The sequence below is a fragment of the Spirosoma sp. KUDC1026 genome (genome assembly GCF_013375035.1).
Classification (GTDB): domain Bacteria; phylum Bacteroidota; class Bacteroidia; order Cytophagales; family Spirosomataceae; genus Spirosoma.
Genome location: NZ_CP056032.1, coordinates 1,878,430 through 2,801,175, shown reverse-complemented (window position 1 = coordinate 2,801,175; position 922,746 = coordinate 1,878,430). Strand labels below are relative to the sequence as shown.

At 52.3% G+C, this 922,746-nt stretch carries 742 protein-coding genes, 6 tRNA genes, 5 pseudogenes and 1 riboswitch (2 of these 754 cut by a window edge); of the genes and pseudogenes, 397 read left to right on the top strand and 356 right to left on the bottom strand.

Features of this window, described 5'->3' with window-relative positions; genetic code table 11:
* Positions 1-2,250, top strand: the 3' portion of a protein-coding gene (locus HU175_RS11775) for an alpha-L-rhamnosidase (RefSeq protein WP_176566787.1). The gene continues 1,371 nt to the left of window position 1, outside the view; 2,250 of the gene's 3,621 nt are visible here — the last part of the coding sequence; the start codon falls outside the window, past its left edge; it ends in the stop codon at positions 2,248-2,250.
* Between the two features lie 161 nt (positions 2,251-2,411).
* On the opposite strand, the gene HU175_RS11770 is transcribed toward HU175_RS11775, so the two are convergent.
* The 9 genes from HU175_RS11770 to lgt all read right to left on the bottom strand — a co-directional run bounded on the left by HU175_RS11770 (position 2,412) and on the right by lgt (position 15,174).
* Positions 2,412-3,011, bottom strand: a complete 600-nt coding sequence (locus tag HU175_RS11770) for a hypothetical protein (RefSeq protein WP_176566786.1) — start codon at positions 3,009-3,011, stop codon at positions 2,412-2,414.
* A gap of 125 nt (positions 3,012-3,136) precedes the next feature.
* Positions 3,137-3,721, bottom strand: a complete 585-nt coding sequence (locus HU175_RS11765; protein ID WP_176566785.1) for a chemotaxis protein CheB — start codon at positions 3,719-3,721, stop codon at positions 3,137-3,139.
* Positions 3,703-4,512 carry a CheR family methyltransferase gene (locus tag HU175_RS11760; protein ID WP_176566784.1) on the bottom strand — a complete coding sequence of 270 codons (810 nt, stop codon included), beginning with the start codon at positions 4,510-4,512 and terminating at the stop codon, positions 3,703-3,705. The genes HU175_RS11765 and HU175_RS11760 overlap by 19 nt, the downstream gene beginning before the upstream one ends.
* 15 nt (positions 4,513-4,527) lie before the next feature.
* Complete coding sequence (locus HU175_RS11755; RefSeq protein ID WP_176566783.1) at positions 4,528-4,887, bottom strand: response regulator; 360 nt, start codon at positions 4,885-4,887, stop codon at positions 4,528-4,530.
* Positions 4,888-4,937: 50 nt separating this feature from the next.
* Positions 4,938-8,546, bottom strand: coding sequence for a response regulator (locus HU175_RS11750; protein ID WP_176566782.1), 3,609 nt, complete (start codon positions 8,544-8,546; stop codon positions 4,938-4,940).
* A 27-nt stretch (positions 8,547-8,573) separates the two neighbouring features.
* Positions 8,574-10,157, bottom strand: a complete 1,584-nt coding sequence (locus tag HU175_RS11745; RefSeq protein WP_176566781.1) for a response regulator — start codon at positions 10,155-10,157, stop codon at positions 8,574-8,576.
* Positions 10,158-10,355: 198 nt separating this feature from the next.
* On the bottom strand, positions 10,356-11,990 hold the full coding sequence (locus HU175_RS11740; protein ID WP_176566780.1) for a M1 family metallopeptidase: 1,635 nt from the start codon (positions 11,988-11,990) through the stop codon (positions 10,356-10,358).
* 1 nt (position 11,991) lies between these two features.
* Positions 11,992-14,109, bottom strand: a complete 2,118-nt coding sequence (locus HU175_RS11735; protein WP_176569199.1) for a S9 family peptidase — start codon at positions 14,107-14,109, stop codon at positions 11,992-11,994.
* A 222-nt stretch (positions 14,110-14,331) separates the two neighbouring features.
* On the bottom strand, positions 14,332-15,174 hold the full coding sequence (lgt, locus tag HU175_RS11730; protein WP_176566779.1) for a prolipoprotein diacylglyceryl transferase: 843 nt from the start codon (positions 15,172-15,174) through the stop codon (positions 14,332-14,334).
* A 101-nt stretch (positions 15,175-15,275) separates the two neighbouring features.
* Between lgt and yidD the strand changes: the two genes are divergently transcribed.
* From yidD to HU175_RS11715, 3 genes are all read left to right on the top strand, one after another.
* Complete coding sequence (yidD, locus tag HU175_RS11725; protein WP_176569198.1) at positions 15,276-15,485, top strand: membrane protein insertion efficiency factor YidD; 210 nt, start codon at positions 15,276-15,278, stop codon at positions 15,483-15,485.
* Positions 15,486-15,532: 47 nt separating this feature from the next.
* Positions 15,533-15,910, top strand: coding sequence for a co-chaperone GroES family protein (locus HU175_RS11720; protein ID WP_176566778.1), 378 nt, complete (start codon positions 15,533-15,535; stop codon positions 15,908-15,910).
* A 130-nt stretch (positions 15,911-16,040) separates the two neighbouring features.
* Positions 16,041-16,421, top strand: a complete 381-nt coding sequence (locus HU175_RS11715; protein ID WP_228724402.1) for a DUF4174 domain-containing protein — start codon at positions 16,041-16,043, stop codon at positions 16,419-16,421.
* A gap of 60 nt (positions 16,422-16,481) precedes the next feature.
* Here the strand turns inward: HU175_RS11715 and HU175_RS11710 are convergent, their stop codons facing one another.
* Both HU175_RS11710 and HU175_RS11705 read right to left on the bottom strand, forming a co-directional pair.
* The gene (locus HU175_RS11710) at positions 16,482-17,351 is read right to left on the bottom strand and encodes a hypothetical protein (RefSeq protein ID WP_176566776.1); all 870 of its coding nucleotides are present in this window, start codon (positions 17,349-17,351) and stop codon (positions 16,482-16,484) included.
* A gap of 225 nt (positions 17,352-17,576) precedes the next feature.
* Positions 17,577-18,101, bottom strand: a complete 525-nt coding sequence (locus HU175_RS11705; RefSeq protein WP_176566775.1) for a DUF2911 domain-containing protein — start codon at positions 18,099-18,101, stop codon at positions 17,577-17,579.
* 227 nt (positions 18,102-18,328) lie between these two features.
* On the opposite strand from HU175_RS11705, the gene HU175_RS11700 reads away from it, so the two are divergent.
* From HU175_RS11700 to HU175_RS11670, 7 genes are all read left to right on the top strand, one after another.
* Positions 18,329-19,315: a YheT family hydrolase gene (locus HU175_RS11700; RefSeq protein WP_176566774.1), complete on the top strand. Its 987-nt coding sequence runs from the start codon at positions 18,329-18,331 to the stop codon at positions 19,313-19,315.
* Between the two features lie 8 nt (positions 19,316-19,323).
* A complete protein-coding gene (locus HU175_RS11695; RefSeq protein ID WP_176566773.1) occupies positions 19,324-19,611 on the top strand; it encodes a nucleotidyltransferase family protein in 288 nt (95 codons plus the stop codon).
* A 28-nt stretch (positions 19,612-19,639) separates the two neighbouring features.
* Entirely contained in the window at positions 19,640-19,975 is a 336-nt protein-coding gene (locus HU175_RS11690) for a DUF86 domain-containing protein (protein ID WP_176566772.1), read from the top strand.
* Between the two features lie 4 nt (positions 19,976-19,979).
* On the top strand, positions 19,980-21,884 hold the full coding sequence (gene serA, locus HU175_RS11685) for a phosphoglycerate dehydrogenase (protein ID WP_176566771.1): 1,905 nt from the start codon (positions 19,980-19,982) through the stop codon (positions 21,882-21,884).
* A gap of 101 nt (positions 21,885-21,985) precedes the next feature.
* The gene (locus HU175_RS11680; protein ID WP_176566770.1) at positions 21,986-23,062 is read left to right on the top strand and encodes an aminotransferase class V-fold PLP-dependent enzyme; all 1,077 of its coding nucleotides are present in this window, start codon (positions 21,986-21,988) and stop codon (positions 23,060-23,062) included.
* 166 nt (positions 23,063-23,228) lie between these two features.
* The gene (locus HU175_RS11675; RefSeq protein WP_176566769.1) at positions 23,229-23,921 is read left to right on the top strand and encodes a hypothetical protein; all 693 of its coding nucleotides are present in this window, start codon (positions 23,229-23,231) and stop codon (positions 23,919-23,921) included.
* A gap of 209 nt (positions 23,922-24,130) precedes the next feature.
* On the top strand, positions 24,131-25,252 hold the full coding sequence (locus HU175_RS11670; RefSeq protein WP_176566768.1) for a spore photoproduct lyase family protein: 1,122 nt from the start codon (positions 24,131-24,133) through the stop codon (positions 25,250-25,252).
* Between the two features lie 65 nt (positions 25,253-25,317).
* On the opposite strand, the gene HU175_RS11665 is transcribed toward HU175_RS11670, so the two are convergent.
* Entirely contained in the window at positions 25,318-27,243 is a 1,926-nt protein-coding gene (locus tag HU175_RS11665) for a M13 family metallopeptidase (protein ID WP_228724401.1), read from the bottom strand.
* 228 nt (positions 27,244-27,471) lie between these two features.
* Here HU175_RS11665 and HU175_RS11660 point away from each other — a divergent pair, with 228 nt between their 5' ends.
* Together HU175_RS11660 and HU175_RS11655 are read left to right on the top strand one after the other, a co-directional pair.
* Positions 27,472-27,927: a DUF4920 domain-containing protein gene (locus tag HU175_RS11660; RefSeq protein ID WP_176566766.1), complete on the top strand. Its 456-nt coding sequence runs from the start codon at positions 27,472-27,474 to the stop codon at positions 27,925-27,927.
* Positions 27,928-28,019: 92 nt separating this feature from the next.
* Positions 28,020-29,297, top strand: a complete 1,278-nt coding sequence (locus HU175_RS11655) for a metal-dependent hydrolase family protein (protein WP_176566765.1) — start codon at positions 28,020-28,022, stop codon at positions 29,295-29,297.
* Positions 29,298-29,335: 38 nt separating this feature from the next.
* On the opposite strand, the gene HU175_RS11650 is transcribed toward HU175_RS11655, so the two are convergent.
* The 4 genes from HU175_RS11650 to uxuA form a co-directional block, all read right to left on the bottom strand.
* Positions 29,336-30,205 (bottom strand): alpha/beta fold hydrolase, encoded by an 870-nt coding sequence (locus HU175_RS11650; protein WP_176566764.1) that lies wholly within the window; start codon positions 30,203-30,205, stop codon positions 29,336-29,338.
* Between the two features lie 5 nt (positions 30,206-30,210).
* Positions 30,211-31,644, bottom strand: a complete 1,434-nt coding sequence (gene uxaC / locus HU175_RS11645) for a glucuronate isomerase (RefSeq protein ID WP_176566763.1) — start codon at positions 31,642-31,644, stop codon at positions 30,211-30,213.
* 44 nt (positions 31,645-31,688) lie between these two features.
* Entirely contained in the window at positions 31,689-32,318 is a 630-nt protein-coding gene (locus HU175_RS11640) for a hypothetical protein (protein WP_176566762.1), read from the bottom strand.
* A 68-nt stretch (positions 32,319-32,386) separates the two neighbouring features.
* Positions 32,387-33,589: a mannonate dehydratase gene (gene uxuA / locus HU175_RS11635; protein ID WP_176566761.1), complete on the bottom strand. Its 1,203-nt coding sequence runs from the start codon at positions 33,587-33,589 to the stop codon at positions 32,387-32,389.
* A gap of 117 nt (positions 33,590-33,706) precedes the next feature.
* On the opposite strand from uxuA, the gene HU175_RS11630 reads away from it, so the two are divergent.
* The 3 genes from HU175_RS11630 to HU175_RS11620 all read left to right on the top strand — a co-directional run bounded on the left by HU175_RS11630 (position 33,707) and on the right by HU175_RS11620 (position 37,858).
* A complete protein-coding gene (locus HU175_RS11630; protein WP_176566760.1) occupies positions 33,707-35,068 on the top strand; it encodes an MFS transporter in 1,362 nt (453 codons plus the stop codon).
* Between the two features lie 47 nt (positions 35,069-35,115).
* A complete protein-coding gene (locus HU175_RS11625; protein ID WP_176566759.1) occupies positions 35,116-36,108 on the top strand; it encodes a sugar kinase in 993 nt (330 codons plus the stop codon).
* Positions 36,109-36,349: 241 nt separating this feature from the next.
* On the top strand, positions 36,350-37,858 hold the full coding sequence (locus HU175_RS11620) for a tagaturonate reductase (RefSeq protein ID WP_176566758.1): 1,509 nt from the start codon (positions 36,350-36,352) through the stop codon (positions 37,856-37,858).
* A 9-nt stretch (positions 37,859-37,867) separates the two neighbouring features.
* Here HU175_RS11620 and HU175_RS11615 read toward each other — a convergent pair whose 3' ends face one another.
* From HU175_RS11615 to HU175_RS11580, 8 genes are read right to left on the bottom strand one after another with little or no spacing between them, the layout of a single operon-like run.
* Positions 37,868-39,256 carry a cytochrome b N-terminal domain-containing protein gene (locus tag HU175_RS11615; RefSeq protein ID WP_176566757.1) on the bottom strand — a complete coding sequence of 463 codons (1,389 nt, stop codon included), beginning with the start codon at positions 39,254-39,256 and terminating at the stop codon, positions 37,868-37,870.
* Complete coding sequence (locus HU175_RS11610; protein ID WP_218037024.1) at positions 39,253-39,780, bottom strand: ubiquinol-cytochrome c reductase iron-sulfur subunit; 528 nt, start codon at positions 39,778-39,780, stop codon at positions 39,253-39,255. Before HU175_RS11610 ends, HU175_RS11615 begins: the two co-directional genes overlap by 4 nt.
* Positions 39,755-40,009 carry a cytochrome c oxidase subunit 4 gene (locus HU175_RS11605; RefSeq protein WP_228724400.1) on the bottom strand — a complete coding sequence of 85 codons (255 nt, stop codon included), beginning with the start codon at positions 40,007-40,009 and terminating at the stop codon, positions 39,755-39,757. Before HU175_RS11605 ends, HU175_RS11610 begins: the two co-directional genes overlap by 26 nt.
* Positions 39,991-40,872: a cytochrome c oxidase assembly protein gene (locus HU175_RS11600; protein ID WP_176566756.1), complete on the bottom strand. Its 882-nt coding sequence runs from the start codon at positions 40,870-40,872 to the stop codon at positions 39,991-39,993. The genes HU175_RS11605 and HU175_RS11600 overlap by 19 nt, the downstream gene beginning before the upstream one ends.
* Entirely contained in the window at positions 40,856-41,422 is a 567-nt protein-coding gene (locus tag HU175_RS11595) for a heme-copper oxidase subunit III (RefSeq protein WP_228724399.1), read from the bottom strand. The genes HU175_RS11600 and HU175_RS11595 overlap by 17 nt, the downstream gene beginning before the upstream one ends.
* Positions 41,394-43,106, bottom strand: a complete 1,713-nt coding sequence (ctaD, locus tag HU175_RS11590) for a cytochrome c oxidase subunit I (RefSeq protein WP_176566754.1) — start codon at positions 43,104-43,106, stop codon at positions 41,394-41,396. The genes HU175_RS11595 and ctaD overlap by 29 nt, the downstream gene beginning before the upstream one ends.
* Positions 43,103-44,050, bottom strand: coding sequence for a cytochrome c oxidase subunit II (gene coxB, locus HU175_RS11585; RefSeq protein ID WP_176566753.1), 948 nt, complete (start codon positions 44,048-44,050; stop codon positions 43,103-43,105). Before coxB ends, ctaD begins: the two co-directional genes overlap by 4 nt.
* Before the next feature lie 38 nt (positions 44,051-44,088).
* The gene (locus tag HU175_RS11580) at positions 44,089-44,523 is read right to left on the bottom strand and encodes a PPC domain-containing DNA-binding protein (RefSeq protein ID WP_176566752.1); all 435 of its coding nucleotides are present in this window, start codon (positions 44,521-44,523) and stop codon (positions 44,089-44,091) included.
* A 263-nt stretch (positions 44,524-44,786) separates the two neighbouring features.
* Between HU175_RS11580 and HU175_RS11575 the strand changes: the two genes are divergently transcribed.
* From HU175_RS11575 to HU175_RS11555, 5 genes are all read left to right on the top strand, one after another.
* Entirely contained in the window at positions 44,787-45,230 is a 444-nt protein-coding gene (locus HU175_RS11575) for a DMT family transporter (protein WP_176566751.1), read from the top strand.
* A gap of 48 nt (positions 45,231-45,278) precedes the next feature.
* Positions 45,279-45,887 (top strand): hypothetical protein, encoded by a 609-nt coding sequence (locus HU175_RS11570; protein WP_176566750.1) that lies wholly within the window; start codon positions 45,279-45,281, stop codon positions 45,885-45,887.
* Positions 45,888-45,988: 101 nt separating this feature from the next.
* Complete coding sequence (locus HU175_RS11565; RefSeq protein ID WP_176566749.1) at positions 45,989-47,245, top strand: MFS transporter; 1,257 nt, start codon at positions 45,989-45,991, stop codon at positions 47,243-47,245.
* 97 nt (positions 47,246-47,342) lie between these two features.
* The gene (gene argH / locus HU175_RS11560) at positions 47,343-48,677 is read left to right on the top strand and encodes an argininosuccinate lyase (protein ID WP_176566748.1); all 1,335 of its coding nucleotides are present in this window, start codon (positions 47,343-47,345) and stop codon (positions 48,675-48,677) included.
* A gap of 333 nt (positions 48,678-49,010) precedes the next feature.
* Positions 49,011-49,226 (top strand): hypothetical protein, encoded by a 216-nt coding sequence (locus HU175_RS11555; RefSeq protein ID WP_176566747.1) that lies wholly within the window; start codon positions 49,011-49,013, stop codon positions 49,224-49,226.
* A 71-nt stretch (positions 49,227-49,297) separates the two neighbouring features.
* Here HU175_RS11555 and HU175_RS11550 read toward each other — a convergent pair whose 3' ends face one another.
* The 3 genes from HU175_RS11550 to HU175_RS11540 all read right to left on the bottom strand — a co-directional run bounded on the left by HU175_RS11550 (position 49,298) and on the right by HU175_RS11540 (position 52,108).
* Positions 49,298-50,551 carry an MFS transporter gene (locus tag HU175_RS11550; protein WP_176566746.1) on the bottom strand — a complete coding sequence of 418 codons (1,254 nt, stop codon included), beginning with the start codon at positions 50,549-50,551 and terminating at the stop codon, positions 49,298-49,300.
* A gap of 120 nt (positions 50,552-50,671) precedes the next feature.
* On the bottom strand, positions 50,672-51,073 hold the full coding sequence (locus HU175_RS11545) for a hypothetical protein (protein WP_176566745.1): 402 nt from the start codon (positions 51,071-51,073) through the stop codon (positions 50,672-50,674).
* Positions 51,074-51,226: 153 nt separating this feature from the next.
* Positions 51,227-52,108: a DUF808 domain-containing protein gene (locus HU175_RS11540; protein WP_176566744.1), complete on the bottom strand. Its 882-nt coding sequence runs from the start codon at positions 52,106-52,108 to the stop codon at positions 51,227-51,229.
* A gap of 213 nt (positions 52,109-52,321) precedes the next feature.
* On the opposite strand from HU175_RS11540, the gene HU175_RS11535 reads away from it, so the two are divergent.
* Positions 52,322-52,984, top strand: coding sequence for a phosphoribosylanthranilate isomerase (locus tag HU175_RS11535; RefSeq protein ID WP_176566743.1), 663 nt, complete (start codon positions 52,322-52,324; stop codon positions 52,982-52,984).
* 68 nt (positions 52,985-53,052) lie between these two features.
* Here HU175_RS11535 and HU175_RS11530 read toward each other — a convergent pair whose 3' ends face one another.
* Positions 53,053-53,469 carry an Hsp20/alpha crystallin family protein gene (locus HU175_RS11530; protein WP_176566742.1) on the bottom strand — a complete coding sequence of 139 codons (417 nt, stop codon included), beginning with the start codon at positions 53,467-53,469 and terminating at the stop codon, positions 53,053-53,055.
* A 340-nt stretch (positions 53,470-53,809) separates the two neighbouring features.
* On the opposite strand from HU175_RS11530, the gene HU175_RS11525 reads away from it, so the two are divergent.
* Positions 53,810-55,150 carry a tetratricopeptide repeat protein gene (locus HU175_RS11525; RefSeq protein ID WP_176566741.1) on the top strand — a complete coding sequence of 447 codons (1,341 nt, stop codon included), beginning with the start codon at positions 53,810-53,812 and terminating at the stop codon, positions 55,148-55,150.
* An 87-nt stretch (positions 55,151-55,237) separates the two neighbouring features.
* Here the strand turns inward: HU175_RS11525 and HU175_RS11520 are convergent, their stop codons facing one another.
* A complete protein-coding gene (locus HU175_RS11520; protein ID WP_176566740.1) occupies positions 55,238-56,008 on the bottom strand; it encodes an AMP nucleosidase in 771 nt (256 codons plus the stop codon).
* 169 nt (positions 56,009-56,177) lie between these two features.
* Between HU175_RS11520 and HU175_RS11515 the strand changes: the two genes are divergently transcribed.
* Positions 56,178-56,621: a type I restriction enzyme HsdR N-terminal domain-containing protein gene (locus HU175_RS11515; protein WP_176566739.1), complete on the top strand. Its 444-nt coding sequence runs from the start codon at positions 56,178-56,180 to the stop codon at positions 56,619-56,621.
* Between the two features lie 62 nt (positions 56,622-56,683).
* On the opposite strand, the gene HU175_RS11510 is transcribed toward HU175_RS11515, so the two are convergent.
* Genes HU175_RS11510 through HU175_RS11500 form a run of 3 tightly spaced genes read right to left on the bottom strand, consistent with a single transcriptional unit; the run spans position 56,684 to position 59,809 of the window.
* Positions 56,684-57,286 carry a YceI family protein gene (locus HU175_RS11510; protein ID WP_176566738.1) on the bottom strand — a complete coding sequence of 201 codons (603 nt, stop codon included), beginning with the start codon at positions 57,284-57,286 and terminating at the stop codon, positions 56,684-56,686.
* Between the two features lie 43 nt (positions 57,287-57,329).
* Positions 57,330-57,785: a MarR family winged helix-turn-helix transcriptional regulator gene (locus HU175_RS11505; protein ID WP_176566737.1), complete on the bottom strand. Its 456-nt coding sequence runs from the start codon at positions 57,783-57,785 to the stop codon at positions 57,330-57,332.
* Between the two features lie 53 nt (positions 57,786-57,838).
* A complete protein-coding gene (locus tag HU175_RS11500) occupies positions 57,839-59,809 on the bottom strand; it encodes a hypothetical protein (RefSeq protein ID WP_176566736.1) in 1,971 nt (656 codons plus the stop codon).
* 238 nt (positions 59,810-60,047) lie between these two features.
* On the opposite strand from HU175_RS11500, the gene HU175_RS11495 reads away from it, so the two are divergent.
* Together HU175_RS11495 and HU175_RS11490 are read left to right on the top strand one after the other, a co-directional pair.
* On the top strand, positions 60,048-60,644 hold the full coding sequence (locus tag HU175_RS11495) for a Maf family protein (RefSeq protein WP_176566735.1): 597 nt from the start codon (positions 60,048-60,050) through the stop codon (positions 60,642-60,644).
* 43 nt (positions 60,645-60,687) lie between these two features.
* Complete coding sequence (locus tag HU175_RS11490) at positions 60,688-61,095, top strand: hypothetical protein (protein ID WP_176566734.1); 408 nt, start codon at positions 60,688-60,690, stop codon at positions 61,093-61,095.
* A gap of 357 nt (positions 61,096-61,452) precedes the next feature.
* Here HU175_RS11490 and HU175_RS11485 read toward each other — a convergent pair whose 3' ends face one another.
* Entirely contained in the window at positions 61,453-61,590 is a 138-nt protein-coding gene (locus tag HU175_RS11485) for a hypothetical protein (RefSeq protein ID WP_176566733.1), read from the bottom strand.
* Between the two features lie 655 nt (positions 61,591-62,245).
* Here HU175_RS11485 and HU175_RS11480 point away from each other — a divergent pair.
* From HU175_RS11480 to HU175_RS11445, 8 genes are all read left to right on the top strand, one after another.
* Entirely contained in the window at positions 62,246-62,587 is a 342-nt protein-coding gene (locus HU175_RS11480) for a hypothetical protein (RefSeq protein ID WP_176566732.1), read from the top strand.
* A 109-nt stretch (positions 62,588-62,696) separates the two neighbouring features.
* On the top strand, positions 62,697-64,679 hold the full coding sequence (locus HU175_RS11475; protein ID WP_176566731.1) for a helix-turn-helix domain-containing protein: 1,983 nt from the start codon (positions 62,697-62,699) through the stop codon (positions 64,677-64,679).
* A gap of 207 nt (positions 64,680-64,886) precedes the next feature.
* Entirely contained in the window at positions 64,887-67,910 is a 3,024-nt protein-coding gene (locus HU175_RS11470) for a SusC/RagA family TonB-linked outer membrane protein (RefSeq protein WP_176566730.1), read from the top strand.
* Between the two features lie 71 nt (positions 67,911-67,981).
* Complete coding sequence (locus HU175_RS11465) at positions 67,982-69,571, top strand: RagB/SusD family nutrient uptake outer membrane protein (protein ID WP_176566729.1); 1,590 nt, start codon at positions 67,982-67,984, stop codon at positions 69,569-69,571.
* A 67-nt stretch (positions 69,572-69,638) separates the two neighbouring features.
* Positions 69,639-70,700, top strand: a complete 1,062-nt coding sequence (locus tag HU175_RS11460; protein ID WP_176566728.1) for a SusE domain-containing protein — start codon at positions 69,639-69,641, stop codon at positions 70,698-70,700.
* A 69-nt stretch (positions 70,701-70,769) separates the two neighbouring features.
* Positions 70,770-72,338 carry an alpha-amylase family glycosyl hydrolase gene (locus HU175_RS11455; RefSeq protein ID WP_176566727.1) on the top strand — a complete coding sequence of 523 codons (1,569 nt, stop codon included), beginning with the start codon at positions 70,770-70,772 and terminating at the stop codon, positions 72,336-72,338.
* 74 nt (positions 72,339-72,412) lie between these two features.
* Positions 72,413-73,954, top strand: a complete 1,542-nt coding sequence (locus HU175_RS11450; RefSeq protein WP_176566726.1) for an alpha-amylase family glycosyl hydrolase — start codon at positions 72,413-72,415, stop codon at positions 73,952-73,954.
* 105 nt (positions 73,955-74,059) lie between these two features.
* On the top strand, positions 74,060-74,596 hold the full coding sequence (locus HU175_RS11445; protein ID WP_176566725.1) for a pyridoxamine 5'-phosphate oxidase family protein: 537 nt from the start codon (positions 74,060-74,062) through the stop codon (positions 74,594-74,596).
* 103 nt (positions 74,597-74,699) lie between these two features.
* On the opposite strand, the gene HU175_RS11440 is transcribed toward HU175_RS11445, so the two are convergent.
* The 7 genes from HU175_RS11440 to HU175_RS11410 form a co-directional block, all read right to left on the bottom strand.
* On the bottom strand, positions 74,700-75,146 hold the full coding sequence (locus HU175_RS11440; RefSeq protein ID WP_176566724.1) for a DoxX family protein: 447 nt from the start codon (positions 75,144-75,146) through the stop codon (positions 74,700-74,702).
* Positions 75,147-75,170: 24 nt separating this feature from the next.
* Complete coding sequence (locus tag HU175_RS11435; RefSeq protein ID WP_176566723.1) at positions 75,171-75,875, bottom strand: DUF4198 domain-containing protein; 705 nt, start codon at positions 75,873-75,875, stop codon at positions 75,171-75,173.
* Positions 75,876-76,322: 447 nt separating this feature from the next.
* Positions 76,323-78,005, bottom strand: a complete 1,683-nt coding sequence (locus HU175_RS11430; protein ID WP_176566722.1) for a PepSY-associated TM helix domain-containing protein — start codon at positions 78,003-78,005, stop codon at positions 76,323-76,325.
* A gap of 13 nt (positions 78,006-78,018) precedes the next feature.
* Positions 78,019-78,294: a hypothetical protein gene (locus HU175_RS11425; RefSeq protein WP_176566721.1), complete on the bottom strand. Its 276-nt coding sequence runs from the start codon at positions 78,292-78,294 to the stop codon at positions 78,019-78,021.
* A 2-nt stretch (positions 78,295-78,296) separates the two neighbouring features.
* Positions 78,297-78,620 carry a hypothetical protein gene (locus tag HU175_RS11420; protein ID WP_176566720.1) on the bottom strand — a complete coding sequence of 108 codons (324 nt, stop codon included), beginning with the start codon at positions 78,618-78,620 and terminating at the stop codon, positions 78,297-78,299.
* 147 nt (positions 78,621-78,767) lie between these two features.
* On the bottom strand, positions 78,768-79,979 hold the full coding sequence (locus tag HU175_RS11415) for a DUF4374 domain-containing protein (protein ID WP_176566719.1): 1,212 nt from the start codon (positions 79,977-79,979) through the stop codon (positions 78,768-78,770).
* 5 nt (positions 79,980-79,984) lie between these two features.
* A complete protein-coding gene (locus HU175_RS11410; protein WP_176566718.1) occupies positions 79,985-82,318 on the bottom strand; it encodes a TonB-dependent receptor in 2,334 nt (777 codons plus the stop codon).
* 410 nt (positions 82,319-82,728) lie between these two features.
* Here HU175_RS11410 and HU175_RS11405 point away from each other — a divergent pair, with 410 nt between their 5' ends.
* Positions 82,729-84,429, top strand: a complete 1,701-nt coding sequence (locus HU175_RS11405; RefSeq protein ID WP_176569195.1) for a M14 family metallopeptidase — start codon at positions 82,729-82,731, stop codon at positions 84,427-84,429.
* A gap of 1 nt (position 84,430) precedes the next feature.
* Here the strand turns inward: HU175_RS11405 and HU175_RS24805 are convergent, their stop codons facing one another.
* Together HU175_RS24805 and HU175_RS11395 are read right to left on the bottom strand one after the other, a co-directional pair.
* A complete protein-coding gene (locus HU175_RS24805; RefSeq protein WP_228724398.1) occupies positions 84,431-84,637 on the bottom strand; it encodes a DUF5615 family PIN-like protein in 207 nt (68 codons plus the stop codon).
* Between the two features lie 139 nt (positions 84,638-84,776).
* Positions 84,777-85,022 (bottom strand): DUF433 domain-containing protein, encoded by a 246-nt coding sequence (locus HU175_RS11395; RefSeq protein ID WP_176566717.1) that lies wholly within the window; start codon positions 85,020-85,022, stop codon positions 84,777-84,779.
* A gap of 147 nt (positions 85,023-85,169) precedes the next feature.
* Between HU175_RS11395 and HU175_RS11390 the strand changes: the two genes are divergently transcribed.
* The 3 genes from HU175_RS11390 (at position 85,170) to HU175_RS11380 (ending at position 88,164) form a co-directional block, all read left to right on the top strand.
* Entirely contained in the window at positions 85,170-86,048 is an 879-nt protein-coding gene (locus tag HU175_RS11390; protein ID WP_176566716.1) for an SDR family oxidoreductase, read from the top strand.
* Between the two features lie 110 nt (positions 86,049-86,158).
* Positions 86,159-87,085, top strand: coding sequence for a M20/M25/M40 family metallo-hydrolase (locus HU175_RS11385; RefSeq protein WP_176566715.1), 927 nt, complete (start codon positions 86,159-86,161; stop codon positions 87,083-87,085).
* Between the two features lie 155 nt (positions 87,086-87,240).
* Positions 87,241-88,164, top strand: a complete 924-nt coding sequence (locus tag HU175_RS11380; protein WP_176566714.1) for an aspartate carbamoyltransferase catalytic subunit — start codon at positions 87,241-87,243, stop codon at positions 88,162-88,164.
* A gap of 3 nt (positions 88,165-88,167) precedes the next feature.
* Here the strand turns inward: HU175_RS11380 and HU175_RS11375 are convergent, their stop codons facing one another.
* On the bottom strand, positions 88,168-89,352 hold the full coding sequence (locus HU175_RS11375) for a serine hydrolase domain-containing protein (RefSeq protein ID WP_228724397.1): 1,185 nt from the start codon (positions 89,350-89,352) through the stop codon (positions 88,168-88,170).
* Positions 89,353-89,369: 17 nt separating this feature from the next.
* Positions 89,370-90,878: a M28 family peptidase gene (locus tag HU175_RS11370; RefSeq protein ID WP_176566713.1), complete on the bottom strand. Its 1,509-nt coding sequence runs from the start codon at positions 90,876-90,878 to the stop codon at positions 89,370-89,372.
* 167 nt (positions 90,879-91,045) lie between these two features.
* Between HU175_RS11370 and HU175_RS11365 the strand changes: the two genes are divergently transcribed.
* Entirely contained in the window at positions 91,046-91,774 is a 729-nt protein-coding gene (locus HU175_RS11365) for a DUF1080 domain-containing protein (RefSeq protein ID WP_176566712.1), read from the top strand.
* A gap of 277 nt (positions 91,775-92,051) precedes the next feature.
* Here the strand turns inward: HU175_RS11365 and bla (HU175_RS11360) are convergent, their stop codons facing one another.
* Positions 92,052-93,089: a class A beta-lactamase gene (gene bla, locus HU175_RS11360; protein WP_176566711.1), complete on the bottom strand. Its 1,038-nt coding sequence runs from the start codon at positions 93,087-93,089 to the stop codon at positions 92,052-92,054.
* A 227-nt stretch (positions 93,090-93,316) separates the two neighbouring features.
* Between bla (HU175_RS11360) and HU175_RS11355 the strand changes: the two genes are divergently transcribed.
* Positions 93,317-96,439, top strand: coding sequence for a SusC/RagA family TonB-linked outer membrane protein (locus tag HU175_RS11355; protein WP_176566710.1), 3,123 nt, complete (start codon positions 93,317-93,319; stop codon positions 96,437-96,439).
* Positions 96,440-96,460: 21 nt separating this feature from the next.
* The gene (locus tag HU175_RS11350) at positions 96,461-97,885 is read left to right on the top strand and encodes a SusD/RagB family nutrient-binding outer membrane lipoprotein (RefSeq protein WP_176566709.1); all 1,425 of its coding nucleotides are present in this window, start codon (positions 96,461-96,463) and stop codon (positions 97,883-97,885) included.
* An 86-nt stretch (positions 97,886-97,971) separates the two neighbouring features.
* Here HU175_RS11350 and HU175_RS11345 read toward each other — a convergent pair whose 3' ends face one another.
* The 7 genes from HU175_RS11345 to HU175_RS11315 form a co-directional block, all read right to left on the bottom strand.
* Complete coding sequence (locus HU175_RS11345) at positions 97,972-99,885, bottom strand: YgiQ family radical SAM protein (RefSeq protein ID WP_176566708.1); 1,914 nt, start codon at positions 99,883-99,885, stop codon at positions 97,972-97,974.
* Between the two features lie 136 nt (positions 99,886-100,021).
* The gene (locus tag HU175_RS11340; protein ID WP_176566707.1) at positions 100,022-102,397 is read right to left on the bottom strand and encodes a gliding motility-associated C-terminal domain-containing protein; all 2,376 of its coding nucleotides are present in this window, start codon (positions 102,395-102,397) and stop codon (positions 100,022-100,024) included.
* Positions 102,398-102,674: 277 nt separating this feature from the next.
* The gene (locus HU175_RS11335) at positions 102,675-102,902 is read right to left on the bottom strand and encodes a hypothetical protein (protein WP_176566706.1); all 228 of its coding nucleotides are present in this window, start codon (positions 102,900-102,902) and stop codon (positions 102,675-102,677) included.
* Between the two features lie 278 nt (positions 102,903-103,180).
* Positions 103,181-104,521, bottom strand: a complete 1,341-nt coding sequence (locus HU175_RS11330; RefSeq protein ID WP_176566705.1) for a DUF4270 family protein — start codon at positions 104,519-104,521, stop codon at positions 103,181-103,183.
* Positions 104,522-104,586: 65 nt separating this feature from the next.
* Entirely contained in the window at positions 104,587-104,925 is a 339-nt protein-coding gene (locus HU175_RS11325) for a DUF4907 domain-containing protein (protein WP_176566704.1), read from the bottom strand.
* An 11-nt stretch (positions 104,926-104,936) separates the two neighbouring features.
* Entirely contained in the window at positions 104,937-105,989 is a 1,053-nt protein-coding gene (locus tag HU175_RS11320; protein WP_176566703.1) for a Kelch repeat-containing protein, read from the bottom strand.
* A gap of 115 nt (positions 105,990-106,104) precedes the next feature.
* Entirely contained in the window at positions 106,105-107,574 is a 1,470-nt protein-coding gene (locus HU175_RS11315; RefSeq protein ID WP_176566702.1) for a S41 family peptidase, read from the bottom strand.
* A gap of 459 nt (positions 107,575-108,033) precedes the next feature.
* Here HU175_RS11315 and HU175_RS11310 point away from each other — a divergent pair, with 459 nt between their 5' ends.
* Both HU175_RS11310 and HU175_RS11305 read left to right on the top strand, forming a co-directional pair.
* Entirely contained in the window at positions 108,034-108,576 is a 543-nt protein-coding gene (locus HU175_RS11310) for a gluconate 2-dehydrogenase subunit 3 family protein (protein WP_228724396.1), read from the top strand.
* A gap of 25 nt (positions 108,577-108,601) precedes the next feature.
* Positions 108,602-110,314, top strand: a complete 1,713-nt coding sequence (locus tag HU175_RS11305; RefSeq protein ID WP_176566701.1) for a GMC oxidoreductase — start codon at positions 108,602-108,604, stop codon at positions 110,312-110,314.
* Positions 110,315-110,397: 83 nt separating this feature from the next.
* Here the strand turns inward: HU175_RS11305 and HU175_RS11300 are convergent, their stop codons facing one another.
* Positions 110,398-110,775: a DUF5618 family protein gene (locus tag HU175_RS11300; RefSeq protein WP_176566700.1), complete on the bottom strand. Its 378-nt coding sequence runs from the start codon at positions 110,773-110,775 to the stop codon at positions 110,398-110,400.
* 103 nt (positions 110,776-110,878) lie between these two features.
* Positions 110,879-112,084, bottom strand: a complete 1,206-nt coding sequence (locus tag HU175_RS11295) for an acyl-CoA dehydrogenase family protein (RefSeq protein ID WP_176566699.1) — start codon at positions 112,082-112,084, stop codon at positions 110,879-110,881.
* An 803-nt stretch (positions 112,085-112,887) separates the two neighbouring features.
* On the opposite strand from HU175_RS11295, the gene HU175_RS11290 reads away from it, so the two are divergent.
* Positions 112,888-113,679 carry a HipA family kinase gene (locus HU175_RS11290; protein WP_410528601.1) on the top strand — a complete coding sequence of 264 codons (792 nt, stop codon included), beginning with the start codon at positions 112,888-112,890 and terminating at the stop codon, positions 113,677-113,679.
* Complete coding sequence (locus tag HU175_RS11285) at positions 113,657-114,046, top strand: DUF3037 domain-containing protein (RefSeq protein WP_176569191.1); 390 nt, start codon at positions 113,657-113,659, stop codon at positions 114,044-114,046. Before HU175_RS11290 ends, HU175_RS11285 begins: the two co-directional genes overlap by 23 nt.
* Before the next feature lie 177 nt (positions 114,047-114,223).
* On the opposite strand, the gene HU175_RS11280 is transcribed toward HU175_RS11285, so the two are convergent.
* The 6 genes from HU175_RS11280 to HU175_RS11255 form a co-directional block, all read right to left on the bottom strand.
* Positions 114,224-114,532, bottom strand: coding sequence for a hypothetical protein (locus HU175_RS11280; protein ID WP_176566698.1), 309 nt, complete (start codon positions 114,530-114,532; stop codon positions 114,224-114,226).
* Positions 114,533-114,609: 77 nt separating this feature from the next.
* On the bottom strand, positions 114,610-115,500 hold the full coding sequence (locus HU175_RS11275) for an IS982 family transposase (protein WP_176566697.1): 891 nt from the start codon (positions 115,498-115,500) through the stop codon (positions 114,610-114,612).
* 103 nt (positions 115,501-115,603) lie between these two features.
* Positions 115,604-116,092, bottom strand: coding sequence for a hypothetical protein (locus HU175_RS11270; RefSeq protein ID WP_176566696.1), 489 nt, complete (start codon positions 116,090-116,092; stop codon positions 115,604-115,606).
* A gap of 125 nt (positions 116,093-116,217) precedes the next feature.
* Complete coding sequence (locus HU175_RS11265; protein WP_176566695.1) at positions 116,218-116,784, bottom strand: HD domain-containing protein; 567 nt, start codon at positions 116,782-116,784, stop codon at positions 116,218-116,220.
* Between the two features lie 12 nt (positions 116,785-116,796).
* Positions 116,797-118,764, bottom strand: coding sequence for a patatin-like phospholipase family protein (locus tag HU175_RS11260; RefSeq protein ID WP_176566694.1), 1,968 nt, complete (start codon positions 118,762-118,764; stop codon positions 116,797-116,799).
* Between the two features lie 13 nt (positions 118,765-118,777).
* Positions 118,778-120,286 (bottom strand): adenylate/guanylate cyclase domain-containing protein, encoded by a 1,509-nt coding sequence (locus HU175_RS11255; protein ID WP_176566693.1) that lies wholly within the window; start codon positions 120,284-120,286, stop codon positions 118,778-118,780.
* 409 nt (positions 120,287-120,695) lie between these two features.
* On the opposite strand from HU175_RS11255, the gene HU175_RS11250 reads away from it, so the two are divergent.
* A complete protein-coding gene (locus HU175_RS11250) occupies positions 120,696-121,427 on the top strand; it encodes a TonB family protein (RefSeq protein WP_176566692.1) in 732 nt (243 codons plus the stop codon).
* 44 nt (positions 121,428-121,471) lie between these two features.
* Here HU175_RS11250 and HU175_RS11245 read toward each other — a convergent pair whose 3' ends face one another.
* Positions 121,472-123,025 (bottom strand): glycoside hydrolase family 32 protein, encoded by a 1,554-nt coding sequence (locus tag HU175_RS11245; RefSeq protein WP_176566691.1) that lies wholly within the window; start codon positions 123,023-123,025, stop codon positions 121,472-121,474.
* A 255-nt stretch (positions 123,026-123,280) separates the two neighbouring features.
* Between HU175_RS11245 and HU175_RS11240 the strand changes: the two genes are divergently transcribed.
* Both HU175_RS11240 and HU175_RS11235 read left to right on the top strand, forming a co-directional pair.
* A complete protein-coding gene (locus HU175_RS11240) occupies positions 123,281-124,891 on the top strand; it encodes an NAD(P)/FAD-dependent oxidoreductase (protein WP_176566690.1) in 1,611 nt (536 codons plus the stop codon).
* A 45-nt stretch (positions 124,892-124,936) separates the two neighbouring features.
* Entirely contained in the window at positions 124,937-125,566 is a 630-nt protein-coding gene (locus HU175_RS11235; RefSeq protein ID WP_176566689.1) for an NUDIX hydrolase, read from the top strand.
* Here HU175_RS11235 and HU175_RS11230 read toward each other — a convergent pair whose 3' ends face one another.
* Positions 125,567-126,214, bottom strand: coding sequence for a Uma2 family endonuclease (locus HU175_RS11230; RefSeq protein WP_176566688.1), 648 nt, complete (start codon positions 126,212-126,214; stop codon positions 125,567-125,569). It abuts the gene before it with no gap.
* Positions 126,215-126,387: 173 nt separating this feature from the next.
* Here HU175_RS11230 and HU175_RS11225 point away from each other — a divergent pair, with 173 nt between their 5' ends.
* On the top strand, positions 126,388-126,987 hold the full coding sequence (locus tag HU175_RS11225) for a hypothetical protein (RefSeq protein ID WP_176566687.1): 600 nt from the start codon (positions 126,388-126,390) through the stop codon (positions 126,985-126,987).
* An 8-nt stretch (positions 126,988-126,995) separates the two neighbouring features.
* On the opposite strand, the gene HU175_RS11220 is transcribed toward HU175_RS11225, so the two are convergent.
* Positions 126,996-129,149, bottom strand: a complete 2,154-nt coding sequence (locus HU175_RS11220; RefSeq protein WP_176566686.1) for a hypothetical protein — start codon at positions 129,147-129,149, stop codon at positions 126,996-126,998.
* A gap of 300 nt (positions 129,150-129,449) precedes the next feature.
* Here HU175_RS11220 and HU175_RS11215 point away from each other — a divergent pair, with 300 nt between their 5' ends.
* Both HU175_RS11215 and HU175_RS11210 read left to right on the top strand, forming a co-directional pair.
* Positions 129,450-130,595: an efflux RND transporter periplasmic adaptor subunit gene (locus HU175_RS11215; RefSeq protein WP_176566685.1), complete on the top strand. Its 1,146-nt coding sequence runs from the start codon at positions 129,450-129,452 to the stop codon at positions 130,593-130,595.
* Positions 130,596-130,617: 22 nt separating this feature from the next.
* Positions 130,618-133,752 carry an efflux RND transporter permease subunit gene (locus HU175_RS11210; protein WP_176566684.1) on the top strand — a complete coding sequence of 1,045 codons (3,135 nt, stop codon included), beginning with the start codon at positions 130,618-130,620 and terminating at the stop codon, positions 133,750-133,752.
* Between the two features lie 170 nt (positions 133,753-133,922).
* On the opposite strand, the gene HU175_RS11205 is transcribed toward HU175_RS11210, so the two are convergent.
* A complete protein-coding gene (locus HU175_RS11205; protein ID WP_176566683.1) occupies positions 133,923-134,654 on the bottom strand; it encodes an SGNH/GDSL hydrolase family protein in 732 nt (243 codons plus the stop codon).
* Positions 134,655-134,822: 168 nt separating this feature from the next.
* Between HU175_RS11205 and HU175_RS11200 the strand changes: the two genes are divergently transcribed.
* Both HU175_RS11200 and HU175_RS11195 read left to right on the top strand, forming a co-directional pair.
* Positions 134,823-135,431, top strand: coding sequence for an RNA polymerase sigma factor (locus HU175_RS11200; RefSeq protein WP_176566682.1), 609 nt, complete (start codon positions 134,823-134,825; stop codon positions 135,429-135,431).
* Positions 135,421-137,097 (top strand): hypothetical protein, encoded by a 1,677-nt coding sequence (locus tag HU175_RS11195; protein WP_176566681.1) that lies wholly within the window; start codon positions 135,421-135,423, stop codon positions 137,095-137,097. The genes HU175_RS11200 and HU175_RS11195 overlap by 11 nt, the downstream gene beginning before the upstream one ends.
* Positions 137,098-137,333: 236 nt before the next feature.
* On the opposite strand, the gene HU175_RS11190 is transcribed toward HU175_RS11195, so the two are convergent.
* The 3 genes from HU175_RS11190 to HU175_RS11180 all read right to left on the bottom strand — a co-directional run bounded on the left by HU175_RS11190 (position 137,334) and on the right by HU175_RS11180 (position 140,151).
* Positions 137,334-138,644: a PQQ-dependent sugar dehydrogenase gene (locus tag HU175_RS11190; RefSeq protein WP_176566680.1), complete on the bottom strand. Its 1,311-nt coding sequence runs from the start codon at positions 138,642-138,644 to the stop codon at positions 137,334-137,336.
* 132 nt (positions 138,645-138,776) lie between these two features.
* The gene (locus HU175_RS11185; protein ID WP_176566679.1) at positions 138,777-139,199 is read right to left on the bottom strand and encodes a GNAT family N-acetyltransferase; all 423 of its coding nucleotides are present in this window, start codon (positions 139,197-139,199) and stop codon (positions 138,777-138,779) included.
* 4 nt (positions 139,200-139,203) lie between these two features.
* Complete coding sequence (locus HU175_RS11180) at positions 139,204-140,151, bottom strand: threonine/serine dehydratase (protein WP_176566678.1); 948 nt, start codon at positions 140,149-140,151, stop codon at positions 139,204-139,206.
* Positions 140,152-140,322: 171 nt separating this feature from the next.
* On the opposite strand from HU175_RS11180, the gene HU175_RS11175 reads away from it, so the two are divergent.
* Together HU175_RS11175 and HU175_RS11170 are read left to right on the top strand one after the other, a co-directional pair.
* Complete coding sequence (locus HU175_RS11175; RefSeq protein WP_176566677.1) at positions 140,323-141,255, top strand: sugar phosphate isomerase/epimerase family protein; 933 nt, start codon at positions 140,323-140,325, stop codon at positions 141,253-141,255.
* A 103-nt stretch (positions 141,256-141,358) separates the two neighbouring features.
* Positions 141,359-142,537 (top strand): autotransporter outer membrane beta-barrel domain-containing protein, encoded by a 1,179-nt coding sequence (locus HU175_RS11170; protein WP_176566676.1) that lies wholly within the window; start codon positions 141,359-141,361, stop codon positions 142,535-142,537.
* Positions 142,538-142,587: 50 nt separating this feature from the next.
* Here HU175_RS11170 and HU175_RS11165 read toward each other — a convergent pair whose 3' ends face one another.
* Positions 142,588-143,295 (bottom strand): SDR family NAD(P)-dependent oxidoreductase, encoded by a 708-nt coding sequence (locus HU175_RS11165; protein WP_176566675.1) that lies wholly within the window; start codon positions 143,293-143,295, stop codon positions 142,588-142,590.
* Between the two features lie 161 nt (positions 143,296-143,456).
* On the opposite strand from HU175_RS11165, the gene HU175_RS11160 reads away from it, so the two are divergent.
* Complete coding sequence (locus HU175_RS11160; RefSeq protein WP_176566674.1) at positions 143,457-144,983, top strand: TolB family protein; 1,527 nt, start codon at positions 143,457-143,459, stop codon at positions 144,981-144,983.
* 76 nt (positions 144,984-145,059) lie between these two features.
* Here HU175_RS11160 and folE read toward each other — a convergent pair whose 3' ends face one another.
* Positions 145,060-145,815: a GTP cyclohydrolase I FolE gene (folE, locus tag HU175_RS11155; protein WP_176566673.1), complete on the bottom strand. Its 756-nt coding sequence runs from the start codon at positions 145,813-145,815 to the stop codon at positions 145,060-145,062.
* Positions 145,778-146,209, bottom strand: a complete 432-nt coding sequence (locus HU175_RS11150; protein ID WP_176566672.1) for a 6-pyruvoyl trahydropterin synthase family protein — start codon at positions 146,207-146,209, stop codon at positions 145,778-145,780. Before HU175_RS11150 ends, folE begins: the two co-directional genes overlap by 38 nt.
* Positions 146,210-146,456: 247 nt before the next feature.
* Here HU175_RS11150 and HU175_RS11145 point away from each other — a divergent pair, with 247 nt between their 5' ends.
* The 9 genes from HU175_RS11145 (at position 146,457) to HU175_RS11105 (ending at position 157,700) form a co-directional block, all read left to right on the top strand.
* Positions 146,457-147,563: an MBL fold metallo-hydrolase gene (locus HU175_RS11145; RefSeq protein ID WP_176566671.1), complete on the top strand. Its 1,107-nt coding sequence runs from the start codon at positions 146,457-146,459 to the stop codon at positions 147,561-147,563.
* Between the two features lie 203 nt (positions 147,564-147,766).
* Positions 147,767-148,042: a hypothetical protein gene (locus HU175_RS11140; protein WP_176566670.1), complete on the top strand. Its 276-nt coding sequence runs from the start codon at positions 147,767-147,769 to the stop codon at positions 148,040-148,042.
* 110 nt (positions 148,043-148,152) lie between these two features.
* Positions 148,153-149,526, top strand: coding sequence for a Gfo/Idh/MocA family protein (locus HU175_RS11135; protein WP_228724422.1), 1,374 nt, complete (start codon positions 148,153-148,155; stop codon positions 149,524-149,526).
* An 82-nt stretch (positions 149,527-149,608) separates the two neighbouring features.
* Positions 149,609-150,901 (top strand): sugar MFS transporter, encoded by a 1,293-nt coding sequence (locus HU175_RS11130; protein ID WP_176566668.1) that lies wholly within the window; start codon positions 149,609-149,611, stop codon positions 150,899-150,901.
* Positions 150,902-151,064: 163 nt separating this feature from the next.
* Positions 151,065-151,688 carry a hypothetical protein gene (locus HU175_RS11125; RefSeq protein ID WP_176566667.1) on the top strand — a complete coding sequence of 208 codons (624 nt, stop codon included), beginning with the start codon at positions 151,065-151,067 and terminating at the stop codon, positions 151,686-151,688.
* Positions 151,689-151,843: 155 nt separating this feature from the next.
* The gene (locus HU175_RS11120) at positions 151,844-152,089 is read left to right on the top strand and encodes a winged helix-turn-helix domain-containing protein (RefSeq protein ID WP_410528600.1); all 246 of its coding nucleotides are present in this window, start codon (positions 151,844-151,846) and stop codon (positions 152,087-152,089) included.
* A gap of 55 nt (positions 152,090-152,144) precedes the next feature.
* Entirely contained in the window at positions 152,145-153,389 is a 1,245-nt protein-coding gene (locus HU175_RS11115; protein WP_176566665.1) for a hypothetical protein, read from the top strand.
* A 78-nt stretch (positions 153,390-153,467) separates the two neighbouring features.
* Entirely contained in the window at positions 153,468-153,989 is a 522-nt protein-coding gene (locus HU175_RS11110; RefSeq protein WP_176566664.1) for a GNAT family N-acetyltransferase, read from the top strand.
* A gap of 123 nt (positions 153,990-154,112) precedes the next feature.
* Positions 154,113-157,700 (top strand): carboxypeptidase-like regulatory domain-containing protein, encoded by a 3,588-nt coding sequence (locus HU175_RS11105; protein WP_176566663.1) that lies wholly within the window; start codon positions 154,113-154,115, stop codon positions 157,698-157,700.
* Positions 157,701-157,782: 82 nt separating this feature from the next.
* On the opposite strand, the gene HU175_RS11100 is transcribed toward HU175_RS11105, so the two are convergent.
* Together HU175_RS11100 and rbfA are read right to left on the bottom strand one after the other, a co-directional pair.
* Positions 157,783-158,997: an ABC transporter permease gene (locus HU175_RS11100; RefSeq protein ID WP_176566662.1), complete on the bottom strand. Its 1,215-nt coding sequence runs from the start codon at positions 158,995-158,997 to the stop codon at positions 157,783-157,785.
* A 97-nt stretch (positions 158,998-159,094) separates the two neighbouring features.
* Entirely contained in the window at positions 159,095-159,475 is a 381-nt protein-coding gene (rbfA, locus tag HU175_RS11095) for a 30S ribosome-binding factor RbfA (RefSeq protein ID WP_176566661.1), read from the bottom strand.
* Between the two features lie 232 nt (positions 159,476-159,707).
* Here rbfA and HU175_RS11090 point away from each other — a divergent pair, with 232 nt between their 5' ends.
* The 7 genes from HU175_RS11090 (at position 159,708) to HU175_RS11060 (ending at position 168,128) form a co-directional block, all read left to right on the top strand.
* Positions 159,708-161,117: a hypothetical protein gene (locus tag HU175_RS11090; RefSeq protein WP_176566660.1), complete on the top strand. Its 1,410-nt coding sequence runs from the start codon at positions 159,708-159,710 to the stop codon at positions 161,115-161,117.
* Between the two features lie 26 nt (positions 161,118-161,143).
* A complete protein-coding gene (locus HU175_RS11085) occupies positions 161,144-161,935 on the top strand; it encodes a queuosine precursor transporter (RefSeq protein WP_176566659.1) in 792 nt (263 codons plus the stop codon).
* A gap of 32 nt (positions 161,936-161,967) precedes the next feature.
* Positions 161,968-163,527, top strand: a complete 1,560-nt coding sequence (locus tag HU175_RS11080; protein ID WP_176566658.1) for a sulfatase — start codon at positions 161,968-161,970, stop codon at positions 163,525-163,527.
* Between the two features lie 18 nt (positions 163,528-163,545).
* Positions 163,546-164,652, top strand: coding sequence for a formylglycine-generating enzyme family protein (locus HU175_RS11075; RefSeq protein WP_176566657.1), 1,107 nt, complete (start codon positions 163,546-163,548; stop codon positions 164,650-164,652).
* 84 nt (positions 164,653-164,736) lie between these two features.
* A complete protein-coding gene (locus HU175_RS11070; RefSeq protein WP_176566656.1) occupies positions 164,737-165,054 on the top strand; it encodes a hypothetical protein in 318 nt (105 codons plus the stop codon).
* A gap of 32 nt (positions 165,055-165,086) precedes the next feature.
* On the top strand, positions 165,087-165,920 hold the full coding sequence (gene aac(3), locus HU175_RS11065; RefSeq protein WP_176566655.1) for an aminoglycoside 3-N-acetyltransferase: 834 nt from the start codon (positions 165,087-165,089) through the stop codon (positions 165,918-165,920).
* A gap of 90 nt (positions 165,921-166,010) precedes the next feature.
* The gene (locus HU175_RS11060; RefSeq protein ID WP_176566654.1) at positions 166,011-168,128 is read left to right on the top strand and encodes a PQQ-binding-like beta-propeller repeat protein; all 2,118 of its coding nucleotides are present in this window, start codon (positions 166,011-166,013) and stop codon (positions 168,126-168,128) included.
* Positions 168,129-168,130: 2 nt separating this feature from the next.
* On the opposite strand, the gene HU175_RS11055 is transcribed toward HU175_RS11060, so the two are convergent.
* The gene (locus HU175_RS11055; RefSeq protein WP_176566653.1) at positions 168,131-169,213 is read right to left on the bottom strand and encodes a PQQ-binding-like beta-propeller repeat protein; all 1,083 of its coding nucleotides are present in this window, start codon (positions 169,211-169,213) and stop codon (positions 168,131-168,133) included.
* 374 nt (positions 169,214-169,587) lie between these two features.
* On the opposite strand from HU175_RS11055, the gene HU175_RS11050 reads away from it, so the two are divergent.
* The 6 genes from HU175_RS11050 to HU175_RS11025 are packed head-to-tail and all read left to right on the top strand — an operon-like array spanning position 169,588 to position 183,942.
* Entirely contained in the window at positions 169,588-171,309 is a 1,722-nt protein-coding gene (locus HU175_RS11050) for a hypothetical protein (protein WP_176566652.1), read from the top strand.
* On the top strand, positions 171,293-177,235 hold the full coding sequence (locus HU175_RS11045; RefSeq protein WP_176566651.1) for a hypothetical protein: 5,943 nt from the start codon (positions 171,293-171,295) through the stop codon (positions 177,233-177,235). Before HU175_RS11050 ends, HU175_RS11045 begins: the two co-directional genes overlap by 17 nt.
* Positions 177,232-178,014: a hypothetical protein gene (locus HU175_RS11040; protein WP_176566650.1), complete on the top strand. Its 783-nt coding sequence runs from the start codon at positions 177,232-177,234 to the stop codon at positions 178,012-178,014. Before HU175_RS11045 ends, HU175_RS11040 begins: the two co-directional genes overlap by 4 nt.
* 29 nt (positions 178,015-178,043) lie before the next feature.
* A complete protein-coding gene (locus tag HU175_RS11035) occupies positions 178,044-180,110 on the top strand; it encodes a fibronectin type III domain-containing protein (RefSeq protein WP_176566649.1) in 2,067 nt (688 codons plus the stop codon).
* Positions 180,111-180,112: 2 nt separating this feature from the next.
* On the top strand, positions 180,113-183,511 hold the full coding sequence (locus tag HU175_RS11030; RefSeq protein ID WP_176566648.1) for a fibronectin type III domain-containing protein: 3,399 nt from the start codon (positions 180,113-180,115) through the stop codon (positions 183,509-183,511).
* Complete coding sequence (locus HU175_RS11025; protein ID WP_176566647.1) at positions 183,508-183,942, top strand: hypothetical protein; 435 nt, start codon at positions 183,508-183,510, stop codon at positions 183,940-183,942. Before HU175_RS11030 ends, HU175_RS11025 begins: the two co-directional genes overlap by 4 nt.
* A 135-nt stretch (positions 183,943-184,077) precedes the next feature.
* On the opposite strand, the gene HU175_RS11020 is transcribed toward HU175_RS11025, so the two are convergent.
* The 8 genes from HU175_RS11020 to HU175_RS10985 all read right to left on the bottom strand — a co-directional run bounded on the left by HU175_RS11020 (position 184,078) and on the right by HU175_RS10985 (position 193,751).
* Complete coding sequence (locus tag HU175_RS11020) at positions 184,078-184,557, bottom strand: ankyrin repeat domain-containing protein (protein WP_176566646.1); 480 nt, start codon at positions 184,555-184,557, stop codon at positions 184,078-184,080.
* Positions 184,558-184,645: 88 nt separating this feature from the next.
* Positions 184,646-186,769 carry a S9 family peptidase gene (locus tag HU175_RS11015; RefSeq protein WP_176566645.1) on the bottom strand — a complete coding sequence of 708 codons (2,124 nt, stop codon included), beginning with the start codon at positions 186,767-186,769 and terminating at the stop codon, positions 184,646-184,648.
* A gap of 197 nt (positions 186,770-186,966) precedes the next feature.
* Positions 186,967-187,737, bottom strand: a complete 771-nt coding sequence (locus HU175_RS11010) for an NIPSNAP family protein (RefSeq protein ID WP_176566644.1) — start codon at positions 187,735-187,737, stop codon at positions 186,967-186,969.
* Between the two features lie 117 nt (positions 187,738-187,854).
* Entirely contained in the window at positions 187,855-188,937 is a 1,083-nt protein-coding gene (locus tag HU175_RS11005) for a Gfo/Idh/MocA family protein (protein WP_176566643.1), read from the bottom strand.
* Positions 188,938-189,132: 195 nt separating this feature from the next.
* Complete coding sequence (locus HU175_RS11000; RefSeq protein WP_176566642.1) at positions 189,133-190,212, bottom strand: P1 family peptidase; 1,080 nt, start codon at positions 190,210-190,212, stop codon at positions 189,133-189,135.
* A 155-nt stretch (positions 190,213-190,367) separates the two neighbouring features.
* Positions 190,368-191,735: a glycoside hydrolase family 105 protein gene (locus tag HU175_RS10995; protein WP_176566641.1), complete on the bottom strand. Its 1,368-nt coding sequence runs from the start codon at positions 191,733-191,735 to the stop codon at positions 190,368-190,370.
* Positions 191,736-191,819: 84 nt separating this feature from the next.
* Positions 191,820-192,785, bottom strand: a complete 966-nt coding sequence (locus tag HU175_RS10990) for a Kelch repeat-containing protein (RefSeq protein ID WP_176566640.1) — start codon at positions 192,783-192,785, stop codon at positions 191,820-191,822.
* A 78-nt stretch (positions 192,786-192,863) separates the two neighbouring features.
* A complete protein-coding gene (locus tag HU175_RS10985; RefSeq protein ID WP_176566639.1) occupies positions 192,864-193,751 on the bottom strand; it encodes an alpha/beta hydrolase in 888 nt (295 codons plus the stop codon).
* 156 nt (positions 193,752-193,907) lie between these two features.
* Here HU175_RS10985 and HU175_RS10980 point away from each other — a divergent pair, with 156 nt between their 5' ends.
* The 3 genes from HU175_RS10980 to HU175_RS10970 are packed head-to-tail and all read left to right on the top strand — an operon-like array spanning position 193,908 to position 196,471.
* Complete coding sequence (locus tag HU175_RS10980) at positions 193,908-195,221, top strand: PQQ-dependent sugar dehydrogenase (protein ID WP_176566638.1); 1,314 nt, start codon at positions 193,908-193,910, stop codon at positions 195,219-195,221.
* A 54-nt stretch (positions 195,222-195,275) separates the two neighbouring features.
* Positions 195,276-196,001 (top strand): pseudouridine synthase, encoded by a 726-nt coding sequence (locus HU175_RS10975; protein WP_176566637.1) that lies wholly within the window; start codon positions 195,276-195,278, stop codon positions 195,999-196,001.
* A gap of 5 nt (positions 196,002-196,006) precedes the next feature.
* Positions 196,007-196,471, top strand: a complete 465-nt coding sequence (locus HU175_RS10970; protein WP_176566636.1) for a lipocalin family protein — start codon at positions 196,007-196,009, stop codon at positions 196,469-196,471.
* 104 nt (positions 196,472-196,575) lie between these two features.
* Here the strand turns inward: HU175_RS10970 and HU175_RS10965 are convergent, their stop codons facing one another.
* Together HU175_RS10965 and HU175_RS10960 are read right to left on the bottom strand one after the other, a co-directional pair.
* Entirely contained in the window at positions 196,576-198,492 is a 1,917-nt protein-coding gene (locus HU175_RS10965) for a hypothetical protein (RefSeq protein WP_176569190.1), read from the bottom strand.
* Between the two features lie 794 nt (positions 198,493-199,286).
* Positions 199,287-200,048, bottom strand: a complete 762-nt coding sequence (locus HU175_RS10960) for an HpcH/HpaI aldolase family protein (protein ID WP_176566635.1) — start codon at positions 200,046-200,048, stop codon at positions 199,287-199,289.
* A gap of 235 nt (positions 200,049-200,283) precedes the next feature.
* Between HU175_RS10960 and HU175_RS10955 the strand changes: the two genes are divergently transcribed.
* Complete coding sequence (locus tag HU175_RS10955; RefSeq protein ID WP_176566634.1) at positions 200,284-203,355, top strand: sensor histidine kinase; 3,072 nt, start codon at positions 200,284-200,286, stop codon at positions 203,353-203,355.
* The gene (locus HU175_RS10950; RefSeq protein ID WP_176566633.1) at positions 203,315-203,959 is read left to right on the top strand and encodes a response regulator; all 645 of its coding nucleotides are present in this window, start codon (positions 203,315-203,317) and stop codon (positions 203,957-203,959) included. The genes HU175_RS10955 and HU175_RS10950 overlap by 41 nt, the downstream gene beginning before the upstream one ends.
* A gap of 156 nt (positions 203,960-204,115) precedes the next feature.
* Here the strand turns inward: HU175_RS10950 and HU175_RS10945 are convergent, their stop codons facing one another.
* Positions 204,116-205,018, bottom strand: coding sequence for a histone deacetylase (locus HU175_RS10945; RefSeq protein ID WP_176566632.1), 903 nt, complete (start codon positions 205,016-205,018; stop codon positions 204,116-204,118).
* 108 nt (positions 205,019-205,126) lie between these two features.
* On the opposite strand from HU175_RS10945, the gene HU175_RS10940 reads away from it, so the two are divergent.
* Genes HU175_RS10940 through HU175_RS10930 form a run of 3 tightly spaced genes read left to right on the top strand, consistent with a single transcriptional unit; the run spans position 205,127 to position 206,724 of the window.
* Positions 205,127-205,870 (top strand): SDR family oxidoreductase, encoded by a 744-nt coding sequence (locus HU175_RS10940; protein WP_176566631.1) that lies wholly within the window; start codon positions 205,127-205,129, stop codon positions 205,868-205,870.
* A 58-nt stretch (positions 205,871-205,928) separates the two neighbouring features.
* The gene (locus tag HU175_RS10935; RefSeq protein WP_176566630.1) at positions 205,929-206,369 is read left to right on the top strand and encodes a hypothetical protein; all 441 of its coding nucleotides are present in this window, start codon (positions 205,929-205,931) and stop codon (positions 206,367-206,369) included.
* 37 nt (positions 206,370-206,406) lie between these two features.
* Complete coding sequence (locus HU175_RS10930; protein ID WP_176566629.1) at positions 206,407-206,724, top strand: hypothetical protein; 318 nt, start codon at positions 206,407-206,409, stop codon at positions 206,722-206,724.
* Positions 206,725-206,800: 76 nt separating this feature from the next.
* Here HU175_RS10930 and HU175_RS10925 read toward each other — a convergent pair whose 3' ends face one another.
* The 3 genes from HU175_RS10925 to HU175_RS10915 form a co-directional block, all read right to left on the bottom strand.
* A complete protein-coding gene (locus tag HU175_RS10925) occupies positions 206,801-207,436 on the bottom strand; it encodes a ferritin-like domain-containing protein (RefSeq protein WP_176566628.1) in 636 nt (211 codons plus the stop codon).
* Positions 207,437-207,641: 205 nt separating this feature from the next.
* Positions 207,642-208,445 carry a hypothetical protein gene (locus HU175_RS10920; RefSeq protein ID WP_176566627.1) on the bottom strand — a complete coding sequence of 268 codons (804 nt, stop codon included), beginning with the start codon at positions 208,443-208,445 and terminating at the stop codon, positions 207,642-207,644.
* 200 nt (positions 208,446-208,645) lie between these two features.
* Positions 208,646-208,727 (bottom strand) — tRNA-Leu (locus tag HU175_RS10915).
* Positions 208,728-208,882: 155 nt separating this feature from the next.
* Here HU175_RS10915 and HU175_RS10910 point away from each other — a divergent pair.
* Positions 208,883-209,299, top strand: coding sequence for a DUF3127 domain-containing protein (locus HU175_RS10910; protein WP_176566626.1), 417 nt, complete (start codon positions 208,883-208,885; stop codon positions 209,297-209,299).
* Positions 209,300-209,347: 48 nt separating this feature from the next.
* Here HU175_RS10910 and HU175_RS10905 read toward each other — a convergent pair.
* Positions 209,348-209,420, bottom strand: a tRNA-Lys gene (locus HU175_RS10905).
* Positions 209,421-209,496: 76 nt separating this feature from the next.
* On the opposite strand from HU175_RS10905, the gene HU175_RS10900 reads away from it, so the two are divergent.
* Positions 209,497-210,222: an SH3 domain-containing protein gene (locus tag HU175_RS10900; RefSeq protein ID WP_176566625.1), complete on the top strand. Its 726-nt coding sequence runs from the start codon at positions 209,497-209,499 to the stop codon at positions 210,220-210,222.
* A 4-nt stretch (positions 210,223-210,226) separates the two neighbouring features.
* Here HU175_RS10900 and HU175_RS10895 read toward each other — a convergent pair whose 3' ends face one another.
* A complete protein-coding gene (locus tag HU175_RS10895; RefSeq protein WP_176566624.1) occupies positions 210,227-212,464 on the bottom strand; it encodes a gliding motility-associated C-terminal domain-containing protein in 2,238 nt (745 codons plus the stop codon).
* A 69-nt stretch (positions 212,465-212,533) separates the two neighbouring features.
* Here HU175_RS10895 and rlmD point away from each other — a divergent pair, with 69 nt between their 5' ends.
* Positions 212,534-213,976, top strand: a complete 1,443-nt coding sequence (rlmD, locus tag HU175_RS10890) for a 23S rRNA (uracil(1939)-C(5))-methyltransferase RlmD (protein ID WP_176566623.1) — start codon at positions 212,534-212,536, stop codon at positions 213,974-213,976.
* Between the two features lie 67 nt (positions 213,977-214,043).
* Here the strand turns inward: rlmD and HU175_RS10885 are convergent, their stop codons facing one another.
* The 5 genes from HU175_RS10885 to HU175_RS10865 form a co-directional block, all read right to left on the bottom strand.
* Positions 214,044-215,027, bottom strand: coding sequence for a helix-hairpin-helix domain-containing protein (locus tag HU175_RS10885; protein WP_176566622.1), 984 nt, complete (start codon positions 215,025-215,027; stop codon positions 214,044-214,046).
* A gap of 165 nt (positions 215,028-215,192) precedes the next feature.
* Positions 215,193-216,515: an ABC transporter permease gene (locus HU175_RS10880; RefSeq protein ID WP_176566621.1), complete on the bottom strand. Its 1,323-nt coding sequence runs from the start codon at positions 216,513-216,515 to the stop codon at positions 215,193-215,195.
* 33 nt (positions 216,516-216,548) lie between these two features.
* Positions 216,549-217,466, bottom strand: a complete 918-nt coding sequence (locus tag HU175_RS10875; RefSeq protein ID WP_176566620.1) for an ABC transporter ATP-binding protein — start codon at positions 217,464-217,466, stop codon at positions 216,549-216,551.
* A 169-nt stretch (positions 217,467-217,635) separates the two neighbouring features.
* Positions 217,636-218,880 carry a dicarboxylate/amino acid:cation symporter gene (locus HU175_RS10870; protein ID WP_176566619.1) on the bottom strand — a complete coding sequence of 415 codons (1,245 nt, stop codon included), beginning with the start codon at positions 218,878-218,880 and terminating at the stop codon, positions 217,636-217,638.
* Positions 218,881-219,328: 448 nt separating this feature from the next.
* A complete protein-coding gene (locus HU175_RS10865) occupies positions 219,329-219,766 on the bottom strand; it encodes an SRPBCC family protein (protein WP_176566618.1) in 438 nt (145 codons plus the stop codon).
* A 106-nt stretch (positions 219,767-219,872) separates the two neighbouring features.
* Between HU175_RS10865 and HU175_RS10860 the strand changes: the two genes are divergently transcribed.
* From HU175_RS10860 to HU175_RS10850, 3 genes are all read left to right on the top strand, one after another.
* Positions 219,873-223,844, top strand: a complete 3,972-nt coding sequence (locus HU175_RS10860; RefSeq protein ID WP_228724395.1) for a hybrid sensor histidine kinase/response regulator transcription factor — start codon at positions 219,873-219,875, stop codon at positions 223,842-223,844.
* 252 nt (positions 223,845-224,096) lie between these two features.
* On the top strand, positions 224,097-224,495 hold the full coding sequence (locus tag HU175_RS10855; protein WP_176566616.1) for a LytR/AlgR family response regulator transcription factor: 399 nt from the start codon (positions 224,097-224,099) through the stop codon (positions 224,493-224,495).
* A gap of 169 nt (positions 224,496-224,664) precedes the next feature.
* On the top strand, positions 224,665-229,467 hold the full coding sequence (locus tag HU175_RS10850; RefSeq protein ID WP_176566615.1) for a putative Ig domain-containing protein: 4,803 nt from the start codon (positions 224,665-224,667) through the stop codon (positions 229,465-229,467).
* Between the two features lie 107 nt (positions 229,468-229,574).
* Here HU175_RS10850 and HU175_RS10845 read toward each other — a convergent pair whose 3' ends face one another.
* The 3 genes from HU175_RS10845 to fabG all read right to left on the bottom strand — a co-directional run bounded on the left by HU175_RS10845 (position 229,575) and on the right by fabG (position 234,185).
* Positions 229,575-231,101 (bottom strand): glycine--tRNA ligase, encoded by a 1,527-nt coding sequence (locus HU175_RS10845; RefSeq protein ID WP_176566614.1) that lies wholly within the window; start codon positions 231,099-231,101, stop codon positions 229,575-229,577.
* 95 nt (positions 231,102-231,196) lie between these two features.
* Entirely contained in the window at positions 231,197-233,332 is a 2,136-nt protein-coding gene (locus HU175_RS10840; protein ID WP_176566613.1) for a VWA domain-containing protein, read from the bottom strand.
* A gap of 106 nt (positions 233,333-233,438) precedes the next feature.
* Positions 233,439-234,185 (bottom strand): 3-oxoacyl-[acyl-carrier-protein] reductase, encoded by a 747-nt coding sequence (fabG, locus tag HU175_RS10835; RefSeq protein ID WP_176566612.1) that lies wholly within the window; start codon positions 234,183-234,185, stop codon positions 233,439-233,441.
* Between the two features lie 152 nt (positions 234,186-234,337).
* Between fabG and HU175_RS10830 the strand changes: the two genes are divergently transcribed.
* The gene (locus HU175_RS10830) at positions 234,338-235,096 is read left to right on the top strand and encodes a glycerophosphodiester phosphodiesterase (RefSeq protein WP_176566611.1); all 759 of its coding nucleotides are present in this window, start codon (positions 234,338-234,340) and stop codon (positions 235,094-235,096) included.
* Positions 235,097-235,117: 21 nt separating this feature from the next.
* Here HU175_RS10830 and HU175_RS10825 read toward each other — a convergent pair whose 3' ends face one another.
* The 4 genes from HU175_RS10825 to HU175_RS10810 all read right to left on the bottom strand — a co-directional run bounded on the left by HU175_RS10825 (position 235,118) and on the right by HU175_RS10810 (position 238,570).
* Positions 235,118-236,260 (bottom strand): acyltransferase family protein, encoded by a 1,143-nt coding sequence (locus tag HU175_RS10825; RefSeq protein WP_176566610.1) that lies wholly within the window; start codon positions 236,258-236,260, stop codon positions 235,118-235,120.
* A 130-nt stretch (positions 236,261-236,390) separates the two neighbouring features.
* A complete protein-coding gene (locus HU175_RS10820) occupies positions 236,391-237,182 on the bottom strand; it encodes a DUF2310 family Zn-ribbon-containing protein (RefSeq protein ID WP_176566609.1) in 792 nt (263 codons plus the stop codon).
* A 131-nt stretch (positions 237,183-237,313) separates the two neighbouring features.
* Positions 237,314-237,532 (bottom strand): integrase core domain-containing protein, encoded by a 219-nt coding sequence (locus HU175_RS25100; protein ID WP_410528599.1) that lies wholly within the window; start codon positions 237,530-237,532, stop codon positions 237,314-237,316.
* 777 nt (positions 237,533-238,309) lie between these two features.
* Positions 238,310-238,570, bottom strand: a complete 261-nt coding sequence (locus HU175_RS10810; protein WP_176566608.1) for a hypothetical protein — start codon at positions 238,568-238,570, stop codon at positions 238,310-238,312.
* A 279-nt stretch (positions 238,571-238,849) separates the two neighbouring features.
* Between HU175_RS10810 and HU175_RS10805 the strand changes: the two genes are divergently transcribed.
* A complete protein-coding gene (locus tag HU175_RS10805; RefSeq protein WP_176566607.1) occupies positions 238,850-240,604 on the top strand; it encodes a GMC oxidoreductase in 1,755 nt (584 codons plus the stop codon).
* Positions 240,605-240,636: 32 nt separating this feature from the next.
* Complete coding sequence (locus HU175_RS10800) at positions 240,637-241,353, top strand: hypothetical protein (RefSeq protein ID WP_176566606.1); 717 nt, start codon at positions 240,637-240,639, stop codon at positions 241,351-241,353.
* A gap of 47 nt (positions 241,354-241,400) precedes the next feature.
* Here HU175_RS10800 and HU175_RS10795 read toward each other — a convergent pair whose 3' ends face one another.
* The gene (locus tag HU175_RS10795; RefSeq protein ID WP_176566605.1) at positions 241,401-243,929 is read right to left on the bottom strand and encodes an ATP-dependent Clp protease ATP-binding subunit; all 2,529 of its coding nucleotides are present in this window, start codon (positions 243,927-243,929) and stop codon (positions 241,401-241,403) included.
* 61 nt (positions 243,930-243,990) lie between these two features.
* A complete protein-coding gene (locus HU175_RS10790) occupies positions 243,991-244,641 on the bottom strand; it encodes a WbqC family protein (protein ID WP_176566604.1) in 651 nt (216 codons plus the stop codon).
* 123 nt (positions 244,642-244,764) lie between these two features.
* Between HU175_RS10790 and HU175_RS10785 the strand changes: the two genes are divergently transcribed.
* Entirely contained in the window at positions 244,765-245,637 is an 873-nt protein-coding gene (locus HU175_RS10785; RefSeq protein WP_176566603.1) for a lysophospholipid acyltransferase family protein, read from the top strand.
* Positions 245,638-245,700: 63 nt separating this feature from the next.
* On the opposite strand, the gene HU175_RS10780 is transcribed toward HU175_RS10785, so the two are convergent.
* On the bottom strand, positions 245,701-246,003 hold the full coding sequence (locus tag HU175_RS10780) for a hypothetical protein (RefSeq protein ID WP_176566602.1): 303 nt from the start codon (positions 246,001-246,003) through the stop codon (positions 245,701-245,703).
* Positions 246,004-246,282: 279 nt separating this feature from the next.
* Here HU175_RS10780 and ispG point away from each other — a divergent pair, with 279 nt between their 5' ends.
* From ispG to HU175_RS10760, 4 genes are all read left to right on the top strand, one after another.
* Positions 246,283-248,301 (top strand): (E)-4-hydroxy-3-methylbut-2-enyl-diphosphate synthase, encoded by a 2,019-nt coding sequence (gene ispG, locus HU175_RS10775; protein WP_176569188.1) that lies wholly within the window; start codon positions 246,283-246,285, stop codon positions 248,299-248,301.
* Between the two features lie 86 nt (positions 248,302-248,387).
* Positions 248,388-248,576, top strand: coding sequence for a DUF6728 family protein (locus tag HU175_RS10770; RefSeq protein WP_176566601.1), 189 nt, complete (start codon positions 248,388-248,390; stop codon positions 248,574-248,576).
* A gap of 12 nt (positions 248,577-248,588) precedes the next feature.
* Positions 248,589-248,942, top strand: coding sequence for an MmcQ/YjbR family DNA-binding protein (locus tag HU175_RS10765; RefSeq protein ID WP_176566600.1), 354 nt, complete (start codon positions 248,589-248,591; stop codon positions 248,940-248,942).
* 50 nt (positions 248,943-248,992) lie between these two features.
* A complete protein-coding gene (locus HU175_RS10760; RefSeq protein WP_176566599.1) occupies positions 248,993-249,547 on the top strand; it encodes a tetratricopeptide repeat protein in 555 nt (184 codons plus the stop codon).
* A gap of 77 nt (positions 249,548-249,624) precedes the next feature.
* Here HU175_RS10760 and HU175_RS10755 read toward each other — a convergent pair whose 3' ends face one another.
* The gene (locus tag HU175_RS10755) at positions 249,625-250,845 is read right to left on the bottom strand and encodes a thioredoxin family protein (RefSeq protein WP_176566598.1); all 1,221 of its coding nucleotides are present in this window, start codon (positions 250,843-250,845) and stop codon (positions 249,625-249,627) included.
* A 45-nt stretch (positions 250,846-250,890) separates the two neighbouring features.
* Complete coding sequence (gene gldC / locus HU175_RS10750) at positions 250,891-251,241, bottom strand: gliding motility protein GldC (RefSeq protein ID WP_176566597.1); 351 nt, start codon at positions 251,239-251,241, stop codon at positions 250,891-250,893.
* A gap of 173 nt (positions 251,242-251,414) precedes the next feature.
* Here gldC and HU175_RS10745 point away from each other — a divergent pair, with 173 nt between their 5' ends.
* Positions 251,415-251,762 carry an ArsC family reductase gene (locus HU175_RS10745; RefSeq protein ID WP_176566596.1) on the top strand — a complete coding sequence of 116 codons (348 nt, stop codon included), beginning with the start codon at positions 251,415-251,417 and terminating at the stop codon, positions 251,760-251,762.
* A gap of 21 nt (positions 251,763-251,783) precedes the next feature.
* Complete coding sequence (locus HU175_RS10740) at positions 251,784-252,191, top strand: group III truncated hemoglobin (protein WP_176566595.1); 408 nt, start codon at positions 251,784-251,786, stop codon at positions 252,189-252,191.
* A gap of 64 nt (positions 252,192-252,255) precedes the next feature.
* On the opposite strand, the gene HU175_RS10735 is transcribed toward HU175_RS10740, so the two are convergent.
* Positions 252,256-253,017, bottom strand: coding sequence for a DUF4197 domain-containing protein (locus HU175_RS10735; protein WP_176566594.1), 762 nt, complete (start codon positions 253,015-253,017; stop codon positions 252,256-252,258).
* Between the two features lie 109 nt (positions 253,018-253,126).
* Between HU175_RS10735 and HU175_RS10730 the strand changes: the two genes are divergently transcribed.
* The 3 genes and pseudogenes from HU175_RS10730 to HU175_RS10720 all read left to right on the top strand — a co-directional run bounded on the left by HU175_RS10730 (position 253,127) and on the right by HU175_RS10720 (position 256,497).
* The gene (locus HU175_RS10730) at positions 253,127-254,377 is read left to right on the top strand and encodes a competence/damage-inducible protein A (RefSeq protein ID WP_176566593.1); all 1,251 of its coding nucleotides are present in this window, start codon (positions 253,127-253,129) and stop codon (positions 254,375-254,377) included.
* A gap of 46 nt (positions 254,378-254,423) precedes the next feature.
* Positions 254,424-255,949, top strand: a pseudogene (locus tag HU175_RS10725) (dihydrolipoamide acetyltransferase family protein).
* A 20-nt stretch (positions 255,950-255,969) separates the two neighbouring features.
* Positions 255,970-256,497: a 5' nucleotidase, NT5C type gene (locus HU175_RS10720; protein WP_176566592.1), complete on the top strand. Its 528-nt coding sequence runs from the start codon at positions 255,970-255,972 to the stop codon at positions 256,495-256,497.
* 77 nt (positions 256,498-256,574) lie between these two features.
* On the opposite strand, the gene HU175_RS10715 is transcribed toward HU175_RS10720, so the two are convergent.
* From HU175_RS10715 to aroQ, 6 genes are all read right to left on the bottom strand, one after another.
* Positions 256,575-257,393 carry an acyl-CoA desaturase gene (locus HU175_RS10715; RefSeq protein WP_218037022.1) on the bottom strand — a complete coding sequence of 273 codons (819 nt, stop codon included), beginning with the start codon at positions 257,391-257,393 and terminating at the stop codon, positions 256,575-256,577.
* Between the two features lie 105 nt (positions 257,394-257,498).
* Positions 257,499-258,158, bottom strand: a complete 660-nt coding sequence (locus HU175_RS10710; RefSeq protein ID WP_176566591.1) for a DUF4159 domain-containing protein — start codon at positions 258,156-258,158, stop codon at positions 257,499-257,501.
* Positions 258,155-258,862 carry a 16S rRNA (uracil(1498)-N(3))-methyltransferase gene (locus HU175_RS10705; RefSeq protein WP_176566590.1) on the bottom strand — a complete coding sequence of 236 codons (708 nt, stop codon included), beginning with the start codon at positions 258,860-258,862 and terminating at the stop codon, positions 258,155-258,157. The genes HU175_RS10710 and HU175_RS10705 overlap by 4 nt, the downstream gene beginning before the upstream one ends.
* Before the next feature lie 33 nt (positions 258,863-258,895).
* Entirely contained in the window at positions 258,896-259,471 is a 576-nt protein-coding gene (locus tag HU175_RS10700) for a MarC family protein (protein WP_176566589.1), read from the bottom strand.
* 75 nt (positions 259,472-259,546) lie between these two features.
* Complete coding sequence (locus HU175_RS10695) at positions 259,547-260,560, bottom strand: aminotransferase class V-fold PLP-dependent enzyme (RefSeq protein WP_176566588.1); 1,014 nt, start codon at positions 260,558-260,560, stop codon at positions 259,547-259,549.
* A 122-nt stretch (positions 260,561-260,682) separates the two neighbouring features.
* Complete coding sequence (gene aroQ, locus HU175_RS10690; RefSeq protein ID WP_176566587.1) at positions 260,683-261,105, bottom strand: type II 3-dehydroquinate dehydratase; 423 nt, start codon at positions 261,103-261,105, stop codon at positions 260,683-260,685.
* Between the two features lie 12 nt (positions 261,106-261,117).
* On the opposite strand from aroQ, the gene xerD reads away from it, so the two are divergent.
* Positions 261,118-262,023 carry a site-specific tyrosine recombinase XerD gene (gene xerD / locus HU175_RS10685; protein WP_176566586.1) on the top strand — a complete coding sequence of 302 codons (906 nt, stop codon included), beginning with the start codon at positions 261,118-261,120 and terminating at the stop codon, positions 262,021-262,023.
* Between the two features lie 161 nt (positions 262,024-262,184).
* On the opposite strand, the gene HU175_RS10680 is transcribed toward xerD, so the two are convergent.
* Positions 262,185-262,721, bottom strand: coding sequence for a hypothetical protein (locus tag HU175_RS10680; RefSeq protein ID WP_176566585.1), 537 nt, complete (start codon positions 262,719-262,721; stop codon positions 262,185-262,187).
* A gap of 93 nt (positions 262,722-262,814) precedes the next feature.
* On the opposite strand from HU175_RS10680, the gene HU175_RS10675 reads away from it, so the two are divergent.
* Complete coding sequence (locus HU175_RS10675; protein WP_176566584.1) at positions 262,815-264,014, top strand: aminotransferase class V-fold PLP-dependent enzyme; 1,200 nt, start codon at positions 262,815-262,817, stop codon at positions 264,012-264,014.
* Positions 264,015-264,025: 11 nt separating this feature from the next.
* Positions 264,026-265,006 carry an alpha/beta fold hydrolase gene (locus tag HU175_RS10670; RefSeq protein WP_176566583.1) on the top strand — a complete coding sequence of 327 codons (981 nt, stop codon included), beginning with the start codon at positions 264,026-264,028 and terminating at the stop codon, positions 265,004-265,006.
* A 1-nt stretch (position 265,007) separates the two neighbouring features.
* On the opposite strand, the gene HU175_RS10665 is transcribed toward HU175_RS10670, so the two are convergent.
* From HU175_RS10665 to HU175_RS10655, 3 genes are read right to left on the bottom strand one after another with little or no spacing between them, the layout of a single operon-like run.
* Positions 265,008-265,397, bottom strand: a complete 390-nt coding sequence (locus HU175_RS10665; protein WP_176566582.1) for a VOC family protein — start codon at positions 265,395-265,397, stop codon at positions 265,008-265,010.
* A gap of 3 nt (positions 265,398-265,400) precedes the next feature.
* Positions 265,401-265,595, bottom strand: coding sequence for a hypothetical protein (locus tag HU175_RS10660; RefSeq protein ID WP_176566581.1), 195 nt, complete (start codon positions 265,593-265,595; stop codon positions 265,401-265,403).
* A 35-nt stretch (positions 265,596-265,630) separates the two neighbouring features.
* Positions 265,631-266,140: a SixA phosphatase family protein gene (locus HU175_RS10655; protein WP_176566580.1), complete on the bottom strand. Its 510-nt coding sequence runs from the start codon at positions 266,138-266,140 to the stop codon at positions 265,631-265,633.
* 264 nt (positions 266,141-266,404) lie between these two features.
* Here HU175_RS10655 and asnS point away from each other — a divergent pair, with 264 nt between their 5' ends.
* The 3 genes from asnS to HU175_RS10640 all read left to right on the top strand — a co-directional run bounded on the left by asnS (position 266,405) and on the right by HU175_RS10640 (position 269,848).
* Positions 266,405-267,844, top strand: a complete 1,440-nt coding sequence (gene asnS, locus HU175_RS10650; RefSeq protein WP_176566579.1) for an asparagine--tRNA ligase — start codon at positions 266,405-266,407, stop codon at positions 267,842-267,844.
* A gap of 62 nt (positions 267,845-267,906) precedes the next feature.
* Positions 267,907-268,992, top strand: coding sequence for a complex I subunit 1/NuoH family protein (locus HU175_RS10645; protein ID WP_176566578.1), 1,086 nt, complete (start codon positions 267,907-267,909; stop codon positions 268,990-268,992).
* Positions 268,993-269,044: 52 nt separating this feature from the next.
* Positions 269,045-269,848 carry a hypothetical protein gene (locus tag HU175_RS10640; protein WP_176566577.1) on the top strand — a complete coding sequence of 268 codons (804 nt, stop codon included), beginning with the start codon at positions 269,045-269,047 and terminating at the stop codon, positions 269,846-269,848.
* 9 nt (positions 269,849-269,857) lie between these two features.
* Here HU175_RS10640 and HU175_RS10635 read toward each other — a convergent pair whose 3' ends face one another.
* The gene (locus HU175_RS10635; protein WP_176566576.1) at positions 269,858-270,934 is read right to left on the bottom strand and encodes a BamA/TamA family outer membrane protein; all 1,077 of its coding nucleotides are present in this window, start codon (positions 270,932-270,934) and stop codon (positions 269,858-269,860) included.
* A 262-nt stretch (positions 270,935-271,196) separates the two neighbouring features.
* Between HU175_RS10635 and HU175_RS10630 the strand changes: the two genes are divergently transcribed.
* Positions 271,197-271,883, top strand: a complete 687-nt coding sequence (locus tag HU175_RS10630) for a phosphatase PAP2-related protein (RefSeq protein WP_176566575.1) — start codon at positions 271,197-271,199, stop codon at positions 271,881-271,883.
* On the opposite strand, the gene HU175_RS10625 is transcribed toward HU175_RS10630, so the two are convergent.
* A complete protein-coding gene (locus HU175_RS10625) occupies positions 271,862-272,857 on the bottom strand; it encodes a BamA/TamA family outer membrane protein (RefSeq protein ID WP_228724394.1) in 996 nt (331 codons plus the stop codon). The two genes, HU175_RS10630 and HU175_RS10625, sit on opposite strands and share 22 nt — an antisense overlap.
* Positions 272,858-273,178: 321 nt before the next feature.
* Between HU175_RS10625 and HU175_RS10620 the strand changes: the two genes are divergently transcribed.
* The 3 genes from HU175_RS10620 to HU175_RS10610 all read left to right on the top strand — a co-directional run bounded on the left by HU175_RS10620 (position 273,179) and on the right by HU175_RS10610 (position 276,443).
* Positions 273,179-273,994 carry a phytanoyl-CoA dioxygenase family protein gene (locus HU175_RS10620; RefSeq protein WP_176566574.1) on the top strand — a complete coding sequence of 272 codons (816 nt, stop codon included), beginning with the start codon at positions 273,179-273,181 and terminating at the stop codon, positions 273,992-273,994.
* A gap of 131 nt (positions 273,995-274,125) precedes the next feature.
* Complete coding sequence (locus HU175_RS10615) at positions 274,126-274,899, top strand: SDR family NAD(P)-dependent oxidoreductase (RefSeq protein ID WP_176566573.1); 774 nt, start codon at positions 274,126-274,128, stop codon at positions 274,897-274,899.
* 158 nt (positions 274,900-275,057) lie between these two features.
* Positions 275,058-276,443, top strand: a complete 1,386-nt coding sequence (locus HU175_RS10610; RefSeq protein WP_176566572.1) for a DEAD/DEAH box helicase — start codon at positions 275,058-275,060, stop codon at positions 276,441-276,443.
* A gap of 77 nt (positions 276,444-276,520) precedes the next feature.
* On the opposite strand, the gene HU175_RS10605 is transcribed toward HU175_RS10610, so the two are convergent.
* The 3 genes from HU175_RS10605 to HU175_RS10595 form a co-directional block, all read right to left on the bottom strand.
* Positions 276,521-277,216, bottom strand: coding sequence for a superoxide dismutase (locus tag HU175_RS10605; protein ID WP_176566571.1), 696 nt, complete (start codon positions 277,214-277,216; stop codon positions 276,521-276,523).
* A gap of 234 nt (positions 277,217-277,450) precedes the next feature.
* Entirely contained in the window at positions 277,451-278,062 is a 612-nt protein-coding gene (gene recR, locus HU175_RS10600; protein WP_176566570.1) for a recombination mediator RecR, read from the bottom strand.
* Between the two features lie 97 nt (positions 278,063-278,159).
* The gene (locus HU175_RS10595) at positions 278,160-278,453 is read right to left on the bottom strand and encodes an ATP-dependent Clp protease adaptor ClpS (protein ID WP_176566569.1); all 294 of its coding nucleotides are present in this window, start codon (positions 278,451-278,453) and stop codon (positions 278,160-278,162) included.
* Positions 278,454-278,565: 112 nt separating this feature from the next.
* On the opposite strand from HU175_RS10595, the gene HU175_RS10590 reads away from it, so the two are divergent.
* From HU175_RS10590 to HU175_RS10580, 3 genes are read left to right on the top strand one after another with little or no spacing between them, the layout of a single operon-like run.
* Positions 278,566-280,029 carry a sodium:solute symporter gene (locus HU175_RS10590; RefSeq protein WP_176566568.1) on the top strand — a complete coding sequence of 488 codons (1,464 nt, stop codon included), beginning with the start codon at positions 278,566-278,568 and terminating at the stop codon, positions 280,027-280,029.
* Positions 280,030-280,060: 31 nt separating this feature from the next.
* The gene (locus HU175_RS10585; protein WP_176566567.1) at positions 280,061-281,950 is read left to right on the top strand and encodes a TlpA disulfide reductase family protein; all 1,890 of its coding nucleotides are present in this window, start codon (positions 280,061-280,063) and stop codon (positions 281,948-281,950) included.
* A gap of 7 nt (positions 281,951-281,957) precedes the next feature.
* Positions 281,958-282,482 carry a GNAT family N-acetyltransferase gene (locus tag HU175_RS10580; RefSeq protein WP_176566566.1) on the top strand — a complete coding sequence of 175 codons (525 nt, stop codon included), beginning with the start codon at positions 281,958-281,960 and terminating at the stop codon, positions 282,480-282,482.
* Between the two features lie 24 nt (positions 282,483-282,506).
* Here HU175_RS10580 and HU175_RS10575 read toward each other — a convergent pair whose 3' ends face one another.
* Together HU175_RS10575 and HU175_RS10570 are read right to left on the bottom strand one after the other, a co-directional pair.
* Positions 282,507-283,388, bottom strand: coding sequence for an SDR family oxidoreductase (locus HU175_RS10575; protein WP_228724393.1), 882 nt, complete (start codon positions 283,386-283,388; stop codon positions 282,507-282,509).
* Positions 283,389-283,474: 86 nt separating this feature from the next.
* Entirely contained in the window at positions 283,475-284,314 is an 840-nt protein-coding gene (locus HU175_RS10570) for a crotonase/enoyl-CoA hydratase family protein (RefSeq protein ID WP_176566565.1), read from the bottom strand.
* Positions 284,315-284,615: 301 nt separating this feature from the next.
* Between HU175_RS10570 and HU175_RS10565 the strand changes: the two genes are divergently transcribed.
* A complete protein-coding gene (locus HU175_RS10565) occupies positions 284,616-285,749 on the top strand; it encodes a trans-sulfuration enzyme family protein (RefSeq protein ID WP_176566564.1) in 1,134 nt (377 codons plus the stop codon).
* Between the two features lie 2 nt (positions 285,750-285,751).
* On the opposite strand, the gene HU175_RS10560 is transcribed toward HU175_RS10565, so the two are convergent.
* The gene (locus tag HU175_RS10560; RefSeq protein ID WP_176566563.1) at positions 285,752-286,087 is read right to left on the bottom strand and encodes a hypothetical protein; all 336 of its coding nucleotides are present in this window, start codon (positions 286,085-286,087) and stop codon (positions 285,752-285,754) included.
* Between the two features lie 123 nt (positions 286,088-286,210).
* Between HU175_RS10560 and HU175_RS10555 the strand changes: the two genes are divergently transcribed.
* On the top strand, positions 286,211-286,786 hold the full coding sequence (locus HU175_RS10555) for an NAD(P)H-dependent oxidoreductase (RefSeq protein WP_176566562.1): 576 nt from the start codon (positions 286,211-286,213) through the stop codon (positions 286,784-286,786).
* Positions 286,787-286,888: 102 nt separating this feature from the next.
* On the opposite strand, the gene HU175_RS10550 is transcribed toward HU175_RS10555, so the two are convergent.
* Positions 286,889-288,064 (bottom strand): cysteine desulfurase family protein, encoded by a 1,176-nt coding sequence (locus HU175_RS10550; RefSeq protein ID WP_176566561.1) that lies wholly within the window; start codon positions 288,062-288,064, stop codon positions 286,889-286,891.
* A gap of 153 nt (positions 288,065-288,217) precedes the next feature.
* Between HU175_RS10550 and HU175_RS10545 the strand changes: the two genes are divergently transcribed.
* From HU175_RS10545 to trxA, 3 genes are all read left to right on the top strand, one after another.
* Positions 288,218-289,096, top strand: coding sequence for a mechanosensitive ion channel family protein (locus HU175_RS10545; RefSeq protein ID WP_176566560.1), 879 nt, complete (start codon positions 288,218-288,220; stop codon positions 289,094-289,096).
* Positions 289,071-289,970, top strand: a complete 900-nt coding sequence (locus tag HU175_RS10540) for a DUF2490 domain-containing protein (protein ID WP_176566559.1) — start codon at positions 289,071-289,073, stop codon at positions 289,968-289,970. The genes HU175_RS10545 and HU175_RS10540 overlap by 26 nt, the downstream gene beginning before the upstream one ends.
* A gap of 191 nt (positions 289,971-290,161) precedes the next feature.
* A complete protein-coding gene (gene trxA / locus HU175_RS10535) occupies positions 290,162-290,506 on the top strand; it encodes a thioredoxin (protein ID WP_176566558.1) in 345 nt (114 codons plus the stop codon).
* Between the two features lie 93 nt (positions 290,507-290,599).
* On the opposite strand, the gene HU175_RS10530 is transcribed toward trxA, so the two are convergent.
* Both HU175_RS10530 and HU175_RS10525 read right to left on the bottom strand, forming a co-directional pair.
* The gene (locus HU175_RS10530) at positions 290,600-292,360 is read right to left on the bottom strand and encodes a pyruvate dehydrogenase complex dihydrolipoamide acetyltransferase (RefSeq protein WP_176566557.1); all 1,761 of its coding nucleotides are present in this window, start codon (positions 292,358-292,360) and stop codon (positions 290,600-290,602) included.
* Positions 292,361-292,537: 177 nt separating this feature from the next.
* Positions 292,538-293,734, bottom strand: coding sequence for a class I SAM-dependent rRNA methyltransferase (locus HU175_RS10525; RefSeq protein WP_176566556.1), 1,197 nt, complete (start codon positions 293,732-293,734; stop codon positions 292,538-292,540).
* 128 nt (positions 293,735-293,862) lie between these two features.
* Here HU175_RS10525 and HU175_RS10520 point away from each other — a divergent pair, with 128 nt between their 5' ends.
* Genes HU175_RS10520 through HU175_RS10510 form a run of 3 tightly spaced genes read left to right on the top strand, consistent with a single transcriptional unit; the run spans position 293,863 to position 295,551 of the window.
* Positions 293,863-294,732, top strand: a complete 870-nt coding sequence (locus HU175_RS10520) for a sugar phosphate isomerase/epimerase family protein (protein WP_176566555.1) — start codon at positions 293,863-293,865, stop codon at positions 294,730-294,732.
* Positions 294,733-294,791: 59 nt separating this feature from the next.
* Positions 294,792-295,082 carry a hypothetical protein gene (locus HU175_RS10515; protein WP_176566554.1) on the top strand — a complete coding sequence of 97 codons (291 nt, stop codon included), beginning with the start codon at positions 294,792-294,794 and terminating at the stop codon, positions 295,080-295,082.
* The gene (locus HU175_RS10510) at positions 295,075-295,551 is read left to right on the top strand and encodes a hypothetical protein (RefSeq protein WP_176566553.1); all 477 of its coding nucleotides are present in this window, start codon (positions 295,075-295,077) and stop codon (positions 295,549-295,551) included. The genes HU175_RS10515 and HU175_RS10510 overlap by 8 nt, the downstream gene beginning before the upstream one ends.
* Here HU175_RS10510 and HU175_RS10505 read toward each other — a convergent pair.
* A complete protein-coding gene (locus tag HU175_RS10505) occupies positions 295,548-296,555 on the bottom strand; it encodes a zinc dependent phospholipase C family protein (protein WP_228724392.1) in 1,008 nt (335 codons plus the stop codon). The two genes, HU175_RS10510 and HU175_RS10505, sit on opposite strands and share 4 nt — an antisense overlap.
* Before the next feature lie 102 nt (positions 296,556-296,657).
* On the opposite strand from HU175_RS10505, the gene HU175_RS10500 reads away from it, so the two are divergent.
* The 3 genes from HU175_RS10500 (at position 296,658) to radC (ending at position 298,248) form a co-directional block, all read left to right on the top strand.
* The gene (locus tag HU175_RS10500) at positions 296,658-297,056 is read left to right on the top strand and encodes a Dabb family protein (protein WP_176566551.1); all 399 of its coding nucleotides are present in this window, start codon (positions 296,658-296,660) and stop codon (positions 297,054-297,056) included.
* Positions 297,057-297,161: 105 nt separating this feature from the next.
* On the top strand, positions 297,162-297,434 hold the full coding sequence (gene rpsT / locus HU175_RS10495) for a 30S ribosomal protein S20 (RefSeq protein WP_176566550.1): 273 nt from the start codon (positions 297,162-297,164) through the stop codon (positions 297,432-297,434).
* 118 nt (positions 297,435-297,552) lie between these two features.
* Positions 297,553-298,248 (top strand): RadC family protein, encoded by a 696-nt coding sequence (radC, locus tag HU175_RS10490; RefSeq protein WP_176566549.1) that lies wholly within the window; start codon positions 297,553-297,555, stop codon positions 298,246-298,248.
* Positions 298,249-298,323: 75 nt separating this feature from the next.
* On the opposite strand, the gene HU175_RS10485 is transcribed toward radC, so the two are convergent.
* The 5 genes from HU175_RS10485 to HU175_RS10465 form a co-directional block, all read right to left on the bottom strand.
* Entirely contained in the window at positions 298,324-298,902 is a 579-nt protein-coding gene (locus tag HU175_RS10485) for a pseudouridine synthase (RefSeq protein ID WP_176566548.1), read from the bottom strand.
* A 69-nt stretch (positions 298,903-298,971) separates the two neighbouring features.
* A complete protein-coding gene (locus HU175_RS10480) occupies positions 298,972-299,757 on the bottom strand; it encodes an exodeoxyribonuclease III (RefSeq protein WP_176566547.1) in 786 nt (261 codons plus the stop codon).
* 18 nt (positions 299,758-299,775) lie between these two features.
* Complete coding sequence (locus tag HU175_RS10475) at positions 299,776-300,267, bottom strand: DUF6036 family nucleotidyltransferase (RefSeq protein WP_176566546.1); 492 nt, start codon at positions 300,265-300,267, stop codon at positions 299,776-299,778.
* The gene (locus HU175_RS10470; protein ID WP_176566545.1) at positions 300,258-300,455 is read right to left on the bottom strand and encodes a hypothetical protein; all 198 of its coding nucleotides are present in this window, start codon (positions 300,453-300,455) and stop codon (positions 300,258-300,260) included. The genes HU175_RS10475 and HU175_RS10470 overlap by 10 nt, the downstream gene beginning before the upstream one ends.
* A 58-nt stretch (positions 300,456-300,513) precedes the next feature.
* Positions 300,514-301,737: a nucleoside permease gene (locus HU175_RS10465; RefSeq protein WP_176566544.1), complete on the bottom strand. Its 1,224-nt coding sequence runs from the start codon at positions 301,735-301,737 to the stop codon at positions 300,514-300,516.
* A gap of 159 nt (positions 301,738-301,896) precedes the next feature.
* On the opposite strand from HU175_RS10465, the gene HU175_RS10460 reads away from it, so the two are divergent.
* From HU175_RS10460 to HU175_RS10450, 3 genes are all read left to right on the top strand, one after another.
* On the top strand, positions 301,897-302,613 hold the full coding sequence (locus HU175_RS10460) for a LolA family protein (protein ID WP_176566543.1): 717 nt from the start codon (positions 301,897-301,899) through the stop codon (positions 302,611-302,613).
* 135 nt (positions 302,614-302,748) lie between these two features.
* Positions 302,749-304,947 (top strand): M28 family peptidase, encoded by a 2,199-nt coding sequence (locus tag HU175_RS10455; RefSeq protein WP_176566542.1) that lies wholly within the window; start codon positions 302,749-302,751, stop codon positions 304,945-304,947.
* Positions 304,948-305,151: 204 nt separating this feature from the next.
* A complete protein-coding gene (locus HU175_RS10450; protein WP_176566541.1) occupies positions 305,152-306,300 on the top strand; it encodes an acyltransferase family protein in 1,149 nt (382 codons plus the stop codon).
* A 44-nt stretch (positions 306,301-306,344) separates the two neighbouring features.
* Here the strand turns inward: HU175_RS10450 and HU175_RS10445 are convergent, their stop codons facing one another.
* From HU175_RS10445 to mutS, 5 genes are all read right to left on the bottom strand, one after another.
* On the bottom strand, positions 306,345-306,839 hold the full coding sequence (locus tag HU175_RS10445; protein WP_176566540.1) for a Rad52/Rad22 family DNA repair protein: 495 nt from the start codon (positions 306,837-306,839) through the stop codon (positions 306,345-306,347).
* A gap of 62 nt (positions 306,840-306,901) precedes the next feature.
* Entirely contained in the window at positions 306,902-307,096 is a 195-nt protein-coding gene (locus tag HU175_RS10440) for a hypothetical protein (protein ID WP_176566539.1), read from the bottom strand.
* A 35-nt stretch (positions 307,097-307,131) separates the two neighbouring features.
* On the bottom strand, positions 307,132-307,341 hold the full coding sequence (locus HU175_RS10435; RefSeq protein ID WP_176566538.1) for a hypothetical protein: 210 nt from the start codon (positions 307,339-307,341) through the stop codon (positions 307,132-307,134).
* Entirely contained in the window at positions 307,328-307,795 is a 468-nt protein-coding gene (locus HU175_RS10430) for a DUF6932 family protein (RefSeq protein ID WP_176566537.1), read from the bottom strand. Before HU175_RS10430 ends, HU175_RS10435 begins: the two co-directional genes overlap by 14 nt.
* Positions 307,795-310,479, bottom strand: coding sequence for a DNA mismatch repair protein MutS (mutS, locus tag HU175_RS10425; protein WP_176566536.1), 2,685 nt, complete (start codon positions 310,477-310,479; stop codon positions 307,795-307,797). The genes HU175_RS10430 and mutS overlap by 1 nt, the downstream gene beginning before the upstream one ends.
* Before the next feature lie 325 nt (positions 310,480-310,804).
* On the opposite strand from mutS, the gene HU175_RS10420 reads away from it, so the two are divergent.
* Positions 310,805-311,830 (top strand): hypothetical protein, encoded by a 1,026-nt coding sequence (locus HU175_RS10420; protein WP_176566535.1) that lies wholly within the window; start codon positions 310,805-310,807, stop codon positions 311,828-311,830.
* 59 nt (positions 311,831-311,889) lie between these two features.
* Here HU175_RS10420 and HU175_RS10415 read toward each other — a convergent pair whose 3' ends face one another.
* A complete protein-coding gene (locus HU175_RS10415; protein ID WP_176566534.1) occupies positions 311,890-312,579 on the bottom strand; it encodes a DUF421 domain-containing protein in 690 nt (229 codons plus the stop codon).
* A 12-nt stretch (positions 312,580-312,591) separates the two neighbouring features.
* Positions 312,592-313,281 carry a DUF421 domain-containing protein gene (locus tag HU175_RS10410; protein WP_176566533.1) on the bottom strand — a complete coding sequence of 230 codons (690 nt, stop codon included), beginning with the start codon at positions 313,279-313,281 and terminating at the stop codon, positions 312,592-312,594.
* Positions 313,282-313,470: 189 nt separating this feature from the next.
* On the opposite strand from HU175_RS10410, the gene HU175_RS10405 reads away from it, so the two are divergent.
* The gene (locus HU175_RS10405; protein ID WP_176566532.1) at positions 313,471-315,180 is read left to right on the top strand and encodes an alpha-amylase family protein; all 1,710 of its coding nucleotides are present in this window, start codon (positions 313,471-313,473) and stop codon (positions 315,178-315,180) included.
* A 3-nt stretch (positions 315,181-315,183) separates the two neighbouring features.
* Here HU175_RS10405 and treZ read toward each other — a convergent pair whose 3' ends face one another.
* Complete coding sequence (gene treZ, locus HU175_RS10400) at positions 315,184-317,034, bottom strand: malto-oligosyltrehalose trehalohydrolase (protein ID WP_176566531.1); 1,851 nt, start codon at positions 317,032-317,034, stop codon at positions 315,184-315,186.
* Between the two features lie 171 nt (positions 317,035-317,205).
* On the opposite strand from treZ, the gene HU175_RS10395 reads away from it, so the two are divergent.
* The 3 genes from HU175_RS10395 (at position 317,206) to HU175_RS10385 (ending at position 319,355) form a co-directional block, all read left to right on the top strand.
* Positions 317,206-317,736, top strand: a complete 531-nt coding sequence (locus tag HU175_RS10395; RefSeq protein WP_176566530.1) for an RNA methyltransferase — start codon at positions 317,206-317,208, stop codon at positions 317,734-317,736.
* Between the two features lie 177 nt (positions 317,737-317,913).
* Complete coding sequence (locus HU175_RS10390; protein WP_228724391.1) at positions 317,914-318,246, top strand: histone H1/H5 family protein, HCT subfamily; 333 nt, start codon at positions 317,914-317,916, stop codon at positions 318,244-318,246.
* Positions 318,247-318,377: 131 nt separating this feature from the next.
* Positions 318,378-319,355, top strand: a complete 978-nt coding sequence (locus HU175_RS10385; RefSeq protein ID WP_228724390.1) for a sensor histidine kinase — start codon at positions 318,378-318,380, stop codon at positions 319,353-319,355.
* A gap of 113 nt (positions 319,356-319,468) precedes the next feature.
* Here the strand turns inward: HU175_RS10385 and HU175_RS10380 are convergent, their stop codons facing one another.
* The 3 genes from HU175_RS10380 to HU175_RS10370 all read right to left on the bottom strand — a co-directional run bounded on the left by HU175_RS10380 (position 319,469) and on the right by HU175_RS10370 (position 325,430).
* Complete coding sequence (locus HU175_RS10380) at positions 319,469-323,335, bottom strand: PVC-type heme-binding CxxCH protein (protein ID WP_176566528.1); 3,867 nt, start codon at positions 323,333-323,335, stop codon at positions 319,469-319,471.
* A gap of 10 nt (positions 323,336-323,345) precedes the next feature.
* Positions 323,346-324,455: a Gfo/Idh/MocA family protein gene (locus tag HU175_RS10375; protein WP_176566527.1), complete on the bottom strand. Its 1,110-nt coding sequence runs from the start codon at positions 324,453-324,455 to the stop codon at positions 323,346-323,348.
* Between the two features lie 87 nt (positions 324,456-324,542).
* Complete coding sequence (locus HU175_RS10370; protein ID WP_176566526.1) at positions 324,543-325,430, bottom strand: sugar phosphate isomerase/epimerase family protein; 888 nt, start codon at positions 325,428-325,430, stop codon at positions 324,543-324,545.
* Between the two features lie 136 nt (positions 325,431-325,566).
* Here HU175_RS10370 and HU175_RS10365 point away from each other — a divergent pair, with 136 nt between their 5' ends.
* Positions 325,567-326,439, top strand: coding sequence for an AraC family transcriptional regulator (locus HU175_RS10365; protein WP_176566525.1), 873 nt, complete (start codon positions 325,567-325,569; stop codon positions 326,437-326,439).
* A gap of 55 nt (positions 326,440-326,494) precedes the next feature.
* Here HU175_RS10365 and HU175_RS10360 read toward each other — a convergent pair whose 3' ends face one another.
* Positions 326,495-327,373: an alpha/beta fold hydrolase gene (locus HU175_RS10360; protein ID WP_176566524.1), complete on the bottom strand. Its 879-nt coding sequence runs from the start codon at positions 327,371-327,373 to the stop codon at positions 326,495-326,497.
* Positions 327,374-327,501: 128 nt separating this feature from the next.
* Between HU175_RS10360 and HU175_RS10355 the strand changes: the two genes are divergently transcribed.
* Positions 327,502-327,987, top strand: coding sequence for a DinB family protein (locus tag HU175_RS10355; protein WP_176566523.1), 486 nt, complete (start codon positions 327,502-327,504; stop codon positions 327,985-327,987).
* 135 nt (positions 327,988-328,122) lie between these two features.
* Here the strand turns inward: HU175_RS10355 and HU175_RS10350 are convergent, their stop codons facing one another.
* The 4 genes from HU175_RS10350 to radA form a co-directional block, all read right to left on the bottom strand.
* A complete protein-coding gene (locus tag HU175_RS10350; protein ID WP_176566522.1) occupies positions 328,123-329,124 on the bottom strand; it encodes a GRP family sugar transporter in 1,002 nt (333 codons plus the stop codon).
* Positions 329,125-329,289: 165 nt separating this feature from the next.
* Entirely contained in the window at positions 329,290-330,300 is a 1,011-nt protein-coding gene (locus HU175_RS10345; protein WP_317167810.1) for a Gfo/Idh/MocA family oxidoreductase, read from the bottom strand.
* Positions 330,261-330,710: a hypothetical protein gene (locus tag HU175_RS25020; protein ID WP_317167802.1), complete on the bottom strand. Its 450-nt coding sequence runs from the start codon at positions 330,708-330,710 to the stop codon at positions 330,261-330,263. Before HU175_RS25020 ends, HU175_RS10345 begins: the two co-directional genes overlap by 40 nt.
* Positions 330,711-330,889: 179 nt before the next feature.
* Positions 330,890-332,275, bottom strand: coding sequence for a DNA repair protein RadA (gene radA, locus HU175_RS10340; RefSeq protein ID WP_176569183.1), 1,386 nt, complete (start codon positions 332,273-332,275; stop codon positions 330,890-330,892).
* A gap of 195 nt (positions 332,276-332,470) precedes the next feature.
* Here radA and HU175_RS10335 point away from each other — a divergent pair, with 195 nt between their 5' ends.
* Positions 332,471-333,139 (top strand): porin family protein, encoded by a 669-nt coding sequence (locus HU175_RS10335; RefSeq protein WP_176566521.1) that lies wholly within the window; start codon positions 332,471-332,473, stop codon positions 333,137-333,139.
* Positions 333,140-333,221: 82 nt separating this feature from the next.
* Here the strand turns inward: HU175_RS10335 and HU175_RS10330 are convergent, their stop codons facing one another.
* Together HU175_RS10330 and HU175_RS10325 are read right to left on the bottom strand one after the other, a co-directional pair.
* Positions 333,222-333,635 (bottom strand): LytR/AlgR family response regulator transcription factor, encoded by a 414-nt coding sequence (locus HU175_RS10330; protein ID WP_176566520.1) that lies wholly within the window; start codon positions 333,633-333,635, stop codon positions 333,222-333,224.
* Positions 333,636-333,877: 242 nt separating this feature from the next.
* A complete protein-coding gene (locus HU175_RS10325) occupies positions 333,878-334,309 on the bottom strand; it encodes a LytR/AlgR family response regulator transcription factor (RefSeq protein WP_176566519.1) in 432 nt (143 codons plus the stop codon).
* Between the two features lie 370 nt (positions 334,310-334,679).
* Between HU175_RS10325 and pheS the strand changes: the two genes are divergently transcribed.
* From pheS to HU175_RS10300, 5 genes are all read left to right on the top strand, one after another.
* Positions 334,680-335,738, top strand: coding sequence for a phenylalanine--tRNA ligase subunit alpha (gene pheS, locus HU175_RS10320; protein WP_176566518.1), 1,059 nt, complete (start codon positions 334,680-334,682; stop codon positions 335,736-335,738).
* A 95-nt stretch (positions 335,739-335,833) separates the two neighbouring features.
* The gene (locus tag HU175_RS10315) at positions 335,834-337,036 is read left to right on the top strand and encodes an exodeoxyribonuclease VII large subunit (RefSeq protein WP_176566517.1); all 1,203 of its coding nucleotides are present in this window, start codon (positions 335,834-335,836) and stop codon (positions 337,034-337,036) included.
* Between the two features lie 63 nt (positions 337,037-337,099).
* Positions 337,100-337,303 (top strand): exodeoxyribonuclease VII small subunit, encoded by a 204-nt coding sequence (xseB, locus tag HU175_RS10310; RefSeq protein WP_228724389.1) that lies wholly within the window; start codon positions 337,100-337,102, stop codon positions 337,301-337,303.
* A gap of 133 nt (positions 337,304-337,436) precedes the next feature.
* Positions 337,437-338,804 (top strand): OmpA family protein, encoded by a 1,368-nt coding sequence (locus HU175_RS10305; protein ID WP_176566516.1) that lies wholly within the window; start codon positions 337,437-337,439, stop codon positions 338,802-338,804.
* Positions 338,805-338,955: 151 nt separating this feature from the next.
* A complete protein-coding gene (locus HU175_RS10300; protein ID WP_176566515.1) occupies positions 338,956-339,996 on the top strand; it encodes an SDR family NAD(P)-dependent oxidoreductase in 1,041 nt (346 codons plus the stop codon).
* Positions 339,997-340,078: 82 nt separating this feature from the next.
* On the opposite strand, the gene HU175_RS10295 is transcribed toward HU175_RS10300, so the two are convergent.
* The gene (locus HU175_RS10295) at positions 340,079-340,618 is read right to left on the bottom strand and encodes a DUF4136 domain-containing protein (RefSeq protein ID WP_176566514.1); all 540 of its coding nucleotides are present in this window, start codon (positions 340,616-340,618) and stop codon (positions 340,079-340,081) included.
* Between the two features lie 149 nt (positions 340,619-340,767).
* On the opposite strand from HU175_RS10295, the gene HU175_RS10290 reads away from it, so the two are divergent.
* The 3 genes from HU175_RS10290 (at position 340,768) to clpB (ending at position 345,640) form a co-directional block, all read left to right on the top strand.
* Positions 340,768-341,826, top strand: a complete 1,059-nt coding sequence (locus HU175_RS10290) for an SDR family NAD(P)-dependent oxidoreductase (protein ID WP_176566513.1) — start codon at positions 340,768-340,770, stop codon at positions 341,824-341,826.
* 23 nt (positions 341,827-341,849) lie between these two features.
* Positions 341,850-342,785, top strand: coding sequence for a TspO/MBR family protein (locus HU175_RS10285; protein WP_176566512.1), 936 nt, complete (start codon positions 341,850-341,852; stop codon positions 342,783-342,785).
* A gap of 218 nt (positions 342,786-343,003) precedes the next feature.
* Complete coding sequence (gene clpB, locus HU175_RS10280) at positions 343,004-345,640, top strand: ATP-dependent chaperone ClpB (protein ID WP_176566511.1); 2,637 nt, start codon at positions 343,004-343,006, stop codon at positions 345,638-345,640.
* A 229-nt stretch (positions 345,641-345,869) separates the two neighbouring features.
* Here the strand turns inward: clpB and map are convergent, their stop codons facing one another.
* Both map and HU175_RS10270 read right to left on the bottom strand, forming a co-directional pair.
* On the bottom strand, positions 345,870-346,631 hold the full coding sequence (map, locus tag HU175_RS10275; protein ID WP_176566510.1) for a type I methionyl aminopeptidase: 762 nt from the start codon (positions 346,629-346,631) through the stop codon (positions 345,870-345,872).
* 124 nt (positions 346,632-346,755) lie between these two features.
* Positions 346,756-347,793 (bottom strand): aldo/keto reductase, encoded by a 1,038-nt coding sequence (locus tag HU175_RS10270; protein ID WP_176566509.1) that lies wholly within the window; start codon positions 347,791-347,793, stop codon positions 346,756-346,758.
* Between the two features lie 352 nt (positions 347,794-348,145).
* Between HU175_RS10270 and HU175_RS10265 the strand changes: the two genes are divergently transcribed.
* From HU175_RS10265 to HU175_RS10240, 6 genes are all read left to right on the top strand, one after another.
* Positions 348,146-349,531 carry a glycoside hydrolase family 140 protein gene (locus tag HU175_RS10265; RefSeq protein WP_176566508.1) on the top strand — a complete coding sequence of 462 codons (1,386 nt, stop codon included), beginning with the start codon at positions 348,146-348,148 and terminating at the stop codon, positions 349,529-349,531.
* A 100-nt stretch (positions 349,532-349,631) separates the two neighbouring features.
* Positions 349,632-350,687: a PLP-dependent cysteine synthase family protein gene (locus tag HU175_RS10260; RefSeq protein WP_176566507.1), complete on the top strand. Its 1,056-nt coding sequence runs from the start codon at positions 349,632-349,634 to the stop codon at positions 350,685-350,687.
* Positions 350,688-351,349: 662 nt separating this feature from the next.
* A complete protein-coding gene (locus tag HU175_RS10255; protein WP_228724388.1) occupies positions 351,350-351,934 on the top strand; it encodes an RNA polymerase sigma factor in 585 nt (194 codons plus the stop codon).
* Positions 351,935-351,989: 55 nt separating this feature from the next.
* Positions 351,990-353,087 (top strand): FecR family protein, encoded by a 1,098-nt coding sequence (locus HU175_RS10250; RefSeq protein ID WP_176566506.1) that lies wholly within the window; start codon positions 351,990-351,992, stop codon positions 353,085-353,087.
* A gap of 119 nt (positions 353,088-353,206) precedes the next feature.
* Positions 353,207-356,488, top strand: a complete 3,282-nt coding sequence (locus HU175_RS10245) for a SusC/RagA family TonB-linked outer membrane protein (RefSeq protein ID WP_218037021.1) — start codon at positions 353,207-353,209, stop codon at positions 356,486-356,488.
* Between the two features lie 12 nt (positions 356,489-356,500).
* Positions 356,501-358,228: a RagB/SusD family nutrient uptake outer membrane protein gene (locus HU175_RS10240; RefSeq protein ID WP_176566505.1), complete on the top strand. Its 1,728-nt coding sequence runs from the start codon at positions 356,501-356,503 to the stop codon at positions 358,226-358,228.
* Positions 358,229-358,310: 82 nt separating this feature from the next.
* Here HU175_RS10240 and HU175_RS10235 read toward each other — a convergent pair whose 3' ends face one another.
* The 7 genes from HU175_RS10235 to cobA all read right to left on the bottom strand — a co-directional run bounded on the left by HU175_RS10235 (position 358,311) and on the right by cobA (position 370,184).
* The gene (locus HU175_RS10235; RefSeq protein WP_176566504.1) at positions 358,311-359,783 is read right to left on the bottom strand and encodes a M48 family metalloprotease; all 1,473 of its coding nucleotides are present in this window, start codon (positions 359,781-359,783) and stop codon (positions 358,311-358,313) included.
* Between the two features lie 277 nt (positions 359,784-360,060).
* Positions 360,061-360,924: a neutral zinc metallopeptidase gene (locus HU175_RS10230; RefSeq protein WP_176566503.1), complete on the bottom strand. Its 864-nt coding sequence runs from the start codon at positions 360,922-360,924 to the stop codon at positions 360,061-360,063.
* An 87-nt stretch (positions 360,925-361,011) separates the two neighbouring features.
* Entirely contained in the window at positions 361,012-362,475 is a 1,464-nt protein-coding gene (locus tag HU175_RS10225; protein ID WP_176566502.1) for a rubredoxin domain-containing protein, read from the bottom strand.
* 69 nt (positions 362,476-362,544) lie between these two features.
* Entirely contained in the window at positions 362,545-366,111 is a 3,567-nt protein-coding gene (locus tag HU175_RS10220) for a nitrate reductase (RefSeq protein WP_176566501.1), read from the bottom strand.
* A gap of 118 nt (positions 366,112-366,229) precedes the next feature.
* Positions 366,230-367,525: a NarK family nitrate/nitrite MFS transporter gene (locus HU175_RS10215; protein WP_176566500.1), complete on the bottom strand. Its 1,296-nt coding sequence runs from the start codon at positions 367,523-367,525 to the stop codon at positions 366,230-366,232.
* 84 nt (positions 367,526-367,609) lie between these two features.
* Positions 367,610-369,157 (bottom strand): alginate export family protein, encoded by a 1,548-nt coding sequence (locus HU175_RS10210; RefSeq protein ID WP_176566499.1) that lies wholly within the window; start codon positions 369,155-369,157, stop codon positions 367,610-367,612.
* Between the two features lie 262 nt (positions 369,158-369,419).
* On the bottom strand, positions 369,420-370,184 hold the full coding sequence (gene cobA / locus HU175_RS10205; protein ID WP_176566498.1) for a uroporphyrinogen-III C-methyltransferase: 765 nt from the start codon (positions 370,182-370,184) through the stop codon (positions 369,420-369,422).
* A 278-nt stretch (positions 370,185-370,462) separates the two neighbouring features.
* On the opposite strand from cobA, the gene nirB reads away from it, so the two are divergent.
* From nirB to HU175_RS10185, 4 genes are all read left to right on the top strand, one after another.
* On the top strand, positions 370,463-372,976 hold the full coding sequence (nirB, locus tag HU175_RS10200; RefSeq protein WP_176566497.1) for a nitrite reductase large subunit NirB: 2,514 nt from the start codon (positions 370,463-370,465) through the stop codon (positions 372,974-372,976).
* A gap of 32 nt (positions 372,977-373,008) precedes the next feature.
* Positions 373,009-373,359, top strand: coding sequence for a nitrite reductase small subunit NirD (nirD, locus tag HU175_RS10195; protein WP_176566496.1), 351 nt, complete (start codon positions 373,009-373,011; stop codon positions 373,357-373,359).
* Between the two features lie 94 nt (positions 373,360-373,453).
* A complete protein-coding gene (locus HU175_RS10190; RefSeq protein ID WP_176566495.1) occupies positions 373,454-374,935 on the top strand; it encodes a histidine kinase in 1,482 nt (493 codons plus the stop codon).
* 3 nt (positions 374,936-374,938) lie between these two features.
* Positions 374,939-375,607 carry a response regulator transcription factor gene (locus tag HU175_RS10185; RefSeq protein ID WP_176566494.1) on the top strand — a complete coding sequence of 223 codons (669 nt, stop codon included), beginning with the start codon at positions 374,939-374,941 and terminating at the stop codon, positions 375,605-375,607.
* 305 nt (positions 375,608-375,912) lie between these two features.
* Here the strand turns inward: HU175_RS10185 and HU175_RS10180 are convergent, their stop codons facing one another.
* Both HU175_RS10180 and namA read right to left on the bottom strand, forming a co-directional pair.
* A complete protein-coding gene (locus tag HU175_RS10180; RefSeq protein WP_176566493.1) occupies positions 375,913-376,905 on the bottom strand; it encodes an aldo/keto reductase in 993 nt (330 codons plus the stop codon).
* Positions 376,906-376,944: 39 nt separating this feature from the next.
* On the bottom strand, positions 376,945-378,015 hold the full coding sequence (gene namA / locus HU175_RS10175; protein WP_176566492.1) for an NADPH dehydrogenase NamA: 1,071 nt from the start codon (positions 378,013-378,015) through the stop codon (positions 376,945-376,947).
* Positions 378,016-378,464: 449 nt separating this feature from the next.
* Between namA and HU175_RS10170 the strand changes: the two genes are divergently transcribed.
* Together HU175_RS10170 and HU175_RS10165 are read left to right on the top strand one after the other, a co-directional pair.
* Positions 378,465-381,302 (top strand): M14 metallopeptidase family protein, encoded by a 2,838-nt coding sequence (locus tag HU175_RS10170; protein WP_176566491.1) that lies wholly within the window; start codon positions 378,465-378,467, stop codon positions 381,300-381,302.
* Between the two features lie 105 nt (positions 381,303-381,407).
* Positions 381,408-381,645, top strand: a riboswitch (cobalamin riboswitch).
* 57 nt (positions 381,646-381,702) lie between these two features.
* Positions 381,703-383,679: a TonB-dependent receptor plug domain-containing protein gene (locus HU175_RS10165; protein ID WP_176566490.1), complete on the top strand. Its 1,977-nt coding sequence runs from the start codon at positions 381,703-381,705 to the stop codon at positions 383,677-383,679.
* 97 nt (positions 383,680-383,776) lie between these two features.
* On the opposite strand, the gene HU175_RS10160 is transcribed toward HU175_RS10165, so the two are convergent.
* From HU175_RS10160 to HU175_RS10140, 5 genes are all read right to left on the bottom strand, one after another.
* Complete coding sequence (locus HU175_RS10160) at positions 383,777-384,298, bottom strand: GreA/GreB family elongation factor (protein WP_176566489.1); 522 nt, start codon at positions 384,296-384,298, stop codon at positions 383,777-383,779.
* Positions 384,299-384,442: 144 nt separating this feature from the next.
* On the bottom strand, positions 384,443-385,186 hold the full coding sequence (locus HU175_RS10155; protein WP_176566488.1) for an FkbM family methyltransferase: 744 nt from the start codon (positions 385,184-385,186) through the stop codon (positions 384,443-384,445).
* Positions 385,187-385,307: 121 nt separating this feature from the next.
* Positions 385,308-386,351, bottom strand: coding sequence for an SDR family NAD(P)-dependent oxidoreductase (locus HU175_RS10150; protein ID WP_176566487.1), 1,044 nt, complete (start codon positions 386,349-386,351; stop codon positions 385,308-385,310).
* Positions 386,352-386,566: 215 nt separating this feature from the next.
* On the bottom strand, positions 386,567-386,947 hold the full coding sequence (locus tag HU175_RS10145; protein WP_176566486.1) for a PPC domain-containing protein: 381 nt from the start codon (positions 386,945-386,947) through the stop codon (positions 386,567-386,569).
* 21 nt (positions 386,948-386,968) lie between these two features.
* Positions 386,969-387,337, bottom strand: a complete 369-nt coding sequence (locus HU175_RS10140) for a hypothetical protein (protein ID WP_176566485.1) — start codon at positions 387,335-387,337, stop codon at positions 386,969-386,971.
* Between the two features lie 187 nt (positions 387,338-387,524).
* On the opposite strand from HU175_RS10140, the gene HU175_RS10135 reads away from it, so the two are divergent.
* Positions 387,525-389,750 carry a xanthine dehydrogenase family protein molybdopterin-binding subunit gene (locus tag HU175_RS10135; RefSeq protein ID WP_176566484.1) on the top strand — a complete coding sequence of 742 codons (2,226 nt, stop codon included), beginning with the start codon at positions 387,525-387,527 and terminating at the stop codon, positions 389,748-389,750.
* A gap of 59 nt (positions 389,751-389,809) precedes the next feature.
* On the opposite strand, the gene HU175_RS10130 is transcribed toward HU175_RS10135, so the two are convergent.
* Positions 389,810-392,515, bottom strand: coding sequence for a S8 family serine peptidase (locus HU175_RS10130; protein ID WP_176566483.1), 2,706 nt, complete (start codon positions 392,513-392,515; stop codon positions 389,810-389,812).
* Positions 392,516-393,450: 935 nt separating this feature from the next.
* On the opposite strand from HU175_RS10130, the gene HU175_RS10125 reads away from it, so the two are divergent.
* The 4 genes from HU175_RS10125 (at position 393,451) to HU175_RS10105 (ending at position 397,887) form a co-directional block, all read left to right on the top strand.
* Positions 393,451-393,762 (top strand): hypothetical protein, encoded by a 312-nt coding sequence (locus tag HU175_RS10125; RefSeq protein WP_176566482.1) that lies wholly within the window; start codon positions 393,451-393,453, stop codon positions 393,760-393,762.
* A 226-nt stretch (positions 393,763-393,988) separates the two neighbouring features.
* On the top strand, positions 393,989-396,334 hold the full coding sequence (locus HU175_RS10120; protein ID WP_176566481.1) for a S9 family peptidase: 2,346 nt from the start codon (positions 393,989-393,991) through the stop codon (positions 396,332-396,334).
* 76 nt (positions 396,335-396,410) lie between these two features.
* Positions 396,411-397,543 (top strand): IS3 family transposase gene (locus tag HU175_RS10110; protein WP_410528567.1). Its coding sequence is split into 2 segments (ribosomal slippage): positions 396,411-396,666 and positions 396,666-397,543, totalling 1,134 coding nucleotides; the frame shifts between segments, so codons are not numbered across the junction.
* Between the two features lie 122 nt (positions 397,544-397,665).
* Positions 397,666-397,887: a hypothetical protein gene (locus tag HU175_RS10105; protein ID WP_176566480.1), complete on the top strand. Its 222-nt coding sequence runs from the start codon at positions 397,666-397,668 to the stop codon at positions 397,885-397,887.
* A gap of 66 nt (positions 397,888-397,953) precedes the next feature.
* Here the strand turns inward: HU175_RS10105 and HU175_RS10100 are convergent, their stop codons facing one another.
* From HU175_RS10100 to HU175_RS10070, 7 genes are all read right to left on the bottom strand, one after another.
* The gene (locus HU175_RS10100; RefSeq protein WP_176566479.1) at positions 397,954-400,872 is read right to left on the bottom strand and encodes a DEAD/DEAH box helicase family protein; all 2,919 of its coding nucleotides are present in this window, start codon (positions 400,870-400,872) and stop codon (positions 397,954-397,956) included.
* 6 nt (positions 400,873-400,878) lie between these two features.
* The gene (locus HU175_RS10095) at positions 400,879-401,547 is read right to left on the bottom strand and encodes a DUF4276 family protein (protein ID WP_176566478.1); all 669 of its coding nucleotides are present in this window, start codon (positions 401,545-401,547) and stop codon (positions 400,879-400,881) included.
* Positions 401,544-402,944: an AAA family ATPase gene (locus HU175_RS10090; protein ID WP_176566477.1), complete on the bottom strand. Its 1,401-nt coding sequence runs from the start codon at positions 402,942-402,944 to the stop codon at positions 401,544-401,546. Before HU175_RS10090 ends, HU175_RS10095 begins: the two co-directional genes overlap by 4 nt.
* 3 nt (positions 402,945-402,947) lie before the next feature.
* Positions 402,948-405,008 (bottom strand): site-specific DNA-methyltransferase, encoded by a 2,061-nt coding sequence (locus HU175_RS10085; protein WP_176566476.1) that lies wholly within the window; start codon positions 405,006-405,008, stop codon positions 402,948-402,950.
* A complete protein-coding gene (locus HU175_RS10080) occupies positions 405,009-407,885 on the bottom strand; it encodes an SNF2-related protein (protein WP_176566475.1) in 2,877 nt (958 codons plus the stop codon). It abuts the gene before it with no gap.
* Positions 407,886-407,977: 92 nt separating this feature from the next.
* The gene (locus tag HU175_RS10075) at positions 407,978-410,266 is read right to left on the bottom strand and encodes a GH92 family glycosyl hydrolase (protein WP_176566474.1); all 2,289 of its coding nucleotides are present in this window, start codon (positions 410,264-410,266) and stop codon (positions 407,978-407,980) included.
* A 135-nt stretch (positions 410,267-410,401) separates the two neighbouring features.
* Complete coding sequence (locus HU175_RS10070) at positions 410,402-411,289, bottom strand: dienelactone hydrolase family protein (protein WP_176566473.1); 888 nt, start codon at positions 411,287-411,289, stop codon at positions 410,402-410,404.
* Between the two features lie 197 nt (positions 411,290-411,486).
* Between HU175_RS10070 and HU175_RS10065 the strand changes: the two genes are divergently transcribed.
* Complete coding sequence (locus HU175_RS10065; RefSeq protein ID WP_176566472.1) at positions 411,487-411,741, top strand: DUF6364 family protein; 255 nt, start codon at positions 411,487-411,489, stop codon at positions 411,739-411,741.
* Positions 411,738-412,172 carry a type II toxin-antitoxin system VapC family toxin gene (locus tag HU175_RS10060; RefSeq protein ID WP_176566471.1) on the top strand — a complete coding sequence of 145 codons (435 nt, stop codon included), beginning with the start codon at positions 411,738-411,740 and terminating at the stop codon, positions 412,170-412,172. The genes HU175_RS10065 and HU175_RS10060 overlap by 4 nt, the downstream gene beginning before the upstream one ends.
* A gap of 21 nt (positions 412,173-412,193) precedes the next feature.
* Here HU175_RS10060 and mnmE read toward each other — a convergent pair whose 3' ends face one another.
* The 4 genes from mnmE to HU175_RS10040 form a co-directional block, all read right to left on the bottom strand.
* A complete protein-coding gene (mnmE, locus tag HU175_RS10055) occupies positions 412,194-413,576 on the bottom strand; it encodes a tRNA uridine-5-carboxymethylaminomethyl(34) synthesis GTPase MnmE (protein WP_176566470.1) in 1,383 nt (460 codons plus the stop codon).
* A gap of 28 nt (positions 413,577-413,604) precedes the next feature.
* Positions 413,605-414,636, bottom strand: coding sequence for an oxygenase MpaB family protein (locus tag HU175_RS10050; protein WP_176566469.1), 1,032 nt, complete (start codon positions 414,634-414,636; stop codon positions 413,605-413,607).
* Positions 414,637-414,696: 60 nt separating this feature from the next.
* Positions 414,697-415,458 (bottom strand): MBL fold metallo-hydrolase, encoded by a 762-nt coding sequence (locus tag HU175_RS10045; RefSeq protein WP_176566468.1) that lies wholly within the window; start codon positions 415,456-415,458, stop codon positions 414,697-414,699.
* A 94-nt stretch (positions 415,459-415,552) separates the two neighbouring features.
* Positions 415,553-415,933 carry a response regulator gene (locus HU175_RS10040; protein ID WP_176566467.1) on the bottom strand — a complete coding sequence of 127 codons (381 nt, stop codon included), beginning with the start codon at positions 415,931-415,933 and terminating at the stop codon, positions 415,553-415,555.
* Positions 415,934-416,248: 315 nt separating this feature from the next.
* Between HU175_RS10040 and HU175_RS10035 the strand changes: the two genes are divergently transcribed.
* Both HU175_RS10035 and HU175_RS10030 read left to right on the top strand, forming a co-directional pair.
* A complete protein-coding gene (locus tag HU175_RS10035; RefSeq protein ID WP_176566466.1) occupies positions 416,249-416,686 on the top strand; it encodes a hypothetical protein in 438 nt (145 codons plus the stop codon).
* A gap of 172 nt (positions 416,687-416,858) precedes the next feature.
* Complete coding sequence (locus HU175_RS10030) at positions 416,859-419,534, top strand: MGH1-like glycoside hydrolase domain-containing protein (RefSeq protein ID WP_176566465.1); 2,676 nt, start codon at positions 416,859-416,861, stop codon at positions 419,532-419,534.
* A gap of 145 nt (positions 419,535-419,679) precedes the next feature.
* Here the strand turns inward: HU175_RS10030 and HU175_RS10025 are convergent, their stop codons facing one another.
* Entirely contained in the window at positions 419,680-420,675 is a 996-nt protein-coding gene (locus HU175_RS10025) for a YhdH/YhfP family quinone oxidoreductase (protein WP_176566464.1), read from the bottom strand.
* Between the two features lie 116 nt (positions 420,676-420,791).
* Here HU175_RS10025 and HU175_RS10020 point away from each other — a divergent pair, with 116 nt between their 5' ends.
* Together HU175_RS10020 and HU175_RS10015 are read left to right on the top strand one after the other, a co-directional pair.
* On the top strand, positions 420,792-421,139 hold the full coding sequence (locus tag HU175_RS10020; protein ID WP_176566463.1) for a winged helix-turn-helix transcriptional regulator: 348 nt from the start codon (positions 420,792-420,794) through the stop codon (positions 421,137-421,139).
* Between the two features lie 79 nt (positions 421,140-421,218).
* Entirely contained in the window at positions 421,219-421,581 is a 363-nt protein-coding gene (locus HU175_RS10015) for a hypothetical protein (RefSeq protein WP_176566462.1), read from the top strand.
* 127 nt (positions 421,582-421,708) lie between these two features.
* On the opposite strand, the gene HU175_RS10010 is transcribed toward HU175_RS10015, so the two are convergent.
* Positions 421,709-422,551, bottom strand: a complete 843-nt coding sequence (locus tag HU175_RS10010) for an SdiA-regulated domain-containing protein (protein WP_176566461.1) — start codon at positions 422,549-422,551, stop codon at positions 421,709-421,711.
* A 203-nt stretch (positions 422,552-422,754) separates the two neighbouring features.
* On the opposite strand from HU175_RS10010, the gene HU175_RS10005 reads away from it, so the two are divergent.
* The 6 genes from HU175_RS10005 to HU175_RS09980 all read left to right on the top strand — a co-directional run bounded on the left by HU175_RS10005 (position 422,755) and on the right by HU175_RS09980 (position 428,302).
* On the top strand, positions 422,755-423,885 hold the full coding sequence (locus HU175_RS10005; protein ID WP_176566460.1) for a sensor histidine kinase: 1,131 nt from the start codon (positions 422,755-422,757) through the stop codon (positions 423,883-423,885).
* Positions 423,886-423,937: 52 nt separating this feature from the next.
* Positions 423,938-424,711 carry a LytR/AlgR family response regulator transcription factor gene (locus HU175_RS10000; protein ID WP_176566459.1) on the top strand — a complete coding sequence of 258 codons (774 nt, stop codon included), beginning with the start codon at positions 423,938-423,940 and terminating at the stop codon, positions 424,709-424,711.
* Between the two features lie 216 nt (positions 424,712-424,927).
* The gene (locus tag HU175_RS09995; RefSeq protein ID WP_176566458.1) at positions 424,928-425,848 is read left to right on the top strand and encodes an RluA family pseudouridine synthase; all 921 of its coding nucleotides are present in this window, start codon (positions 424,928-424,930) and stop codon (positions 425,846-425,848) included.
* Positions 425,849-425,854: 6 nt separating this feature from the next.
* Complete coding sequence (locus tag HU175_RS09990; protein WP_176566457.1) at positions 425,855-426,724, top strand: helix-turn-helix domain-containing protein; 870 nt, start codon at positions 425,855-425,857, stop codon at positions 426,722-426,724.
* Between the two features lie 131 nt (positions 426,725-426,855).
* Complete coding sequence (locus HU175_RS09985; protein WP_176566456.1) at positions 426,856-427,263, top strand: DUF983 domain-containing protein; 408 nt, start codon at positions 426,856-426,858, stop codon at positions 427,261-427,263.
* 187 nt (positions 427,264-427,450) lie between these two features.
* Positions 427,451-428,302: a hypothetical protein gene (locus tag HU175_RS09980; RefSeq protein WP_176566455.1), complete on the top strand. Its 852-nt coding sequence runs from the start codon at positions 427,451-427,453 to the stop codon at positions 428,300-428,302.
* A 103-nt stretch (positions 428,303-428,405) separates the two neighbouring features.
* On the opposite strand, the gene HU175_RS09975 is transcribed toward HU175_RS09980, so the two are convergent.
* Positions 428,406-429,836: a Gfo/Idh/MocA family protein gene (locus tag HU175_RS09975; protein WP_176566454.1), complete on the bottom strand. Its 1,431-nt coding sequence runs from the start codon at positions 429,834-429,836 to the stop codon at positions 428,406-428,408.
* Positions 429,837-430,115: 279 nt separating this feature from the next.
* Here HU175_RS09975 and HU175_RS09970 point away from each other — a divergent pair, with 279 nt between their 5' ends.
* Positions 430,116-431,222: a carboxylate-amine ligase gene (locus HU175_RS09970; RefSeq protein WP_176566453.1), complete on the top strand. Its 1,107-nt coding sequence runs from the start codon at positions 430,116-430,118 to the stop codon at positions 431,220-431,222.
* A gap of 73 nt (positions 431,223-431,295) precedes the next feature.
* On the opposite strand, the gene HU175_RS09965 is transcribed toward HU175_RS09970, so the two are convergent.
* Complete coding sequence (locus HU175_RS09965) at positions 431,296-432,264, bottom strand: sterol desaturase family protein (protein WP_176566452.1); 969 nt, start codon at positions 432,262-432,264, stop codon at positions 431,296-431,298.
* Between the two features lie 261 nt (positions 432,265-432,525).
* On the opposite strand from HU175_RS09965, the gene HU175_RS09960 reads away from it, so the two are divergent.
* The 3 genes from HU175_RS09960 to HU175_RS09950 all read left to right on the top strand — a co-directional run bounded on the left by HU175_RS09960 (position 432,526) and on the right by HU175_RS09950 (position 438,690).
* Positions 432,526-432,903, top strand: a complete 378-nt coding sequence (locus HU175_RS09960) for a RidA family protein (RefSeq protein WP_176566451.1) — start codon at positions 432,526-432,528, stop codon at positions 432,901-432,903.
* A gap of 233 nt (positions 432,904-433,136) precedes the next feature.
* On the top strand, positions 433,137-435,890 hold the full coding sequence (locus HU175_RS09955; protein WP_176566450.1) for a TonB-dependent receptor domain-containing protein: 2,754 nt from the start codon (positions 433,137-433,139) through the stop codon (positions 435,888-435,890).
* 271 nt (positions 435,891-436,161) lie between these two features.
* Entirely contained in the window at positions 436,162-438,690 is a 2,529-nt protein-coding gene (locus HU175_RS09950; protein ID WP_176566449.1) for a DUF5686 and carboxypeptidase-like regulatory domain-containing protein, read from the top strand.
* Positions 438,691-438,755: 65 nt separating this feature from the next.
* On the opposite strand, the gene pgmB is transcribed toward HU175_RS09950, so the two are convergent.
* The 5 genes from pgmB to HU175_RS09925 form a co-directional block, all read right to left on the bottom strand.
* Positions 438,756-439,430: a beta-phosphoglucomutase gene (gene pgmB / locus HU175_RS09945; RefSeq protein WP_176566448.1), complete on the bottom strand. Its 675-nt coding sequence runs from the start codon at positions 439,428-439,430 to the stop codon at positions 438,756-438,758.
* Positions 439,431-439,520: 90 nt separating this feature from the next.
* On the bottom strand, positions 439,521-440,276 hold the full coding sequence (locus tag HU175_RS09940) for a LytR/AlgR family response regulator transcription factor (protein ID WP_176566447.1): 756 nt from the start codon (positions 440,274-440,276) through the stop codon (positions 439,521-439,523).
* Positions 440,266-441,906, bottom strand: a complete 1,641-nt coding sequence (locus HU175_RS09935; RefSeq protein ID WP_176566446.1) for a sensor histidine kinase — start codon at positions 441,904-441,906, stop codon at positions 440,266-440,268. Before HU175_RS09935 ends, HU175_RS09940 begins: the two co-directional genes overlap by 11 nt.
* Before the next feature lie 465 nt (positions 441,907-442,371).
* Entirely contained in the window at positions 442,372-443,964 is a 1,593-nt protein-coding gene (locus tag HU175_RS09930) for a sensor histidine kinase (RefSeq protein WP_176566445.1), read from the bottom strand.
* A 158-nt stretch (positions 443,965-444,122) separates the two neighbouring features.
* Positions 444,123-446,006: a glycoside hydrolase family 13 protein gene (locus tag HU175_RS09925; RefSeq protein WP_176566444.1), complete on the bottom strand. Its 1,884-nt coding sequence runs from the start codon at positions 446,004-446,006 to the stop codon at positions 444,123-444,125.
* Positions 446,007-446,126: 120 nt separating this feature from the next.
* Between HU175_RS09925 and HU175_RS09920 the strand changes: the two genes are divergently transcribed.
* The 5 genes from HU175_RS09920 (at position 446,127) to HU175_RS09900 (ending at position 451,234) form a co-directional block, all read left to right on the top strand.
* A complete protein-coding gene (locus HU175_RS09920; protein WP_228724387.1) occupies positions 446,127-447,851 on the top strand; it encodes an alpha-amylase family glycosyl hydrolase in 1,725 nt (574 codons plus the stop codon).
* Between the two features lie 61 nt (positions 447,852-447,912).
* Positions 447,913-448,785, top strand: coding sequence for an N-acetylmuramoyl-L-alanine amidase-like domain-containing protein (locus HU175_RS09915; protein WP_176566443.1), 873 nt, complete (start codon positions 447,913-447,915; stop codon positions 448,783-448,785).
* A 24-nt stretch (positions 448,786-448,809) separates the two neighbouring features.
* A complete protein-coding gene (locus HU175_RS09910; RefSeq protein ID WP_176566442.1) occupies positions 448,810-450,105 on the top strand; it encodes a right-handed parallel beta-helix repeat-containing protein in 1,296 nt (431 codons plus the stop codon).
* Positions 450,106-450,221: 116 nt separating this feature from the next.
* Positions 450,222-450,587 carry a hypothetical protein gene (locus tag HU175_RS09905; protein WP_176566441.1) on the top strand — a complete coding sequence of 122 codons (366 nt, stop codon included), beginning with the start codon at positions 450,222-450,224 and terminating at the stop codon, positions 450,585-450,587.
* A gap of 413 nt (positions 450,588-451,000) precedes the next feature.
* On the top strand, positions 451,001-451,234 hold the full coding sequence (locus HU175_RS09900) for a hypothetical protein (protein ID WP_176566440.1): 234 nt from the start codon (positions 451,001-451,003) through the stop codon (positions 451,232-451,234).
* 148 nt (positions 451,235-451,382) lie between these two features.
* On the opposite strand, the gene pdxH is transcribed toward HU175_RS09900, so the two are convergent.
* Positions 451,383-452,024, bottom strand: a complete 642-nt coding sequence (pdxH, locus tag HU175_RS09895; protein WP_176566439.1) for a pyridoxamine 5'-phosphate oxidase — start codon at positions 452,022-452,024, stop codon at positions 451,383-451,385.
* A gap of 95 nt (positions 452,025-452,119) precedes the next feature.
* Here pdxH and HU175_RS09890 point away from each other — a divergent pair, with 95 nt between their 5' ends.
* From HU175_RS09890 to HU175_RS09875, 4 genes are all read left to right on the top strand, one after another.
* Positions 452,120-454,252: a DUF349 domain-containing protein gene (locus tag HU175_RS09890; protein ID WP_176566438.1), complete on the top strand. Its 2,133-nt coding sequence runs from the start codon at positions 452,120-452,122 to the stop codon at positions 454,250-454,252.
* 144 nt (positions 454,253-454,396) lie between these two features.
* Positions 454,397-454,480: transfer RNA gene (locus tag HU175_RS09885), tRNA-Thr, on the top strand.
* A 1,286-nt stretch (positions 454,481-455,766) separates the two neighbouring features.
* A complete protein-coding gene (locus HU175_RS09880; RefSeq protein ID WP_228724386.1) occupies positions 455,767-456,807 on the top strand; it encodes a bZIP transcription factor in 1,041 nt (346 codons plus the stop codon).
* A gap of 474 nt (positions 456,808-457,281) precedes the next feature.
* The gene (locus HU175_RS09875; RefSeq protein ID WP_176566436.1) at positions 457,282-457,680 is read left to right on the top strand and encodes a response regulator; all 399 of its coding nucleotides are present in this window, start codon (positions 457,282-457,284) and stop codon (positions 457,678-457,680) included.
* A gap of 3 nt (positions 457,681-457,683) precedes the next feature.
* Here the strand turns inward: HU175_RS09875 and HU175_RS09870 are convergent, their stop codons facing one another.
* Together HU175_RS09870 and HU175_RS09865 are read right to left on the bottom strand one after the other, a co-directional pair.
* Complete coding sequence (locus HU175_RS09870) at positions 457,684-458,307, bottom strand: hypothetical protein (protein ID WP_176566435.1); 624 nt, start codon at positions 458,305-458,307, stop codon at positions 457,684-457,686.
* A 68-nt stretch (positions 458,308-458,375) separates the two neighbouring features.
* Positions 458,376-458,591: a hypothetical protein gene (locus HU175_RS09865; protein ID WP_176566434.1), complete on the bottom strand. Its 216-nt coding sequence runs from the start codon at positions 458,589-458,591 to the stop codon at positions 458,376-458,378.
* A gap of 168 nt (positions 458,592-458,759) precedes the next feature.
* Here HU175_RS09865 and HU175_RS09860 point away from each other — a divergent pair, with 168 nt between their 5' ends.
* The 6 genes from HU175_RS09860 to HU175_RS09835 all read left to right on the top strand — a co-directional run bounded on the left by HU175_RS09860 (position 458,760) and on the right by HU175_RS09835 (position 466,250).
* Complete coding sequence (locus tag HU175_RS09860; protein ID WP_176566433.1) at positions 458,760-460,319, top strand: MFS transporter; 1,560 nt, start codon at positions 458,760-458,762, stop codon at positions 460,317-460,319.
* A gap of 60 nt (positions 460,320-460,379) precedes the next feature.
* Positions 460,380-460,634, top strand: coding sequence for a DUF6814 family protein (locus tag HU175_RS09855; protein WP_176566432.1), 255 nt, complete (start codon positions 460,380-460,382; stop codon positions 460,632-460,634).
* An 82-nt stretch (positions 460,635-460,716) separates the two neighbouring features.
* The gene (gene acs / locus HU175_RS09850; RefSeq protein ID WP_176566431.1) at positions 460,717-462,609 is read left to right on the top strand and encodes an acetate--CoA ligase; all 1,893 of its coding nucleotides are present in this window, start codon (positions 460,717-460,719) and stop codon (positions 462,607-462,609) included.
* Positions 462,610-462,894: 285 nt separating this feature from the next.
* Positions 462,895-463,935: a fasciclin domain-containing protein gene (locus HU175_RS09845; RefSeq protein ID WP_176566430.1), complete on the top strand. Its 1,041-nt coding sequence runs from the start codon at positions 462,895-462,897 to the stop codon at positions 463,933-463,935.
* A 237-nt stretch (positions 463,936-464,172) separates the two neighbouring features.
* Positions 464,173-465,210: an HNH endonuclease gene (locus HU175_RS24665; protein WP_218037020.1), complete on the top strand. Its 1,038-nt coding sequence runs from the start codon at positions 464,173-464,175 to the stop codon at positions 465,208-465,210.
* A gap of 17 nt (positions 465,211-465,227) precedes the next feature.
* Positions 465,228-466,250, top strand: coding sequence for an endonuclease/exonuclease/phosphatase family protein (locus tag HU175_RS09835; RefSeq protein WP_176566429.1), 1,023 nt, complete (start codon positions 465,228-465,230; stop codon positions 466,248-466,250).
* Position 466,251: 1 nt separating this feature from the next.
* Here the strand turns inward: HU175_RS09835 and HU175_RS09830 are convergent, their stop codons facing one another.
* Entirely contained in the window at positions 466,252-466,722 is a 471-nt protein-coding gene (locus HU175_RS09830) for an Lrp/AsnC family transcriptional regulator (RefSeq protein ID WP_176566428.1), read from the bottom strand.
* A 171-nt stretch (positions 466,723-466,893) separates the two neighbouring features.
* On the opposite strand from HU175_RS09830, the gene ald reads away from it, so the two are divergent.
* The gene (gene ald, locus HU175_RS09825; RefSeq protein WP_176566427.1) at positions 466,894-468,024 is read left to right on the top strand and encodes an alanine dehydrogenase; all 1,131 of its coding nucleotides are present in this window, start codon (positions 466,894-466,896) and stop codon (positions 468,022-468,024) included.
* Between the two features lie 68 nt (positions 468,025-468,092).
* Here the strand turns inward: ald and HU175_RS09820 are convergent, their stop codons facing one another.
* The 5 genes from HU175_RS09820 to HU175_RS09800 all read right to left on the bottom strand — a co-directional run bounded on the left by HU175_RS09820 (position 468,093) and on the right by HU175_RS09800 (position 472,086).
* Positions 468,093-468,383: a hypothetical protein gene (locus HU175_RS09820; protein ID WP_176566426.1), complete on the bottom strand. Its 291-nt coding sequence runs from the start codon at positions 468,381-468,383 to the stop codon at positions 468,093-468,095.
* A 76-nt stretch (positions 468,384-468,459) separates the two neighbouring features.
* Positions 468,460-469,257: a DUF3298 and DUF4163 domain-containing protein gene (locus HU175_RS09815; RefSeq protein WP_176566425.1), complete on the bottom strand. Its 798-nt coding sequence runs from the start codon at positions 469,255-469,257 to the stop codon at positions 468,460-468,462.
* Positions 469,258-469,347: 90 nt separating this feature from the next.
* Positions 469,348-470,082: a LytR/AlgR family response regulator transcription factor gene (locus HU175_RS09810; protein WP_176566424.1), complete on the bottom strand. Its 735-nt coding sequence runs from the start codon at positions 470,080-470,082 to the stop codon at positions 469,348-469,350.
* Positions 470,083-470,124: 42 nt separating this feature from the next.
* Positions 470,125-471,219, bottom strand: a complete 1,095-nt coding sequence (locus HU175_RS09805; protein ID WP_176569177.1) for a sensor histidine kinase — start codon at positions 471,217-471,219, stop codon at positions 470,125-470,127.
* Between the two features lie 231 nt (positions 471,220-471,450).
* Positions 471,451-472,086, bottom strand: a complete 636-nt coding sequence (locus HU175_RS09800; protein ID WP_176566423.1) for a histidine phosphatase family protein — start codon at positions 472,084-472,086, stop codon at positions 471,451-471,453.
* Between the two features lie 70 nt (positions 472,087-472,156).
* On the opposite strand from HU175_RS09800, the gene HU175_RS09795 reads away from it, so the two are divergent.
* The 6 genes from HU175_RS09795 (at position 472,157) to HU175_RS09770 (ending at position 477,795) form a co-directional block, all read left to right on the top strand.
* Positions 472,157-472,576 carry a hotdog fold thioesterase gene (locus tag HU175_RS09795; RefSeq protein WP_176566422.1) on the top strand — a complete coding sequence of 140 codons (420 nt, stop codon included), beginning with the start codon at positions 472,157-472,159 and terminating at the stop codon, positions 472,574-472,576.
* A gap of 132 nt (positions 472,577-472,708) precedes the next feature.
* On the top strand, positions 472,709-474,976 hold the full coding sequence (locus HU175_RS09790) for an NADP-dependent malic enzyme (RefSeq protein WP_176566421.1): 2,268 nt from the start codon (positions 472,709-472,711) through the stop codon (positions 474,974-474,976).
* Positions 474,977-475,120: 144 nt separating this feature from the next.
* On the top strand, positions 475,121-476,098 hold the full coding sequence (gene trpS, locus HU175_RS09785; RefSeq protein ID WP_176566420.1) for a tryptophan--tRNA ligase: 978 nt from the start codon (positions 475,121-475,123) through the stop codon (positions 476,096-476,098).
* 113 nt (positions 476,099-476,211) lie between these two features.
* Complete coding sequence (locus HU175_RS09780) at positions 476,212-477,126, top strand: sugar phosphate isomerase/epimerase family protein (RefSeq protein ID WP_176566419.1); 915 nt, start codon at positions 476,212-476,214, stop codon at positions 477,124-477,126.
* 53 nt (positions 477,127-477,179) lie between these two features.
* On the top strand, positions 477,180-477,401 hold the full coding sequence (locus tag HU175_RS09775; protein ID WP_176566418.1) for a hypothetical protein: 222 nt from the start codon (positions 477,180-477,182) through the stop codon (positions 477,399-477,401).
* Entirely contained in the window at positions 477,382-477,795 is a 414-nt protein-coding gene (locus HU175_RS09770) for a putative toxin-antitoxin system toxin component, PIN family (RefSeq protein ID WP_176566417.1), read from the top strand. The genes HU175_RS09775 and HU175_RS09770 overlap by 20 nt, the downstream gene beginning before the upstream one ends.
* A 17-nt stretch (positions 477,796-477,812) precedes the next feature.
* Here the strand turns inward: HU175_RS09770 and HU175_RS09765 are convergent, their stop codons facing one another.
* Positions 477,813-478,733, bottom strand: coding sequence for a ketopantoate reductase family protein (locus HU175_RS09765; RefSeq protein ID WP_176566416.1), 921 nt, complete (start codon positions 478,731-478,733; stop codon positions 477,813-477,815).
* Positions 478,734-478,955: 222 nt separating this feature from the next.
* Here HU175_RS09765 and HU175_RS09760 point away from each other — a divergent pair, with 222 nt between their 5' ends.
* From HU175_RS09760 to HU175_RS09740, 5 genes are all read left to right on the top strand, one after another.
* Positions 478,956-480,074, top strand: coding sequence for an acyltransferase (locus HU175_RS09760; protein WP_176566415.1), 1,119 nt, complete (start codon positions 478,956-478,958; stop codon positions 480,072-480,074).
* Positions 480,075-480,456: 382 nt separating this feature from the next.
* Positions 480,457-480,609: a helix-turn-helix domain-containing protein gene (locus HU175_RS25095; RefSeq protein WP_176569176.1), complete on the top strand. Its 153-nt coding sequence runs from the start codon at positions 480,457-480,459 to the stop codon at positions 480,607-480,609.
* A gap of 78 nt (positions 480,610-480,687) precedes the next feature.
* Positions 480,688-481,269, top strand: a complete 582-nt coding sequence (locus HU175_RS09750; protein ID WP_176566414.1) for a phosphatase PAP2 family protein — start codon at positions 480,688-480,690, stop codon at positions 481,267-481,269.
* A gap of 77 nt (positions 481,270-481,346) precedes the next feature.
* Positions 481,347-482,288: a ribose-phosphate pyrophosphokinase gene (locus HU175_RS09745; RefSeq protein WP_176566413.1), complete on the top strand. Its 942-nt coding sequence runs from the start codon at positions 481,347-481,349 to the stop codon at positions 482,286-482,288.
* Positions 482,289-482,359: 71 nt separating this feature from the next.
* Entirely contained in the window at positions 482,360-482,926 is a 567-nt protein-coding gene (locus HU175_RS09740; protein WP_176566412.1) for a 50S ribosomal protein L25/general stress protein Ctc, read from the top strand.
* A 578-nt stretch (positions 482,927-483,504) separates the two neighbouring features.
* Here the strand turns inward: HU175_RS09740 and HU175_RS09735 are convergent.
* Entirely contained in the window at positions 483,505-484,347 is an 843-nt protein-coding gene (locus HU175_RS09735) for a DUF1080 domain-containing protein (protein ID WP_176566411.1), read from the bottom strand.
* Between the two features lie 251 nt (positions 484,348-484,598).
* Here HU175_RS09735 and HU175_RS09730 point away from each other — a divergent pair, with 251 nt between their 5' ends.
* The 3 genes from HU175_RS09730 to HU175_RS09720 all read left to right on the top strand — a co-directional run bounded on the left by HU175_RS09730 (position 484,599) and on the right by HU175_RS09720 (position 488,005).
* A complete protein-coding gene (locus HU175_RS09730; RefSeq protein WP_176566410.1) occupies positions 484,599-485,276 on the top strand; it encodes a response regulator transcription factor in 678 nt (225 codons plus the stop codon).
* 61 nt (positions 485,277-485,337) lie between these two features.
* Positions 485,338-486,753: a sensor histidine kinase gene (locus tag HU175_RS09725; RefSeq protein WP_176566409.1), complete on the top strand. Its 1,416-nt coding sequence runs from the start codon at positions 485,338-485,340 to the stop codon at positions 486,751-486,753.
* Positions 486,737-488,005, top strand: coding sequence for a TlpA family protein disulfide reductase (locus HU175_RS09720; RefSeq protein ID WP_176566408.1), 1,269 nt, complete (start codon positions 486,737-486,739; stop codon positions 488,003-488,005). Before HU175_RS09725 ends, HU175_RS09720 begins: the two co-directional genes overlap by 17 nt.
* 80 nt (positions 488,006-488,085) lie before the next feature.
* Here the strand turns inward: HU175_RS09720 and HU175_RS09715 are convergent, their stop codons facing one another.
* The 5 genes from HU175_RS09715 to HU175_RS09695 all read right to left on the bottom strand — a co-directional run bounded on the left by HU175_RS09715 (position 488,086) and on the right by HU175_RS09695 (position 491,717).
* Positions 488,086-488,733 (bottom strand): carbonic anhydrase, encoded by a 648-nt coding sequence (locus tag HU175_RS09715; RefSeq protein ID WP_176566407.1) that lies wholly within the window; start codon positions 488,731-488,733, stop codon positions 488,086-488,088.
* Between the two features lie 177 nt (positions 488,734-488,910).
* Complete coding sequence (locus tag HU175_RS09710; protein ID WP_176566406.1) at positions 488,911-489,594, bottom strand: hypothetical protein; 684 nt, start codon at positions 489,592-489,594, stop codon at positions 488,911-488,913.
* Positions 489,595-489,607: 13 nt separating this feature from the next.
* On the bottom strand, positions 489,608-489,985 hold the full coding sequence (locus HU175_RS09705; RefSeq protein ID WP_176566405.1) for a GntR family transcriptional regulator: 378 nt from the start codon (positions 489,983-489,985) through the stop codon (positions 489,608-489,610).
* Positions 489,986-489,987: 2 nt separating this feature from the next.
* A complete protein-coding gene (locus HU175_RS09700) occupies positions 489,988-490,833 on the bottom strand; it encodes a hypothetical protein (RefSeq protein ID WP_176566404.1) in 846 nt (281 codons plus the stop codon).
* Positions 490,830-491,717 (bottom strand): ATP-binding cassette domain-containing protein, encoded by an 888-nt coding sequence (locus HU175_RS09695; protein WP_176566403.1) that lies wholly within the window; start codon positions 491,715-491,717, stop codon positions 490,830-490,832. The genes HU175_RS09700 and HU175_RS09695 overlap by 4 nt, the downstream gene beginning before the upstream one ends.
* Before the next feature lie 228 nt (positions 491,718-491,945).
* On the opposite strand from HU175_RS09695, the gene HU175_RS09690 reads away from it, so the two are divergent.
* Together HU175_RS09690 and HU175_RS09685 are read left to right on the top strand one after the other, a co-directional pair.
* The gene (locus HU175_RS09690; protein WP_228724384.1) at positions 491,946-492,521 is read left to right on the top strand and encodes a hypothetical protein; all 576 of its coding nucleotides are present in this window, start codon (positions 491,946-491,948) and stop codon (positions 492,519-492,521) included.
* Positions 492,522-492,529: 8 nt separating this feature from the next.
* Complete coding sequence (locus HU175_RS09685) at positions 492,530-493,462, top strand: alpha/beta hydrolase (protein WP_176566402.1); 933 nt, start codon at positions 492,530-492,532, stop codon at positions 493,460-493,462.
* Positions 493,463-493,622: 160 nt separating this feature from the next.
* Here HU175_RS09685 and HU175_RS09680 read toward each other — a convergent pair whose 3' ends face one another.
* The 6 genes from HU175_RS09680 to HU175_RS09655 all read right to left on the bottom strand — a co-directional run bounded on the left by HU175_RS09680 (position 493,623) and on the right by HU175_RS09655 (position 497,577).
* Positions 493,623-493,862, bottom strand: coding sequence for a hypothetical protein (locus HU175_RS09680; RefSeq protein ID WP_176566401.1), 240 nt, complete (start codon positions 493,860-493,862; stop codon positions 493,623-493,625).
* A gap of 110 nt (positions 493,863-493,972) precedes the next feature.
* Complete coding sequence (locus HU175_RS09675; protein WP_176566400.1) at positions 493,973-494,374, bottom strand: hypothetical protein; 402 nt, start codon at positions 494,372-494,374, stop codon at positions 493,973-493,975.
* 106 nt (positions 494,375-494,480) lie between these two features.
* Positions 494,481-496,070, bottom strand: a complete 1,590-nt coding sequence (locus tag HU175_RS09670; RefSeq protein WP_176566399.1) for a peptide chain release factor 3 — start codon at positions 496,068-496,070, stop codon at positions 494,481-494,483.
* A 198-nt stretch (positions 496,071-496,268) separates the two neighbouring features.
* Positions 496,269-496,427: a hypothetical protein gene (locus HU175_RS09665; protein ID WP_176566398.1), complete on the bottom strand. Its 159-nt coding sequence runs from the start codon at positions 496,425-496,427 to the stop codon at positions 496,269-496,271.
* A 67-nt stretch (positions 496,428-496,494) separates the two neighbouring features.
* Positions 496,495-496,872 (bottom strand): DUF423 domain-containing protein, encoded by a 378-nt coding sequence (locus tag HU175_RS09660; RefSeq protein ID WP_176566397.1) that lies wholly within the window; start codon positions 496,870-496,872, stop codon positions 496,495-496,497.
* Positions 496,873-496,920: 48 nt separating this feature from the next.
* Positions 496,921-497,577 carry a YggS family pyridoxal phosphate-dependent enzyme gene (locus tag HU175_RS09655; RefSeq protein WP_176566396.1) on the bottom strand — a complete coding sequence of 219 codons (657 nt, stop codon included), beginning with the start codon at positions 497,575-497,577 and terminating at the stop codon, positions 496,921-496,923.
* A gap of 182 nt (positions 497,578-497,759) precedes the next feature.
* Here HU175_RS09655 and HU175_RS09650 point away from each other — a divergent pair, with 182 nt between their 5' ends.
* The 18 genes from HU175_RS09650 (at position 497,760) to HU175_RS09565 (ending at position 518,082) form a co-directional block, all read left to right on the top strand.
* Positions 497,760-498,710: a hypothetical protein gene (locus HU175_RS09650; RefSeq protein ID WP_176566395.1), complete on the top strand. Its 951-nt coding sequence runs from the start codon at positions 497,760-497,762 to the stop codon at positions 498,708-498,710.
* A 153-nt stretch (positions 498,711-498,863) separates the two neighbouring features.
* Positions 498,864-499,238: a 30S ribosomal protein S6 gene (gene rpsF, locus HU175_RS09645; protein WP_176566394.1), complete on the top strand. Its 375-nt coding sequence runs from the start codon at positions 498,864-498,866 to the stop codon at positions 499,236-499,238.
* 2 nt (positions 499,239-499,240) lie between these two features.
* Entirely contained in the window at positions 499,241-499,492 is a 252-nt protein-coding gene (gene rpsR, locus HU175_RS09640; RefSeq protein WP_176566393.1) for a 30S ribosomal protein S18, read from the top strand.
* Between the two features lie 47 nt (positions 499,493-499,539).
* Positions 499,540-499,983: a 50S ribosomal protein L9 gene (gene rplI, locus HU175_RS09635; RefSeq protein ID WP_176566392.1), complete on the top strand. Its 444-nt coding sequence runs from the start codon at positions 499,540-499,542 to the stop codon at positions 499,981-499,983.
* An 85-nt stretch (positions 499,984-500,068) separates the two neighbouring features.
* Positions 500,069-500,734, top strand: coding sequence for a Uma2 family endonuclease (locus HU175_RS09630; protein ID WP_176566391.1), 666 nt, complete (start codon positions 500,069-500,071; stop codon positions 500,732-500,734).
* A gap of 73 nt (positions 500,735-500,807) precedes the next feature.
* Complete coding sequence (locus tag HU175_RS09625) at positions 500,808-501,830, top strand: GSCFA domain-containing protein (RefSeq protein WP_176566390.1); 1,023 nt, start codon at positions 500,808-500,810, stop codon at positions 501,828-501,830.
* A 48-nt stretch (positions 501,831-501,878) separates the two neighbouring features.
* Positions 501,879-502,982, top strand: a complete 1,104-nt coding sequence (locus HU175_RS09620; RefSeq protein ID WP_176566389.1) for an Mrp/NBP35 family ATP-binding protein — start codon at positions 501,879-501,881, stop codon at positions 502,980-502,982.
* Between the two features lie 42 nt (positions 502,983-503,024).
* On the top strand, positions 503,025-503,291 hold the full coding sequence (locus tag HU175_RS09615) for a NifU family protein (RefSeq protein WP_176566388.1): 267 nt from the start codon (positions 503,025-503,027) through the stop codon (positions 503,289-503,291).
* Between the two features lie 153 nt (positions 503,292-503,444).
* Complete coding sequence (locus HU175_RS09610; RefSeq protein ID WP_176566387.1) at positions 503,445-505,103, top strand: D-alanine--D-alanine ligase; 1,659 nt, start codon at positions 503,445-503,447, stop codon at positions 505,101-505,103.
* A 172-nt stretch (positions 505,104-505,275) separates the two neighbouring features.
* Complete coding sequence (locus tag HU175_RS09605; protein ID WP_176566386.1) at positions 505,276-507,033, top strand: phospho-sugar mutase; 1,758 nt, start codon at positions 505,276-505,278, stop codon at positions 507,031-507,033.
* A gap of 186 nt (positions 507,034-507,219) precedes the next feature.
* Positions 507,220-507,639, top strand: a complete 420-nt coding sequence (gene tsaE, locus HU175_RS09600; RefSeq protein ID WP_176566385.1) for a tRNA (adenosine(37)-N6)-threonylcarbamoyltransferase complex ATPase subunit type 1 TsaE — start codon at positions 507,220-507,222, stop codon at positions 507,637-507,639.
* Between the two features lie 87 nt (positions 507,640-507,726).
* Positions 507,727-508,938: an alanine dehydrogenase gene (locus HU175_RS09595; RefSeq protein ID WP_176566384.1), complete on the top strand. Its 1,212-nt coding sequence runs from the start codon at positions 507,727-507,729 to the stop codon at positions 508,936-508,938.
* A gap of 43 nt (positions 508,939-508,981) precedes the next feature.
* Positions 508,982-509,386, top strand: a complete 405-nt coding sequence (locus HU175_RS09590) for a hypothetical protein (RefSeq protein WP_176566383.1) — start codon at positions 508,982-508,984, stop codon at positions 509,384-509,386.
* Positions 509,387-509,776: 390 nt separating this feature from the next.
* The gene (gyrB, locus tag HU175_RS09585) at positions 509,777-511,777 is read left to right on the top strand and encodes a DNA topoisomerase (ATP-hydrolyzing) subunit B (RefSeq protein WP_176566382.1); all 2,001 of its coding nucleotides are present in this window, start codon (positions 509,777-509,779) and stop codon (positions 511,775-511,777) included.
* 243 nt (positions 511,778-512,020) lie between these two features.
* Entirely contained in the window at positions 512,021-514,366 is a 2,346-nt protein-coding gene (gene ppk1 / locus HU175_RS09580; RefSeq protein WP_176566381.1) for a polyphosphate kinase 1, read from the top strand.
* Between the two features lie 105 nt (positions 514,367-514,471).
* Complete coding sequence (locus HU175_RS09575; protein ID WP_176566380.1) at positions 514,472-515,713, top strand: NupC/NupG family nucleoside CNT transporter; 1,242 nt, start codon at positions 514,472-514,474, stop codon at positions 515,711-515,713.
* 129 nt (positions 515,714-515,842) lie between these two features.
* A complete protein-coding gene (locus HU175_RS09570) occupies positions 515,843-517,525 on the top strand; it encodes a fatty acid--CoA ligase (protein ID WP_176566379.1) in 1,683 nt (560 codons plus the stop codon).
* A gap of 65 nt (positions 517,526-517,590) precedes the next feature.
* Positions 517,591-518,082 carry a metallophosphoesterase family protein gene (locus HU175_RS09565; protein ID WP_176566378.1) on the top strand — a complete coding sequence of 164 codons (492 nt, stop codon included), beginning with the start codon at positions 517,591-517,593 and terminating at the stop codon, positions 518,080-518,082.
* Here the strand turns inward: HU175_RS09565 and HU175_RS09560 are convergent.
* From HU175_RS09560 to HU175_RS09535, 6 genes are all read right to left on the bottom strand, one after another.
* Positions 518,045-519,661 (bottom strand): M20/M25/M40 family metallo-hydrolase, encoded by a 1,617-nt coding sequence (locus tag HU175_RS09560; RefSeq protein WP_176566377.1) that lies wholly within the window; start codon positions 519,659-519,661, stop codon positions 518,045-518,047. The genes HU175_RS09565 and HU175_RS09560 overlap by 38 nt on opposite strands.
* A gap of 121 nt (positions 519,662-519,782) precedes the next feature.
* Entirely contained in the window at positions 519,783-521,504 is a 1,722-nt protein-coding gene (locus HU175_RS09555) for an FAD-dependent oxidoreductase (RefSeq protein WP_176566376.1), read from the bottom strand.
* A gap of 102 nt (positions 521,505-521,606) precedes the next feature.
* Positions 521,607-522,065, bottom strand: coding sequence for a nucleotidyltransferase (locus tag HU175_RS09550; RefSeq protein WP_176566375.1), 459 nt, complete (start codon positions 522,063-522,065; stop codon positions 521,607-521,609).
* Between the two features lie 446 nt (positions 522,066-522,511).
* The gene (locus HU175_RS09545; RefSeq protein ID WP_176566374.1) at positions 522,512-523,450 is read right to left on the bottom strand and encodes an STING domain-containing protein; all 939 of its coding nucleotides are present in this window, start codon (positions 523,448-523,450) and stop codon (positions 522,512-522,514) included.
* A gap of 11 nt (positions 523,451-523,461) precedes the next feature.
* On the bottom strand, positions 523,462-524,493 hold the full coding sequence (locus HU175_RS09540; RefSeq protein ID WP_176566373.1) for a hypothetical protein: 1,032 nt from the start codon (positions 524,491-524,493) through the stop codon (positions 523,462-523,464).
* A gap of 175 nt (positions 524,494-524,668) precedes the next feature.
* Positions 524,669-527,164: a ribonucleoside-diphosphate reductase subunit alpha gene (locus HU175_RS09535; RefSeq protein ID WP_176566372.1), complete on the bottom strand. Its 2,496-nt coding sequence runs from the start codon at positions 527,162-527,164 to the stop codon at positions 524,669-524,671.
* A 485-nt stretch (positions 527,165-527,649) separates the two neighbouring features.
* Between HU175_RS09535 and HU175_RS09530 the strand changes: the two genes are divergently transcribed.
* Complete coding sequence (locus HU175_RS09530; protein WP_176566371.1) at positions 527,650-527,892, top strand: type B 50S ribosomal protein L31; 243 nt, start codon at positions 527,650-527,652, stop codon at positions 527,890-527,892.
* A gap of 176 nt (positions 527,893-528,068) precedes the next feature.
* Positions 528,069-529,001 carry a cation diffusion facilitator family transporter gene (locus HU175_RS09525; protein WP_176566370.1) on the top strand — a complete coding sequence of 311 codons (933 nt, stop codon included), beginning with the start codon at positions 528,069-528,071 and terminating at the stop codon, positions 528,999-529,001.
* Positions 529,002-529,029: 28 nt separating this feature from the next.
* Here the strand turns inward: HU175_RS09525 and HU175_RS09520 are convergent, their stop codons facing one another.
* A complete protein-coding gene (locus HU175_RS09520) occupies positions 529,030-529,308 on the bottom strand; it encodes a hypothetical protein (RefSeq protein ID WP_176566369.1) in 279 nt (92 codons plus the stop codon).
* A 170-nt stretch (positions 529,309-529,478) separates the two neighbouring features.
* On the opposite strand from HU175_RS09520, the gene HU175_RS09515 reads away from it, so the two are divergent.
* The 5 genes from HU175_RS09515 to HU175_RS09495 all read left to right on the top strand — a co-directional run bounded on the left by HU175_RS09515 (position 529,479) and on the right by HU175_RS09495 (position 535,146).
* The gene (locus HU175_RS09515) at positions 529,479-530,072 is read left to right on the top strand and encodes an RNA polymerase sigma factor (protein WP_176566368.1); all 594 of its coding nucleotides are present in this window, start codon (positions 529,479-529,481) and stop codon (positions 530,070-530,072) included.
* A 27-nt stretch (positions 530,073-530,099) separates the two neighbouring features.
* Entirely contained in the window at positions 530,100-530,576 is a 477-nt protein-coding gene (locus HU175_RS09510) for a hypothetical protein (RefSeq protein WP_228724383.1), read from the top strand.
* Positions 530,577-530,735: 159 nt separating this feature from the next.
* Positions 530,736-531,452 (top strand): porin family protein, encoded by a 717-nt coding sequence (locus HU175_RS09505; RefSeq protein ID WP_176566367.1) that lies wholly within the window; start codon positions 530,736-530,738, stop codon positions 531,450-531,452.
* Between the two features lie 224 nt (positions 531,453-531,676).
* Positions 531,677-534,694 (top strand): glycoside hydrolase family 3 N-terminal domain-containing protein, encoded by a 3,018-nt coding sequence (locus HU175_RS09500; RefSeq protein WP_176569174.1) that lies wholly within the window; start codon positions 531,677-531,679, stop codon positions 534,692-534,694.
* A complete protein-coding gene (locus HU175_RS09495; protein ID WP_176566366.1) occupies positions 534,691-535,146 on the top strand; it encodes a DinB family protein in 456 nt (151 codons plus the stop codon). Before HU175_RS09500 ends, HU175_RS09495 begins: the two co-directional genes overlap by 4 nt.
* A 6-nt stretch (positions 535,147-535,152) precedes the next feature.
* On the opposite strand, the gene HU175_RS09490 is transcribed toward HU175_RS09495, so the two are convergent.
* The 3 genes from HU175_RS09490 to HU175_RS09480 all read right to left on the bottom strand — a co-directional run bounded on the left by HU175_RS09490 (position 535,153) and on the right by HU175_RS09480 (position 540,358).
* Positions 535,153-537,885 carry a PAS domain-containing protein gene (locus HU175_RS09490; protein WP_176566365.1) on the bottom strand — a complete coding sequence of 911 codons (2,733 nt, stop codon included), beginning with the start codon at positions 537,883-537,885 and terminating at the stop codon, positions 535,153-535,155.
* Positions 537,886-537,973: 88 nt separating this feature from the next.
* Positions 537,974-539,377, bottom strand: coding sequence for a sensor histidine kinase (locus tag HU175_RS09485; RefSeq protein WP_176566364.1), 1,404 nt, complete (start codon positions 539,375-539,377; stop codon positions 537,974-537,976).
* Positions 539,378-539,383: 6 nt separating this feature from the next.
* Positions 539,384-540,358 (bottom strand): acyl-ACP desaturase, encoded by a 975-nt coding sequence (locus tag HU175_RS09480; protein ID WP_228724382.1) that lies wholly within the window; start codon positions 540,356-540,358, stop codon positions 539,384-539,386.
* Between the two features lie 183 nt (positions 540,359-540,541).
* Between HU175_RS09480 and HU175_RS09475 the strand changes: the two genes are divergently transcribed.
* Together HU175_RS09475 and HU175_RS09470 are read left to right on the top strand one after the other, a co-directional pair.
* Positions 540,542-541,291, top strand: a complete 750-nt coding sequence (locus tag HU175_RS09475; protein ID WP_176566363.1) for a lysophospholipid acyltransferase family protein — start codon at positions 540,542-540,544, stop codon at positions 541,289-541,291.
* A 9-nt stretch (positions 541,292-541,300) separates the two neighbouring features.
* The gene (locus HU175_RS09470) at positions 541,301-542,605 is read left to right on the top strand and encodes a serine hydrolase (RefSeq protein WP_176566362.1); all 1,305 of its coding nucleotides are present in this window, start codon (positions 541,301-541,303) and stop codon (positions 542,603-542,605) included.
* Positions 542,606-543,367: 762 nt separating this feature from the next.
* Here the strand turns inward: HU175_RS09470 and HU175_RS09465 are convergent.
* Entirely contained in the window at positions 543,368-544,795 is a 1,428-nt protein-coding gene (locus HU175_RS09465) for a sigma-54-dependent transcriptional regulator (RefSeq protein ID WP_176566361.1), read from the bottom strand.
* Positions 544,796-544,907: 112 nt separating this feature from the next.
* Here HU175_RS09465 and HU175_RS09460 point away from each other — a divergent pair, with 112 nt between their 5' ends.
* Together HU175_RS09460 and HU175_RS09455 are read left to right on the top strand one after the other, a co-directional pair.
* Positions 544,908-546,656, top strand: coding sequence for an ArnT family glycosyltransferase (locus HU175_RS09460; RefSeq protein WP_176566360.1), 1,749 nt, complete (start codon positions 544,908-544,910; stop codon positions 546,654-546,656).
* 200 nt (positions 546,657-546,856) lie between these two features.
* Positions 546,857-548,104: an efflux RND transporter periplasmic adaptor subunit gene (locus tag HU175_RS09455; RefSeq protein ID WP_176566359.1), complete on the top strand. Its 1,248-nt coding sequence runs from the start codon at positions 546,857-546,859 to the stop codon at positions 548,102-548,104.
* Positions 548,105-548,205: 101 nt separating this feature from the next.
* Here HU175_RS09455 and HU175_RS09450 read toward each other — a convergent pair whose 3' ends face one another.
* Positions 548,206-548,568 (bottom strand): four helix bundle protein, encoded by a 363-nt coding sequence (locus tag HU175_RS09450; RefSeq protein ID WP_176566358.1) that lies wholly within the window; start codon positions 548,566-548,568, stop codon positions 548,206-548,208.
* Positions 548,569-548,658: 90 nt separating this feature from the next.
* On the opposite strand from HU175_RS09450, the gene HU175_RS09445 reads away from it, so the two are divergent.
* Positions 548,659-549,336, top strand: a complete 678-nt coding sequence (locus HU175_RS09445) for an ABC transporter ATP-binding protein (protein WP_176566357.1) — start codon at positions 548,659-548,661, stop codon at positions 549,334-549,336.
* Positions 549,337-549,372: 36 nt separating this feature from the next.
* Here HU175_RS09445 and HU175_RS09440 read toward each other — a convergent pair whose 3' ends face one another.
* Positions 549,373-549,816: a hypothetical protein gene (locus HU175_RS09440; protein WP_176566356.1), complete on the bottom strand. Its 444-nt coding sequence runs from the start codon at positions 549,814-549,816 to the stop codon at positions 549,373-549,375.
* A gap of 36 nt (positions 549,817-549,852) precedes the next feature.
* Between HU175_RS09440 and HU175_RS09435 the strand changes: the two genes are divergently transcribed.
* The 4 genes from HU175_RS09435 to HU175_RS09420 all read left to right on the top strand — a co-directional run bounded on the left by HU175_RS09435 (position 549,853) and on the right by HU175_RS09420 (position 556,832).
* Entirely contained in the window at positions 549,853-552,237 is a 2,385-nt protein-coding gene (locus HU175_RS09435; protein WP_176566355.1) for an ABC transporter permease, read from the top strand.
* Positions 552,238-552,317: 80 nt separating this feature from the next.
* Positions 552,318-554,654 carry an ABC transporter permease gene (locus HU175_RS09430; protein WP_176566354.1) on the top strand — a complete coding sequence of 779 codons (2,337 nt, stop codon included), beginning with the start codon at positions 552,318-552,320 and terminating at the stop codon, positions 554,652-554,654.
* 77 nt (positions 554,655-554,731) lie between these two features.
* On the top strand, positions 554,732-556,156 hold the full coding sequence (locus HU175_RS09425; RefSeq protein WP_176566353.1) for a DUF4932 domain-containing protein: 1,425 nt from the start codon (positions 554,732-554,734) through the stop codon (positions 556,154-556,156).
* Between the two features lie 145 nt (positions 556,157-556,301).
* Positions 556,302-556,832: a hypothetical protein gene (locus HU175_RS09420; RefSeq protein WP_176566352.1), complete on the top strand. Its 531-nt coding sequence runs from the start codon at positions 556,302-556,304 to the stop codon at positions 556,830-556,832.
* Between the two features lie 5 nt (positions 556,833-556,837).
* Here the strand turns inward: HU175_RS09420 and HU175_RS09415 are convergent, their stop codons facing one another.
* Positions 556,838-557,287 carry a hypothetical protein gene (locus HU175_RS09415; protein WP_176566351.1) on the bottom strand — a complete coding sequence of 150 codons (450 nt, stop codon included), beginning with the start codon at positions 557,285-557,287 and terminating at the stop codon, positions 556,838-556,840.
* 51 nt (positions 557,288-557,338) lie between these two features.
* Here HU175_RS09415 and HU175_RS09410 point away from each other — a divergent pair, with 51 nt between their 5' ends.
* The 6 genes from HU175_RS09410 to HU175_RS09385 all read left to right on the top strand — a co-directional run bounded on the left by HU175_RS09410 (position 557,339) and on the right by HU175_RS09385 (position 571,954).
* A complete protein-coding gene (locus HU175_RS09410; protein ID WP_176566350.1) occupies positions 557,339-559,759 on the top strand; it encodes an ABC transporter permease in 2,421 nt (806 codons plus the stop codon).
* Positions 559,760-559,831: 72 nt separating this feature from the next.
* Positions 559,832-562,234 carry an ABC transporter permease gene (locus tag HU175_RS09405; protein ID WP_176566349.1) on the top strand — a complete coding sequence of 801 codons (2,403 nt, stop codon included), beginning with the start codon at positions 559,832-559,834 and terminating at the stop codon, positions 562,232-562,234.
* Between the two features lie 43 nt (positions 562,235-562,277).
* Positions 562,278-564,653 carry an ABC transporter permease gene (locus HU175_RS09400; RefSeq protein WP_176566348.1) on the top strand — a complete coding sequence of 792 codons (2,376 nt, stop codon included), beginning with the start codon at positions 562,278-562,280 and terminating at the stop codon, positions 564,651-564,653.
* 13 nt (positions 564,654-564,666) lie between these two features.
* Complete coding sequence (locus HU175_RS09395; RefSeq protein ID WP_176566347.1) at positions 564,667-567,060, top strand: ABC transporter permease; 2,394 nt, start codon at positions 564,667-564,669, stop codon at positions 567,058-567,060.
* Between the two features lie 44 nt (positions 567,061-567,104).
* A complete protein-coding gene (locus HU175_RS09390; RefSeq protein ID WP_176566346.1) occupies positions 567,105-569,486 on the top strand; it encodes an ABC transporter permease in 2,382 nt (793 codons plus the stop codon).
* Positions 569,487-569,593: 107 nt separating this feature from the next.
* Positions 569,594-571,954 carry an ABC transporter permease gene (locus HU175_RS09385; RefSeq protein WP_176566345.1) on the top strand — a complete coding sequence of 787 codons (2,361 nt, stop codon included), beginning with the start codon at positions 569,594-569,596 and terminating at the stop codon, positions 571,952-571,954.
* 96 nt (positions 571,955-572,050) lie between these two features.
* On the opposite strand, the gene katG is transcribed toward HU175_RS09385, so the two are convergent.
* Together katG and HU175_RS09375 are read right to left on the bottom strand one after the other, a co-directional pair.
* Positions 572,051-574,345 carry a catalase/peroxidase HPI gene (gene katG, locus HU175_RS09380; protein ID WP_176566344.1) on the bottom strand — a complete coding sequence of 765 codons (2,295 nt, stop codon included), beginning with the start codon at positions 574,343-574,345 and terminating at the stop codon, positions 572,051-572,053.
* Positions 574,346-574,723: 378 nt separating this feature from the next.
* Complete coding sequence (locus HU175_RS09375) at positions 574,724-575,947, bottom strand: ABC transporter permease (RefSeq protein WP_176566343.1); 1,224 nt, start codon at positions 575,945-575,947, stop codon at positions 574,724-574,726.
* 215 nt (positions 575,948-576,162) lie between these two features.
* Between HU175_RS09375 and HU175_RS09370 the strand changes: the two genes are divergently transcribed.
* From HU175_RS09370 to HU175_RS09345, 7 genes are all read left to right on the top strand, one after another.
* On the top strand, positions 576,163-577,413 hold the full coding sequence (locus HU175_RS09370; RefSeq protein WP_176566342.1) for an exo-beta-N-acetylmuramidase NamZ domain-containing protein: 1,251 nt from the start codon (positions 576,163-576,165) through the stop codon (positions 577,411-577,413).
* Between the two features lie 203 nt (positions 577,414-577,616).
* The gene (locus HU175_RS09365) at positions 577,617-580,046 is read left to right on the top strand and encodes an ABC transporter permease (RefSeq protein ID WP_176566341.1); all 2,430 of its coding nucleotides are present in this window, start codon (positions 577,617-577,619) and stop codon (positions 580,044-580,046) included.
* A gap of 107 nt (positions 580,047-580,153) precedes the next feature.
* Entirely contained in the window at positions 580,154-582,571 is a 2,418-nt protein-coding gene (locus HU175_RS09360; RefSeq protein ID WP_176566340.1) for an ABC transporter permease, read from the top strand.
* Positions 582,572-582,675: 104 nt separating this feature from the next.
* Positions 582,676-583,896, top strand: coding sequence for an ABC transporter permease (locus tag HU175_RS24660; RefSeq protein WP_218037019.1), 1,221 nt, complete (start codon positions 582,676-582,678; stop codon positions 583,894-583,896).
* Positions 583,897-583,979: 83 nt separating this feature from the next.
* Entirely contained in the window at positions 583,980-585,050 is a 1,071-nt protein-coding gene (locus HU175_RS25015; RefSeq protein WP_317167809.1) for an ABC transporter permease, read from the top strand.
* 12 nt (positions 585,051-585,062) lie between these two features.
* On the top strand, positions 585,063-587,426 hold the full coding sequence (locus tag HU175_RS09350; protein WP_176566339.1) for an ABC transporter permease: 2,364 nt from the start codon (positions 585,063-585,065) through the stop codon (positions 587,424-587,426).
* A gap of 185 nt (positions 587,427-587,611) precedes the next feature.
* The gene (locus tag HU175_RS09345; RefSeq protein ID WP_176566338.1) at positions 587,612-589,177 is read left to right on the top strand and encodes a sensor histidine kinase; all 1,566 of its coding nucleotides are present in this window, start codon (positions 587,612-587,614) and stop codon (positions 589,175-589,177) included.
* A 20-nt stretch (positions 589,178-589,197) separates the two neighbouring features.
* Here the strand turns inward: HU175_RS09345 and HU175_RS09340 are convergent, their stop codons facing one another.
* Together HU175_RS09340 and HU175_RS09335 are read right to left on the bottom strand one after the other, a co-directional pair.
* Positions 589,198-589,716 (bottom strand): biopolymer transporter ExbD, encoded by a 519-nt coding sequence (locus HU175_RS09340; protein ID WP_176566337.1) that lies wholly within the window; start codon positions 589,714-589,716, stop codon positions 589,198-589,200.
* Between the two features lie 130 nt (positions 589,717-589,846).
* Positions 589,847-590,029, bottom strand: coding sequence for a hypothetical protein (locus tag HU175_RS09335; RefSeq protein ID WP_176566336.1), 183 nt, complete (start codon positions 590,027-590,029; stop codon positions 589,847-589,849).
* On the opposite strand from HU175_RS09335, the gene HU175_RS09330 reads away from it, so the two are divergent.
* The 4 genes from HU175_RS09330 to HU175_RS09315 all read left to right on the top strand — a co-directional run bounded on the left by HU175_RS09330 (position 590,028) and on the right by HU175_RS09315 (position 598,174).
* The gene (locus tag HU175_RS09330; RefSeq protein ID WP_176566335.1) at positions 590,028-590,720 is read left to right on the top strand and encodes a LytR/AlgR family response regulator transcription factor; all 693 of its coding nucleotides are present in this window, start codon (positions 590,028-590,030) and stop codon (positions 590,718-590,720) included. The genes HU175_RS09335 and HU175_RS09330 overlap by 2 nt on opposite strands.
* Before the next feature lie 200 nt (positions 590,721-590,920).
* On the top strand, positions 590,921-593,302 hold the full coding sequence (locus tag HU175_RS09325; protein ID WP_176566334.1) for an ABC transporter permease: 2,382 nt from the start codon (positions 590,921-590,923) through the stop codon (positions 593,300-593,302).
* Between the two features lie 12 nt (positions 593,303-593,314).
* Complete coding sequence (locus tag HU175_RS09320; RefSeq protein WP_176566333.1) at positions 593,315-595,738, top strand: ABC transporter permease; 2,424 nt, start codon at positions 593,315-593,317, stop codon at positions 595,736-595,738.
* Between the two features lie 12 nt (positions 595,739-595,750).
* Complete coding sequence (locus HU175_RS09315) at positions 595,751-598,174, top strand: FtsX-like permease family protein (RefSeq protein WP_176566332.1); 2,424 nt, start codon at positions 595,751-595,753, stop codon at positions 598,172-598,174.
* 146 nt (positions 598,175-598,320) lie between these two features.
* Here the strand turns inward: HU175_RS09315 and HU175_RS09310 are convergent, their stop codons facing one another.
* Positions 598,321-598,749 carry a CHRD domain-containing protein gene (locus HU175_RS09310; RefSeq protein WP_228724380.1) on the bottom strand — a complete coding sequence of 143 codons (429 nt, stop codon included), beginning with the start codon at positions 598,747-598,749 and terminating at the stop codon, positions 598,321-598,323.
* Positions 598,750-599,195: 446 nt separating this feature from the next.
* On the opposite strand from HU175_RS09310, the gene HU175_RS09305 reads away from it, so the two are divergent.
* Positions 599,196-600,590, top strand: coding sequence for a hypothetical protein (locus tag HU175_RS09305; RefSeq protein ID WP_176566330.1), 1,395 nt, complete (start codon positions 599,196-599,198; stop codon positions 600,588-600,590).
* 108 nt (positions 600,591-600,698) lie between these two features.
* Here HU175_RS09305 and HU175_RS09300 read toward each other — a convergent pair whose 3' ends face one another.
* From HU175_RS09300 to HU175_RS09290, 3 genes are all read right to left on the bottom strand, one after another.
* On the bottom strand, positions 600,699-601,436 hold the full coding sequence (locus HU175_RS09300) for a YqjF family protein (protein WP_176566329.1): 738 nt from the start codon (positions 601,434-601,436) through the stop codon (positions 600,699-600,701).
* 146 nt (positions 601,437-601,582) lie between these two features.
* On the bottom strand, positions 601,583-603,019 hold the full coding sequence (locus tag HU175_RS09295; RefSeq protein WP_176566328.1) for a SusD/RagB family nutrient-binding outer membrane lipoprotein: 1,437 nt from the start codon (positions 603,017-603,019) through the stop codon (positions 601,583-601,585).
* Positions 603,020-603,042: 23 nt separating this feature from the next.
* A complete protein-coding gene (locus tag HU175_RS09290) occupies positions 603,043-606,288 on the bottom strand; it encodes a SusC/RagA family TonB-linked outer membrane protein (RefSeq protein ID WP_176566327.1) in 3,246 nt (1,081 codons plus the stop codon).
* 457 nt (positions 606,289-606,745) lie between these two features.
* Between HU175_RS09290 and HU175_RS09285 the strand changes: the two genes are divergently transcribed.
* On the top strand, positions 606,746-609,724 hold the full coding sequence (locus tag HU175_RS09285; RefSeq protein WP_176566326.1) for an amidohydrolase family protein: 2,979 nt from the start codon (positions 606,746-606,748) through the stop codon (positions 609,722-609,724).
* 590 nt (positions 609,725-610,314) lie between these two features.
* Here the strand turns inward: HU175_RS09285 and HU175_RS09280 are convergent.
* Positions 610,315-611,619, bottom strand: coding sequence for a M20/M25/M40 family metallo-hydrolase (locus tag HU175_RS09280; protein WP_176566325.1), 1,305 nt, complete (start codon positions 611,617-611,619; stop codon positions 610,315-610,317).
* 611 nt (positions 611,620-612,230) lie between these two features.
* Between HU175_RS09280 and HU175_RS09275 the strand changes: the two genes are divergently transcribed.
* From HU175_RS09275 to HU175_RS09250, 6 genes are all read left to right on the top strand, one after another.
* Positions 612,231-615,395, top strand: coding sequence for a SusC/RagA family TonB-linked outer membrane protein (locus tag HU175_RS09275; protein ID WP_176566324.1), 3,165 nt, complete (start codon positions 612,231-612,233; stop codon positions 615,393-615,395).
* A gap of 17 nt (positions 615,396-615,412) precedes the next feature.
* Positions 615,413-616,951, top strand: a complete 1,539-nt coding sequence (locus HU175_RS09270; RefSeq protein WP_176566323.1) for a RagB/SusD family nutrient uptake outer membrane protein — start codon at positions 615,413-615,415, stop codon at positions 616,949-616,951.
* A gap of 86 nt (positions 616,952-617,037) precedes the next feature.
* On the top strand, positions 617,038-620,409 hold the full coding sequence (locus HU175_RS09265; RefSeq protein WP_176566322.1) for a VCBS repeat-containing protein: 3,372 nt from the start codon (positions 617,038-617,040) through the stop codon (positions 620,407-620,409).
* 27 nt (positions 620,410-620,436) lie between these two features.
* Entirely contained in the window at positions 620,437-623,883 is a 3,447-nt protein-coding gene (locus HU175_RS09260; RefSeq protein WP_176566321.1) for a VCBS repeat-containing protein, read from the top strand.
* Positions 623,884-624,187: 304 nt separating this feature from the next.
* Positions 624,188-625,189: an SDR family oxidoreductase gene (locus tag HU175_RS09255; RefSeq protein WP_176566320.1), complete on the top strand. Its 1,002-nt coding sequence runs from the start codon at positions 624,188-624,190 to the stop codon at positions 625,187-625,189.
* 474 nt (positions 625,190-625,663) lie between these two features.
* Entirely contained in the window at positions 625,664-626,569 is a 906-nt protein-coding gene (locus HU175_RS09250) for an NAD-dependent epimerase/dehydratase family protein (RefSeq protein WP_176569172.1), read from the top strand.
* A gap of 134 nt (positions 626,570-626,703) precedes the next feature.
* Here HU175_RS09250 and HU175_RS09245 read toward each other — a convergent pair whose 3' ends face one another.
* Positions 626,704-627,495 (bottom strand): SDR family NAD(P)-dependent oxidoreductase, encoded by a 792-nt coding sequence (locus HU175_RS09245; protein ID WP_176566319.1) that lies wholly within the window; start codon positions 627,493-627,495, stop codon positions 626,704-626,706.
* A gap of 664 nt (positions 627,496-628,159) precedes the next feature.
* Between HU175_RS09245 and HU175_RS09240 the strand changes: the two genes are divergently transcribed.
* The 10 genes from HU175_RS09240 (at position 628,160) to HU175_RS09195 (ending at position 641,354) form a co-directional block, all read left to right on the top strand.
* On the top strand, positions 628,160-630,601 hold the full coding sequence (locus tag HU175_RS09240; protein ID WP_176566318.1) for an ABC transporter permease: 2,442 nt from the start codon (positions 628,160-628,162) through the stop codon (positions 630,599-630,601).
* A gap of 215 nt (positions 630,602-630,816) precedes the next feature.
* Complete coding sequence (locus tag HU175_RS24795) at positions 630,817-631,194, top strand: hypothetical protein (protein WP_228724379.1); 378 nt, start codon at positions 630,817-630,819, stop codon at positions 631,192-631,194.
* 4 nt (positions 631,195-631,198) lie between these two features.
* Entirely contained in the window at positions 631,199-633,616 is a 2,418-nt protein-coding gene (locus HU175_RS09230) for an ABC transporter permease (RefSeq protein ID WP_176566317.1), read from the top strand.
* Between the two features lie 97 nt (positions 633,617-633,713).
* The gene (locus tag HU175_RS09225; protein WP_176566316.1) at positions 633,714-634,808 is read left to right on the top strand and encodes a DUF4097 family beta strand repeat-containing protein; all 1,095 of its coding nucleotides are present in this window, start codon (positions 633,714-633,716) and stop codon (positions 634,806-634,808) included.
* A 169-nt stretch (positions 634,809-634,977) separates the two neighbouring features.
* Positions 634,978-635,370: a VOC family protein gene (locus HU175_RS09220; protein ID WP_176566315.1), complete on the top strand. Its 393-nt coding sequence runs from the start codon at positions 634,978-634,980 to the stop codon at positions 635,368-635,370.
* Positions 635,371-635,386: 16 nt separating this feature from the next.
* Positions 635,387-635,866, top strand: coding sequence for a DUF1648 domain-containing protein (locus HU175_RS09215; RefSeq protein ID WP_176566314.1), 480 nt, complete (start codon positions 635,387-635,389; stop codon positions 635,864-635,866).
* 26 nt (positions 635,867-635,892) lie between these two features.
* Complete coding sequence (locus HU175_RS09210; RefSeq protein WP_176566313.1) at positions 635,893-639,006, top strand: FAD-binding and (Fe-S)-binding domain-containing protein; 3,114 nt, start codon at positions 635,893-635,895, stop codon at positions 639,004-639,006.
* A 55-nt stretch (positions 639,007-639,061) separates the two neighbouring features.
* Entirely contained in the window at positions 639,062-640,066 is a 1,005-nt protein-coding gene (locus tag HU175_RS09205; RefSeq protein WP_176566312.1) for a hypothetical protein, read from the top strand.
* A 113-nt stretch (positions 640,067-640,179) separates the two neighbouring features.
* Positions 640,180-640,860 (top strand): DUF1080 domain-containing protein, encoded by a 681-nt coding sequence (locus HU175_RS09200; RefSeq protein WP_176566311.1) that lies wholly within the window; start codon positions 640,180-640,182, stop codon positions 640,858-640,860.
* 95 nt (positions 640,861-640,955) lie between these two features.
* Positions 640,956-641,354, top strand: coding sequence for a hypothetical protein (locus HU175_RS09195; protein ID WP_218037018.1), 399 nt, complete (start codon positions 640,956-640,958; stop codon positions 641,352-641,354).
* Between the two features lie 427 nt (positions 641,355-641,781).
* On the opposite strand, the gene HU175_RS09190 is transcribed toward HU175_RS09195, so the two are convergent.
* Positions 641,782-642,294, bottom strand: a complete 513-nt coding sequence (locus tag HU175_RS09190) for a DUF1579 family protein (protein ID WP_176566310.1) — start codon at positions 642,292-642,294, stop codon at positions 641,782-641,784.
* 407 nt (positions 642,295-642,701) lie between these two features.
* On the opposite strand from HU175_RS09190, the gene HU175_RS09185 reads away from it, so the two are divergent.
* Entirely contained in the window at positions 642,702-643,454 is a 753-nt protein-coding gene (locus HU175_RS09185; RefSeq protein ID WP_176566309.1) for a PKD domain-containing protein, read from the top strand.
* 63 nt (positions 643,455-643,517) lie between these two features.
* On the opposite strand, the pseudogene HU175_RS09180 reads toward HU175_RS09185, so the two are convergent.
* A pseudogene (locus HU175_RS09180) lies at positions 643,518-643,721 on the bottom strand (hypothetical protein); the annotation flags it as partial.
* 360 nt (positions 643,722-644,081) lie between these two features.
* Between HU175_RS09180 and HU175_RS09175 the strand changes: the two are divergent.
* The 8 genes from HU175_RS09175 to fbp all read left to right on the top strand — a co-directional run bounded on the left by HU175_RS09175 (position 644,082) and on the right by fbp (position 654,717).
* Complete coding sequence (locus tag HU175_RS09175) at positions 644,082-644,537, top strand: TonB family protein (protein WP_176566307.1); 456 nt, start codon at positions 644,082-644,084, stop codon at positions 644,535-644,537.
* Between the two features lie 249 nt (positions 644,538-644,786).
* On the top strand, positions 644,787-645,380 hold the full coding sequence (locus HU175_RS09170; RefSeq protein ID WP_176566306.1) for an RNA polymerase sigma-70 factor: 594 nt from the start codon (positions 644,787-644,789) through the stop codon (positions 645,378-645,380).
* 143 nt (positions 645,381-645,523) lie between these two features.
* Positions 645,524-646,576 (top strand): FecR family protein, encoded by a 1,053-nt coding sequence (locus HU175_RS09165; protein ID WP_176566305.1) that lies wholly within the window; start codon positions 645,524-645,526, stop codon positions 646,574-646,576.
* A 215-nt stretch (positions 646,577-646,791) separates the two neighbouring features.
* Positions 646,792-649,770: a TonB-dependent receptor gene (locus HU175_RS09160; protein WP_176566304.1), complete on the top strand. Its 2,979-nt coding sequence runs from the start codon at positions 646,792-646,794 to the stop codon at positions 649,768-649,770.
* Positions 649,771-649,813: 43 nt separating this feature from the next.
* A complete protein-coding gene (locus HU175_RS09155; protein ID WP_176566303.1) occupies positions 649,814-650,764 on the top strand; it encodes an AEC family transporter in 951 nt (316 codons plus the stop codon).
* A gap of 7 nt (positions 650,765-650,771) precedes the next feature.
* Positions 650,772-652,031, top strand: a complete 1,260-nt coding sequence (locus tag HU175_RS09150; protein ID WP_176566302.1) for a cation:dicarboxylate symporter family transporter — start codon at positions 650,772-650,774, stop codon at positions 652,029-652,031.
* Positions 652,032-652,082: 51 nt separating this feature from the next.
* Positions 652,083-653,687 (top strand): phosphoenolpyruvate carboxykinase (ATP), encoded by a 1,605-nt coding sequence (gene pckA / locus HU175_RS09145; protein ID WP_410528592.1) that lies wholly within the window; start codon positions 652,083-652,085, stop codon positions 653,685-653,687.
* Between the two features lie 31 nt (positions 653,688-653,718).
* Complete coding sequence (gene fbp / locus HU175_RS09140; RefSeq protein ID WP_176566301.1) at positions 653,719-654,717, top strand: class 1 fructose-bisphosphatase; 999 nt, start codon at positions 653,719-653,721, stop codon at positions 654,715-654,717.
* Between the two features lie 39 nt (positions 654,718-654,756).
* Here fbp and HU175_RS09135 read toward each other — a convergent pair whose 3' ends face one another.
* On the bottom strand, positions 654,757-655,005 hold the full coding sequence (locus HU175_RS09135) for a hypothetical protein (RefSeq protein WP_176566300.1): 249 nt from the start codon (positions 655,003-655,005) through the stop codon (positions 654,757-654,759).
* A gap of 293 nt (positions 655,006-655,298) precedes the next feature.
* Between HU175_RS09135 and HU175_RS09130 the strand changes: the two genes are divergently transcribed.
* Both HU175_RS09130 and HU175_RS09125 read left to right on the top strand, forming a co-directional pair.
* Positions 655,299-658,520 carry a TonB-dependent receptor gene (locus HU175_RS09130; protein ID WP_176566299.1) on the top strand — a complete coding sequence of 1,074 codons (3,222 nt, stop codon included), beginning with the start codon at positions 655,299-655,301 and terminating at the stop codon, positions 658,518-658,520.
* Positions 658,521-658,603: 83 nt separating this feature from the next.
* Entirely contained in the window at positions 658,604-659,467 is an 864-nt protein-coding gene (locus tag HU175_RS09125; RefSeq protein ID WP_176566298.1) for a glycerophosphodiester phosphodiesterase family protein, read from the top strand.
* 155 nt (positions 659,468-659,622) lie between these two features.
* On the opposite strand, the gene arfB is transcribed toward HU175_RS09125, so the two are convergent.
* Complete coding sequence (gene arfB / locus HU175_RS09120; RefSeq protein WP_176566297.1) at positions 659,623-660,024, bottom strand: alternative ribosome rescue aminoacyl-tRNA hydrolase ArfB; 402 nt, start codon at positions 660,022-660,024, stop codon at positions 659,623-659,625.
* Between the two features lie 104 nt (positions 660,025-660,128).
* On the opposite strand from arfB, the gene HU175_RS09115 reads away from it, so the two are divergent.
* The 12 genes from HU175_RS09115 to HU175_RS09060 all read left to right on the top strand — a co-directional run bounded on the left by HU175_RS09115 (position 660,129) and on the right by HU175_RS09060 (position 670,685).
* Positions 660,129-660,497, top strand: a complete 369-nt coding sequence (locus HU175_RS09115) for a hypothetical protein (RefSeq protein WP_176566296.1) — start codon at positions 660,129-660,131, stop codon at positions 660,495-660,497.
* Between the two features lie 12 nt (positions 660,498-660,509).
* Complete coding sequence (locus tag HU175_RS09110) at positions 660,510-660,890, top strand: hypothetical protein (protein ID WP_176566295.1); 381 nt, start codon at positions 660,510-660,512, stop codon at positions 660,888-660,890.
* A 13-nt stretch (positions 660,891-660,903) separates the two neighbouring features.
* On the top strand, positions 660,904-661,653 hold the full coding sequence (locus HU175_RS09105; protein ID WP_176566294.1) for a hypothetical protein: 750 nt from the start codon (positions 660,904-660,906) through the stop codon (positions 661,651-661,653).
* Positions 661,654-661,849: 196 nt separating this feature from the next.
* The gene (locus HU175_RS09100; protein ID WP_176566293.1) at positions 661,850-662,194 is read left to right on the top strand and encodes a hypothetical protein; all 345 of its coding nucleotides are present in this window, start codon (positions 661,850-661,852) and stop codon (positions 662,192-662,194) included.
* Between the two features lie 81 nt (positions 662,195-662,275).
* Positions 662,276-662,593 carry a hypothetical protein gene (locus HU175_RS09095; RefSeq protein ID WP_228724378.1) on the top strand — a complete coding sequence of 106 codons (318 nt, stop codon included), beginning with the start codon at positions 662,276-662,278 and terminating at the stop codon, positions 662,591-662,593.
* A gap of 1 nt (position 662,594) precedes the next feature.
* Positions 662,595-662,945 carry a hypothetical protein gene (locus tag HU175_RS09090; RefSeq protein WP_176566291.1) on the top strand — a complete coding sequence of 117 codons (351 nt, stop codon included), beginning with the start codon at positions 662,595-662,597 and terminating at the stop codon, positions 662,943-662,945.
* 117 nt (positions 662,946-663,062) lie between these two features.
* Positions 663,063-663,629, top strand: coding sequence for a hypothetical protein (locus HU175_RS09085; protein ID WP_176566290.1), 567 nt, complete (start codon positions 663,063-663,065; stop codon positions 663,627-663,629).
* 122 nt (positions 663,630-663,751) lie between these two features.
* Complete coding sequence (locus HU175_RS09080; protein ID WP_176566289.1) at positions 663,752-664,120, top strand: hypothetical protein; 369 nt, start codon at positions 663,752-663,754, stop codon at positions 664,118-664,120.
* Between the two features lie 107 nt (positions 664,121-664,227).
* Positions 664,228-665,163, top strand: a complete 936-nt coding sequence (locus HU175_RS09075; protein ID WP_176566288.1) for a homoserine kinase — start codon at positions 664,228-664,230, stop codon at positions 665,161-665,163.
* A gap of 53 nt (positions 665,164-665,216) precedes the next feature.
* Complete coding sequence (locus HU175_RS09070) at positions 665,217-667,562, top strand: glycoside hydrolase family 20 protein (RefSeq protein WP_176566287.1); 2,346 nt, start codon at positions 665,217-665,219, stop codon at positions 667,560-667,562.
* 87 nt (positions 667,563-667,649) lie between these two features.
* Complete coding sequence (locus tag HU175_RS09065) at positions 667,650-669,101, top strand: APC family permease (protein WP_176566286.1); 1,452 nt, start codon at positions 667,650-667,652, stop codon at positions 669,099-669,101.
* Between the two features lie 237 nt (positions 669,102-669,338).
* On the top strand, positions 669,339-670,685 hold the full coding sequence (locus HU175_RS09060) for a peptidoglycan DD-metalloendopeptidase family protein (RefSeq protein ID WP_176566285.1): 1,347 nt from the start codon (positions 669,339-669,341) through the stop codon (positions 670,683-670,685).
* Between the two features lie 397 nt (positions 670,686-671,082).
* Here the strand turns inward: HU175_RS09060 and HU175_RS09055 are convergent, their stop codons facing one another.
* The 4 genes from HU175_RS09055 to atpA all read right to left on the bottom strand — a co-directional run bounded on the left by HU175_RS09055 (position 671,083) and on the right by atpA (position 674,595).
* Positions 671,083-671,652 (bottom strand): DUF4136 domain-containing protein, encoded by a 570-nt coding sequence (locus tag HU175_RS09055; protein WP_176566284.1) that lies wholly within the window; start codon positions 671,650-671,652, stop codon positions 671,083-671,085.
* 213 nt (positions 671,653-671,865) lie between these two features.
* The gene (locus HU175_RS09050; protein WP_176566283.1) at positions 671,866-672,033 is read right to left on the bottom strand and encodes a hypothetical protein; all 168 of its coding nucleotides are present in this window, start codon (positions 672,031-672,033) and stop codon (positions 671,866-671,868) included.
* A gap of 17 nt (positions 672,034-672,050) precedes the next feature.
* Positions 672,051-672,950 carry an ATP synthase F1 subunit gamma gene (atpG, locus tag HU175_RS09045; protein ID WP_176566282.1) on the bottom strand — a complete coding sequence of 300 codons (900 nt, stop codon included), beginning with the start codon at positions 672,948-672,950 and terminating at the stop codon, positions 672,051-672,053.
* 70 nt (positions 672,951-673,020) lie between these two features.
* Positions 673,021-674,595 carry a F0F1 ATP synthase subunit alpha gene (gene atpA, locus HU175_RS09040; RefSeq protein ID WP_176566281.1) on the bottom strand — a complete coding sequence of 525 codons (1,575 nt, stop codon included), beginning with the start codon at positions 674,593-674,595 and terminating at the stop codon, positions 673,021-673,023.
* 386 nt (positions 674,596-674,981) lie between these two features.
* Here atpA and HU175_RS09035 point away from each other — a divergent pair, with 386 nt between their 5' ends.
* From HU175_RS09035 to HU175_RS09025, 3 genes are all read left to right on the top strand, one after another.
* Complete coding sequence (locus HU175_RS09035; RefSeq protein WP_176566280.1) at positions 674,982-675,779, top strand: FKBP-type peptidyl-prolyl cis-trans isomerase; 798 nt, start codon at positions 674,982-674,984, stop codon at positions 675,777-675,779.
* A gap of 113 nt (positions 675,780-675,892) precedes the next feature.
* Complete coding sequence (locus HU175_RS09030; protein ID WP_176566279.1) at positions 675,893-677,992, top strand: carboxy terminal-processing peptidase; 2,100 nt, start codon at positions 675,893-675,895, stop codon at positions 677,990-677,992.
* Positions 677,993-678,087: 95 nt separating this feature from the next.
* Positions 678,088-678,327 (top strand): hypothetical protein, encoded by a 240-nt coding sequence (locus tag HU175_RS09025; protein ID WP_176566278.1) that lies wholly within the window; start codon positions 678,088-678,090, stop codon positions 678,325-678,327.
* A gap of 11 nt (positions 678,328-678,338) precedes the next feature.
* On the opposite strand, the gene HU175_RS09020 is transcribed toward HU175_RS09025, so the two are convergent.
* The gene (locus HU175_RS09020; RefSeq protein ID WP_176566277.1) at positions 678,339-679,745 is read right to left on the bottom strand and encodes an MATE family efflux transporter; all 1,407 of its coding nucleotides are present in this window, start codon (positions 679,743-679,745) and stop codon (positions 678,339-678,341) included.
* 192 nt (positions 679,746-679,937) lie between these two features.
* Between HU175_RS09020 and HU175_RS09015 the strand changes: the two genes are divergently transcribed.
* Together HU175_RS09015 and murA are read left to right on the top strand one after the other, a co-directional pair.
* Positions 679,938-680,720 carry a DUF4290 domain-containing protein gene (locus HU175_RS09015; RefSeq protein ID WP_176566276.1) on the top strand — a complete coding sequence of 261 codons (783 nt, stop codon included), beginning with the start codon at positions 679,938-679,940 and terminating at the stop codon, positions 680,718-680,720.
* A gap of 44 nt (positions 680,721-680,764) precedes the next feature.
* A complete protein-coding gene (gene murA / locus HU175_RS09010; RefSeq protein WP_176566275.1) occupies positions 680,765-682,072 on the top strand; it encodes a UDP-N-acetylglucosamine 1-carboxyvinyltransferase in 1,308 nt (435 codons plus the stop codon).
* Positions 682,073-682,147: 75 nt separating this feature from the next.
* Here the strand turns inward: murA and HU175_RS09005 are convergent, their stop codons facing one another.
* Positions 682,148-683,203: an SMP-30/gluconolactonase/LRE family protein gene (locus tag HU175_RS09005; protein ID WP_176566274.1), complete on the bottom strand. Its 1,056-nt coding sequence runs from the start codon at positions 683,201-683,203 to the stop codon at positions 682,148-682,150.
* A gap of 181 nt (positions 683,204-683,384) precedes the next feature.
* Between HU175_RS09005 and HU175_RS09000 the strand changes: the two genes are divergently transcribed.
* A complete protein-coding gene (locus HU175_RS09000) occupies positions 683,385-684,044 on the top strand; it encodes a DUF305 domain-containing protein (protein WP_176566273.1) in 660 nt (219 codons plus the stop codon).
* An 81-nt stretch (positions 684,045-684,125) separates the two neighbouring features.
* Positions 684,126-684,938, top strand: coding sequence for a bacteriorhodopsin (locus tag HU175_RS08995; protein ID WP_176566272.1), 813 nt, complete (start codon positions 684,126-684,128; stop codon positions 684,936-684,938).
* Positions 684,939-685,000: 62 nt separating this feature from the next.
* On the opposite strand, the gene HU175_RS08990 is transcribed toward HU175_RS08995, so the two are convergent.
* The 3 genes from HU175_RS08990 to HU175_RS08980 all read right to left on the bottom strand — a co-directional run bounded on the left by HU175_RS08990 (position 685,001) and on the right by HU175_RS08980 (position 688,878).
* Positions 685,001-685,777 (bottom strand): ferritin-like domain-containing protein, encoded by a 777-nt coding sequence (locus tag HU175_RS08990; protein ID WP_176566271.1) that lies wholly within the window; start codon positions 685,775-685,777, stop codon positions 685,001-685,003.
* 12 nt (positions 685,778-685,789) lie between these two features.
* Positions 685,790-686,521 (bottom strand): ferritin-like domain-containing protein, encoded by a 732-nt coding sequence (locus HU175_RS08985; RefSeq protein ID WP_228724377.1) that lies wholly within the window; start codon positions 686,519-686,521, stop codon positions 685,790-685,792.
* A 524-nt stretch (positions 686,522-687,045) separates the two neighbouring features.
* Positions 687,046-688,878 (bottom strand): ABC transporter ATP-binding protein, encoded by a 1,833-nt coding sequence (locus tag HU175_RS08980; RefSeq protein ID WP_176566269.1) that lies wholly within the window; start codon positions 688,876-688,878, stop codon positions 687,046-687,048.
* 82 nt (positions 688,879-688,960) lie between these two features.
* On the opposite strand from HU175_RS08980, the gene HU175_RS08975 reads away from it, so the two are divergent.
* Genes HU175_RS08975 through HU175_RS08965 form a run of 3 tightly spaced genes read left to right on the top strand, consistent with a single transcriptional unit; the run spans position 688,961 to position 690,692 of the window.
* Positions 688,961-689,305 carry a PadR family transcriptional regulator gene (locus tag HU175_RS08975; protein WP_176566268.1) on the top strand — a complete coding sequence of 115 codons (345 nt, stop codon included), beginning with the start codon at positions 688,961-688,963 and terminating at the stop codon, positions 689,303-689,305.
* Positions 689,306-689,307: 2 nt separating this feature from the next.
* On the top strand, positions 689,308-690,009 hold the full coding sequence (locus HU175_RS08970) for a hypothetical protein (protein ID WP_176566267.1): 702 nt from the start codon (positions 689,308-689,310) through the stop codon (positions 690,007-690,009).
* Complete coding sequence (locus HU175_RS08965) at positions 690,009-690,692, top strand: hypothetical protein (protein ID WP_176566266.1); 684 nt, start codon at positions 690,009-690,011, stop codon at positions 690,690-690,692. The genes HU175_RS08970 and HU175_RS08965 overlap by 1 nt, the downstream gene beginning before the upstream one ends.
* An 87-nt stretch (positions 690,693-690,779) precedes the next feature.
* Here the strand turns inward: HU175_RS08965 and HU175_RS08960 are convergent, their stop codons facing one another.
* From HU175_RS08960 to HU175_RS08950, 3 genes are all read right to left on the bottom strand, one after another.
* Complete coding sequence (locus HU175_RS08960) at positions 690,780-690,971, bottom strand: cold-shock protein (protein WP_176566265.1); 192 nt, start codon at positions 690,969-690,971, stop codon at positions 690,780-690,782.
* Between the two features lie 202 nt (positions 690,972-691,173).
* Positions 691,174-692,247 carry a glycosyltransferase family 4 protein gene (locus tag HU175_RS08955; RefSeq protein ID WP_176566264.1) on the bottom strand — a complete coding sequence of 358 codons (1,074 nt, stop codon included), beginning with the start codon at positions 692,245-692,247 and terminating at the stop codon, positions 691,174-691,176.
* A 23-nt stretch (positions 692,248-692,270) separates the two neighbouring features.
* Positions 692,271-693,209, bottom strand: a complete 939-nt coding sequence (locus HU175_RS08950; RefSeq protein ID WP_228724376.1) for a Fic family protein — start codon at positions 693,207-693,209, stop codon at positions 692,271-692,273.
* 503 nt (positions 693,210-693,712) lie between these two features.
* On the opposite strand from HU175_RS08950, the pseudogene hemE reads away from it, so the two are divergent.
* Positions 693,713-694,746 (top strand): annotated as a pseudogene (hemE, locus tag HU175_RS08945) (uroporphyrinogen decarboxylase).
* Positions 694,747-694,790: 44 nt separating this feature from the next.
* Here the strand turns inward: hemE and HU175_RS08940 are convergent.
* From HU175_RS08940 to HU175_RS08930, 3 genes are all read right to left on the bottom strand, one after another.
* Positions 694,791-695,789, bottom strand: a complete 999-nt coding sequence (locus tag HU175_RS08940; RefSeq protein ID WP_176566263.1) for a bifunctional heptose 7-phosphate kinase/heptose 1-phosphate adenyltransferase — start codon at positions 695,787-695,789, stop codon at positions 694,791-694,793.
* A 79-nt stretch (positions 695,790-695,868) separates the two neighbouring features.
* A complete protein-coding gene (locus HU175_RS08935; RefSeq protein ID WP_176566262.1) occupies positions 695,869-697,377 on the bottom strand; it encodes an NADH-quinone oxidoreductase subunit N in 1,509 nt (502 codons plus the stop codon).
* 64 nt (positions 697,378-697,441) lie between these two features.
* Positions 697,442-698,254: a TerC family protein gene (locus HU175_RS08930; protein WP_176566261.1), complete on the bottom strand. Its 813-nt coding sequence runs from the start codon at positions 698,252-698,254 to the stop codon at positions 697,442-697,444.
* 360 nt (positions 698,255-698,614) lie between these two features.
* Here HU175_RS08930 and HU175_RS08925 point away from each other — a divergent pair, with 360 nt between their 5' ends.
* Both HU175_RS08925 and HU175_RS08920 read left to right on the top strand, forming a co-directional pair.
* Positions 698,615-703,693, top strand: coding sequence for a translocation/assembly module TamB domain-containing protein (locus HU175_RS08925; RefSeq protein WP_176566260.1), 5,079 nt, complete (start codon positions 698,615-698,617; stop codon positions 703,691-703,693).
* A 29-nt stretch (positions 703,694-703,722) separates the two neighbouring features.
* Positions 703,723-706,098: a BamA/TamA family outer membrane protein gene (locus HU175_RS08920; protein WP_228724375.1), complete on the top strand. Its 2,376-nt coding sequence runs from the start codon at positions 703,723-703,725 to the stop codon at positions 706,096-706,098.
* On the opposite strand, the gene HU175_RS08915 is transcribed toward HU175_RS08920, so the two are convergent.
* Positions 706,095-706,820, bottom strand: coding sequence for an arylesterase (locus HU175_RS08915; RefSeq protein WP_176566259.1), 726 nt, complete (start codon positions 706,818-706,820; stop codon positions 706,095-706,097). The genes HU175_RS08920 and HU175_RS08915 overlap by 4 nt on opposite strands.
* A 121-nt stretch (positions 706,821-706,941) precedes the next feature.
* Between HU175_RS08915 and HU175_RS08910 the strand changes: the two genes are divergently transcribed.
* From HU175_RS08910 to HU175_RS08900, 3 genes are all read left to right on the top strand, one after another.
* On the top strand, positions 706,942-707,640 hold the full coding sequence (locus tag HU175_RS08910) for an ABC transporter ATP-binding protein (protein WP_176566258.1): 699 nt from the start codon (positions 706,942-706,944) through the stop codon (positions 707,638-707,640).
* A gap of 73 nt (positions 707,641-707,713) precedes the next feature.
* A complete protein-coding gene (locus tag HU175_RS08905; protein WP_176566257.1) occupies positions 707,714-708,475 on the top strand; it encodes a hypothetical protein in 762 nt (253 codons plus the stop codon).
* Between the two features lie 159 nt (positions 708,476-708,634).
* A complete protein-coding gene (locus HU175_RS08900) occupies positions 708,635-711,172 on the top strand; it encodes an ABC transporter permease (RefSeq protein WP_228724373.1) in 2,538 nt (845 codons plus the stop codon).
* A gap of 59 nt (positions 711,173-711,231) precedes the next feature.
* On the opposite strand, the gene HU175_RS08895 is transcribed toward HU175_RS08900, so the two are convergent.
* The 5 genes from HU175_RS08895 to HU175_RS08875 form a co-directional block, all read right to left on the bottom strand.
* Positions 711,232-711,984 carry an SDR family NAD(P)-dependent oxidoreductase gene (locus tag HU175_RS08895; RefSeq protein ID WP_176566256.1) on the bottom strand — a complete coding sequence of 251 codons (753 nt, stop codon included), beginning with the start codon at positions 711,982-711,984 and terminating at the stop codon, positions 711,232-711,234.
* Positions 711,985-712,117: 133 nt separating this feature from the next.
* Entirely contained in the window at positions 712,118-712,336 is a 219-nt protein-coding gene (locus HU175_RS08890) for a hypothetical protein (RefSeq protein ID WP_176566255.1), read from the bottom strand.
* Positions 712,337-712,343: 7 nt separating this feature from the next.
* Entirely contained in the window at positions 712,344-712,709 is a 366-nt protein-coding gene (locus HU175_RS25090) for an IS1-like element transposase (RefSeq protein WP_176566254.1), read from the bottom strand.
* Between the two features lie 823 nt (positions 712,710-713,532).
* Positions 713,533-713,910, bottom strand: coding sequence for a hypothetical protein (locus HU175_RS08880; protein ID WP_176566253.1), 378 nt, complete (start codon positions 713,908-713,910; stop codon positions 713,533-713,535).
* A gap of 298 nt (positions 713,911-714,208) precedes the next feature.
* Positions 714,209-714,643, bottom strand: a complete 435-nt coding sequence (locus HU175_RS08875) for a hypothetical protein (RefSeq protein WP_176566252.1) — start codon at positions 714,641-714,643, stop codon at positions 714,209-714,211.
* A gap of 536 nt (positions 714,644-715,179) precedes the next feature.
* On the opposite strand from HU175_RS08875, the gene HU175_RS08870 reads away from it, so the two are divergent.
* Complete coding sequence (locus tag HU175_RS08870; protein ID WP_176566251.1) at positions 715,180-715,458, top strand: hypothetical protein; 279 nt, start codon at positions 715,180-715,182, stop codon at positions 715,456-715,458.
* Positions 715,459-715,471: 13 nt separating this feature from the next.
* On the opposite strand, the gene HU175_RS08865 is transcribed toward HU175_RS08870, so the two are convergent.
* A complete protein-coding gene (locus tag HU175_RS08865; protein WP_176566250.1) occupies positions 715,472-715,633 on the bottom strand; it encodes a hypothetical protein in 162 nt (53 codons plus the stop codon).
* Between the two features lie 492 nt (positions 715,634-716,125).
* Here HU175_RS08865 and HU175_RS08860 point away from each other — a divergent pair, with 492 nt between their 5' ends.
* The gene (locus HU175_RS08860) at positions 716,126-717,952 is read left to right on the top strand and encodes a cellulose binding domain-containing protein (protein WP_176566249.1); all 1,827 of its coding nucleotides are present in this window, start codon (positions 716,126-716,128) and stop codon (positions 717,950-717,952) included.
* 351 nt (positions 717,953-718,303) lie between these two features.
* Complete coding sequence (locus tag HU175_RS08855; protein WP_176566248.1) at positions 718,304-718,975, top strand: cellulose binding domain-containing protein; 672 nt, start codon at positions 718,304-718,306, stop codon at positions 718,973-718,975.
* 475 nt (positions 718,976-719,450) lie between these two features.
* Here HU175_RS08855 and HU175_RS08850 read toward each other — a convergent pair whose 3' ends face one another.
* From HU175_RS08850 to HU175_RS08835, 4 genes are all read right to left on the bottom strand, one after another.
* Complete coding sequence (locus HU175_RS08850; protein ID WP_176566247.1) at positions 719,451-720,521, bottom strand: 3-oxoacyl-ACP synthase III family protein; 1,071 nt, start codon at positions 720,519-720,521, stop codon at positions 719,451-719,453.
* A gap of 105 nt (positions 720,522-720,626) precedes the next feature.
* Complete coding sequence (locus HU175_RS08845) at positions 720,627-721,508, bottom strand: transglutaminase N-terminal domain-containing protein (RefSeq protein WP_176566246.1); 882 nt, start codon at positions 721,506-721,508, stop codon at positions 720,627-720,629.
* Between the two features lie 92 nt (positions 721,509-721,600).
* Positions 721,601-722,116 carry a hypothetical protein gene (locus tag HU175_RS08840; RefSeq protein WP_176566245.1) on the bottom strand — a complete coding sequence of 172 codons (516 nt, stop codon included), beginning with the start codon at positions 722,114-722,116 and terminating at the stop codon, positions 721,601-721,603.
* A 381-nt stretch (positions 722,117-722,497) separates the two neighbouring features.
* Positions 722,498-723,001 carry a transposase gene (locus HU175_RS08835; RefSeq protein WP_228724372.1) on the bottom strand — a complete coding sequence of 168 codons (504 nt, stop codon included), beginning with the start codon at positions 722,999-723,001 and terminating at the stop codon, positions 722,498-722,500.
* Between HU175_RS08835 and HU175_RS08830 the strand changes: the two genes are divergently transcribed.
* Positions 723,000-723,311, top strand: coding sequence for a transposase (locus HU175_RS08830; protein ID WP_176566244.1), 312 nt, complete (start codon positions 723,000-723,002; stop codon positions 723,309-723,311). The genes HU175_RS08835 and HU175_RS08830 overlap by 2 nt on opposite strands.
* Before the next feature lie 5 nt (positions 723,312-723,316).
* Positions 723,317-724,204, top strand: coding sequence for an IS3 family transposase (locus HU175_RS08825; protein WP_176566243.1), 888 nt, complete (start codon positions 723,317-723,319; stop codon positions 724,202-724,204).
* Positions 724,205-724,211: 7 nt separating this feature from the next.
* On the opposite strand, the gene HU175_RS08820 is transcribed toward HU175_RS08825, so the two are convergent.
* Positions 724,212-724,550 (bottom strand): transposase, encoded by a 339-nt coding sequence (locus HU175_RS08820; protein WP_228724371.1) that lies wholly within the window; start codon positions 724,548-724,550, stop codon positions 724,212-724,214.
* Positions 724,551-724,734: 184 nt separating this feature from the next.
* Here HU175_RS08820 and HU175_RS08815 point away from each other — a divergent pair, with 184 nt between their 5' ends.
* Together HU175_RS08815 and HU175_RS08810 are read left to right on the top strand one after the other, a co-directional pair.
* Positions 724,735-725,259, top strand: a complete 525-nt coding sequence (locus tag HU175_RS08815) for a DinB family protein (RefSeq protein WP_176566242.1) — start codon at positions 724,735-724,737, stop codon at positions 725,257-725,259.
* Between the two features lie 443 nt (positions 725,260-725,702).
* Complete coding sequence (locus tag HU175_RS08810) at positions 725,703-726,251, top strand: hypothetical protein (protein WP_176566241.1); 549 nt, start codon at positions 725,703-725,705, stop codon at positions 726,249-726,251.
* 554 nt (positions 726,252-726,805) lie between these two features.
* On the opposite strand, the gene HU175_RS08800 is transcribed toward HU175_RS08810, so the two are convergent.
* Positions 726,806-726,879: transfer RNA gene (locus HU175_RS08800), tRNA-Ile, on the bottom strand.
* Between the two features lie 125 nt (positions 726,880-727,004).
* Between HU175_RS08800 and HU175_RS08795 the strand changes: the two genes are divergently transcribed.
* The 5 genes from HU175_RS08795 (at position 727,005) to HU175_RS08775 (ending at position 732,531) form a co-directional block, all read left to right on the top strand.
* Entirely contained in the window at positions 727,005-728,282 is a 1,278-nt protein-coding gene (locus HU175_RS08795) for an HD domain-containing protein (RefSeq protein ID WP_176566239.1), read from the top strand.
* Between the two features lie 144 nt (positions 728,283-728,426).
* The gene (gene lpxD / locus HU175_RS08790) at positions 728,427-729,455 is read left to right on the top strand and encodes a UDP-3-O-(3-hydroxymyristoyl)glucosamine N-acyltransferase (RefSeq protein ID WP_176566238.1); all 1,029 of its coding nucleotides are present in this window, start codon (positions 728,427-728,429) and stop codon (positions 729,453-729,455) included.
* Positions 729,456-729,525: 70 nt separating this feature from the next.
* Positions 729,526-730,920 (top strand): bifunctional UDP-3-O-[3-hydroxymyristoyl] N-acetylglucosamine deacetylase/3-hydroxyacyl-ACP dehydratase, encoded by a 1,395-nt coding sequence (locus HU175_RS08785; protein WP_176566237.1) that lies wholly within the window; start codon positions 729,526-729,528, stop codon positions 730,918-730,920.
* A gap of 117 nt (positions 730,921-731,037) precedes the next feature.
* On the top strand, positions 731,038-731,832 hold the full coding sequence (lpxA, locus tag HU175_RS08780) for an acyl-ACP--UDP-N-acetylglucosamine O-acyltransferase (protein WP_176566236.1): 795 nt from the start codon (positions 731,038-731,040) through the stop codon (positions 731,830-731,832).
* Between the two features lie 75 nt (positions 731,833-731,907).
* Positions 731,908-732,531, top strand: coding sequence for an ATP-binding cassette domain-containing protein (locus HU175_RS08775; RefSeq protein ID WP_176566235.1), 624 nt, complete (start codon positions 731,908-731,910; stop codon positions 732,529-732,531).
* A 59-nt stretch (positions 732,532-732,590) separates the two neighbouring features.
* On the opposite strand, the gene HU175_RS08770 is transcribed toward HU175_RS08775, so the two are convergent.
* From HU175_RS08770 to HU175_RS08760, 3 genes are all read right to left on the bottom strand, one after another.
* Positions 732,591-732,959: a hypothetical protein gene (locus HU175_RS08770; protein ID WP_176566234.1), complete on the bottom strand. Its 369-nt coding sequence runs from the start codon at positions 732,957-732,959 to the stop codon at positions 732,591-732,593.
* 251 nt (positions 732,960-733,210) lie between these two features.
* Complete coding sequence (locus tag HU175_RS08765; RefSeq protein ID WP_176566233.1) at positions 733,211-733,714, bottom strand: DUF4126 domain-containing protein; 504 nt, start codon at positions 733,712-733,714, stop codon at positions 733,211-733,213.
* Between the two features lie 213 nt (positions 733,715-733,927).
* Positions 733,928-735,100 (bottom strand): dipeptidase, encoded by a 1,173-nt coding sequence (locus tag HU175_RS08760; protein WP_228724370.1) that lies wholly within the window; start codon positions 735,098-735,100, stop codon positions 733,928-733,930.
* Positions 735,101-735,294: 194 nt separating this feature from the next.
* Between HU175_RS08760 and ubiE the strand changes: the two genes are divergently transcribed.
* From ubiE to HU175_RS08740, 4 genes are all read left to right on the top strand, one after another.
* Positions 735,295-736,038 carry a bifunctional demethylmenaquinone methyltransferase/2-methoxy-6-polyprenyl-1,4-benzoquinol methylase UbiE gene (gene ubiE, locus HU175_RS08755; RefSeq protein WP_176566232.1) on the top strand — a complete coding sequence of 248 codons (744 nt, stop codon included), beginning with the start codon at positions 735,295-735,297 and terminating at the stop codon, positions 736,036-736,038.
* On the top strand, positions 735,981-736,736 hold the full coding sequence (locus tag HU175_RS08750; protein WP_176566231.1) for a porin family protein: 756 nt from the start codon (positions 735,981-735,983) through the stop codon (positions 736,734-736,736). The genes ubiE and HU175_RS08750 overlap by 58 nt, the downstream gene beginning before the upstream one ends.
* A 162-nt stretch (positions 736,737-736,898) precedes the next feature.
* Positions 736,899-736,973 (top strand) — tRNA-Val (locus tag HU175_RS08745).
* A 298-nt stretch (positions 736,974-737,271) separates the two neighbouring features.
* Entirely contained in the window at positions 737,272-742,053 is a 4,782-nt protein-coding gene (locus HU175_RS08740) for a DUF3320 domain-containing protein (RefSeq protein ID WP_176566230.1), read from the top strand.
* Positions 742,054-742,126: 73 nt separating this feature from the next.
* Here the strand turns inward: HU175_RS08740 and HU175_RS08735 are convergent, their stop codons facing one another.
* From HU175_RS08735 to HU175_RS08705, 7 genes are all read right to left on the bottom strand, one after another.
* Positions 742,127-745,147 (bottom strand): type I restriction endonuclease subunit R, encoded by a 3,021-nt coding sequence (locus HU175_RS08735; protein ID WP_176566229.1) that lies wholly within the window; start codon positions 745,145-745,147, stop codon positions 742,127-742,129.
* Between the two features lie 225 nt (positions 745,148-745,372).
* Positions 745,373-746,647 (bottom strand): restriction endonuclease subunit S, encoded by a 1,275-nt coding sequence (locus HU175_RS08730; RefSeq protein ID WP_176566228.1) that lies wholly within the window; start codon positions 746,645-746,647, stop codon positions 745,373-745,375.
* Entirely contained in the window at positions 746,634-747,785 is a 1,152-nt protein-coding gene (locus HU175_RS08725; RefSeq protein ID WP_176566227.1) for a PD-(D/E)XK nuclease family protein, read from the bottom strand. The genes HU175_RS08730 and HU175_RS08725 overlap by 14 nt, the downstream gene beginning before the upstream one ends.
* 4 nt (positions 747,786-747,789) lie before the next feature.
* Positions 747,790-749,538: a class I SAM-dependent DNA methyltransferase gene (locus HU175_RS08720; protein WP_176566226.1), complete on the bottom strand. Its 1,749-nt coding sequence runs from the start codon at positions 749,536-749,538 to the stop codon at positions 747,790-747,792.
* A gap of 154 nt (positions 749,539-749,692) precedes the next feature.
* Entirely contained in the window at positions 749,693-750,001 is a 309-nt protein-coding gene (locus HU175_RS08715; protein ID WP_176566225.1) for a hypothetical protein, read from the bottom strand.
* A 9-nt stretch (positions 750,002-750,010) separates the two neighbouring features.
* On the bottom strand, positions 750,011-750,442 hold the full coding sequence (locus HU175_RS08710) for a DUF1810 domain-containing protein (RefSeq protein ID WP_176566224.1): 432 nt from the start codon (positions 750,440-750,442) through the stop codon (positions 750,011-750,013).
* 11 nt (positions 750,443-750,453) lie between these two features.
* Positions 750,454-750,912: a lipocalin-like domain-containing protein gene (locus HU175_RS08705; protein ID WP_228724369.1), complete on the bottom strand. Its 459-nt coding sequence runs from the start codon at positions 750,910-750,912 to the stop codon at positions 750,454-750,456.
* 254 nt (positions 750,913-751,166) lie between these two features.
* On the opposite strand from HU175_RS08705, the gene HU175_RS08700 reads away from it, so the two are divergent.
* Positions 751,167-754,574 carry a HEAT repeat domain-containing protein gene (locus tag HU175_RS08700; RefSeq protein ID WP_176566223.1) on the top strand — a complete coding sequence of 1,136 codons (3,408 nt, stop codon included), beginning with the start codon at positions 751,167-751,169 and terminating at the stop codon, positions 754,572-754,574.
* Positions 754,575-754,672: 98 nt separating this feature from the next.
* Here HU175_RS08700 and HU175_RS08695 read toward each other — a convergent pair whose 3' ends face one another.
* Positions 754,673-755,833, bottom strand: coding sequence for a Gfo/Idh/MocA family protein (locus HU175_RS08695; RefSeq protein ID WP_176566222.1), 1,161 nt, complete (start codon positions 755,831-755,833; stop codon positions 754,673-754,675).
* A gap of 174 nt (positions 755,834-756,007) precedes the next feature.
* The gene (locus HU175_RS08690; RefSeq protein WP_176566221.1) at positions 756,008-758,659 is read right to left on the bottom strand and encodes a glycoside hydrolase family 78 protein; all 2,652 of its coding nucleotides are present in this window, start codon (positions 758,657-758,659) and stop codon (positions 756,008-756,010) included.
* A gap of 287 nt (positions 758,660-758,946) precedes the next feature.
* Here HU175_RS08690 and HU175_RS08685 point away from each other — a divergent pair, with 287 nt between their 5' ends.
* From HU175_RS08685 to HU175_RS08670, 4 genes are all read left to right on the top strand, one after another.
* Entirely contained in the window at positions 758,947-760,164 is a 1,218-nt protein-coding gene (locus tag HU175_RS08685; protein WP_176566220.1) for an NADP-dependent isocitrate dehydrogenase, read from the top strand.
* A gap of 95 nt (positions 760,165-760,259) precedes the next feature.
* Entirely contained in the window at positions 760,260-760,487 is a 228-nt protein-coding gene (locus HU175_RS08680; RefSeq protein ID WP_176566219.1) for a hypothetical protein, read from the top strand.
* Complete coding sequence (locus HU175_RS08675; RefSeq protein ID WP_176566218.1) at positions 760,472-760,864, top strand: type II toxin-antitoxin system VapC family toxin; 393 nt, start codon at positions 760,472-760,474, stop codon at positions 760,862-760,864. Before HU175_RS08680 ends, HU175_RS08675 begins: the two co-directional genes overlap by 16 nt.
* 56 nt (positions 760,865-760,920) lie before the next feature.
* Positions 760,921-761,316 (top strand): Dabb family protein, encoded by a 396-nt coding sequence (locus HU175_RS08670; protein WP_176566217.1) that lies wholly within the window; start codon positions 760,921-760,923, stop codon positions 761,314-761,316.
* A gap of 74 nt (positions 761,317-761,390) precedes the next feature.
* On the opposite strand, the gene HU175_RS08665 is transcribed toward HU175_RS08670, so the two are convergent.
* The 5 genes from HU175_RS08665 to HU175_RS08645 all read right to left on the bottom strand — a co-directional run bounded on the left by HU175_RS08665 (position 761,391) and on the right by HU175_RS08645 (position 765,268).
* The gene (locus HU175_RS08665; RefSeq protein WP_176566216.1) at positions 761,391-761,831 is read right to left on the bottom strand and encodes a VOC family protein; all 441 of its coding nucleotides are present in this window, start codon (positions 761,829-761,831) and stop codon (positions 761,391-761,393) included.
* A gap of 63 nt (positions 761,832-761,894) precedes the next feature.
* The gene (locus HU175_RS08660) at positions 761,895-763,322 is read right to left on the bottom strand and encodes a serine hydrolase domain-containing protein (RefSeq protein ID WP_176566215.1); all 1,428 of its coding nucleotides are present in this window, start codon (positions 763,320-763,322) and stop codon (positions 761,895-761,897) included.
* A 103-nt stretch (positions 763,323-763,425) separates the two neighbouring features.
* A complete protein-coding gene (locus HU175_RS08655) occupies positions 763,426-764,010 on the bottom strand; it encodes a Uma2 family endonuclease (RefSeq protein WP_176566214.1) in 585 nt (194 codons plus the stop codon).
* Between the two features lie 174 nt (positions 764,011-764,184).
* Positions 764,185-764,769 (bottom strand): YcxB family protein, encoded by a 585-nt coding sequence (locus HU175_RS08650; protein WP_176566213.1) that lies wholly within the window; start codon positions 764,767-764,769, stop codon positions 764,185-764,187.
* Positions 764,770-764,863: 94 nt separating this feature from the next.
* On the bottom strand, positions 764,864-765,268 hold the full coding sequence (locus tag HU175_RS08645; protein WP_176566212.1) for a DUF4783 domain-containing protein: 405 nt from the start codon (positions 765,266-765,268) through the stop codon (positions 764,864-764,866).
* 176 nt (positions 765,269-765,444) lie between these two features.
* On the opposite strand from HU175_RS08645, the gene HU175_RS08640 reads away from it, so the two are divergent.
* Positions 765,445-765,957 carry a phosphoribosyltransferase family protein gene (locus HU175_RS08640; RefSeq protein WP_176566211.1) on the top strand — a complete coding sequence of 171 codons (513 nt, stop codon included), beginning with the start codon at positions 765,445-765,447 and terminating at the stop codon, positions 765,955-765,957.
* 90 nt (positions 765,958-766,047) lie between these two features.
* Here HU175_RS08640 and HU175_RS08635 read toward each other — a convergent pair whose 3' ends face one another.
* Together HU175_RS08635 and HU175_RS08630 are read right to left on the bottom strand one after the other, a co-directional pair.
* Positions 766,048-766,224 (bottom strand): hypothetical protein, encoded by a 177-nt coding sequence (locus HU175_RS08635; RefSeq protein ID WP_176566210.1) that lies wholly within the window; start codon positions 766,222-766,224, stop codon positions 766,048-766,050.
* An 89-nt stretch (positions 766,225-766,313) separates the two neighbouring features.
* Positions 766,314-769,289, bottom strand: coding sequence for a DEAD/DEAH box helicase (locus tag HU175_RS08630; RefSeq protein WP_176566209.1), 2,976 nt, complete (start codon positions 769,287-769,289; stop codon positions 766,314-766,316).
* 440 nt (positions 769,290-769,729) lie between these two features.
* Between HU175_RS08630 and HU175_RS08625 the strand changes: the two genes are divergently transcribed.
* From HU175_RS08625 to HU175_RS08615, 3 genes are all read left to right on the top strand, one after another.
* Positions 769,730-772,981 carry a SusC/RagA family TonB-linked outer membrane protein gene (locus HU175_RS08625; protein WP_176566208.1) on the top strand — a complete coding sequence of 1,084 codons (3,252 nt, stop codon included), beginning with the start codon at positions 769,730-769,732 and terminating at the stop codon, positions 772,979-772,981.
* 34 nt (positions 772,982-773,015) lie between these two features.
* On the top strand, positions 773,016-774,581 hold the full coding sequence (locus HU175_RS08620) for a RagB/SusD family nutrient uptake outer membrane protein (protein ID WP_176566207.1): 1,566 nt from the start codon (positions 773,016-773,018) through the stop codon (positions 774,579-774,581).
* A gap of 112 nt (positions 774,582-774,693) precedes the next feature.
* Entirely contained in the window at positions 774,694-775,797 is a 1,104-nt protein-coding gene (locus HU175_RS08615) for a DNA alkylation repair protein (protein ID WP_176566206.1), read from the top strand.
* 9 nt (positions 775,798-775,806) lie between these two features.
* Here HU175_RS08615 and HU175_RS08610 read toward each other — a convergent pair whose 3' ends face one another.
* Positions 775,807-776,040, bottom strand: a complete 234-nt coding sequence (locus tag HU175_RS08610) for a hypothetical protein (protein ID WP_176566205.1) — start codon at positions 776,038-776,040, stop codon at positions 775,807-775,809.
* Between the two features lie 98 nt (positions 776,041-776,138).
* Entirely contained in the window at positions 776,139-777,143 is a 1,005-nt protein-coding gene (locus HU175_RS08605; RefSeq protein ID WP_176566204.1) for a YpdA family putative bacillithiol disulfide reductase, read from the bottom strand.
* Positions 777,144-777,443: 300 nt separating this feature from the next.
* Here HU175_RS08605 and priA point away from each other — a divergent pair, with 300 nt between their 5' ends.
* A complete protein-coding gene (gene priA, locus HU175_RS08600; protein ID WP_255433129.1) occupies positions 777,444-779,849 on the top strand; it encodes a primosomal protein N' in 2,406 nt (801 codons plus the stop codon).
* A gap of 83 nt (positions 779,850-779,932) precedes the next feature.
* Here the strand turns inward: priA and HU175_RS08595 are convergent, their stop codons facing one another.
* Positions 779,933-780,478 (bottom strand): YceI family protein, encoded by a 546-nt coding sequence (locus tag HU175_RS08595; protein ID WP_176566202.1) that lies wholly within the window; start codon positions 780,476-780,478, stop codon positions 779,933-779,935.
* 80 nt (positions 780,479-780,558) lie between these two features.
* A complete protein-coding gene (locus HU175_RS08590) occupies positions 780,559-781,158 on the bottom strand; it encodes a TetR/AcrR family transcriptional regulator (protein WP_176566201.1) in 600 nt (199 codons plus the stop codon).
* Between the two features lie 318 nt (positions 781,159-781,476).
* On the opposite strand from HU175_RS08590, the gene pyk reads away from it, so the two are divergent.
* Entirely contained in the window at positions 781,477-782,913 is a 1,437-nt protein-coding gene (pyk, locus tag HU175_RS08585; protein ID WP_176566200.1) for a pyruvate kinase, read from the top strand.
* Between the two features lie 228 nt (positions 782,914-783,141).
* Here pyk and HU175_RS08580 read toward each other — a convergent pair whose 3' ends face one another.
* Positions 783,142-783,612, bottom strand: coding sequence for a DUF5606 domain-containing protein (locus HU175_RS08580; protein ID WP_176566199.1), 471 nt, complete (start codon positions 783,610-783,612; stop codon positions 783,142-783,144).
* Positions 783,613-783,746: 134 nt separating this feature from the next.
* Positions 783,747-784,373 carry a ribosome biogenesis GTP-binding protein YihA/YsxC gene (gene yihA / locus HU175_RS08575; protein WP_176566198.1) on the bottom strand — a complete coding sequence of 209 codons (627 nt, stop codon included), beginning with the start codon at positions 784,371-784,373 and terminating at the stop codon, positions 783,747-783,749.
* Positions 784,374-784,613: 240 nt separating this feature from the next.
* On the opposite strand from yihA, the gene HU175_RS08570 reads away from it, so the two are divergent.
* Positions 784,614-785,084, top strand: a complete 471-nt coding sequence (locus tag HU175_RS08570) for a thioredoxin family protein (RefSeq protein ID WP_176566197.1) — start codon at positions 784,614-784,616, stop codon at positions 785,082-785,084.
* 13 nt (positions 785,085-785,097) lie between these two features.
* Here HU175_RS08570 and HU175_RS08565 read toward each other — a convergent pair whose 3' ends face one another.
* The 15 genes from HU175_RS08565 to tgt form a co-directional block, all read right to left on the bottom strand.
* Positions 785,098-786,105: a hypothetical protein gene (locus HU175_RS08565; RefSeq protein ID WP_176566196.1), complete on the bottom strand. Its 1,008-nt coding sequence runs from the start codon at positions 786,103-786,105 to the stop codon at positions 785,098-785,100.
* Complete coding sequence (locus HU175_RS08560; RefSeq protein WP_176566195.1) at positions 786,102-787,016, bottom strand: NAD-dependent epimerase/dehydratase family protein; 915 nt, start codon at positions 787,014-787,016, stop codon at positions 786,102-786,104. The genes HU175_RS08565 and HU175_RS08560 overlap by 4 nt, the downstream gene beginning before the upstream one ends.
* Positions 787,013-788,263 carry a glycosyltransferase family 4 protein gene (locus HU175_RS08555; protein WP_176566194.1) on the bottom strand — a complete coding sequence of 417 codons (1,251 nt, stop codon included), beginning with the start codon at positions 788,261-788,263 and terminating at the stop codon, positions 787,013-787,015. The genes HU175_RS08560 and HU175_RS08555 overlap by 4 nt, the downstream gene beginning before the upstream one ends.
* Complete coding sequence (locus HU175_RS08550; RefSeq protein ID WP_255433124.1) at positions 788,260-789,708, bottom strand: heparinase II/III family protein; 1,449 nt, start codon at positions 789,706-789,708, stop codon at positions 788,260-788,262. The genes HU175_RS08555 and HU175_RS08550 overlap by 4 nt, the downstream gene beginning before the upstream one ends.
* 152 nt (positions 789,709-789,860) lie before the next feature.
* Complete coding sequence (locus HU175_RS08545; protein WP_176566192.1) at positions 789,861-792,044, bottom strand: bi-domain-containing oxidoreductase; 2,184 nt, start codon at positions 792,042-792,044, stop codon at positions 789,861-789,863.
* The gene (wecB, locus tag HU175_RS08540; protein WP_255433123.1) at positions 792,041-793,102 is read right to left on the bottom strand and encodes a non-hydrolyzing UDP-N-acetylglucosamine 2-epimerase; all 1,062 of its coding nucleotides are present in this window, start codon (positions 793,100-793,102) and stop codon (positions 792,041-792,043) included. The genes HU175_RS08545 and wecB overlap by 4 nt, the downstream gene beginning before the upstream one ends.
* A complete protein-coding gene (locus tag HU175_RS24790) occupies positions 793,020-794,309 on the bottom strand; it encodes a Gfo/Idh/MocA family protein (protein ID WP_228724368.1) in 1,290 nt (429 codons plus the stop codon). The genes wecB and HU175_RS24790 overlap by 83 nt, the downstream gene beginning before the upstream one ends.
* Positions 794,306-795,433, bottom strand: coding sequence for a glycosyltransferase (locus HU175_RS08535; protein WP_176566190.1), 1,128 nt, complete (start codon positions 795,431-795,433; stop codon positions 794,306-794,308). The genes HU175_RS24790 and HU175_RS08535 overlap by 4 nt, the downstream gene beginning before the upstream one ends.
* Positions 795,430-796,455, bottom strand: coding sequence for a glycosyltransferase family 4 protein (locus HU175_RS08530; RefSeq protein ID WP_176566189.1), 1,026 nt, complete (start codon positions 796,453-796,455; stop codon positions 795,430-795,432). The genes HU175_RS08535 and HU175_RS08530 overlap by 4 nt, the downstream gene beginning before the upstream one ends.
* A complete protein-coding gene (locus HU175_RS08525) occupies positions 796,452-797,780 on the bottom strand; it encodes a hypothetical protein (RefSeq protein WP_176566188.1) in 1,329 nt (442 codons plus the stop codon). Before HU175_RS08525 ends, HU175_RS08530 begins: the two co-directional genes overlap by 4 nt.
* Positions 797,761-798,795, bottom strand: a complete 1,035-nt coding sequence (locus tag HU175_RS08520) for a glycosyltransferase (RefSeq protein WP_176566187.1) — start codon at positions 798,793-798,795, stop codon at positions 797,761-797,763. The genes HU175_RS08525 and HU175_RS08520 overlap by 20 nt, the downstream gene beginning before the upstream one ends.
* Before the next feature lie 12 nt (positions 798,796-798,807).
* Positions 798,808-800,100 carry a nucleotide sugar dehydrogenase gene (locus HU175_RS08515; RefSeq protein WP_176566186.1) on the bottom strand — a complete coding sequence of 431 codons (1,293 nt, stop codon included), beginning with the start codon at positions 800,098-800,100 and terminating at the stop codon, positions 798,808-798,810.
* A 60-nt stretch (positions 800,101-800,160) separates the two neighbouring features.
* A complete protein-coding gene (locus tag HU175_RS08510; RefSeq protein WP_255433122.1) occupies positions 800,161-801,111 on the bottom strand; it encodes a GNVR domain-containing protein in 951 nt (316 codons plus the stop codon).
* Between the two features lie 132 nt (positions 801,112-801,243).
* Complete coding sequence (locus HU175_RS08505) at positions 801,244-803,565, bottom strand: SLBB domain-containing protein (protein WP_228724367.1); 2,322 nt, start codon at positions 803,563-803,565, stop codon at positions 801,244-801,246.
* 286 nt (positions 803,566-803,851) lie between these two features.
* Positions 803,852-804,982: a tRNA guanosine(34) transglycosylase Tgt gene (tgt, locus tag HU175_RS08500; protein WP_176566184.1), complete on the bottom strand. Its 1,131-nt coding sequence runs from the start codon at positions 804,980-804,982 to the stop codon at positions 803,852-803,854.
* A 200-nt stretch (positions 804,983-805,182) separates the two neighbouring features.
* Here tgt and HU175_RS08495 point away from each other — a divergent pair, with 200 nt between their 5' ends.
* The 7 genes from HU175_RS08495 to HU175_RS08465 all read left to right on the top strand — a co-directional run bounded on the left by HU175_RS08495 (position 805,183) and on the right by HU175_RS08465 (position 814,773).
* Positions 805,183-806,349, top strand: a complete 1,167-nt coding sequence (locus HU175_RS08495) for a glycosyltransferase (protein WP_228724366.1) — start codon at positions 805,183-805,185, stop codon at positions 806,347-806,349.
* A 12-nt stretch (positions 806,350-806,361) separates the two neighbouring features.
* Positions 806,362-806,991 carry a 16S rRNA (guanine(527)-N(7))-methyltransferase RsmG gene (gene rsmG, locus HU175_RS08490; protein WP_176566182.1) on the top strand — a complete coding sequence of 210 codons (630 nt, stop codon included), beginning with the start codon at positions 806,362-806,364 and terminating at the stop codon, positions 806,989-806,991.
* 21 nt (positions 806,992-807,012) lie between these two features.
* Positions 807,013-807,315, top strand: a complete 303-nt coding sequence (locus tag HU175_RS08485; RefSeq protein ID WP_176566181.1) for a hypothetical protein — start codon at positions 807,013-807,015, stop codon at positions 807,313-807,315.
* A 117-nt stretch (positions 807,316-807,432) separates the two neighbouring features.
* A tRNA-Asn gene (locus tag HU175_RS08480) sits at positions 807,433-807,506 on the top strand.
* Positions 807,507-807,672: 166 nt separating this feature from the next.
* Positions 807,673-808,089 (top strand): hypothetical protein, encoded by a 417-nt coding sequence (locus HU175_RS08475; protein ID WP_176566180.1) that lies wholly within the window; start codon positions 807,673-807,675, stop codon positions 808,087-808,089.
* A gap of 146 nt (positions 808,090-808,235) precedes the next feature.
* Complete coding sequence (locus tag HU175_RS08470; RefSeq protein WP_176566179.1) at positions 808,236-811,595, top strand: site-specific DNA-methyltransferase; 3,360 nt, start codon at positions 808,236-808,238, stop codon at positions 811,593-811,595.
* A 10-nt stretch (positions 811,596-811,605) separates the two neighbouring features.
* A complete protein-coding gene (locus HU175_RS08465; RefSeq protein ID WP_176566178.1) occupies positions 811,606-814,773 on the top strand; it encodes a DEAD/DEAH box helicase family protein in 3,168 nt (1,055 codons plus the stop codon).
* Positions 814,774-815,192: 419 nt separating this feature from the next.
* Here HU175_RS08465 and HU175_RS08460 read toward each other — a convergent pair whose 3' ends face one another.
* Positions 815,193-815,639 (bottom strand): transposase, encoded by a 447-nt coding sequence (locus HU175_RS08460; protein WP_176566177.1) that lies wholly within the window; start codon positions 815,637-815,639, stop codon positions 815,193-815,195.
* Positions 815,640-815,775: 136 nt separating this feature from the next.
* On the opposite strand from HU175_RS08460, the gene istA reads away from it, so the two are divergent.
* Positions 815,776-817,302, top strand: a complete 1,527-nt coding sequence (istA, locus tag HU175_RS08455; protein WP_228724144.1) for an IS21 family transposase — start codon at positions 815,776-815,778, stop codon at positions 817,300-817,302.
* 48 nt (positions 817,303-817,350) lie between these two features.
* Positions 817,351-818,103 carry an IS21-like element helper ATPase IstB gene (istB, locus tag HU175_RS08450; protein ID WP_176566175.1) on the top strand — a complete coding sequence of 251 codons (753 nt, stop codon included), beginning with the start codon at positions 817,351-817,353 and terminating at the stop codon, positions 818,101-818,103.
* Positions 818,104-818,127: 24 nt separating this feature from the next.
* On the opposite strand, the gene HU175_RS08445 is transcribed toward istB, so the two are convergent.
* From HU175_RS08445 to HU175_RS08385, 13 genes are all read right to left on the bottom strand, one after another.
* Positions 818,128-818,664, bottom strand: coding sequence for a transposase (locus HU175_RS08445; protein WP_176566174.1), 537 nt, complete (start codon positions 818,662-818,664; stop codon positions 818,128-818,130).
* Between the two features lie 233 nt (positions 818,665-818,897).
* The gene (locus tag HU175_RS08440; RefSeq protein ID WP_176566173.1) at positions 818,898-820,664 is read right to left on the bottom strand and encodes an arylsulfatase; all 1,767 of its coding nucleotides are present in this window, start codon (positions 820,662-820,664) and stop codon (positions 818,898-818,900) included.
* 386 nt (positions 820,665-821,050) lie between these two features.
* Entirely contained in the window at positions 821,051-822,838 is a 1,788-nt protein-coding gene (locus HU175_RS08435) for a class I mannose-6-phosphate isomerase (protein WP_176566172.1), read from the bottom strand.
* Positions 822,835-823,785, bottom strand: a complete 951-nt coding sequence (locus HU175_RS08430) for an ROK family protein (protein WP_176566171.1) — start codon at positions 823,783-823,785, stop codon at positions 822,835-822,837. Before HU175_RS08430 ends, HU175_RS08435 begins: the two co-directional genes overlap by 4 nt.
* A gap of 6 nt (positions 823,786-823,791) precedes the next feature.
* The gene (locus HU175_RS08425) at positions 823,792-825,006 is read right to left on the bottom strand and encodes a glycoside hydrolase family 76 protein (protein WP_176566170.1); all 1,215 of its coding nucleotides are present in this window, start codon (positions 825,004-825,006) and stop codon (positions 823,792-823,794) included.
* Between the two features lie 51 nt (positions 825,007-825,057).
* Positions 825,058-827,418, bottom strand: coding sequence for a GH92 family glycosyl hydrolase (locus HU175_RS08420; protein WP_176566169.1), 2,361 nt, complete (start codon positions 827,416-827,418; stop codon positions 825,058-825,060).
* 33 nt (positions 827,419-827,451) lie between these two features.
* A complete protein-coding gene (locus HU175_RS08415; RefSeq protein WP_176566168.1) occupies positions 827,452-828,666 on the bottom strand; it encodes a glycoside hydrolase family 76 protein in 1,215 nt (404 codons plus the stop codon).
* A gap of 95 nt (positions 828,667-828,761) precedes the next feature.
* Complete coding sequence (locus HU175_RS08410; protein ID WP_176566167.1) at positions 828,762-829,880, bottom strand: SusE domain-containing protein; 1,119 nt, start codon at positions 829,878-829,880, stop codon at positions 828,762-828,764.
* Between the two features lie 21 nt (positions 829,881-829,901).
* The gene (locus tag HU175_RS08405) at positions 829,902-831,533 is read right to left on the bottom strand and encodes a RagB/SusD family nutrient uptake outer membrane protein (protein WP_176566166.1); all 1,632 of its coding nucleotides are present in this window, start codon (positions 831,531-831,533) and stop codon (positions 829,902-829,904) included.
* 20 nt (positions 831,534-831,553) lie between these two features.
* Positions 831,554-834,625, bottom strand: a complete 3,072-nt coding sequence (locus HU175_RS08400) for a SusC/RagA family TonB-linked outer membrane protein (RefSeq protein ID WP_228724365.1) — start codon at positions 834,623-834,625, stop codon at positions 831,554-831,556.
* Between the two features lie 152 nt (positions 834,626-834,777).
* Entirely contained in the window at positions 834,778-836,193 is a 1,416-nt protein-coding gene (locus HU175_RS08395) for a sugar porter family MFS transporter (protein ID WP_176566164.1), read from the bottom strand.
* Positions 836,194-836,378: 185 nt separating this feature from the next.
* Positions 836,379-837,137: a GntR family transcriptional regulator gene (locus HU175_RS08390; RefSeq protein ID WP_228724364.1), complete on the bottom strand. Its 759-nt coding sequence runs from the start codon at positions 837,135-837,137 to the stop codon at positions 836,379-836,381.
* Between the two features lie 541 nt (positions 837,138-837,678).
* The gene (locus HU175_RS08385; protein ID WP_176566163.1) at positions 837,679-841,722 is read right to left on the bottom strand and encodes a cellulose binding domain-containing protein; all 4,044 of its coding nucleotides are present in this window, start codon (positions 841,720-841,722) and stop codon (positions 837,679-837,681) included.
* 424 nt (positions 841,723-842,146) lie between these two features.
* Here HU175_RS08385 and HU175_RS08380 point away from each other — a divergent pair, with 424 nt between their 5' ends.
* The 3 genes from HU175_RS08380 to HU175_RS08370 all read left to right on the top strand — a co-directional run bounded on the left by HU175_RS08380 (position 842,147) and on the right by HU175_RS08370 (position 849,330).
* Positions 842,147-845,194, top strand: a complete 3,048-nt coding sequence (locus tag HU175_RS08380) for an ATP-binding protein (protein WP_176566162.1) — start codon at positions 842,147-842,149, stop codon at positions 845,192-845,194.
* Between the two features lie 174 nt (positions 845,195-845,368).
* A complete protein-coding gene (locus HU175_RS08375; RefSeq protein ID WP_176566161.1) occupies positions 845,369-847,669 on the top strand; it encodes a family 20 glycosylhydrolase in 2,301 nt (766 codons plus the stop codon).
* An 8-nt stretch (positions 847,670-847,677) separates the two neighbouring features.
* Positions 847,678-849,330 (top strand): S8 family serine peptidase, encoded by a 1,653-nt coding sequence (locus tag HU175_RS08370; protein ID WP_176566160.1) that lies wholly within the window; start codon positions 847,678-847,680, stop codon positions 849,328-849,330.
* 97 nt (positions 849,331-849,427) lie between these two features.
* Here the strand turns inward: HU175_RS08370 and HU175_RS08365 are convergent, their stop codons facing one another.
* Positions 849,428-850,141, bottom strand: coding sequence for an SDR family oxidoreductase (locus HU175_RS08365; protein ID WP_176566159.1), 714 nt, complete (start codon positions 850,139-850,141; stop codon positions 849,428-849,430).
* Between the two features lie 101 nt (positions 850,142-850,242).
* On the opposite strand from HU175_RS08365, the gene HU175_RS08360 reads away from it, so the two are divergent.
* Positions 850,243-851,046: a porin family protein gene (locus HU175_RS08360; RefSeq protein WP_176566158.1), complete on the top strand. Its 804-nt coding sequence runs from the start codon at positions 850,243-850,245 to the stop codon at positions 851,044-851,046.
* Positions 851,047-851,054: 8 nt separating this feature from the next.
* On the opposite strand, the gene bla (HU175_RS08355) is transcribed toward HU175_RS08360, so the two are convergent.
* The 4 genes from bla (HU175_RS08355) to HU175_RS08340 form a co-directional block, all read right to left on the bottom strand.
* Positions 851,055-851,804, bottom strand: coding sequence for a subclass B1 metallo-beta-lactamase (bla, locus tag HU175_RS08355; protein ID WP_176566157.1), 750 nt, complete (start codon positions 851,802-851,804; stop codon positions 851,055-851,057).
* A 105-nt stretch (positions 851,805-851,909) separates the two neighbouring features.
* Complete coding sequence (locus tag HU175_RS08350; protein ID WP_176566156.1) at positions 851,910-852,758, bottom strand: SDR family NAD(P)-dependent oxidoreductase; 849 nt, start codon at positions 852,756-852,758, stop codon at positions 851,910-851,912.
* A 109-nt stretch (positions 852,759-852,867) separates the two neighbouring features.
* Complete coding sequence (locus HU175_RS08345) at positions 852,868-853,083, bottom strand: hypothetical protein (RefSeq protein ID WP_176566155.1); 216 nt, start codon at positions 853,081-853,083, stop codon at positions 852,868-852,870.
* Positions 853,084-853,132: 49 nt separating this feature from the next.
* Positions 853,133-853,597, bottom strand: a complete 465-nt coding sequence (locus tag HU175_RS08340; RefSeq protein ID WP_176566154.1) for a MarR family winged helix-turn-helix transcriptional regulator — start codon at positions 853,595-853,597, stop codon at positions 853,133-853,135.
* A gap of 291 nt (positions 853,598-853,888) precedes the next feature.
* Here HU175_RS08340 and HU175_RS08335 point away from each other — a divergent pair, with 291 nt between their 5' ends.
* Positions 853,889-856,009 (top strand): hypothetical protein, encoded by a 2,121-nt coding sequence (locus HU175_RS08335; RefSeq protein WP_228724363.1) that lies wholly within the window; start codon positions 853,889-853,891, stop codon positions 856,007-856,009.
* Positions 856,010-856,143: 134 nt separating this feature from the next.
* Here the strand turns inward: HU175_RS08335 and ctlX are convergent, their stop codons facing one another.
* Together ctlX and HU175_RS08325 are read right to left on the bottom strand one after the other, a co-directional pair.
* Entirely contained in the window at positions 856,144-857,073 is a 930-nt protein-coding gene (ctlX, locus tag HU175_RS08330) for a citrulline utilization hydrolase CtlX (protein WP_176566153.1), read from the bottom strand.
* A gap of 105 nt (positions 857,074-857,178) precedes the next feature.
* Positions 857,179-858,660, bottom strand: a complete 1,482-nt coding sequence (locus tag HU175_RS08325; protein ID WP_228724417.1) for an arginine deiminase family protein — start codon at positions 858,658-858,660, stop codon at positions 857,179-857,181.
* 217 nt (positions 858,661-858,877) lie between these two features.
* Here HU175_RS08325 and sufC point away from each other — a divergent pair, with 217 nt between their 5' ends.
* From sufC to HU175_RS08285, 8 genes are all read left to right on the top strand, one after another.
* Complete coding sequence (gene sufC, locus HU175_RS08320) at positions 858,878-859,633, top strand: Fe-S cluster assembly ATPase SufC (protein ID WP_176566151.1); 756 nt, start codon at positions 858,878-858,880, stop codon at positions 859,631-859,633.
* A 94-nt stretch (positions 859,634-859,727) separates the two neighbouring features.
* Entirely contained in the window at positions 859,728-861,053 is a 1,326-nt protein-coding gene (gene sufD, locus HU175_RS08315) for a Fe-S cluster assembly protein SufD (protein ID WP_176566150.1), read from the top strand.
* A gap of 102 nt (positions 861,054-861,155) precedes the next feature.
* On the top strand, positions 861,156-862,394 hold the full coding sequence (locus HU175_RS08310) for a cysteine desulfurase (RefSeq protein ID WP_176566149.1): 1,239 nt from the start codon (positions 861,156-861,158) through the stop codon (positions 862,392-862,394).
* Between the two features lie 16 nt (positions 862,395-862,410).
* On the top strand, positions 862,411-862,632 hold the full coding sequence (locus HU175_RS08305) for a hypothetical protein (protein WP_176566148.1): 222 nt from the start codon (positions 862,411-862,413) through the stop codon (positions 862,630-862,632).
* Positions 862,629-862,850, top strand: a complete 222-nt coding sequence (locus tag HU175_RS08300; RefSeq protein WP_176566147.1) for a type II toxin-antitoxin system RelE/ParE family toxin — start codon at positions 862,629-862,631, stop codon at positions 862,848-862,850. Before HU175_RS08305 ends, HU175_RS08300 begins: the two co-directional genes overlap by 4 nt.
* Positions 862,851-862,912: 62 nt before the next feature.
* The gene (locus HU175_RS08295; protein WP_176566146.1) at positions 862,913-863,347 is read left to right on the top strand and encodes a SufE family protein; all 435 of its coding nucleotides are present in this window, start codon (positions 862,913-862,915) and stop codon (positions 863,345-863,347) included.
* Positions 863,348-863,369: 22 nt separating this feature from the next.
* Positions 863,370-863,681 carry a DUF59 domain-containing protein gene (locus HU175_RS08290; protein ID WP_162387681.1) on the top strand — a complete coding sequence of 104 codons (312 nt, stop codon included), beginning with the start codon at positions 863,370-863,372 and terminating at the stop codon, positions 863,679-863,681.
* Positions 863,682-863,732: 51 nt separating this feature from the next.
* Positions 863,733-864,164 carry a BrxA/BrxB family bacilliredoxin gene (locus HU175_RS08285; protein ID WP_176566145.1) on the top strand — a complete coding sequence of 144 codons (432 nt, stop codon included), beginning with the start codon at positions 863,733-863,735 and terminating at the stop codon, positions 864,162-864,164.
* Positions 864,165-864,236: 72 nt separating this feature from the next.
* Here the strand turns inward: HU175_RS08285 and HU175_RS08280 are convergent, their stop codons facing one another.
* From HU175_RS08280 to HU175_RS08265, 4 genes are all read right to left on the bottom strand, one after another.
* Positions 864,237-864,713, bottom strand: a complete 477-nt coding sequence (locus HU175_RS08280) for an FKBP-type peptidyl-prolyl cis-trans isomerase (RefSeq protein WP_176566144.1) — start codon at positions 864,711-864,713, stop codon at positions 864,237-864,239.
* Positions 864,714-864,748: 35 nt separating this feature from the next.
* Complete coding sequence (locus HU175_RS08275) at positions 864,749-865,039, bottom strand: hypothetical protein (RefSeq protein WP_176566143.1); 291 nt, start codon at positions 865,037-865,039, stop codon at positions 864,749-864,751.
* A 24-nt stretch (positions 865,040-865,063) separates the two neighbouring features.
* Complete coding sequence (gene eboC / locus HU175_RS08270; protein ID WP_176566142.1) at positions 865,064-865,939, bottom strand: UbiA-like protein EboC; 876 nt, start codon at positions 865,937-865,939, stop codon at positions 865,064-865,066.
* 97 nt (positions 865,940-866,036) lie between these two features.
* A complete protein-coding gene (locus HU175_RS08265; RefSeq protein ID WP_176566141.1) occupies positions 866,037-866,969 on the bottom strand; it encodes a TatD family hydrolase in 933 nt (310 codons plus the stop codon).
* A 159-nt stretch (positions 866,970-867,128) separates the two neighbouring features.
* Between HU175_RS08265 and HU175_RS08260 the strand changes: the two genes are divergently transcribed.
* On the top strand, positions 867,129-867,806 hold the full coding sequence (locus HU175_RS08260; RefSeq protein WP_176566140.1) for a DUF4136 domain-containing protein: 678 nt from the start codon (positions 867,129-867,131) through the stop codon (positions 867,804-867,806).
* A 6-nt stretch (positions 867,807-867,812) separates the two neighbouring features.
* On the top strand, positions 867,813-868,487 hold the full coding sequence (locus HU175_RS08255) for a hypothetical protein (RefSeq protein WP_176566139.1): 675 nt from the start codon (positions 867,813-867,815) through the stop codon (positions 868,485-868,487).
* 94 nt (positions 868,488-868,581) lie between these two features.
* Here the strand turns inward: HU175_RS08255 and HU175_RS08250 are convergent, their stop codons facing one another.
* The 3 genes from HU175_RS08250 to rpsU all read right to left on the bottom strand — a co-directional run bounded on the left by HU175_RS08250 (position 868,582) and on the right by rpsU (position 870,545).
* The gene (locus HU175_RS08250) at positions 868,582-869,259 is read right to left on the bottom strand and encodes an EboA domain-containing protein (protein WP_176566138.1); all 678 of its coding nucleotides are present in this window, start codon (positions 869,257-869,259) and stop codon (positions 868,582-868,584) included.
* A 43-nt stretch (positions 869,260-869,302) separates the two neighbouring features.
* Positions 869,303-870,199 (bottom strand): tyrosine-type recombinase/integrase, encoded by an 897-nt coding sequence (locus HU175_RS08245; protein ID WP_176566137.1) that lies wholly within the window; start codon positions 870,197-870,199, stop codon positions 869,303-869,305.
* A 148-nt stretch (positions 870,200-870,347) separates the two neighbouring features.
* Complete coding sequence (rpsU, locus tag HU175_RS08240; protein WP_176566136.1) at positions 870,348-870,545, bottom strand: 30S ribosomal protein S21; 198 nt, start codon at positions 870,543-870,545, stop codon at positions 870,348-870,350.
* A gap of 56 nt (positions 870,546-870,601) precedes the next feature.
* On the opposite strand from rpsU, the gene HU175_RS08235 reads away from it, so the two are divergent.
* Complete coding sequence (locus HU175_RS08235) at positions 870,602-871,540, top strand: phosphatase (protein WP_176566135.1); 939 nt, start codon at positions 870,602-870,604, stop codon at positions 871,538-871,540.
* Between the two features lies 1 nt (position 871,541).
* On the opposite strand, the gene mazG is transcribed toward HU175_RS08235, so the two are convergent.
* Positions 871,542-872,381, bottom strand: coding sequence for a nucleoside triphosphate pyrophosphohydrolase (mazG, locus tag HU175_RS08230; protein ID WP_176566134.1), 840 nt, complete (start codon positions 872,379-872,381; stop codon positions 871,542-871,544).
* A gap of 162 nt (positions 872,382-872,543) precedes the next feature.
* Between mazG and HU175_RS08225 the strand changes: the two genes are divergently transcribed.
* The 6 genes and pseudogenes from HU175_RS08225 to xrtN all read left to right on the top strand — a co-directional run bounded on the left by HU175_RS08225 (position 872,544) and on the right by xrtN (position 878,590).
* Complete coding sequence (locus tag HU175_RS08225) at positions 872,544-873,299, top strand: DUF1361 domain-containing protein (protein ID WP_317167800.1); 756 nt, start codon at positions 872,544-872,546, stop codon at positions 873,297-873,299.
* The gene (locus tag HU175_RS08220; RefSeq protein ID WP_176566133.1) at positions 873,283-873,651 is read left to right on the top strand and encodes a diacylglycerol kinase family protein; all 369 of its coding nucleotides are present in this window, start codon (positions 873,283-873,285) and stop codon (positions 873,649-873,651) included. Before HU175_RS08225 ends, HU175_RS08220 begins: the two co-directional genes overlap by 17 nt.
* A 40-nt stretch (positions 873,652-873,691) precedes the next feature.
* Positions 873,692-874,339 carry a hypothetical protein gene (locus tag HU175_RS08215; protein WP_176566132.1) on the top strand — a complete coding sequence of 216 codons (648 nt, stop codon included), beginning with the start codon at positions 873,692-873,694 and terminating at the stop codon, positions 874,337-874,339.
* Entirely contained in the window at positions 874,336-874,632 is a 297-nt protein-coding gene (locus HU175_RS08210) for a winged helix-turn-helix domain-containing protein (protein WP_176566131.1), read from the top strand. The genes HU175_RS08215 and HU175_RS08210 overlap by 4 nt, the downstream gene beginning before the upstream one ends.
* Before the next feature lie 105 nt (positions 874,633-874,737).
* Positions 874,738-877,398: pseudogene (locus HU175_RS24785) on the top strand (XrtN system VIT domain-containing protein).
* 22 nt (positions 877,399-877,420) lie between these two features.
* Positions 877,421-878,590, top strand: a complete 1,170-nt coding sequence (gene xrtN / locus HU175_RS08195) for an exosortase N (protein ID WP_176566128.1) — start codon at positions 877,421-877,423, stop codon at positions 878,588-878,590.
* Here the strand turns inward: xrtN and HU175_RS08190 are convergent.
* Both HU175_RS08190 and fbaA read right to left on the bottom strand, forming a co-directional pair.
* Positions 878,538-879,029 carry a Uma2 family endonuclease gene (locus tag HU175_RS08190; protein WP_176566127.1) on the bottom strand — a complete coding sequence of 164 codons (492 nt, stop codon included), beginning with the start codon at positions 879,027-879,029 and terminating at the stop codon, positions 878,538-878,540. The two genes, xrtN and HU175_RS08190, sit on opposite strands and share 53 nt — an antisense overlap.
* A gap of 130 nt (positions 879,030-879,159) precedes the next feature.
* A complete protein-coding gene (gene fbaA, locus HU175_RS08185; protein ID WP_176566126.1) occupies positions 879,160-880,239 on the bottom strand; it encodes a class II fructose-bisphosphate aldolase in 1,080 nt (359 codons plus the stop codon).
* A gap of 342 nt (positions 880,240-880,581) precedes the next feature.
* On the opposite strand from fbaA, the gene HU175_RS08180 reads away from it, so the two are divergent.
* Positions 880,582-882,150, top strand: a complete 1,569-nt coding sequence (locus HU175_RS08180) for a hypothetical protein (protein ID WP_176566125.1) — start codon at positions 880,582-880,584, stop codon at positions 882,148-882,150.
* Here HU175_RS08180 and HU175_RS08175 read toward each other — a convergent pair.
* The gene (locus HU175_RS08175) at positions 882,116-882,346 is read right to left on the bottom strand and encodes a DUF2905 domain-containing protein (RefSeq protein WP_176566124.1); all 231 of its coding nucleotides are present in this window, start codon (positions 882,344-882,346) and stop codon (positions 882,116-882,118) included. The genes HU175_RS08180 and HU175_RS08175 overlap by 35 nt on opposite strands.
* A gap of 497 nt (positions 882,347-882,843) precedes the next feature.
* On the opposite strand from HU175_RS08175, the gene HU175_RS08170 reads away from it, so the two are divergent.
* Positions 882,844-884,817, top strand: a complete 1,974-nt coding sequence (locus tag HU175_RS08170) for a DEAD/DEAH box helicase (protein WP_176566123.1) — start codon at positions 882,844-882,846, stop codon at positions 884,815-884,817.
* Positions 884,818-884,937: 120 nt separating this feature from the next.
* On the opposite strand, the gene HU175_RS08165 is transcribed toward HU175_RS08170, so the two are convergent.
* The 3 genes from HU175_RS08165 to apaG all read right to left on the bottom strand — a co-directional run bounded on the left by HU175_RS08165 (position 884,938) and on the right by apaG (position 887,543).
* Complete coding sequence (locus HU175_RS08165; RefSeq protein ID WP_176566122.1) at positions 884,938-886,302, bottom strand: hypothetical protein; 1,365 nt, start codon at positions 886,300-886,302, stop codon at positions 884,938-884,940.
* 71 nt (positions 886,303-886,373) lie between these two features.
* Positions 886,374-887,153 carry an O-methyltransferase gene (locus HU175_RS08160; protein ID WP_176566121.1) on the bottom strand — a complete coding sequence of 260 codons (780 nt, stop codon included), beginning with the start codon at positions 887,151-887,153 and terminating at the stop codon, positions 886,374-886,376.
* Between the two features lie 3 nt (positions 887,154-887,156).
* Positions 887,157-887,543 (bottom strand): Co2+/Mg2+ efflux protein ApaG, encoded by a 387-nt coding sequence (gene apaG, locus HU175_RS08155; RefSeq protein ID WP_176566120.1) that lies wholly within the window; start codon positions 887,541-887,543, stop codon positions 887,157-887,159.
* A 145-nt stretch (positions 887,544-887,688) separates the two neighbouring features.
* Between apaG and ung the strand changes: the two genes are divergently transcribed.
* Positions 887,689-888,354 carry a uracil-DNA glycosylase gene (ung, locus tag HU175_RS08150; RefSeq protein ID WP_176566119.1) on the top strand — a complete coding sequence of 222 codons (666 nt, stop codon included), beginning with the start codon at positions 887,689-887,691 and terminating at the stop codon, positions 888,352-888,354.
* Positions 888,355-888,447: 93 nt separating this feature from the next.
* Here ung and lepB read toward each other — a convergent pair whose 3' ends face one another.
* The 11 genes from lepB to prmC form a co-directional block, all read right to left on the bottom strand.
* The gene (lepB, locus tag HU175_RS08145) at positions 888,448-889,620 is read right to left on the bottom strand and encodes a signal peptidase I (RefSeq protein ID WP_176566118.1); all 1,173 of its coding nucleotides are present in this window, start codon (positions 889,618-889,620) and stop codon (positions 888,448-888,450) included.
* A gap of 74 nt (positions 889,621-889,694) precedes the next feature.
* Positions 889,695-890,435: a 4-hydroxy-tetrahydrodipicolinate reductase gene (dapB, locus tag HU175_RS08140; protein WP_176566117.1), complete on the bottom strand. Its 741-nt coding sequence runs from the start codon at positions 890,433-890,435 to the stop codon at positions 889,695-889,697.
* A 111-nt stretch (positions 890,436-890,546) separates the two neighbouring features.
* Positions 890,547-891,284, bottom strand: coding sequence for a DUF5683 domain-containing protein (locus HU175_RS08135; RefSeq protein WP_176566116.1), 738 nt, complete (start codon positions 891,282-891,284; stop codon positions 890,547-890,549).
* Between the two features lie 67 nt (positions 891,285-891,351).
* The gene (locus HU175_RS08130; RefSeq protein WP_176566115.1) at positions 891,352-892,272 is read right to left on the bottom strand and encodes a ParB/RepB/Spo0J family partition protein; all 921 of its coding nucleotides are present in this window, start codon (positions 892,270-892,272) and stop codon (positions 891,352-891,354) included.
* A 152-nt stretch (positions 892,273-892,424) separates the two neighbouring features.
* The gene (locus tag HU175_RS08125) at positions 892,425-893,207 is read right to left on the bottom strand and encodes a ParA family protein (protein ID WP_176566114.1); all 783 of its coding nucleotides are present in this window, start codon (positions 893,205-893,207) and stop codon (positions 892,425-892,427) included.
* 153 nt (positions 893,208-893,360) lie between these two features.
* Complete coding sequence (locus HU175_RS08120; RefSeq protein WP_176566113.1) at positions 893,361-894,383, bottom strand: SPASM domain-containing protein; 1,023 nt, start codon at positions 894,381-894,383, stop codon at positions 893,361-893,363.
* A 31-nt stretch (positions 894,384-894,414) separates the two neighbouring features.
* A complete protein-coding gene (msrB, locus tag HU175_RS08115; protein WP_176566112.1) occupies positions 894,415-894,927 on the bottom strand; it encodes a peptide-methionine (R)-S-oxide reductase MsrB in 513 nt (170 codons plus the stop codon).
* A gap of 53 nt (positions 894,928-894,980) precedes the next feature.
* Entirely contained in the window at positions 894,981-895,565 is a 585-nt protein-coding gene (locus HU175_RS08110) for a Uma2 family endonuclease (RefSeq protein ID WP_176566111.1), read from the bottom strand.
* A gap of 50 nt (positions 895,566-895,615) precedes the next feature.
* On the bottom strand, positions 895,616-896,593 hold the full coding sequence (locus HU175_RS08105; protein ID WP_176566110.1) for an AAA family ATPase: 978 nt from the start codon (positions 896,591-896,593) through the stop codon (positions 895,616-895,618).
* Positions 896,594-896,634: 41 nt separating this feature from the next.
* Positions 896,635-897,048 (bottom strand): four helix bundle protein, encoded by a 414-nt coding sequence (locus tag HU175_RS08100; RefSeq protein WP_176566109.1) that lies wholly within the window; start codon positions 897,046-897,048, stop codon positions 896,635-896,637.
* 94 nt (positions 897,049-897,142) lie between these two features.
* Positions 897,143-897,991, bottom strand: coding sequence for a peptide chain release factor N(5)-glutamine methyltransferase (gene prmC, locus HU175_RS08095; RefSeq protein ID WP_176566108.1), 849 nt, complete (start codon positions 897,989-897,991; stop codon positions 897,143-897,145).
* A 171-nt stretch (positions 897,992-898,162) separates the two neighbouring features.
* On the opposite strand from prmC, the gene ribD reads away from it, so the two are divergent.
* The 8 genes from ribD (at position 898,163) to HU175_RS08050 (ending at position 907,440) form a co-directional block, all read left to right on the top strand.
* Complete coding sequence (ribD, locus tag HU175_RS08090) at positions 898,163-899,212, top strand: bifunctional diaminohydroxyphosphoribosylaminopyrimidine deaminase/5-amino-6-(5-phosphoribosylamino)uracil reductase RibD (protein WP_176566107.1); 1,050 nt, start codon at positions 898,163-898,165, stop codon at positions 899,210-899,212.
* Between the two features lie 151 nt (positions 899,213-899,363).
* Entirely contained in the window at positions 899,364-899,912 is a 549-nt protein-coding gene (locus HU175_RS08085; protein ID WP_176566106.1) for a hypothetical protein, read from the top strand.
* Between the two features lie 158 nt (positions 899,913-900,070).
* Positions 900,071-900,523, top strand: coding sequence for a hypothetical protein (locus HU175_RS08080; RefSeq protein ID WP_228724362.1), 453 nt, complete (start codon positions 900,071-900,073; stop codon positions 900,521-900,523).
* A gap of 190 nt (positions 900,524-900,713) precedes the next feature.
* Positions 900,714-902,666, top strand: coding sequence for a right-handed parallel beta-helix repeat-containing protein (locus tag HU175_RS08075; RefSeq protein WP_176566104.1), 1,953 nt, complete (start codon positions 900,714-900,716; stop codon positions 902,664-902,666).
* A 58-nt stretch (positions 902,667-902,724) separates the two neighbouring features.
* Complete coding sequence (locus HU175_RS08070; protein WP_176566103.1) at positions 902,725-903,876, top strand: right-handed parallel beta-helix repeat-containing protein; 1,152 nt, start codon at positions 902,725-902,727, stop codon at positions 903,874-903,876.
* 29 nt (positions 903,877-903,905) lie between these two features.
* Positions 903,906-905,038 (top strand): IS3 family transposase gene (locus tag HU175_RS08060; protein WP_410528567.1). Its coding sequence is split into 2 segments (ribosomal slippage): positions 903,906-904,161 and positions 904,161-905,038, totalling 1,134 coding nucleotides; the frame shifts between segments, so codons are not numbered across the junction.
* A 246-nt stretch (positions 905,039-905,284) separates the two neighbouring features.
* On the top strand, positions 905,285-905,968 hold the full coding sequence (locus HU175_RS08055) for a choice-of-anchor Q domain-containing protein (protein ID WP_176566102.1): 684 nt from the start codon (positions 905,285-905,287) through the stop codon (positions 905,966-905,968).
* 74 nt (positions 905,969-906,042) lie between these two features.
* The gene (locus tag HU175_RS08050) at positions 906,043-907,440 is read left to right on the top strand and encodes a bZIP transcription factor (protein WP_228724361.1); all 1,398 of its coding nucleotides are present in this window, start codon (positions 906,043-906,045) and stop codon (positions 907,438-907,440) included.
* A gap of 57 nt (positions 907,441-907,497) precedes the next feature.
* Here the strand turns inward: HU175_RS08050 and HU175_RS08045 are convergent, their stop codons facing one another.
* Positions 907,498-909,288 carry a histidine kinase dimerization/phosphoacceptor domain -containing protein gene (locus tag HU175_RS08045; RefSeq protein ID WP_176566101.1) on the bottom strand — a complete coding sequence of 597 codons (1,791 nt, stop codon included), beginning with the start codon at positions 909,286-909,288 and terminating at the stop codon, positions 907,498-907,500.
* Positions 909,289-909,469: 181 nt separating this feature from the next.
* Positions 909,470-914,125, bottom strand: coding sequence for a putative Ig domain-containing protein (locus tag HU175_RS08040; RefSeq protein ID WP_176566100.1), 4,656 nt, complete (start codon positions 914,123-914,125; stop codon positions 909,470-909,472).
* Positions 914,126-915,038: 913 nt separating this feature from the next.
* On the opposite strand from HU175_RS08040, the gene HU175_RS08035 reads away from it, so the two are divergent.
* From HU175_RS08035 to HU175_RS08010, 6 genes and pseudogenes are all read left to right on the top strand, one after another.
* Positions 915,039-916,553: an ankyrin repeat domain-containing protein gene (locus tag HU175_RS08035; protein ID WP_176566099.1), complete on the top strand. Its 1,515-nt coding sequence runs from the start codon at positions 915,039-915,041 to the stop codon at positions 916,551-916,553.
* 3 nt (positions 916,554-916,556) lie between these two features.
* Positions 916,557-917,051, top strand: a complete 495-nt coding sequence (locus tag HU175_RS08030; RefSeq protein ID WP_176566098.1) for a DUF2271 domain-containing protein — start codon at positions 916,557-916,559, stop codon at positions 917,049-917,051.
* 24 nt (positions 917,052-917,075) lie between these two features.
* Positions 917,076-919,271 carry a PepSY domain-containing protein gene (locus HU175_RS08025; protein ID WP_176566097.1) on the top strand — a complete coding sequence of 732 codons (2,196 nt, stop codon included), beginning with the start codon at positions 917,076-917,078 and terminating at the stop codon, positions 919,269-919,271.
* Between the two features lie 350 nt (positions 919,272-919,621).
* The gene (locus HU175_RS08020) at positions 919,622-921,202 is read left to right on the top strand and encodes a Na+/H+ antiporter (protein ID WP_176566096.1); all 1,581 of its coding nucleotides are present in this window, start codon (positions 919,622-919,624) and stop codon (positions 921,200-921,202) included.
* Between the two features lie 157 nt (positions 921,203-921,359).
* A complete protein-coding gene (locus HU175_RS08015; RefSeq protein WP_176566095.1) occupies positions 921,360-922,262 on the top strand; it encodes an NAD(P)H-binding protein in 903 nt (300 codons plus the stop codon).
* Positions 922,263-922,264: 2 nt separating this feature from the next.
* Positions 922,265-922,746 (top strand): annotated as a pseudogene (locus HU175_RS08010) (helix-turn-helix domain-containing protein) (it continues 436 nt past the right edge of the window).

Genomic DNA, 922,746 nt, shown 5'->3' with positions numbered 1-922,746 from the left:
AATGCATTGGGGGCCTGGCTGAGCGAAGGCTGGTGGAGTGGTAACATCACTTATAGTGGCGAAAACTGGAACTACTTCGGCGACCGGCAGTCGCTGTTGAGCAAACTGGTCATTACGTATCAGGATGGTTCTGAGCAAATCGTCACGTCCAATCCAGACTCGGGCACCTGGAAAATTTTCACCGATGGCCCCATTCGGTACGGCTCATTTTTCCAGGGCGAAGTGTATGATGCGACGAAAGACGCCCTGGTTAAAAACTGGGCAACCGCTACGTATAACGATGCCGCGTGGAAGCCTGTAGTGGAAGTCCCCCTGGAAGGAACGGCGTATCAGGGGACGTTCACCGATTTCATGGGTCGGAAAGCAACGATGGATTATAACGAATTTAAACTCGTTGGGCAGATGGGCGATAACGCCAGTCTGGTCAGAACCATGCCCGCCCTGGCCGTCACCGAAGTCCGCCCGAAGGTTTTTGTCTACGATATGGGGCAGAACATGGTGGGTTTCCCCAGAATTCAGATCAGAAACGGCAAAAAAGGGCAGGTCGTTACTCTGCGATACGCCGAGGTGAAGTACCCGAACCTGGCGGAATATAAAGACAACACGGGCATGGTTATGATGGAAAATATCCGGGCCGCTCTTACGCAGGACAGCTACATGCTGAAAGGAGGTGACGAAACCATACAACCCCGGTTTACTTTTCACGGGTATCGGTATCTGGAAATAACCGGCCTGGATCGGGCTATTCCCGTAGCGGATGTGAACGGGCTGGTGATCAGTTCTATATCGGCCTTATCGTCGCAGTACGAGACCTCCAATCCGCTGGTTAATAAACTGTGGCAAAACATTACGTGGTCGTTGCGGAGTAATTTCCTGTCCATTCCAACCGATACGCCAGCCCGTAACGAGCGCATGGGCTGGAGCGGAGATATTTCGGTGTTTTCACGCAGTGCTACGTACTTGACCAACGCTGACTTATTCCTCAGACGGCACCTGCTAGCTATGCGGGACGTACAGGCAGAGAGCGGTCGGTTTACCGATGTGGCTCCCATGGGGGGTGGGTTTGGTGGTACACTCTGGGGCAGCGCCGGTATTGTTGTGGCCTGGGAGACGTATCGTCAATACGGCGATGTCGCGCTGTTGAAGGAGCATTACGAGGCCATGAAGCGCTATGTCCAGTTTCTGGAAACGAAAATTGACAAACCGACTGGCATCCTGAACGAAGGCCCGCTGGGCGATTGGCTGAGTCCGGAAGGTAACAAGAACGACAATACGCTGTTCTGGATGGCTTACTTTGCCTACGATTTAGGCATCATGAACAAAGTCGCCACGATCCTGGAAAAGCCCGACGAGGCAGCTCAGTTTGCGAAACGGCAAGACGACATTAAAGCCACCTGGAACGATCTTTACGTCGATAAAACAAGCCATAAAACAATCAAGTCCGGCCTGAAAACGGGCTTCATGGGCCCACCGAATGAACAGCAGCTCGCCCAGAAATCGGACAAAGGGGAACTGATTGACACGCAGGCCTCTTATGCAATCCCGCTGGCGTTGGGCGTAGTCGATGACGAAAACAAACCGTTTGTTATTCAGCACCTGAAGACATCAGTGGAGCGTAAAAACAAAGACGATGGCGGTGTTGACCGGCCGGCTTATTCGCTGATGACCGGTTTCATTGGTACCGCTTCGATCATGGATGCCCTGACAGAAAACGGAAATCCGACGGATGCTTACCGACTTTTGCAGCAGACCGATTACCCCTCCTGGCTCTACTCGGTGGTGAACGGCGCGACTTCAATCTGGGAGCGCCTGAATTCGTACACGGTCGAGAATGGGTTTGGGGGGAACAATAGTATGAACTCGTTCAACCACTATTCGTTCGGGGCCGTTGCGAGCTGGATGTACAACCACTCGCTGGGAATTCAGCGTCACCCGTCAAAAGCGGGTTTCAGCGAAATTGTCCTGAAACCCAGCCCCGACCCGACCCGCAAGATGACGTTTGCCAAAGGCTACTACGAGTCAATATATGGCCGAATCAGCAGCGAATGGACATGGGAAGGAAACAACTGGACCTATAAAACGACCATTCCGGCGAATACCACGGCGACTCTTTACTTACCCGCCAACAGCACCAGCCAGATCAGTGAAGCGGGCAAACCAATTGCTTCGTGGAAAGGGATTAGCCAGCAAAACGGCCAGATCCAGATTCTACTTGTTTCAGGAACATATTCGTTTAGGATTCGCAATTGAGTTTCACCAAGACAAACTACCGCAAACATTTGATTATTAGCACCTTTTGTCATCTCGACGAAAGGAGAGATCTTAAAAACATCCTTACTCATGGCTAGGAAACATTAAGATCCCTCCTTTCGTCGGGATGACAGAAAAATAACCTAATCTGCCTCAGAAAACTAAAAGCGATAGCCAATGTTGAAACCGGCGCCCGAACTAACGCCAATCTTGCTTATATCAACCCTGGTTGCCCGGACTCCCAGCGTAACCCGACTACCAAATGTGTATTCATATTCCGCGGCCAGATTATAGCCAGGATTGATTTCTTCTGTTCGATCTCTAGTTATATCTATCCCAATCAGTCTTCCGCCATTCGAGTACACCGGGGTGGTTCCCGTAGCAACCTCATTTTTACGGAACCAGACCGAAGGACCTCCGCCCAGCCGAAACGCATGCCGAGGGCTGCGGATCAGGTCAAACGAAGCGGTTAGGTCGAACATGAAGCGTTGGCGGGGTCTGGCTTCTAAGGAAACTTTGTATCCCAGGTCAGAGGCATACAGGATATTCTGGTCTTTATGATAGCCAAGACTACCCGCCAGAACGATCCGGTCATTAGCCAGATGACGGGCATAGCGGATAACAGGGACAAAGTCATCGGTGCCGCCCCTACTCATAATATCAGCACCGATACGAATTGAGTTTTTGTAAGTAACTACCTGGGCTGCCGTGAATGAATAGAGCGCGAGACAAAAGCCCGTTGTCAGGAAGATTTTTTTCATTTGTTAAGATTGAAAAGTGGAGTGGTGCTAGTACAGCAGGGCAAAAGTACCGTAATACGTCAATCGACAAAGATTCGTGTAGCTATCTTGTTGATATTCTTAGGCAATGCTCCTGGTCAAACCCCTCACGTATTCAGTCCATTCACGAACTCGATCAATTCATAGACGTCGAGAATCAGGTCAATATCCGCATGCAGAATGGCCTGCTGGGGCATAAAGCCAATCTGGGCGGTTTCGGGTTTTTGCGCCACAAGCACACCACCGCCTTTTTTGATTACGTTCAGGCCAGCCGTACCATCGGCATTGGCTCCTGACAGAATAACCCCAACCAGGGTGCGTCCGTACACATCAGCAGCCGACTCGAACGTAACGTCGATGGAGGGGCGGCTGTAGTTGACTTTTTCGGAGTCATCCAGCGAAAACGTACCATCCTGCTCGATCAGCAAATGATAATCGGCCGGGGCGAGGTAGATCATACCGGGCTCGATCACGTCCTTGTCATCCACTTCTTTCACCGGAATATTCGTCTTGACCGATAGGAGATCGGCCAGGGCCGAGTCGGCCGTGTTCCGCCGGTGAACAACAATAATCAGGGTAAACGACAGCGGGGGCTTCAGGGCTGGTAACAGCCTGAGTAAAACGTCAATGCTTCCCGTTGATCCTCCCACAACAACGGCCCGAATCCGGTTACTTAAACCAGTTTGCGCCATATTTTCTCGGTGTCAATTTGCTTGTACGTCGATTGCAGCGACGAGAACTTCAGCGTTTCCTTGGCGCCTAATGCCAGATAACCCAACGGTCCCAGACTTTCATCGAACAACCGCAGGACATGGTCCTGTAGCGTTTTGTCGAAGTAAATCAGCACGTTCCGGCACAGAATCAGATCGAACTCATTGAATGACCGATCCGAGACCAGGTTGTGCGTCGAGAACACCATCCGCTGCGACAGTTCTTCCGGGAATTTCACGTAGCCATACTGCGCCGTGTAATAGTTCGAGAAATCGTTACGCCCCCCGGAGAGAATGTAGTTCTCGGAGTACTGCTTCATGTGCGCCAGTTGAAAAATTCCCAGCCGGGCTTTTTCCAGCACCTCGGTGTTCAGGTCGGTGGCGTAGAGGAGGGTTTTGTGCAGTAGTCCGGCTTCCTTCAGCAGGATCGCCACTGAGTACACCTCCTCGCCGGTCGAGCAGCCCGCGTGCCAGATCCGGATAAATGGTTTGGCCGCCAGCGACGGCAATACGTTTGTTCGCAGAGTTTTATAAAAGAGCGGATCGCGGAACATCTCGGTAACGTTCACCGTCAGTTCCTCCACGAATCGTTTCAGGTAATCGGCATCCGAACGTACCCGGTATCGCAGTTCGGCAAAGCTGGGAAACTTGTCCAGCTGCCAGAGCCGGTTGATCCGGCGTTTCAGCGACGCCCGTGTATAATGCGTAAAATCGTACCCGTAAATATCAAATAAGTCGGTTAACAGCAGGTCAATATCCTCCTCGGCAAGCATAATCAATTCGTCAAACTAGGACAGCACCTGCAACAATCTGTCCACGTCAATAGGCTTCGAGATGTAATCGGTTGCTCCGGCTGCCAGGCACTTCTCCCGGTCGCCAACCATGGCCTGCGCAGTAACGGCAATGATGGGCGTATTGCGCCGGTTTTCGAGCGACTTAATGCGCGGAATGGCTTCGTAACCGTCCATTTCGGGCATCATCATATCAATCAGGATACTATCAATGACCTCATCGGTCTGCAGTATATCGAGCGCTTCCTGCGCACTCAGGCAGGACACGCAGTCAAATGCTTTCGACCGAAGCGTTGCCTTCAGCGCGAAGATATTTTTCGTATCATCGTCAATAATCATGACTCGTTTTTTGGACATTTGAGAAGAGGAGTAGCCAGAGAAACGTTAAAAAAGAGCGTATGAATGTGCTACGAGCGGTCGTATAGCCACACGCGAAGCAAAGATATAAGCTGATCAATATCAACCGGTTTGGTAATATAGTCCGACGCACCGGCCTGAATGCATTTCTCCCGGTCACCGGTCATGGCTTTGGCCGTTACGGCAATTACCGGCAGGTTCCGCCATTGAAAGTTGCTCCGGATTTTGGTAGCGGTTTCGTAGCCGTCCATTTCGGGCATCATCATGTCCAGCAGCACCAGGTCGATGGCTGGGTTTTCTGTCAGCTTCTGCATGGCTTCCTTACCATCCAGCGCGGCCACTACGTTCATGTTATACTGCTCGAGCGCCTTCGACAGGGAAAAAATATTCCGCACGTCGTCGTCGGCCACCAGCACCGTTTTATTATTTAATACCTGACTCAGCGCACCCAGCTTTTTCGGCGGGCTGGCTGTTTCTGTTGACTGTTTATTCTCTTCCACTAAGTGTAGAAAAAGCGACACTTCATCGAGCATCCGCTGGTACGAGTGGGCCGTCTTGACGATGATCGAATCGGCGTATTTTTTAATCTTCAGTTCCTCCGACATCGACAGGCTCCGGCCCGTGAAAATGATGATCGGCAGGTTCTCCAGACCGGGGTTTTTCTTGGCCTCCTCCAGCGTTTCATAGGCTTTGTTATCGGGAATACCCATGTCCAGAATAACGCAGTCCACTTCTTTGTTTTTCAGCGCAACAACCCCGTCGTTGATGTTGCTCTTCAGTTCCGAGTTGATGTTGAACGTCTCCAGGAAGTAAGCCAGCGCTTTGGCGTGCTTCGGGTTATCCTCGATAATCAGCACCTTTTTGGCGTCCCGGTTGAGCACGTACTCGATTTTTTTGAACACTTCGTGCATCTGCTCAAACGCCATCGGTTTGTCGACGAAATCGATAGCTCCCTTCAGCATACTCTCATTCTTGACCTTGTGCGACGACATCATGTGCACCGGAATCGGGCGCGTCTGCGGATTGGCCTTCAGCGCGTCCATCACTTCCCAGCCGCTCATGATCGGCAGTTGCAGATCAAGCAGGATTCCCTTCGGCTTGAACGTATTGGCCAGTTGAAGCCCTTCATCTCCCCGAACCGACACAATGACTTTGTAACCTTTTTTGCGGGAATAATCGAGCAGCGATTTGGCGAAGTTAACGTCATCTTCAATGATCAGAATTGTCTTATCCTGTTCCGTAATGTCGTTCCGATCGTCGGGAATAGCCTCCGGAATTATGGTGCTGATGTATTTGCTCGGAGCCGGGGCCGCTTTGGCGGGCTGTACCTTTGGTACTTCGGGCACGTACACCGGCTTGGTTACCATTGGTGCGGGTGCGCTCATCCCGTCGGCTGGTACGTAGACGGTAAACTGACTGCCTTTGCCAACTTCGCTTACCAGTTCGATATCACCACCCAGCAGTTTGGCCAGTTCGCGGCTGATCGACAGTCCTAGGCCGGTACCGCCGTACTTGCGTTTAGTCGACCCGTCGGCCTGCTGGAATGCTTCAAATACCAGGTGCTGCTTCTCCGGCGCAATACCGATGCCCGTATCTTCGACCGTAAAACTCAGCTGATTCGCCCGATCGGCCGGGCGTTCGATCTTTAGTTTTACGCTGCCCTCCGATGTAAACTTGAGTGCGTTGGATATCAGATTTTTCAGAATCTGGCCCAGCCGCATTTTATCGGTTTCGATGGTTTTTGGTACGTTGTCAGCCACCGAAATCACAAAATCCAGCCCTTTTTCCTTGGCCAGCAGCCCGAACAGCGATTGCAGTTCGCTGGCAATGTCGCCTACCTCAACGGTCTGCATGTCCAGCGTCATCTGCCCTGCTTCAATCTTGGACAGATCCAGAATTTCGTCGATCAGCCCCAGCAGCCCTTTGCCGGACGATTGAATCACCTTCGCGTATTCGACTTCTTCCTCGTTCAGGTTTTCGTCCGTGTTTTCAGACAGCAGTCGGCTCAGCAGCAGGATGGAGTTCAGGGGTGTCCGCAGTTCGTGCGACATATTAGCCAGGAACTCCGACTTATAGCGGGTCGACAATTCAAGCTCGGTCGCCTTTTGCTGGATTTCGTCGTTCCGTTCTTCCAGCAGTAGTCCGCGCTCTTCCAGTTCAGTATTCGTTTGCTGAAGTTCTTCCTGCTGCACCCGAAGTTCCTCTTCCGATGCCTGCAGCTTCTGGGTCTGCATTTCGAGCTCGGCGTTCAGGTTTTCGAGCTCGTGCTGCTGGGCCTGCAATTCTTCCGACTGAGCCTGGGTTTCTTCCAGGAAGTTCTGCAGCCGGACGTAGTCCAATGCGGCATTCACGCCAATGGCCATGGCTTCCTGATTACGTTCCAGAAACGCCAGTTCACGGCCCTGTGGCTCCCGCAGTAATCCCAGTTCGACCACCCCGACGCAATCGTCGCCGTATAGCAGGGGTACAATCACCAGTGCCTTTGGCCGAACCTCTCCTGTTGCCGACCGGATGTGCTGATAATCGTCGGGCAGGTCATGCACGATCACCGTCTTTTTTCGCTCAATCGCCTGGCCAACCAGTCCTTCTCCGGCGATAACATATTCCGGCGCATCACTCACGGCGTAACGGCCCGTTAGCCGGTAGTTGGGTCCGTTGTCAACGAGGTACATGGCGCCCAGGGGGGCTTTCAGGTAATCGGCCAGCGTATCCATTACGTTGTTCGCCAGCTTTTTCAGATTCCGCTGCCCCCGAATAGCATTTCCGATGTTCATCGCGCCGGTCTGCAGCCACGCATTCTCACTCAGATCAGTAAACGTTCGTTCCAGCGCGGCTGTCATTACGTTCAGCGCCCGGCCAATCCGGCCGATTTCGTCATCCCGCACGTCATCGCTACGAATAGCATAGTTCCCGTCGGCAATGTCCTGCGTTACGTCTTCCAGCACCGCAATACGCTCGTTGGCCTCGCGGTACTGCTGATCCGTTTCTTTCTGATGGGCAATCCGGTCGTCCATATCCGTTTTGATCCGGAGATAGGTAAACGTTGTAATGAGGATGGAGATAAGGGCAACAATAACCAGCAGAAACGGCGTATAGGTAATGTACGTCTGCTGATCCGATATGCGCTCGGCCAACAATTTGTTTTCTGCCGTTTTTATCTGGTTGATGACCAGCCGAAGATCATCCATGATCTTCTTGCCTGTTGTCATGTCCAGATTACGAGCATCCCGGTTTTCGTTGTACCCCGGTACGCGTTGCGCCAGGTTAATAATCCGGCGCATCTGGTCAAATTTAGCTTCGTAAAGTTCTTTCACTCGATCCAGCATTTGTTGCTGGACCGAGTTATCGCTCGTTAGCTCCTTCAGATTGATGTAGTTCCGATTTGTTTTCTCGTACGCGCCGTTATACGGCTGCAGAAAACTGGTGTCAAGCGTAACCAGAAAGCCACGCTGCCCCGTTTCAGCATCTTTCATGTTCGAGATTACGTTCTCGGCTTCGATCAGTACCTGGTTGGTGTGATTTACCAGCTTCGAGTTGTCGATTAGTTTCTGAATGCTGTAGTACGAAGCCCCCAGGCTGCCAACGAGCAGTAGGGTTGACAGCGTAAAAACGAGTTGTAGCTGACGCAGAACGGAATCCGACGTAGAGTATTTAGGCATTAGTCTATATTCGTAAAGGCGGTGTTCTTACCCAATATTTTCGGCACCGATCGGCTGTACCACCGGTAAAACCAGAATAAAACTGGCGCCCTGACCGGGCTGACTCCGGGCCGAAATCAGGCCGTGGTGTTTATCGATATTCTTTTTGGCAATGGCCAGTCCAATCCCGGTCCCTTCGTAGGTCGACCGGTTGTGCAGCCGCTGAAAAATAATAAAAATGCGGCTGAGAAATTTTTCATCAAACCCGATCCCGTTGTCCTGAACGGTTATGCGGCAAAAAGGCCCTATTTCCGAGGGCTCCCCGTCAATGGCTTTCGTGGCGATCAGTTCGGCCCGGATAGTAATAACCGGCGGAACATCTTCCCTGGCAAATTTGAGCGCGTTGCTGATCAGGTTTTGAAATACCTGACGGATGCGGGTCGGCACAATGTCCAGTGCAGGTAGTGGGTCAATCTGAACTACAGCCTGCTTTTGACTGATGAGATCGTCGAAATCCAGCAGCAGGTCGTTCAGCAGGTCGTTCAGATTGGTCGTCTTGAAGACTTCGGGCGCCGAAATCTGGGAATAGGCCAGCAGATCATTGATAAGCAACGACATGCGGGCCGACGAACGAATTGAGCGATCCAGGTAATACACCGCATCGGGATTGTCCTTCATGAATCGCTCCTTGATTGTATCGTTCAGGAGTTGAATTTTGCGGAGTGGCTCTTTTAGGTCGTGTGAGACAACCCAGGTAAACTGCTGCAGTTCGTGATTGGTCTGCTCCAGTTCCGTATTTTTGAGCATTAGTTCACTGGTACGCAGGTTGACCTGTTCCTCCAGTTCTTCAGAGGCCTGTTTCTGGGCCTGGATGTCGGTAAACGTACCAATCCACCGCGACGGGGTTTCGGGGCCGACCGGTATGATCCGCAACAGATGGTAGCGATACTCGCCCGTGGTCAGCTCCTTTAGCCGGACTTCCCGACTGAATTCTACTCCTTCGGCGAAGGCGATTTTCCAGTCCTGACAAGTTTCGTCATCCGGGTGCGACACCGGAAATTTACTGACCTCGGGCGAATAACGAAACCAGTGCTGATTGGCGTATTCAATAGTTCCTTCATCGGTCATGGTGAAAGCAATCTGCGGCAGCGAGGCCAGTACGGTCTGTAACTGCTGCATCTGAGCGGCCAGATTTTCCTGTGCCTGTTTGCGCACTTCCACCTCTTTTCGCAGGGCGTCCTGCGTCGTACGCAGCTCCTGCTGCTGCATGTAAAGCCGGTGCAGCGTCCTGACTTTCAAGGCCAGAATATCAGGATCGACGGGTTTGGTCAGGTAATCGACGCCCCCGGACGTGTATCCTTTTGTGATGAATTTTTTCTCGGTATTGACCGCCGATAGAAAGATGATCGACGTATCACGGGCCTTACCGAAGCCTGCTACCGCCGTGGCGACTTCAAAGCCGTCCATGTCGGGCATCTGCACGTCCAGAATGATGACGGAGTAAGCGTTCTTCAGGACTTTTTTCAGGGCTTCTTCGCCCGATTCCGCGCTGTCGACGGTAAACCGATGCAGCTCCAGAATTTTTTTTAAGGGAAGAATATTTTCTGGCCTGTCATCAACGATGAGAATCATGCTTAACTTATATAATGACGCTGAGGCTGTTTACGAACGCGTTACCGGACCGGTCATCAGGCAATAAAACGCCGGAACTAATCGGTGAAGATACAGCCATAAATGGTAAAATCGTGCGCAGCACCCTTTTTTAGCCGGTTGCAACGCACGATCTTACTGAATAGCCCAATCCGGCTTTCCCGGTTTTGGCTTATCTTTTTACTTACCAGCGGCCTGACACAGCACGTAATAGTTTGCGTCGGGTGTTAGTTTGGTTGCCTGTTTCGTCGGCAAGGTTTTCCACTGCGTTGTCGGCTGGAGCTGCTGATACGGCCCCGATTCACCCAGGCAAACGCGCAGGGGCATTGTGAAGTCAGCGATGCAGTTGGTGTAGCGATATTGCAGTCCGCCCGCTACGGGCCGGTACTCCAGCACCGGAATCTGGGTGGTACGCAGGTACTGATCGAAGATGGGCTTCAAATTCTTCCCCGTCTGTTCGATCATGTAGTTCTCGATCTGCCGGGTGGTAACGGTCTGGTGGTAAAAAGTCTTGTTCAGACCGCGCAGCACCTGCCGCCACTTGTCGTCATCCCCCACAATCTGCCGAATCATGTGCAGCATATTCCCGCCTTTGTAGTACATATCACCCGACCCTGACCGGTTGACATTGTACGTGCCGATGATCGGTTTATCGTTACGAATCAGCGCCCGGCAGCCCACTACGTACTGTGCCCCCGCTTCTTTGCCGTAGTAGTACTCCGTGAACAGGCATTCCGAGTAGTTCGTAAAACTTTCGTGAATCCACATATCGGCAATGTCCTTGTACGTAATGTTGTTGGCAAACCACTCGTGGCCCGACTCATGAACAATGATGAAATCCCAGAGCAGTCCCCAGCCCGTCTGCGACAGGTCGCGCCCCAGGTAGCCATTCCTGAACCGGTTGCCGTAGGTTACCGAACTCTGGTGTTCCATCCCGAGGTACGGCGTCTGCACCAGCTTATAGCCATCCTCGTAGAAGGGGTATGGGCCAAACCAGTATTCGAACGCTTTCATCATTTTAGGCACTTGCTTGTACTGTTCCCGCGCCTGTTCAGCATCATCTTTCAGGGCGTAGTAGTCGATGGCCAGCGGTCCTTTTTCGCCCTGGTAGGTTTCGGACCAGTGTTCGTACTGGCCGATGTTCATGTTTACCCCATAGTTGTTAATAGGGTTTTGTACGTACCAGTCGAATGTGCGGGTGTGGTCGGCATTGGTCGTTACCCGGCGCAGTTTCCCGTTCGATACGTCCATTAAGTCTTCGGGGACGGTAATGCTGATCGCCATCGAATCCGGCTCGTCGTACATGTGGTCTTTGCAGGGCCACCAGGCGCTGGCGCCGAGTCCCTGGCAGGCCGTTGCGATAAACCAATTGCCCGACTTATCCCGTGACCAGACCATGCCCCCGTCCCAGGGTGGGCGTTTGGCAATGTGGGGTTTACCGGCGTACTGTACCGTAATGGCTTCCGTTTTCCCGACCTGTTGCGGCTTGGTCAACGTTACGAAATACGCGTCGCCATCCTGCCGTACCTGCAGCGGCTTCCCGTCCTGCTCGACACGAACCACCCGCAGGGGGCGCTGCAGATCGACCTGCATGGTTTTTCCCGGCTTGAGCACCCGGTAGCGAATTTCGGTTGACCCGCTCAGCGTACTGTCGGTTGGCTGTACGCGCACCGTCAGGTGATAGAACGACAGATCCCACCAGGCCCGTTCGGGCGTGATAGACCCCCGCAACGTGTCGGCATGGGTAAACTCATACCGCTGTGCCCAGCCCGCCAGGGGCAGCAGGCAGGCAATGATCATTAGCAGTCGGGTCATATCAGCGAGGGCCGGGAGGGCAGTTTTTCAGCAGATAATTGGTGTACAGCGTGTGCAGGTGCTGCGATGTGCCAGGACCTTCGTAAATACCATGCGACCGGTTGGGGTACGACATCAGCTGGAACTGCTTATTGTGTTTCACCAGCTCGTTGATCAGCACTTCAGCATTGTCGTAGTGCACGTTATCGTCGCCCGTACCGTGAATGTAGAGCAGATTACCGCGCAGGTTCTTGGCGTACGTAATGGGCGACCCAGCCACGAAATCCTCGCGGTTTTCCTGCGGCAGACCCATGTACCGTTCCTGATAGATATTGTCGTAGAACAGTTGATTGCCCACGGCAGCAACGGAAATGCCGGTTTTATAGATGTCCGGATACTGAAACAGCAGGTGCAGCGTGGTCGATCCTCCCCCACTCCAGCCCCAGACGGCTACGCGGCTGGTGTCCATGTAGGCGTGCTGCGCGAACAGTTTCTTCGCGCCCATCGCCTGATCGCGAATGTTAAGCCGCCCAATCTGCCGGTAGATGGCTTTCCGCCAGGCCGCTCCTTTCAGGTTTGGGGTGCCGCGGTTGTCGAGTGCTACGTAGATGTATCCCGCTTTGTTCATGTCTCCCTCGAACATGTTGTTACGCCCGAGTCCGTACTGATCGTCAACGGTGCTCCCCGCAGGTTCGCCGTACACATGAAAGACAACCGGATATTTTTTAGTGCTGTCCATATCAACGGGTTTGGCCATCCAGCCGTCCAGCGTTACACCATCTTCGGTTGTTACGGTAAAGAAGCTAACGTTGGGCCGGGGTATCCTTTTGATACGTTTCGCCAGGCTCTCCGCTTCGTTGACCGCCTTGTGATCGGGCAGGGTGATCCATTCACGGGCGGGCGCGGTTTCGTAGTTATTGAACGTGTGCATAGCCAGCTTCCCATTCGGCGAGAACGTGTAGCCGTGCGTACCCGACAGGCCTTTGGGCGTTACGCGTTCGGCTTTGCCTTTGCCGTCCAGCTTGGTTCGGTACAGATACCGCTGGTTCGTATTTTCGGGCGACGCAATGAAGTAGATCAGGTTAGCGGGTTCGTCGATGTGGCTGATCGTTTCAATGTCGTACGAACCAGGCGTCAGCAGCAGTTCTTTCTTACCATCAATACCCATCCGGTAAATGTGCCGCCAGCCATCTTTTTCTGATACCCAGACGAATGATTTGCCGCCTTCCAGCCACTCCCAACCGCTTGGATCGTCGTGGTTCCAGCGGCTTTTAATATCGATCCAGGCTTTATCCGTTTCTGTATATACCGGCGAAGCCGCCTGGGTAGCGGGGTTACACACAAACAGTTTGCTTTCGTTCTGCTTGCGATTCAGTTGCTGCACGATGATCGAGTTGCCCGTTGGGAACCACTCCATCCGGGTAAGGTAATGCTGCTGCGCATCACCGGGGATATTCATCCAGTTGGTTTTTCCACCCGTTATGTTCACAACGCCAATACGGGCGGGTGATGGGTCGACACCTACTTTGGGGTATTCAACCGGAACTACGTACGAATAAATGGAATCCGTCGTGTTCAGCATCAGGTAGTCAGGAATTTTTGTCGCGTCGATCTGCCAGTAGGCAATCTGTTTACTGTCGGGGCTCCAGCGAAAGCCATCCCGGCAACCAAATTCCTCTTCGTACGCCCAGTCGAACGTTCCGTTGATTCGTTTACGGGTGCCGTCGGTGGTTAGCTGAGTGGTTTTGCCCGTGGCTACGTCCTCCACGTACAGATTGTGCTCACTCACGTAGGCTACGCTGCGTCCGTCCGGCGAGAGCTTGGCGTACATCAGCGACTGCATAGGGCGGTTCGCGCCAGCGCCCGTCCCCAACTGCCGGTTCTGGCCGGTAGCCCGGTCGATCAGGTAATAATCACCCCGGGTGTTGTAACGCCAGACGCGTGCCGGGTTAGTAAAAATCAGCAGGCGGCTGCTGTCGGGCGTAAACGCGAAGTCAACAATCGGCATGCCGTTGGAGCCAAATCGACGCAGTTTATCGGTCCCCAGCAGAGTCGTTTTCTGCCCCGTCCGAACGTCCGTTTTGACCAGGTTTCCCTGTTCGACGGCGGCAAACGCATTGCCGTTGTCGGTCCAGTGCATCTGACGTCCGGGAATTTGAGCCTGAGCAGCAAGCGATGAAGTACCAAGCAGGGCAGCCAGCCACAGTCGGCGATTAATCAAAAAAGACAGATTCACGAAGTAAGCGTGTAAGGTGTTTGATGAATCACCAAATTTACACGCTTATTCCGTGAATCTGTCTGTTGACCTGTTATCGAAACTGATAGTATCTTAACCGAAGCCGCTGGCGCCAGCTAACTGGCCTTAACTTTTTACCTCTGTTGGGGACTCTGTAGCAACGGGCACGGGTAGTCGTGAACTCCGGACCAGGAAGAAAATACCCAGCAGCACTGCCGGAATACTCAGAATCTGACCCATGTTCAGGGCCATTGTGTTCTCAAATGCTTCCTGGTTTTCTTTCAGATACTCGTACAGAAAACGCAGCGTAAAAATCCAGATCAGAAAAATACCGAGCAGACTGCCCGAGGGCGTTGCCGCTTTTTTCCGATTCCAGAACCAGATCATGATAAAGAACAGCACCAGACACGACAGCGATTCGTACAACTGCGCCGGGTGACGGGGGATCTTGGCATATTCAGCGTTGCGCAGAAAGATAAACGCCCAGGACACATCGGTCGGGCGACCAACGATTTCGGAGTTCATCAGATTACCGAACCGGATAAAAGCTCCCCCCAGGGCAACGGTAATGGCCATGCGGTCGGTTACCCAGAGAAAGGTTTGCCCCGTGGCCCGGCTCGACTTCCTTCGGGAATACAGCCATAAGCCGGTCAGGATACCAATCAATGCGCCGTGACTGGCCAAGCCGGCAAAGGGCGGCAGTATCACTTCGAGCGGGTTATGTAAGAGTACCTGCGGTTCGTAGAACAGAAAATGACCGATTCGTGCCCCCAGGATGGTTGACACCACCATGTAAATGAGCAGCGAGTCGGTATCAGCAACGGGTTTGTTCTCCTGCTTGAAAATATGCGTCATGATCTGCATGCCGATCAGGAAGCCCAGCGCAAACAGCAACCCATACCAACGAACGGAAAACGCGCCAATGTGAAAAATTTCGGGATCAACGTCCCAAATAACGTATTGCAGCATAAGAAGTAAGATCGACGCCTAATATAAGCGTAAAAGTCGATCGTGGGCAAAGATACAGATTGCGGGAAAGTTTTCTGATGTTTTGGTGTTGTGCTTCCATGATGAAAAAGATCCTGATCGGTCTGGTCAACGTGTACCAGGGGGCAGTGTCGCCGTACCTGCCCAACGCCTGTCGCTACACCCCCACCTGTTCACAGTATGCCGTCGAAGCGATTCAGAAACACGGAGCGCTGAAAGGCGGCTGGCTGGCACTGAAACGAATTGGCCGCTGTCATCCCTGGGGCGGTCATGGATACGATCCTGTTCCCTGACGTTGTCCATTTTTTAACCAACTCTCGATAGTATATCCCATTTTGCTATGCTTGGCATTACAGCTGACAATAAATTAAAACGACTCATCGTCGTCGGCGACCGCGTCCTGATCAAACCCAAAGATCCCACCGACCGGACGGCGAGTGGCCTTTATCTGCCGCCCACCGTTCAGGAAAAAGAACAGGTGCAGTCGGGCTATGTTGTTAAGGTAGGTCCCGGCTACCCAATTCCGGCCCCGGTCGACGATGAACCCTGGAAAGAAACCGAAGAAAAGGTGAAGTACATGCCCTTACAGGCGCAGGAGGGTGACATAGCACTGTACCTCCAGCGGAGTGCTATCGATCTGCAATACGAAGGAGAGCAATACGTCATCGTACCCCAGGCATCTATCCTGATGCTCGAACGATCGGAGGATTTGCTGTGAACCGTTTTCCGGGCTCTTGGTTATCTACGTAGTTGTCACGCGGCCGTCACAAGCGGTCTTTTCTCAAAACACTATGCAGCACCGTTGGTTAATATCGCTGACAGTCCTCCTTATCGGACTTACTCTAGTTATGGAAAGCGTAGCGAATCAACAGAAATCGTTGAAAGCCTTACTCGACGAAAAAAAAGACAACCGGCGCGTATTACTTCTGTATGGTCGCGACGATGCACAGCACTACCTGATCGAACAGCAGGAAGCGCTCACTGAATACCGTAAGGAAATGAACGAACGCGATCTTGATGTGATCGTGCTGGTAGCCTCGGAAGTAACCGAACCAGATCGGCAGTTTCTGATGAGTCAGTTCAAGCTGGTTCCCTCAGACGATTTTGCTGGCTGGCTGATCGGGAAAGATGGCGGGGTAAAAGAAACTTACAAGAAGCCCGCTGATCCGAAAGACATTTTCGGGCTGATCGACAAGATGCCCATGCGAAAGCAGGAAGCAAAATCCTAAGACAACGAAACGGGAGCCGCTGGCTCCCGTTTTTTATTAGTTATGATTTACAACGTCCCGTTAGCGAATTCGGCTGGGCGCATTTCCTTTCACCTCAAGCACATTGGTTGTTCGGGTGCGACGGAGTGCGTAGGTATAGCGTATCGAAACACCGTAGCTCATGCCCGTACCAGCGCCGTGCAGCGTAGTCTGCTGAACCATTCCCCGGCTTGATGCGTAGCGTACATCCGTCGTCAGCGCGTTACCCAGTCCCCAGAGCCGGCGGACAGAAAAGCCGATATCAACTGCGTTGCTCAGTCTTACGTTGTACTCAGCCCCTAATTCGGCCAGGGCTGTTATCTGCGGAGATTCGTTCGTCAGGCTGCGAAGCGTATCGGGCACTTCCATTTTACCCCAGTATCCGTAGCGCACCAGCGTAAACCGGGCTTCCTGTTGTCCATTTGTCGGTACTAGATGCATACCAGCACTAAGCCAGAAGCCAGACCGCAGCCAACGCCCACTCGTCGATGCTATCAATCGTTTCCCCCTGAACATGAACGCGTTGCCCACGTTGGTGTACCGAAATGACGTAGGACGGTAGGCATTTCCTACAGTTACCTGCGTATGAATCGGCATCCGGGCGTAGCCGCCTTCAATGGCCCAGCGCTCCCGGTAAGACCAGCCGATCATAGCGCCCCAGCCTGCTTTCGTGACCAGCCCACTTTCCACTAAACCATTCAGGGAGTTTTCCAGGCGGGCCCGGTCGGTACGGACAAACCCGTCGACAGCAAAATACCAGCGGTCTCGGATGGTTGGCCCCCCGTAGCGAGCCAGGAGCCTGCCAGACGTATTATTACGTTCCGGCAGTCGGTAATAATCCATCATATCCTGCCCCACAGTGGGCAGGGTGACGATTAAGAGCAGAAAGAACAAAACGTAATTTTTCATCATGCAGTATTCAGAATAAATCTACCTGCAATAACTACATAAATTATTGTTTGTTAGTTATTTACCCCCCTAAATTTCATCCTTTACTACAGAGAATCCTAGTTATCGGCCTGCTACCGGGCTACGAAAACATCTTTTTCGGATTTTTACCTATGCCTATACCGCTTTAAACCGAAACAGCCGGCTTTGCAAAGCCGGCTGTTTCGGGAATTCAATCTAATTCAATGATCAGCCATGTTTCATCACAGGGACCGATACGGTCATATTATCCCAGGCAATCGCAATGCTGTTGTTGGCGGGGGTGATCGTTAGCTTCTCAATGGGCGTTTTGTTCGCCGAGACGGGCACTTTCACCGAAGCAATGTCGGCTCCTTTGATTTTGTCGTAGTTAAAGGCGCCCCACTCGCCGAGTGTGCTATTCAAGATAACGCTCCATTCTTTTTCGCCGGGGATGGTATACAGCGTGTAGGTTCCGGCCTTTACCATCTTTCCGCCGAACATAACGTCATTCCGAAACGTGATCTCAGTCGCTTCGTTGGCTCCTGTACGCCAAACCCGACCGTACTTTTCCAGGCTGGCAGAACCTTCGGGTCCGAAAACGACCCGACCTTTTTTGGCGGGCTGCCCGTACACAACCTTGATATTTTTATCCGGACTTTCGGCTGTCACTTTGGGGCTCATGGGTTGTTTTCTCGTTTGTGCAACGGAAACAAAGCTCACCAGCAGAGCAACAAGAACAAGTAAGTTTTTCATTGTGAGATTCAATTTAGTTGACGTACAACTTATATACGCTGTCTAATAAACGATAGTTTTCAAAGAAAAGATCAAACCCAACTAACAATCATCACAAGATGGGCTGTAGCCAGTGGTTATTCCGCCGATAAAGTGTAGCGCGATGATTTTTAGTGTTTTTGTGATTCGCTACACCTAAAAGCGCCCGGAAATTGTACCTTTGCCCCTTCGATCACCCGCGTCTGGTAATGCCGCTGATTGCCCCATCCAGTTACCGCCCCCCCACTCGTCTGTGGAACGGCCATTTGCAAACCATCATTCCTTCGCTGTTTCGCAAGGTCGCGGTCAGCTACGTGCGCGAACGGATTGATACGCCAGATGATGATTTCCTGGATCTCGACTGGGCCTGCCCAGCCAATCAACAGCCACTTACCAACTCCCCCCTCGTCATTTTGTCGCACGGTCTGGAGGGTAATTCTACCAGTCAGTATCTGGCTGGTATGGTACGGCATCTCACCCAGCACGGGTTTACGTGTCTGGCCTGGCATTACCGATCCTGCAGTGGCGAATTAAATCGCCAGCAACGTTTTTACCACATCGGCGAAACGGGCGATCTGGACCTGGTTATCCAGCACGTTCTTGCTAGAGGATATCAGAAACTGTATTTGATGGGATTCAGCGCGGGGGGCAACGTAACGCTTAAATACCTGGGCGAGCAGAGCACCAGCCTCAACCCCGCCATAAAAGGAGCGGTTGTTTTTTCGGTGCCGCTCGACTTGCTCGGTTCAGCCGGGCGACTGGAGAAGTGGGATAGTCTGATTTATAACCATCGCTTTAGCCGGGCGCTGAAACGGAAGGTACTCCAGAAGGCCGAACGAATGCCGGGGGCTTTTCCCGACCTGGCCGTCAGACAGGCACGTAGCATTCGGGAGTTCGACGATTTATTCACAGCTCCGCAGTTCGGCTTTCGCGACGTAACAGACTATTACGCGAAAAGTAGTTCGCTGCAATTTCTGCGAACGATTGCTATTCCTACGCTCGTTGTCAACGCGAAGAATGACCCCTTCCTGTCGCCGGAATGTTTTCCGGAGTCGCTGGGCAGGGAACTGGCTACTGTCTGGATGGAGTTTCCTGAACAGGGTGGTCACTGCGGTTTCCCGACGCTGACAAATGGCCTGAGCGGTACATTCTGGTCGGAGCAACGGGCGCTGACGTTTTTACAAACCGGAAACTGAGAATAATCATGGAGGGACAATCAATTACTCAATTGCTTCGGTCGAACAAAGACCATCTCTTTTCGGCCTATCCATTGTCGTCAATGGCGCTTTTCGGTTCATACGCAGATGGCACGGCAACGGAAACCAGCGATGTTGACATTCTGGTTGAGTTTAGCCGTCCGGTTGGATTTGAGTTTATTGATCTGTCCATTGAGTTAGAGAGTTTACTAAAAAAGCCAGTTGATCTGGTAACCAGACAAGCCATTAAACCGAGGCTATTACCTTACGTTACTCGTCAACTACAATATGTCTGAGCGATCAACGTCAATTTTGTTACTCGACATGCTGGAAGCTATTAATGCTATTCAGCAATATGTGACAGACGTAGATTATCAGACATTTTTAACCAATGGAATGATCCGCGATGCCGTTGTTCGTAATGTTCAGGTACTGGGCGAGGCAGCGAACCGAGTCCCAAAAGTATTTCGGGAGCAGCATTCAACGATCGAATGGAAACGTATTATTCGTACCCGCCACATACTTGTTCACGACTATTTTGGTCTGGACTACGAGATTATCTGGCGAATTATTACACTTCATCTTCCTCAGCTTCGGCAATCGCTTGACATTATTTTAGACAATGAGCCTCCAGGCGGGGCAGATCTTGAACCAGTGTAAATTTATGCTCACCAAAACACCCGAACAGACGTATTTCGTCATTGATTTCGACAGTACGTTTACCAAAGTTGAAGCCCTCGATGTGCTGGGAGAAATCTCTCTCGCGGGCAGTCCGGACCGGAACAACGCGCTGATCCAGATCAAGACCATTACCGACCGGGGCATGTCCGGGGAACTGTCGTTTACCGAATCACTTGAATTACGGCTGGGTATTCTGAAAGCTCACCGCGATCAACTGCCTGCGCTGATTGAAACGCTGATGGGTCAGATCTCGGATTCGTTCCAACGCAACAAGCCGTTTCTGACCGAAAACGCCGACCATATTTATATCATCTCCAACGGCTTTAAGGACTTTATCGTCCCCATCGTTACATCGCTGGGAATCAAAGCAGAAAACGTTTTCGCCAACGATTTCATCTTCGACGAAAGTGGGTACGTAGTTGGCTTCAACCGGGAGAATCCCTTGTCGGCAAACGGTGGCAAATCACAGGTGATTCGGAATCTGAACCTCGATGGCGAAGTGTACGTACTGGGCGACGGGTATACCGACTACGAGATCCGGGCTGCTGGTCTGGCCAGCAGGTTTTATGCGTTTACAGAGAACGTATTACGGCCTAACGTGGTCGAGAAAGCGGATTTTGTTGCCCCTTCGCTCGACGAATTTCTGTACCACAATAACCTAAGCCGCAGTCAGTCTTACCCAAAAAGCCGGATCAAGGTGCTGCTCCTGGAAAATGTTCACCCGGTAGCGGTGCAGCTGTTCGAACAGGAAGGCTTCAACGTCGAAATCCGCAAAGGAGCGCTGGACGAGGACGAACTGATCGAAGCTATCCGCGATGTATCAATTCTCGGTATCCGGTCGAAGACGAACGTAACGGCCAGGGTACTGGAGCACGCCAATAAGCTGATGTCTATCGGTGCATTCTGCATTGGTACCAACCAGATCGACTTGAATGCCTGCACCGAAAAAGGCATTGCCGTTTTCAACGCGCCTTACAGCAATACTCGTTCGGTTGTCGAACTGGCTATTGGTGAGATTATCATGCTCGTTCGGGGTATTGTTCCGAAAAGTAACGCCATGCACCGGGGCGACTGGGACAAGTCGGCCAAGAACAGCTACGAGGTACGCGGCAAAAAGCTTGGCTTGGTGGGTTACGGTAATATCGGTACGCAGTTGTCGGTTGTGGCCGAAGCGCTGGGTATGGAAGTGTATTTCTACGATATTGTCGACAAGCTCGCTCTCGGCAACGCCCGCAAGTGCAAGACGCTCGACGAACTGCTGACGGTTTCTGACTTCATCAGCCTGCACACCGACGGTCGGGCTGAAAACAAGAATTTGATCAGCTACCGGGAGTTTGGCCTGATGAAAAACGGGGTTATTTTCCTGAATCTGTCGCGCGGCCATATCGTCGATATTCCAGCGCTGGTCGATGCCATTGAGCGCGGTAAAGTAATCGGCGCGGGTGTCGACGTATTCCCTCAGGAGCCGAAAACCAATAACGAGGAGTTTACCAACGCCCTGCGTGATCTGCCAAACGTTATTCTGACGCCCCACATCGGCGGCAGCACCGAAGAAGCGCAGGCTAACATTGGTAACTTCGTACCGGGAAAACTGCTCGAATACATCAATAACGGTAGTACGTACGGCAGCGTCAACTTCCCCGAGCTTCAGTTACCGCTTCTGAAAGACTCACACCGGTTGTTGCATATTCACGCCAACGTACCGGGTATTCTGGCTAAAATGAACCAGATTTTTGCCAATTACCACATCAATATTCACGGTCAGTATCTCAAAACCAACGAGAAAATCGGATACGTGATCACCGACGTAGCGAAAGAGTACGCCGACGAAGTGGTTCAGGAATTGAAAGAACTCGACAACACGATTAAGTTTAGACTGCTTTATTAATATTGAATGAGTGATTGAGCGAATGAGTGAATAGCTGGCGCAAGCATTTTCATTCACTCATTCGCTCATTCACTCATTCACTCATTCACTCATTCGAGAAAATGAAAAATCTCTATTTCACCCCTGGGCCGGCGGAACTGTATCCAACGTTTTATCAGCATCTGCAAACGGCGATGGATGAACAGCTGGGTTCGATTTCGCACCGTAGCCAGCGATTCCGGGATATTTACAAGTTTACGGACGAACAGCTGCGGATTTTGCTGAATATCCCGCAAACCCATGGCATCTTCTTTACGGGTTCGGCCTCGGAAGTGTGGGAGCGGATGCTGTTCAACTGTGTTGAGCACGAAAGTTTTCACCTCGTCAATGGCTCGTTCTCCCGTAAGTTCTACGACTACGCCAACAGTCTTCACAAATTTGCTCATATCCTGGAAAAGCCTTTTGGCGAAGGATTCGATTCTGCTGATGTTGAGATTCCAGAATATGCCGAAGTTGTTTGCCTGACGCATAACGAAACCTCGTCGGGGGTGCAGATGCGAACAACGGATATGCACAAGCTGAAGCGGAAATACCCGAAAAAACTGTTCTGTGTGGACACGGTCTCGTCGGCTCCTTATCCCGACCTGGATTTCGGCCTGATTGATTCTGCCTTTTTCTCGGTTCAGAAAGCGTTTGGTATGCCCGCCGGGCTGGGTGTCTGGATTGCGGGCAAGAGCTGTCTGGAAAAAGCCGAACGGCTGCAGCGTTATGAGTCGATGACCATTGGTGCTCACCACACGTTGCCGACGCTCTGGAAGCACTATAAAACTTACGAAACACCCGCAACGCCCAACGTTCTGTACATCTACATACTGGGTAAGATCGCCGAGGACTTCAACAAAATCGGCATTGACACCATCCGGAAACAGACCGAGGAAAAAGCAAAAATGCTTTATAAGTTTCTGGATGATTCGGGGGATTACTCGCCCTTCGTCAAGGAAGAACGGCACCGCTCACAAACGGTTGTAGTAGCAGATACCAAAAGCTCGTCGGCAGATGTTATTGCAGCCGTCAAGAAGGCAGGCCTGATCATAGGCAGCGGTTATGGCAGCCTGAAAGAGTCGCAGATTCGGATCGCCAATTTCCCGGCCGTTACTGTTGAGCAGGTCGCGACCCTTATTCAGGAGTTAAAAAAGTAGTTTTCGTTTTTGTCTCTTTCCGGGCCGCATGACTATTTCAACAGATCTGGCGGTCCTTTTTTTGTATTCTTTTCAGAGACCCCAACGTATCTTAAAAACCTTATGAAACGTTTGTTGTTAATAGTTTAGTGTATACAGGAAGCACTAAACTATTAACTCAGCGACGATGAAAAATTTACTTGCTACGATGGGGTTTCTGACATGTCTGTCAGTAGCCAGCTTTGCCCAGGATGATGCCGACTCAACCAGACGGCGCTCCTCCCGTGACGAAAACACCCGCCAGGAAGTGCGCGAAAAAGCGGTTCAGGTTGAGGAAAAACTAAATACCGAGATTCAGAAATCCCGCACCTACATGCAGGAAAACCAACTGAGCTGGTTTCAACCCAATAACCTTTTCGTTGGGGGCGGTATTGGTCTGGGTGCCACCAGCGGGAAGGTGTATACTGACATTAATTTACGCGCTGGCTATTTCTTCCAGCCGGGTTTCGCAGCCGGACTTCGGTATGATTTTGATCGTCTGGTTGGTAACTCGTATCGGGCCCAGCAAGGTGGTATTTTTGCCCGCTACTACCCGTTTCGGACACGGGTCAGCAGTTTTGTAGGAGCTAGTATCAACAGCGGCCGAGAGTATTCCAGAACTATTTCTGCTGATACGAAGGCTCGTTACACGAGTGTTGGTCTTGAACTTGGTCTTATGTTCTGGATTCTGCATCGGTTGGGTGCAGAAGTGAGCTACGAAGGCAATTTTTACAATAAATTCGATCCAGCGTTGGGTCGCGGTAAAGGCGACCGGTTAAAATTTGGCGTTAACTATTACTTCGGACGTGTTGGCAAACGCGGTGTGCAACTTGCCAAGTAGGCTCGCCTGAACTCTTTTTCCAGCCGGTTATTCGCCAAGAATAATCGGCTTTTTCATTACCTACTATTTTCAAAATCAAGTTAAATTAAAACAACAAATTGTTGAATTTCAATTAGTTAACAGAAGAAATAATTCACCTATCAAGGACCCATACAGACGAGAAATGTGTTATTAATACGTAGTCGTTTCTCCTAGTTTTCACGCTCGTTATGATAGCCGATTCAACCGCTCCGATTGCTCAGCCCCTCGTTAAATCACCTCGTCTCTGGATGCCGAAGCGTGTCGTCTTTACGCCTGACGCGCTGAACGAGCCTTTTGGTCAGGCCATTTACGAACGTATCTCCGCGCTGAATCTGCCGATCGAAGTGGCTAAAGGGAATCGGATTACGGGGTTACGTGGAGCCGACGAGCGCGAAACGTATCGTATTGCTAAAAACACGCTGGCCATCGTCAATGCACCACCCAGTGCATTTCGCCTGCAACCCATCCCCCCCTCGGCCGACTGGCAGATGAATCTGGCGGAAGGCTGCCCGGCTCACTGTCAGTATTGTTATCTGGCAGGCAGTCTAGCTGGCCCACCCGTTGTACGGGCTTATGCTAATCTGCCCAATATGTTGGCACACACGGCCACATACGAAGGCACTTACCCGCCCAACAAGAGCTGGCAGGGCACCGAAGCTGGTCGCCCGACGACATTTGAGGTAAGCTGTTACACCGACGTGTTGGGCATCGAGCACCTGACGGGCAGTCTTGCTGAGTGTATTCGTTATTACGGTTCGCGTGAGATGGGGCAACTCCGTTTCGTGACGAAATACGATCACGTCGACAGTCTGCTGAACCTTTCCCATAATGGCCAGACACGCGCCCGTTTCAGTCTCAATGCCGACCAGATTGCCCGGCGGCTGGAAGGGGGGACGGCTTCAGTTGAGGCCCGGTTGCAGGCTATGCGTAAACTGGCGCTGCCGAAGGAGTTAGGCGGAGGTGGTTACCCCATCGGCCTGGTGATTGCCCCCATTATGCCTATTCCCGACTGGCGTGAGCATTACACAGCGCTACTCGACCGTATTGCCAACGTACTCGATTTTGGTCCGATAGACATGAACGTTGAATTTATCAGTCATCGCTTTACGCCCGGCTCCAAAGATATTCTTCTGCAGTGGTATCCTAACACGTCGCTGGAGATGGACGAGGCAAATCGAGCGGAGAAACGGAATAAGTTTGGCGGCACCAAGTACGTCTACCGCCCTGAAGAGATGAAGGAAATGAAAGCCTTCTTTTACGCGGAGTGGGCTAGGCGGTTTCCGAATGCGCCGATTCTGTACTGGACGTAGGGTATACCCTCACCCCAACCCCTCTCCCGTTTTGGGAGAGGGGTTGGGGTGAGGGCAATCGATCTTCACCAAACCACCACCCGCTCCCCGTCCGCCTTATACAATCGCTCCCCTCGCTTCACCCCGAAGGCCTGATAAAACGGCGAGAAATTTGTCAACGTACCATTAACGCGGAACCTGACGGGGGCATGAGGATTCGTAACCAGACTCAGCCGCTCGGCTTCGGCACTGAACTTGAACCGCCAGATTTGCGCAAACCCTAGAAAGAAGCGCTGATCGGGCGAAAAGCCGTTGATCTTCGTGTTCCCCCGCCCCTGTTTTGTTTCTTTAAACGCCTGGTAAGCCAGCGTAACGCCACCCAGATCGGCCAGATTTTCGCTTAGCGTGAGTCGACCATCGACGTACTGACCAGCGATAGTGTATTTAGAAAACTGGTTCACCAGCGCGTCCGTCTTTTTGGTAAATAAAGCAGCGTCTGACTTCGTCCACCAGTCACGAAGTTGGCCGAGTTGATCATACTGCCGGCCCTGATTGTCGAAGAGGTGCGTCATTTCGTGACCGATGACCATACCAATCGCTCCATAATTTATAGCGTCGTCGGCATCCTTGTCGAAGAAGGGAAACTGGAGAATCCCGGCGGGAAATACGATTTCATTATCCGCCGGATTTGCGTATGCATTCACCGTTATGGGTGTCATCAGCCAGTCTTCCGGGTCAACAGGCCGGTCAACTTTCGCCAGTTTTTTAGCTGTCTGGTAAATACCAAGTCGCTGGGCGTTCCCAAAGAAATCGCCTTGCTTAATTACGACGTTTCCGTAGTCATCCCAATGAGTGGGGTAACCAATTCGTTTGACCAGGTTTTCCAGTTTAATCAATGCCACGCGCTTCGTTTTCGGCGTCATCCAGTCGAGCTGTTCAATTCGTTCGCGGTACACACGTTGTAGATTGTCGACCAGAGCTGCCAGGCGCGTTTTGGCCGCTGGCGGGAAGTAACGTGCGACCCAGCGCCTGCCCAGTACATCCCCCATGTGTTGATCAATCACCACAGCAACTCGTTTCCAGCGTACTGTCTGCTGTTTCTGCCCGTACAGCATCTTATCTCTGAACGCGAATCTGGCCGACTGGAAAGGTTGGCTCAGCAGATTTGCCTTATCGTCGAGGAGCGTAAATGTCAGGTAATCTTTCAGATCGTCGACCGATACCAGTGGCAGTAGCTCATTCAGCGTTTTATAGTAAGCGGGCTGAGCCATGAGCACCGTATCAACTCGATTCAATCCCAGGTTATCCAGCAATTCCCGCCAGGCCAGATTTGGCATCTGCTGGCTCAGATCAGCAACGGCCAGCCTGTGGTAGTTTGCCACCGGATCTCCTAATTCGGCGGGTGGTTTGTGGGAACCAGCCAGCTTCATCTCAAACGCCAGTATCGCGTCGGCTTTCGTTTGCGCCGATCGTGCATCGACGCCCGTCAGTCGAAAGAGGGTAGCAACGTAGTGAACAAAAGCCTTCCGGACGGCTCTCGTCGCGGAATCCTGACGGGTATAATAGCTTCGCTCTGGTAACGATAGGCCAGCCTGCACGAAGTTGATTCGATTGATTGTGTTCTGTCGGTCGTCAGCCGCCACGCGAAAACCAAGCAGTTTCCCTCCAGGATCAACGTCAGTCGTTGTCAGGTAAGTCAGTACGCTTTTATAATCCGTCAGCGCCCGGATGGCGATTAATTCTCCTTCGAGCGGGGTGTACCCCAATGCGTTGATGCGATTTGTGTCCAGTCCACTCAGGTAAAAATCGCCCAGTTTCTGCGCTGAACTACCCGGCTTCGGATCAGCCTTTGCCGCTTCGTCGAGAATAGTTTTTGTCCGCTGCAGATTCTCCTCGTAAAGCGTATTGAACGAGCCCCAGCCGACCTGATCATCCGGAATTTTTGTCGCTTTTAGCCAGTTGCCGTTGGCATAAGCGAAAAAATCGTCGCCGGGAGCGATCGTCGTGTCCATACCCGATCGGTCAAAAAACTCAGTCCGGGTAGGTTCTTCTGCTTTGTGACGACAGGAAAAAGGCAGCAGTAACAAGGCACCAGTCACTAAAAACAGGTTCACTAGGCCTCTCGTAATGTCCTGAAATGCATACATTTGTTTTATTCTTTCCGTAGAATTGCTGTCTATGGAAGACAATGAAAAGCTAAGTCGAACGTACTGATCATAACCTTGTTCATATTTATTCCGATGAAAAAATTAGTTGCATTAGCCATTGCATTCTGTCTTTCGTATGGAGCCTTCGCCCAGACTGACGCTTCATTTCACGGCAAAAAAATCGACGAGAAAGGTGCGATTCCAGCCACCGAACTAGCCACGAAGATGGGTAACAAAACAACTATGCCCGTCAAAGTTGAAGGTACGGTTGAATCCGTCTGCAAAATGAAAGGTTGCTGGATGAAAGTCAACACGGGCGACGGACAAACGATGCGTGTTATGTTCAAAGACTACGCCTTCTTCGTTCCAAAAGACATCGAAGGAAAAACCGTTGTCGTTGAAGGCGTTGCTGAAACAACCACGACCTCTGTTGCTAAACTGCGTCACTACGCTGAGGATGGCGGGAAGTCTAAAGAAGAAATCGAGAAAATCACCGAACCCGAAAAAGCGATTACGTTCATGGCCGACGGGGTGATCGTAAAGAAATAACCAGGCAGAATTACCTAAAAAGCGCTTACTGGTGTATTTTGAGGCCGCAACAAGATGTTGCGGCCTTTTTGTACCTAACCAACTCAGTATTCGTGAAAAAAATTTACCTGCTGGCGGGGCTCGCCTTGCTTACCTGTCCCCTTTTTGCGCAACGCACACTTCTTCACTGCGGTAACCTGTTTACGGGAACCGGCAACGATGTCCAGCCCCAGATGACCGTTGTGGTTGAAGGCAACAAGATTACCGGCATTCAGAAAGGCTACACGGCGGCATCGGGTCAGGATCGGGTCGTTGACCTGAAAAACAAAACCGTACTGCCCGGTCTGATCGACATGCACGTTCACCTCGAAACCGAAACCCGGCGTGGTGGCCTGATTGATCGCTTTACCCTGAATACGCCCGACGTAGCGTTTCAGGCCGCAAAAAACGCCAAAACAACGCTGTTGGCAGGTTTTACAACAGTCCGGGATCTGGGTGGCAGCGGGGTTAACGTAGCACTACGTAACGCGGTTAATCGTGGGCTGGTCGATGGACCGCGTATCCTGACAGTCGGCAAATCGATAGCGACGACAGGCGGTCATGCCGATCCTACGAACGGTTACCGGAAAGACCTGATGGGCGATCCGGGCCCGGAAGAAGGCGTTATCAACGGCCCCGATGATGCCCGGAAAGCCGTTCGGCAGCGCTACAAAGACGGGGCCGACCTGATTAAGATCACCGCAACGGGCGGAGTATTGAGTAACGCCAAGGACGGATCGGGCCCGCAGTTTACGGAGGAGGAAGCCAAAGCCATTGTCGATGCGGCCAATGACTACGGCTTTGCGGTAGCGGCCCACGCCCACGGCGCTGAAGGTATGAAACGGGCCATTCGCGCGGGTGTGCAAACCATTGAACACGGTACGTACATGGACGACGAAACCATTTCGCTGTTCAAAAAGCACGGCACGTATTACGTTCCAACGATCATTGCTGGTAAGACCGTTGCCGACTCTGCAAAAATGTTTGGCTATTACACGGCGCTGGTGACCCCCAAAGCGCTGGCAGTCGGCCCCAAGATTCAGGCGACATTTGGTAAGGCTTACAAGGCTGGTGTTAACATCGCTTTTGGCACCGACGCCGGCGTGTTTGTGCACGGCTACAACGCCAAGGAGTTCGAATACATGGTCGAAGCAGGTATGCCGCCCGTCGAAGCGATAAAAGCCGCTATGCTTACCAACGCTAAACTGCTGAAAATGGATACGCAGATCGGCTCGATCGAAACCGGCAAATTCGCCGACATGATTGCCGTCGACGAAAACCCCATCAAAAACATCAAAACCCTGCAAACGGTACGGTTCGTGATGAAAGATGGGAAGGTGTATAAGGAATAAAAAGAGTAGAGGAGAAAGGAACAAGGAAAATTAATGCGTCAGCAACTACTCGTTCCTTTCTCCTCTCCTCCTTCCTCCTTTATTAGTTCTCCTACCCGCTCCGGCTGTTCGTGCTGCACCCAGTGGGTTGTGGGTAGGAAGACGACGCGGCCGTCGTCGCACAGGTCAATGCTGGCCTGCGCCATGTCGCGTTTCAGGAATTGATCCATAACCCCCCAAATCAATAGTGTCGGGACGGTTACCCGAATGGACGACCGTCGAGATGTAGGGTCCCGTATGGCAGCCCGGTACCAATTGATCATGCTGCGAACAGCTCCCGGCTGATTCCAGGCTGTCTGATAGTGTTCCAGATCAGCGTCGGAGAATGTACCGGGTTCGCTACTGCTGCGTAACACTCGTGCCAGTAATCTGCCTTTTTGCCAGCTCAATAGTTTTTCGGGCAACCACGGCACCTGAAAAAAGCCAATATACCAGCTACGTCGTAGCTGACCCGGATCGCGCCGGGCAAAGCGCTGCATGACAACGGGATGCGGTACGTTCAGCGCAACCAGCCGGTCGACCCGTTCGGGATACGAGACCGCTGTCCACCAGGCAACGGCGGCTCCCCAATCGTGTCCAACAACAACAGCTTTCTGCCGATCAGCCGCGTCGATCAAGCCAATGACGTCGCTAACCAACGTATCAAGCGCGTAATCGGCTACGTTACGTGGTTTATCGCTCAGGTTGTAGCCCCGCTGATCGGGTGCCCAGACCCAGAAACCCGCTTCGGCGAGCGTATCAATCTGAGCTTTCCAGCCGTACCAGAACTCCGGGAAACCATGCAGTAAAACAACAAGCGGACCCGTTTCCGGACCCGCCTGAACGACATGCAGTCGCACGCCATTTGTTTCAACAAACGTATGTGTCATGGCCACTATTGGTCGAAGCCGAAATAGCGCTCGGCGTTACGGTAGCAGATGTCCTGAATGATCTGCCCTACCCAATCCACGTCATTCGGCAGTTCGCCATTTTCAATATCGTTTCCGAACAGATTGCAGAGAATCCGCCGGAAATACTCGTGGCGGCTGTACGATACGAAACTCCGGGAGTCGGTCAGCATACCGACAAATGTACTGATCAGGCCCATGTTCGATAGCGCATTGATCTGCTTCTCCATGCCGTCTTTCTGATCCAGGAACCACCAACCTGAACCGAACTGAATTTTTCCCCGAACCGACCCGTCGTTGAAGTTACCGATCATCGTCGCGATCACTTCATTATCGGCTGGATTCAGGTTATATAAGATCGTTTTGGTCAGTTTGTTCTGATCGTCCAGCCCACCCAGAAAACGCGACAGCGCCACCGCCTGCGGGAAATCACCAATGCTGTCCCAGCCGGTATCGGCTCCCAGCTCGCGTAGCCGACGTCGATTGTTGTTACGTAACGCCCCCAGGTGAAACTGCTGCGTCCAGCCTTTTTCGTGGTCCCACTCGGCAAACTGCTGGAGCATGAACGATTTGAATTTACGCTCGTCCAGTGGGCTGATCACGTCGAGTCCCTGCTGCCAGTTGGGAAGTAGATTATTAAAGATAATCTTGATCTCGTTTTCCTGGTACGGTTCGGCGTACAGCGTTTCCAGGCCATGATCCGACAGGCGGCAACCCATTTCGGCAAAGTAGTCGTGCCGGGATTTGAGCGCCGTCAGGAAACCGTCCAGCGTCCGGATGTCATGATTGGTCACCTCGCCCAGCTTCTGAACGTACGCCCGGAACGCTACCGGGTCTTCAACCGCCATCGCTTTGTCGGGGCGGAACGTGGGTAAAATCCGGACGCCAAACGGCTGACTGGCAATGGTCCGGTGATGTTCCAACGAGTCGGTTGGGTCGTCCGTTGTACAGACGACCCGCACATCGAAATGTTTCAGCAGACGCTGGGCCGTAAACTGAGGCAGTTGTTCGTTACAGCTATCGTAAATCGATCGGGCCGTTTCGGGGTTCAGCACATCATTTACGCCAAAGGGGTTACGTAGTTCCAGATGCGTCCAGTGATACAGCGGATTACGTAGCGTATACGGCACCGTTTCGGCCCATTTCTCAAACTTCTGCCAGTCCGATGCGCTACCAGTGCAATACTGCTCATCGACTCCGTTCGTGCGCATGGCCCGCCACTTATAATGGTCGCCGTACAACCAGAGCTGCGTCATATTTTCAAACTGCTTGTTAGCGGCAATCTGATCGGGCGGCAGGTGGCAGTGGTAATCCATGATGGGCATCGATCGGGCGTAGTCGTGGTAGAGTCGCCGGGCGGTTTCCGTCTGGAGCAGAAAATCTTCCGAAAGGAAAGCGGGAGCCGTAGTGAGATTGTTCATACCCTATAAAGCAGAAAACGGGAAACTTCTTCCCGTTTTCTGCTTTATTTTTTCGTGGGTACCAGTTCATCCGGCACAAATCGGCAACCGTTCAGTACTTCAACCGGCTGGTCCCAGTCGCGAATCAGCCAGTCTTTTCCCAGTTCGGCTATCCAGACTTTCCGGGATCGGGTGAACAGCCAGATCACTTTTTCAACCCCAAATTCGAGTAGGCTGGTTGTCTTTTTCTCATAGTATTCGAACGAACTGTCAAAACTATTAAGGTCAACTTTTGTGTCGATCTCAATAGCAATTTTAGGCGCTACCCAAGCGTATTTTGTTTCATCCTGCCCGGCCAGATCAGCTACGTTGAAAATAGCAATATCACAGGCCCGCCAATCGCCTTTTTTGAACTGAACGCCAATTTCGTTTCCAAGAACATCGTATTGCTCCAGATCAAGTACAGATAATAAATAAGCGGCAATTCGTACAGCCATACGGCTTTGCAAAATACTCGAACTCATGACCTGTTCAATTGTCTTTTGTCCTTTTAGTACGTCTTGGTAGCCGGCGTAATACAGGGGTTTTCCATCCCACATTTCGTAAACCATCGACTTAAGCAGGCGGCTACGTTCAGCCCGACGCTGCTGCTGCTCAGGGGTTATCGTACGTTTGGGTTTCTGTACTGTTTCCATAGCCATGATGATTACGTATTTGCAAGATACTACCTTTAAAACTTAAACCCGCTAGCTACTAAACCAGGCTATCGGCTTTGGCTTAGTCCCAGCATCAAGCCGCGCAGTTCGGCCAGACCACGTAACCGGCCGATCGCGGTATAGCCCGGATTGGTTCGCTTGCCGGAGGTCAGGTCATCGAGCATCCGGTGGCCGTGGTCGGGCCGGAACGGCATGCGCAGGTCTGGGCGGCCTTCTTCCTGCCGGCGTTTCTGTTCGGCGAGCAGCGCCTGCATTACGCCAGCCATGTCGACATCACCCTCTAGGTGGTTCGCTTCCTGAAAGCTACCATCCAGGGCGGTCTCGCCAGCAGGTGTCCGCTCCGTACTGCGCAGGTGAACGAAATGGATTTTCGGTCCCAGCCGCTGCGCCATTCCCACCAGGTCGTTATCCGGACGAACGCCGTACGAACCCGTACAGAAACACAAGCCATTGGCGGGCGATTCGGCAGCGGCCAGTAACGCTCGTGCATCGGCTTCGGTACTCACCACACGGGGTAACCCCAGAATCGGGTACGGCGGATCATCCGGGTGAATGGCCAGACGGACACCAACCGACTCAGCAACGGGTACAATCTCCCGCAGAAAAACGTATAGATTCTGCCGCAGTTCCTGATCGCCAACCGACTGATACGCCGTCAGGGCCTCTCGAAACCGCTCGACCGTGTAGCTTTCTTCCGAACCGGGCAAACCGGCAATGATCGTCCGGGTTAGCCGATTGACCTGGGTATCGTCCATGCTATTCAGGAGCTGACGCGCCCACTGCTGTTCTTCGGCGGAGTACAGTTGCCGGGCACCAGGTCGTTGCAGGATGTAGAGTTCAAAAGCCGCAAACTCAGTCGCATCGAAACGGAGACCGGTCGAACCGTCGGGCATGACATAGTCGAGGTCCGTGCGGGTCCAGTCGAGCACCGGCATAAAATTGTAACAGACCGTATCGATACCAGCCTGTGCCAGATTAACAATCGATTCTTTGTAGTTCTCGACGTACGTAGCAAAATTACCCGAGCGGGTTTTGATTTCTTCGTGTACCGGAATACTTTCGACCACCGACCAAGTTAGGCCAGCCTGCTCGATGGTGGTTTTCCGGCTTATGATTTCATCGACCGACCAGACCGCACCGTTGGGAATATGGTGCAGGGCGGAGACGATGCCGGTAGCACCCGCCTGCCGCACATCGTTGAGCGATACCGGGTCATTCGGCCCAAACCATCGCCAGGTTTGTTCAAGCATAATACGTAAATTAGTCAGATGTAGTCCGGACAAACGTACGGCATTCTTCCGTATCGACACGTTGCCGCAATAGTAGATAAGCAACAAACTTTACTTTTCTCCTCAAACCCTGCCGTTTTGCAAACGATTACTACAACTGGCCGCTTTCGCTGGCGCATTATTGCGCTGCTTTTTCTGGCAACCACCGTTAACTACGTCGACCGTCAGATACTTTCCTTTACCATGACCGATGAGGTCTTTCGAAAGGACATGCTGGAACTGGCACCCGATGCGGTACTCACTCGTGAAGCCACCGATCGATTTAAGGTTCTCTACGGCGACGTAGATGCTGCGTTTAAATTTGCGTACGCCATTGGCTTTCTACTAGTGGGTTGGGCCATCGACCGGATTGGCACCCGACGGGGGTTTGCGCTGGGGATCGGTATCTGGAGCGTTGCGGCTGTGCTAACCAGCTTTGTGTCAAGCATCGGTGGTCTGCGCTGGATGCGCGCGATGCTCGGCTTTGGCGAAGCAGCCAATTTCCCCGCGGCCATCAAGACCGTAGCCGAATGGTTTCCCAAACACGAACGATCATTTGCCAACGGACTTTTTAATGCCGGTACCAACGTTGGCATTATTCTGACCGCCCTGGCTGCTCCCTACCTGATCTTACAATTCGGCTGGCGTAGTTCGTTTCTGATCACGGGTCTGCTTTCCGTACTCCTGCTGTTCTTCTGGTGGATGACCTACAGCAAACCCGAACGCAGTCCCAAACTGTCGGCGGATGAACTGGCGTATATTCGTAGCGATACCGAAAAAGTACCTTCGCGACCTGTTTCCTGGGGGCAGTTGCTGGGTTATAAACAGACCTGGGCCTTTGCTGTCGGTAAGTTTCTGGCCGACCCGATCTGGTGGTTTTACATGACCTGGCTACCCGATTTTTTCAGTTCCAATGACGCGTTTGACAGAAAGCTCGACCTCAAAAGCTTCGGTGTCCCCTTCCTGATTCTATACGTTGTTTCCGACGCAGGTAGTGTTTTCTTCGGCTGGCTCAGCACGCAACTGATGAGCCGCGGCTGGTCGGCGAACCAAGCCCGAAAAACGACCATGTTTATCTGCGCGCTCTGCGTTGTTCCTATTTTCTTTGCCGCTAAAACCAGCAGTCTAACCCTTTCGATTGCCCTGATCTCGCTGGCAGCGGCTGCTCACCAGGGCTGGGCGGCCAATATGTACACGTTTGCCTCAGATCTATTTCCCAAGAACGTAGTAGCCTCCGTTACCGGTATTGGCGGTATGTTTGGTGCCATCGGCGGTATTTTGCTGGCGCTGCTCTCCGGCCGGATCATCACGGTCTTTGGTTACCAGCCCATGTTCCTTATTGCCAGTTGCTCGTATCTGCTGGCGCTGGCGCTCATCCACCTTATCCTGCCCCGGTTACAACCCGTGAAAGCCGAAGAGTTGGAAAAGAGTGCCCAATGGAGCATGGCTCATGAGCGCTAAATGCCTATCATTGCATTTTCTCTCGGGCCCAACCCTCTTATCGCGCTATGAAAGTTGTCACCTTCGGTGAAGTCATGCTCCGGCTAAGTCCGCCGGGTGTTGGAAGAATCTTGCAAACAGATGTATTAACCATGCACTTCGGCGGTACGGAAGCCAACGTTGCCGTGTCGCTGGCGCAGCTTGGTGCCGATACGGCGCACGTAACGCGCTTTCCGGATCATACCCTGGGGCAGGCGGCTTCGGGCTATCTTCGTAAGTTTGGTGTCAGCACAGACCATATTCAATACGGCGATGGACGCATGGGTCTGTATTTTCTGGAAATGGGAGCCGGGAGCCGGGCCAGCCAGATCGTGTATGACCGGGTTGACTCAGCCTTTGCCCGGATTCAATCGAACGAGATTAACTGGGAAACGGTACTGACGGGAGCCGACTGGTTCCACTGGACCGGTATTACGCCCGCGCTCTCCCAGGGCGCAGCCGATTGCCTCCTGGCGGGAATTCAGACTGCCAACCGTTTGGGCGTGCCGGTCTCGGGTGATATCGTCTACCGCAGTAACCTCTGGCAGTATGGTCGGACTCCGCAGGAAATCATGCCTGCCCTGACCGAAGGTTGTACGCTGGTGCTGGGCGGCAAAGCCTTGTTTAACGAGATTTATGGTCTTTCGACCGATTCCTTTCAGGAGGCAGGTCTGGCCATGATGGACCGCTTCCCGATGATCAAATACATCACCGATACCAAGCGGGTTTCGGTCAGTGCCTCTCACAATCAACTTTCGGCCAAGCTGTTCGACGGAGAAACCATTCACCGGTCCCGGCAGTACGACATCCAGCCCATTGTGGACCGGATCGGCACGGGCGACGCTTACATGGCGGGGCTTATTTACGGTCTGCTGACGTTCACGAACCTGCAACAGGCTGTCGAGTTCGGGGTAGCCGCTTCGGCATTGAAACATACCATCCCCGGTGATGTTAATCTGGCTACCGTAGCCGAGATTACAACGCTGGCCGCTGGCGACAGCTCAGGAAAATTGAAGCGGTAATAGACTGGCGAAAACCGGGCCGGGTGATTCTACTGGTAATTTAACAGCTGTCAACCTTCCGGTAAATAAGTAATAATTAACGTCAACTGGTCAAAATTTAATCAATCCATAAAATTGCAGTGACATATCAGACAGTCCTTTGTAATATTGTCGAATTGTGATTGCCCTGTTTTTTGCCCATTTTCTTAGTTGATTATCGACTGGCTGCCGTCGCCCGCAGTTCGTCAGCGTTTTTACCCATATGTCTCAATTAAACCGCTCCCTTTACCCAGCTCCTGCGCTTCCAGAACGTGTTCTCCAGTTTGGTACCGGTGTCTTATTACGGGGCTTGCCTGACTTCCTCATCCAGCAGGCCAATGATGCCGATCGTTTCCGGGGGTCCATCGTTGTTGTTAAATCGACCGATAGCCAGACGGATGAATTTGCGCAGCAGGACAACCTGTACACGGTTGCTGTACGGGGCGTTCAGCAGGGAAAGGACGTAGCGGAAACTAAGGTTGTATCGGCCATTAGCCGGGTACTGGCCGCTCAGACACAATGGGACGAAGTGTTGCTGATTGCCCGGAACCCGAATCTTCAGATCATTATTTCGAACACGACCGAGGTTGGTCTGAATTATACCGAAGAGAATATTTTTCAGCGGCCTCCGCAGTCGTTTCCGGCTAAACTGACGGCGTTTCTGTACGAACGTTTCCGGAGTGTGGGCGGCTCGAGAGCCAAAGGGCTGGTTGTTATTCCAACCGAACTGGTCACCGATAATGGTCTGAAATTACGGCTGGCCGTCGAACAGCTCGCGCAGTACAACGAGCTGGGCAAGCTGTTCACGAAATGGCTCAAATTTCACGTTCGATTCTGTAACTCGCTGGTTGATCGTATTGTAACCCGCCCTACCGAAGACGCCAAACAAGCCCTGCAGGCAGAACTGGGTTACGAAGATGACCTGCTGACCTTCACCGAGCCCTACCATCTGTGGGCTATCGAAGGCGACGACCGGGTGCGTCAAACGCTCTCGTTCGCCGACGCGTCAACACCTCAGATTATCATCGATGAAGACATCAATTTTTACCGGGAGCGAAAGCTGCGTGTGCTGAATGGTACGCATACCCTGGCTACTCCGCTGGGCTACTTGCTGGGTCTAGAAACGGTGGCCGACGAGATGTCGCACCCTACCATGAGCCAGTTCATCGAGCGGATGATGCTGAATGAAATCGTACCTACTGTACCGAATTACGGCATACCGGGTATGGATGAGCGGGCCGTTATCCAGTTCGCAAACGACGTACTGGACCGCTTCCGGAACCCTTACCTCGACCACCTGCTGCTGAACATTTCGCTGCAGCAAACCACCAAAATGCAGGCACGTAACGTTGCTACCCTGCAACGCTATTACCAGCAATTTAACGCCGTTCCCAAACACATGGCGCTGGGCTTCGCGGCTTATCTGTTATTCATGAAAGCCGTTCGCGAAGAAGAGGGTCAATTCCTCGGCGAAATTTCGGTGGGCGGTGGCATACTGACCTACCCCATTCGCGACGATAAGGCAGGCTATTTCTACGGCGACTGGAAAACGATCCTGGAGGATGACGCTAAATCGGAACAGACGTTCGTGACCAGCGTTTTATCCGACAGCGCAATCTGGCAGGACGATCTGACCGCACTACCTGGTTTTGCCGATGCCGTAACAACCTACCTGCACGCGCTCATGACCGATGGTCCAGAACAAACGTTACGTCAGTTTATCGGAGCCTGAGCACATGGCTCATTGCTGAGCATGGAGAAAGTTAACCAGATCCGTTAGTTCCTTGTTGGAAAGCATGCCCCCGTAAGCGGGCATGCCCGTTGCTCCGTTCACAATCTGCACTTTAATCTGATCGGTCGTCCAGGTACGGCCAATATGCGTCAGGCTCGGTCCGGTAATGCCGCCCTGCCCGCCAACTTCGTGACAATACTGACATCCCTTATCGTGGAATAAGATTGCGCCCTGTTTAAGTTTCGGGTTGGCGTAGTTGATCACCTGCGCCAGCGGTTTGGTATCGAAATGCGGGGACCAGGGCTCCCGTTCGCCTACGTACAACAAAGCTCCCATAAACACAATTACGCAGGCTACCCCAAACACCGCCCAGGGCCGTCGGATGGGACTTCGCTCGCCTTTATTGGACACGAAGGGCAGGGCTAATAAGGCTACGACCATCAGAACCGGTCCCAGAAAAATCAGGTACGATTCGGTTGCTGGAGGTACCAGTGCGAACAGGGCAAAGACAGGTAGCATGTACCAGTCTGGTGCAGGTGACGTATTGATAATTGACGGATCGGGCGGCTGGGTCAACTCGGGTGGACCGACAAAGACCGCTAGTCCAACAATCGCCAGAATAACCAGCGCCCCAAAAAGCGCATCGCGCCAGGCTGCATCCGGCCAGAACGGAACGCCCACCCGCTTCAGCATGTCGTTGTACCAGGCCCGGTACGTTTTGGGATCAACCAATTGACCTGCTTTGGGCGGCTCTGAGATACCGTGATAAAATACCAGGTACAAATGGACGCCGACAAACAGGAAAATGAGCGCCGGAAACAGGAAGACATGGTAGGCGAAAAAACGGCTCAGCGTCTGGGCGCCAATGGTATCGCCCCCCAGCAGGAGCCGCGCCAGGCCGGTACCAATCAGCGGTACGCGACCCAGGTTCTGAGCTGCCACCACCGATGACCAGACTCCGTTGGAATCCCAGCGTAGCAACTGTCCCGTAAAGCCCATGATGATGGTCAGGAAAAACAGGAAGACACCGCTGATCCAACTCATTTCACGTGGGTATTTATAAGCCGCCATGATATACACCCGAATCATGTGAATACCGACCATAATCACCATTCCCGACGCACCGAAGAAATGAATCCCCCGCAGCACCCGTCCGAACGTGGCCTGGTTGGTAATGAATTTCAGTGACTCAAACGCATCCGCCGACGACGGCTGGTACAGCAGTGACAGGCCAATACCGGTGACGACCTGAAGGATAAAACAGAACAACGTAGCGCTACCAAACACATATGCCCATTTGGCACCCGGCGGAACAGGGTGTTTGATGAGCGGCATGATATTCTCCGACCAGCCCAGCCGATCGTCCAGCCAGTTCCCGATGTTTTGTAGTACGCTCATGAAGCCTGCTCGTCGCCAAAATTGGTAATGGGGATCGGCCCCGTCCCGATCTGAACCTGCCCCTGTTCTACCCGAACGGCGTAGCGTTGCAGTTCCTTGGGCGGTGGCCCGGATGCGACCGAGCCATCGCGGTAATACACGCCACCGTGACAAGGGCACATAAATAATTCGGCGTCGGCCTCCCACCGGACGGGGCATCCCAGATGCGTGCAGTTTACCGAGAAAGCAATAAAGTGACCTTCTGTATCGTGCCGAAGCCAGGCCGCCGTTCGGGCCGTCATGCCCGCCCAGGCTTTCGGGTCGGCGTTTTCGAAGCGGACAAGCTGGGTTTCACCCACCGGAAAATCGTCGGGTTTACCCACCGTACGCCAGACCTCTGGTTTATTTTCAAGCAACGGAGCGACCAACGCACCAACGACCGGTACGCTCACCGCCAGTGCGGCAACCCCACCCAGACCCAGGCTTACCTTCATCATAAAATCCCGTCGGCTTTCTTCCTTAGTTTTGTTTTCTTCCTGACTCATGTCGCAGTTCGTTTATCCAGCCCACCAGAGCTATCATCATTACCACCAGTCCCGCCACACCGATGAGCCAGCTCGTTAGTAACCCCCATACCGCAAAAGCCAACCCCATGGCCAGAAAAAAGGGCCAGTACGTTGGACGTGGGATGTGCTGTGGCCGGGCTTTTGTCCAGTTGTCCCGGTTGATCAGGTATTCTTTTTTCTCGTCCCCGTTCATTTCTCCTCGTTCCATAGCAATGGGCCTACAGGTTTATCAGCTACGGTCAGCCAGTTAGTGAACAGATACAGCGCTCCCGTCAGATAGATCAGACAACCCGGCACCCACATTAACAGACCGGCCGTCTGCTGGTCGGTGGCCCGGTCGAACCCCCAGTCCTCGTGTATCTGTCTCAGCAGCCCGTAATAGTCGGCGCCTACGTACGTCTGGTAGACACCAACCGGCGCGAAGGTGATTAACATACCCATCAACGAGCAGCCCAGACATGCCGAAGCCAGGTAGGCAATTCCCACCATGGGATGAATTCGCTGTTCGGGGAAAGGGCCAATTAACGGCCAGGCAAAGCAGCCCCCTGCCAGCAGCAGACTAATCGGATGCAGAATGTGCGCCAGGTTCGCCAGCATCCCCGCCGACGAACCGCCCCCCCGGCATATCGGAATAGACGCTATGTCGCCCAGTGCCGTGCTGTAGTCATGAGCAACGGTAGCATCGTAAACCGAGGGAATATGCCAGAACCACATGATGCCAACGCCCAGAAGCCAACCCATCCAGGGCCGACGGACGAAAAAAACAGACAGTTTTTTCACCAGGAATCCCCCTTTACCGGATGATTGCTTCGGCAGTCCCAGCACCAGTAATGGAGCGGCAATCAGCAGCAACAGCATGTGCCCCATCATGTGCGCACTAAGCAGATAATGCGCCCCCAGGACGTATAAGGGAGATGTCTGCACCAACCCCACCACGACCAGGCCGGCTACGTACCAGCCAACGCCCGGTTGGCGCTGCCAGCGCGCTGCATACCCGTACAGCAGTGCCAGTCCAGTCAGCAACGCCAGACTAAACCAGTCGATGGACCAGAAGCTAAGGAGTGCTGACATGGCCGTGCAGGTTTATAAATTGAGGCAGAATGTATACCAGCGCAAAAACAATGATCCAGACCACATCCACAAAATGCCAGTAGATACCCACGGCCTGAATCAGCGACGAATCCGAATTTTCGAAATCACCCAGAAAAGCCAGACACAGCACCACCAGCAGGCAGATCAGTCCGATCAATACGTGTAGCCCGTGAAAACCCGTCAGGGTAAAGAACCCGGTGGCAAATGTTCCCTGGCTGATTACCAACTGCTGGTCAAACAGATGTTTATACTCCATTAACTGTCCGGCCAGAAACGTAGCGCCCAGCGCCAGCGTAATGATCAGCCAGATACGTAATGGCTTCTGTTTTCCCTGCTTAAAGTTTACTTCTACCCGCCAGTACGTCAGGCTACTCGCCAACAGCAAAGCGGTGAACGCACCAGTTTGCACCGGTTCCAGCAACCCCACCGATTTAGGGTCAAAACCAGGGTAATAGGCGAAATAGATAAAGCCCATTATCAGCGCCAGGAAGAAAATGGTCTCAGTCCCGACCACTAACCACGTCATCATCTTTGGTTCCATACTTATCGTCTTCTGTTGTTTTGTGATCGCCGATCTCGGGATGGTTCAGATCGTGCAGTGGCCGGAAACTCATGATGGGTGGTATGTTCGAAAAGCTTTTCAGCTGCGGGGGCGAGGTCGCCAGCCACTCCAGCGTGTACCCATCCCAGGGATTATCCGGCGCGCGTTTCCCTCCCTTAAAGGCAGTGTACATCAGATACAGAAACGGCATCATGGACAGGCCCATCAGCAGCGCGCCAATACTTGAGATCATGTTCAGTGGCTCGAAACCGGGGAGGTCCGGGTAGGTATGCACCCGCCGGGGCATCCCGATGGCACCCAGAATATGCTGCACAAAAAAAGTCAGATTGAAACCAAGAACGAACAGCCAGAAAAACCATTTCCCCAGCCGCTCGTCAATCATCCGGCCTGTCATTTTGGGAAACCAGTAGAACAGCCCGGCAAACAACCCGAACAGACTCCCACCCAGGAAGACGTAGTGCAGGTGCGCTACGACGTAGTACGTATCCGTCAGCTGCCAGTCGATGGGCACGATCGCGAACGATACGCCACTCAATCCGCCGATGGTAAACTCGACCAGAAAAGCCGTCGCAAACAGCATGGACGTAGTGAAGCGAATGGACCCACCGTACATGGTACCCAGCCAGTTGAAGATTTTCACGCCGGTCGGTATGCCAATCAGCATACTGCTGGCAGCAAAGAAACTATTGACGGTGTTTCCCATGCCCGTGGCAAACATATGGTGTATCCATACGCCGAAGGCCAGCAGCGAAATCGCTATCCCGGACCCAACCACGAAAGGGTAGCCGAAAATGGGCTTTCGGGAGTAGACCTGAATTACCTCGGACAAAATGCCGAACGGTGGTAGTATCACAATATACACTTCCGGGTGGCCAAACAGCCAGAACAGATGCTGCCAAAGCAAGGCCGATCCGCCGGTATTGACGTTGAAAAAGTGACCATCCAATTGGCGGTCGATGAGCAGCATGACCAGGGCCGCGTTGAGCGACGGGAAAGCCGCCAGAATCAGAAAGCTGTTGATGAAGACCATCCAGACGAACACGGGCAGGTATTTATATTTCATGCCCTCCGCACGTAACGTAATGACCGTTACGATCAGGTTTGCCGCCGTAGCTACGGTGCCTATTCCCGTCAGCAGTAGACCAATGCAGTAATAATCGACACCCGGTGTTTTTGAGAACTGGGCCTGGTTTAGTGGCGCGTAATTGAACCAGCCGGTGTCGGGGGCGCCACCGGCCAGATAGCTGAAATACAGTACGATACCACCAAAAAAGGAAATCCATAGCCCGAAGGCATTTAACCGGGGAAACGCCATTTCGTTGGCGCCAATCATCAGGGGTGTCAGATAGACCGAAAAGCCTAGAATTGCGGGGGTCAGCACGAAGAAAATCATCGTCGTACCGTGCATCGTAAACAGCTGATTATAGGCGATGGCTCCCAGAAAGTGGTTTTCCGGTACCATTAACTGAATCCGCATCAGCAGGGCCATCGCGCCCCCCACCAGCAGGTAGAACAACGCCATCAGCAAATACATGATCCCCAGCTGTTTATGATCGACCGACGAAATCCACTGCAAAAGCCCCTGATCGGTATCGATGTTGGTACCGGGCAGCGGAGACAGCGGTTCGGGGACTTCGATATCTGTTATCATTTCAGCGTCGATAAATAGTCTACCAGTACGTTGATGCTATCCTTCGGGAACACGAACCGGGGCATCAGGGCACCGGGTTTTACGTGCTGTGGGTTATCCAGCCATTTACGCAGGTTTTCGCGCGTGTTGGGCATCATGCCGGACAGCATCGTTTTCCGGCTCGCAAAGTGCGTCAGGTCGGGTCCCCCCTGCCCGTTGGCCGCCGTTCCCTGGATTCGGTGGCAGTTCACGCAGGCATGCCGATTAAAAAACTTCGCGCCGGTCAGCGCCGATTCGGTGGTAGGGGTCACGGCCGGCCGTTGGTAGTCAGCCAGCCATTGCCGGTACTCTGCTTCGGGTTGAGCGATCACCCAAATGCGCATCCAGGCATGCTGCGCGCCACAAAATTCGCTGCAGGCTCCTTCGTAGATGCCGGGTTTCTCGATGTTCAGCCAGAGGTGGTTGGTTCTGCCCGGCACGGCATCCATCTTGGTCCCCAATTCGGGCACCCACCAGTCGTGAATAACGTCTTTGGCTTCTATGTGCAGTAATAGCGGTCGCCCAACGGGCAGGTGAATTTCGTTCGCTACGAGGGCTTTTGTACCGGGGTATTCGGCTTCCCACCAGAACTGATGGCCGCGGATCACGATGTCAGGCTGGTGTCCGTTAGGCGGTGGCAGGATCGCTTTCATGGCTTTGGCCGACAAAACAAAAAAGATGATGACCAACAAAGTCGGCACGCCAATCATGATCGATTCGACGGTTTTGTTTCCCGTAAACTGCCTGGGCTGACGATCATCACCGGGTTTCGCCCGGAATCGAATAACGATGTAAATCAGCAGGCCAACCACCACCAGCAGAATGGCCAATGCCACTACCACAAAGTAGATTGTCAGTCGCTGAATAGCGTCTGCTTCACGCGATGCCGATGAAAAGATGGAAGGAAATGCCAGTAGGGTTATCATCAGGGAGGATCATCGTGATACACTTGAAACAGCGCGACTTACAGACGGATGAGGGCAATACCCGTTTCCTCGTCAACTTGCCGGCGCAGATGAGCAGGCGATTCAGTCAGGACAACTTCCAGCGTTGGAAACACGGTCGCCGACAGCAGGTGTCCTCCCCGGGCCATTCCGTCCGACATCCCGATCACCGCGTGGGCGTGCACCTGAACGTCACCGTCTGGCTTGAGCGTAATATCTCCGGCCAGTGTCAGCACTTCGACCTGTTCGCCAACAGGTATCTTTTTGTAATCTTTGAGAGCTACGTCATAAAACCCCAGTACTACATCGCTGAAACCACCGATGGCGGTAAACTGACTGGCCGATAAGTGATTGTCACTGGCAAACTGCCGTAAACCTGCCATAACTTCATCACCTTTATCAAAAATCAGGGCGTAGGTTTTCTGCTGATCTTCGTTGAGTAGTTTAGCTTTCATGCAACAGGAGCAACCGATAAAAAGACGACGTATTCCTGCCGTTGACCGGGCCGATCAACGCAGCCCGCTGGCATAAATACCTGTAGTCTATACTGCTACTGAACTGAAAGGTTTATCCCCTTTCGGATTTTAAGCAGAAATTAAGCGGCCGGACACGCGGCAGCCGGAATGCCCCTCGTTCGAACGCGCCCGGGTCGGACACTAATTTCTTCAGTTGTCGGCTGTACCTTCGCGCTGCGTTTTGTTCGGCAACCTCATTATTCATGACTTACGTTTATCTTCTTCTGGCCTTTCTGACGGGCCTGGCCGTAACCATTCAGGCGGGCGTCAATGCCAACCTGCGCCAGGCAATGGCAAACCCCGTATTGGCAGCAGCCATCTCGTTCGGTACAGGATTTATGTCCCTGGTCTTAGTGTTGCTGGCCCTCCGCGGGGGCTTGCCTTCGCCGACGCTTATCCGGCAAACGGAGTGGTGGAAATGGACGGGTGGGGTGATCGGAGCAATCTACGTAACGACGGTCATCATCAGCGTCCCTAAAATTGGTACGGCCAACCTGGTCAGCCTGAGCGTTGCCGGTCAGTTAGTGGCGGCCGTTGTCTTGGACCATTACGGCTGGCTCGGTTTCTCACTGCACCCCGCCAACGGCTGGCGACTGCTGGGCCTGGCGTTTATTATGGCGGGGGTGCTGCTTGTCGTCAAAAACTAAATCAGCAGCTGGCGGTTGATACTCCAGCCGATTATCGGTTCTGCTTGTATGGTCAATTATCGTTTCTACCCTTCCCTGCTCAACACCTTTTCCCGTTACCTCACCGGTGGCAATCTGTCCATTCAGCAACTGATCGACAGCATTAACCGGGTGCCAACGCCCACTACAGCCGCCCAGGAACGCGGGACTTCGTTTGAGGAAGCCGTGATTAAAGGCACGGATGAGGAACGGTTCAATCCCGATATTTTGAAAAAAGTCAGGAAACTCCTTCCCCGTCCTATCGTTGATACCCAGGTGTTTTGTCAATGGCAGATCGACGACGTACTCTTTTACGGCTACGTGGATCTGATCGGTTCATTCAAGGCGGTCGACCTGAAAACAACGGGATCATACCAGCCGGGCCGCTTCGTGAACAACCACCAGAATTTGTATTTGCACGCGCTCAAACGGAAGGGCATCAAGCTGATGGAATACGTCATCACCGACTTTTCGGACGTGTACGTAGAGAGCTACTCCTTGACCCATCCCATCGAGAAGCAGCTGGAAGAAATTCGCCTGTTTAAAGCATTCCTGGAAGAACACCGGGCGCTGATCTCCGACAAGAAGATCTTTGTCCAACCCGGCGAAGACGCCGATCCGGGCCGACGACGTGGCTGATGGTAGTACCATTCGGTGCTTCTTAAACCGGATTCTACCTATATCCATTACTCTCCTAACTTGCTCCTGATTATTGGTATCATGCGCCATACCTTTGCGGTATGTTCCAGCGTACTATTCACCTCTACCGGGATGCTTACCGGGGCTTATCACCGTCGGTCTGGTTGCTGGCGGGCGTCATGCTCGTCAACCGCTGTGGTACGATGGTACTTCCCTACCTAACGCTCTATCTAACGCAGCATCTGCACTATAGCGTGGCCGACGCGGGTATCGTTATGGCGGTATTCGGCGTTGGTGCTTTTTTAGGTACGTTTCTGGGTGGTCAACTGGTGGACCGGTTTGGGTTCTATTACGTTCAGTTACTTAGCCTCGTGTTTAGCGGGGCGTTCCTGCTTTTTCTGCAATTCGTCACCCATTTTTATGCCCTCTGCGGAAGCGTTTTTGTGTTCACCCTCTTTGGCGAGTCATTCCGCCCCGCCAATCAGGCGGCTATTGCCCATTATTCCATTCCGGAAAACCGCACCCGTGCCTTTTCGCTGAATCGGCTGGCAATCAATCTCGGCTGGGCTATTGGCGGGGGCTTGGGTGGCTGGATTGCGGGCATCCAGTACAGCCTGCTCTTCTGGACCGATGGCCTGACTTGCCTGCTTGCCGGCCTGTTTTTGTGGCTGGCGCTGCAACCGCCCCGGAGCCAGGCAACAAATGACGGGCTGGCTGCGCTTACTTCCTCGATTGATACAGAACGGTTTATGTCGCCGTACCGTGATACACCCTTTGTCATCTTTGCGGTACTCGCTACGTTGTATTTTATCGTCTTTATGCAGCTGTTTTCTATTATCCCGCTTTATCTGAAAGAAGCCGTGCACCTGTCGGAAAGTCAGATCGGCCTGCTGATTTCTATGAACGGGGTTATCATCGTCTGCGTCGAAATGGCGCTGGTCTACACGCTGGAACGCAGGAACTTTCCAAAAATCCGGCTGATCATCGCCGGCATTCTGCTGGCCACGGTTTCGTACACACTACTCACACTCCCGGCTACCTGGGTGAACGCACTGCTGTTTACGCTGGGGATTACGTTCAGCGAGATGCTGGTCATGCCCTTTTTTCAGTCGTTTACCGTGGAGCGATCCCAGCCAGCAACGCGCGGGAAATACCTGGCGCTGTACGCAATGGCGGGGGCGCTGGCGCAGACGTTGGCCCCTATGCTGGGCGCTCAGCTGGTCGCCAACCTGGGCTTCCAGTTGCACTGGCTGGTCGTTGCGGTCATTAGCCTGGTAGCAGCGCTGGGCTTCTGGCGGCTGGGGCCACGTCTGAGCACCCCATTGGATTCAGGCGTGGATTCATTGAGCCATACATAAATTTCTTTACGACCTTTGCGCAAACAAAGAGCGAAACTGAGCCGCCGGGGCGGAGTGACCACCTAGATTCGCTCGTTCGCTCATTAACTCTTTCACTTTGAAACTCTGGCAGAAAGAAGGCGTTACGACGTCTGAACAAATTGAACGTTTTACCGTCGGGCGCGACCGCGAGATGGATCAGTACCTGGCGCAGTTCGACGTACTGGGCAATCTGGCGCACGCGCAGATGCTCGAAACCATTGGTCTGCTTACCCGCGACGAACTGACGGCCTTGCAGGCTGAACTTAAAACGATCTATCAGCAAACGCAGGATGGTCAGTTTGCCATTGAAGACGGCGTTGAAGACGTTCACTCACAGGTTGAATTAATGCTGACCCGGGCACTGGGCGATACAGGTAAGAAGATTCACTCCGGTCGGTCCCGGAACGATCAGGTACTGGTCGATCTGAAACTCTTCACCCGCGACCGGCTCTGGCAGGTAGCGGGGGCCGTCCGGCAGGTATTTGACCAGCTCATCAGCCGCTCCGAACAACACAAAGATGATCTGCTACCGGGCTACACGCACTTGCAGATTGCGATGCCATCGTCGTTTGGTCTCTGGTTCGGTGCCTACGCCGAAGCCCTGGCCGACGACATGCTGACGCTGCAAACGGCTTACCGACTTAGCAACCGGAATCCGCTTGGGTCGGGCGCGGGGTATGGCTCGTCGTTCCCGCTGAACCGTACGATGACCACCGAATTGTTGGGTTTTGAAGGCATGCACGTCAACGTCGTATACGCGCAGATGAGCCGGGGAAAAACGGAGCAGACCGCCCTGACGGCCCTGGCCGCCGTGGCTGCTACCATCTCCCGAATGGCGATGGATATCTGCCTGTACAACAGCCAGAACTTTGGCTTTCTGGTTTTGCCCGACGCCCTCACGACCGGCAGCAGCATCATGCCGCACAAGAAAAATCCGGACGTAGCGGAACTGCTGCGCGCTAAGACAAACCGGCTAAAAGCGTTACCTATGGAGGTAACGCTCGTCATGAGCAACCTGCCGTCGGGCTATCACCGGGATATGCAGTTGCTGAAAGAGATTCTGATGCCCGCCTTCGACGAGCTGCTCGACTGCCTCGATATTACAAATTACATGCTGGAGCACCTGCAGGTGAAAAACAACCTGCTCGACGACCCTAAATACGATCTGTTGTTCAGCGTTGAGCGGGTCAATGAACTCGTCCTGCAGGGGGTGCCCTTCCGAGAAGCGTACCAGACGGTTGGTAAAGAGATTGCCTCCCATACGTACCAGCCTCCGCGCACGCTGCACCACGCGCACGAGGGCAGCATCGGCAACCTGGGCTCCGATCTGATCGTTGCCTATATGGAGCAGGCCCAGGCTGGCTTCGGCGCCGAGAAAGCAAAAGAGGCTATCGAGAAACTGCTGGGGTAATTCATTTCGTTCAGAAGGGGGATAACCGGTACGTCAGCACGTACCGGTTATCCCCCTTTACTTTTGGAAGGGCTCGTTTATTCCTGAATACTAAAGTGCCTCATCACAGACCGAGTTTCACCATTCATATTAGCGCCTGATAATGAGACCACTATAAATAATTTATATATTTTTATTGGATCTTCTTAACTCATTATATGCCTGACAGCCCGTAATGGACAGGTTGCGTAGTACTATTTTAATTGGCTGCTTATTAGGCCATAAGTGGAGTGAACAATAACGAAACGTTGCTGTTTAAAAAACCAGTGTATCACGAAACCAGCAACTTTCACCATGAAAAATTACCAGCCACTGACGCGCATTGCGAAAGCCGCCAAATCATCCGGGTATTATCTGAAAGACAGCATTCGCGACATGCTCGACCTTCAGAATCAGTATCAGCTCTCCGACGAATTGTTCTGGGAAGTGTTTAACAACCGGGTTCTCCTCAACAAACCGATTAACGTAAACGCCTACGTTCACGGTATCACTGCCAGTGGTCATGCATAAGCTCCGCTTTCTTCATCCCTGAGCGCTACATTACGCAACGAGCTAATGTGGCGCTCATTTTTTTTGCCTGGTCAGTTCAGTTTAACTGAAAAAAGATTTTTAGATCGCGTGTAGATGTACCCCAACGCCACCAGCGTAAAAATGCCCCCTACCAGCACAGACGGCGTGGTTCCCAGCAACCGGGCCATAAGTCCCGACTCGAAGGCGCCAATTTCGTTGGACGAGCTCACAAAAATACCATTCACGGCAGCAACACGGCCCCTCAGGTGGTCGGGCGGGAAAATCTGCATAATCGTCTGCCGAATAATCACACTCACGCTGTCAAACGCACCCGTTAACGCCAGCATCAGCACGGACAGGTAGAAATTGGTCGACTGCGAGAAAATAATCGTAGCAACGCCGAAACCCGCTACGGCCAGCAGCATGTTCCGCCAGGCATGATCGGTAGGCGGACGTTTGGTCATGTACGCCAGTGTCAGCACGGCTCCCACTGAGGGTGCCGCTCGCAAAACCCCCAGCCCCTCGGCCCCGACTTTCAGAATATCCTCGGCAAAGACGGGTAGAATAGCTACTACGCCCCCAAACAGGACAGAAAACAGATCCAGAGAAATGGCGTACAGGACAATGGGCGTATTGAACACGAATTGAAAGCCTTCTTTCAAACTTTCCCGGAAACCAAGTACCGGCGCATCGCTGACCGGCACCGGACGGCGGCTTACCATCGTGATCAGCACAAAGCAAACGATCTGTAGGGCAATCACAACCAGCAGGGTATTGTCGAAACCTAGCCCACTGTATAGGAAACCTGCTACGCCCGGCCCCGTAATGGCACCAACCTGCCAGAAGGAACTGTACCAGGTGGCCGAGTTGGCGTATAGCTCACGGGGAACCAGGAACGGCTTCAGCGAGGAGCTGGCTGGGGAATAAAACCCCTTGGCCGTTCCAATCAGCATCAGTACACCGTAGATCGTTGCCAGTTGGGCCGTCTGCGACAGTCGGCTGACGACGACGGGTTGAAACATAAAGTACAGAATAACTGATCCTAACGTAATAACCAGCAGGCTCCACTGCAGGATTCGTTTTTTGTCGCGCCGGTCGGCCAGGTGACCGCCGAACAGGGAAAGCGCAATAAAGGGAATCGCTTCGGCCAGCCCAACCAGACCTAATGCCAGCGGGTCGTGGGTCATTTTATACAATTCATACCCAAGCACAACCTCCTGAATCAGCAACGTGGCTGTAATCAGGAAACTGTTCATGACAAAGTAGCGGAAATCGGGGATACGTAACGATGCGAACGAATCGTTGGAGGAAAGAACGGTAGCCATATGCAAAAAGCGCTTCGATTTCTTAACCGAAGCGCCGGGCATTTTGTCCCTGCCAACCGTAATATTCTGCGATATTGGTACGCCAGCCGCTTTCAATCATCACTAAACTGCGGGTTGAGCCTATTTTGCTTTCTGCGGTTCTTTCGGACTGAGCGTGCCCCGGGCAATGGTTTCCGGTTTCGACTGAGCCGTTGGGTAGCGTAACAGCATGGCCGTTGGCAGCGAAATCTGGGGCTGTTTAATAATCACCAGCCGGTAGGATTTTTCTCCAACAACTAGGTTCTGATACATCATCTGATCGCCCGACGGCTGGGGCAGACTCCAGTTGGCAACTGGCTCTTTGGTTAGAATGTCCACGTCCTCTTTCGACAACGTAGCGTAGGCGGTATCGGGTTTGAAATCTTTTCCCGTGATGCCTTCAATCAGCGAAACAATGGCCGGTGGGGTGGTTTCAGATTTGGTCTGGGCGGCCGCCGACAGGCTGATCAGCGTCAATGCAAATAAGGATAGTAGCTGGTTCATGGTAGCGTTGAGTAGCGTTCTAACCAAAACAACCACATCCACCCGGCTTTGTTCCCCCGGAGCAATGCCAGCCAGTACCTACGCGGAAGCTCATCGGACTAAGCAAGGGCACTCCACAGTCAATGCAAAAGCGAAACATCCTCACCCGATTTATCAAACTCCCGACGGTTTAATGAGCGTACGAAGAGCCTTAAACCCCGCAAAAAGACCCACGATTACCAATCCGACGATCAGCCCGATACCAAACTCTTTCACAAAATCGGGAAGAGCCGGAAACAGGTTGTGCAGAGAATGAATGTTATGAACAAATATTCCGCCGGCAACCAGTAAAAGGGCCGCTGTACCCACTACGTTCAAAATTCGGATGACTACAGGCAGCGCTTTAACCAGCCCCTGCCCCACTGTTGAGAGTAAACCGGTATGATTTGAACGTTTAATCAACTGATAGCCTGCATCGTCCATGCGAACAATCAGCGCAACTATCCCATATACGCCAATCGTCGCCAGTACGGCAACCAGCGACACCGTTACGATCTGGGTCACAGAAGCGGCTCCCGTAACCGTTCCCAGCGCAATGATGACAATTTCCACGGAGAGAATGAAGTCTGTCGTGATTGCAGACTTTATCTTTGCTTTCTCCTGATCGATAGCTGATTCGTTCTGCTTACTTTCTAGGATGACCGGTTGTTTGTGGGTGCTGTCCTTGCTGAAATAATGAATTATTTTTTCAGCTCCTTCATAAGCCAGGTAACAACCGCCCAGGAGAAGAATATAAGTGATAGCGACCGGGAAGAATGCATTTAGCAGCAGGGCAATCGGGACGATAATGAGTTTATTGATCAGAGAGCCTTTAGTAATGGCCCACAGAATAGGCAGCTCCCGGTCAGCCAGGAAACCCGTGGCCTTTTCGGCATTGACAGCCAGATCGTCCCCTAATATGCCTGCCGTCTTTCGAGTGGCTATTTTCGTCGTTAAGGCTACATCATCCATTAATGCAGCTATATCATCTAGGATTGCAAAAAAACCTGACGCCATCTAGTTAAAGTTTAATCATCTCTTTATTCCTGCGGAAAGATAAAGATGGATTGACCGCTTCCCATAAAAGTGAGCCATTGGACGAAAAAAAACGTCCAGCCAACCCCAGTATGCACTACGTTTATACATTTAAGAAAACCCGCGCTGGAGTCGTACTGGCATCCATCCTGCCACACTCAACTTCTGCCTTATTATGTTTAACGCCGTACATCTATGCATAAGCCCCCCCGCACACGCCTGAAAGTATGCTGTATCAGCAGCCCCGACGAAGCCCGGCTGGCAATCCGGGCCGGAGCCGACGCATTGGGGTTAGTTGGTAGAATGCCCAGCGGCCCCGGCGTCATTGACGACTCGCTGGCCGCCCGGATTGTACAAATTGCCCCACCTCCCGTTGCTACGTTTATGCTGACCAGCGAAACGGAAGCGGATGCCATCATTGCGCACCAGCGTCGGGTTGGCGCGAATACGGTTCAGTTGGTCGATGCTGTGGCGCCGGGTGTATACGATCAGCTTCGGGCTGCTCTCCCGGCCATCAAACTGGTGCAGGTCATTCACGTCGTCGACGAACGTAACATTGACGAAGCCTTATGGGCCGTTGAGCGTGGAATCGATGCTCTGCTGCTCGACTCCGGCAATCCGTCACTGGCCGTAAAGGAACTGGGTGGCACAGGACGAGTACATAACTGGCAAATCAGCCGACAGATTGTGGAGCAGGCCAGCGTCCCCGTTTTTCTGGCGGGAGGGCTCAACCTGGGTAACGTTCGGGAAGCTATTGAGCAGGTTCAGCCGTTCGGTCTGGATATTTGCAGTGGTGTTCGTACGGATGGCCAGCTGGACGAAAGAAAATTGTCGGCTTTTGTGAATGCGCTACGGTAAGTATCCTTTAAAACAAAAAGGCCTACCCCGTCGGGGGCAGGCCTTTCCTATCTATTCACCAGTCGCCATTAGGCAACGGCGATTTCTTTGACGGCTGGCTCTTTCATTTCGTGTTTAGGGAGTTCCAGCGCCAGGATACCGTTGTTGTAGCTAGCCGAGATTTGATCGGCGTTAACGGTTTTTGGCAGGCGGAAGCTCCGTTCAAACGAGTTGAAGCTAAACTCCTGACGGGTGTATTTGTCGGTGTTTTCTTCGCTTTTCTGTTCGTTTTTGTACGAAACCGTCAGCTTGTTGTTTTCAACGTTCACTTTAACGTCTTCTTTGTTCAGGCCTGGAACCGCCATTTCCAGATGGAAGGCCGTTTCGGTTTCTTTAATGTTGACGGGTACCGTAGCTGTCGAATTGATGGCTGGACGGTTGTAGCCAAAATCACCAAAGAAAGGATTGAAGAAAGGAGCGCGGTTATATCGAACTAAAGTTGCCATGGTTTTATGTGTTTATTGGTTTTGGTTGTCTCGTTTGTTTGTTCATTATCGAACACATCTCTCTTTATACAAACGACGTACCACGCCAGAAAAGAAACTCTTTACCGACAAAATGTCCTGAATTAGCTTCTTTATAAATAAAAACAAGACAAATTGTCGCTATTTAGATTATCTTTTTGGCACATTTACTGCCACTGACTTTTCTGATCATTAATCAATAAAAGTCTCATATGAATGGAATTATATTCAAAAACTTAACAAAACCGAAACTTGCCACAATGTCTGTCAATGGCTATTTTTAGCCGCCAATAACACGTACTTACCTCTTTTTTAATCCATTATGAAACGACCATTACGTTCGTTGTCTACCCTTTACCTATGGGTAGGAATGACCGCATCGGCCCTGGCCCAGCAAACAGCCGCCGATTTTTTTGAAACCGGACTTGGCAAAAGCAAAAGTGGAGATTTCACGGGAGCTCTGCAGGCATTCAGCGTAGCCATCAACATGAATCCCGAGAATTCAGCCAGTTACTACAACCGTGGTCTGGTGAAAGCTAACCTAAAAGATCACCGGGGCGCCGTTCTTGACTACGACCGAGCTATTGATCTGAATGCCAAAGATGCACTTGCTTACCTCAGCCGGGGCGTCAGTAAAAGTAAGCAGGATGACCACCGCGCGGCCCTGCTCGATTTCAGCCGCGCTATCGAACTTAATCCCGACGATCCTCAGACGTATTATTACCGCGGGGCTAGCCGGAGCCACCTGGAACAGCACCGCAATGCCCTGGCTGATTTTTCGAAAGCCATTGAACTGGATCCTGCCAATGTACAGGCGTACTATGCCCGTGGCATCACGAAACAGAAACTGGATGACTTTTCGGGTAGCCTGAATGACTTCACGCGTGTAATCGATGCCACCCCCAAACGTGGTCAGGCGTATGCCGGCCGGGGCCTGTCGAAAGTGGAACTGGGTCAGTATGCCTCTGCCCTTGTCGATCTGACCAAAGCGATCGAACTGGAGCCCGACGATGCGGGTTCGTATTACTACCGGGCGTATGACAAGGCGAAGCTGGAAGATTATAAAGGCGCACTGGCCGATTACAACAAAGCTATCTCGCTGAAGCCCGATAATTACCAGGCGTATTACGGCCGTGGATTCTGCAAAACGAAATTAAACGATCCCAAAGGCGCTGTTCAGGATTTTGACGAAGCGATTTCGATGAATAATTCGAACGTCGATACAAAAGTGAACTACGTTGGCCGGATCAACCGGGTTACGCTCGACAATCTGCGTAACGTGGTCCAGGAAAAGAGCAAGATTTCGCACATGGGCAACGAGCGTGCCGAAGCGTATTTTAGCCGGGCCATCAGCAAAAACAAGCAGAACGACCAGAGGGCAGCCCTGCTCGACCTGAATAGATCGATTGAACTGAACCCGACTTACGCCGAAGCGTATTTTACGCGGGGTCTGATCAAATCAGCGCAGGGCGACCAGAAGACAGCAATCACGGACTGTACCAACGCCATTAAACTGAACCCCACCTATTCGGAAGCGTATTATGTGCGTGGCATCATCAAGCACAGCCTTGGCGACGAAAATGGCGGCTGTCTGGACCTCTCCAAAGCCGGCGAACTGGGCTACACACCAGCCTACAAGGTGATTAGCGAGTATTGTAATTAAAAGAGGAGTAGAGGGAGGAAGGAGGAAAGGGCTGTCCAGAAACGAGCTTCTTTCCTCCTTCCTCCCTCTACTCCTTTCCTCCCCTTTTTAATCAAACCTCAAATGCTTGACTGATTCGCCGGAGGATTCGAGTTCGAGTAGGGCGTCGATGCCGATATCAAGGTGGCGGTTCACGAATTGACCCGTTACGCGTTTATCGCTTTCTTCGGTTTTCACGCCTTCCGGCACCAGCGGGTTATCGGAAACCAGCAGCAGAGCACCGTGGGGAATCGAGTTGACGAAGCCTACGGTGAAGATCGTAGCGGTTTCCATATCGATGGCCATCGCCCGGATCTCGCGCAGGTAATCTTTGAACGTTTCGTCATGCTCCCAGATACGCCGGTTCGTCGTGTACACCGTACCGGTCCAGTAATCAAGCTCGTATTTCTTAATCGTGGACGATACGGCCCGTTGCAGGCGGAATGATGGCAGCGCCGGAATTTCGGGCCGCATGTAATCGTTGCTGGTACCCTCGCCCCGAATGGCAGCAATGGGCAGAATCAGATCGCCAAGCTGCGTTTTTTTCAGCCCACCGCATTTCCCCAGAAACAGCACCGCTTTAGGATTTACTGCCGTCAGCAGGTCCATCACCGTGGCCGCCATAGGGCTACCCATGCCGAAATTGATGATGGTAATGTTATTTGCCGTGGCCGTCTGCATAGCCCGGCCTACCCCATACACCTCCACGTCAAACTTCTCCGCAAAAATCTGCACGTAGTTGATGAAGTTGGTCAGCAGGATATACTCGCCAAACTTTTCGATGGGCATACCCGTGTACCGCGGTAGCCAGTTATTAACGATGTCTTCTTTTGTTTTCATATGAGAGGGGAGGAAAGGGAGGAAGGAGGAAAGGGAAAGGAATATACAGTTATTGACTAAGGGATGAATAAAGTCCGTAGTAAACTCTACCCCCTTTGCGGCCCAACGGACCGTTCTATTTTTCCTTTCCTCCTTCCTCCCTTTCCTCCTTTCTCCTTATTTTTGAAACATGGTCGCCTTGAACCTGCCTACATTTGCCTACAAAACTAAACAAGTCGAAGGGAAACCTTATATTTTCGATTTGTTACGCCGAAAATACGTCCGGCTTTCCCCCGAAGAATGGGTGCGTCAGCACATTATCCATCTGCTGCTCACCCATTACGCCTATCCCAAAGCGCTTATTCGGGCCGAAGGTGGCGTGGTGCTGAACCAGACCCAGAAACGAACCGATGTGCTGGTGTTTGATCGGCAGGGGCAACCATTCCTGCTGGTAGAGTGCAAAGCTCCGCATATTGCGTTAACCCAGACGGTGTTCGATCAGATTGGCCGCTACAATCACGTTCACCGGGCGCCCTATGTCGTCGTTTCCAATGGTCTGGTTCACTATTGCTGCTGCGTCGACCATGACACCGCCGGCGTTACGTTCATGGACGACTTTCCCGCCTTTACCTGACGGATATAAAAATCCCCGGCACCAGCAGGTACCAGGGATTTTACGCGTTTGTTGATGACTGCTTATTTGGTAGCAACCAGCTTCATTTCGACCGTGAAGTCGTCGTAGATCGCTTTATCACCAATGTTTTCGAAGAACGATTTCGACCCGTAACGGATGTCATATTTCGTCCGGTCGAGCGTTGCTTTGCCATCAGCCGTCAGCGTGTTGCCCGCTACTTTCACCGTTGCCGGGAACGTTACGGCGTTGGTGATCCCTTTGATGGTCATGTTACCCGTGATGTCGAATTTATCGCCACCTTTTGGCGTCACTTTCGTGATTTTGAAGGTAGACGTTGGGAATTTCGCCGTGTTGAAGAAATCTTCCGACTTCATGTGGCCAATGAACTTCGCGTTGTACTCAGCGTCGGTCAGGTCGGTGCAGGTGATGCTGTTCATGTTGAACGTGAACGTACCGCCGGTCAGTTTGCTGCCATCGGTCATAATCGCACCGTTTTCCAGTTTCACAGTGCCCGAGTGTTCGCCCGTTACTTTCTTACCGTTCCAGTTCATAACGCTTTTCTGCGTATCAACTTTATAGGTTGTTGCTTTCGGATTGATAAAAGCAGACGTACCAGCAACGATGGCTACAGCTACCAGGCCAGCCAGAAATTGACGTGTTTTCATGGAATTGTTTATTGTGTACTTATTGGTTGTATTGAATTGTTTTTTAAGCGCGTAATCGATCCAGAAGCTCGCTGAGTTTTGCAGCTTCATCCGTCGTCAATTTGTCATTCATCTCCTCGTTCAACCCTTCGATACCCTCGTCTAACTGCTTTAAGAGAGTAAGGCCAGCATCAGTTATGATTACATCCACAGCCCGCCGGTCGCTGGGACACTCGGTACGTAACACCAGGTCTTTCAAAACCAGCTTGTCGACCAGCCGCGACGCGTTGGACATCTTGTCCAGCATTCGCTCGGTAATGTCGCTTACCTTAACTGGGGATGGATGCTGCCCACGCAGGATTCGCAGCACATTATACTGCTGTAGCGTTAAGCCCGAAGGTTTTAGCAGTTGCGCCTGCTGGTTAGCAATCCAGTTACTGGTGTATAGCACATTAACCATTGCCCGATGATAGGGCGATTTAAACGGTGTGCCTTGTTTGATGTCTGTTTCGATTGACATGGTACAAAGATAATACAACTACATTAAATGTAGAAACATTATTTAAAAATATTTTATCGATATGGAATGATCTGGGGGGCCGACAGATCAAAATCGCGGAACCGCAGCGCTGGAACCCCCTCAAACGCCTGCCGGAAGGGAGCCGCATTGCCCGGTATATTTGGATAATAAGACAACCGAACCTGAAAGCTATTAAATGTCAGGTTCTCGTTTCGCAGTCGAAAACCGATACCATATCCCTGGTACAACGGTCCTCTCAAGAGTGATCGTTCTGGAAACGTAATTAATCCCAGGTTCACAAACGAGATAAAGGCAATGCGGAAACCGATAAAATTCAATTTGGAGAAGAGAATATTTTCGTAATTAATAATCCAGCGTTGGGTGCCGCGTAAAGCATCACTGTACACACCGATACCGTCCGTGATCAAGCCACTGGACCCGCTACTCAGATTTAAATATTCGTTCTCGAAACGCCCGATACCAGTTGTGTACCGCGTATTGAAAAAATGGCGCAGGTTACCCCAGCCTGTTTTCAGGAGCGGACTGAAATAGTTAGATTCGAGGGAAACAACGCCCTGTTCGAACCCGACCGTGCGCGAATAGCCGCCCACATTGATTAGGCCGTACAGATACCCGAAGTTTTTAATGTACCGACCCTGCGAGAAATTAAGCCCCAGGTACAGCCGTTGACCGAGTTCGGCATTGTCGAAGCCAACAATCCCCGCTACGGTTTCGCCCACCGGAACGTCCTCCGTTCGTCCAAAGCCGTAGATCAGTACGTCGCGGACGTATTTGCGTCGGGAAAAACCAACACTCAGCAACGTAGTCCGGCTATCCTGATACAACTGATTCGTATCGGCCGTTACGCCCGGACGCTGCAGGTATTTATAAATGGTATTCCGGACAGCCACGATCAAACGGGAGCGCCCCTTTTCGTCGGAGTCCGTTTGCCGGTAGAAAAGCCGGAACGAGCGCCCAAACCAGACATCCGAATAATTATAGCGCAGCGGCACCACCACAGCGCTGTCGTTCCGCATCAGCAGGCGGTTATTGATCTGGGTCTGGCTCAGTTCAAACGAACCGGCATATTTGGTATCAGGCGTCAGGAACGGGCGAAAAACCCGGAAAACACCCTGTTTCAGATCACGCAGGTACAGAAATTCGGCCTGGGTCGTTATGAACGTTTTACCAATAAATGGAATGGTATAACGGGCCCGGTACTCGACCTTTTGCCGGGGATCGTTGCCATCAACGGCAACCTGCCCGTATAACTGATGCCCCAGCCCCCGAACGTTATTCTGCTGGAACCCCACACTAAAGCGGTTGATGGCCCCTACCCCGCCATTTGGCTCCAGCGACCAGACATCCTGCGTGATTACATATACGTCCACAAACTGCCGGCTACCCTCTTTGGGTAAAACAATAATCCGGGCGTCGTGAAAGATCGACGTGTTCCGTAACAATCGCTCGTTGTCGCGCATGACATTGGGATCGACCTCATCGCCTTCCTTAAACAGCAGATACGACCGACGAATAACATGCTCGCGGGTGTTGATATGGACCCGGTTTCCCGTTCGTTCAATCCAGTTTCCGGGTTTACGCAGTGTATCGTATACTGATTGCCCGAACACACCCAGCCGCCGGATGTAAATAGTACCGATGACCCGGCCTTCATAGGCCTTGAACGGATTGATCTCAATCTGATTGACCTCCCCCGTTTTGATACGGCTGTTGTACACATCCCGAAAAACCGCATCATACAATTGGCGCGTCAGGCGACGCTTGTACATTTTGGTTTTGAGTTTTGAGTAAAACACACTGTCCCGCTGCATGAGGGCACTATCGGCCACGGCCGTTGAGAGCGGAGTGGCCAGCGAGTCGGTAGCGGCTTTTTCTTCTTTCTTTATTGATCGTTTTAAATCATTCTGTGCCAGTACGCTGCTACCGATCAGGATGCACAGCAGCATCCCACTCAGGAATAAGCGGGCTGTTGGCAACAGGCAGGATCGATAGAATTGAGTCATGTCGGGCAATTATCGGTTAGAGCCGATTTCGGGCGGGAGGTTTAACGATCAAGGCATATCGTTCTCACCCGTAGAAAACGGATCCTGGAACCAATAGTCCCGTTGCTGATCGGAGCCAGACCAGACGTACTGATAGGGGCTGTAGACCGTATGGTCATGAGTTTAGTAAGTAATCCAATCAATTTACGAAAAAGCCCCCGGTTCCGACTTATTTTTACCCACCGTTCTATTTACCAGTATGCTTTCATTACGTTATCCGCTTGTGCTGGCGTCGGGGTCGCCCCGCCGGAAGCAATTGATGACCGACGCAGGCTTTCGCTTTACCATCGAAACCCGTCCTACCGACGAATGTTTTCCGGACGATATGCCTGTCGACGAAGTTGCCGAATATCTGGCTCGCCAGAAGGCGGAGCAGTTCCTTCCCGATTTCACGGCAAGCCTGGTCCTGTGCGCCGATACAGTCGTGATTCTGGATGGACAGATCATGAACAAACCCCAGGACGAAGCGGATGCCAGGCGGATGCTGCAGGCCCTGTCGGGTCGCACTCACCGCGTCCGGACGGGCGTCTGTCTGCTGGCTCCTGCCACAGCCGGCAATCCCGAACTGGTCTCGTTCACCGACGAAACAATAGTCCAGTTTGCTACACTGAGCGACGCCGAGATTGCGTATTATATTCGGGAATGCAAACCCTTCGACAAGGCCGGTTCGTACGGCGCGCAGGATTTCATTGGGCTGGTGGGTATTACGCGGCTGGACGGCTCTTTTTATACCGTAATGGGTCTGCCGACGCACCTCGTTTACCAGGCGTTAAAACCTTACGAAGTTTATCCTTAATCTATCAGCAACAAAGCGAATCAGTAGTATCCCTTAACTCTATATGAAGTCAATTTATTTCGCCCTTCTTTTTTTCGTTAGTCTGTCGACTGCTACGTTCGCCCAGACCAAACCCAAATCGGTTGAAGACGAGAAGTTCGTTTTCCTGAACAACGGCGCTACCGTGGGCATGATCGTCAAAGCGGTACTGAAAGCCGACAAACAACGCCTGAAACTAACCGACCAGCAGATGCTGCCCGCGCGTGACGTAATCATTGACGCGACGGTAAAGTACAATGAAGGCGTCAAGAAGCTGAAAGCGGCCAAGAGCATGACCCAGCAGAAGCTCCGCACCCTGGCCGTAGCGGTCGAAGACGAGAAAGTGCGGAATTACAAAGCAATCCTCACACCAGCCCAGTATACTACGCTGGTGACGCTGCACAAGAAAGTGTATCCGGAGAGCAAGGTGTAGTCGGTTGCAGAAGCCGCGACGAAGTAGACTTTGAAGCACCCAGATAGTGTATGCTTTCCTGGCTACAAGCTTCTATTCCGTTATAAAGGCAAGCCGCATCTTGATTAGATTCGGCGATGGGATACGTATCAGCAGATACGGGAAGATCTTGACTTTCTGGTAGCCTCATTCCTTTCGACGAGCCAGCGCTTCTGGGACACCAACTGCTATGATTGGAATAATGCTATGTACTGGCAACAACGAAAAGTGTTATAGCGATTAATGTCCTCCTCTCAATACCTATTTCCTGACGTACTGTCTGGCCCTGAATCCAGTAGATCATCTATTTTGTAATGAGAGGGTTCCAACCTTCCTGTACTAGAACAGCCAGCGCAGGACCTGAACACCCAGCCAGGAAGCAATAAAAAGAACAATAAGCCACGTAACGATTGCAGTCCAGTTATAGCGGTGCCAGATATTTGTGTGGGCGTGTTGATAAGAATGCTTGCTGTTCATACCGTAGTCATATTTATCAATAGAGTAACTACGATTTTAACCTTAGTATAGATTCGTATCTATGCGAAAATTTATAGTAAGGTCTGCTTTACAGCTGTTTCCAGAGTTGAACTAAGGCTACTAACGAAAGAACGAGACCTAATATCGTTCCAAAAACAGCCCATTTGGTGGCTTTATAACCTGGCAGTTTCCAGGTGGATACGGCAAAAAAGGCAACGTAGAGAAGGCAAAAGCAAAATAGAAACAGCTTCATAGGCGATACATCAGATCCCGTACAATTACTTACCTTTCAATTAAACATTAGGCAAAATTATGGCTTGATTCAAGCGCCATTGTCTATTTCACTAGCATTTAATGTTTTTCCAATAAGTCACTTTAAGAGGGAAAATACTCAATAGATAATTTCTTTTAAAGTTACCTTTGAGCAACTATTTCGACTTGACACTAACTAAGATCTTTATACGTCTTAACCAACTTCCGCGATAGCGTCGAGCGGGGTGTCCGTGACAAGCTAGTTGCGTAAACCAGTTCCTCCCAACCTAAACTGGAACTGGTAATCAGGTAAGGCTGTCTGAGTTCTCCTTTGTACCCAGGCCCCGTTTCATTACGTAGCCGCAGTGTGAACTCTCAGCCGGCTCTTCTACTCTTCATCACCATGTCGCGCGGTAAACGGGCAAAGGGCAGTCTCTACCCATCTTGTTCTTGCCTTCCTTGTTCTTTTGCCCGTCTCGTTTCTGATCAGCGGCTGGCCGATAGAATAGATCATCACTTGCTTCGGTTTATGCCTTTCGTTGTCTTCCTGCTCATTCCTTATCTGCTCACGGTCCTGAGTAGTCACGTGCTGAACTGGGATCGTATTTTTCAAATGCTTCCTGATGAAACAGCGGGATTTGGCCTCCTGGCTCTATTAAATCTACTACTTGTTGTTTTCCCACTGGCGACGTATCGAGCTATTCGTCAGAATCCTAGCCCGCAATTTTCCTCAATCCGTGTTTAATTAAAGCACGGATTGAGCGAACCCCATCGTTTACCAAACGGTTGTTATTCATATTGACCCTGTATCTGTCGGCAATTTGACCACAGCCAAATACAGGTATTGACCGGGAATGAAGATAGATCGTTGCGGCCTTATTCTGGCTTTTTTCATACTAACATTGACCAGCTGGGGGCAGATCCGGCTCGAAGTAGCTCGCCCCACGTCCCTGCCCCTTGCCGACTCAAGCCTGTATATTGTCGGCTCGTTCAACAACTGGAATCCCGGCGACCCACGGTTTCTGCTTACCCCGCAGGCCAACGGTTCGTACGTTATTCTGCTGCCCGATACGCTACGTCGGTTCGAGTACAAATTCACGCAGGGATCCTGGCAATTTACGGAAGGCAACACGCAGGGGGAGTCGATTCCCAATCGTTTGTATGACCGCACGCAGACCAAAACGCCCCAACGTATTCAGGTTACGGTAGCGGGCTGGGAACAACGCCCAGCCTACCATTTTGTCGTTACGGAATTACCCGTTAACACTCCGCAGGATGCGACCCTGTACATTACGGGTACGTTCAATAAATGGAACCCCGGCGACCCGCGCTATAAACTCCGGCGCCAGCCGGATGGTACGTACCGTGTTACGGTGTATTCGGACCTGCCCCGACTGGAATACAAGTTTACGCGGGGCAACTGGGCATCAGTCGAAGGGCGGGACAACGGAAAATCGCGTCCGAATCGCCGGATTGCGCGGGCTGAAAGCAGAAATCTGGATATCGATGTACGGATTGGCGGCTGGGAAGATCTCACCAGCTCGTTTCAGTTCTATTCGGCCTTCGATCTGGTCATGCTGTTCTCGGTTGTGCTGGCTGCGCTGCTGATCGTCTCCCTCCCTGTTCGAACGGCTCCCAACCGGGCGGCCAATCGCTGGCTCATTACACTCGTTACCTTTAGTGCCGTCTTTACGTTGCTGAAGGTGATTAGCAGCTACCGCGATATTGCCAACGCCTATCCCAAGCTACTACTACTGCCCGATTTCATCTGGTTCTTGTATGCACCGCTGTTTTATTTTTACCTGCGCCGGCGGTTGTTCAACAAACCTCTGCCGAAACGAGGCTGGGTCTATTCATTCATTCCCGTCGTCGTTCAATTTTTTGCCTATCTGCCTTATTTCCTGATGGAGAGCAAGGTGTTTCAATTAAAACTGGTCAACCAGGATACCACGCTGCGGATGCTGTTTTTAGCGCTGGGGTTTCTGGCGCTGGTGTTTAACATAGGCTATTGGCTGGCCGGACGCCGGCTGATTCAGGCTTTCAAAACCCAGGTACTGGCAACAAACTCGTCGGGAGCGGCAGCCCGGTATATGAACGCGGTGCTGGTTATTCAGGCAACCTGCCTCACGCTCTGGCTGTTTCTGTATGGGATTACGGCTGCCAGCCGGATCATTGATGTGGACATAGTGGCCATTGCGGAACAGAACGTCGATATGATCTGGTTGGTTTTTTCCTTACTGACGTATCTGCTTAGCTTCGCGGCTCTCCGCCAGTCGGCCATTGTTCAGTTGCCGCCCGTCAGTCCCCCGGTCGTGGCAGCAACGCCTGACGATACAGTCGCCCCCGTCCGGGTGACTCCGGTGCCGATTGATACCGTGAGCAACATGCCGGCTGATGACACGACAGAACAACTGCTCGAGCGGCTGCCGGAAAGCACCACCCAGACCCAGTCGCTGGCCAAACCAGTAGCGCCTTCCATCGATGTACAAGTTTTTCTGGAGATGATCGAGACGTATATGGACCAGCAAAAACCGTACACCAATCCGAACCTGACCATCCACGAACTGGCGGCAGGGCTGAAGATGCCTTCCCACTTATTGTCGCGGGTGATTAATGAAGGCTTTGGGAAAAACTTCTTTGATTTTGTCAATCAGTACCGGGTTGATGAACTGAAACGGCGCATGAACGACCCGCACGCCCGGGGCTTCACACTCCTTAGTCTGGCCTTCGATGTCGGCTTCAACTCCAAGACCGCCTTCAACCGGGCGTTCAAGAAGTTAACCCATCAGACACCCAAGGAATATTTCCAGATGACCAGCGACGAGCATCCCGCCTAGCGTACCACTTTTCGAAAGAGGCACTCCCCCTCAGAAGCAAAGCCCTGAAAAACAGGGCTTTGCTATTTTATTTGAGGTATTTCCTAAGATTCCTAAAGTGGGACGACAGGCAAAAAAGGGCATGGTACTTTTGTGGGATAATTTTGACCTACGGTTTTTCTGAGGCCAACTTATTAGTCTGATTAAACCATTTTAATTATCCCGACGATGGAAAACTTCTCGGAAAGAGTCCGACGTTCTGGTTCATCGGCCGCCCTATGGCGACTGGCGATGCTGATGTCACTTACTTTCTTCATCAACGTAACAGGTATGGCGCAGGGCATCACCCTGAGCGGCACCGTAAAAGAAACCGACGGCCAAACCCTACCCGGTGTAACCGTTCAACTCAAAGGCACGACCCGCGGTACGCAGACCGACGTGGACGGTAAATACCAGCTCACCAACGTAGATCCCTCGGCTACGCTGGTCTTCAGTTTTATTGGCAAAACATCACAGGAAGTCGTGGTCGGTAACCGAACGACGGTCGATGTAACGCTGGCGGATGACACCAAATCGCTGCAGGAAGTAGTGGTTGTGGGCTATGGTACCCAGCGTCGGCAGGACGTAACGGGATCGATTGCGGCCATCTCCTCGGCTGAGTTTCAGAAAGGGAATATCGTTAACCCCGAGCAGCTCGTGGCCGGTAAACTGGCCGGTGTCAGCATTACGCCCCCCAGCGGTCAGCCGGGCGGTGGCAGCCAGATCCGGATTCGGGGGGGCTCGTCGCTCAACGCCAGCAACGACCCACTGGTCGTTATTGACGGGGTACCCGTTGACAACAACGGCGTAACGGGAGCCTCCAACCCGCTTAGCCTGATCAACCCGCAGGATATTGAAACCTTTACCGTCCTGAAAGATGCTTCCTCGGCGGCCATTTACGGGTCGCGGGCGGCCAATGGCGTTATCCTGATCACGACCAAGAAAGGCCGGGCGGGCGAGAAAACACGCGTTAGTTTCAGCACGTTGCCTACCTACTCGTATAACCCGAAGCAGGTGCCGGTTCTGTCGGCCAACGAATTCCGGGATGTCATCAATCGGGTAGGTACACCCGCCCAGCAGGCGCTGTTGGGTTCGGCTAATACGAACTGGCAGGATCAAATATTCACTCCAGCATTCAGCATCGACAATAACCTGGCCGTAACGGGCTCGATCAAGAATACCCCTTACCGGATTTCGGGCGGTTACATAACGCAGAATGGTACCCTGAAAACCTCAAACTTTCAGCGGTATTCGGGATCGCTGGGCCTGACCCCCCGCTTCTTCGACGACCACCTCCGGGTAGACATTAACCTGAAAGGATCGATCATCAAAAACCGCTTTGCCAATCAGGGAGCTATTGGTGCCGCTGTGTCCTTTGATCCAACGCAGCCCGTGTATGATAGCGAAGCTCCTTTCGGTGGTTTCTACGAATGGCGGAATACGGATGGCAGCCTGAATGCGCTGGCGCCCCGCAACCCGCTGGGTCTGCTTTATCAACGGCAGGACCGGACAGAGGTACAGCGTAGCATCGGTAACGTGCAGTTCGACTATAAATTCCATTTTCTGCCCGAACTGCGGGCAAACCTGAACCTGGGCTACGATATCTCGAAGTCAACGGGTACGAACTTTGTACCGGCCACGGCGGGCGACCTGTATTATCAGGGTGGTCAGAATAACCAGTCGGCTGGTTCACGAAACAACAAAACGCTGGATTTCTACTTCAACTACGCGAAAGACCTGAAATCCATCAAGAGCCGCATCGACGCAACGGCCGGGTATGCCTACCAGGACTTCATCCGGGAGAACCCAAGCTTCCCGAACCTGCGGGCGCAGCCGATTCTGGTTGGTGGCGTACCAAGCAGTGATACGATCAGTGCCGCCGGGGTTCCGTTCCGTACCCAGTACACCCTTATTGGTTTCTTTGGCCGGGTAAACTATACATTCAAAGACCGTTACGTCCTGACGGCCACTGTTCGTCGGGATGGTACGTCGCGCTTCGGTCCGGATCAGCGCTGGGGTACGTTCCCGTCGCTGGGCGCATCGTGGAGCATCAAGGATGAGCCGTTCCTGAAAGACGTGAAAGCGCTTTCGGCGCTGAAACTGCGGTTAGGCTACGGGATCACGGGCCAGCAGGATCTGTCGAACATCTCGAACGACTATCCGTACCTGCCCCGCTATACCATCTCGGACCCGACGGCGCAGTACCAGCTGGGTAATACGTTCTACCGGACGCTGCGGGCCGAAGGCTACGACGCTAACATCAAATGGGAAGAAACCCAGGCCATCAACGCGGCTATCGATTACGCCTTCTTCAACGGCCGGATTTCGGGTAGCGTCGATTTTTACCGCAAAACGACCAACGACCTGCTGTCGACCATTCCGGTGGCTGCCGGTTCGAACCTGACGAACTACATCCTGACCAACGTGGGTAGCCTGCGCAACTCGGGCGTTGAGTTCACGCTGAACACGACGCCCATCCAGCGCCAAGGCCTGAATCTGGACGTAAATTTCAACGTAACGTACAACCAGAACCAGATCACGAACCTGCTGAAAGTACCGAACCCGAACGATCCGGGCATTCTGGTCGGCAGCATCGCCGGGGGTACGGGCAACACCATCCAGATTCAGACGGTGGGCTTCCCAACGAACGCGTTTTACGTGCTGCGTCAGGCCTACAACCCGACGGGCGGACCAGTAGAAGGAGTGTACGAAGATCGTAACGGCGATGGGCAGATCACGGTAGACGACCGCGTGCGGTACCAGACGGCCAACCCACGGGTGCTGCTGGGCTTCACCAGCCAGTTGACCTACCGCAATTTCAGCGCCGGCTTCACGCTGCGGGGTAACGTCGGCAACTATGTGTACAACAACGTACGGTCGAACAGCGGTGCTTACCGGAACTTCACCAACTCGCTGGGCTTCCTGGCAAACGGATCGCCGAACGTCCTGTCGACCAACTTCCTGATCAACCAGTACTTCTCGGATTACTACGTTGAAAATGCGTCGTTCGTGCGGATGGATAACCTGAACCTAGGCTACAACTTCGGCAAGGTAATCGGGAACCGGGCCGCGCTACGGGCGTCGCTGAGCGCGCAGAACCTGTTCGTCATTACCAACTACTCGGGTATCGACCCGGAGGTAGCTGGTGGGATCGATAACAACCTGTATCCCCGCCCCCGCACGTTCTCGCTGGGTCTGAACCTGGATTTCTAAACACATTCCGGACCCTGATTTTCGAACGGTAACGTAACAAAATTGGGCTCCCGCAGACAACGATCTTATCCATGATTACAATAAAAAACGTTTTAAAGACAGGGGTGCTGGCCGCACTAATGGCAACGGCGTCTTCCTGTATCAACGACCTGGACCGGACGCCCACGTACGACGTAACGTCAGCCTCGGTCTATGCTGATCCGGCGAATTATAAACCCGTCCTGGCCAAGCTGTACGCTGTGATGGCCGTGAGCGGGCAGCAGGGACCGGCGGGCAAACCCGACATCAGTGGGATCGACGAAGGAACGTCGAACTACATCCGGCTGCTGTGGACGCTGCAGCAGCTACCTACCGACGAGAGTGTGATTGCCTGGAATGACCAGACCATTCAGGATTTTCATACCATGCGCTGGACCTCGGCCGATGGCTTCATTGCGGGTATGTACAGCCGGATTTTTTACCTGGTAACGGCCTGTAACGAGTTTATCCGCGAAACGACGGACGACAAACTGGCCAGCCGGAATATTACCGGTCAGGCCGCTACGGAAGCCCGGACGTACCGGGCCGAAGCCCGTTTTCTGCGGGCACTGGCCTATTACCACGCCATTGATCTGTTCGGCAGCGTTCCGTTCGTAACTGAAGCCGATGCACCGGGTTCGTTCCTGCCGTCGCAGATTTCGCGGGCCGATCTGTTCACCTACGTAGAGAATGAACTGAAAGCCGTTGAAGCCGAGTTGCCAGCGCCCCGCGCCAGTGAATACGGTCGGGCTGACCGGGCCGCGGCCTGGACCGTACTGGCCAAGCTCTACCTGAACGCGCAGGTATACACCGGTACGGCGCGTTATACCGACGCCGTTACGTACGCTGGTCGGGTGATTCAGGCCAACGCCTACTCGCTGTCGCCAAATTACCAGAGTCTGTTCCTGGCCGACAACAACAACTCACCGGAAATTATTCTACCGGTTGCTTTCGACGGCTTGCGGACGCTGACTTACGGGGGCATGACGTTCCTGATTCACGCGCAGGTGGGTGGTCAGATGCAGGCCAGTCAGTTTGGTATCAACAGCGGCTGGGCGGGGCTGCGGACCACGAAAGCGCTGGTGAACCTCTTCCCGGATGCAACGGGTACGGCCGACAAACGGGCGTTGTTTTTTACCCAGGGGCAAAATCTGGAAATCAATGACCTGACGGCTTTTACGGATGGCTACGCCATTACCAAATACCGGAACGTAACGTCGGCCGGGCAGGCCGGTTCAGACCCGTCGGGCAACTACCCGGATACCGATTTTCCGCTGTTCCGCCTGGCGGATGTGTATCTGACCTACGCCGAAGCCGTTCTGCGCGGTGGTACGGGCGGGGATGCCGCAACGGCGCTCACCTACGTGAACGCACTACGTACCCGCGCTGGCGCTACCGCCGTTACCACAGCCGGCCTGACGCTGGACTTCATCCTGGCCGAACGGGGTCGTGAACTGTACTGGGAAGGCACCCGCCGGACGGACCTGATCCGCTACGGTCGGTTCACGACCGGTACGTACCTGTGGCCCTGGAAAGGTGGTGTTCAGAACGGTCGCTCGGTGGAGGACTTCCGGAACGTGTACCCAATCCCGGCGGCTGATATTGTGGCCAACCCAAATCTGAAACAGAACACCGGTTACTAACTACGGGCCCGGTTCGGGTCACCGGCTCGAACCGGGCGATTACGTACCGCTATAAAACCAACAGACAATGAAATCCTGGTTTAACTACCTATTGATGGCCTGCCTGGCACTGACGATGCTGGCAGCCTGCGAAAAAGATGAGGATCGGCTGATTCTGGCCGAGTCGACAACCCTGGCCTTGACGTCCAGCGCCACGAGCGTATCGCTGAACAGCGGAACCGCTACCAACGAGGCCCTGCGCCTGAGCTGGACACCCGCCGACTACGGCTTTAGTGCCGCCGTGACCTACACGGTTCAACTCGACAAACAGGGTGGTACGTTTGAAGCGCCGGTGAATATCTCGGCGGGTTCCAGCACCTCGCTCAGCGTAACGGGTGCGACGCTGAACCAAAGCCTGCTCCGGCTGGGGCTAGCCCCCAATAACGCTGGCCAGTTTGCCGTGCGGGTTATGGCGGCCATAGCCCGGCCCAGCAGCGATCCGAGCAACATGGTCTATTCCAATGCGGCAACCGTAAGCGCTACGCCTTACCTGGTTATTGTCGATTACCCATCGCTCTACGTTCCGGGCGATTATCAGGGATGGACACCCGCTACAGCGCCCAGGATTGCGTCAGTGAAGGATAACAAAGTATATGAGGGGTACATTTATTTCTCGAAGGCATCGCCCTTCAAGATCACCTCAGCCCCGAACTGGGACAACACGAACTATGGCACGGGTGGTACGGGTAAACTGTCGACCACAGGTGGTGATCTGACCATTGCCGAAGCGGGTTACTACCTCGTTAAAGCAGACCTCACTGCCCTGACCTGGAGCGCTACCAAAACCACCTGGAGTGTAATCGGCGCGGCAACGCCCGGCGGCTGGGATACCGATAGTCCGCTGACGTTTAATCCAGCGACGAACACCTGGACGGCCACGCTGGACCTGAAAGCGGGTGAATTGAAATTCCGGGCAAATAACGCCTGGGACATCAACTATGGTGACGGTGACAGCAAAAACGGTGCGGCTGCGGATGGATTGCTCGATTTCAACGCTGATAACATCGCCGTATCGACAGCGGGTCGTTACCTGGTAACCCTGAATCTGAGCAACGCGGGTAACTACATCTACACGCTGACCAGACAATAGTATTCATCAACCACAAACTGCCTGGTAACGTATCCTGATGCTGCCAGGCAGTTTTTTTGTGCCTTTCTTATGCGTTTTTTCTTTTCACTACTGACGCTGGTAACGCTGTTGTTCAATCAGGCACCAGCTCAGTCTGCCCAGAAAGCCACCGGTCGGACGGGGGTTCATTACGAGATTTTTGTTCGTTCCTTCGCTGACTCCAACGGCGACGGCATCGGCGATCTCAACGGCGTTACCGACAAACTAGATTACCTGAAAGACCTGGGTGTGTCGTGCCTCTGGCTGATGCCCATCAACCCGTCGCCGTCTTACCACAAGTATGACGTAACGGATTATTACGGCATTGATCCCGAATATGGTACAATGGCTGACTTCAAACGCCTACTGGCTGAAGCGCACCGTCGGAACATCAAGGTGATTATTGATTTCGTCATCAATCACACCAGTAACCAGCACCCCTGGTTCAAGGACGCGGCAGCCAACCCGACCAGTCCGTACCGCAACTGGTACGTCTGGATGACACCCCAGCAGATCGACTCCCTCAACCTGGCCACCCGCGAAGCAACCGCCGATTCGGGTGAACGCAGTCCCTGGCACGTAGCGAACAAAAACGCTGATCCAGCAGCGGCCAGATACTATGGCATGTTCTGGAGTGGGATGCCCGACCTAAACTACGACGAACCGAAAGTCCGGCAGGAAATTTACAAGACGGGCCAGTATTGGCTGCGCGACGTGGGTGTCGATGGATTCCGGCTCGACGCGGCCCGGCATATCTATCCCGATCAGGAGGAACCAAAGAACCCGCTGTTCTGGCAGGAATTTGGCCGGGCAATGGCGCAGGTAAAACCGGACGTATACACAGTTGGTGAAGTCTGGACGAAAGCCGAAATCGTAGCGCCTTACTTCAAGGGGTTGACAGCCAACTTCGATTTCGATCTTTCCTTCGCCTTGCAGAAACTGGTAGCGCAGGAGGCCGATACAATGAACGTCGTGAAGATGCTGGCACACAACCGGGCTGTTTTTGGTCAGGCAAACCCGCAGTTTATCGACGCCACGATGCTGACGAACCACGACCAGAACCGTATCGGCAGCGTCCTGAATGGCAATCTGGATCACGAAAAAGTGGCCGCATCACTTCTACTTACGTTGCCTGGTAATCCATACCTTTACTATGGTGAAGAATTGGGGATGCTGGGCCGCAAACCCGACGAAGCCATCCGCGAGCCGTTTCTGTGGGCTCCCCTGGCGCAGGACAACCAGCGTACACGCTGGCAAAAACCCTACTTCTCGAAAGACTCGACCGTGGCCCCCCTGTCGCGCCAGCAGGCCGACCCAAACTCACTTTTTTCGCATTACAAACGCCTGATCCAGTTTCGTAACGGCAATCCGGTGCTGAACGACAACCTGAGTCAACTGGTCGAAACGGGTCTGAAACAAACAGATCTGGTCTCGTTTATTCGCAAGTCCGGTAACCGGTCGGTGCTGGTCGTTCAGAACCTGACGGGCAAACCGGTGACGGCTGCGCTGACCGCGACCGAAAAACCGTTTAAAAAAGTGGTCTTCCAAACGGTGAAAGGAGCTACTGTGGCCGGCAATAATTTGACCATTCCGGCCTACGGTTGTACAATTCTGGAATAATGATACAGGAACCTGTCGAAGCAAACTCAACGCCCTCGTTCGCTGTTAGTCAGGCCATAACAACAATACACTGAATGCAAGCTGACGTTTCTGCTTCGGCAGGTTCTGTACCTAAAAACCAATCACTGGTAGGCCAAACAGGAGTTCACTACGAAATTTTCGTTCGCTCCTTTGCCGACTCCAACGGCGACGGTATTGGCGATCTCAACGGCGTTACCAACAACCTGGATTACCTGAAGGAACTGGGCGTATCAGCCATCTGGCTCATGCCCATCAGCCCCTCGCCTACGTACCACAAATACGACGTAACGGATTATTACGGTATCGACCGGGAATATGGCACGATGGATGACTTCCGCCGGCTCGTCCGGGAAGCCCACCAACGGGGTATTGCCGTCATTATCGATCTGGTCATTCACCATACCAGCATTCAGCACCACTGGTTTCGGGAAGCGGCCAAAGGTCCGGGTAATCCGTACCGGCAGTTCTACCACTGGCTCACCCCCGAGGAGATTAAAGCCCGTAAACTAAATACCCGTGATATTACGGCCGACTCCGGCGAACGGAATCCCTGGCATACTCCGCCGGGAGCCACCTATCGGGAGAAGTACTACGGCATGTTCTGGAGTGGGATGCCCGATCTGAATTTCGACCACCGGCCTGTGCGCGAGGAGATTTTCAAGATCGTCCGCTACTGGCTGAACGACGTGGGCGTTGACGGCTTCCGGCTCGATGCGGCCCGGCACCTCTACCGCGAGTTTGATGAACCCAAGAATCACCAGTTCTGGGAAGAATTTGGTCAGGTGGTCGAAGCGGCCAAACCCGGCGCGTATACGGTAGGCGAGGTATGGACGCGGCCCGAACACATTGCGCCGTACTTCCGGGGTTTAAAAGCCAACTTCAACTTCGACTTGCGCCTGGCAATTGAAGAAATCGTTCGGCGCGAAGATGACACCGAAGACCTGGTTGAGTTTGTGGACTACGTTCATGGCGCCTTTGCTAACGTCAATCCTGCTTTCATCGACGGGCTGATCCTGTCGAACCACGACCAGAACCGCATTGGGAGTCTGCTGAAGGGCAATCAGAATCAGTTACGGGTGGCGGCCAATCTGCTGTTCACCTTACCCGGTCTGCCGTATCTGTACTACGGCGAAGAGATCGGAATGCTGGGCCTGAAACCCGATGAAAGCATCCGGGAACCGTTTCTGTGGGACATACGCGCCCGCGACGGACAACGTACGCGCTGGCGCCGGGGCCGCTACTCAACCAGCCAGACCGTTCGTCCGCTGGCCGAGCAACGGCATGATCCAAATTCGTTGTATTCACACTACAAACGACTGATCCAGTTTCGTAACAGTCACCCGGTTCTGAATGACAACCTCAGCCGTATTGGTCAGACAGGCATCCGGCAGCGGGGCACCATTTCCTTCGTGCGACAAAGCGCCAATGGACAGCGGGTGCTAGTCGTTCATAATCTAACGAAGAAACCGATTTCGGTTGTCGTATCACCCGGCGAGGCCTGGTGTCAACGGGTAGCTTTCGCCACCGCCGAGGGTACTACGTTTAATGCTGGCCAGCTACTGCTGACGCCCTATAGCTGTGCCGTTATCGAGTAGCCGGTTTTGCTAAGTATTGACGGTTTTCCGACAGAATTGAGTTCCTACAAAGACATTTGAGCGCCCAGTGAGTTATTCATATCTTATCTTACTCATGAAGAGACTATGAATAGTATTAACCAACAACAGCCCGAAAAGAACCACGAAGACCTCACCGGCACCGAAGCGGGGAAAAAAATTAAGGAACTAACCGAGAAAGCTGATACCTGCTATTTCTGCACCAAAATCACCACGGGAGAACCATTACGAACACGTCCTATGGCGGTACAAAAGGTAGATGAATCGGGTAACTTCTGGTTTTTAATTGCCAGCGACAGCCACACGCACGCTGATCTGCTTGCGGATAAGAAAGTTCAGCTGCTGTTTCAGGGCTCCGAGTACTCCGACTTCCTGAGTATCTACGGTGATGCCAGCGTTTCGACGGACAAGGCCCTTATCAAAGAATTGTGGAATCCGGCGTTGAAAACCTGGTTTACCGAAGGCGAAGATGATCCGCGGATTACGGTAGTGCAGGTTGATACGCAACAAGGCTATTACTGGGATAACAAACACGGCGATGCCATAGCGTTTGCCAAAATGGCCGTCGGAGCCGTCCTTGGCAAAACACTTGATGATTCCATCGAAGGGACGCTGACGGTGTAAGGGAAAAGCCTCTAAAAAAAGAGTCGGCCGGGAGGGAGACAATGGTAGAGTTCAGAACTCTGGCCTTGTTGCCCCCCTGCCGACTTTCTTTTTATTTCTACAATCAGGCTACCAATCGTTTCGTACTATCGGTAGACCGGGTAAACAGCAGGTTATCAAGGCTGTATCGACCCGGTCCTACCAGGAGCAAGACGACGTATCCGGTCAGGTAAAAGAAGCCAGGGGCGGCATCGCCAAAAATGTCGCCTTCGTGAGCGCTGAATACGATGACCAGCGTCGTAATAATTAGCGGAATAAGGGCCAGACGAGTAAACAGACCCAGGATCAGCAAAACCGAGCACACAAGTTCGGCGAAAATAGCCAGACTTAGTGATACGGCCCCACTCATCCCCAGAAAGCTCATGAACTCATTCTGCCACTCGGAAAAATGAACCAGTTTGGCATACCCATGCGGAATCATCAGGACACCAAACGTCAGGCGAAGCAGCAGCGACGATCCGTTGAGTGCCGCGCTTGCCGACGGCCAGGGTGAAACGAGTGAAGTATTCATGGGCACGAAAGTAACCAAAATAGCCTAACGAACCGTCACTACATACGTAGCGCACCGCCAAACTGACTGGTATGCCTTACCGCCCTGCTCGCCGGTTTCTTTTTCGGTTTTGCTGGCTTCCAGGTAATACGTTCCCGGCCAGAGGGGCGTAAACTCCGCCTGTCCATCGGCATTTGTGGTGATTTCGCGGTTCCAGCCGCTGGGTGAATGAATGGCAACCTGCAATTTTTCCGATAGCTTGGTTTTGAATACTCCGGCCAGTTTGATCGGTTGACCGATTTTGTACGTATTGCCGGGTTGAGTCACCGCTACGTTCAGTTCATTCGGGCTGGCTACAGTAGCCGGTTTCGCCTGGCCTACCGCTACGGCCGCAGTCGCGTTAAACTGGTATTTAGTGGTCCCTCCCAGGTCCTTAGCCGCATGACCAACGGCTAGTGTGTAAACACCGTCCTGCTCCGGCGTAAATTCCGCGGTGTAGTGATCCGCACCGGGCGTAACGGTCAGCTTAGTTTTCTGTTGGTCGGGGCTAATGAGCCAGAGATCGAACGATTTTACGTCCGAATACCAGTCGGCTAGTTTCTCCGGCGTGTCGCCCGGTTCGGAATACACGACACGAACGGTTTGTTTTTTCCCTTTCTGGCCCGTCGAACTGGTTTCAATCCATAGGGCATGACCAAATGCATTGGCTACAAGGCAGATAAATACTAAAGACGTCAGAAATCGTTTCATGGCTGAGATTGGATAAGTATTGAATGATTGGGAGAAAGATTGCGAGGGCACAATTCCTTAAAAACTGTCTGAACACCCCTAAATCCCCTAAAGGGGTTTTTTTTTTGCGCTTGAAAAAGTCCTCTTTTGAGCAGGGTTGTTAAGTGCTGGGTAACCCTGCCCCCCCGCCCCCTGAAGGGGGAGCGCTCCGCAAATGAACCGCTCCCCTTTAGGGGGTTGTTTGGGGAACTGTTTTTTGTCATCCCGACGCAGGAGGGATCTTCGGAAATAGGCGGGTTTGTTTGCTCTTAGCGAAGATCCCTCCTGCGTCGGGATGACAAAAAAGACGATTTTGTGACCCTAAAGATTGCTCCTCAAACAACCTATTAGGGGGTTGGGGGTAGGGCTACCCATCACTTAACAGCTTTGCCCTTTAAGGGATTTAGAGGCTTTTAAGCAATCGCTTCATCAGGCATTGTCGGGCTGCACAACATTCCTGTTTATCTGTACTGCAGCTGGCTGGATACGCTTTTTTTCGTCCATTTTCCATAGAACGAGTCCGCTTATGATCGACAGGCAAAGGAAAAGCACATCGATAAACAGGATGTTATAGGCATTGCGGGCAAAGGTGTTCCAGAACCAGTTACCGCGCATGATCCCATCGGCCAACGGCAGAAGAAAACAGGCTACCGCACTCAAGAACAGCGATTGCCGATTCACAAGGGCCAGATTTCTCCGGGCCAGGAAGTAAAGGCTCAGTGCCAGCCACGGGTAAAAGTACCAGTGATAAATGTCGGACTGGACGGGTTTATTGAGGAACAGCAGGGCCGTCATGCAGAACGCCGTAACGGGCAGCATGCTCAAACTGGAAGAGATGTACACGTTAGCGGTCCAGAAATTGAACTTTCGTTTACGTTCGGGGATGCTTTTATTGTCTCTGGCTACCAGCCAGATCATTACGCCTGAGTTGATGACGATGCAGCCCAGAATACCCAGTACGAAATAGACTACCCGCAACGGCCGGCCACCGAAATCACCAAAATGCAGATGGTAGATAAAACCGCGCACCGTTTGTAGGTATGAAGACGGTGAAAGTGGTGTCTGCTCCGAAACGATTTTCTGGTCGCGTACGCGGTACACGAGTTCCCCCTGCCCATTGAGTTGAGCATCTGTCTGGGGTTTCCCCTGAATGACCACGTGCATGTTGTCGTCGCCGAAATTGCGGATAGCGACCAGGCTAATCTCACTCCGCTGCCATTTCTGTTCGGTTTGGGCGACCAGACTATTCATATCAAATTGGACCGTCAACGCCTTATTGGCATATGCAAACTCCTGCTTTACACCAATACCCAGATCCTTGTAAATTTTCTCGTTATTGCCCTTGTAAAACAGTTTTGTATAGGGAATGATCAGGAAGGAGTTAAAGATCAGGACCACGCCGGTTACGGCAAACACAAGCTGATACGGAAAACCGATCACGCCCAGGGCCGTATGCAGATCGGTCCATACAGTTTTCCGTTTGCTCCACGGTCTGAACGTAAAGAAATTAGATGCAATCTTATCCCAGTGCAGCAGCAGGCCGGTGATGAGCGCAAACAGAAAGATGAAGGAGACAATCCCGGCCAGCAGGTAACCAAAGGGTACACCGATCCGGAAGGGGAAAATCTGGTTTACCTGCGCCAGAAAGTGCAGCCGGTACAAGAACTCGCCGATGGTATAGCTGGACGCGTAGTCCGCTTCCTGCTGCTTGCTGAAATCATACGTAAAGAACGCCGAATCATCATCTCCTCCCCGCCCTCTTCCCCGACCGCGTTTTCCTTCCGGCTTCTTTTTGGGCTTCAGCTTCTGGATGACCGGATCGTGCGAGGCCGTCATGGATACGTACGCCCCCGCCTGATGCCGCTGTATGCTGAAATCGATATCACGTCCTTTCAGTGCATGTTGTTTGGCGAGCGAATCAAGGATGTGATTGAAGTTTTTTTCCACCGCCACTTCACGGCTCAGATACGACTCGTTTTTCTGCCACGCGGCCAGATCGTCTTTGAAGAACGAAAATGAACCAGCGAAGAACATGACATACAGAATCGCACAGATAATGATGCCACTAACGGTATGAGTGTTGAAATAGATATTGTATTTCCTGTTGTCCATGCTAGTAACCGATTCAGATGAAGTAAATGCCCGAACAAACCCCGATCACTGCCACGTAAATAGCCCAGGTCTTCCAGGCTTGCGGAATCAGGAAAGCCACTAACAAAAGGGTCGCCCAGAGCAAGTAGCCCGTAATGAACGAGGTGATCATGACGTATTCTTTCGGAAACACCCGGGTCAGAGCTGCGTGGAAACTTATGGTCACTAGATAGCCGCCCAGCGAGCCCGCTAGTAGTTTAGACAGTTTTATCCAGGGCGATTTGGTCAGGTATTTTTTATTAGCGGGCATAGCTATACGATCATTTCCAGAACCACACAACACACATAGATCGCGGCAACGCCCTGTACACGCAGGTAATTAAACGGCTCGATGATCACCGACAGACAACCAACGGTCATTAGCCCCACAAAAAAGCCAGCGATGCCGCTCGCCAGCCCCCACTGCAGGACAAAGCCCACACAGGTAATTAGTGCTAAAACAGCACCGACTAGGCGAGTCTGTGACTTATTTGCTGACGAGTGAGCCAGCAGTCCACTCACGGGCGGCCGCTTGGGCGCAGTGATTTGCCACAGGTAAAAGGCGACAAACTGAGTAAAGTATAACGTAGTGATCATTAGCGGTTAGGGTGAAGACTATTCAGCGTTTAATAACCTTGTATTCCTGTCATTCCGACGTCAGGAGGAATCTTCGGCAATCGTAGTTTCTTGGTATGCTACCGAAGATTCCTCCTGACGTCGGAATGACAAAGGTTGCTCTAGGGATTAGTTCAGGTGTTGTACGGCAGTTACGGTACCCCCTTCTACTTTTAAGCCCCGGGTAGCCGTCTGCGTGCTGGCATCCACCTTATAGATGTAGCTGGTACCGTCTTTTAAGTTGACTCCGACGTATCCCGTTTTACCGTCTTTAGGCGAATAGTTGTTAGTAGTCAGGTTCGCGATGCTGGCTATATCAGGCATACCCGTAACCGCTTTGTAGGTTTTGTCGACTACGTTCACAATACCTACCCGCTTGCCGGCCGGGAAGCCAGTTGTTTTCTCCGCCTTTGCCGCAGCGTTTACGATGTATGTATTGTTACCTACGTACAACCACGATGTAATGCTCATGCCACTGCTGGCAGCCTCTACGTCGAAGAAATAGCTTTGATCGAATTCGGTCGTTCCCGACTTGATTTTCAGGATAGCCGACGGCTTAGTCGACGAAAGCGTTCCCCCTGTAGTGGCAGCGGCTGGCGAAAATCCGTAAATGTCGCCACTCTCCTGAACGGACAGGCCGTCGGTAAAATACATACCGATGAAGCTGGCCCGCTTATCCGTGATCACCTTGTCCAGCTTCATGTCGGCGTAGTTAAAAATAGCAATGGAAGCCTGGTCGGGATACTTCGTATTGAAGCTCCGATCGTTGATGGTCTGGTAGGGGGCAAACACTTTCGTACCCACCTGTTTCAGCCAGGTGAAGTGAGCCAGTTCGCCCACACCGGTCAAGTCGAGAGTATTGACGGTCCCTTCCGACGTAATGGTCAGGCTGTTGGTATTCACTTTATACCAGCTTGACGTTGGCGCCGTCAGGCTCCGCGAAATTTTCATAAGCAGCAGATCGTCGTTAACCGGCGCGAAAGCCTGCACGGTTTCGGTCTGAAAATTGGTCAGTTTGTTCAGCTTGCCACCTTGCATATTGTAGGCGGTAACGGCTCCGGGATTCCCCTGACCGTAGAGCATACTGAAAAACTTTCCGTTGTGGGTGACGTAGTAGCGGTACGTACCATCCTGCTCCACCCCGTTGCGATTTGTTGACACGGTTCCCGTATCCAGGGCGGGAGCCGTCAGCAGATAATCGGCTACGCCTGTTGAGGCCGCCGGGCTAACCGTTAGTATGTAATTACCGGGATTTTGGGGCGTAGTTTCATTCATATCACTACAGGAAGCCAGTAGCATACCCGCAGCGATGGTTAGCGCAAGCGTCGATTTAAGTTTCATAAACATTATAGGGTAAACGAATTGAAGAAATAGCGTAAATTCATGTAGAAGCCCCGGCCGGGTTTCTGTAAGCTGAAGTTGTCGTACAGGCGGTTGTCGGTGAGATTACGTACCTCCAGTCCGATGTTGTACCGTCCGTTCTTCAGACTGTAGACCGCATTCAGATCGTGACTCAGCTGCATGGGGATGCTAAGCTTGTCGCCCCCCCGGCTGGGCCAGTACAGCCAGAAGGCGTGGACATACAGCAGGTTGTAGCCAACGTTCAGTACGCTTCCCTTTTGGCCGAGATCCCGTAGCGTTATTGAAGCGTCCGCATTACCGAAGAAATACGGAATGTTAGGCATCTGATCCTTGTAGACCGGGCTCAGCACCCGGTTTCCGTTGGTGTCAAACACGTACTGCTGCCGGTTTTCCAGCCGCTGGTACGTGAGCGTTGCGCCCGCCGACAAGAAGCGTTTGTAGGAATAGCGGACTTCCCCTTCGCCACCGAGGGTAAATACGCCGTCGAGATTATCCAGCACCAGCGCCGACTGGTTCTGGTTGAACCGGGAATAGATGTAGTTATCAGAATACCGGTAAATGGCGTTGGCATTGACCAGAAAGCGGTGATCTTCTTTAATCGCGAAACTGGAGTTGAACCCAAGGTTTATGTTCTGACTCTGCTCGGGTTTCAGGGCCAGGTTGCCCTGCACTAATTCTACGTCGCCGAAGAGTTCGTTGGCTTCAGGCAACCGGTTGGCGCGCTCGTAGGAAGCTTTTAGCTGAAAGCCGGGCCGGATGAAGTAGCTGGTCGCTACCCCGAACCCGAGTTTACTGAATGACGTTTGACCAGGCGTATTCTGGTACAGATATTTCCCAAAAATCGAAGTGCTCCATTTGTCTTTCTCGTCGTAGGTATAGCCAAAACCCAGTACATTTTTATTGAGTCGGGGCCGGACGGATCCCTGCGTGAAGCTTTCGTTGAAGGCATCCGTACCTTTTCGATAAAAGGTGCTAAAAACGTTGCTCAGCGCAACAGCTTGCCGATCCGAAAGTCTGTAGTTGGCGGTAGCTGTTGCCAGCCCGTTGTTGTTCCCGTATTCCGACAGACTGCGGCCGCGTCCCTCCCCGTTCGGATTCGGTTTCGAATTGCCGTACCAGTCGAACCGTGCCGACAACGTATCGATGTTGCGCTCCTTGCCCAGGTTATAGTTCGCGTTCAGCGTTACGTCGAGCCCTTTGATCAGGTCTGTTTTGCGGTACTTCAACGTGGGCATGACAATGTTACCCCGTCGGTGCCAGCCACCGAAAACCGCCACCATACGAGCTCCCGTTTGTAGCTCCTTGTAGTTTTTCCCGAGCGTGATGCCCAAAAGCAGTTGGTCGGCGAATCGCTTACCCACCACCCCTGCACTGGCAATTACCGTTTCGTTGTGGTACGTATCGTGAAAGCGCCGGACGACGGCATTGGGCGTGTAGGCACCCGTGTAGATGTCAGCGGCATCGACGGTTACTTTGTAGTTGTTGTCCGAATAGTTCTGAAAGGCATTCAGACGCACCGTAAAGCCGCTCTTGTTCGTAACGGCCGCATTTACGACACTGCGATGCGTATTGAACGAGCCGTAGGAATACGACGCATCTACGTAATTCCGAGACCGATCGCCGGTAACAATGTTGATTGCCCCACCCAATGCGTCCGAACCCAGCCAGATCGGTACAACGCCTTTGTATACTTCAAGCCGTTCGGCGGTGTTGATCGGAATGTTATTGATTTGGAAGGACGAACCGAAGTTGTCCATCGGTACGCCGTCGATGAAGTAGCGGACGCGATTACCGGAAAACCCGTTTAAGGAAAGATTGAAGTTGGAGCCTACGCCCCCCGATTCGCGAACCCGCACACCGGAGACCCGGTCCAGTGCGCTACTGAGGTCCAGCGTAGAATTGTAAAGTTGTTTGGCGTCGATGGCCGTTACGTTGAAGGCCTGCCGGTTCACCTCCTGAACCTCGGTACGTCCAATAACGGCGACGGCGTTCAACTCATTGGTTTCTAGTTTTAGTTCGACGTTCAGCTTTGTCGATCCCCCTTCGTGTAGGTGCACGACCCGGCTTAATTTCTGATAGCCAACAAACGAGAAGACAACCGTATGTCGACCGGCGGGTAGATTGTCCAGTTGATACGTTCCCTTGAGATCGGCAAACGTACCACGATTCGAGTTAGCAAGACGGATTGAGGCTCCTGGCAGTGCTTCACCGTCCTCAGAACGGATGGTTCCTGTTAGACTAGACCCTGTTTGCTGCGCCCAAGTGGCGTAAGTTAAAAGGTATAGAAGTCCTGCATGCAGAATTTTGCTAATTTGCATTTGCTTTATAAATGTTACCCCGTTTTAAAGCACCTGCCTTCTGGGCAGGCTGAGCCGGATGGTTGCCGCCATTCGGCTCTCTTTTTGTGACTGTTTCAATGTAGTCGACTCGCTGAAGCGACAGCGTTAAGCCTTACTACTCACTTGTTTTTTCCTGAACGCTAGTTGCCGCTAACGGACCGATTAAAAACAGGTTAATGCAAATGTAGTGGCTTATTTATACGTAGTCCAAATAAGATAGAACATATCTACAAAAAATACAGACGAACAATAGCATCGTTCAATTTGCTGTCCCACAACGGACCGGCCTTGTGAATTGCTGCCAATATCCTCGTCAGCTTTCCATGAATAAATTTTCTTTTTGTTTTTTTGCGCTGCCCCACGTTCATCTCCCGCATCCAACTACCATCATGACCCGATTCGCTACCCTCCTCTTTTTCGTCTTTCCAACGCTACTATCCGCTCAGACGAGCCGTTACGAACGAACCAATGGACAGGAAACCGCTACGTATGCTGAAATTATTGACTGGTACACCCAGTTAGACAAGCAGTACGATCAGGCAAAATTGATTGAAGTTGGCAAAACGGACATCGGCAAACCACTGCACCTCTTTCTGCTTTCGCCAGACAGGACGTTTACACCCAGCGCGCAGAAAGTGACACTGCTGATCAACAACGGCATTCATCCCGGCGAGCCCGAGGGCATCGACGCCAGTATGCTGTGGGCGCGGGAATTACTGAAAACGAACAAGCTGCCTAAGGACGTTCTACTGGCCATTGTGCCCGTTTACAACGTAGACGGCTGCTTGAATCGCGGGTTGTCACGGATCAATCAGAACGGCCCCGTCGAATACGGTTTTCGGGGCAACTCCCGTAACTACGATCTGAACCGTGATTTTATCAAGACGGATACCGAAAATGCCCGGTCGTGGCAGCGGATGTTCCAGACCTATAAGCCCCACGTCCTGATTGACAACCACACCAGCAACGGAGCCGACTACCAGCACATCCTGACGTACTTCGCGACGCAAAAAGACAAGCTGCATCCGCAGGTATCGGCTTATATGACCCAGACCTTCCAGCCCGAGCTGGATAAGGCCCTGACGACGCGTAGTTTCCAGCCGGTACCGTACGTCAACAACTTTTCGGATACACCCGAGAGTGGTATCGAAGGGTTTAACGATTCGCCCCGCTACAGTTCCGGTTACGCGGCTCAGTTCAACTGCATGGGGTTCGTGGTCGAACTACACATGCTGAAAGATTACCCGTCGCGGGTGAAAGGAACCTACGCGTTCATGGAAGAAGCCCTGCGGCTGGTGCAGCGCGACGCGGCTCAACTGATCGCCAACAAGCAACAGGCCGACAAGGCCGTGAGTCAGCAGATCCGTTTCGCCCTGAGCTATAAAGCCGATCGTTCAAAAGTGGACAGTATCCCTTTTCTGGGCTATAAAGCCGTGTACAAGCCCAGCGACGTGTCGGGTCTGAAACGACTCTCGTACGACCGCTCGGCCCCCTTTACCAAACAGATTGCTTACCGAAATACCTTCACCCCGAACGTAACGGTTGAGAAGCCCAAAGCATACGTCATTCCTCAGGGCTGGACCGAAATTATCGAGCGTCTAAAGCGAAATGGCGTGGCGATGCAAACCCTGCCAAAGGATACGCTAATGACACTGGATACGTATTACATCGACGATCTGAAAACCGGTAACCGGCCTTTCGAAGGGCATTACGTGCACACCGACGTAATGCTGCGTACTGAATCGGCTGTGATTCAGTTGTACAAAGGGGATTACCTGATTTACCCTAATCAGACGAGCAATCGCTACCTGATCGAAACGCTGGAACCGCAGGGTGTTGACTCGTTTTTCGCCTGGAACTTCTTCGACAGTGTTCTAGGGCAAAAAGAACATTTCTCAGCCTACGTATTCGAGGACGTAGCCGCCGATTACCTCAAAAAGCACCCCGAGCTACAACAAAAGTTAACTGAACGAAAAGCAGCTGACAAAGCTTTCGCCGAGAGCGCATCGGCCCAACTGGAGTTTGTGTACCGCAACTCACCGTACTACGAGAAGACGCACAATCGCTATCCGATATATAGGCTGCGGTAGATCAATTCACCGCTTCTAACCTGTCCTTAAAAACGATTACCAGTTTGTATTCTTTACTTAGCGTAAGAATATCTTCCCATACGCTACTAATCAGCGCATGAAAGTCGCGCATAGATACATTACCTATCCGTATATGGATGATTTTAGGTGGGGGTACGCTCAACAGGATACGGTCGGAAAAATCTGAATCTTTTGTTACAATCGTCAAATTTCTGCTTTTAGCATATTACCAAATTGCGTGATCTTCAGCATCGTTCTGTATATCAAGCTGATGAATATACTCACTGGACTTCCAAAGTGAGAAGTAATATGGCAAGTTCACATCAATCAGGAAATAAAGCATTTGCTTAGGCAGCGGCTTTGAATTCCTGAATTACGTAGCGTTTGTCCATTAGCTCAATGGCAAACTGCTGGCAGGCGTCAATGTCTTCTGACTCCAGCATTGGATACTGCTGCAATAATTCTTCGCGTGAAGTGCCCGCAAAAAGAAATTCAAGTACAGTCTGCACGGTAATACGCATCCCCCGGACGATTGGCCGACCGTTACAAATACCTGGATTTATAGCAATTCGGTCGGCAATGTAAGTAGTCATATTCGCTAATTTTAAAGCAATGTAAACAAAAAGTTGCAACCATGCTGGACACTTCGCGGAGCGCCCCCAGTTCCTTATAAGCAAGACGAATCATTAACAACAGTCTATAATTCTGGGTTGGTAAGTATAGTATTAACTCAATTTGTTATGACTCAACTGCAAGACCCACGGCATCAGTACCCGGCACCACCTTATCCCCAGGAAGATCAGGATCATCCTGGTTCCGACGCCAAAATGACTCCCACAGCCGACCACGGCGAGACATCGTATAAAGGAAGCGGCCGGTTGGCCGGTCGTAAAGCGCTCATTACGGGGGGTGATAGCGGTATCGGGCGGGCAGTAGCCATCGCTTTTGCCAAGGAAGGTGCCGATGTTATGATCTCCTACCTGAGCGAGCAGAAAGATGCCAACGAAACAGTGCGTCAGGTGGAAGCTGCCGGTCAGAAAGCAGTGGCCGTCATGGGCGATATTCAGGACGAAGCGCACTGCAAAGAGCTGGTTCAGCAGGCTGTCGATGAGTTTGGTCAACTGGATATCTTAGTCAACAATGCCGCTTTCCAGATGAACCACGATTCGTTCCTCGAACTTCCCTCGGATGAATTCGAGAAAACATACCGGACGAATGTCTTTGCGATGTTTTACCTCTGCAAAGCAGCCGTTCCGGTCATGAAGCCCGGCAGTTCCATCATCAATACGGCCTCCATTCAGGCATACATGCCCGAGCCGTCGATCCTGGCTTACGCAGGTACAAAAGCCGCTATTGTCAATTTTTCCAAAGCGTTGGCTAAAGAAGCCATTGAGCATGGTATTCGGGTTAACGCCGTAGCGCCCGGTCCCGTCTGGACCCCGCTTATTCCGGCGACGATGCCCGAGGATAAGGTGAAAACGTTTGGTGAAGACTCGCTACTGGGTCGGGCTGCCCAACCCGTCGAACTTTCCCCGATTTATGTCTTATTAGCCTCACAGGAAGCTAGTTACATCACGGGCATGGTCTACGGCGCAACAGGCGGTCGCCCGATCGGCTAAGCCGTTCGTACAGGGTAATCTTACTTTCTTAGTCCACTAAAGGAGTTGGTTTTAGAACCAGCTCCTTTACTTTTGTGCGTGTCCAGCCTATTTGCTGCCCTTCGTTTTCTATGCGTATCGTTTTATTGCTTTGCCTGATTACCACTACCCTCTTTGCTCAGGAACCCACTGCCGCCCGAATCAGCAAACACATCGATTACCTGGCTTCCGACAAGATGAAGGGCCGGGGAACGGGCAGTAAGGAGAATGTCAAAGCGGCTCAATACATCGCTAAACAGTTCAAAAAATACGGCCTGACGCCACGCGGCACGGACGGCTACTTCCAGGAATTTACAGCAAAAGTACGTCGGGTTGTTGTACCGGATAGCCTGCGCAAAACGGTTAACGTCATTGGCTTTCTGGATAACGGAGCACCTAACACCATCGTCATCGGCGCCCACTATGATCACCTCGGCATGGGTTTGCAGGGCAGCTCGCTGGATTCGTTACCGCAGGGGAAACTGCATAACGGGGCCGACGATAACGCGTCGGGCGTAGCCGGTATGATGGAACTGGCCCATTACTACGCGAACAATGACGTGAAGGAACCCTACAATTTCCTGTTTATGGGTTTTGGCGCCGAGGAGCTGGGTTTACAGGGGTCCCGCTACTTTCTGAATAATCCCACCCTGCCGCTCTCATCGCTGGACTACATGATCTGCTTCGATATGATTGGCCGGTACAATCCGGATCGGGGCGTGGGCATTGGCGGCTACGGCACCAGCAGCGACTGGCCCGCTATCTTCAAAGGCGTAACGAGCCCGATTAAGTTTTTCACAGATAGACCCGGCAACGGTGGTTCTGACAATGCCGCTTTCTACGCAAAGCAAATCCCCGTATTATTTTTTCATACCGGCGGCCATCCCGATTATCATAAGCCTACCGACGATCCGGACAAGATTGACGCCCGGTCCGAAGAAGCCATTCTGAAGTTAGCCATCACCGTCATTAACAACAGTTTGACTCACGACAAGCTCCCTTTTACTACGGTTAAATAGGTCTGATACTGGTTCACAAATACCAGCGGGACAGACCAAATCGGTCCTATTTTTGACCCTATTATTAGCCATGACTCATCGGAACAAATCGGCAAAGTCTGCGCCGGTAACGACCGGAACGCTATCTTTGTCCAGTTTATCCTGCTACTGCTGCCATGGCCCAATCACTTAGCGTCCGCCACCTGGTGGGCATCAAAGACCTGACCGAGTCTGATATTCAATTGATTCTGGATACGGCCAGTCAGTTTAAGGAAGTCATTAACCGGCCCATCAAGAAAGTACCTTCGTTACGTGATGTAACAATCGCCAACGTTTTTTTCGAAAACTCAACCCGTACCCGGCTATCGTTCGAGCTGGCTGAGAAGCGTCTTTCGGCCGACGTAGTGAATTTTTCGGCATCGGGAAGCTCGGTTAAGAAAGGAGAAACGCTGCTGGATACGGTTAACAATATCCTGGCGATGAAGGTGGATATGGTCGTGATGCGGCACAGCAGCCCCGGCGCACCTCATTACCTGACCAAACACATTAAAGCCAACGTCGTCAATGCGGGCGACGGTACGCACGAGCACCCGACTCAGGCGCTGCTCGACTCCTTTTCCATCCGCGAAAAACTCGGCGAGCTGGCCGGGAAGCGTATCGCCATCATCGGCGACATTACCCACTCGCGGGTAGCTCTGTCCAACATTTTCTGTTTGCAGAAACAGGGCGCCGAAGTTATGGTTTGTGGGCCCAAAACGCTTATTCCAAAGCACATGGAAGCGCTGGGCGTCCGGGTAAGTCACGACGTGCGGGCCGCACTGGAATGGTGCGACGTTGCTAACGTACTGCGTATTCAACTGGAGCGGCAGCAGATCAAATATTTTCCTTCACTACGGGAGTACTCGCTGTATTACGGTATCTCGAAACAGATGCTGGACGAACTGGACCGGCCCATCATACTGATGCACCCCGGCCCGATCAACCGGGGTGTCGAACTTACCTCCGATGCTGCCGACTCGCCCCACAGCATCATTCTTGATCAGGTCGAAAACGGTGTCGCCGTTCGCATGGCAGTATTGTATCTGCTGGCGCAATTGTAGAGCTTATGGTTTGACGGCCGCCAGCACCCGCTTGATCAGTTCGTTCGGGTTGCCATCGTGCCACCGCCACACAATCACGATGTCGTGTTCGGGGTCAACCCAGATCGTGTTCTGGCCGGCCCCGAGCGCAGCGTAACTCGTGATCGGTGCGTCGGGCCAGGGCTTTTTGCCGTCCTTATCGGGAACGTTCAGCCACCACAGATAGCCGTACGACGGGCCAACCGGTCCGCGCGTGGTAGCTTCTTTCACCCAGTTCGACGATACGATCTGTTTATCTTTCCAGCGCCCCTGTTTCAGGAACAAATACCCAAACCGGGCTTCGTCACGAGCACTAATCCAGAGTCCACCGCCCCACCGCGTTCCTCCGCTAACCGAAGGCATCTGCTTGCCATCAACCGTGGCTACGGCGTTAGGATAGGTAACGTATTTCCAGGTGTTCGATGCACCAATGGGATTCATGATCTCATCACGTACTACGTCAGGAATGGGCTTTTTCCAGAGTCGTAATAAGGACAGCGCCATCCGGTTAATCCGTACGTCATTGTATTCGTAATACGTACCGGGTTGCTGTAGCTGACGGGGTTTACGTTCCCCCCGACCAAACGCTTCTTTGCCGACAAAATCACTATTTTTCCCCCATAGGCTTCCCTCCCATTCGCTGGTCTGGCGGGCGTGGTGTTCCCAAGTAATCGACTTATTCTGCGCTGAATCGTAACCGCCGTCCTGGATTAGTTTGGCTACCGGGTCATGAACATCAGGAATAATCCCCCGGTCGATGGTGATACCTAACACAGTCGATAGTACACTTTTTGCTACGCTGTACGTTGGGTCAACCGCCTTCGTGTCGCCCCACTCGGCAACGATGTAGCCATGACGCAGCACGATTCCGTTAGTAGCTGCCCGGCTGGTAGGCATAGGTCCTAGTAGCTTACCAAATATCTCCTCCTGGCTCGAAAAGTCAGGGGCCATCTGTTTCGTCTCCTGAGTTTTGGCGAAGGCCACCGCCTGATCGAGCAGTCCCGCGTCCATACCTACTTTGGCTGGCGCGACATGCGCCCACTCGTCGCCCTTCGGCGGAAAATACGCAGCCGACGTACTGACTGGCCGTTGACAGGCCGACAGTCCCATCACCGCAACTAGCACACAACTAGCAAAATACGCTTTTAACTCGATCTTTCGCTCTTTCATTCTTTCGCTCTTTAAACTCATCGTTCCAGTTTAAATCCAGGGTCCACCTTCACCCGATTAGGTCGGTTTGCGACGTCCCAGCCGGTCAAATACATCCAGCGGGTCATGTTGGTCAATTTTGGTACGTCGATCCGCTCAGGTTCGTCTTTGGGGGTATGGTAGTCCGGATGTAACAGCGACGTAAAGCAGATCGCTGGAATATTTAGCCGGGCGTAGGGCAGGTGATCACTGCGGAAGTACCAGCCTTCGGGGTGGTCGGCCCGGTCCCAAAGGGTATCGAGCTTGAATTTGGTCAGCGACTGGTTGGCCGTCAGGGCGCTGTTCACCAGCTCGGTCGAGTTGCGGTGGGGTGGTATTGACCCCAGCAGGGCCGCGCTGTCAGGCGCATTACGTCCCATCATCTCGCCGTTCAGCACAGCAACAATCGATTCGCGGGGAACGGTGGGATTAGCCGCGTAATAACGCGACCCCAGCAACCCTCGCTCTTCGGCGCCATGAAAAACGATCAGCGCCGACCGTTTAGCGGGCTTCTGCGCAAACGCCCGGCCAATGGCCAGTGCTGCCGCGCAACCTGTCGCATTATCATCGGCCCCGTTCCAGATCGAATCACCCGCTACAGCCATGCGTACACCGTCGTGATCCTGGTGCGTACTGAACAGGACGTATTCATTTTTTAACTTAGGGTCCGTGCCGGGTACTTTTGCCACGATGTTCACTGACGGGTAGTTGAAGCTTTCCACGTTCACGACGTTGGTAAACTGCTGCCCCGGTTCTTTGATCCAGGATAGAGCGCTGTTCGGCAGCCAGACGGTCGGGGCCTGCGAGAAAACCCGGGTGTTTGGTCCGCCCGGCAGGTCATAACGCCCCCGTTCCAGACCGGTTGTCCAGCGTTCAAAATAAGACTGGGCTTCTGCGTTCGAAATGTAGATAACAGCCAGCGCCCCCGCTTTGATCAACTCAGCCGACCGACGGTTCATGGTTCCGAACAGGAACCGGCGGTAGCTTAACTCGGCCGGTGGATTTCCTGAAAACTCCAGCGCCACGGCCTTACCTTTAATATCGACCCTGGCCAGTTCTTCGGGCGTTCCTTTGCCAACATAGACCAGGGGCGCATCGACCGAAGCAATGGCCGGCGCCAGAATAAACGCATCCCGACCGTGAGTAAGTTGATGCGAGCCGATGTTCAGCCGACTGGTTTCCGTAATACGCGTCCGCTGGATATGAAAGAACTGGAAAAACGTCCCATCGTCGCCCGCCGGTTCGAGGCCCATCGCCCGCAGTTGCTCGGCAATCCAGACCGACGCCTTCAGTTCATCGAGTGACCCGGCTTCGCGGCCCCGGAAATGGTCACCTGCTAAAGCAAACAGGTCGCGTTTTACCTCGCTCTCCTTGATCGTTTCCAGCGCATTCGGCTGATTTTTAGCTGATTTCGACTGGCAGAATCCGGCTTGCCCAGCCAATAAACTCAGTGAAACCAGGCTAATTGTTCGGAGCCGTCCGGCCCACGCGTGTAGACGTTTAGTCATTAACATGCTTTTCAAATGTCAGATAGTTGGGAATTGACAAAGCTAAAGATGAAACATGAACGAAATGCGATAGTTGGCTAGTAAAGAGTACCTTGCTTTCTCTTTATTCCATAGAATATCACTTGTTTCATTTTTGTACCCGTTGCCGCTCCGGCTTTCTCCTACTTATGACCCGCAACTTACTCGCACTCAGCGCGCTTTTTCTCTCTATTTGCATTACTGTCTATGCCCAGCCAATGAACACCCTCTCTGCTCAGGAGAAAAAGGAAGGCTGGAAATTGCTGTTTAACGGCCAGAACCTGACCGGCTGGCACAAATACAACGGAAAAGGAACGCCCGCATCCTGGAAAGTAGAACAAGGGACGCTACACCTGGATGTTCCTACAGAAACGGGGAACACGCCCCGTGACGCTGGCGATCTGGTAACCAACGCCAGCGTGTCCGGTGATTTCGAGTTCAAGGCAGAATTCAAACTCAAGAAGTACACGAACAGCGGCTTCTTTTTCTTCGTACAGGAAGAGCCGAAATACAAGAAAATATTCGACTCATCCCTGGAGGTGCAGGTGGGCGATGACGTGCTGTACGGCAAAACTGTTCCGCACCCGCACTATTCTGGCGACCTGTTCGGCATTGCCGACGTACGGATTCAGGAAACTAAGCCACTGGGAAGCTGGAACCAACTGCACGTCACCATGAAAAATAATGTTCTACGGGTTGTGCTGAACGGGTACACGGTACAGGAACACAACCTGAACAGCGCCGACTGGAAGCAGCGCGTAGACGCCAAAAAACAGAAAGACATCCCGTTCGCGAAAGGTAAATTCAGCGGCAAAATTGGCCTGCAAGACTGGAACACGGGTGTCTGGTTCCGGAACATTAAGCTGAAAACTACCTAAAAAACCTACTGAGTAGGCGACTATATGTCGTGCGGTATAATCCCTAAGAGCTTTTTCAGGCACAATTTTGGGGTCTCAAAATCGCCTTTTTTGTCATCCCGACGCAGCCGGGCGCCCGGCTGCGTCGGGATGACAAAAAAGGCGATTCCCCAAACTAACCTCTAAAGGGCAGTCGGCCGCTACCGGGCTAATCGATTCACGATCAAGCTATAATCTCCTTTAGGGGTTGGAGCAATGCCGTAGAGTCTTTGCATAAGTACTTTGTTATCACTCCGTCTTACTTCGCCGGTTGAAACAGGAAGTAGTCATAGACCGCCCGGGAAAGGTGGGCAATCGTCTGGTCGCGTTCGGCGGTTTGCTGGGTCGACGGACCAATGAAGACTGCAATCGCTACGTGGCCGGCGTTGTCCGGCAGGGTAATGTAGCCAACGTCATCTGTAGCTGTAGCGCCTAGCGAACCGGTTTTATGCGCTACGTCCGTACCCGGCGGCAGGAACCCTTTTATCCGGGCATTCCCTGTCTGACAGCGCCCCATTACGTCGAGCAGTACCTGCCGGCTTTCGGGTTTGAGCGCTTTGCCCTGGTAAATTTTGGTCAGCAAATCGACCATGGCTGCCGGGGTGGACGTATCACGGGGATCAACGGCAAAGGTTTCGAGTGCCTTTTTGCGGCCTTCTGGCGTGCGATTCAGCTTTTCGTAAAAACCAGCGGTCCATTGGTCAGCCGGGGGTAACGTAACGCCCTGCAGATCGGCAAGCAACTGAATGATACTTCGATCGACAGACATGCCCGCTACGTTCAGCGTTTTCAGACGGTTCATCACCGCTTCCGGGCCACCCGCCAGACCGAGTAAAATATCCGTCGCCGAATTATCACTGATTACAATCATTAGCTCCAGCAGATTCTGCACCGATAGCTGAACCCCCGGATGAATAAACAGCGAGGTTAACGTGCCGCTACCCGGATGCAGATCGGTTGGCTTTACGTCGACCATCGTTGATAATGCTAATTCCCCCTGCTCAATCTTTGTCAGCAACTGAACGGCGATGGCGATCTTAATGGTACTGGCCATGGGAAATTTCACCTGGGGATTCAGACTGATTTGCCGCCCCGATTCCAGATGAATCGCCTGTACCCCAACCTGCCCTCCGCCCTGCCGGGCAATCCGTTCCAGCTCGTGCGCCATCCGCTGCGTGACAACATCGCCGACGACATCGGTCGACTTAGCCGTCTGTGCCCAGCCGGGTGAACTCATCAGCAACATTCCGGACAGCAGCCAGCCGGATAACCCATTAGTATATACTCTTTTTTTCATCAATTGAAGAAGACAGTAACAAACAGCTTTTTACCGCTTACTACCTATAACTCAGTTACTCTATCGAATAAACATCAAATAGAATACCGGTATCGTCAGGTAGGCGAACAGCGAAGCACCAACAAAATAATCTTCGCTTATGCGCAAAATTTGCAAAACTTTCCATAAACTCTAATTTTGCCGGACTAATTACCTTTTAATTTCTGTTTACTCAGTTCATTTCATCTATGAGAGATTTGTTACGAATCTGGTTGGGAGTAGTCTTCTTTCTTTGTTCGTCGTTGACGATGGCCCAGCAGACCGAAGTCAGCGGCCGGGTCACGGCCGACGGAGATGCCTCGCCCCTGCCGGGCGTAAACGTAGCGGTTAAAGGTACCTCAACGGGTACCCAAACTGATTCAGATGGCCTGTATCGCCTGCGGGTAACTTCAGCCAATGCCGTGCTGGTCTTTAGCTCCATCGGTTACGAGTCGCAGGAACATACGGTCGGTAATCGCAACAACGTTAATGTCGTTCTTAAGGAGGACAACAAACAACTTAACGAGGTTGTCGTGACGGCCCTGGGTATTGGCCGCCAGAAAAAAGACCTGGGCTACGCTACCCAAAATGTTGATGCGGCCCAGATTGTCCAGAACCGCCAGACGAACGTCGTTAATGCGCTACAGGGCAAAGTAGCCGGCGTTACGATCAGCAGTACGGGGGGCGCGCCGGGGCAGGGTGCCCGCATCCTGATCCGAGGCATCAACTCGCTCGACGTAAGCCGGGACAACCAGCCCCTGTTCGTGATCGACGGGATTCTACTCGACAACAGTACATCAACCCAGGGGTCAGGCGCCGAACTCCGGGGCGCGTCGAACCGGGCGGCCGACATCAACCCCGACGACATTGAGACCATCAATATTCTGAAGGGCGGAGCGGCTACGGCACTTTACGGACTTCGCGGGGCCAACGGCGTCGTCGTAATCACGACCAAATCCGGGAAAGCCGGCACGTTACGGACAAATTTCAGCAGCACCTTCGGCGTTGAAAACGTGAACAAGTACCCCGAAGTACAGGACAAATACACCATCGGGTACTCGGGCGTGTACAACCCGCAGGATTTCTTCCCGTCCTGGGGGCCTACGGTAGAAGAAGCGATCAAGCTTGACCCTACGCATCCGCAGAAATTGTATAACCACTTCCGGGATGCCTACCAGACTGGAAAACAGTACCAGAACAACCTGTCGTTTACGGGCGGCACCGATAAGATTACGTTTCTAACGTCCATTGGCCACCTGCGCCACGAGGGGGTTATTCCCTTTACGAATTTCAATAAGCTGTCGGTACGACTGAATACCAACGTAAAGATCAGTCCTAAGTTTTCGGTCAACTCAACCCTGAACTACATCAACTCGGGTGGCGATCGCTACAACGCCGACCGGTTCAACGAGAGCCTGAGCTATTGGTCGCCCCGCTACGACGTAACGGATTTCCGGAAAGCCGACGGTACGCAGAACACCTACGGCAACGGCAACCCGCTCTACGGAGCCTATACCAACAAACTACGGGATAATGTCAACCGGTTGGTGGGTGGCCTGAACTTCTCCTACGCGCCCCTGAAATGGTTATCGTTCAACTACCGGGCCGGCCTGGATACCTATACCGATGGACGGGTACGAACAGCACCGGGACCAACGGGTCTGGCTGGGGAACGCGTTTTTGAAGACAATGGCCTTGGTTTTGTCTATCAATACAACAGCAACTTCCGGGCGATTACGTCAACATTTACGGCTAGTGCCAATACCAAAATTGGGCAGAACCTGAACACCACCGTTCGGCTGGGTCACGACCTCTACGACCGGAGCATCCGGAGCTTCGGCGCCGAAGGAAACGAACTGACGGTCTATAATTATTTCGATCTGCGTAACGCGAAAACAATTACGGCGACGCAGGGGGGCGAAGATTACCACCTGATGGGAATCTTCGGTGAGCTGACCCTGGACTACAAGGATTTCCTGTTCCTGACCCTGACGGGCCGGAACGACATTACGTCGTCGTTACGCGCACCGAATAACTCATTCTTCTACCCCTCGGCCAGCCTGTCCTACATCTTCTCGCAGCAGTTCAAACTGCCGGAAGTGATCAGCCTGGGTAAGCTGCGGGCCTCGTACGCCCAGATTGGGAAGGATGCCTCTCCTTACTCAACCGTTACGGGGTATTCGTCGTACACCAACCTGCCGTCGGGCCTGACTGGTTTCACGCGGGGATCGCTGCTGGGCGATCCAAGCCTGCGTCCTGAGTTTACGGACACCTTTGAAGCCGGCGTTGAAATGGGTTTTCTCAACAACCGCCTGGGACTGGACCTGACGTATTACAACTCGCTTAGCCGCGACCAGATTATTTCGGTAGACGTATCGTCGGCAACCGGCTACGTACGGGCCGCCATCAATTCGGGGTCGATGCGGAACCGGGGGATCGAACTGATTCTTCGCGCCACGCCGGTCAAGACGAATAAGTTTAGCTGGGATATGAATCTGAACTTCTCGGCTAACCGGAACAAGATCCTGAGCCTGCGCGATGGCCTGACCGAAGTCAACTACGCGTCGCAGTTTGGTTATTCGAGTTCAACGGTTACGATGCGTCTGGTTCCCGGCTACGCTTATGGTAACTTGTATGGTCGCAGCTACCAGCGGTATTACGAAAACGCGGCTGATGCCAACGTCTCGCCCGTGCTGGACCGCGACCGGCCGATCGTGATTGGTGCCAATGGTTTCCCCGTGATCAACACAACGCAGAAAATCCTGGGCAACTCGCAACCCAAATGGATTGGCGGTTTTAACAACACGCTACGTTACGGTAACTTCACCCTGACCGCTCTCTTCGACGCCCGCGTGGGTCAGGACCGGTACAATCAGCTGAGCAATTTCTTCTCGGCTTTCGGGATTGCCAAGTACACCGAAGACCGCAACGACACGAAAGTTTTTGAGGGCGTACTGGCCAACGGCACGCCCAACACTAAAGCCGTCTGGCTGGGTCAGGGCAAAGGCCCGGATGGCGTGGATTACACTAATGGTTTCTACCGGAACGTTCACCGGGGGGTATCCGAAAACTTCATCGAAGACGCATCCTGGGTGCGGTTACGGTCGGCAGGTCTGACCTACTCATTGCCGGTTTCGCTATTCCAGAAAACGTCGGTGTTCAAAAGTGCGTCGGTCAGCGTAACGGGCAACAACCTGGCTTTATGGACGAAATATACGGGCTACGATCCGGAGACCAGCTCGACGAACAGCGGCAGTAACATTGATGGCTTTACGGGCTTCACGTACCCGGCCGTACGCAGTTTCCTGTTCACCCTGAACCTGGGTTTTTAACAGCCTCTTATTCCAAACACTATGAAATTTCACAAACGATATACCCTTTTCGCCCTGACCGCACTGCTTCTTGGCGGAGCAAGCAGCTGCAAGGAAGACTATTTCGAACTCAATACCAACCCAAACCTGATTGCCAATCCCCCGTTGGCCTCATTGCTTTCGACAACGACCCAGAAAACGGCGTACAGCGCCCAGCGGGTTGCCAACACTACCTCGTACTTTGTTCAGTATCTGGCAAGTCCGGGTACGGCCGGTTCAACGGATACGTACCAGATTACGGATTATACCGGCACCTGGGACTACATCTATTTTGCCCTGGCCGATCTGTATGACATGAAACGGATGGCGCAGGCGCAGGGCGCATCGGAATACGTTGGCGCAGCCGACGTAATGATTGCCTACCACCTAAACCTGCTGGCCAACACGTTCGGTGCGGCCCCGTTCTCCAACGCGTTCGACGGTTCGACGCTCACGCCAACCTACGATTCGGAAGAAACGCTGTACACTACGGCACTCAACCTGCTGAACGAGGGAATGACGGAACTGGCGAAGACCGACTCTAGACTGAAACTGGTGGCGGCCAATGACTTGATCCATAAAGGCAGTACGGCGGCCTGGATCAAAACGGCCAACGCCCTGAAAGCCCGGATGCTGAATAAGGTGTCGAAAAAGAGTTCGTATAGCCCGGCGGCCGTTCTTGACGCGGTATCAAAATCGTACACCGCCAATACGGACGACGCCCAGATGTCATCGTTCCTGCTGCGGAATCCCTGGGCGCAGGTCGCCCGGAACAACGCGGCTTTAGTACTCGACGGCTGGCTGTCGTCGCAGTTCGTCAATCAGTTAAACGGCACGACCTACGGCGTTACAGACCCCCGGATTGAGAAAATCACGGACAAAACTGTGACTGGTACGTACGTCGGTACCCGGAACGGACAGGGTAACGTGGGGGGCAACAATACGGTTAAAGATGAAGTGTACATTTCATTGAACTCGCCCCTAACGGGCGATTCGTCTCCCCTGCTGATCGTTACGTATGCCGAGATGAAATTTGTGGAAGCCGAAGCGGCTTTCCGCGCGGGCGATCAGGCACGAGCGTACACGGCTTACCTGGCCGGTATCCGGGCCAACATGGACAAGCTGGGCGTTGCCGCGGCAGCCCGTGATGCGTACCTGGCGAATCCGGTCGTAGCCGTCGGTGCTTCAGCGCTCACGCTGGACCTGATTTTCAAGGAAAAGTACGTCGTTACGTACCTGAATCCGGAGGCCTGGAACGACGCCCGTCGGTATGATTACAAATACAAAGGGTTTACACTCCCCCTCAATGCAGCGCTATCCACGTTCATTCGTCGGGTGGGTTATCCGAACGGCGAAACCTCGAAAAATGGCGCTAACGTGCCCACTGAGGTTCCTTTATCTACTCCGCTTTGGTGGGACAAGCCGTAAACTGATTCAGTATAAAAAAGCGGTGGGCGTCTATCTGGATAGACGCCCACCGCTTTTTTATACCGAGTTAAAATGGCTACAAACGCCTACCGTTTCTTGCGGCCTGGCGTTTTGTACGTCACATATTTTGATCGGGGCTTACTGCCGCCACTGCTTTCTTTTTTGGGACCACTCAGCAGCCTGTCGGCCAGGTCGGGGCGTTTGAGTTTATTCAACCGGTTCCGTATCCAATCCTTATTCTCGGGCTTGTACCAGAAGAAGTAGCGATTTTGTGCTTGTTTCTCCTCGCGCGTTTTCGCCGTTTTGACGGGTTTCAGCGTGTACGGATGAACGCCTGAGTAGTAAATCACCTCGGCCACCGTCATCGGCGTGGGCGTAAAATCCTGAACCTGCTCCAGTTGGAAGCCCAGGTCTTTGGTTTCGGCCGCCAGGTTCGCCATATCCTGTTCTTCACAGCCGGGATGCGACGAAATGAAGTAGGGAATCAGCGGTTGGTTCAAGTCGTGCTTCTCCTGGATCTTGTCGTATTTTCTCTTAAACTGCTTAAAGTATTTGAACGACGGCTTCCGCATCACCCGCAACGTATCATCGGCGGTATGCTCTGGCGCCACTTTCAGGCGACCCGATACGTGGCGCGTAACGAGTTGTTCCATGTATTCGTCGTGGTTGCCGTCTTCATTGTTCTTATTGAAGTCATCAACCAACAAATCGTACCGAACACCCGAACCCACAAAGGCTTTCTTGATGTCCGGGTTGGCATCCACTTTCTGATAGAGCTTCGTCAACGGTTTGTGCGACGTATCGAGGTTCGAGCAAATGACCGGGTGAATACAGCTCGGACTCTGGCAGCGGGCGCAGATCGATTCGTCCTTGCCCTTCATCTTGTACATATTAGCCGACGGTCCGCCCAGATCAGACAGATACCCTTTGAACTCGGGGTGTTTTGTAAGCTCGTCGACTTCTTTCAAAATCGACTCTTCGCTTCGGGACGCGATGAACTTACCCTGATGGGCCGAAATGGTGCAGAAGCTACAACCACCAAAACAACCCCGGTGCATGTTGACCGAGAACTTGATCATTTCGTAGGCTGGAATCGGCCCTCGCTTCTTGTATTTCGGGTGCGGCAGGCGGGTATAGGGCAGGTCAAATGACTTATCGATCTCGGCTTCTTCCATCGTTTTGAACGGTGGATTAATCACCAAAACCTGATCGCCAACCTTCTGAGTAATCCGGTTGGCCTGCCACTTATTCGACTCTACTTCGACTACTTTGAAGTTGGCCGCGTATTTGATTTTATCGTCCAGACACTCTTCGTGACTAGACAGTTCAACCGTATTCCAGTCGTTGTAATCGCGCAGATCACCCGTGTTTGTATCGTGCAGAAACGACACCTGATTGATGTTACGCATCGACGAGAACGGAACGTCCTTCTTCGCTAGTTTCAGAATTTCGCGCAGCGGCTGTTCACCCATGCCGTACACCAGCATATCGGCCTCCGAATCGACCAGAATGCTGGGCATCAGTCGGTCCTGCCAATAGTCGTAGTGGGTAACCCGACGTAGTGACGCTTCGATTCCACCAAGCAGGACGGGTACGTCGGGGTAGATTGATTTCAGAATTTTCGTGTACACAATGGTCGCGTAGTCGGGCCGGAAACCCGCTTCGCCACCGGGTGTATACGAGTCATTGGAGCGCAGGCGTTTGTTGGCCGTGTAGTGGTTGACCATCGAGTCCATACACCCCGCCGTTACGCCAAAGAAGTATTTTGGTTTCCCGAACTTTTTGAAGTCGCGCAGATCGTCCTTCCAGTTGGGCTGAGCAATAACGGCGACCCGGAAGCCTTCGCTTTCCATAATCCGACCGATTACCGCAGTTCCAAAGGCAGGGTGATCGACATACGCATCGCCCGACACCAGCACAATATCCACCTCATCCCAGCCTCTCTTTTCGACTTCTTTCATCGTGAGCGGCAACCAGTCTGTCAGGGGTCTTTCAATCATGTGTTCGTGATAATTACTACCTGAAAAACAGTGAATCGGCGAAATAATTCAATGACGGACCATGAATTTATTGATCCGGTAGTTTGTAGTAGTTGCCATCATCCCTCTTCTACCCGGTTTCCATAGTTCTGGTCATTCACCGTACCAGCACCAGTTTTCCGCTGAGCGGGGGCTTATCGGGTATTGTCCGCACCCAATACGGATAGACCCCCTCCGGCAGTACTGTGCCGTTGTACTTTCCGTCGAATGGCTGGGTATATCCCTTATCGGACTGATAGATGACCTCACCCCAGCGATTAAAGATCGTAACGATCGCATCTGGAAAGGCTTCAATACCCGTCAGTTCCCAGACGTCGTTCTTGCCGTCGCCATTGGGCGAAAAAGCACTCGGCAGCCAGATTCGCTCGACCACGATAACCCGGATTGTATCGCTGGCCTGGCAACCAGCATCGTTTGATACGTCCAGTTTGTACGTAATTCCATTCTCAATATCTGTTACAACGGGATCGGCCACGCTGGGGCTGGAGAGATAGGTAGCGGGCGTCCAGCTAAAAACCGTCGGATTTCCCGTCAGACCAGGGGCCAGCGGGAAGGTTTTTCCGCGATACACGGTCATGATCGATTCGTCAAACTGAATGGTTGGAATAGGAGCCACAACGGCCATTCGTGTTTTCACCTGTGCCTGGCATTCAGGGGCTGCTTTGACAGCATAGGTCAATGCGTGATTGCCAATCCCCGCCTGCTTAGGACTGAATATCATCCCTGATACGCCAGCGCCCGCAAACTCACCGCCCGCCGGACTACCAACCAGGTTATAAACCGGCGCATCGACGCCACACATCGGCTTGATTGAATCGAGCTGTACGCTGATCGCGGGCACCATCGTCAGCGTCAGCGGAGACGAAGTTCCTTCGCAGCCGAAGATGTCCACGGCCGTAACAACGTAGCTCCCTGCGGTTGTCGCCTGGAACTGATTCCCGGTCGTTGCCGGATTGGGTTGTCCGTTCTGCCGCCAGACGTAGCTGACACCCCCTCCGCTCTGCAGCGCCAGCGCTTCCTGGGGACAAATTCGGCTCTGGCCCGTCGCCGACGACAGCGAGGCCACCACCGCCACCGATCGGGTCAGCGTAATGGTATCCGTATGCAGAGTACAGTTTACGGCCGGGTCCGTAATGAGGGCATAGTATTTCCCGTCCTGCGTCGTCAGTATCGAATCCAGCGCAGCGCTGCTGTTCATCGACTGATTATTCCGAAACCATTGATAGGTCAGTCCTACTCCACCCGTGCCCCCCGATACTTTGAGCGACATGGTCCCCGTTGTGGCGCACAGATGCCCATTGGTCTTCAGCGATACGGGCGCCCCCGCTACCCGAACTGAAATACTTTGCGACTTTCCGGTCTTGCTACAGGCGGCTTTCAGCGAAGCCGCTACGGTATATTCGCCTGCGTCCTGAACAACCAGCGTCGCGCTGGTCGCATTTGTAATGTTGATACCGTCGCGCTGCCACTGGTAATTCCAGCCCGTATCCAGCGTCGCCCGCAGCAGGGTCGACTCACCCAAACACAGGGTTTTGTTCATCATCGTCACGGGCTGGTCCTGAAGTTGAATGACGGGAGCGGGTGGAATCGTTGGTGGGCATTCGACAACCAGGAACTGAAAGTCGCGACGAACCTCGCCGATCTTCACTCCGCTTCGGTACTCTTCTACTTTGACAGCGAATACAAACAGACCCAGTTTATCCGGCGTTACCGATAGCTGCCCCGTTTGCACGTTCACGGTCAGGTTCGGATTCCCCGACATAGACGCCGTATTACTGTAGTTGGACACCCAGGGAACTTCGGGATACGGCCCCGGCGAAACACCGTTTTGATTTGTGCTACGGCGGTCCAGTGGCGTAACCATTGAGTAACGCAGTTCATCGCCGTCAGGGTCAACCCCATTAAAAGCAAACGTAAACGGCTCGCCCAAGCATAGATACTCACCGTTAATGGTTCCAAAATGCGGAGATGAATTAACGACAACCGAACCATTCCGGGAAAGAGCCGGAAATTCCAGATAGAATGTAAAACCTATTTGTAACGGGCTGATAATATTGACGAGACCACCGTTTCGGTTGCCAGTCTGGTACGATACGTAGTAACCCATCGGATCGTTGTACGTGGTCGGATTGAGCTGCACTTCGGCCTCGAACGTAGCCACAATGAAATTCAGGTTACCCTGCGCAGCACAAACCGCATTGGCGAAGATGACCGACTGCCTGGTGCCGGTTTCAGCTACCCGAAAGTTAGTCATCTGCACGTTGTCCCGCTTGCGAAAGATTCCTACCAGCCCCCCACCCTGCCGATCGGCCCGGGCTCCACTTTCGAGGTAGTTCGTCACAATAAATCGGTAGCGGCCCGTAGCACCATTTACGGGCCGCATTTCGAGTTGGCCTCCCACCTGGTGCGTCGCCCAGGCAACCTTACTTACTAGCAATACGATACTTATCAACTGAAACGTAAAAAGCCGCATAGGCACGTTCTGTTTATCGTTCTACCCTCCTTTTCCTCACCCAATCATACTTGCTTGACAGATAAAGTATCTATCCTACGTAAGTTACTGTTAATCAATGAAAGATGTAAGCTATTGATTCGTTTCTTTTCCGGTAAAAAATAACCCGACAGAATCGTCGTCCTGTCGGGTATTTGGTTCACTAATCAGGCTTAATGTACAGGTTATTTTCAGTACGCTTATCAGGATTTTGCCGTTGCACGACAAGCCCTCTATACTGAAAAAACGATTCGCGCGGTTAGAGAAAACGGGCAACTAATCCGGCGTTTCCCAACCAGTTCAATGACTGCTCAACGGGTTGGAATGAATATAACATTGGTTCTTCCTCTATGGTCACCACCGGTGGCTGCATTACCTCGTTATGGGCGCGTTGCAGGCTACCGTAAAAATCGTCTTCGGAGCGTGACAATAACAGACTCAGTTCTGATGTCCGGCTGGCTTTGTTGGCTGCATGAGTACGTTTCATGGCGATGGCTTATTCAGGTTTGCCGCTGTTTCACGGGTTAAGCAGGTGACGTACAGATTCGCCATTGAACAACGTAAGGGTTTTCCGACAAGCCATGTGTTATCTGGTGGCTTTCTGCTACTGTTACGTCCGTAACGAGAGAAGCGTTGCAGCTTTTCTGATAATCTGCGGGCAATAGCCGAAATGTGTCGACAAACGGCCGTATTCGTTGTTATAAATACATAAAAAAAGCTCCTGCCATAGCTAATGGCAGGAGCTTTTCGTTGATTCTGACGTCGTTAAATGCCCGACGTAATGTATAGTCGTAGCCGCATCCGATCGGTCGTCCGCTGTCCCGATCCCAGGCTCAGGCGCTGCACTATCGCCCGCAGGTCACCGGGCCGGGTTGGATTTACAATATTGGTTGTTACGATCAGCGGGCGGTTTGGCAGCTTGCGCCGAATAACCTGACCAATGTAATAAGTCAGATCAAAGGTGTATGAATCAAGAAATTCGGGGCCTCTATTATCGAAGACGTAAGTAGCTCCGGGCGTGGCACTACCAAGATTACCAGCAGGAACAGTCCCTAGTAATTCGTTCTGGCTATTACTTTCATACAAAAGAAGCTGGGCCGGTGGGGTCGTATTGTCAAACAACGTACGGCGAATAGGGCCAAGTTCTAACGTAGCTCCGTTCAAGCCCGCGTAGGCTTCGGGGCGGTCGAACTGTCCAAGGTAAGGAAACACAATTTTCGTTCTCAGTCCTGCCCCCCGCGAGACATACGTTTGTTGGCCGGTTTGCGTACTGCTCACGGCGTCGGTTCTGGTTCGTAAGGAAGCAAGGGGCGTACCACTACGATCGGTTAGGAACTGACTATAGTTGGCTGTACCAAACGGAAAATACAGCGTATTAGCCGTTTGCGCAACGCCACTTACGTCCCGATAATACAACCGGAGGCCAGATGCCCGAAACGCCGAAAAGGCAGCAAACAGGTTTTCAGTAGTCGAACTGGCAAGGGCAAATCCTTTCCAGTACTCATTCATGCTGGTCACGCTGTTAATGTCACCACTCAGCAGACGGGAATAGAATTCCCGAGCTGTCGCATCTGGTATGCGGAATCGAATCCGGCGTGTTCCCGTATTAGGACGTAATAGAAATGACCGTTGAAACAGTGGCTTCTCGTCGTAAGCAACCACACTACTATTCGTATAATAAACTGCTGGATCCAGCGGTTGCCGCAACTGATGGATAGCCAGATTAAAAACCTTGGACGTGTCGCCATACGAGTAGGTATAGCCTAACTCCAGAACCAGTGAATCAAGTTGCAGATTAGACGCTCCCTGCAGCGAGTTAGTTGGGTAGCCTAGTGACGAAAAACCACGAGCAGTCAGCTTGCCGGTATTAGCATCGTTCCAGTTCCCTACCAGCATGTTTGTGTCCGCCTGGGTCGTAGCCGAGGTCGTGTATGACTCAATAACAGCAATGGTCGAAGTCTGTATAGTTACGGTATCAATAGACTGAACATCCAGTTCCTGCGGATTGATAACCGATTGGCCAACATCAAGATCTCCCGACTGACAGGCCCATAACGTAGCGACGGCCAGCAGGACAAATAGCCCCGAAAACCACGATGTGCGCATAAAATAGTATGAAGTAAGAATAACGATCGGCTGACCATCTGTTCGATGACCAGCCGATCAATGAATTACGGTACGTCGACGCCCAATTGATGTAGTTCTGCGGGGGTAATGGTTGGTGGAATCTGCCCCTGCCGGAGTTTTTCAATTACCCGTTTACCAACCCGCCGGGCCTGCTGCTCATCGACAAAGCCACGGTTGCCAACAATACCCGGAATAGTTGGCTGACTGATTATTGGCGATCCGTTCATCTGTACTGAATAGCCCCAGCCCGTATTGGACCGAAAAACCTCCAGTTCATACCGATCCTGCCCTTTATAGAGCAGGTAGACCGTAACAATCGCCAGCCCCAGTAGGGTTAAAACCAGGCCCTGTCGAATCAGGCGCGGCCGACGTTCACTTGCCATGCAGCACAGAACTAGTTGTTTTCGGTGTCCTGTGCAACAGTCGGATCGAAAATCCACACGTCGTCGTAACGAGCACCTGAACTCGTTCCGCCCGTGGTTACGTATCCTTTTCCGTTGATAGCAAAGCCAATAGCGTACTGACGGGCAGTTCCTTCAAACACGCCGAGAGACGACCATTTGTCGGCCGTTGGGTCATACTGCCACACGATTCTGTCGGTAACAGTACCCAGAGTGATATAGCCGTAGTTACCAACAGCAAAGCCCACCCCATTAGAACGCGCTACGGTAGCATTGTCGCTAACGCTGAAATTATTTTTTGCGGTCCACAGATCCTGCGCAGGATCATAGGCCCACCAATCGCCTTCCGATGTTCCGTTATTATCTCCAGTACCTACGTAAGCAACGTTGTTGATCACGAAGCTAACAGCGCCAACGCGTTTCGAACCACCGTAGCTGGCTACTTTGGTCCAGGCGGCCGTAGTTGGGTTATACGACCAGAAATCCTTCAAATAGTTTCCGTCATTACCACAGCCTACATAGCCTTTATTTGCTGCTGAGAAAGCAACCGCCCCGTAACGACCCGTGCCGCCAAAATCAGCAATACGTTTCCAGGTGTTTGCCGTCTGGTCGTATTCATAGAAATCGTTCAGACGATCACCATTGATGTTCGTTCCTGTGCCAACGTATCCTTTGGTACCGACGGCAAAACCCACACCATACGCACGGGCTGCGCCGATCGTCATGGCTGCGGGCTGGGTCCAGGTATTCCGTTCAGCGTTGTACGCCCAGAAGTCGTTCAGCCGTTCACCATTACTGTTGACACCCGTACCGATGTACGCGATATTACCGATAACGAAACTTACACCACCAATCCGGGCTACGCCTTCCAGATCGGAACCGCGCTTCCAGTCACCAAGGGTCGATGTCGTTTCTGATTTATTACAGCCGATTAAGAGACCAGTCCAGGCCACACAGAGCGCACCCAGCGCCCAGTTTATTCGAAGTTGACGGTTAGTACGCGACGATGAGGTCCCGGTTAGGGGTCGTTGAAACAAACGAATCATGAGTGGTTATAAAGTGATAAAACAAAAATTCTGACACTGCATAAATCCGAAACCTTTACCAGGTCTGCACTAAGGCGGTAAAGGTTCGGGATTTTCCTTTAACGAATGGTGATTCCTACCACTGTAACGTTTTTAAATTCTTTATCATACGTCCCCCACCGGCTTTTCGCTGAATGGAAGAGTTCAGCAAAGTTAACTGATTTCCTGATTTAACCGCCCGTCGGGCATTAACAGAACTTCCGGTGATCTGGGACAAGGCTTCGTTCAGCAAATCTTCCTGCACACTGCCCAGCGGTTGTAGCACAGCAGGTTCTTCTACTTCTATATCCGGCGCAAATCCGGCCGCGTAATCCGACTGCCCCAGGCTATTAAACGACTTGAAAACAATGGGCTGTATGCCCCATTTTATCTCCCCCGTTTCGTCGGTTACTGTTATAGACCCCACATTCTTGCCATGGGTTGTAGTGCCGATCGTAATTACTTGCATATAAGGCTTCAACCCATTAATAATCAGTTCGCTGGACGAAGCTGTATGATCCGTCGTCAGGACAAAAACACGTTGCAAATTAGCGCCTATACTCTGTGCTTTACTGACGAAGTTCTGCACAAAAAAGCCACTGCCATACTCCCGAGTCAGGTAGGGGGTCAGGGTGCTGTTCCACTCTTCTTTGAAATACACACTGCTGGTACTGATTCCTTTCCCGATCAGGCTGGCCAGGTTAGCCGACGACGACGTATAGCCACCGGGATTATAACGTAGATCCAGCACCAGCTCGTTTACACCCTGATTCTTAAAAAAACTAAAAATCGCGTCAATCTGATCATCATAGGTATGATCTTCGGGTCCACCGGGGCCGGTAACAAACTGGTTATAGACCAGGTAACCAATTTTTTTGCTGCCGTAGGTATAGACCGAATCCATGAAAACCGGATTTTCCTGATAAACCGTTGCCCCCACCGAAACCGACTGATTCGTGTCTGTCAGCGATGACCCGTTGAACGTAGCGAAGCCAAACGTAAAAGTCGTTCCCGTAAACAGCAGGCTGGCGTAGTTGTCTGTAGTCAGCAGTTGCCCGTTTACTTTGGAGATAATGTCGCCCCGTTTGATACCCGCTTTTTCGGCCGGTGAATTGGGGAGGACGTACAACACCTGCGCGATCACTCCCGTCGATCCCGATGCCCGCAGGTACAGGTTGTACTCCATGCCCGTCGTGGTCGTTTCGCCACTCAGACTGGATTCCAGCTCTTCGGCACTTTCCTGAATCCAGGAAAACCGGTCGCCGTTGGGGTTTGTCGTTGCGTCGTAGGTATACAGGATCGAGTCGAAGAAATCAGATGGGGCCTGGGTTTTGTCCGGGTTGGCCGGCAATTTATCGTTCCAGTAATAATAGGTCTGCATGTTTTCCAGAATCCAGTCGTTCACTTTCTGATTCTCGGCAACCGTAGCGTCCGTAGCTGGCGTAACCTCATCTTCGGCGTGTTTGCAGGCCGATGCCATCAGCAGGACCGCGCTCAGTACTAAGCAGATTTTCAGGATGTTGCCAGTTAAAAACTGGCTTGCGCTGTTCATAAAGTAGTTTTTCATTGTGTACCGTTTATAGGTAGCGACCAACCGCCCCAATCTGTCTTTAAATACGCAGGCTCCTCCTGCGATGTTGCAGTGGATCGAACAAAGTGTCGATAAACGGGGCCGATGTAAGGCTTAGTAGATTGTGCTATCAGTACGTTTTCACCACTTGCTACCCGACAAATTCCGTCAATAATTGAGGCTGTCGCCCACAATCTCATGCTGCCGGTAGATGGCGCCGTCTTGATCCCGGCGTTTGAGCACCCCAAACTGTTCATCTATAAATCGGAAATTTGCCTGGGCACACGATTCCTTTGAACGTCACTACGAGGCTGCTTCTTAACTTCTTGTATAGACAGGATTAGCAGGACTAGGTTTGAATCAAATCCTGCCAATCCTGCAATCCATAATACCTGCCAACCCTATCCATAAACTTTCGTATATTTGGATATTAAACTGACTTCAAATAACTTTTCTGTGGAACGACGTAGTGCGCTCAAAACGATGGCGGGCGCCGTTGGTGGTCTGATCAGCCTGCCCGCCTGGGCAACGGGCTGGACTCCTGAAACGGTATCGCTTAGCCGACAATTCTTTTCTCCCCAGCAGGAAGCCGTTCTTGCCGCCTTGACCGAGACCATTATCCCAAAGACGGATACGCCCGGCGCCAGAGAACTGAACGTCTATCAGTTCATCCAGAAAGTTGTTGCCGACTGCTACGATAAGGCATCGCAGACCAAGTTTCAGAAAGGGCTGGACACCGCCGACGAACTGGCGAAGAAATCATTCGGCAAATCGTTCAGCGAGGGCGAACCAGCGCAGCAGGCGGCCGTTCTTACTCAGATGTCGCAGTCCGGCGATCCTGATTTGAAAGCGTTTTATTCGATGGTGAAGGGACTGACGATCAAAGGGTACCTGAACTCTGAATACGTAATGACCAACCTGACGAATTTCCAGTTTATGCCCGGTCATTATTACGGCTGCGTTCCTGTCCCGGCCAAAACCGGCACTAAATCTGACTAATTTCCGACCTCTTTTAAGCAACGATATGTCTTATTTCAATATAGACGCCCAGGCCCAGAACACCTACGACGCCATCGTGATCGGCTCGGGGATTAGCGGAGGCTGGTCGGCCAAAGAATTAACCGGCAAAGGCCTTCGTACCCTCGTGCTGGAACGGGGCCGCGACGTCCGCCACATTACGGATTATCCCACCACGATGACGCAACCCTGGGAGTTTGAACACCGGGGTCAGCTGACTCACGAGATGAAGGAAGCCAACCCCATCATCAGCCGCTGCTACGCATTTTACGAAGGAACCCACCAGTTTTTCGTGAAAGATGCCGAGCACCCCTACGTGCAGGAAAAACCCTTCGACTGGATTCGCGGCTATCAGGTAGGCGGTAAATCGCTGATGTGGGCCCGACAAACCCAGCGGTGGAGCGACTTTGATTTCGATGGCCCCGCCCGCGATGGTTTTGCCGTGGACTGGCCCATTCGCTACGCTGATCTGGCTCCCTGGTACAGCTACGTTGAGCGGTTTGCGGGTATCACTGGTAATAAAGATGGTCTGCCGAACCTACCCGATGGCGAGTTTCTGCCGCCCCACGAGTGGAACTGCGTCGAAAAACATTTTCAGAAGGAAGTAGCTAAACGCTACAAGGACCGGCACGTGATCATGGGTCGGGCCGCTCATATCACCCAACCCCAGCCGATTCACTTCCAGCAGGGACGAGCGCAGTGCCAGCATCGGACTATCTGCGAGCGGGGCTGCCCCTTCGGCGGTTACTTCAGCAGCAATGCCTCAACGATCCCCTGGGCAGCTAAAACGGGTAAGCTGACGCTGCGGCCGAACTCGGTTGTACATTCGATCATTTACGACGAGCAGAAAGGTAAAGCAACCGGCGTTCGGGTTGTGGATACCGAAACGAAACAAATGAAGGAGTACTACGCCCGCATCATCTTCCTGAACGCGGCCGCGCTGAACTCTAACCTCGTCCTGCTGAACTCAACCTCGCGCCGGTTTCCGAACGGACTGGGTAACGACAGCGGTACACTGGGTAAATACGTTGCCTTCCACAATTACCGGGCGGGTATCTCGGCGGAGTTCGACGGCAACCTCGACTCCACCACTGACGGTCGTCGGCCAAACAGCCCCTACATTCCCCGCTTCCGGAACCTGTATAAACAGGAAACCGATTTCCTGCGCGGTTACGCGGCAGGTTTTACGGCTGGTCGGGCGACCAAAACGAATCAGGAAGGCTTTGGTGCCGATCTGAAAAACAACCTGCTGAACCCAACACTGGGCGGCTGGCACGTCGGTTCGCACATGATGGGCGAAACCATCCCGAAAGAATCAAGCTACGTAGCGCTGGATTCGAATCTGAAAGATCCGTTTGGTATCCCACAGTTAAAGATCAACATTGGCTACGACGATAATGACGACAAGATGGTAAAAGATTACCAGGAGCAGATGACCGAAATGTTCACCGCGGCTGGCTTCACTAATATCCGTCTGCGCGACGACCACCGCAATCCGGGTCTGGATATTCACGAAATGGGCGGTGTCCGAATGGGCAAAGACCCGAAAACGTCAATGCTGAACAAATGGAACCAACTTCACGCGGTGAAGAACGTTTTCGTCACGGACGGCGCCAGCATGACTTCCACCTCGACGCAAAACCCGTCGCTGACATACATGGCCATGAGCGCCCGCTCCGCGGACTACGCCGTCAAAGAGATGAAAAAAGGCTTGCTATAACGTAGCGTCCTTCTCTTTGCTAAACGCAGATGCCCCGACCAAACTGGTCGGGGCATCTGCGTTTACTAATCGTACCTGTATTGTCAGGCCGTTACGGTACGTTGTTCGACCCAGTCGATAATTGTTTCGGCTTCCTCCAAACCTGTTGCAGCCAGCTTTGCACTTTTTGCTCCGTCGTAAGCCATGTCCAGATGCAACACCTGGTAAGCGGTCAAAAAAGCATTCAGTATTTTCTTATCCTGCTTCGCCAGGTTTTGCTTGTACCAGTCAACGTCTTTTCGGCCTTTTCCCTTTTTACCCAGTAATTCATCCAACGCTACCAGCACACCAACGTAAGCGGTATGTCCAGCCATTTTGACATATTTACTGTCCTGATAATAGCCGTCTTCTTTATGGGCTTTGTCCCGCAGAATTTCCCGGGCATTGTCGAGGTATCGCTTTGCTTCCTGTACGGTGTTCATACTTTCTGATTTCAGTTTGTGTACGGTGGTAGTTTGCCAGAGCAGGCAGTTAAATTAAGTCATAAACATAATAAAATCAGGGCGGTTTTATGTCGACTGCGTACTACTTATAGGCCGGGATCCCTGTAATGTAAGCGCCCAGAATCAGCAGGTGCACGTCGTTGGTACCTTCGTACGTACTAACCGATTCCAGGTTCATCAGATGGCGCATAATCGGGTAGTCTCCGGTGATGCCGATGCCCCCCAGAATCTGGCGGGCGGCCTGTGCGGCTCGCTGCGCTACATTGATATTATTCCGTTTCGCCAGCGAAATCTGGGCGGTCGTTGCCCGGTCTTCGTTTTTCAGCATTCCCAGCCGCCAGCAGAGCAGTTGCGCCTGCGTAATGTCGGTCAGCATCCCGGCTAATTTTTCCTGCACCAGTTGAAAACTGGCGATGGGTTTGTCGAACTGAATTCGCTCAGCCGCATAACGCCGGGAGACTTCGTAACATTCCATCGCAATACCCAGCGCCCCCCAGGCAATTCCGTACCGGGCCTGATCCAGACATTGCAGCGCTGTTTTTAATCCCAATGCTTCGGGAATAAGGTTTTCTTTGGGCACACGTACATCCCGAAAGGTCAGTTCACCAATGGCGCTGGTGCGTAACGACCATTTCTTATCAATTTCGTTAGCCGTAAATCCCTCCATTCCCTGCTCCAGAATTAGTGCCCGAATTTTACCCTGATCATTTTTCGCCCAGACAATAGCTATGTCGGCAATAGGCGCGTTGGTGATCCAGAGTTTGGAACCATTGAGCAGGTAATAGTCGCTGCGTTCAATGAAGTTAGTTTCCATACCCCCCGGATCAGAGCCGTGGTTAGCTTCAGTCAGGCCAAAGCAACCCAGTAGTTCCCCACTGGCCAGCCGGGGAAGGTATTTTTCTTTCTGTTCGTCGGAGCCGAATTCATTGATTGGGTACATCACCAGCGAGCTTTGCACCGATACGCAGGACCGAATTCCTGAATCACCCCGTTCGATCTCTTGCAGCATCAATCCGTAAGAAACCTGATCGAGTCCTCCGCCCCCATGTTTTGTGGGAATGGTTGGGCCAAAAGCACCTATCTTACCAAGTTTGGCGACCAGCTGGGCCGGAAATTCGGACCGCAGGGCATGGTCTTCGATGATCGGCGTAATTTCGCGTTTAACAAAATCACGCGCGGCAGTCCGAACGAGTTTGTGCTCAGCCGTGAGCAAATCGTCGAGAGCGTAAAAATCTGGTGACTCGTAGGAGTCGATCTTCCGTTGCGGGGTCGTATTTGCTGGTTGCATAGGGGGTTAACTCCAAACGAGTAGGCTTGTTATTTTTTGCGCCATCCGGCGAATGGCCTTATTGTAATCAGTCAGTCATTTACGCCAAGTGTCTTCTTAAAAGTAAACTATCTCTCTTTATCGTAACAATCCTGCTCTTAGTGCCCTTCTTTTTTTATCTTTTTTGCTTTCTAACTAGATTTTAACCCTATTTGTCACGTTCTTTTATCAGAAAAGGTAACTATTGATTAGTCCGATGGTTGTCTTTCTTGTATTGTCCTATGCTTTATCCATAAAAATCTACACGAGTCTGACTGGTGTAGCTTATCTGAACTAGTATGTCTCACTACCGAAATTCACCCCTTCGCATCTTTATTGACGGCGAACCGGTCCAGCTTAAACCCGCTGGTGGAAACCGGTTCCGATCCAAGAAATTTGAGTACCAAATCGAGTACGACAGCTCTGGAAAATTAGTCAGCAAGGTAGTCCGCCCGTTGAACAAGCCTGCAGCCGACAGTTCGTCCGAACCGATTTCCTGACGCTGCCGACTCAACCCAATTACAAGAATCCCCGCTGCACTACCCTCAGCGGGGATTTTTATGTTTGGACCTTGCTGCCTGACAGGTACGTACTTGCCACAAACAAAGAAACGTATCAGACTGGCATTGACTCGATTAATGTCCTTATCAACCGGCTTTCCCGACGATAACATCAGGAAAGCAGAACAACGCTACCAGCTAAGCCGTTGGGTAAAGCAGTCCATCCTGTCAAAAATTAGCCCTAATTTCGCCGGACAGGCTGCTTTTCTGTATATAAACGCCGTGATAGATCTGCAACCGCAACTCCGAACTGTCAACGTCGTTCGTTACGTAACGCCCCTGCGCGAAGGCGGCTCGCTGCCTGCGCTGGTGGAAGCCGACGACGATTTTTTGTATGTCCTTAAATTTCGCGGGGCAGGTCAGGGCACCAAAGCCCTCGTTGCCGAACTGATTGCCGGGGAGATTGCCCGCGCGCTCGGCCTGCGGCTGCCCGAACTGGTGTTTGCTCAACTGGACGAAGCCTTTGGCCGTACTGAGCCCGACGAAGAAATTCAGGATTTATTACGCGCCAGCGAAGGGTTGAACCTCGCCCTGCATTACCTGTCCGGCGCCATTACGTTCGACCCGCTGATCACGACCGTTGATCCGAAAACGGCCTCAATGATCGTCTGGCTCGACTGCCTGGTTACCAACGTCGACCGGACGGTACGGAACACCAATATGCTGATCTGGCATAAAGAGCTTTGGCTTATTGACCACGGTGCCTCACTGTATTTTCATCATTCGGGCATGAACTGGGAAGAACAGAGCAAACGCCCGTTTGTGCAGGTCAAAGACCATGTGCTGCTGCCAAGAGCCTCGGAACTGGAAGCCGCCGACGCTCTGGCGAAGCAGATCCTGACACTCGAGCGTATTGAAGCCATAGTATCGACCGTCCCCGACGACTGGCTTACCGACAACCTCGACTGGTCGCCCGACGAGCTGCGGCAGATCTACGTCAATTTCTTAACTACCCGAATCGCTACGTCCGACGTTTTTGTTCATGAAGCCCAGCATGCCCGAAAAGCACTTGTTTGAGTACGCCGTTATCCGCGTAATGCCGCGCGTCGAACGGGGAGAGTTTCTCAACGTCGGCGTCATTCTGTACTGCGCTTCGCAGGGGTTTCTAAAAACCAGATTTGAGCTGAATGAGGACAGGCTGCGTGCGTTCGCGGGCAAGATTGACATCACTGAACTAACCGAACGACTACAGGCCTTCGAACGTATCTGCGCCGGGCGGGCAACGGGCGGGGCCATTGGGCAACTCGCCGTAGCGTCCCGGTTTCGCTGGCTGACAGCCGCCCGCAGCACCGTTGTTCAGACCTCCCCCGTTCACCCCGGCCTTTGCGCTGACGCGGGCGAAACATTGGACCGGCTGTTCGACGAGTTGGTGCGGCTTTATTGATTCGTCAAGATGAACTGGATAAAAATTTACTGCTTCAGAGTTATTTCAAGAATTTTATGGCTTTCTTTTGTAAAGCATGAATTTCAATAAAATAATTCTTCGTATATATTTTCATGAGATTCGGTCAATTTTCTTTAGAGCAATAGCTATTTGTATCATGTTTTACAATAATTTAAATCATTGTAAAATATAGGCACGTATCATTGGCGATTCTCCATTAAAAACAACTTTTGTATTGGTCCACCTTGAAAGTACATCTGAACCTAAAAAGCTAGTAAAGTCAGATTTAGTAAACCCAATACATTGCTTTCCATTTTCACCTTTGTCTGCACCCATTTCTTTAATTATTTCTATACCGACAAAAAATTTATTTTTGGGCACATAAATCGGGCTATCAAAAACAAATGTATTCCACCCTTTTTTACTTGGCTTGAACAATAACGAGGTTGGCGTTATATCTTTTCCCGGCTGTAATGACTTTGCCAATTTGTTTTCCTCTAGAATCCTCAATCTCATAGGCGAATTACCTTTTTTACTCACAAAGACTTCTATCTTAACGTGAATTATGGATAAATGCGTTTTTGAACTGGGATCACAATAGATGGCTTACGGTCATGAAAACAATAAGCGATCAAACCTGCCAAGACATTGATCTGGCTATTAAGCGCACTCCGATGGCGAGTGTGTTCGAGGTCGAAGACCGATGTTAGCAAGGCATTGACCGATTCGATTAAGCCGCGCTTGCGTAAGTTGAGTTTATCACTCAAGGGCATCAAGGTGTTCTTCATCCGGCGTCGAAGCTTGGTTACTAAATGAAGACCTCGCTGGTAAAACTCGGCAAACAGTTTAGTCAAATACCCCCGGTCGCCAAAGCACTGTCCCTGCAAATCCGCCAGTAGCTCTGGCAATAAGCTGGCGTTGTTGTCCGAGACATTACCAGGCGTAATGATAAAATTGATTAACTCGCCGTACTGATTAATGACTAAATGCGCTTTTAGCCCAAAGAACCAGCCCATAGAGGACTTCCCACGGGCGGCCAGGCCAGCAAAGACCTTATTGGCCTGGATGCGATGGTTATCACAGACGGTCAGCGGTTTACTATCGACAATGTAGAAGCCGGTTCGCTGGCCTTGGGCACAAAGCCATTTTAAGAGTACAAAAAGTCCAGGTAGTAAGCGAGGCATACGGGCCACGAATCGCTCGTAACTGATCAACTTGGGAAAATAACTCCTTAGTTGAGCCTCTACCCAGTCTTGGTAATAGTACTGAAAGCATTTGGCCCCTGAATGATGATAGAAGATTGTGATCGCTAACATCTCACTGTCGGTTAACTCGCCCTGTCGAATAGTGGGCAAGGTGCCTTGCTGCATTTGCCACTGGGTCAGGACATTGCAAAAATCATCACAGGTGATGAAGATCTCAATTAGTTTAAGGGCCTTATCTTCGCGAAGCATAGGAGCAGGTGATTGAGTTTTGTTACTTGGCAGTGCAAATCTCGCTATCACTTGCTCACTATGTACTTACTATCAGTCAGTTAAATGGGGAGTTATCCATAATTCACGTTATCTTAGTAATAGTAACAGCGTTGAGAGTATCGGAGAAGCTAAGGTAATTTGCAAAAATCATACCCCAAGATGAATCATTACAAAAATCGGTCGAGCTAGCTATTCGTTTATTAGGCCCTATTACTGTTTCTTTTCTATTGGGTATTACCCTCACAGTTATTTCTTGTAGTGTATCAACTTTTGCATTCATATAAATGTCAGGATCTTTAATAATCCTACTTATGGGATATCCAACTCTAACATAACCAACACACGAAAAAAAGAGAGAATCTTTTTCTAAATTTATAGAAGAGAAGTTGGCTGAAAAAACTCCTGTTGAATCTGAATAGCCTACAGGTTGGCCTTTTTTATAAATATAAGCATAGGGTATTTCCTTCTGCGTTTTATCATCTTTTATTCTAACTCTTATATCACCTTGCGCACAAACAAACGAATTTACAATTAAAACAAGTATTACCTGTATACATATTAATTTTTTCATACTAAAAGCTACTATCTAACCTCTGCAAGTATAACTAAATTAATTGCAGAGGTTAGATATTTCTTTACTCAATCCCAGGATTAATGGAAGTTCCACTATCAAGCAGACATGGGAAGCACCCGGATTCACAGGGTAGCCAACGTTCGCCGTTTGCCGGGTTCGCGGAGATAGTCATTACTTGCGGTGAAATACCGGTGACTGCCCAGGAATGACCGCTGAATGGAAACCCAGTTGGCGGGGTCGGCCAGGTAGCCATAGGTAAGCCACTCCGACAGGAGCAAATGACTGATCCGCGCGTAGTCATCGCGTCCGAGATAGTCTAGGTCCGCATCGCACAGAATAGCTTCGGGTAAGGTAGTGGGCGCCTGTGGAAGCCGGGTCGACCGGATAAGCTGGCAAACCTGAGCAACCTGAGCAGGCGCGTAACCAAACGTAGGCAGGTGCAGCGTGGCAAGTCGGCAGCTTTCGGCCTCGTGTTCGGCATACGCGTTCAGAAATCCGGCATCATGATAGCAGGCTGCCGTTTGGAGCAGGTGCAGCAGATCAGGGTCAGTAATTCCTTCGGCCCGGGCGATCCGGTCGGCCTGCCTCATTACGTCCTGCGTATGGTAAACGCTATGGTAGGTAAGCCGGGGAGACAGGTGTGCGGTCAGGGTGTCCAGCATAAACTGGCAGGCAAGTTGGGTTTGCATCAATGCGGTTACTTACGCCCGTAACCGGGCAAGTTCATCGGGATGGAGTCCGTTGAGCACCTCTACAGCGTGTTCGTAGCCTTTCTGCACGATATGGTCGTACGAGGTCCAGTTCATGATACCGTAACGGCTCACGTCGGGGTTAAAATACAGATCAGTATGCTGGATATTTTCGTTGCGTCGGGCGCTGCTGTACAGTAGGGTCGCATTGAGCATGAGCGACAAGAGCGAAGGGAGTCGGTATTTGCGTTGTCGTTTAGCCCGAAACCGATCCCGGAGCAGGCTCGTCGGGCTGGGAATCTGCTCCATGGTCAGCTTGCGGGGTTTGTCGATGCTCAGGTCTACGCCGATAACCTTGCCCACCCCGAACCGGCTCATCACATCGGCGGGAAAATTGTTGAATGAGCCACCGTCCACGAGCAGGTCATCGCCGTCGATTACGGGTGGAAACACCCCCGGAATGGCCGAAGTCGCCAGCAGGTATTTGAGCATGGGGCCCCGCGTGTGAATTTCCTCACGGGCGCGGGTATAGTTACTCGACAGGGCAAAAAAAGTTAGCCAGCTATCTTCAATGTAGGGGGTCGGGTTACCGGTGAAATCGCTGATGCAGGTCTGAATCATCTGCTCGATGCGTCGGCCCCGAATGAGTGAAATAAACGGCAGAACGTTATAGTCTTTAGTAGGGTTGAAATGGGCCGCTTTGCGGAGGTGCCAGGTGGTGGGTTCGATGGCCTCGTCAAACGAGAACGTAGCGGCTACCAACCCTCCCACGCTCGTTCCACCGACAACATCAACCGGAATATCCCACTCCTGTAACGCCCGCAGAACACCAATGTGAGCGAAGCCTTTGGCCCCGCCACCGGCCAGTACCAGCCCCACGGAGGTGCCGCTCAGGATGCGGGCAAACCGGGCCATATCGCGCTTCAGTCCGGAGCGCAGGTGGTAATGCCGCTTCACCGCCGGACGCGGGGCCAGCCAGTGAACCGTATGGCGCGGATGGGTCGTTTGGGGCGGATGCAGCAACAGCAGTGTGTGCGGAGCGCCCGTCCACGGTTCATTCATCAGGTAGTGCTTTTCGACGAGCGTCAGGTCGGGTGGCTGGGTAGCATCGGCCAGCAGCAGAATTTCGTCAGCCTGCCGCAAACACCGGCGCGTCCACTCCGAGAGAACCGGAAGGCCATTTCCCGACTGGTCTGCCCGGAGCGGGTCCGCAATGTACAGCATAAATTCATGCTGCGATTCCTGGTCGTCGAGCCATTGACTAAGCTGCCGGTAGGCCACCGGATTCTCTTTGTCGACCTGGGCAAAATCAGGCTGGTTGAAGACTTCGTTTACCTCGGCGCTCGACACCACAAAGGTGGTTCCTTTTTGGCGTAACAGGGGCGATAGTTCGCTTACCAACCGCGTGGCCGGGCTGATGGAATCGGCCGGGTCATCGTGCAGCGCCAGCACACAGATATTAACGGGTTTCTTAGCCGGGTGCGACCGGGTCAGCCGCGAGGTCACGTCTGACCCGGCGGCTTTGGGCTGCTCCTGTGAGGTGCGAAGCCGGTTAATGATGAGTTTGGTTACGTTTACGGATACAGTGGGGTAGGCGGCAACTATCTGCTCAAAAGCTTTTTGGGATAATTTCACCAACACGCTGTCGCGTAGTGCTATAATGGTTGCGCTACGTGGGTCACCCGTAAACATAGCCATCTCACCCACGGTTTCGCCCCGGATGATCTCACCCATTACCTGATGGTTGCCCTGTTCATCGGTTGTATACGCCTGCAACCGGCCGCTGATAACGAAATACAAACAGTCGCCGGGTTCGTATTGCCGGAACAACACCTCCCCCCCACTGATCTCCACCCATTGCAGCATGGGTTCGAGCAGGGCAAGCATAGTCGTATCAAACTCACCGAAAATACGATGCAGATTCGTTAGTAGCTGATCTTTATGGTGGGCGTTAGCCAACGGTTCAATTGTAAGTCTCATAGAAAAACGTCGATTAACTCCCTACAACGCTCAAAAGTTTATCGTACTGACTGTCAACAAAATACATACTCATATTGGCTTTATTCTTAGTGGCTATTTCGCCCCGATGTCGGCAGTTAAACCCTGTCTGCACCCGCTCGTAGGTGGCACCGGAGATATTAATCTGCCCCGGCTCACTGGCTGATTCGAGCCGGGCCGCCGTGTTGACCGTATCGCCCCAGATATCGTAGGCAAACTTGGTAGCACCCACTACCCCCGCAATCACCGGCCCGGTATGAATGCCAATCCGAATTTGAAAACCGATTTTGCCCTCGCGGGCGCGCTGGGCTTCGAGTTCGCCGATAAAGTCCCGGATTTCCAGGGCAGCTGCCACCATCTCGTGGGCATGATCGGGGTGAGCCGCGGGTAACCCGCCCGCGCACAGGTAGGCGTCACCGATGGTCTTGATTTTTTCGAGGCTGGGGTACTTACCGATGATGTAATCGAAGTGGCGGAAGCAGTAGTCGATCTCCTGCACCAGATCGACCGGCGAGAGTTGTTCACTGATTTTGGTGAAGTCGCGGAAATCGGTAAACATGATCGTCACCTCCTCGTGGTGCCGGGTACGGGTGATACCCTGAATCTTCAGCTCGTCAACCAGTTCACCGGGCAGGATGTTGAGCAGCAGTTCGTCGGAGCGTTTGCGGGCCAGATCGAGCTGGGTGTTTTTTTGACCCAGTTCTCGGTTAGCGCGTTGCTTATTGATAATGAGTCGCCAGAGCAGCGCTGCCAGTGCTACCAGCAGGCCGGCTCCCACCAGCAGGGCATTCCGAATGGTACGTTCATGCTCAACTTCGGCGGCTTTGAGGGCTTTCTCCTGTTCAAGAATCTGAAGTTGATCCTGCTGTGACCGCAGGATCAACTCCCGCATGGTCAGTATCGAATCTTTCTGACCAATCAATCGGTCTTTTTGCCCGATGAGCTGGTCTTTCTGACCCATGAGCTTACCCTGCCGTTGAAGTTGCTGCGCCCGGAGCGAGAGTTGCTGGCCCTGTTGAGTTAAAAGCGTTTGTTTTTGCTGGGTCTCAGAACTCAACGCACTAACGGCCTGCTGTGAGCTGGCGGCAGTTTCTTCAGCCTGTACTTTCTGGGTTTCGAGCCGGTTCAACTCAGCCATCAAATCAACCGAGCGCAACGTTTCCTCAGCCCGTTTGCGAAATCGCCGGGCTTTGGCTTTGTTGCCGAGGGTGGTGTGGAGTCGGGAAAGCTGCAGGGCAGCCAGTCCTATTACTTTAGGGGCGTTGAGCTTTTGACCGAGATCGAGAGCATGCTGAGCGTAGGCAAGCGCGCCGTTTGGATTACTGAGTTCGAGGTCTTTCGCCACAAAGAGCAGTATCTCAGCTTTTCGGGTAGAGTCCGTTTGCTGAGCCAGTTCGTTGGCCCAACGCGAAGACGGTAGTGCGCTATCCTGCGCCCATCCAGGCGACGACAACCGAACGAGTAACCCAATCAGGAGAAGGCAAACAAAATGGTTGATAGACATGATTAAAGAGGGAAAAGCAATACTTTGTTACACTGGATGCATGACAACGGTCGCCGTGACAACTGTCCCTATAGCAATAAGGCGGCAACCGTTGCCATCCGTATCGGCTACGTAGGTTGCCAACAGGCATTCACGTGTATGCACGACGGCTATGCAAGTAGCCCCATTACAAAAAATCCTGCTAACACACTCGTTACATTTAGTAACAACCACGTTACATTACCATAAAAAAAGCCTGATTTATCAGGCTTTTAAGTAAAATAGACGACCATCGCGTTAATTAACGGGTACGTCATGTTTACTCGATCGCGAAGAGGAATGTAGTGCCGTTTCCGAAAGATTCAGGCGACTTTTCGTAGTTACGCCCTTTCTTGTGTTGTTCGTCGAGACGCACTAAATCTGGTTCACCATGAAATCTTTCTTTATAATCGGTCTGCTAGCCCACCTCCTGCCCGCCACTTTGTTGGCACAGAGTGATTCTCTCCTCTTGGTGAGAGGCAAGGTCAGCACCAGTAAGGGGCAACCGTTGACAGGGGCAGTTGTTGGTGTTGCCAACACGACAAAAGGTACGACTACCGATCAGAATGGATTCTATTTGCTCAGCAATATTCCCAAAACGGCCAGCCTGTTTTTTGTTTACACTGGCTATAAATCAACAGTAAAATCACTGGCTGACGAAAAAGAGTCACTTGATCAGCTGGTGGTGAACGCCACGCTTGAGTTGGACCGGACATTGCTTCCTCCCATGGCCGCGACGGCCGATTACAAGGCAGTCAAACCAAACAAGCTAATGCCTCCACGGGCAACGTTACCGGAGTCAGCTACGCAAACAGGCGTACCGGTTGAACAGCAGGCTTATTTTCCCACGGGTGTTCCGGGGCTGATGCATTACGTGGCTCATAACCTGAAATACCCGGTGCAGGCCCGATCAGCTGGTGTTCAGGGCGATGTTATGGTAGAGTTCACCGTTATGCCCACTGGCAGTATCGGTCACGTTACCATCAGTCAGGGGCTGCATCCGGCCTGCGACCGGGAGGCCCTCCGCCTGGTACAACAAATGCCCCCCTGGGAGCCAGCGCGCCACAGCGGCCAGCCCGTCGCGTCTGTTTGGTTGCTACCCGTTCGATTTGCGGTTGAGTAAGATCGCACAGCTGATTCCGTGGGTGCCGTGGTCAGCCGGGCAAACTACCGCACAGCGCCAACTTTTTCTTTTCCCGGCTCAGCCAGCGCCGATTTCAGGCTGTTGTACGTCAATTTACTGATCGTCACGCCCGACGCTGATTGAAGCGTTAGTTTGCTCATGTCTTCCTCCGGGAAGAAAACGCTGGTCATGACACTCAGGCCGCTATCCGCAAAAAGCTCGACGGAAGCAACATCGACCAGCAGCGTAAGCGAGATACTTTTAGCCGTCGATAGCCGGGGGGACGTGCTGCGTTTGCCAAACCCTTTTTCAAAGTTTGTCTTTCCCGATTTTGTCCGATCGATGTAATAAGCGTTTTCGCTTTTGTCGTAACCAACTACCAGTTCATTGCCCTTATCGTTGGCAAGCACCACCGAGAAATCGCTGGTAGCCGGGGCAGACAAAGTCAGTTTAAACGTACGGGCGTTGCCACCCGTTTTTGCGCCCAGATCATACTCTCCGTTGACAGATACGTTCGTAAGGCTGGTGGTTTTATCAGTCAACACAGCCAGTTCCTTCACCGGGGTTGACGTTAGGAACAGGTTTCCGTTTGCCTCCTGCAGGCCAAACTCGCGGGGGACCGTATTTGCACTACGCCAGGCTACCGTCGGCACTTTATCGGCGTACTGCCAGTTACTCATCCAGCCCATCAGAATCATCCGATTACCGGTATTGGCGAACGTAACACCCGCGTAATTGTCGGGTCCGTAGTCCATCCATTTGGTTTCCTTCGAGCTTGAGGTAAATGTTTTACCGTCGAAGTCGCCCAGGAAATACTGCGTTGCCGAGCCGCCATTGGGGCCGCCGGGGTTGATACTGACCAGCAGTGCCCAGACGGTTTTGCCATTATGCGTGAGCGGCACCAGGTCCGGGCATTCCCAAACGCCCCCGTGCGCGCCGAGGTCTTTTCCGAATTCGCTTTCTTTGGTCCATTCCTTCAGGTTCGGCGACGAGTAAAACGTCACCCGGTCTTTGGTTGCCAGTGTCATAATCCACTTTTTCTGCGGCCCGTACCAACGCACTTTAGGATCACGAAAATCAGTAATACCGGGGTTGGGCAGGACAGGGTTACTAGCATACTTTGTCCAGGTTTTTCCTTCGTCCAGACTGTAGGCAATACTCTGGTACTGAAATTTGTCCGACTTCTGCTTCTCCAGCTTCTGGTTGTGGTGGGTAAAAATAGCGATCAGCGGCACTTGCCCGTTCTTACCAAAGCCGCTGGTGTTTTGCTCGTCTACGACCACGCTGCCCGAAAAAATCCAGCCCAGACTATCGGGGTATAAAGCGATGGGCTGCTCCCGCCAGTGAACCATGTCTTTGCTCGTGGCGTGTCCCCAGTGCATGGGTCCCCAGACGGTTGCCTCGGGGTAATACTGAAAGAACAGGTGATACTTCCCTTTATAATAGACCATCCCGTTCGGGTCATTCATCCAGTGGGCTTTGGGAGTAAAATGGAACTGCTCCCGGTGGGCTTCCGATCCGGCAGGTTGTGCCGTCTGTCCCAGTGCACAAAAGCTCATAAAAACCAACAAAGCGAAAGCCGTACTACGTTTTTGCATATGCATCATGATGTTGAGAAAACTACGTCAACCAGCAGAATTTGTTCAACAAATTGAGTATATTATTCTATTTCCTGCATCTCTCTGACATATATTTCCCGGGTAAAATTCAGTTTGTCACCTGTAGTAAACAAGATTGCCGGACGCGCTTATTTCATCGAACCGAACGGAGCTTCTCACTGTTTTCGCTGTTGATAGGCGTAGTTGCTTATTTTTGTCATTCATCGCCGGATAAACACCGGTCATGTCTTCGCTATGATTCATTCTCTCTCGCTGACGCTCACACCCGAGCAGGCTTACGACGATGTCCTGTTTCGCGAACAGGCATTACGGTCGTTGCACTTACCGCTCGATAGTCCATCCGTTGTACGCAAGCGTCGTCAGTCCGTTGACGCGCGGGGACGGCAGGTTCGGGTACACGTTGATGCTGACGTTTTTGTCGGTATTACTCCTCCCCCGCTGCTCAGCTACCAGAAACCACAAACCGATGTCAGTCATGCTCCGCAGGCTATTGTCGTTGGAGCAGGCCCGGCGGGTTTGTTTGCGGCCCTGCGGTTGATTGAGCTGGGTATCAAACCCATCGTGCTGGAACGGGGCAGCGACGTGCGTACCCGCCGACGCGATCTGGCGGCCATCAACAAAGATCATGTTGTCAATCCCGAATCGAACTACTGCTTTGGCGAGGGTGGTGCGGGGACGTATTCCGACGGAAAATTATACACCCGTTCGACCAAGCGAGGGGATGTCCGCCGGATTCTGGAGATTTTCGTGGCCCACGGCGCCACCGACGAGATTCTGGTTGATGCTCACCCGCACATTGGCACCAACAAATTGCCAAACGTTGTAGCCGACCTGCGCGAAAGTATTCTGCAGGCGGGGGGTGAAGTCCGGTTCGACACCAAAGTGGTTGATCTGCTGCTGGAGAATAACGAACTGAAAGGCGTTGTACTGGCGAATGGCGATGAGTTGCCGGGGATTGGCGTTATTCTGGCGACGGGCCACTCGGCGCGGGATATTTTCTACCTGCTCCAGGAACGTAACGTCAGGATCGAAGCCAAACCTTTCGCGATGGGTGTTCGGATCGAGCACCAGCAATCGCTGATTGATCAGTTTCAGTATCACCTCCCCAACCGGCCCGACGTAACGCGGGGCGATTACCTGCCTGCTGCGTCATACAGTCTGGTTACGCAAACCCGTTTTAACGGCGTTGAGCGAGGTGTTTTCTCGTTTTGTATGTGTCCGGGTGGTTTCATTGTGCCAGCCGCCACGGCTCCCGGCGAACTGGTTGTCAACGGCATGTCGCCCTCGCGCCGGGATTCAAAATTCGCCAATTCGGGGCTGGTCGTTGCCATCACCGATCAGGACCTGAAACCCTACGCCGACGAAGGCGCGCTGGCCGGTCTGGCCTTACAGCAGGACCTGGAACGCTGGGCCTGCCGCATTGGCAGCGAAGCCGACGCCCAGCGTTCGCAGACGGCACCCGCCCAGCGTATCGCCGATTTTGTGGACGGTCGCGTCTCGGGTTCCTTGCTGCCAACGTCCTATCAGCCAGGCCTTGTTTCCGTCGACATGACCGACGTACTGCCCGACCATATTGCCCAGCCACTTCGGCAGGGTCTGCGCGACTTCGGCCGAAAAATGAACGGGTATCTCAGTAACGACGGTCAGATCATTGGCGTTGAAAGCCGGACCTCCTCGCCGGTACGTATCCCGCGTGACCGTGATACCTGCGAGCACGTTGAGGTGCGTCGGCTCTTTCCCTGTGGCGAAGGCGCGGGCTACGCCGGGGGTATTGTTTCGGCTGCCATGGACGGCGAGCGCTGCGCCGAGCAACTAGCCCAGCTTTACAAAAGAGGTTTTTCGTAAAACGTAGTTTACTCCTTAACCCCACCCATCATTTGTTCTCCCCCCATGATCGACACTGCGTTTCAAAGCTTCGCCAAAGACCTCCAGCAACGTTTGCAGAAACCGCTGCCCGGTGAGCTTGCCCATCGTAAAATGGCCTCGTCGAGCCGGCTGCGTTATACCGTCAAACCAAACGAGCGGACCCGACGCAGTGCAGTCCTGATCTGCTTTTACCCGTACCAGCATTCCATCTACCTGCCGCTGATCCTGCGCCCGCAATACGACGGTGTTCACGCGGGGCAGATGGCGTTTCCGGGTGGTCGCATGGAGCGGATCGACGAGAACCTAACCCGAACGGCGTTGCGGGAAGCACAGGAAGAAGTCGGCATTCGGATATCGGACGTGAAGGTCCTGGGACAGTTGACGGAGCTATTTATTCCGCCGAGTAATTTCTACGTGCAGCCAGTGGTGGGCATCCTCCCCTACCGCCCTGATTTTTACCCCGACCCCCGCGAAGTGGAAGCCGTTGTAGAAGTGGACCTGGAAAATCTGCTGGACGAAACCATCGTCGGCGATACGCAGATCGACGTGCGGGGTATCCTGATCGACGCGCCCTTCTACCAGATTGAAGGCCACCGCGTCTGGGGAGCCACGGCCATGATGATCAGCGAGTTACTGATGGTAATGGCGGCCTGATTATTCTTTTTGCGCTTCGTCGTAGAGTGCAGCCAGGTTAAAGGTCATTCCGTCCGTAATCGTTATGTCGTGGTTCCAGCCGTCGCGAATAATGATTGGGCCATCCGCTTCTGATTCCCAGATGACGGGTACATTTTCCGTAAAGATCCAGATCACTTTCTTCGCACCAAACTCGTGCAGCTCACGGGTTTTCTTGATGAAATAAGCCTGCTGATATTGGTATTTGGCCAGGTCAGCCTTCGTATCGATCTCGATGACATAGTCGGGTGCCACGCTCATGTATTTGTTGGTGAACTCGTATCCTTTCAGACGTTCTCGCTCATAAATAGCGATGTCGCAGGCACGCCATTTCTTCTTGCGCAGCTGCACCCCGACCTCACTCGACAAATACCGAAAGCGTCTGTTGAATGGGTGGGCAAATAAATACCGCTGTATAATTTCAACAAGAAAACTCTGTAATCCACTCGATCCCATTATTTCTTCGGGCACCTTCGTTCCATTCAATACCTCCCGGTAGCCCGCGTAATAAACCGGCTTTTCATCTTCCATCTCATAAACGAGCTGGTTTAACAAAAGCCGTCGCCGACGACGCTGTTCGAGCGTCATAGCATTTTTTTTAGGCGTTATCGTTTCGTCAACCGGTATCATAGCGTTGCTTATTTGAGGGCAAGATACAAAATAATAGTAGCGTTTTGGCGGCAATAACCTATATCCGAACGGCCCATGATTTATTTTCCACTGGCCGTCACCTCTTATTATAAAGCCTTTGTTATCTGCTAGTTGAGCCGTACATTGGCAGCTTCCACACAGACTGTTGTTCGATGCTTACCCTTTCCGCCACCCGGCAAACGCCCTATCCCTATCTACAGATTTTCTCTTTCTTCGGCTATACAGCCGTAACGATCCTGCTCAGTAACTTGACTACGCTGATCGTGTTTGGTAAACTCGGTCAGTACTTTTTTTGCTACAAGGCGCTGGTTTGTGCGGCTCACCCTTTTGTCAATCGAGAAGAGACCATTCTGGGAAGCCTGTTGTTTATCGGCTTTCGATTAGGCTTGGTCTGGCTGTTGACCCGGTTTGTAGGCAGTCGCACTACGGTCATCAATTCGCTGCTGCGCGAAAGCATTTTCGGTCTTTACCTCGCCGACCTGGTGTACGTCCTTGCCTTCCCGATCAGTCTGCTGATTGGGAAAGACATTGTTGACTGGTATTATGGCAGTTCTACTGATACGTTCCGGCTGGCCTACACAGCGCATATCAACCCTGTGGTCACGTTTCTGCTCACCGGCCTGTTCTGCCTGTGGTTGCATAGTCGAGCGGATCGCTTTTCTCCCGCGTCGTTCCTCTTGCGTTTTATCTTGTGCAGTGTCTCGCTTTGCCTCTATATAGCCTGGATCGAACTGATCCGGATTCCTGGTTAATTATCGTTTTACGGCATCTGGTTCAAGCCTTCCCAGCGCACCTGCCAGCTTCCGTCTTTCGGAAAGCCGGGATTTGGTTCGCCGGCATACCCGTCCCAACCTGCACACATCATCGAAACGGCCATTAGCAAGCCACCATTGCCGGGCAGGTAAATCCGCAGGTTGTCGCGCTGGTAGTTGTGGCCGTTGGGTAGGTACGTATTTTTCGTTACCGGCATCAATAACGCATCAATGGCCTGCCCGGGCCGACCCAGCCGCGCGGCCGTCATGGCGGTTAGTGGATAGTCCCAACCCCAGGTGTCTGGCCAGTGCCAGTCACGCATGATTTTATCGAAGGTGCGCTGCATGGTTGCTACATCGAGCTGCGGGGATGCGGGCAGAAAACCATACGCACCCAGCACGGCCGGATGGTCGGTCATGTATTCCGGGGCGGTGTACGAATCCGGGGCGCTTTCGGCCGCCAGGTAAAGGCCATCCTGGACGGGAAGGGATGAGAGTTTTTTCAGTACGTCGTCCCATTTTGGGTTTCGCGCCAATCTCAGCCGTTGCCGCCACTGCTGCGCTACGGAGATTCCCCATCGCCAGTAAGCCAGTTCAAAGGTCGGATTGACAGTTGTTTCGGGTTTAAAGCGCTCCTGCGCCGGAATCAGACCGGGACCAAGCACGTAGCGCTTCCTGACCGGATCGAAGTACGCATAGGACGCCATAAAATCCGCCGTTTCGAAAACCAGGTCTTTGTACTTCTCCAGCACCGTCGGGTTTCGATAATGCCGGTAGCAAAGTTCGGCGAAGTAGAGAAAATGGGGTTGCTGCCAGATCAAAAAAGGCGATACCGTCGATGGACTTTCGTTGCCGTCACGATCGGTCATTTTCTGCCAGCGTATTCCGTCAAATCCCTGCCGCTGGGCAAGCTCGCGCGCTTTGTGCCGCGCCGTCCGGTACCAGTCCAGGCTTTTTTCAAGCAGTTCAATCCGGTTCCATTGGGCAAAATGAGCGGCATGCCACCAGTGCATTTCCAAATGTGGCCGACCGTACCAGCTATTATACGTCAATCCTGTCTCCTGCGGGGGCATGGACCCGGCGCACTGGATTTTGGTCAGGTATTGCGACAAAATAATCCGCCGTTCGAGTTCAGTCGAGCGTGGGTCTGTGCTGCCCGCCAGGTCGACGGCTCCGCCCGACTGCCAGAACAGTTCCCAGCGCTGGTAACTGTTAGTACGGGTATCTGCGGCCGATTCAGGTAGCTCGTCGGGCGCCTTTTCGGAAAAGTGAACACTCACCGCCAGCGAATCGCTCTGTTGATCGGGCGTCAGCACGAACGCGTGCCGTTCGGGTTGCGCCAGCGTAGGCCGACCAGTCCAGCGCATCCGAACGACGTAATGCGTTGTGTCCAGCGTACGATCGATACGCGCACCGGATGTTCTCAGCAGTTTAAGTTGTGAGCTATGCTTGTCCGGACTTTGCCAGTCGTCGGCGCGCTGCCAGTCACCAGAACCGTACGGAAAACAGAGTTTCAGGCTTATCCGTCCTGTTTTCAATAAAGGCGACCGAACGAGAACGGCCACCTGATCCTGGTCCTGATGCGCCACCGTTACGGCATCGACCGGCTGGCCGTTCAGTTCGAAATGGCTCCGGATTTCGCCTGTCCAGAGGTCCAGCTCCTGCCAGACATTTTTCAGGTCTTCTGGTCGGACAGCTGTACCATCGGCATTGGTCAACCCAAAGCCCAACTGTCCTAGATGCAGCCGGTGCGGATTCTCGCGAAACCAGTCTGAAACGGCTTTTTTGCGCGCCGGAGCGGCATAGGCGTAGGTATACGGCACCGTACGTCCGTGCGACGCATAGTCCTTGTAAACCTCCTCGATACGGTATTGCTGCGTATTCAGAAAGCTGTGCCAGCCCCACTGCGCCTGCGTTCCCAGCGACACGCCTTTCTGGTATAGCTCCGGAAAGGTTTGCAAACCGGTAGGGTCGACCGTAAACGCGAATTCGCCATTGCCCACGGATAGCGACTGCAGGGAATCGAAACGCGTAACCACTACGTTATGCCGCCCAACAACTGCCCTCCGATCGATACGTATTGCGGGTTTTGGCTGGGTCAACACGAGTGGTGCGTAGCCAGTCAGGAGCAGCAGGACCAGTCGATAAAACAAATGAGTCATAAATTTGAATCTTACTCCCAAAAGAGTCGCCCGGCGTTTACCTACCCAGTGTTGAAACCATCTCTCCTGTATGCTGATTAGCGAATAGAATGCTAATGAACTATCTTGTCGAAACGAAATAGAACCAGTTGGTTACGGCCCATGATTCAGCATTGAAATATCGTCATTCAGCGATAATCCAGCTGTATTGGCCTTAATTCAGATTGATAAAATCCATCCTGGGTTTACCTTTGCAGGCGCGTGAGACGGGCGCTGAGTTTCCGTTTTTTATTCAATTCCTCCCTTCCAAAATTACAACCAGTGAAAAGATGGATTGCGATTGGTCTGGTCGTCTTAGTTCTCGGCGGGATCATAGTGTATAATAAAGTATTACACCCGGCACCTGGCGCCACGAGTGGCGGGTCCGGTGGTGGCGGAGAGGGTGGTAAAGGCGGCTCTGGTAAAGGTGGAGCCGGGGGCGCCGGTAAAGGCCAAACGCTGGCCGTCAACGCTTTTGTAGTCGTCTCGCAATCGCTGCGGGAGGACGTAGTATCCAGCGGTTCGCTGCTGGCGGCCGAGCAGGTCGACATCTATCCCGAAATTTCAGCCCGGATTACACAACTGAACATCCGCGAGGGACAGCCCGTTGCCAAAGGGGCGCTGCTCGTCAAACTGTTCGACCAGGACCTGCGGGCGCAGCTTCAGAAATTACTGGCGCTGGCCGACAATGCCCGCCGGACCGAAGACCGCAATAAGCAGTTGCTTGCCAAGGGCGGTATCAGCCAGCAGGAATTTGACATTGCCACGACGAACTTACGGTCGTCGCTGGCCGATATTGATCTGGTAAAAGCCAATCTCCTGCGTACCGAAATCCGGGCGCCGTTTTCGGGTGTCATCGGTTTACGTAATGTCAGTGCTGGCGCCGTCGTTACGCCAAGTACGTTGATCGCTCGTTTACAGCAGATTTCGTCACTGAAGCTCGATTTTTCCATTCCGGAAAAATATGGTTCAGCCGTACGTACCGGCAGCACGATTTCGTTTCAGGTAGACGGCAGCGATAAAGCCGGACAGGGTTCTGTGTATGCAATTGAACCCGGCGTGGAAGAGCAGACACGTAATCTGCGCATCCGGGCCCGGGTAAACAATACGTCGGCGCGTTACCGTCCTGGTACGTTTGCCAGGGTTACGCTTACCATCCAGAACGAACGTAGTCTGGTCGTACCGACCCAGGCCGTTATCCCGCAAACGCGCACGAATCAGGTGATTGTGATCAACAACGGGAAAGCCCAGTTTAAGGATGTGAAGACAGGACTGCGGACGGCCGGAACCATTCAGATTCTGTCCGGACTGGCCGCGGGTGACACCGTCGCGACGACTGGTCTACTCTTCCTGAAGCCCGATGCCCCGGTCAAGGTCGGACGGGTTATTCAACTGCCGGGGGCCGAGTCTAAAGTAGCCAGCAACTAATGAACCTACAACTCAACCAGTTATGAGCTTACCCGAATTAAGTCTAAACCGGCCCGTTTTTGCGATGGTGATGTCCATCGTTATCGTGCTGTTCGGTATCATTGGCTTTTCATTTCTGGGCGTCCGGGAGTATCCAGCCATTGACCCGCCGGTTATCACCGTACGGACCAACTATACCGGAGCGAACCCCGACATTGTTGAGTCGCAGATAACGGAACCCATCGAGAAATCGCTGAACAGTATTGAGGGGATTCGTACTATCTCGTCGAATAGCGCACTGGGAGCCAGTACCATTACGGTTGAGTTTAATCTGGACGCCAACCTCGAACAGGCGGCTAACGACGTGCGCGACAAGGTATCGCAGGCCCAGCGCCAGCTACCCCAGGATATTGATGCTCCGCCCGTCGTTACGAAGGCCGATGCCAACTCGGACCCGATCATTTTCATGACTGTCCAGAGTACGAGCCGTAACCCGACTCAGTTGTCGGACTATGCGGAGAACGTATTGCAGGAACGTTTACAAACCATTCCCGGCGTTAGCCAGGCCAATATCTACGGCCTCAAGCGGCAGGCCATGCGGCTCTGGATTGACCCCATCAAACTGTCAGCGTATCAATTAACGGCTCAGGATATCCAGAGTGCCTTAACAGCGCAGAACGTCGAGCTGCCCAGTGGTAAGGTATATGGTAATAGTACCGAGCTAACGGTGAAAGCCGTAGGACGCCTGACCACCGAAGAAGATTTCAACAACCTGATTCTGCGTCAGACGGCCAACCAGATCATCCGCTTCAAGGATGTGGGGTATGCCGTTCTGGGTGCCGAAAATGAAGAAACGTTATCGAAACAGAATGGAGCTATTGGCGTTATTCTGGTTTTGATTCCGCAACCCGGCGCCAATTACGTCAGCATTGCCGACGAGTTTTATAAACGGTTTGATCAGCTTAAGAAAGACCTACCATCCGATATTCTGGTTAACGTAGGCATTGACCGGAGTACGTTCATCCGTCGGGCCATTGAGGAAGTTGGCGAGACGCTGATTATTTCGTTTGTACTGGTCGTTCTGGTCATCTACCTCTTCTTCCGCGACTGGCTGATTGCGTTCCGCCCGCTGATCGATATTCCGGTGTCGCTGATCGGCGCGTTCTTTATCATGTACATTGCCGACTTCAGTATCAACGTCTTGACGCTGCTGGGTATCGTACTGGCCACGGGACTGGTAGTGGATGACGGGATTGTCGTCACGGAAAACATTTATAAGAAGGTCGAACAGGGTATGGACACGCAGCAGGCGGCCAAGGAAGGATCGAATGAGATCTTTTTCGCCGTACTCGCTACATCGATTACGCTGGCTGTCGTGTTCCTGCCGATTATCTTCCTGGAAGGGTTCGTGGGTCGCCTGTTCCGTGAATTCGGGATCGTTGTAGCGGGTGCCGTCTTGATTTCGGCCTTCGTATCGCTGACCCTGACACCGGTACTGAGCGTAAAACTAACAGCTAAAGACCACAGCAAGCGGTCTTGGTTCTACCGAAAAACCGAACCGTTTTTCCAATGGCTTGACCAGACGTACCGCGATTCACTCGATGCGTTCATGCGGAAGCGGGCCTGGGCTTTTGTTATGATCGGTGCCTGCGCAGCCCTGATTTTTGGGCTGGGTGCGCTGCTTAAATCGGAACTGGCTCCGCTCGAGGACCGGAGCCGTACCCGCGTTTCCATCACATCGCCCGAAGGAACCAGTTACGAATCGCAGGCCAACGTTACTGACCGGGTCATGCAGCTCGTACTTGACTCGATCCCCGAAACACGGTTGGCCTTTAGTGTGGTAGCGCCCGGTTTTTCGGGAGCCGGAGCCGTCAACTCGTCCTTCGTGATCATCAACATGGTTGAGCCAACCGAACGGAATCGCTCGCAGCAGGAGATCGTGGATTACCTGAACAAAAACATCAAGAAATTCAGCGAAGCCCGCATGTTTGCCACCCAGGATCAAACGATTCAGGTGGGACGGGGCGGTGGTCTGCCGGTTCAGTTCGTTATTCAGAACCTGAACTTCGAGAAACTGCGGGAGAAGCTGCCTAACTTCCTGGACGAAGTACAGAAAGACCCAACTTTCCAGACCTCAGACGTTGACCTGAAGTTCAATAAACCTGAACTGAACATCAGCATCGATCGGGAGAAGGCGACAAACCTCGGTATTTCAGTTCAGGACGTAGCGCAGACGCTGCAACTGGCGCTGAGTAACCGACGACTAGCCTACTTCCTGATGAACGGAAAACAGTATCAGGTAATCGGCCAGGTAGACCGCGCCGACCGCGACGCGCCTGTCGACCTGCAGTCGTTTTACGTTCGATCAAGCCGGGGTGAACTCGTTCAATTGGATAACCTGGTCAAGTTTGAGGAAGTAAGTAGTCCCCCACAGGTGTACCACTACAACCGATTCAAATCGGCGACGGTATCGGCGGGGCTGGCTCCGGGCAAAACCATTGGCGACGGTGTTGCGGCCATGCAGGCCATTGCCGACCGGACCCTCGACCAGACGTTCCAGACATCGCTGTCCGGCCCCTCGCGTGACTACGCCGAGAGCTCGTCGAATACGTTGTTTGCCTTTGGCCTGGCACTCATACTGGTCTACCTGATTCTGGCGGCTCAGTTCGATTCGTTTATCGATCCGCTGATCATCATGATTACCGTACCCCTGGCGCTGGCCGGTGCCGTATTCTCGCTCTGGATGTTCAACCAGACCCTGAACATCTTCAGCCAGATTGGTATCATCATGCTGGTCGGGCTGGTTACCAAGAACGGTATTCTGATCGTTGAATTTGCTAACGAACAGCGCCTGACGGGTAAGAACAAATACGAAGCTGCTATCGAATCGGCCGCGCTACGTCTCCGTCCAATCCTGATGACTACGCTGGTAGCGGCCTTTGGGGCACTGCCGCTGGCCTTGGCGCTGGGTGCCGCGTCGAAAAGCCGGATGCCGCTGGGTATCGTTATCGTGGGTGGGCTGCTGTTCTCGCTTGTGCTGACCTTATACGTCGTACCGGTAATCTACACGTACATGACCCGTCGGAAAGACGTTGAGCAACGTCCGCTGCCTCAGCCCGAAGGACGCCCCACCGGCGATACGACGAAACCAGAAGAAATGGAAGTGCAATTCAAATAGCTAGTTCAATATCTTAATCCAAACGTAAAAGGGGGCTGAAATTTCAGCCCCCTTTTACGTTTTACTACGTAGTCAAGTAAGTGTATTGAACTCTGGTAAAGCGGGCAACTAATCAGGCGAAATCGATTACAGCCTTGCCAGCGTCTTCTGGGTTCTTTACGTTCTCAACGTCACTCCCGCTTGATGGCCTGCACCGTAACGATCGTTGGGGCCGACTGGTAAAAGTCAAACAGGGCGCGTCCGACCAGTTCGTGGCTGATGGTATTGATAAACGTCTGGCTATCGGCCAGGAAATACTCTTCGCGGGGGGCAACAACTAGGTGCGAATCGAATATGCTGAATAACTGCTTTTCCCCTTCCTGCTGAAGCATAGCCCGGCACTGCTCCCGTTGCGCATGACACCAGGGGTTCAGGTGCGCAAAAGGCGTTACCAGCAGTACGTTGTGCCGGTATGGGCTCAGCAGACGTAACAGTTCCAGTAAAGCTTTCGGCGGTTTAGTCAGCCCCAGCAGGTTTCTCAGCCGCCAATCTGTCCGTTGGATTAAGGACCGCAGCCGGTTTCTGGTGGTTGAACCGGGCACAACAACCTGATCCGTACGAATCGGCCAGAGCAGCGACGGACTCAGCGGTTCGGGTTTAGACGACGACCAGCGAATGGACGTGTTCGAGCGGGTTGTCAGCCAGTGCTGATTCGGCTGAATAATGATTAGATCATACTGGTTCAGCGGCAACCGCGCCAGCGTTGATATGGCCTGGGGAATGGTTAAATGCGCGTAGGCTTCGACCGAAACGGCGGGCCCGCTCTGACTGATCTGCCGGATAAAATGACCAATGTAGCTCAACTGACCGGCCGACAGGCCATAGCCGTACGTATGCGCATCACCAAGTATCAGTATATTCATCCATCACCAACGGCGCGATTCAGGTCCGTTTCCTGTCAGTACGTTTCTGATCCGGGAAACGTGGCAGCACAAAAAAAAATGTCGGATAGCAGACTGGTTTGCAACACTTTTGCTGGTCAATGCGTATCTGGATTATCAAGCATGTGCTCACGCTAATTTGACATAATTTTGTTCTTCAGGAAATCGTCATCCTTCTCTGACAATGACCTTCCGAGTGTCATCCAGGCTTGCCGTGCCAACGATTCCCGTGCACAGCGCATTCTGTTCAAGCAGTTTTTCGGGTACGCCAAAAGCATCTGTTTACGCTATACCTCCAGCGTTGAAGAAGCCGAAGACGTACTGAACGAAGGTTTTCTGAAGGCGTTTCAACATCTGGACAGCTACAATGAGGCTTTACCCTTTAAAGCCTGGTTACGCACGATTCTCGTCAACACCGCCATCAGCCATTACCGCCGGAACAGTCGTTTCGAGCAGCAGAGCTCACTGGAATCGGGCGAGCAGGTGGCGCTCGATAACGACGTTGTTGATCAGATTGCCGCCGATGAAATACTGGCGCTGGTGCAGAAGCTCAATCCTACGCACCGTACGGTGTTTATGATGCACGTTGTCGATGGCTACAGTCTCCACGAAATTGCTGAACTGCTGAATCATAACGAGGCAACTGTTCGCTCTAATTATTCACGCGCCCGCCAAAAGCTGCAACAGCTAATTAAGCAGGCTTACCCGTTCCATGTCAAGTCAGGCCCAGCGGCCTCTGTTCCTTATCATGAAAACTGATCGCTTCACCGATATTATCCGGCGTAAACTGGAAAGTATTCGGCCGGAGTTTACCGAAAACGACTGGACAAAGATGCAGGCGTCCCTCCAGCAGGCGACACCAACCTCTACTATTGTCCAGCATCCGGCCAGCCGAAGCTGGTACGCACAGCCTTGGGTACCGCTCACCGCAGCCGCCAGCGTGGCGGCTCTGGTTGCCCTAGCTGCCTGGCAACGGTCTGAAATCGCTACCCTGCGACAGACGGTTCAGGCGTTGAACACGGAAAAACCAGCCGTTACGCAGTCGTCTTCAATGAACCTCGCCGACAAAGTAGCCGAGCCAACGGTTGTCCATCAAACCGATACGGTGTACATCACCCGGTACGTTCCCGTTCCGGCGAAGTCAGCAGCCAATGCCGACCAGGTAGACAGTCGCGGCCAGTGGGCTGAGGCTACTCCGACTGATGACGTCAACCGTCGGGGAAACTCGGTAGCTGATGCTCCCGGCAGCGAGTCGTTGCGTCGTGCTACGGCTGGAGCAATGGGGATAACGCCGTCGTCAATACCGACGGAAGCTACAGGCACTACCGACAGCCAGTTAGCGGTTAGCCGACCTGGCCGAACGCAGAACAAGCGCAGCACGGATCAACCAATCCGGTCAGCAACGAACGGCGTTGGAACAAACCGGTTAGATCGGGATCTGTCCGGCACGAACGTAACGTCAGCGGAGGAATCCAGCGTTGCTACGTCAGGCAACAAGACCCAGCGCGATCGGCTACGTTCCTCAACGGATCAGGCAGGCCAGGCATCGGCAAATGGTAGCTACTCAGAAACGCCAGCAACAGGATTGCCGGGGCAGCCAGCCAATACGGCCAACGAGTCGATCAACCCCGGCGAATCAGCTATCGCGGCCAACTTCGATCAGTTGACCAATCAGCCCCTGCAGTTGACCGATCTGGATTGGAACACGATGATGCTACGGAAAGCCAGTCGCCGGATGCGGCCGGTTCGTACCGTAACGATTGGCGGTACGCAGGCACAGAGCCCTGCCAGTCAGTCGGTGGCCAAATTTGCCCCCCGCTTCCGAATTGGTATTGGGGGCGACCTAACGGCTCGTTTCAGGAATACAGCCATCACGGGTGAGCTGATTCTAGGCAAGCACTGGACCCTGGGCGTTGGCTACGGCCAGTCGGTTCGTTTTGACGGGGATTTCAAAACGGAAAAAGAGTTTAACATAAAGAATTATCCGAAAACATTCCAAAAGGAGTACGACAAAGCGGTCGATCCTAGGTTTGACCCTTCGGTCATTATTACCAATATCAGTCTGAAACAGGAGCAAAGGGAGATTCCGTTGCAAATAGGTTACCGGATTCCACTAACCCAATCGTTTACGATTCTGCCAACGGTAGGTACGAATCTGACTCTATCGAACACCGAACGTCTAACCTTCGATCGGATAGCGAAGAAGTTCAATGGTTATGATGTATCTCGAGTCGAATCCAGCCGGAGTCGTCCGTATGATGTTTTCAATAATTTGACCGTCGGCACGGCAATCGAGTGGCAGAAGAGTCACTGGGTAGCGCAGGCCGGACCACTGGCAACGACGCAGCTTGTTCGGGGCAATAATGTCAACGCCTATAGCCCGTTCAACATTGGTGCTCGGGTGCGGTTGTTCTACCAGTTCTAAGCCGGTACGGTACGCTTAACAAAAAAGGCGGATCCATCAATGGATCCGCCTTTTTTGTTAAGCGAAAGAAACCAGTCAAACGTTTCATTTTACTCCTGTTTTTATCATTTCGACCTTGGGAGGAATCTTAAGCTTGACTAGTATCAAAGCTTGAGATTCCTCCCAAGGTCGAAATGACAAAATCGCTTGTTACCAGCCTTCTAGAAAGCTCAAACAGCGCTGAAGTTAACTACGTCTTACTTGTTGGCTACAATACGCCAGATGCGGTCAGCGGCATCGTCGGCTACGAGTAAAGCGCCATCGGGGGCTACCGTTACACCCACCGGCCGGCCGTATACTTCTTTGTCCTTGCCAGTTACGAAGCCGGTCAGGAAGTCTTCGGGTTTACCTGGCTTGCCATTTTCGAAGGGCACAAATACTACCTTGTATCCCGAGAAAGTCGACCGGTTCCAGGAGCCGTGCTGCCCCACGAACGCCCCGTTTTTGTACTTAGCCGGAAACTGATCGGCGTCATAAAACGTGAGTCCGAGCGAAGCCGTATGCGATCCCAGGGGCACGTCCGGCACGATTGCTTTCTGCACTAGTTCCGGATGCTCTCCTTTCCGGCGCGGATCGACGTTCTGACCGTAGTATGAATACGGCCAGCCGTAGAAACCACCCTCTTTCACACTAGTCATGTAATCGGGTACCAGGTCATCGCCTAATTCATCCCGCTCGTTCACGGCGGTGTACAGCGTGTTCGTTGATGGCTGCCAGTCCATTCCGACCGGATTACGAAGACCACTAGCGTAGATTTTCTCACCCGTACCGTCCGGATTGATCTGTATAATGTTCGCCCGACGCACTTCATTGGCTTCGCCGTGCTCACCTACGTTGCTTCCCGAACCAACCGACACATATATTTTTTTTCCATCCGGACTAGCCAGCAGGTTACGCGTCCAGTGGTTGTTATAGCCTCCCACGGGCAGGTCCAGAATTTTCTTTCCGGCGGTCGTCATCTTCATCTGCCCTGCCTGGTACGGATACTGCCAGACGCCCCCTGTGTTGGCTACGTAAAAGCTGTTGTTCAGCACCAGCATGCCAAATGGCTGATCCAGATTTTCCAGAAAAACTTCTCGTTGGTCGGGTTTGCCGTCTTTGTTCGTGTCCCGGAAAATAGTAATGCGGTTGGCACTTTCGGTGGTATGCTCCGACTTGTTACGTCCCGACACAATAGACTCTACTTTTTTCTTGACGCCCTTCCGCTCCGTGTTGGCCTCGGCAACGAAAATATCACCGTTGGGAGCTACATAGACCCAGCGGGGACTTTTCATATCGCGCGCAAACTCCGTGACCGTGAATCCCTGCGGAGCCTGTGGTGTTTTTCCCTCGGGCCAGCCAATCACGTTGCTGAAGCGCGTGACCGATTCGGTTTCGTAGGGAGCGGGCAGGTTGAGTTCCTTTGTCTCGGTTTCGACGACCTCACCGGTCTGATCCGTTTCTTTTTTCTGACTGCAAGCAAACAGACTGGCTGCCAGTCCCACCGTCAGTATCGTTGATGTTTTCATTCGTACTACGTTCTGTTTTGTTGAGTATACCTGTTCGTTGGTACATTTACTCAACTACGTAGTTATTCCTTTGGTTATAAATTAACTAAGACTGTTCTTCGCCTGCCGGCTGTGCGTTCACTCTCCGCCAAATCAGAGAGACATCGAAAACGTAGCGTAAGCGATCGGTCCTTTGTAAAACACGTCACTGACGGGTGCCATACCAAACCGGCGATAGAAATCGGCGGCATCCAGCCGGGCATCGCACCAGAGTTCTGTAGCACCCATTCGTCGGGCTTCAGCGATGACATGGTTCAACAGCTGCGTCCCGATTCCCTGCCGCTGCCGATCCGGCCGGGCGGCAAATTTCCGGAAACGCGCCGGGTGCCCATCGGAAGTTTCATTCTCCAGAAACAGCGAAATCACCGCGACCAGCTCATTATCCAGAAAAGCCCCGTAGTGGTAGCCACTGGCGTCGTTATCGACTTTTACGTAGTCGAGCGGTTTGTCGGGCCAGAGCACGCTGTGGCGTAGCGGATAGGTTTGCTCAGGCGTAATCGGCGTAACGGTCAGCATAGAGTCAGAAGGGTAATTTGCCCAGATCAACGTTCCCACCCGTCAGGACGATCCCGACTTTCTGACCGGCAAACTGGTTTTTATGTTTCAGCACGGCGGCCAGCGGGACGGCGCAGGATGGTTCGATCACGATCTTCATCCGCTCCCAGACCAGCCGCATGGCGGCAACGATTTCCTCGTCGGACACGGTCAGTACGTCTGCTACGTGCTGGCGGATGATGGCCAGCGTCCGTTCGCTCAGGCCCGTCATCAACCCATCGGCAATGGTATTGATGTAGGGCGCTTTTTCCACTTTCCCGCTTTTGATTGACAGAACAGCGTCGGCCGCCCCTTCGGGCTCTCCGGCAATAACGCGGGTAGTAGGCGACAAATAGTGAGTAATCAGACTTGTCCCGCTCAGGAGCCCGCCCCCACCAACGGGAGTCAGGATCACGTCGAAGGGTGTTTCCTGACCGTAGTCTTCGATCAGTTCTTTGGCGGCCGTTGCCTGCCCGGCAATAACCCGGTCATCGTCGAAGGGGTGCACCAGGACGGCCCCGGTTCGTTCGATCATCTCCCGGACGCCCTGCTCGCGCGCTTCAAGTGTTGGTTCGCACTCGATGATTTCGGCCCCATAGCCCCGAACGGCATCTTTTTTAACCTGCGGAGCCGTACGGGGCATAACGATGTACGCAGGCAACCCAACCTGCCGGGCGGCAAAAGCAACAGCCTGCGCGTGGTTACCCGACGAGTGGGTCGTGATGGCCTTTCCTTCCCCGTTGGCCGCGACCTGTAATACAGCGTTCAGGCCACCCCTGGCTTTGAACGCACCAATCTTCTGGAAGTTCTCGCACTTGAAATAGAGTTTGGCTCCCACCCGCTGGTTGATGGTCTGGTTGGTCAGCACCGCCGTACGGTGGATATACGGTCGAATACGCTCGTGGGCGTCGGTAATGGTATCGAGGGTAATCATGCGTGATAGCGTAACAGTCGGCGCAAAATACGAACAAATCCGACCCGACCATCAATCGACAGCCGGTTTCGGGATAGCTAACGTACCAGTGGCATTTCCAGTTGGCGGCTTGGTTTTTCGAATGCGAAAGCGGTCTTTTGTTATTTAAAGCTTTCTTAAACTCCCTAATCAATGACAACGTCCCGTCGCTCGTTTATCAAGCAGGCCGCCGGAGCTGCGGCAGGTCTGGCGCTAATGCCCAGTGCTTTTGCCGAGTCTTCCCTGAAAAAACCGTTTTTCGACATCTCCCTGGCCGAATGGTCGCTGCACAAAGCGCTGTTTGCCAAGAAAATTACCAACCTCGATTTCCCGGCCATCGCCCGCAAAGAGTTCGACATCAGCATTGTTGAATACGTCAACCAGTTCTTTAAGGACAAAGCACAGGATAAAACGTACCTCAATGACCTGCTGACGCGCTGCAAGGACAACGGTATCACCAACAACCTGATCATGATCGACGGGGAAGGTGAGATCGGCGCGACGGACAAAGCTGAACAGGACAAGGCAATTACCAATCACCACCGCTGGGTCGAGTGCGCCAAATACCTGGGCTGCAAAACGATCCGGGTCAATGCGGCCGGAAAAGGGACAGCCGAGGAAGTAGCCAAAGCAGCCGCTGAAGGGCTGAGCAAGCTGGGTGAGTTCGCGAAAACGATGAACATCAACGTCATCGTTGAGAATCACGGCGGCTACTCGTCCAACGGACAATGGCTGTCGGGCGTCATGAAGCAGGTAAATATGAAGAATGTCGGTACGCTGCCTGATTTCGGCAATTTCTGCATCAAGCGGGCGCCGGGCCCCGACCGAACCTGCGAGGAGCAGTACGACCGCTACCAGGGCACGAAAGAACTATTACCCTTTGCCAAAGGCGTATCGGCCAAAACCTACGACTTTGACGAAAACGGTAACTGCATCGAAACCGACTACAGCCGCATCCTGAAAATCACGAAAGACAGCGGTTTCAAGGGTATCGCCGGTATCGAATACGAGGGTAGCAAAATCGATGAATACGAAGGCATCCGCAAAACAAAGGCGCTGTTGGAACGGGTAGGGACGATGGTTTAATTTTTTGAAGAAGAGAGGGAGAGAAATCTGAATGATTTCTCTCCCTCTCCTCCTTGCTCCATCTCCCCGGTTTATGAAGTTAACGTCTACTAGTAGCCTCTCGATGCGTTACTTATTTCTTTTTCTTTGTCTCTCTACCAACCTATTAGAGTTAATCAACGCACAGCCTATCTTTTCGGAAGGACGGGTGGAATTAAAAGATGGATCCATCCGGAGCGGCCAACTGGCCTTAAAACGAATCAATAAAACGCGGCAGGTCATTCTGCTGGATAAAGCGTCGAAGACGAACTACCAGCCCAGTGACCTAAAAGCGGTTCAAATTGGCGACGAGCATTTCATTTCCCGAAACGTAAGCGCTCTGGACACCCATTACGTACTGCTTCAGCAGCTAGTGACAGGACCGGTAGCGCTTTATCAACTCGAACGAAGTGGCGGTACAAACTTACTATTACTGGACAAAGATCAAATCCTGACAACCCTCAATCCTAGATCACCGGCAGCTACGCTCAAAACGTTTTTGACTGACTGTTCTAGTCTAAGTGCCCAGGTCAGTGCTTTAGGCAATACCGTTTCACGACGTCACCTGGCTCAGTACGTGTTAGCTTATAACCGATGTGTCGAGCCAGCTAAACCGACCACGTCTTTCCTCGCCAATGCTCGTTCCGTCCAGGTTACTTTAAACCCGCGAATTTTTCTCTCGACGGGTTCGTATAAACTGCAAAGTTTCGATGGCAGCCTGACAACATCGTCTACTTCATGGGTACAACTAGGTTATGGCGTGGATCTGAATTTATCCTGGCATAAACGGTTGAGCGCTGGTTTGACGGTGGCCTATACACAACAGGAAGGCCGCTGGAACCTAGATCAAACGGCCAGCCTGTTTGTCATCGTTGATAAAATCAGTGAACAAAGTCTGTTCCTGAACCCGTATCTTCGCTATGAATTTACCCGGACAAGTCGACAGGTTATAAGTCCTTATCTGACAGTAGGATTTGTGTTCAATAAGCTATTATCCGGACAGATGATTCAAAGTAGTCGAGTATATGCCCAACCAGTAGTATTAACCATCAATAAGGAAGCAGGATTGGATGAATCGGGCTTTTCGGGTGGTGCGGGGGTGAAATGGCGTATCACGTCACGTCTAGCGGCAATTGCTGACGTTCGGGCCATACAGACAAAAGCTCTTAACGGATATCAGGTAGAAATAAGGGGTATTTATGCCCGGCTCAGACCGATCAATAGCTCACTCCTTAGTTCGCTAGGTGTAAGCTATCGTTTGTGAAAAAGGGAGAAAAGAACGATAAGTTAAACTTCTTTCCTCCCTTTTCTCCTTTATTTCAAACTTCCCATGCCCCCGTCAACGCCGATGATCTGCCCGGTGATCCAGGAGGCTTGCTCGGAGAGCAGGTAGGCGGCCATGCTGGCGATGTCGTCGGGCGTACCGTAGCGGTTCAGCGGGTGGCGTTTGCTGGCCGACTCCCGCTTGTTATCGTCGCCCAGTAGTCCGGCGGATTCAGCCAGGGGTGTATCGGTGAGCGAGGGAGCTACGGCATTTACCCGCACCTTGAACGGCGCCAATTCAGCCGCCAGCGACTTTGTGAGGCCTTCCACCGCCGATTTCGCGACCGATACCGACGAATGAAGCCCCATCCCCAGTTTAGCCGCTACGGTACTAAACAGCACGACACTAGCGCCCTTAGATGCTTTCAGGGGCGTATAAGCTGCCTGCAGGGCCGATACCGCCCCCAGAACATTGATTTCCAGATCGTTCCGATAATCGACCATGGTAAGCCGCTGAAACGGTTTCAGGTTTATGGTGCCAGGGCAGTACACCAGGCCGTGTAGTACACCGGGCAGTTGGTTGAGCGCGTCGAGAGCAGGTGTCTGCGTAATGTCCCAGGTCATGTGCGTCGACTGGACGCCATTCGGCTGCTGCCGACCCGCCGTAAAGAGCGTAGCCCCTTTGTCCTGTAGTGATTTCGCCAGTGCGTAGCCAATGCCGGAGCTGGCCCCAATAATCAGAATGTTTTTGTCTTGCATGTCCCTTTAATCTGAATGGATCGAACGATGTCAGACTAAGCGGCTGTACAGCTTTTTTGTTTGCTTATCAGAACAGTTCAAAGTGTATGAAATGTTCTTTATATAATCGTTAGAATACCCGTATAGCAGGCTTTATGAGTACAACTCTAAACCCTGTCCTTATGCGTTTTCTAGCGACGACGTTGCTGTTTTTTATCTGCTCCGCTGTGGCTATCAGCACACGGGCTCAGCAGAAACTAGGCCTTTTCGACGGCCACACGGATATTGGTGCTGTTCAGAAGCCGGGATCGGCCAGTTACAATCCCAAATCTCGTCAGTATGCGTTATCGGGATCGGGCTACAATGTCTGGTTCGACCATGACGAGTTTCAGTTTCTGTGGAAGCGCATGACCGGTGACTTTATCCTCTACACCCGGGCCGATCTGGTTGGACAAGGTGTTGACCCGCACCGCAAAGTTGGCTGGATGGTGCGCAGTACGCTTGATAGTACCTCCCCCCACATCAACATATCCAAGCACGGCGATGGTCTGATTGCCTTGCAATACCGACGTACTAAAGGGACCAATACAGACGAAATCCGCTCAAAACTAACGGGTGCGGACGTAATTCAACTGGAACGAAAGGGGACTACGTACACCATGCGAGTCGCGAAATTTGGCGAGCCATTCGTGACTGAGCAGGTTACGGATCTGAAGCTGGGCGACGAGGTCTACGTGGGTTTGTTCGTCAGTTCCCACAACAAAGATGTACTGGAACGCGGCACGTTCCGGGATGTTCGCATTAGCGTTCCTGCCCCCGATGATTTAGTGCCTTACAGACAATACCTGGCCAGCAATCTGGAAATTCTGGACGTAGCAACGGGTAACCGCCGGGTTATCTATAACGATCCAAAATCCATTCAGGCACCGAACTGGACACCTGATAACAAAAGCCTGATTTACAATGGGGATGGCCATATTTATCGGTTTGACTTGGCCAAAGGCAAACCCGGTATTTTGCCAACGGGCGACGTAAAAAATAACAACAACGACCACGTCTTGTCCTTCGACGGTAAAATGCTGGGGCTGAGTAGCGGTGTCAGCGCCCTGGGCGGCTCCATCGTTTACACCGTTCCTACGACGGGCGGCAGTCCCAAACAGATTACGCCAAAGGGACCCTCGTATCTGCATGGCTGGTCGCCGGATAAAAAGCTTCTGGTCTTTACGGGTCAGCGAAATGGCGAGTTTGACATTTATCGCGTACCAGCGGCTGGGGGTGACGAAGTTCGCCTGACCGATGCGAAAGGGCTGGATGATGGGCCGGAATACACGCCGGACGGTAAGTACATTTATTTCAATTCGGCCCGAACGGGCACCATGCAGATCTGGCGCATGAAAGCCGATGGCAGCGAACAGGAAGCCATCACGAATGGCGAGTTTCACGACTGGTTCCCGCATATTTCGCCGGACGGCAAGTGGATTGTTTTTTTGTCGTTTTTAAAAGAAGAGGTTAAAGCCGACGATCACCCATTTTATAAACACGTCTATCTGCGCCTGTTACCCATCTCGGGTCAGGGCCAGCCCAAAGTGATTGCCTACGTTTACGGCGGTCAGGGAACGATCAATACGCCATCCTGGTCGCCGGACAGTAAGCGGGTCGCCTTTATCAGCAACTCGGTCCTCAGCAGCATCAGTCCCGTTGATTTTTAAATAAACGAGGAAAGACGGAAGAAGAAAGACAGCAGGTTACAGTCTTTCTTCTTCCGTCTTTCCTCGTTTATCCGGATTAAATCGTCACGCTGGCCTGAGCAACGTAGCGCAGGAACTCCTGGCGGGTAGCGTCTTCGTTGAATTTACCGCCGTAAGACGATGTGATCGTTGACGAATCGGTATCCTGAACCCCCCGGGTCGATACGCACAAGTGTTTGGCATCGATGATCACCGCTACATCGTCGGTTTGCAGGACAGATTTTAATTCTTCGGCAATCTGCACCGTCAGTCGCTCCTGCACTTGCGGGCGCTTACAGAAGTACTCGACAATGCGGTTCAGCTTGGACAGCCCGATTACCTTGCCGCTGGAAATATACGCCACGTGTGCCTTACCGATGATGGGCACGAAATGGTGCTCGCAGTACGTCTGAACCAGAATGTCTTTCTCGACCAGCATTTCGTTGTAGCGAAACTTGTTGTCGAACAACGTCGGTGCCGGCTTATTGTCGGGGTTCAGCCCCCGGAAGATCTCCTTGACATACATTTTCGCCACCCGCCGGGGCGATCCGCGCAGGCTATCGTCGGTCAGGTCGAGGCCCAGGGTTTCCATGATGGCCCGAAAATGGCCTTCGATCTGGTCGATTTTTGTTTCGTCGTCCAGCGCAAACGCATCCGCCCGCAGGGGCGTATCGATCGACGTAGCAACGTGGATATCACCGAGTTCATCAACTAATTCGTCGGAGAAATAACCGCTGTGACCACCGTTAAGCGCAGCGCCGTTCGACAGGCCATCTTTAGGCGGGGTACTCGACGAAATTCCGTTCAGTTTCATACAATCTTACTTTAAGATCCAGGTGATCAGCCAGTTGATCGCGCAGGATAGAATAAATGACAATGGCAATGTTCTCGGCGGAAGGATTCAGGTCGGCAAATTCAACCGTATCGAGGTTCAGGTTTTTGTGGTCGAAGCGCTCAGTAACGTGTTCTTTGATTAGATCGCCCAGTTGCTTCATGTCGATGACATAACCCGTTTCGGGATCAATCGGACCGGTCACCTGTACAATTAGTTCGTAGTTATGGCCGTGATAGTTTGGATTGTTACACTTGCCATAAACGCGCGTGTTTTTTTCATCCGACCAGTTCGGATTGTGCAGCCGGTGCGCTGCGTTGAAATGCTCCTTGCGGAACACCGCAACCCGTGGGGCCTCGGCCCGAAGAATATCCATAAATAGACTCGAAAAAAGTTCGATCAGCTCGTCCGCACAAAGGATGTGTACTACACCAGCTGACGTCAGCACGTGCCCATTGGACGCGCTTCTGTACCATGAGTAACCGGGTGTTGCCCGCTGTTGTTTTCTCGCCCATAGAACGCCGGCCCGGCGGGGTTGGTTCCAGATATATGATCGTTCCCCGGCAAGTCAATTGCCACTTCCGGCCTGGGAACTGGCTGCCGGCCGATTGGGTTTTCTGCGCATGAGGTTGTTCAAACGCCTGCTTGCTACCACCGTTCTTATTGTTGCTCTACTGGCCGTTCTGGCTTTTTTAGTTATGCAGTTAAGTACATTTGGCGCTAATCCGTCTGGAGAGCGTCTGGAACGTATCAAACGTTCCCCTAATTACAAAAACGGTTCGTTTCAGAACCTGTCGCCCACGGCGGTCATCGCCGAAAATACGTCGTACTGGCAGACGGCGCGCGACTTTTTCAACAAGCCTAAAGATAACGTACCGCCGGCTCCACTCCCGTCGGTCAAAACTGATCTTAAGGCCCTGCCCGACAACAAAACCACCGTTGTCTGGTTCGGCCATTCGTCGTACCTCATCAAATCAAAAGGTACAACTATTCTGGCCGATCCGGTTTTCAGCGGCAATGCGTCACCGGTTTCATTTTTCGGCAGCGCCTATCCCGGCTCGAACGTATACGACGTAGCGAGTATGCCCACTATCGATATGCTTGTCCTCTCGCACGATCACTATGACCACCTCGATTTTGCGACCATCGTCAAACTGATTCCCAAAGTGAAGATGTTTTATACCGGGTTGGGAGTTGGAGCCCACCTGCAGCGCTGGGGCGTTCCGGCCGATCGGATCGTTGAGTTCGACTGGTGGGATACGCAGCAGCTAAGCCCGGATATTGAGCTGACGGCCACACCCGCCCGGCACTTTTCGGGACGTAGTCTGGCCCGGGGCAAAACGCTCTGGACGTCGTACGTGCTGAATCTGCACGGCGATAAGTTGTTTCTGGGGGGTGATTCGGGTTACGATACGCATTTCAGGAAAATCGGCGATAAATTCGGTCCGTTCGACCTCGCCATTCTGGAGTGTGGACAGTACGGCGAAGGCTGGCCCGACATTCATATGTTTCCCGAACAGACCGCCCAGGCAGCCCTCGATCTACGGGCGAAAGCACTACTGCCGGTGCACTGGGCCAAGTTCTCCCTGGCCAATCATTCCTGGAACGAACCCGTGCAGCGTTTACTGGCTTCCGAAGCGGCTCAGGGACTGGATATCACGACCCCGCGCATTGGCGAACCCATTATTATCGGGGCTGCGAATCCCAAGGCCGCCTGGTGGGCGTTTTAAGCCTACATTAGTCAGGAAAAATAGAATGATCAGCGGCCGGAGACTTGATTTCTGGCCGCTGTTGCGTTGATGCGGTCAGGTAACTCCGGCAGCGGAAGTGGCGTTCGTTCATCAACCGAAGAATAATCAGTGTGCATCACGGTAACAGATTGACTTTCCTGTGGTTAATTGCTTCGTTGAAAGCATACAATCCTTCTTTCATCATGGGCCAACTTACCAAGCGACTACGGGCGTATTTTGCGCAACAACCGCAACCGGTTCGCCTGCTTGCGTCAATCATACTGCCAGCGCTACTTTTCGGAATCGCCCTTTCCGTAGCGCTGACGTTGACCTATACGGACGTTGCATCAGGGCAGCCTATCACTCATTTTTCCTACAGCGAGCCATTTGATTTTAGTCAAACGGGTTTCGTCTGGTTCATTTTTCTAATTACTGTGGGTTTTGTGGAATACTGCATCTGGCAACCCACAAAAGAGTAACGAATGGCTGGTAGAAAATTCAACCCAAGCCATTACTGGCCGCTAGGGACCGTATGATTTTTGCCCTGAAACGACGTTCTTTGAAAAGATAACTGCTCTGAGAACGTTTTATCATGACCCCTACCCGACGCCAATTTATTCGCTCGGCTGCGCTGACCAGTACGGCGGCTTCCGTTTTTCCATCCATCCTGACAAGTGCAGGGCTGCGAGCGGCCCCACTAGCGGCCGACAAAGTCCGCCTGGGTTTTATCGGCGTTGGCCTGCGGGGCCGCAACCACGTAGCACAGGCGCTCTTCCGGGACGATGTGGTCATTCCCGCGATCTGCGATACCGATCCGGCCAGCATTGCCGCGACCAACGAACTGATTAAAAAGGCGGGTCGCCCCCTACCCGAAGCCTATTCCAAAGGCGACGAAGCGTTCCTGCAGATGCTCAAACGCGACGACCTGGATGGCGTTGTCATTGCCACGCCCTGGGAGTGGCACGTACCGATGGCCGTAGCGACGATGAAAGCGGGCAAATACGCGGCCGTTGAAGTATCAGCCACGGTCAAGCTGAAAGAATCCTGGGATCTGGTCGATACGTCGGAGAAAACCGGCATGCCCTGCATGATTCTGGAAAACGTCTGCTACCGGCGCGACGTACTGGCCGTGCTGAACATGGTTCGTCAGGGATTGTTCGGCGAGATGACCTACGCTCACTGTGGCTACGAGCACGACCTGCGGAACATCAAATTCAACGACGGCAAAGGGCATGGCGTTGGGGCGGAGTTTGGCAAGAATGCCTATTCGGAAGCCCGCTGGCGTACGCAGCACTCCGTCGACCGGAACGGCGATCTCTACCCTACCCACGGCCTGGGACCCGTGGCCCACTGGCTCAACATCAACCGGGGCAATCAGTTTGTTCGGCTGACCAGCATGGCCACCAAAAGCCGGGGTCTGCACAAATACGTTGTCGACAAAGGCGGGGCCAATCACCCCAATGCCAAGGTCAATTTCAAACTGGGCGACGTAGTAACAACGATGGTCGAGTGCGCCAACGGCGAAAACATCGTCATTATGCACGATACCAACTCGCCCCGCCCCTACTCGCTGGGGTTCCGGGCGCAGGGCACGCAGGGCATCTGGATGGACGATAACGACATGATCTATCTGGAAGGCACAAGCCCCAAAGCCCATACTTGGGAGCCATTCGCGCCTTACCAGGACAAATACGATCACCCCCTCTGGAAACGGCACGCGCAGACCGCCGAAAACAGCGGCCACGGCGGCATTGACTTCTTCGTGCTTCGCGCCTTCATCGAAGCGGTTAAAGCGAAAGGCCCCGTTCCTATCGACGTATACGATGCTGCCGCCTGGAGCGCCATCAGTCCCTTGTCCGAACAAAGTATTGCCGGGGGCAGTAAGCCCATTGACATTCCGGACTTTACGCGGGGGAAGTGGAAAACGAACAAGCCCATTTTTGCCCTCAACGACGAATTTTAAATGGCTCGACGTAGCAAGAACCGGTTTCTCTTCTTAATTTGTAAAAAAATTTAAAATATCTCCCTCGCGCAGTCGACTGCCCATGACACCTACCGCAACGCCCCCGTCCTCGCAGGTCCGCCCGAACTATACAGTTCCGCTGATCATTATCGGTGTGCTATTCTTCACCTTCGGATACGTCACCTGGACCAATGGTGTCCTAATTCCGTTCCTCAAGATTGTCTGTAATCTGAAAGAAGACTGGCAGGCCTTTCTGGTGACGTCGGCGTTCTACATGGCGTTTACGTTCCTGGCCATTCCGTCCTCGGCTATCCTGCGAAAAACAGGTTTCAAAAATGGGATGATTGTGGGTCTGGGCATCGTGGCACTGGGTTCTCTGATCTTTATTCCGGCGGCACAATCGCGCACCTTCGGTCTGTTCCTGGTAGGTTTATTCGTTCAGGCAATGGGTATTACACTGCTGCAAACGGCCACCAATCCCTACGCCAGCATCCTGGGGCCCATCGAAAGTGCGGCTAAACGGATCAGTATTCTGGGAATCTGTAATAAATCGGCCGGGATTTTGGTACCCCTTATTCTGGGAGCCATTATTTTGAGCGATGCCGATACGCTGGAGTCGCAGTTGGCGGCCCTTACGACCGAAGCCCAGCGGAATGTCTTTCTCGACGATCTGGCCTCCCGGATTATCATGCCCTACGTTCTACTGGCTGGTTTCCTGGTACTAGTTGCCATTTTGATCCGTTTCTCGCCCTTGCCTGACCTGGAAGAAGCCGACGACGAACTCCTGCCCGACACAGCCGCGAAAACCACGGCCAAGACCAGCGTGCTGCAGTTCCCGAACCTCGTGCTGGGTGTTATGGCCCTGTTCCTCTACGTTGGCGCTGAAGTTATTGCCGGCGATGCCATTGGGCAGTTTGGCCGGAATCTGGGCATTAGCCTGGACGAAGCCAAACACTTTACGTCCTACACCATGGCCGCCATGCTGGTTGGTTACGTAGTGGGTATCATCGCCATTCCCCGATTCATCACCCAGGAGAAAGCCCTGACGTACTCGGCCATACTAGGCCTGATTCTGACGGCACTATCGATCTTTTCGGAAGGCTATACTACCATTTACCTGATGGCCGCGATGGGCCTGGCAAACGCCCTGATGTGGCCTGCCATTTTCCCGATGGGTATCCGGGGACTGGGCCGTTTCACTAAAATCGGCTCGGCCTTACTGATCATGGGTATTTCGGGTGGTGCCGTCCTGCCGCTGATCTTCGCGCAGGCTACCCCATCCGACCATCCGCAACAGGGTTTCTGGGTCGTGGGTGTCTGCTACCTGTTCATTCTGTATTACGCCGTTGCCGGTCACAAGAAGAAAAGCTGGTAAGACAACGACGCTGTAAAATCTCACCAGAACGCCCGCTCCTGAGTCAGGAGCGGGCGTTCTGATCTACAGACAACTACGAATTTCTCAAACGAACCATAAATTTTTCTTGTATGCTGTTGCGTGCAACCAATTTATTATAACTTTGGATTTCAAAGTACTTTACATGGCACATCAAGAAGAACTCGCGGCCTTACAGGAGATTCGCAACCTGATGCAGCGCTCCTCCCGCTTTACCTGGCTCAGTGGCCTGTCAGGCATAGTGGCCGGAATTATAGCGCTGGTTAGTGTGGGCGTTGTATACTGGTATCTGAGTCAACAGAACCTGTCGTATGCCGATCTGTATCAGGGTAAGCTTACCCAGGAAACGGGTACATTTCTAGGGCTGGTTGCCGGAACCGCTTTAGTGCTGGCGCTGGGATCGGTGCTTTTTCTGACCAGCCTGAAAGCCCGGAAGGCGCAGGAATCCATCTGGCACATTCAGGGGCAGCGTCTGTTCACGAACCTGGGGATTCCACTGCTGGCGGGTGGGGTGTTTTGTCTAATACTGGTACATCACCAGCTCTTTTATCTGGTAGCGCCTTCGATGCTCGTCTTTTACGGCCTGGCATTGATCAATAGCAGCAAGTACACCTTTACGGAACTCCGTTATCTGGGTATGGGTCAGCTAATCGTTGGTCTGTTGGCCGGCTTCTGGATCAAGTACGGGCTGCTGGCCTGGGGAGTCGGGTTTGGTGGATTGAATATCCTCTACGAGGCGCTATTGTATTACAAATACGAGAAGGAGTAGGTCGCTTGGTTGTCGCCGGAAACGTGAGGTAATGATAGCAATCAACCCGTTCGCAATCGCATCAGCGAACGGGATAATAGTCTGGTCAGGAAACGGTGAATGACTACATAAAACATATCAATAAAGACTTCGAGAGTCGGGCCCGGCTGGGCATTATGTCGGTTCTGCTGGTGGCAGATAGCGTGGACTTCTCGTATCTGAAACAGGCATTACAGCTCACTGACGGCAACCTGTCCAGTCACCTGCGGGCGTTGGAAGAAGCGGGTTACCTGCTGGTTGAAAAACAGTTTATCGGGCGCAAGCCGAACACCCGGTACCAGGTCACTACGCAGGGAATCACAGCGTTCAGAAATCACCTGGATGCGCTGGAGCGCCTGATAATGAGCAATAAGACTACATAATTTTTTTATCCGTTCACTCTGAAATTCAAAGTACTTTACAAAACTCCATACTCCCATGCGCGAAGACATCCTACAGAACCTGGACAGCCCCCGACAGCTGGAAACGTTGTACCGGGCCAACAAGCCAACCTTTAAAACGACATTCAACGACCTCTATCCCCAGCTGCACGACAACCCACTCGCGGAAGGCTGGTATCAGCGTTTGAACTACAACCAAGATGAGCTGATCTGGGGCACCGCCAATGAGCGAATCTTTGTTGTTGGGGCTGCCCTGTGCGCGGCTCTGCTGGCCAAACTCCCGGAAATTCTGTCGCTTGACCAGGAGTTTTTTTACACGCGCAACGTCAGCTTCATCGTCTTTCCCGTGCTAATCGCCTACTTCGCCTGGAAGAACGAAATCTCCGGCAAAACAGGAATCTGGCTGACTGGCTTTATCCTGCTGGCAGCCCTATTTATCAACTCGCTGCCCAAAGGCCAAACCAGCGATACGTTGATTTTATCCTGTATTCACCTACCCCTGTGGCTGTGGTCCCTGCTGGGATTTACGTTCGGTGGCGGAAAGCTGAGAAACGGAGCCAGCTGGCTGGGTTTTCTGCGGTACAACGGTGAGCTGGCCGTTATGATGGCCCTGTTATTGATCGCGGGTGGACTCACGACCGGACTCACGATCGGCCTGTTCGAACTAATCGGCTGGCACATCCAGAAGTTTTATTTTAATTACGTCGTGCTATGCGGCTTATCAGCCGTGCCTATTGTTGCTACGTTTCTGACCCAGGTTCAACCCGGCTTAGTCAACAAAGTGTCGCCGGTCATTGCCAACCTGTTCAGCCCGGTAGCCTTGCTTATGCTGATCATTTATCTGGTTGCTACCATCAGCTCGGGGAAAGATCCGTATCACGACCGGGAGTTCCTGCTGATTTTCAACCTTCTGTTGATTGGCGTCATGGCGCTTATTTTTTTCTCGGTGGCCGAAGCGTCTCCTAGCAGTAAGAACCTGATGCAGAGCATTGTTCTTTTCTTCCTGTCGGCCGTGACGATCCTGATCAATGGTATTGCTTTGTCGGCCGTACTGTTCCGAATTTCCGAATGGGGCATAACTCCTAACCGGCTGGCCATACTGGGCGGCAATGTCCTGATCCTCATTCATCTGTTCTACGTAGCCACACGACTCTGGGGAACCATGCTCCGTAAAAATGACCTTTCACAGGTAGGCCAATCCATGACCCTATTCCTGCCGGTCTACAGCATCTGGAGTGCGGTCGTCACCTTCCTACTCCCGCTGCTGTTCGGCTTTAAATAATCCCTAGAAATCAGGTAGATTACCACCACAACTAACTATCAGTTAGCACGCTATCTGTTCTGTCTTTCTGCTGCGTTTATGAGCTATCTTCTCACCGGTCACGAGTCGGAACGCCTACGATTCAGGCCCTTGCAGCCTGATGATTTTGACTCGTGGCTTCCTTTCTACGACCATCCACAGTCAACCCAGTACTGGGCGGGGGAACCCAGCGATCCGGTACGCAACTGCCAGCAGTGGTTTGATAAGACGTTTTACCGCTACCAGCACAACAAAGGCGGCATGAACGTACTGATCGACAAACAGACGGGCGCGTTTGTTGGACAGTGCGGCCTGCTCGTTCAGGTTGTTGATGGTCTGGACGAGCTGGAGGTTGGCTATTCCATACTGCCGCAGTTCTGGAAGCAGGGCTATGCCACCGAAGCCGCCAACGCCTGCCGGGAGTACGCGTTTGCCAACGGGCTTAGCGACAGTCTGATTTCAATCATCCACGAAGAGAATATTCCTTCGCAGGCAGTAGCGTTAAAAACCGGGATGAGCGCCGAAAAACGCACTATTTACGCAAATAACCCCGTACTTATTTACCGTATTCGCAACAGGTAAACGGCCATTTTATTGATAGGTATTTTTAAATGAGTAATTAGCGTTGTATACTAGCTTTTCAGAATTAGTTGTCGTTGATTATCAGACGACTTATCATCTGTCCTGCTTTAGTTTTTTTACGATATGAACGCACGTCTAGTAAGCCTATTTCTACTCCTGGGCCTAACGCTGGCCACGGCCTTCGGACAATCGACAACCATTACCCTGACCGGGCGGGTGCTGGATGCCGCAACCAATCAGCCTGTTCCCTTTGCCAATGTCTATCTGAACGCATCGACGCAGGGAACAACCGCCGACGCCCAAGGGAATTACCAGCTAACCGGCTTACCCACCGGAACCTCCGAACTGGTAGCCAGTGCGCTGGGCTTCGTCACCAGCCGACAGACCCTCCGCTTAACCACTGACCGCGCGTTACAGCTTAGCCTCAAGCCGGAAAGCAAAGCTTTACAAACCATTACAGTAACCGCCCGCCGAACCAGGGCCTATGACCGGATGGTCCGCGTGTTTGAGCGCGAACTGCTCGGCAATACATCTTTTGCCAATCGCTGCCAGATTAAAAATATGGATGCCGTTGTCCTGACCAGCCAGGACGGAAAGCTGACGGCGCGGGCCAGCGAACCACTGCTCATTGAAAACCTGGCCCTGGGCTACCGGGTCTATTATAGCCTCCTGCATTTCGATCACCACCGGGGCGCTACGTACTACGCTGGCACCAGCCGGTTTGAGTTGCTGACGCCCGACAATACGGAACAGGCGCAGCGCTGGGAGAAAAACCGTCAAAAAGCTTACCAGGGTTCATTACGCCATCTGCTCACCAGCTTGGTAGCGGGTACCTACGAGAAAGAAGGCTTCCTGGTTTATGAAGCCAATTTTGCGGTGCCAGCGAACCCGTCCGTACCGGTAATGCAACGTTCAGAACGGATGCCTACGGTACCCGCCCAAGCCGACAGCATCATTAAACCCGCGAGTCTGGCTACCGAGCGGCTGCTACGTAGCATCAAACCGCTGGAAGTGTTCTATACTCGCCAGCGGGCGGGCAGTACCACGCCGTACAAAGAAATGCCTTACGCTTATTCGCTTGTCTACCTCCCCAAAGGCAAAGCTGCGCTAGTGACCACCGACGGCTGGGTAGCGCAACCCAATGGCCTGGAAATCCGGGGGGCCATGAGCGACGACCGGCTATCCAACCTCCTACCGGCCGACTGGAAACCAGCTACTGTTTCTCCCGCACAGACTATCGCTCTGCCAACGGAGGACGGCACCCTACTGCCCCTGGATACAATCAGCCGGGAGGTAGCCAAACGCTGGACGAATCAGCAGCAGAATAGTGCTCCTACCGTGTTCGTTCAGACAGACAAAGGCCTTTATCTATCGGGCGATACCCTCTGGTTTAGCAGCTACATCCTCGATCCGCAAACCCACGAACCCGTTACTCAGCTGGCGGGCGATAATCCGCTGCATCTGGAACTGCTTTCTCCCTCTGGACGCGTCCTGAGCCATCAGTGGGTACGGGTGCAGGAGGGCCGCGGGGCGGGTTGGCTACGGGTGCCCGATTCGCTGGCGACGGGTACGTATCGGTTGCAGGCTTACTCAGAAAGTGATCGACGTAACGCCCGCCCCGCCTTCGAACGCAACATGACGATAGTTGCCACTAATCCCGATGATTCGACCCTAGCTTCCAGCAGGTCTGCGACAAATGAGCGCACTATACCGGATTCGCTGGACGTGCAGTTTCTGCCAGAAGGTGGTCACTGGGTGGCGGGTCTGCCTTCCCGGCTGGGTATTAAGACCATCAACAAACAAGGACAAGGCGTCGCAACAACCGGTCGACTTGTCAGTCAGGCTGGTACTGAACTGGGCCGATTCTCTACCAATCGGCTTGGCTTCGGCAGTGTCGACGTAACGCCCCAGGCGGGAACCACGTATCGGGCGGTAGTTACCACCGGTGCGGATTTAGCGCAGTCAGTAACTCTGCCCACTGTCGAACCAAACGGTTTGGTGCTGGCAACAGACATGGTTACGGATAGCACCCAGTTGCGATTAAAAATACAGGCTTCTGCCCCGCTGGCGCAACAGCCGGTTTATCTGACCATACAAAGCCGGGGGCAACTCGTTCAGCAGACCAAGCTGCAACTGCAATCCGGCAAAGCCAGTTTAACAATACCCACCGCGAAACTTCCTGTTGGCTTAGCGCAGGTAACGCTCTACAATGCGCAGGGACAGCCTCAGCAGGAGCGGTTGGTATTCATTCCGGATCGGCAGCTTCCGGTTCAGGCCCGACTCATTACTGACAAATCGACCTATCTACCACGCGAAACCGTTCAACTTGCGGTACGCGTTGCCGACGGGTTCGACGAACCACTTACCATCACTGGCTCCGCTACGGTCACCGATGAATCCCAACTACCAGCAGACTCCGCATCCGCCAACATCCGTACGCACCTGCTGCTAACCGGAGAGCTAAAAGGCCAGGTTGAGGAGGCAAATCAGTACGTAACGACCGGTGGAAAAGCCAGCCGCAAATCCCTGGACGACTTATTACTCACGCAGGGCTGGCGTCGGTTTACCTGGCAGACACCAGCTACTCAGCCAGAATTGGCAAATGAGCTGGCCTCCTTACAGGGACAACGCATAAGTGGATACGTCATCGACAAAAATGAGAAGCCCATTCCAGCCTCGGTTGTGCTGTTAACCTTCTCCAGTCCACGTGGGGAATCTTTCGCCCGATCGGCCCGTGCGGATCAGTTTGGCCACTTCACCATCGACGGGCTCAGCATGACCGATACAATGTATCTGCGCCCTCAGGTTACGACGGCCACGTTCAAACCGATCAGCACTGCGCAGATCCGGCTTGATCAGCCGGGTGGGTATTTCTCCACGAAATCGTCGGAACCATCCTCCCTACCGGATTTGACACCATTCCTGATGGCTAGTCAGCAGCGGCAGATCAGCGCGGCAGATCGCTACCGGGACCGGTCAGCACGGCAGTTGGGTGAGGTAACGGTGCGGGCTACTAATATGGATGCCGCCCGGCAGGCACAACAGAACGCGATCTACGGCAAAGCCGATGTTACGGTATTGTTCGACGAAAAATCACGGGCGTATGGCAACGCTTACGAAATGTTGGCGGCACAGTTAAGTGGCGTACAGGTGCGGCCCAACACGGCTGATGCGGGTGGTGGTTATCTGGTTACCGTTCGCGGCATCAGCATGCTCTCCGCCAAGGCTAGGCTCAAGGAGATGTCGCCTTTATACATGATCGACGGTACGTACCTAACCGAAAACAAAGAAGGAAACGCCCTGATGATGCTGAACCCAACGCAGATCGAGCGCATCGATCTGATCAAAAATGAAGGCGCATCTGTTTTTGGTGCCCGTGGCGCAAACGGTGTTATTGCGTTCTATTCGAAAAAAGCCCGGTTCGCCCAAACGGGTGCGAATGCGAATCAGACCGATTTACTGGTGCACGGCTACCCCAGCGAGCGCACCTTCTACGTTCCTAAATACGGCCGCCTGTCGGAGTCAGGAAGCGCCCTCCCCGATCGCCGGAACGTTTTATACTGGCGTCCCCTGCTGGCTACAGACAAAACGGGCATTACCTCGTTCCGGATTCCCCTGTCTGACACAGCTAGTGTACTCCGCGTAACAGTGCAGGGCGTAACGTCGGATGGGCGTCCGGTAGCCGTAAGTCAGTTACTGAAAGTGCGCTAGTTTTAGGAAAATGAAAACTCTGGCAACGCTGGGATTCTGTTTGCTAATCGAACCCCAGCGTTGCCAGAGTATGTTAGCTTTATTACATCGCTCCAATTCGGGCGGCACGTTGCGCCGGAAACCAGGATGTCAGCATCGTTAGCACCGTAACCAGCACGGCGGTCAGCAGTACGTCACTAGTGTCCAGCCGGACGGGGTAGGCGTCGATCACCGAGCTAACGGTTCCCATCCGGATAAAGCCGTACTGCTGCTGAGCCAGACAGATACCGATCCCCAGCACCAGGCCGGCAAAGGCACCGGATAACGCAATGATGGCGCCTTCGGTCAAGAAAATCCGGCGAATCAGGCCCGACGTAGCGCCCAGGGCAAACATGATTTTAATATCCTCTTTCTTTTCAACAACCAGCATCGACAGCGAGAAGAAGATGTTGATGGACGCCACCAGAATGATGAAGCCCAGTGTAAGGGCAACGAGTAGTTTCTCGATACGTATCGTCCGATAAAGGTCTGTGTTCAGATCATCGCGGCTCTGCACCAGCAACGTATCGCCCACGACGTCCTGCAGGGCCTGTTTAGCGGCATTCTCGTTAGTACCGGGAGTCAGCTGAATTTCGAGCGAGGTCACTTCGTTTTCGGCGTAGCCAAACAGATCACGCGCTACTGTGATGGGAGCCAGCACGAAATTATCGTACCGTGATTCGATGAAGAAAACGCCCGAAACGGTCATGTAAGCGCTGTTGAACGCGTCGGGGTTAAGAGCGTTGAAGGATTGATCGCTCTGCGGATACAGAATTTCGAGGGGCGCCAGAATGTCCAGGACCGAGATATTCAGATCACTTTGTACGCCCGCGGCCACAACCGCGTAGTTGACTCCATCTTTCTCCAGCATCCGCTTGCCGTCGATCATAGCCGAGTCGAGTTGCTGGCGTTGCAGGTAATTATTCTCTACCCCCTTCAGGCGCACCACCGTTTGTCCGTCGGCGTAACGGGCCAGCGCATTGTCCTGCGCCACGGCCGTCAGCAATGAAACACCGGGGGTCTGGCGCAGTCGTTTGACCAGATCCGGTGAGGCCAGAAAGCGTTTCCCCTGGCGGGGCGATACGGTCATGTCCGCTTCGAAGGTCTTGAAAATCTGCCGGTTCAGCTCCTCCATCCCGTTGAAAACGGACAGCACCACCACCAGCGCCATTGTCCCCACACCTACGCCCAGCATAGAGAGGACCGAGAGCCAGCTAATGAAACTGCGCTTCTTCTTCGAGAAAAAATACCGACGGGCAATCCAGGTGGGGAGGTTCATTTTTAATTGTGAATGAGTGAATGAGCGAATGAGTGAATAGGCTGGCGCAACCTTGTTTGCCGGATGGTATTCACTCATTCACTCATTCACAATTCGCTCATTGATCTTCGTCTTCCTCCTTCGGGGCGGGGGGAATGTCGAGGCCGGAAAAGAGACGTTCCATTTTGTCGGCATACTCCGCGGTATCGTCAATGAAGAAAACCAGTTCGGGTACGATGCGGAGCTGGTGGCGAACGCGGTCGCCGAGGTGCTGCCGAATGACTTTACCTTTCTCCTGAATTGTTTCGAGCAGGAGGTCTTTATTTTTAGTGGCCAGAAAGCTCAGGTACACACGGGCAACGCTTAAATCGGGCGAAACACGCACGTTGGTAACCGTAATAAATGCTCCGTTGAACAGGTGCGGCACTTCGCGCTGAAAAATCTCGCTTAAATCCTTCTGCAGCTGCCGGGCTACCTTCTGTTGTCGTTTCGATTCCATGATGCTGTAATTGAGTCAGTGCTCCCTTCTATAACGCTGGTACCCTAACTTTGTTGATTCATTCACTGGGGCATTGCCTGTTGCAACAGGATCCGTTTGTTGATCGCACGCCCTGAGCGGTAAACCAGTTAGAGCGCCTGCCCGGATGAGATACCGGCAAATATCCGCAGGTTTTTCCATTCTGCCGAAAATGGGCGTAATTTCGCAGGGGTCACCAACTCTTTTCCGTCCGTTGTTACGTTTTTTTCGTGCTTATTTTCCGTATCAGTACGTCAGCCTGCTGGGTCTGTTACTCCTGATTCGGTTACCCCTGCTGCTGCATCCCTTTCCCCTGCTGACACCTGAACTGAACTGGTTACTGGTTGGGGAAAAAATGAGCCAGGGAGCCCTGCTTTACCGCGATATCTGGGACAGCATCAGTCCGCTCTCCGCGCTGGTCTACTGGGGTCTCCATGCGGTTGCCGGACGCTCGCCGGTAGCGCTGCACATAGCGGCCACGGTAGTTTCGGTCTTCCAGATCGTTTACTTCAACTACCTCACCAACAACCGAGACGTATTTCCCGACCGCTCGTTCTGGCCGGGACTGGTGTACATGCTGTTTCTGCACCTGTCATTCGACTGTCTGACGTTGTCCCCTGTCCTGATGTCGACCAGTTTTCTGTTGCTGGCGTTTGGCACGCTGATTCGGCAGATGGAGCGACGGGGCGCTACGGACGAGGTTTTCGAAGTGGGTTTTTATATCGGAATTGCTACGCTGTTTTATCTGCCGTCGGCCCTGTTCATTCTCTGGGCGGTGGTTTCACTGCTGCTGTATACGGGCGCTACGTTCCGGCAATACTCGCTGTCCTTGTCTGGTTTTCTGTTTCCAATTGCCGTTACGGTCCTGTTCTATTATTTCAACGACAGTCTCGACGATTTCAACCGGAATCTACTGTCGTCGGTCTTCCGGGTTCGACAGTATTCACTGTCCGATTTTCAGTCGCTGATCGCGTCGCTGCTGATTCCGCTGGGGCTGGGGATACTGGGTTTCCTGAGCCTGTTCAGCACAACCAGCCGCTACGTTAACTTCCAGCAGCGGGTGCAGCAGATCATGATGATCTGGTTTGTGACGACCCTGCTGACGACCCTGCTGACGCCATTTCTGGCCCCCATGTCGCTGCTGAGCTTTGTTCCGCCCATGGCCTACTTTGCCGTGTTTTACTTCGAGAACATTCGCAAAGCCTGGCTGGGCGAGATCGCATTCGGCGTAGCAATGGCGCTGATCTTACTGTTGTTTTATCAGGGGGCCCTCGGGCTGATTCCCAGAAGTGATCTGGGCCGGCTGACGAAGCTTCAGGTACCGCCTTCCCCCCTGCCCCGCACAATTCAAAATCAGCACGTCCTGATCATTGGCGAAGATTTGAGTGCCTACCGGAATAACCTCCCGGCAACGCCTTACCTGAACTGGGACCTGGCCAAGTACGACCTGAAAAATCTGGACAATTACGAAGCTGTCATCAACGTTTTCGATCATTTTCGCAAAGACCCGCCAGACTACATTGTCGATCATGAGGACGTGATTGACAAGCTGTTCCAGCGCGCGCCGGCCCTGGCCGAACGTTACGAAAAAACGGCAACGGCCGGTATTTATAAGCGCAGATAACCACCGTTTTAACCCGTCACGTACCTATGCCCTCCTACTCATTCACGAACAAACGGACAAACCTCTACATCTTCCTCAGCGCGATCTTCCTGACCAACACGCTGATTGCCGAGATTATTGGGGTCAAGATTTTTTCGGTCGAAACGTTACTAGGTACACAACCCGCTCATATTCACCTCTTCGGCGATTTTGTGCTGGACTTTAACCTGACCGCCGGGGCCGTGATCTGGCCGTTCGTATTTGTTACGTCCGATATTATCAACGAGTATTTCGGCAAGGCGGGTGTCCGGCGGATTTCGTTTTTAACGGCGGGGTTCGTGGCTTACAGCTTCGTAGTCATCTTCGCCGTCACAACCTTACCACCCGCCCAGTTCTGGCTCGACGTGAATGCGACGGACGGCGCGGGGCAGCCCATCAACATCAATAATGCCTTTCAGCTGATTTTTCGGCAGGGGCTGGGCATTATAATTGGCTCGCTGACGGCTTTCCTGATCGGGCAGATTCTGGACGTATCGGTTTTTCACGCGCTGCGCCGGATTACGGGAAGTCAGAAAATATGGCTGCGGGCCACCGGCTCGACCTTAGTGTCACAACTGGTCGACTCGTTCGTGGTATTGGGGATTGCGTTCTATATTTTTGGCAACTGGTCGCTAACGCAGGTGCTGGCGGTTGGGATCATCAATTATATCTACAAAGCCGCCACTGCCATTCTACTGACGCCCCTGCTCTATGTGGCGCACTATTTCATCGACCGGTACCTGGGCAAGGAACATGCCGAAGAACTGGCCAATGAATCAGCAATGAACTCGTTTATGTAACGCTCGTTCCGGCAAAACTTTCCCTGTTCCCTATGATCCTGAAGTTTGTATTTCAACCTTTGCTACACCTACCGGTCCTGGTAGCAGCTTTGCTAAGCCCTTTGGTTGGCCGGCAGGCGTGCGCTCAGTCAACAGATCGTCCCAACGTAATTTTTATCTTTTCGGACGACCACGCGTATCAGGCGATCAGCGCCTACGGCAGTAAACTGACAAAAACTCCCAGTATCGACCGGATTGCGAACGAAGGAGCTATTCTGCTCAATAACGTCGTTACGAACTCAATCTGCGGCCCCAGCCGGGCGACGTTACTGACGGGAAAATACAGCCATCTGAACGGCTACAAGCTGAACGAAAAGAAGTTTGACATAAACCAGCCCGTCTTCCCGGAACAGCTACAGAAGAACGGCTATCAGACAGCCTGGATCGGCAAAATGCACCTGGGTAGTCTGCCCCACGGCTTCGACTATCTGGACGTGCTCCCCGGTCAGGGGCATTATTACAGCCCGGACTTTGTCAATGGGTCGGGCGACACGGTGCGGCATAAGGGATACGTCAGCAACGTAATTACTGACCTTTCGCTCGACTGGCTCAAGAAACGCGACGCCGGCAAGCCCTTTTTTATGGTTGTCGGGCACAAGGCGACCCACCGCGAATGGTTGCCCGACCTGCAGGACCTGGGTGCCTATGATGACGTTACCTTTCCGGTGCCCCCTACGTTCCGCGACACCTACCAGAATCGGGAAGCGGCTGCCAGGCAGGACATGACCATCGATAAAACGATGCGCCTGAAAGAGGACCTGAAAGTCCATGCCGACTACGAACACAGCGGTACCTACAACCGATTTTCGCCTGAGGAGAAAAAGCAGTTCATGGCGTATTACGAAGGAAAAGTCAGCAAAGAGTTTGATCAGAAGAAGCTCAGTGGTGACGCACTGGTGCAGTGGAAATACCAGCGTTACCTGCGTGATTACCTGGCCACCGCCCGCTCCCTCGACCGCAACATCGGTAGACTGCTGGACTACCTCGATCAGTCGGGCCTGGCGAAGAATACGGTTGTCATTTATGCGTCCGATCAGGGCTTTTACATGGGTGAGCACGGCTGGTTCGACAAGCGGTTTATTTACGAAGAATCGCTGAAAACACCATTCGTAATACGTTATCCCGGCGTTATCAAACCTGGCACCCGGGTTGAGCAGATCGTGTCGAACATCGACTGGGCACCAACCCTGCTCGACATGACCAAAACCGCAATTCCAGGCGACATTCAGGGAAAATCGTTTGCTCCCCTGCTGGCAGGCAAAGATACGCCCTGGCGTAAGGCGGCTTATTACCACTATTACGAGTTTCCCGAACCGCACCACGTTTACCCGCATTTCGGCGTCCGCACCGATCAGTATACGCTGGTGCATTTCTACGGTGGGCTGGATACCTGGGAATTGTACGATCTTAAAAAAGATCCGCAGCAGGTAACCAATCTGTTTGGGAAACCCGGTTACGAAAAAATCACGACCGACCTGAAAGCCCAGCTGAAAGCCCTGATGGTTGACTACAAAGACGACGAAGCGCTTCAGTTGCTGGCGAAGAGTAAGTAAGGCAAATGCATTGATTCCATGATACGAAACCGATTTATCGCCCATTCGCTGCTTGCTGCGTTTGCCGGCCTGTTTTCTGGTTGTCAACATCAGCAATCGGCCGAGCAACAGGCGCAACGTACCGCCGACAGCCTTGCGCACTGTGCCGCCAACGGGATGCCGTCCCGGCAGATGGCCATTCAGCAGGCGGCCTCGGTCACGCCCGCGGGCGATGGCAGCACGGACGGCATGGCCTGGATACCGGGTGGTACGTTCCAGATGGGGTCCGATGAGTTTGTCGACACCCGGCCGGTTCATGCCGTTACGGTGGCTGGTTTCTGGATGGACGAGCATGAGGTGACGAACGCGCAGTTCGCTGAATTTGTGAAAGCTACCGGCTACGTTACCGTGGCCGAGCGTCCCCTGAATCCCAACGATTACCCGGGCGTTCCGGCCGATAAGCTCGTGCCTGGTTCGGCGGTGTTTACGCCCCCCAGTCAGGCCGTTTCGCTGAACAATCCCCTCCAGTGGTGGAACTACCAGGAGGGTGCTAGCTGGAAACAGCCTTTTGGTCCAGGCAAATCGTTGCCCGGCAACGATCTGAAAGGCCACGCCAACGAGCCTGTCGTCCACGTTTCTTACGAGGATGCGGCTGCCTACGCTACATGGGCGGGCAAACGCCTGCCCACCGAAGCCGAGTGGGAGTTTGCTGCCCGGGCTGGCAAAGATAACCAGACGTATTACTGGGGTCAGGCGCAGAAGCCAAATGGCAAATGGGTTGCGAACATCCATCAGGGGCACTTCCCGGACAAAAATACCCGGGAGGATGGGTATGAGGGGGTGGCGCCGGTTAAGTCGTTCCCAGCCAACGCCTACGGTCTGTTCGATATGGAAGGCAACGTCTGGGAGTGGTGCCAGGACTACTACCGACCCGATTATTACGCAGTCAGTGCCAGCCAGAATCCCCAGGGTCCGGCCGATAGCTACGACCCCGAAGAGCCCGGTGCGGTGAAACGCGTGCAGCGGGGCGGGTCGTTCCTGTGCAGCGATCAGTACTGCATCCGGTACAAAGCCGGTAGCCGGGGCAAAGGAGAAGTCACCAGCGGCAGCAACAACCTGGGATTTCGCTGCGTGAAGGAGAAGTAAGTATGTTTTTGGACAGGATTACAGAATTTTTTAGATTACTTGTCAAATAAAATCCTGCAATCCTGTCCTAGAAAGCAATCGTCTATGAAAACGTACCAAGTTTTGCTCTTTATCACAGCGGGATTAGTAGCATTGACGCCCCTCAATGCACTTGCCCTGCCTGAAGTGTGCTTTTTACTGACCAAAAGTCTGGCGATGGGTCTTGCTCTCTATTCGGCTTACGCTCACTGGCACGAATCGCGGCTTACGGCCGCAGGTATGTTTTTTCTGGCGCTCTTTATTGCCCCCTGGAATCCCTTCTTATTTGACGCTGCAGCAACGCATTATATATCATTGATGGTTGGCGCAACATTCATTCGGCTTGCCATTAATCTCCGGCCGACCGTAGATAAAAAGGAATAAGCGATGTCTGACGCATCTTAACCAAAGCGTAGATGATCCTGCTTGGCGACACGTATTACTGGACCCGGCAACTGCTGGCAGAGCAGTTAAACGCATTGGGTGTCCGAACGGGCGACGCCGTCATGGTGCATGCCGGGATGCGATCAGTAGGCCCGCTTGTCAATGGTCCTGATACGCTGATCGATGCCCTGCTTGATAGTCTTGGCCCCGACGGAACATTACTCTGTTACGTCAACTGGGAGCAGCAGTACGAAGACGCACTTGACGAACAGGGAGGGCTTCCCAACTTTCTGAAACCTGCCATTCCGCCTTTTGATCCGGCCCGCTCCCGAGCCAGCCGCGACCATGGAGCGTTTGCTGAAAGTGTTCGAACAACGCCCGGTGCCGAACGAAGCCATAATCCGGGTGCATCTGTTGCCGCTATAGGTGGTAAGGCTGCGTGGTTTACAGCCGATCATCCGCTTGATTACGGGTACGGGCCTGGCTCCCCGTTTGCGAAATTCGTTGCCACATCAGGCAAAGTTCTGATGATCGGTGCCCCATTGGATACGATCAGTCTACTGCACCATGCTGAGCACCTGGCACAGATTCCGGGAAAACACGTTCGCCGAATGGAAGTACCGCTACTCCTGAACGGTCAGGTTGTCTGGCGAATGATTGAAGAATTCGACACGGCCGATCCGGTCGTCGATGGACTGGACGACGACTATTTTGGAGCAATTGCCAACGACTTTCTGGCAACGGGGCAAGGACAGCAAGGACTCATCGGTCATGCGCCGTCAGCTATTTTCCCGGCTGCCGGCCTGGTTGACTTCGCGGTACGCTGGCTGGACGAGCAGTGCGGCCAGTTCCCTTCTGCTCGGTAATGACCCAGGCCCATAACCAGGCCAGACGCTAGGTCGAATATTATCTCATCCGTATGCGTATCTTTTGGCTGGATCCGCCTTTGTCTTTTGATGAAACGTATTTCTCTTGTTGCTCTTTTCGGGGCAGTCGTTCTTCTTTCCGCCAGTCAGTTAATCAGCGTCGATACCCCTATAGTCACTTCCGATGAGTGGCCGGAGTACCTGGGCGGGGGCGACCGTAACCACTACTCCACACTCACGCAGATCACGCCCGATAACGTTCAGAAGCTTCAGGTTGCCTGGTCGTATGCCGCCCCCGATACGGGACAGATGCAGGTCAATCCAATTGTTGTTGATGGGATTCTGTACGGCGTTACGTCGGCGGTGCGGGCGTTTGCGCTCGATGCCGCTACGGGGAAAGAGATCTGGCGATTCGGCGATAGCCAGAAAAGTTCGATGAGTACCAGCCGGGGCGTAGTGTACTGGAGCAACGGTAGCGACAAACGAATTCTGCACACAATCGGCTCGTATCTCTACGCGCTGGACGCCAAAACCGGCCTGCCGATTTCCTCCTTCGGCAACAACGGCCGGATCGACCTGCACACCGGGCTTCCCGAAGCCGCAAAGGATAAATTCGTTATCTCCAACACACCCGGTACCATCTTCGAGAACCTGATTGTCATGCCGGTACGCCTGTCGGAAGGAGCCGATGCCGCACCGGGCGATCTGCGTGCGTTCGATGTCCGGACGGGAAAACTGGTCTGGTCCTTTCACACCATCCCTCACCCCGGCGAACTAGGTTATACTACCTGGCCGAAAGATGCTTACCAGAATAAATACGTCGGGGGCGCCAACAACTGGGCAGGTATGTCCGTCGACCGAAACCGGGGCATTCTTTACGTTCCTACCGGCTCAGCCGCGTTTGATTTCTGGGGTGGTAACCGACCCGGTCAGAACCTTTACGCCAACTGTCTGCTGGCGCTGGACGCCCGGACGGGCAAGCGACTCTGGCATTACCAGTTCATTCATCACGACATCTGGGACCGTGACCTACCGGCTCCACCGAATCTGGTGACGATCAAACAGAACGGCAAATCGATTGACGCCGTAGCACAGGTGACCAAACACGGCTACGTTTTCGTCTTCGACCGCGTTACGGGAAAGCCTTTGTTTCCCATCAATGAAGTACCCGTTCCAACGGCCGGTCTGGGCAGCGAAAAACCCTGGCCAACCCAGCCTATTCCGACCAAACCGCTGCCCTTCGCCCGGCAGGCCAATACGCTGACGGAAAACGACATCAGTCCCTATGCCGACAATCGGGATACGCTCATCGCCCGCTTCCGGCAGCAGCATCGGCAGCGGTTTGCGCCACCCAGCAAAGCCGGTACGCTCATCTTTCCCGGATTCGACGGCGGGGCCGAGTGGGGCGGGGCCGCAGCCGACCCGGATGGAATTTTGTACGTCAACAGTAATGAAATGGCGTGGGTATTAACAATGGTCGATACGCCCAAACAGGACGAGCTGGCTCACCTGACAACGGGCGAAAAACTCTATACCCTTAACTGTACACCCTGCCACGGTGCCAACCGGAAAGGCAACGTCAAAAGCGGCTACCCTTCACTGGTGAACATCGAAGCCCGGCGCGACCGGGCCTTTGTTACGCAGATAATCAGCAGCGGCAAAGGTATGATGCCGGGCTTTACTACCCTTACCGCCGATGAAAAGCAGGCGCTGGTTGCTTTTTTATTTGGTGATGAGAAAAAAGAAGTGAGTGCATCGGCAGGCAGTAAACAACCATACGTACCGTATCGCAACACGGGCTACAACAAGTTTCTGGATAGCAAGGGGCTACCTGCCATTTCGCCCCCGTGGGGAACGCTCAACGCCATCAATCTGAACACGGGCGAATACGTCTGGAAGATCCCGTTTGGCGAGGAGAAGTCACTGAAAGAGAAAGGCGTACCCACTACGGGGAGCGAAAACTACGGAGGTCCGGTTATCACCGCCAGCGGGCTGCTGTTCATTGCCGCTACCAAGGACGGTATGTTCCGCGCCTACGCTAAGAAAACCGGGAAGCTTCTCTGGGAAGTGGAATTACCAGCCGCTGGCTTTGCTACACCCAGTACGTACCAGGTTAATGGTAAACAGTACGTCGTCGTGGCCTGCGGGGGCACCAAGCTGGGCACAAAAAAAGGGAATCAGTACGTAACGTTCGCGTTGGGGGATTGATCTTATTGCTTAACTCCACTTATGGTTGAATAATCGCCCAGAACAATTCCTTTTTTAACGACTACCGGACTACCTATGACGAATCCGCCAGTCTTGAACTCCCACTTTTTAGTTCCGGTCAAGGCATCTACAGCGTACAGATAGTTGTCGTTGCTGCCAATGTAAATAAGCCCGTTTGCTACAACAGGGCTTCCGGCAGAAATACTACCCCTAGATCTGAATGCCCATTTTATCTGCCCCGACTGCTCGTCTACGGCATAGAGATGACCATCAAAACTGCCGACATAAACCAGTTTATCAGCTGCTACAGGACTAGAGCCAACGGTCTGGCCAAACTCAACGGCCCAGCGTTGGGTGCCGGTTTTAGCGTTCAGCGCGTAAAGTTTGTGATCATAGCTTCCTACAAATAAGACACCGTCTTTTACGAAGGGACTCGACACGACGGCTCCCTTGGTTTTGAATTCCCATTTTTGTTCTCCGGTTAACGCATCCAGAGCATAAACAGAATAATCTGTGTTCCCGACGTAAACCTGCCCACCACTTACCTGACAGGAGGTAAATCCGCCCTGATTTTCGTACACCCAACGTTGAACGCCCGTTAGTGCATCCAGGGCATATAGAGAACCGTATCCAGAACTGACATAAATCCGTTGGTTCGCAATGGTTGGCGTCGACCGTACAGCGCCTTCAAGCTGCACGACCCATTTCTGGACGCCTGTTTCAGCATCCAAAGCATAAAAATGGCCATCTGTGCAACCGACGTACAGAATTCCTTTGACAAGGGCAGGAGATGATTGAATACTTTCAGCAGCGGTGAATACCCATTTCAGTTTACCGGACTTCGTATGTAGGGCATATAGCTTCCCGTTGTAGCTGCCGAAGTACACCTTGTCATCATCGACAATAGGACTGGCATTGATGGATGATCCTGCCGAAAATTCCCATCTTTTTTTCCCCGTTTCAGCATTGAGAGCATAGAATTTCCCATCAATACTGCCAAAAAAAATCAATGTGGAGGCTTTAGCGCAAGTGCTATAATGCAAAAACAGAAATAAGCAGAACGTTTGACAAAGGAATTTGGGCATAAGCTCCGTGAAGGTTTATCTGGAGTCATTAAGCTAAACAACAGTCAAATAGCCAGCTTAAAGTTTTTGTATTTTAATCGAATTATTCTTGATCAAGCCTGGTGCGTGTTCGGGTACATTACCGGCAATCATCTATACCTTCACTTATTCCAGATGTAGGTTTCCAGTATTCACCAATCAGGTACTTCTACGTATTAACCGGTCAGAAATACCATAATACTCTTTAACATAATGTACTGATTACCAGAACTATATCTGCAGAATACAACCAGCCGTAGTTTCCCGATCATACATTTATCCGATTGATTGACGCTGGGTCCGCCAGTAGTTTTGACACAAGTTCTTCGAGGCTAGTGCCAAACGCGGGTCCAGGTATGAAAACACAGTTACGGCTTCTCCTTTTCGGGTTTTGGTTGCTTTTTCCGGCATGGCTTTGCCTGGCATGGACCTCCCCGGTACAGGCGCAGGACAATCTCCCCAAAAAGCCTTCCCCTGTCAAGGTATCAGGCGGACTAAACGCCTACGCGGGTGCTTATAGGGCCAGTGGTATTGCCGCCCGGAATCAGACTTCGCCCTTTGGCCTGAGCGGTTCGGTTACGGTGGCATTACCTGGTGGTATCTCGCTTCCCTTCTCGGCAGTACTCGGCAATCAGGGCAGTAGTTTTCGACAACCCTTCAACCAGTTCGGCGTGTCCCCTACGTACAAATGGGCTACGGTTCATGCGGGGTACCGGAACGTTAGCTTCTCGCCTTTCACGCTGGCCGGGCATACGTTTTTGGGCGGGGGCATTGAGCTCAATCCCGGTAATCTACGACTGGGTGCCGTGTACGGTCGATTTAACAAAGCCATCTCGAGTAATCTCGCCGAACCCGACATTATTCCGGCTTACCAGCGCACGGGTTACGCCCTGAAAGTAGGCTACGGTAAACCGGGTAATTACGTCGACCTGATCATGCTCCGCGCCCGCGACGATTCGTCGTCTATCGCATCAGTGCCTCAATCCGTTACACAAACCGTCGTCCCGGCCGAAAACCTGGTCGTTGGGCTTACGAGCCGCCTACTGCTGATCAAGCGTATCACGGTCGAACTGGACGCGGCTGTGAGCGCCTTCACTCGCGACATACGCAGTACGCTGGTATCGGCGGAGGGCAGCAATCCGGTTGTCCGGCTGTTTGGCAAATTCTTTACGCCCCGCCTGTCGACTCAACTCACTCAGGCTACACAGGCCGCCATTGGCTACCGGGGCCAGAACGCAGGCATCAAACTCCAGTACAAACGCATTGACCCCAATTTTCAAACGATGGGGGCCTACTATTTCCAGTCGGACATTGAGAGTTACGCCATTGCGCCCAACCTGACCCTGCTTGAAGGGAAACTCCGGCTGTCGGGCAGTTATGGCTACCAGTTCGACAACCTGGCGGGCAACAAAAACGCCCGGACGGGGCGCTCTATCGGCTCACTGGTCGTGTCGTATAATCCGGCCACAGCCTTTGGTCTTGATGTACAGCTATCGAATTACGGCATTAGTCAGCAGGCTGGGCTGCGGCCGGTGATTGATACGTTACGGCTGTCGCAGAATAACCTGTCGGCAACAATCAACGGTCGGTACACGCTACAGAAAGATGCTATCCTCCAGGTTTTCACGCTGACCACGACCTACCAGCAACTCAGCGATCTGAACACCAAGACCGCCAACCAGACCGAGAATACCAATACGAACCTCAACCTCGGTTATTTCTACCAGCAGACCGAAACGGGCTGGGGTATCAACGGTATGCTGTCGTACACCCAGACGCAGCTACCCATTGTCGTTGGTGATAGCAGCCGGGCGGTACGGTTCTTCGGCCCAACGCTGGGAGCAACCCAGTCCTTCTTCGACAAAAAACTGACTACCTCGTTCAACGCCAGTTACCTTGTCAACCAGCAGTCGGGCGTAACGGGGCAGGTCCTGACAGTATCGTTCAACGGCGGCTACCAGCTTGCCAAGCGGCAGACGCTTACGCTATCGGCTAATTACCTGAACTCGAATACGGGTATTCAGACCCAATCTTTCAACGAACTCAGAGGTACTCTCGGCTATGGCATCTCGTTCTAACCACACCCATTCATTCTGGCTGATCCGTAGTGGCTTATTTCTGCTGTTGCTTCTGGTAACAGCAGGCAGTTGGGCGCAGACTTTTCCCTTGCAAATTCAGGTTAGCGTCATGCCGCCCTACAGTGCCTACCTCCAGGATTATCCCGGTACGGGGCAGCAAGTGCGCGTCTTTCTCATCAACACCAGCCGCCAGACGTATCAGGTACGGCTATCGGGGCAACTCACCGGCGATAACGGTATCGAGATTCGCACCTCACCGAACTACCGTCCCCCCCGCCCGCTGACCGTCCCTCCCGGCCAGACGCTACTTACCCGCAATGATATCGAGGGGCTGTTTGATCTGAATCAGATCGAGGTCGTCGGTATTGACAAAAACCTGCTGGCACGGGGATTTCCCCTGCCCGACGGTACGTATCAACTCTGCGTGCGGGCCTACAACGAAACGGCAGCGAATACTACGGGTGTTACGTTCGGGCAGGCCCTGTCGCCCGAGTTTCCGCTGGGCTGCTCGGCTCCGATCGTAGTTCGCTCGGTTGAGCCACCCATCCTGATTTCGCCCCTCTGCGACGCCGAAGTCTCAGCCACCACGCCCCAGGCCGTCGTGTTTACCTGGACCCCACCGGCCGGTGTCTCGCCCGCGCAGGTTGATTATACGTTACGTATCGTTGAGTTACCCCAGGCCGACGTAGACCCGAACGTATTTATCGATGCCATAGCCCTGCCGAAATCAGGCGTTGAGGTACGCGGACTACGGACCAGTACCTTTCTGTATGGTCCTACCCAACCACCGCTCCAGTTGGGTAAACGATACGCCTGGCGGGTGCAGGCCATCGACCGCTCGCGTCGAATCAATTTCATGAACGATGGCAAAGCCCCCGTCTGCGTCTTTACGTACGGCGCTGGTCTGCCGCCCCTGGCCAAAACACCGGGCTTGGAACTGGTGCAGACACCCATTAAGCTACTCCCCGTTCCCGGCCTGATTCCTGGTCAGGATACGCCACCAGCGGGGGCCACGGCGATTGCCACCAAATACACACCCTACAAACAGACGCTTGGCGTTAAATGCTCCTGCATGGTCGACGTACCGGAAAACCAGCCAGTAGACAACACCAAGGTATTAGCGAGCAAGACAGCCACCATTGCGGGTTTCCAGCTTAGCCTGCTCGACAACGTCAAGGAATCGGAGGGCGGGATGCTGAACGGCGACGGTATGATTCCGATTCCCATTGTCAATAGCTCCCTGGCTAAGTTACGCGTGCGTCTGTACGACGTACAGTGCAATGCCAGCGGGCAGGTTATCAGCGGTATTGTTCGGGCACGGCTGAGCGATTCGCCGGGTGCGGCTTCACTCATGCCCGGCTACGATAAGCCCAATTACTCCCCACCCACGTTAACGAGCGATCAGATTAGCAAATTCAGCGAGTTTTTCTCAACGCAGCAGGATCAACTGGTGTCGGCGCTCAAAAATTCGGCGAACAGCGTGGGTTTTGGCGTGCCCTTCGGCATCGATAAAACCATTGGTCCCGTGCAGACGGTCATTTCGATTACTGACGTAACGTTTACCCCCGAAAACGCTTATTTCAACGCCAATACCTGGATAAAAGCCCCCGGCGAGCCCGGTGGGTTCAACGGCATTCCGCTCAGTGGATATAACCTGTGCCTGTCGCCCGACAAACCCTGTGGCGATGGTATTCTGTATCTGGCCAGCGAGATGAAGCTAACCAATTATCTGTCGCTAAAGGGCCTGGACGCAGCCCCGCCCGCCGGGCCTTTTACGCTCCCCGACACGACGCAGATTACGTACGCTTTGTTCGATCAGAACGGCTACCGGCAGATGCGGGTGCATGCCGCCCTGAAACCACCCAAGCTGCTTGATGTTGCGACTAACAGTCAGCTCGCAATAAGCCTGAACTTTGGCATGACCGGTGCCGATTTCACCGACTGGACCGCCCAAGTGTTCTTCCCGGAATTTTACGTACAGGGGCTTAAAGACATTACGTTCGCGATGCAGCCCGGCAAACCGGCGCTCTACGACCATTCCGAAACGGCGACGCCCGGCAAACTCCCGGTGAATTACGATGGATATCAGCCGGGTGAAGAGAACCTGTGGAAAGGGCTGTTCTTCCCCGAAATACAGGTCAAACTGGGCGGTTTCTTCTCGAAACTCTCTCAGAGCGGCACAACGCTGACCGGCGGGGTACAGGATCTGATTTACGACGATAACGGCCTGACCGGTAAGGCCTATCTGGTGCATCCGCTTGGGCTGGGTGACGGGAACCTGGCCAGTTGGTACGCGTCAATTGATACGGTGGCCATCGATTTTCTGAAGAGCGATTTTCAGAGTTCGCACATGAACGGTCAGGTTGTTCTACCCATTTTCAAGTACAAAGATAAGATGGACGAAAGCGCGGTCTGGCCCTGGACCTGTACGCTGAAGAAAGACGAAAAAGGGGGCGACATGGCCTACCAGTTTCTGATTTCACCCAAGCAGGATGCTGCCGTGGAGGTATGGCGAGCAACGCTCGCGCTAAACAAAGACCTTACGTACATCTCCGTGGGCAACAAGTCCGGGAAGTTCGTGGCCGAAGCGGTGCTGGATGGCAAGATAAGCATCAATACCGGGACGTTCATTTCCCCCGGCATGACGTTTAAGGGCCTAACACTCACCTCCGAAGATCCGTACATCAAACTTGAGGGCTTCACTACTTCGTTTGCCTCTCCCCAAAAAGATCTGGCGGGTATGCCGTTTACGCTGACGGATGTGAACCTGAAAAAAGCGTTGGCACCGGCCCCGCTCGGTCAGTTCGACTTTAGCTTTACCGGGGGGCTGGAACTGGCCGAAGCGGCCAGCCTGACGGCAACAGCAACGACCCGCTTGCGTTTCTCGGCGGGCCTGACTGGCGGACGACCCGATTGGAAATACGTCGATACGTACGTGGATAAGGTTACCGGCGACGGTCACATTGGCCCACTAACGGCAAAGGTCGATCTGGATTTTTACCATGATGACGCGAAATACGGCAACGGATTCAGCGGAAAAGCGACGCTGGGTCTGGGTTTCGTGGGTGGACTGGCCGTCAAAGCCAAATTCGGCAAAACGATGGGCAACGACGGTTATCGCTACTGGTACGTCGGCGGAACGGCCATCCTACCGGCGGGGGGCATTCCCATCGGAACGACGCCGGTAGCGTTCAAGGGCTTCGGCGGTGGGGCGTTCAGCCGGATGACCCAGGTTACCGACAAACAGGGGCAGATCGATTATGAGCCCAGCAGCGGTACGAAGTTTGCACTAGAGGCAAAGGTTATCCTGGGCACCACCGGATCTAATCTACTGAATGTGGATGCCGGGCTAACGATGGCCTTCAGTAATAACATGGCCCCGTCGTTTGTCGGTATTCACGGCGACGCCTACCTGTTGGCCAGTGATCCGCCTAACTACGGAAGCGCCCTGGCTAAGGGAACCGTCGATATTGCCTACGACATTGCTCAGGACGTATTCGATACGAAAGGCAGTCTGACGGCCAGTTATGGCGTCGAAGGCTTCAAGGTCGAGGCTGTAGCCCGCGAGGTTGGTCTACGAATTAAGCCCAGCGAGGGAAAATGGTTTTTCAGTCTGGGCGTCCCCAACGACCGATTGAATCTGAACATCTATGTTGCCAGTACTGATCCGCTCTTTACGTTCGGATCCTACCTGCTGACGGGCAATGATATCCCCGGCAATCTGGGCAACATCCCCCCTGACCCCTACAAGCTGTCAGCCAAGACTAAAAACGACCTGCATTATAAATCGCAGGACATTACTCCTCTGATTGCCAGTAAAACGCCCCTGCTGGCGTTTGGTGCTGGTTACCACGTTGGTCATGAATACAAGGTCGGACCATTCTTCCTGAATTTTACGGGTGACATGGGGTACGACCTGGCGCTGTACAATACCGATCAGGCCTGTGGCGGTACCCTACCGGGCATCAATGGCTGGTACGCCACCGGGCAGCTCTACGCCTATCTCTACTTCGCGCTTGGTATCGACGTTGACTTATGGGTGTACTCCGGCCGGATTACGGCAGTTGAACTGGAAGCCGGAGCCTTGTTACAGGGGGGGCTGGTTAACCCAATCTGGTTTCACGGTAACGTGTTCCTGCGCTACAGCGTCCTGAGTGGTGCTGTCAAGGGCAAAATGAACATGGATTTCTGGTACAATAAGGACGGTCAGTGCAAACCGGCCTACACGCCCCCTAATCCGTTCGCCGACCAGCCTCTTATCTCCCGCATTGCGCCCAGTACGTCTGCCAACGATCAGGTTTCAACGCTCACCCCCTTGTACGCCGAGTTTAATTACCCGGTCAACTCGGAGATGATCGTCGACGCCGTCACACCGGAAGGAAAAACGCTGCATCGTCGCTTCAACATTCACTTTAAGAAAGGTGAATCGTTCGAAACCGGATTGGCGCGAAAAAGCGGCCCGGGCGGCTATGAGCAGTGCGTCAGCGATCCGACGGGTAAGATTAAGTACGGCCAGGAAGGCTCCGAAGAAGAAGGCGAAACCTATACCGCTACGTTCTACCGGACGTGGGCGATGGCACCCCTCTCGCAGTACGACTTAAATCTAGGGGTTGAAGTCTGGCACGAATACACGCCGGATGATAACGACCCTGATTATAAGTCAGGCTGGCACCCGTACCGCTATAAAAAATCACCCGTCGAGCAATCTGTTACGGCCTCTTTCAAAACGGGTGCCTGTCTGACTGGCCTCACCCGCGAGGGGGGCGTGAGCGCTACTGTACTGTTCTCCTACCCCTTCGAAGGGCAACGGTATTTTACGCGTAAAGATGGGAGCAGTTTCGGAGTGGTCATGCTGTCGGCTAAGATGTGCTGCATGGATAACCTGGCCAGCGACAAATATTTCTCGCTTCAGGTACGCATGACACCTTACCAGAATGGCGCCATCAATCCGACCAAAGCTGGCGGGGCGCTGTATGCCGATGCGACATTCAAAGACAACAACCGCGCTCAGTACAACTTGCCACTGGGCCTACAGGCCAACACGCTCTATGCCCTCGATCTGGTCCGGGTACCGACCCAGGCCTATATCGAGGAGCAGGAAGCCCTCGCCAAATCCCTGAAGCAGAAAGCGGTTTCGGCCAGTTCGCTCAGCAAGAACAAGTTTTTAAACAGCTTATCGGTCGGTCCGAATCAATCGGTTGGTACAGCTACGTCCTCATCGGCTAGTGGGCCGATGGTGAATGCACAAACCAGCGTACAGCCGGTCGGCGTCGCAACGCCGGGCGCCGGCCTCGGGAACTTCGCACTGTCTATCAACCAGAAGGTCGTTACGCTGACGGAGGAAGAATACCTGAAACAGCTAACGGCAACGGGAACCCGCTCGGTCAAATACAACGAACGATTGTCTGATTTGAAGCAGTTCAGCATCAGTTACAAACAGCCGGATGATCCCGAGAGCTTGTCGCAGAAGTACGAGCAGATTCTCTACAGCTATTACTTCAAAACCAGCCGTTTTGACCGGATGGAAGACAAGCTCAAAGCGGTGACCATGCTGGCAACGAATCAGAAAGTCTATCCCGTCATGCGGAATGGCTACAGTCGCGACAACGCCTATGGCATTGGTTTCCAGTCACCCGAGCCCTTCGATACGTTCGAGCTGGAACCGCAGCCCGTACCCAATGGCTCGATCATGATTCAGCCACTGGTCAACTTCCGCGACAACAGCTACAACGACTGGGTGAGCAACTTTATGTTCTCCATGTTTGACGCCCTGATCCCGATGGGGACGGACAGCAAAGCGCTCAAATCGGTCTACGAAGCAAAGGATTATCTGCTCATGTACAACCGGACCGACTTTGTAGCTCCGGAGCCTCCGCTCTCGTCGAAAAAAATCAAATCCATCCTTAAAAACGCGAACCACAAATGAAAACGCTATGCTACTGGCTGCTCCTGGTCGCGGGAGGACTGGCCTGCGGTACAACACTGGCGCAGAAACCGGGCAGCCTGAATAAACCAGTACAGACGCCGGGCAAGTCAACGATCAAGAATCAGGTTAGTGGGGCATTGGGGAATGCGGATCAGAGCAACAAAACAGCATTTGCCAGTACCGCGCCGATAAGCAAGGAGCAGATGACACTGGTGGCCAACGGAGTACCACTCAACGATCTCGATATTAGCCCAGTCAGCAACAGTTTATTCCCCGAAAACAAAGATCCACTGGGCAATTACCTTAAGCAGGGGCAGTCGGCTACGCCGATGACCTATGGTGTAACGTACAAAAGCTGGGTCATCTTCGACGAATGGATGAACCGCATGGCCGTTTGTATGGACCGGTGCGAAGCGTTCTGGGATGCCTATCCTGCCACTCGAACAGCGACAACCAAAAAGCAGATGGTAGCGGCACTAGGCTACGGCGAAAATGAAACGAAGGCATTCATGGACGTGCTGAAAGCGAATGCTGATTTCTCATCAATTTTTCTGTTCTACGACGCCTTCGTGACCTACTACAACACGATGGATTACCAGCCCATGCGGAAGTATGCCGGTAAGGCAACCTTCCAGATCAGTTGGCTGGCGCTCGACCCGTACGACTTCTACATCGCGATCCTCCAGAACAACATGAGTATGATCGACGCCAAAGCGGGCTCCGGCCAGAACCGGGGTAACGTCCGTAAGACATCCACCTTTATCCCGGCCACAAAATGATACGTTCTCTCCTTTCAATTTTACTGCTCATGTGCCAGGTTCAACTTGCTACGGGCCAGGCAAAAACCCAGCGCCAGAACCTGGCTAACCAGCCATCGGACGATCAGTCTACTGGTCCCCAGCGTTACCACCTCGGCGCAGTGGCCCGCTCCTACGGTGATTCGATCCTTGTACGGTGGGCTCCCGAGCAGGCCTTACTGTTCAAAGCCGCCGTTCGTTCGGGAGGCTACAGGCTGACCCGCCGAACAGTCGGTGCCAATGAGGTCATCGATATAACAGTCAAACCCTGGACGGTGGAGGAATGGAAGCAGCGCGCCAATCGACGGGATACCATTGCGGGCGTCTGCTCGCAACTCCTATGGGGAAAAGCCGAACCTATGCCGTTTGACCAGAATGTGAACTTAAGTGGTATCCTTCAACAGCAGCAACAAAACAATTTCCGACTGATGCTGGCACTCCTGCTTGCCGACGAAGATCCACGACATGCAGCGGGTATGGGCCTGGGTTACATTGACAAAAACGTCCAACGGGGTAAGCGGTACGTGTATGCTATATCGGCCATCACCGATCGGACCGTATTGTACTCCGACACAGCCCGCACCCTGATCACGAACGATGGCCCGCATCCTCGCTCTGACATGATTGAAATCAAAACAGAAGCGGGTGATCGGGTTGCCAAAATCTCCTGGAACCGGGCGCTGGCTGAAACACAGTTTTCGGCCTACTACGTCGAAAAATCAGTGGATGGGGGACGAACGTTCCGGCGACTCAACAAGCGCCCCTGGCTACAGCCCCCCACGGGCAAGTTTGCTCAGGTCTATGAGTATACAGACTCACTAGCCCAGAATTACCGGCCTGCCCAGTACCGGGTCATTGGGCTAACAGCCTTCGGCGAGCTAAGCCAGCCATCGCCCGTAGTCACCGCGCAGGGAATTGACCGAACTGGCCCAGCCGCCGTGAGCAAACTCCAGGCCCTCCACCAATCCGGCGGGCGGGTTCGGCTGAGCTGGCAGTATCCCAAACCACCGGGCGACCTGGCAGGCTACGTAGTGGCCAAGAGTGCCGACTCGCAGGGACCGTTTCAACCCCTCACCGACCGACTGCTAGCCCCCAACCAGCGTGAATTCACAGACACAACAGCTGTCCCCTCGCAACCCGCCTATTACGTGGTTGTTCCCGTCGACACAGCCCGGAATGCGGGAGCATCGCTTCCAGCTTATTGTTTGTTCAAGGATACGAATGGCCCGTCCAAACCCAAAAACCTACAGGGTTACGTCGATTCCACGGGTTTTGTGCGCCTGGTCTGGGACCGTAATCCAGAAACCGATTTGCTGGGCTATATGGTCGTTTGGGCAAACGATCCAACGCATGTTTTCACGCCCAAAACAGCCGATTACCTGACCATCAGCGTCTTTAACGATCAGACGACGTTACGTACGCTTACCCGGAAAATCTACTACCGGGTAATTGCCTACGACAAAAACCGCAATCCGAGTGTGGCGTCAGACATTCTGGCCTTGACCCGCCCAGATCGAATTCCGCCGGTAGCTCCGGCCATCAGAACGTATACGGCAGCTGATACGGCCATTACAATCGCTTGGACCCCTAGCAGCAGTGAAGACGTAGACTATCAGATCCTGTTACGTCGGGAGGGCGATTCCCCGCGCTGGACCGAGCTCAAAAAAGCAGCCAAGCAGCAAACGACGTTTACAGACACGGACGTAAAACCTGGCGTTGACTACGCTTATGCTCTCATTGCCGTCGATTCAGCCGGTCTCCGTTCAGAGCGGTCATTCCCCCTGAACACCCGAACCTTACGAGCCTCTCCGAAATCCATTAGCAATCTTACCGTAACTGTTGATTCGCAACAGAAGCGGACATCGCTGGCCTGGTCTTACCCCCGCACGGATGTTCGATTTGTCGTATATCGAGGACTATCACCCAACGGGTTGCGGAGTTATGAGGCCGTAAACCGCCAAACAACGTTTGCTGATACACGTGTACCAGCTGGGCAGTATGAGTATGCCGTGCGCGTGATCTACCCCGACGGTACCCAGTCGGGCCTGTCGAACCGGGTTAAAATTGAGGTCAAATAGCCATGAAATCATCCACACGCTACTGGTTGCTGGGCCTGTTTCTGGCAACGGCCTCCCGACTGCTGGCCCAGTCGAATGCACCAACGAGTCTGACCGGTACGGCGCCAGCCTATAACCAGGTAGTACTGACCTGGAAAGACAATTCAATGGGAGAAACCAAGTTCGAGATCGAGCGAAACAATTTCACTACGTTCACGAAAATTGGTGAAGTGGTGGGTAACGTAACGACCTATACCGACAATACCGTTGGGGGGGGCACGTACCGCGTCCGGGCGATTCTGGCGACCGGTGCCCCAACGACGTACTCCAATGAGTTTACCATTTCTACCCCACCCCAACCACCCACGACACCAACTAGTCTGGCGGCTACGGCCGAAAGCAGCAACAGCATCAAACTCACCTGGAACAATGGCTCAGGGGGGACGCCAACGGATTACCAGATCGAGCGGGGTACGGCATCCGGTGGGCCATTCAGTCTGCTCCAGACGGTGACCTACAGCCGGACGCCCACCTTTACCGATAATAGTGCCGTAGGGGGTACGCAGTACTGCTACCGGATTCGGGCGCGTAACAGCGGTGGGTCATCCAACTATACGACACCGGTCTGCGCAACGCCCCCCCTCGCTCCAACGAGCGTCAACAATTTGAAGGCGGCAGCGATCAGCAGCAGTTCCATCAAACTAACCTGGGATCGGTACGGCAAAGAAATCAGCTTATCCATAGAGCGACGAATGGGGCAAACCGGTAGCTGGTCGCGGGTGGGGGCGGCCACATCGGATGGTGGCGAATACACGGACAATGGTCTGAGTGGCGGTACGGAGTATTGCTATCGGATTGCCGAAGAAGGCCACAACTACTCCGGCATTGCCTGCGCCACTACTGGCGCCAGCGCTCCCAACGCTCCCGCCCGATTGACAGCCACGGCGGTATCAAGTAGTCAGATTAATCTGCAGTGGGCCGACATATCAGATAACGAAACGGGTTTCCAGATCGAGCGAGCCAGCAGCGTCACGGGTACGTTCTCAAAGATTGCCGACGTAGGGGCTAATACAACTATGTTCAGCGATCAGAACTTAACGGCCAGCACCCAGTACTGCTACCGCATCCGGACGGTGAATGCAGCCGGAACCAGTGGTTACACAGATGTGCAGTGCGCCACCACACCAGCCCCACCGGTAGGCGCTCCACAAAACCTGGTCGCTACGGCCGCATCGACAACGCAGATCAACCTGACCTGGACGGGCGTGACAGGGGCCAATAGTTACCAGCTCGAACGGAGTCCGAACGGCAATGACAACTGGTCGAAGATTACCGATCCGGCGGGCAGCGCTACCAGTTACAGCGATCCAAACCTGACACCGAATACGCGTTATTACTACCGTATTCGGGCGGTCATTAGCGGTACAGCCGGGCCGTACTCCAACGTAACGAACGCGCTGACGCCCGATGCGCCACCGGCCGCACCGGCCCGGCTGACGGCAACAGCGGCCTCGTTCAGCCAGATCACTTTGAGCTGGGCCGACCTATCCGCGAACGAAACCGGATTTCAATTGGAACGCTCAACCGACGGAACAACCTTCTCGAAAGTAGCTGACCTTGCGGCCAACATCACAACCTACAGCGATCAAAACCTGAGTCCACAAACGCGCTATTACTATCGCATTCGGGCGGTTAACGCAGCTGGTAACTCTGACTACTCCAACGTAGCAGACGCCACTACGCCTGTCGGGCCACCAGCGGCACCACAGAGCCTCAGCGCCGTTGCTACGTCGACGACTCAGATTAACCTAACCTGGAACGCGGTTGCCACGGCAACGAATATCCTGATCGAACGCAGCCCAAACGGAACGGACGGCTGGAGTCAGATCGCCAGCGTGGCGGGTAACGTAACAACCTACGCTGATCAGGGACTGAACCAGAACACCCGCTATTACTACCGTATACGGGCAGTCAACGCCAGCGGTAATGGTCCGTACTCAACCGTTGCCAGCGCAGTGACGCCTGACGCCCCGCCGACCGCTCCAGCCCGGCTGACGGCCACGCCTGCGTCATTCAGTCAGATCAATCTGAGCTGGGCTGATCTGTCAGCGAACGAAAGCGGGTTCCAAATAGAACGTAGTGCCAATGGCACCGATGGCTGGAACAAAATTGCGGACGTGGCCGCCAACGTAACAACGTATGCGGATCAGAATCTAAGCCCCCGAACGCGCTACTACTATCGCATCCGGGCCGTCAACGCGGCTGGTAATTCAAGTTACTCGAACGCGGCCGATGCCACTACGCCCGATGCACCGCCAGCCGCGCCAACCCGCCTGACGGCGACAGCGGTATCAAACAGCCAGATCAACTTAAGCTGGACAGACGGATCGGACAACGAAACGGGTTTCGAGCTGGAACGCTCGCCTGATGGCACGACCTGGACAAAGGTCGCTGATCTACCCGCTAACGCTACCACATATCAGAATACGGGCCTGACACCCAACGTCTGGTATTACTATCGCGTTAGGGCGGTCAACGCTGTGGGCCAATCGGCCTATTCTAACATAGCGGATACGTCTACGCCCGACGTACCACCAGCCGCTCCGGCGCGTCTGACGGCTACTACTACCTCCCCGACTCAGGTAACCCTGGCCTGGGCCGACCTGTCGAACAATGAAAGCGGTTTTGATATCGAACGAGGAAGCAGCGCTACTGGTACGTTCACTAAAGTTGCTGACGTACCGGCCAACGCCACCACGTACACGGATCAGAATCTGGCTGATAATACGGCCTATTGCTATCGTGTCCGGGCGAAAAACGCGGCCGGGAACTCAGCTTATACAGATGTGATCTGCGTAACAACGCCCCTGGCTCCTCCGGCAATGCCTGTCAACCTGACAGCGCAGGTGTTTGACTACGATCAGATCCAGTTGAACTGGTCGCTGCCAAGTGCGTCAACAAATCTGGTGCTCATTGAGCGGTCGACCAACCCAACCTCCGGCTTTGTCGAAATCGGCCAGCGGCCCGCTTCCCAGACGAGCTACATCGACGCAGGCTTGCAGGAATACACAACGTACTATTACCGGATTCGGGCAACCAATGCGGCTGGTAATTCGGGCTACTCCAACGTAGCGTCGGCACGGGTCGAAGAAGTCATCATTGCCATTGAGGATGAATTCATTGCGCAGACAGCACTGATCGTTCACAACCAGAACCTGATCATTAACACCAGCTGGCAGCGCGTATCCGACGCTTCTCTCCAGTTACTGACGGCATCCGGTCAGACCGTTTTAACCGATCAGCGCCGGATCAAATCCGAAGACAGCTGGCAGTATAACCTGAGCGCCCGGCCAGCGGGTGTGTACATTCTTCGTATCGTGGCCGACGGCCGTGTTTTCGCCAAACGTTTTCTACTGCCATGAAAAAGCTTTATGCCCTGCTGATTCTGATTCTGATCGGCTGCCAGCCCAAACTCATTACGCCTATTACCAGCCAGCTCAGCAAAGTCTGGAAAGCCAACACGGTTAAGGAAGGCGATGTGCTGGTGTTTACCCTGGGGGCCAGCAACAATATCAAACCCGGTTATACGGGCTACCGCCTGGATTTAAGTCAGGTTGACAAGGCTACGCTAAAGGACATCGATGGCCGGTTGCTGACCGGTACCTGGCGGGTCTCGACGGACAACAAGCGTCTGATCCTGGACAACCTGGTTCCCAAACCGACCAAAACGAGCGGTCTTATCGAATTCACGATTCTTAATACGCCCGATGGTTCCAGCCTCAATCTCCAGCGTCTGGACGAAAGCCGCAAAACCGGCAATACGCTCAATCAGTACGGGCTGATCCCGGAGTGAGATTCACCCAGTCAGATAGGTTTACCAACGTTTTACGCTCGCTTCTTTCCGGGCTAAATGCAAGAAGGGAGGTATTAGCGGTCAGTCAAGTCCGCTAATACCTCCCTTCTACTATCTTTTCTCTTCCTTCCTACGTCAGAGCATCGTCATCGCTTCTTCGTTACCCTGCTGAACAGCCTGCTCAAAGGCCGTCATACCGCGGTTGTCCTTAACAAACTTATCGGCACCGGCCTCTACCAGCAGTTTCACCATATTATTTTGGCCGAACATGACGGCAAACATCAGCGCCGTGCTGCCATTACTGTTTCGTATATTCAGGTCGGCCCCATGCTCGATCAACAGCGAGGCAATGTCGGCATAGCCCTTGAACGATACACCCATCAGCGCCGTATTGTCGCTGACGTCCTGCGCGTCAACATCGGCACCGGCTTCCAGTAAAGCCCGCGTAGCATCCAGGTGGCCACCATAAGCGGTTAGAACCAGCGGGGTAAATCCGCGGCCGTCCTGATCATCGACCGGCGACCCGGCCGCAATAAAATCCCGGAGTGCAGCCGTGTCGCCCCGGCGGGCTGCGTCAAACAGTGTATCCTTGGGCTGATCGGCGTAAAAAGACATCAGAATCAGAATTGAATGGTTTCTAATATATCAGGTAACGTAACAACCAAAATGCACTTTTTCTCCTGCGTTACCCACATCTTCTGATTTACTGGCGAGGCTTTAGTAACCGGCGCTTAAAAAAATTGGCGGTGGCATTGCCAACGGTCAGCGAGTTAACGTGCTTCATCCAGTGGTGCGTATCGTTCACAATGACCAGCGTTTCCATCGGTACATTCTGTTTTTCCAGCCGCTGCACCAGGTCGGTGCTTTGATTAAACTGTACGTTCCGATCATCGTCGCCATGAATGATCAGTACGGGCGAGGTCCAGCCTTTCACCGACGAAACCGGCGATGACTCCCAGCCTATTTTACCAGCCAGTTCCAGGTCCGGCGCTCTCTCAAATCGACCAGCAGCTTTATCGCTGGCCCGGCGGGCGGTCCAGTCATGAACCCCGTGAATGTCGACGCCGGCCGCGAACAGTTTGGAGTCCCGCGCCAGGGCCATAGCGGTCAGGTAGCCGCCATAGGAACCGCCGTAAATACCAATCTGGTCAGCCTGTATCTGGGGTTGCTGCGCCAGCCAGACCGCTGCGGCTTTTACGTCCTGGTATTCGGATGCGCCATCTTCGCCCCCAGCTGGTGCCATGTGAAAATCATAGCCGTAGCCAATCCCCAGCCGGTAATTGACCGATAAGACGGCAAAACCCATACTCACCAGATGTTGATTGATGGCGTAGGCGTTGGCGTAGTAATCGGAATAATTCCAGCCCAGCAGCATCTGGCGGGATGGCCCACCGTGTACGTATATGATCGCCGGTTTCTTCCCGGTCCCGCCTGCTGGTTCAAACAGTTGCGCGTGAATGGTCATCCCATCCGGCGATTTAAACGTAACGGGTTTTGGTGTAACGAGCTGGCCCTGGGGAAACTCCGCCGGAATCAGATTTTGCCCCAGCACCTTAGGCGTTCCTTTGCCAAAGGGCATCACGGTAGGCAGCGGTGGTCGCTGACTTGTGGCACTGATCAGGGCCAGCGTGGCCCCGTCGCCGGTAATGGCGGGTGTCCATTCCAGACCCGCCCCCGGTGTCAGCACTTCCATAGCCGCTTTGTCGACGGGCACACGCACGACATGCCGCCGGTTCAGATCATCTTTATCCGGCCCGGTATTAGCACTGAACAGCAGCCAGTTACCGTCGTGACTCAGCGAAATATGCTCCGCCATGAACGAGCCGGGTGTCAGCAAAAGTGGCGTCCCCCCGGTTGCGGGAATTGAATACAAGTGCGGCCAATTGTCGTGGCTGGACAAAAACGTGATCCGGTCTTTGCCCGCCCAGTGCAGGTTAAACCCACCGTTTGTAGCCGGCGTTGAGCCACGTAACGTTTTGGGCGCGGTCCAGAGTTTCCTGGTTGCTCCGGAGGATACATCGACCGTCCAGACGGCCCAGGGGGTATGGACGCGCGTCAGCAATGAGTCGGGTGCGCCACCGCTGCCCGCCGTGCGGACAAATACCAGCTGCTTCCCATCGGGCGACCACTTTGGCGAGCGATCTTTCGAAAACGAAGGAGCCAGCCAGCGGATGGGTGTTTCGGCGCTGGTATATACACCAATAAAGGAATGATCCCCCCGGTCGCAGACAAAGGCCAGCTGCGAGCCGTCCGGCGACCAGGAAATCGAGCCATTCGAGCCCCGTGCCTGAAATAACGCTTTGGCTGGTCCGCTGCCGCTGATGGGTGCTGTCCAGATTTGTCCGCCTTTCACGAAGGCTACATTATCGCTTTTCGGCGAGATAACCGGCTCGTCGGCCTCGGCCACTGCTTTGGGTTCCCCCCCGGCAAATGGCACACTCCAGATCTGAACGACGGGGGGCGTAGGCGACGAGTTTACGTTGACGGCTACGTTATCGTCCCAGTTAGAACCGTGGTCGCCACCGCGCACGTAGACCACCCATTTACCATCGTCGGAAATCGACAGACTGCTAATTTCCTGACCATCATCCTGCATGTAGCTGGTCAGTCGGCGGGGCGTAAATTCGGGTCCTTCGGCAACGTACACATTCCGTTTTCCCTGTTCATTGAATACCCAGGCAATACGCGCACCCTGCGCCGAGCTGGTCATATCTGACGGAAACGGATACGTCTTGACGGCCTCCAGTGAGAAACTTTGCGCCTGCATCGGCACCTGCCGAATAAACAGGCAGGCGCTGAGCAACCCTAGTAACGTAATCTTTTTCATGCAAGCCATAAGAGGAATAGCAGAATAATTCAAAAAGCAATCTATTTATCCCCAAAGAAGGTCTTTTATTCCCCTAATTACCAGTCCAGCAGAATAATATTTCACCTGTCCATTAAATTATACAAAACCGTCTGACTGATCGCCCTGCCTAGCACGGCGATCAGTCAGACGGTCAGCACTACGCTTCGTAAAGCGGGTTAAATCTCTGAGTAAGTTGTCGGGTGCAGGAGATAGATATCCGCCCGCATGAAATTGTGGGCATATTCGGGCTTCGCGTTGAGGGCCTTCCAGCCGGGATCACTGCCGAAGGACTTCCAGTGCGCGTCCCGCTCGGCCTTGCTTTCGAAGGCAGTCATGTACATGATATCCGGCATTTTCTTGCCGGCAATTACCTGCCCGCAGAAAACCGTGTTGAAACCCAACCGCTCGAAGATGTCTAGCTCGCCGTTGTTGAACTGATGGATCTTGTTCTCACTAAGTTTTTCGGTAGCTGCTTCGTAGTCGCGCAATTCATAAATACGTTCCGATGGTCCCGCCTGGATTTTTGGTGGACGCACCGTCGGCATGGTCGCAAAGGCCTGCATCAGCACCGATTCGAAACGGCTGTACACAGGTTTGTCGAAGTCCGTATTGGTGTACTCCTGCGCGGCTGCTACATACTGTTTGTCTTTCGTCAGCGTTTCCGACATACCCGAAAACTGATCCAGCGACTTGAACGGAATCAGCACAAATACCAGTGAGTCGACATCGACTTGCGAGAATACGCCAACTTTACCAACGCCCGCCCGGTGCAGGGCTGGTAGATACGCCTGTCTGAGGTACGTTTCCAGCCGTTCCCGCTGGTTTTTGTCTTTCAGATGGTACGTTTTTAACTGGTAAAATTCGCGTTTGGGAGCAAGGGTGAACGCCGTAATGGCTACAGCCAGCAGTCCGCAGGCCAGCATGCCAATGAGTTTCTTTGTCAACATGGTTGTATAAAAAGATAAAGCTTTTTCAATAGAAGAAAGCCGGAGTAAAAAACTCCCTATTGTAGCATAAAAAAGCCGAACAGTATTTCTGTTTGGCTTTAATTCAGTTACGGTCCCTTACAACATGACCGGCTGCCCCGTCCGTACTGATTCGTCGCAGGCGAAGGCAATCTGCAGACTGTTGACGGCATCCTGCATGTGGTCGGTCAGGTCGATGTTTTCCGTAATGGCTTTCAGGAAATACCGCTGCTCCCGATTGCAGAGCTCCTGGTGGTCGGGCTCGTCCTGCATATCGATCCAGGTGTCTTCTTTCGTAAAATGGTCGTTGGCGTCCAGGTCGGCGTAGTGCACCCGCAACGACTCGGTTTTGGTGTGCGAATCGACGTTGTCCGATTTGCCGGCGCCACCCGCATTTTTGGCCACAATCGACACGCAGCCCTTCGGACCAATAACGTCTTTCACGAAGAAAGCCGTTTCGCTCATCATCGGCCCCCAACCCGCTTCGTACCAGCCCACCGAGCCATCCTCGAAACGAATCTGCAACTGACCGTAATTGTAGTTATCAACCGGAATATCGTCGGTCATGCGCGCGCCGATGGCGTTCACCTGCACAGGTTTAGACCGGGTCATCTGGCACATCACGTCGATGTAATGTACCCCACAATCCACGATCGGACTCAGGCTTTTCATCAGGTTCCGGTGAACGGTCCACATGGTGCCGTTACTCTGCTGATTCAGGTTCATGCGCATTACCAGCGGTTTGCCCATCGTCTGCGCGACTTCCACGAACTTCTCCCAGGACGGATGATGCCGCAGAATGTAGCCAACAACCAGTTTCTTACCGGCTTTATTGGCGGCTGCGATTACCCGTTTGGCCCCTTCAACCGTATCGGCCACGGGTTTTTCGATAAACACATGACAACCCTGTTCAAACGCCTGAATGGCAAAGGCCTCATGCGTATCGGGGTAAGTCGAGATGCAGACCGCGTCGGGTTTGGTTTCCGTCAGGGCTGTCGTATAGTCAGAGAAAAGGGCGTAACCGCCCCCGAGCCGCTCGTTGAGCACGTCTTTACTTTTGCCCGTCGATACAATCCCGCAGATCTCGAATCCATCCAGCAGTTGATAAGCCTGGGCGTGCGACGAACCCATATTTCCGCATCCGACAACAAGAACCCGAAGCGGTGTAGTTGGTACTGACATGAGAAGTTGATTTTGACCGGCCGGGCCAGTCTGATTAGTAATAAGTAAGCAAAAAACTCTGATTAAGCTGCGATTCGTTTCAGCTTGGTTACCAGAACTACCAGCTTCACCAGAGTTCAGCCGAAAGCTGCCTGGTTAATTAGTAGAGTTCGGCAACTACGTAAAGGTACGATAGCAAATCCGTTGCCTGCAACCTTAACGCGCCTGTCCCGCTTTACGAAGCAGGTCGACGACCCGCTCCACCGGCAGCTGTTCGACGGTATGCCCCTGATCGCCGGTGAGCGTCCGGGCGGCAAACATTGAATTGATGATGGCTTCGTTCGTTGCTTCGATGGCGGCCATAAACAGTGCGGATGTGTTATCGTTACGCAGGAGCTTCACCTCATCGAAGGCGCTGGCCGACTCATGCGGAATTTTGTACGCTGTCGACACCGCAATGACGTAATCGCCACTTCCGTTAGAGGCAATGCCGCCCGTCTGCGCCAGGCCCATAAACGCTCGTTTGGCGAGCCGTTTGAGGTTACGGGCATCCAGCGGGGCATCGGTGACAACCACCATCATGCACGAACCATCCAGTTTTTCCTTGAACGAGTACTTACCCAGCGCAACGCCAACCGGCACCCCAGCAATCTGGAGAACGCCCCCAAAGTTGGTTTGCACCAGCACGCCGACGGTATAACCATCCAGCGACGCGGGCAGTTTCCGGGACGCCGTGCCGATGCCGCCTTTGAAGCCGAAACAAACCGTTCCGGTCCCGGCACCTACGTTCCCCTCCGCCACCGGGCCGGTTTTCGCCTGAGCAATGGCATCCAGTACGTGCTGTTTTTTGACGTGGCGCCCCCGAATGTCGTTCAGAAAGCCGTCGTTCGTTTCGCCGATGACCGGGTTAACGGAACGTACCTGCTCATTGCCAGGCTGAGCCAGGGTGTAGTCAATAACGGCATCGGCCGCGGTGGCTACGTTCAACGTATTGGTGAGTACAATGGGGCTTTCGAGCGTACCGAGTTCCTCGACCTGGCTGTAGCCCATCAATTTACCGAACCCGTTTCCAATGTACATGGCCGCCGGAAGTTTCTGCTGAAACAGATTACCGGTATGCGGCAGAATGGCCGTTACACCCGTTCGTACGCTGCTGCCTTCTTTCAGCGTCACCTGCCCTATCCGGACGCCGGGCACATCGGTAATCGCGTTGTACGCCCCGGTTGGCAGTACGCCAAAATGGATCCCGTAATCGCGGGGACGTTTGGCAGACTGAGCCAGCATCGTGGTCGACATACTAAGACAAACGAACAAACCTGAAATAAAAGCGTGAGGAACAAAGCGCATGCAGAGAGCCGTTTACGATTGACAGCACCAGCCGGGACCGATGCCTTTTCGACGTAAATATAGAGCACGCTACGTTGTTCTTTCGTCCCGGCTTACGGGGAGATTCATCGTTTCCGGGTCAGTTGCAGGGAACTGTCGTTAATTTCGAACGCTTTTTTATTCAGCAGATTGATTACCTCAGCCCCGGCCAGCAGCACCGGCCCGTAGCCGTGCGCAGCATACACATTTACCGGGCGGTGATAGTAAAACGCCGGATCGAAGCCCATTCCTGTTCCCACACATACCCCTTCAACCTGTCCCTGCTGCGTGACTTTTGTGGATACAGCGTTCCAGCCGAGCAGGGCCATTGGTGCATAGGCAAGCGGATCGATCCAGCCCCTGTTGATCGACCGGGCGATAGCATAGACATAAATGGCCGTCGCCGATGTTTCCAGGTACGAATCATTTCGGTCGAGCAGCTGGTGCCAGAAGCCCGACCCCGACTGGTAAGCCGCCAGCCCCCGAATGTGCGCGTTCAACTGAGCCAGCACCGCCGGACGATCTGCGTGACTTTCGGGTAATACGTCCAGCAGTTCGACCATCGTCATAACGGCCCAGCCATTCGCCCGCGCCCAGTGAAACTCGGGATGTGTCGCCATGCCTTCGACCCAGCCGTGCATGTACAGCCCTTTCTCTTTGTTAAACATGCGCTTCGAAAACTGGAGCACCTGCTTCGTGGCCTCATCGTAATAGTGTTTGTCGCCCGTGAGTTTTCCCATCTGCGCCAGCGCGGGTACACTCATAAACAGGTCATCGAGCCAGAGCGTATTGGGCTGCGGCCGATTCCGGGCTAATGTCCCATCCGCCAGCCGGTATTCCTGCGTCATGATGTAGTTGATGTACGTGTCGATCTGCGGCCGTAGATCGACGGGCAGTTTTTTAATGAGCGACGCCCGGATCATAGCCGCGCACATGGCCCCGGCATCGTCGAGCGCGTGGGGGGCCAGCATAGGCCGCAGGGACGTATTAGCGTGCGGATCTTTCGTTACCTGCTCCTGAAAGTAGGTTCGTAAACCCGCCAGAAAGGCCAGCCGTTTGTTGCTGTATTCGGCGTAACGCGGATCGCCGGTGGCTTCGCTGGCCAGCAGCATTCCCGCGTACGTAACACCCCACTCGTAGCTGGTCAGCCGGAAATCGCCGGGCTTAATAACGGCATTGGGTTGGAACCGGGCGAAATCCGTGATCTCTTTTCCCGTCTCTTTGTCGATAACCTGGGTGGGGGTTACCTTATCCAGATACGTATACACGCGGTCCAGCACCGCCGTTACGTCGGCTACTTTTGGTTGTCCATACGGCACCGGGTAATCCGGCTGGAGCAGGTGCAGTGGGGTTGTCGAATCATTTACTTTAGCTGGTTTCGTCTGCCCCAGAACGGGTAAAGCAATCGTGGCAGACCATAGCAGAACGGCAGATAGAGTAGCGCTTTTACGCATATAAAACAGGGTTGAGGTAGGTTAAGGCTATGTATCTAAAGCCGGACCGAGCGCGCTAATACTGAGATAGCTCTGGTTTATCACCTATTTCAGCACCTCCATAGTATTGAGTTCGGGGCCACCACCGTGGTTAGCCGATCCGGCGACGATATAAATCAGGCCGTTGTATACGACCGCCTGCGTACCATGCCGCCCCTGTTTCAACGTCGGCCCAGCCGACCAGCGGTTCGTTTTGGGATCGAGAGTTTCGGCTTCGTTATGTGCCTGCAACTGCTGCGTTTCGCCCCCAATAATCCAGACTTTGCCGCCCTGGGTTACCGCCGTACTCCCCGCCCGCTGCGTAGGCATATTCGATGCGGCAGGCAGGGTTGTCCAGCTGCTGCGCCTGAAATCGTACACGTCGACCTCGGGCAGCGTCGTTTCCAGCACCTTACCAATCCGCGCCGTCGATTGGCGCCCACCCGCTACGTACAGTTTGCCATCGGCCACCGTCGCCTGAAAGTGATCGCGGGGCCGGGGTGCGTCGGCCAGCCGTTTCCAGGTATTCGTCTTCGGATCGTACTCATCCAGCCAGGCCACGTGTCCGTCGTAATGTCCGTCAATAATTCCGCAGACCAGGTAAATTTTGTCGTTATAGACAACCGTTCCCGCCGAGCCACGAAGCCGCTCTGCCGGGATAGCTGGGCCTTGTCGCCAAGCCCCCGTCTTGGGCGAGTAGATATAGATAGTTGGCAGAGGAGTTTCGTGGGGGTAACTTCCCTTGAACGCACCGATTACGTAGATTTCACCGTTGTAGTTCACCGCCTGAAAATGGTTCATCTCGACAGGTGGCGTTGGTAGCCGCTGCCAGACCATCGTTTTCAGATTGAGGGCTTCGAGCGGCTTTGTTCCCCGACCACCAATGGCGTACAAACTATCACCAATCAGCGTAGCCGCGTTTTCGTGGCGCACTTCGCAGGTATTTTTCGTTTCCACCGGTTGCCATTGCTGGGCTTTCGCCAGGCTTATACTAAGCAGTAAACCAGCACAGATGAGTACAAGCTTTTTCATGAGGGAGAGGGATTCGGTTTAAAGAGCTCCTGATAGGTCTGATTTACTTACTCTATCCGAATCATCTTAAAAAAAGCCCTAGTTCGCTTTCACAAACTTGAGCAGATCCCGGTAAATCTGGTTGCGTTTCCAGTACAGTTGCAGCACCATACCCACGTGTTTTTTACCAGCAATTACCGTGAACGTGTGCTGGACGCCATTCTGCATTAGCCGCTGCCGGAATTTTTCGCTGCTGTTCCGGATGCTCGGATACGTTCGCTCCCCAACATAAATCAGCATGGGCGGGCTGCCTTTATGCACGTAGTACAAGGGTGAGGCCGCACGCCAGACCGCCGGATCGCGGCCAAAAGGCACCAGATACTGCTCGTCGTTGGGGTACTCCATTTTCTTCAGATAGTCGTACATATCCAGGCCCGCCGGATCGTCCAGAATAACGCCTTTGACCGGATTTTCGGACAGACCTACTTTTGTGAACAGGGTATTGTCGGTAGCGAGCAAAGCCGCCAGTCCGCCCCCGGCTGAGTGACCCATCACGAAGATTCGTTCGGGGTCACCTCCGTACTCTGCTATGTGCAGTTTCACCCACAGGGCCGCCCTCGCACAATCATCGGCCATAGCAGGCACCTGAACGTTAGGAGCCAGCCGGTAATTGATGATCACTGCTACACAACCCTGCTTAGCCAGTCGGCGACCAATAAACGTATAGATGTTTTTACTGCCACTATCCCAGTTTCCCCCATGAATAAAGATGACAACCGGACGTAGCGTAGCTGATTTGTGGCGGGGTATATAGAGGTCCAGCCGGTGCCGCTCGGTGTCGAAGCCCGAGGTACCCGGCGTTACGTAAGCAACATCCTTAATTCGTTTACTAGGACGGGCGATTGCGTATTCATTGCCAATAATGAACAGTAGAAACAAGAGAAAAATAATGGCCGGAAGCTGCCAGGCTAAGCGAATAAACGACATAGGAAGAACGTAAAATACCCATTTTGTGCGGGCGTACTACCTAACTCCTACGGTCCGGCAGTGTTTCTGGTTTGGACTACCCATTTTGCTTACCAGTATTTTTCGCCGTCCGATTGCTTACTTACCTGATCACTTTCTGAACGTATCTCTTTACGCATGGTATCCTTCTCTTTTAAACTAACCTACCTGTTAACTGCGCTGACGGGCCTTACCACCGCAAACGCACATTACGGCGACGAACAGCCTATTGCCAGTCGCAAGCCTGTCGATCCCGTAACCATTAAATTGCCCAGTGGCTTTTCGGCGACCGTTGTTGCCGAAGATCTCGGCGCTGCCCGTCATATTGTCGTCAGTAAAACCGGCGACATCTACATCAAGCTGGCCAAACTGAAAGATGGCAAGGGCATCATCCGGCTGCGGGATACCAACAATGACGGCACACCAGATCAACGTACCAGTTTCGGCGATTATCCAGGAACCGGCATTTTCCTAAAAAATGGCTATCTCTACACCTCGTCAAACAGCAGCATCTACCGGTATAAGCTCAACGACAAGGAAGAAGTCATTAATCCTGAACAACCCGAGAAACTGGTTTCGGGTCTACGCGTGAAGGAACGCGACCAGTCCAAATCCATTGCGGTCGACAACCAAAATAATATCTACGTCAATATCGCATCGGATAACGATGCCTGCCGGGAACCGGGTACGGGAAAAGGTATGATGCCCTGCCCCCTGCTGGACTCGGCGGCTGGTATCTGGAAGTTCAAAGCGAATGTCGCCGATCAGAAATTCAGTGACGGCAGTCGTTACGCAACCGGACTGAAAAACGTGGTGGGGCTGGACTGGAACACCAAAACGAATTCACTGTTTGTGATGCAGCACGGCCGGGGGCAATTCCATGATTTTTACCCCCAGTATTATACCCCTGACCAGAGCGCGAAACTCCCCGCCGAAACGATGTATGAAGTCCACCAGGGGGACAATGCCGGCTGGCCATACACGTATTACGACCATATTCAGAAAAAACAGTTCCTGGCTCCCGAATACGGTGGCGACGGCAAGAAAACCGGCGACCCCTCCTACATCAAGCCAACGGCAGCTTTCCCGGCCCACCTCGGTCCGAACGGCTTGCTGTTCTATACCGGCACCGCTTTCCCAGAAAAATATCGCAATGGGGCTTTTGTTGCGTTCCATAGCCAGTCCGCCGAACTGAAGAAAGGCTATTTTGTGGCTTTTGTTCCGTTCAAAAATGGTAAGCCATCGGGCAACTGGGAAATCTTCGCCGACAATTTTGCCGGCACAGATCTCGCGAAACCAACCGGTCCTGTGCAGCACCGCCCCTGTGGCCTGGCCCAGGGACCGGACGGGTCGTTGTACGTCACCGACGATATGAACGGAACCCTATTCCGGATTAGCTACAATGGCGCAGCCCGACCCACAAAAACCGCTACGTCCTCAACTAAAAAGTAAGGTTATGGTGTTGTTACGCCAGACGGGTTTTCCGTACGTAACAACACCATTTTTATGTCCTCTGAGTCCACGGACTTATCCATTCTCTTCAAATCAGCGGATTTAGTCGCCATCAACAAGCCCCACGGCCTGCTCGTTCATCGCTCTCCCATAGCTAGTGACGCCAGCGAGTTTGCGGTTCAGCTACTACGCGATCAACTAGGCCAGCGGGTTTTCCCGGTGCATCGCCTGGATCGAAAAACGGGCGGTGTGCTTCTGTTTGCGCTGGACGAAACAATGAATTCGCTCATGCAGCAGCAATTCGCGGCTGGTACCGTGAGCAAAACCTATCTGGCTCTTGTGCGGGGTTATACGCCCGACCAGCAGACGATTGATTATCCCCTCCGACGCGATGATGGTACAGTACAGGAGGCATTAACTTCGTTGAAAACAGTGCAGCGGACCGAGGTACCGATTCCGTTTGGCAAACACGCAACCTCCCGCTATTCCTTGGTTGAGCTGACTCCTGCTACGGGCCGGATGCACCAGTTGCGTAAGCATATGGCTCATATCCTGCACCCTATCATCGGCGATCGTCCGCACGGTTGCAACAAACAGAATCGACTCTTTCTGGAGCAGTTCGGCATGAATACCATGTTGCTTCATGCCACTCAAATCCAGTTCATTCACCCTCTCACGAATGAAAGCGTCACGATCCAGGCCCCCTTACAGGCCGAGTTTATACGCATGCTGAGCCAATTGTTCGGCGCCCACAGTTTGACCGTACCCGAAACGCACTGAGTCACATGAATATTATTTCGACACTGGTTGGCACCTGGTTTATCTGTAGCACCAATTTCCCGATGTGGCTCAAAGGCGATAAACTCGACCCGACGTTTACGTATTCACTAACAGATAAAAAGGCGGATGTACCGGTTCTGCTGGATGAGGTCAAGTACAGAAAGAAAGGTAAACAGAAAACTCTGACTGGCTACGATTATCAGGACAAGCACAACCCAGCGGCATTTGTGTGGCGTGGCAAAGGATTACTCAGTCTGGTCCGTAGCAATTGGCGTGTTGCTATGCTGGACCCCGAAGGGCAATGGGCGGTCATCTGGTTTTCAAAAACGTTGTTCACACCCGAAGGCGTCGATGTGATTAGCCGAAAGTCAAGCCTGACAGCTGAACAGTTGAACCAGATAAAGGCGCAGATGACGAATGAATCGTTGCTGAAAAAACACCTGCAGACCCTGCATGATCTGAACCGATAGTTTATACAGTAGTACGTTAACCACATAGCACCATACCACAAAAAAAGAAAGCCGGGAGCGTTTGCTCCCGGCTTTCTTTTTTCTATTCGATCAACGCTCGTCTCTTAGCGACGACGGGTTGCCCGTTTTTTCACTGGTGCAGGCGGAGCCAGCATTTTCGCTTTTTGCTCATCCGTCAGCGGCTTCAGATCAGTGATCGAGTAAGTATTGTCGCTGATGGTTGTGTTGAAGCTACCAACTGATTGCTCAGGCTGACCGTTGCAAGGCAGTTTCGTAACCGAGAACACAGCGCGGAAGTACTGAACTTGTGGGCGTACCCGACGGCCTTTGTAGCGCGTTGCGGCACCGCTTTCAATTTTCGACTTCTCAGCCTGCAGCTGTTGAGCCAGATCGCCTGGCAGATCACGCAGGTTCAGGATAACCGTGTTCGTATCGAATTCGATAGCGCTGGTTGCCAGACGGCGGTTCAGGCTGCGGTAGCGCAGGCGGGTAACCGTATCGCCAACCGAGGTGATGGTACCGTTACAGTAACATACGTTAGCAACTTCGCGAGTGTATGGCGTGCGGTAGTACACTTCCAGACGTTCCAGACGGTGACGGTATTCGCACTCAGCCGTAGCTTTTGGCCGGATGCTGGCAAAGCTCGTCGTAGCGACTTCACTCATACAGGTACCACATTTCGCCGTTTGCTGATTGTGAACCGTGACGTAGTAGAACCCTGGAACGATCTGACCACCCGAGAAATATTCAGCAGGGAATGGCAGGGACGTGTCAGTTGTGTTTTCCACCTGAGCAATAACCTGATCGTTAGCAGTAGCACCAGCTACGACCGAGTCAGCACGGTAGTACAGGCGGGCCGTGAACGTTTCGTTCTTTGGATTCGGAGTCGTGCTGCGCCAGCTGATCATTGGAGCTGTAGCGGCTGTGTTGACCGGAGCCGACTGGGCTGCGTTCGTTTCGTCAACATAAGCCAGTGACGTGCCTTTCAGCGATGCGTTGTTGAACATTACGTTCAGCTCGGGAATCGAATCGCAGGTTGGGCAGACCGTTGGTGCTTTTGGAATCAGCTTTTTCTGGATGAAGCCTTTGCGAACGGCGATACCAGCACTGAAACCACCATGTTTCCGGCTGAATTCATACAGTTGATCCTGAAGACCGTTAACGATCAGGTAGTTCAGACGAGTGTAGAACCCTTGTGCCTGCACACCGATGTTCCAGTTGTTACCTACTGGGAAGAATACGCCCAGCGACAGGATTCCACCTGGATGGTAGAGGTTTGAGCTTGGGTTAACTGTACGTACCAGGCGATCTGATTGTGACGGAACAGATGCCGAAATCGTTGCAGCTTCGGTACGGAACAGACCGCCCCGGAGGCCCAGTTCGATGAAAGTCGTTGCGTCTGGGTTTCGGCGGCTACGTGCAACCGTGAACGCCAGAACAGGTCCGACCGTCAGGAACATATCTTCAGAAGCACGTTGCCGGATAGTTACCTGACCCTGGCTTGCACCCAGCGAATTCTGAGCTAATCCATACAGGTAATCCCGATAAACGCCCCGGGTGATGTAGTTCTGGTAACCAAAGGCTGTTCCTACCCCGAAACGCAACCGACGGGTAGCCGGCGTAAAGTAGTAATCGATGTTAGCAGTGATGTTGAAACCAGCTCCGTTGTAGAGCGAGTTGTCACGCCGAACGGGCCCGAAGGTGTTTTCCCAGGTACCGCAATACGCAAAGTTGGGTCCCGCGAACAGACCAACCCGCCAGGGTGACAGCCGCCGAACAAGAATAAATGTCTGGAAAGTCGTGTCGCAGTCATCAAGTTCGGCAACGTCACTTGCCTGAGCCTTGAATTCGTCCCGACGTAACGTGTCGGTGTAAACGCCTTTTCCTAACCGGTAAATGTTTTCCCGTTGCCCGGTTGAGCGTGAGGCAGGTTGAACTGTACTCTGCCGGACGGTGTCAGCCTCTTGTGCAAGGCTAACGGAAGGCATTGCAAAACCTAGCAACACGAGTCCAGCCAGCATCCGCATGCGGTGTTGTTGGATAAATGTTCGCATATTCATTGAGTTAATTTGGACGCAATTTTTCTAACTAAACTTTTATTCTCCCAAGGTCAGGCACGGAAACTTAGGGAACGGTCAATCCACTAAAACAGTAGATTTTCTTTCTTCTTTCCGCTAATTGGTTTCTTTTCAGATACGTATTGCTGAAAAACCGGATTACAGTCGTGTAATTGGGCTTGCCAGTTTTTTTTTTCGATTCTGAAAAACTCATAATAACACTTGTCAAATTCTGCCTGATTGGGTAATCGGTTCTTCGGTAGAGCCAGATCAGAAAGTAACATCGGTCAGCTTACTTCGTTTGCGGTGCTTTTCTCGATGGCTCCCGCAAATTACTCTAGTCAACCGACCTTCCCCATTTTTGTTTGCAATCAACGGTTATTGCCTATAAGCAAACAAACCTCTCGATTGTTTCGAGACCCCGATTAATAGTTCACCGTTGGAATTTTCCCGGTTAGTATTGGTCTCTGCGGCATGCTAAAGTGCCTTTCAGCGGCCAATTATAGGCATAATGCATTTATTTGAAAACAAATTTTAAGCATATGATAAATTTCAATCTACATTGTTCGTTTTACACTATTTAATCAGACATTAATCCTAAATTATTGTCTAAAAATTCTTCGTTTTGCTATATTTCCTGATTTACAGCCTCTTCCAATGACTGTGTTGTTTCTCTCAAAGAAGCCGTCTTTTTTTAAGGAAAATATTCTTTAAAAAATTTTCTACTGATTCACCAGCTGTATACTCTGCTTTATGGCCTAGTTCCGGCCCCGCATGAAGTCACCAGCCGAACTTTTCAGCATACCAGCCAACGAATTCAGGCAAAACAGTACCCCGCGCTCTACCAGCACTCTTGCCTGATCGCCCGTAGCCGCTGTGGTACCCACGACAAGACCCGCTTTTTTGATTTTGTCAACGGCATTACCGATTGTTTTCTTTACCTCATCGTGACCCGGCCCGTCGTAATGTCCCATTGCAATGGCCAGATCGCGGGGCATAATAATGAAGCCGTCAATCCCCGGCGAGGCCAGCAGGCTGTCCAGATTCTCAATGGCTTCCACTGTTTCAAGCTGGGGCAGGATCAGCAGCTGCTCGTTGGCAAAATTCATATAATCACCCTGGCTCATGTCTCCCTGTAGATAATCGGCCGCCCGCACGGGACCTAATTCCCGGAAGCCAACGGGCGGATAGTTAACCGCATTAACCAGCGCTTCTACATCGGCAACGGTACGTACCCCCGGCAGTAATAGTCCCATAACTCCAGCATCCAGAAACTGGGCGATTAATTTAGGTTCGTTTCCGCGAACCCGCACGAGTGGCGTGATGCCGCTCACTTCGCAGGCCCGAACAATATCTGGCACCTGGGCCGTGGTGACTGGGCTATGTTCGGCGTCAATAACGTAGAAATCCAGCCCCGAAAAGCCGCAGAGTTCGGCAATGGTTGGGTCAGCACTATTGGATAGAATTCCCAATACGGGTTGATTATTCTGAAGGCGGGTTTTGATAATGTTCTGCTTCATTGTTTACTGATTCATTCGCGGATTAACAGAATTGGCTATTTCAGCCGTAAACGTACTAGGTTTATAAGCAGGTTAATCAAATCTACCTACTCGAAACTACCAACTAGATTACTACCAATAGGTTATCTGCCGCAAAATACTACGTTCTCAGCTGTCATAAATTCATCTGAGCAAGTACCTTTAAGTTTTTAAGCGCTATCAGATCTAACTCATGCGGTGGCTTATCCTTTTACTGTTGAGTCCAATTCTCACTTCAGGGCAGGCAGTTTTCTCGATTCGCCACCTCACTACCCACGATGGACTGTCGCAGGGTTCCTGTTATTATATTCTGAAAGATTCGCGCGGTTTCGTCTGGATGAGCAGCCAGAATGGCCTGAATCGCTTTGATGGCAGCCACTTCGCAGTATACCGGTTCGATGAGCAGGACTCCACGACAATTGGCAAGGGTGAAGTCCGGGGCCTGGTCGAAACGCCACAGGGCGATCTATGGGTAGGTACCGAAGAGTGCCTTAGTCAGTACATCCGCCGAACGAATTCCTTCCGACGTTTTTACGCGACCAATGCAAAAGGCCAGCGGATTCCGAGTTTACAGGCCCCTTTTTACGCCGACGATTCGACGGTCTGGTACGGCAGCAACTACGAAGGCGTGGTCAGACTGAATTTTCGAACCGGTCGGAAAACCAGTATCGAACCGACGATAAAACCCAAATTCAGTATTGCCCTCCAGTGGATCATTCACCAGCCCGAGCAGCATACGCTGACGTATCTGTTACCCTCCGGATTAGTTCAGTATGATTATAAGACGCGCCAGTCCCGATCATTTTTCACCGGTAGCCCAGCCGATCAATTAGTTAAATCATCGACCACGGTTACGCTCCCTAAACAACAGACCTTTCAATGCCTTTTCAAGAGTCGTCGTACGGGACACTACTGCCTGGCGGGGTCACAGGGCGTTTTGGAGTTTGATCAGCACCTCACCCAACTGGTGCGTTACCACCCCCTCCCCCTCGACCGGAATAGTTACCGCATAGCCAGTGTCGACGAAGACCAGCAGGGGAACTGGTGGCTGGGCGTAGAGGGCGCCGGTTTGTGGCAGTATTCGCCCCACCAGCAAAAAGTATTGCAAACGATCTCTCCCGGTAACGGACAAGTGACAGCAACTTCGCTCCTGACGAATCAGATTGCCCGTGTCTATGTCGATGATCTGGGACTGGTCTGGGTAAACGCGGACCCGTTCGGGGTCGACATTCTCTACCCCACTTCCCGTACGGTCTCTACCATTTCGGACAACCCCTTCAACGTTTCTGACCTGAATACCCACCCGATCCGGGGTTTGTGCGAAGACCGGCAAGGCTACCTCTGGATCGGCACCACCGATGGGGGTATTCGTCGATATGAACCCAGAACGGGCATTTTTAAAGCTTACCTGGCGGATAAAGGCGTCAGAAACCAGGGAAACGTACGACAGATCACCATGACCCGCGACGGGCGGCTTTTGGTTACCAGCCTACAGGGGTTACTGCAATACAGCCCGGAGCAGGATCGATTCATCGAATTACCCGATCCACTCTGTAAGGATGAGGATTGTCAGTATAATCGTGGCATCTGCGAACTACCCGACGGGCATTTCGTGCTGGCTTCCTACGGCGGGCTCTTCCTGCTCAATGCAGCCCTGAAGCAACTTAGCCGGTTTGACTCAGGTAATACGTACTTCGGGACTTTGTACTTCGATCCAGCCACCAGTTTGCTCTACGCGTCCCGGCGCGATCAGGATCTGGTCGTGTATAAATACGAACCAGGCCGGTTGAGCCAGCAATACGTAACACTGGCGGGATATAATATCATGGCCGTCCATCCCGACCCGAGTCGGCACTGCCTGTGGCTCTGCAGCGACCGTGGTCTGGTTCAGTTCGATCCCAAAACCCGCCGGGTATTACGTACCTATACTGTACATGATGGCCTCCCCGATGACGTAGTCTATAACCTCCTGCCCGATAAACAGGGAATTTTCTGGTTGAGCACGAACAATGGTCTGGCTAAGTTCTCCCCCGATAGGCAAGTGATCCGGCCTGTGGTGGCAACCAAAGGCCGCGAGTATAATAGCGTAGCTGCCCTCAGCAGCCGACGGGGAATCTTTTATTTCGGAGGTGTGCACGGGCTGGATTATTTTTCACCGGAGCTGCTGACCAGCGATCAGGCAGTAACTCCGGTGCGTATCGTTGATTTTCGGGTAAACGATCAGCCCTATAAAAATGGAGCGGTTCCGGGCGAGACGAAGCAGATCACGCTTGACTACAACCAGCGAACAATCTCCATTAGTCTCGCGGCTCTGGATTATTACAGCAATGGGCAGAACCAGCTATTCTACAAATTATCGGGCGTTAATCCCGACTGGGTTCCGCTCAGCGAAGGAAACGTAGTTCGTTACGCCAATCTACCGCCGGACACCTATACGTTTCAGGCCCGGGCGCTCGATGCCTACGGCCGGTTTACGCCTGCTACGCACTTTCAGATTCTTATAGAGCCGCCGTTCTGGCAGCGGTGGTGGTTCTGGGCATTGCTGCTCCTGCTGCTGTTAGGTACGGTTGCCTTTGGCGTCAATTACTACGACCGTAAAGAGCTGGCGCAGCAGCAGCAACTCCTGCAAAATACGCTCGCTACGCAGGAAGACGAACGTAAACGTATTGCGCGCGATCTGCACGACGATGTGGGCAATACGCTGGCAGCCGCCAAGGGGATTCTGGAACGTGCGCAGACACAGGTCAGTGAACCAGCCGAGCTGGCGAACGTGACCCACGCTTATTCGCTCGTTGATAAAGCCAGCAGTGACCTGCGTACCATTACGCACGATCTGATGCCCGTTGAGTTCGACAAATATTCGCTGTCGGATGTCGTCGCCCAGCGGGTCGACGAGGTCAATCGGTCGGGAAAAATCTATTTTGAGTTTATCCTCTTCGGCACCGTCAGGCGACTCACGCCCGAACGGGAACTGGTTGCTTACCGGATCATTGCCGAGCTGATGCAGAACGCCCAGAAACACGCAGGCACTGGAATTGCTTATATCCAGTTAGGGTATCACGCCCGGGAACTGATGATTGAAGTACAGACACCCCTTGGTGGTGAACCAATTATTACACAAGCTACAGTTACCACACCGGCGGGAATTGGTCAAAAAAATATAACCTACAGAGCCGAGTACCTGCAGGCTGAGCTGACCATCGACAGCAATGCTGACAGTTACACGGTAGTACTCAATATTCCATACGATGCAACCAGTACCGCTCCCGATCCGCATTCTGATCATTGACGACCATCGTCTATTCAACGATGGGCTGCGGCTGATGCTCAATGAAGCGCCCGATATTGAGGTGGTCGGGCAGATTTATTATAGCCGCGAGGCTATGAAGCAGATTACCGAACTGCGTCCCGATGTTCTGGTGATTGACTTTAACATGCCCGAACTGGATGGGCTTGCCCTGACCCGTCAGATCACCGCCGAATTTGCGGATCAGGGCATCCTGATTCTGAGCATGTACGGTGAGCAACGGTACATTGATGATTTTAAGCGAGCGGGCGCTTTGGGGTATATGCTGAAAACAGCCACCCGTTCGGAGTTACTGACCGCCATACGCGCCGTGGCAATACGCCAGCCTTATTTCGACCCAAAACTGTCGGATTTAAAGCAGTATGCCAATCATACTGATGACGTATTCCTGCGTAAGCACCGCTTGACCCCGCGCGAGGTGGACATTATTCGGCTATTGAAGGAGGGGTTTACCAGCATACAAATTGCTGAACGGCTGAATTTGAGCGCGCACACGATCGATACCCACCGGAAGAACATTCACGCAAAACTGGGTATTAGCACTATTGCCGAGCTGGTTCGTTTTGCGATAGAGGCCGGTATTTGATTATATCCACTCAATATACCCGGATCCGGGTATTGTCGTCCTCGCTTTTTGGGTGAAACTTTGTCATGCTTCTCTCCACACTACTGCCTCTTCGAGGCAACGAAAGCCGATTGCTCTGACCTGGTCTGGCAATCGGCTTTTCGTTTTAGTTAAATCTCAGAAATACAGGCTATTCGCAACACGAAATGTATTGCAGTGTGCTTCGACGATGTCAACTAGCCGGGGCGAATAACCGCCCCCCATCGACACGGTGATTGGCAGATCATATTTTCTCGCCTGCTCAAATACGAACGTATCCCGCTGAAGGCACCCTTCCCGACTTACAGACATTTTTCCCAGTCGGTCTGACCCCAGAATGTCGACACCCGATACAAAAAACAAAAAGTCCGGTGCTTCCCGCCGGATTAGGCCGGGCAGCGTATCATATAACGTATTGAGATAAACTTCATCCGCCGTCCCCGTAGCCAGCTCTATGTCCAGATCCGACTGCTCTTTTTTCAGCGGGTAGTTATCCTTGCCGTGCATACTGAACGTAAACACCCGCGGTTCCTGCTGAAACATAACGGCAGTTCCATTGCCCTGGTGCACATCCAGATCGATGACCAGGATCCGTTTCGACTGACCCGTTTCGAGCAGATAATGAGCAGCGACGCCCACGTCGTTGAGCATACAGAAACCTTCGCCCCGATCCGGAAAGGCGTGATGTGTCCCGCCCGCTACATTCATGGCAACGCCGTCCTGACGGGCCTTCCGGGTGCAGTCGATGGTGCCCTGCGTAATGATCCACTCCCGATGAATAAGCTCGGCTGTTAACGGAAAGCCGATCCGGCGCATCATGGCGGGGTCGATTGTGCGGGTTTTAAGCTGGTGAACGTACTCCGCCGTGTGGACACCCAGCACCCAGTGGTCATCGACGGGGGCGGGATGGAAGAAATTAGCTTCCGAGCAGGTCCCTTCGTAAAGCAACTGCTCGTAAATCAACTCGTATTTCAGCATCGGAAACCGATGGCCTTCCGGTAATCGAAGCCGGTATTCCGGCGAAAACGCAATCTGAAGCATGGAGCAAGCAAAGTCCGTTCGATAAAGTTACGGCTTACCTAACCTGATAACGAAGGCTTGTGTTAGTATTTGCTGTTTTTTGCGCGATTATATAGCCTGCTCAATCGTATGAAAACCGCAATTATTACCGGAGGTGGCCAGGGCATCGGCCGCGTCACGGCGCATTACCTCCTGACCCATGGGTTCCGGGTCGCCATCTGGGAATCGGACAAAGAAGCGCTTGCCGAAGCAAAGAAAACTTTCGACGCTACCCCCGGTCAGCTTCTTTTTGTAGCCTGCGACGTCTCCAGCGAGGCCGATGTTCAGCAAGCCGTTGAACAGACTGTCGGCCACTTTGGGCAGCTTGACGTCCTGATCAACAACGCAGCCGTTATGGACGAAAAGCCTCTCGAAGAGTTTACATTCGACGACTGGAGCCATGGCATTGGCGTTAACCTGACGGGTTCCTTTTTATGCGCTAAATACACGGCTCCGTACCTGAAAGATCAGCAGGGCTGCATCATTAATATGTGTTCGACCCGGGCGTTCCAGTCCGAGCCCAATACGTTTGCTTACTCGGCTTCCAAAGGAGGGATTTTTGCTCTGACGCATTCGCTCGCCATGAGCCTGGGCCCCGATATTCGGGTCAACTGCATTAGCCCCGGCTGGATCGACGTATCGGCCTTTAAGAAAAAGGGCAAACCCGAAGAACTTCGCCCCGAAGATCATGAGCAACATCCCGCCGGCCGGGTAGGTCAGCCGGACGACATTGCCCGTGTGATTTTATTCCTGACCGCACCGGAAAATAACTTCATTACCGGTCAGAACTTTACCGTTGACGGGGGCATGACCCGCAAAATGATTTACGTCTAAATTAGAAACATCGTCTCTTTCCAACTGGTTTATACACTACGTTTAATATCCCCATAACATGAATATTGATTTTGCTGCTGCTCCGGAAGCAGCTCCGCTGGAAATTATTGATCTACAGGTTACCACCAAGCGACTGGCCGATAAGTCGCTGCTTTCCGTTCATTTTTTCTTCCGGAAAGATCGCAAAGACCGGCGTTACCAGATGCCGCCTTTATCGTGGTTTGATGCAGGTCAGTTTCAGCGTTTTTCGGAAGAGCTGGCAGCCGCCAACTACCCGGATACAGTACAGGTTGATTTGGTCGACGCGGGTATTCGCCTGACGGGCTACGTACGCCGGCTGGCTGGTCGATGGAACGCAGGTCGTACGATTCAGGTAGAACCGCTGCCAACGGCCGAGAACCAATTCAAGCCATTTTCGCTCTATGCGTCGCACAATGACGTAAAGACGCACGCTCAAAAACTTTACAGCCGTTTATGGGAAGTATTTACTCGCGGATAAACTAAATCCTAGTATCAAATTTTAATCACTCAACATTATGGAAAGCACTAATCAGGATGCCATGCTTAATCAGAACACGCCAACGTACCGCCCCGAAACCGGTGGACCGGCGCAAACGCCTGATGAAAGCATCATGATCAACGAAGATTACAACCCCACCGATCTGTCAGGGGATGCCCATACGGTACCAACAACGCCAACCGACGAAGCCGAGAAACGGGCGAATATGGATGGCACGGGTGCCGTTTCCGACAGCCCCAACATGCAAGCCGATACCGATAACTACGGTAACGGCGACGCGTTGGGTAATAACGACGGCACGGAGCCTGACCCCGAGTTAAGCGATAACGCATAACTGAAGGGTTCTGTATAAACTAAAAGCCTTCCGGTCAGACCGGAAGGCTTTTAGTTTATACACGATTTGCCTACGCTTACACGCCCAGTGGTCCGCCCGCCGTTACGTCCATCTGCGGATCAACGATCGGCTCCCGGCTGGCGTGGTGGCTACCCGGATGGTTATCTTCATCTTTAGCCCGGCGATTCACGAAGGTTTCGGCCAGCGCCGTTAACTTGTGATCGGCTGCTTTTTCCTCTTCCAGCGTTTTAGCCAGCAGCTCGGCCGACTGATCAAAACCCAGTACGTCAGCCAGCGTCAGCAGCGAGCCGTAGGTTGCAATCTCGTAATGTTCGATTTTTTGCGCGGCAATAATCAGACCGGCATCCCGCGTCAGCGAGCCGGTTTCAGTAGTCGATATCAGTGACTCTGCGTCATCAATCAGGCCATTGATCGCAGCCGTAGTGTGCTCACTGGTGGCAATGCTGATAATCCGGAAGATTTCTTCCAGCCGTTCTACCTGCACCCGGCTTTCTTCCTGATGTTGCAGAAAGGCGTTACGTACTTCGTCGGTCGTACTGGCATCGGCCTGCTCACCCAGCGCGTCAACGATCTTTTTTTCGACGTAGTAAATGCTTTTCAGCTCACTAATAAATAAATCTCTTAGTCCTTCGTCCGAGGACGAATCATTGCCGCTGAAAAAATCGGCAATTCGATCAGTTAAGGATGCCATAACGTGTCTTGTTTATAGTTGTTTACTGCTAACGGGACGTGACAACAAGAAGAACTTATGCCACGACTCCCCGCCTGAAATACAACCATACAGACACTTTTAATGTTGTCGACTTTACTGGATAAATCGTCCGAATAGCTTTCAGAACCGGACGTAGTATGCTGATCAGTATTGATCTGGGCTTAAGCGAAACCACCTATTAGTTCTAGTAACGCTCGTACTCAAATCGAACCTCACCTGTTGACGAAGTGGCTTTCGTTGGCAAACCTTGTGTATTATACTCGTACGTGGTAATTGATTCTATATCAGGCCGACCCACATCAGCAAGGACAGATTTGATCACGTTGTTGCGGCTAGAACGCTGTACTTCCGTTATCCCGGGACCGATTAATCCGTAAAGTGGATTCAGCTTGTCGTCAAACTGATAGGTAGCAGTAGTTTCATAGCAACGTCCACAGTTAGAGACTTTCTCTGTTACTATATTATCTCCTAGATAAGCATACGATGACGAACGAACATCTTGTCCGCCTAAAATAGGACCGGTGTTGTACTGCCCTAAAGGCTTACTTTGCCCATCTAACGTATAATTATAAATACGCCGAGTGAATTCACGGTCTGGCAAATATCGTCCGGCCAATGCAACTAAAGTATTACTGATAATTCTAAGCGCAGTAGGCGAGTCATAGATGAACTCATTACGTTCGCCTTCGTAGTTCGTGTAGCCATTTACAACACTGATTACGGGACCAGCATTGATGTACGTCGCGACTTGTCCCCGAATATTATAAGTAAAGCTCCCTTTAAAATTACCGTACGTAAATCCTGATTCGCGGCCCAAACTATCGTAAGAAAATTCAGTGGTGCCAGGGAAATTAGCATACGTACTGATAGAACGTTTGAGCCGTAAGCGATTGGGAGCCAGCTCCCCTTGACGGTGATCAGTACAAGCACCAAAGACGGCACTCAGCCCAACAAGAAGTATAAGAGACTTGATAAAATTGGTTGACATAATGGAATGGTTAATCATGTTCGGCCCAAAGTACATAAACTCATACGACCTTTGCATCATCCATTTGATAACTTTCCCTGCCACTCCCAACCACTTAACTATCTAATTTTCATTACCTAATATTCACTTAGCAGTACTAAAATGAATAGCACCAAAAACACAAATGCCTGCAAATCAAAAATTTACAGGCATTTGATAAGTGACCACGGGGAGACTCGAACTCCCATGCCGTGAAGCACCACCCCCTCAAGATGGCGTGTCTACCAGTTTCACCACGTGGCCAAGAGTGTTTTTGCGGGTGCAAACATAGTCATTTGCGTTCCTTATCACAAATTCGAGCGCTAATCTTTTTTTCCTTTTCCTCGAAAAAATGCCCGAAACCAGGCATTTTTTCGTACTTTTATCTTTCCAAATCAATGACAAAAGACCACTAGATTATGGCACTGGAATTAGTCGGAAAACTTATAAAAGTATTGCCCGAAGTTACGGGACAAGGTAAGAATGGCCCCTGGAACAAGCAGGATTTCGTGATCGAAACCATGGACAGCCAATACCCTAAAAAGGTATGTATGACCGCCTGGGGCGAAAAAGCCAACGACCTGAAACAGTTTGCGGATGGCGATACGCTCAAGGCGACGTTCAGTGCCGAATCGCGGGAATACAACGAACGCTGGTACACCGAACTCCGGGCCTTCCGGATCGAAGCTACCGACGATAATGGCGGTGTCGGCTATAGCGCTCCGGCTCGGCCTGCGCAACAGCCTCAGTCGCGCCCAGCTGCCCAGAGCCAGCCATCGGGTGCGCAGCAGTTCAACTCTGCCTTTGACGACGAAAGCAATGATCTGCCGTTCTAAACCGAACGATATTAAACGAGAAAAGCCGCTGATTAGCGGCTTTTTTTGTGATCCGGCTGGGATTCGAACCCAGGACCCATACATTAAAAGTGTATTGCTCTACCAGCTGAGCTACCAGATCGATTAACGTGCTACCTTTATATGATGAAAAGCGCTTTCGTTAATTGTGGTGCAAAAGTATAGCCTTGTTTTTATCAATGCAAGCATTCACCCTTAAAATAAGTCTATTTTTTTTGTTTCTGTTCGGTAGCTCTCCCCTTCGGGCAGCCTCGCCAACGTTGATCAGCCAGGCCGATTCGCTGTTTGCCACTGGCGATCAGGCCCGTGCCGCGCAGCTGTACGAAAAGGTGCTGGCCGCTGGCTACGAAGCAACCAATACCATGTTGCTGAAATTAGCCAGTGCTTATGAACAGCAGGATAATATCCCCCGCCTGCTTTATTTCCTGCAGGTCTATCTGGACCGACAGCCCGACGATGCTGTGCTGCACAAAATGAACGACATTGCCAGAAACAACAACCTGGCGGGTTACGAAACTGACGACCTCAACTATTTTTTCCTGTTTTACCGAAAGTACGGCGTTTACATTCTTGTTTTTCTGCTTTTACCGGCTGGCTACGTGTTCACTGTACTCATCCTAAAAGGACTCCGCCGTCAGCCCGCGCCACTGCGTCAGAAATGGGTTTTGTTCTTTTACCTGCTGGTGCTGCTGGCCTTTGTGAACTTACCCGCCAACGTTCAGTCCGGCATCACGAATACCGACCGGGTTATCATTCGCACAGCCCCCTCAGCCGCGGCACCCGTCGTTGACGTCATTGGGCAGGGGCATAAAGTCAATATTCTGGGTAGCCGGGATGTGTATCTTAGGGTACTGTGGCACAACAAGTTATACTTTATCCGGCGCGATAACCTCTGGGTCATCTAGGCTGTTACCGGATTAGCGTTACTGGGCCTTTAAAGGTTCGCTTGTCAGTTCGGATCAGGTAATAGTAGGTACCAACCGGCGTATCGGTGCCGTACCAGCGAAATTTCGGGTCGGTGGACGTAAAAATGACTTTGCCCCAACGATTAGAAACTTCCACTGACCTGAACTGTTCCGCACAGACGTTATCCGGTAGGTCTTTCACACCGAAATAATCATTGATGCCATCCCCGTTGGGCGTAAATACGTTCGGTACGGTGATTTCGGCGCTGACGGACGGATCACGCAGTCGGAATATAACGGTCGTGGTATCGGTATGTTTCGGCTGGCAGGACCGATCATCCACCACAAAATCGACGACAAACGAGGCTTCTGACTGGCCATTCATCAGCGCGCAGGTAGGTTTCCAGGCAAAGGCCGATTGAAGCGTTGGGCGGCCGGTTTTGTTCGTGAATGTCATGCCCAGTGCCTTCATATCGAAACCACGGCCGATTCCCGAGAGCAGTAAGGTGTCCCGGTCGGGATCGTTGCCCAGCACGTCGAATACCGAGCGTCCTGACGAATCGTTCGGACTGACAACCAGATCGACGACCGGCCCGCTCAGCGTTGTACGGATGCTGGGCGGTTGACTGGGCAGTCCGTCGGCACGTAGTGTTACGGTAATGGTGTCGCTGAGGTTTCGACTACAGCGAGCATCGGTTACGATAAAATCCACTAGGTAGCTCGACTGCGTGGCCTGCGCGCAGGTGGGCTTCCAGGTAAACGGTTGCGACACACGCCCCACCCCTACCGCGTTTCCGAAACTCATACCGGCCTGCGCCAGCGTAAACCCGCGCCCTACGGCCCGTAACGTGATGTTGTCATTGTCCATATCGGTACCGAAGGCCGTAAACGACATGGACGTACCAACCGTAGCCCGTCCCTGGCCATTTGTCAGGTTTGTACTTGCTTTTGGCTTGTTATTGACCGAGGGAATGATATTCAGCCGGATCGTTAACGTATCACTCAGCCCCTGCGGACACCCGTCGTCCGTTACGCGCACCATCAGCGTAACGGGTCGGCCATCGCCCACGCAACGGCCGAAGCAAAATTTCGTTTGTAGCGTGTCATTCGCTGTTCGGGTCAGCAGTTCGCCGGGAGCCAGGGTCAGGTTAGGCAGCGAACCACTCATGTTAATGACCCGAATTCGCTGATTCGCGTTCGGGTCGGTCATGTACAGGTTCAGACAGTTGGTATCTTTTTCGGCCATGGTCAGGACCGTTCCTTCCTGATAAAAACTCTTGGCTCCATCGGCCTTAAGCAGCAGTTTCGGCGGATCATTACGGGGGCAGTCAATGACGTTTAACTGGAAATCCCGACGTACCAGCCCAATCTGTTTACCCCGCCGGAACTCACGCACCTCCACTGAAAACACGAAAAGCCCCTCCCGATCGGCGGTTACCTGTAACAGTCCGGTACGCGCGTTGACCCGTAACGGAACCGAGCCCGGGATCTGGTTCGATTCAGAAATACCGTTTATCCACTGAATCGGGCGGTACGGGCCCGGATCGGTAATAGGGAGATCGGCCTGACCGGTCCGCGTGTTCGTGCTGAAGCCGTTATAGGGTGTTAGCAGTTGATACGTCAGGCTGTCACCATCCGGGTCTTTGGCGCTGAAATCGAACGTGAACGGCCGGTTGACGCAGATGTAGTCGCCCTTGGCTACGCTGAATACGGGCGACGAGTTGTTGATGGCCGTTGTTCCCGACCATAGCGCCGGAAATTCCAGGTAAAAGACAGACCCGGCCTCGCCCGGCTTTAGGATGTTGGTGATCGTCCCATTCCGGCAGCAGCGCTCCCAGCTCATGTAATAGCCATCGGGGTCGCTGAACGCCTGCCCCAGCGTAACATCAAGACCGTACCGGATTAACCGCGTCTCGACCCGGGCCGCAGTGGCACAGGTTGGGTTAGTATATTGCACCCACTCGGTGCTCAGGCGGAGCAGCATCAAAGACCCGATATACAAGTTATCGCGTTTTCTGTATATGCCAACATACGAATATGGATCGTCCGACCGGGGATCGCCGTTAATATTGTCGAAGTAAAGATTAAGGTTAACCCGGTGCGTATAGATGCCGGTTGAGCTCAATTTCTGCAGTTCCAGCTCCCCGCCAACGATATGCGTGGCGTGAACAAACGGGACTTCTGCCAGCAGCAGACCCACCGTCAACACCATCAACCACAAGTTCCGGTACAGTTTCTCCATATAGAGTTTATTTCAGAAATAAGGCTATCCAAAAATAGCTGTCTAAATTAGCGTTTTTTTTAGAGACTCATGCGCAGAAGAAGTCATAAAGCCCCCGAACGTTTATACGCGGTTTCGATCGATGCCGTGGCAGCCGAGGGGAAGTGTATTGTCCGCACCGACGAGGGCGTCATTTTTGTAGAAAACCCAACGGGCGGCCCCGGCGTAGCACCGGGCGATGTTGTGGATCTGCGAATTACGAATAAGAAAAAACAATACCGTGAAGCCGTTGCCGAGCAGGTTCTTGAACGTTCAGCCGTTCGCGCCGATCCATTCTGTGAGCACTTTGGCACCTGTGGCGGCTGCAAGTGGCAGCACATCCGCTACGAGGAGCAGCTGCGGTTCAAGCACCAGCAGGTGCTCGATCATCTGAGCCGGATTGGTAAAGTAGCCCTGCCCGATTTTCACCCCATCATGGCCGCCGAGCCGACCCGCTATTACCGGAATAAGCTTGAATACACCTGCGCCGAAGGCCGCTGGCTGACCTCCGCCGAAGTGCATACGGGCGAAGCGATGGACCCACGCGCGGTTGGTTTTCACATTCCAGGGCGTTTCGACAAGGTACTGCCCATTCACCAGTGTTATCTGCAGCCTGATCCCTCCAACGCGATCCGATTGGCGGTGGCGGAGTACGCGCGGGTGAATGACGTCAGTATGTACAATCTGAAACACCACACGGGCTTTCTTCGTACGCTAATTATCCGGACGGCTTCGTCGGGACAGCTGATGGTTACGGTTCAGGTGGCGCAGGATCAACCGGAGATGTTGACTGCGTTGCTGGGCTTTCTGCAGACAAACTTCCCCGAGATTACGTCGCTGAACTACATCATCAATACCAAGAAAAACGACAGTTACCAGGATCAGGAAGTCATCAACTGGGCCGGAAATCCGTACATCGAGGAAATCATGGACGATGGCAGTGGTAAACCACTGGTGTTCCGCGTTGGGCCGAAATCATTTTATCAGACCAACGCTCAGCAGGCGTTCAATCTCTACAAAGTTACCCGCGACTGGGCGGGCCTGACCGGTAACGAACGAGTGTATGACCTCTACACCGGAACCGGCACAATTGCTTTATTCGTGGCCCGCCGGGCGCAGCACGTAGTGGGTGTTGAGTACGTTGAAGCGTCGGTGGCCGATGCGCGGATCAATGCGCAGGTAAACGACATTCATAATACGACCTTTGTGGCTGGCGATATGCGTAACATTCTCGTTGACTCGTTCTTCGATCAGCACGGCCGCCCCGATGTAGTTATCACCGATCCACCCCGCGCCGGCATGGATGAGGAAGTAACCCGCCAGCTCCTGAAAGCGGGTCCACAACGGATTGTGTACGTCAGCTGCAATACGGCGACTCAAGCCCGCGACCTGGGTATTCTTGACGAGGGGTACAGCGTGGCAAGCGTCCAGCCCGTCGACATGTTCCCCCATACGCACCACGTCGAGAACGTAGTGCTGCTCCAGAAACGATAAGTTTTTTTGACAGGATTACAGGACCTTATGGATAATCCTGTAATCCTGTCAAACCTACCCTGCAGTTTTAAAAGCTGATGTAAGGTGTCAGTTTCTCGATGGTTTTCGCGTCCAGCAGCCGGATCGGCTTCAGGGCGTCGGCAGAGGTGTAAGCGCCATGCTGTTCCCGGTAGCTCACGATAGTCTGCGCCTGCCGACGCGATAGAAAGGGGAACCGGTCGAGTTCTTCGGCACTGGCCGTATTGATCGCCACCTTCCGGGCCGCTGTCTGAATTTTACCGAACTTAGTTAATTCCCCCAACGCCAGCGAGTCCAGGCCATACACTTCCCGAAACTGTTCGGTCGAGTAGAATCCGCCCAGGGCATCGCGGTATTTAACAATCCGGCTGGCTAACGTAACACCAATGCCTTTCAGGGCAATCAACTGAGCCGTGTCGGCAGTGTTGATGTCGAAGGGTTGAAGGGCAGGCTTAACGTAGCGTTCCGTGTAGGCGGGTCGATTAGCAACCCGTTCTTCGTCCCTATCGAACGCTGGCCGACGGCCCGTGTGAGCGTTTCCGTAATCGGCCGGTGATGCCGATTTCAGCGTGATGTACGGCTCCAGTTGGTCATACAGTTCAGCGGGGAAATCATAAATCTTGAGCAGATCTTCTTTCCGGCGAAAAGTACCGCCTTTGTTTCGGTATTTCTCGATACGTTCGGCCATCCAGCGCGGCAGGCCCAGTTGCTGCCAGTCGGCTACGCTGGCCGTGTTCGGATCAAAGGCGAAAAGTTTAGGTTCGCTGAACCGTTCGGTGGTTGTTTTCTCCTGCTCACGGGCGCCGAAAGCGGGTTGTTTTGCCTCCTCCGTTTTCATCAACGCGACCAAGCTATCCAGCTTGCGCTGATCGGTCAGCGACGTGTCGGCGGGCTCTGAAGTCACCAGAAACCGGTACGCGAACGGAATCAGCAGACAGAAAACAATGAGCAGGAGTAAGACGAGAAAGCCACGCACCTCCCGGTGCGACAGGCCAAAATAGTCGCGTACCAGCGATTGAAAACGAGAAAGCATTTGATTTTGAGGATGTAGTTACGGTTGGCCGGTAAACTACATCCGGCTTCTTCATCTGTCAACTAATCACCATAATTCGTTACGTTACATTTCGTAAGCGGTAGAAAAAGCAGGAGTCGGACAAAAATGCCCGACTCCTGTTCTCTACTAATTATATGTGTTCTATCAGGCTTTATAAAAGAGCCATTTCGATAATTCACGGTACGTAATCTTTTTGCCGTACATCAGAATACCAACGCGGTAAATACGTCCTGCCAGCCAGATGGTTCCTACAAAGCCCAGCACCAGCAAGAGCATCGACAGTGCTAACTCCCAGACGGGTACACCAAACGGAATCCGAACCATCATCACGATGGGCGACGTCAGCGGGACCATCGACGTCCAAAACGCCAGCGGTCCGTCGGGGTCGCGCACGACAAACTGCGAGAAAGCAATGGCGGCAATGATCGGAATTGTAATCGGAAACATAAACTGCTGGGTCTCCGTCTCGTTATCGACGGCCGCCCCTACCGCCCCAAACAGGGCACTGTAAAGCAGGTACCCACCTAAGAAATAGAACAGAAAGCAGCCAACGATCAACGGCACGTTGAGGGTTTCGACCGCCTGAAAGAAGTCGGCAATGGGGTTGTCGGCCGTCGCCAGCTTCTGCTGTACGTCAGCCTGCCCGGGCATGCCACCCATCCGGGTCGCCATGGCTGACTGGGCAGACTGGGTTTGCCCCATCAACTGCGACCCGACAGTCATCAGGCCAACGGTCAGCACAATCCAGAGCAAAAACTGTGTCAGGCCCACCAGAGCAACCCCGATAATTTTGCCCATCATCAGCTGAAATGGCTTCACCGACGAAATGATGACCTCTACAATCCGGTTGCTTTTTTCCTCCATAACTCCCCGCATCACCTGTGTACCGTAAATCAGCACCGAGATATAAATCAACATAGCGCAGACGCCCCCAATAATAGTCGTTGCCGTAGCGTTGCTGTTCCGTTCGCCCTCAGCGCTCATGCTGATCGTCTGTGCGTCGACGTTGATCTTGGCGTCTTCGATAATCTTCTGCGTAATACCGGCTTCCCGCAGTTTGATCTGCTCGATTTCTTTTGAAATAGCCCGCTCAATCTTGTTCTGCAGTGATAAACTCACGCTTTTTTCGGCGAAGATCTGTACGGACTTAGGCTTTTCGATCACGTTCGCCGGGATGTAGACCAGCGCGTCGAAGCCGTCTTTCACGAATGTTTTCTTAGCCGACGGCAGCGGATTTTTCGGGTATGTATAGATCGTTTCGTCATCGTTTTTGAACTGATTGACGAACCGGCCGCTTTCGTCCAGCACGGCTACTTTCTTCTGATTGACGGAGCTGATGGCGGCCCAAAAGATCGTCGCGTAAAAACCGAAAATCAACAGCGGCCCCAGAATCGTCATAATAATGAACGACTTCTTCCGTACCCGGACCAGATATTCGCGTTTGATAATAAGAAAAATTGTTCTCATTGTGAGGAGCCGGATAGACCGGTTTGATTGGGTTTAGGTAGTAGGCACTTCGCCAACGGCTTGAATGAAAATGTCATTCATGCTCGGAATATTCTCACCAAACGAACGAATGGCTACCCGGTCGAGCAGGTGCCGGATCAGGTCGTTGACGGCCGCGTCAGCGGGAATGCGAATGTCGGAACGTAAGAACGTTGGGTCTTCTGTTGGTACGGTTTTTAGCACCTCGAAGGCTGGCGGGAGCATCGCCAGTGAGCCTTGGTATTCAACGTGATACGTGTGCGTTTTGAACTGCTCCTTAATTGTGCGCTTGGGTCCGTCCAGTACTTTGTGAGATCGGTTGATGAGCGCGATGTGATCGCAGAGTTCCTCAACAGACTCCATGCGGTGGGTTGAGAAAATAATCGTTTTCCCCTTGGCGCGGAGTTCCAGAATCTCGTCTTTGATCAGGTTGGCGTTGATCGGGTCAAAGCCGGAAAAAGGTTCGTCCAGAATCACCAGATCAGGCTCGTGCATCACCGTGGCCACGAACTGCACCTTCTGCTGCATCCCCTTCGACAGGTCTTCGACGTTTTTCGACCACCAGGTCTTGATGTCGAATTTGACAAACCAGATTTTCAGTTTGTCCATCGCCTGTTTTTCGGTCAGCCCTTTCAACTGCGCCAGATAGAGCAGTTGCTCCCCAACTTTCATTTTCTTGTATAGCCCTCGCTCTTCGGGCAGGTAGCCAATACGCTTGATATGACCGGGATTCAGACGTTCGCCCGCCAGCAAAACATCGCCCGAATCAGGAGCGGTGATCTGGTTAATAATCCGGATAAGCGACGTTTTACCGGCACCGTTGGGACCAAGCAAACCAAAAATACTGCCCTGCGGTACGGACAGGCTCACATTGTCCAGCGCCCGGTGCTCGGCATACTGTTTGACAATGTGATGCGTTTCAAGAATATTCATTCTAGAGAGGTGTTAGTTTGAGCGTTTAGGCGAGCCCAAACCTACGGGTTTTGTTGGTGTCGTGCCAACCAAATTTCGGATGAGCAGCCCCCGGCGTCCATAAATGGCAAAAAGCCATGACAGGTTGGCCATGGCTTTTTTGTTTGTTCGTTCTTTAGAGCTTGCTACGTCAGACAACTGCATCTTCCGTCTCGACGGGCTCGGTCCGGAACTCGCCTTCCCACTTGGAAATAACGCAGGTAGCCACGGCATTACCAGCTACGCTGGTTGCACTACGTCCCATGTCGAGCACCTGGTCAATCCCCAGCAGCAACGCCAGCCCTTCGATCGGCAGGTTGAACATCGACATCGTACCGGCAATGATCACCAGTGAAGCCCGGGGAACGCCCGCTACACCTTTCGAGGTAATCATCAGTGTTAGCATCATGGTTATCTGCTGCTCAAAGCTGAGTGGTACGTGGTAGGCCTGGGCGATGAACGCCGTAGCGAAGGTCATGTACAGCATCGAACCATCGAGGTTGAACGAATACCCCAGCGGCAGTACAAAAGAGATAATCCGCTCCGAACAGCCAAAACGGCGTAACGCTTCAATCGTCTGGGGAAACGACGCTTCGGAACTGGCGGTGCTGAACGACAGGACTACCGCGTCCTTAATCTCCCGAAGTAAGGCCATGTAAGGGATTCCAACTACCAGACAAATGGCTGACAGAACGGCGAACAAAAAGAAAAGCAGACCACCGAAGAAGCAGAGAATCAGGTACGCGTAGCCAGTCAGGATACCGAGTCCCTGCTGCGCTACCACGGCTGCAATAGCACCTAGTACGCCAAATGGAGCAAAACCCATGACGTAGCTGGTCACTTTGAACATCACGTGCGACAGGGCGTCCAGCGCTTTAATCATGACTTTTCCCTGGGCGCCGATAGCGCCAACGGCCACCCCGAAGAAAATACTAAAAACGACGATCTGAAGAATTTCGTTAGTAGCCAGTGATTCGGCAAAGCTGGTCGGGAAAATGTGCGCAATGAAGTTTTCGAAGGACATTTTCTTGACTTCGATACCCGTGTCGGTGCCAGCGGCTGGAAGCGGCAGACTCATGACCTCACCGGGTTTCATGATGTTGACAACCAGCAAACCAACGATGAGTGACAGAATGGTGGCGAAGTAGAAATACGCCAATGTTTTCAGGCCAATACGACCCACGGCTCCAAAATCGCCGAGTTTAGCAATCCCAACAACAAGCGTTGAAAACACCAGCGGTCCAATAATCATTTTGATCAGCCGCAAAAAGATCTTGGACAGGATGTTCAGATCGGTCCCGGAAAAGCCCGAGTCGGTAGCCGGAAAAAAGTATCCGATGAGGATACCGAGCACCATGCCCAGGAAAATTCGAGTTGTCAGGTTGGGAAGTTTCATGCAGTCAGATTAAGTGACGGTACTGACAAAAGTAACGTAAAGTGATCACTTCAAAAAGCACCCTCCTGCAGACTTGCTGTACTGTCCACACGACCTCTGGCAAAATATAGTGCTGGCCCAAACTGCTCAGGCGTTCGTCTGGCCCATCAAACAGAGCAAGAAATCACGAGTCTATCAGCGAATTTTCCCCGATCTGGCTGGCCAGGTTGTTCCAGCATACCAACCCGGCTGCTCTCGCCTTTAGGTATTTCCAGTTTATCTCCGCAGAAGTAAGCTAAAATCCTTTTTTCAAGAGACTTCGTCACTTAGCTGCTCCACACGTATAGTCCCCGATGAATCAAAAAACGAAAGTTCCTACCCCCACTATCCTTCGACCCATACCTCACACTCCTCCCCGTACCATTACTTTTTTACGTGTTGCTAGTCTATAGGAAACCTGTTCGTATTTTTACTTAAATATTCGACGGTAAACTGGCTTGCGGTACGCAAACAGCAGCCACATAATCGGGTAGAACAGGAAATCGGCGAGCAAGAAGGGAGTGCGGAAGTGAATATCGTCCACGATGACGGTGGTGCCCGATGGGTCGCGTAACAGCCGGTGCCGATGGTGCCAGCGGGCCAGAAAAAAGGGCAAACGAACACCCTGGTCGACAAAGTAAATTTCGGAATCGGTTGTTTGCTGATCAACGATTTGGCTCACCCAATCCTGTCGAAAAAGAAGAAAGTTAAGTTCTATCTGCACAATATCGCCCTGCTGACAACCATCAAACCGCTTCACCTTAACGGGCGGAAACGGTGGATTAAGCTGGCCGAACAACGTCCGGTCGAAACCCGCCCAGACAACAGGAAGCGGTTGGTTAACCTTTGTTTTTAGAACGAGATGCATAGGAAAGGCGGCTTGCGAACGAATGAAATAAATGCATAGGTCAATAAGAGAGACAACTATTGAACGCTTCCTATGTTCCTGCTCAGGTACATGGCGGACGCAGTATGTGAGACAGGTCAGCCGGTTTGTTGGCCTGCTTGCTCTTGTCTTCTCCTGCCAGATTACGCCGACTCTGGCAACTGTTCCCAGTCCTGAATACATTACTGTCCGCAATGGTCTACCCCAGGGGACGGTGAACGCGATCGTACAGGACCGGCAGGGATTTATCTGGATGGCCACCCGCGACGGACTCTGCCGGTACGATGGCACTCGGTTCCAGATTTTCACGCATGATCCGCAGCAGACCTCATCTATTTCGTTCAGCAGCATTTCCAGTATCAAAGAAGATCAGGTGGGGCAACTCTGGATACAAACCGAAACAAACAGCATTGATCGTTTTGATCCGGTCACGACCCAGGCCACGCGGGTGTCTAACTCAGTCGCCTTCCGGAAAGCACTGGACCGGGCCGCCATTGTTAGCATTCAGCCCGATCAGCAGGGGAATGTCTGGGTAGCCACACAAACGAACGGGTTTTTTCGGCTGCATCCAAATGGTCAGATCAGCCAGCATTTCTGGCCAGGCCAGGGAGATGTCGCCCAGCGGGTATTACATAAACTTCTGCTCGACAAACAGGGTGACCTCTGGCTGGCGGCCAACGATGGTCTGTTTCGGTACGAACCTAAATCGGGCAAGTTTACCGGCTACCGAATTGCACAGGGACTGCCGCAAAATAACGTATTGACCCTGCACGAGCGGGCCAATGGAGAACTCCTGCTGGGTTTCCCGACGCAGGTTGCCGTTTTTGACCCATCGTTGGGGCGGGTAAGACGGAACATCCCGCTTCCTGTCTCGTCCAGATCACCGATCGTTTTTACCCGAGACTCACAGGGGGTCGACTACGTCAATCAGTATAAGTACACCGATGAAGAGGGGCTCAGCCTGCTTCCAGCCGACCCAAAACTCGCTCGTTTTTCTATTCTCTCCCTCCTGGTTGACCGCTCTAACGTACGCTGGATTGGTCTGAACGGCGACGGTATCGTGAAGTATGACATGACGAAACGGCCGTTTGCGTCCTGGGCGTACGAAACGAACTTCCAGACGACCTGGCTCACACAGCAGTTTGGCGTTCCCATCAGTAGCATCCCCGTTGCGATTCGGCAACAGAATCCGTTCCTGACCCGGTACCAGTTTGACCGACAAAATACGCTCTGGATTGGCGGACCCGATACGCATCCCTATCGCTACAATGCCAGCCGAAAAACGTTTGAGCCGGTGAAGCCCGCCGGGATTGAAGCTCGCTGGTTAGCGAACAGTACGTTCCGGCTGACCATGCTGGCTTCCGACCCCCAGGGTGACATCTGGGGGCTGGTTGGCTCAGAAAACCAGGCCGTTGCTCGTTACAACCCCGATCGGCAAGCGTTTACTACGTTCCCGTTGCCCCTGCCTGCCAACAATCCGTACGTTGTGCAGGCAATGGTGGCCGACGGCGGCCGGATCTATCTGGCTACCAAAAACCATGGTTTGCTGCAGGCGGAGCTGTCTACCAAACGACTAAGCAACTGGTCAGCTACCGATGCTGGTGCGCGCTCACTACCCAGCAATGCGCTTCTGTGTCTGGCCCAGGACCCGGTAAAATATAATCACCTCTGGATCGGTACGTTTGGCGGAGGGCTCTGCCGTCTGGATAAACTCACGGGGCAAATTACCCGATTTGGCGTAAAAGAAGGGCTACCCGGCAACGTTATTTACGGTATTCGTCCCGACCGGAAAGGGAACCTCTGGCTCAGCACCAACCGGGGACTTTGCCGCTTTATGACCCAGACGTCGGCTTCCTGCACCTACACAGTTGATGATGGACTGCCGAGCGATGAGTTTAATCAGTTTCATGACATCGCCTTACCCGACGGTAAGCTGATTTTTGGCGGCCTTGACGGTTATACGAGTTTCCATCCGGAGCGTATTCAGGAAGATACCTTTGCTCCCAATGTTGTGCTGACAGGTCTGCACATCAACAATCAGCTGGTTCGGGCAACGAACCCGGATTCTCCCATCCGGGAAGATATCAATGCCGTTACGAACATTAGTCTGGCTCACTGGCAGAACTTTCTGGCTTTTGACTTTGCGGCCCTTCAGTTTAATCAACCCGGTAAAATCCAGTATCGCTACCGGCTCATTGGGCTTGATAAGGACTGGGTGTACGGCAGCAATTATCCGACGGCTACGTACACCAATTTGTCGCCTAATACCTACACATTCGTCGTCAACGCGTCTAATACATCCGGTATCTGGAGCCCGGTTACCCATAAACTGGCTATTGACCTCCATCCGCCTTTCTGGGCAACCTGGTGGGCATTTGCAGGCTACACCCTTCTGCTGATCGGTGCTATTTATCTCTACCTCCGCATCCGGCTGAACCGGATCCGACTCAGGAGTCAGATTGAACTGCGCGAGCAGGAAGCCCTGCAGCTCAAGAATCTGAACGAGGTTAAGAACCGCTTTTTCGCCAACATTACGCATGAATTTCGCACCCCGCTTACATTAATCCTGGCCCCGCTGGAGGAGGTGATGAACCAAATTGGCGACGAAACACACCGCAACCGGCTCCGCTTGGTTCACCGAAACGCCAATCGCCTTCTCCGGCTAATCAACGAACTCCTCGATCTGGCAAAACTGGACGCTGGAACTCTGGCCGTTACCAATACTGTCGGCAATCTACCGGAGTTCGTCGATCGGATTGTCCAGTCGTTTCAGGAAACTGCCCGACGACAGGCAATTGATTTATGGGTTCAAAACCAGCTTACCCATGAGCAGTACTGGTTTGATGCAAGCAAGCTGGACAAGATCCTCACCAACCTGGTTTCCAATGCACTGAAATTTACGGAAGCGGGCGGTTCCATCGCCGTAACACTGAGCAAAATTGCCTCGAATTCATCTCAAGAACCGTCTGGCCCTGTAGACGAACGAATTCTGTTACGTATTCAGGATACAGGCGTGGGAATTTCCGAAAAAGAACTGGTTCAAATCTTCAACCGATTTTATCAGGGTAAACCGGCCAGTGCGAACCATCCGGGCGGATCGGGTATCGGGCTGGCGCTGGTTAAGGAGCTAGTGGATGTGCTGCACGGGTCCATCCGCGTCGATAGCGTTCCCGGTACGGGCACTACTTTCTTTATTGAACTTCCATATCGTCCGGCGCAGTCCACGGATACTACGTCTCTTCCCTTGCCCGATGCGGTCCAGCCTCCGGTACCAAAGTCTGGTTCAGAAGCCAGCTTCAGTATTCTGCTCGTTGAGGACAACAACGATATTGCCGAGTACGTACAGAGTATTCTCAAAACCGACTGGTCGGTAAACCGGGTCACCAATGGACGAGAAGGTATGGAAGCGGCTCTCAGCACAGCGCCGGATCTGGTTATCAGCGACGTGTTGATGCCGGAAATGAACGGTTACGAGCTCTGTACTGCGCTCAAGGCAAACCCGGCTACCAGTCATATTCCTGTTATACTGCTAACGGCCCGCACCGCCGAAGAAAGTCGGCTGGAAGGGTTTCAGGCGGGGGCAGATGATTACATCGAAAAACCATTCCGGGCCGAGGAATTACGGAGTCGGGTTCTTAACCGACTGAATCAGCAGCAACGGGCGCAGCAATACTATCGGAGCCAGCTCCTGCGCGAAGGGCATTTACCCATTGTCGGTACTTCGCCGGAAGACGAGTTCGTAAATCGGATGTACGCCATTCTGGAAAATAAGCTCGACGATTCCAGCTTCGGGGTCGAGTCACTGGCGAGCGAACTGGGCATTAGTCGAATGCACCTGAACCGGAAAGTAAAGACCATGACGGGCATTACGCCTAACGAACTAATCCGCGTTGTCCGGCTGCACCGGGCAGCCGACTTGCTAATGACCGGGGCTCCTATTGCTGAAGTGGCCGACCGGGTTGGTTTCGATACCCCGGCTTATTTCTCCAAAGTCTTCAAGGACTATTACCGTATGACGCCCTCTGAATTTATCGAACAGCGTCGTCGGGAAATGGCTTGATCCTTCCCTTTTCATTTTTTAATGTAGCTATAAAACGAGTATCATACATCGTTTGTAAGCTCCTCCATTCGCATCGCTGTAGAGCGCATTCACCTACCCAATAGATTCATTCACAACTAATGTTACAAATTTTATAGCCATTGTTACACCAGAGAAAGACCATAAAATATATTATTTCCACTATTGTATTGACAAAATGATCAACTAGCTCATTGGGTTCTTTCCTCATAACTACATCTTAAATTAAGCACCATGACCTACTTTTCTTCTGCCAGTTCATCGGACAGGACTACACCGGTTGACTGGCCCCCACTCAAACTTTATCTGCGCGAGAGTGGACGGCAGTCGTTTCCGGTTGAGGACCTGGTTTACCTCCAGGCAGTCGCCAACTACAGCTGGTTAAACTGGGTCGATGGCCGCCGTATGCTGATGCCTCGCACGTTGAAATATTACGCACCCAAACTACCCTCCGAGTGGTTCATCCGATTACACCGTAACTGCGTTGTCAATCGCCAGTACGTAGAGCGGCTGGAGCGTACAGACACGGGTGGCCTAGTTCACCTGTCCAACGGCGAAGTGCTGCCGGTGTCGCGTCGGCGCTGGAGCACGGTTCGTCGGCAATTGGCCCACAACATGCCCCATCTTAATTAACCGATATACCCTACTTCTTATAGCTCAAATTTACGCCCGTATTCAAAAGCCCTGACCAGTCGACTGGTCAGGGCTTTTCATGTTATATCTGTCTTATTCTTACTCACTTTCTAATGACAAAATACAGATAGGTTGTAGCTTTGCTGATAAATAACTAATCCTATTTTTCATGAATCAACAACTACGTTTAGCCAACTTCTGGTCCTGGCTCACTGCGGCTTTTCTGGTGTCGTTCGGCACGGCGCAGGCGCAGCTACTGACCGAAGATTTTGGCGCGACCACATTGCCCTACTCGCTTACGCTGCAGGGCTGGGCGGCCCACAGTGGAGCCGGCACAAACACAATCAACGCGTCCGCACCCAACCTGACCTACTCCGGGTTGAGCACATCGGGCGGTTCGGCGTCGCTCACTACATCGGGAGAAGACGTCAACCGGGCGTTTACCCCACAGACGAGTGGATCGGTTTATGCGTCGATGCTTGTTAACGTATCGGCCGCGCAGGCAACCGGTGATTATTTCTTCCATTTTGGGGGGGCCACCATCGGCAGCACATTTGCTTCCCGACTGTACGTCAAAAGCGCAACGGGCGGTTTTCAGTTTGGCATCAGCAAAACCAATGATGCACCAACGTACGCGACAACTCCCTATAGTTTTAACACGACGTACCTGGTTGTCCTGAAATACACTATTGTTGCGGGTAGCAATAACGATACGGCGGAGCTGTTCATTCAACCAGTCGTCGGCCAAACCGAACCCACGGCTACCGTGACGCAAACATCTACTACGGCCAGCGACCTGTCGACCGTAGGTACTATTGCGCTCCGCCAGGGGGGCGGGACGGCAGCCCCAACCGTTCGCGTAGATTATATTCGCGTAGGCACAACCTGGAGCGACGTAACCAGCGGCACTGCCGGTCCGAACCAAGCACCAACGGTAGCCAATGCCATTCCCGGTCAGTCGGCTACGGTAGGTCTGCCTTTTTCGTACACTGTTCCAGCTAATACGTTTACCGATCCGGAAAACGAAACCCTGACGCTCACCGCATCGGGTTTGCCAGCCGGTATTACGTTTACCAACGGCACATTTGGTGGAACGCCTACCATGGCTGGCGTTTCGTCCGTAACGGTAACGGCGACGGATCCGGGTAATGCGTCTGTCAGCACGGCCTTCTCGTTTACGGTTAATCCGGCTCCAACAACAAATCAGCCGCCAACGGTGGCCAACGCCATTCCAAACCAGACGGCAGTAGAAGGACAGGCGTTCAGTTATACGATTCCTGCTAATACGTTCAGCGATCCGAACGGTGATGTTCTGACACTGACCGCATCCGGATTGCCAGCCGGTCTCACATTTACGAACGGAACGGTAAGTGGTGCCGTGAGTACGACGGGCGTGTATCCGATCACAATTACGGCTACCGACCCTGGCAGTCTGTCGATCAGCACTAGCTTTACCCTGACTGTTAATTCGCGCTTTACGCCCATCGCTGCAGCCCGGCTGGGCATTGGCCAGATCTTTACCATTATGGGTCGGGTAACCGTAACGAATCAGCTTGGTTCGCGGCAATTCTACGTGCAGGATGAAACCGGTGGGATTCTGGTGTACAGCGGGGCTTCCGGAACCGACTATTCAGGAGTTGTTCAACTGGGCGATCTGGTGCAGGTCAGCGGACCAATTTCAGTCTTTAACGGGGCTCTTGAGGTTAACGGCGTAACCGGATTTACGGCTGTGTCGGGCGGGGATGTACCAGCCCCCAAAGTTATTACGCTGGATCAGCTGCCCAACTACCAGGGGCAGTTGGTTAGGGTTTCTGACGCCACCATCAGCGGCACAGGCGCTACGTTTACGGGCGGCACGAACTACACGATCACCGCCGGAGGGCAGTCGGGAACGCTACGTATCAGCGCAAACTCGCCACTGGCTAACGCCGGTCGCCCAGCGAATCCGGTAAGTGTAACGGGAATCAGCGACCGGTTCGTGTCGGGCGCAACGACAGCAGGCGCGAATGGTCTGCAACTGCAACCGCGTATTCTGTCCGACATTTCGGGTGCTACGGCGGCTACAGATCAATTGTGCGGAGGTACCGGCGGTACGGAACTGAACCGCGATCAGACGCTGGACATTGCGGCCTGGAACATGGAATTCTTCGGGGCCAATGCCGGAGTCATCGCTTGTCCGCAGGGGAACCTGCCCTACAACAATTTCGGCCCGACCAACGAAGAGTTACAACAAACCAACGCGACAACCGTACTAGGTAAACTATCAGCCGATATTATTGCCGTTGAAGAAGTAAGTGACATAAACCGGTTACAGGCCGCTGTGGCAGCCATACCTGGCAGTTACAGTTACATCTGTTCGAACCGTTTCTCGTACTACTTCCAGAACGAATGCGATCAGACCCCATCAAATGGTACCGTTTTCGGTCCAACGTCGCTGGCGCAGAAAGTTTGTGTAGTGTATAACACGGCAACCGTTACGCCAATTCTGGCCGAAACCAAACCGCTGCTGGACGGGAAATACAACTACCCAGCAGACAACAACTGGTCGTCGGGACGTCTGCCATTCATGTTTGTAGCCAACGTAACGATCAACGGCATTACGCGGAAAATTCACACGGTTGCCATTCACGCAAAATCGGGCAGCGCGGTGGCTGACTATAACCGTCGGAAACAGGATATCGATGACCTGAAAGCAGAACTCGACGCAAATTATTCGACCGAGAACCTGGTCATCTTGGGTGATTACAACGACCAGATCAACACCTCGATTGCGGCCGGTCGCCCATCGTCGTACACGTCGATCATTGCCGATGCAACGAACTACAGCGTTCTGACCCAGCCTCTCGAAACGCAGGGTTGCAACACCTTTGCCTCGTCAGCCAGCTTCATTGACCATCTGACCGTATCGAATGAACTGAACGCGGCATACGTAGGCAACTCAGCTTATGTACTGCAACCCGGCACAATTCCGAACTACGTTAATACGACTTCAGATCACTACCCAATCGCGGCCCGGTTCAACCTGGCAAGTCTGGTAGGCCCTGTTACGCCATTAGCGCTGACGCTGACGGCAGTGCCAACCCAGGTAACAGCGGCTGGCTCGGTGAACCTGCTGGCAACGGTCACGGGCGGGACGGCTCCCTTCAGCTACACCTTCAGCGGACCAGGTACCATCACCGTCAGTGGCAACAGCGCCACCATCACCGGTCTGCCCACGGGTCTGCAGACCTTCACCGTCACCGTGGCTGATGCCACTACGCCAACCCCGCAGACCATCACCCAGACGGCCAGCGTGAGCGTATCGGCCAACCCAACGGCACCCTTTGCCATCACGGGGGTAACCACCATCAGCTGCGCTACCCTGACGGCGGGTTCGCGGCAGTTGACCTTCACCCCCCAGTATACGGGTCTGACGGGGCAGCCGGTTACCTTCGCAGTGCAGAATGAGCTATCGCCAACCACCAGTGCTGGTCCCTACTCGCTGCGGTTATACACCGACAACCCGGTCGTCACCCTGCGTGCCAGTCAGGCCGGAACAGAAACCAGCTTCGTCTACAACTGGCTAGCCATCTGCAACGGCACGACCCCGCCGGCCAGTCAGCCACTGGCCTTGACGCTGACGGCAGTACCGACGCAGGTAACAGCGACTGGCTCGGTGAACCTGCTGGCAACGGTCACGGGCGGGACGGCTCCCTTCAGCTACACCTTCAGCGGACCAGGAACCATCACTGTCAGTGGCAACAGCGCCACCGTCACCGGCCTGCCCACGGGCCTGCAGACCTTCACCGTCACCGTGGCTGATGCCACCTCACCAACCCGTCAGACCATCACCCAGACGGCCAGCGTGAGCGTATCGGCAACGTCAACGGCACCCTTTGCCATCACGGGGGTGACTACCATCAGCTGCGCTACCCTGACGGCGGGTTCGCGGCAGTTAACCTTCACCCCCCAGTATACGGGCCTGACGGGTCAGCCGGTTACCTTCGCAGTGCAGAACGAGCTATCGCCAACCACCAGTGCTGGTCCTTACTCGTTGCGGTTATACACCGACAACCCGGTCGTCACCCTGCGCGCCAGTCAGGCCGGAACAGAAACCAGCTTCGTCTACAACTGGCTGGCTGCCTGCAACGGAACGACTCCGCCGGTCAATCAGCCATTAGCCTTGACGCTGACGGCAGTACCGACCCAGGTAACAGCGGCTGGGTCGGTGAACCTGCTGGCAACGGTCACGGGCGGGACGGCTCCTTTCAGCTACACCTTCAGCGGACCAGGTACTATCACCGTCAGTGGCAACAGCGCCACCGTCACCGGCCTGCCCACGGGTCTGCAGACCTTCACCGTCACCGTGGCTGATGCCACTACGCCAACCCCGCAGACCATCACCCAGACGGCCAGTGTGAGCGTATCGGCCAACCCAACGGCACCCTTTGCTATCACGGGGGTGACCACCATCAGCTGCGCTACCCTGACGGCGGGCTCACGGCAGTTGACCTTCACCCCCCAGTACACGGGCCTAACGGGTCAGCCGGTTACCTTCGCAGTGCAGAACGAGCTATCGCCAACCACCAGCGCTGGTCCTTACTCGCTGCGGTTATACACCGACAACCCGGTCGTCACCCTGCGTGCCAGTCAGGCCGGAACAGAAACCAGCTTCGTCTACAACTGGCTGGCCGCTTGTTCAACCCCGAACGCGCGTGTTGCCGTTAAGGAGGAGACACTGCAGGTAAATCTGCTAGGTAACCCATCGGCCAACGGCCAGGTTTCGGTTGAAGTTCGTGGTGCAGTTGATCAGGTATTACATCTGCAACTAACGGACATGAGCGGCCGGGTAATCGACACCCGCCAGATTGAGCAGGCGGGTTCGGTTGAACGGCATACGTTCGATGTGAACCGTCAGCAACGTGGTATTCTGTTGCTACGGGCTACGACGCCAACGCAGGCCCAAACGGTGAAAGTGATCAAAGCCGATTAATTCGGATTACTCAACTAACAGAAACGCCCGACCAGATTTGGTCGGGCGTTTCTGTTATGTAAAGGCTGATATTTTCTTAGCGAAGCCGGAACACCAGTACGTCTAAACTAGTACATCTGTTCCAGTACGCGCTCCATCGATACTTCCTGACCGATACGGGCTTTCAATTCGCTGATGGGGATACGTATCTGCTCAGTCGTATCACGGTAACGAATGGTGACGGTATCATCTTCCAGCGTCTGGTAATCAACGGCGATACAGAACGGCGTACCGATCAGGTCCTGACGGGTATAGCGTTTACCAATAGCGTCGCGCTCCTCATAAATCACCCGGAATTCCGACCGCAGACTCTTCACGATCTGCTCGGCTTTTTCGGGCAGTCCGTCTTTCCGCACCAGCGGGAATACGGCCGCTTTGATCGGTGCCAGCGCCGGATGTAGCTTTAGATACGTACGCTCCTTCTGCTGATCACCTTCACCCGGAACGCCGGACCGCACAACTTCCTTCGTGAACGCATTGCAGAATACCGCCAGGAACAACCGATCGGCTCCAACGGAGGTTTCTACAACGTACGGAATGTAGTTACCGTAAGGTTTACCCGTTGCCGGATCGACGTCATTGTCGAAATATTGTTGTTTTTTGCGGCTCAGCTCCTGGTGCGACTTCAGGTCAAAATCCGTCCGCGAGTGAATCCCTTCCATCTCGCGAAAACCAAAGGGAAACTGATACTCAATGTCCACAGCGGCATTGGCGTAGTGCGCCAGTTTCTCGTGGATGTGAAATTTGAGTTTTTCGGCGGGAAGACCCAGCGCCTGGTGGAACTTCATCCGCGTATCGCGCCAGCGTTCGTACCACTCCATCTCGGAACCAGGCCGTACGAAGAACTGCATTTCCATCTGTTCGAACTCGCGCATCCGGAACGTGAACTGACGGGCCACAATCTCGTTACGAAACGCCTTACCAATCTGAGCAATCCCAAACGGCACCTTCATCCGACCGGTTTTCTGGACGTTCAGGAAATTAACGAAAATACCCTGCGCCGTTTCAGGACGGAGATAAATCAGGCTGGCATCTTCTGCCACCGAACCTACCTGCGTTGAGAACATCAGGTTGAACTGACGAACTTCGGTCCAGTTATCAGTGCCTGAAATTGGGTCCTTAATGCCCTCAGCGATAATCAGGTTACGTAGCCCTTCCATATCGTCAGCGCTCTGCAACCGTCCCAGTTCGTTACGTAGTGCCTGCCCCCGTTCGGTATCGCCCGCCAGTTCATACTGTTCAGCTTTGCCTTCGATGAGTTGGTCAGCACGGTACCGTTTTTTCGAATCGCGGTTGTCAATCATCGGGTCGTTGAACGAGTCAACGTGCCCGGATGCTTTCCACGTCAGCGGGTGCATAAAGATGGATGCATCGATTCCAACGACATTATCGTTGAGTTGCGTCATGGCTTTCCACCACAGCGTTTTAAGGTTATTTTTCAGCTCAACGCCATTCTGACCGTAGTCGTACACGGCCTGTAGACCATCATAGATTTCAGATGACGGGAACACAAAGCCATATTCTTTGGCGTGGGAAATGATGTCCTGAAGCGAGGCTGCCGGAGTACCCGTAGCCGGTGTTTGAGTAGTATTCATACGTGAAGGCAAAAATACAATAGTGACCGGATTAACCGACACGTCAGTAGGTTACTGGCCTCAGAAGTTAGGGTGATCTTAAAAAAGAAGCGTTATTAATATCCTCCGTAAAACTTCCGCAGCGCCCATTCGATCGTTACGAAAGCCAGCACGACGAAGAATAGCCAGCGCCAGTTGATGATTTCGTTCATCTCTTCGGTACTGCTCAGCCGGGCAGGATGGGGCTTCGTCGTCAGGCTGTTTACCAGCGCGTCAAGGCGGTCGGCGCTGTAAAACTGACCACCCGTCTGCTGAGCCAGTTGACGGAGCAGACCATGATCGGCGGTTGTGTTCAGCGCTTCGAGCTGTAGATCACGGACCACAAACTGACCTGATGCCTGTTCGGCTTTTCCGCCGGGACTCGCAGCGATGCTGGCCTTGAACTGATACGCGCCCTGGGGCAGACGACTGATTTCAAAGCGGCTGTTTTCGGCGGTGGGGGTATAATTGAAGTTACGGATGATGCCGCGCTCATCGGTAATGTCAAGCCGGACGGGTTTGTCATACAACCGCTCGTAGATGTCGTTGTAGATTTCAGTTTCGAAAATCACCTTCTCGCCCGCTACAAACTCATTCCGGATTGGGTAGACCCGCAGCTTACGCCGGTCCTCCTTTACGGAAATCAGTTGGATAACTTTCTGGATTAGTTCGTCAACGACCTCCTGCTTTTCGGTCAGGGCAAATTCCTCCTGACGCCACGCCCATAGGCCTTCACCAGCCAGCACGGCTGTTTTTCGGGGGCTCGTTACGTTCAACGCAAGCAGCGGCTTGGTTGTGCGCACGCTACCGATCTGCTGCCACAAAACAACCTCACTCCCCGGTTGCAACCGATATTCGCCGTACGTAGCCAGCATAGGTGGCAGCTTGCTCAATATCTCAAATCGGGTCGGATCAAGGTTAAGTTGCTTGAAGGATGGATTTAATACACCCGTTACTTTGTCGCTCTGACCAGGCTGCCCGGCAATCTGAACGATGGAGTTTGACGCATTGAACGGGCCCAGCGCCGATTGATTTCCCAGTACGAACAGTATGGGCGTGTTCTTTGCCAGATAACGCTGTACCAGCGCCGAGCTGAGTCCACTATTGTCCGGAATCTGGTGCAGGATGATCAGGTCGTACGCTTTTTCGGCCGGAGGTGTTTGGTCGGAAGCACCGGTTATCGTCCGGACGTCCACCTCGTAGTTCTCGTTTTTCTCCAGAATACTACGTAGCGCTTTTACGTCGGGGTGCGGGGTCAGCGCCAGCAACAGCACTTTCTCTCGTCCGTCAATGACATCCAGGTACACGTCCTGGCGATTGTTTTGGGTGCTGAATTCGCCCGGCTGCGGCAGGATTTCGACGACGTAATGCTGAACGCCTTTCTGCGTCGCCGTGGTCTGGAAGGTTAGCTGGTTGAACGTATCGTTCTGACCAAAACTGACAGCTTGGCGACCCAGCTCTTTTCCATTCTGCCGTAATACGACGGTAGCTGTACGGCCCTGAAAACCGTTACTGATCACTTCCGCCTGCACCGGAAACTGGTTACCCAGGTAAGCAATCCGGTTGGCGATGACGCCTTTGAGTTGAATGTCTTTTTTAGGAATAGTGTCGCCTAATCCAATCGTCTGGACGGCGAATGGATACTGACCAAACGTGGGTGATACGCCCTGGTTAAAAATGCCGTCAGACACCAGGACCACGTCCGTCAGGTTGCGTCCTTCGTAATCCGACCGGATACGGGACAGAAGCCCTGACAAGTCTGTTGTTCGCTGGGTAAAGGGAATCTGAGTCAGATCGGCATTACTTAGCGAATCACCGAAGTTACGTACCGCTACGTCCAGTCCTTTTTCACTCAGTTTTTGCTGGAGCTGCTGCAGATTTGTCAGCGCCTTGTTTAACGCCGGACGTCCGGCAGCCGCTACGGACTCTGAATTATCAATCGCCAGTACAACCGTTGGTTTCTCGGTTAGTGTCTGAATACTGCGGATCAGCGGGTTCAGCAGCAGGAAACAGAGCAGACTGACGACAACAAACCGCAAGGCAGCCAGCCCGTAGGACGTTCGTTTATCGATGCCACCAACAGTATCTCCACTGCCGTTCGCCGACGACATGCCCGGTAACGGCAGCGGCTGATACATGATGTACGCATACAGCGCTCCGACCAGCAAACAAACCAGAATCCACCAGGGAGACGATTGAAAAATTATGTTCATAAAGACAAGGAGGAAGGAGGAGGGGAAGGAAAGGAGGAAAGGAAAACCAGCGGACAGTGCACTATTCAACGCCTTTCTCCTTCCCCCCTTTCCTCCTTTCTCCCTTCTAGGTTAACATTCCACCGTCTACCTGCAGTACCTGGCCGGTGATATAAGCCGACATGTCGGATGCGAGGAAAACAGCGCAGTTGGCTACGTCTTCGGGCAGGCCGCCCCGTTTCATCGGGATCGACTGTTTCCATTCTTCAACGGCTTTTTCGTTGACTTCGCCGGTCATTTCTGTTTCAATAAAACCAGGAGCGATGGCGTTGGAGCGAATATTCCGCGACCCCAGCTCCAGCGCCACGGATTTGGTAAAGCCAATAATACCAGCTTTCGACGCTGCGTAGTTCGCCTGACCCGCGTTACCCCGAATACCCACCACCGACGTCAGGTTAATGATCGATCCGGCCCGAGCTTTCATCATGGATTTCGTGGCTGCTTTCGTCAGGTTAAAGACCGACTTTAAGTTAACGTTAATAACCGAATCCCATTGTTCTTCGGTCATCCGCATCAAGAGCCCGTCTTTGGTAATCCCGGCGTTATTGATCAATACGTCCAGTTTACCAAAGTCAGTAATTACTTGGTTGATCAGTTCTTCGGCCGCTTTATAGTCCGACGCATCCGACCGGTAGCCTTTGGCTTCACCACCAAACGCCCGCAGTTCGTCTTCCAGCGCCTGGCCTTTCTCAACGCTCGACAGATACGTAAAAGCGACCGTCGCGCCCTCCTGCGCAAATTTCAGGGCCATTGCCCGACCGATGCCCCGCGATGCGCCCGTAATCAGCGCAACTTTTCCTTTTAATAAATCCATTGTTAGCTTATTGTCGGCCCTCTATATTGGCCGACTATTGATAAAAACTAGAAGCGTCAAAAATAACGCTTTAGGGCTAAACGACAAGGTATGCGTTTCTTTTGCTTTCGCCCCGAAGCTGTGTTACTTTGTCCAAAACTAAGCTCCCCATCATGCGCTATCTGGTCCTGCTTCTTTCATTCCTGTTTCCTTTTTCGGCGGCCGTTGCTCAGAAAATTCTGGCGCAGGACGATCATCGCCAGCCCAGACCATTCATAACAGCTTACGAACAGAAAGCCGATTTTATCGAAGCCGATGTCTGGCTGCAGAACGACAAACTTGTCATTTCGTCCACGAAACCGCAACCCGGTACGCCGGCTCCTACCCTTGACTCACTCTACCTTTCTCCCATTAGACGTTTGTTTGCCCAGCATGATGGCTACGTCAGCCCGGACCGGCGATACACGTTTGGTTTAGTACTCGACGTAAAAGACAACCAGGAAGCCGTTCTTACCGCCCTGGTCGATCAACTTCAGCAGAACGTAATGCTATTCAACCGAACCGCGAATCCCAACGCCGTTCAGATTATCATCAGCGGTAACCGACCAAAAATTGAATCCTTTCTCGATCAGTCGGCACTCCTGCAATTCGACGGACGTCCGAGTGAAATTTACGACGAGGAAACGCTGGTTAAAGTAGCTATGATCAGCGACAATTTTGACTCCTATTCCCAGTGGAACGGCGAAGGCAAAATGCCCGAAGCCGATCAGGACAAGCTCAAACGGGTACTCAAACGCGCCCACAGTTCCAACAAACCTTTCCGGCTGTCGAACGTCCCCCCTAACGCGAACGCCTTGAAACAGTTGAAAAAATTAGGCGTTGACATTATCGGAACGGATAAAGTATCTGAAGTTATGAAAGAGGGGAAATAACGATTACGCCGGGCCTGGTCCTCAGAAAAGTTGCTTTGCCCCCGGGCTCCGCACGATCAACGCAGCAAGTCCGTACGAGCCGAGTAGAGCCAGCGGGGCAGCTATTACTAGTTTGATAAGCGGTTCGAATGACAGGCTACTCAAGAGAAGCGTCAGCGAAATAACAACCAGTGGATGAAATACATACATAGCGAAGGCGTAACGGGAAGCCTTCGTCAGGCGGGGGGTTGTGTAGTTCCATTTCTGTTTTCCCGTCCAGAGCAGGGCTACAATAATCGAGATACCCGTCAGTTGCTCCCAGATACTATAGAGAAATGATTGAACGCTCCAGCCATCGCTCATACTGGTGGCGGTAATTTTGAACGCTACGGCGGCCAAAACCATCAGCGGAAAAACAAGAAATGCCAGCGTCACAGCAAGCCGACCAAAAAAACGACCCTGCTCCTGCGACAGTTGGTCGAACCAGTTATTCTGCTGCGCCAGTATTCCTACCCCAAACAGCGCAACGTATTGCGGGAAGTGCGCAAATTGAAAGCCAAAAGGCTCCCACACCCAACCTACCGGAAACACAATCCGGACTAAAAAGCTGATCAGGCCCAGCACTACCGCGCCCAGCAGAATGGTTCCGGTTCCGGGACATTTCAGGCTGAAACGTAGCAAAGACACTTGCCGTATCGCCACGTAAATCAGCGTAAACAACAGCAGCGCTTCCACAAACCACATGACACCCGGCGAAATCCAGCCATCGTAGCCATTTACGAATTGCCAGAACGTAACCTCATGGTGCTGGCCATATCGGTACACCAGAAAATTCATGATCGTCGCCAGCACGAACGAGTAAATCAGCAGCGGAATTCCCAGTCGTTTCAGCCGATCAATAACGAAGGTAGCCGCTCCTTTTCGCTCGTAAGACGGCCCGACGAAATAGGCCGACAGCATAAAAAACATGCCCATAAAAAAGGACTGATTAGCGGCCACAAAAACCGTTAGCACCAATTTGGCGGGTAGACTAGCCGTTGACTCCTTGAAGTACCAGCCACCTGGTGCGCCATAGGCAATCATGGTATGATGCAGGATCACCAGTCCCGTAAGCAGGAGTTTGATCGTGTCGAGATAGTAAATTTTCTGCGATGGGATACGAGTAGACGTTAATTCGGAGGTCATAGTCGGAGAGGCAGGTATTCCTAAAAGTATCAACAAATAACGGAACAAAGCCAACTGAAATCTCAGGAACGCTTGGTATAATCCCTGCCTGCCTTATGGTAACAGTTCGTCAAATTTTTCGACGTTTAACCTATTTTTTGGGGCGAGCGGCACGAGTACGCACCATGCTGGACAACTCAGAAACCAAGCGAGACTCCTCACATTTAAACCCAATAAAGTCATTGAAGGTACTGCCCTCAATCAGCCACTCCTTGCCGGTCAGGGGACATTTCCAAGCCCTATCCTGGGTTTCGCTCCAGCTGCGCCGATTGTCTAAAAAGTAGTAGGTTGGTTTACCGGTAAGTTGCTCAATTTGCTGGCATAAGTTTCGCCCCTGCTGAGCAAAGGGCGAGCCTACTTGTTGAAGCTGCCTTAGGGCAAATCGCTCCCCATAGTCATAGAGCAGCCATAAATCATCCAGACTCTGATAAGCGTAATGCCAGTAGTTTAGGTCCTGATAAGAATTAGTCTCTGAATTCAGCGGGGGAAACAGGTATAGGGGAATGGGCCGATAGGTATCACCACATACAACCGGTGAAAAACCGCCCCCGTAAAGAATATAGTTACTTGAGTCAACCGGAACCTGATAATCTGACTTATCAGCGGCTCGACCGGTGGGCCGAATGTCCAGCGGGGCCTGTGTTTTGATTTGTAACTGTTCCAGGCAATGAAGAGCAAATCGATGGCTATACTGGGCAGCCAGGGAATTCTCTTGAGGGCAAGTAACTGGTATTCTCAGGCGATTGTCGTCCAGGATATATTGGTGCTTTTGCTCAATGATCTGGCTATTACTGCCTAAATAAATCAACAAATTCTCAATCTCATACTGAATGTTATCGAAGCTGAGGTTGGTTAGGTTGACAAGCAAATCAAACGTGAACATGGTCTGGCAATAGGGTCAATAGAAGGTAGCGATTCCCGGTTAATCAGGGTGATAATTAATTGAACGTTCATCACTGTGCAATGATTTAACCGGGTCAATATAGTGTAACCATTCTCTATACCACCATTCAGCTAAACGAAATGATTAGTTGACAGATGTATGTTATTTTCTTTCCCTTCCATTAGTATCACAGCTGATGTACGATAGACCAGCGATTGATGAGGTCGTTGGTGCTTGTAATATTGGAAATACTTGGCTAAACCTACCCGTAACTCGCCACCAGTTTGGTAGTTCCGCAGGTACACATCCTCGCATTTTAACGTCCGCCAGAAGCGTTCTGTACAATAGATGTTGTCTAAGGCTCGTTCCTTACTGTCCCAACTAATGGTAATTTGATGGCCTTATAGCACGGCAACAAAATCACACTGGAGAACTGGTTGCGGTAGCGGCCGCCCGGCCTGATCCGTATTGAAGACCTAGGCCTACCCCCCATTATTATAGACTTTTCTGTAATGTGGCTACGCACCAATCGGCTTCGATCGTGTTACTCAGCTCCCAATGCAAGACATAGCGGCTGCGCAACTTCAAGATGGCCATCTCATAAAAAAAGCCTCTGGGCATCGGAATATACGTAATATCGCTAGGCCACCTGTGCGGTGGCCTGGACCTGATGAACACTATGAATAACTAAGTCTCTCAGCGGATAAAAAAACGGTATCAGGGTACACCCGACTTCGACAAATTGGACTTAGGGATCGGATTGCCGAAGCGACTGCGTTTCCAGCCCCATCAAGGCTATTAACCGGCGTACACTTGCTATTTATTGCCCAGCCCTCCTGCTTCAGGAGTACCACAAGGTGCCGATGGCCCAGTTCAGGATGCTCTATATTATACCACTCATCGAGCCAACGCATGATCTGTAAGGTCTGTTCATCGGCCGTGACAGGCTCATAGGCTAGGCCTGCCCGGCTGACACTTAAAAGCCAGCATTGTCGTCGAGACTCAATTCAGGAGAAGGCTGCCCGATCATGCCAAGGATTGGTCTCCATTTTCTTGAGCCAGCTTAACTCCAGGGCACCGCGCCCGGCTGTAGCCGTCCAATCTGTTCGTAAATTAATAATCTCCGGTCACGTACGGCTGTAAGCAATACCCTGAAGAATGACGTGCAGTTCAGCCAGTTCCTCAGTAGTACCCTGTCCGGAGTCAAAATCGGCAAGGGTCCCATCCGGCAATATAAAACAGCCATAGACGGCCGTAAACTTTTCCCAGTTCTCAATTTTCACCAGAAAACTAGCGGGTCGAATCGCTTTTAATACGTCGCGCGAGCGTGTGTAACGGGGATAGCCGGTAACGGTGGTACGGTATCCTTTCCATATACGTAGTGCCATACCTGCGCGTCAATCCCGGTCATCTCGGCATCATTCGCCGGGTTCAGGGTCTCAATCTGGTCGATAATTGGCTGAGCGTTCGTCACTGTTTTCGCAATTTCAACCGGGCAAATAACTCAGATTTACCCGCCTGGCCGTAAGGTATACTCATTTTCAGTATTGCATTCGTTTTCGCTAGTATCCGGTTGGTACAGACCTGTCAATGAGCAATATATCATTCGATCAGTAGGTTAAACCAGCCTGCTACTTTTGAGCTATGTAGATTCGATACTCGTCCCGATGGAGATACCTCAATTGAAGAAAGCACCGGTCGTTTATGACGTAGCCATCGTTGGCTCAGGGGCGGGTGGTGGTATGGCAGCCTATATGCTGGCTAAAGCAGGAGCCAAAGTGGTGTTGCTCGAAGCGGGTGGTTACTACGATCCGGCCGATCCGAAATACATCACGCAGCTAAAATGGCCGTGGGAGTCACCCCGGCGCGGAGCCGCAACCGAATTCCGGTCGGGTGGTGATTTCGATGCAGCCTGGGGCGGGTGGCAGATCGACGGCGAACCTTACTCCGCTCAGGCCGGTACCGAGTTCAACTGGTTTCGGTCGCGCATGCTCGGCGGACGTACCAACCACTGGGGCCGAATTTCGATGCGCTTCGGCCCCGATGATTTCCGACGCCGTTCGCTATCGGGCGTGGGCGATGACTGGCCGGTCAGTTACGAAGATTTCAAACCCTATTACGACCGTGTCGATCGGCTCATTGGCGTGTTCGGCTCCGTCGAGAACCTGCCCAACGAGCCGGATGGTATTTTTCTGCCCCCGCCCAAACCCCGTCTTCACGAGCTGATGTTACGGAAGGCTGGGACGCAGATTGGTATTCCGGTTATTCCGTCGCGGCTAAGTATTCTGACGAAACCCATCAACAACGAGCGGGGCCAGTGTTTCTACTGCCGCCAGTGTAATCGGGGCTGTCAGGCATACGCTGATTTTTCGGCCTCATCGGTGCTCTGCATTCCCGCCGTCAAGACCGGTAACGTAACCCTCATCAACGGCGCGATGGCCCGCGAGATCCTGACGGACCCCAATACGGGATTAGCCACCGGCGTGAGCTACGTCGACAAGCAAAGTCTACAGGAAATTACGGTACGTGCCAAAGCGGTTATGGTGGGGGCCAGCACCTGCGAATCAGCCAGGCTGCTGCTCAACTCAAAATCAGCCCGTTTTCCGAACGGGCTTGCCAACGGCAGCGGGGTCATTGGTAAATACCTCAACGACTCAACTGGTGCCAGTCGTTCGGCGTTTGTACCAGCGTTGATGGACCGTAAGCGGTACAACGAAGATGGCGTAGGTGGCATGCACGTCTTTACCCCCTGGTGGCTGGATAACAAAAAACTGGATTTTCCACGGGGCTACCACATCGAATATGGCGGAGGGATGACGATGCCCGGTTACGGCTACGGGGCAGGCATCGAAGCTCAGAATGGCGTCATTCCCGATCGACAGGGCAAAATGAAGCCGGGAGGTGGATACGGCGCTGGGCTGAAAGACGATTATCGGCGCTTTTACGGTGCTTATATCAGCATGGCCGGTCGCGGTGAACCCGTGCCGCTCGAAAGCAACTATTGCGAAATCGATCCGAATAGCGTCGATAAATACGGTATTCCAACCCTACGTTTTCATTACAAATGGTCAGACTATGAAGTGAAGCAGGCCAAGCACATGCAGGACACCTTCGAGGAAATTATTCACGCGATGGGAGGTATTCCGTTAGGGGCTAAACCTGGTCCCAATACGGCTCATGGCTACGGCCTGGCTGCCCCTGGCCGAATTATTCATGAAGTGGGCACCGTACGCATGGGGAACGATCCTAAAACGTCGGCGCTGAATAAATACCAGCAGGCACACGAAGTCAAAAATCTGTTCGTCGTCGATGCCGCTCCTTTTGTTACACAGGGCGATAAGAACGTGACGTGGACTATTCTGGCAGCTTCTATGCGTACCTCGGACTATTTAATTGACCAAGTGAAGCAGAAAAATATCTAGTTTGGACGTAGCATCACGTACCGCGATGAACAATGATTGATAAGCTACCGCTTTCCTTATCTGGCTTCTTTATACTGACCGTTCTTCTGACACTTACCTTGTTTATCTGGACAATTCGAAAGGCCGATGCCAGCAGCATTCGCAACAAGGCAGTGCTCATACTTTCTGGCTTGGTTGTCTGGTTACTCATTCAGGCAACTATTACACTCAACGGCGTTTACTCGTCAAACCCGCAGGCCATTCCGCCCAGAATTATGCTGCTGGGCATCCTGCCAACTATCATCTGCATTTTGCTGCTGTTCGTTACGCAGCGGAGCAGACAATTTCTGGACAGTTTACCTTTATCGACGTTTACGTATTTACACACCGTGCGAATACCAGTCGAACTTACGTTATACTGGCTTTTTCTGCATGGGGCTGTCCCGGAAATCATGACATTTGAGGGGCATAATTTCGATATTCTCGCTGGCCTTACGGCTCCGCTTGTCGCATATTTCGGGTTTAAAAAGCGTAGTCTATCACCATCCTTGATCCTGTTATGGAACGTAGTGTGTCTTGGACTTTTAGGCAACATCGTTGCTACGGCTTTGCTATCAGCCCCATCACCACTACAGCGGTTGGCCTTCAACCAACCAAACATCGCCATTCTGCATTTTCCGTTTAGCTGGTTGCCATCACTTATTGTACCCCTTGTTTTGCTAACTCACCTGACCGCCATCAGACGATTTTTAATTGACAGACAGGCATAAAAAAAACCGGGCGTTACCACCCGGTCTTTTTTATTTATTGCTTCGGATTACTCCGTTACTTCTTCTTGCTTTTTCACCGTGATCGTCAGCGATTCACCTTCTCCACTGTAGTCGGCGTGGATCACATCGCCTTCTTTCAGTTCGCCTTTCAGGATCTCTTCAGCGATCGGATCTTCCAGGTAACGCTGGATTGCGCGGCTTAGCGGACGAGCACCGTACTGCTGGTCATATCCTTTTTCCGACAGGAAATCTTTTGCTTTTTCAGTCAGATCAACGGTATAACCCAGGCTCGTTACGCGGCCAAGTAATTTACCCAGCATGAGGTCAATGATTTTGTGAATGTCTTCGCGTTGCAGCGAGTTAAACACAATTACATCGTCCAAACGGTTGAGGAACTCCGGCGAGAACGCTTTGCGAAGCGCGCTCTGGATGGTGTTCTTCATGATCTCGTCCTGGCTTTCGCTCTTGCGGGTGGCAAAACCGATACCGGCACCGAAATCTTTCAGGTCACGAACCCCAATGTTCGAGGTCATGATAATGATCGTATTCCGGAAGTCAACCCGGCGACCCAGACCGTCAGTCAGGATACCATCGTCAAGCACCTGCAGTAGAATGTTAAACACATCTGGGTGCGCTTTTTCGATCTCATCCAACAGCACGACGCTGTAAGGTTTCCGGCGGATTTTCTCGGTTAACTGACCACCTTCTTCGTAACCTACGTAGCCTGGAGGAGCGCCGACCAGTCGGCTAACGCTGAACTTCTCCATGTACTCCGACATATCGATACGTACCAGCGCATCTTCTTTGTCGAACAGGTAACTAGCCAGGACTTTCGCCAGCTCCGTTTTACCTACCCCCGTTGGCCCGAGGAAGATAAACGAACCGATTGGTTTCTTCGGATCTTTCAAACCTACCCGTGTCCGCTGGATAGCCTTCACCAGCTTGTCAATGGCGGCCTGCTGACCGATTACTTTGCCTTTCAGCTCCTCGCCCATATTGACGAGTTTTTTGCCTTCGTCGTTCGATACGCTCGTCACCGGAATTCCCGTCATCATAGCCACGACTTCAGCTACGCTGTCTTCGTTAACCGTGTACCGACGTTTCTTGGTATCCTCTTCCCACGCTTGTTTAGCGCGGTCGAGCTGGTCGATCAGGCGCTTTTCTTTGTCGCGGAGCTGAGCAGCTTCTTCGTATTTCTGGCTTTTAACGACCTGGTTTTTCTCCTTCTTGATATTCTCAATCTGCTCTTCAAGCTTCAGAATATCTTCAGGAACGGTGATGTTCGATATGTGTACCCGAGCACCCACTTCGTCCATTACGTCAATCGCTTTATCAGGCAGAAAACGGTCAGAGATATAACGCTCTGATAGTTTCACCGCGGCTTCAATCGCTTCTGGCGTGTAATTAACGTGGTGGTGATCTTCGTACTTATCCTTGATATTGTTCAGGATTTCGATGGTTTCGTCAATCGACGTAGCATCGACCATCACCATCTGGAACCGACGGGCCAGCGCACCATCCTTCTCGATGTACTGACGATATTCGTCCAGCGTCGTAGCTCCGATGCATTGAATGTCACCGCGGGCCAGGGCTGGTTTGAACATGTTTGAGGCATCCAGCGAACCCGATGCGCCACCAGCACCAACGATGGTGTGCAGCTCATCGATAAACAGGATCACTTCTGGCGATTTTTCCAGCTCGTTCATCACGGCTTTCATCCGCTCTTCGAACTGACCCCGGTATTTCGTACCCGCCACCAGCGATGCCAGATCCAGGGTAACAACGCGTTTGCCGAACAGCACCCGCGATACCTTTTTCTGCACGATACGTAGCGCCAGTCCTTCGGCAATAGCGGTCTTACCGACGCCAGGTTCACCGATCAGGATTGGGTTATTTTTCTTACGGCGGCTCAATACCTGAGCAACACGCTCGATTTCTTTTTCACGACCAACAATTGGGTCCAGTTTGCCAACCTCGGCCAGCTTCGTCAGGTCGCGACCAAAGTTATCCAGTACGGGAGTCCGTGACTTTTCAGAACCTTTGGCTTCTTTGCCTGAACCGCTGCTGCCGCTGCCGCCAAACATACCCCGGTCGTTGTCGTCATCATCGGTCTCGGGGCCCATCACCGGACGGCTTCCCGAAGATTGGTATTCCAGCATCTCCTTAATGACTTCGTAATTAACATTGAACTTGTTCAGAATCTGCGTGGCGACATTGTCTTCATCGCGCAGAATCGATAGCAGCAGATGCTCGGTGCCAATGAGTGGGCTTTTGAAAATCTTGGCTTCCAGATACGTGATCTTCAGCGTTTTTTCCGACTGACGGGTCAGCGGGATATTCGCCAGGTTTTTCACGTTATTGGTCGCCGTACCTTTCGTTGCCTGTTCAATAGTGACCCGAAGTTCGTCGAGCGAGATGCCGAGCTTTTTCAATAACCCGACGGCTACACCCTCTCCTTCGCGGATCATTCCCAGCAACAGGTGTTCTGTACCGATGTAATCGTGGCCTAGGCGTAAGGCTTCCTCCCGGCTCAGCGAGATTACTTCCTTAACGCGGTTTGAGAATTTTGCTTCCATTCGCTTTGGGTCTCCTAAGGTAAGCGTACTATTGGCTTAACGTAGAGTTTTAAGGATTTGTTCACTCCCGAAGGCCAGCCGTCAACACGTCCAACGCGGCCGGTCCCTGGCAGAACAACAGGTCTATAACACTCATATTAGGTACAAAATCAGGGCCAAAGTTTTGCTGATACGGCACTGGCGAATAGAATAGAGGTAATCCCTGTCTATTTCGGGAATTCAGCGCCGATCGGGCGTCAAATACGCCGACTTCCGGACTTTTTGCGTAGCAATCTGTCAGGTTGACGGGTGTTCGAATGTTCAACAGTTTCAGACAAATTGTCAGCAATTCTTTATTCAGATCAAATAAAAACTCCCACTCTTTCTGGTAAACCGGCTCAAAATCAGGTGCGTAGTATTCGAAAAACGGAGCCTTTCCGTAAGCTGCCTGTAAACTTCTCCAATGACGAATGGCCCAGGGCTGGCTGTTATCAATCCGTACCCCGCGGATTGGATGGTGGTGCGTCCCCTGTTGTACCGGCACGGCCAGCGCGTCTACCTTATGGGCTGTCACAATGTAACAGCGATTTCTGTAGCTTTGCTTCTGGTAATGCTCATGCGCTTCCAGCCACACCTGATTAAACTTTAGAAAACCGGCTATAAAATCCAGAGTGGGCAGGTAATGCAGATCAATAAGTAATTCAGTTTGTTTTGACTGCTGGTATTTTTCCAATAAAGACTAATTATATCAGCAACAAGTAACGCAAAAAAGTAATATCAGAAACCGATTTTACAAATTTTTAATTGTTCGGGTAGAATCCCCTATCTGCTCTGCTCTCTGCTTATTTACTACTAGATGATAGTTTTTCGATTGCTGTCACGCTTACCCCTGACGGTGCTCTACGGTTTGTCGGACTTTTTGTATTTTTTGTTGCTTTACGTTGTCCGTTACAGGAAACGGGTCGTTCTGGAAAATCTCCGCCTTTCGTTTCCGGAAAAATCTCCAGCGGAGATAAAGAGTATTGCGCGAGGCTTCTATCGAAACCTGACTGACCTCATCGTTGAAACGATCAAAATGCCCGCTTTGTCGGCCGATGAACTGCGCAAGCGGGTTCAGTTTACGAATGCAGAAATTGTTAAACAACAGCTCCAGGCGGGGCAGGCGGTAGTAGGTATGGCGTCGCACAGCAGCAACTGGGAATGGATTCCGTCAAGTTCAGTGCTGCATGGAATGCCCGCCGATAGTATTTACAAGCCACTCAATAACCCATTTTTCGAGAAACTGATGCGGGAAATCCGGTCGACATTCGGAGCTGTGCCCGTGCCGATGCACACGCTTCCCCGGCGCATGGCCGCCCAAAAAGACTCCCCCCGGATCATCGCGCTGGTGGCTGATCAAGTACCGGATGTGCCGGAACAGGCCTTCTGGACCGATTTTTTGCACCACGATACGCCTTTCTATCCCGGTACGGAGCGACTGGCTCGTAGTCGGCAATTACCCGTCTTCTACACGCATATCAACCGAATTCGACGGGGCTATTATCAGGTCACGTTCACGGCCATCGGCCAGCCGCCTTATACCGATCTGCCCGAAGGCGCTATTCTGGAGCGTTACCGGGACCTGCTGGAAGAAACTATCCGGGCCTACCCTTCTGACTGGCTCTGGTCGCACAAGCGCTGGAAGCACTGGCGAGGAAAATATCCTAAAATAGCCACGAAGCTAACGTAGCGGAAACAAACAGAGCCGGGACGACCTGATCGTCCCGGCTCTGTTCCGTTTTGTTCCGGTGTATTACAACGTATCGCGCTTAGCCGCTCGTTTGGCGTCGCGTTTTGCTTTCCACTCTTCCGATTTTCGATCAATTTTATTGCCAACCTTGTCCGCTTCGGTGCTGATGGCCTGCCCCGCTACTTTGGCGTTACGTTTGGCACCCCGAGCAACTTCAGTAGCTGCATCGCCGACATTCTGACCAGCTTCTTTTAACTCAGATTTAACGCGAGCTTTCCGCGCGGTTATGTTGGTTGTATCCTGTGCGTAGGCGCCCGTTGTCAGAAAAGCAACCAGAGCAAGCGCATATAATCCTTTGATTTTCATAACGTTTTTAAGTTTTTACTTTTGTTTTGCCCATACCGTTCGGGTAGTTACGCCGACGGCATGTTGTAATTGACAAATTAACCCAGTTGAATAGCTTTTGTTTTGGTAGTTTCCTGCATTTGCTAACCTGTTAGCCGCCCTCTTTTTCTCTTTCCTGCTCGTCATTGAACAAGCGAACATTTTCCGATTGCTTACCGTTTTTCAGTAGCCGGGCACGTCGGTTGGCAAACTGCTTTTTCCGTACCTTTGTCTTTGTCAATTGGCCTGGCCAACTTTTGTATGCTCGACTCGCTGCTTACTCCGTCAATCTCGTCGGTTATTCCTGATCCGTCGGTTCATTATACCCCCTCACTTACTCAATACGTCCGTCGGAAAACGATTCCGGTATTCATCGGCGACGTGCCTATGGGCTCTGATTACCCCATTCGGGTCCAGTCGATGACGACGGTGGATACCATGGATACGCTGGGTTCGGTGGAGCAGTCTATCCGGATGATTGAAGCGGGCTGTGAATACATTCGGATTACAGCGCCGAGCGTGAAGGAAGCGCAGAACCTGGAAAATATCCGCCGGGAGTTGCGGGCGCGGGGCTACACAACCCCCCTCGTTGCCGACATTCACTTCACACCGAATGCGGCCGAATTAGCGGCCCGGGTAGTGGAGAAAGTCCGGATCAACCCCGGCAACTACGCCGATCGCAAACGATTTGAATACATTGATTATACCGAAGCAGCCTACGCAGCCGAACTGGAACGCATTCGGGAGAAGTTTCTGCCCTTAATCCGTATCTGTAAGGAGTACGGTACGGCCATGCGCATTGGCACCAACCACGGCTCCCTATCCGACCGGATTCTGAGCCGCTACGGCGATACGCCTGCTGGCATGGTTGAGTCGGCGCTGGAGTTTCTGCGCATCTGTGAAGATGAACAATACTATAACATTGTTCTTTCGATGAAATCCAGCAATCCGCAGGTGATGGTGCAGGCGTATCGGCTGCTGGTACAGCGGCTGGATGAAGAAGGCCTGAAACCTTATCCGCTTCACCTAGGCGTTACCGAAGCAGGTGAAGCCGAAGATGGCCGTATTAAATCAGCGCTGGGCATCGGCACCCTGCTCGAAGATGGTATTGGCGATACGGTTCGCGTGTCGCTGACGGAAGAACCGGAACGGGAGGCCCCCGTAGCGCAGGCGTTGATTGACCGCTACACCAACCGGACGACCGATAGCCAGTCTATGCCGCCGGTGACGGTCTACCCCATTAATCCGTTTCAGTACACGCGCCGGGCTACGCGCACGGTAATGAACATGGGTGGGCAAAACGTACCACGCGTCGTTGCCGATTTCAGTCAGGTGCCGGTTACCGGACACGACGCCCTACAGCCCGTCGGTCATTTTTATCTGCCCGTTCCGGACAAATGGCGGATGAACGATCTGGGAGCGGATTACATCTACACAGGTTCGCAGCCAGCGCAGTTCATGCTGCCCAATGGCCTGAAAGAAATTCTGGATTATACCATCTGGCAGCCCATAGCCAGCACAACGGCCAGCTATCCCCTGCTGACAGCCGATGAGTACCTGACTGCCCGAACGACATCATCAGCTTTACACGATCGCTTGAACGTCATCCGGATTTCCCTTTCGGATCTGTCAGATGACTTGCTCGACGCGTTACGTAGAGACACTACGGTAGTGCTGCTGATTACCACGACGAACGCCCACGCCATGCCTGAACTTCGTCGGCTCTGTGTGGAATTAATTAATCAGGGAATCGATACACCGGTCATTATCCAGCGGAGCTATCCGGTAAGTGAGGCCGAAAACGTTCCGTTGTTTGCCGCTACCGATGCGGGTGGCTTACTAATCGACGGACTAGGCGACGGCATCATGCTATCGTTGACGAGTAAGCCTCAGGACGACGAACTGAAACGTCTGAACAACCTGGCTTTCGGCATTTTACAGGCCGCCCGGACACGTATCACCAAAACCGAATACATTTCCTGTCCATCCTGCGGCCGGACGCTGTTCGATCTGCAGGAAACAACAGCTATGATTCGCCAGCGTACCGATCACCTGAAAGGCGTCAAAATTGGTATCATGGGCTGTATCGTAAACGGCCCCGGCGAAATGGCCGATGCGGATTACGGTTATGTCGGTATCGGGCGCGATAAGATCGCATTGTACCGGGGTCAGCAGGTGATCAAAAAATCGGTACCGGCCAGTCGCGCCGTTGATGAACTGATCGAGTTGATTCGCGAAGATAGCCGTTGGATTGAGCCCGAAAAAATTGACCAAATCTGACGGATTCACGATTAAATTTTGTTCTTATTACAGGCAGGGCAATACCGCCCATCCAACTTTTTGTTGGTGCCTGTTACCCAACTATTATGAATCGTCTGCTGGATTACTTCAAAATCGGTCCTGTGTTCGCGTATTTTCTGCGTGTTTTCCGGAAACCAGACCCTAATGCGCCAACCAGTGCCAACCTACGCATGATGCACGGCATTAACCGGATCTCAATCATCATGTTCCTGTTCTGCGTATGCGTGATGATTTTTCGGGCCTGCACGCGTTAACCAGGGCACCTAATGAACGTAGAAGCGCTGCGCACCTATTGCCTGACCAAACCCGCGGCTACAGAATCGTTTCCATTCGATGAAGTAACGCTGGTTTTTAAAGTAGGTAATAAAATTTTCGCCATGCTGGACACCGGGAGTCGACCCACCACGATGGCGCTCAAATGTGATCCGGAACGGGCTGTGCAGCTCCGGGAGGAGTTCGACGCGGTCCAGCCGGGCTACCACATGAATAAAAAACACTGGAATACAGTCACCGTCGACAGCAGCATCAGAAGCCGGGATTTGCAGGACTGGATCGATCACTCATATGAGTTGGTCTTCCAGAGCTTACCCAAGGCAGTTCGGGCACAATTATCTGAATAAAGTTGAAAAGACTGTTGTAATTTCGCAGAAGCGAGAAGCTAAACAGAACCATGGAAGTTACCGTACTAATTTTCCTGTTTGCTATGTACATGACGATCCGTTATTTCACGGTCGATCATGATACGCCTGCCGACAAAGATCGGAAACGGTACAAAGCAGGAATTGAGCTAGTCAACGACCGGAATTTTGTTGATGCGCACCAGTACTTTGATGACATCATCAAGCAAGCCCCCAAGTCAGCCATCGCCTATGCCTACCGGGGCAAGTGTCAGTTAGCCCAGGGTAACTGCCATTCGGCCATTTACGACCTGACGCAGGCCATCAGTCGCGACAATACGCTGGCTGAATGTTACCTCGACCGCGGCATTGCTTATTACACCCTGGAAGATTTTCAAAACGCATTCCGGGAGTTCGACAAAGCTGTCTGGCATTTTCGCGACATCAAGCCCGATGCCTACCGCTGGCGGGCGTTGGCCCGTATTCAGGTGCGTCAGCTTCCCCAGGCCGAGAATGACCTTCGTCGGGCCATTGCGCTGGGCGACGAGAATTCCTACCACATTCTTTTGCAACCACCGTTTACCCGCCCAGTTTTTCAGGGCCGGTAACGTAGTCGTAACTATTCCTAGAAATAAAGAAGCCCAACCTGCTGAGGTTGGGATTCTTTATTCTGTGTTACTCGGTGCTATTTCAGCTTACCCATCTGCTCGACGTTCCGGCGCGTATCTGACCGGCTGGCCTGGGCCTGCTCCATCGATTTCTGAGCCGCTTTCTGCGCATCAGCGGTTTTACCACCCCGACGATAGGCTTCAGCTAGTTCGTAGTACAAATCAGCCTGCTCTTTCGCATTCGGCTTCAAGGCCAGCCCTTTGTTTACCCATTTCACCACCGTTGGTACGTCCGAATCGTCAGGGCTATTGCGGTTAAACAGGCGGGAGATGTAAATGTACTCCGGTACGCTGAATGAGTTGGCAGTTACCTGCTTATCCATCCGGTCGATTGCTTTAGCAGTCTGTTTCGCCCGAAAAAAGGCGTTAACTTCGGGCAGCAGCGTCCGGTTAGCGGCTACTTTCGGATCAATACCAACCTTGGCCAGATCCTGCCGAATTTCGATAATTTTCGCGGCCGGGTACTGCGCTCCCCGGCTGCTATAGAGTGACGACATCAAAATATTTTCGGCAACCTGCTGCGTTGGCTGCGCACCATACGCTTTACGATACGCATCCAGATGCCCGAGCATATACTCGAAAATCGGGTTTTCGTAGTCCAGTACCAGCTTTTGCAACGCCAGCCAGTTTGTCTGACTTGCATACGTAGCGGGTTGTTGCTGCCGGGCGTACTCGTTCATAGCCACGATATTGGCCGTCGTATCTTTCGTGATCCGGGCAAACATGGCGTAATCGATCAGGAAATTGGGATTGCGCTCCCCCTGCTGGAACCGAGACTTCATAGTCTGACTCCGACTGGCAGGCGTAAGCGCGTTTGTACCGTGCCGGATTACCTCGTCAGTTGAGTTATTACTCATCGCAAAGTGCAGCAGATTCTGTTTGGGATCGAAGTACAGAAACAGGGGCAGCGATGGCACAAACAACTGCTGTTTGGTCAGAAACGTCTGCGTAGTGGGCAATGCAATATCCAGCTTCGTGCTGACAAACTTATCGTTATAGAATTTTCCAACCCGGCTATCAGCCAGCGTGGGTACGAAACTCTGGCATACGTGGCAGGTTGGCGAATAAATTTCGACAAACACCGGCTTTCCCATGCGCCGGGCTTCCTGAAACACACGGTCGACTGGCGTTGCCTGAAAATTGATTCCTCCCGCCTTAGGAGCTGACTTTCGTTGCGCCAGGGCAGAAGTTGCCAGCGTAACACTGGCTATACAGAGCAGGAAAAAGAGTTTCTTCATACACAAAGGGAGATCGTTCTACTTGTCACGTCCCCGGACCTGAATTTATTGTTGTTGCTGTTGTGCTTTAATCTCTTCCCGGAGTCGCTTACTGAGCATATCGCACGTTTTTTCGATATCCGTAGCCATCTGCTGGTCACCTGTAGCGTTGCGGGCGGTATCCGCAATGCCGCTCATCATTTCGATCAGGAAGCGCTTCATATCCACCACTTCCATCTCTTTCGTCCACAGGTCGATCTTAAGCGTACTGTTGTGGTAATGATCCCAGAGGGCAATTGCGATTGCCCGGGTGTCGCTTAGTCCCTCGTTTGGGTTATCGGTAGCGTCCCAGTAGATTTTTTCGGGAACGTTCTGGTTATCTAACTCAACGGAAAAGTTAATCTCTGATTTTTTCATAGAGACAAATTTACAAAGCCTGGCTGGAAACCCGTACGATACGTTCCGTCTAAATCCGGACTCACCGGTACGTCTCTCAACTATACGCTTATTTTCGCCACTGATTTTTCTGTCATCAATCAGCGCAAAGAACAGGCCAAAACCGGATATTCGTCCCCAAATACAACACGAGTATGTACACCTTATACGCCATTCCGAACTGCGATACCGTCAAGAAAGCCCGTACCTGGCTGGCTGACCACGGCGTTACGTATCAGTTCTACGATTATAAAAAGAAAGGCATTGATCGCCAGACAATCGAGCGCTGGCTCACGCAGAAGCCCTGGGAAGAACTGGTGAACCGGGCGGGTACGACCTGGAAGAAATTGCCCGATGCGGAGAAACCAACGGACGCCGACGGAGCCATTGCCCTCATGATGGTGAAACCCTCGGTTATTCGTCGCCCATTGATTGAACAGGATGGGCAGCTTCTAGCGTTAGGGTTCAAAGAAGACCAGTACGCCGAAACCTTCGGGACCTAACGTACTGGCGATTCAGATTTCATGGAAAAGAAAACGCTGGACTCACCGGAATCAATCAAGTTTCTGGTTGACTCATTTTACGAAAAAGTACAGGTCGATCCGCTGCTGAGCCCTGTCTTTACGGACGTCGCCCAGGTGAATTGGTCGAAGCATCTGCCCAAGATGTACGCTTTCTGGGAGAATATCATTCTGGGTAACAACGCCTACCAGGGGCATCCGTTTCGCCCTCATTTGATCGTCAATCAGCAGCACACACTTACTATCGATCATTTTGAGCGATGGCTCCAGCTGTTCACGCAAACGTTACAAGAAAATTTCACGGGAGAAACCGCCGAGCAGGTTCGTATGCGGGCCACGCAGATTGCCCTGGTCTGGAACAACAAACTCGACTATATCAACAACGACACCTATATGGAAGGCGGTAATTAATAAAGCGCCCGGCCAACCTATGGACTGTTAGCCAGGCGCTTTATTAATTACCCAATTTTCCTGCTTACTGTCTGGAGAAAACCCGTTTCAGCAGCTCAGTAACGCGGGCGGCTGGGTCCTCCCGGATTTTCTTTTCCTCCTGGGCTACCAGCAAAAACAAACCGTCGACGGCTTTATTGGTCGCATACTCGGTTAGGCTTGGATTAACTTTCTGCACAAACGGCAGTTTGTTGTAGGTTGTCACCAGATCGCTGTAGTAGCGGGTCGCACTGTTCTTCGCCAGCGTACTATCAATGATGGGTGTAAACTGCTGTACCAGTTCTTGCCCCGACGTACGACGCAGGTATTGCGTGGCAGCGTCATTCTGTCCTCTCAGAATTCCAACGGCATCCTGAATGCTCATCGACGTAATGGCCTTGATGAATACTGGCTTAGATACTTTAGCCGCATCCTCAGCAGCTCGGTTCAACGAGAGTTCAAACTTATCGACCTGCGCCCCCAGTCCGATCTGCCGCAGCCGGGTCGCTACTCGTTGCGCTTCGGGTGGAAAGGCAATACGTAGCAAGGGGTTTTTAAAAAACCCATCCGTGGCCGACGCCTGATCGGCACCTTTGCTGATGCCTATTTGAAGGGCTTGTTTCAGCCCCGATGCAATATCACCGTTGGTAAGGCTTCCACCCGACGAAACAGCCGTAGAAACCTGATCAACGATCTGACCAAAAAGTCCCTTCTTGGCAGGCTGCTGCGTTTTGGACGAATCCTGCGCCAGGGCCGGTTCAATAAAAAGCGGAGTTAGGCAAACCGCCAGACAGATCATCTTGTTCATGCAATTAAGTGTTTTACGTACTTTTGACCGCCGGACATTCCGAACGTTTAATCCTTACCCTTGCTTATTTGGCAAGTAAAAGCGGCAAGCTTAGTCCGACCCTTCTTTTATGACCAACTCCATCCGGGCCGAAGTAGTTACCATCGGCGACGAAATATTGTTCGGGCAGATTACCGACACGAATACGCAGTGGATCGGTACCGAACTGACAAACATTGGCATCCGCGTTATCCGTAAGTCATCCGTAGGGGATCAGGCGGAAAACATTTTACAGGTACTTAGCGAGGCTCATCAACGCGCTGATATCATCATCCTGACGGGTGGTCTGGGCCCGACCAAGGATGATATTACCAAGAAGACACTCTGCACGTATTTCGGTGTGGGCATGGTTCGCAACGAAACAGCGCTGGCGCTGGTAACCAGCTTTTTTGCCAAACGCGGCCGGGAGATGACCGATCTGAACCGGGCTCAGGCCGATCTGCCCGCCAACGCGGTCTATATGCAGAACGACTGGGGAACGGCCCCTGGCATGTGGATTGAACATCAGGGCCGGGTTTACGTATCGCTGCCGGGTGTTCCGTTTGAGATGAAGAACCTCATGACGCATCGGATTCTGCCCGCGCTTACGAATCATTTTGCTACACCTGTTATCAAACACAAAATGATTCTGACCGTAGGTATTGGGGAGTCGTTCCTGGCCGAACGTATTGCCGACTGGGAAGATAGTTTACCCCCACACATCAAACTGGCCTACCTGCCCAGCTTCGGCGGAGTACGTCTTCGGTTGACGGCTACGGGCACGGATGAAGCGGCTCTTGACCAGGAATTAGTCGATCAGACAGCGAAGGTCCTGCCACTCATCGAAAAAAACGTATATGGCTACGACGATGATACACTAGAAAACGTCGTTGGCCAATTGCTGAAAGCCCGCGGCTGGACGTTGAGTACCGCCGAGAGTTGCACCGGTGGTTACGTAGCGGCCCGTATCACCAGCGTTCCGGGCTCGTCGGTGTCATTTATGGGCAGCGTTGTGAGTTACAGCAACGACGTCAAAATAAACCAGCTTGGTGTATCGCCTGAGACGTTGGAACAATTTGGTGCGGTCAGCGAGGAGGTCGTTCGCCAGATGGCTGAAGGCGTTCGCAAGGCACTGAATACTGACGTCGCCATTGCCACCAGTGGCATTGCGGGACCTGACGGCGGCACTGCCGACAAACCCGTTGGTACGGTCTGGATTGCCTGCGCTAGTCCCACGCGCACCGTGGCCAAACTGCTGAAGCTGGGTCAGTATCGCGACCAGAATATTCAGTTAACCGCCACCTACGTCCTTAATCTACTACGGGAGGAAATTTTACTGTGATACGGAGTCTCCCTACCACTCACGTCTCACTCAACCAGATACACACATGGCACTTATCGACATGGTCATGCCCAAAATGGGCGAAAGCATAATGGAATGTACGGTCATCGGCTGGCTCAAGAAGCCCGGCGACCCGATTGAAGCCGACGAGTCAGTACTGGAAGTCGCTACTGACAAGGTAGACACCGAAGTTCCAGCCCAGCAAAGCGGCATTCTGAAAGAAATTCTGGTTAACGACGGCGATGTAGTAGCCGTTGGTGCGCCCATTGCCCGGATTGAAACAGAAGAAACCGTTACGTCAACTAGCGCGCCGGATACGGCCCCATCAGTTGAGCAGCCCAAAGCCGAGGACTCATCCGAAGCGGCCGACCAGACACCGGTTGGTATTGGTGATGTCGCCAACGTAACGCCCGAATCCGAAGACGCTGAAACCCTCGAATCGGCGCGGGAAATGGAAACCAGCATTCTGGCTATGAGCAGCCGACCCGCCAAAGCGGTAGCAGCTTCCCCAACTACGTTAGCGGGCGCAACGCCCGTGTTCGACAACCGGTTTTATTCGCCCCTGGTGCTGAACATCGCTAAAGAGGAAGGTGTTTCCCGCGATGAGCTGGATCGCATTCCCGGCTCGGGCGCCGAAAACCGCGTCACGAAAAAAGATATCCTGGCGTACGTCATCGACCGCGCGGAAGGGAACGTGCGTGGGGATAAGGGCGAAGGGCAAGGGGTTGAGGGTTTAGGGCAGGGGGTTGAGGGTTTAGGGCAGGGGGCGAAGGGATCGTCGAATGCAACATCCCACCCCAACGCCCCCACTCCAACGCCCTCCCCCCCAGCCCTCAGCCCCCAGCCCCACGCTCCCTCAACGGCCAGGCGGATATTATTCAGATGGACCGAATGCGGAAGATGATTGCGCAGCGGATGGTGGAATCCAAGCAGATTTCCCCGCACGTCAGCTCATTCGTTGAAGCCGATTTGACTCCTGTTGTGGAATGGCGTACTGGGGTAAAAGACCGTTTTAAACAGCAAACGGGTGAGAACCTGACTTACACACCAATTTTGATCGAAGCCGTCGTGAAAGCTATCCAGGATTTTCCGATGATCAACGTATCAGTCGAAGGTGATACGATCCTCGTCAAAAAGTCGATCAATATCGGTATGGCGGTAGCGCTGCCTAATGGGAACCTGATTGTGCCGGTCATTCACGATGCGGCTCAGTACAATCTGGTTGGGCTCACCAAAAAAGTAAACGACCTGACTAAACGCGCCCGGGAGAACAAACTGACAGCCGACGATCTGGCCGGTGGCACGTACACGATTTCCAACATCGGCACCTTTGGCAACCTGATGGGAACGCCCATCATCGTGCAACCACAGGTAGCTATTATGGCGTTTGGTGCCATCGTCAAGAAACCTGCTGTGATCGAAACACCCCAGGGCGACTTCATCGGCATTCGCCAGTTGATGTTTCTCTCTCATTCCTACGATCACCGCGTAGTGGATGGCTCACTGGGCGGTCAGTTTGTCCGGCGGGTAGCCGATTACCTGGAGAAGTTTGATGTTAGTCGCAGTGTATAATTGCTTTATCCAATTCATTTATGAAACAACGCATTGCCATTGATATGGACGACGTAATGGCCGACACACACGCCAAATTCATTCGTCTGTATCTGGAAGGAGAAACACCCCGCTACACGCTGGAAGAACTTAAAGAGAAATCATTTCACGAACTGTTCGACGAGAACGAGTACGCAGCCATTTCCAACCGGGTGTTTGAGCCGGGCTTTTTCCGGGACATTCCGGTGATGGAAGGCGCTCAGGACGTAGTAGCCGATTTGATGACGAAATACGACGTATTCATCGCCACAGCCGCGCAGGAATTTCCGAATTCACTACGCGAAAAGTGGGACTGGTTACAAGAGCATTTCCCCGCTATTACGTGGCACAACTACGTTTTTCTGGGCGACAAGAGCATCCTGAACACCGATTTTCTGATCGATGACCTCGCTCGTAACCTGCGTACGTTTCAGGGGCAGGGCCTACTGTTTAACGCGCTCCACAACCGCGATGAAACTGAATTTCAACGTGTGATGTCCTGGCAGGATGTCGCCAAGGTTCTCTTGTAAAGACGTACCGTTAACCCGTACAAGCAAGAAGCCCCGACCAAACTGGTCGGGGCTTCTTAGTTATCATGTATGCCAGCTTACGCTTCGACTTGCTCTTCTCTAGGCTGTTCAACCAACCGGTCGTGACCAACTTCCTGCTGGGCCTTTTTCGCTTCGGCCGACGGACGCAGACGAACGATGTGCAGTTTATGCAGGAGACCAATGACGGGGTAAGTTGGATCAAACTCGAACCATTTAGCGCCGAAGTTAGCCGCGTTTGGCCGCTTGTGGTGGTTGTTCTGGAACAGCTCGCCCATCATCACAACGTCCAGAATCAGCGAGTTTTTCGACTGATCTTGGTTATCGAAGTTTGAGTAACCGTACTTGTGACCGCTCCAGTTGATGATTGCACCGTGGACAGGCCCCATTACAAAGTGAACCGGCAACAGGAAGAAAAATGCCCAGTGCATGTCCAGATACATAAAAGCGAGGATGTAGAACATGCTGTAAAGAACACCCCAGCCAGCGCGGGAGAACCACGAATCGCCAACTTTCTCGATCAGGCTCCATTCGGGGTAGTTCCGGTCGAACTGGCGCTCGATGGTCTGTTTCCGGTGTAGAACAGCATTATAGATATTTTTCGTCTGCCACATCATCGTGAAGATGTTCTTAGTGTGATGGGGCGAGTGAGGATCTCTTTCTGTATCGCTGAAGGCGTGGTGCATGCGGTGCAGCACCGCGTATGCACGCGGGCTCAGGTAGGATGACCCCTGCGATACATAGGTCAGGGCGTAGAAGAAACGCTCCCAGAATTTGCTCATCGAAAACATCTTGTGCGCCGAGTACCGGTGCAGGAAAAATGTCTGACAGAACAGGGACAGATACCAGTGTGCAGCAAATGCGGCCAGTACAATCACAATAGATATAATTAAAATGTGAATACTGTCTAGGCTAAAAACAGTCCTACAAAGCTAACGAATTTTCGTTTGTTTAGACAGTGTCTAACCAAATATTTATATTCTTTAATTTGCCGTTGTTGCATACTGCAACAGGTTGGCTCCCATGCGTAAAGCCTGCTGCCGGAGTTGGTCGGGGTCGTTGTAAACGCTCTGATCTTCCCAGCCATTACCCAGATCACATTCGTAACTGTAGAAGCACACCAGCCGCCCCTGGTAGATCAGACCGAATCCCTGCGGGGCCTTGCCATCGTGTTCGTGCACTTTGGGCAGTCCGTTCGGAAATTTGAATTTCTGCTGGTAAACGGGATGGTTGGCGGGCAGTTCCACAAAGGACAGTTCCGGGAACACTTTTTTCATCTCCCGCCGGATAAACTTGTCTAATCCGTAGTTATCGTCCACGTGCAGAAACCCGCCCGACATCAGGTAGCGACGCAAGTTTCTGACGTCGTTCTCGCTGAACGATACGTTCCCGTGCCCCGTCATGTGCACAAACGGATACTCGAACAGGTCCGGGCTACCCGGCTCCACAATATCCTCTTCAGGGAAGATGTTCATTCGGAGGGTCACGTTGGCGAACTTGATCAGATTCGGCAGGGAGGTTTTGTTAGCGTACCAGTCGCCCCCGCCGTTGTACTTCAGCTTGGCGATCTTGTAGGCATACTGGCCATACGACACGGTTGCCAGGGCCTGCAGCAAGCCAACAATCAGCAGTAATTTCTTCATGCGTTTATAAAGTTTAGAACCTGGCAGGCGGTCAGCGCAGCCGTTTCGGTACGCAGTCGATTCGGACCGAGAGTTGCTATCTGAAATCCGGCATCGATGGCCTGTTTAACTTCTGTTTCCGCAAAATCCCCTTCCGGACCGATCAGCACGGTGTACTCCCCTCCTGCAGTTGCCTGTTTGCCCAGATGCAGCGGCTGCTCGTTGTCGGGCAGGTGCGCGATAAACCGTTGTGATTCCGTTACGGTTGCCAGCAATTGAGGAAACGGTGTGGCCTCATCCAGCTGCGGCAAAAAGGACTGTAGCGACTGTTTCATGGCCGCTACGGCAATCTTCTCCAACCGCTCCGGTTTGAGCACCCGGCGTTCGGAATGCTGACCGAAAAAGAAGCTGATTCGCTCAATCCCTATTTCCACGGCTTTCTCAATGAACCACTCAATCCGGTCGATATTCTTGGTTGGCGCAACGCAGATCCGGATTGAAAACGGGCGCGGTGGTGTCGTTTGCACATCGACCACCCGGAATCCGCACTTGCGCGCATCAGCCTGACTAATAACGGCTGAATACCGGTTTCCGTGTCCATCCGTTACGGCAATGGCCTCGCCCACGCCCAGCCGCAGCGTTTTAACGGCGTGCCGCGAGTCGTCTTCGGTTAGCAAACCCGTTGTTGCCGACGCAGCCAGGTCTGGTTGATAAAATAAATGCATACGCTAAATTCAGTACGTATTGGCCTGATTCGATCAGAAACCAGCAATCAGGTTTGTCTTCAACAGCTTGATAGCAATCGCCAGCAGGATAATGCCAAAAATCTTGCGCAGTACGGCCAGCCCACCCGGCCCCAGCCGACCTTCCAGCCACTCCGACGATTTCAGCACGGCGTAGATCAGCAGCAGGTTGATCACAATCCCGCCAATGATATTGATGGTCTGGTACTCCGCCCGCAGTGATATAATGGTCGTCAGCGTACCGGCTCCCGCAATCATGGGAAAAGCGATTGGTACGATATGGGCGGCTCCACTACCGGTTTCGTCCGATTTAAAAATGGTACGTCCCAAAATCATTTCCAGCCCCAGCAGAAAGATAATCAGTCCCCCAGCCACGGCAAACGACGCTACGTCGACGCCAAAGAGACTCAGGATCCGCTCGCCAACAAAGAGAAAGGAAACCATCAGCACACCCGATACAATCGTTGCCTGTTCGGACTCGATTTTACCGACTTTCTTCCGTAGGTCAATAAGAATTGGCAGCGAGCCGATAACATCGATGACGGAGAACAGAATCAGCGTAACGGAAACAATTTCCTTAACGTTAAACATACAGTTGGTAAAGATTGGCGATACGTGAACGGGTTGGTTATTGGTGTCAACACTGGCAATGTCAGTGTTTTTTGCTCACTGATAGGCGCTCAGAAATTGCGCCAATTGCTCAATTTCATTATCAGTAATGGCCGGAAAATTTGCAATCCGGAAGGTAGTGTCCTTCCAGTCGCCGTAGCCATTGCCCAACGTAATACCCGCCTGCTGGGCCGCGGCTTTGATTTGCCTGATGGCTTCGGGCGCTCCTTCCACCGCGATTACCGTATCGGATCGAACCGATTTATCCGTGATGAGCAGCTTAAATGGTGAACCGGTCATCTCCTGCTCAAAGAAGGCGTACCAGTTGGCCGCCCGTTGTTTCGTTACGTCGTTCACCTGCGCAATAGGTGGTACCTGCTGTAATACGCGCATGAGCAGATAGATACCTAATCCATTAGGGGTGTAGGGCGTCTGGAATTTGGCAAAGTTTTCGTGGATGAACAGCAGGCTATTGTAATGCTCATTCTCGCTAATGTCTTGGGCGTGCTTCAGCGCATCCGGCGAATAGACCAGCACCGCCAGCCCCGCCGGTAAGCCAAAGCACTTCTGTACCGACGCAAACCACACGTCGGCCTGTTGCCAGTCGAACGTAATACCCGCCATCGACGAAACGGCATCAACGGCAATAATCCCCGTAAACTCCTGCCGGAACTGCGCCAGCGTCTTCATCTGGACCTGCGTGCCGTTGGAGGTTTCGTTCTGAACCAGACATAATACGTCGGCCCGGTTCAGTTCGATGGGTGGTTTGATCTTGTAGGCGTACTCGGCCCATTTCTTGCCAAACGCCCCGCTATGTGGATGCAGGCTCGCATCGGCCGTCAGGGACTGGGCCACAATCTCCCAGCACTCCGTCGCCGACGATACAAACGCGATATGATACTCCGCCGGGATAGCCAGTTTTTCGTGCAGTAGTTGGACCGTCTCCCGAACGATATCCATGAAACCAGCGCTCCGGTGATTCAGACTGACAATTCCGTCGCGGACAGCCTGAGCGGCATAATCGGCCACCTGCGGATATACTTTCGACGGACCTGGATAAAACGTAATCATGATTGTAAAGTTGAATAGTTCTAAAGTTGCAGGGCTGGATGGTTTTGCTGCGTCGGTTCTGGCGGCATTAGTCCCGGCAACCAGCTGCGCATAGACAACCAAAGCAAAACAACCCTACACCTTTACAACGCCATCAAATACCGAATAGCTAATTCATAACCCTGCAGTCCCAGCCCCGCGATAACGCCCTTGCATTTAGGTGTCAGGTAGCTATGATGACGAAAGGCTTCACGGCTATGCACATTCGAGATATGTACTTCTACCGCTGGCGCCGTAACCGCCGACAGAGCATCGGCCAGCGCCACAGAGGTATGCGTGTAAGCCCCCGCATTGATTACGATGCCATCGATATTGAAACCCACTTCGTGAATTTTGTCGAGCAGGGCGCCTTCGTGATTCGATTGAAAATAGCGAAGTTGCAGGTCCGGAAACAGCGGTTTCAGCGTTTCCAGGTACTCTTCGAACGAGCGATTTCCGTAAATGGTTGGCTCACGTTTGCCAAGCAGATTCAGGTTTGGCCCGTTAATGATGAGAATTTGTTTCATTGATTTACCCGTATGTGGCAAAGTTATATAAACGCCTTTAAGAACTACCTCAAACTCGAGCGGTCGCTGTCCGAAAACTCAGTTGAGGCTTACCTGCACGACGCCGAGAAGCTTTACGAATACATTTTACTAACCAACCCGGAGCTGTCGCCGATGCAGGTTTCCGAAAAGCAGCTCATGAACTTTCTGGCGTATCTGGGTGAGCTGGGTTTGTCGGCCCACAGTCAGGCGCGGATGCTGTCGGGCCTGAAATCGTTTTTCAAGTACCTGCTGTACGAAAACCTGATTCAGCACGACCCGACGCAGTTGCTGGAAGCTCCCAAACTCGGTCGAAAGCTTCCCGATACGCTGACGTTTCCGGAAATCGAATCGATGCTCAGTATGATTGATCTGTCTACGCCCGGCGGCACCCGCGACCGGGCCATGCTCGAAGTCCTGTACAGCTCGGGACTACGTGTAACGGAACTCTTAAACCTGCGGCTGACGAACTGCTTCTTTGACGCGGGTTTTATTCGGGTACTGGGCAAGGGCGACAAAGTACGTCTCGTACCGATTGGCCAGGACGCCATGCATTACACCCGGATTTACATTGAGCACGTCCGCAGCCAGCTCGACGTACAGAAAGGCGACGAAGACACCATTTTTCTCAATCTGCGCGGCAAACAACTCTCCCGCATTTCGGTCTTCACAACAACAAAGAAGCTGGCTGCCGAAGCGGGCATTCAGAAAGTAATCAGCCCGCACACCTTCCGGCACTCGTTCGCTACGCACCTGATCGAAGGGGGGGCGGATCTGCGCGCGGTGCAGCAGATGCTGGGCCACGAATCCATCACTACCACCGAAATCTACACCCACCTCGACCGCGACTACCTCCAGCAAACGCTGCGGGAGTTCCACCCGAGGGCGAGAAAAGGGTAGGAACAGGGAGGAAATGGAACAAGGAGAAAAGAATACTGGTAAGCGATCCCTGTTCCTTATTCCATTTCCTCCCTGTTCCTATACTAAAAAATAAGTCCCCGCTGCTGAATCGGCAACGGGGATCTTCAAACCTAACTAACCCAAAACTACATGAACGTCTCTTAAGCATCAACAGTAGCTTTTTCACCAATGAACTGCTGATGCTGGTGTTTGAACAGCAGATTGAACGAGGTCAGGCTGCCGTAAATTCGGGTGATATATTGCTGAATATTCACTTTCTCTTCGTCGTCGAGTCCGCTGGCGTTCACACGCTGTTCGAGGACTCTGAGCCGATCACGTACCATCACAATCTTGTGAAAAAACGCGTCGATCGGCATTTCTTTGGCGGATAGATCAGTCCGGCCGGGTTTCATGATCAGCTTACCGCCTTTCCACTTGTCGCCCAGCGGAATAACCTCCGTCTGATCTACCCAGCGCTGCAAAACGCGGGAGAGAACCTGCTCCACATCAACCAGGCTTACCAGATCACCATCTGGCTCAATGGCTTCAATTACCGTCAGGGGCGTATCAAATTTAACTACCTTCACCCCCTGTTTCAGAAAGGTAATGGTGTATCCCGAGGCTTTCAGATTGATGACGACGCCATCACCAAATTCGGTGTGCGAAACGCGGGATCCGATGCCAAGAAGGGTTGTCATACGCAGGTATTTATGATTCTGATTTGCTTAGATCAGGAACAAACCTCGTGCCAGACTCAACCTAAATCCTGCTATGCTTTATTTTTCGGTTTTATGACGCTGACCAGCCAGACACCTCTCGATTCACAAAAGCATCTATTTGCTCTCCCCGACGGCATTCATTACATCAACTGCGCCACTCGTTCGCCCTACAGTCTTGCCGTTGAACAAGCTGGGCACGATGCCCTCCGGAAGCATGCCAATCCGTTCGGGCTGCATCCCGACGATTTTTTCAGTGGAGCCACCCGCGTTCGGTCTTTATTCTCCGACCTGATCAACAACGACGATCCGGAACGTATCGCTGTAATCCCTTCCGTTTCGTACGGCATGGCAGTAGTCGCCCGCAACCTGGCCCGTAAACCGGGTATTCAGCGCGGACAACGTATCGTCCTGGTCGATAGTGAATTTCCAAGCGATGTGTACGCCTGGGATCATGTCTGTCAGGAGTTAGACTTGAGTATAACCGTTGTTCCCATGCCGGAGGGCACCCCCAAAGGACCACGCTGGAACGAACAGTTGCTGAACGCTATTAGTCCCGATACGGCCCTGGTTGTGGCCCCACCGAACCATTGGATGTACGGCATCCGCTTTGACCTGGAAGCAATCGGGCAGCGGGCGCGGGAAGTCGGGGCCTGGCTTGCCGTTGACGGTACGCAGTCCATTGGCGCACTCCCGTTCGATCTGGCAGCCGTCCAACCCGACGCCTTGATCTGCGCGGGCTATAAATGGCTGCTGGGACCCTATTCTTTGGGGCTGGCCTACTTCGGACCGGCGTTCGACGATGGGGTCCCCCTCGAAGAAAGCTGGATGAACCGACTCAACAGCAACCAGTTTCACCGGCTGATGGAACGCCAGCCCGCCTACGGCCCCAAAGCCTTCCGCTACAACATGGGCGAAACGACCAATTTCATTCAGATGCCCATGCTCGAAACCGCCCTGACGCAGTTACTGGAATGGCAACCGGCCCGTATCCAGGCGTATGGCAAAAATCTGATGGCACCGGCCTGGCCTGCTCTGGAAGCGTTAGGCTGCTATGTCGAACCGGAACAGGGTCCACGGGGGCGTAGTCATCACCTGGTTGGGTTATGGCTGCCTACCCACGCCGACCCGATGGCGGTACAGCACGCATTACAGGCCGAGAACGTATCGGTATCGGCACGGGCAGGGGTACTACGTATCGCTCCGCATCTTTATAACGTCCCTGAAGACGTCGACGCCCTGGTTCGTGTCTTGACGACCGTATTATCCAACTAAAACAATTCGTAATGACCGCGTTAGCCCATCGATTTATTGAAACGAACGGTATTCAAATGCACATTGCCGAGCAGGGCGAAGGGCCACTTGTTCTGCTTTGTCATGGATTTCCTGAAACCTGGTACGCCTGGCGACATCAGTTTACCCCACTTGCCGACGCCGGTTTCCGGGTTGTAGCGCCCGACCTGCGCGGCTACGGCTATACACAAAGCCCCGAAGCCATTGATCAGTATACCATTCTAAATCTGGTCGATGACATTGTCGGCCTGCTCGATGCCTTGTCCACCGATCAGGCTGTAATTGTCGGCAATGATTGGGGCGCCACGTTGGCCTGGCACGCGGCCCTGCTTCGTCCGGACCGGTTCCGGGCCGTCGCAGCTTTCGGTGTTCCCATGATGGGACAGGCACCGGTTCCACCCACTCAGTTCTTCCCGCAGACCGAAGACGCTTTGCTGTACACGCTCTATTTCCAGACGCCGGGTGTGGCCGAAGCAGAGTTTGAGCGGGATATCCGCCAGACGCTTCGAAAGATTCTGTTCGGGGCTTCCGGCGATGCGGGGCCGCGTCAGGAGAACGACGGTACGCCTAACCCGTTCGGTATGGTTTCCCGCAAAGATGGCCTGCTGGCAGCGTTGCCAGACCCCGTCACCCTACCCGCCTGGCTCACCGAAGCGGATCTGGATACGTATACGAATGCTTATACCAAAAGTGGTTTTCGCGGTGGGTTAAATTTTTACCGGAATCTGGATCGTAATTGGGAATTGATGGGTAAAGTCGACAACCTACACATCAACGTACCGGCGCTGTACATGGTGGGCAGCCGCGATGTGGGGCTAAGCATTCCGGGCATGCGGCAAATCATTGATAACATGCCTGAACTGGTACCAGACCTGCGTAAATCAATCGTCGTCCCCGACTGCGGCCACTGGATTCAGCAGGAACGGCCCGAAGCAGTCAACGAGGCTTTATTGAGCTTTCTGAAGAGTCTATAACTTATTGCTCGTACAACTCGAGCGGTAGCCCGTCCGGGTCGGCGAAGAACGTAAAACGCCGACCTGTGATCTCATCAATCCGGATGGGCTCCGTTTCGACACCCACCGTCGACAGATACGTAACGGACTCATCCAGATTCATTACCGCAAAAGCCAGGTGACGCAGGCCAGCCGCTTCGGGGCGGGAAGGCCGCCGGGGAGGACCAGGGAACGAGAATAGCTCGATCTGGTACAGACCGTTTACGGCCAGGTCGAGTTTATACGACTGCCGCTCGGCTCGGTACACCTCGTTGAGCACCGTGAGGCCCAGTTTCTCGACGTAGAACTGTTTGGATCGTTCGTAATCCGAACAAATGATGGCAATGTGATGGATAGCGTTGAGCGACAGCATAGGTCAGGGCATTAATAACGTATCGGCTGCAGTTGTGTCCACAGCAGTACCATCCACTTCGGTTGACAACGCCCGTTCGACCTGTTTACGCTTGTTCCAGGGGGCTGTAGTTCTGCTTGCCATATCGATGGCGAACAAAGCAACGACGGTCGTAAAAACGACAAAAACGATAATAAATATACGGCGATTGCGATTCATAGCGCTGTTTACTCTTGCACTCGTTTTAACCGGTCTTACTGTTGGCTGGCGGGTAATTGTTTGGGAGCCATCTGGAAGGATAAACTACCCGTGCGCCCGGACACTTCGGCCCACGTCAGATTCTCGAACGTAACGGCGACAACAGCTCCTTTGCTCATTGAACCAACCGATTGGTGGGTTAAAAACTCTGCAAAATACGACACATCAGGATTGTGCCCGACAATCATAGCGGACTGAATTTGGTCGCCAACGGCGTTCACAGCCGCGAGGTACGCCTGCATCCCGCCATCGAAGAGGTTTTCCTTGAGCAGAATCTGATCGACGGGAAAGCCAAGCTGCTCGGCCATCACTTTAGCGGTATCGCGCGCCCGGTTGGCCGTGCTACTAACGATCACCTCGGGCAGGATTGCCTGCTCGCGCAGGTAATGACCCATGCGGGCGGCTGCTATGATCCCGTCGGGAAGCAGGTCCCGGTCGTGGTCAGCCATAAACATGGCCCGGTCCTCGGCTTTGGCATGGCGGGTGATGTAGAGCGTAATAGCCATAAATATAACATTGAGACGACTGGAAAATGGGCCATTGTTGGCCTATTTCAGGACAAAACAAACGGATAACGGTCTTTTGTCCAACCAGAATTCGACAAAAATGCCGTTACTATAAGTAGCCTGTTTGGATTAGTTAACGATAAAACAGACTGTTTATCACGTAATCAGTCGTCCTGAGGTTCTTTGGTTCTTGCAAAGTAGTGGGCGATTCGGGTGACAATCCGTATTTTTGCGGACCGAACACCATCCTGTTGTCGTTCCAGCATGAGTTATTTACCCATCCAGCAGTTACTTAAAACCGCTCCTATCAACACCCAGGTTACCGTAAAAGGCTGGGTACGTACCAAACGCGAAAGCAAAAACGCCGTCTTCATCGCGCTGAATGACGGCTCGACCATAAATACCATTCAGGCCGTAGCCGAAGCGGGTCAACTGCCCGAAGAAACCCTGAAACTAATTACAACGGGGGCCTGTGTGGCCTTTACGGGTCAGTTGGTACCCTCGCAGGGGTCGGGGCAGGCCGTTGAACTCAAAATTGAGGACGTAACGATCTACGGTCCTGCCGATCCGGAAAAATATCCGTTACAGCCCAAACGCCACTCGCTGGAGTTCCTGCGTGAGCTGGCTCACCTGCGCCCCCGAACCAATACGTTCAGCGCCATTCTGCGGGTGCGTCATGCGCTGGCTTTTGCGGTACACCAGTACTTCAACGACAACGGCTTCTACTATCTTAACACCCCGATCATTACGGCCTCCGACGCTGAAGGGGCGGGTGAAATGTTCCGCGTAACCACGCTCGACGCCGTTAAGCCACCGCTGACCGAAGATGGTAAGGTTGACTACAGCCAGGATTTCTTCGGTAAGGAAACCAACCTGACCGTTTCGGGGCAGTTGGAAGGCGAACTGGGGGCCCTGGCGCTGGGCAAGATCTACACGTTCGGACCAACGTTCCGGGCCGAGAACTCGAACACAACCCGCCACCTGGCCGAGTTCTGGATGATCGAGCCCGAAATGGCTTTCTTTGAGTTGGAAGATAATATGCGACTGGCCGAAGACTTCGTTAAAACGGTCATTCGGTACGCCCTGCAGCACTGCGCCGACGATCTGGCGTTCCTGGATAATCGACTGAAAGAAGAAGAGAAAACCAAAAAGAAGGAAGAGCAAAGCGAAATGGGTCTGCTCGACAAACTTCATTTTGTGATCAGCAATGAATTCGTCAAACTGACTTATACCGACGCCATCGATATTCTGGTCAACTCGAAACCGGCCAAGAAAAAGCAGTTTCAGTACGAGGTTAGCTGGGGCGTCGACCTGCAGTCGGAACACGAGCGCTACCTGGTCGAGAAGCACTTCAAAAAACCGGTCATCCTGACGAACTACCCCCGCGAGATCAAGGCGTTCTATATGAAGCAGGACGCCGATGGCAAGACCGTTCGCGCAATGGACGTCTTGTTCCCCGGTATCGGCGAAATCATTGGTGGTTCGCAGCGGGAAGATGACATGGACAAACTGGTTGCCCGGATGCACGAAGTTGGTATTGAACCCGAAACGCTCTGGTGGTACCTGGATACGCGCCGGTTCGGGTCGGCTCCACACGCGGGCTTTGGCCTTGGTTTCGAGCGGCTGGTGCTGTTCGTGACGGGTATGGGTAACATCCGCGATGTGATTCCCTTCCCCCGCGCCCCTAAAACGGCCGAATTTTAGTCTTTTTACGGTCCTTCGTTTATTGCATGTTGCCATGAACGAAGGACTTTCTGTTTATCTCCATGCTACTCGCGCTTCCTATTTTTCTGGCTATTGCCTCGGGGTTTGTTATTGTCGGTGTCTACTCCGAACGGAAACTCTCGGCATTTATGCAGGACCGGCTGGGCCCGATGGAAACCGGAAAATGGGGATTGCTTCAGCTGTTTGCCGATCTTTTAAAGCTCCTTCAGAAAGAGGACATCGTGCCGACCGCGGCCGACCGAAAGTTGTTTCTGCTGGCACCGCTGGTCATCTTCGCGTCGGTGTTTGCGGGCTTCGCCGTTTTGCCGCTGACCCCCGATTTCGTCGCGTCGGGCGCAGCCGTAGGGGTATTTTACCTCATGGCTATCGTTTCCTTCGACGTAGTAGGCATTTTGATGGCGGGCTGGGGCTCGAACAATAAGTACTCACTCTTTGGCGCAATGCGCTCCGTCGCTCAGATTATTTCCTACGAAATCCCGCTGGGGCTCACCATTCTGAGTGTTGTAATGATTTGCCAGACTCTTAACCTGCAGGAACTCAGCTTTCAGCAGGGCATCTACAGTCCTGACACCAACTACCTCCTTGGCCTCAAAGGGTTGGGCGTCGACGTAACGGGCTGGGGTGGTATTTTCACCTGGAACATCCTTCGAAATCCGTTTCTGCTGATTGCCTACGTTATCTTCTTTATCTGTACCCTGGCCGAATCGAACCGGGCTCCGTTCGACCTGCCCGAAGGAGAATCGGAGATCGTTGGTGGTTTTCATACGGAGTATTCGGGGATGCGTTTTGCCCTGCTCTACATGGCCGAGTACGCTATGATGCTGCTGGTATCCATGCTGGGTGTTGTACTGTTCCTGGGTAGCTGGAATACACCCCTGCCCAACCTCGGCCCCCTCCGCCTGGCCGACTGGACCAGTGGCGAACCCGGTACGATCTGGGGCAACGTAACGGGTGGTTTCTGGCTGCTGGCAAAAGTGTATTTGGCCGTGCTGGCACAGATGTGGGTTCGCTGGACGTTTCCCCGCCTGCGAGTCGATCAGCTCATGTTTCTGTGCTGGAAAGTGCTGACCCCGGCAGGCCTGCTCTTACTCCTGATTTCCGGCATCTGGCGGCTGCTGATGGTGTAATTCGCTGTGGAAAAATACGTTGGCTTGCATCTAGCAGGAAATCCTGCCTGCTATGATCAACCGTATTCTCTTTATTCTGTGGCTTATTGGAACGTCTTACTCATCTCTTGCTACTCCACAAACCCCGGATCGTCTGGTTATCGAAGGGGATACGTTTCTGCTTTACTCCCATCCGCTTGAGTTCTTACCGGAGAAATCCAGGCAAGTCAGAACAATATTTTCCTTTATTCACACGGCATGCTGGCGCGGTTACATAGGTTACTGGCAGTTGTCCGACCAAAAACTCTACCTGACAGGCCTTGTTTCCTGCTCATTCGAGCGCAAAGACACACTTTCACTGGCAACACTTTTTGGCGATCAGTCCAAAGATGGCAAGGTAGCTGCCGACTGGTTTTCCGGCGAACTGGTTTGTGCCAACGGCCAATTGATCCGTTATTTTGATGATCAGTCAATCTACCAGTTCGAAACGGTTTATGGGTGCAGTCAGGGACGTGTAACCGGAAAAGAAACGTTCGATAATCGAAAGACAACGGTTTCTCGGTATGAAACGGAGCCTGAAGAACTCAGGCGATTCATTTATAGTCACATAGACTGGAAAACCCTGCCTGTGTTACCGGCTGATTCGACGGTCAGGGTTTTCGTGAAGATTATTGGCAATGCCAGCGGAAGCTCGCCCAAGGCAGCGGTCATCAAATCGGCTGGGGCAGTCTGGGATAACGAAGCGATACGAGTTATCGCCATGCTACCCAGCTGGAGTGCCAATTACCGGCGGGGGAAGTTCTGGCCGTTTGCCTGGAACATGCCGGTGCTGTTTTCTAAGGCCAACAGACTACGTTACGGGCAGAAATCCAACTAAAAAGCTCGGTTAAAAGGCCTCGGAAATATTTACGTAAAATCCTTTGGTGTGACGGCCAAAAGCGGCATCGACCCGCAGATTGAGGTGCTCCCGCCGACTGATCAAATACCGTAAACCAGCCCCGCCCGTTGGTTTTAGATCACCGATACCAAACTCGTTCAGTCGATGCGCTACGTCACCAACACCCGCGAAGACAACGCCCCCCAGTCGGCCCACGATGCGCTGCCGAACTTCGGCCTGTAATACCAGCGCGTCATTATCCCGATAGCGACCATTGTAATAACCACGTAACAACGATGCCCCTCCCAGCGTTGCCGCCTGTTTGAACGGCACCTCACCGACGTTGACATTCAGATACGCCTGACCAGCCAAAACCGTTCTGGAGGTCAGCGCCCAGTAATGACGAAGGTCCAGGAGGTAGTTCGTAAAATGATATTCACTACCCAATAGCTGACTGTAATTCATAAATGATACGTCGGCATACCAGCCCCGCACTGGCGTATAAATATTGTCGCGCGTATCGACCACACTGGCAACCCCCAGCCCGTTAACCGTACTGCCCAGTTCGCCAATAAGCGTCTGCGCCGGAAACGGCCGGTCTGACGAGCGGCTGATGTCGAAGGTTTTGAAATACTGCTGCTGAACTCCCACAAACCAGCCCCGTTTCACTTGCCGCAGGAAGCGGTTGTACACCCGCAGACTTTTATAGGATACCAGTTCTTTCTGATTGTCCTGACTCTCCCGGCCAATGCCGTAATAGAACTCCGGGAACTGCGTATAAAGCAACATACCCCGAATAAGGTATTTTTCCCGCTTGGTAAAGATAGTATAGGTCGGCTCGATCACCGTTTGTCGGTTCTGCGTGTGAATAACCGCAAAATCGACATTGGATGTCCGGGCGCTGCTGTCCGTTCGGAACAGGCAAACGCCCAGTGCGCCGTACGCAATCCGCGTTTCGGGCTGGTAGAAAGCAACCGGCAACGGAATGAATTGAAACCGATGCGAATGTTGCGATGTATCCCGCTTTGGAAGCGTACTCCCAGGCAGGCCGCTGGCCCAGTAGGGACTAAGTATGACGCTAAGCAAAGTCAGACAACAGCGCTGAAACACAGATAAACGAGGAGTGTGCACGTAATAAACAGGCTATTCTGGTAAGAAAATCTATAGACAGACGGATAAAATAGCGCGCAAAATCTGTTGTGCTACCAATGTGATCGATACCAGTATGGCAAGCACACAAAAAAAATACTTAAGTATCACTCGTCAAATTTAGTAATTATACTCAAAAATAAAAGTTACTCCCTATTTCCTGTAGGGTTGTACCTTTGCGTTTTTTTTACAGTATCCAATGTCTATTCTTACTCCCGATCCTACCGGTGATCTGGTTTGGGCCGCAGCCTGGCGGTCGCCCGTTTTCCGCAGCAAATTCATCATCGGGTTAACCGGCACCATCTTCCTGCTGCTGGCCTTTCCCTACTTCTTCCAGATCATTGAACACCATTCGGGGCCTGTACTGAACGACTGGATATTGAGCCGGCTGGCGCCGAATGACGTATCGCTGGCTATTTTCCTCATTATCTGGGCAACAGCCCTGCTCCTGCTGATCCGGGCCCGACGTAGTCCGGTTATATTTATGCTCTTTATATACGGCTACATCATCGTCAGTCTGGCCCGAATGATCAGCATCAACCTGTTTCCGCTTGACCCGCCCCTGGGCCTGATTCCGCTGATCGACCCAATCAGCAATGCCTTTTACGGCAAAACGTACATTACCAGGGACCTGTTCTTTTCGGGGCATACGTCCACTATTTTCCTGATGTTTCTCTGCTTCCGGAAGTGGGGTGACCGTCTGTTTGCCCTCATCGGCTCGCTGCTGGTTGGCGGACTGCTGCTGGTGCAGCACGTTCACTACACCGTCGACGTGATGGGCGCGTTTGTTTTTACATACCCACTCTACTGGATCGCTAAACGGCTGGCGCTGAGCGGCTGGAACAACGTAGAGCATCCCGTCGATCAGAAGGCTTCGCCCAACTGAAAATAGAGACCGTTTGAGGTGTGCTGGCCAATACCAAAGCCGTAGTCAACGCGCAGGTTAAGTTTTTCTTTGCGGTTGAGAGCAACTCGTATTCCTCCTCCCAGCGAATATTTCAACGCCTGGAAGTTTACTTCGCGCAGTTGACTGCCTACGTTGCCAACGCCCGCAAACCCAACGGCACCAATACGCCAGAAAAGAGGAAGGCGGTATTCGGCCTGCGCCACAACCTGGTTGTTACTCCGGTATCGGCCGTCGTAAAAGCCGCGCATGCTGTTGGCCCCGCCGAAACTTGCCAGACTACGGAGCGGTACGTCACCGGCGTTAAAAAAGCCGTACGCCTGTATGGCCAGCACGTGTTTCTGATACACCGGCATAAACCGCCGGAAATCAACTACGTAATTCGTGTAGCGGAAGGTTGAACCAAAAATGGGCGAAAAGTGGTTAAAAAATACCTGTAAAAAGCCCCCCCTATCGGGAGCAAACGCGTTGTTACGCGAATCGAAAGTCAGGCTCAGGCCAGCCCCGGCTACATGGTAGCGGTCGCGGCCCAGTAGGTTTTGCTGATCGAACAGGCCACCCGCCTGATAGTCAACGTCCAGCAGCCGCTGGTATTCGTACACGAGCCCGGCAAAAACCCGATTCTGGAGCTGTCGCTGCAGGTGGAGGTACACGTATCCCTGCCGAAACGAATAGGGTTCTTCGTTTTCGTCGGGAGCATATTTTCCCAGGCCCCAGAACTTGTCGGGAAAAGAGCTGTACGAAAGCTGATAATTCAGAATGTAGCGTTCGCCGGGGAAGTACGTTGTTCCGTTGACGGCCGCAATGAATTGTTTCCGCAACGAGTACAATGCCAGTAACTGAGCGTTGGATGTACGACTGCCGGTATCGGTTGGCGTCAGGTGAAAAGTAAACGATGCGGCCACTCCCAGTGACCAGTCTGTTTCGATAGAACGGGCAATTATGGGTAAAACCAAGATATGACGTCCCCCCGATACATTATTTTTTAAGGGTTCTATGGGTAAAGAAATACTATCTGACTGGGCTGCGGAATTGCTAAAAAATCCACTTAATAGATTGATTAGCAACAATATCGACCACCGACGTAAAAAAATATGCACGACAGAAGCAGTAAATTTTTATTAAAGTCGTATTAATTAAGTGTCGGCAAAGTAACCGTAAAATTGTAAAATTAGTAGATTTGGGTCTTGATAAAACCATGTTGGTTTTACTCATACAGGCAAATACAGTTGCCGGTTAGCATTTAAAACGGAGACCCCGATTTGCAAGCCACCGATATGACAAAATTAAACAGCCCTAATTTTACACTGGGCGAATCCATTACCGCCGAACAACGCCAGTTTTTCAACAAACATGGTGTGATCGTTTTCCGCAACTTCATTCAACCTGAAACGGTTAAACTTTTCATCAGTGAAGTTGATCGCATCGAAAAAGAATGGCTTGCCGAGGGCCGCGACAAGGTAAACGGCGTTCCCCTGAAATTTGGACAGGACGAAGCTGGTAATCCGATGATTCAGCGTATGTGCTTCCTCTCGCAGCACAGCCCAGCCCTGCACGAGTTTTTGCAGGACCCGCGCCTGCAGGCCGTTGTTGATCTGCTCCAGCCTTACGAAGGACGTATTGCGGAAATCGAAAAAGATGGTTTGATCCTGAACCACTACATCCGGACCCCGAACAGTAAGTTCTCGCAGATGGGCTGGCACACGGATAGCCCCCGCGACATCTTCCTCGGTCAGCGGATTATGCCGATGCTGAACGTCGGCATCCACCTGAACGCAACGCCATTCGAAAACGGTGGTCTGCGTGTGATTCCGGGTACCCACAAGCAGGGTATCCTGAAAATGCTGTTCCGCAAAAAGTATTTCGTCGATAACGACCCCGATAAGCAGGAAGTTGGCTTCGACATGAACGCGGGTGACCTATCGGTACACGACGGTCGGCTCTGGCACCGGGCGCAGCAGTCGCCCTATTTCGGTGAAGCCAGTCGTCGCCGGGTAATGTATGTACCGGTTGTAACGGGTAAGTACATGCCGAAGAACGAGCACAGCAAAACGCCGTTCTATCACCGCTTTATTTCTAAGGTCAATATCTAGTTTTGACTGTTTTTAAAGCCGAAGAGTTGTAGGGTTATAGCGTTGTGGAGTTAGCGGGTTCTTCCCGGACTAGACAACGTTGTAACTTTACAACTCTTCCATTTTTTATGTAACTCCATAACCCTCCGAGAATGCCTTACGCTTTAGTTACCGGCGCCAGCAAAGGAATCGGCCTGGCCATTGCCGAAGAACTGGCCAGAAAAAAGTTTGACCTCATTCTGGTTGCCCGGTCGGAGCCACAGCTGCAGGCGGCCGCCGAACGCCTGTCCAGACAGTACAGTATTCAAGCGGTCTATTACGCCCTGGATCTGGCAAAAGCCGGGGCAGCCCAGGAATTATTCGACTACTGCCAGACGAAACAATACGTCGTCAGCGTACTCGTCAACAATGCGGGCTACGGCCTCAGCGGTGTGTTCGAATCCCATTCGCTGGCCGAACATACGGATATGATGAACGTCAACATGATCACGCTGACGCAACTCTGCTACCTGTTCCTTCCGCAACTTAAGCAGCAATCCCGCTCCTACATTCTTAATCTAGGCAGTTCAGCGGCTTATCAGGCTATTCCCCGCCTGAGCCTGTATGCAGCCTCTAAGGCGTTCGTGCTCAGCTTTAGCCGTGGCTTACACGGGGAGTTAAAAGGAACCTCCGTATCAGTTACCTGCGTTTGCCCCGGTTCGACCGATACCGATTTCATAAACCGGGCCCAGGTAGGCGAAAAAGGCCGTAAGGCGGCCGAGCAGGTCAATATGACACCCGCCGACGTAGCTAAACAGGCGGTTGACGCTATGCTGTCGGGGCAAGTTGAAGTGGTTACGGGCTTCGTCAACAAAGTAGGTAAGCTCATGGCCTGGCTAATGCCCAAAGGAATTGTTGAGCAGGTAGCCGGCGGTATTTACCAGTAACAAACGGCTATAGCGGCTCCGGCCTTAGAAGGTTGTGGCACTTTATTTGCGCGTAAGCGGTTGTAGACATATAACCTGATCAGGACGTTGGCGGCCGAACAGAAGCCCCACTCGGTTACTCACACGCAACAACCAGGTATGCAACGTCCAACCAATCCATGCAATTTTCCGATTTATCATTAATTGACCCGATCCTGAAAGCACTTGCTGAAGAAGGATATTCTCAGCCAACACCCATCCAGGAACAGGCAATACCTATTTTGCTCGAGCACCGGGATTTGCTGGGCTGTGCCCAGACCGGCACCGGTAAAACAGCGGCTTTTGCTATCCCGATTCTGCAATTGATGCAGGAAGAGCAAAACCGAAACACGAAAACTCCCCGTCGCATTCGTACGCTGGTACTGACGCCAACCCGCGAGTTAGCGATTCAGATCAACGAAAGCTTTGCAGCTTATGGTCGTCACTTGAACCTGCGCCATACCGTTATTTTCGGCGGGGTTTCGCAGCACAGCCAGGTCAATACCATTAAAGCGGGCCTGGATATTCTGATCGCTACGCCCGGTCGCCTACTCGATCTGATTAATCAAGGCTTTATTTCACTGCGCGACGTTCAATTCTTTGTTCTTGACGAAGCCGATCGGATGCTCGACATGGGCTTTATCCATGACGTGAAGAAAGTAATTGCCCGGTTGCCCGAGAAACGGCAGTCCCTGTTCTTCTCGGCAACGATGCCCCCCGACGTTGCTAAACTGGCCGACTCGATTCTGAACCGGCCCGCGAAGGTGGAGGTAACGCCCGTTTCGTCTACGGCCGAAACTATTCAGCAGGCTATTTATTTCGTTGACAAAGAAGACAAGCGTAAGCTGCTGGCGCACATTTTGGAAGACCAGGCGATCAAGTCTGTTCTGGTATTTGCCCGGACCAAACATGGTGCCGACAAAGTGGCCAAAGACCTGCTGAAAGCTGGTATTCGGGCCGAGGCTATTCATGGCAACAAGTCGCAGAACGCGCGTCAGCGGGCTTTGTCGAACTTCAAAAGCCGAGAAACACGGGTGCTGGTTGCTACTGATATTGCCGCGCGGGGGATCGACGTAGACGAACTGTCGCACGTGATTAACTACGAGCTGCCGAACATTCCTGAAACCTATGTGCACCGCATTGGCCGGACGGGCCGGGCAGGCCATGACGGTATTGCTCTGTCGTTCTGCGATCAGGAAGAAACGTCATACCTGAAAGATATTCACAAGCTGATTGGCAAGCCAGTCCCAGTCATCAGCAATCACCCCTACGTAGCGGACGTTAATATGGCGATTCATACGCCCCCACCACCACAACGCCAGGGACAGGGACGTAACGGTGGCGGAAATCAGCGTGGTGGTCAGGGCCAAAGTCGTTCTCAGGGCCGCTCCGGACAGGGCACTGGTACTAACAATGCCCGGCACGAAGGCAGTCACCAGTCAAACCACAGTGCTGGTCGCGGAGGAAACGATGGTGGCCGCAATCGTCGGTTCAGTAACTCGCGCTCCAACTCAAATCAGAATTAATCCGTAGACATACGACAAACAGAACGAGGACGCTGGCTTCAGCGTCCTCGTTCTGTTTATGCTCGTTGTATTGCGAATTAACCAGCAAAGTTTTTGCTGATTTTATCCCAGTCGAATACGTTCCAGGCTGCCGTGACGTATTCCGGACGGCGGTTCTGGTACTTCAGGTAGTATGCGTGTTCCCATACGTCGAGACCCATCAGCGGGGTACCTTTTTTCTCGGCCAGTGCCATCAGTGGATTGTCCTGATTAGGTGTTGAAACGATCTCCACACCATCACCCGTTTTGATCAGCCACGCCCAGCCCGATCCAAAGCGACCGGCAGCGGCCTTGGCAAACTCGGCTTTGAAGTTATCGAACGACTGGTATTTCTTGTTAATCGCGTCGGCCAGAGCACCTTTGGGCGCTCCACCTCCTTTTGGTCCCAGAATGTTCCAGAAGAATGTGTGGTTCCAGTGGCCACCAGCGTTATTTCGAACGGCGGCCGGCGTGCTGCTGCTGATCGTTTTAACCAGCGCGTCGATATCCATTTTCGCCATGTCCGTACCGGCTACAGCTTTGTTCAGGTTGTCGACGTATGCTTTATGGTGTTTATCATGGTGAATTTCCATGGTCATTTTGTCGATATGCGGCTCAAGCGCACCGGCATCAAACGGTAGTGGAGGCAACTTAAAAGGGCCTTCTGCCTGCGCAGGAGCAAATCCAAATGACTGGAAAGCAACTAAACCGGCCGAAGCACCGAAAGCCAGCTTTAAAAACTCGGAGCGATTCATGTGAATGTAGGTTTTGACAGTTTGTAACGTTCTATGACCCAGAACCTATTTAAGTAACTTACCGCAACAGTGGATGTTTACAATCCCTGGCCCATCGTCGGTAAATAACCACAGTTTTTCCGAAAAACCGCCTTTCTGCGCCGGTCCTGACGCTTTCATTACGTACTGGTCAGCCTACCGGACAACAAAAAAGCCCCGAATCGGAGCTTTCTGCGTACTGGATCTTGTCTATTCTTATTCGTACGCAATCCGGCTCAGGATACTACGCCCGAGGGTTACTTCGTCAGCATATTCAAGATCGCCACCGATGGGAACCCCCCGGGCAATGGTCGATACTTTTAGATTGAACGGCTTCAGTTTCTTCTGCAGATAAAAGGCGGTAGTATCTCCTTCCATCGTCGGGCTGATGGCCAGAATGATCTCCCGGACCTGTTCTCCTTCGGCACCGCGTAACCGGGTCATCAGCGAGTCGATCTGCAAATCGCTGGGGCCAATCCCTTCGACCGGCGAAATAATCCCGCCGAGTACGTGATAGAGACCTTTATACTGGGCCGTGTTTTCGATAGCTAACACGTCACGCGTATCTTCAACTACGCAGATCAGCGACTGATCGCGCTTGTTGCTGGCGCAGATTGAACAAAGATCGTGATCGGAAAGATTATGGCATTTGCGGCAGTATTTCACCTGCGTCCGCATTGCCGTCAGGCTCTGAGCGAGCGTTTCGGTTTGTTCTTCATCGCGTTTCAACAGGTGCAACACCAACCGAAGGGCGGTTTTTTTCCCAATCCCCGGCAGTTTCGACACCTCATTCACCGCGTCTTCTATGAGTTTGGATGGGTATTCCAAGAGGTTGACGTTAAAGAGTGAATGAGCGAATGAGCGAATGAGCGAAAGGTTGCTGACATCGAATGGTCACTCTTTCACTCTTTCATTCTTTCGCTAATTAATTCAGTACCTCCGCGCTGATGCCGCGCCGGCAGATTTCGTTGCGCATAGGGACCAACTCTTCCCATGATCCGTTCTTAACGGTGCATTTACCTTTGTAATGGATCAGCAGGGTGCATTGCTCAGCTTGTTCGGGCGTGTGTTTACATACGTCGATCAACGTATCAATGACGTGCTCGAACGTATTCACATCGTCGTTGAAGACTACAAGATTGTGGACGTCGGTTTCGACAACTTCGTCAAGCACGTCGACTTCGGGGTCCGCCCAACCGGTTTCTTCAAAAGGTTGCATAAGCAATGAAATGGTATTTATTTAGCAAATTTACGCTGGGTTAGGCACTAAAAAAAGCCATTCCCTCACTCTGAAATAACCCCAATCTGGCCCGAAAAGTTGCCTTCTTTGCATGAACACTACCGTTGCTTTACTAATCCTGGTCGCTTATTTCGGGATGCTGATTACGGTCTCCTTTTACAGCGCCCGGGGAGCCACCACCACAACTTTTTTCACCGCTAACCGACAGTCACCCTGGTGGTTAGTGGCGTTTGGCATGATCGGCACGTCCCTCTCGGGTGTTACGTTTATTTCGGTGCCGGGCGCGGTCGGCAAGATCGGTTTCTCGTACTTTCAGGTCGTGCTGGGCTACATCATCGGCTACATTATCATCGGTACAGTACTGATGCCGCTTTACTACCGACTGAACCTGATTTCGATCTACGGTTACCTCGAAAAACGATTTGGTTTCTGGTCGTACAAATCGGGAGCCTTTTTCTTTCTGCTATCCCGAACGATAGGCTCGGCCGTGCGTCTCTACGTAGCGGCCAACGTCCTGCAGCTGGCAATTTTTTCGCCCCTGGGTATTCCGTTTGAGGTTTCCGTTCTGATTACGATTGCGCTGATCTGGATATACACGTTCAAGGGGGGGGTCAAGACAATCATTCTGACAGACTCTCTGCAGACGCTCTTCCTCGTTACGGCGGTTATCCTGACCATCGTGCTGATTTCCAGAGAGCTGGGCTTCTCATTCGGCGAACTGACGCAGTCAATTAAAAACAGCCCGAACTCACAGATTTTCTTCTGGGATGCCAATGACCCGAAGAACTTCTACAAGCAGTTCATTTCGGGCATCTTCATCACCATCGTGATGACGGGCCTGGATCAGGACCTAATGCAGAAAAACCTGACCTGCAAAAACATTGGTGAAGCGCAGAAAAATATGTTCTGGTTTACGCTGACGATGGTGTTCGTCACGTTCATGTTCATGTGTCTGGGGTCGCTGCTGTACGTATACGCTCAACGCGAAGGTATCGCCATTCCTGCCCGGACAGACGACCTCTATCCCACCCTGGCGCTAACTTATCTGGGTCCAGTCGTCGGCATTACATTCCTGCTGGGTATTACAGCCGCTACCTACGCCAGTGCCGACTCTGCTCTGACGGCGCTCACGACGTCTTTCTGCGTGGATTTCATGAATTTTGAGCGCCGTCCCGAAGCTGAGCGTTCCCGCATCAAACACATTGTTCACATCGGGTTTTCGCTGCTGTTTTATGTCGTCATCATCGTTTTCCGGCAGCTAAACAGCAAGGAAGTGATTACGGCCGTGTTCGATATTGCGGGGTACACCTATGGGCCTCTGCTGGGGCTGTTCGCTTTCGGTATCTTCAGCCAGCGATCCATTCGGGACCAGTTCACGCCCTGGATCTGCATTATCTCACCTGTGCTGACCTATATCGTCAATGAAAACTCGGCAGACTGGTTCAACGGGTATCAGTTTGGTTTCGAGCGATTGCTACTAAATGGTATCTTTACCTACATCGGTTTGTGGGCCATCTCGCAGCCCGTCAAAACTGAAGAACCCGTAGCTGCCTAGATACCCTGACTCATTCTTTTCTAATTCCGTTATGAAACTTACTCTCTGCCTGTTTTTGCTTGCCGCGCTGCCCAGCCTGGCTCAGTTTCGTTTTTTGCCTGAGCAGCCCCAGCCCGGCCAAGCCGTCTCCTTTACGTACACGACACAGGCGACCCCACTCGACTGCGACACAACGCTGGAGGGACGATTTGTGCGGTACGGCGCCCCCGATGTCATGAACCTCAGCCGCCCAACGACCCTGAAGATGACACGGCAGGGGTACGATTACGTTGGTACGTTGTATCTGCCCAAGAAAGACATTGGCGGTTTTATGATCCTCTTTCGGAGCAGTCAGCAACGTCAGAAAATAGATCTCAACAAAGGCCAGTTGTACGTCATTCCAGTTTATGACGAGGCTGGAAAGCTCCTTCCCCACGCTCTGGGCGGACAAGCGTCGGTGTTTACCCGTACTCATTTTATGTACGAAGTCGGCAGCCGTCCGGATCCAAATCGGGTCGTTACGCTCTACGAGCAGGAGTTGAAGGAACATCCTGACCTACGACCGATTTACTGGGCCGATTACCTGGCAGCTCAGGTCAAGCAGAAGAAACCGGGCTATGGCCCTAAAGTGAAAGCAGGTATTGAAACGTATCTGGCTTCCCGCCCGGAACCAACGCTGGCCGAGCTGACCTCGGCGGTGCAGTTGTACGAAAGTCTGGGTGATCTTCCGAAAGTGAACGCCCTGCGGGAACGGATGAAGAAAACGGATCCCGCCGGTTCACTCGCTCAAAAAGATCAGGCGATGGCAATCCGGAACCAGGCAGACTGGACAAAGAAGAAGGAGTTGTATCAGGCCTATATGAAAGCGTTCCCTACCTCGCCCTACGCCCCCGGCCTGACTGTTCTGATTACGGATGGGTATTTCAAAAACAACGATATCAAAGGACTGGTGACGTTTGTGGAACAGCAGCCGCTGGAAAAGTCCGACGTACTGATGCTCAACACCATGGCCTTTCAACTGGCCGACGAAGGGCGTTCGCTCCCAGAAGCTGAGCAATTAATCAAACGGGCAATGGCCGCACAGAAAGGTCAGGCGCGACCCCGTAACATCTCAGATGAGGACTGGACCAACGAGCAGCTAGGCCGGCAGCGGCAGTTGATGAATACCTACGCCCGGGCGCTGGAGCAGCAGGGTCGTTACGCGGATGCGTTTACGGCCTATCAGTCGGTGATTGACCCCGATGACATGGACAACAGCGATACGCGGACCAATGAGCGCTACCTGCTGTGCGCCCTGCGTGCCAACCGGATGAGCGACGCCCGCCCGGCTATCGAAACCGCCGTGCACCACGGCAAAGCAACACCCCGCCTGAAAACTACCCTCCGCGATTGGTATGCCAAGCAGCCCGGTCAGAATCCGGCGGCTGCCGATACGTACCTGGCTCAACTGGAATCGGACCTGAAAGCAGATAAGCGCGATGACCTCCGACAGATTCTGATTAATGAACCCGCTCCCGCCTTTTCGCTAACCGATCTGAAAGGAAATTCTGTTTCATCGGCTTCGTTGAAGGGTAAGGTTATTGTGCTCGACTTCTGGGCGACCTGGTGTCGTCCCTGTATTGCGTCGTTCCCGGCCATGCAACAGGCTAAAAGTCATTTTCAGAACGACCCGAACGTACAGTTCCTGTTTGTCAATACCCGCGAAGGGGGACCACTGCAACGGGTGTACGACTTTATGAACAAACATCCGTACGATTTTACGGTACCGCTCGATGCTTCGCAACGGGTCTCTAAAGCGTACAAGGTTCAGGGAATTCCTACCAAAGTCATTATTGACGGCAAAGGGCGGGTCCGGTACCGTCATGTCGGCTACTCGGGCGATCCGGAAGCCACCGTTGATGAACTGACGCTCGTTGTTGAAATGCTGAAAGACGAAAAATAATCCCTACATGACCATACGCCCCGCTACGTCTGCCGACATTCCGGTCTTGCTTGATCTAATCAAATACGTTGTTCCATTGATGCAGGCAACGGGCAATTTTCAGTGGAACGAGCATTATCCCAACGAATCGGTTTTTAGGGATGATATTGCCAAACAACAGCTTTGGGTAGCTATTATTGATAAGCAACTGGCCGGTGTTGCCGCACTGACGGAAGACCAGGAACCGGAGTACGCTCAGGCGGGAATGGACCTCAGCGAGCGGGCCATTGTAACGCACCGGCTGGCCGTTAATCCGGACTTTCGTGGGCAGGGCGTAGCTGCCGCGCTTCTTCAGCAGGCCGAGCAACTCGCCCTCGACCGGGGTATCAACTATTTACGAGTCGATACTAACTCCGAAAATCAGGCTACCCAGCAACTGTTTCCTAAACTGGGCTATCAGTACGCCGGAGAAATCACGCTGGGCTTCCGGCCAGGGCTGCGTTTTCTGGCGTATGAGAAGAAATTAAAGAGTGAAAGAGCGAAAGATTGCTGATACCAGCATCGCTCTTTCGCTCTCTCATTCTTTCGCTCTTTGATTTGCCCGTCGAATACTGTCGTTAATCTTGTCCCACTGCTCGTTCGAGACTTGTTCGAGGTGGTTGAACTCACCAGCGGCCAATACCTCCCCGCCGTCGATCGTAATGCTCTCGCCCGTGATGAAGCCAGAGTAATCAGATAGCAGGAAAGCGGCCAGATTTGCCAGTTCGCCGTGCTCACCAACACGTTTCAGAGGGATGCGGCTGGTTGGGTCCATTAGATCGACCAGCGGCTCAGGAAACAAGCGTTCCCAGGCTCCTTTTGTCGGAAAAGGACCGGGTGCAATGGCGTTGAGCCGGATGCCGTATTTTCCCCACTCGGCCGCCAGTGATTTGGTCATAATCAGCGCCCCACCTTTCGCTACCGCCGACGGCACAACGTAGCCCGATCCCGTTGTGGCGTAGGTAGTCGAGATATTCAGGACCGTACCCGGAATTTTGTTTTCGATCCAGTACTTACCTACCGCCAGCGTGAAATAGTACGTACCACGCAGGACAATATCCACGATGGTATCGAAGGCTTTATACGACAATCGCTCTGTCGGACTGATGAAATTACCCGCCGAGTTGTTCAACAGGCCATCGATCTTGCCAAACCGCTCGATGGTCAGACGAATGACGTTCTCAATCTCCTCAGGATTACGAACGTCGCAGGCTAGGGCGAGTACCTGCCCTCCCGTCTCGCGCATGAGTTCGGCGGCTGTTTCGTCCAGCACCGCCTGCCGACGGCTGCAGATCGTCACAGTAGCCCCCAGCTCGAGCAGGTATCGGCTAATGGATTTCCCCAGGCCCGTACCGCCCCCCGTCACAATAATCGTCTTTCCTTCCAGCGCCCCCTCGCGCAGCATGCCTGTAGCGATCATATCCAATGAGTGAATGAGTGAATGATAGAAAAAATGAATGCGTCAGTTATTCGCTCATTCACTCATTCTATCATTCACTCATTGATTTAGTAACCTCTGTTTCGTTTTTTGTTGAATTCGGCCTGGCGTTTCTCCAGGGTGGCCTGCATGGCCTCGCTGATATCGTCCATCTGGAGCTGGCTTGAGTTCAGGCTCGCTACGTATTGCAGCCCCTCATCGATCGATTTACTGATGCTGTAATTCAGTACCCGCTTGGCGCCCTGCACAGCTCCCGATGGATTGGCGGCAATCTGCTTCGCCAGTTGATCAGCGGCCTCAAACAAGGCATCGGGCGTCTCGTAAACGTGGTTGACCAGACCCGCCCGCTCGGCGAACGTAGCCTCGTAGTCGGCCCCCGTAAACGCCATTTCACGGGTTAACCCCTGGCCAATAATGAGTGGTAGAAATTGCAGGGCACCAATGTCGGGCGTGATGCCCAGCTTAGCTTCGCGCAGACTGAATTTGGCTTCGCGTGAGCACAGACGAATGTCGGCGGCAGCAATCATATTAACCCCTCCGCCGATGCACCAGCCGTGCACAGCTGCGATAACGGGCTTGTCGGACTCGTACATTTTCTGAAAACCCGACTGCATCTGCTGAATCTGAGCCATCAGGTCCATCCGTTGCTGCACCTGCGTGTTATCACCGGCCACCCCGCTCAGATGCGGCATCATCTCCGGGATATTCAACCCGTAGGAAAAGTGATCGCCACTACCCCGAAAAACCAGACAGCGGACGTCGTCCATCCGATTGATTTCGTCCATCAGCAGAGGCAGCTCTTTCCAGAAATCCAGCCCCATAGCGTTACCATTGCCCGGTCCCAGTAGTGTAACGGTCATCACCCCATCGGTGATGGCCAGAGAGAAAGCATTATACGTAGATTCCATAACGACTAGTATGCATGCATACCTTTTTCGTAAAAGTAGTTGAAATACTACGTACAAGTTTTCTAAGGCATGATAAGTTTTGTTTTTCCGCCAAATTAGTAGACAAAACGCTTTTGTAAGCCTGTGTCTACATAGCTAATACCCGCCAGGGCCGTTTAGCAGGAGCTTCCTTTTAACTACCCGATTTCTAACCGGCAACTGGCTGCCGGAATGTTTGTGCCGGATTAGGGGTTACCCCAATGACCCGCCGGGCTGACCACTCATTTCTATCTGTCAGTTCGGTTTATATCTTCCTACTATTATGCATTTCGATACGCTTGCGCTGCGCGCTACGCACCAGACCGACCCGGCAACCGGAGCCGTTGTTTCGCCACTCCATCTGTCGACTACGTTTGCCCGGAACGAAGCCAACGAGCTTGCATCGGACTACGTGTATTCACGCCCGAATAACCCGACTCGTGAAGCACTGGAACAGGCACTGGCCAAGCTCGAAGGTGGTGCCGTTGGCATGGCGTTCAGCTCAGGGCAGGCAGCCACAATGACGCTGTTTCAGGCACTACGTCCCGGCGATCATGTGCTGCTGTCGACGGATGCGTATTATGGTACTCCGGCTCTACTCGAGCAGGTATTTCATCCCTGGGGACTCACGTATTCGCGAGTGGACATGCGCGACCTTGACGCGGTGCAGCAATCCATCCACGAGAATACCCGCGTGATCTGGTGCGAAACCCCGTCCAACCCGCTGCTCCAGATTTTGGATCTGCTCAGCATCAGTCGGCTGGCGCACGAAGCCGGTGCCATCTGCGTATGCGACAACACCTGGGCCACCCCCGTATTGCAGCGCCCGCTCGAACTGAATTGCGACGTAGTGATGCATTCCACCACTAAGTACCTAGCGGGGCATAGTGATGTGCTGGGAGGAGCCTTGATCTTTAAACACAACGATGAATTTGCGCAGCGCGTCCGGAATTTACAGAGTCTGTCGGGGGCAGTGCAGGCGCCGTTTGATGCCTGGCTGATCAGCCGGGGCATTAAAACGCTGGGCATTCGCGTGCGGGCTCAGATGGCAACAGCACAGGCAGTAGCCGAATTTCTTGACGGGCATCCTGCCGTTGAGCAGGTACATTATCCAGGTTTAAGCACCCATCCCGATAAAGCCCTGATTCACCAGCAGATGAACGGGCCGAGCGCTATGCTGTCGGTGCAGATAAAGGGGGGAGCCGCCGAAGCCCTGGCTTTTATCGGCAAACTAAAGCTGTTCATTAGGGCCACCAGCCTGGGTGGTGTGGAAAGTTTGATCGAGCACCGGGCCAGCGTTGAAGGGCCGAATACGGCCACCCCCCAGAATCTGTTGCGTATGTCAATTGGTCTGGAACATGCCGAAGATTTGATTGGTGATCTGGCGCAGGCGCTGGACACGTTATCCAATCGATAAACTTACCGTTTTTTCGGGATGCTCGGCGTGGATGTGCCAAGCGCAGGTGGTATTGGTAGCTTTGGAATAATTGGCTGACTTTGTTTAGACCGTGGCGGAGTTTCCTGTAGCATGGTATGATGAATTGATGGGTCTACACCCATAACAGGCATGTTATCCAACGTCGCCCGCGCAACGTTCTTCGGGTCTTTGGGGTTGCGGTAGAAGTCGTTTTGGGGTCGAAGCGTCGGAATAGTCGCTTGCGGCAGGCTTGGCGTCGAATCCCGGCGTATCCGTTGCGTTGGTACCTGACCATAGGCTACACTCGTCAGTAGGAGCAGCAATAGCAGCATTTTCATCTAGTTGACAGTTAGTTTTCTTCCTGATGCAAGGAGCCATACCATTCCACAACCGTTGCATCCCGCCCGAAACTAAACCCTTATACTCGCCGTTCTAGGCCATATTGACCGAATATTACCTCTATGAATGTTGCCTTATTTTCTACCTCATCCCGCTCAAAAAACAATTCGTTGCGCTTTGTCAAGTATGCACAACACGTATTAACCGGGCAGGGACACGAGGTATCGCTGGTTAGTTTTGAAGACTACGATATACCGTTTGCTGGTCAGGCATTCATTGACCCGGCCAATCTGACGCCGTTTCAGCAAACGCTGATCAGCGCCTGGGAAGCCGCCGACCTCATCATCTTTGCCTTACCCGAATACAACTGGACCGCTCCCCCACAGGCGACCAATACGATTCACCAGTTGGGTTCGCCCGCTCTCAAGCATTTGTTCGATGATAAGGTATTTGCAATGGTCGGCGTGTCGAACGGGCGCGGTGGCCGCCAGCCCGCGCTGGACATGACCACGGTCACCAACAAGCTGATCAGTTTTACCAATAGCTACTCCATCGTGTCGCCCAAGCTTTATGAGTCGCACGAGACGGATAAAAACCTGGATGAAAATGGCCACTTCAACGGCCACGAAGTATACGAACGTACCGCCCGCGCCTTCTTCGACTATACGGTTACGGTGGCGGAGAGGTGGGGGAAATAATTTTGAAGGAGGAAGGGGAGGAGAGGGAGGAAGGAGGAAAGGAATAAAAATAGCTAGACCTAAAACTTCCTTTCCTCCTTCCTCCCTCTCCTCCCCTTCCTCCTAGATCAATTCCTTCTGATACAGCCCTACCAACGTTTCAACGGCGAAGTCGATTTCGGCGGTGGTGTTGTACTTACCGAAAGAGAAGCGGACGTAGCCGCGCTCCGGGTTCTGACCGGGCAGGGCACCCAGTACGTGCGAACCAATCTCGGAGCCGCTCGAACAGGCCGATCCACCCGAGGCCGAGATACCGGCAATATCCAGGTTAAACAGCAGCATATCACTTAGTTCAGAAGCGGGCAGGCTTACGTTCAGAACTGTATACAGGCTGTTGTCAATATCACCAGAGTTACCGTTAAAGCGTACATCAGGCATTTTCTCGGTCAGCTGATCGATCATCCGACGCTTCAGCGACGTAATGTGTTCGCGGTGGGCATCCATCTCGCGATACGCTATTTCCAGCGCCTTCGCCAGGCCAACAATCCCGTACACGTTTTCGGTACCGCCCCGCATATTCCGTTCCTGCGCTCCACCGTAGATAAACGGTTCGATTTTCACCCGTTCAGCGTTAGCGTAGAGAAACCCGACGCCTTTCGGGCCGTGGAACTTATGTCCGGCCCCAACGATAAAATCGACGGGCAGGTTTTGCAGATCGTGCCGAAAGTGGCCCATTGTCTGCACCGTATCCGAATGAAAAATGGCGTTGTATTCCCGACACAGATCGCCCACCTGCTGTAGGTTCAGCAAATTGGCAATTTCGTTGTTGCCGTGCATCAGCGACACCAGCGAACGACCTCCGCCAGTCTTCTGATTTGTCTTCAGCAGTTCGTCCAGGTGCGTCAGGTCAATCCTTCCTTTCTCGTCAATCCGCACCAGATCCAGTTTGATCGTCCCTACTTTGTGCAGGTGTTCCAGCGTGTGCAGTACGGCGTGATGCTCTAAAGGCGACGTAATAGCATGCGTCAATCGGTAGGTGTCAATGCTGCTGCGAATGGCGGTGTTATCGGCTTCGGTGCCGCCCGATGTGAAGAAGATCTCGGCGGGAGACGTATTGAGCAGCGAAGCAACCGTTTTCCGGGCTTTCTCGATAGCAGTGCGCACCTTTCGGCCGTGACTGTGGATGGATGACGGGTTGCCGAAGTTTTCCGTCATCAGGGGCAACATAGCTTCCAGCACTTCAGGATCCAGGCGGGTGGTAGCAGCATTATCGAGGTAAATAGCAGCGGAGGTATTCATTGTCAACAGGTTGCAGAAATTACTAACAGGAGCACAAAGGTACGGCGAATCAGATAATGATGAAACGTATCGTCCACCCCATAAATTCCGGTCCGGATTTACGGAAACACTCGACAAATCTCAGCCGTTTCGTTTAAAACCACCAACACTCGAATGATTGATTTACAACAGGCTACCCGTCTTATCTACGCCGAGCTCCTGAGCTGGAGCCGGACGGCGGTTCGCTACTTACCCAAGCTGGCTGTTGCCATTATTCTGCTGCTGCTCTTTACGTTTCTCTCCCGCCTGATCAGCCGCTGGGTGAGCCAGGGCCTGCACCGGGTTAGCCATAACTACTCGCTGGTTAACCTAACCAGCGCCCTGGTTCGGGTACTGGTGATGGCGTTGGGGCTGTTTATCGCATTGGGGGTTCTGGGGCTCGACAAAACTGTTACGTCCCTGCTGGCTGGTGCTGGGGTGATTGCGCTAGCCGTGGGTTTTGCCTTTCAGGACCTGACGACCAATTTCATTTCGGGGACCATGCTCGCCATTACCCGCCCCTTACAGGTAGGTGACGTTGTTGACACGAATGGCTTCAGCGGTAAAGTACTGGATGTAAAGTTACGTTCGGTCGTGCTGGACAACGGCCAGGGGCAAACCGTCGAGATTCCCAGTAAGGACGTTTTTCAGAAACCAATCACCAATTATTCCCGCATTGGTTTCCGGCGCATCGAAGTCTCGGCTGGCGTGTCGTACGTCGATGATCTCAACAAAGCCCAGCAGCTGGCCCAGATCGCTGTTAGTAAGTTGCCGTTTGTGATTCACGACCGGCCAGTCGAACTCTACTTCCGCAATTTTGGGGATAGCAACATCCAGTTTGTGCTCTGGTTCTGGATCAACCCCAGCGTTATAGGCCCACCAGCCGCGTTGAGTGAAGCAATCAAAACCATTAAGCATACGTTCGATGAGAATCAGATTCTGACCGTTTTTGCGGGCCAGACATTCGACCTCAAACAGAAATTACAGAATGCCCAGACTCAACCCTCCGCCTGACCTAAGCATCCGTTTTCGGTGTAACGGTCAAACTTTTCTGACTATAATTGGCTGCCTGCTGACACTGGTCGCCACTGCCCAGCGGTACCCTTCGGCGGTTCGTCATCGGACGGTTTTCTGGTCGGAGATTAACGCGGTGTATAAACTACCGGGGAAATGGAGTCTGCAGATCGATCACCAATACCGGCGTCAGGCCGACGATAACAATGGGCGGGATCTGAACGCCTTTCGTCACCCCCTGTTGCAGGTCTTCCGGCCCTGGGTCAGTTACCAGCTCAGTAAACCGGTACGCCTGTCGCTGTCGCCGATCGGTCTCTGGTGGAACTGGGGCCGCACGAACGAGTATCAGCCTATTACGTTTACGCAGGAAGTTCGGATTATCCCGCAGCTTCAAATCACCAAACCCGCTGGCGATGGCGAACTTATCCAGCGGTTTCGTACCGAGTTTCGCTGGCCTTCACTCACGGATACGCTGGCGAACGCGTATATCTTTCTGGCTGATGGCGAATCGCAACGCGTTCTAGCTGACCGGTTCAACTTGCGGCTTCGGGCGATGCTCCGCTGGATCAACCCCATTTTTAAACGAAATACCGACGACAAACGCTGGTATTCTCACCTGAGCGTTGAGCCTATGCTCGTCGTAGCCGACGCGGGGGCCTTCTTCGACCAGAACCGAACGTATCTGGCCCTGGGCCGACAACTGGCACCAAACCTACGTCTGGAACTGGGGTATCTGAATCAGTTTACTATTCAGATGAGCGAATCCGAAGCGTTGCGCCTGCATCGCTTTAATCACGCTCTGCATGTATTTGTGTACTTCGAAAACCGCCGTCGCTCGCAGGCGGGCTCAGACTCCGGACCGGAAGAGGATTGAATACCTGAATCACTGGTGACGGACGCAACGGGGGCAACAACCCAAACAGATTTAGCACTCGGCTATTGAAAGTCTATCCGAGTATCACAGTTTGGTCGACACGAGTTACAAGCTATAAGATTTCGGAACTAATCGACGGCTATCGGGTTTATGTGAGAGAAACAAGTTCAACCAATAAACTCATGTCACTCATGGCAGCAGGATCTAATGCCGTCGAAGCAACTGACGCTAATTTCGAGCAATTAATCAATTCCGATAAACCTGTTCTGGTAGACTTCTGGGCCGAATGGTGCGGCCCCTGTAAGATGATCGGACCAGTTGTAGAACAACTCGCCGGTGAATACAAAGACAAGGCGGTTGTCGCTAAAATGGACGTTGACCAAAACGCTCAGGTACCCGCTAAATTTGGTATCCGCAGCATCCCTACGCTGATGGTTTTCAAAAACGGTCAGCTTGTCGATAAAGTAATCGGTGCCGTTCCTAAGAACGTACTGGAACAAAAACTACAAGCCGCCCTGGAACCAGCCGCGCTGTAAGTTTTTCTAAAGCAAAAAAGGAGAAGGGAACAAGGAGAAAGAAGCTAAGCACTTCATTTCCTTGTTCCCTTCTCCTTTTTTGCGTTCTCCTCTTTACACCAGCATCCGCATTGGATCTTCGAGCAGTTGCTTCACCGTTTGCAAGAAAGCAGCTCCCGTTGCTCCGTCAACCACGCGGTGGTCGCAGGAGAGGGTTACTTTCATAACGCCCGTTGGTTTGGCGACACCGTCTTCGAATTTCACGGATTGCTTGATCGAACCGATGGCCAGAATGCAGGAATCAGGTGGGTTGATGATAGCGGTAAATTCTTCAATACCGAACATACCCAGGTTCGAGATTGAGAACGTACTGCCTTCCCAATCCTTCGGTTGCAGTTTTTTGTCTTTCGCTTTGCCAGCCAGATCTTTCACTTCGCCCGAAATAGTCGACAGCGTTTTCTGATCGGCATTCCGAACAACAGGCACCAGCAGACCTTCGTCGACGGCTACTGCTACGCCAATATTGACGTACTTGTATTTCCGAATCTTGTCGCCTAACCACGACGAGTTTACGTTCGGGTGCTGTTTCAGCGCCAGCGCAACGGCCTTGATCACGAAATCGTTGAACGAGATCTTAACCGGGCTGATAGCATTAACCGTACCACGCAGTTCCGTTGCTTTATCCATGTTAATTTCCATGGTCAGGTAGAAGTGCGGAGCCGTAAACAGACTTTCGCTCAGGCGACGCGCGATGGTTTTGCGCATCTGTGAAACCGGAATATCTTCGTACTCGCCCTGGGCCTGGGGTGCTGGGCTTGGGGCGGGAGCAGGTTTCTGTTCAGCGGCAGGCTGGGGTGCTGCGGCAGGAGCAGCTTGGGGAGCTGGTTTGGCCGCAGGAGCAGCCGTACCCGGTTTGAACGACTCAACGTCGCTCTTCACGATACGTCCTTCAGGACCCGTACCTTTTACCTGGCCCAGGTTGATGCCTTTCTCTTCAGCAATGCGTTTTGCCAGCGGAGACGCTTTTACCCGACCGTTCGACGTAGCATCGGCGTTGTTTTCGCCTTCACCACCACCGTACGACAGATCGCTGTCCGCATTAGCGGGTAGATTAGCCTGTGGGTTCTGTTCGGCCGTTTCGCTACCACTCGATGATGGAGCAGGTGCTGAGCTGCCGTTACCACCGCTGCTGCTACCCCCTTCGAGCAGGACTTTGAAGTTAGCGTTTTTCTCACCGATGACGGCGATGACATCATCAACGGCTACCGACGAACCTTCTTTTACACCAATGTACAGCAGCGTACCTTCTTCGTACGCTTCCAGGTCCATCGTAGCCTTGTCGGTTTCAACTTCGGCCAGAACATCACCTGATTTTACGGTATCACCTTCTTTTTTGTGCCACGCGACAATCGTACCCTCCGTCATGGTATCGCTCATCTTCGGCATCCGAATCATGGTCGCGTTGACGTCTTCAGGTAGCGCTGCCGAAACAGCATCTTTATCCGGCAGTTTCGTATTGACTTCACCGGGCTTCAGGTCTCCGCTAGGCGCCGGAGCATCCCCGTTCGAAGCCGCTTTTGGCTCTTCTTTCGGCGCTTCCTGGCTTCCTCCGTCGAGTAACGATTTGTAGTCTTCACCGTCTTCACCAACAACGGCCAGAACGCCGTCTACGGGCACGGATGCCCCTTTTTCAACACCGATATAGAGCAGCGTACCTTCTTCGTACGACTCCAGATCCATCGTTGCTTTGTCGGTTTCGACCTCGGCCAGTACATCGCCGGATTTCACTTTGTCGCCCACTTTTTTGTGCCACTCCGCAATGACCCCTTCGGTCATGGTGTCGCTCATCTTGGGCATTCGAATTAATTCAGCCATTGGTAGCTATGAATATGTCGGGTTATACAAAAAAAACAGGTTCGGGCGTCTGTGTAAGGCCCAAAATTAGCGGAAAAACGGAACAATGGAGACACAAGCGGGAAAAAGGCAGAGACAGCCGAATTGAAAGCCCTCTGCTACTCTTTATAACCGTTTTTCCTCGCTCCTCTTTTTCATTTATTCCACCCAGAGAACCAATCCTTTCAGGTAACCACCTTCGGGATGGAACAAACTAACGGGGTGATCGGCGGGCTGACTCAGGTGATGCAGCACCCGCACCTGCCGACCCGCATCAATGGCAGCCGCCACGATTGTGTTGTAGAACAACTCCCGGTCCACCACCTGCGAACAGGAGAACGTAAACAGAATCCCGCCTTTGGCCACCCGGCGCAATCCTTCGGTGTTCAGTCGTTTGTAACCCTGCACCGCCCGGTGCCGCGCCGACAGGCTCTTGGCGTAAGCAGGTGGGTCCAGAACAACAACGTCATACTGGCGGTCATGGTTTTTCAGGTAATGCATTACGTCGTCGGCGAAGGCTTCGTGCTCCGTACGATCCTCGCCAAAGTTGGCCGCTACGTTCTGATCGGTCAGGTCGATGGCTTTCTGCGATACGTCGACGGAGTGAACCAGACTGGCCCCAGCGTTGAGCGCGTAGACCGAAAACCCGCCTGAATAACAGAAGGCATTCAGGACCTTTTTCCCGTGTGCGTACTTCGCCAGCAAATCCCGGTTGTCGCGTTGATCGAGAAAGAAACCCGTTTTCTGCCCCGCAATCCAGTCGATCATAAACGTATTACCGTTCTCCTTCACCGGATGCGGTACAGGCACCACACCGTAGAGATAGCCGTTGATCACCGTTGCGCCGTATTCATCGGGAAGCGTTTCGGCGCTCTTGTCGTACACAGCTTTCAACTCATCGCCGTAGACATTTTTGAGCGCTTCGGCAACAAGTGCGCGCTCGCGGTGCATGCCGATGGAGTGCGCCTGAAATACGGCTACGCCGTTGTACATATCGATGATCAGTCCGGTGCAGCCATCGCCTTCGCCGTGAACCAGTCGATAGCAGTTGGTATCACCGGTTACAATAGCCTGACGGATGCTACGGATCCGGCTCAGTTTCTGCGTCCAGTAGTCAACATCAGGGATCACACGACCGCCAGCGGTGGCCGCAAACGAGAAAATCCGAATGGCAATACTCCCATCGTGGTAGTGCCCCGTAGCCAGATAATTTCCCTTTCGATCATATACTTCTACTACATCGCCATCGTGGGGATTTCCCTCGTAACGACCGATTGCCCGCGAAAATACCCAGGGATGAAACCGACGAACGGCTTCATCACGACCAGCTTGCAGGAAAATTTTCGTGAATGTCATTGGTATCCGGAAAAGTGGGCAAAGATACGTCCGAAACGCTGCAAAGAACCCCGTCCGGAAAAAACACCGTTTGATTTACGTAGAACCCGCTGTACTTTGCGTTTCTAAATGAAAGAAACCTTTTACTCATGCAACGACGTAATTTCCTGAAACAGTCTGGTCTGATGGCCGCTGGTGCGTTTACCCTTAGCCAAACAGACTTACTGGCCCGCCCCCTGGCTAAAACCATCGATCCATTCGGTGTCCAGTTGTACAGTGTCCGTGATGTATTACCCAAGGATCCGAAAGGCATTATGACCCAGCTGGCGCAGATGGGCTACAAACAGTTTGAGAGCTATGAAGGGCCACAGGGCTTTCTGTGGGGCATGACGCCGAAGGATAGCAAGTCGTTCCTGAACGATCTGGGCGTTAAAATGATCAGTACGCACTTCAACTTCCGGAAGCATTTCGACGAACCCGGTGGCCTCCAGAAAAGCATTGATATGGCCAGCGAAGCCGGTCTGTCGTATCTTCTTTGCCCATACATTGGCCCGCAGAAGTCGTTCGACGACTGGAAGAAAATTGCCGACGACTTCAACAAAGCTGGTGAGCAGGTTCGCAAAGCCGGTCTGAAATTCGGTTACCACAACCACGACTACTCATTCAAACCCCTCGACGGCAAACTGCCGCAGGAATACCTGCTGGCTAACACCGATCCGAAGAACGTTATGTTCGAGCTGGACCTGTGCTGGATCGACGTAGCGGGCGTCGATACCGTAGCGCATCTGAAGAAATACGGCAAACGCTACGAACTGTGCCACATTAAAGATTACACAAAAGAAAACGGCAAACCTGTTCAGAACGATCTGGGTAAAGGCGCCGTCGATTTCAAGAAAACGCTACGTACGGCTATGGACAGCGGCATTAAGTATTTCATCGTTGAACAAGAAGAATACCCACAAGAGGTTATGATCAGCATGAAAAACGATGCCGAGTACATGAAAAAACTGACGGTTTAATTGGCGAAAAGGGTCGTCTTCGGATGGCCCTTTTGACTTATTTTTGGCTAAAAACGACCATGTCTCCTATCAGCGTTTACGTAAACCGGCAACTGGATGGCGTAACTTACAGCCTGTCTCCCCTGTCCCGGAAGAATTTCTACGAGCAATTTCCGAATGCCCATCCGTCAGGCAGCGTTTTTGTCAATTATGACACCAAATCTGACTTCGAAACATACCACAATCGGGTAGAACGATTTGTCCTGCCTATTCTATTGGGGTTGGATGACGAGACGATTAAAACGGTGGGACCTGTTAACTTCATCGACCCCCGCACTAACGATCTGGTTTTCAGCTACCGGAATGAGTAAAATGTTTAATAACTACATCGGAAAGGCAGGGCAGTTGTTTGTCATGTCCGAATTTCTGATGCTGGGATGGAACGTTGCTATTCCGGAAGTTGACCGTGGAGACGACATTTTTGTCGTCAGAGATACAGACGGCAACCTCAGCCGGATTCAGGTAAAAACTGCACAGGCCAGACTATATAAGGGAAGTTACAACGCTCAGTTTAATCTTCCCCGCGAGCAGCTTCGCGTTGGCTCTACACCGGATATCACTTACGTATTCTTAATCCGACACGAACAAAGTTGGAAACATTTATTCGCTATCGAACGTCAGCGGCTGGCGCTTATGCTGGCAGAACAATTAGAAAAACCAAGCGGCACAAAATCGCTGACAATTACGATTCGGATTAAAGGCTCACTAGCTTATTGTGGTCAAACAAGCTTTACCGAGTTCCAGCAATTGGCAACTCTGTTTGGTAAGATCAATCATTAATTTCCTTCCTCCCGCGCCGAGAACAACCGCTGTAACCAGTTTTTTTTCTCCTCGGCATCTTCTGTTTGCTCGATTTCGGTCAGTTCATAGTTAGCGAGCGCCCGCATGTCAGGCTGCCCGGCATCAACCCAGCAGGTGTACCAGAAATCACCGATCATCTTGATCGACGCCCGCATCTGCCGGGCAACCTGCCCCTGCAATCGTTCATGGTACTGCCGCGAAAAATCAGCGGAGTATACTTTTGTCGTCTGCCCGTTACGTTCTTCGAATCCGTATTTCCGGTTCTCTCCCACTGCCGCCGTCAACTCCTGCTCAAATCGCAGCACCGAATCCAGGGCGGCATGGGCATTGAACACAGCACGCCAGGCCTGCTTCTGGGGTGCGTATACGTACTCAGCCTGGCCGGTTAGTACATCGTAATCAAGACTATATAACTCCGGCAACCGCGACTCCCAGAAGCCGTGAATTCCCTGCTGGTTCGTTAGCTGCCCGTTATAATTACGGGTCGTGTGTAATGGCACATTAGCATCGGCGATGTAGTGTCCCAGATCAGCGGCTACGCGCAGAATCCGACGAACATTCCGCTGTCGGAACGCTTCAGTCAACTGGTATTTCGTTAGCTGAATCTGCCAGGGTACGACGCCATGCAGCGCCAGGGTATCCTCTCCGTACTGGTTGACGGCATCCTTATGGTATCGGGGCAACGTAACAGCACTGGTATCGGCGTAGGCATCCAGATCGATAAAATGGCGGGGCGCTTCGCCCACGACTGCGTACCGGCGCCTGTCTGGATTCACCGCATTATCGGTCAGAAAATCAACGTGCTTCTTGAAAAAAGGCATCATCTCCGGTGGCAACGTAAAGATTGCCAATCGGTTAATCTGCTTGTGTGCATAAAAACCCCACTGTGGCTGTTTACGATTTGATTTCAGCCTGGCAGCCTGAGCCGACAAAGAATAAATAAGCGCAAGCAGAACAAGAATCAGAATAAATCTGTTGTACATTTGCAGAAACATGGTACTTTATTTATAATTATTTTAATTATTATATTTTGAATGTCCGTGTTTTCGGAATTTTATTTTGACTTATCAGGAAATACACTAATTATGAATGCTAAAGTAAAAGGCTACACTTTAATTATTATGTTACTGGGTGCTTTTGCCCTAACGGTTTATGGTGCCTACTCACCGGCAAGAAAGGCCCAAAAACAACAAATTGTATGCATCAAATACAAAAATGGTGTTGATACTAAAGCGGTTGAACAACAAATGAGCGCCTTCGCGATGATGAAACACGAGGTTCCGCAAATTATCAGCTACAAATCAGGGCGTACGATCCTGCCCAATCAATCAACGGCCGATTATGACGTCGTTCATTATCTGACCTTTCAGAGCGAGGACGACATCAAGCTTTTTGAAAACAGCACCGTCTATAGGCAATTCCTGACTGAAAACAAGGCAACCTGGGCGAATACGTTGACAATCAACGCAGATATTCGCCAGTAAAGACGTACATCATTAAGAAATTCGGGGCGAACTATTGGTTGTTCTCCCCGAATTTCTTATTTTTGCGCCCTCATATCGCGATAACGATTTTATTATTACATATCGATGGCAAATCATAAGTCAGCAAAAAAGGCAATCCGGTCGAGTGCGAAAAAGCGGTTATTGAACCGTTACCAGCACGTAACCACCCGGAACATGGTAAAGAAACTACGTACTACGACCGATCACGCAATGGCTGTTGAGCTATTCAAATCGGTTTCGTCGGCACTGGATAAACTGGCAAAACGGAATATCATTCACAAAAACAAAGCGTCGAACAATAAATCGAAGCTGGCTCGTTTTGTGAACAACCTGAAACCAGCTGCTGCTCAGGCGTAAGCTACTGCGTTTTTGTTCCGTCCTATACGGACTTGTTTTTCAGAAACCTTACCTAGTTGCGGGTAAGGTTTTTTTATGCATTTTGGAAACGAAATTCTACCGTAACCTACTCGTTTCCATGACCTACGTAACATCCGGCAACATCCAGAGCTGGGCCGAAGAAGATCGTCCCCGCGAGAAACTGATGTTGAAAGGAAAAGCCGCCCTTTCCGAAGCCGAACTGATTGCTATTCTCATTAACTCCGGCACCGTCGACCTGACGGCCGTTGATGTGGCCAGGATCATTCTCAAAAGCGTCAATAACAACCTCAACGAACTGGCCAAGCTGAGCATCAAAGACCTGTCGAAGTTTCGGGGTATTGGCGAGGCCAAAGCCATCAGTATTGTGGCCGCGCTCGAACTGGGTCGTCGGCGCAAGGAACAGGACCGCCCGACACGCGCCCGGATTACCTGCTCCCGCGATGCGTACAACGAGATGATCCCACACCTGATCGATAAACCCCACGAAGAGTTCTGGATTTTACTGATGAACCGGGCTAACGAAGTGCTTCGCCCCGTTCAGATCAGTACCGGGGGGGTGTCGGGAACGGTTGCCGACCCGAAAATTATTTTTAAGCAGGCGCTGGAGCACCTGGCCTCATCAATGATTCTGCTTCATAATCATCCATCGGGCAACCTGACGCCCTCCCAGGCAGATAAAGACCTGACCAAAAAACTTAAAGACGCCGGGCGTCTGCTGGATATTCCCGTACTGGACCACCTTATCTTCACCGACAAAGCTTACTACAGCTTTGCTGACGAAGGAGTTTTATAAGCTAGCGATCGTGACCGTTGGTACTGTTTTAACTCATCTACGGTTGCTAATCAAAGCGACCAACTTTGCCAACGTTCATAAACGCAATCCGCGCATAACTTCTGCCCGACTCAGCTCCCGGACATCGCCCGGCTGCATCCCCTCGGCGGTCAGTCCTTCAATAGCCCAGCGCACCAGCCGAAGCGTTGGAAAACCGACAGCAGCCGTCATCTTACGGACCTGTCGGTTTTTGCCTTCGTGCAGCGAGATAGCCAGCCAGGAGGTTGGAATGGTAGCGCGATACCGAATAGGCGGATTGCGGTCGGGCAGATTTGGTTCGGCAAGAGGCTGTGCGTTGCCTGGTAACGTAGCGTATTTCTTCCCATCGACGGATATGGTAACGCCATCCGACAGTTGCTGACAGGCTTCGGTCGTTAGCGCCCCATCGACCTGAACGTAGTACGTCCGGTTGTGCCGAAACTTTGGGTTCAGCAGGCGGTGATTGAGTTGCTTATCACTGGTAAGCAGCAGCAGCCCTTCACTGTCGGCATCGAGTCTCCCTACTGGGTACACATCCGATGGGAAATCAAACGCCAGATCCGCCAGCGTCAGCTTATCGCCCTCATTCGAAAATTGGGAGAGCATGAGGTAGGGCTTGTAAATGAGGTAATACATGATTCAAAGGCGAAAGAGCGAATGAGTGAAAGAGCGAATAGGCTGACGCGTAAGCAACCGCTCTTTCACTCATTCACTCTTTCGCTCTTTAGAATTGCTCATTGTCAAATGTACCGGGCAATGGTCTGCGTGGACGGCGTCGGGGAGCATTTGGCAGTCGATGATCTGGTCCCGCAGGTTGTCCGTAACGGATGCGTAATCAATACGCCAGCCTTTGTTACCGCTTCGGGCACCGGCGCGGTAGCTCCACCAGCTGTAGGCTACGTCGTCGGGGTGCTTGTAGCGAAAGGCGTCCGTCATGCCGCTGGCAAACCACTGATCCATCCAGGCCCGCTCTTCGGGCAGGAAGCCGGTCGTGTGTTTGTTACGTACGGGGTCGTGAATATCAATGGCATTGTGCGCGATATTGTAATCGCCAACCACGATCACCTTCGGCCGTGTTTTTCGCAATTCAGCCACGTAGTTGAAGAAATCACGCAAAAACTCCATCTTAACCCCCTGCCGCAACTCGCCCGTTGTGCCCGACGGAAAGTAGCAGTTCAGAACGGTCAGGTCATCGAAATCAGTGCGCAGGATTCGTCCTTCGCAGTCGTATACGCGGAGTCCACACCCCGAAACGGTATTCGTTGGCACCTGCTTCGAGAACGTAGCGACACCCGAGTAGCCTTTCTTCTCGGCGGCATGCCAGTGGTATTGATAACCCAGTTCCTCGAACGGTTTTAGATCGACAACGTCGTGGGTGGCTTTCACCTCCTGGAAGCAAAGAATATCAAACTGTTGGGTACTGAGCCAGTCGATCAGCCCGTTGCGAATAGCCGCCCGGATACCGTTTATATTGTATGAAATAAGTTGCATAAGAAACGAAACAAGCAGTCAGTCCAGCGAGCCACCCTGCTTTTTTACTTCCTCAATGATTTCATCAATCATAATGATATCATTCAGGTCTTTAGTTCGACGGGCCAGGACTTTTGTCTCTCGCAGATCGTTGATATGAAGAAAATAGATAGTCTGACCGCCCTTGGTAATAAACGGCTTAGCACGTTTTCTACAGGCGGCATAGTCTAATCGATAATGAACGCTGGTTAATACATCCATGGGTATGTCATGAATACGTGCCGCTTTCGGTTGTGTAAAATCTGCTTCGCGCATCCCCCGTACCATCTCTTCGTCATAACCAAACGCCAACAAAGCGTTGATAAAACGATCTCTGTTTTCGTTTGTTGGTTCTAGCCAAAGATCAGCATCCTGCGTAAATCGCACCGCTCCATTTAAGATCAGCGCTAACCCACCGATCAGGATATATTCTACCTGACAATCATCGGCAACTGCTACAAATTCTAAAAACTCAGAGTTTTCTACATCCATGACGGTTGCGAAACAGTGATACTTTTTTCTAGTTTAGGTGGGTCACCAACCAGACCATAATACATACGACGTAATTTCAAAAATACCTGCCACCTTTCTTCTGGAGTCATAGCTACCTGCTCCCGAATCTGATCCTCGTGGGGGCCGTTCAGATTAGTGTAAAACGTAATTCGTCGTTTCTTTTCCATATAGACAAAACTAAAAAGGGGCAGACAAAATCTCCACCCCTTTCTCATTTTTCATATTTTATAACGGTCCCGTTACCAGCTCACCTTCCGATGGAACTGGTTTCTTCTTGTCGGAGAATAAAAGCACGAAGATAATGAGCACGACAACGGCAATGGCCGCCGGAACCAGCCATACCGACAGCCAGTCTTTGGTACCGTCCGGACGGGTGTACATATCCAGCACGATACCCGACAGCTTCGAGCCGATTCCCATACCAATGCCGTAGGTCGCCAGCGAGATGAGCCCCTGCGCCGACGATTTGATCTTGTCGCCGGCTTTATTGTCCGTGTAAATCTGGCCCGTCACGAAGAAGAAATCATAGCAGACGCCATGCAGCACGATAGCGATGTAGAACATCCACTCGCCCGAACCCGCATCACCATACCCAAACATCAGGAAGCGAACAATCCAGGCAATCAGCCCAACAATGATCATGTTCTTAACGCCCAGCCGCGTAAAGGCCAGGGGAATCATGAGCATAAAAAAGAACTCTGACGCCTGCCCCAGTGACATTTTGTTCTCAACGTTCTGCATCCCGGCATCCGTCAGCGAGGGGTTGGCCATAGCGTAGTAGAACGACAGAGGGATACACACCAGCACCGACGACAGAAAGAAAATAGCGAACGAACGATCTTTGAAAAGCTTGAACGCATCCAGCCCCAGAATCTGTGATACGGAGGTTGACGTTGCTGGTTTAGGTGGTGTATCGGGCAGGAAGAATGCAAAAACGCCCAAGATAGCGGCCGAATACATTGCCAGCTGGAAAATAGCTACTTTGTCGCCAAAGCCGTAATACCCAACAATGTTCGTTACGACAATCCACGCAACCGTACCCAGCACCCGGATACCGGGAAATTCCTTCTCAGGAACGCGCATTTGCTGCAGGGCGATCGAAGCCGTCAGGGCCAGGGTTGGCGCAAACGTCAGGCAGTAGGCCAGAATCAGGTACAGAAAATTGTCGGCATCGGTATTCTGCGTAATGAAATAGAGCACCACAGCGCCCAGTAGGTTGAGGATACCCAGAACTTTCTGAGCGGCAAAGTAACGATCGGCAATAAGCCCCACGAAAAATGGCGCCACCAGCATAGCCAGCGAGAAAGTCGTGTAAGCATTTCCGACCTGATCACCAGTGGAATGTAGTTGTACCAATTGATATTTACTCATTTGTCCATACCAGGCTCCCCAGACAAAAAACTGGAGAAACATCATAATGGACAATTTTACCCGGGTTGCTGTTGACATGGGAAAATGTTGGTTAAGCGTTTGCGCGGATGAAGGTAAAAAACGGCGGTCAGCCATCCAAACGAACAACAGGCAGTTACGGCTTCCAGGTCCTGATTTGAATCACCCGTTGGAGGAGGCAAATTCATTACATTTGGGCCGGTTTTGACCTGACTTTTTATGAAAAGACAATTCTTCACGCTCCTGGCTATAGTGGCTCTGCCTGCGTTAGTGTTTGCCCAGACCGCCGACGATATTATCAGTAAACACGTTACCGCTCTGGGTGGAGCAGATAAACTTGCTGCCATCAAAACGATGCAGTACGACCAGACCATGTCTATTCAGGGGATGGAACTGACATCCAAAACGGTATACGTACTGGGTAAATCAGTACGTAGCGACGTATCGGTCATGGGACAGCAGATCACGAACGTAATCGATGGCGACACGGGCTGGATGATCAACCCTATGCAGGGTGGCAACGCGCAGGATTTACCCGCCGACGCCATTAAAGCGGCCAAAGGCACTACCGAGCCGAACATGTTTCAGTTGGCTTACCTGAAAGCCAACAACTATCCGTATGAACTGGTAGGTAAGGAAAAATTCAAAAACAAGGATGTATTCAACCTGAAAGTCACCCGGCCGGAAGGGGTGTTCAACTATTACCTGGACACTGGTACGTATCAGTTGGTGGGCACTAAAGGCGTTATTAACGCGCAGGGGCAACAGGTTACAACCACCTCGACCTACTCCAATTACAAACCTGTAGACGGTATCAGTGTACCCTACACCAGCGAAATGACCATTCCCAGCGTACCGGTCCCGGTTACGGCGACGGTAACGAACGTTGCCTTCAATACAACTATCGACCCGGCGGTATTTACCAAGCCTAAATAAACGATCCGTTACGTCTGGATTAGTATGCGAGGGTGCCGACTGGCACCCTCTTCTTTTATTCCAAATATTAATCTACCTTTCACAATCATTGCCACATAAAAAACCGATATTTGAGCAGTATACAACCTAAATTACATGAAAGACACCTACCTCCGTACCCAGCTAGGAACAGCGTTTCTGGTAGCCTCTACCCTGACGTCTTCCTGGGCTCAAACGACCACCCTCACCGGATTTACGCCCGCCCGGCAGGCAACACAGTTAAAGATCGAAGCCGACTTCAAGAGTAAACAGTCGTCGGCTGCGTTCAAAAATCACCTTGAGAAGCTGTGCAGCGCCCCGCACATTACCGGCTCGCCCGAGAACGAGAAAGTGCGCGATTACATTGCCGAAACGATGCGCAAGGCGGGCTGGCAGGTCGATATTTATCCGCACGATGTCCTGCTGCCTAAAGGCCCCGGCGATATTGCCGTTGAACTGGTGAACCCAGTTCGGCAGCCGCTCAACATTCGGGAGTTTCTGTTCAAAGAAGACAAGTACAGCAGCGACCCACGCCTGACACCCGGCTACAACGCCTGGTCGGGCTCCGGCGACGTAACGGCCGAGGTCGTGTACGCCAACTACGGCCGTAAGGAGGATTTTGAACAACTGGCAGCTATGGGCATTCCGGTCAAAGGCAAGATTGTGCTGGCCCGTTACGGGGGTAACTTCCGGGGTTACAAAGCCCAGTTTGCGCAGGCGGCCGGTGCGGCTGGCGTCATTATCTTTACCGACCCCGCCGATTCGGGGTATATGCGTGGGCTGACGTTTCCCGAAGGCCCTTTTTACAGCGAAAGCGTCATTCAGCGCGGCTCCCTGCTGACTACACCCTACACGGGTGACCCCCTGACACCCGGTGAGCCAGCCTTACCGATGGACGCCAAGAATACCCCGAAACGGCTGGATCAGAATGCCGTTGGTCTGCACAAAATTCCGGTAACGCCCCTCCCGTATGGTTCGGCGACCGAAATCCTGAAACGCATGACGGGTCTGCGCGCTGTACCGGCGGGCTGGCAGGGCGGTCTGCCCTACACGTACCGGCTGGAAGGTGGTCCCGACCTAAAAGTTCGGCTGATGGTGAGGCAGGAAAAAACCATCCAGCGCATTTATCAGGTGGTTGGTACGCTGACCGGCAGTGAATTCCCCGACGAGTGGATCATTGCGGGCTGCCACTACGATGCCTGGGGGTATGGCGCTACGGACCCTAACTCGGGTACGGCGATGCTGCTGAGTATGACCGAATCGCTGGGCAAACTGGCGAAAGCGGGGCAAAAACCCCGGCGTACCATCAAAGTCTGTCACTGGGATGCCGAAGAACCCGGTGTTATTGGTTCGGCCGAGTGGTCGGAGCAGTTCCGCGATGAACTGACTCAGAAGGCGGTGGCCTACATGAATTACGACGCAGCTGTTTCGGGCCGGAAGTTCGGAGCCAGTGCATCACCGTCGATGAAAAAGCTGATTATCGAGGCCACGCAGTCGGTAGACTATCCGGATTCAAACAAAACGGTTTATCAGACCTGGCTGGGGAATAATGCCAATAACAATCCAACCCGCGTAACGGGCTCCTCGGCTCCGGCGGTTCAGGCGGGAGAGCCATCGATTGGTAACTTAGGTGGCGGCTCAGACCACATTGCTCCGTATATGCACATCGGTATTCCGGCGCTGAGTGCGGGCATGGAAGGTCCGACACTGTACCACTCGCAGTATGATGATCTGTACTTCTACGACAAGTTCTCCGACCCGACTTACAAAATGGGACCGATGATGGAACAGATCGTTGGCACGATGACGCTCCGTCTCGCCAACGCCGACCTGGTTCCCTACGACGTAGCACGTTACCCAACCGATCTGGCAGTGCACCTGAAAGCGGCCGAAAAAGCGATTCAGGCGTATGCACCCACGTATTCCATTGCGCCACTGCTCAGTACCGTTGCCGACATGAAAAAAAACGCCGATGCCTGCGAATTAGCCCGTCAGAATTACCTCAAAGCGGGCCGGACAGATAAACTGGTTGAATTGAATAAGGAGCTGCGGTTGCTGGAACGGTCGTTCATCGATCCGAAAGGAAATGCTTTTGGCGCCTGGTACCGATCGCTCTACGCGTCCTCAGACCCAAACAGCGGTTACGCATCCTGGATGCTTCCCGCCTTGCTCTACGAAGCATCGATCAAATCAACGGCGAATCTGCCTGATATTGAGGGACGTTACAAAAAAGCCATTCAGACGTTAAGCGACAAATTGATGACTCTTTCGCAGGGAATGGGCTCGCCCTCGGCCATTGGTGGCGGAAACAGATAGTTAAAAGATAGGCTGGCTCGGTAACTTTTTTTCATACCGAGCCAGATTTTTTCAATATATAAACGTTGATTTATAGCATATTACAATCCGCTAGATAAATAAAGACTTTAATCATACGTCTGGTTATAGCATAAAACAGATCGCTTCTTATAGATTTGCCAGAGAGGTTAGTACCTCCCCTATTCCACCTATATCTGGCAAAAAATGAAATTAGCGTATATTGATGCCCTGCGCGGCCTCGCTATTCTGAGTGTTATCTGGTTCCATTGCCATCTGTATCATTTCAGCGACACTACTTTTTATTCGCTGATGGACACCCTGGGTTCCCCGGCCGCGATGGGTGTACAGCTCTTTTACGTACTGAGCGCCTTCACGCTTTTCTTGTCACAGCAGAAGCGTAACACCGGCGAAACAGGGGCAACTTCTTTCTTCCGCCGACGCTACGTTCGGATTGCTCCACTTTATTACGTTGCGATCATCTATTACATATGTCAGCTGGCCTATACGCAACACCTATCGGTTACGACCTTTGTCGAGCGTAACACCACCAATATCCTGGCTAATGTATTCCTGATTCACGGGCTGAACTCCGTATGGATCAACAGCATTATTCCGGGGGGCTGGTCGGTTGGCGTCGAGGTGCTGTTTTACGCCCTGGTGCCTTACTTATTTACCCGCATTACGTCCCTGAACCGCGCAGTGCTGTTTACCAGTTGTGCGCTCCTGTTCGGATTTTGTCTGACAGCTTTGCTGATCAACATTTCAATTCCCGGCCTACAGGCAAACTACCTGTATTATTACCTGCCGTTCCAACTACCCGTTTTTGGCTGTGGAATCATCGCATATTTCCTGATTGTCCGCAACGATTACCGGATCAAGCCGTACACGGGTATAATCGCCCTGAGTGTACTGGCCTTTGTAGTAGTAAGCAAGCAACTGGGTCACCATATTGGTCTCGAACTGCCCCATACACTCCATTTTTACGGCAGCATCGGATTCATTCTGCTGCTGGTCGGTTTAGCTAAACGGCCGGTCTGGCTGCTAGTTAACCGTGCGACGGAATACGTCGGCAAAGTAAGTTACAGCGCCTACCTGACCCATTTTGGCGTTTTATTCTGGATGAATCAGGTTATGCCTCGTGAGTTCATACCGGTGGAAAATCTCACCACAAACGTTATAAATTTTCATCTCAAATTCCTGCTGATCGTTTTAGTCACTGTCTGCGTTTCCACCATTACGTATCAGCTGATTGAGAAACCGGCCCTGCAACTCGGCAAACGTCGCCAGCGGAAGCAGGAAACTCCTCAGCCTGTGTTGATTGACCATACTGATACAACTAGCGTAGCCGCATAAAATAAGAACGGGCCGTCAACTGACGGCCCGTTCTTATTTTAAACTTATCGGGTTGCTTTCGCGTGTTCCGGTTTCAAGACCACAACGTCGCGAACAATTCCGCCGGCGTTGATCTTCTCGACCATCTTGTCCAGCAACGGGTTGGCCCAGTCAGGAATGTACTTGTCGGTGGTTTGGATCAGCACTTTCGGGAAGTCATACAACGCCCGGCCCAGCCCAAACTGAACGGCACAACGTTTCATCGCATCACTGATTCCCCCTTTTACGGGCTCAACTGCCGTACGACTGGCGCCGTCGGTTTTTCTGACGATTTCCCCACCGGGCAGCACGGCCGTGATTGTACACAGAAAACCACCTTCAATCTCTTTGATCTCATTCTGCCAGCCGGCCCAGCCGAACTGCTCATCAAACCGCTGCATAACGCACCGATTCGTAATGTAGGGGACTACGACAATCTTCTGACCGTCTTTTGTCTGGCTTTGCACCCGCCATTCAACTTCGTGTGTAGTCAGGGGGGCAGTTAATACGTTTAATTCCATTAGTTGTTGTTTACTTGTTGTTTGTATGATTCTTTGGGAGAAGCTCCCGGTTCAGCCTTCCTTTATTGATGTTTCTGTCTGTAGTCTGCCAACGAGATAGTCGTCTCATTACGTCCCTTGACTTCGTTGTATAAACGGATATCCTCAAGCTCATCTAGCTCTTCCAGCAATAGCAACAATTGCTGAATAGGCAGAACTAACGAAACTCGGTTACCCTGTTCATCGGTAATATATTGAGGATGGATCGGTTTGACCATACGGTTAACTTATACTGTAGTAGTTACGTAACAGATCAGGCTGCTACCTGCCAGTGAGTTTCAGTGGCCTGTGATAACAAACTGCGTAGTTCATCCGTCAGTCGACTCTTCATTTCTGCAAACTGCTCGACCATGAAAGTACTTTCCTCGCCTTCATTCTGATGTCGGCGAATAGCTTCGTTCATCCGTTTAACCTGTTCCAGCGTATGAAAAATCTGGATTTCCAGCTCGTCATTGATTTCCATAATCAAACCACAATTCAAGAATCCCCTTTGGCCGTTTAAGGCGATCAGTGTGAAGGAAATGATACCAGTCTAGTTCGTCTGCCCGCCCAATTTCATATCTATTATGGTCAGGAGGGAACACTTCTACAAAATAACAATCTATGCATTCACGAAACTGTTCCTTTAGCTCCTTTAGTTTGCCGCTGGCTGTAGCAAAGCACACATGAGGGACAAAAATGATTACATCAATGTCATTCGGCTGCATCTTTTTACTTACAAAGCTCCCATCAATCCAGTGACGATGCCTAAACGGCACTATGTCGCGGAGTCTGTCCAAAAAAGATTTATATCTGGTCAGAATTTCCTGGCGTTGAAATGATTCCCCAAATTGTTCAACAAATGTGTTCCAATCTGCAGAAACAATATCATATGGCTGTAGGTATCCTAGCTGATCGAATGAAAGCTTTTCGGTCATCACTCCGCCAGTTTCAGCAACTCGTTCAATTTCAGTAAAGCTTCGATTGGTGTCAGGCGGTTTACATCGATGTTACGCAGTTTTTCTTTGATCAATTCTGATTTTGGATCACCGGCTTCGAATATTTTCAGGGCCAGTTCAGGTTGGACAGGCGCCGCTTCCCGGATTTTCTCCCGGTTCTGCTCCCGCCCGTGCGACGACTCCAGTTGCTTCAAGATCTCCCCCGCCCGGTTGACAACCTGCGCGGGCATACCGGCCATCTGCGCCACGTGAATCCCGAAACTGTGCTCCGAACCACCTTCTTTCAGTTTCCGAAGAAAGATAACCTTATTACCCATCTCCTTCACCGCTACGTTGTAATTCTTGATGCGCGGATTGTCAGTAGCCAGATCGTTCAGTTCGTGGTAGTGAGTCGCAAACAGTGTTTTCGGCCGGCAGTCAGTTTTGTTGTGCAGGTATTCGGTAATGGCCCAGGCAATCGATACGCCGTCGTACGTACTGGTTCCCCGGCCAATTTCGTCCATCAACACCAGACTCCGCTCGCTTAGGTTGTTCAGAATACTGGCTGTTTCGGTCATTTCGACCATGAACGTACTTTCTCCCCGCGACAGGTTATCAGAAGCACCAACCCGGGTGAAGATTTTGTCAACCAGACCAATCTCTGCCGATGATGCTGGCACAAAGCTTCCCGACTGCGCCATCAGCACAATCAACGCGGTCTGCCGCAGCAGCGCCGACTTACCGGCCATGTTGGGACCAGTGATAATAACAATCTGCTGGGTTTCATCGTCTAGATAAATGTCGTTCGGAATGTACGGCTCACCGGGTGGTAACTGCTGCTCAATAACCGGGTGGCGACCGTCTTTAATGTTCAGCACCTTACTTTCAGTAATCTGCGGCCGAACATACTTATTCTTGATCGCGATCTGCGCGAACGACGACAGGACGTCCAGCACCGATAGTACCCGGGCATTCTGCTGAATAGCACCTACGTACTCACCAGCGGCAATGATCAGCTCGTTGAACATCCGGAATTCGATCTGGAAAATCTGTTCCTCGGCGTTCAGGATTTTTTCTTCGTATTCTTTCAGCTCGGGTGTTACGTAACGCTCGGCGTTAACGAGCGTTTGTTTGCGAATCCAGTCGTCGGGTACGCGGTTTTTGTGCGCGTGCGTCACCTCCAGGTAGTAGCCGAATACTTTGTTGTACGCAATCTTCAGCGACGAAATGCCCGTCCGTTCGATTTCTCGCTCCTGCAGCTGAACCAGATAATCCTTACCCGAGTAAGCAATACTGGTTAGTTCATCCAGCTCCTGGTTAATTCCCGGCTTGATGATGCCACCCTGATTTGATAGCGTGGGCGGATCTTCGCGTAGTTCGGCCTCAATGCGATCCAGCAGAAAGGCAACCGGATTGAGCTGATCGGCGTATTTCTTCAAGGATACAGAATTCCGGCTCGAAGAATCAGCCTGACTCAGCGCCGTAATCAGTAACTCTTTAATAGGCAGTACGTGCTGCAGCGACCGTTTAAGCTGCAGCAGTTCGCGGGGGTTGATCCGCCGGACGGCCACTTTCGACACCAGTCGTTCCAGGTCACCAATCTGCCGCAGGTGGTTCACCAGCGTTTCGGCCAGTTCGGGTTGGTCGTGCTGATCCGTGAGCAGTTCGACCATGTTCAGCCGCTCATCGATCAGGGCTTTTTCTTTCAGGGGCAGACTAAGCCATTTGCGCAGCAGCCGGGCCCCCATAGGCGTTACAGTCTGGTCCAGAATCTGAATCAGCGGCACACCGCCCTCCTGTTGGGCAGCCGTCAGTTCCAGGTTACGAATCGTAAATCGATCAAGCCAGACGTAGCGATCTTCTTCCAGCCGCGTCACCCGCGTAATGTGCTGCAGGTCTTTGTGCTCCGTTTCGTTGAGGTAATGCAGAATCACACCGGCGGCAATAATGCCGTCGGGTAGTCCTTCGATACCAAACCCTTTCAGCGACGTTGTCTGAAAATGCTGTTTCAGAAAGTTATAACCGAAATCATACGTAAACGCCCAGTCTTCGAGGGTGTACGTATGGAATTTATCGCCGAACAGCGCACCGAACTCCTGCCGGTTGCGCTTGCAGTAGAGCACTTCTGAGGGGTTGAAACTTTGCAGCAGTTTGTCCACGTAAGCCGCATTGCCCTGCGAGGCCAGAAACTCGCCCGTCGAAATATCCAGGAAGGAAATACCAAATTCGTCGTCTGCATTGCCGCTTCCACCCTTGCCAAAATGCACGGCAGCGAGGTAGTTGTTACGTCGGGTATCGAGTACGTTGTCGTTGAACGATACGCCCGGCGTAACCAGCTCGGTAACACCCCGGCGCACGATACCTTTCGCTACGGCAGGGTCCTCCAGCTGGTCGCAGATGGCCACGCGCTCACCCGCACGAACGAGTTTTGGCAGGTGCGTATCCAGCGAGTGATGCGGAAACCCAGCCAGTTCTTCGTTCGAGCCGCCGTTGTTACGTTTGGTCAGCGTGATTCCCAGAATCTTGCTGGCACGCACGGCATCCTCCCCAAAGGTTTCGTAAAAATCTCCAACCCGGAACAACAGCAACGCACCGGGATATTTGGCTTTAATCTGATTATACTGGCGGTTGAGGGGTGTTTCGGTTGGCTTCTTCTGAGGCTTCGCTGCGGTGGCTATTTTCACTGATTTTCGTTACTAGTAATAAACAAAAATACTCATTTTCCGGGGGAAAAGCGAGTGTTTTTGTTTGTACCCTGTCCACCAGTCGAATGCGCTTTTTCTCTCATTAACTTACTACCTGATTCGTAAAAAATAGCCCCGGACAACTTTGGCGGAAACTAGTCGACTGTTCCTGTTCTTACTAATCGTTACGATCTTCGTGCGTTACGCCTACTTATCTTTATAATCTTGTTCCTGCGTTCTGGTACTGACTAGTTTAATCACCAGCCCTTACAACTAGCCCGCACTAAAATGGGTCATCACCTTACTATTGCTACAAACACCTCTCATGAAAAACACCTTTTTCCTATTAGTATTTCTCGGCCTCGTTTGCATTTTTTCTGCCTGTGACATCAGTAGTCTGATTGATCCAATAGACTACCCACCTAACGATCCCTCCGTGTTAAAAGGGCCTCAACAAAAAAAACTGCTTGTAAAGCCATTTACGTTAACGCCAGCCACAGACTTTCCTTTTTCCGGACAACTAAGTAGATATGGCTCGCACTATGTGTTAAATGCCTACAATGGAAGCCGGAAAATTGCAGTCCTGCGATCTGGAACAGTACTTGAACTGCCCGAACAATCACCACCAACTGTTTTTACCGATCAGACAGGTACTATCTGGGGCCTTACTCAAAAAGATAAACAGGCAATTCTTAGTCGCTTTGAAAACAATAGCTGGTCGGTGTATGCAACAATTGACAACGGCAGTAACTATTATGGCCTAACGAAGGTTGATCCGGACGCCTTCTATATCCTCTCAACCAACGGTACAATTGTCTGGGACATCCAGCAAAAAACGGCTAAACAGACGCTTGCCAAAGAAACAACTCGGGTCATAACCAAGAACTTCCTGATCGGTTCCGATGATCAGAGCTTTGCGCTCCGCAACAAGCGTAATCAAGACCTAATTGTATCCTGGAAATTTAGTGATTATGTCGCGACGAAAGAGGGAATCAGCAACACCGTTTGGGGAGCGTTTGAAGATGCACAGCAGAACGTATGGATTGTATTAAAAGATAGTAATTGGGATGGCGTCCTACTGAAGTATGACGGTCATGCGTTGCAGAAACTATCGTTAATTCCGGTTGGAACTTACGATTCTGGACGAAGCGTTTCGGGTTTTTTCTTAGATAAGGACCAGAACCTGTGGATGACCATTGATGGTATAAAATATATCTATAGTGGCGCCGGAGAGTGGCTTCTGCCAGGCTTCGATCTGGTCAAAAATGACTACGGTCTCCAAGTGTTTGTTAATGAACAAGACAGATTATCGGTGAGTGACGACCAGCGCATTTACTCGATAAATCAGTAATATCTTACGTGGCGAAGCCCCTTTATCAAACGAGCTTCGCCACGTAAGATAGTATGCACTTATTCAACGGCCTTCACCCAGTTGTTATCCTTGCAGTTATCGCAGGGCTGATCGGGCTTAGCGCCATGATTTCCCGGATTGCCACAGTTATTGCAGACGTACTGGTCGGGCAAGTGCTTCTGCTCCCACTCGAAGTCACTGTCCCAGAGTGGAATAATCGACAAGCCCGGTCTGGGTTCATCGGCCTTAATCATGGTAAAGCTGCCACTGGCTTCAATGTATAACCGTTTCACTTGTCCCAGATGCATCAACCCACCCGATCGGAGTTGTTCCAGCAGGCGCTCCCGGCTAACCCGTGCTCCCCGCATGTTTTTCATCTGCATCACCCCATCCGACACCATACTGCTGATGTCGTCCTGCGTCAGGGCTTCGAACGACTGGTCTTCGTAGGATAGCCGCGAAACAAGCCGGGCCATAATTACAATGACAATTGCAATGACGGCCGCTGGCAGTAAGCCCCGATCAGGTGCCAGAATGGGCATACCAATGGTGGCCGCCAGCGACACCTGAGCCGCCAGTTCGTTTCGGTTCAGCTGCGACGCCATTCGTTTTCCCATCAGCCGCATCGATATGGTCAGGAGCAGATAGATGAACGCCATCCGGAAAACGATCTCGATAAAATAACTACCGGGCACCTCCCCAATGAGAATACGTACCCAGTCATTCCAGTGAATATTCTCTGGCTTCATGAATGTGGAGAATTATAGAACGGCCTGCGTCCAGACAGTTTCCTGACAGACAGAACAGGGCTGATTTTGCTGATTGACGTCGACGGTGTGGCCGCAGTTGGTACAGGCTACCTTATCCACGACGCTTTGCTGGATCGTGTGTACGTCCTGGTCACCCGGTGGCAGTGTCGATAACCCAGGCCGGTCTTTATCGACGTAGGGGTAGATGCTGAACGAGCCGGCGGCTTCAATATACATCCGCTTCACCAGGCTGACGTTATACACGTTCTTTTTGCGCAACTGGGCAAACAGCTGTTGTTTGGAAATGCGTGTTTCCGACATAGCATCGATCTGCATGATGCCGTCTTTTACCAGCATACTCGTTTCGCCCTGGGTCAGTTGTTCGATTTTCTTGTTGTCGAAACCCAACAACGTAATACCCCGCTGAAAAGTCAGGGTGCAGATCATAGCTAGCACTCCCAGGGCGATGCCCCGGTCGGGGGCTTGCAGCGACGGGGAAATGATGGCCCCAATAGTCACCATGACCGACATTTCGGTGAGGGTCAACTGACCGCTCATCCGTTTTCCCAGCAACCGGACGACCACAAGCAGAATTAAGTAAATGACGATCGCTCGCACGAGCGTTTCTAACAGAAACTCGGGGGGAGCCATTCCGAACAGAATACGCTGCCAGTCGTCGAGTCGAATTTCTTCCTTTTTCATTAGTTTGCTGTATTCGGTAGAAAAACGCTCGGTAGCCTGAAATTGATTGGTCTACCGCCTAAAAAGTGAGTATCGTGAGCTAACAATCCGCCGAAAAGTGTCGCAACGGGCGGAAACAATAGCCGTTTGTTAGTTAGTACTGTATATACCCACTCAACCAAGTCCATCTCTGGCTTCTCCACGTTCCCTATGCGAAACCTGCTGCTTGTTATCTGTGCCTGCCTATGCTTCCAGTGTAAGGAGAACAAACCAACCGAAAAACCGCTCCCGCCCGATTTCAAATCCGAGCTGTGGTACAAAAACAGTTTGATCTATAACCTTGATGTTGAGGTATTCAACGACTCGGACGGCGACGGCACCGGCGATTTTAACGGCCTGACTCAGCGGCTCGGCTACCTGAAAAAACTGGGCGTTGACGTTATCTGGCTCGCCCCCTTCCAGCCCACCCCCAATGGCGATGATGGTTATGATATTGCCGACTACTACGCCATAGACAACCGGCTGGGCACCCGCGCCGATTTCGATGCGTTCATGCAGCAGGCCCGCCAGCAGGGAATTCGGGTAATTATGGATCTGGTCATTAACCATACTTCCAATCAGCACCCCTGGTTCAAGCAGGCGCGTCAGGATAAAAATTCCCCCTACCGGTCGTGGTACGTCTGGTCGGACAAGCAACCCGAGAATTATGATGAAGGCATGGTTTTTCCGGGTGTACAGAAAGAAATCTGGACGTACGACAAACAGGCGGGTGCTTATTACTATCACCGCTTCTACGATTTCCAGCCCGACCTCAACATGCAGAATCCCGCCGTTCAGCGGGAAGTACGCAAGATTATCAAACATTGGCTCGACGCGGGGGTCGATGGGTTCCGGCTGGATGCCGTTCCGTTCGTGATTGAAAAAGCCGACCCGGACAAGAAGGAGTACGAACCACAATTTGAGATCATCGACATGCTGCACAAATATATTCAGTGGCAAAAGGGCGATGCGATTGTTCTGGGCGAAGCCAACGTCGATCCCAAAGATCAGCGCGAATATTTCGGCGTGAATGACGAAGGTATGCAGATGATGTTCAACTTCTACGCCAATCAGTTCCTGTTTTATGCGCTGGCAACGGGCGAGCTGGAGCCACTCGTCGACGCGCTGAACGCTACGCGGGAGATTCCGTCGGCGGCTCAGTGGGGCTTCTTCCTGCGGAACCATGATGAAGTCGACCTGGGCCGGCTCAGCGACAAACAGCGCGATAAGGTTTACGAAAAAATGGGACCGGAGAAAAACATGCAGCTCTACGACCGCGGTATTCGGCGTCGGCTGGCCCCCATGCTGGGCGATGCCCGGCAGATTCGACTGGCCTATAGCCTGTTGTTTTCGTTACCGGGCACGCCCGTGATTCGTTACGGCGAAGAGCTAGGCATGGGCGACGATCTGAGTCTGAAAGAGCGCGAATCGGTGCGGACCCCAATGCAGTGGAATACGTCCCGCCATGCCGGTTTCTCGACCAGCGACACCACTGTAAAGCCTGTTATCAGCCAGGGACTTTACGGCTATCCACGTATCAATGTAGCTACCGAATCACAGGACCCGAAATCGTTACTGACGTTTATCAGCCGATTGATTCAACTGCGAAAAGCCAATCCCGAAATTGGTCTGGGCACGTCAACGATCGTCAAAACCGGCGTACCCAACGTGCTGGCCATGCGTTACGACTGGCAGGGTAAATCGCTGGTGATGGTCCACAATTTCAGCCCACAATCACAGTCGGCTCAGCTTTCGCTGGAACATACCGATGGGCAGGCGCTGGTTAGTCAGTTTGACCAGACGCAGGTTCGCACGGCCCCCAACAATACGTACCCGCTCTCGCTGCCAGGCTACGGCTATCAGTGGTACCGACTCAAATAATCTCTAGAGCATACTGGTGTAAAGCACCATCGACTGAGGCTGCAACAGAAACGTAGCGGTCCCAGTTGCGTATTCGGGCGTACTAGTACCCGGCCCGCACCAGGCTGTATCGGCCGAATCCAGCTGACGGCGCCAACGCCGGTTTCTGGCGGGCAGGGTCGCGGATTGCGTATCGTGTGAGAAGTTCATCAGACAAAGCAGGTGTTCATCCCCCTCCCAGCGGTGCATAACCAGCAATGACTGGGCAACATTCTGCGTAATTATCATCTGCCAGCGATTTAGATTCCGTAAGGCCGGGTGCTCTTTGCGCAAAGCAATTAGCGTTCGGTAATACTGAAAAAAGGCCTGATGTTCCTCTTTATCCAATAACTGCCACTGCAGCTTCGAACGCTGGAACGTATCATCGGCCAGCGGATCGGGTACGTCACCCTCCTGCTGAAAATCGGCAAATTCACCTTCCCGTCCCTGGCGGGTCTGCTCAACCAGTTCCGGGTCGTTATGGCTCACGAAGTAAAGAAACGGATTGGTTTCCCCCCACTCCTCGCCCATGAACAGCATAGGCAGAAAAGGACTGACCAGCACCGCACCCGCCATGAGCTTGGCAGTTTCATTGCTATACAACTCATTACTCCGCTCGCCCAGCATCCGGTTGCCAATCTGGTCGTGGTTCTGGGAGAAGACAATCAGCTGCTGTCCGGGATTGGTTTCAGCTTTGGCCCCGAACATCTTTTTCCGGTGTTTTGAAAACTGCCCGTCGTACACGTAGCCGTCCTGGAAAGCTTTAGCCAGATCGTTGACGCCGTTAAAATCGACGTAATAACCGTTCCGCGGCTCACCAATGGCTACCCGCAGGGCGTGGTGAAATTCGTCGCACCATTGCGCATCCATTCCATACCCCCGCTTTTCCAGCGGATCAATGAATACCGGATCATTTAGATCGCATTCGGCAATCAGGTAATACTGCCGGCCCGTTTCGGCAGCAAGTTTGTCGACGCACTGTTTCATTTCCCGCAGGATATGGTTCGTACTGAAATCTTTTAGGTGGTGCACGGCGTCCAGTCGCAACGCATCGACATGAAAATCACGGAACCACATGAGTGCGTTTTCGGTAAAATAATGACGGACACCATCGCACCACTCATCGTCGAAATTTATGGCGTCCCCCCAGGGGGTGCAGTACTTTTTGGTGTGGTAGGGCCCATAATCGTTAAACACGCTGCCTTCCGGCCCCATATGGTTGTAGACCACGTCCAGAATAACCGCCAGCCCTTTGTCGTGGCAGGCATCTACCAGGTGTTGCAACGCCACCGCTCCCCCGTATGAATCCTGCACCGCGTACGGATACACCCCGTCATAGCCCCAGTTTCGTGAGTTGGGAAACTGAGCCACGGGCATTATTTCAATAGCGGTGATGCCCAGTTCTTTCAGGTAATCGAGCTTTTCCTCCAGGGCCGCAAAGGTCCCTTCTGGCGTGAACGTACCCACGTGGAGTTCGTAAATGATATACTCGGCCAGCGGTGGATTCGTCCAGGCAGTGTCTTGCCAGTCATACCGGCAGACATCCAGCGCCCGCGATGGCCCGTTTACGCACTGGGGCTGCGACACCGACACGGGGTCGGGGCGCTTTTTGTCATCATCCAGTACGTACTGATACAAGTCGCCCTGCTTCAATTTGTCGGTGTTGATCCACCAGTACCCGAAATTGCCTTTTTCCATTGGCAACGTAATACCACGCTCCGGCAGATCAAGTGACACTTTACTGGCATAAGGCGCCCACAGGTTTATTTCGGCACGTCCGGCGTCGGTGAAACCAACGCCCAGCGACGGTTTACTGACAAAGATGCGGTTAAGCATAGAGGTGTTGGTATAGCTGTCTATTAGCTGATCAAACCTGCCCGGCCTGCGCTGAACGCACTGACGGGGAAAGTTTCAACAAGCTAATTGATGTATCAACAACAGACCTGGTTTTGAGTTTAGGCAAATAAGGATTTGGCCGTAGCTTTGCCCGAATTTGTCCTACTTTACATGATTCCCCGTAAACTTGCCCTCGACGAACTCAACCGGTTAACTGTCGACGATTTCAAAAACGCCGAAAAATTTCCGTATTGTCTCATCCTGGACGACATCCGCAGCCTGAATAATGTCGGGTCAGTATTTCGGACAGCCGATGCCTTTCGGGCGCAGAAAATATATCTCTGCGGCATTACCGGTACCCCTCCCCACCGCGATATAACAAAAACGGCACTCGGCGCAACTGAATCCGTTAGTTGGGAATATGTACCCGATGTGGTTACGCTTGCCAGACAGTTACAGGCAGCGGGCTGGATCGTGGCTGCTGTCGAGCAGGCAGAGGGTAGTACATCTCTGACGAAATTTTCACCGACGGTTGGTAAACAATACGCCTTTGTATTTGGTAATGAAGTCAATGGCGTTCGGAACGAGCTGGTTGAGGCAGCTGATGTCGTGCTGGAAATCCCTCAGTTTGGCACGAAACATTCCCTGAATATTGCCGTAACGGCGGGCATTGTCTGCTGGGACTTTCTGCAGAAAACATAACAAAAACTTAACATTGGGCTTTTCATTGTCACAAAAAAAGCTTATTTATTTGTAGATTTTTTCCTACCAAATCCAATGGCAACTAAAAGCGCAGAAAGTAAGTATAGTACGCTGACGTCAGACATCATCAGTTCGATCGAGAGTAAGCTCGGTGAAGCCGGTCAGGCCACAAAAAAAATGAAAAAATCCATCGAGAAATCAGCGAAGAAGCTGGCCAAGAAATTGGGTAAATTGATGGATAAGGCTGAGAAGAAAACCGAAAAGCCGAAAAAATCGGCTACCAAGAAAGCCAAGAAGGAAGCAGCAAAGGCTAAGAAGAATGCAGAAAAGGCGGCAAAAAACGCCAAACGTACTGCCAGCAAGAACGTCGTAGCACATCCAGCAGCTTCGATTTCGACGCCCGCCGTTGTTACTCCCAAAGCAACTACCCGCACTAGAACAGCAGCTCCTAAAAAAACCACGGCGGCACCAAAGGCCGCACCAGCTACCGAGCCAAGCACCGAAAGTTAACCAGCATTTATTATCTACTTAGTTATAAAAACCTACCTGGTAGGTTTTTTTTGTTTTATAAATGGTCATATTGGTATCTTTTTTGTTGCTTTTTCTGTAATTCTACTCAATATTATTCTGAGTATGTCTGCTTGTGGTACTTTATTTACGAATCGATTGTCCCCCGTAAACTACGTACGTTGATGGTCAACCTCTACCGCAATTCTTCCTTTATTGCCTTTGCCCCTATGTTGGTTTTGGCTACGTCAGGACTCCTCTATCTCAACTGGTCCTGGCTCCCCCCGTTTGTCTCGCCGGTGCCGCCATCCATGCGCTGGGTGAGTTTGTTTTTGCTGGCCCTTGCTTCACAGGTTTTATTTGGATACGCTCTCTGGCGGCTGGTCAACCGGCGGCAGCACTCGATGGTCCAGACAGAGATTCTTCATTCGATCGTCCACGAATTTCAAACGCCCATTGCCGCCATCCGGATGTCGGCTGATATTCTGGATTCACCCATTGCCCGTGACCACCCGGCCCGAACCGAAAAATATGTTCGCATTATTCGGGAAGAAACCGAACGGTTGCAACACCAGGTCGAAACGATGCTGTCGGTAGCCAAGGCCGATTGCCAGACGCTGTCCATTAATCCGGAGCCAATTCATGTGCATCAACTGCTTAATTCCATTGCCGAACGGCATGGTAACTACCTGCAATTGGTGCTTTCCGACACGAATACGCACCTGCTGGCCGACCGGCTGCATCTGACTAACGTACTGCATAATCTACTGGACAACGCAATCAAATACAGTTCTGCCGAGCCGGAAATCAGCATTCACGAACAGGTAGACGCTAAGGGCATGACGCTTGCCGTTCGCGACCGGGGTGTTGGGATGTCGTCCAGCACGGTACGCCAGATTTTCCAGCCGTTTTTCCGGCACCACGACCGGAATCAGCCCAGCATTAAGGGATTTGGTCTGGGGCTGAGTTATGTGCAGCGTATTATTCAGGCTCACGACTGGCGGATCGAGGTTAAAAGCGCTCTGGGCAGTGGCAGCGAATTTCAGATCTTTATTCCGACAACCTCTTTGCTACCGGCTTACACCAGTGCTAGCAGTGCCGTCATGCATTAATTTCCCTCTTCACTCCTCACTAAAATGGCCTGCCCCAGACAGTTAAAACTGTTCCGAGGCAGGCCATTTTAGTGATAAACTTTCGTTCGAACAGCGAACTGACGGTCGATTGTTTATTTCGCAGTGGTAATTGGCTTGGTACTTTCTTTAACCACTTTCATCGTGCCGTTCATCAGGCGCCAGTGGCCGGGGAAGGTACACACGTACGGATACTCGCCGGGGGTAGCCGGAGCCGTAAACTTGAGCCGGTAGGTCTGATCAGGGTTGATCAACGGCGTAGCAGCAACAATCTGCGGCATGGTTGGTACGTAGTTCTTTTCCGCGCCATCTTTTGCCGTGATCATCTTATCGGCGGCTGCTCCGATTGCCTCCATCGTTTTCGGCTTGCCGATAACCAGGTTGTGCTGCATAGCGTCTGGATTCTCGATGACGATTTCGATCTGCTTACCAGCGGGCACCGAAAATTCTTTCTTGTCGAAACGCATGGCTTCCCGAACCGTTTTCATCTGGATGACCACTACGTTCGGATCGACGGGTTCGGCCTTGGCCATGCCCCACGACTCATACAGGCGAACCAGCCGCTCTTTGTTATCAGCCGACACTGAGTTGGTCAGGCTGGCCAGGAATGTTTTATCACTGGCCCCCAGCTGAGCTTTCTGTTTCAGGTTCCAGCCTTCGGCTACCCCTTTCACAACAGCCTCGCCCTGTGCCGGATCCAGTTTCTGCGACTGACGAAGCAGTGCAATAACTGAATCGACGGATGCTGTCGATGCGTAGCTGCGGCTGGCGCGTTCGAGCACATAGGCACTCAGGCTTTGCGGAGCGCGGTAGGTCAGCGTGTGCCGGGCTTCGTTGTTCTGCTCGTTACTTTCGGCAATTTTATTCTCGCGGTCCAGGCTGGCCGCAATCGTGTACTTGCCCGCCCGTTCGAACGTTACGCCGAAGTCGGTGCTCCAGGGGCCATTGTTGCCTTTGCTGATCGTAACGGTTTCGCCTGCTTTGATCCCGGTGTTGTGCGCCACACTGACGTAGTTAATCTTAGCCGGGTCGGCCGAGCCGGTTGGCCCTTCAATACGTACCGTCAGTGGGATAGCCGTACCAGCCGGGATGTCTACACCACCTGCGTTCGTTACGTCGATGAAGATGCGGGCGCGCTCCTGTACCGCTGGCGACTCGGGCGTTGTCCGTATGGCCGCGACCAGAAGATCGGGCTGCGTTGCGCTGACTGGCTTCGTGGCCGCACGGGTTGTTTGCATGGGTTCGGAAGAGGCATTCGGGCCGTGGGCGCCGGTATGATGCTGATGGCCCATATCCGACGACGCTTTCGGCTGCGCCGGGGTGTTCATCGACACTTGCTTCAAGTACGTTTTCATCATCTGCCCGTTCTTCTCGGTCAGCACACAGGCAAAGGCGTCGGGTAGCCAGCGATCGTTCACTTCAGAACCTTCCTTGTTTACTTTCTCCAGCCGCGCCAGCACCGCTTTCTGTACCGGATCACTGGTTGGCATTTCAGAGAACGCCAGCAGCGTATTCAGGACAACTAGGGGTTCTTTATCATTCAGCGCATCGGCCTGAAGCAGCGCACTCGCTGACGGCTGCGTCCGGGGCAACACCTGAACGGCCGTTTTGCGAACCCCATGACAGGGATGTTTCAGCGCTTTTGTAGCGGCTGCTACTGCTTGTTCATTCGTGCCGTCCAGCGCACCCAGGCCATGCAGGGTCCATAGCGCGTGAATAGCAGCCGGATTGATCCCGATCTCGTCCACCGACTGATCGTTCACCAGCGCAATCAGCTGCGGGACTACGTCTTTATTATTCCGGTCGATCAGCAGCCGCTGAGCGGTTGTCCGCCAGAACATATTGTCGTTTTTCAGCGCGGCAACCAGATCAGCCGGGCGCTCCTTGCTGAGTGTCATTGGGGTGTAGGCGGGCGCTTTACTATACCCAACGCGGTAGATTCGACCGTGGGTGAAATCACGCAGGGGCGTTTCGTAGGCATTACCAGCCCCGTTTTTAGCGCCTTCGGGCGTTGGGTTATGCTGAATGATGTAGCTATACCAGTCTACCACCCAGACGGCGCCATCGGGTCCCACCTCAGCGAATACAGGAGCGAACCATTCGTCAGAACCCGCCATCAGGTTAAATCCTTCAGCATCCTCGAAATCGGTTCCTTTTTTCTGCATTACGTTCTGGTGAACAATATGCCCGGTTGGTTCTGAGACGAAGGCGACTTTGTTCCAGTATTTTTTCGGAAAGGAGCGGGCTGTATAAAAGTTATGACCGGCGGCCGCTGTGAACCCGCCGAATACGTCTACCTGACGCACTTTCTCGGTAATGGGTTTCATGTCCTTATGCGTATCGGTACTGCGGCTGCCGTTCTCGCGAAGGTGTCCACCGCCGTTAAAATACCGATTCGGAATCGCCATGTACCAGCCGTGGGCGTTGTTGGCCGTCGAGCCAAAAATGTCACCCGTTTCGGTAAAGCCCAGCCCCCAGGTATTGTTCGACGTCGCGGTTACGTATTCGAGTTTAGAGCCGTCGGGTTTGAAGCGGAAGAACCCCTGACCAAACTTAACACTGTCGGCCCCAACTTTCCCGTTGAAACCTGAATAACCAACGCTGCCCCAGATCCAGTTATCAAAACCGTAATGCAGATTGCTTGGGCCGGCGTGGGTATCAAACGTACCAAATCCGCTGAACACAATCTTCTTCACGTCGGCTTTGTCGTCGCCGTTCGTATCCTGTAGGAACAGCATGTGGGGTGCCTGCGATACATATAAACCACCGTTGGCGAAGGCCATTCCGGTCGGAATACTCAGACCTTCGGCGAAGTTGGTAAACTTATCCGCCTTCCCGTCTTTGTTCGTGTCTTCGCAGATCACGATAAAATCCGACCCACCCGAATCCTTCCGCTCGTTGGGATAATCTTTAGTAACCAGCACGAACAGACGACCTTTTTCGTCCCAGGCCATTGCGATGGGGTGCATAACATTGGGCTCCTGCGCAAACAGATCCATCGTGAACTCGACTGGTACCTGAATGTGCTTCATCGACTCTTCCGATGACAGAGGTTTCTGTTCCAGCTGCGGACCGGCCCGTTTCTCGTAGTTAGGCAGTTGGGGAGCCTCCTGGTAAGCAAACGCCTGTGGGTTCAATTCGTCGTGGAGTTTTTTCACCTCATCACCAACTGCCCACAGGATGCCCCGCTCCAGCAGTTGCTGAAAGCCCGGCTGAGTCCACGTACGTTCGTCGTGGCCATAGGCCGTATAGAACACCCGTCCTTTACCATACGTCCGGGTCCAGGTATAAGGTTCTTCTTTCGCGTTCGGTCGACCAGCGTCGGCCAGATCCTTAAGCTGATCAGCTTTGACTTCACGCACGGCCAGTACGTTATTGTCGGCCTGCAAATGGCTGTGCAGGTACGTTTCGTCGTAGGCTTTGAATGATTGCAATCCCATTGTGATGGGATTGTTCGGCTGGGTAAACCGCGTCTGTATGGTATCCATCCGGTGACGCCAGAACTGGCCCCCAACTACTTTATCAACGTATTCGGCCGAATTTCGGAAGCAATACGACGCGCAATGCACCGGAATAACACCATGCCCGGCTGCTACATAGTCCAGCATGGCTTTTTCCTGCGGCTTAGGAATACTGTCCCAGTTGGCGTAGATCAGCAAGCCGTCGTATTTATTGAGGTTATCCGGGTTAAGGTCTTCAAGTTTGTCCGTATAGGTAAAATTGATGCCTTTATTACCCAGCGCAGCCATAATTTCGGGAACCCGCTCAATGGGCTTGTGGTGACCATTGTCACCCAGAAATAGAATTTCAATTCGACGGGGGTTAGCCCGGCGTGGAGTCGTCTGTCGAGCAGCCGTCTCCTTCGATACGGCTGACTGCCGACCCGTTGTTTGCGTACCCGACGGCCGGGCGCACTGGGTTAAAACGGCAACCAGCCCGAGGGCGGTGAGTACTTTTTTCATGGGTTGGGTCTTAGTTAAAATCCGGCAGTTTGATGAGTTCGCCACCACGCAATGCTGATTCATGCGCCAGAATCCCCACGCTCGTCCAGTTGGCTGACTGGGCAGCATTCGGGAACGGGTCGCGGTCTTCCTTAATCGCCGACACAAATTCGTGAACCATGTGCGGGTGCGATCCGCCGTGGCCTCCCCCCTGCGTGAACGACAAATGCTGGGTCTCGTCGGCATCGTACACGCCTTTTGTTGTAAAGCGCTGTATTTCGCTGGGTAAGTAGTGGGCGTAATCGGGCACCGTTACTTTCTCAGGAATTTCCGGCTCCGGCTTCTTCGCCGTATGGATCACCGGCTGCTCCTCTTCGATCAACTGCCATTCGAATGACTTCTTGTCACCGTACACCTCAAAACTTTCGCGGTACTGCCGCGCTACGTCGAACAGCGAACGATACACATAGGCCGACAGGTCGCTGTCCTTAAACTTGATATGTGCTGACTCTACCGCAAACGGGGAGTTATGAATCTTCGCCAGTTCTTCCCGAATTGTTCCTGATCCAAAGCAAGATACGTAATCGGCCTGTAATTTGAGCAAGCCTGCCACCGGACCAACGCAGTGCGTAGCGTAGTGCATGGGAGGCAGACCCGGCCAGTAATCCGGCCAGCCGTCCATATCCTGCTGGTGGCTGGCTTTAAGGAATTGAACCTTGCCCAGTTCACCGTTTTCGTACAGTTCTTTAACGAACAGAAACTCGCGGCTGTACACCACCGTTTCCATCATCATATATTTCTTACCACTTTCCTTGCAGGCCTGTACAATTGCCTGACAGTCCTCCACCGACGTAGCCATTGGCACCGTACAGGCTACGTGTTTGCCTGCCTTCAGCGCTTTGATTGTCTGCTCGGCATGGTTTGGAATGGGCGAGTTAATATGCACTGCATCAACGTTCGGATCTGCCAGGAGCTCATCGTAGCTGGAGTACCGTTTTTCGATCCCATACGCGTCGCCAATTTTATTTAGATTCTCGACGTTCCGCTGGCAGATCGCGTACATAGTGGCATCCGGATGCCGCTGGTAGATAGGAATAAATTCAGCCCCAAAGCCAAGGCCTACAATAGCAACGTTTATCATAAGTAAAAAGTGAAAGGCAAAAGAATGAAAGAGTCAGGAGAACGCTGCGGGTAAAGAAAACGCGGATGAACTGAAAGTGGCTACAACCTACGCCAGGCGTAATTCGCTCCGCTCGGCGGTCCGATTTCGCTCACTCGCTAATTCGCTTTTTATAAACGCCAATCCATCCGTGGCGAGTTGTTCCGGCGAATCAAACATCGGCCGGAAGATGTGCGTGGCCGCGGCCAGTTCCGGCGGATTCGGACCAAATGCTTCGATCGCGATCGGACCCGTATAGCCTACTTCCTGAAAGGCATCAAAAATCTCGGTGAAGTTGATGTGCCCGTGTCCGGGTGTCGATCGGTCATTTTCCGAAATCTGTACGTGCACCAGATAGGGCGCACAGGCCCGGATGGCGTCGGGAATGCTTTTCTCTTCCATATTCGCGTGGAAGGTATCAAACGCAATCCGGCAGTTCGGATGATCAACGGCTTCTACATACCGGATTACGTCGTCGGCACAGGTAAGCAGGTAGGTTTCGAACCGATTCAGGTATTCCATCGCCAGAATTACGTTTCTAGTAGCCGCGTGTTCGGCTACTTCCCGCATCCCCGTTACTGACCAGTTCCATTCCTGGTCTGTGGCGGATTTACCGGTGAACGTCTTGAACCCGGCAAACAGCGGCCCCATCAGAATGGGTGCGCCCATCAGCGATGCGCCGTCAACGATCTGTTTCAGGAAGTCGATGGCCTCCCGGCGAACGGCGGCATCGGGGCTAATTAGGTTGTGCTCCGGTCCGCAGATTGAACAGGCCTGAACCCCCATTCCCAGCTCGGAAAGCGCCTTCCCAACCCGCTGCCATTTCGTCTGATCGGTACTGTTCATAGGAACTTCAACGAAATCGAAGCCTGTCTCCTTCAGAAACCGAAACGTATTTGTCATGTCCTCATCCATGGTTGAGGTCCAGACAAATAAATTCATTCCAATCTTATTCATATTCGATATAAGAAAAATCAAACAAATATACGTAGTAGATTAACAGGTATTGTTGCTTTTATTAGCCAATGTCAACTGTATTTTCACCCTAATTAGAAAAATAAGCGGCTTTTCGTGTTAAAAAAAGAGCAAGTCTATGAAGCAACCGCTACGAAAAGACCTGGAGCCAGTAGCCGCATCCTTTGTCGCAAAAAAGCTTGTTGAGCCCTATTTCGACCCAAACTGGCATTTCCACCCCCATTACCAGCTTTTTCTGGTTGAGGAAGGAACCGGCACTCGCTTTATTGGTGACTCGATCAAACCGTTTGGCCCCGGTGATCTGGTATTCCTGGGGCCTAATTTACCCCACCTCTGGCGCAGTGATCAGGAATATTTTTCCCGGCAGTCAGTTCAGCAGACAAAGGGAATTGTCGTCTATTTTTCGGAAGATTTTCTGGGAACGTCATTCTTCAAGAATCAGGAGATGGCTTCCATCCGACAACTGCTCGATCACGCCCGGAAAGGACTCGAATGGACCGGTTCAACCCGCGACCGAATTGAGGAAACGCTACAGCAATTGGTGCGGCAACCCATCGATTTCACCCGCGTCCTGAATCTGCTGACCTTACTGGACGAGCTGTCGCACGCAACAGATTACCGGTTCCTGACCAGCCCGAACTACAGCAATACGGTTAAACCCAGCGAAACTGACCGGATGCAGCTGGTGCACGATTACGTGCTGGGCCACTTTCCCGAAGAGTTGAGCCTGGAAACGGTAGCCGATCTGGCGGGTATGACGGCTCCGGCTTTTTGCCGCTATTTTAAGGCCAGAGCGAATAAGACGTTCTCCGAATTTGTGTCGGAAGTGCGAATTGGTCATGCCTGCAAGCTGCTGATGGCCGGAAAACTCAGCATCACTCAGGTTAGTTACGAGAGTGGGTTTCGGACCCTGTCGAATTTCAACCGACAGTTCAAAGACATTACAGGACAAACGCCCTCCATCTACGTAAGGACGTATCGGCAGTTATAAAAAAGGTCCGCTTTCACAGAAAGCGGACCTTTGCAGAGGAGCTAATTAATTAGCCTTAATAAATTGTGGTCGTGCCAATGGGCTCCCGTACGGCAACTCCTTCCTGCACAAACGCAATCAGATCTTCCGTCAGACGGTCTTTTTCGGTGTAAAACAGACCGTGGGGTGCACCTTCGTACACAATATACTGAGCGCTTGGAATAGCGCTGGCGGTCAGTTCGCCCGACGATTCGATGGGAACAGTCTTATCGGCATCGCCATGAACAATCAGCGTCGGTACGTTAATCTGGGGCAGGTCGTCGCGGAAGTCAGTCATAGCGAATGCTTTCGCACACTCAACCGTTGCCCGCTGCGAGGCCGCGTACGCCCGAATGAAATCACCTTCCAGGTGGGCCTGGCTTACGGGATGGCTAATCAGATTAACGCCGTAGAACTGCTTGCCAAAAGTTTGCAGGAAATCAGCCCGATCTTTATTCAGACCGTCCAGAATTTCGTCAAACACACTCTGGTCCACGCCATCTGGATTGTCCTCAGTTTTTAGCATATAAGGGGTTACAGCGCTGATAAAAGCTACCTTGGCAACCCGCGCTCCGCCATGTCGGCCCATATACCGAGCCACTTCACCGCCCCCCATCGACATCCCGACGAGCGTTACGTTCTGAAGATCCAGCGTATCGAGTATTACTTTCAGGTCGTCGGCCAACGTATCGTAGTTGTAGCCATCCCAGGGCTGCGACGACTTGCCGAATCCACGGCGGTCGTATGCAATCACCCGCATATTATGTTTTGGTAGTTCGGCCAGTTGGTAGTCCCACATAGCACTGCTCAGTGGCCAGCCATGAATAAGGACAACGGGGGTTCCCGTTCCCAGATCCTGATAGTATAGATTGATATCTTCACCAGCCTGGTCAGTGCCTACTTTGATATAACTCATAACGTTGTTTTTGTTTAGGGTTGTTTTAAATCAACCATTATACAACATCGCTGTACTTATCATTGTTGGTCGGCGCGGGCCATTTGTACCAAATTCAATTTTACGGCTAACAGCCCGTATTATTGCGCATGAAACAATCCCTTCTGGCCCGTTTAACCAGTCAGCCCGACGCGCTGAACCACTTACTGAGTGACCTTTCCACCGAACAACTGGCTCAGCGGCCCATTCCCGACAAATGGTCTGTTCAGGAAAATATCGCCCATCTGGGCCGTTACCAAGAAATTTTCCTGACCCGTATTCAACAGATAATTAGTGGCGATACGCCCGTGTTTCCCCGTTACGTAGCCGAAGAAGACCCCGGTTTTGCCGATTGGCTCGACCTGTCCTGGGCTGATCTGAGCGAGCGTTTTCTGGGCGAACGCGCTACCCTCAATGCGTTTCTGAGTATTCTCCACGAAGAACAGTTGGTTCAAACCGGCAGTCATCCGCTGTTTGGTTTTATGGGTGTTGAGGGCTGGACCGAATTTTTTCTGCTTCACGAAGCGCACCATTTTTTTACCATTCTGAAATTAGGCGGTTTGCTACGCGCGGCTGATCAGTTTGGGAGAAATTAACAGGGATGTCTATCTGCCCAGTTGCGGAATGGCAGTCTGATGGACGGATCATTCAGCTATCTATCCGAGTTAAACGTTGGCAAAGCAGGTGTTCATCAATCACTGATGAGCGCTGCTCTGGCAACGCCATGTAATTTATAATCTGGCAATGACGATCAGCACAATACCAGCAACGTAACAACCGCCCATGAGCCAGAGCCAGCGATTGGTAGCCGGCGGAGCACCGTCAAATTCCTTCCAGACAAACAGGCCATACAGTACGGCAACAATGGTTGCTCCCTGACTCAGGCCAAACGAGATGGCATTGCCAGCAGGCTGCGACGCCAGCAGCAACGCTCCCATACCAATGCCCCAGATGAGCCCTCCAGCTAGTCCGTACAGATGCTGACGAGTGCTGAGGTCTGTGTAATTCACATCGGCCGTCTCGTCTTCTTTTTCCTCGGGAATATAGCGACGTACTATCCCTTCGAGCAGCGGATTACTCAGGAGAAGCCCAATCGAAAACGCGACAAAGGCCGTCGAGGGTGTTAATGTACCTGCCGCAGGCTGGGCCAGGTCAGGAGCAAGCGTGCTGGTGATCATCCGAAAGAAAAATCCAGTCAGCAGCCCGGATAGCAGCACAATCACCACGCCACGTCTGTCGAATCCCTGGTCGTCGTCTTTGGCTTTGTAGGCTAGCCCACCGAAGACCATAGCCAGGATAACGACGGCCCCACCAGCCGCTAGCAGGCCGACTTTCCCTTCCGGTTCGGCAATGTAATTAACGACCAGGCCCAGCACCAGCGACAACCCCGTTCCTACGGGCATGGCGATGGCAATCCCGGCCAGTTGGATACCGGCAACCAGCAACCGGTTGCCGGTATTAAAAACAACGCCAGCGGCCAACGCCAGCAGCAGCCTGGACACATTGGCCTGAGTCAGATCGTCCAGAAAGGGCCGCCCTTCGTTTCCCAGGCTACCAACAGTGAATGCCAGGAGCAACGACATGAGCGCAATTCCGAAAATGTAGTCCCGATAGAAATGGGCGACTGGGGCATCGCGAGAAACCAGCTTCTGGGCATTTGACCAGCTTCCCCAGCAAAGCATGGCCAACAAGCAGGCCAGTACCGCCGGGAGGTATTCTTTGATAACCAGCATATCGTTTTTGATCAATACCAACCGTCCGATGAAGAGTCGGGCAGGATTATCTAATCCCTGGCCGGCACGAATAAAACATGATACGTACGGGATTGAGCGAGCAAGAAACCGATTAGTTAGCTACCGGAGTTGGATAACCGGTTTCCTGCCGGGCAGCATAGCATACTACGCCTGTAGATCCGGTGGTTTGGGACCGCGAAAGGCATCTTTTTTCTCGATCAGCGGCAGCTTGATGGGCCGTTTTTCCCGAGCCGACTGGTAGATGGCTTCCATAAGCCGCTGATCCTGCAACCCTTCTTCGCCAGTAGAATAAGGGGCTCTGTCCTGAATGAGGCAATCCGAAAAGTAATCCATCTCAGCGCCAAACTGATTTTTGGGCGTAATGCTTACGTTCTCCTGCCGAACAATCTCGCCATCGGCGCGGGAGGTCATCAGTTTTTGTCCTGTATAGGCGTAGGCGTTATCCAGTTCATACCACCCCTTTTCGGTCATGACCCGATACTTACGCGAATCGTGTACGTTGTAGTGCGTAGCACAGTTGGCAATGGTTCCACTCGGAAATTTCATCTGCCACGAACAGACTTCCTCTACTTCCTTGAACAGCGGATTCTCGGGATCACTGTAGACGTAGGCCATTACTTCGGTAGGCTCCTCGCCCAGCAGAAAGCGGGTTGTGTTGAGGCAGTACAGCCCAATATCCGGTAGAGCGCCCCCGCCCGCCAGCGCTTTGATATGACGCCAGTGTTTGGGGTTGGCCGACGACTGGCAGTTGAAAGCGTCCACAAACTTGGGTTTGCCAAACTCATTGGCCTGTACTTTTTCCCGGACGTAACGATTGAAGGGTTCGTAATGAATCCGGTAGGCAATCATCAGCTTTCGATCTGCCTTTTTGCAGGCCTCGATCATGGCCTGGCACTCAGCCGACGAATTGGCCATTGGCTTTTCGCACAGAATATGTTTACCCGCCTGTGCGCCCCGGATGGTGTACTCGGCGTGCATGGAGTTTGGCAGCACGATGTAAATAACCTGCACGTCCGGATTCTCCTTCAGTTTGTCGTAGGTCTCGTAACTATAACAGCTTTCGGGCTTCACACCGTACTGCTGCGCTACCCGTTTCATTTTCTCCGGACTTCCACTCACCAGAGCAGCAATCTTTGACTTTTTACAGGCAACCAAGGCTGGCAGAATTTCTTCCAGCGACAGGTGCCCCAGCCCGACAACGGCGTAGCCAATCCGCTGATCGGCCGGCAACGGGTTAGGCACGGGGGGGACTTCCGGTCAGCATCCGATTTCCAGGCTTCCAGCTCTATCGGCTTGGTAACGTCTTCAGGAACTTCGGCCGGGGGGGAATACGGGGGCGAGGTTGGCACCGACTGACCACCAGGTGCTTTGTAGGTGCCGGTCGTTGGCACCGGGTACGAAGGGGCCTGCCCGTTCGACTGGCAGGCCGCCGACAGGCCTCCTGCCATGCCTACTGCCATTATCCCCGCTGCCTGTAGAAACCCTTTGCGGCTGATTCGCTGGTCTGCATCGCCGAAGCGCTCAGGATCGGACGGGTTATTCATCGATTCGTTGAGTGACGCCATTCCTATAGCATGTTAGTTCACGGGTATAACCAGATTTGAAAATCCAGGTTTGTACATCCTTTGATCTTTCTGCTCCAATAAAGGCCTGACGCCGACGACCGAACAGCCAAAAGGCAGAAAAAGGCAGCCCAATACGTGAGTGGACTGCCTTTTGGTAACTGGCTTCAAACCGGACGCTGTTACATCAATACCCCCTGAAAAACTTCATCCAGCCGGGAAACGGGTTTGACCGTGATCGCAAACCCTTTTGTGTCCAGCCCTTTCAGATTGTATTTCGAGATGAAGATCTGCCGAAAACCGAGCTTCTCAGCCTCCGCAATCCGCGACTCAATCCGGCTGACAGCGCGTACCTCACCCCCCAGTCCAATTTCGGCCGCGAAGGCCACTGATGGCGGAATAGCAATGTCTTCGTAACTCGATACAATGGCCGCGCATACGGCCAGGTCAATAGCCGGGTCTTCGACTCGCAGGCCACCGGCAATGTTCAGGAAAACGTCCTGCTGCCCCAGTCGGAAACCACCCCGCTTTTCCAGGACGGCCAGCAGCATATTCAGCCGTTTGGCGTCGAAACCGGTGCTACTACGTTGCGGAGTACCGTACGTAGCGACACTTACCAGCGCCTGGGTTTCGATCATCAATGGTCGGTTGCCTTCCAGCATCGAGCCAATCGTAACGCCACTCAGGGCTTCGTCGCGCTGGGAGATCAGGATTTCTGACGGGTTGGTTACCTGCCGCAGTCCCGAGCCCAGCATTTCATAGATGCCCAGCTCGTCGGTACTGCCAAATCGGTTTTTGGTGGTCCGCAGAATTCGGTACGTTGTGTGCCGGTCGCCCTCAAAGGTCAGAACCGTATCCACCATGTGCTCGAGCACCTTCGGGCCCGCCAGCGAGCCTTCTTTCGTGATGTGTCCGATCATGAATACCGGCACACCGCTTTCTTTGGCATACCGCATAAACTCCGACGTGCACTCGCGTACCTGCGAGACGCTCCCCGCCCCCGATTCTACCAGCGACGACTGCATGGTCTGGATCGAGTCGATGATCAGGATTTCGGGGTCGAAGTGTTCGGCAACGCGGAAAATGTTCTGCGTCGACGTTTCGGTCATTACGTGGCAGTCACTGGTTGGAACCGTCAGGCGCTCAGCCCGCATCTTGATCTGTTGTTCGCTTTCCTCGCCCGACACGTAGAGTACCCGCAGGCCCGTCAGCGTCAGCGCAATCTGCAGCAGCAGGGTCGATTTACCAATACCCGGCTCTCCGCCAATCAGGACGAGCGAGCCCGGTACGATGCCTCCGCCTAGTACGCGATTCAGTTCATTGTCAATGGTCGGGATCCGGGGCTGTTCCTCATAGTCGATCGCGTGAATGGCTTTGGGCTTGGGGGCTATTTTGACTCCACCGGGGCCAGCCGACGGACTGCGCCAGCCGCCTTTTTCGGGTTCGTCCTTCTGAACGACCTCCTCGACCATTGTATTCCACTCGCCACAGGCGGGACAGCGGCCCATCCATTTGGCCGATTGCTGGCCACAGTTCTGACAGAAATAAGTTGTTTTTAGCTTGGCCATTCGGGGAAGATTCATGCCAATAAACCAGAAATCCGACCGGTGTTTAAACCCACGCTGAACAGCGTTGTCAAACCCGCGATTCGATGGAATTACGGCTAGTTAACTAACGCCGTTTGATCGAAATTAGTTGAGTTTCTGTATCCCTAAAGACGAATTGACGTTTACCTTTTAACTAATTTTCAGTAGAACCGACTTATGAAAAAATCCCTGCTTTTCGCGGCATTAACACTGCTTCCGGCTCTGTCCTTCGCCCAGTTTCAGATAGGTGTTAAAGGAGGAGTCAACCTCTCCCAGCTCAAATTTGGCAACTTTGTCAGCACCGGTACCAACGCCAACGGTTCCCCTACCGTAAGTGTTGACGGACAAACGTTCCGCAACAATATCAGTGATAGCTACGCCACTCGGACCGGTACGTCTTTCGGTATCTATACCCGCTTCGGCAAAAACCTGTTCATCCAGCCTGAATTACTCTATTCCAGCCGTTCGGGCGACTTTGGCATTGTTCGGAATGGACAAACCGAAACGGTTACGATCAAGACAAGAAGCTTCGATGTTCCGGTTCTGCTCGGTATCAAAGGTGGTCCAATCCGAATCGTCGCGGGTCCGGTCGTGTCATTCCGCATTGACGACAATCAACGGCTGGGTCAGGCGCTGAACCAATACACTAACGGAACACTGAACGATGCTTGGTCGAAGGCTTATTACGGCTACCAGATTGGGGGCGGGCTGGATATTGGTTCGCTGGGTCTGGATGTGCGTTACGAAGGCAATCTGTCGGACGTAGCTCAGATCGAAGGCAGCGGTGCCCGGTTCAGCCAGCGGATGCGCGGCTGGCAGGTTACCCTGGCCTACCGTATTTTCTAATTAATGCAACAAGTCAGATATAGCAAAGCGGCCAATTCTTTCCGGAATTGGCCGCTTTGCTATATCTAGCTTATCATTCCGGTTAGTTGTGGTTCCGGTGCCAGAACTGGGCGAATTGTTGAGAAATTGCTTTCATACGACGGCGTGAGATACCAACCTCTCTACCGTTGACCAGCACAACCTGCCGCTCCCGGTTAAGCGTTCCCGGCTGAACGTAGGCCAGGTTGACCATATATGACTTATGCGTGCGCAGAAACAGCGATTCGTCCATCATTTTTTCAAACTCCTTCAGCGTTTTGGATACCAGGTATCGCTTCTGATCCCGAGTATAGAGAAACGTGTAATTACCTTCTCCTTCCAGACAGACCACATCATCTGCCGAGATATAGATAGTCCGGTTTAGATAAGGCAGCGCAATACGGTGAGTTCCACGCTGGTAGGACAGGGGAAAACAGGGCGATACAGGCAAACCCGCGGGTAATACATTAGCTTTCATGAGAGTGGATTTTGGGGATTTAGCTTATTCTTGATTGGTTGGACAAAGCTACCTGATCGCCACTTACTCAAAAAAAACGGCCTGATTGACAAAGGCCGCCGTAAAGACACAACCTATTGTTAATCAGACCATTGCTACAGAGAACCTGTATATATTTGCGGGAATTCCCGTTAACTACTACGTAGAACTACGTGTTGCAGTACTGAGCTATAAAACGCAGTAGGACACCCGTATTTTCGACCTTAGTTTACTGTCAGAAGCCGGAAGTCCCGGATGCGATCCATAAACATCTGCGCCCGACGACGCGAAATTTTCACCTGCTGTCCGTCGATCAGCTCCAGCTCCCCTTCTTTTTTAACGAAGAATTTTCGGACAAATTCCAGGTTGACAATACAGGATTTGTGCACCCGCACAAACGCCTGACCGTCCAGCAGCGTTTCATATTCTTTCAACGTACGCGACACCAGCATTTTGGTGCCGTCCTTGAGAAAGAAGTTTGTGTAGTTACCAGAGCCTTCAAGGCGCACGATCTCATCTACTGAAACTGTCCGTTTACGGTCGTAAAAGGGGATTAACAGTTTCTGCATGCAAGCAGCATCGGCAGTTTTTTCCACACTTTTGTGGAACGGCATAGACACAGTGTCAAAGATAGAGTCGTTAGCGAATGCTTTCATAGTAACTGATGGTGATAATAGAAAAGACGTTATCTGTTTAGAAGTCAAGAACTTACTACACGTTTCTGGTACACAACTGGCCCTTTATCGTAAGTCCCTTTGGTCTATACGTCGCAAGAATCAGACCTACTTACGCTGAAGACTTCATATTATATTCGATACATATATAAATCGCTGAAGTTTAATAAGATATACCGTTTAATACACTTTTACCATCTTCAAGTTTGCCCTGAACCATCATCCATACTAAATACATTGTGGGGATAATTCACCTCAACTTGGGTACATTAATTCTCAAATCCGTTTCATGCAGGATGCTGCTCTGGTTTTGCCTACCTTTGTAGTGGCAGACAATCAACAGATGTAGTTTATGCTGGATAAAATAAAAGAGATATATCAGGAAATAGATCAATACAACGTAACGTCGAAGGAACAGCTTGAGCAGTTCCGCATGCGTTACATCAGTCGAAAAGGTGTTGTTACCGAACTGTTTGAAGGTCTGAAAAGTATTCCGACCGAAGACCGTCGAGCCGTTGGTCAGGAGCTGAATGGCCTAAAAAATCTGGCGCAGGCTCGTTTCGACGAATTTAACGCCCACGTTGAAGAACAGGCCAGCACCAACAGTGCCCCCCCGGTCGATTTAACCTTGCCAACGGTTCCAAACCTGACGGGCAATCAACACCCGTTAGTACTAGTGCGGCAGCAGATCATCCAGATTTTTGAACGGATTGGCTTCAACGTAGTCGATGGTCCCGAAATCGAAACGGACTGGTACAACTTCGGGGCGCTCAACTTCCCGGTAAATCACCCGGCCCGCGACATGCAGGATACGTTCTTCGTCGAGAAATCCAGTTCGGATTCGTCGGCTGACGTTCTGCTCCGGACGCACACCTCCAATGTGCAAACTCGACTGATGGAGCGGCAACGTAACGCGGCTCCCGGCACGTTCCAGCCCATCCGCTCGATTATGCCGGGCCGGGTCTATCGCAACGAAACCATTTCGGCGCGGGCTCACTGCATGTTCCATCAGGTTGAAGGTATTTACATTGACCGCAACGTTGGTTTCAAGGACCTGAAGGATACGCTCTACCATTTTGTGAAGGAAATGTTCGAGCCGGGCACGCAGATTCGTTTCCGGCCTTCCTATTTCCCATTTACAGAACCCAGCGCCGAGATCGATATTTCGTGCCAGATCTGTGGTGGTAAGGGCTGTAACATCTGTAAACAGTCAGGCTGGGTTGAGATTGCCGGTTCGGGCATGGTCGATCCACAAGTGCTGATTAACTGCGGCATCGACCCGGAAGAATACACCGGCTTCGCCTTTGGGATGGGTATCGAACGCATTACCCAGCTCAAGTTCGTCGTCAACGATCTGCGTCTCTACACCGAAAACGACGTCCGCTTCCTCCGGCAGTTTGAGGGAGTATAAGTAATTTCGAATGTGTGAATGAGCGAATGAGTGAATAGCTGCCGCAGGCTTTTTTTATTCACTCATTAGCTCATTCACAATTCACTCATTGTTTTATGTCTCCTATTCGTCTTTCTGATTTAGCGTTTACGCTCGAAGCGGTTCTGGATCAGGCGTTTGGTCAGAAAGCCGTCTGGGTTATTGCTGAAACCAGTGATATCAAGAATTATCCCGACCGAGGGTACTGCTTTCTGACGCTGGTTGAACGCGAAACTGGTACGCCTGCCGCCGGTACGGTAGCCAAGATGGAAGCGTGTATCTGGCGTCGGAATTACCACACGATCCGCGATTTCGAGCAGGCAACCGGCGTGGCCTTCGCCCGGAACATTCAGCTGCTGTTGCAGGTTTCGGTTAGCTTTAGCCCGGTGTATGGCCTTCGGCTCGAAATTCTCAAAATCGACCCTTCCTATACCCTAGGAAATCTGGAACGCGAGCGCCAGGCGGTGCTGGATACATTGGTTCGGGAGCATCCCGATCTGGTGTGGCTGGAGGCCGAGCAGTACATCACGGCGAACCAACTCCTGGCTCGTCCAGCCGTGCTACAGCGAGTGGCATTGATTACAGCACCAAATTCCGACGGCTGGCGGGATTTCCGGCACGAACTAACGCAAAACACCTTTGGCTACGATTTCGTGATCGACGAATACCTGACGCAGGTGCAGGGGCAGGGCGCCGAGCGGGCTATCTGCGCTCAACTGGACCGCATTCAGACAAGTGGTGTGCCTTACGATGCCGTCGTTATGGTACGGGGTGGAGGTTCGCAACTCGATTTTGGTTCCTTTGATACGTATCAGCTGGGACTGGCGGTCGCCGGTTTTCCGTTGCCGGTTCTGGCCGGAATCGGTCATGAGCGCAATGTGAGCATTACCGACATGCTCTGCCACCAGAGCGTGAAGACGCCGACCAAAGCGGCCGCCTTTCTGATTGACCACAATCGCCAGTTTGAAGAAAACTGTTTGTACCTGCGCGACCGGCTGACGAACATCACCCGTGACGCCATCCAGCTTACCCGTGAGCAGTTGGACGCCGAAACGGAACGCCTTCGTTTTGTCATGCACAATTACCTCCGGAATCGTCATACAGATCTGACCGAGAAAGCCGTTACGCTCCGTCACCTCGATCCGGCCAATGTCTTGAAAAGAGGGTATGCCCTCCTGCTTCGTAAGGGACGTATTGTAACGAGCGTTACCGATGTTAAACCAGGAGACGCGTTACAGATCCAGTTACGCGATGGTTTACTTGATACCCGGACAGAGTAAGCACGCATTAGTAATGCCTACCTGCTTTTTTGTTAGTTTCACAGAAACGTAACTTGACTATCTATGGCTAATCAGAAAATGACTTATCAGGACGCGTATGATCAGCTTTCAACGCTGATCTATGAAATTGAAAATGAAGAGGTTCCTTTAGACGAGCTTCCGGCTAAAATTCGATTGGCTACAGAGCTCATTACGTTCTGTCAGGAACGTTTACGATCCGTTGAAACCGAGTATCAGGACATTATTGAACGAATTCCACGCCGATAACAGGGTAATTTATACGTAGAGCATAGGTAACCTTTGCCAAACCTTGTCTAATTTTAAGGCCAGAGTGTGTTTGTGCTTTTCGTTGTGCTGTATGATAAAAACACGCCTTTGTGCCTGATCGAGCTTTCTTTTTATGACTTTGTTTTCCACGTTAACTACTACATTAAATCCGGAGGTTGTTACACGTATTGCGAATTACGTCGATGAGCCCGTCGAAAAAACGCAGAAAGCCGTCGACGGTTTAGTTTATACCCTGGTTGGTGGTTTGATGAAACGAACCACGACTGAAATTGGTGTCAATCAACTGTTTAATCATATCCAGAAAGGCCGTTACGACGGTACCCTGACCGACAACTTACCCACTGTTCTTCGCGATCCGAATCAGACGAATGCGTTGATTACACAGGGGAACGACGTAATTAGCCACCTGCTGCCTGCCATGAAGAGTTCGATCGGCAGTATGATTTCGGGCTATGCGGGGATTCGTAACTCATCCGCCATTTCATTACTAGGGTTGATTACGCCCATTGTTCTGCATACGCTGGGCAAACAGGTGAAAGAACGGAAACTCGACGCCGACGGCTTAGCCTCTTCGCTCTTTTCCGAGCGCGACGCCTTTGTCAACGCTGTTCCGGAGGAACTGATGCCCCGGCTGATCGAGAAATTAGGTCTTCACCAGGTAGTAGCGGGGTCTGCTGCCCCCGCCCGTCGGACGCTGGTTGAAACCACTACGCCATCCGGTCAGGTACGTCAGTCGGAAACGGTTACACGCCAACCCATCAATTATGACCTGAACAATGATGCCACTGAAGATACCAGCGTTCTGGCTAAGTGGGGTGTGGGCATTCTGCTGGCGCTGGCTGTAGCTGCCGGCGGTTATTATATTTACCAGAATACGCGGCAGTACGACGATAAAACCATTGCCGGAACATCCGAAAGTACATCCCTGGCTGATACGGTCATGACGGATACGGTTACCCGTTCGCTGGCCGTTCCGCAGGCTCCAGCATCAACCACGCCAGCTTCGGCAGCGCCCACGGCAACAACAGCCACTACTACGCCAGCCAGTATCCCTGGCGTTGCGGGAGCCTCCCCAACAACAGGTCTGCTGTCGCAGCAACTGACGCCTTACCTCACGAATCCGGCCCTTCCCAAAGGTCGGGTTTTTGCGCTGCCCGGCCTGACCTTTACGCCAGGTTCATTATCCCTGACACCCAGCGCCCAACCCGTTGTGAATGAACTGGCGACCCTACTGAAGGCATATCCGGCGTTGCAGATTCAGCTCATTGGTTACGCGAACGACGCAGCGGGGTACGGCATGACCAACAAAGCCCTGTCGTTCAAACGGGTAAACCAGGTTAAGCAGCAGCTCATGGCCGCGGGCATCAACTTCGTCCGTATCGACGCGATCGGGCGGGGTACAGGCGTCAGCCGTCGCGACACTTCAGGCGTCCCCAAACCCACCCTCCGCAAAATTGACATGAAGGTGGTGGTGAAATAAAAGGAGGAAAGGGAAAAGGGGGAGGAAGAAACAAGGAATCGGATTCGTATAGTATTCCTTTCCTCCATTCTCCCTTGTCTCCTTCTTCCCTCCCATAAACATCTTCCGTTACCTTGGGTTGATTATACATACACCTCAATAGTCACCCACTATGATAGCAGAAGTTGGAAAGACAGCCCTGATTACGGGGGCATCGAGCGGCATCGGCCGTGAACTGGCAACACTTTTTGCCAAAGACGGATACAATCTGGTACTGGTTGCCCGGAGCGAAGATAAACTGACTGAGCTGGCCGAGCAGGTCAAACAGGTATATGGTACGTCGATGGTTACGGTCATCGAGAAAGATTTATCAGCACCCGAAGCTCCACAGGAAATTTACGACGAAGTCATCAGCAAGAATATCACCGTCAACACGTTGGTTAACAACGCCGGTTTTGGCGAGTACGGCGTCTTTGCAACGGAAACGGACATCCAGAAAGAACTAAGCGTTATTCAGGTTAACGTCACGTCGCTGGTCCACCTGACCAAGCTTTTCCTGAAAGATATGGTCGCCCGGAACGAGGGTAAAATCCTGATGCTCGGATCCATCGTGTCGATCATGCCTAATCCGTTGATGGCCGTTTACGGGGCTACCAAGTCCTTCATCTATTCATTCTCGGAATCATTGCGTAACGAAATCAACGATACTGATGTCAGCATTACAGTATTGATGCCACCGGCTACGGATACGGATTTCTTTAACAAAGCCGGAGCGATGAATACGGTGGCTCAGGAAATGGCTCGCTCGAATAGCCCCGCCGACGTAGCCAAGGAAGGCTATGAGGCTCTTATGAATGGAAAAGACAAAGCCATCGCTGGTTTCACCACAAAACTTCAGGCAGCGGCCTCCCGCGTACTTCCCAATACCGTTGTCAGTCAGGCGACGCGCGCCCAAATGAAAGACAAGAACGAAGCGGATCAGCAGCTAAACCGAAAAGCGCTCGCGCTTGGTATCGGCATTGCCGCCGTTGCTATTGCCGGCATCGCCGTTATAACACTCTACAACAACGCCGGTACGTATCAGCGGCTGAAATACCGCTACAAAGCCAAGAAACTGGCTGGTTCGGCTAAGGATACACTTAAATCGGCCAGCGACTCAATCACCGATACGGTGAAAAACGCGACGGATACAGCCCGGAAAGCTGTGGCATAGCCGATCGATCAACACAGCCTGAACTGAACGCGGTCCTGCTGAGTGGCAGGACCGCATTTAGTTATAGAAGCGTTCGTTATTCTCAGCCCGGAAATTTCTCGAACACCTTCGCAACGGCCTGTCCAAACTGGACGGGAGTAACTTCTTTTTTGCGACTCAGTACGCTAGACACTGCTACGTCCCAGATTACTGCTTCCCGCTGGGTATCGACTACCTTAATCTGAACGGTTCCTTCATCGTACGTACCCACCGGAACCTCCTGACTCTGCCAGCGGTAGCGTCGCTGACCCGTATAGCCGGGCGCTTCGTAGATGGTTGTTGAACGGGTTTGCGTCTTTTCGTCCACTGCCGCCCCAACATTTATTAGTAGATCCGGATTATTACGGGTTTGCTGGTAGCCACGCTGGGTTAGCTCAGCGGTTACAGCCTGTTTTACATTGGTGACTGCCGCCTGGTACGCTGTGTAAGGCGTTGCCTCAATCCGATTTGTATCAGCAAAAGCAAACGTCTGGTACGCTTTCCAGGACGCCGACTGATCCAGTTGGTTCCGGGTAATTCGATACGATGAGCATCCCCACAAAACACTCAGTATCAGTCCGGCAATTATCATGATCTGTTTCATTCATTACGTATAAGAGTTCTATCAATAAAACAAACAATGAACTCATTACGTGCGATTTACCCGTCTCAACCGGCCATTTTTCTGCCCGTTTGGCTGAACAACTTGTGGTGGGAGTAGTTCAATCACTTACTCACAAATCACGAAACGTTATGAATGTAGGAACCGGAAAAACAGCCCTGATCACGGGCGCCTCCAGTGGAATTGGCCAGGAACTTGCCAAACTTTTCGCCCAGGACGGCTATAACCTGGTGCTGGTGGGGCGTAGCGACGAGATGCTGGATCGACTGGCCGAAGTCTTTACGAGCAACTACGCTACCCAGCAGATTACGGTCATAAAAAAAGACCTGTCGGAAGAAGATGCTGCCCAGGATGTGTACGATCAGGTCAAAGCCAAAGACATCTCTGTTGATGTGCTGGTGAACGATGCCGGTGTTGGACTTTATGGCCTTTTCGCTACCGACACTGACTGGGAGCGCGAAAAGTCGATGATTCACCTGAACGTGCTGGCGCTCACGCAGCTCACCAAGCTGTTCCTGTACGACATGCTGGCCCGCAACGAAGGAAAAATTCTGAATCTGGCCTCCCTCCTGTCGATCACGCCGACACCACTCATGGCCGTTTACGCCGGAACGAAAGCTTACGTCTACAACTTTACGCAGTCGCTGGCCAACGAACTGAAAGGCACGAACGTAACGATTACGGCCTTGCTGCCTAACGCTACGGATACAGACTTCTTCCACAAAGCCAACGCAGAAGATACCAAAGTAACCGACGAACTCCAGGACCCTGTCATGGTAGCCAAAGCGGGCTACGAAGCCCTGATGGCCGGCAAACCCAAAGTAGTACCGGGCGGACTCAAGAACAAGTCGTACGAAGTAATGGCGTACGTAGCTCCCCAGGAAGCACTGGCTTCATTGATGCGGGAGAAAATGTCACCTAAACCCGACGAGAGTGAGAAATCTTCATCACTCCCCTGGGCAGTTGGGATTGGCGTAGCTGTGCTGGCGGGCATCGCCCTCGGCGTAGCCTATTCCAACAGCAGCCCGGTTGACCGCATGCGCTACCGGGTGAAAGCAAGAGCGGCCGGAAACTCCGTTACGGATACGGTTTCGTCGGTTATTGACTCGCTGCTGAGTGCGTATCATGACTTCAAGGGCGACGCGACGCGGGCCAAAGCAGATGTAGAAGAAGAGGCTCTAGCGATTTAATCGACGTATTTTTTTCTATTCCCATGAAAAATCAATCATTCTGGCGCGTGGCAACGGCTGTTGTTGCCGCTGGTAGCATTCTTTACACCACCCTGTCGAGTCGGCGGTCGCGGCAGAAAGGTCAGGCAATGCAGATGGCCGAATCGGAAGCCGAATTTGACGTACCAGCCGAGTACCAGCGTGTGTTCGATAAGAACCTCATTGTACCAGCGGGCTGGGCGTTTGGTGTGGTCTGGTCAACGATTTACTCGGGTCTGGGCGCACTATCAATCCACCAGGCCCTGCCGTCGCAGGAAGCAAACCCACGTTATCAGAAAGCGCTGCCCTGGTGGCTGGCTAGTTGGGCACTGAACGCTACGTTTGGGCGCTTTTTCTCGCAGGACGACGCCCGAAGCGTGGTTATTTCCGACCTGACTACGAAGCTCAATCTACCGGCTGCGCTGGCGCTTCACCAAAGTCTGGAAATTGGGAAAACTGATGTACCAGGGCCTGAAAAGTACTTACGCATTCCGGTCAGTCTGTATGCAGGCTGGCTGACAGCGGCCACGGTTGTCGGTACGCCCGATACGTTGCTGACGCTGGGTTTGTGGGAACGTAACGAAGAACGGGACGTTCCGCTGGCTGCGGGTATTCTGGGGGCAACGGCTGCGGCTGGTTACGTCATTGCTCGTCGTCTGAATGACCCCTGGTATATGCTGCCATTCGTCGCTGGCTTTGGTGGTATCGCCACCCGCCAGTGGAATCGGTATCCGGTTGTTGGCTGGACAGCCGCCGGGCTGGCAGCTGCTTATGCCGGACTGCTGGCCTACTGGCTACCCAAAGGCAAGTTTCATGAGCCAAAAACTATCGTGGTTCACGAGGCTGAGTTGCTGGCTGGCCCGATCGAAACAGACCAGCGCCGGCAGGCTGAAATTGCCCGCGAACGGATGACGCCCATCGAAGCCGAAAGCCTGGACTAAAAACAAAGCCGCCTTGTGAAAGCAGGGCGGCTTTTTCATACTTACTGGGTCAACACGCTATGAGGCCACCAGCAATTTTTGTCATTTTGACTTATTCTTAACCAAAAAAGCGGCAAATTCAGCCAAAATGGCACAAGAAAAGGTGCGGTACGCGATTTGTTTGTAGATAGGTAACCAACTAAAATCCTTACCGTGTCAAACGGTTGACCTACACAATCATGAACGTTAATAATTATACCATAAAAGCTCAGGAAACGATTCAGAAGGCGGCTGAGATTGCCCAGGGTAATCAGCAGCAACTGATCGAGACGGGTCACGTACTGAAAGCTATTCTGGATGAAGACCCAAATACTATTGGATTTCTTGCCCGCAAAGTCGGCGCAGAGCCTACTCAACTGACCATGGCCCTCGATGCCATTATTGCCGGATACCCTAAAGCGGCTACCAGCAACAGCGACGGATCGAATATTTACCTGGGCAATGATCTGAACGCTGCGTTGCAACGCGCCAGCGGCTATACGAAAGAATTCAACGACCAATACGTCAGCGTTGAGCTGATGCTGCTTGGTCTGGCCAGCGGTAAGGACGCCACGGCTACGTTATTAAAAGACGTAGGCATGACCGAAAAACCGCTGAAACAAGCCATTAAAGAGCTGCGGGGAGGCAGCAATTCGGTGACGGATCAGAATGCAGAAGCAAAATATCGCTCGCTCGACCGGTACAGCATCAACCTGAACGAGCGCGCCCTCAAGGGCAAGATAGACCCGGTCATTGGCCGCGACGAAGAAATCCGACGCGTACTCCAGATCCTGAGTCGGCGCACAAAAAACAACCCGATCCTGCTCGGGGAGCCTGGCGTTGGTAAAACTGCCATCGTCGAAGGTCTTGCCCAGCGGATCGTATCGGGCGACGTACCAGAGAACCTGAAAAGCAAGACGATTGTCTCGCTCGACATGGGGTTGCTTATTGCCGGTGCCAAGTATAAAGGTGAATTCGAAGAGCGTCTGAAAGCAGTCATTAAAGAAGTGACCGACTCGAACGGCGAAATTATTCTCTTCATCGACGAGATTCATACGCTGGTGGGTGCGGGCGCCGGTGGCGAAGGAGCCATGGATGCCGCTAACCTGCTGAAACCAGCGCTATCGCGCGGTGAGTTGCACACCATTGGTGCTACCACGCTGAAGGAATACCAGAAATACATCGAGAAAGATAAAGCCCTCGAACGTCGGTTCCAGGCCGTTGTGGTCGATGAGCCAGACATGGCCGATGCTATCTCGATTCTGCGTGGCATTAAGGAGAAATACGAACTCCACCACGGTGTACGCATCAAAGACGATGCTGTGATTGCCGCCGTTGAACTATCGACCCGGTACATTACGGATCGTTTTCTGCCCGATAAAGCCATTGACCTCATGGACGAAGCTGCGGCTAAACTCCGGCTGGAAATGGACTCCGTACCCGAAGAGCTTGACGAGCTGAACCGGCGTATCATGCAGCTGGAAATTGAGCGGGAAGCCATTCGGCGGGAAGATAACAAGGATAAAGAAACGTTGCTCAATAAACAGATTGCCGATCTGAACGAGCAACGTAGCAGCCTTCAGGCCAAGTGGGAAACCGAAAAATTATCGGTCAACGAAAGCCGGACGCTGAAAGAGCAACTGGATCAGCTACGTTTCGAAGCCGAGCAGGCCGAACGGGCCGGTGACTACGGTAAGGTAGCCGAAATCCGCTACGGTCGGATTCCGGAAGCCGAAGCCCGGCTGGCCGAACTGGTCAAGAGCGAGAAAGACGATACCACCACCGATCGGATGATGCAGGAAGAGGTGACGTCGGAAGACATTGCCGAAGTCGTAGCGAAGTGGACGGGCATTCCGGTTAACCGGATGCTGCAGAGCGAACGCGAGAAACTGCTGAATCTGGAAGCCGAGCTTGGTAAACGCGTAGCGGGTCAGGCCGAAGCCATCGAAGTTGTTTCGGACGCGGTACGTCGGAGTCGGGCTGGTATGCAGGACCCCAAACGCCCGATTGGCTCGTTCATCTTCCTCGGCACCACGGGGGTTGGTAAGACCGAAGTGGCCCGGACGCTGGCCGAATACCTGTTCAACGATGAGAACGCCATGGTGCGGATCGATATGTCGGAGTACCAGGAACGCCACGCCGTCAGCCGGCTGGTGGGTGCCCCTCCGGGCTACGTGGGTTACGACGAAGGCGGTCAGCTGACCGAAGCCGTACGCCGGAAACCGTATTCGGTAGTCCTGCTGGATGAGATCGAAAAAGCGCACCCGGACGTCTGGAACATTCTGCTACAGGTGCTCGACGAAGGTCGTCTGACTGACAACAAAGGTCGGGTGGCGAACTTCAAGAACACGATCATCATCATGACCTCCAACATCGGCAGCAGCCTGATTCAGGCCAAGTTTGGCGAGGATGAAGGCTGGAACCACGAGTTGGTGCGGGAAGAAGCCCGACGGGATGTTATGGAACTGCTGAAGCAGACAATCCGTCCTGAGTTCCTGAACCGGATCGATGAGATTGTAATGTTTGACCCGCTGACGCAGCAGAACATTCGCAAGATTGTCGACATTCAGTTCCGCGAAATCCGGCACCGGCTGGCCGAGAACGGTATTCAGCTTGACGCCACGGACGAAGCGCTGGACAAAATCGGGGAAGAAGGTTTCGATCCAACCTTTGGGGCTCGTCCGCTGAAACGGGTGTTGCAACGCCGGGTGCTCAACGCCCTGTCGAAAGCGATCCTGTCGGGCGAAGTCAAACGCGATTCGGTTGTCCTGATGGAGCTGAACAGCGATGGCGAAATCGCCTTCAGCAACCTCGACGCGGAGATTGAACTAGACTAGTCAATAGGCTATCACCAATAAGCAAAACGGCCCGGCAACTTCATGAAGTTGCCGGGCCGTTTTGCTTATTGGGCAATTTATGTACCCTCTTCCATTTAGTATTTGTCATGCTGACGCAGGAAGCATCTTCGGATGGTGCTGTAGCGAAGATGCTTCCTGCGTCAGCATGACAAATACCGTTTAATGTGCCTTTCTTTACTGGCGTTTTTATCTCAGTGGATGTAGATATTCAATTCCACAACTGGTTAGCCGCGGTTAGGATGATCGGCTCCTTATCGGTGACCACAATCGTGTGTTCATGCTGCACGGCAAAACTGTCTTTGGCAATTAACGTCCAGCCATCCCCTTTCTCGTGGGCATAGGTGGCTTTGGTCGACAGAAAGGTTTCAATGGCCACCACCGAGTTTTTTCGGAAACGGGTCTTGTTGGAGCGATCGTAGTAGCACAGAATCTCGTGTGGTTCTTCGTGCAGGCTGCGACCAATGCCGTGTCCGGCCAGGTTCTTGATTACCCGATAGCCCGAACGTCTGGCTTCTGTTTCGATCAAGCGGCCAATTTCAGCAATCTGCACTCCTCCCCGGATATGGCTGATGGCTTTCGCCAGAATGCGCTTCGAGGCTTCGACCAGGGCACCCTGCTGATGAATATCTTTCCCTAAAATGAAAGAACCACCATTGTCAGACCAATAGCCGCCCAGCTCGGCCGATACGTCGATATTGACCAGATCGCCTTCCAGGAGAATCCGTCTGGTTGAAGGAATACCGTGACAGGCTTCATCATTCACGCTGATACAGGTCCAGCCCGGAAAGTCATACGCGAGTTTAGGCGCTGACCGTGCCCCCTGCTGTTCGAGCAAGTGCCGACCATATTGATCCAACTCGAATGTCGACATGCCTGGTTTAGCGTATTGCTGCATTAGTTTCAGCGTTGAGCCAACAACCTGGCTGATCCGCTGCATACCTATCAATTCTTCCTCCGATTTTAGTGACATACGTGTATGATTTTGCTTTCCTGGTCAACCGTTACGTTGAGTCAATACAAAAGCGTTTGACGAATAATAATTCCACAATGATATACTCTTCTCTCTTATTGAGCCAGACCTCCCCCTTACAAGATCACCTTTTGTACAACTCCGGAGCGGATTTTAAATGGGGTGATTTGCGCTGGTGCCAGTAGGGATAAACGGGCTCCCGGTCGCTGGCAGCATCCAGGCGTTTGATCTGCTCCGTCGACAGGTTCCAGCCGACCGCGCCCAGGTTCTGCTCCATTTGTTCTTCGTTGCGGGCGCCGATGATTACGTTACATACCGTAGGCCGTTGCAGGACCCAGTTCAGGGCCACCTGCGCGACTGTCTTGCCGATTTCCTCCGCTAGCTCGTCCAGTACGTCGATGATGCCGTACCAGTAGTCTTCCGGAATAGCGGGTCCCTCTCCCCCACCCTGGGCAATGCGGCTATCGCTGGGCATCGGATTCTCCCGACGGTATTTCCCACCCAGCCGGCCAGCCGACAGGGGGCTCCACACCATCGTGCCAACGCCCTGATCGATTCCCAGCGGCATCAGCTCCCATTCGAACTCGCGGCTCAGCAGCGAATAATACACCTGATGCACTACGTACTTTGCCCAGCCGTAGCGTTCGGATGCGGACAGGGATTTCATGAGGTGCCAGCCCGAGAAATTCGAGCAGCCGATGTAACGAACCTTACCGCTTTTCACCAGATCATCCAGCGCGCTCAGCGTTTCGTCAACCGGTGTTCGGGCGTCGAAACCGTGCATGTGATAGATGTCAATGTAGTCGGTTTTTAACCGGCGCAGACTATCCTCGCAGGCTTTGACCAGATGCCAGCGCGACGACCCGAAATCGTTGGGACCGTCGCCCATTTTAAAGGTGGCCTTAGTCGAAATGAGTGCCTTATCCCGACGACCGGCTAGTGCCTGCCCCAGGATCTCTTCGGACATTCCCCGCGAGTAGACATTGGCGGTATCAAAGAGCGTCAGTCCCGCATCCAGGCAGCGGCTCACCATACGGGAAGCTTCGTCGACCTGGGTGCTTCCCCAGGCCTTGAAGAAATCTGAGCCACCACCAAAGGTAGCCGTCCCAAAACTCAGGATAGGCACCTGTAAACCGGAGTTACCTAGTTGTCTGTATTCCATATCGTTTTCGTTTCCTGTATAACTTCCCTTCTGGATGTTGGTTAGCCTCATTAACTAATGTTCTTCCTTATTCAGCCCCACTCTTGTAGGGGTTCGCGTAGACAAAGTCGCCTTACTACCTATTAACCTCTTTTACTCTAAATCCCCTAAGGGGGGCTTGTTCTCAATCCGGGCAAAGTCTCCTTCAGGGAGTTTAGGAATGAACAAGCATTTTTTCAAAGCACTCAGACTATACTACTCAAAGAACTATAAGGGTAGCTCCAGGTCAGATCACCAACGGTTTTCTGCGCTCAACCAACCAGTAAAATTTGCTGACTACGTTCTTCCCCGTTTGTCTACGTGGTCGGGTTCTATGAAAAAAATAGCCATTCTTCTCTTCGTCTTACTCCAAAGTCAACTACTGGCCCAGTCTCCTTTTACCAATGGCCGTCTGAAGGTATCTGACAATAAGCGCTATCTGGTCCACCAGGACGGGACACCCTTCTTCTGGCTGGGCGACACCGCCTGGGAGCTGTTTCACCGACTGAACCGGGAGGAAGCGGATCTGTACCTGAAGAAACGAGCCGAACAGGGCTTTACAGTCGTACAGGCCGTGGCGCTGGCGGAATTGGACGGGCTGACCGAGACCAACCCCTATGGCGACGTACCGCTCCAGACCAACGATCCGACCAAACCAAACGAGGCTTATTTTAAACACGTTGATTTCATCATTGACAAAGCGGCTCAGTACGGAATCGTGATTGCGTTTCTGCCTACCTGGGGCGACAAGTTGTTCAAAAATACCTGGGGAAAAGGGCCGGAAATTTTCACACCCGATAACGCCCTGGTGTACGGCCGCTACGTTGGTTCCCGCTATAAAAACCGGGAAAACATCATCTGGGTGCTGGGTGGCGACCGGAATCCGCGCGAAGGCTCACAGGACCTGGCAGTCTGGCGCGCTATGGCCAGGGGAATTCAGGAGGGGGTTGGCGGAGCCGACAAGGCGTTGATGTCGTACCATTCACAGCCGAACGGGATGGCCGGTGGTTCGTCGACCTGGTTCCACAACGACAGTTGGTTCGACTTCAACATTCACCAGAACGGTCACTGTCGCTTTACGCCCGTGTACGACTACATCAGCGTCTCGTACAACCGCCAGCCGACCAAACCTACCATGGACGCCGAACCCATCTACGAAGATCATCCGGTCTGTTTTAATGCGGGAGATTTGGGCATCTCCAACGCGTATGACGTACGGATCTACGCCTATCTGGATCTGTTTGCGGGGGCACATGGGCATACGTATGGCTGTCACGATATCTGGCAGATGTACAGCGCCAAGCGTCCGGCCGTTAACAACCCGCACACCTATTGGTACGATGCTCTGGAATTTCCCGGTGCCCGTCAGATGGCTTACGTCCGCAAACTGATAACCGCCCGCCCGCTCCTCGACCGTGTTCCCGACCAGTCGCTGGTTGTTGAAAACAACCTGGGGCCTGCCGAGCGCATCCAGGCCACGCGGGGAAACGATTATGCATTTATTTACAGCACAGTAGGAAAACCGTTTACGGTAAACCCCGGTAAAATTTCGGGCAGGTCGGTTACGGCCACCTGGTTCGACCCCCGAACGGGCAAAACACAGCCGGCAGGAACCTTCGACAATCAGCAGCCAAAGCAGTTTTCACCCCCGTCGAAAGGGTACGGTCAGGACTGGGTACTGGTACTCGACGATGCCGACAAAAATTATCCGGCCTTTTAATCTGAATCACCGATTTACCCGTTTTGTCTGCAGAAAAACCTACGTTTGCAATCGCCAGGCTCCTGCCTGGCGAACGTAGACCCAAAGCAAACGAGCCCGAATGCAGGACAGAGACTGGACCTCCCATGCCTTAACGCTAATCGAAGCGGATTATCAGCGGTCGGCCGACACGCACCTGGTGCCCCTCCAACTGCGGGCGTTTCCCCACGTCGATCTGTATTTCAAAGACGAGTCCACCCACCCCTCGGGGAGCCTGAAGCATCGGCTGGCCCGTTCGCTCTTTCTGTACGCGCTCTGCAACGGCTGGATTCAAAAAGGCAAAACGGTAGTTGAAGCCTCCAGCGGATCCACGGCCGTATCCGAAGCGTATTTCGCCAAACTGATTGGCGTACCGTTCGTTGCCGTCATGCCCCAGTCTACCAGCCAGGACAAGATAAAAGCGATTGAGTTTTACGGCGGAAAATGCCACTACGTAACACACCCGTCGGAAGTGTACGAAGCCGCCCGGCAGGTGGCGCAGCAAACGGGAGGACACTACATCGATCAGTTTACTTACGCCGAACGCGCTACCGACTGGCGGGGTAACAACAACATTGCCGAGTCCATTTTTCGGCAGATGCAGAAAGAGAAATACCCGATCCCGAGCTGGATTGTCAGCAGTGCAGGAACCGGTGGTACGTCGGCAACCATCAGTCGCTACATCCGCTTCATGTACCACGCCACCCAGGTCTGCGTAGTCGACCCCGAATTTTCGGTCTTTTACGATTGCTGGAAAACCAACGATTTCAGTTTGCGCAGCGAGTACGCATCCCGCATTGAAGGCATTGGCCGTCCGCAGGTAGAGCCTTCGTTCATTCCGAGCATCATTGACCGGATGGAGAAGATCCCCGATGCGCAAAGTATTGCCGCCATGAATATCCTGTCCGACCTGCTGAACCGGCCGGTTGGCCCTTCCACCGGAACTAATTTTTACGGTGCGCTCCTGCTGGCCAATGAAATGAAACAGAATGGCGAAAAAGGCTCCATCGTTACGTTGATCTGTGACTCAGGACTACGGTATCTCAATACGTATTACAGCGCCCTTTGGCTCGACGAGAAAAAGTTACTAAACGCCGTTCAGGCCGAGGAGCAGACCTTGAAACGAATATTGTTTTAGGGAAATTTCCGATCAGACGCTCCCCGGCAGAAGGTACTTGTGGGATAAGACAGAAGACCGATCGATTAGCCCCTGCTGAATCTACTCTGTGTTCAAGTACTTTACTGAACTCGTCCATACCACAGACGAAGCAGCGGAGTAGGTACCCTCTATTAGATCTCAGTAAACGCGCGTAGACGGGTTACACCCTTGTTACGTTAAAGATCTAAGCCACAATCGTGAGCCGAGATCAGAACAGCGGTATTTTATTCCCGGCCGGTCCCGCCAGCAATCACTCGTTGGCGGCAAATTAGAAAAGTAAGACGATCAGTGAGATTACTTTAGACTAAAGCTCATTACTCCTAAATCCCCTGAAGGGGATTTAGGAGTAAATTTTAGCGCGTCTACTTAAGTATTAACGATCACGTTTACGCCTGTTAACTAACCACTTAGACTCCCGAAGCAGTCCTCTTAACGCGATGAGGAATCGTAATTAACGCATGAAATCAACGATTAACCGTGTCACCGAAGAAGTGCCGGCACCTCTTTATTCAGGCTGGCGAGGCAACTCCACCGGTACAATCTGTTGTTAGTAACTAGTAGAGTAAACCCGAACAGTTACTTTTTTAGGGGCAAACCGTTAGTTAGCTGGAAGCCCGGTTGCTGTGGTAACAAAATCGTAGGTGAACATCAACGTGGACGAGCAGGAATTATGGCGGGCCTTTCAGTCGGGGGATGAAGCGGCTTATACCCAACTTTACCAGCAGCATGTACGGGCAATGTACCGGTACGGTATGAGTTTGGTAGCCGCTTCGGAAGCATTTGTCCTGGATTGCGTTCACGACGTCTTCACCGAAATCTGGGTGAAACGGACCCGGCTAACTACGCCCGCAAACGTTCGGTACTACCTGCTGAGAGCACTCAGGACCCGAATTATGCATCTGCTGGCCCGAAAAGAACGTCCGTTTATCCCTCTGGATGACGCGGATTACGATGCACTCTGGTCGGAGCCGAACGAACTGGAACTACTGGAAGAACTCGAAGCGGCTAATTCACGCAAAGAACGACTTCAGCGACTGATTGCCCAACTGCCCCCCCGGCAGCAGGAAGCCCTCAAACTCCGATTTATTGAGAACCTGGATTATAACCAGATTGGTCAGGTGCTGGAAATGAATCAGCAATCGGCTAAAAACTTGGTTTTTAGAGCCGTAGAAAAACTTCGGGGCTGGATCCTATTCGTAACTTTACTTTTTTCAATATTTTTTTAGCTTAAAGTGAGTACGTTTTTGTCAATCGGTCATCTACTGCAAATACCAGTAGACTGTGCAACCGGCATACGAAAACTTTACCACAGCTGAATTCTTAACGGACGACGCCTTTGTCAGCCACCAGCTTGCCCCCACTCCCGAGTCGGCTGCGTTCTGGACTGGCTGGCTTCAGACGCATCCTCACTGCCAACAGGAATGGCACCAGGCCGCTGCTCTGCTGGACGCCATCCGTCTGGGCCTGGATACCTATGCGCAGACCCACCTGCCCGAAGAAACCATTCGTCAACTCCTGGCCCGAATTCAGGAGACAAATGCGCAGGCCGGACAAGCTCCGTTCTTCGTACGCTTTCCCAACTGGACACGGTGGGCAGCAGCCGCGGCTGTTCTATTGGCAGCAGGAATCGGCTTCTGGTGGACTAGCCGGGTGGCCTCTCCCTACGAGCAGCACTTGGCTACGTTGACATCTTCCTTTTCTGAAACGACCAACTCCACCGACCACCCCTTAACTATTCACTTACCCGATCGCTCCACCGTCTGGTTGTCGCCCGACAGCCGCCTGAGCTACCCGGCGGACTTTAACCAGAAAAACCGGCGCGTCTACTTATCGGGAGAAGCGACATTTGAGGTAACCAGGAACGAGAAGAGTCCCTTTCTGGTCCACGCGAACGAACTGGTGACGAAGGTGCTGGGGACAAAATTCCTGGTGCGGGCTTTCGCCAGGGAGGGGGAAGTGCGAATTAAGGTTCATACCGGGCAGGTTTCCGTGTACGAAGCGCGGGCAACCGCCCCCCCAACGAACCAGAAAGGTGTCCTGCTGCTGCCCAACCAGCAGGTTGTGTTTACCCGCCAAACCCAGCGGTTTGACAAGATGCTGGTGGAAGCACCCCGTCCGATAAAACCCCTGCCCGGTACCGCGCGCCTGCCTTCGTTCTCCTACAACGAAACGCCGGTTACCCAGGTATTTCAGGACCTGGAGAACGCCTATGGCATTAGCATCCGCTACAACAAAGACGACTTTTCCCCGTGCCAGCTCACCTCGTCGCTGGCCAGAGAATCCTTCACCGGCAAACTGACGATCATCTGTAAAACGTTCGGTGCTACTTATGACATTATTGATGGCCAGGTACTTATAAACGGTGGCGGCTGCCAGTAAGCAAATCACCCTTAGCCTTTTTTTGAAATATGCATGAATAGCTCCCCTTCTGACTTCCGCATACAAGCGTCCCTACAGGCGCTGATTGGTCAATTTCCTAAATAGAATTACAACGACGTATGAAACTGTTTACACCTTATTGCCAAAAATGGCTGGAAACAACCTGCTTACAGGTTTTCCTGTCTTTACTCTGCTTCACTGTCTCCTGGGCTGATGACGTATCGGCGCAGGAATTGTTAGACCGGCGGCTGACGATCGATATTCAGAAAGAAAACATGAAGTCTACGCTGCGTAGCATCGAAAAAGCAGCCAACGTCAAGTTTTCCTATAGCCCGCAGGTTGTTCCAGGGCAGCAGCTGGTATCGATGCGGGTGCAGAACACGCCCCTGAAGGATGTTCTGGAGAAACTCCTCACCCCCCTGCACGTTGATTACAGCGTTACCGGCGAACAGATTGTTCTGACCCGCGCCCCGAATAACGTCATCAACATCGAAAGCATTGACCCCATCCGGGCGTATCAGGCCCCGGTCGACCGGACGATTACGGGAACGGTTCTGGACGAGAAAGGCCAGAGTTTACCTGGTGTTAGCGTACTGCTAAAAGGAACCACGCGCGGGGCCGTAACGGATGTTCAGGGTGCATACAGGCTAAGCATTCCCGACGGACCGCAGACCTTGGTGTTCAGCTTTGTGGGCTTCGAAACCCAGGAGATTGCCGTTACGAACCAAACCACACTAACGGTTCGGCTGAAGACAGACGTTAAGTCCATCAACGAAGTAGTTGTAGTAGGGTACGGCTCGCTGAGCCGGAAGGAGGTAACCAGCGCCGTAACGCACCTGTCGTCCGATGACCTGCTGCGGGTGGGAGGCAACAGCCCACTGATGACCATTCAGGGCAAAGTGGCGGGTCTGTCGGTTACGAACACAGCCGCCGGCGATCCTAACTCAACGCCCAGTATTCAGCTCCGCGGTGTGTCGTCGCGCAGCGCCGGACTTGGCCCCCTGTTTGTCATCAACGGTGTACCGGGCGGTAACCTGGATAACATCAACCAGAACGAAATCGAATCCATCGACGTACTGAAGGGCGGGGCAGCATCGGCAATCTACGGTACCCGGGGCAGCAACGGGGTAATTGTGATCACGACCAAGAAAGGCTCGTCGGAATCACGCATCTTTTACGATGGCTATACCACGTTTGATTTCATCACCAATAAGCTGTCGGTTCTTTCCAAAGACGAGTTTCTGGCCAACAAGCGCGGAGTAGACCTCGGCGGCACTACCGACTGGATGAAGGTCGTCAGCCGCGACCCTGCCTTTTCCCAGAAGCACACCCTGCAGTTCTCGGGTGGTAACGGCAAAACAAACTATTTTACCTCGCTGGATTACCGCAACGCAAACGGAATCGACCTGCGGTCGGCTAAACAGGAATACGGGGGCCGGGTGAACATCAACCATACCTCGTCGAATAACCTGTATGCCATCACGTTCACGGCAGCCCCCCGCTACGCCAAGACCAATCAGGCCGACTACAGTGGTTTCAATTACGCGCTGACGCTCAACCCGACGCAGCCCCTGTACGACCAGAATGGCCGGTATGCTTACATCAATACGGGTTTCTTCGCCAACAACCCGGTGGAACAGGCAAAAAACGTACTGGCGCAGCAGGAGATCAAATACCTGGACATCAACAGCTCGTTCAAGCTGAATCTGCTTGACAACCTGAACACGGTCGCGACGATTGGCGAAGTAAGTTCCTCGTTCCGCAATGAGAATTTTACGCCGTCGACGTTGACGACGGTCGTTAATGGCACCAAGCGGAATACCGCGTCCCAGGCGCTGGACGAAAACGACCAGAAAAGTTTCGAGTGGATCGGCAATTATTTCCTGGACAAGCAGAAGCATTCCTTGAAGGTGCTGGGGGGGTATTCGTATCAGCTTTTCACGTCGTCGGGCTTCAACGCAGCCAACGAGAATCTTCCTTCCGACGTACTAACCTACAACAGCCTGGGAACGGGTCTCTGGAATCTACAGCAGGGAATTAACAACGTAGGCTCGTACCGGAATAGCTCAAAACTGATTGCCTTTTTTGGTCGGGTAAACTACGACTTTGATCAGAAGTATTTTCTGTCGGCCAGTCTGCGCCGGGAGGGCTCGTCCAAGTTTGGGTATGATAACAAATGGGGATACTTCCCGGCCGCATCGGTAGGCTGGCGCATCACCCAGGAGGGCTTTGCCAACAATATTCCCTGGCTGAACGAACTGAAACTCCGGGCCGACTATGGCGAGACGGGGAACCAGGATTTTGGCAATTACCTGTCGCTGGATACCTACGGCGGTTACGGCTATTATCAGTACAACGGTACGTCCTATCAGGTCTGGGGGCCAAGCCAGAATACCAACTATAACCTGCGCTGGGAAAAAGCCCTCAACTTCAACGTCGGTCTTGACTTCGATGTGTTCAAGAACAGCCGCCTGACGGGTAGCCTGAACTACTACATCCGCACCAATAAGGATTTGCTGGGCTCATACAGTGTTCCCAATCCGCCCAACATTCAGGGGTCAACTTTTGCCAACGTAGGGACGATGAAGAACTCGGGACTGGAAATTCAGTTGAACGCCAGCATTATCAACCAAAAGGATTTCAGCTATAACCTGACCTTTGCCGGTGCCACCAACAGCAACAAGTTTGTTTCGTTTTCGAGCGACGCCTACAAAGGTCAGACCTACGTGGATGTGGTTGGCTTTCCTGCTCCCGGCAGCCCCGGTAACGTTCAGCGCTTGCAGGAAAACACCCGGATCGGGAGCTTTTACGCCCTCCGGTCGGCGGGTGTAGACGAAACCGGCGCGCTGCTGGTATACAACAAGAATGGAGATGTGATCGTCGCCAACAAAGCCAATAACGACGACCGACAGTTCATCGGCAATGGGCTGCCTACCTTCACGGCGGGTCTGACCAACAACTTCAAATACCGGAAGTGGGATTTGAGCGTTTTCCTGCGGGGCACATTCGGCTACCAGATCTTCAATACCTACGCCTTTTACCTGGGTACCCCCGCTACGCAGCAGAACGCCAACACACTTACATCGGCGTATGACGGTGGCAAGTATTCTAAGCTGACAAACGCAGCTACGTATTCGGCCCTGTCGGATTATTTCCTGGAGCAGGGTGATTTTGTCAAAATTGATAACATAACCCTGAGCTATACCCAGCCGCTGAAGGTCAACTATCTGCGTTCTGTCCGGGTTTACGCCACCACCCGCAACCTGGCCACCTTTACGGGCTACACAGGAGGAGATCCTGATCTGGTGCAGGTCAATGGGCTGTATCCCGGCGTCAACAATTCTCTGAACTATTACCCATCGACGACTCAACTACTGCTTGGGCTTCAACTCACGTTTTAATTGACACTGACCATGAAACGAAATCGATTGTTTAAACATATAACCTGCGCGTCAGCCTCGTTATTTCTGCTCCTGACCAGTGGCTGTACGAACCTGGATGAAGTACTCTACGACCGGATTACATCCGAGAACTTTCTCCAGACCCGGGCCGATGTAACCCGGGATTTCCTACGGGCTTTTGAACACAGCTACTGGAGTATTCAGGGTGGCTCTACGTTCATGCTCCAGGAAAACAGTACCGATGAACTGATGACGCCGAACCGGCAGGGCGACTGGTTCGATGGCGGGCAGTTTCAGCGGGTTCATTACCACACCTGGACGCCTAACGACGGCTATACCAACGATGCCTGGAACGCGCTGTATCAGGGCGTTACGCTGGCGACCAACTCGCTGGAAGATTTGCAGGGTATCACCAACCCGGCCCGCTTCGAGATGACGCAGGCCGAACTGGACGGTATGATTGCCGAACTACGTACCCTCCGCGCCTGGCTGAATCTCCGGCTGCTAGACTTTTACCGGAATATTGTGCTGGTGAAGAAAGTAAAAGGAGAGTCGCAGGGCGGCCCGCAGGTTCCTCCTCAGGAAGCATTTGCTTACATTGAACAGGAATTGACCGAGTCGATTCCCAAGCTACCCACCCGGCAGAGTCTGGGTGCCAACGCGGTCGGACGCTGGACACAGGGTGGAGCGGCTGCTCTACTTGTACGCCTGTATTTGAACGCCAAAGTGTATACGGGCACCGATCGTTTCGCCGACTGCGCAACGGTGTGCCAGGACATGCTGGCCGGGAAATACGGCACCTACGCGCTGGAAACCCGCTGGGACGCCCCGTTTGACTACACCAATTCGACCTCGTCAGAAACGGTTTTCGGCTTTCCGGGCAGCTTTGCGCTAACGCACTGGCAGTACGACAGCGGGATGTATTTCTGGATGATGCCCTACCAGGCTACCAACTATTTCGGGTTTACCGATTTTGGCCAGGGCAATCCTAAATACGCCCTGCAACCCGGCCGCGACGTAGATAGCACGGAATACAAGTTTACGCTCGGTAAGCCGTTCATCAAATTCCAAAAGTACACCGATGACCTGCGCCTGAAAAAGTACCGGAATCTGGGCAACAGTAAACGGGAGGGTATGTTCCTGTACGGGTACCTGCCTTACACGAATGCTACTGGGAAGGTCGACACGGTACGGGGTAATAAGGGTCCCTACGCCCTTTTTCTCCGGGATCAGGTAGGTTTCTTCCTCGATGCGAAGCCGGGGACTAAAATCGCCGATAAAGAATCGAACATGAACCACGCCGACCATAACTCGGGCATCTTCCCGGTGAAGTATCCGTACTACCCCAGCGATGATCCGAATAAGATTTCGTCGGCCTATGCGGAGATTCGGCTGGCTGAAATTTATTACTCACTGGCCGAATGCAAGTACCGGGCGGGCGACAAAGCTGCCGCGGCCGTACTGCTCAATACGGTTAGATCCCGTAACTATCCGGCAGGTTCGCCAAGCTTATACAAGACCGACGGCAGTCAACTGACCGACCAGGAAATGCTGGACGAATGGGGACGTGAGTTCCTGGTGGAAGGGCGTCGCCGTACGGATCTGATTCGCTGGGGCGTATTCAACACAGGCACCTGGTGGGACAAACAACCCGATGCCGACAACCACACGGCCATTTTCCCGATTGGCCAGAACGTACTGAATGTTTCCACGCAACTGAAACAGAATCCAGGTTACTAGAACTGGCCGACATTGGCTTCAAAGCTGAGAGAACCGCCTTCTGCTACGTTGGCGGTTCTCCTGCTTCTGGCTAATTGGCGGCTTATCGGCTAATGATCTTGATCAACGTGCCTTTCGTTACGCGATCATCGGCCTTCAGACCATTCAAGATTCCAGCCTCATCCACGCGCCCCGCAGGCATCCCCAGCGCGGTTACCACTTCCCGAAAGGACCCATCGCGGGGAGTCGATCTGACCAGCACCCGTTCTACCTTTCGATTAAGTTTGTCCGGGTCGCTAAGCGAACGAAAATTCTCGGCTACCTGCTTGAACGCCCCATAACTTGAATTGAAATCAGCGCTTGCGGCCAATCCATGAAGTGCATAAATAGCGTTGTTGTACTGAATCAGCCAGGTTCCAATCTGAAGGGCCGCCTTAGGATCCTGTTGCGGCTGTCCCTGCTGCTGTTGTTGCTGTTGGCGCGAAATAAGTACGTAGGCGGGGTTACCGTTGATGGTTGTTTTTCCACTTTCCAGCACATTCAGGCCTAATTCCTTCACCAGACTCTGGGCCGCTTCGTCCAGCGAATTTCCTTTTGCCAGCGTTAGAATCATTGCCGACTTACCGTCTTTGGCGGCCATCTGGAATTGGCTTGGCGAGTTCTGCGATTGCCAGTTGTTGGGCACCGGAAACTGAAAACGTAGCTCCGGATGATAGAAATACCCATTTTCGACAAAGCCCTGTTTCGGGTCTTCCCCATACATAATTCCGTCGACCAGCTGCAGGTACCGGTCATGGTTAACCTGGTAAGACGCTGGATTTTGGGCCTGATATTCCTTTGCTAATGCATGAACGCGCGTGAAGCGGTTACCCGGATCGGGGTGAGTTGACATGAACTGTGGAATGGCTTCTCCCGATTTGTCGGACAGGCGTTTGAGCGTACCGAAGAAATCGGCCATTTCGTTGGCGTCGTAACCGATTTTACTCGAATACTCTACGCCAAGTTTATCCGACTCTGATTCGTGATCACGGCTGTATTTCAGCGATAGAAGACCCAGTCCCTGTTGAAGCGCTTCAATGTTCTGGCCGACAACCTGGGGAGCAACCACCGCCCCCCCAATCAGCGCGATGGTACTCAGCAACTGACTTTTCTGAGAACGGGCCGCATGCTTTGCCGTAATGTGGCCGATTTCGTGACCCAGTACTCCAGCAAACTCAGCCTCGTTGTTAAAGTGGGCTAAAATGCCCCGTGTAAAGTAAACGTACCCGCCCGGTACGGCGAAGGCGTTAACAATGGGCGAATCGACAATATAAAACTGATAGGGCAGGTCAGGCCGGTGCGACACCTTGGCCATTGCTTTCCCCTTTTCGTTCATAAACGCCTGTAACGACTTGTCTTCGTACAAGCCCATTGTGGCCACAACCGACGGGTGCGACTCTTTGCCGATGGCAATTTCCTGCTCGGTCGACATAAGGCTTATTTCGCGCTTTCCCGTAACCGGATTGCGGGCGCAGGCAAAAACAGACAGCAAAATTACAGTACCGGAAAAGAGCCGGTGAAGGGTACGCGTGTGCATGGGAGTAGGAGACGTAAGTGATGTAAATGGTGTTCGTTCCTGGTAAGCCAAACGTAAAAAAAGCGATAGCTAGGCCTAGCTATCGCCCCAGGTTGCTGACTGCTAAACCTTACCAGTTAATTGTCAATTTTCTTTGTTTCGCTCTTGATGCGACGGGGAGTCAATTCAGCTAGATTAGCTGCGACGGCTCATTAACACCTTGCGTCGACAGTTTGTTTGGCCGCTGGCTGACGTAGCGGGTCGCTGATTTTCGTTTGACTGTTGGCAGACCCAGACGTTACTGCAGATTGGCGTCTTCCCGGCTGTTGAACGTATCGCCCTGGCTGAGGTCACCCGTACGGAGCCCTTTTTTGAACCAGTATACCCGCTGCGCCGACGAACCGTGCGTGAACGCGTCAGGCACGACCCGCCCCTGGGTCTGTTCCTGAATTTTATCGTCGCCGATGGCATTAGCGGCTGTCAGGGCCTCCTCTACATCGTTTTCATCAATAGAAACACTTTGCCCCTGCGCGTGGTGCGCCCAGACGCCCGCGTAGAAATCGGCCTGTAGCTCCAGCCGGACCGACAGCTTGTTGTAGTCACGCTGGCTCATCTGCCCCCGTGCCTGGTTCACTTTATCCATAATTCCCAGCTGATTCTGAACGTGGTGGCCAATTTCGTGGGCAATTACGTAGGCCATGGCAAAATCGCCAGGGGCCTGAAACCGCTGGCTGAGTTCATCGTAGAACGACAGATCAATATAAACCTTCTGGTCGGCGGGACAGTAAAACGGTCCCATTTCCTGCTGTGCCGTACCGCACTGCGACGATGTGACGCCCCGGAACATTACCAGCGTTGGATCAGCATACTGCTCTCCCTTATCAGCAAAGATTTGCCCCCATACATCCTCAGTACTGGCCAAGACTTTTCGGGTGAAACTGGCTGCGGCATCGTCGGGCTGCGGCCCGGTGGGAGCCTGCGACGTGGTCTGTGTATCATCGGTCTGCTGGGTCAAAACCTGCGACGGGTCTCCGCCCAGGAACATATAGATCAAGGCAATGACGACCGTACCAATACCGCCACCAACGACCAGCCCTCCCCCACCGCTGCTACCCCGGCGGTCATCCACATTATCGCTTTCGCGTCCTCCTATCCAACGCATAGTTTTTTGTCGTTATAATTCGTTTACGTTGAATTACCGTTTTCGGAGGCAAAGTGTTTAATCCCGGTGTCAATCCCGCATGTAAACCTAGCCAATCGTGACCAGACCCGGCTCCACTGGCAACAGGTCTTCTTTCGATGCGTCGCAGGTTGCACAGCCATACGTAACGGGTAATTCGTCGAATGGCGTCCCCGCCGGAACTCCCTGCCGTTCGTCACCGTATTGGGCATCATAGACCGTAAAACAATGGCAACACCGATAAACAACAGGCCGGGCAGCGGTTACGAGTTCCGCTTTTTCAATTTCCGGTTCGACCAGCTCAACTGAGTTACCAGCCAGACGGGCATTATATTTCCGACTCAACCGCCGGAGCTGGTTGGGCACGTGAATTTTCAATAATCCTTTCTCGAACAGGTGATACGTTCGGCTATTTGGGTTGAAGTTTTCGGTAAAATACAGGTCATACACGCTAAACAGCGCCAGTTGCCCAATCCGAAACAGGGGCCGCCGACGTATGAGCACGGCACCAAACACCTCTGATTTAGGCCGTGTCTGCACGCCAAAGCACAAGCCAAACGTTCGGATATCGTATTTCTGAAAATAACGGATAATATAATTCTTGAACTGCGCTCCCTCATCGTCGTGGTCCTCCGTTTGCCAGGCTAGTTCGTTGGCCGCGTGGCGGACGTTGATATCGTGTTTACCCAGTATGTATGACCAGGCCGCCCGGTCTTTCTCCCCGATACCTTTGATGATGAGCGACTTCCAGGGCGTAACACATAGTTCGCCGATGCGGGTTTTCAGGCACAAGGCGCAGACATCAAGCAGGAAAGCGATGGAAAACTGTTCGGAACGGCGGTACAAGCCCAGCCACGACCGCTGCCCATACCGATTAAATCCTTCATAGTAAGGCAGCGAGAACTCGGGCAATTCAACTTCCTGCGCTACCGGTTGGGTAATAAATGACTGTGCCGATGTAACAGCCGAATACAGCTGCGTTTCGTTCTGACATACCTGTTCCAGCAGCGCTGTTTCCACCGCCTGGGCCAGCCGGCCCAGGTCGTTGGTATAGACCAGATCCGGCCAGCGAAAGAGCGTGTTGCTTTGCTTCGGCCGAACGTAGAGGTACCAGAAATGCGGTTCGGCCGAAGCGATAAAATTCAGGTTGCCGGTGAAAAAGGGCGTGAAACTCTGATTCCCGTCGGAGATATTCACTTTCATTCGGGGCTGATAATCGAACTGGTCCAGCACTGTATGATACTCCCCCTCCCTGAGCCAGTCGCCCGTCCGAAACACATCTTCCCCGCAGTATGAACTGATAATATTGGGGTACTGCTCCGTATTCACCTCGTACGGTATCTGATGCGCTTTCAGATCTTTTTCCAGAAAGGGCATATCTTCATAATGCACCGTCATCAGTAACTGCTGACGGGCGCCAAACCGCACCTGCCGCACCTTAGCCTCATACGCCAGCAACAAAACCTGTTGCAGCGTTCCCGGCGACGCAATCCCACCAGGTAGGTTGATTTTTAGTGTGTAGTAGTCGCGCATGGATTTAAAGAGTGAAAGAATAAATCGGACCGCCGACGCGGAGCGAAAGAGCGAATAAGCCGAGGGGAGCTAATCCGAGAACAGCGCTCTTTCGCTCATTTTTTCTAAAATGCTCCGCACCTCGGGTCGGCACGAGCCGCAGCCGGTTCCGGCACCTGTCTGTTGGCAAAGATGTTGAAAATCCGTACAGCCCGCCCGGATGGCACGTTCCAGATTACCCTGGCCGACCGTATTGCAGGAGCAAACCAATTTTCCGTCGACCGGCTCAGCGGTCTTACTCGACCGCAGGAGCTGCAATCGCTTTTCGGACAGCTCAATACCGTTGGCAATCAGGTCGCGGAATTCCAGAAATTCGTTTTTATCACCAATCAGAATCGCCCCCACTAGTTTGTCGCGGTACACGATGCACTTTTTATAATAACGCCGGGTTTTGTCGATGAAGACGATTTCTTCGTAGTCAGTACTTCCCGCCGGCACTTCGGCCATGCCCAGACTACAGAGATGCAGCCCTTCCATCTTCAGAATATTCATCGACAGGCTGCCCCGGTAGGGTTGTGAAATATCACCCGCCAAAAACCGGGCCGCTACGTCGGCCTGCTGCTCGGCGGCTAACGTAATACCCCACATCTGGCCGTTCCACTGCGCAATCTCGCCCATCGCAAAAATGTCCGGATCTGACGTTTGCAGGTAATCATTCACAACAACGCCCCGGCTGCAGTCCAGGCCAGCCGCGCGCGCCAGATCAATGTTGGGGGTCGTACCAATCGCCAGTACCGCCACCTGACAGGCCAGCTTCCGCCCCGATTTGAGTCGTACGCCCTCCAGCCGATCCTGCCCGTTAAACATCTGGATTTCCTCGTTCAAGTAGATGTCAACACCACGATCCAGCAGCTCCTGATACAGCAGGTCGCTGGCCAATGTATCGAGCTGGCGCTCCATAAATCGGCCCGACCGGTGAATAAGCGTTACCCGCACCCCGACCTGCCGCAGGGAAGCCGCTAGTTCCAGCCCCAGCAGTCCACCGCCAACGACCACGGCGTGGGGGTCTTCCCGATCCAGAAACGGCAGGAGCGAATCGGCATCCAGCCGCGAACGCATGTTGAAGATTCCTGGCAGGCGTGGTACGGTCCGGGGCATAAACGCCCGGCTTCCCGTTGCCAGCACCAGTTTATCGTAGTGATGGTCGACACCGTTACTATCAATCACGATTTTGGCCTGCCGGTCGATGTGGTTAATACCGATTCCTTTGTGAACAACGATGTTGGCTGCCTCAAACTGATCTTCGCGCAGCTTGACCAACTGCTCCCACGACTGCGACCCGCTGATGTAATCGGGCAGCATCACTCGGTTGTAGAACGGGTAAATTTCTTTGGAAAAGACGTGAATTTCATCCTCCGCGGTGGCAGAATCAGTACGTAACGACCGATACGTATTGATAAAACCCAGTCCCGCCGACCCCGCGCCAATGACCACAATTTTCTCGATCGGTTTACGATACAGCGATACCTCAACGGCCGTAAATTTAAAGTCCGGCTCTTTGGATCGCGGGTCGACCAGCTTATTGGTCAGGTTATTGGTCCGGTTCAGATCGTCGGTTGCCATGCTGCCCGTCAGTTGTTTACCCCAGTGCATGGGCAGAAAGCACAGGCCGGGACGTACGTCGTCGGTGAGCTGCGCTTTAACCCGAACTTCTCCCCGGCGACTTCGCACCACGACCAACTGCCCATCCTGGATACCGCGCGACCGGGCATTGTCCGGGTGAAGGTGAAGATAAGGTTGCGGAATGTGCTGGTTCAGCTTGGCCACGCGTCCCGTTTTGGTCCTCGTGTGCCACTGATCCCGAATCCGGCCGGTTGTCAGCACCAGCGGAAAATCTTCATCCGTCTGCTCCGACGTATTGCCGTCCGGCACCGCGTGGATCTGCGCCCGTTTGTTAGGTGTATAAAACTGATGATCCGTAAACAGCCGTTTCGTCCCGGCTGATGTACCGCTTTGTTCCTCTTCTCCGGCCCATCTTTCCGGCCCCGTAAACGGCCACTGAATGGTTCGTTTTTGCTTCAGCAGTTCGTAACTCACACCCGTTACGTCCACGTTGGTACCCGCCGTAATTCGAGTGTATTCCTGGTACACCTCCGACGCGCTGGCGTAGTTGAACGACTCGCCAAAGCCCATCTTTTGCGCAAACCGCCAGATGATTTCCGCGTCGGGCAACACCTCGCCGGGACCGTCCATCACTTTGGGCAGGTACGCAATCCGGCGCTCAGCGTTGGTCATCGTCCCTTCTTTCTCCAGCCAGGCAGCAGCGGGCAGAACCACATCGGCAAACTGAACTGTATCGGCCCGGTTCGATACGTCCTGCACAACAACGTAACGTGCTTTCTTCAACGCCTTTTCGACCGCGCTCACGTCGGGCATGCTCACCAGCGGATTGGTGTTGATGATCCAGATGGCTTTGAGTCGGCCGTCTTCCAGCGCGTCGACCATCTCGGTTGCGGTCAGGCCGGGTTTGGCGGCAATCCTGACCGGCCCCTGCCAGAAAGCTTCTACCTCGGCGCGGTGCGTTGCATTCGTTACGTCGCGGTGGGCGGGTAATGCGTTCGCCAGGCCACCCACCTCGCGTCCACCCATCGCGTTGGGCTGGCCTGTCAATGAAAAAGGGCCGTTGCCGGGCGTACCAATTCGGCCCGTAATCAGGTGCAGGTTAATCAACGACAAATTCTTGTTGACGCCCACCGACGACTGGTTCATCCCCATCGTCCAGAGGGAAAGAAAGCCGTTCGACCGACCAATCCAATCGGCCGTTTGTTCGATCTGCTGAGAGTCGATGCCACAGAGGTCGGCGGCTTCGGCTACGGTACGTTGCATCACCTGCTCCCGGTATGCCATGAAGCCATCGGCATGATCGGTTATGAAATCGTGGTCGATGTAGTTTTTCTCAATCAGCAACCGGCCAATGGCGTTATTGATTACGATGTCGGTGCCGGGGCGGATGGGCAAATGCAGATCCGACGAGCGGGCGGTATCTGTCCGGCGCGGGTCGACGCAGATGATTTTTACGTGTGGATTGGCCGCTTTGTGCGCTTCGATCCGACGCCACAGAATGGGGTGACACCAGGCCGGATTGGCTCCCTGTACGTAAAACAGATCAGCTTCCTCAATATCGTCGTAGCAAACCGGCACCGAGTCCTCTCCCAGCGTCAGTTTATAGCCCACCACCGCCGAGCTCATGCAGAGCCGGGAGTTGGTGTCGATGTTGTTCGAGCCGATAAACCCTTTGATCAGCTTATTGACCAGGTAATATTCCTCCGTCAGGCACTGTCCTGATACGTAGAACGCGACAGAATCAGGCCCGTATTTCTGAATCAGTGTCCGGAATACGGCGGCCGTTCGTTCCAGCGCAGCATCCCAGCTGACCCGCTGCATGGGCATCGACCGGTTGAGCCGCATCTGCGGGTACAACAGCCGGTCGGACTGATCCATAACGGTGTAATGCAGGTTCATGCCCTTCGAGCAGAGCATGCCCCGGTTGGACGGATGCGATTTATCGCCCTCCAGCGTCAGTTGCCCATTCGGTTCCTGTTTGACTACAATTCCACAGCCAACACCACAGTAGCAACAGGTCGTTTGATGAGTCATAGGAAAAAAGGAGGAAAGGGAGAAGAGGGAGGAAGGAGGAAAGGGATAGGCTACCGTTAAAGAAAATCTTATTGGCTAAGCTCCCTTTCGTCCCTCTCCTCCTTACTCCCTTTCCTCCTTAGTTTAATTGCAATTCTGCCTTAGTGGACTCTGTAACAGCCGATTTACCGAAATTGACCAGGAACAGCAGCAGGCCGATCACCGCGACAGCGCAGCCGATATAGAGAAAAGCCTGTCCGTAGGTAATCGACTGCGATTTGAACAGGAAGCCCATCAGCATACCGCCCAGGTTGCCCCCCGCGCCAACCACGCCCGAAATAATGCCGACCGCTTTGGGGTTGACAAACGGCACAATGGCGTACGTGCTCCCATTCGACATTTTCAGAAACAGGGCGAACGTGATCATCGCCAGAATGGCCATCGGCAGATTACCCGCCTGCGCGAACAACATGATGCCGATGCCTTCCAGCAGGAGCATTCCCGCCAGCAGTACGCCCTTGCCCCGCATCCCGTATTTTCTACCCACGCGGTCGGCAATAATTCCTCCCAGCGCCCGGGCAAAGATGTTCATGAAGCCGAACAGCATGGCCCAGAACCCTGCTTCGGTTTCTTCCATCTTGAAGTTGTCAAAGAAATAGAGGGCCGCAACACCATCGAACGTAATTTCCATCCCGAAGCAGCAGGCATAGGCCAGCGCCAGCGCCCAGACCCGAACATCGGCACAGGCTTTCCAGAAACTAACGGACTCGCCTTTAGCAGCCGCATGACCAATGTTTTCGTAGTTGCCGTTGGGCGTGTCGGTAGTGAAGCGGTAGTACAGGAACGCCATGATGAGCATCATGACACCTGGCACGACCATCGCCAGCCGCCAGGCTTCGGGCTTGGTATAGCCGAACCCAACGATAGCGGCCATAATCAGGGGCATGGCGAGTTGCGTAATCCCCCCACCCAGATTGCCCCAGCCCCCGGCTACGGCATTGGCCGTTCCTTTGACCTTCGGCGCGAACATCATCGACGTATGAAACTGCGTAATCACGAACGAGGCCCCGATCGTGCCAATGGCCAGGCGAAACAACAGGAACGTCGTGTAGTCATGCGCCAGCCCAACCAGCATAACCGGCAAGGAACCCAGCACGAGCAGCGCCGTGTACGTTTTGCGCGGCCCCCACGTATCGCATAGTTTACCGACCAGCAGCCGGGCGAAAATTGTAGCCGATACGGCTGCGATAATGGTGTTTCCCACCTGTGGTTTGGTCAGATTCAGGTCGGCCCGGATGGCAGGCATCAGCGGAGCCAGCCCGAACCAGCCGAAGAAGCAGACGAAAAAGGTAAGCCACGTGATGTGAAAAGTCCGCATCTGTACCCCGCGGAAACTAAAGATATTGAGTGATTCAAGCGGTTGGTTCGTTATCATGGTCTGTACGGGTAAATGGGTGCGTATAAAATTTTTAAAGAGGCCGTAAGCTGGTTGCTATGGTTGCTCGGCGGGAGCAGACAATCATTTGCTGGCCGTTGGTTTGACATAGAAAAAATCCGGGCGGATGTTGATCATCAGGTACGCCCACTGACCAGTTTTATCCTTCTGGTCCATAGTACTTTGTTTGCTGTATTCCAGACTATTGGTACCTTTCAGCACCGAGTATCCAAATTCTACAACCGTGAATTTGTTGAGCGCGTAGGTCGCGGTGAAATCGTACTCCATACCTAATTTTGAGTCCAGCAGCGTACCAGCCGGTACATCAGCCATCCGGTTGTAGGTTGGCGCAGCCAGGGCGAAATAGTGAACGTCTAGCCCCGTCGTTAGCCGGCTGCCGGTGTACTTGAATTTCAGGAACGCGTCTTTCAGCCCACCGGCCGGCGACCCCGTTCCGGCGTAGAAGTAATCCATGTAGCCCCAGAATTTGTGGGGCGTACCATAAAGCGGATCAAAGCGGCTCGTCTGCCCATTCTGAATCGTCGTGGCATTGTTACCCGACAGCACTTCGTAGCCCGGCCCGGCGCTCAGCGCCCCCCGCTGCACCATGAAGCTGGCCCCGTAGTGGTATGCTTTCTTAATAGTCAGACCATCCCGGTCTTTACCGCTCTGACCATAGGCAAACGCCTGCCACTGCACTTTACCAAATCGGGACGATTCTTTTCCCAGCAGCCCGGTCAGCATACCGCCGTAGGTCACGCGGGAGTTCACGCCCGCTACGTCATAACGGCGCCCATATACGTACCCCTGCGTTGCGTTGCCCAGCGAATCACCCCGGTATTTCTGAAAGTCGTCCTTAAAAACCAGCGCCGAGAATTTCGTACCACCAAATTTCCGGGCCAGGTACAGCAACTGAAACGATTTGAACTGCTGGTTCTGGCCGTTCGTGCTGAGGGGCGTTGCCAGTATGGGTACTCCCCCTTTGCCGCTTGTCGGGACAAAACCGGTTGGAATCGCCAGTGTTACGTTCCGGGTTGACAGACCAGACGCCGGAACGTTGCCCGCCGTGTAATACGTACCAACCACGCCAAACGCATCGGAATTCTGGTTGAAGCCAGCCCCCAAGTCGACGGTCCAGCCATGATGCTGTGCTTTCAGAAGCGCTGCGTCGAACCGACGGCCCTGCTGGAGCCAGTCCAGGTTACCAATCAGGCGGGAATCATCGTAAACCATTTCCTGCCGTCCAATTTTCAATGACAGGTTCTGCACCGGTTTGAACTTAATGGTCGTGTCGGCGCTGTTGGCCAGCGTGATGTCAGCCCAGGCTTCGTGCACCATCAGTCGGTTCCCGTCGGCGTTATTGATCGTGGCGGCATCCTGCCCCCATACACGCACGTCCTGCACGGCGGTCTGGAACGTAATACGGTCCCACTTGTAATTGAAGGTGAGCCGCGCCCGCTGCGACGTAAAAAAGGCGGCCGGGCTACCTTTGGGAGCGAGGTTACCAAAGCCGTCCCGCAGTTCGGTGCGCGTACGAAGCTGGCCAACCAGCGAATATTGCGCAAAAAGGTCGGTGCTGACGGCAAGGCAAAACCCGCCAAGCAGCACTGATTTCACGAGAAGTAGTCTCATTATGTACGTTACTGTAGTGTGATGTTTGAGGATAGGCAGTAGACGAACAGGGATACCCAGATTTGGGTAAACAACGGGCGAGCGCCCGAACGAAGCAGCGAAGGATCAGGCCGGGTAGAGACAGGTGATAACGCCCCGGCAGGAGAAGGTAGCCGGTTGTATTACGTGCTTTTTTTCATTTTCTTTGATGCGTTTATGTGATGCATAGACAACCCCAAATGAGCCGGTCCAAAGGTGCCCCCACACCGGACCGGCTTTTTTATCAGCAGGTCAGCGCCAGATTCCGCGCATACGCTACGACATAGTCGGGATGCAGCGTAACAACCTCTCCGATGATGAGCACAGCAGGCGCCCCCACGCGCTGCGCTGCCACCAGATCGGGCATTTCCCAGACCTGACCTACCACGCACCGCTCGTCGGCACGCGTTCCGTTTTGTACAACCGCCATCGGCCAATCCCCCCGACCGTGCTGGGTATACAAGGTGCATAATTCATCTAACTTGTTGAGACCCATCAGCACCACAACCGTAGCATTCGACTGAACGGCCAGTTGCAGGTCTGCCGACAGTTCGCCGTGCCGGGTCGTGCCGGTAATGACCCAGAAGCTTTCGCTGATACCCCGGCAGGTGACCGGTATCCCCTGCGAGGCCGGTACGGCGATACAACTCGATACTCCCGGAATAACGACGCTGGGAATCCCGTGCTGCCGGGCGTAATTGCACTCCTCGTAGCCACGGCCAAAGACGTAGGAATCCCCGCCTTTCAGCCGGATCACGTGACCGTGCGTTCGGGCCAGGTCAACAATCATCTGATTGATTACATCCTGCGAAGCCGACGGCTTACCCGCCCGTTTACCTACGTATAGCTTTAGGGCCTGTTCGGGCGCGAAGTCCAGCAGCGTAGCGGTCGCCAGATCGTCGTATAAGACAACATCTGCTTGCTGTAACACTCTGATTCCTTTTACGGTAATCAGCTCGCCATCGCCCGGTCCGGCGCCTACCAGTGTAAGTTTTGGCTGTCTATTCATATACACAACACTTAACAGGCTAAATAGTATTTTTATACTATACGTAGTAAACTATCACCAATCTTTAATAACGAGTCAAAACTAAAGACAAAATTTTTCAAATCAACTAATTTTGCAAAAAATATTCTGACAAATATAATTTTTACAAATTTAAAAATAGGATTTCCGTAAAACACATTCTAATTTTGAACGCCCCCAGAAGTGTAATACAGTGCTATATCCCCTAAAAAGTCAACGTGACAATAGTTTTTTTCACAAAAATATAGTTACAAATAACTATGCAGACGAAGACATGCACACGCGTTGTAGTTATTGGCAACGGTATGGTCGGCTACAAATTCTGTGAGAAACTAATTGCCCGGGATAAAACCGGCGGGCGATTTTCTATAACAGTTTTTGGCGAAGAGCCTCGGGTAGCTTATGACCGGGTTCATCTGAGTGCTTACTTCGCGGGGAAGACCGCCGATGCCCTGACACTGGCGCCCGAACAGTGGTATCACGACAACGGAATCAAGTTGTATCTGACCGATCCGGTCATTGCTATTGACCGTGACCAGAAGACGGTTCGCTCGCACCATGGTACAGTCGTTCCGTACGATTATTTAGTGCTGGCAACCGGTTCTGGGGCGTTTGTCCCGCCAATGGCCGGGGTCGAAAAGGATGGTGTGTTTGTTTATCGGACTATCGAAGACCTCGATATGATCCAGACCCATGCCCGCACCGCCCGCCGGGGTGCTGTTCTGGGTGGTGGCCTATTGGGACTGGAAGCCGCCAAAGCCCTGCTGGACCTGGGGCTAGAAGAAGCGCACGTTGTTGAATTTGCTCCCCGTCTGATGCCCCGGCAGATTGATGATGCTGGCTCCGGTATTCTGCAGCGGCAACTGGAATCGCTGGGACTTACGATTCACCTCTCGAAAAGCACGCAGGAAATTACAGGCGATGATGCCATCACGGGAATGCAGTTTGCCGATGGGACGCGGCTGGACGTCGACATGCTGGTTATTTCGGCCGGTATCCGTCCGCGCGATGAGCTGGCCAAAGCCGCCGGGCTGGATACGCACCCGCGCGGGGGTATCCTGACCGATAATCAACTCAAAACGTCGGATTCATCGATTTTCGCCATTGGCGAATGTGCTGTCGTTCACCACATGATTTACGGCCTGGTAGCGCCCGGCTACGAAATGGCCGACGTAGTGGCCGCGCAGCTCGTAGGCGAAATGAAGGAATTCAAGCCCTTCGATATGTCGACCAAACTGAAACTGATCGGTACCGACGTAGCGTCTTTCGGCGATCCGTTTGCGGCTGAACCAACCTGCCGTACTGTGGTATATGAAAACAGGGCGAAGGGTATTTACAAACGTATCAATGTCAGTGCCGATGGCAGGCATCTGCTGGGCGGAATACTGGTGGGGGACGCCGAGCAGTACAACATGCTGCTCCAAACCTGCAAGAATAAAACGATTCTACCGCCCGACCCCGAAGACGTTATTTTGGGATCACGCGGTGGCGAAGAAGCCGGGGTTATGAGCCTGCCCGACGATGCGCTGATCTGCTCCTGCGAAGCCATTACGAAAGCCATGCTCTGCCACGAAATCGGCGAAAACAAACATACGACCGTCGACGCGCTCAAGAAGGCGACCAAAGCCTGCACGGGTTGTGGGGGTTGTACGCCGATGGTGAAAGATATGATCCAGGGGGTGATGAAAGCACAGGGTATTTACGTGCGTAACGTCCTCTGCGAGCACTTCGACTACACCCGGCAGGAACTACTGGATCTGGTCAAAATGAACGGCCTCAAAACGTATACGGATGTTCTGAACACGTTTGGCAAACACGATGGTTGTGAAGTCTGCAAACCGGCCGTAGCATCCATTCTGGCGAGTCTCTGGAATGAGAATATTCTGAAAAAAGATCGGGCGACCATCCAGGACTCGAATGACCGCTTCCTGGCCAACATCCAGCGGGGCGGTACGTATTCCGTTGTGCCGCGCGTAGCCGGGGGCGAAATTTCGCCCGAGAAGTTGATCGTCATCGGGCAGGTAGCGCAGAAATACGGACTTTATACCAAAATCACCGGCGGTCAGCGGATCGATCTGTTCGGTGCGCACGTGGGTGATCTGCCCAGCATCTGGGAGGAGCTTATTGCCGCCGGTTTCGAGAGCGGCCACGCGTATGGTAAATCACTACGTACCGTCAAAAGCTGCGTCGGCACAACCTGGTGCCGGTTTGGTGTGCAGGATTCCGTTACGTTCGCCATTGAACTCGAAAACCGGTACAAAGGACTTCGGTCGCCCCACAAGCTAAAGTCGGGGGTGTCGGGCTGCACCCGGGAGTGCGCCGAAGCGCAGACCAAAGACTTCGGCATTATTGCCACCGAAAAAGGCTGGAACGTGTACGTATGCGGCAACGGCGGCACCAAACCGCAGCATGCGCAGCTGCTGGCATCGGACGTGGACAAGGAAACCTGCGTAAAATACCTCGACCGTTTTCTGATGTTCTACGTCCGCACAGCCGACCCGCTTACCCGCACAGCTACCTGGCTCAATAAAATGGACGGCGGCATGACGTATCTGAAAGCCGTTGTGGTCGACGACGTACTGGGCATTGCCGATGAGCTGGAGCGGGAGATGCAGCTCGTTGTGGATACGTATCACTGCGAGTGGAAAGAAGTCGTCGAGAATCCCGAGCTGCGGAAACGCTTTACCCATTTCGTCAACGCCCCCGAGCAGAAAGATCCGACCGTCGTTTTCGAACCCCTGCGCGATCAGATCCGGGCTCAGGAATGGAAATAACCAAATCAACCACCCTAAAACGCTTTACCATCATGGAAACGCTGATCGAAAAAGCACAACTTACCTGGCGCGTAGCCTGCCGGGTTGATGATATTCCCGAGGACGGTGGCGCCTGCGCACTGATCGACGGTCGACAGATTGCCATCTTTAATTTTGCCCGACGGGGTGAGTGGTACGCAACCGACAACGAGTGCCCGCACCGTCATCAGATGGCTCTGAGCCGGGGTATGATTGGCAGTCAGGCAGATGAACCCAAGGTAGCCTGCCCGTTCCACAAACGTACATTTTCGCTCCAGACCGGTCAGTGTCTGAGCGGTGATGATTACCAGATTGCCACCTTCCCCGTACAAATTACCGACGGGATGGTGTATATTGGGATTTAAATCCCATTCGCGTCTTTCTGGAGTCAATCTGATACCCTTAACCTACGTTTTGGGGCGACGGGATATATCCATCCAACAGTAACTTCAGGTAGTCATGAATCAACTCGATCAGCAGGTAGCCCGCCGATTAACGCGGTTCTACGTAATGGCCCTAACAGTCATTGCCCTCTTGTTAATCAGCGGGCTCCTGCTTTTCCGGTACGTTATCCGCAATCATTACGGCGACAGCCGCGTCGTGAACATTGCCGGTCGTCAGCGGATGCTCAGCCAGCGCCTGACAAAATTGTCTTTATTACGTTCCCAGAATACGCCTACGCCCGACACGGCCTCGTTTGATTCGCTGTTTAACCTCTGGCAGAAAACTCACGTACAGCTTCAGCAGGGCACCCTCCATCCGGAAAGAGGCTCTACCATTCGCAGCAGCGCGAAGCTGGATAGTATGTTTACCGCGATTGATCCTTCGTTTCAGTCGCTGGTGCAGAGTTTCAATCAGATCAACAATCCGGCTTCCACAGACACGCAACGTAACGAAGCCCTCCGCAGTATTCTGCGCCATGAACACTCGTACGTTCTGCGGATGAACGACATCGTGTTCCAGATCGACGCCGAAAGTCTCGAACGGGTCAAAACGCTCGAACGAATCGAGTTTTTTATTACCCTAGCGGCTCTGCTGGCGCTGCTCATCGAAGGTTTTTTTATTTTCCGACCCGTGGTCAACTACACCCAGAATGTTGTCCGGCGGCTGGATAAATCCGAAAAAAATCTGCGACAGGCCAACAACCGGCTGGAAATCACCAACCACGCGCTGGAAGAAACGAACCGAAGTCTGGTTCTGGCCAATCGGAAGCTGGTTGAAACGCAGCAGGAGCTGCTGCAGACCACCGAAGAAAAATATCAGCTTCAGCTCGCCGAAAGCCTGATCCGGGCGGCTGCCCTGCTGGAAGGTCAGGAAGAAGAGCGACGTCGGTTTGCTCGCGAACTGCACGATGGTATCGGGCAGATGCTAACAGGCCTTAAATTACACGCCGAAAAACTCAAATCAGGTTTCCTGCAGGACGATAAACAGCGGGCACGGGTCGAAGACGTGTGCGAACTGATTTATGACACCATCCAGACAACCCGTCAGGTTGCCTATAACCTTATGCCATCCGTGCTCAGCGATTTCGGCCTGCAGTCGGCATTGAAGGTGCTGGCCGATCAGACAACCCGGGCTTCTGGCATCGACATTGTGTTCGAAAGTGACGAAGCCGTTAAGCGCCTGACACCCGCTACCGAGATTGGTTTATACCGCATTGCGCAGGAAGCACTGCACAACGCCGTCAAGTACGCCGAAGCGCAATTGATCCGTATTCAGTTGCAAATTGACCGACAAAAAATTACCTTAGCAGTAACAGACGACGGCAAAGGTTTTGCCGTAAAAATACCTAAAGACGAGAATCAGCTATCAATCAACAGAGGGCTTGACAATATGCATACCAGGGCGCGTCTGCTGAATGGTGAACTAATTATTACATCCAAAATGCGAAAAGGAACAAAAGTATTAGTACGGGTTCGTCATACGCTTAACCCGAACTAACTTATGCCAATACGTATCCTTATTACTGATGATCATTCTGTCGTGCGGAAAGGAATCCGAACCCTGCTGGAAGACGAGGATGATATGGAAATTGTGGGCGAAGCCGCTGATGGCGACGAAGCCCTTGCTTTATTATCCGACGCGCAGCCGGACGTGATGCTGCTCGATATTACCATGCCCCGCCTGTCGGGTATCGATGTCCTGAAGGTTGTGTCGCAGGAATACCCGACGATGCATACGCTGATGTTCAGTATGCACAACAACCCGGATTATATTCTGAAATCAGTGCAGTACGGGGCCGCAGGCTACCTGCTGAAGGACACAAGTCAGGACGAGATTTTACGCGCCGTCCGTACGGTCATCAAAGGTGACCTGTATTTTCCGCCAGTGGCCTCGTCCATCATTATTAAACATCTTCGGACGGCCTCGTCCGTTACCAGTGCGGAAGAAGCAGAAGCCACCAGGTCGGCTGGCATCTGGAACCGGATCACCTCCCGGGAGTCTCAGATTTTAGACTGTCTGATCAATGGCATGAGCAGTCCCGAAATAGCCCGTCATTTCGGTGTCAGCGCCAACACGGTCGCCAACCAGCGCGCCAGCATCATGCGCAAAGCCAACGTTAAGAACGTTGTCGACCTAATCCGTCTGGCGCTGGCAGACCGGAAGCGGTGATTAGTTTATTGATTGTATGGGGAGAGTGGCCAGTCGATTTGAAGGGATAGCTTTTGATCGAGCGTTGATTCGCTCTACAACTGAACCGAGCTATGTTTAATGCTAACCGAGCGGGCGTTCCATTATTTCAGCTTAGCTATCTTTTAGTAAATGGCTATAGCTTCGGGGTGATTACTGTCATATTCTACTAAAACGTTAATCTGGAGCAATCATATTTTCCTTGTTTCAGGGAACGTCTTACCCTCATAACAAACAGGCCAGCTCGGGAACGAGCTGGCCTCACTTAACGAAAAGCTATAAACCCTTTACACCAGCTCCAGCGTAGCCAGTTGCTGGTTGATAAAATCGATCTCGTCGGCCGACAACGTTACGTTGATGGCCTGGGCGTTCTGGGTGGCTTGCCCGGCGTCGCGGGCACCTACCAGCGCCGACGTAATGCCGGGCTGCTCGATAGTCCAGCGGATGACCAGCTGGCCCACGGTCGCGCCTTTCTCATCGGCCAGTGGCTTAATAGCCTGCAACAGCTTGTCGGCCTGTTCGATGTTTTCCGGTTTGAAGAACCGATACGTTGCCCGGTGATCGCCGGGGGCAAACTGGTGGCCCGGCCGGATTTTACCGGTTAATAAACCCCGTTCCATCGGGCTATAGGCCAGAATTGACTTGTTCGTTTCCAGTACGTACGGTACCAGCTCGGTTTCGGCGCTACGGTTCAGCATGCTGTACGGCACCTGGTTCGAGGCTATTACCAGCACTTTTTCGGCTTCCTTCATCTGTGCTACGCTGTAATTGCTGACGCCCGCCTGCCGGATTTTACCTTGTTCGATCAGGCGCAACACGGCTTCCATACTTTCGTCGATGGGCGTCGTTTTGTCGGGCCAGTGCATCTGGTAGAGGTCAATGTAATCGGTGCCCAGCCGTTTCAGACTATCTTCACATTCTTTGATGATGCTTTCCCTGCCCGAGTATTTATAGACATCAATGGCGTTGCCGTCGTTGTCCTGACTTTTGAAACCAAAGTCACCTTTTGCCAGATCCCAGCGCATCCCGTATTTGGTCAGAATCTGCACTTTATCGCGGGGAATGCTTTTGATGGCTTCACCGACGATTTCTTCGCTCGTTCCCTGTCCATAAATCGGAGCCGTATCGATTGACGTTACGCCCAGATCATACGACGCTTTAATGGCTTCGACCGCACCGCTGCGTTCAGTTCCGCCCCACATCCAGCCACCAGCGGCCCAGGCGCCAAACGTAATGGCTGACAATTGAATGTCCGATTCACCTAATTTTCTGTATTCCATCGTTGAATTGTTTTGTGTAGTCAAAAAAGAGAAAGCAGGCTAGCGGGGCTTCGCCCGTTCGTATTGCAGAGGCCATGCCAGATCATCACCCAGATCGGTAGCGGCATGAAGCGGGAAATAAGGATCTCGCAGCAGCTCGCGGGCCATCAGAATCAGGTCTGCCTGGCCGTTGCTCAGAATTTCCTCGGCCTGTTCAGCCGTTGTAATCAGTCCCACCGCCCCGGTCAGAATACCCACTTCCTGTTTGATCCGCTCGGCGTTAGGCACCTGGTAATTCGGTGCTACCGGAATTTTGGCGTGTGGTACGTTGCCACCCGTCGAGCAGTCGATAACGTGCACACCGTTGTCCTTAAGAATGCGGGCCAGCTTCACCGAGTCATCGCCGTCCCAACCGCCTTCGGTCCAGTCGGTGGTGGAGATACGCACGAACAGAGGCAGATCAGCAGGCCAAACGGTTTTGATCGCGTCGACAATGGCCAGCAGCAGCCGAATCCGATTCTCGAACGAGCCACCATAGTCGTCGGTCCGATGGTTGCTGATTGGCGACAGGAATTCGTGAATCAGATAGCCATGGGCCGCGTGAACTTCGACTACCCGGAAACCCGCATCCAGCGACCGCCGGGCCGCTTCCCGAAAGTCGTTGATCACGTTTTGAATGCCTTCGGCAGTTAACGTCTTTGGGGCTGACTTCTCAGCATAAAAGGGGATGTCACTGGGCGCGACGGTTTCCCAGCCCCGTTCTTCGGTTGGGGCAATGGCCCCTCCGCCCTCCCAGGGTCGGCGCGTACTGGCTTTACGGCCAGCGTGGGCCAGTTGAATCCCGGCTACGGATCCCTGCTGATCAATAAACTGCGTGATCCGTTTCAGACCCGCAATGTGCTCATCGGTCCAGATCCCCAGGTCGTCGGGCGAGATCCGGCCTTCGGGTGAAACAGCAGCCGCTTCGGTAATAATAAGACCCGCCCCGCCAACGGCCCGGCTTCCTAAATGAACCAGGTGCCAGTCGTTAGAAAACCCGTCCTGGCTGGAGTATTGACACATCGGCGAGACAACAATGCGGTTCTTAAACTGAACCCGCCCGATCGTAATAGGAGAAAAAAGAATGGACATACCCGAATACGCAGATCGATTTATAACACAATAAATGAACAAGCCTGGTCGGCTAATTGATTCAACTTTTTAAATGTTTCCCCGACGCCTGCTGATTGCCAGGCCTCTTTTCCTATCCATACCTTCATACGTTTGGGGAAACGGGCAACGAAAGCGGGTCCGATCACTTTCTGGCATGACTTCAGCCACATATTTTTGGACTAATCGAATAAGCTCGAAATAATGTTTTACATAAGCTATCACTAACAACGATTCCTAAGTAATATTGTAGACCAGACACACCATTTCTTTTCCAGAACGCATCACTTAGTTACTTTTGTCGTTTCTGTTTATTCTGAATTGTTGCCGCTCAACGTCATCTGGAAAACTTTCTACCAGCCTGTCCGGGATGGTACTTTTCGCCCCTCAATTGCAACCAAGCCTAATGTTTACCCCTAAACAAACCCCGCATGACGCGTAAATTTTTCCGCTCATCGACCCTGCTGCTGTTCGCTGGTCTTAGCCTGAGTACAGCATGGGCCCAATCCATCCCGTCGCCGAAGGAGCATTTTGGCTTCAACATCGGCGACGATTACCAGCTGGCTACGTATACGCAGACCGAAGCGTACTTCAAAAAGCTGGCTGCCAGTTCAGACCGGGTTAAACTGGTTGACATTGGCGAAACGGAAGAAGGTCGCCGGCAGTACATGCTTATCGTATCGTCGCCGGAAAACCTGAAAAAACTGGACCGTTACAAAGAGATTTCGCAGAAACTGGCTCATGCCGAAGGTCTGACCGATGAACAGGCAAAAGCATTGGCGTCCGAGGGGAAATCAATTGTCTGGATTGATGGTGGTCTGCACGCAACCGAAACGGTGGGCACCATGCAGCTCATCGAAACGGCGTATCAACTTACCAGCCGGAAGGATCCTGAAACGATGCGAATCCTGGATCAGGACGTCATTCTGCTGACCCATGCTAACCCCGACGGACAGGAGCTCGTTTCTGACTGGTATATGCGGGAGAAAAAAGCGGAGAAACGATCGTTGGAAGGCCTGCCACGGCTGTATCAGAAATACGTTGGCCACGACAACAACCGGGATTTCTTCATCATGAACATGAAAGAAACCCAGAACATGGGGCGCCAGCTGTTCGTGGAGTGGATTCCGCAGATCATGTACAACCACCACCAGCGCGGTCCGGCCGGATCGGTACTGGCAGGCCCCCCCTACCGTGATCCGTTCAACTACGTATTCGATCCGCTGATGGTGACGGGTATCGACGCCCTCGGCGCGGCCATGATCAACCGGCTGAACTCCGAAAACAAACCCGGCTTTACGCGGCTGGGCGGTTCGGTGTTCTCGACCTGGTACAACGGCGGTCTGCGGACAACGACGCACTTCCACAACATGATCGGTCTGCTGACCGAAATCATCGGTGGGCCAACACCTGAGGATATTCCGCTGGTACCAAGCCGCCTGATTCCGAACGGAAACACGCCGTTCCCGGTCACTCCTCAGAAATGGCATTTCAAACAGTCGATCGATTATTCGCTGTCGCTGAACTATGCTGTATTGGGTTACGCGGCTCGTTACAGCGACGAACTGCTGTTTAACATCTACCGCATGGGCAAAAACTCCATCGAGCGGGGTAGTCAGGATTACTGGGGTCTGTCGCCAAAACGGATCGACATGATCACGGAAGAGTACCGCGCCGACCAGAAGAAAGCGAACCCGAATGCTACGCCACGGGGTGTGAACACGGATATTTACGGCTTTATTGCTCCGGGCGGAGGTGTACCTACGAAGTACTACGATTCGGTGATGAAGGCTCCCCCACTGCGCGATCCGCGTGGGTTCATCATCCCGGCCAATCAGGCAGATTTCGCTTCAGCGGTTAAATTCATCAATGCCCTGATCAAAACGGGTATTCAGATTCAGCAGGCTACCGGCGATTTCACCGTTGCGGGCAAGAAGTACCCCGCTGGCTCATACGTTGTGAAGACGGCTCAGGCGTTCCGGCCTCACCTGCTGGATATGTTCGAACCACAGGATCACCCGAACGATTTCCAGTACCCTGGTGGCCCTCCGGTTCGTCCGTATGATGCTGCTGGCTGGACCCTGGCCTACCTGATGAACGTTCAGTTTGACCGGATTCTGGACGACTTCAAAGGCCCGTTCAAAACCATTCCGTACGGTCAGCTACAGTCGCCGGAAGGCCACATGGCGACCACCTCGGGCGCGGGTTACCTCCTGAACGCACAAGCCAATAACTCGTTTATCGCCGTCAACGATCTGCTGGCTGGTGGTGTTGACGTGTACCGCATGGCGGCCGGTGTTAGCGGCAAATCGGGCGTTGCCCCCGGCACGTTCTTCGTACCTGCTTCGGAAAAGGCGAAAACGCTGCTGGACAAATCGGCGAAGAGTCTAGGTATCGACGTAACAAGCATCGCCAAACGTCCAACGGGTACGATGGCGAAAGTAAGTCCCATGCGCATCGCGCTCTGGGATACCTATGGTGGTTCGATGCCATCGGGCTGGGTTCGCTGGATTATGGAACAGTATCACTTCCCGATGAAAGTAATCTACAGTCAGGAAGTTGATGCCGGTAACCTGCGTAAGAAGTACGACGCGATTGTGTTCGTAACCCGGGCCATCCCACAATACACGGGTGAAGACAACGATCCTTACCGAAATTTTGCACCGCGTATTCCGAAAAACGACGAACTACCAGCCGAGTACCGCACGCACACGGGCCGGATCACCCACGAAAAGTCGGTTCCGGAACTGAAGAAATTCCTGGAAGCAGGTGGCGACATCATCACCATTGGCAGCAGCACCAACCTGGCCTATCACCTGGGTCTACCCGTCAAGAACGCTTTGACCGAAGTAACCAGCTCGGGTCAGGAGCGCCCACTGCCCGGCGAGAAATACTATATTCCCGGCAGTGTTCTGCGCGTGAATGTCGATTCGACGCAGCAGGCCACCTGGGGTCTGCCCACCAAAACGGACGTTTACTTCGACGCCAGCCCAGTATTTAACATCGCTCCCGATGCTATCGCGACGGGCAAAGTGAAACCACTGGCGTGGTTCGACAGCGGCAAACCACTACGTAGCGGCTGGGCCTGGGGTCAGGCGTATCTGAAAGATGGCGTCGCGGCTTTCATGGCACCAATTGGTGCGGGCAAACTGTATGCGTTCGGTCCGGAAATCACCTTCCGGGCGCAGGCGCAGGGCACGTTCAAGTTCCTCTTCAACCAGCTTTACGAAACAGACGGCAACTCGGTGGCTGACCTGAACGGCAAGTAAGCAACTGCGATTTTTAGTGTTCTGGCGAAGCGCCCGGTGGATTTTCTACCGGGCGCTTTTGCTTGTTTGCGCCCTCAATCAAGCGAAGTAACCAATACGTTCGTACCTTCGCGCCGGATTCGCGGTGCCCGTCGTCGACCCCAGCGTGGACGGCAATGGCTTAATAGGGAACTCCGGTGGTCTTTGCCGACCAAAACCGGGACTGTCCCCGCAACTGTACTGCTTTGTTTTTCAAGACAGCCGATTCTTTGCTACGTTGGTCACTATTGCCCGTTTCTGGGCAACGGGAAGGCCCGAATCGGTGAGCTAAGTCAGGAGACCTGCCGCTGGTCGTGAGTTGTTTATCGGTACGGAGGATAGCGATAGACAGCGACGGGTATTCACTTTTTCTATGTTCGACATGCGCATTACTACGCGCCTGCTGGCAACCGCCCTGTTGGGACCGGCTGCTCTGGGTATTACTGTACCCGCCCTGGCTCAGGAAGCCAAAACACTCGATGAGGTCGTGGTCACGGCCAACAAATTCCCTCAAAAACAATCGCAGACCGGCAAGGTCGTTACGGTCCTCCCCGATTCGGTGCTGCAACGTTACGCTACGCAGACGGTCAGTCAGCTGCTCACGCGCCAGGCGGGCCTGATGATCGTAGGCGCTCAGGGTCCGCTGGGTTCCAACCAGGACGTGTACCTGCGTGGGGCCTCGGTGGGCAATACGCTGGTGCTGCTGGATGGCGTACCGGTTTATGACCCATCGGGAACCGTTAACGCCTTCGATCTCAACCTGATTACGGTGGGCGAGTGCGAACGGATCGAAATTCTGAAAGGAGCCCAATCAACGGCTTACGGTTCTGATGCCGTTGCCGGAGTAATTTCTATCTCGACGCGTACCGGTTTGGGTAAACGGCCGCTGCGTGTGTCAGCGACGGCCCAGTATGGCACGTACAATACGTTCCGGGGCGGCATTGGTTTGGGTGGGGCTACCGAAAAAGTATCGTATACTCTGCGGTACACGCGCCTGTCATCAACGGGGTTCTCGGCAGCGACGGATCGTGAAAACACGGGCACGTTCGACAAGGACGGCTACCGGCAGAACGCCCTGCTCGGTAACGTAGCCATTGCACTCAATCCGCGGCTGACGCTGAAGCTGCGCGGCCTCACCACGGCCTACCAGACAGACCTCGACGCAGGTGCTTTCGGTGACGAAAAAGATTATACATCCAACAACCGCTTCAGTTTTGGCTCGGCGGGGCTGGAATGGACTCACGAGCGCGGCAAACTGGTTGCGAATTACGGCGTCAGTGGCAGCCGACGCGTCTACAAAGACGACTCGACATCAGTTGAACCGGCCGCTTTTGACAAGTATAGTTACAGTGAATACAGCGGACTGACGCAGTTTGCGGAGGTATACCACACACTGACGGTCCGCAAAAATATCGAGCTGCTCACCGGTGCCGACTACCGCTTCGCCAATACCGACCAGACGTACCGGTCTGTTAGTGAATACGGTCTGTACGAGTCACCACCGCTGGGAGCAGATACGGCCCGTACGGGTCAGTTGAGCCTCTACGCATCGGGTGTCTGGCGGACGCAGAAAGGGCTGTCCGTCGAACTGGGCGGACGTTATAACCACCACTCGGTGTACGGAAATGCATTTACGTACTCGTTCAACCCATCGTACCTGATTCAGGATCAGGTTAAAGTATTTGCTAACCTGTCGTCTGGTTTCCGGGCTCCGTCGCTGTACCAGATTTTCTCGCCGTATGGTAACCGGGCGTTGAAACCAGAACGGAGTCAGTCGATTGAAGCGGGTATTCAGGTCTTCACCAAGGCGAAAAATGCCTGGGTCCGGGCGTTGTATTTCAACCGGCAGGTGCGCGATGTTATCTTCTTCCAGTCCCTGGCAGTGCCGCCCTATACGAGTCAGTACATCAACTTCGACCGGCAGCACGACCACGGGTGGGAGTTTGAAGGGCAGGCGCAACTGGGCAAACTAGCTCTGACCGGCAACCTTACCCTGCTCGACGGTCGGGTGACGACCCAGGCAGCAGGCCGCGACACGACCTACAACAACCTGTTCCGCCGGCCGAAGGTACTGGTCAACTTCACGGCGGGGTATCAGATCACTCCCTCTCTGTTCGCCAGTGCATCACTACGTTCGGTGGGTAGCCGCATCGACCGGTTCTACAACTCGGCCACGTTTGCCACGGAGAACGTAACGCTGGCTCCGTATAGTACGGTTGACCTCTACGCCGAATATCGCCTGAATCAAATCCGCCTGTACGCTGATGTTCAGAACCTGTTCGACAAACAATACGTCGACAGCTACGGCTACAACACCCGCCGACGCACAGCGAATATCGGTGTGCGGGTGAGTTTGTAAGGGAATGTGAACAAAAATAGTTGAGGGGTGTACTAACCGCGACGTATGGCAGTTCGTACACCCCTCAACTATCTTCTTGGCCTGCACAATAAGCAGCTTAGGCTATATCGTACCTGATAGCCACGATCTCCATTTTCTGCTGGCCCTGGGCAGGTGGCCAGGCAATTACCTCTCCTACCCGTTTCCCCTGCAAGGCGCGAGCCAGAGGAGCCGTGAAAGCGATCAAATCCTTGGCGGCATTTGCTTCGTCGACACCAACGATAGTTAAGTGCCGTTCCGTACTGGCTAGCTTTCCCGACAGTATCTTTAAACTAATTGTAGCACCAAAGCGGACGCTATCCTGTTCATGCGTGTTGACCACTTTACTGCTAGAAATACGCTGATTCAGGTTCGCAATACGCCCATTGAGCAGGGCTAGCTGCCGGCTACGCTCATTTAGGTCATCGACTTGGGCGGCCTGTAAATGAGCACGTTCAGTTTCTAAATCAGTGAGTTCAGCACGCAGCAGATCGAGACCGCGGGGCGTTACGTAATTGGGTGTACCCGGTGGTAAAGGCGCGCGAGCCGGTATTACAACGGGGGCATCAGCCGTTTCGTTTTTCAAAAAAGCACTGCTCATAATCTCCTCAGGAGAGAACAATTTGGCGTTACCCCTGATTGAAAAAAACAGACCTATAAGCCGAATTGTTTCTAACTCAGCCAGCTGCAGTCAAACCGTGTCTAGTTTACCGAACACACACAAAAAGATGTACTAAAACTCCTGCTAGCGATTCGGGTAATGAATAAACAGTGCAGTTGTCCAGGAGATTTCTTTGCCGTTGATGCGTTCGGTTTCGTAGTAATCCACCAGCCGCATCTGGTAGCTACGTAACAACTGAAGAATAACCAGTGGGTCGGACTGGCCTTCGTATAGTGTTGCGAAATTCAGCTCCAGCAGGACGGCACCGATTTTCCCCTGTTTGAATAGCTCGGCGGCTCCGTGTAAGACGGGCAGTTCAAATCCCTGCGTATCAATTTTGAGCAGGTCGATACGATCGATGGCCTGCACCGAACAGAAATTATCCAGCGTGTCGACGGGCACAGACTCCACCGACATCAGCTCTTCTTCGGCGAAAAAATTTTCGTTTTTGTCGGGGTTCATGGGCAGAAACGAACTCAACTCCGACACTTTGTAGTTTCGGAATTCAGCCGTGCCCACCTGCTCCCCCAATGCAAGCTGATGACACTGTACACGCGGCCCAAACGACTTGCTCAATAGCTCAGCATAGGTCGTTGATGCGGGTTCGAACGAATGAATGCTCGGCTCGTTCAGGCAGTCCTGCAGAAGCTCGATCGTTTGCCCCCGGTTAGCACCAATATCGAAACAGAGCGGATTAGCTTCAGGTAATAAAATCCGAAGATCGTCCTCCAGTTTGTGCCCGTTCACGATGTTCGGGTAATTTGGGGCCAGGTACACCCCCAGGGGGGTAAAGACAGATCGTACCGCTTTGACAAGGCGCTTTTTCATTTCAGTCAGGTTTGGCGAACAGACAGTGGCGAAAGCCAGCATTTTTTTGAATACGAAAACGCGAAAGGTCACAGATTTACATGACCCGTCTGTTCGTTTCTCCTGAATAAACAACCAAACGTTAGTCTCCTAATTCATTATTGCGCACCGCGGCCTGATCGGTTAGCGTTGCCAAGGCTGAATCGGACAAGGCCGTTTCGCTATCTTTTCCCGCAACGCGCTGCCCTCCCGAACCATCCGTTTCCTTGTCGGGAAGGAGAAATTCGTTTGTTACGGCACTCAGCTCAGCTACCAGATTCGGGCTCAGTCCCTGCACGGCGGCACTCACCTTCGTGGGCCACGACACCAGTCGTTCGGCTTCCCCGTAGCGGCAGGCATCAATGATCTCACCGGCGCAAGCTTCGGCGCTGCTGGTCACCAGCGGCAGCGAATCAGCAATTTTGAACCAGGCGTATTCGTCCTCATTTTTACCTTTGAAAATAGCGTTACGGGGGCTGCCGGTGCGGGTGAGGCCGGGGCACACGGTCGTTACGTAGATGTTGTCTTTGAGCAACTCGGCCCGTAACCCTTCCGAGTAGCCTACCAGTGCAAACTTGCTCGCTGAATACGGAAGCAAATGGGGCACGGAGATCTTCCCGCCAATGGACGTTACGTTGACGATCCGTCCCGATTTTCGGGCCAGCATCTGCGGCAGCACGGCATTAATGAGGTGATAGGGCGCCCAGAAATTGGTATCCATTGCATCCCGGAAATCATCCTCCGTGCTATGCTCGTAGGGCGTTACCAGAATAATCCCCGCATTGTTGATCAGTACGTCGATGGGCCCAATTTCCTGCCGGGCGGCCTCGGCAAAACGTTCTACTTCGGCTTTGTCGGTAATGTCGCAGGCGTAGGTAAATACCATTCCGCCATAGGTCAGCAGATCGGCTTTTGCGCGGGCTAACTCGTCGGCATCACGAGCGCACAAAGCCAGCCTGGCCCCTTCCTTTGCCAGCTGCCGGGATATCGCCAGTCCCAGCCCCCGCGATCCGCCGGTTACAATAACCGCTTTATCCCGAAAATCTATCTTACGTCGCTGTGCCAGCAGAGCTTTTGTCAGGGCCCATGCTCCAAGTCCGGCCAGTCCCCACAGCAGCGTTTTTGTCTGATTTGAAGTCGTATTCATATCGATTTTAGGTCAATTCATGGGTATAACGCCATTGAAGTAGGAAGGTTAGAATTGGATAGGCGATGAAAGACTGTAGATGGATAGCTAAAAGACCATAGACATGAGCCGTAAGAGAAAAGACAGTAGCAGGTCTTCCGTCCATACTCTTTTCTCTTACGTCTGTAGTCTTTTCTCTCTTGTCTATAGTCTTTTCTCCAACGTCCTACGCTGTTTCATCGAATAATAATCTCCAGTAGATATGGTCCGGCCTTGACATTCGACGCCATCTGGTTCCGGGCGACGCGGATGGTGTACGTACCGGTTTCGGTTAGTTTCTCGTCGAAGTTAATAGGCCCTTTGTCGCCACTATATTTCCCCGATGGCGAATACACGACTGCAATAGGCACCATGTGGTAGATGGGTTCGGTGGAGAGCCCGGCAGTATGCACCACCATCTGCTGCCCCGCCTTGGCATCGACCAGGTAGTAAGCTCCCTCCTGTTTTTCGGTCAGCTGACTTTTAATCTGCGCGGTGATAGCACCCCGCTCGAAGTGAACGCGGATTGGTTTGGTAGCTGGTTTTGGCGTTTGCCCCAACAGGCTAGTAACCAGCATTAGCATAGATAGCAGCATCGCTTACAGGCCGAATTGGTCGAACGCAATAGGTGCCGTGTCGTCTTCCGGTACAATCAGAATCAGATGAATCCCCGTTTTATCACTAGCCAGCGTAGCACCTTCGCCCGTTTCCAGATACTCGACCACTTGTCGGGCGTCATCGAACAGGAAGTCGGTCTGCGCTGCCTGCGGGGGCACCCAGGCTGGTTGCTGGCTGGGGGGAGTCGCGCTTTGGTAAATCAGCATGGCTACTGATTGAAAGTCTTTGGTTCGGGCCAGTACCTCAATCATCGCTGAATCATGCGCATCATGGCGCTGGGCGTTCAGGATTGTGTAGTATTTTTCCTCCTTACCCATGTAGGCCAGCAGCCATTCATAAATCGTTTCCATTGTATAGAATTTTGGAGCGTACCCGGCACGTCACGGGGCATTGTTTGTGATGGATAACCAGCCGAAGACCGCTTTGGTTAGGGTATTGCCCACCAACTGTCTCACTAACTTCTTGTCAGGTCAAACCTTGCCCTTCATTTTCGACTTTAGTCAGCGTAGGCGTTGACGATCTCAATATCCATCGATTATGACCAAAGCCCTTGCCCAGCCCATTCATCTCGGCGACCCCATGAGTCGGGTCGACGGTCCGCTCAAAGTGACCGGTGGCGCTACGTATGCCGCCGAATACAACCTGCCCGGCGTCACGTTTGGTGTCCTGGCAACCAGTACAATTACACGGGGCCGAATCACCCGCATCGACGTTCGTGAAGCCGAACGGTCGCCTGGTGTGCTGGCGATCGTTACGCACGAAAACAGACCTGCTGTACCCGGCTACGATATTCCGATTGACCCAAAAGAATCGCGCGTAGAGGGGCAGGAGTTTCGGGTCTTTTACGACAACCAGATTTATTACAATAATCAGCCGGTCGCCCTGGTCGTAGCCGATACGTTCGAACGGGCAACCTATGCGGCCTCGCTGGTGAAAGTGACCTACGCGAAAAGCCCGCATCAGACCAATCTGAAAACGAATCTGAAGCGGGGCGTCAAGCCTAAGCGCGAAGATGATTACCTGCGGGGCAAGCGCGACGCCTACAAAACGGCTTCGGTACGTATTGAACAGGAATATCAGACACCGATCAATGTCCACAACCCAATGGAACCCCACGCGGCCACGGCCGTTTGGGAGGGCACAGACAAGGTGACCGTGTATAATAAAACCCAGGCAACAAAGCTGGCGCAGAAAGACATCATGCGGTTGTTTCAACTCCCCGAAAGCAACGTGCAGATCCATTCGCCCTTTGTGGGTGGTGCCTTCGGCAGCTCGTCGCGGGTATGGCCCCAGGAAATGGCCGCTATTCTGGGAGCCAAGCAGGTTGGTCGCCCGGTCAAGGTGGCGCTGAAACGCGAGCAGGCCTTTAATATGGTCGGCTACCGGCCCCGGTCCACGCAAAAGGTTGGCCTGGGTGTCACTGCCGATGGAACGCTGGTTGGCCTGACGCACGAGGCCTTTGGTATGACGTCTACCTTCGAGCAGTTCACCGAACGGATCGTCGACCCCACCAAAAGTATGTACGCCGTGCCGAACCTGAACACAGTTTACAAACTGGTGCCGCTCGATCTGAGTACGCCCTGCTGGACACGTGGCCCCGGCGAAGCCAGTGGCTCGTTTGCCCTGGAGTCGGCAATGGACGAGCTAGCCTATGCGCTGCGTATGGACCCGGTTGAGTTGCGCATCAAGAACTTCGCAGCTACCGACCCCGAAGCGAAACTACCCTGGTCGAGCAATCAGCTAAAAGCCTGCTACGAACGCGGAGCCAAGCAGTTCGGCTGGTCGAAACGCGACCCCAATCCCCGCTCCATGCGGTCGGGCGACTGGCTGGTGGGTATGGGCATGAGCGCGGGCATCTATAAAGCCGCCCGGACGAAGGCATCGGCCAGCGCCAGACTGATGGCCGACGGGACCGTTCTGGTACGTAGTTCAACCGCCGACGTTGGCCCCGGTACGTACACCATCATGACCCAGATCGCGGCTTCGGTGCTGGGCCTCAACCCAGCGCTGGTACGTTTCGAACTGGGCGATTCTTCATTTCCACCCGCGCCAGGCCAGTTCGGTTCGCATACGACGGCGTCTGTAGGATCAGCCGTGCATGATGTCTGCGTGGCCCTGCAACAGAAACTACTGAGCCTGGCCAGCCAGCAGGACGGCACTCCGCTGCATGGCGCTGCCGTTGCTGACCTGATGGCGGAGAACGGGCAGATCAGGCATAAAACAAAAGCAGGACACGTATCGTATGCTGACGTACTGAAGCAGCAGAAGCTGCCTGCTGTCGAAGTAAAGGTCGATTCAGAAAGCGGGCCAGAGCAGAAGAACTATTCCAGCAAGTCGTTCTGCGCTACGTTTGTTGAGGTGCATGTTCATCCCGCAACGGGCGAGGTCCGGATGCAGCGGGTGGTGTCGGCGCTGGATGTCGGCAAGGTTGTCAACCAGAAAACAGCCCATAGCCAGGTGCACGGATGCGTTGCCTGGGGTATCGGCATGGCGCTGATGGAAGAGGGCATTCTCGACCATCGCTACGGCCGCTATACGAACAACAACCTGGCTGAATACCATCTGCCTGTTTGCGCCGACATACCAGACGTTGACGTGATCCTGATTGACGAACCCGATACCATTATTGATCCGATTGGAGCAAAGGGCATGGGTGAAATTGGTTTGATTGGATTTGCCGCGGCCATTGCCAATGCAGTGTACCACGCCACCGGCAAGCGGGTTCGCGACCTGCCCATTACGCCCGATAAACTGATTGGCTGATCAGCAAAAAGGCCGGCCCCAACAGGAACCGGCCTTTGCTAAACAAACCAATTTATTGTTTATTTCACGACAACCCGGCGGGATGACGAACCCGTCGGCGTTTTGACACTGATTAGGTAATTGCCGGGCATCAGTCCGTTGCCGTCGAAGTTGACCTGATGGCGACCGGCTGGTTTTTGTTCGTTCACCAGCGTTTGCAGCCGGTAGCCCAGCACGCTCGACACCTCTACCGTTACGTGTTCTTCCTGCGGCAGGGTGTAACTGATGGTCGTACTCCCCGAGAACGGATTTGGATAAGCAGTTGTCTCCCGCGCCAACTCCTGGGCTGCTACCCGAGCGCCAGGCTGGGTAAGCGCTTCCCACTGCGGGAAGGTCCGCGTCACGATCACTGCAAAGTCGGCCCGGCTTACCGTCTGGCCCGGTTTGAACGTAGCGTGCAGGGTTGGCTTCAGATCGTAAGGCCCCTGCGAGGCCGTGAAGAAAGCGTTGATCAGATTCAGCTCCAGCGCCACGCTGACGTAGCCTTCCAGACCAGCGGGGATGCTGGACGCATCTTCGATCGTCAGCGTTTCGCCGTTCACAGTAACCGAGATAGGCTTGCCGATTCGGGCCAGCGCAGCTTCCTGCAGCCCCAGACTCTGCACCAGTGAATAAGTCAGCGACACGCGGTTTACATCATCCCAGGGCGAGAAAATATCCTTATACTTGGGCAGCATCACCCCATTGAACTTCTGCTGATTATCACGCAATGCGCCACCTTTAGCCGTTACCGCTTCGGCCAGCAACACCTGCGTTCCTTCTACGTCGAAAAACGTTTTTGTTCCTTCTGTTGGGAAAAACTGCCGAATGGCCTGCCCCATGGTCAGGTAGTCGGCCAGGTGAATGCGTTTCAGCGATTCGTTGGGGCGGAACTCACCGTAGATCCCATCGACCAGCCGGTTGCTGACCGCCATTTTGATGGACGCTTCGGCGGGGTGGCCAACGATGTCGCGCAGACCCGAGGTACCACTAGCGGTTAGCAGCGTAATCGTACCCGTAACTGTTTCGGGTAACGCAACGCCCTGCAGCCCATCCGCTTTCAGGGTCCAGACACCGGGTTTGGGCGAAGCAACCGCTACACTCCGATCGGACGACAGCGCGAACGCCACCGGAATACCCGACCGATACTGCGTGCCCGCTGGGTCGGTCAGGATCAGGTTGGTCGAATTACCGGTCTGCCCCAGTAGGCCACCTGCCGACATTTTTACGTCAATACTGTTAGTACCCGACGCGACTGAGAACGTGATCTGGTTATTGGTCGTCAGCGCCGGGTTGTAATTAATCGAAAAGTTCTGCGTTGACACCTGACTGTCGACACTGCTGGTAAATGTCCGGGCGCTGTTGACCGTCGAGCCAAAGGCTGCGTTCCGGTAAATTTTATCAATGGCTGCGTACGCGTTTACGTAACCAGCCCCCACTTCCCACGACTGCCGACTGGGCATGTTAGTCGCCGTTTTCTGAATAATTTCCTTTACCTGAGCAGGTGAAAGCGACGGTTTGGCCTCCAGCATCAGCGCCACAACCCCCGCCAGGTGCGGAGTGGCCATCGAGGTACCGCTCATATGCGTGTAGAACGGGACATGGGCAGGTTCCAGCGTTTCGACGTCCTGCTGAATGCCCAGCGAGGCAATCGGACCGATCACCCGCGTCGACACGACGTCAACGCCCGGCGCGACGATGGTCGGTTCGTTTTTGAACGACCAGCTTTCGCCATCGACTGTAAACGAACCACCTTCGTTCAGCACACCTCGCGAGGAAAACTCAGCCAGACGGCCATACCGGTCGCCCGCGCCCACTGAGATAACCCAGGGAGCAATGGCGTATGGATTGTGCGTGTCGGCACCAGGTCCTTCATTGCCAGCCGCAAATACGACAACCATTCCCCGATCGTAGGCTTTCTTGGTAGCTATATTGAGCGGATCATTCGGATCGAACGTACCACTGGTTCCGAACGAATTACTGATCACGCGGATGTTGTATTGATACTGATGCGTCAGGGCGTAATCGAAGCCACCGATGGCATCCAGCACCAGCAGAGCCGCGCCCGAACCGTAACCCAGCAGCGAAGCGCCAGGAGCAACGCCCTCATATTTCCCACCCGACTTAGTTCCGTTTCCGCCCACCGTACCGGCGCAGTGCGTTCCGTGCCCCGAGTTATTGTCGGTATTTGGTATGCCTTCGATATAGGTTACCGGCAACAACGAGCTCAGCGAATTCAGGTTGGTCGACCCCAGCGTGTTTTGAACCAGGTGCGAACCAAACTTGATATCGTCATGCGTCCCATCAACACCACTATCGTTAATGAGCACCCCGATACCCTTACCGGAAATGGGCGAACCGTTGTTACGGGCGGTCATCGATTTATCGGCTCGCAGTCGTTTAACGCCCGTCAGGTGCGTATCGTCGAAATTGAAGTAAGTCAGTCGTTTGTTAAGATAGATCGAACGTACTTCCGGACGTAGCGCCAGCGCTTCCACCTGAAGGGCCGTGGCCAGTACCCCCGCAATCGGCAACGCCCGCAACGTAACGCCTTTCAAAATACCCAGCCGCGCCAGGAGACCAACCTGCGTTGGTGAAGGAGCCCCGCTTCCGTTAAACGTTACAATGACCTGCGCCAATGGGTTTGTTCGTAGGGCCGTCCGTAATTCCGGATCGACCGTGGCCTGTGCCCACAGGCGAGAGATGGAAAAGCTACAAAGAAATAAAACAGCTAAAAGTTTTTTCATTGCTTTCGTAGGTAAGTAGACGTGAACTGAACAAATCCAGCCCCGAGTCCAAATTCGGCCAGGCTGAAACATGCCAGAAGTCGCGCATTTCGCGAACAGCTGCAGTCTGTTCTCAAAAGCTGAATTTCCGTATGTAACCATACATACGAACAGTTTTACAGGTATAGATTTACATTTATCAGATAAATGCCAAATTTTTTACTGAATATTACACTTATAGCAGAATAATACTATAACAATATTCTTTTAATGATTTATTAATACTATGGCGTTCTACGCAAAGCCATTAAAAATGGGCGCTTATCGGTAGTGTAGGTTACAGGTATAGCGATCTTACTTGTCGGTCAGATTTACTGTTCTGCCAGGCAGTCGGCATTTAATTTTCCCCAGATATAATTTTCTGATTTATAGCTATTTGTTTATACGCTAGTCTGGCAGCTGTCTTTTTACATGCCGTATTCTGCTCAAAATCATAGCCTTTGTACAGGAATCACTTGTACTATTCATCTTTTCGATGAAAAATCGTAGGCACTTTTTGCACTTTACCAATAAACCAAAACTTATTCATCACCTTATTCAGTTTATAAATTGAACGAGAGGGTAAGTGCTCTCTCATTTTTCAGGCTGATTATTAACTTATTATACCTACCATGAGCGTACAGTTCATCACAAAGCGCGGGGATAAGACAACGATTACCTGGACAAGAATTTGCACTTTTACGCGGATGACTTTTTCGTCTTTCGTGCGTCGAAATCAAGCAGTTTTTGAGGGTTTATGCCGTAACGCAACTCCCTTTGGCGGTAATTGGGTAAATGCCCGCTACTGATCGAACGTGGCATTATCTACCGCTATTTCCAGTCTGTTTTATTAAGAACCATCGTTGCGCCGGAGCCTCCAAAGGGATACGCGCTGCCGCAACCAAACCATAAGAGTTATGAACCGTTTTTCAGTAATTTATCAATTCCGTGAGCAGTACCACCACGTTTCCTGTAACAGCCGCACCGAAGCCGAATCAATCCTGCAACTGGTAGCAAACCACAAAGGCCGCAAGCCAGTCGGTATCTACGACGCTAAAACCGAACTCTTCGACTGGGATGCTTCCCGGCAGGAGCAGTACGAGCGGGCTTCGTTCGAAGGACAGGGGCAGCTTGGCGAACAGATTATCACCATCGCGCAGGCACTACGTCGGCGGGATGCCAGCTGGCAGACTGCTGGCGAGGTTCGGCGCCCTAGCTTTTTCGCTTAGACGGTAAGCCCGACGAGCTGAATTCATTTACCGGCAACGAAAGCATAACAAACAGCGGCATTGCTTTCGTTGTCGGTAATCAGCCGGTTTGTTACGCTGGCCCTGCGTTTAAACTTGGCCGTCATTACCAGGGATTGCCCAAATTTTTGTAGTTTGGCAAAATCGCCGATTGTATCGCCAGGGCAATCTGCCCTCAGCCAGTTTCGGCGTTTCACGTTCATCTACAATGAAAAAAACAGTCCTTGTGGGCCTGGTTAGCCTGGCCATCGCATCGGCGTATGCGCAGCAGCGCCCTACGCTGACCGCCACTGATTATGAACAGGCGCAGCGATTTCTATCGACCAACGCCGAGCAATTGGTCGATCACGCAACGGTTCGGCCAAACTGGCTCACCAGTGACCGGTTCTGGTACCGCGACCTGAACGCCAACGGCAGCGAGTTTATCCTGGTCGATCCGGCCAAAGGTACGCGCGCTCCTGCTTTCGATCATCAGAAACTGGCCAGTGCGCTTTCGGCCGTAGCGGGAAAAACTTATCAGGCAAATCGGCTTCCATTTCAGACCATCAGTTTCTCGCCCGACCTGACGGCGGTTTTATTTCAGGCCAACGGCAAGCGCTGGTCCTGCAACCTGAAAACCTACGAAATTACCCCCGACACGGCTCCGGCCCAGACGTCTTCGTTCAACGACGGTGGCGGCCGACCCAGCCGGGGCAGCGCTGGTCCGGCCGTACTTTCGCCCGATAAAAAGCGAGCGGCTTACATCAAAGAGTACAACCTGTGGGTGCGCGACGTAGCAACGGGGAAAGAAACCCAGCTCACGACCGATGGGATCAAGGATTTTGGCTACGCAACGGACAACGCAGGCTGGAAATCCAGCGATCGGGCCATCCTGGCGTGGTCGCCCGATTCAAAGAAAATTGCTACGTTCAAACAGGATCAGCGGCAGGTCAGCGACATGTACCTGGTAACAACCAACGTCGGTAAACCAATGCTGAAACAGTGGAAATACCCGCTCCCCGGCGACGAACATATTGCCACCATTCAGCGAGTCATTATCGAGGTCGACAATCCGAAGGTAATCCAGCTGCAGATTCCTGCCGATCCGCACCGTGCTACGCTGAGCGACGATATTGCCAGCAGCGGCACGTTCGACGATGTAAACTGGAACGAGGATGCGACTAAACTAGCCTTTGTCTCCACCTCCCGCGATCATAAACAGGAAAAAATCCGCCTGGCCGATGCCGCGACGGGAGCCGTTCGAGAAGTGTTTGAAGAAACGGTACCGACCCAGTACGAGTCGGGCTGGGGAGCCATCAACTGGCGCTACCTCGATAAATCTAACGAGATCATCTGGTTTTCCGAGCGCGATAACTGGGGGCATCTGTACCTCTACGACGCAGCTACCGGCAAGCTGAAAAATCAGATCACCAAAGGCGACTGGCTGGTGACCCGGCTCCTGCGCGTGGATGAGAAAACCCGGACATTGTATTTCATTGCCAACGGTCGCCAGGCTGTTAACCCCTACTTTGGTCAGTTCTGCAAAATTGGTTTCGATGGCAAAAACTTCACCGTGCTCACGCCCGAAGAAGGCAACCACATGGTGACGATTTCGCCTTCGGGTACGTATTTCGTCGACAGCTATTCGCAGCCGAACGTACCACCTGTTACTGTATTACGTAACATGGCCGGGAAACTCATTTCAACGCTGGAGAAAGCCGACATTTCGCGCCTGACCGCTACGGGCTGGACACCACCAACGCCCATTACGGTAAAAGCTGCCGATGGCAAAACCGATATTTACGGCCTGCTCTACAAACCCACGAAACTGGATCCCAGCAAAAAATACCCGGTGATCGACTACATCTATCCTGGTCCGCAGGGCGGCAGCGTAGGTAGCTGGTTCTTCTCAGCCGCTCGGAAAGACAACCAGTCGCTGGCGGAGCTGGGTTTTGTTGTGGTCGAGATCGAAGGTACCAGTAACCCGCTACGTTCCAAAAGCTTTCACGACATGAGCTACGGCAACATGTCCGAAAATACCCTACCCGATCAGATCACGGGCATCCGGCAACTCGCACAAAAATACGCCTACCTGGATACGGCTCGCGTCGGCATCTGGGGCCATTCGGGCGGTGGTTTCGCCACGGCAACGGCCATGTTCCGCTATCCGGACTTCTTTAAAGTGGGGATTTCAGAATCGGGCAACCACGATAACCGCAACTACGAAGACGACTGGGGCGATCGCTATGATGGCTTAGCGGCCAACGTTGATTACGAAGCGCAGGCCAACCAGACCTACGCTAAGAACCTGAAAGGTAAATTGATGCTGGCCCACGGTATGATGGACGACAACGTACCGCCGTACAATACGCTGTTGGTTGTGGAAGCACTGGAAAAAGCTAATAAAGATTACGATCTCGTCATTTTCCCGAACAGTGCCCACGGCTTCGGCAGCTACTCGCCCTACATGACCCGTCGGCGGTGGGATTATTTCGTTAAGAACCTGGCAGGTGCTGAACCACCTAAGGAATTCAAGCTGGAAATAAAATCTGATTCCCGGAATCAGGTCAACTAATGTACCCCTGATTTATAGTGCGCCCCGTTTTTAAGACCACTAATTAAATTGGATAACGGGCTAAATTTAGTCCCGTATGAAAGGCAAGAGCAAACGTAAATTTACCTCTGAATTCAAACTCAAGGTAGTACTTGAAGTCCTTAAAGAAAAGGATACATTGGCTGTCATCAGCAAACGCCACGAGCTTCATCCGAATCAGATCAGTGACTGGAAGCGGCAATTCCTACAGGGGGCCGCTTCCGTTTTCGAGGCAGGTTGCAAACCCACATCGACCAACGCAGAACCCGAAACCGCCTTGCTCTATGAGCAGATTGGACGATTACAAATGGAACTGACTTTTTTCAAAAAAAAGTTGACGCCATGAGTCTTTCGCAGCGACGATCACTGCTTGATGCAGCTTTATCAACTAGCATTCGCCAACAATGCCAGTGGGTAGGATTGCCCCGCTCAACCTATTACTACCAACCGGTAGTAGCCACATCAGACGATTTACTACTGATGCGTTTGCTGGATGAGCAGTACCTGCTAACTCCGCAGTACGGGTACCGCAAGATGCAGGTAGCCCTGGCAAAGGCAGGCTATTGTGTCAATCACAAACGCGTTCGGCGTCTCATGCAAATACTTGGCATAGAAGCCATTTATCCTAAAATAAACACCTCGAAACCGGCCATAGGCCACCGAATTTATCCCTATTTGCTGCGGGGGTTGGTCATTGTGCGGGTCCACCAAGTTTGGGCTACTGACATTACCTATGTACCCATGGCGACCGGATATATGTACCTGATGGCCATCATCGATCTGTATAGTCGATACGTATTAAGTTGGTCCGTTTCCAACACCATGGAGGCTGATTGGTGTTGTGGCGTGTTACGAAAGGCCTTAGGGAGCTATCCTCAACCCGAGATTTTTAACACCGATCAAGGCAGTCAATTTACCTCGGATGATTTTACAAGTGTCCTGCTCGATCAGAACATTCGCATCTCAATGGACGGCAAAGGGCGGGCATTGGACAACATATTCGTAGAGCGGCTTTGGCGAAGCGTAAAATATGAGGATATTTATCTGAAAGCCTACCAGGATGGCTGGCAGTTAGAGGCAGGCTTACAAGCTTATTTCGAGTTTTATAACTGTCGGCGCTTTCACCAGTCGCTGAATTATCGAACGCCTGAAGAGGTATTAAAGGGAATAAAAAGCAGTCAAACCAAGTAGGAAATCAGATCAACTAACAATTTCGTTATTCAGTAAAGTGGTCCAGTTCTAAGGGCGCAGTGTAATTGGCTCGGGGGATAGTTGGTAGCCACGAAACGGCAGGCAACGTAACGATCAGGCCCATGACCATTTTTTCGGTTATGGGCCTGATTACATTGGCTACGGCTTTGGCCGCCCAAACCGGCCTAACAGCGCTCTCCGGTTTATTTTCGGTATTTCTATGGCTATTAGCGGTATGGGGATGCATCTGCTCGTACTTTATCTGTTCAGGAAAACGCCCTCTACACCTTTTCGAAGCCATTTTTGTGGCAATCTGCTGGTATCAGTTTCGGTACGTCTGGTAAAATAGGCCCTATTGCTTTCTTTGTTTCTGTCTGCAATCGCGAAGAACTGGATAAAATATTGCGAAGCTAAATCTCCGACGCTAAGACGATCTGCTTGTAGTTGACACCTAATGCTTTGAAGTGTTCGCGGCCACAGCGGATCTTGGCGGCTTCTGAGTTACGTAGTTTTTCGTAATTGTGCGTATCCTTCGTTTCACGCACTAAATAGAGTGTATCATCTTCATGTTTGACAATGGCCCAATCGGGATTATACGTGCCGATGGGCGTTTCTATCTTGAACCAATCCGGTAACTTGACGAATAGCTTAACATCTTCCCGCTTATCCAGCGCTTCGGCAAAGGTTCGCTCGACGTTACTGTCGTAAACGATCGCATCGTAAACCGATTTGTTAACCTCTAAGCGACTGTCCAGGTAGCTTTTGATTTCGTAATCTTCGAATAGCCGCATACTCCACTCCTGGTCCGCGATGCGTTCGTACTTAATGCCGTCAATCATTAGCTGGTGAAGTTCGTGCTTAATCACGGCGGCTACTGCATCCATAAACCGTTGTGGGTTAATGGCAAATTCCTGCAAGCGCTCGCTTTTGGTCAGTATATCTACCAGCGTCCGGCGGGTCAATTCGGTTTCTTTTTGAAGGTAAGCCAGGATGTCGGGCAGGGCACCAGAAAACTGTACTTTGTGGTACAAAACTTTGGTTTCGCTCGCGGATACGCCTTTTACGGCTACGTCTAACTGCGCTTCTTTGTAGACAATTGTAGCGGGCTCCACCTTTTCCATGGCACGGATGGCTTTGACACAGTTTCGCACCAGTTCTTCGGTATCGAAATCAACCTGATACGTCGTCTTTGGCTTAATCCGTTCCCACAGCCGTTTAAAGTCTTCGTCCAAGTACACCCGCTTATTGATGCGAAGCGGCTTAGGTTCTTCGTCTTTCTTGATGTGCCGCTCAAGCTGATACGACTGCAAGATTGTAACAACCTCGTTTTCGACATCCTTGAAATCGTCCGACAAGCCCAGCGTAAAACCCTCCCGCTTCGGGTTGAAGGCGGGCAGAATCTTGCCGTTTGCGTCGAGCATACCGCCACCGACTATTTCGGCCCAGATACGCTCTGACCCAGTACGACCGATAGGCATTTCCTGTTCACCAACCAGCCGAATAATGCGGGCAAAGCCAGTTTTAGGCACTTTCCCGAACGTAACCCCACAGTCGTCTTCGTATTCGTTTTGTAGTTTCTTCGCAAACTCGTCGTAGCTCTCGTTGGCGATAACCGTCAGCTTGTTCACGGTATTATCGAAAATGCGTTCGCCATTCTGGTTGACGGGCAAGCGCAACCCCCGACCAATTTCCTGCCGTTTTTTGAACGCCGAGCGGCTTTCGTTCAGGGTACAGATTTGAAACACGTTTGGATTGTCCCAGCCTTCACGCAGGGCCGAGTGCGAGAAAATAAACTTCAACGGCTCATCAAGCGACAGCAGTTGCTCTTTATTCCGCATGATTTTAGCGTAGGTGTCGTCGTCGGCCTGGGTTGAGCCAGTGGTGTCTTTGTAAACGCCTTTTTTATCCTGCGAGAAGTAACCATCGTGCAATTGCTCAACGGGGTACACGTCCAGTTCCCGGTACATGGGTAGTTGGATCAACTCGCGGTAATACTGCTCGAACAAGCTTGCAAACTTGCCTTTCTGGGGACTCCCGTCAGCATCATACTCGCGGTAGTTAGCCACTTTGTCGATGAAAAACAGCGACAGCACTTTGACACCCTTTCCTTTCAACTGGAGTTCTTTATCGAGGTGTTTTTTAATGGTGTTCCGGATCTGCACCTGCATCAAATCTTCTTTGATGCCGCCCCGCTCCTGACCAATGTACAGCCGCCCTGACGTAAAGTCGATAAACTCGTTACCAGGTTCGGCACTGATGTCGAGCACCTCAAATCCGTTTCGGTAGGCTTCGCGCTCATTGGACAGCGTAAACAAATCCGCGTTTTGCTTCACCCAAACATCTTTCTCCTTTATCTGACCCGTAGCCTGCACCTGAATGCGAAGCCTAGCCCGAATACCACTCTTGTTGTCAACCTCCAGCAGTTTGATATACGCATCGTTCTGTGCGTTCTCACCCATCACCGACGCGACAACAATCTGCTTCACCAACCGCAGGGCATATGCCTTAACCGGGTCTAACTGATACACCAGGTTGTAGGGATTGCGATGCGTGGCCGAATACCGTAAAATACACGACGGATTCAGTGATTTAATGGCTTCCTGCGCTCGGGGTGTGCCGTCGACACTTTGCGGTTCGTCGATGATGACAATGGGCTGGGTGGCCTGCACAAACTCAATGGGCTTACGACCCGAAAGCTTGTCGTTTTCTTTGAAGATGACGTTGCTCTTCTTCTCGCTTTCACTGTCGGAAAAGTCTTTGCGGAAGGCGTCGATGTTAATGACCATCAACTGAATCTGGTTGCTGGTCGCGAACTGCCGCAATCGGTTGGCTTTCCGGCTGTCGTAGACGAAATGCTCAAACTCAATGTTGTTGTACAGGCTCCGGAAGTGCTCGGCCGTGATCTCAATGTTCTTGAGCGTACCCTCGCGAATCGGGACGCTGGGTACCACGATGATAAACTTTTTGAAACCGTATTTCTGGCTCAGCTCGAAGATGGTTCGTAGGTAGACGTAGGTCTTACCCGTACCGGTTTCCATCTCGACCGAGAAGTTCAGGCCGTTTTGGCGAAACTGCTTACCCGATATTGGTTCAAGGTCGTTCCGCTCCTGGACGGCGTTCAGGTTCTTGAGCAGTACCTCTTCATCGAGCACGATGTTGTTACCAATGCCCAGTTCGGATTGGAACAGACTTCCGTAGCCGCCTACGGTGGAGGTGTTGATCTGAACAGAATAGTCGCCGTTGGTTAGTGGCTGACCATCGAATAGGTCGACAATGCTTTGTATGGCGTCAAGCTGGTAGGCTTGCGAACTGTCAAATTTGAGTTTCATAGTGGGTTAATGCAGGTAGTTGAGCCGCCGGAACGCTTCCCGAACGGCCTCCTGAAATTTTTGGTACGAAGGCAGCAAAGCCAAACGCTCCAGACGAACCGTTGCGCCCAGCGGTTCATAAAGATCACTAATAGAAGCCTGATTACGACTACGTCTTGACCGATGGTCGAACGCCAGCCGAATGGCGTCTTTGATCGTCTCTTTGGGATCGGCTATGCTTTCTGGCGGCCGTATCAGCCCTAACTGCGCATCTGTTTTATCCGTCCCAATTTCGGCTTTCAATGCCTCCTTATCGGCCAGCATCCAGGCTTCAGTCATCCGCACGGGCACAATAGCCACCAAATTTTTGCAAACGGCGTCTGTGCATGTCTCTACATCGGCAAACGCAGGGCTAATTCGGTGAGCAAACGTGTTTGTATCACTTTCGTCGTCTGCGTCGGTATGAACACAGAGTACCATCAGTTTGTCATCTTCTGCTGCCCTGGCTGCTTCCAGAACATACTCAGAGAAAGTTAACCCAATCTTAGATATTGTTAAAGCCGTTGGCGGATAAACGTCTATTGCTTGTTGACACTCCCAGGTTAGGTCGTCGAATGTTCGACGGATAATGCTATTTAGGAAACGTACATCGGTTGTTCCTTCGGTGATAAAGCCTACCGTAATCACTTGGCTCATAGGTGGGATAGGTCATTAAGCGTATCTTCGACGTCCGTGCTCTGTAAATACTGCTGAAGTTGCCGAAGCGAAATCTTCTTCTCTGTTTCTGATAAGGAAGGGTAACGACTCTCTTTTTCGGTTTCTACGGGAAGTATTCGGGTTATCTGTAGGCTCACACGTCGGTCGTTTAATAAGGCGTTCTGGGTTACTAACTGCGTAAACCACACGGATACAAACTGACGTAACTCCACCTGCAACACCTCGTTGACCAACAGGGGCGAATGGGTATTGACAATCACTTGCCGCAACGGAAAATCCGTATCCATGAAGTTGTCGCTCAGGTCGCTCAATAGCTGCGCCACTAATTTTAGGCGAAATGGGTGCGTACCGTTTTCGGGCTCTTCCAGACAAGTGACACCCTTGTGCTGATCGTCGTATTGGAGCACACAAAGCACCAGCAACCGCAGGGTTCCCTCCGACAAAACACGGGATGTAAACTCGCGGCCGTCGCTACTTTTCACCCGAATGATGTAACGCTGATCGGCTTTGTCGTCAATAACATCAAGATCAGTCAGACCAGGCAGCAGATTGGCCAGTTTACGCCGGATACTGGCAAACGAAAACGAATCGGTCTGTTTAATGCGGTATAGTACAGCCGCCATGTTTTCGCCCGTTGGCAGAATAGTACTATCCGTCAGATACCCGCTTGGAGCACGCAATACATCGGGGTCTACGTTGTATATCCGCCAGTTCCGTATCTCTTCACGTGCAGCCAGCAAGTGTGGGGTATCTACCCGATTGAAACTACTCAGGTACGTTTGCCGTATGACTTTGGCCGTTGTGCCCTGAAATGCTCCATTCTTAAACGGTTCGTACGAGCCATCTTGCGCGTAAACACCGTATACCCGACTGAAATCGTAAATCGTATTTAATTGAAGTCGATAATCTAACCCTCTCGTCGGCACCCAACTTTCTCTAGTTTCTACAGGCAGGTAACGCTCGATCCATGCATCATCATAGGGGATAGGATAAAGACTTTCATAAGAAACTGTTAAATCCTGCTGGTCAGGTAACCGTCGAATTTTCAATCCATACCGTAATCGCGTGTAGGTTAGCGTAGCCTCACTGTCCCAATTATCCCGCACCTGCTGGTCGACTAGCAGGTCGACGACGAACGACATCTCGTCAGCGTATTGTCCGTTACCGTAGTAAGTGAATTGCTCGATGGGCTCCCCGCGCAGGCCGCTGAAGGCCGCTTTCAAATCCATATCGGCCAGCCGCGACAGCAGGTGCAATGCATCGAACAGGTTGCTCTTGCCCGACGCGTTGGCCCCGGCAATAACCGTCAGGGGTGAAAACTCCATCTGGAAATTGCGGAAACTCTTGAAGCCGTCTATTTCGATGCGGGTGATCATAGGCTATACCGTTTGGAATTTTACAACGCCCCGGTCTTTCATCAGCAAGGTAGCGTTGGTTTTGAGCGGGTCGTTGTGCTGAAAACCCGCGTCTAAGCAGATAACACGCGACGGACGGCGGTCGGCGATTGCCTTGATTACGTCTTGGGTTAGTTGCTCTTCCAGACAAACCAACAACTCGCCATCGGCGACGCTGTAAACGGTTTTTCCGGCCAGCGTGAGCGTTTCAACGGGCGTAGTAAGGGGAAAACCGGATTTGAGCAGTAATTCCGTCAGCAGGTCGGCCTGGGTGGCTCCGGCGCGAATGTGGTCAATGTGGTTGAACAGTTGCGTCTGGATAGCCTCCGGCGTTTTGGCGACGCTGGCGTCCCAGACGTTAAAGTTAGAGGGAGCCAACTTAAACACCCGAAAGCCTTTGTCGGTAGTGTCTATACGTTCAATCTGCGCTTCCTTCTCAGCGATCTTCTCCCGCAGCTTAGTAATCTGCTCATGAATGGCTTTTACCTGATTCTTTACCGCATCCGTATTGGTAAATAAGCTGCCCGCATTAGCCGTTTGCTGGCGTTCGGCGGCTTGCTCTTCTTTAATTGCAATGGAATCCTCAAGCTGCCTGATTTCCTCGACCAGTTGCGCTCGCTCCTGGTCAATCCGTTTAATTACCCGGCGAATACGTTCTTTGCTGATGTCGGCAATAGTTTGATACCCTGCCTTACCCGCTTCGCTGTCTTCCGCCGTTGGCTCTGGTAACTGAACACAAACGAACTTACGATTACCACCGTCTTCCTTATTCAACTCTAAAACAGCATGTGCTGTAGTGGCTGAACCGGCGAAAAAGTCGAGAACAATGTCAGATTGAGTAGCTCCAATCTTAATAACCTCTTTGATTAAACCGCTAGGTTTGGGATTGTCAAAAATTGTCATATTTCCAAGCAGCATTCCCATCTCCTTGGAACCATCCGTGTTTAAAGGGGCAAAATCCCAAATGGTAGGGTATGCTATTCCTTCTTTTACTTCGCTCAAAAAGCGCTTCAACTTGGGTCTACCTTTACCATCTTCACCAAAATATATTTCATCATTTTCTAACAGCTTTTTTATCTTATCCTGATTGAATCTCCAGTTACCGTTTGAGGATGGATAATGGTCTTCGCCTGTGTTCGGATTTTGTATTGGAAAATATAAAGATTGAACATAACGCCCTCCTTTGACATTAGCCATAAGGTCTCCTGGTGTCCAAGCTCCTTTAGGGTGATCATCTGGATTCCTATATCTGCTTAACTGTTCTGCGGTACGTTCTCGAAGGTTTAACTTAACCCGTTCAACACTTTTGCAGTAAACAAGTATATAATCATGATTAGCACCAATTACTTTGTCGTTTGGAGGTGTACTACGCTTTTTCCAAATTATCAATTCAATAAAATTTTCCTCACCAAAAATTTCACTGCAAATTCTTTTCAAGTTTTCTAGCTCACTATCGTCAATGGAGATAAAAATCACCCCATCCTCGCGCAGCAGGTTCTTGGCCAGAAACAGGCGCGGGTACATCATATTGAGCCATTTGGAGTGGAAACGACCGTCGGTGTCGGTATTGGTCGCAAAACGTCGGCCCTGTTCGTCTACTTGCCCGGTGTAGGCCAGGTACGTATCTAAGTTTTCGCCGTAGTTGTCGGGGTAAACGAAGTCGTTGCCGGTGTTGTAGGGCGGGTCGATGTAAATCATTTTCACCTGCCCCAGGTAGCTCTTCTGCAACAGTTTCAGCACTTCCAGGTTATCGCCTTCGATGAAGACATTCTGTGTGTCATCGGCGTTTACGCCTTCGTCGGGCGCGGGCAGTAAGGTCGCCCGGCTGGGCTGCTGAATGGTCTTAAAGCAATCGGCTTTGCCGGGCCAGTTGAGGCCGAAACGCTCTTTACCCGTATCGACGGCTTCGCCCAGCGTCAGGCGCAGGCGATCCCAGTCAATGCGGTTGCTTTCCGTAAACACTTCGGGAAAAATAGCCTTAAGCTGTTCGCGCTGGTGGTCAGTCATCTCCAGCGATGTCAGCGGTAATTTGTCAATAGTTTCCATTTAGTTCAGTTGCCAGCGAATACAAAACAGGGTTTCTTCCTGTACATGCTGGGTTATTTTTTTCTCAATTTCGTCAATCAATTGATCTTTGTTACGGTCAATTTCTTTAGCTGCGTCGTCGTACTGTCGCCAGGCTGCGTCGCGTTCGGTATCCAGCCGACGGCGTTCGCGTTCCAGCTTAAGTTTTTCGGGCAGGTTGGGTGCCAGCCGAATCTGTTTTTTAATTTCCTTCAGTTGCTCATCGAGATCACGTAACGCCATTTTAAGCGAATTTCGCCGGTCTTCGCCCCATTTATCAAGCTTGTCCAATTCCAGCATAAAATCCGCTTCATTGCGGGTGCCAATTTCGCTGAGCAGCGCGTTTTGCTGCCGAATCAGGGTATCAGAAAGCAGTGTTTGTGTGACTGGTGGGATGACAACAGCTTGTTTGTCCTGAGTAGCAGTTAGGGAAAACAGGCGGTGGCATTGCTCCGGGTCAAGGGCCGTACCATCGTCGGTCAGGCCCGCCAGCAGAACATGGTCTTCCGCTTCAAATGCATTCACGGTCAGCCCGCGAGCCATCAACCAACCGCCCTGCCCCAGCAGCGGCTCCAGCGCCGAAATCCGTTTAGGCGAACCCGCATAGTCAAAGTGAAGCGCAGATACAGGCAACACAAACGACCGGCAGTGGTCCAGAATCCGTTGCGCCAACGGATGCCCAACGCGGTACACATGCGAGTCGGTAATGTTTTTGCCAATGCGGTATGCACCTAGCGGCACCGCTACGTCAGCGAAGGGGTTGTGTTGTAGATTGAAAGCATAGGCATCGTCGGCAAAATGCGCATGGTCGGCCAGGCAATAGCGTGTTAGGTTCCAGAGGTAGGTTTCGTAGCGAGAAAGGTACTCTTTACTTTCCAGCAGATTGATTCGCAGTTTCTCATGAACCTCTTCGTCGAAGTTTTCGAGCAATTGTCGCCGGGTTTGCTGCATAGCCTCCGAAATTTGTCCTTCCAACTCGGCTTGCAACGCGTTGAACGCCGATTCAATCTGAGCGGGTGTGCGGCAGTCCTGATAGATCTGCGCAATACGTTTCTCGAAATCAATGCCGCTTTCAATACTTCCCAGCACTTCGTCACTAGCCCCAAAGACCCCGTTGAACAGGGTGAACTTCTCATTTAACAGTTGATACACCCGCTGATCGGCCGCATTCGCCTTGTTCAGAAAGTTGACCACCACAACGTCATATTTCTGACCGTAGCGGTGGCAACGCCCAATACGTTGTTCGATACGTTGTGGATTCCAGGGCAGGTCATAATTGATAATCAGCGAACAGAATTGAAGATTAATACCTTCGGCTGCTGCTTCGGTCGCGATCATAATGGTGGCTTCCTCGCGAAAGAACTCGACGAGTGCCGCCCGCATATCGGCCGTCCGCGACCCGGTAATACGATCTGTATCACGATGTCGATCGAGCCATTGTTGATAAATCCGGCGTGATGTTGCATCCGTGTTGGCTCCGTTGAACAACACAACTCGTCCGGCATGGCCGTTAGCCTCCAGTAATGATCGCAAGTATTCCTGAGTACGGGTACTTTCGGTAAAAATGATGGCCTTGCGTGGAGCGCCAAGTCTCGCTAAGTGATCGAAACCGTTTTGCAGGGCCGTGAACAGCTTTTCACCTTTTGAGTTTTTTTGTATTGACTTAGCCAATTCCTCAAAGCGTTTCAGCGCCTGAATTTCAGTCTGGATATACGCAATGTCCTGCTCGTTGAAGGTAGGTGGCTCCGTACCATCTTCTTCGTCCGTCCACTCGTCTTTTAGTTCGTCGTACCCTTCGTAACTTTCAGCCAGCACGTCGTCTGTACCTTCGGCTGTGTGTGTTTCGACAATATGTTCCAGTTTATGCACTAACGCACCAAGCGTACCTGAAATAGCGTAGGTTGACGAGGCCAACAGCCGACGTAGAATCAGCGTCATGAGTTTACGCTGACTGGCAGGCAGGGCGTACAAATTATCCTGCTGCAAATACTCTGATACTAAATCGTAAAGTTGCTGCTCTTCTGATGTGGGATAGAACTCCTCAACCAGTGCAATGCGATTGGTATAGCGAATATATTCGAGCACCTGCCGACGAAGCGTTCGTTTGCATACTGGCTTCAAGCGCTCTTTCAGTTCACTAAAGACAGCTTCATCCGTTGCGCCATTCACCCGGCTGTATTGTGACTTAAAGCTTTTCAGGTCCCCGAAGGTATAATCGTCGATAATGCTGACCAACCCATAAAGTTCCAGTAGGCTGTTTTGCAGGGGCGTAGCCGTGAGTAATACCTTCGGCGCATTAGTCAGCGATTGTTTAATAGACCTGGCAATCCGGCTACCAGACTTATACACGTTACGTAACCGGTGTGCTTCGTCGATAACAACCAGATCCCAATTGATCGACTCGACGTAAGCCTCTTTAGTTGAAGCAAACTGGTACGAGCACAGCACTACTACCGAGGAATCGAATGGATTCAGGTTTCTGGCCTTGATGGCATCATTAAAGGATTTAGCCTCCAAAATGGTCGATGGCAGGAAGAACTTATCCATTAATTCCTGACTCCACTGCTTACGTAGGTTGGCGGGCGTAATGACGAGAATTTTGCGTTTACGTTCGGCCCATTTCTGAGAAATCACCAACCCAGCTTCAATGGTTTTACCCAAACCTACTTCATCGGCCAGAATAGCCCCTTTCGACAGTGGCGAACGAAAGGCAAACAACGCAGCCTCGACTTGATGCGGATTAAGGTCAACCTGCGCATCAACTAATGTTGAAGCTAATTTTTGTAGATTATCTGCTGCACTACGCTTGCTAAGCTCAAAGGCAAGGTATTTAGCATGGTAAGGGGTAAAAGAAGGCATGAATAGGGTTACAAATGGATCGAATTGATAAATATATGTAAGTGAATTTGGCTATACTATCAAACGCATTGTCTATTTATTGAGAATTTCCCTTACTTCTTCGCAGGCTTAGCGCTCATGTAAAACGTCAGTTTGCCGCCGTTTGTAATATCGGCGTGGGTGATGACCGGTTTGGTTAGCGGCTTGCCGTTGAGGAGTACCTTTTGCACGTACACGTTCTTATCGCTTTGATTAATGGCTTCAACCTCGAACGTCTTACCGTTTTCCAGATTCAGCCGGGCACTCTTTACGGATGGGCTACCCAGCGAATACTCATCCGAGCCGGGAGATACGGGATAGAAACCCATCGATGAGAACATGTACCAGGCGCTCATCTGACCGCAGTCGTCGTTACCGCCCAGGCCGTCAGGGGTTGGTTTGTACTGCATGTTCAGGATCATCCGCACCCGCTCCTGCGTTTTCCAGGGTTGGCCAGCCCAGTTATAGAGATACGCTACGTGGTGCGCCGGTTCGTTGCCGTGAATGTAGCCGCCAATGATTCCCTCGCGGGAAATATCTTCGGTTTCGGCGAAGAACTTATCCGGCAGATTCATCGCGAACAACGTATCGAGTCGGGTTGCAAACTTCTTTGGTCCACCCATGTACTGCATCAGCGTGGCCGGATCCTGCGGCACGAAGAAGCTGAAATTCCAGGAGTTCCCCTCAATGAACCCCTGCCCGTGGGTGCTGTACGTATCAAACTCTTTTTTGTACGAGCCATCAGCCAGACGGGGGCGCATGAAACCGATCGATTTATCAAACACATTCTGCCAGTTCTGCGCGCGTTTCTGGTAGGTGTCAAACACGTCCATCCGGTTCAGTTTCTTCGCCAGTTGAGCGATGCACCAGTCATCGTACGCGTATTCCAGCGTGTTCGACACCGACGTACCGTTAGACGTAGCAGCAATGTACCCTTTGTCGATATACTCCCCGATGCCTTCGTAACTGCGGTGGTTGGACGTAGCGATGCAGGCATCGAGCGCCTTCTGCGGATCGCCTTTGTAGACACCTTTGACGATGGCATCGGCCAGCACCGATACGCTGTGGTAGCCACTCATGCACCAGTTGTCGTTGGCGTAATGCGACCAGATCGGCAGCATTTTCAGCGTACTCTGGTCGTAGTGTTTCATCATCGACGCGACCATATCGCTGTTGCGCGACGGCTGCATCAGGTTAAAGAACGGGTGCAGCGCCCGGTATGTATCCCAGAGCGAAAAGGTCGTGTAATTCGTGAAACCGTCGGCCTGATGAACGCCCTGATCCAGCCCTTTGTACTGCCCGTTGACGTCCATATAGGTCGTCGGGTTGACAAAAGCGTGGTACAGCGACGTGTAGAAATTGATTTTATCGGTATCGGACGCGTCGATCTGAATCTTGTTCAGTTCCCGGTTCCAGCTTGCCTGCGCCTGGGTTTTCACCTGATCAAAATTCCAGTGCGGTACCTCCGCCTGCATATTCGCCAGCGCGTTTTCCTGACTCACGGGCGACAGGGCCATTTTCACTTTTACCTGTTCCCCCTCCTGCGTATCGAAGTCGAAGTACATGCGTAGCCGCTTGCCTGCCAGTTCGGGGAAGTTGCGGGTCTGATCAAATTTGCCCCAGAAGCCCCGGTACACCTGACGCTTGTCCAGGTTTTTCTGCCCGTACGACTTGAACGGTTTCGAGAACGACAGCGCGAAATACACCGTCCGGGTACGCGCCCAGCCGTTGGTTTGCCGGTAGCCTGTAATCAATGTATCGTTCACAACCCGCACGTACGTCCAGACAACTTTGTCGTCGTAGTTGTAGATGCCGTGCGCCAGATCCAGAATGATATGCGACTGATCCGATTTGGGGAACGTATACTGGTGAAAGCCGACGCGGTTCGAAGCCGTCAGTTCGGCCAGGATATTATGATCGTCGAGTTTCACTCTGTAGTACCCAGCCTCAGCGACTTCATTCGTGTGCGAAAACGCCGAGCGGTAACCGCTTTTGGGATCAGACGCTACGCCCGGATTCAGCTGCAGCGCACCCTGGGTGGGCATGATCAGGAAATCACCCAGATCGGAGTGGCCTGTTCCGCTGAAGTGCGTGTGACTGAACCCGACAATCGTTTTGTCTTCGTATTTGTAGCCTGCGCAGTATTTGTAGACATCGCCGTTGTATTTCCCGTTGAATTCGTACGAGAGCGTATCCGAATCCGGACTCAGCTGAACCGCCCCAAACGGCACGGTAGCCCCCGGAAAGGTGTGGCCCATTTTTTCGGTACCAATCAGCGGATGAACGTAGGGAACCAGATTCTGCTGGGCAAATGTGAGAAGAGCGAAGAACTGAAAGAGGAGGGTAAGACTAATTTTTGTCATGTTGCGCCGATAAAGCAATGGCTGAAATTTCGACCCAAAAGGTACGAAATTTCAGCCATTGGCTTCTGTTTGCTGGCATCATCCCCGCTCTTTTGGTAGTCCCATCGGCAGATATGACCGAAATCTACCGTAGCGTTACGCCAGTTTTGCGTTAAAAAAATCGATGGTACGTCTCCAGGCCAGTTCGGCAGCGGCCTTGTCGTACCGGGGCGTTGTATCGTTGTGAAAGCCGTGATTGGCATTCTCGTACATGTATTCCGTGTACTCTTTCTTATTCGCTTTTAGCGCGGCTTCGTAAGCAGGCCACCCCTCGTTGACGCGGGTATCCAGGGCACCGTAGTGAATCAAAAGCGGGGCGTTGATCTTTGGTACGTCTTCGGTAGCCGGTTGCGTGCCATAAAACGGAACTGCTGCCGACAAGCCGGGAACACGAACAGCCATCATATTGGAAATCCAGCCGCCAAAGCAGAAGCCGACAACGCCAATTTTGCCGGTACAGTCTTCACGGCTTTTCAGATAATCGTAGGCTGCGATAAAATCTTCGAGCATGTCGTTCCGGTTACGTTTACTCTGCAACTCACGGCCTGCATCGTCGTTTCCCGGATAACCGCCCAGCGGAGACAGCGCATCCGGGGCAATTGACACAAATCCGGCCAGCGCAGCCCGCCGACCCACATCGGCGATGTACGGGTTCAGCCCCCGGTTTTCGTGGACGACGATGATCCCGCCGAGTTTCTTTTTTGTATCGGCTGGCATCGCTAACTGCCCTTTGATTGCTCCGCCCCCCTTCGGCGACTGATACGTAACAGTTTCTACCTTCAACCGGGGATCATCCGTCTTGACCTGAATATTATCCTTGTAGTTGGGCATCAGAAAACTCATCAGCGACGCCACCGTAAGGCCGCCCACGGCATAGGTCGATAGTTTCTGTACGAACTCACGACGGTCGATCCGATTATGGGCGTAATCGTCGTACAGCACGAATACCTCCTGCTTGATGTCTTCTTTCTTAATATCGCTCATGCGGGTTTGGTTAAGGAGTTTCCTTAAATGTAAGCAATTGTGGAATACCTCACCCCTTTTTGGCGAAACCTGTTACGTCGGACGATTGAGCGGTTTATTCTTTGCTTATTTGTAGACTGATCGCCTGAAAGCTTATTGGACAAGCAGACATTGTCACCTTACACGTATCTTTGCTTATAGACTAAAAACATACGTATATGGGTAAAGTAAAACTCACCCTGACCGTTGATGAACGGGTGGTCAGCCATGCCAAACTTCTGGCCAGGCAACAGCGGAAATCATTGTCGGCCATGATCGAGCAACTGCTGTCTCTCGACGATAGTAGTCAGCCCGATACTGCCTCGACCATACCTACCGCGCTACGATTGCGGGGTATTGCCAAAGGCACACTCAGCAAAAAAACGGATAAGCAGATTTGGGAAATGATGTACAAAGACCGCTACGGCCTATGACCATCTTTGCGGATACAAATGTCGTGCTCGACTGGCTCCTGGACCGAACTGATACCTACGCTGACGAAGCTACCGATCTCTTTCTGGCCGCCGAGGAAAAACGGCTTACTATGTATATCTCCAGTGGTTGCGTCTACACGATAGCCTATGTCTTGCAAAAAACAGGCAAACGAGGACAGAAACTGCGTGACGCGCTGAACAGCTTCCTGACTTTATTAAACGTAGCCGGTGCTAACAGAAATACGTTTATTACCGCCAGCCAACTAACAGCAATCACTAATCTGGAAGACGGTTTCCAGTACCAGATTGCCCTGGAAACCGGCACCATTCAATATTTCGTCACGGGAAACATAAAGGATTTCCAATCAGTCGATCAGAGCAATTTGCCGGTGGTTACGCCTACGGAGATGATCAGATTATTAGCGCAATAGCAATCTGAACGGTTGCGATGGTTACTTTCCGATACAGAACTTACTGAAGATTGAGTCCAGCAGATCATCGGTGGTAATTTCGCCGGTCAACTCGCCAAGATGTTGCAGGGCGACGCGGAGATCCATGGCGAGCCAGTCGGGGGTAACGCCGGAATCAAGGCCGTTGATGGCGCGGGCCAGCGCTTCGTCGGTACCGGTCAGGTGCTCGTAGTGGCGGGCATTTGTGACAACAGCACTGCCGGTCTGCACGGCGGCATCGGTCCGGACACGGGTCGAGAGGGCCATTTTCAGTTCGTCCAGGTGCGTTTGTTGGGCGGCTGAAATCCAGACGATCTTTTCACCAGCGGCATCTTCCAACGCCTGCCGTTTGTCGTCGGTTATCGCGTCGAGTTTATTGCCAACCAACAGGTATGGCTTACCCGATTCGCGAACTTCGCTAAGTGCCGCTGTTAATTCATCGGGCGTAGCGTTTTTGCCGTCGAACAGATAAATGACCAGGGCGGCATCCCGCATTTTCTGCTGCGTGCGCTCAATACCAATCGCTTCAATCTGATCAGTCGCCTGGCGCAGACCGGCCGTATCAATCAGTCGGAAGCGAATGCCGTTGATAAACAGTTCATCTTCGATCACGTCGCGGGTTGTACCGGGAATGTCGGAGACAATGGCTTTTTCTTCGTTCAATAAGGCATTCAACAGGGTCGATTTACCGGCGTTAGGTTTACCAACGATAACGGTTGGTACGCCATTTTTGATGACATTTCCTGCCGAGAAGGAATCGATCAGGGGATGCAGCACCCGCCGAATGTCGAGCATCAGTTGCCGCAGTCGATCGCGGTGGGCAAACTCAACGTCTTCCTCACCAAAATCCAACTCCAGCTCTACCAGCGCGACAAAATCAATGAGCTGTTGACGTAACGCTTTCAGTTGTTTCGAGAAACCACCCCGTAGCTGGGTTAGAGCAGCCCGGTGACTGGCGTCTGAATCCGACGCAATCAGGTCGGCGACAGCTTCGGCCTGGACCAGATCAAACTGCCCGTTCAGAAAGGCCCGCTGCGTAAACTCACCCGGACGGGCCAGCCGGACGCCTTCCTGGGTCAGCCGACGCAGAATCTGCTGGATAATGAATTCCGAACCGTGGCAGGATATTTCCACTACATCCTCTTTCGTGAAAGACTTAGGTGCCCGGAACACCGTTACCAGCACTTCGTCGATAATACCCTCTTCGCTGGTACGTAGCGTGCCAAAGTGTGCCGTGTGGCTCGGCTGCTGTGTCAGGTCTTTGCCGCGAAAAATTCGATTGGTAATCTCGATGGCCCCCTCGCCCGATACCCGAAGGACGGCAATGGCACCAATGCCCGGCGCTGTCGCCAGAGCCGCAATGGGTTCTAATTGAAATACGGTCATTATCGAATGAGGACAGTGCGGTACATGCTTACCCACGTCGGCTACCCGGCGTTGGCGCAGGCGCTACGAGCGGAAAGATGGGCAGACGCGTCAGTAGTCCGGCTAATCTTTTTTCAAGGGGCGCCTGGGGTATATCGAGCAGGTCGGCATACGTATCGCCCATCAGAAAACGCATTTGGCCCGCCACGAGGTTCCGGGTGGCTTCGGGTTTGTCGCCGGCGACCTGTCTGGTGATGGCTTCCAGGAGCGATTTTGTCAGCCCCGCGCCCGCCTGCGACGGACGAAACTGGCGCTTGGCAATCGTCTGCCCTAACTGGTAGGCCTGCCGAAGGTTATCTGGAATCAGCTCGTCGGTAAGCCCGTTCAGCGACGCAATGACGTTGATGTGATGCAGGTAATCTTCTTCGGCCTGGTCGGTTGTGGTAATGCCCGCTTTACGTAGTCCCAGTAGCACAACGTACGAAAACGCCAGGTTCGTACCGGCCATGTCCTCCTGGTTGACCGGGACGCCCCAGTCGTCGTTCCAGCGGCCTGAGTGTCGGGTAAACCAACGCGCACCAGCGTGGATCAGCCGGACTTTCAGGGTGCGCAGTACCGCCTGAGTTGAACGCCATTCGGCTGGATTATTGACGGCAAAGAGCCATTCGCCTGTTTCCTGCAACCGTTGGGACGTATCGTTCTTAATACGTTCGGTTAACCAGAGCACCTGCGCACCATCGGCTCCCAGGTAACAGTAAGGCAGCGAAAAACAACCCAGAACCAGGCTGATCGGTCCAACGTATTTGTTGAAGAAAGCCATGCCCCGCGCCATTCGACCGGTATTGGCCCAGCCGGGCAGCGTAGCATTTTGGGCAAAAAACTGCTGGACGGAAGCAGACTGATTAGCCGTCGAAAAATCCTGCGTATCGGCCAGCCAGATCATCAGCGAGCGTAGTCCCCCTTTGCCCTGTTCGTCCACGACAGACTCAATCACCGCATCGGCAATAGGGTCACCCTGCTGGCGATAATGACTAAGCAGTTGATCCGAGAAAATACGGGCGGGTTTGATACGGGTTGACATCGGCGTTCGGGTCTCTCCTGTCTAACAGTAACAGACAGAAAACGGTTTACCCAGCCCGTCTTATACCTGAATTTTCATGCCGTCGTAGCCGAGACGGATACCGGCGGGCAGTTCCTTTTCGACTTCGTGGTGCAGCCCGAGATTGTGGCTGATGTGGGTAAAATACGTTCGTTCGGCGCCCACGCGCTGCGCTACGGCAACGGCCTGATCGAGCGTAAAATGGGATATATGCGAATTGCGTTGCAGTGCGTCCAGCACCAGCACTTTGGTGCCCATCACTTTGGTCAGTTCCTGCTCCGAGATATAGTTCAGGTCGGTCAGGTACGTAAAGTCACCGATCCGATAGCCATATACCGGCAGCTTATGGTGCATCACCTCGATGGGAATAATCCGCACACCCGCTACGTCGAACGGTTCGTTGTCTACTTCGTTTACCTGAATGCGGGGGGTACCGGGGTATTTGTTTTCGGCAAAAATGTAGGCAAACTCACGCTGCAGCTGCGCCAGCACCGACGGCCGGGCGTAGATGGGCATGTCCTGCCCCGATCGGAAATTGTAGGCCCGAACTTCGTCCATCCCCGCCGTATGGTCTTTGTGTTCATGCGTGAACAGCACCGCGTCGAGCTGTTTGAGATTCAGGCGAAGAACCTGCTGCCGGAAATCGGGGCCCGTATCAACGACAATACTCCGACCATCGACGGCCAGATGAATGGACGAGCGCAGTCGTTTATCCCGAAAATCAACAGAACGACACACCTCGCAGTCGCACCCAATCAACGGTACGCCCGACGAAGTCCCCGTTCCCAGCAAGGTAATGATCATAAGGAGAAAAGGAGAAAGGAGGAGAGGGAGGAAGGAGAAAAAGAAAGTGCGCTAACACCTCCCTTTTCTCCTTCCTCCCTCCTCCCTTTCCTCCTTATTTGTCCGTTAATTGATTAACTACTTCCACCAGACGGTCGAAGTTGAGGGGCTTCACCAGTACGTCGTTGAAACCGGCGGTTTTGAATTCTTCTTCGGTATAGTTACGGGCGTTTCCCGTAATAGCCACGATGGGAACGGCTGCTTTTTCCTTCTCGGGAAGAGCCCGAACGCGACGAACGCATTCCATGCCATCCATAACGGGCATATTGATGTCCAGCAGTAAAATGCTGAAATCTTCTTTTTCCAGAATCTGCAACACCTGCTCGCCGTTTTTGACCGCTGTGATATCGTAGTTCTGAAACTCAAGGATTTTACGGGCCAGGTTTTGAATAACAGAGCTGTCTTCGGCAATCAGGACGCGTTTGGAAGCTGACATAGGGTTTGGCGTATCGAAATATTTGGATTGGTGAAATTAGTACTTAATCGGCAAATGCAAAAAAACAGGCGGTTAGGTCATTAATTCAGTCTGTACGACAATGGCGGGAACCGGCCAGCGATAAAAACCAAATTTTTCACCGAAAAATAAAAATCTGTTAATTATTCTGATTAACTTACTCATTAGTAACAATGCTGGTACTATTAAGTTTGCCCTGTCACGTTAGCCGCTGATTATCCGTACTTTACGGGTAAAACACGTCGGATTGCCCCCCTGCTTCTCTTTTTTTAGTCAGTATTTTCCTCTTCTACAGCCATGAAACTTACCGGTTATAACAGCACATTTGAGTTGAATATTCTGGACTACGAATGCTCAGATGCCAACTCGTTTATGGATCGAAACTGGTTGCTTATCGGGCTAAAAACTCAGTTTCAGCAGCAGCAGACCGTTTGCACGGCCCCGCTGCTCTCGACCTGGGAAGTTGAACTGCTCCTGAACTGGATGCGCTCCATCGCCGATCAGCGGGAACTCTCCCCTCGCCTGACCTTTGTCGAACCAGCTCTTGTTTTCAGCAATACGTCCCGTGACAAAGGCGACTACTGCTTTCAGATCCGGCTGAGTTCCGACGCACTGCCACGCTGGCAATCAGACAAGAAGGCGTTTTACATGCCGATCAATGTTAGCAAACACGAACTACAACAGGCCATCGACGACCTGGATCGGCAGCTCAAACTTTTTCCGGTACGGGACTAGAACAGCCCGTTGGCTCGGGTTCTACCGGTGAATAGTGGTTTAGGCGAAAAATGGTGGGGTGATACCATTTCGGCAGTGTCTTTGCTAATAAGAAGTCTGTGCGTATACTATATTTGAGGCCAGTTTACTTTACTGAGTAAACTGCTCTACCGTACTGACCGACTTACTTATCATGACTGCTATTGCCGAACGCGAACGGATTTACGAACGAGCTGACAACAAAGGGTGGAAAAAATGGGGACCCTACCTCTCCGAACGGGCCTGGGGCACGGTGCGGGAAGATTACAGCCCCTATGGCGACGCCTGGAACTATGTCAACCACGACATGGCCCGCTCACGCGCGTATCGCTGGGGTGAAGAAGGTATCGGCGGCATTTCCGACAATAAAAGCATCATCTGTTTTTCGCTGGCGTTCTGGAATCATAAGGACACCATTCTGAAAGAACGTCTGTTTGGTCTCTCCGGCCCGGAAGGTAACCACGGCGAGGACGTAAAGGAACTGTACTATTACCTGGACAGTACACCGACGCACTCGTACATGAAAATGCAGTACAAGTACCCGCAGCAGGAATTTCCGTACAACCGGCTGGTGATCGAGAATATGCGCCGGAACCGGACCGAGCCGGAATTTGAGCTGATGGATACGGGTATCTTCGACCAGGACGAATATTTCGATATTGTCATCGAATACGCCAAAGCCGATCAGAACGACTGGCTGGTGACCGTGACCGCTCACAACCGCTCGGACAAGGACGCTCCGCTGACCTTGCTGCCGACACTCTGGTTCCGGAACACCTGGGCGTGGGGCTACGAACAGTTCACTGCCCGGCCCATGCTGAACGGCATTTCCAACACGCAGATTGAGGTGAGCCATAAGCAGATGGGTAAGTTCAAGCTCTACTGCGAAAACGCCGATGCGCTGCTGTTCTGCGACAATGATACCAACACGGAACGGCTCTACGGTCGTCCTAACGTATCGAAATACCCGAAGGATAGCATCAACAACTACATCACGTCGGGCAATCGGAAAAGCTTTATCAACCCGAACCAGATCGGCACAAAAGCGTCGGCCCAGTACGCCCGTGTTGTACCCGCGAAGGGCAGCACTACCATCCGGCTGCGATTCAGTGACAAAACCACTTTACCGAATGCCTTCTCCGATTTCGACAGCATCTGGCAGGATCGCCTGGCGGATGCCAATACGTTCTACGACGATCTGCAGCGGAACGTAAAAGATCAGGAGCTGCGAAACATCCAGCGGCAGGCCTACGCGGGTATGCTCTGGAACAAACAATTTTACTACTACAATGTCAACGAGTGGCTGAAAGGCGACCCGCAGATGCCAATTCCGTTCCAGGGACGTGTCTACGCCCGCAACGAAACCTGGCGACACATGTACACGGCCAATATCCTGTCGATGCCCGACAAGTGGGAATACCCCTGGTTTGCGGCCTGGGATCTGGCTTTCCATACCCTTACCCTCGCCCGGCTCGACCCCCATTTTGCCAAGCGGCAACTAGCGGTTATTCTGCGGGAGTATTACATGCACCCGAACGGACAGATTCCGGCTTACGAGTGGAATTTCAGCGACGTGAATCCACCCGTTCACGCCTGGGCGACCTGGAAGGTGTACGAGATCGATAAGGAGCAGAACGGCGTAGGCGACGTAGCTTTCCTGGAGCGGGTGTTTCACAAACTGCTGCTGAACTTTACGTGGTGGGTAAACCGCAAGGACGTCGAAGGCAACAATATTTTCGGTGGGGGCTTCCTGGGTCTCGATAACATTGGGGTCTTCGACCGCTCGCAGCCATTGCCAATGGGCGGCCGTATCGAGCAGGCCGATGGTACGGGCTGGATGGCCATGTACACGCTGAATATGCTCCGGATTGCCTGCGAGATTTCGCTGACTCGCCCGTCCTATCAGGACATGGCCAGTAAGTTCTTCGAGCACTTCCTGCACATTGCATCGGCCATGAACAATCTTGGCAAACAGGGCATCAGTCTCTGGGATGAGGTCGATCAGTTTTACTACGACGTCCTGCATACACCGGACCAGAACGCCCGGCTACTGAAAATCCGCTCGATGGTGGGCCTGATTCCACTGTTCGCCGTCGAAATTCTGGACGAAGAGTTACTCTCACAGCTGCCTGATTTTAAACGTCGGGTTGAGTGGGTACTCACGAACCGGCCGGATCTGGCGTCGCTGGTGTCGCGCTGGCACGAGCCGGGTAAGGGCGAAACACATCTGTTGAGTCTGCTGCGCGGTCACCGGATGAAAATGATCCTGAAACGGATGTTCGACGAAACCGAATTCCTGTCGGATTACGGCATCCGGGCACTGTCGAAATACCACGAGAAAACACCCTATCAGTTTGAGTTGAACAGCGAAGTATTCCAGGTTCGTTACGTAGCGGCCGAATCCGAAATGAGCATGTTCGGCGGCAACTCAAACTGGCGTGGACCAATCTGGTTCCCGGTGAACTTCCTGCTGATCGATTCGCTGCTGAAATTCTACCAGTATTACGGCGACGATCTGGAGATTGAGTACCCAACGCATTCGGGCCAGGTGATGAGCGTGAAAGACGCCCTGATGCAGGTTACAGAGCGGCTCATCAACCTCTTCCGACGCGATGCCAGCGGACGCATCCCATCCTATGGCGACCAGGAAAAGATGCAGCACGATCCTAATTTTCAAAATCTGTATCTGTTCTACGAGTACTTCAACGGCGACAACGGAGCGGGTTTAGGGGCGAATCACCAGACAGGCTGGACGGGTCTGGTAGCTGATCTGATCGAGTACCTCTACAAGTACCAATCGAAAACGACTACGGCTCCGGCGTTGAAATAAGAGACATAAGAGAAAAGACAATAAGAAGAAAGACGTAAGACGCAGGATGGCCAGTGAAACCTCCTACCTCTTACGTCTTTCTTCTTACGTCTTATTCTCTCTAGTCAATCTTCTTACGTCTTATTATTTCCAGTCTATCTTTTCCTTAATCCAACCTCACCACCGTGCGCCCCTGGGTTTTTCCCGCCAGCATAGCGTCCATGACGCCTGCTACGTCGCTTAGTCCTATTTCGGTCACCAGATCGTTCAGATGTGCGGGCCGCCAGTCGAAAGCCAGTTTTTGCCAGACCTCCCGCCGGGTGTCCATGGCACACTGCACTGAATCGACACCCAGCAGACTAATGCCTTTAAGAATAAAGGGAAACACCGTCATTGTCAGATCGCCCGACTGCGCCATGCCACAAGCGGCTACGGCTCCGTTGTAGTGCAACGAACGTAGCAATGTCGTCAGCACGGTGCCGCCGACCGTATCGATAGCCCCGGCAAAGCGCGCCGACAGCAGGGGTTTCGTTGATTCATCAATAAACTCCGTCCGATTGATGATTTCGCTAACTCCCAGCGTCTCAGTGAAATAATCAGCCAAGTCAATTTTACCACTAATGGCCACCGTGTCGAAACCCAGCTTTTTCAGAATCCCCAGGCTGATGCTGCCTACCCCGCCCGTAGCGCCACTGACAGCAATTGGTCCTTTATCGGGTGTCAGGCCAGCCTGGAGTAATTTGTGAACACACAGGCCAGCCGTCAGTCCAGCCGTACCATAGGACATGGCCTCGCGTAGGCTGAGTCCCTCTGGTAGTCGGATGCACCAGTCGGCGGGAACGCTGATGTACTGCCCTAGCCCACCCCAGGTGTTCATTCCCAGATCGAAGCCCGTCACAATCACTTCCTCGCCTTCCTGCCAGGCCCCGCTCGCGGAGCGGACCACGGTTCCGGCGGCATCGATACCCGGTACGTGCGGAAATTTTCGTGTAACGCCCCGGTTGCCGGCTCCCGATAGCGCGTCTTTGTAATTTATAGACGAGTAATGAACGCGGATCAGCGTGTCATTTTTGGGCAGCGCATCAAGCTCGAGGGACTGAACCTCTTTGCTGAACGAACCTTCTTTCTCCGTAACCAGTATTCCTTGAAATGTATTTTCCATACGAATAAACGTTGTGTAACGACAGCAAGGTAGTCAATACATCTGCTGGCAGTCAAGCCGTTACATTTTATACACCTGGTTCACGTTTATTCACTACTGCTAAGAATCAACCAGTTATGTCCGAAGAAATTTCTGAAAAGGAATACGAGTGTCCTTCTGATACGTTTTTGCAGGTACTGAAAGGGAAGTGCAAAACAACGCTGATCATGCTGATTCAGCAGCGACGTAATCGGTTTGGAATGATGCGCGACGCCCTGCCGACCATCAGCGCCCGGATGCTGGCCAAACAACTCGACGAGCTGGAACAGGACGGTATTATCTGGCGTAAGGTATTTTCGGAAGTGCCGCTGCACGTCGAATATTACCTCACCGACTATGGACAGTCCCTGTATCCTATCGTGCGGGAAATGCGTCGATGGGGGTATATCCACCAGGAAAAGCTAAAAACCAACTCTAAAAAATAAGAAGTAATTACCGACTAGGATATAAAACAATCATACAGCCTGTCAGTTTATAATACAGAATAAACATACAAACAGAATCATGAAAATTGCTGTAGAAAAAGGACAGGATAAACCACTGCTGGCCGACGGCGTCCATACCGTTACGATTACCAGCATTGACGAAGGCACGAGCGAGCACAAAAATATTCCCTTTTTTGCCTGCCGTTTCGAGAATGAAGACGGCTACGTATCGCACCGGTTCTATCAGTCATCGGCTGGTATGCCCAGCATTATCAGCCTGTTTGAGATGGCCGGCATCAACGTAGAAGAAGGTAAAGACCTGGATACCAAACAGCTGGTTGGCAAACAGGTTGACATTGAAGTGGGTGAGCGCTCCTACACCGATCCGGAAACCGGCAACGAGCGGACCCTCAAACAAGCCATGAATTTTCTGGTAAGTTAAGCGGCCATTCAGATTATCTAGAAGAGGCAGTAAATACAGGTATGAGGATTTTGTCTTCCTGACGCCAGAAGAGATGATAAAAAACCAACCAAGTTGAACCAGCCGCGCTCTTACCCCAAGGGCGCGGTTATTTTTTGTACGTAAACGTCAGGATGTAACCCTTCTTACCGTCACCCTCGCTGGAAATATACATATCTCCGTTCGGCGCAAAACAAATACCCTCGGGCTGGCGGAATAGCTTAGGATCGAGCGGAATAGCCGACCGGATCTTCCCCTCAAAATTCGTAATCACCAGCCGCTTGGCTACCGAACTCAGTACGTACCACTCGCCTGTAATCGGATGAACCGCAATGCCCGACGGCTGATATTTTTTCGGATCGATTCCCACTTCCTTCAGCTGAACGTCATTAATCTGGTTGTCTTTGTAGACCGTCCGGTGTCGTATGTCATACGAATAAATTGCCTTGTCGCTACGCTCGTTCCCCTTTTTGACGGCAATCAGAAGCCGGTTCGTTTTGGGGTTATAGCCCAGTCCTTCCACTTCTGTTTTTTTCGGCAGGTCTGTTGGTACCCGGCTTATCTGCGTCGATTCGGGTTTGAAGCGGTGTAAGGTTCCGTTGCTTTCCAGTGCGTAGATATCTCCGTTTACGTACTCGATGCCTTCAAAATCGCCGTATCCGCCAAAACCGAAGTCCTTCATTATTTTCTGCTTTTTCGTGTCGAAGACGTAGACAACGGCGTTTTCGTCCTCTACGCACAGCAACTGATCGTTTTTATAGTACGTCAGCCCCGAAATCTCCTCTAGTTCTTTAGGCAGTTTGGTTTCTGCATCGGGCTGGTTTATAGTATAAGGGAGTTCGAACGGCGCCGATACCCGCTCGGCAGCGGGCTGTTTTGTCTCACTGGGCGTCGGGTTGCAGCCCGCTAGCAGCAGGCAGGTCATATAAAGAATTAACTGACGAACAGGCATAGAACAGGCAAATGAAAGGCCTAAATAAAGCCTGATTCCTTCATCTGCCAACCCGGCAGCGACTTATTTTTACCGCTATTTGTTTAGCATATCGACTTACAGGAGACTATTCAGTCATTCGGGAGACGAATCCGGTCATTCCCCTGCTTTCTTTTTTGCGCACTGGTCATCCTGTTTAGTTTTGTTGCGAAATCTGCCCTCCGATGACGTACCGTTTGTCGACTCAGCAGAAGTGGCAACTTGCGCTGAGCGTTTTTGTGGTTTATCTGCCGATTCGTATTTATATCAATACGACGGAATTTAACTGGGCGCTGGTGACCAAGAGTTTTCCGTTCTGGGTGCTGGAATCGGTATTGAGCATTAGCTTTTTTTTCGCCTGGATTAACGTAACAGAGTGGCTGCACCGCAAAGTATTCCGGGGCTTCGGCGAAGGGTTTTTGATTGAACTGAAATGGCCCGCCCAGATTTGCATTCTCCTGATTGCAAGCGGACTGGCTGTTGGTTTCAATCTAGGATTTTATAACGCCTGGCGGGCGCTGGATTCGACGCTGGAGCAGCGATTCGGCTATTACCGCGACATGGATAGCTCACGACGGAAAGCAGTACCGCCCCCCGAGGTAGCCGAAGAACGGAAACGCCGAAACCGGCAGCGTTCCCGCGCCAACAACGGACTCACGGTCATTGCCATGTTGTCCGTCTTTTATCTGTCGGCCAATCGCCGGGCCGAACGCCGACTCGAAGACATTCAACTCCGGGCCGAACGGCTGGAAAAAGAAAGTGCTCAGGCGCAGTTTGCTGCCCTAAAAAGCCAGGTCAATCCGCATTTTCTGTTTAATAGCCTTAGTATTCTGTCCTCGCTGGTATATGTAGATGCCGAGCTATCGGAGAAATTCATTGATCAGTTATCGCGGGCGTATCGTTACATTCTGGAACAGAAAGACAACGACCGGATTCTGCTGAAAACTGAACTGGAATTTATTCAGGCGTACCGCTTTTTGCTCAATATCCGCTTTGAGGATAAATTCGACGTCATTGTCGATATTTCCGAAGCGGACCAGAGCCGTTACAGCATTGCTCCACTGACGCTGCAGTTGCTGGTTGAAAACGCCGTCAAACATAATCGCATGTCGGTGAAAGAGCCCCTGCAGATTTATATTGAACTGAATGGCGATGATTTGCTTGTCCGCAATAACTTACAGACACGCCCCCAACCCGATATTTCGACGGGAGTGGGTCTGAAAAATATTATTAATCGCTATGCCCTGCTGACGACCCGGCCCGTTTGGGTGGGCGAAAGCGATAGTCAGTTTATCGTTAAAATACCGCTGCTGTAACCGAAATTATCGGTCTGATCTGGCCGGATGCTCGTTTAACCAGACGTAACGCATGAATGTACTTATTATAGAAGACGAAAACCTGACGGCCAAACGCCTGGAAGGTTTGCTTCACAAATACGACGCTACGATCAAAGTACTGGCTCGAATTCCGTCAGTGGCCGAAGCCGTTGCCTGGTTCAATGCACCCGATCATCCAACCGTCGATCTGGTTTTCATGGATATTCACCTGGAAGATGATCTGGGATTCAGCATTTTCGAAAAGGCCAATCTGAAAACGCCGGTTGTTTTTACGACGGCCTACGACGAGTACATGATTCAGGCGTTTAAGGTTAATAGCATCGATTACCTCCTCAAACCAATCAATTACGGCGATCTTGTTGCCGCTATCGAGAAATACAAATCGTTGAAACAGCAGTTTGGGCAGTCCAGTAATCATGATCTGGAAACCCTGCTGCAGCTGATCGGCAAGCCCAAGAACACCGATTACAAAGATCGGTTTATGATCACGGTCGGCACTAAAATCCGGAGCATCGACACGAACGACATTGCTTATTTTTACCTTCAGGAGAAGGTCGTTTTTCTGGTGACGAACGACGGTACGCACCTGCCGGTCGATTATAGCCTAGATAAACTGACCCAGTTGCTCAACCCACGCCAGTTTTTCCGGATCAGTCGCCAGTTTCTGGTGTCGCTGCCCGCCATTCAGACGATTCATACCTTCTCGGCCGGAAAACTTAAGCTGGATATGCATCCCAAAGCTCGTCAGGACGTCTTCGTCAGTGGCGACCGGATCACCGAGTTCAAGGAGTGGCTGGGTAAGTAGCTTTGTTTTTTGACTGGATTACAGAGTTCTCAGTGGATCAAAATTCGGCTAATACGCCCGGCGGTCACCGTGGCGCGGCCCGGCTGTACTCCTATCAAAAAAACCTTGTCCTCTGCTCGTTTAGCACCGGAAACCCATTCGGTTCCCGTCTGCGTTGTACCTTTGCCCCATCCGTTGTTATATAAATAGCACAAGCCAGGCATCAACAGGTACCGAATGAGCAAAACTGAACAGCCCCGCGTACGCCGTGGGCAACGTACCGATACAGATTTAACCGTTTCGGCTCCAGCCGAATTAATGGCGTTTCTTGTCGAGAAGCTGCCGCATAAAAACCGGAGCAACATCAAGTCGCTGCTGAAGAATAAGCAGATTCTGGTGAACGGCAAGGTATTTACGCAATTTAATCACCCGCTTCAACCCGGACAGGTCGTTACCGTAGCGGGCAACCGCGCACCCGAAACTACCCAGTACCGGGGCCTGACGCTGCTGTACGAAGATCCACATCTGATTGTTATTAACAAGCAGTCGGGCCTGCTGTCGATGGCCAGCAATAAAGAGCGCGACCGTACGGCCTACAGCATTCTGAGCGATTACATCAAAAAGGAAAGCCCCAAGAACCGTCTGTTCATCATCCACCGGCTCGACCGCGAGACGTCGGGTGTTATGATGTTCGCAAAATCGGAAAAGGTGCAGCGGCTGATGCAGGAGTCCTGGAACGACACCATCAAAGAACGAACCTACGTCGCCATTGTGGAAGGTATTCCCGAGCCCCCAGCGGGCACGATTACGTCGTACCTGAAAGAAAGCAAGGCCCTGATTGTTTACTCCAGCCAGAATCCTGAGCACGGCCAGCTGGCTATCACCAATTATACGGTACAGAAAACAACCGAAGACGGATACGCACTCCTGGAGCTGGAACTGGAAACGGGCCGCAAAAACCAGATCCGGGTGCACATGCAGGACATTGAGCACCCCATCGTGGGCGACTCCAAATACGGCGCCAGAAGTAATCCTATTAACCGCCTGGGCCTGCACGCCCAACGACTTGCCTTTGAGCATCCGATTACCGGCGAACAAATGCAGTTTATGGCTCCGCTGCCCAAAGTGTTCCAGACTTTTTTCAAACAGCCGGAATAACCTAACGTGGCGACTCAGATCCCGACGTACCAACTCACCTCCTTTCCCCGTCACGAACCGGCGACGCTGTTTTACATGGCCCGGCTGGAACGACTGGTCGAGGAGATGAAGGGGATCGACAAAACCCACTCGCACGGGTTTTATCTCGTCATGTGGATCAGCCGGGGGAGTGGTACGCACACGATTGATTTCAAAACGTACACGGTTGCGCCCAACCAGCTGTACTTTCTAACGCCGGGGCAGGTACACAGTTGGGAGCTATCGGCAGATACGAGAGGATACAATCTCTTTTTTGAAGCTAATTTCTTCAAGAGCCGCTTCGGGAACCGGCTGCATCAGTATCCGTTTTTCCACTCGCATCAGCATTTACCGCTACTGGAAACGGGCTCGCAGTCGACTCTGTTCAGCGATCTGTTTCCCTACGCCTATGAGGAGTATGACCGGCAGCAGCCGAATCGAACTGAGGTATTCCTGTCGTTCGTCCACATTCTGCTCGAATCGGCCAACCGGCTTTATGAGGAACAACAGATCAGCCAGGACGCCCATCTATACGACCGTATCCGGCAGTACGAAGACCTGCTCGAACAGCAATTTTTAACTGTTCGCGAGGTTAGTCAGTACGCTGAGCAGATGCACCTGACGCCTAACTACCTCAACGCCATTTGCCGCAAGATTCTCGGTAAAACAGCGAGTCAGCTCTGGCAGGAACGGCTGCTTATCGAAGCGCAGCGGTTGCTGACGCATACAGCTTCGTCGGTGAAGGAAATTGCGTTTCAGCTGGGTTTCGATGATCCGTCCTATTTCGTCCGCTTCTTCCGGAAACATACCGGCGATACGCCCGCTCGCTTCCGCGAACAACTTGGCATCGATCGTTGATTTGTACCATTAGCCCCCTGGTTTGTCTTTTTTTTGCTGTGCCCCGTCCGGTACTTTTGTGGTGTTCATTAAGCTGATCAGTACCGTATTGATCGGTCTTGCTGATCACCACACGCAATTTTCGATAAGCCATGTCCAAGCCTAGCCAACTCCATAGCATTCTGTTCAACAAATGTCCTCGCTGCGACGAGGGCGACTTCTTTGTTACGAAAAGTGCCTTTAGCCGTCGTTTCGACGAAATGCACGATCATTGCCCACACTGCGGAGAAAACCTGATGCCAGAACCTGGTTTCTACTGGGGCTCGATGTTCGTAAGCTACGCGTTTTATACCGTATACATTCTGATCTCGTTCGGCATCGTTGTCCAACTGCTGCATGTTGATCTGGACTATTACCTGATCGGATTAGTACCAACGTTGATTTTACTAACCCCTTACTTTTTCCGCATGGCGCGCCGGGCCTGGCTCTCTATTTTTATCAGCCCCGCCCCAACCAAAACACATCTAACGACAGATACGGCTACTACTACCGGTAAATAAGCACGATTGTTTTACAAACGCCCCGAACTTCATCTGAAATTCGGGGCGTTTGCGTTTCTAAGTAGTTTACTGCAACGCCATTGATAAGAGTTGCGTATAACCAAGCGTATCTTCGCACTCAGCTTACGGCCTCAAAAGAATATTCTTAACCAAGCTTCATTCGTTTAATGTCTTAATTTCTACTGTCATGCCACTGTGCAGGTCGACCTTTTCGACCCTCCTCCTTTTCCTGGTATACTTTGCCACCCAGGCCCAGACTCGCCAGGCGGACACAGCCTATTACGTCACCCCCGAGTATCGACTCCCGTGGGTAAAAACGCTTTCGCTGGTTTCACCCAACTGGGAAGCTCAGAGCATGGCACATTGGTATGTTGGCTTGAGTGGTTTTGCCGGGAACGACCAGAGTCGTCAGACCGGAAATCTGAACTCGTTGGTTACTGCGGTGCCCGTCTGGAAAACGGGCTGGGATGTACTGGTAGGTTATGTCAGCCGGGGCTGGGCGGGCGAAGGCGGCTACGTACGCTCTCCAACGAATTTGAAGCTGACGGTTCCCAACAATTATCCTACCCTGGACTTTTCGTATCAGACCAGCCAGCACGCCATTTTCGGGCGACTCAAACGCCGACTGATCCGCACGAACAGGGCTGTCGGCGCCGGCATCTGGGTATCGGGAGGTGCCCGGTTAACTAGCAATACCAGCTTCCGGGAAACTGTTCTGCTCCGGGGGATTACCTACGCCCGACAGCGACAGGTGGTTGATACCATTCAGATTAATATTGCCACGCAGACCGTCCGACCGGTGAGCGGTCAGGTCGAGTTGGGTATCGATTACGCGGCCCCCATCGGGAAGCGGCTCATGCTCGACGTATTTGTCCGACGCTACTGGGGGATCGGTCAAGCGCTGGAATCGACAATGGTCTATCAGTCGAGCCGGGGCAATTCGCAGACCGCTGCGGTAACTGCCAACGGCGAAGGCTGGAGCCTGGGTTTCGGTCTTTACTACCGCTACGCCACCCGCCACCAACTGACACAACGGTAGTTTTGTCAGCTCCTGCAAAGGACCGGGCTGGCAAAATAATTCACAAAAACAAAGAAGCCCGATGGTTGATAATCATCGGGCTTCTTATCTGAAACGCAGACCGTTACGCGTTCAGGATCTTCATATTGATTGGATCCCAGTTTACTACTTTCTTCTGGAACAGGCTAATATTTCCACACTGCGTTGGTCCGCAGGCGCGTAGGCCGAACGTAGCATCCTCCACGTTTGGTTTCTTGTTTCGAATTGATTCAAAGAAGTTTACGAAGTGCTCGTAGCGGTCGCCCTGGTACCCCTTCGGCACCGAGAACTTATACTCCTTCGGATCTTCCATCTCGTAGTGCGGTGGATATTTTTCGTTATACGCTTTCACGTATAATTCTTTCTGGTCTTTCGGGAAGTTGTCGACCGACATACCGGGTGCTTTCGGGAATTTGTTTTTCCGCATCGTCAGCGTATCCATACCCAGCGACAGATCCCCTTCGGTACCCACAATCCGAACCAGATAACCACCACCGCCCCCATCGACGAAGTTCGAACGGGTTGTCAGGTTAAATTCCGGATGTTCGGCCGTTTTCGGGTAATCATAGATACTCAGCTGAATATCGGGTACGTCGCGCCCGTCTTTCCAGTAACGAGTGCCCCCGCTTGAATAAACCCGGTTAGGCCCTTTTGAGCCCGTAATGCTATGGAGCGAGGTAAGCAGGTGAACGTACAGGTCGCCCGCAATACCCGTACCATAGTCCTGGTAGTTGCGCCACCGGAAGAACCGGAGCGGATCCCAGGCACGTTTCGGCGCTGTTCCCAGATACGTATCCCAGTCAACCGTCTGGGGTGATGCATCGGGCGGAATCGAATACTGCCAGGCTCCCATAGCGCTGTGGCGGTCGTACTGCGCTTCGGCAAACACCAGTTCGCCGATCTCACCTGCTTTCAGCAGTTCCCGAGCTTTGGCGACAATGATTGAACTGCCGAACTGGCTACCTACCTGAAAGACTTTACCCGTGTCTTTGGCAACTTTAATCAGCGTGTGCCCATCCTCAACTTTCTGCACCATAGGCTTCTCACAGTAGACGTGCTTACCCTTGCGCATGGCGTCCGACGATATTTTTTCGTGCCAGTGGTCGGTGGTAGCGTTAATGATGGCATCTACGTCTTTCCGGTCGATCAGTTCGCGATAGTCGCGGGTGGTTGTCAGCGAGTCGCCCCAGAGTTCTTTGGCCCGGCGCAGACGACCATCGTACAGGTCGCAGGCCCCCACGATAGCGACACCGTCGACCATAAGCGCCGTCTGCATATCGCCCATTCCCATACCGCCCGTACCCACGAGCGCCAGTTGCACTTTGTCGTTAGCCACCGTACTGGAATGGCTCTTAATAAGATTGAGATACTGCGTTGTTGGTACGCTGCTGGATTTGGCGAGTGCTGCCGGAGCCGCAGCAGCCGCTGTGCCGGCAATACCCACTGCTTTCAAAAATGACCGACGAGATTCGTTACCCGAATGCTTGTCAGTCTCCTGATTTTGATTGTTTTTCATGCAGAACGAAGGAAAATAGGATTGGCTAAACCGCTTAAAAATACAGAAAATTTGGCGGAGGTCCTTCTTATTGGCTGTAAACCGCTGGAATTTCCGGAGAAACAGCCTACATAAAGAATTTCCGGAGCTAGCCAGCGACGCGCATTAATGGCTGCAGGACGATTAAATCACATTTTTAGCGGGTAATCGAGCCAGATACCGATTCTGGGAGTTATATCAGTCGCCAGCAGTTAGCACCATTCAGCTCGCTGGCCGTTCAACCTTAATTTATCTCGTTACGTGGCGCTGCAAAAAGAAGATTTTACCCTGGGCGTTGAAGAGGAATTCCAGATTATCAAACCCGACTCGCGCGCGCTCCGGTCTCACGCGGAGGCAATTCTGCCCGAAGCCCAGGCTGCCGTCGGCGATCAGGTAACGCAGGAACTATACCTGTCGATGATCGAAATCGGCACACCTGTCTGCCAGTCACTCGCCGACGTCCGGAAGGAACTTCGTCGGCTGCGGGGCGAGGTTATTACGGCCGCTGACAAAGATGGCTGTCAGATAGCAGCCGCGGGTACCCATCCTTTTTCCCACTGGAACAAACAGCGCCTGACACCCAAAGAACGGTATACAGACATGGCCGATGACTACCAGCAGCTCACTCGCGAGCAGCTGATCTTTGGTTGCCATGTACACGTCGGTATTCCCAATCGGGAGGTAGCCATTCAGGTAATGAATCGGGTTCGACCCTGGCTGGCATCAATGCTGGCGCTGACCACTAATTCACCCTTCTGGTTGGGTGCCGACACAGGTTACGCCAGCTACCGGACCGAAATCTGGGGCCGCTGGCCCATGTCGGGCAACCCGCACGTATTCGCCAGCCGCGCCGAGTACGACAGTCTGATTGAGGAATTGGTTGCCGTAGGCGGCATTACCGATGCGTCGAAGATCTATTGGGACGTACGCCCGTCCATGCATTACGAGACGCTGGAATTCCGCGTAACGGATGTTTGCCTGACGATTGATGAAGCGGTAATGGTAGCCGGTCTCGCTCGCGGCCTCGCCCGGACCTGCGCCCTGGAAGCCGAGCGTTACGTAGCTATTAACCACGTACGACCCGAAATTCTACGGGCCGCCAAGTGGCAGGCAGCCCGGTTTGGTCTGACGGGCGACCTGATGGATTTACAGGAGAAACGCCTGGTTCCCGCCCGCGTGCTGATCGAGAAATTACTGGCCTACATCCGGCCCGCGCTGGAGGAATACAACGAGTGGGAAACGGTAGCACAACTCGTCCGGAAGGTCATGGATACGGGTACCGGTGCCGAACGGCAACGAGCCGTTTACGAAAAGACGAACAGTTACGAGAGCGTAGTTGATTTCATTGTTACCGAAACGGCAAAGTGAGTCTGAACAACCCGCTAGAACCAGGGAAACCCGCCAGCTTGGCGGGTTTCCCTGTTTTTGACCTAAGCGTCAGCTAGGCCGCAACGGCCTGTTCTGCTTCAAGGCGCTGAGCTTTTTGCATGGCTACCTCCTTCTTGATTTTGTCGACCTTGATCGGGCTACCAAATGCCATGAACCATTTCTGCCGCAGCGTATTCGCTTCCTTAACGTCGCGAACGATATCGCTCAGTTCGTGGAAATTGATGTGCAGCGGGTTGGCTTTGTTTTCAATATTGGTCGTGATGCCGTAAATAACTTTTTCCTTTTCGGGTGTGTACGTATCGAAAATCCGATCCCAGAAAATGAACGTAGCACCGAAGTTTTTATCAATGTAGTCTTCCTGCGAGCCGTGGTGAACGCGGTGATTCGACGGAGTAGCGAAAATGTACTCAATAATGGGGGGCATCCGCCGGATGTATTCCGTATGCTGCAGAAACTGGAACAACGTAGCCAGCTGGTTCGTCACAAAGAAAATGACCGGGTGAAAACCCATCAGCATGACCGGCACAAAGAAAATTACCTTGATATACTGAATCCAGCTCAGCCGGTACGATACGGTCAGATTGTAATGCTCGGCAGAGTGGTGAACAACATGCGTCGCCCAGAAAAAGCGGGACTCGTGCGAAACGCGGTGCGCCCAGTAACTTCCCAGGTCATAAATGATGTAGCAGGGAATCAGCGTCCACCACTGCAATTCCATCCGCCAGGGAATCAAGTTGTACACGTACACCAGCAGATAGATCATGCCTACTTTGATGCCCGCTGAAATGATAAGGTTACCAATTCCCACAAGCGTTGACCCGATGGTTTCGTCCTTATCGTAATGATCGTGCTCCTGCCAGTAAGATATGCCCATTTCCAGGGCGGTAAGCAGCAACATGACCGGTACAGCCCAGACGATAATGTTCGGGGCATTCTCACTAATCGAGTTGATTGTTTCGTATGAGATTGGTTCGGCGCCAAAGAGCGACCAATTGGATAAGAATGCTTTAATTTCCTCCATGCGTGAAAACTGACAGGCTCCGACTCGTGAAAAATAAACTTGCTTAATTGTACTGGTACCTGGAGAGCCTGCTACGTGAGGTTTGAGTCGTTACTATATTGCCTATTACTCTTCAATACTAACGAATGTTCCCCATGAACTGATCTTTTTTTATAAATATTTACTGCGTCGTCCATCGCGGAAACGTTCTGATCAGCCCTAACGGCAATCATAGCCCTCCAGCTTTATAGATTTTACAAAAACAAATCCCCGAATAACCCAATGACAATTATCGAGTCTTCAGATCTGCCAGCCGCGAATGGCCATTACTCCCAGTGCATTGTTTTCAACAAGGTTCTCTACGTTTCCGGTCAGCTTCCGGTCGATCCGATCAGCAAAACCGTCCCGGCAACCATCGAAGCCCAGACTGACTTGGTACTCAGCAAAGTAGATACGATTCTGACAAGCGTGGGAGTCAGCCGGAACGAGGTAATTCAGGCGCGGATCTACCTTGACGACATTGCGCTGTGGGATCGGGTCAACGAACGGTATAAAGTCTTTTTCGGCGATCACAAGCCCGTTCGCTGCATCGTTCCCGTCAAGACACTTCATTATGGCTGCCTGATTGAGGTCGAAATAACGGCGCAGGCCGAAAAATAAATAACCAGTCCAAACCAGAGTTTACCCAAAACCAAAGAGGGAAAAATGGGTTTGATGACAGCTGACATAGACTGCTCAATTTTGTATTTTTCCAATTAATCCTATCCCTTTCTTTCCCCAGCGAAACAGCCCCATTCAGCAAGGAAAAAAGGGCATTCAGACAGATAATTTTTGGGTACCATAGGTAGGTAGCCAATTTTGAGCAGCTAATTGACTTAAGGTACCAACTCGTTATGAAAACGATTTTCCTTTCTTTACTGGTTGCCAGTTCCCTGACCGCGGCTGCTCAGATTCCGGCAGGCACAACCATTCCAATGGGACCAGGCGATACAACCAGACTGAATCGACGCCCGGCAGGCCCCAGACCTGCTAATATGCCCGGTACGCCGGGCGACTCCGTGCCCCAGCGCCAGGCACCCGCGCAGGGAGGGTTCAGCATTGACCCCGCAACCAAAGGCAACGGTAAAATTTCGGGGGTGCTGATCGACTCAGTTAGTAACAAACCGGTTGAATTTGCCACGATCGCGCTGCTGAACCCGGAGACCAATAAGCCTATTGATGGAACAACCACCGACGTTGACGGCAAGTTTTCCATGACCAAGGTAGCTCCGGGAAAATACCGGCTGTTGTATTCCTTCATCGGCTACAAAGACAAACGCTCAAACCTGATCACCATCGAACGGGGAACCGAAATCGACCTGCGTTCGATAAAAATCAGCCCTGACGTTCGGACCCTCCAGGAAGTCAATGTAGTCGGCCAGGCCGCTCAGATTGAAGAAAAAGTTGACCGGCTCGTTTACAACGCCGAGCGGGATATTACGTCTAAAGGGGGCGATGCCAGCGACATTCTGCGGAAGGTGCCTATGCTCTCCGTTGATATGGATGGTAACGTGACCCTGCGCGGCAGCAGCAACATCCGGGTACTGATCAACAACAAGCCCAGCACGATTATTGCCAGCAGCATAGCCGACGCGCTGAAGCAAATCCCGTCGGACCAAATCAAAACAGTAGAAGTGATCACCAGCCCATCGGCCAAGTACGACGCTGAAGGATCGGGTGGGATTATCAATATTGTTTTGAAGAAGAACAACCTGCAGGGTGCTACCCTGAACATCGACGGGGGCGTGGGTAACCGCGGCACAAACCTGAGCCTGAACGGAAACTACCGGACGGGTAAAATGGGTTTCTCGCTGGGCGGTTTTGGCCGGGCCGAGTACAACGTAAAAGGCTCCTTTTATAACGACCAGACGACCCGTTCGTATGATTTGCTGACCGATACGTTCTCCGAACCTACCCGCACCGTTCAGTCGGCCAATACGCTGAGTCAGCGGCTGTTCGGCAACTACCAGCTCGGCTGGGATTACGACATCAACAAGACGACCTCCCTGACCGCCAGCCTGCGCTACGGTGCCCGGAACGGTATTCAGAACCAGTACAACTTATTGACGACGACCTACCGGCCCTCGGCGTATTTCCCAACCCAGAACGACCGGAACGTGGAAACCAAAGACCTCTCGGGTACGGTCGATGCCAACCTTACCTTCACGAAGATATACAAACCCCAGAAAGAACTCAGCGTGCTGGCCCTGTTCAGCCGCAACAACCGCACGAATAACTTCGTAGCTGACATTCTGAGCAACGCCGATTTCGAAACAATTACGTCGCGGCAGCGCAACGACAACCTGAGTTATAACCAGGAATCGAACCTGCAGGTCGACTTTCAGACACCCATTAAAGACAACCAGTTGTTCGAGATTGGCGCCAAAGGCGTATTCCGGAATGTAAACAGCCGCTACCAGTATTACCTGGCCACGGGGGCGGATGGTGCGTATCAGACTGATAATACCCGGCCGTCCAATACGCTGATCTACGACCAGAACATTGCGGCTTCGTACCTGTCTTATACGTATTCCAGCAAAACGAAATACACCATCAAGGCGGGGCTGCGCTACGAGTACACCTTTGTCAACGCTCGTTTCAGCGACGAATCGACGGGTGAAGCCGATCAGATTCCGAATTACGGAACGCTGGTGCCGAGCGTCAACATCTCGAAAGCGCTGAAAGGGGGTAAAATTATCAAGCTGGCGTACAATCGCCGGATTCAGCGGCCGGGTATTCAGTTTCTGAATCCGAACACGAATTACTCGAACCCAACTAACATTACGATGGGCAACCCGTACCTGGCCCCTGAATTTACGGACAATGTCGAGTTCGGTACCAGTACCAATATCAAAGGATTGTATCTGAACACAACGCTTTTTGCGCGCCGGACAACCGGCGAAATTACGGCCGTACGCGAAGTAACAGCCGTAGCGGGGCAAGGCTTTGGTGATGTAGTCAACCCGGTTTTGCAACAGGGCATCATAACGACCTACCAGAACATTGGCTATCAGGATGCATACGGCCTGAACCTGTTCGCGAACGGTACACTCTTCAAAAAATTACAGATTGGCGGAGGTATCGACCTTTACCATGTCAATCTTACCAATAACAGCGACAATCCGATCTACGCTGCCTCGAATTCAGGCTGGGTAGTAAGTGGCCGTATCAACGCCAGTATGGCACTGGGCAACGGCTGGGCCTTCCAGCTTTTCGGCGGTGGCCGGGGTAACCGGGTGCAGCTTCAGGGTAATCAGGGCGGCATGTACTTCTACAACGTTGGGATGCGTAAAGAATTCAACGACAAACGAAGCAGCCTTGGCCTGGCTGGTGAGAATATCTTCAACCACCCGTTCACGCAACGTACCAATCTGTCTTCGCCTATCCTGACCCAAAGCTCCCTGAACAGTTTTTACAACGCAGGTGTCCGGCTGACCTTTAGCCATCGAATTGGTAAGATGAGCGTCGATGGCCCACGGCGTCGGCGTGGTAACGGCGATGACAGCGACCTGAAAGAAGGCGAAGGCGACCAGGGAACTGGTGGCCAGGGCGGAGGTAATGGCGGCAACACCGGTGGAGGTGGCGGCCGACCCCGCGGCCAGCGCTAAGAACCCTATCTGACTTACTCCTAACTACCCTGATCATAACGACCCCAACGGAGCTTTTCCGATTGGGGTCGTTGCTTTTAGTACTAACTAAACCCTGAATTCATGCAACGACTTCCGACTGGCTGGCGTACAGACTAATAGCCCCCGCAAAGTCGTATAACAGGATTTATTACGGTTTCTTTTTCATCTTTTCGGGCTTTTTACCCTTTAGTAAACTCAGTTGACTACAAGTTGGTTATCCTCCCGATTACTCGGTTATGATCTAGTGCTGATGAAGCCACTCCTACCTGTTTTTTTCCTTCTGGTTTCGTGCTTGTGCCTGTCAGCATCGCTTCAGGCCCAGTCTCCTTATACCATCAACGGTCGTATTACCGACGCCATTACGGGCGAGGGGATTCCATTTGCCAGCGTCGCTCTGAAAGGGCAGAGTTCCGGTACTACGTCTGACGCTGACGGTCGTTATTCGTTCTCCGTCAGCAAATTATCCGACTCTGTTTTAGTTCTTAGCCTGGGCTATCGAACCCGTTCGTACGCCCTGTTGGCGCAGCCCAGCCAGACCGTTGATGCACAACTGCAGCCGGCCGCAACCAGCCTACAGGAAGTACGCGTATACGCCAAAGGGGGTGATCCGGCTTACCGCATTCTGCGCGAGGTGGATAAGCGTCGGGACCAGTTCAACCCGGCCCAGCTGAGTGCCTATCAGTACGACAGTTATACCAAGATTGAAGGGTACATCAACGACTTTAACCGGAAGCGTAAACGCAGCAGCCGATCCGGGCCACTGGGCCGGATCATTGGTAAGCTTCCGTCTATAACCGACGAGAACGGACAACCCGTCGTGCCGGTCTTCGTTTCCGAAACGTTTTCTAATTTTTACGCCCGTTCCAAACCCGAGAAAACAAAGGAACACGTATTGAAAACGCATGTATCGGGCGTTGGGGTCAGCGACGGCGGCCTGGTTTCCCAGCTGACGGGCGCATCGTTTCAGCAGTATAATTTCTACCGCAACTCGCTCTCCGTTCTGGGCAAGGACATCCCCTCCCCCATTGGCAAACAGTGGGAAACCGTATACACGTTTCAGCTGAAAGACACGGTGCAGGTGGGCAGGTCAGTTTGTTACAAAATTGACTGCGCGCCCAAACGCCCTACCGATCTGGCGTTTACGGGTACGATCTGGATCGACACCACACAGTACGTACTGGCACAGGTTGACGTACGCGTCGACAAGCGGGCCAATATCAACTTCGTCGATGAACTGCATCTGGAGCAGGATTGGGAAGCCCTGCCATCCGGGCTTCATTTTCCCACACAGACGCAGGTGACCATCGACACCGACCAGCCCGTTCCGAACGCGCCGGGGGCGCTGATCCGGTTTTTCACGTCGGCCAGCAGCCTGGTCGAGAATCAGCCGAAAGAGGTCGGTTTCTACGACCCGAGCATTGAACTGGCCGACGATTATAAAGTCACCGATCCGACGTTCTGGCAGAGTGTACGTCCTGAATCCTTGTCAAACAGCGAGTTACGGGCTATGCAGGTCGTTGATTCCGTTCGGAACGTACCGATCGTGAAAGTAGCCGGTGAGATTATCAAACTGGGTGTTATTGGCTACAAACCCATCGAAGCGCTGCATATCGATGTCGGCCCGTTGCTCTATTCCTACGCCAACAACAGTGTGGAGGGTAACCGTTTCCGGCTTGGGCTACGTACCAATACCGGCTTCAGTAAGAAGTGGCTCCTGAGCGGTTATCTGGCTTACGGCACCCGCGATCAGCAGTTCAAGTACAGTGGCACGATCGAATACATCCTGAATCGCAAACCCTGGACGGTGCTGGGCGTACGCTCCACCTACGACCTGGATCGGGTGGGCGTATCGACCGATAATATCGGTAACAACTCCCTGTTTGCGGCTTATACCCGCTTCGGTACGTTGCGACGGCCCTATTTTCAGGAAGAAAATCTGGTGTATTTCCGGCGCGAGCTGGGAAAAGGATTTACGCAGACGCTGGCCGTTCGTAACCGCACGTTCGAGCCCCTGTTTCCTTTTGCCTTCCGCCCGCAGCTGAATGACGATAACCAGGCCGTCCGGGATGCGTATCGCGTCACGGAATTTATCTCCGAAACGCGCTTTGCCCCCGACGAGGTCATGCTTCAGAACGACAACGTTCGGGTGAGTGCCGGGGCCATTCGAAAGCCGATCCTCACGTTACGGTACACAATGGGCATACGTAATGTTCTGGGCAGTGATTTTACGTACCACCGCGTGGCCCTGAATATGAAACACTCCTTCCGGATGGGCGTGCTTGGCCGTTCGTTCTATACGATCGAAGGCGGCATTATTCCATCGCGCGTACCCTATCCGTTGCTGTACACGCCCCTGGGGAACGAATCGCTTTTCTACGTCGGCAATGCCTACAACCTGATGAATTACTTTGAGTTCGTTTGCGACCGCTGGGCGTCGGTTCAGTTCGAACACAATTTTGGCGGGCTGCTGTTCAACCGGCTTCCTGTCCTTCGTCGGCTGAAATGGCGGGAACTAGTAACCGCCAAAGTGCTGGTCGGCAGTACGTCGGCGGCCAATATCGCCACGATTCCGCCGACCGATGCGCGGGGGAACGCTGTTGAGGGCTTCAATACGCTTAACCGCACACCTTACGTTGAACTTGGCTATGGTATTGACAACATCTTCAAAGTGCTACGTGTTGATGCCGTCCATCGGCTTACCTACCGCGACAACCTGAACCGGACGGGTATCCCCGTTACGCCCTTCGCCATCAAACTATCGGGCTGGCTGAGTTTCTAGGCCGCCCGAACATAGTTGTAAACCGCGGGCGCCGATACAGAACAGTAATCGGCACCCGCGGTTTCTTATTTCAGTTCAAACTGATCAAACACCTGATCGACCGTTAGCTGTTCCAGCGAGGGGGCTACCAGATCGGCCTGGGTCAATACGTCGGGCGAGCCGAGTCCGACAACGAACATACCGCCCCGCTTTCCGGCTTCCACGCCAGCTACGGCATCTTCAAACACGACACATTCGTCTGGATTGACGCCCAGTTCGGCCGCCCCTTTGGTGAACACCTCTGGGTCGGGCTTGCCTTTGCTGATCTTGTTGCCGTCGATAATAACGTCGAACAGGTCCGCGAGGCCAATACGTTCCAGAATCAACGGAGCGTTTTTGCTCACCGATCCCAGTCCCGTCAGCAACGGTCCCTCACTGCGGGTAGTCTTACGTACCTGAGCAAAGAAGCTGGCCACACCGGGCAATACGTCCTCGGGCGTCATGCGACTGACCAGATCCAGATACCACTGATTTTTCTGGCTGGCCAGACTGGTTTTTTCCTCGTCAGGCAACGACAGGTTACCGTGCGCCAGAATCAGATCCAGCGAATCCGTCCGGCTGACGCCTTTTAGTTTCTCGTTAAATTCTTCGGAAATATCAAAGCCCAGTTCATTAGCCAGTCGTTTCCAGGCCTGGTAATGGTAGATGGCCGTATCGACGATTACCCCGTCGAGATCAAATAAAAATGCGCGAATTGGCATGTGGTTGTCAGCTTATCGAACCACAAAAATAGGATTACCAGCCAATAACAAGCCTGCAAATCCTCTAATCCTGTCAAAAACAAACCTGTCTTACAGCTGTTTCACGTCCATCAGTTGGTTCTGTAACTCCTTGTACGGAATCCGGGTGTTTTCGATCCGGCGGTCACCGCAGTAGACGGCATCAGAATCAAAGGCGCTGATGAAGCCAAGATTTACGTACGTACTCCGGTTGAGCTGGCGGAACTGGGTCTGTAGAGCCGGAGGAACCAACTGGTGCACGACAAAGCTCAGCGTACCCCGAATCGTGTAGTCGACGGGCGAGTGATTCACGCGCACCTGCACGTAATTTTTACCAGCTTCCAGGCAGTACACATCCCGCCAGTATAATTTCATAGTTCGGTTACCAACTTTAACGAAGAAAAATGCCGGTGATTCATCAGGCTCCTGATGGGCAGTCAATTCTTCCTGGCGAGCCGTATGTTGTTCGATAGCCGTTTGAATGGAGGCAAACAGCAGCGCCGGGCTAACCGGTTTGATCAGATACCCGCTGGGATGTCGGCGGGTAGCGTCCAGAATGGTCTGGCGGTCGTTGTAGGCCGTCAGAAAGATAAATGGCTTGGTTATCTGTTCAGCCAGCGCGAGTCCGTTCTCAGCCGAAGATTTACCCCCCAGATTGATATCGAGCAGAATCAGGTCGGTAGGCTGCTGGTTGAGGGCGGTCAGCGCCTGCCGATACGTATAGGCAATTCCGGACACCTCGTAGCCCAGGTCGTTGAGCGTAATTTTGAGATTCTCGGCAATGAGGGCTTCATCTTCAACGATCAGAATTTGCAGTTTATCCGTCATTTGAAAAGCTGAGTACGTAATGATATGGGTTTAGGCCGGGAGTGGTCAGCACCGCGTCAAGCTGGCGACTCAACAGGTTGATAATTTCAGTTCCTAACCCATCTCCCGAGCGGGCTCCGGTTTGACTGGACTGTCCGTTATCGCAATACCTGAGACAGATCTGTTTATCGATTTCGCTAAAAGTAACATTTATTTCCAGGATACCACTGGCGGGCGAGGCATGCTTCAGTGAATTAATGACCCATTCAGTCAACATCAGGGCCAGGGGCAGATACTGCCTGGACGACAGCCGCCGGTCGATGGCGTTTACGTGCGTTATGACCTGCCGGTCGACGGAAAAACAAGCCACAACCGCCGGGATCAGGTTCTCGCTGAAGCTGGCAATACTCAACTCGTCATTACTGGCGGCAAGCTGATTGTGCAGGTTGGCAATACTCTCGATCCGGAGCCGGGCGATCTGCAGCGACTCTATTGTTTCAACCTGCTGGCTCTTTCGCTCCTGCATCCGCAGCAGGCTGTAAATGACCTGAAGGTTGTTTTTGATTCGGTGCTGAATTTCTTTATTCAGCAGTTCAACCTGCTCCACCTTGTCATCGAGCTGCCCGTTCAGCACCGACAGATGCTGCGACTGGGCCCGGTAGCTTTTGTTGCGGTAGTAGAGGTAAATACTTAACCCGGTAATAACGGCCAGCAGCGCCCCCATGATCCAGAGTGCCACCAGGCGGGTTTCGCGGATAGAAGCCCGGTACTCAAGTTTTCGTTTTTCGGCCCTCAGTTCACTACGTAACAGCGCCTGCTGCATTTCCGCGATGGATTTGTGCTGGTTCAGGCGCTGCCCCAGCACCTGTGCCAGCATCAGATACGTGTATGCCTGTTTAAACCGACCGCCGGCAGCATACAGATTGGCCAGGTTGGTGCTATAGTACAAACTATCTATTACGTTCTTGCTCCGCTGAAACCCAATTTCCAGCGAATCGACGTAGGCGGATCGGGGATTCTTTCGCCAGAACACCTCCAGCCGGCTCCGGGTGAGGTAATAGTGATCCAGGTAGTCGTATGTGTTGGGGTCGTTACGTATCCACTGCCGACGAGACAGATGGGTCAGGATACTATCGGCCAGCGGATAAGCCCGCACCTCGGTAGCAATCAGGGCCATTTCGGCCGTTGAGGGAATGCTACGCAGCAGCGCGGTGTCTTTAGTTTTCAGTTCTGCGTACAGTTCAGCCAGCACCCGGGCGGTATGGGTGCTATCCTGAATTTTGTCGTAAGCATGCGCCAGCAGATGTTTGGCGTACAGGTAACGCTTATAAGCCACCGGCAGCGGGCGGAACAGCGAGGCCGCCTGCTTGAAGTAGGCAATTGTTTTCCGGGGTTCCTTATTCCAAGCATCGTGCACCCGGCCTTTCGCAAAAATGGCTTCGGCCAGTAGTAAACTGTCGCCCGAGCGATCGGCAATAGCCTGCGCACTATCATAATATTTCAAACTGGCCGCAAATGAAGCATAGCCTTTCTTGGCGGCATAAACCGAATCACCGGCATCCAGGTAAGTAAAGAAGGCCAGACTATCAGCCTGTTTATCGCTGGTTCTGGATATAGGCTTCCGCGGAGTTTCGGTGCAGGAGGCCAGCATACTCATCAACCAAGTTATTCCAAGTAAAGCTCTGATAAACTTACAGAAACCGAAAAAAGGTGACATTAACGTTATCTGGACTACGCACACAAAACTAAACAGACAAAGGCAGGAGCCGTCTGGTTTCGTACTCAAAACACCCCGGTTTCGCACTCAAAGTACCAGGCGTTGGTTGTACCGCATTGGTCCACCCAATTACTTTGTATACATAAACAGTTAGTTTATTGATCAGCAAAAAATGGAGACTGTCTTCCAGATTTCCAGTGTCTGGTCGACTAAATACCACAACCTCCTCAAACTTAACAGCGGATGGACGCAAACGCATCGATTTACCGTCGATGCCTGCGTTCGTCGGCAAGGTCCCGGCGGCCGTAAACAGTCCTGAAATCACGTCTTCTATCCATTGCCCGACTAGAGAGCAGTTACCCGCTTTCTAGTCGGGCTTTTTTGTCATTCGCCCAAAGCTTACGCTGGCAGATAGACGGTAAACTCAGCGCCCTGTCCAACGGCGCTTTTCACGCGGATGGCCCCGCTGTGCTGCTCGACCACTTTTTTCACGACGGCCAGGCCGATACCCGTGCCAGCAAATTGCTGCTTGCCGTGCAGACGCTGAAAAACCTGAAAAATCCGGTCAGCGTAGCGCTGATCGAAACCAATTCCGTTGTCGGCAACAGTGATTGCCCAGTAAGGCTGTTTCATCAGCAAATCTTTTTTCAGATCGTCGGGTAATTCGCCCTCTATACGTTCGGCGCTTATCCGGATGTGGGGCGGAATGAGATTCCCCAATACATCGGTTCGGCAGAATTTAAGCGCGTTTGACAATAAGTTCTGGAACAGCTGACGCAGTTGCAGTCGATCGCCGGCCAGTTCGGGCAGGTGAGCCATTTCGATCCGGGCACCCGTCTGCTGAATTGGATGCCAGAGATCTTCGACAATGTCTTCGAGCAGACGAGTTAGCGAAAACGACCGGAACATGTCGCGCTGGCTGGTAATGCGGGAGTAATCCAGCAAGTTCCGGATCAGCAACGACATTCGCTCGGCGGCCGACTGCATGCGGTGCACCAGATCGCTCCCATCGGCACCCAGCTCCGGGGCGTAACGTTCCCGCAGAATGTCGCCGAAAGCCTGTATCTTCCGCAGGGGCTCCTGCAAATCGTGGCTGGCGATGTAGGCAAACGATCGCAGGTTTTCATTCGACTGTTTCAACTCCAGATTCGTGGCTTCGAGCTGCTGCCGGTATCGCCTACTTTCGGATACGTCCACACTCGAAATAACGATCCCATCACCCGACTTTGTCAGCAGCCGCATAAACCACTTATCGCCCGAACAGAATTCGTCCAGATCGGGCTCACCGGTTTCGATCACCCGAACGTAACGAGGGAACTCCCGCTCCCGCTGGTCACTGGATACAACTTCCATGAACGATTTGTGCAGCACATCGTCGGCCAGGTCACCCCACAACTCCAGCGATTGCTGGTTAGCAACAACGGTCCGAAAGTCGACAATAATCCCATTCCTGTTTCGAATAGCTGCATGCAGCGAAATGGCGGTCTGCGAGTGGTTGAGAACCGTGTTCAGCAGATCGGCCTGCTGCTGGGCCAGTTGTTCGGCCCGTTTGACATCGGTAATGTTGGTGAATGAGGTCACCACCGCATCCGGCTCCTGTCGAACGGCCGAGACAGCGAACCAGGCTTCTAGTCCGTTGGCATCGTTATAATACTGCGTGGCGCTCTCCGGCTGGCCGGTTTCGACGATGCGCACGTACATGTCAAACAGACCCGATTCGATATTTCCGGGAAACGTTTCCAGCAGGCGGGAGCCGATAATCTGTTCTGGTTTCATGAACAGACTTTTTTCTACGGTTGGATTAGCCGTCTGCATCAGAAAATCGACCACCGTTCCGCCTTCATCCCGGATGGCCACCATCGAAATCACGCTGTTCAGCGCGGTCTCATAAGCAGCCAGCGCCAGCTCGATCAGTCCGGACGAAGCAGGCGGCTGCCCAGCCTGGCCTACTGGTTGATCAGCAGTGTGAGGAAATCGACGGAGCGGGTTCATAGCAGAGGAAGAAATATCAGTAAAGAACTGGTTCCAGAAAGTTTACTGAGTGGTAGTCTTACCAAGCAAAAATAAACAACCATCCTGATTTTCAATACGGATTCCAGACCCTCAGGCAACTTGATCAGCGTGAATCAGCCGGGCCAGTCGAAGCCCCCCTACCGGCTCAGTTCCAGCACCGTCGCCGTTTTAGTGGGGAGTTTAATCAGGCTCAGGTCCGACAGGTCTTGATCGGTCAGAACATTCCGGGCTTTCGCAAAGCCTTTCATCCGTTCGACAAAACGACGGGTATCGAGACTCACGTCTTTGTCCGTCATATTGGTTGCCACCATGATCGTCTTCTTGTCGTCGTACCGGAAGTATACGTACGTACCGTCCTGCGGCAAAAACTGCATTAATTTCCCAGAATGCAGAGCGGGCGTGTCGCGTCGATACGTAGCCAGTTTTCTGACGTGCTGAAAAGCTTCATTCTCCCGGTCCGTACGGCCAGCGGCTTCAAACTTATTGACCTTGTCGCCCGGAAAACCACCCGGAAAATCACGGCGCACTTCGGCATCCGACGGGTCTTTGAAGTTCTTCATCAGAATCTCCGTCCCGTAATACATTGACGGAATCCCACGTGTAGTCAGCAACCAGGTCAGGCCGATTTTGTACTTATCGAAATCTTCACCGATCATGGACAGGTAGCGGTCGGTATCGTGATTGTCCAGGAACGTAACGAGCTTATTTGGATTGACGTAAACGGCGTCCTGCGCCAGCGCTTCGTAGAACCGGTTTACGCCATCGTTCGACTTCGTTTTCAGGCCGTCGTTGATGGCGCTGAATACCACGAAATCCAGTCCACCCGGCTGGTTCGATTTGAACGGGAAGTCAATTTTATTACGGGTATAATACGCCTGATCCACTACGTTGTTCACCCACGACTCACCGAAAATGTGAATCCTGGGATACTCGTCCAGTAGTGCCTGGTTGCATTTGTTCATGAACGGCATGTCGTTGTACATATACGTATCGACGCGCCAGGCATCCACGCCGAAATTTTCCACCGTCCAGAGGGCGTGCTGAATCAGGAAGTTTGCCACGTAGGGGTTGCTCTGGTTCAGATCGGGCAGGAACGGTACAAACCAACCGTTTACTGTTACGTTCCGGTCGCTTTCGGCGCCGTGCGGATCGGTAACCGGCTGGTACTTGTAAGACGTATTGGTGTAGGTTGGCCACTGGTGCAGCCAGTCTTTCATCGGCAGGTCCTTCAGAATCCAGTGGTTGATCCCAACGTGGTTATAGACCGCGTCCTGCACGATTTTGAAGCCGGCTGCGTGGGCTTTTTTCACAAAAGTCTTGTAGGCCTCGTTGCCACCCAGCCGGCGGTCAACCTCGTAATGATCGGTGAAGCCGTAGCCGTGATAGGCCGAGCGCATCGACCCACCTTCATTGGTCAGCGGCTGGTTATTTTCCAGCACGGGCGTAAACCAGATGGCCGTAACGCCCAGATCCTTCAGGTAGTCCAGGTGTTTTTCGGCCCCGGCCAGGTCCCCCCCATGCCGGTAGAATGGATTGGAGCGGTCGGCATTGGGGTCGGCCAGATCAGCGAACTTGTCGTTGCTCTCGTCCCCGTTGGCAAAGCGGTCAGGCATGGCCAGGTAAATGAAATCAGCATCCGTTACGCCCTGACCTTTAGGCGAATTATCACGCGCTTTCAATTCAAAGGGCTGTGTCAGTGTCTGACTACCGCGTTTCCCGACCAGTTTCAGCGTACCGGGTTTCGCAGTTGGGGCAATGGTCAGGTCGAGAAACGCATAGTTTGCGTTTTCGACGGTGTGCGTTTTTACCAGCCTGACACCGGGGTAAGCTACTGAATACGTCAGTTTTCCGGCTTCAGGCCCGTAAACCATTAGCTGCAAGTTCTTCCAGTGCATACCCACCCACCAGTTGGTCGGGTTAACCCGTTGAATGGCTGCCTGTTGCGCAAAAACACACTGTCCCGCCAGCAAAATTGCAACGAGCAGATGGCTAAATCTTTGTTTAAGAAAATGGGTTATCATACACTCAAAATAGCGCTCTATGCGCTCAAAAAACAATTAAATACAAAAATAACTACGGATTATCGCACAAAAAGGACCTAGCTTTGTAATTACGTTCCGTACCTTGTTATTTCCTACTGCATGAATACGTCCTCCACTACGCCGGTAATGGACAAGTTGATTATTTATCAGATCTTTACCCGTCTGTTCGGTAATCAGAATACAACCAACAAAATCAATGGTTCGCTGGCCGAAAACGGCTCGGGTACCTTCAATACGATCAACGACGCGGCCCTGACAGCGATCAAGCAATTTGGGGCGTCGCACGTCTGGTTTACGGGCATCGTCGAACACGCAACTCAGACCGATTACTCGGCGTATGGCCTACGGCCCGACGATCCAACCGTGGTCAAAGGTCGCGCGGGCTCTCCCTACGCTGTTAAAGATTATTACGACGTCGACCCCGATCTGGCCGAGAACGTGACGGAGCGGATGGCGGAGTTCGAAGCCCTGATTCGCCGAACCCACGCCTATGGCCTGAAGGTTATTACGGATTTCGTCCCGAACCACGTAGCCCGTCAGTATCATTCCGATGCCAAGCCGGCCGGTGTCGTCGATCTGGGCGAGCAGGATAATACGTCCGTTAACTTTGCCCCTGACAATAACTTCTATTATCTGCCCAACGAAACCTTCGTCTCGCCGGAAGCCGGTTTGCTGGACAAAACCACTCCCAACCGGCTGCACGAGTTTCCGGCGAAGGTGACGGGCAGCGGCTCCATTACGGCTACTCCCGACGCGAACGACTGGTACGAAACCGTCAAGCTGAATTATGGCCTGAACATCTTCGATGGCAGTCAGCACGTTTCGCCTGTTCCGGCTACCTGGCAGCAGATGCTCGACATTCTGCTATTCTGGGCCGACAAAGGTGTTGATGGTTTCCGCTGCGACATGGCGCAGCTCGTGCCGGTTGCTTTCTGGCGGTGGGCCATTGAACGGGTCAAACTAAAATACCCGCGCACGATCTTTATCGCGGAGATTTACGAGCCGCACCTCTACCGGCCCTTTATTTTCGAAGGGGGCTTCGATTATCTCTACGACAAAGTGGGATTATACGATACCCTACGGGCACTGATGGAAGGCAGAGGTTCCTGTTACGACATCACGCGGGTCTGGCAGCATCAGTCCGGCGACTATTCGCAGCACATGCTGCGGTTCCTAGAAACCCACGATGAGCAGCGCATCGCGTCCCACTTCTTTACCAACGATCCCTGGGCGGCTATCCCGGCTATGACCCTTTCGGCCACGATGCACACCGGCCCCTTTCTATTGTATTTCGGGCAGGAGATCGGCGTTCGGGCCGAAGGAAGCGAAGGCTTCAGCGGAGACGATGGCCGCACGACCATTTTCGATTACTGGGGCCTGCCCGACTGGCAGAACTGGATTAATGGTGGCCGCTACGATGGTGCTCTGCTGACCAACGAACAGCGACTGCTCCGGGCGTTCTACCAGCAGTTGAATCATCTTGTTAACGGTTCCGACGCCATCCAGAACGGCTATTTCTACGACCTGCAATACGCGAACGAGAACGGCCAGAGTGCAGGTTACGACGCCCATAAAATTTATAGCTACCTGCGCTATACGAACCGCCAGCGGCTGCTGATCGTCTGCAATTTTTCGAACGATACCAGCTACGATACGACGGTTCGGATTCCGGGCCATGCCTTTGGCGTCATGAACCTGGACCCAAACCAAACGTATCAGTTCAGCGATGTTTTCCTGACGCATACGACTGTTACGGCATCCGGGCGAGAGGGCGTTTCTTTATCATTGCCCCCCCGTGGCGTTCGTGTCCTAGAAATTAAGTGATAACTTCACGACGGGTTTCGGGAAATCGAATCCCGTCGTGCTCACCGCTCACTACTACTCAATGCCCCACCTGTTTACTGTCTTTCTTTTCTGGCTTACTTCAACGGCGCTGCTGGCCCAGTCGGCTACCCTACCGGATCTGCAGCGCCTGGCTGGCGCTGGCGGGAAAACGCCCGCTGAAACCGTTACACAGCTCGGTCAGAAGTTTCTGGGATTTCCCTACGTAGCCCACACCCTCGATGTTAACCCAACGGAACAGCTTGTGGTCAATTTGAAAGAATTCGACTGCACCACCTACGTCGAAAACGTGCTGGCCCTTACGCTGGCCTGGCATGCCCTGCGCGACAAACCAGTTCAGCAGTCGTTCGACCAGCTCTATCGAAATTACCTGACCCAGCTACGCTACCGGGATGGCCGCATCGATGGCTACGGCAGTCGGCTGCACTATTTTTCGGACTGGCTGCGCGATAACGAACGCAAAGGGTTAGTAATTGACGTAACGAGTAGTCTGTCCGGCAGTATTTCTGTAGCCAAGGCGGTTTCGTACATGAGCTCAGCGACGTACAAATACCCCCAGTTGACCGATCCGGCCGTACTGCGCCAGGTTACCCAGACCGAAGCGCTCATTAGTCAACAACCGTTTTCGTTTATTCCCAAAAGCCATCTGCGCCAGGCCGAATCGCAGTTGCAGGAAGGCGACATCGTGATGCTCACAGCCGCCCGGCCGGGGCTGGATATGAAACACGTTGGCATTGCCGTTCGCCAACCCGACGGCCGGATACATTTGCTCCATGCCTCATCGGAGCAGGGCGCGGTTGTCATTACGTCCTACCCGCTCAGCGACTATGTGCTGTATCACCGGGCGCTGTCCGGCATTCGGGTAGCACGGCTCCGGCCAGCGGGTATCCTGACCGCCGAAATACGTCAGGAATAGATTCTCTGATTTTTGCTTCTTCGCATGCTTTTTTCTCGTTTAGGGCTTCGCGGTTTTGTTCTTCTTGCCGCTTCCCTCCTGCTTATCCCATTCGCCGTTCCGGCTGCGGATACCCCGACAATTACTGTAAATGGGTTCACGAGCGCAGCTGTTCAGGCTGCCATCAACCGCGCTCCAGCCTCAGGCGCCCGGATCGTTTTTCCGGCGGGACGTTACGTTTTTTCGAATACCTGCACCCTGGCCAATAAGCGGAACCTGATTCTGTCGGGCGCGGGGAAAGCCGAGTTTTATGTACCAGCGGGTAAGGCCATCTGCCATATGCTGAATGCCGTAGGGCCCGTGAGCCGCATTCACCTGACAGGCATTCTCTTTACCAATCTGTCATCGGCGAAGGGCCAGGGAATGATTTTTTCCAATGAGCACGCGCCCGTTGACCGCTACGAAATTGATCATTGTACGTTCACCGCTCCCCGCCTGAATGGCAATGCGATCAAACTCAACGCGCAGTCGTACGGGACCGGGAAGAACGTGTCGGTTCCCATCAAAAACGTATTCATCCACCACAATACGTTCAAGAGTTTAGGGCGGATGGGCATTGAAATCCAGAACCACGGCTGGGAACGTAGCGAAGCCGTTACCTGGCAGATCGACGGAGTACGGATCGAGGACAACGCATTTTCCGATCTGGGGCGGATAGACAAAAAAAACGGCATGGCCATATCAATCAGTGGTCCCAATCAGGCCATTGTCATCCGGCGCAATCGGGTAACCGACGCTACATACGCGGCCTACGAACTGGTGGGTTCACAGAACGCTGAGGTATCAGACAATGTAGCAAAGGCGGTAAAAAATACGTTTTCGGGAATCAGCGTTTCCGACAATGGCCATAAGATTACTACCCTGCTTCGGTTTACACGAAACAAAATAACCGTCAAAGGCAGTCCATTTCAACTGTACGCGGGTAACGGTGGGACGATTACAAACTGGGTGGCGACTAACAATACGTTTGTGTCCAGCACACCATCTTCGGCCGATGATGGCACCATTCGGGTGCAGGGCGCGTCGGGCGGGCGGTTTGCGGACAATGTAGTCCGAACCGGGGCTTACAACGCCCTACTGTTCGACAATGCTTTTCACAACTTGGTTACGAAGAACCAGCTAAGCAACGCCGGAAATCCCAAAAATTACGAAGTTGTCAGTTTCCAGAATGGTAATACGTATGGTAACGTGCTCCAGGCCAACGTTTATCAGAAGGCCAGCGGGTTAGTCTCCAGCGATTATGCCAAACAGCACAACGGCGCTCATGATAACCGATTCTAGCAACCGTCTATTAGTTAGAATTTTATATCATTTTTTAGGGTACGCAGATACTCTACCTATACCTTTTTTTTGTTATATTTATGTTTTAGTTGAACAGCAAACAACAAAACTAAAACATGAGCATATTTCAGGGAAACGCAATTTTGGTCAAGCCGGAAGTTCTGCTGCGTTTCGTACTGTTCGAACAGGGAAATCGTGACCAGCGCAGTGTTTTGGGACCCGATACCTGGATTGATTTCGAAACAGCGTTTGGCACTACATTTCAATTCAGAACAGAACACGAACTAACGTTTCCGGATCAGGCGCGAGCCAATGGTCGTTACGTCGTAGCCGCCGTTCCGTTCATGCAGCCGGTTGCTCACCCCAACGGCAGCGGTGTGCGGGTGCCTCTGATGACGCTATACTTGGTTGAAGCCAGTCAGTGGCCAAAATTCAGCTTATTGCTGCACCGCACGGATGCCTTCCCTGATGAACATCTCTGACTTATACCAAAACAGCGCCCGTCATTGGGCGCTGTTTTTGGTACAGGTGCTGAGTACAGCGTAAAGCCGCCATCGACGGTAGTGACCTGTTCCGTTTAGCAACTAAACATGGATATCCACGACCCGATCTCTCGCTTCGAGAGGACGTCTATTTAATAAACCGGCCTCAAATTTGTCAAAACAAGGTCACTAGAAAGAGCCTCTTTCGCCAGTATCGGGCTGTTTACTACTTAGATAGCGTGACATCAGAATTTAAGTTTCGTTGCCGTTCTCGTTCATCACCCGCAAATAAATTATTTGTCGAAAAATCTCATCTTCAGAGCTCTTTTTCCATGAATAAATCGTCCTTTTTTAGCGAAAAATGATTTATTTTTTGTTATTAAACTAGAACGTAAACAACTGAAAACGAGCCGATGGAATCCACGTACACCCTGAGTAAATTAGCCACAGGCAATTCAACGCCAGCTGCGGGGCGATCGACCCGGCGCCGGGCCAATGGACCCGCTACGGCTGCGCTGCTTATTCAAATTGCTACCGAAATTTTGACCTCGTCGCCCACCATGCGCCAGAAAGCGAACATCACGTTAACGGATCTGGCCGCGGCCGACAAAGTGCGTAAAAGCCTTCTGAAAACGGGGACGGTTTAACCACGGTCAACCAGTACATAAAAAAAGAGGGCGACCCCAGGGTCATCCTCTTTTTTTTATGAGATCGTTTTCGTTGCGCCTGCTAGGACTTCTGCAGTCACTTTCCGGAACCCCACGTGCCGTAAGTTTTTTACGGCAGATAGGACAGTTAAGGAGCCAATCGCTCGATTAACCAGGTGCCGTTTTCCAGACGATACCGAATTCGGTCGTGCAGGCGACTTGGACGCCCCTGCCAGAATTCGATTGTATCGGGCACGACCCGGTAGCCGCCCCAATGCTCCGGTCGGGGAATTTCCTGGTCAGCGAATTGCGTTTCCAGCTCCTGCTGCCGGATTTCCAGCACGTCACGACTATCAATAGGATGACTTTGATTCGACACCCAGGCCCCAATCTGACTGCCGCGCGGGCGGCTATGAAAATAATCTGTCGACTCTTCAGCGCTCACTTTTTCAACCCGGCCTTCCACCCGGATTTGCTGTTCCAGCGGCTGATAAAAGAACGTAAGGGCGGCAAATGGGTGCGCTGCCAGCTCCTGTCCCTTCCGGCTCTCGTAATTGGTAAAGAATACAAAACCAGCGTCAGACACGGCTTTCAGCAGGACAATCCGACCATCCGGCCGACCATCGGGCGTCACCGTACTAACATGCATAGCATTGGGCTCAGGAATGCCCGCAGCCAGGGCCGCATCGAACCAGCGCCGAAACTGAATAATAGGGCTCTCCGAAACATCGACGGCGTCGAGCCCTTTGAGCGTGTACTCTTTACGTAAATCACTGATTGTCGATGACATTGCGTTGAGTTGGATTAACCGCTTTTGGCAAGTGAGGTGACGGGTAAATTCGCATTTTATCGTACTTTTGCAAAAGTAATTGGTACGTTCCCAACATGGCAAACGAAGAACAGGAAATTAACCAGCAGCCAACACCCTCTTCTCAGGTAGCGGATGAGCTGGTCAACAATACTCCCGAAGAAACCACGACGCCGGCAGATCAGGCGACGGAGGGCGAAACAACCACGCCCGAATCCGCCGAAACATCGTCGGTAGACGTTCCTTCGGAATCTACTCAACCCACAGCCGAAGCAACCGAATCCCTTCAGCCCGATACTGGTACCGACGAGCCGACGCCGGCCGATGAACCAGCCAGCGAGCCGGAGGCTTCTATTGCTGAAGAATCAACCAGCCCTGTTGCGGAACTGGAAGAGACATCAGATACTGAAGACGCCGATGAAGCCGACGTAACGGTTGATTACAGTCAGTTTTCCAAGCAGGATTTTGTATCGCTGCTCGAAACGCAGCTCGCTACCATTAGCGTAGCGGAGGTTGCTCCCGGCGATTTCAAGAAAGCAGATCAGGTGCTGAAAGAGGCAAAACCGCTGTTCGATCAGATGAAGCGGGCCGAACGCGAAGCTGCTCTGCAATCGTACATGGCTGATACGGGGGCTGAGGAAGGTTTCGAGTACAAATACGATGAAACGGTTCAGCGTTTCGACGATCTGTACAAGCAGATCAAGAGCCAGAAGAACACGTATTTCCAGAATCTGGACAAGGCCAAAGACGGTAATTTCGCGACGAAAACCGAGCTGCTGACCCGGCTACGGGAACTGGTCGAAAACGACGAAAATAACGCGGGTGATCCTAAAACGAGCTGGAACGAATTCAAAAAGGTTCAGGACGACTGGAAAGCGGCCGGTAATATCAACTCACCCCATAATGCAACCCTCTGGGCTACGTACCACGCGCTGGTTGATCGGTACTACAGCAACCGGAACATCTATTTCGAGCTGAAGGAACTGGACCGGAAGAAAAATACCGGACTAAAAACCGAAGTCATCGAGAAAGTAGAAGCGATGGCCAAGGCCTCGGAAGAAACCCCGGTTACCCGGCAGGTGATCGACGAAGCCAACGCGCTGTTCGAAGAATATAAACACATCGGCCCCGCTCCTAAGGCGGAGCAGGAAGTGCTTTGGGGCCGGATGAAAGCCGCCCTCGACGTACTGTACGACAAACGCCGTGATCAGACGAACGAGCAGCGGAAAGAGTCGGCGCAGTTGTATGAAGAGAAATCGGCAATCTACGAAGAGCTGGTTCCGCTGACCTCATTCACATCGAACAGCATCAACGACTGGAACGACCGGACGAAAGATGTGATGGCGCTGCAGGATCGCTGGAACGCCATCAAAGGCCCAATGCCTCGTGAAGAAGGTAAAGAGCTGAGCAAGAAATTCTGGGCGGCTCTGAAAACGTTCTTCCACAACAAAGGCGAATTCTTCAAACAGCTGGAAGCGAAGCGCGAAGAAAACCTGCGGCTCAAAACCGACCTCTGCGAACAGGTAGAAGCCATTCTGGCATCGGGCGAAGAATCGCCCGAGGTAACGCAGAAAGTAATCGAACTACAGCGCCAGTGGAAAAATGTTGGTCAGGTTCCTGAGAAGCAGAAAAACTCCATCTTCGACCGGTTCAAAACGGCCTGTGATGCTTTCTTTGGCAAGAAGCGGTCGAAAAACCAGGAAACCGAGCGCGAATTTGAAAGCAACCTGGCGCAGAAAGTAGCCCTGATCGAACGGATCGAAGCGGCCGCCAGCGAAAACGCCGACCTCTCGCAGTTGAATGAGTTCAAAAAAGAGTGGAACAGCATTGGCTTCGTACCGAAGAAAGATATGCAGACCACGCAGAAACGCTATATCAACGCCGTTAACGCCTTGGTAGGTGCTACGGGTAAAATTCCGGCGAAAGAGAAAGAGCGGGTTATGCTCCAGAACGAAGCCGAAGTTACCCGCAGCCGGGACCGCGATTTCGGTCGTGGTGACCGCGACGGTGGCGGCAACAAACGCGAGAACGACATTCGTCGGCGCATTACGGCCATCGAAAACGACATCGCTACGTACCGCAACAACATCGAGTTCTTTGCCCGGTCGAAGAACGCCGATAAACTGCGTGCAGACATTGATAAGAAAATTGCCGAAGCACAAACCCAACTGGACGACCTGCGTCACCAGCTGAAAGTGGCTCAGGCGTAACACGTTACTGTCGTAACAAACAAAAGAGACCGGATGCGCCTAGTATCCGGTCTCTTTTGTTTACATTGATTTTCTGGCAGACAGTTGCGTCCAATTCTGAAAAGCTCTACTTTTGCATCACGATTCGGAAACGAGCGTGGGTTGGCCAGTGTCGGATAGCGGTCGATTCCGCCTGATTTGTAATCAGGATGCGCAAGCGCGTCGGGGGTTCGAATCCCTCCACTGGCTCTAAAAGGTCTTGCTCAACGGCAAGGCCTTTTTTTATGCGCCCGATTCTACCTGATCTATAATCAGGATACGCAAGCGCATCGGGGATGGTCGGCCGCTGCCGTTCGAATCCCTCCGCTGGCTTATTGATGTGATGATATGCGGAGCTATTCTGAGATAAAGCTTTGAAACTAGTCCGCATCAGCATCGCACTACAGAGCATAAATTGCTTCACGCTACGGGTGGATATAGGTTAGATACTGATGAGAACAGGCGTTAAAAATGCTGCCTATTTTCTAACGTCGCCTTTCTATTTCGGACAATCGCTTTCGAGTTTGGGACAATATGAGCCTATGTCTGTATGGACACTCAGAAATCTTGAACAGGCTTCATACATTGCTTGCCATTCATACTCGCACTCATTCGTATTCACTATGAAAACATTTTACGTTACGTCGATATTGACTGCACTAACCCTACAGGTTGGATCTTTGCTTGCTCAGAATAACTACATTGTTACGACGCCAAACTCAGAGACGCCAGGAAGCTCCAACATCATTATTGGACCAGAAGCAGGTAACACTAGTTTGACAGGCGGAGAAAACCTCATTATGGGACGATATGCTGGGCAGTCCCTTACTACAGCTAGAGGCAATATATTTCTAGGAGAAAACGCTGGCAATAAAACTACTTCAGGTTCCAACAACGTGTTCACTGGCTACCGGGCAGGTATAGCTAATACTACCGGAGAAGGCAATGTTTTCAGTGGAGTCCAAGCTGGCAGCGCGAACACCGTGGGTGTTGCGAATGTATTTATTGGCTCTTTTTCTGGCAGCTTGAATAAGGCAGGTGGGGGCAATGTGTTTATCGGCCTTCAGTCTGGCTATAATAACATTATTGGTAGCAACAATGCTTTTATAGGTATTTCTGCAGGCTTCTCAAACACATCAGGCGAGAGAAACGCTTTTATTGGCGCTAGTGCTGGCCAAAACAATACAACTGGCAACAATAACAGCTTCGTAGGCTCTTTGTCGGGCTATAATAACACAACTGGTATCGGCAACAGCTTCTTGGGGGGAGGAGCTGGGTATGCAAACACTTCTGGAGGCAGCAACAGCTTCTTAGGAGGAGGAGCCGGTTACACTAATTCTGTCGGTAATGAAAATACTTTCGTAGGGTCTAGTACGGGCTATTTTAATACCGTTGGTAATGGCAACAGCTTTTTAGGTGTAGCAGCAGGGTACTATAATTTTGGTGGCTCTCAAAATACGTTTATTGGTACCCGGGCCGGAGTTGGGTCAAATGCGTTGACAAATCCAGCATCAGCGAACACCTTTGTTGGCTACCAGGCAGGCTACAAAAATGTTGGTCAGTTCAACACCTTCATAGGCGTCAACGCGGGCTACTCTAATACGACGGGTAACTCCAATTTCATGCTGGGCACCAATGCGGGAAGTAACAGTACGACTGGCTCGGCTAACTTCTTTGTGGGCGATAACGCGGGGGGTAGTAATACGACGGGCGGGTTTAACGTCTTTCTAGGCACCAATGCCGGGGCAGGTAACACCGTGGGCGATAACAACACGGCTATTGGTTTTGAGGCTAACGTAGGAGCAGGTAACCTAGTCAACGCTACGGCCATCGGCTTTCGGGCGGTAGCTTCAGCGAATAATACCCTAGTGCTGGGCAATGGGGCCAACGTCGGCATTGGTACGTCTACTCCAACCAGCAAACTACACTTGGTAACGGGTACCGCCAATCAGTCGGGTTTACGACTGGAGAACTTAACCAGTAACTCACCAGCCACTGCGACGGGGCAAACTAAGTTTCTTACCGTCGACGGATCAGGTAACGTCGTGTTGGGTAGCCCAGCCAGTGGGGGCCGAGTAGGAGCCGACCTGTGGCAGCAGAAAGGCAGTTACCTGCAAAACGTATCGGGCGACGGCGTGGTGATTGGGGAAGAGGTCAGCAAGACGCCTACTGGGTACCGGCTCTACGTGCAGGATGGTATTCTGACCGAGAAAGTAAAAGTAGCCGTCAAGAACGCTAGCGAGTGGAGTGACTACGTCTTTGCTCCTAGCTATAAGCTTGCTTCTCTGGCAGAAGTAGCACGCTTCATCCAGACCAACAAACATTTGCCAGGCGTGCCGTCGGCGGCTGAGGTAGTCGAGCAGGGTGTGGATATGGCGAAGATGGATGCCAAGCTGCTCGAGAAGATCGAGGAGCTAACGCTGTATAGCATTCAGCAGCAAACCACCATCGAGAAGCAGCAGGCAACGATGGAAAAACAACAGGGGCAGATTGATGAACTCACCAAGCTTGTCAAGCAGTTGCTCGATAAGAAATAAAACGAAATTAATTCAACAAAGCCTGGGCTGTGACCTAGGCTTTGTTATTGATAGGCACTTCAACAAAAAAGCAGACCAACAACGTCAGTCTGCTTTCCGCTTCTATCCACACCATAAGGGATAAATCCCTTTTGATTTTGCAAAGGTAAGATTTCCTGCAAAATAAGAAGTCCATTCGCTCATAAAGACACAAGGCCCAAGTATGTTTCAACCCGGGCCCAGCACAATCCGACAAGGATAGGTGTGTAGACCAAAGCGGAATCCGCCAAGGCTTGAAACAAATTTCACCACTCCTCTTCTACTTCACCTTTCTGTTTCGGACAACTTCTTTCGAGTTTAGGACATTTGTCTGATCTATTAGAAAAAGTTCTGGTTTTCTGATAGATTCGCATACCCGGATCCTGGTATAAGCCAGCGCTAAAACCTAACCCATTAGCGATGTCGGGTCGTATTACAAGTCCTCATCGTAAGGCTATGCAGCAGTTGATTCATTCTATTTTTGTGGCCGATGACGACGAGGATGACCACTATTTACTGCAAACCGCTTTTCAGGCGCATTGTCCGGCCTGCCAGCTTCAGTTTGCCAACGATGGGCTGAAACTGCTGGATCTATTAAGCAGTCATATTCTGTCTCCTTCGCTCATTATTCTGGATTTGAATATGCCCCGGCTGGATGGCTTCGAAACATTACAAATACTACGTCATAATCCGCTCTACACCCAAACGCCTATTGTGATCCTGACAACCTCCGATAATCAGTCTGATCGGCGGCAGGCGTTTGAGCTACAGGCCAGCGAATTCGTTACAAAGCCCTTATCCCAGCACGGCCTAGTCCATCTGGTACAGCAACTCAAGCAGACGTGGCTGCAGTAATGTCTACACGCTGTGATTCTTCCGGCGGACAAAGTAGGCAATGAGCAGGGCGATGCTCACTCCCAAGACTCCATAGAGCACAGGGCTTACCGGCGACTCGGGTTCAGGCTTGGGCTTCGTGTCCGTTTCGGCAGGCGCCTTGATCTTCATCTTGACACTAGCGGGTTCCGGACGGTTGAGCTTGCCGCCATAGTGTCGGTAGACGCCATCCAGGTACGGTTCTATTTCCAGTTTCGAGGTTGGCGGCCCAGCATAAATACCGGCCAGACTTTCGCTGACATACACCCAGTTCTCTTTCTTCCAGGTATTGACCGCTTTACGGAGCCGCTTTTTGTCTTCGTTGAACTGCGCCATCGTCAGCACTTCCTGGTTATAGTTGAAGAGGTTATACGCCTTTTCGCTCCGCCAGAAATAAACCGTATGGCAGGGTTTCGCCGAACAGTACTGAACCAACAGGCTGTTTGCCGTGTGTCGGATACTGTCGGGATGGTGCGACAGGCCTTCTACCAGAAAGTGGTAGTTCGTATAGCTGTCGCTGTTTTTCTCTTCCAATACGTTCGGGGGGAGCGTCTGGGCCTGACCAAAAAGGCCCAGGCTCAGAAAAAGGAGCAGGAATAAATGCTTCATGAAATCCGTTTTGCTACTAAGATAAACGGAAAATCCTCGCTGATTGAGCGGGGATTTTCTTTTTTATTCTACGTCGAAATAATGACCTGGTTCGTGCGCCCCACATCCAGGGCCAGTTCATCATCAAACTCGATGACATCGACCTGCGGTTTGTCGCGGGTTTCGTAGAAATCTTTGAAGCGCTGGACAGCTTCTTCCTGGCTCACGTTCAAATAGGCGCGGGTCCGGCCGCTTGGGTCATGCAGACCGAAGCCGGTTACGACGATAAGTTTATTGGCTGCCATATGGTAAGTTCATAACGTACACAAGTAAGAACGTCTCCGGGCTTGCCTTGTTCGGGAAAGCGGTAAAAACGACGAAAAGCGTTATTTTTATTCAGATCAATAGTAGAAAACCGGTTAAAATGGATTAGGTCTCAGGGTTCTCCATACGCTACCTAACCTTTTTCCTATATGGTTTCAGACTCTCCTAAACCGACGGCCAGCACCCGCACGTTAATGAGCGTTATTGGCGCATCGTCGGTCGGTACTTTGATCGAGTGGTACGACTTCTACATCTTTGGCTCACTGGCGACTGTTCTGTCCACCAAGTTCTTCCCGGAGGGCAACCCTACGGCCGCCTTTCTCTCGACCCTGGCTACCTTTGCCGCCGGGTTTGTGGTACGTCCGTTCGGGGCTCTTTTTTTCGGACGGCTCGGCGATCTCATCGGTCGGAAATATACGTTTATGGTTACGCTGCTGCTGATGGGCGGTGCTACGTTTGCCATCGGCCTGATTCCCAGCTACGATACCATTGGGTTTCTGGCCCCTACGCTGGTGCTGATCCTGCGGCTGTTGCAGGGGCTGGCGCTCGGCGGTGAGTATGGGGGAGCGGCAACCTACGTAGCAGAACATTCGCCCACGAACCAGCGCGGCTACTGGACCTCCTGGATTCAGACAACGGCCACATCGGGTCTGTTTATTTCGCTGCTGGTGATTCTGCTTACCCGCAAGTCAATGTCGCCCAGCGCGTTCGATGACTGGGGCTGGCGGGTGCCATTCCTGGTGTCGATTCTGATGGTGCTTATCTCCTACGTCATCCGGCGTAACATGAGCGAATCGCCCCTGTTTGCCAAGGCGAAAGCCGAAGGAAAAACATCAGCGAATCCGCTAAAGGAAAGTTTCGGCCGGAAATACAATTTCAAGTTCGTGCTGCTGGCGTTGTTTGGGGCCACTATGGGGCAGGGCGTCGTGTGGTATACCGGGCAGTTCTACGCCATGAATTTTATCAAAACGGTCTGTAATGTTGACGCTGTCCAGTCCGACGAACTAATGACCGTAGCCTTGCTAATGGGAACGCCTTTCTTCGTCGTGTTTGGCTGGCTATCGGACAAGATCGGCCGGAAAGGGATCATGCTCTTTGGTATGCTGGTCGCCCTACTTACCTACCGCCCACTGTACGAAAAAATGTATCAGACCACCAATATTAGCAGCCGACAGGAGATTCCCGCCAACGCAACCATCTCAACCACGGTTACGCCTGACCCAAAACAGACGGGCGGTACGGTCCAGACGAAAACCGTTACGCACCAGTACACCGATGGCACTATGCTGACCGAAGTGACCAAAGTTAGCAGCGCGGGCAAATCCGACCTAAAGCGGGCTGTTCTGTTAAACGACAGCGACCGCTGGACGCTCATCTGGCTGGTCTTTATTCAGGTGATTTATGTTACGCTGGTTTACGGCCCGATTGCCGCCTTCCTCGTTGAGATGTTTCCGGTCCAGATCCGCTACACATCTATGTCGCTGCCCTATCACATTGGCAACGGGGTGTTTGGTGGGTTGCTCCCTGCCGTGGCTACGTACCTGGCAACAGGAGCGAACCAAGCGAACCTGGCCGCCCAGCAAACCGGTTCGCCCCTGCCCTTCGCGGCTCCGTATCTGGAAGGTCTCTGGTACCCCATCATCGTAGCCGGGGTAAGTTTTCTGATCGGGTTGGTATACCTCAAGAATCGCCCGCAGGTAGCGGATTGAACGCCTACGTCTTATGTCTTTCGTCTTATCTCTTACCTCTTCTCTCTTACCTACCCACTTATGAACAGAATCAAACGCTATCTGGGTCTTCTCTGGCTAGCACTAGCCGGACTGGCAGGTTATTTTGGCACTACATCACTGGGCATTCCCAAGCTCATATCAGGCAAACTGGACGATCTGGTTTTTGGTATTATTATCGTCTTTATTCTAATGCCCCTCATTGTTGGGGGCCTGGGTTGTTTTGCGATCTATGCGCTGCAGGGCGAATACGATGAAGAGACGGTTAAATCCGCATCGTCCGGTCAGGAAACTTAGCTTTCTCCTTTACATTATTGGGCTACCCATCCTACCTTTAGCCGTCGAATACAAGAAAACCCCAGTAACGTCCAGAAATATTATGCGTATCCGAACTTTTGAGGAGTATCAGACGGCTTACCAAAAAAGTGTAGAAGACCCCGAAGCATTCTGGGCAGAAGTAGCTCAGGATTTCCAGTGGCGTAAACCCTGGACGAAAACCCTGCAATGGAATTTTGACGAACCGAACGTAAAATGGTTTATTGGCGGGAAACTCAACATCACGGAAAACTGTCTGGACCGTCATCTGGAAACGCGGGGTGATCAGCCCGCCATTATCTGGGAGCCAAATGACCCCAATGAAGCGGGTGTTACGCTCACCTACCGCATGCTGCACGATCAGGTATGCCGCTTTGCCAACGTACTGAAACGGAACGGTGTCGTAAAAGGTGACCGGATTTGTATTTATATGCCTATGGTGCCCGAGCTGGCCATTGCCGTGCTGGCCTGCGCCCGGATTGGCGCAGTTCACTCTGTAGTGTTTGGTGGCTTTTCGGCGCAGAGTATTGCCGATAGAATCAACGATGCGCAGTGCAAACTGGTGATCACGGCCGATGGTTCGTACCGGGGCAACAAGGAAATCCCGCTTAAGGCAACCGTCGATGACGCGCTTATTGCCTGCCCAAGCGTCAAAAAAGTAATCGTACTGACCCGGACCCGGACACCGGTCTCGATGTTCAAAGGGCGCGACGTATGGTGGGAACAGGAATTAAAACAGGTAACAGCCGACTGCCCAGCCGAGGAAATGGACGCTGAAGATATGCTGTTCATCCTCTACACTTCCGGCTCGACAGGCAAGCCCAAGGGCGTAGTGCATACCTGCGGAGGCTATATGGTCTATTCCGCCTATACCTTCCAGAATGTATTCCAGTACGAGCCCGGTGATGTTCATTTCTGCACGGCCGACATCGGCTGGATTACGGGTCACAGCTACATCGTTTACGGACCACTGGCCTGCGGAGCTACGTCGCTGGTATTTGAAGGCACGCCAACATTCCCCGACGCCGGCCGACTCTGGGATATTACGGACAAGCATAACGTCAATATTCTTTATACGGCGCCAACGGCCATCCGGTCGCTGATGAGCTTTGGGCTGGATTACGTTAAAGGACATGACCTGAGCAGCCTCAAAGTACTTGGCTCGGTAGGCGAACCCATTAACGAGGAAGCCTGGCACTGGTTCGACGACAACATTGGCAAGAATCGCTGCCCTATTGTAGATACGTGGTGGCAAACCGAAACGGGCGGTCTGATGATTTCGCCGATTGCGCACGTTACCAAAACCAAACCAGCCTTTGCTACACTACCCCTGCCGGGGGTTCAGCCAATTCTGGTGGATGAGAACGGTAAAGAAATCGAAGGCAATGGCGTTAGCGGTAACCTTTGCATGAAGTTCCCCTGGCCAGGTATTCTGCGAACCACCTACGGCGATCACGAACGTTGCCGCCAGACGTATTTCGCTACGTATCCGGGTCTGTATTTCACCGGCGATGGCTGTCTGCGCGACGAGGACGGGTATTACCGCATCACGGGTCGGGTCGATGACGTACTGAACGTATCGGGCCATCGCATCGGTACGGCCGAGGTCGAAAACGCTATCAATATGCACACGGGTGTCGTCGAGAGTGCCGTTGTTGGTTATCCGCACGACGTGAAAGGGCAGGGCATTTATGCGTACATCATCACGGAGCATACCGACCATGACGATTATGACCTGACGAAACGGGATATTCTGGCCACTGTCAGTCGGATCATCGGGCCAATCGCCAAACCCGATAAAATTCAATTTGTATCGGGTCTACCAAAGACGCGTTCCGGAAAAATCATGCGTCGGATTCTGCGCAAAATTGCCGAAGGCGACACCAGTAATCTCGGCGATACCAGTACGCTACTTGATCCGGCGGTTGTCGAAGAAATCAAGGAGGGGGCACTATAAGCAGCAGTTGATCGCCCGAAAGCGCGACTTTTTTTGACGAAAAAGCGGAGAGCTAGCCTTTGGAAACAGGGTTATCTCTCCGCTTTTTTAGTTGTGCATCTACCGCTTAATCAACATATCTCAGCTAATTCTATTATATGGCTAACTGTCATATAATCAGTTACTAACAAAATAGTCATTGCTCATTTGCAACGTTTCGTATCGCTATTGCGTAAACAACTCGCCTAAAGCCTATGTTCTGTACAAAAGTTTTTGTTTTCTGTTCACTTTAACGCTACTCGACGTATGTTTAGATCAATCTGTTCCGGTATTTACAGAACCACCGCAGTTCTGTTTATTGCAACGGCTCCGTTCCTAGCCAGCTGTGATAAAAATGGTACGACCGATCCTACCCCAGTAACTCCACCGACTTCGGGTACTACAACGACACCAGGTACCAGTACAACGGCTACACCAGGCTCAAACACGACTACTGTTGTAGCTTCAGTTTCGTTCATTGCGCAGAACACCAGCCTGAGTCTGCTGAATGCAGCCGTTCTTCGGGCTGGCCTGACGGATGAGATCAATAAGGCGAATATTACAATTTTTGCTCCTACGAACGAGGCTTTTGCAGCCGGTGGCTTCGCCGATGCGGCAGCCATTAACGCGGCCCCAGTTGCTGACCTGCAACGACTCCTGCGCAATCATATCGTAAACTCCCGCATCGACCGAAGTGCTATACCAACAGGCGTTAATACTACGTATCAGACAACCCTGGCAAACAGCACAATCTCGGTATACAAAGCCAGCATCAGCGACATCAGTGTTAACAACGGTAAGATAACACAGGGGGATAACCCGACTACAGGTAGCGTAGTCCATCTTGTCAGCCGGTTATTGACCCCTGCTACGGTGAACCTGACCGATCTGGTTAAATCGAACGCGAACCTTTCGTTCCTGGCGGCAGCCATTGCCCGGGCAGATGCGGCTACTCAGGCGGCTATCAACGCAACTTCTTCGACGGGCATGACGCTGTTCGCGCCAACAAACGATGCTTTCAAAGCAGCTGGCTATGCTGATGTAGCCGCTATTCAGGCAGCCAGTCAGTCCACGATTTCGAATCTCCTGCTTTATCATGTTCTGAAGTTCAGCGCTTTCTCGCAGACCTTCCAGAATGGGGCCGATGTCGCTACGGCGCAGGGCACGACTGTCCGGACAAACGTAGCGAATGGTAAGGTTACGATCCTGGGTAAAGGCAATGGCACCTCAGTAGCCAACGTCACCACTGCCGACCAGGTAGCCTCGAACGGGGTTGTCCACATCATCGACCGCGTGTTGATGCCATAAACAGAGCTTAATTGACCACATAAAAAACGCCGGGCAGGACTGTCCGGCGTTTTTTGTATGTTTGAGAAGAAGCAACAGGGTGAATTACGGAATCGACAAATACGCTCCTCGCCGACCGCTATTGTCTCCCTTGGTACTCTGGTCAGCGAATAGAATTAGTGTTACCACATTTTTACCTAATTTTAGGTTAGCCATCGGCTAATTATTCGGCAAATAGAACGTAAATATTCATTACTTGTGGAAGAAATAATTTTTGAATCAATTGATACTGAAATATTTAATATTCCCGACACAAAAACAAAACTAAATACATTACAGAACTATTTCTTTCCTAGACTTAAGCATTTAGTTGACTCCGCTTTGTTTTTAGCTAGGGAAGTTTATAAAGTGGACCCATTCGAAAAATACTCTTTTGTTTACCGGCCATCCCACCGGAAAGACGCCAAAAATAACGCAGATTTTAATGAAGTCTATATAGGTATTTCAGGGAGAAGAGATCGTCAAAAACAATTAAATTTAAAAAGATCCGACGGAAAAAACTATGTATTTCATCCTTCGTATTTATATTTTAAAGTCTTGCCGATTGGCGTCATTTTCGTAGAATTGTGGCCTTTTAGTCACTATGATGAAGCTTATATCACCAGTGTTAAAAAATTTTTATCCAAGCATTACGATATCTTTTCCACTCTACTAAACGCGGGGAAAATTTCTTTTGGAGATGGCAATGATTTAATTACAGTGCTTGATCGTCTTATTCCAAAAAGACATTTCTGGCTAATAAAAGATGATAGTGATACTAAAAATCCTTTCTGGCTTACATCTTCTGAACATTATTTTCCAGTAACGAACCAACGAGTCATCGATAATCTGGTCCAGTCCTTTCTTTTTTTATTTCCAATACTAGATGCTTGCTATGATTTAGCCGAAGGAGCCATTCCTATCTTACCAACGCACTTTAAAAACCTAAAAATTTGGCTTAACGAGGAGTCAACGAAAGAAGTTGAGAATATAGCAGCAGAAGTGTCAACACTACAACTTCCGGATCTCGATAGCTACAAATTTATACGAGCTGGCCTTTGGTATCAGGTATTAGCAAGAGACAATTGGACTTGCTGTAGTTGTAGACGTAGCGCTAAAGAACATGGTATTGTTTTGCATGTTGACCACATCATTCCTCGATCCAAAGGAGGAAAGGATGAATTCAATAATTTACAGACGTTGTGTCTAAAATGTAACATTGGAAAAAGTAATAAGGATATTACTGATTTAAGATAATAATCTATTCACGCAAAATGAACTCGACCGTTCCGCCCCCTCGCAAACGAACATTCTGGCTAGTCCCCGAACGGGTCAACCGCTGGTTGAACTGGCTGATCGTTGGATTGCTGGTATGTTTGTCGATCGGCTCTTTATTGGGACATCTCTACTTCTTCGAGTTGTTCAGCCACTTTTATATGCAATACAAGTGGCTGGCAATAGGGCTTGTTCTTCTAAGCGCTGTATTCAGGCTTTTCGGTGGTGAACCTTATGCACCTTCCTCAGTCCAGATAGCCGCGTTAATGGGTATTTACCTTCTTCCTATTAATGGTTTCTGGTCAGTAGGCGATTTATCAACCCCACCGCACGCACCGCTGGGCGACGCCCGAATAGTTCACGCTAATGTGCTATTCACCCGCGACGAGTACAAGACAACCGTTGATTTGATCCATAACCAGCGAGCTGATCTGTACGTACTCCAGGAAATGCAGCTGCATACCATTCGACTTGTTACGACAAAGCTACGGCGGGAGTTTCCTCACTGGTTTGCCTGCTGGTCGAAAGGTCCCTGCTGGACGCTGGTGGGCAGCAGGACACCAATTCGTGTCGACCGGAAGCTGGCAAAATCGATGCGTATCATCAACCTGACGACCGAAATACGTGGCAAAACACTATCGCTGGTGACGGTTCATCCGCGTACGCCGGTGCTACCGTCTTGGTTCAGCGAGCGAAATGAGCAGCTCACCGAAGCCGCCCGGATTACCCGGCATAACGCGCTACCAACCGTACTCATTGGCGACTTCAACATCACCATGTTTTCGCCAATCTACAAGGATATTTTTCTGGATTCGCCCGCCGACATACGTAACAAGCAACTCCTACACGCCGGCCGCCGGACAATGACTCAGCCGACCTGGCCCAGTTTTCTGCCATTTCCACTCCTGCCGCTCGATCACGTATTTGGTAACACGCTATGCATACCCATGTTTATGTGGACACTCGATCAGCCGGGCTCCGACCATCGGGCCATTGTTTCGGATCTGCGCATTCGAGGGTGAATTATCGCCCCTCCAGCGGCAGAATGGTTGTGTTTTTGATCTCCGACATCACAAAAAAACTGTTGATCTGAAGCGCTCCCGGTATGACGGATAAATGTTCCTGATAGAATCGGTTGTAGCTTTCCATGTCGCGGCTGACGATCTTTATCAGGTAATCGAACATGCCCGATACGCGATTACACTCCAGCACCTCGGGAAGCTGACTGATTACCGCATCAAAATCCGTGAAGGCATCGCGGGTTTGCCGATCGAGCGTTACCTGGCAGAAAGCCGTTAACTGATTCCCTGTCTTTTTTTTGTCGAGAAGCGTTACGTACCGATCAATTACACCCAGTCGCTCCAGCCGCTTAATTCGTTCGTGAACGGGTGTTTTAGAAAGATTGATCCGCTGCCCGATTTCCTGAATGGTCAGGTGTGCATCGGTCTGCAGAAGCTCCAGAATAGCGAGGTCAGTTTTATCAAGATTTTCCATAGCGGAATTTGTTCGGCATTTCGGTAGCTGGGCTAGTCTACTTAGACTAAAATTCTACCAATACATCAATTTTAGTCTTTTTTCCTGAATAGATAGCGTATGCTAGAAAATAAGTAGGCACCTAGTACCTTTACATCATCAAATCAGAGACTTTTCCAACGCCGAGTAGTTATGGTTATTGGTGTTCCCAAGGAGATAAAAAACAACGAGAACCGCGTCGCCTTAACGCCGGCCGGTGTTACAGAACTGCGTAAAGCCGGACATACTGTCTACGTACAGGTAAACGCAGGTGAAGGCAGCGGTTTTCAGGATGAAGAATACATTGAGGCCGGTGCCATCATGCTTCCAACCATTGAGGAAGTGTACGGCATTGCTGAAATGATCATGAAAGTAAAAGAGCCTATCGCGGCTGAATACGATCTGATCAAAGAAGACCAGCTTCTGTTCACGTATTTCCACTTTGCTTCTTCCGAAGAGCTGACCAATGCTATGCTGGCAAAAGGTGCTGTTTGTCTGGCTTACGAAACCGTAGAACGGCCGGATCGCAGCCTGCCGTTGCTGGTTCCGATGTCGGAAGTAGCGGGCCGGATGGCAATTCAGGAAGGCGCTAAATACCTGGAGAAACCCCTGAAAGGACGTGGTATTCTACTGGGCGGTGTACCGGGTGTTAAACCAGCCAATGTACTTGTCCTGGGTGGCGGTATTGTTGGAACGCAGGCCGCTAAAATGGCCGCCGGTCTGGGCGCACACGTAACAATCATGGACGTTAGCCTGCCCCGGCTACGTTACCTGTCGGATATCATGCCGCCAAACGTACAGACGATGATGTCGAACGAATACAACATTCGGGAGATGATTAAAGTCTGTGATCTGATTGTCGGTGCCGTCCTGATTCCAGGCGCGAAAGCTCCCCACCTGATTACCCGTGAGATGCTGAAACTGATGCGTCCGGGTACGGTACTGGTTGACGTAGCTGTCGATCAGGGTGGTTGCATCGAAACATGCAGCCCTACCACGCACGAAAACCCAACGTTCATCATTGACGAAGTCGTGCACTACTGCGTAGCCAACATGCCGGGTGCGGTACCTTATACCAGCACCGTAGCCCTGACGAACGCCACTCTGCCCTACGCCCTGCAATTGGCGAACAAAGGCTGGCAGCAGGCATGTCGCGATAACATGGACCTGCAACTTGGTCTGAACGTGGTCGACGGGAAAGTAGTATATAAAGGTGTTGCCGACGCCTTTGGCCTGCCGCTGACAAACGTTAGCGACGTATTGAACGAAGAACTAGTCGCGTAAGCGAAACGATATTACACTCAGCTTCATCAGCAACAGGAAGGCCGCATCCGCAAGGGTGCGGCTATTTTTTAGTTCAGATACGTCCTGACCAGCTCAGCCCACTCGGCATCCAGGCTCCCGCTAAAAACTGGCACCCCAGCCCGGCGATACCAGTACCCCGCGTTGAAGCGATCACCTTCTTTCCGGTGCAGGTAGGCGTGTAGATGATCATAGGCCTGGGTGCCCTCACGACTCTGCGCTACTTCGTGTGCCTGCTCCCAGTCGCCTTTCGCATCGTACCAAAGCGCCTGCGCAATCGGATGAATAGTTACTGGCGGCTCCGACTGCCCCAGCGATTGAGAAAACTCCTCGAACGTCATAAGCTAACTATTAACCATTCCTTATTCAGTAGACCGATTCTCGCTGCTCTTTACCCTAAACCCTTCGCCCCACGCCCTAAAACCACTCCTTATTCAAAATGCCGTTAAGCTGCTCATAAGGCACAACCACCTCGATAGGACCCACGGCATAAGCGGCAATTTCGTACGGATTATAGTAGACAGACAAACCCTGGCGCGTCAGGCCGACGCTGGTTGGCAGAAAAAACTTGCCGTCTCGCAGGAAATATCCCTCCTCTTCCAGGTTGGTCTGGGCCGAAAGCTTCTGCTGCTTTCGAAACTCCTTCTCGACAACGCCCAGCAACGCCGTCGTGTCGGTCACGAGTTCGCTCAGGTTCAGCAGGCGTCCGGAGTCACGGTCGAAGTTGTAGAAGAATAGATTTGAGTTCGGATGCGCCCCACCCGTATAGGCATAGGTCTCGAAGCGGGCCGTCAGCGTTTTCGGCGAGCTGTATACCGTATCGGACTTGGTTTCCAGCTCCCAGCAACCGCTCAGCCGACGCATTTCCTGCATCACCGCCCGGTAGTCGGCTGCAAATAGATCAGCTGCCTGTTTCAGATCGGTACGCACACCAGGGTTGTTGGCAATGGTTGTACTGTCCAGCCAGTCGACCACTGTGCTGGTAGCCAGCCGCTGCAGACTGTCGTTGATTCGCTGCGCCCCGGCATCGGTATCACTTAGCAGAAAATAAGAGACTGACACCCCTACCCCTTCATTGGTTGCGGTATCGCAATGGGCTTCGCCGGTAAACGTATATTCCTGGCGGTTCAGCACTGGCGCTTTGTCATGCTCCTGCCGACAGGCTGCCAATAAGCATAGTGAACCTATAAATAAAGTCGAGAAAACTGATTTCATGCACACCGGCAATCAACAAAGCTGATTACCAAAAAGAAAGTTAGTTGGCAACAGTGGTGGGCAGGCCAGACGACCTGCCCAAACCGTCTATTACAAACTTAACAAATCTTTAAAGCGAATGGCTTGCCGACGACTTATTTCGATTTTATCGCCCCCGCGCAACGTAACGAGTAAACCACCACTAAACCAGGGTTCTATTTTTTCAATCCACTGCAGGTTGATAATATGTTTACGATTCGCCCGAAAGAACGTAGCCGGGTCGAGCCGGTCTTCGAGCGCGTTCAGCGATTTCAGCACGAGTGGCTTCTGATCATCGAAATACAGCCGGACGTAGTTGCCCATCGACTCGAACAGGCGAACTTTTCCCAGTTTGACAAACCAGCATTTTTCGCCGTCTTTCACGAACACCTGGTCGTTTTCACCCAGTACTTTCGCCGTTCCTCCCGTCGACGGGCCGGCTGTTTCCGGAGCAGCATGTTCTTCTTCAACCCGGTGAATGGCCTCCGACAAACGGGCCAGTTCAACGGGTTTCAGCAGGTAATCCAGCGCGTTGAACTCAAAGGCTTTGATAGCATACTCATCGTAAGCCGTGGTAAAAATGACCTCGGGTGCCTTTCCTTCAATCGACTGCAACAGTTCGAACCCATTTTTACCCGGCATCTGAATATCCAGAAACAATAGATCAGGATCCAGGTCTTCGATCATGGGCAGGGCTTCGTCGGCGTTGGCAGCTTCGCCGATGATCTGAATTTTAGGGAAGTTTTCGAGCAACCGGCGCAGCTCGTTCCGCGCCAGCCGTTCGTCGTCAATGATGAGGGTTTTCATATAGGAATAATTACTGGAAAGCTAAAGTTAATCAGCCAGCGCTTAGTGCTGATCGGTCAGCAGGTCGGCGCTGGAACGACGCCGGAACAGGCTCTCGGACTGTGCTGGAATAATAATTTCCGCACAGACCACAGGTTCACCGTTCTCGCCTTCGTCTTCCTGCTCAATAGTAAACCGAGCTTCGGGTCCGTAAAGCAGTTCGAGCCGCTGGGCTGTATTCGCCAGACCAAACCCACCCGACGCCCCTTTGTCACCCAGCGTACCGGTATTCCGGATCACGATGCGTAGCTTGTCGGCATCGATGGATGACTGCACGGCTACAAAGCCCCCACCCACGGCTTTCGATACGCCATGTTTGATCGCATTTTCGACCAGTGTTTGTAACATCATGGGGGGTACCTGCCAGTACAGCGTCCGGCCATCCAGGTCTATCTCAGATCGTAGTCGGTCTTCGTACCGTACTTTCTCCAGTGCGAGGTAATCCTCAACGGTTTTTACTTCTTCACGTAGTTCAACGGTTTTCCGGCGATCGGCCAGCAGCGAATTACGTAACAGATTAGATAATTGTGTAATGCCCTGCTGGGCTTTGGTTGGGTTTTCGTAGACCAGTGCCCGAATGCTGTTGAGGGCGTTAAAAACGAAGTGGGGATTCAGCTGAGAACGTAGCACTTTGGCTTCCGTTTCGCGGATACTGGTCTTGAGCAGGATTTTCTCAATTTCGGCGTTCCGGTTTTGTTCCAGGTAGTTATACACCGTATAGCTCAATACCCAGGCCAGCATGGTCTTACCCCAGCTCAGGATGTAGCCAATCACCGGCCAGGGCTCCTCCACAAACTTGTCGGGCACAATCCGCCAGTCGACCGGCATGTTGATCATCGTCATGATGATCGCCAGCACAAAGACCGAAAACAGCACCCGCGGGGCCAGCTGCACAAACGGAAGCTGCACCCAGCGCCACCGCTTGATCATCAGCCGGTAGAGGTGCGTTAATGTAATTCCCAGGAAGATATTGGCCAGCGCGAGATAGAACGTGTCTGCATCAAAGCCATACTCCAGCAGGTAAGCCAGATACTCCACCAGGATGAGAAGCGTCCAGCCAAACAGCTGACAAAACCAATATATTTTCTGTTTGGCAATACCCATTTTCTAAGCGCACTTTTTCGTACGATTAGCGAATATACATCATTCCCCGGCAAACGGATGGGATACTACATTAAAGGGGATTACTAAGTAGGAAAGGAAATTTTAAGGAGGAAGGGGAGAAGAGGAAGGAAGGAGGAAAGGAACAGTCCGGCGCAGCATGAAAAAGTTTGCTGAGAATCTTTTTCCTTTCCTCCTTCCCCCCTCTCCTCCCCTTCCTCCTTTTTTTCAAGCCATCGCCAATGACAGCAGATGCGACGTATCGTTGGCGAGTTCGATGGTAAACTCCTGAGTGTCGTAATCGTAGCGGAGTTTGTAGAGGCAGACGTTGCTGTGTTCAAACTCATCCATCGCCGACAACGAACGCTTCACCATCCAGGAAAGCAGGATTCGGATCGCGCGGCCGTGCATGGCAATCAGGATTGGCTCCTCGTCGGTATGCGACAGAATGTGTTCGATGGCGGGTTTCTGACGGGCCATCACCTGGTCGGGGCTTTCGCCATTGTCGGTGGGCAGGGCGGTGTTTCCCGACGACCAGGCTTCCATGAGCGCCTGGTAATAGGCGTTGTCCATGTTGCCCGGCACCTTGCCTTCCATAACCCCCCAGCTGATTTCATTCAGCCCCGGCAACTGCTCGTACGGAATCCCCAACTCGATAAACGGCTCGACGGTCTGAACGGTACGTTTCAGTGCCGACGTGTATATTTTCTGGAACGGAACGTGCTGATAGGCCTGAAAAAAGGCCATAGCCTGCGCCCGCCCCATATCATTCAGATCAGCGTCAACCCCACTCCCCTGCACGATACCCCGCCGATTATAGTCGGTTTCGCCGTGGCGAATCAAGTAAATTGTTTTTTGCATCAACCGTAGTATGTTGCCGATTGGCAAATTTTCTCAAAATTTAAGCCGCAAAATTACGCAAAACCTGCTCATAATGAAAGCCGATTTTGATCTGACCAACCTTGCCTTCACGCATGTCGACTCGCTCGTGAAACACTTAGGTATCGAATTTACCGAAGCGGGTGAAGGCTATCTGACTGCCCGTATGCCCGTCGACGGCCGAACTCACCAACCCTTTGGTATTCTTCACGGTGGGGCCTCGGTCGTGCTGGCTGAATCGCTGGGGAGCGTGGCTTCCTGGATGCTGCTCGATGATCCGAAAACGCAGCAGGCCGTTGGCCTGGAAATCAACGCCAACCACATTCGCCCGGTACGTAGCGGCTGGGTGTATGGCCGCTGTACGCCCATTCATACGGGCCGGACTACCCACATCTGGGACGTGCGGATTACCGACGAAGCCGACAAACTCGTCTGCATCAGCCGACTGACGGTTGCTATCGTTAGTCGCCAGTAAACCAATTTTGTTTACCTTACCCGCATCATCAAACTGAGTTGTGTTGGCCGGAGTCTTTGACTTTTCCTTACCTTCGCACTCTTAACCAAGCGATTGCACGACTGCGCACGCAGTGAATCAGACAAACCGTTTATGCAACAGAAAATCCGGCGCGAAGATGCTCTTGACTACCACGCCAAGGGACGTCCGGGGAAGCTTGAAGTAGTTCCCACGAAAGAATATAGTACACAGCGCGACCTTTCCCTGGCTTATTCACCGGGCGTAGCGGAGCCCTGTCTGGCCATCGAAGCCAATCCCGACGATGCGTTTAAGTACACCGCCAAAGGCAACCTGGTCGCCGTAATCAGCAACGGTACCGCCGTGCTGGGTTTGGGTGATATTGGGGCCCAGGCCAGTAAGCCCGTCATGGAAGGAAAAGGCCTGCTTTTCAAAATTTACGCCGACATCGACGTATTTGATATTGAGTTGAGTACCAAAGACGTTGACGAATTCACCCGCACTGTCAAGATTCTGGAACCCACCTTCGGCGGAGTTAACCTGGAAGACATCAAAGCGCCCGAGTGCTTCGCCATCGAGGAGAAGCTGAAGAAAGAGCTGAACATTCCGATCATGCACGACGACCAGCATGGCACGGCTATCGTGAGTGGAGCCGCCCTGCTGAACGCCCTGGAGATCGTCGACAAAAAGATCGAAGAAACAAAGATTGTCTTCATGGGGGCCGGCGCGGCTGCCATTTCCTGCGCACGCCAGTACGTAGCGTTGGGGGCCAAGCAGGAGAACATCGTGATGTTCGACGTAAACGGACCGTTACGGACGGACCGTACGGACCTCACCGACATTACCCGCCCGTTTGCCACGAGCCGCGACATTCAGTCGATTGCCGACGCGTTTGACGGGGCCGACGTATTCGTGGGTCTGTCGAAAGGCAACATCATCAGCCAGGACCTGATCCGGTCGATGGCGAAGGACGCCATTGTCTTCGCGATGGCAAACCCGAATCCAGAGATCAGCTACGACGATGCAATGGCTGCCCGTCCCGACATCATCATGGCAACGGGTCGCTCAGACTATCCGAACCAGGTGAACAACGTACTCGGTTTCCCCTACATTTTCCGGGGCGCACTGGACGTTCGGGCCACGGAGATCAACGAGGAAATGAAGCTGGCCGCTACGTATGCGCTGGCCGAACTGGCTAAGAAATCCGTTCCGGATATTGTAAACCGGGCCTACGGCGATGCCAATCTGATGTTTGGTCGTACATACATTCTGCCCAAACCCGTCGATCCACGCCTGCTGACGAGCGTAGCACCAGCCGTGGCCAGAGCTGCTATGGAATCGGGGGTAGCCCGGCAGCCCATTGCAGACTGGGACGCCTACGAGCAGCAGCTCGCCCGGCGCATTGGTCAGGACAATCAGATTTCGCGCGGTATCCTGAACCTGGCAAAAGCGAACCCCAAACGGGTTGTTTTTGCGGATGCCGAAAACATCAAAGTACTGAAGGCAGCGCAGCAGGTCCGCGACGAAGGGATTGCCACCCCTATCCTGCTGGGTAACGTCGAAACGATTCAGAAGCTGATTCTGGACAACAGTCTCGACCTGGGCAGCATTTCGATTATTGATCCGCGCGCTCCCGAGCAAAGCGAACTCATCAAGCGATTCGGTGATGTGTACTTTGCCAAGCGGCAGCGTAAAGGCGTGAGCGCCATCGAAGCCGAGAAAATGATGTACTATCGCAACTATTTCGGCGCGATGATGGTCGAAACGGGCGAAGCTGATGCACTGATCTCGGGGCTGACCCGTAGCTACCCGGATACGATACGTCCGGCGCTGCAGATCATCGGAAAAGAGCCGGGCGTGAAAAAAGTAGCCGGTATGTATATCCTGCTGACCAAACGTGGTCCGTTGTTCTTCTCCGATACCACCGTTAACTTCAACCCGACGGCGGAAGAGATTGTGGAGATTACCGAAATGACGGCCCGTGCGGTAGAACGCTTCAACATCAAACCCCGCATTGCGCTGGTGACGTATTCCAACTTTGGCAGTGCCAAGGGTGAGGACGCGGAGAAAATGAATAAAGCCGTCGAGATTCTGCAACGGAAACATCCCGATATGATCGTGGATGGTGAAATTCAGGCCCACTTAGCATTTGACCGGGAGTTACTGAAACAGAACCATCCGTTCAGCAAACTAGCCGACGAGGGTGCCAATACGTTAATCTTCCCGAACCTCTCGGCGTCGAACATTGCGTATAACCTCATGTCCGAAACGGCGGGCTTCGATACGATCGGGCCCATTCTGCTCGGTATAAACAAACCTGTGTACGTCCTCCAGCTCGGCTCGTCCGAACGCGAAATTGTCAACATGGTTGCCATCGCCGTCGTGGAAGCGCAGGGGAAATAAAAATAAAAGGAGGAAGGGGAGGAAGGAGGAAAGGGACGAAAGGAAGATTAAGGTTAGTAGTTTGTATTAACAGCACTTTCTTCCATTAATGACAAGCCCCCCTTTCCTCCCTCCTCCCTTTCCTCCCTTCCTCCTTTTTAAATTATGTCACGCATTTTAACTGGTATTCAGAGTAGTGGGCGGCCGCACCTGGGGAATATCCTGGGGGCTATTAAACCAGCGATTGATCTCTCGAAACAACCCGGCAATGAGTCGTTTCTGTTCATTGCCGATCTTCATTCACTAACCACCATCAAAGACGGCGATCAGCGTCGGGAGTTTATCCGCGCCGTAGCCGCCACCTGGCTCGCCTTTGGTCTCGACACCGAAAAGAATACGTTCTGGCGGCAGTCACGCGTAGCGGAGCATACTGAATTGTGCTGGTATCTGAACTGCTTTACGCCGTTTCCGATGCTCAACAACGCGACGTCGTTCAAGGAGAAATCGGATAAGTACAGCGCTGTCAACGCGGGCTTATTTGTCTATCCGGTGTTGCAGGCGGCTGATATTCTGCTGTACGATGCCGAAATCATTCCGGTTGGCAAAGACCAGCGGCAGCACATCGAAATGACCCGCGACATTGCCAGCGCGTTCAATCACCAGTATAACGATGAGGTTTTTGTTCTGCCCGAAGCCCGAATCGACGACCGGCTGATGACCATTCCCGGCATCGACGGCCAGAAGATGAGTAAGTCGTACAATAACTATATCGACCTCTTTCTGCCCGAGAATGAGTTATGGAAGGTGATCAAAAAGATCAAGTCTGACTCCACCCCACTCGAAGAACCTAAAAATCCGGATACCGACATTACGTTCCAGTTGTATTCGTTACTGGCGTCGGATGAGCAGGTGGCCGAGATGCGTCGGTTGTATGAAGGCGGTAACTACGGGTACGGCATGGCTAAAAAAGCCCTTTACGAATTGATTCTTGATCGCTTTGCGACAGAGCGCGAACGATTCAATTATTACATGCACGAAAATCCCGATGCCCTGGAAGCTGAGCTGCAAGCTGGCGAAGAAAAAGCCCGCGCTGTAGCCAAGCAAACCATTCAGCGAGTACGGGAGAAACTAGGGTTTAATTAACCGTTTTCTCACAACTGCATTGACCAGTTGGTTGCTGTTCGTTAACCGACGGCAGTCAGCTGGTCATTATTTTAACTATATATTTGGTCAATCTGACCGTTGTTTCTATTCCTATGCTCAACCTTGGCTTTGCGTCGGCGATCCTGGCCGATTATGATTTAACTAACGTTCTGAAATTTGCTTCCGAACACCGTTTCAAGTGCGTCGAAATAATGTGCTGGCCCGCCGATAACAGCGACGCACGTCGGTATGCAGGCGTTACCCATATCGATGTTGATAACCTGGACGTAGCGCAGGTAAACGCGCTGGTTCAGCAGTATGGCGTGTCGATTTCCGGGCTGGGTTATTACCCAAATCCACTCGATCCCGATCCGGCAAAAGCTGAATTTTTCCGGGAGCACATCAAGAAGATCATCCGGGCCGCGGCCAAACTGAACGTACCGGTCGTCAATACGTTCATTGGCCGGAACCCGTCGCTGAATATTACCGACAACCTGAAGCTCTACGCCGAACACTGGCCCGCCATCGTGAAGGTTGCCGAAGAAAACAACGTAAAGCTCGGCATCGAAAACTGCCCGATGTGGTTCACGGACGACGAGTGGCCGGGCGGCAAAAACCTGGCAACGACACCCGCCATCTGGGACCGGATGTTCGAGATCATCCCCTCGCCCATTCTGGGCCTCAACTACGATCCCAGCCACATGATTTGGCAGATGATGGACGAGGTAAGACCCATCTACGACTACCGCGACCGGCTGCACCATATTCACTTAAAAGACGTAAAGCTCTACCGCGACAAGCTGAACCGCGTGGGTATTATGGCGAACCCACTGGAGTACCATTCACCCAAGCTCCCCGGTCTGGGCGACGTGCGCTGGCGCGACTTCTTTGCCGCCCTGACCGACGTTCGCTACCGGGGCCCGGTTTGTATTGAGGTAGAAGACAAAGCCTACGAAGGCAGCCCAGAAGATGTACAGACCGCTATCCTGACGGCTCGTAATTATTTAGGGCAGTTTTTGGTTTTGTAGGTATATTAGACAATCAATACGCTGCGAATAAGGCGGCAGTAACCCTATTACTTATGACGTATCAGGTAGAAATATTGAATCCTAAGGCAGACAAGTTATTGCAAGACCTTGCAGACTTGAATTTGATCGCTATTTCGGATCTATCTGCTGATCCGTTTCTTGCTATCGTTGATAGACTTAGGGAAAAAGCTTCGCCAAAACCTCCCAGTCTGGATGAAATAACCAGAGAAGTAGAAGCCGTAAGAAGCAAGCGCTATGCCAAGAAAAAAGCATAGGGTTATCATCGATACTAATCTTTGGATCAGCTTCTTGTTGACGAAGGATTTATCTAAAATCGATCTTTTGTTCAATGACGGAGCCATTACACTACTATTCAGTCAGGAACTTCTGGACGAATTTCTTGAAGTCGCTTGGCGGCCAAAACTCCGGAAATATTTCACTACAAATAACCTACAGAATTTACTGATGCTAATTAGGGGTAAGGCTGATTTTGTTGTTGTTACCTCATCCGTAGAACTATGTCGAGACCACAAAGACAATTTTTTGTTGGCTTTAGCTGTCGATGGGAAAGCATCACATCTCATTACTGGCGACAAAGACTTACTTTCTTTAGGAAGTGTTGGTCCGACCCAAATTCTAACAATAGCCGAATACCTATCAGGCCTATAGAAGGATATTGATTAACACTAGTCCCCTAACCCAAAATACCCCGCGATCCGTCTGTACTCCGGTACGTCGACGTTGTGTTTCTGGGCGAGTCGGACGATGTCGAAGATGAGTTGTTCGCGTTCGTCTGGTTTGCCCTGTTTCAGGTCTTTCTGAATGGACGCCGTAAAATCGGGGGACAGGCTGTCCAGAATAGCGAGGTTGTCATCCACGATACTGGCATTTATTTTCAGGTTCGCTCCTTTCGCCAGTGCGTCCAGTTCCTGCAGTAAGGTTTTGAATAGCTCCCGAAACGTACCCGGTTGCTGTAAATCGGCGGCCTGCTTGTTATCGTAGGCAGCCGCGCAGGCAAAGGCTGATGTAAAAGTCAGCTTTTTGAAGATGTCGCTCGTGATGGTCGAGCTGTACAGGATCCCGATGCCGCTCTCCCGAACGTCGCCCTCCATCCGTTCACGCAGTTGCTGGTTACGAGCATCGGGGTGATTCAGCCCATACACAATCCGGAATATCTTGTTGTTCTGGCTCACCTCGCCCGGCGCCGATACGTAGCCGGTTAGGTACACACAACCATCGTACACCTGATAATCCGGTAGGGCAATCCGCAGGAAGTTGCCCGCTTCGAGTGAGTTTAGAATGGGGATGATGAGCGTATCGGCCCGGCTGACGCTACGTAGCATCGGAACAATGTCGGGTAGGCTGTACGCTTTTACACAGACAAAAACCACATCGAAGGTTTCGGCATTGAGCTCCGCTTCCGACACCGCCCGGATTGTGCCGACCGTAAACGGCGGCTCGCCATACGTTCGGATCGTCAAGCCTTTCTGCTGAATAGCGTGCAGATGCGTTCCCCGCGCAACCAGTGTTACGCCCTTTCCGGCCTTCGCCAGGTAACCACCGATCAACCCACCGGTTCCGCCGGCACCAATGATTAAATACGTCATTTATCGTGTTTATAGCAACCTGATTCGAGTGGTGTGGATAGATAACGTTGTTAGTGTTTTGAACACTAACAACGTTATCTATCCACACCACTCGAATTCTTGTGAAAGAAAACTTACCTGGCCTGCACTTTAGTTTTGCACTTTTAGAGCAATAAATTGGCAGCGGTAAGCCGTCTGCCTATTCTCGCTACTTTCGTGCATTGTTTTATCCATTAGTAAAAAATGCAGAAAGAGCACCTGGCCTGGGTTGATCTCCTACGAATAATTGCTTGTTTGCTGGTTGTCATCTCGCATTCCTGCGATCCTTTTGTGGGGCAGTTTGATAATAACCGCGCCGAATTTCTGACCGGTGCGCTCGTCGGCAGTTTTGTTCGTCCCTGCGTACCGCTGTTTGTTATGATCTCGGGGGTACTACTTCTGCCCGTCAGACTCGACATGACCACCTTTTACGCCCGACGGGCTAAACGACTCATTATCCCCTTTGTATTCTGGTCGATGATGCTGCCGGTGCTGTATTATCTCTACGTCAACTCCGGCGTCAGGATCATCAGCCCCAACATTATCGCAACTGATTACAAGCTGGAAAATACGATTCAGAAACTCTTTGCCTTTCTGTTCAACTTCAATTACGCGACCACAGCACTCTGGTACGTCTATATGCTGATTGGTCTGTATTTTTTCCTGCCTATTGTCAGCGCCTGGCTTAGTCAGGCATCCCAGCGTGATATCTGGTGGTTTCTGGGCTTCTGGATCATCAGTATGTGCCTGCCCTACGTACAGATGATGGCGCCCATTATCGGCTACCCCGGTGAACGGGGACTGCTGGGCGTCTGTGACTGGAATCCATATGGCACATTCTATTATTTCTCCGGATTTCTGGGTTATCTGGTTCTGGCTCACTATCTGATCCGGTATCCACTCAACTGGAGCTGGAGTCGTACGCTTTCGGTAGGGATTTCCCTATTCCTGATCGGCTACGCCGTTACGTCGGCGGGCTTTATCCTGACCCAGAAATCCTTTCCGGGCAGCTACGCAGCCCTAGAAATTCCCTGGTATTTCTCAGGCATCAACGTCTTTATGATGACGTTCTCTGTTTTTATCATCCTTCAGAAAGTCAATGTTCGGTCGTCGCCCCTGCTAACGAAGGCAGCTGCGCTTACGTTCGGCGTTTACCTATCCCACTTCTTCTTCGTGCAGGTGGGGTATGACCTGATTTACCCGGCGGTAGACGTGCCCACGATTGTCAAAATTCTGATGATCGCTCTGTTTGCATTCAGCGTATCGCTGCTGCTGATCTGGCTGATGAGTCTCAATAAATTCACCCGAAAAGTCATTATGTGAGGTCTGTCCGAAGCACTGCATCTGTCGGGTGCCGAAGAAACAACGCTGGAATCGATTTTATCGAACATCCAGCAGGAGTGTGCGGTCAGTATTGACAGCTATAGTCAGGAAGTGATCGTTTCCTACCTCGACCTGCTGCTGAACTACGTCAACCGGTTCTACAACCGGCAGTTCATCACCCGCAGACACGTAACGACCGATCTACTCACAACGCTCGATACCCTACTGACCGAGTACGTCAACAGCGACCAGATTCGGGATGAGAGACTGCCCACGGTACGTTACCTGGCCGATCAGCTATCAATGTCACCCAACTACCTGAGCGACCTCCTGAAGAAGACAATGGGCCAGAGCGACCAGCAGTACATCAACAACAGACAGGCTGGAGAAAGCCAAAGAGCTACTGGCTTCGTCCAGCCTGTCTGTCAGCGAGATTACCTTTTATCCGGGCTTCAAACACGCGCCGTCGTTCAACCGCTTTTTCAAACAAAAAACCAGCGAAACCCCGTTAGCTTTCCGGCAATCGTTCAACTGATCAGAAGTTGATGCAGGACTATTATTTATCCCCCTCGTCCCCTCCCCCAAACCCTCTGCGCCATTATCTTTGCGCCCTATGCGCGAAACGCTTAATCAACTCGATACCGACTTATTTCTGTGGCTGAACGGTCTCAATGCCCCCTGGCTCGATACCCTCATGATCTGGGTTACCGAGCGTAACCACTGGTTTCCGTTCTATGCCGTGCTGGTTTTCTGGCTCATCTACCGCTTCCGTAAACTGGCCATCGGGTTGATTCTTACCATTATTAGTGCCGTAGCCCTGGGTGATCAACTGTCGTCATCCCTGTTCAAACCCTGGGTCCACCGGCTGCGGCCCTGCCATACGCCCGGCGTTCAGGAGAAAATTCACCACATTCTAGGCTGTGGGGGGCAGTTTAGCTTTGTGTCTTCCCACGCGGCTACTACGTTCGCGCTGGCCACAATTCTCTGGCTCCTGCTGGGAGATCGGTACCCCTGGCTGCGCTGGGTATTTTTGTGGGCCACCGTAGTTACGTACAGTCGGATTTACGTAGGCGTCCATTATCCGCTCGACGTATTAGCCGGTACGGGAATTGGTGTTTTTTCGGGCTGGATTTGTATGCGCTTATACCATCGAACGCCCTCTCGTTTTCAGATTGCGTCGCCGGAGAGGATCTAATCCCGGAAGAATCTTTGGAACAAGTTCGACAACCATGCGCTTTTTTCCGTACCTTTGCGGGAAATTTGCCTGGCATAATGGCTTCATTCAATCCAGTAAAAATTTTCTCGGGTAGCCAGTCTAACTATCTGGCCGAAAAGATTGCTCACCACTACGGAAAAGAGTTGGGCGGTTATACCTGTCGTCGGTTCAGCGACGGCGAGATGTCGCCCAGTTTTGAGGAATCAATCCGGGGCTGCGACGTTTTTCTGATTCAATCAACACCTCCTCCGGGCGACAACCTGATGGAGTTGCTGCTAATGGTGGATGCCGCACGCCGGGCATCGGCTCACTACGTAACGGTGGTTATTCCGTATTTTGGCTACGCCCGTCAGGACCGGAAAGACAAGCCACGTGTGTCGATTGCCGCTAAACTGGTGGCCAACATGCTGGCAGCTTCGGGCGTCGATCGGCTGATGACGATCGATCTGCACGCGGGTCAGATTCAGGGCTTCTTCGATTTTCCGGTCGACCATCTGGAAGGTACATCGGTGTTCGTGCCGTACATCCGCAGCCTGGAACTGGACAACCTTGTCATTGCCTCGCCGGATGTGGGCGGAGCCAACCGGGCGCGAACCTTTGCCAAGCATTTTAATGCCGACATCGTGCTCTGCGACAAGCACCGGAAGCGGGCCAACGAGATTGCCTCAATGCAGGTGATCGGGGACGTAGAAGGGGCTAACGTCGTGCTGGTCGATGACCTGATCGACACGGGCGGTACGATGGCGAAAGCGGCCCAGATCATTCTGGACAAAGGAGCCAAATCGGTGCGGGCGGTTTGTACGCACCCCATCATGTCGGGCAAAGCGCACGACACCATTGCCAGTTCCGTTCTGGAAGAACTGGTCGTTTCGGATTCGTTGCCAGTACGGCAGATGAACCCCAAAATCAGAGTATTATCCGTAGCAGAACTGTTTGCAAAGGCCATTGGCCGGATTCGGGATCACGAGTCTATCAGTTCGCTGTTCATACGGTCCTAACGATATCCGGGCGCCCACGTCCGGCTTCCCTAAAAAAATGTCGGCGGTGGGCAGCCGGACAACCAAGTAAAATGGAAAAAATCGAGATTGTAGGGTATCAACGAGCGAATCTCGGCCGTGCGGAATCGCAAGCTATTCGGGCCGAGGGTAATGTTCCATGCGTTCTGTACGGTGGAAACGAACAAGTGCATTTCTATGCACCGGCTATCCTGTTCCGGGAGCTGGTTTACACGCCAAACGTGTATGAAGTTCAGCTGAACATCGAAGGCGTCGAATACCGGGCGATTCTTCAGGAAACCCAGTTCCACCCAGTAAGCGACGTGCTGCTGCATGCTGACTTTCTGCAGGTAACTGACGACAAAGCCGTTAAAGTAGCCGTTCCAGTACGACTGGTTGGTACGGCTCCTGGCGTACAGAAAGGGGGTAAGTTGGTTACCCGCGTTCGGAAACTGCGCGTAAAAGGTAAAGTAGCTGATATCCCAAACTATATCGACGTTGACGTGTCGAGCCTGGATTTGGGCAAATCAGTTCGTGTTGGTCAGATTCCGGTATCGAACATCGAACTGCTGGAAGCTGCCTCTAACCCGGTTGCCAGCATTGAAATTCCACGTGCACTGCGTGGTACGGTCAAAGCATAATAGCTGCCGCCCAGTTTTTTTACAGAACCCCTTCCGCTCCAGGAGCAGAAGGGGTTCTGTTTTTACCAGGTCGCCATTTAATAACCTTTTAATTAATGTTGATACACTGTTATAGTTTTTTCCTGCATATTTGCAACAGAACAAGATTTGGTTACGTACAGGGGGTAAATGAGTAGATTTACTAAACCAGATTTGCAAAAATTAAAGTCAAATAAATATATTAGACGGCAGGCACTTTCTACTAGGTGTTAGGCGTTAAGTAAATATAGAGCTAGAAATGGCGGAAAGAGTTCGCTTAATAAGAAAGCAACGGCTACTTATTGCGCTCTAAAAGAAATTGCTTAGTTTAGCATAACAATCCTTTACAAAGGGAAGGTTGAACATCAAGATTCGGCGACCGCCCGGTCGTCAATCTTGAAATGGTGTGGATAGAAGCGGAAAGCCGCCCCGATATTCGGAGCGGCTTTTTTGTTTTGTAGCTATCCCTGCTGGTGCCAGATCAGTGAGTTGATTTACTGCCCTCGTGCCTGGTCGTTGGATCAATATTGATAGTTCTTCGTTCGGTCGCTGTCAGGCATTTACTTTTTCTTCCGGTTCTGCAACTCCCGCAAGACAGCCTGCAACTGCTTTGGCTTGTTCATATACGGAGACAGATCAAACAGGGAAACCCGACGGAACTCGACCGGATGGCTTTCACTTTGCAACGAGATATAGCCACTTTTGAGCAACTGACCGTCTTTCTTGACGGCCGGGTCGTAGTGAATAACGTTACCGCCCCCGATCTGCGGCTTTTCGTAGGTCAGCACCGTGTCTCCTTCAACAATATGGTTGATCAGCGAATCGCCCAGCACCAGCGCTTCGGCACGAACCCACTGATTGGCGGGGTAGGTTTTCGATTTGGAGTCGATGCAGTGTGGCGTAAAGAGTTTACCGTTGAGCACTACGTTCGTGCCGGGAGTGCACAGGTTGCCCGTATGCCGCTCGTGCTGACCATCACCACCCAATAGCTGCATTTCCATCGAAATGGGAAAATCCTGCTGGAGACCCATCGTTTCGGGGGCTTGCCCATGCAGCATGGCACCACTATTCCGAATGGCCCAGCCGGGACCGCCTTTCACCTGCTCCCCCACGAACCGGTACTCCATAACCAGGAGGTAAGCCGAAAATGGATTTTTGTAAAAAATGTGGCCGTACTGTTCGTCAAAAGCGTCGTACTGATCGTAACGTACTACCATTTTTCCGTCCTCAACCCGGAACGTATTGTTGTAGTTGTCGCCCAGCGGGTGGCCCGTTATTTTGACTTTCCAGTCGTTCAGGTTTTTGCCGTTAAAGAGTTCAATCCATTCTCCGGCTTTTGTAGACTGGGCCAGCGCCAGCGTTGTATTGAGAACAAGCGTAATGAGTAACAGAAAATGTCGCATAAGGAGCCAGTGAATTTTTTGATACAATATTCGATACAAAGAAAGAAAACGAGCTGGTACCTACCTTGTTTCAACCTATAAATGCTGTCAAATAGAACGTTCCCCGTCTGTTCTTTCCCTGTCCGTTGGCTTGGCTGACTCATAAAGGGCATGTTTCCTGCGCGAAACCGAAAACCAGCATTTTTGCTCTCAGAAACTAATCCGGAGCTTTGACGTTTTTAATTGCGTCCATTGTTCTGTATGTTGCTGATATGAAAATACTGGTAGTAGAAGATGAGCCAAAACTGGCTTCGTTTATAAAAAAAGGGCTGGAAGAACAATCCTGCGAAGTTGACGTGGCTTACGATGGCCAGGTTGGTCGAAACATGGCCCTGAATAACACCTATGATGTCGTTATTCTTGATGTCAACCTGCCCAAAATGAACGGCTTCGACGTAGTGCAGGCCATGCGGCAGGAGAACATCCGAACCCCGGTTCTGATGCTGACAGCTATGGGGTCGGTGGATGATAAGCTGACGGGCTTTGAAGCTGGTGCCGACGATTATCTGGTCAAGCCTTTTGAGTTCCGCGAGTTGATGGCCCGCTTGCGCGCCCTTAACAAACGTAGCAGCGACGGCGGGCTGCAATCCAATGTGATTAGGGTGGCCGACCTGGAACTCGACCTGAATGAGAAAGTTGCACGGCGGGGTGACAAACGTATCGATCTGACAGCCAAGGAATTTGGCCTGCTTGAATACTTTATGCGTAACCGGGGCCGGGTTGTATCGCGCATCGATATTGCCGAAAAAGTATGGGATATTCATTTTGATACGGGTACGAACGTAATCGACGTTTACGTTAACTTCCTGCGCAAAAAAATTGATAAGGATTTCCCGACCAAGCTTATTCACACGGTGATCGGCATGGGGTATATGCTCAAGGAGGAATAGGCTCCCGGCCAGTCCGGGATTTCCTGTCCCGGATTTTTTCATCGCTTCAGCTTTTGTTCTTATGAATATCCGCACCCGCCTGACGCTGTTGTTCGTGCTGCTGGTAGCATCCATCATGCTCCTGTTTACCGTATCGGTCTACTACCTCTACGATCAGCTTCGTCAGCAGGAGTTTGAGCAGCGGCTGGAAGGCCAGGCCCTTACAACTGTCCGGTTGCGGGAAGATGTTGGTCAGGTTCCCAAGGGCGATTTACCCGAAATCAGTGAAACCCAGGTTACGGTCTACAGCAACACTGGGGAGGTGCTGTACAACCTAGACAGTCTGCGTTCCCGCTTTCCGATCTCCTTTAGTTTTCTGCAGAAAATTACGCCCGGCCGCCATCATTACGTCCGGCTCGGCCATCAGGAGGCCGTTGGGGTGAGTTACCGGAATTCCCGGAATCAGCAGCTTTATATTGTCGCTTCGGGTTTCGATAAATACGGATTAGGGCAGCTGGAAAGTCTGCGGACCATTCTCTTCTACAGCTGGTTTCTAAGCCTGGCCATTGTTGGCGTTGCCGGCTATCTGTTTGCGACCGACGCACTACGTCCGGTTGCCGAACTAATTCGACAGGCCAACGCCATTTCGGCCACGAATATTCACATGCGTCTGTATGTGGGTCGCCAGCGCGACGAACTGGCCGATCTGGCCCGTACGTTCAACGATCTGCTCAGCCGCCTGGAAGTCGCCTTTGTGTCGCAGAAAAGTTTCGTCTCCCATGCATCCCACGAGCTGCGAACGCCCCTGACCGTTATGATGGGGCACATTGAAGTTACCCGACTACAGGCCCGCTCCAGCAAAGATTATGAGCAGGCACTGGATGGGGTCCTGGATGAGGTCAAAAGCATGATCCGGCTGGTAAATGGGCTGCTGGAACTGGCGCGCGCCAGTTCGGACAGCACGATGCTGAATCACCAGCCCGTTCGGATCGATGAGTTACTCTGGCAGGCACAGAGCCAGATCATTCAGAAGAAACCGGACTATCAGATCAATATCGATTTTGACAACATGCCTGAGCAGGAAGAAGAAATGGTTGTTATTGGCGAAGAACCACTTCTGCAGACAGCCTTTCAAAACCTGATCGAGAACGGGTGCAAGTATTCTCCCAACAACGCAGTTACCGTACTTTTGTCTTTTAGAAAAGGGCAGATTCAGATTACGGTCAGCGATCAGGGGTATGGAATTCCCCAAAGCGATCTCCCCCATATTTTTGAGCCGTTCTACCGTTCCGACTCAACGATGACCATCAGCGGACACGGCATCGGCCTGGCCCTGACCCGTCGAATTATTGAACTTCATCAGGGCAAAATTACTGTTCAATCAACGGTTGGCAAGGGCACTACGTTTACCGTTACGCTGCCCACTCAGTTTGTCGCTCCCGAACCCAAGCAATTACCCCTGGTTACCAGCCGGATTACGGATGCTGCCAACGGTTGAGAAATACGAGCGAATCGTAAGTATATTGGCCTCGAACAGCCACAACCTCAAGATGAAACGCTTTCTGCACCAGCTTCCCTTTCTTATAATACTCACCTGTTCGTCAGTCAAAGCTCAGTCGCCGACGATACAGGAACTGCTGAAAAAAGTCGATCAGGCAGTTACGAAGTTTGATCAGGGGCAGTTTACCCTTCAGGAAAAGAGTACTCAAATTTCAGTCGGCGAAGACTCGACAACCCAGGCACACACGTATACGTTCTGGTTTAAACGCAACCGGCCTGATTCACTGGTGGGCTACAAAATAGCGTCATTCCGGAAGGATGGTTACGAACAGCTATACGACGGAACTGACCTTTTGACGCGTTACGAAGGCGAACTCACTGTAACCCCGACGGCATCGTACCCGGATCGAATCAGACAGGAAACAGGTGGGGCAACGTTCCTTCCTCTATTCGCCCAGGCCAATATCTTTCTGCAGTCATATGGAAATAGCGAGCTGGCGTTACAAAACATGACATTGCTGGAGCCCGAAAACTATGCGGGGGAGACCTGTTACCGAATTGCCATCAAACAGCCAACAGGCTCGGGTAACGAAGTAACGAGTCATTGCTTCATATCAGCAACTTCGTTCTTACCCATTCGGATGCGCACAACCATGAAAAAAAAGGTTGGGCAGGCGCAGGAAGTAGCTGTTTTTGACTACGCAATGATCAACATCGAAGCAAAGTCAATTCCTGATGAGCAATTCGGCCGGGAGCGTCTGTCGACGTATACCGTCGAGAAAGTTTACAACCCAACTGAAGAAGTTATCGATGAATTGCTTCCGATCGGCACAGCAGCCCCGGACTGGACACTGCCGCTGGTTTCTGGTAACACCTTACGGTTGCAAGACCTGCGCGGGAAGCTCGTCGTTATGGATTTCTGGTATAAAGCCTGTGTTCCGTGTCGAACGCAGATGATTACGTTGGAAAAGCTACACGGTAAATTCAATCCGGACGAAGTCGTTTTTGTTGGCGTCAATACGATGGATGATCCCGTAAAAGACAAGTTGGCGGTGTTTCTTAAGAACAGAAATATTTCGATGCCTTCTGTCTATCGCGGCAAAGCTATTCAGGCTCGCTACAAGGTGCAGGGTTTACCCGCTCTATTCATCATCGACCAACGGGGAAATGTCTTGTACACGGCCAGCGGCTACTCCGATACGTTATTGAGTGATGTTGACAACGTGCTCAGTGCTCAGTTGAAAAAGTAAGTCGGGCTGACAAACGTATTACTCCTCTAAACGCCGACGGCCCCGACTGATTAGTCGGGGCCGTCGGCTTAAAAATAGTTTTATAAAACTGCTTCTTTTGCCAGGAATCGATACGTCTCCAGGTCTTTAGCCATTGAGTCAATATTGATTTCTAAGTCATGCACACTCCCTGTTTCCAGATCATACACCCAGCCATGAACGCTCAACGTACCATCCGTAAAGACTCCGCGTTGTACAAACGACATTTTGAGGACGTTGAGGCATTGCTCACGAACGTTCAGCTCAACCAGCCGCCGGTGCCGCTGCTCGGGATCGGCAATAGCCATCAGTTCGTCTTTATGCAGCCGAACCGTATCCTGGATGTTCCGAATCCAGATGTTCGTTTCGCCAAAATTCCGGTGCGACACGGAAGCCTGAACCCCTCCGCAGCCGTAGTGTCCACAAACAACTATTCGTTTAACTTTCAGGTGTTCTACGGCGTATTGAATAACTGACAATGAACTGATGTCGTTATTGGGCACCATGTTCGCGACGTTACGGTACACGAATAGCTCCCCTGGCCGAGCGCCCATGAAGTTTTCGGGCTGCACCCGGCTATCGGAACAACCAATGTACAGAATCTCGGGCGTCTGCCCTTCTGCCATCCGCTTGAAATATTCTCCGTCAGCGGCTATCTCTTTCGACATCCACTGCTTGTTGTTCTCGAATACCTGCTTGTAAAAATCCATGCCTTTGGTTGAAAATTGAGAAAACAGACAAAAGTTGGGTTGTATTTAAGCCAATCACCAGACTCTTTATAACCGCAATTTATGTGCTAATGTTGGTTGAATAAAAATAGCTCATTAGAATCTTGCTGGCCTATTACGCTGCTGCTTTCCGTTAGTCCGTATACAACGTATGGCAGTTTATAGCTTCTTCAGCCATTGTAACGCACGGCCGTTCAGTTCAATTTCAGCCCTGGGCGACGGATCAAACGCGAATTTACTTATCTGCGTATTACTCAGTTGTAGGGCGCTCGAATCACGTACTACCGCTTGCAACAAAGCATATTGATCGGCTCCCAGAATGGTTTTGCTGCATCTACCAATATTCAGGCTACACTTGTCAGTAACAGTTAGTCCACTGGTTCGAAGGCGGCTGTTTACCAGCGATACGCCCAGCGAATCAAGAGCAAATTTTCGAACGGTCAGCAACCCATTACTCATCCGAATGCTTGCCACTGTGGGCACACGTATCACCAGGCCAATAGAAGCCGTTTCCTGCCAGTTACGATACGGGGCGGTTGTCCCCAATTTATCGGCGGCCTCGATAAAGACGGTATCCCCCTGTTGCCTGAACTGGTAAAATTCTGTCAATTTAGGGTGAATAAACGCTTTTGCCTGCGCGCCCGGCTCAATAATGATCTCCCGCACTCGTCGCCCGTCGATAACCCAGTGTCGGACAGTAGGCAAGTCTCGTTCGTCAAAGCCCTGCAGGGGGTTCGACCAGTCCAGCTTGTCGTATTCCTGCTTCAGCAATACGTTGGTAGCGGTCATGCCCATCAGCGTAACGAGAACGATGAGCGCCAGAAGCATATAACTTGTTTTCATACATGGTTGCGGTTTAGGAGTGGCTATAATTGGCGGCTACGTATTGCTCGTAGCGCGTTTCTATTTCCGATAGGTCGATGCCAAGCAGGTACAGATTCTTGAAGAAAATAGGCAGGTCGTTTTCCAGGAACTGCTCCCGCCGGTAATCCCGAATGCGGTCGTTGGCGTCACTGGTAGGGAAATAACCGATGCCCCGTTTGTTGACAATGACGGCTTTCTGACTCAGAAACTCATAGGTCCGCATAACGGTGTTGGGGTTAACTTCCAGTTCGGCCGCCAGTTCCCGAACCGAGGGTATCTTCTCCCCCGCCGGCCAGCGATTCAGGAGAATCTGCTCGCTGACGTATTCGGCTATTTGCAGGTAAATCGCTTGTTTGTCCCGAAAATCCATGTTTACACCTCCTGCTCTTTCAGGCGGTAGTACGCCGTTAGGTAAAGTAAAATAACGACCGTTACGCCGACCAGGTACCGTAGTTGCGAACCAATGGGCTGCGGTAGTTCGAGCGTGTGAAACTCCTCTTCTTTCTTCAGCGATACCGCGGTAAATGGAAGACTATAGTTCACTTCTATACTATCCGTCGAAAACAGCCAACTCTGCACTGTCTCATTTCCTAAGATTCCTATGGCGACAAGCGCCACAATAGTCAAGGCGACAAATGGTAACGTAAAGCGCCGGAATAGGAGTGACAGTACTAAGGAAACCGGATGGATTAGAGCGGCCATGACCCAGGTCGATGGCGAGAATCGCTCAATATCTTGAAATCTATATATAGGCTCAATGTCAGGCATCCATAGACCCTCAACCCTTCCACTCCGAATGCCGGCCAGTTGCGAATCAGTCCAGTTCCGATGTTTGACAAATGCCAGACCAACAGCGTCGATTAGAACGAACAAAAGACTATAGACCAGAAAAAACCCTAGTCCGGATACAAGCAGAATCAGCAGGTATTTTTCGAGCCGGGAGGCCGGACGTAGTAAGTAAGAAATTGATCTCTCTTTACTGCTCAACAAAGTAACCTGTTGCACCGTGAATGTTCCCCAGGCAAACGTCCCAATCAGTGTGAGCGTAGCTAGCCGACTTTGAACGATAAAATTAGGTAGATTATCATACACAAACAGGGCGCAAATAATCAACACAATCAGCAGCAGACCCACATTCAGCAGTAGCGCTGCCCGGTTTTCGATAAAATAGGTTCGAGTAAGCCGCCCGAATCGGGTCATTGAAAAGTAAGGGTTCATAGAGCTGTGTAATTAGATGATGTGGAAAATAAGATTTGTATCCGATCGGGATGTGCCTGTACAGCATTGAACAACCGTTCCAGATCAAGCCGACTACTTTCGTTTGCCAGTCGGCTGGTATCCGTTCGCTCAGCCACGATGGCATAACCGCCAACGGCCCGCTCGGTATACAGAATCGCCTGTTGCCGGGGCAACTCAGCTACCAGGCTAAACCACAGCTGACGGGTGATTTCGTCGATGCTGGCGTTTAACGCTACGTTCATTCCGCCGTCCGGCTTTTCGGCCAGAATAATAACCGGATCTATCAGCGCTTCCAGATCACGCACCTGGTGGGTGGAAATGACCACTGTCCGGTGCTCGTCTACCGCCCCGGCCACCAGCCGCCGGAACTGACTTTTCGACGGAATATCCAGCCCGTTTGTCGGCTCGTCCATCAGCAGGAGTGCCGTATTGGTCGCCAGACCGAAGCCAATCAATACCTTCTTTTTCTGGCCATACGACAGTTCCGGCAGTTTCTGGTCGTCGGTCAGGCCAAACTCCTGCAGGTAGCGTTGCATCTGCTGGTGATCGAAGCGAGGATAAAACGGTGCGTTGGTCCTCACAAACTGCCGAATACGAACGGGTGGTAGATAAAACTCTTCCGGCACCAGAAACAAGTTCTCCAGAAAAGTCGGCCGACGTTCTCCGGGTACGTGAGGCCCCACTTGGATGGTTCCCTCCCTGGGATACAAAAGGCCAGCCAATAGCCTTAACAACGTTGACTTACCAGCCCCGTTCGGGCCCAGCAGGCCGTAAATCGAACCGGGTTCCAGCGTTAGATTCAGCCCTTTGTAGATGGGCTTCTTACGCTGATACGAGAATGCGACATTGGTTAGCTCAATCATTAATCGATTATCTAGTGTACTATTTATCTAATACACTACAACAATCCGATTTAATTTAGCAATTGTCAATAGGCACGGTATTTTTTTTACTGACTAATCAGACCAGTGGTACACACGTTGCCGCTTCCTCAAAACTAGTGAGTGGGTTGTGTCTCACTCTTGTATTTTGCGCCTACCACACACGTATTCAATTCGTTTACAGCCATTTATCACCAACCTATCCCCTTTATGTCACTTAATCTTTCAGTAAGGTCATCCGGCCTGATACGTATCTTGCTCATTTGGCTGTTAACGACGGCCTCTTTTGGGCAGACGATGCTACCGCAACGGTCGGGTATTCTGGACATAGGGATCCGGTTTCAGAAGACGGTTAATCTATACACCGAAAACGGCGTTACGTTTCAGTATACCCACGCCAAACTAGCCAGGCAACGCCTGTATCTCGGAGCCAGCTACGTTACGTCCCGACTAGGTACAGCGCTTGGCTCCAACGCCATTCAGCAGGACAATTATCTGGCCACGGTTGGGTACTATTTCCGGCCAAACTGGTTGATTCAGCCGGTTGTCCGGGCTAACGTCGGCTATTTTTCGGCTCAGTATGGCAATGCTATTTTTGACGACCTTCCCAGCACATCTATGCTGGCATCGCCGGAACTTGGGCTTTGCTACTGCCCCAATTTTCCGCTCAAGATCAACGGCTCGATTGGCTATAACCTGCTAACAGGAGCTGGAGTAACGGGGCCGGGAACGCTCTACCCCGTTTTTGTGCAGACGAGTATCACCTGGAACGTATTGAGAAAATAAACCACGCTATGAAAACACTACTCCCGTTCCTGCTGCTGCTGGTTGTTGGTCTGGCCTGCTCTCCCGAACCGACCATTACCAACGAGATGCTCGACAGTGGTACGTTCTTCGACCCGTCGCTGTATAATCCCGAACGCTATCTCGTATCGAAAGCCATTCCTGCCCCTACTGCCGAACAGGCCCGGAAACCTGTCATCATTGCCTGCCACGGCTATTCAGCCTCGACCTTCGAGTGGGACGAGTTCCGGGCCTGGGCCAACGGACGTACCGATTTCTATCTCTCACAGGTGCTGCTGGGAGGGCATGGCCGTAGCTACGAGGAGTTCAAGAAATCGACCTGGCAGGACTGGCAGGCCGCCATCACGACTGAGTACGAACAGTTGGTTCGGGCGGGGTACCAGAACATCAGCCTGTTGGGGTCGTCTACAAGCGGGGCGTTGCTGCTGGAACTGGTCGCGTCGGGTTATTTCGCCAGTCGATTAGCGCCCCGTAACATTCTGCTTGTCGACCCTATCATTATTCCGTCGGATAAGTCGCTTTCGCTGATCGGCGTATTCGGCCCTATGCTGGGCTACATTGATACCGAACAACCGGCTGGTGAGGATAAATTTTATTACCACTTCCGTCCGCAGGAAACTCTGCAACAGCTGGAAACAGTACTGAACGTAACGCGGAAGGGTCTGGAAAAAGGAATTACACTACCGACCGACTGTAGTCTGAAAGTCTACAAATCGAAGAAAGACCCGGCGGCTGACCCGGTCAGTGCCGTACTTATTTATCGCGGCACGAAAACGGCCACCGGACAGCCCATTGAGGTCGAGATGATCGACTCGGAGTTTCACGTCTACACGCGCTTAAAGCTCCGGGAACAGGTTTCAACGAAAGATCAGCAAAACCAGACGGCTACGTTTACGGATGTGGTTGCGCGGGTATTACGGTAAAGACATTGATCCTGGTTCGATAGCGTTACTTCGGCTACAGTCCTACCAATACTTCTTTGATTCCTTTCCATCCGCTTACCAAAACAGGAATCAACGAAAAAGCCTGTCTAATCACTTTTTAGCGATTGGACAGGCTTTTTGAGTATCGAATGAAGTGGAATTAACGGTTGTTATCCATTTTCTTCGCTTCTTTCTTCATCTCTTTGTGCTCTTTTTTCATTTCTTTAGCCGCGTCCGCTTTCGTGTCGTTACCAGCACGCTTGGCGTCTTTTTTCATTTCTTTGGCCTCTTTTTTCATCTCCTTGTGGGCCATTTTTGCTTCTTTTTTCATGTCGTCCTGCGCAAAAGCCGCACCCGACATCATCATGACCGCTATAGCGGCAACGAACATCGTTTTCATAACCTTGTTGATTTAAGTTTTTGTTAACTCGATAGACTAAACTGACTTACTCAACTTTTGTTATCACCCAGTTACAAAACTGCCCGCTGAACAAATTCAGCGGGCAGTTTTTAAGGTTGACTGCGTTGCTCGGTATTCTTTTTCTTCGGGTTTCGCTTTTTGGCTTTCACGTCCGTTGAATGACCGCTGATCACACTGTGCGTGTTATCGGTCTTCGTTTTAGTTTCGACGGGAGCCGTTCCGGGCACGGGAGATCCTGCACTTACGGCCTGATTCTGATCCAGTGTATTTCCCGTTCCAGCCGTTGGGGTCATCCCGTTTGCGCTAGTTGCGCTGGCAGGACTTGACGTACCGCCCTGTGTTGGGCGCCCGGCTGCAGCATTATATTGTTCGGCCGTATTACCCGTTCCAGCCACACTGGTTCCGGCAGCGGGATTACTAGCCTGCTGGGCTAGTGCTGAACCTGCCGTTAGTAGCAGACTGGTGATGATGATTCCAATTACGTTTTTCATAGCGTTGCGTTTAGAAAACAACTGGCCTACAGCAGCCAATCGTCTTGCTTATACAGATATAACACGACGCAACGCGAGTAGTTTTCGGAATCGGCACAAATCCAGTTTAGGCTGCTACCTGAAACTCCGATGTCAGATGGAACTGAATATCCGGATTATTTTGCTGGTTCATCCGCAGAATCCAGTCCGACTCAGCCAGGAACACCGGGTTCTTATCCTTATCGTAGGCAATCTGGTTACCTTTCAGCCGGATAAACTCGGCTAGCTTGGCGGGGTCCTCAGCTGTTAGCCAGCAGGCTTTCGTGTAGTTCAGTGGCACCCAGCGACATTTGGCGCCGTATTCGTGCTCGAGACGGTACTGAATTACGTCAAACTGAAGTTCACCAACGGTCCCGACGAATTTACGGTTGCCAAGATCCAGGTTGAACAACTGAGCAACGCCCTCGTCGGTCAGCTGCTGAATACCCTTATCCAACTGCTTCGACTTCATCGGGTCCAGGTTGACCAGTTCCTTAAAGATCTCCGGCGAAAAGCTCGGAATTCCCTGGAATTTCAACTCTTCCCCTTCGGTCAGCGTATCACCGATTTTGAACGTACCGGTATCGTACAGCCCCACCACGTCGCCGGGAAAGCCTTCTTCGAGTACGCTTTTACTGTCGGCCATAAACGAAAACGGGCTGGCGAAGCGTACGTTCTTGTCAAGCCGCGTGTGGTGGTAAAACTTATTCCGTTCGAATACGCCCGAGCAGATACGCAGGAACGCGATCCGGTCGCGGTGGCGGGGGTCGAGGTTGGCGTGAATCTTGAAAACGAATCCGCTGAAGTTTTTCTCACCCGGCAATACTTCTCGTTTGTCGGTTGGCCGCGCAATAGGTTCGGGCGAAATACCACAGAACCCTTCGAGCAGTTCTTTAACCCCGAAGTTGTTTACCGCCGACCCGAAGAATACAGGGGCTAGTTTGCCGTCGAGGTAAGCCTGCCGGTCAAACGCGTCATACACCCCTTCAATCAGTTCAACGTCCTCCCGGAGTTGAGCGGCATCGCGCTCGCCAACTTTCTCGTCGAGCAGATTGTCGCTCAGTTCGATCGGCAATACGTCGTCCTCAACTTTGGTTTTGTTGACTTTAAAGAAATATAACTTTTTCTCGATCAGGCTATACACCCCCTTAAAGTCTGATCCCATGTTGACAGGCCAGGTCATGGGGCGAACCCGGATGTTCAGTTTCTCTTCTAGTTCGTCCAGCAGGTCGAACGGGTTCTGGCCTTCGCGGTCCAGTTTATTGATAAAAATAATGACCGGCGTATCACGCATGCGACAGACCTCCATGAGCCGCTCGGTCTGTTCCTCAACGCCTTTTACGCAGTCGATTACCAGGATAACGCTGTCCACGGCGGTCAGCGTCCGGTACGTATCTTCCGCAAAATCCTTGTGACCAGGGGTGTCAAGGATGTTAATTTTTAAATTGTCGTATTCAAACGTCATCACCGACGTAGCCACCGAGATACCACGCTGCTTCTCGATCTCCATAAAGTCCGACGTAGCCGACTTCTTGATCTTGTTGGATTTAACGGCCCCAGCGGTCTGGATAGCGCCCCCGAACAAAAGCAGCTTTTCGGTCAGCGTGGTTTTCCCGGCATCCGGGTGACTAATGATAGCAAATGTCCGCCGGCGGGCGGTTTCTTGATTTATATTCATCTGGATGAATGATCCGTCTATTGTACTCTGTATAGAAATACGTCAGCAAAGGTACGAAAGTTCGGGCAGGAACGGAATGTCTGCTCACCGCCCGGTCCATCGTGAACGAGCTACCGATTTCCGGCTATACGACTGATTATGACACACAAAAGCCCCGGCAGCGAGTGCTACCGGGGCCGCAAACGGTTACGTTACAAGTTACGGTCTCACCCAGGACGATTTCCGCTTTGACTGCAGCGGCTGTACCGGACGACGCTCGTTCAGGATCGTTCCGAGCAGGAACCCGAAGGCGACGGCCAGACCAAGCGTAATCAGCCAGACGGCCAGGTGATACATGTACGGATCAATATTCAGCATTGTAGTCAAGGTTACAGGCTTCGGACGATGACCTACTCCGAACGTAACGCTGTTCTACCTAATTTTTTCACAGAAATGCCCAAAATAGCAAGGCCCAGCCCGCCAGCATAGCCAGTCCGCCCAGGGGCGTAATCGCGCCCAGCCAGGTAACGCCCGTAAAACAGAGCAGATACAACGAGCCGGAAAAGACTAGGACACCGCCCAGAAAGGAGTAGCCAGCCCAGCCCAGCAGCTTCACCGCCGTGGGATTAGTACCGAACACCTGCATCAGTACGCCTATCAGCACCAGAGCCAGTGCGTGGTAGAACTGATATTTTACCGCCGTTTCGAACGTAGCAGCCCGACCCGAGGCTTCGAGCATGGTACGTAGGGCATGAGCCCCGAAAGCACCGAGACCTACACCTAGTAAACCAAGTATAGCCCCCGCCTGAATAAAGAATTTCATGGTAGTTATTCGGACGCGACCGCCCGGTTTAAATGCGTAGTCAATGTGCTATCGAGCCCCAAAAATAGCACTCCCCACCCGAACCAGTGTACTCCCCTCCTCCACAGCAATGCGATAATCACCACTCATGCCCATCGATAGCTCCCGGAAATCAAGCATAGGCCGCTGAATGGTTGCCAGCCGGTCGAATAATTCTTTCAGCCCCCGGAACTCCTGCCGAACCTGGTCCTGATTGTCGGTGTTCGACGCCAGTCCCATCAGTCCGACTATCCGGATATTGGGTAGCTGATCCAGTTCGGGCGCATTGAGTAATTCCTGGGCTTCATCGGCCGAGAGACCAAACTTGGTTTCTTCGGTAGCAATGTGGATTTGCAGCAGGCAGTCGATAGTACGATCGTGCTTGGCCGCCTGCCGGTTGATTTCCTGCAGCAGCTTCAGGCTGTCGACTGAGTGGATCAACGTAACGAAACCGGCCATGTATTTCACCTTGTTACTCTGCAGGTGACCAATCATGTGCCACTGGACATCAGCCGGAAGCTGCGTCTGTTTCTCGGCCATCTCCTGCACTTTATTTTCGCCAAACAACCGACTTCCTGCGTCGTAGGCTTCCCGGAGCATGGAAACCGGCTTGGTTTTCGTAACGGCAATTAGTCGAGCTTTACCGGCTAACTCGCGCTCAATCAGCTGAATATTCTCGGTAATCATAAAAATAGGCAAACTGTGACAAATTAGCCAGTCAGGCGGTTTGTAAGGTATTCGGTTTGAGAACTACGCAGAAAGGCGTAGTTTTTGGCCGAAAAACCCCGGACTGCGTGTCTAGTACAATAAACAATTCGTTGTATTAGTTCTCCGCGTTACCCCGCGACCCAACTGTTTTTGAATCGTGTATGGCTTTACTTGAACCTCGTCCTCAACCTAAAAACACCAGTCGAAATTACCTGCTTGTTGCCCTGCTCATCCTGGCCTTTCTGAATATTCTCTTGTTTTATTTCTGGTTTCAGGAGCGGCAGGAAAATAAATCGAAGGACGCGGCCATCGCCGTTAAAACGGAAGAAGTCCTGTCGGCCCGCACCAAGCTCGATTCAATTGCCACTCAACTGGACACGAAAATTGCTGCCATACAGCAGTTGGGCGGCAGTGTCGACTCATTGCTCAAAATACGTGAGCAGCTTGAACGCGACAAGGAGGCCCTACGTAACGTTAATGCGTTCGACAGCAAAAAATACGATCAGAAGATTCGTAATTACCAGTCGCTGCTAGCCCAGAAAGATCAGGAGCTGACCCGCCTGTCTACCGAAAACGGGCAGCTGAATCAGGTAAACGATTCATTACGCCAGGAAAACACGGGTCTGAAAGCCGAACGCCAGTCGCTGAGTGATTCGGTGCAGTCCATTATTACCCGTAATCAGGAGCTAAGCGAAAAAGTAAGCATCGCAGCCGCCCTGCGGGCCGAGAACGTTACGGTGACGGCAATCAACGACAACGGGCGCGAACGAGAGGGCGACAGTTTCCGGGCGAAGCAGATTGACAAGCTCCACCTTGCCATCCGGCTGGCCCCCAATGGGCTGGCCCGTCAGGAGTCGAAAGAGTTGTTTATCCGAATTCTGGACCCCAACGGGGCTATTCTCTCCGATATGGCTACCGGCTCCGGTGAGTTTATCTACAACAGTCAGCCGACAATTTATACGGCCATGCAGCGCTTTGATTTTGATAACAGCCGCCAGCAAATCAACGTCATTTATGGGCGGGGTGGACAGCGTTTCAAACCCGGTACCTACACCATCGAACTCTACTGTGAAGGTTTCCGCATCGGTGAAGGCGGGTTTACTGTTAAATAAAGGAGAAGGGGAGGAAGGAGGAAAGGAACTGTGCGTCAGCAATCCCTTTTCTCCTTCCTCCCCTCCTCTTTTCCTCCTAAAATTTCCCACCTCCCCTTGCACCCTTTCTCCTTTTTCCTTACCTTTGCGCCCTCATTTCAAACCAATTACACAATGTTTCCCAATAACTACGAAACGGTGTTCATTTTAACTCCCGTTTTATCTGATGCTCAGATGAAGGACGCCGTTGACAAGTTCCGCAAAGTGCTGACCGACAACGGTGCGGAGCTCGTTCACGAAGAAAATATGGGTCTGCGCAAACTGGCATACCCTATCCAGCACAAAAACACGGGTTACTACCAACTCTTCGAGTTCAAGGCTCCCGGTACCATCATCGAGAAACTCAACACCGAGTATCTACGTGATGAACGTATCATCCGTCACCTGACGGTTTCGCTCGACAAGCACGCTGTTGCTTACAACGACCGGAAACGGAATGGCTTAGTGGGTAAGAAAAAACAAACCGAAAACGCCGGGGAGGCCAAGTAATCATGAGTCTGCAAAACGAATCGATCTCGAAAACCGAGAACCGCAAAAAATACGACCGCTTCAAGAAAGCCGGCATTAAATACATTGACTACAAAGACGGCAATTTCCTGCTGAAACTGCTCAACGAGCAAGGCAAAATTCTGCCTCGCCGGCTGACCGGTACGAGCCTGAAAAACCAGCGTAAAGTGGCTCAGGCCGTTAAACGCGCTCGCCATCTGGCTATCCTGCCATACGTAGGGGATTCACTGAAATAATTGTCAGGCGGTGCTTGCATCGCCGGATCGCCAAACTTTATAGATCAATGGAAATCATTTTAAAAACTGATATCGCCGGTCTGGGCTATAAGAACGACACCGTTACGGTGAAGCCCGGTTACGGCCGCAATTACCTGATTCCTCAGGGATTTGCAGTAATGGCAACCGATTCGAACAAAAAGATCGTTGCAGAAAACGTTCGCCAGGCAGCGCACAAAGCCGAGAAGATCAAAAATGACGCTCAGTCAATTGCTGACAACATCGGTGATCTGACCCTGACGATCCCAGCGAAAGCGGGTGACAGCGGCAAAATTTTCGGTCGTGTAACCAACACGCAGGTAGCTGATGCCCTGCGCGAAAAAGGCTTCGACATCGACCGGAAGAAAATTTCGGTTGACGACGTGAAAACGCTGGGTACCTACGAAGCGCTGATCGATCTGCACAAAGACGTGAAGCACACGGTGAAGTTTGAAGTTGTGTCGGCAGAATAGTCGATAAGCAACAAGCATACAGCGGTCTGCCGGGTTAGCCTGGCAGACCGCTTTTTTGTTATATTTGGGTAAACAGACCGTTACAATGGCCAGCCTTGATCTTGAACAGTTACTGGAAGCCCCTAATATAAAATTGTTGATGCAGCAGGCTGAGACTGTTTTGCGCGACGAAGCCCATCAGCGGCAGCAATTTTATGACTGGGTAAATGAAGATCACAAAGCCGAATTTATTAACGGAGCTATTGTGATGCATTCTCCTGTTAAAGAACGCCACTGGGTAGCAGTCGGCAATTTGTATAGTCTTCTTAAAGCATATGTTATCAAGCACAAGCTAGGTCGTGTTGCTTCGGAGAAGGCAATGATTTCGCTGACACGTAATGATTATGAACCTGATGTCTGCTTTTGGAATACAGAACGGTCACAAACATTCGGAAGCGAAATGATGCAGTTTCCGGCTCCTGATCTAGTTGTTGAAGTACTTTCGAAGAGCACAGAAAAAATTGATCGGGGTGTCAAATACAATGACTATGCCGCACATGGAGTGCAGGAATACTGGATTGTAGATACTCGTAAGCAACTCATTGAGCAGTACATTCTCGATGTAGATTTAGAGACTTTCACTCTGGAAAATACGTTTAAGATTCAGCAAGAAGTTGAATCAAAAATTGTAGCAGGTTTTCGAATTGAAGTGGAAGCTGTATTTAATGAAGAAGCCAGTAATAAAGCACTATTAAAGCTCCTTATGAACTAATAATCAGATAGTTGCATAATGGAAATTTCTCTGTAAAACGGACCTAATCAGTCCGTTTTTGTGTTTATTAAGTATGCAGTTTCATACCGAACTTTCGCCCGAAACACTCTCTTTTCAGATCAGCCTGAACAGCCGTATTGTGACCATCGGATCGTGCTTTGCCGACGTAATGGGCCAGCGACTTAGCGATAACAAACTGGCAGTCCTGAACAACCCATTCGGTACGATCTTCAATCCGGTTTCGATCAACAAACTTCTCACAATGGCGCTGACGGGGGCCGAGCCAGCAGATAGTCACTATGTTGAGCGCGACGGCATCTGGTTCCATTATGATTTTCACTCGTCGCTGTTTGCGGCAACGAAGGATGAACTTCGGGAGAAACTGCTTCACGTATTACACCAAACCGCCGACGCGCTCCGACAGGCCGATGTTCTGTTGGTAACGTTGGGGACGGCGGTCGTTTATCGATACATTGAATCGGGCAAAGTCGTGGCCAATTGCCACAAAATGCCTGGTTCGCTGTTCGAAAAGTACCTGTACCAGATCGATCATGTACGCGACGAACTGACAGGGTTACTAAAAACACTACGCAAGGCTAATCCAGCCCTGAACGTACTGCTGACGGTTAGTCCGGTGCGGCACACCCGCGATACATTACCCACTAATCAGGTCAGCAAGTCGATGCTACGTGTCCTGACGCATGAGTTAACGACCTGGCATAAGGGCGTACATTATTTCCCGGCCTACGAACTCATGATGGACGATCTGCGCGATTACCGTTTTTACGAAGCCGACCTGATTCATCCGAACGCGCAGGCGCATGACTATATCTTCGGTAAATTTGCCGAAAGTGCGTTTGATACCGGGCTTCGTCAGTTCATCAGCGAGTGGTCTGGTATTCGTAAAGCCTTACAGCATCGGCCACTTTATGGCGAACACTCCGGTGCCCATCGCCAGTTTTTGATGAACTTGCAGACGAAACTGGAAAATATATCCAAGTTCGTGGATATGTCGGCGGAACTGACCGACGTACGAAGTCGTTTAAACTGGGGGAGAAAAGAGGAAAGGGAAGAAGGAGAAGGGATATTCGTCTAGAATTTCCCGTCTCTCCCTCCTCATCTCCTCTTTTCTCTTTTTAGCACTATGTCTGATTACCGATTATCGAAAGAATCTGTTTTACAAGCCTTAAGCACCGTTGAGGAGCCTGACCTGAAACGCGATCTGGTCTCGCTGGATATGGTCAAAGATATAACGCTGGGTATTGGCTCGGTTAAGTTTACGGTTGTCCTGACCACCCCCGCCTGCCCACTGAAAGAAGTTATCCGGAAACGGTGCGAAGATGCGATCCACGCCCACATTGGTGCCGATATTCAGATTTCCATCAACATGGTGTCGGATGTTACCTCGACGCGTAGTAATACCCCTACCCTGCCCGGAGTCAAAAATATCATTGCTGTGTCGTCGGGGAAAGGTGGCGTAGGCAAATCGACCGTTACGGCGAACTTGGCCATTGCCCTGCATAAATCAGGCGCCAAGGTGGGTATCATCGACGCCGATATTTACGGACCGTCCATGCCAACCATGTTTGGCGCGGAAGATATTCAACCCCGCGTCTTTCAGGTCGACGGCGTAACGCGCATGGAACCCATCCGGCAGTTCGGTATCAAGATGTTGTCGATGGGTCTGCTGGTAGCACCGGGTCAGGCCATTATCTGGCGGGGGACTATGGCTGGTCGCGCCCTGCAGCAGTTTTTCTCCGATGCCGACTGGGGTGAACTGGACTACCTACTGATCGACCTGCCGCCAGGTACCGGCGATATTCACCTGACGCTGGTACAGACCGTACCGGTAACCGGAGCCATCATCGTAACGACTCCGCAGAAAGTGGCGCTGGCCGATGCCACTAAGGGCTTGGCGATGTTTCGTCAGCCGCAGATCAACGTACCGGTACTGGGCGTGATCGAGAATATGTCGTATTTCACCCCGGCTGAGCTCCCAGACCACAAGTATTATATTTTTGGCAAAGGGGGTGGTCAGCAACTGGCTGATCAGTTCGATGTACCGCTGCTGGGTCAGATTCCGCTGGTGCAGAGCATCCGCGAAGCCGGCGATGAAGGTCGACCCGCTATCAGCATGGGCGAACCCGTGGCTACCGAAGCGTTTCAGGATGCAGCCGAAGCGCTGGCGCAGCAGGTGGCAATCCGCAACGCGTCACAGGATCAGACAAAACGCGTAGTAGTTGCGTAGATCACTCGGAAATGATAATTTTACCGTAAATCACAGGATTTCATGGAGACGGCAATAGTAAACGACGAATTGGTTACCCGCATCGAACGAGCTCTCGACAGTGTACGCCCATACCTGGCAGCCGACGGTGGTAACGTAAAGATATTAGAGATTACCGACGACAAAACCGTTCGGCTGGAATTGATGGGTTCCTGCGGCTCCTGCCCTATGTCGGCCATGACCTTCAAGGGCGGGCTGGAAGAGGCTATCCTGAAGGCTGTTCCCGAAATTAAGAAAGTGGAAGCAATCAACATCACGCCTGCTTTCTAAACCAGAAGCAATGCCTTTAATGAGCTGCGTTTCAACCGTTCATGACGGAACCGGAGCGCAGTTGAGTTCGCAATACATATGACCTAAGCCGCCTGTTTCCGGAAACAGGCGGCTTTTTTGTTTATTTGTGCTTCGCAACATTCCATAAACGCAGTGAGAGTAGGAATTTTTTTCGGTGGCCCCGCACGGGAGCGTGAGGTATCGTATGCGGGTGGCCGTACCGCCCTGGCTAATTTGGATAAAGGCTTGTTCGAGCCGGTACTGATTTTTGTGGATGGACGGGGCCAGTTTCGGCTTGTCGAACCATCTTTCCTCGACGCGATGTCGCTGCGGGACAAGTTACCGCAGGATAGCTCCGGCTTTTCGGTATACGACGAATCGCTGGCCGACGATACGCTCAATGCGAGCTTACCAATACTACGTCCGGAGCAGTTTCGGGATCAGTTTGACATTGCTTTCCTGGCCATGCACGGCCCCAACTGTGAGGACGGCGCAGTTCAGGGCCTACTCGAATGGTACCGAATGCCCTATACAGGACCGGGGCTGCTTGGCTCGGCGGTGGGCATCAACAAAATTCTGCAAAACGAACTGATTGCGCTGGCTAACGGGCAGCAAAAGAAAACGGCGACTATCACCCGCGACGAATACGAGCAGGCCGACAAAGCCCAGTTTTTTCAATCACTGATTGCTCATCTGGGCCTGCCCATCGTGGTCAAAGCTCCGCACCAGGGATCGTCGATTGGCGTGGCTATCGTCCGCGACGATAACCTCACTAACTTCTGCCGGGCTGTTGAGCAGTGTTTCTTTACGGTACACATCCAGGCCGATGGCTGGAGTAAGCTGGGCGAATGGTCGTCGCTGATGCCCGACGAGAAGCACAAGCTGGCACAGGAAATGGTCAACCTGGAATCGGGGATCAGTTTCCCGCTGGTGGTGGAGCAGACGGGCGATATTATCCGGCACCCGCAGGATTTCGTCAGCACCCTCGACGCACTGACGGCTTCGGGCCAGCAACCGAATCTGACGCTCTCCTACATCAACGCCGAAGATGAAGTGCTGTTCGAGGAGTTTATCAGCGGACAGGAGTTTTCGTGTGGCGTGATTCAGGACGACGATCAGAACGCTATTGCGCTCCCTCCTACCGAAATCTATAACGTAACGAGTTTCGATTACGAATCGAAATACAAGCTCAACACGACCAAAAAGCGGATTCCGGTCGACACGAGTCTGGAAAACAACCGCAAGATTCAGCTCGCTGTTTCGGAAGTTTTTACCCGGCTGGGCATCAACGTTTATTCCCGCATCGACGGCTTCCTGACCCCAGCCGGTGACGTATTGCTGCACGACCCGAACACCATTCCGGGCATGTCGCCCTCGTCGCTCATTTTTAAACAGATGGCGGAGATTGGCCTGAACCTGGCCAACTCGCTAACGTACCTGATTCGTCAATCGCTACGCGAACGGATTCGGACGGGTAAGGATACGTTCCAGCTCAAACAGCTTTTGGCGAACCTGGACGCGCAACTGGCCAACCGGAAAGCGAATCCATTACCGGTGCAGGCTGTTCCCTTCGGTCCAACTGACGACGAACTGGCTACGGCCAAGCAGCAATACAACGTACTGGCAGCCAGCGGTACTGTTCGGCCTCAACTTCAATACACGAACAATCAGGGCGAAACCATTGACATTCCAGTCAATCTATTGTTTAAAGATACCATCGCTGAACTGGAAACAGCCTTAAACCAGCCCCGCCATCCGTTATTGGTCGAAACCAGTGAACTCACAGCGCACATCACGGAGCGTTACGTGTAAGCGCGCACAGAGCAGGCCGAGACCTGCTAGCCGGTCAGTAGAATTTTTATTCCGGATACACGCCAATAATCGGGTCATCGTACCTTTGATTTTATCAACTAAGTCCACTTGTAGACTGACTATTTGGTGCGGTCTGCACAAACCCAAGTATCTTTTTTAGTAACACATGAGTATGACAACCGCTTTCGATTCCTCAACCCAGCAGCGCATTGACCAGTGGCTTAAGGGCAACTACGATGCCGAAACCAAAGAAGCAATCCAGCACCTGCTCGATTCGGGCAACACAACCGAACTGACCGATTCATTTTACCGGGATCTTGAGTTTGGTACGGGTGGTCTGCGGGGCGTTGTCGGCGTCGGTTCCAACCGAATGAACCGCTACACGGTTGGCGCAGCCACGCAGGGGCTTTCCAACTACATCAACGCGGCCTTTCCGGGCGAAGACATCAGCGTAGCGATTGCGCACGACAGCCGCCGGATGAGCCCTGAGTTTTCCCGGCTGGTTGCCGACATTTTTACGGCTAACGGCATTAAAGTATACCTGTTCAGCGCCCTACGACCAACGCCGGAGCTGTCCTTTGCCATCCGGCAACTGGGCTGCCAGAGTGGTATCGTTGTGACGGCGTCGCACAACCCACCTGAATACAATGGCTACAAAGTATACTGGAACGACGGCGCACAGGTCGTAGCACCGCACGACAAAGCCATTATCGAAGAGGTGAACAAGATTACGTCGGTCGATGACATTAAATTCGAGGGCGTTCCCGAGAAGATTCACCTGATCGACGAAGAGATCGACGCACCTTACATCGAGCGAATCAAATCCAACGCCGTTAATCCGGACGTGATCAAGCGGCAGGCCGATCTGAATATTGTTTACACACCCATTCACGGTACCGGCATTACGCTCGTTCCTCGTGCGCTGGACGCGCTGGGCTTCACGAATGTACACATCGTCGAAGAGCAGGCGACACCGGACGGAAACTTCCCAACGGTGAAATCGCCGAACCCGGAAGAACGGCCTGCGATGCAGCTGGCGCTCGATCTGGCTAATTCGCTGAACGCCGATCTGGTTATGGCGACAGACCCCGACGCCGACCGCGTTGGCGCGGGTGCCCGGAACCACCACGGCGAGTTCGAGCTACTGAACGGTAACCAGATGGCTAGCCTGATCATTTATTACCTGCTCAACGCCTGGAAAGATGCGGGTAAACTGACGGGTAAGGAATTCATCGCCAAAACGATCGTTACGACCGACCTGATCGACGAAATGTGTAAGCGGTATGGCGTTACCTGTTATAACACACTGACGGGTTTCAAATACATCGCCGAAGTCATTCGTGAGCTGGAAGGCAAAGAGCAGTTCATTGGCGGGGGCGAAGAAAGTTACGGTTACCTGATCGGCGACTTCGTTCGCGACAAAGACGCCATTGCCTCCTGCGCCATGATCGCCGAGCTGACAGCTTATGCCAAAGACAAAGGCCAAAGTCTGTTCGATATGCTGATGGCGATGTATCAGGAAAACGGCTTCTACTACGAAAGCCTGGTTTCGCTGACGAAGAAAGGCAAGAGTGGAGCCGAAGAGATTCAGCAGATGATGGCCGATTTCCGGGCAAACCCACCCAAAGAAATCGCCGGATCAGCCGTCGTACGTATCGATGACTATAAATCGCTGACCCGCACTAACAGCGAAAGCAACGAAACGAGCGCTATCGAAGCCGGTAAAATGGGCATTGAATCGTCGAACGTACTGCAGTTCTTCACGGCCGATGGCACGAAGGTTTCGGCACGTCCGTCGGGGACGGAGCCGAAGATCAAGTTCTATGTCAGCGTTCGCGAACCGCTCGAAAGCAAAGAAGCGTTTGACGCTACGTACGATCAGCTGAAAGCCAAAGTACAGCGCGTCATCGACGATCTGCAACTGAAATAGATTCGTCAGAATTTCCGGCGATGTCGTTACCCAATAAGGCCAGTCTTTCGCAAAAGACTGGCCTTATTTTGTGGCAATCTACCCGGTAAATCAGCAATAAGGTTCCTGCTAACTTGCTTCTGCGTGTCGCCAGCAGGAACAGACCACTTAAAATACGTATCTTTGCCGGTCAACCATTCAGTACCCATGACAACCCGGTTTCAACAGCTTGACGAACTTGACAAGGTAGCCCATCAGCTATTGGCCGAAGGGCGCGTTCGCTCGGTATGGTTGTTCGACGGCGATATGGGCGCGGGCAAAACGACGCTAATTAAAGCGCTGTGCCGGGCCCTGGGCGTTATCAGCATGGTGCAAAGCCCAACGTTTTCGATCGTTAATGAATACACCACCCACGAAGGGCACTCGGTGTATCATTTTGATTGTTACCGGCTACGGAACGAAGCTGAAGCGCTGGATATCGGAATCGAGGAGTATTTTGATTCCGGCGATTATTGTTTTATTGAGTGGCCGGAGCGGATCGAAGCCCTGTGGCCCACTAGTTATTACCGCGTACGACTGGCTGTCAATCCAGATGGTAGTCGAACCGTTACCACAACCCTGGTCTGATCGTAACGTCTTGTCCGTCATCAACCAGAACAGACGTTACACACCCCCTAAAAATAACCCCCATCAATTTGTTTTTTGCCGGAGCGCATGACTGGATTTGAGGAATTAGCCAAACAAACGGCACTGTATCCGAAAGAAGCCCCCCTGGCGCTGAAAACCAATCGGAACAGCCTGCTCATCGGGTTACCCAAAGAGGTGTCTCTTCAGGAGAACCGCATCGCGCTGACGCCGGAAGCCGTCGCTATTCTGGTCCGTAACGGACACAACGTTATCGTGGAGCAGGGCGCGGGAGAAAAAGCAAAGTTCGCCGACAGCGAATACAGCGAAGCCGGTGCCCAGATTGCCTACTCGCCCAAAGAAGTCTACGACGCCAACCTGATCCTGAAAATAGAACCCCTCGTTGACGAAGAGTTCGAGCATATCAAATCAGGTAGCACGGTTATATCGGCCCTGACGCTTCCCGCCCGCGAACGGGACTATTTCGAAAAAATTAACAGCAAGAGCGTTACGGCTTTTGGCTACGAATACATCGAGGATCAGGCCGGTGGTCTGCCAATCATCCGGTCGATGAGTGAGATTGCCGGAAGTGCAGTCATGCTTATTGCTGGCGAGTACCTCAGCAACGCCGACAATGGTCGGGGGATTATTCTGGGCGGCATCACGGGCGTACCACCAACGAAAGTGGTCATGCTGGGCGCCGGTACCGTAACCGAGTATGCCCTCCGGGCCGCGCTGGGCATGGGGGCCGACGTCAAAGTATTCGACCGGCATCTCTACAAACTGCAGCGGCTCAAATATTCGCTCGGGCAGCACATTTACACCTCCATTATCGACTCCGATACGCTCACCGAAGCCATTCAGCGGGCCGACGTTGTGATTGGCGCGATACGGGCGGAAGACGGCATCAGCCCTGTTGTAGTGACCGAAGAAATGATCAGCCGGATGAAACCCGATTCGGTTATTATCGACGTATCGATCGACCAGGGTGGAAACTTCGAAACGTCGCGCATGACCAGCCATAAACAGCCGACCTACAAGCACGCCGGAGTGATTCATTACTGCGTACCAAACATTGCTTCCCGTGTATCGCACACAGCCAGCATGGCCCTGAGTAACATCTTTTTACCCTTCCTGCTGGAAACCGGCACCACGGGCGGCATTGACCAGATGATGTACGCGAACCGATGGTTTATGAAAGGTGTTTATGCACATAAGGGGATGCTGACCAACTCCTATATCGCCCGGAAGTATAACATGCGCTACAAGGACCTGGATCTGCTGCTGGCAGCCCGCTTCTAGAGCCGATTTCTTCGGGGGCTTATCTACATCACGGATCATAAACATGATTAACCACAGTAACGAAAATACCTTACTCGACGACGCCAACTCCTACGATGTAAACAAGGAGCTGATGGGCGTCATTTCGTCGGATTTTGTCAAAGTAGCCGACCAACTGAAAGAAGCATCGTACCAGATCCGTAAACGGGGCTTTTCGGAGTTTCCGGTATTTGTAGCCTCCCGGCGCGAGGTTCCCGTCGGGCAGTTGCTGATTGGTGCCAATGAGCTGGAAAATCAGTGGAATTACAAAGCCTCTTTCGTTGATGAATTTGTGCAACGGGCGCTGATTGGCGCGGAATCCATTGATCTGTGGAAAGAGAATTACAAAAAGCCGGACGAGTACTGCTGCCTGTTTGTCGTACACGGTGACTTTGCGGGCTTTGTTTACATTCCATACCCGGAAGATTAGTACCGATCTTACCTAGAAAGCCAGAAGCCAGGTTCCAGCGGACCTGGCTTTTGGCTTTCCAGCCGGTTTGTACCAGGAAAATTTCGACAGTACGTAACCAGCTGGTTAATGATACTTTTTGGAGAAATCCGGCCGGACCACATCCAGCCTACGACGAGGTAAGGAATGGCATCACTATTACCCATAAATCTGGGGGAAATGTGGCTCTGACCGTCGAATAATTCTTCCTGAGCGGCCAGAATACGCCTGCCTCAGCCATTCACTTTTCTTGTTGAATGGCTATGAAATGCCGCTTTTTTTTTGTATTTTTACAATCTGTAAGTATGGCCTTTCAGGCTCCATTTTCTACACACTGCGTAGTAGTTTCTTCGACATTATCTGATTTCAAATATGACCAATGAACTGATTGAAGCAGACGCTCCAGCCGAAGCCCCCAAAGGCAATTACGGTGCCGATAACATTCAGGTACTTGAAGGTCTGGAAGCCGTTCGCAAACGTCCATCCATGTATATCGGCGACGTCGGTATTCGTGGGCTGCACCACCTGATCTGGGAGGTAGTGGACAATTCGATCGACGAAGCGCTGGCGGGTTATTGCGACAAAATTTCAGTTATCATCAATCCTGATAACTCCATTACCGTACAGGATAACGGTCGGGGTATTCCGACGGGTATCAATACTAAAACGGGAAAATCAGCCCTGGAAATCGCCATGACGATCCTGCACGCTGGTGGTAAATTCGATAAAGATACCTACAAAGTTTCCGGTGGGCTGCACGGAGTCGGCGTTTCCTGCGTGAACGCACTCTCGACCGACGTTCGGGTAGAAGTACACCGTGAAGGCAAAATATTTGAGCAGGAATACAAAATTGGCGTCCCTCAGTACGACGTTCGGGTAATTGGTGATGCGTCGGATACAGGCACCAAAACTCATTTCAAACCCGACAGCAGCATTTTCACCGAAACGGTTTACAAATACGACACCGTAGCAGGCCGTTTGCGCGAACTGGCTTACCTCAACAAGGGTATTCGAATTCTGTTGCAGGACATGCGGGAAATCGACGAAGCGGGCGCCCCTCTGCGTCAGGATGAGTTCTTTTCGGAAGGTGGCCTTATTGAGTTCGTACAGTATCTGGACGAAACCCGTCCGGCGCTAGACGGCATGCATCCCATTTATATGGAAAGCACCAAAGGCGCAACACCCGTTCAGGTAGCCCTGGTCTACAACTACGAAGCCGGAGAGAACGTCCTGTCATACGTCAACAACATCAACACGCACGAAGGTGGTACGCACGTACAGGGCTTCCGGTCGGCGCTGACGCGGGTCCTGAAAAACTACGCGGACAAGAACCCGAACGTAATGCCCAAGAATGCGGGTAAGATCGCGTTTAGTGGCGAGGATTTCCGGAAGGGGCTAACCGCCGTTGTCTCGGTAAAAGTAGCTGAGCCGCAGTTTGAAGGCCAGACCAAAACGAAACTGGGTAACCAGGAGGTGGTGAGCGCCGTTAGCCAGACGATGGCCGATCTGCTCGAAACCTGGCTGGAAGAAAACCCTAAAACGGCGCAGGGCATCGTTAAGAAAGTCCTGGTGTCGGCGCAGGCACGTATTGCGGCTGATATGGCCTACAAACGTATCATGACCGACCGTAAGGACTTCATGGGCGGGGCGGGTCTGCCGGGTAAACTGGCCGACTGTTCGGATACCGATCCGGAAAAATGCGAGCTGTATCTGGTAGAGGGTGACTCGGCGGGTGGCACCGCCAAACAGGGCCGCAACCGGGCCTTCCAGGCGATTCTGCCGCTGCGGGGTAAAATCCTGAACGTAGAGAAAGCCATGGAGCACAAGATCTACGAAAACGAGGAGATTAAGAATATCTGGACGGCGCTGGGCGTTCGGCTGGAGAAAAAGGATGACGAGACAGTGATGAATCTGGACAAGCTCCGCTATCACAAAATTATCATCATGACCGATGCCGACGTTGATGGCAGCCACATCCGGACGCTGATTCTGACTCTGTTTTACCGGAACATGAAATCGCTGATCGACAATGGTTACATCTATATCGCCCAGCCACCGCTGTACCTAATCAAGAAAGGCAAGGAAGAACGTTACTGCTGGACCGAAGCCCAGCGCGAAGCAGCGGTGAAGGAACTGGCCGGTAGCGGGAAGGAAGAGAACGTGGGCGTGCAGCGGTACAAAGGTCTTGGCGAGATGAACGCCGAGCAGCTCTGGAGCACAACCATGAACCCCGACACCCGAACGCTGAAAGTCGTTACGGTCGAGTCGGCCGCCGACGCCGATCACGTCTTCTCGACCCTGATGGGCGATGAGGTAGCCCCCCGACGAGACTTTATCGAACGAAACGCTAAATATGCCCGAGTGGATATCTAGTCGTTACCACAAAAAAAGCGGGCCACTCAGCCCGCTTTTTTGTTTTACCAGAGTGTTAAGAAATTTCGTTCTTGTTTTAAAATAGCCGATAAACCGAGTATTTGCAGCCGGTATTCGTGCTTAGCTGAAGAAGATTTTTGACGAAATAAATAATACACATTGCCGCTGGTCCGCCGGATCGGGCATTATACAAGCATTAACAATCCGACCTCGTCAGTCGGGTTCTGAATGATCCTGACCGCTATGCGCCATCCATTAGATCCTAACCGACTACTGGGAAACCTGGTTTCCCGGTTTACGAACCGACCGACTGATAAGCCAACGCAGACAACCGACAAAATGGCTAAAGTAAGCGAAAAAGTCAGCAGCGTAATCGACCAGAGTAATTACCTGAGCCGCGACCTGAGCTGGCTTAAATTTAACGAACGGGTGCTTGATCAGGCGCGCGACTACCCGCAATTGCCCGAGCACCGAACCCTGCTGGAACGGCTGAAATTTCTGGCTATTTCGGCCTCCAACCTCGATGAGTTTTTTATGATTCGGGTGGGTAGCCTCTATAATTACCTGGATTACCATAAGCAGCGCGTTGATTATTCAGGCTTGCGGGAAGGCCCTTTCCGTAAAGCCTTGTTCACGGCAGCCCAGCAGTTTGTGCAGCAGCAGCAGCAGCTATTTACGGAAGAATTACTACCACTCTTTCCGGAGAACGGCCTGCAGCTGATTGAGTACGATCAGCTCACGGAAGAAGAACAGGAGGAAGCAACAAACTATTTCGACCGGGCCATCTACCCTACGCTGACTCCGATGCTGTATGACTATACGCATACGTTTCCGGTACTGCTGACTAAAGTATTAATCTTTGGTGTGATCACGCAGGACCCGGATAAAAACGCACTGCTCTCAACCACGGCAGACGACGAAGACGACCGCCAGCGGCTGTCGTTCGTGCAGATTCCAGCCAACCTGCCCCGGTTCATGGCTTTCGACCGGGACGAGACCGTAGCCTTTCTGCCCATTGAAGCCATTATCCGGCACCACATCAAAAAGCTGTACCGGAACATCGACATTACGTCGGTTCACCTCTTCCGGATAACCCGGAACGGGGATTTTACGCTCGATGAAAACGACGACGACGAAGTTGATTTCATCGACGAAGTACGGCAGAAAATCAAGAACCGGCGGCTTGGCCGGGTTACCCGCGTTGAAATTGAATCAGCTGCGGAGCATACCCCCAGCTCAGTCTGGCTGCTGAATCTACTCAAGAAAAAATGGGAACTGGACGATCTCAACATTTTTGAATCGAAAAGTCTGCTCGATTTTTCGGCTTTCTGGCAAATCATCGGTAATCCCGAATTCAAGGATGACATGCCCCGGCCCCACGCGCCCGTACCTCCGATTGGTTACAACCGCGATAAGGCCGACGATATTTTTGATATAATCAAGCAGCGCGATCTGCTGCTGCACCACCCGTACAACAACTTCGAGCCGGTTCTCCAACTGCTGGAACAGGCCGCCGAAGATCCGAACGTACTGGCGATTAAGATTACCGTGTACCGGCTCGCCAAACGCTCCCGGATTACGCAGGCCCTCCTGAAAGCGGCCGAGAACGGCAAACACGTATCGGTCCTGTTCGAAGTAAAAGCCCGTTTCGACGAAGAAAACAACATTCGTGAAGCCCAGAAGTTGCAAAAAGCGGGTTGTTTTGTCATCTACGGGATTAGTCGATTCAAGACGCACACGAAGCTGCTGCTGGTTGTCCGTAATGAAGGCAGCCGGGTAGCCCGATACGCTCACATGGCCACGGGGAATTACAACGAAGACACCTCGAAACTTTACACCGACATTGGTCTGCTGACGACTAATGAAGTGTACACACATGACATTTCGGAGTTCTTCAACGTTATCACCGGCCACTCACTGCCGAACGATTACCAATACCTGATTACGGCACCACGCGGTATGCGCGAACAGCTGATCCAGTTAATTCAGGCCGAAGCGACCAACGCCCAGCATGGCCTGCCGAGCGGCATATGCATCAAGGTCAATTCGCTGGAGGATAAACAGATAATTGACGAGCTATATCAGGCGTCGCAGGCTGGTGTACCAATTCACCTAATCGTGCGGGGCATCTGCTGCCTACGGCCAAAACGCGAAGGCTTGAGCGAGAATATTACCGTTCGCTCCATTGTCGGCGATTTCCTGGAGCATACCCGGATTTATTATTTCCACAATAACGGCGACCCAAAAGTGTACGGAGGTAGCGCTGATGTTATGGTACGTAGCTTTGATCGCCGGATCGAGTCACTGTTCTTCCTGGCCGATCAGCGCGTTAAACAGCAGACTATTCTGATTCTGAAGTACAACCTGCTCGACAATATGAACGCCTACGAACTGAACGAAGACGGTTCATTCACGAAGTGCGAAGTGGCCGAAGGGACCGAGCCGTTCAATATGCATGAGCGCTTTTTCGATGTCACCGAAAAAGACCTTACCGATGCACAGCTATTCACTACCGTAAAAGAAACGGAGATTGCACAGATCGAAACGGAATATCAGGAGAACGCCGAGCGCGCTATTGCGGATATTTAAGCCGTTATGAACCCATAAAAGGGAGGATGAGTAGGTCTCGGCTACGTCATTCTCCCTTTTTCCTTTGTAACTTCGCCAACTTAACCGTAAGCTCGTCATTATTGAATGGATCGTTTTACAGGCCTTATTGGCATCGTATTGATTCTGGGTATTGCCTATGCCCTCTCCGATAACCGCAAAGCCATCAACTATCGCACTGTTGGTGTAGGTTTGGCCCTCCAGTTCGGGTTAGCCGTCTTTGTTCTTAAAACAGATATTGGCCGTGATCTCTTCCAGGGGCTCGGTTATTACGTCGATCGTCTGCTCCAGAAAGCAGGTTCGGGGGCAGAGTTCGTTTTTGGCCCCCTTGTTAAACGATATCTGCTCTCCCAGGCCTTCGGGAGCGACAACAACCTGATCTTCTTTTTTCAGATTATCCCAACTATCATCTTCGTAGCCGTACTCGTTAACATCTTCTACCACCTGGGTATCATGCAGCGCGTTGTGGCCATTATGGCGCGGGCCATGAAGTGGCTGATGGGCGTAAGCGGTGCCGAGGCCTTGTCAAACGTAGCCAGTACGTTTGTGGGACAGGTCGAAGCGCAGATTATGATCAAGCCCTACCTGAATGGCATGACTAACTCGGAGCTGCTGGCTAGTATGACGGGCTCGTTTGCCTGTATTGCCGGCGGGGTTCTGGCCGTGTACATCTCGCTGGGCGTTCCGGCTCCTTATCTGCTGGCGGCCAGTATCATGGCCGCTCCGGGCGCGCTGGTGATCAGTAAGATTGTAATGCCCGAAACGCAGGTTTCCGAAACGCAGGGTACCGTTAAGGTTGAGATTAAGAAATCGCACGCAAACCTGCTCGACGCTATTGCTGCCGGTGCCAGCGAGGGCCTGAAAGTTGGCTTCAACGTGATTGCCATGCTGATTGGCTTCATTGCCCTGATTGCGCTGATCGACAGCCTATTGTTTCGGCTGGGCTTCTACGTCCTGAATATGGATAACCTCAGCATGAATTTCCTGCTGGGCAAACTATTTTCCGTTTTCGCCTGGGCTATGGGCGTACCGTCAAAAGATGTCGAAATCGCCGGATCGCTGATGGGTACCAAAATGGTGGTCAATGAATTTGTGGCGTACCTTGAATTAATCAAGGTACGGGAAACGCTCGATCCCAAAACCATCGCCATTACCAGCTTTGCCCTTTGCGGTTTTGCCAATTTCAGCTCCATTGCCATTCAGGTGGGTGGTATTGGCGAACTGGCCCCCCAACGCCGAAGTGATCTGGCGCGTCTGGGCTTCAAGGCACTGATCTGCGGTACGTTAGCCAGTTATATGTCAGCTACGCTGGCAGGATTGCTGTTGTAAGTTCTGTTTGTATATCTTTTCTGGCGAAGGCCCGGTTTAGCGACCGGGCCTTTTCTTATTTACTATTTTTTCTTTCTATTGTTTAATTTCACGTAGTACATACTCGTTCTAAGAAAAACCCTACTTGCCATGATCCAGACCAAGCTGATTCCCCGGGCCGAAGAAGCCTACGAGCCACCCATTCTGATCAAATCCATGCTGGCTCAGTCACTGAAATATGAGCCGCAGCGGGAAATCATCTATCGGGATTTGTTTCGGATGGATTACGTCCGGTTCAACGAGCGCGTTCGCCAGTTGGCCAATGCGCTGACAGCGCTGGGCGTGCAGCCAGGGAACACTGTAGCGGTGCTGGACTGGGATAGCCACCGGTATCTTGAATGCTTTTTCGGCGTAACGAGTCTGGGGGCCATTCTGCACACGGTAAACGTTCGGCTATCGCCCGCGCAGATTCTCTATACGATGAATCACGCAGAGGATAAGATGGTGCTGATTCACGAAGATTTTCTGCCGATTCTAAACGCGGTTCAGGACCAGCTCACAACGGTTGAGTCCTTTGTCCTGCTGTCGGATAAAGTCTATACCGGCGCGACGCCAGACGTTCCTGCCAACTTTGCCGGTGAGTACGAAGCCCTGCTGGCCGATAACTCCCCCGACTACGACTTTCCGGATTTTGACGAGAATACCTGGGCCACTACGTTCTACACGACGGGTACGACCGGGAACCCGAAAGGGGTGTATTTCTCACACCGGCAGCTGTTCATGCACACGATGGGACTGGCGACCTACGTCTGTGGTTATCAGGCCGTACCGTTTTCGTCGCTGTCGGATGTGTATATGCCTCTGACGCCTATGTTCCACGTTCATGCCTGGGGGTTCCCGTTTCTGGCAACAATGCTGTCCACCAAGCAGGTCTATCCCGGTCGGTATGAGCCCGATATGCTGGTAAAATTGCTGGGCAACGAACAGATCACTCTCTCCCACTGCGTCCCAACGGTAATGGGTATGATCCTGGCCTGCCCGGCTGCGCAACAGGTTGATTTGAGTCACTGGAAAGTAATCATTGGCGGCTCGGCGCTCACGCGGGGTCTGGCGCAGGCCGCCACAGCCATGGGCATTCAGATTTACCAGGGTTACGGCATGTCGGAAACGGCTCCAGTGCTGGCCCTTACGCACCTGAACGATACCGAACGTAACCAAACCGGCGACGAACAGCTTGCCTTGCGTACCCGGGCCGGGCGCACGGCTCCCTTCGTTGAATTTAAATTGCTCGACGATGCCGGGAACGACGTACCGCACGATGGCCAGTCGGTAGGCGAACTGTTGGTGCGTGCTCCGTGGCTCACGCAGGGGTATTACCAAGACCCCGAACGGGAAGTGGCGCTTTGGCAGGGTGGCTGGCTGCATACCGGCGATGTGGCGAGTATCTCACCTGACAACTGGGTGCAGATTGCCGACCGGCTGAAAGACGTAATCAAAACGGGCGGGGAGTGGGTTTCGTCGCTGGATATGGAAAACGTACTATCTCAGTTGGAAGGCATTGCGGAATCAGCCGTTGTAGGTATCACCAGCGAGCGCTGGGGCGAACGTCCCCATGCCCTGATTGTTCCCAAACCCGGCTTCGAACTGACCGAAGTCAGCATCAAACAGCAACTACAGTCAAAGGTGGACAAGGGTGAGCTGAACAAATGGTACGTACCCGACAGTGTTCATATCGTATCAGCTATTCCTAAAACGAGCGTTGGCAAGATTGACAAAAAGCAAATTCGCGCTGATTTGAATAGCACGATGGCAAAAACAACGGCCACCACGTAAGGCAGACCATACTAGAGGAGTGGCAAAAAGTGTCGATTTTTGCCACTCGCTTTTACGCAATCGATATGACCCGCATTGGCTTACTCTCCGATACGCACAGTTACCTGGACCCCCAGCTTTTCAACCACTTCGACGCCTGCGACGAAGTATGGCACGCGGGCGATGTGGGCGCGCTGGACGTGCTAACACAGCTGCGGGACTTCCGTCCGCTACGTATCATTAGTGGAAATATTGATCCGGTAAGCAGCGATTTGCCCGCCAATCAGCGGTTTACAATTGAAGGGTTTACCGTCTGGATGACGCACATTGGCGGAGCGCCCCCCCGCTATAATCCGGAGGTACGGCCTATTTTGCAGGCAGCCCCCCCGGATCTGTTTGTTTGCGGCCACTCGCACATTCTGAAAGTTTTGCGCGACGCTACGCTGAACAACATGCTGTACCTCAACCCTGGCGCGGCAGGCAAAACGGGTTTTCATAAAATGCGCACCGCCATTCGATTTACCCTCGACGCCGGACGCATCAGCGATATGCAGGTGATTGAGCTGGGGAAGAAGTAAGGGGCGTTGTTAACAGCGACAGGCAGGTCTTGATACCAGTTCTGAGATTTCCCAGCCGCAGGTTTTCATTCGGGCTGTGCTGGTTATTATCCATGTTCACCAGCGGTACAATGACGGCCGAAATGTTTAGCGCCTGAATAAAGGGCACGACCGGGACAGTACCGCCCATAATCCGGATCATAACGGGGTCCTGCTCAAAACTCCGATTAATCGATTCCCGCAGCCAACGGCCAATGGAGCTATTGATGTCGGTCCGAAAGGCGGGCGTACCAGCGTTGCCTTCAAAGAAAACGATCTGGTCGTATTTAAGCCGTTCTTCGGGCGTGGGCGCGTGATCGAGCACGGTATAGCCCTGCTTTTCAATGTGCTTTTTCACCAGGTCAACCATACGCTGACCGTCGGTTTCGGGCACCAGTCGAATATCGAACAGAGCGGTGGCCTCGGCCGGTACGATGGTAGCCGCCCCTTTTCCAATCTCCGCCGACTTCATGCCCCGCACGTTCAGCGACGGGTATTGCAGCGATTCCTGGTAACTTGTCCCGACTTTGTCTTCGTTGACGATCAGTAAGCTTTTGTTGATACCTTCTTTTTTATCGGGTACAGCGGCCATAATTTTCCGGCTCTCATCGTCGAACGTAATGCCATCGTAAAACCCCTCGACCAGCGCCCTACCCTGCTCATCTTTCATGGACGCAATCAGCCGGGCTAGCCGGAAGGCCGGATTGGGCGCGTAGTTTCCGTAATGACCGCTATGCTGGGGGGTAACGGGCCCGTAAGTGGTAATGGTAAAACCGGCATTGCCCCGGCAGCCAAACGACAACGTTGGTCGATTGGACGTGTGCATCGGCCCATCCATCACAATCATGTAGTCGGCTTTCAGCTTGTCTTTGTGTGCGTCGATGGCGCTTTTCAGTCCCGGCGAACCTTTTTCCTCTTCCGAATCGATGATAATTTTGATGTTATAAGGCGGGGTCTGTTTCTGCGCCTGAACAATATCCAGCGCGTTCAGCATCATGATGATAGGCCCTTTATCGTCGGAGGTGGAACGGCCAAACAAACGCCACTCGTCGTTAACAGGTCCCTGCCTTACGTTGCCCGTCATTTCTCTGAACTCGCCGGTGTTGGTTTTCTCCTTCATCACCGCAACAAATGGATCTTTCTGGCTCCACTCATTAGCCCGAACGGGCTGTCCATCCAGGTGAAAATAATACAGCACGGTCTGCGTCGCCTTCGGGAATTTCTTCTCGGCCAGTACGATAGGCTGGTGGCTGGTGGCCAACACCTTCGTTGTAAAACCTCGTTTGGCAAATGCCTTTTCGGTCCAGGCGATGTTTTTCGTAATATCATCCGGGTTGACCGCGTCGTTGGGCAGTGCTACGTATTCGCTCAGTTCGTTGACGGTCGGCCATAGTTGCTTGTCGACCAGCGCATCCATCGTTTTCGGACTCAGTTTCTGGGCAACTACCTGGAGAGGAAGTTGCAGCACCCAAATCCAGAAAGCAGCCTGAATGAGTCGATTAGTGAGAGGTTTACTACGTACCGGTTGGTAAAACGAAAGAGTGGCGAATTGGGCAATCATTTTCAGCGAGTAAAGAATAGAAGCTAATTACGGCAAATACAACACTTTACAAAATTATTACACCAATAATACCACTTAACAAGGAATAAAATACGGTAAATTTACCAAGAATAGACCATTCCTACGCTTTAGGCCAGTGGGTTTCAATGCCCTGTGATCGTACCATTTTCTGAAAATTCTGGAGATGTTGTTCGTTCTCCCGAACGGCGCGGGGCCCCACTTTTTTACTCAGCGAATACGCCACCAGCATACCTACTGCTTCGCCAATGCTCCACTCCACCGGGTGCAGGCGGTAACAACCATTGGTCAGGTGCGTCGTACCGATATTTTTGTTGGCAGGTAGTAAATTTTTTACGCGTTGGGGAATTAGTGCACCCAGCGGTATCTGAAACGGCAGCGAGCTGAAATCGATGTAATTGTTGCCACTGCTGCTGGGGTGCAGATCAATGTGGTAGTAGCCCACGCCAACGCTGTCGTAGAAATCGGCGGCTGTGTTGCCGGTTTTCTTCCCTGTAATCAAGGCTCGATTATCCGCACCAACGTGTTCTTCCAGCACGGTAAACACGGATTTGATCCGACGTGATTCGCGGATATAGGGGTATTTAGCCAGCCCGTCTTCCGTACCTATAATGTCCTGGCGCAGACGCAGGCCGGGCCAGCCCTGTCCCCCATCCGGGCGGGGCGCTTCGGTCTGTAACCAATACAACAGCGACAGACTCAACTGTTTGGCGTTGTCAACGTGCTTCCTGAACTCCTTGTCGCTGGCTCCGATCAGGTTTCCCAGGATATAGTCGTTCTGCGGCCAGTTCACGCTGGAGATATCTCCGGCGTAAGTCCCCGGCTTGAAGTTGGCTTTGCTGATAATCCGGCGGTAGTTCCACAAATTCAGCGTCTCACCCGTGCTGATCCCTTCCGGGTGGAAACCCAGTTGTTTTGGTTCAAGAGTTTTTGGGTTGGAGTAGCTCAGACTTAGCAGTTTCCCCGACCAGGCGGGTGTTACGTTGGGCACGTAACGCTGCCAGAAGGCGTAGTCTTTAGGCTTAGGGCCAACGTAGTTCCGGCCGGGCACGTAGTCCATCGCAAAGCACATTGTAAACGCTTGGCAGCTGTTCGGATCGGCTTTTTCGGGCGCGTGTAATTCGCGGGTTTCCTTCTGCGACTCGGCTCCCGTGACGAACTCGGTTTTTGTCAAGGGCAGCAAATCGCCCAGTTCGGTGGCGTCGACGAAATACGGACCCGCCAGAATATAGTCCCTGCCGCTACGCTGGTTGACGGCTTTCAACGCCCGGACCGTATCACCATCAACGTCAGCCCCAATGATTTTGTGCTCCAGTAGAAGCGTCAATTTGCCCGAGCTCAAGTACGGCATTAGCAGCTGATACAAAGCCGCGAGCGCCACACGCGGTTCGTGACACAAACGGGATACAGCCCCGTCACCCGGATTCAAATGCGGACGTTTCCGGGCTTCGTCGGTCAAGGGATAATGCTGGACGTAATACTGCCGGATGGCGGTGCGCAGATCGCGGTAAAGTTGGGTAGCCCCGTGCGTTTCAATCCACTGGTGTTCATCGGGTGGGACACCCTGCTGGGTCAATTGCCCCCCAATCCAGTCCGTTTCTTCGGTCAACACAACGGTCAGGCCATTTCGCAGCGCGCCCAGGGCAGCCGCGCAACCACCAAGGCCGCCACCGGCAATAATCACATCAGCGGAGTAACCGGTCGGGTTGCTGGATATCAGCCGAGAACTGGCCTGTGTCTCAAAAGAAGGAAGCGTTAACAGAGGAGCAGCTAATGCCGCGCCACTCCCGGCCGATAGTTGTTCGAGGAACGTACGTCGATTCATGCGAATAGATTGAGCCCAAAGCTATCAATCTATTGCGTAAGTACTATGGCGGGGCTTTTTACCGCACGGCGTACTACTTACATAACAATTCTCAACTATGAACTACTTCCTAGTCAGATGATCGATGTCATTGATATCGCGGGGACGACCAGCAGCTTTCTTAGCTTTTATAAGATCATTGTAGTGAATAAGCCGAATGACTAACCCTTCTACTTCAATATCCTTTGCCTGCTCAAAGGCAGCCTTGAATTCTAAACCTTTAATAGCCGTAATGATATCAATCGCAACAGGCTGGCGACCAAACGTAAAAACATCAAAATTGCTATTATTAAGGAAGTTGTCCGACGTCATATCAAATGTTGGCATTCCAAACTCAAGAAATGCTCTTTCCAGTCGGCTATAATTCTCAGACGTTTTTTCAACCCATACGTCCATATCGCCCGTAGTACGACTGTAACCGTGCAGAATGACGGAGTAACCACCAACTAAAATATACTTGACCTGCTGATGGCGTAGTGCCTGCAGAAAATCCCGAAAGTCCAGGTTGAAAATATTAGCCATTGCGGTTAATATGGCGCCGTCCGGTGAACAACGTCCGGTCCAGTCGAGGAGGATCGTTTAAATCATAATTGAAGGCAACGCTATTTAGATAAGCAGCAGCCTGTAACCGTTCGACATGTGTTTTCGGCTGACAGCGGTCATGATACTGTTCTGTTTCTTCATGCGTCCCAGCATGAAAAGCCGTGCGATCTAGGCGTGGTTGCATATGAGCTAGGTTAATAACGAAACAAAATACGAATGTTTCTTCAGTCACAGCAAAGTGCTTTAACAGTAAGACCCCGTTTTTAGGCGGGGTCTTACTACATTCTTTATAGCTACTCGACTAACTTCCGCACATTTCGCAGCCTTCTGGATCATCCAGGGAGCAGGTCATAGCGGCATTCCATTATGTACAGCATTGGTTACAACTGACACAGATTCTATGCATAACTGAGTAATATTTACAACTAAAATTCATCAATTATTTCTACAGTCGATTTAGCAAAAGGGCTTTTATCAAGTTGTATTTGTAAAACTCTTCTAAAGTTGTTAAGTTCTCTTTGTTCAATAATTTCTTGCATTTTGGTTCTACCCTGATGCCCTTTTTGCAAAATCATCTCTATCGCATCATCAATACCAGTTAATGTACTTGGCATATCATACATAATAGCATGTGGTGCGTTTTTAGAATCAAGCTGAAACCAAGCAGGATGTTTACGGAACCTTGTCTTCATTGCGTTTTCAACAAATCCGTGACGTCTATAAAACATTGAAGCTTTTTCCCTTATCATCCCTTGCAAATCACTAGGTACGACAACTTTTAAAGTAAAATCAGTAAAGCGTACACCATCAATCTCGAGAGTATCAGCATTTTGTATACTATCAACTAAACCTGAAACAAAGTTTTTGTAGTAACCGATTGCTAAAGCAGTAGTTGGATATAGACTCAAGTGACCAAGTCTATAATGCTCTTCTATCTTTGATGCGTATTCCCGACATGCACCTTCTATACTACCATCGTCATTTCCTTCGAAACGAGGCATATAGATACCATCAAAGTCAGAAGGAAGTTTTATTCCTTTTTCAACTAACAAGAAAGACTTGTCTCGTCCCATTGCTCCTAAAAAAAGTGACATCTCTAGTATTACGTTGTCCCTCGGTTCAACAACTAACTTATCATCACTAGTTAAAGTTAAGTCATCTGCTGTTGCCACAAATATACCAAAGTCAAAATAGCTAGCCATTCGAAGAAGATTATCGAAAGTACTTCTATTAGGCTCCCATATACCTGGCTCTTTCCATAGGAAACAATCACCTACATCAGATAAATAATTTTTAACTTTTTCAGCAATTGCATACCCAGCCCTAGACGAGCCAATAAATATTTTTGGTTTTAAATCAGTCATAACAAACCCTTTTAATATGTCATTATTGCTTTTTCAGTTACATAACTTTTTAGAATATCCTTTGAAGCATCTTCAATGAGAGTATCCAAATCTATTTTCAATTTTTTTATATCAGAAACAAGATCATCCTTTTCTAAAGAATTTTCTGTACCATTAGGGCTTTTAATTCCTTTCCTGTAGGCTGGATCATCTATAATACGTTGCATTTGAGTTGATACAGCTTTAGCAATGCCTAATTCGGCACCGGGAGTATACCACAGAACACTTTCATCCATTGAATGAACAATTGAAGTAATATGAAAACTTTTTAAGCTTTCTATCTCTACTTCACTATCTGCCTTTAGATTCTTAAGAAGCCTTATTCCTCTTCTTAGTCCGTCTCTAGTCATATCTCCTTTTACATTCACTTGGTGTATGTGAGCAAAAGGAAAATCAGCTCTGTTGTATTTAGGGCCATTTGGAAATTTATAAAAATATATTCCCCTGTAATATTCGTCACTGCTCTCTAAATACTTTTCAGTATTGTACCAGTAGCCAAATACAATATCAACTTTCCTTCCAAGTGATTTATTGTAAATAGAAATACATTTTTCGTGAGTATCATCTACTTCATCATATTTACTCTTTAAAATTTTAGTTGATTGTCGTCTTAGTTCTTTTATATCTTCGTTTGGATCTGACTCAACATATGCATTGCCAGTAAATACTTCTGGATAATGATACTTATCAACAATTGTTAGTAAATCAAAGTCACTATGAACTTTAATATTAGTGTTTGTTTTTACAGAACCTTGTGTCCTATAGGCTCTTTCAAAATGGAGTTCTAAACCATTATTTAGATGTGTTTGAACTCTTTCGGCGGCAGTAATTGTCTTTTCATTATATTTCTGATCAATAGGACGCATTGATTCAAGTAAATACTTTACATCATCAGGAATTTGACCAGAACTAAACGATTTCGACATTAAAGATTCATTCAGTTCTCTATCAAATTTTCTATTTTGAATATTTGATAGTCTATTTGCATAATTTAATGTTGCCATTTATATAATAATTTAACCAAGAATTAAACTTATTTACCAATACAAATCACAAACATTAACATAAAAATTTAAGTTTCTTCTTGAGAATAAAAGTTTAATTATATATAGTTTTTTCTTAAATAAAAAAGCCGACTATTGTTTATATAGTCGGCTTTTTTATTTAAGAAAAGGCATACTAGCTTCCGCACATTTCGCAGCCTTCTGGATCGTCCAAGGAGCAGGTCATGGCAGCATATTGCTGCTCGAGATCAGTTACCATCGGCACCGGCATAGGCTGGGCGTTGGTAGCGTGTTCCTTCGCGTATTGTACGTAATCGAGTGGCTTCTCGACAGGTGCCGCTTCGCTCATTACGGGTTCCAGTTGTGGTTCGGCCTGTGGCTGTACCACGGTGAACTTCACCGCGTCGGCAGCGGCTTTCGTACGCAGGTAATACATACCCGTTTTCAGCCCCGCTTTCCAGGCGTAGAAGTGCATCGATGTCAGTTTGCCGAAGTTCGAATCCTGAATGTGGATGTTCAGCGACTGCGACTGACAGATATACGCACCCCGGTCGGCAGCCATATCGATGATATGCTTCTGCTTAATCTCCCAGACCGTTTTGTAGAGATCTTTGATATTCTGCGGAATGTTCGGAATCGCCTGTACTGAGCCATTGGCCAGGATCAGGTTGTTCTTCATCGCGTCATTCCACAGCCCTAGTTTCACCAGATCACGTAACAGGTGTTTGTTCACCACAACGAACTCTCCTGACAGCACGCGACGGGTGTAAATGTTGCTCGTGTACGGCTCGAAACATTCGTTGTTACCCAGGATCTGCGAGGTCGACGCCGTTGGCATCGGCGCCAGCAGCAGCGAGTTGCGGACACCGTGTTCAACGACGTCCTTGCGCAGGCTTTCCCAATCCCAGCGGCCAGATTTTGGTTGTACAGGCTGGCCATCCTGTTCCCACATATCGAACTGGAAGATACCTTCCGAAATCGGCGAGCCTTTCCAGGTTTCGTAGGGTCCCAGTACTTTAGCCAGCTCCATCGACGCCGTCATGGCACCGAAGTAGATCGTTTCGAAAATGTCTTCGTTCAGGCGACGCGCTTCATCCGACTCAAACGGCATCCGCAGCATGATGAACGCATCAGCCAGCCCCTGCACGCCCAGACCAATTGGCCGGTGGCGCATGTTGCTCCGACGGGCTTCCTCAACCGGGTAGTAGTTGATGTCGATAATTTTGTTGAGGTTCTTCGTAGCGGTCTTGGTTACCTCATACAGTTTCTGGTGGTCGAACCGCAGAATACCATCCTGACCGCGCGTAATAAACTTCGGCAGCGCAATGGACGCCAGGTTGCAGACGGCTACTTCGTCGGGCGAGGTGTATTCGATGATCTCGGTGCACAAGTTCGACGACTTGATCGTACCCAGGTTTTTCTGGTTCGATTTTTTGTTGGCGGCATCCTTGAACAGCATGTACGGCGTACCGGTCTCGGTCTGCGCTTCCAGAATAGCGAACCACAGTTCCTGCGCTTTCACCGTCCGGCGGGCGCGGCCTTCGCGTTCGTAGCGCTCGTACAGGGCTTCGAACTCATCGCCGTAGCAATCCGCCAGACCTGGGCACTCATGCGGGCAGAACAGCGACCATACATCGTTGGCTTCTACCCGCTTCATGAACAGATCGGGCGTCCAGAGCGCGTAGAACAGGTCGCGGGCGCGTAGTTCCTCTTTCCCAGAGTTCTTTTTCATATCCAGGAATTCGAAAACGTCAGCGTGCCAGGGTTCCAGATAGATCGCGAACGAGCCTTTCCGCTTTCCACCACCCTGGTCGACGTAACGGGCGGTGTCATTAAAGACGCGCAGCATGGGCACAATCCCGTTCGACGTACCATTGGTGCCTTTGATATACGTACCGGTTGCCCGAACATTGTGAATGCTCAGACCGATACCACCCGCCGACTGCGAGATTTTGGCGGTCTGTTTCAGCGTATCGTAAATACCATCAATCGAATCATCCTGCATCGTCAGCAGGAAACAGCTCGACATTTGTGGTTTTGGTGTACCAGCATTGAACAGGGTTGGCGTTGCGTGCGTAAACCATTTCTCTGACAGCAGATTGTAGGTTTCAATAGCCGCATCGATGTCCTCCATGTGAATCCCAACGGCAACCCGCATCAGCATGTGCTGGGGGCGCTCGGCAATCCGGCCGTCGATTTTCAGCAGGTACGATTTTTCGAGTGTCTTATAGCCAAAGTAGTCATAGCTATAATCCCGGTCGTAAATGATGGTCGAGTCAAGCAGCGCTGCGTTTTTCCGAACAGCGTCATAGACCTCTTTCGAAATCAGTGATGCGTTTTCGCCTGTTTTCGGATCTTCGTAATGGTAGAGTTTCTTGATCGTGCCGGAGAACGACTTGTTTGTCTCCTTGTGCAGGTTCGATATGGCGATACGGGCGGCCAGGATCGCATAATCCGGATGACGGGTGGTCATCGAAGCGGCCGTTTCGGCAGCCAGGTTATCGAGTTCGGTGGTTTTCACGCCGTCATAAAGCCCGTTCACGACCTTCATGGCCACATCAACGGGCTGAACGTAAGACGGATCGAGGCCGTAACACAGTTTCTCGATCCGGGCGGTGATTTTATCGAACTTGACCGACTCCCGGCGACCATCGCGCTTGACTACTTGCATGAGCGTTTGGGATTAATGGTTATGTATAAAAATGAGCAGAATTGAAGTTGCTTGATTTTTTAAAGTTGCTTCGATTTAGACGGAAAATCAAGCCCGAAGGTTCAGGCCGTTTTCGGAAAGAAGGCGCGAAGCAAAGGCGAGCGCTACGTAAAGAAATTGTTAAGTCGTCACGCTTAATGACTTAGCCGCGGGACTATAAAGCGCAGAATTACCACATTAAATTTTCGGCCCGGTCGCGAGTTTGCCTCACAGCGTACTCTTACATCAGCATTACTGCATAGTTGATCAGGCGGTAGCTAAATGTACGGACTATACCCGTATGAACAAGGTATTATTGCACCATTTTAGGCAACGGACAAAGTTTAGTAAACTGATAATCAACCCCTAAAAGAACAAGAAAAAACGTTTGTCAATCCATAAAGAACCCCGTATCTTTGCAATCCTTTTCGGACGGAAACCGAGGAGACGAAACTGAGCACTAGATTATGAAAAAGGGCATTCACCCGGATTACCGCGATGTGGTATTCCACGATCTGTCGAGCGACTACAAATTCCTGACGCGTTCGACGGTTCAAACCAAAGACACTATCGAGTTCGAAGGCCAGACCTACCCACTCGTTAAAATTGAAGTTAGCTCGCAGTCGCACCCTTTCTATACGGGTAAGAACGTACTGCTCGATACGGCTGGACGTGTGGACAAGTTCCGCAAACGGTACGGTACCAAGTAAGCTATCCGATCTTCAGCAAAAGCCCTCGTCCTATCCGGCGGGGGCTTTTTGCGTTATGTATCCTATGAACGAGCCCCCGAATGGATACCCCCTTTTTTGTGTTCAGGTAAAAACGGCCGGGTAGTTTAACCGTTACTTGTACGTAATTACCGATACCTTAACCCGCGCCCCCATTCATGGCTCACGCACATTCACACGCGCATGCTCACGATCATGCCCATTCGCATAATCATGTCGTTACGTCCATCAATCGAGCGCTCATCATCGGTGCCGTTCTGAACACGGCTTATGTCGTGGTGGAGTTCGGCATGAGTATGTATTACAACTCTCTGGCGCTGGCGGCCGATGCCGGGCACAACCTGAGCGATGTGGCCAGTCTGTTGCTGTCGCTGTTGGCCTTCCGGCTGGCGCGCGTCCGTCAAACGCCCCTCTTTACGTATGGCTACCGAAAAAGTACGGTGTTGGCTTCACTCACAAACGCGGTTATTCTCCTGGTTACCATCGGGGCTATTTTGTGGGAAAGTATTCAGCGCTTTCGGCATCCCGAACCTGTTTCCGGTGGGCCTATTGCCTGGATAGCCGGGCTGGGGATTCTGGTCAATATGGGGTCGGCACTCCTTTTCTTCCGCGACAAGGACCACGATCTGAACATACGGGGAGCTTACCTGCACCTGGCAGCCGACGCGCTGGTTTCGTTGGGGGTGGTTCTGGCCGGACTGGCCATCAGCTATACCGGCTGGACCTGGCTCGACCCGGCTATTGGGCTGGTTATAGCGGCTGTTATCATGAGCTCGACCTGGCGGCTACTTACCGACAGCCTTCGGCTTTCGCTGGATGGTGTGCCTACCAACGTGGACATGCCCAATGTACTGGCTGATTTACAGGCAACGGCTGGTGTGCGCGAGGTGCATCACGTTCATATCTGGGCGATGAGTACCACCGAAAATGCGCTCACCGCCCACCTGGTGCTTGACCCTGGGTTATCAGAATCGGAGACAACCAGGATTAAACACACAGTCCGTCACCAGCTGGAGCATCAGAACATTGGTCATGCTACGTTAGAGACTGAGATTGCCGCGGGTCCCGACTGCTCCACCGAGAGCTGCTAGGCGCGCCCGGCTCCGACATGTATTCTCCCTACCGGAGCGTATCAAGTTTGGTAGCGCCCCCGCGACGTAACGAATCCGGACGAAGTCGGCGCTGCTTCCGATCTTTAGGTAACGTAGTATCCAGGCCCGTCGCCATTCTGGCCCGTTGCTTCTTACCCACGTTCATCATTGGTTTTGGTTCGCTCGTAGGTTTTGTTTTGTCCGTCGACGTCGACTGCTGCATAACCGGTGATTGATTGCTCTGAGCACGTGCGCCGATTGACAGACCGGCGGTCAGCAGGGTGGCGAAGAATAAGATCCGTTTCATACCGTTGATTGATTTATGTAGTTGCTTAACGACCGGCCTAGGCATAAGGTTATCAGGCAACTACATTCGGTTGATGCCATGATAAGAGGAAAACCGGTTGAATAAAGCAACGGCTGTATGGAATTCGGCGGGTTTGTGCATCTTAGTCACGACAAGCAGGTACGTAGTTCATGTTTTTAAAACGGTTCCGTTCATCCAGAGTAGCAGGCACCCGGCCGAAGAGCGCGGCAGAATACATCGCGGCTTACCGGGCCACGGGCGATCTGGTTCTTTTGGGCGAACTGTATGAGCAGCACATGGAACTGGTCTACGCGGTTTGTTTTAATTACCTGCGCGATGAGGAAGAAGCTAAGGATGCGGTTATGCAGTTGTTTGAGCAGCTGATTACTGACCTGCGCCGACACGATGTCCAGAACTTTCAGGCGTGGCTGCACAGCGTTGCCCGAAATTATTGCCTGATGCAGCTACGCAGCAGGAAGACGTATGCCGTCGCCAGCCTGACCAATACCCCCGATCTGGAGCAGCAGCTGCATACGAACAGTGGTACAGACGCAACCGATCAGCTCGATCTGGAAGCAAACCTGACTCAGCTGGAAACTTGTCTGCAAACGCTGCCCAACGAGCAGCGCGTTTGCCTGACCCTGTTTTATCTGGAACATAAAAGTTACGCAGACGTGGCTGAGCTGACAGGCTTCGACCTGAAAAAAGTTAAAAGCTGTTTGCAGAACGGCCGCCGAAATTTAAAAATTTGTTTAAGCAAATAGGATAAGCAAGTCTGTATCCTACTGATAATGAACGATCAACTCACCTTCGATGACCTGCGCGCCTACCAGTCAGGCCAGTTAAGCACACAGGCGCGGCATCGCGTGGAGCGGCTGTTACTCGAAAATCCGTTCTACGCCGACGCGCTGGCTGGCCTGGAAGCCATGCAGCAAACGGCCACTCCTACCGCCGAGCAACTGGCCGATCTACGAACGGCCCTGCACGAACGTATCCACGAGTCAGCAACGAAAAAACGGCTGTGGCCGCTTTGGATTGCCACCACAACGGCCGTCATTATTTTCATGCTGGCGATGGCGGTTTACTTTATTTTCTTCGCCAGCCCCAGACCCGCCCGGCCCAAGACAAGCCAAACCACCCACGCAACAGCGCAGTTAATGAGCACATTAACCACTGCTTTTCAACGGGTTAGTATTGAGAAAGTGGCCAGTACCGATAGTACAAGCTGGTTTATTATCGAAACAACTCCCCCGCCCAAAAAGCCCTGACAAAGCTGGTTTGGCAGGTATTTTAACCGTCTGAACAGTAGCCTCAGGCGTTGATTCAGCCACCATAAAAATTCCCGTAAGCTCAAAACTTACCCCAGCGGGCGAAACATTTAAGAAAGGACAGTCGTTAATCGGGCAAAACACCTTTCAGTACACTCTATGTTTCGCTCAATTTCAAAGAAGGCATCGTACGTTGCCCTTTTGCTGACTACAGCTTGTCTGTCAACAACTTATGCTCAACAACGGTTTAGCGTTGGTCCCCGCGTCGGCTTGAATTTATCCACATTGCGTGGTGAAGTAACAGGCTACAAATTGTCGCCGGGTCTGGCAGCGGGTGCTTTTGTCATGTATAGTTCACTGAACCATTTTGGTATCTCGGCTGATGTATTGTACTCGCAGCGGGGTGGTCGGTTCCCCAGTACAACGAACGGTATTACGACTACTGAGTTTACGCAACGCATCAATTACCTCGAGATTCCTGTAGCGCTCCGGTATTTCCTGACGCGTAGCGGCAATTTCCGCCCAAACGTCTTCTTCGGCCCATCGCTGGCGATTCCCCTGAGTGCACAGCGGGTTCGTCAGAAACTAAACAATGTCGATCAGCCAAACACGGACAACTCGAGTACGTTCAAAAACCTGGACCTGGGTCTGCTGGCGGGTTTGCAGCTTAACTTCCCCGGCTTTGGCGCGCGGCAGCGCTTCCTGATCGATGCCCGGTATACATTCGGTCTGGCTGACATTACGGTGCCTTACACACCGGTCAATGTAGTACCCGGCGCTAACGGTACGCAAAACATTTATAACTCAACCATCACCGTTACCCTGGGTTATGGTTTCGGCGTCGGTAGAGAGCACCCAAGCCGGTACAATCGCTAAACGTCCCAGTCTGTACTAGTTTCAGGTCGTGCTGTATCATACTTCACTACAGAAAGTATGATACAGCACGATTTTTTATGCCCTGTTTCCCACCGGTTTTCCATCCACGAAATGATCTGAAACGTACGTAATAGGCGCGTACTACCCCTTGCTTATCCGTTCCATTCGGCCCATACGCCAATTGTTTCGTACTTTTACCCGTTCAAGACTTTTGCTTTTGTATGATGACCAGTCGCCGGTCCCTGTTTTTTGCGTTGTTCAGCTTTCTTCTGGCCGCAACCTCTTTTGCGCAGACACCCACTTCGGCCCAGAAACCGGCCTTTCTCCAACTCAATGATCGCCAGAATCGCTGGGCAGATTCTGTCTTTGCGGCTCTGACACCCGACGAACGTATTGGGCAGCTGATTATGGTGGCTGGCTATTCGAACCGCACTCCGGTTTACGAAGATTCGCTGGTGTCGCTCGTGCGGACCAACAAGCTAGGCGGGGTGGTGATGTTCCAGGGTGGCCCCATGCGGCAGGCTAAGCTGACCAACCGACTACAGGCGCTGTCATCGGTACCGCTGCTGATTGCTATGGATGCCGAATGGGGTTTGGCCATGCGGCTCGATAGTACGGTCCGTTATCCTTATCAGATGACGCTGGGGGCTATGTCGGCGGGGAGCGATAGTCTGATCTACCGGATGGGAGCCAATCTGGCGAAACAAGCCCGGCGACTGGGCGTTCACGTTAACTTTGCTCCATCTGTTGACATAAACAACAACGCCAACAACCCGGTCATTAACTTTCGGTCGTTTGGCGAGAACAAATATGCCGTTGCCCGGAAAGCCCTGGCTTACGTGCGCGGTATGCAGGACAACCGCCTGCTGACCAGCATCAAGCACTTTCCCGGTCATGGCGACACAGGCACCGACTCCCACTACGACCTGCCACTGATCAACAAGAGCCGGATTGATCTGGATTCGCTGGAGCTGTACCCGTTCCGGCAACTGATCAACGCAGGAGCGGCCGGGGTAATGGTAGCCCACCTAAGCATTCCCGCCCTCGACACCACCCGGAACCTGCCCTCTACCCTGTCGCCCAATATCGTAACCAAACTACTCAAGGATGAACTGGGTTTTCAGGGGCTGATCTTTTCAGACGCCATGAATATGAAAGGCGTTACGAAGTTTTATCCCTCCGGACTGGCCGATCGACTGGGAATCGAAGCAGGCATGGACGTCCTGGAATTCACGGAGAACGTACCGCTGGCCATCGCCCAGATTAAACAGGCTGTTGTGGATGGGCGGGTAACGCAGGAGTCGCTGGACGCCCGCTGCCTGAAAGTGCTACGTGCTAAAGCGTGGGTAGGGCTAAACGACTACAAGCCTATCATGCTGGATAATCTGGTACAGGATCTCAACCCCGTGCAGGATGAGCTATTAAATCGCCGGATGACCGAAGCCAGCCTGACCGTACTGAAAAATGCGCAGAACATTCTGCCCCTGCAGCGGCTGGATACGTTACGGATTGCATCCATCGCTATTGAAGCTGATCAGCCAACGCTATTCCAGAAAATGGCGGGTAACTACACCAACGTTACCCATTTCAACCTAACGTCGAAATCGGCGGATTCGACGATTGCACAGGTGCGGGACTCGTTGAAGAATTATAATCTGCTGCTGGTCGACGTTCACCTGAACAACATTCGTCCGGCATCTAAATATGGCTTACAGGCAAAAACCGCCGGGCTCGTCAGCGAGCTGGTGGCAACCGGCAAAGCCGTTGTTACGGTATTTGGCAATGTGTATGCGCTCGACAAACTAACATTCCCGAATGATACGGTCCATACGGAACGAAATATTGAACAGGCCCGGGCGATTGTAATGCCCTACCAGCTCACCAATTACACCGAAGAACTGGCGGCTCAACTTATTTTCGGAGCCATCGGTGCGTCGGGTAAACTGCCCGTAACGGTCAACCAGCGGTTCCGGCTGGGCGATGGCATCAGCATTCAGCCTAGTGGACGGCTCAAATACACCATTCCCGAAGAAGTGGGTATCGATGGTCGTTACCTGGCGCAGAAAGTCGACTCGCTCGTCAACGTTGGGCTGACGCAGAAAGCATTTCCGGGCTGCGTCGTGCAGATGGCGCGTAACGGCAAAGTCATTTTCCGGAAAGCGTACGGTACACACACCTACGATGCCTCGCTGGGCATCGAACCCGTTCCGACCAAACTGGACGATCTGTTCGACATGGCGTCGGTGACGAAGGTCAGTACGTCGACCCCGGCGCTGATGAAGCTGGTAGACGAAGGCAAATTCAACCTCGACGGCGTTATGGGCGATTACCTGCCTGACTTCAAGAAATCGAACAAAGCTAATCTGCGCTGGCGCGATGTACTGACCCACCAGGCCGGGCTTAAAGCCTGGATTCCGTTCTGGATGGATACCAAAGAAAAAGATGGCTCCTGGAAGCCCAGAACATTCCAGGCAGAACGTTCTGCCCGGTATTCGATTGAGGTTACCGACAGTCTGTTCGAATTCAGACGGTACCCAAGAACCATTTTTGAGCAAATACGCGACTCGCCGGTGAGCGGTAAAAAAGAGTACGTTTACTCCGATCTCTCGTTCATCCTGTACCCGCAGATCGTGAAACGGCTTACCGGCCAGCCGTTCGAGGAATTCCTGAAAGATACGTTCTACAAATCGCTGGGTGCGACGACGCTGACATTCAAACCCCGCCGGTTCTACCCACTCAGTCGCATCGTACCGACGGAATATGATTCGCTGTTCCGGAAAACGCTGATCTGGGGACGGGTTCACGACGAAGGGGCCGCCATGCTCGACGGTCTTTCGGGCCACGCCGGTCTGTTCGGTACGGCCAACGACCTGATGAAACTATACGAGATGTACCGGCAGAAAGGAAGCTATGCGGGTCAGCAGTACATTACGTCGAAAACGATTGCCGAATTTACCCGCTACCAGTTTCCGGGGCAGAGCCGCCGGGGCCTCGGCTTCGACAAACCCTCGACTCCATATTCCGGCAACGCGCCCCGCTCGGGAACCGAAAGCAGCTACGGACACTCCGGATTTACGGGGACGTTTGTCTGGGTTGACCCCGATCCGGCCTATAACCTGACGTACATTTTTCTGTCCAACCGGGTGTATCCAACGCGAAACAATAACAAGATTAGCACGTTGAATACGAGGACGAATGTGGTCGAAGCGCTGTATCAATCCATCCGTCATGGTATGCCATGAAGAACCATCTGATCCACCTGCTGAATTACGAACTCTGGGCAAACAAACGGGTTATCGACGCCCTCGAAAAACTGGAGAACCCTCCTAGTCGGGCTGTGGCCGTAATGGGGCACATCCTGTCGGCGCAGCAGGTGTGGTTGGGTCGGTTCGTTGGCGAGCCTACGTTTATTTCCATCTGGGAGGACACCCCCGTAAGCTGGATGGGCGAGATGGCCGAACGACACCATCACAAGATTGTGAGCTACCTGACCACACTGCCCGAAGCGGATCTGCTAAAGCCGATCGACTACGTCAGTCAGCAGGGGAGTAAATATCAGAATACCTTGCTGGACATGCTCACCCACATGAGCCACCACGCAGCCTACCATCGGGGGCAGGTGGTGCAGCTCATTCGCCCTATGGTTCAGGAAGCCCCCATCACCGACTTTATCGTCTGGGTGCGCGAAAGCTAGCGTTGCTTATTTGGGCAGATAAATACTAAACGTAGTGCCCTGCCCCGGCTGGCTGGTGGCCGTGATGGCGCCCCCGTGGTTTTCGGCTACCCGCTGGCAGATGGCGAGTCCAACACCGGTTCCGGCGTATTGGCTATGCGTATGCAACCGCTGGAAAACCTGAAAAATCCGGTCGGCATATTTCTGGTCGAAACCAATACCGTTGTCGGCTACATCGATCCGGATAAATGCCGGCACCTGGCTCATCCGTCCAAGCTGCGCGGGTGCGTTTTGGGCAGATACCTCCGTAGTTGTTATGTTTATGACCGGAGGTCGGTCGGGCAGACTGAACTTCATAGCGTTCGACAGTAGATTCTGAAACAGTTGCCGCAGCTGCGACTCGTCGCCACGTACCGTTGGTAGCTTACTGGCATTGACAGCGGCCCCCGTCTGCTGAATCCGCAGGTCGAGCGTATCAATCACGTCGTTCAGAATTGTCTGGAGAGATACGGGCTCAAACGTCTGCTGCCGGGTTGAGATGCGTGAGTAATTGAGCAAATCACGGATCAGCGTCGACATCCGTTCGCCCGCCTGCTGAATCCGGCCGAGTATATCCCGTCCGCGCTCATCTATTTCCTGCGCGTACTGATCCTGTAGCAAACTGCTGAAGGACTGAACTTTGCGCAGGGGTTCCTGCAGGTCATGGCTGGCCACATAGGCAAACTGCTGCAGGTTGGCATTGGACCGCTGCAGATCGTAATTGGCGAGTTCCAGTTCGTGGGTACGCTGCGATACCAGCCGGCTCAGTTCCTGCTCCGTCCCCCGCTGCAGCGTAATGTCGTACGAAGCGCCGACAATCGTCTGTGCCGTACCGGTTTCGGTAAAGAAAGTCTGCCCCTGCGAACTGATGATCCGTTCCTGCCCTGTTTTCCGGTTGATGAGATGATACTCAACAGCCAGACGGCCATCCCCCCCCGGTAGTGTAGCCTTCTCGACCGCGTCAACAACCCGTTCATTATTCGGCACGCAGGCCAGTACGTCAGCCAGCGTTATCGACTCGTCTATGTCAAAACCAGCCCATTCTCTGATCCGATCCGAGAAGAAACTCTCGTTCGTCTGCAGATAGAGCTGCCAGGTGCCCAGACCTGCTACGTCAATAGCCGTGGCCAGGCTTTCCTGCGCCTGCTTCAGCTGTTGACGGGCAACGACCTGCGCTGTTACATCAACAGCCATATGCAGAATAGCATACACATGGCCATTGGCATCCTTCAGCGGCTTGTATGTAAAATTAAACCAGAACGGCTTCAGCTCATCGCCGTCAAGCAGGTCGGCGTGCTGTTCCGTCGTCTGATACGTTACACCAGTTCGATACACATCTTTCAGGAGCTGCACAAACGGCTGTCCTTTCAGTTCTGGAATGGCTTCTTCCATAGGCTTACCGATAACCGACGAATCTTTACTCCACATATTGAGTAATACCGGATTGGCATTGTCAATAACAATATCGTCGGTCACGTACACGCCAATGGCAAAAGGCGCTTCAGCGATTAGTGTCCGGAAGCGTTGCTCGCTCTCCTCCAGAGCTTTCCGGGCCGTTACCTGCTGTGTTACCTCGGTGGCGACCTCAATAATTCCGGTTATGGTATCCTTTTCCCGAATGGGCGTGTAAGCTACGTTGAAATAACAGTCTTCTGTCTGTCCGTTCCGAACCAGCGTCACCGGCACTTCCCAACCGTAGTAGGGTTCGCCGGTGTGATAGACCCGGTACATCGTGTCAACAATAGCCTGGCCTTTCATTTCGGGAAGCCCTTCCAGCAGCGGCTTTCCAATGATGTCGGCGGTTTTCCCAAGCATCGCCAGCATGGTTGAGTTGACGGTTTCGAACGTCAGGTCATCGCCCCGGAACACCAGCATAGCTACCGGTGCTTGTTCGATAACAAGCCGCAAGCGCTCCTGACTGGCCCGCAGTGCGTTATCTTTTGCCTTGTCGGCCGTAATGTCCTGAATGGTACCGACAAAACGATAGGCAATTCCTTCAGGCGAAAAGTACCCCTGCCCAGTGGCCCGTACCCAGCGGATCAGGTCGTCTTCCTTACCAATTGTTCGGTATTCAATATTATAGTAGCTACGGATTGCCGGATCAACGGCTCGCTGCACGGCGGCAGTTGTAAACGAACGGTCGTCGGGGTGAACCCCTTCTTCAAACGTACTCCAACTGACCGGCCTTCCCGGCGACAGCCCAAACAGCGCCCGGCAGCGGTCATCCCAGCGAAGCTCTTCGGTAACAGGATTATAGTCCCAGGTTCCTAGTTTAGTGGCCTCCATGGCCATTCGGTAACGCTCCTCGCTTTCCTGCTGCCGCCGTAACAACTCCCGGTAGGTTGATACGTCCTGCATCGATCCGACCATCCGGACGGGTTTTCCCTCCCGGTGAATGATGTAGCCCCGATCAAAAATCATCGCGTAGGAACCATCCGCCCGCCGAAACCGGTATTCATGACTCCAGTTGGTTCCCCCGCCGTCAATCGTTTCGTGGATGCTGTGCAGGGTTTCGTCCTGATCATCAGGATGGATACGATTGTACCAGGACTCCGGCCCCGGTTCCAGTTCTTCCAGTCCATAGCCAAACAGGTCAAAGAACCCTTCGTTCCACCAGACGGTGTCGGTTTCCAGATTCCAGTCCCAGACGGCATCCCGTGTGGCTTTGGCCAGTAATTCGAATCGCTCGTTCGCTAATAAACGATCATCCAAGCCTGTCATTAATCAGAATAATTTCGCGTCTGTGCGGTTTCTACTGTCAACCTTTTCCAAAGGTAAGGCCCATTGTGCGGGCGCGCCTATTGTTTCATTAAAAAATCAGTTGAAAGACGCTGCCTGATCCCGGCGTCGACTCAGCCAGTAATTGTCCTCCGTGACGCTGCATAATCTGACGGGATAAACTCAACCCAATGCCCGATCCTGTTTTTTTGGTGGTATAGAACGGGATGAAAATTTGCTCCATCGCTTCCGGCTCGATACCCGGCCCATTATCAGCAACCTGAATCACGATCTGACTGTTGCTGGACAGGGCGGTGAGCTGGACCGTAGGACTACTGACGCGGGTCAGGCTTTCGATGGCGTTTTTCAGCAGATTCAACAGCACCATTTCAATCTGTCCGGCATCGGCCCGGATGGTTAGCTCGGGCGAGGACACGCGGACGGTTACCTGACTTTTTCGCGCTTCAGGCTGCATCAGCTGCGCTACGTGGCGGAGCAGCTGATCGACGGCCACATCGGTAAGAACGGGCTGCGGGATGGTCGTAAAATGCCGATACGCGTCAACGAATTTCATGATACCAGCGCCCCGCTGTTCGATCGTCGCCAGCGCATCGCGCAGGTCACTGATAGACGCCGAAAAGGTAGCAGCCGAAATATTCACCTGACCATTAGCCTCCGTCTCTCCCAGCGGCACCAGGTCGGTCTCTACAATGTCGCGCATGGTTCCAGACAGGGACACAATGGGCGTGATGGAATTCATGATTTCGTGGCGCAGCACCTTGGTCAGGTTCTGCCAGGCATCCAGTTCCCGCTGTTGCAGCTCCGTCCGGATGTTCTGCAGCGAAACGACCGTAACCAGTCGCCCACGCAACCGAACGGCGGTACAACGCACCGACAGTTCGCCATCCATCCGGCCTTTGTTGACCTGATACAACAGCGAGCCACTGGTAGCAGCGGCCCGGTTGTGCTCTGTAGCGATAGTGTCAGCATCACGCAGTAATCTGACCAGTTCGGGGTGAGCCGCTTCCAGATCGCCCAGCGTTCGAAGCCGGTAGATGCCCAGCAGCCGTAATGCGGCCTGATTGACCAGTTCAATCTGCTCCGATGCATCAAACGTGAGCAGGCCTACGTTGACGTGCTGGATAATCGTATTGATGTAGTGTAGACTGGCTTCATTCTCAGCGCGGGCTCGCTGAAAAGCGGCCATGACCTCGTTGAACTGCGTATTAAGCTCCCGAAACGTTGGCCCCAGATTACTATCCGTTCGAAAACTGATTGTAAAATCGGAATAACGGATCGATTCCAGAAACTGCGTCAGCTTTCGGTTCAGACCTGTTACGTAAGTGTACAGATTAGCGGCCTGCCAGGCCAGCAAACCAGCCGGCAGCATGATCCACAATCCGCTCGCCCGTTGCAGGAACATAGCGGTCAGAAGGCCTGTCCAGCAGACGATCCCGACAACACGCCAGCCAATGCCCAGGGCGAAACGGTTCATGCTCGCTTAACCGATCCAGCTGAATGGGTACTCCAGGGTGGGCACTTTTGTCCGCTCCGCAATCCGGCGTAGCCGGGCAGGAAGCGCCATCAGGTAATCGCGTGCCCGTTGTCCGGCATCGTTCAGATCCGAAACACCCGCAATGTTCCAATCGACCAGCAGCGCGTCGGCAATGTCAATGTAGTCATGCGTAGTGTAGACACCCAGTCGTTGAGCCGCGTCGGAGAAGTGACTGAATGTCTGCCCGATCTTCACGCCGGTTTCGCGCAGAAAGTGGGCAGGCATCACAATTTTCTTGCGCATCATGTCTTCAAAAGCCAGCATCATTTCGGACGGATCGACCTCAAAAATCTGGCTTACGAACGCTTTGTAGGCTTTGGCGTGTCGCATTTCATCGGAAGCGATGACACCACAGATTTTTGATAACTGAGGGCAGCCTGCCTGTTTGGCCAGCGTTGCCGTCCGGCGGTGCGATACGTTGGTGGCCAGCTCCTGAAAGGAGGTATACACAAAGTTCCGGTACGGGTCTTTCCCCGTGCCGATATCAAAGCCATCGGCAATGAGGTACTGCGTCGACACTTCCATCGCCCGCATGTTCACCCGACCCGACAGGTACAGAAATTTATTCAGCAGATCGCCGTGACGATTCTCTTCGGCGGTCCAGCCCCGTATCCAGCGGCTCCAGCTGTGGTTCTCGCCCTGCTCAACGCCTTCCATGTCCATGAGCCAGGATTCGTAGGTGGGCAGGGCTTCTTCGGTGATGGTATCACCAATAAGCACGGCGACATAGTCGTAGGGCAGTTCGCGCGCGCTTTCCTGGAGCAGCTTCACCTCGCTCAAGAAATTTTCCTGCGTCGAATCCGGCAGAAAATCAGAGGGTTGCCAGTTTTTTTCGATGGGTTTGAGGTAATCATCCAGGGCGATGTCGATCTTCTCGCCAAGGAACCGCATTACATCCAACCGTGTGCCCGATATACTCATAAACTTAATAACGCCAGAAAGGGGGTAATTGATTTTACTGGCAAGTTACGGCTAAAATAAACGATAGTTTTGCGGGGCTTCACCTTTTTCTGTTAGCCCATATCTCGGCGAATGACAAGCGATTTAGTACTTTTGGCTAAACCATTACGTCTAGTTCCAATTCGTTAGCACAGCAGTGCCTGTATGAAAAAAGTTATTGATTACCTGCTCAGTTGCCTCTACCTCCTTTATTTCGGTCTCTTACTCCTCATTTTTCACGTTATTCAGGTCATTGCCTTCAACGTGTTCGGTAAGCAGGCGCATAAGAACGTCGTCGATTACATGAACGGGGGCATCATGCTGGGCTGGTACCTGACGGGGAGTACCGTTCGGTACCGCCAGCTCACCGACCTGCCCACCGATCGGCCTATCATTTTCGTGGCAAACCACCAGAGTATGTTCGACATTTCGCCCATCTACTGGTTTCTGCGCAAACACTCGCCGGTATTTGTGTCTAAAGTCGAACTGGCTCATGGTATTCCCAGTATTTCGTACAATCTACGCAAAAGCGGAGCCGCTCTCATTAACCGATCGGATCCCAAACAGGCCATTATGGAAATTGCACGACTGGGTAAGCTCATTCAGCAAGAAACGCGCTCGGTGGTGATTTTTCCGGAAGGAACCCGCTCGCCATCGGGGAACATGCGTACGTTCGCGCCGGGTGGTGTGGGCGTGTTGCTCAAACGGGCACCCAAAGCACTGATCGTTCCGGTTGTTATTCGGGGAACGGGTCGGTTCAACCCGAAAGGTCTTTTTCCGTTGTGCTCCTTTACCCCTATGTCCTGGACCGTTTTACCCGGTATCGAGCCCGCCGGACAAACGCCGGAAGCGGTGGTACAGCAGGCCTACGAAGCCATGATAACCGAATTGGCTAGTTCTCAAGTTACTGCTTAATACGTCTCTATGAGCTACCGATACGTTCTTCTGCTGGGTATTTTTCTGACGTATTTTCTCGTTTCGCCCAGTTTCGGGCAGGCGCGAACGGATGCGTTCCTGACTGAACTGCTAAAGAAAAACGACAACCCATTGTTCCAGCAGGTGCTGCGGCAACCCGATACGTATCGATTGCAGATTATTTACACCCAGATCAATCGGGACAAAACCAATAAACCGTCGTTCACCAACTACTACGTTAACGTCGATAGTACAGCGTATTTCAACCCAGCCTCAACAGTGAAGTTGCCCCTGGCGCTGCTTTCCCTGGAGAAACTGAACAAGCTGGGAGTAGCTGGCGTGGATAAATTTACGACCATGCAGGTCGACAGCAGCGACAAAAGCCAGACGAAATCCTGGCGCGACAACACCGCCGAAACGGGTTACCCATCTATCGCGCAATTCATTAGAAAGGCATTTCTGGTCAGTGACAACGATGCCTACAACCGGATGTACGAGTTTGTGGGTCAGCAAACTATCAACCGCTCCCTGCACGCCAAAGGCTATCTGGATACGCGAATAACGCATCGGTTCATTCGGCTCACGCCCGACGAAAACCGCCGGACGAATCCTGTTCGTTTCCTCGATAAACAGGGAAACCTGCTTTATAACCAGCCAGCCACTTACAACGATGATCCGTTCGATTTCAGCCGAACGGCCAAACTGGGCAAGGGGTATCTGACAGGTAAAGACAGTCTGGTGAGCGAGCCCTTCGACTTTACCGGGCGAAACAAGCTCCCCCTGGAATCGCTGCATCAGATTCTCCGGTCGGTTATGTTTCCAGAGTCGGTTCCTGCTACACAGCGTTTTTCGCTAATGAAAGATGACTACGCGTTCCTGTATCAGTATTTATCGCAGTTGCCCGGCGAAACCAATTACCCGAAGTATGACGGTACCCAGTATTACGACACCTACGTCAAGTTCTTTTTCCGGGACAGTTTGCACCATCAACTCCCGCCCGGTGTCCGGATATTTAACAAAGTGGGCTGGGCGTACGGATTCGCGACGGACGCGTCGTACGTAGTCGACTTTACAAACAAGATTGAGTTCATGTTGTCGGCCACGATTTACGTTAATCGCGATGGAATCCTGAACGACAACAAATATGAGTACGACAGCGTAGCACAGCCGTTTTTCTATCAGCTGGGACAGACCATTTACCAGTACGAACTCGGTAGGAAACGAGCGCATGTTCCTGACCTAAGCCGCTTTCGCGTCCGGTACGAAACACGCAAAAACGATCAGCGACCGACGATCAAAAATGTCGACAATTAAGCATTAACGCATTAGTAGTCAATTCTTTTAGTTTCGGTACAGGATATACCAGGAGTCACCCAAGTGGTGATCTACCCAAAATTTAGAAACTTATTAGTAGCTAAATAAAGAGGTCAGCGAAGGCGTATCAATATCCTGCTGACCTATCTTACACCAAGCTATCGGTTAATTTAGCCAGGCATGCGTTGCTGATAAGACGAATAGGCGTAATCACACACTACTAAGTTCGCTTCAACGTAGCGTTTAGCTTGATTACCATGAAAAAGTACAGACTACTTTTAGCGTTAGTATTCTTTATCCTGTTGAGCAACTATCCACCACTAAATTTCTTCATGAGATTAGTGGGTGGCGACAGCATAAAAACTGTGGCCAGTGAAAGCATGTATGTTACGGCAGATTTAAATTACATACACCAAGGACCACTAAGCGATTCACTTAAAAACGTTTGTTACAATCAATACAAGGCTACCTACAAAAGTGCTGATAATACGTTGTACAGAATTCAAAAGATAGAGCCATGGAAGTTCTGGAACTGGATCAGTTATCTATCTGAGGAAAAATGGAAACAACCATACAAAAACGTATCATCGGATAAACTAACACTAGCCCTGAGTCGATTTTCAAAGACGTATGTGACAATAGATGGTACGTTTAATGGGTGTTATTCAAAACTTCGCCCGGTCGTTTCTAGCAAATCAGTGCACTACAGCAAGTTGGCGTCCAACTATCAGTAATAGCGGTGGCTAAACGTCAATGCTCTGGCTACAGACCAAACTTTTCCAAACGACGGTACAGGGCTTGCCGCGACAAACCCAGCTCCCGCGCTACGTCAGTAATACTGCCCCGGTGCTTCTGCATGGCCTGCTGAATCAATTGCCGCTCCATGTCTTCCAGTTGGAGTGTTTCGTTAACAGGCGACGTGGATGAAGCGTCTTTCCGGAAAACAAAATCGGCGGGTTCCAGTGTTTTGCCAGGCGCCAGAATAACCGCCCGTTCGATGGCGTGCTGCAGTTCCCGTACGTTCCCCGGCCAGCGATACTGCTTCATCTCGGCCAGTAACGCCGGACTTAATCCCGTTACAGAGCGGCCGTACTGCCTGGCGTATTTCTTCAGAAAGTGGTCTGCCAGTGGCGCGATGTCCGTCGGTCGATTACGTAGCGCAGGCAGGTGTAGTTCAATCGTATTGATTCGGTACACTAAGTCCTGTCTAAACGACCGCTCGGCCACCCGTTCGTTCAGATCAACGTTCGTGGCACAGATCAATCGCACGTCAATGGATTTGGCTTTGTTCGATCCAATGCGCGTAACCTGGCGCTGCTGCAATACGGTCAGTAAGCGTGCCTGCTGGGATAAGGTCAGGTTACCGATCTCATCCAGAAAAATCGTTCCGCCATTGGCTTCTTCAAACCGTCCGGCGCGATCCTCGCGGGCATCCGTGAACGCTCCTTTTACGTGACCGAACAGTTCACTCTCGAACAAACTTTCGGATAGAGCACCAACATCCACGCTGATGAACGGCTTGTCTTTCCGGTTCGACTGTTCATGAACTGCCCGCGCCACCAGGTCTTTCCCCGTCCCGTTCTCGCCCAGAATCAATACGTTCGCGTCTGTCGGCGCGACGCGTTCAACTGTATCCAGAATTGGTTGCATAGCGCTACCAATGAGCGATTGAGTGACAGAATGATTGGGCGAATGGCTTCCAGCCTTCCGGTTTTTCTCGGCCAGATTTCTTGGTTCGTCGCTGTTAGCCTCGTTACCCTTTCGACCCGATCCGGCGTCCCGGTTCGCTCCGCCCGGCGGCCCGGTTTCGCTCTTTTCCACTGCCCCCCGGATCGTCTCGACAAACTTGTCGTTCTGCCAGGGTTTCAGCACGAAGTCAGCAGCTCCCGCCTTCATAGCTCGAACCGCCATTTCGACGTCGCCGTATGCCGTGAACAACACAACCCGGGCCTGCGGATTAATATCAAGAATCCGGTCGAGCCAGGCAAATCCTTCGCGGCCACTGCTCACATCGCGCTGAAAATTCATATCCAGCACGATGGCATCGTAGTGGTTATTATTAAGCAAAAACGGCAGTTTTTCGGGATTCTTTTCAATATCTACGGAGCCAACGTGCCGCTTAAGCAGCAGCCGGGCCGCCAGTAATACGTCTGGGTCGTCGTCGACGATAAGCAATTTAGCGTCTTGCATACGCCAAAGATAAACGAGTCGGGGGATTGTTGCATGTTCCCGATGGATGAACGGCATTTTGGGCTTTTCTTACGTACTTTACCCGCCACAGCGGCCCTCGCTACGTATCCGAATGATAGTACCCGATCAACGTTCTTCCTCACTTCCTTTTTCTGACCGCTGGTTCTACGGCCTGGTGGCGGTCGGCATTTTCCTCAACGCAACTGGTTTGTATTCGGCCATTCTGGAACCCGACGGTGCCCTTTATGCCACCATTGCCAAGCGCATGGCGCAAACCGGCGATTTCGTTAATCTGTACGCTCTCGACAACGACTGGCTCGACAAACCGCATTTCCCGTTCTGGATGACGGCCATTAGTTATTTGAGTTTCGGCATCACCAGTTTTGCCTATAAGTTACCAGGTCTATTGTTCTTTTTTATGGGTGTAGCGTACACGTATGCGTTCGCCCGGCTGGCGTATTCCAAACTCGTCGCGCAGGTAGCCGCGCTGGTCATCTTAACCGCCTTCCATACCATTCTGTCAAACGGCGACGTACGGGCCGAGCCGTACCTGACGGGCCTGATTATTGGCGCGGTCTATCACTTTTATCGCATCTATCTGGGAGCCCGTTTCTACCACCTCGTCCTCGGTGCTTTCTGGACGGCATGTGCCTTAATGACAAAAGGGCCGTTTGTGCTCGTTCCGATCGGGGCGGGTCTGGTAATCTACTGGTTGCTGACTGGTCAATGGCACGAACTTCTCAAGCCGCGCTGGTACGTAGCAGTCCTTGTGTCGTTCGTCTTCACGCTCCCCGAAATCTATTGCCTGTATCAGCAATTCGACCTGCACCCCGAAAAAGTGGTGTTCGACGAAACCAACGTATCGGGCGTTAAATTCTTTTTCTGGGATAGCCAGTTCGGGCGGTTTTTCAACACAGGGCCAATCAAAGGGCAGGGCGATAAGCTTTTCTTTCTACACACCCTGTTATGGGCCTTTATTCCCTGGTCCTTACCGTTGTACGTTGGTGTTGGCAAAGCGCTGGCAGGCCTTTTTAAAAGACAGAATCCTCGGCCAATCCAGGCCGGACCAGAGTATGTATCACTTGGCTCTGGACTCGCGACGTTCCTGCTGTTTTCGCTCTCGGGGTTTCAGCTGCCGCACTACATCAATATCGTTTTCCCGTTCTACGCCGTCCTGACCGCGCAGTTCCTGGTTAGTCTATCGCCCGTAGCCCTGAAGCGCTGGACGATCGGGCAATCCATCATCGGTGTCTTATTGATCGGCGTCATCATCTGGGTGGTACTACTCGTTAAGCCGCCCCAGCAGACCGGCGCTATCAGTTGGTCGTTACTCCTCCTGGTTATGACGTTTTTATTATTTCGTCAGAATAACCTACTAGGTCTAGCCGGCCGTATGGTAGGTGTCATGCTGGTGTTGGCAAGCGTCATGAATTTTGTCCTATACCCCCTATTCATGCAGTATCAGGCGGGTATGGCGGCTGCACAGCACGTGAACGAAAATCCAGCGCTGGCTCGTCAGCAAACGTGGCTCTACGAACCAGGAACGGGCGTTGGAGGGGGTAGCTACTGGTCGTATGAGTTTTACGCCAATGGTTCGGCGCCGTATGTACGTTCCGATTCGGCATTACGTGCCCTGGTCAGCACTGGCCCAAAACGGATCTTTGCCGACGGCCCGTTCATCGACGCGCTGTCCAAAAATGATTTCATCGTTCAGCCGCTGGCCGTTTTTCCCTATTTTCCAGTTAGTCGTTTATCCTATCCGTTTCTGAACTACGCAACTCGAAACCAGACGCTTCAGCCGTACGTGCTGGTAGAGGTGTCGGAGGCTGAACAAGAGCGCCGGACCAGAACAGAAGATTGAACGAGTGGATAGCATAATGACTTGCCTAAGCTGAAAGCGGACAGGAATCGTCCGAAAGCGGACAGCCCTTCAATTGGCGCCAATCGCCAACATACTGATAAACAATACACTAGTACAGTTGGCACGGCTATTGAAAAGTTTGGCTTGACGACAGAGGTTAAGCGCTCTTTCGCTCGTTCATTCTTTCGCTTATTACACCAATGGACCGCGTCTTACCTAAACGATTCTGGACGAACCAACGCATCGCTCTCGCCGGAGGAGGTGTGTTGATCGCAGCTGTACTGGCTTACACGCTTTTCTTTGCCGACCGACGTTCAACGCTGAACGTTGAAAAAGATAAAATCACCGTCTCGGACGTAACGATCGGCCCCTTCGAGGATTTTATCGCCGTTACGGGGGTAGTTCAACCCCTGAAAACGATCCGGCTGGATGCTATCGAAGGCGGCTACGTCACGCAGAAGCTGGTTGAAGGGGGAACGATGGTGAACAAAGGCGACGTCCTTCTGAAGCTGGAAAACCAGAGTCTTAAACTCAGCTTTCTACAATCGGAAACGGAAGCGAACCGGCTGGTGAATGATCTCCAGAATACCCGCCAACGGATTCAGATCGAACGCTTTACGCTCCGCAAAACCCTGGCTGACCTCGACGCTCAGATCGACCAGGCCAAAGACAGTTACGACCGTCAGGCCAAGCTCTATAAAGACAAGGTTGTTTCGGAAGAGGACTACCTGAAAGCCAAACGGGCTTACGAACGGCTAACCAGTCAGCGGAAGATTGAAACCGAAACCCAGAAGTACCAGGAAGATAACGCTAAGTTTCAAATCAAACAGCTCGAAGGGACGCTGGCCCGGACGCAGAAAAACGTGGCTCTCTGGCAGCAAACGCTGGATAATCTGGTCGTGAAAGCGCCGGTATCCGGTCAGTTATCAAGCATCGACGTAGAAGTTGGCTCAAACATCAACCGGGGCCAGAATATTGGCCAGATTGATGACATGAACGGCTTCAAAATGCGCGTCGGTGTCGACGAGCATTACATCAGCCGGGTTTTCTCAGGGCTGAACGGTACGTTCGAATTTAGTGGTAAAACATACCCGCTGGCCATTAGCCGGGTCTATCCGGAAGTAAAAAGCGGTCGTTTCGAAGTCGATATGATTTTCCCGAAGGGGGCACCCGAAGGCATCAAGCGTGGCCAATCGTCGCCGATACAATTGGAACTGGGCAAGGCGGCCAAAGCCACGCTGCTGCCGGTGGGCGGCTTCTTCTCCGATACGGGCGGCAACTGGGTGTACGTAGTTGACAAATCGGGCAAGCGGGCCGTTAAGCGCACCATCACGCTGGGCCGCAAGAACCCTGAATATTACGAAGTCCTTTCCGGCCTCGAACCCGGCGATCAGGTGATCACCAGCAGCTACGAGAATTTCGGGGAGAATGAGGTGTTGGAGTTTTAGAAAAGGAGGAAAGGGAAGAGGGGGAAGAGAGGGAAGAGAGGGACGAAAGGGCTTTCTATATGATACTTTTCATCCCTTCTTCACACTTCTAATTTTTTCATTTACTCAAATTTCTCAACCCGCGTTTTGATCAGATTTTGTAGCATGGATGAGATGATTCGGCTTTTGCTTAGCAGTTGGTTACCGGTTTCCGAATCTAAAATATTGACGCCTACAGCTAGATGAATTTGCGTCCGTAACTCGCCGTTTGAGCCTTTCGCTATGCGTAGAAATCGTATGAATTCTTTATTTGTGTGTCGCTCAAAGCCCTCAGCAATATTGGATGGGACAGATACAGCCGAGCGACGCATTTGATCACGTAGACTATAGTCTCTACAGTCAGCCAACAACTTATAGAGGTCAATTGCCTGCGCTAGTCCCTTTTGCCACACTAACAGATCTTCAAACTTTTCAACTTTAGCCATAATATTAGAGAGTTCAGGTGAGTACAGACAAAACTACTGAAATCCCGTTCGTCCCTTTACTCCCTCTCCTCCCATTCCTCCCCAAAGATTATGATCCAAACCATCAATCTCCAGAAACTCTTCGCGACGGAAGAAGTGGAAACAACCGCTCTGAACGGCATTAACATGGAAGTCCGGGATGGCGAATTTGTCGCTATCATGGGCCCGTCGGGTTGCGGCAAATCGACGCTGCTGAACATCCTGGGACTACTCGACAATCCGAGCGAAGGCGAATACAATTTCTACGGCACGGCCGTAGCCAGAATGTCGGAGCGGCAGCGGGCACAACTGCGGAAAGGCTCGATTGGGTTCGTGTTTCAGAGCTTCAACCTGATCGACGAACTGACCGTTTATGAAAACGTTGAACTACCGTTGCTCTATCTGAAAACGCCCGCTGATGAACGGAAAAAGCGCGTGGAGGAAGCGCTGGAGCGGATGAGCATTATGCACCGCCGGAATCACTTTCCGCAGCAACTATCGGGTGGACAGCAACAGCGGACAGCCATCGCGCGGGCGGTCGTTGCCAAACCCAAACTGATACTGGCCGATGAGCCGACCGGTAACCTCGACTCGAAAAACGGGGAAGAAGTAATGAAGCTGCTGAGCGAGCTGAACGACGAAGGCACGACCATCATCATGGTAACGCACTCACCCTATGATTCGGGCTTTGCGCACCGGGTCATCAACCTGTTTGATGGGAAAGTAGTAACGGAGAATTTCCACGTGTAGTTGGTAAACAGTCGACGTACAATTTTCCGATTCAGCCTACAAAAAACTGTTCAGGTCAAGATCCAGTACGTCGGAAAACGACGAGGGTACAGTAACTCCAGCATCGCCTTTTTTGTACCGGAGCCACTGCTTTGTTCGGTAATCATAGATAAAGCCTTCTATAATGCCGTAGAAGCCGTCGTCGATCAGTTGAATTACTTTGTGCAAATCACTTTTCAACCCATTGGTATGACACACTTCAATAATGATCGGTGTTTGAGCGGCTTCGTTATCCCGAAGGGAAATGTCAGGAACCTGACTGGCTTTCCCTTCGTCAAGCATTGTTTCGGGCAACGGTTCGAGTGAGATGCTCCGCTCACGGTGGTATAACACGCCCAAACCGATGGTCAGTAACGAAATGATACGCTGGTGATCAATGGGAGCCCACACGCCGAGACCTTCATTAACTAACAATGGATGCATAGTTGAAGGGAAATACATAAAGATCTGTTTTTAACAAACTTACAATAAACGCCTATGCTCCGCAACTACCTCAAAATCGCGATTCGTAGCTTGTGGCGAAATCGCCTATTCACGACGATTAACGTAATCGGTCTAGCCGTAGGACTGGCGTGCGTGGTAGTCCTGATCCTGTTTGCCCAGAAATACCTGTCTTGGGATACGGCTCATGAAAAGCTGGACCGAATCTACATTGTCCAAAGTAAAATACCTGAGTACGGTACGTTTAACCAGTCTGTGTATCCGTTGCTCGACCAGATGCTACGCGACTATCCGGAAATTGAGACCGGTACGCATATCCAGAGTTGGAATGCTCCCTGGCTGGAATACGGGAGCAAGAGCGTACAGGAAGCTACGTCTTACGTTGATTCCACTTTTTTTCGGGTATTTACCTTTCCGTTTAAGTACGGCGATCCGGCTACGGCGCTACGTGACAAACGTTCGGTAATCGTCAGCGAGAGAGTGGCGCGTCAGTTGTTCGGCTCTATCAATCCGGTGGGCAAATACGTAACAGTCAGTGATACATTACAGTACCTTGTTACCGGTGTACTGGATAAAATTCCGGCTAATTCGTCCCAGCAGTTCGATGTCCTGCTTTCCGCGGCAAACCTAACGGATAACGCTGGTTTCAGGAATCAGGCCAACTGGTACAACAACTTCGCCAGTACGTTTATTCTGCTTAAAGAAGGCACTGATCCAGCTCAACTGGAAGCCAAATTGCCTCAGTTGGTCAAAAACCATTTCGATGCGGAGGCCAAAAATCGGTCGCTACTGGTCAGCCCATACAAAAATTTCATTCATACCGAAAATCCGTCGTTCGCCGGTTTGATTCAGGGATCCCTTGTGATTGCCTTATTCTTGCTATTCATCATCAGTGTAAACCTCATCAATCTTAATACCGCGTCGGCGCTGCCCAGGGCGAAGGAAGTGGCCGTGCGGCAGGTGGTCGGGGCAGAGAGGCAGTCGGTATTACGTCAGTTCTGGACCGAGTCGGGAATGGTCGTACTAACGTCATTGATCCTGTCGGTGCTGTTTGCGACGTATTACCTGATTCCGAATTTTAACCGACTTCGCAGCGAGAATATGCAGCTGGACATCGATCTGGCCACCGATTACCCGACTATTCTGACGGTATTACTTGTAGCACTGACGGTTGCTCTGATTGCCGGTACGTATCCAGCGCTGTATCTGCTCGGATTGAAAACAACCGACGCCGTAAAAGGCAAACTTGTCAGCAATCCGAAAAAAGGCCAGTTACGGCGGGATAGCCTGATTACGTTGCAGTTTACGCTGGCTGTCGTCCTGATTCTGGGTACTATTGGTATGCGCCAGCAGATTCAGTTTATGAAAGAAGCAGATCTTGGGTATGACCGGAACAACGTGCTGGTTTTCAAAACTGACCTGGCGTACCGAAACGAAGAAACGGCCGTTACTCAAGGCAAAGGCATCCTGAACCGGCTGCGGCAGAACCCAAACGTAGCGTCGTTTACAAGTACGTATTACACGCCCGTTGGGTATCAGACTAATTTTAACAACTATTATCCTGAAGGGGATGAGGCCCGGAAAATCAATGTCCGGCACATGGGCGGGGCCATCCGGTTTAATGAAACCTACAAGATACCATTGCGGGAGGGTCGTAACTTTTCGGACGTAACGACTGCCGATTCAGCCAGTAACGCGGTTATCATCAACGAAGCGGCTATGCGGGCATTTGGCTGGAAAACTGGCGTCGGCAAGAAAATTCGGCAGGTTAGCAATCCTACCCTGTACACCGTTGTCGGTGTAACGAAAGATTATCATTATCAGGCTCTAACGGGTCAGATTGAGCCCACAGTCCAATGGTATGGCGGCCCCGAACGGTTGAGTAGTTTTCTGACAGTACGGCTGACCGATGCCACCAAAGCATCGGCCGTCATTGCCGAACTGGAGCGTGAATTCAAGAAAATCCCGGCTCGACGTACCCTTACGTATTCGTACCTATCCGATGATGTAGCCCGCTCGTATCGCTCGATGGAGAACATCTGGCAAATGATCAGTTTCGTGACAGCCATCTCAATTCTGATTGCCTGTGCGGGCATTTTCGGGCTTGTTACGCTTTTAGCCCAGCAACGCACCAAAGAGATTGGGATCCGAAAAGTGCTGGGTGCGTCGTTGGCCGACGTTACATTTCTGCTCTCGAAAGATTTCTTGAGACTTGTAGTACTGGCAATTCTGATTGCCATGCCAATTGGCTGGTGGCTTGGCCAGAAAATACTCAGCACGTTTGCCTACCGCATTAAAATTGAGTGGTGGTTTATGGCCCTGGCCGCTGGGCTTGCTATTCTGATCGCGTTTGCCACGGTAAGCTACCAGAGTATTCGGGCCGCCTTAGTTAATCCCGTCAAATCGTTACGTTCCGAATAACCCGCGTAGGGTTCGGAGGCTAGGGCGAATGGACGCCCCTGCCCCCCACCCTGAACCCTAAGCCCTATACCCACACAACCATGTTCCTGAACTACGTCAAAATTGCCTGGCGGAATCTGCTGCGCAACAAAGCTTTTTCGACCATCAACATCGTCGGTCTGGCGCTAGGTATGGCCTGTAGTCTGCTCATCGGCCTGTGGGTATACGACGAGTTGAGTTACGACCGCTTCCTGCCTGACCACGCCCAGATTCAGTACGTACGGGTGAACTTCAATTTTCGGGGTGGAGAGACGCAAACGGCGTTTGCCACCCCCGGTCCGTTGACGGAAGCCATTAGCCGCGATGTACCGCAGGTAGCCGCTGTTGCGAAGCTGACGTGGCCCTCGGAGCGACTGATTCGTGTCGGCGATCGGGTAGCGAAAGAGCAGGGACAATATGCATCGGCAGGCTTCTTCGACGTATTTGATTTACCTGCGGTATCAGGTAACCCCAAATCGGCCTTGGCCAGTCCAAATCAGATCGTAATTAGTCAACGCCTGGCCGAGATTTACTTTCCGAACGGGCAGGCTGTGGGGCAGTCGCTGCAACTCGACAACAACAAACGGTTTGTGGTTGGGGCTGTCCTGAAAAATCTACCGGCCACCAGTACGCTTCAGTTCAACTGGCTTGTCAATTTCAAGGCGCAGGAAGAAGAATGGCAAACGCAGTGGGGTTTCAATTCAGTGCAGACATACCTGCGCCTGAAACCCGAAACCACGGCTCAGCAGGCAGAAGCCACCATGAAAGGTATGTTCCGCCGGTACGCCACGTTCGACAACAAGGAGCAAATTATTCTGCAACCCATTACGGACCTGCATCTCTGGAGCGACTATAAAAACGGCGTTGCCGTAGGTGGACAGATTGAATACGTTCGGATTTTCGGACTAGTAGCCTTATTTATTCTGCTGATCGCCTGCATCAATTTTATGAATCTCAGCACGGCCCGTAGCACCAAACGGGCACGGGAGGTAGGCGTCCGAAAGGTAGTTGGGGCCCGACGGATGGCACTGATCGGTCAATTCCTGAGCGAGTCTACGCTACTGAGTCTGTTAGCTGCAGTCTTAGCGCTGATAGTGGTGTGGCTTACCTTGCCAGCTTTCAACACCTTGTTCGACAAACATATTACGCTTGACTTTACCGATCCATCACGCTGGCTGGGTATTGGCGGATTAGTGCTGTTTACCGGTTTACTGGCCGGCAGCTATCCAGCGATGTTTTTATCGGGTGTGCAGCCCGTACGCATTTTGCAGAGGCTTACAGTGCGAACAGGTCAGCGTCAAACTACACTGGGTCCATCCCAGCTTCGGCAGGTACTGGTTGTGTTTCAATTCGCCCTGTCGACTTTCCTGATCGTCGGTATGCTGGTCATTGGTCGACAGATGACATACCTGCGTACTAAACACCTTGGTCTCGACCGCGATAATGTAGCGTACCTGAGTCTGGAAGGCCAGTTAACCGACTATCAAAAAGCGGAAGCCCTGCGCTATGAACTACTGCAACGACCGTCGATAGCGAGCGCAACGACAGCTGCCCATTTGCCGCTGAACATACAAAGCAGCACCACTGATTTGCACTGGTCGGGCCAAAACGAAAAGCAGTTGGTGGAGGTATCGGCCATGTCGGTTGGGAATGACTTCATCAAAACCACCGGTATTAAACTACTTGATGGACGCGATTTTCGGCCCAACGCGCTCGCCGATACAGCTTGCTACCTTGTCAACGAAGCGGCCGCCCGGTTAATGGGCAAATCCACGCCGGGGATGAAAAAACCCGTAGGTCAGTATATTACGTTCTGGTTTGGCAGAGGACCGATCATCGGTTTAATGAAGGATTTCCACCTCGGCTCGCTACACGAATCCATCAAGCCGCTTGTCATTACGTATATGCCACCCAGCGCACAGTATCTGCTGGTCAAACAGTTTAATAAAGACTATCCATTCAGTTACCACTTTCTGGACGAAGCGTACGAAAAGCTCTATCACCGCGAGCAACAGGTCAGTGTACTCATCAATTATTTCGGTGCGCTGGCCATTCTGATCTCTTGTCTGGGCCTGTTCGGGTTAGCAACCTTCTCCGCTGAACAGCGCGTCAAGGAGATTGGTATCCGAAAAGTGCTGGGCGCGTCGGTCAGCAGCCTGATAGCTCTACTCTCGACAGATTTTCTAAAACTGGTACTCATCGCTATCGTCATTGCCAGCCCGGTGGCGTACTATGTCATGAATCAATGGCTAACCGGCTTTGCGTATCGGGCAGAACTGTCGGGATGGGTATTCGCCCTGGCGGGTGGGCTAGCCGTTGGCATCGCCCTGCTAACCATCAGTTACCAAAGCATCCGGGCCGCCCTGATCAATCCTGTCAAATCGTTACGTTCCGAATGAGCTATCTATTCACATTCAAAGAAGACCTGTTCATAACCGAACGGGTTTTCTTGTTTACAGTACATAACCAGATCCATATGCGCCTTCGTTTACTTTTCCTCTTTCTCTGTACCTCGCTATTGGCGGCAGCACAGTATAAACCAACCGTATCACTAACCCCGAAGGTTGATCACCGAATCGAGTTGTTGAGTATTCTGGCCCGACTGGCTGACTATGACGAATACACCCAAAAGCGGTATATAGCCTACGTAACGGACATCGAACAGCATTTTGGTCCTTACCGAAATCACCCAGCCGTTGCGTTCATGCGTGATGTTCGCACCCGACGGGGTATCGGTTTCGACGCTGTCATGAGTTACGCTATTCAACTCGATTCCACCTCGCTCAAACCCGCGATTGCGTTTGAAAAGCACCTGCCCGACAGCCGCTGGACGGTAGAGGATGCAACTAAACTGGCGGATCTGATCAAGCAATTTTACAAAGACGCCCATGTGGCAACGTTCTTTCAGCAGCAGGCAGATCGCTATCGTTCAGCGGAAGCTCGTTTTACCCAAGTCGTTCAGCGGGTCGACCTACCCTGGTTTCAGCGTTACTATGGGTCGGCTCCTAATGATGCGTTCCGGCTGGTGATTGGCTTGGGCAACGGCGGAGGAAATTATGGTCCACACCTACCGGGCAAAAATGGCTCTCAGATCAACTACGCCATTATGGGCACCTGGTCCGTAGACAGTACGGGGCTGGCCAAGTACGCCACCGACGACTATTTGCCAACAGTCATCCACGAGTTTAATCACTCGTTTGTCAATCCACTCATCGACCAGTCGGCTTCGGCCTTGCTCCCCTATGCGGACAGCGTCTACGCCCGTGTACAGGAACCGATGCGGAAGCAGGCCTATGCCAACAGTAAAACAATGTTGTACGAATCGCTGGTACGGGCGTCGGTGGTGATGTATTTACAGGAACATGATTCAACCGGCACCACGGCCCTGAATCAATTGCGTGAAGAGCAAAGTCGGTCATTCGTCTGGACCGACACGCTGACGGGCCTACTGCGTCAGTACGTGACGCATCGCCAACAGTATCCGACATTACAGTCGTTTATGCCCCGCCATACCGCGTTTTACGCCTGGCTGGCTCCTCGTATCGATAGTGTCCTGACGGCTTATCAGCAGTTGTGTCCGCAGATCATTGCGATCGAACCCTTTACCAATGGTAGTCAATCGGTCGATGCGGGTATCGACGAAGTACAAGTCCGGTTTAGCAAGCCCTTGCAACCCAAACGATACGGGATTCAGCTGGGTAAGGGCGGTAAAGATCAAATGCCCATTGAAAGCGTACTGGGCCTAACCGATGACGGTCGGGCGCTGCGGTTGAAAGTAAAATTAGAACCGGGTCACCCCTACTCCTTCCGGCTGCGGAACGGCGGCTTTCGCTCGACAGACGGCTATCTGTCGTCCGTGTATGACGTTACGTTTGCCACGGCCCCTGCCCCATCGAAATAGAAACGAGAAACCGTCGTCCGGTGACGTACAAAGCCTGTCCGATAGTGGACAGGCTTTGTACGTCACCGGACAGTTAATTTACTAAAAGTCAACCACATACAAACATGGCACGAGCTTGGCTACGATAGAATCAAAGACTACTCCCATGAAACTGCTTCTCTCGCTTTTCTTACTTGGCGCGTCGCTGGTAGCCACCGCCCAGACTTCGACCTACTCAACCACTCACTCGCAAATTAACGATGACGATAAGACCCTATCGATTCAGATTGACGGGCAACGTAACGGCCAGCCGATTAAATACAATCGAACGTTCAACGTAGCGAGCCTAAACAAGACCGAGCGGGAAGCGCTCAAAAACCGGGTTCTGGATTCGCTGGGGTTGGGTGAAGCCCCTCCAACACCACCGGTTCCACTCGCAGCAGCGACGGCTACAAATCAAACGAAGGTGACGTTCGTGTGCCCGACCTGTTCGGGTAAAACTAAGCTGGCTATCAACGGTGATGGTTATTCGCTGGAGCGGGAGCTAACTATCAAAAAAGACAAGACCGGTTTTCCGTTCGTCGTGGACATGAAACCCGGCAAGTATATCTACACGTACTGGCAGAACGGTGTCGAGCAGATGCAGCTTCCCTTTACGGTGAAAGCGGGCGAACCGAACGAAGTAATCGTGAAGTAGGCAGCTCATAAAAAGCTGTTCAGATCGAATTGCAAGATGTCAGAAAACGACGATTCAGTCGTCAGGCCACCATCGCCTTTGCGGTAACGGAACCAGTGTTTCGTGCGATAATTGTACACGAATCCTTCTAGGATACCATAGTCATTCTCTTCAATGAGCCGGGTAATCTTGAGTAGGTCATTTTTCTGGCCGGCTGTTTGGCAGACTTCGATAATAAGCCGGGTCTGCTCCGTAGCGTGGTCGAATAGTAACAGGTCGGGCACCGGATTCCCGTACCCTTCAGCGAGCATGGTTTCCGGCAGTGGCTCATAGGGTATGCGCTGCTGTTTGTAATACAGAATACCCAATTCGACATGCAGCCGTGAGATAACCTGCTGATGGGCAAGCGGAGCATTGACGCCCATGTCTTCTTCGTTCACCGATGAACGCCCGGTTGACGAGTTGTAATTGACCATTGGTTACGAAGTTAGATCTCCTCAAAAATACACAAATTTAACGTATCGCTTATGCTGCGTAACTACCTCAAAATCGCCTTCCGAACGCTCTGGAAAAACCGGACGCATACGCTGATCAATCTCGTCGGGCTGTCGGTCGCGTTCGGCACTTGCATCCTGCTGTTCCTGACTTCTACGTTCGAACTGTCGTACGACCGCTTTCATGCGGACGGCAGTCGGATCTACCGGCTTAATTTCCTCGAAACCACCCGTGACGGCAAGCCCAACCAAAGCGCCACAATGCCCTACCCTATCGCACCGACGCTACGGACGGAGTTTCCCGAAATTGAAGGGATTACCCGTTGGGTCGACCGGAGCGCCACGGTGCGCTGGAAAGACCGGACGCTGGGCAAAGACGTCCGACTGGCCGATGGCGATTTCCTGTCGATGTTCTCCTTTCCGATGCGGCAGGGCAACGTAAAAACGGCCATGACGGGCCTGAGCAATATTGTCATCAGTGAGAATATGGCGAAGGACGTATTTGGCATCGAAAACCCGATGGGCAAAACGCTACAGGTCCGTCTCAACGACCAGTGGCAACCCTTCACGGTAACAGGCGTCGTTGGCAACGCGCCAGAGAACTCGTCGCTGCAATTTGATGCACTAATTTCCAGCCAGGCCAACGCGGATTATCAGCTAGCAAAAGACAAGTGGAACTACGGTAATCATGACGTTTTCGCAAAACTAAAATCCGGGATAACCCCCGTACTGTTGCAACAACGGCTACAGGCGTTCATGAACAAGTATTTCGCCACGAACATGAAAGAGCGTACCGAGCAGGGCTACCCAAAAAACAGTCTCGGTTTTCAGCAGAGCCTGATCCTGCAACCGCTCACCGACGTACACTTCGATACGGTGACGACCAATGGACGGGGTACGAGCCGGACGTACGTATACACGCTGCTGGCCATCGGGCTGTTTATTCTGGCGATTGCCTGCATCAACTTTATCAACCTCACCATTGCGCAGTCAATTTCGCGGGCGCGGGAAGTGGGCGTACGCAAATCACTGGGCGCGCAGCGGGGGCAGTTGTTCGGACAGATCTGGGGCGAAACCGTGCTACTATCGGGACTTGCCCTGCTGCTGGGACTAGGCATGGCGTATGGTCTGCTGCCCACGTTCAACAGGCTATTTCGCAGTAATTTGTCCATCGAAAATTTTCTAACTCCAACCGTACTGGCAGTTACGGGACTTGGGTTTCTGGGCATTACGCTCATAGCCGGCGGGTACCCATCATGGTTCGTCACGCGGTTCAGTGCCGTGGACGTGTTGAAAGGTAATGTGAAAGTCAGCAGGCCGGGCGCCCTGCGTAATACGCTCATCGTAACGCAGTTTGCTATTGCCTGCCTCCTCATTGTCTGCACGCTCGTGATGCGTCAGCAGATAACCTACCTCCAGGAGCAGCCAATGGGACTCAACAAAGAGCAGGTCATTAGCGTCCCCATCAGCAGCGACTTAGACGGGGCTACCGCCCTGCAAAAGATGCGCGACCGACTCGCCAATCAGCCCAACATCGTAGCGGTGACGGGCACAAGCGTCAACATCGGCGCGGGGCTGGACGGCAGCTCGTCGCGCTGGACGCACGGGTTCATGTACAACAAGCGTGAAATCTCGTGCGACTGGGTGCGCGTGGATGTCGATTATCTGAAAACGCTGGATATTAAGTTAAAAGCCGGTCGCGATTTCAGCCGCGCGTACAGCACCGATTCGACATCGAGCATACTGGTATCGGAAAGCCTGGCCAAACGTCTCGGCGACGCCAATCCAGTAGGCAAATACATTGAACCGGATTCGGGGGCGAAATACCAGATCGTGGGCGTCTTCGCCGATTTCAACCTGTATTCGCTGCGCCAGAAAGCCGAGCCCATTGCCCTGCAGATGCTCCCATCGCACCGCGTCGATTACGTACTCGTTCGGGTGAATCCGCAGAATCTGACAGCCGCAATGGAAACGGTAAAAGCCGCCTGGAACGATGTAGACCCTCGTAAGAATTTCGTTGGTTCATTCGTCGACGAAAACGTTGAGCGCTGGTACAAAAAAGAGCAGCGACTGGCGACAATTTTTTCGTCGGCGGCCGGTATTGCCATTCTGCTGTCGTGCATGGGTCTGTTCGCCGTCGCGCTGATCAGCATCGAGCAGCGGACCAAAGAGATCGGTGTGCGTAAGGTACTGGGCGCATCGGTAACCAGTATTGTTACGTTGCTAGCGAGTGATTTCCTGAAGCTGGTCCTGATCGCCATCGTTGTGGCGTCGCCCCTCGCCTGGTATGCCATGAATCAGTGGCTAAGCGACTTCGCCTACCGCATCGATATGCCGTGGTGGGTGTTCATTCTGTCGGGGCTACTGGCCGTGCTGATCGCCTTCGTTACCATCTCCTTCCGCAGTATTAAAGCTGCGCTGATGAATCCGGTTAAATCGCTACGTTCGGAATAACCCGCGTGGGGTTCAGGGCAGGGGGAATAGGTATGGCCCTGTCCTGAACCCCACGCCTTTCCCCTCACAACTATGCTCTCGAACTATCTCAAAATCGCCTGGCGGAATCTGTGGCGCAACAAAGTCTTTTCTGCCATCAACATCCTTGGGCTTAGCGCAGGAATTGCTTCGTGCCTGCTGCTATTCATGTACATTACCCATGAACTAAGCTACGATGACTTTCATCAAAAAGCCGACCGGCTGATGCGCGTCACGATGGAGTACAGCATGGACGGCCAGGTTAGTAACGTAGCGGTGACGGGTACCAAAGTAGCGCCGGAGTTCGGTCGACAGTTCCCGGAAGTAGAGGCAGCGGTTCGACTCATCAATTACCGGGCCCTGGTTCATCGGAATGGCCGACACGTTCGGGAGAAACGATTCCTTTTTGCTGATTCAGCCTTCTTCTCGCTGTTTTCCTTTCCGCTGCTAAAAGGCGACCCACAAACTGCGCTGTCAGGTCCCAACAAAGTAGTGCTCTCGAAAAATACAGCGCAAAAATACTTCGGCCATGCAAACCCGCTGGGTAAAACAATGCGCATCAGCGCTGGCGGGGAAGACCATGATTATCTGGTAACGGGCGTGGTGGCGGACAGCCCGCAGAACTCGCAGCTTAAGTACGACATGCTGGCGTCGTTTACTACGCTGCCTGAAGCGGGTAAGGAAGAGTGGTGGTCGGCCAATTACGCCACGTACCTGCTGCTCCGGTCGCCCGACGCCTTGCCATCCCTGCAGGCCAAGATTCCGGGATTCATGAAAACCCAGTTTGGCCCCGACGAAATGAAAGGCGGCAATTACCTGACCTATCATCTGGAACCCATCCGGCGCGTACACCTACATTCCGATGTAGAAGGCAATTTCGAACCAAACGGCGACCTGCTTTACATTGTTGTTTTCAGTTCGATTGCGCTGCTTATCCTGCTGATTGCCTGTGTCAATTACGTAAATCTAGCCACGGCGCGGGCCGTGGAACGGGCACAGGAAGTGGGTGTCCGTAAGGTAATGGGGGCCCTGCGCAGGCAACTATTCGGGCAGTTCATGGGCGAATTGATACTGGTGACCTTTATGGCAATGACCTTGGGCCTACTACTGGCGTATTTCATGCTGCCGCTTTTCAACGAATTAGCGGACCGGTCGTTTTCGTTCAGCGTGTGGCTACACCCTACCTATTTGCTGCTCTTACTGGGCACCGGTCTGGCTGTCAGTTTGATAGCGGGCGGGTATCCGGCGCTGGTCATTGCCCGGTTTCAACCCATTCGTGCCTTATCAGGTCACTTGCAGACAACACGTGCAGGCCGTTTTCGGCGGACGCTAGTTGTTATTCAATTTAGTATTACGGCGTTCCTCATCAGTAGTACGCTATTGATTCGCAGCCAGTTGACGTTTATTCAGAACAAAAAGTTAGGGTATACCAAAGAGCAAGTGCTAGTACTGCCGGCTAATCAGCAGGTCAATAATAAGATTGACGCCCTGAAGTCAGAATTTCGACGGTCGGCAGGCGTTGCAAGCGTATCCCGGGCCTACGAGTCGCCCGTATTTATTCAAGGTGGGTACAGTATGCACCGGCAGGGTACGCCCGACGACAAAACCAAGCCCGTAACGGCTCTGCCCGCCGACGAGGATTTCATCCAGACGATGGGGGTCCGTATACTGGCCGGGCGCAACCTGACCACCGCCGACATGGAGCGGGTGGTTCAAAAACCAGGCAACACGGCTTACTACCATTTCATCCTAAACGAATCCGCGGCCAAAGAACTGGGCTGGAAACCGGCGCAGGCGATTGGGCAAAAAATGGATATGGGCGGGAATCGCGTTGGCGAAGTAGGTGCCGTAGTAGAAGACTTTCACTTCGCGTCGCTCAAACGCGCGATTGGTCCGCTCATTATTTTCCCGGATACGTGGGGCAACGTAGTGCTGGTCAAGCTGACGGGCACCAACGTACCTGCTACGCTCCAGTTTCTCGAAAATCGGTGGCATACACTCATACCAGACCGACCGTTTGAGTACAGTTTTCTAAACGACGATTTTAACAAGTTGTACAGCACGGAAACGCGGACCGGTCAGGTTTTCAGTGTCTTTGCCTTTCTCTCTATTTTTCTGGCTTGTCTGGGGCTATTTGGCCTGTCGGCTTATACAGTTGCCCAGCGTACCAAAGAAATTGGCGTACGAAAAGTATTGGGGGCCAGCATACCCAGCATTGTTACTCTACTCTCGCGAGATTTTTTGACGTTAGTCGCGCTCGCTACGGTGATTGCTCTTCCCCTGGTTTGGTACGCCATGACCACCTGGCTACAAGGATTCGCCTACCATGTCGGTATCAGCTGGTGGACTATAGCGCTGGCGGGGCTGCTGGAACTGGGCATCGCGCTGTTGATTGTCAGTTTCCAAAGTATCCGGGCCGCACTAGTCAATCCGGTAAAATCACTCCGTTCTGAATAGAAACCTGTCTACCAAGTATTGTTTTCCATAGGTCCTTTTGCTTATGCTACGCAGCTTTTTTACTACGGCTTTTCGGAATCTCTGGAAACACAAACTGTTTTCGTTTATCAATGTGTTCGGGCTGGCGTCGGGTATGCTGGTATGCTTACTGGCAATGATCGACATAAAAGGTGCTTTTGACTACGATTCCTTCCACCCGCACCCCGACCGAACGTACCGCATTCTGACCGACGTAACGACAACGGATCAGGACGAACAACCCTACGCTACGTCGCCCATGCCACTCGCCGATGCGCTGAAAACGCAGTACTCGTTTGTGCAGGCAGCTACGCGGGTGCTCCGAAACCACGGCGAATTCACGGCCAACCGGAAGCAATTACCCATTTCGTACAGCGCCGTCGACCCCGACTTCTTCCGGTTGTTCGGGTTTAAACTAGCCAGTGGGCAACCCGCCATTTCCCCCCAAACGGTGGTACTGACCTCGCAAACGGCCCAGCGTTTCTTCGGAACGGCCAACCCCATTGGGAAACGGATTGACCATCCGCAACTGGGCGCGCTGCTCGTTTCGGGCGTGCTGGCCGAGCCACCCACCAAGACCCATCTGCGTTTCGATATGCTGGTGTCGCTGGCTACGCTCACCGGTCCCGACTGGGTGCGCTCCCGAACCAACTGGAAAACCTATACGCAGGGGTATACCTACGTCATGCTCAAACCCGGTACGCCCGTTGAAACGCTGGATGGTGCGTTATCGATCCTGTCGGCCCGCGTTGCGAAAGGGGTTCGGTTCACACAGGAGAAAGGGTATGCGTTCCGCAGCCAATCCCTGGCGCAACTCACCCCCGCCCGCGAGGAACTGATGTTTGGTACGTACGAGCCATCCATCGGCAAGCTGCTGACGGAGATGGGCGTGGGTCTGCTGACGCTGCTGCTGGCCACGTTCAATTACATCAACCTGACGCTGGCCCGTTCGCTGAGCCGCGCCCGCGAGGTGGGTATCCGCAAAGTCTCGGGAGCGTTGCGTTGGCAGTTGATGGGTCAATTCGTGGCGGAGTCGGCGTTTCTGTCGCTGCTGGGGCTGGCCCTGGCCTACGGAATGCTGCAAGTGATAAAGCCCATGCCCTTTGTGCAGGAATGGCTAATCGGCGGAGTTCATTGGGAGCAGGATATCCGCGTGTGGCTGGTTTCCATCCTGTTCAGTGTGGTGACGGGACTGCTGGCGGGCCTGTTGCCAGCGCGGGTTCTCTCGGGTTTTCAGCCCGCGCAAGTACTGCGGAGTCAGACGAGGCTTCGGGTGTTTCGGGGAATCTCCTTGCGGAAGTCGCTGATTGTCGTCCAGTTTACCATTTCACTAATTGCCATGATTGCCTTGCTCGGTCTGGCCCGTCAGCAGCAGTATATGGCTACGGCCGACTACGGCTTTCAGCGCAGCAATGTGCTGACGATTCCTCTAAACGGGGTGCCCGCCAACCGATTGACTAACGCCCTGAATCAGTTGGTTGGTGTAGCGGACGTAACGGCTACGGCTGCCCGGTTCGGTGATCATGGGGGCGATTTTCGAATGGTTTACCGGCAACGAGCCGGGGGTGATTCGGCTGCGGCCGACGTCTTCGCTACCGATGCGCACCTGCTCTCCACCGTTGGCCTGACGTTGCTGACCGGGCAGAACATTCCCCCGTCGGTGGCGGATTCGGCGTCCCGGCTGGTCCTCATCAATGAGGAAGCCGTGCGAACCTTCCGGCTGGGCAGCCCCGGCGCGGCCGTTGGACAAACCCTCTGGCTAAACGACAGCACCGACGTTCAGATCGCCGGGGTTGTAAAAGACTTTTGGTACACAACGCTGGCGATGAAACGGCAGCCGCTCCTGCTTCGGTATCAACCCGCCGATTTTCGCTACCTGAACGTACACATCTCGGCTGCGAATCCCGAAGGTGTAAAAACGGCCATCGCCCGAATCTGGAAGAGACTAAGTCCGTACGAACCGTTCACGGGTCAGTGGTACGACGATTACCTGCACGACCGGCACAGCCACACCGACGACATTTCGTTTATGGGTCTACTGCTTGGTCTGGCGCTGTCGATTGCCTGTCTGGGATTGCTGGGCATGGTTACGTACACCACGCAGTTACGCACCAAAGAAGTAGGCGTCCGAAAAGTAATGGGTGCCCGCGTCGATCAGCTTATCTGGCTGTTGTCGTGGGACTTCCTGAAGCTGCTGCTCATTGCTGGGGCCATTGCGTTGCCGGTGGGCTACCTGGCAACGAGCTTTTTCTTAAGGTCGTTTGCTTACCATATTTCGGTGGGCATTGGTATGCTGGCACTGTGCTTCGGCACCCTGTTATTACTGGGCGGTTTGACCATCGGATGGCGCACCTACCGGGCGGCACTGGCCAATCCGACGGATAGTTTACGATCCGAATAAATCCTACACGACGATGTTCACGAATTATTTCAAAATCGCCTGGCGCAATCTGATTCGCAACAAAGGCTACTCAGCAATTAACATCGGCGGGCTGGCGGTGGGTATGGCTGTGGCGATGCTGATTGGTATATGGATTTACGATGAGGTATCAGTTAATAAGTCGTTTCCGCATTACGACCGTATCGCCCAGGTGATGCGTAACCGCACGGTCAATGGAAAAACCGATACTCGGGCCGGGTTGCCTATCCCGTTGGCCCAGAGCCTGAAAACGACCTACGGCGATGCGTTTAAACACGTTGAATTAGCCTGGTGGACCAGCATGCACACGATCACACTGGCGAATCAGGTCTTTTCAAGAAGCGGCAAATTCATGACGCCCGGCGCACCAGAAATGTTGTCGTTAACCATGCTCAAAGGTAGTCGGGCCGGGCTTACCGAACCAGCATCCATACTTCTGTCGGCCTCGCTGGCTCGGGCCTTATTCGGCAATACGAACCCCTTGCACAAAACCCTGACGCTCGACAACGCCATGACCGTCAACGTGACGGGGGTTTACGACGATTTGCCCCCAGGAAGCAGCTTTGCCGATGTGCAGTTCATAGCCCCCTGGGCCCTCTATGCTGCGTCGACAGACTGGGTAAGCAGAGCCAAAGACGACTGGACCAACACCTCGTTTGAAATTTACGTCGAACTGACTCCCTCAGTCAGTTTTGCTGCGGCATCGGCATCTGTCAAAAACCTGCTTGTTGGTAAAACGAACGCCGATGCAGCTCAGAATCCCGAAGTATTGCTGTACCCAATGTCGCGCTGGCACTTGTACTCCGACTGGAAAAACGGCGTCAACGAAGGCGGCCGGATTCAATTTGTCTGGCTCTTCGGGCTGATTGGCCTGTTTGTATTGCTGCTGGCCTGCATCAATTTTATGAACCTGAGCACGGCCCGTTCCGTCAATCGGGCCAAAGAGGTCGGCATTCGCAAAGCCATCGGTTCCGGCCGACAGGAGTTGGTAACACAGTTCTTCGGCGAGTCGCTGCTGGTAGTGGCCCTGGCCTACACAGTGGCTATCGGGCTGGTTTTTCTGGCCATGCCCTTCTTCAATCAGGTTGCCAGTAAGCAGCTCACCGTTCCGTTCACGAATCCACTATTCTGGGCGGCTGGGGCAGGATTTACTTTGCTGACGGGACTTATTACCGGTAGTTACCCCGCCTTGTACCTGTCGTCGTTTCGGCCCATCGCGGTGTTGAAGGGAATCCTGCAAACCGGCAAAAGTATTACCACGCCCCGGCAGGTGCTGGTGGTGGTGCAGTTCACGGTATCTATCACGCTGATTATCGGCACGCTGGTAGTTTATCAGCAGATTCAGTTTGCCAAAAACCGCCCCATCGGCTACAGCCGGAACGGGTTGATCACGCTGCCCCTGAACGTGCCGCATTACGAACGACACCGGCAAACCGTGCGCAACGAGCTGATCCGGTCGGGAGCGGTGCTCGACGTGGGTGAATCGGCCAGCCCGCTGACCGAAGTACAGTCAACTAATGGCGGCTTCAACTGGACGGGCAAAGACCCTGCGTTACAGGTCAACTTCGCGACGATCAGCGTGTCGCATGAGTTTGGTAAAACCGTCGGCTGGGAGTTTAAGCAGGGGCGCGATTTCTCCCAACAACTGGCTTCCGACTCGCTGGGAATCGTTTTGAATGAGTCAGCCGTAGCGTTTATGGGCCTCAAGGACGTTCTCGGCAAAACCATCACCTGGACCGGAAATGGGTTCAATATCAGCTTTCATGTTATCGGTATCATTCGGGACCTGGTAATGGATTCCCCTTACGAACCTGCCCAACCGTCCGTCTTCTACATTGGCCCGAAGCCCGGTAAATTCCTGACTATGCGACTCAACCCGGACCGCAGTCCGCAAGCCGCCCTGGCAACCATCCGTGATGTGTTGAAGGAACACCTGCCCGATACGCCATTCAACTATACGTTTGTCGATGATGAGTACGATCAGAAATTTCGTAGTGAAGAACGAATTGGCACGCTGGCGTCCATCTTCGCGGCACTAGCCATTTTCATTTCCTGTCTGGGCATCTTTGGACTAGCTTCATTTATGGCCGCACAACGGACGAAAGAGATCGGCGTGCGCAAAGTGCTGGGCGCATCAGTGCTGAATCTGTGGGGATTACTCTCAAAAGATTTCGTCCTTTTGGTACTGCTTGCCTTAGGAATAGCTACTCCTTTCGCGTACTATTTTCTAAGTAAATGGCTCCTGTCCTACACATATCACACCACGATTAGCTGGTGGATTTTTGCCCTGACTGGTGCAGGTACGGCATTCATTACCCTGCTGACAGTGAGTTTCCAGAGCATCCAGGCGGCACTGGTCAACCCGGTTAAATCACTTCGGTCTGAGTAAATAGCCGAAACGGACGAACGCTATTGTTCCTTATACTGCCTACTATGTTACGTACTTATTTTCTGCTTGCCTACCGCAATCTGCTCGCTAACCGGCTTACATCGCTTATCAACGTAGTGGGCTTGTCGGTGGCGGTGGCCTGCGCCATTACGGTATTTCTGGTGCTGAAAAATTACTGGACACTGGACAACTTCCACCAGAACGGCGACCGTATTTTCATGGTCGAGTATGTACAGCATAATGACGAGGATACAGGCAAAACGCAAACGCTGGGTGACGCGCCCGCTCCCCTCGCGGCCGAACTGACCGCCCATTTTCCGCAGGTAAAACAGACCGTACGAATCGAGCGCGAGCGCGTTCAGGTGTTCGACAAGGAAACGCTGGTCGACGAAACGCTAACCTACGCTGATACCAATTTTTTCAGCCTGTTTACGTTTCCGCTGCACTACGGAAGCCCACGCGTACTGGCCGACCCCACCGCACTTATCATCAGCCACGAGGTAGCCGAGAAATACTTTCCCGGCCAGCTACCAATCGGGCAACCGTTTACGCTGCGGGTAGGTACGCACGAACAAAAACAGTTTACGATTCAAGGGGTCGCACAGCCGTTTCCGACCAACGCGGGCTTTCACTTCGACTTTCTGACCGGCTATCATTCTATCCATACCAGCCTGAAAAACCAGGATTGGACGACGCATCTCAGCGGTCTGTTTGTCGAAACGAACCAGCCTGCCGATGGCCCGCTGCTGGCGGGTCAGTTGAGTCGGTACGTCGCGCTGTATAATGCCAGCAATCGCGAGGGGCCCATCCAATCATTTACGCTCGAAAACCTACGCCACCCATCGCCCGACGCGCACGAAGTAATCCACCGACCTACTGAAGCCAATCATCCGCTGATTACGGTGCTGTTTGGGTTGATTGCCCTCGTGATGATGGCGGTCTCCTGCGCCAACTACGTCAACATTGCGCTGGGCAGCGTAACCCGGCGGCTAAAAGAGATCGGCGTGCGAAAAGTAATGGGAGGAACGAGGCAGCAGCTTATTCTGCAATTCATGATTGAGAACCTGCTGCTTTGCACCGTCGCTCTTGGCCTGGGTCTGCTGCTGACGGCGGGCTTTCTGGTACCGCTGTTCAACGACGTAATGGTGCTGAATATAGCCTTGTCGTTTACCAACAACGCCCCGCTCTGGGTATTCCTGCTCAGCATTCTCCTGTTTACCGCGCTGGCGTCGGGGGCTTACCCGGCCCTGTACGTATCAGCGTTCCGACCCATTGCCATATTTGCGGGTCGGCAGCAGTTTGGTAGCCGCCAAACCCTCGGACGCGTACTACTGGTCGGGCAATTCGCGCTGGCGTTCATTGCCGTCATTATCGGCGTGGTGCTGTCGAGCGCGGGGCAGCAATGGCGTGATCTGGACTGGGGCTACGACCCAAACCCAACGCTGGTCATTCGCCTGACCGACAGCACGCAGTACACAATTGTGAAAAATGAACTGACCCGGCATGCTGCCGTGCAGACCGTAGCCGGGGCAGTTAATCATGTTGGCGAGTCGTTGATCCGGCAACCGGTCCGGATTGGCGCTCAGGAAAAGCAGGTAATTCAGTACCGTGTCGGGGCCGATTACCTCGATGCGCTGGGACTCCAACTGGCGGCCGGCCAATCGTTCGATGCAGCGCGTACCGTCGAAAACGCCCAGTCGGTATTGATTAATGAGACATTCGCGCAGCAGCAGGGCTGGTCGGTGCCCTCAGCCCTTGGCAACGTCATGCGCGTCGATAGTCAGCTTGTTACGGTAGCAGGCGTTGTCCGCAATTTCAAACTGCTCGGTTCGGGAGTGGCCCGGCCCGTCCTGTTCCGAACGGCCGAAGCGCCCCAGTTTCAGTACCTGCTCGTGCGGTTTGCGCCCGGTACCGGCCCCGCGCTGGTGGCCGACCTGGAACGCTTCTATAAGGCTACGTTTCCGCACACGATGCTATCGGCCTTCTACCAGAAAGACGTGTTCAACGATTTCAACGACACCTCCGAGAAGCTGGCCAAGGGCTTTGGGTACCTGGCTGGGCTGGCCCTGCTGATTGCCTGCCTGGGCCTGTACGGCCTGGCGGTGCAGCACTTTACGCGCCGGGTCAAGGAAGTCAGCGTGCGGAAAGTACTGGGCGCTACCGTTGGACAGGTAATCCTGCTGGTGAACCGGGAGTTTGTCACCCTGCTGGTACTGGCGGGTGGACTGGCCAACGTGCTCTGCTGGCTGTGGGCGCGGTGGGTACTGGCCAACACGCAGGCGTTTACCGGTGCATTTCAGCTAAGTGCCTGGCCTTTTGTCGTGGCGAATACCCTAGTGCTACTAACAGCTGCGGTAGCCGTAGCCCGGCAGAGCCTGCAACTCGCCAACGTCCGGCTGGCCGATACTCTGAAGAATACCGATTAACGTCAAGAAGCTACTAAAGGCTGGTGGCCGAGTAAGGCTATCCGCTCCAGTTTGTCGAACGTCCTGCAAGTGCATTAGCAGACCTACTCATGTAATCTACTACTCATATGCTTCAAAGCTATTTCCGACTTGCCTTGCGAAACCTGTGGCGTAACAAATTGTACTCCGCTCTGAACATCGGCGGGCTGGCGCTGGGTATGGCCATTAGTATGCTGATGCTGCTGTACGTCGTACACGAGTACAACTACGACCGCTTTCACTCAAAAGCGCAGCAGATAGTTCGCATGACAATCCAGCAGGAACGTGATGGGATGCAGCTCAACTCGGTAGCCGTATCGTTTACGGTGAGTGATCGGATCAAACGTCAGGTACCGCAGGTGGAACAAATGACCCGGTTGATTCCCAGCGACTGGCAGGGTAAAGACATTGTTCGCCACCAGAATCAGCAGTTTTTCGTCAAAGACATTCACTACGCCGATTCTTCGTTCTTCGACTTTTTCGCGTTTCCGATGAAGCAGGGCAACGGTCGAATTGCTCTCTCGCAGCCTAATTCTGTTATCCTGACAGCATCACTAGCCCGTAAATTCTTTGGTCAGGCCGATCCGATGGGCAAAACGGTGGTATTCAACAACGCGCATCGGCTCACGGTGGCTGGGGTCATGGAGGATTTACCGTCGAACACGGCGTTCACGTTTCCAATGCTGATTTCGACCAGCAGCTTCAAACAGCTTGCCCCCGCCTGGCGCTGGGAAACGGCGCCCGAAGGCGAGACATATTTCCGCCTGAGTCCGCAAATTACCAGTAAGCAATTCGCATCATTCCTCAACAAGTACGTCAAGCTTTCCAACGAGCCGAAAGTGAACGTAACGGCCATTATCGACCCACTGACAGGCATGCACATTGGTGGGTTTGTCACAAATTCGATGGTTGGCAGCTACGTTCAAACCTTTCTCTGGATCGGTATCAGCGTTCTGTTACTGGCGCTGATCAATTACATGAACCTGACCACAGCGCGCGCTACGGTACGGGCCAAAGAAGTCAGTATGCGCAAAGTGCTGGGTGGCAATCAACGCGCGCTCATCGGCCAGTTTTTTGTCGAATCGGCCTTCGTCAGTGCGCTATCGTTTTGCCTGGGCGTTGGTTTGATGCTCCTGCTCAAAGACCCGTTTCTCAGCCTGATCGATGCCAAAATAGATCAGTCTTTTTTAGTGAGTTCCTTTTCGCTACTGACGCTTTCGGGTATTCTGCTGATGAGCATTCTGGTATCGGGTAGCTATCCGGCTTTTGTGCTGTCCCGCTTTGCCCCAATCAATACCTTGAAAGGGCAAATCAACCTGCCCGGAAACCTATCGGTTCGGCAAGTATTGGTCGTTTTTCAGTTCGTCGTGTCAATCACGCTGATCTTTTGTACAGTCGTTGCTCAACAGCAACTCCGGTACATGCAGACGAAGGATCTGGGCTTGAATGTCGATCAGGTGATGGGCATTTCGCTCAGTAAATCAGTGGGAAACCATTACAGCAGTTTTCGGCAGGACATACTGGCGCAAAGCGGAGTCGACCGAATTGCGACCAGCGCAATGGCATTTTACGGCGGTGGCTTCAACGTCTGGTCGGTTAAGACGGCTAAACGTCAAAAGCCTGTTACACTAGCTGGTCTGAGCGTTGACAGTTCGTTTGTACCGACGCTTAGGTTACGTTGGAAAAATCCGCCACAGGACGCAGTGGCTGGCCAGTTGTTTATCAATGAAACAGCGGCAAAGGAGTTGGGTATCGCTAAGAACCCACTGGGGCAGGTACTAACCATTAACGATAGGCAGCAAGAGGTGCGCGGGGTGGTCGAAGATTTCCACATGAGTTCGGTAAAAGACCCAATTCAACCTACCTTGTTGATGGTTGGCCCCGACACCAGCCGGGGATTTGCAGACTACAATGGTACACTGTACATCCGCTTCCGGAAAGGCGTCGACCTGCAGCAGCAGGTCAAGAAGCTCGAACAAATCGTTCAGAAACACGCATCGGACTCTCCTTTCGATTACTATTTCCTCGATGACGCCTTTAATCGTCTTTTCCAAACGGAACAGCGGTTGGCCAACGTGCTGAATGTATTCACAGTTGCCGGTATTCTGATTGCCTGCCTGGGCCTGTTCGGACTCGTCGCTTTCTCGGCGGAACGTCGGACCAAAGAAATTGGTATCCGAAAGGTGCTGGGCGCGAGTGTTAGTAGTCTGGTGAGTCTACTATCAAAAGACTTTCTGAAACTGGTTGCACTGGCTATTCTGATCGCTAGCCCGCTGGCCTGGTACACGATGGACAACTGGTTACAGGCGTACACCTATAAAATTACCATCGACTGGCGCGTCTTTGCCCTCGTCAGCCTACTGGCCATGGGCATTGCCTTTCTGACGATCAGCTACCAAAGCATTAAAGCCGCGCTCGTCAATCCGGTTAAATCACTCAGGAGCGAGTAGGAAGTACTAATACTCCCACGCACTTTATCCACACCCTAAAAACACAAGGCCAACCCAAACGGGTCGGCCTTGTGCTGCTTCTATCCACACTAAAAACTAGGCCAGCTCGAAGCGGTCCAGCATCATTACCTTGCTCCAGGCAGCTACGAAATCCTTGACGAACTTCTCGTTGGCATCGGAGCTAGCGTATACTTCGGCAATCACGCGCAGTTCCGAGTTCGAACCGAAAACAAGATCGGCACGGGTGCCGGTCCATTTCAGTTCGCCCGTTGCGCGGTCGCGGCCTTCAAACACTTCTTTGTGATCGGCAGTCGCTTTCCAGGCCGTGCGGATGTCGAGCAGATTCACGAAGAAATCGTTGGTCAGCACTTCCGGCCGGTCGGTCAGGATACCGAGTTTCGAGCCGTCGAAGTTGGCGTTCAGGGCGCGCATACCCCCAATCAGCACCGTCAGTTCGGGAGCCGTCAGGGTTAGCAGCTGCGCCTTGTCGATCAGCAATTCTTCGGTCGATACCGTGTACTTCTTTTTCAGGTAGTTGCGGAAACCGTCGGCAATCGGCTCCAGCACATCGAACGACTCAGCGTCGGTCTGCTCGGCCGATGCATCCATCCGGCCGGGTGTAAACGGCACCGTAATCTCAATACCGGCGGCTTGGGCCGCTTTCTCAACGGCGGCACCACCCGCCAGCACGATCAGGTCGGCCAGGGATACTTTCTTACCGCCGGTCTGCGTGCTGTTGAACTCTTCCTGGATGCTTTCCAGCGTACCCAGCACCTTCGCCAGTTGGGTCGGGTTGTTGGCTTCCCAATCTTTCTGGGGGGCCAGCCGGACGCGGGCACCATTGGCACCACCGCGCTTGTCAGAGCCACGGAAGGTCGACGCCGACGCCCAGGCCGTCGTAACCAGTTCGGGAATGCTCAGACCCGACGCCAGGATATTGGCTTTCAGCGCAGCGACGTCGCTGGCGTCAATCAGTTCGTGGTTTACAGCCGGAATTGGGTCCTGCCAGATTAGTTCTTCCTGCGGTACGTCGGGACCGAGGTACCGGGCGATCGGACCCATATCCCGGTGCGTCAGCTTGAACCAAGCACGGGCGAATGCATCGGCGAACTCGTCAGGATTTCCGTAGAACCGACGCGAAATTTTCTCGTAGGCCGGGTCCATCTTCATCGACAGGTCCGTGGTCAGCATCGTGGGCCGGTGGCTCTTCGTTGCATCGTATGCGTCGGGAATGGTGTTTTCGGCATCCTTCGCTACCCACTGATGCGCACCACCGGGGCTCTTGGTCAGCTCCCACTCGTAGTTGAACAGGTTCTCGAAGTAGTTATTACTCCACTGCGTCGGCGTGGTTGTCCAGATTACTTCCAGACCACTCGTGATCGTGTCGGCCCCTTTACCGGTACCGAACGTGCTGGCCCAGCCGAAACCCTGCTCTTCCATATCGGCACCTTCAGGATCGGCACCAACGTGCTCCGACGGACCCGCACCGTGGGTCTTACCGAAGCTGTGGCCACCAGCGATCAGGGCTACCGTTTCTTCGTCGTTCATCGCCATCCGGCCAAACGTCTGCCGAATGTCTTTGGCCGCAGCCACCGGATCGGGGTTACCGTCGGGGCCTTCGGGGTTCACATAGATTAGACCCATGTTAGCAGCCGCCAGCGGTTGCTCCAGGTCACGCTCGTGAATCCGGCCGTTCGGGTCTTCGTCTGACACCAGGATGCCGTGGTCGCCATCGGCTCCTTCTGCTCCACGCGAATACCGCACGTTACTACCGAGCCACTGATTTTCCGAGCCCCAGTATACGTCCAGTTCCGGCTCCCATACGTCTTCCCGACCACCGGCAAAGCCGAAGGTTTTGAAGCCCATCGATTCGAGGGCTACGTTGCCCGTCAGAATCATTAAGTCAGCCCAGGAAATCTTACGGCCGTATTTCTGTTTGATTGGCCACAGCAGCCGCCGTGCCTTGTCGAGGCTAACGTTGTCGGGCCAGCTGTTGAGCGGGGCAAACCGCTGCTGCCCAGCGCCCGAACCACCCCGGCCATCGCCGATGCGGTAGGTACCGGCACTGTGCCAGGCCATCCGGATAAACAGCGGACCATAGTGGCCGTAATCGGCAGGCCACCACTCCTGCGAGTCAGTCATCAGGGCGTGCAGGTCCTGCTTAACGGCGTCCAGATCGAGGCTTTTGAATTCTTCAGCGTAGTTGAACGACTCACCCATTGGGTTTGAAGCCGGCGAATTTTGCCGAAGCAGATTTACTTTCAACTGGTTTGGCCACCAGTCACGGTTCTGCATTCCGTTACCAGCTACGTTCATTTTCTGAGCAGGCCCGTTTTGCTGGGCGCTGCTGTAAAATGGGCACTTGCTGATGTCACCTGAATAATTATCCATAGGAATATAATAGTGGTTATCGAGTAGAAGGATTATCTCCTATTTTGAGCAATATTAAGACCTTAATCTTTATCAATCAAATTGATTTGTTTTATAAAGTCATTACAAAAATCTATCAGGGCGCCGATCTATCTGACACGCTCACGATATAGCTACGTTCCGTTCGTTCAGCTCCGGCGATTGACTGCTTTTATTCACGCCACCCTGCTCAAGATCTACCTCTGCTGCGCCTATCAATTCGTCAGAATAGCCGCAGCCGTCTGGTATTCTGATCCCGACTCATGATAGCGAAAAAGGTATGGCGTACGTTCGCTACGGCCAGTCTAGGACGATAAATCTCAGGGTAGCCATCAATCTACTTGCTTTCAGCGAAGAATATTATTCGCGCCGAATGGCTTCGACCGGGTCGAGCCGGGCAGCACGCATGGCGGGATACGTACCAAAAACGACCCCAATGACCATGGCAATGACTACGATAACTATAAATGTGTTCCAGGTGTAAGCCGCCTGAAACGGAACGGCAGTCATCGCTTTCACGATCGGAATAAAGGCCAACGTACTGAGTACGCCCAGTGCCAGCCCCAGCAAACTACCGAAGGTCGAAATGGTGATTGATTCGGATAGGAACTGCCAGAGAATATCCCGTTTTTTATCGCCAAGGGCTTTTCGAACGCCGATCTCAACTGTTCGTTCGGTAACTGAAATCAGCAGGACATTCATCACCCCGATTCCGCCCACCAGTACCGAAATCCCAACGATCAGCCCCATCACTATCCGGAAAAGTAGAAAACCTTTGGTCGCCTGGCTTACCCGCTGTTCGTTCGTGATGATAGTGAAATCGTCTAGTTTGTTCCTGGTATTGGCGTTCAGCCAGTTTTCGATTTCTGACTTTAACCCAACCACGTTCTCTACGTTTTTCGCGTCAATAATTCCCATGGGCAGAGTGGCTTTCAGCGCACTGTCGGATACCAGGGTCAATGGCATCAGCAACTGACCGTAGCTGATATCTTTATCCGTCCAGACACCAATTACGGTCAAGGCTGTGCCGTTGTAAACAATCTGCTGACCAACGGCTTGCTTCTCAGATTGCTTATCAACCAGTTGCCGGGCCATCCGCTGGTTTATGAACGCAACCGGACGTTTATTGTCAAGTTCTGCTTCCGTGAATGCCCGGCCATGAACCAACGTGATGCCCGGATGAAGTGGCAATGTTGTTCCGGTGACGACTGTTCCTACTTTACGACTGGTTGCCTTTCCAACAATCTCGCTGGATTGCCGCCATTCCAGATAAGGTATAACGGGCTTCGTCAGCGAGGCTACCATCTTCTGGAACGTATCGTGGGTGAAATACACATAGTCGTCTTTTCGGACAGATACGTCATTGACCGACTTGTACGGATTCGACTGAATCATAATCGCATTCAGTGACGTCGTTTTCGTGATCTGCTCGTGAGCATACTGTTCCATACCATCAATCAGCGACAGGATAGCCACCAAAGCAGCCACGCCGATCACAATGCCAAGAATGGACAAGATGGTATGGAAGAATCGGGAGCGAATGTTCTCCAGCGCCGTCGCGAACGAGACAATGATCTTTTTCATGCAGGGAAGTCAGTTTGGGTGCATAGGTACCACAATGTAGCGTAGCTGGCTGGTCCGGGCAATACGTATGTGACAAACGGCGGCTTTTACTGGCGCTGTCTACTCAATCCTACCACAACTCTCTGAAAATCGATGACGCCCCAAAAACCTCAGCAGTTGTGCTCGATCACTTTTATGGACAACTTGCCGCTGTACAACCGTCAAACTTTTCTGCCATGAAAATCACTTCACTTATTTTATTTCCTCTGCTGGCCGCCTGTTTTTGGCTAGCCAGTCCGGCTACTACTCCGTTAGGGCCGTCGATACCAGGTAATGATAACGTAACGACGATACCGGCGGCTAAGCTAATGACCGGTGCGGATCAGATTAGTACGTACCTCCCCTATTTGAAAGGTAAACGGATTGGACTGGTTGTTAACCAGACCTCAATTATTGGCCGTACACCCAGCGTTGATAGCTTGGTCAGTCTGGGCGTGAACGTTGTCCGGATTTTCGGCCCTGAGCATGGATTTCGGGGAAATGCCAGTAATGGCGCCAAAGTAGACGACAGCGTTGATTCTAAAACCGGCATCCCCGTAATCTCGCTCTACGGGAAATACAAGAAACCATCAAAAGAACACCTGGCCGACATCGACCTGCTAATCTACGACATTCAAGACGTGGGCGCGCGCTTTTATACGTACATCAACACCCTCGACCACGTCATGGAAGCCTGCGCCGAGAACGGCAAGGAATTAATGATTCTGGACCGGCCTAACCCCAACGGTTTCTGCGTCGACGGACCCATTCTAGAAGACCATCTGCATTCGGGGATTGGTATGCACCGCATTCCCATTACGCATGGCATGACCATCGCCGAGTTTGCGCAGCTGATCAACGGCGAAGGCTGGTTGCCTAACAAGGCGCAGTGCAAACTACGTATCGTTAAGGCTGCTAACTACACGCACGATACGCCCTACGAACTGCCAGTAATGCCTTCTCCAAACCTGAACACGCAGCAGTCGATTTTACTCTATCCCAGCCTTTGCCTGTTCGAGGGAACGATCATTAGCCAGGGGCGCGGCACGTACATGCCCTTTACGGTGCTGGGTGCTCCGGCCCTGAAAGGCAAATACTCGTTTTCGTTTCGCCCGGTCAGCCTGAAAGGCATGAGTGAAACACCCCTGCATCAGAACATGGACTGCTACGGACTTGATCTCCGCAACTACGACACGAGCATCTTCCGGAAAACGAAGCAGCTTAACCTGAAGTGGCTAATGGATTTGTACAAAGCTTATCCCGACAAGGCCCGTTTTTTCGACATGAGCCAGAGCAAACAGATGGGGAATTTTGATAAGCTGGCGGGTACGGAGACATTGAAGCAGCAGATCATTGCCGGGAAGAGTGAGAAAGAGATTCGCCAGAGTTGGGAGCCCGGCCTGACGGCCTTCAAACAGACGCGCAGGAAGTATTTGCTGTATCCATAAGACTACACAAACAATCAACTTAACAAGCCAACCCATGCTGGGTTGGCTTGTCCGTTCCAGTACATCCGCTGTCCGCTTTTGGACAATTCTACCAAGCAGCTTTTTGGCAAAAGAGCCTCTATTGAGCATAGTAGGCTATTCCGCCCGGTTGGCACCGCATTTGACACTATTCCTCGTGTAAGTCAACTTTGCGAACGTCTGCTATGCTTAAAAACCAACTCCTTGTCGCCTGGCGCAGTTTGATGCGCAACAAAGCGTTTTCTATTATCAACATCGTTGGACTGGCAATTGGCCTGACGGTCTGTCTGCTCATTAGTCTGTTTGTCCTTGATGAGCTAAGCTACGACCGCTTCAATGACAAGGCGGATCAGATTGTACGCGTTATTTTTCGGGGAACGATTCAGGGCGGCAATATCAACGAAGCGATGGTAATGGCGCCAACGGCACAGACGCTCAAAGCCGAATTCCCCGAAGTGCGGGACGCGACCCGGCTTAGTCAGACCGGATCGACGTTGTTTACGTACCAGAACAAAACCTTTAAAGAGCATGCCATCGCGTTCGTCGACGCTAATTTTTTCGACGTGTTCAGTCTGCCTTTCCTAAAAGGCAACTCCAAAACAGCGCTGCTACAGCCGAATACGGCGGTTATCGATCAGGTTACAGCCCGCAAGTATTTTGGTAACGAAGACCCCATTGGCAAAGTACTGACGATTAAAGGCGAGCCAACTACGTACACGATTACGGGCCTGATCGACGCGATTCCGACCAACGCCCATTTCCAGGCTAGCCTACTGCTCTCGATGGCTAGTCGCCCGGACGCCAAGTCGACTTCCTGGATGATATCGGGCTTTCATACCTACCTCGTCTTACCCCAGGACTACGATTACAAACGCTTAGAAGCTAAGCTCCCTCAGATTGTAGAGAAATACATGGCTCCTCAGCTGCAACAGGCGTTTGGGATGAACATGGCGCAGTTTCGCCAGAAGGGTAATGACGTTGGCTTATACCTGCAACCGCTCACCGACATTCACCTGCATTCTAACCTGACCGGCGAGTTATCACCCAACGGCACGATTCAATACGTCTACCTGTTCGGCGCTATCGCCCTGTTCATGTTGCTGATTGCCTGTATCAATTTTATGAACCTGTCAACGGCGGGCGCATCGAAACGAGCCAAAGAAGTGGGCATCCGGAAAGTAATGGGTTCGGAGAAACAGGGCTTAGTCCGACAGTTCCTTATTGAGTCAATGCTGTTGACCAGCCTGTCGCTGATACTAGCCATTGGTTTGCTGTACCTAAGCCTACCTTTTTTCAATGAACTGGCGGGTAAACAACTAACATTATCGTTCTTAAAAACACCCTGGCTCCTACCGGCGCTGCTGGGCGTTGGCGTGCTGGTTGGTACACTGGCAGGGAGTTACCCAGCCTTTTTTCTGGCGTCCTTCAAGCCCATCACGGTGCTGAAAGGGAGAACGATGTTTAACCATACCAGCAAATCGGGTCTTGGCTTAAGGAGCGGCTTGGTTGTGTTTCAGTTCTTCGTGTCCATCCTGCTCACCATCGGTACCGTTGTTGTGTATCAGCAGCTTACTTACATTCAGCAGAAGAAGCTGGGCTACAGCCGGGAGCAAGTACTGATTTTACCCGAAGCCTGGCGTCTGGGACGCAACGTCGATATTCTCAAAAACCAGATGCAGCAGGACGCACGCGTGCTGAGCGCCAGCGTATCGCCTTTTCTGCCCGCCGGTCCTTCAAATTCGAACAACTTTATCGTCTACGCCGACAATCGGGAGGGGCAGCTTACTAAAACACTTTGCTACGAGGTCGACGACCAGTACATGCCAACACTGGGCATGAAGCTTGTGGCGGGGCGAAATTTCTCGACCGATTTCGGTACTGACTCAACGGCGATCGTGCTGAACGAAACAGCGGCCAAAACCTTCGGTTGGGGCAAGCAAGCCATTGGCCATACGCTCACCCGCCCGCAAAACGACGGAGCAAAAACTACGTATCGCGTGATTGGTGTTGTGGAAGATTTTCACTTTCGGTCGCTGCACGAACGGATTGCCCCACTGGTTATGACGCTGAGCAAAAATGGCGGTTTTCTGATCGTCAAAACAAAAACGCAGGACGTAACGAGCCTGTTGAGTACGCTCAAACAAGAGTGGGCAACCTTGTTACCTGAGGAACCGTTCGTTTATTCCTTCCTGGACGAGAGTTTCAATGCGACTTATCGGGCCGAACAGCGAACCGGCCAGATTCTCGGCATCTTCGCGGAACTGACCATTTTCATTGCCTGCCTGGGTCTGTTTGGCCTGGCTACCTTCACCGCCGAGCAACGCACTAAGGAAATCGGCGTTCGTAAAGTACTGGGAGCCTCCGTTTTCAGCATCGTCGGCCTGCTCTCCAAAGACTTCCTCAAGCTGGTCCTGGTTGCCCTTCTTCTTGCTTCGCCTATTGCCTACTACGCCATGCACCGGTGGCTCCAGGACTTTGCGTATCGCGTCGATATCAGTTGGTGGGTCTTCGCGCTGGCGGGTCTATTGGCGGTGGGCATCGCCCTGCTGACGGTCAGCTTTCAAAGCATCAAAGCCGCTTTAGTCAATCCGGTTGAAAGTTTGCGGAGGGATTAGGGCGTGGGGATATAGGAGTTGAAAAGTCGCTTTAACCACTCAGCCCACTCCATACCCCTAACCCACTCTCCCCAATCCCTCCGCCCTTAGCCCTAACCTCTTCCCCCATGCTCCAGAACTTTTTCAAAATCACATTCCGCAACCTTTGGTCCAACCGGGTCTACTGTCTGATCAATGTCGGTAGCCTGTCACTTGGTCTGGCGGTCAGTATGCTTATTTTGGTGTTTGTGGCGCATGAATACAGCTACGATCGATTTCGACCAAACGCCAACCGGATTTACCGCATCTGGTCCAGGACACAGTTTGGTGGTCAGGAATATACGCTGACCACAGCAGCGCCGGGTTTGGGACCAGAATTGGCGAAGCGGTTGCCTGGCCTGGAAGAAATTGTGCGTGTATTCGTTGACCAGCCTGCCACCTTTCGCACCCAGCAACGGGTACGTTTCGCCGAGAATAATTTTGCTACGGTGGATCCAGCTTTTTTTGACGTGTTTGGCGTAGCGATCAAACGCGGGAACCCGAAAAAGGCCTTCGATCGTCCAATGAACCTGGTCATTTCTGAGCAGTTGGCGAATCAATATTACAAAAACCAGGACCCCATAGGTCAGGTGCTTATGTATAACGATACACTGGCTTTTACCGTTGCGGGTGTTATGGAGACCCCTCCCTCCAATTCGACGCTACAGTTTCACATGCTGACCTCCACCGCGAGTTTCCGGGCGATTGAGAACGCCAGGCGGCTGAACCGCTACTTAAGCGGAAAATCGATTCTGGACAACACGCTGCACTCCCTGGAAAAAGGTGATTTTGAGACATATCTTCTGGCGAACGATCAAACATCAGCCTTTTCCATTGCTCAGGCGATCAATGATCTGATCATAGAACGCTCGAAGGATAATAAGAGCAATTACCGCTTTTTTCTTCAGTCTCTCACCGACATACACCTGAGTAACAATTTCGCGACTGGCTCCGATAGTCGACTGGTGACTATTCTCACAATAGTAGCGGTACTATTGATCATTCTGGCACTGGTGAATTACATGAACCTGACGACGGCCCAATCGACTATGCGAGCTAAGGAGATTGGCGTCCGTAAAACGTCGGGCGCTTCGAAACGCTCGCTGATTGTTCAATTCTACGGAGAGTCGTTCGTTACCAGTCTGATCGGCTTTGCCATTGCCGTACTGCTTGTCAACATAACCTGGCCATACCTCGCTATAGTTACGCAACAGCCCATCGATCAGCAGTTCATCTATAGTTCGCTGATGGTATCCCTGTTTGCCGGTTTATTTCTGATCTGCTCACTGGCAGCAGGTAGTTATCCCGCGCTGTTATTGGCGTCTTTGTCGCCGGTGGGTACCCTGAAAAATCAGCTTGGCTCGACAGTTCAGCAGGCATATATTCGTAAAGGCCTGGTTCTCTTTCAATTCATTACGTCGGTTTCGCTGATCATCTCCTGCCTTGTGATCCAGCAGCAGGTAGATTTTTTCCGGACCATGGACATCGGCTTACACCGATCACAGGTACTGGCGCTGCCCTTCGATGACTCCATGGCCCCCCGGCTGGAGCCTTACGTAAAAACGCTGGAATCTAATCCTAATTCCCAGGAAACGACCGTCGCAGATCTTCAGTTTTTCAAACGAAAGGTGACAGAGATTCCGGTAATCTCTCCCGTCACCCAAAAAGAGATTAGCGTTGGGATCGTCAATGCTGACATTACTTTTCCTGGATTCTTCAAACTGCAATGGGCGATCGAACCCAAAGACATTAATGATCTCGGCTCACCCAACACGCTCGCTATCAACGAAACGACAGCCAAACGAGCGGGGATAACGGATGTTGGCGACACCTGGTACATTTTCGGTCAGCCGTACAAAGTAGTTGGCATTCTAAAGGATTTCGTGTTCAAGTCACTAAACGACCAGATCGGCCCCATCCTGTTCTTCACCTCCAGACAACTAGTCTACAATAACTATTTTAGCTTGGGTGGCTGCGTCTATATCCGCACACAGCCAGAAACCGATCTTAGCTTACTCCTAAAGCAGATTGAGACAGCTTATCAGAGGTTTGACCGCCAGACGCCTTTTTCCTACTATTTTCTGGACGAAGCCTTCAATAGTCATTTCAAAGCCGAACAGCGTCTTTCGCAGGTTTTTTACGTCATTACGGCGATCGCTATTTTCATCGCCTGTCTGGGCCTTTTCGGTTTAGCCGCCTTCACAGCGGATCAACGTACCAAAGAGATTGGCGTACGCAAGGTGTTGGGCGCGTCTGTCGTCAGCATTGTCGGTCTGCTTTCCAAAGATTTCCTCAAACTGGTGCTGGTTGCCATCGTCATTGCTTCGCCCCTGGCCTGGTACGCCATGCACCGCTGGCTCCAGGACTTCGCCTACCGCGTCGATATTAGTTGGTGGATCTTCGCGTTAGCGGGTCTGTTAGCGGTCGGCATCGCCCTGCTGACGGTCTCTTTCCAAAGTATCAAAGCCGCCCTGGTTAATCCCGTTAAATCACTAAAAACGGAGTAAGAGAAAGAAAGGGAGGAGGGAGAAATGGAGGAAGGCAGGCTTGACTATCCCTTTCCTTCCTCTTCTCCTTCCTCCCTCTCCTCCTTTTCTCCCACCCTCTTCTCATGATCAAGAACTATCTCAAAATCGCCTGGCGCAACCTGCTTCATAACAAGGTATTTTCGCTTATCAACCTGCTGGGTTTGTCGATTGGTATTGCCAGTTGTCTGCTGATTTTTCTGTTCATCATGAACGAGTACAGCGTCGACCAGTTTCACCGGAACCGGGCGTCGATTTATCGCGTCATGCGGAACTTCAACGAAGAAGGAAAGGCCGTATCAGTCGCTTATCTGTCGGGGCCGTACGGACCCGCGCTACTGAACGATTTCAAGGGGCAGATTAGCCGGGCCGTGCGCGTACGCCAGACGAATGCACTGGTGACGAGTCAGAACAGGTCGTTCTACGAACGAAAAGTCATTGATGCCGACCCTGATTTTTTCCGGTTATCCTCGTTTCCGCTGCTCAAAGGCGACCCCGCGACGGCGCTTACCAATCCGGGCAGTGTAGTACTGACGGAGTCGACGGCGCGCAAATACTTTGGTAGCGTCGACAACGCCGTCGGTCAGCTGATCAAACTCGACAAGAACCTGCCGCTGAACGTAACGGGCATCGCGCAGGACGTACCGACCAATTCGCACCTGAGCTTCGATCTGGTGGTGCCGCTTGCCAACTACAGGGCCGAATCGTACATGACGCAGTGGGTCAACAACAATGTGTTCACCTATGTACAGCTGGCTCCTTCGGCCAGTCTGGCGCAGATCGAACGTAGCCTGCCGGGCTTCATGCAGAAATACATGGGCCCTGTGATGAAGCAGTTCGGTTTCCGCTTCTCCCTGTCGCTGACCCCGTTGCGCGACATTTATTTTGAACAGGGAGCGTTTGATGGCCTGAAGCACGGCGATAAAAATGTGGTGTATCTGTTTCTGTCGATTGCCGCACTGATTCTGCTGGTGGCCTGCATCAATTTCATGAACCTCAGTACGGTTCGGGCGATGGAGCGCTCGCGCGAGATTGGCGTTCGGAAGGTATTGGGCGCCGTCAAACAGCATCTGGTGTGGCAGTTTATCGGCGAATCGGTGCTGCTGACTACGCTTTCCTGCGGGCTGGCCGTCGGACTGGTGGCACTGACGCTACCGGCCTATGCCCAACTGCTGGGCCAGCCGATTCAGCTAACGGCCTACGCGCTGCCGATTACCCTGTTTCTGATCGGGATCATCGTCGTAACCGGTTTTCTGGCAGCTATCCGGCCTTTGTACTGGCGGCTTTCTCGCCCATACAGGCGCTGAAAGGGAAGCTCCGGCTGGGCCGGGGCAGTACCTCGTTCCGGCAGGTGCTGGTCGTGATTCAGTTCAGTATTTCAATCATACTGATGCTGGGTATGGCCATTGTGACGCGCCAATTGCATTACCTCAAACACAAAGAACTGGGCTACAACAGCGCCCAAACGATGGTTATTCCCATCCAGAACGAGGACATCTACAACTTTCTCACCCAGCGCAAAGGCGACCTGTTAAGTCAAAGTCATGTGTCGAACGTGTCGCTGATGTCGGGCGAGCCGGGCGGCTATTTCGACGCGCAGATGTTCGACGTAGAAGGGCATGATGAGCGCTGGCGGGGCCGTACTGAGTTCGTCGATTTCGATTATGTGAAAACGCTGGGTCTGAAAGTAATCGCCGGGCGGGATTTGTCGCCAGCCTTCCCGACCGATAGTACGCAGGCGCTTTTGCTGAATCGCACGGCAGCGGCCAAACTGGGCTGGACACCGCAGCAGGCCATTGGCAAATGGCTGAAGAACACCCTGCATGACAGCACACGTCAGATTGTTGTTGGCGTGGTCGAGGATTTTAATTTCCTGTCACTCCGCGAGCATATCGAGCCGCTGGTTATTTCGCCCGACGACGATCAGCGGGTAGGGCTGGTTCGGCTGAAACCCGGCGACGTGCAGGCTGGTGTCGAAGCTGTTGCGGCCCTCTATGCCAAAACGAAGCCTGCCTATCCGTTTGAATACCGGTTTCTGGATGAGCAGTTCGATCAGCTGTACCAGACCAACCTGCGGCAGCAGACCATTCTGGGCATCTTTGCGGGGCTGGCTATTTTCATTGCCTGCCTGGGTTTGTTTGGGCTGGCGTCGTTCCTGGCCCGGCAGCGTACCAAAGAAATTGGCGTTCGGAAAGTACTGGGCGCATCGGTGGTGAGCGTGGTGGCCCTGCTCTCTAAAGATTTCCTGAAACTGGTACTCTTGGCTATCGTGGTTGCCAGTCCGCTGGCTTACTACGGCATGAATCGCTGGCTGCAAAACTTCGCCTACCGGGTCGAGATGTCGTGGTGGGTGTTTGCTATGGCGGGACTGGTAGCTATCGGCGTCGCCTTACTGACGATCAGTGTTCAAAGTATCCGGGCCGCCCTGGTCAACCCCGTTAAATCCTTACGTTCCGAATAATCATTGACGATTATGATTAGAAACTATCTCAAAATCGCCTGGCGGAACCTGGTTCGTAATAAAGCTTTCTCGGCGATCAATATTATTGGCCTTTCGCTGGGCATGTCCTGTAGTCTGCTGATTTATTTGTGGGTACAGGATGAGCGTGCGTATGATTCGTTTCACCAGAACCGTGGTCGCCTATATCGGATAATCGTCCATTCCGTTGAGAAAGATGGCTCAATCACGAATAGCTTTGATAATTCGCCGGGTATCTTATCTGGGGCACTAAAACGGGAGATCCCCGAGGTTAGTCATGCCGTCACGATAACATGGGAAAACAGTGATCGGCTCCGCGTGGGGGCTAAAGCGGCTAAAGAAAAAGGTCGAATCGTGGACAACGATTTTTTCGACATGTTTTCATTTCCACTGCTTAAAGGCACCCCACAAACCGTGTTTTCCGCACCGAATAGTCTGGTCATTTCTCAACGATTAGCACAGGCCTATTTTGGATCGGCGAATCCGGTTGGTCGGCTTATTCGGTTCAATGACAAAGACGATTACATCGTCAGTGGAGTATTTGCCAACGTTCCATCTAACTCCTCAATCAAATTTGATTATCTACTTTCGTTTGAATCATTTGCGCGTAGGAATCCATGGATTGTCGATGGCTGGGACGATTTCGGACCATCCACGGTCATTATGCTTCGGCCAGATGCTTCAGTAAAAAAAGTAAACGACAAGATCCGTCGCTTTCTCACTCTGCACGATAAGACTATTCAAGAAAAGGCACTGGATTTACAACCTTACGAAGATCAGTATTTGTATTCCCAATTTGAGAATGGGATTCCGGTAGGAGGACGTATCGAATACGTACGGCTTTTTTCGATAGTAGCGCTATTTATCCTGTTGATAGCCTGTATCAACTTTGTCAACTTAGCAACCGCACGTTCGGCAAAAAGGGCCAAAGAGATTGGTGTACGTAAAGCTATCGGTGCGGCTAAAGCCTATCTGGTCGGTCAGTTCGTTGGCGAATCGTTCTGTATGACGCTGCTAGCGGCCTGTCTCGCTATGCTCATAGCCCAGTTATTATTACCTGCTTTTAATACGATAACGGGAGAAACAATCGAGATTCCGCTTGATAGTCCAGCCTTCTTTGGTATACTGGCGGCATTACTTGGTATAACTACGCTGACAGCTGGCGTTTATCCAGCCCTGTTTCTGTCTTCGTTCGATCCGGTTCACGTACTAAAGGGATCATTCCAGACAAAATCTACTGTTTCGCTCTTTCGAAAAGGATTAGTCGTTTTCCAGTTTACTCTATCGCTTATTTTGATAATGGGTACATTGATCGTATTCCGGCAGATCCGTTACATCCAGACCAAAAATATTGGGCTAAGTCGCGACAACGTGCTTTATATTAAGCTGGAAGGGGAGCTAAGCAAACGCTATGAACTCTTTAAACAGGTACTCTTGCAATCGAATACGATCCAAAATGTAACCACTGTAAATACGATTCCGACTGACGTAGGAAATGCAACCAGTGATGTACAATGGACGGCCAAAAAACCCACTGACAAATTTTCGATCTGGCTCATGGGGGCATCGTATGATTTTGCCAGAACTTTGAATATTACCCTTAAAGAAGGCCATGAGTTTTCTTCGGCCTTCTCCTCCGATACGACCGGTTTTCTTCTCAACGAAGCGGCTGCTCAGCAAATGCACTTGATAGACCCCATTGGTCAGTCTATCAACTTGTGGGGTAAGCAGGGCAAAGTCATCGGCTTAATGAGAAATTTCCATCTGCAATCGCTACATAAGCCCATTGAGCCACTCCTGGTTTATTTCGAATCACAACCACGGGGTAATTGCGTCGTCCGAATTCAGGAGGGTAAAACGCAGGCAGCCTTATCAGTCATGCAACAGGCTTGCCGATCAATTAACCCAACCTATCCATTTACGTATGAGTTTGCCGATGACACCTACCGACAACAGTATAAGAGCGAAACAGTTATTGGCAAGCTAGTCACCTATTTTGCTTCGCTGGCCGTTCTGATTTCATGTCTGGGACTACTCGGGCTAGCCGCTTTTACGGCCGAACAACGTACTAAGGAAATCGGTGTACGAAAGGTACTCGGTGCCTCCGTCGCCAGTATCGTCGCTCTACTCTCCAAAGACTTCCTCAAGTTGGTATTAATCGCAATTCTGGTAGCTTCACCGATTGCCTGGTATGTCATGCATCAATGGCTCCAGAACTTTGCCTATCGTGTTGACATCCATTGGTGGGTTTTCGCCCTGGCCGGGTTGCTGGCGGTAAGCATCGCTCTGCTAACAGTCAGTATTCAAAGCGCGAAGGCAGCTTTAGTAAACCCGGTCAAATCATTGAAAACAGAATAGTAGAAGGTGGAAAGGGAGAAGGGCAGGCTTGACTATCTCTTTCTTCCTTACTCCCTTTCTTCCTTACTCCCTTTCTGCTTGTTCCCTCCTGCCCCCTTTTCATCCCATTTTTCGCCTGGTTCAACCCATTTTTCCCACGAGCCTTTTGGCCCACCCTAGCTTTGGTCAAAAATCGATCAATAGCTATGCAGGAACATTCACTCAAACGATACGCCGAACCATTATTCCTGATCGGCCTGGCAACGATCTATGTCATACGACGACTGCTAATAGAGGTTAACAACCTTGATGGCATGATCGGCCTGTCAGCTAGTGGCAACGGCATTCCGGCCGGAACCTACTGGCCGGAACTGGGTAACTACGACCATACGCTCAACAACAACATACCACTCATTGCTGGCGTTTGCCTCTTTCTGGGAGCCTGGTCCGTATTCCGCTACTTGGCGTATCCCCGACTATCCGAAGACGTTAGTAACCGCACGGGCTGGCTTTACGTCGGCCTGACGGTTGCGCTCCTTCTGGTAAGTACATTTGTTTACCATTATTTGAAGCTATACGTCCGCTATAAACATCTCGATTCGGGTGACATTTTTGGGCTGAGAGTTTACTCGCTCTACCGCAAACGGACCGTACTAGCCGACGCGATCGGACTGGGTATTCTGCTGGCTACGTATGAAATTATACGGGGGTATTACGTGTATCTATCCGACAAAACCCGTCAGGAGTCACTGCCTATTCTTCGCGTCGTCGGGTATCTCCTAATCAGTGGTATTACTATCTTACTGGTACTATTCGCGATGAATCTCCATCTGCCTTCTACACTGTGGGAAGGTACATTCCGCGACATCCTGCTGGTATTAGGGTTGGTCATTCAGATCCATTTTTCCCAGTCATTCATTTACAGAAACGTATTTAGCAAGTCGGCTGATCTCAGGGCAGTTTCCCCCTACACACTAGGCATCTTTCTGCTGGCAGTCCTTGTCATAACGACCGTTATCTGGGAAGCCAGTACCCGGTTTTATTATCACTCGCTGGACCCAATCATTACGTTTAGTGTCATCGTCGTGATCTGTTCCATCGTGATCGCCTACGGACGCCGGGTACTGAATTGGGAGAAGACCGTTCTTCAAACCCAGGTGTCTGCCAAATCGGCGGAGCTAGCCAGTCTGCGCGCGCAGATCAACCCGCACTTTCTGTTCAATGCATTGAATAGTCTGTATGCGACGGCGCTCAAGGAGAACAGCGAAAAAACGGCCGACGGTATTCAGAAGCTAGGCGACATGATGCGGTTTATGCTGCAGGAAAATAACCGCGACCGTATCCCGCTCAACAAGGAGGTTGAATACCTGCACAACTACATCGACATCCAGCGAATGCGCGTCGATGAAACGCACCCCATCGAAATTCGGGTCAACATTCAGCAGCCCAACCGCGAAATCTACCTCGCCCCGATGCTGCTGACGTCCTTCGTGGAAAATGCCTTTAAACACGGTATCAGCCTGCGAAATCCATCCTGGATTTTTATCACACTCACGCTGGACGCTACGACCCTATATTTCAAAGTTCACAACTCCCGGCATCCCCGTCCGGCCGAATCGACTGACCAGTACGATCCCGAAAAAGATCAGTCAGGTGTCGGACTGGACAACGTTCGCAAGCGCCTAGAGCTAATTTATCCGGGTCGGCACACACTCGGCATTCAGCAGTCGGAACAGGACTATTTCGTCTCACTGACGCTGGTGTACTGGTAAGCACAGGATTCCGGGAGCAATCATCGGTGGTCAGAGATTTTCATAACGACAGGCCGCTGCGGATACCTCTGTTGATACTGCCGATACGTTGTCAGTAAATCCTGTTCCTCACCAGACAGTTGGTCCGCTAGCATATAATCGATCTGCCCGTTTACAGCTAACGCATCAATGACGTCCACCAGATTTTTAATAATCGATTGACTGGTCGGCTTGATCGCCAGAATAGGATTTGTCAGCAAAGCGGTACGACGTAACGTACGTTGTAGCCCGTTGGTAGAATAATCGATTTCGACGTAGCTAGCTGCACTGTCAGCTCCGTACAAAAGGTACCCAATTCTATTATTCTCTAACAAAAACAGGATACCCGTGAGCGGCAGATAGTACTCCGCTTTCCCAATAGGGCTCCTGTAGACAGATACGACTTTATGCCGCTCTAGCTGCTTCATCCAGATAAAAAACGTAATCAACAGCATAGCTACGCTAACAAATGGAGCCATATCTACCTGATGAAGTTTGTATCGCTGGCGGGCTGCTCTCATCGGAAAATCGTCGGTTTAACAAGCGATGACCACAACACCCAAAATTCATACGATCCACTTAAATTTTCTTTTCCATGAAATGCTTTTATCTTCCCCTGCTCTTACTGTGGCTGGTTCCTGTTGTAGTGGCTCAGATGGCATCAAGCTTCATGTCAGCCAGTCCGGTATCGACCGTCAATGAGCCGCCACGGCTACGTTTTTTGCTACAGACGAATGACGCATCATGTACCGTTGAGATTGCCGCCGACGGTACCATTTCCGGTTTGCTCTCCTTCGAGGAGGACCGCTGGACGAACCAAAAGTAATCGCTCATGCCCTTGACCGCTATTGCTATTGATGACGAACCGCAGGCGCTGGACGTAATTCGGCTACATGCCGCCAAGGTGTCTTTCCTGCACCTGGAGGCTACATTTACCGACGCGTTCGAAGCCATTACGTACCTGCAGACGCATCGTGCCGACCTGATTTTTCTGGACATTAAAATGCCGGATATTTCGGGTGTCGACGTAGTGAAGTGTCTGCCCCGCAATCCGATGGTGATTTTCACGACGGCCTACTCCGATTATGCCGTTCAGGGGTTCGAGCTCGATGCGGTTGATTACCTCTTGAAGCCGTTTTCGCTGGCTCGTTTTCTCAAAGCCTGTATGAAGGCGCTCGACATTCATACACTACGTTCGGAGGAAGATCCGTTTATTTTCGTCAAAACGGGTTACGAAGAAGAGAAGGTCCGCGTCGATGATATTCTGTACCTCGAAGCCGACGGCAACTACCTGTCGTTTGTGCTGCCAACCCGTCGCTTGCTCAGCCGGCAGACAATGACCGATGCGTTGCAGTTGCTACCACCTGGTCTGTTCGTTCGGGTGCATCGATCATACGCCATTGCCATTCGTAAAATCGAAAAGATAGCCCGGCAGGAGATTACCGTAGCTGGTGGAGCAATTCCCATTGGTGCGTCGTACGAACGTACCGTGGCCGACATCCGAGCTAGTCTGAACCTACCCTAAGCCAGCTAAAGGCTCTATCAATCAGCTGTTTTTGGCCTATTTGTTCTGTCCGTAAGCGAACGTAAGCCGTCCGTTTACGGACATTGAGCAGACCTATCGCAATATTACCTACTGTTTGTCAGCAAGTTACGTAATTGGTATGTCGTTTGGGACAGTTCGGCTTGGTGTTCCCTTCGTTTATCGCTATAACCTGACCGATCATGCTGCGTAATCACGTCAAAATCGCACTTCGGACCTTCTGGAAAAACAAGCTGTTCAGCGGTCTCAACATAGTCGGGCTGGGGGTCGGCATGGCTGCTGTCTGGCTCATGGTTTTATACGTGGTCAACGAGCAAAGCTACGACCGCTTTCACACCAACGCCGACCGCATTGTCCGGGTCGTACAGCACGCACAGTGGCAGGGCGGGGATCTGCACATCGCGGCCACACCGGCCCCCTTCGCGGAAGCCTTGAAGCAAGACTACCCGGACGTGGAAAAGACGGTCCGCTTTAACCAGGAGGGCGGTGGATTGATAACAGCTGGCGACAAAAAACTGGACGTCCCCGCCATTTACTTCACCGACCCGACGGTGTTTGAGGTGTTCACCTTTCCCTTTCTATATGGCGACCCGCGTACGGCTCTTCGTAGACCGCAGAGCATCGTACTGACGAAAAGCGTCGCCGAAAAACTGTTTGGCAGTGCTGGCAACGCAGTCGGTAAAGTCATCGAGTTCAGCAATCATTTTCCGAATACGGTGACGGGCGTTATCGAGGATGTACCGACTAACTCGCACCTGCAATTCGGCGCCTTACGTTCCTTCCCCGACAATTATACCAGTGGCTGGCAGCAGGCTGAACTATACACGTACCTGTTGCTGGCAAAGGGCAGTGAACCCGAAAGCCGGTCGGCAAAACTGACCGGTTTTTTTCCAAAATACCTGAAAAAGGAAATGGGCGACGTAACGTATCGGCTGGAACTACAACCCCTGACGTCGATTCACCTGCATTCGCATCTGGACTACGAAATCAGCCCGAACGGCAACGCCCGTACAGTTTCCATTTTTGCCGCTGTAGCCGCGCTGATTCTACTGATTGCCTGCATCAACTACGTCAACCTGAACACAGTCCGCGCTCTCAAACGGACCCGCGAAGTCGGGGTTCGAAAAGCAGTCGGATCCTTTCGTCGGCAACTGATTGGTCAATTTCTGACCGAATCATTGCTCATGACATTACTGGCGGGCCTGGTTAGTGCTAGTCTGGTCGTTATGGCATTGCCGTACTTCAACCAGCTCGCCGACAAGAGCTTGTCGCTGGGCAGCTGGGCTGACATTCTGCTAACGGTTGTACTGTTCTCGGTGCTGATTGGCACACTGAGCGGTTTGTATCCAGCCCTGCGTATGTCAGGTTTTCGACCCGTACCGGCTTTGCGTGGCCAACAGAGCACCCATCAGCAGCCGGTTAGGCTCCGGCAGGCGCTGGTCGTTTTTCAGTTCGTCACCACAGTGGCGCTGATTGCCTGCTCAGGCGTTGTATACCGACAGATGCAGTTTGTCAGCCAGGCGGATTTAGGGTTCAATAAAGAACAGGTGCTTACCTTTCACATCGACGACGAAACCGTCCGGCAACGCGTCGACGCGCTTAAGGAATCACTGCTCCGGAGTCCACTGATCGAAAGCGCAGCTGCGGCCAGCAATCCGATCGGCAACAACAACATCGGCGGTTCAGGTATGTTTTTCGAGCAACAGGACGCGTTTGGGGCCAATGCGCAGATGGTTCAGAAATTCCTCGTCGACCCGGACTACCTGACTACGCTGGAGATCGGTCTGGAAAGCGGCCGTAACTTTTCCGAGTCTTTTAAAAGCGATGCGTCGAATGCCGTGCTGATCAATCAGACGCTGGCCCGACAGCTTGGCCCCCGGCCGGTTGGCAAGCGGGTACGTTATTTTATCGATCAGGCCAATCACACCGCCGAAGCCCGCATCATTGGCGTAGTCAAGGATTTCCACACCTATTCACTTCAACACAAAGTCGAACCGCTGGTGCTGCAAATGCCCACGGCGCCAGACAAAGACAATCTGTACGTTCGCATTCGCGCAGGCAACGTAGCGGCAGCCCTGGCCCACATCCAGACCGTTTACCGAACGTTCTCCCCCACGGCTACGCTAGATTTTCACTTTCTGGACGAAAATTTCTCGAAGCAGTATCAGGCGGAGCAGAAGCAGGGCAACGTGCTACTAACGTTTACGATACTGGCTGTCTTTATTGCCTGTCTGGGTCTGTTCGGGCTGGTCGCATTCGCAGCCGAACAGCGCACAAAAGAGATTGGCGTGCGAAAAGTGCTGGGCGCATCCGTCGCCAGTATTGTCGCTCTGCTTTCCCGCGATTTCCTCAAGCTGGTCCTGATCGCTGTCATAATCGCATCGCCTATTGCCTGGTACGCCATGCACCAATGGCTACAGAATTTTGCCTACAAAATTGAACTGAGCTGGTGGCTGTTCCTACTGGCCGGTCTGCTAGCTACGGGTATCGCCTTACTCACGGTGAGTCTCCAAAGCATCCGGGCGGCCCTGGTCAATCCGGTTGAATCACTACGATCCGAGTAAACCATCACTATTATGCTCCGCAACTATCTCAAAATCGCCTGGCGCAATCTGGCTAAAAACCGGGTCTATTCATTCATCAACATCGGTGGCTTGGCCGTCGGGATGGCTGTGGCCATGTTGATTGGTTTGTGGGGCTGGGACGAACTCTCGTTCAACAAGTCATTCGCCAACTACGACCGCATTGCTCAGGTCATGCAGCAGCAGCTATTCAACGGGCACATCGGTACGCAAGAGTCTATTCCGGCTCCGCTGGAGGCAGAACTGCGGACCAACTACGGCGGTCATTCCAAGCATCTGGCCATGACCACTTCGCCCGGCGACCGAGTGCTATCGTACGGCGATAAGCACCTCGCGCGGTCGGGCAACTACATGGGAGCTGATATGCCCGAAATCCTGTCGCTACACATGCTGAAAGGCACTCGACAGGGACTACGGGAATTGAACTCGGTCCTGCTGTCGGCGTCGACGGCGCGGGCGCTTTTCGGCGATGCCGACCCAATAGGCAAACTCATCAACATTGAAGGAAAAGCCGATGTGACCGTGACAGGTGTTTACGAAGACCTGCCCTTCAGTACGGAGTTTCGGGACCTTACTTTCATTGCTCCCTGGAACCTGTTCGTCAGCATATATCCCTGGGTGAAGCGGCCACTAGACAACCACGAATGGGGCTTTAATGCGTTTCAACTCTATGTTCAGCTTACCGACAATGCCGACATGCAGACGGTAAGCGCGCAGATTAAAAACGCCAAGCTTAACAAAGTCCCGGCCGACGACCGGAAATACAACTCGACGCTGTTTCTCCACCCGATGAGCGACTGGCGACTGTACTCGTCCTGGAAAGAAGGCGTACAGACGGGCGGCTACATCCAGTACGTCCGGCTGTTTGGGCTGGTTGGTATTTTCGTACTGCTGCTGGCCTGCATCAATTTCATGAACCTGAGCACGGCCCGCTCTGAAAAACGCGCCAAAGAAGTCGGCATTCGCAAAGCCGTCGGGTCGGTGCGCAGTCAGCTGGTGAACCAGTTTTTCAGTGAGTCGTTTCTGGTCGTCGGGCTGGCGTTTGTAGTAGCCGTTTTACTGACCCTGGTCTTGCTGCCCTGGTTCAACACGGTAGCCGACAAACGCATCACGTTCCCCTGGTCTGAAGCCCCGTTCTGGCTGGTCAGTCTGGGCTTTGTGGGTATCACCGGGCTGCTGGCGGGCAGCTATCCCGCTTTTTATCTGTCGTCGTTCCAGCCCATCAAAGTCCTGAAGGGGCAGGGTTCGTCATGGCGGTTCCGGGTGGGCGGTCTGGCGGCTGCGCCACGTCAGGTACTGGTCGTGATTCAGTTTACGGTTTCCCTGACACTGATTATCGGTACCATCATTGTGTACCGGCAGGTTCAGCACACCAAAAACCGACCGCTCGGCTACGACAGTAACGGCGTGGTCATGATGGAGATGCTGTCACCTGCTTTCTATGGCAAATACGACCTGCTAAAAACTGAACTGACCAACGCGGACGTCATTCAGGATATGGCCGAATCGTCGAGTCCGCTGACGGGGGTCTGGTCGAATGATAGCGACTTTAGCTGGCCGGACAAAGACCCTTCACTCGATGCAGATTTCTCGAAAATTTTTGTCACACATGATTTCGGCAGAACGGTAGGCTGGCAATTCAGGGAAGGTCGTGACTTTTCGCGGGCGTTTACCACTGATTCCTCTGCCATTATTATCAACGAAGCCGCCGTTAAGTTCATGGGTCTCAAGCACCCTATCGGCACGGTCGTCAGGTGGGGGCAGACAAGCGCGCCCAAGACTAAAAACTTCACCATTATTGGCGTGGTCAAAGACGTACTGGCCGAGTCGCCCTACGAACCGGTGAAACAGGCAATCTACTTCATGGATTACGAGAACGCCAACTGGATCGTGCTCAAACTCAACCCAGCTAGAAGCGTCAGCGAGTCGATGGCGGTTGTTGAAGCCACGTTCAAGAAACATGTACCGTCGGCTCCGTTCGTGTACCAGTTTGCCGATCAGGAATTCGGTAAAAAGTTTGCGTCGGAAGAGCGCATCGGCACGCTGGCGGGTGGCTTCGCAGTCCTGGCCATTTTCATCTCCTGCCTGGGTTTGTTCGGCCTGGCCTCGTTCACCGCCGAGCAGCGCACCAAAGAAATCGGGGTTCGGAAAGTACTCGGGGCCAGCGTACTGAATCTGTGGGCTCTGCTCTCGAAAGATTTCATTGTACTGGTAACCATCGCCTGCCTGATTGCGATACCTGTCGCTTACTATTACCTGAGCAACTGGCTGAACGGCTATAACTACCATACCGAACTATCGTGGTGGATTTTTGCGGGGGCAGCCCTGGGTACGCTGGTCATTACGTTGCTGACGGTCTCGTTCCAGAGCATAAAAGCCGCGCTGATCAATCCGGTGAAAAGTTTGCGGAGTGAATAAACCTCGACGATCATGTTCCGAAACTATCTTAAGATCGCCTGGCGAAATCTGCTTCGCAATCGGGTGCTAAGCACCATTAATATCGCTGGGCTGAGTGCCGGTCTGGCTGCGGTTGTGTTTATCCTGCTGTTTATCCAGGATGAGGTTTCGTATGATCGGTTCCAAACGCAGGGGGATCAACTATACCGGGTGGTGCTGAATACAACAACGGCCGATGGCAACGAGATTACGTCTGGCTCGACCGGCGTTCCCGAAGGCCCTGCTTTCGCGGCTGCCCTGCCCGAAGTGGCCGATTTCTGTCGAGTACAGGGGTACGAGATGCTGTTTCGCAAGAAAGACGAGAGCATTTACCAGCAGGTTATGTACGTAGATACGTCATTTTTCAGGCTATTCAGTTTCGAGTTACTGGCCGGTGACGCCCGTACCTTATTGAGCGAACCGGGAAACGTAGTCGTCACGGACGACGTAGCCCGGAAGTATTTTGGCACCACCGACGTACTGAATCGGCTTTTACCAATTGATGCGGGCGGCAGTTTTGAAAACTACCGCATTACGGGGGTTGTCAAAACTCCACCCATGAATTCGAGCATTCAATTCGATGCCCTGCGCCCGTTGGTGGCTGCGCTCCCCCCCGACCGCAAACACTGGAGCGACAACAACTGGGCAGAAGGCTTTCTGAATACGTTTCTGCGGCTACGTTCCGACCGCACGGGCGCAGTGGCTGATCCAATGGCCGTCGAGCGAAAATTGCCATCGGTTGTTACCAGGTACGCTGGTCAGCAGCTCGCGCAGGCGCAGCAGGAAAATGGTCGGTTCAGCATTGCCTATCACCTGCAACCCTACACGGCCATGCACCTCGACGATCGGTACGACCTCAGCAACGGCCTGACGCGCGGCTCCTCGTCGGTGTATTCGTACTTACTGGGCGGTATTGCCGTATTGATTCTGCTGCTGGCCTGTATCAACTTCGTAAATCTAACGCTGGCCCGCACACTGCGTCGGGCCAAAGAAATCGGGATTCGGAAAGCAACGGGCAGCACCCGTCGGCAACTGATCGGGCAGTTTTTGGGTGAAACGTTTCTGCTTACGCTCCTGGCTTTCGTGCTGGCCGTGCTGGTGGTCACTGCGCTGCTTCCGCAGTTTTCAGCCCTTGCCAACAAGGCGTTACAGCCTGGTTTCCTGCTTAATTTTTCTACGTTGGGGTTGTTTGCCGGATTGCTCGTGCTGGTTACCCTACTGGCAGGTTTTTATCCGGCGTTGGTTCTCTCAGGGTTCAACCCCACGCAGATTCTTTACGGACGGCTACGGTTGGCAGGGCGTAATCAACTGGGAAAATCACTGCTGGTGACACAGTTCGTGATCGCCATCGTGCTGCTGATCGGAACAGCCGTATTGCACGGACAATTCAACTACATACGAACCGCCGATGTAGGGTACGAACGAGCCAACCGGGTCCGGGTGTATATACCATGGGGCCGCGAAAAGCAGGGGGAACTACTAAAACAGGCCCTGCGCCAGCAACCGGGTATCGAGGCCGTGGGCCGAAAGTCGGGTGGACATCAGTCAGCCACATACTACGTCCGAAACAAACCCGTCAAGGCGGGACGGGAATGGATCGACGACCAGTACCTGAACCTGGTAAACATCCCGATTCTGGCGGGCCGGGGTCTGAACGCAGCCCGACCGGCCGATAGTTTATCCAGCGTACTGGTCAATGAAACGTTTGCCCGGCAATACCTGTCGGCCAATCAGCCCGCTGTTGGGCAGGTTATCCAGCGCGACGGCGACAACAACCTTCGGCACGACCTGACAGTAGTGGGGCTGGTGCGCGACTACCAGTTTCGGTCTATGCGCGACAAACCGGAGCCGGTCGTGTTGCAGCTCGGTAAGCCCGAACAGATGAATCAGCTATACGCTCGACTGACGGCGGGCCGCACACCGGCCGGGCTGCGCGCCATCGAGACGTTGTTCCGGAAGGCGCTTCCCTTTCAGCCATTTTCCTATCACTTTATGGAAGACGACCGCCTGAATGAGTATGCCGACGACGCCGACTGGAAAGAACTCATCACCGATGCCGCGTTGCTGGCACTCCTGATTGCCGTTTCCGGACTATTTGGGCTTGTATCCCTAACGATTGAACAACGCATTAAGGAGATTGGCCTTCGGAAAGTACTGGGTGCCAGCACACTGGAAGTGAGTCGATTACTAACCGTTACGTATCTGAAACTAGTCCTGGCTGCCTTCGTGATTGCCGCGCCTATTGGCTGGTATGCCGCCCAAAACTGGCTCGATACGTTTACTTACCGAATCTCACTGACGGGCTGGCTTATTGGTGCAGTCGGCCTGTCGGTATTCACCATCGTGCTACTGACGGTCGCGTTCCAAAGCATCCGGGCGGCACTAGTCAATCCGGTTAAATCACTTCGGTCCGAATAGAACCATAAGCAACACGCCTACCTGTTCACAAATGTCTGTCTTCCAGACGAAAAACCGGTTTCGGTATGTGGCGTCAGTACAAACGAAAAGCGACTCCCAACCTGACTGGATCAGGCCGGGAGCCGCTAAGCGGTTACGTATGCTTCTTAGTCGGTTTGTGCGATATTACCCCGGATCAGGCCGTTAGGAAAAGCCGACGTATGCAGGTTAGCGTACGTCTTTTTGTTGTACATATCGTCCTGTTGCCCCTGCGTCAACGTGGTCTGTCCGACGATCGGGCTGGTCAGCGATGGGAACGTAATTGTTATACCACCCGTGTTGCCGGAAGCCGTATTAGCCGTCACCGAATGGATGTGCCCCATGGTCGGCGTCAGTCCCTGATAGGTGACCGTGTAGCTCAGCACCCGCGTCACCCGGTTGTAATTAGCGGTGTAGTTTCCCGTGGCACTGGTACTCACGGGCGGCACTTCATTATTGCCGTTCATGACCGCGCCAAACGTATCGTTCGGATCGTCGGGAGACGGGTTACTGCCCGAGTTACAGGATGGTAGTAGTAGTGGAGCGGCAGCAAGCATAAGTAATGTTGCTAACTTCTTTGGCTTGATCATGGTGGTACTGATTATAGATAAATGGAAAAAATACTATGGTACACAACCTTTTTGTTAGAAAAATTTCCCACCAAAATCGATCATTTCTATTGAACGCGATCTGTATCCAGGCCAACATTAAAATCAAAAATCAAAACAATTTCCTGATTTTCAGATCAATACAAAATAATCATATCTAGAATATCACCTACTTAACTTGTTTCATTATTCCGGATGAATGTAAGGCCGATCAACCATTCGCATTTATCATTGCCCTAACCGGCCCATCCTAAGTAGTTATACTTTTTTAATTGACACTTAACACCTTTCGCGCACGGTCTGTAGGGCTCCTTCTGTTAGGTAGATAACCGCCTGAGAAGAGATCTTCACCGGTGATTAGCAGACACAACTATTCATTTTTTCTGAGTTTCGCCATGAAAGCGCTCAATCATTTTTCCGTAGCAACAGCCCTGTTTCTGGGGCTGGGACTTCTGATCGCGCAAAGCCAACCGATAATCGCTCAGACGCTCGACGATAACCGCACACCGGCTGTCTCTAACGCCGACCAATCCATCGTTTCGGCTATTGCCCCCTACCGCGACGACGTTCGTCACTCCATTCTACTAGCCAGTCAGCAGCCCGACGTGCTCAGCCAACTGGCTCAGCAGCAGAACAGCAGCCAGCGGGCCTTTACTAACCTGATTCAGTCCTACGGCCAGACCAGGCAGACATGGTTTTACGATCTGGCCCGCTTCCCTGCTATACTGCACGACTTGGCGATGCTACCACCGGGTTCGAGTCAGGCGACGGTGCAGGACGTAACGAAATCGCTGCCATCGGATGTCCAGGAATCCGCCTGGAAACTCTACCATAATCACCACAACGATCTGGTTCAGGCTGACAATCTGAATCAGCATGCCGATCGGGCGTTTACGGATTTAACGACTTCGCTGGACCAACCTACGCAGGCTGCTTTCCGGCAGTTACTCGGCATGCCCGACGTACTGACACTGTTGACGCAGCAGATCGACAAAACGGCGGAACTAGGCCGGGCGTATCAGACCGATCCCGTGGGTGTAGCGCAAAACCTGACGGACTTACACGACAAGCTGGACGCACAAAATCAGCAGGAACTGGCTAATTACCAGCGAGAACTGAACCAGGACCCGCAGGCGCAGCAGGAACTACAGCAGGCTGGTCAGGCCTACGCGCAGGCCAACGGCTACCGCACGAACGGCATCAATCCGAACCCAGCCTGGATTAATACGGGTTACTACAACCAGAATCCCTATTCCTACTGGTTTGGTTACCCATACTGGTACGCGTCGCCGATGTGGTATCCATCGGCCTGGTGGTACGGAACCGGCTTTTACGCCGGTACTGGTGGCAACTTGGTTGTCTTTGGTCTGCCATCCATCGGTTTCTCTAACTGGTTTTTTAACCGGGGCTACTCGTATTATCCCCACCTGTATAACCGCTTCAATACGTATTACGCCAACAACGTCGGTTATCATCGCTACTGGTCGCCGGGCAACTCCGGTTTTATGACAGCGGCCCACCGGGCGTTTGGTCCTGCCTACAGCACGCTTGGCGGTCGTCCGAATTGGTTCGGTGGCGGCCGTATCTATAGTTCACCAGGAACCTTAAGCAGTGGTAACGGGCGATTGGCGGCCCCACTAGACCGGATGGGCTCAGGCAGTTACCGGGGCAACATGCGTTCGTACGGCGGTTTCAGTAATCGGTCGTTCGGAGGCAGCCCCGTCAGCGGTATGCGTTCCTTCGGCGGGGGTAGCTTTGGTGGATTCCACGGTGGCCGGGGCGGCCGATAAAAAGGAAACAGTACTGGGGTAAGAGTAAGAAAGTGGAATCCACTTCCTACTCCTACCCTTTTGTTGTCCATGCGACAAGCGCGCTGCAGGAAATGACTGGGTTTCTTCTCACCCCTGCAACGTAGCGCCCGACCGAATCGCCACCGCCGACCCATCGGCCAGGAAGACGGAATGGGGAGGTCCCTCAAAAAAGGGCGCAAACTGTGGCCCGTAGAGCGTGGTGATATCGCAGCGTACAGAGTAGTCGTGAACGGGGTAAATGCGCCACTGCGGGTGTACAACTTCGTACTCCGACGTACGCGATCCGGCGCCGAACAGCGCCGATCGCTTCGTGTACCCCCAATAGTGCTCCGTGATGAACGCTTCCTCGCTATCAGGCGTGAGGGCCTGCCCCGCCTGGTCGGCCAACACCCGTATATGATTCCAGCCAGCGCCTACTTTCCATTCGTACTCAATTAACTGCCGATCACCATCAGGTTGCCAGCGATGTCGCATAGGATGGGTAGCGTAGGGCTCGCCGTAGAGTGTGTTTGCGACTAACGTAATGGCCAGCTTGGGTACAATCTCCTTCACAAAGACAACCCCGCGCTGCCAGCCATTGTCTGTTTTTCGCCTAACGTAGAAGCGTAGGTTAAACTCTTCAAACTGGGTGTGGAAGGGTACAGCTATCTTGCCGAGCATTTTGACCCGTTGGAAGTAAAAGCCAACCAGACTCCCATAGCAGACGCCTTCAAATTCGTCGAGTTCGGTGCCGTAGGGAACAAGCGGCTCCAGCACGCGCCGGTCGATGGCGTAATTGGCAAAAATCAGGTTGCGCCATTCGGCGGTTAAAAACGTAAAAGCCATGTGATGAAAACCAAATCAACGTTGGCATAACTCGTTCCCCGCTACAATGTTGAGCTTGGGTATTAATTGTAGTAACGTCAATGCCCATTCCCACAGTGATCAATCAAAACCACTGTGGGAATGGGCATTGGTATGAATCAGAAACGCTACTGATAAATTGACATCACATCGAACGTCGTCGGGAAAGCTTTTGGTGCGCTGGCGTTCGAGTTCAATTCGTTCTGCGAGTAGATAAACCGCGATGGTAGCCGCGTACCGCTGTTCGGTGTTAGCTTTATGCCGTACGGATCGTTGCGGTTCCGGCGCTCGTCGTTCCAGCCGATGTGCTGACCGTAAAACGATACGTAACGCTCCTGCAAAATCTCACGCAGCAAAGCATTGTCAGCGCTGATACCGTCGGCGTTTTCGATACCACCTACCGCAAAGTCGGCAGCTGTGTAGGCCTCGTATTTGTAGTTGCCAGTCGTCAGATAGGTGGTGTTAATATAGCCACCGCCGTTTAGGAAAGCCCGGTAGGCGTTCAGATGCCCCAGTGCCGTCGTAAAGCCTTTGCCGCTACGTAACGCCATTTCGGCCAGCGTCAGCATGTTCTCCTGATACGTAATGAGCGGGAAGCTGGCGTTCTGCGCGAAGAATCCACTGGTTCCCGACGTGTTGGGTTCAATCCGCCCCGCCGTATTCACGCCGTTTTCCAGGTAATAGAACCGGTAACGCGCTGTTTCGATTGTCTTGCTATTTCCCCGGTAGCGCGTACCGGCGGGGTTCAGCAGCCCTACATTATAGGCCCCTACTGCGAAAATATCACCCGTCCGCTGGATAGTCAGGAAGGTGTAGAACTGGTTCTGATTGACGTTGGCGATGGAGCCGTGGGGTGCGTAGAGAGAGTTAGCGTAGGCACTAATCCCGCTCTGGGCCGCTGTATAAGCCGCATCGTATTGTTTCATATCGGTCAGCAGTCGGGCTTTCAGCGTATAGGCCGTCTGTTTCCATTTCGTAGCATCGCCCCCAAAGTGAATATCCTCCGTCGAGACAGTACCGATTCCGTTATTCAGATCGGCGATGGCGTCGTCTACCAGCGCAATCAGTTTGGTGTATACGGTTGCCTGCGGTTCAAAGGCCGGATTGGGATATAAGGCGCTGTTACCCGCCTGGTCGAACGGAATGTCTCCCCAGAGTTCGGTCGCGGTTGCCAGCGCGTTAGCCCGCAAGATCTTGGCAATAGCTGCCATTTTCCGATTGCCCAATGCCGTTGCCTGCTCAATGGTTAGCAGGGCATTAGCATTCACTCCCTGAAAGACCAGGTTCCAGTCTGTGTCGTAAATTCCGGCCGATACATTGTAGTTGTAATAGTCAAGCCACTGGCGGTCGGCTCCGCTCAGATACCCGTCCCAGATGGTGGTCAGGCGACTAGCCATGCCTTCCTGCGTCGCCATGTTGGCAATTTCGGTACCGGTCAGCAGTAGGCTGGCGGTAGCACTGGTAGGATTGTTCGGGTCGACGTTCAACCCATCGACGATCGAGTTGCAGGCCATTGCCGTCAGACCAAGGAGCGCCACAACAAGGGGTTTATAGAATCGCTTCATTTGATTTAGCAGCTTGAAGGAGGTTAGTAATTGATTTTCACGCTGAACAGCAGCGATTTTGTGTTCGGGCTGTTGAAGTAATCCTGCCCCCGCGAGTTGCTGGCTCCGTTCAGGGATGTTTCCGGATCGATACCCGCAATCTTGGTCCACAGAATCGGGTTTCGTCCCGTTACGGTCAGATCGATGGATTGCAGCCGGGTTTTCTGCCGGAATTTGGGCGAGTTGAAGCTGTACCCCAGCGACACTTCCCGCAGCCGGGTCCAGCTACCGTCTTTGATAAACTGTTCAACCAGCGTACTAAACCCACCCCCAATCGAAGTATAATACGACTGGTCGAGTAGTACCGGCCCGGTCCCAAAATCTTTGATCGCCCCACGCACCGTCGTACCAGCGGCAATAGTCTGGCCCGCGTAGTTTTTCAGCGCCTGGGTCAGCGTTACTTCGTTCCCTACATCGGCGTGTGTGCCGAAGTAAGTCAAGACCCCCTGCGTACCCGTGTAAAAATCACCACCCTGGAAAGTTTCGAATAGCACATTCAGCGAAAACTTCCTGTACGACAGGCTGGTACCAAAGCCCCCCCGATAATCCGGGTTTGGATCGCCGATCACACCGAATGAGGAGGCTACCTGCGGAAACCCGTTGGCGTTGAGCGCCAGTGACCCATCATCATTCCGGGCATATGTACCGCCGTAGAGCGACGACATGGCGTACCCTACCCGCGCTACCGTACTGGCTGTACTGCTGAACCCGCCCAGCGTAATGATATCCGTACCGGCCAGATTCGTTACCCGGTTGATGTTCCGGCTCAGGTTGCCCGATAGTGTCCAGCTGAAATCTTTGGTCTGGAGCAGATTGTAGCTCAGATCAAGTTCCCAGCCTTTGTTGCTCATGGAACCGGCGTTGGTGTATTTTGAGGTATATCCCGTTGAGCCCGCCGTGGCTACATCCAGCAGTAGGTCGTTGATCTTGTTCTGGTAGTACGTAAAGCCTGCCGTCAGCTTGTTATTGAAGAACCGCAGATCGGTCCCCAGCTCCCACTCCGTTTTACGCTCGGGCCGCAGGAACGGATCCCCCTGGCGACCACTGCGGACGTAGGCCCCATTGCCGTAGCCCGAACCGCTCAGCGCACTGGCCCAACTGCTGAACGAGGCCGTTACGTAGGTCGTGGTGTTCCGGTAAGCATCGGGCTGGACCCCTACAATCCCGTAGGAAGCCCGCAGTTTACCGAACGATAGCAGAGTATTGTCGCGCAGGGCAGGCAGTTGCGTAAACTGCCACGCTACGTCGGCCGATGGATAATAAAAGGTTGACTGTGTCTGACTGCCAAAAGTCGACCCCGACTCTGCCGCTACCGATGCGTTCAGGAATACCTGGTTGAAGAAACCTAGGTTCAGGGTCGAGTACAGGCGCGCCATCCGGCGGTGGGTCGTGGTGCGGTACGGCGCATCATTCGCCGTCAGCGAATTACCAAAGTTTGGTGGCGCATCGGCAATGATAAAGGTGTTCATCGTACCGCCCAAGTTCAGGTATTGCCGGTCGTTGATGTTGAAGCCGACGATCAGCGTACTCGTGATGTCCTTTCCGAAATCCTTAAACGCCCGGCCAATCACGTCGAGGTTCATCTCGTTTTCTTTCAGGATTCCTTCCTCAAACGAACCCAGCCCGCTATTGATGGCCGAGTTGACGGGATAGTTCGTAATCCGGTGATCAGTGTAGCTGTCGATACCGCCCCGCGCCGTGATGTCGAACCACTTCGAGGGAGTGATCAGGATTTCGGAGTTGACGATAAATCGGTCCACTTCCGAGAAGTTCGTTAGCTCGTGGATGGCCCAGAGCGGATCGTTATAGATCGGGTTGGCCGACGCGCCCAGGTAGTTCCGGTAAGAGCGCTGGCGATTGGGAATGGCGCTGGCCGTTGGCGATGCGAAGTAGTTGCCCTTGTAAGGACGACTGTCGAAATCGGGCGGGGTACGCAGCATCCCAATGTAGAGACCGTTCACGCTGTTACTCCGCTGAATCCGGTTCGAAGTAGTCCGGACATAAGCCGCGTTGGTCGTCGCCTTGATGATATCGTTGAAGCGCCGTTCCGTGTTGAAGCGCACCGATGTTCGGTAGTAATCGCTCTGCCCGTTGATGATTCCTTTCTGACGCAGATCACCTATGCTCAGGTAGAAATTCCCCTTGTCGTTACCGCCACTGATGGCCAGGTTATTGTCGATATACGTACCCGTCCGGAATACCTCCGCCAATCGGGCATCGTTATAGGTCTCCCGCGAGTTTTTCGTTATAATCGGGTAAAATGTCTGGCCGTTGTAGGCTTCGAAGCGCGAACCGGTCGTGTTCACTACGTCTTCCCCGCCCGCCCGGCTGGCAATTTTATCGCCCCAGGAGAACGCACTGGTGGGTTGATACACCCCGCCCGATCCCTGGCCGTAGCTAGTTTGCAGCGGGTGCAGCCGATTGGCCCGGTCGAACGAAACCGTCGAGCTGAACGAAATATTAATCTTGTCGGAATTAGCCCCTTTTTTGGTCGTGATTACGATTACACCATTAGCCGCCCGTGAGCCCCATAAGGCAGCCGCCGATGCCCCCTTCAGGATCTGCATAGACGCGATGTCGTCGGGGTTGATGTCGTTCAAACGCGACTGCTGCGTTACGCCAGCCGACTGATCGCCCAGGGTCGAGTTACTGATCGGAATACCGTCCACAATGACCAGCGGCTGGGTCGAGCCCGTAATGGTGTTCTGCCCCCGGATCTGGATGTATGACCCCGCGCCAGGATCACCGGCCGAGCGCGTAATGAGTACGCCAGCGGCTTTCCCGGCCATGCCGTTGATGACGCCCGTTTCGCCCGAGCGAACCAGATCTTTGGCGTCGATCTTGGCCGCCGTAGAGCCCAGTTTATCGGCATTTTCCTTGAAACCCAGGGCACTGACAATCACCTCATCGAGCGATGTTTCGTCCCGCTGTAGCTTAACCGAAATGGTGCTTTGCGACCCGATGGGAACCTCTATGCTTTTCATACCGATGAACGAATACACCAGTACGCCATTTTTGACCAGGTTGGTCGGAACCGTAATGGTATAGGCGCCTTCGGCATTGGTCGAAGCACCGGTCGACGTTCCCTTTATCACAACGTTCACACCCGGCAGCGGAGAATTGTCCTCGCCGGACGTAACAACGCCTTTAACAGTCCGGCCCTGTGCCCATATCTGCATTGGCAGATAAAGCGCAAAAAGTAGTAGAATAAGCGGTAATCGTTTACGCATAACAAAATTGGGTTAAGTACTGATGAAGACGCTATAAAAAAGAAGAAACTCGCCAAGCAGGGTACTCGTAGCGCTCAATCGATTGCCGCTAAAACGCAGACAGTCAATTGAAAAGCGGCTTACTCAATCAGCAAACCGATTGAGTAGAAATAGTCTCAACATAGACGTTATCCAAATATATCTTTCCAGACATAACTTCGCAACCCATTTCAATATATTATTTTAAATATCTATAAATATTAAGATTTAATACTATTTATATATATTTAAAAAGAATTATATTCTAAACAAATTAAATTTTATAAAATAAAATCTTATTCGTTATTCGAAATACAAATAGTGATTTTTACCTTTGGTCAATCCGCCTTCTGTCGAGCTTTTCAGGTTCATCAGTGCCTACCATACTCATATAGATTGTGTCCCTATGAATTCCCCAGCGTTCTACTCCCTCTCCTTCATGAATCGGCTCCTGATTTTCCTGTTGTTTTTAGGCACAGTCCAGACAAAAGCCAGTACCCTCGATTCACTGAAGGTTCCCGTAACCGAAGGCACTAATATGGCGGCAGCCCTGTCGCCGGATGGGCAAACGATTGCGATGGATCTTCAGGGAACGATCTGGCTGCTTTCTAGTAAGGGCGGCACTGCCATTCCGGTTACCGACGCGCTGGGCGACTGCCGGCAGCCCGCCTGGTCGCCGGATGGCAACTGGGTGGTTTTTCACGCGTTCTGGGATGGGACGTACCACCTCTGGATGGTGAATAAAATTGGAACGGAGCGCAAACAGCTAACCTTTGGCATTTACGACGACCGCGAACCCCACTGGTCGCCGGATGGCAAAACGCTGGTTTTCTCCTCCGACCGGGGTGGTAATTACGACATCTGGCAACTGACCGTAGCCGACGGCAAGCTGACGCAACTCACAAAGAATGCCGCCAATGAATACAACCCAGCCTACTCACCCGACGGGCAGCAAATCGCGTTCATTTCGGAACGACCCGACGCGCCCGGTCTGTACCGGTTACCATTTGGCGGAACGGAGCAACTCGTCCTGGGTACGTCGGCGAAACTGGCGGCACCGACCTGGCAACCAAACGGAAGCCATATACTGTACAACGCCCTGACCAAAGACCAGAGCAACCTCTCCAGCGTCGGCCTGGATGACAAAAAGAGTCAACTGCTTTCTCAGGCCACGGAAGACGTATTTCCCTTCCGGGCGAGCTGGTTCTCGCCCACCGAATACATCTACACGGCCGACGGTCAACTGAAGCGTGGAAAACTGGGGCAGAAAACAACGGTAATTCCTTTTACGGCGACGGTTACCATATCGCGCCGGAACTACCAGCGGAAACGGTATGATTTTGATACGGCAACGCCCCGTCCCGTCAAAGGCATCAAGGGCCCTACCCTCTCGCCGGATGGTAAACAGATTGTCTTTGCCGCCCTGGGCGATATCTGGCTACTGACTAAAGGCAACCCGCAGCCCAAAGCCCTGACCAACGATGCTTATATCGAAGCCGACCCGACCTGGTCGCCGGATGGCGCACAGCTGGCTTTTACGTCCGACCGGCAGGGCAACATGGACCTCTGGGTACGCGACCTGAAAACCGGCAAAGACCAGCGGCTGGTTGATCTGCCGGACGACATCAACTACCCCACCTGGTCACCGGATGGTAAGCGGATTGCGTTTTATCAGGGTGATCCCCGTAACGTCTGGGGGCGCGGTACGCTCAGTTCCGTCGACGTAGCGACGGGTAAGATCGACAAACACCACGAATCGGTATTTGTGCCGAGCCAGCCCAGCTGGTCACCCGACGGACGAACCATTGCCCTGTCGGCGCTGGACGTGTACTCGTCGCGCTACCGCGAAGGGAAAAGTGAGATTACGCTGGTCACCATCGACGGCGCGGCCGACGGCAGTGGCGACCGGCACGTATCGCCGGTGGAAGAACGGACGCTGGGAACCCGCGGCAAAAACGGCCCCGCCTGGTCGCCAAACGGCAACTGGATGGCGTACATCATGGACGGCTTGCTCTGGGTAAGTCCCGTCGACCGGCAGGGCAATCCGCTTGGGCCACCTAAACGCCTGACGAACGACCTGGCCGACGCGCCAACCTGGGCGGGCGATTCCCAGAGCCTGCTTTACATGGCAACCGATACGCTGAAACAGGTGTACCTGGCCGACGGCCACATCGAAAATATTCCGATGCAGTTCACCTGGCAACCGGCCAAACCCAGTGAGTCGCTGGTAATTCACGCCGGACGGGTGTTTGATGGCAAGTCAGCTACGTACCGCACGAACGTCGATATTCTGATTGAGGGCAACCGGATTCGCGACATCGTACCGCATCAGGCGCAACGTAGCGGTAAGGTAATCGATGCGTCCACCAAAACCATTATTCCCGGCCTGTTCGAGATGCACTCCCACCAGAACGCCATGTCGGGCGAGCAGCAGGGACGACTGTGGTTATCGTACGGCATTACGTCGGTGCGCGAGCCAGGCGCCGATCCGTACGATGCGCTGGAACGTAAAGAGTCCTGGGCAACCAACCGGCGCAAAGGACCCCGGCAGTTTTTCACGGGTGGCCTGACCGACGGCACCCGGATTTACTACGGCCTGGCGACCAGCATTTCGTCGCCTTCGCACCTGGAACTGGAACTGAACCGCTCGGTGGATCTGGGTTTCGACCTAATCAAGACCTACGTTCGCATGCCCGATCCCATGCAACAGCGTATCACGAACTTTGCCCACGCCCACGGCATGCCCATATCATCGCACGAGATTTACCCAGCCATGCGCTACGAAGTGGATGCCGTGGAACATATTGGCGGCACGAGTCGCCGGGGGTACTCACCCAAGATTTCGGCCATGAACCGGAGCTATCAGGATGTGATTCAACTGCTGGCAAAATCGGGTATGAACATTACGCCAACGGCAACGCTTCAGGGTGGTTTCTACGTCTTAGCCGGACGCGACCCAAATTTCTTCGAGAACAAACAGTACAAGGCATTTTTTTCGGAGAGCTTCACCAACTCGTTGCAGGCAGGCGTCGCGCAGATCAGCAAAATCAACCCTGGCTACCTAACCAACTTCGCCAACATCCAGAAGAGCGTGAAAGCGCTAATTGATGCGGGGGCTCATGTAACAGCGGGTACCGACAGCCCCTTCGTGCCCTACGGCATGAGCCTGCACACCGAACTACAAGTATTTGTGGACAGTGGCCTGACACCGTTTGAAGCACTACGATCGGCGACGCTCTGGGCAGCCGAAGCCGTGGGTGTGAGTCAGGACCTGGGTTCGCTGGAAGCGGGCAAACTGGCCGATCTGGTTATTGTCGACGGCGACCCACTAACACACGTAAAGGATGCCTGGAACGTCGTCACCGTCGTCAAAAATGGCGATGTGTATTCGCTGGATGAACTACTAAAAAAGCCCTGAGGCTACCCTTCGAAAATCTCACTTAGATTAAGTTAAATTCCTGTCTCCAGATCAGTATACCTTCCGAAACGTTGAACTGACGGCGGCCTGGAAACAGTATTGAAACCGTTTGCACGATAGAGACAACTGACCACACTGTTTTGACACCGGCCGGAAAATGTTTTTATAAATGCGGTCGGTCAGGCTGTTCAGGCTCTGCTCTGGGCGGTCCGTCGCACCGGATAAGATTTCAATAGTCGTTACCGGGATATCCTGAACGACGATTTCGTCAGCCAATCAGCCTTTTGCTTGGGCATGATACAAAGACCAGGGCGGGCTTTACCTGACGCAAAATCCAAATCCAGTTCAGTTAAAATGCTACACTGGTGACGATAAGCAAGGCGTAACAGAAAAGATAAGTGACTTTGCCATTCAGCGTGATTGTAACTTGACTTTTTTCGTCGTCGTAGGCGGTGAGTCGTCTACTAGTCATTTTCATAACTGCGGACACACTGGAGGGGCGGATGTGGGGTTCGTTGAAGATCAGCAACAAGCGGGCAGTAATGGGTAACGATCCTCCCTTTACTGCCCGCTTATCAGCAATTGCGGTCCTATTTCACCCCAGCTTCGGCCAGCAGCACGAGCAGGATGCGCTGCATACCCAGGTACCCTTTGTCGTTCAGCCACCACTCGCCCAGCGAGTGCGCACCGCCCCCCGTACCACCACTGCCAATCGTAATGGCAGGCACGCCTTCGGCAATAGGCGTGTTGGCGTTGGTCGAGCTGACGCTCAGGACAGGCTCAACATTCATGTATTTTGCCACAGCAACAGCCCGCTGTACCAGTGGATTGGTTGCCTCCGTACGACCCGAGGGCCGATCGCCCACCTGTTTTACGTCGACCGTCAGATCCGGGCCGGAGCGTTTCATCGCGTTCTCTTCGTCCAGCGCCTTCTGCACGGCAGCTTGGAGCAACTTATCGATGCCGTTCAGTTTTTCCGGGCTTTCCGACCGCATATCCACTTCCATCCAGGATTCGTAGGGAATGGCGTTCACCGACGTACCACCGCCGATCACGCTGACACTATACGTCGTTTTGATACCCTCGCGGGTGAACTTGTCGGCTTCCTGCGTAAAATAGTAAATAGCTTTGCCCAGTGCCCCGTGCGGATTCACAATGCCAAACGCGCCATACGAGTGACCACCCGGCCCTTTGAACGTAATCCGATACCGGTGCGAACCCAGCCCGCGGTGGGTAATCTCGTTGATGCCATCGCCGTCGACAGCGATGTATGAATCGATACGCGGACCGCCTTTTTTGAACAGGTTCTTAACCCCCCGCAGATCGCCCAGCCCCTCTTCGCCCACGGCCCCAATAAACAAGACATTTGCGTCGGTCTCGATTTTGGCCTTTTCCATGCCTTTCAACACAGTCAGTACAGCCGCCAGCCCCCGGGTATCATCACCGATACCCGGCGCGTACAACGTATCACCTTTCTGCTTCACCTTCACGTCGGTTCCTTCGGGGAATACCGTATCCAGGTGCGCTTCGACCACAACCGTTTTCTGACCGCCTTTGCCTTTGCGCAGGGCCAGTACGTTACTAACGTTATCGATCCAGACGGAATCGGCACCGGCGGCTCTCATCAAGTCGGCGTATTTCGTCGCGCGTACCTGCTCCTTGAACGGGGGCGACGCCGTTTCGGTCAGCATAATGTGCGTCTGCCGTGTCTCCGGTTCCAGGTCCATAAACACCTTAAACGCAGCCTGCACCGCCGGGCGCTTGGCCAGGTTTTTGATTTCAGTTTCGTAGCGTTTGTCCAGTGCTACAGGTTTTTCGTCCTGCGCCCAGAGCTGAAACGCCGGGCTAATTGTTAAACAAGTGATAAGATAAGCTACCGTAATTTTCCGGTTCATAATTTGGCTGTATTACAGAATAATAAACGGACAAATCTACGCCGAACCAATTTATTAATTGTATAGCCGACCATTAATAGCCCACCTGTACTGCTACCCAAAAATCATCTGATCTACTTCTGGCAGCATGCTTAGTCAGATTCCAGGAGAGATTCATACGACCTTATCTATCTCCGAGCCTGATTCCATGGCAGCGGTATCTTCATTCGTTATTGCCGAATCAAATTCTGTTGAATCGAAGGCGGTTTGATCGCAGGGCATTTCTCGAGGGTCCTGGTTCTCCGTAGTTTTCCAGCATTTTAGTCCTGTTCTACCTCCAATTTGGCTCTGGCATTACGCTGTCGTCGGCTGGCGAATGAACCATGCTGATGAGCCGGAGGACCACTAATCCGATAACATACTTTTACCTGAGGCCTTGCTGTAAGGATCTTGTTGGTACTACCAGATCACATACCGGAAAAACCGTTGAGTCTGGTATACGTAAGATCGAACAGACCAACTGAAACCGTTACCTAACAAAAAGGACATTTGTGCCATTGAATCTTGATTTAATTTGTGCTTTTCGTGGAAAAAAAATTACTTTTCCCGGCACATTAAATTTATGTTAACGTATGAGCAAACGTTTAGCTGAATCAAGACGGTGGCTTGTCTACGTCGGTTGCTCACAGCTGCTTACCCTGCCGCTGTGTTCAGTTGCCGCACCGACGTTGGGCAATGACCCTGATGTTAGCCGGTTAAGAACCGCCCATAGCCGACTAATGCCCGTAACCGAGAGCAGGCCCAGCCAATTGGCCCGGATGGCGTTACGACCGACGGCAGATAAGCCAGTCAAACCGGTAGATCGGACTATTACGGGGCGAGTGATTGACGAACAGGGATCAGGCCTACCTGGCGTCTCGATCGTAGTAAAAGGCAGTCAGCGCGGTTCAACGACTGACGCGGAAGGAAACTATAAACTAGTTATCCCCGACGGCGCGACGACCCTGACTTTCAGCTTCGTTGGTTACCTGGCGCAGGATGTGGCCATTGGCAGCCAGAGTGTTCTCAACGTAACGCTCAAGCAGGACACCAAATCGCTGGAGGAAGTAGTGGTAGTCGGCTACGGTACGCAGAAAAAAGCTGACGTCACCGGCGCCACGGCCACTGTCACCCAAAAAGAATTTAACGCCGGGGTCATCAACAACCCGCTTCAATCGGTGCAGGGTAAGGTAGCGGGTCTGGTTATCCAGGCCCCCAACAGCGACCCGACCAACAACCGACCCGCCATCCGGCTACGGGGTACGTCGTCGTTGAGCGCCAACAGCGAACCCCTGATCGTTATTGACGGGGTAGCTGGCGCAAACCTAACCAGCGTTGCCCCCGAAGACATTGAACGGGTCGACGTACTCAAGGACGCGTCTGCCGCAGCGATTTATGGGTCGCGTGGTGCCAACGGGGTTATCGTTGTCACAACCAAACGGGGCAAAAGCGGCCAAACCCAGATCGAGTACAATGGCTACGTGGGGGTGCAGAACGTAACGAAGAATCCAGACGTATTGACGGCCGATGAATTTCGCCAGAAAGCGCAGGAATTAGGCGTAAAAGCCATCGACGGCGGAGCCAGCACCGACTGGTTTAAAGCGATGGAGCAGACGGCCATAAGCCACAACCACTCGATTGGTATTTCGGGCGGATCGAACAAGTTCACGTATCGCGGCTCGCTGGTTTATCTGAATCAGCCGGGGGTTGTCAAGAACTCGGGCTACGACCGGTTGAATGCGCGGCTGAATCTGGTCCAGAAAGCATTCAATGACCGGATGGAGATTCAGTTGCTGGTATCGCAGCAGTTCTCCAACAAAAAGTTCATTGACTACAATGCGTTCCGGGCGGCCACGAAAATGAACCCGACCTATCCGGTCTATAATGCCGATGGTTCATTCTTCCAGTTGGCCAGCCCACAGATCGAGGAAGAGAACCCGGTAGCGCGGATCTCGCAGATCACCAACGACGCCAAAGAGAAGCAAACGCTGGTCAACGGCAAGGTGTCACTGGAGGTGCTCAAAGGGCTGAAAGTAGGCGTCAACGCATCGCTGAGCGATTTCAACTACTTCTCGGGGTATTTCGTTCCCAGCACGTTCCGCGGCTACGCGAACACGGGTAAATCGCTGGCCAACCGGTTCCAGCGCGAAGTAATCGACAAACTCATTGAGTCGACAATCAGCTATAACGCGACGTTCGGCAAAAGCAGCCTGAACGTACTGGCCGGGCATACCTACCAGAAATTGGGCAGCGAGGAGATGTTTGCCGAAAACCGCGACTTCCCCGACATCTTCGGCTATAACAACCTGGAAGCGGGGAATCCCCTGCCTGATGGCGGTAACACGCGGGTCGTTCGGTCGAACAAGTACGAGGCTATCCTGGTGGGTTTACTGGGTCGACTCAACTATTCCTACGACGAAAAATACCTGCTGACGGCCAACATTCGCCGGGATGGTTCGTCACGGTTCGGGGCCAACAACCGGTGGGGCGTGTTTCCTTCGCTCTCTGTAGGCTGGCGGATCAGTCAGGAGCCCTTCCTGAAAAACAGCAGCGTGGTCAACGACCTGAAAATTCGACTGGGTTACGGCGTTACGGGTAACCAGGACGGTATCGGCGATTATGCCTCCCGGCTGATTTTTTCGCAGAGCGGTTTCTATCCAACCAACGGCGGCTTCCGGTCGGCCTACGCCTTTACGCAGAACGCCAACCCCGATCTGAAGTGGGAAACCTCGGCCATGACCAACCTGGGCTTCGACTTTGCGCTGTTCAACAATCGGGTGCAGGGCTCGCTGGAATTTTATAACAAAGACACGCGGGATCTGCTGTTCAACTACCCGCTGTCGATTGGTCAGAAGTACGGCTCCGAAAACCTGACAGCGGTGGTGGGCAGTGTACTGGCCAACGTCGGGCGGGTCAACAACCGGGGCGTCGAGCTGAGCCTGACTTACCAGGTTATCGACAAAGGCAAGTTTAATTGGCAGACAACGCTCAACGTAGCGCACAATCGCAACCGGGTAGTGTCGCTAACCAATGACTTCTACAAGTACAATACGGCTAATCCAACCACGTACGGCGGCATTGGTAGCGGACAGGGTGGTTTTGCCAACACGTTCCCGATCGTACTTCAGGAGGGCTATCCGATTGGACAGTTTTATACCGCCCGTTTCCTGCGCTTTGATGAACGGGGTAACTACGTCTACGAAGACAACGGGGGTGGCGGTCGCGATCCGGGCGGTAAAGATCGGACGTACCTGGGCAGCTCGCAGCCGTACATGACGCTGGGCTGGAACAACAATTTCCAGTACGGCAACTTCGATCTGAATTTCTTCTTCCGGGGTTCGCTGGGCCAGAAAGCCCTGAACGGCCCGTACCTGCTATACGCCAATCCCGGCAACTTCCCCGGAAACAACGTACTGGCTTACGCTTTCCAGAGTGGTATCGGGCAGGGGGTAGCCTCGCAGCTGTCCAGCCTCTGGATCGAAGATGCATCGTTCATCCGGCTCGATAATTTCCGGCTGGGCTACCGGATTCCGGGTCTTGATCGGTACGTTCGAAACCCACAGGTGTACGTTTCCGGCCAGAACCTGTTCGTGATCACCAAGTACCGCGGCATTGATCCAGAGTTGCGGACGGGCTCATCGCGGGATGTGTACGGCGGGCCGGGCGACAATAGCGTCAACCTGTCGCCGGGTATCGATCCCGTAAGCTTCTATCCACGGACGAGGTCATTTGTGCTGGGTGTTTCTGTTGCCTTCTAAACCTGAACTTAATCTGTATGAAAAATTCCGTTGTTGCCAGTTTACTTGGCATTGCCCTTGTCGGCCAGGCCTGCACCGGGCTGGATTCGCAGGTCTTTAACCAGGCATCGGCCGACAAATTTCCGGCGTCGGCCGACGAACTGAACTCGATCGTTGGCTCCGCATACGGTCAGCTTCGATATGCCATCAACTCCGTACGGACCTGCAACGAAGCGGCTTCCGACGAAATGGTCGTGCCGACGCGCGGACCCGACTGGTTCGACGATGGCCGGTGGCAAAAGTTTGCGCGGCATGATTTCTCGTCGGTAACGCCCCCGCAGATCAATGATGCCTGGAACTATGCCTACACGGGTATTGCTCAGACAAACCTGTACCTCTCCTACCTGAACGCCAGTACGCTGACCATTCCTGGTAAAACGACGACCGTGGCCGAACTGCGTACGCTGCGGGCCTGGTATTATTACGTCCTCTGCGATTTCTTCGGCCGGGTCCCCATCATTACCGAATCCAGCCCGGCGGGCAGCGTGGCGCAAAGTGAGCGAAAGGATGTGTTTACGTTCATTGAAAGCGAACTGAAAGCCGCCCTGCCCGACCTGAGAGCCGACATCAGTACCGAAACGTACGGCCGGATGACCCAGGGAGCGGCTCAGGCGCTGCTGGCTAAACTGTACATCAACGCTGAAGTGTATACCGGAACGGCCCGCTGGCAGGATTGCATAACGGCCTGCGACGCGGTTACCAAGCTCGGGTACAAGCTGAACAGCGACTTTTTTGCCCTGTTCGCGACGAACAACCAGAGCAATGGTGCCAACGTGGAGAATATCATCGTCGGCGTTTTCGATAAAAACTACGCCACCGGTAATAACCTGACGATGGAGACGCTGCACCCCACGTTCAAGGCGAAGTACAGCCTGGGGGCCGACAGCCCCTGGAATGGCTACGCGACCTACGCTGATTTCTACGGTACGTTCGCCAGCAACGACGTACGGAAGAACCAGTGGCTTCAGGGTGTTCAGACGGATAAAAATGGTAGTCCGATCATTTACAACGATGCGGTAACGGGCGAAACCAACAAGACGCTGAACTTTACGCCCAAGATCAACTCCATTGAAAAAGCAGCCCAGAACGAAGGTGTCCGGCTGATCAAGTACCAGGTTCAGTCAAACCTTCCTGGTAATAATGCGGATAACGACTGGGCAATTCTGCGTTATGCCGACGTACTGCTTTTGAAGGCCGAGGCTTCGCTACGGTTGGGCAACACGGCTACGGCGCTGACGTCGCTGAATCCGGTACGGCTACGGGCGGGGCTGGCGGCAGCGACAGCGTTGACACTGGACGATGTACTGGCTGAGCGGGGTCGGGAGCTGACCTGGGAAGGCTGGCGTCGGAGCGACCTGATCCGGTTTGGGAAATGGGAAGGCAACTGGACAACCAAGTCCGAAAACTTCAATACGCCCTTCGAACTGGTCAGCCGTGACCCCAGCCGCCGGGTATTCCCCATTCCGGCCACGCAGTTGTCAAGTAATCCCCTGCTGAAACAGAATCCGGGGTACTAACGCTATCTTCGCTTACGTTTTATCAGACAGACTTGATGGGTATTTCTGCCTATCAAGTCTGTTTTATTACCAGGAAACAGATTTCCATGCGTGTCCGCTTATTAATCCTGCTGCTTTACAGTCTCATCGGTTGCCAGACCGATCCGAATACGGAAGGCAGGCTCTTCGAAAAATTATCAGCCGACGTAACAAACATTTCGTTTACCAACACCGTAACCGACGATAAAGAATTCAACATTTTCAATTACCGCAACTTCTACAACGGGGGCGGGGTCGCCATCGGCGACGTTAACAACGATGGCTACGCCGATGTCTTTCTGATCGCCAATATGGGCGACAACAAACTGTACCTCAACAAAGGCAAGCAGGGAACGGCACCCATGCAGTTTGACGACATTACCGCAAAGGCCAGCGTTGGCGGCAAACGGGCCTGGAGCACGGGCGCTACCTTCGCCGACGTTAACGGCGACGGCTTGCTTGATCTGTACGTCTGTAATGCCGGTATCCGTCCCGGCGACGACCGAGCTAACGAACTGTACATCAACAACGGAGACCTTACGTTTACGGAGAAAGCCCGCGAGTACGGCCTGGACGACCGGGGCTATTCCACGCACGCGGCTTTCTTCGACTACGACCGGGATGGCGACCTGGATATGTACCTGCTCAACAACAGTTTCATTCCCGTCTCGCGCCTGCAATACGCCAATATCCGGAACGAACGCGATTCGCTGGGTGGACACAAACTGTTTCGCAACGACGGCAATCGCTTCACCGATGTCAGTGAGCAGGCCGGTATTTACGGTAGTCTGATTGGCTTTGGGCTGGGTATAACGATCGGCGACGTTAACGACGATAACTGGCCGGACGTTTATATCTCCAACGACTTTTACGAGCGCGATTACCTATACCTCAACAACCACGACGGTACGTTCCAGGAAGCCGTTAAGGAGTCGATGCCGCACATCAGCCTGTCGTCGATGGGCGCCGATATTGCCGACGTCAACAACGATGGGCAACTCGATATTTTCGTAACGGACATGCTGCCCGGTAACGACCGGCGGTTGAAACTAACGTCGACTTTTGAAAGCTATGACCTGTTTCAGCTCAAGCTCGGGCGCGACTTTCATTATCAGTACATGCAGAATATGCTGCACCTGAACCGGGGCAGCTCGGCGCGAGCGGGTGGCAAATCAGCTATGCCAATGTTCAGTGATGTAGCCCGTTTTGCCGGCGTACATGCCACCGACTGGAGCTGGGGTGCGCTGATTTTCGACATGGACAATGATGGGCAGAAAGACATTTTCGTGGCCAACGGCATCGCCAAAGACCTGACCAATCAGGATTTCGTTAGCTTCCTGGCCGACCGCGAAAACATGATTCAGATTGCCAGGCAGGGAACCCTAGACCCGAAAAAGTTTCTGGATCAGGCCCCATCCGAACCCGTCCCCAACTACGCGTTTCGCAATACCGGTAATCTGCAGTTTGTCAACAAAGCAGTAGATTGGGGACTTGGCGAACCTGACTTTTCCAACGGGGCGGCCTACGGCGATCTGGATAACGACGGGGATCTGGACCTGATCGTCAACAATGTCAACGGCCCGGTGGCTGTTTACAAAAACCTGTCGCGGGAGAAAACAGACGTAAATTACTTGAAAGTGAACCTGATCGGAACGCAGAAGAATCGTAACGCCATCGGGGCCAGCGTCTACGTCTACGGACCGGATTCGAGCGGTAATCCGCGCCAGCAGCGTCTCCAGCAAATGCCGAACCGGGGCTTTCAATCGTCGGTGGATCTGTCGCTTCTGTTTGGTTTGGGTAAACAGTCCCGTATTGATTCGGTGGTGGTTGTCTGGCCCGACGATCGTACGCAGACGATTCGACAACCAAAGGCCAACCAGCTGTTGACGCTCCGCCAGCAGGACGCCACCGCAACCTGGACGGCCGCTCAATACCAGGCCTCACCGCTGCTTACCGACGTAACGACGCGCAGTGGACTAATCTATACACATCAGGAAAGTGCGTTCATCGATTATAACCGTGATCCATTGCTAAAGCAGATGCTGTCGACGCAAGGGCCCGCGCTGGCCGTTGGCGACGTCAACGGCGACGGACTGGACGACGTATTTTTCGGTAGTGCGGCCGGGAAGCCGCATAAACTGATGATTCAGCAGGCTGACGGTCGGTTTGTCGACAAAACGCCACTCGCGATGCAACAGGACCGGCAGTACGAAGCGGTCGATGCGCTGTTCTTCGACGCGGACAAGGACGGCGACCAGGATCTGTACGTTGTGTCGGGTAGCAACGAATTTGCCCCCGAAGCCGACGAATTGCAGGATCGACTTTATGTCAACGATGGACGTGGCACCTTCAGCCGGGACACGCGGCTCCCCAGTCTGGCGGCCAGTGGCTCCTGCGTAACAGCCGCCGACTTTGACCACGACGGCGACCTTGACCTGTTTGTCGGCTCCCGGATGATTCCGGGTCAGTACGGCTATGCCCCGTCCAGTTACCTGCTGGTCAACGATGGGACGGGCGTTTTCAAAAACTACACCAAACGATACCTGCCCCAGGCGACTCAGCTGGGCATGGTAACCAGTGCCGTCTGGGCCGATCTGAACGCCGATACGTTCCCCGAACTGATCGTTGTCGGCGACTGGATGCCCATTATGGTTTTCGATAATCAGCGGGGCAAACTTGTGTTACGTCACGAACAGGCAATCACAAGCCAGACCAATACCCCACTGAAAACGAGCGGCTGGTGGAACTGCATCAAGGCAGGCGACGTCGATAACGACGGTGATGTGGACCTGATCCTGGGTAACCTGGGCACCAACAGCCGTATCAAAGCCACGCAAACAACTCCGGCAGAACTGTATACGGCCGACTTCGACCAGAACGGTACTATTGAACAGATCATCAACTGCGCCGACGAAACCGGAAAATTATACCCGATGCTACTGAAGCAGGAGTTTCAGAAGCAGATGCCGGGTATCAAGAAAAAGTACGTCAAATACACGGACTACGCCGGGAAACCACTCGACCAACTGCTCGACGAGACCCAGTTACGTAGCGCCGTAATACGACAGGCAAATCTGGCTGAATCCGTCGTTCTACTTAACACCGGCAAGGGTAGCCTGACTGTCAGACCGTTACCATTGGAAGCACAGTTGTCGCCGGTTTGTGGCATCGAGCTAAGCGACGTCAACAGCGACGGCAAGCCTGATTTGTTGCTGGCGGGCAATTTTTATGACGTCTTGCCAGAGCTAGGCCGGTACGACGCCAGCTATGGCCTCGTGTTGCAAGGCCTGGGTAACGGACAGTTTACCACCATGCCCGCAAAAACGTCCGGGTTCGTATCCAGCGGGCAGGTTCGTCGGTTGAAACGGCTGGCCCAGGGCCAGTTTGTACTGGCAAAAAATAATGCACCGGCTCAGATTTTCGCCCCCCGAAAGCCCTGACCGATTCCCATCGTATATTCGTAGATAATGAAGTCAATTTTTTCAGGCGTACTCCTTTCAGTTGTTCTTAGTGCCTGCCTTTCCTGTACCAAAAAGACCGGACCTACCTTATTCACGAAGCTGGACTCTACCCAAACGGGCGTCTCGTTCGTCAATCAGGTGACCGGTACCACCAAGTTAAATATCCTGGAATACCTGTACTTCTACAATGGTGGGGGCGTCTCGGCGGGGGATGTTAATAATGACGGCAAACCGGATCTGTACTTCGTATCGAATCAGGGTCAGAACCGGCTGTACCTGAACAAAACCGAACCGGGGCAGGCTCCGAAGTTTGAGGACATTACCGAACAGGCGGGCGTGGCTGGCTTTTCGGACTGGCAGACGGGTGTTACAATGGCCGACGTCAACGGCGACGGACTCCTGGATATTTACGTCTGCGCGGTCGGCAACTACAAAGGGCTGGAAGGCAATAACGAACTCTACATCAACAATGGCAATGGCCCGGACGGACGGCCTACGTTCAGCGAGAAAGCTGCGGAGTATGGGCTAGATTTTACCGGTTTTTCCACGCAGGCCGCTTTTTTTGATTACGATCACGATGGGGACCTGGACTGCTTTCTGCTCAATCACGCCGTTCATACCTCGCGCAGCTACGACCGGGCTGCCACGCGAACCACCCGCCAGCCGGAATCGGGCGATTACCTGTTCGAGAATCCGCTTGTCTCAACCGGGCAGTCGACAACAGCGAAGTCGGTCAAGTTTAAGGACATCAGTGAGCAGGCCGGTATTTACGGCGCGGCTATGGGCTACGGCCTGGGCATATCCGTGGCCGACCTGAACAACGATGGCTGGGAGGACATTTACGTTTCCAACGATTTTCACGAGAACGATTATTACTACGTCAATAAGGGCGGCAAACAGACGAGCGGCCCTACGTTCACGGAGCAGGCTCAGAATGCGTTCGCCCACGTTAGCCGCTTTTCGATGGGAAATGACATCGGTGACGTCAACAACGACGGATTCCCCGATGTGATGACGCTGGATATGTACCCGGCCGACGAAACGGTGGAAAAATCATCGCAGGGCGAAGATCTGCTTGATATTTATCTCTACAAACTGTCGTACGGGTACATGAACCAGTACAGCCGCAACTGCCTACAGCTGAATATGAGCGGAAAACGCTTCATCGACGTAGGCGCCATGGCGGGTGTGGCCGCTACCGACTGGAGCTGGTCGCCCCTGCTGGCCGATTACGACAATGATGGTATCAAAGATTTGTTTATCGCGAATGGTATTCCGCGTCGGCCGAACAACCTGGATTACATTAAGTACGTGATGAATGATTCGGTTCAGATGGCCATGAGCACGTCCCAGTCCGTAAGCGACAAGGCGATTGGGCTTATGCCCGAAGGCAAGGTCCACAATTACCTTTACCGGGGGACGCCCAATCTTCAGTTCGAGGATAAGTCGCTGGATTGGGGCTTCGATCAGTCGAGTATTTCGAACGGGGCAACCTACGCTGACCTGGACAATGACGGGGACCTGGACCTGATCACCAACGACATGAATGAGCCGGGTGGTGTTTATCTGAATCATACGAACGAACTATTCCCGGACAACCATTACGTGCGGGTCAGCTTGCAGGGCAGCAAGCCGAATGCGTTCGGCGTGGGCGCCAAAGTGATTCTAAAAACCAAGAATGGTCTTCAGTTACAGCAGCTGATGCCCACCCGTGGTTTCGAATCGTCGGTTGAGCCGGTGCTGACGTTTGGTCTGGGAAACCAACAGCTTATCGATTCCCTGATCGTTATCTGGCCTAACCAGCGGATGGAAGTTCGCACCAACGTTAAGACGAACCAGCAGCTCGTTCTACAGCAGGCGCAGGCAACGCTTGATGCCAGTCGGTACCAATTCACCCCACAAACGCCCACCCTGTTCACCGAGGTAACGGATCAATACCCGACGGCATATACCCATCGGGAGAACACCGATTATTACGATTTCTTCCGGGAGTCGCTGATGCCCTTCAAGGTCTCGACGGAAGGCCCCAAACTTGCCGTCGGCGACGTAAATGGCGATGGGCTGGAGGATTTTTACGCCGGTGGTGGCAAGTGGCAGACCGGGGTGTTGCAGATACAGCAACCTAACGGACAATTTCGCCCGTCGAAGCAGCCAGCTTTTGTAGCCGACTCGCTGAGCGAAGACGTCGATGCGCTCTTCTTTGACGCCGATGGTGATAAAGACCTCGATTTATACGTCGTATCCGGAGGAAACGAGTTCTCCGGTCAGGCCCTCCAGCTTCTTGATCGGCTATACCTTAACGACGGCAAAGGACAGTTCAGCCGCTCAACGGGCCTGCCGCCTATGTACGACAACAAAAGCTGCGTTCGTGCCGGCGATGTTGACGGGGATGGCGACCTGGACCTGTTCGTCGGCGGGCGGGTCCAAGCCCAGGCGTACGGCAGGAGCCCCCGCTCCTACCTGCTGATCAACGATGGTCGGGGCCGCTTCAGCGACAGAACTGACCAGCTTGCCCCGGAACTCCGCCGGGCGGGTATGGTCACCGACGCCGTCTGGGCGGACCTGGACAAAGACAAACGCCCGGATCTGGTCGTAGTAGGCGACTGGATGCCTATTCGGATTTTCAACAACCAGGGCGGCAAGCTGGTACCACGTGCTGACGTAGCCGGTCCGGACGCAGCCCTCACCGGCTTCTGGCAGTGCGTAACGGCGGCTGATTTTGATGGCGACGGTGACCTGGATCTGGTAGCCGGCAATCTGGGATTGAACAGCAAGTTTAACAAGGAGTCAGCGCCCGAACTGGCGATGTGGGTTAAGGATCTTGACGGGAACCAAACGGTTGACCACATTCTGGCGTACAAGCGAACCGATGAAGACGGTGACTCGAAGTGGTACCCGGTCGCCTTCAAGGACGAACTAAGCAAACAGATGCCGGGGATCATCAATCGTAAATTCACGAATTACCAGAAAATCGCCGGTAAAACGGTTGAGGAGATTTTCGACGCGGGCGAGCTGGATGACGCCGAAAAACACGTAGTCAATCAGGTTGCGTCGGTGTACCTCGACAACCAGAATGGTCAGTTCGTGGTCAGGCCCCTGCCCATAATGGCCCAAGTATCGAAACTATTCTCCTTTGCCATGACTGACGTTGACAACGACGGGAAAACTGATCTGCTGGCGGGAGGCAACTTCTACGGAGTGAGTACGTACCAGGGACGGTACGACGCCGATTATGGCCTGGTGCTCCGCAATCAGACGGCGAATCCGAACGCTCAGGCACCGTTTGCAGCGCTTACATCGGACAAAACCGGTTTTGTATTGACGGGCGAAGTACGGGACATAAAATTGATCAAGACTGCAAACGGCCCGCGCTGGCTGGTTGCCCGCAACAATGCGCCCCTGCAAATCTTTGCGCCAACCAGTTTAGCCAGCCCTCAACGCGTAATCCCGTAGTAGCCAAACTCCGGCTGGTTGAGCGCCCTATCCATTAAGAACGCTTCTACATATTCCCTTTTATCAGTACATCAATCTTATAGTTCACGTTAGTTTATAGTATACTGAACGATCCCTTAACGATCGTTTGTCTTCATTTTTGGCCTACGACTCCTGGTCTGTCGCGGAAGGGTACCTAGAAGAAACGACCCAGTTGGCAACTACAGGCTAAAAAACGTAACCTTAACGTGGTACTCGCTGTTAAACAAACGATTCTGTCTCGACTATAGAATCGTTTGTTTAACGTACTCAACAATACTTTCTAATGAATGACAATCAATTAAGCCGACGCCAAGTTATTGGCGGAATTGGCAGTGGTTTAGCCGCTTCGATGCTAGCAGCCCCGGTATTGGCAACCCCAGACTCCGACACGTCCAGCGCTGCGCCAATTCTGGTCGATCCGACCACCAACTATCCCAAACCTCCCTTCAATACCCCGATGCAACCCTGGCCCGGCCTGGTCAGTAAAATGAATCCTCGACCCGATCACGGGGAGACCAGCTATAAGGGTTCAGGTCGATTGGCCGGGCGCAAAGCCTTGATCACGGGTGGCGATTCGGGCATGGGCCGGGCAGCAGCCATTGCGTATGCGCGCGAAGGAGCTGACGTAGCCATCAATTACCTGCCCGCGGAAGAAGCTGACGCCAAAGAAGTCATTGAGCTGATCAAAAAAGAAGGCAGAAAAGCCATTGCGATTCCTGGCGATATCCGTGACGAAGCGTTCTGCAAACGGCTAGTCGACGAAGCAGTGAAGGGCCTGGGTGGCCTGGATATTTTAGTCAGCAACGCTGCGCGTCAGCAAGCTCGTGAATCGATTTTAGATATCACTTCGGAGGATTTTGACGCCACCATAAAAACCAACATCTACGCACCATTCTGGATCATTAAAGCCGCCCTGCCGCACATGCCCGCTGGCTCAGCCATTATTGGCACGACCTCCGAGCAGGCCTATGATCCCTCGGCTAATCTTTATGACTATGCCCAGACAAAGGCGGCTACGATGAATTTCGTGAAGTCATTGGCTAAGCAACTCGGCCCCAAAGGGATTCGCGTCAATGGCGTAGCACCGGGTCCCATCTGGACACCGTTGCAGCCCAGCGGTGGGGCAACCGCAGAGAAGCTCAAAAGCTTTGGCGGGGATACACCGCTGGGGCGGCCCGGCCAGCCAGCCGAGTTAGCCTCGATTTATGTCCAATTAGCAGCCAGCGATGCTAGTTACGCGACGGGGCAGGTTTACGGAGCGGCAGGCGGGAAAGGCCAGCCTTAAGCTTTCTTTTGGGTGAAATCCGGTAAGCTTACTCGTTCGTCCACGAACCCCAAAGCGGTAGGCAGAATGCGTTGATGCAGCTTTGGAGCCGGGCTGAATACGGGATTATGCATTACTGGAAATTCCAGCGATAATGACTGGTTGATTGCCGTGACCCGGTCACGGCAATCAACCGGTTTCGCAACGAGCGCACTCGTCCTTTCAGCCGACATTGACCGTATCCCAGTAGGGCACTACCCGTTCTCTGCCTTCGTAAGCTGCGACTGAGGGGGTAGCTGAATTCTAGATCTGGAAAGGCAATTCCTAAACGGCTACTGGCCACTAGCGCACAGTAGCTTGGTCAAAGAACTCAGACAACTACTGGGGTTGACTAATTAATAACCAGCATACTACCACGAATAGCAACGTGTTTAAGAAGTCGCCGACTGTCAGCGGGCAGGGGCGGCACATCGTACTATAATTTGTCCCATGCGCATGACTAAAAAACGAATATTGTTTACCGGGGGATCAGGAAAAGCTGGAAAGCACGTAGTACCGTACCTGCTCGATCAGGGCCATACCGTACTGAATGTTGACCTAACTCCGTTGACTCACCCGGGGGTCAATAATCTCATCGCTGATATTACCGATTCGGGGCAGGTGTTCAACGCCATGACGTCGTATGCCAGCTTAGACGAACTGGATCTCGGTCAGGGCGTACCTAAATTTGATGCGGTCGTTCATTTCGCGGCCGTACCCAGGATTCTGCTCAAACCCGATAATGAAACGTTTCGGGTTAACACGATTGGCACCTACAATGTCATCGAAGCAGCCGTCAAGTTAGGCATCAACAAGATTGTCATTGCCTCCTCGGAGACCACCTATGGCATCTGTTTTTCGTATGGCCAGACCAGCCCCCATGTCTTGCCACTCGAGGAAGACTACGATGTTGATCCCATGGATAGCTACGGTTTATCTAAGGTAGTCAACGAGAAAACGGCGCGCAGCTTTCAGCGCCGGTCGGGTATTGATATCTACGCGTTGCGGATCGGCAATGTGATCGAGCCCCACGAGTACGCCGAGTTGTTTCCCCATTATTTTGCTCACCCTGACGTGCGACGACGGAATGTTTTTTGTTACATCGATGCGCGTGATCTGGGCCAGATTGTAGATCTGTGTCTGCAAAAAGACGGCCTTGGCTACCAGGTTTTTAACGCAGGAAACGATCACAACGGGGCCATTATTCCCAGCCAGGAACTGGCCAGCCGATTCTTTCCAGGGGTACCCATTACGCGCGAATTGGGGGAGCACGAAGCGCTGTTTTCCAATCGTAAAATCCGGGAGGTACTGGGATTCCGGGAGCAGCACAATTGGCGGCAGTACGTAAACGAGGAGTCGTGAGGCAACGCTATCCGGTGTCGACGGCTACTTGTCCGGTTCGTATCCGGCATCTGACCAACCGTCAGCACCGTCTACGAACCGGGGGCTTCATCGTACCGGTACATATCGGAAGGAATCATGACTAAACCCTTTGGTTACTGAGCGACCCAACCACCGTCGATTGAAAAACCAGCCCCTGTCACGTAACTAGAGGCCCGGCTGGCCAGGTAAAGGGCGATGCCCCCAATTTCGTGCAATTCGCCCCAGCGTCCCAGGGGAATTTTGTTGATGAAGGCCTGGTACTTGTCAGGGTCGTTTAGCAGGGGTAGATTGATCTCGGTAGCGAAGGGACCGGGTAAGATGGCGTTGACGGTGATACCCGTCTGGGCAACTTCCAGGGCTAACGCGCGAGTCAGTTGCAGAATAGCCCCTTTACTGGTGGCGTAAGGCGTTCGGTCAGGAAGGGCGATCAACGCCAGCATCGACCCCATATTGATGATGCGGCCGTAGCCGTGCTGCTTCATGATCGGCACCACCTGACGACAGGCCAACCAGGTACCGGTGACGTTCACCTGCTGTACGCGGGTAAACTCATCGAGGGAGAGTTCCTCAATCCCCCCCCGTATGTTGATCCCCGCCGAGTTGATCAGGACATCAATCTTACCAAAGTGATCGACGCTCTGGCTTACCGCAGCCTTAACGCTGTTCTCATCCGTTATATCACACTTGGTGCTGATACATTCGATGGCATAGCGTGCGCGAAGCATTTCTACGGCCTCATGGTTGATTGCTTCATCACGAGCGGCAATGACCAGGTTAGCCCCCGCTCCGGCCAGTGCCTGTCCCATCGCTAGACCGAGTCCCCGGTTCCCTCCGATCACCAGGGCCGTTTGTCCGTGGAGCCGAAACAGGTCTAAAATGTTATGTTCTGAAGAAAGTTGGTTCATACGTATCAATGGAGATCAAAGTGCCTGTTTGACGATGACACTGAGCGAGCTGCTTTGGGAGCGTCAGTGCCGGATTGGGTTTGTTCGTCAATCGTTGATGATAGCCAGGGATGAATGCAGCCTTACGAAGGGAGGGTTTGTTAACTGACGTGCCCCCTGGTGCGCTGGCACACAACACGCAGCCAATGTACGCCGGTCAGGGTTATCAATCAAACCGTTCAACGTACCGTACTCATTTTCTGCAAGCAACCAGTCGTAAAGCGAACGAGGGTAGTTGTCTTGTCTGCATCAGCTAAGGCGTGTGATCTATTGGTTAGCACATCGGCTGAAGTTGCCATTTTTACCCTGTAAGCGAAAGTCCTACATAAGTACACGGTCGTGAAAGTCGTCGGCTCTTGCTGTCATGGCTCCGGCCACCCGGTCTGAGGAACGAGGCATAACCGACAAGTTGATTTATCCTGTATTTACTACTGGTAAACGCGCTACTTGTCAAACCGTATTAGTTTCATCGTCCGCTGTCGTACAGGAATTTGTCCGGCAGCGGACGTTTTCTGTATTAAAACAAATAAAGTACACTGATAATCAGTATATTATCCTACTGGTACACCATTTGTAACTGTCTTGACACGGACTATTTCCTAACCTTGACACATACGCGTTGGTCATGCTACAGAACTACCTCAAAATCGCGCTGCGTACGTTACGCAAGAACCGGGTTTTCTCCCTGATCAACATTGCTGGTCTGGCGCTCGGCATCACAGCCTTTGTGTTTATTCTGGAGTACGTCGCCTACGAGCGGAGCTTCAACCAGTTCCATAAAAACCTGCCGACGCTGTATCGATTACTCACCCAAAGCAAGTCGGGCGATATCTGGTCAGCCATGTCTCCGCCCGTCGGTCCGCTGGCGAAGGAAAAACTCCCGGAGGTACGTAATTTTTGCCGCATCGCGGAGAATTCGGCCAACGGCATTGTAAGCTTTCCCGAAGCTCGTTCCCTTCAGTCATTTCGGGAAAGTAAGCTGGCGTATGCCGATGCTAGTTTCTTCACGCTTTTTACGTTCCCGCTCATCAAAGGGACAGCCACTACGGCGCTTGTCCAGCCCAATACGGTTGCGCTGTCCCAGTCGCAGGCTCACAAATGTTTCGGGGCGCAAAACCCGATCGGTCAGACCCTGACCCTTAATAACCAGTTCGGTAAAACGCTGTACACCGTTACGGCCGTTTACGCCGACATTCCCCAAAATTCGGACTTGTCGTTCGATGCCGTGTTTGCGTTACAAACGCTGGCGAACCCAGCTAATCTGAACGGGAATGACTGGGCGCGGCTCGATAGTTTTTACGGTACGTACCTGACCACCTTCCTGGAACTTCCGGAGCGTACCCCCGGCGTTCCGGCGGATTACAAGGCGCTGGAAGCAAAGATCAATACACTGGCTAAGCAACGTAATCCAGATGAGCAAAACCGGTTCATCGTTCAGCCAGCAACCACATTGCATCTGGCTTCTTCGCTGAGCGACGATTATCAGACCAGTGGCAGCCTGGGTTTTGTCTACATACTGAGTGGCATCGCCGGACTGGTCCTGCTGATTGCCTGGTTTAATTACGTCAACTTGTCGACGGCAGGTGCTTTGAAGCGGGCCAAAGAAGTGGGCGTCCGTAAAGTAATCGGGGCTGGACCGGGTCAGCTTATTGGGCAGTTTCTGGGCGAATCGCTGCTGCTGAACGGGCTGGGCTTCTTGCTGGCCTTGCTGCTGGTTACGGTGCTCCAGTCATCGTTCAACGAATTTATTCAGAAGGATTTGTCACTCGACAAGCTCGACCTCGATGGTTTCTGGTTGGTCGGGCTGGCTTTGCTGCTGATCGGAGCAATCGCATCGGGCGGTTACGTGGCCTTCACGATGACCTCGTTTCAGCCCATCCAGACACTAAAAGGGACGTATCAGGGCGGTAAGAATGGCTGGCTCCGCAAAACGCTGGTCGTCGCGCAGTTCAGCGCATCGATTGCGCTGGTTATTGCCACGCTGGTGCTGTACCGGCAGCTTCAGTACATGCAGAACAAAGACCTCGGTGTCCGGCTGACGCAGCGCGTTGTGATCAAAGGACCAGCGTTAGCCCAGAACGGTTCGTTTACCCCAGCAACGGCTGTCCTGGAAGACGAGCTTAGCCAGCTTCCCTACGTTAAAAGCTTTTGTCAGACGAGCATTGTACCCGGCAATTTTTACAATTTCACCGCCGACGGGATTACAAAACAAAACCCGCGGCCGGGCGACGACAAGAAATCGTATTCGATGGGAATCATTGACGATCGGTTCCTGACGACCTACGAAATCAAACTGATAGCTGGTCGGAATTTCACCACACAGGAAGCGGAGTTGGGCTACGAGAAGAGCGCGAAAGTGATGATCAACGAAACGGGGGCCCGTCAACTGGGCTTCGCGTCGGCCGGTCAGTCAGTCGGACAACGGCTTAATTGGGGGCAAGCGTTCGAGATCGTTGGTGTTATCGCCGACTACCACCATCAAGGTTTACAGCAGGCCATACAGCCCGTCGTTTTTCTGCCTCGCCGGTCGGTCAGCGATCTGACGGTTCAATTAACTACCAATCAGGTGCAGGACAAACTAACCCAGTTGGAACAGCTCTACAAAGCCGCTTACCCCGGCAACCCCTTCGAGTTCTTCTTCGCCGACGAGAACTACAACCGTCAGTACCAGAACGAGCGGCAGTATAGCCGGGTGTTCACAGTTGGATCGGCACTGGCCATTTTCATTGCCTGCCTGGGACTGTTTGGTCTGGCGACGTTTACGACCGAACAACGCACCAAAGAAATCGGCGTCCGTAAGGTACTCGGTGCCAGTGTAGTTAGTATCGTTACGTTACTTTCCAAAGATTTCCTCAAACTGGTATTCGTGGCCATCGGTATTGCGTCTCCCCTTGCCTATTACGGCATGCACCGCTGGCTACAGGATTTTGCGTATAAGGTCGACATCACCTGGTGGGTATTTGCCCTGGCTGGTTTATTCGCCGTAGGCATTGCGGTCCTTACCGTGAGTCTTCAGAGTGCCAAGGCCGCGCTGGTCAATCCGGTGAAGAGTCTACGGAGTGAGTAAGGGGTATGGGGCAAGGGGTTGGGGGCTGTTACTGCTGCCCTTCGCCCCCACCCCTTGACTGTCCGCTGTCGTACGAAATACTGTCCGACAGCGGACGTTTTTCTCATTTATCCAGAAGCTAAAAATCTCACCATCAAACCATTATCATAAATGGCACGATCCTAGCGAGTATGGTTCTGGCAGAGTAGCTCAACCAACTAACTTCTGCTGGTTTTATGAAAAATCTCCTGTTAGTCATCCTTTGCTTACTTGGTAGTCAGACCATCGCTCAGCAGTCTGCCCAGCGTGAACGGGACATCCGTAGCACGCAGGAATCAACCGTCCTGATCGATAATGATTCGGTCTACGTTCGGTCGGCAGTCGAACCAATCAGCGCGCCAGCCTTGTCGCCCGATGCGGTGTCTCCGACCTCAATGTTAGTTCGGGAAGACAAGGAAAACGGACGCCTGTGGATGCAGTACGTTTTTCGCAAAGACAACGAGGAGCTTATTGTCGAACGCACCGCCAATGTACTGGGCAAGACCGAGCGCGAAAAGCAGGCGATCATCAAAGAGACGGAACGTAATCTAGGGATTCGTCCTGTGAATCAATAGGCGTATGCTGCGCAATTACCTGAAAATAGCCTGGCGCCACCTGCTCCAGCGTCGGTTTTACTCCCTGCTTAACATCACGGGCTTAGCTGCCGGCCTGGCCTTTTTTCTCCTGATCGGCAGCTACATCTGGAGCGAGTTTCAGGTGAATCGCCAGTTAAGACAAGCGGACCGCCACTATCTTGTTCAAAGTCACTGGAAAGACGAAAACATGGGCATAGCCTTTACGACGCTAGCCCCGCTCGGTCCGGCCCTTAAGGCCCAGTACCCCACCCTGGTTGCCAATTTCTATCGGTTCTATGGCGCCAGTGCTACGTTATCAAAAGGAACTACGCAGGCCCGGGAATCCATGCAGATTGGCGACTCAACCTTGCTCGCCATGTACGGTTTCCCCTTACTGCATGGCGATCCCCGCACGGCGCTAAGCGGTCCTAATTCGATGGTCATTACGGCGGCCAAAGCCATGCGTTACTTCGGCAGGACGGACGTAATAAATGAATCGTTGCAGGTTGAAACCACAGCCGCCGGTAAGCAAACTTTTTTGATTACCGGCGTTCTGGCTCCCCTACCCGCCAATTCGGTCTCCAATCTCCTCACCGAGAAGAATGAGATCTTTATGCCATTGAGTAGCCTGAGGTATTTCTTCGGGGGAGAAGGCCCAATGTCTTCCTGGCTTAATCAATACATTGTTACCTACGTCGAATTACAGCCCGGCGTTTCTGCGCAGAGCCTGGAAAAACCGCTGGCTCAGCTCATCAAAACGAATACGCCAGCCGATATCCAGAAGAACCTAACCGCTTACGTTACGCCCCTCACCGATTACTACCTGCAGAGCAACAACGGTCTGATCCGGAAAATGATCATCACACTGGCGTCGGTTGCCGTGTTCATTCTCCTGATGGCGGTTGTCAATTTCGTCAATATGTCGATGGGTAGCTCGTCGTCACGATTGCGGGAGATTGGCGTTCGGAAAGCACTGGGCGGTTTACGTCAGCAGTTAACGGTTCAGTTCCTACTCGAAGCGCTTACCTTAACGACCTTATCCGCTGGACTATCGTTGGTTTTGTACGTCCTGTTTCGACCCCTGTTTAGCGACGTAGTGGGTAAAACCATTCCCTCGTTACAGAGTCTTCCCTGGCAGTACGGCCTGGTCATAGTGGGTTTACTGCTGGTTATTGGCATCCTGGCGGGAGCCTACCCCGCGTTACGTCTGTCGGCTTATTCCTCCACCGATTCACTGAAGGGCAAGGAAAAATCAGTCGCTGAAGGAGCCTGGCTTCGGCGTTCTTTAGTGACGGTTCAGTTTACCATCGCCATTTTTGTCTTCGTGGGAGCCATTATCGTCTCTCAGCAGATTGCCTATTTCTTCGATACCGATCTGGGCTTCAAAAAAGAAGCGGTACTGACGGTTTCCTCACTACCGCGCGACTGGTCGGCTAAGGGCGTGGCCCGGATGGAAGTTGCCCGCGATCAGTTGGCCCGTCTCCCCGGCATCCAGGCGGCAAGTCTGTCCTTCGAGATTCCTAACGGGAACATTGGGAACAGCGGAAATCTCTATCGTGAAGGCAGGGACTCAACGCAGGGTGCCAGCGTGCAGCTCATGACCACCGATCAGTATTTTGCGCAAACGTATCAGATTCCACTGCGTAGCGGTCGGTATTTCAACCAGGACCACAGTGGCTACGACTCAACCAGCCTGGTTATTAACGAAGCCGCCGTTCGAGCCCTGGGCTACAAAACAGCCGAAGCCGCAATTGGTCAATCGGTCCGGATACAGAACTTTCCTCAATCGTTTCAGATTGGTGGGGTTGTCCAGGATTTCCACGTCAACACGATGCACGAAGCGATCCGGCCGCTGGCCATTGCTCAGGTTCAACAGGCGTCCATTTATCGATTCTTCTCATTCCGGATCGCACCGGGCCGCACCCGCCAAACCCTGGCTGGTATTGAGCAGAAATGGCGAACTCTCTTTCCCGATGCACCATTCGACTACGCTTTCATGGATCAGACGCTTCAGCGGCTGTACCAGACAGAACTACAGTTGGAAAAAGCGGCCTACGTAGCTACGGGCTTAGCTTTACTAATTGTCATTCTGGGTGTAGTAGGGCTGGTGTCGCTGAGTGTGACCCGCCGGACCAAAGAGGTAGGAATCCGTAAAGTGCTGGGGGCTTCTGTGCCCAACATTGTCTTCTTGTTCGTAAAAGAATACGCGTGGATTATGGTCGTGGCCAACGCGTTGGCCTGGCCGCTGGCCTACTGGCTCCTGACCAATTGGCTTGCCGATTACGCCTACCACGAGACGTTGGGCTGGCTACCGTTTCTTCAGGTTGGGCTTGTGCTAACCTTATTGACCGGTATCGTCATCAGCGTTCAGGTAATCAAAGCCGCCCTGATGAATCCCGTAAAGAGCCTGCGCATTGACTAAATAGATCCGCAGGAACCAGTGATACCCGAAAATTTTCACCACCCGTGCAACCCTTTTCCTTAATCGAACATCTTTCCAGCATAAACTAGAAACCGCCATGAACCGTCATCAATTCCTTCTCGCCTTTTCCTGCGCCAGCGTCTTGACGCTGAGTGCCTTTACGCTTCCTAATAAAACGCTCGACGATCGGGATACGCCTTATTTGACCAAGAAATTCTCGGGTGGTATCAGCGCTGTTCGTGCCGAAACCTCGGGCGGTAGCCTGACCGTAGAAGGTGGCTCCGGCAAGGAGGCCAGAGTCGAAATGTATGTCCATCCCAACAACTGGAATGGACGGAACAACCTGGATAAAGACGAACTCGAAGACCGGCTGAAAGACTATGACATTTCGATTGCCAAAGAGGGTAGTACACTCGTGGCCACCGTGAAACGCCGAAACAACAACAGTAACGACCGTGCGACGGACCGCTGGCAGCGCTCGCTGAGCATCAGCTTCAAATTTTTCACCCCCCGAAACGTAACAACCGACCTGCGCACTTCGGGTGGCTCCATTCATCTGTCTGCCCTGACGGGCAACCAACGGTTCCGTACCAGCGGGGGCAGCCTGCACCTGAACGATATTGAGGGCAGCGTCAACGGCCAGACGTCAGGCGGTTCGATCCACGCCGACCGGATTCGCCAGACGGAGTCGGATGGTGGTATTGACCTGCAAACTTCGGGCGGCTCCATCGAAGCAACGGCCTCGTCGGGGAAACTACGGCTGCATACATCCGGCGGCAGCATTAAACTGGCGGACCTGAAAGGAGACGTAGACGCCCAGACCAGTGGTGGCAGCGTACAGGGTAACAACATCGACGGCGATATCAAAGCCAGTACATCGGGCGGCTCGGTCCGGCTCGCGAACGTAGCGGGCAGCCTGGACGCCAGCACCAGCGCCGGTAGCGTTGAAGTAAGTCTGACCAAACTGGGCGAATACGTCCGGCTGAACACCAGCGCGGGCAGCATCCGGGTGAACATGCCCCTTAACAAAGGCATGGACCTGAATCTGAGTGGCAACCGGGTGAACCTCCCCGACAATCTATCCCGTTTTGAGGGTAATGTCGAAAAAGACCGCGTACGGGGTAAACTCAACGGGGGCGGTATCGCCGTAAACATGACCGCTAACAGCGGCAGCGTCTCGATCAACCGGTAAGTTTTTTGAGTCTCATCTGAAACTCCCGCCGAGCTAGCTCGGCGGGAGTTTTGTTTTAGAAAACCTGAAATTCTTCACCGTAAAAAGATTACGTTGAGCATTGGTTAACCTTGCTGTCAGTAAACAGCAAATGAATTAGATAACACCCCTTCCACTATATTCTGACCCTATGCAACAGGCTAAAGCAACCATCAAACACGTATCGCCTTTTCAACAGGGCAATTTGAATCTGCCCGTTCGCGACCTCGAAGCGGCTCTTCCTTTTTACGAAACTGTGCTGGGATTTCAGCTTGTCTCCCGGTCTGATGCCCCCTATCGTTCGGCCGTTCTAACCAGAGATTCAGTTCAGATTGGTTTAGCCGAGAACGGTGGCGATCCAGAGCAGGATGGCTGTTTCTTCGAGGTCGATCGTGTTACTACGGCGTTTGACGAGTTAAAGACTAATGGCCTGGCTAAAGAAAAAGCTGATTTCGCCGTACAACAACATGGTGATGTTCGTTGGAAGGTTTTCTTTATTATAGCTCCCGACGGACTCTGCTATTGTTACGGAGAACGTCAGTAAGTCGACAAAAACTGGTATGAGTAGATTCGAACGTAACGCTAACCGGCTGACGATCGCCCTGTTCGTGCTGCTGACCATCGTGTCGATAGCCGGAGCGATCTGGCTGCCTAATCCAACGGCGATCCATTACAATCTGTCGGGTAAACCTGACCGTTGGGGTAGTCCGGTAACGCTCCTGATTCTGCCTGGTATTACGTTCATTCTGCTGGGTATCTTGTGGGCTGCCCGAAACACTCACCCCGATTTTTTGAATTTTCCAGGGCCGCGCACTCCTGAGAACGTAACGCGGCAGGTAGGCAATACGCGCTTGTTACTAGCTAGTATGAGGACATTTCTCACCGGCCTCTTCCTGTTTTTTCAGCTCAACTCGGTTTGGGCGAAACTCTATAATCACGACCAGTTGACACCCTGGATCATGCTCCCGCTGCTGGCCGGGCTTTTTACGTTGATCGGCATTTTCGTCAGGCGGGCGTACCGGCTGGTGCCGCGCCAGTAACCCCTGTTTCTTCGTAACTTTGGGGTATGTTTCGTCTGACTCAATCCTATCCCTTCGCCAACTTGTTGCCTTCGTTTGAAGGCGATCTGTATTTCGATGAATCGCCCGGTCATACGGCCCAGCGAATTCTTTACGCAACGGATGCGTCGGTCTATCAGGAGATGCCGATAGCGGTAGCATTGCCCAAAACCGTAGCCGATATCAAGCGGCTGCTTCGGTTTGCCCAGCAGCACAAGCTGGGGCTGATTCCACGGGCAGCCGGTACGTCGCTGGCGGGTCAGGTGGTGGGCAGTGGCATTGTGGTCGACATCTCCAAATACTTTGGCCAGATCGGTGAATTGAACGTTGCCGAGCAGTGGGTTCGGGTACAGCCGGGCGTTATCCGCGACGATCTGAACGCATTCCTAAAACCGCACGGACTTCTATTCGGCCCCGAGACATCAACCGCCAGCCGCGCCATGATCGGTGGGATGATCGGCAACAACTCCTGCGGGCTCCACTCCATTGTCTGGGGCACCACCCGCGACCATCTGGTTGAAGTACAGGCCGTTCTGAGTGACGGAGCCGAAGTGACATTCGGTCCACTCACTCAAGCACAATTCGACGCGAAATGCCGGGGAGAAAACGTAGTAAGCCTCCTCGAACAGCGGCTTTACGTCCAGTTTCGCGACTGGCTCTCCAACCCGACCATCCAGCAGCAAATACGCGACGGCTACCCTAAACCCACCGTCACCCGACGGAACACGGGGTATGCGTTAGATGCATTTTTGAGTTTTTGGGAACAAGGAAAAGAGAAGAAAGGAACAAGCCCATCTTCTTCACCTTCTTTCTCCCTTTCTCCTTTCTCCTTGGTCCCAGAAAAAACGTTCAACTTTTCCCCCCTCATTGCCGGGTCAGAGGGGACGCTGTGTTTCATCACGGGAGCAAAGTTGAATCTGCTGCCGCTGCCACCGAAAGAAACGGCGTTGGTGTGTGCGCATTTTGAGACCATTCGTCAGTCGCTCGAAGCGAATCTGGTGGCGTTGGAGCATCAGTGCTACGCGTCGGAACTGGTGGACGATTACATTTTGCAGCTTACCAAAACGAACATTGAGCAGACGAAAAACCGAACGTTCGTCGAGGGCGATCCAAAGGCCATTCTGATGGTCGAGTTTTTCGATAATACGGCGGAGAGCGTACGTCAGCGGGCAGAGCGTTTTGTGACGGACTTGCAGACGAAAGGATTAGGTTACGCCTATCCGGTGCTGTTCGATGAGGAAACGAAAAAGCCGTGGGCACTCCGCAAAGCCGGGTTGAGTATCATGTACAACATCCCCGGCGACGATAAACCCGCCAACGTCATTGAGGATACGGCCGTTGATGTGCACGACCTGCCCGATTACATCGACGAACTCGATAAAATGGCCTGGGAACAGCACGGCCTGAAACTGGAGTATTCCGCTCATGCCGGAGCGGGCGAAATCCACGTCCTGCCGCTAATCAACCTCAAATCGTCGGAGGGACGTACCAAATTCCGGAACCTACTGATGGATACGGCGCAGCTTGTCAAGAAGTACGGCGGTTCACTCTCCGGTGAACACGGCGATGGGCGGCTGCGGGGCGAGTGCATTGCGTTTATGCTGGGTGGCGAAAACTACCAGTTGTGCAAAGACGTAAAAGCCCTGTGGGACCCGCACAATACGTTCAATCCCGGCAAGGTAGTCGACACGCCCCCCATGAACGAGTCGCTGCGATCGGAGGCCGACACCGTGATTCCGCAGCCCAAAACCATCTTCGATTTCTCGAAAGATGGCGGTCTGCTCGAACTGGCCGAAAAATGCTCCGGCTCCGGCGACTGCCGCAAGACCGAGATTTCGGGCGGTACCATGTGTCCCAGCTACATGGCTACCCGGCGCGAACACGATACAACCCGCGCCCGCGCCAATATTCTCCGCCATTTCTACAGTTCGCAGGACAAGCCGTCGAAGCATGATTACGCGGCTGTAAAGGACGTACTGGACTTGTGTCTATCCTGCAAAGCCTGCAAATCGGAATGCCCGTCGAGTGTGGACATGACGCGCATGAAGGCCGAATTCACCCAGCAGCAATACCGTGAGTCAGGCATTCCGCTACGGGCGCGACTGGTAGGCAATTTCACAAGACTAATGTCCCTGGCCAGTATCGCCCCCTGGGCCTACAACGCTATCTACGACACGCCTGTCCTGCGTCGAATCGCCAATCAAGCCGTCGGCTTTCACCCCAACCGTACCATGCCGGGTCTGGGAAAGGAGACACTTAGAAAATGGGCGAAGGGCGCGGGGCGCGGGGCAGAGGGTTTGAAAGTTATGGGCGAAGGACAGGGGGTGGAGGCTAGCAACCCAGCGCAACCCCAGGCTCTTCCCCGCACGCCCTATACCCCGGGCCCTACTCCCCACGCCCTATACCTTTTCGTTGACGAGTTTACCAATTTCAACGATGTAGAAGTCGGACAGAAAGCCATTCAATTGCTGGAGCGGCTGGGTTATTCGGTGTTGCTGCCGGAGCACGCGGAAAGCGGCCGAACATACCTTTCGAAAGGACTTGTCGAGGAAGCACGTAAACTGGCCATTCGGAACGTAACGGCCCTGAAAGACCTCATTACGGAAGAGGCACCGCTAATTGGCCTGGAACCCTCGGCTATTCTGACCTTCCGCGATGAATACCCCGACCTGGTCCCCGCTGAACTGAAAGCAGCCGCGCAGCATATCGCCCGCAATACGTTCCTGTTCGAAGAATGGCTCGCCCGAGAGGTGGACGCGAACCGCATTGATCGAAGCCGGTTCACGACCGATACCCGTCTGGTGAAAGTGCACGGACATTGTCATCAGAAAGCCTTGTCGTCGATGGTACCCGTGAAGAAAGTGCTTTCGTTACCCCGCAACTATGATGTTCAGTTAATTCCGTCCGGCTGCTGCGGCATGGCGGGCTCGTTTGGTTACGAAACCGAGCACTACGACCTGTCCATGCAGATTGGTGAGCTGGTGCTGTTCCCGGCCATCCGTTCCACCACCGACGATGTCATCATTTCGGCAGCGGGCACCAGTTGTCGCCACCAGATCAAAGATGGTACGCGCCGGCACGCCCAGCATCCGGCCGAAATCCTGTTCGACGCGCTGATCTAGCCTAAACCTTTTCCATCGGTATGGGTTTTTACTAGGCAACATAAACCCAACGATTATGGAAGGCTCATCAGCACTCACCGACGGCGCTCAACAGGCCAATATGGTCTCGAACGAGAACGCCGAAACAAAATATGGCCAGGACCAGGGCGAAACCAATATGGTGAAACTGGTCGACGGAAAATTAACCGAACTGGGTGACACCCACGATGACGTTATGGATGAACAGTTGCAGAATCGCTACAGCAGCGACGAAGAACGTAGTCTGCAGGGCGATCAGCAACGGACCAAAACATACGAAAACTCAGACGCAGCTTTGCGGGCTGGTGAAGTTATTGATAACCAGGTGATGCCGGAAAATCCGCACGCCGATGCCGAAATTACCGGCAATCCTGACGCGGGCGCTACGGTCAATGCAGGTCTGCCATCGGAGGATGACAAAACGCCTACCAGCTTTTTCGGAGCATCAACAACAGGTGGTTCATTGTCGACTACGATCTATCCATCTGCCGATATGATCCCACCGACGCCCGGCACGCCCGATCCGCTACAGCCGGTACCGGGTATTCCGGAAACGCCACCTGCCCCGCCAGCACCCGGTCCAGAGGTTCCGGATCTGCCAGGCTCTCCGTCGCCGGATCAGCCGGAGATCGAAGAACCCAATCAGCCAGACCGGTCGCATGAAATCAACGCGGGTGCTAACTTCGTTACGTATACGTCGAGTATTCTGACGCAGAAAGTTGGCGAAAGTGAAACCGTGCAGGGCGAACCCTATGACGAGACTTTAGCCGGCTCTGACGATCAGGGGATGGACGTGAACCCGGCAACGGGCGGTTCCGCGCACGCCTACGACGTAAATGCTAAAGACGCCGACCCCTACCAGACGAGCGAACGGCCTGAGGAAGCAAAAGAAACGGAACAATATCCCCGCGAGATGCTGGACGAAAGCAGCGTGCAGGCTCAGGATATGATTTCGGGGCCAGACCGTTCTGATCAGAAATCGACGGACGACCTCGACCGCAAATACAACGATCCGGAGGCAGCCCGCGAAATGGCTAGCTAGATCAATCAGGTTTTGTTACGAAACAGGCCGTTTATCCACCAATCGTGTAGATAAACGGCCTGTTTCGTTATAAATTTCCAATTACATTTACGGTTGTAAAACCGAAACACTCCATGAAAAAACTGCTCATTCCCTGTTTATTACTCAGTACGATGGCGCTGGCAAAACCTCCCAAATGGACATCACTCTTCGACGGAAAATCGATAAAAGGCTGGCATAGCTATCACAAAGACGGCGTCGTTGGCTGGTACGTTGAGGACGGTGCAATCACCCCCGATGGTACCGGTGGTGATCTGGTAACCGACAAGGAATACGAGAACTTTGAGCTGGAGTTTGAGTTTAAAATCCCTAAGGGTAGCAACAGTGGAGTCGTTTATAAAGTCATCGACAGCCCAGACATCAAATCAACGTATCTGTCGGGGCCGGAATACCAGGTCATTGACGACAACGGCTATATCGATCCAAGCGGCAAACTGGTCGACCTGAAAGAAGTGCAGCTCACTGGTGCCAACTACGACATGCAGCCACCTTCCCCAAAGGGCACCACCAAGCCCGTCGGCGAATGGAACAAAGGCCGGATTGTAGTCAATAAAAACCACGTTGAGCACTTCGTCAATGGCAAGAAAGTAGTTGAGTACGACTACGGTTCCGATGCCTGGAAAGCGATGGTCGCCAAAAGCAAATTTGCGAATGCCCCGTACGCACAGGCTCACGCCAAAGGCAAAATTGCCCTGCAGAACCATAGTCCCCGCGAGCGAGTCTGGTACAAAAACATTCAGATTCGGGAGTTGTAATTACTGCTCAACACTAGCTTTATTACGGACTAGCAGCGGCCCCGGTTTGGCTAAACCGGGGCCTTTCCGTTTAGCTATACCCCACAACGCTACACATGACGATGACGCCCCCTGACGCACAGCATTCCCTTAAAGCCATCCGATTAGTCAACACCGCTGACGGGCAGTGTACCTTTCAGACAGGCTATCTTCCCACGAACACCCCCATAAAGACGAGCCACTTTTTTGGACAAACGCAGGTTGACGATTACCAGAAACGCCCCCACCCCGCGCCCCGCACGCAATACGTAGTGACGATAAAAGGCAAACTGCGCTTTAGCGTAAGCAATGGCGATACGTTCATCATCGAACCGGGTATCATCCTTATTGCCGAAGACACGGCAGGTCCCGGCCATAGTTGGACCCTGATTGAGGGCGAGCGTTGGGAACGGTTGTACATTCCCTTTCAGGATGGGACAGAAACCGAGTTCGTTCCAGATCATCCGTCGTCCTAGATTTCTAGCTTACTGATTCGGGCGCGTATACGCCCCTGTGCCAAGCTGATCAGTCATTCAACTTGTTTCTAGATCATCCACTCCAGTAGTATCGTCCTCCGAAAATTGGGTTGCTAGTCGGATTACGCACGCCTGATAAACAGGAAATACCGTTCGCCATTCTTAACGCTACCAGGTATACGCCCTTGTGTGGTTGTGAGCACCGACCATCTTACCTGTTTTACTTTACCGTTGTGACAGGCAAGATATTCGTCTGCGTTCAAACCGTCGAGGCTCTCAATATGGAGGGATTTGTAAGACGCGAACCGAGGACTAATAACAAAACCAACAACCTGAGACGCGCCGGATCGATGGCACTCACACGCTTTTTTAACCACCTCTCATCCTACACATACCCCTACAAGGCCGATGAATCAGCCCGCTAGAGTCACTTAACGGGCACTCGGCTATAAATCAACTGCCGTACCTTCTTACTAGGACTAGTGCCATTTTGCTCCTCGTAATACTCTTCAGTGTAATGAGACTCATCCAGAACAGTCAAAACTTTCCTGTTTTTACGTGTCAAACCCGGTCTTAATTCACTGTCCCAATCGTAGGTAAACGAGTTGGTTTTAGGGTCGTAGCCCCCGCTTTGCTTGGTAATACCGCTACCAATGTGGTTATTGATCGATGTCGTAACAAATTTGTGTGCTACATTATTATACCCTTCAATTTCCATTCCCTGATAGTTCTCCAGTTTCATCTGTCCTTCAGCGATGGGTATTTGCAATTTACCCCCCGTAATCTCCACCACACAAAAGCGGCCTTCGTAAATGAGCTTCCGAACAATAGTGCCTTTGACAAAGGGTAAGTTCTTGTCTTGAAAAGCCCAAGTACCGACAAGCCTCGCCAGAAGAGCATGGTTAGGGCCTGGTCGCGAAAAGTCAAGGAGTTGGGTCATGGCCTCCTGCTGGCTGGCGGTGTTGGCGGGCTTAGGGGGCTTTGGCCTTGGCTAATCAAGGCGGCAGATAGCAAAACCAGTGTTGTCAGAAGGCAGGCGTTGTTCATGCATGTTCAGGCTTACTGAGTTAGCAAAACGATCATGGCTCAAGTTAAACATACAGCCTCGAGGGCGTTGTGTGTTTTAATGAAACGGTATAACTGAAAGGTCTTTTTTACCTAACGCCTGACGAACATCTTCCGAAACGCCCCATTTTTAAAGCAGACAAATGAAGGGTTTATCGTCTCACGCGGGAGGAAAAGAAGCGATTGTACTCCCAAGAACAGCTGAGCAATAAATTAGTTAGCGAAAGCGTATTAGACTGACCATCCTATATCTTATTTTTAGTCTATCAAACTACGTTTGTTATGAATTATTTTGCTCTGCAACGCCTGCTTTGGAGTTCAATTATTCTGATAGTTCTAGTAGCTTGTCAGTCTAACCAGATTGTTCCTAGCTCAGCTTTCACTTACAGTCTTAGTGATGTTGAGTTGAAAAACTATCTATCCGGATACCCCGTCGGCTTTGCTATCAAATTTACCAATAACAGTACTGATGGAACGGCGTACAGTTGGGACTTTGGCGATGGAACCACATCGACCGATAAAGACCCTACAATCACGTATGCCAAGTCAGGTACATACACAATTCAGTTGACCACGACCAGTTCAACGGGTAGCCAGCGTGTTACTAGCCAGCCGATTACCATACTAGACTGCGTACTCAAGCGGGTCACGATTGCTGACTTTCAGTGGAACGGTATTGGTCAGGTACCCACTTGGGATAATACCAAACGGGCAGATTTGACCCTAGAACTAGGACAGCGATCACCCACCGGTTCACCCATTGTTGTGAGCAGTTTTCTGTACCGAAGTGAACCAGTGAAAGGCATTACGAACACAACCGTGCCGTTCATCATTCCAGTCACTCAACCAGTCATTCTTAATCCAGCCATATTGTTTAGCTTTATCATCAATCTATACGGCAATGATGGAGGGAGTAACCAGTTAGTCTATTCCTCAGGAGCATCAGGCATCGGCTACTCTGCTGGTTTCTCGACACTCACCCGCTTCTACACGATCAGCAGTGGCCCAGTCACGCTAGAATGCGCCTATCAGTGAACTCACATACCTAACCCTCGGCTACGCTTCTGCTCTTGCTGAGCGCTCAGGTCTCGCTGCTGTTTAACTCAATTGTCTTGGCTTGCTCTTGCCGGAGCTCTTCCGCTCGCTGACTAGTTGCTGGTAACGCTCATACTGCGTATCACGTAGTTCCAGCGTCATAGCGGCCCGTTCTTGAACCGTGCCATTGCTCACGGTATTGCGTAGGAAGGAACTCTCTTCCAAGTCCCGGCGGTAGTTCAATTGAGTATCAAAGGCCACTTCACTGCGCTCTTTGAAATCGACCCGCCTAAACTGGCCGAATCTTTGACCATGCTCGGCATTCTTACCCTAGTCGCAGTGGTGAGGTGTATGCCTCCGAAATCGCCACATATTGGCCAAACCACCAACTTAATTGCTGGTCTCTTGTAACACCCCGGTAAAGCAACAGACACATGAACGCTCCTTCGTCTCAAGTAGGGGCGTTTCTTGCGACGAATAAGGCATAAGTAGTTTTTGCAACTCATCTGCTAAGACGGCACTAGTGTTGCCCCAGTAACACCACAAAAACTAGAATAGCCTATGGATTCTAACGTGATTATGCATCCTCAATAAGTAGATCCTTTTCACGCTTGAACCTCATGTTTTATGAAAACTTTCTTTGCCTCCTTAGCATTTATTTCGTTCACAGCATCGTTGTCCTACGGCCAAGCGGGGAAAAGTTCGCTAGCCAGTAACTCGGACTTTCCCCAATCCCTGGCGAAGTTAATTCGTTATCCTTCATCGGCTCAACGAGAAGAAAAAGTCGCCAAGGCTTATGTGGGTTTCAACGTTGATGCCCAAGGCGAAATTACTGGTGTTGCGGTTTTGAATAAGGGGAATGTAGATCCTTACTTCCGACAAGAAGTTAGTCGCGCGATGAAGCTGCTTCCGGCTCAGAAACCGATTTACGCCGGAAATTACGTTCTCCCAATCGTATTTTACCTGGAGGACACCGGTAAGGCGCTTAAGTTTCGGGAAGAAGATGCCGCGTTTTTTCAGTCGTTAAAGAAGGATTCATTCTTGAACGAGCTGCACGTAACAGGCTACACGGCAAACCGCTAATTTTCTTACAGAACAAAGTCGTTCAGAATGGCTCTGTCATTTCTCAGGCGGATCACCCATTTCAGTAGTCCGATAATTCGCTAACACTGGCGTAATCCATAAGTCTGGCTACGTATAGCCAGACTTATACGTAGAATACCTCTTGGTCAACACCGCATTGAAGAACACCATCCAGTAATATTTTTTCAGGAAATACTCATAAAATTATTTTCTGCATACATTTGCGGCTGACTCTATTTTTCTGTCGTCATGCCGTCCTTGGCCTCAACGGCGTATCGCCACCATGCTGATAGTCAACTCACCTCGGCGCTGGCCGATGGTGACCGGAACGCCTTTGCCGAAATCTACGATCGCTACTGGAGCCTGCTGCACCGAATAGCCTATCAAAAGCTGCGCTCCCGCGAAACGGCCGAAGAACTGGTGCAGGACTTATTCGTTAGCGTATGGAGCCGGAGAGCCGAGGCTACCATCCGCGAGCTACGGCCATACCTGCTAACCGCCTTACGCTTTTCGATTATCAACTATATTGAGTCGTTGCGGGTACACGAACGATTTGTGGCTTATTACGAGTCGTTTCTAATGCAAACGGATACAGAATCTACCGACGAGCTGGCGTTGCAGGATCTGACTAATGCCATTGAACAGAGTTTACAGACACTCCCCGAGAAATCACAGCAGGTATTCCGCTTGAGCCGGTTTGAGTACCTCACCATCCCCGAAATTGCGCAACGGCTTGATTTATCCGAAAAAGCCATTGAGTATCACCTGACACGGGCGCTCAAGGTTGTTCGCGAGAATTTACGCAACCTGGGCCCTTTGGCCTTATTTTTCTTTATCGACTAGAGAATAGAATAATACCGGGAAATATAGCCCATAAAAAGCCACAAAATATAAACTTACTACTATTTAATAGTTTCTTTTAGGGTTAAGTACTCAGCAGGCTGACTTACACTATGAACGACCCGCTATGGCGTTCTATCAGCCTTATGACTCAATTCGATTTTCGTCAACTGTTACGTCGCTACCAGACCGGGCGGGCCACCGACGAGGAAATTCGACGTATTGAAGCCTGGTATGAGTCGATGGGGGCTGGTACGGAGCAATCGCTTAATTCCCTGGAAAGCGAGGCCGTTCGGCAACGGATGTGGACGCACATTCAAGCTGAAACGGAGCAGAGAACCCTCACTCCGACGACCATTGTCCTCCCCCTTTACCGCCAGAGCTGGTTCCGGATAGCGGCTTCGGTAGTACTCTTACTCGGTCTATTTGGGTACGGCTTCTGGCAATGGTCGACAGAACGCCCGGCGCAGGTCGAGCTGCTGAGCGTGCGGATGAACAACACAACGCGGCCCATGCTGATCCGGCTTGACGACGGCAGTCAGGTGTCACTCGAACCAGGTAGCTTCCTCCGTTTCCCGGATCATTTTCCGAAAACCAAACGGGAAGTGTTTCTGACGGGAGAAGCCTTCTTCAGCGTAAACCGTCAACCCGAGCGGCCCTTTCTGGTTGTGACCGATCGCCTTGTTACGCGGGTACTGGGAACAAGTTTTCGGGTAAAAGCCTTTGGCGGCAAGGCTAACGTATCGGTTACCGTACGAACGGGAAAGGTTTCGGTATTTAGCCGTCCCAGCGCGAACGCATCGGATAAAGAATTTACTAATGCGGTGGTGCTCACGCCGAACCAGCGGGCCGTATTCTACCCATCTGACGCGCGGCTGGTGAAAACTCTGGCGGAGAATCCGGTTCTGCTCACATCGGACAACAAGCGGCCTGACTTCAATTTTGTAGACACGCCTTTACCCGTGGTATTTGATAGCCTGGAAAAAGCCTATGGTGTTGACTTCGTGTACGATACTGATGCGCTGGCTCATTGCACTTTAACCGCCCGGCTAACCAGCGAATCGCTCTACGAAAAGCTTACGCTCATCAGTGAAGTGACCCACGCCCGCCATGAAATCATTGATGGGCAGGTTGTCATCGACAGCCGGGGCTGCACCCCAGCGACTAGACCAATTGCCTCCAAACCTTTACCTGACTGACCAGCGCCTATGGATTACTAAGTGTTCGCTTTCTACGAGCAAAGCCGGTGATGTACCACCATCACCGGCTTTGAAATCCCTACGTTTTCGTGTCCGCGAAACACCCGGTTATCGGGTGCAGGGATCGTTTTTGTCCAGAATTTCTCTAAACCTTTCAAAAACAGCTTAAAAGTATGCATCGCCAATCAACTTTACCAGCATTGTTGCGGGCAATCATGAAAATTACCGTCTGCCAGCTTGTTCTTGCGCTCCTGTTTGTGAGCATTTCGATGGCTCACGAAAGTCGGGCGCAGGAGGTTCTCAGTCGCCGGGTCACGCTGACAGCCGTTGATCAGCCCACCCGCACGATCCTGAACCGCCTGGAACAACTGACTGATATCCGATTTATGTACAGCGCCGAAGTCATCAAAGCCGACCGGCTGGTGTCTGTCTCGGTACAGGAACAACGGCTCGACAACGTACTGAACCAACTATTGAATCCGCTTAATATTACGTACCGGGTTGTTGGTCAGCAGATTGTTCTGAACACGGCGCCTGACAACACCTCGCTCCCGAGCGAACCAGCGGCCCCGCCGGTTGTTGGTAAAGTCACGGCCAAAAATGGGGAGCCTTTGCCGGGCGTCAACGTAACGGTGAAAGGCAAAACGCGGGGTGCCTCAACCGACGCGCAGGGGCAGTTCAAGCTGGAAGCCGAGCCGGGCGAAACGCTGATCTTCTCGTTTATCGGCTACAAGAATCAGGAAGTAGCTATAACGGGACAAACGTCGATCGACGTAACGCTGGAGGAGAGTTCAGCCCTTCTGCAGGAGGTAGCCGTGGTCGGTTCGCGGTCGAGCGTGGCGCGCACCGACGTGGAACGGGCGGTTCCGGTCGACGTCCTGACGGCTAAAGAACTGCAGTCGACGGGGCAGGTTGAGCTAAGCCAGCAGGTACAGTTTACGTCTCCCTCCTTCAATTCGGCAAAAAACGGTATCAACGGCGTTGCCAGCTATGCTGACCCTGCGTCGCTAAAAGGTCTCTCACCCGACCAAATGCTGGTGCTGGTCGATGGCAAACGGCGGCATCAGTTCGCGGCCGTTAACCTGAACGTAACGGTGGGTAAGGGTACCGTAGTTACGGACATGAACGCCGTGCCAACGCTGGCGGTTGAGCGACTGGAAATCCTGCGCGACGGAGCAGCCGCCCAGTACGGTTCCGACGCTATCGCCGGAATTGTCAATCTAAACCTGAAAAAATCAGTCGGAACGGGAAGCGCGTTGCTGCAATACGGGGTCACGAGCCAGGGCGATGGGGGCGGTTATACAGCGGGGCTGAATTATGGGTTTCGGCTGGGGAAGAACGGCTACCTGAACCTGACCGGTAGCTACCAGGACGTAGGCGGTACGGACCGGTCAGACCCGTACAATCCGCAGCCCGTTGCCGGTGGGGCCTATACCGGCATCTACTCAACCAACCGCGCCACTGATGAATCGACCCGTGAAGCGCGGGGTGTTTACGGTCAGTACGGTACGTTCCGGGTGACACAATACGGCAGCAACGCGATGAAATCGGGGCAGCTATTTTATAACGCAGGGCTTCCTCTGAGCAAAAACTGGATGCTCTATTCGTTTGGCGGCTTCTCGCGCAAACGCGTGAATGCGCAGGGCTTTTTTCGCACGGCCATCCCAACCGTCGGTACGACCAACCCGTCTATTTATCCCGATGGGTTTACGCCCCAGCTGCCCGGCACCGTGCAGGACTATTCAACCGTACTGGGAATTCGCAGGAAGGTAGCGGAGGGCTGGAATTTAGACCTGAGCACTAGCTACGGCTACAACTATCTCGATCAGAACGTAACTAATTCGACCAACGCATCGCTGGGGGCCAACTCGCCGAAAGATTTTTACGTGGGCCGGATTGCATTCGGGCAAAGCGTGAGCGAGATCAACATTAACAAAACGATGTTCGGTGCACTGGGCACCAAAACACTAAGCCTGGCCATTGGTACGCAGTACCGTGTGGACCGGTTTCAACTCCAGGCGGGGGACCCAGCCAGCTATCAGATCGGTCCATTGGCGGCTACCAACAACAAAATCCCCGGTTCGCAGGGACGCGTCGGAATCGGGCTGGATGACCAGACAAACCGGACCCGCTCGAACGTTGGCGTGTACGTAGACGTAGAAAGTGACCTGACCGAGCGACTGCTGCTGGAAGGAGCCCTGCGCTACGAAAACTATAGCGACTTCGGCGGCAATCTGTCGGGGAAGCTGGCGTCGCGCTATAAACTGAACGACAACTTCTCGATTCGCGGCTCGATCAACCGGGGCTTCCGGGCACCGTTGCTGCAACAGGTCGCCAACGCCGTGACCACGTCGACGGTGCAAAACGGCGTCGTAACGTCGACCAAGGAAATTCCCAACAGCGACCCCCGACTGAACCAAATCGGTATCGAAGATCCGAAAGCGGAAACGTCCTGGAACTATAACCTCGGCCTGACGGCCAAAGCAGCTCGTAACCGGTTGCTGTTTACGCTCGACGCCTACCAGATTGACATCCGTGATCGAATTATCATCACCGAAAACCTACGGGTAGCCAACATTGCCGCCCTGAGACCACTCTTTCCTGGTTTACAGGAGATCACGTTCTTTACCAACCAGGTAAACACCCAAACCCGGGGAATCGACTTTGTAACGTCGTTCCGGCAGACACTCCGACGCAGCAACGTCTTTACCGCCAGCATCGCATTAACGGTGAACAAGACGGAAATTGTCGGGACGAAAGGAACACCCGCGCAATTGCAGGCTGGCACGACCGCGCCGATTCGGCTGATCGACACCGTGAGCCGCGCTCTGATCGAAACAAGCCAGCCCCGTACCAAAGTACTGGTCTCGCTTGGCTATCAGATGGGTAAACTAACAGTTAACCTGCGCTCGACGTATTTTGGTGCCGTAACGGCCTGGGAAAAACCGAGTGGTCTTCCTCACCGCGTCCAGACCTTCGGCGGCAAAAACCTGTTCGACGTCTCAGCAGTCTACGCGTTCAACAAGATGTTCTCCCTGACGCTTGGCGGTAACAACATTACGAACGTCTACCCAGATCGGGTCTTTTCCAATTACGCGTCCTACAGTAACGGACAGGTACCGTACACCCGTAACGCCAACCAGTTCGGCTTCAACGGAACCTACTACTACGCCAACCTGATGGTTAATTTTTAGAAGTTCATGAGGAGATTCCGTCATCCCGGACCGCCGGTTTGGGATGACGGAATCTCGAACAACCCAAGCCGAGCCTATGGTGAATGTGGCGCTGTTGCTTATCTGCCTGCTCGCGGGGATACTGTTGCGACAGAGCCGGGCAGTTCCCGCCGATGCTCATCTAACGGTGAATCAGCTGCTGATAACGGTATTCATTCCGGCGCTGACGTTGCTGCATATTCCGGACATGCAGCTGAACCGGGAGCTTTTGTTACCGGCGCTGGTTCCCTGGTTCGTGTTTCTGGTTGGCCTGTTGTTTTTCGGGGTGGTCAGTCGATCCCTGCGGAGGAGCAGTCAGGCGCTTGACCGCCCCACGCTGGGGGCGCTTCAATTAACTGGTGGCATCAGCAGTGTTTCGTTCGTGGGCTTTCCGCTGTTCGAACTACTCTACGGCAAAGCGGGTCTGGCAGTGGGTATCGTAATGAGTCAGGCCGGTACGTTCGGCGTCGCCATGACGCTGGGCGTAGCACTGGCCAGTTGGCATACGGCCAGGCAGCCTTCGTGGCGGCAACTACTGGGCAACATGCTCCGATTTCCGCCCTTTCCGGTTTTTTTGCTGGCATTAGCTGCGAACGGACTGGGTTACCGGCATCCGGCGCTGGTGCATGACCTCCTCGAAAAAATCAGTGCGCCGTTTTCAGTACTGGCTCTGTTATCGGTGGGTTTGCAGCTACGCTGGCGGGCAGAACCCGCCGAACGTTACCGGCTCCTGCTGGTCCTATCCTACAAATTACTGCTGGCCCCGCTGCTGGTTTTTGCCCTGTGCCGATTCTGGCTGGGGCGCCATGATTACGTCGCCAACCTGTGCGTACTGGGCTCGGCGATTGGTCCGATGAATACGGCGGCTATTCTGGCGAGTCGCTACCAGCTGAACGCTCCACTGGCGTCGCAGATGGTGGGCATCGGCATTCCGCTGTCGTTTCCTGTTGTTGTTCTGATTTATCTGTTTCTCTAACAACTGAATGAAAAAGCTACTAACTAATCTGACGTTCTGGGTCCTCACCGCAATCGTATCAGGTGCTCTGCTGGGTCACTTCGCCCCCGTCACCGCCGTTCAGCTGGAATTTCTGGGCAAGTGGTTCATCAACGTAGTCAAGCTGTTCATCAACCCGATCATTTTCCTGACTATTACGCTGGGCATCAGCAGCATGGGAGATCTGAAGAAAGTCGGTCGGGTAGGCGGTAAGGCTCTGTTATACTTCGAAATCGTAACAACGCTGGCCCTGCTCATTGGTATCGGCGTGGCTAACCTCATCCGGCCCGGCGACGGCGTAGCAACGGGCAATCTTAACGGTGGAGCTATCAGTCAGTACACGCAACGGGCGGAATCCTTCTCATGGCTCAAATTCCTGGCCGATAACCTCACGTTACAGGTCCTGCTGGTATCGATTGTCGTGGGTATGGTCCTGAGCCGATACGAAGGCCGGGAGCGGATACTGGGCTGGTTGTCGATGGCGTCGAAGTGGGTATTCAAGGGGCTGCATATGGTCATGCGCTTCGCCCCGATTGGCGCATTTGGCGGGATGGCCTATACCATCGGCAAGTACGGCATTGGTACGTTATTACCGTTGGCCAAGCTGATGACCACCGTTTATGCGACCATGTTTCTGTTCGTATTCGTGGTACTCAACGCCATCCTACGTTATTATAGAATTAGTCTCTGGTCGTTCCTGAAGTACATTCGGCAGGAGTTACTGATCGTACTCGGCACCTCGTCGTCGGAGGCCGCGCTACCCGCCCTGATGGAAAAGCTCGAACGAATGGGCTGCGCCAAACCCGTAGTGGGGCTGGTCGTTCCAGCGGGCTACTCGTTCAACCTTGACGGCACTACCATTTATTTATCGCTGGCAACGCTCTTTCTGGCGCAGGTCTTCGGCGTTGAACTGACCGGTTCACAAATCCTGACGATCATTGGTATTCTGATGGTTACCTCAAAAGGGGCGGCAGGCGTCACGGGCAGCGGTTTTGTGGTGCTCGCCAGCACGTTGACAGCCATACGGGTAATTCCGGTCGAAGGGCTGGCGCTGCTGCTGGGTGTCGACCGGTTCATGTCCGAAGCGCGTTCGATCACCAATTTCATTGGCAATGCCGTTGCCACGGTTTTCCTGGCCAACAATGAAAAAGCGTTCGACCGAACCATGATGGAGCAAGCCTTTAACCATCACACGCCCCCTCCGTCTGTCCCTGATCTCCCTACTCCCGAACCCGTCCTGAATCGGTAACTCATCCCTTCTCCCGTTAGTCAATCTGCTAATCAACAACCTGTTTACGCTATGAATACGAACACATTTCCAGCACTTTCCGACACAGATACGAGCCTGATGCAGACATTGGGCCTCCCTCCCACCACGACCGTAGCGCTAAACCTATCCGTCGCAGGCCTAACCGGGCTGGCCCTGGAACGGGGCGAAGGTGTACTAACCGATACAGGCGTATTGATGTGCGACACGGGCACGTTTACGGGTCGTTCTCCAAAAGACAAGTACATCGTCCGCGATGACCTGACCGCTAAGACGGTGTGGTGGGGCGCAGTCAATCAACCATTCCCTTCAGCGAAGTTTGACAGCCTGCACCAACGTATGCTCGATGCGCTGGCCGACAAAACTGCGTTCGTGCGTTACGTCAAGGCCGGGGCCGATCCTCGCTACGCCATTAACATCGCCGTGGTGAACGAACTAGCCTGGCACAATCTGTTCTGTCACAACCTGTTTATCGAAACGACCGACGCCGAACGCGCTGACTTTTCCCCCGACTGGACGATCCTGGATCTCCCAGGCTTCCAGGCGGACCCCGCCACCGACGGCACCCGACAGGAAAACTTCACGATTATCAACTTCACCAAACGTATCGTTCTGATCGGTGGTACGGGCTACGCGGGGGAAATGAAAAAAGGCATTTTTTCGGTGCTCAACTTCACGCTTCCCCGGCAGGGCGTCTTGTCCATGCACTGCTCAGCGAACATCGGTCAGGCAGGCGACACAGCGCTGTTTTTTGGTTTATCAGGCACCGGCAAAACAACGCTCTCAACCGATCCTGACCGGCGACTGATCGGCGACGACGAACACGGCTGGAGTGATCAAGTGTTTAACTTTGAGGGGGGTTGTTACGCCAAGGTTATTAACCTGAGCGCCGAACACGAACCAGAAATTTATGGAGCGATCCGACCCGGTGCAATCCTGGAGAATACGCGCTTTACACCTGGCAGCCTGACTGTCGATTACACCGACCAATCCGTAACGGAGAATACCCGAACGGCCTACCCGCTCGACTTTATTGCCAATCGGGCAACGCCATCAATCGGAGCCCCGCCCAAGCATCTGTTTTTTCTGACAGCCGATGCCTTCGGGGTGCTGCCTCCCATCGCCCGGTTAACCGTCAAACAGGCCATGTACTATTTTCTGTCGGGTTACACGGCTAAACTGGCGGGTACGGAAGTAGGCATCAAAGAACCCGTACCAACTTTTTCGGCCTGTTTCGGCTCAGCGTTTTTACCTCTGCATCCGTTCGACTACGCAAATCTGCTGGGCGACCACCTGAAATCAGCCGACGTGCCGGTCTGGCTAGTAAACACGGGCTGGACGGGCGGCTCCTTCGGGACAGGCCAACGGATCAAACTGGCGTATACCCGCGCCGTCATCCGGGCCGCTCTCGACGGAACGCTGAATAGTGTCGACTACCAGACGCTACAACCCTTCGGTCTGCAGATTCCGCGTAGCTGTCCCGGCATTCCGGCCGAGCTTCTCAATCCAAGTCAGACCTGGGCGCGGGCCATCGACTACGACGTAACGGCCAACCGGCTGGCCCGCGCCTTCCGGGACAACTACCTGACCTACCAGAAAAGTACAGAAGACGGGCCAGCCGAGTCACTCTTCGCGTAGTTACCTGTCATTTTTTATCCTTTCGGAACGTATGGCTAGTTATTCGGAAGAAACCGTTGCCGTCCCAGTCGGTACAACCCTGGATCGGTTCATCAAACGACGACAGCAGGCCTCCCCGGCGGCTACTGGTGAACTCTCACAGTTACTGCGCGATATTGCGCTGGCGGCCAAGATTGTCCAGCGGGAAGTCAGCCGGGCGGGGCTACTGGCCATCACCGGAGGTTTCGGCACCGAAAATCAGCACGGCGAAGCGCAGCAGAAACTGGACATGATTGCTCATGTCCGGTTTCTGCGCGCCCTGCGCAACGGGGGTGAGGTGGCCGCTATCGTGTCGGAGGAAGAAGACAGTATTGTTCACACGGGCAACCAACAGGGAAAATACGTCGTAGCCATCGACCCGCTCGACGGCTCGTCTAATATCGACGTCAACGTATCGATCGGTACCATCTTCTCGATCTACCGGCGGCAGTCGCCGATAGGGGGTCCGGTCGTGGAAAGCGATTTTCTGCAGGGGGGCCACCAGCAGGTTGCCGCCGGTTACGTCCTCTATGGCACCTCGACCATGCTGGTTTACACGACGGGCCAGGGGGTCAACGGCTTTACGTACGACGGATCGTTGGGTGAGTTTTTCCTATCGCACGCCAACCTGACCACGCCAGTCGACGGCCGGATTTACTCCTGCAACGAGGGTAACCTGGCTGATTTTCCGACGGGTATTCAACACTATATTTCTCAGTGTCGAGAAAACCGGTTTACGGCGCGCTACATCGGCGCCCTGATTGCCGACGTACACCGGAATCTGCTTAAAGGGGGAGTCTACCTCTACCCCGCTACCCGGCAGGCGCCCAATGGCAAGCTGCGACTCCTGTACGAATGCTTCCCGATGGCTTTCCTGGTTGAACAGGCCGGAGGCAGCGCTACCGACGGCCGCCAACGCCTGCTCGACATTCCCATCGAGAAACTGCACCAGCGTTCGCCATTAATTATCGGCTCGACCAGCTTAGTCAACGCCGTTAGCCAACTTTACTGATACATCTTACCGGTAGGTAGCCTGATCGGATGACACCTTCTAATTCAACAGCAGCCGGTTACCCAATACCCAATGAGCTCGTATATCGCAGGAAGTCTCGGGGTCAATTTCAGCCCAATCCTCCTGAATCTGCTGGGTGCACAGGCATGGGTAACGAGTTGTTCCGTCGTTCCAGCCACAGAACATAAATAGCCAGTTTGCCACTTCGGCGTTTTTTGCCAAACCCGTTTCCTGGTGCCAGACAGGCCATTTTCCGTCCAGTTCCAGAATAATCGACGTTCGTATCATACTGTTTTTGGCGCAAGTTAGAAACAGGTTACAACTCAATAAATTACCATTTTCGCCCATATATTAACAAGCTGTTATGGCAACAGGTACAGTTGGTTTTAACGGTTTACTTTATTCAGTTTCTGTGCGGTCCCATTATTTATTAAGCGCACTAAACTCTGCCCATTTATGAATGTAGTGTGAAGTTATCGGTTATTCCGACCGACTAAAGGTCATACATTGGTAACGGGCTGGTAACTTCCAGGTAACGTAAGCAGACTCTCTTTGCGGTAGTAAATTCTATCATGACTGTAATGAGAAACAGGCTACTCTCTATTGTTTTATTACTATTTTCTATTCTTTGTCTGTCCGATAGGCTGCTGGCCCAGACGACCCAGGCTTCCATCTCGGGCGTTATTTCTGAACAAAATAATGCTCCCCTGCCCGGTGCTACGATTCGGGTGCGTAACGAGTCAACGGGGTTCTCGACGGGAACCGTCACGAACGTAAAAGGCGAGTATGTTTTTAAGGAAATTCCACTGGGCGGCCCGTACACGGTTACCGTTACAGCCGTGGGCCTGGGTGAACAGCGCCGGACGGGTTACATGGTCAACCAGGGCGACGACATCAAAATCAACCTGACCATGCAGGAGACCGGCCAGGATCTGGAAGTGGTGCAGGTTGTCGCGTCGGGACTGAAAAACAAAACGGACATTCTGGGCGCAGCCACGGCCATCAACGCCAAAACGCTGGTATCGCTGCCCGTCAACGGACGTAATTTCACGCAACTCATCAACTTATCGCCCCTCACCAACAACAGCGGTAGCTTATCCGGACAACTTGGTTCGTCGACTAACTATACAATCGACGGGATGAACGCGAAGAACCCCACCTCGGCCGGTTCGACGACGAGCCGCAGCGGTGCACCATACTCCATTTCGATCGAGGCCGTTCGGGAATTTAAAGTAATCACCAACCAGTACGACGTTGTGTACGGCCGGGCCGGGGGTGGTCTGGTGAGTGCCGTAACCAAAGCCGGTACCAACAAACTAACGGGTAGCCTCTTCAACTACACCCGCGCCAACTGGCTGTCGAGTAAATACGACATTCGGGGTAACCAACGTAACGTACCGTTCTCAACCAATCAGTTTGGTTTCTCGCTGGGCGGCCCCATCATCAAAGACAAGCTGCACTATTTTGTGGTCTGGGACCACCAGGAGGATTCGCGCCCGCTGATCATCGCCGACATTCAGACGCCACTGGACGAGCGCCGGTTCAACGTAACGAACGCAACCCTGAACCGTTTTGTCGACATTGCCCGCAGCAAGTACGGCATGGCTAACACGCAGCAGTTTGGTACGTTCCCGAAACGACGGGGTACGGATGCTGGTTTCGCCCGTATCGACTGGCAGATCAACGCGAACAACCTGCTGACCATCCGCGACAACTATACCAACGACCGCAACAAGCTGGGACTGGCCGATAATACGTCGATCAACGCGTTTGAATCGTACGGTAACGATTACAACGTGGACAACAGCCTGCTGGCTACGCTCCGTACGACGTTTACGCCGAAGATCACCAACGAGCTGAAACTACAGCACCTCTTCACCTACCAGAAAAGCAGCCCCGGCGATCAGCTGCCGGCGGCCAACATCCCACGTAACATCGTGGAAACGGTGCGGTCAACTATCGAAGGAGGTACGCTGTCAACCAATATTCAGATGGGTGGCCACCGGTTCGCGCAAGAGGGATTTACGAACAATGTTCTGCAACTGGTCGACAATTTTTACCTCAACACCGACAAAGTACAGTATACGTTCGGAGTCGATCTGATGTATACCCACGCGAAATCTCTCTACGGCAGTGAAGTAAATGGACGATTCCATTACAACGAAAGCAACAGCGTTGTTAATGGCGTTGTAACGGTAACTCCTGCGCTTGATAATTTCAATAACCTGCAACCCTACCGCTTCTACCGTGAGGTACCGCTCGTGGCCGATCCGACGGTCTACAGTAATATCCTCAACGCGGGTCTGTACGGACAGATGACAACGCATCTGACCCCAGGGTTGGAAATGACCGCCGGTTTGCGTTTCGATTATGCTGTTTATCCGAAAGCGCAATTCAACCAGCTGGTATTCGACGAGCTGAAATTACGTACGGACAATCAGATCAAAACCTTTATTCCCCAGCCACGTATTCAGTTTAACTGGGACGTCAATAGCGAACACCGTGACTTCGTTCGGTTTGGGGCTGGCGTATTCGCATCAGACATCAACAACTACATGCTGATCAACAACCTGACCTTCGACGGCAAGCATTTTGCTACCGTTGACGTGCGGGGAGCCAATGTTCCGGCTCCTAATTTTGCGGCCTACCGGCAGGATTATAACAGCATTCCAACGCTGGCTCAATTCCAGGTACCAACCATCAACATGACCGGGCCTAACGCGAAAATCCCGACGCTGTACAAAGCCAACGTGTCGTACTCGCGCTACCTGACCGATAAATTGAAAGTAGGTATCTCGGGCTACATGTCGTTAGGCCGGAACAACTATATGTACGTCGACCGAAACATGGTGGCCGATCCGTTCTTCCGTCTATCCAACGAAGCCAACCGGGGCGTGTACGTACCGGCGGCAAGCGTTACGTCGAGCGGGGTAACAGACTGGCAGTTGGGCCGTCTTAGCAACAAGCTGGGTCGGGTACTGGAGCTGAACAGCGAAGGCCGCGTCAATCAATTTGCCGCCGTCGTTGATGCTACCTGGCAGTACTTCCGCGATGGCGAAATCACGGCGAGCTTCACCTGGAACGACACCCGCGACAACGTAACCTACAACGGGAACGTAGCCAACACCGCAACCCTGGTCCTGCCCGTTAAAGATGATCCACGCAACCTGAGCAACATCACGTACTCGGATAATCACTTCCGCAACAAGGTTGTGTTCTACGGTACGCTGCCCTCATTCTTTGGCATCACGCTCGGCGTTCGGTACACGGGTATCGGCGGTACCCGCTACTCGCTGTTGTCGGGCGCCAACACCAACGGCGACTTCGTGGCGACAAACGATCTGGCCTTTGTTTTCGATCGGAACAGCGCAGAAGTGCCTACCAACGTCCGGACAGGTCTGCAAACACTGCTCGACAACCCAGACGCCAGCCAGAGCCTGAAAAACTACATCAACGCCTATTCGGGTCAGATTGCTCAGCGTAACGGCGGTATCAACGGCTTCTACGGCGTACTTGACATCCGGGCGCTGAAGCGGTTCCGCATCTACAAAACCCACGCGATTGAGCTGTCGGCCGATATTTTCAATTTCGCCAACCTGCTGAACCGGAACCGGGGTACGAATTTGTCACTAGGCACACAAACCCTATATGCACTTGGCGTTCCAGCCAGCGGTGGTAACGCAGCAATTCCAGGTTTCTCACAGTCGACGCAACGGTATAATTATCGAGTTAATAACTCAGGTGCGGTAACCCCTTCGGGCGATCCGTTCCAGATTCAGTTGGGCGCGCGCTATAGCTTCTAATTTCGTTTCTTTCCGCCGAGGTATTGATCAGGGTATTATTTTTACACCTGGTCAATACCTCGCTTAACAACTACCCATTGACAATGATCAAGACGATTGGATTGGTAAGTCTGCTGCTTAGTTCTCAACTGGTGCTGGCACAAAACAAACTCGACCGGCAGGGCCACCGGGGCACGCGCGGACTCATGCCCGAGAACACAATCCAGGCCATGAAAAAAGCTATGGATATAGGTGTTGAAACCCTGGAATTGGACGTAATCATTTCGAAAGACAGGCAGGTTGTCGTCTCACACGACCCGTACATGTCGGCCGATATTACGACCAAACCCGACGGAACGCCCGTTACGGCTGATGAGCAAAAATCCATCAACCTCTACCAGCTTACATACGACCAAATCAAAAAATACGACGTAGGCAGTAAGAAGCATCCGCAGTTTCCTGAGCAGAAAAACTTCCGGGCTTACAAACCCCTACTGACGGAACTGATTGACTCGGTTGAAGCCTATGCGAAGGCAAAGAAGCTGCCCCAACCTCGTTACAACATCGAGATCAAAATGAGCCCGGCTACGGACAATGTCTACAATCCTGAGCCAGCCGAGTTCGTAAAGCTGGTTATGCCAATCTGCCAGCAGAAACTGGGCACGCGTTACAACATTCAGTCGTTCGACGCCCGCCCCCTGCAACTGATTCACAAGGAGTACCCAACGGTGGCCATTGCGTACCTGACGGCCAATACGAAGTCAGTCGACGAGAATCTGGCAACGTTAGGCTTCACGCCAAAGACGTACAGCCCCTACTACAAGGGCATAACGGCTGAAACGGTGAAAGCCTGCCATGACAAAGGCATGCAGATTATTCCCTGGACGGTAAACACCAAGCCGGAGATCGAGGGACTGGTAAAACTGGGCGTTGATGGTATCATTACCGACTACCCGAATCTTTTTTAGGAACTCGTTCTATGTCAAGCCATAAAAAAGCGGTATCGACCTGGGTCGATACCGCTTTTTTATGGCTCCTGGTCTAATGACCTATGCAGGTAAAAACTCTGGCGAAACTTACAGCTCTGCCGGCGTCCGACCGAGTTTTAATCCGGCTCACCGACTCAATAGTCAACCTTCCGGCGATTGGCTTTAACGTCGCCCTTCCGCTTTTTCTCGGTAATTCGTTCGGCAACGGCCGCTTTGGACGGCTTCGTGGCCCGACGGGTCTTGGCGGGCGTAAATGCTTTCTGCACAAGCCGCAGAAACTTAGCCGTCACTTTTTCTTTGTTGGCCAACTGCGTTCGTTCAGTCTGGTGGGTCAGCACCAGCTCGCCCTCGGTTGTTAGCTTCGCAGCGAGTTTAGCTTCCAGGATTCCCTTTTCCTCATCGGTCAGCAAGGCCGAATTTCGCACGTCAAACCGCAGTTCCGCTTTCGTAGCTACCTTATTAACATGCTGGCCGCCAGCGCCCCCACTCCGGGCAAACTGGTACCTGACTTCAGGAAGTAACTGACGTGAATCCATCAAATAGTCTATTTAATCAGTGGGAATTTTCAGCAGAACGAAGCCCGTCAGAAAACAATCCCGATTGACACCGGTTTTTCTTCAAAACTAATCCTTATCACGTTATGGAAGATCCTAAAATAAGATTCAACACAGCCCTGGACAATACGTTGTCTCTGCTGGGCGGTGGCGTTTCAGCCGCCAACCCCACGTCGGGTGCCGATCTGGTGCAGGAATGGATTTTTGTCGTTCAGTCGGACGTCAGCACCCAGTGGGTGGCCGAGCCGCTTACCAAACTACGGGATGCGCTCACGGATGGCGATACGCACAAGATCGACGAGCTGCTGCACAACCTGGCGGGCGAAACCTCAGACCTCGCTAACAATGCCGCTGAAGGCGAAGCAAAAAACAAGCTGAAAAGTCTGGCGTCGGCCCTGTACGATTTTGCGCAGCAATTCAGTCAGTTTTCGTTAGAAACGAATAGTAACTCATAAACTCAACGCCTTATGATTTCTCAGGACCAAAACCAGACGTCACTCATCGAAGAAACCGTCAATGCGTTTGACAGTGGCATCAGCAACATTGAACCACAGGACGGCCTGGCGTTTATTGACCGGTGGCTCGACCGACTCGACGAGGCTGGAACCGACGCAACCAATGAACTGGCTGATACGCTGGAAGAGCTTCGGGCTGAACTCGACACCGAAACGATTGAGGGTGACCCCGATCCAACGGCAGTTACCGATATTCTGCAGGATTTGATCGATCAAACCCAGAAAATAATGAAAGCAGCCGAAGCCAGCGCCGAGCAGACAGAGTTGTCTCAACTGGTCGCTACGCTGGAAAATCTGCACCGTCAGGTAGCGGCTACTATTACCGAATCCTAAACCTTTGCTAGTTATGGCTATTGACCAACACGCATTTAATCTGGTAGATACGACCGTTAATACATTTAACGGCAGCGCAGTCAGTGTCTCTCCCATAGACGGAATTACATTGATTGACAGCTGGATCAGCGCCCTGCCCAGCGACGAGCAGTCTGCCGATTCCATTACAACAAAACTAGGCGACCTACGTACTGAACTGCGCAACGGTTCGCCAGACGGCTCCCACATCCGGCAACTTCTGACGGATTTGGCCCAACAGGCAAAACAGGCAGCAGACACCGCCGATTCGGTCGTACAGACAAAACTGAAACCGTTAGTCGACTCGCTGGAAGGATTCAGCCAGCGGTTGGGTGGATCGGGCGAACAGCCCCAGGCCGGTAGTCAGGCGCCTATGACGAGTACTGTAGGTGGTGAATCGACAAATAGCGGGGTAGGTACGTCTGCTATTGACAGCGGCACGGGCGACACCCGTCTGACGGGCGGAACAACCAGCAACGGCCCGGCAGCTTCCATCGGTATGGACGACACGACGGGCAGCGATGGTGGCAACGAGTCCACAACATCCACTGACGCCGAGCCCGATAATACGGAAGAAGGCGATTACCGGAGTGGTGACGCCGACGATACGAAAGAAGAGGACAATCAGAGCGCTGATACGTCGGATGCACGACGCACGGAGTCACGTAGCGTTGGCGGTATGGGCGTATCGGGAGGTACCGGTGATTCGGCAACGGCCCAGTCGCAGGGACGCTCGCAGTACTAAAAAATAGCCAAACCCGTCACCGAACGCCGATTATCCAGTCGGGTTCGGTGACGGGTTTGGTCTTACCTGAACAAAGTATTTCGGCCTGAGTTATTCCTTTACAACCGTAGCCCTTCCCTGTTTTGAGTCAGGCTGGGTAAGCTAGTCCGATCCAGCGCAGCGATACGTTACGGTCTACTACATTACGCAAATACACATGGGAACGAATATTCTGGAAGAGCGCATGCTCGAAGATACACTGACTATTTTTCGGGATGGTCACCAGCAGGGGGTTACGCCAGCACAGGGCGTTATGCTGATTGATGGCTGGCTGCAGGCTATGCAGGGAGATCCTAACATCGACCATCTCAAGGACGACCTGAATGCCCTGCGGAACGAACTACAGGCTACACCATCCGATGCGGCTCAGATCAAATCACTGATGGGTACGTTAGCTACCAAAACCCAGCAGGTTGCCGAAGCACCAACGTCAGAAGGCACCTGGACGGGCAGTCTGGAACGGCTGGCAAAAGCGCTGCGTAGCTTCAGCGACTCTTTATAAGTTGACTCAACCCTGTTGCAGGGAAGAGCAGGATTTAAATTTCACTACACAATGGAAGCAAACACATCGCTTGAACACAGAATGTTAACCGATACCCTTGGTTTGCTGGGGGATGGTACAACGATAAATATTACCCCGGATCAAGGCATTCTACTGCTGGAAGGCTGGCTTAACGCCCTTCCCGGCGATGTAGGGGCCGAACGGGTACTGGCCGAAGTAGGGACTCTGCGCGATTTATTAAAATCAGATTCGCCCAACGTTGAACAAATCCGCCATCTGCTTCTTAACATGGCCCGTCACACGGCCACCCTGGCCAATGAACCAACGGTCGACGATCCAACGTCGGTGCAGATAAAAAAACTGGCCGACGTATTACGCACATTCAGCAACCACTTCTGATATGCTTACACACGAAGAATCAACCGATCTGCTGGATTCAACCATGACCCTGCTGGAGGGAGATCAGACCGAAGAAACCCCTCAGAGCGGTCTGGGTATTCTGGATCAGTGGCTGAAGCAGTTGCACCAGGCCGACAACGCCGGTGATATCACCACGACGCTGGAGCAGGTAAAAACACAGTTGAAGAGTGATCAGATCAACAATGCCGAACTCGGGCAACTGCTCGATACACTGGCAACCCAAACGGTGGAGTTCAGTACGCTGATGGGCGCCGAAGGCGATATTTCGTCCCGGCTGGATGGTTTATCAGCAGCACTGCGCACCTTATCAGGGCAGTTGAGTAATCCATAGTTCAGCGGCTTATTTCATTCGTAATTCTGCACAAAAAATGGCTCCTATCCGGGCCATTTTTTGTATCTTAGAAGTAGGGACAAAGCTGCCTGTCTAACTTATTTCATTGGCATTGCTATGCAGGATATTGAACCATTTTACGGCTGGGAAAAATACTATACAGCTTCGGAAGATGATCGGTCACCGTTCCACGAACGGGAATACAACATGCAGTCGTACGAGAACGACATCTACGGCTACTACATTCACCCACTCTGGGACGAAATCGGCTCAGAAACCCTTTACTGTAAGATTCTCTACGCCAACTACGACCGTCAGTTTGCGGTCATCGAGCTATTTGGCGAGTGGAACGATACGCTGCACAACGACATCATGTACCTGAAACGGCAGGTTGTTGATGTGCTGGTGAATGAGGGCATCAAATATTTCGTTCTCATCGCCGAAAATATCCTCAACTTTCACGGCTCTGATGATTCTTACTATGAGGAATGGTTTGAAGACGTAGAAGACGGCTGGATTGCGGCCATTCATACACCCGAATTTATTGAGCAGGAATGGAAAAAGTATCACCTCGATTACTACATTAACTTCGGCGGCACGCTGGACCTGCCCCAGTGGCGAACGGTTAAACCAACGGCCCTCTTTGAACTGGTAAACAGTTTGTTAGTTCGACGACTGGGGTAATCTTACCATACTACGTATCTTGCCAACTATGGAACCGACTCAAACACTCGACCCTAAGAAACGCCCGCACCGAGCGTCCACCAAATCAACTTCGGTCGCCGTTTCGTTGGAATCATTAGTGCATGAAATATTCGACGGACTACCGCTCTAGTATTAGGGCCATTTACGAACGTAGCGTGCTAACAGCTGATAAGATCAATGTGCGCTACGCTAACGTACCCGCCAAAGTCGCGGTTGAGATTGATGTGAAAGCCGATATTTCCAAAACGGAAGACAAAAACTATGTCAACTTGAAAACCCGGAAATTACTCGATTTTGGCACCGATCGTGTAATCTGGGTATATACGGATTCGCAACAGGTGATGGTAGCCGACCGTAATGCTGATGCCTGGCTGACCATGAACTGGCACCGGGATCTGGAACTGCTCGACGGGCAAACGTTCAACATCGGCGCGTATCTGGAACAGGAAGGAATCAGGCTGGACAGCTGAGTTGATTAGCTAAACCAGCCGATCCCTCTCCCGGCAAACGCTATTTCGTTGATAATCCCAGCCGAAAGCGCTAAACTTGTCTTTTCCTTCGTTGCTTTTTGCCAATCGTGAAGTCCATTAGTGTATTTGCTCCCGCCACCGTTGCTAACGTAGCCTGCGGGTTTGACATATTCGGTTTCGCGGTCGCCAACCCCGGCGATCAGATTACCCTGACAACCAGCGACGCACCCGGCGTTCGTATTACCGACATCATCGGCGATGAGGGCCGCCTGCCGCGCGAGACAGAGCGAAACACGGCTGGCATTGCCATTCAGACTTACCTCAAGCACATTGGCCGTACCGACGTAGGCGTTGACGTGGTTCTCCGGAAGCAGATGCCCCTGGGCAGCGGTTTGGGTTCCAGTGCCGCCAGCGCCGTGGCCGGTGTCTTTGCCATTAACGAACTCCTCGACCGGCCCCTGCCCACGCTGAAGCTTCTGCCATTTGCGATGGAAGGCGAACGCATTGCCTGTGGCTCGGCCCACGCCGACAACGTAGCGCCGTCCCTGCTGGGTGGCTTTGTTGTCGTACGGAGTTACCAGCCGCTGGACGTTATTCGCATCGAAACACCCGCATCGCTGTACTGCACGATCGTTCACCCTGATATTGAGGTAAATACGAAAGACGCCCGTTTCATTTTGAAAAACGAGGTCTCGCTGAAAAATACCATTACGCAAATGGGTAACGTAGCGGGCCTGATTGCGGGGCTGATGACGCCTGATTACGACCTCATCAGCCGCTCGCTGGTCGACGTAATCATCGAGCCGGTGCGCGCCATTCTGATTCCCGAATTTAACGAAGTCAAACAGGCAGCTCTGGATAACGGTGCACTGGGATGCAGCATTTCTGGTTCGGGTCCGTCGATGTTCGCCCTAAGCCGGGATGTCGAAACCGCCGAACACGTTGGAGCCGCCATGCAGCAGGCTTTCCTGTCGGTGGGCATCACCAGCGAAGCCTACGTGTCCGAAATCAACCGGGAAGGCCCCAAAGTACTGGGCCACTAAGTTTTGACTGCTGATCTGGCCGGACAGTCCGGGTCAGCATTAGCCGTCACGTTATGCACGCTCGTCTTTTCTTTCTATTTCTGCTCTGCTGTACTTTCTCCGGTCAGAGCCAGTCGGCCAGTCAATACGCGATCATTCCGCGCCCTGCCCAGCTCGAACCCCGTTCCGGCGCTTTCATGCTGACCCGGAATACGGTAATATTGGTTCCGTTCGCCCAGAAAACGGCCAAAGCCGTAGCCGATACGTTCGCTCATCAACTCAATCGAACCAGTGGGCTTGGTATTCCTGTGCGGGACGCGGGGTCGGGGCAGGTAGCAGACAGTCAGATTCGCTTCCAGCCAGTTACTGACACTGCCCTGGGTAAAGAAGGATACCGGCTCGACGTAACGGAAAAACAGCTTATAATCGAGGCAGCAGGCCCCGAGGGCTTTTTCTACGCTGTTCAGACGCTCTACCAGCTCCTTCCTCCGGCTGTTTTGGGAAATACCCTGGCTATCGGTACAAACCTGCTGCCGGGTTGGCGCATACCGGCCTGCCGCATTCAGGATCAGCCGCGTTACGTGTACCGGGGCATGCACCTGGATGTCAGTCGTCACTTTTTCCCGGTGTCGTTCATCAAGCGATATATCGACCTGATGGCGCTGCATAAGTTCAACAACTTCCACTGGCACCTCACCGACGACCAGGGCTGGCGAATTGAAATCAAGAAGTATCCAAAACTCACGCAGGTTGGCGCGCAACGACGCGAAACCCTGATTGGTCATTATGACGACTATGACCCGCAGGTCTTTGATGGCAAACCCTATGGCGGTTTTTACACCCAGGACGACGTACGGGAAGTGGTTCGGTACGCGGCAAGCAAGTTTATCAACGTAGTACCCGAAATCGAAATGCCAGGACACGCGCTGGCGGCTCTGGCGGCATACCCCGAGCTGGCCTGCGCCCCAGGCCCGTATCAAACAGCAACGAAATGGGGCGTTTTCAATGACGTTTTTTGCCCCACCGAAAAAACGTTTTCGCTGCTGGAAGACGTACTGATTGAAGTAATGGCGCTCTTTCCCAGCCAGTACATTCACATCGGCGGTGACGAATGCCCTAAAGTGGTCTGGAAGAAAAGTGCGTTTTGCCAACAGTTGATGAAGCGCCATAAACTGAAGAACGAGAATCAACTACAAAGCTGGTTCATTACCCGCATCGATAAATTCGTAACCAGCAAAGGACGACGGGTTATCGGCTGGGACGAAATTCTGGAGGGGGGGCTCTCACCCAACGCGACGGTGATGAGTTGGCGCGGCACCAAAGGCGGTATGGAAGCAGCACGCCAGCACCACGATGTCATCATGACACCCGGGCAGTTTTGTTACTTAGACCATTACCAGGGCGATCCGGGTCAGGAACCACTGGCTTTTGGTGGGTCATTGCCGTTATCAATGGTGTATTCCTATAATCCGACACCCGTCGACATGCCAGCCGACGAAGCCCGGCATATTCTGGGTACGCAGGGTAATGTCTGGACGGAGTACCTGGCCAGTCCGAACGAGGTGGAGTACGCCGTCTGGCCCCGGGCGGCTGCCCTGGCCGAAGTAGCCTGGACCGCGCCCAGCCTCAAAAATTATGACGAGTTCAAAAAGCGGCTGCTAGCCCATTTCGACCGTCTGTCGGCCCTTCGGGTCAACTTCGCCCGAACAATCCTGGACGTAACGCCGTCGGCGAAACCAACCGCTGACGGCAACGTACTGGTCACACTGACCGCCGATTCGCTGGCACCCGTCATTCGGTACACGACTGATGGAAGCGTTCCTTCAAGCGAGTCAGCCCGGTACGAGAAGCCATTCCCACTCAACCAGTCGACAACCGTTCGGGCTGCTACGTTCCGGGATAAGACCCCGTTGAGCCAGCTGGCTAAAGTTCAGAAAGAATACCTGATTTCCCTGGCAACCGGCAAGCCCTATACGTTGCTTTATCCGGCAACTACGGGACGTCCGGACAAAGCGGGTATGCTCACCGACGGAACCGTTGCCAGCATGGGTGGTTACGAAGTGGCTGATGTCGTTTCGTTCGCCGGTGATTTCGGGGCCATTATCGATCTGGGGAAAACCCAGCCGGTAAAAACCGTATTGGTTGGCTTTCTCAAGTACACCGCCAAAAACACCTGCCTGCCCAAACTGGTTGACATCGCGGTTTCGGACGACGGCAAGACGTTTCGTTCGGTCCTGGCCACCAATACCAACGCGGCCGAGGGAGGGAAACGCGCCATTGTCCGACTTCCGTTCGAGTTCAACCCGACAAATGCCCGTTATGTTCGGATCATTGCCCGGAATGTAGGTAACGTACCGGCTGGGTTACGGTATCCCGGCCGGAAAGCACAGCTTATGGTCGATGAGATCGAAGTCCGGTAAGCAAGCCGGGAGTCCACCAAACTTTATTTGCAATTCTAGCCGTTCGGATGCTTATTGGCGTATTGTTCCTCTAAATCGCCAAATGCTGTGCAAGCAACCCTGGAAGAAAAAACAGAGTTTAAACGTTCCTTAAGCCTCCTCGATTCAACGCTCATCGTTTCCGGAACCATGATTGGCTCCGGAGTATTTATCGTCTCGGCCGACATGGCCCGCAACCTGGGTTCGTCGGGCTGGTTACTGGCCCTGTGGGTCTTAACGGGTATATTGACTATAGCGGCTGCACTAAGTTACGGCGAGCTGGCGGGCATGATGCCCAAAGCCGGTGGTCAGTATATTTACATCCAGCGCGCCTTCGGTCCGCTCACGGGTTTTGTCTACGGCTGGACCGTTTTTACCGTTATTCAGACCGGTACCATTGCCGCTGTGGCTGTTGCTTTTACAAAATACACGGCGGTATTTTTTCCCGCCTTAGGCCCGGAAAACGTCTTACTGACGCTCGGCCCCGTCAAAATTACCCTGGGCTCCCTGTTTGCCATTGGCAGCCTGGTGCTGCTTACCTGGCTCAACAGCCGGGGTGTTCAGAGCGGGAAACTAATCCAGAACGTTTTTACCTCAACAAAAATCATTGCTCTGGTCGGGCTGATCGTTATCGGGATTACGCTCGGTCTGAAAACAGGCCTGCTATCGACCAACCTCACCGATGCCTGGGCAGCTACCAGTACGGCGGCCGATGGTTCGGTTATGCCGCTGGCCGGGGTTGCACTTCTGCTGGCCTTTGGTACGTCGATGGTCGGCTCACTGTTCTCCGCTGATTCCTGGAACAACGTTACGTTCATTGCGGGGGAAATCGAAAACCCACGCCGGAACATTCCACTGGCGCTGTTCCTCGGCACGTTTCTGGTTACGACAATTTATTTCCTGGCGAACATCTCCTACCTCTCTCTCCTGCCGCTGAAAGGCTCTCCCGAGGCAACAGATATTCTGGGACGGGGAATTCAGTTTGCGGAAGCTGACCGGGTTGCTACGGCTGCGGTGTCAACCATTTTCGGGAACGTAGCCGTTGCCATTATGGCTGGTCTCATCATGATATCGACCTTCGGCTGCAACAACGGCCTGATTCTGGCGGGTGCCCGGCTGTATTACGCGATGGCGCAGGATGGCTTGTTTCTAAAGCAGGCGTCCCACCTGAACAAGAACGCCGTACCGGGCCGGGCGTTGTGGCTGCAGTGCCTCTGGGCATCGCTGCTTTGCCTGTCGGGCACCTACGGCGACCTGCTCGACTATTGCACGTTTACGTCTCTCTGCTTTTACATCGTCACGATTGGTGGATTGTTTGTGCTGCGTCGGAAAGAGCCAGACGCCGAGCGGCCGTACCGCGCTTTTGGCTATCCGATCATTCCAGCCCTCTACATGCTGGCCGGCCTGACTATCTGCGGCATCCTGCTGTATACCAAGACATTCAACACGGGTATGGGTCTGCTGATTGCCGGACTGGGCATTCCTGTCTATTTCCTGACTACACGCGGCCAGCGGGCTTAACCTCCACTGATACGTAAATTTCGTCTATGCCCTGATTTGCAGCACAAACTGTAAATCAGGGCATAACTATTTTAGGACCTCGGTCGTTTTTTATGTAGCTCTCCTATTGCCGAAGCACATAACAATGACATCGGCTTTTAGGCTATTTTAGACAGGATTACAGGATTTTAACCCATCGAAATTCTGTCTAAAAAATTATTCATTTTCTCAACGATCCAGCAGTATTTATCACCCTATATGCCTGACAAACTTTTCTGTCGATTACTCCTAATTAGTGGCCTGATTGCTTTTTTAAACGCCTGTACGGGTATTGGACCCGCCACCACCTTATTCCGTTCCACATCGCCCCACGAGCAATACGGCCAGTCGCTGAAAGATGCGAAACTTGCTAAAACAGCGCTCGGTACCGACTGGCTTGCGGCCAGCGAACGTGCTCTCCGCGACTCGCTCAGAATTACCGTACCGTATCGGGAGAGCGGTTATTTCACCGCCGAGAAAGCCTTTGCGGTTGGCTACCGGCTCAGCGCCCAGCGTGGCGACAAACTTATGATTAACGTCGAAACGTTGGGCAACCGCGAAGCACAGGTCTTTATCGACGTGTTCAGCCTTGATGAACGGGGCCGAACCTCGCTGTTGGCATCCTCCAAAGCCGATACCAACGTTCTGGCCTGGGAACCCCGCCGTACACAAACGTATCTAATCCGGGTGCAGCCCGAGTTACTGCGCAGTGGTCAGTTCACCATATCCGTTACGCGCGAGCCTGCCCTTAGCTTCCCGGTAAAAGGACGGGACAGCCGTCAGATAAGCAGTGTTTTCGGCGTTGCGCGCGACGGCGGTCGGCGTCGGCACGAAGGAGTAGACATTTTTGCCCCCCGCGGTACACCCGCTGTGGCGTCCGTCAACGGAATAATCTCCAGCGTAGGAACAAATCGGTTGGGAGGTAACGTAGTTTTCCTGTCCGACAATGAGCGGAATATCCGATTGTACTATGCCCACCTTGACCGCTGGAACGTCACAAACGGGCAGCGCGTAGCCATTGGAGACACAGTTGGCTTTGTCGGTAATACCGGGAATGCCCGCACAACAGGGCCTCACCTGCATTTTGGGATTTACGAATTTGGCGGAGGGGCAACCGATCCGTTACCGTTTATCCGGCTGGGACGTGGACCGGCCCGGCAGGGCTTGTTGGCCGAAAACCGATTGGGTACATCGGCGCGAGTTTCAGCCAATCGGTCGGTCGTACGCATCGCTCCCGGCAGCAATGCGGCTGTTATTCGGGAGTTGCCACGGGCAGCGGCCCTTCAAATCATTGGCGGGACGAATGCCTGGCCGCGCGTTGAATTACCCGACGGATTGACCGGTTATGTGGCTACGGCCACGCTGGAATCAGCCACCCGCCCTCTGCGGCAGCAGACCCTGACGACAACCCGGAATTTACTGGACGAAGCGAACCCGACAGCAGCTACAAAGGCAACCCTTCCCGTGGGGGCAACCGTCGATGTACTGGGCGGATTCGGCCTGTTTGAGCTGATTCGAAAAGCGGATGGTACAACCGGCTGGCTAGCCAAGCAGACAGCGCCGTAGGCTTCACTTATCACAATTCCCCTTAGTTGGAACTTGGCCAGCCATCGTCAGATTCAAGTTATTAATGATACGAGTACGTAGTCGAAGATGCGGCTTCGAGCGTATCACAATCTTTCAGGCGCTCTTCTAAAATTTTAATTTTTTGATCCTTTTGGAAAAGGTTTCGGCGCAGGTCAATGGCCTGATCCTGCAAGTGCTGACTACGATTATGTGATACATTTAGCAAACCAGTAACACCTAACACAAGTACGAATACTATAGTCAGACATGAGTAAACAAGTTGTCGATTTGCTGGCGACGTTTCCATGGGTAACCAACAAATTAATAAAAATATATGACCATAAAAAAAGGCCTGCATACCGTTGGGTACGCAGGCCTTTTTCAATTATAAAGCTAACTACCGAGCCGCGCCGTAATCCTGTCCAGCGCTTTCGGGGAAGTTTTTCATGATGCTGGTCACCGTTTCGCGGAACGCCTGATCGCGATCACGCTCTTTGTTCTTATTGTTCAACTGACCCGTTGCCCAGCCCTGCCAGACGATGTCGTTCGAACGCGCATCAATCACGTTGATAACAACCCGGTTCTCCTCATACTGACGGGAATACACGTTGTTGCCCATACCGCCATACCACCAGGAATAAGGCGAGTACATGCCGTTTGACTGCACCTGCTGACGGTCTTTTGAATCCATGAAAAACCGGACTACCAGGTCAGCTTCACCTTGCGTTACAGGTTTGTAGCCACGAGCTTTCAGCGATGCATCCAGCGCATCAGCAATTCGACGCTGATTCAGGTTACTGCCCACGATGGGGTCAGCGTTACGTTGGCGGTCAGCTTCGATCCGATAGGTCGAGAACTGACGCACGTTCACTTTAGGATCATAGTCGTATTTAACCGTAATAGCGGGGGCGCAGGACGCCAGCGTACCGACGATAAACAGACTGCTAATTATGCGGTTGAGTTTCATGTGTTTATGTAAGCATTTTAGGATCAAACCGAATAGGTAACGCTCTGAAATCACCCATTCGTATACACCAAATAAATAACCGAATGATAGCCCTGTTGGTTCCTGTTTTAAAGGGCAATTTCTACTAAATCAACAAAGTCAATTCACTGACAATCAACCACAAAACTCTAAAAACCAAGCACTATATAAGTAACGTCAGATCACTATAAACTATTACCGATTCAGCACCAAATTAATCATTTTTAACAGCTTTTCGCTGGCGGTATAACGCGCTACCAAGCTAGCCGTTTTACCAGACTTTTGCAATTCTATACGCGGCTGACTCAGCGAATGATGCAGGCAAAACAAAAAAACCACCATCAGCCTGATGGTGGTTTTCAATTGTCTTTCGAGAATTATTAGGCTGCGCTGGCCAGGGCTTCGGCACCACCCACAATTTCGAGAATCTCGGTCGTGATGGCCGCCTGGCGAGTCCGGTTGTATACCAGACGCAGTGCTTTCAGCAATTCGCCGGCATTATCGGTAGCCTTATCCATAGCCGTCATCCGGGCGCCGTGTTCAGCCGCGTTGGAATCAAGCACCGCTTTGTACAGCTGAATTTTCAGCGTTTTTGGGATCAGCTCGGTGATAATTTCTTCCTCCGATGGTTCGAAGATGTAATTCATCGCTGAGCTGGCGGCAGCTTGGTTCACTGGCGTCGAACTGGCCGATACGATAGGTAGCATCTGCTCGGTCTGAACGATCTGAACAGCCGCGTTTTTGAATTCGTTGTATACGAGTTCGACTACGTCGTAGCTACCGCTTACAAAGCCAGCCATGGCCTCTTCAGCGGCCAGCCGTACGTTCGCAAAACTCAGCGAGCCAAACGTATCGACATAAGTCGTGTTGACCTTAAAGCCACGGCGCTGGAAAGCTTCCGCGCCTTTCTTGCCGATGGCCATGATCTCAACATTACCCGACCGCGCCTGCGACGCGTATTTTTCTTCGATCAGCGACAGGGCGGCTTTGATCGCGTTTGTGTTGAACGCACCGCACAGACCACGATCGGAGGTAACGACAATAAGCAACACCCGGTCGATGCTCCGGACGTGTTTATACGGACTCTCCTGAGCCGTTTCTGCCCCTGCCGAAACCGTACTCAGCATCTGGCCCAGTTTCTGCGCGTATGGCCGCAATTGCGTGATATTATCCTGCGCCCGGCGCAGCTTGGCAGCCGCCACCATTTTCATGGCTTTGGTGATCTGCTGCGTCGAGTTGATCGACGAAATGCGGGCGCGTACTTCTTTAAGGCTTGCCATTCGTGGTTGTTGGTTGTGGATTATCCGTCAGCCAGCTCGTTCACTGGCCGACGGGTACCGAACCTTATTCTTAGTAGTTTGCCGACAGATCAGCCGCTACTTTTTTCAGTGTAGCGGTGGATTCGTCGGTTAGTTTACCGGCACGCAGATCGCTCAGTACAGAAGGATACTGGGCGCTCAGCACCATGCCAAACTCACTTTCAAATGCTTTCACTTTGTTGACCGGCACTTTATCCAGCAGACCGTTGGTCGATGCGTAGATAATAGCTACCTGCTGCTCAACGGGTACCGGCGAGTACTGAGGCTGTTTCAACATCTCCTGGTTCCGGCGACCGCGTTCGATCGTCAGTTTAGTTGATGCATCCAGGTCAGAACCGAACTTCGCGAAGGCTTCCAGCTCCCGGAACTGCGCCTGATCGAGTTTCAGCGTACCAGCTACCTTTTTCATTGACTTGATCTGGGCGTTACCACCTACGCGCGATACCGAGATACCTACGTTGATGGCCGGACGGATACCCGCGTTGAACAGGTTCGACTCCAGGAAGATCTGACCGTCGGTGATCGAGATTACGTTCGTTGGAATGTAGGCCGATACGTCACCCGCCTGCGTTTCGATGATTGGGAGAGCGGTCAGTGAACCACCACCTTTCACCTTGTCTTTCAGGCTTGGGGGCAGGTCGTTCATGTTCTTGGCGATCTCGTCGTTTGAGTTGATCTTGGCCGCCCGCTCCAGCAGACGGCTGTGCAGGTAGAATACGTCTCCTGGATACGCTTCCCGTCCTGGTGGGCGACGCAGCAGCAGCGACACTTCACGGTAAGCTACCGCCTGTTTCGACAGATCGTCGTACACGACCAGCGCCGGGCGCCCCGTGTCACGGAAGTATTCACCGATGGCAGCCCCCGTAAATGGCGCGAAGAACTGCATTGGCGATGGATCGGATGCGTTAGCGGCTACGATAACTGTGTAGTCCATAGCACCGGCTTTGCGCAGCGTAGCTTCAACCTGCTTAACGGTCGACGCTTTCTGCCCGCAGGCCACGTAGATACAGTAAACGGGCTCGCCTTTGTCGAAGAATTCTTTCTGGTTGATGATCGTATCGATAGCCACAGCGGTTTTACCCGTCTGACGGTCACCGATGATCAGCTCCCGCTGGCCACGGCCGATGGGAATCATGGCGTCGATAGCCTTGATACCTGTCTGCATAGGCTCCGTTACGGGCTGACGGAAGATTACACCCGGTGCTTTACGCTCCATCGGCATCTGGAACAGCTCGCCCTGGATTGGGCCCATGCCATCGATTGGCTGCCCCAGCGTATTCACTACGCGGCCCAGGATACCTTCACCCACATTCACGTAGGCAATCTGGTCAGTACGTTTTACGGTATCGCCTTCTTTGACATCAGAGTAATCGCCGAGCAATACAGCTCCTACGTTGTCCTCTTCCAGGTTCAGGGCCATAGCCTGAAGCCCGTTGTCAAACGACAGCAATTCACCGGCCTGCACTTTAGACAAGCCGTAGATACGCGCTACGCCATCGCCGATTTGCAGTACCGTACCGACTTCTTCGAGTTCAGCCTCGGTCTGGGTGCCAGCCAGTTGCTGGCGCAGAATGGCAGATATCTCGTCGGGTCTTACGGATTCCATATGTTTATAACGATTTTAAACGATTGATTTTAGGCCGCAAAGGTACGATTAAAATTGGATAAAATTTTGTTTACCACCCGAATAAGGTGAGGATTTTTCACTTTTTAATGAACGGAACATTACTCATATCTGCCGCTAAAAAAGCGGAAGCGCCATTCATCAAAATTTGTTCGGCTTCACGCTTATCAAATGCGAATCAATGGCATGGTTTTGTTAGGTTTAACAGCAGAAAATGCGGCAACTCTTTTTCACTTCGTTGTAATCCTCAGTATTCGCCCGCATTTGACAAAATTTTACCACAATCCAGCTTTGCCAAACTTTTCTGCTATCTATTCACGTTTTATCAATAAACTAACTTTAGTATCTTTTTCTCGTTTTTTGTTCGCATGAAGTTCAACCAATGGACGCTGGCTGGAGTCACCTCAGCCGTTTTGATAGCCGGTACTGTTTCGGGCCAGGTAAAAAAGCCCGCTGTAACCAAACCAACCTCGGCAGCCCGTTCCACAGCGGCTAAGCCAGCCGCTCCAGCAATTGCCAGCCGCTCAGCAACCGGCACAACTATTAAATCATCGCAGGATTCAATCAGTTACAGCATCGGTCTGTTCATGGCGCAGAACCTAAAGCAACAGGGCATGACTGATCTGAACAACGCTCTGTTGACAAAAGGCCTGGAAGATGCTTTGTCTGGTCAGAAAACGCAGATATCCATGGACCAGGCAGGTCAGCTTTTACAGGCTTACTCGCAGAAGCAATACGCGGCACGTAATGAAGAACTGATGAAAGCCTCCGTCGAAAACAAAAAAGTTGGAACGGCTTTCCTGAACGAAAATAAAGCGAAAGCGGGTGTGGTAACCACCGCCAGTGGTCTGCAGTATTCGGTTGAGAAAGAAGGAACCGGCGCTAAACCAACCGCTTCGGATCGGGTTAAGGTACATTACACGGGCAAACTGCTCGACGGAAAAGTATTCGATAGTTCAGTCGAACGGGGACAACCTGCCGAATTCGGCGTTGGTGAAGTGATCAAAGGCTGGACAGAAGCACTGCAGCTCATGCCTGTCGGCTCCAAATGGAAATTGTATATTCCGTCGGATCTGGCTTACGGCGATCGGGGGGCAGGTCAGGACATCAAACCCGGCTCAACGCTGGTGTTTGACGTAGAATTGCTTGATATTGTTAAACAATAAAGAGCGAAAGAGCGAATGAGTGAAAGAGCGATTTCCAATCGCCATAAGGCTTGACAACTGTAGGTCGCTCTTTCACTCATTCACTCTTTCGCCATTAACTCTGGGTAGTGTAGATGAAGAAATATCTGGTGACCCTAGTACCCGTGCTGATGCTGAGTTTTCAGCCGGACCTGCCGTCGGACGGTGCTCCCGTACGGACGGTATCTTCCTCCCTTTCGGTGACGGATGAACTGAAGCCTTCTGTGTCGCAGGAGAAAGTAGAAACGGTGGTAGCCAAACTCCTGACCACCTACCACTACCGGAAAGTACGCCTGAACGATTCGCTGTCGTCGGTCGTATGGGATAACTACCTGAAGGAAGTTGACAACAGCAAAACGTACCTGCTGGCTTCCGACGTAGCATCGTTCGAGAAATACCGGTATCAGATCGACGATGCGCTGGTGAACGGCGACCTCACAGCTGCCTATGATCTGTACAACGTATTCCGCAAACGGTTTGAGGAACGTAGTGCATTCATTAAGGAGCAGCTGAAAAAGCCATTCACGTTTACGGCCGACGAAACGTTTAACACGGATCGGGAGAAAGCAACCTGGCCTAAAAACATTGAGGAACAGAACGAACTGTGGCGCAAGATCCTGAAAAATCAGGCGTTGGAGTTAAAACTTGGCAACCGTACCGACAGCGCCGTAACGGCCACTATGACACAGCGGTACGCCAATCTGGACAAAGCTATCAACCGGATCAAGAGTCCGGAGGTGTTTCAGCTCTATATGAACTCGTTCGCCGAAGCACTTGACCCGCACACCAATTACCTCTCGCCCTCCAATGCTGATCGGTTCAATCAGGAAATGAGCCAGTCGCTGGAAGGTATCGGGGCGATGCTGCAGGAAGACGGTGATTATATTAAGATCACGAACGTACTGCCCGGTGGTCCGGCGTTTAAGAGCAATCTGCTGAAAACGAATGACAAGATTGCTGGTGTAGCACAGGGCGACAACGGTCCCATGGTGAATACCATGAACTGGCAGGTCGACGAAGTGGTGAAGCTGATTAAAGGGCCCAAAGGCACTGTAGTACGTCTGCACATTGTTTCGCCCGATGCAATTGCCGGCGCCCCACCGAAAGAAATCCGATTGGTGCGGGAGAAAATCAAGTTGGAAGAATCACGGGCCAAAAAGGAAGTTATTGAAGTAACCGACAATGGCAAACCGGTAAAAATCGGCGTGATTAACATTCCTATGTTCTACCGCGATTTCGAAGGTGCCCGTAAGCACGAAGACGGATTCAGCAGCACGACCAGCGACGTTCGGAAGTTTATCGAAGAACTGAAAACCGAAAAAGTGGCGGGTATTGTGATCGACCTGCGCGACAATGGCGGTGGTTCGCTGACCGAAGCCATTGACCTGACGGGTCTGTTCATTCCGAAAGGCCCCGTTGTTCAGGTGAAAGAATCGTCGGGCCAAACGGAGGTGTACTCGGACAAAGACGGCGGCAGTGTGGTGTATTCGGGCCCAATGGCCGTTCTGGTTAACCGGTTCAGCGCTTCGGCATCGGAGATTTTTGCAGCCGCTATTCAGGATTATAAACGGGGGGTTATCGTTGGCGGACAGACGTTCGGCAAAGGTACCGTGCAAACCCTGATCGATCTGAACAGCTTCCTGCCAAAAGAGCCGGAAAAACTGGGTCAGGTAAAAATGACGATCCAGAAATTCTACCGGATCAACGGCAGCAGCACCCAGCACCGGGGCGTAACGCCGGATATTCAGCTGCCTTCAGCTTTCTCGGCGGAAGAATACGGTGAAAGTTCGCAGAAAAGTGCGCTTCCCTGGGATCAGATCACCTCGACCCGCTACGAGCTTTCGTCCAGTCTGAACGATAAGATCCTAGGCAAACTCCGCGACCGTTTCGATCAGCGGCTGAAATCGGATCCCGAACTGAAACAGCTGGCACAGGACCTGGCCGACTTCAAGAAGGCCAAGGAAAACACGGTTGTATCGCTCCAGGAATCGAAACGCCGGAAAGAACGCGAAGAAGCCGAACGGAAACGGGCAGCGGCCAATAAAGTATCGCAGATGTCGTCGGCTCAGACGGACGACAGTGATCCAGCTACGGCCGACGCTACGAAGAAAGACGCCAGTAAGAAAAAGAAAGATCCGTACCTGAACGAGGCTGGTCTGATTCTGGCTGATTACATCCTCGCTGTTAACAAATAAGCGACGAGCGTATAGGTCAAATAAAGATGCGAAAGGCCGCCCAGCAAACTGTTGGGCGGCCTTTCGCGTTTTACGTGCTAAACGAAATTTAGATTATGTGGTATTTTCTGATCCGCCAGGACGCCATTGAGCCTATACAATATCGGCAGCTTCAACAACGGGTTAATCAGACCGAAGTCGAGCTCTTCAACGAACCCTACGGAACCTGGTACGTATTCACCGTTGAGAAAGAGGAATACAGTACGTTCATGGACCACCTGGACCGCGAAGGCATCAGCTACGAACTGGCTGCGGATCGACCCACGCGGGAAGAACTGCTGGAACGAATGCGTTGATTCCGAAGCGTTTACGCCGGTAACGTAGCGTCGTGGCTGACCGACGAAGTTGATCTGCCGATCGCAACAGGAACGTGCCGTACCTGCCGAAAAAAGCGCCAGGTCAGCAGAATAGCCGCTATGGTCAGTCCCATCAGTAAGCCAATCCATACGCCAATCGCATCAAGTCCGAACGGAATACTCAGGACATAGCTAAGCGGTAAGGCAACTCCCCAGTACGAGAACAGGGTGATCAGGGTCGGTACGTTGACATCCGACAGGCCCCGAAGTGCGCCAACGCCTACCACCTGAATTCCGTCAGAGAGTTGAAAAACACCAGCCATCAGAACCAGCGTAGCGGCAATCGAGGCCACGGCCGGATTGTCGCGAATGTACAGCGACACCAGCCACTCGTTCGCTGTCAGGAAAAGTACGGCGGCCAGGCTCATGAGGCTGACCGACAGCAGCCAGGCGGCTACGCCAGCCCGTCGGGCGTCAGGCTGGCTACCCCGCCCTACAGCGGCTCCTACGCGAATGGCGGCTGCTGACGAGATACCGGTCGCCATCATGTACGTCACCGAAGCCGCATTAATCGCAATCTGGTGAGCGGCCAGTTGATTCTCGCCCAGCCAGCCGACAATAACGACCGCCAACGAGAACGTAGCCACTTCGAAGAAGAACGTCAGACCGCCCGGCACCCCCAGCTTCAGGATCGTTCCAATGTCCTCCCGGATTGATACCACAGCCGTTGATACAGCCTTCAGGAATGGCCGGAACCGCGCCGACCGGTAAATGTACACCAGCATGGCAACGGCCATATAGATACGGGATAACAACGTAGCGTAAGCTGATCCCATCAGGCCCAGCGTCGGAAACGGACCGGTGCCCGTAATCAATACGTAGTTGAAAAGCGCGTTCAGCACCAGGGCCGATAGCGTAATGGCCATGGCTACGCGCGGGAACCGAAGGCCATCGGCCAGCTGACGAGCAGCAACAAATACCAGTAGTGGCAGTAGCGACAGGCTCAGGATAATCATAAACTCCCGCGCCTGCCCGGTAATTTCGGCCGACTGACCAAACAGATCAAACTTATAGGCCAGTAAGACAGACAGACTGCCAAACAGGATGCTAAACAATAAGGATGCCCATAGCCCCGCCCGAAAATAACGGTTGACGCCGGACAGATCCTGACGGCTGTTTGCCTGCGCGACCAGCGACGCTACAACCGACAAACCGCCCACGCCAACGCTCGACATCAGAAACGACAGCGAAGTTGCCAGACCGGCCGCCCCCAGCGGAACGGCCCCTAACAAACGCCCTACGAACAGATTATCGGTCACTCCCATCAGAATCACCCCCAGTTGGGCAATCACAATGGGCACGCTCAGGCGCAGGGTATCGATGAGTTCGGATCGATAGGCGCGTAAAAACTGAAACATATACTGCTGAAATTAGTATTATTCTATAAGGGAAATAGATTTTTCCTTATCCCGCCAGCGAAAGTAACACCCGAACGAGTTGTTTCGAACAAAGACAAACTAGCATCAGGTTCCGTTCCACCGGGCGTTTGCTTGCGGATTTTGGCCCGAATGTTTGTAGTTTTGCCTTTTATCACAAAGCCTGCATACCCCTTGAAAGAATACGGCAGCAGTATACAGAAGCTGGTTGACAACATGGTCAACATCGCTGATCGGGAAAAGCGTACCCGCTACGCCCATATCCTGATCGAGCTCATGCGGCAGATTCACCCGAACATGAAGGATGGGCAGGACTACTACAACAAGTTGTGGGATGACCTGTACATCATGTCCAATTTTACGCTGGACGTCGATAGCCCCTATCCCCCACCGTCGGAAGAGGCTCTGGGCAAAAAACCCCAGCGCGTACCCTATAACACGCATCATCTCAAGTTTAAACACTTTGGCCGGAACGTCGATCTCCTGATTGCCAAGGCTGTGGCGCTGGATGAAGGCGACGAACGCCGGGCTTTTGTTTCGTACCTGGTGCGACTGATGCGGACGTTCTACCAGACCTGGAACAAAGAGTCGGTTGAGGACGAAACGATCTACCAGGGCATGGTTGAACTCTCGAATGGGAAGCTCAGCGACGATATCCGGTTGATTCGTGAGCAGGGGCTGGTTGAATCGACGCCCCGCGAACGGACCGGCGATCAGACCCAGCCGCAGCGCGTGGGCGGTGGCGGTCAATACCGAAATGATAACGCCCGGAACAACCAGGGACGTAACAACAACCAGAACCGGAACCGGACCGATAATTCGGGCAACGACAATAACCGGAACTTCGGAGGACGTAACAACAACCAGAACCGGAACAATCGAAATAACGGCTCCAACAACCGGAACCGGAACGATAATCCCGGCTCCAGCCGGAATAACGACCGTCGGCGTCGGTAACTAACTCTTAACCACTTTTTAGCTACGCATACGCTACTTTTCTAATGGCATCTTTTCAAATTACCGGTGGCCGGAAACTCAAAGGCGAACTGATTCCGCAAGGCGCAAAGAATGAAGCGCTGCAGATTCTCTGCGCTGTTTTACTGACGAAAGAACCCGTTACCATTTATAATATTCCCAGTATCCGGGACGTCAACCAGTTAATCGAACTGCTGGGTGACCTCGGCGTATGGGTTACCCGGATTGGCGAAGGTGCCTATCGCTTTCAGGCGTCGGATGTCAATCTGGATTATCTCGAAACCGATACGTACAAACGCAAAGCAGCCGCCCTGCGAGGGTCGGTTATGCTGCTGGGTCCCATGCTGGCCCGCTTTAAAAAGGGCCGGATTCCCCGGCCTGGTGGTGACAAAATTGGTCGGCGCCGGCTGGATACGCACTTCCTGGGCTTCGAGAAGCTGGGTGCTCAGTTCAACTACGATGCTAACGACGGCGGTTACTACCAGGTCGACGCCAGCAACCTCCGCGGTACTTACATGCTGCTGGACGAAGCGTCGGTAACCGGTACGGCAAACATTCTGATGGCGGCCGTTATGGCCGAGGGAACAACGACCATCTACAACGCAGCCTGCGAACCGTACCTCCAGCAGTTGAGCAAAATGCTCAATTCGATGGGCGCTAAAATTTCGGGGGTCGGATCAAACCTGCTCACGATCGAAGGGGTTTCGGAACTGGGGGGCACAGAGCATACCATGTTACCTGATATGATCGAGATTGGCTCGTTCATCGGTATGGCCGCCATGACCCAATCAGAAATTACGATCAAGAATTGCCAGATTCCCCAGTTGGGTATTATTCCCGAACAGTTTATGCGGCTGGGAATCAAGATGGAATTTCGGGGCGACGATATTTTCATTCCAGCGCAGGAGCATTACCAGATCGATACGTTCCTGGATGGCGGTATGATGACCGTTGCCGATGCCCCCTGGCCGGGTTTCACCCCCGACCTGCTGAGTATTGTGCTGGTTACGGCCGTTCAGGCGCAGGGAACGCTGCTGATTCACCAGAAGATGTTCGAGAGTCGTTTGTTCTTTGTCGACAAGCTCATCGACATGGGTGCTCAGATTATCCTCTGCGATCCGCACCGCGCTACGGTGGTTGGTCTGAACCGGCAAATGCCGCTGAAAGGGATTCGCATGTCGTCGCCGGACATCCGGGCGGGCGTGTCCCTGCTGATCGCAGCCATGTCGGCGCAGGGCACCAGCATTATCGACAACATCGAGCAAATTGACCGGGGTTATCAGAACATTGATACACGGCTGAACGCCATCGGTGCGGAGATCATCCGCCTGTAAGCACTAGCTTTCTTTAAAAACACGAGGGGCCGGCAATACTGCCGGCCCCTCGTGTTTGTTGCCAGTTCCAGGTAATTACTCCAGAACCACAATTGTATGGGGCGCATCAGACTTCGTATTGATTGTTCCTTTCTGTGGCGTGTCGTAATTTGAGATATACAGCTTGTTATTACGTAACAACGGTTCAGCAGGTTCGTCCAGCCGGCCATCAGCGCCATCTGTATCTCCGTTCTGGGCTACTACGCGTGCCACGCCGGCTGGCGAAACAATTCGAATTGCGTTATTTTTGGCGTCACAGACATAGACATTGTTCGTCTCGCGGTTAATAACCAGCCCATCAACGCAGGGTAGTTTGGCAAACTCAGTTTTTGAGGCCAGACTTCCGTCGGCGTTCAGTGTCATCTTGTACATCTGTCCGTTACCAAAGAGGCCCGTGAACAGATTTCCCTGGCTATCATAATCAATACCATCGCAACCCAGATCGTCGCCATCCGGCCCAAGCTGCGTCACAAATGTTGTTAAAATGTGTGGATCAACCGTCATAGGCTGCAGGCGAATAGGCGTGCTGCTGCTAGTCAATTCGGCGAGCGTAAACTTAAAAATAGCGCTGCCGTTATCGATACCGGGCAGGTCCCACTGGCTATCGGTCACGTAAACAGTATTCCCTTTCCACAAAACTGCGTTTGACAGGCGAAATCCTTCAACTACGGGCTCTATCGTAGTAGCTTGTCCGTTGACGATCCGAATACGCATAAGCCGTGACTTGTAGTTTGGATCGTTGGTAAACTGATTATCAGCATAATACACATTCCCGTCGGGACCGTAGGCCAGATCGAAGGGGGAGGCTTTACCCGTCGATGGATTAGGCGTTGGGGTAGCAAATACCGTATATCCCTGGTCAGTCAGCCGCAGAATAACGGCCGGGTAGACAGGATTACCCGCGTTATTGATAGACACCAGCATGTTGTTGTCAGGGGTAATCGCTAACCCGTCGGGAGTATTGTATTGTTCAGGAAAACTGTAGGCAATTTTAGGCTGAATGTTTTGATTCTGAACGGGAAACTCCCGGTGATCCTGGCAGGCGGCTATCAGACCGCTGATAATAAGTGTGAGTAATACTGCTTTTTTCATAACTCCCGACGAAAGAATTGATTATACATGAAAGAACAGAATGGCAACTTGCCTATGAAGCGAATGGTTAAAAAAACCAGGAACCGATACCCAGTTAGCCCTAAACTTGTTTTCAAAATAAACCTTTCTGCTTTTTTATGGTCTCAGTAATGTATTTAGCATAACGCAATCATTCGTTATCATGAAAACGGTCAATAAAACTCTTGTTCATCAAGTTACGCTGCTCCTGGTGGGCTCATTACTGTTTGGTTCTATGACTGCCTGCGCTCAGGCCACAACCAGTGCCGCTACGTCGAGCGTAACGGCAACCAGCGATCCGGCCAAAGAACCGCTGCTCAAACCCATGCAGCAGATGGCCAGCAAACTGAAAAATCTGGCGGCCTCCGGCGACCCGGATTTTGACTACGCTCTTCAGGCTAAAGTTCATACCCAGGGTACGCTGGATCTGCTGAAAGCCGAAGCCCAGAACGGAAAAGACTCGGCGCTGACGCAAATGGCAAAGGATCTGATGACCTCCACCCAGGCCGACATGGATCTGATCAACAGCACGATGCGGCAGATCAAACCGTCGCGACCAAACCAGAGCTTTACGCAGAAACAAAGCCAGAATATCGAAGCCATCACGTTAAAGGTGCAGCAGGCAGCCGGTGCGAACGATAAACTGACCGGCAGCCTGGACAAAAATTTCTCGGCGCTGCTGCTTGAACAACGCCAGGATGCCATCGATCTGGCCAATACGTACCTGCAGTTTGGCAAGAACGATACCCTGAAAGCCTACGCTCAAAAGCTGGTCGACAAGTCAAAAGCGGATATGGAGAAACTGAAAGCAATGCCTAAATAAGGCCGCAATTAAGTCTCGGTTAAATCTAAAACCTCCTAAACAGGATGGTGTTAATAGTACAACTTTAACATCATCCTGTTTATGGAAGTAGACAATACGTTCATTCCCACCGCCGGTGCGGTTGGTCTTCTCCCCATGGTTACCTACTTCTTTTTCTGGGTAGCCATTTATGCGCTGCTGGGCAATTTTATTTTCTCGCTCGGCGCGCAGGCCAGTGCTCCCGCCGACCAACGAAACTCCCGACTGCTGACGGCTATTGTTGCCATTGTAGCAGGTAGTTCGTATTTCCTGATCCAGGATTATTACCGTCACGTACTGGCCGAGGTAGCCGCTGTCAGCGATCCGGCCGATCGGCAAACCCTCCTGCGGGAAGCGTTCAACGCCATTAATCAGTTTCGGTACATGGATTGGAGCGTTACGACCCCACTCCTGCTGCTGCACATGGTTTCTAAACTCCCGGTTCGGTTCAGCACTATCCGGCGACAGCTTACGATCTTACTGGCAGCCGATTTCTTTATGATTCTGACGGGCTACATCGGTGAACAGCAACTCTCGTTCGATAACGAGATTCTGGTTGGGCCAAAACTGATCTGGGGAGCCGTATCGACGATTGGGTACGCGGTGATTCCCTACACGCTGCTCCAGCTCTGGAAAACGTATGGCAGCCAGGCGCAACCTGAAGAACAGTGGGCGTTCCGGCTCATGGCGCTCACTACCGTTACCTTCTGGGGGGTTTACCCAATTGGTTATATACTGAGTGCGTTCAGCGTCGATCCCAGTCTGCTTCATATTTCCTTTACCATCGCTGATCTGATCAATAAAGTTGGCCTTGGTATTATTGCTTACATAGCTGGTACTAAAGCCATCGAACGTCAACCCGTAAAGACAGCGTAGCTTTCTGCCGTAACAAAAAAGCCCGACTCGCGCGAGTCGGGCTTTTTTGGGTTTAGAGGAGCTTACGCCAAAAATGGGGTAACAATCTTTAGAACATCCTCTTTAGACAGGGGCTCGTCCCACGCCTGGGTTGAATTCTCAACGGGGACGCCGGGGTACAACGACGAGATTTCCAAGTGTCTGACCGCTTCATCACCGGCGTATACAGCTGCGGGAACGCCGGGGCTCGTGTTACCCGTAATCCACGCTTTTTCGCCACGTAGCTCACGCACACGGGCCGCATGGCGAGCCTCCACCGAGTGAATCTGTAACGCTGTGGTCAGAATTGGGTCATTATCAATAATTCTGGGCGCCTGTCCTTTATAGGCCCGCACACCCGTATCTTCAAACGCCTGGGACAACGTCAGGTAAACCTGGTAGTTGCCGAACGGATTTGGAAACATTCCTTTAGCCGTAAAATCAAAGGCGGGTTTCGCCACAGCCTGACTACCTAACACGGATTTCAGCAATGCTACGTGGGCATTTTCATGTTTCTGAATCTGGCCGTAAACGACCCGTGCCGTTCCCGTCAGCAAGCCCGGGCTATCCATACCAACGTTATAAAATTCGGCTTCCAGATACTCCAGCGTCAGGGCGAAGTTTAGTACGTCAACCACCGTAGGATTAAGGGCCTGACCATAGGCCTTGTTCAATGCCGAAGCGAGTACTGTTGGCGCAGCAACAGCCGTCACTTTCCGACTGAACATATTGAACATACTACGACGCGATACGTGCTTCAGCCGGTCGTAAACGTCGCCATCCACTTTCTCTAATTCAGAAATAATGTTTTGCAGATTCATGGTTAGGTTCGTTTAAGCCATTGGAAGGCGCGTAGCCTGAATAGTTTCTTTGATAAATTTTTGTGCTTGGGGTAGTACTTCGGCGGGTTTCAGTGCTCGCTCCAGTCCTGTTGCAGGATCGATGATGTCATCCCCCGCAAAGGCCGTAGTACCTGGGCTGATCAGCTCCCGGATGACCGCAGCGTGCCGTGCTTCGACCGATACGATAATGCCACCAATGGCCAGGTTGGTCGCATTGGTCAGTAGCTGCCCAGCTCCGTTGTAAGCGGCCGTAGCCAGATCAGCAAACGTTTTGGCTGTCTGGAGCACGCTGTCCCGGTTACGGAAGTTAACACTGCTGTAATCCAGCGTCAGCGTTGGAATAGCAGCACTGCCGAGTACCTGTTTGTAAAACTCACGGTGGGTGATTTCCTGGTTGCGCAGCTCAATGAAAATTTGACGTTCTTTTTCCGTAATACTGTCGTAAAACTGATCCGTCACAAGCTCCAGAAAGCGTAACTCTGCCTGTTCCAGTGCATAAGCGTAGTTCAATACGCCCACGTCACCCGTGCCCAGATCAATTACGTCACCAATTCGGGCATTCGCCGTTGAGCCTCCATCAGGTCCAGCTAGTGGGTCAGGAATAGTATTCGTACAGGCACTCATTACTAAACCCGTCGCTGTAGCGACACCAACGTAACGCATGAACATCCGTCGTCCCGAAAACAGGGGCTGAATAGGCAGCATCGAAAGCGGTTGTTTCATCGATGCTTGTTCCTTAGGTACATGTTTCATTATGCTGAAAAAATTAAGTTGAGTATTGCGTCTGACGCCTTCACGCTCGACCCCTTAAGTACTGATTGCCCCTGCCTTAAGTTACTGCTGGTGAGTAAAACAACGAGTAAATGAGAAATAAGTGAGGATTTGGCCCATTTTGTCTGGCGAGTTTGTAGTGTATGCTTTTGTGAGAGCCAACCAGCGACTTTTCTATTGAGGGAATGACAAAGAAAATCGGGCTTACCGTCGGCTACCAATTATTTGTATTGCTACAAACTTCGACGATACAAATGGCCGGCCTGCCCTCAGTCCGGTACTGGCTGACGGGCGGCTCCTGGATTTTGCGGTAGGATGTAGCTGCCGTTTCAATTAGCCGCGTTCTACCAGGGACCCTGTTGTTCCGACACAGTGAACCCGAGACAAAACACCCACGGTTTATCAAGAAAAGCCTACGAATGAACTGACCGGACTTTAGTCAACGGCGTACGGTCAGATAGTTGGTGAAGTCACGTTCAAACGTTCTGTAACGTACTAAGCTTCCGATAGAATCCTTCGTCCAGCGACAGCAGTTCGTCGTGGCGGCCCCGTTCTACAATCTGTCCCTGATTCACCACCAGGATCTCGTCGGCATGCTGAATGGTACTAAGCCGGTGAGCAATTACCAGCGTAGTGCGGTTCGCCATCAGGCGCGTCAGGGCTTCCTGTACCAGTTTTTCGGACTCAGTATCCAGCGCCGAAGTCGCTTCGTCCAGAATAAGAATAGGCGGATTTTTCAGGATCGCCCGCGCAATGCTGATCCGCTGGCGCTGCCCGCCCGACAGCTTGCCCCCCCGGTCGCCGATAATGGTCTGGTAACCATTGGGCTGGGCCACAATGAAATTGTGCGCATTGGCAATTTTAGCCGCTTCCATCACCTGCTCTTCGGTAGCGTCGCTCCCAAAGGCGATGTTGTTGAAGATCGTGTCGTTGAATAGAATACTTTCCTGGGTGACAATCCCCATCTGACCACGTAGCGAGGCCAGTGAACAGTCCTGAAGCCGTACACCATCAATCAGAATCTGGCCTTCGGTTGGGTCGTAAAAGCGGGGGATCAGGTCGGCAATAGTCGATTTTCCTCCCCCCGACGAACCAACCAGGGCAACTGTTCTGCCTTTTACCAGGTCAAAACTGACATTGCGCAGTACGGGCGTGTCGGGGTTGTAAGCAAATGAAACCTGCTGCACCGAAATACGATCCTGAAACGGTGGGAGCGTTACAGCGTTGGGTTTATCCCGTACCGTCGACGGCGTATCGATCAGTTCCAGTACTCGCTCGCCCGATGCTAGTCCCCGCTGCGACCCACTGAACGCATTGGAAATGTCCTTAGCCGGGCGGGTTACCTGCGAGAAAATCGCGATATAGGCAATGAACTCGGCCGCCGTCAAGTCCGACTGTCCGTTGAGCACGAGCGAACCACCGTACAGCAAAATCCCCGATACAACGGTCACCCCCATCACTTCCGAGAACGGGGAAGCCAGTTCGCGCCGGTTGGCAAGCGACCGGACCGCGTCCCGGTAGCCTTCGTTTTCCCGCCGGAACTTACCCAGAATAAAATCCTCGGCCACAAATCCTTTCACGACCCGCATGCCCCCGAAGGTTTCGTCCAGCAGACTCACCAGCGAACTCAGGCGCTGCTGTCCTTCCTGGGCATCCCGTTTCATCCGTCGAACAAGCGACGCAATGAATATTCCTGAAATAGGAATGACGACGATAGCAAACAGGGTCAATTTTACCGAAATACTCAGCAGGGCAATGATGTAGCCAATCAGCAGAAAAAACTCTTTCGAAGCGGCCGACAACGTATTGGCAATGGAATTTTCCACTTCCTGTATGTCGGTGGTGATACGCGACATCAGATTACCCTTGCGCTCGTTCGAGAAAAAGCCGAGATGCAGATGCAGCGTCCGGGCAAAAACCGTCTCGCGCAGCCGGGCAACCATCCGCGCCTTGAAGTTTTCCAACTGCCGGACAGACAGGTATTTGAACAGATTACTCATCAGTACCGACGTAATGATGACGCCACACACGAACTGGAGGGCTCCTACTTTCCCGTATTCCTGAAAAACCTGCGCAAAATAATAGCTGAACGCAGTGGTTGGCGATGACGTAACCGACGGGGCAGGCTGATTTAAGAATGCCTGCATCCGGGCGGTATCGACCTTATCGAATAGTATGCTTAGAAGGGGAATCAGCAACGTAAAATTCAGCACGCCGAATATGCTGGCCAGTAGTGATGTCGTCACAAACGGCGTCAGGAATCGACCCAGCGGTTTGGCAAAAGAAAGTAGTCGTAGGTAAGTCTTCATTCGTAACGCAAAGGTACAATCCCCTAAAAATTTTTATACCTAAGATTTATAGGTATATAATTTTTCTTTGTACGTTTGAGCCATGAGTAATGCCAACAGTTCCCAGCTCCTAAAAGGCAGCCTATCCGTCATCATTCTCCGGTTACTGGAAGACCGCGAGCGCATGTACGGCTATGAGATTACGCAGAAAGTAAAAGAAATGACGGCAGGCGAAATGACTATTACAGAAGGGGCGCTCTACCCCGCCCTCCACAAGCTGGAAGCAGAAGGCCTGCTGACCACCGAAACGCAGGTGGTTGACGGCCGCGCCCGGAAATACTATTCGTTGACTAAAACCGGCCACGCCGAAGCCGCCGGACGTATTGCCGATCTTGCTACGTTTCTGGAGAACCTGAATCTAGTGTTGAAACTCAAACCGAGTCTGTAATTATGGCCCTGACAGAGAATCAGCTACAGACCCTCCGGACAGACTTGCATCAGCTTGCGACTATTGAGTACAGCGATGTCATGGCGGAGTTACTGGATCACTACGCCAGCCTAACCGAAGATCGAATGGCAACTGGCTTTTCGTTTACGGAAGCGAGTAAATGGGCATGGGCTGATTTGGGAAGTGGTTCAGGCTTGCAGGCCATTCAAACCGACTTTATTAAAACGACGCAACGACTTATGCGACAGCAGCACTGGACTATTGTGAAAAGTTATTTCCGCTGGCCTATTCTGCTGACAACAATATTGACAGGGGCACTGCTTCATTTAATTGTGCCAATGATCCCGGCCCAGGTGTTACTCCTGACAACGCTTGCCATCGGTTTTACCCCAGCGTTCATTATCCGATTTACTGAAACCCCCAATTCAAACGGTCTGGCTAGTACTAGCAAAATTCTTCAGGAGTACCTAAGAAAACAAGCCATTATACTGATGTTTGCAAGCAATATCTGGTTCAATTTAGGCTCCGTTCTCTTTGGCGGTACTGACACCCGAATCACTTTTCTGGAGACGCACGCTGTTTTTTCGACCGTCGTTCTGTCATTATTGCTGTTGTACGTAGCGAGTTTCTCGCAGCTACTTTACCTGCATTTCCGCGCTCAACTTTTCCTTGCTGCCGTCAACACGACCAAACTGTTTAGCTAATGCCCCTCGACCCCCAATCACTCAACCCCATCGACCAGCACCTGCGGCAGGGAAACCGGCTCGTTAATGAAAAACTGATCGCCGAACTCACTGACCATTATGTTGTCGGTATTGCCGAACGGATGGCGCAGGGACTATCTTTTGACGCAGCCCTCAAGGAAATTCACACCAATTTCGGTGGGCGAAAAGGCTTACGTGATCTGGAGCGACAGTATAACCGCGTCACGCTTCGTCAGTATGATCACATCTGGTGGGACTGCATTCAGCAACAATTCCGCTGGCCCGGCCTCCTGATTCCTATGTTTCTTTTCGGGTTTATCGGCGCCATCTGGTTTCTGCTGGCAACCAGTATGCCCAATCCGTTGTCAATCGACCGACTGACGAATACCTGGAATGGCTTTGCTTTCGGGTCGATTGGCGGACTTTTTATTCAGTTTGTACGACAGCTTTACCTGCATCGGCGTAGTTTGCCGAACGTATCGCCCCAGGCTCTATACCTGCTGACCCGGCTCTTACCGTTAAACGCGGTCCTCTGCGTCATTCCATTTCTGCTGCCTCATCTGGCTCCCTACGTAACAGCCAGTATCTATTATGCGCTTCTGGCCCTATGGCTATTTGTTATGATTGTCCAGATGCAGAGTTACACCCAGTTTTATAAATCCGTGCTAAAAACCAGCCGGTAATTGTCCTGCGTGCGTAGAACGCTGAAAGTATGGGCAAAAAAAAAACATGCCTATTCAGCATGTCCTTTCAATTAATGTTTGCTGGCTTTAAACCCGCTTAACATCAACAGCGTTCAATCCTTTTTTACCACGCTCAACGGTATATTCTACCTTGTCGTTTTCCCGGATTTCGTCGGTCAGGCCCGAAACGTGCACAAATACATCTTCTCCCCCTTCGTCGGGTTTGATAAAGCCGAAGCCTTTTGTCTCATTGAAAAATTTAACTGTTCCTGTTTGCATTGCTTGTTTGAATTTGGAGCAAGGACGTCATATTTAATTATACTTCCTAGCTTAGGGATAAATACTGATCAATTTTCGTCTCCACCAGCGTCTATTTATTGAGCGAATGGCAGGATGAGTAGATAACAATGGTACTTTCGGCGCGAGTTTTTTCACCCACCACCTCTGATTAGATGCTGCGGGAAAGGGCTCGCTTGTCCTATTATGCAACTGGTGAATTGCGAACCAGGTCCTTATACAGTTTCCAGTATTCACCCGCTACGGCTGACCAGCTGAATCCTGCCGCCCGACGGCGTAAACGCTCCTGACGTAAGATGTTCTGTTCAAAATCAACCAGTCCGTCGTGGAGAACCTGGGCCATATGTTCGGGGTCGAAGTTCTCGAAGTAGTACGCTTCTTTTCCCCCAACTTCGGGCAGACTGGTCAGAGTGGAGATAAATACGGGTTTGCCAAAGGTCATGGCTTCGGCCACAGGTAGCCCAAACCCTTCGGACAGCGACGGAAACAGAAACGCTTCGCAATGGGCGTAGAGCCAGCGCTTGGTTGCCTCATCGATCGCGCCGGGCATAATCAGCCGATCGGCTGTTCCCAGCTTTTCCGCCTGTTCGCGGATGTGCTGCGCGTATGGATGCCGATCCGGACCAGCCAGTACTAACCTGTAATCGGGAAAAGCTTCCAGCAAGGGTAACAGCGTGTGGACGTTCTTTTTGGGATGGATAACGCCTACAAACAGAAAGTACGGCTGTTCGATACGTAGCGTCGGCTCTATTTCTGTGGCCTGTCCGCTTGTCTCAGCCAGCGCATTCCCGTTGGGAATAACCCGCAACGGCTGATTGGCTGATAAGTGAAGATTCTGCTGTACGACGGATGCGGTGTACGCAGAAATAGCCGTAAGCGCCGATGCCTGATCAACCTTACGCTGGAGGGCGGCCAGCTTCTTTGCTTTCTGATCGGGTGAGTAATCTGCCCGCTCAAGAAAATTCAGGTCGTGAATAGTCAATACTAACTTCGACCGGCGGGGCAGATATACCGAATCCTGATGCAGACAGTGCCAGACCTCATACCGGTCCGCGATCCAGATTTTCCGCTTCCAGGACGCTTCCAAATACTGCGCCGTATCGCCAAACAGCCCAATCATCCCTTTTGGTACCAGAAACGTAGTGGTCCAGTCAGCAGGACATTGCCGCACCAGTTCGTGCCCCAGGTGCAGACAAACCTGACCCAGGCCACTGTTCAGATCGCGTAATCGTTCGGCATCAAAGAAAAGAGAAGGCATAGCGACATAATGAAGACACAAAGCTACGTCTGTTTATCGAATCGGGGACCGCGAACGTAACGGCGCTCTTTGCGATTGATTAAAAAATCGGCCAGATATCCCGCTTCGATCAGCGCCTGTATGTCGAAACGAGCCGTCTGATTCGACACGCCTAACCGAATCTGAACCTCTTTAGCCGACAGTGTTACGTTAGGATCACGCTGAAGCCAGTCAACAATTTCTGCCTGACGGGGCGACAGACCTTCGTTGCGTTGCAAAGCAAGCTGCTGCTGCTTTTCCTGGTTCTTATGAGCAATATATTTTTTCAGTTCGTCGTAGGCTTTGCTCAACGTTTTGACCTGATACACCACAAAATATGTCAGATCGTTTTCATCAGCTTCTGTGTACTGAAACGCCCGGTAGTACTGATTCCGGGATTCTTTGATCACTCGCGATATAGATAAGTATTCTGTCAGCCAGTATCCTTTCCGTAACAGATACCAGTAAAATAACGCCCTGGCCGTACGTCCATTACCATCCGTAAATGGGTGAAAGTAACCAATCAGAAAATGAATAATACTGGCTTTGACAACCGGATGCAGGAAAAAACCCGGCGTTTCATCGTTGAAGAACTCACATAAATCTTGGATAAAATCGGGAAGTGTCGAGAAAGAGGGCGGTGTATGAATTACCTCACTTTCTATCGCGTCGACTACATGAATATCATCATGCTGACGAAACTGACCGGCTTCATCGGGATTATCCATCGTCTGATCGACCATCAGTTGGTGAATGTTCAGTAAGGCTTCTGGCGTCAGCGGCTCTTTTTTGATGGCAATAATATGTTGGATCGTCTGGTAGTTGTTGACAATCATTCGTTCCGACTTATTACGGGGAGCCCGGTCTTTCCGCAACATTTCTTTGGCGGCAACCCGCGACGTAACAGCCCCCTCAATCTGGCTCGATGCAATAGATTCCTCCATGATTGAGCCGATTAGGTACCGTTGTTTTTCTTCATCTGAAGCGATCTTTTGCTCACCAAGATTCAGGTCAAATAGGTGAAGTGCTTCTTGTAAAAAATCCGTATTTGTGAAGTAGAACAGCTCTTTTGCCAGCTCAACCATACGCCGGTTCTGCGTTCTGTTTTCCTTTATTACAGACCAAAGATCAACAGGGTCGATCTTATCTTTGAGATCCGCTGGCACTTTATACTTGACTTTATCCCAGTATAGGTAATCTTTGTTGATCGCTTGAATTGTTCCCTGCTCATACAAAGCTGCGTGAGCCTTCAATAGACCTTTTTCAGCGAAATGCCTGAAGTAATCCATATATGATTTTCGGGAAGGAGGCAACTCTATAGTTTTCATAATATTTTCTAATATATCCAAAATTAGAAAATAATAGAATAAACAAGATCACTGAACTACGTTAAAGAACTCCTATTGATCAAGCAAAAGGAATCCCCATCCGGGGTTATCTTTGCGACATGACTTTACAGAACGATTTGCTGCTCCGCACGGCGCGGGGTGAATTGACGGAACGCCCCCCGTCTGGATGATGCGGCAGGCAGGACGTGTCCTGGCCGAATACCGGGCCGTTCGGGAACGGGCGGGTAGTTTTATTACGCTGGCGAAAACACCCGAACTGGCGGCCGAAGTAACGATTCAGCCGGTTGATGCCTTCGACGTTGACGCAGCCATTATTTTCTCCGACATTCTGGTGGTGCCCGAAGCGATGGGCTTGCCTTACGAGATGATCGAAAGCAGGGGGCCGGTGTTTCCGCAGACTATTCGCTCGTCGGCCGATCTGAGTCAGCTACGGGTAGCCGATCCGGAAACTGATCTGGGCTACGTACTGGATGCAATCAAATTAACGAAGAAAGAGCTGAACAACCGGGTACCGCTGATTGGTTTCGCGGGGGCTCCTTTCACGATCTTCTGCTACATGACTGAAGGGAAGGGCTCAAAAACGTTCTCGGTAGCCAAAAAACTCCTGTATACCGATCCGCATCTGGCGCATACGTTACTCCGGCAGATTACGGATAGCACGATCGCCTACCTGAAAGCACAGGTCCGGGCGGGGGCTGATTTGGTGCAGTTGTTCGATTCGTGGGCGGGCATTTTGTCGCCGGAGCAGTACCGGACGTTCTCGCTGCCGTACATCCAGCAAATCTGCGACGCTCTTAACGAAGATCCTGAAATCAACGTACCCGTTACCGTTTTTGCCAAGGGCGCCTTCTTTGCCCGGAAGGAAATTGGCGAACTGAATTGCTCGGTGGTTGGTCTGGACTGGAACATGGACCCGGCGGAGTCGCGGGAGCTGATTCCCAACAAGGTATTGCAGGGCAACCTTGACCCCTGTGTGCTCTACGCTGATTTCGCTCAGATTCGGTCGGAAGTGAAACAGATGGTCAGCGCCTTTGGGCACCAGCATTATATAGCCAATCTCGGTCATGGTATTTACCCCGATACCAACCCCGACAAGGCTCGGTGCTTCGTCGATACGATTAAAGAGCTGTGATATTTTGACAGGATTACAGAAATCCGTCAAATCCTGTAATCCTGTCAATACAATTTCTCTTTAGCCTCTTCTTTCAGCTGGTCCTTATCGACGGGAACCACGCCAACTGACTCGCACACCAGTCCACCACCGAGGTTTGACAAGCCAGCGACAACATCGGCGGGTTGATTCAGGGCAACGCAGCAGGCGGCAATGCTGATAACCGTATCGCCCGCACCTGATACGTCAGCAATCTGCCGGACGTGAGCAGGTAATTTGACGGTTTCGCCTTTGTAGTCAATGTAAGCCCCGCGCTCGGAGAGTGTAATTAAGGCCCCTTTCAGATTCAGGGTAGTTTTCAACTGATCAACGACGGCGGCTAGCTCGTCGGCCTTATCAACGTCAAACTCAACTTTCAGTCCTTCACGGAGTTCCTTCAGATTTGGTTTGAATAGCGTCGTGTTGTGGTAAGCCAGGAAGTTCCGTTTCTTAGGGTCGACCACGGTAGGCACACCCTGCTCGTTGGCGAAATTGGTGATTTCGGTGATGGCTTCCTGACTTAGTACTCCTTTATCGTAATCCTCAAAAATGACGACCTGGCACGTAGGAATCAGTTCTTTCGCTTTAGCGATCAGTAGGCTTCGTTCGTCGGCCGTGATATACTTATCCGTTTCGGTATCGACTCGAACAACCTGCTGCGAACTGGCAATGATACGTTCTTTGATCGTCGTGATTCGGTCATTACTGCGGATCAGACCATCACAATTCAAGTTCCGATTGTTGAGCTCCTGGCAAAGTTGATCGCCGGGACTATCCGTTCCAATCACCGAGCAAATGATTGCCTCAGCACCCAACGCCTGTACATTCAGTAGTACGTTTCCAGCGCCCCCGAGCCGCAATTCGCGCCGGTTGACGTTAACAACCGGTACGGGAGCTTCGGGCGAAATCCGTTCCACCCGACCCCAGACGTAGGAGTCAAGCATTACGTCGCCAATGATCAGAACGCGTAAGGAGTTGAATTGATCGAACAGTTCATCAAGGGTCAGACTGGAGACCGGGGACATACGAATCAGATTTATCAGGCCGCAAAGAAACAAAAACCCCTTCCGAATTCCGAAGCAAACCGAGGTTTTGGCGCAGGCCCTACCAGACAAACCATTCCAGGAGCCAGTCTGGCTTAAGGAACAGCAACAGCACAGGTACTACCAACCCAACGGCTAACCAGACCGCAGGTTTAGGCAGCGAAACAGTAGCCGTTCCGGCGGGGGCAGGCCGAAAAAAGAGGGCGAACGGAATTTTGATGTAGTATGCCAGCGAGATCAGCGCGTTCAGCAATCCCAGCCCGAATAACGCTAACAACCAACCGTTTCCAGTTCGTTGATACGTATCAAAAAGGGCCGAAAACGACAAAAGTTTGGCCGTAAATCCTACCGTTGGCGGCAAGCCCGTCAGTGCCAGCATAACAATCAGCAGTGCCACTGATAGAACGGGCTGTTTAGCGCCAAGGCCCGCAAAATCAGCAATAGCTAACGTATTGCGCCCGGTGGAGCGGGCGAGTAAATCGACGAGAAAAAAGGACGCCAGCGACATAAATAAGTACGTAGCCGCGTAGAAAACGGCCGCTTCAAAACCAGCGTCGCTCAGGGCTACCACCCCTACTAGTAGGAAACCGGCCTGCGCAATAGCCGAATACGCCAGGAGCCGCTTGGCATCCGTTTGCCAAAGCGCCGACAGGTTGCCGATCAGAATCCCAGCCAGTGCTAGTACCGCCAATGGCGTTTGCAACACAGCCGCTGTAGCACCACCCATAGGTGCCGCTGCTGGCAGGGCCGTGACAACCCGCATCAGTACCAGCAGCCCGGCGGCTTTGGGCGCTACCGAGAAGAAAGCCGCCACCGGAATAGGAGCCGCATCATACGCATCGGGCGTCCAGATGTGAAAAGGAACCCCGGCTAGCTTGAACAGCAGGCCAGCCAGCGTCAATACGCCCGCAACGGCTACGACTACCCCATCCTGCTGCGCCATGCCCACGGCGAAGGCTTCGGCGGTGAGGTCTAACGTACCGGTCATACCGTAGAGCAAGGACATGCCGTACAGCATAATCGCCGAACTGACCGAGCCAAACAGCAGGTACTTCATCCCCCCCTCCGACGCTTTTCGGGTTGTGGTCAGCGCCGTCAATAGATACGAACAAATGGATACCAGTTCGATACTTAGGTAGATGCTCAGCAGATTGACCGACATGGTCATCAGGAACAGACCCAGCGTCATGGCCAGAAGCAGTGAATACCACTCCAGCGGGAGCCGTGCAGGCTCTCGATCAGGCAGTGCATCCGGTTTTACTGTAAAAAGCTCGTAGAGCAAAACCGCAACGGCCGCTACAGCCACAATCAGTTGAAACGCAATTGCCTGGTTATCGACAAACAGCAGACGCAGAAACAGAAATCCACGTACCGGCGACAGTACTGCCCAAACACCCGCCAGACCGACGGCTGCAACGCTGGTTAGGGCCAGCAAACGTCGTTTATTACTCGCCTTTTGTGTGACTAACTCCAGTACTAACAGGCCGCAAAATGCAACAGCCAGCCAGAGTGACGGGCCAAAACCACCCAGGCTGTTTATAAGATCAATAAGTTGGTCAGAAAGAGACAAAACGATGCGCGGTAAAAGAGATCAGGCCGTTGGAGAATACGAAACTCGTCCAAAGACCTGCAAATTAAATGATTCCTTCGCGATGAGCCTCGCCTTCATAGCCACGAAGTTGCACCGGTTTCTGCGTTTTCCGCAGTCGGATGTTCAGGAACTCGACCAGCAGCGAGAACGCAATGGCAAAATACAGATACCCTTTCGGCACGGTGCCAACCTCCTGGTTGAAGATGACCACCTCCGACAGGTGAGCTCCTTCGGCCACGAGCATGAACCCGATCATGATCAGGAAGGCAAGGCCAAGCATCTGGATTGTTGGGTGTTCATTCACGAACTTACCCACGGGCCCGGCAAAGAACATCATAATGCCAATCGACAGAATAACGGCAATCATCATGATCGTTACGTTCTGGGTCAGACCAATAGCCGTCAGGATCGAGTCGATTGAGAAAACGATGTTGGTAATGGCGATCTGCGTAACCACGCTGCTGATCGTTGTCTTACTTTTTACACTACCAGCTTCCTGTTCACCTTCGCCACCTTCCAGCTTATGGTGAATTTCGGAGGTAGCTTTATAGAGCAGAAACAGACCGCCGGCAAACAGAATCAGGCTTTGTCCCGTCAGGGCTGCCTTGAACCAGCCCGCGTCAATATGCGTAAATGGCTTACTTAGTGAGATAACAAACGAAATCACCGTCAGCAACGCCAGCCGGAACGCCATAGCCAGGATGAGCCCGATATTCCGTGCTCTGCCTTGATCCTGAGGTGCCAGCTTGTTAGCCGCAATGGAAATAAAAATGATGTTGTCAATTCCCAGAACAATCTCCAGAAATGTCAGGGTCAACAGGCTGATAATGGACTCAGCAGTAAATAACTCGCTCATGGTTGACTATGTGTGGCTCAAAATTACGCCTTGGTGTCGTGTATTCAACACCTCATTTCGGGAAAGAACGCTGTGCCTGACAAAAGGTTACTGGCTGGCCTGAACGGCCGAAAACCGTAACCAGGGAATAGCCGTTTGCAACCAATGTCCTCTTTTCAGCGTATCAGACTATAATGAATCATATACGTTTTGGCTTTTGTAAAGATTTGTAGGGTACATATTGATGATACCACGCTGCGAATAGCCTGTACACACACAAATTAGTAACATAATTCCTGCTCATTGCGTTATCACTGATAAGGCTACCTGCGAGATACTGAACCAGTTGGGCAGGCGCCGAGAACAACCGCCATCACATCTGTGTCGAAAATTATCGTTAGAATTCTTCTTGGTATCCTTGCACTGGTGCTCCTGCTGGTGGGCTTTGTCGTGCTTGTTGCAACGACGCCCTGGGGACAGCAGTTCGTAACGAATCAGGTCAATTCCTACCTTGCTCAAAAACTCGAATCCCCGTTTCGTATTGGCCGTATCGGCTACTCCATTCCCGACTGGATCGAACTCGAAGACGTTTATTTCAAGACACCCAAGGGCGATACGCTGATCAATGGCGGTCGGATGCGGGTCGACCTCGATATGTGGGGTCTGCTGCAGAACCGGATCGCGCTGAACCAGATTCAGCTGGAACGAGTCAATCTGAATATCAAGCGCACCCTGCCCGATACGACCTTCAATTTTCAATACATTCTTGATGCGTTCGACACAGGAGCTGCGCCGGAACCATCCGATACGGTGTCGACTCCCATGGCTATTAATCTGTCCGGGATTCAGCTGAAAGATGTCCGGATCAGGTACAAAGACGACGTAGTAGGGGCCAATGTCAACGCTTACGTCGACAGTCTGCGCGCTAATTTTAACAAGACAGACGTCAATACATCGCTGTACCATCTATCAGATGTAACAGTAGACGGCCTGAACGTAGTGACACGTTTGTACGAAGGCTTGCCAACGCCCCCCAGTCCGCCTTCCGATCCTGCTGATTCACTGGACATTGGCCTGGGCAAGTGGACCGTCAACCGGGCGAAATGGGATGTGCGCGTCGAAACGGCCGACTTCGCCACCAAAGGCAGCATCGGCCGGCTGGCGATGGAGTCGGATTATTTCTACCTGAACGGCTCGAAAATTGGTCTGAAATCACTGGACCTCGCGAACGCCGACATTGCGGCTACGCTCACCAAACCAACAAAGCCCGCGTCTAAAACGCCGACACCCGCCGAACCGGCCAGTACAGAACCGGGCTGGCAAGCGAAACTGACCAATGTTCGCTTCGCCAACAACCGAATCAAGTTTGACGATGAAACCGCACCCCGTCAGAAACAGGGGCTGGATTACGGCCACCTCGATCTTCAGAATCTGGGCATCGACGGTCGTTTTCTGAATTATGCCGATCGGGGCGAAAAGGGAATGCTCGTCAGCGGTCAGCTTCGCAACGGCCGGTTCCGCTCGACGAGTGGTTTCTTCCTGCAGAAGTTCGACGCCAATCTGCTGTACACCGATACCACGACAACAGTGACGAATCTATACGTTCAGACGCCTACTTCGGTCATTCGTGATCAGGTGGTGCTGCGTTACGACTCGCTGGGTCAGTTGACAAATCCACGCTTCGCGAACCGAGTCAATGTGCGGGTCAATCTGCGGCAGAGTGTGCTGTCGGTGAAAGACGTGCTGCAACTAGCCCCGTTTCTCGCCGACACGCCACCCTTCACGGACGACAGCGGTCTTTTCCGGGCAAACGCGCAGGCCGTTGGTACGCTGGCCGCCCTGAATCTACCCCGGCTGGAGTTCAGCCTGCTGTCGGGTACGAACCTGCGGGCCAGTGGCCGGCTGACAAACGTAACAGATCCGGAGCGACTGGGCGTAGACATTACGATTCAGGATGCTACCACGCGCCTGGCCGATATTAACCGACTGGTTCCTAAAGGCACCATTCCCGAATCGGTTGCCCTGCCGCCAACGTTCAAACTGGCCGGAAAAATCCAGGGGGCGCTCAATGACCTGATCCTGGACGCCAAACTGAAAACCGAGTGGGGTGCCGCCGACTTCGACGGGCGTCTGGCCGGTTTTGTTACGGGCAAAAATCAGACCTACAAAGGCACACTGAACCTGGTCGATTTCGACGCCGGTAAGTGGATTAAACAACCCGAAACGGCGGGTAAAATCACGGGACGCGCTACGGTTAACGGGCGGGGGATTGATGTCAATACCCTTTCGACTACGTTTGATGTCAACATCAGTTCGGCAGTGCTAAGCGGGTACCGCTACCAGAATCTGGACGTGAACGGGAACCTTAACAATGGTCTGCTGGCTGTTCAGGGAACGTTGAAAGACCCGAACGCCAACGTAGCGCTCGACACCAAAGTCGGGTTGAAAGGGGAATTTCCAAGTATAGCCGGGCAGGTGGCCATCAGCGAACTGAATCTGCAGAAGCTGAAACTCTACAACGAACCGCTCTCGCTGAAAGGTAAGATCAACCTGAATATGGCCTCGGTCGATCCGGCAAAACCCGTCGGTACGGTCGAAGCGAGCGATGCTGTCATCAGCATGAACGGACAGAATTACGCGGTTGATTCACTGTACGCCCGACTCGGCGCCGACGGGAAAAATAAGAGCGTACTGGCTCAGCTGCCGGGTGCACGACTGAACCTGAACGGCCAGTTCGAATACACTCAGTTATATGACATCCTTGCGGGCGAAATCAGCAAATACATTTCTGTGCCGTCGCTTACGTACAAAACGATTCCTCCGCCCTACGCCTTTACACTGGACCTGAGAGCCTACCAGAACCCGATCTTTAAGGCGTTTGTGCCCGCCCTTACCCGATTGGACACGGTACGGCTGAGTGCCTATCTGGACAATACCCGCGATACGACGCTGTCGGCTACCCTGCGGACTGGGGTTATCGTTTATGATACAACCACCATCAAGGGGGCTAATCTGGCGCTGCGGGGTGCTGGCAACACGTTAAACGTAAACGGTCGCGTCGACGGTATTCTGTATGATGGCCTGAACATCCGCGAAACCGATCTGGTGGGTACGGCGGCTGATAACAAATTCCGATTTTCAGTCGTCAACAAAGACTCCCTTAGCCAGGAACTGCATGGCGTGGCCGGTACCCTGAGCGTTATCGATTCGACTTACCGCTTCCAGTTTGCGCGGAATGGTCTCCTGACGAACTACCAGCGATGGCAGACCGATACAAGCGGCTTTGCGCAGTATAGTCCGGATGGCGTGCTTATCAATAACCTGCGGCTTGAGCAGGGTAATCAGTCCCTGGAGATAAGCAGTACCGAGCCGTATGACAACGCGCCAATCCGGGTAACAACCCGTGCCATTGACATTGCGAACCTGGCTCGGCTGGCCAATCAGGACACGACACTGGCCGACGGTAAACTCAACGGTACAGTGGTTGTCCGGGACTATATGGGCGAGAACAGCAAGCTGGCCTTTATCGGCTCAGTCTATGTCGATAGTCTGGACGTTATGAGCCAGCCGATCGGTAACCTGACCGCCCGGTTCGGCAACACGCCGGAAGGAAAAATCAACGTCAATACAACCCTGGCTGGCACTTACAACGACGTTACGGTAACTGGCTTCTACAATCCGGAAGATGCCAAGAACGCCCTCAACCTGGCCATCAATCTGAAACGACTCGACGCCCGTACGGTCGAAGCCTTCAGCTTTGGCGAACTACGTCAGGCCAAGGGAAAACTCACGGGTCAGTTTACGGTAGCAGGGTCAACCGAGAGCCCAAAACTGGATGGCAGCGTGGCCTTCGATTCGGTCGCCTTCAACATCAAACAGCTGAACGCGACGTACAGCATTAATCAGGAAAAACTGAGCTTCTCGGGCCAGACGATCACGATTGACGATTTTGACATTCAGGATACCAGGGGTCGGACGCTGACGATGGACGGCGCGGTCGAACTCAAAAATATTCCGGACGTAGCGTATAATCTGCGTATCCGGGCCGACCATTTCCAGGTACTGAACGCAGCGCGGAAAGACAATGATTATGCCTATGGACAGGCAAGCATTACGGCTGATCTGCGCGTAAAAGGAACCGGAACCAGTCCGTCCATAACCGGTAAGATCAAAATGGACGAAGACAGTAAAGTATCGCTGGTGCTCCCCGACGAATCACTGGAAGTGAGCGATCTGGAAAAAGTCGTTACGTTCATTGACCACCGCGATTCGCTGGCATTGACAAAGTACCTCATCCAGCCGAAACCAGATAGTACCCGCCCCCGGCTGGCGTTCGATCAACTGACGAACTCGACAATCTCGCTGGACCTCGAAGTCGACGAAAAATCGGAACTGACCATTATTGTCGATGAACTGAATGGCGATTACCTGAGGGCCCGGGGGAATGCGCAGCTCAACGTAACGCTCAACCAGGCTGGTGAACTATCGGTACTGGGCCGTTATGACGTAACGGAGGGTGAATACCTGATGACGTACCAGGTATTGAAACGCCAGTTTGTGCTGGAAAAAGGTGGCTATATCAGCTTCTCCGGCGATCCGCTGAAAGCAGACCTTAATCTGACCGCCATTTACAAGGTCTCGGTTCCCCCGGCCGACCTGATTGGTAACGAGCAGACGACGGTTAATGCCTCTGCGGTCAAGCGTCGGTTACCATTCGAAGTGGCCCTTAACATCAGCAATAACCTGTCTTCCCCCAAGCTGGATTTCGACATTCGCCTGCCGAGTGGCGAACAGGGCGAGGTAGGGGCTAACAGTACGCTGGGTACCAGTATCGAAAACAAGCTGCGTACGTTGCGGCAGGATCCTTCGCAGATCAACAAACAGGTCTTCGCGCTACTAGTCCTGAACCGGTTCTTACCGGAGAACACGTCTGATTTCTTCTCCGGATCAGACAACGGTGGACTGAATAACCAGGCCGAGGGGCTGGCCCGGAGCAGCGTATCGAAACTGATTTCGCAGCAGTTGGGTAACCTGGCCTCAAACGTACTGAAAGGATTTGATGTCGACTTTGATCTGCTTTCGCAGACTGGTAGCGCTAACACCGGCGGCCTAACCAACGGTGCCCGTACTGACCTGAACGTCGGCCTGTCCCGGAGCTTCTTGGAAGGCCGGTTGACGGTATCGGTAGGCCGGAACTTCGTGCTGGAAAACACGGCCCAGAGCGCGACCCGAAACCCCAACGAGGTGTTCGATAACGTGTCGGTCAACTACAGCCTGACGCGGGACGGACGCTACCTGCTGCGCGGCTACCGCAAGAACGACTACCAGGCCATTCTGGACGGCTACATCATTGAAACGGGTGTTGGCTTCATCATTACGCTCGACTACAATACGTTCGCGAACGCTTTCCGCCGGACTTCGCTGGGCAAGCCAGCCCCGGCTACACCCCTCAGTAATTAACTATGCGCTTTTGTTTATCCTGTTTAGGAATGTCTTTGTCCCAACCCTATCGTTTGTCAAAAACGTACCGATCAGGTGTTCGTTTGCTGTGTCTACTGGCTTTGCTGTTGCTCAATGCCTGTAACATTGCCAAGCACCTGCCCGCGAACGAACGATTGTATATGGGCACTGACATTACGATCAATGCCGACTCAACCGTTTCTGAATCGGAGCAGGAAACAATGGAAACAACATTAAGCGAAATAGCCCGTCCCAAGCCCAATGCTCAGCTTTTTGGTTACCCTTATAAAGTCGGTTTTTACTACCTCTTCGGCGAGCCTAAAAAGCCGAAGGGCTTCCGCGCCTGGTTTCGGCGAAAGTTTGGTCAGGAACCTGTCTTTGCCAGTGCGCGGGCTTTATCCGCTAACGTCCCTATCTGGGAGGGAACGCTCGAGAACGAGGGTTATTTCGGATCTACCGTCAGTGGCTCGCTCAAAGAGGATGGCTACAAGGCGCGGGGGCAATACCAGGTAGAACTCAAGCAGCGTTACCTGATCGATTCCGTCGGTTTTCTGGGCGATTCAACCCCGGTCCGCAAAGCCCTGCTGACCTCAGGCAAACAGACCGTCTTCAAAAAGGGTGACCCTTTCCGGCTGACGGCTATCAATGTCGAGCGGGAGCGGATCGGGCAGTTTATTAAGCAGCGCGGCTTCTATTATTTCAATACCGACTACATTGCCGTTCTGGCCGACAACGACTCGGTAGCGCACCGGTCGAAACTGTATTTCGCGATCAAGCCCGAAATGCCGAACGCAGCCGGGGTTCCCTACTCGATCCGGGATGTTATCATCTACGCCAACTACAACCTGTCGACAGCGCAGAGTGACACGACCCAGCGCCGGGTTGAGAGCGAAGAAGATTTTATTGTGGTCGACTCCGCCCGGACGTATAACCCCAAGCTTTTCCGGGATATTATTGCCGTACGACCTGGCCGGAAATACAATAGCCGCGCGCAGGATTTAACCCTATCCCGCTTCATCAACGTAGGGGCCTTCAAGTTTGTCCGAAACCGTTTTGAGCCATCGCAGCAGGGCGACTCTGCCGTACTGGACGCGTATTATTACCTGACTCCCTATCCGTTCAAATCGGTACGGTTAGAGCTGGATGGTACGTCCCGATCAAACAACTTTACCGGTACACAGGTCATTGCGAGCTGGCGAAACCGAAATACGCTCAAACGCGCCGAACTGCTGACGATTAATGCCAACGCAGGTATCGAGTTTCAGGTAGGTGTGGGCGATGATCGAAGCATAACAAACTATCGCTTTGGTACCGATGCTACGTTGAGCTTCCCCCGATTAGTCAGCCCAGTTCGTTTCCGATATGATCGGCGGCAGGCACTGCCAAAAACGAATGCGACTGTTGGATACCAGCTCATTAAGCGAGGAGGCTTATATGACCTCAATTCATTCCAGACAACATTTGGCTATGCCTGGCGCCAGAATTTGAAGGTTGAACACGTCTTTCAACCGTTCAATGTCAATTATATCCTGACATCTAATGTTAGTGATGCTGTTCGCGATACTCTAATTAGCCAGTATGTACCTGAAATCGTCAAGCGACAGTTTATAAACATCATTGGCACTCAGCAGCTTATTCTCAGTACACTCTACACCTTCAATTACAACTCTTCTCCCCGATCGGATTTACCTACTACATTTCGCTTTACAGGAAACGTTGAACCTGCAGGTAATTTAGCGAGTCTCTTTTTCCGTAAACAATTACCTAACGATGACCGAAAAGGTATTTTTAACGTACCCTATGCACAGTTTTTACGACTTGATGCAGACCTTAGAGTTTACCACAAACTGAACCCTAACGTAACATGGGCCAGTCGGTTGTTTGGCGGTATTGGCATTACATATGGTAATTCTGCGGGTTATCAATTACCTTTTACGAAGCAGTACTTTGTGGGTGGCAGTAATAGTATCCGCGCCTTCCGGCCACGGGCCATCGGGCCAGGTCTGTACACGCGAGATACAATCCGCAACGTTCCTCTTTTTCAGGATGGTGGTGGCGATGTCAAGCTGGAAGCTAGTACAGAGATACGAGGTAAACTCAATAAATACATTGAGTTAGCCGCTTTTGTTGACGCAGGTAACGTTTGGACGTATTCCAATACGGGTATCTTTGGTGAAGAAGCTAAGTTTGGCCCCAACTTCCTGAAGCAAATCGCCATTGGTACAGGTGTCGGCTTGCGGATCGACTTATCCTACTTCCTGTTACGTTTCGATCTGGCAACGCCACTCCGCAAACCTTATAAAACCGACGGCAGCGAGTGGGTCATCAACAAGATCAACTTCCGCGACCGAGACTGGCGACGACAAAATCTGGTGTTTAACATCGGTGTTGGTTACCCGTTTTAGTTCGCCGATTTCTGCTCCAATACGGGCTTCAGTACGTTCCAGACGGTATTAGCTACAATCTTGTGTCCTTCGGGGGTTGGGTGAATGCCGTCGCGCTGGTTCAGTTTCGGAATGCCACCCACGTTTTCCAGCAGGAAGGGAATAAGCACGGCTTTGTTTTTGTCGGCCAGCTCTTTGAACAGCTCCCGAAATTCTTTGGTGTAGCTGGTACCCAAATTTGGCGGGATCTGCATACCGGCCAGGACGATGGTTGCCTCCGGACTCTTCTTCCGTACCGTATCCATGATTGCCTGCAGGTTTTCCCGGGTTGCTTTGAGTGGCAAACCACGAAGGCCATCGTTACCACCCAGTTCCAGCACGAACACGGCTACCGGTTGCCGCAGCACCCAACTGATTCGGCTTTTACCTCCAGCGGTTGTTTCACCACTCAATCCAGCGTTGACGATCTGGTAGTTCAACCCCGCCGAGTCAATCTTTTCGCCAACCAGCGCTGGAAATGCCTGGCTGGGCTCAACCCCATAACCGGCCGTCAGGCTGTTGCCATAAAATAGTACGGTCTGCTTCTTAGCGGGTGCCGCCGGTGTTTCAGCCGTTGACGAAGACTGACTGCTGCCTTCGGAGGCCTTTTGATTGTCGCCGGAACCACAGCCCCATACCGTTGCCAGCATAAATAAGCCGCCTATCAAAGAATGGTGTATTCTGATCGTGTGTAAGAACTTCATCGATTACCCAAGAGTTAATTCGTTAACAAGCCACCGTTTACAGGCCGATATATGCCTAACCGCCGAATTGACCGTATTTGTTTCCCGGCGGTTGCAATCCAATAAAATCAGCAGTGCCCAGATGAGCATTTTACACGTCGAAAATTTAACGAAAACCTATACGAGTGGCGGCCGTGACTTGACGGTTCTCCATAACGTAAATTTCACCCTTGAACATGGCGACACCTTTGCTATCGTTGGTCCATCGGGCAGTGGTAAAACAACGTTGCTGGGACTTTGCGCCGGGCTGGACCGGGCTTCGTCGGGGAGCGTCTATCTAAACGATATACGGCTCGATACCCTGACCGAAGACCAGCGGGCGGCTGTTCGCAACCAGCACGTTGGTTTCATTTTCCAGAACTTCCAGCTTCTCCCCACGCTCACAGCGCTGGAAAACGTAATGGTACCACTTGAGTTACGGGGCGGCCCACGATTGGGAGAGAAAGGTGTTCAGAAAACCGCCCAGTCATTACTCGAACGCGTTGGACTCGGTAGCCGCGGCCACCATTACCCCACTCAACTCTCAGGGGGAGAGCAGCAACGGGTGTCGCTGGCACGAGCGTTTGCCAACCGCCCCAAACTACTGTTCGCCGACGAACCTACTGGTAATCTTGACGCCGACACCAGTGCTACGGTTGAAGAACTCCTTTTCGAGCTGAACCGCGAAGCCGGTACAACACTCGTGCTCGTTACCCATGATCTGGAACTAGCGGCCAAAACCGGCCGAACCATTCAAATCCGGGGGGGCCAGTTGGTCAGTGATTCGCGTGTACATATTTAACAAATCCAGTCTGACATACTTTTTTAGTCCACTATATCGCTCTCTTTGATAAGACGCCTTTATCTCTCCTCCTATGCTTCAACGTTCTAATCAACTTCGGTTTTTGGTTCTGAGCCTGGTTAGTTTATTAGTGGCTTCCGTCGGTCACGCGCAGATTCTTTTCGACGCGGAAACCGGCGTTGTGTTTCCAGGATCGTACAATGACATCCGACAACCGTCGCCGGCCGGTACGTTGTACAATGCCTTCGGGCCTGATTTCAACGTAAAACCCGTTATCAACCTGCGCGGGCGGCTCGGCTATACGTTCAACGACCGCCATACGATCTACGCAACCGTTGCCCCGCTGCTGATCGAATCCATTGGTAAGCAACCGCTGACACAATCCGTTCGATTTGATGCGATAACTGTCCCGGCCGGACGCACGCTGACGACCCGTTATAAGTTCAATGGCTATCGGCTGACGTACCGCTATCACCTGATTCGTCGGGAGACATTCCGACTGGCGGTTGGCTTAACGGGCAACGTGCGGGACGCCTTTATCGAGGTTCAAGACGGACAGCAAAGCCGCCGGTTCTCCGACCTTGGTATTGTTCCCTTATTAAGTCTTTACGTCAACTACCAGCCAGGTCGCTTTGGCCTACTGCTCGACGGCGATGGCTTTGCCAGTCCTTTTGGCCGGGCCGAAGATGTCTTCGCTGGTGTTACGTATGCCTTGCGGCCTAAAACCAAGCTTCGAGTTGGGTACCGCATACTGGAAGGGGGCGCTAATACAGACGACTTCTACAATTTTACGTTGTTCAACACAGCCGCTATTGGTATACAAATCGGCTTGTAACGGGGCCGCCCGCGATCAGTTGTCTCTGGCGATCGATACGCGTTTATCCTCTTGTGTTTCAGCTAACCAACGGGCTATATATTATTAACAAACCCATTGGTTAGCGCTCTACCTCATAACTTGGCGCAGGCCAGGCGTTGGTAATTCTCTTACCGATTTATGTTATTTCTTTTGAAAATGGCCTGGCGCGATAGCCGCCGGAGCCGTCAGCGACTACTTCTCTTCATGTCGGCCATTGTGCTGGGCATTGCCGCGCTGGTGGCCGTCAACTCCTTTGGCGACAATCTGGCCCGCAGTATTAACGAGCAATCCCGCGAGCTACTCGGCGCCGACCTGACTATTTCGTGGACTAGTCCTCCCTCCCGCCGGACTCAGCAATTTGTCAAAAAAATCGGGAAAGATCGGGCGTACGAGGTGTCCTTTCCGTCGCTGGTATCTATTCCGCGAACGGGCGGGGTCCGATTGGCACAGGTCAAAGGCCTGACCGGTAATTTTCCGTACTACGGCGACTGGGAAGTCGAGCCAGCCTCGGCCATTCAGCAGTTTCGCCAGGCCAAGAGTCGCGTGGCGCTGGTCGACGATGCCTTACTGGTACAACTCGACGCCCAGGTTGGCGACTCGGTCCGACTGGGTAATACGTCTTTTCTGATTGCCGGTCGGGTGGCAAAGACGCCGGGCCAGGCAGCCATCACCACCAGCGTAGCCCCGACAGTTTTTGTTGCCAATGAGTTTCTGAGAACTACGGGGCTGCTGGAACGCGGTAGCCGGGTAAGTTACAAATATTATTATCAATTTGCCCCCGGCACCGACGTCGAGCAATACATCAAACGTTTTTCGGAGCGATTGGACCGGGAGGGCATTAACGTCGACACCATTGCCCGACGTCAGCGGCAGACGGGCCGCTCCTTTTCCGACCTGACACAGTACCTGAGTCTGGTTGCGTTCGTTGCCCTGCTGCTGGGCTGCGTGGGGGTTGCCAGCGCGGTGCAATTGTACGTTAAAGAAAAGGTAGCGTCAGTGGCTGTGTTACGTTGTCTGGGAGCCAGCGGTCGTCAGGCGATGCTGATCTATCTGATCCAGACGGCTATTATGGGACTGCTAGGCGCAATCATAGGAGCGCTGGTGGGCTCAGCCATCCAGATCCTTCTGCCCCAGATTTTTGGCAGGTTTCTACCCGTCGAGGTCGAGACAACCTTGTCTGGTCCCGCCGTTCTAGCCGGAATCGGTACGGGCTTGTTGGTCTCGGTCCTCTTTGCGTTGCTTCCCCTGTTGGCAATCCGCAACGTATCGCCCCTGCTTACGTTACGGAACACACCGGAAGCAACGCAGGCCCGCGAACAGCGCGACCCATTACGCTGGCTGGTGTACCTGCTTATCGTCGGCTTTATTTTCGGTTTTGCGTATTTACAGACTGGCGCTCTGCAGCAAGCGGCCTGGTTTACGGTCGGCCTAGCAGCCGCGTTTGGGGTACTAACCGGTTTCGGACTGGGTCTGATCTGGCTGGTACGTCGTTTCTTTCCCGCTTCCTGGAGTTTCGTTTGGCGGCAGAGCCTGGCTAACCTGTATCGTCCGAACAACCAGACCCTTATTTTAGTAACCGCCATTGGCTTAGGCGCTTTCCTGATCTCAACGCTATCACTGACGCAGGGCCTGCTGCTGGGGCGCGTAGCGCTCTCCTCCAGTGGTAATCAGCCGAATATGGTGCTGTTTGATATTCAGAATGAACAGGTCGCCGGAGTACGATCGCTGGTTAGTCAGCAGCGAATGCCCATTTTACAGGATATGCCCGTTGTGACCATGCGACTTGCCACCGTCAATGGCAAGGGAGCCCCAACACAAGCAGTCAAAAAAGGTAATCAGGACACAACAGCCCGAACGCCCGGCTGGGCATTCACCCGTGAGTTCCGGGTGACGTACCGCGACACGCTGATTTCGTCGGAAAAGTTGATTTCGGGCAAGGCGCCGTATCAGGAAAACGGAGCTATCTACGTTTCCTTCGATCAGGGCTTTATGGAACGGATGCGCCTGAAGCTGGGCGATACGCTTGATTTCAACGTGCAGGGAGCCCCCTTGCAAGTCATTATCGGCGGCACCCGCGAAATTGATTGGAATCGAGTACAACCCAATTTTCTGGTCGTATTTCCAGTTGGAGTATTGGAGCAGGCCCCTCAGTTCCACGTGCTCATGACCCGTGTTCCTAACACCCAGGTGTCGGCTCAATTACAGCGTCAGTTGGTACGCTCTTTTCCGAACGTATCAGCCATCGATCTTGACCTGGTTCTGAAAACGCTGGACGATATTCTGGGGCAAATTTCGTTCGTGATTCGCTTCATGGCGCTGTTCAGTATCTTAACGGGTCTCCTGGTGCTGGCTAGTTCGGTCATCATCAGCAAGTTTCAGCGATTACGGGAAAGTGTCTTATTACGAACGTTAGGCGCCAGCCGGAGTCAGATCCTGCGAATAACCGCGCTGGAATATGGATTACTGGGTTTGTTAGCGTCCCTGTCAGGGATTTTGTTATCGCTTGCGGGAACCTGGGCACTGGCCTATTTCCTGTTCGAGACACCTTTCCGCCCCGATACGGTTCCGCTACTGATTATCACGTTCGTCGTTACGGTTCTGACCGTGCTGATCGGTGTTTTCAACAGCCGCGACGTCCTTGTTCGCCCGCCCCTGGATGTTTTGCGAAGTGAATAAGTCAAAAGCCCACTACGTCACGACATAGTGGGCTTTTAGTAGTAATGTCTCCTTTATTTCTACTGAGCGAGGTAGCCCCCATCAATAGGATAGTAGGCCCCGGTTACGAAGGATGCTTTGTTCGACGACAGCCAGATAACCAATTCAGCAACTTCTTCAGACTTACCCAAACGACCAATCGGGTGTAAACCGACTAAACCGTCATACGCTTCGTCGGGCAGCGATTTCAGCAAGGGTGTATCGATGTAGCCGGGACCAACCGCATTGATTCGAATACCTTTGTCGGCGTACTCCAGCGCTGCTGCTTTTGTTAAGCCAACGACGCCATGCTTTGCCGCCACGTAAGCCGGAGATTTCTGAGTCCCCGCCTGCCCCAGGATCGATGCCATATTAACGATGGTCCCGAAGCCTTGCTTTACCATCTGCGCCAGTTGGTATTTGAGACCGTAGAAAACGCCACTCAGGTTAATGTCGATAACTTTCTGCCAGCTTTCCAGACTATAGTCGGCAATCAGGTTCTGTTCGCCACCGATGCCGGCATTGTTGCAGGCAATGTCCAGTTTTCCGTAGCGATTGACGGCTTCATTCACAAGCCGTTCGTTATCAGCGGGATCACTTACGTCAGCCAGCACAAAATGCGCCTGAACGTCCATGCCCTTTATTTGCTCGACAACGACCTGCCCTTTTTCGGCATCCAGATCGGATACCAGTACGTTGGCACCATGCTGTCCATATAGCAGTGCAATCGCTTTTCCAATGCCCGAAGCAGCCCCTGTTACGAGTGCTGTTTTACCGGCCAACGAATGTTCCATAGTTTTGCAGGTTTATACATGCAAAACTTCCCCCCTTCTAAATAGTTCTTTTTACGCTACTGACCGCCGAGCATACATCCATACAAACAACTGAAAGTCAACTACCTACAGTAAAGTACGCCATAGGTTAATTTTAGGTATCCAATGCAGGCGGATCAACCCTCACGACCTCGCTGGCGCTTAGGGTAATGGTAAATTCACGCCGTCGGCTGTTCCAGCAATGTACGCGCTCACCATACTGACTAATAACCGGTACAGGCCAGTCAATATCGGGGTTAGCCGCCTGTTGCGCCCGAGCGTTTTCTTCCTGGATCGGCTGTACCCAATCATCAACGTTAAATTCCTGTTTCATCAACCTTTTATTTATTGATCAGGTGGCTGGGGTGAACAGTTTGAGACCAACGGCAATCAGGCCGATAAAGAGCAACTCCGCTATCGACCAACTGGCCCGAAACCAAATTATGTCCCCCACTAACATCCACCCACAACAGCCAGCGGGGCTGTTTCTTCTTACCCACGCGGGATCGCCCGGCAGCCCGGCACATCTCGTCGGCTTTGAGACTCATCTTCAAGCCTCTATCGACGTACAAAGATTTTATATGAATTACCTCGTTACTTTTTTTAAACTGAGCGCTAACAGTGTTCCGATTAACGCCTAAGATACGGACGGTATCTCGTACTCCTACTCCGTTAAGAACAATTTGAGTGATCTGCTCTTTGACCAAGGGGTCACGGGCCTTGTGAGTGTAGGTTTGAACGAAGCCGGGCCGCCGGGCGGTTCGACCGCAGTCGTAGCATCGGTAGCGCTGGGTACCAACACGGGTAGTACCATAGCGTTTTACGTGTTGGGTTTGTCCACAATGCTTACAGGAGACGGCTTCTAAGACCGTTCACAAAGATACCTATATCAACACCGTTAAGGCACTACCATCATTGGGCAAACTAGAAGGTTCTGTCAGGGAAACTGGCACCCTCTTCTATAGGACTATTCAGCAATCTACAATAGGCGACTTAGCTTATTTCCAGAGAATTGTCACAAACCGAACTCTTTATTGCAAAGTAGACTCGGGCTACTACTGGATGAAACTAGGCTTTTCGCCCCTTGGATACCACGCTTGGGGGTATCAAACTCGACTCGTTTTGTTCATACTTTGGAATTTTAGGTGCACCGTGTACTTTTGGCGCTTTAGTCGCTACTTTCTTTGTGTTCTTGTTCTTCTTGTCCTGGTTAGCCATATCTATAGATTTAGTAGTATAACACGGTTAGAGAGAAAACGCTTTTATTTAATTACAGCCAACAAACTCACGTTCCACCACATTACCATCAGAAGAGTAACATTCTTTCTGCTTAAGACAACCTGACAGGAACCGCTAATACCTAGGCTACCCTTCACTTATACTAGGCCGCTTACTTCATAAATATCTTCGCCCACTCAATACCATAATGTTCCGTCGAGACGGTTGAGCTTTCATAGAGTAGGGTTAAACAGACAACGCCCCAGTTCAGATCGAACCGGGGCGTTGTCAAAAATAACCTCCGCTAATAGCTTACTCTAGCATTTTTACCGGTACAGTTGGTTTCTTCTCATCGATGATCCACATATTATAAGCTTTTCGGGCAGGGTAGTCTGCCTTTACGGGCATTTTCGTTGTTGCTTCCGATAGATTTATAGAGCCTGCCTTTTGACGTTCAGCGTTACGCTTCTGGGCGAAGTAGACCGCATCACTATGCTCATCCGCCCGTTTCTGCTCGTCTATTTTTCGGGCCTGATCCTGGCGCAAGATTGTTTCAAGCAAATTAGCATCCCGCTGGTTTTCCGCCAGTTCTTTGTTAGTTAAATCTGAGTTCGTTTGAGCAAGAACGTAGGTAGATGTGCTCGTACAAAAAACTACTAATACTACAAAAATAATTGATTTTGATTTCATGATATTGCCTGACCATTAGAGGCTGACTACTTGACTAACCAGCCTGGTTAGGTAATAGTTACAGTAAACTGAAATTGAGCTATTTAATGATAAACAAACCTGTATTAGTGCCATTATTAACGATGGTATGCATCTGTTTTTCTCGTTCAGAAAACAGGCTCATCTGCTTTCAATCATCAACGAAAAAGTACAATACACCTAATTACTCCTTTTATGTTTGATGAACGATTTCGTTACGTAGTTTTTGCCTACACCCGATGCATCAATACTTGTTTTAAACCAGGAATGGAGACGTAATTCAATCAATGATCTCCACGTCTGCGCCGTAAGTATGTTGGGGCAACATGCCCAGTTCCAAGCGATCGACGCGCACCGTTTCACCTATTTGTATGACTTTATCGATTACTTGGTCGATTCGGCCCACTTCCGTACCTAAATCCGAGAAGTAAAAAAATCGTAAGGATATGGCTTTGTACGCGTGGCGCTTTGACGTATTGTGGACCGAGAACGAATGTACCGCCGTTGATCCACCTTCGCGTTTCTGCCAGGTGTACGCTGAAATAACTAAATCCCGCGGGGCGTTTGATAGGATGCCTTCTGCTTTTGTCTCAGCTGCTTTTTGTTGAGCTAAGACTGTTTGCGCGGTCGTTGCTTCGTTGTTCGCCCGGTTGATCAGGTATAACACAATGAGCCCCCTAAGGAGACAACCTGTGTAGATAAGCCATTTTTTCATGAAAGGCGGTAGAAGGGGTACGGGTGAGAACAGACAGAACCCCGAATTAATTGCTATTTCTATTTGTAAGCCGGTTTTCCTTCTCTATAAAATACAGCTAGCCGCTCCTTCTAGCAACTGGTACAGAAATTCAATTGGTTTTAACAACACGCCTGTTACGGTATTCTACTAAACAAACGAATTCGATTCCATTCCAGATATTGACGAGGAAAAGCGGTTATACTACAACGTCGACATGACAGGCGTACTAACTTCCCTGTAACGCATAGCCGACTTTGTGCTGGCAGCTATTACTTACCCCTTCCGCACAAAAACTGTCAACTTCTCTGTGAAAGGTATTGCTGGCGCTTTCATGTTCTCTTATCCAGTACCTTCTTACGTTCGTAGTCAAATCTATGTTGTTCACATACAGCCAATTGCTGTTCGCATCAATGGTAAGAGTTTACAATCAATAGCTTATAGTAAACTTACCTACTAGTAATACTTTTGTCTGAATACCTACTAACCAAACGTCTCCGTGTAACCAAATTCCGATCATGAAACAAACTCTACTATTTTTTCTGGTATGTCTGTTGATAACAGCTAATGCCTGGGCGCAGACAGGTACATTGCTCCTTTCGATATCTTCACGAAGTATATCCGGGCCAACCCCTCCACCGGCAGCAAGCAACCGATCAGCCCGGCAGATGGCTCTCGCCGTCTTGACCATCCGGTATGTCAAAGCCGGGGCTACGGGCACCGGTACGTCTTGGAGCAATGCCTCCGGAGATTTACAAGCCATGATTAATGCTTCAACGGCCGGTGATCAGGTCTGAATTGCGGGGGGGCCTACAAACTCAGCACGACGGGGTTGACCGATGCCCAAACAGCCTCCTTCTCGCTTAAGAATGGGGTAAGCGTACTGGGTGGGTTCACCGGAGCCGCTGGCACGGAGGGCAACGTTGGTACCCGCACGGCCATGCCTTCGTCCACTACTTTATCCGGTGACATTGGGACGGTCGGCGATAACAGCGATAACAGCTATCATGTGGTCAGTAACAACCAAAATGGGGTAAGTAGCTCAGCACTTATCGATGGGGTTACTATCACGGGCGGAAATGCGAATGGGGGCGATTCTGACAATAACTCTTTGGGGGGAAGCATGCTCAACGTTCAAACAAATCCAACCGTCAATAATTGTTTGTTTATTGGCCGCTTCGGCAGGGGGTTAGCTACTGGGAATCCTAGTAATGTTGCCTCGGCAAGTCGGATAACGAACTATTATTTCATCAACAACTCTGGTGTAGTTGGGGCAATTTTTGAAGCGTCGGGCTCGGAATCAGTCATCACGAATTGTCACTTTGAACAAAATAACCCAGCAAATTACAATATCGGGATTTCCGGTGACTCTGTAAGTACGTTTATCAACTGCACCTTTCGCGGTAAGCCTGCGCCCCCGCTATCGACGCGCGCAGCAACGCGGCTAACACCACCACCACCGATGTGCTGGGCAACAACCGCAAGGTGCGTACTATCGACATCGGCGCGGCTGAGTTTGCAGGAACTCCCACCCAGCCGGTGACAATCATCGGCCAGGCACAGTCGGTGATCACCGCCTGCCAGAGCGTCAACAACAGCCTGGCCTTTACATTCTCTGTCCGGGTAGCGGGCACAGGACCCTTTACCTACGCTCTATTCCGGGATAACACCTTAGTGAATCAAAATACTGCGTCTGGTTCTGACAACATCTCTTTTGGGCTCTTTCAGCAGGTAAGCGATAATTACCAGATCGTTGTTACTACGGGTTGTAACAGCGTAACTACGACGCTGAGCCCGGTCACTTTCAACCCGCTCCCAGTCCAGCAGCAGCCAACCGGCGGGGGAAGCTACTGCGCGGGTAGCCCCGCGCCTGTGGTGGGTCTGGCCGGCTCGCAGACGGGCGTCAATTACCAACTACTACGAGGGGGTAGCCCGGTGGGTAGTCCGCTAGCCGGTACGGGCAGTGCTATCAACTTCGGGCCGCAGGCTGCCGCCGGGATCTATACGGTACGGGCCATCAACGCCACGACGGGCTGTCAGCTAACGTTCTTCAACGCGGCCAGCGTCAGGGTCAATGACTTGCCCACTCAGTACAGCGTAGTTGGCAGTGGGGCAGGATGTGTCGATGCCATTGGCACGGTCATCGCCCTAAACGGCTCCCAGGTGGGCGTCAGCTACCAGCTCTTGCGCGACAGCGTAGCTGTAGGGAGTCCGGTTGATGGCAACGGAGGTGATTATCTATCTCTGGGTTTACAAAACGTAGGCGGTACTTACACCGTGCGGGCTACGAACAAGAGCACCGGCTGCAAGCAACTCATGTCGGGGTCGGCTGTGTACACAACCTATGCCCTGCCCACGCAGTACGCTGTGACCGGCGGAGGGGCCTTTTGTTCAGGAGAAGCCGGGGTGTTAGTCGGTCTATCAGGGTCGCAGACAGGCGTCGCCTACCAGTTGGTGCGGGATGGTAATAACGTCGGCGACTTTATTACGGGTACCGGGCAGGCCATCAGTTTTAACCGGCAGACGGGGGCCGGTACGTACACAGTTCAGGCGCGCGACCTCAATCGGGGTTGCCAACAAACTATGACGGGCTCAGTTACGGTAACGGTCAATCAGCCGCCCACCGTCAGCATCGTGCCCTCCGCCCTGACCGGCTGCGCGGGTAACATCATCACCCTGTCGGCGCTAGGGGCCGACCGCTACGTCTGGAATACAGGAGCCACGACTACATCTATCCCCGTGACGGCTACCGGAACGGGAGTTTACTCGGTTACGGGTACAATCACCAGCACGGGCTGCTCGGCTACGGCGAGCCAATCCATCACTATCTACCCGCTACCGGCGGCTCCCAGCGTACTTACCCAAACCGGGCAGAGCTACCCTGGTGGGCAGCCAAGCGTCACCGTCGACGTCAACTCGGGCAACGTGAACCTGGCGGTGGGCGGCTGCACTGGCACCATCAACTGGACGGGACCAAATAACACCTCGGGCACCAGCAGCCCCATTGTGGTCTCGACCGAGCGGGTAGGTCAGTTTGTCTATACCGCTACCTGTACCAGCGCCCAGGGCTGCACCAGTCCGGCCACCTCGGCCACCGTCACCGTCCAGGGTCGGCTGACGGTGCTGCACCGCGACGTGGACAACTACGCCGACAACAATGCCATCCAGCCCCTGCTGGTACTACAGAACCAGGGCAGCAGCGCCCTGCCCCTGTCGGCCCTGACACTACGTTATTACCTCACCGTAGAAGGAGCGGCCGCCTTGGGTAACCTCAGTGTCAACTACGCCTAGGTGGGGGGCCAGAACGTGCGGCTGCGCTACGTGCCGCTGAGCCCGGCCCAGCCGGGGGCCAGCGGCTACGTGGAGGTGAGCTTCACGGCCGGGGCGGGGAACCTGGCGGCCGGGGCCAACACGGGTCCGATCCAGGCCTATTTTGCCAAGAGTGACTACGGTGCTTTGTTTGAGCCTGATGACTACTCCTACAATCCGGTGCGGGACCAGCTGAGGGCGACCCAGCGCATCACGGCCTACTATGACGGGGTGCTCATCGCGGGCATCGAGCCGGGTTCAGGGGCTCAGGTGCGATCGGTGCGGGCGCTGACCGAGAGCCGCAACGGACCGGACGCCACCCAGATCAACACGGTGCTGGAAGTGCGCAACGAGGGCACGGTGGCCCTCAACTACAGCGAGCTGCGGGCGCGCTACTACTTCACCTCGGACGGCAGCGAGCGGCTGCAGGTGGAGGTTGACGAAGGCAACGTGAGCGCGCGGCTGGTGAAGCTACCTGCACCCGTCAACGGCGCAGACACCTACTTAGAGATTAGCTACAATCAGGGCGGTCAGTTAGCACCGGGTTCCAGCACGGGCGTTGTCCGCTACCGGATCAGCAAGCCCGACGGGGGGCGCTTCAACCAGGCCAACGACTACTCCTACCAGGAGCAGCCCCAGGAGCGGGCCCAGAACAGCCGGGTGGTGGTGCTGGCGGGCAATGAGCGACTATGGGGCACGCTCCCAATGGGTGCCTCCGCTCGTGTAGCGTTTGGGGAAGCCGGTTCTGCGTTGTCGGTGCGGGTGCTGGGCAACCCCATCCAGAGCGATCAGGTCTCGTTCGAAGTAACGGGCGCTGAGGGTCAAGCTTTGCAGCTGCAACTGCTGACGCCCCAGGGGCGGGTGGTGAGCGAGCAGCACGTACCGAGCGCGGAGGCTACCGGGCGGCCCCAATTGTCGGTGGCTGGACAGGCAGGGGGTATGCTTCTCTTACAGGTGAGCACGCCCACCCAGAGCCAGACGGTGAAGGTGCTCAAAGCCCACTAAGTCGATCTTAACCTATACTCGTTGCAACGCCCCGTCTGGTTTACTCCGGCGGGGCGTTTTTGCTTAGTGACCCTTATTAATCGTATTGGTTGCCAAAGGGGATGGTTCTACGGTAAGGAATCGGACCGCCGGGCGGATGGTTTGCCGTTGGCATCAGCAATACACAAAGACGTCTCACTCTTGGGAGCATTTTAAGATAATAAGTAATTAGTGGTTACCTAGCAAGAATGATCTTTGTAAACTTCTCTAAGCCTGTTTGTTAATAAGGTTCAGTTGCCGTTTCGTATGGCAAGGGCCGTCCGTAAAATTCACGGTTCGGCCTGAGTCGGCACACCAATTGCAGTCACTTGCCTGAAAGTGTCCTTCACAAGTGAAGCGACTAGTCTAGAAATGGGCCACCCTACTAGTACGGTTTCGTGCTCATTGGCTAAAAGCCAGAGTCATTGCCGACTTAGGAAGGGAGAGTCGTTCCTCACTAAAATTGATAGACTACCGCATTGATGCTCATTCCAGCCCCTACTGAGGCCAAAACGATGGTATCCCCGACAGCGATACGTTGATTAACAAGCTGGCCCCGCCGGATTAAATCCAATAAAGTTGGTATTGTTGCCACCGAACTATTGCCTAGCCAAGAAATCGTCATGGGCATCAACTCTAAGTCAGGACATTCTTGATCGTACAGCTTGAACAGCCGATTCAGAATAGCTACATCCATTTTCTGGTTGGCCTGATGAATCAGGATTTTCTTGATCACAGTAAGGCTTATCCCTGCTTTATCCAATGCCCTTTTTATCACCTGGGGCACCTGTTGCAACGCAAATTCATATAGTTTACGCCCGCTCATTTTCATGAATCGATCAGCACGCTTATCATCGGTGTGCTGGTAGGCTTTGTCCATTTTCAACAAATTCACATGCTCGTAGGCATGGGTCTGGGTATGATGAGCCAGCAAACCAGTCTGACCAGTCGAGCAGGCTTCTAAAATTATGGCGCCACTACCATCACTAAACAATAAAGAATCTCGGTCGCCCGGATCAATCACCCGCGATAGCGTTTCGGTACCGATGATCAAACAGCGCTGGGCGTCACCTGACTGAATGTAATAGTTCGCCTGGATAACCCCCTCCAGCCAACCTGGACAGCCGAAGGCTAAATCATAGGCCACACATTGGGGGTTCTTTATCGCCAGGCCAGCCTTGATGCGCGAAGCCAGGGAAGGCACTAAACTCACCCGGTTGCTTTGGTGAGCCACATCCCCAAAATTATGCGCTACAATCAGGTAATCCAGCGTTTCAGGGTCAATACCAGCGCTGCTTAGCGCTTGCTGGGCCGCTAGTAAACCTAGATCAGAGGCTTGCTGATGGGGGCGAGCGTAGCGCCGTTGGTGAATGCCGGTGATGGCTTCAAACTGGTCAAGCAGCGTAGTTGGAGGAGTAGCTAGAGCAAGCCCATCCTGGGAGAAGAATGGAGTAGTCAGAAAATCCTGATTTCGAACAATCGTTTCCGGGATGTAGCTGCCGGTAGCCGTAATAACCGAACGAATCATAGGGTTGGTTTATAAAATGGTAGACGACTAAGGTAGATGAAGAAGCCCCAGTTTGATAGGTTCTAAAGCCCTTTTTTGGCCGTTGTCAACAAGCCCAGCCGTTATTTAGGGTAAACGAATCAAAGTACTGCTGTATGTAAGCCATGTTTTGACGGACTCGGTTGTCCCCTCAATAGGAGCCGCCCCAGCTGGGGCGGGTGCTGAGGCAAGCGGAATATGGCCTTGAGTAGTCAGAAGGCCTGATGTGGCATCCAGACCGATCCAGCCAGCACCTGGAACGTAAACCTCAGCCCAAGCATGCAAGTCAAACGTATCCCGGCCTAGCCCGTCAGAAGGAGTATCCCCAGGCGTATCTGGTGCTAGTTGTACCAGATAGCCAGAAACGAACCGGGTAGCTAGCCCGAGCGAACGGATCAATTGCACCAATAGCCAGGCCGAATCCCGACACGAGCCACTCGCTCGCTGCAGCGTTACTTCTGCCGGTTGCACCCCCGCTTGGAGACGACTCTGGTACGAAATCATTTGGTAGATTTGTTGGGTAAGGCCAACCAAAAAATCAATCGTGCTCCGCCTGGGCTGTTGGTTGATCTGGCGGACCCATTGAGTCAGGCGAGGCCCATGTTCAGTAACTTCCAGATAGGATGTCAGCGCTTTTCGAATCTGAGGCTCATACATAAAGGGGAAGTTATCAGCGCAGGCATCAACTAGGAAATCAAAAGGATTAACCGGCTCCAGTTTGGCAATTAGTTGAACCTGAATGGTCACGGATTCAACAACCTCCAAAAAGTCGATTCGTGCCACAAGATTACCAAACGGGTCTTGCTGCCAGTGTCGCAGGTGATTAGTCGGCTCAATGGTGAGTTGATACGATTCGATCGTAGATAGACAATGAACCGCTGGTTTGAGTCGCACCCATTGAGCGGATAATAAGACCGGCCGCTCATAGTGATAATGCGTCTGATGAAGGAGTTCAACACGTGTCGTCATGCGGGAACGTTAATTAAGACCGCAGGAGATTACGGCCCACCATAGGTTCATGACTGAATTAAGTCTATCATATAAATAATCAGGGCGGTAATTTAGTCAGGCAGTACATGAGTAAGATAGAGCCTGGCTTCCTGATAAGCCCGCACTAAGTGCCGAAAGAAGAACACCCGGTAGGGCCCGACAAAGAAGGCTAATTCATCCTCGTGACTACAGCTAAAGACAACCCCATTAGAATGAAAGTAGCCCCAGCCAGCCCCGTAAAAATGATTGATCTGAGGAGTGATCACTCGTAGCCATTTATACTCGGCATTTGCGCCTGTTGAACCAGTAAAATCGTACAGATGTCGGTTGATTACCTGCAGCAGACTCGTGATGTCTTCGATACGCCCGTTGGTACCTACCTCATCTAAGAAGTCAATCCGCTTACCAGCCAGCTCTGTCTGATTTAGTAGCGCTTCTTCTAATCGTAGAATGGCAATCAAAGCCGCTTCAGTGGCAGGCTCATATAGAGCGTCTCGGGTAAAGCAGTTTTGATTCAGTAAGTGGTCCAGTTGAATCAGCTTGGCTTCTAACTGAGATTTGGTCCAGGGTTGGCATGAGGGCGTCATAGTTGATGCAAGCCCAACTCTGGAATGGTTAGTAAGTAGTCAGCGCGAGTAAGGGTATAACTCGTGAAAGCTATAAACGCTTTATTAATTAAGCGATGATCCGATATTATCTTCGTTTAACGGATTAAATTTATGATTGTTAGGCGTTCATCTTCAGATAAAGCAACTACAAACTGGTATAACGTTTTCAATTGTTTTCATCGATATAATCAGTTTGATCGTCATGAACCGTGAAGATGTATTTCAATGAACGCCCCAATTATGAAGCAGTGCATGGATGCTCCTTCATATCAGTTAAGAGCGATTTTGTAAGACGGTTTAGCAATGGATAGACCCTTCACTTTATTAGAGCGTGTTGGGGAATTACATTTGGTTCAAACCTCAAATACGCTGTAGTATCACTTGAATGTTAGCCAAATACAGCCAGTTGACCGAAGAAGCTACCGTATACTCATAGTCCTTGACGATCCGGCGGAAGAAATTGGTCCAAGCGATGCTGCGTTCGACTACCCATCGCTTAGCTACTGGTACAAAGCCTTGAGCGGACTCGGGACGCGAGGCTTTTTCAAATACAATACTCCACCCCTCCAACTCACGGGCAAACACGCCGTTATAAGCTTGATCGCCGTAGATTTTCTCCAGCCGTTCGCCTACGCGCCACAGCATGTTGGTGATCAATGGCACGGCTAAGGGGCCGTCAGCCTCGTTAGCCGCCGATACGTCAGCTACCCACAAGCGCCCCTGGGTATCCACGATTAGAGTTCGTTTGCGGCCATTGATACGCTTGTTGCCGTCTAGACCGCGCTGTTCACAGATTGTCTTAACCCCCTGAATGACTGGACAAAATTGTAAAAACAGTTTAGTCCTTTTACATTCAGATACCATGAGCAAATTAAGGCGGAGTTTTACTCCCGATGACCGCTATTCTATCGTCCAGGAAGCCATTCGTGACGGCCATGCCGAGACTTGTCGAAAATACAATCTATCTCCTTCGCTGCTGCGCAAGTGGAAATTGAAGTATTTGAGTAAAGGCAAAGAAGGCCTCAAAGATTCTTACGCACGCGTCGATCCCCAGCTTCGAGTGCTCGAAGAAGAAAATGAACGCCTGAAGCGGATTGTAGCAAAACAAGCTTTGGAACTGGAGATCAAAAGTGAGCTACTAAAAAAAACTCCTATTCACTCCAGGAGAAGCTAGCACTCATGAAACAGTTTGAAAATCAAGTAAGTCGTACCCTGTTATGCCAGTGGCTTAGTGTACCTCGGAGCGTGTTTTACTACCAACCACAATCAGGTAGACCTGGAGCACGCCCCAGCCAGGTAACCATGAAACGGGATGGATCGTGGGTAGACAACCAACTGGTCGTGGTCAGTATTCGGCAACTGCTGGATGTTGAGTTCAATGCCCTTGGCTACGAATACATCACCCACGAGTTGAAAAAAGAATACTTAATCAATAAGAAAAAGGTGTATCGACTCATGCAAGAGCATAATTTACTTCTGGGCAAAGTGATCCGACCGATGGGCAAGCGGGAATTTGTTAAATTCAGACGAATCGAAGCGACCAAGCCCTTGGAATACCTGTGCTGGGATATCAAATACGTCTGGGTAGAAGGGGAACGGCGGAATTACTATCTGTTGAGCGTCATTGATGTGTATAGCCGCAAAATTCTGGATTGGCTATTCCAAGGCAGTATTCGTCAAATCGACTTAATCAATCTTTTTCGACGAATCAACCGGAATCATGAACTGAAGGGCGTCATTTTGCGCAATGATAATGGCAGTCAATTCATTGCTCACTCGGTACGTAACTTTTTGAAAAGCTCCGAAATCAAGCAGGAATTCACTCATGTGGCCACCCCTGAAGAGAACTCGTACATTGAAGCTTTTCACAGCATTCTAGAACATGATGTGATCGAGCGCAATGTATTTGACAGCTATTATGAGGCCAAAGAAATGTTAGGGCGTTATTTTTTCCATTACAACAATCACCGTCTTCATCGTTCGATTGGTTTTGTAACACCTCAGCAGAAATGGGAGGAAGCACAGGTAATTTACGACACAACCTTTTCAGAAAATTTGTCCAGCTAATAGGGGGCTAAGACAAGATCATGGGATGCAACTTAACGCTTTGTGAATCAATGCATAGTACTGATGGATGACTTGCTCGTCCGGCTTGCTGACGGTCGAGTTGATTCAAAGCAGCGTTGATCTGCTCAAATATACCAGCCTGTTTCCACTGATCGAAATAGTAGTACACCGCCTGCCAGTGTGGCCAATGCGAGGGCAGGTTACGCCACTGACAGCCGGTTCGAAGCAACCACAACAAGGCGTCTACGATGTGGCGCAAATTATGAGTCCGCTTGCGTCGAAGGTCAAAGAAAGGCGAAATTGCGGCCCATTGAGGGTCGGTCAGTGGTTGCCACTGTTTAGTCATTGCTTCATGTCTTGGTCGACACAAAGTTGACACGACTCTCAAGCTTTCTCAATTCCCCAACACGCTCTTAACCATAAAGTCGTATTTCAAAACGAGCACACCCAAGCTTTTTGAGGTAGTTACAATAACTTCGCCGATAAGTACACAATCCGCTTTTCTGCCAAGCCAAACTTGTTAATTACTCATGACTGAAATCCAGATGTTGATCAACCAGACCGCTGATGCCTACCAGTGGACTAATAAGCTGGTTGAGGCTTTGCCATTTATCAAGTGGCAGATTATTCCGCCGACGGTCGAATCCAGTATAGATTGGCAAGTAGGGCATTTGATTATCAGTCAGTATTTCCATTCTATAATGGTCATTCGAGGCCACCAAATGGACATTCTCCAAAAGCTTCCTATCCGAGAATATAGTGAGTTGTTCACCCTATCTGGTCCTGCCCAATCAGTAGGTAAAGTAGAGTCAGCTAAGTTAGGATCTGACTTACTGGTTATGCAACAAAAGTCGTTGGCGATCCTAGCGACGCTGCAAGTTTCGGAACTGGATAATCCGTTAGAGCCAACCCCTACTCCTCATCCAATCGCCACTACAAAACGAGAGGCCATTGATTGGAATATCAAGCACACCATGTACCACTGTGGCCAGATTGGGCTCATTAAGCGCGTAGTAGATAAGCGTCACGATTTCGGTCTACGATTAGCCCAATAACCGAAGCGTCACGGTTCACCGTTATAGCCTTTGCCATTTTCGTACTAATTGTTGCTTCTCACTTTGGAACGTTCTGTGAAACGATTGTAACTATCAACCGTTGAGTGGCCAGCAGCTGAGCGTCGCTAATATGGTTCAGTCCTTAGGATACGGGTGAGCCTTCACTAGCCTAGTTTTTCAGGACCAGGGAGCATGTCTCGTTCTGAAAAAGGTTGACTCCAATTTAGCCAACTCATGAGCAGACAAGCAGTTAAGCCCAAAACAAATCCCCCCGCCAGAAAGTATAGTGTAGCCTTCAAACGCAGGATTGTTCAAGAATATGAAGGGGCCTTTTGAATAAAGATCGACTGGCGATCAAATATGGCATCAAAGGCAACTCAACCATCTTGAACTGGTGCTGAAAGTATGGTAGATTAGCTTACCCAACTCGCCAACATACCCAAATGGGACGCCCCTTGAACGATCCCCCAAAACAGCGAATTAAAGAACTGGAACAGGCCCTGGCCAATGCCTTGGCGCAAGTGAAAGCCCACCAGACCTTGGTGGAAATTACTGAACAGCAAGAAGGAATTAGCATCCTAAAAAAAGATGGTACCCAGTTGTCGAGCACTCGAGTCGAGAGGAAGCGCTACCGATTGAGCCACTTTGCCGCGGATTTGGGGTTAGCAAACAGGCGTATTTCCAACGGCAGTAGACCACCCAGCAAGCCCAGCAGAAGCCAGGGCCCCTTCTTCATCAGATTCAGTTGTACCGCCAACAGCTACCTCGCGTTGGCACGCGCAAAACTGCACTATATGCTGATCCAAGACGGCTATTGCATTGGTCGTGATGCCCTCTTCGATCTGCTGAGGAGCCAGGGAATGTTAGTCAAAAGGAAACGGAGCTATGTCAAAACGACGGATTCCAGGGGCTGGATGCGGCAGTACCCTGATTTAGCCAAAGGCTTGGTGCCTAGTGTACCGGAAGAGTTATGGGTAGCAGACATTACCTAATTACTAACTCCTCAGGGGCACTATTATCTGTATCTGGTGAGTGATGCGTATTCCAAACGCATTATGAGGTACGAAATTTGTCAGGATATGTTGGCCACCTCTTCCGTGAAAGCGCTACAGATGGCGCTGGCGAATCGTTGCTACAAGCAGTCTACGATCCACCATTCCGATCGTGGGCTTTAATACCGTAGCCGCACCTATACTGACGTATTGAAAAGGTCCCAGTTTTGCATCAGCACTACACAGGATGGCAGCCCTTATGACAACGCAGTGGCCGAAGGGATCAACGGGATCTTGAAAGCTGAATTTGGTTTAGGTGATTTGTCGGGGGCGGAACAGGAAGTGGAGCCTCTGGTTATTAAGAGCATTCGGCTTAATAATGAGTTACGTCCTCATTCCATTTGTTCGTATCTAATACCCTATCAAATGCACCAACAGGATAAAGTGACGATCAAAACGTATCGAATAAAAAAACCGGAGCCGACGTCAGCTCCGATTTCTGAAGAAAATAAATCTTAAAACCTGTCAACTTTTGGCAGGACGTGACAGTTTCGTGGGCCAGCCAGGACTCGAACCTGGGACTTACTGATTATGAGTCAGGCACTCTAACCAACTGAGTTACAAGCCCATTGTTAATTACCAGAGATAATCAACGGTGCAAATTTACAATAAATTTACATATCACGCTGGTTTTGCGGGAATTTCCGCGCGGGATCGGGTTTATGCTGTATTCCAGTCTGGTATCTTTGTTCAATGGCAGCGCCTAACAAAAAGAAAATTCTCAACGACCCAGTCTACGGGTTTATCACCATTCCGACCGAACTTATCTACGATCTGGTCGAGCACCCGTATTTTCAGCGGCTCCGGCGCATTAAACAGATGGGTTTGGCCGATTATATCTATCCGGGTGCACTTCATACCCGATTCCATCACGCGCTGGGGGCCATGCACCTGATGGGACAGGCCATGCAGACACTCCAGAGCAAAGGGCACCGCATCAGCGATGCCGAGTGCGAAGCCGCTCAGATTGCCATTCTGCTGCATGACGTTGGTCATGGCCCCTTTTCGCACGTACTGGAATCGTCGCTGCTTGATCACGTATCGCACGAGACCATCTCGCTGCTGCTGATGCAGGAGCTGAACCGGCAGTTCGACGGGCGGTTGACGATGGCAATCCGAATGTTTGATGGCACGTATGAACGTCCGTTTTTTCACCAGCTTATTTCGAGCCAGCTGGATATGGACCGCATGGACTACCTCAACCGCGACGGCTATTATACCGGTGTGGCAGAGGGAGCTATCGGGGCCGAACGGATCATCAAGATGCTGGATCTGGTCGATGACCAACTGGTGGTGGAAGCCAAAGGGGTGCTGAGTGTCGAGAACTTTCTGAACGCCCGGCGGCTCATGTACTGGCAGGTCTACTTACACAAAACGTCGATCTGCTGTGAGTCTATGCTGGTGCAGATTCTGCGTCGGGCCCGGTTTCTGATTCGTCAGGACGCCGATACTGGCCAATCCGTCAGCGCGCCAGCCACGTTCGAACTCTTTCTGCGCGAAAGTGTGTCGCTGCTGGATTTTCAGACGGATAAAAAATACCTGAATGCCTTTACACAACTGGACGACTACGATGTCTGGGGCTCGATCAAACAGTGGGCTCTGCATCCCGATCAGGTTCTGTCATCCTTATGCAGGATGCTGCTCGACCGGCACCTGTTCAAAATCGTGCTCTCTACCGAACCGTTCGACGACGGGCTGGTGCAGGAGTTAACCAGCCAGCTCCGCCAGGCAGGCGTACTAGAAGAGGATATTTCGTATTTTCTGGTGGAGGGCCAGGCGACCAATGCCGCTTACCTGCCATCGCAGGAACGAATCAATATCAAACTGAAGTCGGGTACAGTCATCGATATTGCCGAAGCCTCTGATCTCTCGAATGTTCATGTTCTTACCAATATTGTCCGGCGTTACTACGTTTGCTGGGCAAGGGGGCTGGACATATTCGCCACTGTCGACCAGCAACCCGTTTCGTGAGGGCAACTGTTACTCCCTATAGAATATACTACTGACAGGCGAGGATTTACGGGGCGTATATTCGAAAAATGCAACTTGTTAGCTACCTTAGCGGCTCAAACGCCTGCCTGATTCAGGCGCGTTGGGACAGCAATATTACGTTATATGGAGTTTACAGTCAGACAGATCGCTACGTTGTTAGCGGGCGACGTAGTTGGAGATGATACACTGGTTATCAGTGGCCTGGCAAAAATTGACGAAGGCCAACCCGGTGACATCTCATTCCTGTCAAATCTTAAGTACGAAACGCATTTATACACAACGGGTTCCTCGGCAGTTATCGTCGACCGGACGTTTGAAGCCAAAAAGGCAGTAGCCGCCACGCTGATACAAGTCGATAATGCCTATTCGGCCTTCACTCGCCTGCTGGAAGAATATTATAAACTAATCAGTTTTTCGCGGCAGGGCGTTGAAGAACCTTCCTTTGTGGGGGAGAACAGCCAGCTTGGAGAGAAAATCTACCGGGGTGCCTTTTCATACATCGGTCGAAACTGTCGCATTGGGCAGAATGTGAAAATTTATCCGCATGCTTACGTGGGCAACAACGTGACCATTGGCGATAACACAATCATTCATACCGGAGCCCGGGTTCTGGACGACTGTCTGGTAGGTAATCACTGCGTGATCCACCCAAATGCTGTTATTGGCAGCGAAGGCTTCGGGTTTGCCCCGCAGGCTGATGGTACGTATAAAACAATTCCGCAACTGGGTAACGTTGTTCTCGAAGATTACGTCAATGTGGGTTCCAACACAACAATTGACTGTGCTACGCTGGGTTCGACCATTATCCGGCGGGGTGCCAAGCTGGATAACCTGATTCAGATTGCTCATAACGTCGAGATTGGCCAGAATACCGTTATTGCTGCCCAGACGGGCATATCGGGATCTACCAAGATTGGTGATAACTGCGTGATTGCGGGTCAGGTCGGTTTTGCGGGCCATCTAACCATTGCCAACGGCACCAAAGTAGGCGCACAGTCGGGTGTGGGTAAAAACGTGACGCAGGAAGGCTTATCAATAAACAGTTCGCCTGCTTTCGACCTGAAAGAGAGTATGCGTTCGCTGGCCGTTTTCCGCCGGCTACCGGAGCTGGACCGCCGGTTAAGCGTATTAGAGAAAAAAACAGAAAAATGACGTTCATTGGTCACCTGGTGATACGTATTGACACCCGATACGTTGTTCACCACGGGCTGATTACTAACATATGAATACCAAACAACAGACGATTCAGAAGGCTGTATCCGTGTCGGGCGTAGGTCTGCACACAGGCGTTTCGGCGACGATGACCTTTCTGCCAGCCCCCACCAATCACGGCTACAAATTTCAGCGGGTTGATCTACCAGGGCAGCCCATAGTGGATGCTGACGTTGACAATGTCGTAGATTTATCGCGGGGAACTACCATCGAGCAAAGCGGAGCCCGTATCCACACCGTCGAGCATACCCTGGCTGCCCTGGTTGGCCTGCAGCTGGACAACATACTGATTCAGCTGGACGGCCCCGAGCCCCCTATCATGGACGGCTCGTCCATTCAGTTTATCGAAGCGTTACGGTCGGCCGGCATTGAAGAGCAGAACGCTACCCGTAACTATTTCGAAGTAAGCGAATATGTTCACTACCGCAATCCGGAGAAGGACATTGAGCTAGCCGCCCTGCCCCTCAATGATTACCGGCTGACGGTGATGGTTGACTACAACTCAAGGGTAATCAGCAGCCAGCACGCTTATCTGAACGATATCAGCGAATTTCCCGAACAGATTGCCAGCTGCCGCACGTTTGTGTTCCTGCATGAGCTGGAAACGCTCTACCGGCAGAATCTCATCAAAGGCGGAGACCTGACCAATGCAATCGTTATCGTTGACCGCGACGTGAACGACGGCGAACTGGATTACCTGGCCGACCTGCTCAATAAGCCGAAGGTCAGTGTGAACAAGCAGGAAGGCATCCTGAATAATCTGGACCTGCACTATCCGAATGAGATGGCGCGCCATAAACTGCTCGACATGGTGGGCGATCTGGCCCTGATCGGTCGGCCCATCAAGGCGCAGATTCTGGCCGCCCGGCCGGGCCATGCGGCTAACGTAGCCTTCGCGAAAAAGATCAAAAAACTGATGCAGAAGAACGCGGCTAACCAGGTACCTCAGTACGACCCCAAACAGCCGCCGGTCCTGGATATCAACCGGATTTCGCAGTTACTCCCCCACCGCTACCCGTTCCAGATGATCGACAAAATCATCGCTCTGGACGAGAACAGCGTCGTTGGCGTAAAAAACGTTACGATGAACGAGCCCTTCTTTCCGGGGCACTTTCCGGGCAACCCGGTTATGCCGGGCGTAATGCAGCTGGAAGCGATGGCCCAGACGGGTGGTATTCTGGTCCTCAGCACCGTACCCGATCCTGAAAACTACTGGCCGTTTTTGGTAGGTATTGAGAATTGCCGGTTCCGGCGCAACGTTTTACCCGGCGACACAGTAATCTTTAAGTGTGAGTTTACCTCACCCATGAAACGTGGTATCGTAAAGATGCAGGGCCGGGGCTACGTGGGGAATCAGTTGGTTTGCGAAGCCGATATGATTGCCAGCCTGGTCAAGAAAAAATAAAAAAGCTACGAACGCGAGCAGAAATACCAAACAAAAGACCGCATCGTTTCAGAACTAAAATCGGGCGGTAATGGCATTAACTTGCTGGTGCTTTTCGCGACCTATGATTAATACTTTATGATTCAACCACTAGCTTATATCCATCCTGAAGCGAAGATTGCGCAAAATGTTGTCATTGAACCGTTTGCCATTATTCATAAAGATGTTGAAATCGCTGAAGGAACCTGGATTGGCTCGCATGCCGTCATCAACGAAGGCGCCCGGATTGGCCGGAACTGCAAGATTTATTCCGGTGCGGTAATCTCAGCAACCCCACAGGACCTCAAGTTCAAGAACGAATACACCAAGACCATCATCGGCGACAACACGACCATTCGTGAGTATGCCACCATCAGCCGGGGTACCGAAGAACACTGGAAAACGGAGATCGGGTCAGATTGTCTGATTATGGCCTATGCGCACGTAGCGCACGACTGCCGGATCGGTAATCATTGCATTGTTATTAACAATGTACAGATGGCAGGCCACGTTCACATGGGCGATTGGTCGATTATTGGTGGATCGAGTTCAGTGCATCAGTGGGTTAAAATTGGTGCTCATGCTATGATTTCAGGTGGATCGTTAGTGCGCAAAGACGTACCGCCTTTCACAAAAGCGGCTCGTGAGCCATTAGCTTACACGGGGATTAATTCTATTGGTCTACGTCGACGGGGTTTCGAGAATGATAAGATTAACCAAATTCAAGAAATCTACCGATACATTTATATGCGCGGCCTGAATAACGCTGATGCATTAACGCGAATTGAACTTGAGCTACCGCCATCCGACGAACGTGACGAAATAGTCAACTTCATTCGTAGTTCCGAGCGTGGCATCATGCGTGGTCCCTCGTCTGGTAGCGAACGCGACTAATTCGTTTTTTCATTGGAGTAGTGGATACTGGGAACCTCATGGGCAACCGGTATCCATTCGCCATTTTTATAGACTATGTCCATAACCATTACCGCTGATCAGGTCGGAAAAAAATACCGGAAAGAGTGGATCTTCCGCCGGATCGATCTGGCGCTGAGCAGCGGCACCAGCTATACATTCGTGGGACCCAATGGCAGCGGCAAATCAACCCTGCTGCAGGTGCTGAGCGGCAGCCTGCCCGCAACGGAAGGTAAGCTGACGTATTCGATCAATAACACCCAACAGGAAGAGGATACTTGGTTTCGGCACGTCAGCATAGCAGCTCCGTATCTGGAACTGATTGAGGAATTAACGCTCGACGAACTGCTGATTTTTCACCAGACGTTCAAGCCCTTCAAAGCAGGACTGAGCATCGATTTGATCATTGACCGTATGATGCTCCAGCGGGCCAGGCACAAGGAGATTAAGTATTACTCGTCGGGGATGAAACAGCGGGTGAAACTAGGGCTTGCTTTTTTCTCAGTATCGCCTGTCGTTATCCTGGATGAACCCACCTCGAATCTGGATCGGCAGGGTATGAACTGGTACCGCGATGAAGTCCGGCAATTAGACGTCGATCAATTGCTGCTAATCGGCTCCAACCAACCCGACGAATACGACTTCTGCCCGAACGTAATCGACGTTACACAGTGGAAGTAAGCCGGGCCTACGGCCGACCGGCCTGGCGCAGTTACCTGGGTAGCGCAAATCAACCACCGTTACCAGATGTTGATATCGCGCAGATAATCGGCGACAACCGATACGTTCGAGAACGTTTGTCCTTCCGGTTTTACGCCTTCCGGCTGTTCGGTTAACGATAGGATAGCAGGATTTGTCTGAGTGTTTGCTTCCCAGTAACCGATGTACAGTTGATAGTTTGAATCGGCGAGCGGGGTCGCTTGTTTGAAGTAATCCTTCAGTGCGTAATTGACGTAAAAGCCAAATTGATTGGCCTGCGTGACAGAAATAATATCATGAATCGTAACCTCTACCAGGTATTCCTCTTCATTTCTTAGGTGCTGCCAGGGTTTATAGCCCATCAGAGCGAGTATGATTTGCTTTGCCTGTTCTTTTGTGAGTTCTTTCATGACCCACAAATTTACCTCTTTTTTTACCCTACTTTTAGAATAGATTTATCCTGCGGGGTAATATAGAACCAACGGGCCCTACGCAACCCTCTCTATATAAACTTGCGGATTAAATATATAATTTTCTAAACTAAAGGAAGTAGGAACACTCAACGCTGGTTATAACCAGGTTCCGGCTCACCTTTGCTTTTTACCTCCTCTGCAAAAGACAAAGGGTCTGGAACGTATTGGTCCAGACCCTTTGTCTTTTTCTACATGGCTCCTTCCGGTTGGGGAGCGACCTCAATGCTGTTGACAATCGACCAGCCTGCCCCGATGGCCAGCGCATCTTCGGCCAGGGCACCGATGGTATCCGGAATTCCCAGATCATGATCCAGGAAGGTCCGCATCCGGAAAAAAACCAGCGTCCCGACTACGGCACCCAGTCCGCCCAGCAGCGCACCCAGTGGAGCCTGCCCACCTTCAACTTCACTGATAGCAGCCCCGCAGCCAGCGCCGGACACAATACGACCGCCCAGAACGGCCGGTTTGGTCCGGTTAGGGGCACCAGGCACTTTATCACCAATTATTTCGCCACCCGCCATTACGGCGAGCCCTATCGACACAGGAGGCAACGCCAGATAATGAACGGGTTTTGTTGGCTGTTTAGCAGGAATAGTACGTACCAGCTTCCGGCTTAATAAAGCAGGAGCCATCATGGATCTCATTCCAGCGATTACGCCTATTCCAAACGATTTCAAATACGTATTCGTCATGATCTGATTTTCGTTGAGTAGTAACGATTGCGGTATAACTCTTGCAGAAGCCAGGAACGATCGGCTTTGTTTGAAATATCCGTCCTTTATTATTCAGTATACTACCCTATCATAAACAGGGCAAGAACAGTATTTTCGGAAACAGCCCGGAGAATAGCGGTAAAAAGGCCCGATTAGGGCCAGCCTGGTTATTACGGAGTTTTAGTAATTCGTTTAATTTGCTTTAGCCTGCCCCAGCACCCGCAACAGATTACCGCCCCATATCTTGGCGATGTCTGCTTCAGAATAGTTCCGCCGGACTAATTCTTTGGTCAGGTTGCCAATCTCGCTGACGTCCTCCAGACCAACAACACCCCCGCCCCCGTCGAAATCAGAGCCGATCCCCACGTGATCAATGCCCACCAGTTTCACAATGTGGTCGATATGGTCGGCAATATCCGACAGGCTGGCCCGCTCAGAAGCATAAACCTTTGCCACCGAATCACTCTGGGCCGTAAGCCGCGCTTCCAGTTCAGGCGTAACGACTTTGCCAACCCGCGCCATACGGATTTTCGTTTTGGCCGCCCGGTGTTCGTCAGACGGCTTTTTCAGGTAATCGCTTACGAAATTGACCTGTACCACACCGCCTTTCTTAGCAATTGCCCGGATCATATCGTCGGTCATGTTCCGCGGAAAATCGCACAACGCCCGGCAGTTGGAGTGTGACGCAATAACGGGCGCTCTCGACAACTCCAGTGCGTCGTAGAACGTACTATCGGCCACATGCGATACGTCGATGAGTATCCCCAGCCGGTTCATCTCCGGCACGACTTTCTTCCCGAAATCACTCAGACCGCCGTACATCGGTCCATCGGGGTCAGTCGACGAATCACCGATGAGGTTGTTGGCGAAGTGCGTCAGGGTTATGTATCGGCAGCCCAGATCGTAATACGTTTTCAGCATTGCCAGATCATCCCCCACCGGGTAGCCGTTTTCCATACCAATAAAAACGGCCCGTTTTCCCAGTTTTTGAATTCGATAGGCATCGGCGGGCGTTGTAGCTAATTCAGCCAGATTCGGGTATTTTTTGAGCGCCTGACGAATCAGTTCAAACTGATTCAACGCGTTCCGTTTGGCTTCGGCATGCCCTTCGGGTGTACGTGGCCCCTGGGAGGTATAGACGGCAAAAAACATGGCGTCCATGCCCCCCTGTTTCATCCGCGGGAAATCGATCTGCGAGCCGTCTTTTTTGGTGTCGTGCGTTTTTCCCACATCGAAACCAGGCTTCTGCATCATGATCGGGGCATCGGCGTGCGTATCGAGCGTCAGAGTCCGATCGTGCAGGGACTGGCCATAGGTGGCAAAACAAAACAGCGTTGTGCTAAGCAGCAGGTAAGATCGAATCATAGTACGTAGTTGGGCAAGTCGTTCCTGAAAACTACGTAAAGACGTTTCCAAACGCAAACCATGCCTTCGGCGAAACTTTCCGAACCAGGGCCGGGTTTGCCAGTCACCTACCTTCGGGACCAGAATGTATTCTCTTTTCCCAATAGCTTCCTTAATTTTACGCCCCTTGCAGACACAGAGTCTGCCCCACTCGTATGGCCGTCGTACCTTATAAAGATAAAGATACCTCCAAGCGCGAACAGGTCGCAGAAATGTTTGACGCTATCTCGCCAAAATATGACCTGCTGAACCACGTATTGAGTGGGGGCATTGATATTCTCTGGCGCAAGCGGGCCATTCGCGAACTGGGCAAATACCGCTCGGCTACCTATGCCCCCAATCGTATTCTGGACATTGCCACCGGTACGGGCGACTTCGCGCTGGAAGCACTCTCCCTCAAGCCACAAAAAATTGTTGGCATGGATATTTCCGAGGGAATGCTGGCCGTGGGCCGGGAGAAGATGAAAAAACGGGGTGTCGACCAGATCATCGAAATGCGGATGGGCGATTCGGAAGGTTTACCCCTGCCAGACAATGATTTCGATGCTGTCATCGTTGCTTTTGGAGTACGTAACTTCGAGAACCTGCTCAAGGGCTTGACCGACATGCACCGTGTTACGCGTCCCGGTGGCGTTTGCGTAGTGCTGGAGTTCTCGAATCCGCGTCAGTTCCCGTTTAAACAAGTTTACGGTTTTTATTCCCGGACTATCCTGCCGCTGATCGGACGTTTGGTAAGTAAGGACTCATCGGCGTATACGTACTTGCCCGAATCGGTGCAGGCGTTTCCCGATGGCCCCGACTTTCTGCGTATTTACGAAGCGGCTGGCTTCACGAACACCAAATGGATACCGCTTACCTTCGGCGTTGCCTCAATCTACATCGGTCAGAAAAAAGCCTGAGGGCTGCGTTTTGCCTTGTACTGCTCCTGAGTTTACTAGCTACGCTCCCAACCCAGGCGCAGACGTACAAATACGTGCGCAAGCACCTGGAGCATTACGATGATAAACCTATCCACTACGGTTTTTTCTTCGCGGCTCCGATTACTCGCTTTTCGGTGGGGTACAGTCCAGCTTTCGTTACGTCAGCCGATTCGTCTTATCGCATATATTCACCCAACAAAGGTGGCTTTCGGGTTGGCTTTGTCATAAACGGTTATCTGGACGATCGCTTTGACCTACGGCTGACCCCCGCCGTATCACTCTACAGCCGCGAAGTGCAGTACGATTATCCGGGGGGCACCAGTCGAACCGAAGTGCGCGAATCAACCTGGCTGGATTTTCCGCTCCTGCTTAAATACAAGTCCCAGCGACGTAACAATTCGCGTATGTATTTGCTGGCGGGGGGAGCTTTCAGCTTCGAGACCAATGTTCGTCGGCGCGAAACGCAGGGCTTATCCCGGCTTAGCACCGGAACAACGGATCTGTCAGTAGAGTACGGGATCGGCTTCGAACAGTTTTTCGAGTTCTTCAAGTTTGCGCCCGAGATTCGGTTTTCACACGGTCTTACCAACTTGTATCGACCAAGTACTAACGCAGCCAGCGTCGGTATTCGCAAGCTCACTTCTCACTCCATTACACTCTATCTGAATTTTGAGTGAGCCAATACGTACTAGGGCAAAATTTTTCAAACAAGAGCACTCTGACGATCAATCAATTAAGGTCGTAAGCTCTTGGAAACAGAAATTTTTCTCAATTTTTTCGGACACAGATTTGCAAAAAGGTCCTTCACCCCCTTATCTTTGCATCACCAAAACGGAAAAGGGAGTTTAGCTCAGCTGGTTCAGAGCATCTGCCTTACAAGCAGAGGGTCGGCGGTTCGAACCCGTCAACTCCCACACTGAAAATCAAAGGGTTACATCAGAAATGATCGTAACCCTTTTTTATTGGTGTACATTTTGGTGTACAAAAGTGCGCTCCCTTCTGCCGGGCATCTTCCGGCCTAAGATGACTTTGATTTTTCATAAAGGCATCTGAACGTTTATTAATCTTTCTGTACAATTGATTTCCTCATTTCGGGCAATGGATATTGCTTGAAGTGTTAGCCGTTTTTCCTAATTTACCTTTCCAATCTATCTTATTCCTGTACGAATACCATATAGTACCTGGTTATTTGTATCCATCACCAGAGAATACATGAATTCAACTATCCCTACTGATTCAATTCAAAAACAGTTAGATGGCAGCCGACGTGAATTACTTGATCTGTCAACCCGTAATCGGCTAATATCTATCCCCGTTGGTTCAAAGAGCGCTCGACTTATTCAGATTTTTGATGAGAAGTCCGAAGAAGTGTATAGGCGGCTTGTAGCAGATAAAAAGACGTTTACATTCTTGCCTGGCAAAGTTGAGCTAACTAAAAAGAGCACCACCCATGAGAGTTTTGTAGTCACTGATGATGTTGATCATCTAGTAGAACTGCCTCTTCCGGACGATGAGGTGGACACAACAACTGGTAAAGCAAAGCGTCATACTGACTCCAAACTCCAGACTCGTCTAAGTCCGGAGGTATTGCAGCGTCGACTTTTCGATTTGCACAATGAAGCCCGGACAATTACTGAGGAACAGGGAGTCAACATTCTGTATTTAGCTCTTGGCTTCTTAAAATGGGTTGATAAGTCAAATAACAATACTGAACGAGTAGCTCCATTACTATTAGTTCCTGTAGACCTCATCCGTCAGTCAGTCAGTGAGCGATTCGCCATCAAATGGCGGGAGGAGGATTTTCAGGATAATCTGTCATTGGCGGAAAAACTCAGTATTGAATTCGGCATCTCGATTCCCCTTCTCAATGCAGATGATAACGAAGGGTTTACGTTGAGAGAGTATTTCGCTAAAGTAGAGCAATCAATTATGACAATGCCGGACTGGTCCGTTGAGCCAGACAGTATGTGTGTTGGTTTCTTTTCGTTTGCTAAGTTTCTGATGTACAAGGACCTGGATGTCACTTCATGGCCAGAGTCGCATTCTCCTCTTCAACATAGTTTAGTTCGCCGATTGTTAGTACCTAATTCAGACTCCTGGCAGTCTGAACCGTCCAACAGTTGGACAGGACTAGAACGGTTGGATGACCGCATTCCGGCTGAACGGCTTGATCATGTAGTCGATGCCGACACCTCCCAAACGATTGCTATTGAACTGGTTCGGGAGGGGCACAACCTCGTTATTCAGGGACCGCCCGGTACGGGTAAAAGCCAGACAATCACCAATATCATTGCCACGGCAGTGCTGGATGGTAAAAAAGTATTATTCCTTGCCGAAAAACTGGCAGCTCTGGAAGTAGTTAAACAGCGCCTGGAAAAAGAAGGACTGGGCGTACTGTGTCTGGAATTGCACTCTAATAAAGCCCGCAAAAGTGCTGTAGCAGGTGAGCTGAAAGCGACCTGGGAGTTAGGCAATCCTACGTCCGATGAGTTAACAGAATTGAATAATGATTTAACGCATCAGCGAACGCAGCTCAACCAGCATCCATCGCGGCTTCATACAGTTCAATCACCCGAATACCATTCTCCTTTTACTCACATTGGTACGCTGGCGTATCATGGATTGCCGCAGGGAGAAGAGATGAACATCCAATTCCCTGGGGCGGAATCCTGGACACGTCAGACAGTAACGGATCACAAAAATTTCCTAAATACTCTGTCGTCCCGTTTAAAAGACGTCGGAGATCTAACAACGAATCCGTGGCGGGGCGTTAAGCTTACTCAATACACAGGTCTGGAGCGATCACGTCTTGAAACAACACTCAAACGTCTGATTAAAAACCTTGCCGACCAGCTCAACATCGCCACTCCTCTGGCCAGCGTGTTTCAGTTTGAGACTACTGATCTGACGATGGGCACAGTTAGTCGTTTACAGATTCTGTCAGAACTCGCTAGCAAACGACCCGTTTCCCAATTCGATCCGATCAATCAACCGATCTGGGAACAGGCTCCTAAAGCCCTGGTATCTATTGCTAAAACGAAATATGCCTTTGAATCGGTTGTGGACGAGTTACAGGATCAGACTCAACCCCACGTGTGGCAGAACGACTGGAGCCAGTCTCGGCAACAGATTGAGAAGCACGGTCGTAAATGGTATAAGTTTCTGTATGGCGATTACCGACAAGCTATGAAACACGTAGCGGCTGATATGAGAGTTTCGCTCCCGCAAGGGTTTGACGAGCGTTTACTGCTTATCAGCCGAATTGTTGACGGGCAGAATGCGTATCAGATCATCCAGTCTAAACAGACAATCGGTCAACAGGCGTTTGGTGGTTTTTGGGAAGAGGAAGGCGTCAGCCAGCGCCTGGTAGCCATTGCCGAATGGATTGAAGACCTCACCGAAGGGGGCTACAGTTCAACGAACCGGGAAAAGGCGTTAGTCATCGATATTAACCAAGCGATTACCCATGCTGCCAGCCTTAAAACGTTACTGGACGATTTTGCCAGTCACTGGCAACGACTACAAACAGAGTTAGTGTTAGTAACCGAGCCTTATTTTCAGACCAAAGAAGAAATTCACATTACACTGGATCAGTGGCTATCAACGCTTACAAGCTGGTGTAACAGCTTAGACTTGTTACCCGACTGGGTATTCTGGCAGCAAGCTCTGCAGGAAGGTAAAGACAAGCATAGCCCTCTGGATTCCTTAATCGCCCTCGCTGAACAGAATAAGGTTACCCACGCGCAATTGCTACCGGCTTATGAACGTATTGTGGCCCAGCAGCAGCTTCACCAGTCTTATTTATATGATAGAGAGCTGGCAAATTTTGATGGCACTTTTCATAACCAACAGGTAAAAGCCTTCCAGCACACAGATCGCCAGCGACTTCACCTGGCTAAAGTCAATGTGCTGACGAGTCATTATCGGCAACTACCTCCCAGACGCCCGGTTGGGGCAATCGGTACTGTCCTTGGGGAAGTCAATAAGCAACGTTCGCATAAACCCATCAGGCAGTTGCTCAGTCTGGCGGGATCGGTTGTACAGGACCTCAAACCGGTTTTTATGATGAGCCCCTTATCCGTAGCTCAATTTCTCGAACCAGGGAAAATTGAATTCGATTTGCTGGTCATCGATGAAGCCAGTCAGGTAAAACCCGTCGATGCCCTGGGTGCCGTAGCGCGTTGTCGGCAGATTGTTGTGGTTGGCGATGATAAACAGCTCCCCCCGAGTAATTTCTTCTCAAAACTGACATCCAACGATACAAACCAGGATGGCGAGGAGGATAACACCGATGCGGGTTTAGTCAAGGCCAAAGAATTGGAGAGCATTCTATCGTTAGGAAAGGCCCGTGGGCTAACGGATACCCTGCTTCGGTGGCATTACCGAAGTAAGCACCATTCACTCATTGCGGTTTCCAACAAACGATACTATGAAAATAAGCTTTATATTGTTCCTAGCCCATGGAAGCAGAATGCCGGTTTAGGTCTGGTTTGGCGGCCCGTTCCGGGGGTTTACGACCGCTCGAACACACGGGCCAACGAAATTGAAGCTAAAGCAGTAGCACAGGCAGTTATTAAACACGCGCTAAGTAATTCGGATCAAACTCTGGGCGTTGCGGCCTTTTCTATGGCTCAACAACGGGCCATACAGGATGAAGTCGAACGCTTACGTAGACAAACGCCACAATGCGAGAGCTTTTTCAGCCAGTATCCACACGAACCGTTTTTTATCAAAAACCTGGAAAACGTTCAGGGCGACGAGCGTGATGTCATTTTCCTCTCCGTTGGCTATGGCCGCGATAGTCACGGCAAACTAAGCATGAACTTCGGACCACTTAACCGCCAGGGGGGTGAACGTCGCCTGAATGTAATTATATCCCGAGCTCGCAAACGATGTGATGTTTTTGCGTCAATTACGGATCAGGATATTGAACTCGGCCCAAACACCGGCGAGGGCGTAGCCGGTTTGAAGCAATTTCTGCACTACACCCGTACAGGATTGCTGGACGTCGCTCAACAAAGCGAACGCCCGACTGGCAGTCCATTTGAAGATGCGGTCAAAGAAGCTTTAGAGACAAACTTTGGTTGGGAAGTCCATACGCAGGTTGGTATAGCGGGTTTTTTCATTGACTTAGCCGTTGTAGATCCAGAGCGAAAAGGACGGTACGTGATTGGTATAGAGTGCGACGGCGTTGCCTACCATTCATCGCCGTCAGCTCGTGAGCGGGACCGCTTGCGTCAATCCATACTGGAGTCAAAAGGCTGGATAATTCACCGTCTGTGGGGCATTGATTTCTTCCGCAGAAGGGATCAGGAGTTAGCGAAAATCAAAGCTGCTTACGATGAAGCCTTGTCCCTCCTGACGGATGCCGATCAGGTGGCAATTGTCAAGCCCGAAGACGAGCAGAACATTTTCCACCTGACCCGCAAACCTGACGAAGAGGAAGAAAACTCGTTCACAGTCCCTTATCTAACTACGCCAAGGTTACCGGTATTTACCGAAGACCCTTATACCCTAAATCCAGGCCAGATCAGCGCCATGGTTCGTAAAATTTTAGCGGTTGAGGCTCCTATGCACATCGAAGAACTGACGACACGGATGCGTGAGCAATGGGGTTTGAGCCGAGCGGGAGATAAATTTCGAACGTTAGTGACCAGAGGGGTAGAGGTACTTTCCAGAGAGCAGTTGGTCATCCGGGAAGGTCCATACGTATTTCTGAAGGATGAGCCGGTTCAGGTTAGAGTGCGCGACGAACGGGCACCGGCAGGTGCGCGAAAAGTGGTTAATATCCCACCTGTCGAGATCGATCTGGCGCTGGAACACACGACACGGCTGGCCAGACTCCTTACCCGGGAGGAAGCCGCCAAAGAAGTAAGCGTCCTACTTGGCTACAAAGCTCTCAGTTCCGAATTCCGCAATATCATCATCAGTAGAATCGATCAGCTCGTTGAGCGTCAGACGTTGCAGGAGCAGGATGGTAAATTATTTGTTTAGCACAAAAAGAATGGGCGTGGCAGTGACTGCTACGCTCATTCTTTTTGCCCAGTTGACAGCTGCTATTTGACAGCTATTTGTTGACCCGTTTGTAAACCTTTTCCAGAATCAGATCAATTACCGTCCCACCGAAATCTTTATCATTGAGGATGCGGGATGAGATTTCCTGGTTCTGTTCCATGCGGTCAATCAGTTTATCGATGAACGCATCGTGGAAGCCATACCTGAAATTATCAATTGTATTGTTCTGGGCTTGATGAACCAACTTCTGATCGTCAACCAGTTCCTGTTCGATCTGATCAAAAAAGAGCTTATCGGCTTCGGTGAAGTCCATTCCATACCGATCATTCAATACGTTGATTATATCCGAAAGGGGCGCTTTCTCTTCTTTGTCGCGCTTCATGCCGGTTTCACTACTGCCCTCTAGCCCATACTCACCCATCGACTCCAGAACGATTGGTTCATTATCAGCAATCTTTTGCAGGCGGTAGTAATCCAGTGCGACTTCATCATTCAGTTTCAGCCGTTCGGCCATATCCTGCCTGGGAAGTTTCAGGCTGAGGTATTTGCCGTACACGAATAATTTCTCCAGCGCCACGTCCTGAAACGGCATGATCTGCGACAGAAACGCATACAGCCGCAGCCATTGGGTCAGGTTCCGTTTAAATTCATCCTGCTCCTCTTCCAGCAGGTTACGATACCGGTCGACGGCGGGACCGGTAAAACCATATAGTCGTTTCTGGTCCTTTACGTTGCTGGCCGGATCAAAGAAAACGTTGCAGAAGCCGTCGATTTCCGATTGCCAGTACACCAGCCGCGCATCCAGTTTATTTTTTAAATCATACAGCAGATTCGGGTCGGTACTTTCGGCTACTGTGGTCAGTTCGTAGTAAGGCTGGAACGAAGCCAGAATCGTTTCCCGATCGTTGGCAAAATCAAGCACGAACGTGTCCTCCTTACCGGTCTGGGTCCGGTTCAACCGCGATAGCGTCTGCACCGCCAGCACGCCGTTCAGTTTCTTGTCGACATACATGGTATGCAGCAGGGGCTGGTCGAAGCCTGTCTGGTATTTGTTGGCCACCAGAAGAAGCTGGTAGTCGTCGGAAGCAAATTTTTCGGGCAGCTCTTTTTCGCCAAAGCCATTCAGCTGCACTTCGGTCACGCCTTCCGGAAAGAGGTCGTCAATGACTTTACCCGAGAAGGCCACCAGGGCTTTGATCTCCGTGTACCCTTTCTGACTGATGTAATTTTTAAAAGCCAGGTAATAGCGTAAGGCGTGAAGCCGGGAGCCTGTAACCACCATTGCTTTGGCCTTTCCGCCTATCTTCTTACTGACTACCTGTCGGAAGTGCTCAATGATAATTTCTGTCTTCTGAGCGATGTTATGCGGGTGCAACGACACGAACCGACCAATGGCAATCGATGCTTTTTTCTTATTCAGTTCGGGGTCGTCCTCAATCGCCTTGGAGAGCTTGAAATACAGTTCGTAGGTTGTGTAATTGGCCAGTACGTCCAGAATAAACCCTTCCTCAATCGCCTGCCGCATGGAATACAGGTGGAAAGGCCGGGGCTTACCCGCTACGTCAGGGGTACCAAACACGCTCAGCGTTTTTTGCTTTGGTGTCGCCGTAAAGGCAAAAAAGCTGAGGTTGGGCTGCTGACCCCGCGTCTCCATGGCTCGCCGAATGAAGTCCTCGCCGTCTTCGCCCTGCTCGGCGTCCTCTGCTTGTTCGGCCTCTTCCAGCGAGGCAGCCGCCAGCACTTCTTTCATCTTGCGGGACGCTTCTCCTCCTTGCGAACTGTGCGCTTCGTCGACGATCAGGGCGTAACGCCGGGACGCAATCCTTTGCAGGGATTCGGCTTTGTTCAGTGTCTCGTCCTTAGCCGCCCGGTCGATGGATTCCAGCACAAAGGGGAATTTCTGCAGCGTTGTAATAACGATACCACTCCCCGTAAGCAGGGCGTCACGTAGCTGGTGCGTATCCTTGTCGATCTTCTGCACAACGCCGGTACGATGCTCGAATTGGTATATGGTGTTCTGCAGTTGCTGATCCAGTACCTTACGATCAGTGATGACGATAATGGTATCGAATACGCGTTCGTTCGCCAGGTTGTGCAGACTGAACAGTCGATACGCCAGCCAGGCAATGGAATTACTTTTTCCTGAACCGGCAGAATGCTGAATCAGATAATTTTTTCCCGCCCCTGCCGCCCGCGCATCTTTAGCCAGCGCCCGAACGGCTTCCAGCTGATGGTAACGAGGAAAGATGATACGTTCCCGTTTGTGCGTTTTGCCGGTGGCCTTGTCCTCGATCGTTTCGGTCTGAATGTGCAGAAACCGATTGATGATGTCCAGCCAGCTATCCCGCTGCCAGATCGTTTCCCACAGGTAGCTGGTCTGGTAGCCATCCGGATTAGGCGGGTTCCCGGCGGCATTATCATTCCCCTGATTGAATGGCAGAAAGCGGGTTTTGCCCTCTTCCAGCTTCGTGGTCATGTAGACTTCGTCTGAGTCAACCGCAAAGTGAACGAGCGTCCGGGATTTCCCCTGAAACAGGGTTTCTTTGGGATCCCGATCCTGGCTGAACTGCCGCCGGGCATTGTCGGCGGTCTGTCCGGTGAAGTGATTTTTCAACTCGGCGGTAGCCACGGGCAGCCCATTGACAGAAAGGAGCAGATCGAGGGATTTAGTATTCGCAGCGCTGTAGTGCAGTTGCCGGGTTACGTGCAGTTGATTCTTCCCGTAAAGCGCCAGGGTATCCGGATTGAGGCTACTTTCGGGTTTGCTGTAACTCATGCGGAACGTAACACCATAATCCGTAAAGCCATTACGTATTACGTCCAGGGTACCCCGTAATTCCAATTCTTTACTGAGCCGCTGCAAGAGTTTCGTTTCAACAGCGAGACCGTGTATTTTCGCCAGCTTCTCCCACTGCTTCGGCTGCGTCTCTGTCAGAAAGGACACGACGTACGAAGGAAACAGCGCCAGCAACTTATCGTACTCCTGATCGCGCCCTGCCAGCCAGCCTCCCGCTGAACTGGTCAGATGCTCGACAATGGCGGATTCAAAGGTTTTCTCGGTGGTGATGGACATTGAAGAAGAAATACTCTTAAGTTCTTTTAAATTATCAGTCAACCAAAAGAAGCCACTTGCCTGATGGTCAACCAGTTAACAACAAGTACTCTTAATATTTTCTTTTAAATCAGGCGTTGTTCTCTTACAATTTCTCGGCTATATGCCACCTGATTACCCGCTCCCGATCAGTGCGTTGATACCTGCCGACGAAAGGGATTGGTTTATCATGGTGTGGTAAGACAGTTAAAAGACTTTCACTTTTCCCGTCACGACTTCACTAATAAGCGCCGTTCGATACTCCTGCATTAGCTCTATTTCCCGTTCGATGCGATTGACGGTGTAGTCAATGCGGGCAGATTCGGCATTTAAATAATCAATGATTCCATTCTGTTCTTCAATTGAAGGCAATGCAAATACAAACTCTATTGCATGGCTTATATTGTATTGTTTAAGAGTAGCTCCATATTCAACCAATTCTACTTGAGTTCTTCCTATCTTAGAATTAAAACAGTAGCACAAAAAATGAGAATTAAAATTTCCTCTCCGTACTATCATCATTGATGCACAATTAGATCTATTTAAATCGGATGGAATTACGGCTGCTGTCCCTGGGTAACCAACTCTTACTACAACGATGTCATTTTCAAATAACTGGCTTTTCCATAAAGCGTCATTACTGTCTTTTGTAATCTTGGAGACAATAGATAAGTTTATTATATAAGGCTGGACGTTTTTTCCGGTTAACATAGGAACAGTGCCTATTGGATCATGATATATCGACGGATTTATTACCAAACCAACACTGATTTCCGGAGAGATATACTTCAACTTTTTCACCTCCCAGTGCGCCGGAATGTCGCCGAGCCACTCGATGCCGGAATCCTTCATGGGCGCGTCGGGGTCGATGCCTTTGGTAACAGCTTCGTTGATCAGGGCGGCTTTCTCTTCGCGTAACAGGTCGATCAGCCGCCGTTTGCGGTCAATGAGCGTATCGAGTTGAGCCGTTTTTTCGTCGAGGTAACGGGCAATGGCCGCTTGTTCGGGGAGGGGTGGCAGAGCAACCGGTAAATGTTTGATAAAATCATCCCAATTGGCTCGAGGCATTTTAGTACCCTCTGTCGAACTGTTTACTATATCGATAAATGGTTGGGAGATAGCTCGGTAGAAAAGATATTTCTGATCGATTTCATGATTACCCCTAAGAACTAATAATTCTCCCAAACAGCCCCCGTCTTGACAAGCATAATACACTTTCGCCAGATAGGGACGGAGCTTGTTAAATATTACATCGCCTTTTGAAAATGAATTAATCGAACCCTGATACGTTTTATCTTCGCCCATTCCGACCAGTTTTCCTGTTCTACTCTGAATGTTTTCGACGGCGACTAAGAAATTTTTCTGTTTAGTTTCTTCTTCAATTTTTGAAACTGCGTATTTCAGCTTCTTAATCTCCCAATGACTTGGAATATCGCCGATCCAGTCGATCCCGGATGGTTTGTAATTACTATACAGATTCATTCGAATTAGCGTGCTTTTGCTTCCAGAGGTCAATGCAATAGTCGACCAGTGATTTATTTTCGACTATGGGCTTGAAGAATTTGCCAATGATTGCGGCCAGTTTCTCAGGCAAATCATCATTGTCAGATACCAATACGACTTCTTTAGTGATGGCTAAATGATAAAACTGTTTCGCCTGATTCTGGTGTTCGTCGGTCTTTAGTCCAAGTGGTTCAATCAACGTGCTGATAGCATCTCTGTACGTGTTCCCATCCTGACACGCACTTCCGTGCAGTTCAAAATAAACACCAAGATGATTATCAGTTACCACTGTATCGGCTACGAAAAACCGAAAGGGCGGTATAGCGTCAGTAGTCTTTTTCACTGCCTCACGGTTGTCAAAGAAGAACCCTTTCTTTCGTTCATCAAACCCGTACCCGGCGAAGACACTATGAATAAGTTTTCTGACGTATTCCTGTCCGGCTTTTTGGGCTTCTACCACCTTGCCAATATCGTTACTATATGCCTGAAGCAACCGGATATTCCGGTTGATGCTGGGGGCGTCCTTCAGCGCGTTTGTGGTGTTTTCCATAGTTGTCAGAAAGTCGTTGATTAACACCCATTGCCGAACGTCGGGGTACGGATTTATCAGGTTCGGGTTGGCGTGTTTCACCTGTTCCAGCCAGGCAAGGTGCGTTACGTTGACGAAGTTAAAATCCGAACCCTCTTCTGGCACGTAGTTTTCGAGGCTCTGTTCGTTCAACGTAACGACGACCCCGGCTTTATGATTGGCCGTTACATCCCTCCAGTACTTGGCTAGGTCGTTGTTGAGTACGTGGTTAATCTTGTTTTCCAGAATAACCGCCCAGTCACCAGCCTCCCCCTTAATCAGAATATCGATGTTGCTCCATTCGCGCACGACTCTGTAGGGCGACGGGAAATCGTTGCTGTCTTTATTCATACAGACCAGCAGGCTATCCAGAAACAGGCGACCAAGGCCGTGGGCTTCGTTTTCGTCCAGATAGTACGCCAGCACCCGGCTGATAGGCAGCTCGCGGGTCGATACGCCCAGCAGGTCGAACAGTGTTCTTTCGGTAATCCTGGGCGGGGTTAGCTGACTGGTCAGTTCCGGCAGCCAGTCGAGATCGTGTTGGTTCATAAATCTAATCCAGTACTTCGTGAATCAGGCCTTCCGTTTCTGCTTCCAGCGCCAGAATGTCGGCCCGTATTTCCGCCAGCGACCGTAACGGTTTGTACTGGTAGAAGTATTTTGTGAAGTTGATCTCGTAGCCGATTTTCGTTTTGCTGTGATCGATCCACGCGTCCGGTACGTGGGGTTTCACTTCCCGCTCGAAATACGTCTGAATGTCGTCCAGCAGGGGCACATTCTCGGCGTCGCGCAGGCTCGTATCGGGTTCGTAAACGGGGGCCGTCGCATCCGGAAACAGCGGTGCGCTCTTACGCCCTTTTTTGGAAACGGGCTTCCCATCGGCATCCACGACAGGCCGCTCGACCGTAATGCGACTGTAGCCAAAAAACTCGTTGGGGTAGATTTTCACCTGCTCACTTTCGGCAAACTCACCGTAGAGCCGGGTTATTTCCTGAATCTGGGCCGCTGATATTTCGTTCCGTTTGTTGCCCAGGCTACGGCTCATTTTCTGAAAACAGGTCGTCGCATTAATTAGCTGAACCTTCCCTTTTCGCTGCCGGGACTTGTGGTTGGTTACAATCCAGATGTACGTACTGATGCCCGTGTTGTAGAATAACTGATCGGGCAGGGCAACGATGGCTTCGAGCATATCGTTCTCGATAATCCACCGGCGAATCTCGCTTTCCCCACTGCCAGCCCCACCCGTGAACAGGGGCGATCCGTTCAGCACAATACCGATCCGCGACCCACCCACCTGAACGGCTTTCATTTTGGCCGTCATATGCAGCAGGAACAATAGCGATCCGTCATTGATCCGGGGCAGCCCAGGGCCAAAGCGACCAGCAAAGCCTTTCTTTTCGTGCTCGGCTTTTACCAGTTTCTCCGACTTTTTCCAGTCGACCCCAAACGGCGGGTTCGATAACATATAATCGAACGTTTCGCTGGCGTGATGGTCTTCTTTGAGCGTATCACCCTCCCGAATGTTACCGGGTTCCTGCCCTTTGATGAGCATGTCGGACTTACAGATGGCGTACGACTCCGGGTTGATCTCCTGTCCGAAAAGCAGCAGCGTGGCATCCGGATTCTGGCTTTTGATGAAGGCATCGGCCACCGAAAGCATCCCCCCGGTACCCGCCGTTGGGTCGTATAACGTGCGGATAGCGCCTTTTTTGTAAATATCCGTTTCGTCGATAAACAGCAGGTTGACCATCAGTTCGATGACCTCACGGGGCGTAAAATGCTCCCCGGCGGTTTCGTTGGATATTTCGGCAAACTTCCGAATCAGTTCCTCGAAGATGTAACCCATTTCGAGGCTGCTCACATCGATCAGATCAAGCCCCGCAAACCGTTTGATGACCACATAGAGCAGATCGGCCCGGTCCAGTCGTTCAATCTGATCTTCGAAGCGAAACTGCTCCATGATGTCCCGCACACTGGTCGAAAACCCACTCAGGTAAGTACGCAGATTAGCCGCTACATTGTCAGGGTCACCGACTAGTTTCTGGAACGTATAATTGCTGCGGTTATGAAACCGGTAGGTTGTGGTCCGGTTCAGCATCCGGTCGACAATCGTCTCTGACTGATCCTGAATTTTTACGTACTGCGTCAGCACTGCATCTTTTGTCGGCTCCAGCAGGCAATCGAGCCGACGTAACACGGTGAGTGGCAGAATGACTTTTCCGTATTCTGCCTGTTTATAGTCTCCCCGCAACAGGTCGGCTACCGACCAGATGAAGTTTGCTCTCTCCCGAAAATTAATCATTGATACCTCTTTTTTCTGATAGAAACTTTCTATCAACCAGTTAGCTCCGCTGCTTCATTTCCAGAATAGCAGCAGGGCGCAATATACTGCCAGAATGATGCCGGTCCGAAAACATCCAGGCAGTATGGGTAAGAGCAGTCAAGGATAAACCCATTCACATCAGAGTAAATAAGTACCAACTAATTAGTACACCATTCACGATTGTAAATAGCACACTTATACCGCGATAAATGCTGCTGAGTTGATACTGTGAACGAATGAGCAGATAAATCGAAAGGCAGCATAAGACAATACTCATGAATGTTAGAACGTTAGCATTGCTTAAGAATCCTGGAAAATAGCTTAGGTACAAAGCTTTTGCCTGATCGAAAGCAGCTTCCTTTGCTGATGCGCTCATCCACAACAATACGTTTGCAACTACGATAGCACACAATAACAGGCCTGAATAGAAAAATGCTTTCATAGGTCTTAATCACGATTTGTGCCCCACCAGTTCCAGCGTCTTCTCATCCGGTTTTCCACCGTAATAGGTATCCAGAACGGCTTGAAAAACCGGATTGGTGGGTTTCACCAGTGAGAACAGGGTCATGCAGGAACGCAGCTTCAGATCGTCGGGACTGCCCAGGATCTGGTTGGCGGTTTTGCCTTCTACCTGTACTATGGCCGTGCTAATCTCAACCAGTCGAGGCCCCAGGACGGGATGCGCCAGATAGTCGCTGGCTTCGGCCTGGTTCTTGATCCCGTAGAATTTAGCCGTACTACTGAACCCCAGCCCGGCGAGCTGCGGAAAGATGTACCACATCCAGTGGCCCTGTTTGCGGCCCCGTTTTATCTCCGCCAGCGCACGGTCATAGTCGTCGCGCTGGGCTTCCAGAAATCGATTCAAATCCGCGTCTGCTTTCATATCGTCGTTGCTTAGTCCTTTACCCGTTTGTAGGTCTCCATGATGATGTGGTCGATACCACGCTCGGGTATTCTCTCGACACCTTTCTGAATCAGCGTGTCGCCCTTAATCTCAATAACAAAGTCAAAGGAACGACCTTCCCAGGCTTTGTCGGCAAAGTAATCCAAATGCTCGGTGTAGGCACTATCAGCCAGCGTGTAGTGCCCACCCCCCGCCGAAAACGCCTGTGTGGAATCACCAGTCCCGCCAGCGGGATGATTCAGAAACGCAAAATGGGTGTCGTTGATCACCTTGATCATGTTTTGCCCGGGGCTGAACGTAGAGTACGTCGAATCGTTCTCCGTAGCCGTAGCGGCTATTAATTGCCAGGTACCTACTAGAGAGGCTTTTTTTGTTTCAGTCGAGCAGCTGCTCAGGCCGGTTAGAACAGTTAGCCCGCTACAGGCAATGGTCAGAAATTTCCTTTTCACGAGGGTAATGCTATATGAAGAACAGGAAGATATGTAAGTCGGGAGCAAAATAGGCCGATTTAACGCGTAAAAAAGCCCTTTCACAACTAATTACCGGAGAATGTACGGTAAAAAGCGGCCGGTTGGCGCTTATTCCTACGCACCGGGGGCTCACAATCAAGCACTATTGACAAAGCAGGCTATCAGTGCAGCATACTGCTAAAATTCATTGGTCTTAAAAACGGCCGCCAGCATATCCAACAATTCCTGCCCGCATGCAAAAAACAAAAAAACTAATCTGGCTCAGTACGCTGATTCCCGCCTTTTGTCTGGTTGGGTACCAGTCCGCCAAAGATCCGATCGATCGGCGTATCAAGCGTATGGTACCCGAGAAAGCCGCGCAATTGGCCAAAGCTATTGAGGCTACCGTAACCCCCGAACTGGCTGAAGGCCTCACGCTGAAACTGTGGGGTGTCGACTCGCTGGTGGCCGACCCGATCGCCATTGATATCGACGACAATGGGAGTTTGTACTACACCCGGACGAATCGGCAGAAAAACTCGGAGTTCGACATTCGGGGGCACCAGGATTGGGAAATTGCCTCGAACCAGCTACAGAGTATCGAGGACAAACGTGCCTTCCTGCGCCGGGTGCTCGCCCCGGAAAACAGCGCCAAAAACGAATGGCTGAAAGACCTCAACGGCGACGGTTCCCACGACTGGCGGGATCTGACCGTCGAGAAGGAAAACGTATATCGCATTGATGATACGTCCGGCGATGGCGTTGCTGACCTGTCGCAACTGGTTGTTAGTGATTTCAATGATGAAGTGACCGACGTAGCGGGTGGCGTGATGAAGCACGGCGACGACCTATACGTAGCGGTTGGCCCCGACCTGTGGCGCATGAAAGACAAAGACGGCGATGGCATCGCCGAAACGAAAACGTCCATTTCGCACGGCTACGGTATCCATGTCGGCTTCAGCGGCCACGGCATGTCGGGCGTGGAGATGGGCCCCGACGGCCGGATTTACTGGCAGATCGGCGACATTGGCTTCAACGGCAAAGGTCCCGATGGCAAAACCTGGTCACACCCAAACAGTGGCGTCATCGTTCGCTCGAACCCCGACGGCAGCGATTTTGAAGTCTTTGCGTACGGCGTTCGGAACACGCACGAGTTTGTGTTCGATGAGTACGGCAACCTGATCAGTGAGGACAACGATGGCGACCATCCGGGTGAGAAAGAGCGCCTGGTGTATATCGTCAACGGGTCCGATACGGGCTGGCGCAGCAACTGGCAGTACGGCAAATACCGCGACCCCAAAAACAATACGTACAAAGTATGGATGGACGAACGGATGTATTTACCCCGCTTCGAAGGCCAGGCAGCTTACATCACGCCAACCATTGCCAACTTCGTGAGTGGTCCGGCGGGTATGCGCTACAATCCCGGCACGGCGCTGAGTCCGGCCTACAAAAACTCGTTTTTCATTGCTGAATTCGTCGGTGGACCCGCCCGGTCGGGTATTCACTCGTTCAAACTGAAGCCCAAAGGGGCGTCGTTTGAGCTGGGCGAGCAGAAAAAGGTGTTAGGCAATATACTCGCTACCGGCATCGACTTTGGCCCGGATGGTGCCCTGTATGTAGCCGACTGGATCAATGGCTGGGACACAAAAGATTACGGCCGTATCTGGAAACTGGACGATAAAGCTGGTGCAGCCTCTGCCGAGCGTAAACTTACCAAAGCGCTGCTGGCGGAGAAATTTGCCGGTCGTTCGGGCGCGGCTCTGGGCGAACTCCTGAAAAACCCAGATATGCGTGTTCGGCAGAAAGCACAGTTCGCACTGGTTAGCCGGGGCGCGAAAGGAGCTACGGTGCTGACGGCAGCTAGCAAACAGACAGACAACCAGCTAGCTCGTATCCACGGCATCTGGGGCCTCAGCCAGTTGACCCGGCAGGACAAACAGTACGGCCAGTCGTTGATGCCACTACTGACCGACAAAGATCCCGAAATTCGGGCACAGGCGGCCAAATGGCTGGGCGATGTTCGCTACAAAGAAGCAGGCGAAGCATTAATTCCATTGCTGAAAGACAGCAACAGCCGCACTCGTTTCTTTGCCGCTGAGGCCCTGGGACGTATCAGCTACGACCCCGCAGTTCAACCACTTATCAGTCTACTGGAAGCCAACAACGACGAGGACGCCTACATCCGCCATGCAGCCAGTCTGGCTCTGGCCCGGATTGGTAAAGCTGCACCCGTTGCGGCTTTGGCCAGTCATCCGTCTCGGGCGGTACGTATCGGTGCCGTCGTGGCGTTACGTCGCATGAGCGATCCGGGCATTGCCGCTTTCCTGACCGATAAGGATGAGTTTATCGTCACGGAGGCTGCCCGGGGTATCAACGATGATCTGTCGATTCCGGATGCCCTGCCAGCACTGGGCAAGGTGCTGCAAACGACCAACTTTACCAACGAAGCGCTGGTTCGTCGCGCTATCAACGCCAACCTGCGCGTGGGTTCACCCGAAGCGATGCAAACGCTGATTACGTATGCCGACAAAGACGGCGCGCCCGTTGCGATGCGGGCCGAAGCCCTGGACGCCCTGAGCACCTGGGCCAGCCCGTCGGTGCTGGATCGGGTGGATGGTCGCTACCGAGGCAAGGTTGAGCGCGATCCGACATTACTCAAAAGCAAGACGGCTGAGACCTATGTCAAGATGCTGACGAACCCACAGTTGCCCCTACGCCTGAGCGCCCTGAAAGCGATAACAAAACTGAATCTGACCGACGCTGGCGAATCAGTTTTCCGGCTGGTAACGTCGGATAAGGAAGCGGTGGCTCGCATCGCGGCTTTGCAAACGCTGGCTTCTCTGAACGACAAGCAACTGAACAAAGCCGTTGAACAGGCGCTGGCTGATAAAGAAAAGAATGTTCGGGTCGCCGGGTTAGATATGCTGGCGAAATCCGACATGGCCAACGATCGGATGGTAACGCTCCTGACGGAGGTAATCGATACGCGTACGACGGAGGAAAAACAGGCGGCCCTGCTTACACTCGGTAAGCTGCCTATTGCCAGTTCACAAAAACTGTTCGATCAGTTACTGGCGAAAATGTCGGCCGGAACGATGCCGTCTGAACTACAGCTGGAACTGGAAGAGGCCATCGACAGTACACACTCAGCCCCGCTGATTACGAAGTACAAGGCTCAGATGGCCAAGCTATCGCCGGATGCCCTGGCCGCTACGTATAAAGGCAGTCTGCTGGGTGGCGAACCTGATCTGGGTCGGCGAATTTTCTTCCGCCACCAGACGGCGCAGTGTATCCGCTGCCACGCTTACGACGATCTGGGTGGCAACGCCGGTCCCCGTTTGAACGGTGTAGCTAGCCGACTTACCCGCGAGCAATTGCTGGAAGCGCTGATCAATCCCAGTGCCCGCCTGGCTCCCGGATTTGGAACGGTAACGCTGAAACTCAAAAATGGTAAAACGGTTAGTGGCATCCTGCAGGGTGAAACCGCTACGGGCGTTACGGTGAAAGTCGGCGACAAGCCCGACACCGTTATTCCGAAAGCTCAGATCGCCAAACGGGAAACTGCCCCGTCGAGTATGCCGGAGATGAAGTACCTGCTTACCAAACGGGAAATTCGGGATGTTGTGAGCTTTCTGGCCACGCTGAAAGACGATAAATAAGTAGAGAAAGTAGCTTTTAGGTTAACCTTTGAAAGCCTGCGGGAACAGATTCCTGCAGGCTTTTTTGTTGTTGTATCGGGTCATCCTGGCAATCGCAATTAGTTCATACGCACCCGCTGGCCACTTTCCGCCGAACGTAAGCCCGCTTCCAGCACCTGAATCGTTTTCAGACCGTCCGCGAAGTTGGGTTCGATGGTAGTCTGCTTGTCAATAGCATTCAGGAAATCGACGACGGCGTGAACGAAGGTGTGTTCGTAACCAATGATGTGTCCCGCTGGCCACCAGTGCTGCATATAGGCATGCGTTGGATCAGTCGCCAGAATGGTCCGGAAACCCTGCTCGCCTTCGGGGTCGTTCCGCGAGAAGTAGCGTAGTTCGTTCATACGCTCCAGATCGAACGTAACGCTGCCTTCGCTGCCGTATATTTCAAACGTCAGTCCGTTTTTTCGACCACTGGCAAAGCGGGTCGCTTCGAACGAGCCCACGGCCCCACTCGCAAACTCGACCAGCATCAGCGCAGCATCCTCCACCGTAACGGGACCTTTTTCGTCGCCTTTGGTTTGCGCGCTCAGGTTTCCCGAGGTCGACTCGTCGGCAATTGGTCGCTCGGTGATAAAGTTGGTCGTCAGGGCCGATACCGTCGCAATATCACCAACAAGGAAATGAGCCAGATCGACGGCGTGCGAGTTCAGATCCCACTGCGGTCCGGCCTGGGCGGTTTCTTTGCGCAATTGCCACGTCAGCGGGAAATTAGGGTCAACAATCCAGTCTTGCTGGTAAGCACAGCGCCAGTGAAAAATACGGCCAATCTTCCCGTCGTCGATCAGTTTTTTAGCCAGTTGCACCGCTGGTAACCGGCGATAATTGTGGTTGAGGTAATGAACGACGTTGTTCTCCTGGCACACTTTCAGCATTTCAGCCGCCTGCTGACTGTTCATGGCCAGTGGCTTTTCGCAGAAGATATGCTTCCCGGCTTTGGCAGCGGCAATGGCTACGTCGTAGTGCAGCTGTTGCGGCAGGGCGATATCAACAATGTCAATATCAGGCCGGGAAACCAGTTTTTGCCAGTCAGTTTCGGTTTCTTCCCAACCCCAGTTTCTGGCAAACTCGTCCAGAGATGCCTGATTCCGTCCGCAGGCTACTTTCAGAATTGGCTGACTGGGTACATCGAAAAAGAGTGGGGCTTTTTTCCAGGCGTTGCTATGCGCCTTGCCCATGAACTTATAGCCAACGATACCGACGTTGAGTGATTTTTTCATCTGTTGCGTGGTTTAAAAAATGGTTTTCAACACAGAGGCACGGAGCCTATCGGGAAGAAAGAAAAAAGACACAAGACGAAAGAGCGGAGCAGTAATTTTTTGTCTTATGTCTATCATCCCATCGTCTAAAACCTCCGTGTTCTCCGGGCCTCTGTGTTGAAAAAGCTTTATTACTTATCGAATCTCCAGCTGATACGTACCAGCCTGTAATACAGTCTTATTCTGCTGAGCCGGTAGCGCTTTGCCGTTTTCGTACGCCTTTCGGCCGTTCGCCAGCACCAACGTAGCCGTCGAGTTGGGCGGAATCGTTACGTTATACGAAATACTGGTTCCGCTCCGTTTCCAGCCTGAACGAATCGTCCCGTAGGGTCCGTCGTGCGAAGCCGCAAACTGATCGAGCCCCTTCACAAAATTGGGTTCCAGCAGGACGTTTTTAAAACCTGGTTGCTGCGGATCGGGCTTGATCCCACCTAGTCCCTGATAAAACCACCCGCCAACGGCGCCGAACATGATGTGGTTAAGCGAGATGTCGTGTTTTGCATTGATGTCCCAGTTTTCGTACAACGTAGTAGCCCCATTCGCGATCCACCAGCCCCAGGATGGGTATGTTTCCTGAGCTGCTAGTGTATACGCTACATCAGCCTGCCCGTTGTCGCTGAGCGCACCCAGAATAGCCTTGGTGCCGAGCAGACCAACGTCGAGGTGGTTGTTGTCGGCGGCAACGCGCTTGGCCAGGTTAGCCGCTACGTTACGTTTCAGATCGTCAGGAACCAGCCCCCAGTACAACGGCACGCTTAGTTCGGTTTGCAGGCCGGTGCTATACAGCGCTGTTTGCTGGTTCAGGTATTTGTCGTTGAACGCCTTTTTGATTTTCCCGGCCAACGCCATGTAGTAGGCATGGTCTGCCTGTTTTCCCAATACGTTAGCCGCCTTGGCCAGAATCGTTACGTCGGCGAAGTAGTGCGCCGTTGACGTCAGTTCAACCGGCGATTTCGATTTTACCGGTACCCAATCGCCCAGGCCCCAGGTCGTCAGACCAGACGGGTATTGCTCGTTGATGTGATCGACGTACCGTTTGATATTGCCGTAGCAGTCGGCCAGCAGTTTCGTATCGCCGTAGAACAGATAGATGTTCCAGGGAATGATAGCAATGGTACTCGTCCAGTCAGGGCCATTCCCCCACTCGTAGCCCCAGCCATCGGTTGGAATAATGGACGGCAGTACCCCGTTCGGTTGCTGCTCGTCGCGGTGATCGGCCAGCCACTTTTCGTAGATGGTAATCCCATCAAAGTTATACAGACCCGTTTCGCTGGCGATGTGCGCATCGCCCGTCCAGCCATTTTTTTCCCGCTGCGGGCAGTCGGTCGGGTAACCGAACAGGTTCGACAGATACGAATTGTTGGCGGCCCACCAGATCTTGTCGATGGTTGGGTTCGACGAGTTGACTTTTCCCACGGCCGGTACGTCGCTGTGCATGAAGTAGCCCATCAGACTTTCGGTCGTCAACGTAACAGGTTTATCGCTGGTGACTTCTACGTACTGAAAACCTTTATAGTTGAAGCGCGGCATGAACACGTCCTCCCTGCCGCTCAATGTTAGCAAATCGACCTGGAACGGGTCGCTGTTATCGGTGGGTCGGTAGTGTTCGTTGATATTGGATTGGTCGACATGGCCGCTTCCGTTCTTGTTGAGCCGTTCGCCATGTTTCAGGTGGAGCGTCGTGCCCGCAGGACCTTTGACCCGAATCTGGCTCACCCCGGAAATATTCCGGCCAAGATCAAACACATAGGTTGTATCATCCAGTTTTTTAATTGTTTTTGCTGGGATGGTTTCTACGTTCCGGACGGGGTGCATCGCCTGCGCCACCACGTTCTCCGAGGGAGCCGACCGGTACATGACCTCTTTCCATTTCGAGTCGTCGAAATCCGCCGTGTTCCAGCCGGGTTGCTCCAGTCGGGCGTCGTAATGTTCGGCGGTATAAATACTGTTGAAAACGACCGGACTCAGGGCCGTTTTCCAGTCTTTCCCCGACGTAACGGTTTCCGTCGTACCATCGTCGTATGTAATGCGCATATCCAGACAGAACGCTGGCCGGTTGCGCCAGGGCGCTTCGTGAAAATACCAGACCGCCGTCGACTGGTGATTGTACCAGCCATTGCCCAGTAGAACACCAACAGCATTTTTCCCCGACTTCAGGTGATTCGTTACGTCGTAGGTGACGTAGAGCGTCCGTCGGTCGAAGCGGGTGTACATAGGATCGAGCCGGTGATTACCCACTTTCTGCCCATTGATCGACAGTTCGTACAGACCGGCCACGGCGATGTAAGCCCGGGCGCTCTTGATTTTCTTTTTCGTTTCAAAGGCCTTCCGGAAATAGGGAGCCGGTTTCAGGTTTACGTCGCGCGTGTCGCTGATCCAGGCGCCCTGCCAGTTAGCTGACTCCATCATACCTGTCTCGAAACTAGCCGTCTGCCCAGTTCCTGGCTTACTATCCTTATCCCAGGTCATTAACCGCCAGTAGTATTTGGTGAAGGGCTGCAGCGGTTTTCCAGCGTACGTAACGAGTTGCCTATCTGACGTAATCTTACCAGACGACCATTGTTCAGCATTCCCTTTCGCCAAAGCCAGCGAGTCCGTACTCACCCAGAGCTGGTAGGCCCTTTGACGAGCGCCCCGTTGCGAATCGTCTACCTGCCAGGTAAATCGCGGCTGTCGCGCGTCGATCCCAAGTGGATTTATCAGGTACTCACAGCGTAAGTTAATGGGCGTACCCGAGGCCTGCGCCCTACTGCCTGCTGCTGTCAGCAGACTACCTATGAGGAGCATTATTGATTTAAACAAGGCAGTAGCAGCACTGGTACTTCGCATGGGGTTATCGTTCGGGTTCAGAAACAACGGTCACGTATAAAAAAGGGAAATAACGGCTTTTTATCCGTTTCGCGGCTGATTTAAGTGATTACTTACACATAAAAACCAGTCAGCGCAGTTTACGGATTCCAGGCCGGCTACGCCTAAATTGGATCAGTCTACCTTCCGGCACAGGTCTTTTATCGTTTTTACGTACTTTTGCCCGCAGTTCTTGTCTCCTTTTAATCACTCTTTACCCAAGTACAATGGAAAAGATTAAAGTAGCGAATCCGGTGGTGGAACTGGATGGCGACGAAATGACCCGCATCATCTGGAAATTCATCAAGGACAAGCTGATTCTGCCCTACGTTGATGTTGATATTAAATATTACGACCTCGGCATCGAGTACCGTGATGAAACCAATGACCAGGTAACCATTGACGCAGCTAACGCGATCAAAGAATACGGTGTTGGTATCAAATGCGCGACCATCACGCCTGACGAAGATCGCGTCAAAGAATTCAACCTGAAACAAATGTGGAAGTCGCCGAACGGCACAATCCGCAATATTCTGGATGGTACCGTGTTCCGCGAGCCAATCGTGATGAGCAACGTACCCCGTTTGGTTACGAACTGGACCGCGCCGATCATCATCGGTCGTCACGCGTTCGGTGATCAGTACCGCGCTACGGATTTCGTCGTACCAGGACCTGGTAAACTGACGATGAAGTTCGAAGGTGAGGACGGTAGCGTACAGGAATTTGACGTGTATCAGTTCAAAGGAGGTGGTGTTGCCATGGGTATGTACAACGTTGACGAGTCGATCCGTGGCTTTGCCCGGGCCTGCTTTAACGTAGCGCTTGACAAAGGCTGGCCGCTGTACCTATCGACCAAGAACACGATCCTGAAAAAATACGACGGTCGCTTCAAGGACATCTTCCAGGAAGTGTACGAGACCGAGTATAAAGACAAAGTTCACTACGAACACCGTCTGATCGATGACATGGTCGCATCGGCGTTGAAGTGGGAAGGTAACTTTGTGTGGGCCTGCAAAAACTACGACGGCGACGTTCAGTCGGATACTGTAGCGCAGGGCTTCGGTTCGCTGGGTCTGATGACCTCGGTACTGGTTACGCCAGACGGAAAAACGCAGGAAGCCGAAGCAGCTCACGGTACGGTTACGCGACACTACCGCGAATATCAGAAAGGTAACAAAACCTCAACGAACCCAATAGCTTCGATCTACGCCTGGACGCGTGGTCTGGCTTTCCGCGGCAAACTGGACGACAACCAGCCCCTGATCGACTTCGCTAACGCCCTCGAAGCGGTTTGCGTAGAGACCGTAGAAAGCGGCAAAATGACGAAAGACCTGGCGCTGTCAGCTTTCCCAGCGGGCACGAAACTGGTAGCTGGTGAGCACTACCTGTACACCGAAGACTTCCTGGAAGCGCTGGACGAAAACCTGAAAGCCAAACTGGCTTAATTGTCAGCAGACGTCAAGAAACGGGTTAACCTAAGCTTGGGTTAACCCGTTTCTTTTGTTGATAAATGGCTAACTTCGGCTTTACTTTTGATTCTATGCAAGTTCAAATAGATATTGGTTTCGACCAGCTGGTGCAGATCATCAAAACGCTGCCAGTCAGCCAGCTAAACAAACTTAAAGCGGAGATTGAGCAAAATACCAGAATCGCAGACGTGAACACTGACCTTGAAGCGTTACTGTTGAACGGCCCCGTGGCCACCCAAAAACAACTGGACACGATTGATGCGAATCGGGAAGCAATCAACCAATGGCGAACGAAGTAATTCTGGTCGATACGTCTATTCTGATTGATTACTACCGAAAGACAGACAAGAACAATTCTGTCTGGATTGCTTTGGTGAGACAAGGGTACCGCTTTGCCATTTCGTCCATCACCAAATACGAAATTTACGCGGGTGCAACCCAGAGCCAATTACTATTTTGGGACCGTGTATTGCAGACGCTAACTGTCTTTCCATTTGATGCACCCTGCGTCGATACAGCCGTTCAGATCAACGCGGGACTAAAACGTAAACGGAAGCAAATCGCTCTCGCAGATTTATTCATTGCCGCTACTGCTGTGACACACAGCTTACCTATAGCCACTTTAAACCGAAAGCATTTTGATCGAATCGACAATCTGAGTATTGTTGAGCAGTAAACCGATCTACGTCAATATTACCTGTACGATTTTACCTTTTTTCAACCCCTGTACCAATGAAACAAATCCTTGCCTTACTAGCCTTTACGTTACTTTTTTCAGCCAGTGGGATGGCTAAACCACCTAAAAAGATGACCAAGAACACGTCCGTACAGCATATAGTGCTCTTCAAATTCAAACCCGAAACGACGCCCGAGAAGCTGAAAGAAATCCTGGCAGCCTTCGAAGCGCTGCCCTCGAAAATCAAACAGATCAAAGGATTCCAGTGGGGTACCAACAACAGCCCCGAAAACCACGCTCATGGCCTTACCCACGCCTTTATTCTGACCTTCGACAACGAGAAGGACCGGGACGACTACCTCCCCCACCCCGCCCACAAGGAATTCGGTACCATCGTCGGTCCCTGGCTGGCCGATCTGACCGTCGTTGATTTTACCAATCAGGCGAAGTAACAGCCGATAACCTATCAACTGCAAAAGGGTGGCTTTCGTAGAGCCACCCTTTTGCAGTTGATCAACAGGCGATTTCACTGCTGAGCAGCCGTAATATTCATCATCCAGTTGATCCCGTATTGATCGGTTACCATCCCGAACGTATCGCCCCAGAACTGCTTCTGCAGGGGTGAGGTAACCTGACCATTTTCGGAAAGTTTATCAAAATAGCCGCTTAGCTTTTCCTCGTCAGCACCTTCCAGCGACAGACTGAACTGGCCTGTATTCTTCGCGTCGGTATTGTGCGGATTGTCGCTGGCTAACAGCTCCACGTCACCACTCAGCTTGGCGTACATGATTTTGTTTTTCACCTCCTCGCTGTTGGCTTTGGGATCTTTGTGCGCGCCTTCTGGGCTTTCGCTAAACGGTGATAGCGTCAGCTCTCCACCAAAAACGCGCTGGTAAAATTCCATCGCTTCCCGGCAGTTTCCGCCGAAGAACAGATACGGGTTCAGTTTTATGGGTAATGGCGTCATACTGTTTTTCTCAATTGGCGTCTACTTGACAATAATGACATAGAAGGTACATTACGGCTAATTTTACTGTTTTGATTTCTTCTGAAACGACACGTTTCGCGCCCGAGAAACCGTTACGTTCAAGCCATTGACATCCAGATTATTGCGTACAAATGTAATGGTGGCTCCGGATAGCCCACGGCCACCGGCAGTAACCTTGAAGATGTTCTCGCCTATCGGCAGGAGCTCTACATCAACGCCGGGGGCCTGACGCAAAACCAGCCTCCCATTCCGGTCCATTACCGTGAAAGTTGCCTGCGCTTCATCCGACTCGTAGGTACCGGCATAGCTCGCCAACGTAGCCGCCGATATTGCGAACGTTTCTGGCTGCTTTGGGCTGGTGTTTCCGACAGTGGCTTTGTCCGAGGTCGCACTCCGATCGGGGACAAACAGGTTGCCAACCTCGCGTATGACATTGTACGAAGCCGTATCGAACTCCGACGTGTTACTCAGCCAGGCAATAGACAAGTTTTGTTGTGGATAACGCTCCAGCATAGCCCGATAGCTGGCCGTTGATCCGGTGTGGTACACGTAGTCCTGCCCTTTGGCTTTGCTCACAAACAAGCCTGCCCCATACGGATAGGTCGTTTTATTATTGAACACTTCTATCGTCAGTTGCTTCGGCAATAGCGACGGGCGACCGAATTGACCGCCCCAGTAGTAGTCGTTCCATTTCAGCAGGTCTTCGGTTGTTGTCAGCAGGCCACCGTTGCCGTAGACATATTCATTCGGCATGTCGGTTTCGTATCTATCAGCCGTTTTTTCGTAAGCAATGGCCCGATTCTGCACGATACGTTTGAAATTGTCACGCCACTGAGTGTGCGTCATTCCCGCCGGTTCGAAAATGTATTTGCGGGTATACTCGGCCAGGCTCATGCCGCTAACCCGTTCCACCAAAATCGCAAACAGGTTATAGTTCGAGTTGCTGTACAGAAACTCGTCGCCGGGTTTGTGATTGAGCGCTTTCTGATGGACGATAATGTCCAGCGCGTCGTTGTTATTGTACGTCTTGGTAGTGCGGGGCCAGCCGGCAATACCCGCTACACTTCCCCAATCGCGCAGGCCACTCGCGTGGTGCATCATCCGCCGGAGCGTGATCGGCGTACCATAATCAGGCATCTCCGGAATATATCTGCGAATATCATCATCGAGTGACAACCTGCCCTGTTGTTCAAGCAGCAGCACAGCCGCTGCGGTAAACTGCTTCGACACCGAACCGGCTTCAATGATTGACTCGGTCGTTAGAGGCAGGTTGTGTTCCAGGTCGGCCATGCCCCAGGCTCTGGAGAAAATAACCTTGCCATTACGCGAGACCGCCAGTTGACAACCCGGATTTTGGGACTGATATCGGCTGAATATCTTTTCAATACGGGCGGTTGTATCAGCCCCGGTCTGGGCGAAGGTGAAGGACGTAACCGAAAGAAAGTAAAGTATTGTAGCCAGTTTTTTCATAGAGGGAAGGTAAGGCATTGACGTACAGCACCCGAAAAAACAGAAAAACCGAGAAAGGACGTAGCGTCTTCACGTCCTTTCTCGGTTTCGTACCACTATGCCCTTAATAAGTCAAAACTTCTTGGATGTTCATCGTAAATCCAACCAGAACATCTTCACCAGAAAGGGTTTCAGAAAACAGTTTCGTTTCTGTCTCCGAATCAGGTCGGTAGATAGTTGTCTTCTGTTCCTGTGGATCAACAAGCCAACCGAGCCGAACGCCGTTTTTAAGCCATTTCTCCATTTTTGTCTGCAACTCCTTCAGACTATCCGACTCGGAGCGAACTTCAATGACAAAGTCGGGGCAAACCCGGGCAAACTTCTTGAGTTCATCCGGAACAACCTGCATCAACCGCTCTTTGCTTACCCAGCCCACATCGGGTGCCCGCATGGACGTATCGGGCAGCGTATAGCCACCATTTGATTCCGATGTACGACCTGCTTTGGTTCGGCGATTCCAGTTACGGACCTCACCGAAGAGTTCTCCGTTGGTAAAACTGCTTTCTAATCCGGTGGGAGGCATGATAATGATGTGGCCGGTTTCGTCACGTTCAATACGCAATTCAGGATTCGCCAAACAGAACGCATACAGTTCATCGTCCGAAAACACATTGATGTTAGGCGGTATCGTCAGCGTAATGGCCTGCATAACTTTATTCGTTTTTGAACTAAGATAGACAAAAAGAAGGCAATCGGCTACTCCACGGTACGGATGAATGATCCATAATGTAGCCGATTGCCGACAAAACGAAGAATCCAGCTCCGACAACAGAACTGGATTCTACCTGTTACTTCTGAATGTAGTCTTTACAGACAAGCTCCATTATTTTACGGGCTCCGCGATATTCTCGCCGGCCAGCAGTCCCTTACGCTTTAGCAGAGCTTCGGTGAAACGCAGGTCATTGTCACTGGTAAAAATCGAGAAAGGCAGGTATAGAAACTGGGCTTTAGCCAATCCTTTCGTTACTGTTCGGGCCAGCCAATTGGCCTTTACACCTTTCATCGACTCGCTGTTGTCCAGATACAGAATATACGCGTCTTTATCCTTTGCAGCCCCGCTGATCTGTGACCACTTTAGGATACCACCCTCCTTTGCATTAATCCGCATCAGAATCTGACGGCTATCGATCTCATATACGTACTTTTGAAACAGCGGTTTACTCTGTTCCATCTGCGTGATTCCGGTAATCTGAACCGCCCAGAAAAGTACGTATAACACAGCCAGAACGAAAATAACAATAGCAGGCCAGTAATGATCAAAGGCACCGGTTGCGTAGAGAACAACGTTGAGAATAATCAGTCCTAACGGTATAAAAACCCATTTCCAATTTTCTTTCAGCCACTGCCGCAACGCAATGTTTATGTACGTTTTTTGTTCGAGAGCGTATTTTTTTGTCTTAACAATCATGGCACTTCAAAAATGAAGCACAAAGATAGATTGATTTACGATTTACGACCTATTCCGCGGAGCTAGCTTACTGAAATAGCCGCTTTTATCGGCTCTAGGCGTGACGAAAGTGTACTGCATCGATCACATAAGGCTGATTCGCCGACTTGTGCATAAGCACATACACGGCGTAGCTCTGCCCGTTGGCTTCGTAAGAACCACTGCTGTACTGTACGTTATCTGAGGTACCGCGGTGAACGTACCGGAAATGGCGGGGTGGGTTTTTCCGGAAAAAAGAGCGCAGAATCATTTCGGCATGCGTGGCCTCCACTTTCGTGAAGTTAACCTGTTCCGAATCGATAATCAGTTCGATCGACTCATTAAAATGATCAGACAGGAGATTGGCATCTCCCTGGCTCATCGACGAACGAACGACTTCGTTCATAGAGACAGGCAATGTGGGCGTTTCTGACCGGGCCCACAGCAGGGCGGTCAGCAATAATCCGGTGAAAAAATTCATAAAGTTTAAGTTTGAGGAGATTCGTGAAATCAAAGGGCGAAAACTATGCCAAATCGTCACATAGCCCAGTCAGACGGCGCGGCATATTTACTAAACGTAATAACTCCCAGCTCAAAAGCCCTTTTTTTTCGCGCCAAAGTTTTTACCATATTTGATGCCAGAATTTATTTAGTGTCATGACAAGTACTGCCCCAACACTTATTCTCAACGCCGAGCAAATACGTCAGAAGATCAGACGTATCGCGTTTCAGATCTACGAAACCAATTTTGAAGAGTCGGCAATCATACTGGCTGGTATCACGGGCGAAGGGTTTGTACTGGCGCAGGCGCTGGCCGAAGCGGTTCGCTCCATTGCCCCCTTTACGGTAGAAATTCTGGAACTAACGCTGGATAAGTCGCAGCCATCCCAGTCAACCGTCAACATTACGCCTACCGCATATGACTATACGAACAAGGTTGTAATCGTCGTTGACGATGTTCTTTACACCGGCCGAACGCTGGCTTTTAGCCTGCAGCCTTTCCTGAGTGTTCCTCTGCACAAGCTCCAGGTAGCCGTGCTGGTTGATCGCAATCACCCGCGTTACCCGGTTGCTGCCGACTACAAAGGCTACGAACTCAGCACCACCCTGACTGAACACGTTGATGTCGTCCTCAGCGACGAAAACCGGATGGGGGTGTATTTGAAGTAAAAGGAGAAAGGAGGAGAGGGAGGAAGGAACAAGGACGCTCGCGCATTTTCTCCTTGTTCCTTCCTCCCTCTCCTCCTTTCTTCTAGTTTTCTACGCCCTTGTACTCCGGATCAGGCCGACGCCGGCGAAGAAGAAAATGCCGCCCATGATGACGTACACGAAAGAGGCTTGAGAAACACCACCTTTGGTGAAATCGATACCGCCGTAGATTAGGCCAATCAGGCCCACTAATGTCAGAACTATTCCCAGTATGCTTTTAACATTCATACCATTCGTGTTTAGTGAATATGTGTTATCAGAAGCATAACTGACTTTGCGATTAATCTTCCCAAAACTCTTTCGTATTGCCTGATTTTCTATTCGAGCAGCACCAGAATATCCTCTTTGGTGAGGGATTTCATGAAGTTTTCTTCCGTTGTGATCAGGCTGCCCGCCAACTGTTGTTTGGCTCGCTGCAACGATAGAATTTTCTCTTCTACTGTGTTCTTGGCAATAAATTTATAGGTAAACACTGTCTTCTGCTGACCAATACGGTGCGCCCGGTCAACGGCCTGTGCTTCAATGGCTGGGTTCCACCAGGGGTCCAGAATAAAGACGTAATCGGCCGCGGTCAGGTTGTGCCCCAGCCCGCCGGCTTTCAGCGAAATTAGAAACAGTTTCACCGAGTCATCTTTCTGGAACATATCCACCTGCTGCTGGCGGTCGGTGGTGGAGCCATCCAGGTAGGCGTATTTGATGTTTTTCTCTTTCAGGTAGTGGCGAACAACGGTCAGATGCTTGATGAACTGGCTAAAAACCAGAATTTTATGATTCTCGATCATGGCCGTTTCAAGCCGCATCAGCATATCGTCCAGCTTACCCGAATCGCCTTCGTAGTCAGCATCGACCATACGGGGGTGATTGGCAATCTGCCGGAGCTTGGTCAACCCCTGCAAAACAACCATCTGCGATTTAGCCATTCCCTCCTCCTCAATACGTTCCAGAATCAGGTTGCGGTAGTAAGACTTGGCTTCTTCGTATTGCTTTTCCTGGTCGGGTGTCATTTCGCAGTAGAGCACACTTTCTACTTTTTCGGGAAGATCGGTGGCCACCTGTGATTTATTCCGCCGGAGCATGAACGGCTTGATGAGGTTATACAACCGGGCCGTTTTGGTTTCGTCGTGTTTCTTTTCGATTGGAATCTGAAACTCGTTCCGGAAAAACGCCTGAGTACCCAGTAGCCCCGGATTGATGAACGACATCTGCGACCAAAGGTCCATAGTGCTGTTCTCCAACGGTGTTCCGGTCAGAATAAGCCGGTTGGCCGTATTGAGTTGCATCACTGCTTTGGTGATGTGTGAAGACGGATTCTTGATCGCCTGCGACTCATCCAGAATAACGTAATTGAATCGATACGGGCTTAGCAAATCAATATCAATCCGGACGATACCGTACGAAGTCAGAATCAGGTCGTAGTTATCGAACTGCGCCGTATTTTTCTCCCGGTATGTACCGGTATACACCATAATCCGCAGATCGGGCGTAAACTTGCGGGCTTCCAGCTCCCAGTTATAAAGCAATGAGGTCGGCATCACCAGCAAACTCGGCTCGGTCGCACCCGACTCCTTCTGTCCCTGGAGCATAGCCAGCGTCATCACGGTTTTACCTAATCCCATATCGTCGGCCAGACAGCCCCCGAAACGGTATTGGCGTAAGAAATTGATCCAGTCGTAGCCTGCCTGCTGATACGGACGTAACGTACCATTAAAGTGAACCGGCAACGCAAAATTCTCGATCTCTTCGAAATCGCGCAGCCGCTCCAGCTTACGACTCATGACGGTTGTAGCCAGGTTGTCGCGCTCCAGTTCCTGCACCAAGGCCAGATGCTGTTTCTGCAACACAAACTGGTCACCGTCCCAGCTGTCCAGTCCATCACTGTTGCGCAGTTCCAGAAAACCAAACAGCTCGGAATACTTGGTAAACCAGGCTTCCGGAATAACGGCAATCTCACCGTTGGGTAGTGTAAACTCCTGCTTCTTGTTCAGAATGAGCGTACGCAGCTTCAGGAATGGGATCTCAAACTCACCAAACCGGACATTGGCGTAAATATCAAACCAGTCGCGCCCTTCCTCGATAGATAGGTCAATGCTGGAGTAACCCAGAAAATAGCGTTTGGGATCTTCGTCGTGCTGACGTAACACAAAGCCTCCCTCCTGCACCAGCGAGCTGTTTTCCGACAGCCACGAAAAAGCTTCTGTTTTGGGCAAAGCCAGCCGACCGTGCTTTAAATCCAGCCCCCGCTCGCGCAGGAAGGCCAGTTGCTGCCGTTCGAAACGTTGGTCCCGGCGAATCTTGTGAAAAATATACTCACCGTTCCTGGCTTCCAGACTTACGTTGGCGGCCGGGCCGAAACTATCGAACCGGAACGTGAAATCGCCGTACTGAAATGACAGATCAAAAATAATTTTCTGGCCTGTATCCTGTTCGTGTTCGGCCAGATCGATCCCGGCGGTAGCCGTTACGGCCCGGTTGGCCATTGCCAGTTCCGACACTGTAATCAGGGGTACCGGCACCAGATTTTCGCCCCTGATCTCAAACCCTTCCGGGAATACATCATACGAGGCAATCAGCTGGGATACGAAACGCTCGTAATACTGGGGTTCAAGCGCCCGGGGAATCACGATATGATTCTTGTTGAAGAAAGGACGCAATTTTTTCCCGTCTACGTTCTTACTAAAATGATACAGGCGGTTATCGACCAACATGTAGGCCGGTTCGTCGCAGATCATCAAGGCATCCCGAAACTGGAATTTTACCCGGTCGGTTCCGCCATTGCCATTGGGGTAGCGAATGATGGGGAAATAATGGGTAGCCTCAGCCAGCCTGTGAACGTGAAAATGCACCTTGGCTGGTTCGGCCATCCACTCAATTGGTGCCCAGGCGGGGTTGCCGTCATTGCCCATAACGTAGAAGGGCCGACCCGCCATCAGGTTCATGATCTGCCCCTTCATGTTTTCGAGGTAGCTGCAAATAGTATCCTGCAGCAGCTTGTCGCCCTTTTGTGGATCATACACCTTCAGCAGGAAATCGACGGCTGGCAGCCGCTTCGTATTGAATTTCTTAACGATTGTATCCTGCTGGATGCTGTCGATCAGCTTAACCAGTTCAAAATCCCGCTCACTCAGCCCCTGCGCAAATTCACCTACATTCTGCGTCGACAATGTCTGATTTTGTAGTGTCAGTTCACCCCGGCTGTTTTGCTGCACCACGAACGCTTCAATAAGGTATCCCAGAAATTCGTGCTCAAGCAGGGAGTAGACAATCTGAAACGGCTGGGTCGGAAAAACTCTCATACGTACTCGCAGCTATCAATTGACGGACAGCCGATTAGACGGGATAAACAAGGGCTTGAACAGGTTGCTGAACTTCGGATGAAGTGAAACCGGTCTGTAAGAGAAACAGCCCCAAATTGCTCATTAATAGCCATTTACAGCTGAAGACAGAAAACCGGAAGTCTCAAATATACAAATCATTCCAAAATGCACAACGGACTTATTCCAAAAGCGAACGAATCCGAAATAGAATTTCGGGAAGTTTACTAAGTGGTCAGTTTACCCACTTGTCACCTCTTTCAGGCTGATTCTATCTTAACCGAAATAGACTTTAAATATTTGTTAAAAAAATTTAATAAATCCATGAGTAGTTCTACTGGAACCTGTCTTTTCTCCCAGATAAGTTTTCTCCGAACTTATTCCAAACACCTAAAACAGCTGCTTTCAGCAGTTCAGTCTTTATGGAAAAACCTTTACCGCTATCAGGTAGGGCAGGCAGGCTTCTGCGCCATTCCGTTTCGCCCTTTGCACTGGCCATTGCCTGTCTGACCAGCAGCCACGCCATTGCATCAAATGATCCAGAGCTCCTGGGTAAGCGTGCCACTCGATTTCTGGCCATTAACACGATCCAGGTTGATCGTACCATTACCGGTCGGGTTGTCGATGACAAAAATGAAGCCCTTCCCGGCGTTAGTATCGTTGTTAAGGGAACACAGCGCGGTACCGTAACAGACGCAAGCGGCTCGTATAAACTGGATGTTCCGGACGCCGGTGCAACACTTGTGTTTTCCTTCGTGGGTTACAACGCCCAGGAAATTGCCGTTGGCTCGCAGGCAACCGTCAACGTAACGCTCAAGGCCGACGACAAAACGCTGGACGAGATCGTCGTTATTGGGTATGGTACGGCCCGCAAGTCGGATTTAACGGGTGCTGTATCAGGAATCAAAGAAGCTGAGCTTCTGGAACGTCCGGCACCGTCGCTCAACCAGCAGTTGTCAGGACGTCTACCCGGCGTTCAGGTAAACACCAACTCTGGTCGTCCGGGTGGACGGACAACGGTTCGGATCCGCGGTTTCAGTTCCATCAACTCATCAAACAACCCCCTGTACGTAGTAGACGGTGTGATGCTGCCACAGGGTACTGGTGATCAGTTCAGTAACCCGATTGACTACATCAACCCCAACGACATTGTCAGCGTTGAGGTCCTGAAAGACGCGTCGTCAACCGCTATCTACGGTGCCCGGGGTGCCAACGGGGTTATTCTGGTGACAACCCGGAAAGGGAAAGCGGGCGAAAGCCGCATTACGTATGACGGACAGTTCAGCGTCAACACGATCGGCCCTAACAAGCCCAAAGTGCTGAATGCAAAAGAATATCTGGCCGTTGAAGACCTCGCCTACGCGAACATGGCCAAATACGACCCCGTCGGTTGGGCGGCTGGTAAATGGTCTTACCTGGATCCAACTGTCCGTCGCCGTGCGTTCAGTGCCGCGCACCCCGGCGTTTTCGACGCAAACCTGAATCCCCTGTATGATACCGACTGGTTCAAGGAGTCGTCGCAGAATAAACTGTCGCAGAACCATCAGCTTGGTTTCAGCGGAGGTAATGAGCGTACGCAGTACTCGGTTTCGCTGAACTACCGCGACGATCAGGGTCTGATTAAAACCTCATACATGAAACGGTATTCGGGCCGGTTCACCCTGGACGATCAGGTAAAGAAATGGCTGAAAATCGGTGGTACGCTGAACTACAACTACCAGACCGAAAACCTGGTGGATATTAACGACGCCGTTGCCCGGCAAATCGTGGAAGATTTCCCCTTCCTGCCCGTGCGGTACCCAGACTCAGGTGTTTTAGCCGAAAACCGGGACTATCCCTATGCTGAGGGTACTATGAGTTCGGTCCACCGGCTGCTGGATCGTCGTTATATTCAGAACACGCAGACCATTCTGGGTAGCTTATTTGCTAACATCAGCCTGGCTAAAGGCCTGGAATTCCGGTCGGTATTAGGTACCAACATACAGACACAGGAAATCAACCAGTCGCAATCCCGTACGCTGAACATCGGCGGTAACGGAAACGCGTCGGGTAATAATAACCGTACGAATTTCTGGTCGCTGGAAAACTACCTGACCTACAACAAGCAGATCGGAACGGATCACTCGTTCACGGGTCTGCTGGGTATTTCCTGGCAGGAAACCACCCGGTTTGGTATCGGAGCCAGCGTAAGCGGTTTTGCCACCGATTATTTCGGGTTTAACAACCTGGGCGCTGGGGCTACGAACCCATCGGTATCATCGTACGCCGATCGCTTTGCCTTTAATTCATATTTTGGCCGGATTAACTACGGCTTCCGGGATCGGTACCTGCTGACATTTACGGGCCGGGCCGATGGTTCGTCTAAATTCGGGGAAAACCACAAATTTGCGTTCTTCCCTTCTGCCGCTCTGGCTTGGCGCGTATCGGAAGAGGATTTCCTGAAAGGTAACCCGATCATTTCGAACCTGAAAATTCGCAGTAGCTACGGTCTGACAGGGAACTCCGAAATTCCTCCTTACACGTCATTGTCGCTGCTTGGCTCCAACTACGCAGCCGTCTATGGTGATACACGGGCCGGTGGAACGGGTATTAACCGTCTGGCTAACCCCGACCTGCGCTGGGAAAAAACGGCACAGACCGACGTGGGCGTCGAAATTGGTTTGTTCAAAGGCCGCATCTCGCTGGAAGCCGACTACTACTATCGTCTGACAACCGATATGCTGCTTGACGCACCCGTACCACGTACCAGCGGCTACGGTACCATCCGTCGCAATGTCGGTTCGATGCAGAACCAAGGGTTTGAATTCGGCCTGAACACGGTGAACGTCAACAACGGTAAGTTTAGCTGGAATACAACGTTCAATATCTCGCTGAACCGCAACAAAGTCCTAACGCTGGCTACGCCTTCCGATATCTTCAACGTAGGTGGTCCTAACTTCACGAACCCAACTAACGTAATTCGGGTAGGCGAACCGGTTGGTTCGTTCTATGGTCTGACCCGTCTGGGTACCTGGAACGAGTCTGAGCGGGAAGAAGCGGCTCGATTCACGAGTTACCGGAATGGTCTGACGATTCTGCCGGGTGACATCAAATACCTGGACGTAAACGGCGACCGCGCTATCACCGATGCTGACCGCAGCATCATTGGTAACGGTAGCCCTAAAGGCTGGGGTGCCATGACGAACAACCTTCGTTTCGGCAACTTCGACGCTACGCTGGAACTGCAGTTTATGTACGGTAACGACGTTATGCTGATGAACCTGCACGCCAGCGAAGACCGGCAGGCACTGGCCAACAGCTACTCATCGGTACTGAACGCCTGGACACCTCAGAACCAGAACACGCCTATCGCCCAGATTCGGGACACCCGGGCTGGTTACGTGACCAACGTAGACAGCCACTGGATCAAAAACGGTTCGTTCCTGCGCGGTCGTAACCTGCTCTTTGGCTACACGTTCCCAGCCGAGGTCACTAATAAACTGAAGATGAACCGCCTGCGCGTGTACGCTTCGGCGCAGAACTTCTTCCTGTTGTTAGAAGATCCAATCGTTGGTGACCCAGAAGTAACGCCAACGAACCAGGCAGCTGGTAACAGTGCTTTCTCGCAGGGTATGATCTGGCACAACTACCCAAAACCAACAACATACCTATTTGGCCTGCAGATCGGTCTGTAATTTACCAACGCATTTTGTTTACTGACTTTTTCGTATGAGACATACACTCACTAAATATATCAGCCAAGCGGTTCTTTGTGGGCTTGCCTTAACTGGCCCCATTGGCTGCTCGGACTTTCTGAAGGAACAGGCTCCTTCCAATTTGAGTCCAGGCACATTTTACACGATTCCAGACCACGCAGAAGCAGCACTGGCAGCTACCTATGCAGGTACGCGCTTTATGGGCGGTGACGCAGGTATTTTTTCAACGAACTGGCAGTTGCTGGAAGCATTGACAGGAACTTCAACCACAGAAACCGCTCAGAACTCTGACCTCAATAACTTATATGGTCTGGTTCATGATGGGAATACTGCCCATGTCGTTAACTACTGGAACGGTCTGTATACGCTAATTGCGAATGCCAATTTGGTAATTGATAGGGTACCAGGGATTACACCAATGGACGCGGCTCAGAAAGCTAAAATTCTGGGTGAAGCACGATTCCTCAGAGCGACGGCTTACTTTATGGCTGTTCGATTGTGGGGTGATGTTCCGCTGATTACAACGCCCCAATCGGCGGCTTCGCCTGACTTCTTACCAGCTCGTGCTTCGCAGGAAGACGTGTATAAACTGATCGTTGACGACCTGACGGCAGCCGAAGGCGCAGGTCTGGCCTGGATGGACGTGAGCGGTCGGGCGAACATGGCAGCCGTGAAAACGCAGTTGTCCAAAGTATACCTGACAATGGCTGGCTTCCCACTCAGTAAAGGAGCCACGTATTACAAGCTGGCCGCTGATAAAGCACTCGAAGTAATCACCTACGCAAACGCCAATCCGTCGGTGATCAACCTGTTTTCGACCTACGAAGATATTCACAGGGAGAGTACCAAAAACCGGGTTGAGCATTTGTACATGATCCAGTACAATACGGCTGTAGCTAGTAACCCAATGGATAACTTTTATCCAAACTTCAAACCGGTAACCTACAACGGTCCTGGTGGAACGGGAAGCTCGGTACCAACAGCATCGTTCTATGCCTCCTACGAAGCGGGTGACCTGCGGGCTAAAGATCAGGCTGGTTATTTCTATACCACCTACTACACCAACGGTAACGGTGCACCGTTCTCGCTGGGAGCGCCATACGTGTTCAAGCACTTCAACCGGACGGCCAATGGTACGTCGGGAGTGGCGGGTACGCGTCAGAATAATCTGAATGTACCACAGATCCGCTTCGCCGAAACGCTGTTGATCTATGCGGAAGCGCAGAACGAAGTAGGTGGCCCAAACCAGGCGGCTTACGATGCGATGAAGCGTATTCGTGACCGCGCTACGCTGACAACCCCAGCGCTAGGTACGTTCACGCAGGCTACGTTCCGGGAAGCCGTATGGCGGGAGCGCTGGCACGAGCTGTGCTACGAACAACTGACCTGGTACGACATGATACGACTGCGTAAAGTATACAACGAGAAAACCAACGGTTTTGACAATTTCGTGGGCCACGTAAACCTCAGTTCAAACCGGCCGCTCCAGGAAAAACACCTCCTGCTGCCGATCCCCCGTCAGGAACTGCTGAACAACCCGAACCTGAAAACGCAGAACCCAGGTTACCCTGGTGCTTAAGCTGATTCAGCGACAAACAAAAAGGCCCCGACTGAGTAGTCGGGGCCTTTTTGTTTGGTGTTTATGTCTGTTACGTCCGACCTTCGCGCATCAAAGTAATCCGCCTATATTCATGAGTAGCTTGCTCAAAGATCTGTATTCCGTTGAGTTCTACAATCGCCTGGTCGACTCGTTTCAGAAAAGCATTCCTGGCTTCAATAAGTCAATGTTCCTGGCGCTTATTTTCCAGGACGATTTCGAACGTAAAGAACTGAAAGGCCGCATGAAGCACACGGCGAACGTACTGCATCGCGTTTTACCGGTCGATTACCCCCAGGCAGTCGCTCTACTGCCAACTGTCATTCCGCAACTTCGGGCGGATGGCTTTCAGGATAACCAACTGGAGTTCATGTTCCTACCGGACTACATTGAAACTTATGGACTGGATTACTGCGAAGAATCAATAGACGCTCTGGAATACGTCACGCAGTTTGTAAGCTGTGAATTTGCTGTACGGCCTTTTCTACTGCGGTATGGCAACCGGATGCTTGATCAGATGACAGCCTGGTCCCGGCACGAAAGTTACCGGGTTCGGCGGCTGGCCAGCGAAGGAAGCCGGCCACGTCTCCCCTGGGCAATGGCCGTACCAGCGCTCAAGCAAAATCCGCAGCCGCTGCTGGCCCTCCTGGAAAACTTAAAAAATGATCCGCACCCCTGGGTCCGGCGCAGCGTAGCCAACCACCTGAACGACATCGCCAAGGATCATCCCGAGCTTGTTTTGAGCATTGCCGCAAACTGGCGGGGTATCAGTCCCCAAACCGACGCGATCATCAAACACGGCTGTCGGACGCTGCTGAAACAGGGCCATCCAGACGTACTGACGTTGTATGGTCTATCGAGCGAAAATCTGCACCTGTTCGACTTCACCATCCAAACGCCCACCGTTCAGATCGGCGAGAATCTGGTGTTTTCCTTCCGGGTTCACAACGACCAGGCCTTGGCGCAACTGGTTCGGTTGGAATACGCTGTTTACTATCGAAAGCAGAATGGTTTGTTTGGGAAAAAAGTCTTCAAAATCAGTGAGCGGGTTTACCAGCCAAACGAATGGGTAGTCATCAGCCGAAACCAGCGGTTCAAACCAATAACTACCCGAACCTTTTATACCGGTCAGCATAGGCTGTCAATCATCCTCAACGGTCAGGAAAAAGAAATCCAATCGTTTGAGTTGATTCGTTAGACCCAACACTCACTTTTTACAGGTCGTTACGACGCTCAAACTGCCTGTGCTGATGGTGTTCGCCTTGATGTAGTCAGCGACTTCGCTATCCCCACAAACCCGCATCTCGTTTCGGTTGGTCTGCTGCCCTTGCCCGTTGTACGTCAGCGTTTCACAGGTCTGGCAATCTTTTTTCCGGAAACTTCCCCCCTCGCAGGCCATTAGCCCCACTAGCGCGATCATTGATAATGCTACTCGTTTCATACTGTATCGTTTTTCGTAACTGATCTTTCGTGACCCGGCCTTTCGTGGCCCGGTCTTTCGTGACCCGGCACGAAGGTAGGAAATTCATGCGGTACAGCTTAAATCCGCTGGATCAGCTCGGCTACTTTATGTACCTCCCGTCCCATAATGTGGTCGATGATGGATTGTGCGTGTTCGCGGCCGTTTTCGATGAACACTTTTTCCGTGTAAATACCCGCCAGCACCGTTCCACAGACGTACAGGCCCGGTACGTTTGTCTCAAATGTCTCTTTATCGTAGACTGGCACCTGCGTATCGGGGTTGAGGTCGATGCCGCAACGACGCAGCAGATCGGCATTGGGTATGTATCCCGTCAGCACCAGCACGAAATCGGCAGGGAGTTGACTTTCTTCACCGGTTTTCTGATTCATGACCGTTACGTACTGCTCATTGATTTCCGTCACGCTCGAATCGAATACCGTTTTAATACGCCCTTCCTTCACCCGGTTTTTCACGTCGGGGACCAGCCAGTATTTGACCGTACTACGGAAATCTTCGCCCCGGTGCACAATCGTTACGTTCACATCGTGCCGGTACAGTTCCAGCGCAGCTTCGACGGCGGAGTTCGACGCGCCCACGATCACGACGTTGGTGAACGAATACTTGAAGGGTTCGTCGTAATAATGCGTTACGTGCGGCAGGGTCTCGCCGGGCACATTCAGCCAGCGGGGTCGGGTGAAATAGCCCGTTGCCATAATCACTTTTCGAGCATGGTACTGGTCACCAAGTTTAGTCGTAACCGTAAACAGATCGTCGTCTTTCACGACGTCCCATACTTCCTGAAACAGTTTAAAATTCAGGTTATAGTAAGCAGCCGCTTTGCGGTAGTATTGCAACGCTTCGTTACGTCCCGCTTTTACGTCGGAGATAGCGAAGGGGAGTCCACCGATTTCAATATTTTCGGCTGTCGAGAAAAAGCGCATCCGGCGGGGATACTGCCGGATCGATTCCGTCAGGCTGCCCATTTCCAGAATGAGATGGCTCAGGCCCGATTTGGCCGCTTCGATACCAGCCGCGAGCCCGCAGGGGCCACCGCCAACGATGATTACGTCGAATATCTGCATAATTACATGGGAGACGCCTACTGTCCAGCAGTTGCCGTGGCAGCAGGTCACTAATGACGTAACACCCGTAAAGCCGCCAAAGGTTGCGTTGGTCTCTGCTTTTTACGACTACGGCCGAACTCCTTTTCTGCGCGCGGGGTTTGTTTTATCTTTACTAAGCCGTACCGCCTGTAGCTCGTTGTGGAAAACTTAACCAATACGCTTTTCCTGGGTCTTGACGCCGACGAAGTCACCGTCTTCGCCGACCTGATTCTGCCCATACCCGTTCCCCGACTGTTTACGTACCGGGTACCCAGGGGTATGGTCGATCAATTGAAAATCGGCGCCCGCGTGATTGTACCTTTTGGGAAAAACAACGGGCGCGTACTGACGGCCATTATAGCCCGGCTTCACAACTCCCCGCCTACTAATTACCAGGCACGTTATATCACCGAGATCCTGGACGAATACCCGCTCGTAACGGGCTACCAGCTGGAGCTGTTCCGCTGGATGGCGGAGTATTATATGTGCTGCGTGGGCGATGTTATGAACGTAGCACTGCCATCCGGCCTGAAAATTTCGAGTCAGTCGAAAGTGCAGTTCAATCCCGATTTTGACTATCCTGAACTGCTCACCGAGCTTGAAGAAACACTCCTGGCCGAACTCAAAAAACAACCAGCTCTCACCTACGACGAACTGGCCCGGCTGGCGGGAGCAGGCACCAACGTACCAGCCTTAATCAAATCGCTGGTAGGAAAAAAAGCGGTGATCGTGTTCGAGGAAGTGCGGGAGAAATATGTACCGAAAATGGTACGCAAGATCCGGCTTAACCGGAACTATGAAGAATGGGAACAACTACTCGTGCTGCTGCAACGGCTCGAAAAACTGCCCAAGCAGCAGGAAGTTGTTATGCGGTATCTCAGTCACGTACCCATGCAGCGTAACCCGGAATTGAACCAGCGGGGGCTGGACAAAACCATTCTGAATCAGGATGATGAACTGTCGCAGTCGTCCCTGACTACGCTGATTAAAAACCAGGTTTTTGAAACGTTTGAGATCATCCAGCCCCGCTTTTCGGACAACGAAGCGCCCCAGGCAGAAATCAAATTAACCGAGGCCCAACGGACTGCATCAGACCAGATTATGGCGCAGTTTGAGCAGCAGAACGTTGTGCTGTTACATGGCATTACGGGCAGCGGAAAAACCGAAGTCTATATCAACCTGATCCAGCAGGCACTGGGTAGTGGCTCGCAGGTGTTGTACTTACTCCCCGAAATTGCCCTGACAACCCAGATCGTCGTTCGACTCCAGCGCGTATTTGGCGATAAGATGGGCATTTACCATTCCAAGTTTTCGGATAATGAACGAGTCGAAGTCTGGAAAGGCGTTGTGTCGGGCCAATATCAGTTTGTAGTGGGCGTGCGCTCGGCAGTGTTCCTCCCCTTCGACAACCTCGGCCTGATCATCGTGGACGAAGAGCACGAAACCAGCTATAAACAGCACGATCCCGCTCCGCGCTACCACGCCCGCGACGTGGCCATCATGCTGGCGCACTGGCAGCAGGCCAAAGTACTGCTGGGCTCGGCCACGCCCTCCATCGAAACGTATTACCAGGCTAAACAGGGACGCTACGGGCTGGTGGAGCTGTTTAAACGCTTCGGCGACGCAACGCTTCCCCAAATTCTACTGGTCGACACCAAGCAGGAGAAACGGCAGAAAACCATGAAGAATGAGTTTTCGTCGGTGCTGCTCGATGCGCTGGGCCAGAATCTGGAGCGTAAAGAGCAAAGTATTCTGTTTCAAAATCGGCGGGGCTACTCGCCCTATATGCAGTGCGAAGACTGCGACTGGACGGCAGAATGCCCGAACTGCGCCGTGAGCCTGACGTATCACCAGCGCGACGCCGAACTACGCTGCCACTACTGCGGCCACAAGGAAAACGTGCCCCGGTTCTGCCCGATCTGTGGGTCAACCAAAGTAAAAACCATAGGTTTTGGCACCGAGAAGCTGGAAGATCAGCTCCAGATTACGTTTCCCGAATCGCGAATCCTGCGCATGGACCTGGATACTACCCGCGCCAAGAACGCGTATCAGCAGATTATCCAGGAATTTGAAAGCGGGAGTGTCGATATGCTCGTCGGCACGCAGATGATCACAAAAGGGCTCGACTTCGACAACGTCAGTTTAGTGGGTATTTTCGACGCGGATCGGCTCATTCACTTCCCCGATTTCCGGGCGACAGAGCGCTCCTTTCAGATGCTGACCCAGGTGAGTGGCCGGGCCGGGCGTCGGGCCGGCCGCCAGGGGACGGTACTGATTCAGACCGCTAATCCCCAGCAGTCGATCCTGCAGAAGATCATCGAAAACGACTATAAAGGCCTGTACACCGAGGAGATTCAGGAGCGGCAGGATTTTAATTACCCGCCCTTCTGCCGCCTGATAAAACTCACCGTTCGGCATACGGACAAGGCCATCAGCCAGCGGGCCGCCGATCGACTGGCCGCCGAATTAATCGATACGCTCGGTAGTAGCCGCGTCTTGGGACCGGAGGAACCCCTGGTAGAGCGTATCCGGAATCAGTTCCTGTTCGATATTCTAATCAAACTGGAGCGCGAGAAAGTCAATATCAAAGCCGTCAAAGCGTTCATTCGGGAACGTATTAACGACATTCTGATTGACAAGGGACTCCGACAGGTAAACATCGTGGCCGACGTTGACTGCCTGTAACGGTTACGCTACGCATAAAAAGGGGGCAGATCGTTACAAAACCATCTGCCCCCTTTGCTTTTACTAGTTGGTAAAGGAATGGCTTACGCCTGTTTGGTCAACTGAATGTTGGCAATCAGTTTAATGTCTTCGCCCAGGGCAAGGCCACCGGTTTCGGTCAGCGCATGATAGGTTAGACCGAACTCTTTCCGGTTCACAACGCCCGTAATTTCGAAACCGATTTTGGTTTGTCCGTAACCGTCTTTCGCCGATCCGCCGAACTCAGCGTTAACCGTAACTTCTTTCGTTACGCCGTGCATTGTCAGGTTTCCGGTTAATTTATACAGATCCCCTTTCGCTTTTTTAAACGAGGTCGACTGAAACGTAATGTACGGATAGTTCGCTACGTCAAAGAAATCGGCTGATTTCAGGTGTGTATCGCGCATTTCCTGGTTGGTATCGATGCTGCTTACGTCCAGAGAAAAATGGATTTCTGCATCGTCAAAATCGTCGTCGTTAGTGGTCGTTGCCGAACCGCTGAACTGATTGAAGGAACCCGTTACGGTCGAGATAACTAGGTGTTTTACTTTGAACTGTACTTCGGAGTGGGTTGGGTCTACTGCCCATTTAACCGCTGCTTCTGTTGTCATGGTAGTTGGCATTAAAGAATGGTACTTAAAAATTAAACTATGGTACTAAAACTAACACTGTTACATAATAGGCAAAAAAATTAGCCGAGGGCTTTAATAAAACCACGTATGGCATCCTGAAGCACCAGTTCCTGCACAGGATCAATTGTGCTTTCTTTACCGACCATCTGAATGGATACCAGTCCGTGCAGAATGGAACAGTACGTATGAAACTTTAGAAAAAAATCGACCTCTGGCTGGTTACTTTCGGCGACAGCCTTCTGTATGACCGATAAGATTACATCACTATACTGTTTTACTTCAGCAACTCGGTTTACGGTTTCGCAGGCCGGTATGCCCAGTCCAAACATCAACTGATAATACTCTCTATTCTTGAGCGCAAACTCCCAGTATGCTTTCGCAATCGCTTCCAGTTGAGCGCTGGGCGTCTTGTGAGCGTCCCGAGCGGTCTGTAACTCTTCGGCCAGACGCGTAAATCCCTGCTTGGTAAATTCCAGCAGGATGGCGTCCTTATTTTCAAAATGGCTGTAGATAACCGGCACGCTGTATTCAATGGCATCCGCAATCCGACGGATCGACAGAGCCGACCAGCCCTCCTGCTCAACGACCTCCCAGGCCGCCTGCAAAATGCTGTTCCGGACTTCCAGCCGTTGCCGTTGTTTGCGTTCTACAATACCCATTTAGCCGTGTGGTTATGTTTTATAACAGTGTTAACTCTGACTGGCATCTTATAGTTCCCAATAGTTTTGACTTGCAGGCCGCCAGTCGGTTCGAAGCTACACATTTGTCTGGTCAGATTCGGTCAGGCGCGCATTGTATCAACTGAGTTAGCTTGTAAGTTGGTATATTTACGGTCGTTTAGTCAGTAGTAGTTGGCAGAGCCGGGCATCGCTGATTTGGCCATGTCCGTAAAATTTCTGTGAAGCCGACTGTAAATTTGCCCATCCGGTTAATTTTGCAACGGCTTTCGGCCCTTTGCCCAATTTTTCCCGTCCCTCATGTCTAAGAAAACCAAGATCGTGGCCACCGTAGGCCCGGCTTCCGAAACAAAAGAACAATTGCTGGCACTAGCCAAAGCCGGGGTAAACGTTTTCCGGCTTAACTTTTCCCACGGCACTCACGAAGATCACCTGATGCGGCTGAACCGTATCCGGGAAATCAACGAAGAACACCAACTAAACCTTTGCATCCTTCAGGATCTGCAGGGGCCTAAAATCCGGATCGGTAACGTCGAGAACAAAGACGGTGTACTGATCGAAGCAGGGAATAAACTTGTCTTTACGAACGACGATGTTCTCGGTACGGCCGAACGGGTCAGTACGCCTTACAAGGATATGTACAAAGACGTTCACCCAGGCGAGCGCATTCTGATGGATGATGGCAAGCTGGAGGTGAAAGTAATCGGTACCGATGGCACCGACGTTATTACGGAAGTAGTATACGGCGGTCCGATGAAGTCGAAGAAAGGCGTTAATCTGCCTAATACGAAAGTGTCGATGCCAGCCGTGACCGAAAAAGACTGGGCTGACCTCGAATTTGGTCTGGAACACGATGCCGAATGGATTGCCCTGTCGTTTGTTCGCGAGGCTTCCGAAATCCTGGAAATTAAGGATTACATCAAATCGAAAGGCAAGAAGAGCCGGGTTATCGCTAAAATCGAAAAGCCCGAAGCGATTCAGAACATTGATGCGATCATTGAAGCCACCGACGGTCTGATGGTTGCCCGTGGTGACCTCGGCGTCGAATTACCGGCCGAAGAGGTGCCGATGATCCAGAAAATGCTGGTGGAAAAGTGTAACCGGGCGGCAAAACCGGTTATCGTAGCGACGCAGATGCTCGAGAGCATGATCGATGCGCCCCGCCCAACCCGCGCCGAAATCAACGATATCGCCAACTCGGTGATAGACGGAGCCGATGCCGTTATGCTCAGCGCCGAAACAGCTTCGGGTAAATACCCAATTCTGGCGGTAGAAAGCATGGCCAACACCATCAAGCAGGTGGAAACGTCGACCAACAATATCTATTTCCGCTACCACGCACAAGTAAACGAATATCCAACCGAAAACGCCATCAACGACAACGTCGTAATGAGTGCGTGCCGGTTAGCCCGCGATACCCAGGCGAAAGCCATCATCGGCATCACAAATTCGGGTTACACCGCTGTTCGTCTGTCGCACCACCGGCCCAAAGCGGATCTGTACGTTTTCTCGAATGACGCGCAACTCCGTAACACGCTGGGCCTGTATTGGGGCGTTCAGGTGATGCCGTACGAACCCAATGTGGAGCAGACCGTTGACCAGACGGTTGAAGGCATCAAGCAAACGCTGATTACGCAGAAAAAACTGGCGTCGGGTGATATCTTCATCAACACGCTCAGTATGCCACTGACCCAGTCGCGCCGTACCAATACGGTAAAACTGAGCACGGTAGATTAGTCTTTTATAGAAGAAAGAAAAAAAGACGCAAGAGGAAAGACGCTGGCGCCAACAGTAAATCGGTCTTTTTTCTTACGTCTTTTTCTCTTTTGTCTCACGTCTTTTCTCTAAAAACACTAAAAAGCCGCGAAACCAAGGGTCATCGCGGCTTTTCTGTTCTCACTGAAAATGGAGACTTTTTGTTAAAGTCTAACTATCGATTAGATAACTAGACTAAAGCAAAAGTGATTATGCTTTTGTTTCTTCTTCCGTCGTTTCGGTTGTTTCTTCGGCCGACGCTGGGGCTTCTTCCGTCGTAGCCTCAAACACTTCGGGCGCATACTGACGCAGGATGTTGTACCAGCTGATCAGCTTTTTGATGTCTGTTGGCCGCACCCGCTCCCGATCGTAGTTAGGCACGACCGAAGTCATAAATTCAGCCAATTCCTCGTTCGAGCCCTTCGGATCGGCCGTCAGGTTCTCGCCGTACTTTTCGTTGATCACCAGCAGGACGTCGCTCAGCGGCATCGACTGCTCATCGTTATCATCTACGTAGATTGAAATATCGTTCAGGACCGATACACGAGCCGTTGGGCCCATCATGGTCTTGGCTTTTTTATCGTCCAGAGATTCCACAATAACACCGGCCCGGCCTGGTTTCAGAATCCGGTATAAGCCGCTGTAACCGGCAACGTTGGCAATCTGTTTTAATGCTTCCATAGGTACGCGTAATAAATTGGTAACGTCTGTTTTGGGCGACGTATTGCTTGATTAGGGGATTACTTGTTTTTAGAATTATACGTTAACGAGCGCGCAAATGTGGCTAACCGGGACGCAAAAAACGCGACTTGTTATTAATATTTCCTTTTAGCCTTTTCATTCTGCCAGAACTCTTCATTCAGTGGCCGGATAAACGACAGAATATCCTCACGACCCACCGCCGTAACAGCCGACGTAACAAATAGCTCTGGAACCTCCTCCCAGCTCTCCAGCAGACGGGCCCGGTAGTTGTCTATTGCCGCCTGCAACTTGGTTGGTCCGAGTTTTTCGGTTTTTGTGAACACAATTACGAACGGAAGGCCCCGGTCGCCCAGGTTCTCCATGAAGTCAAGATCAATTTTCTGCGGTTCGATGCGCGAGTCGACCAGTACGAAAATACAGAGCAGATTGGGCCGCCCGGTCAGGTAACCATCGATCAGAGCCGCGAATTTTTCCCGGTCAGTTTTACTAACCTGCGCGTAGCCATATCCCGGCAAATCAACCAGATACCAGTCATTGTCGATGATAAAGTGATTAATAAGCTGGGTTTTACCCGGTTTACCCGAAATCTTGGCCAGTGAGTTTCGTCCCGTCAGCATGTTAATCAGCGAAGACTTACCGACATTCGAACGGCCGATGAACGCATATTCGGGCCGGTCGGGCTTGGGGCATTTAGCAGGATCGGAGTTGCTGACGAAAAATTCGGATTGTTTGACGGGCATGGCGTTGATGACTAAAACGGCCGCAAAGTTCGTAAAGATTATGCAGAATGGCACGTAACCTGCTTAATCCATTCGTAACAGCCAGCTGCAAAGCCCAGCAAATTAGTCCGATCATTGCTATTATTCAGCCGGTCAGCTAATTTGCCATGGAAAACAAACGACCGCCGGAAACGAAAGCCGTTAGCTGGTACGTTATAAACACAGAAAACCATTTTAAGACCACCGGTTTCCGGTTCGACTATGAAAAAAGTGTTTTGGGTACTAACTCTTCTGATTGCCGGACTCGGCACTGTACCAACCGATGCCGCCCGACGGACGATTGACGTAAACAAAGCCGGTGATAAAAAGCCCACCGCCAGCGCCGAAACAGGAATCAAATTCACCGAAGCCTCCTGGAAGGAAATTCTGCAAAAAGCAAAAGCCGAGAAAAAGGTGATTTTCTTCGACGCTTATGCGAGCTGGTGCGGCCCCTGCAAAATGATGCAGAAAAATGTGTTTACACAGAAAAGCGTGGGCGACCTATACAACAGCAAGTTTATCAACGTAAAGATGGATATGGAAAAAGGGGAAGGACCAAGCCTGTCTGCGGTCTATCCTCTGGAAGCTTATCCCACGCTGATGTTTATCGACGGTAATGGTCGTGTGCTGAAGAAAGTAATTGGTGGGATGTCAGCTGAAGATCTGATTAGCCTCGGCAAGAGCATCCGGTAAGCACTTACTACTCTTATTGTAAAGCCGTTTCCATACCCGGAAGCGGCTTTTTTTGTGCCGTTACATAGGTTAGTCGCCATTTCGCACTTATGTAAACAACCGACAAGCCTGCCAGGATCAGGGAGGCAGTTAGCCACTGGACCTCAACCGGTTTTTCGAGAGTTATCAGTAGCAATACGTTCAGGAGCAGTTGCACGAACGCGTACACACCCGACACCCGCCGATGTGACCAGCCTCCTTTGCGAACCAGTTCCTGAAATAGATGCATCCGGTGCGGCAACAGAATATTCTGGCGCAGGTAGAGCCGTTTCACAATCGTCAGCACAGTATCAACTCCGTACACCGCCAGCAACAGCACAGGCAGGTAAGTTTTGTACTGCAACACAGCAGCCAGAACTCCCTGCAGTACGATAAAGGCCACCGTTATACTGCCAACATCACCCGCAAAGCAGATAGCCCGGCGACGGACGTTAAATCCGGCGAAGACCAGCAGAGCCAGCATTTCAACCTTGAACAGCAACGAATACGTATCGGTAGCTTTCGTTTGACTCAGGTAGAGCAGCGTTCCTAACGTCAGCAGACTATACAAGGCGGTCATCCCATTGACGCCATCCATAAAATTGTACGCGTTCAGCATCGCGACACATACAAACAGCATAACCAGGCTAGAACCATTCTCAAACCCAAATAGGCCGTTCTGATACAGCAACAGCGCGCCGGCAAGCCCCTGCACAAGAAGCCGAATAGGACTGGGAACGGAGCGTAGGTCATCCATAAAGCTTATGCCCGCTACCAATACCGATCCAAGATAGAACCACGGCTTAGCAAAACCTGAGCCGGCAAACACGCCCATAGCTGCCACCCAACAGATTATGCCTCCACCCCGCACAATCGCCCGATCCGTATGCATGCTTCGTTCATTAGGAAGATCGATGATACGAAATTGGCGGGCGAGTCGCAGATAGGCCAGCTCGGCCCCCAGCAGCATCAGTCCAGTTGCGAGCCAGGCAAGGTTCGTCATACAAACAGATCGAGGACCGGGCGAGGATTCCAGCCGAGTTTTTGCCGGGCTGCTTCGTCGGAAAACGTAAGTGAAGATGTAAGTTTGGTAAGCGCAGTTGTATTCATGGGAAAACGCCCACCGATTACGGTATTGATGCCATCGCCCAGACGCGCCAATAGACGAGCTTGGCCTGACGAAATTGACAGCCGAATACGTCGGTTGGCCTGACGAGCCAGTGTATCTTCCAGTTCGCGAACGCTCGGATGGTACCCATCCGTCAGATTATACGTGCCGCCGACGGCAGCCGCCCGTAACAAAATAGCCGCTACATCGTCGGCCCGCACCATGCTTCGACGCGCAGCCCCGTCGCCCAGCCGAACGTAGTACCCCTGTCTGATTGCTCTGGCCAACGCCCCCAGATTACCATTGGGTTGCCGGGCAGCTACGAGTGGTAACCGCAGAACCGTCAGACATACCTCATTCTGATCGGCCCAGGTCCGGACGATCTCTTCGGCTTGCGCTTTGCTTTTGCCGTAGACATCAGTAGGTGCACAGGGCGTTTGCTCATTGAGCAGCCATCCTGCAGAACGGCCATACGCCAGCACAGAACTGATATAAATAAACGACTTGGGTAGTACAGCCTGCCGGTCCAGCGCAGCCAATAATCGACGAGTTCCCAGTACGTTTACCTGTTCGTACTCCCGGCGTTCGGTTTCTGTTCGTGGGGAAGAATGTGCCTTCCCAGCAGCATGAATGACGCACATCGGATTCTGAATCGATAGCTTCGGTTCTTCGCGGGCGAGGTCGCAGTGAATGTGCCGATGGCTGGCGACTGCCCGTCCGAGCGTCGTTATATTATGCCCCCGGCCTAGTTCGGCCAGAATATAGTGTCCCAGAAAACCGGAAGCCCCCGTCAGCACAATATTCATGACCAGGCGGACTTGTAAAATTTGAGTTCAGGTAACCACTGGGTATGAATAGGATTTCCTTTGCTCAAAATACACGATGCCATCGCCTGCATGATAATTCGCCGGCCAAACAGTTGCTTAAAGGCGGGCCGGGGCGTGGTCAGGTAAGGTGTTTCGCGCAACTGCGTGACCAATGACGTAACATCGCCGGGGGCAAACAAAATGCTATTAGGCAGATACTCGGTGACAAACTGAGCAGCATATCCCGCGACGCCAGCAACAATAGGTTTATTGGTAGCGCCATACTCAAATAGTTTTGACGGCAACACCCGCCTGAATGCGTGCAGGTCATTCAGGTGAACAAACAGATAATCGGCCCGCTGGTAATAGGCAATCAGCTCGTTCCGGCTCACCGGTGGGTAACACGTCACATTTGTCAGCCCTTTTCGTTCGATGGATCGCTTCAGTTTTTCCAGGCCGCTCCCCGCCCCAATGACGACAAATCGGAAATCGTCGCCCAGTTCACTGGCGGCCGCCGGAATGATGGTATGCAGCCCCTGTCCATCGCCAATATTACCGGCGTAGAGCAGTACTTTTACCGGCGCTGTCTGCGGGAGCGTAATGGGCTGACTCATAAATTCGTCATCGATACCATTGGTAAAGTAACTATACGTAGCCCGCCGGTATCGGGTGAAATAAGGCTGAAATCCTTCCGATACGAGGTTGATATGAGTTGCATACCCGAACGTGTACCGTTCAACGAGCCAGAGTAACGGAGCCAGTCCCAGACGCAGGCCCGACAGCATGCCGAGTTTTCGCTTCAGAAGTTCCAGTATGGTTTCCCGGAACAGGTCGCGAACGTCCAGAAACAGACCTGCCCGCTGTTTGCGAGCCAGTTTTGCGCCTAGAAACGCCGTAAACAGGCGGGACGATGAAGCAACCACCTGCGAATAAGTTTGCCACTGAGCCAGTTGATGAGCCGCCCAGAAATACGCCCAGAAAGCCATGATCTGTCCCCAGAATCCACTATCATGCGCTGGCACTTTCACCCGGTGAATTATGACCCGGCAGCCCGTTGGCGTTACGTACACCTCTTTTTCGGGCGCCGACTGCCGGAAGGATGCGTAGCGGTTAGGCTGTGTTGTCACAACATGAATCGTATCGCCAGCCCGTAACTGATGACCCAGTTCTTTAACCAGCGCAGTATTCCGAAACGACCCGGCACTCAGATCAGGTTCGAAATAAAATGTCAGATAAAGTAATGTCATGCGATAAGCGTCAGTTTAGTCTCCAGTTTTGTGGAAAACGTTATTTCCAGACACAATCCAGACCGGAGCCGGTTGAATCCTTCCGCTAATTCATAGGTTGTCAACCGCATCGATAACGGTTCGTCTGCCTGGCCCTGTATGCGCCACGGCCCGGCAATAACTCCGTCTGAAACGCGGGTTACCGCTACATCCGGGTGAATGTAATAGCGCGCTATGGCCTTCAAAGTTACGTTCTTACGCTGATTATCAACAAAATCGATGATTTGTATACTATTCGGTAGGGCTATCCACTGCCGCTCGTGGTTGATTTTCAGGTGTCGATACCCATTGTGACGGGCCCGTAACAGGGAATTGGTATGCTCCAGAATCTGCACCCGCGCCCGGCGACCAACTCTGAATACCGACCAGACTTCCGAAGAATTTTGCCCGGCCACCTCGACCGTATTGTGTGCAGCCGTACTCCGTTCCCAGTTCCGGCGGGCACCGGGCTGGTAAGTCGACGTGCCACTATCAACCAGGATCGGCTGCTGGCCAGCGTATAGCACGAATGAGAACGTATCGGCATGGGCGTGTCCCGGCTGGTGGTCGGGGCCAATATCGCCGACGTCGACCACCAGTTTGTAGCGCGGCAGCAGAAACGCCCGGTAGCCGGTGCTGGCCAGGTTTACAACCGATGGTCTGGGTACAGTTGTTACTTCGGGTAACAGCTGAGTAGCTTTCTGACGGAGTTCCCTCGTGGTGGGTGCAGCCCCCCATGCAGCATCGTTCACCATCGGTATGTCGCCATTGGCGAATGTCATGCTTTCCAGCCAGCTCAGCATCTGCCAGGCTTTCTGAATCAGAAGCTGCTGAAACGACCAGTCGGCCCGCCAGTTGGTTGACCGCACAATCAGGATACTGTCCAGCAGCCGGTCGAGGAGTACCTGGTGGTACACGGGGCTTCGTTCTTCGTGACCGCCATCGGCCAGTAGCTGGCTCTGCAGTTCGCTACGGATCAGAGATGTGGCTTTCTGCAACCAGTTGCGCTGCCGAAAATACATCGCTCCCGCCAGCAGGGCAAAGCCGTTTTCCAGCAGGTGATTCCCTGCCAGATGATGTTCCAGCCGATGGTTTAGCAGTTTTACCTGAGCGAATAGGTGTCGGTCGATTAGAGCACTACTGTATTGAAACCGAGACAGAAACTGGATCCAATTCATGATCCGTAACGACGTGGGGTAAGCCTCCAATGCTGTTCGCAGGGCGGGTGTTTGCCGGACAAAATTCAGCATAAGGATCAGCCCCGTTTCCTGTGACATGTCGGGCTGATTGAGAAAATCAAAATAATTCAGCTGATATGTCCAGAGTTTCCCGTTGGCCGCGTACTCCCAGTCGATGGCAAGCGCTTTGCCGCGCTGAAAACAAACCAACTGGTTCAGAAACGTCATGTTGCCTGCTTGCCAGCTCATAGTCTTTTTAGCCTGGGGAACAGTAACAAACGTAGCGGGAGGAGCCTGCGCAGGTAATCGAATCCGGGGTCTCCTGCGCAGCCGGTGCCATAGCAACTCGAGAAGTTGCCGCCTGCGCAAATGCCGGATAGTACGCCAGTAAAGGCCAGCTTTCATAGCATACCAATGGGGATTGGTTCGACAATAGAATCAGCCGATGCAACATCGACCCAGCGTTGTTCGCGCAGACTTTGCAGTGCTGCCAGCATGGTCTGGCTTGTGTTGATCAGTTCAGCAAAAGGAATCAAAGGTTCGCCACCCGTTCTCAGTTGGGCGAGCAACCGCTGCATCTGTACCGTATGGCCTTTGTCCTGCCGCCCGGACTGTTTTGAGAAGCGAGGGAAGCCATACCCTCTGAGCGTTCGAAAATTCTCCAGTACCAGCGTCCGCTCCAGCGAGTAAACCTCCACGCGCTCTTTGGCGTAGGCTTTGCTGCCGTTCGCAAAGTAATTGAGGACACCCGTCGATCCGTTTTCATACTGAAGCAGCAGGCTACCCGAATCCGTCGTTTCGGTTGGCTTCTTCCCCATCGCGTTCATGCAGACGCTGCGAACCCGGCTCCCCGTCAGAAATGTAATCAGATCGACGTAGTGACAGGCCTCACCCAGAATCCGCCCTCCGCCAACGAATCGGTCGTGCACCCAGGACGTATCAGGCACCGCACCCGCGTTCATTGTGGCGACGATATTCATAGGAATGTTTACTGATTGAGGACCACCCAGCAGAGATTTCATTTTTTCGGCCAGGGGCGCAAACCGGCGATTGAATCCCACCATCACCATTCGTCCGGTAGTCTGCTGCGCTGCAATGACCGCACTGAGTTCGGCCTCCGTGATTACTAGTGGTTTCTCGACAAATACGTGTTTGCCAGCCCGCATCGCTTCGATAGCCAGTCGGGCATGGCTGTTATGGCGAGTTGCGATTACACACAAGTCGATGGCGGGCTCGTTCAGCAGTTGTTCGTAGTCGGATGTGCTAAAGGGTACGTCGAATTTTCTGGCCAGCAACGTGGCACTTAACCCGCTCTTACTGGCGATCATGCGCAGATCAGCACCCACTCGTTTCAGCGCTGGCACCAGTACTGCGGTCGAAAAATTCCCCGCACCGATTACGCCCACAACACCTGCTCCAGCCGACGGACGAACGTCCCGAAGCTGCTGAATCGTCGCCCGGTTCGTTGTTCCGGGATACGTCAATAATTGAGCAATGACCGGTTCTGATGGTTGACTGAGCTGGTCGATACGGCTGTATATTTCGTAGTAATTTTCAAGCGGCACCACCGCCGAAATCAGCGATGCTACGTCCAGTTGACCTGTCTGAATAAAGGCCAAAACAGCCTCAAAGTTACGATTGGCCGTCCAGCGCACGTACGGCAGCGGATAATCCATGCCGCGTTGTTCATAACTCTCGTCGTAGCGCCCGGGACCATACGAACAGGCCACCTGAAAGGTCACTTCGTTGCGGTAAAAATCAGTCCGGTTTAACGACAGCCCGGCGGTTCCCACCAGGATAATTCGTCCCTGCCCCCGATTCATCCGGGCGGCCTGCGCCAGTACGTCGTTGCTCTGCGTTGCGGTGGCAACAATAACCCCGTCAGCGCCGGCACCATTCGTCAGTGCCAGTACGGCCTTGACGGGGTCGATCGCATACGGATCCAGAACGGTAACACCCCGCTGCTCGGCCAGTCGCCGTTTGGTGCTGTCGGGCTCTATACCAATCACCCGGCAGCCGTTGATACGTAGCAGATCTGCCGTCAGCAGGCCAACGAGTCCTAAGCCGATTACTACCGCTGTCTCACCCAGTGTCGCTTTCAGCAGGTGAACAGCATGAATACCCACAGCGCCAATCACCGCAAACGCAGCCTCATCGTCCGATATTCCATCGGGCACGGGCGCTACCAGCATGCGGGGTACACAAACAAACTCGGCATGTGGTCCGTTTGACACCACCCGATCGCCAATGCGCAGATCCGCAATCCCCTCGCCAAGGGCAACGACAGTACCGACATTGCAATACCCCAGTGGCAGTGGCTGGTCAAGTTTTCGACGTACCGCCGTTACGGTCGGCCACAAACCATCAGCCCGGACCTTGGCCAGAACCTCCCGCACTCGGTCCGGTTGTTGCCATGCCTTTGTCAGCAGACTACCCCGCCCGAACTCGACCAGCATTCGTTCGGTCCCCATCGACACCAGCGACCGGCGCGTCTGAATCAGCACCTGTCCCCTGCCGCAGGTTGGCACGGGGACTTCTGTGAGCCGGGTTTCGCCCGTGCGAAGATCCTGTATCAGCTGTTTCATCCCTCGTTAGCCTTTACTAGAATATCCACGATCCGGTCGGCGGTATGCCCATCCCATAGGGGCGGTAGCTGACTCGGTTTGACCCGGCCAGCCAGCAGTTCGACCAGCTTCAGCCGGGCGGTTTCCGGGTTCAGGTCGGCCACAAGCTGATTTGTTCCCAGCTCAATAGTAACGGGCCGCTCCGTCCTTTCCCGGAAGGTCAGGCACGGAACCCGCAGATAGGTAGTTTCTTCCTGAATGCCGCCGGAATCGGTCATGACGACAGCTGCGTGTTCCATCAGGTTTAGAAATTCCAGGTAGCCCTGGGGCTCCAGCAGCAGTACGTTTGACGAGGTATCCAGTTGAGTCAGTAACCCCAGTTTATCCAGATTAGCCCGCGTGCGAGGATGTACTGGCCACACGACCGTTCGATACTGCGAGGCACAATCGATAAGTTGTAAAATTCGCCCCAGTCCCGTCTGCGTATCCACGTTTGAAGGCCGATGCATGGTTGCCAGGATGTAACTACGGGACTGTAGCCCGAACGCTCTGACACTGTTTACACGGCTGGCTTTGCTGCGATGCTGAATCAGAGAGTCGACCATTACGTTCCCAACGAAATAGACGTTTGCCGGATTGATGCCTTCCCGCCTAAGGTTATCGAGCCCAGCCTGCTCCGTTACGAACAGGCAGTCGGCTAAGGCGTCGGTCAGGATGCGGTTTATCTCTTCGGGCATCGTTCGGTCGCCCGACCGTAGACCGGCTTCAACGTGTGCGATTCGAATGCCCAGCCGATTGGCCGCCAGCGCGCAGGCCAGTGTACTGGTTACGTCGCCGATGACAACGACCCAGTCGGGCTGTTCCTCAATCAGAATCGGCTCAAATCGCTGCATAATCTCGGCGGTCTGCTGCGTTGGCGTTCCTGTACTGACACCCAGATAGTAATCGGGTTCGGGGAGATCAAGCTGCTGAAAAAATACGGCACTCATTCGAACATCATAATGCTGCCCCGTATGCACTAGCTTCGGGGTAATCTGGGAGCGATTCATCAATGCCCGATGCAACGGGGCTGCTTTCATAAAGTTCGGCCGGGTACCGACGACGGTCAGGATGTTCATGAGTGGGCAGGGTACGTACTATTGTCACTGTATCGGCCTCCAGCCGGGCCAGTTCTTCGGCTATCTTAAAGCGGCTGGTGAGCGAACCTGAATTCACCTGCTCGCTAATATGTAGTGTCAGCAATGTCGACAACTCCACTTCCCACCAGTCGCGATTATCGGCCCGAAACGGCTGTAGTGTCGCTCGCTCGTGGCCCACGTCTTTGGGCGAAAAGCGCCACCGTTCTCGATGCTTTCCCTGCCACAGGGTCATACGCCGGAAATCGTCGATATGAGCGATGAGGTCGTTATACTGAAGATTGATCTGTTCACTAACCCCTTCGAACGGTTCTGACCGGGCGGTGAGCATCAGGCTTATCAGGTCATGGCGATCGGTGGTAAACGTGATGGTCAGATTGTCGTCGGGCTCGGCAGGATTCGCGCGTACAATGCCGATGTCGAACCAGTCCGGTAACCCCCGCCAGGCAAGCACATGCATCATCAAATCGATCCAGTGCCCCAGGTTTCCGCAAATTCGGCTTCCTTCTTCGGGCCGACGATACCAGTGATCAAACGGAATCCGGTGACCGTTCACGACGCAACTGAGGCTGAAAGCACCGGTTGTAGGCCCTCCGGTTACGTACGGCCTAAGCAGTTGGATACCCGATGCGTAGGGTCGGTTATACCCCGCATAAAGCCGGGCGGATGATTGCCGTTGGGCGGCCCGTAACTCGGCCAATTGCGCCCGCGTTACGGCAATGGGCTTCTCTAGGTATACATCGACCCCACGGGCTAACAAAGCCACGGCGTAAGGTGTATGCGATGCGTGATTGGACGCGATATAGACCCGCTTCAGTGACGGATTCGCCAACAGCGTAGCAAGGGTCGGAGCTACGCTTCGAAAACGGTAGAATTTGGCCAGGGTTTCGGCCTGCTGCGGGTCGGTATCATAAGCGTCCAGAAAAATGGCACCCTGCCGTTTGCGCAGAAAGAACGCCAGACTAGTAAACGCAAACTGGCCGCACCCGATGAACGACGTATCGGCAGCGTCCTTCTTCTGTCCGAAACGAGGTAAGCGCATCCAGCGCATTCGCCCGATCACCTTGTTTATCGTACGCGACCAGCCGTATAGGCCAGCGTATCGCCACACTTTGGCCAGGCGATACCGGAAGTCTGTAGGTTCATTCATACTGCCTGGCCGGTATAAAGAGTCTGCCATTGTGCTACGTTCGCCATGATATCAAACCGCTGATGGGCCAGCGCATGCGCCCGGTTCCGGTAAGCCCGGTACTGATCATCAGGCATGGTCAAATACGTATCGATTGTCTTTCCGAGCGTTTCCGGATCATTGACAACCCAGTTACCAACCTGCTCCGTTTCGAGCAGTTGCCACGGGGTACCGGTCGATGCAATAACGGGCGTTCCCTGGGCCAGCGACTCCATAACGACGTTGCCGAAATTTTCAGAGTGCGACGGTAAAATCGTGACCTGAGCCCGGGCGTAGAGCATTTCTTTGCGCGCACCCTCCACCTCACCGATGAACAATACCCTATCCATCAGACCGCGTTGCTGTACCTGTTCAATCAGCCGCTGCCGGTAGCCATTTATGTCTTGCCCGGCAATGATTAATTGATAGTCGCTCGCCCAAAACAGCTCCGACTGCGCCACTGCATCAATCAATCGGTCAATCGCTTTGATCGGGTGCAGTCGGCCAATGAACAGTAGATAGGGGTGGATCTTGTGGGACACGTCAATGGCCCCAACTGGCTCAGGCAGTTCCATCATATTCGTTACCGCCCGAACTGTTACAGTCGGCCCCAGTTGCTGTCGAATCTGGGCAACCTCTTCGGCACTGGTCGCGTGAAACGTAACACCCTGACATACCCGTCGAATCAAACTCAGTACCACCCGTTTACGCCAGGGACTGAACCTCAGCGCAACTGGGCTTAACTCACCGTGGGGCGTCCAGACAATCCGTTTCCGAACTAGTTTGGCCAGCCACACAAATACCAGCGAACTGGGATAAAACAAGCTGTTAACGTGGACTACATCAACCTGGCGAATGGTTCTCCAGCCGTACCAAAGGTGCCGCAACGGCAGGTAGAAGTGTGGATTACGGGTGTAAATCACACGGCCGCAGTCGAGCGTTACCCAGCGGTTGAGCGGAGTGGACGTTGGTTGGTCCTGCGAAGTAGCGACAACCGTTACCTGGTACCCAGCGCGGGTTAGCGCTTTGGACTGCCAGTAAATAGAATTACTCGGACCGCCTTTCTGCGCGGGATAAAACCAGTCGGCGGAGATCATGATTTTCATACGGCCACGCTGGTTAGAATTTTTTCACGCAGCACCTGCTGATAAACTGTGCTATACGCGCCGGCCGCGGTTTCGAGGGAATACCGCCGGGCGTTGGCGTAACCAGCCTGAATTAATTCATTCCGGTACCCTTCGTCCTGCATGATCCGCAGAATTCCCGCCCGAATGGACGCAACGTCAAACGGATCAACCAAGTGGGAGGCTGATCCAGCTATCTCGCACATGGGCGACAGGTCGGATGTAACAACAACCCGCCCGACGGCGTTGGCTTCCAGAATAGGCAGGCCAAAGCCTTCGTAAGTCGACACGAACGTAATCAGATCACAGCGTTTATAGAGGGTTACTAGGGTCTGTAAGTCCAGATCAACGTAGTGCTCGTAGTGAATCTGCTTCTGATTCAAATTTGTTAGTTGTTCCTCCGTCAACGGACCCACGATCAGAAGCTCACAGCAAATTCCCTCGAGTGCAGTTATCAATCGATCCAGGTTCTTGTGCGGAGCCGTGCCCACTTGTAGCAGTACCGGACACTCACTACGAAAGGAGACTGGTTGACGGGTAAACAGGGGATGATAGCCGTTTGAAATGACGACCGCTTTTTGCGCAATCGGCCCTACGTACCGAATCAGTTCCTGTCGGGTTTTGTCCGACACAACCGTAACGACCGTTGCCCACCGAACCGGCAAGTAATACCAGAACAGCCAGAAGAATGCGAAACGTAGCGGTCGTCTGCGGTTCTTCTCCAGCGTAACGCAGTCATGAACAGTCAGCACCGTTTGGCGTCGGGGCAGTGCCAGTGCTACGTAGTGAACGTCGCCGGTAATATGCACCAGTCCGGCTCCGGCAGCAGCCTTTCTGGCTACCTGCATATTACGCCAGAGCGTTTGCCAGCTTCTGCCAATATGCGGCAACTGCACACGTTTTGTAGTATATCCCAGCTGCTCCACTACCCGGCGAACAGCGCTGAACTGCTCTTCGATACTGTATCCAGTACCAGTGCTTCGGAAGACATACGTAATGGTCATAGTGAAATCCTGACGCGTTTAAAAAGCCAGAAAAGCAGCGCAATGAAAATCAGATTATTGACCAGACTCCCCCAGGTCGACAGCAGGTCAGTTTCCATCGTCAGGCAACCGATGAACAGAACCGGCAGCCACAGTACGGCCGATGGTACCCGCTCTGCTACCCGAAAAACGGCCTGAAAAATACCGCTCAGCACTAGCCCGTATAGCCACGAAAAGGCAATACCACTATAGCCAAAATTGACGTACCCCTCGCCCACCGGCGAGAGATTGATGCTGGTATTCTGCGACTGCGGCAGACTCGTGAAGCGTCGGATATTTTCGTAGCCCCCCGTCTGCGGTTTTTCCGGCCAGAGCAGCCGGGGTACGAATGGATACAGAAACGTCAGCAGTACTTCACCGCTGGCGAACGCTTCGTGAGTCGGCACTTTTGCCATTGCGCTACCAATCATTCGCCCCTGGTTGAAGCGGGCCAGCGACAGGTACAGGTGCGGCAGGTTCCAGATTTTTTCGGGCTGGGTCAGGCGATCGATCAGCAGCTCACCCAGCAAGGCTGGATTGCTGCTACGTTCACCCCGCTGATAGCCCCAGGTATTTCGGCGGTACTCGCCCTTCACCGACTGAATAATCAGCAAAAGCGTACAGACAAGAATGACAGTAGCTGACTTTAGCTGTGGCGACAGGGGCGTTTGCTGGCCTGCGGCAAAAAACAGCAGTAGCAGCATCAGCCAGAAAAACAGATCGCCGAACATTCCTTCCCGGACTGTGTACAGCAGTAACGCGCCAGACACAATACCCAGAATGACCTCTTTGAATGGGCTGTTGGCGTAATAGGCGTAAAAAACGCTGATGAACAGGCAGTAAGATGGCAGCGCTCCCACAATCGTCGGGGCGTCCGGGAAAGCAGTTTTTACCGTAAATCCACCCAGTCCAATGAGCAGCAACACCAACGCCACCCGGCTCTTATCCTGAAGATATTCCCTGGCGGCCTGAATGTATCCCTGGTGATTCAGTTTCTGTTCGGACCACCGCCGGGTCAGGCCAATGTAAAAAGCGATATAGGCGGGCAATGCGTAGCCAAGGTATTCCGCTGACTCAACCGGCATGGATGCGGGAAAGACCCAATACGTAATCGTCGGCACCAGCAGTAATTCGAGGGCAGCAATGAAGGCAATGACCTCCAAGATGGCGATTTTCTGCCCTACCCTAGCCAGCAAAACTACTCCGGCGTACCAGGTTGCGGCTACGGACAGCGCTTCGGGAAGCGTTGCGCCAACGAGTTGCCAGCATAGCCCGCCAGCTAATAAACTACCTCCCCACCGTTTCATAAGCTGTCGACGATGAAGATTGCAGACCAGTGATACGCAGCAGTTGGCTGACTCGTTGATCGATGGTGTGGTATTTCTGAAAGTGCTGGTACTGCTGCTCAGCGAGTTCGTAACGCTCGTCAGGACGGCTCAGGTAGTAGCGGATTTTATCGATAGCATCGGTTATGGTGCCGAAGGTAACGCGCTCCGTCGGTATGCCTGAATAGTCGTCCAGCGTCGGTTTGTGATCACACAGTTGAAAAGCGCCGATACCGTTAATCTCAAAGTATTTCTGGTTGGCCGACGTCACCTCAGCGTAGTGGAGATTATTGAAAACAATCCGGGCACCATACAACAGTTGGTTCTTTTCTTCACCGACCAGGTAGCGCCCCCGGAAGGCCGATTTCACAGCTGCGTTCAGATACGGCCCTTCCATTCCGAACACGACAACGTTGATACCCGCCCGGATTAACTGCTCAACCATCCGGGCGCGGTAAGCATATAAACCGCCGTAAACCAATACGTCCATATTGGTAGTACGCTCAGCATCGGCTTTGCTGATTGTGGGCTTCCGGTGTATTCGCGGATTAAAGCCTTCGGGCAGATAATACGCGGGTAGTCCGGCCTTGTCGCGCAGGGCACTGACTACGTATGGCTCCTTGGAAAAATAGCAATCGTAATCCGATGCGATGATCTGCTGCTTTTCCAGATTAGTCAGCGCATCGGGATTAATCTGCGCAATGGTAACACCGGGCAGTTGTCGTTTCAATTGGTCGACCAACACCGGGTGCATCGTCCGGTATATGACCAGCACCAGATCCGGCCGATTTGCCACAATCCGAGTAGCTATCCGTTCGGCAACCAACCGGTCATACGTTTCGTTAAACCGGGCGGCCCAGTACGTAAGTTTAGCAGGCAGAAATACTTCGGCGGCCGGATCGACAATGAGCGTCGTATGACCAAGCACCTGCAACGCATCACTCAGGTGATACTCCAGCGAATCGAACGCCGGGCTCCCAACAAGAATCACATGCATGGTCCGTCGGGGTTATAGTCGCCAGTAAGTCAGTCCGTCATCTGTCGGCACGCTGTACATCCCTTTCAGGTCCAGAAGAATGGGCGCCCCATTCATCAGCCCCCGGAAGTAATCGAGCGCCAGCGTCCTGTACTCGTCGTGCCCCACCGCTACAATCACGGCATCATACTTATTCGAGGGGGTATCCATGAGCGTCATCCGGTATTCGGCGGCTACCTCATTGGGCGACGCGTGCGGATCGATCAGGTGAACATTAATGGCGTATTTCATCAGCTCCCGCACCAGATCAGCCACGCGTGAATTGCGGATATCGGACACGTTCTCCTTAAAGGTCAGGCCCATTACCAGCACCTTCGTCTGGCGCGGATTTTTGCCATGCTGCAGAAGCATCTGAACGAGTTTCGTAGCGACGAAGGCCGGCATACCATCGTTGATCCGGCGGCCGGAGTTAATAACCTGTGGGTCGTACCCCAGTTGACGGGCCTTGTAGAGCAGATAGTACGGGTCGATGCCAATGCAGTGGCCGCCCACCAGGCCGGGTGTGAACGGCAGGAAATTCCACTTGGTAGCGGCCGCTTTGATGACTTCCTGCGTATCGATATTCATCCGGTCGAAGATGATAGCCAACTCATTCATGAGGGAGATATTCAGATCCCGCTGCGTGTTTTCGATTACTTTGGCGGCTTCGGCTACCTTGATGGTTGGCGCCGTGTAAATCCCAGCGGTGATGATGTTTCCGTAAACCTGGGCGATGGTTTGCGCAGCTTCGGCATCATTCCCCGATACAATTTTCAGAATGTTGGGCAAGGTCCGGACTTTGTCGCCGGGATTGATCCGTTCGGGTGAATAGCCCAGTTTGAAATCCGGCCCCAGCTTCAACCCCGATTGTTGTTCCAGAATAGGCAGACAATCATCCTCCGTGCAGCCGGGGTACACAGTCGACTCATAAACGACATAATCGCCCGGCTTGAGCGCCCGCCCAATGGCCTCAGAGGCACGTACCAGTGGTTTCAGATCGGGCACTTTATAATCATCAACCGGCGTAGGGACGGCCACAACGAAAAAATGAGCCCGTTTCAGATCAGCCGGATCAGCCGTGAACGTAATATCCACACCAGCAAACGCTTCTTCTGGCATCTCCCGCGATGGGTCTTCTCCTCGTTGAAGCATCGCGACCCGGTCAGCGCTGATGTCGAATCCAATGACCTGGAATTTCTTCGCAAACTCCAGCGCAATCGGCAGGCCAACGTAGCCCAGGCCGATGACAGCCAGTTGTTTGTCTTTATGTTGTAACGCGTCGAACAAAATTTCTGTCGAGTTATGGGTTGGTGGGCATTAGAAGAATCCAGCAGAAAAGCTGGCAATTTATTCAAGGAGCATTCGCCATCGGCTAAACAAATCAGCTCCCTGAGCCAGCAGGTAGATACTACCGAGACTCAGACCAACGAGGGCAAATACCAGCACAATTACGGTTCGTTTGGGCGCCACGCGCTTACTTGGAATCTGCGCAGGTTCGAGCACTTTGAAAACCGGTGTTCGCTCCTGCACTTTCAGTCTTGCCTGCTCAAACTGCCGCGCCAGTTCAGTATAAACCGTCTGCGCAATGGTCAGTTCGGCTTCCATACGTTGTTTATCCATCGTAGCCGCCTGGATAACCAGGTGCCGGTGCTGGTCGTTGTAGCGAAAAACATTGTATTGCGCCGACTGATACCGCTGCCGGGCTCTGATCAGCTGCTGTTCATAAAACTGTAAATCCTGGCGCGCCTTCTCAGTACGGTAACTCGTTACGTACTTCGTCAGGTAATCCATTGCCAGTTGCGCTACGCTGGCCGCTACGTAGGCGTCCGGCATGTTGGCCGTGATGGTGATTACCCCCGATCGGGTATCGAGTTTAGCGCTAACCCGTTCACTGATTTCCTCCGCCAGACTTTGCTGTTTCTGGGTCAACCGGATCAATTTGCCCGACGTTCGTACTGGTGGTAGCTGATTAGTTTGAAACCAGTTTTTCCATTCCCAGTTCACCGCTGTTTCATCCAGCAGTTTGGTCAACGTTGCAGTCTGGCCATCGTCCGTCGTAACTGGTTGCCCAAGCAGATAAAGAATGAACGGCGTACTCTGGAGCACGTTTGGATAGAGGTCCGGCCGGATTGCGTCCATTCCTTCCGTGTCCGATAAGTCGAGACCACTAAACGCAGCCACCGATGCCAGCCGCCTGAACATGTCGCCCGAATTGTTTCCCATTTCAGGCATGATCCGGGCCGTCGATACAAACTCAACCGGACTTACGAACGCAACCGCTACGCCTAGTATCGCCAAAGTACTACTCCAGATTGCCAACCAAATCCGACCCCGCCAAAGCGTACGCAGCACGACTGGCGACGATAATGCTAACCCGAAAAAAGACGGAGATTTTGTTGATGTGGATGGCAGTGTCAGCATAGTTGTGAGTCAATTACTAAAGAGCCGGATTGCCGACAAAAGAACAGCAGCCCCCGACGCCATCACCGACAGCAACGCGACTCGTTCGGCGGGGGAACTTCGGTTTGTCTCTTTGGGCGATTCCACCGGCACGACAATTTCGGCCCCACGGTCGGGGCGCGGGTATGAACGGATACCCAGAAAGGAATGAGTCGGCTGTATTTTGCCGTTTGCGCCAACCAGGTAGGTCTTCCGCTTTAGCGCCTTCTTCGTGAACCCACCAGCTTCGTCGATGTACCGGCGTGTCGATTTTCCCGGCCGAAACTCTACCGTTGCGGGATTGAGCACTTCACCCCGGATACGTACCAGTTCAACTTTGCGCGGAATGATAAGCGCGTCGCCGTCTTCCAGCAGGAGATTGCCGCCACTATCCGGATACTGCATAATTCGGCGGATGTCCAGTGAAATCAGTTCGCCCTTCCGGCTGAAGCGGGCGGCCTGTAGAAACGCTTCGGGACGTACCCCACCCGCCCGGCTGATTAAATCCGTAATCCGGTCGTTCTTCTGCCGAATGGCATACGGCCCCGGATAAAATACTTCACCGGTAACAGTTACCCCCTTCTGGGCTTCGTACCGGGGCGAATGTCGGACAAAAACCTGGTCGAAGGGATGCAGTAGCAACCGGGCGTCGGTACTGTTCAGCCGTAGTTGGGGGTCGATGTCGCAGACAATCAACTGCACCGATTGGTTTTTATCTAACCCTGCCGTATCGTTCTTAACCCGCCGAGCAATTTCTAGTCTAGACGAACTGGCCGATTCGGTAAAACCACCCGCCAGCACAACCAGGTTAGCCACCGTCATACTGTCGGCAAAGTCGAACGTTCCGGCTTTGTTGATGGCCCCCTGCACCGTAATGGTCCGTTGCTCGCGCAGGTCGCCGATGGTACTGACAACCAACTCATCATCGCGTTGCAGTGATACGTCGGCGACTTCGTTACGCATCAGTTTACCAATGTCTATTGACAGCAGTTCCGGATCGAGGTTTTCGCGGAAGCGCCGGATCGCGGCCCGGTGCAGAAATGCATCTTCGCGCAGCCCCTCAGCGGTTTTAATCAGCTGGCGGACCGTTGTGTTCTGCGACAGCGCATAAGCGCCCGGCCGGAACACGGCCCCACTAATACGCACTTTGTTGGTAATACGGTCCGAGATGGTTCCGACTATGTACCGATCGCCGGTTTTAGGCACAAACTGATCAATCTCAGCTGCCGTAATGTTGATCAGTTGCTGCTCCGTTGAGGTATTACGCTGTAATGTAAGAGCGGCCGTGTAGGCCCGTTCGGCAAATCCACCCGCGAAGGCTAATACCTGCTGTAAGGTTTCACCAGTTCGAATTTCGTACAGGCCGGGCTGTTTGACTTCTCCCCCCAACTCAATCCGGTTCTCGTAGTGATTGATAAAGATGAGGTCCTGATCCTGCAATCGTATGTTACTTCGCTGGTCGGCCCGCAGCAGAAAATCGTACACGTCCAGCGTCCGGATTATCCGATTTCCGCGCAGAATATTGATCGACCGAAAGGAACCCCGCTCCGGGTCTGGTCCACCGGCGGCATAGAGTGCGTTGAATACCGTTGCCAGCGACGACAGCGTATACGTACCCGGTCGCACGACCTGCCCCATCAACGTCACTTTGATACTCCGAACGCTACCTAATGTGAGTTGAGCGTTAATCCCACTACCTGCCGAGTTGAGGCCCTGATAGAGCGTTCGTAGCCGGGAGATAATTCGCCGTTCGGCCTGCTCTATGGTTAGTCCGTTAACATAAATGGGACTGATATTTTCTATAAGGATAGTTCCTTCGGGTGTGACGCGGGGGCGATACGTCTGCTGGGCATTACCAAAAACAGTAATGATCAGTTCGTCGTCGGGCCCGATGATGTAATTACGGGGTGTTGCCAGTCGCAGGTTTGGCTCAAATGATAACGTAGCGTTCGTAAATAACGACGCGCCAAAGACGGTCGACGATTTTGTACTGGCCGGCGGAGCGGGCGTTGGCGGCTGCTCCCGCAATGGAGCCGGCTTGGAAGTTTGTTCCGTCTTTACCGCAACTGGCTGGAGTTGGCGAATCCGCTGCCGCATGGCCGTAATATCAGCCGTTGTAAAGCCGCGGGTTTTCGCCAACTCTTCCAGTTGCGTTTCGGTCATGCCGCTGGCCTGCGCCTGCTGCACAAACTGTTGCACCTGCTCATTAGTCAGCGTGGAGGGCGTTTGCCCCCACGCTCTTTCAGACTGGCTGTTCAAGTAAGTAAATACAACCAGCCAGAGAAACAAGCTTTCGCCTTTCCTGACTAACACGGTACAGATATATGATAAAGTTACGGTGGGCCGTCCGTTATGAAACGGCTCACAAATGTAACTAGACAATTACTTAAGCAATAGTACCAATTAGTAAATAACCACTAGACAAATTAATAGTTCTCCAATTTTTTATTTCACATAATTCCCCCAAAACGAAATTATCAATATCGTCATTTAATTTCTCTAAACTACGTATAGTAAACTACATAGTATATAGATTCTTATCTCTATATCTTGTTCACCCATAGCTAGTACCCACCCAATCAAGAATAAGTAATATTACTTACATTCGCTGCATAAGCGTTGGCAGGATCATGTTCTTCCAGCTAACAAATGTCCCAGCCGTAATATGAACTCGTGCCTGGCGGACCAGCCACAGGTAAAACGTAAGATTATGCAGGCTCGCAATCTGTCCACCCAGCAGTTCATCAGACTTAAACAGATGACGCAAATAGGCTTTCGTGTAAAACGTACTGGCATAGCCACCCAGTCCTGCATCAATCGGGCTGAAGTCGCGGCTCCATTTTTCGTTTTTAATATTCATAATACCTTCTGTCGTAAACAGCAGTCCGTGCCGGGCATTCCGGGTAGGCATGACGCAGTCGAACATATCTACGCCCAGCGCAATCGCTTCCAGAATGTTGGCAGGGGTACCCACGCCCATTAGATAACGCGGCTTGTCGAGGGGCAGAATACCGTTAACCAGTTCAATCATGGCATACATTTCTTCGGCGGGCTCCCCAACGGCCAGCCCGCCAATAGCATTCCCCTCCCGCTCCTTGCTGGCAATAACCTCGGCCGACTGTCGACGTAGGTCTGAGTACGTGCTACCCTGCACAATCGGGAACAACGTTTGTCGGTAGCCATACAGCCCCTCGGTGCTATCAAAGCGCTCAATGCAGCGATTCAGCCAGCGGTGGGTCATCTCCATCGACGAACGTGCGTATCCGTACTCGCAGGGGTAGGGCGTACATTCATCGAATGCCATGATAATGTCGGCCCCAATGATCCGCTGCGTATCCATTACGCCTTCCGGCGTAAACGTATGTTTGGACCCATCGGTATGCGCCTTGAACGTAACGCCTTCCTCTTTAATCTTGCGCGTATTCGACAGCGAATACACCTGGTATCCGCCCGAATCGGTTAGAATAGGGCGACGCCAGCCGTTGAATGCATGCAGTCCGCCCGCCTGTTTCAGTACGTCGAGGCCGGGCCGCAGGTACAAATGATACGTATTACCGAGAATAATTTCGGCGTTTACATCCGTCTCCAGCTCGCGTTGGTGGACGGCTTTCACCGTACCCGCCGTACCGACGGGCATAAAAATCGGTGTCTGAATAGGCCCATGATCCGTCGTCAGCGTTCCGGTACGGGCCTTCGACTGCGTATCCTGAGCAGTAATCGAAAATGTCATTCTACAAAGATAATAGGTATCGAACGGAACAAGGAGGAATGGAGAAAGGAACAAGTTATAAGGCAAAAAGAAGAGGTTTCACCTTTTTAGCTTCATTCACTGCTCATTTCTTTCTCCTGACTACTCCTTGTTCCGTTCTCCGTTCCTCCTTTCTCCTCCTCTTTTCCCTATCTTTGCAAACCATTCACCCAACGCATCTTGTGATTACCACATTACTGATAAGCTGGCTTGTCGTCGTCAGTATTCAGCTCATTTACATTTTATTTGTCTTTTCCCGAACCGCTTTTTACCGGGCAAATTCGTCAGCTTCTCCGACTACGTCGGCAGGGATTACGGTGGTGGTTTGCGCTCATAACGAACGAGAAAATCTGGAAGAACTTATCCCGCAGCTTGTAGCCCAGAAGTATCCTACGTTTGAGGTGCTGATTATGGATGATCGCTCCACCGACGGCACGAATCTTCTTCTGGAGCAACTAACGGCGGAGTACCCTCATCTCCAGTCCATCCGAATCGACAAGGAGCACGAGCACGTAACGCCCAAAAAATATGCGCTGACCATTGGCCTGAAAAAGGCGCGGTACCCTTCGGTTCTGCTGACCGACGCCGATTGTCGACCAGCATCAACCGATTGGCTGGCTATCATGGTCGACGGCCTGGTCAATGCAGACAAGCACTTAGTCCTCGGCTTTTCGCCCTACGAAAAGCGCCCAGGCCTGCTCAACCTGCTGATCCGCTCAGAGACTCTATTTACAGCCGTGCAGTATTTTTCGCTGGCACTGGCGGGTAAACCCTACATGGGCGTTGGTCGAAACCTGGCTTATCGGACGCAATTGTTCTTTGCCAACAAAGGTTTTTATACGCACAAGAACGTACTGGGCGGAGACGATGACCTGTTCGTCAACGAAGTAGCAACTCGCCGGAACACGACAATTTGTCTGAACCCGGCGACTTTTACCTGGTCGAAGCCAAAAGAAACCTGGGCCGACTGGCAGCACCAGAAACGACGTCATCTGAACGTTGGAAGGTATTACAAAACCGGCCATAAAATTCGACTAGGTCTACTAACGGGATCACACGTATTGACCTGGTTGTTAGGCCTTGTGGTCGGCGGTATTCTTTTGATCAAGGAAATCATTCATCAGCCATTTACCGAAGCTGAGTGGTTTCTTTTGCTGACAGCCAGTGGTGCGTTTGGGGTGCGTCTTCTACTTTTCTGGGGCATTGTCGGCCGAATCAGTTATCGGCTGGCCCATACAGTTCACGCAGCCAGTATGCCCTTTATGGATTTGTTGCTGGGCGTATATTATGGCCTGGCGGGGATTAAAACATTATTTACCCGACGTAGTAAACGGTATTACTGGCGGTAATCTGAGATTAACATGAACATCGACATTCTGCTTAAATATTTTCCGGATCTGACTGCTGAGCAGAAAGAGCGTTTTGCCGCACTGGACGGCCTCTACCGCGACTGGAACGCCAAAATCAACGTGATCTCGCGTCAGGACATTGACGCTCTTTACGAAAAGCACATCCTGCACTCGCTTAGCATTGCCAAAATCGTTCAGTTCAAACCCGGTACCGAAATCCTGGACGTAGGGACCGGCGGGGGATTTCCGGGCATTCCGCTGGCCATCCTCTTCCCCATGGCCGACTTTCACCTGGTAGACAGCATCGGCAAGAAGATCAAAGTCGTGGAAGCCGTTGCCGAAGCGCTCGACCTCAGCAATGTCAAAGCCGAACAGGTACGGGTTGAGCAGTTGAACACCACTTACGATTTCGTTGTAAGCCGGGCCGTTACCCGTCTGAAACCATTTCTAGGCTGGGTACGCTATAAAATCCACAAAGCCGGTAACAACGACCGACCCAACGGTGTTTTGTACCTCAAAGGGGGTGACCTAACCGAAGAACTGGCCGAAGTACCCGATCGGTACCGCGCCTATGACCTCTCCGATTATTTCGATGAACCTTTTTTTGAAACCAAGAAAGTGATCTACGTCCCTAAAAAATAATTTCCATTCACAGATACAGCCATGGCCCAGATATTCCGTAGCAGCAGCTTCAAAGACCCTCTTACCCGCGACGAGGTCGAATTCAACGAGAAAGGCGTTACGTTCCGCATCCGCAAGCTCATCGGCGGCACCGACAATTTCGTTTTCTTTTCGGACATCTCCGGCGTCGAGATCGACAATGGCGTTTTCTTCTCAACGATCCGGGTCATTCCCCGCGCCCGGCAGGAGATCGTCATCAATAATTTCACAAAGAGCGATGCCCGTAAGGTAAAGGAATTGATCCTGCAAAACGTACCGCACAACCGTCCGGACGCTTTCCGCTAAAATTTTTCTCATTGATCGTCACCGAGTTGACATCATAAACGCAAATTTTTTCGGTCAACCACTTGCGTAGTGCCTTTCGACCGACTACTTTTGCATCACGATTCGACAGGATCACAGTCCCGAATAGCTCAGTCGGTTAGAGCATCTGACTGTTAATCAGAGGGTCGCTGGTTCGAGCCCAGCTTCGGGAGCCCTAAAGATCAAGCACTTACAATAATTTTGTAAGTGCTTTTTTTGTGTACTTGCAATACAAGTTGCGATACATTCTCTTCCAATCAATTATTTCCTGATTAAAAGCCGATTGCTTAAACACTGTTTAAAGTAAACAGCTGTAACAGATAGACTTTTCAGAGAAGTATGATAATCAACTGGAAACAATACAAGACGTATAAAGACGCTTGTGACTGTACTGGTGTAATTTACCTTCATGAGTGGGATGGCAAACCCTTCTATTGGGGGAAGGCTGATAAGAGCTTTTTTGGAGGTGGTTCAAGAAAACACGAAGCAGGTAAGCGGACCGGGCGATATAACTCCGGGTATAAACACTGGATTGAGGGTTGTTTGCAGCACGGCGCAAAGCTGTACATAGGCGAGCTAAGCAGTGAAGATGTGAGCTGGATTGATGATATTGAGAGACAACTCATAGCTACCTATCCAAGTACGATGGCCCAACGTACTTATCCGTTTAGACAAATCGAGCTTATACACGAGGGTGACGTACCTGATTCTATTTTAATAAGTAAATCTCCATTGATAGTAACGGGGTGGAAGTAAAAGGCATTTTCCTGTAATGGTGTGACATGGTGTTGTAACCCCACTTTGGGATTGGACTCAAAGAAGACAGTAGGCCATCAAGATGCCGAACCCCTGATTTTTCACTACTTTGCTTCATTATTTGAACTACATAGTATTACCCGATTATGGCTCTAGCTGCCAAAGACCAATTTAAAGAACTACTTCGCGAACTCTTTCAACTGAACCATACCGACTTAGATTTTGGCATCTATCGCATTCTGAACCTTAAAGCTGCCGAGGTTACGCAGTTCCTCGATGTAGAACTCGACGCGGTTGTTGAATCTGTTCGTAATAAAATTGCCGGACGCGAAGCTACTGATGCTACAACCACTCTGAACGAAGCGCAGCAACAACTAGCTACGCAGTTCGGTATTAACTTCGACCTTCCCGACGACCTGGAAACTAAAGCCAATCAGTACGGGCAGTTGCCGATATTTCAGGAACCCTACCAGAAGTTTTTACAGGCTAAACAGCAGTTGGCAAACGTGCAGGTATCTGCCGATACAGAACGTGACATCTATAATCGACTATACCAGTTTTTTGAACGGTATTACGAAGAAGGCGACTTTATTACCAAACCCCGCGCTGGGCGTGACAGCTACCTGATTCCTTATAACGGTGAAGAAGTAAAACTGTATTGGGCCAATTATGACCAATACTACATTAAGACCGGCGAGAGCTTTCGCAACTATGTCTTTACCAATACGGCTACCGACCCGGCACACCAGCGTACCGTTGAGTTTCGCCTTCGCGATGCTGAGAGTTCGCTCAATAACAATAAAGAAGAAAAGGGACGGTTGTTTATTCCGGTGGGCTTACCTGATGCCGATACTTGGTTTACTTTCTCTAATAACCGCCTGACGATCTGGTTTGAATATCGGCTTCCAACACCCGAAGACATCGCGGCTTGGGAAATAAAACCGGCCCAGCGCACCGCCGATAAGGGCGTTGTAGTAAAACTCTTGACCCTGCTGCCTGACCGAATCGGCCAAACCGCCGACGTTGAGCTGATTACGCTTTTCCAAACCAATCGGAAGCGGGGTAAAGATTCTGTTTCCACGTTCCAGTATCACTTGGAGCGGTTTATGGCCGTGAACAAGTTTGACTATTTCATCCATAAAGACCTGAGGGGGTTTCTACGGCGGGAACTTGATTTCTTCCTGAAAAACGAAGTTCTGGCCGTTAACTTCCTTGACCCCAGGTGGACTGATGCCGACGTACAAACCAGCATCAGCCTGAACGTAACACTGGCATCAACCATCCGTCAACTGGCCCTGACCATCATTGAGTTTCTGGGCGAACTGGAAGAGTTTCAGAAACGGCTTTTTGAGAAGCGTAAGTTTGTAGTGCAGGCCGATTACTGCCTTACCCTCGACCGTATTCCCGACCCGGTACGCGATGCCGTGTTGAGCCATGTGCTAACCGACCCCGACCAGAAGCAGCAAGCCGACTGGCAAACGCTGGGCTTTATTGATAAAGATACTGTCCTTAACCAGGATTACCTGCTCGCCAACGACAAACTGGTGCTGGATACGGCTTATTTACCCGACGCCCTAAAATGGAAATTATTGGCTGCCTTGGATAACCTCGATGCCCAAACCAATGGCCTGCTACTAAACTCCGAAAATTGGCAAGCCCTCAACTTCCTGAAACCTAAATACCGCAATCAGGTTAAGTGCATTTATATCGACCCGCCGTATAATACCGGCGAGAATGATTTTCCCTATAAAGACAGCTTTCAGCACTCAAGTTGGTTGAGTATGATGCACGACCGACTGGTTGCCGCTCGTGACTCCCTAACGCCTGATGGGGTCCTGTTTGTGAGCTTGAACGACAAGAAAGAAGAGTTTAAAGAATCGCACCGGCTCTATTTGTTACTTGATGCTGTATTTGGGGAGAAGAATTACGTGGAGGTCATCATCTGGACGAAGAACACCACACACAACGATTCTAAGACGTATTCCCGTAATCACGAATACGTATTTTGTTATGCCAAAAACCGGGCTTTAGTTGAACAAATCCCGAATATGTTCCGGCAGCAAAAGCCAGGCTTTGATGAAGTTGTTGAGCTCATAAACCGGTTAAATTCAGACTATCCGTCTGTAGAAACAATTCGTCAGGAATTGAAAAATCTGTACAAAACACATGTACAGGAACTCAAAGATGCCGCTGAAACCGCTGGAATAGATTGGGAAGATGCAAAGGGCGAAGATGATTGGAAAGCCATTTACAACTACAAATATGCTGAATACCGCCTAATAGATGATGAATATGTAAGTGAGATAGAAGCTGAATCAAAGAAAGCTGTGATCAGACCCTTCACAAGTACTGACGCATCTTGGCCTAATTCAAGTTCGCTGACAGCAGATCACAGAAACCCTCATAGTCCAGAATACAGATTTTACAAACCATTGCACCCTAAAACTAACCAGCCATGTGCTTGCCCGCAACGCGGTTGGCTGTGGCGGCAAAATAAAATTCCCGGCAATGACGCTCAATCTTTTGAGTCGATGTTGGATAAACACATGATTTTGTTTGGGAATGATGAAACTACCGTACCAAGAATTAAAAAATTCTTGCATAAGACTGAAACCGATGTTGCGAAGTCTGTTCTGCCTGATAATACAGATGGTGCAAAACAGTTGGCTGATCTTTTTGGGGAAAGGGGGCTTTTCGCCAATCCGAAACCTACTACTCTGATTCGGCGGTTTGTGGAGCAAACTACGTTTGAAGGTGAAACTGTGATGGATTTCTTTGCCGGGTCAGGGACAACGGCTGATGCCGTATTGAGTCTGCAACATGTAGATAATAAGTCCCGTCCTTACGTTCTGGTTGAAATGGGCGATTATTTTGACAAAACGTTGATTCGGCGCGTAAAAAAAGTAATCTATTCCGATACTTGGCGCAATGGAAAACCTATTGGCGTAGGGAGTAGCCACCTGTTTCAATACATGCGGTTGGAGCAGTACGAAGATACATTGAACAACATTGAGTTCAGCGATGCCGCCGTGCAGGAAGGTAGTGAGCTATCATTTTTGGATAAAATCCGGTATTCACTCGATTACGGCACCCGCACATCGGGCAGTTTACTTAACCCCGACAAATTCATGCGCCCATTCTCATACACGCTGCGGGTAGTGCGGCAAAACGAAATCCGCGACGATCAACCCATCGACCTCATCACGACGTTTAACTACCTGCTGGGGTTACGTGTGGTACGGTATCATGTAGCCGAACATCAGTCCCGCGAATACCGGGTTGTGGTGGGGCAAAAGGGCCTTCAACCCTACCTCATCATCTGGCGCGACGTGATAGAAGGAAAGCCCGAAGAGGGAGCCACCGACTTCACTGCCGAACGCGATTGGGTACTGTCCCAGCCCTGGTATGATACCACCGCACTAATTTATGCTAACGCCGACAACGGTTTTGGAGCGCAAGCTATCGAAACTGAATTTGTCCGGTTGCTTTGGGACAGCGCCGTTTAACGCCCCTCCTATGCTTAATCAACAGTTACTGTTAGTCCAATTCCTGCTGGCGGAATTTGGCTTCCGCGATTTTGCCGACCTGCGTAAATCGTTCAGCGAGTACGAACTGCGGTCCGACGAGTCTGAATCATCGCTTATTTTTCAGAACCTTATGGTGCGTCCGGGGCGGGTAGTGCCACCTACTTTGCTCCAACAATACGACGAAAATTTAATTCGGCATCTGGCCCACATCAACGAGGGCCGGAGTGCCCCTATAAGCCTGAAATACTACCAGTATTTCTCAGCTCTTTTTGCCGAACATTACCTGAATCAGTACTACGCCGATAAAGCCGACTGGCTGGCGCGGCTCAATCGGTTCCGCCAGCAATCACCCAATCGAGAACTGCGCAAAGTACCCGCCTTTGTTGCGGATGAGTTGAATAAACTGGCGTTTTGGAATGCCACCGGTTCGGGCAAAACGTACCTGCTGCACCTCAACATATTGCAGGTTCGGCATTACATCAGGCTTTATACTCTCCCCATTAAAAATCTGATTCTGCTCACACCATCCGAGGAACTTAGCCAGCAACACCTGCGCGAGATGGCTCAGAGTAATTTGCTGGCTACGCCTTACGCCGAGGACAAAGATGGACCCGGCGTAAAAGTGATTGAACTCTCGAAATTGAAGTTAGAAAAAACCTTCTCCGGTGGCGTAACTATTCCGGTTGCTGAGTTCGAGGAACAGAACGCCCTTTTTGTTGATGAAGGCCATAAGGGAAGCAAAACCGAAGACAGTGTTTGGCGGGAAGTACGCAACCGAATTAGTCGGCAGGGGTTCGCTTTTGAGTACAGTGCTACGTTTGGGCAAATTACAGACAGGGACCTGTTGGCTGAATACAGCCGTTGCATTGCCTTTGATTACAGCTACGGCCGGTTTTATGCTGATGGATACGGTAAATCATACTGGATTCATAACCTTACCGACAACGACCTAACGGGCGAAACCGTAAAACGGCAATACCTATTACAAAACTTACTGCTGTTTGCCCAGCAAAAACTGCATTACTACAGGCAACCTGAGCAGATGCAAACCTACCAACTCGAAAACCCGTTACTGGTGTTTGTAGGTAGTTCGGTTGTTCCCAAAACGAGTGCCAGTACCTCTGAAAAACGAGAGAATGAAGATGTTATAAGTGACGTAAAAACAGTACTGGATTTCTTTCTCGACTTTACTACTAACCGAGGTCAGTATGTAAGCTGGATAACAGCTTTACGAAACAATGGTGGACTATTCCCTGGCGATTACCGAAGTAGATTAGATTACCTACTTAACGAATTTCCGACTGATGCGGAGGTTTATAATCTAATTATCAGCCGGGTCTTCAACGCTCCCTCTGCCGAACCTCTGGAACTCTATACTCTTCGGAACAACAATGCCGAAATCGGGCTTCGCCTACGCGGGTCCGACCATTATTTCGGTCTGATTTACATAGGTGATGTCAGCACGTTCAAATCATCGCTTGGAGAAGGTTATGAAATTAAGCGTGATGTAGTTATCAGCCAAAGCCTGTTTGGAGCCTTGTCCGACCAGTCGAGTAACCCAATCAATCTGCTCATTGGTGCACGAAAATTTATAGAAGGTTGGAATAACTTTAGGGTGTCGGGTATTGGGTTAATCAATTTCGGTCGGGCCAAAGGCGCTCAGATCATTCAATTGTTTGGCCGGGGGGTCCGGTTGCGGGGCAAAGACGGTTCATTGAAACGGTCGCAGGGTCAACCCGATGCCCCCAATACCATTCACATCAACGAAACACTCAACATCTTCGGTCTGCGAGCTGATTACATGCGCCGGTTCAACGAGGACTTGCACAAGGAAGGCATTAGCACCACAGTCGAAACGATTACATTCCCAACCGTAATTACGCACGATTTAGCCAAATTACAGTTGTTAACGCTGCAACGAAATGAGAGCATACCTGCTTTTCATACCCAGCCTGTGTTTATGCTGGAAGCTGATAGCACAATGACTGCAATATCTCTCGATTTTGCCAGTAAACGGTTTTCGGCGGTTGGTAACGCCGTTAGGCAAACTACCAGTATAGGCAGGCCCTTTTCGTTGCATCCGTTCGCTGGCTGGGTTGACTGGTCGTTGATCTATCGTCAGTTGCAACAGGTCCGGCGCGAGAAGCAGTACACAAACCTGCACATTCAGCGCGAGAGCCTACCCAGTCTGTTCGCAAATATTCGGCACCAAGTAATTGCCGATGAGGAATTACAAATCCAATCGGTGGCCAGCATCGACCGATTACAAAAACTGACCTTTTCGCTGTGTAAAAAGTATATGGAAAATTTCTATAAACGGCGATTACGGGCGTATGAAGGTCGGTATCTACAAACGGCTGTTTTAGACGAAACTAATGGCAATCTCAACGGTTTATCGTGGTCGGTGGAGGTAATGACAACTGACGCATTAGGTAATGAATTGGCGGGGATAGACCTGACGCTGAAACGTATTAATAATCTGTTGGCACAACCTGGATATCCATCCCGAATGGAAACCGACGCAACGCTTAAAAATGGCTGGTTAGAAGCACATTTGTATCAACCGCTATTAGCCGATGAAAGTCAGCAGCAGGCGTTGACCGCTAATAGTATTCCGGTCGTCGAACGTGTCACGCCCGCCGGTCTCAATAAAGGCGAATTGCGGTTTATAGACCATTTACGGTTATTCATTGGTAACAAAGACACGAATGGATATAGTGATTATGATTTCTACTTGTTACGAAATCTGAGCCGGGGTAAAGGGTTTGGTTTCTACTTTGAAGCGTCAGGTGGCTTCTTCCCTGACTTTATGCTATGGATAAAAGAAAAGACCGGCACCAAACAGTACCTAACGTTCATTGACCCCCACGGCCTACGTAATGAAGAACACGCCTGGTCAAGTGACAAAATACAGTTGTATCAGAAGTTAACGGAGTTACAAACTGAAATTGGCAATGCTGATTTGCGGTTAAACTCATTTATCCTCGACCCCAACGGCGACTTACAGGCGGCTGGTTTAGATCGCTGGCAACGACCCGGTAATGAATCTCTGCAAGAATATGCAGCCCAAAATCATGTGTACGAAATACCCATCAGCGGAAATGTATCGTCAAAGGGAGGGTATATTGACAAAATAGTTAAAGCAATCCTTAATTGATGCAGTTCACTAACAAAGAAGGCACTTATAACAACTGTTTTCGTTGTTCAGCTAAAGTAACTTTAGATGGTGTTGGGGAATTGAGAAAAGTTGAGAGTCGTGCCAACTTTGTAATCACCAAACGATAAAGTCAAGACCAAACAGTTCTCTAAACTGATCGACCCTCAATGGACCGCAACTTCTCCCTTTTTTGATCTCAAACGCAAGCTTAAATACGATTTACATCAAATGGTGAATATCATTTGATGGTTGCTAAGAACGGGCGCTCGATAGCGTAATTCACCCGAAGAATGGCCGAACTGGTAGGCTGTTTGTTATTTTGAGCGATGAAATCAGGATGGTACCTTATAGCAAATTGATTTGATGTTGAATCAACTGTGGGGTAGTCCTGCATAGCCGGACACTTTATTTAACGTGAATTATGGATAAATGCGTTTTTGAACTGGGATCACAATAGATGGCTTACGGTCATGAAAACAATAAGCGATCAAACCTGCCAAGACATTGATCTGGCTATTAAGCGCACTCCGATGGCGAGTGTGTTCGAGGTCGAAGACCGATGTTAGCAAGGCATTGACCGATTCGATTAAGCCGCGCTTGCGTAAGTTGAGTTTATCACTCAAGGGCATCAAGGTGTTCTTCATCCGGCGTCGAAGCTTGGTTACTAAATGAAGACCTCGCTGGTAAAACTCGGCAAACAGTTTAGTCAAATACCCCCGGTCGCCAAAGCACTGTCCCTGCAAATCCGCCAGTAGCTCTGGCAATAAGCTGGCGTTGTTGTCCGAGACATTACCAGGCGTAATGATAAAATTGATTAACTCGCCGTACTGATTAATATATATTCCGGCATAAAGTAAGCCAGTCATTCCGGCCCAATCCGGCCGGGTATTCCGGCACAAAATGGGCCATCGTGGATAAGTGAGCCAAGACCCCTAGTTTGGCCCTGACGTGAACGAACATCACTCACGTTTGTAGTCAAGCATGGCTAACTCTCGCTTACCTATGTTTCAACTCCGTCGGATTCTTCAACTCCGCCAGCAGGGCTTCAGCCAGCGCCGGATTGCTTCGGCTTTAGCCATTTCCCGAACCACCGTCGAACACTATTTGCGTATAGTCGAAGCGCATTTTTCGGACTTGGCTCAGGCTTTGAGCTGGCAGGATGATCAACTTCACCGCCTGTTCACTCATCGTGTACCCCAACCAGAGGCCGATCGGCTGGGTGATCTCTACCAACGATTTGAGAACTACGAAGCCCAATTGGCCAAGCCGGGTGTGACCCGCCATCACTTATGGCTAGCTTATAAGCAGGCTAACCCCAATGCCATCCAGTACTCCCAATTTTGTGAGCGCTACCGGACCTGGCGACTCAACCAGCAGACGGTGATGCACCTGGAGCACAAAGCTGGGGAGACGCTTTTCGTCGATTATGCCGGTAAAAAGCTAGCCCTGGTCGATCCAACTACCGGTCAGCCTCAGCCAGTCGAGCTTTTTGTCGCCGTGCTGGCCTGTTCCCAACTCACTTTTGCTAAAGCGGTTGCCAGTCAGCGAAAAGCCGATTTCCTACAAGCCTTATCCGATGCGCTAACCTACTTTGGTGGTGTCCCCGAGGCCATTGTGCCCGATAACCTGAAAGCCGCCGTGACCAAAGCCAACCGCTATGAGCCTGATCTGAACGAGTCGATTGAAGACTTTGCGGCTCATTACAGTACCTGTATCTATCCAGCCCGTAGTGGCAAGCCGCGCGATAAAGCGCTGGTGGAGAAGACCATCTCCATTCTCTATAGTCGGGTATATGTTCCCCTACAAGAACAGAGCTTTCACTCTTTGAAGGAACTGAACCAAGCTATTGCTCAACAAGTAGAAGTCCACAACCGGCAGTGCTTTCAGGGTAAGCCCTACTCAAGACGTCAGCGTTTTGAGACCCTGGAAGAAGCCACGCTGATGCCTTTGCCGCTACAGCCTTACCGGTCCAAAGCCTTTCGCATGGCCAAAGTGCATCCCAACTGTCATGTACTGTTAGGGGAAGACAAGCACTATTATAGCGTACCCTACCGGCATGTGGGCCAGAGCGTTAAGCTGGTTTACACCGCTCAGACCGTGGAGATTTACCATGATCATCAGCGGATTGCGCTTCATGAGCGCCAACCCGAGGCCTATCAGTACACCACCCGTCGCGAACACCTGCCCAGCCAACAACAATGGCTGAGCCAGTGGTCTGCGGAGTACTTTATCGATCAGGCCAGCCAGATCGGTCCCCATACTCGACTGGCCATTCAGGAACTGCTCCACACGCGGAGCTATCCCCAACAGGCCTTCCGTTCCTGTGCCGGCGTACTATCGCTGGTAGCCAAGGTTGGCCAGCAACGCCTGGAGGGGGCCTGTGAGCGGGCGTTAACGTATGGGGCTGTCTCCTACAAGTTGATCCGTAGCATCCTGGAGCGCAATTTAGATAAGACTACCTCAACGGAGGTAACCCATAAGCCTCTGCCAACTCATGAGAACATCCGGGGAGCCGATGTCTATCAATAATAAAGGGGTAAAGGGGATAAAAAGAGCTAACCATTAAACCATCAACTCATGAATACACAAGCAACCCTCGAGCGCATGCGTCAATTAAAATTACAGGGCATGGCCACCCACTGGGAAACCCTTCTGCGTCTACCGGTTAATCAGTGGCCGCCCACCGACCATCTCCTGGCTTCGCTGCTGGATGCCGAACACGAATACCGGCAGGAACGCAAAACGCGAACTGCCATTACCCAGGCTCGTTTTCGGTATCAGGCCAGCCTGGAAGAAGTTATTTACACGCCTGATCGGCAGTTGGACAAAAGTATGGTACTTCGCCTGGGCGACCTCTCTTTTGTACGACGGGGCGAAAACATTCTCATCACCGGTGCCACTGGTTGTGGCAAAAGCTATCTGGCTACATGTCTGGGCTACCAGGCTTGTCAACGAGGGCTGCGGGTGGGCTACTTCTCTATGCCTAAACTTATGGAACGACTGCATCTGGCTCGAGCGGATGGCTCCTATACTCGGGAGCTTGCCCGTCTGGAGCGGTTGCAGTTATTGATCCTGGACGATTGGGGCCTATCGAGTCTAGACATGAATGCCAAACTGGCTTTGCTGCAACTCATTGAAGATCGCCATGGCCGGTCGGCTACGATCATTACCTCGCAGTTACCGGTGTCTAAGTGGTATGAGTACCTAGCTGAACCAACGCTGGCCGATGCAATCTTGGATCGACTCGTGCATCAGGCACACCGCATTGAGTTGCAAGGCGAGTCAATGCGCAGGCGCATCAAAAAAACGAATGATTTAACCGGATCCTGATTATTTTTATGCCCTCTTCGCCCCTTATCCACCGTGGCCCACTTTAGCCGTTTTGGCTGGCACAGTATCTCCGGAATATATATTAATGACTAAATGCGCTTTTAGCCCAAAGAACCAGCCCATAGAGGACTTCCCACGGGCGGCCAGGCCAGCAAAGACCTTATTGGCCTGGATGCGATGGTTATCACAGACGGCCAGCGGTTTACTATCGACAATGTAGAAGCCGGTTCGCTGGCCTTGGGCACAAAGCCATTTTAAGAGTACAAAAAGTCCAGGTAGTAAGCGAGGCATACGGGCCACGAATCGCTCGTAACTGATCAACTTGGGAAAATAACTCCTTAGTTGAGCCTCTACCCAGTCTTGGTAATAGTACTGAAAGCATTTGGCCCCTGAATGATGATAGAAGATTGTGATCGCTAACATCTCACTGTCGGTTAACTCGCCCTGTCGAATAGTGGGCAAGGTGCCTTGCTGCATTTGCCACTGGGTCAGGACATTGCAAAAATCATCACAGGTGATGAAGATCTCAATTAATTTAAGGGCCTTATCTTCGCGAAGCATAGGAGCAGGTGATTGAGTTTTGTTACTTGGCAGTGCAAATCTCGCTATCACTTGCTCACTATGTACTTACTATCAGTCAGTTAAATGGGGAGTTATCCATAATTCACGTTATTTATGAGAGTTTGACAAAATTGGTTTTCAAATCAATTGGAGATCAATAGTCCGATCCTGAATACAACCGACGCACGTTATAACATCTGTTCTTAGTTACGTCTGTCCAAAAACTCTGGTTTTCACTGAGCAGTCAGCAGCAATGCTTTTACCTCAGCCACCTGGCTTTTGGGGACCGCCATTGCCCGTAGCAGAATCCGGTGACGACCACGAACTAACTTGACTCGGCCCAGTGGCAGCCAGGCCCATGTCTTCTCGTACACTTCCTTGCGGAGAATTCGATCGGGACTGGGTTTTAAAGGCGGGTCGAAACCTCCTGGCAGAGTTTGTTGTACCATCGTCTGACCGACCGTGGCACTCAGTATTGTGCCGTGGGCTGACTCCGGGCAAGTATATTGCAGACTTAGTTGATACGTCCCTGGCCGTTGCACATCAACTTCCCACCAAATTGAATCGGCGGGAGACTGCCAGTTTACCAGCCAGTCATTTGCCCAACCGCTACCTTGTTTGTAATGGATTTCACCCGAAAAGTGGGCTTCCGGGGCCTGCAATAGCACCCGCCGAGCGGCCACCGGCACGGGTCGGAAACGAGTTACTGCCTGAGACGCATCACGAAACCAGTGCTCGTAGGCCGCTTGCAGCCGCTGCACTAGCTGGGCATGTCCGGGTGCTATATCTGTCGTTTGTGAAGGGTCACGGAGCATATCATACAGTTGAGTCTGTCCTTTTTGTAGAACAAGGCGATACTGAGCGGTGCGTACCCCCCCCGGCTCCATAGGCAGTTGGTTCCCGCTCATGCCAGCTACGTGCGTAAACAGCAATCGATCGGGTAGCGTATCCGTCTTATTGACTAAAAAGTTCACCAGACTACGGCCATCAATCGGGTGGGATGGCTTGAAGCGTAGCTTGCATAAATCGACTAGGGTCGGCATTAAGTCGATGTGGGCCGCATTAGGTCGTATCCAAGTTTCAGGACGAATTTTTCCTGGCCATCGCACAAACAACGGTACGCGCACCCCTCCCTCGTCAACCGACCCTTTGATGCCCTTCATGTCACCATTGAAGCGTCGGCCATTAGGGCCGTTGTCGGTCGCAAAGACAACAATTGTGTTTGATGCCAAATCGAGTTGGTCTAACCTGGCTAGCAGACGCCCCACATTGTCGTCAATATTTTCGACCATGCCGTAAATACTGGCATCTTCGTCGGTGAGGCCTTTTGCTTTATACTTATCAAAATAACGGTCGGGTACCTGGTGAGGGCTATGGGGAGCGTTGAAGGGAACGTAGCAAAAGAAGGGCTGAGATTTATGGTTACTCATAAACGCCAGGGCGGCATCCGTCAGGACATCAGTGATGAATCCTTTCGTAGCCACCATGCGGTCATTGTGCTGCAGATCAGTATCGAAGTAATTATTCCAGTGGCCAGCACAAAACCCTAAAAACTCATCAAAACCCTGACCATTAGGATCTTCCGGAGCGTGCTCTCCGTTGTGCCATTTACCAAAACAGCCGGTAGCGTACCCGTTCTGGCGGAAAACTTCGGCCAGCGTGAGTTCCTCGCTACGCATGCGTTCCCAGCCCTGAGTTACGGAAACGGTACCCGTACGAAGGTGGTAGCGGCCTGTTAGCAAACTGGCACGAGTGGGCGCACAAAGTGGACTAACAAAAAAGCGGTCGAACTGCGCACCGCTATGAGCCAGCCGGTCGAGGTTAGGCGTTTCAAGAAAGCGGTTGCCATGAAGACTCAAATCGCCCCACCCCTGATCATCGGTCAATATAAACAACACATTAGGCTTCGTGGCGGTTACCGACAGGGTAATTGCCGACCGCCGGGCAACCCAGGCGCCAAGAATCAGCGCAGCTATTCCAATCCAGAAAGTAGGTTTCATGACAAGATGGTATCCATTAACCTGAACCAATTATCGACGGTTTGACTAGTCTTTGTTCCAACTGAGGTACGATAACCATCTACGAATCCCCTTCGATACACTACAGGATGTAAGCTACAGATTTGGGGTCAGTCCCGAACATAGGGCCCGTCACTCCCCCTTTACACCGCCACTTGCGAGAGCCTGTAGTAGACTCGAAATTCAGATACAGTTCATTACAAAAGCCCTTAACGCTCAATTCATACAGCGTTAAGGGCTTTTAAACCGGAACCTACTCCAGCTTAGTACCAGTGTGGGATAGTTTATCCATTGGACGGTAAGATATACGCCCGCTCACTGGCTATAGTACAGGCTTCAGAACGAGACTAAACCAGCTTATAAAACCGTCACCTCAACGGATAATCGTTCAGCTTGTCGGTTCGGATATAGGCCTTTAAGGTGCCTATTTCCTGCCCTTCGCTTGGTCCGGACGGTTTTATCGTATAGTCACCTACTGCGGCCGGTACGATGAACGTCTCCGCGTAATGAACGACAAAAGGTTCGAACGCGCCTGAGGGGCTTTCGATCGTGGCTTCGTCACCTTCGATCAGGTTGATCACGTTGACGACACCGTTTGTGTGGTGGGAAACTTCTTTTGAAAACCAGTGCCGACGGGTTTCAATGAACGAAGCCTCATCGAGTCCCGTACGCTCTTCCCGCCAGCCGTCCCCGCTGCCAACCTCCTGAATTTGATTGAGCAGGTGCTCCTTTGTCCACTGCGTCGTCCGGTCCCACTGGATGTTATTCTTTCCGTGTTCAAGAGAGATGGGCCGAGGCTTTCCGTCTAATCCCGTCCGGCCCCAGTCCCACAGTTTGAAGGTAAAATTGAAGGGCGTCGCACTGATTTCAAGGACAACGCTGTTGGCCCCCGAGCAGTGAACTGTCCCAGCGGGAATCAGCGCGTGGTCGTGCTTTTTAATCGGCCATTTCTCGACGTATTGTTCCGCGTCGAAATCAACCCCGCTGTCCTGCGCCTTTTCCAGATCACCGATCATCTTGTCGGGATTGATATTTTCTTTCAGACCCAGATAAACGCAGGCATCCTCTTTCGCTTCCAGAAAATAATAGCTTTCATTCTGGGTGTAGGGCATACCAAACTTCTCCCGCATGTACGCCTGCAGGGGATGGACCTGCAAACTCAAATTGCCGCCCTCGATGGTATCCAGAAAATCAAACCGGATGGGAAACTCGGCACCGAATGCAGCGAAGACTTTTTCCCCCAGCAGTTCCTGTGGATGAGAGAACACCACGTCGATGGAAGGAATCTCAAACGTTTCACCGTCGAAGTTGTACAGCAGACTATTCTCCTCGGGTACGCAGTCGAATCCCCAGGCGTAGTTGACGGCCGACCGGTCCAGGTCGCACACTTCCTTCAACCATTGGCCACCCCACGGACCGGGATCAAAGAACGGAACAACCCGGAAGGGCCGCTGAACGGTGAGCGCCATGGCGTTGCGCAGGGCTGTTCCGCTGATGAGCTTGGGCGTTTCTTCCTGCGTCGTGTCCACTACGTAATCCCAGCGTTCCATGTACTGCTTTTTGTGGCGATCCAGCACCTTCCAGTCCACGTAGAATGCTCGCTTGTACTGGTACGCGAACCCCGCGTCCTGATTTTGCCCCCCCAGATTGCTCACCCGATTTTTTCGGAACCGAAGTTGAATTTCCCACCGGGGCATATCAGCATACAGCAGTAGGTCGGGCTGATCGACGAACAGTGCGGCTCCGATGCCAACAACCAGTACCACGCCGTCTGTAACGGCCTGAATCCTTTGCTGGCAGATCGCCAATTTGTCTTCGTCGTAAAAGCGGGCCAGTTCAAAAGGGCAAACGTAGCCAAATACCGGATCGTCCGTTACGTAGTCGTCGACCAGCGCGTCAATCTCGCCCGGGTTGCGCAGGGCCTGCCCGGTTTCAACGACCGTTAACCGGTCCGATAATGAACCCAGGCCAGCGATAACTTCATCAGTGTAGACACCCAGATAGGTGTCTACGGCCACAATAGTTTTGGCCTGGCCTAGAGACCGAATTCGGTCCTGTAGGGTGGCGACAATGGCCTCCCAACCCGTAATACACGTTTCTCCGGCTATGCGAATAGCCGGGAGTTTGTCAAAAGTCGATGGTGTTAAAACGTTCATAATTCACGGTTGTATGCTAAATGAGCGGCTCCTAACAGAGCTGCCGAATCAGTTAGTAAGCCAGGTACTACGGCCACGTTGCCCCACGTAGCCCAGGTATTTTGGTTCAGGCGGTGCTGGATTGGGGGAATAATAACGTCGCGGCTGGCCATCACCCCGCCACCCAGAACGAGTACTTCCGGGTCGTAAGCCTGCACCAGATTGTAGGCGCAGGTGGCCCATACGTCAATGCTTTCGTCCCGCAAGGTAGTCGCCAGCGCATCGCCCTGGGCAGCACAACGAAAAACGGCCTCGAAATCGACGGTGTCATACCGGCAAAGCAGACTTTGGGCGTATGTTTTGTGAGCAGTTGCCCGCTGGCCCAAACTCCAGGTTGACGCTTCGGCCTCCGCACAGCCAACCGCCCCGCAATTGCAGCGGTTTCCCTGGGTGTTCTGAACAAAATGCCCGCCCAGAATGCCCGCCTGAAAGTGTTTACCCCGTAACAGGCGGCCTTCGATAACCGCCGATGTGCCAACTCCGGTACCGAGCGTCATCAGTACTACGTTATCGTAGCCTTGTCCGCTGCCGTACTGCCATTCGCCCAGCAGGGCCGCCCGGGTATCGTTTTCCAGATAAAGGGGTATGCCCCATGTCTCCCTGGCCCAGCCAGCCAGATCAAGTTGAGGGGCGTCGCTGTATTTGTCGTTGATGGATAAGACGCGTTTCAGAATCGGGTCAACAATGCCCGGCACCGCTACGCCCATGCCGACTAGATCGGACGCTGACAGACCGGCGGTTTCCAGCATCCGATCTAGTGTTGCCTTGATCTGCGGTAGCCGGGTTTGCAGCCCCTGCCCCGATTGCGAGGCCATCCGGTCCGTCAGCAAAACGCTGCCCGCTCTGACCAGTCCCAGCTTGATACGGGTACCTCCCAGGTCGATGGCGATGACCGCTTTATTTTCCATATACGCTTATTTTCTCGTTTCTCGTTCGCGTTCCAACAGGCTCAGTCGCGCGTACAACTCAGCGATACAAGCTTCGTCCAGTAACCATTTCGGCTTTGTCAGTTCAGCTGGTTTGGGCGTCCAGCTGTGGGTGACCAGGCCGTACTGATCCCGGGAATTCTGCCACGCGTAGTCGAGACTTTCTTTGATTTTTGCTACGTATTGGTAGTCGCCATTGACGCGGTAGAGGGCATCGTAGCCCCTGAAAAGTACCGTAACAAACCACGGCAAATCAATCTGGATAGCCATGGAGGCCGGGTGCGGCTGCTTGTTGAAATGCACGAATGCACGCTTCGCTAGCTCTTCTGCCTGGATTAAATACTGCTTATCGCCGGTAAACTCATAAAGCAATACGGCCGCTTCGAGCATGGAGCCGGAATTATACGTGTAAAAGACCCGGTTTAGCGCCCCCGTTGTTTTGCGATCATTGGCATACACGCCGGTCGAGTCGAGCAGGTTCGTGTGCATCCAGTCGTAAAACTTCTTGCCCCACTGTAAGTAGTAGGGGTCCTTGGTGCCCTGGTAAATCTTTAGCGCCGTGAGCGTAGCCATCCCATTGGAGCAGGCTGGTTTCTGGTCGCGGTGCCCTTCCAGCCACGTTACGCCACCGCCCAGTTCGTCGCCCCATCCACTTAAAATGAAGGTAAATACTTCCTTCGCTCGCTTCAAATAAAGCGGATTCTTGGTGTTCAGGTACGCTTCCATGTAATCAATGCCCACCAGCCCGTTGTCGTCGTAATAGCGGTCCGACTTTTCAAACTGAACCGGGAAAGCCTGGTAGCCAACGGGCGAGCGGCTCGAATCGCGGTAGGCTTCGATGCCGGTCACCAGACTATCCAGATACAGCCGTTGTACCCTCTGTTCGGAAGGCACTTTCAGCAATACGTTGGTCGCTGAGAACAGGCCGGAAAACGGCCAGAGAAAGCTTACCGCTTTTTCCTTGACACCACCTCCCTGCATGTACGTCAGCGTGTCGTTGCGGCTGGATGGGTAATTTTCCGAGAACAGCTTGTAGGCCGGCACGCGGTACCGCTGCCAGACATTGCTGTAAGTTTCTCTGGCCCTGCTCAGGTAAACAGCCGACGCTTTAGGCGACTGCCCTACTGCCGTCGGCAAGGCGAAAACCCAGCTGACCAGAGCCACACAGACAAGCTGTTTTATGATTGAGGAAGTCAACGTCATTACTTGTTTCTGTTTAGGTTGTGTACGGGCGTAGTGACCGACAGCGTCCAGCTACTGAGCCGAAGGCGGGGGCGTTTGACTGCCCCATTGTGTGTTGGGTTGGCTGCCCATCACGAAGGTCAGCTTCCCACCCTTCATCAGCTCATCCCGGTACAACCAGCAATTCGACAAGGGTTTTCCGTTGAAGGTAGCCGACTGCACGTATACGTTTTGGGCCGAGTTATTCTTGGCTTCGATCCGTAGCTGCTTCCCGTCGCCCAGCCGAATGGTGGCCTGATCAAAGGCCGGACTACCCAGCTCGACAATAGGCCTCAGATCGGTGAAGCCTTTGACGTCGAACAGGCCCAGCGCGGCCATGACATACCACGACCCCAGTTGGCCCTGATCCTCATCCTGCCCGTAGCCGTAGCCGTGAATGGGCTCCGTGCCGTAGAACTCATCGCAGATGGCACGGGTCCACTTCTGGGTCAGCCAGGGTTTGCCGGAGAAGTTGAATAGCCAGCTGATGTGCAGGTTAGGCTGGTTGCCGTGGTTGTAAATCGACTTGATACCGGCGAACGCATCGATCTCCTTACCGCCCCCAAAACCATTTTTCTGCGCAGCCGTGAAGATGCCGTCGAGCCGGTTGTTGAACTCTTCTTTACCAATGGTATCGATCAGGGCCTGCGGATTCTGCGGGACGAAAAAGGTGTATTGCACGGCATTGCCCTCCTGAAAGCCGCGCCAGGGTTCGTAGGGATCAAACTTGTCGATGAATGAGCCATCCGCTTTTTTAGGACGAACCAGTTTCTCCTTCGGTTCGAAGAGAAGCTTCCAGCCATTTGAGAGTTTTAGTAATTGCTGGTAATCGGCCTGCTTGTTCATAGCTTTCGCCAATTGAGCGGCAGCAAACGTACTGAAACTGTACTCCAGCGCGTGGGAAGCGGCAAAATGAGAGCCGGTCGAATCGGTTTTGTCTTCGTCGAGGTAAGGTACGTATCCCCGCTTGACAAAGGCCTCTACGTCCAGTTTGCCAGAGCCAACGGGCCGATTGTGTCCACTCAGCTCGTTAGCCTTGATGGCTTCGTACGCCAGATTCGTATCATAGTCTCGTATGCCCGCCTGATAAGCTCCGGCAATGGCCAGCCCAACAAAGTTTGTTCCCACGCCCGACACGAAGTTGCTGTTGGCGATACCGTCGCCAAACCAGCCCCGTTCTTTGTAGATCGCCAGCTGGGTCTGCACAAAGTCATTGTACCGCTCCGGATAGGAAAGCGCCCACAATTGGGTCAGATTCCAGTACGCGCCCCAGATGGCGTCGGTATTGTAAAAATTATAGCTGAATTTCCCGTTTTTGTCGCGGGGTAACTGACCGATTGATCCGTCGTGCCGGGGGAAGGAGCCGTTTACATCGTTGGCTACCCCACGCCCTAGTAAGGCGTGAAACAAACCAGTATAGAATTTAACCTTGTTGGTTTCGTTGCCCTCAACGGCAATCTTGCCCAGTTCGGTCTGCCAGGTGTTCTGCGCCTGTTGTCGGGCTTTTTCGAAAGATAGCCCCGCTGCCTCGGCCTCCAGATTCGCCTTCGCGTTGGCCATGGAGGTATACGATAAGCCTACCTTCAGCTCAATTGCCTCGTTACTACCGGTGGTGTATTCCAGGAATAACCCAGCTCCTTTTCCAATAGCCGCATTGCTTTTTGCTTGCACGCCCGCATCGGTAAAAGACCCAACCGAACGGGGCTTTTTGCTTACCTCACCCCAGATGTACATAGAGACCTGCCCGTTCGGATCGTAGGTTTTTACGTATTTGGGGTACGTTGTGACGAATCCCTCAAAGTGGGTATCGTCGGTCATGCGGACCTCCGCTTTTCGCACCTCCCCACTTTCGCCCTGCACACTGCCAATATCTAAAATAACCCGCGACTGATCGTTTTTGGGAAACGTGTACCGGTGAAAACCGACGTGCTTAGTTGCGGTCAGTTCGGCGGTAATCCCGTAATCGTCCAGTAATACTTTGTAGTAACCCGGTTCGGCCACCTGATTTTTTCGATCAAAGTTGGACCGGTAACCACTGTTCGGTTTGTCCAGCTCGCCGGGTTTTACCTTCAGCTCGCCGGTAGTTGGCATGAAGTTCACCCCGCCTACCTGCCACTCGTGGAAATGAACGAAGCCTTCGATGGAGTTATGCCGGGTGTCGTACCCAACCGCTTCCCAACCTTGGTTATTGCCGTAGTGGCCGTTGGTAGACGGAGCCAGCTTGGCCATGCCGTGGGGTACGGCCGCTGGCGTATAGAAAAACCACCGGCTGTGGGCCGTTCCAATATTGGGATCGACGTAGCGGAGAACACTTGGCCGCTTTACGGCGCAGGAGGTCAGCAGCGACGTGAGAACAAAGCCACTTAAAAGGGTAACGTAAGTCAGTTGTTTCATACAGAATTATATTGAATGGGGGCAGTTTACGGGTTACCGATATTTTGATAATAGCGCCTGAATACGTTGCATCCAGGCTACGTCGACTCCTTCAATGTTGGCGTATCGACCGGCCCCATTCAGAGTAGCAAATTGATAGTACCCATGCGTGCCGGGATCTCTCAGGACTGTGTTGATGGCATCAATGTTTCCCTGCGCGTAACCCAGCCACGACGTGTTTTTGTCTGATTCATACAGCTTAATCATTGCCTGTGAGCCCCAGCCGCACCAGGCTGGGTTGATCCGGAGATCGCTGGTGTTGAAGATATAGACGTTGTGGGTTTTGTCCCAGAGTGTCCGGTTCATGGCGTTGCCCAGGGTCTGCGCTTTAACCAGATAGGATGCGTCTTTCATAACCTCTCCGTAGAGCAGAAACGCTTCAACCATAATGGCGTTGTCGTAGGTGAATTTTTCGGTAAACCGTTTGCCTGCCCGGTCAATCTGCCAGACGAAAAGGCCGGTGCTGCTTTCGTATAACTTGGTTGATAACCACTTGTCAACGGCGGATGCCCACTCCCGATAAACCGACTCCCCCGTAATGGCGTACAAGCGCGTGAATAGCTGCATGGCTAAGCCGTTCGACTGGGTCGGTTTCACCGTTTTGGCGGTATTCCACCAAAAGCCGCCGTCGAACGTATTGTCCCAGGTACCGCTCTTGATGAGCCAGTTGGCGCAGGCTTTGGCTTTGTCGAGATAAGCCGCTTTCTGGGCTCCAGTACTGACTTCGTAGGCCTCCAGATAAACAATTCCCGACAAGGCGTTATCATCGATATACTTCAGCGTGTCGGCCCCTTTTTCGCTGCCGTCAATACGCACGAAGCCAAAGTAACCACCGTTAGGCTTAGCGTCATCCCAGAAGTGACTCATCCAGTTGAAGCTGTCGTTCATGTATGTTGCGTGACTCGTTTCACCCAATTTGACCATGGCGGCATCCGCGTAAATCTGGCTGACATTGTACCATTCAAACGCCGATGTTGGGTCGGTGGTCGCGTTAACCCGGTAGCTCTTATAAGGCGTCAGTAAATTAGCCAGCACATACTCATGCGTTTTCTTGGCCGCCGTTAGGTAACGCGACACCGTTGGGACGGGCGTAGTCGGCTTCGTCGTGTCGGGCCTGACAACCGGCGACGGTTGCTGCTTATCCTCACAAGCTGTAATGAGCGTGAGGGCCACAACGGCTAAAAGTACACTGAAAAGAAAGCGCTTCATAACTGGAAGAGTAAGCCTATGCTACAAGTGGCGGTACCCGTAGCATAGGTTATGTTCAAATAGATCATCGGCAGGCCCATGAAGCCTGGTTAAGCCTACCGCAGCACCGTTACCTGGTGCGTGTAGGGTGCATTCGCCCGAAGCAACAGGTCTACTTTGACCTTCTTCCCATCGGCGGCCGGGTCGAACTTGTAGGTGTTGTCCCACTGTGAATTGGAAACCGGTTGAACGTAGTAATACGAGGCCGGTGCTCCGGCGGGGCTATTGTTATTGACGGTCGAACTGCCCATGTATTCGAGGCCACTGGCCGTTCGAATCACGAATTTGTACCGCTCATCCCGACCCCAGGAGAACGGGTAAAACTCAACCGGGATGCTGGCGGCCGTCCAGGCACCATTGCCCGCGTAGGTCAGGGTACCGATCTCTTTGTTGTAAGCCGACATAAACAACCCCACCGACTGTATTTCTGTAGCCTGTGCCGTGGCAATGTTGAAATCGTACCGTAGGCGATACGTTTTAGCCGGACCGGTCAGGGTTGTGGGCGTATTGCCTTCCCGGATGGTGTCGCTGGCAACGTAGAATCGTTTTCCGTTGCCGGTTAGTTTATCCGTCAGATAGTAGGTACCTTCCTTTAAGGACGTGTATCCTTCAAAGACGCCGTCCTCTGTTTTTCTGAGCCGGATTCCTTTGGCTAGATCGTCACCCCCTTCGGTTGCGGTACCCGTTAGGTATAAACTGTCAGGTAGTTCGGCGAACCCAGCGGGCCGGGTCATGGTCAGGACGCGGTTGACCGTGCTCACCTGACGATTAAAGGCAATTGAAGCCAGTACGGTCCATTTGACGCTCCCCGTGGAAGAAGCCGCTATACCGCCCAGGGCCGCGATTTTCTTCAGGTCGTTATGGCTCAGGGTTAGCTGCGGCTGTACGCCCAGTCCATCGGAGACTGTCTTGTAAAACGGTTTACTGAAATCGCCATCGGGCTTATCGAAGGCCACTTCGTACAACACCCCTTCTGCGGCTTGCGTCGGCTCCCACTTGAACTGCACACTGGCCGGTGTGCTCGGCTCCAGCCTGACACTCGTATTATTTTCGGGCGCCGTCAGCGTACTGACCGGCGTTACCGCAGGGTTCAGCTCCCGGACCGTCTGGGTACAGGAAGTAATTGACAGCATGGCTACTAAAGCCACACCACCATAGGTCAATAGATTTTTCATCGGGCGTGCTGATTAGAACGGTTAGTAACCCGGGTTTTGGGTCAATGCCTTGTTTAGATTCAACTCGGAAGCGGGTATCGGCCACAGGTAGTTTTTGGCCGGATCAAACTGACGCCGTTGCGCCCGGATGTAGCCGTTGTCAACCGTTGGATCGCCGAATCGGGCACCGTGTGCGTAGCCGTTGAGGACAACCTCAGCGATCTTCCACCGCCGGATGTCGTCAATCCGCAGTCCCTCCATGGCAAACTCCGCCCGGCGCTCCCGACGGATAACCTGCGTCAGATCGCCACTAGTCGGAAAGCTTAACGCGGCTGCATCCGTGAAGCCCGCCCGTTGCCGAAGGGGCCGGATAGTTTTGTCCCAAACGTCCGCATTCATCTGCCCTAAACTCTGCTTCGCTTCCGCGTACATCAGTAGGACATCGGCGTACCGAATCAGGTGCAGGTTCAACCCCGACGCAAAATTGGCCAGGCCGTTGGGATCGTAATATTTACGCCAGTAGTAGCCCGTGGGCGATCCCTGCCCGTTGAGAGCGTACTCGTTCAGGGCGGGCCGGACGGGGTCCGAGCCGGGTTTGATGTAGATGGTCTGGGTTGTGCCATCCGCGTTCCGCCAAACGTACTGATCGTAGACAACAGTAGCGGTCAGCCTGGGATCACGATTGGCGTATGGGTTAGCTTCCGTATAGCCCGAACCAGCCTCGGTAATCGCTTTGCCGTTGAGCATCACGTATGCATTGACCAGTTCCTGAGTTGGAGCCAGGCTGTTCGTTCTGGCCCCAACCGACCGGGGAGCAAAATCGAAATACTCAGACCAAGTGCGTAAGCTGGGGACGTATTGCAGCGCCAGAATCGATTCGTTACTGGTTTTGTTGACCGTAGGACTGCTAAACAAATCGCTGTAGCTGGCCGCTAATCCGTACTGTCCATTGGTAGTCTGATCGTTGATCAACTTTTCGCAGAGCGCCACCACGTCCGCCATGCGATTGCCTTCGTAGAGTAAAACTCTGGCCTGCAACGCAATGGCCGCACCTTTCGTGATCCGACCATTGTCGGCGGGGGCATACGCGTCTCTGGAGGGCAGCACGGCCTCGGCCGCCGTCAGTTCGTCCGTGACAAATTTCAGGACCGTAGCACGCGGTGAGCGGGCAATGGTTTTGGCTTCATCCGGCGATATGTCGCGATCAAGAATAGGCACATCACCGTACCATTTCATGAGGTTGAAATGGTGCCAGGCCCGCACGAAACGTACTTCGCCTTTCATTCTGGCCAAGACATCCGCCGGAAGCGTCGTGTTCTGATCGACGTTCGTCAGGAAGATGTTGCAGGACTTGATGCCCTGATAATAAAACGACCAGTCATTCTGGAATTTGGGCAGCGTCGAGGTGAAACTGCCGCTCGCGATGGCTTCCGGATTGCCCGCGGCCGATCCCTGGGCGGTGTAGGCATTGTCCGACAGCGCTTCGTTATAAAAGTATAACGTGCTGGTGTACATGCCGCTGTAGATGTTGTTCAGCGCATTGTTCACGTTCTCGCCCGCCGTCCAGAAGTTGAGTTCCGTGAAGCGATCGACCGGGGCTATATCTAAAGGTCCGCACCCGGCGACGGCGAGAAACACCACGCACAGGCTACTTATCTTCTTGATGAAATTCATGAGTATCGATTAGTAAAGGGTTAAAGGCTGAGGTCAAGCCCAAACCCGTAAAAAATGGGTAAAGGGTAGGAACGAGCGCTGTTTGACGCTGCATTCAAGTTCAAATTATTATTGAACTCAGACGTTTCCGGATCAATGAATTTGAGCTGGGAGAGCGTTAGCAGATTCTGACCAATCAACGACACCCGCAAGCGTTGCACGCCGAGTTTCTTGGTTACTTCAGCCGGGATCGTGTAGCCAATCTGCACGTTTCTCAGCCGGGCGTAGGCACCATTATATCGGTACACATCCGAGCCGTAGCGCCAGTTATTCGTGTTTGACGGTGAGCCAATTGCCGCCAGTCGGGGGTAGCGAGCATCGGGATTCGTGGGCGTCCAGAAATCCGTCTGGTGCTCGTACATGGTTGCCCCGTAATTGTAGTGGAAAGGCTCAACCTCCTCACCCCGCAGCATCACATCGCGCTTGCCCACGCCTTGTATAAACAGGTTCAGATCGAACCCTTTTACCGCTAATCGGTAGTTGAAGCCAAACGTGTAGCGGGGGAACGGATTACCTAGGACGATCTTATCGCTGTCGTCGATTTTACCGTCCCCGTTGAAGTCAGTAAACTTCAGGTCGCCGGGTCCCACGTCAACGCCATCTGGTTTGGGTGAGTTATCAACGTCAGCCTGATTCTGGAAGTAACCGTTTGTTTTGTACCCCCAGTACTGCGTAATAGGCTGGCCTACTTTCCGGATAAAACCGAACGCATCCACGTTGGCGATCTGCTGATCCGCGCCATACGTCAGGGCCAGCAGGGTATTTTTGTTGTCGGCCAGATTGACGCTGAAGCTCTGCTTAACGGCTTTCGTATTCAGGTTGTAGGTCGCACTAACCTCCCAGCCTTTGTTACGGACCTTAGCTACGTTGTAATCGGGGAATCCCGCGCCAAACAAGAGTGGAATATCCTGCCGACTGTACAAAATGTCGCTGGTTACCTTGTTAAAGTAATCAACCGAAAGAGTCAGCTTGTTCTGGAGGAAACTAGCATCCGTTCCCACGTTCAGAATTGCCGATTTTTCCCAGGTCAGATCAGAATTGCCCAGATTGAAGCCAGCCCCACCCACAACGGTATTGTTGAAGCCGTAGGCGTTGGCATAGTTGAAAAAGTTCGTCTGGTACTGGTAGGCGTTTACGTTTTGGTTACCCACCAGACCGTACGAGGCCCGTACCTTCAGGTTGTTCACGACGTTCTTAGCCGATTCCAGGAAAGATTCTTCACTAAGCAGCCAGGAGCCCGCCAGCGACGGAAAAAAGCCCCACCGCCGGCCCGAAGCAAACTTAGACGACCCATCCTGCCGGAAGTTCCCTTCCAGGTAATACCGGTCTTTGAACGAATAGTTTACCCGGCCAAAGACGGAGCTGATGCGCGTCTCGTTGGTTCTGGCGTTGCTGTTGTAGGAGGCAACCGGGTCAAGGATCGTTCCGGTAGTAGGCGTGCCCAGCGCCGGATCAGTCAGGGTTTTCTGTAGCTGAAACTCATTGGAACGGTAGTATTCGTCGGAAGCCCCCAGCAACACCTTGATGCTGTGGTCGCCCAGGCGCTTGGTGTAGTCCGCAAACAGCTGCGTATTGAGCAGTGAATTCTTGAAGCTGTTGTCGTAAACCGTGCGGTCGTTTCCGTACACCCCGGCTGGATAGTTGTTGACCTGTAACCGACGGAAGAAAGCATTATTGGCGTTCAGCGTTCCTCCGAATATGCCCGTCAGTTTGAGGTCTTTCGTGATGCTGAGTTCCGCGTTCAGGTTGCCAAAAAACTGATCGTTGTCGGACTTATACGAGCCGCCTTGTTCCAATACGCTTTTCACGTTGTACTGGGAAGCCACCGGGTTGGTCAGGTAGTTGCCGTCTGCATCCTGGAAACTGTAATTCAGGGGTACCCGATCGGCATCAGCAAAAATGACCCAGTCGGCGTTACTGTGCGACTTGTTGCTCGATTTAACGTAGTTCAGAATCGTGTTGACCCTCAGCTTGCCAATAACGGAGAGCTGATTCAGGCGGATGTTGTATTTCTTGTAGCCGTACGACGGTCCAACAAAATTGCTGCGCTGATCCTGAAGCCCGGCCGAAATCAGATAGCTACTATTGGCTCCCCCGCCCGTGATCGAAACATTGTGTAATTGCTGGGGCGCATTCTGCAAAATAGACTGACGTTCCCAATCGCCATTACCCTGTGCTCTCAGCGCCTGAATATCATCCGGCGTGTAGATCGGTGGCAATCCCGAGTTGATCAGCGACAGATTTTTGTAATACGCGTTGTCCCAGGCGTTGACTTTGCGTAACCCGACGTAAGGCACCTGCATACCGTAGCTACCGTTGTAGGTGATGGTGGCTTTCTGATTCAGCTTACCGCTTTTCGTCGTAACTAAAAGTACGCCATTGGCCGAACGAGAGCCATAAATGGCAGCCGAACCCGCGTCTTTCAAGACAGATACACTGGCAATGTCATTGGGGTTGAGCAGGTTGATGTCCCCGCCGATGATGCCGTCAATAACAATGAGCGGTGTGTTATCGCCCAGCGTGCCCAGCCCGCGAATGTTGATGTTTACCCCACTGCCCGGACTGAAGTTCGTCTGCTGAATAATCAGGTTCGGCGACTCACCCTGCAGCGCCTGTAATACGTTCGTTACGGGTTTGCTTTCAATACTCTGGGACTTGATCTGATCGACCGCGCCGGTAACCGACAGTTTGCTCTGCTGGCCATAGCCAACGACCACAACCTCATCGAGCGACTGACCGGCGTCTACCTTTAGCGTAACATTGATGGTTCGCTCCTGCCCAATGACGACGGTTTGCTTGGTAAAGCCAATGAACGAGAAGGCGAGGCTGCGCCCCACGTAATTATCAGGTACGGACAATCTGTACCGACCATTTTCATCGGTTGTCGTGCCAACCGTAGTACCCACCACGCTCACGGTTGTACCCGGCAGAGGCTTCTGCTGCTCATCGAGCACCTGACCGGTAAGCTCTATGTTGAGCGGGTTAATCAATGCGCGGACCGCTAACGGAGCCGCTGATCCGTAGCTGTAATTCAGCCCGAGAAGAAGCAACACGAGAAGCAATCGTGGTCCGACCGACCCAATCGATTGGCCTACTCGATGACGTATTAGACAATTCATAAGGGTATTACTGGTTTAGGAAATTCGATAAATGTTAAAAAGGTGTTCAGTTGAAAGAGTATAGGGTTTAGGCGTTGTCAATGTGCTTATCTGGGTGAGGTGGAGGTGGCTTTCCAATAGGCTTCAATGGCCTCCAGGGAGCGTCCTTTGGTTTCCGGAATCAGTTTCCAGGTGAGCCACAATGCCGGGGAGCAGCATAATGCAAACAGCCAGAAGGTCCAGGCAGAGCCTACGCCTTCGAGCAAGGCTGGCGTCAACTGACCGACCAGGAAATTGCCAATCCAGAGCGATAGCGTAGCTAGTGCCATCGCTTTCCCCCGAATGGCATTCGGAAATATTTCGCCAACGACAACCCAGCACACGGGCCCGAACGAAAACGCGAAGCAGGCGATAAAGGCCAGAATAAAGAGCAGTATCCAGGGGCCGGACGTAACTCCTAACTGAAAGAGCGCCCCGATGATCAGCAGTGAAAGCACCGCCCCACCGACACCTACGTACAGTAGTGGTTTACGTCCCCATTTGTCGACGGTGAAAATGGCGACGAACGTAAAGGCGACATTGACCAGCCCAATGGTAACCTGTCCCCCCAAGGCACTATTGAGTGTAAAACCAGCCTGCTCCAGAATTCTGGGACCGTAGTAGATCACGGCGTTGATGCCGCACACCTGCGATAGGAACGGCAGGAGCAAACCGATCCACAAGGGCCGCCGGTACAGGGGCGTAAACAATTCGCTCAGATTGCCTCCTCCATCCTCGCCCGGCGCTTTAAAGGCTTCAATCTCTTTTTGAGCGGAAGCAGGACCGTCTATTCGGGTGAGTATGGCCCGTGCTTTTTGCTCTTGACCGCGCAGCAACAACCATCTGGGTGATTCGGGCACAACCAACAGGGCTAGTAGGAATATACCGGCCGGTACAGCGCCTAACCCCAGCATACCCCGCCACACATGGTCCGAAAATATGGATCTGACGCTTGCGTTTTCGAAAGAATCGCTCGCGTGGTTTGCTAAGTAGGCATTGGAGAAATAAGCCAGCACAATGCCAATGGTCAGGGCTAATTGATACAGCGACACCATGGTACCCCGAAAGCGGGAAGGGGCAAACTCAGAGATGTAAAGCGGAGAAACCATCGAGGCCACCCCTATCCCCAGGCCACCCACCAACCGGAAGGCGATCAGCGTAGTGAACGTGACGGAGAACATACACCCAATGGCTGATGCCAGAAACAACACCGCCGAGATGATCTGGACTAATTTGCGACCATACGTATCGCTCAATTTACCCGAGACGCTGACGCCAATGATACACCCCAGTAAGGCACAGCTCACAAACCAGCCTTCCTGCACCGCGTTCAGATCAAAGTCCCCTTTGACCAGGCCCACCGTACCTGAGATAACGGCGGTGTCAAAACCGAACAGAAAACCGCCGAGCGCTGCTACCAGGCAGACTAGGTACAGGTAGGTGTTATTTACTTTGTTTACAGATTGATTTGGTAGGGTAACCATGCTTATTTAGGTCGGAAAGGGTTAGGATGTACACTCATTTTCAGGAGTGTTGGAAGAGGCATAAACAGAACATATATTTTATTTGTCTATATGTATAGACATACTAATAAATACAAAAAAACGATCTGGTAATCAACTGACTACCTAGCTATACTTGGGCAATAGATTGGTAATAAAAAAGCAGATTACTTACGGGCTATATCAATGGCATAGGTGAAACGATCCGCTCGATAATAGCCCATGTTGTATTCAACCGGCCGGTCACCCGGATCACACACAATCCGTTTGCGCAACAGAATCGGGTCGCCGGGCTCGGTGTGCAAAACGGTCGCGAGGTATTCGTCGGCCAACGTAGCGCTGATCTCTTCCTTGGAAAGAACAACTACGGTATGATGATCCTTTTCCAGCATTTCGTAGAGAGGCTTGGTAAAATCCTCATCGCCCGTAAGGCCAACGCGGGGGTGGAAATACGAGATAAAATAGACAATGGGTCCTGCGTCCAGTCCTCTCAGGCGCTCTAGTTTTAATACTTTCGAGTCGGTGCTGATCCCAAACACCTCCGCGGTATCCTGATCAGCAAGCGTCCAACTCGCTCTAATTTCGTAGTTCTGAAAATCAACGCCCTTATCGTGCATTTCGAGCGTGAAGCTCGACCAGTTATTAAGTTTCGTCGTAATGCGATTTTTGGCAACTTTAGTCCCTACGCCCTTTTTACGAATCAGGAGCTGCTCATGAACAAGCTTGTTGATAGCTTGTCTGACCGTATTCCGGGCAATACCAAGGCGCTTAGCGAGATCTATTTCATTCGGGAAAAGCTTTCCCTGCTGATACTCTTCGCTCTCGATCAACTCCCTCATAATGGTTTCCACTTGCATGTGCAGGGGTATGGGGCTACTGTGATCGATAGTAAACAACTGCATTTCCTTGTCTAAATGTCTATACATACTACACTACAAAGATTGATAGATTCTTATAATTCCACAAGCTATACTTATAATTTTTTGTGAAAAAATTATAAGTATAGCTTGTGAGGGTGCGCTTCTGGGCTTTGCTAAAGTCAGAGATAGCCAATGTTGAGTAGAGTTGGTTAGCTATAAAGATTTTGTTGGGGGATTGATAAAGATTGGGTAGGAACTGGGTTATGTTGAGCGATTATACATAAGCCTAAAAGGGTAAGTTGGCAACCGACTTCGACTGGATCGAAGAGCGAAGCATCCACAGAATATCGATTTTCGAACCGTATGTGGTATTGAATACGGGTACCGGTAATAGTTTTGATATTCCGTAAAGCATAGTAAGGTAGAAACGTACAGATAATCCCGTGGAGGTGTCATCGGAGTGCAAGCGTCATGAGACTAATTTGAGTCATTCTACCAGGTTTGTCATGCGAATGCATGAACAGATTTGTCGCACTGCTGCCCAGATCAACGGCCCCCGATTGAAGTCCGTTGATCTGGGCAGCAGTGCATGACAAAAAATAAGTCATCAATTTGCTTTAAGTACCTTCACCGTCTGGCTTTGGGTGGGCGTGCTCACCTCCAGCAGAAACAGACCGCCCGCCTGACCCGCCACCGACAACTCATGCCGCTGTGTAGCCTCTGCGCTCGGTACCAGCTGCTGGCTCACCACCCGACCCTGGGGCGTCAGCAGTTGCAGTTGCAAAGCTTGCCCCTCAGCGCCCGTTACCTCAAAGCTTACCTGATCGTTCTGGATCGGGTTGCCCAGCACCTTCACTGATAGAGTAGAACCAGCCTCCTCGTACGCTAGCCGCGCGGGAGCGCCCGTAGGAGGGGTACCCCATACAATTTGATTGCTAACTAGCACCACCAACCGGCTATTTTGAGCGCGATCCTGGGGCTGCTCCTGGTAGGAGTAGTCGTTGGCCTGGTTGAAGCGCCCCCCGTCGGGCTTGCTGATCCGGTAGCGGATCGCGCCCGTAGAGGCACCGGGGGCCAACTGACCGCCCTGATTGTAGCTAATCTCCAGATACGTGTCTGCGCCGTTGACGGCCGCAGGTAGCTTCACCAGTCGCGTGCTGATGTTGCCTTCATCGACTTTCACCTGCAAGCGCTCGTTGCCGTCCGAGGTGAAGTAATAACGCGCTTTCAGGTCACTGTAGTTGATAGCCACCGTACCCTCATTGCGTACTTCCAGCACCGTGTTGATCTGGGTGGCGTCCGGCCCGTTGCGGCTCTCGGTCAGCGCCCGAACCGATCGCACCTGAGCCCCTGAACCCGGCTCGATGCCCGCGATGAGCACCCCGTCATAGTAGGCCGTGATGCGCTGGGTCGCCCTCAGCTGGTCTCGCACCGGGTTGTAGGAGTAGTCGTCGGGCTCAAACAGGGCACCGTAGTCACTCTTGGCAAAGTAGGCCTGGATCGGCCCCGTGTTGGCCCCCGCGGCCAGGTTCCCCGCCCCGGCCGTGAAGCTCACCTCCACGTAGCCGCTGGCCCCCGGCTGGGCCGGGCTCAGCGGCACGTAGCGCAGCCGCACGTTCTGGCCCCCCACCTGGGCGTAGTTGACATTGAGGTTGCCCAGCGTGCCCCCGTTTTCGACCGTCACGTAGTAGCGCAGGGTGAGCCGGGCGAGGGGCAGGGCGCTGCTGCCCTGGTTCTGTAGTACCAGCAGGGGCTGGATGGCGTTGTTGTCGGCGTAGTTGTCCACGTCCCGGTGCAGCACCGTCAGCCGGCCCTGGACGGTCACCGTAGCCGAGGTGGCCGGGCTGGTGCAGCCCTGGGTGCTGGTGCAGGTAGCGGAGTAGACAAACTGTCCTACCCGCTCGGTCGAGACCACAATGGGGCTGCTAGTGCCCGAGGTGTTATTAGGACCCGTCCAGTTGATGGTACCGGAGCAGCCACTCACCACCAGGTTGACGTTGCCCGAGTTGACGTCAACGGTGACGCTGGACTGCCCGCCGGGGTAGCTCTGCCCGGTTTGGGTGAGCACACTAGGTGCCGCCGGTAGCGGGTAGATGGTGATGGACTGAGAGGCTGTAGCCGAGCAGCCCGTGCTGGTGATGGTACCCGTCACGGAGTAGACACTGGTACCGGTAGCCGTCACGGGAATGGACGTAGTAGTGGCCCCTGTGTTCCAGACGTAGCGGTCGGCTCCTTGCGCCGACAGGGTGATGATCGTACCCGCGCAGCCGGTCAGGGCCGAGGGCACGATGCTGACGGCAGGCGGGGTGTTGACCGTCACCACGATACTGCCGTTGCTGACACAGCCCTGCTCGCTGGTTGCCTGCACGTAGTAGGTACCGCTAGCAGCGACGGCGGTGGGTGTTGCCACCGCCTGGGTGCGCGCGTCATCCGTAAAGAAGCGGATCGTGGCTGCAATGTCGCTGGTTACGTAGCGGGTGAGGTCGACGGTAGTGGGGGCGCAAACTGCGGGCGGGGTGGTGATAGTAAGCACGGGTGTGGGGTTGACCGTCACCGTGGCCGAGCCGTTCATTGTTCGCTGACATCCCGTAGTAGCCTCAATGGCCTGCACGGTGTAGGTACCTCCCGTTGATTGCGCGCCAAAGCTGATGGCACTGCCCGTACCCGCTACGGGGTTTCCCACCGGTGTGGTTCCTCGCAGTAACTGGTAGTTGACCCCCGGTTGAGAGCCAGCCAGACCCACAGCAGGGGCCGGGCTGCCTACACAGTAGGTACCACCGCCGGTAACCGCGTAAGGCTCAAGTAGTAAGACGTTCACCGTGGCCGAGCCAGTCATGGTCTGTTGGCAACCCGTAGTGGCGTTAGTGGCCTGCACGGTATAGGTACCCCCTGTTACTGGTTCTTGAAAGCGGATGGCGCTACCTGTGCCGGCTACCGGAGTACCCAGGGGCATAGTTCCCCGTAGCAATTGGTAATTGACGCCGGTCTGCGAGCCAGCCAGCCCCACAGTAGGCTCGGTGCCACCAGCGCAGAAAATTCCGCCCCCAGTCACCGCATACTGGGTAGGCAGCGGATTGACCGTCAGGTTGAAGGCCGTAGAGGTAAGGCTGTTGCAGGCACCGGTGACGACCGCCACGTAACTGCCCGAATTAGCCGTGGTCGTGTTCGGCAGGGTGAGCGTAGCCGAGGTTTGTCCGCTCACGATGCTACCATTCCGGTACCATTGATAACCGCTGACCGTGCCGCTGGTACTAACCGAGGTGGTTACTGTTGAGCCGACGCAAACCGAAGAACCACTGGCTGGTTGCCGGGTGATGGCGACATCGGTACCACCAGGGGTTCCCTGCAATTCATAAGCTCCGGCATCGGGCTGACCAACCCGTGGCTGGTTGTTGGCATCCGTTGGCGGCATCATAATACCCGGTTGAGTAGTCGAACTAACGCCGGCATTGAGTGCCGGGCTGCAGCCATTGATGGCTAACGTACTGACCAGCCCCCCGGCATTGCGTTGCAGGCTACCTAATACTATGGTTTGACTGCTTTTATCACTGTCCTGTGTAAATACGGAGCCTGCCCCTGTGGTCGTGACATTCCCACCCAACGACGAATACTCTGTTCCACTCAAATTAGAATTAACGAATAATGAATTTATAATGCGGACAGTAGCGCCATTTATACCAAATGAGAATAGCCTATTATTGTTAAACGTGCAGTTAATAATATCCGATTGTCCAGTCAAGGTGTAGACAGAACCACCCAAATCTGCGGAGTTGGAGTTGAATGTGCAATTAATAAAAGACGCCGGGCCGGCTTCATAAGTTGCTCCACCCCGCTCGGCAGAGTTATCAGCAAACGTACACCGTAAAAAACTGACAATCTCCGGGTTAGCTACTATCGAATTAGTTTGACTTAATCCTGATTTAAAAGCCCCACCCGACGAATTGTTTTGCGTACCTGGTGAACTGTTCGTCCGAAATTCACAGTCAGTCAGCGTAGCCAACCCATTCACCACATGCACCCCCCCGCCGTGTCGCCCGTCGCGGGTAGTGCAGTTACGGACCAGACAACGGAGCATGGTTAGCGCCACGCCATTATCGGTCAATACCGCTCCGCCCCCCCGGTAGAAATCTCCCTCGTTCCCCACGCCATTCTGAAGGATGAGGTTGATGAGGGTAAATTTTTTGGTGGCCGTAGTGGCTTTAAAAAGCCGGAAGTCGGCAATACCGGTAGTCGCATTCCGCTGAATGATAGTTCCCCCTGTAGCCGTAACTGGCGTCAGCGAAGCCGCACTACTAATCGTACACGACTGGGTAATATCGGGCAGAGCCGCCGTTAGGGTGATCGGCCCGGCCGTGGTGATGTTAATGGTATACTCGGCTCCGGACGCATTGCCGCTGGTGATCGCAGCCCGTAAACTGCCGGCCCCCGCATCGTTATTGGTCGTCACCGTATACTGAGCCATAGCACGTCCCTGTAGCAACTGGCTGCCTAGCAACAGTAACCAGATAAAGTAGTAGCCAGGCAGGAAACGAACTGCCCCGACAGTGGTTCTGCGTAGCCAAGTTAATTTGAATGATTTGACGCGTTGTCTGGAATCCAGCCAGCGTGGAGTGCCAGCGGAGTAGCTGGCTGACGGTAGAAGAAAAAGCATACGTAGAAGTTGGGTTAGCAAACCACCAGAACCCATTTCTGGTGGTCGTTCTTGAAAACAAATGTCTGTTGGAAAGAGGGTTAGCAACGAACGATATCGAACCATTATGAGCGGTATCGAACCATTTTCAGCAAGCAGACAAGTTTAGCTGGCTTATTGGGCCAGGTAGACGACCCCAGAAAATGGTAGGATTGGTACAGCCCTCCCTGGAGCCAAGCAAGCCTTTATGTACGATGAACCCAGGGGTAATTCAGGTGGTGGTTTACCCTCCTAATAGACGCGGGCAGTAGTGGGTATTGCTATACATGACTAGGTACGTATATTTGACTATTCTACCCCTGTCATGCTTTTTTTTTACCGAGTTGCGGGAAGTTGTTTGTTACTGTTGGGGTTGACGGCCGGGTTGGGTAAGGCGCAGTTGCTCATGCCCCGACTGCTGCGGCAGTTTGACGAAAAGCCGGGGTTAAGTCTGACCGCTCTGGGCATGACTCAGGATACCCAGGGGCACTTATGGATGGCTACGATCAATGGTATTGTTCGTTATCAGGGCGGGCAATTTCGGGTGTTTCACGATCCGGTGTTGAAAGAAGGCGATTACTATTATCAATTGGTGTCGTCAGTCGACGGACGTATCTGGCTCAAACAAGGCTCCGGCCTTTCACTCGCCTACGTTGATACCCGGCAGCAGCGCATCGTCCGGTTGCCCGACAGCACCCGCGTGGTGCGCGATTATTTGGCCCGATACGGATCACACTATTTATTCACGGATGCTCAGGCCAGTCTCTGGATCGGTTTGAAAGATCATGGCCTGCTGAAGCTCAACCCCCGCACCCTGGCCGTGAAGCACATCGTCGATCAGGGATTGGACATCCGCAGTATCACCCAGGACCGTCAGGGCGTAATTTATTTTGCCACCTCAAAACAAGGCTTATTTGCCTACAACCCGCAGACGGAGCAGTTGACCAACTACCGACACGACGACAAAAACACCACCTCGCTGAGCAGCAATGCCGCCTACGGAGTGCAGGCCCGGCCCGACGGTAGTATTCTGGTCGGCCAGATCAACGAAGCCAGTGTCTTTTCCCCGGCCACCGGTCAGTTTCGACGCCTGGGGCTGACTATTCAGCGAACCCCGGAAACCAAGACGCCAGGCGCGCCCTACATCTACGAGTTCAAACTCGATGCCCGGGGGAATGCCTATTTCAGCACGGGAGTGGCTACGTACTGCTATACCGCTCAGGGAACCCTACAGCAACTTGGTTTCGGCTCCCCCACCCACTTTGTCGAAGGGCTTTACGTTGATACTGCCAACCGACTGTGGGTAAGCACCAGCGCTAAACTGTATGCGTATGATTTGAATCAGACCCGGGTTTCTCCCTCGCTGCTGTTCCTGCGGCTGACCATTAATGGAACTCTGCTTAAGGACAATACAAGTGCTACCCAGAATCTGACCTACGATACCGGAGGACACCCTACGCTGACGGTACGCGAAAATGAACCCTTTACCATGCAGTTTACCCCGGTGGCAAAAATAGCGTCGGGAACACTGCGCTGGCGACTCAATGGCTATGACAACGACTGGATTTCGTCGCAGGATGTAACGGGCTATGCCGCCTATCAGTTGCCCGCCGGCACGTATACGTTTACTGTCAACCAGGGCTACAACACGGGTAAATGGGAGCCAACGGTGTCAACGCTGACGATCGTGGTGGTAGCCCCCTTCTGGAAAACGCCCGCTTTCCTGGCGCTGATGGGGCTGGTGGTGGGCGGGCTGGGCTACTATCTGATCCGAGCCTACAGGCGACGACGACAACTGGCTCAGCAGTTGGCCCGCGAGCAGCAGGAAGCGGCCAGTCTGCGACAGCTCGACGAGCTGAAAACCCGGTTCTTTAGTAACGTTACCCACGAGTTCCGCACGCCCCTTACTATCATTCTTAACGCCACCGAGCAACTAACGGCCAAGACCCCGGCCCACGTCGAACAGCCCGAAGTAGCCACCATCCAACGCCACGCACATCAGTTACTGAGGCTCATCACCGAAACCCTCGATATGGCCCGCCTGGACGCGGGTAAGCTGGAATCCCATCTCCAGCTGGGCAATCCAGTCTGGTTTGCCGGGCAGGTGGTGGCTCAGTTTGCCGGACTGGCTGCGCAGCGGGGTCTTGATCTCACCTACAATGATGGCCCGGCCACTCAGTCATTACCCGTTCCTGATTTCACCCCAACTACGTCGTCCACCAGCGACGATTTAGTTAGTTTCGATAGCGAGAAGTGGGAGAAAATCATCTACAATCTGCTGGCCAACGCGCTAAAGTTTACTCCCCCTGGGGGCAGCGTACGGGTCAGGGGTCATATCCGGGCGGATACGTTCTTCGTCTTGTCCATTAGCGATACCGGTATTGGTATCCCGGCCGACCAGCAGGAGCACATTTTTGAGCGCTTTCACCAGGTAGATTCCCGGGCAACGCGGGCCTACTCGGGTACCGGTATTGGCCTGGCGCTGGTGCGGGAATTAACCATCTGGCTGGGTGGGGAGGTAACGGTCACCAGCCAGCCCGGTCAGGGCAGTACGTTTACCGTTCAACTGCCGTTGACGATCCCGAGTGGAGCCGATTCAACGCTAGCCGCGTCCCCGTCATTTATGATTCCCCCTATGCCGGAGGCCGTCCGTAACTCAGCCACTGCCGAAGCCCCTGAATTCACTTCCGCTGGTGTAACGTCTAAACCACTCATCCTGGTGGTGGAAGACAACGAAGACCTGCGGGCGCAGGTGGCCGACTATCTATCAGGTACCTACCAGGTGGTCCTGGCGGAGAACGGCCGGCTGGGGTGGGAACAGGCGCTGGCCAGCGTACCTGATTTAATCATAAGCGACGTGATGATGCCCGAGCTGGACGGGTACGAATTGCTGGAGCGGCTGAAGAACGATGAGCGTACCAGCCACATTCCCGTAATACTACTCACGGCCCGATCGGCGTCTGAAAGCCGAATGCGGGGCCTGCAAACCGGGGCGGACGAGTATCTGGTCAAACCTTTTAGCTTGGCGGAGCTGCTGCTGCGAATTGGCAACGGGCTGCGTACCCGTCAGAACTGGCAAAAACGATTCCTGTCCGCCCCCTCCCCGGTCCGGTTACCAACCGAGCCGGTGTTGAACCGGGAGGAAGCCTTTTTGGATCGACTACGCCAGGCTATTATGGCGCATCTGGCGGCCGAGTCGATTGACGTAGACTGGCTAGCTGCCCAGGCCCACATGAGTCGAACCCAACTGAACCGTAAACTCTCCGCCCTGACGAGTCTAAGTCCCAACCGTTTTATTCAGCGGGTTCGCCTGGAGCGGGGGGCCGAGCTGTTAGCAAGTGGGACCTTGACCGTCGCCGAGGTCGCCTATCAAATCGGTTACCAATCCCCGTCTCACTTTACCAAAGTGTTTCAGGAGCATTTTGGCTACCCGCCAGTGAAACTGAAGAGTTGATCTGTTGAGTGAACAAGGATGCGGCCTCCGCACTGTGGTGGGTGATGAGCACCAGGTTACCCGGTTATCTGTATCGAATTTTCCCTGACCCCAGCGTTCTCCGATCAATATACGGCCATTCGTTTCGCGCCAAACGAACCTTCACTTCGTTGTCCGTTCGTATTTTTGCCCTCCATGACTAGAACGTACCTCTCCCTCTGGCTGGTGTTCCTATCCGTATGCGTCGCACAGGCGCAGGACCTGGCCCAGCGTTACCCTCTTATTCCTTACCCCACCTCGCTCACGCCCGCCCAGGGGCAGTTTACACTGACCGCGCAGACGGCTTTGCTAGTGCCGGACAAACTCTTTGCCAACGAAGCTACTATTTTGCAATCGCTGGTAGAGCCCAGCCTGGGGAAACGATTACCGACCAAGGGAAGCGGTTCTACGATTGAGCTACGGTATGATGCGAGCCTGACCGCACCCGAAGCTTATAAACTGACCATTACGCCCCGGCAGGTTACGCTGTCGGCCAAAGAGCCGGCCGGCATGTTCCGCGCGATTCAGACGATTCGGCAACTGCTGCCCGTTTCCATCGAGCAGACGAGTGGGAAAACGGTTTCGTCGTTGGCTTTGCCAGCGGTTCAGATTCAGGACCAGCCAGCTTACAGCTGGCGGGGAATGCACCTGGACGTATCACGGCATTTTTTCTCGATGGATTACCTGCATACGTTCGTCGACTGGCTGGCGCTCTACAAATTCAACAAGTTTCACCTCCACCTGACCGATGACCAGGGCTGGCGGCTAGAAATTAAAGCCTATCCTAAACTGACCAGCGAAGGCGCCTGGCGGACGTTCAACAACCAGGATTCGGTCGTACTGAAGCGGTCGATTACGAACCCGGATTTCGACCTGCCGAAGCAGCATCTGCGCCAGCAGAACGGACAGACGCAATACGGCGGTTTTTACACCCAGACTCAGATGCGCGACCTGATCGCGTATGCGGCTACGAAGCACATCGAGATCATTCCTGAAATCGACATGCCCGGCCACCTGACGGCCGCCATCAAGGCCTATCCGTTTCTGAGCTGTACAGGTCAGGAAGGCTGGGGGAAAACCTTTTCAGTCCCCGTTTGCCCCTGTAACGAGCCAACGTATCAATTTACCGAAGCTGTCCTGAGCGAGGTTATCGCGCTGTTCCCCAGTAAATACGTTCACATTGGCGCCGATGAGGTGGAGAAAACGACCTGGGCGCAGTCGTCCGCCTGTCAGGAACTGATGAAGCGGGAAGGCCTTAAAAACGTGGAGGAATTGCAGAGCTATTTCGTGCGTCGGGTAGAGAAATTTGTTCAGTCGAAGGGCAGGAAACTGCTGGTCTGGGACGATGCCCTCGAAGGTGGTCTCGACAAATCGGCAACGGTGATGTACTGGCGTAGCTGGGTAAAAGATGCTCCGGCAAAAGCGGCCAAAAACGGGAATGAGATCGTGATGACGCCGGTCAGTACGTTGTATTTCGACAGCCCGCCGGGCATTCAGTCGGTCGAAAACGTGTATAATCTGAACGTAGTGCCCGAAGGCATTACCCCCGAGCAACGCAAGCTGTTCATGGGCGCGCAGGCCAACATCTGGACGGAGTATATTCCCAGCCAGAACCGGGTCGAGTACATGATGATGCCCCGCATGACCGCCCTGTCGGAGGTTGTCTGGACCGCCAAAAAAGACTTTGCTTCGTACCAGCAACGGCTGTTACAGCACTTCCTGCGCCTGGAAGCGCTGGGTATCCATTACCGGCTCCCGGATCTGACCGGCTTTGCGGAGGAAAATGTGTTTGTCGACAAAGCCGCGCTACGTATCAAAAAATCGCTGCCCAGCTATACGCTTCGCTACACGACCGACGGTTCTCAGCCAACTGCCAGTTCGACCGAGCTGAAAGACGAACTGGTTATTTCGAAGCCCCAGACGATCAACGTAGCGGCCTTTACACCATCGGGCCTACACGGCTCGGGCCTACGCGGTGATGTGTACACACTCCGCTACCAGCAGCAGACCTACGCTGAACCGGTTGTACTCAACAGTCCTAAACCGGGCCTGCAGTGCAGCTATTACAAACAGGCGTTCAAGGAAACCAAACTGATGAAACAGCAGACGCCCGATAGCACCTACACGATTAACAACATCGTTGTGCCGAAGTCGGTTAATGCGCCCAGCTTTGGTATTCAGTTCCGGGGCTATCTGAACGTACCGGAAACGGGCGTTTACAGCTTCTTCTACACCTGCGACGATGGCGGGATTCTGCGCATTGCCGACCGGATGGTCGTAGACAACGATGGCAACCATTTCCCCATCGAAAAGAGCGGGCAGGTGGCCCTGTCGAAAGGCGCTCACCCGTTCGAAGCTGATTTCATTGAAGGGGGTGGTGGGTTCACGCTGAAGCTGCAATACAGCCTGAACGGTTCGGCGCCGGCCAATATACCGGACAGCTGGTTCGTTCGTTAACTTTCCGTATGCCTGTACGTCTCATTTTTTTTCTGAACCTGTGTGTCGCCCTTGTGACTACGTCGGTTGCTCATGCGCAATCGACTGGTTCAAAGGCGGATACACTCCAGCGCGACTGGTCGTACCTGGATCCCCAAACGGACTCGGTAGCGGGTATCAGCCTGCATAAAGCCTATGATCTTCTGAAGGGAAAAACGTCGACGCCCGTCGTCGTTGGCGTGCTGGATTCCGGCGTCGACCCGACGCACGAGGATCTGAAGAATGTGCTTTGGGTGAACCCTAAAGAGGTGGCCGGCAATCAGACCGACGACGACAAGAACGGCTACGTCGATGACGTCAACGGCTGGAATTTCATGGGTGGTCCCGGCGGTGATACGTATGAGTTTGGTCAGCCCGAGATTACCCAGACTTATTTGAATCTGCGCGCCAGATATGACCGTTTATTGCCAGAGCAGGTAAAACCTGCCGACCGGCGGCAGTACGATACGTACCAGAACGCCAAAAAGCAGTTCTTACAGCGTTATCAGGCCGGACAGGCCAAACGGACGATCTTTACCGATACGACCCGCTTTTGGCAGATCGCGCGGGCGATTCAGCAGCAGTTGCCCGATTCGGCCACCACGCAGCAGGCGATTCGTGGCGTCTCGCTCCCGACTGATAGTCTGGCCCCTGTTGTGCGCAATTTACTGGCAGACACGTATTTCCCGCAGTACGGTCCGTTTGGGGCCTATCTGACGATCCTTCGACTCAACTGGAGTCGCTTTCGGTTCATTGTCAACAACGATACGGACATTGCCTTTAACCCCGATTACCATCCGCAGCAATCCGTTGGCGATAATCCAGCCGATCTTACCGAACGCTACTACGGCAGTCCGACGATGAAACTCCCTAAAGGATCAGACCTGGCGGTTCATGGCAGTCACGTAGCAGGTATTATTGGGGCGCAGCGCAGCAATGGATTGGGTATCGACGGCATTGCCGACAACGTCCGGATCATGTCGGTGGCAGTTGTACCGGCCAATGGCGACGAGCGGGATAAGGACGTAGCAAACGGTATTCGTTACGCCGTTGAGAACGGCGCGAAAGTCATAAACATGAGTTTTGGCAAACGGCTCTCGCCATTCAAGGAGCAGGTTGATGCGGCTGTCCGATTTGCCGAAGAGCGTGATGTCCTGATTGTACTGGCAGCGGGTAATAATGGGCAGAATACGGATACGCTCCGCACCTACCCCTCGGCTCGTTATGCGGATGGAAACGTTGCTCGTAATGTACTGGTTGTGGGTAATAGTGCACCGCCATTGACGGACAAACTGGTGAGCCGTTCGTCGAACTACGGTACGCAGACGGTCGATTTATTTGCCCCCGGTACCGAAATTTTATCGACCATCCCCGGAAACCGCTATGCCCGCTTCTCGGGCACCAGCATGGCGGCACCCTGCGCAGCGGGCGTAGCAGCTTTGATCCGGTCGTATTTTCCATCACTGACGGCGGTTCAGGTACGCACGCTGCTTATGGAGAGCAGTTACAAACCGACGCTGCTGGTCAACAAACCCGGCCGGGCGAACCTGCGCGTTCCATTCGGTAGCCTCAGCCGCTCCGGCGGTCTGTTGAATGCTTACGAGGCCGTTAAACTAGCGCAGCGGCTGACCGCCCGAAAGTAGGTCTATAGATGGTTTGGATGGTTTTTTGACCGGATTACAGGATTTTCAAGTGAGTTAAAATCCTGTAATCCGGTCAAAAAACTTGCTTAACATCCATTTACCACTCGCACTCCTGCTTATCGCACCAGAACTTACCCGTTTCTGACTGGTCAATTTCTTCCGCCAGCCACACGATAGTTTCGGCGCCCTGTTCGACAGAACGATGCGCTTCTGGGCCACCCAGGCTGGTACGTACCCAACCCGGATCGGCCGCGTTGACGGCGATGTTGTCGCTTTTAAGGGCAGCCGCAAACTGCTTGGTTACGGCGTTCAGAGCCGCTTTCGAAATGCTGTAGGCCGGTGATTCGTCGTCCATTCGGCTGATCGATCCCAGGCTGCTTGATACGTTGATAATCCGACCGCCGTCCGGGCTTTTCTTAAGAAAAGGCAGAAAATCCTGAATTACCATAATCGGGCCGCTCACATTCGATTTCAGGGTCCGGTCCAGCAATTCGGGGTTAAGCTTCAGGATGTTTTCACCGTGGTCTTCCAGAATAGCCGCGTTGTTGATCAGCACATCCAGGTGATCCGCCTTTTGCGAGAACGTACCACAGGCCGTTTTAATACTGACCGGATCGGTTACGTCAAGCTGAATAAACGTGGCTTCGTAGCCAGCATTGCAAAGTTCTTCGGAAGCCTCGCGACCTTTTGCTATGTCGCGGGAGCCGATGAACACGGCGAAACCACGCTGTGCCAGTTGGCGAGCGGTTTCCTTGCCGATTCCTTTATTAGCTCCGGTAATCAGAGCCGTCAGTTTGTGTTCAGTTTTCATAGTAATACAGCTACTCAGCCAACCCCTAAAATGTTTAATCGATTGACTTCTTTACCCATGATTTGTTACTCACCTTTGTCGTAGGTCCGGTATCTTAGCCAATGCAATCATTTCCCAAAACTGCCTGTCAGTTACTTATCGTCTTTCTTGTTTCGGGTAGTCTGACGCTGGGGCAGCACAAAAAAGGCAGCCCGTCAGCAAAAAGCGTATCCAGCCGGAAAACTACGTCATCAACGCGAAAGCCTTCCCCTAAGAAGGCTGTCACTTCTGGTAAAAAGGCGACACTGATGACGCCCAAACCCGTCCCACCAAGGACAGCTCCGGTTCGAGTGGCCACGACGCCAACAGCAGTCGTACGCCCCGCCAGTAAATACCATATTGGGGTTCGGGCCGGGGTGACGTATCCGATTTACGCGGGACGGATCGAGGGGGTTACACCAATGGGCAGCTTTGTGGGTGGTGTTATGCTAACCATAGGCACTGGCCGCTTTTCGTTTCAACCCGAACTGAATTACGCCCGTTACGCTACGCGCAATGTGTCGGCGCTGGGGAATCGACTGGTGGGGGCTTCGGACGTTGTGGAGATTCCGCTGTTCCTAAAAATTGCATCCGCACCTATAAATAGAAGCCGCTTTTTCCTGAACGTTGGTCCCTACGTAGCCTACATTACCAGCGCCAGCCTGAACGGCCGGAAAACGTCGCTTGATGGCACTGGGGCAGACCGGTTTACCAGTGGCTTGGCGGCAGGTGCGGGCATGAGTCTCAAAACAGGCCCTGGTCACGCAACGGCGGAGATCCGGTCTTACTTTCCCTTCGGGGATAACAATCAACCCTTTATCGGTACGTTATTGACCTTTCCTACACAGCTTACGATTGGCTATACATTTCCGTTGGGACAGCGTTAGGTATTAACTCAGCGCTGGGCGGCTGCGTGCTTTTCGAGCAGCTGCAATGTGTGTTCCAGCGCCTTTGTATCACCCCACTCTTCGTGGCCGGGCACAACAATCTTGGCGGTCCCGAATTGTTTCAATACGTTCCGGACGGAGTTGCCCCATTCGTTCAGGTTAGCTTCGGAAACGTTGCCCATACCAAAGGCACCCACACTTTTAACTAGACATCCACCGTGCAGAATCTGTTGCTTGGGCAGCCAGACAACAATGTTATCGCTGGTGTGCCCTTCGCCTGGAAAATAGCAACGTACCGGTTCGTCGCCAACCTTGAATGTTGTATCGGCTGGCAGAATAGCGTTGGGAGATTCATATCCTTCTTTAACCGACTTCTGCGCGGTCAGTGGCGTACTGATTACCCGGATACCTGCTTTCTTCAGTTCACTGATTCCACCAACACGGTCGTCGTGGGCGTGCGTAACAATACACAGACGGATGGGCTGGTGCAGGCTATCGACAACCCACTGAATCAACTGGCGGGTATTGTCGGTATCGTCCTTTGTATCCCAGCCTGTATCGACAAGCAGAACGCCAGCGTTAGTTCTGACGATTAATCCGTTAGAGGGCGTTGCTGTGTTTTTATATACCCCATAGGTCGTATGCACGTACACCTGGTCGTTGAGAGGAGTAACCTTGAGCGGTGGCTTTTTTACAGCCTGCGCCTGAACCAGTATACAACTAAGAAAAGAAAAGAGGAAAACACTTAGCGTGCGCATAAGTCAGCTGGTAGGAATGCTACGTAAAAGTACTACATACTATCGGATACATAACGGGGCCGCAGTCATTGACTGCGGCCCCAGTAGCTGTTCGTTCTGAGTATCTTACAGGTATTGACGCGTTCGTTCCCAGAGCCAGGCGGCTTTCTCGTCGGTAATGTCCCGGTTGCGGGTGCGTTTTGGCGCACTGTCGGCAAAGTAGCCGCCGTTATTGGAAGCCCCGATTGACTTGAGCGGAGCCGACGCCAGAAAGACTGACGTTTGTGCTCCCTTCTCCGGCGTTCGCATGAAGGGTCGGGCCAGTGCCAGTGCCTGACCAACGAACCCTAGCGTGTCACTGCCAAAGTTTGTTCGAACGGCGCCCGGATGAGCCGAATAGGCCGTAATACCCGTTCCCGCCGTCTGTTTCGCCAACTCTTTGGCAAAGAGCAGATTGGCAAGTTTATCATCGCAGTAAGCCAGCATAGGCGACAGATTGTCCAGCTTCCGGAAGAACCGGGCTGTACGTCCGCCAATGTAAGCCGCCGACGACAGACTGATGACCCGGGCATCGCCAGTGGCAGCACCAGCCGCTTTGAGCGAATCCATGAGCCCGTTCGTCAGAATGAAGTGGCCTACATGACTGGCAAAAAACGACTTCTCAACGCCTTCCTCAACGAATTCAATGCTTTTGGGCGTGTACCCCGCATTGTTGATCAATACGTCAATTTTAGGGTACGCCGAACAGATTGCCTTGGCAACCTGCCGAACAGATTCAGCGTCGGCCAGATCGGCCAGGAACAAATCGACTTTTACGGCCGGGTTTGCCTGCTGCACGCTAGTCTGCGCCTGTTTACCCCGGTCTGCGTTGCGGCACACCAGAACCAGGTCAAATGATCGTTGCGCAAGCGCTTTGGCGGTGGCCAGTCCCAGTCCCGAATTGGCACCGGTGATCACGGCGGTCTTAATTCCCATGTGTTACTTGGTTGGTAGTGATGCGTAATGCTATAGGCAACTACTTATGAATGACTTTGGTTTACCCCTACCTGCCAGCCGTTTCCTGATTAATTCAACACGATGGCCTTTAAAACAGCAACTTCCAGCCGTTGAAAAACAGGTCTTCGCCGGGTTGCCCCGACCAGTGCTGGTCAGTTTCAACCTCTTTGGTTGCGGCAGAAACCGTATCTTTTTGTTTGATCATTACTGAGACGCCTTCTTTTGCTAAAGACCGGCACAGGTCTTTCGTAGCGTCACTTCCTTTACCCACTAAATAGCAGAGTGTTTCGTCTTTCTTTTTCATGGCTCTTTCTATTTTTGCTTGCACATACAATAAAATCAAACAAATTTTTTTAGGCGTCACCCAGTGCCTGAGCGGCTTTGAGAACCTGTGTTGCCAACTGGCATACGTTCTCTTCACCGACCAGCTGCGCACAACGATCACCTACCCGATCCCAGGCGCTGGCAATGTCCAGCCGAAGCGCCTGACCGTCGTTGGTTGGATAAACCAGCGTTTTCTTACCTTCCGATTCGCGCCGAACCAAATGTTTCTGTTCCAGCTTTTCCACCAACCGCGTTACGGTCGATGGCGTCAGATACAGCGCCGAACTCAATTCTGTAGGCGTCACGCCCGGCTGATCGACAACGAGGCAAAGCAGATACGCGTGTGAATACGACAACCCAAACCGACCAAACTCCTCATCCCCAATGGCCGTAACGGCCCGCGACAACGCATTGGCCGAAAACAGCAGACAGGCGTTGAAGCGCGAAGTAGCCTTCTGGCACTCCCCTGTCTTTACCATGGTTTCGTCGCTCATTATCTACTCGGTTGTTAATGAGACAAAGGTATAACGCCATATTTGTATGTGCAAACAAAATCTAAAAATTTGACCTATTTTTTCAGAGAAACGGCCCGACTCTGCCCGATCAGACTGTTTTATATGCCCTCGACTTTGACTAATTCACCGGACAAACAGGCGCTAATGCCATGAACAGCCAATCATTTACTACAGGGCAAGTCAGTATGTTCGTCTGTTGCTGACCTTTTTGACAGGTAACAAGTGACAGGATTTCACCTGGTTCATTACCTGTCCTAATCTACCCAAATCATGTTTTTTGCCGACTCAGCCTTCGTCAGTAAAGCGTTGATGAAGAAACTTACCCTTCTGATTGCCTTACTTACCTCCTCAGTTACATTGGCCCAAACGCCCATTGACCTGTCTGGTTACCAGAAAAAAAGTGGCACGAACGTAGTTAGACAAAAAAACAGCCTGGAAGTAAGCTGGCCAACAACCGCTCAGGAGAAAGCCAGGCTGATCCTAAACCTTGATCCAGCTCAACCGCTGTTTACAAGTCTCCAGGTGACTAAACAGGGAGCCTGGAAAGAAATTGCCAGTGCGCTCGATCCGGCCTTTGTGCTCACCATCGGCAAGCGCGATTTGATTTCGCAAAACGGCTGGAACATCTTTTTCGATAAGACCAACAAGAAACCTCACCAGTCCTACGCCGTTGAACTGACCAAACGAAGTGCCAGTGTACAGACGGTTGGTTCCCGAACGGTTATTCGGGTTGGCGATGTGCAGGCCGCAACATTCAGTGGGGCTCTTGAAATCACCGTTTATACCGGTACGCCCCTGGTTAACGTAGCCGCCGTGATGGCAACGGAGGTCGATTCGACAGCCATTCTGTACGATGCCGGTTTAGTGACCAAAAAACCGGTCTGGAACCGTATCGCCTGGTCGGATACGGAGAACCAGATGCAGGGTGTTCCCGCCGATCTGAATCAGCTTAACAAGGCGCAGGCGGTCAAGTACCGGACCATTATTGGTCAGAGTCAGGCTGGTAGTCTGGCCGTGTTTCCGGCTCCGCATCAATATTTCTACCCGCTCGATGAAGCGTTCAACCTCGACTTTACCTGGTACGGCAAAAATTACCGGAGCCTGGTACCCGAGTTTGGGATTGGTATCCGGCAGGACCTGATGGGCGATAAACGGTGGGTGCCGTGGGTGAATGCCCCGCCTAAGACGCAGCAACGGCTCAACTTTTTCTGCCTGCTGAGCGCCGATCAGCCCGCCCCGGCGCTGGAAGCCGTAAAAAAGTTTACCCACGGTGACTCGTACAAGCCCGTACCGGGCTACAAAACCATGTCGAGCCATTTTCATAACGAGTTTGTCATGAACGTGATTCTGGCGGGTAAGCCGGTGCCGGAGAATCCCAATTTCGTCAAGGTCTTCAAGAACGCGGGTGTTAACATTGTCCACCTGGCCGAGTTCCACTACACCGCCCACCCGAAAGGACCTGACAGCCTGCGACTCCGGGAAATGAAGGCGCTGCACGATATGTGCCAGCGGTATTCAACGGCCGATTTCCTGTTACTGCCGGGAGAAGAGCCCAACGAATTTTTTGGTGGTCACTGGCTGAGTTTTTTCCCCCGCCCCGTCACCTGGATTATGGACAGAAAAGCCGACAAGCCCTTTGTAACAGACGATCCCCAGTACGGGAAAGTATACCGAGTTGGCGATAAGACTGATATGCTCAACCTGCTGAAGGCCGAAAACGGCCTGGCCTGGACGGCCCATGCCCGCACGAAAGGCTCAACCGGCTACCCTGATAAATACAAAGAAGAAGCCTTTTTTACGTCGGATCATTTCTTCGGAGCTGCCTGGAAAAACATCCCCGCAGACTTATCGGAACCCCGCCTGAGCCGACGGGTGCTGGACCTGATGGACGATATGGCCAACTGGGGGCACAAGAAACACGCCATTGCCGAAGCTGACATTTTCACGATGGAACCGGAGAATGAGACCTACGCTCACCTGAATGTCAACTACCTGCAACTGGACAGGCTGCCGGATTACAAGCAAGGCTGGCAACCCGTGCTGGACGCTATGCGGCAGGGCAAGTTTTTTGTCTCAACGGGCGAGGTGCTGCTCCCCATATTTACCGTCAATGGAAAAGGTGCTGGTGAAACCGCTACGTTACCCGGTAATGGCGAAACCACCGTTACGTTGGCCGTGGACTGGACCTACCCCTTAACGTTTGCCGAAATTATTTCCGGTGATGGTAAGCAGGTCTTCCGGGAGCGGATCGACCTGACAAATACGTTGCCGTTCGGCAAGCAGACGTTTGCCTTCAAGACGAATCTTAAAAACCGGAAATGGGTACGCGTTGAGGTCTGGGACGCGGCCGTAAACGGCGCTTTCACCCAGCAGGTATGGCTCGCGGACTAAAACGCTAACCCCATTCAACAGAAAGAGCACCGTAATGGCACACGGTGCTCTTTCCGCTCAGATTCAACTGCACAACGCCCGTGCGCAGAACTGAACTCTTATCTCAAGGTGCTTGATCGGCCAGTTGGCAGTCTTTATTTCAACGGCAAGTGCACTTCGGCCATCATACAGCGGGCGGAGCCGCCCCCGTTGGCTTCGATAGTGGCCAGGTCAAAATGGAATAATGTGCTGTAATCGTCGAGTAGGTCGATCTGCTTTGGCGTCAGTGAATTAAAGGCCAGAGTAGACAGGATAAGCAGCTTCCGGCCCTGCTGGGTACGAATCAATAACATATTCCCGGCAAAACTGGCCATCTGCTCTGGCGAGATTTCTACCACACGTTTCCCGAGGCTCTCCAACTCCTGCCGAACCATCAACCGTTCGTCGAGATCGGCGATGGCTGCCAGACAGATAATCGCTAAATTTTCCGTGATACTCATCAGGACATTTGTATGATAAATCGCCTGTCCGTTGGCGTCTACGGCGTGAAAAGCCACCGTCCGGTATCCCGTCTGACGGCCAAACTCAGCCAGTACGTCGGGGTGCGTGCGGGGCGACAGGCAGGCAAAGGCGACCCGGTTCATGCGGTCGAGCACCAGACTACCCGTTCCCTCCAGAAACTTACCTTCCTGCTCAAAATACGTCAGGTCAATAATCTGTTCCACCTGGAAGCGATTTTCCAGCTCGCTGATCAGCTCCGTTCGCCGTTCCAGCCGTCGGTTTTCGGCCTGCATGGGGTACAGAATCACTTTGCCGCTGGCATGAAACGACACCCAGTTATTCGGAAAAATGGAATCGGGAGTGTGCGGAACTGGCGTATCATCAACGACTATCACGTCAACCCCGCTGGCCTGTAGCTGGCGAACCATATCATCGAACTCCCGCAGCGCAGTCGATTGGGCAGATTCCTGTTCCTGCGTAGTCAGTTGTTTCGTCTGAAACGCGTTCGTTGCGGCCGTTTCGGGGTTGAATCCGAACTGCACCGGACGAATCATTAGAATGTGGGAGGTAGCCTGCGACTGCATAGTAGTAGAAATTTTAGGGCAAATTACCATCAAAACACCAAACAACGTAGTGTGTTGTTTCTGTCCGACGTTTTTTCTCCCCTTGTCGATCAGGGTAGTTTTTCCTCAAACGTCGTCCCGCAGTAAAGGCAGGCTCATGCAGTGCGAACCACCCCGCGCCCGGCTCAGCTCAGCCGAAGGGAGCAGAATCAACGTATTTTGAATAGTATCGGGCGATGACTCCCCCCGGTCGAAACGTTCCAGTAGTTTGGCCGCGCCCACTACATCGAACCCGGCTTCCCGGAACGCATCGGCGGTTTTCTGGTTGCGGTCATACCCGACCACAACGCCATCGTTCAGGGCCAGCAGATTGCAGGAATCTGTCCACTGCTCACGGGCGCCAAACGGAAATTCGTTGTTCCCCGAATAGATAAACTGGATTGGCTCGGTAGCCCCCAGATCGTTCCGGCTGATGTCCGTCAGCAAATCTTCCAGGTTATCAATTTCAATGGGCTTGTGCTCCAGTCCTTTGATGAATTGCATAATTTTCAGGTCTTCGGACAAGTCGCGGGGCGCAAAAAAATGCAGGACGTCGCGTTTTTTGGCTTCGTCACCCGTCCGGGCCAGCGAGCCAAGCAGTACCCATACATTTCGCTTCACCTGCGTAAAAATCGTGTCGATGTGCATGTAATCCCGCTTCTTCGGAATCTTGATAATAGTGACTTTATCGACCAGATTCTTACCAAAAACCAGCTTCATCACCTGCTGAGCGGCATACAAGGTCGTCCGCTCGCTGACGCCAATCATCAGGTGCCGTTTGGCAATCATCATTACGTCACCGCCTTCCAGGGTAGAACGTGTTACGTCCCGATTCGCATCGGCGTCGGGTAGCAGAAAGGCGTATTCGTTGTCCTGAATTTCCAGAATTCGATCCTGGTACGTAGCAAACAACGGGTGATTGAAGAAAATATACTGCGCCAGCAAAGCCTCGCGGGTCCGGGCCTGTTTGGCGGGTTTGTTCAGCAGAATATGGTCGTTGATAACGATGCCAATGTCACGGGTGAAGATGAAATTGGGCAGGGGCGAAAACAACATCGTCTGATCGGGCAATGAACCCGAAATCATAATCTTCGCCAATTCGGTTGGTTCGTAGGCGCTCAACTGCTGCTGCGTACGAAACGGGGTGCGCTCAATACCGCAGATGGCCGCAATCAACTGCCCTCTGATGGACTCATCGGTCAATACATCGGCCAGCAACGACTGAACATCCACTACCTTATCCGAACGAAAATAATCAGTATGATCGGGCTTGAAGAACGACCGGTCGGATTCGGGTCCCAGATGAGTAACCTTCCCCCGGATTTTTTCCGGATCCAGAAAATATAACAGAATCTTAACGTAGTAGTCGTACTCATCCCGGCGCATCATGTCCAGATGCACGATGTCCTCAAAAAGCCAGTCCTGCGCTTTGGACGGCACTACCTTGCCAAGCCCCCGGTCCGGGCTGTGAATAAGCAACCGACGAAGCCGGCCAATTTCCGAAGAAACTTTAATTGCCTCATTGGCTGGCTGTTGGTTGGCTATCTCCCCTTTTTCGACCGCAAACATTTCATTTTTCATACCAGAAACGACCTAAATCATGGCCGGGCTCCAGCGCACAAGGTACATTTTTGGTACTGGAAATGAAATTACCAGCAACCTGGGCCCAACAACATTAAGCGAACGTCAACTTTTAAACCCCCGTTTTTGTTATGCCAACAGACTAGCAATTAATTCATCTGTTACCTTTGCTGTTTAAATAAGGCTGCATACGAGACAACCTATCATGTTATCCATCAGGAATTTAAAAGCCTCCATCGGCGACAAAGAAATACTTAAGGGCCTCAATCTGGAAGTTAATGCCGGTGAGGTTCACGCAATTATGGGCCCGAACGGCGCGGGTAAAAGTACCCTGGCTTCTGTACTGGCAGGTCGTGAAGACTATGACGTAACGGACGGAAGCGTACTATTTGACGGACAGGATCTGCTGGACATGGCCCCCGAAGAGCGGGCCGCCGAAGGTATTTTCCTGGCCTTTCAGTACCCCGTTGAAATTCCTGGTGTCAGCACGACGAACTTTTTGAAAACGGCCATGAACGAAATCCGTAAACATCGGGGGCAGGAGCCACTCGACGCGGTGCAGTTTCTGAAGCTGATGAAAGAGAAGATGAAGCTGGTTAACATTGATCAGTCTTTGTTGAGCCGCTCCCTGAACGAAGGATTTTCGGGCGGTGAGAAAAAACGGAACGAAATTTTCCAGATGGCCATGCTCGAACCGAAACTGGCGATTTTGGACGAAACAGATTCAGGTCTGGATATTGATGCCCTGCGTATCGTAGCGGAAGGCGTCAACAAACTTCGCTCACCAGAACGCTCAACGATCGTTGTTACACACTATCAGCGGTTGCTGGATTACATTGTTCCCGATTACGTCCACGTTCTCTACAAAGGCCGCATCGTTAAGTCGGGTCCGAAAGAACTGGCGCTCGAACTGGAAGAGAAAGGGTACGACTGGATTAAAGCGGAAGCCGAAGCTGTCTAATTGCTGATTCTTTTGCGGACGTACTGTTTTTCGCAGTAACCGAATGCCTAACGTCGCAATGACACCGGTATAAACCGTACCAGATACATTTAACATGACTCCTTCTTTTTCATCATATACCGACTTCAAAGAGCAGTTGCTGGCGGCCTTCCGCACCAACGAGGAGCTGATGAACGGCGAAAGCAAAACTCCGCTTCACCAGCTTCGCCGGGCAGCCCTGCAAAAATTTGAGCAGTTAGGTTTTCCAACCATTCGTCACGAAGAATGGAAATACTCGAACGTCACGAACTTTCTGAAGGAAACGTTTGAGCTGGGGAATGCATCGTCCGTAACGCCGGACGATCTGACCTCGCTCCAGATTCCCAGTCTGGAAGGCAACGTCCTGACGTTCGTGAATGGCATCTATAAAGCCGAGCTATCGCGCATTATCAGCCCAGCCGAACAGGTTCAGATCACGAATTTCGCCGACGCGCTGAAGAACAACTCGGAGCTGCTGGGAACGAACTTTGCCCACTACGCCGATTACCAGGAGAATGCATTCACGGCGCTCAACACGGCACTCGCCAGCGACGGGGTGATAATCCAGGTGCCCGCTAACGCAACGGTCGAGCAGCCCATCATCCTGCGTTTCATTACCGATGCCCGTGAAAGCAACGTAGCGTCGCAGCCCCGGAACCTGATTCTGGTTGGCAAAAACGCTGAAGTTACCGTTGCCGAGTCGTTCCGAACGCTCGGTGACCAAGCCAGCTTCGTCAATATCGTTACCGAAATCGTGGTTGAACGCGATGCCCGGATGCAGTATTACAAGGTGCAGGACGAAACGGAAAAGGCCTACCACATTGGTACCACGCAGGTGCAGCAGGCCGACAACAGTCATTTCTATTCGGCTACAGTTACCCTGAACGGTAATTTCGTTCGCAATAATCTGAACATCGTCCTGAACGGCCAATACGCCGAAGCATTCATGTACGGTCTGTACATGCCAAACGGACGCCAGCACGTTGACAACCACACACTGGTTGACCACGCGATGCCTAACTCCTACAGCAGCGAACTCTACAAAGGTATTCTTGACGACAACGGTACGGGTGTTTTCAACGGTAAGATATTCGTGCGGCCCGATGCGCAGAAAACCAATGCGTACCAGTCCTGTAAGAACGTAGTCCTGTCGCCGGGTGCGTCGATGAACACCAAGCCGCAGCTGGAAATTTACGCTGACGACGTAAAGTGTTCACACGGTACTACGACCGGCCAGCTCAACGACGAAGCCTTGTTCTACATGCGGTCGCGGGGTATTCCGAAGGATGAAGCCCGTACGCTGTTGCTGTACGCGTTCGCCCAGGACGTATTGAGTCAGATTAAAATTGAGCCAATCCGTGATTACCTCAACCAGGTAGTCACTCAGAAACTGACTAAATAAAAATAATTCTTTCAGTGAAGCGCCGGATGTAACAACCCGGCGCTTTTTTTTGCACCTTTCCCCAGCCCCCGTTGTTATTTTATAGATAATCTCCCACAACGTATGCAATCGGCTTTAGATACTACCTTCGATATACAGCAGATCCGTCAGGACTTTCCGGTACTTCATCAGGAAATTAACGGACGTCCTCTGGTTTACTTTGATAATGCCGCAACAACCCAGAAACCGCTGTCGGTGATTAGCGCCCTGACAACGTACTACGAGGGGTATAACGCTAATATTCACCGGGGTATTCACCATCTGGCTGAGCAGGCTACGGCGGCCTTCGAAGCATCGCGTCGGGCGGTTCAGTCATTCATCAACGCCAAACAATGGCAGGAAGTCATCTTCACGTATGGCACTACGGATGGCATTAACCTGGTCGCTCAGACCTATGGCCGCCGGTTCCTGAAAGAAGGCGACGAGATCATTATCTCGGGGATGGAGCACCATTCCAACATCGTCCCCTGGCAGATGCTCTGCGAAGAAAGAGGCTGCATCCTGAAAGTCATTCCCGTTGATGACAACGGCGAGTTGATTATGGAGGAGTACGAGAAGATGCTGTCGGAACGGACGAAATTCGTCTCGGTTGTCTACGTATCGAACTCCCTTGGTACGATCAACCCGGTCGAAACAATTATTCAAAAAGCCCACGCCGTTGGCGCAGTTGTCTTGATTGACGGCGCGCAGGCCAGCTCCCATCTGGATATCGACGTGCAGGCGCTGGACGCTGACTTCTTCGTGCTTTCGTCGCACAAACTCTACGGCCCAACCGGTATGGGCGTACTGTACGGTAAACTGGACCTGCTGGATAAAATGCCACCCTACCGCGGGGGTGGGGAAATGATTAAGGAGGTAACGTTTGAGAAAACGACCTATAACGATTCGCCCTACAAGTTTGAAGCGGGTACGCCCAATATTGCGGACGTTATCGCCGTTAAAGCCGCATTGGAGTTTATTAACGGACTGAGCAAAGAAGCTATCTCTGCTCACGAAAACGATCTGTTGCAGTACGCGACCGAGCGGCTCAGCGATTTTGAGGGGCTACGCATCATTGGTCAGGCGAAGCAAAAAATTGGTTTGGTATCGTGGGTGATGGACGGTATTCACCACCAGGACATCGGCGTTATTCTGGATCAGCAGGGCATCGCCGTTCGGACGGGACACCACTGCACCCAGCCGCTGATGCAACGCTTCGGTATTGCCGGAACTACACGGGCTTCTTTTGCGGTTTATAACACCAAGGATGAAGTCGACCGGATGATTCAGGGTCTGCGTCGGGTTCAGAAGATGATGCTTTGATTTTAACCTTACGACTATGTCTCCTGACGAAATTCTATTGGACAAGAACCAAGTCCTCGCCAGCCTTAGTAAGCTACCAGACAGGGTATCTTCGGAAGATCTGATTGAACGTATTTTGTTCATCAAATTAATCGAAAGTAGGTTACTTGAAGCGGCCGAAATTTCTAACGAGCAGGTCATGCAGGAGTTAAAAGATCTAAAGCAAAAGAAACTGGCCGCGTTAAAGAAAAGCGAATGATTGCCTGGAAAGAATCAGCAAGAGAAGAAGTCCGGGAAATTTATGAGTACTTATTTGATCTGTTAATTGCGGTAGCCGATGAATGGTCAGACGAGTTAGAAAAGAAACTAAGCCTGATAGCTCAATTTCCAGAAATGGGGCGAATTGTACCAGACTTCTATATTTCATTCATTCGCGAAGTGTTTGTGGGTAGGTATAGATTGGTTTATAGTACATAGGAAGAGACGCTAAAAATACTTGCCGTTCGTCCGATGGAACGGCCTCTAGGCAGCTTATAAGAATGACGATTAACGAGAAACAGGACGAGATTATCGAGGAGTTTGATCTATTTGAGGATCAGCTTGATAAGACGCAATATATTATTGATCTGGGTAAGAAATTGCCCCCCATGCCCGAGTTGGCCAAGACGGACGAGCATCGAATCATGGGCTGCCAGTCGAAGGTCTGGGTTGATGCCGAACTAAAAGGCAATCAATTGTACTTTTACGGAGACAGCGAACCGACCGCCCAGATTTCAAAAGGGCTCATTGGTCTGTTGATTCGTGTTCTGTCGGGCGAAAGTCCCGAAGCCATTGCCAACGCCGATCTGTATTTTATTCCACGGGTAGGCATGGGCAATCTGATTACGTCGCTGCGGGCTGGTGGGCTGGCGTCGATGATTGAACGAATGAAAGCTTACGGTCGGCAGTACGCCAACCAGTCAACAACCGCATAGCCAGGTACTATACGTAACAACCATGACGGACGAAGAATTAAAAGAACAGGTTGTGCTCGCCCTGAAAGGGGTGTATGACCCGGAAATCCCGGTCGATGTCTACGAACTGGGGTTGATTTATGACATCAAGATATTCCCGGTCAACAACGTGTATATCCTGATGACGCTTACTTCACCTTCCTGTCCATCGGCGGGTTCGATCCCAGCGGAGATCGAAGAAAAGGTACGGGCTATCGATGGTGTCAACGACGTTAGTGTTGAACTGACTTTTGATCCACCCTACTCTACCGAACTGATGTCGGAAGTAGCAAAACTAGAACTTGGGTTTATGTAACCCCAGACGTTGCACTTATATAGTAACTTATAAACTTCAACTATTTCACTTATGTATCCTCCACATTTGCTGGTTCCCATGCGGGAAGACCTGACGAGCGTCGGATTTGAAGAATTAACAACGGCGGATGACGTTGTCAACACCATGGAGAACGCCGAAGGCACCATGCTGGTTGTGGTAAACTCGGTCTGCGGTTGTGCAGCCGGTGCAGCCCGTCCGGGCGTTAAAGCAGCGGTATCCCTGAGCGCAGCTAAACCCGACAAAATGGTAACGGTATTTGCCGGTGCTGATCTGGACGCTACGGCGAAGATGCGGGAATACCTGCTACCTTATCCACCATCGTCTCCTGCAATCGGTATCTTCAAAGATGGCGAGCTGGTTCATTTCATCGAGCGGCACCATATCGAAGGCCGGTCGGCGCAGATGATCGCTCAGCACCTGGAAATGGCGCTGGACGAGTTCTGCACCCCAGCTAACGCTTAATCAATACCAGCGTTCTCATACATAGAAAAGCCTTCCAACTGATGCTGGAAGGCTTTTCTGTTTTATTTAATTTCAGTTTACTTCGGTCAAGTCAATCTCAAACACGAGAATTGAATTAGCCGGAATACCCGATTGTTCCTGGCTGCCATACGCCAGACTAGGCGGCAGGTATAATGTAACGCTGCCACCGGGCGCAATCAGCGGAATACCCACTTGCCAACCTAGGATAAGCTGATTCAGACCAAAACTTACGTCATTACCGCTGTCGAAGGATTCGCCGTTGGTCAGAGTACCTTTGTAATTAACCGTTACGTTCGAGCAGACCGTTGGTTTGGCGCCCGAACCGGGTTTCTGAATCGTGTAATAAAAGCCGCGTTCATCGGCCGTGGCCTTGATGCCTTTAGTCTCAATGTATTGCTTCAGTGCGGCCACCTCCGACGGCGGTACGTTGGTCACCACGGGAGTTGGATCGCAGGGCGGGCGTTGGCCGAGCTGGCAACCGATACTAAACAAACCCAGGATCAATAGAGAAATGTATGCTTTCTTCATAATTCTATACGGTTGCTGTTTTCCAGCACCGAAGCTTATTTTATCAGGTAGCTATAGTGAATAACGACCGGCTCGTCTTCCGGATAAAAATCGAACAGGGGCGGATTGGTTAACTCCTCGACGTCGATGCTTCCCGTATCGATTCCTTTTTTCAGGGCCGCTTCTATAGCAAACTGTTTGGCGGTCTGGTGCACCAGCGCCAATCGGGACAAAACACCTTTACCGGCTCTCCCCTGCTCTTCTACAATATGATTTAGCCGTTGCTGAAACGTCGGCACTGATATCGCCACAGTACCCGATTGCCGTTCATGATCAGGTTGCTCCATTGCCACCTACGTTTGAAAGCGGGTCTACGTTACGGCAAAGAGTTTGGCCAATAAACGCGATAGCGGAAGCAGGCAGAACACCAGTAGTGCCAGCGGAAACGACGCGAAGGCCGCAACCCAGGCGGCATTCATCACAATAAGTGACAAGACCCCCGCCTTAACAGCCAGACCGATGTTACGTCCGACAGGTTCAGAAACAGCCCGCCAAAGCGGTGGGAAGATGTAATAGCCAAAGAGTATCAGAAAGGGCAATGCTGTCCCTAATTGTTGCCGCGACTGCGCCAGTGCGGCCAGACAGGCAATGACAAGCGCATACAGCAGCCCGGCGATCCGCAGCGTTGTCGCACTACCGCCATGCACCTCGCCCCGGCTAATCATAGTGATCGCGCCGATGTAAACGATAGGTACCAGACCAACCCAGGCCCAGGGTAGCACTTCGTTCGGCAGGATACTGACGCCCAACAGCAAGTTTAGCCCCCGGCAAAGCCCCATATTGATTGGGCCGAACAGGCTGTGGTGTTTGCCATATTTGTCGTAAACCAGCGATGCAACGGTGATCCCGATCGCCAGAAATCCAGCCGTCAGGTTTACCCAGAACGTAGCCAGAATACCGACGGCAAAGAGTAGTACGCCCAGTGTTGTTGCCGCTCCTTTGCTGACCGTCCCGCTGGGGATAGCGCGTTCCGGGCGTTCAATCGCGTCTAGTTCGGCGTCGAAAATATCATTGAAGACGACCCCGCCCCCATACAATCCCACCGTAGCCAGACATAGCAACCCAACGGGGCCTGGGGCGGGATTAGACAGCAGGAAATAACCAGCAATGGCCATCCCCGCCAATACGTCCGCGATGGCCGTAACCAGATTCGCCGGACGCGTCAACGATAGTAGTGCTTTGAGCATAGGTAAAGAGCGAAAGAATGAATGAGCGAAAGAGCGAAGTTGTTGCTACACCTTAGGTGCGTGCGCCAGCTTTATTCGCTCTTTCATTCTTTCACAATTATTTGATTATCGTCGATTCTTTGTCTACCCTTGGGGCCTGGCCACCGCGGAGTACGGAGCTGCCGTTGTAGCGCTGGCTCTGGTCGATGCCCAGGGGTTGAGTTAATTCTTCCAGACTCAGCTGGCCGCTTTGAGCGAAGGCCGTAACAGCGTTGGTAAACGTAACGAGCCGAATGTCCTCGTCGGAAATTCCGCGCTGTTTCATCAGGGCTGCCGTTTTGGGAACGGCCAGCGGATCACTAATGCCCCAGTCGGCGGCCGAGTTGATCATAATACGTTCCGAACCGTACTGCTTCACAATGTCGACCATCCGCTCGTTCCCCATTTTGGTGAACGGATAAATCGTAAAACCTGCCCAGAAACCACGATCCAGTACCTCGCGTACCGTTTCTTCGTTGTTGTGATCGACAATCACCATGCCGGGGTCTATACCGTGCTCAATCGCAATATCCATGCTTCGCGACGTTCCCTGCTTTTTATCACGGTGGGGGGTGTGAATCTGCACGGGAAGATTGGCTTCTTTTGCCAGATCGAGCTGAGCCCGGTAGTATTTGTCTTCGGCGGCCGTCTGGTCGTCGAAACCGATCTCGCCAATGCCCACAACCCCCTCTTTGTAGATGAACAGCGGCAGAATTTCCATAACCTGTTCGGCCAGTTCTTCCTGATTGGCTTCTTTTGAGTTGAGCCCGATGGTACAATAATGTCGGATGCCGAACTGCGACGCCCGGAAACGCTCCCACCCTACCAGGCTGGCAAAATAATCCCGGAAGGAGTCAACACCCGTGCGGGGCTGGCCCAGCCAGAATGCCGGCTCAATCATAGCGACTACGCCCGCATCGGCCATCGCCTGGTAATCGTCGGTGGTACGAGACGTCATATGTACGTGCATATCAAAAAACGACATGCCGCGAATGGAATCCATAAAATCCATAAATACTACACGGTTAAAATAGGGTTACCGAAAAAGCAAAGGTCCACAAAAAGCCGGTTTGTATGGACCTTGTTTGATCACATTTTAATGCACTGTTATAACTCAAACACGAGCTGGCTCGTTTTATAAGTAATTCAGACAACAAATACCAGTATCGTTATGAACACGCTTGAACAGTTTAAACAAAGCAAAGTAAGCCTGATTGCCGCCTTGCTCCTGATCCTGGGCGGAGGCCTGACCGCCTGCCGCGACAATGCGCTCGATAACCTGAGCCCGGAAGACAGTAAAGTGTACATCACCAACTACGACCGCTCGGTTAATTTCGCGCAGTACCGGACGTTCAGTATGCCGGACTCAGTCGTCATCGAATCAAATGATGGGTACCGTCCTGCCCTGGGTGCTCTCGAAAGTAGTTTTACGTCGGGCGTAGCCAGCGCGTTAACGAGCCGTGGCTTTCAACGAGTAAGCCGTGGGCAGAGCGCGGATCTGGGCGTTGCTGTCATTCGGGTTGACAATCAGTATACCGGCGTCGGTGTTGACCCGTATGCGTATTACGGTGGGTACTGGGGTGGTGGTTTTGGCGGCTTCGGTGGACTTGGTGGTTTTTACCCTTACTATCCAAGCTATTACACGTATCAGGTAGCCGAAAAATACTGGGAGATTCAGGTCGTCGATCTAAAAAACCGGCCGACAGCCAGTACCGGAAATAACCAGACGCAATTGAATGTCATCTACAACGCGTCGATCCGGGGAACTGACATCACTGATACCCAGGCGATCAACACGGCCCTGGCCGCTATTTTTGCTCAATCACCTTACCTGACTACAACTCGCTAACACGTTATGAAACGGATCTTAATTCTAATCGCGTTCGTGATGCTGGCAACGGCATCCTGGGCGCAGGTCGTGACAACTCCTGACTACTCAAACGTCTTTCAATCGCCTTACGAGCAATACGTAACGTTCAATTTTTCGGCGCGTTACGGCGTTTCTTTCCCTTTCGGTGGCCAACAGCGCTATATTGATCGTATCAACCCGGCAAACGTTGCCATCGACGGCGAGTGGCTATTTCCCAAGCGCTTTTCGATTGGTCTGAAAACAGGGTACCAGTATAGCCAGCAACGGATGACACGAGGGACTTACGAGTATGTGTATGACGGCAGCAACCAGACAATTTCGGCGGTTCAGACCCGCACGCTGTCAATCATTCCGGCGATGGCGTCGTTCTCGTATTACTTTGCGGACAACGCAGCAGCAGTACGTCCATATGTGCAGCTTGCGGGTGGTGGCGCCTATGTGAACTACACCAATTATTTTGGTACGCTGGCCGATCAGAACACCGGTTTTAAAGGTGCTTTTGCGCCGGCAATCGGCCTGAAGTTCTATGGCAAAACGGAAAATAAACTCGGTGCCGAAATTCAGGCTCAGTATCAGAACGTGTATTTCAACTACGACCAACTACGGGGTAGTGCTCCATCACTGATGCTCTCAGCAGGAATTATCTATCGCTGGTATTAGTGTCAGAGACAAAAGAAGTAAGACGCAAGAAGGATATTTCTGCAGAATCCTTCTTCTTACGTCTTACTTCTTTTATATAACCTCTTTCGTCTTTTTACGCCATTAACTCCTCAATATGGGGTGGCAAGCTACGTCCGGCAGCCCGGCGCTCGTCAGCATAGTCCGTCAGCGTCTGCGCGAGTCGGGCGTTTTTGCGTTCCTGCCAGCCAACAATCTGGGTAATGTCTTTATCCGTGAAGAAAGCTTTCAGAATCAGTTGGTTCCAGGCCGCTTCATCGAACTGATCGGTGGGATACGGATTGTGGAGCATGATTGCCGATTGTACGTCAGCGATGTTATTGCGGATTCCTTCCGTGGCCTGAAACTGCCAGGCCTCGGGGTAAGCCAGCACCGGCAGTGCTGAGTACAACGCTACCAGTTCATTCATTTCGGCCGCTCGGAATAATTCGGTAATGGTTTTCACGTAAGCCGTTTTATCATCAATGGGCAACTGGAGTAACCACCACACTCTGGCCAGCCGATCAAATGTCCAGTTGTCAACCGTGAAACCCGTTCGATTACGCTCCAATGCCAGGGCCATGTCTACCGGCACATCAAGTAACGCTTTCCCGGTAAAGCGCGGCAGGGCCGTAAATACCCGGTAAAACTGAGCCGTCTGCGGATTAGCCTGAAATTGATCAGCTTGCTGACGGAGATAAGTAGTCGCTTTTTCGGCGTTCGGTTGCTGTTCCATCAGGTAGAACAGCGTCTGACTCATGGCAAGAATATTCATAAAACAAACTTACGTGAATCGGCGGGATAACGACTCGTTCCGGCTAGTCCTTCTTCGCCTTGGGATGCGCCTGATCGTAGGTTTTTTTGAGCTGTTCCAGGCTGGTATGCGTATAAATCTGCGTGGCTGCCAGACTGCTATGTCCCAGCAAATCCTTGATGGCATTAAGGTCAGCGCCCCGGTTCAGCAGATGCGTAGCGAAAGTGTGGCGCAGTACGTGTGGGCTTTTCTTCTCCAGCGTCGTCACCAGTGTCAGGTGCCGCTTAACAATCCGCTGGATAAGTACTGGATAAGCGGCAATTCCTTTATCACTAACAATCAATACGGCTTGGTCTGCCTGGCCTAAAAACTCCTGTTCTTTTAAACGCTGGTATCGCTGAATCAAGTCGAGCAGGGGTTGCGTCAGCGGAATGACCCGGTGTTTGTTTCGTTTTCCCAGCACCGTAATGGTCTTGTTGTAAAGATTAATATCGGTTGTTTTCAGACCGGTTAGTTCACTCAGTCGAACGCCCGTGCCGTAGAGCAGTTCCAGCACCAGTTTATCCCGAACGCCTTCAAACGTATCTGGAAATTCAGTCTCACTCAACAGCGTTTCCATGGGCTGCTCTTCAACGTACTGCGGCAGACGCTTGCTGGCTTTCAATGCCTGTATCTTCGTGGTCGGGTCGACGGCAACAACTTTATGCCGTAACAGAAACCCGTAATAATTACGTAGCGTCGCTATTTTCCGGTTAACCGACGATTTGTCCAGCCCCCCTTCGACCATACTGACGATCCATGATCGGATATGCCGGAAATCAGCCTGCGCAGGTTGATCGAGGGCACATTCGGCCAGCAGAAAAGCGGTGAACTGCTCCAGATCATTTTTGTAGGCCGTTACGGTGTGATGGCTCAGGCGTTTCTCGAAACGGATGTGCTGAAGGAAGTCGTCTATCGTCATAAGGGGCGTTGTCTATCGTAAACTTACGTTGCTGCCAACAAAAAAGCAGCAAACATCCCTGCTTGCTGCTCTATATGTTTACTGGTTGTTGACCTCACTGACTGCGCAATCACCAAGGCACGAACCAGAATTCGTGAACCGGCAGATCCTACTGCTCGGTATGGTTACCGTACATTCTTTCTTTGTAGGTAGCCTTGATGATCTCGGTGCGACGCTTTACCGACGGTTTTTCGAAAGCCGTCCGCGCCCGCAACTGCCGCAACACACCCGTCTTCTCGAATTTCTTCTTGAAGCGTTTCAGGGCCTTGTCGATCGACTCGTTGTCTTTTACGTTAATGATAAGCATGTGTTAAATGTTGTGTTTTAGCTAAAACGGGTAGCAAAGGTAGTAGATTTGCCGATATGAAACAAGCCATTATTGACTTAGGTACCAATACATTCCATCTGTTGATCGCCGAAAAAGGACCTGGTGGATACCAAACGCTGTTTCGGGAAAGCCATCCAGCCAAAATTGGGCAGGCTGGCATCAATCAGAGTATCATTACCGAAGATGGCATCAACCGGGCGCTACGGGTATTGACCTACTTCCGAACGGTATTGGACCAGTACCAGGTCCCGCAGGAACAGATTCTGGCAACCGGAACTAGTGCCATTCGGGTAGCCCGCAACCAGCAGGAATTTATCGACCGTGTGTGGGCCGCTACGCAGATTCCAATCCGGGTTATTTCGGGCGATCAGGAGGCCGAATACATCTACTACGGGGTCCGGGCGGCCGGAGCGCTGGACGACCAAACGTCGCTGGTTATCGACATTGGCGGGGGCAGCGTCGAATTTATTCTCGGCAACCAGCAGCGCATTTTCTGGAAGCAGAGCTTCGAGATTGGTGGCCAACGCCTGCGCGAACGATTCATGGCTGTAAGCACTGCCGAGCCGATCAGCCCCGGCAACGTGCGTCGGTTGCAGAATTACGTACAGGAACAGCTGCTTCCGCTCGCCAACGCCATTCACCAATACCAGCCCAATACGTTGGTCGGTTCGTCGGGCTCATTTGATACACTGGTCGACATGTGGTACATGCACGAGCGGGGTCAATTACCCGATCCGGCAGAAACGGCGTTTACGTTGCCACTCACTGAGTTTTACCGGTCGTATGAGCTGTTGCTAACCCGCAACCACGCCGAGCGGATGCAGTTGCCCGGCATGATTGAACTCCGCGTTGATATGATTGTCGTGGCCGTTTGTCTGATCGACTTTATCCTGAAAACGTATGGTATTCAGCACATCAGAACCTCAACCTACTCGTTGAAAGAAGGGATTCTGAGCAGCCTGTCTCAGGACTAGCCTAGACAGCGGTTTTTGCTTCATTCCAGTACACGTCCATTTCGGCCAGCGTCATGTCCTTGAGGGCTTTGCCGCTGGCTCTGGCCTGTTCTTCCAGGTACTGGAATCGCTTGATGAATTTCTTGTTGGTACGTTCCAGCGCCGTTTCGGGATTGAGGTCAATGAAGCGGGCGTAATTGACCAGTGAGAATAGCAGATCGCCGAATTCACCCTCGGCCCGGTCTTTGTCGATAGCGTCGTTGCTTTCTACATTAAATTCATCCCGGAATTCCTGCATTTCTTCCTCCACCTTCTCCCAGACCTGCTGTTTCTCGTCCCAATCAAAACCAGCCCCACGCGCTTTCTCCTGAATTCGCATGGCTTTTACCAGCGCTGGTAACGACCCCGGCACCCCGCCCAGCACCGACTTGTTGCCTTCTTTCAGTTTTAACTGCTCCCAGTTGGCTTTCACCTGTTCCTCGGTATCAGCCACAACGGTTTGCCCGTTTACATCACCATAAATATGCGGGTGCCGCCTGATGAGTTTGTCACAAACGCTATTGAGCACGTCAGCCATGTCGAACCGACGTTCATCGTCCATCCCTAGTTCCGACGCAATTTTCGCGTAGAATACCAGGTGCAATTGAATATCTCCCAATTCCTTTTTTATCTCCGTCAGATCTTTCTCCAGAATCGCATCCGACAGTTCGTAGGTTTCTTCAATAGTCAGGTGGCGCAGGGTTTCCAGCGTTTGCTTGCGGTCCCAGGGGCACTGTTCGCGCAGCTCGTCCATGATGGTCAGCAGGCGATTGAAGGCCATCAGCTGATCCTGACGACGGGTTGGCAATTGATCAAATGTCATAGAGTAAAGTTAGGGACAAAAGCTGGAAAAGCGCCTGGTACTTGACTTCCAATTGCCGCTGGTCGTTTAAAACCAAACCTATTTTTCTGGACAACCCCACATCATAGATTTTGACCTTGCTATGTTGGGAAGAGCCCACCTACTTATTTTTTACAGAAACTCTTGCTTATTCGGTACGTATTTCGATTACTTTGCAAAACAAAGTTCTTTTTCATAAAAAACCAACTCTATTCACCTTCTCTTCCACTTCGGGAACCGTTTACGTTTAGTCGTGGATTCATTGCCCTGACCGGGCTCACTACAGCCGCGCTTAGTCTGGTGGTAGCGCGTGGTCTGCTCACAGACAACTGGTGGTTCTTTATCATGCTAAGCTGGAACCTCTTTCTGGCATTTTTTCCATTAGGCGTTGTCCTCATACTACGCGACATTCGCTCATCGGACGATGGGCCGGGCTGGTTTCAGAGTAACCGACTGCTGATTGCCGGTTTACTCACCTGGCTGGCGTTTCTGCCTAACGCCCCCTATATAATTACCGATCTGTTTCATATAAAGAACGTGCAGCATCCGCTGCTCTGGTTCGATACAATGTCACTCTTTATGTTCGCCCAGACCGGTCTGCTGGCAGGTCTGTATTCAACATTGGTAGTTCACCGGATGCTACGCCCCTTGCTGGGATCACTGGCTACGTGGAGCGTTGTTCTAGCCAGCCAGTTTCTGTCTGGTTTCGGAATTTACCTGGGTCGGTTTGGGCGCTGGAACAGCTGGGATGTATTAACCAATCCAACATCCTTGTTTCAGGCAATTACCCAGTCGTATCATGATCACCTAAGTATTAAGCTAACTTTGGCCTACGGTTTTGTATTGGTGGTCCTGTACATGTGTTTTCACTGGTACGTCGATTATGATAGACGTTCGTAAGGTGCTGCGCAGTTTTCGGTTTGCGGCTCAGGGGATTATCGACCTGTTTCGCTTCGAGAACAACGCCAAAGTTCATTTATTGATTGCGGTGATAGTTATTATCGCAGGGCTCTGGCTCCAGCTGAGTGTAGTCGAATGGGCGATTCTTGTTACGCAGATTGGGCTGGTCTGGGCGGCAGAGGCTTTTAATACCGCGATTGAAAAACTGTGTGATTTTGTGTCACCGGGTATTCATCCGCAAATCAAGGCAATCAAGGATCTGTCTTCCGGAGCGGTGTTGATTCTGGCAGTTACAGCTGTTGTTACTGGTCTGCTGCTTCTGGGTAGCCGATTACTGGACCTACTTTATTGATTTTCCATTCCTGTTCTTTACCATCCTTTTCTGATTCCCGATGTACGAATCACATGAGCATTTACAAACCCTGACGGAGATTCGCGGCCTCATGGAGCGTTCCTACAAATTTCTGTCACTGAGCGGCTTATCGGGCGTATCGGCTGGTGTGATTGCGCTGGCGGGTGCCGCCGTCGTTCATCTGCGGCTACGCACCGACTGGTTTTCGCTGATCAATTACCAGCGGCTGGAATTGTACGATAGTGCAACTCACCGGCAGATTCAGCAGTTCTTACTTCTAGTTGGGGCTACGGTATTGGTATTGGCGCTGATTTCCGGTACGTATTTTACCGTCCGTAAAGCGCGTCGGCAGGGGCTGAGCATCTGGAATACGGCCTCCCGGCGGCTGGCCTGGGCGCTGGCGGTACCGTTAATAACGGGAGGTCTGTTTTGCCTGGCCCTATTTCATTACCAACTGATCTGGCTGGCGTTTCCGGCAACACTTATTTTTTACGGACTGGCCTTACTTAATGGCAGTAAATACACCATCCGTGATGTGGAATCGCTGGGCTATTGTGAAGTAATTTTGGGACTTATTGCCCTGTTCTGGCCTGGAAATAACTTGTTAACCTGGGCCATTGGCTTTGGCGTACTGCACATTGCCTATGGCCTGACGATGTACTACAAATACGAACGAAATACCGCATGAGAGACCTGCTTGTCCATTTTAACAAAGCCTTCGAAAGCAAAGCACGGCTCAATATCATGTCGGTTCTGATGGTCAACGACTCTATGAGTTTCAATGCGCTGAAGGAACTACTGGGCCTCACCGATGGCAACCAGGCTACTCACCTGCGGGCGCTGGAAGAGTCGGGTTATATATTGATACAGAAGCAATTTGTTGGCCGTAAACCGAATACCACCTACTCCGCGACCGATTCGGGTCGTCAGGCATTTACCGATCACCTGAATGCTTTGGAAGAGTTTATCAAGAATTTGTAGTTCCTGCTTTTTACGCATTCTGCTGACTGACAACAGACTTGTTTATGTCAGTCTAGGCGTCTTTGCACTTCATTGTTATCTCTACTTTTTAAAACAAAGTACTTTATGATACCAAATAGTGATTTTTCTACGTCGATAGACGAGCGGGAAGATGACATTATTACGTCAACCCCACCCGCATCCTGGAGTGATTTTCGCGACAGGCTGGCCGAACCTTTGCAAAACAAGTTGTTTCGGTCTGGTCTGATAATGCTCACTATTTCTGCCTTCACCTATGCCCTGTTTGAATTTTCGAATAGTCGAGTCCGTGATACGAACGTTCCGATTTTCCTATTTCATTACGTACTCACGGTTGTCTTTTCCGTAATACTAATTGTAAATGGTCTCTTTCGCTGGCACTCAGTTACGTACGCGGACCAACGTCCGGCCCGGTGGATTGGCCTCTTGCTGTGGCTTATAAGTGCTTTTGCCCTCAACAGAATGCTGCCGGTTTTTCAGGAATCAACTGAGTGGCTTTGCTGGGCAATTCTCCTGGCGGGCGCTTCAGTTGTTGCTTATGGTTGGCGAGATGTATTACCAATCCGGGGGCAGCAGGTGCTCTACGCAAGTCTGGCCACTAGCTGGCTTCTGTTTACGTATCAGGCCATCTATATCATAGAACTGTACCCAGCGAGTACATTACTTTCCATTGCGTTAGGTATTTCATTACACACCTTTGTTCCGCTGGCGCTGTCTATAGGGCTGGGGCAACGACTCTGGAAAGATGCACGGCAGAAACCGTACCTACGGTCGGGGGTTCGTTTTGGTCTGATAGCTCCCCTGACTGCCGTTGGCCTGTTTCTCATAGGCTGGGAGTTTGCTGTAGACCGCGTTGAAAAAGCACGTCTGCACGCCATTACCCGGCGCACCACCGACCTGCCGGAATGGGTGCTGGCCGCACAGCAGCTCGAAAATAACTGGCTGACCAATCGCCTGTTACGTAGCGGACGGGTGTATGACAAGGGGCGCTTTTTTGATGGGTCGGGCTGGGGAATGGAAAATTTAAGCGCCCGGGACGACGCCAAACAACATGACCCTCTGGTGGTTATTGCCTCCCGGTTCCTACCGCTAAGTAATACGTCCGATGATGAACAGCTTAAACTGTTACGGGTAATCAGCAACGAACAGCATGGCACCGAAGAGAAATTCTGGACAGGGCGCCACCTGACCGTCCAGGATGTCGTTTCTCAGGTACGCATCTGGCCGCAGTTTCGGCTGAGCTACACCGAGAAAACGATTCGCATCCAAAATCACCAAAATTTCGGTTCCGAGGAAGCGCTATTTACGTTTCATCTGCCAGCAGGGTCAGTCGTTTCGTCCATGTCTTTATGGGTTAACGGAAAAGAAGAACCCGCCCGGCTCACAACGGTCGCCAAAGCCGATTCCGCTTACCGAACCGTCGTGAACGTTGAATCGAAGGCAAGGGCCCGCGACCCGTCGGTTATTTACTGGCAGGAAGGCAATCGTATTACGGTCCGCGTTTTTCCGTGCTAGGCTCGCGAAAACCGGCAGGTTAAGCTGGGCATTACGTCGCCCTTGCGCCTTGATGATGGCGAACTGGTGTACCAGAACCCCTACTTCGAAGGTCCCGACGCCAGTTCGGCCGATGAACTCGTAAAAATTGACTTCACCCAGTCGCCGGTTGATCTGGATTCGCCCTGGTTGTTTGATCGGCTTACGGACAATACGCTCTCCCACGAGGGAAATTATGACCCCGACTGGCAACTACGTTTCAAAGCTCCTCCTATTTCGTCTGAACCCTTTGTTCTCGATGGTCATGCCTACCAACTGGCCCGTTTCCAGCCCGACAGCGAGCGATTTACGCCAACCGACGTATACCTGGATGTCAACAAAGCCTGGAAAAAAGACGAGTTTACAACCGCATTCTGGACAGCTAAGCAGCAATACAACAGCCGAGTCTGGGTATTTGACGACGGGCTCCGCCAGCTGGATTCGGCCAGTCTGGATAGAACCTACGAGCAGCTTGCCAGCCAGCGTTTCAGCCTGTTTCCCGTTTACCAGATTGCCAACCCTGCCACGGCATTGCTCATTACCAAAGGCACCCTGTCGTCAGTAGCGCTGAGCGATTTAAAAAACAGTTCCTTTGCCGAACGAACCCGGTATATGGGCAGGCAGTCGGCGCCAATCCGGACGTTCAGTTACGGTAATCAGCTATCAACCTACCTGAAAACGCTGGCTGAGCTCCAGGTGTTCAACGTTACGCAGGGCACTACCTGCACGCTGATCCACGACTTGGCCAAGACCCACCAGTTCCCTCGTCAGCCCAATCAGTCGGACCAGATTACGTTAGCGGATGCGCAGGTTAGTATCAGGAAAATACCTCTGGTAGTATGTCCGGGCGAATCAGGTCAAAAAGCAGGCATTGCTCCCGACCACCTCGCCCGCCTGTTCGTGTACAATCACCTGCTGGGTCAGATTGGCCGGAACTACTTCACCGACACGCATAAAACAGCATCCCTAATCGCAGAAGCCCAGCAGGCCCACGTGGTCTCGCCCCTGTCGAGCCTGATTGTCCTCGAAACTCAGCAGGATTATGAGCGCTTCGGGATTCACAAAGACAAGAATGGGCTCGATAATGCTACGATGAAAAAGGACGGTGCCGTCCCTGAACCGCACGAGTGGGCCATGTTGGTGATGGTCGCGGCCCTGGTTGGCTGGCTGATTTTTCAAAAACGACGTACCACTCGGGCTGCTTCCAATTACTGATGCTTTCCGTTTCTCTTCCACAATGACCATTTCGTTCGATCTGACAACCGCTCTGTCTGTGGCCCTCGTTCTATTTGTCGCAGCACAACGAAGCACCCGAAGCCGCTGGGCAGGGCGGTTAATTACATTGCTCCTGCTCTCGCCGGGCCTAAGTTACTTATCGGCGCTCTTTACGTTCCCCATTCGTCTGCAGCTCAGCGCCTGGGCTGGCATGTTACTGCGACTGGCTGGCATAAACGTTGAAACCGCTGGCAATATGCTGATTCGACAAACGGCAGCGGGGCCAGTCGAAATGGCTGTCGATCCGGCCTGTATGGGATTACAGATGACTGGCGTATCGCTGCTGGTTGCGCTATTTTTTCTAATCTGGCACGAGCAGCAGACGCGAAAAACCGTGTCGTTAATCTGGGTGATTGTTTACAGTGCAACGGCCTTCGGGCTGACTATTTTATGTAACCTCTTTCGGATTATGCTGCTGGTTGCCTTCGAAGCAATGCCCGGCACCATTGCCCACGAACTGATTGGGTTAATTTGTGTGGCAACTTACACCTGGCTGCCCGCCTGGTTTATAGCAAAAGTGCTTATTGAACGATTCGGACAACCTATCCGCCCGTCATCCTGGAATTTGTGGCATCAGGCCTGGGGCGCTGGCCTGCTATTAGTTGGCATGGGGGTAATGTTTCTGGCAGCCCGCCCTATCGATCAAAGTAAGCCTCATCATTTCGGCAATATTGATCTAACCGGTTACACCCAGAAACAACTTACCGAAGGGATTACACAGTTTTCCAAACCTGGGGTACTGGTGTACATTAAACCGCAAACGGATTGGTTCAGCGTGGGCCACAGTCCGGCAATCTGCTGGCGGGGCAGTGGCTACGAAATACGACAAGTAGAGGAAACTACGATTAATGGCCATCCGGCCTATATGGGTCAGTTGAGGAAACCGGCTCAGGCTGGACATCAAAAGAGCGTATTATACACCGCCTGGTGGTTCAGCAACGGCACCGACATAACCACCAGCCAGTTCACCATGCGGAGTAATATGCTACGTAACAAAGTCGACTACGTCTTAGTCAACATCACAACCACCAGCCAGGAGGCACTGCTTCGGCAAATCAGCCAGCGCAATCTGGCCAGCGCTACCGGAATATCTGTTTCAGGTCAACCTCGACCCCGTTCGTGGGATCAGTAAGTACGTCGTTATGAAAAACGAGTTCGCTGCCGTCGGGCAGGAGCACAAATACAGTTCTCAATACGGGTTGGACCAGCCAGTAGGATCGTACACCAGCCGCGAAGTAATCTACCGATTTGGCGGTTAGCTGGGTATCGGTTTGCGACGGGGAAACAATCTCAATTACCGTTAGGGGGACGGCACTTACCTTTACCTCATCCTCCCGCCAGTTTGACGGTTCAGTGGGAAATATACACAGATCAGGAACGTAGGGCGGATTGGGGGATTCCAGCGAGAGTTCACTGTAGACATCGAACTGGTCACCGTAGTAGACTATTATCTCCTTTGATAATCTCGCTTGCAGCCGTGAATGGTTTTTGCTGGGCATGGGTTTTCCGCGTTCGCGTTCGTACTCTGAGCGGACAACTTCCTCAACTACCTGTTCTGCTACGTCTGCCATTGCCGGTTCAATTAGTTGCTTAAATATAAAGAAAAACAGTTTTCCGCTGACAAGTTCACAAAACCAAAACCGGGGTGCCTGACCACGTAGTACGCAGCAGACACCCCGATTGGTAACTTAGCTTAGCTGATTACGCCAGCCGGTTGATGCAGTTCAGATCTTCGAACGCAACTTTCAGGCGGGCAACCATGCTTTCTTCCCCCTTCCGCAGCCATACGCGTGGGTCGTAGTATTTTTTGTTCGGCGAATCTGGTCCCTCTGGGTTGCCCAGCTGCGATTGCAGATAGCCTTCTTTCGACTTGTAGTAGTTCAGGATACCTTCCCAGGTCGACCATTGAACGTCGGTGTCGATGTTCATTTTCACGGCACCGTACTGGATCGCTTCCCGAATTTCGGCGCGAGTCGAGCCCGAACCACCGTGGAATACGAAGTTGACGGGCAGCGGACCAGTGCCGAACTTCTCCTGGATATGATCCTGCGAGTTTTTCAGAATGATCGGCGACAGTTTTACGTTCCCTGGCTTGTACACACCGTGCACGTTACCGAAGGCAGCCGCAATCGTGAAGTTCGGCGAAATTTTCTTCAGTTCTTCGTATGCATACGCTACTTCCGAAGGCTGCGTGTACAGTTTTGAATCATCAACGTCCGAGTTATCGACGCCATCTTCTTCACCACCCGTTACACCCAGCTCAATTTCCAGTGTCATGCCCATTTTGGCCATCCGCTCGAAATATTTGCAGGAGATTTCAATGTTCTCTTCGATTGGCTCTTCGGACAAATCCAGCATGTGCGACGAGAACAGGGGCTTACCCGTTTTGTCGAAATGGCGTTCACTGGCTTCCAGCAGACCATCAATCCAGGGAAGCAGTTTCTTCGCGCAGTGATCAGTATGCAGAATAACGGGCACTCCATACAATTCGGCTACAGTATGTACGTGCTGGGCACCCGAAACCGAACCCGCAATCGCAGCCTGTTGCTTATCGTTTGGTAAGCTCTTACCCGCGTAAAAAATACCGCCACCGTTCGAAAACTGAACAATTACCGGCGAATTAACAGCCTTAGCCGCTTCCAGAACCGCGTTAACAGAATCAGTTCCAACGACGTTGACCGCCGGTAAAGCGTAATCGTTTTCGTTGGCATGACGGAAAATATCAGAAACGCCATCGCCAGTAATGACGCCGGGGGCGAATCGGGTTGCTACTTCGCTCATAAGTGTATAGAAAAACGGTTTTATTTATTTTCAAATTAGGGGACCTTAACCGCCAATCCCTTTCAGCCGGTAAAGTTGGGGATATTATGGAATTAATGCTACTGTCTTCCTGCTCACAAAACAATATTCCGCTCTGCTTCAGTTCTTAGTCGGCCGCTCAACGGGTCTGTTCCCATAAATAATTTACGCCCCCCGCAAATGCCGAATTGACACCAGAATAGTTTGTATATTTATAATCAGGATGTTTCAGGATCGACCTGCTTCATCCTATATCAAGACTAATCAGACACCGGTTGGCGTGTATGCTATGTGTACAGCCGTGCCGGATTCATTCTATACGTTATGAAGCAAGTTCTCCTAGTAATCCTTCTTCTGGCGGGATCGCTGATAGCAGGACCGGTAGCGCTGGCGCAGCTTACCCAGTCCACGCGTCTTGAAATTCCGGCCAACCCCAACGAAGTCGAGTCCTTCGACGTAACGCCCCTGGCCGAGCAGGGCGTGCTGGTCACCATTCAGTCGGGGGGCTTTTTCTCGAACGAACCCGTTCGGTTCATTTACCAGCGGCTCAACTGGAACCTCAAACCAATCTGGTACGCGGGGTACAAACAGGACACTAAATATCGCCAGATTCAGGCCTATCATAATGACCAGTACCTGTACCAGCTCTTTCGGGAGTACGATACGAACAAGTATCAATTTCTACGAATCCATCTCGGCGACGGGGCTATCGAAACCTTCGAGGGTACCCTGCTCGACCAGTTCGATATCCGTCAGTTCAAAGTACTGGATAGCCAGGCTTACGTAGGTGGCTATCACCACAACCGCCCCGTTGTGATGGTGTTCTCTTTGTTTGACCGGTCTACCAAGGTGCTGCCCGGCCTGTACGCCAACAATCTGGAATTGAGCAGTATTGAGCTGGATGAGGCCCGACGGGAAGTCAATATACTGGTTCATTCCTCGAAACGGCGGTGTCAGTTCTCTATCCGTACGTACAATTACGAATCCCGTCCGCTACGTACCATCGACTTCTCCAACGCCAGAAATAGCCTTATCTCGGGGAAACTCCTGCCTGTCAACGAACGCGAATCGCTGCTGGTTGGTAACTACTCCACCGACTGCACGCCCTACTCGCAGGGCGTATACGTAACGCGTATTCATCACGACGAACCCGCCACAGCCGCCGACGATGCCATCAAGGACATGCAGTTCATCGAGTTTTCGCAGCTTCAGAACTTTTTCAATTACATGAAACCCGAACGTCAGCAAAAAATTCTGGCGCGGGCCAAACGGAAGAAAGAAGAGGGAAAAGACTACAAATTCCGCTACCGGCTGCTCGTACACGACCTGCAGCCAACCGCCGACGGCCTGACACTGGTTGCTGAAGTGTATTACCCGCAGTACCGGGGCAGCGCTCTAACAAATACGGCCTACACACGTGGCATGGACCGCTACGAAGGCTTTCATTATACCCACGCCTTCATTTGTGGATTCGACAAAATGGGAAAACTTTTGTGGGACAACTGCCTGCCGATTAAACAACTGCTCAGCCGCGATCTGACCCAGATGGTTCAGCTTTCGCAGCAGGGTGATCGTATGGTACTGGCCTATCCATATGAAGGTGCCATCAACATGGAAGTAATTCAGGGCAATAAGATTCTGCGGGAAACAGAGAAAATAAAACTCGGCACCAGCCGGGAAAACGAAAAAATTATGTTCTCAGCGCAGGATAATCTGATGGCCTGGTACGGACGGCATTTCCTGGCGTTTGGCTTTCAGAAAATTACGTCTACCAATTCGACGAACCCGCGGGAGGTCTTTTACCTCAACAAACTGACGTACGACCCCGATCAGCCACCCAGCGGTACCGCTGATGCCTCTATCCGAAAAAGCGTCGGATCAGCGCGAGAATAATGTTCAGAAGAATGCTGACGACAATGCAGGTTACAATGGGGAAGTAAAAACCTCCCCCATTTTTGCTCTCCACCCGGATGTCGCCCGGTAAGCGTCCCAGCCACCCCAGCTTATCTCCGAAAAAATAAACAATAGCTCCAATCAGCACGAGCGCCAGGCCAACCAACAAAATGTATTTACCAACAGTCGGGTTCATAGGCCAAACGTAGCGGATTAAAATCAGTAACACTTTTCAGAACTACCCGGTTTTCATGTAAAATCGATCGGGAAAAGAGAATACTAGCTGTTTGAGGATGGTTTTCTCTATTAAATACAATTTAATACAGCGCACACTTGCTTTTTGCACACACTTTGCTTAGTTTTGCACCAGATTTTACAAGCGACATCCGTCGCACTTCTGTTTCTCTCCTTTTTTACACGCTGAGTTGGGTCTGACAGAGTCCGGATGTATAGGATGGGTTTTCTGTGTGGACGCTCCTGCGGGAGCAACCGGGATTTGAATTCTCGCGCGTGGGCTAATCGTCAAGTTGTTACGTAGTGCTTTCCCCTGGTTAGGTGGGGATCAGACCGTTAAAATGGGTGGTCGTTTGGGTACTTCGTCTGTTGGGCAATTTTCACAATACCGCGCTTTTACTCGCACACATATCTCGTCTTTGCTTGGGGAGTTTATGATTTTACATCTTTCCAAGAACAATGCAAACGAACGAAACAAACATCGTTGATCAGGAAATTGACCTGTCAACGCCACAACAAGAACTTACTGCCCAGGCTGAAGACAACGCACCGGAAGTTGTAACAAGCCTGGTTGCCAACCCCAATCAAATTCTTTTCTCTGATTTAAACATTTCGGAAGACCTGCTGCAGGCCGTTACCGAAATGGGCTTTATTAGCCCTTCGCCGATCCAGGCCGAAGCGATCCCTCCTATCCTGGAAGGTCGTGACGTGATTGGTCAGGCACAAACCGGTACCGGTAAAACGGCTGCCTTTGGAATTCCAACGCTCGAACTGATCGACGTTCAGGACCGGTCGGTACAGGCGCTTATCCTATGCCCAACCCGCGAACTGGCACTTCAGGTATCCGAAGAATTCCGGAAATTGGCGAAATTCAAACGGGGCGTCCGCATCGAGGCCATTTACGGTGGTGACTCGATCGAACGTCAGATCCGCTCCCTGAAAGGTGGTGTGCACGTTGTTATCGGTACGCCGGGCCGCGTGATGGACCACATGGAGCGGAACACGCTCAAACTCGACAACGTCAAGATGATGATTCTGGACGAGGCCGATGAGATGCTGGACATGGGCTTCCGGGAAGATATCGAAAGCATTCTGGAAGAAATGCCCGAAGAGCGGCAGACGATTCTGTTCTCGGCGACGATGTCGAAGCCGATCATGCAGATCACCCAGAAGTTTCAGAAAGATCCGGTGCTGGTGAAAGTCGTTAAGAAAGAACTGACGAACACCAACATTGAGCAGGTCTACTTTGAAGTAAAACCAAAAGCGAAAGTTGAGGTGATGTGCCGTCTGATCGACATGTACGACCTGAAACTAATGCTGGTGTTCTGTAACACGAAGCGTAAGGTTGACGAAATCGTTGAAGACCTGCAGATTCGTGGTTACTCGGCCGAAGGCTTACACGGTGACCTACGTCAGGCGCAGCGGAACAACGTAATGAGCAAGTTCCGGGCGGGTACGACCAGTATTCTGGTTGCTACGGACGTAGCCGCTCGGGGTATTGACGTAGACGACGTGGATGCCGTTATCAACTTCGACATCCCACTCGACGAAGAATATTACGTACACCGGATTGGCCGGACGGGCCGCGCTGGCAAATCAGGCCGGGCGTTCTCGATGGTTGGTCGCGACGAAAAATATCGTTTCCGCGAAATCCAGTCGTATACCAAAGTGAAAGTTGAAAAAGGCGTTATTCCTTCCTTCGAAGACATCGTTGGCGTTCGGAAAGCCCGCTTCATCGAACAACTGAAACAAACGGTTCAGGACAGTTCAGATCTGAACCTATACGATGATATTCTGACGCAACTGCACCACGCTGGCCTGTCGACCGAACAGGTTGTTGCCGCGCTGGTAAAACGCAGCATGGGTCTGGAGAAAAATGAATTCGCTGATCAGAACCTGGGTCTGGAAGATGACCGCCGTCGGGAGCGGGGTGGTGACCGTAACGATCGCTTCGGTGGCCGTTCGGATGATCGTCGTAGCTCGACGGGCTCGCGCTTTGGCGACCGTGATGGTCGTGGCGAAGGCCGCTTCGATCGGGGCGGTTCGCGCTTTGGCCGGAACGAAAGTTCGGACCGGGGTGGTCGCTTTGGCGACCGCGAGCGCGGTGGTGATCGTAACTTTGGTCCACGTGATGGTGGTCGTGGTGAAGGAAAATACTTCGATCGCGATAACCAACGTGCTCCCCGCGAACGCGATGCCAGCATGACTCGTCTGATGGTGAGCATTGGCCGGAAAGATTACGTTCGTCCGGGCGATATCGTAGGTGCCATTGCTGGCGAAGCCAACATTCCAGGCAACACCATTGGTAGCATCGACATCTTCGACAAGTTCACGTACGTTGACGTACCGAAAGACGTAGCGAACCGCGTTGTTGACGCCATGGAAGGCAATACGATCAAAGGTCGTCGCGTAAATATTGAAGTCGCCCGATAAGGGTTGCCCGGTAAGAATTACTCGTTGAGAGTAACTTACTTATCGAGTATAGATTAGTTAACCAGAAGGCCCGACAGTTATCTGTCGGGCCTTCTGGTTTTTTATTACTGAAAGCTATACTTACTCTTCGTAGTAATAGCCGAAGATAATACCCATCTCGTCTTCACTTGTCAGGCCAAACGAGACAGCTTTCGAGGTCGTGTTGTTGTACGTAATCTCGGAGGTCAGCCCTTCGCCTTTCTGAAGAATAATCGGCGTACGGAACGTAACAATGTTAGGGTGCTCCCAGTCGGTTGAGGTATAAACCACCTCACCATCGCGGGAGCCACCTTTAATCTTGATCACAAACTTCTCACCCAGCTTATGCATATGGGAGGTCAGCGCCAGAATTTTGGTCGTTTTGTTTCCCGTAAATGATTTAATGAGCGTAACGCGGCTGTTGGCGGGAATTTTCAGGCTGGTGTTACTCAGGTTAAGCGTACGAACGACGTGTTTTACTGTCGATGGATCAACCGTGTACAGATTGATCTGCGCTTCCCCTTTCGTTGTCGTACTGGTCTTGTTCACGTAGTGCGAGTTCAGATCGAGCGACATTCCGGCGGGCAACAGCAGCGCGGCTCCTTCGGGGAACGTGTAATCCTGATATTGTGCCTGCGAGCCAGCTAGATAAATGTGGTTCGACATACTCAATGCTGTTGTCCAGTTCAGCGAATTGTCCGGATTGCGCAGGTCCCGAATATCGTTCAGACTGGGCAGTATGTTTTTATTGTCGAAATCATAGGCGACGAAGTGATGACTACCTGACCGCATGTTTATTTCAAACCGGTTAACATAGACATCCTGCGTATTGCCGACCAGCCTTCGGGTAAACAGCTCCCGCTCGAACGTGGGCGCTACCTCAAAAGTGGGGATAGATAACTGAAAACCTTTTCCCACAGCCGGTACAGGTAGGGGCTCATAAGCAACGCCGGTTGTGGTTTTACTATCTAGCAAGGTAGCGTCGGCAACGGCGCCCGTTTTTGGGGCTCCCGCTTCAATCCAGCGACGAATGAATTCAGCCTGCCCATCAGATAGGGGTTCACTTCCCAGTGGCATTGGGTTGCCATATTGCCGGCCGGTATGGTGACTCGCCATTACGCTTAGTTTATGATAGAGCAGACTTTCGTAGGCAGCAAACGCTTTCACCCGCTTCAGCCCATCCGTTTTGGCGTCGCTGTTCTTGGGATCAACACCAACGAGATTCTGGTAGGCCAATCCGTCGGCCAGCACCAGCCCGTGCTGCGCAAAACTGCCGTCTTTTTCGGAGGCATGGCAACCCGACGTAGCGCAGGAAGGCGTCAGTATTTTTTGCTGGATCAGCTCAAACGTAGCAACGGCAGCAGGCTCCTCCTCAGTTACCGCAGCTTTCTGACAGCCTGTTAGCTGAATCAATACAGCAACCAGTACCGCGGTAGACCATAAATCCTTGTAAACCAGAATTTTCATGCGTTACATCCTTTCTAAAATCGACACAGAAAGGTAACGAAATCCTGAACTATTCTGGTAAAAATACTCAACTAAAAACGGAGAATAAAGTCCTGCCGGGGCTGCTCCCGGCGGAAGAATACCAGCCCAACCCAGAACAAGTCGACCGTAACGGTAACGGCGGGATGCGCTTTTATAGACTGCCAGGCCTGCTCCATTTCGGCAGACCAATGAATGTCGTCGAATACGAAAACCGTATCGTTCTGAATATTGGTCAGGCAGGTCTCGAAATAACGTACTGTTGGCTCGTAACGGTGATTGGCGTCGAAGAAAACAAAATCGAGGGGGGGCAGCGCACCAACTTGTTCCGCCAAGGTTTCGTCCAGATTTCCGACAACAACAGTTACGTTCTGAATACCCAACTGCTCGAAATTCTGTTTCGCTACGACAGCCGTTTGGGGGCAGCCCTCAAACGTGATTACCTGCCCGCCGGTTTGCTTTGCCGCTTCGGCCAGGTGAGCGGTCGTTATACCCAGTGAGGTACCCAGGTCGAGAATCGTATGGGCATTGGCCCGACGGATCAGTCGGTAAAGCAACCGACCGAAGCGGGCTGGCTTCTGCGAGTTTCTGGCAATATCCCGGATGGTACGTTGCCTGGACGCATTTACCTTCGAACCTGCACCCAGATCGGTAATGTCGATCAGCTGGGTGCTCCGGCGAAGCTCTTTACGGAGCTGTCTGATCGACCTGAACGCTGGTTCACGCCGATTATCGGTCTGAATCGTGTTTGTGTACAGCGAAAACAGGAAAGGAGAATGCAGGGAATGCTCGTCGCGGGCGCGACTCAGGTAACGCAGGTAAGCGGAAATCAACAATTAATTCAGTTTATACGGAACAATCATCGTGAACTCGGGAATGTTCACGCGCACCTGTTTGCCGTCGATAATACGTTCAACCAGGTAGGTACCGGCCATTTTACCCATGCTCGACCGCAGATTACAACCGGACACGTATTCGTGCACCTCACCCGGCTCCAGTACTGGCTGCTGACCAACCACACCTTCTCCTTCAACCTCCCGGACGGTACCGTTAGAGTCGAAGATTGTCCAGTGCCGACGAAGTACCTGAATGGTATATTCGCTGGAGTTTTCAATGGTAATCCGGTAAGTAAACACGTAATGCGCCTGAAGCGGACTGGAGTAATCGGATTGATACTCAGTCTTTACGCTAACTTTTACGCCCTCTGTGACTGACGAAACCATATATTTAGTGTCGTTTGGCAACCTTAGAACGAAAATTAGGTTGATTAGTTTTGTTACGCAAGAACCGATCTCAAAAAATTTTAAACGAGATTGCTTCCGGCATTTATAGGCCTATAATGCCTTTTAAATCTTATCAGTTCCATCCATGAATGTATCTATTGCTGATTCGTGGCAAACGCGATTGCAGTCTGAATTTGATAAACCTTATTTCCGGGAATTGGCCGAATTTTTACGACAGGAATACACTACACAACGTGTTTATCCACCTGGCCGGCTGATTTTTAACGCGTTCAATACGTGTAGTTTTGATGATACGCGCGTGGTCATTCTGGGGCAGGACCCCTATCACGGCGAAGGTCAGGCCAATGGACTTGCATTCTCCGTTGCTGACGGCATTACCAAACCGCCTTCCCTGGTAAATATTTTCAAAGAAATTCAGGATGATCTCGGCAAACCCGTTCCCAAATCGGGCAATCTCGAACGCTGGGCGCATCAGGGCGTTATGCTGCTTAACTCCACGCTGACCGTCCGGGCGGGTCAGGCGGGTTCGCACCAGGGCAAAGGCTGGGAAACTTTCACAGATGCCGTCATCAAACTTATCTCCGACGAAAAACGACACGTTGTTTTCATGCTGTGGGGCGCCTACGCTCAGAAGAAAGGCGCGGTCATCGACAGCAAAAAACATCTGGTTCTGAAATCAAAGCACCCCTCCCCCATGGCCGCCCAGTGGGGTGGCTGGTTCGGCAATAAACACTTCAGCCAGGCAAATGATTACCTAGCTGGCAAAGGGCTCCCGCCCATAGAGTGGTAAAAAGGAGGAGAGGGACGAGGGGAAAGCTACTAATTCCCTTTTCTCCCTCTCCTCCATCCCGCTACGGCGGACCGCTCCCTTTCCTCCTTTTTTCTAATCAATCGTCCGGAACAGACGGTTCCAGCGGATTTTATTCCAGATATTGGCTGGGTTTGGATCCAGCGACATCCAGACAAACACGGCTTTACCGACGATATGATCCTCGGGTACAAAACCCCAGAAGCGGGAATCAAGTGAGTTATCACGGTTGTCACCCATCATGAAGTAATAGTCCTGTTTGAAAGTATAGGACGTAATGGCTTTCCCATCGATGGTAATGCTCGTCGGTGTCGTCGTTACGTTCTCATTACCTTCGTATAACTCAATTACTGGACCGTATAACGCAATCGTTTGCGCGTTGATGCTGATCGTCGCGCCCTTTTTAGGCACCGTGATAGGGCCGAAATTGTCGTGGTTCCATTTAAACGTTGGCGTACCATAGACTCCTGGTGACATTTCACCTGGCTTGTCCATCATTGGTTCAACGCCTTTTACCCAGCTAAAGCCTTTAAACTGATCGATGACCGCTTTTGTGGTATTGACGCTGTAACCAACCATGGTCGACGTTTTCGTTGAGTCGTTGTACTGCTCCAGCGGTTTCCAGTTTTCGGTTGGCTGGCTCGGGTCGCGGTAATCATTGACGATGTCGTACTTCCGGAAAAAGTTAGCGTCCAGTACTTCAGTTGTTTTAATGAAATACCGTTGCTCCGACCGGGGAGGTGCCGGAAAAAGCTTCCCATTGATGAAGACTTCCCGTTCCCGAACTTCCAGCACGTCGCCCGGAATACCGATACACCGTTTGATGTAGTTCGTTTTCAGGTCGACAGGGTAATCGATATTCTCGTTCAGATACTTGGGCGGTACGTTAAAGACGACTACGTCGCCGTTTTTGACGTGCGTAAATCCTGGCAGCCGGTACGATGGCAGTTGAATAGCCGTGCTGTACGACGGAATGTTCGTTCCCCATATTTTCTGGTGCGTCAGCGGGACCTGCAACGGCGTCCGGGGCGTCCGGGTACCATAGTGCAGTTTACTCACGAACAGAAAGTCGCCGACCATAAGGCTGTTTTCCATCGACGGTGTTGGAATGGTAAACGCTTCCATGAACAACCAGCGAATCAGCGTAGCGGCTACAACGGCAAACAGAACGGAATCGAACCATTCCCGAATGGGCGATTTTTTGGGTTTAGCCGATTTAGTTGCGGCTTTCGTGCTTACTTCAGACACAGGAACTTCGTTAGAAAATGAGTATTCGTTCGTAATTGACAGCAGCTTTAGCCGGTTATCGACTAGTGCTGCGTTTATTGGGCGTTTAAATTTAATAAATCATCCATCCCGAAAACACCTTCCCGACCAATAAGCCATTCAGCGGCAACTACGGCCCCCAGAGCAAACCCCTGTCGGCTGTGGGCTATGTGAGTAATTTCGATACGGTCCACCTCTGATTCGTACCGAACTGTGTGTGTACCGGGCACTACGCCTTCCCGTACGGATTCGATGGCAATAGCATCTGTCGACTCAATCTGCGCACTCGGCTCGGCTTTGTCCACCCACCGGTTTTTGGTCGGAATGTGGTCCATAATTCCTTCGGCCAGCGTAATAGCGGTTCCGCTGGGCGCGTCTTTCTTTTCAGTATGGTGGATTTCCGTCATCGAAATTTCGTACGATGGGTAATTATGCATGAACCTAGCCAGCACTTTGTTGAGCTTGAAAAACAGATTGACTCCGATACTGTAATTCGACGCGTAGAAGAAAGCACCTTTTTTCTCTTCACACAGCGCTTCAATTTCGGTACGATGTCCCAGCCAGCCCGTTGTGCCACATACCAGTGGCCAGCCGCGCTTCTGGCAATACGTAATGTTGTCGACAGCAGCTTCGGGTGAACTGAACTCAATAACGACATCCACGCTATCGTCGGTCAGCGCGTCCAGGTCGCTGCGGTTATCGACATTGATACGGGCCGCGATCTGATGGCCCCGCTCGAGGGCAATCTGCTCAATCGCCTTGCCCATTTTACCATATCCTAACAGAAGAATATTCATAATAAGGGAGGAAGGAGAAAGGGGAGGAAGGAGAAAAGGAAGAAGTCGCTACAGTGCTAAGAAAAAATCCTTCCTCCTTTCCTCCCTCCTCCCTTTCCTCCTCCTTTTTTATCATTTAAACGTAAAAGCTACCCGAACGCCGGGAATAATACCCGTTCCCGGCAGCGGGAGTATATTCGGATGGACGTTCATCGAGATGTCGTCCGATAAATCAAAGGTTTTCATGTGGGCTGCTACGTTAGCTTCAACAGCGTTAAGTGCCCAGCCAACGGCGGTCAGAATCACGGTCAGGTCACGCTGTCGCTGAAATTGATCAGTGGCTCGCTTTAATTGCTGTACAGTCAATACGCGTTCCCGAACAACAGCCACTTTTGCATTGTATTGGCTATTAACATTAGAGAAGAACGCTTCCCGATAACCAGTCAGGTACTGGTTGTATAGATTCTGATTCCACTGGAATGAGTAAACAGCGCCCACCAGTCCGCCATAAATAAACGGCAATTTCCAGTACTGACGGTTGTAGATCTGGCCAAGACCAGGCAGTATCAGCGACCGGATAGTGGCTTTGCGCGGAACGATCTTACGGATTTTAGCTTCCTGTGCAGGCGTCACCCGGGCCGTATCCAGCGATGCAGAACCGTCTTCCGGTGTTAGCGTTGACGTACCGACCCGAATACCGTTCCGTCGAACCGTTTCCGGAATTGTGTCGGCCGCCGAGCGGATTTGCCGGGTCGAATCCGTTGGGGCGGGTGTTGCCGCTGGCGTAGCAGCAGGCCGTTGTGCAAACAGCGATCGTGCTGAGCTAAGGACTAACAGGCACGTAATCAGGACTGTGAAAAACTGTTTCATGCTCTCGCAACGCCCAGATCCCGCCGTTTGTCTCGCCCGATCAGCTTTTTAAAATAATTTAACACCACTAGGCCTGCGAGTTCAGTACTTCCAGGATTTTGGTAAGTTCCTCCTGCGACGTGAATGGTATTTTAATTTCTCCTTTGTGCCGCTCGTCGGCTTTGATCGACACCTTGGTACCAAACATCGATGAGAGTTTGAACTGCAGACTGCGCATTTCCTGCTTAGGTAACGTAACGCGACGCTCCGCGGGAACTTCCTGCAGGTTATCTGCCAGGTTACGTACCGCTTCTTCTACCTTACGTACCGACCAGTCTTCGTCAACGGCCCGGTTAAACAGACGGATCTGAACCTCCGGGTTTTCGATGTTGATAATTGCCCGGGCGTGTCCCATCGAGATCTTGTTGTCGCGCAGGGCCGCCTGAATAACGGGGGGTAGCTTCAACAGGCGGATGTAGTTATTTACCGTTGTCCGATTTTTACCTACCCGTTCACCCAGCTCTTCCTGCTTCAGGCTACACTCGGTAATGAGCCGCTGGTAGCTGAGGGCAATCTCGATTGAGTTGAGGTTTTCGCGCTGAATGTTCTCAATCAGCGCCATTTCCAGCATCTGCTGGTCATTGGCGGTCCGAACGTAGGCGGGAATATGGGTCAGGCCGGCAATTTTGGATGCCTGCAAACGCCGTTCTCCCGAAATAAGCTGGTAGCGATCTTTTCCCTGCTGCCGAACCGTAATGGGCTGAATAATGCCCTGCGTCCGGATCGAATCGGCCAGCTCCTGAAGGGCTTCTTCGTCAAATCGGGTACGAGGCTGGAACGGGTTCGTTTCAATATACGACAACCCAATTTCGGTCATCGTACCAATCGACTCAAACGGCGACGTTTTTGTCTGACGGTTGACTGCGTCGCTGTCATGTAGCAGCGCACCCAAGCCTCGTCCCAGTCCAATCATCTTCTTATTCGGCGCTTTGGCGTTTGCATTATCCATGAGCAGATTTTTTTTGGCGATTGACCTACGTTATTTGATGGACCTGAGCGGGGACACCCAGTTAGGGACGCCCGGTTAGGGACGCTCAGCTAAGGAAGCCTGTTTTGCGCTCCCCCGTAGTTCATCAAATAGCGCGGCTTATATACGCTTGTTTACACTTCGTGGGGCATCATGCCGTTTTTGGCAAGAATCTCGCGGGCCAGGTTCAGGTAACTCACGGCCCCTTTGCTGTCGGCGTCCTGCGCCAGCGCGGGTACGCCAAAGCTTGGCGATTCGCTGAGCCGGATGTTCCGTGGAATAATGGTACTGAAAACCATTTGCTGGAAATGGCTCGTTACTTCACCGACAACCTGATTTGACAGCCGTACGCGCAAATCATACATGGTCAGCAAAATCCCTTCAATCGCCAGACTTGTGTTTAACCGGGACTGAATGATCTTGATCGTGTTCAGGAGTTTCCCCAGCCCTTCCAGCGCGAAATACTCACATTGTACGGGGATGATGACCGAATCAGCGGCAGTCAGGCTGTTGATTGTGATCAGACCCAGTGATGGAGAGCAGTCGATGATGATAAAATCGTAAGAATCCCGAATAGCATCCAGAGTCACTTTCATTTTATCTTCCCGATTCTGAAGATTGATCATCTCAATCTCCGCGCCCACCAGGTCAATGTGCGATGGTAGCAGATCCAGATTCGGAAAATCCGTCTGAATAATGGCATCCTGCGGCTGAATCCCTTCAACCATGCATTCGTAAATGCTGTACTCGATTTCTTTTGGATTGTAGCCCAGGCCTGACGTCGAGTTTGCCTGAGGATCGGCGTCGACAATCAGTGTCTGAAATTCGAGTGCGGCCAGACTAGCGGCCAGATTTATCGTTGTTGTTGTTTTACCGACGCCCCCTTTTTGGTTGGCGATAGCAATGACTTTACCCATTGGTCTGTGCGTTGCAGACCCAAATATGCCGGATAGTTTTCACGAATCCAAGTACTGTTCCACGGAATGTTCCACAAAGAATAATGAGTGAATGATAGAATGAGTGATTGAGTGAATAGATGTTCCTCATTTATTCACTCATTCAAAATTAATTTACGCCCACACTTGTGTCCCTTCGGTACAGTTGCGGCACATTTCTATTTCAGAGCGGGAACGCAGCAATGTCTGGCGGAAGTCGTTGTAAGCATCACCGTGCCAGAGGTTGGCGAACGATTCAGTTTGCAGGTCGCCAAGTCGGTGATGTGCATCTTTGTCGAAACAGCAGGGAACCACAAGCCCATCCCACGTAATGACGCAGGAATGCCACATCTTCCAGCAGTGGTCACCAAAGCCGTTCTTGATCCGGTACGTACCGTCGTCTTGGGCAGCATAGCGACTGTATTGGTCAATGGTCGGAATCAGATCCGAACCTTGTTCGTAATCATAGATCTGAGCGGTTTTCAGCCCAACTTCATCGACGCCTAGCTCGCGGGCCAGTTTTTTTACTTCGGCGATCTGGTGTTCGTTGGGTTTGACGACCAGAAACTGAAACACGACGTGGGGCGTCCTGGATTTCAGCTCCTTTTTCCAGCGGATGATATTCTTCGTGCCTTCAAGCACTTTTTCGAGCTTACCCCCTACTCGGTACTGCTGATACACCTCCTGCGTCGTCCCGTCGATGGAAATGATCAACCGATCGAGGCCAGACTCAACGGTTTTGCGGGCGTTGGCGTCCGTCAGGTAATGCGCGTTGGTGCTGGTCGCCGTATAAATATTTCGATCAGTAGCATACCGGACTAGTTCCAGAAACTGCGGATGCAGATAAGGTTCGCCCTGGAAATAGAAGATCAGGTACAATAGCGTTTCGTGCAGTTCGTCGATAGTCCGTTTGTAGAGATCTTCGCCCAGCATACCCGTTGGTCGCGTAAACGAGCGCAGCCCACTGGGGCACTCAGGGCAGCGTAAGTTGCAGGAGGTTGTTGGCTCGAATGAAATCGACATGGGTAACCCCCGCTGCATGGACTTCCCCTGTTGCCGCGATGCGTAATAACTGTACAAGACCTTAAGTGCGTTGGCAACGCGCTTGGGCGTTAGCTTAGAAGCAAAGTTGAGACCGTCGACCAGATTGCGATTCATGGGATAAAGATACGGCTAACCATCAGCATCCCTACTTCGACGCAGGGGCAAACGCCATCGCCACACCGTTCATACAATAGCGGAGGCCGGTCGGTTCCGGGCCGTCAGTGAACACATGCCCCAGATGTGCGTCGCAAACGGAGCAGCGTACCTCTGTCCGACTGCCATCCGGTTCGGTATAAATCGCGTTTTTTACAATCGGTTTGAAGAAACTCGGCCAGCCCGTACCCGATTCAAATTTGGTTCTGGAAGCAAACAGGGGGTTTCGGCACCCGGCGCAGACATACGTACCGTGCCTGTGTTCGTGCGTGAGGGGGCTGCTGTTCGGCCACTCGGTTCCCCGGTCGCGCGTAACGCGGTACTGCGCATACGGCATCAGCGACCGCCACTCGTCGTCCGTTTTCTCCATCCGCCGGCCGTTGGGCGATGTCGCGCCAGCGGGTAGGTGGTGCATGGGGCGGGGCGTTGCAAAGTACGTACCGTACAGCCAGAGCAAGCCAGCGACCAGCAACGCAATTAAAAGAAAAAGACGATTCTGCGACATAATTGACTAAGCAGCAATCACTAAGCTGTGCTTACTTGTCAATAAAACGCTGGTTACTGCTGAAAAATTCTCCCGTGCTCAATCACCAGATCGGGGAAGATCTGGCAGGGGATCGAACCGGATTCGTAGATGTCCACCAGGACGTACTGCTCGTTTTCGAGTGCGTATACGTTCACCGATTTGTCTTTGGGCTGCACGATCCAGTATTCCCGCACACCTGACTGTTCGTAGAGATGAAATTTTTCGTCGAAATCCTTTTTTGCCGTTCGGGGTGAAGTAATCTCGATAATCCAGTCGGGAGCACCCAAACAACCATCGTCGTCCAGTTTAGCCAGATCGCAGATCACACTGATATCCGGCTGCACCACGGTGAAAATCTGCTCGGGTTTCCGTTTGTTCTGCACCGGTAACCGTACGTCGAAAGGCGCTTCATATACCTCACACCGCTTCCCTTCAAGATAATTGAAAATTATGTTACCAAGCCGGATAGACGCGCTTTGGTGCATCCGTTTGGGCGCGGGTGACATGCGATGCAGCTTCCCTTTGATGAGTTCGATCTGTTCGTCGAACTGCCATTTCAGATAGTCGGCGTACGAATACGTACCGTTTGGGTCAAGCTGTGAACTATCAGTAATCATCTGTGGCTAAGTAGATTAATCACAAAGTTAGCACAAATTCGGCCTGCGCGTTATCGTCCAATCGCTACTTTCCGCAAAATGGAATCAATCACCTGCAGGGTCGTCACACCGTCGGCTTCGGCTTCGTAGTTGAGCATGATCCGGTGATTGAATACATCGGGCGCTACGTCTTTAATATCCTCAGGCAACACATAGTCGCGCCGGTCGAAATAAGCCATCGCCTTGGCCGCCAGATTCAGGTTTATACTGGCCCGTGGTGATACGCCAAACTGAATATAACGAGCCTCGTCGCGAAGGCCATATTCCATTGGTTTGCGCGTTGCAAAGACCAGCTCGATGATATAGCGTTCCAGCGTTTCCGAGATGGTAATCCCATTGATCTCATTCCGAATCGCAACCAGATCTTCCTTACCCAGAACCGGCTGGACCTCATAATCAAAATTCATATTTGACATCCGGCGCATAACCGTTAGCTCATCCTCTTTGCTGAGATAGTCGACGAATACTTTCATCATAAAGCGGTCGACCTGTGCTTCGGGCAATGGATACGTTCCTTCCTGCTCCACGGGGTTCTGCGTGGCCAGCACCAGAAATGGCTTATCCAGGATGAACGTCTCTTCACCAATCGTTACCTGCTTTTCCTGCATGGCTTCGAGCAGCGCGGCCTGCACCTTTGCCGGCGACCGGTTGACCTCATCAGCCAGAATCAGGTTGGCAAAGATTGGCCCCTGCTTTACGTCGAAATCCGCCGTTTTCTGGTTAAAGATCATGGTACCGATCAGATCGGCAGGCAGTAGATCCGGTGTAAACTGAATACGCTGAAAATCAAGCTCCAACACTTTTGACAACGTACTAATCGTCAAGGTCTTAGCCAATCCGGGCACACCTTCCAGCAGGATATGACCACCGGTAAACAATCCGATCAGTAACCGATTCAGCAGCCGCTCCTGTCCCACAACGACCTGACTCATTTCGTTCAGTACGTCCCGGATTTTTGTGTGATAGGTGAATGAAGTATTTGATTGCATTTACACAGTTGTAAAGGTTAAAGAGTTGGATAGTTATAGAGTTAGGATTCGTTAGTGTTTACTCCTTTTGCATACCGCCGACCCTTCTGATTCGTATTGTTTAGGTAAAGCAGCAAGCTATCAGTTAACCGGCCTACTTCATCACATTGTGCGTACAGTTCATCAAACTGACTAGCCGATATGTACTGATTATCCAACGAACGATAAAGCTGTGATTTAACCTCCGACAGAGACCCACGAGCTATTCCTAAAAACTGTATAAACTCACCTCGACTCCCTCGCCCAAAGCCTTCGGCAATATTATCCATCACTGATCCAGCCGATCGACGTATCTGACGCTTCAGGTCAAGATCACTTTGAAATATTTTATCTCGCGTCAAGGCATTAATCTGGCTCGACAGAAGCCGAGCTTTTTGCCAGGCAATCAGATCTTCAAATCGATGCACAGTAGGCATAAGTTGCAGGATATAGGATTAAAGAGCTGTACAAAGATGAGAGTCGGAATGCGCCAGCCAACTTTGCAACTCGTCAACTTTGCAACTCAAAAACTTAAAACGTTGCCCGGATGCTCCGGTCTTTGCCGTGGATGTCTTTGTACACCTGAATTTTTGTGAAACCCCGATCAGCAAATACCTCCCGCGTGGCTTCGCCAAACCGTTCGTTGATTTCGACGTAACAGGCACCATCTTTCGTCAGGTGCTTTACGCAGAAATCGGCCACAGCTTTGTAGAATACCAGTGGGTCGTTGTCTTCTACGAACAAGGCCAGACCTGGTTCGTAATCCAGTACGTTCCGGTCCATATCGGCGGCCTCCGAACGGGTTACGTAAGGTGGGTTGCTCACCACGCAGTCAAACTTGCGGATTCCTTCCGTTGGTACGTTCAGAATGTCCTGAATAGCAAAATTCACGTCAGCATTCAGACTCTGGGCGTTGCGTCGAGCCATAGCCAGTGCATCTTCCGATACATCCCAGCCCGTTACAACCGACTGAGGCAGAAAACGCGCCAGCGTAATAGCGATACAGCCGCTGCCGGTACCGATGTCCAGAATGGGCACATCGTCGGTGCGATCCGAAAAGTCGTGCATGATTAACCGGACCAGATCTTCAGTTTCCGGACGGGGAATCAATACGTCGGGCGACACTTCAAACTCAAGCCCGCAGAAAATTGTCGTTCCGATCACGTGCTGAATCGGTTCCTGCCGGTTCAGCCGCTCCAGAATTTTGAACCAGTCGGGTTCGGTCCGGTTAGGTGGCAGGGGTTTATCGGTCAGCACATCGGTTTTGCGCAGCCCGAAATAATGGTCGAGCAGCATAAACGCCATTTCCCGAGCCTCTTCGGGTGAATAAGCCGTAATGTTTTTGCGCAGGCGGTCGTATAGCGGTTTGGCGGTGGCCATTTGATTCAATCAGGTAATTTTGCGTAAAACTAACCAAGTTTATGATTTTCGGCGGAACTCCTCGCCCTCCTGACAGGATTATAGCCGGGTTGCGGGGCGGGATGCGCAGACTTTAGTTCTGCCGTTGTAAATCATGTCCGTTCAAAAGTCGTACCTTATAGTTCTAACGTCATGCACGAACGTTTCATGCGTCGGGCCCTTGACCTGGCCACCCTGGGTCGTGGTCTGGTCAGTCCGAATCCAATGGTGGGTTGTGTTATTGTTCACGAAAGCGAAGGAGGAACACGTATCATCGGCGAGGGCTGGCACCAGCGCTATGGCGACTGGCACGCGGAGGTAAACGCAGTCCGTTCGGTGCAGCCCGAAGATGCTTACCTGCTGCCGGAATCGACGGTGTACGTAACGCTGGAACCCTGTTCGCACTGGGGTAAAACGCCCCCCTGCGCCAACCTGCTCATCGACAAGCAGGTAAAGCAGGTTGTCTGCTGCAATGACGATCCAAATCCATTAGTATCCGGTCAGGGGTTCGACCGCCTGCGGGCCGCTGGCGTTACCGTTGAGACGGGCGTTTTGAATGAACTTGGCCGTCAGTTAAACGCCCGATTTTTTACCTTTTTTGAGCAGCAGCGCCCGTATCTCATCTTAAAATGGGCCGAAACCGCCGATGGTTTTATCAGTGGTCCCGCAGGTCAGTCGATTGCCATCAGCGGTCCACTCGCCCAGCGGCTGGTTCACCGTTGGCGAAGCGAAGAAGATGGCATTATGGTAGGTACAACCACCGCCCGAATCGATAACCCCCGATTGAATGTCCGGCACTGGCCCGGCCGGAACCCAACACGTATCGTTATTGATAAATTGCTACAGCTACCCGCTTCTCTGCACCTGTTCGACAATACACAACCGACGCTGGTGTATAATTTTCAGAAAACAGAAATCAGTGATCAGATAACTTATCAGCAGCTACGTTCAGAAAAGCCTTTTTTAAGTCAGCTACTTGCCGATCTGCACGCCCGGCGTATTCAATCCGTTTTTGTGGAAGGCGGAAGTCTGTTGCTTACCTCGCTGCTCGACGCCGGGTTCTGGGATGAACTTCGGGTTTTCCGTAGCCCTAAACTGGTAGGTGATGGCGTCAAAGCCCCGACGGTACGAGGTACTATCCAGAGTCGGGAGCAGATTGGCGACGATGAACTAACAATTTACAGAAACAACATTCGTCAGTAACTCAGCCGGGTTTATTGCCTTCTTCAAATGGCTACCTGAATGAATAGCCCGGTCGTTTGGTTTCAGCATCCGAAACCGAAGCCGTTTTCGAACAGCGATGTGTTTTTTTTGTTAAAAATCGATAGCTTACATCGCGTAAAGAACGTTCGCTATGCAAACCTATATCGTCTTCGTGCTCAGCGCTTTGCTTCTAACGGCCTGTGCAACAAACCACCCGGCGGGTGTTAACACGCCAGTCGATGCCGCCGAGTATTATCAGCCTAATCAGAGCTTCACACCCACTCAGCGACTCTACCCTGATCCGACGGGAGGACTTGGCCATTCTGAAGACCCGGACGTACGCGTAACCGATGTACGGCTGACGGCATCGTACACGATTCTGTACATGACCTTCATGAAAGACCCGAACGACCGCGCGTTTTACAACTCCACCAGCAGCATTTCGTTCAATTCCAAAGCCATGCTGGGCACCCACGGCAGCAAACGAACGTATGCGCTGCTGAAAGCAGAAGGCATTCCTTTGTCACCGGATTCCCGTGATGTTCAGGGCAACGAACCAATTCGCTTTACTCTCTTTTTTGAACGGCTGGAGGATGGTGTCGAGCGATTCGATCTGTTTGAATGCCAGAGTGATAATCAGAATTCCTGCTTTAACGTATCGAACATAACCGTAGAAAATTCAGTAGCGAAAGCAAAATGACCGTTTTATGCGGCTTTTTTTCACGTACAGCACACCGAAGCCGGGAATCAGGGCGTTAGAGTCATAGTGCCCATATTGTCTTTAGTGCTTGTATGTCCTTCCTCTTTTTTAAAAACGGATTTCGCTTTTCCCGAACTTCGCTGTTTCTCTGTTTATTTATGGGGCTAAGTCTGTTGACGTTAGCCCAGGTCAACCTAAAATACAGACTGCTGTCCGCCTATAGCTTATCGCCGGACGCCAGCGTCAACAAAACCAAGACGACGCTGTATATTTTTGACAGTGCGGAATCGCTGAACGAGATTTTCACCCGGTCGACGCCCGCACCTAAGCAGGCAACGGCTCCCAACTTCACGAAAGAAACGGCCATCGGCATTGTACTGCCGCCGACCAATACGCTCCCTAAGATTTCGATAAGCCGCGTATTCGTACAGGATTCTACGCTCACGATCCGGTACATCCGGATGAAGGATACCTCACAGACCAAAACGATCCAGCCGGTGAAGATTCAGCCGACCCTCCTGCTGGCCATTCCCCGGCAAACGGTTTTAAAAACCCGGCTTATCGAAAACGGAAAATTGATCCAGACGATCCGGAGCAACGACGATAAGTAAAGACTTCCAGACTTATATCAAACGCCACTCAGCAACGTAGTTGAGTGGCGTTTTTGTTTGTTGGTCCGTTGCCTAAATAAGTTAATAAATCGATCAGACCAGTTTCCTTATAGTGTCTTTTGATTAGTATTTTCTGACGGGTTGACTACTTTTGGAACAGTCTTTTATCCATCTTTTTCAAAGACAAATTATGACTCAACCACTACCATCCGTTCCCTTCCTGCGATTACTATTTTTCTGTCTACTATCCATATCGGCGGGTTATGCTCAGACAGTACGCTACGTCAAACCCGATGGCAGTGGTGACGGTAGTTCATGGGCTAGTGCTTCAGCCAATCTACAAGCCATTATCAATGCTTCCACCGCCGGTGATCAGGTCTGGGTAGCAGCCGGCACCTACAAACCCGGTGGCAATACTAATACTGACCGCCTGATTAGTTTCAGCATGAAAGATGGCGTTGCTATCTATGGTGGATTTATCGGATTAGAAACGGCGTTAAGCGAGCGCCCCACTTCGATCACCACATCTCCCTCGTCCAGTATTCTAAGTGGCGACCTGGGCACACCTGACGTAGCAACCGACAATAGCGAACACGTCATTGTCAATACTAATCTGAGCAGCACAGCTATTCTGGACGGTTTCGTTATTACATCTGCTACGCTTTCTGCTGCGGGCCGGGGTGGTGGGATGAATAATTTGACCAGTAGTCCTACAATTCGGAATTGTTACTTCACAAATCATCGAACAAATAACACATATAACACAGGAGGTGGCGGTCTTTATAACGATGCTGGCAGTACTCCTTCAATCACAAATTGCACGTTCAACAATAATAGAGTTCAATACGGTACAGCTATTCTTAGCGAAGCCCCTAGTTTAACGTTAACGAATTGTACGTTTGCCAGCAACCAGGGAGAGGCAGCTGGTACGCTGAATGGTAATGCAGTATTCATGATCAACTGTACATTCAGCAATAACATAGCCACGGCTGGCAGTAATGGTGGTTTTGGCGCAGCAGCTCGACTTGGCGCAGGATCGATACTGATCAATTGTCTATTCTCCGGAAATACAACAGCCGGATACGGCGGTGCTCTTACCATAGAAGGTACATCAACATTAACAAACTGCATTTTCAGAGGAAACCAGGCAACGGGTTACGGCGGTGCTGGCAATTCAGGTGGCTTTGGCGGAGCTATTTATATGTCTGGCAATTCTAGCTTTGTCAATTGCACGTTTAGTAATAACCGAGCCGGAGGCCGAGTACGCTCGGCAGGGGGCGCGGTATATATTTTCAGCGGTACTCCTTCGTTTACCAACTGTAGCTTTGCCAACAACACCGACGACCGTCAAGGTGGTGCTATTTACAATGAGTCAGGCACTACTACTCTGATCAATAACATCCTTTGGGGTAATCTGCCCAATGGCATTATCAACACCAGCAATGCTAATACGGTCTTAACTTATACTGACACCCAGGACAACACGCCTGGCATCGGTAATTTCTCCCTCGACCCCCTCTTTGCCGATGCCGCTGGTGACAACCTCCGTCTGCGGGCTTGTTCTCCCGCCATTGATAAAGGAAACAATGCAGCCAACTCGACCCCTACCGACCTCAACAATAGCCCCCGTCTGGTCCGCCAGATCGATCTGGGAGCCTATGAGTTCCAGGGTACACCACAGGCGCTGGTGGCTATCACCCAGCAGCCCAACCCCTACTTCAGCATTCCCGAAGGCGGTACCCTGACAGCTACCGTTACGGCCAGCGGCTCGGTCAGCAGCTACCAGTGGTACAAAGATGGTGTGGCCATCAGTGGGGCCACCTCGGCAACCCTGACGGTGAGCAACCTCAACGCCAGCAACGCTGGTCGCTACTACGTCGTGGTAACGGGTGTCTGCAACAGTGCTACCTCGGCTGAATTTACGCTGGTTGTCAACACGGGCATGTACACGGTGAAATCGGGTCGGTGGGATGATGCCTCGGTGTGGTCGATGAATCGGGTGCCGGCGAGTGGTGATGCGGTCCGCATCAAGCATCTGGTGACGGTGCCAGGTGAATACGTAGCCCGAGCCCGTCAGCTAAGCTACGATCCGGGGCAGACCTTGCAGTTAAGTACGGGCAGTAAAGTCAATCTTGCTCAATAAGTTAAGCGGATCAGAGGATCAGTATCTTTGCCAGCCTCTAGGCTTTTTCCACTACCATATGAAACAACTTTCCTTTTTACGCCCTCTTTGTAGACAGCTCAGTCTATCAACATTAGCGGCAGTATTGTGCGCGTTATCAATCGGTAGATCCCACGCCCAGACTATTCGCTACGTCAAACCAGACGGTACAGGAACTGGTAGTTCCTGGGCTACAGCCTCAGCTAATCTACAAGCCATCATCAACGCTTCCTCAGCTGGCGATCAGGTCTGGGTAGCAGCAGGTACATACAAGCCCAGCAGTTGTACAAACTGCAGCGCAGCTGATCGTATAATGAGTTTCAGCATGAAAAACGGGGTGGCTCTGTACGGTGGTTTTGTTGGTACAGAAAGCGCTCTCAGCGAGCGCCCGGCTTCTGTATCGTTAGCGCAACCGTCAAGTACTACCCTAAGCGGGTATCTAGGAACAACTAATAATCGAAATGACAGAAGCGTTCACGTCATTGCAAACAATGATTTGAACAATACGGCATTGTTAGATGGCTTTGTTATTACAGGCGGTAATATTGATGCTGGAGGCATCGGAGTCGACTATAATACCCTACAAGGCGCTGGCATGCGGAATCTGCACAGTAGCCCTATCATTCGTAACTGCTTTTTTTTAGACAATATAGGTACCTTTGGTGGTAGAGGCAGTGGATTGTATAGCGACGCCACTAGTTTTCCACAACTCACAAATTGCACGTTTGAGCGAAATGCAGTATCCGAAGGAGCCGCGATTTATAGTGATTCTATTTCTTTGAGGAATTGTACCATTAGCAATAACTTTAGTACAGGTTATTCAGCCGTCATTGTTAGGAAAACAGCTATCATCAACAACTGTACATTCAGTTCTAATAGCGGTGGCTCCGGTCCAAATGGAGGGGCAACTGGAGGAACACTGAATGTTGGGGCAGGTTCCGTATTAACAAATTGTTTGTTTGTACTGAATTCTGTTATTGGTGATGGAGGTGCGTTAGCCGCCTACGAAGCAACTGTTATTAACTGTACTTTTCGTGGCAATAGGTCGTCCAGCGGTGGGGCAGGCATTCAAAATACGTATGGAGGAGCCGTCTACGCCAGCAATACCAGTTTCATCAATTGCAGCTTTACGGGTAATCAATCTACAACACGGGGTAATATAGTGCGCCCCGTTTTTAAGACCACTAATTAAATTGGATAACGGGCTAAATTTAGTCCCGTATGAAAGGCAAGAGCAAACGTAAATTTACCTCTGAATTCAAACTCAAGGTAGTACTTGAAGTCCTTAAAGAAAAGGATACATTGGCTGTCATCAGCAAACGCCACGAGCTTCATCCGAATCAGATCAGTGACTGGAAGCGGCAATTCCTACAGGGGGCCGCTTCCGTTTTCGAGGCAGGTTGCAAACCCACATCGACCAACGCAGAACCCGAAACCGCCTTGCTCTATGAGCAGATTGGACGATTACAAATGGAACTGACTTTTTTCAAAAAAAAGTTGACGCCATGAGTCTTTCGCAGCGACGATCACTGCTTGATGCAGCTTTATCAACTAGCATTCGCCAACAATGCCAGTGGGTAGGATTGCCCCGCTCAACCTATTACTACCAACCGGTAGTAGCCACATCAGACGATTTACTACTGATGCGTTTGCTGGATGAGCAGTACCTGCTAACTCCGCAGTACGGGTACCGCAAGATGCAGGTAGCCCTGGCAAAGGCAGGCTATTGTGTCAATCACAAACGCGTTCGGCGTCTCATGCAAATACTTGGCATAGAAGCCATTTATCCTAAAATAAACACCTCGAAACCGGCCATAGGCCACCGAATTTATCCCTATTTGCTGCGGGGGTTGGTCATTGTGCGGGTCCACCAAGTTTGGGCTACTGACATTACCTATGTACCCATGGCGACCGGATATATGTACCTGATGGCCATCATCGATCTGTATAGTCGATACGTATTAAGTTGGTCCGTTTCCAACACCATGGAGGCTGATTGGTGTTGTGGCGTGTTACGAAAGGCCTTAGGGAGCTATCCTCAACCCGAGATTTTTAACACCGATCAAGGCAGTCAATTTACCTCGGATGATTTTACAAGTGTCCTGCTCGATCAGAACATTCGCATCTCAATGGACGGCAAAGGGCGGGCATTGGACAACATATTCGTAGAGCGGCTTTGGCGAAGCGTAAAATATGAGGATATTTATCTGAAAGCCTACCAGGATGGCTGGCAGTTAGAGGCAGGCTTACAAGCTTATTTCGAGTTTTATAACTGTCGGCGCTTTCACCAGTCGCTGAATTATCGAACGCCTGAAGAGGTATTAAAGGGAATAAAAAGCAGTCAAACCAAGTAGGAAATCAGATCAACTAACAATTTCGTTATTCAGTAAAGTGGTCCAGTTCTAAGGGCGCAGTGTATAATGTATAATTCAGGGGGCGGAGCAGCGTATACGGTCGGTGGACAATTTGTCAACTGCAGCTTCTCGCGAAATTTTTGCGATCGTACGGGCGGAGCCGTTTTTAGTACCAATACCTCTTTCGTCAACTGCGCTATCTGGGGGAACACGCCGAATGGCGTTGCTTCTGACAGTACAATCGCAATGACCTACACCGATACCCAGGATAACACACCTGGTACAGGCAACTTCTCACTTGATCCGCTTTTCGTCGATGTCGCTGGCGACAACCTCCGTTTGCGGGCCTGCTCCCCCGCCATCGATAAAGGTGACAATGCAGCCAACTCAACCCCGACCGACCTCAACAACAGCCCCCGGCTGGTCCGCCAGATTGATCTGGGAGCTTACGAATTCCAGGGTACCCCACAGTCACCATTGACCATTACCCAGCAACCAGTTTCTTACTTCAGCATCCCTCAGGGGGGGACCTTCACTGCCAGTGTTAGCGCCAGCGGCTCGGTCAGCAGCTACCAGTGGTACAAAGATGGCGCTCCCATCAGCGGGGCCACATCGGCCACACTAACGGTAAGTAATCTTAGCGGTGCTAATCAGGGGCGTTATTACGTCGTAGTAACTGGAAGCTGCAACAGTGTTACCTCAAATGAGATTGTATTAATAGTCAACACAGGCATGTACACGGTGAAATCGGGTCGGTGGGATGATGCCTCGGTGTGGTCGATGAACCGGGTGCCGGCGAGTGGTGATGCGGTCCGCATCAAGCATCTGGTGACGGTGCCAGGTGAATACATAGCCCAAGCACGTCAGCTAAGCTACGATCCAGGCCAAACAGTGCAACTACAAAATGGTAGTAAACTTGTGGCTCAGTAAACGGCGTCCGGACAGTATCTTAATAAATTCAACTTACTTCTTGCTCAGACAATTAAATCCTATTTTATTTAAACATGAAAACATCTACACGTCAATTTTTCCTTGCCAGCTTGCTTTCTTTTCCGATAGCAGCGCTTCAGGCTCAGACCATTGAGCCTACACCGGGCACATCGCTTACCATAACGGAAGATGTCAACCTAAGCGTTAATAAGTCGCTGCGGTCGGCCGACACGGTACTGCTCAAAACTTCATCTTCGCGGATCGGGAATCTATTTTTAGGCCTTCGTGCAGGCGCTACAACAACCAGTGGCAATAACAATACCTTTTTAGGAGCGAACGCCGGGCTTAGCTCAAATGGGTCAGCCAATACGTTCGTAGGCTTCTCAGCGGGGCGTTCAACTACCAGTGGAGCGTTCAATACGTTCATGGGTGTGCAAGCCGGCTTCAGCAATACAACGGGTAGTTCGAACTTTATTATGGGTACCAATGCCGGTGTTAATAACACCAGCGGTAATGCCAACTTCTTTCTGGGAGACAATACGGGTAGCGGTAATACAACGGGTGGTTATAACGTATACCTGGGTACAAACGCCGGAAGTGGCTCGGGCGTAAATGGCGATAACAACACAGCTATCGGTTTTGAGACCGGACGTAGCAATGCGGGTGGTATCAACAATACGTTTATTGGCTTCCGGGCCGATGCTGGTGCGAACGGCCTGCAAAACGCGACGGCTATTGGTAACAATGCCCGCGTAACGGCCAGCAACGCGCTGGTACTAGGTAGTGGTGTCAACGTAGGTATTGGTAACACGGCTCCAACCGCCCGTCTCCATATCACCAGTGGCACCGCTAATCAGTCAGGCCTACGTCTGGAGAACCTGACCTCGGGCACTACGGCTTCTATCAACTCCAGCAAGTTCTTAACCGTGGACGGCAGTGGTAACGTTGTGCTGGCGAACTACGCTAATGGTGGCCGGGTAGCCGCGCAGGACGCCGATTTACTTTGGGAACGTAAAGGCGGCTATCTGCAAAGCACCAAAGGTGAACCCATCGTTATTGGCTCGGCGCTCGCAAAAACCCCAGCTGGTTATCGGCTCTACGTAGAAGATGGTATCCTGACCGAGAAAGTGAAAGTGGCACTCAAAAGCACCGCCGACTGGTCGGATTACGTATTCGCGCCAACCTACAAACTACGTTCGTTAAGCGACGTAGCGCAGTTCGTTCAGGCGAATAAACACCTGCCCGGCGTACCATCAGCATCCGAAGTTGTTGAGCAGGGTATCGACGTGGCCAAAATGGACGCCAAACTGCTGGAGAAAATCGAAGAGCTGACACTGTATAGCATCGAACTGGAAAAAGAAAACCGCCAACAACGCGCAGTTAGTCAGGAACAGGGCAAAACGCTGGAAAAACAACAGGCTGAAATTGACGAGCTCAAGAAGCTGGTTAAACAACTGATGGATCGAAAATAAAGCGACTTCGCGTCACACATAGTCAAAGCCCAGGCCTCGTGTCTGGGCTTTCCTTGTTTAGCTTGTTGCGGATTCATAAGGAATATGCAGCCGGAACAGCGTGCCGTTTTGCTGAATAAGTTCGACCTTACCCTCCAGTTGCTCGGCAAGTAAAAAGATCAGCCGTTTGCCGAACGATGTTCCCTTTTCGGTTTGTAACCAGTCGGCTGCGGGCATGCCGGGCCCATTGTCAAAAACATCTAACGTAATACCATTATGATTGCGCAGCCGAATGTATAGTGCGGGATGTCGATTGCCCGAGTAGGCGTACTTAAACGCATTCGTAATCAATTCGTTGGCGATTAATCCGAGCGGGATGGTCACGTCAACCTCCAGTTCTTCCACCTCAACATCAACCTGTAGATCAACTTCACTGAGCTGATAACCATAAGCAATCAACAGACTTTCCGCCAGACTACGCAAGTAGTCACGCATATTCACTCGTGTTACGTTATCCGTCTGGTACAGTTTCTGGTGAATCAGCGACATAGCTTCGACCCGCTGCTGCCCGGTTCGAACGGCCTGCATGGCTTTTTCATCCTCAAGCCGGGTCGATTGTAGTCTCAGCAGACTGGACACGACAGCCAGGTTGTTTTTGACCCGATGGTGAAGCTCCCGCATCATGAGCGCCATCTGGTTGGACTGGGCCTGAATCTTCGCCTGACTTTTCCGCAACTGCTGCGACTGGAGATAAAGCACCCCAGCCAGCAGAGATAGCAAGACAATACCGCCAACCCCAGCCCACACCTGCCGACTACGTATGATATTCTGCAGGTCCAGTTGCCGAATCTGCGCTTCTTTTTCTTCTGTCTGGAACCGTATTTCCTGTTCAGATAACTGGCGTTTTACGGTTTCATTCTGCAGACTGTCCCGCCTGGCTATCTGTTGTCTGTAGTAAGCCAACGCCTGTCTGTAATCGCCCCGGGCTTCGGCTATGTGATACAGATGACCGTAAATTTCCTCCTGCATCGGCAGCTTATTGGCTCCTGTTTTGTCGACCCACGCAAGTGCCTGCCGACAGAACATTTCGGCTTCGGCTAATTTTCCCTGCGGAATTAACGCACTGGGAATATTGACCAGCGCATACCCATACAATGTTTCGTCGCCCCCGGGTGCCTGGCTAAACTGTAATACGTCCCGAAAGCTTCGCTCCGAGCGTCCATACTGACCCCGGTTTTTGTAGAGCAGTGACGCGTTCAGCAACGCTATGTGATACGAAAGCGAATCTTTCTGCTTTACGTAATAAGCGAGTACCCGGTTTGTGTATTGCTCAGCTTTGGCAAACCGCTTTTTATGGCCGTTGATCTTGGCCAGTTCTTCGTAGAAAGCAATAACCCACTTTGTCTGTCCATCGGCTTCCGCCAACTTCAATCCCTGTTGGGTGTAGTGTTCAGCCTGTTTATCGTTACCCAGCTGGACATAACAGAAGCTGATGTAAGACATCGTCTTGGGAATTTCTTTGGTGTAATTTATCTGCCGAAACAAACTAAGTGCCTGCTGATAGTACTTGACAGCCCGCGTGAAATCTCCAATATTCTGGTACCAGTACCCAACGCCCCGATACCCAAAACCAATATCGGCTTTGTTACCAGTTGCCTGTGCAATAGAAAGTGCCTGGTCATAAGCCTGCTTAGCCAGCGGATAGTCGATGGCAAAAATGAGCGAATCACCAATCTGACGAAGTTTCCAGGTTTTAATGCTATCAGGAGCACTGGTCAGTGAGTCGGGCAGCAGCGACATCTGCGCCATCGTTTGTTCGGTAGAAAGGCTCAGGAACAGGCTGACCAGAAAACAGTAAAGTAGGTTCACGGCAAAAACAACAGGGTCTGAACAAACCTACTGGAATACAGTGATTTTTCCTGTTCGTAACAGGGCTAAGAGTTCACTATTTTTCACCTAAGGTTTATACGTCAAAACGAACGGGTCCGGTATTCGAGTAGCCACTAGGTTACTCGAATACCAGACCCGTTGCTGTACTTTCATTATAAGTCTACTCAGCTTTCAACACTTTCACAGTCCGGTTCTGGGTGGGTGTGCTGACCTGCAACAGATACATCCCGATCCCCTCACCGCCCAGCGAGAGCTGATAACGCGCTGTCACGTCCGACCCAGACACTTGCTGCTGACTGACTACTTTACCCTGGGGAGTCACCAGACGTAATTGCAACGGCTCTGAACCAGCTCCACTCACCTCAAACGAGACAACCTCCTCCCGAACCGGATTGCCCAGTACCTTTACCGATAGTTCTGCACCCGGTTCCAAGAAGATTACCCGAGCCGAAGCATTGGGCTCCTGACCCCAGATCCGTTCGTTACCCGCATATACTACTACCCGGTTGTTCTGAGCGCGGTCCTGGGGCTGTTCCTGGTATGACCAGTCATTAGTCTGATTGAAGCGTCCACCATCGGGTTTACTAATCCGGTAGCGAATCGTGCCCGTGCTGGTACCGGGGGCTAGCTGTCCGCCCTGGTTAAAAGTCAGTTCCAGGTAGGTGTCCGCTCCGTTGACGGCCGCAGGCAGCTTCACCAGTCGGGCACTCACATTCCCTTCGTCGACTTCGACCTGTAACCGCTCGTTACCATCAGCCGTGAAGTAATAGCGCGCTTTCAGATCGCTGTAGTTGATCGCCACATTCCCCTCGTTACGTACTTCCAGATAGGTATTGATCTGCGTCGCATCAGGCCCGTTTTTGCTCTCGGTTAGCGCCCGTACCGCCCGGATCTGAGCCGTCGAACCTGGCTCCAAACCCGCAATCAGCACCCCATCGTAGTAGGCCGTGATGCGCAGGTTACCCGTTAGCTGATTGCGCACCGGGTTGTACGAATAGTCATCCAGCTCATTCAGGGGACCGTAATCACTCTTGGTGAAGTAACTCTGGATAGGACCCGAATTGGCGCTGGCGACCAGGCTACCAGCCCCCTCGGTGAAGCTGTACTCCACGTAGCCCGTTGCCCCTTGCTGGGCTGGATTCAGGGGCACATAGCGCAGTCTGACGTTCTGGTTACCTACCTGGGCATAGTTCATCGACAGGTTACCCAGCGTACCACCCCCTTCCACCGTCACATAGTAACGCAGGGTTAATTTCGAGAGCGGCAGTGATCCAGCACCCTGATTCTGGATCTGGATCAGAGGCTGGATGGCGTTGTTATCGGCGTAGTTGTCCACGTCCCGGTGCAGCACCGTCAACCGTCCGCCCACTGTTACGGTGGCGGTAGCCAGCGGGCCGGTGCAGCCATCGATGGTGCAGGTAGCCTGGTAGGTAAACAGCCCCGCCTGGCTAGTTGGCACGATAATGCTGGTACCAGAACCAGCCGTATTGTTAGGGCCCGTCCAGTTGACCGTCCCGGCGCAACCGCTGGCCACCAGCGTTACGTTACCCGTGTTGAGATCCACCGTCACGGCCGACTGGCTACCCGGATACGATTGACCAGCCTGGGTCAGCAGGCTGGGGGCAGCTGGAGTCACTTTGATGGTGACAGTCTGACTAGCCGAGCTGGAACAGCCATTGCCGTCGGTGAAGCGGTAACCCACCGTATGCTGACCCACTGTCAAACTCATCGGCGTAAGCGTGCTGGCGCTGGTGCCGTCAATGGTAAAGCTGCCACCGAATCCGGCGGGGTTTCCCGTCAAGGTGACTAGTGAAGCATCCTGACAATAGGCACTGGCTAGGTTCGTAATTGAAACGACTGGCAATGGGTTAACGGTCAAAGTGGTCATCTCTTGATTATATAACCCACCCGTACCTGCCTGCAACGTGATGGTCTGCTGGCCAGCCCCGCCTGCCGTCAACGTTTGGTTCACGGAAGAGGTCGTAGTCCCGATGATCGTCTGGCTGCCATAAAGGAGCGTATAGCTGTACGTACCGGCGTTTTGGCCAATCGTAGCCGTCACGGTTACAGCGCCCCCCGTGCAGACAGTGGATGGCGTGACGGCCAGTCCGCTAATGGTAGGTGGCACGATGGTCACCGTGTAGCTGCGCGAGCCAGAATAAGGCCCAGCGCCGGTTGAGGCATCAGTGGCCGTAATCGTGACGGTAAACGTACCGCCCCCCGTAGGCGTGCCGGACAGTACGCCAGTTGACGATAGGGTGAGACCCGAGGGCAATGCGCCCGCCGTCACAGCGTATGTATACGGGCTGGTCCCACCCGATGCTGTGATAGTCTGGGCGTAAGCGGACCCTATTGTACCGGTTGCCAGTGTGACCGGGGTCAAGACGATGGTAGGAGCAGCAACGATTAGTGAGTAGTTACGCGAGCCGGTATAAGGACCCGTACCCGTTGATGCGTCAGTGGCCGCTAGCGTAAAGGCGTAGGTACCGCCACCGGTAGGCGTACCGGAGAGCACACCCGCCGATGACAGCGTTACACCAGGGGGCAACGCGCCTGCCGTTATGGCGTAGGAGTAGGGAGCCGTCCCCCCCGAAGCCGTGACGGTCTGGGTGTAGGCCGTTCCCACAGTACCGACTGGTAGCGTAGCTGGCGCTAGGGTTATATTGGCCGCTGCGATGGTAAAAGTGTAGCTGCGCGAACCCGAATAAGGACCAGAACCCGTCGATGCGTCAGTGGCCCGGATGGTGAAGTTGAAAGTGCCGCCCGCCGTAGGCGTACCAGCTAGCGTGCCTGCTACGTTCAGCGTCATTCCTGGGGGTAACGAGCCAGCCGTCAGGGCGTAGCTATAGGGGCCATTGCCGCCAGCGCCGGTGATAGTCTGACTATAGGCCACACCCACCGTTCCATTGGGTAGCGTAGTCGGAGCCACGGTAATGGTAGGGGCTGCGATGGTCAAGGTGTAGGCGCGTGAACCCGTAAAGTTTCCGGCATCACGGGCCGTAATGGTGAAATTGTAGGATCCAACTGCCGTGGGCGTACCGGACAGCGTCCCGGTTGTTGATAGAGTCATCCCCGCGGGTAGCGCCCCCGCCGTTATGGCGTAAGAATAGGGGGCCGTGCCTCCCGAAGCCGTGATATTCTGGTCATAAGCGAACCCGCCCGTACCGTTTGGCAGCGTAGCGGGAGTTAACGTGATCGTAGGGGTACTCGTCGTAAACGACACAGTACTGCCGTAACTGGTGCCTACGCTGTTTCGGGCATAGGCCCGTACGTAGTAGGTGGTGCCCGCTGCCAGGCCTGTAATGGCTTCAGAAAACTGGCCAGTGCCCGAACCATTGGTATTTTGAGTCACGCCACTGCCGCCAATAGCTGGTACAGTATTCGAAGTACTGTAGACAATGCCACGTTCAGTAACGTCAGTTCCCCCGCTGGCGGTTACGTTACCACCTAGTGTAGCGCCGGTCGTTGTGATCGCACTTGCCGAGTTGGTTGTCACGGTAGGGGCTACTGTTGCCGGCGCTTGCACCGTAGCGGTGGCGTACCACAAATCGCGCCGGAATTCCGAACACTGGCCACGGGTACTGGTCAGCGAGTTATCGAACAACACCATAATGCGTCTATCGTCGTTCATCAAGCCAGAATAATAATTACCTCCATTACCTGCCTCCGTCGGGGTATAAGCCGTACCGGTCGTCCAGCTGCTGCCCGATGTACCCGCTAGTTGATACGCATAGTTGAGCTTAGTAGGCGAACTTATGTTATCGTTGTACACCACAAACTTGTCGCCCTTGCTGTTGATCCGCAGAGTGTGCTTCGAGTACACATCACCCGTCACATTCCCGTTGATCTGACTAGTAACAAATGAGCCGGACTCATTTGTCGTGTAATAGAGCTTGTGCTGATAATCGGAGTGTACAATGTGTACGTTGTTAGCAGCATCCGTATCGATCGTATTGGTGACCCCCTGTGCCTGAGCTGTATTCCCCGCTACAAGTTCCTGAGGTGTCGACCAGTTGCCGCTCGTGTTATTGATATAGAAAAGGCTACCATCCCGCCCCGTGCCATTGAGTTCCCGGCGAAACGATAGGTGGGCTTTTGCGTTTCTATCGATGGCCAGATCGAACCGGGCAATTTCGTTTGAAGCCGTGCCGCCGGGTGTCGTTCCGGATTGCGTAATGGCCGTCTCGCCGACCCAGTTACCGCTAACGAGCCGGAAATACCGCAACGTATAGGATCGGGGGGCTTCAGCGGTCGTATACAGAAAAGCAACGTGTGGTTGATTCTGGGGATCCACTTCTATAACTTGATCTAGGAGCGATTGATTAATCGAGTTTGCGGGCAGGGCCTGCAACGACTGAAAGGACCAGCTCGTCCCGGTCGGGCTTAGTCCATACCATATACCTTCCCTGCCCACGGACGCTACTGTTCCTTTGAAAGCAACATGAAACCGCCCGGTTGCATCAATGGCCAGTGACACATAATCAGCAGCGCTACTAAAGTCAGGCACTTTATTCGATGATGTTGTTCCGGTTGCTGTCGTGAACGTGCTTACTATGGCCCAGATGGAGCCGTCCCAACGAATCAGCTTATAGGTCACATTCTCATTGGCCCCTTTGCGCCACAGCGCGTATATTTTACCATCGACCGGATTGGTAGCCATCGCGCTAAAGGGCCAGTTACAATCGGTGCCATCCTCGACCTTGGCAGCCGTGAAATTTGAAATCTGGGCGAAGGTGGAAGTCGTTACCCAAAGGGTAACAAAGAGACCTAGCAGCCAGCGTGGCCAGATCCTCACTTGAGTAGAAGTGTGTTGCATAGATATGAATATAAATTGACAGATGATTCGATTTTGACTAAGCGTAATAACGTGGTGAGTTGTTGGGCCTGGCCAGCGAAGCCGATGACGCAGAATCCGTAGTTAGCCGTCTACGTGCAGAGCGCACTAGACATGGGTAGTACCATTACCTGACGAACGAACCAGTACGTTTACCAAGCTTATCGTTGATGCAGCCGGGTTTCAGGAAATGGTAAGGAGTGTATTTTCAAGTCATAAAAAGTGGTTGAATGACCACGGGATAAGTACAGAAGTACCTCAATCGAGTAGAATGACGGAAATGTATAAATGTCGATAAAGGCAGGTGATCGTTAGTAGCAATCGGTGTCCTCCATTAGCTCATAATTAGTCGGGATTGACATTTATTATCAAAAGCTTCTGGCTTGAATAACTCTTACTACTATTTCCGTTGTCAATTTTTGAAGATACTTTTAGTTACTTTTTTATTTTTATGGGTATGCTTGTTAAGCATAATAATCTATTCAGTTACTATAAGTAATTATATTCAAAGTTGTGAATGACAGAAATAGAGCTGTCAACGACGGTAATTTAGATGTCAATGATCTACTTCGTTTAACGCTGCATGCAGCGTATCATCACTATATTGATCATCTTCTCTTTTGTAAGCTTATTGGTCAATCATCTGTTTTCAGAGCAAAGGCTTCCCTGACTCGAACGAGTCACTTTAAATCTGAGCTGTCAGCCAGACTCACACTTAAATGCCTACACCCGCATTTCTGGAGTGCTACTATTTGGGAAATTAACTATCCTTTTTCGTCAAAAAAACAGGCTTATTTAGACTTATTCTTAGTAATTTGCGCACAGTTTGCGCTCGCGGTCAATTGAGCATTTACCAGCAAGGACTAGTATCCCACGTATCCCGTATCGAATTCGTATGAAAAAACTACTCAGTGTCGTTCTGGTAGGCTTTGCCCTATCCGCACAGGCGCAGAAAAACGTGTTGCTGGAACAGTCGTTCTGGCAGAACAAACCCGCCGTCGACCAGGTGAAGGCCGAGATCGCCAAAGGCAACAGCCCATCGCAGTTCAACCCATCCAGCTTTGATCCCGTCGTACTAGCGATTAATTCGCAGGCGCCCAACGAAACCATCAAATACCTGATTGAGCAGCCGGGAAATGACGTAAACAAAATCACCCACGATAGCCGGAATTACCTGCACTGGGCTGCCTTCCGGGGCAATGTGGAAATCGTTGAGTATTTGCTTGGCAAAGGCTCTAAAGTGAGTGCAGAGGATAGTCATGGTACTACGCCACTGAACTTCGCAGCGGGTGCCGGCATCCCCGATACGCAGGTGTATGATTTGCTCATTAAGGGCGGAGCCGATCTAAAAAAAGACGTTAACCACGACGGGGCCAATGCCCTGCTTCTGGCTGTGGCTAACGACAAAGATCTGAAACTGACGAATTATTTTATCTCAAAAGGACTGGACCTGAAAAGTACCGATGCCGCCGGAAACAACGCATTCAGTTATGCGGCCCGGGGCGGCAACATCGATATGTTGAAAGCGCTGCAGCAGCGGGGCGTATCCGTTAGCCCAACGGCTATGGTCATGGCCAGCCAGGGATCACGTCGCGGGCCAGCACCGATGGAGGTGTTTCAGTATCTGGAAAGCGTGGGCGTTAAACCCACTGCAACAAACAAAAACGGCGAAAACGTACTGCACGCGCTGGTACGTCGGCCCGGTCAGAACCCACTGATTGAGCATTTTCTGAGCAAAGGCGTTGACGTAAATCAGGCTGATGAAGAAGGCAACACGCCGTTCATGAACGCAGCGGCATCAAACCGTGATATGGCTGTACTGGAGATGCTGACACCGAACGTAAAAAACATCAATCAGAGCAACCAGAAAGGCGTAACAGCACTGGCGCTGGCCGTTCGGGGCAACTCACCCGAGGTTGTTACGTACCTGATCGATAAAGGTGCCGACATCAACGTAACCGATAGAGCAGGCGACAATCTGGCTGCGTACTTGATTCAGGGGTACCGGCCGGGTGGTATGGGGGGGCCTGGAGGAGCCCGGCCAGAAGGTGCTCCACGGTCTGACGATTTCGGCACTAAACTGGCCCTGCTTCAGCAGAAAGGTCTGGACGTGAAAGCTCCCCAGAAAAACGGCAACACACTTTATCATCTGGCCGTGGCGAAAAACGACATGGGCCTGATGAAAAAACTGGAACCACTCCAGATTGATGTTAATGCTCGTGACAAAGAAGGCCTGACCGCTCTGCACAAGGCGGCTATGATCTCAAAGGACGACGCAATGATGAAGTATCTGCTGTCGATTGGCGCGAAAAAAGACATCTCTACCAACTTTAAAGAAACCGCCTACGACCTGGCCAGTGAAAACGAATCACTGTCGAAGGGAAACGTATCGCTCAATTTCCTGAAATAAGTTATGTCCTGTTTATCGAAAATCGCCCTGCTGGCACTGGTGCTAGCGTTGACTAACCCAGCTGCTATGCTGGCACAGCAAGCTGGCACGGCCAAGTACAAATGCATGATTCAGATGACCAACTATATGGGTGAAGGAGCCTATATCGTTGTGTCGCTGGTTAACCCCAAAGGCGCCTACGAAAAAACGCTGTACGTACTGGGGTCTGACAAAAAATGGTATCCCGACCTGAAAGAGTGGCATAAAGCACTCGCCAAGAAAACACCGAACCTCAGCGCCATTACTGGTGCTTCAGTGAGCGGGGGCGACCGTAGCGTAACCATGCTGGAGCTTGATCCGGCCAAGATTGACAAAGGATACAAACTGCGGTTTGAGAGCGCGGTTGAAGACAATAAATACTACGTTAAAGACCTGGAAATTCCGCTGACGGCGGAAGCACTTTCTGCCAAAAGTGAAGGGACGGGTTACATCCGCTACGTGCGTTTCAGCGCCAACTAACGCTCCCGCCAAGGGGCCGAACGTATGACCATTTCCGTCTGGAGATACAGCCATTTAGCCCTGGCTGTATCTTCTTTTCTTTTACTGACCCTGGCTTCCATCACGGGTATTATTCTGGCGGTCGAGCCCATTCTGCAAAAGTTGCAGCCCTACCGGGTCGATGGTTTTTCGGAAATCACGCTGGCGCAGACGCTGCCGGTTCTCAAAAGAAGCTACAGTGAAATTAGTGAGCTCAGTGTCGATGCCAATGGCTTCGTACAACTGCAGGGCAGCGACGACAACGGGGATAATCTCACGGCCTACATTGATCCGCGTACGGGTAAATCGCTGGGCACCCCCACCAAACAGAGTGAGTTTTTCCAGTGGGTAACGAGCCTCCACCGGTCACTGTTTCTGCACGAAGCGGGTCGGTTTTTTATTGGTCTGACCGCTTTTCTCCTGCTGCTCATCACCGTATCGGGCACGGCGCTGATTATTCAGCGGCAGCGGGGCGTCAAACGCTTTTTCGCCCGTATCGTCCGCGATAACTTTGCCCAGTACTGGCACGTCGTCCTGGGTCGCCTGTCACTGATTCCGATTCTGGTGATTGCCCTTTCGGGAACATACCTCTCGTTGGATCGTTTCGGGCTGCTTAAATCGGAGAAGATCTCACCCAAGGTTGATCTCGACGCGATCAAATCCGCTCCACAGCGCCCGTTGGCCGACATGCCGGTGTTTCAGACCATTCGGCTGGCGGATGTGCAGACCATCGAATTTCCGTTTTCGGAAGATCCCGAAGATTATTATACGCTCAAACTTAAAGACCGCGAACTGACGGTCAACCAGATTACGGGCGATATCCTGAGCGAAGACCGTTACCCTGCGACGGTTCTACTGGCCAACCTGAGCCTGAACCTGCACACGGGCCGGGCCAGCGGCATCTGGGCCTTTATTCTGGCTGTTGCCGCCGGCAATATTCTCTTTTTCATCTGGTCGGGCTTTGCCATCACGCTGAAACGGCGCGGCAACCGCGTCAAAAACAAGTACGGCGCCGACGATAGTCGCTTTGTGATTCTGGTTGGGTCGGAGAACGGCAGTACGTTCCGTTATGCGCAGTCGGTTTACGAGCAATTGCTCAAGCAGGGCGAGAAAGCGTACCTGACTGAGTTGAACAATTACACGGCTTTTCCGAAAGCCGAGCACCTGATTGTGCTGACGGCTACTTACGGCCTGGGCAACGCGCCTACCAACGCCCAGCGTTTTAATACATTGCTGGATAAACACCAGCAGACCCAGCCGGTCAAGTATTCGGTGGTGGGGTTCGGCTCCCGCTCCTACCCCGATTTCTGTCAGTTTGCCTTCGAGGTGAATACGTTACTGAGTCACCAGACCTGGGCAACCCCACTGGTCGACATTCACACGGTCAACGACCGGTCGCCGGAGGAGTTCAGCCTCTGGGCCGAATCCTGGTCGCAGCAGGCCGATCGGCCTATGGTTATTTCGCCGGAAACGTTACAAACCTCCGCCCCCCGGCTAGACAAGCTGACCGTCATGACCAGGGTGCGCACTGCTCAGCCCGACGGTACGTTCCAGGTTCGGATGCGCCCTCCACGTCGGCAGCGGGTTACGTCGGGCGATCTGCTGGCTATTTATCCCGCCAACGATCACCGCGAACGGCTCTATTCGATTGGCGTTGTCGACGATGAAATTCAGTTGAGCGTTCGTCTGCATCCTAATGGCCTGGGGTCTACGTTCCTGCACGACTTAACGCCCGGCCAGACCGTCCGCGCCCGGATTGTCAGCAACGCTCATTTCCATTTTCCGGTCAATGCCTCGTCGGTAGTAATGATCGCCAATGGCACCGGCATTGCTCCGTTTCTGGGTATGATCAGCCAGAACGCGCAGCTCCTCCCCGCCCATCTGTATTGTGGCTTCCGGCACAGCGCTTCATTCGACGTTTATCAGGAATTCCTGGAAGCCAATCAGTCGACGGGGAAACTGGCGAAGCTGCATATAGCCTTCTCCCGCGAAGGAAATCGGCAGTACGTCAGCCACCTGATCAGCCGCGACGCCGATTTCATTGCGAATGTCTTGCAGACAAAAGGAGTTTTGATGCTTTGTGGCTCACTGGCCATGCAAAAGGACGTACTGGACCTGCTGGAAACGATCTGCCAGACCAAGCTCGGCAAGCCCCTGAGTTACTACCAGTCACACAGCCAGATTCTGATGGATTGCTATTAAGTTCATCAACCAGCCAAAACAATAGTCAATTGGGCGCTATCGCCACGAGGGGCTGACGTGATCTATTCAGTGTCAGTCCTTTTTTTGTCTATAAATGCTCAAATCGGCAGTTCTTATTTTGAGACATCAATGGCGACAATACCAAAACTGTTATGTAATATAGTCCTCATCATTACGCATCATGTACGCTTATAGTCCTCGTAATCTGCTCGTTGCGAGAATACTCACCATTCATGGACAAACGTATCGTTGCTGTTTGGCAGGGTAATAGCCTGCTCCAGTTGACAGGCGCGTCCAATGAAGATTTACGTAACAAATTAACTTTTTAAAGACGTACTATCCTCAGCTTCATGCACACCATTTTGCCTTTTTTGCTGGCCATGATAGCAGCCATCGTGCTGTTGAACATGTGGGCCAACAAACTCAGAATTGCTTACCCGATTCTGCTGGTTGTGGCCGGGTTGTTTGTCAGTTTTATGCCAGGTTTGCCGAGGGTAAAAATCAACCCCGACCTGATTTTTTTCATTTTCCTGCCACCACTTCTGTTCGAAGCTTCCTGGAATGTTTCTTTCAAGGAAATGAAAAAATGGTGGCGCATGATTGGCAGCTTTGCCTTTATCGTCGTCTTCTTCACGGCCTTGTCCGTGGCCATTGCGGCCAACCATTTCATTCCGGGCTTTACCCTTGCCCTGGGCTTTTTACTAGGTGGAATCGTCTCCCCGCCCGATGCAGTCAGTACGGGTGCTATTACCAAATTTGTCCAGATCCCTAAATCTACCTCGGCTATTCTGGAGGGCGAAAGCTTACTGAACGATGCATCCTCGCTGATCATTTTCCGCTTTGCTTTAGTTGCAGTAGGCACGGGGCAATTTATCTGGCAGGAGGCAACGCTGAGTTTTTTATGGATGGTTGTTGGCGGAGCAGGTACCGGCCTGCTGCTGGCCTGGATTTTTGTTCAGGCGCACAAACGATTGCCCCTCGACCCTCAATCGAACATTGCCCTAACGCTTATCGAACCTTATTTTATGTACTGGGTGGCCGAGGAAATTCATTGTTCGGGCGTGCTGGCGGTCGTGAGCGGGGGCCTTTTTTTGTCAAATAAGCGGCTTATTTTCCTGAACAGTACCAGTCGTATTCAGAGCTTCAGCGTCTGGGAAAGTCTGGTGTTCATTTTAAACGGCGTCGTGTTTCTGATCATTGGTCTGGAATTACCCGAAATTGTTGATGGACTGCGCGCCGAAGGTATCCCATTACGAACGGCTATTGGTCAGGGCATACTGGTAACGGGCGTATTGATTGCCGTCCGGATTGTCAGTGCTTATGCGGCTTTGATTGCTACGCTTGTCTTTCGGCCTGGTGTACTTCCCCGTGCCCGCTCCAACCGAAGACGTTGGTTTATGCCCTTACTGATCGGCTGGACCGGTATGCGTGGGGTTGTGTCGCTGGCAGCTGCTTTATCAATACCCATTACGTTAGATAACGGTACGCCCTTTCCGCACCGGAACCTCATCCTCGTCATCACGTTTGTTGCCATACTACTCACGCTGCTGGTGCAGGGGCTTACGCTTCCTTCATTTATAAACCGGGCCCGGTTGTACGAAAGCTTCCCGGAAGAACCGGAAGATCAGCGCCGACAAACCATGAAACACGGCCTGAAACAGCACAGCTATCAGTTCCTGAGACAGAAGTACGGGAACGAACTGGATGGCCACATTGGGCTGGAAAAGTTTCTGAAAAAGTGGGAGGAACGCGCCAAAGCCAGTGAGGACAACTGGATGAATGACAAGACAAAATCAATCTTTGTCGAACTACTCGAAAGCCAACGACAGTACCTTACTGAGCTCAACAAAGACCCGAAAGTCGACGAAGACCTGATCCGCCAGCAACTGTATCAGATCGACCTGGAAGAAGAGCGACTGCGCGTCGTTTAACACCAATGGAGCACTCCTACGGCAGTTACCGTACTAGACGTGACGATTAGCCATACCGTCTTGTGTTTTTATCCACGATTTGCCTAGAACAAGCGTAGATTCGGCTACGTCGGCCACGGAACGATGACGGAACTTTGCCGAAACAAAAAGCAATGTCATGAACATCATCGTCACCGGTTCACTGGGCCACATCAGTCAGCCACTTACGCAGCACCTTGTACAAAAAGGTCATACCGTTACGGTCATCAGTAGCAGCCCCGACCGGCAGGCTGACATTGAAGCGCTCGGCGCGAAAGCCGCCATTGGCTCAGTAGAAGACGCCGAATTTCTCGCCAATACGTTCAGCGGGGCCGATGTTGTCTACTGCATGATACCGCCCGCTTATTTCAGCAATCCGACCATTGAACCGACTGCGTTTTACCGCAACACGGCAACGGCCTATGCGCTGGCCATCCGGCAGTCGGGGGTGAACCGGGCCATCCATCTGAGCAGCTTCGGAGCCGATCTCGATCACGGAACGGGTTTTATTCTGGGTTCGCACAACGCCGAAAGCATTTTAAATAAACTGTCCGACGTAGCGATTACCCACGTGCGGCCTACGTCATTCTATTACAACCTGTTCGGTTTTATCGGGCAGATCAAACATACAGGACAAATCGCGGCCAATTACGGGGCTGACGATGTGATCCCAATGGTGTCGCCCAAAGACATTGCCACAGCCATTGCCGATGAGGTAGAGCTACCGGCCGAACACAGAAAAATCCGCTACGTGAGCAGCGACGAACCAACCGGCCATGAAGTTGCCGCCAGCCTGGGGGACGCCATTGGCAAGCCAGATTTACAGTGGGTACTCATCAGCAATGAGGACATGCTGACCGGTTTAACCGCGGCTGGTATTCCGGCCCATTTGGCTGCCGGGATGGTCGAGCTGTATGAGTCGCTTCATAGCGGTCGGCTTCAGGCTGATTATAACCGGAACAAACCCGTGCTGGGCCAGGTTAAGCTCAACGAATTTGCGGCCGACTTTGCCGCAGCTTTCAACCAGCAACCGCAACACTAAACATGGCAGGACAGCAGCCCGTCAGAATCCGGACGATCAGCGAATTTCACCAGATCCGGAATTTGCCCAGGCCCGAGCATCCATTGGTGAGTGTCATCCGATTTGAGGACATGCACCTGGCAGTGAATGAGCCGGCTACACAGGTACTGGACTTTTATTCAATCGCGCTTAAACGAAACCCGCACAGCAAGATCAAGTACGGACAGCAGGCGTATGACTTCGATGAGGGGATACTGTTTTTCATCGCGCCGGGATAGGTGTACAGCATTGAGACGGCCGGTAACGAAGTCCCCGCACACACGGGCTGGATGCTACTCGTCCACCCTGATTTTCTGTGGAATACTTCTCTAGCCAAGACCATCCGGCAATATGAGTATTTCGATTACGCGGTGCACGAAGCGCTGTTTTTGTCTGATAAGGAAGAAACGACAATTGTGGGTATTATGCGTAGCATCCAGCAGGAATACCACACCAGTATCGACAC

Bases quoted from the DNA above. Each gene is read 5' to 3' on its own strand.
- HU175_RS11770 (WP_176566786.1), bottom strand. From the start codon at position 3,011: ATGAAAAAAATCTTCCTGACAACGGGCTTTTGTCTCGCGCTCTATTCA.
- HU175_RS11765 (WP_176566785.1), bottom strand. From the start codon at position 3,721: ATGGCGCAAACTGGTTTAAGTAACCGGATTCGGGCCGTTGTTGTGGGA.
- HU175_RS11760 (WP_176566784.1), bottom strand. From the start codon at position 4,512: ATGCTTGCCGAGGAGGATATTGACCTGCTGTTAACCGACTTATTTGAT.
- HU175_RS11755 (WP_176566783.1), bottom strand. From the start codon at position 4,887: ATGTCCAAAAAACGAGTCATGATTATTGACGATGATACGAAAAATATC.
- HU175_RS11750 (WP_176566782.1), bottom strand. From the start codon at position 8,546: ATGCCTAAATACTCTACGTCGGATTCCGTTCTGCGTCAGCTACAACTC.
- HU175_RS11745 (WP_176566781.1), bottom strand. From the start codon at position 10,157: ATGATTCTCATCGTTGATGACAGGCCAGAAAATATTCTTCCCTTAAAA.
- HU175_RS11740 (WP_176566780.1), bottom strand. From the start codon at position 11,990: ATGACCCGACTGCTAATGATCATTGCCTGCCTGCTGCCCCTGGCGGGC.
- HU175_RS11735 (WP_176569199.1), bottom strand. From the start codon at position 14,109: ATGCACTGGACCGACAACGGCAATGCGTTTGCCGCCGTCGAACAGGGA.
- lgt (WP_176566779.1), bottom strand. From the start codon at position 15,174: ATGCTGCAATACGTTATTTGGGACGTTGATCCCGAAATTTTTCACATT.
- yidD (WP_176569198.1), top strand. From the start codon at position 15,276: ATGAAAAAGATCCTGATCGGTCTGGTCAACGTGTACCAGGGGGCAGTG.
- HU175_RS11720 (WP_176566778.1), top strand. From the start codon at position 15,533: ATGCTTGGCATTACAGCTGACAATAAATTAAAACGACTCATCGTCGTC.
- HU175_RS11715 (WP_228724402.1), top strand. From the start codon at position 16,041: ATGGAAAGCGTAGCGAATCAACAGAAATCGTTGAAAGCCTTACTCGAC.
- HU175_RS11710 (WP_176566776.1), bottom strand. From the start codon at position 17,351: ATGATGAAAAATTACGTTTTGTTCTTTCTGCTCTTAATCGTCACCCTG.
- HU175_RS11705 (WP_176566775.1), bottom strand. From the start codon at position 18,101: ATGAAAAACTTACTTGTTCTTGTTGCTCTGCTGGTGAGCTTTGTTTCC.
- HU175_RS11700 (WP_176566774.1), top strand. From the start codon at position 18,329: ATGCCGCTGATTGCCCCATCCAGTTACCGCCCCCCCACTCGTCTGTGG.
- HU175_RS11695 (WP_176566773.1), top strand. From the start codon at position 19,324: ATGGAGGGACAATCAATTACTCAATTGCTTCGGTCGAACAAAGACCAT.
- HU175_RS11690 (WP_176566772.1), top strand. From the start codon at position 19,640: ATGCTGGAAGCTATTAATGCTATTCAGCAATATGTGACAGACGTAGAT.
- serA (WP_176566771.1), top strand. From the start codon at position 19,980: ATGCTCACCAAAACACCCGAACAGACGTATTTCGTCATTGATTTCGAC.
- HU175_RS11680 (WP_176566770.1), top strand. From the start codon at position 21,986: ATGAAAAATCTCTATTTCACCCCTGGGCCGGCGGAACTGTATCCAACG.
- HU175_RS11675 (WP_176566769.1), top strand. From the start codon at position 23,229: ATGAAAAATTTACTTGCTACGATGGGGTTTCTGACATGTCTGTCAGTA.
- HU175_RS11670 (WP_176566768.1), top strand. From the start codon at position 24,131: ATGATAGCCGATTCAACCGCTCCGATTGCTCAGCCCCTCGTTAAATCA.
- HU175_RS11665 (WP_228724401.1), bottom strand. From the start codon at position 27,243: ATGGACACGACGATCGCTCCCGGCGACGATTTTTTCGCTTATGCCAAC.
- HU175_RS11660 (WP_176566766.1), top strand. From the start codon at position 27,472: ATGAAAAAATTAGTTGCATTAGCCATTGCATTCTGTCTTTCGTATGGA.
- HU175_RS11650 (WP_176566764.1), bottom strand. From the start codon at position 30,205: ATGACACATACGTTTGTTGAAACAAATGGCGTGCGACTGCATGTCGTT.
- uxaC (WP_176566763.1), bottom strand. From the start codon at position 31,644: ATGAACAATCTCACTACGGCTCCCGCTTTCCTTTCGGAAGATTTTCTG.
- HU175_RS11640 (WP_176566762.1), bottom strand. From the start codon at position 32,318: ATGGAAACAGTACAGAAACCCAAACGTACGATAACCCCTGAGCAGCAG.
- uxuA (WP_176566761.1), bottom strand. From the start codon at position 33,589: ATGCTTGAACAAACCTGGCGATGGTTTGGGCCGAATGACCCGGTATCG.
- HU175_RS11625 (WP_176566759.1), top strand. From the start codon at position 35,116: ATGAAAGTTGTCACCTTCGGTGAAGTCATGCTCCGGCTAAGTCCGCCG.
- HU175_RS11620 (WP_176566758.1), top strand. From the start codon at position 36,350: ATGTCTCAATTAAACCGCTCCCTTTACCCAGCTCCTGCGCTTCCAGAA.
- HU175_RS11615 (WP_176566757.1), bottom strand. From the start codon at position 39,256: ATGAGCGTACTACAAAACATCGGGAACTGGCTGGACGATCGGCTGGGC.
- HU175_RS11610 (WP_218037024.1), bottom strand. From the start codon at position 39,780: ATGAGTCAGGAAGAAAACAAAACTAAGGAAGAAAGCCGACGGGATTTT.
- HU175_RS11605 (WP_228724400.1), bottom strand. From the start codon at position 40,009: ATGGAACGAGGAGAAATGAACGGGGACGAGAAAAAAGAATACCTGATC.
- HU175_RS11600 (WP_176566756.1), bottom strand. From the start codon at position 40,872: ATGTCAGCACTCCTTAGCTTCTGGTCCATCGACTGGTTTAGTCTGGCG.
- HU175_RS11595 (WP_228724399.1), bottom strand. From the start codon at position 41,422: ATGATGACGTGGTTAGTGGTCGGGACTGAGACCATTTTCTTCCTGGCG.
- ctaD (WP_176566754.1), bottom strand. From the start codon at position 43,106: ATGATAACAGATATCGAAGTCCCCGAACCGCTGTCTCCGCTGCCCGGT.
- coxB (WP_176566753.1), bottom strand. From the start codon at position 44,050: ATGATAACCCTACTGGCATTTCCTTCCATCTTTTCATCGGCATCGCGT.
- HU175_RS11580 (WP_176566752.1), bottom strand. From the start codon at position 44,523: ATGAAAGCTAAACTACTCAACGAAGATCAGCAGAAAACCTACGCCCTG.
- HU175_RS11575 (WP_176566751.1), top strand. From the start codon at position 44,787: ATGACTTACGTTTATCTTCTTCTGGCCTTTCTGACGGGCCTGGCCGTA.
- HU175_RS11570 (WP_176566750.1), top strand. From the start codon at position 45,279: ATGGTCAATTATCGTTTCTACCCTTCCCTGCTCAACACCTTTTCCCGT.
- HU175_RS11565 (WP_176566749.1), top strand. From the start codon at position 45,989: ATGTTCCAGCGTACTATTCACCTCTACCGGGATGCTTACCGGGGCTTA.
- HU175_RS11555 (WP_176566747.1), top strand. From the start codon at position 49,011: ATGAAAAATTACCAGCCACTGACGCGCATTGCGAAAGCCGCCAAATCA.
- HU175_RS11550 (WP_176566746.1), bottom strand. From the start codon at position 50,551: ATGGCTACCGTTCTTTCCTCCAACGATTCGTTCGCATCGTTACGTATC.
- HU175_RS11545 (WP_176566745.1), bottom strand. From the start codon at position 51,073: ATGAACCAGCTACTATCCTTATTTGCATTGACGCTGATCAGCCTGTCG.
- HU175_RS11540 (WP_176566744.1), bottom strand. From the start codon at position 52,108: ATGGCGTCAGGTTTTTTTGCAATCCTAGATGATATAGCTGCATTAATG.
- HU175_RS11535 (WP_176566743.1), top strand. From the start codon at position 52,322: ATGCATAAGCCCCCCCGCACACGCCTGAAAGTATGCTGTATCAGCAGC.
- HU175_RS11530 (WP_176566742.1), bottom strand. From the start codon at position 53,469: ATGGCAACTTTAGTTCGATATAACCGCGCTCCTTTCTTCAATCCTTTC.
- HU175_RS11525 (WP_176566741.1), top strand. From the start codon at position 53,810: ATGAAACGACCATTACGTTCGTTGTCTACCCTTTACCTATGGGTAGGA.
- HU175_RS11520 (WP_176566740.1), bottom strand. From the start codon at position 56,008: ATGAAAACAAAAGAAGACATCGTTAATAACTGGCTACCGCGGTACACG.
- HU175_RS11515 (WP_176566739.1), top strand. From the start codon at position 56,178: ATGGTCGCCTTGAACCTGCCTACATTTGCCTACAAAACTAAACAAGTC.
- HU175_RS11510 (WP_176566738.1), bottom strand. From the start codon at position 57,286: ATGAAAACACGTCAATTTCTGGCTGGCCTGGTAGCTGTAGCCATCGTT.
- HU175_RS11505 (WP_176566737.1), bottom strand. From the start codon at position 57,785: ATGTCAATCGAAACAGACATCAAACAAGGCACACCGTTTAAATCGCCC.
- HU175_RS11500 (WP_176566736.1), bottom strand. From the start codon at position 59,809: ATGACTCAATTCTATCGATCCTGCCTGTTGCCAACAGCCCGCTTATTC.
- HU175_RS11495 (WP_176566735.1), top strand. From the start codon at position 60,048: ATGCTTTCATTACGTTATCCGCTTGTGCTGGCGTCGGGGTCGCCCCGC.
- HU175_RS11490 (WP_176566734.1), top strand. From the start codon at position 60,688: ATGAAGTCAATTTATTTCGCCCTTCTTTTTTTCGTTAGTCTGTCGACT.
- HU175_RS11485 (WP_176566733.1), bottom strand. From the start codon at position 61,590: ATGAACAGCAAGCATTCTTATCAACACGCCCACACAAATATCTGGCAC.
- HU175_RS11480 (WP_176566732.1), top strand. From the start codon at position 62,246: ATGTCGCGCGGTAAACGGGCAAAGGGCAGTCTCTACCCATCTTGTTCT.
- HU175_RS11475 (WP_176566731.1), top strand. From the start codon at position 62,697: ATGAAGATAGATCGTTGCGGCCTTATTCTGGCTTTTTTCATACTAACA.
- HU175_RS11470 (WP_176566730.1), top strand. From the start codon at position 64,887: ATGGAAAACTTCTCGGAAAGAGTCCGACGTTCTGGTTCATCGGCCGCC.
- HU175_RS11465 (WP_176566729.1), top strand. From the start codon at position 67,982: ATGATTACAATAAAAAACGTTTTAAAGACAGGGGTGCTGGCCGCACTA.
- HU175_RS11460 (WP_176566728.1), top strand. From the start codon at position 69,639: ATGAAATCCTGGTTTAACTACCTATTGATGGCCTGCCTGGCACTGACG.
- HU175_RS11455 (WP_176566727.1), top strand. From the start codon at position 70,770: ATGCGTTTTTTCTTTTCACTACTGACGCTGGTAACGCTGTTGTTCAAT.
- HU175_RS11450 (WP_176566726.1), top strand. From the start codon at position 72,413: ATGCAAGCTGACGTTTCTGCTTCGGCAGGTTCTGTACCTAAAAACCAA.
- HU175_RS11445 (WP_176566725.1), top strand. From the start codon at position 74,060: ATGAATAGTATTAACCAACAACAGCCCGAAAAGAACCACGAAGACCTC.
- HU175_RS11440 (WP_176566724.1), bottom strand. From the start codon at position 75,146: ATGAATACTTCACTCGTTTCACCCTGGCCGTCGGCAAGCGCGGCACTC.
- HU175_RS11435 (WP_176566723.1), bottom strand. From the start codon at position 75,875: ATGAAACGATTTCTGACGTCTTTAGTATTTATCTGCCTTGTAGCCAAT.
- HU175_RS11430 (WP_176566722.1), bottom strand. From the start codon at position 78,005: ATGGACAACAGGAAATACAATATCTATTTCAACACTCATACCGTTAGT.
- HU175_RS11425 (WP_176566721.1), bottom strand. From the start codon at position 78,294: ATGCCCGCTAATAAAAAATACCTGACCAAATCGCCCTGGATAAAACTG.
- HU175_RS11420 (WP_176566720.1), bottom strand. From the start codon at position 78,620: ATGATCACTACGTTATACTTTACTCAGTTTGTCGCCTTTTACCTGTGG.
- HU175_RS11415 (WP_176566719.1), bottom strand. From the start codon at position 79,979: ATGAAACTTAAATCGACGCTTGCGCTAACCATCGCTGCGGGTATGCTA.
- HU175_RS11410 (WP_176566718.1), bottom strand. From the start codon at position 82,318: ATGCAAATTAGCAAAATTCTGCATGCAGGACTTCTATACCTTTTAACT.
- HU175_RS11405 (WP_176569195.1), top strand. From the start codon at position 82,729: ATGACCCGATTCGCTACCCTCCTCTTTTTCGTCTTTCCAACGCTACTA.
- HU175_RS11395 (WP_176566717.1), bottom strand. From the start codon at position 85,022: ATGACTACTTACATTGCCGACCGAATTGCTATAAATCCAGGTATTTGT.
- HU175_RS11390 (WP_176566716.1), top strand. From the start codon at position 85,170: ATGACTCAACTGCAAGACCCACGGCATCAGTACCCGGCACCACCTTAT.
- HU175_RS11385 (WP_176566715.1), top strand. From the start codon at position 86,159: ATGCGTATCGTTTTATTGCTTTGCCTGATTACCACTACCCTCTTTGCT.
- HU175_RS11380 (WP_176566714.1), top strand. From the start codon at position 87,241: ATGGCCCAATCACTTAGCGTCCGCCACCTGGTGGGCATCAAAGACCTG.
- HU175_RS11375 (WP_228724397.1), bottom strand. From the start codon at position 89,352: ATGAAAGAGCGAAAGATCGAGTTAAAAGCGTATTTTGCTAGTTGTGTG.
- HU175_RS11370 (WP_176566713.1), bottom strand. From the start codon at position 90,878: ATGACTAAACGTCTACACGCGTGGGCCGGACGGCTCCGAACAATTAGC.
- HU175_RS11365 (WP_176566712.1), top strand. From the start codon at position 91,046: ATGACCCGCAACTTACTCGCACTCAGCGCGCTTTTTCTCTCTATTTGC.
- bla (WP_176566711.1), bottom strand. From the start codon at position 93,089: ATGAAAAAAAGAGTATATACTAATGGGTTATCCGGCTGGCTGCTGTCC.
- HU175_RS11355 (WP_176566710.1), top strand. From the start codon at position 93,317: ATGAGAGATTTGTTACGAATCTGGTTGGGAGTAGTCTTCTTTCTTTGT.
- HU175_RS11350 (WP_176566709.1), top strand. From the start codon at position 96,461: ATGAAATTTCACAAACGATATACCCTTTTCGCCCTGACCGCACTGCTT.
- HU175_RS11345 (WP_176566708.1), bottom strand. From the start codon at position 99,885: ATGATTGAAAGACCCCTGACAGACTGGTTGCCGCTCACGATGAAAGAA.
- HU175_RS11340 (WP_176566707.1), bottom strand. From the start codon at position 102,397: ATGCGGCTTTTTACGTTTCAGTTGATAAGTATCGTATTGCTAGTAAGT.
- HU175_RS11335 (WP_176566706.1), bottom strand. From the start codon at position 102,902: ATGAAACGTACTCATGCAGCCAACAAAGCCAGCCGGACATCAGAACTG.
- HU175_RS11330 (WP_176566705.1), bottom strand. From the start codon at position 104,521: ATGCGCACATCGTGGTTTTCGGGGCTATTTGTCCTGCTGGCCGTCGCT.
- HU175_RS11325 (WP_176566704.1), bottom strand. From the start codon at position 104,925: ATGGCAAGTGAACGTCGGCCGCGCCTGATTCGACAGGGCCTGGTTTTA.
- HU175_RS11320 (WP_176566703.1), bottom strand. From the start codon at position 105,989: ATGATTCGTTTGTTTCAACGACCCCTAACCGGGACCTCATCGTCGCGT.
- HU175_RS11315 (WP_176566702.1), bottom strand. From the start codon at position 107,574: ATGAAAAACTACTTTATGAACAGCGCAAGCCAGTTTTTAACTGGCAAC.
- HU175_RS11305 (WP_176566701.1), top strand. From the start codon at position 108,602: ATGTCTTATTTCAATATAGACGCCCAGGCCCAGAACACCTACGACGCC.
- HU175_RS11300 (WP_176566700.1), bottom strand. From the start codon at position 110,775: ATGAACACCGTACAGGAAGCAAAGCGATACCTCGACAATGCCCGGGAA.
- HU175_RS11295 (WP_176566699.1), bottom strand. From the start codon at position 112,084: ATGCAACCAGCAAATACGACCCCGCAACGGAAGATCGACTCCTACGAG.
- HU175_RS11285 (WP_176569191.1), top strand. From the start codon at position 113,657: ATGCCCGAAAAGCACTTGTTTGAGTACGCCGTTATCCGCGTAATGCCG.
- HU175_RS11275 (WP_176566697.1), bottom strand. From the start codon at position 115,500: ATGCTTCGCGAAGATAAGGCCCTTAAACTAATTGAGATCTTCATCACC.
- HU175_RS11270 (WP_176566696.1), bottom strand. From the start codon at position 116,092: ATGAAAAAATTAATATGTATACAGGTAATACTTGTTTTAATTGTAAAT.
- HU175_RS11265 (WP_176566695.1), bottom strand. From the start codon at position 116,784: ATGCAAACCCAACTTGCCTGCCAGTTTATGCTGGACACCCTGACCGCA.
- HU175_RS11260 (WP_176566694.1), bottom strand. From the start codon at position 118,764: ATGAGACTTACAATTGAACCGTTGGCTAACGCCCACCATAAAGATCAG.
- HU175_RS11255 (WP_176566693.1), bottom strand. From the start codon at position 120,286: ATGTCTATCAACCATTTTGTTTGCCTTCTCCTGATTGGGTTACTCGTT.
- HU175_RS11250 (WP_176566692.1), top strand. From the start codon at position 120,696: ATGAAATCTTTCTTTATAATCGGTCTGCTAGCCCACCTCCTGCCCGCC.
- HU175_RS11245 (WP_176566691.1), bottom strand. From the start codon at position 123,025: ATGCAAAAACGTAGTACGGCTTTCGCTTTGTTGGTTTTTATGAGCTTT.
- HU175_RS11240 (WP_176566690.1), top strand. From the start codon at position 123,281: ATGATTCATTCTCTCTCGCTGACGCTCACACCCGAGCAGGCTTACGAC.
- HU175_RS11235 (WP_176566689.1), top strand. From the start codon at position 124,937: ATGATCGACACTGCGTTTCAAAGCTTCGCCAAAGACCTCCAGCAACGT.
- HU175_RS11230 (WP_176566688.1), bottom strand. From the start codon at position 126,214: ATGATACCGGTTGACGAAACGATAACGCCTAAAAAAAATGCTATGACG.
- HU175_RS11225 (WP_176566687.1), top strand. From the start codon at position 126,388: ATGCTTACCCTTTCCGCCACCCGGCAAACGCCCTATCCCTATCTACAG.
- HU175_RS11220 (WP_176566686.1), bottom strand. From the start codon at position 129,149: ATGACTCATTTGTTTTATCGACTGGTCCTGCTGCTCCTGACTGGCTAC.
- HU175_RS11210 (WP_176566684.1), top strand. From the start codon at position 130,618: ATGAGCTTACCCGAATTAAGTCTAAACCGGCCCGTTTTTGCGATGGTG.
- HU175_RS11205 (WP_176566683.1), bottom strand. From the start codon at position 134,654: ATGAATATACTGATACTTGGTGATGCGCATACGTACGGCTATGGCCTG.
- HU175_RS11195 (WP_176566681.1), top strand. From the start codon at position 135,421: ATGAAAACTGATCGCTTCACCGATATTATCCGGCGTAAACTGGAAAGT.
- HU175_RS11190 (WP_176566680.1), bottom strand. From the start codon at position 138,644: ATGAAAACATCAACGATACTGACGGTGGGACTGGCAGCCAGTCTGTTT.
- HU175_RS11185 (WP_176566679.1), bottom strand. From the start codon at position 139,199: ATGCTGACCGTTACGCCGATTACGCCTGAGCAAACCTATCCGCTACGC.
- HU175_RS11180 (WP_176566678.1), bottom strand. From the start codon at position 140,151: ATGATTACCCTCGATACCATTACCGACGCCCACGAGCGTATTCGACCG.
- HU175_RS11175 (WP_176566677.1), top strand. From the start codon at position 140,323: ATGACAACGTCCCGTCGCTCGTTTATCAAGCAGGCCGCCGGAGCTGCG.
- HU175_RS11170 (WP_176566676.1), top strand. From the start codon at position 141,359: ATGCGTTACTTATTTCTTTTTCTTTGTCTCTCTACCAACCTATTAGAG.
- HU175_RS11165 (WP_176566675.1), bottom strand. From the start codon at position 143,295: ATGCAAGACAAAAACATTCTGATTATTGGGGCCAGCTCCGGCATTGGC.
- HU175_RS11160 (WP_176566674.1), top strand. From the start codon at position 143,457: ATGCGTTTTCTAGCGACGACGTTGCTGTTTTTTATCTGCTCCGCTGTG.
- folE (WP_176566673.1), bottom strand. From the start codon at position 145,815: ATGAAACTGAACGGAATTTCGTCGAGTACCCCGCCTAAAGATGGCCTG.
- HU175_RS11150 (WP_176566672.1), bottom strand. From the start codon at position 146,209: ATGGATATTCTTCGGGCCGAGGCCCCACGGGTTGCGGTGTTCCGCAAG.
- HU175_RS11145 (WP_176566671.1), top strand. From the start codon at position 146,457: ATGAGGTTGTTCAAACGCCTGCTTGCTACCACCGTTCTTATTGTTGCT.
- HU175_RS11140 (WP_176566670.1), top strand. From the start codon at position 147,767: ATGGGCCAACTTACCAAGCGACTACGGGCGTATTTTGCGCAACAACCG.
- HU175_RS11130 (WP_176566668.1), top strand. From the start codon at position 149,609: ATGACACCTACCGCAACGCCCCCGTCCTCGCAGGTCCGCCCGAACTAT.
- HU175_RS11125 (WP_176566667.1), top strand. From the start codon at position 151,065: ATGGCACATCAAGAAGAACTCGCGGCCTTACAGGAGATTCGCAACCTG.
- HU175_RS11120 (WP_410528600.1), top strand. From the start codon at position 151,844: ATGTCGGTTCTGCTGGTGGCAGATAGCGTGGACTTCTCGTATCTGAAA.
- HU175_RS11115 (WP_176566665.1), top strand. From the start codon at position 152,145: ATGCGCGAAGACATCCTACAGAACCTGGACAGCCCCCGACAGCTGGAA.
- HU175_RS11110 (WP_176566664.1), top strand. From the start codon at position 153,468: ATGAGCTATCTTCTCACCGGTCACGAGTCGGAACGCCTACGATTCAGG.
- HU175_RS11105 (WP_176566663.1), top strand. From the start codon at position 154,113: ATGAACGCACGTCTAGTAAGCCTATTTCTACTCCTGGGCCTAACGCTG.
- HU175_RS11100 (WP_176566662.1), bottom strand. From the start codon at position 158,997: ATGAACCTCCCCACCTGGATTGCCCGTCGGTATTTTTTCTCGAAGAAG.
- rbfA (WP_176566661.1), bottom strand. From the start codon at position 159,475: ATGGAATCGAAACGACAACAGAAGGTAGCCCGGCAGCTGCAGAAGGAT.
- HU175_RS11085 (WP_176566659.1), top strand. From the start codon at position 161,144: ATGCCCTCCTACTCATTCACGAACAAACGGACAAACCTCTACATCTTC.
- HU175_RS11080 (WP_176566658.1), top strand. From the start codon at position 161,968: ATGATCCTGAAGTTTGTATTTCAACCTTTGCTACACCTACCGGTCCTG.
- HU175_RS11075 (WP_176566657.1), top strand. From the start codon at position 163,546: ATGATACGAAACCGATTTATCGCCCATTCGCTGCTTGCTGCGTTTGCC.
- HU175_RS11070 (WP_176566656.1), top strand. From the start codon at position 164,737: ATGAAAACGTACCAAGTTTTGCTCTTTATCACAGCGGGATTAGTAGCA.
- HU175_RS11060 (WP_176566654.1), top strand. From the start codon at position 166,011: ATGAAACGTATTTCTCTTGTTGCTCTTTTCGGGGCAGTCGTTCTTCTT.
- HU175_RS11055 (WP_176566653.1), bottom strand. From the start codon at position 169,213: ATGCCCAAATTCCTTTGTCAAACGTTCTGCTTATTTCTGTTTTTGCAT.
- HU175_RS11050 (WP_176566652.1), top strand. From the start codon at position 169,588: ATGAAAACACAGTTACGGCTTCTCCTTTTCGGGTTTTGGTTGCTTTTT.
- HU175_RS11045 (WP_176566651.1), top strand. From the start codon at position 171,293: ATGGCATCTCGTTCTAACCACACCCATTCATTCTGGCTGATCCGTAGT.
- HU175_RS11040 (WP_176566650.1), top strand. From the start codon at position 177,232: ATGAAAACGCTATGCTACTGGCTGCTCCTGGTCGCGGGAGGACTGGCC.
- HU175_RS11035 (WP_176566649.1), top strand. From the start codon at position 178,044: ATGTGCCAGGTTCAACTTGCTACGGGCCAGGCAAAAACCCAGCGCCAG.
- HU175_RS11030 (WP_176566648.1), top strand. From the start codon at position 180,113: ATGAAATCATCCACACGCTACTGGTTGCTGGGCCTGTTTCTGGCAACG.
- HU175_RS11025 (WP_176566647.1), top strand. From the start codon at position 183,508: ATGAAAAAGCTTTATGCCCTGCTGATTCTGATTCTGATCGGCTGCCAG.
- HU175_RS11020 (WP_176566646.1), bottom strand. From the start codon at position 184,557: ATGTCTTTTTACGCCGATCAGCCCAAGGATACACTGTTTGACGCAGCC.
- HU175_RS11015 (WP_176566645.1), bottom strand. From the start codon at position 186,769: ATGAAAAAGATTACGTTACTAGGGTTGCTCAGCGCCTGCCTGTTTATT.
- HU175_RS11010 (WP_176566644.1), bottom strand. From the start codon at position 187,737: ATGTTGACAAAGAAACTCATTGGCATGCTGGCCTGCGGACTGCTGGCT.
- HU175_RS11005 (WP_176566643.1), bottom strand. From the start codon at position 188,937: ATGTCAGTACCAACTACACCGCTTCGGGTTCTTGTTGTCGGATGCGGA.
- HU175_RS11000 (WP_176566642.1), bottom strand. From the start codon at position 190,212: ATGTCGACCACGATGCTGGCTCAGTCTGCCAAACGTCCCCGCGATTAC.
- HU175_RS10995 (WP_176566641.1), bottom strand. From the start codon at position 191,735: ATGCGTAAAAGCGCTACTCTATCTGCCGTTCTGCTATGGTCTGCCACG.
- HU175_RS10990 (WP_176566640.1), bottom strand. From the start codon at position 192,785: ATGAAAAAGCTTGTACTCATCTGTGCTGGTTTACTGCTTAGTATAAGC.
- HU175_RS10985 (WP_176566639.1), bottom strand. From the start codon at position 193,751: ATGTCGTTTATTCGCTTAGCCTGGCAGCTTCCGGCCATTATTTTTCTC.
- HU175_RS10980 (WP_176566638.1), top strand. From the start codon at position 193,908: ATGGTATCCTTCTCTTTTAAACTAACCTACCTGTTAACTGCGCTGACG.
- HU175_RS10975 (WP_176566637.1), top strand. From the start codon at position 195,276: ATGTCCTCTGAGTCCACGGACTTATCCATTCTCTTCAAATCAGCGGAT.
- HU175_RS10970 (WP_176566636.1), top strand. From the start codon at position 196,007: ATGAATATTATTTCGACACTGGTTGGCACCTGGTTTATCTGTAGCACC.
- HU175_RS10965 (WP_176569190.1), bottom strand. From the start codon at position 198,492: ATGCTGGCTGGACTCGTGTTGCTAGGTTTTGCAATGCCTTCCGTTAGC.
- HU175_RS10960 (WP_176566635.1), bottom strand. From the start codon at position 200,048: ATGAAGCAGAACATTATCAAAACCCGCCTTCAGAATAATCAACCCGTA.
- HU175_RS10950 (WP_176566633.1), top strand. From the start codon at position 203,315: ATGCAACCAGTACCGCTCCCGATCCGCATTCTGATCATTGACGACCAT.
- HU175_RS10945 (WP_176566632.1), bottom strand. From the start codon at position 205,018: ATGCTTCAGATTGCGTTTTCGCCGGAATACCGGCTTCGATTACCGGAA.
- HU175_RS10940 (WP_176566631.1), top strand. From the start codon at position 205,127: ATGAAAACCGCAATTATTACCGGAGGTGGCCAGGGCATCGGCCGCGTC.
- HU175_RS10935 (WP_176566630.1), top strand. From the start codon at position 205,929: ATGAATATTGATTTTGCTGCTGCTCCGGAAGCAGCTCCGCTGGAAATT.
- HU175_RS10930 (WP_176566629.1), top strand. From the start codon at position 206,407: ATGGAAAGCACTAATCAGGATGCCATGCTTAATCAGAACACGCCAACG.
- HU175_RS10925 (WP_176566628.1), bottom strand. From the start codon at position 207,436: ATGGCATCCTTAACTGATCGAATTGCCGATTTTTTCAGCGGCAATGAT.
- HU175_RS10920 (WP_176566627.1), bottom strand. From the start codon at position 208,445: ATGTCAACCAATTTTATCAAGTCTCTTATACTTCTTGTTGGGCTGAGT.
- HU175_RS10910 (WP_176566626.1), top strand. From the start codon at position 208,883: ATGGCACTGGAATTAGTCGGAAAACTTATAAAAGTATTGCCCGAAGTT.
- HU175_RS10900 (WP_176566625.1), top strand. From the start codon at position 209,497: ATGCAAGCATTCACCCTTAAAATAAGTCTATTTTTTTTGTTTCTGTTC.
- HU175_RS10895 (WP_176566624.1), bottom strand. From the start codon at position 212,464: ATGGAGAAACTGTACCGGAACTTGTGGTTGATGGTGTTGACGGTGGGT.
- rlmD (WP_176566623.1), top strand. From the start codon at position 212,534: ATGCGCAGAAGAAGTCATAAAGCCCCCGAACGTTTATACGCGGTTTCG.
- HU175_RS10885 (WP_176566622.1), bottom strand. From the start codon at position 215,027: ATGCTTTCTCGTTTTCAATCGCTGGTACGCGACTATTTTGGCCTGTCG.
- HU175_RS10880 (WP_176566621.1), bottom strand. From the start codon at position 216,515: ATGAGAACAATTTTTCTTATTATCAAACGCGAATATCTGGTCCGGGTA.
- HU175_RS10875 (WP_176566620.1), bottom strand. From the start codon at position 217,466: ATGAATATTCTTGAAACGCATCACATTGTCAAACAGTATGCCGAGCAC.
- HU175_RS10870 (WP_176566619.1), bottom strand. From the start codon at position 218,880: ATGAAACTTCCCAACCTGACAACTCGAATTTTCCTGGGCATGGTGCTC.
- HU175_RS10865 (WP_176566618.1), bottom strand. From the start codon at position 219,766: ATGCATCTCGTTCTAAAAACAAAGGTTAACCAACCGCTTCCTGTTGTC.
- HU175_RS10855 (WP_176566616.1), top strand. From the start codon at position 224,097: ATGACCTACTTTTCTTCTGCCAGTTCATCGGACAGGACTACACCGGTT.
- HU175_RS10850 (WP_176566615.1), top strand. From the start codon at position 224,665: ATGAATCAACAACTACGTTTAGCCAACTTCTGGTCCTGGCTCACTGCG.
- HU175_RS10845 (WP_176566614.1), bottom strand. From the start codon at position 231,101: ATGAATACTACTCAAACACCGGCTACGGGTACTCCGGCAGCCTCGCTT.
- HU175_RS10840 (WP_176566613.1), bottom strand. From the start codon at position 233,332: ATGAACATAATTTTTCAATCGTCTCCCTGGTGGATTCTGGTTTGTTTG.
- fabG (WP_176566612.1), bottom strand. From the start codon at position 234,185: ATGGATTTATTAAAAGGAAAAGTTGCGCTGATTACGGGCGCATCGCGG.
- HU175_RS10830 (WP_176566611.1), top strand. From the start codon at position 234,338: ATGCGCTATCTGGTCCTGCTTCTTTCATTCCTGTTTCCTTTTTCGGCG.
- HU175_RS10825 (WP_176566610.1), bottom strand. From the start codon at position 236,260: ATGACCTCCGAATTAACGTCTACTCGTATCCCATCGCAGAAAATTTAC.
- HU175_RS10820 (WP_176566609.1), bottom strand. From the start codon at position 237,182: ATGTTCACGTTTGATTTGCTTGTCAACCTAACCAACCTCAGCTTCGAT.
- HU175_RS10810 (WP_176566608.1), bottom strand. From the start codon at position 238,570: ATGGCACTACGTATATGGAAAGGATACCGTACCACCGTTACCGGCTAT.
- HU175_RS10805 (WP_176566607.1), top strand. From the start codon at position 238,850: ATGGAGATACCTCAATTGAAGAAAGCACCGGTCGTTTATGACGTAGCC.
- HU175_RS10800 (WP_176566606.1), top strand. From the start codon at position 240,637: ATGATTGATAAGCTACCGCTTTCCTTATCTGGCTTCTTTATACTGACC.
- HU175_RS10795 (WP_176566605.1), bottom strand. From the start codon at position 243,929: ATGGAAGCAAAATTCTCAAACCGCGTTAAGGAAGTAATCTCGCTGAGC.
- HU175_RS10785 (WP_176566603.1), top strand. From the start codon at position 244,765: ATGATAGTTTTTCGATTGCTGTCACGCTTACCCCTGACGGTGCTCTAC.
- HU175_RS10780 (WP_176566602.1), bottom strand. From the start codon at position 246,003: ATGAAAATCAAAGGATTATATGCGCTTGCTCTGGTTGCTTTTCTGACA.
- ispG (WP_176569188.1), top strand. From the start codon at position 246,283: ATGCTCGACTCGCTGCTTACTCCGTCAATCTCGTCGGTTATTCCTGAT.
- HU175_RS10770 (WP_176566601.1), top strand. From the start codon at position 248,388: ATGAATCGTCTGCTGGATTACTTCAAAATCGGTCCTGTGTTCGCGTAT.
- HU175_RS10765 (WP_176566600.1), top strand. From the start codon at position 248,589: ATGAACGTAGAAGCGCTGCGCACCTATTGCCTGACCAAACCCGCGGCT.
- HU175_RS10760 (WP_176566599.1), top strand. From the start codon at position 248,993: ATGGAAGTTACCGTACTAATTTTCCTGTTTGCTATGTACATGACGATC.
- HU175_RS10755 (WP_176566598.1), bottom strand. From the start codon at position 250,845: ATGAAGAAACTCTTTTTCCTGCTCTGTATAGCCAGTGTTACGCTGGCA.
- gldC (WP_176566597.1), bottom strand. From the start codon at position 251,241: ATGAAAAAATCAGAGATTAACTTTTCCGTTGAGTTAGATAACCAGAAC.
- HU175_RS10745 (WP_176566596.1), top strand. From the start codon at position 251,415: ATGTACACCTTATACGCCATTCCGAACTGCGATACCGTCAAGAAAGCC.
- HU175_RS10740 (WP_176566595.1), top strand. From the start codon at position 251,784: ATGGAAAAGAAAACGCTGGACTCACCGGAATCAATCAAGTTTCTGGTT.
- HU175_RS10735 (WP_176566594.1), bottom strand. From the start codon at position 253,017: ATGAACAAGATGATCTGTCTGGCGGTTTGCCTAACTCCGCTTTTTATT.
- HU175_RS10730 (WP_176566593.1), top strand. From the start codon at position 253,127: ATGACCAACTCCATCCGGGCCGAAGTAGTTACCATCGGCGACGAAATA.
- HU175_RS10720 (WP_176566592.1), top strand. From the start codon at position 255,970: ATGAAACAACGCATTGCCATTGATATGGACGACGTAATGGCCGACACA.
- HU175_RS10710 (WP_176566591.1), bottom strand. From the start codon at position 258,158: ATGAAGAAATTACTGCTGATTGTTGGCTTGCTGCAGGCCCTGGCAACC.
- HU175_RS10705 (WP_176566590.1), bottom strand. From the start codon at position 258,862: ATGCATTTATTTTATCAACCAGACCTGGCTGCGTCGGCAACAACGGGT.
- HU175_RS10700 (WP_176566589.1), bottom strand. From the start codon at position 259,471: ATGTTTAACGTTAAGGAAATTGTTTCCGTTACGCTGATTCTGTTCTCC.
- HU175_RS10695 (WP_176566588.1), bottom strand. From the start codon at position 260,560: ATGATTACGTTTTATCCAGGTCCGTCGAAAGTATATCCGCAGGTGGCC.
- aroQ (WP_176566587.1), bottom strand. From the start codon at position 261,105: ATGAAACAAATTCTCATCATTAACGGGCCAAACCTGAATCTGCTTGGC.
- xerD (WP_176566586.1), top strand. From the start codon at position 261,118: ATGTGGCAAAGTTATATAAACGCCTTTAAGAACTACCTCAAACTCGAG.
- HU175_RS10680 (WP_176566585.1), bottom strand. From the start codon at position 262,721: ATGACAACCCTTCTTGGCATCGGATCCCGCGTTTCGCACACCGAATTT.
- HU175_RS10675 (WP_176566584.1), top strand. From the start codon at position 262,815: ATGACGCTGACCAGCCAGACACCTCTCGATTCACAAAAGCATCTATTT.
- HU175_RS10670 (WP_176566583.1), top strand. From the start codon at position 264,026: ATGACCGCGTTAGCCCATCGATTTATTGAAACGAACGGTATTCAAATG.
- HU175_RS10665 (WP_176566582.1), bottom strand. From the start codon at position 265,397: ATGCTGTCGCTCAACGCTATCCATCACATTGCCATCATTTGTTCGGAT.
- HU175_RS10660 (WP_176566581.1), bottom strand. From the start codon at position 265,595: ATGAATCGCAATCGCCGTATATTTATTATCGTTTTTGTCGTTTTTACG.
- HU175_RS10655 (WP_176566580.1), bottom strand. From the start codon at position 266,140: ATGGCTATTACGCTCTACATCACCCGCCATGCCAAAGCCGAGGACCGG.
- asnS (WP_176566579.1), top strand. From the start codon at position 266,405: ATGAGTTATTTACCCATCCAGCAGTTACTTAAAACCGCTCCTATCAAC.
- HU175_RS10645 (WP_176566578.1), top strand. From the start codon at position 267,907: ATGCTACTCGCGCTTCCTATTTTTCTGGCTATTGCCTCGGGGTTTGTT.
- HU175_RS10640 (WP_176566577.1), top strand. From the start codon at position 269,045: ATGATCAACCGTATTCTCTTTATTCTGTGGCTTATTGGAACGTCTTAC.
- HU175_RS10630 (WP_176566575.1), top strand. From the start codon at position 271,197: ATGTCTATTCTTACTCCCGATCCTACCGGTGATCTGGTTTGGGCCGCA.
- HU175_RS10620 (WP_176566574.1), top strand. From the start codon at position 273,179: ATGACAAAATTAAACAGCCCTAATTTTACACTGGGCGAATCCATTACC.
- HU175_RS10615 (WP_176566573.1), top strand. From the start codon at position 274,126: ATGCCTTACGCTTTAGTTACCGGCGCCAGCAAAGGAATCGGCCTGGCC.
- HU175_RS10610 (WP_176566572.1), top strand. From the start codon at position 275,058: ATGCAATTTTCCGATTTATCATTAATTGACCCGATCCTGAAAGCACTT.
- HU175_RS10605 (WP_176566571.1), bottom strand. From the start codon at position 277,216: ATGAATCGCTCCGAGTTTTTAAAGCTGGCTTTCGGTGCTTCGGCCGGT.
- HU175_RS10595 (WP_176566569.1), bottom strand. From the start codon at position 278,453: ATGCAACCTTTTGAAGAAACCGGTTGGGCGGACCCCGAAGTCGACGTG.
- HU175_RS10590 (WP_176566568.1), top strand. From the start codon at position 278,566: ATGAACACTACCGTTGCTTTACTAATCCTGGTCGCTTATTTCGGGATG.
- HU175_RS10585 (WP_176566567.1), top strand. From the start codon at position 280,061: ATGAAACTTACTCTCTGCCTGTTTTTGCTTGCCGCGCTGCCCAGCCTG.
- HU175_RS10580 (WP_176566566.1), top strand. From the start codon at position 281,958: ATGACCATACGCCCCGCTACGTCTGCCGACATTCCGGTCTTGCTTGAT.
- HU175_RS10575 (WP_228724393.1), bottom strand. From the start codon at position 283,388: ATGATCGCTACAGGCATGCTGCGCGAGGGGGCGCTGGAAGGAAAGACG.
- HU175_RS10570 (WP_176566565.1), bottom strand. From the start codon at position 284,314: ATGGAATCTACGTATAATGCTTTCTCTCTGGCCATCACCGATGGGGTG.
- HU175_RS10565 (WP_176566564.1), top strand. From the start codon at position 284,616: ATGCATTTCGATACGCTTGCGCTGCGCGCTACGCACCAGACCGACCCG.
- HU175_RS10560 (WP_176566563.1), bottom strand. From the start codon at position 286,087: ATGAAAATGCTGCTATTGCTGCTCCTACTGACGAGTGTAGCCTATGGT.
- HU175_RS10555 (WP_176566562.1), top strand. From the start codon at position 286,211: ATGAATGTTGCCTTATTTTCTACCTCATCCCGCTCAAAAAACAATTCG.
- HU175_RS10550 (WP_176566561.1), bottom strand. From the start codon at position 288,064: ATGAATACCTCCGCTGCTATTTACCTCGATAATGCTGCTACCACCCGC.
- HU175_RS10545 (WP_176566560.1), top strand. From the start codon at position 288,218: ATGATTGATTTACAACAGGCTACCCGTCTTATCTACGCCGAGCTCCTG.
- HU175_RS10540 (WP_176566559.1), top strand. From the start codon at position 289,071: ATGCCCAGACTCAACCCTCCGCCTGACCTAAGCATCCGTTTTCGGTGT.
- trxA (WP_176566558.1), top strand. From the start codon at position 290,162: ATGGCAGCAGGATCTAATGCCGTCGAAGCAACTGACGCTAATTTCGAG.
- HU175_RS10530 (WP_176566557.1), bottom strand. From the start codon at position 292,360: ATGGCTGAATTAATTCGAATGCCCAAGATGAGCGACACCATGACCGAA.
- HU175_RS10525 (WP_176566556.1), bottom strand. From the start codon at position 293,734: ATGACATTCACGAAAATTTTCCTGCAAGCTGGTCGTGATGAAGCCGTT.
- HU175_RS10520 (WP_176566555.1), top strand. From the start codon at position 293,863: ATGCAACGACGTAATTTCCTGAAACAGTCTGGTCTGATGGCCGCTGGT.
- HU175_RS10515 (WP_176566554.1), top strand. From the start codon at position 294,792: ATGTCTCCTATCAGCGTTTACGTAAACCGGCAACTGGATGGCGTAACT.
- HU175_RS10510 (WP_176566553.1), top strand. From the start codon at position 295,075: ATGAGTAAAATGTTTAATAACTACATCGGAAAGGCAGGGCAGTTGTTT.
- HU175_RS10505 (WP_228724392.1), bottom strand. From the start codon at position 296,555: ATGTACAACAGATTTATTCTGATTCTTGTTCTGCTTGCGCTTATTTAT.
- HU175_RS10500 (WP_176566551.1), top strand. From the start codon at position 296,658: ATGAATGCTAAAGTAAAAGGCTACACTTTAATTATTATGTTACTGGGT.
- rpsT (WP_176566550.1), top strand. From the start codon at position 297,162: ATGGCAAATCATAAGTCAGCAAAAAAGGCAATCCGGTCGAGTGCGAAA.
- radC (WP_176566549.1), top strand. From the start codon at position 297,553: ATGACCTACGTAACATCCGGCAACATCCAGAGCTGGGCCGAAGAAGAT.
- HU175_RS10485 (WP_176566548.1), bottom strand. From the start codon at position 298,902: ATGTATTACCTCATTTACAAGCCCTACCTCATGCTCTCCCAATTTTCG.
- HU175_RS10480 (WP_176566547.1), bottom strand. From the start codon at position 299,757: ATGCAACTTATTTCATACAATATAAACGGTATCCGGGCGGCTATTCGC.
- HU175_RS10475 (WP_176566546.1), bottom strand. From the start codon at position 300,267: ATGGATGTAGAAAACTCTGAGTTTTTAGAATTTGTAGCAGTTGCCGAT.
- HU175_RS10470 (WP_176566545.1), bottom strand. From the start codon at position 300,455: ATGGAAAAGAAACGACGAATTACGTTTTACACTAATCTGAACGGCCCC.
- HU175_RS10465 (WP_176566544.1), bottom strand. From the start codon at position 301,737: ATGTCAACAGCAACCCGGGTAAAATTGTCCATTATGATGTTTCTCCAG.
- HU175_RS10460 (WP_176566543.1), top strand. From the start codon at position 301,897: ATGAAAAGACAATTCTTCACGCTCCTGGCTATAGTGGCTCTGCCTGCG.
- HU175_RS10455 (WP_176566542.1), top strand. From the start codon at position 302,749: ATGAAAGACACCTACCTCCGTACCCAGCTAGGAACAGCGTTTCTGGTA.
- HU175_RS10450 (WP_176566541.1), top strand. From the start codon at position 305,152: ATGAAATTAGCGTATATTGATGCCCTGCGCGGCCTCGCTATTCTGAGT.
- HU175_RS10445 (WP_176566540.1), bottom strand. From the start codon at position 306,839: ATGGAATTAAACGTATTAACTGCCCCCCTGACTACACACGAAGTTGAA.
- HU175_RS10440 (WP_176566539.1), bottom strand. From the start codon at position 307,096: ATGGTCAAACCGATCCATCCTCAATATATTACCGATGAACAGGGTAAC.
- HU175_RS10435 (WP_176566538.1), bottom strand. From the start codon at position 307,341: ATGGAAATCAATGACGAGCTGGAAATCCAGATTTTTCATACGCTGGAA.
- HU175_RS10430 (WP_176566537.1), bottom strand. From the start codon at position 307,795: ATGACCGAAAAGCTTTCATTCGATCAGCTAGGATACCTACAGCCATAT.
- HU175_RS10420 (WP_176566535.1), top strand. From the start codon at position 310,805: ATGAAAAACACCTTTTTCCTATTAGTATTTCTCGGCCTCGTTTGCATT.
- HU175_RS10415 (WP_176566534.1), bottom strand. From the start codon at position 312,579: ATGAAGCCAGAGAATATTCACTGGAATGACTGGGTACGTATTCTCATT.
- HU175_RS10410 (WP_176566533.1), bottom strand. From the start codon at position 313,281: ATGAAAAAGGAAGAAATTCGACTCGACGACTGGCAGCGTATTCTGTTC.
- HU175_RS10405 (WP_176566532.1), top strand. From the start codon at position 313,471: ATGCGAAACCTGCTGCTTGTTATCTGTGCCTGCCTATGCTTCCAGTGT.
- treZ (WP_176566531.1), bottom strand. From the start codon at position 317,034: ATGCTTAACCGCATCTTTGTCAGTAAACCGTCGCTGGGCGTTGGTTTC.
- HU175_RS10395 (WP_176566530.1), top strand. From the start codon at position 317,206: ATGATTCCCCGTAAACTTGCCCTCGACGAACTCAACCGGTTAACTGTC.
- HU175_RS10390 (WP_228724391.1), top strand. From the start codon at position 317,914: ATGAAAAAATCCATCGAGAAATCAGCGAAGAAGCTGGCCAAGAAATTG.
- HU175_RS10380 (WP_176566528.1), bottom strand. From the start codon at position 323,335: ATGAAAAAAGTACTCACCGCCCTCGGGCTGGTTGCCGTTTTAACCCAG.
- HU175_RS10375 (WP_176566527.1), bottom strand. From the start codon at position 324,455: ATGATAAACGTTGCTATTGTAGGCCTTGGCTTTGGGGCTGAATTTATT.
- HU175_RS10370 (WP_176566526.1), bottom strand. From the start codon at position 325,430: ATGAATAAGATTGGAATGAATTTATTTGTCTGGACCTCAACCATGGAT.
- HU175_RS10365 (WP_176566525.1), top strand. From the start codon at position 325,567: ATGAAGCAACCGCTACGAAAAGACCTGGAGCCAGTAGCCGCATCCTTT.
- HU175_RS10360 (WP_176566524.1), bottom strand. From the start codon at position 327,373: ATGAGTTATATCAAAGTAGGCACTGACCAGGCTGGTGAAGATATCAAT.
- HU175_RS10355 (WP_176566523.1), top strand. From the start codon at position 327,502: ATGAAACAATCCCTTCTGGCCCGTTTAACCAGTCAGCCCGACGCGCTG.
- HU175_RS10350 (WP_176566522.1), bottom strand. From the start codon at position 329,124: ATGCTGGTTATCAAAGAATACCTCCCGGCGGTACTGGCCTGCTTGTTG.
- HU175_RS25020 (WP_317167802.1), bottom strand. From the start codon at position 330,710: ATGGCGTCACTCAACGAATCGATGAATAACCCGTCCGATCCTGAGCGC.
- radA (WP_176569183.1), bottom strand. From the start codon at position 332,275: ATGGCCAAGCTAAAAACAACTTATTTCTGTCAGAACTGTGGCCAGCAA.
- HU175_RS10335 (WP_176566521.1), top strand. From the start codon at position 332,471: ATGAAAAAATCCCTGCTTTTCGCGGCATTAACACTGCTTCCGGCTCTG.
- HU175_RS10330 (WP_176566520.1), bottom strand. From the start codon at position 333,635: ATGAAAGCTAATGTATTACCCGCGGGTTTGCCTGTATCGCCCTGTTTT.
- HU175_RS10325 (WP_176566519.1), bottom strand. From the start codon at position 334,309: ATGAAAGCATTCGCTAACGACTCTATCTTTGACACTGTGTCTATGCCG.
- pheS (WP_176566518.1), top strand. From the start codon at position 334,680: ATGCTGGATAAAATAAAAGAGATATATCAGGAAATAGATCAATACAAC.
- HU175_RS10315 (WP_176566517.1), top strand. From the start codon at position 335,834: ATGTCTCCTATTCGTCTTTCTGATTTAGCGTTTACGCTCGAAGCGGTT.
- xseB (WP_228724389.1), top strand. From the start codon at position 337,100: ATGGCTAATCAGAAAATGACTTATCAGGACGCGTATGATCAGCTTTCA.
- HU175_RS10305 (WP_176566516.1), top strand. From the start codon at position 337,437: ATGACTTTGTTTTCCACGTTAACTACTACATTAAATCCGGAGGTTGTT.
- HU175_RS10300 (WP_176566515.1), top strand. From the start codon at position 338,956: ATGATAGCAGAAGTTGGAAAGACAGCCCTGATTACGGGGGCATCGAGC.
- HU175_RS10295 (WP_176566514.1), bottom strand. From the start codon at position 340,618: ATGAAACAGATCATGATAATTGCCGGACTGATACTGAGTGTTTTGTGG.
- HU175_RS10290 (WP_176566513.1), top strand. From the start codon at position 340,768: ATGAATGTAGGAACCGGAAAAACAGCCCTGATCACGGGCGCCTCCAGT.
- HU175_RS10285 (WP_176566512.1), top strand. From the start codon at position 341,850: ATGAAAAATCAATCATTCTGGCGCGTGGCAACGGCTGTTGTTGCCGCT.
- clpB (WP_176566511.1), top strand. From the start codon at position 343,004: ATGAACGTTAATAATTATACCATAAAAGCTCAGGAAACGATTCAGAAG.
- map (WP_176566510.1), bottom strand. From the start codon at position 346,631: ATGTCACTAAAATCGGAGGAAGAATTGATAGGTATGCAGCGGATCAGC.
- HU175_RS10270 (WP_176566509.1), bottom strand. From the start codon at position 347,793: ATGGAATACAGACAACTAGGTAACTCCGGTTTACAGGTGCCTATCCTG.
- HU175_RS10265 (WP_176566508.1), top strand. From the start codon at position 348,146: ATGAAAAAAATAGCCATTCTTCTCTTCGTCTTACTCCAAAGTCAACTA.
- HU175_RS10260 (WP_176566507.1), top strand. From the start codon at position 349,632: ATGCAGGACAGAGACTGGACCTCCCATGCCTTAACGCTAATCGAAGCG.
- HU175_RS10245 (WP_218037021.1), top strand. From the start codon at position 353,207: ATGAAACTGTTTACACCTTATTGCCAAAAATGGCTGGAAACAACCTGC.
- HU175_RS10240 (WP_176566505.1), top strand. From the start codon at position 356,501: ATGAAACGAAATCGATTGTTTAAACATATAACCTGCGCGTCAGCCTCG.
- HU175_RS10235 (WP_176566504.1), bottom strand. From the start codon at position 359,783: ATGCACACGCGTACCCTTCACCGGCTCTTTTCCGGTACTGTAATTTTG.
- HU175_RS10230 (WP_176566503.1), bottom strand. From the start codon at position 360,924: ATGCGTTGGATAGGAGGACGCGAAAGCGATAATGTGGATGACCGCCGG.
- HU175_RS10225 (WP_176566502.1), bottom strand. From the start codon at position 362,475: ATGCGCGACTACTACACACTAAAAATCAACCTACCTGGTGGGATTGCG.
- HU175_RS10220 (WP_176566501.1), bottom strand. From the start codon at position 366,111: ATGACTCATCAAACGACCTGTTGCTACTGTGGTGTTGGCTGTGGAATT.
- HU175_RS10215 (WP_176566500.1), bottom strand. From the start codon at position 367,525: ATGATAACGAACCAACCGCTTGAATCACTCAATATCTTTAGTTTCCGC.
- HU175_RS10210 (WP_176566499.1), bottom strand. From the start codon at position 369,157: ATGAGACTACTTCTCGTGAAATCAGTGCTGCTTGGCGGGTTTTGCCTT.
- cobA (WP_176566498.1), bottom strand. From the start codon at position 370,184: ATGAATAGACAGCCAAAACTTACACTGGTAGGCGCCGGACCGGGCGAT.
- nirB (WP_176566497.1), top strand. From the start codon at position 370,463: ATGCAGACGAAGACATGCACACGCGTTGTAGTTATTGGCAACGGTATG.
- nirD (WP_176566496.1), top strand. From the start codon at position 373,009: ATGGAAACGCTGATCGAAAAAGCACAACTTACCTGGCGCGTAGCCTGC.
- HU175_RS10190 (WP_176566495.1), top strand. From the start codon at position 373,454: ATGAATCAACTCGATCAGCAGGTAGCCCGCCGATTAACGCGGTTCTAC.
- HU175_RS10185 (WP_176566494.1), top strand. From the start codon at position 374,939: ATGCCAATACGTATCCTTATTACTGATGATCATTCTGTCGTGCGGAAA.
- HU175_RS10180 (WP_176566493.1), bottom strand. From the start codon at position 376,905: ATGGAATACAGAAAATTAGGTGAATCGGACATTCAATTGTCAGCCATT.
- namA (WP_176566492.1), bottom strand. From the start codon at position 378,015: ATGTCCATTCTTTTTTCTCCTATTACGATCGGGCGGGTTCAGTTTAAG.
- HU175_RS10170 (WP_176566491.1), top strand. From the start codon at position 378,465: ATGACGCGTAAATTTTTCCGCTCATCGACCCTGCTGCTGTTCGCTGGT.
- HU175_RS10165 (WP_176566490.1), top strand. From the start codon at position 381,703: ATGCGCATTACTACGCGCCTGCTGGCAACCGCCCTGTTGGGACCGGCT.
- HU175_RS10160 (WP_176566489.1), bottom strand. From the start codon at position 384,298: ATGAGCAGTGCTTTTTTGAAAAACGAAACGGCTGATGCCCCCGTTGTA.
- HU175_RS10155 (WP_176566488.1), bottom strand. From the start codon at position 385,186: ATGAAAAAGCGCCTTGTCAAAGCGGTACGATCTGTCTTTACCCCCCTG.
- HU175_RS10150 (WP_176566487.1), bottom strand. From the start codon at position 386,351: ATGAATACGACTTCAAATCAGACAAAAACGCTGCTGTGGGGACTGGCC.
- HU175_RS10145 (WP_176566486.1), bottom strand. From the start codon at position 386,947: ATGCTGGTTACTAGCCTGTTGGGGCAAACGCCAAAACCAGCTACCAAA.
- HU175_RS10140 (WP_176566485.1), bottom strand. From the start codon at position 387,337: ATGGAAACGATTTATGAATGGCTGCTGGCCTACATGGGTAAGGAGGAA.
- HU175_RS10135 (WP_176566484.1), top strand. From the start codon at position 387,525: ATGACCAAAGCCCTTGCCCAGCCCATTCATCTCGGCGACCCCATGAGT.
- HU175_RS10130 (WP_176566483.1), bottom strand. From the start codon at position 392,515: ATGAAAAAACTTTTAGCTGTTTTATTTCTTTGTAGCTTTTCCATCTCT.
- HU175_RS10125 (WP_176566482.1), top strand. From the start codon at position 393,451: ATGAACCGTTTTTCAGTAATTTATCAATTCCGTGAGCAGTACCACCAC.
- HU175_RS10120 (WP_176566481.1), top strand. From the start codon at position 393,989: ATGAAAAAAACAGTCCTTGTGGGCCTGGTTAGCCTGGCCATCGCATCG.
- HU175_RS10105 (WP_176566480.1), top strand. From the start codon at position 397,666: ATGACCATTTTTTCGGTTATGGGCCTGATTACATTGGCTACGGCTTTG.
- HU175_RS10100 (WP_176566479.1), bottom strand. From the start codon at position 400,872: ATGAAACTCAAATTTGACAGTTCGCAAGCCTACCAGCTTGACGCCATA.
- HU175_RS10095 (WP_176566478.1), bottom strand. From the start codon at position 401,547: ATGAGCCAAGTGATTACGGTAGGCTTTATCACCGAAGGAACAACCGAT.
- HU175_RS10090 (WP_176566477.1), bottom strand. From the start codon at position 402,944: ATGATCACCCGCATCGAAATAGACGGCTTCAAGAGTTTCCGCAATTTC.
- HU175_RS10085 (WP_176566476.1), bottom strand. From the start codon at position 405,008: ATGGAAACTATTGACAAATTACCGCTGACATCGCTGGAGATGACTGAC.
- HU175_RS10080 (WP_176566475.1), bottom strand. From the start codon at position 407,885: ATGCCTTCTTTTACCCCTTACCATGCTAAATACCTTGCCTTTGAGCTT.
- HU175_RS10075 (WP_176566474.1), bottom strand. From the start codon at position 410,266: ATGACAAAAATTAGTCTTACCCTCCTCTTTCAGTTCTTCGCTCTTCTC.
- HU175_RS10070 (WP_176566473.1), bottom strand. From the start codon at position 411,289: ATGAGCGATATTAAGAAAGAAGACATCAAGCAGGAGGTATTCGTGCTG.
- HU175_RS10065 (WP_176566472.1), top strand. From the start codon at position 411,487: ATGGGTAAAGTAAAACTCACCCTGACCGTTGATGAACGGGTGGTCAGC.
- HU175_RS10060 (WP_176566471.1), top strand. From the start codon at position 411,738: ATGACCATCTTTGCGGATACAAATGTCGTGCTCGACTGGCTCCTGGAC.
- mnmE (WP_176566470.1), bottom strand. From the start codon at position 413,576: ATGACCGTATTTCAATTAGAACCCATTGCGGCTCTGGCGACAGCGCCG.
- HU175_RS10050 (WP_176566469.1), bottom strand. From the start codon at position 414,636: ATGTCAACCCGTATCAAACCCGCCCGTATTTTCTCGGATCAACTGCTT.
- HU175_RS10045 (WP_176566468.1), bottom strand. From the start codon at position 415,458: ATGATCATTACCTTGCTGGGAACGGGGACTTCGTCGGGCGTACCGTTG.
- HU175_RS10040 (WP_176566467.1), bottom strand. From the start codon at position 415,933: ATGTCAGCTTCCAAACGCGTCCTGATTGCCGAAGACAGCTCTGTTATT.
- HU175_RS10035 (WP_176566466.1), top strand. From the start codon at position 416,249: ATGAAACTTACCGGTTATAACAGCACATTTGAGTTGAATATTCTGGAC.
- HU175_RS10030 (WP_176566465.1), top strand. From the start codon at position 416,859: ATGACTGCTATTGCCGAACGCGAACGGATTTACGAACGAGCTGACAAC.
- HU175_RS10025 (WP_176566464.1), bottom strand. From the start codon at position 420,675: ATGGAAAATACATTTCAAGGAATACTGGTTACGGAGAAAGAAGGTTCG.
- HU175_RS10020 (WP_176566463.1), top strand. From the start codon at position 420,792: ATGTCCGAAGAAATTTCTGAAAAGGAATACGAGTGTCCTTCTGATACG.
- HU175_RS10015 (WP_176566462.1), top strand. From the start codon at position 421,219: ATGAAAATTGCTGTAGAAAAAGGACAGGATAAACCACTGCTGGCCGAC.
- HU175_RS10010 (WP_176566461.1), bottom strand. From the start codon at position 422,551: ATGCCTGTTCGTCAGTTAATTCTTTATATGACCTGCCTGCTGCTAGCG.
- HU175_RS10005 (WP_176566460.1), top strand. From the start codon at position 422,755: ATGACGTACCGTTTGTCGACTCAGCAGAAGTGGCAACTTGCGCTGAGC.
- HU175_RS10000 (WP_176566459.1), top strand. From the start codon at position 423,938: ATGAATGTACTTATTATAGAAGACGAAAACCTGACGGCCAAACGCCTG.
- HU175_RS09995 (WP_176566458.1), top strand. From the start codon at position 424,928: ATGAGCAAAACTGAACAGCCCCGCGTACGCCGTGGGCAACGTACCGAT.
- HU175_RS09985 (WP_176566456.1), top strand. From the start codon at position 426,856: ATGTCCAAGCCTAGCCAACTCCATAGCATTCTGTTCAACAAATGTCCT.
- HU175_RS09980 (WP_176566455.1), top strand. From the start codon at position 427,451: ATGCCACTGTGCAGGTCGACCTTTTCGACCCTCCTCCTTTTCCTGGTA.
- HU175_RS09975 (WP_176566454.1), bottom strand. From the start codon at position 429,836: ATGAAAAACAATCAAAATCAGGAGACTGACAAGCATTCGGGTAACGAA.
- HU175_RS09965 (WP_176566452.1), bottom strand. From the start codon at position 432,264: ATGGAGGAAATTAAAGCATTCTTATCCAATTGGTCGCTCTTTGGCGCC.
- HU175_RS09960 (WP_176566451.1), top strand. From the start codon at position 432,526: ATGACAATTATCGAGTCTTCAGATCTGCCAGCCGCGAATGGCCATTAC.
- HU175_RS09955 (WP_176566450.1), top strand. From the start codon at position 433,137: ATGAAAACGATTTTCCTTTCTTTACTGGTTGCCAGTTCCCTGACCGCG.
- HU175_RS09950 (WP_176566449.1), top strand. From the start codon at position 436,162: ATGAAGCCACTCCTACCTGTTTTTTTCCTTCTGGTTTCGTGCTTGTGC.
- pgmB (WP_176566448.1), bottom strand. From the start codon at position 439,430: ATGCCAATTCGCGCATTTTTATTTGATCTCGACGGGGTAATCGTCGAT.
- HU175_RS09940 (WP_176566447.1), bottom strand. From the start codon at position 440,276: ATGACGGATAAACTGCAAATTCTGATCGTTGAAGATGAAGCCCTCATT.
- HU175_RS09935 (WP_176566446.1), bottom strand. From the start codon at position 441,906: ATGCTGGCCTCCTGCACCGAAACTCCGCGGAAGCCTATATCCAGAACC.
- HU175_RS09930 (WP_176566445.1), bottom strand. From the start codon at position 443,964: ATGAACCCGCTCCGTCGATTTCCTCACACTGCTGATCAACCAGTAGGC.
- HU175_RS09925 (WP_176566444.1), bottom strand. From the start codon at position 446,006: ATGATAACCCATTTTCTTAAACAAAGATTTAGCCATCTGCTCGTTGCA.
- HU175_RS09920 (WP_228724387.1), top strand. From the start codon at position 446,127: ATGAATACGTCCTCCACTACGCCGGTAATGGACAAGTTGATTATTTAT.
- HU175_RS09915 (WP_176566443.1), top strand. From the start codon at position 447,913: ATGCCCCACCTGTTTACTGTCTTTCTTTTCTGGCTTACTTCAACGGCG.
- HU175_RS09910 (WP_176566442.1), top strand. From the start codon at position 448,810: ATGCTTTTTTCTCGTTTAGGGCTTCGCGGTTTTGTTCTTCTTGCCGCT.
- HU175_RS09905 (WP_176566441.1), top strand. From the start codon at position 450,222: ATGAGCATATTTCAGGGAAACGCAATTTTGGTCAAGCCGGAAGTTCTG.
- HU175_RS09900 (WP_176566440.1), top strand. From the start codon at position 451,001: ATGGAATCCACGTACACCCTGAGTAAATTAGCCACAGGCAATTCAACG.
- pdxH (WP_176566439.1), bottom strand. From the start codon at position 452,024: ATGTCATCGACAATCAGTGATTTACGTAAAGAGTACACGCTCAAAGGG.
- HU175_RS09890 (WP_176566438.1), top strand. From the start codon at position 452,120: ATGGCAAACGAAGAACAGGAAATTAACCAGCAGCCAACACCCTCTTCT.
- HU175_RS09875 (WP_176566436.1), top strand. From the start codon at position 457,282: ATGCAGCAGTTGATTCATTCTATTTTTGTGGCCGATGACGACGAGGAT.
- HU175_RS09870 (WP_176566435.1), bottom strand. From the start codon at position 458,307: ATGAAGCATTTATTCCTGCTCCTTTTTCTGAGCCTGGGCCTTTTTGGT.
- HU175_RS09865 (WP_176566434.1), bottom strand. From the start codon at position 458,591: ATGGCAGCCAATAAACTTATCGTCGTAACCGGCTTCGGTCTGCATGAC.
- HU175_RS09860 (WP_176566433.1), top strand. From the start codon at position 458,760: ATGGTTTCAGACTCTCCTAAACCGACGGCCAGCACCCGCACGTTAATG.
- HU175_RS09855 (WP_176566432.1), top strand. From the start codon at position 460,380: ATGAACAGAATCAAACGCTATCTGGGTCTTCTCTGGCTAGCACTAGCC.
- acs (WP_176566431.1), top strand. From the start codon at position 460,717: ATGCGTATCCGAACTTTTGAGGAGTATCAGACGGCTTACCAAAAAAGT.
- HU175_RS09845 (WP_176566430.1), top strand. From the start codon at position 462,895: ATGTTTAGATCAATCTGTTCCGGTATTTACAGAACCACCGCAGTTCTG.
- HU175_RS09835 (WP_176566429.1), top strand. From the start codon at position 465,228: ATGAACTCGACCGTTCCGCCCCCTCGCAAACGAACATTCTGGCTAGTC.
- HU175_RS09830 (WP_176566428.1), bottom strand. From the start codon at position 466,722: ATGGAAAATCTTGATAAAACTGACCTCGCTATTCTGGAGCTTCTGCAG.
- ald (WP_176566427.1), top strand. From the start codon at position 466,894: ATGGTTATTGGTGTTCCCAAGGAGATAAAAAACAACGAGAACCGCGTC.
- HU175_RS09820 (WP_176566426.1), bottom strand. From the start codon at position 468,383: ATGACGTTCGAGGAGTTTTCTCAATCGCTGGGGCAGTCGGAGCCGCCA.
- HU175_RS09815 (WP_176566425.1), bottom strand. From the start codon at position 469,257: ATGAAATCAGTTTTCTCGACTTTATTTATAGGTTCACTATGCTTATTG.
- HU175_RS09810 (WP_176566424.1), bottom strand. From the start codon at position 470,082: ATGAAAACCCTCATCATTGACGACGAACGGCTGGCGCGGAACGAGCTG.
- HU175_RS09795 (WP_176566422.1), top strand. From the start codon at position 472,157: ATGAAAGCCGATTTTGATCTGACCAACCTTGCCTTCACGCATGTCGAC.
- HU175_RS09790 (WP_176566421.1), top strand. From the start codon at position 472,709: ATGCAACAGAAAATCCGGCGCGAAGATGCTCTTGACTACCACGCCAAG.
- trpS (WP_176566420.1), top strand. From the start codon at position 475,121: ATGTCACGCATTTTAACTGGTATTCAGAGTAGTGGGCGGCCGCACCTG.
- HU175_RS09780 (WP_176566419.1), top strand. From the start codon at position 476,212: ATGCTCAACCTTGGCTTTGCGTCGGCGATCCTGGCCGATTATGATTTA.
- HU175_RS09775 (WP_176566418.1), top strand. From the start codon at position 477,180: ATGACGTATCAGGTAGAAATATTGAATCCTAAGGCAGACAAGTTATTG.
- HU175_RS09770 (WP_176566417.1), top strand. From the start codon at position 477,382: ATGCCAAGAAAAAAGCATAGGGTTATCATCGATACTAATCTTTGGATC.
- HU175_RS09765 (WP_176566416.1), bottom strand. From the start codon at position 478,733: ATGACGTATTTAATCATTGGTGCCGGCGGAACCGGTGGGTTGATCGGT.
- HU175_RS09760 (WP_176566415.1), top strand. From the start codon at position 478,956: ATGCAGAAAGAGCACCTGGCCTGGGTTGATCTCCTACGAATAATTGCT.
- HU175_RS09750 (WP_176566414.1), top strand. From the start codon at position 480,688: ATGCGCGAAACGCTTAATCAACTCGATACCGACTTATTTCTGTGGCTG.
- HU175_RS09745 (WP_176566413.1), top strand. From the start codon at position 481,347: ATGGCTTCATTCAATCCAGTAAAAATTTTCTCGGGTAGCCAGTCTAAC.
- HU175_RS09740 (WP_176566412.1), top strand. From the start codon at position 482,360: ATGGAAAAAATCGAGATTGTAGGGTATCAACGAGCGAATCTCGGCCGT.
- HU175_RS09735 (WP_176566411.1), bottom strand. From the start codon at position 484,347: ATGCGACATTTTCTGTTACTCATTACGCTTGTTCTCAATACAACGCTG.
- HU175_RS09730 (WP_176566410.1), top strand. From the start codon at position 484,599: ATGAAAATACTGGTAGTAGAAGATGAGCCAAAACTGGCTTCGTTTATA.
- HU175_RS09725 (WP_176566409.1), top strand. From the start codon at position 485,338: ATGAATATCCGCACCCGCCTGACGCTGTTGTTCGTGCTGCTGGTAGCA.
- HU175_RS09720 (WP_176566408.1), top strand. From the start codon at position 486,737: ATGCTGCCAACGGTTGAGAAATACGAGCGAATCGTAAGTATATTGGCC.
- HU175_RS09715 (WP_176566407.1), bottom strand. From the start codon at position 488,733: ATGGATTTTTACAAGCAGGTATTCGAGAACAACAAGCAGTGGATGTCG.
- HU175_RS09710 (WP_176566406.1), bottom strand. From the start codon at position 489,594: ATGAAAACAAGTTATATGCTTCTGGCGCTCATCGTTCTCGTTACGCTG.
- HU175_RS09705 (WP_176566405.1), bottom strand. From the start codon at position 489,985: ATGGATTTTCGGGACAAACAAGCGATTTACCTGCAAATAGCCGAATAC.
- HU175_RS09700 (WP_176566404.1), bottom strand. From the start codon at position 490,833: ATGAACCCTTACTTTTCAATGACCCGATTCGGGCGGCTTACTCGAACC.
- HU175_RS09695 (WP_176566403.1), bottom strand. From the start codon at position 491,717: ATGATTGAGCTAACCAATGTCGCATTCTCGTATCAGCGTAAGAAGCCC.
- HU175_RS09690 (WP_228724384.1), top strand. From the start codon at position 491,946: ATGTCACTTAATCTTTCAGTAAGGTCATCCGGCCTGATACGTATCTTG.
- HU175_RS09685 (WP_176566402.1), top strand. From the start codon at position 492,530: ATGAAAACACTACTCCCGTTCCTGCTGCTGCTGGTTGTTGGTCTGGCC.
- HU175_RS09680 (WP_176566401.1), bottom strand. From the start codon at position 493,862: ATGAAAACGATGTTCGTTGCCGCTATAGCGGTCATGATGATGTCGGGT.
- HU175_RS09675 (WP_176566400.1), bottom strand. From the start codon at position 494,374: ATGAAAAACGTAATTGGAATCATCATCACCAGTCTGCTACTAACGGCA.
- HU175_RS09670 (WP_176566399.1), bottom strand. From the start codon at position 496,070: ATGAATATAAATCAAGAAACCGCCCGCCGGCGGACATTTGCTATCATT.
- HU175_RS09665 (WP_176566398.1), bottom strand. From the start codon at position 496,427: ATGCTGAATATTGATCCGTACATGTATCACCTGGCCGTCTGGCTGATT.
- HU175_RS09660 (WP_176566397.1), bottom strand. From the start codon at position 496,872: ATGAAATTCTTTATTCAGGCGGGGGCTATACTTGGTTTACTAGGTGTA.
- HU175_RS09655 (WP_176566396.1), bottom strand. From the start codon at position 497,577: ATGATTACCGAGAATATTCAGCTGATTGAGCGCGAGTTAGCCGGTAAA.
- HU175_RS09650 (WP_176566395.1), top strand. From the start codon at position 497,760: ATGGCTTTACTTGAACCTCGTCCTCAACCTAAAAACACCAGTCGAAAT.
- rpsF (WP_176566394.1), top strand. From the start codon at position 498,864: ATGTTTCCCAATAACTACGAAACGGTGTTCATTTTAACTCCCGTTTTA.
- rpsR (WP_176566393.1), top strand. From the start codon at position 499,241: ATGAGTCTGCAAAACGAATCGATCTCGAAAACCGAGAACCGCAAAAAA.
- rplI (WP_176566392.1), top strand. From the start codon at position 499,540: ATGGAAATCATTTTAAAAACTGATATCGCCGGTCTGGGCTATAAGAAC.
- HU175_RS09630 (WP_176566391.1), top strand. From the start codon at position 500,069: ATGGCCAGCCTTGATCTTGAACAGTTACTGGAAGCCCCTAATATAAAA.
- HU175_RS09625 (WP_176566390.1), top strand. From the start codon at position 500,808: ATGCAGTTTCATACCGAACTTTCGCCCGAAACACTCTCTTTTCAGATC.
- HU175_RS09620 (WP_176566389.1), top strand. From the start codon at position 501,879: ATGTCTGATTACCGATTATCGAAAGAATCTGTTTTACAAGCCTTAAGC.
- HU175_RS09615 (WP_176566388.1), top strand. From the start codon at position 503,025: ATGGAGACGGCAATAGTAAACGACGAATTGGTTACCCGCATCGAACGA.
- HU175_RS09605 (WP_176566386.1), top strand. From the start codon at position 505,276: ATGACAACCGCTTTCGATTCCTCAACCCAGCAGCGCATTGACCAGTGG.
- tsaE (WP_176566385.1), top strand. From the start codon at position 507,220: ATGACAACCCGGTTTCAACAGCTTGACGAACTTGACAAGGTAGCCCAT.
- HU175_RS09595 (WP_176566384.1), top strand. From the start codon at position 507,727: ATGACTGGATTTGAGGAATTAGCCAAACAAACGGCACTGTATCCGAAA.
- HU175_RS09590 (WP_176566383.1), top strand. From the start codon at position 508,982: ATGATTAACCACAGTAACGAAAATACCTTACTCGACGACGCCAACTCC.
- gyrB (WP_176566382.1), top strand. From the start codon at position 509,777: ATGACCAATGAACTGATTGAAGCAGACGCTCCAGCCGAAGCCCCCAAA.
- ppk1 (WP_176566381.1), top strand. From the start codon at position 512,021: ATGCGCCATCCATTAGATCCTAACCGACTACTGGGAAACCTGGTTTCC.
- HU175_RS09575 (WP_176566380.1), top strand. From the start codon at position 514,472: ATGGATCGTTTTACAGGCCTTATTGGCATCGTATTGATTCTGGGTATT.
- HU175_RS09570 (WP_176566379.1), top strand. From the start codon at position 515,843: ATGATCCAGACCAAGCTGATTCCCCGGGCCGAAGAAGCCTACGAGCCA.
- HU175_RS09565 (WP_176566378.1), top strand. From the start codon at position 517,591: ATGACCCGCATTGGCTTACTCTCCGATACGCACAGTTACCTGGACCCC.
- HU175_RS09560 (WP_176566377.1), bottom strand. From the start codon at position 519,661: ATGATTGCCCAATTCGCCACTCTTTCGTTTTACCAACCGGTACGTAGT.
- HU175_RS09555 (WP_176566376.1), bottom strand. From the start codon at position 521,504: ATGAATCGACGTACGTTCCTCGAACAACTATCGGCCGGGAGTGGCGCG.
- HU175_RS09550 (WP_176566375.1), bottom strand. From the start codon at position 522,065: ATGGCTAATATTTTCAACCTGGACTTTCGGGATTTTCTGCAGGCACTA.
- HU175_RS09545 (WP_176566374.1), bottom strand. From the start codon at position 523,450: ATGACTGATTTAAAACCAAAAATATTTATTGGCTCGTCTAGGGCTGGG.
- HU175_RS09540 (WP_176566373.1), bottom strand. From the start codon at position 524,493: ATGGCAACATTAAATTATGCAAATAGACTATCAAATATTCAAAATAGA.
- HU175_RS09535 (WP_176566372.1), bottom strand. From the start codon at position 527,164: ATGCAAGTAGTCAAGCGCGATGGTCGCCGGGAGTCGGTCAAGTTCGAT.
- HU175_RS09530 (WP_176566371.1), top strand. From the start codon at position 527,650: ATGAAAAAGGGCATTCACCCGGATTACCGCGATGTGGTATTCCACGAT.
- HU175_RS09525 (WP_176566370.1), top strand. From the start codon at position 528,069: ATGGCTCACGCACATTCACACGCGCATGCTCACGATCATGCCCATTCG.
- HU175_RS09520 (WP_176566369.1), bottom strand. From the start codon at position 529,308: ATGAAACGGATCTTATTCTTCGCCACCCTGCTGACCGCCGGTCTGTCA.
- HU175_RS09515 (WP_176566368.1), top strand. From the start codon at position 529,479: ATGTTTTTAAAACGGTTCCGTTCATCCAGAGTAGCAGGCACCCGGCCG.
- HU175_RS09510 (WP_228724383.1), top strand. From the start codon at position 530,100: ATGAACGATCAACTCACCTTCGATGACCTGCGCGCCTACCAGTCAGGC.
- HU175_RS09505 (WP_176566367.1), top strand. From the start codon at position 530,736: ATGTTTCGCTCAATTTCAAAGAAGGCATCGTACGTTGCCCTTTTGCTG.
- HU175_RS09500 (WP_176569174.1), top strand. From the start codon at position 531,677: ATGACCAGTCGCCGGTCCCTGTTTTTTGCGTTGTTCAGCTTTCTTCTG.
- HU175_RS09495 (WP_176566366.1), top strand. From the start codon at position 534,691: ATGAAGAACCATCTGATCCACCTGCTGAATTACGAACTCTGGGCAAAC.
- HU175_RS09490 (WP_176566365.1), bottom strand. From the start codon at position 537,885: ATGACAGGCTTGGATGATCGTTTATTAGCGAACGAGCGATTCGAATTA.
- HU175_RS09485 (WP_176566364.1), bottom strand. From the start codon at position 539,377: ATGAACCGTTTCGCCCTGGGCATTGGCTGGCGTGTTGTCGGGATCGTC.
- HU175_RS09480 (WP_228724382.1), bottom strand. From the start codon at position 540,358: ATGAGTATATCGGGCACACGGTTGGATGTAATGCGGTTCCTTGGCGAG.
- HU175_RS09475 (WP_176566363.1), top strand. From the start codon at position 540,542: ATGAAAAAAGTTATTGATTACCTGCTCAGTTGCCTCTACCTCCTTTAT.
- HU175_RS09470 (WP_176566362.1), top strand. From the start codon at position 541,301: ATGAGCTACCGATACGTTCTTCTGCTGGGTATTTTTCTGACGTATTTT.
- HU175_RS09465 (WP_176566361.1), bottom strand. From the start codon at position 544,795: ATGCAAGACGCTAAATTGCTTATCGTCGACGACGACCCAGACGTATTA.
- HU175_RS09460 (WP_176566360.1), top strand. From the start codon at position 544,908: ATGATAGTACCCGATCAACGTTCTTCCTCACTTCCTTTTTCTGACCGC.
- HU175_RS09455 (WP_176566359.1), top strand. From the start codon at position 546,857: ATGGACCGCGTCTTACCTAAACGATTCTGGACGAACCAACGCATCGCT.
- HU175_RS09450 (WP_176566358.1), bottom strand. From the start codon at position 548,568: ATGGCTAAAGTTGAAAAGTTTGAAGATCTGTTAGTGTGGCAAAAGGGA.
- HU175_RS09445 (WP_176566357.1), top strand. From the start codon at position 548,659: ATGATCCAAACCATCAATCTCCAGAAACTCTTCGCGACGGAAGAAGTG.
- HU175_RS09440 (WP_176566356.1), bottom strand. From the start codon at position 549,816: ATGTATTTCCCTTCAACTATGCATCCATTGTTAGTTAATGAAGGTCTC.
- HU175_RS09435 (WP_176566355.1), top strand. From the start codon at position 549,853: ATGCTCCGCAACTACCTCAAAATCGCGATTCGTAGCTTGTGGCGAAAT.
- HU175_RS09430 (WP_176566354.1), top strand. From the start codon at position 552,318: ATGTTCCTGAACTACGTCAAAATTGCCTGGCGGAATCTGCTGCGCAAC.
- HU175_RS09425 (WP_176566353.1), top strand. From the start codon at position 554,732: ATGCGCCTTCGTTTACTTTTCCTCTTTCTCTGTACCTCGCTATTGGCG.
- HU175_RS09420 (WP_176566352.1), top strand. From the start codon at position 556,302: ATGAAACTGCTTCTCTCGCTTTTCTTACTTGGCGCGTCGCTGGTAGCC.
- HU175_RS09415 (WP_176566351.1), bottom strand. From the start codon at position 557,287: ATGGTCAATTACAACTCGTCAACCGGGCGTTCATCGGTGAACGAAGAA.
- HU175_RS09410 (WP_176566350.1), top strand. From the start codon at position 557,339: ATGCTGCGTAACTACCTCAAAATCGCCTTCCGAACGCTCTGGAAAAAC.
- HU175_RS09405 (WP_176566349.1), top strand. From the start codon at position 559,832: ATGCTCTCGAACTATCTCAAAATCGCCTGGCGGAATCTGTGGCGCAAC.
- HU175_RS09400 (WP_176566348.1), top strand. From the start codon at position 562,278: ATGCTACGCAGCTTTTTTACTACGGCTTTTCGGAATCTCTGGAAACAC.
- HU175_RS09395 (WP_176566347.1), top strand. From the start codon at position 564,667: ATGTTCACGAATTATTTCAAAATCGCCTGGCGCAATCTGATTCGCAAC.
- HU175_RS09390 (WP_176566346.1), top strand. From the start codon at position 567,105: ATGTTACGTACTTATTTTCTGCTTGCCTACCGCAATCTGCTCGCTAAC.
- HU175_RS09385 (WP_176566345.1), top strand. From the start codon at position 569,594: ATGCTTCAAAGCTATTTCCGACTTGCCTTGCGAAACCTGTGGCGTAAC.
- katG (WP_176566344.1), bottom strand. From the start codon at position 574,345: ATGGATAATTATTCAGGTGACATCAGCAAGTGCCCATTTTACAGCAGC.
- HU175_RS09375 (WP_176566343.1), bottom strand. From the start codon at position 575,947: ATGAAAAAGATCATTGTCTCGTTCGCGACGGCGCTGGAGAACATTCGC.
- HU175_RS09370 (WP_176566342.1), top strand. From the start codon at position 576,163: ATGAAAATCACTTCACTTATTTTATTTCCTCTGCTGGCCGCCTGTTTT.
- HU175_RS09365 (WP_176566341.1), top strand. From the start codon at position 577,617: ATGCTTAAAAACCAACTCCTTGTCGCCTGGCGCAGTTTGATGCGCAAC.
- HU175_RS09360 (WP_176566340.1), top strand. From the start codon at position 580,154: ATGCTCCAGAACTTTTTCAAAATCACATTCCGCAACCTTTGGTCCAAC.
- HU175_RS24660 (WP_218037019.1), top strand. From the start codon at position 582,676: ATGATCAAGAACTATCTCAAAATCGCCTGGCGCAACCTGCTTCATAAC.
- HU175_RS25015 (WP_317167809.1), top strand. From the start codon at position 583,980: ATGCTGGGTATGGCCATTGTGACGCGCCAATTGCATTACCTCAAACAC.
- HU175_RS09350 (WP_176566339.1), top strand. From the start codon at position 585,063: ATGATTAGAAACTATCTCAAAATCGCCTGGCGGAACCTGGTTCGTAAT.
- HU175_RS09345 (WP_176566338.1), top strand. From the start codon at position 587,612: ATGCAGGAACATTCACTCAAACGATACGCCGAACCATTATTCCTGATC.
- HU175_RS09340 (WP_176566337.1), bottom strand. From the start codon at position 589,716: ATGAGAGCAGCCCGCCAGCGATACAAACTTCATCAGGTAGATATGGCT.
- HU175_RS09330 (WP_176566335.1), top strand. From the start codon at position 590,028: ATGCCCTTGACCGCTATTGCTATTGATGACGAACCGCAGGCGCTGGAC.
- HU175_RS09335 (WP_176566336.1), bottom strand. From the start codon at position 590,029: ATGAGCGATTACTTTTGGTTCGTCCAGCGGTCCTCCTCGAAGGAGAGC.
- HU175_RS09325 (WP_176566334.1), top strand. From the start codon at position 590,921: ATGCTGCGTAATCACGTCAAAATCGCACTTCGGACCTTCTGGAAAAAC.
- HU175_RS09320 (WP_176566333.1), top strand. From the start codon at position 593,315: ATGCTCCGCAACTATCTCAAAATCGCCTGGCGCAATCTGGCTAAAAAC.
- HU175_RS09315 (WP_176566332.1), top strand. From the start codon at position 595,751: ATGTTCCGAAACTATCTTAAGATCGCCTGGCGAAATCTGCTTCGCAAT.
- HU175_RS09310 (WP_228724380.1), bottom strand. From the start codon at position 598,749: ATGCTTGCTGCCGCTCCACTACTACTACCATCCTGTAACTCGGGCAGT.
- HU175_RS09305 (WP_176566330.1), top strand. From the start codon at position 599,196: ATGAAAGCGCTCAATCATTTTTCCGTAGCAACAGCCCTGTTTCTGGGG.
- HU175_RS09300 (WP_176566329.1), bottom strand. From the start codon at position 601,436: ATGGCTTTTACGTTTTTAACCGCCGAATGGCGCAACCTGATTTTTGCC.
- HU175_RS09295 (WP_176566328.1), bottom strand. From the start codon at position 603,019: ATGAAGCGATTCTATAAACCCCTTGTTGTGGCGCTCCTTGGTCTGACG.
- HU175_RS09290 (WP_176566327.1), bottom strand. From the start codon at position 606,288: ATGCGTAAACGATTACCGCTTATTCTACTACTTTTTGCGCTTTATCTG.
- HU175_RS09285 (WP_176566326.1), top strand. From the start codon at position 606,746: ATGAATCGGCTCCTGATTTTCCTGTTGTTTTTAGGCACAGTCCAGACA.
- HU175_RS09280 (WP_176566325.1), bottom strand. From the start codon at position 611,619: ATGAACCGGAAAATTACGGTAGCTTATCTTATCACTTGTTTAACAATT.
- HU175_RS09275 (WP_176566324.1), top strand. From the start codon at position 612,231: ATGAGCAAACGTTTAGCTGAATCAAGACGGTGGCTTGTCTACGTCGGT.
- HU175_RS09270 (WP_176566323.1), top strand. From the start codon at position 615,413: ATGAAAAATTCCGTTGTTGCCAGTTTACTTGGCATTGCCCTTGTCGGC.
- HU175_RS09265 (WP_176566322.1), top strand. From the start codon at position 617,038: ATGCGTGTCCGCTTATTAATCCTGCTGCTTTACAGTCTCATCGGTTGC.
- HU175_RS09260 (WP_176566321.1), top strand. From the start codon at position 620,437: ATGAAGTCAATTTTTTCAGGCGTACTCCTTTCAGTTGTTCTTAGTGCC.
- HU175_RS09255 (WP_176566320.1), top strand. From the start codon at position 624,188: ATGAATGACAATCAATTAAGCCGACGCCAAGTTATTGGCGGAATTGGC.
- HU175_RS09250 (WP_176569172.1), top strand. From the start codon at position 625,664: ATGACTAAAAAACGAATATTGTTTACCGGGGGATCAGGAAAAGCTGGA.
- HU175_RS09245 (WP_176566319.1), bottom strand. From the start codon at position 627,495: ATGAACCAACTTTCTTCAGAACATAACATTTTAGACCTGTTTCGGCTC.
- HU175_RS09240 (WP_176566318.1), top strand. From the start codon at position 628,160: ATGCTACAGAACTACCTCAAAATCGCGCTGCGTACGTTACGCAAGAAC.
- HU175_RS24795 (WP_228724379.1), top strand. From the start codon at position 630,817: ATGAAAAATCTCCTGTTAGTCATCCTTTGCTTACTTGGTAGTCAGACC.
- HU175_RS09230 (WP_176566317.1), top strand. From the start codon at position 631,199: ATGCTGCGCAATTACCTGAAAATAGCCTGGCGCCACCTGCTCCAGCGT.
- HU175_RS09225 (WP_176566316.1), top strand. From the start codon at position 633,714: ATGAACCGTCATCAATTCCTTCTCGCCTTTTCCTGCGCCAGCGTCTTG.
- HU175_RS09220 (WP_176566315.1), top strand. From the start codon at position 634,978: ATGCAACAGGCTAAAGCAACCATCAAACACGTATCGCCTTTTCAACAG.
- HU175_RS09215 (WP_176566314.1), top strand. From the start codon at position 635,387: ATGAGTAGATTCGAACGTAACGCTAACCGGCTGACGATCGCCCTGTTC.
- HU175_RS09210 (WP_176566313.1), top strand. From the start codon at position 635,893: ATGTTTCGTCTGACTCAATCCTATCCCTTCGCCAACTTGTTGCCTTCG.
- HU175_RS09205 (WP_176566312.1), top strand. From the start codon at position 639,062: ATGGAAGGCTCATCAGCACTCACCGACGGCGCTCAACAGGCCAATATG.
- HU175_RS09200 (WP_176566311.1), top strand. From the start codon at position 640,180: ATGAAAAAACTGCTCATTCCCTGTTTATTACTCAGTACGATGGCGCTG.
- HU175_RS09195 (WP_218037018.1), top strand. From the start codon at position 640,956: ATGACGATGACGCCCCCTGACGCACAGCATTCCCTTAAAGCCATCCGA.
- HU175_RS09190 (WP_176566310.1), bottom strand. From the start codon at position 642,294: ATGACCCAACTCCTTGACTTTTCGCGACCAGGCCCTAACCATGCTCTT.
- HU175_RS09185 (WP_176566309.1), top strand. From the start codon at position 642,702: ATGAATTATTTTGCTCTGCAACGCCTGCTTTGGAGTTCAATTATTCTG.
- HU175_RS09175 (WP_176566307.1), top strand. From the start codon at position 644,082: ATGAAAACTTTCTTTGCCTCCTTAGCATTTATTTCGTTCACAGCATCG.
- HU175_RS09170 (WP_176566306.1), top strand. From the start codon at position 644,787: ATGCCGTCCTTGGCCTCAACGGCGTATCGCCACCATGCTGATAGTCAA.
- HU175_RS09165 (WP_176566305.1), top strand. From the start codon at position 645,524: ATGACTCAATTCGATTTTCGTCAACTGTTACGTCGCTACCAGACCGGG.
- HU175_RS09160 (WP_176566304.1), top strand. From the start codon at position 646,792: ATGAAAATTACCGTCTGCCAGCTTGTTCTTGCGCTCCTGTTTGTGAGC.
- HU175_RS09155 (WP_176566303.1), top strand. From the start codon at position 649,814: ATGACGGAATCTCGAACAACCCAAGCCGAGCCTATGGTGAATGTGGCG.
- HU175_RS09150 (WP_176566302.1), top strand. From the start codon at position 650,772: ATGAAAAAGCTACTAACTAATCTGACGTTCTGGGTCCTCACCGCAATC.
- pckA (WP_410528592.1), top strand. From the start codon at position 652,083: ATGAATACGAACACATTTCCAGCACTTTCCGACACAGATACGAGCCTG.
- fbp (WP_176566301.1), top strand. From the start codon at position 653,719: ATGGCTAGTTATTCGGAAGAAACCGTTGCCGTCCCAGTCGGTACAACC.
- HU175_RS09135 (WP_176566300.1), bottom strand. From the start codon at position 655,005: ATGATACGAACGTCGATTATTCTGGAACTGGACGGAAAATGGCCTGTC.
- HU175_RS09130 (WP_176566299.1), top strand. From the start codon at position 655,299: ATGAGAAACAGGCTACTCTCTATTGTTTTATTACTATTTTCTATTCTT.
- HU175_RS09125 (WP_176566298.1), top strand. From the start codon at position 658,604: ATGATCAAGACGATTGGATTGGTAAGTCTGCTGCTTAGTTCTCAACTG.
- arfB (WP_176566297.1), bottom strand. From the start codon at position 660,024: ATGGATTCACGTCAGTTACTTCCTGAAGTCAGGTACCAGTTTGCCCGG.
- HU175_RS09115 (WP_176566296.1), top strand. From the start codon at position 660,129: ATGGAAGATCCTAAAATAAGATTCAACACAGCCCTGGACAATACGTTG.
- HU175_RS09110 (WP_176566295.1), top strand. From the start codon at position 660,510: ATGATTTCTCAGGACCAAAACCAGACGTCACTCATCGAAGAAACCGTC.
- HU175_RS09105 (WP_176566294.1), top strand. From the start codon at position 660,904: ATGGCTATTGACCAACACGCATTTAATCTGGTAGATACGACCGTTAAT.
- HU175_RS09100 (WP_176566293.1), top strand. From the start codon at position 661,850: ATGGGAACGAATATTCTGGAAGAGCGCATGCTCGAAGATACACTGACT.
- HU175_RS09095 (WP_228724378.1), top strand. From the start codon at position 662,276: ATGTTAACCGATACCCTTGGTTTGCTGGGGGATGGTACAACGATAAAT.
- HU175_RS09090 (WP_176566291.1), top strand. From the start codon at position 662,595: ATGCTTACACACGAAGAATCAACCGATCTGCTGGATTCAACCATGACC.
- HU175_RS09085 (WP_176566290.1), top strand. From the start codon at position 663,063: ATGCAGGATATTGAACCATTTTACGGCTGGGAAAAATACTATACAGCT.
- HU175_RS09080 (WP_176566289.1), top strand. From the start codon at position 663,752: ATGAAATATTCGACGGACTACCGCTCTAGTATTAGGGCCATTTACGAA.
- HU175_RS09070 (WP_176566287.1), top strand. From the start codon at position 665,217: ATGCACGCTCGTCTTTTCTTTCTATTTCTGCTCTGCTGTACTTTCTCC.
- HU175_RS09060 (WP_176566285.1), top strand. From the start codon at position 669,339: ATGCCTGACAAACTTTTCTGTCGATTACTCCTAATTAGTGGCCTGATT.
- HU175_RS09055 (WP_176566284.1), bottom strand. From the start codon at position 671,652: ATGAAACTCAACCGCATAATTAGCAGTCTGTTTATCGTCGGTACGCTG.
- atpG (WP_176566282.1), bottom strand. From the start codon at position 672,950: ATGGCAAGCCTTAAAGAAGTACGCGCCCGCATTTCGTCGATCAACTCG.
- atpA (WP_176566281.1), bottom strand. From the start codon at position 674,595: ATGGAATCCGTAAGACCCGACGAGATATCTGCCATTCTGCGCCAGCAA.
- HU175_RS09035 (WP_176566280.1), top strand. From the start codon at position 674,982: ATGAAGTTCAACCAATGGACGCTGGCTGGAGTCACCTCAGCCGTTTTG.
- HU175_RS09030 (WP_176566279.1), top strand. From the start codon at position 675,893: ATGAAGAAATATCTGGTGACCCTAGTACCCGTGCTGATGCTGAGTTTT.
- HU175_RS09025 (WP_176566278.1), top strand. From the start codon at position 678,088: ATGTGGTATTTTCTGATCCGCCAGGACGCCATTGAGCCTATACAATAT.
- HU175_RS09020 (WP_176566277.1), bottom strand. From the start codon at position 679,745: ATGTTTCAGTTTTTACGCGCCTATCGATCCGAACTCATCGATACCCTG.
- murA (WP_176566275.1), top strand. From the start codon at position 680,765: ATGGCATCTTTTCAAATTACCGGTGGCCGGAAACTCAAAGGCGAACTG.
- HU175_RS09005 (WP_176566274.1), bottom strand. From the start codon at position 683,203: ATGAAAAAAGCAGTATTACTCACACTTATTATCAGCGGTCTGATAGCC.
- HU175_RS09000 (WP_176566273.1), top strand. From the start codon at position 683,385: ATGAAAACGGTCAATAAAACTCTTGTTCATCAAGTTACGCTGCTCCTG.
- HU175_RS08995 (WP_176566272.1), top strand. From the start codon at position 684,126: ATGGAAGTAGACAATACGTTCATTCCCACCGCCGGTGCGGTTGGTCTT.
- HU175_RS08990 (WP_176566271.1), bottom strand. From the start codon at position 685,777: ATGAATCTGCAAAACATTATTTCTGAATTAGAGAAAGTGGATGGCGAC.
- HU175_RS08985 (WP_228724377.1), bottom strand. From the start codon at position 686,521: ATGAAACAACCGCTTTCGATGCTGCCTATTCAGCCCCTGTTTTCGGGA.
- HU175_RS08980 (WP_176566269.1), bottom strand. From the start codon at position 688,878: ATGAAGACTTACCTACGACTACTTTCTTTTGCCAAACCGCTGGGTCGA.
- HU175_RS08975 (WP_176566268.1), top strand. From the start codon at position 688,961: ATGAGTAATGCCAACAGTTCCCAGCTCCTAAAAGGCAGCCTATCCGTC.
- HU175_RS08970 (WP_176566267.1), top strand. From the start codon at position 689,308: ATGGCCCTGACAGAGAATCAGCTACAGACCCTCCGGACAGACTTGCAT.
- HU175_RS08965 (WP_176566266.1), top strand. From the start codon at position 690,009: ATGCCCCTCGACCCCCAATCACTCAACCCCATCGACCAGCACCTGCGG.
- HU175_RS08960 (WP_176566265.1), bottom strand. From the start codon at position 690,971: ATGCAAACAGGAACAGTTAAATTTTTCAATGAGACAAAAGGCTTCGGC.
- HU175_RS08955 (WP_176566264.1), bottom strand. From the start codon at position 692,247: ATGCCTTCTCTTTTCTTTGATGCCGAACGATTACGCGATCTGAACAGT.
- HU175_RS08950 (WP_228724376.1), bottom strand. From the start codon at position 693,209: ATGGAGGAATCTATTGCATCGAGCCAGATTGAGGGGGCTGTTACGTCG.
- HU175_RS08940 (WP_176566263.1), bottom strand. From the start codon at position 695,789: ATGTCCCCGGTCTCCAGTCTGACCCTTGATGAACTGTTCGATCAATTC.
- HU175_RS08930 (WP_176566261.1), bottom strand. From the start codon at position 698,254: ATGAGCGAGTTATTTACTGCTGAGTCCATTATCAGCCTGTTGACCCTG.
- HU175_RS08920 (WP_228724375.1), top strand. From the start codon at position 703,723: ATGTCTTTGTCCCAACCCTATCGTTTGTCAAAAACGTACCGATCAGGT.
- HU175_RS08915 (WP_176566259.1), bottom strand. From the start codon at position 706,820: ATGAAGTTCTTACACACGATCAGAATACACCATTCTTTGATAGGCGGC.
- HU175_RS08910 (WP_176566258.1), top strand. From the start codon at position 706,942: ATGAGCATTTTACACGTCGAAAATTTAACGAAAACCTATACGAGTGGC.
- HU175_RS08905 (WP_176566257.1), top strand. From the start codon at position 707,714: ATGCTTCAACGTTCTAATCAACTTCGGTTTTTGGTTCTGAGCCTGGTT.
- HU175_RS08900 (WP_228724373.1), top strand. From the start codon at position 708,635: ATGTTATTTCTTTTGAAAATGGCCTGGCGCGATAGCCGCCGGAGCCGT.
- HU175_RS08895 (WP_176566256.1), bottom strand. From the start codon at position 711,984: ATGGAACATTCGTTGGCCGGTAAAACAGCACTCGTAACAGGGGCTGCT.
- HU175_RS08890 (WP_176566255.1), bottom strand. From the start codon at position 712,336: ATGAAACAGGAATTTAACGTTGATGATTGGGTACAGCCGATCCAGGAA.
- HU175_RS08880 (WP_176566253.1), bottom strand. From the start codon at position 713,910: ATGAAATCAAAATCAATTATTTTTGTAGTATTAGTAGTTTTTTGTACG.
- HU175_RS08875 (WP_176566252.1), bottom strand. From the start codon at position 714,643: ATGAAAAAATGGCTTATCTACACAGGTTGTCTCCTTAGGGGGCTCATT.
- HU175_RS08870 (WP_176566251.1), top strand. From the start codon at position 715,180: ATGAAACAAACTCTACTATTTTTTCTGGTATGTCTGTTGATAACAGCT.
- HU175_RS08865 (WP_176566250.1), bottom strand. From the start codon at position 715,633: ATGTCACCGGATAAAGTAGTGGACGAAGGCATGGCCGTGCGGGTACCA.
- HU175_RS08850 (WP_176566247.1), bottom strand. From the start codon at position 720,521: ATGATTCGTTCGGTTATTACGGCTACCGGCAGCTACATCCCGGAAACG.
- HU175_RS08845 (WP_176566246.1), bottom strand. From the start codon at position 721,508: ATGACGACACGTGTTGAACTCCTTCATCAGACGCATTATCACTATGAG.
- HU175_RS08840 (WP_176566245.1), bottom strand. From the start codon at position 722,116: ATGACGCCCTCATGCCAACCCTGGACCAAATCTCAGTTAGAAGCCAAG.
- HU175_RS08830 (WP_176566244.1), top strand. From the start codon at position 723,000: ATGAGCAAATTAAGGCGGAGTTTTACTCCCGATGACCGCTATTCTATC.
- HU175_RS08835 (WP_228724372.1), bottom strand. From the start codon at position 723,001: ATGGTATCTGAATGTAAAAGGACTAAACTGTTTTTACAATTTTGTCCA.
- HU175_RS08825 (WP_176566243.1), top strand. From the start codon at position 723,317: ATGAAACAGTTTGAAAATCAAGTAAGTCGTACCCTGTTATGCCAGTGG.
- HU175_RS08820 (WP_228724371.1), bottom strand. From the start codon at position 724,550: ATGACTAAACAGTGGCAACCACTGACCGACCCTCAATGGGCCGCAATT.
- HU175_RS08815 (WP_176566242.1), top strand. From the start codon at position 724,735: ATGACTGAAATCCAGATGTTGATCAACCAGACCGCTGATGCCTACCAG.
- HU175_RS08810 (WP_176566241.1), top strand. From the start codon at position 725,703: ATGGGACGCCCCTTGAACGATCCCCCAAAACAGCGAATTAAAGAACTG.
- HU175_RS08795 (WP_176566239.1), top strand. From the start codon at position 727,005: ATGGCAGCGCCTAACAAAAAGAAAATTCTCAACGACCCAGTCTACGGG.
- lpxD (WP_176566238.1), top strand. From the start codon at position 728,427: ATGGAGTTTACAGTCAGACAGATCGCTACGTTGTTAGCGGGCGACGTA.
- HU175_RS08785 (WP_176566237.1), top strand. From the start codon at position 729,526: ATGAATACCAAACAACAGACGATTCAGAAGGCTGTATCCGTGTCGGGC.
- lpxA (WP_176566236.1), top strand. From the start codon at position 731,038: ATGATTCAACCACTAGCTTATATCCATCCTGAAGCGAAGATTGCGCAA.
- HU175_RS08775 (WP_176566235.1), top strand. From the start codon at position 731,908: ATGTCCATAACCATTACCGCTGATCAGGTCGGAAAAAAATACCGGAAA.
- HU175_RS08770 (WP_176566234.1), bottom strand. From the start codon at position 732,959: ATGAAAGAACTCACAAAAGAACAGGCAAAGCAAATCATACTCGCTCTG.
- HU175_RS08765 (WP_176566233.1), bottom strand. From the start codon at position 733,714: ATGACGAATACGTATTTGAAATCGTTTGGAATAGGCGTAATCGCTGGA.
- HU175_RS08760 (WP_228724370.1), bottom strand. From the start codon at position 735,100: ATGATTCGATCTTACCTGCTGCTTAGCACAACGCTGTTTTGTTTTGCC.
- ubiE (WP_176566232.1), top strand. From the start codon at position 735,295: ATGGCCGTCGTACCTTATAAAGATAAAGATACCTCCAAGCGCGAACAG.
- HU175_RS08750 (WP_176566231.1), top strand. From the start codon at position 735,981: ATGGATACCGCTTACCTTCGGCGTTGCCTCAATCTACATCGGTCAGAA.
- HU175_RS08740 (WP_176566230.1), top strand. From the start codon at position 737,272: ATGAATTCAACTATCCCTACTGATTCAATTCAAAAACAGTTAGATGGC.
- HU175_RS08735 (WP_176566229.1), bottom strand. From the start codon at position 745,147: ATGTCCATCACCACCGAGAAAACCTTTGAATCCGCCATTGTCGAGCAT.
- HU175_RS08730 (WP_176566228.1), bottom strand. From the start codon at position 746,647: ATGAATCTGTATAGTAATTACAAACCATCCGGGATCGACTGGATCGGC.
- HU175_RS08725 (WP_176566227.1), bottom strand. From the start codon at position 747,785: ATGAACCAACACGATCTCGACTGGCTGCCGGAACTGACCAGTCAGCTA.
- HU175_RS08720 (WP_176566226.1), bottom strand. From the start codon at position 749,538: ATGATTAATTTTCGGGAGAGAGCAAACTTCATCTGGTCGGTAGCCGAC.
- HU175_RS08715 (WP_176566225.1), bottom strand. From the start codon at position 750,001: ATGAAAGCATTTTTCTATTCAGGCCTGTTATTGTGTGCTATCGTAGTT.
- HU175_RS08710 (WP_176566224.1), bottom strand. From the start codon at position 750,442: ATGAAAGCAGACGCGGATTTGAATCGATTTCTGGAAGCCCAGCGCGAC.
- HU175_RS08700 (WP_176566223.1), top strand. From the start codon at position 751,167: ATGCAAAAAACAAAAAAACTAATCTGGCTCAGTACGCTGATTCCCGCC.
- HU175_RS08695 (WP_176566222.1), bottom strand. From the start codon at position 755,833: ATGAAAAAATCACTCAACGTCGGTATCGTTGGCTATAAGTTCATGGGC.
- HU175_RS08690 (WP_176566221.1), bottom strand. From the start codon at position 758,659: ATGCTCCTCATAGGTAGTCTGCTGACAGCAGCAGGCAGTAGGGCGCAG.
- HU175_RS08685 (WP_176566220.1), top strand. From the start codon at position 758,947: ATGGAAAAGATTAAAGTAGCGAATCCGGTGGTGGAACTGGATGGCGAC.
- HU175_RS08680 (WP_176566219.1), top strand. From the start codon at position 760,260: ATGCAAGTTCAAATAGATATTGGTTTCGACCAGCTGGTGCAGATCATC.
- HU175_RS08675 (WP_176566218.1), top strand. From the start codon at position 760,472: ATGGCGAACGAAGTAATTCTGGTCGATACGTCTATTCTGATTGATTAC.
- HU175_RS08670 (WP_176566217.1), top strand. From the start codon at position 760,921: ATGAAACAAATCCTTGCCTTACTAGCCTTTACGTTACTTTTTTCAGCC.
- HU175_RS08665 (WP_176566216.1), bottom strand. From the start codon at position 761,831: ATGACGCCATTACCCATAAAACTGAACCCGTATCTGTTCTTCGGCGGA.
- HU175_RS08660 (WP_176566215.1), bottom strand. From the start codon at position 763,322: ATGAAAAAACTGGCTACAATACTTTACTTTCTTTCGGTTACGTCCTTC.
- HU175_RS08655 (WP_176566214.1), bottom strand. From the start codon at position 764,010: ATGCAGGCCATTACGCTGACGATACCGCCTAACATCAATGTGTTTTCG.
- HU175_RS08650 (WP_176566213.1), bottom strand. From the start codon at position 764,769: ATGATTGTTAAGACAAAAAAATACGCTCTCGAACAAAAAACGTACATA.
- HU175_RS08645 (WP_176566212.1), bottom strand. From the start codon at position 765,268: ATGAATTTTTTCACCGGATTATTGCTGACCGCCCTGCTGTGGGCCCGG.
- HU175_RS08640 (WP_176566211.1), top strand. From the start codon at position 765,445: ATGACAAGTACTGCCCCAACACTTATTCTCAACGCCGAGCAAATACGT.
- HU175_RS08635 (WP_176566210.1), bottom strand. From the start codon at position 766,224: ATGAATGTTAAAAGCATACTGGGAATAGTTCTGACATTAGTGGGCCTG.
- HU175_RS08630 (WP_176566209.1), bottom strand. From the start codon at position 769,289: ATGAGAGTTTTTCCGACCCAGCCGTTTCAGATTGTCTACTCCCTGCTT.
- HU175_RS08625 (WP_176566208.1), top strand. From the start codon at position 769,730: ATGGAAAAACCTTTACCGCTATCAGGTAGGGCAGGCAGGCTTCTGCGC.
- HU175_RS08620 (WP_176566207.1), top strand. From the start codon at position 773,016: ATGAGACATACACTCACTAAATATATCAGCCAAGCGGTTCTTTGTGGG.
- HU175_RS08615 (WP_176566206.1), top strand. From the start codon at position 774,694: ATGAGTAGCTTGCTCAAAGATCTGTATTCCGTTGAGTTCTACAATCGC.
- HU175_RS08610 (WP_176566205.1), bottom strand. From the start codon at position 776,040: ATGAAACGAGTAGCATTATCAATGATCGCGCTAGTGGGGCTAATGGCC.
- HU175_RS08605 (WP_176566204.1), bottom strand. From the start codon at position 777,143: ATGCAGATATTCGACGTAATCATCGTTGGCGGTGGCCCCTGCGGGCTC.
- priA (WP_255433129.1), top strand. From the start codon at position 777,444: ATGGTCGATCAATTGAAAATCGGCGCCCGCGTGATTGTACCTTTTGGG.
- HU175_RS08595 (WP_176566202.1), bottom strand. From the start codon at position 780,478: ATGACAACAGAAGCAGCGGTTAAATGGGCAGTAGACCCAACCCACTCC.
- HU175_RS08590 (WP_176566201.1), bottom strand. From the start codon at position 781,158: ATGGGTATTGTAGAACGCAAACAACGGCAACGGCTGGAAGTCCGGAAC.
- pyk (WP_176566200.1), top strand. From the start codon at position 781,477: ATGTCTAAGAAAACCAAGATCGTGGCCACCGTAGGCCCGGCTTCCGAA.
- HU175_RS08580 (WP_176566199.1), bottom strand. From the start codon at position 783,612: ATGGAAGCATTAAAACAGATTGCCAACGTTGCCGGTTACAGCGGCTTA.
- yihA (WP_176566198.1), bottom strand. From the start codon at position 784,373: ATGCCCGTCAAACAATCCGAATTTTTCGTCAGCAACTCCGATCCTGCT.
- HU175_RS08570 (WP_176566197.1), top strand. From the start codon at position 784,614: ATGAAAAAAGTGTTTTGGGTACTAACTCTTCTGATTGCCGGACTCGGC.
- HU175_RS08565 (WP_176566196.1), bottom strand. From the start codon at position 786,105: ATGACGAACCTTGCCTGGCTCGCAACTGGACTGATGCTGCTGGGGGCC.
- HU175_RS08560 (WP_176566195.1), bottom strand. From the start codon at position 787,016: ATGAATATTGTGCTGACGGGGGCTTCCGGTTTTCTGGGACACTATATT.
- HU175_RS08555 (WP_176566194.1), bottom strand. From the start codon at position 788,263: ATGACATTACTTTATCTGACATTTTATTTCGAACCTGATCTGAGTGCC.
- HU175_RS08550 (WP_255433124.1), bottom strand. From the start codon at position 789,708: ATGAGCTGGCAAGCAGGCAACATGACGTTTCTGAACCAGTTGGTTTGT.
- HU175_RS08545 (WP_176566192.1), bottom strand. From the start codon at position 792,044: ATGAAACAGCTGATACAGGATCTTCGCACGGGCGAAACCCGGCTCACA.
- wecB (WP_255433123.1), bottom strand. From the start codon at position 793,102: ATGAAAGCAGCCCCGTTGCATCGGGCATTGATGAATCGCTCCCAGATT.
- HU175_RS24790 (WP_228724368.1), bottom strand. From the start codon at position 794,309: ATGAATGAACCTACAGACTTCCGGTATCGCCTGGCCAAAGTGTGGCGA.
- HU175_RS08535 (WP_176566190.1), bottom strand. From the start codon at position 795,433: ATGAAAATCATGATCTCCGCCGACTGGTTTTATCCCGCGCAGAAAGGC.
- HU175_RS08530 (WP_176566189.1), bottom strand. From the start codon at position 796,455: ATGACCATTACGTATGTCTTCCGAAGCACTGGTACTGGATACAGTATC.
- HU175_RS08525 (WP_176566188.1), bottom strand. From the start codon at position 797,780: ATGAAACGGTGGGGAGGTAGTTTATTAGCTGGCGGGCTATGCTGGCAA.
- HU175_RS08520 (WP_176566187.1), bottom strand. From the start codon at position 798,795: ATGCATGTGATTCTTGTTGGGAGCCCGGCGTTCGATTCGCTGGAGTAT.
- tgt (WP_176566184.1), bottom strand. From the start codon at position 804,982: ATGACATTTTCGATTACTGCTCAGGATACGCAGTCGAAGGCCCGTACC.
- rsmG (WP_176566182.1), top strand. From the start codon at position 806,362: ATGAACATCGACATTCTGCTTAAATATTTTCCGGATCTGACTGCTGAG.
- HU175_RS08485 (WP_176566181.1), top strand. From the start codon at position 807,013: ATGGCCCAGATATTCCGTAGCAGCAGCTTCAAAGACCCTCTTACCCGC.
- HU175_RS08475 (WP_176566180.1), top strand. From the start codon at position 807,673: ATGATAATCAACTGGAAACAATACAAGACGTATAAAGACGCTTGTGAC.
- HU175_RS08470 (WP_176566179.1), top strand. From the start codon at position 808,236: ATGGCTCTAGCTGCCAAAGACCAATTTAAAGAACTACTTCGCGAACTC.
- HU175_RS08465 (WP_176566178.1), top strand. From the start codon at position 811,606: ATGCTTAATCAACAGTTACTGTTAGTCCAATTCCTGCTGGCGGAATTT.
- HU175_RS08460 (WP_176566177.1), bottom strand. From the start codon at position 815,639: ATGACTGGCTTACTTTATGCCGGAATATATATTAATCAGTACGGCGAG.
- istA (WP_228724144.1), top strand. From the start codon at position 815,776: ATGTTTCAACTCCGTCGGATTCTTCAACTCCGCCAGCAGGGCTTCAGC.
- istB (WP_176566175.1), top strand. From the start codon at position 817,351: ATGAATACACAAGCAACCCTCGAGCGCATGCGTCAATTAAAATTACAG.
- HU175_RS08445 (WP_176566174.1), bottom strand. From the start codon at position 818,664: ATGCTTCGCGAAGATAAGGCCCTTAAATTAATTGAGATCTTCATCACC.
- HU175_RS08440 (WP_176566173.1), bottom strand. From the start codon at position 820,664: ATGAAACCTACTTTCTGGATTGGAATAGCTGCGCTGATTCTTGGCGCC.
- HU175_RS08435 (WP_176566172.1), bottom strand. From the start codon at position 822,838: ATGAACGTTTTAACACCATCGACTTTTGACAAACTCCCGGCTATTCGC.
- HU175_RS08430 (WP_176566171.1), bottom strand. From the start codon at position 823,785: ATGGAAAATAAAGCGGTCATCGCCATCGACCTGGGAGGTACCCGTATC.
- HU175_RS08425 (WP_176566170.1), bottom strand. From the start codon at position 825,006: ATGACGTTGACTTCCTCAATCATAAAACAGCTTGTCTGTGTGGCTCTG.
- HU175_RS08420 (WP_176566169.1), bottom strand. From the start codon at position 827,418: ATGAAACAACTGACTTACGTTACCCTTTTAAGTGGCTTTGTTCTCACG.
- HU175_RS08415 (WP_176566168.1), bottom strand. From the start codon at position 828,666: ATGAAGCGCTTTCTTTTCAGTGTACTTTTAGCCGTTGTGGCCCTCACG.
- HU175_RS08410 (WP_176566167.1), bottom strand. From the start codon at position 829,880: ATGAAAAATCTATTGACCTATGGTGGTGTGGCTTTAGTAGCCATGCTG.
- HU175_RS08405 (WP_176566166.1), bottom strand. From the start codon at position 831,533: ATGAATTTCATCAAGAAGATAAGTAGCCTGTGCGTGGTGTTTCTCGCC.
- HU175_RS08395 (WP_176566164.1), bottom strand. From the start codon at position 836,193: ATGGTTACCCTACCAAATCAATCTGTAAACAAAGTAAATAACACCTAC.
- HU175_RS08390 (WP_228724364.1), bottom strand. From the start codon at position 837,137: ATGTATAGACATTTAGACAAGGAAATGCAGTTGTTTACTATCGATCAC.
- HU175_RS08385 (WP_176566163.1), bottom strand. From the start codon at position 841,722: ATGCTTTTTCTTCTACCGTCAGCCAGCTACTCCGCTGGCACTCCACGC.
- HU175_RS08380 (WP_176566162.1), top strand. From the start codon at position 842,147: ATGCCCCGACTGCTGCGGCAGTTTGACGAAAAGCCGGGGTTAAGTCTG.
- HU175_RS08375 (WP_176566161.1), top strand. From the start codon at position 845,369: ATGACTAGAACGTACCTCTCCCTCTGGCTGGTGTTCCTATCCGTATGC.
- HU175_RS08370 (WP_176566160.1), top strand. From the start codon at position 847,678: ATGCCTGTACGTCTCATTTTTTTTCTGAACCTGTGTGTCGCCCTTGTG.
- HU175_RS08365 (WP_176566159.1), bottom strand. From the start codon at position 850,141: ATGAAAACTGAACACAAACTGACGGCTCTGATTACCGGAGCTAATAAA.
- HU175_RS08360 (WP_176566158.1), top strand. From the start codon at position 850,243: ATGCAATCATTTCCCAAAACTGCCTGTCAGTTACTTATCGTCTTTCTT.
- bla (WP_176566157.1), bottom strand. From the start codon at position 851,804: ATGCGCACGCTAAGTGTTTTCCTCTTTTCTTTTCTTAGTTGTATACTG.
- HU175_RS08350 (WP_176566156.1), bottom strand. From the start codon at position 852,758: ATGGGAATTAAGACCGCCGTGATCACCGGTGCCAATTCGGGACTGGGA.
- HU175_RS08345 (WP_176566155.1), bottom strand. From the start codon at position 853,083: ATGAAAAAGAAAGACGAAACACTCTGCTATTTAGTGGGTAAAGGAAGT.
- HU175_RS08340 (WP_176566154.1), bottom strand. From the start codon at position 853,597: ATGAGCGACGAAACCATGGTAAAGACAGGGGAGTGCCAGAAGGCTACT.
- HU175_RS08335 (WP_228724363.1), top strand. From the start codon at position 853,889: ATGTTTTTTGCCGACTCAGCCTTCGTCAGTAAAGCGTTGATGAAGAAA.
- ctlX (WP_176566153.1), bottom strand. From the start codon at position 857,073: ATGCAGTCGCAGGCTACCTCCCACATTCTAATGATTCGTCCGGTGCAG.
- HU175_RS08325 (WP_228724417.1), bottom strand. From the start codon at position 858,660: ATGTTTGCGGTCGAAAAAGGGGAGATAGCCAACCAACAGCCAGCCAAT.
- sufC (WP_176566151.1), top strand. From the start codon at position 858,878: ATGTTATCCATCAGGAATTTAAAAGCCTCCATCGGCGACAAAGAAATA.
- sufD (WP_176566150.1), top strand. From the start codon at position 859,728: ATGACTCCTTCTTTTTCATCATATACCGACTTCAAAGAGCAGTTGCTG.
- HU175_RS08310 (WP_176566149.1), top strand. From the start codon at position 861,156: ATGCAATCGGCTTTAGATACTACCTTCGATATACAGCAGATCCGTCAG.
- HU175_RS08305 (WP_176566148.1), top strand. From the start codon at position 862,411: ATGTCTCCTGACGAAATTCTATTGGACAAGAACCAAGTCCTCGCCAGC.
- HU175_RS08300 (WP_176566147.1), top strand. From the start codon at position 862,629: ATGATTGCCTGGAAAGAATCAGCAAGAGAAGAAGTCCGGGAAATTTAT.
- HU175_RS08295 (WP_176566146.1), top strand. From the start codon at position 862,913: ATGACGATTAACGAGAAACAGGACGAGATTATCGAGGAGTTTGATCTA.
- HU175_RS08290 (WP_162387681.1), top strand. From the start codon at position 863,370: ATGACGGACGAAGAATTAAAAGAACAGGTTGTGCTCGCCCTGAAAGGG.
- HU175_RS08285 (WP_176566145.1), top strand. From the start codon at position 863,733: ATGTATCCTCCACATTTGCTGGTTCCCATGCGGGAAGACCTGACGAGC.
- HU175_RS08280 (WP_176566144.1), bottom strand. From the start codon at position 864,713: ATGAAGAAAGCATACATTTCTCTATTGATCCTGGGTTTGTTTAGTATC.
- HU175_RS08275 (WP_176566143.1), bottom strand. From the start codon at position 865,039: ATGGAGCAACCTGATCATGAACGGCAATCGGGTACTGTGGCGATATCA.
- eboC (WP_176566142.1), bottom strand. From the start codon at position 865,939: ATGCTCAAAGCACTACTATCGTTGACGCGTCCGGCGAATCTGGTTACG.
- HU175_RS08265 (WP_176566141.1), bottom strand. From the start codon at position 866,969: ATGGATTTTATGGATTCCATTCGCGGCATGTCGTTTTTTGATATGCAC.
- HU175_RS08260 (WP_176566140.1), top strand. From the start codon at position 867,129: ATGAACACGCTTGAACAGTTTAAACAAAGCAAAGTAAGCCTGATTGCC.
- HU175_RS08255 (WP_176566139.1), top strand. From the start codon at position 867,813: ATGAAACGGATCTTAATTCTAATCGCGTTCGTGATGCTGGCAACGGCA.
- HU175_RS08250 (WP_176566138.1), bottom strand. From the start codon at position 869,259: ATGAATATTCTTGCCATGAGTCAGACGCTGTTCTACCTGATGGAACAG.
- HU175_RS08245 (WP_176566137.1), bottom strand. From the start codon at position 870,199: ATGACGATAGACGACTTCCTTCAGCACATCCGTTTCGAGAAACGCCTG.
- rpsU (WP_176566136.1), bottom strand. From the start codon at position 870,545: ATGCTTATCATTAACGTAAAAGACAACGAGTCGATCGACAAGGCCCTG.
- HU175_RS08235 (WP_176566135.1), top strand. From the start codon at position 870,602: ATGAAACAAGCCATTATTGACTTAGGTACCAATACATTCCATCTGTTG.
- mazG (WP_176566134.1), bottom strand. From the start codon at position 872,381: ATGACATTTGATCAATTGCCAACCCGTCGTCAGGATCAGCTGATGGCC.
- HU175_RS08220 (WP_176566133.1), top strand. From the start codon at position 873,283: ATGATAGACGTTCGTAAGGTGCTGCGCAGTTTTCGGTTTGCGGCTCAG.
- HU175_RS08215 (WP_176566132.1), top strand. From the start codon at position 873,692: ATGTACGAATCACATGAGCATTTACAAACCCTGACGGAGATTCGCGGC.
- HU175_RS08210 (WP_176566131.1), top strand. From the start codon at position 874,336: ATGAGAGACCTGCTTGTCCATTTTAACAAAGCCTTCGAAAGCAAAGCA.
- xrtN (WP_176566128.1), top strand. From the start codon at position 877,421: ATGACCATTTCGTTCGATCTGACAACCGCTCTGTCTGTGGCCCTCGTT.
- HU175_RS08190 (WP_176566127.1), bottom strand. From the start codon at position 879,029: ATGGCAGACGTAGCAGAACAGGTAGTTGAGGAAGTTGTCCGCTCAGAG.
- fbaA (WP_176566126.1), bottom strand. From the start codon at position 880,239: ATGAGCGAAGTAGCAACCCGATTCGCCCCCGGCGTCATTACTGGCGAT.
- HU175_RS08180 (WP_176566125.1), top strand. From the start codon at position 880,582: ATGAAGCAAGTTCTCCTAGTAATCCTTCTTCTGGCGGGATCGCTGATA.
- HU175_RS08175 (WP_176566124.1), bottom strand. From the start codon at position 882,346: ATGAACCCGACTGTTGGTAAATACATTTTGTTGGTTGGCCTGGCGCTC.
- HU175_RS08170 (WP_176566123.1), top strand. From the start codon at position 882,844: ATGCAAACGAACGAAACAAACATCGTTGATCAGGAAATTGACCTGTCA.
- HU175_RS08165 (WP_176566122.1), bottom strand. From the start codon at position 886,302: ATGAAAATTCTGGTTTACAAGGATTTATGGTCTACCGCGGTACTGGTT.
- apaG (WP_176566120.1), bottom strand. From the start codon at position 887,543: ATGGTTTCGTCAGTCACAGAGGGCGTAAAAGTTAGCGTAAAGACTGAG.
- ung (WP_176566119.1), top strand. From the start codon at position 887,689: ATGAATGTATCTATTGCTGATTCGTGGCAAACGCGATTGCAGTCTGAA.
- dapB (WP_176566117.1), bottom strand. From the start codon at position 890,435: ATGAATATTCTTCTGTTAGGATATGGTAAAATGGGCAAGGCGATTGAG.
- HU175_RS08135 (WP_176566116.1), bottom strand. From the start codon at position 891,284: ATGAAACAGTTTTTCACAGTCCTGATTACGTGCCTGTTAGTCCTTAGC.
- HU175_RS08130 (WP_176566115.1), bottom strand. From the start codon at position 892,272: ATGGATAATGCAAACGCCAAAGCGCCGAATAAGAAGATGATTGGACTG.
- HU175_RS08125 (WP_176566114.1), bottom strand. From the start codon at position 893,207: ATGGGTAAAGTCATTGCTATCGCCAACCAAAAAGGGGGCGTCGGTAAA.
- HU175_RS08120 (WP_176566113.1), bottom strand. From the start codon at position 894,383: ATGAATCGCAATCTGGTCGACGGTCTCAACTTTGCTTCTAAGCTAACG.
- msrB (WP_176566112.1), bottom strand. From the start codon at position 894,927: ATGTCGCAGAATCGTCTTTTTCTTTTAATTGCGTTGCTGGTCGCTGGC.
- HU175_RS08110 (WP_176566111.1), bottom strand. From the start codon at position 895,565: ATGATTACTGATAGTTCACAGCTTGACCCAAACGGTACGTATTCGTAC.
- HU175_RS08105 (WP_176566110.1), bottom strand. From the start codon at position 896,593: ATGCAATCAAATACTTCATTCACCTATCACACAAAAATCCGGGACGTA.
- HU175_RS08100 (WP_176566109.1), bottom strand. From the start codon at position 897,048: ATGCCTACTGTGCATCGATTTGAAGATCTGATTGCCTGGCAAAAAGCT.
- prmC (WP_176566108.1), bottom strand. From the start codon at position 897,991: ATGGCCACCGCCAAACCGCTATACGACCGCCTGCGCAAAAACATTACG.
- ribD (WP_176566107.1), top strand. From the start codon at position 898,163: ATGCACGAACGTTTCATGCGTCGGGCCCTTGACCTGGCCACCCTGGGT.
- HU175_RS08085 (WP_176566106.1), top strand. From the start codon at position 899,364: ATGCAAACCTATATCGTCTTCGTGCTCAGCGCTTTGCTTCTAACGGCC.
- HU175_RS08080 (WP_228724362.1), top strand. From the start codon at position 900,071: ATGGGGCTAAGTCTGTTGACGTTAGCCCAGGTCAACCTAAAATACAGA.
- HU175_RS08075 (WP_176566104.1), top strand. From the start codon at position 900,714: ATGACTCAACCACTACCATCCGTTCCCTTCCTGCGATTACTATTTTTC.
- HU175_RS08070 (WP_176566103.1), top strand. From the start codon at position 902,725: ATGAAACAACTTTCCTTTTTACGCCCTCTTTGTAGACAGCTCAGTCTA.
- HU175_RS08055 (WP_176566102.1), top strand. From the start codon at position 905,285: ATGACCTACACCGATACCCAGGATAACACACCTGGTACAGGCAACTTC.
- HU175_RS08050 (WP_228724361.1), top strand. From the start codon at position 906,043: ATGAAAACATCTACACGTCAATTTTTCCTTGCCAGCTTGCTTTCTTTT.
- HU175_RS08040 (WP_176566100.1), bottom strand. From the start codon at position 914,125: ATGCAACACACTTCTACTCAAGTGAGGATCTGGCCACGCTGGCTGCTA.
- HU175_RS08035 (WP_176566099.1), top strand. From the start codon at position 915,039: ATGAAAAAACTACTCAGTGTCGTTCTGGTAGGCTTTGCCCTATCCGCA.
- HU175_RS08030 (WP_176566098.1), top strand. From the start codon at position 916,557: ATGTCCTGTTTATCGAAAATCGCCCTGCTGGCACTGGTGCTAGCGTTG.
- HU175_RS08025 (WP_176566097.1), top strand. From the start codon at position 917,076: ATGACCATTTCCGTCTGGAGATACAGCCATTTAGCCCTGGCTGTATCT.
- HU175_RS08020 (WP_176566096.1), top strand. From the start codon at position 919,622: ATGCACACCATTTTGCCTTTTTTGCTGGCCATGATAGCAGCCATCGTG.
- HU175_RS08015 (WP_176566095.1), top strand. From the start codon at position 921,360: ATGAACATCATCGTCACCGGTTCACTGGGCCACATCAGTCAGCCACTT.